The organism is Bradyrhizobium sp. KBS0727, assembly GCF_005937885.2.
Taxonomy (GTDB): Bacteria; Pseudomonadota; Alphaproteobacteria; order Rhizobiales; family Xanthobacteraceae; genus Bradyrhizobium.
On the sequence record NZ_CP042176.1, the window covers coordinates 6,344,121 to 7,261,379 of the forward strand.

Annotated in this window: 836 protein-coding genes, 4 tRNA genes, 2 other RNA genes and 11 pseudogenes (2 of these 853 running past the window's edge); 385 read left to right on the forward strand and 468 right to left on the reverse strand. The window is 63.1% G+C overall.

Annotated elements, in window-relative coordinates; all coding sequences use genetic code 11:
• From FFI89_RS29650 to FFI89_RS29700, 9 genes are all read right to left on the reverse strand, one after another.
• On the reverse strand, nt 1-895 hold the 5' portion of the coding sequence (locus FFI89_RS29650; RefSeq protein WP_138831041.1) for a bifunctional diguanylate cyclase/phosphodiesterase. 1,436 nt of this gene lie to the left of the window's left edge; 895 of the gene's 2,331 nt are visible here — the first part of the coding sequence; the start codon lies at nt 893-895; its stop codon lies beyond the left edge, outside the window.
• A 182-nt stretch (nt 896-1,077) separates the two neighbouring features.
• On the reverse strand, nt 1,078-2,409 hold the full coding sequence (tolB, locus tag FFI89_RS29655; RefSeq protein ID WP_138835829.1) for a Tol-Pal system beta propeller repeat protein TolB: 1,332 nt from the start codon (nt 2,407-2,409) through the stop codon (nt 1,078-1,080).
• A gap of 70 nt (nt 2,410-2,479) precedes the next feature.
• Nucleotides 2,480-3,412 carry a cell envelope integrity protein TolA gene (locus FFI89_RS29660; protein WP_138831042.1) on the reverse strand — a complete coding sequence of 311 codons (933 nt, stop codon included), beginning with the start codon at nt 3,410-3,412 and terminating at the stop codon, nt 2,480-2,482.
• A 70-nt stretch (nt 3,413-3,482) separates the two neighbouring features.
• Nucleotides 3,483-3,953, reverse strand: a complete 471-nt coding sequence (locus FFI89_RS29665; protein WP_138831043.1) for a biopolymer transporter ExbD — start codon at nt 3,951-3,953, stop codon at nt 3,483-3,485.
• A 37-nt stretch (nt 3,954-3,990) separates the two neighbouring features.
• Complete coding sequence (tolQ, locus tag FFI89_RS29670) at nt 3,991-4,704, reverse strand: protein TolQ (RefSeq protein ID WP_138831044.1); 714 nt, start codon at nt 4,702-4,704, stop codon at nt 3,991-3,993.
• A gap of 1,140 nt (nt 4,705-5,844) precedes the next feature.
• A complete protein-coding gene (locus tag FFI89_RS29680) occupies nt 5,845-6,327 on the reverse strand; it encodes a DUF2852 domain-containing protein (RefSeq protein WP_138835831.1) in 483 nt (160 codons plus the stop codon).
• 106 nt (nt 6,328-6,433) lie between these two features.
• Nucleotides 6,434-7,159, reverse strand: a complete 726-nt coding sequence (locus FFI89_RS29685; protein WP_138831045.1) for a TetR/AcrR family transcriptional regulator — start codon at nt 7,157-7,159, stop codon at nt 6,434-6,436.
• Nucleotides 7,160-7,327: 168 nt separating this feature from the next.
• Nucleotides 7,328-7,747, reverse strand: coding sequence for a YciI family protein (locus FFI89_RS29690; RefSeq protein WP_138831046.1), 420 nt, complete (start codon nt 7,745-7,747; stop codon nt 7,328-7,330).
• A gap of 161 nt (nt 7,748-7,908) precedes the next feature.
• Nucleotides 7,909-8,325: a YciI family protein gene (locus FFI89_RS29700; RefSeq protein ID WP_138831047.1), complete on the reverse strand. Its 417-nt coding sequence runs from the start codon at nt 8,323-8,325 to the stop codon at nt 7,909-7,911.
• A gap of 237 nt (nt 8,326-8,562) precedes the next feature.
• On the opposite strand from FFI89_RS29700, the gene FFI89_RS29705 reads away from it, so the two are divergent.
• The gene (locus tag FFI89_RS29705) at nt 8,563-8,820 is read left to right on the forward strand and encodes a hypothetical protein (protein ID WP_246669295.1); all 258 of its coding nucleotides are present in this window, start codon (nt 8,563-8,565) and stop codon (nt 8,818-8,820) included.
• Between the two features lie 153 nt (nt 8,821-8,973).
• Here FFI89_RS29705 and FFI89_RS29710 read toward each other — a convergent pair whose 3' ends face one another.
• From FFI89_RS29710 to FFI89_RS29725, 4 genes are all read right to left on the reverse strand, one after another.
• A complete protein-coding gene (locus FFI89_RS29710) occupies nt 8,974-9,183 on the reverse strand; it encodes a hypothetical protein (protein WP_138831048.1) in 210 nt (69 codons plus the stop codon).
• Complete coding sequence (locus FFI89_RS29715; protein ID WP_138846649.1) at nt 9,180-10,397, reverse strand: serine hydrolase; 1,218 nt, start codon at nt 10,395-10,397, stop codon at nt 9,180-9,182. The genes FFI89_RS29710 and FFI89_RS29715 overlap by 4 nt, the downstream gene beginning before the upstream one ends.
• Nucleotides 10,398-10,486: 89 nt before the next feature.
• On the reverse strand, nt 10,487-10,855 hold the full coding sequence (locus FFI89_RS29720; RefSeq protein WP_138831049.1) for a nuclear transport factor 2 family protein: 369 nt from the start codon (nt 10,853-10,855) through the stop codon (nt 10,487-10,489).
• On the reverse strand, nt 10,856-11,509 hold the full coding sequence (locus FFI89_RS29725; protein WP_138831050.1) for a glutathione S-transferase family protein: 654 nt from the start codon (nt 11,507-11,509) through the stop codon (nt 10,856-10,858).
• Between the two features lie 211 nt (nt 11,510-11,720).
• Between FFI89_RS29725 and FFI89_RS29730 the strand changes: the two genes are divergently transcribed.
• Nucleotides 11,721-12,215 carry a helix-turn-helix domain-containing protein gene (locus tag FFI89_RS29730; RefSeq protein WP_138831051.1) on the forward strand — a complete coding sequence of 165 codons (495 nt, stop codon included), beginning with the start codon at nt 11,721-11,723 and terminating at the stop codon, nt 12,213-12,215.
• Nucleotides 12,216-12,649: 434 nt separating this feature from the next.
• On the forward strand, nt 12,650-13,438 hold the full coding sequence (locus FFI89_RS29735; RefSeq protein WP_138831052.1) for an SDR family NAD(P)-dependent oxidoreductase: 789 nt from the start codon (nt 12,650-12,652) through the stop codon (nt 13,436-13,438).
• A gap of 17 nt (nt 13,439-13,455) precedes the next feature.
• Here FFI89_RS29735 and FFI89_RS29740 read toward each other — a convergent pair whose 3' ends face one another.
• From FFI89_RS29740 to cobS (FFI89_RS29750), 3 genes are all read right to left on the reverse strand, one after another.
• Nucleotides 13,456-14,811, reverse strand: coding sequence for an MFS transporter (locus FFI89_RS29740; RefSeq protein ID WP_138831053.1), 1,356 nt, complete (start codon nt 14,809-14,811; stop codon nt 13,456-13,458).
• A 176-nt stretch (nt 14,812-14,987) separates the two neighbouring features.
• Nucleotides 14,988-15,560 (reverse strand): histidine phosphatase family protein, encoded by a 573-nt coding sequence (locus tag FFI89_RS29745; protein ID WP_138831054.1) that lies wholly within the window; start codon nt 15,558-15,560, stop codon nt 14,988-14,990.
• Nucleotides 15,560-16,318: an adenosylcobinamide-GDP ribazoletransferase gene (gene cobS / locus FFI89_RS29750; protein ID WP_138831055.1), complete on the reverse strand. Its 759-nt coding sequence runs from the start codon at nt 16,316-16,318 to the stop codon at nt 15,560-15,562. Before cobS (FFI89_RS29750) ends, FFI89_RS29745 begins: the two co-directional genes overlap by 1 nt.
• 108 nt (nt 16,319-16,426) lie before the next feature.
• Between cobS (FFI89_RS29750) and cobT (FFI89_RS29755) the strand changes: the two genes are divergently transcribed.
• Together cobT (FFI89_RS29755) and FFI89_RS29760 are read left to right on the forward strand one after the other, a co-directional pair.
• Nucleotides 16,427-17,443: a nicotinate-nucleotide--dimethylbenzimidazole phosphoribosyltransferase gene (gene cobT, locus FFI89_RS29755; protein ID WP_138831056.1), complete on the forward strand. Its 1,017-nt coding sequence runs from the start codon at nt 16,427-16,429 to the stop codon at nt 17,441-17,443.
• A 72-nt stretch (nt 17,444-17,515) separates the two neighbouring features.
• On the forward strand, nt 17,516-17,947 hold the full coding sequence (locus FFI89_RS29760) for a hypothetical protein (protein ID WP_371722541.1): 432 nt from the start codon (nt 17,516-17,518) through the stop codon (nt 17,945-17,947).
• Between the two features lie 101 nt (nt 17,948-18,048).
• Here FFI89_RS29760 and FFI89_RS29765 read toward each other — a convergent pair whose 3' ends face one another.
• The 6 genes from FFI89_RS29765 to FFI89_RS29790 form a co-directional block, all read right to left on the reverse strand.
• Nucleotides 18,049-18,459 carry a VOC family protein gene (locus tag FFI89_RS29765; protein ID WP_138831058.1) on the reverse strand — a complete coding sequence of 137 codons (411 nt, stop codon included), beginning with the start codon at nt 18,457-18,459 and terminating at the stop codon, nt 18,049-18,051.
• A 28-nt stretch (nt 18,460-18,487) separates the two neighbouring features.
• Nucleotides 18,488-19,024: an SRPBCC family protein gene (locus FFI89_RS29770; protein WP_138831059.1), complete on the reverse strand. Its 537-nt coding sequence runs from the start codon at nt 19,022-19,024 to the stop codon at nt 18,488-18,490.
• Between the two features lie 204 nt (nt 19,025-19,228).
• Nucleotides 19,229-19,642 (reverse strand): DoxX family protein, encoded by a 414-nt coding sequence (locus FFI89_RS29775; protein ID WP_138831060.1) that lies wholly within the window; start codon nt 19,640-19,642, stop codon nt 19,229-19,231.
• A gap of 320 nt (nt 19,643-19,962) precedes the next feature.
• Entirely contained in the window at nt 19,963-21,234 is a 1,272-nt protein-coding gene (locus FFI89_RS29780) for an RNA polymerase sigma factor (protein WP_138831061.1), read from the reverse strand.
• The gene (locus FFI89_RS29785) at nt 21,231-21,599 is read right to left on the reverse strand and encodes a YciI family protein (protein WP_138831062.1); all 369 of its coding nucleotides are present in this window, start codon (nt 21,597-21,599) and stop codon (nt 21,231-21,233) included. Before FFI89_RS29785 ends, FFI89_RS29780 begins: the two co-directional genes overlap by 4 nt.
• 129 nt (nt 21,600-21,728) lie before the next feature.
• On the reverse strand, nt 21,729-22,022 hold the full coding sequence (locus FFI89_RS29790; protein ID WP_138831063.1) for a hypothetical protein: 294 nt from the start codon (nt 22,020-22,022) through the stop codon (nt 21,729-21,731).
• A gap of 114 nt (nt 22,023-22,136) precedes the next feature.
• Here FFI89_RS29790 and FFI89_RS29795 point away from each other — a divergent pair, with 114 nt between their 5' ends.
• Nucleotides 22,137-23,102 (forward strand): glyoxylate/hydroxypyruvate reductase A, encoded by a 966-nt coding sequence (locus FFI89_RS29795; RefSeq protein WP_138831064.1) that lies wholly within the window; start codon nt 22,137-22,139, stop codon nt 23,100-23,102.
• 456 nt (nt 23,103-23,558) lie between these two features.
• On the opposite strand, the gene FFI89_RS29800 is transcribed toward FFI89_RS29795, so the two are convergent.
• The 5 genes from FFI89_RS29800 to FFI89_RS29820 form a co-directional block, all read right to left on the reverse strand.
• On the reverse strand, nt 23,559-24,551 hold the full coding sequence (locus tag FFI89_RS29800; protein WP_168213097.1) for a tripartite tricarboxylate transporter substrate binding protein: 993 nt from the start codon (nt 24,549-24,551) through the stop codon (nt 23,559-23,561).
• A gap of 227 nt (nt 24,552-24,778) precedes the next feature.
• Entirely contained in the window at nt 24,779-25,117 is a 339-nt protein-coding gene (locus FFI89_RS29805) for a monooxygenase (protein ID WP_138831066.1), read from the reverse strand.
• A 77-nt stretch (nt 25,118-25,194) separates the two neighbouring features.
• Nucleotides 25,195-25,758, reverse strand: a complete 564-nt coding sequence (locus tag FFI89_RS29810) for a hypothetical protein (protein WP_246669296.1) — start codon at nt 25,756-25,758, stop codon at nt 25,195-25,197.
• A gap of 144 nt (nt 25,759-25,902) precedes the next feature.
• Nucleotides 25,903-26,547 (reverse strand): dihydrofolate reductase family protein, encoded by a 645-nt coding sequence (locus FFI89_RS29815; RefSeq protein WP_138831068.1) that lies wholly within the window; start codon nt 26,545-26,547, stop codon nt 25,903-25,905.
• 89 nt (nt 26,548-26,636) lie between these two features.
• Nucleotides 26,637-27,293, reverse strand: a complete 657-nt coding sequence (locus FFI89_RS29820; RefSeq protein ID WP_138831069.1) for a TetR/AcrR family transcriptional regulator — start codon at nt 27,291-27,293, stop codon at nt 26,637-26,639.
• 121 nt (nt 27,294-27,414) lie between these two features.
• Here FFI89_RS29820 and FFI89_RS29825 point away from each other — a divergent pair, with 121 nt between their 5' ends.
• Complete coding sequence (locus FFI89_RS29825) at nt 27,415-28,059, forward strand: glutathione binding-like protein (protein WP_138831070.1); 645 nt, start codon at nt 27,415-27,417, stop codon at nt 28,057-28,059.
• 56 nt (nt 28,060-28,115) lie between these two features.
• Here the strand turns inward: FFI89_RS29825 and FFI89_RS29830 are convergent, their stop codons facing one another.
• The 10 genes from FFI89_RS29830 to FFI89_RS29875 all read right to left on the reverse strand — a co-directional run bounded on the left by FFI89_RS29830 (nt 28,116) and on the right by FFI89_RS29875 (nt 35,035).
• Nucleotides 28,116-28,583 carry a nuclear transport factor 2 family protein gene (locus tag FFI89_RS29830; RefSeq protein WP_138831071.1) on the reverse strand — a complete coding sequence of 156 codons (468 nt, stop codon included), beginning with the start codon at nt 28,581-28,583 and terminating at the stop codon, nt 28,116-28,118.
• Nucleotides 28,584-28,662: 79 nt separating this feature from the next.
• Nucleotides 28,663-29,109: a tol-pal system-associated acyl-CoA thioesterase gene (gene ybgC, locus FFI89_RS29835; protein ID WP_138831072.1), complete on the reverse strand. Its 447-nt coding sequence runs from the start codon at nt 29,107-29,109 to the stop codon at nt 28,663-28,665.
• 5 nt (nt 29,110-29,114) lie between these two features.
• Nucleotides 29,115-29,489: a type II toxin-antitoxin system VapC family toxin gene (locus FFI89_RS29840; protein ID WP_246669297.1), complete on the reverse strand. Its 375-nt coding sequence runs from the start codon at nt 29,487-29,489 to the stop codon at nt 29,115-29,117.
• The gene (locus FFI89_RS29845) at nt 29,486-29,677 is read right to left on the reverse strand and encodes a type II toxin-antitoxin system VapB family antitoxin (RefSeq protein WP_138831073.1); all 192 of its coding nucleotides are present in this window, start codon (nt 29,675-29,677) and stop codon (nt 29,486-29,488) included. The genes FFI89_RS29840 and FFI89_RS29845 overlap by 4 nt, the downstream gene beginning before the upstream one ends.
• Nucleotides 29,678-29,741: 64 nt before the next feature.
• Nucleotides 29,742-30,656, reverse strand: a complete 915-nt coding sequence (locus FFI89_RS29850; protein WP_138831074.1) for a metallophosphoesterase — start codon at nt 30,654-30,656, stop codon at nt 29,742-29,744.
• A gap of 100 nt (nt 30,657-30,756) precedes the next feature.
• Nucleotides 30,757-31,626, reverse strand: coding sequence for a DUF6869 domain-containing protein (locus FFI89_RS29855; RefSeq protein ID WP_138831075.1), 870 nt, complete (start codon nt 31,624-31,626; stop codon nt 30,757-30,759).
• A 113-nt stretch (nt 31,627-31,739) separates the two neighbouring features.
• Complete coding sequence (gene ruvB, locus FFI89_RS29860) at nt 31,740-32,789, reverse strand: Holliday junction branch migration DNA helicase RuvB (protein WP_138831076.1); 1,050 nt, start codon at nt 32,787-32,789, stop codon at nt 31,740-31,742.
• Entirely contained in the window at nt 32,786-33,403 is a 618-nt protein-coding gene (gene ruvA / locus FFI89_RS29865; protein WP_138831077.1) for a Holliday junction branch migration protein RuvA, read from the reverse strand. Before ruvA ends, ruvB begins: the two co-directional genes overlap by 4 nt.
• A 160-nt stretch (nt 33,404-33,563) precedes the next feature.
• On the reverse strand, nt 33,564-34,091 hold the full coding sequence (ruvC, locus tag FFI89_RS29870; RefSeq protein WP_138831078.1) for a crossover junction endodeoxyribonuclease RuvC: 528 nt from the start codon (nt 34,089-34,091) through the stop codon (nt 33,564-33,566).
• A gap of 197 nt (nt 34,092-34,288) precedes the next feature.
• Nucleotides 34,289-35,035, reverse strand: a complete 747-nt coding sequence (locus tag FFI89_RS29875) for a YebC/PmpR family DNA-binding transcriptional regulator (RefSeq protein ID WP_138831079.1) — start codon at nt 35,033-35,035, stop codon at nt 34,289-34,291.
• Between the two features lie 201 nt (nt 35,036-35,236).
• Here FFI89_RS29875 and FFI89_RS29880 point away from each other — a divergent pair, with 201 nt between their 5' ends.
• Entirely contained in the window at nt 35,237-37,015 is a 1,779-nt protein-coding gene (locus FFI89_RS29880; protein WP_138831080.1) for a methyl-accepting chemotaxis protein, read from the forward strand.
• Nucleotides 37,016-37,123: 108 nt separating this feature from the next.
• On the opposite strand, the gene FFI89_RS29885 is transcribed toward FFI89_RS29880, so the two are convergent.
• The gene (locus FFI89_RS29885; RefSeq protein WP_138831081.1) at nt 37,124-38,668 is read right to left on the reverse strand and encodes a L,D-transpeptidase; all 1,545 of its coding nucleotides are present in this window, start codon (nt 38,666-38,668) and stop codon (nt 37,124-37,126) included.
• Between the two features lie 348 nt (nt 38,669-39,016).
• On the opposite strand from FFI89_RS29885, the gene FFI89_RS29890 reads away from it, so the two are divergent.
• Nucleotides 39,017-39,472 (forward strand): DUF3237 family protein, encoded by a 456-nt coding sequence (locus FFI89_RS29890; RefSeq protein WP_138831082.1) that lies wholly within the window; start codon nt 39,017-39,019, stop codon nt 39,470-39,472.
• Between the two features lie 6 nt (nt 39,473-39,478).
• Nucleotides 39,479-40,762: an NAD(P)/FAD-dependent oxidoreductase gene (locus tag FFI89_RS29895; RefSeq protein ID WP_138831083.1), complete on the forward strand. Its 1,284-nt coding sequence runs from the start codon at nt 39,479-39,481 to the stop codon at nt 40,760-40,762.
• A 92-nt stretch (nt 40,763-40,854) separates the two neighbouring features.
• Here FFI89_RS29895 and FFI89_RS29900 read toward each other — a convergent pair whose 3' ends face one another.
• Complete coding sequence (locus FFI89_RS29900) at nt 40,855-41,721, reverse strand: pirin family protein (RefSeq protein ID WP_138831084.1); 867 nt, start codon at nt 41,719-41,721, stop codon at nt 40,855-40,857.
• Nucleotides 41,722-41,846: 125 nt separating this feature from the next.
• Between FFI89_RS29900 and FFI89_RS29905 the strand changes: the two genes are divergently transcribed.
• The 4 genes from FFI89_RS29905 (at nt 41,847) to FFI89_RS29920 (ending at nt 47,113) form a co-directional block, all read left to right on the forward strand.
• Nucleotides 41,847-42,755, forward strand: a complete 909-nt coding sequence (locus FFI89_RS29905) for a LysR substrate-binding domain-containing protein (protein ID WP_168213196.1) — start codon at nt 41,847-41,849, stop codon at nt 42,753-42,755.
• Nucleotides 42,756-43,103: 348 nt separating this feature from the next.
• Nucleotides 43,104-43,568: a (2Fe-2S)-binding protein gene (locus tag FFI89_RS29910; protein WP_138831086.1), complete on the forward strand. Its 465-nt coding sequence runs from the start codon at nt 43,104-43,106 to the stop codon at nt 43,566-43,568.
• Between the two features lie 9 nt (nt 43,569-43,577).
• Entirely contained in the window at nt 43,578-45,773 is a 2,196-nt protein-coding gene (locus FFI89_RS29915) for a xanthine dehydrogenase family protein molybdopterin-binding subunit (RefSeq protein ID WP_138831087.1), read from the forward strand.
• Nucleotides 45,770-47,113 (forward strand): cytochrome c, encoded by a 1,344-nt coding sequence (locus tag FFI89_RS29920; RefSeq protein WP_138831088.1) that lies wholly within the window; start codon nt 45,770-45,772, stop codon nt 47,111-47,113. The genes FFI89_RS29915 and FFI89_RS29920 overlap by 4 nt, the downstream gene beginning before the upstream one ends.
• 12 nt (nt 47,114-47,125) lie before the next feature.
• On the opposite strand, the gene FFI89_RS29925 is transcribed toward FFI89_RS29920, so the two are convergent.
• The 6 genes from FFI89_RS29925 to FFI89_RS29950 form a co-directional block, all read right to left on the reverse strand.
• Nucleotides 47,126-48,913: an adenylate/guanylate cyclase domain-containing protein gene (locus tag FFI89_RS29925; protein WP_138831089.1), complete on the reverse strand. Its 1,788-nt coding sequence runs from the start codon at nt 48,911-48,913 to the stop codon at nt 47,126-47,128.
• Between the two features lie 75 nt (nt 48,914-48,988).
• Nucleotides 48,989-49,813 carry a TIGR00282 family metallophosphoesterase gene (locus FFI89_RS29930; RefSeq protein WP_138831090.1) on the reverse strand — a complete coding sequence of 275 codons (825 nt, stop codon included), beginning with the start codon at nt 49,811-49,813 and terminating at the stop codon, nt 48,989-48,991.
• 3 nt (nt 49,814-49,816) lie between these two features.
• Nucleotides 49,817-50,392 carry a 5-formyltetrahydrofolate cyclo-ligase gene (locus tag FFI89_RS29935; protein WP_138831091.1) on the reverse strand — a complete coding sequence of 192 codons (576 nt, stop codon included), beginning with the start codon at nt 50,390-50,392 and terminating at the stop codon, nt 49,817-49,819.
• Between the two features lie 171 nt (nt 50,393-50,563).
• A non-coding RNA gene (gene ssrS / locus FFI89_RS29940) (6S RNA) lies at nt 50,564-50,724 on the reverse strand.
• 112 nt (nt 50,725-50,836) lie between these two features.
• Nucleotides 50,837-51,220 carry a cell division protein ZapA gene (locus tag FFI89_RS29945; protein WP_138831092.1) on the reverse strand — a complete coding sequence of 128 codons (384 nt, stop codon included), beginning with the start codon at nt 51,218-51,220 and terminating at the stop codon, nt 50,837-50,839.
• Complete coding sequence (locus FFI89_RS29950; protein WP_138831093.1) at nt 51,217-51,537, reverse strand: DUF4164 domain-containing protein; 321 nt, start codon at nt 51,535-51,537, stop codon at nt 51,217-51,219. Before FFI89_RS29950 ends, FFI89_RS29945 begins: the two co-directional genes overlap by 4 nt.
• A 375-nt stretch (nt 51,538-51,912) precedes the next feature.
• On the opposite strand from FFI89_RS29950, the gene tkt reads away from it, so the two are divergent.
• From tkt to FFI89_RS29990, 8 genes are all read left to right on the forward strand, one after another.
• Nucleotides 51,913-53,898, forward strand: a complete 1,986-nt coding sequence (gene tkt, locus FFI89_RS29955; RefSeq protein ID WP_138831094.1) for a transketolase — start codon at nt 51,913-51,915, stop codon at nt 53,896-53,898.
• Between the two features lie 152 nt (nt 53,899-54,050).
• Entirely contained in the window at nt 54,051-55,058 is a 1,008-nt protein-coding gene (gap, locus tag FFI89_RS29960) for a type I glyceraldehyde-3-phosphate dehydrogenase (RefSeq protein ID WP_138831095.1), read from the forward strand.
• Between the two features lie 124 nt (nt 55,059-55,182).
• Nucleotides 55,183-56,379 carry a phosphoglycerate kinase gene (gene pgk, locus FFI89_RS29965; RefSeq protein ID WP_138831096.1) on the forward strand — a complete coding sequence of 399 codons (1,197 nt, stop codon included), beginning with the start codon at nt 55,183-55,185 and terminating at the stop codon, nt 56,377-56,379.
• Nucleotides 56,380-56,491: 112 nt separating this feature from the next.
• Nucleotides 56,492-57,559 carry a class II fructose-bisphosphate aldolase gene (gene fba / locus FFI89_RS29970; RefSeq protein ID WP_138831097.1) on the forward strand — a complete coding sequence of 356 codons (1,068 nt, stop codon included), beginning with the start codon at nt 56,492-56,494 and terminating at the stop codon, nt 57,557-57,559.
• 108 nt (nt 57,560-57,667) lie between these two features.
• A complete protein-coding gene (locus FFI89_RS29975; RefSeq protein WP_138831098.1) occupies nt 57,668-58,693 on the forward strand; it encodes a class I fructose-bisphosphate aldolase in 1,026 nt (341 codons plus the stop codon).
• A 2-nt stretch (nt 58,694-58,695) separates the two neighbouring features.
• Entirely contained in the window at nt 58,696-59,391 is a 696-nt protein-coding gene (locus tag FFI89_RS29980; protein WP_138831099.1) for a thiamine phosphate synthase, read from the forward strand.
• Nucleotides 59,392-59,399: 8 nt separating this feature from the next.
• Nucleotides 59,400-60,488 carry a tetratricopeptide repeat protein gene (locus FFI89_RS29985; RefSeq protein WP_138831100.1) on the forward strand — a complete coding sequence of 363 codons (1,089 nt, stop codon included), beginning with the start codon at nt 59,400-59,402 and terminating at the stop codon, nt 60,486-60,488.
• An 89-nt stretch (nt 60,489-60,577) separates the two neighbouring features.
• Nucleotides 60,578-61,372, forward strand: coding sequence for an inositol monophosphatase family protein (locus FFI89_RS29990; protein ID WP_138831101.1), 795 nt, complete (start codon nt 60,578-60,580; stop codon nt 61,370-61,372).
• Between the two features lie 172 nt (nt 61,373-61,544).
• Here the strand turns inward: FFI89_RS29990 and FFI89_RS35470 are convergent, their stop codons facing one another.
• Complete coding sequence (locus FFI89_RS35470) at nt 61,545-61,721, reverse strand: transposase (RefSeq protein ID WP_138831102.1); 177 nt, start codon at nt 61,719-61,721, stop codon at nt 61,545-61,547.
• A gap of 279 nt (nt 61,722-62,000) precedes the next feature.
• On the opposite strand from FFI89_RS35470, the gene FFI89_RS30000 reads away from it, so the two are divergent.
• Nucleotides 62,001-63,044: a substrate-binding domain-containing protein gene (locus tag FFI89_RS30000; protein ID WP_138831103.1), complete on the forward strand. Its 1,044-nt coding sequence runs from the start codon at nt 62,001-62,003 to the stop codon at nt 63,042-63,044.
• A 340-nt stretch (nt 63,045-63,384) separates the two neighbouring features.
• Here FFI89_RS30000 and FFI89_RS30005 read toward each other — a convergent pair whose 3' ends face one another.
• Nucleotides 63,385-63,678 (reverse strand): GYD domain-containing protein, encoded by a 294-nt coding sequence (locus FFI89_RS30005; RefSeq protein ID WP_168213098.1) that lies wholly within the window; start codon nt 63,676-63,678, stop codon nt 63,385-63,387.
• 664 nt (nt 63,679-64,342) lie between these two features.
• Here FFI89_RS30005 and FFI89_RS30010 point away from each other — a divergent pair.
• A complete protein-coding gene (locus FFI89_RS30010; RefSeq protein WP_138831105.1) occupies nt 64,343-64,576 on the forward strand; it encodes a hypothetical protein in 234 nt (77 codons plus the stop codon).
• A gap of 171 nt (nt 64,577-64,747) precedes the next feature.
• Here FFI89_RS30010 and FFI89_RS30015 read toward each other — a convergent pair whose 3' ends face one another.
• Both FFI89_RS30015 and rpoH (FFI89_RS30020) read right to left on the reverse strand, forming a co-directional pair.
• Nucleotides 64,748-64,984, reverse strand: a complete 237-nt coding sequence (locus FFI89_RS30015; RefSeq protein WP_138831106.1) for a zinc-finger domain-containing protein — start codon at nt 64,982-64,984, stop codon at nt 64,748-64,750.
• Between the two features lie 179 nt (nt 64,985-65,163).
• Nucleotides 65,164-66,063 (reverse strand): RNA polymerase sigma factor RpoH, encoded by a 900-nt coding sequence (rpoH, locus tag FFI89_RS30020; RefSeq protein ID WP_138831107.1) that lies wholly within the window; start codon nt 66,061-66,063, stop codon nt 65,164-65,166.
• Between the two features lie 101 nt (nt 66,064-66,164).
• Here rpoH (FFI89_RS30020) and FFI89_RS30025 point away from each other — a divergent pair, with 101 nt between their 5' ends.
• Nucleotides 66,165-66,767 (forward strand): MarR family winged helix-turn-helix transcriptional regulator, encoded by a 603-nt coding sequence (locus FFI89_RS30025; RefSeq protein WP_138831108.1) that lies wholly within the window; start codon nt 66,165-66,167, stop codon nt 66,765-66,767.
• Between the two features lie 235 nt (nt 66,768-67,002).
• Here the strand turns inward: FFI89_RS30025 and FFI89_RS30035 are convergent, their stop codons facing one another.
• Nucleotides 67,003-67,470, reverse strand: coding sequence for an aminoacyl-tRNA deacylase (locus FFI89_RS30035; RefSeq protein ID WP_138831109.1), 468 nt, complete (start codon nt 67,468-67,470; stop codon nt 67,003-67,005).
• A gap of 290 nt (nt 67,471-67,760) precedes the next feature.
• Between FFI89_RS30035 and FFI89_RS35105 the strand changes: the two genes are divergently transcribed.
• From FFI89_RS35105 to FFI89_RS30050, 3 genes and pseudogenes are all read left to right on the forward strand, one after another.
• The gene (locus FFI89_RS35105) at nt 67,761-68,006 is read left to right on the forward strand and encodes an aminotransferase class III-fold pyridoxal phosphate-dependent enzyme (protein ID WP_246669547.1); all 246 of its coding nucleotides are present in this window, start codon (nt 67,761-67,763) and stop codon (nt 68,004-68,006) included.
• A gap of 283 nt (nt 68,007-68,289) precedes the next feature.
• Nucleotides 68,290-68,524 (forward strand): annotated as a pseudogene (locus tag FFI89_RS30045) (GYD domain-containing protein).
• Between the two features lie 40 nt (nt 68,525-68,564).
• Entirely contained in the window at nt 68,565-68,756 is a 192-nt protein-coding gene (locus tag FFI89_RS30050) for a hypothetical protein (protein ID WP_138831110.1), read from the forward strand.
• 1,203 nt (nt 68,757-69,959) lie between these two features.
• On the opposite strand, the gene FFI89_RS30055 is transcribed toward FFI89_RS30050, so the two are convergent.
• Both FFI89_RS30055 and FFI89_RS30060 read right to left on the reverse strand, forming a co-directional pair.
• Entirely contained in the window at nt 69,960-73,115 is a 3,156-nt protein-coding gene (locus tag FFI89_RS30055; RefSeq protein WP_138831111.1) for a multidrug efflux RND transporter permease subunit, read from the reverse strand.
• A 6-nt stretch (nt 73,116-73,121) separates the two neighbouring features.
• Complete coding sequence (locus FFI89_RS30060; RefSeq protein WP_138831112.1) at nt 73,122-74,327, reverse strand: efflux RND transporter periplasmic adaptor subunit; 1,206 nt, start codon at nt 74,325-74,327, stop codon at nt 73,122-73,124.
• 221 nt (nt 74,328-74,548) lie between these two features.
• Here FFI89_RS30060 and FFI89_RS30065 point away from each other — a divergent pair, with 221 nt between their 5' ends.
• From FFI89_RS30065 to FFI89_RS30080, 4 genes are all read left to right on the forward strand, one after another.
• On the forward strand, nt 74,549-74,842 hold the full coding sequence (locus tag FFI89_RS30065) for a hypothetical protein (RefSeq protein WP_138831113.1): 294 nt from the start codon (nt 74,549-74,551) through the stop codon (nt 74,840-74,842).
• Nucleotides 74,843-74,938: 96 nt separating this feature from the next.
• Nucleotides 74,939-75,934 carry a flagellar motor protein MotA gene (locus tag FFI89_RS30070; RefSeq protein WP_168213099.1) on the forward strand — a complete coding sequence of 332 codons (996 nt, stop codon included), beginning with the start codon at nt 74,939-74,941 and terminating at the stop codon, nt 75,932-75,934.
• A gap of 27 nt (nt 75,935-75,961) precedes the next feature.
• Nucleotides 75,962-76,990 carry a peptidoglycan -binding protein gene (locus tag FFI89_RS30075; RefSeq protein WP_138831115.1) on the forward strand — a complete coding sequence of 343 codons (1,029 nt, stop codon included), beginning with the start codon at nt 75,962-75,964 and terminating at the stop codon, nt 76,988-76,990.
• The gene (locus FFI89_RS30080; protein WP_138831116.1) at nt 76,990-77,439 is read left to right on the forward strand and encodes a GNAT family N-acetyltransferase; all 450 of its coding nucleotides are present in this window, start codon (nt 76,990-76,992) and stop codon (nt 77,437-77,439) included. The genes FFI89_RS30075 and FFI89_RS30080 overlap by 1 nt, the downstream gene beginning before the upstream one ends.
• Nucleotides 77,440-77,484: 45 nt before the next feature.
• On the opposite strand, the gene FFI89_RS30085 is transcribed toward FFI89_RS30080, so the two are convergent.
• Nucleotides 77,485-79,344: an ABC transporter ATP-binding protein/permease gene (locus FFI89_RS30085; RefSeq protein ID WP_138831117.1), complete on the reverse strand. Its 1,860-nt coding sequence runs from the start codon at nt 79,342-79,344 to the stop codon at nt 77,485-77,487.
• Between the two features lie 179 nt (nt 79,345-79,523).
• Between FFI89_RS30085 and rpmE the strand changes: the two genes are divergently transcribed.
• Nucleotides 79,524-79,751, forward strand: coding sequence for a 50S ribosomal protein L31 (gene rpmE, locus FFI89_RS30090; protein WP_074819568.1), 228 nt, complete (start codon nt 79,524-79,526; stop codon nt 79,749-79,751).
• A gap of 130 nt (nt 79,752-79,881) precedes the next feature.
• Here the strand turns inward: rpmE and FFI89_RS30095 are convergent, their stop codons facing one another.
• A complete protein-coding gene (locus FFI89_RS30095; RefSeq protein ID WP_138831118.1) occupies nt 79,882-80,394 on the reverse strand; it encodes a DUF1465 family protein in 513 nt (170 codons plus the stop codon).
• Between the two features lie 407 nt (nt 80,395-80,801).
• Nucleotides 80,802-80,993: a DUF1192 domain-containing protein gene (locus FFI89_RS30100; protein WP_138831119.1), complete on the reverse strand. Its 192-nt coding sequence runs from the start codon at nt 80,991-80,993 to the stop codon at nt 80,802-80,804.
• Nucleotides 80,994-81,096: 103 nt separating this feature from the next.
• On the opposite strand from FFI89_RS30100, the gene FFI89_RS30105 reads away from it, so the two are divergent.
• On the forward strand, nt 81,097-82,095 hold the full coding sequence (locus tag FFI89_RS30105) for an NAD(P)H-quinone oxidoreductase (protein WP_138831120.1): 999 nt from the start codon (nt 81,097-81,099) through the stop codon (nt 82,093-82,095).
• A gap of 119 nt (nt 82,096-82,214) precedes the next feature.
• Entirely contained in the window at nt 82,215-85,091 is a 2,877-nt protein-coding gene (locus FFI89_RS30110; RefSeq protein ID WP_168213100.1) for an EAL domain-containing protein, read from the forward strand.
• 769 nt (nt 85,092-85,860) lie between these two features.
• On the opposite strand, the gene FFI89_RS30115 is transcribed toward FFI89_RS30110, so the two are convergent.
• Nucleotides 85,861-86,142 carry a hypothetical protein gene (locus tag FFI89_RS30115; protein WP_138831121.1) on the reverse strand — a complete coding sequence of 94 codons (282 nt, stop codon included), beginning with the start codon at nt 86,140-86,142 and terminating at the stop codon, nt 85,861-85,863.
• A 132-nt stretch (nt 86,143-86,274) separates the two neighbouring features.
• Here FFI89_RS30115 and FFI89_RS30120 point away from each other — a divergent pair, with 132 nt between their 5' ends.
• Nucleotides 86,275-87,801, forward strand: coding sequence for a diguanylate cyclase (locus FFI89_RS30120; RefSeq protein WP_138831122.1), 1,527 nt, complete (start codon nt 86,275-86,277; stop codon nt 87,799-87,801).
• Between the two features lie 125 nt (nt 87,802-87,926).
• Here the strand turns inward: FFI89_RS30120 and FFI89_RS30125 are convergent, their stop codons facing one another.
• Nucleotides 87,927-88,808, reverse strand: a complete 882-nt coding sequence (locus FFI89_RS30125; RefSeq protein ID WP_138831123.1) for a UTP--glucose-1-phosphate uridylyltransferase — start codon at nt 88,806-88,808, stop codon at nt 87,927-87,929.
• A 248-nt stretch (nt 88,809-89,056) separates the two neighbouring features.
• Here FFI89_RS30125 and FFI89_RS30130 point away from each other — a divergent pair, with 248 nt between their 5' ends.
• Complete coding sequence (locus FFI89_RS30130; RefSeq protein ID WP_246669298.1) at nt 89,057-90,439, forward strand: lytic murein transglycosylase; 1,383 nt, start codon at nt 89,057-89,059, stop codon at nt 90,437-90,439.
• Between the two features lie 270 nt (nt 90,440-90,709).
• Nucleotides 90,710-92,413 (forward strand): DUF459 domain-containing protein, encoded by a 1,704-nt coding sequence (locus FFI89_RS30135; RefSeq protein WP_138831125.1) that lies wholly within the window; start codon nt 90,710-90,712, stop codon nt 92,411-92,413.
• Nucleotides 92,414-92,566: 153 nt separating this feature from the next.
• On the opposite strand, the gene FFI89_RS30140 is transcribed toward FFI89_RS30135, so the two are convergent.
• Both FFI89_RS30140 and FFI89_RS30145 read right to left on the reverse strand, forming a co-directional pair.
• Nucleotides 92,567-92,941, reverse strand: a complete 375-nt coding sequence (locus FFI89_RS30140) for a CsbD family protein (protein WP_138831126.1) — start codon at nt 92,939-92,941, stop codon at nt 92,567-92,569.
• Between the two features lie 56 nt (nt 92,942-92,997).
• Entirely contained in the window at nt 92,998-93,732 is a 735-nt protein-coding gene (locus tag FFI89_RS30145; RefSeq protein WP_138831127.1) for an SDR family NAD(P)-dependent oxidoreductase, read from the reverse strand.
• Between the two features lie 136 nt (nt 93,733-93,868).
• Between FFI89_RS30145 and FFI89_RS30150 the strand changes: the two genes are divergently transcribed.
• Nucleotides 93,869-94,648 carry an SDR family NAD(P)-dependent oxidoreductase gene (locus FFI89_RS30150; RefSeq protein WP_138831128.1) on the forward strand — a complete coding sequence of 260 codons (780 nt, stop codon included), beginning with the start codon at nt 93,869-93,871 and terminating at the stop codon, nt 94,646-94,648.
• A gap of 154 nt (nt 94,649-94,802) precedes the next feature.
• A complete protein-coding gene (locus tag FFI89_RS30155; RefSeq protein WP_138831129.1) occupies nt 94,803-95,690 on the forward strand; it encodes a TauD/TfdA family dioxygenase in 888 nt (295 codons plus the stop codon).
• A gap of 62 nt (nt 95,691-95,752) precedes the next feature.
• Here the strand turns inward: FFI89_RS30155 and FFI89_RS30160 are convergent, their stop codons facing one another.
• Complete coding sequence (locus FFI89_RS30160; protein ID WP_138831130.1) at nt 95,753-96,403, reverse strand: YqgE/AlgH family protein; 651 nt, start codon at nt 96,401-96,403, stop codon at nt 95,753-95,755.
• A 135-nt stretch (nt 96,404-96,538) separates the two neighbouring features.
• Between FFI89_RS30160 and FFI89_RS30165 the strand changes: the two genes are divergently transcribed.
• The 3 genes from FFI89_RS30165 to FFI89_RS30175 all read left to right on the forward strand — a co-directional run bounded on the left by FFI89_RS30165 (nt 96,539) and on the right by FFI89_RS30175 (nt 100,091).
• Nucleotides 96,539-97,378, forward strand: a complete 840-nt coding sequence (locus tag FFI89_RS30165; protein WP_138831131.1) for a protein-disulfide reductase DsbD domain-containing protein — start codon at nt 96,539-96,541, stop codon at nt 97,376-97,378.
• Nucleotides 97,379-97,601: 223 nt separating this feature from the next.
• Nucleotides 97,602-98,981, forward strand: a complete 1,380-nt coding sequence (locus tag FFI89_RS30170) for a flippase (RefSeq protein WP_168213101.1) — start codon at nt 97,602-97,604, stop codon at nt 98,979-98,981.
• 279 nt (nt 98,982-99,260) lie between these two features.
• A complete protein-coding gene (locus FFI89_RS30175) occupies nt 99,261-100,091 on the forward strand; it encodes a sulfite exporter TauE/SafE family protein (RefSeq protein ID WP_138831133.1) in 831 nt (276 codons plus the stop codon).
• 190 nt (nt 100,092-100,281) lie between these two features.
• Here the strand turns inward: FFI89_RS30175 and FFI89_RS30180 are convergent, their stop codons facing one another.
• The 12 genes from FFI89_RS30180 to cysG all read right to left on the reverse strand — a co-directional run bounded on the left by FFI89_RS30180 (nt 100,282) and on the right by cysG (nt 111,804).
• Entirely contained in the window at nt 100,282-101,070 is a 789-nt protein-coding gene (locus FFI89_RS30180) for a 3-hydroxybutyrate dehydrogenase (protein ID WP_138831134.1), read from the reverse strand.
• 7 nt (nt 101,071-101,077) lie between these two features.
• Complete coding sequence (locus FFI89_RS30185) at nt 101,078-102,253, reverse strand: patatin-like phospholipase family protein (RefSeq protein ID WP_138831135.1); 1,176 nt, start codon at nt 102,251-102,253, stop codon at nt 101,078-101,080.
• A 148-nt stretch (nt 102,254-102,401) separates the two neighbouring features.
• Nucleotides 102,402-102,896, reverse strand: a complete 495-nt coding sequence (locus FFI89_RS30190; protein ID WP_210249041.1) for a CAP domain-containing protein — start codon at nt 102,894-102,896, stop codon at nt 102,402-102,404.
• A gap of 203 nt (nt 102,897-103,099) precedes the next feature.
• Nucleotides 103,100-104,149 carry a sulfate/molybdate ABC transporter ATP-binding protein gene (locus FFI89_RS30195; protein ID WP_138831136.1) on the reverse strand — a complete coding sequence of 350 codons (1,050 nt, stop codon included), beginning with the start codon at nt 104,147-104,149 and terminating at the stop codon, nt 103,100-103,102.
• 12 nt (nt 104,150-104,161) lie between these two features.
• Complete coding sequence (cysW, locus tag FFI89_RS30200; RefSeq protein ID WP_138831137.1) at nt 104,162-105,136, reverse strand: sulfate ABC transporter permease subunit CysW; 975 nt, start codon at nt 105,134-105,136, stop codon at nt 104,162-104,164.
• A gap of 10 nt (nt 105,137-105,146) precedes the next feature.
• The gene (gene cysT / locus FFI89_RS30205) at nt 105,147-105,932 is read right to left on the reverse strand and encodes a sulfate ABC transporter permease subunit CysT (protein ID WP_246669548.1); all 786 of its coding nucleotides are present in this window, start codon (nt 105,930-105,932) and stop codon (nt 105,147-105,149) included.
• A 78-nt stretch (nt 105,933-106,010) separates the two neighbouring features.
• Entirely contained in the window at nt 106,011-107,012 is a 1,002-nt protein-coding gene (locus FFI89_RS30210) for a sulfate ABC transporter substrate-binding protein (RefSeq protein WP_138835841.1), read from the reverse strand.
• 110 nt (nt 107,013-107,122) lie between these two features.
• Nucleotides 107,123-107,854, reverse strand: a complete 732-nt coding sequence (locus FFI89_RS30215; protein ID WP_138831139.1) for a phosphoadenylyl-sulfate reductase — start codon at nt 107,852-107,854, stop codon at nt 107,123-107,125.
• On the reverse strand, nt 107,851-108,366 hold the full coding sequence (locus tag FFI89_RS30220; RefSeq protein WP_138831140.1) for a DUF934 domain-containing protein: 516 nt from the start codon (nt 108,364-108,366) through the stop codon (nt 107,851-107,853). The genes FFI89_RS30215 and FFI89_RS30220 overlap by 4 nt, the downstream gene beginning before the upstream one ends.
• Complete coding sequence (locus FFI89_RS30225; protein ID WP_138831141.1) at nt 108,353-110,008, reverse strand: nitrite/sulfite reductase; 1,656 nt, start codon at nt 110,006-110,008, stop codon at nt 108,353-108,355. Before FFI89_RS30225 ends, FFI89_RS30220 begins: the two co-directional genes overlap by 14 nt.
• Before the next feature lie 21 nt (nt 110,009-110,029).
• Complete coding sequence (locus FFI89_RS30230; RefSeq protein ID WP_138831142.1) at nt 110,030-110,353, reverse strand: DUF2849 domain-containing protein; 324 nt, start codon at nt 110,351-110,353, stop codon at nt 110,030-110,032.
• Nucleotides 110,350-111,804, reverse strand: a complete 1,455-nt coding sequence (gene cysG / locus FFI89_RS30235) for a siroheme synthase CysG (RefSeq protein ID WP_138831143.1) — start codon at nt 111,802-111,804, stop codon at nt 110,350-110,352. Before cysG ends, FFI89_RS30230 begins: the two co-directional genes overlap by 4 nt.
• 254 nt (nt 111,805-112,058) lie before the next feature.
• Between cysG and cysD the strand changes: the two genes are divergently transcribed.
• The 3 genes from cysD to FFI89_RS30250 all read left to right on the forward strand — a co-directional run bounded on the left by cysD (nt 112,059) and on the right by FFI89_RS30250 (nt 117,102).
• Complete coding sequence (gene cysD / locus FFI89_RS30240) at nt 112,059-112,853, forward strand: sulfate adenylyltransferase subunit CysD (RefSeq protein WP_138835843.1); 795 nt, start codon at nt 112,059-112,061, stop codon at nt 112,851-112,853.
• Nucleotides 112,854-112,878: 25 nt separating this feature from the next.
• On the forward strand, nt 112,879-114,795 hold the full coding sequence (gene cysC / locus FFI89_RS30245; RefSeq protein ID WP_138831144.1) for an adenylyl-sulfate kinase: 1,917 nt from the start codon (nt 112,879-112,881) through the stop codon (nt 114,793-114,795).
• 144 nt (nt 114,796-114,939) lie between these two features.
• On the forward strand, nt 114,940-117,102 hold the full coding sequence (locus FFI89_RS30250; protein WP_138831145.1) for a malate synthase G: 2,163 nt from the start codon (nt 114,940-114,942) through the stop codon (nt 117,100-117,102).
• Between the two features lie 149 nt (nt 117,103-117,251).
• Here FFI89_RS30250 and FFI89_RS30255 read toward each other — a convergent pair whose 3' ends face one another.
• Nucleotides 117,252-117,407, reverse strand: coding sequence for a Thivi_2564 family membrane protein (locus FFI89_RS30255; protein ID WP_138831146.1), 156 nt, complete (start codon nt 117,405-117,407; stop codon nt 117,252-117,254).
• Nucleotides 117,408-117,610: 203 nt separating this feature from the next.
• On the opposite strand from FFI89_RS30255, the gene FFI89_RS30260 reads away from it, so the two are divergent.
• The gene (locus FFI89_RS30260; protein ID WP_138831147.1) at nt 117,611-119,704 is read left to right on the forward strand and encodes a methyl-accepting chemotaxis protein; all 2,094 of its coding nucleotides are present in this window, start codon (nt 117,611-117,613) and stop codon (nt 119,702-119,704) included.
• A gap of 226 nt (nt 119,705-119,930) precedes the next feature.
• Here FFI89_RS30260 and FFI89_RS30265 read toward each other — a convergent pair whose 3' ends face one another.
• Nucleotides 119,931-120,593 carry a DUF2865 domain-containing protein gene (locus FFI89_RS30265; protein WP_138831148.1) on the reverse strand — a complete coding sequence of 221 codons (663 nt, stop codon included), beginning with the start codon at nt 120,591-120,593 and terminating at the stop codon, nt 119,931-119,933.
• A 23-nt stretch (nt 120,594-120,616) separates the two neighbouring features.
• Nucleotides 120,617-121,413, reverse strand: a pseudogene (locus FFI89_RS30270) (L,D-transpeptidase).
• A gap of 351 nt (nt 121,414-121,764) precedes the next feature.
• On the opposite strand from FFI89_RS30270, the gene FFI89_RS30275 reads away from it, so the two are divergent.
• The 3 genes from FFI89_RS30275 to FFI89_RS30285 all read left to right on the forward strand — a co-directional run bounded on the left by FFI89_RS30275 (nt 121,765) and on the right by FFI89_RS30285 (nt 123,846).
• Nucleotides 121,765-122,823 (forward strand): AI-2E family transporter, encoded by a 1,059-nt coding sequence (locus FFI89_RS30275; RefSeq protein ID WP_371722542.1) that lies wholly within the window; start codon nt 121,765-121,767, stop codon nt 122,821-122,823.
• A gap of 66 nt (nt 122,824-122,889) precedes the next feature.
• Nucleotides 122,890-123,261, forward strand: coding sequence for a YqjD family protein (locus tag FFI89_RS30280; RefSeq protein WP_138831150.1), 372 nt, complete (start codon nt 122,890-122,892; stop codon nt 123,259-123,261).
• Between the two features lie 135 nt (nt 123,262-123,396).
• A complete protein-coding gene (locus FFI89_RS30285; protein ID WP_138831151.1) occupies nt 123,397-123,846 on the forward strand; it encodes a hypothetical protein in 450 nt (149 codons plus the stop codon).
• Between the two features lie 78 nt (nt 123,847-123,924).
• On the opposite strand, the gene FFI89_RS30290 is transcribed toward FFI89_RS30285, so the two are convergent.
• From FFI89_RS30290 to FFI89_RS30315, 6 genes are all read right to left on the reverse strand, one after another.
• A complete protein-coding gene (locus FFI89_RS30290) occupies nt 123,925-124,326 on the reverse strand; it encodes a hypothetical protein (protein WP_138831152.1) in 402 nt (133 codons plus the stop codon).
• Between the two features lie 229 nt (nt 124,327-124,555).
• Nucleotides 124,556-125,923 (reverse strand): MATE family efflux transporter, encoded by a 1,368-nt coding sequence (locus tag FFI89_RS30295; protein WP_138831153.1) that lies wholly within the window; start codon nt 125,921-125,923, stop codon nt 124,556-124,558.
• A 212-nt stretch (nt 125,924-126,135) separates the two neighbouring features.
• Nucleotides 126,136-128,151: a PAS domain S-box protein gene (locus tag FFI89_RS30300; protein WP_138831154.1), complete on the reverse strand. Its 2,016-nt coding sequence runs from the start codon at nt 128,149-128,151 to the stop codon at nt 126,136-126,138.
• A 368-nt stretch (nt 128,152-128,519) separates the two neighbouring features.
• The gene (locus tag FFI89_RS35110) at nt 128,520-128,996 is read right to left on the reverse strand and encodes a hypothetical protein (RefSeq protein WP_246669300.1); all 477 of its coding nucleotides are present in this window, start codon (nt 128,994-128,996) and stop codon (nt 128,520-128,522) included.
• 126 nt (nt 128,997-129,122) lie between these two features.
• Nucleotides 129,123-129,302 carry a hypothetical protein gene (locus FFI89_RS30310; protein ID WP_138831155.1) on the reverse strand — a complete coding sequence of 60 codons (180 nt, stop codon included), beginning with the start codon at nt 129,300-129,302 and terminating at the stop codon, nt 129,123-129,125.
• 201 nt (nt 129,303-129,503) lie between these two features.
• Nucleotides 129,504-130,304 carry a response regulator gene (locus FFI89_RS30315; RefSeq protein ID WP_138831156.1) on the reverse strand — a complete coding sequence of 267 codons (801 nt, stop codon included), beginning with the start codon at nt 130,302-130,304 and terminating at the stop codon, nt 129,504-129,506.
• A 285-nt stretch (nt 130,305-130,589) separates the two neighbouring features.
• Here FFI89_RS30315 and FFI89_RS30320 point away from each other — a divergent pair, with 285 nt between their 5' ends.
• The gene (locus FFI89_RS30320) at nt 130,590-130,775 is read left to right on the forward strand and encodes a NepR family anti-sigma factor (RefSeq protein ID WP_168213199.1); all 186 of its coding nucleotides are present in this window, start codon (nt 130,590-130,592) and stop codon (nt 130,773-130,775) included.
• Entirely contained in the window at nt 130,775-131,323 is a 549-nt protein-coding gene (locus FFI89_RS30325; protein ID WP_138831158.1) for a sigma-70 family RNA polymerase sigma factor, read from the forward strand. The genes FFI89_RS30320 and FFI89_RS30325 overlap by 1 nt, the downstream gene beginning before the upstream one ends.
• Before the next feature lie 191 nt (nt 131,324-131,514).
• Here FFI89_RS30325 and FFI89_RS30330 read toward each other — a convergent pair whose 3' ends face one another.
• From FFI89_RS30330 to urtA, 15 genes are all read right to left on the reverse strand, one after another.
• Nucleotides 131,515-133,170, reverse strand: a complete 1,656-nt coding sequence (locus FFI89_RS30330) for an HWE histidine kinase domain-containing protein (RefSeq protein WP_138831159.1) — start codon at nt 133,168-133,170, stop codon at nt 131,515-131,517.
• Between the two features lie 347 nt (nt 133,171-133,517).
• Nucleotides 133,518-134,156, reverse strand: a complete 639-nt coding sequence (ureG, locus tag FFI89_RS30335; protein WP_138831160.1) for an urease accessory protein UreG — start codon at nt 134,154-134,156, stop codon at nt 133,518-133,520.
• Nucleotides 134,157-134,355: 199 nt separating this feature from the next.
• Entirely contained in the window at nt 134,356-135,093 is a 738-nt protein-coding gene (locus FFI89_RS30340) for an urease accessory protein UreF (RefSeq protein ID WP_210249171.1), read from the reverse strand.
• Complete coding sequence (locus FFI89_RS30345) at nt 135,074-135,754, reverse strand: urease accessory protein UreE (RefSeq protein ID WP_138831161.1); 681 nt, start codon at nt 135,752-135,754, stop codon at nt 135,074-135,076. Before FFI89_RS30345 ends, FFI89_RS30340 begins: the two co-directional genes overlap by 20 nt.
• Before the next feature lie 154 nt (nt 135,755-135,908).
• Complete coding sequence (locus tag FFI89_RS30350; RefSeq protein WP_027538299.1) at nt 135,909-136,208, reverse strand: putative quinol monooxygenase; 300 nt, start codon at nt 136,206-136,208, stop codon at nt 135,909-135,911.
• A gap of 26 nt (nt 136,209-136,234) precedes the next feature.
• Nucleotides 136,235-136,534 (reverse strand): putative quinol monooxygenase, encoded by a 300-nt coding sequence (locus FFI89_RS30355; RefSeq protein ID WP_138831162.1) that lies wholly within the window; start codon nt 136,532-136,534, stop codon nt 136,235-136,237.
• Nucleotides 136,535-136,640: 106 nt separating this feature from the next.
• Nucleotides 136,641-138,356 carry an urease subunit alpha gene (gene ureC / locus FFI89_RS30360; protein ID WP_138831163.1) on the reverse strand — a complete coding sequence of 572 codons (1,716 nt, stop codon included), beginning with the start codon at nt 138,354-138,356 and terminating at the stop codon, nt 136,641-136,643.
• Between the two features lie 47 nt (nt 138,357-138,403).
• Entirely contained in the window at nt 138,404-138,709 is a 306-nt protein-coding gene (locus FFI89_RS30365; RefSeq protein ID WP_138831164.1) for an urease subunit beta, read from the reverse strand.
• A 111-nt stretch (nt 138,710-138,820) separates the two neighbouring features.
• The gene (locus FFI89_RS30370; RefSeq protein WP_138831165.1) at nt 138,821-139,123 is read right to left on the reverse strand and encodes an urease subunit gamma; all 303 of its coding nucleotides are present in this window, start codon (nt 139,121-139,123) and stop codon (nt 138,821-138,823) included.
• A 27-nt stretch (nt 139,124-139,150) separates the two neighbouring features.
• Complete coding sequence (locus FFI89_RS30375) at nt 139,151-139,987, reverse strand: urease accessory protein UreD (RefSeq protein ID WP_138831166.1); 837 nt, start codon at nt 139,985-139,987, stop codon at nt 139,151-139,153.
• A 96-nt stretch (nt 139,988-140,083) separates the two neighbouring features.
• Nucleotides 140,084-140,779 carry an urea ABC transporter ATP-binding subunit UrtE gene (gene urtE, locus FFI89_RS30380; protein WP_138831167.1) on the reverse strand — a complete coding sequence of 232 codons (696 nt, stop codon included), beginning with the start codon at nt 140,777-140,779 and terminating at the stop codon, nt 140,084-140,086.
• A 3-nt stretch (nt 140,780-140,782) separates the two neighbouring features.
• Nucleotides 140,783-141,547, reverse strand: a complete 765-nt coding sequence (gene urtD, locus FFI89_RS30385; RefSeq protein ID WP_138831168.1) for an urea ABC transporter ATP-binding protein UrtD — start codon at nt 141,545-141,547, stop codon at nt 140,783-140,785.
• Nucleotides 141,548-141,551: 4 nt separating this feature from the next.
• Complete coding sequence (urtC, locus tag FFI89_RS30390; RefSeq protein WP_138831169.1) at nt 141,552-142,721, reverse strand: urea ABC transporter permease subunit UrtC; 1,170 nt, start codon at nt 142,719-142,721, stop codon at nt 141,552-141,554.
• Entirely contained in the window at nt 142,718-144,346 is a 1,629-nt protein-coding gene (gene urtB, locus FFI89_RS30395; RefSeq protein WP_210249043.1) for an urea ABC transporter permease subunit UrtB, read from the reverse strand. The genes urtC and urtB overlap by 4 nt, the downstream gene beginning before the upstream one ends.
• A 123-nt stretch (nt 144,347-144,469) precedes the next feature.
• Complete coding sequence (gene urtA / locus FFI89_RS30400; protein ID WP_138846650.1) at nt 144,470-145,789, reverse strand: urea ABC transporter substrate-binding protein; 1,320 nt, start codon at nt 145,787-145,789, stop codon at nt 144,470-144,472.
• 573 nt (nt 145,790-146,362) lie between these two features.
• Between urtA and FFI89_RS30405 the strand changes: the two genes are divergently transcribed.
• The 3 genes from FFI89_RS30405 to FFI89_RS30415 all read left to right on the forward strand — a co-directional run bounded on the left by FFI89_RS30405 (nt 146,363) and on the right by FFI89_RS30415 (nt 148,673).
• Nucleotides 146,363-147,880: a DEAD/DEAH box helicase gene (locus tag FFI89_RS30405; RefSeq protein ID WP_138831171.1), complete on the forward strand. Its 1,518-nt coding sequence runs from the start codon at nt 146,363-146,365 to the stop codon at nt 147,878-147,880.
• A gap of 24 nt (nt 147,881-147,904) precedes the next feature.
• Nucleotides 147,905-148,189: a translation initiation factor IF-1 gene (infA, locus tag FFI89_RS30410; protein WP_074819689.1), complete on the forward strand. Its 285-nt coding sequence runs from the start codon at nt 147,905-147,907 to the stop codon at nt 148,187-148,189.
• Nucleotides 148,190-148,460: 271 nt separating this feature from the next.
• On the forward strand, nt 148,461-148,673 hold the full coding sequence (locus tag FFI89_RS30415) for a cold-shock protein (protein WP_002714433.1): 213 nt from the start codon (nt 148,461-148,463) through the stop codon (nt 148,671-148,673).
• A gap of 153 nt (nt 148,674-148,826) precedes the next feature.
• Here the strand turns inward: FFI89_RS30415 and FFI89_RS30420 are convergent, their stop codons facing one another.
• The 7 genes from FFI89_RS30420 to FFI89_RS30450 all read right to left on the reverse strand — a co-directional run bounded on the left by FFI89_RS30420 (nt 148,827) and on the right by FFI89_RS30450 (nt 155,223).
• Nucleotides 148,827-149,429, reverse strand: coding sequence for a TadE/TadG family type IV pilus assembly protein (locus FFI89_RS30420; protein WP_138831172.1), 603 nt, complete (start codon nt 149,427-149,429; stop codon nt 148,827-148,829).
• 20 nt (nt 149,430-149,449) lie between these two features.
• Nucleotides 149,450-150,010 (reverse strand): TadE/TadG family type IV pilus assembly protein, encoded by a 561-nt coding sequence (locus FFI89_RS30425; protein ID WP_138831173.1) that lies wholly within the window; start codon nt 150,008-150,010, stop codon nt 149,450-149,452.
• Between the two features lie 241 nt (nt 150,011-150,251).
• Nucleotides 150,252-150,761: a pilus assembly protein N-terminal domain-containing protein gene (locus FFI89_RS30430; RefSeq protein ID WP_138831174.1), complete on the reverse strand. Its 510-nt coding sequence runs from the start codon at nt 150,759-150,761 to the stop codon at nt 150,252-150,254.
• 207 nt (nt 150,762-150,968) lie between these two features.
• Nucleotides 150,969-151,799: a sterol desaturase family protein gene (locus FFI89_RS30435; RefSeq protein ID WP_138831175.1), complete on the reverse strand. Its 831-nt coding sequence runs from the start codon at nt 151,797-151,799 to the stop codon at nt 150,969-150,971.
• A 63-nt stretch (nt 151,800-151,862) separates the two neighbouring features.
• Complete coding sequence (locus FFI89_RS30440; RefSeq protein WP_138831176.1) at nt 151,863-152,915, reverse strand: acyltransferase; 1,053 nt, start codon at nt 152,913-152,915, stop codon at nt 151,863-151,865.
• Nucleotides 152,916-152,923: 8 nt separating this feature from the next.
• The gene (locus FFI89_RS30445; RefSeq protein WP_138831177.1) at nt 152,924-154,375 is read right to left on the reverse strand and encodes a hypothetical protein; all 1,452 of its coding nucleotides are present in this window, start codon (nt 154,373-154,375) and stop codon (nt 152,924-152,926) included.
• 17 nt (nt 154,376-154,392) lie between these two features.
• On the reverse strand, nt 154,393-155,223 hold the full coding sequence (locus FFI89_RS30450; RefSeq protein ID WP_138831178.1) for a sterol desaturase family protein: 831 nt from the start codon (nt 155,221-155,223) through the stop codon (nt 154,393-154,395).
• Between the two features lie 352 nt (nt 155,224-155,575).
• On the opposite strand from FFI89_RS30450, the gene FFI89_RS30455 reads away from it, so the two are divergent.
• From FFI89_RS30455 to FFI89_RS30495, 9 genes are all read left to right on the forward strand, one after another.
• The gene (locus FFI89_RS30455) at nt 155,576-155,740 is read left to right on the forward strand and encodes a Flp family type IVb pilin (RefSeq protein WP_138831179.1); all 165 of its coding nucleotides are present in this window, start codon (nt 155,576-155,578) and stop codon (nt 155,738-155,740) included.
• Nucleotides 155,741-155,977: 237 nt separating this feature from the next.
• Nucleotides 155,978-156,502 carry a prepilin peptidase gene (locus FFI89_RS30460; RefSeq protein ID WP_138831180.1) on the forward strand — a complete coding sequence of 175 codons (525 nt, stop codon included), beginning with the start codon at nt 155,978-155,980 and terminating at the stop codon, nt 156,500-156,502.
• Between the two features lie 121 nt (nt 156,503-156,623).
• Nucleotides 156,624-157,409 (forward strand): Flp pilus assembly protein CpaB, encoded by a 786-nt coding sequence (cpaB, locus tag FFI89_RS30465; protein ID WP_138831181.1) that lies wholly within the window; start codon nt 156,624-156,626, stop codon nt 157,407-157,409.
• Between the two features lie 17 nt (nt 157,410-157,426).
• Nucleotides 157,427-158,890 (forward strand): type II and III secretion system protein family protein, encoded by a 1,464-nt coding sequence (locus tag FFI89_RS30470; RefSeq protein WP_138831182.1) that lies wholly within the window; start codon nt 157,427-157,429, stop codon nt 158,888-158,890.
• A 21-nt stretch (nt 158,891-158,911) separates the two neighbouring features.
• On the forward strand, nt 158,912-159,652 hold the full coding sequence (locus tag FFI89_RS30475) for a CpaD family pilus assembly protein (protein WP_138831183.1): 741 nt from the start codon (nt 158,912-158,914) through the stop codon (nt 159,650-159,652).
• Nucleotides 159,649-160,914 carry an AAA family ATPase gene (locus FFI89_RS30480; RefSeq protein WP_138831184.1) on the forward strand — a complete coding sequence of 422 codons (1,266 nt, stop codon included), beginning with the start codon at nt 159,649-159,651 and terminating at the stop codon, nt 160,912-160,914. The genes FFI89_RS30475 and FFI89_RS30480 overlap by 4 nt, the downstream gene beginning before the upstream one ends.
• 18 nt (nt 160,915-160,932) lie before the next feature.
• Nucleotides 160,933-162,402, forward strand: a complete 1,470-nt coding sequence (locus FFI89_RS30485) for a CpaF family protein (protein ID WP_138831185.1) — start codon at nt 160,933-160,935, stop codon at nt 162,400-162,402.
• Nucleotides 162,403-162,413: 11 nt separating this feature from the next.
• Entirely contained in the window at nt 162,414-163,391 is a 978-nt protein-coding gene (locus tag FFI89_RS30490; protein ID WP_138831186.1) for a type II secretion system F family protein, read from the forward strand.
• A gap of 9 nt (nt 163,392-163,400) precedes the next feature.
• Nucleotides 163,401-164,375, forward strand: coding sequence for a type II secretion system F family protein (locus FFI89_RS30495; protein WP_138831187.1), 975 nt, complete (start codon nt 163,401-163,403; stop codon nt 164,373-164,375).
• A 143-nt stretch (nt 164,376-164,518) separates the two neighbouring features.
• Here FFI89_RS30495 and FFI89_RS30500 read toward each other — a convergent pair whose 3' ends face one another.
• Nucleotides 164,519-165,331, reverse strand: coding sequence for a tetratricopeptide repeat protein (locus FFI89_RS30500; RefSeq protein WP_138831188.1), 813 nt, complete (start codon nt 165,329-165,331; stop codon nt 164,519-164,521).
• Nucleotides 165,332-165,466: 135 nt separating this feature from the next.
• On the opposite strand from FFI89_RS30500, the gene FFI89_RS30505 reads away from it, so the two are divergent.
• Nucleotides 165,467-166,849, forward strand: coding sequence for a M17 family metallopeptidase (locus FFI89_RS30505; protein WP_138831189.1), 1,383 nt, complete (start codon nt 165,467-165,469; stop codon nt 166,847-166,849).
• A complete protein-coding gene (locus FFI89_RS30510) occupies nt 166,842-167,684 on the forward strand; it encodes an NlpC/P60 family protein (protein ID WP_138831190.1) in 843 nt (280 codons plus the stop codon). The genes FFI89_RS30505 and FFI89_RS30510 overlap by 8 nt, the downstream gene beginning before the upstream one ends.
• Here FFI89_RS30510 and FFI89_RS30515 read toward each other — a convergent pair.
• The 8 genes from FFI89_RS30515 to FFI89_RS30550 form a co-directional block, all read right to left on the reverse strand.
• On the reverse strand, nt 167,681-169,306 hold the full coding sequence (locus FFI89_RS30515) for an ABC transporter ATP-binding protein (protein ID WP_138831191.1): 1,626 nt from the start codon (nt 169,304-169,306) through the stop codon (nt 167,681-167,683). The genes FFI89_RS30510 and FFI89_RS30515 overlap by 4 nt on opposite strands.
• Entirely contained in the window at nt 169,307-169,786 is a 480-nt protein-coding gene (locus FFI89_RS30520; RefSeq protein ID WP_168213105.1) for a type II toxin-antitoxin system VapC family toxin, read from the reverse strand.
• The gene (locus FFI89_RS30525) at nt 169,779-170,009 is read right to left on the reverse strand and encodes a hypothetical protein (protein WP_138831193.1); all 231 of its coding nucleotides are present in this window, start codon (nt 170,007-170,009) and stop codon (nt 169,779-169,781) included. Before FFI89_RS30525 ends, FFI89_RS30520 begins: the two co-directional genes overlap by 8 nt.
• A 35-nt stretch (nt 170,010-170,044) precedes the next feature.
• Nucleotides 170,045-171,223: an ABC transporter permease gene (locus tag FFI89_RS30530; RefSeq protein ID WP_138831194.1), complete on the reverse strand. Its 1,179-nt coding sequence runs from the start codon at nt 171,221-171,223 to the stop codon at nt 170,045-170,047.
• Nucleotides 171,223-172,332 carry a microcin C ABC transporter permease YejB gene (locus tag FFI89_RS30535; RefSeq protein ID WP_138831195.1) on the reverse strand — a complete coding sequence of 370 codons (1,110 nt, stop codon included), beginning with the start codon at nt 172,330-172,332 and terminating at the stop codon, nt 171,223-171,225. Before FFI89_RS30535 ends, FFI89_RS30530 begins: the two co-directional genes overlap by 1 nt.
• Before the next feature lie 3 nt (nt 172,333-172,335).
• Nucleotides 172,336-174,204 (reverse strand): extracellular solute-binding protein, encoded by a 1,869-nt coding sequence (locus FFI89_RS30540; protein ID WP_138831196.1) that lies wholly within the window; start codon nt 174,202-174,204, stop codon nt 172,336-172,338.
• Nucleotides 174,205-174,215: 11 nt separating this feature from the next.
• Entirely contained in the window at nt 174,216-176,114 is a 1,899-nt protein-coding gene (locus FFI89_RS30545; RefSeq protein ID WP_138831197.1) for an extracellular solute-binding protein, read from the reverse strand.
• 217 nt (nt 176,115-176,331) lie between these two features.
• Entirely contained in the window at nt 176,332-176,883 is a 552-nt protein-coding gene (locus tag FFI89_RS30550; protein ID WP_138831198.1) for a cytochrome c family protein, read from the reverse strand.
• Nucleotides 176,884-177,091: 208 nt separating this feature from the next.
• Here FFI89_RS30550 and FFI89_RS30555 point away from each other — a divergent pair, with 208 nt between their 5' ends.
• Entirely contained in the window at nt 177,092-177,838 is a 747-nt protein-coding gene (locus FFI89_RS30555; protein WP_144642459.1) for a 3-deoxy-manno-octulosonate cytidylyltransferase, read from the forward strand.
• Between the two features lie 107 nt (nt 177,839-177,945).
• The gene (locus FFI89_RS30560; RefSeq protein ID WP_138831200.1) at nt 177,946-178,806 is read left to right on the forward strand and encodes a prephenate dehydratase; all 861 of its coding nucleotides are present in this window, start codon (nt 177,946-177,948) and stop codon (nt 178,804-178,806) included.
• A gap of 124 nt (nt 178,807-178,930) precedes the next feature.
• Here FFI89_RS30560 and FFI89_RS30565 read toward each other — a convergent pair whose 3' ends face one another.
• Nucleotides 178,931-179,953, reverse strand: coding sequence for an LLM class flavin-dependent oxidoreductase (locus tag FFI89_RS30565; RefSeq protein ID WP_138831201.1), 1,023 nt, complete (start codon nt 179,951-179,953; stop codon nt 178,931-178,933).
• A gap of 398 nt (nt 179,954-180,351) precedes the next feature.
• Between FFI89_RS30565 and metF the strand changes: the two genes are divergently transcribed.
• The 3 genes from metF to maiA (FFI89_RS30580) all read left to right on the forward strand — a co-directional run bounded on the left by metF (nt 180,352) and on the right by maiA (FFI89_RS30580) (nt 185,934).
• Entirely contained in the window at nt 180,352-181,266 is a 915-nt protein-coding gene (metF, locus tag FFI89_RS30570; protein WP_138831202.1) for a methylenetetrahydrofolate reductase [NAD(P)H], read from the forward strand.
• A 4-nt stretch (nt 181,267-181,270) separates the two neighbouring features.
• Complete coding sequence (metH, locus tag FFI89_RS30575) at nt 181,271-185,131, forward strand: methionine synthase (protein WP_138831203.1); 3,861 nt, start codon at nt 181,271-181,273, stop codon at nt 185,129-185,131.
• 137 nt (nt 185,132-185,268) lie between these two features.
• Nucleotides 185,269-185,934, forward strand: coding sequence for a maleylacetoacetate isomerase (maiA, locus tag FFI89_RS30580; protein WP_138831204.1), 666 nt, complete (start codon nt 185,269-185,271; stop codon nt 185,932-185,934).
• A gap of 868 nt (nt 185,935-186,802) precedes the next feature.
• Here maiA (FFI89_RS30580) and FFI89_RS30585 read toward each other — a convergent pair.
• The 7 genes from FFI89_RS30585 to FFI89_RS30615 form a co-directional block, all read right to left on the reverse strand.
• Complete coding sequence (locus FFI89_RS30585; protein ID WP_138831205.1) at nt 186,803-187,429, reverse strand: glutathione S-transferase family protein; 627 nt, start codon at nt 187,427-187,429, stop codon at nt 186,803-186,805.
• Between the two features lie 344 nt (nt 187,430-187,773).
• Nucleotides 187,774-189,279 carry a glycerol kinase GlpK gene (gene glpK / locus FFI89_RS30590; protein WP_138831206.1) on the reverse strand — a complete coding sequence of 502 codons (1,506 nt, stop codon included), beginning with the start codon at nt 189,277-189,279 and terminating at the stop codon, nt 187,774-187,776.
• A gap of 241 nt (nt 189,280-189,520) precedes the next feature.
• Nucleotides 189,521-190,294, reverse strand: a complete 774-nt coding sequence (locus FFI89_RS30595; protein WP_138831207.1) for an SDR family NAD(P)-dependent oxidoreductase — start codon at nt 190,292-190,294, stop codon at nt 189,521-189,523.
• Between the two features lie 147 nt (nt 190,295-190,441).
• Nucleotides 190,442-191,584, reverse strand: a complete 1,143-nt coding sequence (gene pimD, locus FFI89_RS30600; RefSeq protein ID WP_138831208.1) for a pimeloyl-CoA dehydrogenase small subunit — start codon at nt 191,582-191,584, stop codon at nt 190,442-190,444.
• A 176-nt stretch (nt 191,585-191,760) separates the two neighbouring features.
• Nucleotides 191,761-192,951: a pimeloyl-CoA dehydrogenase large subunit gene (pimC, locus tag FFI89_RS30605; RefSeq protein ID WP_138831209.1), complete on the reverse strand. Its 1,191-nt coding sequence runs from the start codon at nt 192,949-192,951 to the stop codon at nt 191,761-191,763.
• Nucleotides 192,952-192,983: 32 nt separating this feature from the next.
• The gene (gene pimA, locus FFI89_RS30610; protein ID WP_138831210.1) at nt 192,984-194,663 is read right to left on the reverse strand and encodes a dicarboxylate--CoA ligase PimA; all 1,680 of its coding nucleotides are present in this window, start codon (nt 194,661-194,663) and stop codon (nt 192,984-192,986) included.
• Between the two features lie 130 nt (nt 194,664-194,793).
• Nucleotides 194,794-196,890: a 3-hydroxyacyl-CoA dehydrogenase NAD-binding domain-containing protein gene (locus FFI89_RS30615; protein WP_138831211.1), complete on the reverse strand. Its 2,097-nt coding sequence runs from the start codon at nt 196,888-196,890 to the stop codon at nt 194,794-194,796.
• A 191-nt stretch (nt 196,891-197,081) separates the two neighbouring features.
• On the opposite strand from FFI89_RS30615, the gene FFI89_RS30620 reads away from it, so the two are divergent.
• From FFI89_RS30620 to FFI89_RS30670, 11 genes are all read left to right on the forward strand, one after another.
• Nucleotides 197,082-197,948: an IclR family transcriptional regulator gene (locus tag FFI89_RS30620; RefSeq protein WP_138831212.1), complete on the forward strand. Its 867-nt coding sequence runs from the start codon at nt 197,082-197,084 to the stop codon at nt 197,946-197,948.
• A gap of 69 nt (nt 197,949-198,017) precedes the next feature.
• Nucleotides 198,018-198,815, forward strand: a complete 798-nt coding sequence (locus FFI89_RS30625; protein ID WP_138831213.1) for an ABC transporter ATP-binding protein — start codon at nt 198,018-198,020, stop codon at nt 198,813-198,815.
• Nucleotides 198,812-199,525, forward strand: a complete 714-nt coding sequence (locus tag FFI89_RS30630; protein WP_138831214.1) for an ABC transporter ATP-binding protein — start codon at nt 198,812-198,814, stop codon at nt 199,523-199,525. The genes FFI89_RS30625 and FFI89_RS30630 overlap by 4 nt, the downstream gene beginning before the upstream one ends.
• 11 nt (nt 199,526-199,536) lie before the next feature.
• Nucleotides 199,537-200,415, forward strand: coding sequence for a branched-chain amino acid ABC transporter permease (locus FFI89_RS30635; protein ID WP_138831215.1), 879 nt, complete (start codon nt 199,537-199,539; stop codon nt 200,413-200,415).
• Nucleotides 200,416-200,417: 2 nt separating this feature from the next.
• A complete protein-coding gene (locus FFI89_RS30640) occupies nt 200,418-201,431 on the forward strand; it encodes a branched-chain amino acid ABC transporter permease (RefSeq protein WP_138831216.1) in 1,014 nt (337 codons plus the stop codon).
• A gap of 154 nt (nt 201,432-201,585) precedes the next feature.
• Nucleotides 201,586-202,821, forward strand: a complete 1,236-nt coding sequence (locus FFI89_RS30645; RefSeq protein WP_371722053.1) for an ABC transporter substrate-binding protein — start codon at nt 201,586-201,588, stop codon at nt 202,819-202,821.
• A gap of 189 nt (nt 202,822-203,010) precedes the next feature.
• The gene (locus FFI89_RS30650) at nt 203,011-204,237 is read left to right on the forward strand and encodes an ABC transporter substrate-binding protein (RefSeq protein ID WP_138831217.1); all 1,227 of its coding nucleotides are present in this window, start codon (nt 203,011-203,013) and stop codon (nt 204,235-204,237) included.
• Between the two features lie 227 nt (nt 204,238-204,464).
• Entirely contained in the window at nt 204,465-205,694 is a 1,230-nt protein-coding gene (locus tag FFI89_RS30655; RefSeq protein WP_138831218.1) for an ABC transporter substrate-binding protein, read from the forward strand.
• Nucleotides 205,695-205,864: 170 nt separating this feature from the next.
• Nucleotides 205,865-207,094 (forward strand): ABC transporter substrate-binding protein, encoded by a 1,230-nt coding sequence (locus FFI89_RS30660; RefSeq protein ID WP_138831219.1) that lies wholly within the window; start codon nt 205,865-205,867, stop codon nt 207,092-207,094.
• 156 nt (nt 207,095-207,250) lie between these two features.
• Nucleotides 207,251-208,492, forward strand: coding sequence for an ABC transporter substrate-binding protein (locus tag FFI89_RS30665; protein ID WP_138831220.1), 1,242 nt, complete (start codon nt 207,251-207,253; stop codon nt 208,490-208,492).
• A gap of 20 nt (nt 208,493-208,512) precedes the next feature.
• A complete protein-coding gene (locus FFI89_RS30670) occupies nt 208,513-209,796 on the forward strand; it encodes a glycerate kinase (RefSeq protein WP_138831221.1) in 1,284 nt (427 codons plus the stop codon).
• 86 nt (nt 209,797-209,882) lie between these two features.
• On the opposite strand, the gene FFI89_RS30675 is transcribed toward FFI89_RS30670, so the two are convergent.
• On the reverse strand, nt 209,883-210,401 hold the full coding sequence (locus tag FFI89_RS30675; protein WP_138831222.1) for a MarR family winged helix-turn-helix transcriptional regulator: 519 nt from the start codon (nt 210,399-210,401) through the stop codon (nt 209,883-209,885).
• 177 nt (nt 210,402-210,578) lie between these two features.
• On the opposite strand from FFI89_RS30675, the gene FFI89_RS30680 reads away from it, so the two are divergent.
• From FFI89_RS30680 to FFI89_RS30695, 4 genes are all read left to right on the forward strand, one after another.
• Complete coding sequence (locus FFI89_RS30680) at nt 210,579-211,619, forward strand: branched-chain amino acid ABC transporter permease (protein WP_168213106.1); 1,041 nt, start codon at nt 210,579-210,581, stop codon at nt 211,617-211,619.
• A gap of 5 nt (nt 211,620-211,624) precedes the next feature.
• Complete coding sequence (locus tag FFI89_RS30685; RefSeq protein ID WP_138831223.1) at nt 211,625-213,394, forward strand: ATP-binding cassette domain-containing protein; 1,770 nt, start codon at nt 211,625-211,627, stop codon at nt 213,392-213,394.
• Nucleotides 213,391-214,122: an ABC transporter ATP-binding protein gene (locus FFI89_RS30690; RefSeq protein WP_138831224.1), complete on the forward strand. Its 732-nt coding sequence runs from the start codon at nt 213,391-213,393 to the stop codon at nt 214,120-214,122. Before FFI89_RS30685 ends, FFI89_RS30690 begins: the two co-directional genes overlap by 4 nt.
• 235 nt (nt 214,123-214,357) lie before the next feature.
• Nucleotides 214,358-214,753: an endonuclease domain-containing protein gene (locus FFI89_RS30695; protein WP_138831225.1), complete on the forward strand. Its 396-nt coding sequence runs from the start codon at nt 214,358-214,360 to the stop codon at nt 214,751-214,753.
• A 118-nt stretch (nt 214,754-214,871) separates the two neighbouring features.
• Here FFI89_RS30695 and FFI89_RS30700 read toward each other — a convergent pair whose 3' ends face one another.
• The 9 genes from FFI89_RS30700 to FFI89_RS30740 form a co-directional block, all read right to left on the reverse strand.
• Nucleotides 214,872-216,023: an ABC transporter substrate-binding protein gene (locus tag FFI89_RS30700; protein WP_138831226.1), complete on the reverse strand. Its 1,152-nt coding sequence runs from the start codon at nt 216,021-216,023 to the stop codon at nt 214,872-214,874.
• Nucleotides 216,024-216,112: 89 nt separating this feature from the next.
• Nucleotides 216,113-216,532, reverse strand: coding sequence for a thioesterase family protein (locus FFI89_RS30705; protein ID WP_138831227.1), 420 nt, complete (start codon nt 216,530-216,532; stop codon nt 216,113-216,115).
• 6 nt (nt 216,533-216,538) lie between these two features.
• Nucleotides 216,539-217,300, reverse strand: coding sequence for an SDR family NAD(P)-dependent oxidoreductase (locus FFI89_RS30710; protein WP_138831228.1), 762 nt, complete (start codon nt 217,298-217,300; stop codon nt 216,539-216,541).
• 30 nt (nt 217,301-217,330) lie between these two features.
• Nucleotides 217,331-219,226, reverse strand: coding sequence for a feruloyl-CoA synthase (locus tag FFI89_RS30715; protein WP_138831229.1), 1,896 nt, complete (start codon nt 219,224-219,226; stop codon nt 217,331-217,333).
• Between the two features lie 18 nt (nt 219,227-219,244).
• Nucleotides 219,245-220,045, reverse strand: a complete 801-nt coding sequence (locus FFI89_RS30720; RefSeq protein ID WP_138831230.1) for a crotonase/enoyl-CoA hydratase family protein — start codon at nt 220,043-220,045, stop codon at nt 219,245-219,247.
• Between the two features lie 237 nt (nt 220,046-220,282).
• Complete coding sequence (locus FFI89_RS30725; protein ID WP_138831231.1) at nt 220,283-220,744, reverse strand: DUF3237 domain-containing protein; 462 nt, start codon at nt 220,742-220,744, stop codon at nt 220,283-220,285.
• A gap of 32 nt (nt 220,745-220,776) precedes the next feature.
• The gene (locus FFI89_RS30730; RefSeq protein ID WP_138831232.1) at nt 220,777-222,102 is read right to left on the reverse strand and encodes a TRAP transporter large permease; all 1,326 of its coding nucleotides are present in this window, start codon (nt 222,100-222,102) and stop codon (nt 220,777-220,779) included.
• Between the two features lie 5 nt (nt 222,103-222,107).
• Nucleotides 222,108-222,617 carry a TRAP transporter small permease gene (locus FFI89_RS30735; protein WP_138831233.1) on the reverse strand — a complete coding sequence of 170 codons (510 nt, stop codon included), beginning with the start codon at nt 222,615-222,617 and terminating at the stop codon, nt 222,108-222,110.
• 78 nt (nt 222,618-222,695) lie between these two features.
• Nucleotides 222,696-223,712, reverse strand: coding sequence for a TRAP transporter substrate-binding protein (locus tag FFI89_RS30740; protein WP_138831234.1), 1,017 nt, complete (start codon nt 223,710-223,712; stop codon nt 222,696-222,698).
• A 288-nt stretch (nt 223,713-224,000) separates the two neighbouring features.
• Between FFI89_RS30740 and pobA the strand changes: the two genes are divergently transcribed.
• Both pobA and FFI89_RS30750 read left to right on the forward strand, forming a co-directional pair.
• Nucleotides 224,001-225,170, forward strand: coding sequence for a 4-hydroxybenzoate 3-monooxygenase (pobA, locus tag FFI89_RS30745; protein WP_138831235.1), 1,170 nt, complete (start codon nt 224,001-224,003; stop codon nt 225,168-225,170).
• 222 nt (nt 225,171-225,392) lie between these two features.
• The gene (locus FFI89_RS30750; RefSeq protein WP_138831236.1) at nt 225,393-225,821 is read left to right on the forward strand and encodes a PaaI family thioesterase; all 429 of its coding nucleotides are present in this window, start codon (nt 225,393-225,395) and stop codon (nt 225,819-225,821) included.
• On the opposite strand, the gene FFI89_RS30755 is transcribed toward FFI89_RS30750, so the two are convergent.
• The gene (locus FFI89_RS30755) at nt 225,818-226,711 is read right to left on the reverse strand and encodes a LysR family transcriptional regulator (protein WP_138831237.1); all 894 of its coding nucleotides are present in this window, start codon (nt 226,709-226,711) and stop codon (nt 225,818-225,820) included. The genes FFI89_RS30750 and FFI89_RS30755 overlap by 4 nt on opposite strands.
• Before the next feature lie 125 nt (nt 226,712-226,836).
• Between FFI89_RS30755 and FFI89_RS30760 the strand changes: the two genes are divergently transcribed.
• Together FFI89_RS30760 and FFI89_RS30765 are read left to right on the forward strand one after the other, a co-directional pair.
• Nucleotides 226,837-227,385 carry a carboxymuconolactone decarboxylase family protein gene (locus tag FFI89_RS30760; RefSeq protein ID WP_138831238.1) on the forward strand — a complete coding sequence of 183 codons (549 nt, stop codon included), beginning with the start codon at nt 226,837-226,839 and terminating at the stop codon, nt 227,383-227,385.
• Between the two features lie 75 nt (nt 227,386-227,460).
• Entirely contained in the window at nt 227,461-228,120 is a 660-nt protein-coding gene (locus tag FFI89_RS30765; protein WP_138831239.1) for a pyridoxamine 5'-phosphate oxidase family protein, read from the forward strand.
• A 75-nt stretch (nt 228,121-228,195) separates the two neighbouring features.
• Here FFI89_RS30765 and FFI89_RS30770 read toward each other — a convergent pair whose 3' ends face one another.
• Nucleotides 228,196-228,852, reverse strand: a complete 657-nt coding sequence (locus FFI89_RS30770) for a glutathione S-transferase (protein WP_138831240.1) — start codon at nt 228,850-228,852, stop codon at nt 228,196-228,198.
• A 109-nt stretch (nt 228,853-228,961) separates the two neighbouring features.
• Between FFI89_RS30770 and FFI89_RS30775 the strand changes: the two genes are divergently transcribed.
• Nucleotides 228,962-229,525, forward strand: a complete 564-nt coding sequence (locus FFI89_RS30775) for a TetR/AcrR family transcriptional regulator (protein ID WP_138831241.1) — start codon at nt 228,962-228,964, stop codon at nt 229,523-229,525.
• A gap of 73 nt (nt 229,526-229,598) precedes the next feature.
• Here FFI89_RS30775 and FFI89_RS30780 read toward each other — a convergent pair whose 3' ends face one another.
• Both FFI89_RS30780 and FFI89_RS30785 read right to left on the reverse strand, forming a co-directional pair.
• Nucleotides 229,599-230,327, reverse strand: coding sequence for a glutathione S-transferase family protein (locus FFI89_RS30780; RefSeq protein WP_138831242.1), 729 nt, complete (start codon nt 230,325-230,327; stop codon nt 229,599-229,601).
• Nucleotides 230,328-230,386: 59 nt separating this feature from the next.
• The gene (locus FFI89_RS30785; protein ID WP_210249044.1) at nt 230,387-230,659 is read right to left on the reverse strand and encodes a hypothetical protein; all 273 of its coding nucleotides are present in this window, start codon (nt 230,657-230,659) and stop codon (nt 230,387-230,389) included.
• Nucleotides 230,660-230,778: 119 nt separating this feature from the next.
• Here FFI89_RS30785 and FFI89_RS30790 point away from each other — a divergent pair, with 119 nt between their 5' ends.
• Both FFI89_RS30790 and FFI89_RS30795 read left to right on the forward strand, forming a co-directional pair.
• Nucleotides 230,779-231,477, forward strand: coding sequence for a YafY family protein (locus FFI89_RS30790; RefSeq protein ID WP_138831243.1), 699 nt, complete (start codon nt 230,779-230,781; stop codon nt 231,475-231,477).
• A gap of 37 nt (nt 231,478-231,514) precedes the next feature.
• The gene (locus FFI89_RS30795; RefSeq protein WP_138831244.1) at nt 231,515-231,847 is read left to right on the forward strand and encodes a YkgJ family cysteine cluster protein; all 333 of its coding nucleotides are present in this window, start codon (nt 231,515-231,517) and stop codon (nt 231,845-231,847) included.
• A gap of 158 nt (nt 231,848-232,005) precedes the next feature.
• On the opposite strand, the gene FFI89_RS30800 is transcribed toward FFI89_RS30795, so the two are convergent.
• Entirely contained in the window at nt 232,006-232,404 is a 399-nt protein-coding gene (locus tag FFI89_RS30800) for a hypothetical protein (RefSeq protein ID WP_138831245.1), read from the reverse strand.
• Nucleotides 232,405-232,708: 304 nt separating this feature from the next.
• A complete protein-coding gene (locus FFI89_RS30805) occupies nt 232,709-233,062 on the reverse strand; it encodes a DUF3307 domain-containing protein (protein ID WP_210249045.1) in 354 nt (117 codons plus the stop codon).
• A 428-nt stretch (nt 233,063-233,490) separates the two neighbouring features.
• Here FFI89_RS30805 and FFI89_RS30810 point away from each other — a divergent pair, with 428 nt between their 5' ends.
• A complete protein-coding gene (locus FFI89_RS30810; RefSeq protein WP_138831246.1) occupies nt 233,491-234,933 on the forward strand; it encodes a TAXI family TRAP transporter solute-binding subunit in 1,443 nt (480 codons plus the stop codon).
• Between the two features lie 3 nt (nt 234,934-234,936).
• Here the strand turns inward: FFI89_RS30810 and FFI89_RS30815 are convergent, their stop codons facing one another.
• Nucleotides 234,937-235,812, reverse strand: coding sequence for a DUF6537 domain-containing protein (locus tag FFI89_RS30815; protein ID WP_138831247.1), 876 nt, complete (start codon nt 235,810-235,812; stop codon nt 234,937-234,939).
• 18 nt (nt 235,813-235,830) lie between these two features.
• On the reverse strand, nt 235,831-236,499 hold the full coding sequence (locus FFI89_RS30820; protein ID WP_138831248.1) for a Crp/Fnr family transcriptional regulator: 669 nt from the start codon (nt 236,497-236,499) through the stop codon (nt 235,831-235,833).
• Between the two features lie 318 nt (nt 236,500-236,817).
• Between FFI89_RS30820 and FFI89_RS30825 the strand changes: the two genes are divergently transcribed.
• The 3 genes from FFI89_RS30825 to FFI89_RS30835 all read left to right on the forward strand — a co-directional run bounded on the left by FFI89_RS30825 (nt 236,818) and on the right by FFI89_RS30835 (nt 239,115).
• Nucleotides 236,818-237,930 carry a cyclic nucleotide-gated ion channel gene (locus tag FFI89_RS30825; protein WP_138831249.1) on the forward strand — a complete coding sequence of 371 codons (1,113 nt, stop codon included), beginning with the start codon at nt 236,818-236,820 and terminating at the stop codon, nt 237,928-237,930.
• A 20-nt stretch (nt 237,931-237,950) separates the two neighbouring features.
• Nucleotides 237,951-238,736 (forward strand): enoyl-CoA hydratase/isomerase family protein, encoded by a 786-nt coding sequence (locus FFI89_RS30830; RefSeq protein ID WP_138831250.1) that lies wholly within the window; start codon nt 237,951-237,953, stop codon nt 238,734-238,736.
• Between the two features lie 127 nt (nt 238,737-238,863).
• Nucleotides 238,864-239,115, forward strand: coding sequence for a hypothetical protein (locus FFI89_RS30835; protein WP_138831251.1), 252 nt, complete (start codon nt 238,864-238,866; stop codon nt 239,113-239,115).
• Nucleotides 239,116-239,188: 73 nt separating this feature from the next.
• Here FFI89_RS30835 and FFI89_RS30840 read toward each other — a convergent pair whose 3' ends face one another.
• The 8 genes from FFI89_RS30840 to FFI89_RS30875 form a co-directional block, all read right to left on the reverse strand.
• Complete coding sequence (locus tag FFI89_RS30840; protein ID WP_138831252.1) at nt 239,189-239,899, reverse strand: nitroreductase; 711 nt, start codon at nt 239,897-239,899, stop codon at nt 239,189-239,191.
• A gap of 2 nt (nt 239,900-239,901) precedes the next feature.
• On the reverse strand, nt 239,902-241,146 hold the full coding sequence (locus FFI89_RS30845) for an acyl-CoA dehydrogenase (RefSeq protein WP_138831253.1): 1,245 nt from the start codon (nt 241,144-241,146) through the stop codon (nt 239,902-239,904).
• A 118-nt stretch (nt 241,147-241,264) separates the two neighbouring features.
• Entirely contained in the window at nt 241,265-242,512 is a 1,248-nt protein-coding gene (locus tag FFI89_RS30850; RefSeq protein WP_138831254.1) for an acyl-CoA dehydrogenase, read from the reverse strand.
• A 73-nt stretch (nt 242,513-242,585) separates the two neighbouring features.
• Nucleotides 242,586-243,713, reverse strand: a complete 1,128-nt coding sequence (locus tag FFI89_RS30855; RefSeq protein WP_138831255.1) for an acyl-CoA dehydrogenase family protein — start codon at nt 243,711-243,713, stop codon at nt 242,586-242,588.
• Between the two features lie 30 nt (nt 243,714-243,743).
• Complete coding sequence (locus tag FFI89_RS30860; RefSeq protein ID WP_138831256.1) at nt 243,744-245,615, reverse strand: AMP-binding protein; 1,872 nt, start codon at nt 245,613-245,615, stop codon at nt 243,744-243,746.
• Between the two features lie 51 nt (nt 245,616-245,666).
• Nucleotides 245,667-246,473, reverse strand: a complete 807-nt coding sequence (locus FFI89_RS30865) for an enoyl-CoA hydratase/isomerase family protein (RefSeq protein WP_138831257.1) — start codon at nt 246,471-246,473, stop codon at nt 245,667-245,669.
• A 191-nt stretch (nt 246,474-246,664) separates the two neighbouring features.
• The gene (locus FFI89_RS30870) at nt 246,665-247,423 is read right to left on the reverse strand and encodes an SDR family NAD(P)-dependent oxidoreductase (RefSeq protein WP_138831258.1); all 759 of its coding nucleotides are present in this window, start codon (nt 247,421-247,423) and stop codon (nt 246,665-246,667) included.
• 85 nt (nt 247,424-247,508) lie between these two features.
• A complete protein-coding gene (locus FFI89_RS30875; RefSeq protein WP_168213108.1) occupies nt 247,509-248,183 on the reverse strand; it encodes a TetR family transcriptional regulator in 675 nt (224 codons plus the stop codon).
• Nucleotides 248,184-248,324: 141 nt separating this feature from the next.
• Between FFI89_RS30875 and FFI89_RS30880 the strand changes: the two genes are divergently transcribed.
• The 4 genes from FFI89_RS30880 (at nt 248,325) to mbfA (ending at nt 253,551) form a co-directional block, all read left to right on the forward strand.
• Nucleotides 248,325-249,497 carry an acetyl-CoA C-acetyltransferase gene (locus FFI89_RS30880; RefSeq protein WP_138831260.1) on the forward strand — a complete coding sequence of 391 codons (1,173 nt, stop codon included), beginning with the start codon at nt 248,325-248,327 and terminating at the stop codon, nt 249,495-249,497.
• A 115-nt stretch (nt 249,498-249,612) separates the two neighbouring features.
• Entirely contained in the window at nt 249,613-251,154 is a 1,542-nt protein-coding gene (locus FFI89_RS30885; RefSeq protein WP_138831261.1) for an acyl-CoA synthetase, read from the forward strand.
• Nucleotides 251,155-251,343: 189 nt separating this feature from the next.
• Entirely contained in the window at nt 251,344-252,507 is a 1,164-nt protein-coding gene (locus tag FFI89_RS30890) for an alpha/beta fold hydrolase (RefSeq protein ID WP_138831262.1), read from the forward strand.
• 72 nt (nt 252,508-252,579) lie between these two features.
• On the forward strand, nt 252,580-253,551 hold the full coding sequence (gene mbfA / locus FFI89_RS30895) for an iron exporter MbfA (RefSeq protein ID WP_138831263.1): 972 nt from the start codon (nt 252,580-252,582) through the stop codon (nt 253,549-253,551).
• A 7-nt stretch (nt 253,552-253,558) separates the two neighbouring features.
• Here mbfA and FFI89_RS30900 read toward each other — a convergent pair whose 3' ends face one another.
• Nucleotides 253,559-254,557 carry an ABC transporter substrate-binding protein gene (locus FFI89_RS30900; RefSeq protein ID WP_168213109.1) on the reverse strand — a complete coding sequence of 333 codons (999 nt, stop codon included), beginning with the start codon at nt 254,555-254,557 and terminating at the stop codon, nt 253,559-253,561.
• A 189-nt stretch (nt 254,558-254,746) separates the two neighbouring features.
• Between FFI89_RS30900 and FFI89_RS30905 the strand changes: the two genes are divergently transcribed.
• Nucleotides 254,747-256,225: an amidase gene (locus FFI89_RS30905; RefSeq protein WP_138831265.1), complete on the forward strand. Its 1,479-nt coding sequence runs from the start codon at nt 254,747-254,749 to the stop codon at nt 256,223-256,225.
• A 114-nt stretch (nt 256,226-256,339) separates the two neighbouring features.
• Nucleotides 256,340-256,693 (forward strand): nuclear transport factor 2 family protein, encoded by a 354-nt coding sequence (locus tag FFI89_RS30910; protein ID WP_138831266.1) that lies wholly within the window; start codon nt 256,340-256,342, stop codon nt 256,691-256,693.
• 134 nt (nt 256,694-256,827) lie between these two features.
• Here the strand turns inward: FFI89_RS30910 and FFI89_RS30915 are convergent, their stop codons facing one another.
• Together FFI89_RS30915 and FFI89_RS30920 are read right to left on the reverse strand one after the other, a co-directional pair.
• Nucleotides 256,828-257,916 (reverse strand): Zn-dependent alcohol dehydrogenase, encoded by a 1,089-nt coding sequence (locus tag FFI89_RS30915; RefSeq protein WP_138831267.1) that lies wholly within the window; start codon nt 257,914-257,916, stop codon nt 256,828-256,830.
• 54 nt (nt 257,917-257,970) lie between these two features.
• Nucleotides 257,971-259,752, reverse strand: a complete 1,782-nt coding sequence (locus FFI89_RS30920) for an acyl-CoA dehydrogenase family protein (protein WP_138831268.1) — start codon at nt 259,750-259,752, stop codon at nt 257,971-257,973.
• Nucleotides 259,753-259,842: 90 nt separating this feature from the next.
• Between FFI89_RS30920 and FFI89_RS30925 the strand changes: the two genes are divergently transcribed.
• The 3 genes from FFI89_RS30925 to FFI89_RS30935 all read left to right on the forward strand — a co-directional run bounded on the left by FFI89_RS30925 (nt 259,843) and on the right by FFI89_RS30935 (nt 262,546).
• On the forward strand, nt 259,843-260,856 hold the full coding sequence (locus tag FFI89_RS30925) for a glutathione S-transferase family protein (protein WP_138831269.1): 1,014 nt from the start codon (nt 259,843-259,845) through the stop codon (nt 260,854-260,856).
• 34 nt (nt 260,857-260,890) lie between these two features.
• Entirely contained in the window at nt 260,891-261,592 is a 702-nt protein-coding gene (locus tag FFI89_RS30930; protein ID WP_138831270.1) for an SDR family NAD(P)-dependent oxidoreductase, read from the forward strand.
• A 123-nt stretch (nt 261,593-261,715) separates the two neighbouring features.
• On the forward strand, nt 261,716-262,546 hold the full coding sequence (locus FFI89_RS30935) for an enoyl-CoA hydratase (RefSeq protein ID WP_138831271.1): 831 nt from the start codon (nt 261,716-261,718) through the stop codon (nt 262,544-262,546).
• 91 nt (nt 262,547-262,637) lie between these two features.
• Here FFI89_RS30935 and FFI89_RS30940 read toward each other — a convergent pair whose 3' ends face one another.
• Together FFI89_RS30940 and FFI89_RS30945 are read right to left on the reverse strand one after the other, a co-directional pair.
• Nucleotides 262,638-263,261 carry a GNAT family N-acetyltransferase gene (locus tag FFI89_RS30940; RefSeq protein WP_138831272.1) on the reverse strand — a complete coding sequence of 208 codons (624 nt, stop codon included), beginning with the start codon at nt 263,259-263,261 and terminating at the stop codon, nt 262,638-262,640.
• Between the two features lie 86 nt (nt 263,262-263,347).
• Nucleotides 263,348-263,551: a DUF1127 domain-containing protein gene (locus tag FFI89_RS30945; protein ID WP_138831273.1), complete on the reverse strand. Its 204-nt coding sequence runs from the start codon at nt 263,549-263,551 to the stop codon at nt 263,348-263,350.
• Nucleotides 263,552-263,666: 115 nt separating this feature from the next.
• Between FFI89_RS30945 and FFI89_RS30950 the strand changes: the two genes are divergently transcribed.
• The 5 genes from FFI89_RS30950 to tcuB all read left to right on the forward strand — a co-directional run bounded on the left by FFI89_RS30950 (nt 263,667) and on the right by tcuB (nt 269,723).
• Nucleotides 263,667-264,566 carry a transcriptional regulator GcvA gene (locus FFI89_RS30950; protein ID WP_138831274.1) on the forward strand — a complete coding sequence of 300 codons (900 nt, stop codon included), beginning with the start codon at nt 263,667-263,669 and terminating at the stop codon, nt 264,564-264,566.
• Nucleotides 264,567-264,713: 147 nt separating this feature from the next.
• The gene (locus FFI89_RS30955) at nt 264,714-266,024 is read left to right on the forward strand and encodes an MFS transporter (RefSeq protein ID WP_138831275.1); all 1,311 of its coding nucleotides are present in this window, start codon (nt 264,714-264,716) and stop codon (nt 266,022-266,024) included.
• A gap of 84 nt (nt 266,025-266,108) precedes the next feature.
• On the forward strand, nt 266,109-267,509 hold the full coding sequence (gene tcuA, locus FFI89_RS30960) for an FAD-dependent tricarballylate dehydrogenase TcuA (protein ID WP_138831276.1): 1,401 nt from the start codon (nt 266,109-266,111) through the stop codon (nt 267,507-267,509).
• A gap of 33 nt (nt 267,510-267,542) precedes the next feature.
• Nucleotides 267,543-268,574 carry an esterase gene (locus tag FFI89_RS30965; protein ID WP_138831277.1) on the forward strand — a complete coding sequence of 344 codons (1,032 nt, stop codon included), beginning with the start codon at nt 267,543-267,545 and terminating at the stop codon, nt 268,572-268,574.
• Nucleotides 268,575-268,607: 33 nt separating this feature from the next.
• Entirely contained in the window at nt 268,608-269,723 is a 1,116-nt protein-coding gene (tcuB, locus tag FFI89_RS30970) for a tricarballylate utilization 4Fe-4S protein TcuB (protein WP_138831278.1), read from the forward strand.
• Nucleotides 269,724-269,828: 105 nt separating this feature from the next.
• Here the strand turns inward: tcuB and FFI89_RS30975 are convergent, their stop codons facing one another.
• Entirely contained in the window at nt 269,829-271,016 is a 1,188-nt protein-coding gene (locus tag FFI89_RS30975) for a DUF2125 domain-containing protein (protein WP_138831279.1), read from the reverse strand.
• A gap of 167 nt (nt 271,017-271,183) precedes the next feature.
• Here FFI89_RS30975 and FFI89_RS30980 point away from each other — a divergent pair, with 167 nt between their 5' ends.
• A complete protein-coding gene (locus FFI89_RS30980; RefSeq protein WP_138831280.1) occupies nt 271,184-271,777 on the forward strand; it encodes a gamma-glutamylcyclotransferase in 594 nt (197 codons plus the stop codon).
• Between the two features lie 153 nt (nt 271,778-271,930).
• Here FFI89_RS30980 and FFI89_RS30985 read toward each other — a convergent pair whose 3' ends face one another.
• The 3 genes from FFI89_RS30985 to ftsE all read right to left on the reverse strand — a co-directional run bounded on the left by FFI89_RS30985 (nt 271,931) and on the right by ftsE (nt 274,440).
• On the reverse strand, nt 271,931-272,647 hold the full coding sequence (locus FFI89_RS30985; RefSeq protein WP_138831281.1) for a YdcF family protein: 717 nt from the start codon (nt 272,645-272,647) through the stop codon (nt 271,931-271,933).
• Between the two features lie 137 nt (nt 272,648-272,784).
• Nucleotides 272,785-273,756 carry an ABC transporter permease gene (locus FFI89_RS30990; protein WP_138831282.1) on the reverse strand — a complete coding sequence of 324 codons (972 nt, stop codon included), beginning with the start codon at nt 273,754-273,756 and terminating at the stop codon, nt 272,785-272,787.
• Between the two features lie 24 nt (nt 273,757-273,780).
• The gene (ftsE, locus tag FFI89_RS30995; RefSeq protein WP_027539490.1) at nt 273,781-274,440 is read right to left on the reverse strand and encodes a cell division ATP-binding protein FtsE; all 660 of its coding nucleotides are present in this window, start codon (nt 274,438-274,440) and stop codon (nt 273,781-273,783) included.
• Nucleotides 274,441-274,620: 180 nt separating this feature from the next.
• Here ftsE and FFI89_RS31000 point away from each other — a divergent pair, with 180 nt between their 5' ends.
• Both FFI89_RS31000 and FFI89_RS31005 read left to right on the forward strand, forming a co-directional pair.
• Entirely contained in the window at nt 274,621-275,532 is a 912-nt protein-coding gene (locus FFI89_RS31000) for an MJ0042-type zinc finger domain-containing protein (protein WP_138831283.1), read from the forward strand.
• A gap of 39 nt (nt 275,533-275,571) precedes the next feature.
• A complete protein-coding gene (locus tag FFI89_RS31005) occupies nt 275,572-275,946 on the forward strand; it encodes a response regulator (protein WP_138831284.1) in 375 nt (124 codons plus the stop codon).
• Nucleotides 275,947-276,044: 98 nt separating this feature from the next.
• On the opposite strand, the gene FFI89_RS31010 is transcribed toward FFI89_RS31005, so the two are convergent.
• Nucleotides 276,045-278,642: a TIGR02302 family protein gene (locus FFI89_RS31010; protein WP_138831285.1), complete on the reverse strand. Its 2,598-nt coding sequence runs from the start codon at nt 278,640-278,642 to the stop codon at nt 276,045-276,047.
• A gap of 166 nt (nt 278,643-278,808) precedes the next feature.
• Here FFI89_RS31010 and FFI89_RS31015 point away from each other — a divergent pair, with 166 nt between their 5' ends.
• Both FFI89_RS31015 and FFI89_RS31020 read left to right on the forward strand, forming a co-directional pair.
• Complete coding sequence (locus FFI89_RS31015; protein WP_138831286.1) at nt 278,809-279,189, forward strand: carboxymuconolactone decarboxylase family protein; 381 nt, start codon at nt 278,809-278,811, stop codon at nt 279,187-279,189.
• Nucleotides 279,190-279,340: 151 nt separating this feature from the next.
• Nucleotides 279,341-280,249: an NAD(P)-dependent oxidoreductase gene (locus tag FFI89_RS31020; RefSeq protein WP_138831287.1), complete on the forward strand. Its 909-nt coding sequence runs from the start codon at nt 279,341-279,343 to the stop codon at nt 280,247-280,249.
• Between the two features lie 117 nt (nt 280,250-280,366).
• On the opposite strand, the gene FFI89_RS31025 is transcribed toward FFI89_RS31020, so the two are convergent.
• The 4 genes from FFI89_RS31025 to argH form a co-directional block, all read right to left on the reverse strand.
• Nucleotides 280,367-281,770: an amidase family protein gene (locus FFI89_RS31025; RefSeq protein ID WP_138831288.1), complete on the reverse strand. Its 1,404-nt coding sequence runs from the start codon at nt 281,768-281,770 to the stop codon at nt 280,367-280,369.
• A gap of 181 nt (nt 281,771-281,951) precedes the next feature.
• The gene (gene lysA, locus FFI89_RS31030; protein WP_138831289.1) at nt 281,952-283,217 is read right to left on the reverse strand and encodes a diaminopimelate decarboxylase; all 1,266 of its coding nucleotides are present in this window, start codon (nt 283,215-283,217) and stop codon (nt 281,952-281,954) included.
• Nucleotides 283,218-283,224: 7 nt separating this feature from the next.
• A complete protein-coding gene (locus tag FFI89_RS31035) occupies nt 283,225-283,497 on the reverse strand; it encodes a lipoprotein (protein ID WP_138831290.1) in 273 nt (90 codons plus the stop codon).
• 102 nt (nt 283,498-283,599) lie between these two features.
• Nucleotides 283,600-284,997, reverse strand: a complete 1,398-nt coding sequence (argH, locus tag FFI89_RS31040) for an argininosuccinate lyase (RefSeq protein ID WP_138831291.1) — start codon at nt 284,995-284,997, stop codon at nt 283,600-283,602.
• A gap of 147 nt (nt 284,998-285,144) precedes the next feature.
• Between argH and FFI89_RS31045 the strand changes: the two genes are divergently transcribed.
• Nucleotides 285,145-285,813, forward strand: a complete 669-nt coding sequence (locus FFI89_RS31045) for a redoxin family protein (protein WP_138831292.1) — start codon at nt 285,145-285,147, stop codon at nt 285,811-285,813.
• A 135-nt stretch (nt 285,814-285,948) separates the two neighbouring features.
• Here the strand turns inward: FFI89_RS31045 and FFI89_RS31050 are convergent, their stop codons facing one another.
• The 3 genes from FFI89_RS31050 to FFI89_RS31060 form a co-directional block, all read right to left on the reverse strand.
• Nucleotides 285,949-286,146 carry a hypothetical protein gene (locus FFI89_RS31050; RefSeq protein ID WP_138831293.1) on the reverse strand — a complete coding sequence of 66 codons (198 nt, stop codon included), beginning with the start codon at nt 286,144-286,146 and terminating at the stop codon, nt 285,949-285,951.
• A gap of 68 nt (nt 286,147-286,214) precedes the next feature.
• Nucleotides 286,215-286,430, reverse strand: coding sequence for a helix-turn-helix transcriptional regulator (locus FFI89_RS31055; RefSeq protein ID WP_138831294.1), 216 nt, complete (start codon nt 286,428-286,430; stop codon nt 286,215-286,217).
• An 8-nt stretch (nt 286,431-286,438) separates the two neighbouring features.
• Nucleotides 286,439-287,017 (reverse strand): DUF2975 domain-containing protein, encoded by a 579-nt coding sequence (locus tag FFI89_RS31060; RefSeq protein WP_138831295.1) that lies wholly within the window; start codon nt 287,015-287,017, stop codon nt 286,439-286,441.
• A gap of 89 nt (nt 287,018-287,106) precedes the next feature.
• Between FFI89_RS31060 and FFI89_RS31065 the strand changes: the two genes are divergently transcribed.
• Complete coding sequence (locus tag FFI89_RS31065) at nt 287,107-287,517, forward strand: chlorophyllide reductase (protein ID WP_138831296.1); 411 nt, start codon at nt 287,107-287,109, stop codon at nt 287,515-287,517.
• 24 nt (nt 287,518-287,541) lie between these two features.
• Here FFI89_RS31065 and FFI89_RS31070 read toward each other — a convergent pair whose 3' ends face one another.
• From FFI89_RS31070 to FFI89_RS31090, 5 genes are all read right to left on the reverse strand, one after another.
• Nucleotides 287,542-288,423 (reverse strand): 3-hydroxybutyryl-CoA dehydrogenase, encoded by an 882-nt coding sequence (locus FFI89_RS31070; RefSeq protein ID WP_138835858.1) that lies wholly within the window; start codon nt 288,421-288,423, stop codon nt 287,542-287,544.
• 190 nt (nt 288,424-288,613) lie between these two features.
• The gene (locus FFI89_RS31075; RefSeq protein ID WP_138831297.1) at nt 288,614-289,558 is read right to left on the reverse strand and encodes an electron transfer flavoprotein subunit alpha/FixB family protein; all 945 of its coding nucleotides are present in this window, start codon (nt 289,556-289,558) and stop codon (nt 288,614-288,616) included.
• On the reverse strand, nt 289,558-290,307 hold the full coding sequence (locus tag FFI89_RS31080; protein ID WP_138831298.1) for an electron transfer flavoprotein subunit beta/FixA family protein: 750 nt from the start codon (nt 290,305-290,307) through the stop codon (nt 289,558-289,560). The genes FFI89_RS31075 and FFI89_RS31080 overlap by 1 nt, the downstream gene beginning before the upstream one ends.
• A gap of 126 nt (nt 290,308-290,433) precedes the next feature.
• Nucleotides 290,434-291,006 carry a cob(I)yrinic acid a,c-diamide adenosyltransferase gene (locus tag FFI89_RS31085; RefSeq protein ID WP_138831299.1) on the reverse strand — a complete coding sequence of 191 codons (573 nt, stop codon included), beginning with the start codon at nt 291,004-291,006 and terminating at the stop codon, nt 290,434-290,436.
• A 23-nt stretch (nt 291,007-291,029) separates the two neighbouring features.
• The gene (locus FFI89_RS31090; RefSeq protein WP_138831300.1) at nt 291,030-291,224 is read right to left on the reverse strand and encodes a twin transmembrane helix small protein; all 195 of its coding nucleotides are present in this window, start codon (nt 291,222-291,224) and stop codon (nt 291,030-291,032) included.
• Nucleotides 291,225-291,393: 169 nt separating this feature from the next.
• On the opposite strand from FFI89_RS31090, the gene FFI89_RS31095 reads away from it, so the two are divergent.
• Nucleotides 291,394-292,254, forward strand: coding sequence for a YihY/virulence factor BrkB family protein (locus FFI89_RS31095; RefSeq protein WP_210249172.1), 861 nt, complete (start codon nt 291,394-291,396; stop codon nt 292,252-292,254).
• On the opposite strand, the gene FFI89_RS31100 is transcribed toward FFI89_RS31095, so the two are convergent.
• Nucleotides 292,181-293,449 carry an ATP-binding protein gene (locus FFI89_RS31100; RefSeq protein WP_138831302.1) on the reverse strand — a complete coding sequence of 423 codons (1,269 nt, stop codon included), beginning with the start codon at nt 293,447-293,449 and terminating at the stop codon, nt 292,181-292,183. The genes FFI89_RS31095 and FFI89_RS31100 overlap by 74 nt on opposite strands.
• An 83-nt stretch (nt 293,450-293,532) precedes the next feature.
• The gene (gene gluQRS, locus FFI89_RS31105) at nt 293,533-294,405 is read right to left on the reverse strand and encodes a tRNA glutamyl-Q(34) synthetase GluQRS (RefSeq protein WP_138831303.1); all 873 of its coding nucleotides are present in this window, start codon (nt 294,403-294,405) and stop codon (nt 293,533-293,535) included.
• 110 nt (nt 294,406-294,515) lie between these two features.
• Between gluQRS and FFI89_RS31110 the strand changes: the two genes are divergently transcribed.
• Entirely contained in the window at nt 294,516-295,238 is a 723-nt protein-coding gene (locus FFI89_RS31110; RefSeq protein WP_138831304.1) for a DNA-3-methyladenine glycosylase, read from the forward strand.
• Here the strand turns inward: FFI89_RS31110 and FFI89_RS31115 are convergent.
• On the reverse strand, nt 295,195-296,082 hold the full coding sequence (locus FFI89_RS31115; RefSeq protein ID WP_138831305.1) for a LysR family transcriptional regulator: 888 nt from the start codon (nt 296,080-296,082) through the stop codon (nt 295,195-295,197). The genes FFI89_RS31110 and FFI89_RS31115 overlap by 44 nt on opposite strands.
• 154 nt (nt 296,083-296,236) lie before the next feature.
• Between FFI89_RS31115 and FFI89_RS31120 the strand changes: the two genes are divergently transcribed.
• From FFI89_RS31120 to FFI89_RS31145, 6 genes are all read left to right on the forward strand, one after another.
• Nucleotides 296,237-297,211 (forward strand): nitronate monooxygenase family protein, encoded by a 975-nt coding sequence (locus tag FFI89_RS31120; protein ID WP_138831306.1) that lies wholly within the window; start codon nt 296,237-296,239, stop codon nt 297,209-297,211.
• A gap of 47 nt (nt 297,212-297,258) precedes the next feature.
• On the forward strand, nt 297,259-298,443 hold the full coding sequence (locus FFI89_RS31125; protein ID WP_138831307.1) for an ABC transporter substrate-binding protein: 1,185 nt from the start codon (nt 297,259-297,261) through the stop codon (nt 298,441-298,443).
• A 21-nt stretch (nt 298,444-298,464) separates the two neighbouring features.
• Entirely contained in the window at nt 298,465-299,997 is a 1,533-nt protein-coding gene (locus FFI89_RS31130; RefSeq protein WP_246669301.1) for an acyl-CoA synthetase, read from the forward strand.
• 224 nt (nt 299,998-300,221) lie between these two features.
• Nucleotides 300,222-301,301 carry a DUF2855 family protein gene (locus FFI89_RS31135; protein WP_138831308.1) on the forward strand — a complete coding sequence of 360 codons (1,080 nt, stop codon included), beginning with the start codon at nt 300,222-300,224 and terminating at the stop codon, nt 301,299-301,301.
• A gap of 127 nt (nt 301,302-301,428) precedes the next feature.
• On the forward strand, nt 301,429-303,213 hold the full coding sequence (locus FFI89_RS31140) for an NAD(P)/FAD-dependent oxidoreductase (RefSeq protein ID WP_138831309.1): 1,785 nt from the start codon (nt 301,429-301,431) through the stop codon (nt 303,211-303,213).
• Nucleotides 303,214-303,348: 135 nt separating this feature from the next.
• On the forward strand, nt 303,349-304,317 hold the full coding sequence (locus FFI89_RS31145; protein WP_138831310.1) for a peptidyl-alpha-hydroxyglycine alpha-amidating lyase family protein: 969 nt from the start codon (nt 303,349-303,351) through the stop codon (nt 304,315-304,317).
• A gap of 10 nt (nt 304,318-304,327) precedes the next feature.
• Here the strand turns inward: FFI89_RS31145 and FFI89_RS31150 are convergent, their stop codons facing one another.
• Nucleotides 304,328-306,085 carry a chloride channel protein gene (locus tag FFI89_RS31150; RefSeq protein WP_138831311.1) on the reverse strand — a complete coding sequence of 586 codons (1,758 nt, stop codon included), beginning with the start codon at nt 306,083-306,085 and terminating at the stop codon, nt 304,328-304,330.
• A 190-nt stretch (nt 306,086-306,275) separates the two neighbouring features.
• Between FFI89_RS31150 and FFI89_RS31155 the strand changes: the two genes are divergently transcribed.
• The 4 genes and pseudogenes from FFI89_RS31155 (at nt 306,276) to FFI89_RS31170 (ending at nt 310,765) form a co-directional block, all read left to right on the forward strand.
• Nucleotides 306,276-306,833 (forward strand): HNH endonuclease, encoded by a 558-nt coding sequence (locus FFI89_RS31155; protein WP_138831312.1) that lies wholly within the window; start codon nt 306,276-306,278, stop codon nt 306,831-306,833.
• A 117-nt stretch (nt 306,834-306,950) separates the two neighbouring features.
• Nucleotides 306,951-308,467: pseudogene (locus FFI89_RS31160) on the forward strand (AMP-binding protein).
• Between the two features lie 209 nt (nt 308,468-308,676).
• On the forward strand, nt 308,677-309,648 hold the full coding sequence (locus tag FFI89_RS31165) for a S1C family serine protease (RefSeq protein WP_138831313.1): 972 nt from the start codon (nt 308,677-308,679) through the stop codon (nt 309,646-309,648).
• Between the two features lie 31 nt (nt 309,649-309,679).
• Nucleotides 309,680-310,765, forward strand: a complete 1,086-nt coding sequence (locus FFI89_RS31170) for a phospholipase (protein ID WP_138831314.1) — start codon at nt 309,680-309,682, stop codon at nt 310,763-310,765.
• A gap of 51 nt (nt 310,766-310,816) precedes the next feature.
• Here FFI89_RS31170 and FFI89_RS31175 read toward each other — a convergent pair.
• Both FFI89_RS31175 and FFI89_RS31180 read right to left on the reverse strand, forming a co-directional pair.
• Nucleotides 310,817-311,714: pseudogene (locus FFI89_RS31175) on the reverse strand (SDR family oxidoreductase).
• A 52-nt stretch (nt 311,715-311,766) separates the two neighbouring features.
• Nucleotides 311,767-312,507: an SDR family oxidoreductase gene (locus tag FFI89_RS31180; RefSeq protein WP_138831315.1), complete on the reverse strand. Its 741-nt coding sequence runs from the start codon at nt 312,505-312,507 to the stop codon at nt 311,767-311,769.
• A gap of 119 nt (nt 312,508-312,626) precedes the next feature.
• Between FFI89_RS31180 and FFI89_RS31185 the strand changes: the two genes are divergently transcribed.
• Together FFI89_RS31185 and FFI89_RS31190 are read left to right on the forward strand one after the other, a co-directional pair.
• The gene (locus FFI89_RS31185; RefSeq protein ID WP_138831316.1) at nt 312,627-313,514 is read left to right on the forward strand and encodes a LysR family transcriptional regulator; all 888 of its coding nucleotides are present in this window, start codon (nt 312,627-312,629) and stop codon (nt 313,512-313,514) included.
• Between the two features lie 53 nt (nt 313,515-313,567).
• Nucleotides 313,568-313,774, forward strand: a complete 207-nt coding sequence (locus FFI89_RS31190; protein WP_138831317.1) for a hypothetical protein — start codon at nt 313,568-313,570, stop codon at nt 313,772-313,774.
• Nucleotides 313,775-313,912: 138 nt separating this feature from the next.
• On the opposite strand, the gene FFI89_RS31195 is transcribed toward FFI89_RS31190, so the two are convergent.
• From FFI89_RS31195 to FFI89_RS31215, 5 genes are all read right to left on the reverse strand, one after another.
• Nucleotides 313,913-314,593 carry a DsbA family protein gene (locus FFI89_RS31195; protein ID WP_138831318.1) on the reverse strand — a complete coding sequence of 227 codons (681 nt, stop codon included), beginning with the start codon at nt 314,591-314,593 and terminating at the stop codon, nt 313,913-313,915.
• A gap of 41 nt (nt 314,594-314,634) precedes the next feature.
• Nucleotides 314,635-315,414 (reverse strand): sulfite exporter TauE/SafE family protein, encoded by a 780-nt coding sequence (locus FFI89_RS31200; protein WP_138835862.1) that lies wholly within the window; start codon nt 315,412-315,414, stop codon nt 314,635-314,637.
• Nucleotides 315,415-315,505: 91 nt separating this feature from the next.
• Nucleotides 315,506-316,228: an LrgB family protein gene (locus tag FFI89_RS31205; RefSeq protein ID WP_138831319.1), complete on the reverse strand. Its 723-nt coding sequence runs from the start codon at nt 316,226-316,228 to the stop codon at nt 315,506-315,508.
• A complete protein-coding gene (locus FFI89_RS31210; protein WP_138831320.1) occupies nt 316,225-316,611 on the reverse strand; it encodes a CidA/LrgA family protein in 387 nt (128 codons plus the stop codon). The genes FFI89_RS31205 and FFI89_RS31210 overlap by 4 nt, the downstream gene beginning before the upstream one ends.
• A 60-nt stretch (nt 316,612-316,671) precedes the next feature.
• A complete protein-coding gene (locus FFI89_RS31215) occupies nt 316,672-317,151 on the reverse strand; it encodes a PaaI family thioesterase (protein WP_138831321.1) in 480 nt (159 codons plus the stop codon).
• Nucleotides 317,152-317,240: 89 nt separating this feature from the next.
• On the opposite strand from FFI89_RS31215, the gene FFI89_RS31220 reads away from it, so the two are divergent.
• Nucleotides 317,241-317,819, forward strand: a complete 579-nt coding sequence (locus FFI89_RS31220; RefSeq protein WP_138831322.1) for a TetR/AcrR family transcriptional regulator — start codon at nt 317,241-317,243, stop codon at nt 317,817-317,819.
• A gap of 53 nt (nt 317,820-317,872) precedes the next feature.
• Here the strand turns inward: FFI89_RS31220 and FFI89_RS31225 are convergent, their stop codons facing one another.
• Nucleotides 317,873-318,358, reverse strand: coding sequence for a hypothetical protein (locus tag FFI89_RS31225; protein WP_138831323.1), 486 nt, complete (start codon nt 318,356-318,358; stop codon nt 317,873-317,875).
• A gap of 188 nt (nt 318,359-318,546) precedes the next feature.
• Between FFI89_RS31225 and FFI89_RS31230 the strand changes: the two genes are divergently transcribed.
• Together FFI89_RS31230 and FFI89_RS31235 are read left to right on the forward strand one after the other, a co-directional pair.
• Nucleotides 318,547-318,816: a PsiF family protein gene (locus tag FFI89_RS31230; RefSeq protein WP_138831324.1), complete on the forward strand. Its 270-nt coding sequence runs from the start codon at nt 318,547-318,549 to the stop codon at nt 318,814-318,816.
• A 109-nt stretch (nt 318,817-318,925) separates the two neighbouring features.
• On the forward strand, nt 318,926-320,011 hold the full coding sequence (locus FFI89_RS31235; RefSeq protein WP_138831325.1) for an AbrB family transcriptional regulator: 1,086 nt from the start codon (nt 318,926-318,928) through the stop codon (nt 320,009-320,011).
• Nucleotides 320,012-320,668: 657 nt separating this feature from the next.
• Here FFI89_RS31235 and FFI89_RS31245 read toward each other — a convergent pair.
• Entirely contained in the window at nt 320,669-321,202 is a 534-nt protein-coding gene (locus tag FFI89_RS31245; protein ID WP_138831326.1) for a disulfide bond formation protein B, read from the reverse strand.
• Nucleotides 321,203-321,349: 147 nt separating this feature from the next.
• Between FFI89_RS31245 and FFI89_RS31250 the strand changes: the two genes are divergently transcribed.
• The 7 genes from FFI89_RS31250 (at nt 321,350) to FFI89_RS31280 (ending at nt 331,036) form a co-directional block, all read left to right on the forward strand.
• Nucleotides 321,350-321,434, forward strand: a tRNA-Leu gene (locus FFI89_RS31250).
• Nucleotides 321,435-321,628: 194 nt separating this feature from the next.
• Entirely contained in the window at nt 321,629-321,910 is a 282-nt protein-coding gene (locus tag FFI89_RS31255) for a hypothetical protein (RefSeq protein ID WP_246669303.1), read from the forward strand.
• 499 nt (nt 321,911-322,409) lie between these two features.
• The gene (locus FFI89_RS31260) at nt 322,410-323,705 is read left to right on the forward strand and encodes an ISNCY family transposase (RefSeq protein ID WP_138831327.1); all 1,296 of its coding nucleotides are present in this window, start codon (nt 322,410-322,412) and stop codon (nt 323,703-323,705) included.
• A 1,084-nt stretch (nt 323,706-324,789) separates the two neighbouring features.
• Complete coding sequence (locus FFI89_RS31265; RefSeq protein WP_246669304.1) at nt 324,790-326,058, forward strand: alkaline phosphatase family protein; 1,269 nt, start codon at nt 324,790-324,792, stop codon at nt 326,056-326,058.
• 318 nt (nt 326,059-326,376) lie between these two features.
• Nucleotides 326,377-328,491 carry a phosphocholine-specific phospholipase C gene (locus FFI89_RS31270; protein WP_138831328.1) on the forward strand — a complete coding sequence of 705 codons (2,115 nt, stop codon included), beginning with the start codon at nt 326,377-326,379 and terminating at the stop codon, nt 328,489-328,491.
• 349 nt (nt 328,492-328,840) lie between these two features.
• Complete coding sequence (locus FFI89_RS31275; protein WP_138831329.1) at nt 328,841-330,412, forward strand: alkaline phosphatase family protein; 1,572 nt, start codon at nt 328,841-328,843, stop codon at nt 330,410-330,412.
• A 162-nt stretch (nt 330,413-330,574) separates the two neighbouring features.
• Nucleotides 330,575-331,036: an A24 family peptidase gene (locus tag FFI89_RS31280; protein ID WP_138831330.1), complete on the forward strand. Its 462-nt coding sequence runs from the start codon at nt 330,575-330,577 to the stop codon at nt 331,034-331,036.
• Nucleotides 331,037-331,051: 15 nt separating this feature from the next.
• Here FFI89_RS31280 and FFI89_RS31285 read toward each other — a convergent pair whose 3' ends face one another.
• From FFI89_RS31285 to FFI89_RS31330, 10 genes are read right to left on the reverse strand one after another with little or no spacing between them, the layout of a single operon-like run.
• Complete coding sequence (locus tag FFI89_RS31285; protein ID WP_138831331.1) at nt 331,052-331,681, reverse strand: hypothetical protein; 630 nt, start codon at nt 331,679-331,681, stop codon at nt 331,052-331,054.
• Complete coding sequence (gene gspM / locus FFI89_RS31290; RefSeq protein ID WP_138831332.1) at nt 331,678-332,241, reverse strand: type II secretion system protein GspM; 564 nt, start codon at nt 332,239-332,241, stop codon at nt 331,678-331,680. The genes FFI89_RS31285 and gspM overlap by 4 nt, the downstream gene beginning before the upstream one ends.
• The gene (locus FFI89_RS31295; RefSeq protein ID WP_138831333.1) at nt 332,238-333,317 is read right to left on the reverse strand and encodes a PilN domain-containing protein; all 1,080 of its coding nucleotides are present in this window, start codon (nt 333,315-333,317) and stop codon (nt 332,238-332,240) included. The genes gspM and FFI89_RS31295 overlap by 4 nt, the downstream gene beginning before the upstream one ends.
• A complete protein-coding gene (locus FFI89_RS31300; RefSeq protein WP_246669305.1) occupies nt 333,307-334,242 on the reverse strand; it encodes a general secretion pathway protein GspK in 936 nt (311 codons plus the stop codon). The genes FFI89_RS31295 and FFI89_RS31300 overlap by 11 nt, the downstream gene beginning before the upstream one ends.
• A 35-nt stretch (nt 334,243-334,277) precedes the next feature.
• Nucleotides 334,278-335,048 (reverse strand): type II secretion system protein J, encoded by a 771-nt coding sequence (locus FFI89_RS31305; RefSeq protein WP_138831335.1) that lies wholly within the window; start codon nt 335,046-335,048, stop codon nt 334,278-334,280.
• Nucleotides 335,045-335,458 (reverse strand): type II secretion system protein J, encoded by a 414-nt coding sequence (locus FFI89_RS31310; protein WP_138831336.1) that lies wholly within the window; start codon nt 335,456-335,458, stop codon nt 335,045-335,047. The genes FFI89_RS31305 and FFI89_RS31310 overlap by 4 nt, the downstream gene beginning before the upstream one ends.
• Nucleotides 335,430-335,894 carry a prepilin-type N-terminal cleavage/methylation domain-containing protein gene (locus FFI89_RS31315; protein WP_138831337.1) on the reverse strand — a complete coding sequence of 155 codons (465 nt, stop codon included), beginning with the start codon at nt 335,892-335,894 and terminating at the stop codon, nt 335,430-335,432. Before FFI89_RS31315 ends, FFI89_RS31310 begins: the two co-directional genes overlap by 29 nt.
• A complete protein-coding gene (gene gspG / locus FFI89_RS31320) occupies nt 335,887-336,384 on the reverse strand; it encodes a type II secretion system major pseudopilin GspG (protein WP_138831338.1) in 498 nt (165 codons plus the stop codon). The genes FFI89_RS31315 and gspG overlap by 8 nt, the downstream gene beginning before the upstream one ends.
• A gap of 18 nt (nt 336,385-336,402) precedes the next feature.
• Nucleotides 336,403-337,617 (reverse strand): type II secretion system F family protein, encoded by a 1,215-nt coding sequence (locus FFI89_RS31325; protein ID WP_138831339.1) that lies wholly within the window; start codon nt 337,615-337,617, stop codon nt 336,403-336,405.
• A gap of 4 nt (nt 337,618-337,621) precedes the next feature.
• Nucleotides 337,622-339,310: a GspE/PulE family protein gene (locus FFI89_RS31330; protein WP_138831340.1), complete on the reverse strand. Its 1,689-nt coding sequence runs from the start codon at nt 339,308-339,310 to the stop codon at nt 337,622-337,624.
• 254 nt (nt 339,311-339,564) lie between these two features.
• Between FFI89_RS31330 and gspD the strand changes: the two genes are divergently transcribed.
• The 5 genes from gspD (at nt 339,565) to FFI89_RS31355 (ending at nt 348,997) form a co-directional block, all read left to right on the forward strand.
• Nucleotides 339,565-341,868 (forward strand): type II secretion system secretin GspD, encoded by a 2,304-nt coding sequence (gene gspD, locus FFI89_RS31335; RefSeq protein WP_138831341.1) that lies wholly within the window; start codon nt 339,565-339,567, stop codon nt 341,866-341,868.
• Nucleotides 341,869-342,010: 142 nt separating this feature from the next.
• The gene (locus FFI89_RS31340; RefSeq protein WP_138831342.1) at nt 342,011-342,454 is read left to right on the forward strand and encodes a tetratricopeptide repeat protein; all 444 of its coding nucleotides are present in this window, start codon (nt 342,011-342,013) and stop codon (nt 342,452-342,454) included.
• 287 nt (nt 342,455-342,741) lie between these two features.
• Nucleotides 342,742-344,874, forward strand: a complete 2,133-nt coding sequence (locus tag FFI89_RS31345; protein WP_138831343.1) for a hypothetical protein — start codon at nt 342,742-342,744, stop codon at nt 344,872-344,874.
• Between the two features lie 258 nt (nt 344,875-345,132).
• Nucleotides 345,133-346,986 (forward strand): alkaline phosphatase family protein, encoded by a 1,854-nt coding sequence (locus FFI89_RS31350; RefSeq protein WP_138831344.1) that lies wholly within the window; start codon nt 345,133-345,135, stop codon nt 346,984-346,986.
• 367 nt (nt 346,987-347,353) lie between these two features.
• Complete coding sequence (locus FFI89_RS31355) at nt 347,354-348,997, forward strand: hypothetical protein (protein ID WP_138831345.1); 1,644 nt, start codon at nt 347,354-347,356, stop codon at nt 348,995-348,997.
• 209 nt (nt 348,998-349,206) lie between these two features.
• Here the strand turns inward: FFI89_RS31355 and FFI89_RS31360 are convergent.
• From FFI89_RS31360 to FFI89_RS31375, 4 genes and pseudogenes are all read right to left on the reverse strand, one after another.
• Nucleotides 349,207-349,981 (reverse strand): annotated as a pseudogene (locus FFI89_RS31360) (efflux RND transporter permease subunit); the annotation flags it as partial.
• 400 nt (nt 349,982-350,381) lie between these two features.
• Nucleotides 350,382-351,898: pseudogene (locus FFI89_RS31365) on the reverse strand (IS66 family transposase).
• Between the two features lie 69 nt (nt 351,899-351,967).
• Nucleotides 351,968-352,321 (reverse strand): IS66 family insertion sequence element accessory protein TnpB, encoded by a 354-nt coding sequence (gene tnpB, locus FFI89_RS31370; protein WP_138831346.1) that lies wholly within the window; start codon nt 352,319-352,321, stop codon nt 351,968-351,970.
• Entirely contained in the window at nt 352,318-353,193 is an 876-nt protein-coding gene (locus tag FFI89_RS31375; protein ID WP_138831347.1) for a transposase, read from the reverse strand. Before FFI89_RS31375 ends, tnpB begins: the two co-directional genes overlap by 4 nt.
• A gap of 724 nt (nt 353,194-353,917) precedes the next feature.
• On the opposite strand from FFI89_RS31375, the gene FFI89_RS35115 reads away from it, so the two are divergent.
• From FFI89_RS35115 to FFI89_RS31390, 3 genes are all read left to right on the forward strand, one after another.
• Complete coding sequence (locus FFI89_RS35115; protein WP_246669306.1) at nt 353,918-354,148, forward strand: NAD(P)H-dependent oxidoreductase; 231 nt, start codon at nt 353,918-353,920, stop codon at nt 354,146-354,148.
• 338 nt (nt 354,149-354,486) lie between these two features.
• Nucleotides 354,487-355,056, forward strand: coding sequence for an NADPH-dependent FMN reductase (locus FFI89_RS31385; protein WP_138831349.1), 570 nt, complete (start codon nt 354,487-354,489; stop codon nt 355,054-355,056).
• 32 nt (nt 355,057-355,088) lie between these two features.
• Nucleotides 355,089-356,642 carry a cytochrome-c peroxidase gene (locus FFI89_RS31390; RefSeq protein ID WP_246669553.1) on the forward strand — a complete coding sequence of 518 codons (1,554 nt, stop codon included), beginning with the start codon at nt 355,089-355,091 and terminating at the stop codon, nt 356,640-356,642.
• A gap of 200 nt (nt 356,643-356,842) precedes the next feature.
• Here FFI89_RS31390 and FFI89_RS34630 read toward each other — a convergent pair whose 3' ends face one another.
• A complete protein-coding gene (locus FFI89_RS34630; RefSeq protein WP_168213110.1) occupies nt 356,843-357,013 on the reverse strand; it encodes a hypothetical protein in 171 nt (56 codons plus the stop codon).
• Between the two features lie 374 nt (nt 357,014-357,387).
• Here FFI89_RS34630 and FFI89_RS31395 point away from each other — a divergent pair, with 374 nt between their 5' ends.
• Nucleotides 357,388-357,618 carry a hypothetical protein gene (locus FFI89_RS31395; RefSeq protein ID WP_138831351.1) on the forward strand — a complete coding sequence of 77 codons (231 nt, stop codon included), beginning with the start codon at nt 357,388-357,390 and terminating at the stop codon, nt 357,616-357,618.
• Entirely contained in the window at nt 357,618-357,773 is a 156-nt protein-coding gene (locus tag FFI89_RS34745; protein WP_210249046.1) for a hypothetical protein, read from the forward strand. The genes FFI89_RS31395 and FFI89_RS34745 overlap by 1 nt, the downstream gene beginning before the upstream one ends.
• A 150-nt stretch (nt 357,774-357,923) precedes the next feature.
• Here the strand turns inward: FFI89_RS34745 and pqqA are convergent, their stop codons facing one another.
• The 4 genes from pqqA to FFI89_RS31415 form a co-directional block, all read right to left on the reverse strand.
• A complete protein-coding gene (pqqA, locus tag FFI89_RS35305) occupies nt 357,924-358,004 on the reverse strand; it encodes a pyrroloquinoline quinone precursor peptide PqqA (RefSeq protein ID WP_138835868.1) in 81 nt (26 codons plus the stop codon).
• Nucleotides 358,005-358,209: 205 nt separating this feature from the next.
• A complete protein-coding gene (locus FFI89_RS31405; RefSeq protein ID WP_371722106.1) occupies nt 358,210-358,767 on the reverse strand; it encodes a c-type cytochrome in 558 nt (185 codons plus the stop codon).
• Nucleotides 358,760-360,049 (reverse strand): sulfite dehydrogenase, encoded by a 1,290-nt coding sequence (gene soxC / locus FFI89_RS31410; RefSeq protein ID WP_210249173.1) that lies wholly within the window; start codon nt 360,047-360,049, stop codon nt 358,760-358,762. The genes FFI89_RS31405 and soxC overlap by 8 nt, the downstream gene beginning before the upstream one ends.
• A 347-nt stretch (nt 360,050-360,396) precedes the next feature.
• The gene (locus FFI89_RS31415) at nt 360,397-360,648 is read right to left on the reverse strand and encodes a hypothetical protein (protein WP_138831354.1); all 252 of its coding nucleotides are present in this window, start codon (nt 360,646-360,648) and stop codon (nt 360,397-360,399) included.
• A 317-nt stretch (nt 360,649-360,965) separates the two neighbouring features.
• Here FFI89_RS31415 and FFI89_RS31420 point away from each other — a divergent pair, with 317 nt between their 5' ends.
• Genes FFI89_RS31420 through FFI89_RS31430 form a run of 3 tightly spaced genes read left to right on the forward strand, consistent with a single transcriptional unit; the run spans nt 360,966 to nt 363,092 of the window.
• On the forward strand, nt 360,966-361,217 hold the full coding sequence (locus FFI89_RS31420; protein ID WP_138831355.1) for a hypothetical protein: 252 nt from the start codon (nt 360,966-360,968) through the stop codon (nt 361,215-361,217).
• Between the two features lie 43 nt (nt 361,218-361,260).
• Nucleotides 361,261-361,731, forward strand: a complete 471-nt coding sequence (locus FFI89_RS31425) for a DUF2231 domain-containing protein (RefSeq protein WP_138831356.1) — start codon at nt 361,261-361,263, stop codon at nt 361,729-361,731.
• 5 nt (nt 361,732-361,736) lie between these two features.
• Nucleotides 361,737-363,092: a sorbosone dehydrogenase family protein gene (locus FFI89_RS31430; RefSeq protein WP_246669555.1), complete on the forward strand. Its 1,356-nt coding sequence runs from the start codon at nt 361,737-361,739 to the stop codon at nt 363,090-363,092.
• An 87-nt stretch (nt 363,093-363,179) separates the two neighbouring features.
• Here the strand turns inward: FFI89_RS31430 and FFI89_RS31435 are convergent, their stop codons facing one another.
• Nucleotides 363,180-364,238, reverse strand: coding sequence for a GlxA family transcriptional regulator (locus FFI89_RS31435; protein ID WP_246669307.1), 1,059 nt, complete (start codon nt 364,236-364,238; stop codon nt 363,180-363,182).
• Nucleotides 364,239-364,246: 8 nt separating this feature from the next.
• Nucleotides 364,247-365,095 carry a formate dehydrogenase accessory sulfurtransferase FdhD gene (gene fdhD / locus FFI89_RS31440; RefSeq protein WP_138831358.1) on the reverse strand — a complete coding sequence of 283 codons (849 nt, stop codon included), beginning with the start codon at nt 365,093-365,095 and terminating at the stop codon, nt 364,247-364,249.
• A gap of 580 nt (nt 365,096-365,675) precedes the next feature.
• On the opposite strand from fdhD, the gene FFI89_RS34635 reads away from it, so the two are divergent.
• Nucleotides 365,676-366,089 (forward strand): hypothetical protein, encoded by a 414-nt coding sequence (locus FFI89_RS34635; protein ID WP_168212729.1) that lies wholly within the window; start codon nt 365,676-365,678, stop codon nt 366,087-366,089.
• 297 nt (nt 366,090-366,386) lie between these two features.
• Nucleotides 366,387-367,319 carry an RNA polymerase sigma factor RpoH gene (gene rpoH / locus FFI89_RS31455; RefSeq protein WP_138831360.1) on the forward strand — a complete coding sequence of 311 codons (933 nt, stop codon included), beginning with the start codon at nt 366,387-366,389 and terminating at the stop codon, nt 367,317-367,319.
• Nucleotides 367,320-367,506: 187 nt separating this feature from the next.
• Here rpoH (FFI89_RS31455) and FFI89_RS31460 read toward each other — a convergent pair whose 3' ends face one another.
• Nucleotides 367,507-369,843: an FdhF/YdeP family oxidoreductase gene (locus FFI89_RS31460; RefSeq protein ID WP_138831361.1), complete on the reverse strand. Its 2,337-nt coding sequence runs from the start codon at nt 369,841-369,843 to the stop codon at nt 367,507-367,509.
• 790 nt (nt 369,844-370,633) lie between these two features.
• Nucleotides 370,634-371,026 (reverse strand): hypothetical protein, encoded by a 393-nt coding sequence (locus FFI89_RS31465; RefSeq protein ID WP_138831362.1) that lies wholly within the window; start codon nt 371,024-371,026, stop codon nt 370,634-370,636.
• Between the two features lie 113 nt (nt 371,027-371,139).
• On the opposite strand from FFI89_RS31465, the gene FFI89_RS31470 reads away from it, so the two are divergent.
• The 6 genes and pseudogenes from FFI89_RS31470 to FFI89_RS31495 form a co-directional block, all read left to right on the forward strand.
• Entirely contained in the window at nt 371,140-372,327 is a 1,188-nt protein-coding gene (locus FFI89_RS31470) for an efflux RND transporter periplasmic adaptor subunit (protein ID WP_138831363.1), read from the forward strand.
• On the forward strand, nt 372,324-375,437 hold the full coding sequence (locus tag FFI89_RS31475; RefSeq protein ID WP_138831364.1) for an efflux RND transporter permease subunit: 3,114 nt from the start codon (nt 372,324-372,326) through the stop codon (nt 375,435-375,437). The genes FFI89_RS31470 and FFI89_RS31475 overlap by 4 nt, the downstream gene beginning before the upstream one ends.
• Nucleotides 375,438-375,646: 209 nt before the next feature.
• Nucleotides 375,647-376,051, forward strand: a complete 405-nt coding sequence (locus FFI89_RS31480) for a cupin domain-containing protein (protein WP_138831365.1) — start codon at nt 375,647-375,649, stop codon at nt 376,049-376,051.
• A 203-nt stretch (nt 376,052-376,254) separates the two neighbouring features.
• The gene (locus FFI89_RS31485) at nt 376,255-376,797 is read left to right on the forward strand and encodes a cytochrome family protein (RefSeq protein ID WP_246669309.1); all 543 of its coding nucleotides are present in this window, start codon (nt 376,255-376,257) and stop codon (nt 376,795-376,797) included.
• 128 nt (nt 376,798-376,925) lie between these two features.
• Nucleotides 376,926-378,173, forward strand: a complete 1,248-nt coding sequence (locus tag FFI89_RS31490; RefSeq protein WP_138831366.1) for an oxalate decarboxylase family bicupin — start codon at nt 376,926-376,928, stop codon at nt 378,171-378,173.
• 94 nt (nt 378,174-378,267) lie between these two features.
• Nucleotides 378,268-378,550: pseudogene (locus FFI89_RS31495) on the forward strand (thioesterase family protein); the annotation flags it as partial.
• A 79-nt stretch (nt 378,551-378,629) separates the two neighbouring features.
• Here the strand turns inward: FFI89_RS31495 and FFI89_RS31500 are convergent.
• From FFI89_RS31500 to FFI89_RS31520, 5 genes and pseudogenes are all read right to left on the reverse strand, one after another.
• Nucleotides 378,630-379,336: pseudogene (locus FFI89_RS31500) on the reverse strand (SLC13 family permease); the annotation flags it as partial.
• A 154-nt stretch (nt 379,337-379,490) separates the two neighbouring features.
• The gene (gene cydB / locus FFI89_RS31505; RefSeq protein WP_138831367.1) at nt 379,491-380,474 is read right to left on the reverse strand and encodes a cytochrome d ubiquinol oxidase subunit II; all 984 of its coding nucleotides are present in this window, start codon (nt 380,472-380,474) and stop codon (nt 379,491-379,493) included.
• A 70-nt stretch (nt 380,475-380,544) separates the two neighbouring features.
• On the reverse strand, nt 380,545-381,954 hold the full coding sequence (locus FFI89_RS31510; RefSeq protein ID WP_138831368.1) for a cytochrome ubiquinol oxidase subunit I: 1,410 nt from the start codon (nt 381,952-381,954) through the stop codon (nt 380,545-380,547).
• Nucleotides 381,955-382,067: 113 nt separating this feature from the next.
• Complete coding sequence (locus tag FFI89_RS31515; protein ID WP_305764652.1) at nt 382,068-383,093, reverse strand: aldo/keto reductase; 1,026 nt, start codon at nt 383,091-383,093, stop codon at nt 382,068-382,070.
• Nucleotides 383,094-383,154: 61 nt separating this feature from the next.
• Nucleotides 383,155-384,027: an NAD(P)-dependent oxidoreductase gene (locus tag FFI89_RS31520; RefSeq protein ID WP_168213111.1), complete on the reverse strand. Its 873-nt coding sequence runs from the start codon at nt 384,025-384,027 to the stop codon at nt 383,155-383,157.
• A gap of 441 nt (nt 384,028-384,468) precedes the next feature.
• On the opposite strand from FFI89_RS31520, the gene FFI89_RS31525 reads away from it, so the two are divergent.
• Nucleotides 384,469-385,404: an AraC family transcriptional regulator gene (locus tag FFI89_RS31525; RefSeq protein ID WP_138831370.1), complete on the forward strand. Its 936-nt coding sequence runs from the start codon at nt 384,469-384,471 to the stop codon at nt 385,402-385,404.
• 55 nt (nt 385,405-385,459) lie between these two features.
• On the opposite strand, the gene FFI89_RS31530 is transcribed toward FFI89_RS31525, so the two are convergent.
• Both FFI89_RS31530 and FFI89_RS31535 read right to left on the reverse strand, forming a co-directional pair.
• The gene (locus FFI89_RS31530) at nt 385,460-385,654 is read right to left on the reverse strand and encodes a heme-binding protein (protein WP_138831371.1); all 195 of its coding nucleotides are present in this window, start codon (nt 385,652-385,654) and stop codon (nt 385,460-385,462) included.
• A 141-nt stretch (nt 385,655-385,795) separates the two neighbouring features.
• Entirely contained in the window at nt 385,796-385,975 is a 180-nt protein-coding gene (locus tag FFI89_RS31535; protein ID WP_138831372.1) for a hypothetical protein, read from the reverse strand.
• Nucleotides 385,976-386,172: 197 nt separating this feature from the next.
• Between FFI89_RS31535 and FFI89_RS31540 the strand changes: the two genes are divergently transcribed.
• Entirely contained in the window at nt 386,173-386,970 is a 798-nt protein-coding gene (locus FFI89_RS31540) for a transcriptional initiation protein Tat (RefSeq protein ID WP_246669310.1), read from the forward strand.
• Nucleotides 386,971-387,073: 103 nt separating this feature from the next.
• On the opposite strand, the gene FFI89_RS31545 is transcribed toward FFI89_RS31540, so the two are convergent.
• The 5 genes from FFI89_RS31545 to FFI89_RS31565 all read right to left on the reverse strand — a co-directional run bounded on the left by FFI89_RS31545 (nt 387,074) and on the right by FFI89_RS31565 (nt 392,909).
• Nucleotides 387,074-387,463, reverse strand: a complete 390-nt coding sequence (locus tag FFI89_RS31545) for a response regulator transcription factor (RefSeq protein ID WP_168213112.1) — start codon at nt 387,461-387,463, stop codon at nt 387,074-387,076.
• Nucleotides 387,464-387,623: 160 nt separating this feature from the next.
• Nucleotides 387,624-387,956 carry a cytochrome c gene (locus FFI89_RS31550; protein ID WP_210249047.1) on the reverse strand — a complete coding sequence of 111 codons (333 nt, stop codon included), beginning with the start codon at nt 387,954-387,956 and terminating at the stop codon, nt 387,624-387,626.
• Between the two features lie 13 nt (nt 387,957-387,969).
• Nucleotides 387,970-389,205: a molybdopterin-dependent oxidoreductase gene (locus tag FFI89_RS31555; RefSeq protein ID WP_138831375.1), complete on the reverse strand. Its 1,236-nt coding sequence runs from the start codon at nt 389,203-389,205 to the stop codon at nt 387,970-387,972.
• A gap of 303 nt (nt 389,206-389,508) precedes the next feature.
• Nucleotides 389,509-390,168, reverse strand: coding sequence for a response regulator transcription factor (locus FFI89_RS31560; protein ID WP_138831376.1), 660 nt, complete (start codon nt 390,166-390,168; stop codon nt 389,509-389,511).
• A complete protein-coding gene (locus tag FFI89_RS31565; protein ID WP_246669311.1) occupies nt 390,165-392,909 on the reverse strand; it encodes a PAS domain-containing protein in 2,745 nt (914 codons plus the stop codon). The genes FFI89_RS31560 and FFI89_RS31565 overlap by 4 nt, the downstream gene beginning before the upstream one ends.
• Nucleotides 392,910-393,726: 817 nt before the next feature.
• Here FFI89_RS31565 and FFI89_RS31575 point away from each other — a divergent pair.
• The 5 genes from FFI89_RS31575 (at nt 393,727) to hemA (ending at nt 399,274) form a co-directional block, all read left to right on the forward strand.
• Nucleotides 393,727-394,458: a glutathione S-transferase family protein gene (locus tag FFI89_RS31575; protein WP_246669312.1), complete on the forward strand. Its 732-nt coding sequence runs from the start codon at nt 393,727-393,729 to the stop codon at nt 394,456-394,458.
• Nucleotides 394,459-394,667: 209 nt separating this feature from the next.
• Nucleotides 394,668-395,357: a winged helix-turn-helix domain-containing protein gene (locus FFI89_RS31580; protein WP_168213214.1), complete on the forward strand. Its 690-nt coding sequence runs from the start codon at nt 394,668-394,670 to the stop codon at nt 395,355-395,357.
• Nucleotides 395,354-396,391 (forward strand): agmatinase, encoded by a 1,038-nt coding sequence (locus tag FFI89_RS31585; RefSeq protein ID WP_138831379.1) that lies wholly within the window; start codon nt 395,354-395,356, stop codon nt 396,389-396,391. The genes FFI89_RS31580 and FFI89_RS31585 overlap by 4 nt, the downstream gene beginning before the upstream one ends.
• Nucleotides 396,392-396,402: 11 nt before the next feature.
• Nucleotides 396,403-397,905, forward strand: coding sequence for a catalase (locus FFI89_RS31590; protein ID WP_138831380.1), 1,503 nt, complete (start codon nt 396,403-396,405; stop codon nt 397,903-397,905).
• Nucleotides 397,906-398,011: 106 nt separating this feature from the next.
• Nucleotides 398,012-399,274, forward strand: coding sequence for a 5-aminolevulinate synthase (gene hemA / locus FFI89_RS31595; RefSeq protein WP_138831381.1), 1,263 nt, complete (start codon nt 398,012-398,014; stop codon nt 399,272-399,274).
• Nucleotides 399,275-399,492: 218 nt separating this feature from the next.
• Here the strand turns inward: hemA and FFI89_RS31600 are convergent, their stop codons facing one another.
• The 4 genes from FFI89_RS31600 to FFI89_RS31615 form a co-directional block, all read right to left on the reverse strand.
• Nucleotides 399,493-400,971, reverse strand: a complete 1,479-nt coding sequence (locus tag FFI89_RS31600) for a cytochrome-c peroxidase (protein ID WP_138831382.1) — start codon at nt 400,969-400,971, stop codon at nt 399,493-399,495.
• Between the two features lie 333 nt (nt 400,972-401,304).
• Nucleotides 401,305-401,541: a hypothetical protein gene (locus tag FFI89_RS31605; RefSeq protein ID WP_138831383.1), complete on the reverse strand. Its 237-nt coding sequence runs from the start codon at nt 401,539-401,541 to the stop codon at nt 401,305-401,307.
• Between the two features lie 561 nt (nt 401,542-402,102).
• Nucleotides 402,103-403,467, reverse strand: coding sequence for a HAMP domain-containing sensor histidine kinase (locus tag FFI89_RS31610; protein ID WP_138831384.1), 1,365 nt, complete (start codon nt 403,465-403,467; stop codon nt 402,103-402,105).
• 64 nt (nt 403,468-403,531) lie between these two features.
• Nucleotides 403,532-404,209 carry a response regulator transcription factor gene (locus tag FFI89_RS31615; RefSeq protein WP_138835880.1) on the reverse strand — a complete coding sequence of 226 codons (678 nt, stop codon included), beginning with the start codon at nt 404,207-404,209 and terminating at the stop codon, nt 403,532-403,534.
• A 594-nt stretch (nt 404,210-404,803) separates the two neighbouring features.
• Between FFI89_RS31615 and FFI89_RS34750 the strand changes: the two genes are divergently transcribed.
• On the forward strand, nt 404,804-405,604 hold the full coding sequence (locus FFI89_RS34750) for a hypothetical protein (protein WP_210249048.1): 801 nt from the start codon (nt 404,804-404,806) through the stop codon (nt 405,602-405,604).
• A 133-nt stretch (nt 405,605-405,737) separates the two neighbouring features.
• Here FFI89_RS34750 and FFI89_RS31625 read toward each other — a convergent pair whose 3' ends face one another.
• Genes FFI89_RS31625 through FFI89_RS31635 form a run of 3 tightly spaced genes read right to left on the reverse strand, consistent with a single transcriptional unit; the run spans nt 405,738 to nt 410,762 of the window.
• Complete coding sequence (locus FFI89_RS31625; RefSeq protein WP_371722543.1) at nt 405,738-407,024, reverse strand: efflux RND transporter periplasmic adaptor subunit; 1,287 nt, start codon at nt 407,022-407,024, stop codon at nt 405,738-405,740.
• 5 nt (nt 407,025-407,029) lie between these two features.
• Nucleotides 407,030-410,212, reverse strand: a complete 3,183-nt coding sequence (locus tag FFI89_RS31630) for an efflux RND transporter permease subunit (RefSeq protein ID WP_138831385.1) — start codon at nt 410,210-410,212, stop codon at nt 407,030-407,032.
• 49 nt (nt 410,213-410,261) lie between these two features.
• Nucleotides 410,262-410,762 carry a DUF305 domain-containing protein gene (locus tag FFI89_RS31635; protein ID WP_210249177.1) on the reverse strand — a complete coding sequence of 167 codons (501 nt, stop codon included), beginning with the start codon at nt 410,760-410,762 and terminating at the stop codon, nt 410,262-410,264.
• A gap of 363 nt (nt 410,763-411,125) precedes the next feature.
• Between FFI89_RS31635 and FFI89_RS31640 the strand changes: the two genes are divergently transcribed.
• Together FFI89_RS31640 and FFI89_RS31645 are read left to right on the forward strand one after the other, a co-directional pair.
• The gene (locus tag FFI89_RS31640) at nt 411,126-411,356 is read left to right on the forward strand and encodes a hypothetical protein (RefSeq protein WP_138831386.1); all 231 of its coding nucleotides are present in this window, start codon (nt 411,126-411,128) and stop codon (nt 411,354-411,356) included.
• A 320-nt stretch (nt 411,357-411,676) separates the two neighbouring features.
• Nucleotides 411,677-411,928 (forward strand): hypothetical protein, encoded by a 252-nt coding sequence (locus FFI89_RS31645; RefSeq protein ID WP_138831387.1) that lies wholly within the window; start codon nt 411,677-411,679, stop codon nt 411,926-411,928.
• A gap of 279 nt (nt 411,929-412,207) precedes the next feature.
• On the opposite strand, the gene fdhA is transcribed toward FFI89_RS31645, so the two are convergent.
• The 4 genes from fdhA to FFI89_RS31670 form a co-directional block, all read right to left on the reverse strand.
• The gene (gene fdhA, locus FFI89_RS31650; protein ID WP_138831388.1) at nt 412,208-413,416 is read right to left on the reverse strand and encodes a formaldehyde dehydrogenase, glutathione-independent; all 1,209 of its coding nucleotides are present in this window, start codon (nt 413,414-413,416) and stop codon (nt 412,208-412,210) included.
• Between the two features lie 326 nt (nt 413,417-413,742).
• Nucleotides 413,743-415,137 carry an MFS transporter gene (locus FFI89_RS31655; protein ID WP_138831389.1) on the reverse strand — a complete coding sequence of 465 codons (1,395 nt, stop codon included), beginning with the start codon at nt 415,135-415,137 and terminating at the stop codon, nt 413,743-413,745.
• 33 nt (nt 415,138-415,170) lie between these two features.
• Nucleotides 415,171-415,581 carry a hypothetical protein gene (locus FFI89_RS31660; protein ID WP_168213113.1) on the reverse strand — a complete coding sequence of 137 codons (411 nt, stop codon included), beginning with the start codon at nt 415,579-415,581 and terminating at the stop codon, nt 415,171-415,173.
• A 310-nt stretch (nt 415,582-415,891) separates the two neighbouring features.
• Complete coding sequence (locus tag FFI89_RS31670) at nt 415,892-416,386, reverse strand: Dps family protein (protein ID WP_138831392.1); 495 nt, start codon at nt 416,384-416,386, stop codon at nt 415,892-415,894.
• A gap of 820 nt (nt 416,387-417,206) precedes the next feature.
• On the opposite strand from FFI89_RS31670, the gene FFI89_RS31675 reads away from it, so the two are divergent.
• From FFI89_RS31675 to FFI89_RS31690, 3 genes are all read left to right on the forward strand, one after another.
• On the forward strand, nt 417,207-417,779 hold the full coding sequence (locus tag FFI89_RS31675) for a nuclear transport factor 2 family protein (RefSeq protein WP_168213114.1): 573 nt from the start codon (nt 417,207-417,209) through the stop codon (nt 417,777-417,779).
• A 789-nt stretch (nt 417,780-418,568) separates the two neighbouring features.
• On the forward strand, nt 418,569-418,856 hold the full coding sequence (locus FFI89_RS31685) for a hypothetical protein (protein ID WP_138831395.1): 288 nt from the start codon (nt 418,569-418,571) through the stop codon (nt 418,854-418,856).
• A 101-nt stretch (nt 418,857-418,957) separates the two neighbouring features.
• A complete protein-coding gene (locus tag FFI89_RS31690; RefSeq protein WP_138831396.1) occupies nt 418,958-419,674 on the forward strand; it encodes a DUF1614 domain-containing protein in 717 nt (238 codons plus the stop codon).
• Between the two features lie 751 nt (nt 419,675-420,425).
• On the opposite strand, the gene FFI89_RS31695 is transcribed toward FFI89_RS31690, so the two are convergent.
• Entirely contained in the window at nt 420,426-421,355 is a 930-nt protein-coding gene (locus tag FFI89_RS31695) for a LysR substrate-binding domain-containing protein (protein WP_138831397.1), read from the reverse strand.
• 143 nt (nt 421,356-421,498) lie between these two features.
• Between FFI89_RS31695 and FFI89_RS31700 the strand changes: the two genes are divergently transcribed.
• The 3 genes from FFI89_RS31700 to FFI89_RS31710 all read left to right on the forward strand — a co-directional run bounded on the left by FFI89_RS31700 (nt 421,499) and on the right by FFI89_RS31710 (nt 423,546).
• A complete protein-coding gene (locus FFI89_RS31700; protein WP_138831398.1) occupies nt 421,499-422,479 on the forward strand; it encodes a tripartite tricarboxylate transporter substrate binding protein in 981 nt (326 codons plus the stop codon).
• Between the two features lie 19 nt (nt 422,480-422,498).
• Nucleotides 422,499-422,816, forward strand: coding sequence for a hypothetical protein (locus tag FFI89_RS31705; RefSeq protein WP_138831399.1), 318 nt, complete (start codon nt 422,499-422,501; stop codon nt 422,814-422,816).
• A gap of 310 nt (nt 422,817-423,126) precedes the next feature.
• Entirely contained in the window at nt 423,127-423,546 is a 420-nt protein-coding gene (locus FFI89_RS31710) for a hypothetical protein (RefSeq protein ID WP_138831400.1), read from the forward strand.
• A gap of 95 nt (nt 423,547-423,641) precedes the next feature.
• Here FFI89_RS31710 and FFI89_RS31715 read toward each other — a convergent pair whose 3' ends face one another.
• Genes FFI89_RS31715 through FFI89_RS31730 form a run of 4 tightly spaced genes read right to left on the reverse strand, consistent with a single transcriptional unit; the run spans nt 423,642 to nt 427,152 of the window.
• Nucleotides 423,642-424,403 carry an ABC transporter permease gene (locus FFI89_RS31715; RefSeq protein ID WP_138831401.1) on the reverse strand — a complete coding sequence of 254 codons (762 nt, stop codon included), beginning with the start codon at nt 424,401-424,403 and terminating at the stop codon, nt 423,642-423,644.
• The gene (locus tag FFI89_RS31720) at nt 424,390-425,226 is read right to left on the reverse strand and encodes an ABC transporter ATP-binding protein (RefSeq protein ID WP_246669314.1); all 837 of its coding nucleotides are present in this window, start codon (nt 425,224-425,226) and stop codon (nt 424,390-424,392) included. The genes FFI89_RS31715 and FFI89_RS31720 overlap by 14 nt, the downstream gene beginning before the upstream one ends.
• 14 nt (nt 425,227-425,240) lie before the next feature.
• Nucleotides 425,241-426,251, reverse strand: a complete 1,011-nt coding sequence (locus FFI89_RS31725; protein ID WP_138831402.1) for an ABC transporter substrate-binding protein — start codon at nt 426,249-426,251, stop codon at nt 425,241-425,243.
• Nucleotides 426,252-426,309: 58 nt separating this feature from the next.
• Complete coding sequence (locus FFI89_RS31730) at nt 426,310-427,152, reverse strand: TauD/TfdA family dioxygenase (protein ID WP_138831403.1); 843 nt, start codon at nt 427,150-427,152, stop codon at nt 426,310-426,312.
• Nucleotides 427,153-427,239: 87 nt separating this feature from the next.
• Here FFI89_RS31730 and FFI89_RS31735 point away from each other — a divergent pair, with 87 nt between their 5' ends.
• Complete coding sequence (locus FFI89_RS31735; RefSeq protein WP_138831404.1) at nt 427,240-427,893, forward strand: TetR/AcrR family transcriptional regulator; 654 nt, start codon at nt 427,240-427,242, stop codon at nt 427,891-427,893.
• Nucleotides 427,894-428,249: 356 nt separating this feature from the next.
• Here the strand turns inward: FFI89_RS31735 and FFI89_RS31740 are convergent, their stop codons facing one another.
• Together FFI89_RS31740 and FFI89_RS31745 are read right to left on the reverse strand one after the other, a co-directional pair.
• Nucleotides 428,250-428,975, reverse strand: a complete 726-nt coding sequence (locus FFI89_RS31740; protein WP_138831405.1) for a hypothetical protein — start codon at nt 428,973-428,975, stop codon at nt 428,250-428,252.
• A 121-nt stretch (nt 428,976-429,096) separates the two neighbouring features.
• Nucleotides 429,097-429,342 (reverse strand): hypothetical protein, encoded by a 246-nt coding sequence (locus tag FFI89_RS31745; protein WP_138831406.1) that lies wholly within the window; start codon nt 429,340-429,342, stop codon nt 429,097-429,099.
• Nucleotides 429,343-429,472: 130 nt separating this feature from the next.
• On the opposite strand from FFI89_RS31745, the gene FFI89_RS31750 reads away from it, so the two are divergent.
• The 4 genes and pseudogenes from FFI89_RS31750 to FFI89_RS31765 all read left to right on the forward strand — a co-directional run.
• Nucleotides 429,473-430,126 (forward strand): hypothetical protein, encoded by a 654-nt coding sequence (locus tag FFI89_RS31750; protein WP_138831407.1) that lies wholly within the window; start codon nt 429,473-429,475, stop codon nt 430,124-430,126.
• A gap of 456 nt (nt 430,127-430,582) precedes the next feature.
• On the forward strand, nt 430,583-430,774 hold the full coding sequence (locus FFI89_RS31755) for a hypothetical protein (protein ID WP_138831408.1): 192 nt from the start codon (nt 430,583-430,585) through the stop codon (nt 430,772-430,774).
• A 286-nt stretch (nt 430,775-431,060) separates the two neighbouring features.
• Complete coding sequence (locus FFI89_RS31760; RefSeq protein WP_138831409.1) at nt 431,061-432,383, forward strand: epoxide hydrolase family protein; 1,323 nt, start codon at nt 431,061-431,063, stop codon at nt 432,381-432,383.
• A gap of 176 nt (nt 432,384-432,559) precedes the next feature.
• Nucleotides 432,560-432,652: pseudogene (locus FFI89_RS31765) on the forward strand (IS5/IS1182 family transposase); the annotation flags it as partial.
• Here the strand turns inward: FFI89_RS31765 and FFI89_RS31770 are convergent.
• Complete coding sequence (locus FFI89_RS31770) at nt 432,649-433,629, reverse strand: NAD(P)H-dependent flavin oxidoreductase (protein ID WP_371722127.1); 981 nt, start codon at nt 433,627-433,629, stop codon at nt 432,649-432,651. The pseudogene FFI89_RS31765 and the gene FFI89_RS31770 sit on opposite strands and share 4 nt — an antisense overlap.
• A 100-nt stretch (nt 433,630-433,729) precedes the next feature.
• Between FFI89_RS31770 and FFI89_RS31775 the strand changes: the two genes are divergently transcribed.
• On the forward strand, nt 433,730-435,292 hold the full coding sequence (locus tag FFI89_RS31775) for an AMP-binding protein (protein WP_138831411.1): 1,563 nt from the start codon (nt 433,730-433,732) through the stop codon (nt 435,290-435,292).
• A gap of 53 nt (nt 435,293-435,345) precedes the next feature.
• Here the strand turns inward: FFI89_RS31775 and minE are convergent, their stop codons facing one another.
• The 3 genes from minE to minC are packed head-to-tail and all read right to left on the reverse strand — an operon-like array spanning nt 435,346 to nt 437,183.
• Entirely contained in the window at nt 435,346-435,642 is a 297-nt protein-coding gene (minE, locus tag FFI89_RS31780; RefSeq protein WP_138831412.1) for a cell division topological specificity factor MinE, read from the reverse strand.
• Nucleotides 435,639-436,454: a septum site-determining protein MinD gene (gene minD, locus FFI89_RS31785; RefSeq protein WP_138831413.1), complete on the reverse strand. Its 816-nt coding sequence runs from the start codon at nt 436,452-436,454 to the stop codon at nt 435,639-435,641. Before minD ends, minE begins: the two co-directional genes overlap by 4 nt.
• Before the next feature lie 18 nt (nt 436,455-436,472).
• Nucleotides 436,473-437,183, reverse strand: a complete 711-nt coding sequence (minC, locus tag FFI89_RS31790; RefSeq protein ID WP_138831414.1) for a septum site-determining protein MinC — start codon at nt 437,181-437,183, stop codon at nt 436,473-436,475.
• A gap of 553 nt (nt 437,184-437,736) precedes the next feature.
• Between minC and FFI89_RS31795 the strand changes: the two genes are divergently transcribed.
• Together FFI89_RS31795 and FFI89_RS31800 are read left to right on the forward strand one after the other, a co-directional pair.
• On the forward strand, nt 437,737-438,294 hold the full coding sequence (locus tag FFI89_RS31795) for a hypothetical protein (protein WP_138831415.1): 558 nt from the start codon (nt 437,737-437,739) through the stop codon (nt 438,292-438,294).
• Between the two features lie 80 nt (nt 438,295-438,374).
• Nucleotides 438,375-439,922: an ABC transporter substrate-binding protein gene (locus FFI89_RS31800; protein WP_246669315.1), complete on the forward strand. Its 1,548-nt coding sequence runs from the start codon at nt 438,375-438,377 to the stop codon at nt 439,920-439,922.
• 98 nt (nt 439,923-440,020) lie between these two features.
• On the opposite strand, the gene FFI89_RS31805 is transcribed toward FFI89_RS31800, so the two are convergent.
• The 5 genes from FFI89_RS31805 to upp form a co-directional block, all read right to left on the reverse strand.
• Nucleotides 440,021-440,794 carry a thioesterase family protein gene (locus FFI89_RS31805; protein WP_138835890.1) on the reverse strand — a complete coding sequence of 258 codons (774 nt, stop codon included), beginning with the start codon at nt 440,792-440,794 and terminating at the stop codon, nt 440,021-440,023.
• A gap of 178 nt (nt 440,795-440,972) precedes the next feature.
• Nucleotides 440,973-441,533 (reverse strand): dihydrofolate reductase family protein, encoded by a 561-nt coding sequence (locus tag FFI89_RS31810; RefSeq protein ID WP_138831416.1) that lies wholly within the window; start codon nt 441,531-441,533, stop codon nt 440,973-440,975.
• 52 nt (nt 441,534-441,585) lie between these two features.
• Nucleotides 441,586-442,386: an ArsR/SmtB family transcription factor gene (locus FFI89_RS35475; RefSeq protein ID WP_371722132.1), complete on the reverse strand. Its 801-nt coding sequence runs from the start codon at nt 442,384-442,386 to the stop codon at nt 441,586-441,588.
• A gap of 91 nt (nt 442,387-442,477) precedes the next feature.
• On the reverse strand, nt 442,478-443,212 hold the full coding sequence (locus FFI89_RS31820) for an SDR family NAD(P)-dependent oxidoreductase (RefSeq protein ID WP_138831417.1): 735 nt from the start codon (nt 443,210-443,212) through the stop codon (nt 442,478-442,480).
• A 41-nt stretch (nt 443,213-443,253) separates the two neighbouring features.
• Nucleotides 443,254-443,889, reverse strand: a complete 636-nt coding sequence (upp, locus tag FFI89_RS31825) for a uracil phosphoribosyltransferase (RefSeq protein WP_138831418.1) — start codon at nt 443,887-443,889, stop codon at nt 443,254-443,256.
• Between the two features lie 176 nt (nt 443,890-444,065).
• On the opposite strand from upp, the gene FFI89_RS31830 reads away from it, so the two are divergent.
• Nucleotides 444,066-444,572 carry a DUF1543 domain-containing protein gene (locus tag FFI89_RS31830; RefSeq protein WP_138831419.1) on the forward strand — a complete coding sequence of 169 codons (507 nt, stop codon included), beginning with the start codon at nt 444,066-444,068 and terminating at the stop codon, nt 444,570-444,572.
• A gap of 49 nt (nt 444,573-444,621) precedes the next feature.
• Here FFI89_RS31830 and FFI89_RS31835 read toward each other — a convergent pair whose 3' ends face one another.
• From FFI89_RS31835 to FFI89_RS31855, 5 genes are all read right to left on the reverse strand, one after another.
• Nucleotides 444,622-445,590 carry a nitronate monooxygenase family protein gene (locus FFI89_RS31835; protein ID WP_138831420.1) on the reverse strand — a complete coding sequence of 323 codons (969 nt, stop codon included), beginning with the start codon at nt 445,588-445,590 and terminating at the stop codon, nt 444,622-444,624.
• A gap of 143 nt (nt 445,591-445,733) precedes the next feature.
• Nucleotides 445,734-446,321 (reverse strand): hypothetical protein, encoded by a 588-nt coding sequence (locus tag FFI89_RS31840; RefSeq protein ID WP_138831421.1) that lies wholly within the window; start codon nt 446,319-446,321, stop codon nt 445,734-445,736.
• Nucleotides 446,322-446,380: 59 nt separating this feature from the next.
• Nucleotides 446,381-446,980 (reverse strand): YqaA family protein, encoded by a 600-nt coding sequence (locus FFI89_RS31845; protein WP_168213115.1) that lies wholly within the window; start codon nt 446,978-446,980, stop codon nt 446,381-446,383.
• Nucleotides 446,981-447,026: 46 nt separating this feature from the next.
• Nucleotides 447,027-447,452 (reverse strand): phosphoribosyl-ATP diphosphatase, encoded by a 426-nt coding sequence (gene hisE, locus FFI89_RS31850; RefSeq protein WP_138831423.1) that lies wholly within the window; start codon nt 447,450-447,452, stop codon nt 447,027-447,029.
• Between the two features lie 113 nt (nt 447,453-447,565).
• Nucleotides 447,566-448,006 (reverse strand): hypothetical protein, encoded by a 441-nt coding sequence (locus FFI89_RS31855; protein WP_138831424.1) that lies wholly within the window; start codon nt 448,004-448,006, stop codon nt 447,566-447,568.
• A gap of 260 nt (nt 448,007-448,266) precedes the next feature.
• Between FFI89_RS31855 and FFI89_RS31860 the strand changes: the two genes are divergently transcribed.
• The 6 genes from FFI89_RS31860 to FFI89_RS31885 all read left to right on the forward strand — a co-directional run bounded on the left by FFI89_RS31860 (nt 448,267) and on the right by FFI89_RS31885 (nt 456,059).
• Nucleotides 448,267-449,331: an ABC transporter substrate-binding protein gene (locus tag FFI89_RS31860; RefSeq protein WP_138831425.1), complete on the forward strand. Its 1,065-nt coding sequence runs from the start codon at nt 448,267-448,269 to the stop codon at nt 449,329-449,331.
• A gap of 219 nt (nt 449,332-449,550) precedes the next feature.
• Nucleotides 449,551-451,329, forward strand: a complete 1,779-nt coding sequence (locus tag FFI89_RS31865; RefSeq protein ID WP_138831426.1) for a glucan ABC transporter ATP-binding protein/ permease — start codon at nt 449,551-449,553, stop codon at nt 451,327-451,329.
• Between the two features lie 223 nt (nt 451,330-451,552).
• Entirely contained in the window at nt 451,553-452,944 is a 1,392-nt protein-coding gene (locus FFI89_RS31870; protein ID WP_138831427.1) for a D-alanyl-D-alanine carboxypeptidase family protein, read from the forward strand.
• A 264-nt stretch (nt 452,945-453,208) separates the two neighbouring features.
• The gene (locus tag FFI89_RS31875; RefSeq protein ID WP_138831428.1) at nt 453,209-454,891 is read left to right on the forward strand and encodes a long-chain fatty acid--CoA ligase; all 1,683 of its coding nucleotides are present in this window, start codon (nt 453,209-453,211) and stop codon (nt 454,889-454,891) included.
• A gap of 22 nt (nt 454,892-454,913) precedes the next feature.
• Entirely contained in the window at nt 454,914-455,465 is a 552-nt protein-coding gene (locus tag FFI89_RS31880) for a DUF924 family protein (protein ID WP_138831429.1), read from the forward strand.
• A 108-nt stretch (nt 455,466-455,573) separates the two neighbouring features.
• On the forward strand, nt 455,574-456,059 hold the full coding sequence (locus tag FFI89_RS31885; RefSeq protein ID WP_138831430.1) for a peroxiredoxin: 486 nt from the start codon (nt 455,574-455,576) through the stop codon (nt 456,057-456,059).
• A gap of 181 nt (nt 456,060-456,240) precedes the next feature.
• Here the strand turns inward: FFI89_RS31885 and rnhA are convergent, their stop codons facing one another.
• From rnhA to ispH, 3 genes are read right to left on the reverse strand one after another with little or no spacing between them, the layout of a single operon-like run.
• Entirely contained in the window at nt 456,241-456,702 is a 462-nt protein-coding gene (gene rnhA, locus FFI89_RS31890; RefSeq protein ID WP_210249049.1) for a ribonuclease HI, read from the reverse strand.
• Nucleotides 456,690-457,670 (reverse strand): homoserine kinase, encoded by a 981-nt coding sequence (locus FFI89_RS31895; protein WP_138831432.1) that lies wholly within the window; start codon nt 457,668-457,670, stop codon nt 456,690-456,692. The genes rnhA and FFI89_RS31895 overlap by 13 nt, the downstream gene beginning before the upstream one ends.
• Nucleotides 457,671-457,679: 9 nt before the next feature.
• The gene (ispH, locus tag FFI89_RS31900; RefSeq protein ID WP_138831433.1) at nt 457,680-458,654 is read right to left on the reverse strand and encodes a 4-hydroxy-3-methylbut-2-enyl diphosphate reductase; all 975 of its coding nucleotides are present in this window, start codon (nt 458,652-458,654) and stop codon (nt 457,680-457,682) included.
• Between the two features lie 220 nt (nt 458,655-458,874).
• On the opposite strand from ispH, the gene FFI89_RS31905 reads away from it, so the two are divergent.
• On the forward strand, nt 458,875-459,570 hold the full coding sequence (locus FFI89_RS31905) for a DUF1013 domain-containing protein (protein ID WP_074822959.1): 696 nt from the start codon (nt 458,875-458,877) through the stop codon (nt 459,568-459,570).
• A gap of 216 nt (nt 459,571-459,786) precedes the next feature.
• Here FFI89_RS31905 and FFI89_RS31915 read toward each other — a convergent pair whose 3' ends face one another.
• The 6 genes from FFI89_RS31915 to FFI89_RS31945 all read right to left on the reverse strand — a co-directional run bounded on the left by FFI89_RS31915 (nt 459,787) and on the right by FFI89_RS31945 (nt 465,156).
• Nucleotides 459,787-460,005, reverse strand: a complete 219-nt coding sequence (locus tag FFI89_RS31915) for an alkylphosphonate utilization protein (protein ID WP_138831434.1) — start codon at nt 460,003-460,005, stop codon at nt 459,787-459,789.
• 51 nt (nt 460,006-460,056) lie between these two features.
• Nucleotides 460,057-460,263 (reverse strand): DUF6494 family protein, encoded by a 207-nt coding sequence (locus FFI89_RS31920; RefSeq protein WP_138831435.1) that lies wholly within the window; start codon nt 460,261-460,263, stop codon nt 460,057-460,059.
• A 15-nt stretch (nt 460,264-460,278) separates the two neighbouring features.
• Complete coding sequence (locus FFI89_RS31925; protein WP_168213117.1) at nt 460,279-460,548, reverse strand: hypothetical protein; 270 nt, start codon at nt 460,546-460,548, stop codon at nt 460,279-460,281.
• A 212-nt stretch (nt 460,549-460,760) separates the two neighbouring features.
• Nucleotides 460,761-462,671: a propionyl-CoA synthetase gene (locus FFI89_RS31930; RefSeq protein ID WP_138831436.1), complete on the reverse strand. Its 1,911-nt coding sequence runs from the start codon at nt 462,669-462,671 to the stop codon at nt 460,761-460,763.
• Nucleotides 462,672-462,882: 211 nt separating this feature from the next.
• A complete protein-coding gene (locus FFI89_RS31940) occupies nt 462,883-464,256 on the reverse strand; it encodes a tetratricopeptide repeat protein (protein WP_138831438.1) in 1,374 nt (457 codons plus the stop codon).
• 135 nt (nt 464,257-464,391) lie between these two features.
• Nucleotides 464,392-465,156 (reverse strand): tetratricopeptide repeat protein, encoded by a 765-nt coding sequence (locus tag FFI89_RS31945; protein ID WP_246669316.1) that lies wholly within the window; start codon nt 465,154-465,156, stop codon nt 464,392-464,394.
• 332 nt (nt 465,157-465,488) lie between these two features.
• Here FFI89_RS31945 and FFI89_RS31950 point away from each other — a divergent pair, with 332 nt between their 5' ends.
• On the forward strand, nt 465,489-466,259 hold the full coding sequence (locus tag FFI89_RS31950; protein WP_138831439.1) for a hypothetical protein: 771 nt from the start codon (nt 465,489-465,491) through the stop codon (nt 466,257-466,259).
• 30 nt (nt 466,260-466,289) lie between these two features.
• Here FFI89_RS31950 and FFI89_RS31955 read toward each other — a convergent pair whose 3' ends face one another.
• The 4 genes from FFI89_RS31955 to FFI89_RS31970 form a co-directional block, all read right to left on the reverse strand.
• The gene (locus FFI89_RS31955; RefSeq protein ID WP_138831440.1) at nt 466,290-467,096 is read right to left on the reverse strand and encodes an SDR family NAD(P)-dependent oxidoreductase; all 807 of its coding nucleotides are present in this window, start codon (nt 467,094-467,096) and stop codon (nt 466,290-466,292) included.
• Between the two features lie 113 nt (nt 467,097-467,209).
• Nucleotides 467,210-467,623, reverse strand: a complete 414-nt coding sequence (locus FFI89_RS31960) for a DUF1850 domain-containing protein (protein ID WP_138831441.1) — start codon at nt 467,621-467,623, stop codon at nt 467,210-467,212.
• Nucleotides 467,584-469,692 (reverse strand): TRAP transporter permease, encoded by a 2,109-nt coding sequence (locus FFI89_RS31965; RefSeq protein ID WP_138831442.1) that lies wholly within the window; start codon nt 469,690-469,692, stop codon nt 467,584-467,586. Before FFI89_RS31965 ends, FFI89_RS31960 begins: the two co-directional genes overlap by 40 nt.
• 164 nt (nt 469,693-469,856) lie before the next feature.
• Nucleotides 469,857-470,804: a TAXI family TRAP transporter solute-binding subunit gene (locus FFI89_RS31970; protein WP_138831443.1), complete on the reverse strand. Its 948-nt coding sequence runs from the start codon at nt 470,802-470,804 to the stop codon at nt 469,857-469,859.
• Between the two features lie 174 nt (nt 470,805-470,978).
• Here FFI89_RS31970 and FFI89_RS31975 point away from each other — a divergent pair, with 174 nt between their 5' ends.
• Nucleotides 470,979-471,980, forward strand: coding sequence for a tripartite tricarboxylate transporter substrate binding protein (locus tag FFI89_RS31975; protein WP_138831444.1), 1,002 nt, complete (start codon nt 470,979-470,981; stop codon nt 471,978-471,980).
• Nucleotide 471,981: 1 nt separating this feature from the next.
• On the opposite strand, the gene FFI89_RS31980 is transcribed toward FFI89_RS31975, so the two are convergent.
• Nucleotides 471,982-472,869 (reverse strand): CoA ester lyase, encoded by an 888-nt coding sequence (locus FFI89_RS31980; RefSeq protein ID WP_138831445.1) that lies wholly within the window; start codon nt 472,867-472,869, stop codon nt 471,982-471,984.
• Nucleotides 472,870-472,904: 35 nt separating this feature from the next.
• Nucleotides 472,905-473,393 (reverse strand): hypothetical protein, encoded by a 489-nt coding sequence (locus tag FFI89_RS31985; RefSeq protein WP_138831446.1) that lies wholly within the window; start codon nt 473,391-473,393, stop codon nt 472,905-472,907.
• 233 nt (nt 473,394-473,626) lie between these two features.
• Here FFI89_RS31985 and FFI89_RS31990 point away from each other — a divergent pair, with 233 nt between their 5' ends.
• Complete coding sequence (locus FFI89_RS31990) at nt 473,627-473,947, forward strand: hypothetical protein (RefSeq protein WP_246669317.1); 321 nt, start codon at nt 473,627-473,629, stop codon at nt 473,945-473,947.
• A 109-nt stretch (nt 473,948-474,056) separates the two neighbouring features.
• Here FFI89_RS31990 and FFI89_RS31995 read toward each other — a convergent pair whose 3' ends face one another.
• Both FFI89_RS31995 and FFI89_RS32000 read right to left on the reverse strand, forming a co-directional pair.
• Entirely contained in the window at nt 474,057-475,241 is a 1,185-nt protein-coding gene (locus tag FFI89_RS31995) for a hypothetical protein (protein ID WP_138831447.1), read from the reverse strand.
• Between the two features lie 53 nt (nt 475,242-475,294).
• Nucleotides 475,295-475,924: a CoA pyrophosphatase gene (locus FFI89_RS32000; protein ID WP_138831448.1), complete on the reverse strand. Its 630-nt coding sequence runs from the start codon at nt 475,922-475,924 to the stop codon at nt 475,295-475,297.
• An 81-nt stretch (nt 475,925-476,005) separates the two neighbouring features.
• Between FFI89_RS32000 and FFI89_RS32005 the strand changes: the two genes are divergently transcribed.
• From FFI89_RS32005 to FFI89_RS32050, 9 genes are all read left to right on the forward strand, one after another.
• Nucleotides 476,006-476,431 carry a PaaI family thioesterase gene (locus FFI89_RS32005; protein WP_138835900.1) on the forward strand — a complete coding sequence of 142 codons (426 nt, stop codon included), beginning with the start codon at nt 476,006-476,008 and terminating at the stop codon, nt 476,429-476,431.
• A 116-nt stretch (nt 476,432-476,547) separates the two neighbouring features.
• Nucleotides 476,548-477,558, forward strand: a complete 1,011-nt coding sequence (locus tag FFI89_RS32010) for an aldo/keto reductase (RefSeq protein ID WP_138831449.1) — start codon at nt 476,548-476,550, stop codon at nt 477,556-477,558.
• A 228-nt stretch (nt 477,559-477,786) separates the two neighbouring features.
• Nucleotides 477,787-478,053: a DUF1488 domain-containing protein gene (locus FFI89_RS32015; protein WP_168213118.1), complete on the forward strand. Its 267-nt coding sequence runs from the start codon at nt 477,787-477,789 to the stop codon at nt 478,051-478,053.
• 1,102 nt (nt 478,054-479,155) lie between these two features.
• A complete protein-coding gene (locus FFI89_RS32025) occupies nt 479,156-480,724 on the forward strand; it encodes a bifunctional diguanylate cyclase/phosphodiesterase (RefSeq protein ID WP_138831451.1) in 1,569 nt (522 codons plus the stop codon).
• Nucleotides 480,721-481,551, forward strand: a complete 831-nt coding sequence (locus FFI89_RS32030; RefSeq protein WP_138831452.1) for a hypothetical protein — start codon at nt 480,721-480,723, stop codon at nt 481,549-481,551. The genes FFI89_RS32025 and FFI89_RS32030 overlap by 4 nt, the downstream gene beginning before the upstream one ends.
• 108 nt (nt 481,552-481,659) lie before the next feature.
• Nucleotides 481,660-482,682, forward strand: coding sequence for an LLM class flavin-dependent oxidoreductase (locus FFI89_RS32035; RefSeq protein WP_138831453.1), 1,023 nt, complete (start codon nt 481,660-481,662; stop codon nt 482,680-482,682).
• 67 nt (nt 482,683-482,749) lie between these two features.
• Complete coding sequence (gene greA / locus FFI89_RS32040; RefSeq protein WP_138831454.1) at nt 482,750-483,232, forward strand: transcription elongation factor GreA; 483 nt, start codon at nt 482,750-482,752, stop codon at nt 483,230-483,232.
• Between the two features lie 395 nt (nt 483,233-483,627).
• Nucleotides 483,628-484,305, forward strand: a complete 678-nt coding sequence (locus FFI89_RS32045; protein WP_138831455.1) for a PilZ domain-containing protein — start codon at nt 483,628-483,630, stop codon at nt 484,303-484,305.
• A gap of 191 nt (nt 484,306-484,496) precedes the next feature.
• Nucleotides 484,497-485,168, forward strand: coding sequence for a protocatechuate 3,4-dioxygenase (locus FFI89_RS32050; protein ID WP_138835903.1), 672 nt, complete (start codon nt 484,497-484,499; stop codon nt 485,166-485,168).
• A 762-nt stretch (nt 485,169-485,930) separates the two neighbouring features.
• On the opposite strand, the gene FFI89_RS32060 is transcribed toward FFI89_RS32050, so the two are convergent.
• Genes FFI89_RS32060 through FFI89_RS32070 form a run of 3 tightly spaced genes read right to left on the reverse strand, consistent with a single transcriptional unit; the run spans nt 485,931 to nt 488,540 of the window.
• On the reverse strand, nt 485,931-486,344 hold the full coding sequence (locus tag FFI89_RS32060) for a Rieske (2Fe-2S) protein (protein WP_138831457.1): 414 nt from the start codon (nt 486,342-486,344) through the stop codon (nt 485,931-485,933).
• Nucleotides 486,345-487,448, reverse strand: coding sequence for an amidohydrolase family protein (locus tag FFI89_RS32065; protein ID WP_138831458.1), 1,104 nt, complete (start codon nt 487,446-487,448; stop codon nt 486,345-486,347).
• Nucleotides 487,449-487,460: 12 nt separating this feature from the next.
• Nucleotides 487,461-488,540, reverse strand: coding sequence for an amidohydrolase family protein (locus FFI89_RS32070; RefSeq protein WP_138831459.1), 1,080 nt, complete (start codon nt 488,538-488,540; stop codon nt 487,461-487,463).
• A gap of 209 nt (nt 488,541-488,749) precedes the next feature.
• On the opposite strand from FFI89_RS32070, the gene FFI89_RS32075 reads away from it, so the two are divergent.
• Together FFI89_RS32075 and FFI89_RS32080 are read left to right on the forward strand one after the other, a co-directional pair.
• Nucleotides 488,750-489,751 carry an MBL fold metallo-hydrolase gene (locus FFI89_RS32075; RefSeq protein ID WP_138831460.1) on the forward strand — a complete coding sequence of 334 codons (1,002 nt, stop codon included), beginning with the start codon at nt 488,750-488,752 and terminating at the stop codon, nt 489,749-489,751.
• A 6-nt stretch (nt 489,752-489,757) separates the two neighbouring features.
• Nucleotides 489,758-490,240, forward strand: coding sequence for a CinA family protein (locus FFI89_RS32080; protein ID WP_138831461.1), 483 nt, complete (start codon nt 489,758-489,760; stop codon nt 490,238-490,240).
• A 167-nt stretch (nt 490,241-490,407) separates the two neighbouring features.
• Here the strand turns inward: FFI89_RS32080 and FFI89_RS32085 are convergent, their stop codons facing one another.
• From FFI89_RS32085 to FFI89_RS32095, 3 genes are all read right to left on the reverse strand, one after another.
• Complete coding sequence (locus FFI89_RS32085) at nt 490,408-491,715, reverse strand: HlyD family type I secretion periplasmic adaptor subunit (RefSeq protein WP_138831462.1); 1,308 nt, start codon at nt 491,713-491,715, stop codon at nt 490,408-490,410.
• Nucleotides 491,712-493,454: a type I secretion system permease/ATPase gene (locus FFI89_RS32090; RefSeq protein WP_138831463.1), complete on the reverse strand. Its 1,743-nt coding sequence runs from the start codon at nt 493,452-493,454 to the stop codon at nt 491,712-491,714. Before FFI89_RS32090 ends, FFI89_RS32085 begins: the two co-directional genes overlap by 4 nt.
• 142 nt (nt 493,455-493,596) lie before the next feature.
• Nucleotides 493,597-494,421 (reverse strand): acyl-CoA thioesterase domain-containing protein, encoded by an 825-nt coding sequence (locus FFI89_RS32095; RefSeq protein WP_138831464.1) that lies wholly within the window; start codon nt 494,419-494,421, stop codon nt 493,597-493,599.
• Between the two features lie 252 nt (nt 494,422-494,673).
• Here FFI89_RS32095 and FFI89_RS32100 point away from each other — a divergent pair, with 252 nt between their 5' ends.
• Nucleotides 494,674-495,588, forward strand: coding sequence for a LysR substrate-binding domain-containing protein (locus FFI89_RS32100; protein ID WP_246669318.1), 915 nt, complete (start codon nt 494,674-494,676; stop codon nt 495,586-495,588).
• Nucleotides 495,589-495,604: 16 nt separating this feature from the next.
• Here FFI89_RS32100 and FFI89_RS32105 read toward each other — a convergent pair whose 3' ends face one another.
• Nucleotides 495,605-499,537 (reverse strand): BTAD domain-containing putative transcriptional regulator, encoded by a 3,933-nt coding sequence (locus FFI89_RS32105; protein ID WP_138831466.1) that lies wholly within the window; start codon nt 499,535-499,537, stop codon nt 495,605-495,607.
• 412 nt (nt 499,538-499,949) lie between these two features.
• Entirely contained in the window at nt 499,950-500,213 is a 264-nt protein-coding gene (locus tag FFI89_RS32110) for a GlsB/YeaQ/YmgE family stress response membrane protein (protein WP_138831467.1), read from the reverse strand.
• A 146-nt stretch (nt 500,214-500,359) separates the two neighbouring features.
• On the opposite strand from FFI89_RS32110, the gene FFI89_RS32115 reads away from it, so the two are divergent.
• Nucleotides 500,360-500,599, forward strand: a complete 240-nt coding sequence (locus tag FFI89_RS32115) for a hypothetical protein (protein ID WP_138831468.1) — start codon at nt 500,360-500,362, stop codon at nt 500,597-500,599.
• Between the two features lie 7 nt (nt 500,600-500,606).
• Here FFI89_RS32115 and FFI89_RS32120 read toward each other — a convergent pair whose 3' ends face one another.
• The 7 genes from FFI89_RS32120 to FFI89_RS32150 form a co-directional block, all read right to left on the reverse strand.
• Nucleotides 500,607-501,590, reverse strand: a complete 984-nt coding sequence (locus FFI89_RS32120; protein ID WP_138831469.1) for an ABC transporter ATP-binding protein — start codon at nt 501,588-501,590, stop codon at nt 500,607-500,609.
• Entirely contained in the window at nt 501,587-502,978 is a 1,392-nt protein-coding gene (locus FFI89_RS32125; protein ID WP_138835904.1) for an amidase, read from the reverse strand. The genes FFI89_RS32120 and FFI89_RS32125 overlap by 4 nt, the downstream gene beginning before the upstream one ends.
• A 26-nt stretch (nt 502,979-503,004) precedes the next feature.
• The gene (locus FFI89_RS32130; protein WP_138831470.1) at nt 503,005-503,202 is read right to left on the reverse strand and encodes a hypothetical protein; all 198 of its coding nucleotides are present in this window, start codon (nt 503,200-503,202) and stop codon (nt 503,005-503,007) included.
• Nucleotides 503,199-504,278, reverse strand: a complete 1,080-nt coding sequence (locus FFI89_RS32135; RefSeq protein WP_138831471.1) for an ABC transporter ATP-binding protein — start codon at nt 504,276-504,278, stop codon at nt 503,199-503,201. The genes FFI89_RS32130 and FFI89_RS32135 overlap by 4 nt, the downstream gene beginning before the upstream one ends.
• A 21-nt stretch (nt 504,279-504,299) precedes the next feature.
• A complete protein-coding gene (locus FFI89_RS32140) occupies nt 504,300-505,178 on the reverse strand; it encodes an ABC transporter permease (protein WP_168213202.1) in 879 nt (292 codons plus the stop codon).
• A gap of 27 nt (nt 505,179-505,205) precedes the next feature.
• The gene (locus FFI89_RS32145) at nt 505,206-506,159 is read right to left on the reverse strand and encodes an ABC transporter permease (RefSeq protein ID WP_138831473.1); all 954 of its coding nucleotides are present in this window, start codon (nt 506,157-506,159) and stop codon (nt 505,206-505,208) included.
• Nucleotides 506,160-506,332: 173 nt separating this feature from the next.
• Entirely contained in the window at nt 506,333-507,952 is a 1,620-nt protein-coding gene (locus tag FFI89_RS32150) for an ABC transporter substrate-binding protein (RefSeq protein WP_246669560.1), read from the reverse strand.
• Nucleotides 507,953-508,200: 248 nt separating this feature from the next.
• On the opposite strand from FFI89_RS32150, the gene FFI89_RS32155 reads away from it, so the two are divergent.
• Nucleotides 508,201-509,808, forward strand: coding sequence for an ABC transporter substrate-binding protein (locus tag FFI89_RS32155; RefSeq protein ID WP_138831475.1), 1,608 nt, complete (start codon nt 508,201-508,203; stop codon nt 509,806-509,808).
• 136 nt (nt 509,809-509,944) lie between these two features.
• On the opposite strand, the gene FFI89_RS32160 is transcribed toward FFI89_RS32155, so the two are convergent.
• The gene (locus tag FFI89_RS32160) at nt 509,945-512,173 is read right to left on the reverse strand and encodes a CHASE2 domain-containing protein (RefSeq protein WP_138831476.1); all 2,229 of its coding nucleotides are present in this window, start codon (nt 512,171-512,173) and stop codon (nt 509,945-509,947) included.
• A gap of 140 nt (nt 512,174-512,313) precedes the next feature.
• The gene (locus FFI89_RS32165; RefSeq protein WP_138831477.1) at nt 512,314-528,831 is read right to left on the reverse strand and encodes an Ig-like domain-containing protein; all 16,518 of its coding nucleotides are present in this window, start codon (nt 528,829-528,831) and stop codon (nt 512,314-512,316) included.
• Nucleotides 528,832-529,469: 638 nt separating this feature from the next.
• Between FFI89_RS32165 and FFI89_RS32170 the strand changes: the two genes are divergently transcribed.
• Nucleotides 529,470-530,288 carry a transglutaminase-like cysteine peptidase gene (locus FFI89_RS32170; RefSeq protein WP_138831478.1) on the forward strand — a complete coding sequence of 273 codons (819 nt, stop codon included), beginning with the start codon at nt 529,470-529,472 and terminating at the stop codon, nt 530,286-530,288.
• A gap of 123 nt (nt 530,289-530,411) precedes the next feature.
• The gene (locus FFI89_RS32175; RefSeq protein ID WP_138831479.1) at nt 530,412-531,527 is read left to right on the forward strand and encodes a lysozyme inhibitor LprI family protein; all 1,116 of its coding nucleotides are present in this window, start codon (nt 530,412-530,414) and stop codon (nt 531,525-531,527) included.
• Nucleotides 531,528-532,389: 862 nt separating this feature from the next.
• On the opposite strand, the gene FFI89_RS34640 is transcribed toward FFI89_RS32175, so the two are convergent.
• The 3 genes from FFI89_RS34640 to FFI89_RS32190 form a co-directional block, all read right to left on the reverse strand.
• On the reverse strand, nt 532,390-532,572 hold the full coding sequence (locus tag FFI89_RS34640; protein ID WP_168213119.1) for a hypothetical protein: 183 nt from the start codon (nt 532,570-532,572) through the stop codon (nt 532,390-532,392).
• Between the two features lie 1,158 nt (nt 532,573-533,730).
• Entirely contained in the window at nt 533,731-535,182 is a 1,452-nt protein-coding gene (locus tag FFI89_RS32185) for a DASS family sodium-coupled anion symporter (RefSeq protein ID WP_138831481.1), read from the reverse strand.
• Nucleotides 535,183-535,219: 37 nt separating this feature from the next.
• On the reverse strand, nt 535,220-536,176 hold the full coding sequence (locus tag FFI89_RS32190; protein ID WP_210249050.1) for an L-lactate dehydrogenase: 957 nt from the start codon (nt 536,174-536,176) through the stop codon (nt 535,220-535,222).
• A 120-nt stretch (nt 536,177-536,296) separates the two neighbouring features.
• On the opposite strand from FFI89_RS32190, the gene FFI89_RS32195 reads away from it, so the two are divergent.
• Both FFI89_RS32195 and FFI89_RS32200 read left to right on the forward strand, forming a co-directional pair.
• Nucleotides 536,297-536,593 (forward strand): HdeA/HdeB family chaperone, encoded by a 297-nt coding sequence (locus tag FFI89_RS32195; protein WP_138831482.1) that lies wholly within the window; start codon nt 536,297-536,299, stop codon nt 536,591-536,593.
• A 170-nt stretch (nt 536,594-536,763) separates the two neighbouring features.
• Nucleotides 536,764-538,935, forward strand: a complete 2,172-nt coding sequence (locus tag FFI89_RS32200) for a PQQ-dependent dehydrogenase, methanol/ethanol family (RefSeq protein WP_138831483.1) — start codon at nt 536,764-536,766, stop codon at nt 538,933-538,935.
• A 154-nt stretch (nt 538,936-539,089) separates the two neighbouring features.
• Here the strand turns inward: FFI89_RS32200 and FFI89_RS32205 are convergent, their stop codons facing one another.
• From FFI89_RS32205 to FFI89_RS32230, 6 genes are all read right to left on the reverse strand, one after another.
• A complete protein-coding gene (locus FFI89_RS32205) occupies nt 539,090-540,289 on the reverse strand; it encodes an ABC transporter substrate-binding protein (RefSeq protein ID WP_138831484.1) in 1,200 nt (399 codons plus the stop codon).
• 108 nt (nt 540,290-540,397) lie between these two features.
• A complete protein-coding gene (locus FFI89_RS32210; protein WP_138831485.1) occupies nt 540,398-542,236 on the reverse strand; it encodes a long-chain fatty acid--CoA ligase in 1,839 nt (612 codons plus the stop codon).
• Nucleotides 542,237-542,420: 184 nt separating this feature from the next.
• Nucleotides 542,421-543,200: an ABC transporter ATP-binding protein gene (locus FFI89_RS32215; protein ID WP_138831486.1), complete on the reverse strand. Its 780-nt coding sequence runs from the start codon at nt 543,198-543,200 to the stop codon at nt 542,421-542,423.
• A gap of 10 nt (nt 543,201-543,210) precedes the next feature.
• Nucleotides 543,211-543,969: an ABC transporter ATP-binding protein gene (locus FFI89_RS32220; RefSeq protein ID WP_138831487.1), complete on the reverse strand. Its 759-nt coding sequence runs from the start codon at nt 543,967-543,969 to the stop codon at nt 543,211-543,213.
• Nucleotides 543,966-545,117, reverse strand: a complete 1,152-nt coding sequence (locus tag FFI89_RS32225; RefSeq protein ID WP_138831488.1) for a branched-chain amino acid ABC transporter permease — start codon at nt 545,115-545,117, stop codon at nt 543,966-543,968. The genes FFI89_RS32220 and FFI89_RS32225 overlap by 4 nt, the downstream gene beginning before the upstream one ends.
• Entirely contained in the window at nt 545,117-545,992 is an 876-nt protein-coding gene (locus FFI89_RS32230) for a branched-chain amino acid ABC transporter permease (RefSeq protein ID WP_138831489.1), read from the reverse strand. The genes FFI89_RS32225 and FFI89_RS32230 overlap by 1 nt, the downstream gene beginning before the upstream one ends.
• Nucleotides 545,993-546,286: 294 nt before the next feature.
• Here FFI89_RS32230 and FFI89_RS32235 point away from each other — a divergent pair, with 294 nt between their 5' ends.
• Together FFI89_RS32235 and FFI89_RS32240 are read left to right on the forward strand one after the other, a co-directional pair.
• On the forward strand, nt 546,287-547,039 hold the full coding sequence (locus FFI89_RS32235) for an ABC transporter ATP-binding protein (protein ID WP_138831490.1): 753 nt from the start codon (nt 546,287-546,289) through the stop codon (nt 547,037-547,039).
• Nucleotides 547,036-548,559 (forward strand): permease, encoded by a 1,524-nt coding sequence (locus tag FFI89_RS32240; protein ID WP_138831491.1) that lies wholly within the window; start codon nt 547,036-547,038, stop codon nt 548,557-548,559. The genes FFI89_RS32235 and FFI89_RS32240 overlap by 4 nt, the downstream gene beginning before the upstream one ends.
• A gap of 7 nt (nt 548,560-548,566) precedes the next feature.
• Here FFI89_RS32240 and FFI89_RS32245 read toward each other — a convergent pair whose 3' ends face one another.
• Together FFI89_RS32245 and FFI89_RS32250 are read right to left on the reverse strand one after the other, a co-directional pair.
• A complete protein-coding gene (locus tag FFI89_RS32245; protein ID WP_138831492.1) occupies nt 548,567-549,586 on the reverse strand; it encodes an alpha/beta fold hydrolase in 1,020 nt (339 codons plus the stop codon).
• A gap of 3 nt (nt 549,587-549,589) precedes the next feature.
• Nucleotides 549,590-550,528: an alpha/beta fold hydrolase gene (locus tag FFI89_RS32250; RefSeq protein ID WP_246669319.1), complete on the reverse strand. Its 939-nt coding sequence runs from the start codon at nt 550,526-550,528 to the stop codon at nt 549,590-549,592.
• Nucleotides 550,529-550,703: 175 nt separating this feature from the next.
• Between FFI89_RS32250 and FFI89_RS32255 the strand changes: the two genes are divergently transcribed.
• Entirely contained in the window at nt 550,704-551,519 is an 816-nt protein-coding gene (locus tag FFI89_RS32255; RefSeq protein WP_138831493.1) for an MBL fold metallo-hydrolase, read from the forward strand.
• A 144-nt stretch (nt 551,520-551,663) separates the two neighbouring features.
• Nucleotides 551,664-552,713, forward strand: coding sequence for an amidohydrolase (locus FFI89_RS32260; RefSeq protein ID WP_138831494.1), 1,050 nt, complete (start codon nt 551,664-551,666; stop codon nt 552,711-552,713).
• Nucleotides 552,714-552,722: 9 nt separating this feature from the next.
• Here the strand turns inward: FFI89_RS32260 and FFI89_RS32265 are convergent, their stop codons facing one another.
• Both FFI89_RS32265 and FFI89_RS32270 read right to left on the reverse strand, forming a co-directional pair.
• Entirely contained in the window at nt 552,723-553,946 is a 1,224-nt protein-coding gene (locus FFI89_RS32265) for an ABC transporter substrate-binding protein (RefSeq protein ID WP_138831495.1), read from the reverse strand.
• A 62-nt stretch (nt 553,947-554,008) separates the two neighbouring features.
• Nucleotides 554,009-556,165: an alpha/beta hydrolase fold domain-containing protein gene (locus FFI89_RS32270; RefSeq protein WP_138831496.1), complete on the reverse strand. Its 2,157-nt coding sequence runs from the start codon at nt 556,163-556,165 to the stop codon at nt 554,009-554,011.
• Between the two features lie 61 nt (nt 556,166-556,226).
• Between FFI89_RS32270 and FFI89_RS32275 the strand changes: the two genes are divergently transcribed.
• Nucleotides 556,227-556,919 (forward strand): TetR/AcrR family transcriptional regulator, encoded by a 693-nt coding sequence (locus FFI89_RS32275; protein ID WP_138831497.1) that lies wholly within the window; start codon nt 556,227-556,229, stop codon nt 556,917-556,919.
• Nucleotides 556,920-556,953: 34 nt separating this feature from the next.
• On the opposite strand, the gene FFI89_RS32280 is transcribed toward FFI89_RS32275, so the two are convergent.
• The 4 genes from FFI89_RS32280 to FFI89_RS32295 all read right to left on the reverse strand — a co-directional run bounded on the left by FFI89_RS32280 (nt 556,954) and on the right by FFI89_RS32295 (nt 561,899).
• On the reverse strand, nt 556,954-558,210 hold the full coding sequence (locus tag FFI89_RS32280) for an aminopeptidase (protein WP_138831498.1): 1,257 nt from the start codon (nt 558,208-558,210) through the stop codon (nt 556,954-556,956).
• 329 nt (nt 558,211-558,539) lie between these two features.
• Nucleotides 558,540-559,145, reverse strand: coding sequence for a type VI secretion system-associated protein TagO (locus FFI89_RS32285; RefSeq protein WP_138831499.1), 606 nt, complete (start codon nt 559,143-559,145; stop codon nt 558,540-558,542).
• 5 nt (nt 559,146-559,150) lie between these two features.
• Nucleotides 559,151-560,188, reverse strand: a complete 1,038-nt coding sequence (locus FFI89_RS32290) for a TAXI family TRAP transporter solute-binding subunit (RefSeq protein ID WP_138831500.1) — start codon at nt 560,186-560,188, stop codon at nt 559,151-559,153.
• 58 nt (nt 560,189-560,246) lie between these two features.
• A complete protein-coding gene (locus FFI89_RS32295; RefSeq protein ID WP_138831501.1) occupies nt 560,247-561,899 on the reverse strand; it encodes a hypothetical protein in 1,653 nt (550 codons plus the stop codon).
• 575 nt (nt 561,900-562,474) lie between these two features.
• On the opposite strand from FFI89_RS32295, the gene FFI89_RS32300 reads away from it, so the two are divergent.
• Nucleotides 562,475-562,990 carry a hypothetical protein gene (locus FFI89_RS32300; RefSeq protein ID WP_138831502.1) on the forward strand — a complete coding sequence of 172 codons (516 nt, stop codon included), beginning with the start codon at nt 562,475-562,477 and terminating at the stop codon, nt 562,988-562,990.
• Nucleotides 562,991-563,139: 149 nt separating this feature from the next.
• Here FFI89_RS32300 and FFI89_RS32305 read toward each other — a convergent pair whose 3' ends face one another.
• The 3 genes from FFI89_RS32305 to FFI89_RS32315 all read right to left on the reverse strand — a co-directional run bounded on the left by FFI89_RS32305 (nt 563,140) and on the right by FFI89_RS32315 (nt 565,952).
• Nucleotides 563,140-563,874, reverse strand: a complete 735-nt coding sequence (locus FFI89_RS32305) for a sulfite exporter TauE/SafE family protein (protein ID WP_138835909.1) — start codon at nt 563,872-563,874, stop codon at nt 563,140-563,142.
• Nucleotides 563,875-563,897: 23 nt separating this feature from the next.
• On the reverse strand, nt 563,898-564,167 hold the full coding sequence (locus tag FFI89_RS32310; protein WP_138831503.1) for a hypothetical protein: 270 nt from the start codon (nt 564,165-564,167) through the stop codon (nt 563,898-563,900).
• Nucleotides 564,168-564,590: 423 nt separating this feature from the next.
• The gene (locus FFI89_RS32315; protein WP_138831504.1) at nt 564,591-565,952 is read right to left on the reverse strand and encodes an adenylosuccinate lyase family protein; all 1,362 of its coding nucleotides are present in this window, start codon (nt 565,950-565,952) and stop codon (nt 564,591-564,593) included.
• 219 nt (nt 565,953-566,171) lie between these two features.
• On the opposite strand from FFI89_RS32315, the gene FFI89_RS32320 reads away from it, so the two are divergent.
• Nucleotides 566,172-566,672 (forward strand): GNAT family N-acetyltransferase, encoded by a 501-nt coding sequence (locus tag FFI89_RS32320; protein ID WP_246669320.1) that lies wholly within the window; start codon nt 566,172-566,174, stop codon nt 566,670-566,672.
• A gap of 47 nt (nt 566,673-566,719) precedes the next feature.
• On the opposite strand, the gene FFI89_RS32325 is transcribed toward FFI89_RS32320, so the two are convergent.
• The 6 genes from FFI89_RS32325 to FFI89_RS32350 all read right to left on the reverse strand — a co-directional run bounded on the left by FFI89_RS32325 (nt 566,720) and on the right by FFI89_RS32350 (nt 572,093).
• Nucleotides 566,720-567,430, reverse strand: a complete 711-nt coding sequence (locus FFI89_RS32325; protein ID WP_138831505.1) for an SDR family NAD(P)-dependent oxidoreductase — start codon at nt 567,428-567,430, stop codon at nt 566,720-566,722.
• Between the two features lie 141 nt (nt 567,431-567,571).
• On the reverse strand, nt 567,572-567,862 hold the full coding sequence (locus tag FFI89_RS32330) for a DUF1330 domain-containing protein (RefSeq protein ID WP_138831506.1): 291 nt from the start codon (nt 567,860-567,862) through the stop codon (nt 567,572-567,574).
• Nucleotides 567,863-567,883: 21 nt separating this feature from the next.
• A complete protein-coding gene (locus FFI89_RS32335) occupies nt 567,884-568,855 on the reverse strand; it encodes a tripartite tricarboxylate transporter substrate binding protein (protein WP_168213120.1) in 972 nt (323 codons plus the stop codon).
• A 197-nt stretch (nt 568,856-569,052) separates the two neighbouring features.
• The gene (locus FFI89_RS32340; protein ID WP_138831508.1) at nt 569,053-569,235 is read right to left on the reverse strand and encodes a hypothetical protein; all 183 of its coding nucleotides are present in this window, start codon (nt 569,233-569,235) and stop codon (nt 569,053-569,055) included.
• Nucleotides 569,236-569,323: 88 nt separating this feature from the next.
• Nucleotides 569,324-569,959, reverse strand: coding sequence for an exopolysaccharide biosynthesis protein (locus tag FFI89_RS32345; protein WP_138831509.1), 636 nt, complete (start codon nt 569,957-569,959; stop codon nt 569,324-569,326).
• A 124-nt stretch (nt 569,960-570,083) separates the two neighbouring features.
• Entirely contained in the window at nt 570,084-572,093 is a 2,010-nt protein-coding gene (locus FFI89_RS32350) for a DEAD/DEAH box helicase (protein ID WP_138831510.1), read from the reverse strand.
• A 299-nt stretch (nt 572,094-572,392) separates the two neighbouring features.
• Here FFI89_RS32350 and FFI89_RS32355 point away from each other — a divergent pair, with 299 nt between their 5' ends.
• Nucleotides 572,393-573,112 (forward strand): DNA-3-methyladenine glycosylase I, encoded by a 720-nt coding sequence (locus tag FFI89_RS32355; protein ID WP_168213203.1) that lies wholly within the window; start codon nt 572,393-572,395, stop codon nt 573,110-573,112.
• A gap of 26 nt (nt 573,113-573,138) precedes the next feature.
• Here the strand turns inward: FFI89_RS32355 and FFI89_RS32360 are convergent, their stop codons facing one another.
• The 6 genes from FFI89_RS32360 to FFI89_RS32385 all read right to left on the reverse strand — a co-directional run bounded on the left by FFI89_RS32360 (nt 573,139) and on the right by FFI89_RS32385 (nt 579,292).
• Nucleotides 573,139-574,080, reverse strand: coding sequence for an ABC transporter substrate-binding protein (locus FFI89_RS32360; protein WP_138831512.1), 942 nt, complete (start codon nt 574,078-574,080; stop codon nt 573,139-573,141).
• On the reverse strand, nt 574,077-575,177 hold the full coding sequence (locus tag FFI89_RS32365) for an LLM class flavin-dependent oxidoreductase (RefSeq protein WP_138831513.1): 1,101 nt from the start codon (nt 575,175-575,177) through the stop codon (nt 574,077-574,079). The genes FFI89_RS32360 and FFI89_RS32365 overlap by 4 nt, the downstream gene beginning before the upstream one ends.
• Before the next feature lie 27 nt (nt 575,178-575,204).
• Complete coding sequence (locus tag FFI89_RS32370) at nt 575,205-576,311, reverse strand: acyl-CoA dehydrogenase family protein (RefSeq protein WP_246669321.1); 1,107 nt, start codon at nt 576,309-576,311, stop codon at nt 575,205-575,207.
• Between the two features lie 71 nt (nt 576,312-576,382).
• Entirely contained in the window at nt 576,383-577,180 is a 798-nt protein-coding gene (locus FFI89_RS32375; protein ID WP_138831515.1) for an ABC transporter ATP-binding protein, read from the reverse strand.
• Nucleotides 577,174-578,214, reverse strand: coding sequence for an ABC transporter permease (locus FFI89_RS32380; protein WP_138831516.1), 1,041 nt, complete (start codon nt 578,212-578,214; stop codon nt 577,174-577,176). The genes FFI89_RS32375 and FFI89_RS32380 overlap by 7 nt, the downstream gene beginning before the upstream one ends.
• Entirely contained in the window at nt 578,192-579,292 is a 1,101-nt protein-coding gene (locus tag FFI89_RS32385) for an ABC transporter substrate-binding protein (RefSeq protein WP_138831517.1), read from the reverse strand. Before FFI89_RS32385 ends, FFI89_RS32380 begins: the two co-directional genes overlap by 23 nt.
• A 131-nt stretch (nt 579,293-579,423) precedes the next feature.
• On the opposite strand from FFI89_RS32385, the gene FFI89_RS32390 reads away from it, so the two are divergent.
• Nucleotides 579,424-579,699 carry a hypothetical protein gene (locus FFI89_RS32390; protein ID WP_138831518.1) on the forward strand — a complete coding sequence of 92 codons (276 nt, stop codon included), beginning with the start codon at nt 579,424-579,426 and terminating at the stop codon, nt 579,697-579,699.
• Here the strand turns inward: FFI89_RS32390 and FFI89_RS32395 are convergent.
• Entirely contained in the window at nt 579,687-580,919 is a 1,233-nt protein-coding gene (locus tag FFI89_RS32395) for a rhodanese-like domain-containing protein (RefSeq protein ID WP_138831519.1), read from the reverse strand. The genes FFI89_RS32390 and FFI89_RS32395 overlap by 13 nt on opposite strands.
• 240 nt (nt 580,920-581,159) lie before the next feature.
• On the opposite strand from FFI89_RS32395, the gene FFI89_RS32400 reads away from it, so the two are divergent.
• Entirely contained in the window at nt 581,160-582,893 is a 1,734-nt protein-coding gene (locus tag FFI89_RS32400; protein ID WP_138831520.1) for an ATP-dependent Clp protease adaptor ClpS, read from the forward strand.
• A gap of 166 nt (nt 582,894-583,059) precedes the next feature.
• Complete coding sequence (locus FFI89_RS32405) at nt 583,060-583,986, forward strand: LysR substrate-binding domain-containing protein (RefSeq protein ID WP_138831521.1); 927 nt, start codon at nt 583,060-583,062, stop codon at nt 583,984-583,986.
• Between the two features lie 21 nt (nt 583,987-584,007).
• On the opposite strand, the gene FFI89_RS32410 is transcribed toward FFI89_RS32405, so the two are convergent.
• The 4 genes from FFI89_RS32410 to FFI89_RS32425 all read right to left on the reverse strand — a co-directional run bounded on the left by FFI89_RS32410 (nt 584,008) and on the right by FFI89_RS32425 (nt 587,223).
• Complete coding sequence (locus FFI89_RS32410) at nt 584,008-584,619, reverse strand: thiamine pyrophosphate-dependent enzyme (protein WP_138831522.1); 612 nt, start codon at nt 584,617-584,619, stop codon at nt 584,008-584,010.
• Nucleotides 584,616-585,188 carry a thiamine pyrophosphate-binding protein gene (locus tag FFI89_RS32415; protein WP_138831523.1) on the reverse strand — a complete coding sequence of 191 codons (573 nt, stop codon included), beginning with the start codon at nt 585,186-585,188 and terminating at the stop codon, nt 584,616-584,618. The genes FFI89_RS32410 and FFI89_RS32415 overlap by 4 nt, the downstream gene beginning before the upstream one ends.
• A gap of 677 nt (nt 585,189-585,865) precedes the next feature.
• Entirely contained in the window at nt 585,866-586,741 is an 876-nt protein-coding gene (locus FFI89_RS32420) for an SDR family oxidoreductase (protein WP_138831524.1), read from the reverse strand.
• Nucleotides 586,738-587,223 (reverse strand): YkgB family protein, encoded by a 486-nt coding sequence (locus FFI89_RS32425; protein ID WP_138835912.1) that lies wholly within the window; start codon nt 587,221-587,223, stop codon nt 586,738-586,740. Before FFI89_RS32425 ends, FFI89_RS32420 begins: the two co-directional genes overlap by 4 nt.
• Before the next feature lie 207 nt (nt 587,224-587,430).
• Here FFI89_RS32425 and FFI89_RS35285 point away from each other — a divergent pair, with 207 nt between their 5' ends.
• A complete protein-coding gene (locus FFI89_RS35285; protein WP_256379166.1) occupies nt 587,431-587,559 on the forward strand; it encodes a hypothetical protein in 129 nt (42 codons plus the stop codon).
• A 57-nt stretch (nt 587,560-587,616) separates the two neighbouring features.
• On the opposite strand, the gene FFI89_RS32430 is transcribed toward FFI89_RS35285, so the two are convergent.
• The gene (locus FFI89_RS32430) at nt 587,617-588,423 is read right to left on the reverse strand and encodes a transglutaminase family protein (RefSeq protein WP_138831525.1); all 807 of its coding nucleotides are present in this window, start codon (nt 588,421-588,423) and stop codon (nt 587,617-587,619) included.
• A 201-nt stretch (nt 588,424-588,624) separates the two neighbouring features.
• Between FFI89_RS32430 and FFI89_RS32435 the strand changes: the two genes are divergently transcribed.
• From FFI89_RS32435 to FFI89_RS32450, 4 genes are read left to right on the forward strand one after another with little or no spacing between them, the layout of a single operon-like run.
• On the forward strand, nt 588,625-588,894 hold the full coding sequence (locus FFI89_RS32435; RefSeq protein ID WP_138831526.1) for a hypothetical protein: 270 nt from the start codon (nt 588,625-588,627) through the stop codon (nt 588,892-588,894).
• Nucleotides 588,887-589,198, forward strand: coding sequence for a hypothetical protein (locus FFI89_RS32440; protein WP_138831527.1), 312 nt, complete (start codon nt 588,887-588,889; stop codon nt 589,196-589,198). Before FFI89_RS32435 ends, FFI89_RS32440 begins: the two co-directional genes overlap by 8 nt.
• A 57-nt stretch (nt 589,199-589,255) precedes the next feature.
• Nucleotides 589,256-589,447 (forward strand): hypothetical protein, encoded by a 192-nt coding sequence (locus FFI89_RS32445; RefSeq protein WP_138831528.1) that lies wholly within the window; start codon nt 589,256-589,258, stop codon nt 589,445-589,447.
• Nucleotides 589,444-589,722 (forward strand): DUF1488 family protein, encoded by a 279-nt coding sequence (locus tag FFI89_RS32450; RefSeq protein ID WP_138831529.1) that lies wholly within the window; start codon nt 589,444-589,446, stop codon nt 589,720-589,722. The genes FFI89_RS32445 and FFI89_RS32450 overlap by 4 nt, the downstream gene beginning before the upstream one ends.
• Before the next feature lie 154 nt (nt 589,723-589,876).
• Here FFI89_RS32450 and FFI89_RS32455 read toward each other — a convergent pair whose 3' ends face one another.
• From FFI89_RS32455 to FFI89_RS32465, 3 genes are all read right to left on the reverse strand, one after another.
• Entirely contained in the window at nt 589,877-590,734 is an 858-nt protein-coding gene (locus tag FFI89_RS32455) for a VOC family protein (protein ID WP_138831530.1), read from the reverse strand.
• A gap of 22 nt (nt 590,735-590,756) precedes the next feature.
• Complete coding sequence (locus FFI89_RS32460; protein WP_138831531.1) at nt 590,757-591,611, reverse strand: VOC family protein; 855 nt, start codon at nt 591,609-591,611, stop codon at nt 590,757-590,759.
• Between the two features lie 80 nt (nt 591,612-591,691).
• Complete coding sequence (locus tag FFI89_RS32465) at nt 591,692-592,879, reverse strand: ABC transporter substrate-binding protein (RefSeq protein ID WP_138831532.1); 1,188 nt, start codon at nt 592,877-592,879, stop codon at nt 591,692-591,694.
• Between the two features lie 143 nt (nt 592,880-593,022).
• Here FFI89_RS32465 and FFI89_RS32470 point away from each other — a divergent pair, with 143 nt between their 5' ends.
• A complete protein-coding gene (locus FFI89_RS32470; RefSeq protein WP_168213121.1) occupies nt 593,023-593,973 on the forward strand; it encodes a LysR family transcriptional regulator in 951 nt (316 codons plus the stop codon).
• Between the two features lie 80 nt (nt 593,974-594,053).
• On the opposite strand, the gene FFI89_RS32475 is transcribed toward FFI89_RS32470, so the two are convergent.
• Together FFI89_RS32475 and FFI89_RS32480 are read right to left on the reverse strand one after the other, a co-directional pair.
• Entirely contained in the window at nt 594,054-594,254 is a 201-nt protein-coding gene (locus FFI89_RS32475) for a hypothetical protein (RefSeq protein WP_138831534.1), read from the reverse strand.
• A 1,193-nt stretch (nt 594,255-595,447) separates the two neighbouring features.
• Complete coding sequence (locus FFI89_RS32480) at nt 595,448-595,705, reverse strand: hypothetical protein (protein WP_138831535.1); 258 nt, start codon at nt 595,703-595,705, stop codon at nt 595,448-595,450.
• A gap of 418 nt (nt 595,706-596,123) precedes the next feature.
• On the opposite strand from FFI89_RS32480, the gene FFI89_RS32485 reads away from it, so the two are divergent.
• Nucleotides 596,124-596,942 carry a pentapeptide repeat-containing protein gene (locus FFI89_RS32485; protein WP_138831536.1) on the forward strand — a complete coding sequence of 273 codons (819 nt, stop codon included), beginning with the start codon at nt 596,124-596,126 and terminating at the stop codon, nt 596,940-596,942.
• Between the two features lie 477 nt (nt 596,943-597,419).
• Here FFI89_RS32485 and FFI89_RS32490 read toward each other — a convergent pair whose 3' ends face one another.
• The 3 genes from FFI89_RS32490 to FFI89_RS32500 all read right to left on the reverse strand — a co-directional run bounded on the left by FFI89_RS32490 (nt 597,420) and on the right by FFI89_RS32500 (nt 601,213).
• The gene (locus tag FFI89_RS32490; RefSeq protein ID WP_138831537.1) at nt 597,420-598,382 is read right to left on the reverse strand and encodes an alpha/beta fold hydrolase; all 963 of its coding nucleotides are present in this window, start codon (nt 598,380-598,382) and stop codon (nt 597,420-597,422) included.
• A 1,020-nt stretch (nt 598,383-599,402) separates the two neighbouring features.
• Nucleotides 599,403-599,479 (reverse strand) — tRNA-Arg (locus FFI89_RS32495).
• Nucleotides 599,480-599,761: 282 nt separating this feature from the next.
• Nucleotides 599,762-601,213, reverse strand: a complete 1,452-nt coding sequence (locus tag FFI89_RS32500; protein ID WP_138835913.1) for a sensor histidine kinase — start codon at nt 601,211-601,213, stop codon at nt 599,762-599,764.
• A 456-nt stretch (nt 601,214-601,669) separates the two neighbouring features.
• Here FFI89_RS32500 and rpmH point away from each other — a divergent pair, with 456 nt between their 5' ends.
• The 10 genes from rpmH (at nt 601,670) to dapE (ending at nt 610,634) form a co-directional block, all read left to right on the forward strand.
• Complete coding sequence (rpmH, locus tag FFI89_RS32505) at nt 601,670-601,804, forward strand: 50S ribosomal protein L34 (protein WP_006609582.1); 135 nt, start codon at nt 601,670-601,672, stop codon at nt 601,802-601,804.
• A 24-nt stretch (nt 601,805-601,828) separates the two neighbouring features.
• Nucleotides 601,829-602,191, forward strand: a complete 363-nt coding sequence (rnpA, locus tag FFI89_RS32510; protein WP_138831538.1) for a ribonuclease P protein component — start codon at nt 601,829-601,831, stop codon at nt 602,189-602,191.
• Nucleotides 602,192-602,210: 19 nt separating this feature from the next.
• On the forward strand, nt 602,211-604,067 hold the full coding sequence (gene yidC, locus FFI89_RS32515; protein ID WP_138831539.1) for a membrane protein insertase YidC: 1,857 nt from the start codon (nt 602,211-602,213) through the stop codon (nt 604,065-604,067).
• Nucleotides 604,068-604,235: 168 nt separating this feature from the next.
• Nucleotides 604,236-604,886, forward strand: a complete 651-nt coding sequence (gene yihA / locus FFI89_RS32520) for a ribosome biogenesis GTP-binding protein YihA/YsxC (RefSeq protein ID WP_138831540.1) — start codon at nt 604,236-604,238, stop codon at nt 604,884-604,886.
• The gene (locus FFI89_RS32525) at nt 604,886-605,257 is read left to right on the forward strand and encodes a DUF423 domain-containing protein (RefSeq protein ID WP_138831541.1); all 372 of its coding nucleotides are present in this window, start codon (nt 604,886-604,888) and stop codon (nt 605,255-605,257) included. The genes yihA and FFI89_RS32525 overlap by 1 nt, the downstream gene beginning before the upstream one ends.
• A gap of 125 nt (nt 605,258-605,382) precedes the next feature.
• Nucleotides 605,383-606,279: an acetylglutamate kinase gene (argB, locus tag FFI89_RS32530; RefSeq protein WP_138831542.1), complete on the forward strand. Its 897-nt coding sequence runs from the start codon at nt 605,383-605,385 to the stop codon at nt 606,277-606,279.
• A gap of 203 nt (nt 606,280-606,482) precedes the next feature.
• Complete coding sequence (locus tag FFI89_RS32535; protein ID WP_168213205.1) at nt 606,483-607,469, forward strand: DUF1036 domain-containing protein; 987 nt, start codon at nt 606,483-606,485, stop codon at nt 607,467-607,469.
• A 136-nt stretch (nt 607,470-607,605) separates the two neighbouring features.
• On the forward strand, nt 607,606-608,301 hold the full coding sequence (locus FFI89_RS32540; RefSeq protein WP_138831544.1) for a pyrimidine 5'-nucleotidase: 696 nt from the start codon (nt 607,606-607,608) through the stop codon (nt 608,299-608,301).
• A 211-nt stretch (nt 608,302-608,512) separates the two neighbouring features.
• Nucleotides 608,513-609,358, forward strand: a complete 846-nt coding sequence (dapD, locus tag FFI89_RS32545) for a 2,3,4,5-tetrahydropyridine-2,6-dicarboxylate N-succinyltransferase (RefSeq protein WP_138831545.1) — start codon at nt 608,513-608,515, stop codon at nt 609,356-609,358.
• Nucleotides 609,359-609,467: 109 nt separating this feature from the next.
• Nucleotides 609,468-610,634: a succinyl-diaminopimelate desuccinylase gene (dapE, locus tag FFI89_RS32550; protein WP_138831546.1), complete on the forward strand. Its 1,167-nt coding sequence runs from the start codon at nt 609,468-609,470 to the stop codon at nt 610,632-610,634.
• Between the two features lie 108 nt (nt 610,635-610,742).
• Here the strand turns inward: dapE and truA are convergent, their stop codons facing one another.
• From truA to def, 3 genes are all read right to left on the reverse strand, one after another.
• Nucleotides 610,743-611,480 (reverse strand): tRNA pseudouridine(38-40) synthase TruA, encoded by a 738-nt coding sequence (gene truA / locus FFI89_RS32555; protein ID WP_138831547.1) that lies wholly within the window; start codon nt 611,478-611,480, stop codon nt 610,743-610,745.
• Entirely contained in the window at nt 611,480-612,412 is a 933-nt protein-coding gene (gene fmt / locus FFI89_RS32560; protein WP_138831548.1) for a methionyl-tRNA formyltransferase, read from the reverse strand. The genes truA and fmt overlap by 1 nt, the downstream gene beginning before the upstream one ends.
• Before the next feature lie 131 nt (nt 612,413-612,543).
• The gene (gene def / locus FFI89_RS32565) at nt 612,544-613,071 is read right to left on the reverse strand and encodes a peptide deformylase (protein WP_138831549.1); all 528 of its coding nucleotides are present in this window, start codon (nt 613,069-613,071) and stop codon (nt 612,544-612,546) included.
• Between the two features lie 170 nt (nt 613,072-613,241).
• Here def and FFI89_RS32570 point away from each other — a divergent pair, with 170 nt between their 5' ends.
• Both FFI89_RS32570 and FFI89_RS32575 read left to right on the forward strand, forming a co-directional pair.
• A complete protein-coding gene (locus FFI89_RS32570; RefSeq protein WP_138831550.1) occupies nt 613,242-614,450 on the forward strand; it encodes a DNA recombination protein RmuC in 1,209 nt (402 codons plus the stop codon).
• 168 nt (nt 614,451-614,618) lie between these two features.
• On the forward strand, nt 614,619-615,968 hold the full coding sequence (locus tag FFI89_RS32575) for an MFS transporter (RefSeq protein WP_138831551.1): 1,350 nt from the start codon (nt 614,619-614,621) through the stop codon (nt 615,966-615,968).
• Between the two features lie 183 nt (nt 615,969-616,151).
• Here FFI89_RS32575 and FFI89_RS32580 read toward each other — a convergent pair whose 3' ends face one another.
• The 5 genes from FFI89_RS32580 to ffs form a co-directional block, all read right to left on the reverse strand.
• Nucleotides 616,152-616,586: a hypothetical protein gene (locus tag FFI89_RS32580; RefSeq protein ID WP_138831552.1), complete on the reverse strand. Its 435-nt coding sequence runs from the start codon at nt 616,584-616,586 to the stop codon at nt 616,152-616,154.
• 24 nt (nt 616,587-616,610) lie between these two features.
• Nucleotides 616,611-617,216: a recombination mediator RecR gene (gene recR, locus FFI89_RS32585; protein ID WP_138831553.1), complete on the reverse strand. Its 606-nt coding sequence runs from the start codon at nt 617,214-617,216 to the stop codon at nt 616,611-616,613.
• 55 nt (nt 617,217-617,271) lie between these two features.
• Entirely contained in the window at nt 617,272-617,592 is a 321-nt protein-coding gene (locus tag FFI89_RS32590) for a YbaB/EbfC family nucleoid-associated protein (protein ID WP_138831554.1), read from the reverse strand.
• 35 nt (nt 617,593-617,627) lie between these two features.
• Nucleotides 617,628-619,493 (reverse strand): DNA polymerase III subunit gamma/tau, encoded by a 1,866-nt coding sequence (locus tag FFI89_RS32595; protein WP_138831555.1) that lies wholly within the window; start codon nt 619,491-619,493, stop codon nt 617,628-617,630.
• Between the two features lie 108 nt (nt 619,494-619,601).
• An RNA gene (gene ffs / locus FFI89_RS32600) (signal recognition particle sRNA small type) lies at nt 619,602-619,698 on the reverse strand.
• Between the two features lie 196 nt (nt 619,699-619,894).
• Here ffs and FFI89_RS32605 point away from each other — a divergent pair.
• The 4 genes from FFI89_RS32605 (at nt 619,895) to FFI89_RS32620 (ending at nt 622,888) form a co-directional block, all read left to right on the forward strand.
• Nucleotides 619,895-620,320, forward strand: a complete 426-nt coding sequence (locus FFI89_RS32605) for an HIT domain-containing protein (protein WP_138831556.1) — start codon at nt 619,895-619,897, stop codon at nt 620,318-620,320.
• A gap of 3 nt (nt 620,321-620,323) precedes the next feature.
• On the forward strand, nt 620,324-621,274 hold the full coding sequence (gene nudC, locus FFI89_RS32610; RefSeq protein WP_138831557.1) for an NAD(+) diphosphatase: 951 nt from the start codon (nt 620,324-620,326) through the stop codon (nt 621,272-621,274).
• 81 nt (nt 621,275-621,355) lie between these two features.
• Nucleotides 621,356-622,318 carry a sugar kinase gene (locus FFI89_RS32615; RefSeq protein ID WP_138835914.1) on the forward strand — a complete coding sequence of 321 codons (963 nt, stop codon included), beginning with the start codon at nt 621,356-621,358 and terminating at the stop codon, nt 622,316-622,318.
• 69 nt (nt 622,319-622,387) lie between these two features.
• Complete coding sequence (locus tag FFI89_RS32620) at nt 622,388-622,888, forward strand: Lrp/AsnC family transcriptional regulator (RefSeq protein ID WP_138831558.1); 501 nt, start codon at nt 622,388-622,390, stop codon at nt 622,886-622,888.
• Between the two features lie 23 nt (nt 622,889-622,911).
• Here the strand turns inward: FFI89_RS32620 and FFI89_RS32625 are convergent, their stop codons facing one another.
• The 4 genes from FFI89_RS32625 to FFI89_RS32640 all read right to left on the reverse strand — a co-directional run bounded on the left by FFI89_RS32625 (nt 622,912) and on the right by FFI89_RS32640 (nt 629,093).
• Nucleotides 622,912-624,411, reverse strand: a complete 1,500-nt coding sequence (locus FFI89_RS32625; protein WP_138831559.1) for a phosphomannomutase/phosphoglucomutase — start codon at nt 624,409-624,411, stop codon at nt 622,912-622,914.
• Nucleotides 624,412-624,532: 121 nt separating this feature from the next.
• The gene (locus tag FFI89_RS32630; RefSeq protein WP_138835915.1) at nt 624,533-625,036 is read right to left on the reverse strand and encodes a TIGR02281 family clan AA aspartic protease; all 504 of its coding nucleotides are present in this window, start codon (nt 625,034-625,036) and stop codon (nt 624,533-624,535) included.
• 139 nt (nt 625,037-625,175) lie between these two features.
• Nucleotides 625,176-627,653: an ATP-dependent helicase HrpB gene (gene hrpB / locus FFI89_RS32635; protein WP_168213122.1), complete on the reverse strand. Its 2,478-nt coding sequence runs from the start codon at nt 627,651-627,653 to the stop codon at nt 625,176-625,178.
• 120 nt (nt 627,654-627,773) lie between these two features.
• Nucleotides 627,774-629,093 carry a UDP-glucose/GDP-mannose dehydrogenase family protein gene (locus FFI89_RS32640; protein ID WP_138831560.1) on the reverse strand — a complete coding sequence of 440 codons (1,320 nt, stop codon included), beginning with the start codon at nt 629,091-629,093 and terminating at the stop codon, nt 627,774-627,776.
• Nucleotides 629,094-629,373: 280 nt separating this feature from the next.
• Between FFI89_RS32640 and FFI89_RS32645 the strand changes: the two genes are divergently transcribed.
• The 4 genes from FFI89_RS32645 to FFI89_RS32660 all read left to right on the forward strand — a co-directional run bounded on the left by FFI89_RS32645 (nt 629,374) and on the right by FFI89_RS32660 (nt 634,976).
• Nucleotides 629,374-630,453, forward strand: a complete 1,080-nt coding sequence (locus FFI89_RS32645) for an acyltransferase family protein (RefSeq protein ID WP_138831561.1) — start codon at nt 629,374-629,376, stop codon at nt 630,451-630,453.
• 103 nt (nt 630,454-630,556) lie between these two features.
• Nucleotides 630,557-633,565, forward strand: coding sequence for a DNA polymerase I (gene polA / locus FFI89_RS32650; protein WP_138831562.1), 3,009 nt, complete (start codon nt 630,557-630,559; stop codon nt 633,563-633,565).
• A 45-nt stretch (nt 633,566-633,610) separates the two neighbouring features.
• Entirely contained in the window at nt 633,611-634,243 is a 633-nt protein-coding gene (locus FFI89_RS32655) for a LysE family translocator (RefSeq protein WP_371722185.1), read from the forward strand.
• A gap of 97 nt (nt 634,244-634,340) precedes the next feature.
• The gene (locus FFI89_RS32660) at nt 634,341-634,976 is read left to right on the forward strand and encodes a LysE family translocator (RefSeq protein ID WP_138831563.1); all 636 of its coding nucleotides are present in this window, start codon (nt 634,341-634,343) and stop codon (nt 634,974-634,976) included.
• Between the two features lie 145 nt (nt 634,977-635,121).
• Here FFI89_RS32660 and FFI89_RS32665 read toward each other — a convergent pair whose 3' ends face one another.
• The gene (locus tag FFI89_RS32665) at nt 635,122-635,748 is read right to left on the reverse strand and encodes a glutathione S-transferase family protein (RefSeq protein WP_138831564.1); all 627 of its coding nucleotides are present in this window, start codon (nt 635,746-635,748) and stop codon (nt 635,122-635,124) included.
• A gap of 181 nt (nt 635,749-635,929) precedes the next feature.
• On the opposite strand from FFI89_RS32665, the gene pyrE reads away from it, so the two are divergent.
• Entirely contained in the window at nt 635,930-636,496 is a 567-nt protein-coding gene (pyrE, locus tag FFI89_RS32670) for an orotate phosphoribosyltransferase (RefSeq protein ID WP_138831565.1), read from the forward strand.
• Between the two features lie 259 nt (nt 636,497-636,755).
• The gene (locus FFI89_RS32675) at nt 636,756-637,562 is read left to right on the forward strand and encodes a DUF2865 domain-containing protein (RefSeq protein ID WP_246669322.1); all 807 of its coding nucleotides are present in this window, start codon (nt 636,756-636,758) and stop codon (nt 637,560-637,562) included.
• 109 nt (nt 637,563-637,671) lie between these two features.
• Here FFI89_RS32675 and FFI89_RS32680 read toward each other — a convergent pair whose 3' ends face one another.
• Nucleotides 637,672-638,103: a hypothetical protein gene (locus tag FFI89_RS32680; RefSeq protein ID WP_074820148.1), complete on the reverse strand. Its 432-nt coding sequence runs from the start codon at nt 638,101-638,103 to the stop codon at nt 637,672-637,674.
• Nucleotides 638,104-638,237: 134 nt separating this feature from the next.
• Here FFI89_RS32680 and FFI89_RS32685 point away from each other — a divergent pair, with 134 nt between their 5' ends.
• Nucleotides 638,238-638,744, forward strand: coding sequence for a DUF3658 domain-containing protein (locus tag FFI89_RS32685; protein WP_168213124.1), 507 nt, complete (start codon nt 638,238-638,240; stop codon nt 638,742-638,744).
• Between the two features lie 10 nt (nt 638,745-638,754).
• Here FFI89_RS32685 and FFI89_RS32690 read toward each other — a convergent pair whose 3' ends face one another.
• The gene (locus FFI89_RS32690; protein WP_138831567.1) at nt 638,755-638,976 is read right to left on the reverse strand and encodes a hypothetical protein; all 222 of its coding nucleotides are present in this window, start codon (nt 638,974-638,976) and stop codon (nt 638,755-638,757) included.
• Nucleotides 638,977-639,179: 203 nt separating this feature from the next.
• Between FFI89_RS32690 and FFI89_RS32695 the strand changes: the two genes are divergently transcribed.
• The 3 genes from FFI89_RS32695 (at nt 639,180) to rocF (ending at nt 643,798) form a co-directional block, all read left to right on the forward strand.
• Entirely contained in the window at nt 639,180-641,693 is a 2,514-nt protein-coding gene (locus tag FFI89_RS32695) for a glycogen/starch/alpha-glucan phosphorylase (RefSeq protein ID WP_138831568.1), read from the forward strand.
• A 263-nt stretch (nt 641,694-641,956) separates the two neighbouring features.
• Nucleotides 641,957-642,775: an acyl-CoA thioesterase II gene (locus FFI89_RS32700; RefSeq protein ID WP_138831569.1), complete on the forward strand. Its 819-nt coding sequence runs from the start codon at nt 641,957-641,959 to the stop codon at nt 642,773-642,775.
• 48 nt (nt 642,776-642,823) lie between these two features.
• On the forward strand, nt 642,824-643,798 hold the full coding sequence (rocF, locus tag FFI89_RS32705) for an arginase (protein ID WP_138831570.1): 975 nt from the start codon (nt 642,824-642,826) through the stop codon (nt 643,796-643,798).
• A gap of 129 nt (nt 643,799-643,927) precedes the next feature.
• On the opposite strand, the gene FFI89_RS32710 is transcribed toward rocF, so the two are convergent.
• The 3 genes from FFI89_RS32710 to FFI89_RS32720 all read right to left on the reverse strand — a co-directional run bounded on the left by FFI89_RS32710 (nt 643,928) and on the right by FFI89_RS32720 (nt 649,251).
• Nucleotides 643,928-645,541 carry a phosphoenolpyruvate carboxykinase gene (locus FFI89_RS32710; protein ID WP_138831571.1) on the reverse strand — a complete coding sequence of 538 codons (1,614 nt, stop codon included), beginning with the start codon at nt 645,539-645,541 and terminating at the stop codon, nt 643,928-643,930.
• A 276-nt stretch (nt 645,542-645,817) separates the two neighbouring features.
• Nucleotides 645,818-648,415 (reverse strand): tetratricopeptide repeat protein, encoded by a 2,598-nt coding sequence (locus FFI89_RS32715; RefSeq protein ID WP_138831572.1) that lies wholly within the window; start codon nt 648,413-648,415, stop codon nt 645,818-645,820.
• A gap of 101 nt (nt 648,416-648,516) precedes the next feature.
• Nucleotides 648,517-649,251 (reverse strand): HugZ family protein, encoded by a 735-nt coding sequence (locus FFI89_RS32720; protein WP_138831573.1) that lies wholly within the window; start codon nt 649,249-649,251, stop codon nt 648,517-648,519.
• Between the two features lie 217 nt (nt 649,252-649,468).
• Between FFI89_RS32720 and FFI89_RS32725 the strand changes: the two genes are divergently transcribed.
• The 5 genes from FFI89_RS32725 (at nt 649,469) to FFI89_RS32745 (ending at nt 653,487) form a co-directional block, all read left to right on the forward strand.
• The gene (locus FFI89_RS32725) at nt 649,469-650,170 is read left to right on the forward strand and encodes a response regulator transcription factor (protein ID WP_027541437.1); all 702 of its coding nucleotides are present in this window, start codon (nt 649,469-649,471) and stop codon (nt 650,168-650,170) included.
• 123 nt (nt 650,171-650,293) lie between these two features.
• Nucleotides 650,294-652,111, forward strand: coding sequence for a sensor histidine kinase (locus FFI89_RS32730; protein WP_138831574.1), 1,818 nt, complete (start codon nt 650,294-650,296; stop codon nt 652,109-652,111).
• On the forward strand, nt 652,108-652,629 hold the full coding sequence (locus tag FFI89_RS32735) for an HPr kinase/phosphorylase (RefSeq protein ID WP_138831575.1): 522 nt from the start codon (nt 652,108-652,110) through the stop codon (nt 652,627-652,629). The genes FFI89_RS32730 and FFI89_RS32735 overlap by 4 nt, the downstream gene beginning before the upstream one ends.
• A gap of 133 nt (nt 652,630-652,762) precedes the next feature.
• The gene (locus tag FFI89_RS32740) at nt 652,763-653,164 is read left to right on the forward strand and encodes a PTS sugar transporter subunit IIA (RefSeq protein ID WP_021076632.1); all 402 of its coding nucleotides are present in this window, start codon (nt 652,763-652,765) and stop codon (nt 653,162-653,164) included.
• Nucleotides 653,161-653,487 carry an HPr family phosphocarrier protein gene (locus FFI89_RS32745; RefSeq protein WP_138831576.1) on the forward strand — a complete coding sequence of 109 codons (327 nt, stop codon included), beginning with the start codon at nt 653,161-653,163 and terminating at the stop codon, nt 653,485-653,487. Before FFI89_RS32740 ends, FFI89_RS32745 begins: the two co-directional genes overlap by 4 nt.
• Nucleotides 653,488-653,622: 135 nt before the next feature.
• Here FFI89_RS32745 and FFI89_RS32750 read toward each other — a convergent pair whose 3' ends face one another.
• Nucleotides 653,623-655,221 carry a glycosyltransferase family 39 protein gene (locus FFI89_RS32750; protein WP_138831577.1) on the reverse strand — a complete coding sequence of 533 codons (1,599 nt, stop codon included), beginning with the start codon at nt 655,219-655,221 and terminating at the stop codon, nt 653,623-653,625.
• A gap of 115 nt (nt 655,222-655,336) precedes the next feature.
• On the opposite strand from FFI89_RS32750, the gene lepA reads away from it, so the two are divergent.
• The 4 genes from lepA to FFI89_RS32770 all read left to right on the forward strand — a co-directional run bounded on the left by lepA (nt 655,337) and on the right by FFI89_RS32770 (nt 662,149).
• Nucleotides 655,337-657,148, forward strand: a complete 1,812-nt coding sequence (lepA, locus tag FFI89_RS32755; RefSeq protein WP_138831578.1) for a translation elongation factor 4 — start codon at nt 655,337-655,339, stop codon at nt 657,146-657,148.
• Nucleotides 657,149-657,316: 168 nt separating this feature from the next.
• Complete coding sequence (locus tag FFI89_RS32760) at nt 657,317-658,576, forward strand: MFS transporter (protein WP_138831579.1); 1,260 nt, start codon at nt 657,317-657,319, stop codon at nt 658,574-658,576.
• A 245-nt stretch (nt 658,577-658,821) separates the two neighbouring features.
• Nucleotides 658,822-660,009: an acyl-CoA dehydrogenase family protein gene (locus FFI89_RS32765; RefSeq protein WP_138831580.1), complete on the forward strand. Its 1,188-nt coding sequence runs from the start codon at nt 658,822-658,824 to the stop codon at nt 660,007-660,009.
• Between the two features lie 172 nt (nt 660,010-660,181).
• The gene (locus FFI89_RS32770; protein WP_138831581.1) at nt 660,182-662,149 is read left to right on the forward strand and encodes a methyl-accepting chemotaxis protein; all 1,968 of its coding nucleotides are present in this window, start codon (nt 660,182-660,184) and stop codon (nt 662,147-662,149) included.
• A 161-nt stretch (nt 662,150-662,310) separates the two neighbouring features.
• Here the strand turns inward: FFI89_RS32770 and FFI89_RS32775 are convergent, their stop codons facing one another.
• The gene (locus tag FFI89_RS32775) at nt 662,311-664,527 is read right to left on the reverse strand and encodes a bifunctional diguanylate cyclase/phosphodiesterase (protein WP_138831582.1); all 2,217 of its coding nucleotides are present in this window, start codon (nt 664,525-664,527) and stop codon (nt 662,311-662,313) included.
• A gap of 412 nt (nt 664,528-664,939) precedes the next feature.
• Here FFI89_RS32775 and mepA point away from each other — a divergent pair, with 412 nt between their 5' ends.
• The 7 genes from mepA (at nt 664,940) to FFI89_RS32810 (ending at nt 670,681) form a co-directional block, all read left to right on the forward strand.
• The gene (gene mepA, locus FFI89_RS32780) at nt 664,940-665,890 is read left to right on the forward strand and encodes a penicillin-insensitive murein endopeptidase (RefSeq protein ID WP_138831583.1); all 951 of its coding nucleotides are present in this window, start codon (nt 664,940-664,942) and stop codon (nt 665,888-665,890) included.
• A 260-nt stretch (nt 665,891-666,150) separates the two neighbouring features.
• On the forward strand, nt 666,151-666,360 hold the full coding sequence (locus tag FFI89_RS32785) for a molybdopterin-binding protein (RefSeq protein ID WP_138831584.1): 210 nt from the start codon (nt 666,151-666,153) through the stop codon (nt 666,358-666,360).
• Between the two features lies 1 nt (nt 666,361).
• Nucleotides 666,362-666,868, forward strand: coding sequence for a hypothetical protein (locus tag FFI89_RS32790; RefSeq protein WP_138831585.1), 507 nt, complete (start codon nt 666,362-666,364; stop codon nt 666,866-666,868).
• Between the two features lie 196 nt (nt 666,869-667,064).
• Nucleotides 667,065-667,850 (forward strand): molybdate ABC transporter substrate-binding protein, encoded by a 786-nt coding sequence (modA, locus tag FFI89_RS32795; RefSeq protein ID WP_138831586.1) that lies wholly within the window; start codon nt 667,065-667,067, stop codon nt 667,848-667,850.
• Complete coding sequence (gene modB / locus FFI89_RS32800) at nt 667,850-668,545, forward strand: molybdate ABC transporter permease subunit (RefSeq protein WP_138831587.1); 696 nt, start codon at nt 667,850-667,852, stop codon at nt 668,543-668,545. The genes modA and modB overlap by 1 nt, the downstream gene beginning before the upstream one ends.
• Before the next feature lie 2 nt (nt 668,546-668,547).
• Nucleotides 668,548-669,207: a molybdenum ABC transporter ATP-binding protein gene (gene modC, locus FFI89_RS32805; RefSeq protein ID WP_138831588.1), complete on the forward strand. Its 660-nt coding sequence runs from the start codon at nt 668,548-668,550 to the stop codon at nt 669,205-669,207.
• A gap of 148 nt (nt 669,208-669,355) precedes the next feature.
• Nucleotides 669,356-670,681, forward strand: coding sequence for an MFS transporter (locus tag FFI89_RS32810; RefSeq protein WP_138831589.1), 1,326 nt, complete (start codon nt 669,356-669,358; stop codon nt 670,679-670,681).
• 29 nt (nt 670,682-670,710) lie between these two features.
• Here the strand turns inward: FFI89_RS32810 and ilvD are convergent, their stop codons facing one another.
• The 4 genes from ilvD to FFI89_RS32830 all read right to left on the reverse strand — a co-directional run bounded on the left by ilvD (nt 670,711) and on the right by FFI89_RS32830 (nt 676,499).
• A complete protein-coding gene (gene ilvD, locus FFI89_RS32815; protein WP_138831590.1) occupies nt 670,711-672,555 on the reverse strand; it encodes a dihydroxy-acid dehydratase in 1,845 nt (614 codons plus the stop codon).
• A gap of 220 nt (nt 672,556-672,775) precedes the next feature.
• Nucleotides 672,776-674,086: an MFS transporter gene (locus FFI89_RS32820; RefSeq protein ID WP_138831591.1), complete on the reverse strand. Its 1,311-nt coding sequence runs from the start codon at nt 674,084-674,086 to the stop codon at nt 672,776-672,778.
• 53 nt (nt 674,087-674,139) lie between these two features.
• Nucleotides 674,140-675,333 (reverse strand): CaiB/BaiF CoA-transferase family protein, encoded by a 1,194-nt coding sequence (locus FFI89_RS32825; RefSeq protein ID WP_138831592.1) that lies wholly within the window; start codon nt 675,331-675,333, stop codon nt 674,140-674,142.
• Between the two features lie 236 nt (nt 675,334-675,569).
• Nucleotides 675,570-676,499, reverse strand: coding sequence for a glycine reductase (locus FFI89_RS32830; protein ID WP_138831593.1), 930 nt, complete (start codon nt 676,497-676,499; stop codon nt 675,570-675,572).
• Between the two features lie 848 nt (nt 676,500-677,347).
• On the opposite strand from FFI89_RS32830, the gene FFI89_RS32835 reads away from it, so the two are divergent.
• Together FFI89_RS32835 and FFI89_RS32840 are read left to right on the forward strand one after the other, a co-directional pair.
• Nucleotides 677,348-678,307: an IS110 family transposase gene (locus tag FFI89_RS32835; protein WP_138831594.1), complete on the forward strand. Its 960-nt coding sequence runs from the start codon at nt 677,348-677,350 to the stop codon at nt 678,305-678,307.
• A 357-nt stretch (nt 678,308-678,664) separates the two neighbouring features.
• On the forward strand, nt 678,665-678,994 hold the full coding sequence (locus FFI89_RS32840) for a hypothetical protein (RefSeq protein WP_138831595.1): 330 nt from the start codon (nt 678,665-678,667) through the stop codon (nt 678,992-678,994).
• 148 nt (nt 678,995-679,142) lie between these two features.
• Here FFI89_RS32840 and FFI89_RS34645 read toward each other — a convergent pair whose 3' ends face one another.
• From FFI89_RS34645 to FFI89_RS32860, 4 genes are all read right to left on the reverse strand, one after another.
• Entirely contained in the window at nt 679,143-679,289 is a 147-nt protein-coding gene (locus tag FFI89_RS34645; protein ID WP_168213125.1) for a hypothetical protein, read from the reverse strand.
• Between the two features lie 133 nt (nt 679,290-679,422).
• A complete protein-coding gene (locus tag FFI89_RS32845) occupies nt 679,423-680,178 on the reverse strand; it encodes a transposase (protein WP_246669323.1) in 756 nt (251 codons plus the stop codon).
• A 1,228-nt stretch (nt 680,179-681,406) separates the two neighbouring features.
• Nucleotides 681,407-682,624, reverse strand: a complete 1,218-nt coding sequence (locus FFI89_RS32855; protein ID WP_138831597.1) for an MBL fold metallo-hydrolase — start codon at nt 682,622-682,624, stop codon at nt 681,407-681,409.
• Between the two features lie 333 nt (nt 682,625-682,957).
• Nucleotides 682,958-684,751 (reverse strand): potassium/proton antiporter, encoded by a 1,794-nt coding sequence (locus tag FFI89_RS32860; protein ID WP_138831598.1) that lies wholly within the window; start codon nt 684,749-684,751, stop codon nt 682,958-682,960.
• A gap of 236 nt (nt 684,752-684,987) precedes the next feature.
• Here FFI89_RS32860 and FFI89_RS32865 point away from each other — a divergent pair, with 236 nt between their 5' ends.
• The 3 genes from FFI89_RS32865 to radC all read left to right on the forward strand — a co-directional run bounded on the left by FFI89_RS32865 (nt 684,988) and on the right by radC (nt 688,038).
• Entirely contained in the window at nt 684,988-686,310 is a 1,323-nt protein-coding gene (locus tag FFI89_RS32865) for a mechanosensitive ion channel family protein (protein WP_138831599.1), read from the forward strand.
• A gap of 140 nt (nt 686,311-686,450) precedes the next feature.
• Entirely contained in the window at nt 686,451-687,272 is an 822-nt protein-coding gene (gene map, locus FFI89_RS32870; protein WP_138831600.1) for a type I methionyl aminopeptidase, read from the forward strand.
• Between the two features lie 52 nt (nt 687,273-687,324).
• Nucleotides 687,325-688,038: a DNA repair protein RadC gene (gene radC / locus FFI89_RS32875; protein WP_138831601.1), complete on the forward strand. Its 714-nt coding sequence runs from the start codon at nt 687,325-687,327 to the stop codon at nt 688,036-688,038.
• A gap of 154 nt (nt 688,039-688,192) precedes the next feature.
• On the opposite strand, the gene FFI89_RS32880 is transcribed toward radC, so the two are convergent.
• Nucleotides 688,193-690,208, reverse strand: a complete 2,016-nt coding sequence (locus FFI89_RS32880; protein WP_138831602.1) for a hypothetical protein — start codon at nt 690,206-690,208, stop codon at nt 688,193-688,195.
• 361 nt (nt 690,209-690,569) lie between these two features.
• Here FFI89_RS32880 and FFI89_RS32885 point away from each other — a divergent pair, with 361 nt between their 5' ends.
• The 8 genes and pseudogenes from FFI89_RS32885 (at nt 690,570) to FFI89_RS32920 (ending at nt 697,474) form a co-directional block, all read left to right on the forward strand.
• Nucleotides 690,570-691,580 carry a helix-turn-helix domain-containing protein gene (locus FFI89_RS32885; protein ID WP_138831603.1) on the forward strand — a complete coding sequence of 337 codons (1,011 nt, stop codon included), beginning with the start codon at nt 690,570-690,572 and terminating at the stop codon, nt 691,578-691,580.
• A gap of 286 nt (nt 691,581-691,866) precedes the next feature.
• Nucleotides 691,867-692,031: pseudogene (locus FFI89_RS32890) on the forward strand (JAB domain-containing protein); the annotation flags it as partial.
• 870 nt (nt 692,032-692,901) lie between these two features.
• The gene (locus tag FFI89_RS32895) at nt 692,902-694,254 is read left to right on the forward strand and encodes an efflux RND transporter periplasmic adaptor subunit (protein ID WP_138831604.1); all 1,353 of its coding nucleotides are present in this window, start codon (nt 692,902-692,904) and stop codon (nt 694,252-694,254) included.
• Nucleotides 694,255-694,281: 27 nt separating this feature from the next.
• Nucleotides 694,282-695,013 carry an ABC transporter ATP-binding protein gene (locus FFI89_RS32900; protein WP_138831605.1) on the forward strand — a complete coding sequence of 244 codons (732 nt, stop codon included), beginning with the start codon at nt 694,282-694,284 and terminating at the stop codon, nt 695,011-695,013.
• Between the two features lie 41 nt (nt 695,014-695,054).
• Nucleotides 695,055-696,245 carry an ABC transporter permease gene (locus tag FFI89_RS32905; protein ID WP_246669324.1) on the forward strand — a complete coding sequence of 397 codons (1,191 nt, stop codon included), beginning with the start codon at nt 695,055-695,057 and terminating at the stop codon, nt 696,243-696,245.
• 207 nt (nt 696,246-696,452) lie between these two features.
• The gene (locus FFI89_RS35480; protein WP_168213126.1) at nt 696,453-696,548 is read left to right on the forward strand and encodes a JAB domain-containing protein; all 96 of its coding nucleotides are present in this window, start codon (nt 696,453-696,455) and stop codon (nt 696,546-696,548) included.
• Nucleotides 696,549-696,590: 42 nt separating this feature from the next.
• Entirely contained in the window at nt 696,591-697,004 is a 414-nt protein-coding gene (locus tag FFI89_RS32915) for a nuclear transport factor 2 family protein (protein WP_138831608.1), read from the forward strand.
• 158 nt (nt 697,005-697,162) lie between these two features.
• On the forward strand, nt 697,163-697,474 hold the full coding sequence (locus tag FFI89_RS32920; RefSeq protein WP_138831609.1) for a putative quinol monooxygenase: 312 nt from the start codon (nt 697,163-697,165) through the stop codon (nt 697,472-697,474).
• A gap of 111 nt (nt 697,475-697,585) precedes the next feature.
• Here the strand turns inward: FFI89_RS32920 and FFI89_RS32925 are convergent, their stop codons facing one another.
• A complete protein-coding gene (locus FFI89_RS32925) occupies nt 697,586-698,878 on the reverse strand; it encodes an RNA polymerase sigma factor (RefSeq protein WP_138831610.1) in 1,293 nt (430 codons plus the stop codon).
• Nucleotides 698,879-698,906: 28 nt separating this feature from the next.
• Nucleotides 698,907-699,302 (reverse strand): YciI family protein, encoded by a 396-nt coding sequence (locus FFI89_RS32930; protein WP_138831611.1) that lies wholly within the window; start codon nt 699,300-699,302, stop codon nt 698,907-698,909.
• A 234-nt stretch (nt 699,303-699,536) separates the two neighbouring features.
• Between FFI89_RS32930 and FFI89_RS32935 the strand changes: the two genes are divergently transcribed.
• Nucleotides 699,537-700,004, forward strand: coding sequence for a GDSL-type esterase/lipase family protein (locus tag FFI89_RS32935; protein ID WP_246669325.1), 468 nt, complete (start codon nt 699,537-699,539; stop codon nt 700,002-700,004).
• A 19-nt stretch (nt 700,005-700,023) separates the two neighbouring features.
• On the opposite strand, the gene FFI89_RS32940 is transcribed toward FFI89_RS32935, so the two are convergent.
• The 5 genes from FFI89_RS32940 to FFI89_RS32960 are packed head-to-tail and all read right to left on the reverse strand — an operon-like array spanning nt 700,024 to nt 704,325.
• A complete protein-coding gene (locus FFI89_RS32940) occupies nt 700,024-700,719 on the reverse strand; it encodes an AprI/Inh family metalloprotease inhibitor (RefSeq protein WP_138831612.1) in 696 nt (231 codons plus the stop codon).
• Nucleotides 700,719-701,708 (reverse strand): 2-hydroxyacid dehydrogenase, encoded by a 990-nt coding sequence (locus tag FFI89_RS32945; protein ID WP_138831613.1) that lies wholly within the window; start codon nt 701,706-701,708, stop codon nt 700,719-700,721. Before FFI89_RS32945 ends, FFI89_RS32940 begins: the two co-directional genes overlap by 1 nt.
• Nucleotides 701,708-702,496 carry an ABC transporter permease gene (locus FFI89_RS32950; protein WP_138831614.1) on the reverse strand — a complete coding sequence of 263 codons (789 nt, stop codon included), beginning with the start codon at nt 702,494-702,496 and terminating at the stop codon, nt 701,708-701,710. Before FFI89_RS32950 ends, FFI89_RS32945 begins: the two co-directional genes overlap by 1 nt.
• On the reverse strand, nt 702,493-703,299 hold the full coding sequence (locus FFI89_RS32955) for an ABC transporter ATP-binding protein (protein ID WP_138831615.1): 807 nt from the start codon (nt 703,297-703,299) through the stop codon (nt 702,493-702,495). The genes FFI89_RS32950 and FFI89_RS32955 overlap by 4 nt, the downstream gene beginning before the upstream one ends.
• Before the next feature lie 6 nt (nt 703,300-703,305).
• Nucleotides 703,306-704,325 (reverse strand): ABC transporter substrate-binding protein, encoded by a 1,020-nt coding sequence (locus tag FFI89_RS32960; protein WP_138831616.1) that lies wholly within the window; start codon nt 704,323-704,325, stop codon nt 703,306-703,308.
• Between the two features lie 182 nt (nt 704,326-704,507).
• Here FFI89_RS32960 and FFI89_RS32965 point away from each other — a divergent pair, with 182 nt between their 5' ends.
• The 4 genes from FFI89_RS32965 (at nt 704,508) to FFI89_RS32980 (ending at nt 709,261) form a co-directional block, all read left to right on the forward strand.
• Nucleotides 704,508-705,332: a creatininase family protein gene (locus tag FFI89_RS32965; RefSeq protein ID WP_138831617.1), complete on the forward strand. Its 825-nt coding sequence runs from the start codon at nt 704,508-704,510 to the stop codon at nt 705,330-705,332.
• 125 nt (nt 705,333-705,457) lie between these two features.
• Entirely contained in the window at nt 705,458-705,724 is a 267-nt protein-coding gene (locus FFI89_RS32970) for a hypothetical protein (RefSeq protein ID WP_138831618.1), read from the forward strand.
• Between the two features lie 612 nt (nt 705,725-706,336).
• Nucleotides 706,337-708,328, forward strand: coding sequence for a carbohydrate porin (locus FFI89_RS32975; protein WP_138831619.1), 1,992 nt, complete (start codon nt 706,337-706,339; stop codon nt 708,326-708,328).
• 87 nt (nt 708,329-708,415) lie between these two features.
• Nucleotides 708,416-709,261, forward strand: coding sequence for a transporter (locus tag FFI89_RS32980; protein WP_246669327.1), 846 nt, complete (start codon nt 708,416-708,418; stop codon nt 709,259-709,261).
• Between the two features lie 133 nt (nt 709,262-709,394).
• Here FFI89_RS32980 and FFI89_RS32985 read toward each other — a convergent pair whose 3' ends face one another.
• The 3 genes from FFI89_RS32985 to FFI89_RS33000 form a co-directional block, all read right to left on the reverse strand.
• Nucleotides 709,395-711,026 (reverse strand): FMN-binding glutamate synthase family protein, encoded by a 1,632-nt coding sequence (locus FFI89_RS32985; RefSeq protein ID WP_138831620.1) that lies wholly within the window; start codon nt 711,024-711,026, stop codon nt 709,395-709,397.
• Between the two features lie 180 nt (nt 711,027-711,206).
• Complete coding sequence (locus tag FFI89_RS32990) at nt 711,207-712,079, reverse strand: patatin-like phospholipase family protein (RefSeq protein WP_246669328.1); 873 nt, start codon at nt 712,077-712,079, stop codon at nt 711,207-711,209.
• A 208-nt stretch (nt 712,080-712,287) separates the two neighbouring features.
• Complete coding sequence (locus FFI89_RS33000) at nt 712,288-713,061, reverse strand: ferredoxin--NADP reductase (RefSeq protein WP_138831621.1); 774 nt, start codon at nt 713,059-713,061, stop codon at nt 712,288-712,290.
• A 315-nt stretch (nt 713,062-713,376) separates the two neighbouring features.
• Between FFI89_RS33000 and FFI89_RS33005 the strand changes: the two genes are divergently transcribed.
• Nucleotides 713,377-714,339: a RimK family alpha-L-glutamate ligase gene (locus tag FFI89_RS33005; RefSeq protein ID WP_138831622.1), complete on the forward strand. Its 963-nt coding sequence runs from the start codon at nt 713,377-713,379 to the stop codon at nt 714,337-714,339.
• Nucleotides 714,340-714,396: 57 nt separating this feature from the next.
• Here FFI89_RS33005 and FFI89_RS33010 read toward each other — a convergent pair whose 3' ends face one another.
• Together FFI89_RS33010 and FFI89_RS33015 are read right to left on the reverse strand one after the other, a co-directional pair.
• The gene (locus FFI89_RS33010) at nt 714,397-715,350 is read right to left on the reverse strand and encodes an amino acid ABC transporter substrate-binding protein (RefSeq protein ID WP_138831623.1); all 954 of its coding nucleotides are present in this window, start codon (nt 715,348-715,350) and stop codon (nt 714,397-714,399) included.
• An 11-nt stretch (nt 715,351-715,361) separates the two neighbouring features.
• Entirely contained in the window at nt 715,362-716,651 is a 1,290-nt protein-coding gene (locus tag FFI89_RS33015; protein WP_138831624.1) for a dicarboxylate/amino acid:cation symporter, read from the reverse strand.
• A 222-nt stretch (nt 716,652-716,873) separates the two neighbouring features.
• Here FFI89_RS33015 and FFI89_RS33020 point away from each other — a divergent pair, with 222 nt between their 5' ends.
• The gene (locus FFI89_RS33020; RefSeq protein WP_138831625.1) at nt 716,874-717,875 is read left to right on the forward strand and encodes an NADP-dependent oxidoreductase; all 1,002 of its coding nucleotides are present in this window, start codon (nt 716,874-716,876) and stop codon (nt 717,873-717,875) included.
• Between the two features lie 114 nt (nt 717,876-717,989).
• On the opposite strand, the gene FFI89_RS33025 is transcribed toward FFI89_RS33020, so the two are convergent.
• Together FFI89_RS33025 and FFI89_RS33030 are read right to left on the reverse strand one after the other, a co-directional pair.
• Nucleotides 717,990-721,160 carry an efflux RND transporter permease subunit gene (locus tag FFI89_RS33025; protein ID WP_138831626.1) on the reverse strand — a complete coding sequence of 1,057 codons (3,171 nt, stop codon included), beginning with the start codon at nt 721,158-721,160 and terminating at the stop codon, nt 717,990-717,992.
• Between the two features lie 8 nt (nt 721,161-721,168).
• Nucleotides 721,169-722,296 (reverse strand): efflux RND transporter periplasmic adaptor subunit, encoded by a 1,128-nt coding sequence (locus tag FFI89_RS33030; RefSeq protein WP_246669562.1) that lies wholly within the window; start codon nt 722,294-722,296, stop codon nt 721,169-721,171.
• A 245-nt stretch (nt 722,297-722,541) separates the two neighbouring features.
• On the opposite strand from FFI89_RS33030, the gene FFI89_RS33035 reads away from it, so the two are divergent.
• The 5 genes from FFI89_RS33035 (at nt 722,542) to FFI89_RS33055 (ending at nt 726,981) form a co-directional block, all read left to right on the forward strand.
• Nucleotides 722,542-723,405: a cysteine rich repeat-containing protein gene (locus FFI89_RS33035; protein WP_138831628.1), complete on the forward strand. Its 864-nt coding sequence runs from the start codon at nt 722,542-722,544 to the stop codon at nt 723,403-723,405.
• A 52-nt stretch (nt 723,406-723,457) separates the two neighbouring features.
• Entirely contained in the window at nt 723,458-723,682 is a 225-nt protein-coding gene (locus FFI89_RS33040; RefSeq protein ID WP_138831629.1) for a cysteine rich repeat-containing protein, read from the forward strand.
• 132 nt (nt 723,683-723,814) lie between these two features.
• Complete coding sequence (locus FFI89_RS33045) at nt 723,815-724,024, forward strand: hypothetical protein (protein WP_138831630.1); 210 nt, start codon at nt 723,815-723,817, stop codon at nt 724,022-724,024.
• Between the two features lie 207 nt (nt 724,025-724,231).
• Entirely contained in the window at nt 724,232-725,371 is a 1,140-nt protein-coding gene (locus tag FFI89_RS33050; protein ID WP_138831631.1) for an FAD-dependent monooxygenase, read from the forward strand.
• Complete coding sequence (locus tag FFI89_RS33055) at nt 725,368-726,981, forward strand: benzoate-CoA ligase family protein (RefSeq protein WP_138831632.1); 1,614 nt, start codon at nt 725,368-725,370, stop codon at nt 726,979-726,981. The genes FFI89_RS33050 and FFI89_RS33055 overlap by 4 nt, the downstream gene beginning before the upstream one ends.
• 51 nt (nt 726,982-727,032) lie before the next feature.
• Here FFI89_RS33055 and FFI89_RS33060 read toward each other — a convergent pair whose 3' ends face one another.
• The 3 genes from FFI89_RS33060 to maiA (FFI89_RS33070) are packed head-to-tail and all read right to left on the reverse strand — an operon-like array spanning nt 727,033 to nt 729,363.
• Nucleotides 727,033-728,214, reverse strand: coding sequence for a 3-hydroxybenzoate 6-monooxygenase (locus FFI89_RS33060; protein ID WP_246669329.1), 1,182 nt, complete (start codon nt 728,212-728,214; stop codon nt 727,033-727,035).
• A complete protein-coding gene (locus FFI89_RS33065) occupies nt 728,214-728,741 on the reverse strand; it encodes a MarR family winged helix-turn-helix transcriptional regulator (RefSeq protein ID WP_138831633.1) in 528 nt (175 codons plus the stop codon). Before FFI89_RS33065 ends, FFI89_RS33060 begins: the two co-directional genes overlap by 1 nt.
• Nucleotides 728,731-729,363 (reverse strand): maleylacetoacetate isomerase, encoded by a 633-nt coding sequence (gene maiA / locus FFI89_RS33070; protein ID WP_138831634.1) that lies wholly within the window; start codon nt 729,361-729,363, stop codon nt 728,731-728,733. The genes FFI89_RS33065 and maiA (FFI89_RS33070) overlap by 11 nt, the downstream gene beginning before the upstream one ends.
• A 110-nt stretch (nt 729,364-729,473) precedes the next feature.
• On the opposite strand from maiA (FFI89_RS33070), the gene gtdA reads away from it, so the two are divergent.
• On the forward strand, nt 729,474-730,514 hold the full coding sequence (gene gtdA / locus FFI89_RS33075; RefSeq protein ID WP_092512349.1) for a gentisate 1,2-dioxygenase: 1,041 nt from the start codon (nt 729,474-729,476) through the stop codon (nt 730,512-730,514).
• 118 nt (nt 730,515-730,632) lie between these two features.
• On the opposite strand, the gene FFI89_RS33080 is transcribed toward gtdA, so the two are convergent.
• The 6 genes from FFI89_RS33080 to FFI89_RS33105 all read right to left on the reverse strand — a co-directional run bounded on the left by FFI89_RS33080 (nt 730,633) and on the right by FFI89_RS33105 (nt 736,523).
• Nucleotides 730,633-731,457 carry an ABC transporter permease gene (locus FFI89_RS33080; protein ID WP_138831635.1) on the reverse strand — a complete coding sequence of 275 codons (825 nt, stop codon included), beginning with the start codon at nt 731,455-731,457 and terminating at the stop codon, nt 730,633-730,635.
• Nucleotides 731,450-732,223 carry an ABC transporter ATP-binding protein gene (locus FFI89_RS33085; protein WP_138831636.1) on the reverse strand — a complete coding sequence of 258 codons (774 nt, stop codon included), beginning with the start codon at nt 732,221-732,223 and terminating at the stop codon, nt 731,450-731,452. The genes FFI89_RS33080 and FFI89_RS33085 overlap by 8 nt, the downstream gene beginning before the upstream one ends.
• 157 nt (nt 732,224-732,380) lie before the next feature.
• Entirely contained in the window at nt 732,381-733,385 is a 1,005-nt protein-coding gene (locus FFI89_RS33090) for an ABC transporter substrate-binding protein (RefSeq protein ID WP_138831637.1), read from the reverse strand.
• Between the two features lie 123 nt (nt 733,386-733,508).
• Nucleotides 733,509-734,873 (reverse strand): FAD-dependent oxidoreductase, encoded by a 1,365-nt coding sequence (locus FFI89_RS33095; RefSeq protein ID WP_138831638.1) that lies wholly within the window; start codon nt 734,871-734,873, stop codon nt 733,509-733,511.
• 19 nt (nt 734,874-734,892) lie between these two features.
• Nucleotides 734,893-735,699, reverse strand: a complete 807-nt coding sequence (locus FFI89_RS33100; RefSeq protein ID WP_138831639.1) for an aspartate dehydrogenase — start codon at nt 735,697-735,699, stop codon at nt 734,893-734,895.
• A gap of 32 nt (nt 735,700-735,731) precedes the next feature.
• Nucleotides 735,732-736,523 (reverse strand): enoyl-CoA hydratase-related protein, encoded by a 792-nt coding sequence (locus FFI89_RS33105; RefSeq protein WP_138831640.1) that lies wholly within the window; start codon nt 736,521-736,523, stop codon nt 735,732-735,734.
• A 181-nt stretch (nt 736,524-736,704) separates the two neighbouring features.
• Between FFI89_RS33105 and FFI89_RS33110 the strand changes: the two genes are divergently transcribed.
• Entirely contained in the window at nt 736,705-737,682 is a 978-nt protein-coding gene (locus tag FFI89_RS33110; RefSeq protein WP_138831641.1) for a ketopantoate reductase family protein, read from the forward strand.
• Nucleotides 737,683-737,797: 115 nt separating this feature from the next.
• Here the strand turns inward: FFI89_RS33110 and bioB are convergent, their stop codons facing one another.
• Nucleotides 737,798-738,772, reverse strand: a complete 975-nt coding sequence (bioB, locus tag FFI89_RS33115) for a biotin synthase BioB (protein ID WP_138831642.1) — start codon at nt 738,770-738,772, stop codon at nt 737,798-737,800.
• A 162-nt stretch (nt 738,773-738,934) separates the two neighbouring features.
• Between bioB and FFI89_RS33120 the strand changes: the two genes are divergently transcribed.
• A complete protein-coding gene (locus tag FFI89_RS33120) occupies nt 738,935-739,717 on the forward strand; it encodes an SDR family oxidoreductase (protein ID WP_138831643.1) in 783 nt (260 codons plus the stop codon).
• A gap of 9 nt (nt 739,718-739,726) precedes the next feature.
• On the opposite strand, the gene FFI89_RS33125 is transcribed toward FFI89_RS33120, so the two are convergent.
• Nucleotides 739,727-740,410 (reverse strand): alpha/beta family hydrolase, encoded by a 684-nt coding sequence (locus FFI89_RS33125; RefSeq protein ID WP_138831644.1) that lies wholly within the window; start codon nt 740,408-740,410, stop codon nt 739,727-739,729.
• 288 nt (nt 740,411-740,698) lie between these two features.
• On the opposite strand from FFI89_RS33125, the gene FFI89_RS33130 reads away from it, so the two are divergent.
• Nucleotides 740,699-742,561 carry a di-heme-cytochrome C peroxidase gene (locus tag FFI89_RS33130; protein WP_138831645.1) on the forward strand — a complete coding sequence of 621 codons (1,863 nt, stop codon included), beginning with the start codon at nt 740,699-740,701 and terminating at the stop codon, nt 742,559-742,561.
• 193 nt (nt 742,562-742,754) lie between these two features.
• Here FFI89_RS33130 and FFI89_RS33135 read toward each other — a convergent pair whose 3' ends face one another.
• Nucleotides 742,755-743,039 carry a hypothetical protein gene (locus tag FFI89_RS33135; protein WP_371722220.1) on the reverse strand — a complete coding sequence of 95 codons (285 nt, stop codon included), beginning with the start codon at nt 743,037-743,039 and terminating at the stop codon, nt 742,755-742,757.
• Nucleotides 743,040-743,287: 248 nt separating this feature from the next.
• On the opposite strand from FFI89_RS33135, the gene FFI89_RS33140 reads away from it, so the two are divergent.
• Nucleotides 743,288-744,250: an alpha/beta hydrolase gene (locus FFI89_RS33140; protein WP_138831646.1), complete on the forward strand. Its 963-nt coding sequence runs from the start codon at nt 743,288-743,290 to the stop codon at nt 744,248-744,250.
• 133 nt (nt 744,251-744,383) lie between these two features.
• Entirely contained in the window at nt 744,384-745,526 is a 1,143-nt protein-coding gene (locus FFI89_RS33145; RefSeq protein WP_246669330.1) for a CaiB/BaiF CoA-transferase family protein, read from the forward strand.
• A gap of 45 nt (nt 745,527-745,571) precedes the next feature.
• On the opposite strand, the gene FFI89_RS33150 is transcribed toward FFI89_RS33145, so the two are convergent.
• The 6 genes from FFI89_RS33150 to FFI89_RS33175 form a co-directional block, all read right to left on the reverse strand.
• The gene (locus FFI89_RS33150; protein ID WP_168213127.1) at nt 745,572-746,699 is read right to left on the reverse strand and encodes an amidohydrolase family protein; all 1,128 of its coding nucleotides are present in this window, start codon (nt 746,697-746,699) and stop codon (nt 745,572-745,574) included.
• Between the two features lie 29 nt (nt 746,700-746,728).
• On the reverse strand, nt 746,729-748,420 hold the full coding sequence (locus FFI89_RS33155; protein WP_138831648.1) for an FAD-dependent monooxygenase: 1,692 nt from the start codon (nt 748,418-748,420) through the stop codon (nt 746,729-746,731).
• A gap of 32 nt (nt 748,421-748,452) precedes the next feature.
• The gene (locus tag FFI89_RS33160) at nt 748,453-749,667 is read right to left on the reverse strand and encodes an ABC transporter substrate-binding protein (protein ID WP_138831649.1); all 1,215 of its coding nucleotides are present in this window, start codon (nt 749,665-749,667) and stop codon (nt 748,453-748,455) included.
• Nucleotides 749,668-749,711: 44 nt separating this feature from the next.
• Nucleotides 749,712-750,116, reverse strand: a complete 405-nt coding sequence (locus FFI89_RS33165; RefSeq protein WP_210249052.1) for a nuclear transport factor 2 family protein — start codon at nt 750,114-750,116, stop codon at nt 749,712-749,714.
• A gap of 53 nt (nt 750,117-750,169) precedes the next feature.
• Nucleotides 750,170-750,658, reverse strand: a complete 489-nt coding sequence (locus FFI89_RS33170) for a VOC family protein (protein WP_246669331.1) — start codon at nt 750,656-750,658, stop codon at nt 750,170-750,172.
• A 130-nt stretch (nt 750,659-750,788) separates the two neighbouring features.
• Nucleotides 750,789-751,673 (reverse strand): fumarylacetoacetate hydrolase family protein, encoded by an 885-nt coding sequence (locus tag FFI89_RS33175; RefSeq protein WP_138831651.1) that lies wholly within the window; start codon nt 751,671-751,673, stop codon nt 750,789-750,791.
• A gap of 271 nt (nt 751,674-751,944) precedes the next feature.
• Between FFI89_RS33175 and FFI89_RS33180 the strand changes: the two genes are divergently transcribed.
• Nucleotides 751,945-752,853, forward strand: coding sequence for a LysR family transcriptional regulator (locus FFI89_RS33180; RefSeq protein ID WP_138831652.1), 909 nt, complete (start codon nt 751,945-751,947; stop codon nt 752,851-752,853).
• Nucleotides 752,854-752,978: 125 nt separating this feature from the next.
• Here FFI89_RS33180 and FFI89_RS34655 read toward each other — a convergent pair.
• The 3 genes from FFI89_RS34655 to FFI89_RS33190 form a co-directional block, all read right to left on the reverse strand.
• A tRNA-OTHER gene (locus FFI89_RS34655) sits at nt 752,979-753,055 on the reverse strand.
• 103 nt (nt 753,056-753,158) lie between these two features.
• On the reverse strand, nt 753,159-754,538 hold the full coding sequence (locus tag FFI89_RS33185; protein ID WP_138831653.1) for a HAMP domain-containing sensor histidine kinase: 1,380 nt from the start codon (nt 754,536-754,538) through the stop codon (nt 753,159-753,161).
• On the reverse strand, nt 754,535-755,209 hold the full coding sequence (locus FFI89_RS33190) for a response regulator transcription factor (protein WP_138831654.1): 675 nt from the start codon (nt 755,207-755,209) through the stop codon (nt 754,535-754,537). The genes FFI89_RS33185 and FFI89_RS33190 overlap by 4 nt, the downstream gene beginning before the upstream one ends.
• A gap of 346 nt (nt 755,210-755,555) precedes the next feature.
• Here FFI89_RS33190 and FFI89_RS33195 point away from each other — a divergent pair, with 346 nt between their 5' ends.
• From FFI89_RS33195 to FFI89_RS33210, 4 genes are all read left to right on the forward strand, one after another.
• A complete protein-coding gene (locus tag FFI89_RS33195; protein WP_138831655.1) occupies nt 755,556-756,137 on the forward strand; it encodes a class I SAM-dependent methyltransferase in 582 nt (193 codons plus the stop codon).
• Nucleotides 756,138-756,143: 6 nt separating this feature from the next.
• On the forward strand, nt 756,144-756,785 hold the full coding sequence (locus FFI89_RS33200) for a DedA family protein (protein ID WP_138831656.1): 642 nt from the start codon (nt 756,144-756,146) through the stop codon (nt 756,783-756,785).
• Nucleotides 756,786-757,104: 319 nt separating this feature from the next.
• A complete protein-coding gene (locus FFI89_RS33205) occupies nt 757,105-758,016 on the forward strand; it encodes a UDP-2,3-diacylglucosamine diphosphatase (RefSeq protein ID WP_138835940.1) in 912 nt (303 codons plus the stop codon).
• Nucleotides 758,016-759,020, forward strand: a complete 1,005-nt coding sequence (locus tag FFI89_RS33210) for a glycosyltransferase family 1 protein (protein WP_138831657.1) — start codon at nt 758,016-758,018, stop codon at nt 759,018-759,020. The genes FFI89_RS33205 and FFI89_RS33210 overlap by 1 nt, the downstream gene beginning before the upstream one ends.
• A gap of 129 nt (nt 759,021-759,149) precedes the next feature.
• Here FFI89_RS33210 and FFI89_RS33215 read toward each other — a convergent pair.
• From FFI89_RS33215 to FFI89_RS33225, 3 genes are all read right to left on the reverse strand, one after another.
• Nucleotides 759,150-759,226: transfer RNA gene (locus tag FFI89_RS33215), tRNA-Arg, on the reverse strand.
• Nucleotides 759,227-759,343: 117 nt separating this feature from the next.
• Nucleotides 759,344-760,948, reverse strand: a complete 1,605-nt coding sequence (locus tag FFI89_RS33220) for a peroxidase family protein (RefSeq protein WP_138831658.1) — start codon at nt 760,946-760,948, stop codon at nt 759,344-759,346.
• Nucleotides 760,949-761,191: 243 nt separating this feature from the next.
• Complete coding sequence (locus FFI89_RS33225; RefSeq protein WP_138831659.1) at nt 761,192-761,704, reverse strand: hypothetical protein; 513 nt, start codon at nt 761,702-761,704, stop codon at nt 761,192-761,194.
• A 416-nt stretch (nt 761,705-762,120) separates the two neighbouring features.
• Between FFI89_RS33225 and FFI89_RS33230 the strand changes: the two genes are divergently transcribed.
• Both FFI89_RS33230 and FFI89_RS33240 read left to right on the forward strand, forming a co-directional pair.
• Nucleotides 762,121-762,732, forward strand: a complete 612-nt coding sequence (locus tag FFI89_RS33230) for a hypothetical protein (protein ID WP_138831660.1) — start codon at nt 762,121-762,123, stop codon at nt 762,730-762,732.
• Between the two features lie 574 nt (nt 762,733-763,306).
• Nucleotides 763,307-763,738 carry a cupin domain-containing protein gene (locus tag FFI89_RS33240; RefSeq protein WP_138831661.1) on the forward strand — a complete coding sequence of 144 codons (432 nt, stop codon included), beginning with the start codon at nt 763,307-763,309 and terminating at the stop codon, nt 763,736-763,738.
• 77 nt (nt 763,739-763,815) lie between these two features.
• Here FFI89_RS33240 and FFI89_RS35290 read toward each other — a convergent pair whose 3' ends face one another.
• A complete protein-coding gene (locus tag FFI89_RS35290) occupies nt 763,816-763,944 on the reverse strand; it encodes a hypothetical protein (protein ID WP_256379167.1) in 129 nt (42 codons plus the stop codon).
• A gap of 294 nt (nt 763,945-764,238) precedes the next feature.
• Nucleotides 764,239-765,239, reverse strand: a pseudogene (locus FFI89_RS33245) (2-dehydropantoate 2-reductase).
• 166 nt (nt 765,240-765,405) lie between these two features.
• Between FFI89_RS33245 and FFI89_RS33250 the strand changes: the two are divergent.
• Both FFI89_RS33250 and FFI89_RS33255 read left to right on the forward strand, forming a co-directional pair.
• Nucleotides 765,406-765,981: a YidB family protein gene (locus FFI89_RS33250; RefSeq protein WP_138831662.1), complete on the forward strand. Its 576-nt coding sequence runs from the start codon at nt 765,406-765,408 to the stop codon at nt 765,979-765,981.
• A gap of 70 nt (nt 765,982-766,051) precedes the next feature.
• On the forward strand, nt 766,052-766,327 hold the full coding sequence (locus tag FFI89_RS33255) for a GlsB/YeaQ/YmgE family stress response membrane protein (protein WP_138831663.1): 276 nt from the start codon (nt 766,052-766,054) through the stop codon (nt 766,325-766,327).
• A gap of 146 nt (nt 766,328-766,473) precedes the next feature.
• On the opposite strand, the gene FFI89_RS33260 is transcribed toward FFI89_RS33255, so the two are convergent.
• Complete coding sequence (locus FFI89_RS33260; protein ID WP_138831664.1) at nt 766,474-767,256, reverse strand: SDR family NAD(P)-dependent oxidoreductase; 783 nt, start codon at nt 767,254-767,256, stop codon at nt 766,474-766,476.
• A gap of 287 nt (nt 767,257-767,543) precedes the next feature.
• Here FFI89_RS33260 and FFI89_RS33265 point away from each other — a divergent pair, with 287 nt between their 5' ends.
• From FFI89_RS33265 to FFI89_RS33275, 3 genes are read left to right on the forward strand one after another with little or no spacing between them, the layout of a single operon-like run.
• A complete protein-coding gene (locus FFI89_RS33265) occupies nt 767,544-768,608 on the forward strand; it encodes an acyl-CoA dehydrogenase family protein (protein ID WP_138831665.1) in 1,065 nt (354 codons plus the stop codon).
• 39 nt (nt 768,609-768,647) lie between these two features.
• On the forward strand, nt 768,648-769,808 hold the full coding sequence (locus FFI89_RS33270) for an acyl-CoA dehydrogenase family protein (protein WP_138831666.1): 1,161 nt from the start codon (nt 768,648-768,650) through the stop codon (nt 769,806-769,808).
• Between the two features lie 43 nt (nt 769,809-769,851).
• A complete protein-coding gene (locus FFI89_RS33275; RefSeq protein WP_138831667.1) occupies nt 769,852-770,652 on the forward strand; it encodes an enoyl-CoA hydratase/isomerase family protein in 801 nt (266 codons plus the stop codon).
• Nucleotides 770,653-770,846: 194 nt separating this feature from the next.
• Here the strand turns inward: FFI89_RS33275 and FFI89_RS33280 are convergent, their stop codons facing one another.
• The 4 genes from FFI89_RS33280 to FFI89_RS33300 all read right to left on the reverse strand — a co-directional run bounded on the left by FFI89_RS33280 (nt 770,847) and on the right by FFI89_RS33300 (nt 774,316).
• Entirely contained in the window at nt 770,847-771,611 is a 765-nt protein-coding gene (locus FFI89_RS33280) for a hypothetical protein (RefSeq protein ID WP_138831668.1), read from the reverse strand.
• A gap of 1 nt (nt 771,612) precedes the next feature.
• On the reverse strand, nt 771,613-772,401 hold the full coding sequence (locus tag FFI89_RS33285) for an enoyl-CoA hydratase (RefSeq protein WP_138831669.1): 789 nt from the start codon (nt 772,399-772,401) through the stop codon (nt 771,613-771,615).
• Nucleotides 772,402-772,553: 152 nt separating this feature from the next.
• A complete protein-coding gene (locus FFI89_RS33295) occupies nt 772,554-773,759 on the reverse strand; it encodes an ABC transporter substrate-binding protein (RefSeq protein ID WP_138831671.1) in 1,206 nt (401 codons plus the stop codon).
• Between the two features lie 143 nt (nt 773,760-773,902).
• Nucleotides 773,903-774,316 (reverse strand): VOC family protein, encoded by a 414-nt coding sequence (locus tag FFI89_RS33300; protein WP_138831672.1) that lies wholly within the window; start codon nt 774,314-774,316, stop codon nt 773,903-773,905.
• Between the two features lie 80 nt (nt 774,317-774,396).
• On the opposite strand from FFI89_RS33300, the gene FFI89_RS33305 reads away from it, so the two are divergent.
• The 4 genes from FFI89_RS33305 to FFI89_RS33320 all read left to right on the forward strand — a co-directional run bounded on the left by FFI89_RS33305 (nt 774,397) and on the right by FFI89_RS33320 (nt 778,375).
• Complete coding sequence (locus FFI89_RS33305) at nt 774,397-775,167, forward strand: thermonuclease family protein (RefSeq protein WP_138831673.1); 771 nt, start codon at nt 774,397-774,399, stop codon at nt 775,165-775,167.
• 149 nt (nt 775,168-775,316) lie between these two features.
• The gene (locus tag FFI89_RS33310) at nt 775,317-776,780 is read left to right on the forward strand and encodes a M48 family metalloprotease (RefSeq protein ID WP_138831674.1); all 1,464 of its coding nucleotides are present in this window, start codon (nt 775,317-775,319) and stop codon (nt 776,778-776,780) included.
• 102 nt (nt 776,781-776,882) lie between these two features.
• On the forward strand, nt 776,883-777,548 hold the full coding sequence (locus tag FFI89_RS33315) for an AraC family transcriptional regulator (protein ID WP_168213128.1): 666 nt from the start codon (nt 776,883-776,885) through the stop codon (nt 777,546-777,548).
• A gap of 110 nt (nt 777,549-777,658) precedes the next feature.
• Nucleotides 777,659-778,375, forward strand: a complete 717-nt coding sequence (locus tag FFI89_RS33320) for a sulfite exporter TauE/SafE family protein (protein ID WP_246669332.1) — start codon at nt 777,659-777,661, stop codon at nt 778,373-778,375.
• A 104-nt stretch (nt 778,376-778,479) separates the two neighbouring features.
• On the opposite strand, the gene FFI89_RS33325 is transcribed toward FFI89_RS33320, so the two are convergent.
• The 5 genes from FFI89_RS33325 to FFI89_RS33345 all read right to left on the reverse strand — a co-directional run bounded on the left by FFI89_RS33325 (nt 778,480) and on the right by FFI89_RS33345 (nt 785,188).
• Nucleotides 778,480-779,286 (reverse strand): CarD family transcriptional regulator, encoded by an 807-nt coding sequence (locus FFI89_RS33325; protein ID WP_138831677.1) that lies wholly within the window; start codon nt 779,284-779,286, stop codon nt 778,480-778,482.
• 432 nt (nt 779,287-779,718) lie between these two features.
• A complete protein-coding gene (gene fdxA / locus FFI89_RS33330) occupies nt 779,719-780,057 on the reverse strand; it encodes a ferredoxin FdxA (protein WP_138831678.1) in 339 nt (112 codons plus the stop codon).
• Between the two features lie 132 nt (nt 780,058-780,189).
• A complete protein-coding gene (locus tag FFI89_RS33335) occupies nt 780,190-780,459 on the reverse strand; it encodes an RNA-binding S4 domain-containing protein (protein ID WP_138831679.1) in 270 nt (89 codons plus the stop codon).
• Nucleotides 780,460-780,483: 24 nt separating this feature from the next.
• A complete protein-coding gene (locus tag FFI89_RS33340) occupies nt 780,484-784,011 on the reverse strand; it encodes a helicase-related protein (protein WP_138831680.1) in 3,528 nt (1,175 codons plus the stop codon).
• A 409-nt stretch (nt 784,012-784,420) separates the two neighbouring features.
• On the reverse strand, nt 784,421-785,188 hold the full coding sequence (locus FFI89_RS33345) for a DUF3108 domain-containing protein (protein ID WP_138831681.1): 768 nt from the start codon (nt 785,186-785,188) through the stop codon (nt 784,421-784,423).
• Between the two features lie 473 nt (nt 785,189-785,661).
• Between FFI89_RS33345 and rpmB the strand changes: the two genes are divergently transcribed.
• From rpmB to FFI89_RS33360, 3 genes are all read left to right on the forward strand, one after another.
• Nucleotides 785,662-785,982, forward strand: coding sequence for a 50S ribosomal protein L28 (gene rpmB / locus FFI89_RS33350; protein WP_138831682.1), 321 nt, complete (start codon nt 785,662-785,664; stop codon nt 785,980-785,982).
• A gap of 552 nt (nt 785,983-786,534) precedes the next feature.
• On the forward strand, nt 786,535-787,818 hold the full coding sequence (locus FFI89_RS33355; RefSeq protein WP_138831683.1) for a DUF2235 domain-containing protein: 1,284 nt from the start codon (nt 786,535-786,537) through the stop codon (nt 787,816-787,818).
• Nucleotides 787,819-788,246: 428 nt separating this feature from the next.
• Nucleotides 788,247-790,475 (forward strand): outer membrane protein, encoded by a 2,229-nt coding sequence (locus FFI89_RS33360; RefSeq protein WP_168213129.1) that lies wholly within the window; start codon nt 788,247-788,249, stop codon nt 790,473-790,475.
• 765 nt (nt 790,476-791,240) lie between these two features.
• Here the strand turns inward: FFI89_RS33360 and FFI89_RS33365 are convergent.
• A complete protein-coding gene (locus FFI89_RS33365) occupies nt 791,241-793,013 on the reverse strand; it encodes an NAD(P)/FAD-dependent oxidoreductase (protein ID WP_138831685.1) in 1,773 nt (590 codons plus the stop codon).
• Nucleotides 793,014-793,208: 195 nt separating this feature from the next.
• Here FFI89_RS33365 and FFI89_RS33370 point away from each other — a divergent pair, with 195 nt between their 5' ends.
• Nucleotides 793,209-794,333 carry a DUF2336 domain-containing protein gene (locus FFI89_RS33370; protein ID WP_138831686.1) on the forward strand — a complete coding sequence of 375 codons (1,125 nt, stop codon included), beginning with the start codon at nt 793,209-793,211 and terminating at the stop codon, nt 794,331-794,333.
• A 13-nt stretch (nt 794,334-794,346) separates the two neighbouring features.
• Here FFI89_RS33370 and FFI89_RS33375 read toward each other — a convergent pair whose 3' ends face one another.
• The 5 genes from FFI89_RS33375 to cobS (FFI89_RS33390) all read right to left on the reverse strand — a co-directional run bounded on the left by FFI89_RS33375 (nt 794,347) and on the right by cobS (FFI89_RS33390) (nt 799,800).
• Nucleotides 794,347-795,459 (reverse strand): NADH:flavin oxidoreductase/NADH oxidase, encoded by a 1,113-nt coding sequence (locus FFI89_RS33375; RefSeq protein WP_138831687.1) that lies wholly within the window; start codon nt 795,457-795,459, stop codon nt 794,347-794,349.
• 62 nt (nt 795,460-795,521) lie between these two features.
• Nucleotides 795,522-795,626 carry a hypothetical protein gene (locus tag FFI89_RS35485; protein ID WP_371722238.1) on the reverse strand — a complete coding sequence of 35 codons (105 nt, stop codon included), beginning with the start codon at nt 795,624-795,626 and terminating at the stop codon, nt 795,522-795,524.
• A gap of 46 nt (nt 795,627-795,672) precedes the next feature.
• Nucleotides 795,673-796,743 (reverse strand): esterase-like activity of phytase family protein, encoded by a 1,071-nt coding sequence (locus FFI89_RS33380; protein ID WP_138831688.1) that lies wholly within the window; start codon nt 796,741-796,743, stop codon nt 795,673-795,675.
• 1 nt (nt 796,744) lies between these two features.
• A complete protein-coding gene (gene cobT, locus FFI89_RS33385) occupies nt 796,745-798,646 on the reverse strand; it encodes a cobaltochelatase subunit CobT (protein WP_138831689.1) in 1,902 nt (633 codons plus the stop codon).
• A 155-nt stretch (nt 798,647-798,801) separates the two neighbouring features.
• Nucleotides 798,802-799,800, reverse strand: a complete 999-nt coding sequence (gene cobS, locus FFI89_RS33390; RefSeq protein ID WP_138831690.1) for a cobaltochelatase subunit CobS — start codon at nt 799,798-799,800, stop codon at nt 798,802-798,804.
• Nucleotides 799,801-800,205: 405 nt separating this feature from the next.
• On the opposite strand from cobS (FFI89_RS33390), the gene FFI89_RS33395 reads away from it, so the two are divergent.
• The gene (locus FFI89_RS33395) at nt 800,206-800,862 is read left to right on the forward strand and encodes a DedA family protein (RefSeq protein ID WP_138831691.1); all 657 of its coding nucleotides are present in this window, start codon (nt 800,206-800,208) and stop codon (nt 800,860-800,862) included.
• A gap of 15 nt (nt 800,863-800,877) precedes the next feature.
• On the opposite strand, the gene FFI89_RS33400 is transcribed toward FFI89_RS33395, so the two are convergent.
• Complete coding sequence (locus FFI89_RS33400; protein WP_138831692.1) at nt 800,878-802,089, reverse strand: citrate synthase family protein; 1,212 nt, start codon at nt 802,087-802,089, stop codon at nt 800,878-800,880.
• A 73-nt stretch (nt 802,090-802,162) separates the two neighbouring features.
• On the opposite strand from FFI89_RS33400, the gene FFI89_RS33405 reads away from it, so the two are divergent.
• Entirely contained in the window at nt 802,163-803,254 is a 1,092-nt protein-coding gene (locus FFI89_RS33405; protein ID WP_138831693.1) for a citrate synthase/methylcitrate synthase, read from the forward strand.
• Between the two features lie 169 nt (nt 803,255-803,423).
• Here the strand turns inward: FFI89_RS33405 and FFI89_RS33410 are convergent, their stop codons facing one another.
• Nucleotides 803,424-804,071 (reverse strand): J domain-containing protein, encoded by a 648-nt coding sequence (locus tag FFI89_RS33410; protein ID WP_138831694.1) that lies wholly within the window; start codon nt 804,069-804,071, stop codon nt 803,424-803,426.
• A 110-nt stretch (nt 804,072-804,181) separates the two neighbouring features.
• Between FFI89_RS33410 and FFI89_RS33415 the strand changes: the two genes are divergently transcribed.
• A complete protein-coding gene (locus tag FFI89_RS33415; RefSeq protein WP_138831695.1) occupies nt 804,182-804,457 on the forward strand; it encodes a BolA family transcriptional regulator in 276 nt (91 codons plus the stop codon).
• A 52-nt stretch (nt 804,458-804,509) separates the two neighbouring features.
• On the opposite strand, the gene FFI89_RS33420 is transcribed toward FFI89_RS33415, so the two are convergent.
• Genes FFI89_RS33420 through FFI89_RS33430 form a run of 3 tightly spaced genes read right to left on the reverse strand, consistent with a single transcriptional unit; the run spans nt 804,510 to nt 807,642 of the window.
• On the reverse strand, nt 804,510-805,817 hold the full coding sequence (locus tag FFI89_RS33420; protein WP_138831696.1) for an HlyC/CorC family transporter: 1,308 nt from the start codon (nt 805,815-805,817) through the stop codon (nt 804,510-804,512).
• Nucleotides 805,818-805,851: 34 nt separating this feature from the next.
• Nucleotides 805,852-806,997, reverse strand: a complete 1,146-nt coding sequence (aroB, locus tag FFI89_RS33425) for a 3-dehydroquinate synthase (RefSeq protein WP_138831697.1) — start codon at nt 806,995-806,997, stop codon at nt 805,852-805,854.
• A gap of 27 nt (nt 806,998-807,024) precedes the next feature.
• Nucleotides 807,025-807,642 (reverse strand): shikimate kinase, encoded by a 618-nt coding sequence (locus FFI89_RS33430; RefSeq protein ID WP_138831698.1) that lies wholly within the window; start codon nt 807,640-807,642, stop codon nt 807,025-807,027.
• A 166-nt stretch (nt 807,643-807,808) separates the two neighbouring features.
• Here FFI89_RS33430 and FFI89_RS33435 point away from each other — a divergent pair, with 166 nt between their 5' ends.
• The 5 genes from FFI89_RS33435 to FFI89_RS33455 all read left to right on the forward strand — a co-directional run bounded on the left by FFI89_RS33435 (nt 807,809) and on the right by FFI89_RS33455 (nt 812,997).
• On the forward strand, nt 807,809-807,955 hold the full coding sequence (locus FFI89_RS33435; protein WP_138831699.1) for a histidine kinase: 147 nt from the start codon (nt 807,809-807,811) through the stop codon (nt 807,953-807,955).
• Between the two features lie 16 nt (nt 807,956-807,971).
• The gene (gene xerD, locus FFI89_RS33440) at nt 807,972-808,931 is read left to right on the forward strand and encodes a site-specific tyrosine recombinase XerD (protein WP_138831700.1); all 960 of its coding nucleotides are present in this window, start codon (nt 807,972-807,974) and stop codon (nt 808,929-808,931) included.
• A 255-nt stretch (nt 808,932-809,186) separates the two neighbouring features.
• Nucleotides 809,187-810,149 carry an acetyl-CoA carboxylase carboxyltransferase subunit alpha gene (locus FFI89_RS33445; protein ID WP_138831701.1) on the forward strand — a complete coding sequence of 321 codons (963 nt, stop codon included), beginning with the start codon at nt 809,187-809,189 and terminating at the stop codon, nt 810,147-810,149.
• A 330-nt stretch (nt 810,150-810,479) separates the two neighbouring features.
• A complete protein-coding gene (locus FFI89_RS33450; RefSeq protein ID WP_138831702.1) occupies nt 810,480-811,979 on the forward strand; it encodes a murein L,D-transpeptidase family protein in 1,500 nt (499 codons plus the stop codon).
• 520 nt (nt 811,980-812,499) lie between these two features.
• On the forward strand, nt 812,500-812,997 hold the full coding sequence (locus tag FFI89_RS33455; protein WP_138831703.1) for a hypothetical protein: 498 nt from the start codon (nt 812,500-812,502) through the stop codon (nt 812,995-812,997).
• 2 nt (nt 812,998-812,999) lie between these two features.
• Here the strand turns inward: FFI89_RS33455 and FFI89_RS33460 are convergent, their stop codons facing one another.
• Together FFI89_RS33460 and secA are read right to left on the reverse strand one after the other, a co-directional pair.
• On the reverse strand, nt 813,000-813,464 hold the full coding sequence (locus FFI89_RS33460) for a hypothetical protein (RefSeq protein WP_138831704.1): 465 nt from the start codon (nt 813,462-813,464) through the stop codon (nt 813,000-813,002).
• Between the two features lie 410 nt (nt 813,465-813,874).
• Complete coding sequence (gene secA / locus FFI89_RS33465; protein WP_138831705.1) at nt 813,875-816,712, reverse strand: preprotein translocase subunit SecA; 2,838 nt, start codon at nt 816,710-816,712, stop codon at nt 813,875-813,877.
• A 347-nt stretch (nt 816,713-817,059) separates the two neighbouring features.
• Here secA and FFI89_RS33470 point away from each other — a divergent pair, with 347 nt between their 5' ends.
• The 3 genes from FFI89_RS33470 (at nt 817,060) to FFI89_RS33485 (ending at nt 819,845) form a co-directional block, all read left to right on the forward strand.
• Nucleotides 817,060-818,013, forward strand: coding sequence for a peptidylprolyl isomerase (locus tag FFI89_RS33470; protein WP_168213130.1), 954 nt, complete (start codon nt 817,060-817,062; stop codon nt 818,011-818,013).
• Nucleotides 818,014-818,165: 152 nt separating this feature from the next.
• Nucleotides 818,166-819,407, forward strand: a complete 1,242-nt coding sequence (argJ, locus tag FFI89_RS33480; protein WP_138831708.1) for a bifunctional glutamate N-acetyltransferase/amino-acid acetyltransferase ArgJ — start codon at nt 818,166-818,168, stop codon at nt 819,405-819,407.
• A gap of 27 nt (nt 819,408-819,434) precedes the next feature.
• Nucleotides 819,435-819,845, forward strand: a complete 411-nt coding sequence (locus FFI89_RS33485) for a (deoxy)nucleoside triphosphate pyrophosphohydrolase (RefSeq protein WP_138831709.1) — start codon at nt 819,435-819,437, stop codon at nt 819,843-819,845.
• Nucleotides 819,846-819,965: 120 nt separating this feature from the next.
• Here the strand turns inward: FFI89_RS33485 and FFI89_RS33490 are convergent, their stop codons facing one another.
• Complete coding sequence (locus tag FFI89_RS33490) at nt 819,966-820,808, reverse strand: methyltransferase domain-containing protein (protein WP_138831710.1); 843 nt, start codon at nt 820,806-820,808, stop codon at nt 819,966-819,968.
• 170 nt (nt 820,809-820,978) lie between these two features.
• On the opposite strand from FFI89_RS33490, the gene FFI89_RS33495 reads away from it, so the two are divergent.
• The 6 genes from FFI89_RS33495 (at nt 820,979) to FFI89_RS33520 (ending at nt 824,365) form a co-directional block, all read left to right on the forward strand.
• On the forward strand, nt 820,979-821,308 hold the full coding sequence (locus FFI89_RS33495) for an NIPSNAP family protein (protein WP_138835942.1): 330 nt from the start codon (nt 820,979-820,981) through the stop codon (nt 821,306-821,308).
• A 31-nt stretch (nt 821,309-821,339) separates the two neighbouring features.
• Nucleotides 821,340-822,149, forward strand: a complete 810-nt coding sequence (locus tag FFI89_RS33500) for a ComF family protein (protein ID WP_138831711.1) — start codon at nt 821,340-821,342, stop codon at nt 822,147-822,149.
• A gap of 43 nt (nt 822,150-822,192) precedes the next feature.
• Entirely contained in the window at nt 822,193-822,468 is a 276-nt protein-coding gene (gene grxC, locus FFI89_RS33505; RefSeq protein WP_138831712.1) for a glutaredoxin 3, read from the forward strand.
• On the forward strand, nt 822,465-823,343 hold the full coding sequence (locus tag FFI89_RS33510; RefSeq protein WP_138831713.1) for a carbon-nitrogen hydrolase family protein: 879 nt from the start codon (nt 822,465-822,467) through the stop codon (nt 823,341-823,343). Before grxC ends, FFI89_RS33510 begins: the two co-directional genes overlap by 4 nt.
• Nucleotides 823,340-823,816, forward strand: coding sequence for a DUF1178 family protein (locus tag FFI89_RS33515; protein WP_138831714.1), 477 nt, complete (start codon nt 823,340-823,342; stop codon nt 823,814-823,816). The genes FFI89_RS33510 and FFI89_RS33515 overlap by 4 nt, the downstream gene beginning before the upstream one ends.
• A gap of 108 nt (nt 823,817-823,924) precedes the next feature.
• Nucleotides 823,925-824,365, forward strand: coding sequence for an EamA family transporter (locus FFI89_RS33520; protein WP_138831715.1), 441 nt, complete (start codon nt 823,925-823,927; stop codon nt 824,363-824,365).
• On the opposite strand, the gene FFI89_RS33525 is transcribed toward FFI89_RS33520, so the two are convergent.
• The 3 genes from FFI89_RS33525 to FFI89_RS33535 form a co-directional block, all read right to left on the reverse strand.
• Entirely contained in the window at nt 824,355-825,254 is a 900-nt protein-coding gene (locus FFI89_RS33525; RefSeq protein ID WP_138831716.1) for an EamA family transporter, read from the reverse strand. The genes FFI89_RS33520 and FFI89_RS33525 overlap by 11 nt on opposite strands.
• 133 nt (nt 825,255-825,387) lie before the next feature.
• A complete protein-coding gene (gene ubiG / locus FFI89_RS33530) occupies nt 825,388-826,158 on the reverse strand; it encodes a bifunctional 2-polyprenyl-6-hydroxyphenol methylase/3-demethylubiquinol 3-O-methyltransferase UbiG (protein ID WP_138831717.1) in 771 nt (256 codons plus the stop codon).
• A 2-nt stretch (nt 826,159-826,160) separates the two neighbouring features.
• Nucleotides 826,161-826,640, reverse strand: a complete 480-nt coding sequence (locus FFI89_RS33535; RefSeq protein ID WP_138831718.1) for a PH domain-containing protein — start codon at nt 826,638-826,640, stop codon at nt 826,161-826,163.
• Between the two features lie 175 nt (nt 826,641-826,815).
• On the opposite strand from FFI89_RS33535, the gene FFI89_RS33540 reads away from it, so the two are divergent.
• The 5 genes from FFI89_RS33540 to FFI89_RS33560 all read left to right on the forward strand — a co-directional run bounded on the left by FFI89_RS33540 (nt 826,816) and on the right by FFI89_RS33560 (nt 833,940).
• The gene (locus FFI89_RS33540; protein WP_138831719.1) at nt 826,816-828,069 is read left to right on the forward strand and encodes an aspartate kinase; all 1,254 of its coding nucleotides are present in this window, start codon (nt 826,816-826,818) and stop codon (nt 828,067-828,069) included.
• Between the two features lie 325 nt (nt 828,070-828,394).
• Entirely contained in the window at nt 828,395-830,662 is a 2,268-nt protein-coding gene (gene ptsP, locus FFI89_RS33545; RefSeq protein ID WP_138831720.1) for a phosphoenolpyruvate--protein phosphotransferase, read from the forward strand.
• A gap of 55 nt (nt 830,663-830,717) precedes the next feature.
• Complete coding sequence (gene prfA / locus FFI89_RS33550; protein ID WP_138831721.1) at nt 830,718-831,797, forward strand: peptide chain release factor 1; 1,080 nt, start codon at nt 830,718-830,720, stop codon at nt 831,795-831,797.
• On the forward strand, nt 831,794-832,684 hold the full coding sequence (gene prmC, locus FFI89_RS33555) for a peptide chain release factor N(5)-glutamine methyltransferase (protein WP_138831722.1): 891 nt from the start codon (nt 831,794-831,796) through the stop codon (nt 832,682-832,684). The genes prfA and prmC overlap by 4 nt, the downstream gene beginning before the upstream one ends.
• A gap of 479 nt (nt 832,685-833,163) precedes the next feature.
• The gene (locus tag FFI89_RS33560) at nt 833,164-833,940 is read left to right on the forward strand and encodes a DUF4167 domain-containing protein (RefSeq protein ID WP_138831723.1); all 777 of its coding nucleotides are present in this window, start codon (nt 833,164-833,166) and stop codon (nt 833,938-833,940) included.
• A gap of 76 nt (nt 833,941-834,016) precedes the next feature.
• Here FFI89_RS33560 and FFI89_RS33565 read toward each other — a convergent pair whose 3' ends face one another.
• A complete protein-coding gene (locus FFI89_RS33565) occupies nt 834,017-834,760 on the reverse strand; it encodes a methyltransferase domain-containing protein (RefSeq protein WP_138831724.1) in 744 nt (247 codons plus the stop codon).
• A 120-nt stretch (nt 834,761-834,880) separates the two neighbouring features.
• Between FFI89_RS33565 and gloB the strand changes: the two genes are divergently transcribed.
• The 3 genes from gloB to FFI89_RS33580 all read left to right on the forward strand — a co-directional run bounded on the left by gloB (nt 834,881) and on the right by FFI89_RS33580 (nt 836,840).
• Nucleotides 834,881-835,648 (forward strand): hydroxyacylglutathione hydrolase, encoded by a 768-nt coding sequence (gene gloB, locus FFI89_RS33570; RefSeq protein ID WP_138831725.1) that lies wholly within the window; start codon nt 834,881-834,883, stop codon nt 835,646-835,648.
• The gene (locus tag FFI89_RS33575; RefSeq protein WP_138831726.1) at nt 835,648-836,082 is read left to right on the forward strand and encodes a cupin domain-containing protein; all 435 of its coding nucleotides are present in this window, start codon (nt 835,648-835,650) and stop codon (nt 836,080-836,082) included. Before gloB ends, FFI89_RS33575 begins: the two co-directional genes overlap by 1 nt.
• A gap of 77 nt (nt 836,083-836,159) precedes the next feature.
• Nucleotides 836,160-836,840 (forward strand): flavin reductase family protein, encoded by a 681-nt coding sequence (locus FFI89_RS33580; protein ID WP_138831727.1) that lies wholly within the window; start codon nt 836,160-836,162, stop codon nt 836,838-836,840.
• Here the strand turns inward: FFI89_RS33580 and FFI89_RS33585 are convergent.
• The 3 genes from FFI89_RS33585 to FFI89_RS33595 form a co-directional block, all read right to left on the reverse strand.
• Entirely contained in the window at nt 836,837-837,709 is an 873-nt protein-coding gene (locus tag FFI89_RS33585) for a DMT family transporter (protein ID WP_138831728.1), read from the reverse strand. The two genes, FFI89_RS33580 and FFI89_RS33585, sit on opposite strands and share 4 nt — an antisense overlap.
• 200 nt (nt 837,710-837,909) lie before the next feature.
• Complete coding sequence (phbB, locus tag FFI89_RS33590) at nt 837,910-838,635, reverse strand: acetoacetyl-CoA reductase (protein WP_138831729.1); 726 nt, start codon at nt 838,633-838,635, stop codon at nt 837,910-837,912.
• Nucleotides 838,636-838,841: 206 nt separating this feature from the next.
• Nucleotides 838,842-840,020: an acetyl-CoA C-acetyltransferase gene (locus tag FFI89_RS33595; protein ID WP_138831730.1), complete on the reverse strand. Its 1,179-nt coding sequence runs from the start codon at nt 840,018-840,020 to the stop codon at nt 838,842-838,844.
• A gap of 315 nt (nt 840,021-840,335) precedes the next feature.
• Between FFI89_RS33595 and phaR the strand changes: the two genes are divergently transcribed.
• Complete coding sequence (gene phaR / locus FFI89_RS33600) at nt 840,336-840,935, forward strand: polyhydroxyalkanoate synthesis repressor PhaR (protein WP_138831731.1); 600 nt, start codon at nt 840,336-840,338, stop codon at nt 840,933-840,935.
• A gap of 196 nt (nt 840,936-841,131) precedes the next feature.
• Here phaR and FFI89_RS33605 read toward each other — a convergent pair whose 3' ends face one another.
• The gene (locus FFI89_RS33605) at nt 841,132-842,823 is read right to left on the reverse strand and encodes a bifunctional diguanylate cyclase/phosphodiesterase (protein WP_138831732.1); all 1,692 of its coding nucleotides are present in this window, start codon (nt 842,821-842,823) and stop codon (nt 841,132-841,134) included.
• Between the two features lie 229 nt (nt 842,824-843,052).
• Here FFI89_RS33605 and FFI89_RS33610 point away from each other — a divergent pair, with 229 nt between their 5' ends.
• Entirely contained in the window at nt 843,053-843,340 is a 288-nt protein-coding gene (locus tag FFI89_RS33610) for a hypothetical protein (RefSeq protein ID WP_138831733.1), read from the forward strand.
• 42 nt (nt 843,341-843,382) lie between these two features.
• Here the strand turns inward: FFI89_RS33610 and FFI89_RS33615 are convergent, their stop codons facing one another.
• From FFI89_RS33615 to FFI89_RS33625, 3 genes are all read right to left on the reverse strand, one after another.
• A complete protein-coding gene (locus FFI89_RS33615) occupies nt 843,383-844,018 on the reverse strand; it encodes a hypothetical protein (RefSeq protein ID WP_138831734.1) in 636 nt (211 codons plus the stop codon).
• A gap of 175 nt (nt 844,019-844,193) precedes the next feature.
• On the reverse strand, nt 844,194-844,379 hold the full coding sequence (gene rpmF, locus FFI89_RS33620) for a 50S ribosomal protein L32 (protein WP_027540899.1): 186 nt from the start codon (nt 844,377-844,379) through the stop codon (nt 844,194-844,196).
• 152 nt (nt 844,380-844,531) lie between these two features.
• Nucleotides 844,532-845,209, reverse strand: a complete 678-nt coding sequence (locus tag FFI89_RS33625) for a transglycosylase domain-containing protein (RefSeq protein ID WP_246669334.1) — start codon at nt 845,207-845,209, stop codon at nt 844,532-844,534.
• Between the two features lie 226 nt (nt 845,210-845,435).
• On the opposite strand from FFI89_RS33625, the gene FFI89_RS33630 reads away from it, so the two are divergent.
• Both FFI89_RS33630 and FFI89_RS33635 read left to right on the forward strand, forming a co-directional pair.
• Nucleotides 845,436-846,356, forward strand: coding sequence for a polyprenyl synthetase family protein (locus FFI89_RS33630; RefSeq protein WP_138831736.1), 921 nt, complete (start codon nt 845,436-845,438; stop codon nt 846,354-846,356).
• Nucleotide 846,357: 1 nt separating this feature from the next.
• Nucleotides 846,358-847,047 (forward strand): DUF1345 domain-containing protein, encoded by a 690-nt coding sequence (locus FFI89_RS33635; RefSeq protein WP_138831737.1) that lies wholly within the window; start codon nt 846,358-846,360, stop codon nt 847,045-847,047.
• A gap of 1 nt (nt 847,048) precedes the next feature.
• On the opposite strand, the gene FFI89_RS33640 is transcribed toward FFI89_RS33635, so the two are convergent.
• Both FFI89_RS33640 and FFI89_RS33645 read right to left on the reverse strand, forming a co-directional pair.
• A complete protein-coding gene (locus tag FFI89_RS33640) occupies nt 847,049-848,902 on the reverse strand; it encodes a caspase family protein (RefSeq protein WP_246669335.1) in 1,854 nt (617 codons plus the stop codon).
• Nucleotides 848,903-849,145: 243 nt separating this feature from the next.
• Nucleotides 849,146-849,574 (reverse strand): GFA family protein, encoded by a 429-nt coding sequence (locus tag FFI89_RS33645; RefSeq protein ID WP_138831738.1) that lies wholly within the window; start codon nt 849,572-849,574, stop codon nt 849,146-849,148.
• Nucleotides 849,575-849,674: 100 nt separating this feature from the next.
• On the opposite strand from FFI89_RS33645, the gene FFI89_RS33650 reads away from it, so the two are divergent.
• The 3 genes from FFI89_RS33650 to FFI89_RS33660 all read left to right on the forward strand — a co-directional run bounded on the left by FFI89_RS33650 (nt 849,675) and on the right by FFI89_RS33660 (nt 852,155).
• Nucleotides 849,675-850,049 (forward strand): nuclear transport factor 2 family protein, encoded by a 375-nt coding sequence (locus FFI89_RS33650; RefSeq protein ID WP_138831739.1) that lies wholly within the window; start codon nt 849,675-849,677, stop codon nt 850,047-850,049.
• Nucleotides 850,050-850,069: 20 nt separating this feature from the next.
• Entirely contained in the window at nt 850,070-850,438 is a 369-nt protein-coding gene (locus FFI89_RS33655; RefSeq protein ID WP_138831740.1) for a hypothetical protein, read from the forward strand.
• 109 nt (nt 850,439-850,547) lie between these two features.
• The gene (locus tag FFI89_RS33660; RefSeq protein ID WP_138831741.1) at nt 850,548-852,155 is read left to right on the forward strand and encodes a Na+/H+ antiporter; all 1,608 of its coding nucleotides are present in this window, start codon (nt 850,548-850,550) and stop codon (nt 852,153-852,155) included.
• A 120-nt stretch (nt 852,156-852,275) separates the two neighbouring features.
• On the opposite strand, the gene FFI89_RS33670 is transcribed toward FFI89_RS33660, so the two are convergent.
• The 3 genes from FFI89_RS33670 to ispG all read right to left on the reverse strand — a co-directional run bounded on the left by FFI89_RS33670 (nt 852,276) and on the right by ispG (nt 855,945).
• The gene (locus tag FFI89_RS33670; protein ID WP_138831743.1) at nt 852,276-853,616 is read right to left on the reverse strand and encodes a Rieske 2Fe-2S domain-containing protein; all 1,341 of its coding nucleotides are present in this window, start codon (nt 853,614-853,616) and stop codon (nt 852,276-852,278) included.
• 76 nt (nt 853,617-853,692) lie between these two features.
• On the reverse strand, nt 853,693-854,574 hold the full coding sequence (locus tag FFI89_RS33675; protein ID WP_138831744.1) for a TauD/TfdA family dioxygenase: 882 nt from the start codon (nt 854,572-854,574) through the stop codon (nt 853,693-853,695).
• A gap of 87 nt (nt 854,575-854,661) precedes the next feature.
• Nucleotides 854,662-855,945 carry a flavodoxin-dependent (E)-4-hydroxy-3-methylbut-2-enyl-diphosphate synthase gene (gene ispG / locus FFI89_RS33680; RefSeq protein ID WP_138831745.1) on the reverse strand — a complete coding sequence of 428 codons (1,284 nt, stop codon included), beginning with the start codon at nt 855,943-855,945 and terminating at the stop codon, nt 854,662-854,664.
• Nucleotides 855,946-856,232: 287 nt separating this feature from the next.
• Between ispG and FFI89_RS33685 the strand changes: the two genes are divergently transcribed.
• Complete coding sequence (locus FFI89_RS33685; RefSeq protein ID WP_138831746.1) at nt 856,233-857,108, forward strand: sulfurtransferase; 876 nt, start codon at nt 856,233-856,235, stop codon at nt 857,106-857,108.
• A 1,108-nt stretch (nt 857,109-858,216) separates the two neighbouring features.
• The gene (locus tag FFI89_RS33690) at nt 858,217-858,444 is read left to right on the forward strand and encodes a response regulator (RefSeq protein ID WP_138831747.1); all 228 of its coding nucleotides are present in this window, start codon (nt 858,217-858,219) and stop codon (nt 858,442-858,444) included.
• Nucleotides 858,445-858,454: 10 nt separating this feature from the next.
• On the opposite strand, the gene FFI89_RS33695 is transcribed toward FFI89_RS33690, so the two are convergent.
• Entirely contained in the window at nt 858,455-859,159 is a 705-nt protein-coding gene (locus tag FFI89_RS33695; protein WP_138831748.1) for a Crp/Fnr family transcriptional regulator, read from the reverse strand.
• Between the two features lie 471 nt (nt 859,160-859,630).
• Here FFI89_RS33695 and FFI89_RS33700 point away from each other — a divergent pair, with 471 nt between their 5' ends.
• From FFI89_RS33700 to FFI89_RS33710, 3 genes are all read left to right on the forward strand, one after another.
• Complete coding sequence (locus FFI89_RS33700) at nt 859,631-860,008, forward strand: response regulator (protein WP_138831749.1); 378 nt, start codon at nt 859,631-859,633, stop codon at nt 860,006-860,008.
• Between the two features lie 257 nt (nt 860,009-860,265).
• Entirely contained in the window at nt 860,266-861,237 is a 972-nt protein-coding gene (locus FFI89_RS33705) for an ABC transporter substrate-binding protein (protein WP_138831750.1), read from the forward strand.
• Nucleotides 861,238-861,387: 150 nt separating this feature from the next.
• Nucleotides 861,388-862,269: an NAD(P)-dependent oxidoreductase gene (locus FFI89_RS33710; RefSeq protein ID WP_138831751.1), complete on the forward strand. Its 882-nt coding sequence runs from the start codon at nt 861,388-861,390 to the stop codon at nt 862,267-862,269.
• A 27-nt stretch (nt 862,270-862,296) separates the two neighbouring features.
• Here the strand turns inward: FFI89_RS33710 and FFI89_RS33715 are convergent, their stop codons facing one another.
• The 4 genes from FFI89_RS33715 to FFI89_RS33730 form a co-directional block, all read right to left on the reverse strand.
• A complete protein-coding gene (locus FFI89_RS33715) occupies nt 862,297-863,109 on the reverse strand; it encodes a M15 family metallopeptidase (protein WP_246669336.1) in 813 nt (270 codons plus the stop codon).
• 18 nt (nt 863,110-863,127) lie between these two features.
• A complete protein-coding gene (locus tag FFI89_RS33720) occupies nt 863,128-864,141 on the reverse strand; it encodes an N-acetylmuramoyl-L-alanine amidase (RefSeq protein ID WP_246669337.1) in 1,014 nt (337 codons plus the stop codon).
• A 146-nt stretch (nt 864,142-864,287) separates the two neighbouring features.
• Nucleotides 864,288-865,400 carry a hypothetical protein gene (locus tag FFI89_RS33725; protein ID WP_138831752.1) on the reverse strand — a complete coding sequence of 371 codons (1,113 nt, stop codon included), beginning with the start codon at nt 865,398-865,400 and terminating at the stop codon, nt 864,288-864,290.
• Between the two features lie 193 nt (nt 865,401-865,593).
• Nucleotides 865,594-866,625 carry an alpha/beta hydrolase gene (locus FFI89_RS33730; RefSeq protein WP_246669338.1) on the reverse strand — a complete coding sequence of 344 codons (1,032 nt, stop codon included), beginning with the start codon at nt 866,623-866,625 and terminating at the stop codon, nt 865,594-865,596.
• A gap of 304 nt (nt 866,626-866,929) precedes the next feature.
• Between FFI89_RS33730 and FFI89_RS33735 the strand changes: the two genes are divergently transcribed.
• Nucleotides 866,930-867,880, forward strand: coding sequence for a helix-turn-helix domain-containing protein (locus FFI89_RS33735; protein ID WP_138831753.1), 951 nt, complete (start codon nt 866,930-866,932; stop codon nt 867,878-867,880).
• 14 nt (nt 867,881-867,894) lie between these two features.
• Here FFI89_RS33735 and FFI89_RS33740 read toward each other — a convergent pair whose 3' ends face one another.
• Together FFI89_RS33740 and FFI89_RS33745 are read right to left on the reverse strand one after the other, a co-directional pair.
• Entirely contained in the window at nt 867,895-868,836 is a 942-nt protein-coding gene (locus FFI89_RS33740) for a DMT family transporter (RefSeq protein WP_138831754.1), read from the reverse strand.
• A gap of 78 nt (nt 868,837-868,914) precedes the next feature.
• The gene (locus FFI89_RS33745; RefSeq protein WP_138835952.1) at nt 868,915-869,412 is read right to left on the reverse strand and encodes a Fur family transcriptional regulator; all 498 of its coding nucleotides are present in this window, start codon (nt 869,410-869,412) and stop codon (nt 868,915-868,917) included.
• A gap of 164 nt (nt 869,413-869,576) precedes the next feature.
• On the opposite strand from FFI89_RS33745, the gene FFI89_RS33750 reads away from it, so the two are divergent.
• The 3 genes from FFI89_RS33750 to FFI89_RS33760 are packed head-to-tail and all read left to right on the forward strand — an operon-like array spanning nt 869,577 to nt 872,790.
• Nucleotides 869,577-870,059 (forward strand): MarR family winged helix-turn-helix transcriptional regulator, encoded by a 483-nt coding sequence (locus tag FFI89_RS33750; protein WP_138831755.1) that lies wholly within the window; start codon nt 869,577-869,579, stop codon nt 870,057-870,059.
• Complete coding sequence (locus FFI89_RS33755; protein WP_138831756.1) at nt 870,052-871,221, forward strand: HlyD family secretion protein; 1,170 nt, start codon at nt 870,052-870,054, stop codon at nt 871,219-871,221. Before FFI89_RS33750 ends, FFI89_RS33755 begins: the two co-directional genes overlap by 8 nt.
• Nucleotides 871,222-871,230: 9 nt before the next feature.
• On the forward strand, nt 871,231-872,790 hold the full coding sequence (locus FFI89_RS33760; protein ID WP_138831757.1) for an MDR family MFS transporter: 1,560 nt from the start codon (nt 871,231-871,233) through the stop codon (nt 872,788-872,790).
• 26 nt (nt 872,791-872,816) lie between these two features.
• On the opposite strand, the gene FFI89_RS33765 is transcribed toward FFI89_RS33760, so the two are convergent.
• The 7 genes from FFI89_RS33765 to pcaF form a co-directional block, all read right to left on the reverse strand.
• On the reverse strand, nt 872,817-873,287 hold the full coding sequence (locus FFI89_RS33765) for a GyrI-like domain-containing protein (protein ID WP_138831758.1): 471 nt from the start codon (nt 873,285-873,287) through the stop codon (nt 872,817-872,819).
• Nucleotides 873,288-873,308: 21 nt separating this feature from the next.
• Nucleotides 873,309-873,782: an SRPBCC domain-containing protein gene (locus FFI89_RS33770; protein WP_246669565.1), complete on the reverse strand. Its 474-nt coding sequence runs from the start codon at nt 873,780-873,782 to the stop codon at nt 873,309-873,311.
• A gap of 20 nt (nt 873,783-873,802) precedes the next feature.
• The gene (locus tag FFI89_RS33775) at nt 873,803-874,126 is read right to left on the reverse strand and encodes a helix-turn-helix transcriptional regulator (RefSeq protein WP_138831760.1); all 324 of its coding nucleotides are present in this window, start codon (nt 874,124-874,126) and stop codon (nt 873,803-873,805) included.
• 101 nt (nt 874,127-874,227) lie between these two features.
• A complete protein-coding gene (locus FFI89_RS33780) occupies nt 874,228-875,103 on the reverse strand; it encodes a shikimate dehydrogenase (protein WP_138831761.1) in 876 nt (291 codons plus the stop codon).
• Nucleotides 875,104-875,187: 84 nt separating this feature from the next.
• Nucleotides 875,188-875,793 (reverse strand): protocatechuate 3,4-dioxygenase subunit alpha, encoded by a 606-nt coding sequence (pcaG, locus tag FFI89_RS33785; RefSeq protein WP_138831762.1) that lies wholly within the window; start codon nt 875,791-875,793, stop codon nt 875,188-875,190.
• Nucleotides 875,794-876,495, reverse strand: a complete 702-nt coding sequence (gene pcaH / locus FFI89_RS33790; RefSeq protein ID WP_138831763.1) for a protocatechuate 3,4-dioxygenase subunit beta — start codon at nt 876,493-876,495, stop codon at nt 875,794-875,796.
• Between the two features lie 80 nt (nt 876,496-876,575).
• On the reverse strand, nt 876,576-877,784 hold the full coding sequence (pcaF, locus tag FFI89_RS33795) for a 3-oxoadipyl-CoA thiolase (protein WP_138831764.1): 1,209 nt from the start codon (nt 877,782-877,784) through the stop codon (nt 876,576-876,578).
• Nucleotides 877,785-878,011: 227 nt separating this feature from the next.
• On the opposite strand from pcaF, the gene mutS reads away from it, so the two are divergent.
• Nucleotides 878,012-880,756, forward strand: a complete 2,745-nt coding sequence (mutS, locus tag FFI89_RS33800; protein ID WP_138831765.1) for a DNA mismatch repair protein MutS — start codon at nt 878,012-878,014, stop codon at nt 880,754-880,756.
• Between the two features lie 110 nt (nt 880,757-880,866).
• Here the strand turns inward: mutS and FFI89_RS33805 are convergent, their stop codons facing one another.
• The 5 genes from FFI89_RS33805 to FFI89_RS33825 all read right to left on the reverse strand — a co-directional run bounded on the left by FFI89_RS33805 (nt 880,867) and on the right by FFI89_RS33825 (nt 884,973).
• On the reverse strand, nt 880,867-881,664 hold the full coding sequence (locus tag FFI89_RS33805; protein WP_138831766.1) for a hypothetical protein: 798 nt from the start codon (nt 881,662-881,664) through the stop codon (nt 880,867-880,869).
• A gap of 53 nt (nt 881,665-881,717) precedes the next feature.
• Nucleotides 881,718-882,227, reverse strand: a complete 510-nt coding sequence (locus FFI89_RS33810; protein ID WP_138831767.1) for an OsmC family protein — start codon at nt 882,225-882,227, stop codon at nt 881,718-881,720.
• Between the two features lie 64 nt (nt 882,228-882,291).
• Complete coding sequence (locus FFI89_RS33815; RefSeq protein WP_138831768.1) at nt 882,292-883,077, reverse strand: ABC transporter ATP-binding protein; 786 nt, start codon at nt 883,075-883,077, stop codon at nt 882,292-882,294.
• The gene (locus FFI89_RS33820; RefSeq protein ID WP_371722271.1) at nt 883,077-883,940 is read right to left on the reverse strand and encodes an ABC transporter permease; all 864 of its coding nucleotides are present in this window, start codon (nt 883,938-883,940) and stop codon (nt 883,077-883,079) included. Before FFI89_RS33820 ends, FFI89_RS33815 begins: the two co-directional genes overlap by 1 nt.
• Nucleotides 883,941-883,998: 58 nt before the next feature.
• Entirely contained in the window at nt 883,999-884,973 is a 975-nt protein-coding gene (locus FFI89_RS33825; RefSeq protein ID WP_168213131.1) for an aliphatic sulfonate ABC transporter substrate-binding protein, read from the reverse strand.
• Nucleotides 884,974-885,170: 197 nt separating this feature from the next.
• On the opposite strand from FFI89_RS33825, the gene FFI89_RS33830 reads away from it, so the two are divergent.
• Both FFI89_RS33830 and FFI89_RS33835 read left to right on the forward strand, forming a co-directional pair.
• Nucleotides 885,171-887,963, forward strand: a complete 2,793-nt coding sequence (locus FFI89_RS33830; RefSeq protein WP_138831770.1) for a [protein-PII] uridylyltransferase — start codon at nt 885,171-885,173, stop codon at nt 887,961-887,963.
• 161 nt (nt 887,964-888,124) lie between these two features.
• The gene (locus tag FFI89_RS33835; protein ID WP_210249055.1) at nt 888,125-888,502 is read left to right on the forward strand and encodes a hypothetical protein; all 378 of its coding nucleotides are present in this window, start codon (nt 888,125-888,127) and stop codon (nt 888,500-888,502) included.
• A 112-nt stretch (nt 888,503-888,614) separates the two neighbouring features.
• On the opposite strand, the gene FFI89_RS33840 is transcribed toward FFI89_RS33835, so the two are convergent.
• Nucleotides 888,615-889,136 carry a methylated-DNA--[protein]-cysteine S-methyltransferase gene (locus FFI89_RS33840; protein WP_138831771.1) on the reverse strand — a complete coding sequence of 174 codons (522 nt, stop codon included), beginning with the start codon at nt 889,134-889,136 and terminating at the stop codon, nt 888,615-888,617.
• Nucleotides 889,137-889,284: 148 nt separating this feature from the next.
• Between FFI89_RS33840 and FFI89_RS33845 the strand changes: the two genes are divergently transcribed.
• The 3 genes from FFI89_RS33845 (at nt 889,285) to FFI89_RS33855 (ending at nt 892,491) form a co-directional block, all read left to right on the forward strand.
• On the forward strand, nt 889,285-889,647 hold the full coding sequence (locus FFI89_RS33845) for a DUF1304 domain-containing protein (RefSeq protein WP_138831772.1): 363 nt from the start codon (nt 889,285-889,287) through the stop codon (nt 889,645-889,647).
• 136 nt (nt 889,648-889,783) lie between these two features.
• Nucleotides 889,784-891,010, forward strand: a complete 1,227-nt coding sequence (locus tag FFI89_RS33850; RefSeq protein WP_138831773.1) for an ABC transporter substrate-binding protein — start codon at nt 889,784-889,786, stop codon at nt 891,008-891,010.
• 254 nt (nt 891,011-891,264) lie between these two features.
• Complete coding sequence (locus FFI89_RS33855) at nt 891,265-892,491, forward strand: ABC transporter substrate-binding protein (RefSeq protein WP_138831774.1); 1,227 nt, start codon at nt 891,265-891,267, stop codon at nt 892,489-892,491.
• Between the two features lie 190 nt (nt 892,492-892,681).
• Here FFI89_RS33855 and FFI89_RS33860 read toward each other — a convergent pair whose 3' ends face one another.
• A complete protein-coding gene (locus FFI89_RS33860; protein ID WP_138831775.1) occupies nt 892,682-893,107 on the reverse strand; it encodes a DUF1330 domain-containing protein in 426 nt (141 codons plus the stop codon).
• 215 nt (nt 893,108-893,322) lie between these two features.
• Between FFI89_RS33860 and FFI89_RS33865 the strand changes: the two genes are divergently transcribed.
• Together FFI89_RS33865 and FFI89_RS33870 are read left to right on the forward strand one after the other, a co-directional pair.
• Nucleotides 893,323-895,584 (forward strand): transglycosylase domain-containing protein, encoded by a 2,262-nt coding sequence (locus tag FFI89_RS33865; protein WP_138831776.1) that lies wholly within the window; start codon nt 893,323-893,325, stop codon nt 895,582-895,584.
• 229 nt (nt 895,585-895,813) lie between these two features.
• A complete protein-coding gene (locus FFI89_RS33870; protein WP_138831777.1) occupies nt 895,814-897,421 on the forward strand; it encodes an AMP-binding protein in 1,608 nt (535 codons plus the stop codon).
• Between the two features lie 14 nt (nt 897,422-897,435).
• On the opposite strand, the gene FFI89_RS33875 is transcribed toward FFI89_RS33870, so the two are convergent.
• The 4 genes from FFI89_RS33875 to FFI89_RS33890 form a co-directional block, all read right to left on the reverse strand.
• Nucleotides 897,436-898,275, reverse strand: a complete 840-nt coding sequence (locus tag FFI89_RS33875; RefSeq protein WP_138831778.1) for a M48 family metallopeptidase — start codon at nt 898,273-898,275, stop codon at nt 897,436-897,438.
• A 198-nt stretch (nt 898,276-898,473) separates the two neighbouring features.
• Complete coding sequence (locus FFI89_RS33880; protein ID WP_138831779.1) at nt 898,474-899,802, reverse strand: polyhydroxyalkanoate depolymerase; 1,329 nt, start codon at nt 899,800-899,802, stop codon at nt 898,474-898,476.
• 124 nt (nt 899,803-899,926) lie between these two features.
• Nucleotides 899,927-900,745: an ABC transporter permease gene (locus tag FFI89_RS33885; RefSeq protein WP_138831780.1), complete on the reverse strand. Its 819-nt coding sequence runs from the start codon at nt 900,743-900,745 to the stop codon at nt 899,927-899,929.
• Entirely contained in the window at nt 900,742-901,551 is an 810-nt protein-coding gene (locus FFI89_RS33890; RefSeq protein ID WP_138831781.1) for an ABC transporter ATP-binding protein, read from the reverse strand. The genes FFI89_RS33885 and FFI89_RS33890 overlap by 4 nt, the downstream gene beginning before the upstream one ends.
• A gap of 203 nt (nt 901,552-901,754) precedes the next feature.
• Here FFI89_RS33890 and FFI89_RS33895 point away from each other — a divergent pair, with 203 nt between their 5' ends.
• The 4 genes from FFI89_RS33895 to FFI89_RS33910 all read left to right on the forward strand — a co-directional run bounded on the left by FFI89_RS33895 (nt 901,755) and on the right by FFI89_RS33910 (nt 906,573).
• Nucleotides 901,755-903,080 carry an ActS/PrrB/RegB family redox-sensitive histidine kinase gene (locus tag FFI89_RS33895; RefSeq protein ID WP_138831782.1) on the forward strand — a complete coding sequence of 442 codons (1,326 nt, stop codon included), beginning with the start codon at nt 901,755-901,757 and terminating at the stop codon, nt 903,078-903,080.
• A gap of 121 nt (nt 903,081-903,201) precedes the next feature.
• Entirely contained in the window at nt 903,202-903,756 is a 555-nt protein-coding gene (locus FFI89_RS33900) for an ActR/PrrA/RegA family redox response regulator transcription factor (protein ID WP_138831783.1), read from the forward strand.
• 494 nt (nt 903,757-904,250) lie between these two features.
• A complete protein-coding gene (locus FFI89_RS33905; protein WP_138831784.1) occupies nt 904,251-905,441 on the forward strand; it encodes an acyl-CoA dehydrogenase family protein in 1,191 nt (396 codons plus the stop codon).
• 4 nt (nt 905,442-905,445) lie between these two features.
• Entirely contained in the window at nt 905,446-906,573 is a 1,128-nt protein-coding gene (locus FFI89_RS33910) for an acyl-CoA dehydrogenase family protein (RefSeq protein WP_138831785.1), read from the forward strand.
• A 147-nt stretch (nt 906,574-906,720) separates the two neighbouring features.
• Here the strand turns inward: FFI89_RS33910 and FFI89_RS33920 are convergent, their stop codons facing one another.
• Nucleotides 906,721-907,206, reverse strand: coding sequence for an MmcB family DNA repair protein (locus FFI89_RS33920; protein WP_138831786.1), 486 nt, complete (start codon nt 907,204-907,206; stop codon nt 906,721-906,723).
• Between the two features lie 197 nt (nt 907,207-907,403).
• Between FFI89_RS33920 and FFI89_RS33925 the strand changes: the two genes are divergently transcribed.
• The gene (locus FFI89_RS33925; RefSeq protein ID WP_138831787.1) at nt 907,404-908,525 is read left to right on the forward strand and encodes a VWA domain-containing protein; all 1,122 of its coding nucleotides are present in this window, start codon (nt 907,404-907,406) and stop codon (nt 908,523-908,525) included.
• A 144-nt stretch (nt 908,526-908,669) separates the two neighbouring features.
• Nucleotides 908,670-909,350, forward strand: coding sequence for an MBL fold metallo-hydrolase (locus FFI89_RS33930; protein ID WP_138831788.1), 681 nt, complete (start codon nt 908,670-908,672; stop codon nt 909,348-909,350).
• Nucleotides 909,351-909,378: 28 nt separating this feature from the next.
• Here FFI89_RS33930 and FFI89_RS33935 read toward each other — a convergent pair whose 3' ends face one another.
• Nucleotides 909,379-909,756, reverse strand: coding sequence for a helix-turn-helix domain-containing protein (locus FFI89_RS33935; RefSeq protein ID WP_138831789.1), 378 nt, complete (start codon nt 909,754-909,756; stop codon nt 909,379-909,381).
• A gap of 190 nt (nt 909,757-909,946) precedes the next feature.
• Here FFI89_RS33935 and FFI89_RS33940 point away from each other — a divergent pair, with 190 nt between their 5' ends.
• Nucleotides 909,947-910,258 carry a hypothetical protein gene (locus FFI89_RS33940; protein ID WP_138831790.1) on the forward strand — a complete coding sequence of 104 codons (312 nt, stop codon included), beginning with the start codon at nt 909,947-909,949 and terminating at the stop codon, nt 910,256-910,258.
• A 19-nt stretch (nt 910,259-910,277) separates the two neighbouring features.
• Here FFI89_RS33940 and FFI89_RS33945 read toward each other — a convergent pair whose 3' ends face one another.
• From FFI89_RS33945 to FFI89_RS33955, 3 genes are all read right to left on the reverse strand, one after another.
• The gene (locus FFI89_RS33945; RefSeq protein ID WP_168213132.1) at nt 910,278-911,516 is read right to left on the reverse strand and encodes a PHB depolymerase family esterase; all 1,239 of its coding nucleotides are present in this window, start codon (nt 911,514-911,516) and stop codon (nt 910,278-910,280) included.
• A gap of 118 nt (nt 911,517-911,634) precedes the next feature.
• Nucleotides 911,635-913,047 carry an MFS transporter gene (locus FFI89_RS33950; protein ID WP_138831792.1) on the reverse strand — a complete coding sequence of 471 codons (1,413 nt, stop codon included), beginning with the start codon at nt 913,045-913,047 and terminating at the stop codon, nt 911,635-911,637.
• 135 nt (nt 913,048-913,182) lie between these two features.
• On the reverse strand, nt 913,183-913,890 hold the full coding sequence (locus FFI89_RS33955; protein ID WP_138831793.1) for a VOC family protein: 708 nt from the start codon (nt 913,888-913,890) through the stop codon (nt 913,183-913,185).
• A 232-nt stretch (nt 913,891-914,122) separates the two neighbouring features.
• Here FFI89_RS33955 and FFI89_RS33960 point away from each other — a divergent pair, with 232 nt between their 5' ends.
• Nucleotides 914,123-915,364, forward strand: a complete 1,242-nt coding sequence (locus FFI89_RS33960) for an LLM class flavin-dependent oxidoreductase (protein ID WP_138831794.1) — start codon at nt 914,123-914,125, stop codon at nt 915,362-915,364.
• Nucleotides 915,365-915,643: 279 nt separating this feature from the next.
• A complete protein-coding gene (locus FFI89_RS33965; RefSeq protein ID WP_138831795.1) occupies nt 915,644-917,020 on the forward strand; it encodes a cytochrome P450 in 1,377 nt (458 codons plus the stop codon).
• A gap of 19 nt (nt 917,021-917,039) precedes the next feature.
• On the opposite strand, the gene FFI89_RS33970 is transcribed toward FFI89_RS33965, so the two are convergent.
• Nucleotides 917,040-917,259 carry the 3' portion of a cupin domain-containing protein gene (locus FFI89_RS33970; protein ID WP_138831796.1) on the reverse strand. 281 nt of this gene lie beyond the right edge of the window, so only the last 220 of its 501 coding nucleotides appear in the window; its start codon lies beyond the right edge, outside the window; its stop codon occupies nt 917,040-917,042.

Below are 917,259 nucleotides of genomic sequence, written 5' to 3' on the forward strand. Positions count from 1 at the left end.
CGACATCGGGATCCGTGGTGATCATGTCGCGCGCCTGCGTATCCTCGATTTCCGCCAGGATCATCCTGCTGCTGACGGCGGAGACCGAACCCGCGGCAACGCCGGCCGCCATGATGTCGGACGCGGTGACGCCTCGCTGCACAAGGTCGTCGGACAGATCCATCATTTCGCTGAAGCGATAGTTCATGACCGCAAGTCGGCCGTCGGCGCGGAACATGCACAGCCCGTGCGGCATGTTATTCAAGGCGGTATCGAACTGGTTCGCCAGCGCCGCCTCGCGCTCGCGCGCCACCAGAGCCCGGACGAAGATTTCCTGCAGGTTGGTCGTGATCTGCCGCAGTGCCAGGAAGAACACCCCGCTGACGCAGGCCATTCCGATGTAATAGGGCGTGCCGTGCATCGCCAGCGCAATCGAGGTCGGGCCGCAGGCGACGGCAATTTGCACCTGGAAGATCCGCGGCCTGCCAAACGTTCTCCCGGCACCGGCCGCGACGTAACCCGTGGTGACCGCGAGGCAGATCATGTGGGCGACGGCGTCATTGCTGCTCAGCAAGGCGACCGAACACCAGGCGCCGAGGGTTGCGGCATAGATGATCGCCCAGAATTGATACCGCCTTTCCCAGCGCGACGCCTCATCGGCGGTCAAGACTGACTTGCGCTTGCGGTACAGGTGCATGTCGAGCGCGCGAATGGCACCGATCAGCATGAGCAATGCGACACAGGGCCAGAGCAGCATGACATCGGTCTTGAGCGCCGTCATTGCCGCCGCGAACGCAACCATCACCGCGCCGGCGAACAATGGCGCCGCGTTCTGAAACAGCGAATCAATCAGCGCCGCGTAAGTCGACGGCGAGACATTTTGGTCCTGCTCTGCTGTTTGGCTTGCAAGCTGCATTGGGGGCGTACGCGATCCTGTCCGACGGGGTCGTTGTACCCTTCCGAGATGAAGCCTTTCTGAGGGAATATCGTTACCGATATCTTTTCATGGCGTTCCGATTGCGGAAATCTGCACGAAAAATCAGCATGATAGGCAATGTTTGCCGATCAGCGCAGATGCCCACTTTGGCGTGTGCACCGTCAGGACAGCAGCGGGGACCAGGCCGGATCGGAGGCGTAGCCCGGCGTCGGGACCCGCAATTCGTTGCGGCCCGAGATGTCGATGGTGAACAGCGACGGCCCGCCGCCGCCGCCAGCCTCGCGGAAAAACATCAAAACCCGGCCGTTCGGCGCGAATGTCGGCCCTTCATTGTGGAAACCCGAGGTCAGGATGCGTTCGCCCGAGCCGTCGGTCTTCATGATGCCGATCGCGAACTGCCCGCCGCCCTGCTTGGTGAAGGCGATATAGTCGCCACGCGGCGACCACACCGGCGTCGAATAGCTGCCCTCGCCGAACGAGATGCGCTGCGCGCCGCCGCCGCCTGCCGGCATCACATAGATCTGCGGCTTTCCGCCGCGGTCGGATTCGAAACAGATCTTGCTGCCGTCCGGCGCGTAGGACGGAGAGGTGTCGATCGCCGGCGTATCGGTCAGGCGCGTGGTGGTCTTCGACCGCAGGTCCATCACGAACAGGTTGGAGTTGCCGCCCTGCTGCAGGCTCATGATCACGCGCTGACCGTCCGGCGAGAACCGCGGCGAGAACGACATGCCGGGGAAGTTGCCGACGATCTCGCGCTGCCCGGTCTCGATGTTGAACAGGTAGACCCGCGGATCGCCCTGGCCGAACTCCATGTAGGTGATTTCCTGGGTCGACGGCGAGAACCGCGGCGTCAGCACCAGATCGGAGCCCTTGGTCAGGTAGCGGACATTGGCGCCGTCCTGGTCCATCAGCGCCAGCCGCTTGACCCGCCGCTCCTTGGGGCCGGTCTCGTCGACGAACACCACGCGGCTGTCGAAATAGCCCTTCTCGCCGGTCAGCCGTTCGTAGATCTGGTCGGAGATGATGTGCGCGATCCGCCGCCAGTATTCCGGCGAGGTGAAATATTGCTGGCCGGTAAGCTGCTGGCCGGTGTTGACGTCCCAGAGACGGAATTCCGCCTTGAGGCGGCCGTCGCCCTGCCGGGTCATGCGGCCGGTCACCAGCGCCTGCGCGTTGATGGTCTTCCAGCTCTGGAACTGCGGCGCGGAGTCGATATTGCTGATGCGCTCGATGAAGGCGGCCTGATCGATCGGCGCGAACAACCCACTGCGTTTGAGATTGTTGGTGATGACCTGCGACACGCCGACGCCGACCTCGGCGTCTCCCGGCGTGCCCGCCACGAAATTCGGGATCGCGATCGGCAACGGGGTGAATTCGCCCTCGGGAACGATGATGCGCTTTGGCCCCTGCGCGAAGGCGTTGCGACCACCGGCGACCGCGCCAAGCGCGGCCATTCCGGAAATGATCTGCCGGCGGCTGAGGCGGAACGGCATGTTGGGCAATCCAAATTTGTCGGTCATGGCTTCAAGCTTTGCTCATATTGGTGGTCGCCGGGGCCGCATGTCAGGTCTTCTGTTCGGTGAATACCGGCGCGAAATATTTCCATTCCTCGAAGAACGCCGCGGGCAGTCTGTACGGCTGGCATTCGATGATCGCGCGCAACGCGCTCTCCTGATAGACGCGAAGGTACGGCGTCGCCGGCGTGCCTTCGGGAACCGGCATGCCTTCCAGCGAACCGTCGCGCTTCAGCCGGATCGCGAACACGGCTTCGGACTTCTGCTGTTCGATGCCGCCATACGGCTTCTTCCAGCAGCGCTCGACCTGCTGCTTGAACATCGCGCCCCAGGTCGCGGAGTTGTCCGCGGCCGCGCCCTTCGACAGGCCAAGGGCGGCGTTGGAATTCAAAGTGTCACCGGTCGCGGCCGCGCGCGTCGGATCGCGCTTGTCGAGCAGGGCTGCGATCTTCGACTGATCGAACGCGCGCTCGGTCTTCGGCTTCGCCGGCTCCGGCGGCTTGGCGGCCTGCTGGACCGGTTTTGGCGGCGGCTTCTTCTCTTCCTTCTTGATCGCTTCGGCGATCGGATCGGGCTTGACCGGATCCGGCTTCTTCTCGATTGGCTTCGGCTCTTCCTTCGGCTTCTCGACCACCTTCGGCGGATCGGGTTTTTTCTCGACCGGCTTTTCCTCGACCTTCGGCTGCGGCGGCGGCGAGGTGTCGGTGACGACGGGCGGCTTCTCGCTCACCTTGCCGACGGCGTCGTCGACCGGCTTGGCTTCGGCGACCTTGTCGACCAGCGGCTTGGGGTTTTCCTTCTTGCCGGTCTTCATGCCGGCCATGATATGGGCAAGCTGATCGGGCGAGACGACATCCACCGGGACCGAGTCCTCCGGTGTCATTTCGAGCGCCCGGGTCGAGAACGACACCATCGTCCAGCCCAGCACGAGGACGTGCAGGACCACCGACGCAACCAGTGTCTTGTCGACCTTGACCTTCACTTGACCTTCACCCGGCCCTTCCCGCTCCGCCGTCAGCCATTGCTTGTCGTTTGGCCCGCCCGATCATGGCTCACGAGCCCTGCTCTGGCACGATGACGATGTTCGCCTTGAACCCCGCGGTCCGAATATACCCCAATAATTTCATCATATCCGTGTAGCAGACGTCTTTATCGCCGCGCAGAAAGACCACGCTTTCGGCATCCGACCGGGTCTCGCGGATCGCCTTGATCTTGGGCAGCAGGTCGGCGGACGAGATCAGCGTATCGCCCAGATAGAGTTCGACGTTCGAATTGCAGGCACCATTGGTGCGCTTGACCGACAGCGTCAGCGGCGGCGCATTCGAGGCCAGCGACTTGCCGCCGCTCGCGATCGGCAGATCGATGTCGATCGTCGAGGTCATCAGCGGCGCCGCCACCATGAAGATGATCAAGAGCACCAGCATGACGTCGACCATCGGCGTGACGTTGATCTCCGCCATGACAGCAGCACGACGCCGGCCGCGTCCACCGCCGCCGGACGAACCTGCCATGTTCATCGCCATGATCTGATGCTCACGTTGCGCCCGTCATGTGCCGCCCTCATGCCCGCTCGTCGATCTGGCGCGACAGGATGGCCGAAAACTCGTCGGCAAATCCTTCCAGGCGCTGGGCCTGCCGGTTCACCTCGGAAATGAACTTATTGTAGAAAATAGTCGCCGGAATGGCGGCGATAAGGCCGATCGCGGTGGCAAACAGCGCTTCCGCGATGCCGGGAGCCACCACCGCCAGCGAGGTGTTCTTCGAGGCTGCGATCGACTGGAAGCTCGACATGATGCCCCAGACGGTTCCAAACAGGCCGACGAACGGCCCGGCCGAGCCGACCGTTGCCAGCACCAGAAGCCGCCGTTCCAACCGCTCGACCTCGCGGGCGATGGAAACGTTCATCACCTTCTCGATCCGCATCTGCAGGCCGGCAAAGGACCGGGTCTGGCTTTCGAACGAGCGTTTCCATTCGCGCATGGCAGCGACGAAACACGCCGCCATCGACTGGGTCGGCTTGGCCGACAGCGCGCGATACAGTTCCTCGATCGATTGCCCGGACCAGAACGCCTGTTCGAAGCGGTCCATGGCGCGCTTGGTGCGGGAGTAGAGGATGATCTTGTCGATCGCGATCGCCCAGACCCAGACCGAGCAGGACAATAGCCCCAGCATGACCGTTTTCACGACCCAGTGGGCCTGCAGGAACAGCGCGATCAGCGATACGTCGCTGGACGCCATCGGCAGCGCTGCTTGGGCCACGTCGGCGGGATTCATAGGCGGTATCCTCTCAACGCTTTAGCTCCGGTTTGAGCATGATCTTTTCGGAAAACCGGCTCCCACTTTTCCGGATCATGCCTTGTCCCAATCTGCCGGGAGCCAGATCCCAATTTTCCGGGAACAAAGGCTGCCAGTTCCACAGCCGCGCGCCGGGCGCGGCGATATACGCCAGCGCAAGAGCCTCACTTTGCGTCACATGGAGGGCCCGCCGAAAGCCGGGTCCTGCATCCCCTGCCAACATGTCAAAACGAGGGCTATTCGCGCGTCATTACGCCTCCAACCAGACGCCACGCGTGGTTAACGCGAGGTTACCAAAGGGGAACTTGGCTGCGGGAAATGCAGCCGGAACGGCGGGTTACCGCGGGGGGGACAGAATGGGTTCCGCCGTCCGTCAATGTTGAACTGTCATTCCGGGGCGATGCGAAGCATCGAACCCGGAATCTCGAGATTCCCCGATGCGCAATTGCGCATCTGAGGTCTGGTGCTACGCACCATCCCGGAATGACGGCGGATAGATACGACTTCGCATTCTCGCGGCGCGATGCGCCCGAAGTTTTTCATTTCGTTTGCCCTCTGAAATCAGAGGGCGCAGGGAAGACCGGGTGCGCGCCGCACCCGCGGTCTCGCGCGCGATAGATGCAACAAGATTTGCGCACGAGCATACAGGTTTGGCGGAAGCATCCGGCCTTCCCTGCGCAATGGCTTTACGGCTTATACGATTTCGTCCTGGTGACCGGCTTTCTTGCCACCATCATCAGCTTCAGCTTTCGCTTCCGCCAACTTGACGCCAGCACCGGGGCGTCGGACCCAAACGACTTCGCCGTACGCTAGTGGCCGCGCTCGTCAGTCGCAGCCTTCGCGTCCACCGCTCCCTGCCCCTCGTTTGCGACGATGGCCGACGCCCCTTGGTGGGACAGGATGGCGGGAGTCCTACGGCTGATTTGCCCGACGGGTTAAGCGATATTTTGCCCGTCGCGTTAATTTGTCGCGGGCTGACGCGATCTGCCCGCTGCGTCGGGCAACTGGCTCCAAAAACAAACCGCCCACCTGCTTTCGCAGATGGGCGGCTGTATCCGCCGTCAGGCTTTATGGGGGCACATCGCCTGAGGGCTGAACTCTCGACCCCAGGTGAGACCCTTAGCTCTGCGGCTGGTCGTTCGGCGGGGTCGGACGCGTCTTGTGCTGCGCCATGAACTGGTCGAACTCTTCCTTGTCCTTGGCGTGGCGCAGGCGATCGAGGAAGTCGCGGAATTCGACCTGCTCCTCTTCAAGACGCCGCAGCGTCTCGGTGCGGTATTCGTCGAAGGCGCGGTTACCGCTGGACGGCGGGCCGAAGCCGCCGAAGCCGAACCCACGGCGCTCCATGCGGCCGCGCATCCGCTCCATCTTGTACTGCATCCGCTCCATCTTGTTCGCCCAGCGATCCTGGTGACTCCAGCAACCCATTTTTCTGCTCCCTAGTGTGAAAAAGAGAAGGGCAAGTCCGATCGGCCACCAAATGATGAAGCCGAGGATGGTCACGGCGATCCAGCCGGGATGCCAGGGGCTATCAAGCATATGCGGGCGGTAAGGCTCTTCAGTCGGGCCGCGCCATCGATTGACATCTGCGGTGTAGGCCATTTCCCTCTCCATGACGACGTTCACGCCGTTGTGAATGTAAATAACATTTACATACCTAAACCATCCCGCGGTTTTGTCAAGCCGGGCGCAAACCGGCCTCGCTAAATTATTTTGGGGTGCCCCATGGTCCCGCCGGCGGCACCGGCGGCGGACCTGACGGCTTCTGGTCCGCTTTTGCGGCCTCGGGCCGGCGCTCGGTCGGGAAACCGAGCCCGCGCAGATAGATCAGCACTTCCGCTTCCAGCAGGTCTTCCGGCGACATCGGCAATTTGCGCCGCGCCGCGTCGCCGCGGCCGAACAGCGACGCCACGCCGTGCGACATCGACCAGATGTGCAGCGCCATCATCATCGCCGGCGGCCGCGGTGTACCTGGCGGCGCCAGCGCGGCCAGCCGCTCGGCGGCGGCGCGGATGATGCCGAAAGCGCGCTCGCTGGCGGCCATCAAGGTTGGGTTTGCATCGACCGGAAGCCCGGATTCGAACATCGCCGAATAGAACGCCGGCTCGTTGCGGGCAAAGGCGAGATAGGCCTTGCCGACCCGCTCGAACGCGGTGACGGTGTCGGGGCGGCCGTCGTCCCAGGCCTGCGTCAGCAACGCCTCGAACTGCTCAAAGCCGCGCTGCGCGATCGAGGACAGCAGTTCCTCGCGATCACGGAAATGCCGGTAAGGCGCCGCAGGACTGACGCCTGCCATCCGCGCGGCGTCGGCGAAGGTGAAACCGGCAGCACCCTTTTCGGCGATCAGGCCGAGTGCCGCCTGCAGCAACGCCTCTTTCAGATTGCCGTGATGATAGCCGCGCTCGGCGCGGCGCGTTTCCTTGCGCCAGCTCATGTGAAAGGCTTTTACATGAGCGGGCCGAAAACGCTACGGTTTTTGAACCGCAGGTATCTTGTTTTGACGCGTTTTCTTCACGCGAACCGGAAGGCCACCCACGGATCAAGTTCGAGGGCATGCTTCGCTTGAAAACGCTTCGGCTGTTCATAAAGATTAACGGAGCCTTTAGCGGAGTCTTGCCCTGCCCGGCAGGTCGTCGAATCCAGCCGCGGTTTGCTGAAGCTCTTCGGAGTAATCTGTCATCTCGTGCACCTGCCGGATTTCGATGATCTCGTTCGCCGAAGCCGGACATTTGCTGGCCCAGGCGATCGCAGCCTCGCGGGAGGCGACGTCGATCATCCAGTAGCCGCCGAGCACTTCCTTGGACTCGGTGAAGGGGCCGTCGGTCACCACAGGTTTACCTGACGCAAAGGAGACCCGCGCGCCCATCGACGGCGGGTGCAGCCCGTCGAGCGTAATCAGCACGCCGGCGTCCTTCAGGGCCTCGTTGTATTTCATCATTGCCTTCATCCGCTCGGGATCGAGCTGCACGTCCGGCGGCGCGGTCTCGTAGCCGAGAGGGATCATCAGCATCATGAATCGCATGGTGGGGGTCCTTGCTTTTAATTCGCTGTCATTCCGGGGCTCGCGAAAGCGAGAACTACGATGCGCAATTGCGCATCTGAGAATCTCGAGATTCTCCGATGTGCAATTGCACATCGTAGTTCGACGCTTCGCATCGCCCCGGAATGACGACGGAGAAAGTTTTACTTCTTCCCGGCCTGCGCCCGCAGGCGCTCTTCCTGCTCGCGCAATTCGGGGGTGAGGGCTTCGCCAAAGTCTTCGGCGGAAAATACCTGGCGGATCTCGATCTCGTCGCCGCCGCCGAACGGCGCGCGCTTCATCCACGCGATCGCTTCATCCAGCGACTTGGTCTTCATCAGCCAGAAACCGGCGATGAGATCGCCGCTCAGCGCGAACGGACCGTTTGTCGCAGTGCCCTGCCCTCCCGAATATTTGATCCGCGCGCCCTTCGAGGTCGGATGCAGGCCCTCGCCGGCCTCCATGACGCCAGCCTTGACCATTTCCTCGTTGAACTTGCCCATCGCGGTCAGCAATTCCGTAGAGGGCATTACGCCGGCCTCGGTATCCTTGTTGGCTTTCACAATCACCATAAATCGCATCGTCACGCTCCGTTTGAGGTCACATCAAGCCGGAAATTGCCTGATCTCGTCAACTGGACGAATGGGCTTTTGCCTCACCGACATGTCCCGAGGAATTATTTTGAAGGTAATTGCCGGCGAATTGGCGGCCCGGAAATCCGGACACGCCCTCAGCTCAAGCGATGCCCGCCGCCTGCATTGGAATATCGCGGTCCCGGCGGCGATAGGGTTTGCATGGTCACAACGGAGACAGTTGTCATGCCTTTCTCATCACATCTGAAAGTCCTCGGCCTCGCCGCGACATTGCTCGCGGGTCCCATCGCCGCTGCACCAGCGGAAATCGCCACGTCACGGCCTGCGACAACCCTGCCGGTCGACACCAGCGTCAAACCATGGCCGGCGCCGACCGGTCACCGCCAGCCACATGCCGCCGACGTTTCTCCAGGTGCCAACCTCAGCGCTGACCTGCTGGAACTCGAAGTGGATCGCAAGCTGAGAATTTGCCGCGGCTGCTGACCACGGCATTCGATCAATCGTGCACGACCGCCGTCACTTCGATCTCTCTGAGAGCCGGTTGCCATGCCATTCCCATCATGCCTGAAAATTCTCGGCCTCGCCGCCGCACTATCAGCGGGTCCCATTGCCGCCGCGCAGGCGGAAAGCCTCGCATCAGAATTTGAGGCTAGTCCGCCCATCAACGCCGGCGTCAAATCGCGGCCGGTGCCGACGGGTCATCACCGGCCCCATGCCGGCAATGTTCCACGCGATGCCAGGCAGGATGCCGTTGTCAGGAACGAAGAAGAGTTCGATCGCACGTTCGGGATGTGCCGCCGCTGCTGACGTCGCTTCGCATTCGACGTGCGCCGCCGCGCCTGTCAATCGTCGATCGCCTGATAGGCCAGCGTCCAGAAATCGACCATCGCACGCGGCGGCTGCGGCGAATCCATCATCCGCTGCGTCAGCAGGATTCCGGTGAGACCCTCACCGGGATCGGAATACCAGGAGGTGCCGTAGCCGCCATCCCAGCCGTAACGGCCGGGCCGGCCGGGCCGGCCGGCAAGATCGTCGCGTTTGGTGAAGACCGAAAGCCCAAAACCCCAGCCTCTGACACCACCGAAGAACAACTCAGAGCCCTGCTTCTGCTCCGGCGCGATGTGATCGGTCGTCATCAACTCGACCGTTGGCCGCGACAGGATGCGTTCGCTGCCGAGCCGCCCGCCGTTCAGCATCATTTGCGCAAAGGCGTTGAAATCATCGGCGGTCGAAACCAGGCCGGCGCTGCCGTTTTCGAAAACGGGCGGCGCCGCGTATTTTCCGGCCGCGGGATCGTCGAACACTTTCAAATCGCCCGTCGTGTCATCGCGCTGATAGGCGGTCGCGAGCCTGCCGAGCTCTTCGCCGGGCACGAAAAACGCCGTGTCCCTCATGCCAAGCGGCGCGAAGATTCGCTCCGCCAGGAAGTCGGCGAATGACGTGCCGGCAACACGCGCGATCAGCACACCGAGAATTTCGGTCCCGCTGTTGTAGAGCCAACGTTCGCCCGGCTGGTAGAGCAGCGGCAGGCTGCCATAGCGCCGCATCAATTCGTCCGGCGCAAACGACGGAAATACCGGCCCCGGCGCGAAGCCCGCCTCGGCAACGGCCTTCTGGATCGGATAGCGATCCGGAAACACCGCCAGCATGCCGAGCCCAAGGCGGAAGGTCAGGAGGTCGCGCAGCGTGATCGCGCGCCGGGCCGGCACGGTATCGTCGAGCCGCGCGTCCACGGCGCGGAGCACCTTGCGGTCGGCCAGTTCCGGCAGCCAGGGATCGACGGGATCATCGAGCCGCAATTTGCATTCCTCGACCAGGATCATCGCGGCGGCAGCGGTCACCGGTTTGGTCATCGAGGAGATGCGGAAGATGGTGTCGCGCTGCATCGGCGCGCCGCCGATCGCCATGTTGCCGATGACATCGACATGGACTTCGCCGCCGCGGCTCACCAGCGTCACCAGGCCCGGCATGTCTCCACCAGCAACATGGCCGGCCATGACGTCATGCATGCGGCCAAGCCGCGGCTTCGAAAGTCCGCCGGCGCAGGTGGATGTCGGCATTTTCGTCTCCCCTGGAATCACGCGACGATGGAACGACGATTGCCACCGTCCGAAATCGACATCATCACCGGAAATTTATCGGGCGAAATTTAACGGGGTTGCGGGACAAAAACCCCGTCCTCAAAGCTGGCGCCGAAATAGACATCGATGCGCTTCACTTTGTCGCGATCGAAGACGAAGAACTCGGTGTTGCGAAAGCTCTTGCCACCTCTGGCGACGCAGCGATACGTCACGAAGGCCTCGTCGCCCTCCACGAAAATTCGCTCCAGTTCGTGCCGCTCGATCCAGTCGCTGTTCTTCCAGCAGCGCTCGAAATAGCCTGATTTGTCGATGTTGTCGTCATAGGGGCTGGTGAAGCGGAAATCGTCGCTGAGCGCGTCCTCGACCAGCTTGCGGTTGTTGGACAGATAGGCCGCAAAAATGGCGCGGATGATGGCCGCCCGGTTTGCTGTTGCCATCTAGCGCTCCTTCGGCACCATGTGGAAGTAGGGCCCGGCCTCCTTCAGCACGCGGGCGACCGAAGGGCGCGCCTTCAGGCGCTCCAGATACGCCGTCACGTTGCCGTGCGCCGAACCGAACGGCTCGACCATGTTGCCATAGAACAGCGGCGGCACCGCCGCGCAGTCGGCCAGGCTGAATGCGTCGCCCATCGCCCAGCCGCCATGCGCCATCTGCTGCTCGATCATCGCATACGACGTCCGCAACTGCGCCCGCGCTTCCGCGACGCCGTGGGGATCCTTGTCGCCGTCCGGCCGCAACCGGTCCCCCATGATCTTCTGCATCGGCAGATGGACATAGAGATCGTAGAAACGATCGCGCAGCCGCGTCTGCCATGCCTGATCGCCGTCATCGGGAATGAATTTCGTCGGGCCGCGATAGTGCCGGTCGAGATATTCGATGATGACGCTGGACTCCGGCACGGTCTGGCCGCGTGCGTCATCGCGCAGCACCGGGAACTTGCCGATAGGCCACAGCTTGAGCAGTGCCGCGCGCTCGGCCGGGTCACCGAGATTGACGGAATTCGGCGTGAACGGGACGCCGCTCTCATACAGCGCGATCAGCGCCTTCCAGCAGAACGACGACAGGGGATGAAAGTGCAGCGTCAGCGACATGGAAACTCCCGGTATTGATCATGGAGCAAGACGAACCGTAGTTTGGCCCGCCGACATTTGTCGCGAAATTGTTTTCGCAGCCGGCGCGTCGATCAACTTCACTATCCGTCTTAAACCGATTGCATTTTGCAACTGGTTGTACCCTGACTAAACCGGTGCAATATTGCAAGCGGTTTTTTGACGGCGCCGCCGCCTCCCGCGAGATCACGCCATGACCGACGCCCAGCGTTCCGGCTGCCCGATCAACCTCACGCTGGAAGTGGTCGGCGACAAATGGAGCCTGCTTGTCATCCGCGACATGATGTTCGGCAACCGGCGGCACTTTCGCGAGCTCCTGACCAAATCCGATGAGGGCATCTCATCCAACATCCTTGCCGACCGGCTGAAGACGCTGCTCGAGCAGGGCATCATTACCCGCGACGACGACCCCAGTCACAAGCAGAAGGGAATCTATTCGCTGACCGAACAGGGCATCGAACTGCTGCCCGTTCTCGCGCAGATGTCGGCCTGGGGTTACAAGTATCTGCCCGTCAGCGAGGAGCTCGGCATCCGCGCCCGGCTCTTGAGCGAGGGCGGACCGAAGATGTGGGCCGAGTTCATGGACGAATTGCGCGAGGTCCATCTCGGCGTGGCCAGGCGGAAACGAGGGCCGTCGGTGGGTGAGCGGCTGCAGGCGGCGTATGAGAGCGTCGTAAATCGAAAATAGTAGGACTGCGGGTCAGCCATGAGCGGCATTGTCGCGCGATCGCCAGCGTCAACGCGTACATCACGCCCACCGCCGCGGCGATCGAGAAACCGAGCATCGTGACGCAGTTCATGCTGTCTTCGGATGAAGCTTCGAAGATCAGTATCGCCGGCACCCTGCGCGCAGGATGCGCGCGGTGGTGCCGGATGTTTTTGCCCCCCGATCAACACATATTTCGTCTCACCTTCGCGCGCGTTCGAGCGCCTAAGCTCTACCTAGCGGCGATGGTCCGGCACCGCACACGCTGAAACTGCCTCCGGATCGGGGAGCATCGCGTCATGTCCGCGCACGGCGCGGTACCGGCCGGGGAGTCCTGCGCCACCGTGACCGGGACTCGGCGCGGGGCATGGGCTATAGGGTCGCGGAAACCTGACCTTTCGCAAACGGATCCCCCCATGGCCCCCTCCCCGCAAAAAGTCGCACTCGTCACCGGCGCCGCGCGCGGCATCGGACTGGCGACGGCGAAACGGTTTCTGGCTGACGGCTGGCGCGTCGCGCTACTGGATATCGAGGGCGAATTGCTGGATCGCGCGGTCGCCGGTCTGGCCAATCCGGAAAACACGCTGGCGCTGCATTGCGACGTCTCGAATAGCAAAGCGGTGGCGGGCGCGATCGCCGGGATCGAGCGGCGGTTCGGCCGGCTCGATGCCCTGGTCAACAATGCCGGCGTCGCGGTGTTCGCACCCCTGCTCGAGACCTCGGACGAGGACTGGAGCCGGGTGCTGGAAGTCAACCTCACCGGGCCGTTCCTGTGCACCAAGGCGGCCGCACCGCTGATGCGCGAGCACGGCGGCGGCGCGATCGTCAACATCACCTCGATCTCCGCCGTGCGCGCCTCGACGCTGCGCGCGGCCTACGGCACCAGCAAAGCGGGGCTGGCGCATCTGACCAAGCAGCTCGCGGTCGAGTTGGCCTCGCTCGGGATTCGCGTCAATGCCGTGGCGCCCGGCCCGGTCGAAACTGCGATGGCCAAGGCCGTGCACACGCCGGAAATCCGCGCCGACTATCACGACGCCATACCGCTCAATCGATACGGCCTCGAAGAGGAATTGGCGGAAGCGGTGTTCTTTCTGTGCAGCGACCGTTCGAGCTATATCACCGGGCAAATTCTCGCCGTCGACGGCGGCTTCGATGCGGCCGGCATCGGCCTGCCGACCCTGCGCGGCGAACGGCGGAACGGCTAGTTTTATTTTTACGCCTCTTACTGATTTGAGCGGGTGGAACCTGTCTGAAGTTCCCCGTCATACTCGCCGCTGATGTCTTTTCCGGTGTAGTCGGTCATCAACGCCGTCGCGACCAGGGTGATGATCGCACAGATGGCGATGTAGGCCGCAATCGCATACGGCGAATGATAGACGCCGAACAGCCAGGTCGCGATCAGCGGCGCCGGGCCGCCGGCGATGATGGAAGCGAGCTGATAGCCGAGCGACGAACCGCTGTAGCGCAGGCGTCCGGTAAAGCTTTCGGCGATCAGGGCCGCCTGCGGGCCGTACTGCATGTCGTGCGGAATCAGCGAAAGGATGATCGCGAGGAAGATGATCTTCTCCGATCCGGTGTTCAGCATGGCGAAATAGATGAACCCGAACACGCCGGTGGTGACGGCGCCGATCATGTACATGTACTTCCGCCCGATGCCGTCGGAGAGATGTCCGAAGAACGGAATCGAAAAGAACGACAGCACCGACGCCGCAAGCACGGCCGTCAGCAGGAAGTTACGGGAGATGTGCAGCGTGTCGATGCCGTATGAAAAGACGAACGCAGTGAAGATGTAGAAGGGCGCCTGCTCGGACATGCGTGCAAATGCCGAAAGCAGGATCTCCTTCGGATGCTGCCGGATCACGGTCAGCATCGGGGTGGGCTCGACCTTGCGCTCGGCAAGCAGTTTGGCGAATACCGGCGTCTCCAGAATGCCGAGCCGGATATAGAGGCCGACGCCGACCAGGATGAGGCTGAACGCGAACGGTATGCGCCAGCCCCAGACCAGGAACTGCTCACCCGACATTTGACTGAAAGCGAGCACGGCGAGGTTGGCGAGAAACAGTCCGCAGGGCACGCCGAATTGCGGCCACGATGCGATCAGCCCGCGCGACTGGTTGGTGCGCGCCCATTCCATCGACATCAGCACCGAGCCGCCCCATTCGCCGCCGACTCCGACGCCCTGGATAAATCGCAGGATGGTCAGGATCACCGCGCCCCAGATGCCGATGCTGTCATAGGTCGGGACCAGCGCAACCGCAAAAGTGGCCAGTCCCATCACCAACAGCGTGGCGATCAGGGTCGACTTGCGGCCGATACGGTCGCCGTAATGGCCGAAAATGGCGGCTCCGATCGGGCGCGCAACGAAGCCGACGGAATAGATGGCGAAGGCCTCCAGCGTTCCGACCCAGGGGTCGGAATGCGGGAAGAACAGTTTTGCGAAAACGAGGCCAGTGACCGTACTGTAGAGGAAAAAGTCGTACCATTCGATCGCGGTCCCGACCGTGGACGCGATCACGGCACGGCGAAGCTGAATCTGATGCTCGGCCGGGGTGAGCGTGGTGACGTCGAGTGTTGCCATGAGCCTTTCCTCCGCAACAACCCCCGCAAGCCGGAACAAGTCTTTCGCAGGAACGCGCCGGTGCGGCGACGGTTCCAACCTGTGCAGGGGGCTGCGGCTAGACTTTAGGGGGACTGGCCGGATCGAAACTGAGGATCGCCATCAGGCGCCGGCGTCATGACCCAGCGGCGAAAGCGCTATGCCGGTCGTTGATTGACCGCGACCACGCGCCAGCCGCTTGCGAGGCGGTCGATCCGGGTCAGCGACAGCGGATCGATTGCGAAGCGCAAGGCGCTATCGGGCGAGAGCTCAAGTGCGATGGCGAGCACGGCGCGGATGGTGCCGGAATGCACGACGAGAACGGTATCGCCGGCGGGCAGACGCGCCAGACCTGTTCTGGCGCGTTCGATCTGATCGACAAAACTTTCGCCACCGGGCGGCCGGTTGCCGGCGGGCGATTTCCAGAACTCCTGATAGGCGGCGCCAAGCTCTGTACTGAGATCGTCGTGACGCCGTCCGGTCCAGGCCCCGAAATCCTGCTCGGCGAAATCAACCTCGTCGACCGCATCGAGCCCGAGCCTGTCAGCGGTTTGCCGCGTACGGCGCATCGGACTGCACACCGCATGCGCCTGATCCGGCAATCGCGCCTTCAGCGCCGCGAAGGCGGTCGCATCGCTGAGATCGGCCGGCGCGTCGGCGGCATGAATGACGCCACGCGGGCCGTCGACCGGCGCATGCCGGATCAGCCACAGACATGTCGCGGCGTTCATCAGGCACTCGCCAGTTTTGCGGCAAGCAGAACCAAAATCGCGGTTTCGGCGACCTGCTCGGCCGCCCCAAGTATGTCACCGGTCTGGCCGCCGATCTGCCGCAGCGCCAGCCGCGCCATGACGAAGCCGCTGATGGCTGCCGCGACCGCGGCCCATAGCGCCTCGGTCCATGAAAGCGACAGCAGCGCGATCAGCAGCGCAAGCGCGCCCGCGATCGCGGTCGTCGTCGGATCAGGCTGGCCGGAGGTGCGGGCCAAGCCATCCTGGCGCGCATAGGGCAGGTTCAACGATAAAAACGGCAACACGCCGCGCGCCAGCGCATGCGCCGAGATCAGGCTCGGGACGACATAACCATCCGGGATCGCCGCCAGCGCGGAAAGTTTGGTTGCAAAACCCACCAGCAGCGCCATGGCGCCATAGGTGCCGATCCGGCTGTCGCGCATGATCGCGAGCTTGGCTTCGACGTCGCGGCCGCCGCCAAAACCGTCGGCGACATCGGCGAGGCCATCCTCGTGCAGCGCACCGGTCAGCAGCGCGCCGGTGCCGAGCACCAGCGCCGCTGCCGCCAGATCGGGCACGCCGACCTGCCGCAACGCCAGGCAGAGCAATCCCATCGCGAGGCCGACCAAGCCGCCGACCACCGGAAACAGCCGGTAGGCGCGGGCGAAATTTGCAGGCTTCGCGCCGTCCGGATGCGGCACCGGCAGCCGCGTCAGGAAGCCCATGGCCATTTTGAAATCGTCGAGCCATTCATTCATGGTGATACTCACGGAATCGTTTTAGCGTGCGATCGGCTCGACATGTCCGGGCATGGTCAGGCCCGGGAGACCGTTTTGCTTTTTCAGGGGACGTTGTAGGGAAATCGCATGCGGTTTAACAGTCTAGACGACATCCGCGCGTTCTGTCGCGACCTGCCCGCGGGCGATGCGCAAGCGGCCTCCGCCGCCGCGCTCCGGCAGCAAAACCTGACCAAGCCGCCGGGCAGCCTCGGCCGCCTCGAAGAGCTGGCGATCTGGCTGGCGCAATGGCAGGGAAATGCGATGCCGCGGCTCGATCGGATCACGATTGCGGTGTTCGCCGGCAACCACGGCATTGCCGGGCGCGGCGTCTCGGCCTATCCGCCTGAAGTCACCGCGCAGATGGTGGCGAATTTTGCCGCCGGAGGAGCCGCGATCAACCAGATCGCCACGCTGGCCGGCGCCGAACTGCGCGTGGTGCCGCTCGAACTCGAGCGGCCGACGCGCGATTTCACCGTGGCCGCGGCGATGGACACCGAAGAGTTCCTCGACGCGGTCGCTACCGGCTGCCACGCGGTGACTGACGATTGCGACCTCCTAGTCGTCGGCGAAATGGGAATTGCCAATACCACGGCGGCCGCGACGCTGTGCGCGGCGCTGCTCGGCGGCGGCGCCAAGCGCTGGGCCGGCCGCGGCACCGGCGTCGACGATGACGGGCTGTCGCGCAAGCGCGCCGCAATCGAGACGGCGCTGAAAGTTCATGCGCGCATTCTCGGCGATCCGCTTGCCGTGGCCGCAGCCCTCGGCGGCCGCGAACTTGCGGCGATATCCGGCGCCGTTCTGACCGCACGGCAACGCGGCGTTCCGGTGTTGCTCGACGGTTTCGTCGCAACAGCGGCGCTGCTGCCGCTGGCGCGTCTCGCCGGCGGCATGCTGGATCACTGCCGTGCCGGGCACGTCTCGGCCGAGTCGGGCCATCGCGATCTGCTGCGCGAACTCGCGCTCGACCCGCTGCTCGATCTGAACATGCGGCTCGGCGAAGCCTCGGGCGCGGCTGTTGCGGTCCTTTTGCTGCGCGCGGCGCTTGCCTGCCACAATGGCATGGCAACCTTTGCCGAAGCCGGGGTTTCCGGCGCAGGCGATTGACGAAACCTTGCTGCACGCTCCGGCGTCATTAGATCAGCAGGGGCATTCGATGCGAGGGAACCGCGCATGCGCATGGCGGTGATAAAGGCAGTTTTGGTCGCTTCGGCACTATTCGCCGCAATGGCACCCGCGCGGGCCGAGGTGCGTATCCTCGCCAGCCCCGGCGGACAGGTCGCCCCGTTCCTCGCATTGTTCGATCGGGTCCGCGAGTCCGGCGAGCGTGTCGTGATCGACGGTCCGTGTCTCTCGGCCTGCACGCTGGTGCTCAGCACGGTGCCGAGCAACCGCATCTGCGTGACGCGCCGCGCCGTGCTCGGATTTCACGCCGCGCGCTCGATCGACCGCCGCGGCCGGCTCTATGCGGAACCGGAAGCCTCGCAGGCAGTGCTGGAGGCCTATCCGGCCGCGGTACGGGGCTGGATCAGCCACCGCGGCGGCCTGACATCGCGGTTGTTGCTATTGCGCGGCCGGGAACTCGCCGCGATCTATCCGACGTGCAGATGAAATTTCGTGGGGTGGGCAAAGGCGCACTCGCGCCGTGCCCACCACCTTCACCGCGGTTGCAACGGTGGGCACGCTGACGCTTTGCCGACCCTACACACAGCTCACATTTCCAGCGGGCAGTTCACCATCCAGGGAATGCCGAACTGGTCGTTACACATGCCAAAGCCCTTCGAGAAGAAGGTCTTGCCGAACGGCATGTTGACGCTGCCGCCCTCGGACAGCGCCTTGAACTTGCGCTCGGCCTCGGCGGGATCGTTAATGGTGATCGACACCGCAAAGCCCTGCGGCTTGTTGAAGTGATCGGGCGGCGCGTCAGACGCCATGATGACCTCGCCATCGATCGACATCCGGGCGTGCATGATCTTCTGCATCCGATCCGGTGCCGTTCCCATCTCGGGCGGGCCTTCCGCGTTGCGCAGCATCAGTTCGATCTTGCCGCCCAGCACCTTCTCGTAGAACTTGAACGCCGCTTCGCAATTGCTGTCGTAGAACAGATAGGGATTGATTTGCATCGTTGCCTCCTTGGTGGCTGACGTTGATCTATTTCTCGGTAATGTTCTTCAGGTTGGCGAGACCGGCCTCGAAATCCTTGCCGATCATCCTGTCCAGGTTCATGAACACCTGCATCAGCTTGTTCATGAACGGCGCGGGTCCGTGCATCACCCAGCTCACATGGGTGCCATCGCCCTGCGGCAGCATTGTGAACTCGGCGGTGTTGTGGGCCTCGAACGGCTTGAAGAAATCGAGCTGGATGACGATCTTCGACGGCGCACCACTCTCCAGAATTTCCATGCGGCCGGAACCGACGTCGTTGTTGCCGTCCCACGCATAGACTGCGCCCTTGCCGCTCTCCAGGCCGCTATAGGTACGCTTCAACGCGGGATCCCGGTGTTCGTAGGGCGACCAGGCCACCCATCGATGAAAGTCGTTGATCAGCGGAAAGATTTTTTCCGCCGGCGCGTTCACCGTGATTTCGCGCCGGACGCTGAAACGGTCCGGCTTGGTCGCGGCTAGAATGAGCACCACGGCGATGGCAATCGTCAGTATGACCGCGACGACAGTAATGATTTTGAACATATCAGGCTCCGTGACGATGAATTTCGGGATACTCCAAAGCGCGATGATCATCGCGCCCTGGCTTTTTGTCCGAGCAAACTCTCCGCGCTTGCCGCGAGGGGAAAACCGGCCTCTACCTCCGGATCATGCTGTTACCGACTAGGCGTCGGCCTTTACAGACTGGTGGTCGGTATGTCAATTGGCTTGAGCGTGGACCTGCGCTGGCTAGCGGCGAAACGGAATCAGGCTGCGCAGGTTACGGTCGCGCAGCCACAGCCCACCCCATAACATGAGACCGAGATACAGTCCGAACAGCGTATGGGTGAACAGCGGGCTGCCGATCCTGACATGCGAGGCCATCGCACCGCCGAGATAGCCGGTCAGCAGGATCGCCCCGAGGATCGAGGTCGGCGGAATGGAATAGAGCACGGTGCAGACGATGGTGATGACCCCAAGGCTTCGCGCCAACGTTTCGCTGGAGCCATAGCCCATCTTGTCCATCGTATCCGTGACGACCGGCCACGGCACCAGCTTGATGGCACCGTCGAGCATCAGGAATACGATCACCAGACCGCTCAGGATGCGGCCGACCCAGCGCGCTGGTTTCGAGGCCGGCATGGCTGAAGTGATCGTCGTCATGGTTGTCTCCCGTCGTCCCGAGTGGCTGCTCGGCTACTAGACGAACGACGGTGGCGGATTCCGACAGGGGTGAACGAAAATTATTTCCGCCCTCTTTCCTTCTCCCCTTGTGGGAGAAGGTGGATCGCTGGCGCGGAGCGGCAGCGAGACGGATGAGGGGTCCGTTTCCACGGATAGAAACCCCTCATCCACCTTCGCTTCGCGAAGGTACCTTCTCCCACCTCAACTCGGTTATACCCGAGTTGAGCATTTAAATTGGTCGAAGTCGGATAAATCCGACTTCGGTGGGAGAACGGGAGAAGAGCTCCTCGCTGAAAGAATTACTTCCCCGCCTTCGCGCCGTGCTGGGCGCTGTCGCGCTGCAGGCGGTCGAGATGCATGCGGATATGGGCGGCTTCGGCCGAGGTATTGGCGAGCGCGATAGCGCGGTCGAAGGCGACGGCCGCCTCGTCGTTGCGGCCGAGCTGCATCAGGAAGGCGCCGCGCACGCCGAAAAAATGGAAATAGTTCGACAGCCGCGACGCCAGCGGCTCGATCATCTCGAGGGCTGCTTCAGCGCCCCGCACCTTGGAAACCGCGACCGCGCGGTTCAAGGTGACCACCGGCGACGGCTGCACGACTTCAAGCGCGCCGTACAGCAGGTCGATCTGGGTCCAGTCGGTCTCCTCAGGTTTGGCGGCGCGGGCATGCAGCGCCGATATCGCGGCCTGGATCTGGTAGGGCCCGCTGCGGCGATGGCGCATCGCCTTGTCGATCAGCGCCAATCCCTCGGCGATCATCTTCTGATTCCACAGTGTGCGGTCCTGATCGTCGAGCAGGATCACCGCGCCGTCACGGTCAAACCTTCCCTCGGCACGGGCGTGCTGCAGCAACAACAGCGCCGTCAGCCCCATGATCTCTGGCTCGCTCTGGAACAACCGCAGCAGCAGCCGCGCCAAACGTATCGCCTCCTCGCATAGCGGTTTACGGATTTCGGCGGTATCGCCGCTGGCCGAATAGCCCTCGTTGAAGATCAGATAGATCATCGCGGCGACCGCGGCGAGCCGTTCGCTGCGCGCCACCGCATCGGGCGTTTCGAACGGCACATCGGCGCCGGCGACGCGCGCTTTCGCCCGCGTGATACGCTGTTCCATGGCGGCTTCCGAAACCAGGAAGGCGCGCGCGATCTGCTTCACCGTCAGGCCGGAGACGATCCGCAGCGCCAGCGCGATCTGCTGCGTCGCCGGCAGTTCGGGATGGCAGCAGATGAACAACAGCCGCAGGATATCGTCGCGGTAGTGCGATCCGTCGAGCCGTTCGGCAAGCTCCTCCTCGGCGTCGTCGAGATCGGAGATCGCCTCGTCCTCGGGCAGCGGTGTTTGCTTTTTGCTTCGCCTGATGTCGTCGATCGCCACGTTGCGCCCGACCATGATCAGCCACGCCGCCGGATCGCGCGGCGGGCCGTTTTGCGGCCAGCTTTTCAGCGCGCGCAAGCAGGCGTTCTGGAACGCCTCCTCGGCGGTATCGAGATTGCGGAAATAGCGCAGCAGCGCGCCGACCGCCTGGGGACGCGCCGACGTCAGCGCGCCGTCGATCCAGGCGGCATCGGTCACGACTGGACACTCCCCGGCGTGAACATGCCGACCGGGCGGATCTCGTAGGCGCCGCCCGGATTGGCCTTGGCGAGATCGCGGGCGACGTCGAGTGCCTCGTCGAGGTTCTTGCAGTCGATGACGTAAAACCCGAGCAGTTGTTCCTTGGTTTCGGCAAACGGACCGTCGAGGACAACCGGCGGATCGTCCTTGCGCAGCGTGGTCGCCGCCGTGGTCGGCAACAGCCGCGCCACCGGGCCGAGCCGGCCCTGTTTGGTCAACTTGTCCTGCACGACGGTAAGCTTCTGCATGACCGCGGCGTCCTGTTCCTTGGTCCAGGATCCCACATGGTCTTCGTCGTGATAGCAAAGGATGGCGTACAGCATGACGGTCAGGCATCTCCGTTGTCTTGATGACGAACGAGTATGCCCGGAGCAGACAGGCCGGCGGAAGAAATTTCGGAGGGAAATTTCTTCCGCCGAACGGAACGATCGAAACGCGTGGATTGCAGCGAATTACCAGTAGACGCCATAGCGCGCGGCGATGCGGCGGGCCTTGGCCTCGTCGCCCTCATAGCTGTGGCGGGCGTGGGTCTGGCCACGGGATTTCGAGGCCTGCTTCCTGGTGGATTCCGGCCTGGCGGTGTCGGTGGTTGCCGCCTCCGGCTTGGTCTCCGCGGGGGCGGTGGTCGCGGCGGCGGCCGGCGTGTCGTTGGCCGCGAGAATCAGGCTGCGGTCGCCGGCCTGCGCCGAAACCGAGGCAGAAACCGAGGCAAGGGCGAAAGCCGAAATCAGGATCAGTTTGCGCATGTGAAATCTCCCGTTGTCTGATGAAATGAGGGTAAGGAACTGGTTCAATCCGTTATGTGATACAGGTCACGCTGACGACGGGACGAAGAAGAAGGCCAAGAAGAAGGAATGCCAATGAACAAGGGTGCGCTCGCTCTGCTGGTGCATGGCGGGACCGAGAACTGGTCGCCGCAGCGGTGGAAGAACCGGTTCGACGATGTCTGCGAGGGGCGACGCGTGCTGCAGTTGCCGGATGCGACTTTCGATCCGGCCGAGGTGCATTACGCCGCGGTCTGGAAGCCGCATCCGGGGGAACTCGCCGCGTTCCCCAATCTGCGTGTCATCTTCAATCTCGGCGCCGGTGTCGATGCCCTGATGGCGGACAGCTCGCTACCCGATGTGCCGCTGGTGCGCGTCGCGGTCACTGACCTGACCGAACGCATGACGGAATACGTCGTGCTGCATGTGCTGATGCATCACCGGCAGGAGCTGTACTTGCGGGAGTCGCAGCGCGCCAAGCGCTGGGCGCCGAAATCGCAATGGGCGGCCGGCGCGATCTCGGTCGGCGTCATGGGGCTCGGCACACTGGGCGCCGATGCCGCCGACGCGCTGCGCCGGATCGGCTTTCGAGTCGCAGGCTGGAGCCGGAGCCCGCGACAGATCGACGGCATCGATTGCTCTCACGGCGCGCAAGCGCTGGAGCCGTTCCTGCGGCGCACCGACATCCTGGTCTGCCTGCTGCCGCTGACCCCGGACACGCGGCACGTGCTCAACCGCGATCTCTTCACCCAGCTGAACCGCACCAGCCCGCTTGGCGCGCCGGTCCTGATCAATGCCGGCCGCGGCGGGCTGCAGAACGAGGCGGACATTTTGCAATGCCTCGACGACGGCACGCTCGGCGGGGCGTCGCTCGACGTCTACGCCACCGAACCGTTGCCATCAGACAGCCGGTTCTGGACCCACCCGAAGGTGGTGCTGACGCCGCACAACGCCGCCGACACCGATCCCGATGAAATCTCAAAATACGTCGCGCAGCAGATCGAACGCTTCGAGGCCGGCGGCGCGCTGGAGAATGTGGTGGATCGCAAGCGGGGGTATTAAGACGGGCGCTGTTACACCGAAATGAGACATAAACAAATTCGACCAGTCTATGAGCTGCGAAACCGCGCTAATGGCCCGGTCCCGGCAGACCACTTGGCCTGGGCCAATCTGATCGCAGGTTGTTCGGGTTATTTGGATCAACCAAGTCTTGTCTCAAAATGAAATCGCGTCTGGCGGAAACGATTGTCGGTGGAATTTTCCGAACATCGTTGATCGGCGTAACCTTCGGATCAGCGGTCTGCGCAAAAGCAATCGTCGGGCATACCAAAGCACAAGCGACGACTAATATCATTGATCTATTCATTGTCCCCATCCTCCTGCAAATCCAGATGGTTAGGCCTGCGTACTTTTGACGTGGACAGGGTACCATCAAAATAAGCGAACAGGCAACGCACCATCACGGCACCTTGTGCTCGCATGGGCCAGCACGAGGATCTGTGAATGGCGCGAGATGCCCTACTTCGCTTCGCTCGCCTTGATCCCCGAGCTTTCAACCAGCTTTGCCACCCGCGGCATGTCGGAGGCAAACAGACGCGCGTGGGCCTCGGGTGTCAGCTCGTTGTCGGGGAATGGCACGGTTCCGAGTTCCTTCAACTTCTCCCGCAAGCTCGGATCGGACAGAGCCGCGCGGAGCGCGGAATTCAGCGCGACGACGATCTCCCTCGGCGTGCCCTTCGCGACATAGAGCCCATGCCACATCGAATAGCTGACCTCGGGCATGCCGAGCTCGGCCGTGGTCGGCACATCCTTCAACTGTTCAAGCCGTTCCGGCGACGTAATGGCGATGCCGTGAAGCGTACCGGCCTGAATCTGCGGCAGCGCGTTGGTGACCTGATCCCATAGCAGATCGATCTGCCCCGCCAGGAGATCGCCGATCGCCGGACCTGATCCGCGATAGGCCACGATGGTCGGCGTGAAACCGAGAACATTGCCCATCATGACGGCGCACAGATGGCTGTTGGTTCCGATACCGCCGTGCGCAAAGTTGGCCTTGTCGCGCTGGGTCTTGATCCAGGCCACAAAATCCTGCGGTGTCGCGCCGGGTATCGACTTACGGCCGATCAGCACCATCGGCGCGTTGTTGACGAGGCCGACCGGCTCGAACGCCGTCATCGTATCGTAGCGCAGGTTGGTGAACAGGCTGGGCGCCGCGAGCAGCGCGACGTGATTGATCAGGACCGTGGTCCCGTCGGGCGCCGATCTTGCCACACGATCGTTGGCCAGCGTGCTGCCGCCACCGACCTGGTTCTCGATGATGACGGCCTGGCCGAGCGTGCGCGACATCCGCTCGCCGATCAGGCGGGCAACGGTATCGGTGCCGCCGCCGGCCGCATAGGGAACCACCAGCGTTATGGTTTTGGCGGGGGATTGCGCGTGGGCCTGCGTCAACGGCGCGACCAGCAATAGGCCCACACCTGTAAGCGCGCTGCTCAGAAGCCGATGGATCACGATAGTGCCCTCCCAACGTGTTTCTTTTGTTTTTGCGCGCACTGCAGCAATCGAACGGGATCGCCGACCGCAAGCATCCATAGCAGCAAAGCTGGCGGAACGGATTGCGTCAAATCGTTCTGCGAGCAGCCGATCGCGCTGGCGCCTGGTCATCCGGGCAAAAGAAAAGCCGCCCTACGGCGGCTTCTCAATTGAATTTCTTTTGCTGCGCTACAGACGGCAACACGTCACGTCGCCATCTCGATCGCCTTGCCGTCGACGCGCGTCTCGTCCTTCAGATTATCGACGGTCACATGCGTATCGTACCAGGTGAGATGCGGCCGGACGCCGAAGCGCTGGGTCAATTCCGCGATGCGCTCCTCGGTAAACCAGGCTTCCGCCGATTGGCGGCTATCCCAGAGGTAGACGCCGCCGGTGCCGCTTTCGCCATTCAGGTAGTCCTTCCGGATCAAGCCTTTGTTGGCGAGGCCGCGATAGATCGGCGCGGTCGACGTGCCGCCTTTAACGGCCTGTTCTTCGGTGCGCTTGGGCAAATCAAACTGAACGACGACGATGCAATTGGCCATCAGCGGTTCCTCCGGTCTGTTGTTGTTCGCCTGACGATAGCATGCCGGCATTCCGGACGCACCGGATTCCCGGACCGTCAGCGGCGCACGCCGAACGGCGAAGCGCCGGGCAAGATGACCGCACTGTTGTCGGTGCCAGCTTGGGTAAAACTCGCCCCGAGCGACAGGCTGAGATTCGACGTCGGCTTGAATTCGACGCCGGCGCGAGCGGTATAGCCCGGGGTCGAGTTCGCGGAGGTATCGAACGGCGAGAATGGATTGGCGCCGAGGCCGGGATTGTATTTTGCCGTGTCGAACCCGGCAAAGACCGAGACGGGTGAGTTCTTGAAGTTGTAGCCGACCTGCACGCCGTCATAGGTGAACGAGGAACCGAACGAAGCAGTCTGGTTCAGGCCGCTGAGGCCGGAACCACCGAAGCCCGGGCCGCCAAGGAAGGAGTTGCTGGAAAAGCTGTAGCGCTGCATGAAGGCGCCCACACCAGCGCTGTTGTTGGCGAAGCCCGCGGAATCGCCGGTCGTATTCACGTTCGCGCCCTGATCCGCGCTCATGTTGCCGCCGAAGCCCGAAGACCAGCCCGAGGCCCAGGAGTACGGCACGCCTTGGGCATGCGCGATTGGCCCGCCCAGGCCGAGCGCTGCCAATCCAACTGCAAGGGCCAATCTGCTTGAGAAAACCGACATCCGCGCACCCGCCAAGTGTTCGGAAATTATACCGCCTGGGGATCGGGAACGCCAGCGTGGCGCGTCCTGCCGACGAGGACAGGACGACGCATTGTTCCGCGTGATCTACTTTCGCATGACGCGAACGTGAGTGGCATTCTCGCCTGTGGCGCTCTCGACACAGGCATAGCCGAGGTCCGGCAGATTGAGCCCGGAAAACAGGTTCTCTCCCGCGCCGACAAACACCGGAGCGACGGCCAGGCGAACTTCATCGAGCAGGCGCGCCTGCAGATATTGCCGGATCACCGAAGCCCCGCCGCCGATACGGATGTCCCTTGCCCCCGCGACTTGCTTTGCCCGCGCCAGCGCTGACTCAATTCCATCGGTCACGAAATGGAACACCGTGCCGCCTTCCATCTCGATCGACGGCCGCGCATGGTGCGTCAGCACGAACACCGGAACGTGATACGGCGGATTGGGTCCCCACCAGCCTTTCCAGGAATCGTCGGGCCACGGGCCACGAATCGGGCCGAACATGTTTCGGCCCATGATCCAGGCACCGATATTCTCCATCGAGCTTTTGGCGACGTCATTGTCGACGCCGGTGGCGCCGCCCGGCTGGCCGATCATCTCGTGAAACATCTGCGTTTGCCGCAGCCAAGCGGGAATTTGATCGGCGCCGACACCAAACGGATGTTGCAAGTCCTGACCCGGACCCGCCGCAAAACCATCCAGCGATATCGAAAAGGCGGAAACCCTTACTTTTACCATTCTGTCTCTCTCTTTCCTCGTGAAGCACGTCCGGGGAACGAACGGGAAAGCCGCGCGCCGACAAATTGATCGGATTTATATTTTGCGGATTACTTCGTGCCCACCATCACATCGATCGCCCCCGTCACGATCGCTTCCAATTCCTTCCGCGGCACGCGCGCGCGGGCGCGGATGGCGATGGTGTGGATGGTGGCCGAGGCCAGTTGCGCCAGCACCGCGGGATCGGCACCCTCCGGCAACTCGCCCTTTTCCTTCGCAAGCCGGAAGCAAGCGGCAAACGCCTTGTCGAGTTCGGCAAAGCCTTCCAGCACCATGGCGCGGATATCGGGATCGGCCACCGCTTCGGATGCCGCCGTCATCACCGTGAAGCAGCCGCGCGGACCGGATTCACCGGACAGGTAAATATCGAGCGCCACCGCATAGATGCGCTCAAGCCGCCGGCGGATCGGCTGCTCCTCGCGAAAGATGTCCTGCATCGCCGCGCGGGCGTCCTCGCGATAGCGCCGGTAGCTCTTGATGTAGAGCTCGCGCTTGTCGCCAAAAGCACCATAGAGGCTCGGCCGGTTCATGCCGGTAGCAGCCGAGAGATCGTCGAGCGACGTGGCGGCAAAGCCGTCTTTGCGAAACAGATCGAGCGCCTTGGCGAGCGCGATTTCAGGTTGATAGGCGCGCGGACGGCCGCGGCGCTTGGGCGCTGCGGGATCGTCGATCCGCGTCACAGGTGGCTTTTTACTTTTTTGTACCATTTCGCAAAAAATTCCTTGACCTCATTTATATTATGCGGGACAGTATAAAAATCAATCCCCGCCCGCCATCGCGCCAGGAAGGTTGATCGATCGCCCCAAAGAACCTGCCAAGGAGACATTCATGGACCTGTATTTTTCGCCGCTCGCCTGCTCGCTGGCGACCCGGATTGCGCTGTACGAAGCCGGCGCTTCCGCCAACTATCTCGAGGTCGATCCCAAGACCAAGATCGTGCAGAACGACGGCTCGGATTTTCGGAAGGTGAACCCGCTCGGGCTGGTGCCGACGCTGCGCACCGACGACGGGTTGGTGCTGACCGAGAACGCGGCGATCCTGCAATATGTCGCCGACAGCTTCCCGCAGGCCGGCATCGCCACCGGCCCGGGCATGGAGCGCAGCAAGCTGCATCAATGGCTGTGCTTCATCGGCACCGAACTGCACAAGGGGCTGTTCGTTCCGATTCTCGACAAGACCGCGCCGCCGGAGATGAAGGCCCATGTGCTGGGCAAGGGACTTTCGCGGCTCGACTATCTCGAGAACTACCTGAAGGGCCGCGAATTCCTGCTCGACCATTTCAGCGTCGCCGATGCCTATCTCGTCACCGTCATCAACTGGACGATGGCGACGCCGCCGATCGAACTGGCGAAGTGGCCGACCGTGAAAGCCTATTACGAGCGGCTGCGCACCCGTCCCAGCATCGCCAAGGCGATCGCCGAGGAGTTCGAGCTCTACAAGGCCGAACTGGCGCGGCAGAAGACGGCGGCGTAAGGCTTTATCCGTCGTCCCGGCGAACGCCGGGACGACGCCGGGGTGATGCCCTCGAACTAAAACGGGCTCTCGCCCAGTCCTGGCACGTCGGCCGGCCGCGGCCCCGGTGCGGCCCAGTGAAAGCGCCGGTCTTTTTCCGCAATCACGATGTCGTTGATGCTCGCTTCGCGGCGGCGCATCAGGCCGTGCTCGTCGAACTCCCACTGCTCGTTGCCGTAGGAGCGATACCACTGGCCGGCGCCATCGTGCCATTCGTACTGGAACCGCACCGCGATGCGGTTGCCGTCGAAAGCCCAGAGATCCTTGATCAGGCGGTAGTCGTGCTCCCTCTCCCACTTGCGGGTGAGGAACGCGACAATGGCGGGGCGGCCCTGAAACACTTCCGAGCGGTTACGCCAGCGACTGTCCTCGGTATAGGCCAGCGACACCCGCACCGGGTCGCGTGAATTCCAGGCGTCTTCCGCCATGCGCGCCTTTTGCGCGGCGGTCTCTTTGGTAAAGGGCGGCAGCGGCGGACGCGACATGGTGACCTCGGATGTGAATTGAAGCCGCCAATCTATCGCCGCGCGTAGCGTTGTCGATGGCCGTTTGCCTATCACGCGATCACGAAATCAAATCGGCCTTCATCATCTGCCGCAGCGATTTCGGGATCGGCTTCGCGCGTCCCTCGCTAATGAAGGCGACGCGCACCTCGGCGGTGACCAGCACCTCGTCGCCGCGCCGCACTTCCTGCGCCAGCGTGATCGAGGCGCCCTTCACTGCGACCGGCCATGTCACCACGTCGAGCAGATCGTCCATCCGCGCCGGCCGCAGGAAATCGAGCTGCATCGAACGCACGACAAAGGCAAAGCCCGGCGTCTCCGTCTGCGCCTCGGCAAACAGCGCGTGCTGGTCAGCACCCATCAGCCGCAGGTGATTGGTGCGCCCGCGCTCCATGAAGCGCAGGTAATTGGCGTGATAGACGATGCCGGAAAAATCGGTGTCCTCGTAATAGACGCGGACCTGCATGTGATGGCGGCCGCCGCGGATCTCGCCGTCGAGGGAAGACATCGACGCTACTCCGGAATTTCAGCGGCGAGAGACAGCGACTGCGCCGCAGCCAGCAGACGCTTGTCACGAGTCCAGATCGCCGTTTCGGGCGTCAGCGCGACAGCGGCCAACAGGTGCGCATCGACATAGCCGATGCCCGATCCCGGCAATCCTCGCACAGCAATAAACTTGAGCACCTCGTCGGTACTCGCCATGGTCGCCTTCGGAAGTGTGTTGAGATCATCGATCATTTCGGCGATTTTGGGCACGCGGCCAAGTAGCAATTCGCCAATTACAAACGGGTGCATGGCGACATCGCCACGTTCGAGCAACTGAGCCAACCGCAAATCACTCCGGCGAAAATGGTCGATCCAGATCGATGTATCGGCCAGTACCATCATTTGAAGCGGCGGCGCGGTGGCGCCTTGGCGTTCGGCTGCTTCCCTCCCATGCGCGCGAGCCGGCGTGCGGCTTCGCGCTCAACGAAGGCCTTCAATGCTTCGCGGATGACGGCAGACTTCTCCGTCACGCCGGCAAATTCCTGCGCCTTGGCAAACAATTCGTCATCGATGGCAATGGTGGTTCTCATTGGCTTATCCTCCGCATCAAATGTAACATCATTTGATGCAGAGTTCCATGCCACATATCGAGGCTTACGACACCGCCACCCCGGCCCCGCCCAGCGTCACCAGCACGATCTCCGGAGGGACACCGAGGCGGAACGGCATGATGCTGCAGCCGAGGCCGCCGGAGACGATGACATCGCAGTTCACGCGGCTGTGGCCGTAGACCAGCTTGCGGTAGCGCGTCGGCGCGATCGGCGACCAGCCGAGCATCCGCACCTGGCCGCCATGGGTATGGCCGGAGAGTTGCAGTGCGACCCGCGCCGGCACCCGCGCGGCCACGTCCGGCTCGTGGGCCAGAAGAATCAGCGGCGCATCATCGGTGACCTTTGCCAGCGTCGCGCCGAGATCGTCGACGCCGATGCGGCGCACCGGCCTGAACCGGCGCGCCGGCACATAAGCAAGTTGATCGCCGAGGCCCGCCAGCCAGAACGGCTGGCCATCCTTGGCAAGACGCTTCGCGTCGTTTTCGTAAACCGGAATGCCGGCGGCTTCGAGGGCACGGCGGGCATGGGTCGGCCCCTGCCCCTGCTGCTGCACCGCATTGTCTTCCCACCAGTCGTGATTGCCGAGAATGGCATGCACGCCGAGCGGCGCCTTCAACCCGGCAAGCACCGGCGCCCATTCGCCGGCCGGAATCAGCCGCGTGACATGGCGGTGTCCGGCGACGTAGTCGCCAAGCAGGACGATGATGTCGGCGTTCAGCGCATTGGTGCGCTCGACAATGCTGTGGATGCGATCGATCGACATCCAGGGATCGCAGGCATGAAGGTCGGCGATGGCGGCGATCTTGAGCTGGAATCCCGCCGGCCATCGCGGCGGCGAAAGGTCGTATCGCGTCACGCCAAGCCGCACGACAGGTTCGGAGAACCCGTAAGCGGTGGTCGAGACGCCAAACGCGCCCAACCCAGCCATGAATTTCAGGAAATGACGGCGTGAGAACATGTGACCACTCGTGATGCGCGAGAAGGATCGCGGCGGATTGAGCCGGAATTACGGTGGGTCTGTGCAGATCGCCTGCAGGCACCATTAGGGTGACCGCCGATCACCATTTGTTGTTCCTGACCAGCGCATCGAGCCGCGCCTTCAATTCGTCGGAAGCGCGGTAGTACCAGACGCCGCCCAACAGATCGTGGAAGCGCTTGTTGGCGGAGGCCTCGCGCTCGATGCGATCGATGGTCTCCATGCTGATGACGTCCTCGAGCGCTCCGGCCGCGAGCTGCGACAGCAACGCCGGATTGGTCTCGATCGCGAGAATCTCGACGATCAGATCGATCGCCCGGCCGGGGTCCTCCTCGCGCAGGTCGCGCTCATATTCCATCATGGCGAAATAATTGTCGTCGCGGTCGCGATCCGATTTCGAATATTGCTCGACCCAGGCCCGCGCCAGTGCCTCGACCGACATGGCCCGGCCATCGAGCGGCTGCTTCGGCCTGCGGCGGGCGGCATCGTCGGCCTGCCAGCTTTCGGCGTCGGCGATCGCGCCGATGCGGTCCTGAAATGGCTCGCCAGGTCCGAAGTAAATTCCCCCGAGCAGCCATCGCAGCTTCTCATTGTCCGTCGCCTCGGCCTCGATGCGATCGATCACCTCGGCACCCTGCGCATAGAGCAGCGACAGCATGAACTTGTCGTTGAGCTGCATCACCGTCGGCTTGTCGGCTTCCGTGCGCAGCACTTCGAACGCGAGATCGAGCGCACGGTCCGGCTGCGCGTGCGGCAGATGATCGAAATAGAGCTTTGCCGCCCAGGCGCCGGCGGTCTGGTCGCGGCGACTCAACCGCTGCAGCACGCACCACATCGACGCCAGGCCGGCGATCGGCATGGCGTTGAGGAAAGCGTCGGTCGCGTCAGGCGTGGCGAGTTCGGGCGCCGCCGCGATTGTCGCGAGCACCTTGGCATCTTCGGCTTTCGCCATACTGTTGCACTCCACGGCAAGACGGCCGGAGCGCGTGGCAGCGCCGGCGAAGTTGGCATTTGCCGTTAGTGCGTGGTTGCGACGATCCGGTTCGAAGCAGTGAATATCGGCGGCTACTCGTCGCTTTCGCCGCTACCGAACAATCCGAACTGCGCCGGGTCGCGCGCGGGTTCGGCGAGGCCGAGATGCTTGAAGGCGTGCGAGGTCAACAGCCGTCCGCGCGGCGTGCGCTGCAGATAGCCGCACTGGATCAAAAACGGCTCGATGATGTCCTCGATGGCGTCGCGCGGCTCCGACAGCGCCGCCGCCATGGTTTCGACGCCGACCGGCCCGCCGCCATAGTTCATCGCAATCGTCGTGAGATAGCGGCGGTCCATCGCATCGAGGCCGGCGGAATCGACTTCCAACGCGCTCAGCGCGTGGTCGGCGATGGCGCGGTCGACCGAACTGGCATCCGCTGCCGAGGCAAAATCGCGCACCCGCCGCAACAGCCGTCCGGCGATGCGCGGCGTTCCGCGGGCGCGACGCGCGATCTCGTTGGCGCCGTCAGGCGTCATCCCGATATTGAGCACGCGGGCGCCGCGGGTGACGATTTTTTCCAGTTCTTCCTCAGTATAGAAATTCAGCCGCACCGGAATGCCGAAGCGGTCGCGCAGCGGATTGGTCAACAGGCCTGCGCGCGTGGTGGCGCCGACCAGCGTGAACTTGGCGAGGTCGATCTTGACCGAGCGCGCCGCCGGCCCTTCGCCGATGATGAGATCGAGCTGAAAATCCTCCATCGCAGGATACAGCACTTCCTCCACCGCCGGGCTGAGGCGGTGGATTTCGTCGATGAACAAAACATCACGCTCTTCGAGATTGGTCAGGAGGGCAGCGAGATCGCCGGCCTTGGCAATGACGGGACCGGAGGTGGCGCGAAAACCGACGCCGAGTTCGCGCGCCACGATCTGCGCCAGCGTGGTCTTGCCCAAGCCGGGAGGACCGACGAACAGCACATGGTCGAGCGCTTCGTTCCGCTTGCGGGCCGCCTCGATGAAGATCGAGAGATTTTTTCGCGCCTGGGCCTGGCCGACGAATTCAGACAGCAGTTGCGGGCGCAGCGCGGTGTCGCCGACATCGTCGGAACGGCGCTCGGGCGTGACGATGCGGGAGGGCGTGTTCACTTCGCCAGTTCCTTAAGCCCCAGCCGGATCAGTTGCGCGGTCTCGGCGTTTTCACCGGCGCTGCGCGAGGCCTGCGCGATGGCGGCGGCCGCCTGCGGCTGGCCGTAGCCGAGATTGACCAGCGCCGAGATCGCGTCCGTCACCGGGCGCGGCGCGCGGTCATTGTCGATGGCGCCCGAGAGATGCACCAGCGCCGGATCGACGCTGGCAAATTGAGGCGCCTTGTCCTTCAACTCGGTGACAATACGCTCGGCCACTTTCGGCCCGACGCCGGGCGTGCGCACCACCGCGGCCTTGTCGCGCAGCGCGATCGCGTTGGCGAGTTCGGACGGCGGCAATGTCGAGAGCACGGCCAGCGCCACCTTGGCGCCGACGCCCTGCACGGTCTGCAGCAGGCGAAACCATTCGCGTTCGACGTCGCTGCGAAAGCCGAACAGTTTTATCTGGTCCTCGCGCACATAGGTCTCGATCGCGAGCACGGCGGCTTCGCCCGGCGACGGCAGCGCCTGCAGCGTGCGTGACGAGCAGTGCACCTGGTAGCCGACGCCGCCGACGTCGAGGATCACGTAATCCTCGCCGTAGGAATCGATCAGGCCCTTGAGCTTTCCGATCATGCTGTTTCTCTTCCCCTCTCCCCTTGTGGGAGAGGGTGGCACGGATGAGCGAAGCGAATTCGTGACGGGTGAGGGGTAAGCCGCAAAGTGCGGAGCCCGTGGCTACCCCCCTCCCCAACCCTCCCCCACAAGGGGGGAGGGAGAAAACACAGCTTTCCGATCATAGGCTCGCCACCTTCAGCCGCAGCGCCGTGCTGGCGCGGTGATGGGCATGCGTGATCGCGATCGCCAGCGCGTCGGCGGCGTCGGCCGATTTCGGCTCGGCCTTCGGCAGCAGGATCTTCAGCATCACCGCGATCTGGCTCTTGTCGGCATGCCCGGCGCCGACCACGGTCTTCTTGACCTGGTTGGGCGCATATTCCGCGACCGCGATGCCGAACATCGCCGGCGCCAGCATCGCGACCCCGCGGGCCTGGCCGAGTTTCAGCGTCGCTACGCCGTCCTTGTTGACAAAGGTCTGTTCGACCGCGGCCTCCGCCGGCTTGAAATCGCCGAGCACCGCGGCCAACCCTTCATGGATCGCCAGCAGGCGGCTCGCCAGCGGCAGGTGGTCCGGCGGCTCCACCGAGCCGCAGCCGATGAAGACCAGCCGGTTGCCCTCGGTCTCGATCACGCCCCAGCCGGTACGGCGCAGGCCGGGGTCGATGCCGATGATCCGGACGGGTTGGCGAATCGGTGGGGTTGTCATGGCCTAGTGATAACGCCAGACCATCGTGAACGAAACATAAACAAACCGCCGTCCCCTACCGGAGTATCACACCGCACGTCATCCCCGCGGAAGCGGGGATCCAGTACGCCGCGGCCTGTCGGTTCAATGTCAGTCTCTGGAATACTGGATCGTCCGGTCGACGACGACCGCTGAATTTGGAGCCGGCATCGAGGTCTCTACCCGCCCATCTTGGCGACCAGCGCGTCCGAAATCTCGAAATTGGCGTAGACGTTCTGGACGTCGTCGTGCTCGTTCAACAGGTCCATCAGCTTCAACAGCTTCTCGCCGACTTCGTCCTCGACCGCGATGGTGTTTTGCGGCTTCCAGGTCAGCGCCGCCTTGCGGGCTTCGCCGAACTTCGCTTCCAGTGCTTTCGCGACTTCGCGGAAAGTTTCTTGCGAGGCGTAGATCTCGTGGCCGTTTTCGCTGGAGATCACGTCGTCGGCGCCGGCCTCGATCGCGGCGTCCAGCATCGCGTCGTCGGACGCGACCTTGGCGTCATATTCGATGATGCCGGTGCGATCGAACATGAAGGCGACCGAGCCGGTTTCGCCGAGATTGCCACCGGATTTGGTGAAGTAGGTGCGGATATCGGAGGCGGAGCGGTTGCGGTTGTCGGTCAGCGCCTCGACGATGATGGCGACGCCGCCGGGCCCGTAACCCTCGTAGCGGATTTCGTCGTAGTTCTCGCTGTCGCCGCCGGTCGCCTTCTTCACGGCGCGCTCGATATTGTCCTTCGGCATGTTTTCCTGGCGCGCCGCGATGATGGCCGCGCGCAGCCGCGGGTTCATCGCCGGGTCCGGGGTGCCCAGTTTCGCGGCTACGGTGATTTCCCGCGCCAGCTTGCCGAACACCTTCGACTTCTGGGCGTCCTGCTTGCCCTTGCGGTGCATGATGTTCTTGAATTGGGAATGGCCGGCCATGCGATGGTCTCTTGGATTCGTCCGGAGGGATTTCGGGTGAAAGCGCGGCCTTATAGGCCGGTGACCGGCCAAAATCAAAGATTTGCCCCGGGTTCCCTAGGGGAACCCGTGCGGCCTGCCGGAATATGAGGCAGTTGTTAACCATGACTTCATGCTCGGATGAGAGGATGTCCCACCCATTCTCAACTTTTGAGAGCCCCCATGGCGTTCGGTTTATTTGGAAAGCGCGAGCCGAAAGCGGCCGCGCCGGCCGTCGAACCCAAGGGGTCGACGACGGGTTCTGCAATGGTTGCAGCCATCGCACCAGCGGCCGAGGCCGTCAGCACCGAAAACGATTCGGCCAGGGAAATCCTTGAACTGCTGGAGCTCGAACTCGGCGGCATGATCCGCCAGCTCGAACGCGCGGCCCATTCGGTCGCCGGCGGGGCCGAGGCCACGGCCGCGACCCTTTCCACCATCCGTCAACGCACCGACGCGCTGACCGGCCACACCAGCGCCGCGCAAACCACGGCGACGACGTTTTCGCGGGTCGCCGACAAGTTCACCCAGTCGGCCCAGGGCATCGGTTCGCAGGTGCGCGACGCCGGCAAGCTCGCCGACCAGGCCAGCGCCGCCGCCCGCGAAGCCAGCGCCAATGTGGATCGCCTGCGGGAATCCTCGGCGGCGATCGGCAACGTCGTCAACCTGATCGCACAGATCGCACGGCAAACCACGCTGCTGGCGCTCAACTCCACCATCGAGGCCGCGCGCGCCGGCGAGGCCGGCCGCGGTTTCGCCGTCGTCGCCACCGAAGTGAAGGCGCTCGCGGTGCAGACCCAGAACGCCACCGAGGAAATCACCAAGAAGATCGAGGCGTTGCAGCGCGACGCCACCGGCTCGGCCGACGCCGTGCACCGCATCTCGCAGGCGATCGAGGCGATCCGCCCGGTGTTCGAAACCGTCAATGGCGCGGTGGCCGAGCAGAGCCAGACCACCGGCGAGATGTCCGACAACGCCGCCTCCACCTCGCGCTTCATCGTTTCGGTCGGCGACAGCGCGAGCGAGATCGACAGCGTCACCAAGGAAGCCGAGGCGCATGGCCAAAGCGTCGCCAAGGCAGGCCAGGCCGTCACGATGTTCGCGCAGAAGCTCAAATCGCGCTGCGCCGTGCTGTTGCGCCGGAACGAGAACACGGACCGCAAGCGCGAAAAGCTGCCCTGCAGCCTCCAGATCGAAATGACGACCTCGCGCGGCCTCGTCACCGCCCCGGTCTACGAAATCTCGCACGAAGGCATCCTGATCAGCGGACCGGATGCCGAACGGCTGGCGTCAAACGAAATCCTGGCCGTCACCCTGCAGAACGTCGGCGTCTGCAGAATCCGCATCGGCGAGCGCAGCAACGCCGGCGTGCTGGCGCAGTTCGAGCGGCCGGATGCCGCATTGAAGGAGGCGATCGAAGACGCCTTGTGGTCGATCCACGACGAGAACACCGAGTTCGTCACGCGCGCCATGGAGGCCGGCGTTGCGCTGACCAAAATATTCGAGAACGGCGTGGCCAGCGGCGCGATCTCGATCGAGGACATGTTCGATACCAACTATGTCGAAATCCCGGGCACCAATCCGGTTCAATACCGCACCAAGGTACTGGACTGGGCCGACCGTGTGCTGCCGGCGTTCCAGGAAGCCTTCCTGGCCAAGGATCCGCGCATGGCGTTCAGCGCGATGATCGATCGCAACGGCTATCTGCCGGTCCACAACAAGATCTATTCCCATCCGCAGCGGCCGGGCGATGTCACCTGGAACACCGCCAACAGCCGCAACCGGCGCATCTTCAACGATGCGGCGGGCCTGGCCGCAGGCCGCAACCAGCGCGCCTATCTGATTCAGAGCTATGCCCGCGACATGGGCAACGGCAAGACCGTCATGATGCGCGAGATCGACGTTCCGATCCGCGTCAAAGGCCGCCACTGGGGCGGTTTCCGCACCGCATACAGACTGTGACCCCGACTTCAACCGAGGCCATGCCGTGATGCCGACCAGCGATCGGTTGGTCGATCAACTCGCCAACCGCCGATCCACATCACGTGCGCGGCCGCGCGCCGCGTTTTACTACCAGCCCGGTTGCCACCGACGATAGTACGGTTGCGGTGGCATCTGACGATATTGGCCGCCGCGCGGGCGCGGATTTGCCATTTGGGGCTCCTGATTGAAGAAGCCAAAGCCGAAGCCGTCGTCGCTCTCAGCCAGGACATCGACCGTCGGCTGGCGCGTCACGAAGCCGCCCTGCGGCTGGTTGTTCAGCACCGCGACGAACTCGGTGCGATAGTTGGTCTCGCGGCTCAGCGGCTCGTCCGAGATGACGATCGAGGATCGCGGCAATGCGGTCGGCGCGATGCGATCGAGCACCTCCTGCGGGATCGTGACGCGGTCGAGCGCGTCCCTGGCGTTGTCCCCATTGTCGATCGTGACCACAGACCAGCGCAGACCCGTGTCGTTGCGCGCCATCGCCGTGAACACGTGGGTGCCGATCGGCCTTTCGGGATTACGGATGGTGACCGGAACCTCGATGGTCGCATCGAACACCTCGCCGCCGCCGTCCGGCGCCGGCTTATGTGTGTTGCGCCGTACGTAAAGCTTCTGCGTTGCGCGGCTGATGAAGATCGACGCCGGCTCAAGCGCGAGCTTGGCGTCGCTCGCCGCCTTGGCGGTATCGATCTTCTTCGCTTGGGCCGGCTTGACCGCTTCCTTTGCGGCGGCGGCGGCGTCGAGCTTCGATTTCGCGTCGGCCTTGGCGGTGTCGAGCTGGGTCGCAAGGTCCGTGGCCTTGGCGGCGGCCTTCTGCTTGAGAGTCTCGGCACGTGCCTTGGCCTCGTCCGTCCTGGCGGCGGCGAGCACTTTGTCGGCATAGGCGAGCTCGGCGTCGGCGCGCCTCTTGAGCCCCTCCAGCTTGCGCAGCGACGCCGTCAGCGTGGCTGTCTCACGCGTCGCGGTCGCGGCGGCTTTCTTCGCCTCGTCGGCCGCCTTGGCAGCCTCGGCCGCCTCGCGGGAGAGCACCTCGGCTTTGGCCGGCGCGGCCGCGATGGCCTCCCGATTCGGCACGAACAGCGAGGGATGCGAGAACTCGACCGGCTCGGCATTATCGGGCGAGATGATCACCCGCATCCCGATCCGCGTCTTGTCGAACAGTTTTTCGGCGAAGCCAAAGGGCATCCGCACGCAGCCGTGCGAGGCCGCATATCCGGGCAGCGGCCCGCCGTGCAGCGCGACGCCGTTCCAGGTGATGCGCTGCATGTTCGGCATCCAGGCATCGTCATAGAGGGTCGAATGGTGGTCCTTGTCCTTCTCGATGAGGGCGAACACGCCGGCCGGCGTCTCGCGTCCCGTAGTGCCGGTCGAGACCGGCGCGCGCAGGATCCAGCCGTCGGCGTCGTAGAAGGTCACCTGCTGGCTCTTGATCGACACGATCGCCATGATCGGCTCGCCGGCCTCGCGCGGCGCGGTCGCCTCGGTGGCGGCTGCGGGGCGCGGCTGTCTCGCCGCGGCGCCGGCGGTCAGCGCCGTCAGTGCGGCGATCACCGCGAGCGTCGCAATGGCGGGAGGACCCCAACGCCGCGCCGCCACGGTGGATCGCGCCGTCGTCAATCGATTTACCATGCCATGCCCCGGTTGAAGTGCCTGTCCGCGCGTGCGTCGACCATCGTGTCAGATCGCGATTTTTTGGATCACTAGCACCACCGTCCGCGCCGCCAGTTCGCTTCCGGGAACTATCGGCACGTCGCGGTGATAATTCTCTCATATAGGACAGCCCGCGCTGGAGGAAGGCGGCTCGCGGCTGAAATTGGCACGCTGCGTTCCGGATTTTTCCGAAAAGCCAAAGCAACGAAGGAGCATGCACTAAAAATGCAGTTCCCGCTTCGAGCGTATGGGCGTAGGCGAGTTAAACCGAAAGGCCTACAATCCGTTTCGCAGCACATGGCGGATACCAGTCAGCGGGAGGCTTCCATGCCGGAGATCGACACCAGGTTTCTGTTTACGCTCGTTCTCGAAATTCAAGTATCCAGTCTCGGCGATACTCCCTACGGCCGGCGGCGCATGTTTCATTTTGATGGCGGCAGCTTCGACGGGCCGAAGCTTAAGGGCAGGGTGTTGCCGGGCGGCGGGGGTTGGTCGCTGATCCGCCGCGACGACGTGATGGAGGTGGACGCGCGGTTGATCCTCGAGACCGACGACCACCATCAGATCTGCGCGACCTGGAAGGGACTTCGCCATGGTCCGAAAGAGGTTATGGATCGCCTATATCAAGGCAAGATGGTCGACCCGGGAGCCTACTATTTCCGCACCACGCCTTACTTCGAGACGAGTTCAGAAAAGTACAGTTGGATGAACGGCATCTGCTCGGTCGCCCGCGGCTCGCTTTCTGCGAATGCACGCACGCTGGATGTTTTTCAGGTGTTGTAGTCCCACATGCCGGGCGGCCATTGGAACGATGCTTATTCCTTTGTCCGGCTGCATCAGCCATCTGCGTTCTATGGCGTGGGATCACGTCAACTCGGCAGCAACCGCATCGACGTATCCAGTCTCAATCGGGGTTACTATGATCTGGCCTCCGGCCCGGAGATCGTCAGCTATTTCGACAGGCTGATGCAAGAACGTTTTCTGCCTTCGGGTCGTGTCCAGTATTTTCCGAAGTGTGACCATCTGGGAGACGGACGATTCGTTTCCCTTCTCTCGGGCGCAATCCAGCAGGTCGCGTTTAGCAAGAGACTCGTGCACGCTACGTTCCTGAACACCCAGGTGCCCTCGACGCACACCCCCTCCTTTGGAGTCGCCGAAGGCGTCAAACTCGTAACGCCGAACCTGCTGCCGGCTGCCGCGCCCGGACGCCAACGCTACGTTATCCTGGGCGGCGGCAAAACAGCGATGGATGTCGGCATCTGGCTGCTACAGATGGGCGCCCCGCCGGAAAATATCCGATGGGTCGTGCCACGAGATTCCTGGCTGATAAATCGCGACACGACACAACCCGGCGATGCTTTTTTCGCGCGCACCGTCGACGGTATGGCTCATCAGTTGGAGGGAGCGGCCGAAGCTACCTCGGTGGCGGATTTCTTCGAGCGTTTGGAACGGCGAGGCCAGATGTTGCGCGTCGATCGGACTGTGCTGCCGACGGTGTTTCGCGGCGCCACGCTCTCGATCCTCGAGGTGGAAGCGCTGCGCACTATCAAGGACATAGTGCGCAAAGGACGTGTCAGGCGGATCGAGCGCGATGCGATCGTCCTAGAGAAAGGCGCAGTCGATGCTGCGCCGGACGACCTCTATGTGGATTGTACCGCGAAGGCATTCAGCAGACGCCCTCCCGTTCCGGTCTTCGATGGGAATCAGATCACGCTTCAGATGTTGCGCACCGGGCGTCTCAGTTTCAGCGCGGCCTTCATCGCACATGTAGAAGCGGTCTATGACGATGACGCGATCAAGAACGACATATGTGCGCCGATTTCGACACCAGAGGTCGCTGCGGATCGGCTTAGGGATATGCTCTCGGATTTGCGAAATGGACAGCGATGGGAGGCCGAAAAAGCGCTGGCTCCGTGGATCGCCGAGCACAGGCTATCGGGCGCCGGATTCCCGGATACCGGCGCGGCGTCGGGTCCCGAAGGGATACGCATTCTTGAGCGTCTCCGCGAAGCCCGTCCGCGGGCAGCAGCAAACCTGGCCCAGCTTGTCGCCGAACTCGATCGACCCATTTAGGCCCGGGAGACGGACGTCGCCGGCATGAACGCGCCCTCACGTCGGGCGCGTTCGTTGCTGGCTTGATGATGCGGGAAATCAGCGGTGTCGGGTCAGGCGGGAATGTCTCCAAACTTTCCGCCCTGGAAGTCGACCATCGCCTGCCTGATCTGGTCGGTCGTGTTCATGACGAATGGGCCGTGCATGACAACCGGCTCGTCAATCGGATCGCCGCTGAGGATCAGAAGCGACGCATCGCTGCTGGCTTCCAGCTTGATCTCGCCACCCTTGCGATCGAGCAAGACGAATTGCGCTTCGCGGGCGCTGGTGTCGCCGTTGACCTGCACCGAGCCCTTCAGCACGACCACCGCGACGGTGCGGCCTTCCGGCAGGGTGAACGCGGCCGTGCTGTCCCGCTTGAGCCGCACATCCCAGACGTCCATTGGTGTGAACGTGTGGGCGGGGCCACGCTTGCCGTCATACGCACCGGCGATGACCCGCAACGTGCCGGCGCCGTTCGGCAGCGCGACCGACGGAATGTCACGGTTGAGCAGCGTCTGATAGCCCGGCTCGGCATTCTTGTCCTTTGCCGGCAGATTGACCCAGAGCTGAACCATCTCGAGCGGTCCGCCTTTGCGGGTGAACGCCTCGGAATGGAATTCCTTGTGCAGGATGCCGCCCGCGGCCGTCATCCACTGGACGTCGCCCGGACCGATCACGCCACCCTTGCCGGTGGAGTCCCGGTGCTCGACCTCGCCCTGGTAGACGATCGTCACGGTCTCGAAGCCGCGATGCGGATGTGTCCCCACGCCACGCGGCTTGTCTGTCGGCGTAAAATCCGCCGGGCCGGCATAGTCGAGCAGCAGGAAGGGACTGACATGCTCGCCGTGACTGGCATGCGAGAACAGCGAGCGGACGGGAAAGCCGTCGCCGACCCAATGGCCGCGCGGGGCGCTGTAGATACCAAGTATCTTTCTCATGATGTTTCTCCTTTTCGCCGCGCCTTGCGGCGTGCTTGCGCTGCGAAGAACATACGATCAGGACAAAGCTGGCAGTAGACGCCGATTTTGCGCTACAATGTCCTGAAAATAGGACAATGAGATCCATGCAAGACCTCAACGACCTGCGCCTGTTCGCCGAGGTGGTGGAGCAGAACGGCTTTGCCGCCGCCGCCCGCAAACTCGGCATGCCGCGATCCCGGCTAAGCCGGCGGATCGGCCTTCTGGAACAACGCCTAGGCGTGCGGCTGGTCCACCGTTCGACCCGACGCTTTGCCGTCACCGAGATCGGTCGCGCATATTACCAGCATTGCGTGGCGATGATGGTCGAGGCCGAGGCCGCCCAGGAGGTCATCGATCGGATGCGCGCCGAACCGCAGGGCGTGGTGCGTGTGAGTTGCCCGTCCTCGATGATCTATTTTCAGGTCGGCGAGATGATCGCCCGCTTCATGGAGCAGTGCCCGAAGGTCGAGGTCCTGCTGGAGAGCACCAACCGCCGGGTTGACGTGATCCGCGAGGGATTCGACCTCGCCATACGCGTCCGCTTTCCGCCGTTGGAGGACAGCGACCTCGTCATCCGCAAACTGGCCGACAGTCCGCAGCGCCTGGTCGCAAGTCCATCGCTGGTGCAGACATTCGCGCGGCCACTCGTCCCGACCGACCTTGCAACGCTGCCCAGTCTCGCATGGGATCCCGCCAAGCTGGAGCATGAATGGCGTCTCGACGGTCCCGGGGGCGCGGTGTCGACCATCCGCCACAAGCCACGTTTCGTCACCGAGGACATGGTGGCACTTCGGCTCGCCGCGTTGCGCGGCGTCGGTGTCTGCCAGTTTCCAAGCTTCGTCGTCGAGGAGGATTTCCGGAAAGGACGGTTGATCGATCTGCTGCCCGACTGGGCGCCGAAGCCCGGCATCATTCATGCAGCATTTCCATCCCGACGAGGCTTGCTGCCTTCGGTGCGGACGCTGCTGGATTTCCTGGCAAGGGAATATGCCGACGTCGAGCGACCGGATTGAGTCCGTTATGCGCAGGAAAGCCGGCGTCCGCCTCCGCCGCCGGTTTTACGGGTTCACGTCCTAATCCGGCAGACCCGATTTCCATCTGCCCGACAGGCGTGCAATTGCCGGGCAGGTGAGCATGAAAAGATGACATCCATCATCTCAATTCGCCCAAAACCGGCGCATTCGTACCAGACAACACGACGGCGTGATGACTCATGGTCTGCTTGGACTCATGCTCTGTTGGGCCGGCAGATCAGCATTGCGAAAATTTCTTTCGTTCATAATTCGTCTCAGGGCGATATAATCGATCAACGATTTCGCCAACGTGTCCGCTGCCCGCGGCCGTTTATTCTGGGGGTGCATATGGCAACGACGCTGACCATTAATGGCGAACCAAAATCTTTCGACGCGCCGCCTGATATGCCGTTGCTCTGGGTACTCCGTGACATTCTCGGTATGACCGGAACGAAATTCGGCTGCGGCATCGCGCAATGCGGCGCCTGCACGGTGCATATCGACGGCAAGGCGGTGCGTTCCTGCGTGCTGCCAGTCGGCGCGGTCCGCGACCGCAACGTGACCACCATCGAGGGCGTCGGCGCGTCGCCCGCGGGGGCCAAGGTGCAGAAAGCCTGGCTCGACCTCGAAGTGATCCAGTGCGGCTATTGCCAGCCCGGCCAGATCATGTCGGCGGCGGCGCTGCTCGCCTCGACGCCCAACCCTGACGATTCCGACATCGACGCCGCGATGGCCGGAAACATCTGCCGCTGTGGCACCTATGTGCGCATTCGCGAGGCCATCAAGCAGGCCGCGACCGGACGTCAGTCATAGGAGCGCGCCATGACATCGATCGAGAGGATTTCACCGCTGAAGATTTCGGACGGCGTGTCACGCCGTGCACTGCTGAGCGGCGGATTGGCCGGCGGCTTCCTGCTCGCCTTCCACCTGCCGCTGCGCGCCGCTGTCAACGAGCCGAACCAGCCGCCTGATGTAACCGACGGCAAATTCGCCCCCAACGCGTTCATCCGCATCGATGCGGAAGGCGTGACAACGCTGGTAATGCCGCAAGTCGAGATGGGACAGGGAATCTACACTGCCATTTCGATGATTCTGGCGGAAGAACTCGACGCCGAGTGGTCGAAAGTGACGCTGCAGCATGCACCGGCCAACGAGAAGCTTTACGGCAATCCGGTCTTCATCATTCAGGCAACTGGCGGCTCGACGTCTGTCCGGGCGTTCTGGAAACCGCTGCGCGAAGCCGGCGCCACCGCGCGCGCCATGCTGGTGCAGGCCGCGGCTGCGCAATGGCAGGTCGATCCGGCGAGTTGCACCGCATCGAAGGGGGAAGTGACACACAAGGAGAGCGGCCGGACGCTGTCCTATGGCGCGCTGGCGCAAGCCGCCAGCAGCCAGACCGCGCCCAAGGATATACAGCCCAAGGATCCGAAGAATTTTGTCTATATCGGCCAGTCGCTAAAGCGGCTCGACACGCCGGACAAGGTCAACGGCAAGGCCGTCTACGGCATCGACGCGATGCTGCCGGACATGAAGTTCGCAACGCTGGCGCAATGTCCGGTATTCGGCGGCAAGGTCGGCAAGGTCGACGACAGCGCGGCCAAAAAGATTCCGGGCGTGCAGAAGATCGTGGTGCTCGACGATCTCGTTGCCGTGGTCGGCGATCACATGTGGGCGGCCAAGAAGGGCCTCGAGGCATTGAAGATCGAGTGGAGCGAGGGGCCCAACGCCAGGCTCAATTCGAAGGCGGTCTGGGATGACCTGCGCGCCGCCAGCGAAAAGGACGGCGTGGTCGCAAAGTCCACCGGCGATATCGCCAAGGGCCTCGCGGCTGGCGAAAAATTCGAAGCGTCGTTCGAATTGCCGTTCCTTGCCCATGCGACGATGGAGCCGTTGAACGCCACGGTTCATTGCAAGCCCGATTCCTGCGAAGTCTGGACCGGGACGCAAATCATGGCGCGCGTGCAGTCGGAGGCCGCGAAGGCGGCCGGGCTGCCGGTCGAAAAAGTGACTGTCAACCAGCATCTGCTGGGCGGCGGCTTCGGCCGCAAACTCGAGCCCGACATGGTGGTCGCGGCCGTTCGCATCGCCAAGCAGGTCGACGGGCCGGTGAAGGTAGTGTGGACCCGCGAGGAAGACATCCAGCACGACATCTATCGCCCGGTCTATCGCGACACGATCTCGGCAAGCCTGTCCGGCGGCAAGATCGTCGGCTGGAAATACAAGATTGCGGGCGCCGCGATCATTGCGCGCTGGCTGCCGCCGGCGTTCCAGAAAGGCATCGACATCGACGCCATCGATAGCGCCGTCGACGTGCCCTACGACATTCCGAATTTCCACGTCGAATATGTGCGGGCCGAACCGCCGGGGGTGCCGACTGGCTTCTGGCGCGGGGTCGGCCCCAACAACAATGTGTTTGCCGCCGAATGCTTCATGGACGAACTGGCGCGCAAGGCGGGCAAAGACCCGGTTGAATTTCGTCGCGGGATGCTGGCCAACCAGCCGCGGTTCCTGTCGGTGCTCAACCTCGCCGCGGAAAAAGCCAATTGGGGCCAGCCGCTGCCGCCGCGCGTCGGGCGCGGTGTGTGTCTGCAACCATCGTTCGGAAGTTTCATTGCTACCGTGGTGGAAGCGGAGGTCGACGAACAGGGCGAGATCAAGCTGCGCCGCGTCACCTCGGTGGTGGATACCGGTATCGCCGTCAATCCGGACACCATCATGGCCCAGGTCGAGGGCGGACTGATCTTCGGCCTCACCGCCGCGCTCTATGGCGAGATCACCATCGACAAGGGACGGGTCCAGCAATCCAACTTCCACGACTACCGGATGCTGCGGATCGATCAGGCGCCCAAAATAGAGGTTCATGTCGTCAAGAGTGGCGAAATGCCCGGCGGGATCGGCGAAACCGGCACCACGGCGGGACCGCCCGCCTTGCGCAATGCGATCTATGCCGCGACCGGCGTCGCGCTTCGCAGGTTGCCGATCGATCGTTCCCTGATAGCTGCGGGGAAAAAAGCATGAGCCCGCACACGCGTCGTCTCCTGACCAGCATTGCCGGCATCGTGGTGGCGGTGGGCATCGTCGCCGTCTGGGTCATCCGCGGCCCCGATCCGATGGCGTTCGCCGGCGGCCCGCGGGTCGAACTGAAAGATTACAAGGACGCCAATCCGACCGGCGTTCCCAAAGCGCTCGCGCAGGCGAGCCTCGTGGAGCGCGGCGAATATCTGGCGAAAGCAGCCGACTGCATGGTCTGCCACACCACCCAGGGCGGCAAGGAATATTCCGGCGGCCTCGGCTTCAAGCTGCCGTTCGGCACGCTCTATTCGACCAACATCACGCCGGACAAGGAAACCGGGATCGGCAATTACAGCGACAAGGATTTCCTCAACGCGGTTCAGCGCGGCATCCGGCACGACGGCGCGCGGCTTTATCCGGCGATGCCGTATACGTCCTACACGTATATCAGCGATGCCGATGCACTGGCGATCAAGGCCTATCTGTTCAGCCTGGCACCAGTGCGCGCGATGCCGCCCGTCAACACGCTGGCGTTTCCGTTCAACCAGCGCTGGGCGATGATGTTCTGGTCCGCGGTGTTCAATCCAGACACGCGATATGAGCCGGATACCTCGAAGAGCCCGGAATGGAACAGGGGTGCCTATCTCGCCGAAGCACTTACCCACTGCGGCGAATGCCACACCCCGCGCAATCTTGCGTTCGCGCTCAACAACCGCAAGAAATTCGCCGGTGCAGTCACCGCGGGCTGGCGCGCCTTCAACATCTCCTCGGACAAGGCCACCGGCGTCGGCGGCTGGCGTGACGACGACCTGATTTCCTATCTCTCGGTCGGACATGCCGCAGGCCACGGCACCGCGTCGGGACCGATGGGCGAAGCGGTCGATCACAGTTTTAGCCAGATGGCGCCGGAAGACATCCGCGCCATCGTGGCCTATCTGCGCAGCGTGCCGGCGGTCGCTTCCAGCGATCTGCCCGCAACCCTGGCGCCGCCGGCATCGGCGTCGCACAAGGACGGCTCGCAGGAGGCCCGCGGCAAAATGGTATTCCAGGGCGCCTGCGTCAGTTGCCATAGCTGGACCGGCGAAAGCGTGCTCTCGCCGATGGCGACGCTGACCGGCGCGTGGGCGGTCAACGATCCCGGCGCCACCAACGTGGCGCAGATCGTGATCTCCGGGACCAGGCGCCACACGCCCGAAGGCGCGCTCTCGATGCCGGCGTTCGGCAACGCCTATTCCGACGACGAGATCGCCGCCGTTGCCAATTACGTCACCGCGCGTTTCGGCAGCAAGGGCTCGAAGCTGACGGCGCAGGATGTGGCTGAGTTAAGGAAGCAGACGGCGGAATAGTCGACGGGTGAGCTAATCCGGCAGACCCGCGTCGCGCAGCGCGGCGGCGATCTCTTCGCGCCGGTGGGCGCGGCGGACCGGATAGGCCTCGGTCACATGCGAGGTGCGGAAGCCCGGCTGAATCTTCAAGAGCCGGCCGACCGCCTTCTGCGTCTCGCCGGGACGTCCGGCGCGCACGGCATTGATGATGAAGGCCCCCAGCGAGTGCGCGTTGACATTGAACTGGATGGATTTCAGCGCCGCGGCGCAACCCTCTTCGTAGCGCCCCAGCGAGAAGAATGCGTGTGACGTTCCGTTCCAGGCGCTGATGCGCAAGGGATCCAGCGGGCTCAACCGGATCATGCGTTCGAAGCTCTCGATCGCGCGCTCGGTCTCATCGCACATCAGCGCGACCCAGCCGCGCGAAAACCAGACGATGGCCAGGTTTGGATTGAGACCGACCGCCTGTTCGATCATGGAAACGCCAAGGTCGTATTCGTGGGCGAGATAGGCCATGACGTGACCGGACGTCGCCAACACGAACGCGTCCTCGTCGGCGAGTCGGGCTGCCAGCCGCGCATGCCGGATGGCTTCGGTGCGCTGCGCGACATCGAGCGGCAGGCCGTTGATGGCCTGTCGCGCCATCCACATCCAGCCCACCATGGCATGGGCCGCCGCATGCGCCGGATCGTGCTCGATCGCCTTTTCGAAAAACGCCTGCGCATCCGTCAGCGACGACCACTGGTGCAGCAACGCCGCACCGCGCAGATAGAAATCGTAGCTGTCGAGCTTCTCCGTCGGCTTGCGCCGCGCCCGCTCGATCTCGGCCTGCTCCAGGCGGGGGGCAATCAATCCGACCACGCTGGTCGCGACCTGGTCCTGCAAGCCGAACACATCCGCGAGGTCGCCGTCGAACCGGTCGGCCCAGATATGATTGCCGGTCGCCGCCTCGATCAGCTGACCGCTGATGCGAACCTTCTGGCCGACCTTGCGAACGCTGCCCTCGAGAACATAGCGCACGCCGAGTTCACGCCCGACCTGCTTGATGTCGACGGCCCTGCCCTTGTAGGCAAAGCTCGAATTGCGCGCGATCACGAACAGCGACTTGAACCGCGACAGCGCGGTAATGATCTCCTCGACCATGCCGTCGGCGAAATATTCCTGCTCGCGATCGCCGCTCATGTTGTCGAACGGCAGCACCGCGATCGACGGCTTGTCGGGCAGCGGCGGAAGCTGGCAGGGCGGCGATTCCAGAATTCTGGCAACATCCGGAGCGGCGTTTCGCGACGGCGCCGACGCAGGCTCGCCGCCAACCCGCACCTGCCAGACGCGCATCGGCTCGGCGATGTTCTTCAGCGCTTGCGAACCGAGGTCGCCGAAGTCGATATCGACCTTGCCGCGGATCTGCCGGTGCGCGTCATCGGAAATGCAGATGCCGCCGGGTTCGGCCATCCCTTCGAGGCGCGCGGCGATGTTGACGCCGTCGCCGAAAATATCGTTGTCGTCGATGATGATGTCGCCGACGTGAATGCCGATGCGGAATTCGATTCTGAGGTCACGGGGCACGGTGGCATTCTGCGCCGCCATGCCGCGCTGGACCTCGACCGCGCAACGCGCCGCGTCGACGGCACTGGCGAACTCGACCAGCATCCCGTCGCCGGAGGTCTTGACGATGCGGCCGCGATGATCGGCGATGACCGGATCGACCAGTGTCGCCCGTGTGCTCTTCAGGGCCGCCAGCGTCCGCTCTTCGTCGTTGCCCATCAAACGGCTGTAGCCGGCGACATCCGCCGCCACCACCGCCGCCAACCGACGCTCCACGTGCTTGATCGCCAAAGGGTTCCCGGGGTCGAGCTGCACTCCCGGTCACATCAAAGCACGACAAACTGTCGCAGGCTAGCTCTGCCAAAATCCAGGTTGTGCCGGCTCCAGCCTGCCGCCGGCCCGCACCGGCGCGATCCGCAGCGCCAGCCCGGTCGCATCGTCGGTTTCGACCGCGACCCCGGAGAGGGTGGCGACACCGAAAGCCGGTTCGAACCGGCCCGAAGGGATGCCGGTCGTGAAACGATGCAGCGGCTCATCCTTCTGCATGCCGATGATCGAGTCATAGTCGCCGGTCATGCCGGCGTCGCTCATATAGGCGGTGCCGCCGGGCAGCACCTGGTGATCGGCGGTCGGGACATGGGTATGGGTTCCGACCACGAGACTGGCGCGGCCGTCGCAGAAGAAGCCCATGCCCTGTTTCTCGCTGGTCGCCTCGCCGTGGAAATCCACCACGATGGCGTCGGCGGCATCGCGCAGCGGACAGGCATCGAGCTCGCGCCCGACCGCGTTGAAAGGATCGTTCAGAGGCTCCATGAAAACGCGACCCATGGCGTTGATGACCAGCGCGCGCTTGCCGTTCTTGGTGTCGATCAAGGCGGAGCCGCGGCCGGGCGTGTGGCGCGGAAAATTCAACGGCCGGATCAGGCGCGGCGCACGCTCGATGAAGACCAGCGCTTCCTTCTGATTCCAGGCGTGGTTGCCGAGCGTGATCGCGTCGGCGCCGGCATCGATGAACTCCTGGTAGATCGACTCGGTGATCCCGAAGCCGCCGGCGGAATTCTCGCCATTGATGATCACGAGATCGAGCGACCAATCCTTGACCATGCCCGGGAGATGTTCGGATATTGCGGTGCGGCCGGTCTTGCCGACGACGTCACCGATAAAGAGAATTCGCAAAGTTCAGCTCCGGAAATCGAACACTTTCTTTTCCGTTAGCACATAATCCAGCGCTACGTCGTGCGGCTGGGCCGGAACCGCTTTTATTTCCTGCACCGAAAACGCAGTCCCGATGGCGATGATGGCCTTCGCTTTGCGCAGATGCTCCAGCGTAAAGTCGTAGTGCCCGGCGCCATAGCCGATGCGGTGACCCTGACGGTCGAACGCCGCGAGCGGCATCAGCATGATATCGGGGATAACCTCGGCCGCTGCCGGCGACGGCTCGGGAATGCCGAGCGGCCCGAGCATCAGCCGGTCGTCGGGCGACCACGCCCGAAACGCCAGCGACTTGCCGCGCGCCATCACCGCCGGCAGCGCCAGCCGCACGCCCTGCGCGGCCAGCTTTCGCATCAACGGCACCGGATCGATCTCGCTGCGGATCGGCGAATATCCGGAAACAATCATCCCCGGTGCGATCTCGAACGGCGGCTTGTGTTTGGCCATCGCCTCCGCCGCAGCGGCGCGCTGCTTGTCGCTCAACGCCTCGCGCTTGGCGAGCGCCGCGGCGCGGAGATCCGATTTCGAAAGGGTTGCCGTCATGCAGTATCCTTCCGGCTGTCATCCCCCGCTCTGTGCGCAACGGCGCACAGGAGTGCGCAACGGCGCACGGCAGCGGGTGACCCAGTATTCCAGAGACTTCAGTGATTCAACCGAGACGCCGCGGCGGAGATGCGCGGGGCAGAACAGAAATCGTACTCAACAAAATCAAAGTGCGAAGCCGCGATCGCCGTTGAAGCACTCGATCCCGGAGTTCCCTACGAAAGTAGGTGGGCACCATATGACCGGATCCACGGACCCGGCCAGGGACAGTTCCCTAAAGGATCGATAAGGCCCCGGGGATATATGGCTCCTGACGCACGACGCAGCTTCGCCTGACCAATGTAGGCATTATGGGCTGCCTCCGCCAGCGGTAACGGAAGCCTGTACACGAGCGCGCTTAACGAGCTTGCGATTCTTACCCTGCCCTGGAGGGTAAGAAAGACGTCACCCGATCGCGACACCGCCGCCGATGGTGCGGTTCAGCACCTGCGTGGTCTTTTCGATTCGGTCGGCCGCGGCATTGAGCGCGTTGGCGACGGCGATCTGCGTGGTCCGGGCACGGTCGGTGGCCGCGACGCGGACGCTGCGCAGGTTCTCGAGTTCTTCCTCCAGCGCCCGCATGCGCTGGTTGGCGTCGAGCAGTTCGTCGCACACCGTCAGCGCCGCCATCACCGTGAGGCGCGCATCGCCGATCTCGCCGAACTTGCCGCGCAGCTCTTCGACACGGGATTCCAGGCTTTCGGCGAGCTTGAGCAGCCGCACCTCCTGCCCTTCCTCGCAGGCCATGCGGTACTGTCGGCCGTTGATGGTGACGTTGATGTGACTCATGAACTCTCCTCGGCATCCAGCACCGCACGGATGGTGCCGATCGCGGCATCCAGCCGCTCGGCGATCTCGCGATTGGTGCGCTCCAGCCGCCGCGTCTTCACCAGCGAGCCGTCGAGTTCGTCGGCGAGCCGCGACCGGTCGGTGCCGAGCGCCTGAATCCGGCTCGCCAATTCGTTCTCGTCACGATCGGCATCGCGCCGCCGTTCGGCCGCGGCCTCCAGGGCGTCAAGCGCCACCATCAGCCGCCGCGTGGCGGCGTCGATGTCGGCAAAGACCGGCTCGGCATGGCCGGGCCCGTTGGCGGGACGATCGCTCATCAGAGACAGCACGCACCTTCGATCGGCCAGCCGCACAGCAAAATCGGCGGTGCGGCAAGCGGTTAGACGGTGAAATTTACGTGGCAAGCGAGGCCAGCGCAACGCCGGCGCGAAGCTATGCACCGCTAGATCGGGATGACTGGTCATCCCGATCTAGTCTTTTGTTGGGGCATGATCTTTTCGGAAAACCGGAATCCACTTTTCCGGATCATGCCTCGGGCAACTTTTCGCACCGGAAGCGCGTTTCCTTGCCTTGGACTCGGGGGATTGAGGTGCTATCCAGCCTGACGTTCTGTTGCCACAGTGCACAATATCGCTGCAATTCGCCGGCGGGCGAATCCCCACCAACCTCCTCATTTCAAGCGGATTTTCATCATGACGCAGGTCGATCATTCCCGTATGGCCAATGCGATCCGTGGCCTTGCCATGGATGCCGTCGAGAAGGCGAAATCGGGCCATCCGGGTCTGCCGATGGGCGCCGCTGACGTCGCCACCGTGCTGTTTACACAGTTCCTCAAATTCGACGCCGCCGAGCCGAACTGGCCGGACCGTGACCGATTCGTCTTGTCGGCCGGGCACGGCTCGATGCTGCTCTATGCCTTGCTCTACCTGACCGGCAACAAGGACATGACGCTCGACCAGATCAAGCATTTCCGCCAGCTCGGCTCGCTGACGCCGGGTCATCCCGAGAACTTCCACACCAAGGGCATCGAGACCACCACCGGCCCGCTCGGCCAGGGCATCGCGACCGCGGTCGGCATGGCGCTGGCGGAGAAGATGCTGGCCGCCGAGTTCGGCAAGAAGGTGGTCGGCCACCACACCTATGTGCTCGCCTCCGACGGCGACCTGATGGAAGGCGTGTCGCAGGAAGCGATCGCGATGGCCGGGCACTGGAAGCTCAACAAGATGATCGTGCTGTACGACGACAACGGCATTTCGATCGACGGCCCGACCTCGATTGCCGACTCGGTCGACCAGGTGAAGCGATTCAAGTCCGCCGGCTGGGCCGCCGAACTGATCGACGGGCATGATCAAAAGGCGATTGCGGCCGCGATCACCCGCGCGCAGAAATCCAGCAAGCCGTCGCTGATCGCCTGCAAGACCACGATCGGCTTCGGCGCGCCGACCCGGGCCGGCACCGCGAAAGCCCATGGCGAAGCGCTCGGCGCTGAGGAACTCAAGGGCGCCAAGGAAAAGCTCGGCATTTCGCTGGAGCCGTTCTCGGTGCCCGAGGATGTGTTGAAAGCCTGGCGTGAAGCCGGCTCGCGCGGCGCCGCCGAGCGCAAGGCCTGGGAAGGCCGCTTTGCTGAATTGGGCAACCGCAAGCGCGCCGAATTCGAGCGGCGGCTGCGCCATGAGCGGCCGGCTTCGCTGGCAAAGGCACTGAAGGCGCACAAGAAGGGGCTGCTCGAGACGCCCCAGAATGTCGCCACCCGCAAATCATCGGAATCCGCGATCGAGGTGATCGCCGGCACGATGCCGATGGAATTCCTCGCCGGCTCCGCCGACCTCACCGGCTCCAACAACAACAAGGCGAAGTCGGCGACGGCGTTTTCCGCCAAGACGCCGAAGGGCCGTTTCATCCATTACGGCATCCGCGAGCACGGCATGGCCGCGGCCATGAACGGCATCTTCCTGCACGGCGGCTTTGCGCCGAACGGCGCGACCTTCCTGGTGTTCACCGATTATGCGCGGCCGGCGATGCGGCTCGCGGCCCTGATGGGCACCGGCGTCGTCTATGTCATGACGCACGATTCGATCGGGCTCGGCGAAGACGGTCCGACGCATCAGCCGGTCGAACACCTGGCCGCGCTGCGCGCGATGCCCAACATGCGCGTGTTCCGGCCCTGCGACGCCGTCGAAGTCACGGAGTGCTGGGAGCTGGCGCTCAATCGTATCGACGGCCCGACCGTGCTGGCGCTGACCCGCCAGAACCTGCCGCAGCTGCGCACCTCCGCGCCCGCGGACAATCCCTGCAGCCACGGCGCCTACGAACTGGTCGCGGCGCAAGGCGAAGCCAAGGTCTCGCTGTTCGCTTCCGGCTCCGAGGTCGAGATCGCGGTGGCCGCCCAGAAGCAGTTGGCGGAACGCGGCATCGCGTCGCGGGTGGTATCGGTACCCTCGCTCGAGTTGCTGCTGGCACAGCCGGCGGACCGCCAGAAGGCCATCATCGGCAATGCGCCGGTGAAAATCGCCATCGAGGCCGCGGTGCGCTGGGGCTGGGATGCCGTGATCGGCCAGGATGGCGAGTTCATCGGCATGCACGGCTTCGGCGCCAGCGCGCCGGCCAAGGACCTTTACAAGCACTTCGGAATTACCGCTGAGGCTGCAGTTAACGCGGCCCTGAAACGCTTGGGTTGAGGTTGAGATTACAGGGAAAAAGGTCTACCAAAGTTCCCATCTTGACCGTTCTCGCCCGGCAGAACCGGGCGATCCGCCGTAAGCCCCTCGTGGAAAGTCTCCTTTTGGAAACTGTCTGCGGGGACGGCGCCAGCTATTAAGGGAGAAAAAGCATGGCAATTCGGGTCGCGATCAATGGATTTGGCCGCATCGGCCGCAACATCTTGCGAGCCATCGCGGAATCCGGCCGCAGGGATATCGAAGTGGTAGGGATCAACGATCTCGGCCCGGTCGAGACCAACGCCCATCTGTTGCGCTTCGACTCCGTGCATGGCCGTTTTCCCGGTACCGTGACCGTCGACGGCGACTCGATCAACGTCGGCAACGGCAAGATCAAGGTTTCCGCCGAGCGCGATCCGTCGAAGCTGCCGTGGAAGGAACTCGGCGTCGATATCGCGATGGAATGCACCGGCATCTTCAGCGCCAAGGCCAAGGCAACGGCCCATCTGACCGCCGGCGCCAAGCGCGTGCTGGTTTCGGCGCCCTCCGACGGAGCCGACGCGACCATCGTCTACGGCGTCAACCACGACAAGCTGACCAAGGAACACCTGGTCGTTTCCAACGGTTCCTGCACCACCAATTGCCTGGCCCCGATCGCCAAGGTGCTGAACGACACCGTCGGCATCGAGACCGGCTTCATGACCACGATCCACGCCTATACCGGCGACCAGCCGACGCTCGACACCCTGCATAGCGATCTCTATCGCGGCCGGGCTGCTGCGCTGTCGATGATCCCGACCTCCACCGGTGCGGCCAAGGCGATCGGCCTGGTGCTGCCGGAGCTTCTGGGCAAGCTCGACGGCGTCGCGATCCGGGTGCCGACGCCGAACGTCTCCGTGGTCGACCTCAAGATCGTCGCCAAGCGCGCGACCGATGTGAAGGAAATCAACGAGGCAATGAAGCGCGCCTCGGAGCAGGAACTCAAGGGCATCCTCGGCTACACCACCGCGCCGAACGTCTCGATCGACTTCAACCACGATCCCCACTCGTCCACGTTCCACGTGGACCAGACCAAGGTGCAGAACGGCACGCTGGTGCGGGTGATGTCCTGGTACGACAACGAATGGGGTTTCTCCAACCGCATGGGCGATACCGCCGTGGCGATGGGGAAGCTGCTGTAACTTCATCGCTCATGGTTCGAGACGCGCGCGAAGAGCGCGCTCCTCACCATGAGGGACAGACCTCATCCTGAGGAGCCGAGCGCAGCGAGGCGTCTCGAAGGATGGGCCACGTGCGAGACTCGCTATGACAAAATCATTCCGCACCCTCGATGACGTTGACGTAAAGGGCAAGCGCGTGCTGCTGCGCGTCGACCTCAACGTGCCCATGGAAAACGGCCGTGTCAGCGATGCGACGCGGCTCGAACGCGTCGCGCCGACCATCATCGAGATTTCCGGCAAGGGCGGCAAAGTCATCCTGCTCGCGCATTTCGGCCGGCCGAAGGGGCGCGACGCCAAGGATTCGCTGAAGCCCGTCGCCGCCGCGCTTTCCGAGGTGATCAAGAAGCCGGTCGCCTTTGCCGACGACTGCATCGGCGAGCCCGCGGCCAAGGCCGTGGCCGCGATGAAGGATGGCGACATCCTGTGCCTGGAAAACACCCGTTTCCATAAAGAGGAAGAAAAGAACGATCCGGCTTTCGTGACCGAGTTGGCAAAACTCGGTGACATCTGGGTCAACGATGCGTTCTCGGCGGCGCACCGCGCCCACGCCTCGACCGAAGGCCTCGGCCACAAGCTGCCGGCCTATGCCGGCCGCACCATGCAGGCCGAACTCGACGCGTTGGCTAAGGCGCTGGAAGCGCCGACCAAGCCGGTGATCGCAATCATCGGCGGCGCCAAGGTCTCGACCAAGATCGACCTTCTGGAAAACCTCGTCAGCAAGGTCGACGCGCTGGTGATCGGCGGCGGCATGGCCAATACCTTCCTGCACGCCCAGGGCGTCGGCGTCGGCAAGTCGCTGGCGGAAAAGGACCTCGCCGCGACCGCGCTGCGGATCATGGAAAAGGCGGAAGCCGCCAACTGCGCCATCATCCTGCCCGTCGACGCCGTGGTCGCCTATCATTTCGCAGCCAATTCACCGTCCCATGCCTATGGGCTGGACGCGATCCCCGCCGACGGCATGATCCTCGACGTCGGCCCGCAATCGATCGCGCGGATTCATGCCGCCATCGACGACGCCGCGACGCTGGTCTGGAACGGCCCGCTCGGGGCCTTCGAGATGACGCCGTTCGACCGCGGCACCATGGTGTCGGCCAGGCATGCGGCGGAGCGGACCAAAGCCAAGAAGCTGGTTTCGGTCGCCGGCGGCGGCGACACCGTCGCGGCTCTGAACCAGGCCGGCGTTGCCCATGATTTCAGCTATGTTTCGACCGCCGGCGGCGCGTTTCTTGAATGGATGGAGGGGAAACCTCTGCCCGGTGTCGAAGTTCTAAAACTGCGCTAAGACTTTTGTTTTGACGCGTTTTCTTCACGCGAACCGGTACCCACTTCGCTTGAAAACGCTATAAATATCAGACCCGGCGTCTGCGGCGCCGCAACGACAAGGGAGAATAAGGATGGCTCGGATTACGTTGCGTCAATTGCTCGACCACGCGGCGGAGCATGATTACGGCGTGCCGGCCTTCAACATCAACAATATGGAACAGGCGCTGGCCATCATGGAGGCCGCCTCCAGCCTCGATGCCCCCGTCATCATCCAGGCCTCGCGCGGCGCGCGCTCCTACGCCAACGACATCATGCTCAAGCACATGATGGATGCGGTCACCGAAATCTATCCGCAGATTCCGGTCTGCGTGCATCTCGATCACGGCAACGGCCCCGACACCTGCATGACCGCGATCCAGGCCGGCTTTACCTCGGTCATGATGGACGGCTCGCTGAAAGCCGACGGCAAGAGCCCGGCCGACTGGAGCTACAATGTCGGCGTCACCAAGACCGTCACCGACATGGCCCATCTCGGCGGCATTTCGGTGGAAGGCGAACTCGGCGTGCTCGGCTCGCTGGAAACCGGCATGGGCGACAAGGAAGACGGCCACGGCGCCGAGGGCAAATTGTCGCACGACCAGTTGCTGACCAACCCCGACGAAGCGGTGAAGTTCGTCCAGGAAACCAAGGTCGACGCGCTCGCGATCGCGATGGGCACCTCGCACGGCGCCTACAAGTTCACCCGCAAGCCCGACGGCGACATCCTTGCCATGAACGTGATCGAGGAAATCCATCGCAAGCTGCCGAACACGCATCTGGTGATGCATGGTTCGTCCTCGGTGCCGCAGGACCTGCAGGAGATCATCAACGCCAACGGCGGCAAGATGAAGCCGACCTGGGGTGTGCCGGTTTCCGAAATCCAGCGCGGCATCAAGCACGGCGTCCGCAAGATCAACATCGACACCGACAACCGCATGGCGATGACCGGCCAGATCCGCAAAGTACTGAAGGACAATCCGGAAGAGTTCGACCCGCGCAAATATCTCAAGCCGGCGATGGAAGCGATGACCAAGCTGTGCAGGCAGCGGCTGCAGGAATTCAACACCGCGGGCCAGGCCAGCAAGATCAAGAAGGTGCTGACGACGGCCGATATGGCCAAGCGTTATACCAAGGGCGAGCTCGATCCGAAGGTCGCGTGACATCCGGCTGATCTCCGCGAGCTGCCTGCCCTTAAGCGAAGCTTTTCTCGGCCGTTGCCCGAGAACCGCCCATTTTGGTTTGCAAGGCAAGCTCTGGAGAACGTTCCGATGAATCTCGCCGACCTCAACAAGGTCGCCCTCGCCATGGTAACGCCGGGCAAGGGCATACTCGCCGCCGACGAATCCTCGGGCACGATCAAGAAGCGTTTCGACGCCATCAAGGTCGAATCGACCGAGGAAACCCGCCGCGACTACCGCGAAATGCTGTTTCGCTCGCAGGAAGCGATGAGCCGGTACATCTCCGGCGTCATCCTCTACGACGAAACGATCTGGCAGAACGCCAAGGACGGCACGCCGCTGATCAAGCTGATCGAACAGGCCGGCGCCATCCCGGGCATCAAGGTCGACGAGGGAACCCAGGCGCTGCCGAATTGTCCAGGCGAACTGGTCACCGTAGGGCTCGACAAGCTCGCCGAGCGTTTGAAGAAATATTACGAACGCGGCGCGCGGTTTGCCAAATGGCGGGCCGTGATCGACATCGGCACGAATATTCCTTCGATGACGGCGATTTCCGTCAACGCGCACGCGCTCGCACGCTACGCGGCGTTGTGCCAGGCCGCCCAGATCGTGCCGATCGTCGAACCGGAAGTGCTGATGGACGGCGATCACGATATCGACCGCTGTTATGAGGTGAGCCAGCGCGTGCTCAACAAGACCTTTGAGGAATTGCGCGTCCAGCGCGTCGCGCTGGAAGGCATGATCCTGAAACCCAACATGGCCATTTCCGGCAAGAAGTGTTCTACGCAAGCCTCCGTCGAAGAGGTGGCCGAGAAAACCATCCGGCTGCTGAAGAGCTGCGTCCCGGCGGCCGTTCCCGGCATTGCGTTCCTTTCGGGCGGACAATCCGACCAGGAAGCCACCGCGCATCTCGACGCCATGAACCGGATCGGCGGCCTGCCGTGGCGGCTTACCTTCTCCTACGGCCGCGCGCTGCAGGCGGCGCCGCAGCACGCCTGGGCCGGCCAGGCCGCAAACGTCGCCGCAGGCCAGCAAGCCTTCATCCACCGCGCCCGGATGAATGCGCTTGCGAGCAAGGGCGAATGGCAGCCCGATCTCGAAAAGAAGGCGGCATAGACTTGGCTACCAAACCTCCCCCTCCGCGCCCGGCACCGCGGCTCTATCTCGCAACGCCCGAACTGGACGATCCGTCGCAACTGGCGGCAAGCCTGCCGGGCCTGCTCGCAGGCGCCGATGTCGCCGCGGTGCTGGTGCGGCTTCGCGAGACCGACCAGAAAACCATGATTTCGCGCATCAAGGCGCTGGCGCCTGCCGTGCAGGACAGCGGTGCTGCGCTGCTGCTGGACGGGCATGTCGAACTGGTGGCGCGGGCCGGCGCCGATGGCGCGCATCTGAACGGGATCGCGGCGATGGAAGACGCGATGCCGTCGCTGAAACCCGATCGCATCGCCGGCGTCGGCGGTCTCACGACACGGCACGATTCGATGGCCGCGGGCGAAGCCGGCGCGGATTACGTGCTGTTCGGCGAGCCCGACCGCAATGGACAGCGCCCCTCGATCGAGGCGATCGCCGAGCGCCTGCAATGGTGGGAAGAGCTGTTCGAACCGCCCTGTGTCGGCTTTGCCGTCTCGCGCGAAGAGGCCGCCGAATTCGCAGCCGCCGGCGCGGATTTTGTCCTGGTCGGCGATTTCATCTGGGCCGATCCGCGTGGCGCCGGGGCGGCACTGGCCGACGTCGATCAGGCGATCAAGCAGGCGCATGCCGCCGCACTTGGAAAGCAACAGTCTGGAAAAGAAATGACCGGTCAGGGATAACGCCGGACATGAACCTCCTGCGTCCCATATCGATTCTCGCGGGCCTTGCGATGGCGATGACGACGGCGTCCGCGCAGATCTCGCTGACGCCGCCCGCCGCCCAGCCGCCGGCGAGCACGCCCGCCGCGAAGAAGGAAAAGCCGAAACAAGCACCGATGCCGAAGGCGACTTCCGCCGCGAAGAAACCAGCCGCGACGGCCAAACCGGCAGCGACGCCGACACCCACGCCTTCGCCGACCGCGACATTCGACGATCCCAATGTCGACCTCGTCTACGGCGCCTATCAGCGCGGCCTCTACAAGACCGCATTCGATCTCGCCACCACGCGCGCTCAATTCAACAACGACCCGAAGGCGATGACGATGCTGGGCGAGCTCTACGCCAACGCCATGGGCGTCAAGCGCGACTATGCCAAGGCGGCCGAGTGGTATCAGCGCGCGGCCGATGCCGGCGACCGCGAGGGCATGTTCGCGCTCGCGATGATGAAACTCTCCGGTCGCGGCGGCAAGGTCGACCGCGAGCAGGCCGTCAGGCTGCTGGCTTCCTCGGCCAAGCTCGGCGAGCCCAAGGCCGCCTATAACCTGGCGCTGCTCTATCTCGACGGCCAGACGCTGCCGCAGGACCTCAGGCGCTCCGCCGAACTGCTGCGCCTTGCCGCCGATGCCGGCAATCCGGAAGCGCAATACGCGCTCGCGACTTTCTACAAGGAAGGCACCGGCGTCCCGAAGGACATCGACAAGGCGGTGCGCCTGCTGCAGGCCGCCTCGCTGGCCGACAATGTCGACGCCGAGGTCGAATACGCCATCGCGATGTTCAACGGCACCGGCACGCCGCAGAACCAGTCCGCCGCCGTGGCGCTGTTGCGCAAGGCCGCACGGCAGAACAGCCCGATCGCGCAGAACCGCCTCGCCCGCGTGCTGGTGAACGGCCAGGGCGCACCGATCGACAAGATCGAGGGCCTGAAATGGCACATTGTTGCCAAAACCGCCGGAAAAGGCGACCCGGAACTGGACGAGGCACTGGCGGGCCTCAGCCCCGAGGATCGCGCCAAGGCCCAGGAGGCCGCGCGCAAATGGATCGGCAACACCAATAAATGACGCCTTGACGGCGGCACATCAGCAGGGCACCCAGTCCCTGACTTCCCACGGCAACGGCCGGTTTCCTCTTACCCCACAAGCCTCGCATCATGCTGCATTCAGCCCTTATCAACGTCATGGTGAAAGCCGCGCGCACCGCCGGCCGTGGCCTGAAGCGCGACCTCGGCGAGATCGAGCATCTGCAGGTGTCGCTGAAGGGGCCGGCGAACTTCGTGTCGCTCGCCGACAAGCGCGCCGAGGAAGTGCTCTACAAGGAGTTGGCAAAGGCGCGGCCGGGCTACGGCTTCATCGGCGAGGAAGGCGGCAACCGCGAAGGCGCCGACAAGAGCCATACCTGGATCGTCGATCCCCTGGACGGCACCACCAATTTCCTGCACGGCATTCCGCAATTCGCGATCTCGATCGGCCTGCAGCGCGAAGGCGTCATCATCGCCGGGGTGATCTACAATCCCGCCAACGACGAGCTCTATATCGCCGAACGCGGCAAGGGCGCGTTCCTCAACGACCAGCGGCTGCGCGTCGCCGGACGCCGCCAGCTCAATGAATGCGTGGTCGCCTGCGGCCTGCCGCATATCGGCCGCGGCGACCATGAACTGGCACTCCGGGAGATGGCCTCGTTGCAGAGCAAGGTCGCGGGCTTCCGCCGCTTCGGCGCGGCCTCGCTCGACATGGCCTTCGTCGCCGCCGGCCGTCTCGACGGCTATTGGGAACGCAACCTGCAGCCCTGGGACATGGCAGCCGGCCAGATCATGGTCCGCGAAGCCGGCGGCACGGTGAGCTGCGTTGATGGCTCGAGCGACCCGCTGAAAACCGGCCACGTGATCTGCGGCAACGAGTTCGTCCACGGCGAGCTGGTGAAGATCATCAAGGGACTGGGGAAGTAGGGCGACGGTTCCAAGCGACGCCCGTCGCTTCATCGGCGATCGGGTGATTCAGCCTTCCGGAGGCGGCGGACCGGAGGAGCCCAGCGCTCCCAGCCAAAATATTGAAAACAACCCCATGCACAGTAGCCGGCACTCATCCAGTGTCGAAGTAAACATTGACACGTCGGGCAAATCAGCGGGATAACGCCATGATCCACCCGACGAACCGATTGTAACGAGTCGTGCGGAGACCATCAGTCGCCGGCAGGTTGCTCCATGGCGCTCCTGAACGCCGGACCCAGACGATGCCATCGGCACGCGACCGTCGTTCGTCTACTTGCCGAACGCCGCACCGCTTGTTCGGCAACATCCGTCTAGGGCGGTCCACTCATGTTCGCTGGATTCGGAGCGCATGATTCGGGGCTCCAGTCTCGAAGCTGAACGACATCGGCCGAGTGTCGTCAATCCGCACCGCCTCCAACGAAGCCGCCAAGCTCTGAATTTACTTCCGCTTTCGGGGCAGAGCCGACATGGCCGGACTTGCCGCAGTGTCGCCCCTGTAGCGATTGACCCAAACAGGACCTAATGCGGACTGGTGCCGGCATGTGCTAAATTCCCACAAACTTGGGGTTCGTGCGGAGGTACCGACATGATGAAACGCCGCGCCTTCCTGGGTAGCACGTTGAGCACGGTCACTTTAGGGACTTGCAAAGCGCAATCGGCAACAGCCACAGCACAAAATCCAGTCGCCAAGGCACTGCCTGAGCCGCTGGTCTGGCCAATTGTAACGAAGCTACCTGCGGGCGTTCGATCCTTCGTTGGCCATGCGGACACGGTGCTCGACGTCATTGGCCGGATCGGAGCGCCGCCGAGCTTGGTGATCTTTACCGAAGGCAATCACCTGATGGTGTTGTCGGGCGATGATATTGTCGGCGCATTTCCGTCATGGGCCAAATCCCAGCCGCAATACGCCAATCTCGATCTCACCAACATCATTTTGGTCACCTTGCCTCAGCCCATCCTTGTCCAGATGATCCGCGCTGGAGGAGTTGCGCTTGGCAACCTCTCGCTCGATGTCAGCCGTACCTCTGGCTTCTATCCTGATATCTTCATGGGCTACCCAGAGCCCTTGCGGCAGTTGCATCAGCTGGGTGTGGTCGAGCCTCAGGCGCGCTTCTTCTGTAAGAATCGCGGTGTCGCGCTACTTGTCCGAAAAGGCAATCCACTCGGCATTCGTGGCCTGGCTGATGTGATACGTACGGGTACGAGGGTCGCGCTGCCGGATACGGGCGATGTTCGTGCGAAATGTCTTGCTGCCACTGAGGCGCTGCTTGGAAAACCAGCCGCCGATGCTCTCGTCGCGGCTGAGTCGAGTTTCCCAGGTCGCCTTGGCATCATGCATCGCGATCTTCCTGAGATGATTGCCCGCGGTTACGCGGACGTGGCTTTCACATGGTATCACCTCGTTTCATACTGGGCGCGGATATTCCCAAATCACTTCGAGTTCGTTGCCGTTCCGGGCGCAGAGCCGTTCTTCACCCAGATCGCCTTAGCGCGCGTCAATAATCCACTGCGTCCCGATGCGGCGAAAGCGTTTGACGAATTCTTCTTCGGTCGGGCAAGGGACGTGTATCCGCTTTATGACTTTGCGCGAATGGATGACAAGATGACAATGAGTTTGGAGCGAACCTAGCGCTCGGTTAATTTTTCAAAGGTCGGGATGACCGCATTTGGCCCTCTTGCGAAGTGACGGCTGACACCAAAGACGTCGGATTATAGGGGCAGACCGAAAGTGATCACCCGACGCTCAAAACGGTGCTTTTGACCCATTTGAGACATCGCCTCGTGGCGGAATACATTTCGCTATTTCGCCCTTCGAACTACCGACAGAAGAAATTATACAGTGACAGTGCCTCTTGTTGCAGGCGCTCGGCGACAGTGCCTCATTGACGGCCGATCGCCGAGCGTCGAAATCCCAGGCGCCGCGAACCAGGTGGACCGCCCGCAGGCGGCGCGTCAGAAATCCGAAGCCGCTACGGAAGCTCGGACATCAGCTTGGTCCATTCGGGCTCGGTCCAAGCTCGGGAGGTGCGGGTGCGCACGTTTCCCAGCGAACCGGTTGCAAGCGCGAATTTGGTGACATGGTCGCCGAGAGGTGCTTCGGCGATGACAAGGAGATCATGCTCGCCAGAGGTGAGATAAATTTCCTTGATCTCGACCCCGACTTTCTTGGCGAGTTCTCTCGCCGCTTGACTGCGCTTGGGAGCGTCCCTGACCGCGCGAATTCCCTGGTCGGTCCAGTTGATCGTCAATATGAATGTCGGCATGTCTTCCTCCATAGGTTACACAAGCCCATTGCTTGCCGCTCGCGCGGTAGGCCAACCTGCTCTATGTTGAAGTTGCGAGAGCGCCACAAGGGTAGGCGCTGCGTTCAGATTGCGAGCCTGCCGACGGCCTGATCGCTGCCCATTCCAGCAAGCGGCGACGTCGGCTCGTCCCGTCTTAAAGGGCAGCTCATCACACATTACGCGATGTCACGCGCCTGAGAAAGGGGCTCCCACGTTCCTATCCCGATTGGACATCACGGAAAGCGGCGAGGTTTTAAATCTAAGTGAACTCGTGCGCGAGCCTTTGCCGCCGGCATAGGCTGGCTTGAGATCTGCACCGCGAACAGATGGCGGATGTTTCGTAAGAAGAAGGTCTCGTGACATGGCGCTCGCGCGAGCTACGACTATGACCGGATGGTGGTTCGGAAGTGGCATGCGCGATCAGCTCCCCTGCCATGGACGACCTGGATGGATCGACTGGAAGGCATCCATCACCACATTGCCGGTGCGTACTTTTTGCCGTATGCTCAAGAGAGATCTTGGAGAGGGGACAACCGCCGTCTGTCGAACAGTGAGCAAGTCAACCGCCTCTCAGCTTTGTCTTTGAAGCGTGGCAAGTCAGTTGATTTTGGTGGCTATTGGCAACGGCACTCGAAAGTTGTTCATGCCTAAGCAAAAGCTTCACACCCACGAAGAAGTCTTTAAAGATCATGTCTCCGGTCAGTATGACGAAACCATATTTCGTTTCAGAGTGCCGGGTGGCTGGATTTATACGCACACTATTATCCGGTTTGGTTCGGTCGATAAAAACTACGTAGCAGATACTTTCGTTCCTGACTCTGAAGTGGACAGGGATCTTCCATTTCATCCCACGGATGATCCGAGACGCGATCTATGACTTGGTCGCGCGCAACCGCCATCGCTGTTTGGCCGTCGTGACGCTTGCACCCTGCCGAATTGGGGTCGTTCGTGGCCATCGTGAACCGCCCCGAGACTGCGGGACGGTGGCGCCTGGCACTGGTTGGCTGCGGCCGGCATGACGAAGGAAGCAACGTTGCTGCTTTTCAACTCAGTCCCTGTCACCGTAAGCACAATCTGCCGGATCAGCTTCGTGTGCGCCCAAGCTGGGATCGAAGCGGAATAGCGTAGAGCAATAGGGGCAGACGATCTCACTGGCATCGCCCATCTTGAGGTAGATGTGTGGGTGATCTTGCGGCGGTTTATCCCCAATGCACTTGAACTCGCGGCAGCCAATGCGCACGATCCGCACCCCGACTTCATTATGAAACGTTGGATAGCCTTCCATCTGCAGCGCGCGGCTTGGGCGCCCGATCGATGATGCAAAGTGCCGTGCATGGATCGTCGAGCGAGGGCTCGTTCAGCACCCGGTGAGCGGCGCCCCTCTCGCGTCGTTCGGCTGCCGTAAAAACGTACGCATAGCGACGTCCACCGTCAGTTTCTCCCACCACGGGAGAGGGTTGGAAGCTAACGCACCTGCAGAGGCGCCGGGGTCGCCATCGACGCGACGCTCTGAATCATTGCGTTCTGCACCTTCGCGAAGGCGCTCACCTCGATCTGGCGCACGCGCTCCCGCGAGACGCCGTACTCCTCGGCCAGCTCCACGAGGGTGATCTGTTCCTCGGCGAGCCGGCGTGTCTCGAAGATGCGCCGCTCGCGCTTGTTGAGCACGGTGAGCGCATCGGACAGCGTCTTGTGGCGGTTATCGAACTCCTCGCTCGCGGCGAGTGTCGTCTCCTGGTCTGGGGATTCGTCCACCAGCCAGTCCTGCCACTCGCCGGAATCGCCGTCCCCGCGGATCGCGGCATTGAGCGAGGCGTCGCCGCCAAGCCGCCGGTTCATGTAAATCACGTCCGTTTCGGCGACGCCGATCCGCTGGGCGATGATCTTCACCTGGTCCAGCCGCATATCGCCATCGTCGAGGATGGAGATTTTGCTCTGGGCCTTGCGCAGGTTGAAGAACACCTTCTTCTGGTTGGCGGTGGTGCCCATCTTCACCAGCGACCACGACCGCAGGATGTATTCCTGGATCGCCGCTTTGATCCACCACACTGCGTAGGTAGCGAACCGGAAGCCCTTCTCCGGCTCGAAGCGCTCGACCGACTGCATCAAGCCGACATTGCCTTCGGAGATCGTCTCGGCGATCGGCAGGCCGTAGCCGCGATAGTCCCTGGCGATTTTTGCCACGAGCCGCAGATGGCTGGTGACCAGCTTGTGCGCCGCGTCGCGATCGCCGTGCTCGCGCCAGCGCTTGGCTAGCAGATATTCTTCCTGGCGCTCCAACATCGGGAACCGCTGAATTTCCTCAAGATAATGGGTGAGGCCGAGTTCGGCCGTGAGGATCGGCAGAGCCACATTGCGGGCCATGATCAAGCCGTCCCAATTAGTTTCGAAACAAAATTATCTGTATCCGATTATCGATTGTCAAGTTAATTTCGAAACACTATTATATTTCCGAAGAGGTAATCATGTCAGCGCGCGAAGCGGCAGAGCTCCTGCTGCAGGTGGGACGACTCGTACAAGCTGAGGGCTATGACGGCGAACTCAGTCCGGCCCAATGGATGGCGCTCCGCTTCTTCGCCCGTGCCAACCCGTTCTCGCGGACCCCGTCGGCATTCGCGGAATTTCAAGCGACAACCCGCGGCACTGCAACACAAGCCATTAAGGCGCTTGAAGCGGGTGGGTACTTGGTCCGACAGCCACTCAAGACGGACGGGCGAAGCGTAAGTCTGCGACTGACAAGCAAGGGCAAAAAAGCGCTTGCACGCGATCCGTTCGAAGTTCTGGTGCGCGCCGTGGATTCGCTCGACGCGACAGAGCGAACTGCGATACGTCGCGCCCTGCACCAAGTGCTGTCCACTCTAGCTGCGGGTGGTGCGCATCGGCGCTTCGGTGTTTGCCCGGACTGCACGCATTTCGGCAGAGAGATGTGCGGCAACCTGCCTAGCACGGGCTCCTCGGCCGCTGAATGCCTGCTCCTTGGTGTTCCGATTCAGCCAGAGGACGTAGGTCTTCTGTGCGTCCATTTTCAACCAATGAACGAGCACCGCGAGGACGGACAGACACCATGAATGAGTTCACCGCTGCGATCTGCTGAAAGGACGCTTAATTGACCTTCGTCGTCAACGAGAGCTGTATTCGCTGCAAAATCATGGACTGCGTCGACGTGTGCCCCGTAGACTGCTTAGTCGCCACAACGCCCGGCGGCGGTGCGCCGATAGGCGTAATGGTCAAAAATACCAAGTCCGTCTAGCGCTCCTTCAACTCGTTTTGAGATCCTTAGCTCGCCTTCGATCGGGCGTGATCTTAGCTATGCAGACTGAACCGATCATGCCGGGCGTCAGCCGTCAATTGCGCGAACTGCGATTGGCTCATATGGACCAGCGTCGTGTGATCGCCTGCTTCAAAGTAAATCTCGGGCTGGCGATCGATGCTCTCATCGACGAGCATCTCGAGCCCATAGCATTCGCCTACGGGTGGCACTGCCCCGTGGGCGCAATCCTCGAACAACCCGTCGATTTCGCCTTCACGGGCCATATCGACGTCTGCACCGAATTCTACTCTCAGTTCCGGCAGGTCGATGCGACGTGATGCTGGAAGTACCGCAAGCAGATATGAGCCGTTGTGCCGCAGCACTACACCCTTGGCCAGGCAATCCCCAGAGATGTGACTGGCCTGTGCTGTGCGCATCGAGGACATCGTTGGCTCGTGGAAGAGAGTGTCGTACGTGACGTTTTGATCAAGATATCTTGCGAGCGTCGGGGCCATTGACATGGTCAACCTCCATGGTTGACTTCAAGAGGGTCGAAGCAACAACCCTCACTTTCGCGCGAGTGCGCGGCCTGCTGCTCGTTGCGAAGCATCAGACAAATTGGGCTCATTATCCCGCTGTCGACCGATTTCTCCAACACGATTTCGATCATCCGATGGTTGCTGACGACGTCGGATAGGCAGTCGTACCGGTGCTTCGAAACGACAAGACAGCTTACGCAGGTCAGCATTTCTGACCCGCTTTGGAAGGCGGGCTTCTGCTGGTGTCATTGTTTCTGGCCCGCCGGGACGTCATGAATGTCTTTACGCCGGGCGATCACGGGAGCACATTTCAAGGAAATCCGATCGCTGCAGCAGTTGGCCTGGCGGTGCTCGACACGCTAATCGAAGAGCGGTTGGTGAACCATGCCGCGACCGTCGGTGCTCATCTGCTGCGCACGCTCGCTCGATCGACAATCCGGTCATTCGCGAGGTGCGCGGGCGGGGCCTGTTCGCCGGCGTCGAACTGCACCGGGATATGGTGGCTGCGGGTGTGGTAGCCAGACGCCAGACGCCAGCTTCAAGTTGGCACGCTGACCGAGGATACGCATCGCACCACGATACGTTTTGCGCCGCCATTGATCATTAGCGAGTCGCAAGTCGAGGGGGCCGTGGACAGGTTGACTGAAGTGCTGGAGGAAGTCGCTTCACCGCCTGTTCTGGCGGAGCACGAAAAGCCACCGGCTAGAGCTCAACGGCGTAGCCACAACTGCTTAGTACCAGAAGGAGGACAATTATGACCAATACGTCATACTTGCATGGACCGAGCAAGTCATCGTGAAGATGAAGGACTCGGCACGTCGTCTGGACGCCGCGAAGAAAGCTCTCAAAGATATGAGCGGTGAGTTCAAATCCTTCTACCTCACCATGAGTGACTATGACATCGTCGCAATCGACGAAGCTCATGACGACGCTGTGGCAGCACGTTTCAACCTACAGCTGGGCATGCTGGGAAACGTCCGGACGCAAAGCGTTTCTCGAAGCAGCTTATCGAGAAATCATCAACTCGCTGGGCTAGTCGGCTGCGGTGTAACGGTGCAAGGCGTGGAGGGTTGCAGATGCAATTTACCGTTGGGTTTAAGCTAAAAGGAAAGGCGGACCATGTCGTCGCAGACGCACAAGACGCGCTCGACGCCGCACTGAAGGTCAAGACAGAGCGTCCAGAAGCGGTCATTATGTACGTTCGCCCACAGAACCGGCGCGGCGATACACGTCACCCGTCACATGCGCTCGCCGAAGACACCCATTGATGAGAGAGTTCCGGTGGAAGGCCATCCGTTTCTCCGGACCGGCGCCGTGTCCAAGGGTCTTTGAAAGTAGGTGTATTCCCAAGGCGCCTCACTTGGGCACGTCGTCTTGTGCCGCGCTCCGCAAAGGAGTGATCTGAGCCCCCCGGACAGCATCGGTCGTGAAGCACCTTGTGTCAATCGGCGTTGGAATGGGACCCCTTATCGGCATCCAAAAGGGACCCCTTTGATCGGCGTGTTTTGCTGGTAGCGCGTGCACTGGGCTTGCATCGATGGCGAAATTATCGGGTGGCTGGAGCGTCAAGAGCGACGCAGGCGTGACACACGCAAAAGCCGCCAAGGTTTTCCTTGACGGCTCGTGCCGTTGCATTTGCGTAGAGGTACTGTGTCGAGCGGTGCTCGAACGCAGCCCGTGCTCGCTCTTATTTGGACGCACGCGACCTTCAATGAGGCGGTGGGTGCGTTGCCAGTGTGTCGGGCCAACGATCCCCGATCTTTATGACATGTGACTCGCGGCGATGCTCTTCAAGCCAGCACTGCTGTCCCATTCGATGAAATGGCAAAAGCGCGGTTTTTAATTGAGCGCCCCGCGATCATCATCGCCGACTAAGCTCAGCAACCGATCCGCCACGATGCCAAGCTCGCAGCCGCTTACCATCGTAATTCGCATACCAGACGTGGCTCTCTCGCGTTCCGATCTGAATGCCTCGTTGGGGCTACAAGTCGACCGGTATGAGGCGTCCTCTGGGCGGGCGTATGCTCAGATCGACATTGCAGATCACGGAGATAAATGGGCCGCTGCTCTCGATCTTATCCAATCAATTCGCGCCTTCATTCCGGGGCTGGTTTCCGCGGGTGCGATTGGAACGCCGAGCTTGGACGTAGCCATGGCCTTTCCCCATTCGTCGTTGTCCAAGTCTTTGACCATTCCGGCCCAATTAGCCGCGGCTGCGGGTGAGGCAGGGATGGAGGTTCAGTTGTCCGTGTATCAGACGGAGTAACGAGGTCGCCTATTGGCACATAGCGTCGGTTCGCTGCCATGCAGTAGCATGTCGGCGATCGGGGCATAGCGGACTTTCGTGCTTCAGCCCGGCAAATTCATGGTTCATGGACTGGCTGTAGCGGCCGCCTCTGCTCCAAGGCTTCTCGACGGCCGCAAGCACCGACGAAGCCGGGGCGTCGCGAGGTCGCGGAGCATGACAGCGTCTATCGCTTCACTGGCGCCGGCTGGCCGACTACCTCGGCTCCCGCGGTCGCCGCCACCTTCTCCCTGTCCCCCGCCAGCACGCGCTGCACGCTCACAAAGAACACCGGCACCATCAACAGCGCCAGGATCACCACCGCGATCATGCCGCCCATGACGCTGGTGCCGAGGGCCTGCTGGCTGGCGCCGCCGGCGCCTTGCGCGATCACCATCGGTAGCACGCCGCAGACAAAGGCGAGGCCTGTCATCAGGATCGGCCGAAAGCGTAACGTGCAGGCTTCCACCGTCGCCTCGATCAGGGGCTTGCCTTGCGCGCGCAGATCCTTGGCGAATTCGATGATCAGGATGGCGTCCTTGGCAGCGAGGCCGATGATGGTGATCAGGCCGACGGTGAAATAGACGTCGTTGGGCAGGCCGCGCAGCGACGCTGCCAGCACCGCGCCGCAGATGCCGAGCGGCACCGTCAGCAACACCGCCAGCGGAATGGTCCAGCTCTCATAGAGCGCGGCCAGGCACAGGAACACCACCAGCGCCGACAGCCCGAGCAGGAACGGCGCCTGCGAGCCCGACAGCTTTTCCTGCAGCGACTGCCCGGTCCATTCGAAGCCGAAGCCGCGCGGCAGTTTTCCCGCGAGCCTCTCCATCTCGGCGATGGCATCACCGGAGGTGAAGCCCAGTTTGGCCTCGCCGCTGATGCGCACCGCCGGATAGAAATTGAAGCCCGCAATTTGAGTGGGCCCCTTCTGCCACTCGACGGTGGCGAACGCGGAGAACGGTACCAGTTGGCCGCGGCTGTTCTTGACGTTGTAATTCAGAATGTCGTCGGCGTTCATGCGGCTGCCGCGGTCGGCCTGCACGATCACGCGCTGCATGCGGCCGCGGTTCGGAAAGTCGTTGATGTAGTTCGAGCCAAGATTGGTCGAGATGGTGCTGTTGATGTCCTCGAAGGTGACGCCGAACGCACCGGCCTTTTCGCGGTCGATGGTCAGGTTGACCTGCGGCGCCGGCGGCAGGCCTTCGACATAGACCTTCTGCAGCACGGGGCTCGCATTGGCCTCCGCAATCAGCCGGTCGGCCGCCGCCGTCAGGGCCGGATAGCCCTTCTGGCCGCGATCCTGCAGGCGGAACGAGAAGCCGGAGGAATTTCCGAGATTGTCGATCGGCGGCGGCTGCAGCGCCGTGATCTTGGCGTCGCGGATCGACGACAGGTCGCGGTTGATATCCGCCACGATGGCCGCGGCGGAATCGGCCGCAGGCCGGTCCGACCAGTCCTTCAGCGAGATGAAGGCCTGCGCGGTGTTGACGCCCTGGCCGAGGAAGCTGAATCCGGTCAGGAACGTCACGTTCTCGACGCCGGCGCGGCCTTTCAGATAATTTTCCACCTTCTCGACCGCGGCCTCGGTGCGGGCGTAGGAAGAGTCCGACGGCGTCTGCACGTCGGTGGTGATAAAGCCCTGGTCATCGACCGGCAGGAAGCCGCCGGGCAGGCGCACAAAGGCCCAGCTCAATCCGATCAGCAGCGCCGCATAGACCAGCATCAGCCGTCCGGTGCGCTTCAGCGACCCGTTCACGGTGCGAGCATAGCCGTCGCGGCTGGAATCGAGCATGCGGTTGAACCAGCCGAACACACCCTTCCTGGCATGGCCGTGCCCAGCCGTGACCGGCTTCAGCAAGGTCGCGCACAGCGCCGGGGTCAGCGACATCGCCAGCAGCGCGGAGAACGCGATCGCCGCCACCATCGTGACCGAGAACTGGCGGTAGATGATGCCGACCGAGCCCGGGAAGAACGCCATCGGCACGAACACCGCGACCAGCACCAGCGTGATGCCGATGATGGCGCCGGATATCTGCGACATCGCCTTGCGGGTGGCTTCCTTCGGCGGCAGGCCCTCCTCCGCCATGATGCGCTCGACGTTCTCGACCACGACGATGGCGTCGTCGACCAGAATACCCACCGCCAGCACCATGCCGAACATGGTCAGCATGTTGATGGAGTAGCCGGCCACCAGAAGCGTCGCGCAGGTGCCGAGCAGCGCCACGGGAACCACGATGGTCGGAATGATCGTGTAGCGGATGTTCTGCAGGAACAGGAACATCACGATGAATACCAGCACCACGGCTTCGACCAGCGTCGACAGCACCTTCTCGATCGAGGCCTTCACGACCGGCGTGATGTTGTAGGGAATTTCGTAGGCGATATTGGCCGGAAAGAAGCGCGACAGCTCCTTCATCTTGGCCTCTACCGCGCTCGCGGTCGCCAGCGCGTTGCCGGTCGGCGACAGCAGCACCGAAAGGCCCGCGGTCGGCTTGCCGTTGAGACGGGTGTTGAACTGATAGCTCAAGCCGCCGATCTCGATGCGGGCGACGTCGCGCAGCCGCACCGTCGAACCGTCGGCATTGGCGCGCAGGATGATGGCGCCGAATTCGTCCGGTGAAGCGAGTTGCCCCTTGACCAGCACCAGCGCGGAAACCTTCTGGTCCGCCGTGCTCGGCTCGGCACCGACGCTGCCCGAGGCAACCTGCGCGTTCTGCGCCGTGATCGCCTTGTTGACGTCGTCGGCGGTCAGCCCGTACCCGACCAGCTTGGCGGGATCGACCCAGATCCGTAATGAACGTTCGGTCGAATACAGCGTGGCGCGGCCGACGCCGGGAATGCGTCGGATTTCGCCGAGCACGTTGCGGATCATGAAATCGCCGAGGCCGATCTCGTCGAGGCTGCCGTCGGTCGAGCGCAGCGTGATGATCTGCAGCACGGCGCTGGAGGCTTCCTCGACCAGGATGCCCTGCTGGATCACCGCGCGCGGCAGCCGCGCCTCGACGCGCTTGAGGCGGTTCTGCACTTCCACCGACGCCGCGCCGGTCTCGGTGCCCGGCACGAAGTTGGCGATGATTTCAACCTGTCCCAGCGAGTCGCTGGTGGATTCGAAGTTGAGAATGCCGGAGGCGCCATTGAGCTCCTCCTCGATCAGGCGGGTGACACTGTTGTAGAGGTTTTCCGGCGACGCGCCGGGATAGCTGGTCGAGATCGAGATCGAGGGCGGCGCGATGATCGGATATTGCGCGATCGCCAGCAGCGGGATCGCGATCGCGCCGATCAGACAGATGAACAGCGCAACCACCCAGGCGAAGATCGGCCTGTCGATGAAGAAGCTCGGCATCGGAATTTACCGCTGCGCTTGCGCGGCAAGCCTGGCGGCCGCCGTCAGGTCGGACGCGTCCGCTGCGGCCCAGGCCTGCGGGCGGACCTTGTCGCCGGCGGCGAATTTCTGAAATCCCTCAACCACGACCTTATCGCCGGCCTTCAGGCCTTCGGTGACGAACCACTGGCCGTCCTGGATCGAACCGGTGCGCACCGGCTGCACCGCGACCATATTGTCGTCCTTGACCACGAACACTTCGCTGCCGCCGCCGACATTGCGCTGGATCGCCTGCTGCGGCACCGCGATGGCGTCGCTGTCGATGCCCTGCTCGATCTGCACGCGGACATACATGCCGGGCAGCAATTCGCGCTTCGGATTGGGAAACTCGCCGCGCAGCGTCACCTGCCCGGTATGGGCATCGACCTTGGCGTCCGAGAACAGCAGTTTACCGGCCTGCGGATAGAGCCCGCCGTCGTCGAGCACGAGGCGGACCTTCATGGCGTCCTGCGAGATGCGATCAAGTTCGCCGGACTCGAGCGCGCGCCGCAGGTGATTGAGTTCGGTTACTGACTGGGTGAAGTCGGCATAGATCGGATCGAGCTGTTGGATGGTCGCAAGGCTCGCGGTCTCGTTCTGCACCACCAGTGCGCCTTCGCTGACCAGGGCAGCACCCACGATACCGTCGATCGGCGCGCGAATGGTCGCATAATCGAGATTGAGTTTGGCGCGCGCGACGTCGGCCTTGCGGCCGGCCAGATCGGCCTCGGCCTGACGCAGGCTCGCAACCGCCTCCTCGTTTTTGGCTTCGGGTGCGGCGCGCTGGCTGGTCAGCGTTGCGATGCGGTTGGCATGCTGGGTGGCTTGCTCGAGCGTTGCTTTGGCGCGCGCCAATGCCGCCTCGCTCGACTGCACCTCGACCTCGAACGGACGCGGATCGATCTGGTAGAGCGTATCGCCGGCCTTGACCTCGCTGCCCTGGTGGAACAGCCGCTGCACGACAATGCCGGACACGCGCGGACGCACTTCCGACACCCGCGTCGGCGCGATGCGTCCCGGCAGTTCGCGCACCATGGCGCGGGCCTGCGGCTTGACGGTGACGATGCTGACATCCGGCTCGGTGGCCTGTGCGGCGGCGACGGCGACGTTCGGTTCGTCGCAACCGGCCAACAACGGCGCCATGGCAGCGAGCATCAAGGCAATGCCGGCCGATTGCGCGCGAAATCCAGACATAGACAAAGGTCACCCCAAAATTCGAGTTGAAACGCGAATGCAAATCCGCGCGCGACGTCGCGATGACGAAGCATTGTTTGATGGGATCAGGATAAGAGGCGCCTATTGCGATGCAACACGTTTCGTGGCGGCCCAATGTCACACAAGGCTATCACCTTGAACGAGCAGCATCTTTTGTCGACTCACTGGATTGTGAGCGGGTTCCATCGGAGCGGGTGCGAATGAAATTCAAAACCGCTGATGACGAACGCGCCACTTTCCTGCGCAGGACGGCAACACGCGGTGAGATTGCGAGGCGATCGCATGCGAAACGTTTTCAGATGGTGTCAACCCAGCCGCAATTGCCGGTTCGGCTGCTACACCACCGCCAGCCATCAGAATCGAGAGCAAAACGGCAATGCCGCCAGCGCTCCGAGATGCAGAACGGTCATGCAAAATCCCAAATATCGCGGTTGGAAGTTGACCCCTTCCAAAATACGCTGGAGACCCAGCCGGGTTCAGCGAAGTTCCGGTGATCCTCTCCTGAAATCAGGCCTTTCGATCTTTTTTCTCTCGCCCGCTGTGCCATATTGGCGTCCACGCGCGGCTTTTCGCAACGGATGACACCCGCAATGCCCTCAGGACCCTCCTCCCGCTCCGAAATGGAGATCGAACTGAGCAAATTGTCCTCGCCGCGGATTTTTCTGGTGCGGATGCTGGTGTTCCTGGTGCTGTGCGCGCTGGTCATGGTCGTACTCTACAAGCAGATCGTCACCGCGTTCTTTGCCAATCCCGGCCTCAACGCGCTGATCGGCGCGGTGCTGCTGATCGGCATCATCCTGTCGTTCCGGCAGGTGATCCGGCTCTATCCGGAAGTCGCCTGGGTCAATAATTTCCGCATTGCCGATCCCGGCCTCGCCGTCGAGCGGCGCCCGACGCTGCTGGCGCCGATGGCGGCGATTCTCGGCGGCGAGCGCATCGGGCGGATGACGATCTCGCAGCAGACCATGCGGCATTTGCTGGATTCGATCGCGACCCGGCTGGATGAAGCCCGCGATATCTCGCGCTACATGACGGGCCTCTTGGTGTTCCTCGGCCTGCTCGGCACCTTCTGGGGCCTGATCGAGACCGTCGGCTCCGTCGGCAAGGTGATCGACGGGCTGAAGGTCGGCGGCGATGCCGGCGCGCTGTTCGACACCCTGAAAGAGGGGCTGGCCGCGCCGCTCGGCGGCATGGGCATTTCGTTCTCGTCCTCGCTGTTCGGCCTCGCCGGCTCGCTGATCCTGGGCTTTCTCGACCTGCAGTCGAGCCAGGCGCAGAACCGCTTCTACACCGACCTCGAGGACTGGCTCGCCTCCACGGTGCGCGAATATTCCGGCGAAGGCGCCGGCATCAGCGGCGAATTGCAGCACGCGATGGAGCGCCTGCGCGCGGTGGTCGAGGAAGGCGGCGGCGGCCGCAGCACCACGGCGGCGATGGCCAACCTCGCCGAAGCGATCCAGGGCCTGGTCGCCCATATGCGCACCGAGCAGCAGATGATCCGCGAATGGGCCGACGGCCAGGGCGAACAGAACCGCGAGATCAAGAAACTGCTGGAGCGGATCGCAAGGCAGCCCGAGAAGAGCTAAGTCCCTTAATCAGCAAGAAAGAAGCCGATGGCCCTCGCCCGCAGTCGCCGCAACGAATCCGGATTCAACTACTGGCCGGGATTCGTCGACGCGTTGTCGACGCTGGTGCTGTCGATCGTGTTCCTGCTGTCGGTGTTCCTGGTGGTGCAGTTCTTCCTGTCGCAGGAAGTCACCGGCAAGGACAAGGCGCTGGAGCAGCTCAATGCCAAGATCGCGCAGTTGAACGACCTGCTGTCGCTGGAAAAACTTTCCGGGCTCAACCTCAATGACCAGCTCTCACAGGCGCGCGCCGGGCTGGCCTCGATGGAATCCGAGCGCGATCGCATCAAGGGACTCTATGACGGACTCGCCGGCGCCGGCAGCAACGCCGAAGGCCGTGCCACCGAACTCAACAAGGCGCTCGATTCCGAAAAGCAGGTTTCGTCGCGCGCGCTGGCGCAGATCGAGGTGCTGAACCAGCAGATCAGCGCGCTGCGCCGCCAGCTCGCCGCGCTTGAGGAAGCGCTCGACGCCTCGGAGAAGCGCGACAAGGAATCCCAGGGCCGCATTGCCGATCTGGGATCGCGGTTGAACGTGGCGCTGGCGCAGCGGGTGCAGGAATTGTCGCGCTACCGTTCAGAATTCTTCGGCCGCCTGCGCGCCATTCTGGGCAACCGGCCGGATATCCGCATTGTCGGCGACCGCTTCGTGTTCCAGTCGGAAGTGTTCTTCGATACCGGACAGGCGCTGCTGCTGCCCGAAGGCAAGGCCGAACTCGACAAGCTCGCCACCGCACTGATCGATCTGGACAAGCAGATCCCGAGCGAAATCGCCTGGGTGCTGCGGGTCGATGGCCACACCGACGTGCGGCCGATCAACAGCCCCTTGTTCAAGTCGAACTGGGAATTGTCGTCGGCGCGTGCCATTTCGGTGGTGCAATACCTGGTCTCGCTCGGCGTCCCCGCGCAGCGCCTGGTCGCGGCCGGTTTTGCCGAGTTCCAGCCGCTGGATACGGCGCCGACCGAAGAGGCCTACAAGCGCAACCGCCGCATCGAGCTGAAGCTAACGGAACGCTAGTGGCGCGCGGGTTTCACTTACGCCCCTATCGTCCTCAAGACGAAGACGCGGCCATCGCCCTGTGGCTGCGGACCTGGCAGTTGGCCTATCCCTCGATCGACTTCGCGGCCCGGGTGGCGTGGTGGCGCGAGCGTTGGCGCAACGAGTTGGTGCCGAACGCCGATATCATCGTCGCTGAAGAGAAAGAGACACAGATCGGCTTCGTCACCATCGACAGGCAAGGTTATCTCGACCAGCTCGTGGTCAGCCCCGATCACTGGGGCTCGCCACTCGCCACCGCGCTGGTCGACGAAGCCAAGCGGCTGTCGCCCGGCGGCGTCACGCTGAAGGTCAACGCCGACAATTACAGGGCCATCCGTTTCTACGAACGCAACGGATTTGCGCATGACGGCGAGGATGTGAACCCGACGTCAAAACGGCTGATCCTGAAGATGGCATGGAAGCCGTGATAACGCCGTCATTGCGACGACCCAACGGGCGCCCCGCGCCGATCTTCAAATCCCCTCGAACTGCAGCCGCGCCAGCCTTGCATAGAGGCCGTTGGCCGCGACCAGCTCGGCGTGGGTGCCCTGCTCGACGATGCGGCCCTGGTCCATCACCATGATGCGGTCGCAGGATAATACGGTGGCAAGCCGGTGCGCGATCACCAGCGTGGTGCGGTGACGCATCAATTCCTCCAGCGCGGTCTGCACCAGGGTTTCACTTTCCGCATCCAGCGCCGAGGTGGCTTCGTCGAGCAGCAACAGCGGCGCATCGCGCAGGATCGCGCGCGCAATCGCGATACGCTGGCGCTGGCCGCCGGAGAGCGTCACGCCGCGCTCGCCGAGCTGGGCCTCAAAGCCGCCGGGCAGCCGGCGCAGGAATTCGGTGGCATGGGCGAGGTCCGCGGCGCGCTCGACCTCGGCATCGCTGGCGTCGGGCCTGCCGAAGCGGATGTTTTCGCGCGCAGTCGCGGCGAACACCACCGAGTCCTGCGGCACCAGCGCCATGCGCGCGCGCAACTCGCTGGGATCAGTCGACCTGATCGCCACGCCGTCGAGTGAAATCGCGCCGCTTGCCGGATCGTAGAACCGCAGCAGCAGATGAAACAGCGTGCTCTTGCCGGCACCTGACGGCCCGACGATTGCGACCTTTTCGCCGGCGCGGACCGACAGCGTGACGCCGTCGACCGCCAGCACGTCGGGCCGGGTCGGATAGGCGAAGCTGACATTGTCAAAACCAACGTCGCCGCGCGCCGGCACCGGCAGTGCGAGCGGCCGCGGCGGCGCCGCGATCTGCGATTTGACGTGCAGGATCTCGAACAGCCGCTCGGCGGCGCCGGAGGCGGCCGAGACTTCACCCCAGACCTCGCTGAGCTGTCCGAGCGCGCTGGCGGCAAAGGCTGCGTACAACACGAACTGGCCGAGCCGGCCGGGCGTGATCGCGCCGGTCAGCACGTCATGCGAGCCGACCCACAGGATCGCGACGACGCTGGAGAACACGATGAAGATGATGATCAGCGTGAGGATCGAACGTGCCCGGGTCGATGTCCGCGCCGCCTCATAGGCCTGTTCGACATCGCCGCCGAACCGTGCATTGGCCAGCCGTTCGCCGGTAAAGGCCTGTACCGTCCGGATCGCCCCGAGCAGTTCGGAGGCGTACGACGTCGCATCCGCCAGCGTATCCTGGGCGTTGCGCGACAGCCGCCGCACCCAGCGCCCGAACGCCACCAGCGGGATCACGATGACCGGGATCGCCAGCAGCACGAAGCCGGACAGTTTCGGGCTGGTGATCACCATCATGGTGGCGGCGCCGATGAACAGCATCAGATTGCGCAGCGCGATCGATACCGAGGCGCCGACCGCGGATTTGATCTGGGTGGTATCGGCGGTCAGCCGCGACACCAGTTCGCCCGAGCGCGCGGAATCGAAGAACGCGGGCGACAGCGAGATCAGATGCGCGAACACATCGCGTCGGAGATCGGCGACGATGCGCTCGCCGATCGTCATCACCAGATAGAACCGCGACGCGCTGGCGCCGGCCAGCACCGCGACGACGGCGATCATGACGCTGAAATAGCTATTGATCAGGGCGATGCCTTCGGGGCTAAAGCCGAAGTCGATCATGCGCCTCGCCGCCACCGGCACCACCAGGGTGGTGATCGCCGCCACCGTCAGCGAGACGAAGGCGAGAAAAGCCCGCCCCCGGTAGCGCGCGACATAGGGCGCCAACGCCAATAGCGGGCGCAGCCTGGCGCCGGTCCGGGCCGGCGACTCGGTCAGCCGGGCTTCGATGAAGGCCTCTTCCTCGAGCAGCGCATCCCGCCGCGGCGGCTTAACTCCGCTGACGTCTTCAAGCTGTTCCGCTGCGCTCATGAAATCCGACCTGTTTTGTCGCCCCCAGATAGGCCCCGCGGCCCCCGCTGGCAAATCCGGGAGATTCCCAATCAGGGCATCTACGTAGCTTGTTTTGGCGGGCTTACTGCGTTATAGAACCGCCAAATCCCGTATCTCCTGACATTAGAGCTGGGCGCCGGCGCGCCAAAGGATATGCCATGAAAGCCGAAATTCACCCGAATTATCATACGATTACGGTCGTGATGACCGACGGGACCGAGTACCTGACCCGCTCCACCTGGGGCAAGGAAGGCGACAAACTCAACCTCGACATCGACTCCAAGTCGCATCCGGCCTGGACCGGCGGCTCGCAGCAGCTGCTCGACCGCGGCGGCCGCGTCTCGCGCTTCCAGAAGAAGTTTTCGGGCTTCCTCAAGAAGGACTGAGGGCTTCAGCCCCGCTCTTTCCGGCCCAGAAATGCAAAACGCCCCGGTTTTCCGGGGCGTTTTTTGTTGGCTTTCACTGCTGTCATTCCGGGATGGTGCGTTAGCACCAGACCCGGAATGACAATTCCGATTACTGCTCGAACGCGGCCTTGAGCCGGTTGAGCTGCGGCACCAGCGGATTGCCGATCGGGGCGCGCTCGGCGGGAGCTGCATGGATGCTGATATCGAGCCGGCGCACCCGCGACTGCAGGTTCACCGAGCGCGTGATCAAATCCTGCAATTGCTGCGGCAGTTTCCCGATCATGTCTTCTGGGCCGGGATCGGCCGCCGTGAGCTTGACCTTGGTCTTTTCGCGGTTGGCCTGGGACAGCGTCATCTCGCCCTCCTTGACCGCGCGATGCAGCAGCAGCCATGACGCCAGCTGCATCAGGCGGGTGGTGAGCCGCATGCTTTCGGTTGCGTAAGTAAGGCTGACGGAACGTTCGAGCGCCTTGGCCTCGGTGCGACCGTCACCGTCGAGATAGGCGGCGGTCTCCTCGACCAGGTCCATGCCTTCCCGGAACAAGGTGCCGAACGCCGCGGAATTGGTCAGTCGCTCGCTGAACTGAACGAGCGCGGATTCGCTATGCGAACGGTCCGCCATGGTTAACGCCCTCACGCCACTGATACGCTGCCGGCTTTAAAGGCGCCGGCTTATGATGAACAAATCATTGCGCTTGTGCGGTCGGGAGTCCAGCGGCAACCGGATTTATGGTTTCCAGCTCATGCGGCGGACAAAAAAGAGCCGCCGTTTCCGGCGGCTTTTGAAGTTGATAACAGGGAGGCGTCAAACAGAGTGGACAGGAGCCACTCGGTGTCCAAACGAGGACGCTCACAGTCATAAACGAGAAAGCTTAATTGATCGTAAATGATGGAATTTCTTCAGGCTTCGTTTGCCATGTCGGCCATTGGCCGAGTTTCGCGGTTGACTCGTCCGACCCCGTCGTCCCCGCCGAGCGCGCAATGGCGCACCAGGCGAGAACGACATGGCGGGACAGCGCGTTCTGAAAATTACGACTTGAAAAAACTGTTCGCGGCGTCCTTGGACGCGCGCTTCTTGGCGGAGGCCTGTTGCAGCCGCTCGATTTCCGCATTCATCAGCGCGATGCGCTCGGTCAACTCCTCGACCGACAGCAGCGACAGGTCCTGGCCGATCTCGTGGGTGATTTTCTTTCGCGGCTTGTCGTCATCCTCGCTCGCCATGCGTTTCCTCCGTTCGGCAACCGGGCGGTCGGCGGTTGCCAGCCAGAGCCTGGCTGGCTAATCAGGGGCCGCCTCTAATTCCCGCATTTCGCAAGGACAAATCATGGAAAAGCTGCCCGCGCAAATGACCGTTGTCGGCATCAGCAAGCCCGGCGGCCCGGAAGTGCTGCTACCGGAAACCCGCAGCGTTCCCGTGCCCGGTCCGGGCGAAATCCTGGTCAAGGTGATGTCCGCCGGCGTCAACCGCCCCGACGTCGCGCAGCGCTCCGGCGCCTACCCGCCGCCGCCCGGCGCCAGCGACCTGCCCGGCCTTGAAATCGCCGGCGAAGTGGTCGCGCTCGGCGCTGATACCAGCAAGCACAAGCTCGGCGACAAGGTGATGTCGCTGGTCGCCGGCGGCGGTTACGCCCAATATTGCATCGCGCAAGACGCGCAGGCCATGACGGTGCCACCACAGCTGTCGATCCAGGAAGCCGGCGCAATCCCGGAAACCCTGATGACGGTCTGGCACAATGTGTTCGAGCGCGGCGGGCTGAAGCCCGGCGAAACCCTGCTGATCCATGGCGGCTCTTCCGGCATTGGCACCATGGCGATCCAGCTGGCCAAGGCGTTCGGCTCGAAGGTGATCGTGACCGTCGGATCGCAGCAAAAGGCCGACGCCTGCCTGAAGCTCGGCGCCGACCGCGCCATCAACTACAAGACCGAAGACTTCGTCGCCGCGGTCAAGGCGGAAACCAACAATGCGGGCGCCAACCTCATTCTCGATATGGTCGCCGGCGACTATGTCGACCGCAACTATGATGCCGCCGCGGTCGACGGCCGCATCGTGCAGATCGCGACCCTCAACGGCCCCAAGGTCACGGTCAACATCGCCAAGGTGATGGTGAAACGGCTGACCCATACCGGTTCCACGCTGCGTCCCCGTACTAATGCGGATAAGGCGGCGATGGTCGCCGCGATCGAGGCCAAGGTGATGCCGCTGCTGCGCGAGGGCCGCGTAAAACCGCTGATCGACAGCACATTTCCGCTGGAAAAGGCCGCCGACGCGCACCGGCGGATGGAGACCTCCGAACATATTGGCAAAATTGTGTTGTCGGTTTAACGATGAGGCGCGAAGCCCGGGCGGAAACCCTTTGATTTGCTTCGCTTTCATGTCATTTATCGCGGCAACACGGGGCGATGCGCTGGCCCCGGAAATTCGTTGACCGCGGAGTACTGACATTGCGTCTGATCAGGCGCCTTGCGCTGGTTGCGCTGGGCTTCATGATTGTTGCGGCCGCGACCCCGGCGCGCGCCATCGACGCGGTCAGCGTCCGCAGTGACGCGCCTGCGATCGACCTCACCGCGGTGCTCGATCATCAGCGCAGCGACACCGACCGCATCCAGGTTTCCACCGCGCCCGGAACCGACGGCATCGTCCGCCGCATCGAGGTCCGCGCCCGCGAAGGCGGCCAGAACTGGGTGGTGTTCGCGCTGGCCAACAACACCGACGACCAGCTCGACCGCCTGATCGTCGCCCCCCATTATCGCATCGTGTCGTCGGGCCTGCTGTGGCCCGATCTCGGACTGTCGCGCATTGCAACGATCACGCCGTCGACCGGCGACCGGCCCGAGCGCCAGGAAAGTGCGACCGCCGACATCTTCCGCATCACGCTCGACCCCGGCGCCGTCGTCACCTACGTCGCGGAGCTGCGCACCGACAAGCTGCCGCAGCTCTATCTGTGGGAACCCGACGCCTACAAGGACAAGGTCAACTCGTTCACGCTCTACCAGGGCATCGTGATCGGCATTTCCGGACTCCTGGCGCTCGTGCTCACCATTCTGTTCGTGGTCAAGGGCAGCATCATGTTCCCGGCCGCCGCCGCGCTGGCATGGGCGGTGCTGGTCTATATCGGCGTCGATTTCGGCTTCTGGGGCAAGGTGCTCGACATGTCGAACAACGCCGAGCGCGTCTGGCGCGCGGCGGGCGAGGCGATCCTCGCCGCGACGCTGTTGGTGTTTCTGTTCGCCTATCTCAATCTCAGCCGCTGGCATGTGCGCTATTCCCACATCACGGTCGGCTGGCTGGCCTTCCTCGGCTCGCTGGTGGCATTGGCGCTGTTCGATCCGGCCGTGGCCTCCGGCATCGCGCGGATGTCGCTGGTCTTGATCGCCTTCGCCGGATTCGCGCTGATCGTCTATCTCTCGACCCATGGTTTCGACCGCGCCGTGCTGTTGATCCCGACTTGGTTCCTGCTGGTGATCTGGGTGGTTGCCGCCGGCATGACGGTGGCGGGCTCTGTCACCAACGACATCGTCGGCCCCGCATTGCTCGGCGGACTGGTGCTGATCGTGATGCTGATCGGGTTTACGGTGATGCAGCACGCGTTTGCCGGCGGCGGCGCCACCACCGGCGTCGTCTCCGACGTCGAGCGCCGCGCGCTGGCGCTGACCGGTTCGGGCGACCTGATCTGGGACTGGGACGTTTCCGCCGACAAGGTGTTCACCAGCCCCGAGACCGAGAGCCTGCTCGGCCTGAAACGCGGCACGCTGGAAGGCCCTGCCGCCAAGTGGCTCGAAGTGCTGCATCCGCTCGACCAGGATCGGTTCAGGGCCGCCCTCGACTCTGTGCTCGACCAGCGCCGCGGCCGGCTGGTGCAGGATTTCCGACTGCGCACGCCGGACGGTCACTTCATGTGGTTCGCGCTGAAGGCGCGCCCGGTGGTCGGCTCCGACGGCGAGGTCTCGCGCGTGGTCGGCACGCTGACCGACGTCACCGACGCCAAGAACGCCGAAGAGCGGATGTTGCACGACAGCGTGCATGACAATCTCACCGGCCTGCCGAACCGCAAGCTGTTCATGGACCGCTTGGGCGCCGTCGCCAATTTCGCCAAGTCGATGCCGAACCTGCGGCCGACGCTGATGGTGATCGACCTCGATCGCTTCAAACAGGTCAATGATTCCGTCGGCATCGCGGTCGGCGATTCGATCCTGCTGACGCTGGCGCGGCGGCTGACCCGGATTCTCAAGCCGCAGGACACGCTGGCTCGTCTCGCCGGCGACCAGTTCGGCCTGATCCTGATGTCGGAGCAGGACCCGGCGCGGATCACCGCCTTTGCCGAGACCATCCGCAAGACCATCCGCGCGCCGATCGCCTTCAACGACCGTGAGATATTCCTGACCGCTTCGATCGGCCTCGCGCTGAGCGATCCGCAGACGCAGTTGTCCGACGAGATCATCAAGGATGCCGAGTTGGCGATGTACCATTCCAAGCGCATCGGCGGCGACCGCATCGACGTCTACAAGCCAGCGATGCGCGCCCGCAAGACCGACCGGCTGACGCTGGAAAGCGAATTGCGCCGCGCCATCGAGCGGCAGGAAATCACCATTCTGTACCAGCCGATCGTGCGGCTGGAAGATCGCTCGATCGCCGGCTTCGAGGCGTTGGCGCGCTGGGATCATCCCAAGCTCGGCCGGATGTCGCCGTCGGAATTCATTTCGATTGCGGAGGAGATCGGCCTGATCGTCGACCTCGGCATGTTCGTGATGGACCAGACCGCGCGCCAGCTCGCGATCTGGCAGCGCGCGATGCGTTCGCGCGAGCCGATCTTTGCCTCCGTCAACGTCTCCTCGCGGCAGTTGCTGCGCCACGACCTGATCCACGACATCCGCACCGTGCTGTCGCGCTCCTCGGTGGCGCGCGGCACGCTGAAACTTGAACTGACGGAATCGCTGGTCATGGAGAACCCGGAGCACGCGGCGCAGATGCTGACGCGCATCCGCGAACTCGGCACCGGCCTGTCGCTGGATGATTTCGGCACCGGCCATTCCTCGCTGGCCTACCTGCAGCGCTTCCCGTTCGACACCATCAAGATCGACCAGTCGTTCGTGCGCACCACCAGCCGCGGCACCCGCCCGGTGATCCTCAAATCGATCATCGCGCTCGCTCATGACCTCGGCATGGACGTGGTGGCCGAGGGCGCCGAGACCGATTCGGACGCGGTCGAGCTCTATCAGCTCGGCTGCGAATACGCGCAAGGCTTTGCCTTCGGCGAGCCGATGGACGCCGACGCGGCGATGCGGCTGCTGACGGAAGAGCGGCTGGAAGCGGCGAGCTGAGTCGTTCCGAAGCGGGCGAGTGAAGCTCCACACTCCCGTCATCACCCGCGAAGGCGGGGGATCCAGTACGCCGCGGCCTGTCGGTTCAATCATCAGCTTCTCTGGGATACTGGATCGTCCGCCTTCGCGGACGATGACAGCAACAATTATTCTCGCGGCATGACCTGCCCGGAGTTTTGCTGGAAACCTTGCCCTCGAAATACAGAGGGCGCAGGGAAGACCGGGTGCGCGCTGCACCCGCGGTCTCATGTGCGATGTGCATAAAGATATGCTGCACATGAGCATACAGGTTCAGCGGAGAGCATCCGGCCTTCCCTGCGCAATGGCTTTACGGCTTATACGATTTCGTCCTGGTGACCGGCTTTCTTGCCACCATCATCGACGTCAGCTTTCGCTTCCGCCGACTTGACGCCAGCACCGGGGCGTCGGACCCAAACGATTTCGCCGTACGCTTTTGCCACGCTCGTCAGTCGCAGCCTTCGCGTCCATCGCATCCCACCGCACGGTCGTGACGATCGCGATCGCCCCTCTTGTCGCGGTAGACGGGCGGAGTTGAACTCCTGATTTGCCCGACGGGGCAACGGGAATATTTTTTCGCGAGGGACTGGACAGGTTTTTGCGTGACCGCCCTGATTTGCCCGTCGGGTTGATTTGTCGCAGGCATTTGTCGTTGCGGGCGCAGGCGAAACAGTGCATGGCGCGGCAGGCAAGAGGGCGGTACGACGCGTTTTCTCTACGCGAACCGACATCCGCTTCGCTCGAAAACGCTCTAAAACTCCCCGCCGTCGCGGGGACGGCGCGGCGGCGGTATCTTCCTGAACTTCACGCTCTTGCCATCCGACTGCCGGGTCGCGATGTAGCCGCCGTCGAGGCAGGCTTCGCGCTGTGGCATCTTCTCCTGCGGGCTGCGCTCGGTCTCCCACCACGAGGCGCGATGGGCCGCGCGCGGCAGCGCCGCATCGATGATCTCCTCGATCTGCTCGAAGGTCAGCACGAATTCGGGAAGCTTCTGCTTCTTCAGGTAGTCCCGCAGCAGGTCGTAATCGTTCACCAAAATCCCCGATGGTGGTTGGCGCAAAACGGCTCATTTCCTCAACCAAGCGTTAACTCATTATTCTATCGCTGTCGCCGCTTAAGGCAGCAACAACGTATCCGATGCATACAGACGGGCTGGGAGCGGACGATGCTATTCGGACGGCGAAAAGGCGTGGCCGGCAGAGGGCCGTTCAGGAAGGATCCGGCGAGGCGGCCCTGGCGGCTGTCGGCCAAGCTATTGATCGCGTCCTCGGTCCTGACCGTCATCGGCTTTTCCGCGATCTGCGCCAGTGTCATGCTCGACATGCGCCGCGGCGAGGAGCAGCTGGCACGCCAGACGCTCGAGAACCTCGCCTCGGGCATCGACGCCGACATCAACCGCAATATCGAGCTGTACGACCTGTCGCTGCGCGCCGTCGCCAGCAATATCGTGATGCCGGAGACCAAGAACGTCAGCAAGGAGATCCGGCATCTGATCCTGTTCGATCATGCCGCCACCGCCAAGCATTTCGGCGCCATCCAGGTGTTCGACGCACAGGGCAAGCTGGTCGTCGATGCGGCGAGCCTCGACCCGGTGCCCGAAAATCGCAGCGACGAGGAATATTTCAGGGCGCATCTCGACAGCCCGGACACCGGCCTGTTCGTCAGCCGCCCGATGCTGCATCGCGGCGCCTATTCCATCGTGCTGAGCCGGCGTATTACCGGCAATGACGGCAGCTTTCAGGGCGTGGTCGCGGGCTCGATCCGCTTCAGCTATTTCCACGATCTGTTCGGCCGATTGCAGCTCGGCTCGAACGACATCATTACTGTTTTTCGCCGCGATGGCACCGTCATCATGCGAACACCGTTCGATCTCGACGTCATCGGCCACAATATGAGCCAGGTACCCGGTATGCACCAGGTGCTGACCCAACCGAGCGGATCATATTCGAGGCCAAGCGTGGTCGATGGCCTGAGCCGCCTGTTCGTATGGCGCGACAGCGGCTTCTCTCTTATTGTTCAAGTCGGAAAGCCCTGGGAGAACATCCTTAACCTGTGGCGCACCGAAGCGACGCGGATCGGCGCGATCATGACGGCGCTGGTTCTGGTCGTGCTCGGCACCACGCTGTTCCTGGCCCGCGAGATCGGCCGCCGCGCCGAGGCCGAGGAAAGACTGGAAGAACTCGCAACCACCGACGCGCTCACCGGGTTACGGAATCGCCGCAAGTTCGATGCCGATATCGACCTCGAATGGCGGCGCGCAGCACGCAGCGGAACGCCGGTCGCCTTGCTGATGCTCGATGCCGATCATTTCAAATCCTACAACGACACCTGGGGCCATCAGGCCGGCGACCAGGTGCTGGTCGGCATTGCAATCTGTATTTCGGACGCGGTGCGGCGGGCCGGCGATTGCCCGGCGCGTTTCGGCGGCGAGGAATTCGCGGTGCTGTTGCCCGGCCTGTCGAGCATAGAGGCCTTCAAGGTGGCCGAAACCATCCGCCTGAAGGTCGAACACTGGTCGGAAGATCCCAGCGTCACCACCGTCAGCATCGGCGTCGCCAGCATGATTCCGGTCGCGTCGCTGGACTGGTCCGACCTGATCGAAGCCGCCGACAAGGCGCTCTACGCCGCCAAGGCCAACGGCCGCAACCAGTCCGTCCTCGCCAGCCTGCCGCAGTTGGCGCTGGTGGCGTGATGTCATGCCCGCGAAGGCGGGCATCCAGTACGCCGCGCTGTTTCGGGTTGAACACTACCGCCGCGGAGTACTGGATCATCCGCTTTCGCGGATGATGACAGCGGAGTGTGAGCGCTAGGTCTCATTCACTTCTCCAGATACTTCTTCATCTCCGCGCGCAGGCCGTCGCGCAGATCGGGGCGCGCCATGCCGTAGGCGATGTTGGCGCGCAGGAAGCCTGGCTTGGAGCCGCAATCGTGCCGCTCGCCCTCGAATTCGACACCGTAGAATTTCTGCGTTTTTGCGAGGCCGATCATCGCGTCGGTGAGCTGGATCTCACCGCCGGCACCGCGCTCCTGGGTTTCGAGAATCTTGAAGATCTCCGGCTGCAGGATATAGCGCCCGGTGATCGAAAGGTTCGATGGCGCGGTGCCCTTCGGCGGCTTCTCCACCATGCCGTCGACTTCGAACATGTTGGAGGCTGTGCGCTTGCCGACGCCGCAGATGCCGTATTGATGGGTGAGATGGTCGGGCACGCCCTCGACCGCGAGCAGGTTGGATTTCTCGCCGAGCTTGCTCGCGGCATCGATCATCTGCTTGAGACAGCCCGGCGTGTTGAGCACCAGTTCGTCCGGCAGCACGACGGCAAAGGGTTCATCGCCGATGATGTCGCGTGCGCACCACACCGCATGGCCGAGACCGAGCGGCGCCTGCTGGCGGGTGAAGCTGGTGGCGCCGGCCGCAGGCTGGTCGCGGGCCAGGATGTCCTGCTCGGCCTTCTTGTTGCCGCGCGCGGCCAGCGTGGTGTCGAGCTCGAACATGAAGTCGAAGTGATCCTCGATCACGCCCTTGTTGCGCCCGGTGACGAAGACGAAATGCTCGATGCCGGCTTCCCTGGCTTCGTCGTAGACATACTGGATCAGCGGCTTGTCGACGATGGTCAGCATTTCCTTCGGCATCGCCTTGGTGGCGGGCAGGACGCGGGTGCCGAGACCGGCAACCGGGAAAACGGCTTTTCGGATTTTCATGGGGATGGTCGGGCCTTGAAAACGAGGAGAAAGGAAATGCGTTGATCGCACGTTGGTAACCGGTTTGCAGCCGGGAACAAAGGCGGATGTGTGGAGGTGATCTGCCGTCTTCCGCTACACCTCCCCTTGCAGAAGCCTGCGGAAACAACAAAATCTGGCCTTTGTTAAGCTATTGGAAACCGTGACAAGGCCTTCTGAAACGGGTTCCTGCGGCTGATAGGCACGACATGCGTTGGACGGAATCGGCGATGAACAAACGAACCGGCGCGATCATGGTTGCGGCGGCGCTGCTGCTTTTCGACCCCGCGCTGATATCTGGCAAAGCCAATGCCCAAACCTCCGGCAATAACGGGGTTTCGAACTTTCTCGGCAATCTCTTCTCCGGGCCGAAATCGGCGCCCTCGCCACAGGCAACGCCGGGCCCCGACGGCGCGCCACCGCCCTGGAGCGGCGAGGACGGCGCCTCCGGGCACCCCTTGATGACGGCCTCGGCGATCCGCGAGGCGGCCGCGAATTTCCCAAACTGTGTCGCCGGGATGTGGCCCGATGCCGCACGCCGCGGCATCACGCAGCCGAACTTCGAGCGCTTCACGGCGGGGCTCGAGCCTGACCTGCGCATCATGGACCTGATGGATTCGCAGCCCGAATTCACCAAGGCGATCTGGGACTATCTCGATATCCTCGTGAACGACAACCGGCTCGCCAAGGGCCGCGAGATCCTCGCCAAGTACAAGCCGCAGTTCGACGCGGCGGAGAAAGCCTACGGCGTCGACCGCTACGCAGTCGCGGCGATCTGGGGCATCGAATCGAATTACTCGACCCAGATGGGCGATCGCAACGTGGTGCAGTCGACCGCGACGCTGGCCTGCATCGGCCGCCGCCAGGCCTATTTCAAGGACGAGTTCCTCACCGCATTGGAAATCCTCAACCGCGGCGATCTGCGGCCCGAGCAGATGCGCGGCTCCTGGGCCGGCGCGTTCGGGCCGACGCAATTCATGCCGACCGCCTTCAAGCGCTACGCCGTCGACGGCGACGGCGACGGCCGCCGCGACGTGGTCGACAACGCCGCCGACCTGATCGCTTCCACCGCCAACAACCTCAAGAAGGACGGCTGGCAGACCGGCCAGACCTGGGGCTACGAGGTGGTACTGCCGCAGGGTTTTGACTTCATGCTGGCCGACAAGGCCAAGGCGATGACAACAGCGCAATGGCAGGGCAAGGGCCTGAAGCGCGCCGATGGCAAGCCGTTCCCGAACTCGACCGACAAGGTCTACCTGCTGGCGCCGGCCGGCGCCGCGGGACCGGGCTTCCTGATGCTGCAGAATTTCCGGGTGATCATGAAATACAACCCGGCCGAGGCCTATGCGATGGCGATCGGGCACTTCGCCGACCGCCTGCGCGGCGGGCCGCCCTTCGTGCAGCCCTGGCCGCGGCAGGAACGGGTGCTGTCGAAGGCCGAGCGGCTGGAACTGCAGCAGCTGCTGGCCCAGCGCGGCTTCTACAAGGGCACTCCGGACGGCCAGTTCGGCGGCCAAACCCGGGAGGCGCTGCGCAGCTTCCAGGCCTCTATCGGGGCGCCGGCGGACGGATTCGCCTCCTCCGACGTGCTGGAGCGGCTGCGGGCGCGCTGAAGCGTCCTGCAGCTTCGGAACGGGGGCTCTACTCTCTTGTTTTGACGCGTTTTCTTTACGCGAACCGGCGTCCACCCCGGATCAAGTCCGAAGGCATGCTTCGCTCGAAAACGCTCCAGGTTTCCGGCCCGAAGTAACCCTGAAAACCACAATTTGGCCGGCGGCTTGACGGTTGTGCCCGAAGCCCGGTTTATGGGCGCGAAATCTGCCCGCTTGCGGCCCGATTCCGCTATTATGCTGATGCCTTCCATTTCATTGCGACCGAGCCGGATGCCGAAGCCAAAGTCCTTTTTTCGCGTATTCACCGAGACCGGTCCCCTGGTCGCGCTGGCGGTTGCGCTCGCGCTTCTGATCGGGATCGCAGGCCCCGCCTCGGCGCAGTTCTTCAATTTTGGTAATTTTGGTGGCCCGCCGCAGCGTCCGGCGCCGCGCAGCAATGGCGGCCCCGGCGGCTGGTTCGGCGGCGACTTCTTCGCACCGTTCCAGCAGCAGGCCCCGCAAGCGCCACGGCAGGATTTTTCCAGGGCGCCGGCGCCCGCCAAGCGCGACACCGTACCGGAACGCAACGTGCTGGTGCTCGGCGACGCCATGGCCGACTGGCTCGCCTATGGCCTGGAAGACCTTTACGCCGAACAGCCCGACATGGGCGTCATCCGCAAGCACAAGACCGTTTCCGGCCTGATCAAGTATCAGCCCAAAGGCGAGCCGGCGGACTGGGCCGCTGCCGCCAGGGGTATTCTCGCCACCGAGAAGCCGGATGCCATCGTCGTCATGCTCGGCCTCAACGACCGTGTCGCGATCCGCGAGCCGGTGGCGGAAAAAAAGTCCGACAAGAAAGACGACAAGGACAAGAAGGACGCGCGCGCCAAACCGGATGCCAAACCGGGCGACGCGAAGAAGCCGGAAGGCGACGCCGCGGCCAAGACCGACGACAAGCCGGTCGATACCGAATTGTCGCCCGACGATGCTGCCGACAATGACGTGCCACCGGTCATTGCGCCGGAAAAGAGCGCACGCTCGGCGAACGGCATCTACGCGTTTCGCGAGGAACGCTGGGTCGAACTCTACACCAAAAAGATCGAGGAGATGATCGGCATCCTGAAATCCAAGGGCGTGCCGGTGCTGTGGGTCGGCCTGCCTGCGATACGCGGGCAGCAGGGCACGGCCGACATGCTGTTTCTCGATGCGCTGTACCGTGACGTCGCCGGCAAGGCCGGCATTACCTATGTCGATGTCTGGGACGGGTTTGTCGACGAAGCCGGACGCTTCGTGCAGAAGGGCCCCGACTTCGAAGGCCAGATGCGCCAACTGCGCTCGGCCGACGGTGTGTATTTCACCAAGCCCGCCGGCGCACGCAAGCTCGCGCATTATGTCGAGCGCGAAATCACGCGCCTGTTGGCCTCGCGTTCCGGCCCGATCGCGCTGCCGACCGAACCCGCGACGCCCGACGCCAATGCCGAACCCGGCAAGCCGGCGCCGCGTCCGCTGGCCGGACCGATCCTGCCGCTGGTGGCGTCATCCGTCGGCACCGATCAGTTGCTCGGCGGACCCGGCACGCGCCCGGCCGCCGTCGACGCACTCGCCGCGCGCACGCTGGTGAAGGGCGAGGCGCTGGCGCCGCCGGCCGGCCGCGCCGACGATTTCGCCTGGCCACGCCGCGAAATCGGCCGCGAGCAGGCCAAGGGCGAGACGCCGGTCGCGACCACCGCGCCGGATGGAACGGTGCCAGTCGCGCCCGGGCAGAAGCAGCTCCTGCTGCCGCAGCAACCACCTCCGCCGCAGCAGAAGAAACAAATTCGACCGGCGCAGGCCGCACCGTCATTGCGCGATTTCTTCGGCGGTTTCGGTACGGCGCCGCGTCAGGCCCCGCCGCCACAGGCCGCGCCGCCTCGCGCTCCGGGACCGGCGATCCCACGCCCGCCGGGCAACGTCGGACGATCGGCGGCCGTACCTGACGGAAGCTTCACGCGATAGATGCTGTGTCGCGCGTTAAGACGAGTCATTCCGGGGCGATGCGAAAGCATCGAACTACGGCGCGCAATTGCGCACCTGAGAATCTCGAGATTCCCCGATGTGCAATTGCACATCTGAGGTTCGCGCTACGCGCCCCGGAATGACAGCCGAAGGCTAACCGTAATACCGCCAGCGCGGCGGCGGGCGGCGCGGCGGACGCGTCATCATCAACGCCAGCGCAAATCCGATACCGCCCGCGACCAAGAGCGCGCCGAGCGGATTTTCCTGCACGGTCCGCGCCACCGCCTTCCGGCCGCCGCGGATGGTGTCGCCGCTGTTATCAAGCGCGTCCTTGGCATAATTGACGGCAGCATCGCCGGCGTCGCGGGCGACGTCCTTGGCCTGGCCGTACAGATTCTGCACCGTGCCTGCCGCTTCGCGCACGCGTCCCTCGGCCTGCGTCTTCGCATCGCCGATCATGTCACCAACAACGCCTTCGGCCTTGCCGGCGAAATCCTTCGCCGCACCGGCGATCCGATCCTTGTCCATCTCGATCACTCCTGTTTCAGGGATGTAACCGACAAAGCCCGATCAGGTTCCGAGCCTCACAAAATCAGCCCGCCATCGACCACCAGCGTCTGGCCGATGATGTAGGACGACAGCGGCGAGGCCAGGAACAGCGCAGCGCCGGCCATGTCGGCGGGGGTGCCAAGCCGCTTCAGCGGGATCCGCTCGATCGCGCCTTCAAGGCGCTTCGGATTGGCCGTCGTCGCCTTGGTCATCTTGGTGTCGACCAGGCCCGGCGCGATGCCGTTGACGCGAATCCCGTTCTCGGCCCACGCCTCGCCGAGCGTGCGCGTCAACCCGACCGCGCCGGTCTTCGAGGCGTTGTAGGCCGGATTGCCCATGGTGGAATGATAGGCCGCGGTCGAACTGACGATGATCAGCGAGCCTTTGGCAACACTCAGCATCGCATGGAATTTGGTCGCGCAGGCCATCAGGCTGATCAGGTTGACTTCCAGAACTTTTCGAAAGCCGTCCATCTGGAATTCGCCGCGGCGGTAAATCACCGCGCCCTGCGCCAGCACCAGCACGTCGAGCTTCTCGAACGGCGGCTTGAAAGTATCGATCGCTTGCGGATTGCCGACGTCGAGCTGGAAATAGTCGAGGCCCGCGAGATCCGAGCCTTCGGCAGCGGAGTAGTCGGTCGCCGCCGCGCGGGTGCCGCACACGGCTGCTCGTGCGCCCTTGGCGCAGAACGCCTGCGCGATGCCGTTGCCGATGCCGCTGGAGCCGCCGACCACCAGCACCTGCTTGCCGCTGAAATCCAGTTCGTTCATCCCGCGATCCTTTTTCTTGTTTGCCCGCAGACCATGCGCGTTTGACCTGTCTGCGGATCGGTGCCAGCCTTGTCAATCCTGCAACGCACCGCAGCCTTGCTGCGAGCCTCAAGAGCCATAACCAAGGGCCAATACAATGTCGGAATTCAAGCAGCTCAGCCGTTCGGTCAAAGGCCTGACCGTTCTCGTCACCGGCGCCGCCAGCGGCATGGGCCGCGCCACCGCGCGCGTATTCGCGGCCGAAGGCGCCAACGTCGCCGTCACCGATATCAACCTCGAGCCCACGCAGGCCGTCGCCGACGCGATCACGGCAACGGGCGGCAAGGCCAAGGCGTGGAAGCTCGACGTCGCCGACCGCACCGACATCACCACGGTCGTGAATGACGTTGCCGAGCATTTCGGCGGGCTCGACATCATCGTCAACAATGCCGGCATCTCCGTGCGCGTCGCGATCGACGATGACGGCTATGAAGAAGCCTGGGCCAAGGGACTGGCGGTGATGCTGACCGCGCATCCGCGCATCATCCGCGCCGCGCTGCCCTATCTGCGCCAATCGAAATGCCCGCGGATCGTCAACATCGCCTCGACCGAGGCGCTCGGCGCCACCGCGCTGCACAGCCCCTATTCGGCGGCGAAGGCCGGCGTCACCGGGCTAACGCGTTCGCTCGCGGTCGAACTCGGCCGCGACGGCATCACCGTGAACTGCATCTGCCCGGGCCCGATCACGACCGCCATCACGTCCCGGATTTCGGACGAGCACAAGGCGATCTATGCCCGGCGTCGCACCGCGCTTAACCGTTACGGCGATCCCGAGGAGGTCGCCCATATGACGCTCAGCCTGTGCCTGCCGGCGGCGTCGTTTCTGACCGGCGCGGTAATTCCGGTGGACGGCGGGCTGATGGCGCGCAACGCGTGAGGCGTGCCGCAACGCACGCTTGCACCGATCTTGCACAGGTCATGACGCCTTGAACGCAGCGCATGCCCTGCTCCGTTGACACGGCGCAATCCCGGAGTAGCCTTTCCGGCAAATGGAGCGGAACAAGCCGCCCGCCGCGCTCAGGAGAAACGCCATGACGGTCACGATCCGGCAGCTTCACAAGCATTTCTTCGGCGAGGTTTCGGGCGTCGATTTGCGCAGAGCGCTGACACCGCAGGAGGCGGCCGACATCGAAGCCGGCATGGACAAATACGCCGTGCTGCTGTTTCGCAATCAGGACATCACCGACGAACAGCAAATGGCGTTCGCGCTGAATTTCGGCGAGCGGGAAAATCCGCGCGGCGGCAATGTCGTCAAGCCGCAGGATTCGCGGCTCTCGACCGGGCTCAACGACGTCTCCAACCTCGGCAAGGACGGCAAGCCGCTGCCGCGCGACAGCCGCGTGCACCTGTTCAACCTCGGCAACTGCCTGTGGCATTCCGACAGTTCGTTCCGCCCGATTCCGGCGAAATTCTCGCTGTTGTCGGCGCGGGTGGTAAACCCGAAGGGCGGCAACACCGAATTCGCCGACATGCGCGCGGCCTATGACGCGCTCGACGACGATACCAAAGCCGAGATCGAGGACATGATCTGCGAACATTCGCTGATGTATTCGCGCGGATCGCTCGGCTTCCTCGACTACACCGACGAGGAAAAGGAGCTATTCAAGCCGGTTCTGCAGCGGCTGGTGCGCACGCACCCGGTGCATGGCCGCAAGTCGCTGTATCTGTCATCCCATGCCGGCGCCATCAAGGGCATGACCGTGCCCGAGGCCCGGCTGTTGCTGCGCGATCTCACCGAGCATGCGACAAGTCCGGAATTCGTCTATGTCCACAAATGGACGGTGCACGACCTCATCATGTGGGACAACCGCCAGACCATGCACCGCGTCCGCCGCTACGACCAGTCGCAGCCCCGCGACATGCGCCGCGCCACGGTCGCCGGCACCGTGCCGACGGTGGCGCAGCAGGCGGCGGAGTAAGCGCGAGCATTGTGCTTGGACTGGCGATTACCGGATGCCCCGCCTTCGCCGGGCATGACGAGCTAGGCGTGCCCGGCTTCGTTCGACAGCATGCCGGGATCGATCCCGATCTTGCGCAGCGCGCGCTGGTATTTTTCGTCGACATCGGCGCCGAAGATCAGGTCCGGATCGGCGTCGCAATGCAGCCAGCCATTGTGCTGGATTTCGTCTTCGAGTTGCCCGGGTGCCCAGCCCGCATAGCCCAGCGCCAGGATCGCGTGTTTCGGTCCCGTTCCCTTGGCGATCGCCTTGAGGATATCGACGGTCGCCGTCAGGCAGATGTCGTCGTCGATATTCAGCGTCGCATCCTCGATGAAGAAATCGCTCGAATGCAGCACGAAGCCGCGGCCGGTATCGACCGGGCCACCCTTCAGCACCTTCATGGTCTCGGCGGTCTCCGGCAGCGCGATCTGGTCCCCGCGCTTGATGATGTCGAGCTGCACCAGCAATCCCGGGAAATCGATGCTGCCCGCCGGGCGGTTGACGATGATGCCCATCGCCCCCTCGGGCGAATGCGCGCACATATAGATGACGGAACGCTCGAACCGCGGATCGCCCATGACCGGCATGGCGATCAGCAACTGGCCGTCCAGATACCCGCCCTCGGGCGAATGATCGCCAACCCCGGCTGGCTTGCGGCGGACGCGTTTCGGTGTCTTGCCTTCAGGGCTCATCCGCAAAGGCCTCTCGTGCTGATTCACATCCTGATATCGGGTGTCGTTTCTGTCAATCAAGCATGCGGCGCCAATCGGTCGCGGATCACACGCAATTCAATGGTTTGCACCGAAACTTGCCTGTAAAGACGTCTCATGATCGTCACGGTTCCACTCCGCGCCGCGCTCGGCGCCGCCGCCATTTTGTCCGTCGCATGCGCCGCATTCGAGGTTCGCGCCGAGGATGCCTCGCCGTGGCAGCGCGACGCCCATTCCGCGGTCCGGCTGCTGGCGGGATCGCGCAGCGGCACGGTCCTGCTCGGCGGCGTGGCCATTCAGTTGCAGCCGGGCTGGCACACCTATTGGCGGACCCCCGGCGATTCCGGAGTTCCGCCGCGTTTCGACTTTTCCAAATCGGACAATGTCGAAGCCGTCACCGTGCTGTGGCCGGCACCGCACAAATTCGACGACGGCGCGGGCGGCACCTCGCTCGGCTACCTCAAGCAGATCGTATTGCCGCTGCGGATCGTGCCCAGGAACGCCGACAAGCCGGTGACGCTTCGCGCCAGCATCAACTATGCCGTGTGCGAAAAGCTCTGCATTCCCGTCGATGCCAGTGCCGAGCTCGCCTTTGCCAGCGTCGCCAGCACCGAGGACGGCACGCTGTCGGAAGCGCTCAACGCCGTGCCGAAACCCGCCAATGTCGGCGATCCCAATCCGCTCACCGTGCTCGACGTCAAGCGCGAGGGAAAGACCAGCGTGGTGGTGGACGTCACGGCGCCCGAGACCAACGACCTCAGCCTGTTCGTCGAAGGGCCGACGCCCGACTGGGCGCTGCCAGTTCCAAAGCTGGTCGAGCACGGCCCGCCCGGCGTCAAGCGATTTGCCTTTGAGCTCGACGGGCTGCCGCCCGGCGCCAGCGCCGACGGCGCGGCCCTCAAGCTGACGCTGGTCGGCGGCGACCGGGCGTACGAGTTCAATGTCAATTTGAACTGACCCGAAGGGTCATTCCGGGGCGACGCGTAGCGTCGAACCTCAGATGTGCAATTGCACATCGGGGAATCTCGAGATTCTCAGGTGCGCAATTGCGCACCGTAGTTCGCGCTTCGCGCGCCCCGGAATGACAGCTCCCACAACCCCCACCCAACCGAATCTTAACGAATCGTTGATAGATCAGGCACCACCGCCGCCTCGCGGCGCGTTCCGGGGATGTTTGGCTGTGGCCGTGACGGATACGCAATCTGCAGACGCTTCGCCGGCCGGTGCGGTCGCCCGGCTGCGATCGCTGCTTCGCAGCCTGCTTGGCGGCGCGGGCGAAGCCTCCGTCACCCGCCGGCTGGCCGGCACCATCTTCATCATCCGTGTCGTCAGCGCGGCACTGGCCTATTTCTCGCAGATCGTGCTGGCGCGCTGGATGGGCGGCTCGGACTACGGCGTCTATGTCTATGTCTGGACCTGGGTGCTGCTGCTCGGCAGCATGATGGATTTCGGCATCTCGGCGTCGGCGCAAAAGATCATTCCGGAATACCGCACCCGCGGCGAGCACGCGCTGCTGCGCGGCTTCCTGTCCGGCAGCCGCTGGATGACGTTGGCGGTGTCTTCCGTGGTCTCGCTGGGGCTCGCCGGCGTCGTCAAGGGACTGTCGCCGTGGATCGACGCCAACGCGATCGTTCCGCTCTATATCGGCTGCCTGACGCTGCCGGCCTTCGTCGTCGCCAACACCCAGGACGGCATTGCGCGTTCGCATGACTGGATGCGGCTCGGCCTGATGCCGCAATTCATCGTGCGCCAGTCGCTGATCATCGGCTTCACCGCCGGCGCCTTCGTGCTCGGCTTTCATCTCGGCGCCACCGCCGCGATGCTGGCCAGCGCCGCCGCGGTCTGGATCGCGATGATCGGGCAGATGATCGTGCTCAACCGCAGGCTCGGCAGCCATGTCGGGCCGGGTGCGAAAGCCTATGATTTCCGTGGCTGGCTCGCGGTCTCGTTGCCGATCCTGCTGGTGGAGAGCTTCTATTTGCTGCTGTCCTACACCGACGTGCTGGTGCTGCAGCAATTCCGCTCCTCGGAGGAAGTCGGCGTCTATTTCGCCGTCGTGAAGACGCTGGCGCTGGTGTCCTTCATTCACTACGCGATGTCGGCGACGACGGCGCATCGTTTTGCCGAATATCACGCGCTTGGCGACAAGGCGCGGCTGTCGGCCTATGTCGCGCACGCGATCCGGTGGACGTTCTGGCCGTCGCTCGCCGCGACCGTGGCGCTGCTGGCGTTGGGCAAACCGCTGCTGTGGCTGTTCGGACCGCAATTCGTGGTCGGCTACGACATCATGTTCATAGCCGCTATCGGCCTCGTGGTCCGCTCGGCGATCGGCCCGGTCGAGCGGCTGCTCAACATGCTCGGCCATCAGCATATCTGCGCCCTGGCCTATGCGCTCGCCTTCGTCATGAACGTCGTGCTCTGCCTCGTACTGGTGCCACGCTTCGGCGGCCACGGCGCCGCGGCAGCGACCTCGATCTCGCTGGCGTTCGAGACCGTGCTGTTGTTCTGGATCGTCCGGCAGCGGCTCGGGCTGCACGTGCTGGCGTTCGGGAAGCGCTGATCCCGCAAGCCCGTTCCAAGCGTGCCATATGGTATGCCAGCGCGCTGTAGCCTCAAACTAGCCACGTTTCGCGGTTCCGCCATGCACCCGATACCGGCATCGGATGCGCGAGCGCGAGCGCAGAATACGATTTCGCGGCACGCGGGCGGAGTGGGGGAAAAACCCATCGAATTCCGGTACGCGCATCAAACATTCTTATTTCGTATGGCCGGTCGCGAACGGAAGCATCCCGATCCCGGCACTGCTATATTGCGGGTCCACCGGAACTTGATCCTCGATATGATTGACCCACTCTATGTTGCATCGGGATTTGGCGTCGGCGTTCTGGTCGGGATGACCGGGGTCGGTGGCGGCTCGTTGATGACGCCGTTGTTGATCCTGCTGTTCGGCATCCATCCGACGACGGCGGTCGGCACCGATCTGCTATACGCCGCCGCGACCAAGACCGGCGGCAGCCTCGTGCATGGCTGGGCGCGCAGCATCCACTGGCCGGCGGTCATTCGCCTGGCCAGCGGCAGTATCCCGGCGAGCATCCTGACGCTCGTTGCGATGTCGAAACTTGATCTCAACGGGGCGTCCGAGCGCAGCCTGGTCAATCTGGTGCTGTGTTTTGCGCTTTTGCTCACGGCGATATCGCTGATCTTTCGCAAGGCGATCCTGGAGCGCTACCGCCGGCGCCTGGAGCAGCTCGATGACGTCACAACGGCCCGTGCGACCGTGATCGTGGGCGTGGCGCTGGGTGTGCTGGTCTCGATCTCGTCCGTAGGGGCCGGCGCGGTCGGCGTAACCGCGCTGCTGCTGCTCTACCCGCGGCTGCCGATGGCGAGCATCGTCGGCTCCGACATCGCGCATGCGGTGCCGCTGACGCTGGTCGCCGGAATCGGACACTGGGCATTGGGCGCGATCGACTGGTCGCTGATGGGCGTATTGCTGATCGGATCGTTGCCCGGCATCGTCATCGGCAGCTACTGTGCCGTGCGCGTGCCGGAGAAGGTGCTGCGCGTAGCGCTGGCGTCGGTTCTGATTTTGGTTGCCGGCAAGCTTGCGTCCGGCGAACTGCATTTGTCGCCGGAGAGCATGATGGCTTTTTCCCGGAGCGTCGCCCACTGAGTGAGGTGCGCCGCAGGGCCGGAAACCCGGCTTTGATCGGCATGAAGCAATCTTGCTGTCATCACCCGCCTTGTGCGCAATTGCGCACTGGAGCGGGTGATCCAGTATTCGCGGTTGCCGGTTAGGTCAACAATGCCAGACAGGCGTACTGGATGCCCCGCTTTCGCGGGCATGACAGACAGAGATGCCTTTACTCCGCGGTCCAGCCGCCGTCGATCGACAGGTTGGCGCCGGTGATCTGGGCGGCATCGTCGCCGCACAGGAACAGCGCAAGCGCGGCGACCTGTTCGGAGGTCACGAACTCCTTGGTCGGCTGCGCCGCCAGCAGCACGTCGTGAATGACCTGCTCCTTGGTAAGGTTGCGCGCCTTCATGGTCTCGGGGATCTGGTGCTCGACCAGCGGCGTCCAGACATAGCCGGGGCTGATGCAGTTGCAGGTGATCTTGAAGGTCGCAAGCTCCAACGCCACCGTCTTGGTGAGACCGGCGATGCCGTGCTTGGCCGAGACATAGGCCGACTTGAACGGCGAGGCGACCAGCGAATGCGCAGACGCGGTGTTGATGATGCGGCCCCAGCCGCGTTTCTTCATGCCGGGCACCGCGGCGCGGATGCCGTAGAACGCCGATGACAGGTTGATCGCGATGATCGCTTCCCACTTCTCGGGCGGAAACTCCTCGATCGGCGACACGAACTGGATGCCGGCATTGTTGACGAGGATGTCGACCGAGCCAAAGGTGGTTTCGCCGAGCGCGATCATTTCGGCGATCTCGGCGGGCTTGGTCATGTCGGCCGGCGAGTGCACGGCCCTGACCTTGAAGTCGGTCTCGATGCCGGAGCGTTCCTTCTCGATATCGGCCGGCGCGCCCATGCCGTTGAGCACGATATTGGCGCCGGCGCCCGCGAACGCGCGCGCATAGGCCAATCCGATGCCGCTGGTCGAGCCGGTCACCACCGCGGTCTTGCCTGTCAACGTACCCATTTTTCCTTCACTCCTTTTTGCCTGCGGGGGCATCGGAAATGTCCCCCGTGAGATCGTAAGTCACCATGGTTTCCCCGGTTTGCGGGCGTTCCAGCCAATCCTTGTGACGCATCGACAAATGAACGTCGCGGACGCCCGCATTCCAGTGCTCGACCACGCCGACATGCGAGAAGTCGTAATCCTTCGACGAGGATTCGTAGTTCTTGCTCTTGTAGATCAGGTGCACCACGGTGACAGTGTTTTCCCTGGAAGCCTTGCACAACAATTCGACCGACGGGTCCTTCTTGAGATAATCCGGCAATTTCCCGAGCAGGTCGCGCACCGCCATCCGCGCATTGTGAATCTGCTTGTTCTTGTCCGTGTTCATCCGGGTGCGGCTGGAGTAGCGAATGTCCTTTTCGCGCTCGGCGGCTTCGAGCAACGACATCGGCAACTCGCCGCGCGCGGAGAACAGGTCGACCTGGAAAATCAGCAGATCACGGGCGGTCACTTCGTCGAGGACGAAATCCAGCGGCGTGTTGGAAGCGATGCCGCCGTCCCAGTAATGCTCGCCTTCGATCTCGATCGAGGGGAAACCAGGCGGCAGCGCGCCTGAGGCCATGATGTGCTCAGGGCCGATTTTCTTGCCGAGCTTCTTGAATTCGTAGTTGTCGAAATACCTGAAATTGCCCGAGGTGACGCCGACCGCGCCGACGCTGAGCCGGGTCTTGAGGTCGTTGATGCGGTCGAAATCGACCAGCCGTTCCAGCGTCTTCTTCAGCGGTGCCGTATCGTAATAGCTCTGCGATTGCGGACTGCCGGGCGGCCACAGCGGCGCGGGCGGCACGCGCGGGGTAAAGAATCCGGGCACGCCGAAGGTAGCGATCAGGGCAGCACTGGTTTCGTTGAACAGCGTTCGCGCGCGATCGCCCGATCCGACCGGATTCCAGGACACTGGGGACGAGACCATGTCCCAGAATTCCTTCAGCCGATCGACGCGTTTGTCGGGACCATTACCGGCGATGATCGCGGAGTTGATCGCACCGATCGATATCCCGGCAACCCATTCCGGCTCAAACCCGGCGCGGCACAGCGCCTGAAAGGCGCCGGCCTGATAAGAGCCAAGCGCACCGCCCCCTTGCAGCACCAGCACCCGCTGCGCGTTGGCGGGCGTCGTGGCGGAGGCCGTCTCGGAACTATCCATTGTGACCGTCAGCTAGAGGGCAATGACGTCAGCACCGTGGCGGCAGTTCACGGCGGCGTCAATCCGCGAGATCGATGCAGCGATCACGCCGAGTTTATCGCTTTGTTTGGGCGCGGCTTTTTCGAAAGGCCCTGCCCCGACCGCGCGCTTAAGTTGATGCAAGAATGAGCGTCCAGAACACCTTGTACTTGGTGTTTGGAGCATAAGTCGCCGCTATGCCCAATTTTGTGACACCGTTCTTGAGCATGTTGGCCTTGTGCGGGGGCGAGTCGCGCCAGCCCGAAAACGCTTCCGCCAGCGTATGGTAGCCGGCCGATACGTTCTCCACCGCCAGCGTGGCGGGATAGCCGGATGCGCCCAGCCGCTTCTCCAGCGGGCCTTTGACATCGTGATCGAGCTTGTTGCGGCCGGCCATCGCCTGCGACTGCTGCTCGGCCAGCTTCATCAGATCGGGATCGACCACCACGGCGCCGAGCCCGTTGTTTTGCCGGTACAGCGAGATCATCGAGGCCGCCGCCTGCGGATCGAGCGTGGCGCCGCCGTTGGCCATGCTCAGATACATGGTCGGCTGTTCGGGCGGCGGATTGTCGGCCATGCAGCCGCCCAGCGCCAACAGCCCGATAACGGCAAAAATAGCCCGCATGATTCCCGATTTCCCCAGATGGTCTGCCGTTGTTGCATACCAACCGTGGCTGAATGGTGAACGATGGGGCCGACGGGAGTCATTCCGGGGCGCGAAGCGAACCTCAGATGCGCAAGGGCGCATCGGGGAATCTCGAGATTCCCCGGGGTGCAATTGCACCCCTGAGGCCTGGTCCTTCGGACCATCCCGGAATGACCCCTACCTTAATCCTGCGCAGCGAAGATGCGGTAGCGGCGGGGCTGCAGGCTGACGATTTCGCCGGCTTGAAGTTCCCGGTCCCGGGGCGCGTCGATCTCGATGACGGTGTCGCCCTCGCCGCCCGCCAGCGCCACCTCGGCCCGCTGGATCGGGCCGAACGAGCGGACATGGCGCACCGCGCCTTCCAGCGAACCGGACCCCGCCGGGCCGATCTGCATGTCGTGGCGGCGGATGAACAGCTTCGATGCGCCCGAAGCCGCGCCGTTGGCGGCGATGTTGAGCGGGCGGCCGCCGAGCCGCACTGAGCCGCCGCTGACATCCACCGGCAGCACGATGGACTCCCCGATGAAGCCGTGCACGAAGGCGGTCGCCGGATGGTCATAGACCTCGCCGGGCGTGCCGATCTGCTCGATGCGGCCCTTGTCCATCACGACCACGCGGTTGGCGACTTCGAGCGCCTCCTCCTGGTCGTGGGTGACGAAGATCGAGGTGACGTGGATTTCCGAATGCAGCGAGCGCAGCCATTGCCGCAACTCCTTGCGCACCTTGGCATCGAGCGCGCCGAACGGCTCGTCGAGCAGCAGGATGCGCGGCTCGATCGCCAGCGCCCGCGCCAGCGCGATGCGCTGCCGCTGGCCGCCGGACAGCTGGCTGGGATAGCGGTTCGCCAGCCAGTCGAGCTGCACCAGGTCGAGCAATTCCTTGACCCGGGCGCGGATCGTGGCCTCGTCCTTGCGAATGGCGCGCGGCTGCACCCGCAAGCCAAAGGCGACATTTTCGAATACCGTCATGTGGCGGAACAGCGCGTAATGCTGGAACACGAAGCCGACATGGCGCTCGCTCGCGCCCTGCGCCAGCGCGTCCTCGCCGTCGATCGACACCTCGCCGGCGTCAGGCCAGTCGAGGCCGGCGATGATCCGAAGCAGCGTGGTCTTGCCCGAACCGGACGGGCCGAGCAGCGCCAGCAATTCGCCATTGCCGACCTTGAGGTCGACATTGTCGAGCGCCGCGAAGGCGCCGAACTTCTTGACGATGTTTTTGACTTCAATGGTCACTTGGAAAATCCCTTAACAGTCCCTTGAACAGTCCCTTGGGGCTTGCCCTTCGTCCAGACGCCGTTCCAGAACGGTCTTCACGACCAGCGTTATCAACGCCAGCATCGCCAGCAGCGAGGCGATCGCGAACGACGAGACGAATTGATATTCGTTGTAGAGAATCTCGACCAGCAGCGGCATGGTGTTGGTCTCGCCGCGAATGTGGCCTGACACCACGGACACCGCGCCGAACTCGCCCATGGCGCGCGCGTTGCAGAGCAGCACGCCGTACAACAGGCCCCATTTGATATTGGGCAGGGTGACACGGAAAAAGGTCTGCAGGCCCGACGCGCCCAGCGAAATCGCAGCTTCCTCCTCCTGCGTGCCCTGCTCCTGCATCAGCGGGATCAGCGCGCGGGCGACGAACGGAAACGTCACGAAGATGGTCGCGAGCGCAATGCCCGGCACCGCGAACAGGATATGGATATCGTGCGCCTGCAGCCAGGGACCGAAATAGCCCTGCGCGCCGAACAGCAGCACGAAGACGAGACCCGAGATCACTGGACTGACCGAGAACGGCAGGTCGATCAGCGTGATCAGGAAGGTCTTGCCGCGAAAATCGAATTTGGCGATTGCCCAGGCCGCGAGTACGCCGAACACAAGGTTGAGCGTGACCGAAATCGCCGCCACCATCAGCGTCAGCCGGATCGCCGCCAGCGCCTCCGGTTCGGCGAGCGCGCTGAAGTAGGCGCCGACGCCTTTTGAAAATGCCTGCGCGAACACCACGACCAGCGGCAGTACCACGAAGACGGTGAGGAACGTGACCGCGAGCCCGATGATGACGAAACGTATCGGGCCGGGCTCAGTCCGCAGATTGCGCCGCGACCCCAGCGGCCGCGCGCGGGCATCCGCGGTGCGGGAAGCCGGCGAAGCAATGCTGAGGTCGGCTGCGGGCGCGTAGGCCCGCAGCTCGGTCGCAGCAGTGACAAGGCCCGATTGCGTCGACATCAATGGGTCCTCAATGTACCGGCGTGCGGTTTTGCGCCCAGCGCTGCAGGCGATTGACGACGAAGATGATCAGGAACGAGGCGAGCAGCATGACCACAGCGATGGCGGTGGCGTCGGCATAGCGAAATTCGGAAAGCCGGATCACGATCAAAAGCGGTGCGATTTCCGAGACGTTCGGCAAATTGCCGGCGATGAAGATGACGGAGCCGTATTCGCCGACCGCGCGCGCGAACGCCAGCGCAAATCCGGTCAGCAGCGCCGGGATCAAGCCCGGCAGGATCACCCGGAACACGGTGTGCCAGCGGTTGGCGCCGAGGCTTGCGGCGGCCTCCTCGATCTCGGGATCGAGGTCGATCAGCACCGGCTGCACGGTTCGCACCACGAACGGGATGCCGATGAAAATCATCGCGATGAAGATGCCAGTTGGCGTGAACGCGACCTTGATGCCGATTTCAGCCAGCGGCGCGCCGAGCCAGCCTTTTTGCGCGAACAACTGCGTCAATGCGACGCCGGCCACCGCGGTCGGCAACGCAAAGGGAATATCGACGATGGCGTCGAACAGCCGCCGGCCCGGAAAGCGATAGCGCACCAGCGCCCAGACGATGATGGTTCCCACCACCAGGTTGACGCAGGCAGCGGCAAAGGACAGGCCGAACGAAATCTTCAGCGCGTTCAGCGTGCGGCGGCTGGTGACAATTCCCCAGAACTGGTCGAACGACAGTTCGAAGGTCTTGAGAAACAACGCGGCGAGCGGGATCAGAATGATGACGGAGAGCCATGTCAGGGTCAGTCCCATGGTGAGACCGAACCCCGGCAGGCTAGAGCGTCGTGCGACCGCTGTGCTCACAAGTCCCCCTGCTCCGGCTTCGACCCATCAGTTCTTGTAGATCTGGTCGAAGATGCCGCCTTCGCCGAAATGATCCTTCTGCGCTTTGGTCCAACCGCCGAAAACGTCGTCGATGGTGAAAAGTTCAACCTTGGCGAAGGATTTTTCGTATTCCCTGGCAATTTCCGGATCGCGCGGACGATAGGAATTGCGCGCGGCAATTTCCTGACCCTCCTTGGTATACCAATATTTCAGATAGGCCTCGGCGGCGTCACGGGTGCCTTTTTTGTCGGCCACCTTGTCGACCACGGCCACAGGCGGTTCCGCGAGGATCGAGAGCGGCGGCGATACGATCTCGAACTTGTCCTTGCCGAACTCGCGCTGCGCCAGGAACGCCTCGTTCTCCCACGCCAGCAGCACGTCGCCGACGCCGCGCTCGACAAAGGTCACCGTCGAGCCGCGCGCACCGGTATCGAGCACCGGCACGTTCTTGTAGAGATCCCCGACGAACTGCTTCGCCTTGTCGGCGGAGCCGAACTTCTTCTGCGCGTAGCCCCACGCCGCAAGATAGTTCCAGCGTGCGCCGCCGGAGGTTTTCGGGTTCGGCGTGATGACGCTGACGCCAGGCTTGATCAAATCGTCCCAGTCCTTGATGCCCTTGGGATTGCCCTTGCGCACCAGGAACACGATCGTCGAGGTGTAGGGCGAGGCATTGAGCGCCAGCTTCTTCTGCCAGTCGGGCGCCAGCAGCCCCTTGGCGGCAATCGCGTCGATGTCATAGGCCAGCGCCAGCGTGACCACGTCGGCCTGCAGGCCATCGATCACCGCGCGCGCCTGCGAGCCGGAGCCGCCATGCGACTGCTTGATCTCGATGCTCTTGCCGGTGTCCTTCTGATAGGCCGCCGCAAACGCCTTGTTGAAATCGACATAGAGCTCGCGCGTCGGATCGTAGGACACATTGAGCAGGCTGATATCGGCAGCGAACGCCGAACTTGCCCAGAGCAGTGCCGCGACCAGCGGCAGCATACGGCGGACCATCGCAATCTCCATTCGGTTCGACAAAACTGTCATCGAAAACACGGAGAGCATAAGTCGCGGCGAAGGCGCTTTAAGTCAACGAAACCGCATTTCATACTTTGCGGTAGCGCGGCGTCATTGTCCTACGAAGTCTTCATCGTATGGATGCCGCATTCTGTCTTGGCTTTGCCGCGCCAGCGGCCGGCGCGCTCGTCCTCGCCGGGCGCGCTCCGGCTCGAGCAAGGCATACACCCGACCGACAGATAACCCGATGCGACCAATGGATGCGGCGGCAGCTTGGCGAGCTGGTAGATCGCCTCGATTTCCGCGCGCGACACATTGGCAAACGGGTTGAATTTCAGCTTTGCGCCGTCATCCTCGACGACAGGGATGTCCGCCCGCGTTCCGCCCTGGAACCGCTTGCGTCCGTTGATCCAGGCCGAAAACGGCTTCAGCGCCCGCGCCAGCGGTTCCACCTTGCGGATGCGGCAGCAGGCGTCGGGATCGGAGAACCACAATTCGCGGTCGGGATCCTTCGCCGACAGGGTTTCCTCTGATGGCTTGATCGAACGCACGTCGCGCAGGCCCAAGGTCGAAATCAGCGTGTCGCGATAGGCCAGCGTCTCCTCGAACAGCCAGCCGGTGTCGAGGAAGACCACGGGGATCGCCGGATCGACATCGGCCATCACCTTGAGCAGCGCCGCCGATTCCGTCCCGAACGACGACACCAGTGCGAGGTGTTCGCGGCCGGCAGTCTTTAGCGCGGTTTCAATGACCTTGGCCGGCGACGCGTCGCGCAGCGCACGATCGAGCGCTGCGGCCTGCGACGGCTCTGCGACCGCTCCGGTCAGGGTCTGTTGCGGGATCGCGTTCACTGGCCGGCACTCTCCGAATGACGCAGTTGCATCCGCCGATTGAGCGCGGTGACGCGGCCATCGCCGGTCGGCTGGTAGAACACCGAATAGCGCTTGGCGGTCGAGGCAAACGCCTCGGCGTCGCTTTCCTTCTTCACCTCGAAGGCGTCGAAGCCGGCCCGCAGCATGAATACGAACTGGTCGCGCAGCACCTGGCCGGTGGCGCGCAGCTCGCCCTCAAACCCGTGGCGCTCGCGCAGCAGGCGCGCCTGACTATAGGCGCGGCCGTCGCGGAACGACGGAAACACCAGTGCGACCGCCGCCAGCCGGTCGAGATACGGCACGAGGTCGTCGAGGTCCCGGTTGTTCGGCCAGATCACGCCGGTCTTGCCGGCCCGCCGCGACAGCGTTTCGGGGTCTTCGAGGAACCGCGCCGCCGAAATCAGGATCGCGCCGTCAACCGGCAGCTCGGCGCCGTCGGCGACGTGGACAAAGAGATCGCTGACGATCTTCGCGTTCTTAACGAGTGGCATAGACGCGCTCCTTGAATGGTTCGACACCGAGCCGCTTGACCGTATCCACGAACAGTTCTTCGGGACGGTCGCGCAGCGCGAGATAGGCTTCGACAATGTCTTCGATCACATCGGCGACCTCGGCGTAAGGCACCGACGGGCCGATCAGGGTGCCCATCTGGGCGTTCTCGTCGGCGCGGCCGCCGATCGTGATCTGGTAGAATTCCTCGCCGTTCTTTTCGACGCCGAGAATGCCGATGTGGCCGACATGGTGATGGCCGCAGGCATTGATGCAGCCGGAAATGTTGATGTGCAGCCGCCCGATCAGATTGGCGGTGTCATGGTTGGCAAAGCGCTTGGTCAATTCCTGCGCGATCGGGATCGAACGCGCATTGGCCAGCGAGCAGTAATCAAGCCCCGGACAGGCGATGATATCGGTCACCAGGTTGATATTCGGCGTGGCGACGCCGATTCGATCGAGCGCCTTCCACAACACCGGCAGGTCGCGCTTGGCGACATGCGGCAGCACCAGATTCTGCTCGTGACCGACACGGATTTCGCCGAAGGAATATTTCTGGGCGAGGTCGGCAATCGCGTCCATCTGATCGGCGGTAGCGTCGCCCGGCGGTCCGCCCACCGGCTTCAGCGACAGCGTCACGATCGAATAGCCCTGCACCTTGTGCGGGAACACGGAGTTCTTTCGCCACGCCTCGAACTTCGGATCGTGCGCCGCCTGCTTCAGCTCGTCCGGCATGTGCGGCAGCTTTTCGTAGGCCGGATAGGAGAAGCGCGAACGGATTTCCTCGACGACGGCATTGTCCAGCGTCAGCGCGCTGTCGTCCATCAGCTTCCATTCTTCCTCGACTTCTTTTGCGAACTTCTCGATGCCGAGTTCGTGCACGAGGATCTTGATCCGCGCCTTGTAGATGTTGTCGCGGCGACCGTACTGGTTGTAGACGCGCAGGATCGCCTCGACATAGCTCAGGAGATCGCGGCCGTGGACGAACGGCTTGATAGTCTTGCCGATGAACGGCGTGCGGCCGAGACCGCCGCCGACCAGCACCTCGAAGCCGGTTTCTCCGTCGGCGTTCTTGTGCAGCCGCAGGCCGATGTCGTGGATCTTGATCGCGGCACGGTCATGGTCCGAGGCGGTGATCGCGAATTTGAACTTGCGCGGCAGGAACGAGAATTCCGGATGCAGCGTGGTGTACTGCCGCAGGATTTCGGACCAGATGCGGGGATCTTCGACCTCGCCGGGTGCGACGCCGGCCCACTGGTCCGAGGTGACGTTGCGGGTGTTGTTGCCCGAGGTCTGCATGGCGTGGATGCCGACGCCGGCAAGGTATTCCAGCGCATCCGGCAGTTCGGCAAGCTTGATCCAGTTGTACTGGATGTTCTGCCGCGTGGTGAAGTGGCCGTAGCCGCGATCGTAGCGGCGCGCGACGTGCGCCAGCGCCCGCAACTGCTTCGACGACAGCGTGCCGTAGGGAATGGCGACGCGGAACATATAGGCGTGCAGTTGCAGATAGACGCCGTTTTGCAACCGCAGCATCTTGAATTCGTCCTCGGTGAGTTCGCCGGAAAGACGGCGCTTCACCTGGTCGCGAAATTCGGAGACACGCTCGTTGATCAGCGTGCGGTCGAGTTCGTCATATGCGTACATGATGGATCAACCCTTGATGGATCAGGCTTGCGCCGGAACCGGAATATCGATGGTCAGACCTGCCGACCGGATCTGTTCACGAAGATTGCCGGGCCCGATCTTGCCGGTGTCCCTGACCTCGACCGGCGCGATATAGGCACCGATCGCGCCGACGTCATCGGCGACGGATTCGGCCAGCAGCGCGCGGGCTTCATCGGAAGTCCGGACGATCGCGGCATCCGAGAGCTCCGTCGACCAGCCTTGCTGAGCGGTACGGTAGATCACGGCGCCATCCCAGGTTCGGTTGGCGGTCACCATCGACGGGCCCGATAATTTGATTTTCTTCTGTTCGAGCGGAGAGGTCATTCGGCAGCTTCCAGCAGGTTGGAGATCACTTCGTTGAGATGGAATTGTTCATCGAGGTTGGACTGGCGCCACGGCGCGGAATGCGCAACCACGTCGCCGATAATGAGGACGGCGGGCCCGCCGTCGATTTGTTCGACCAGGCCGGGAAGATTTTCGAGCCTGCCGACCGCGGCCTGCGCGTCCGGCCGCGTCACCCGCGCGAAAACGCCGACCGGCGTCTGCGGCGAGCGGCCGGCGGCCAGCAGGCCCTCGCGGACCGACGGCGCCGCGGTCATGCCCATGTAGACGACGATGGTCATCTTGTCGTCCGTGAGCACCGACCAGTCCACCTTCTCGGCGTCGCTGGCCTTGTGCGCGGTCAGGAAGGTGATGCGCGTCGCCTCGCGCCGATAGGTCAGCGGCACTTCGAATTGCGAGGCGGCCCCCAGTCCCGCGGTGATGCCCGGCACCACCGAACAGGCGACGCCGGCCTGACGCAGCGCGTCGATTTCCTCGCCACCGCGGCCAAAGATGAAGGAGTCACCGCCCTTCAGCCGCACCACGCGCTGGCCGCCCCTGGCCGCATCGATCAGCAACTGGTTGATGTTTTCCTGGCCGATACCGGGCTTGCCGACGCGGCGGCCAACCGGAATGCGCGACGCATCGCGACGAATGCGATCGAGAATCTCCGCCGACACCAGTTCGTCGTAGAACACGACATCGGCATCCTGCAGCGCGCGCAACGCCTTGACGGTGAGCAGATCCGGATCGCCCGGTCCGGCGCCGACCAGCGTCACCCAGCCCTCTGCCTTGCCCTGCGCGTTGGCGCCGGCGAAGCCGGAGGGATCGGCGATGTCCTCGAGTGCGGTTTCGGCTTCGGTCCTGCGCCCGGCCAGAATCAGCGCGCCGATCGGGCCATCGATCACGCGTTCCCAGAAGCGGCGGCGCAGTGCGAATTCGGGGATGCGCTCATGCATCGATTTGCGAAAGCCGCCGATGAAACTGGCGAGATCGCCGATCCGCGCCGGCAACACGGCTTCGATGCGCTCGCGCACGCGGCGCGCCACCACCGGCGAGGACCCGCCGGTCCCGACCGCGACGACGACGTCGCCGCGATCGACGATTGCCGGAAAGATGAAGGTCGAATGCGCGAGGTCGTCCATCACATTGACGGGCAGGCCAACCGCCTTTGCCCGCACCGACATCGCAACGCCGATGTCGCCGGCACCGGCGCAGAGCACCGCGATGACGTTTGAGAGATCAGCGGTCAGCGGATCGCCGGTCGCGGGTTCGATCCGCGCCGCGTCGGCGTCTTCGAGGCCGCCGAGATCGTAATTGCCGTCGGTCGAAAACCAGCGAACCCGTGCGCCCGCCGACGTCAGCAAACGCAATTTTGCGCGCACGAGATCGCCGGCTCCGACGAGCAGCACCACGCCGCTTTGCAAATCGAGGAACACGGGCAGAAATCGCATGCGATACTCGCTTCCCCCACTTCCGGGGTTGACTGGAATTATTTTCTATATATGTCTCGTTCAATGGCCGCAAAGAGAAAATTATTTCTTCTCTATTGCGGTGCAACTATAGAATTTTAGCCTCCTACCGCCAAGGCTCAGAGATGCATCTTCTCAACAACGAATCCGCTTCAGACCGATTGCGCGGCCCGGACCTCCAACAGGCATCTTCCGTGCCGCGAATTTTGGCGGCGGGACGGCTGCCGCCGCCGTCGATGGATCACCTCGACGAACTCGAGGCGCAGAGCATCTACATTCTGCGCGAAGCGTTCGCGCGGCTGAAGAAGCTGGCGCTGCTGTGGTCGCTGGGCAAGGATTCCAACGTGATGATCTGGCTGGCGCGCAAGGCCTTCTTCGGCCGCGTGCCGTTCCCGGCGCTGCACGTCGACACCGGCAAGAAATTTGCGGAGATGTATGCGTTCCGCGACCGCTTCGGAAAAGAGTGGGAGCTCGATCTCAAGATCGAGCCCTGCCCGTCGATCGATGCGGTCGATCCGACCTTGCCGCCGGCCGCACGCTCCGCGGCGCGCAAGACCGAAGGCCTGAAGTGGGCGCTGACCAAATACGGTTTCGACGGATTAATCGCCGGCATCCGCCGCGACGAGGAAGCAACCCGCGCCAAAGAGCGCGTGTTCTCACCGCGCGGCCTCGAAGGCGGCTGGGACGTCCGCGATCAGCCGCCGGAATTCTGGGACCAGTTCAACGCCTCGCCGCCGCCGGGCGCGCATTTGCGCATTCATCCGATCCTGCATTGGACCGAGGCCGACATCTGGGCCTACACCAAGCGCGAAAATATTCCGATCATCCCGCTTTATCTGGCGAAAGACGGCAAGCGTTATCGCTCGCTCGGCGACCAGGACATCACCAATCCGGTGGCGTCATCCGCGTCGAACATCGACGAGATCCTGACCGAGCTCGACGGCACCAAGGTGCCGGAGCGCGCCGGCCGTGCGCTCGACCACGAAACCGAAGATGCCTTCGAGCGGCTCCGCGTCGCCGGCTATCTCTGACCTGTTTTCAAGTTAGGCGGCTCCGATGAACATGATCCTTCCCGCAAGCGTCTCGGCGACACCGAACGGCACCACGCGGCCGCAAGTCCGCATCGTCATCGTCGGTCATGTCGATCACGGCAAATCGACCCTGGTCGGACGGCTGCTGCACGAGACCGGCAGCCTGCCCGAGGGCAAGCTCGAGATGCTGAAAGCCGTCAGCGCGCGGCGCGGCATGCCGTTCGAATGGTCGTTCCTGCTCGATGCGCTGCAGACCGAGCGTGACCAGGGCATCACCATCGACACCACGCAGATCCGTTTCCGCACCCGCTCGCGCGACGTGGTGCTGATCGATGCGCCCGGTCACGCCGAATTCCTGCGCAACATGATCACCGGCGCCTCGCAGGCCGATGGCGCGGTGCTGATCATCGACGCGCTGGAAGGCGTGCGCGACCAGACAAGGCGTCACGGCTATCTCCTGCATCTCTTGGGAATCAAGCAGGTCGCTATCGTCGTCAACAAGATGGACCGGGTCGACTTCAGCGCCAGCAGATTCAAGGAGATCAGCGACGAGATTTCCGCGCATCTTGTTGCCCTCGGCGTGACGCCGTCGGCGGTGATTCCGATTTCCGCGCGCGATGGCGACGGCGTCGCCGAACACACCGCCAGGATCGGCTGGTACCGGGGCCCGACCGTGGTCGAGGCGCTCGATGCGCTCGAGCCGGCCCGACCGCTGGAGCAACTGGCGCTGCGGCTGCCGGTGCAGGCGATCTACAAGTTCGACGACCGCCGCATCGTCGCGGGCCGCGTCGAATCCGGCCACCTCAGTGCCGGCGATGAAATCGTCATCATGCCCGCCGGCAAGATCGCCAGGATCAAGACCGTCGAGAGCTGGCCGGTGACGCCGCTTCCGGGCAGCCACGGCGCCGGCCGCTCGGTCGGCATCACGCTCGACCGCGAACTGTTCATCGAACGCGGCGACGTCATTGCGCACGCCGGAGCAACCCCGCGCGATACGCGGCGGATCCGCGCCCGGATTTTCTGGCTGCACGACAAGCCGCTGTCGAAGGGCGATCAGATCCTGATCCGCCTCGGCACAAGAGAGAGCCGCGCCAGCGTGGTCGCGATCGAGAAGGCGGTCGATCCCGGCGAACTTTCCAACGAGGAGACCAAGGCGATCGCACGCAATCACGTCGGCGAAATCGACATCTCGCTGGCGCAGCCGATCGCGGCCGATCCCTATTCCGACAATCCGCGCACCGGACGGCTGGTGATCGAGGTCAACGGCCGCATTGCCGGCGGCGGCCTGGTGCTGTCGGTCGACGCCGGACAACGCGCCATTCCCGTCGACATCGTGCCGGTGGAGAGTGCGTTGCGCCCCGAGGAGCGCTCGGCGCGTTACCGCCACAACGGCGCGGTGATCTGGCTGACCGGCTTGCCGGGCTCCGGCAAATCGACGCTGGCCCGCGCGCTGGAGCGCCGGCTGTTCGGCAACGGCGGCTCGCCCATTCTGCTTGACGGCGACACGCTGCGCGCCGGCCTCAACAGCGACCTTGGCTTTTCTCCGCAGGACCGCAGCGAAAACATCCGGCGCCTGGCCGAAGTCGCCACCCATCTGGCGCGCAACGGCCATATCGCGATCGTCGCCGCGGTTTCGCCGGCGCTGGCCGATCGCGCCGCGGCGCGGCGCATCGCCGACACCGCGTTCCGCGAGGTTCACGTCGCCGCACCCGCCGAGGTCTGCGAGAGCCGCGATCCCAAGGGCCACTATGCCAAGGCACGCGCCGGGACCCTGCCGTCGTTCACCGGAATCACCAACGACTACCAGCCGCCGACCGAATGCGAGTTGAAGATCGACACCTCGACCCGCTCGGTGACCGACGCCACCGACGAGATCGAGCGGATGCTGGGCGAGACCGGCATCTTGTTCAACGAACTGGTCGACCTGGCGGCCAATATCTAGGCCTGCATTCAGGCCTATTGGGGCCTTCTCATTGACCCGGCTTTAGCGCTAAAAGGGCTGCCAACGCGGCCCCTTTGGCGCGTTTTTTGCTGCTTTTCCTCTGAAAACAGCCCGTAAACGCCATTTCGATTGAGAAAGCCCATCATGAATCGTGTCGATGCCCACGGATTGAAGATCGCCCCTGTCCTGTTCGATTTCATCGCCAAGGAGGCGACCCCCAAAACCGGGATTTCGCCCGACGCGTTCTGGGCCGGTGTCGCCGCCATCATCAAGACATTGGGGCCGAAAAACCGCGAATTGCTCGCCGTCCGCGACGCGCTGCAGGCCAAGATCGACGGCTGGCACCGCGCCCACAAGGGCAAGGCGTTCGACATGAACGCCTATACGACCTTCCTCAAGGAGATCGGCTACCTGCTGCCAGAGCCGGCGACCCACAAGGTCGAGACGGCAAATGTCGATGAGGAAATCGGCAAGATCTGCGGGCCGCAGCTGGTCGTTCCCCTGACCAACGCCCGCTACGCGCTCAACGCCGCCAATGCGCGCTGGGGCAGCCTGTACGATGCGTTCTACGGCACCGACGCGATCCCGCACGATCCGAGCGAGGGCGGCAAGGGCTACAACAAGGCGCGCGGCGACAAGGTGATCGCCAAGGCCAAGGCCTTCCTCGACGCCGCCGTGCCGCTGGCGACCGGCAGCCACACCGACGTGACGTCGTACAGCGTCATCGCCGGCCAGCTTGCGGTCAAACTGAAGAGCGGCAATGCGACCGCGCTGAAAAATGCCGCGCAGTTCGCCGGCTATCTGGGTGACGACGCCGCACCGACCGCGATCCTGCTGGTCAACAACGGCATGCATATCGAGGTCAAGATCGACCGCAGCAACATCATCGGCAAGGACGATCCGGCCGGCGTTGCCGACATGATCCTGGAATCGGCGGTCTCGACCATTCTGGACATGGAAGACTCGGTTGCGGCCGTCGATGCCGAAGACAAGGTGCTGGTCTATCGCAACACGCTCGGCCTGATGGACGGCTCGCTGTCGGCCGACTTCGACAAGGGCGGCAAGACGCTGAAGCGCGCGCTCAACCCCGACCGCGTCTACAAGACGCCCGACGGCAAGCAGCTGACGCTGCACGGCCGCAGCCTGCTGCTGATGCGCAATGTCGGCCATCACATGTTCACCGACGCCGTGCTCGACGACAAGGGCGAGGAAATTCCGGAAGGCCTGCTCGATGCCGCGGTCGCCGGCCTGTTGGCGATCCACGATCTCAAGGGCTCGTCCAAGACCAGGAACAGCCGCACCGGCTCGGTCTACATCGTCAAGCCGAAGATGCACGGCCCCGACGAAGTAGCCCTGACCTGCGAACTGTTCGGCGCGGTCGAGAAGCTGCTGGGCCTGCCCGAGAACACCATGAAGGTCGGCATCATGGACGAGGAGCGCCGCACCACGGTCAACCTCAAAGCCTGCATCCAGAACGCCTCGAAGCGCATCTGCTTCATCAATACCGGCTTCCTCGATCGCACCGGCGACGAGATCCATACCTCGATGGAAGCGGGTCCGATGATCCGCAAGAACGACATGAAGGCGCAGCCCTGGATCAAGGCCTATGAAGACTGGAACGTCGACATGGGCCTGATCGACGGCCTGCCCGGCCATGCCCAGATCGGAAAGGGCATGTGGGCCGCGCCCGACAAGATGGCGGATATGCTCACCCAGAAGATCGGCCATCCGCAGGCCGGCGCCACCACGGCCTGGGTGCCGTCGCCGACAGCCGCCACGCTGCACGCGCTGCATTATCATCAGGTCAACGTGCAGGCCCGCCAGCAGGAGCTCGCCAAGGGTGGCCAGCGCGCAAAACTCTCCGACATCCTGACCATTCCGGTGTCGCAGTCGAACTGGGCGCCGGATGACGTCAAGCAGGAGATCGACAACAACTGCCAGGGCATCCTCGGCTATGTCGTGCGCTGGATCGACCAAGGCGTCGGCTGCTCCAAGGTGCCCGACATCCATGACGTCGGCCTGATGGAAGACCGCGCCACCTTGCGTATCTCGAGCCAGCATCTGGCGAACTGGCTGCACCAAGGCGTCATCACCGAGGCTCAGGTGATGGAATCGCTGAAGCGCATGGCGGTCGTCGTTGACGGCCAGAACAAGGGCGATGCGCTGTACAAGCCGATGGCGCCTTCGTTCGACGGCGTCGCCTTCAAGGCAGCCTGCGACCTCATCTTCAAGGGCCGCACGCAGCCGAACGGCTATACCGAATACATCCTCACCGCCCGCCGCCGCGAAGCCAAGGCGGCCGGCTGATCGGCGAGGACGCGTCTCAAGGAAAAGCCCCGGCGATTTGCCGGGGCTTTTTTCGTTTGTCTGTCATTCCGGGATGGTGCGCTAGCACCAGACCCGGAATCTCGAGATTCCGGGTTCGATGCTTCGCATCGCCCCGGAATGACGGCTCGCTAAAACACTGCGATGTATTTCAGCAGCGAGATCACGCCGAGCACGATCACGACGACGCGGCAAATCTGCTTGGCGCGGCCGTCGAGTGGTAGCAGGTTGATGAGATAGAGGATCAGGATAACGACGAGAAACGTGACGAGTGCGCTGACCAGCATGCGGGGGCCCCCTCGGCCATTCGTTGAAATGCGCTGTTAGGTTTTCGTTAACGTGCCGGATGGCTACGGGTTCCGCACGAGGAACTACAGATCCCATCCAAAATCCCAATCATTTCAATGATCCTCGTAGTAATACGGCATTAACACTGCCTAAGTATTTACCCTTTTCCCCCCAAATGGCCGGCAGCCTTGGGGGGAGCATCATGTTGAATCGTCTGACCGTATCGGCGCTGCTGAAGACCGTCATCCTCGCCACTTCCTTCTGCGTGGTGGTCGGATTTTCGCTCAACGCCTGGGATTCCTGGGGGCGCCTGCAGCAGACCGCACGCATCTCGGTCATCACCGACGCTTCCGCCAACATGTTCAAGGCGATGCACAATCTGCGCACCGACCGCTCGACGACCAACCGGCTGCTGAACGGCGGCGCGCCGATGGACGGCGACATCGAGAAATACCTGCGATCGCTGCGCGACGCCGAAATGCCGGGCATGAGCAACGCGCTCGCGCTGTTCGGCAAAATCGAATTCCCCCAGCAGCAGACCCTGGTCCCCGAATTCGACCGCCTGTTCAGGACGCTGACCGCCGCGCAGAAGGAATTCTGGGAGCTGATGGCGCAGCCGACATCTCCACGCCGTGCGGCGCTGGCCAAGGAATACATGGAGACGACGCAGGGGTTGCTGAACGTCCTCGATAAACTGTCGGGCGTGCTCGCCGGCAGCGTCAACCACCAGGACGCCGTGATCGACCAGTTGTTCGCCATCAAGCAGATCGCCTGGCTGCTGCGTAACACCGCCGGCGAGGCTTCGCTGCTGATTTCGAACGGACTGGCGATGGAGCGGATCCCGGCGGAAACCCGCCTGACCTTCACCAAATTCGTCGGTGGCACCGACGCCGCATGGAACGCGCTGCAACTGACCGCGTCCGGCATGCAATTGCCGCCGGCGTTGGCCAGCGCGATCGAGGCCAACAAGAAGGCGTATTTCGAACAGTCCTATCTCGACCTGCGCGAGCGCCTGCTGAAGGCGATGATCGCCGGCGAAAAACCCGAACTGACCGCGAACCAGTGGAGCCCGATCACGGTCGGACGTCTCAGCGCCGCCGTCGGTGTCGCCGAAGGCGCGCTCGACGCGGCCCGCGATCACTCAGCGATGCAGTATTCCAGCGCCATGCGCTCGCTGGTGCTACAACTGTCGCTGCTGGCCGCCGCCCTCGCCTTGACGTTCGGCGCGATGACGATGGTCACCCGTCGCGTCATCCGGCCGCTGCACAACATGCGCGACGCGATGCTCAAGGTCGCCGCCGGCGACCTCGCGGTCGACACCGGCTACACCACGCGCCAGGACGAAATCGGCGCGCTGGCCGGCGCACTGGAAACCTTCAAGCAGCAGGCGATGGACAAGGTCCGGATCGAGGCGCAGGAGCGCGAGCACAACGCCGCCGCCATGGGCCGGCAGAAGGCGATCGAAAACTATGTCGGCGAGTTCGAGAGCGTGGTGCGCCAGACGCTGAACCAGCTCGGCGACGCGTCGGGCCAGATGCGCACCACGTCGACCGGCCTGTCGACGGTTTCCCGCCAGACCAATGCCCGCGTCGAGGTCGCCGAGAAGGCGTCCGGCGAAGCTTCGAACAGTGTCGAGAGCGTCGCGGCCGCGGCCGAGGAACTCAGCGCCTCGATCAACGACATCTCGCAGCAGGCGGCGCATGCAGCCGGCATTGCCAGCCGCGCGGTCGGCCAGGCGCGCGAAACCGACAGCACCGTTCAGGGCCTCGCCAAATCCGCGGCGCGGATCGGCGAAGTCGTCGGCCTGATCAACACCATCGCAGCCCAGACCAACCTGCTGGCGCTGAACGCCACCATCGAAGCCGCCCGGGCCGGTGAAGCCGGCCGCGGCTTTGCGGTGGTCGCTTCCGAAGTCAAATCGCTGGCGAGCCAGACCGCGAAGGCGACCGAGGAGATTTCCGAGCAGATCTCCGACATCCAGAAGGTCGCCGGCGAAGCCATCGACGCCATCAAGCGCATCGGCGGCATCATCGGCGAGGTCAACGAGGTCGCGACCGCGATTGCCGCCGCGGTGCAGGAACAGGGCGCCGCGACCCAGGAGATCACGCGCAGCACGCAGTACGCGGCGCAAGGCACCAAGAACGTCTCCGAGAACATCGTCGGTGTGAAGGCCGACGCCGATGCGGCGGCGGTAGCGGCTGACGACGTCAAGAGCGCCTCCGAAACGCTGGAGACGCAGAGCCAGCAGCTCGGCCATCAGGTCACGGATTTCCTTGGGAAGATTCGGGCGGCGTAGGTTCGATTAACGCCGTCATGGCCGGGCTTGGCCCGGCCATCCACGACTTTCGCGCTACAGCCAAGCAAGTAAGACGTAGATACCCGGGACAAGCCCGGGCATGACGAACACTGAATTCGGCAACACCCCCACCCATAGCCGATGCAAAGCATCGGCGTCCTTATGTGAAGTACGGCGGCCGCTGGCCGCCTGCGCCTCCCCCGCGAGCGGGAGAGGGACAAGACCATCACTCCGCCGCCACCACCGGCGCACGTTGGTACTTCGCGCGCACGCGTTCCGACGCGGGTGAGAAGTTCAGCGCGGCGCCGCGTCTGTCGGCGCTGCGGCCGGCAACCACGAGGCCGTTTTCGCCGGCGACGATGTCGCCCTTGCGCAGCGTCGGATCGTTCTCGATCTTGACAGGCGCCAAGCCCATCTGGTCCTTGCCGTTACAGGTGCACCCCGCCACGATCTCGGTGCGATACCGAAAGGCATTTGGCAGTTCCGAATAGGGCTTTCCGTTGTCGGTCGCGGCACTGTCGATGTTGCTGCCATAGACCACCGTGGTCTCGCTGGCGGGACAAAAACTGTTGCACGACGCCGCCCGGCTTGCGTTGTCCGACGCCGTAATCGGGAAATAACGGCCGTCGCAGGTGCGCACGCAGAACGCCTGGCCGCCACCACCGGCATAGCGCGACCGCAGCTCGCTCCGCGGCGCCGGGATCGAACCATCCTCGTTGGCAAACGGCATCGAGATATAGGGATGCGGGGCCCGCGCCCGGCCACCGAAGCCGCCGAACAGCGCCGAGAAAAAATCCTGGGCCTGGGCTGCCGGCGCCAACGCGGCGGCGCACAGCAGCACCGCCGCTGTCCACGCTGCCGGTTTTCCATATTGCACGCGCATGTTCATCTCCCGTCGCTATTGCCGAGCGCTCAGTTGGCCGGCGACGCCGTCAAGTTCATCGCCTGCCGCCCCGAGGGCGGCGTGGTCACGACCGGACGAGAATGGGTTGCGGCCGGACGAACCGTGATCGTGGTCCTGGTATCCCCGCCGCGCGCTACGATCGGCGCGTTGGTCAAGGCATTCTTGGGCAGCACCACGACCCGGGTCCCGACATCGACACGGCTGAACAGGTCGCTGACATCCGCATTGGTCAGGCGGATGCAACCGCTCGAGACGAACTTGCCGATCGTCGAGGGATCGTTGGTGCCGTGAATGCGGTACTCGCTCGAGCCGAGATACATCGCCCGCGCGCCGAGCGGGTTGCCGGGGCCACCGGCCATGAAGCGCGGCAAATAGGGTTGGCGCGCAATCATCTCGGCCGGCGGATGCCAGTCCGGCCATTCCGCCTTGCGCGAGATGGTCTGCACGCCCGCCCACGTGAATCCCTCGCGGCCGACGCCGACGCCGTAACGGATAGCCTTGCCCTGGCCGAGCACGTAATAGAGTGCGGTGTTGCCGGTATCGATGATGACGGTGCCGGGCGCTTCCGCGGTATTGAAAGTGACCACCGCGCGGCGCAGCCGCTCCGGCACGGCACCCTCGTCGCGGGCGCCGTCATCACCTCGTCGGTCGGGAAGCCATTCCGCTGGGTCGAAGCGTAGCCGAAGGTTTGCGCGCCGGCCGCGCTCGGGAGCGCGAGTGGCGCCAGCACCAAGGCGCTGATGAAGGCGAGCGCGTTTGCGGCGCGCGAAGAGGATCGGCGGCTGACTGCGAAAGACTGTGTCATCGGACTGCCCCGTTAAGTGCGCATCGAGTGATGCTCTGATCAACCAACACCGTCAGGGCTCCACGGTTCCGTCCGACTCGCGCGCAAGAGCGTTCTGTCAAGCCGCGGCATGCTCACCCTTCCGCGATGGAACTTTGGTGATAGCCCGACGTTATGCGCCTTGAATTCAGATCGCGGGCGACGCCGTTTCTGCGGAGTTATTGCCGCCCCGCGCGGGGGAGAACCATTGTGCGCGTCACCCCCACCCAAGCCGTGCCCACCCAAGTCCTGCCCACCCAAGCCGTGCCGAGCGAACGCCAGAAATCCGACCCCAGCGATCGCCAGCCCCGCAGCGGGCCGGAAGGCACGCCTGTGCCCGACAGCAAGGCCGAAGCGCCACCGGTGATCCGCCGCGCGGAGATGGTCGCGTTCGCGCTCGTCGCGCTCCTGATCATCTGCGTCGTTGCGGTGCTCTATGTGGCGAAGGCGTTCTTCCTGCCGATCACGATGGCTTTCATCATCGGCACCATGCTGTCGCCGGCGGCGAACCTGCTGGAGCGCTACCGCGTCCCGCGCGCCGTCGCGGCAGTCCTGATCGTTATCGCGGTGGGCGCCGCCGTCACGTTCATGGTCGGGCTGATCGCCTCGCCGGTGATGGAATGGAGCAACAACCTTCCCGAGCTCGGCGCGCGACTGAAGGAAAAAGCGCACCTGTTCGACCGGCCGCTGGCGCTGTGGCAGGAGCTACAAAGCTTGCTGGGCGGATCCGATACACTGGCGACGTTCCAGTTGCCGAAGATCGAATGGGTTCAGCCGACGGTGGAATTTCTGTCGCCGACCTTTACCGAATTTCTGCTGTTCGTCCCGACCCTGATCCTGTTCATCGCAAGCTGGCGCGAGCTGCGCCGCGCGATGATCATGAATTTCGGCGACCGGCCGGTGCGATTGCGGACGATGCGGATCCTCAATGAGATCGAGGAGCAACTCGGCAACTACCTCCTGATGGTCACGATGATCAATGTCGGCGTCGGCATCATCACCGGCTTCATCTGCATGGTGTTGGGGATGCCCAATCCGGCTGGGTTGGGCGCGATGGCCGCGACCTTGAACTACATTCCGATCATCGGCCCGATCGCGACATTTGCGATTCTGGTCGTGGTCGGCCTCGTCACCTTCCCGACCCTCGGTGGCGGCCTGCTCGCGCCGGCGGCGTTTGCCGCGATGGCCTTTCTTGAAGGTCATTTCATCACGCCGACGATCGTCGGCCGCAGGCTGTCGCTGAATGCGCTCGCCGTCTTCATGGCGCTGGCGTTCTGGACCTGGCTGTGGGGTCCGATGGGCGCGTTCCTGTCGTCGCCGCTGCTGATCGTGGCGCTGATCGTCAGGGAGCATCTGATGCCGGTCGATTCGCCGCAGTTGCCGAGCGATTAAACCGGTTCCGATCGGGAACTTCCAAAGCAACGGGGCGTTTTTCTCCGAGCAAGCCGGGAGCTTTCGATGGCGAGTATCGATGGCGAGATTGGATTGAAGAACATGACTGACAAAGCGACCTATGAACGCCTGGAAAAGGATGTAATCGCCGTGAAAAACGATATCGCCGCCCTGACCGACCAGATCACCGACGCGCTCAACAGCTTCGCCGGCACGGCCACCAAGCAGGCGCAGCGCGGCTACAAGCAGGCCCGCGCCAATGCGGAAGCGGCGGTCGATGACATGTCGGAGCGCGGCAGCGCCATGATGGATGCGGCCCATGACGCAGCGACGTCGATCGAGGAGACGCTGGAAGACGTCATCACGCAGCGCCCGCTGGCAACCGTGGGGCTGGCGCTCGGCCTCGGCTTCCTGATCGGCGCGACGTGGCGGCGGTAAGACGTGGTGGCGGTAACATGGCTGCGACAGGCATTGCGATGAAGCGCGCCAGCAAACCAGGCTTGATCTCGCGATGGCGCCGCTGGCGCGCAGTCGTCGCTTTTGTTGACGCTCTTTTCAAATCGAGGCGGGTCGATGTTTCAGCGATGGATCGATGACTTCAAGGATTCGACCGGCACGGCGTTGCGGCTGACCTCGCTGGCGGCGGCCGCCGCGATGGCCCTGTTCGTCACCACCTCGTTTCTGTGCGCGGCGGCGTTCGTGTTCGTGCTGGAGAAATACGGCCCGGTGCAGGCCTGCCTGACCGGGGCTGTCATCTTCTTCGTGGTCACGATGATCGCGGCGATCTGCTACTTGGTGCGCAAGAACCAGATTAAGGCTCGCGCCGAACAGGCCGCCAAATCCACCGCACATACCTTGCTGGCCGACCCGATGCTGGTCGCCGCCGGCATCCAGGTGGTGCGCGCGATCGGCGTCAAGCGCCTGATCCCGATCCTCGCCGTCGGCGGGCTGGCGCTGGGATTGATGATGAGCCGCGGCGCGGCGGGCAGCAGCGATGCCCCGAGCGAAGCGCCGGCGGAGTAGGCGTGATCTATCTGCACGTCGCCCCGGTGACCGGCTTGTTGTCGGGCAAATCAGTCGTGTTGGCGTGTTATCGTCAGCTCACGTCACGCAACGCCCGGGCTCCAGCAGCTTGGCGACCTCGGTCAGGACGCTGACCACGGGCTCGCAGGCCACGGTCGTTTTCCGGTCGCCGGACTTCATCATCGAGGGCGCCGGACGGTTGCGCGCCTCGTCCTTGACGCTGTCCTTTGCGGCGGGCATGCGCACCAGCACCGAGGTGTCAGGCATGCCATTGAGCCGCAACGCAATGGTCTGGGTCTGCCCAGGCGCCAGCCTGACCGGAGCGCGGTCCGCCTTGGCGGCGCGGTTGATGCCGGTCTCGGGCGCCGCGGAAGCAACTCGCCCAATGCCGGTCAGGTCACGGCCGAACGCCAGTTGCACTGCACCGCACGCGACCGAAATCGCGAACGCGCCGAAAACTGCCTTGGATATCTGTGACATGGCGGTTTGTCCCTCGCCCCATTGGCGATCGGACCAACAACGCGGTTCGAAGCAACCCGGTTCGGGAACCGGCCATCACTTAACCGTGTACGAAAAGATTTGCGGCCGGCGGGAACGAATCCGGGGGCTGCGCGTAGTTACGGCAGCCGGTTATTCCCCCTGCCCCATTGACCGGCGACGTAGGGCGCGAGCGTGGTGATGCCGCTCGCGCCCTTCTTTTTTCGTTGTCTCACGCCCTCTGAAACAACCCCCATCCCGCTCTGCTCGATCGCGCCCGCAGCACCGCGAGCGTCACCGCCACCAGGGCGAAGTCGGCGAGCGGCAGCGCCAGCCAGATGCCCTGCTCGCCGATCGCGAGCGGCAAGAGGAAGATCAGCGGAATCGCGAACAGATAGGTGCGCGCCAGCGACAACAGCGCCGAGCGCCTGATGTCGCCGATGCTCTGGAAATAGTTTGCGATCATCATCATCGGGCCGGACGAGAAGTAGCCGGCGACGAATACCGGGAGGATGCGCGCAACCTCGGCGATCACGACCGCGTCGGTCACGAACAGTCCGCCGATGTCTTTTCGGAACAGGATCAGCAGGCCCTCGGCGAGGCCAGCATAGGCAAGGCTCCAGGCCAGCGCCAGCTTCAGGGTGGCGTTGGATCGCGGCCATAGCCCAGCGCCGGTATTGTTGCTGACCATCGCCTGCAGCGCGAGGCTCATGCCAAGCAGCGGGAAGTAGGCAAAGGTCATCATTCGGCTCAGCACGCCATAGGCCGCAATCGACGCGTCGGTGTGCGCGCCGCCGTTCAGTCGCAGCGACAGGATGGTCGCCGCAGCACCCGCCGCGATGCCAACAAAGGCAAGGCTGCGTGGCGCGCCGAGCGCCAGCATCTCGCGCCAGCCTGTCTTCGACGACGCCAGATCCATGGGTGCCAGCGTCAGCCGCGCCCTGCCGCTCTGGCGATAGAGCACGACCAGCGCCAACGCGATCGCCTGCGCCAGCGCGGTGCCGCAGGCCGAACCGGCGACGCCGAATTTGAGCGGCGCGATCAGGAGATAGTTGAAGCCGATATTGGCCAGCGTCACCATGAGGCCGGCGAGCGCCATGGCGCCGACCCGCCCCTCGATGCGCAGCGCGTCCGACTGCACAGACAGCAGGAACAGCAGCGGCGAGGTGAAAATCGTGATGCTGAGGAAGCTGTGCGCCATGGCAGCCAGTTCCGTCGAGCCCGTGGCGAGCGCCAGAGTCAGCGGCCAGCCGAATGCTGCGAACAGCGCCATCGCGATGGCGCCGACGCAGAACGACAGGCCATGCGCGCCGGCGAATATGCCGCGCGCCTCGTCGAGCCTGGCAGCGCCAAGCAGACGGCCGAGTATGCTCGCCATGCCGCTCGAGATCATCGTCGCCAGCGCCACCATCAGCATCGAGAGCGGAAATACCATGGTCACCGCAGTCAGCGCGTCCGGCCCGACAAAGGCACCGAGAAACATCGCATCGACCACGGTCAGCAGACCGTTGACGCTGGTCAGCAGGATGATCGGCAGCGCGGTCCGCGCGAAGGTCCGCGGGATGGAATCGCCGGTATAGGCGTTCGTTCGGTCGGTCATTCGGCTTTCTCGGCATGATGAGAGATCGACAGCCGCGGCGGCTTTGCGGGCCGGGCTCCCGTTCATGCCTAATTATATCCGGATAATACTTATGTCAATATTACCCGGATAATAAGTAGAAAGCCGACATCAAAAAAGGAGGCAAGGAAGGGCGCGAGCGTGGTGATGCCGCTCGCGCCCTTCTTTTTTGTGCAACGCGCCGCATTCGCGGATCAGGACGCCGGCGCCCCGGCCGCCAATGCTTCCCTGATCCGGCGGGCGAGTTCGACCTTGCGATAGGGCTTGGTCAGAATGATCGACCGCGCGGAGGCATGTCCCTTTTCGATCAATGTCTCCAACGCGTAGCCGGAGCTGAAAACGACCGGCAGGCCGCTGCGGACCTGGCGGGCCAGATCGGCCAGGTCCCAGCCGCTCATGCCGCCCGGCATGACGATATCGGTAAACAGCATATCGATCCCGGGGTTTGCCCGAAGCTTGCCCAGGGCATCGTCGCCGGTGACGGCAGCGATCACGGTGTAGCCGAGGCTTTCCAGCCTGCGCACGACCGACGCGCGGACGAAGGGATCGTCCTCGGCCACCAGGATCGTTTCATCGCCCCTGGGGGCGCCTTCTTCATTGGCGGTGTCTTGCTCGGGAACCCGCGGAACGGCGGTGCCGACGCGCGGCAAATAGAGGCGCACCGTCGTGCCCAGCCCCGGCTCGCTGTAAATCGAGACGTGACCGTTCGACTGCTTGGCAAATCCGTACACCATGCTCAGGCCGAGGCCTGAGCCCTTGCCGACCTCCTTGGTGGTGTAAAACGGCTCGAACACCCGGCCAATCACTTCGGGCGTCATACCCTCGCCGTTGTCGGTCACGGCGATCAGGGCGTATTCCCCGGTCGTGACTTCCGGATGCGAGCCCGGGGCGCGATCATCGAGCGAGACGACGTCGGTGCCCAGCGTCAGCTTGCCGCCCGAGGGCATGGCGTCCTGCGCGTTCAAGGCAAGGTTCAACACCGCCGATTCAAGCTGGGCGCGGTCGACAAAGGCGAAAATCCCGTCGGGATCGAAAGCGGTCACGATTTCGATATCCTCCCGCAGCGTCCGCCGCAGCAGCTTGTGCATGGAATCGAGCAGTTCGTGGCAATCGACGGCGAGCGGCTGTAGGAATTGCCGGCGGCTGAACGCCAGCAGCCGCTGCGTCAGCTCCGCGCCGCGTTCGCCCGACCGGCAGATATCGTCGGCGATCCGCCGCAGGTCCTCCCGAGACTTCAGTTGCTCGCCGAGGTGTTCGGCATTGCCGATCATGACCGTGAGCAGGTTGTTGAAATCGTGGGCGATGCCGCCGGAGAGTTGCCCGACGATCTCCATTTTCTGCGACTGGCGAAGTTGCTCCTCGGTCTGCTTGCGCGAGGTCAGGTCGTGAACGATTCCGACAAAGATCGATTCGCCATCCTGCTTCGCCTCGCCGACCGACAGCTCCATCGGAAAGGTGGAGCCGTCCTTGCGAAGGCCGATCACCTCGCGGCCGGTACCGATGATCTTGCGCTCGCCGGTGCGCAGGAAACTGCTGACATAGCGATCGTGGTGGTCGCTATACATCGGCGGCATCAGTATCTTGACGTTTTCGTGGAAGACTTCTTCTGCCCGATAGCCGAACAGCCGCTCGCAGGCCGGGTTGAACAACAGGATGCGGCCCCGGGCGTCGATCAGGATGAAGCCGTCGACCGCGGTTTCGACCACCGCCGTCAGCCGCGCCATGCTTTCGCGCTGGGCGCGCTGGGCCGCGCGGAATTGCGCCAGCAGATTTTCAGAATCGCGGGCCTTGATCTCTTCGTCCTTGAGCGCCTCCTGCACCTGACGGAATTCAAACGGCGACGGAATGGTCAGGAGTTTCGGCAGCAACGGCCACAGCATTCCGGCGGTGAATACCGAGGCGGCGGCTGTCGCGGCCTTCACCAGCCCCTCGATGCCGTACACCGGCACCCACAGCGTATAGATCGACAGCACATGCGTCAGGCCGCATGCCATGATGAAGATGCCGAACGACCAGTAGACCCATCCGAACCGGAGGTCGCGGCGCTTGAGGACAAAAATCGCCAGCGCAAACGGAATCGAGAAATAGGCCAGCGCGATCAGCGCGTCGGACACGACATGCAGCCAGATCAGCTCGGGCTCCCACAGCAGGCAAATGCCGTGGGGAGAGAACATCGACGAATCCAGAATACGCTCAAGGAATTTTGTCATAATCGGACCCCGGTCTGCGCAACCAGCAATATGGAACCCATGGTGCGCGATTCGGGTCGGTGAGTTAAGGCGTCGGCGGAAGCTGTTATTCCCCTTGGCGCGCAAACCGCCGCGCAGGTCCGGGAAGCCGCAAGCCGGCTGCCGGTATTTTCAGCGGCATCCGGCTTATCCGCCGGACGACGCCCCCATTGCCGCTATGACCTGAGGTATTTGTTGATCCGCCTGGGACCGGCCACTGGTGAACGCAAACGTTCGCTGTCCGCCCCAATCCGCAGCAGGCATCAAACCGGTTTGATTTGAAAGTGCGTTGTGGCCGGCACAGCGCCGGCGTTATGCCGGCTCAAGCGACGGCAGGCCGTGCGAGCCGCTCAGAGCAGTCGCGTGCGGATGGCTTGCTCGACCGCGGCGAGCTCGCGATTGGCCTTCAAGAGCTGGTTCTCGGCCGCTTGCGCGCGAAACTCCGCCGCGGTGGCATAGTCTTCGGCGGATTCGATGCGCTTCTCGGCATGGTTCAATGCCCGGGTCGCTTCCTGAAGCCTGCGATTGAGCTCGGTGATGGTTTCGAGCCGCGCGCGTTCCGCGGCCTGCTTCTGCCGTTCCGCCAGAAGCAGTTTTTCAGCCAGGCTCTTGCACAACGACTGAGCGTTGGCCTCTCGCTCGCGCGCGTGATGTTCCATGCTGTCGAACAGTTCGGCGGCCTGGTTGACCAGATCCAGCGCCGTCTCGCCGTAGTCTTCTTCGTCGGACCGGGGGAACCTGAGAACGTTCTCCCTTTCCCGGCTCGAAGATCGGTCCCGATAATCCCAGATGTCCTCGCGGAGCTGCTGATTGCTTCGGTACGCCATGTGCGTGCGGCCTTTTACTGAACACCAGAGCCGAAAACTATCGCAACATGGTAAAGGCGGCGTTAATCGGCGCACCGGCCCGGGCGGCGCGCCGCGGTACCCGAATCATCCGATGTGCCACTGGCATCAGCCGATGTGCCATTGGCCCTTGTGAATGTCGAACTTCACCGAGCCTTCGTCCCGCATTTTCAGCAAAATCGCCTGGCAAGCTTCCTGATTGGGCAGATTGGCGCGCTTCATGACTTCAAAGATCTTGAGCGGCTTCTCGCGTAGCGCACTCAGGATTTTCTCGCGATCGTTGAGCATGTGATTTTCCTCTGCTGATGGCGGCTGTGCAGTGCCGGTACCGATGTGCCGATACGCTGCGTGACGCGTCTGTGCAAGACAATCCCGACCCAAATTGTGGCAAGTTTATTGGCGATCGACCGCAAGATCAGCCTGCAGAAAACAAAAACGGCGCGCCACACCGCGCGCCGTTTTCAGTTCGCAAACGGGTTGACCGTCGCCTTACGCCACCTTCGGCGCGCGGTTCTTCGAGTTGCGCTGGAAGAACAGCGCCTGACTCGCCACCGCCGAGACCATCGCCGGCTGGAACGGTTTTGAAATCAGGAACGCGGGCTCCGGACGCTCGCCGGTGAGGAAGCGTTCGGGATAAGCGGTGATGAACACGACAGGCACTTCGAAGGTCTTGAGCAGTTCGTTGACCGCGTCAAGACCGGATGAGCCGTCGGCAAGCTGGATGTCGGCCAGGATCAAACCGGGCTTGCGGTTCTTGGCGAGTGCGACCGCATCGGTATGGGTGCGGGCGACGCCGATGACGTTGTGGCCGAGATTCTTCACGAGGCTTTCGAGATCCATCGCGATGAAGGTCTCGTCCTCGATGATCAGGACATCGGTGGCGATTTCGGCCGCCATCTCGCGGCCGGCGGTATCGGCGAGCCTGCGGGTCTCGGCGATCTCCTTGTCGAGGATGAACGCCACTTCCTCCTCCGAAAACCCTTCCAGCGACAGCAGCAGGAAGGCCTGTCGTGGCAATGGGGTGATATTCGAAAGCCGGCGCTCTGACGGCGACGACGTGGAAGAGGTCTCGGACCTTTCGTTGATCGAGACCGAATTCCAGATCTGCGTGAACAGCCGGAACAGGCCGGCGCGGGCGCCGTGGCGCTCGTCCAGCAGCGAGGGATCCTGCAGCAGGGCCTCCAGCATGGCCCCGACATAGGCGTCGCCGGACGCCTGGCTGCCGGTCAACGCACGGGCATAGCGCCGCAACAGCGGCAAATGTTCAGCAACGAGCTGTGATCGGGACATCCCCATTCCATCCTTGTCTAGTCGCACTTCGGGTCGACCATGCCTGAAACCGAGGTTCAGACCGGGCGCATCTGAACGGGGTGACCCGGTTCCCCTGTCATCTCAACTACGCTTGAACAGCGAGAAAGTTCCCGGAAAAAGTTCCCGCCATTCGGAACTTTCCTGGAACGATCGCATTACCTTTAACCAGCAACGCGGCGGCCAGTACCCAATCAATAAGGCCCGTTTCGAGGAAAAAATCTTGAAAAACAGGAACTTACCTCTCGGGGGAGCGTGGATCAGATCATGAAAGAAGTAAAGAAGCAGGGCGGGCTCAATGCCGAGATTCAGTCCAGGATCGGGCACCAGCTAAGGGCCATGTACGACGACGTGGTGCGGCAAGGCGTGCCAGACCGCTTTGCCGAACTCATCCGAAAGCTCGATGGGCCCGAAGCCGCCGCTGAAATCGCAAAAAAAGACGGAGGTGAATAATGCCTCTCACAGACTCACTTCGCGACGACATTTTGGCGTCGGTCCCCAGCCTGCGCGCGTTCGCGATCTCGCTCTCCGGTAATGGCGACCGCGCCGACGACCTGGTGCAGGAAACCTTGCTGCGCGCCATCGCCAATATCGACTCGTTTCAGCCCGGCTCCAACCTGCCAGCATGGCTGTTTACCATCCTGCGCAACCTGTTCCGCTCCGACTATCGCAAGCGGCGGCGCGAGGTGGAGGACGCCGAGGGCAATTACGCCAAAACCCTGAAGACCCAGCCGGCGCAAAACGCCCATCTGGAATTCGAGGAGTTTCGCGTCGCGCTCGAAAAGCTGCCACAAGACCAGCGCGAGGCGCTGATCCTAGTCGGCGCCTCCGGCTTCTCCTATGAAGACGCCGCGGCGATCTGCGGCTGCGCGGTCGGCACCATCAAGAGCCGCGTCAACCGCGCGCGCTCGAAGCTGTCCGCTTTGCTCTATGTCGACGGCGCCGAGGATTTCGGCCCAGACAACACCGTGCGCGCCGTGATCGGCGGCAACAGCAGCTGATGACAGCATCGAAGTGACACGAAAGGCGGCCCGGTCGGGCCGCCTTTTTTGTTTTGCGATTTTTGAACGTCATTGCGCTCAATCGTCCGGTCATAGCTGTTGTCGCGCATCGAATCCTCCTCCTCTCAGGGGGGTGATTCAATCAGCGAATTATTGAACATGCACCGCAATGACGACGGGGTGTGATTCCGCTACCTCACCGGCCTTACCGGCGCGGAGATCTGGTCGGTGCGGTCGCGTTCGCTCATATCGACGACGGTCACCATCGGCGCGGTGAGTTCGTAGACGTAGCTGACATCGGTGAAGTAGCGTTTGGCGGTGCCGCCGAGCGCTTCCGGCGCCACACGATCCAGCAGGATCAGGCCGAAATCGCTGTCTTCCCGCCGCGTCGCGGCGCTGGTGTTGAACTCTTCCCAGCGGAAATGAAAAATCGTATCCGGCTCCTCACCGGTGACTTCCCAGTTCACCACGATATGCGGGTGCTTGCCGACCAGCGACAGGCCCTCGTCGGAATGCGACGCCAGTTCGAAGAACAACAACGAGAGCGATTGCGCGGCGCGCGCGCTGACGGCGATGTCCGGGCCCGTCACCACGATGCGGTCGGCGTGCGGGATCGCGCGCGACTCGAACAGGCCTTTCAGCTTGACGCCCTGCCACTGGCTTTCGCTGAGCAGCGTAACGACATTGGACATCGCGTGAATGCGTCCGATCAGGAGCTCGCGCGCGACATCGATGTCGGCGCCGTGGCGCAGCGTGCGCGTCACGATCGACTGGATCACGGCCAGGATGTTCTTGACCCGGTGGTTGAGCTCGTCGATCACAGCCGTCAGCCGGCGTTCGAAGCCGATCCGTACCTGGATCTCGCGGCTGAGCCGCAGATTGTTGTAGGCGACGTATCCGAACAGGCCGCAGATGATGCCGGTCAGCGCCAGGCCGATGGCGGCCACGATGACCGCCGTTTGCTGCGCGCGCTGTACGAGGTTGGTCTTGGCGTAATAAGCGAGCGACCAGTCGCGGCCACCGAACGTCACGGTGCGCACCATCGACGGCGCCGGGCCCTCCTTAGCCAGCGCACGCAACGTGACGACGCCGGCATCGTTGGCGACGAACTCGTCGTTGGCGTCGCGCGGATCCTTCAGCACCACGGAAAACAGCGAACGGTCGTCGTTGGCCAGCATCAACGGCGCCAGCTCGTAGGAAAAGGTGACGAAGCCCGCGAGCTCGCTCGAGCCTTCCTGCGACACCGGCGCCGCCAGCACGAGGCCGACCGGCCCGTTCTGCCGCAACAGCGGGATCGGGTCCGACGCCACAGGCTTGCCGGCCGCCACCGCCTGCGCCAGCATCGGGCCTACGACCGAGTGCCGGTCCAGCGCGCGGCCGGGAAGGCCGATGGTGTCCGGGCTGCGCGGCTCCAGGTCCATCAGCACATTGATGGGCTTGTCGATCGCCTTGATATCGAGCGGCCGGTCATCGAAATCGCGAATGATGGGGTTGGAGAAGCCGGCGCTCTTGAGTTCCGATTCGGCCTGGCTCAGCTCGCTCGGCTTGAGCCGCGCGATCCACGACGCCACCACGAAGTCGGTCTTGAAGGCATAGATCGATGCCCGCAGCGGCTGGAGCATGTTGGCCTTCACCGACGAAGCGCGGAAAAGGCCGGACGCAACCCGCGCAAGCAACTCGCGCTCGGTCAGGCGGTCCTGCACCAGGCTGGCGTGGACGTCGATCGCCCGCGCCAGCGCGATCCCCTCGATCTGCAGCTCCTGATCGTGGACGCGATAGGCCGCGAGACCGGAGAGCAAAACCCCGATCAGCGCGATAAAGCCGATGATGAATCCCAGCCGGACCACTCGCTTACTCGGGAATGAAAAGTGGGCGAAAACGAAAAAGTGGGCGAAAACGAAAAAATAACTCTTCGGTCTGCCGTGGCAGCAACACGCGGCGGCACAAGCCGGCCGCGGCGGAATATGAAGGAGCGATCATCGGCACGCAACAAACAGAGGGTGGCAGCGGGTATCAACACCGGCCGCCGTTAACGCTGGTTTGGCGGGGCCAGAGGTTGCTAATCGCGACAGGCCGATTTGGTTCCTGCGAATTTGAGATATCTTTCAAAAAGGGCGGCGGCGCACGCGCAAATGGTTAACGCGCGTCGCTGGACCGTGAGTCCCGGCCCGGCCTCGGCCCGCCTTAACCCACATTAACCCACCTTGGCCTTCGTGGCCGGGCGGAGCCCGCCTTTGGTCTCGATGAAGCTGATGATGCGATCGAGCCCCTCGCTCTTCTTCAGATTGGTCATCACGAACGGCCGCTCGCCGCGCATCCGTTTCGCATCGGTGTCCATCTTCTCCAGCGACGCACCGACATGCGGCGCGAGATCGATCTTGTTGATCACCAAGAGGTCGGAACGGGTAATGCCGGGACCGCCCTTGGAGGGAATCTTGTCGCCGGCCGCGACGTCGATGACGTAGATCGTGAGGTCGGCAAGTTCGGGCGAAAAGGTCGCGGCCAGATTGTCGCCGCCGGACTCGATCAGCACCAGATCGAGGTTGGGGAATTTCGCGCGCATGTCGGCGACCGCCGCCAGATTCATCGAAGCGTCCTCGCGGATCGCGGTGTGCGGACAGCCGCCGGTCTCGACGCCGGCGATACGATCCGGCGTCAGCGAGCCCGATCGCACTAGAAACTCCGCATCCCATTTGGTGTAGATGTCGTTCGTGATCGCGGCGATGTCGTAGCGCTCGCGCATCGATTTGCAGAGCAGGTCCATCAGCGCGGTCTTGCCGGAGCCTACGGGACCGCCGATGCCGATCCGAAGCGGGCCATGAGAATTAGACATCTGGGGTGCTCTCCGAGTTATCGTCGTCCCTGCCTAGTGCGCAATTGCGCACGGGCGCAGGGACCCATACCGCGTGATCTATCTATGGGGCCACATGGCAGACGTCTTCCGTAGCGACTAGAGCCGGTGGTTACGGGTGCCCGCTCCGTGCGCAATTGCGCACCAGGCGGGGACGACGGGCTGAGAGTGCGTCGCCCCGTCATGACCGGAACAACCTCGTATACTGGGTCTCGTGGCGCAGGCTGGCGAGATCGGCGCGGAAGGTGGTGCTGGCGAGATCGTCGAGGCCGGATTCAAGCGCGCGCTTTGCGGTCGCCACCACCACCGGCTCAAGGGCGGCGAGTACGCGCTGGCTGTCGGTCTGGCCGAGCGGGATCAGCCGCGCACCGGCGGAAATCCAGTTCGACACCAGCGCATGCAGGAACGCGTGCATCGCCGGCGGCAACGGAATGGCATGCGCGGCACTGACCAGGCCGACCGCGACGGGATAGACGATCGGCCCGTCGCAAGCGGCAATCACGTCATCGAGCCCCTCGCAGCTCCAGGCCGACCGCGATATCTCGATGAAGGCGCGCCCCTGCGTCGTGGTCTCGAGTTGGCGCTCGCGCGAGGGGACGAAGGCGGCGGCGAGCTCAGCGGTCTCGCGCAACGCCGCGTCGTCGTGCAACGACACCGCCCGATGCGCCTGCGCCACGAACACGCCGTCGCAAAATCCGGAGCCTTCCGCCAGCATCGCCGCCAGCCAGTCGCGCAACGAGGCGGCATCGGTGATGTCGCCGGCCTCGACCGCCCATTCGATGCCGCTGGAATAGGAGAAGGCGCCGACCGGAAACGCCGGCGACAGCCAGGTCATCAGCCGGTACAGCGCCGCCGCTTCGCTTGCCGTCATCCCGCCGTGTTCGTCGGCGGGGGGCGGCTCACTTGTGGTCATGAGCATGGGAGTGATCGTGGTGGTGATGATCGTGGCCGCAATGCTCGTCATGATGATGGTCGTCACTGCTGTGACCGTGGTCACTGCTGTGACCGTGATCACTGTGGTGATCGTGGTCATCATGCTTGTGATGACCGTGATCGTGGTCATGACTGTGGTCATGCGAGGCATGATCGTGCGACGAATGGTCATGGCCGCCATGGCCGTGCGCGTGAGCGTCCTCGGCATGCGCATGGGCGGCGGCATAGGCGCCGCCTTCGGGATCGAATGGCGCCTCGATCTCGACGATGCGGGCGCCGAGCCTGGTCACCATCGCCTCGATGACGTGGTCGCGGCGGATGCGCAGGCCCTTCGGCATGATCTGGGTCGGCAGATGGCGGTTGCCGAGATGCCAGGCGACCCGCACCAGATGGAGCGGGTCGGCGCCACGGATTTCGACCAGCGGCTCGGGAGCGGCGACCACCTCGATCAGGCGGCCGTCCTCCAGCACCAGCGCGTCGCCGCCGCGCAGTGCGACGGCGTTTTCCAGGTCGAGCAGGAATTCCAGGCCGCGCGTACCTGTCATCGCCATTCGCCGGCGGTGCCGGTCGTCGAAATCGAGCACGACGGTATCGGCTGCGGCGTGTGTCCAGCGATGCTGGCCCATGACTTTGGTGGCGCGGATCATATAAGTCTACCTCGGCGACTTTCCGGTTCGGTGGCTTCATCCTTCGAGACGCGGCCAAGTGGCCGCTCCTCAGGATGAGGTTTGAGAACCTCATGGTGAGGAGCGCGGCAAAGCCGCGCGTCTCGAACCATGTGGCCACCTGACGGAGCGTGCATCAGAACTTCTCGACCTTGCCGTCGCTGATGATCTCGATCACCGTCGGCGCCGTCTTCATCTGCGACGAATACTCCCGCCACACTTTCATGTGGGGCGCCTTGCCATGCGCATTGAGGTCGTCGCGGCTCTCCCAGCGCTCCACCACCACATACAGATTGGGGTTGTTGACGCTGACATGGCCTTCATAGGAGATGCAGCCCTTCTCCTTGTGCGTCTCGGCGATACAGGCCTTGTGGCCCTTGATGAAGTCATCCTTGTTTTCCGGCTTCATCGGCGTGGTGGCGATGACGTAGATCATTGAAATTCTCCCTTATCGTTTCTTGATTAGCGGACGTCGACTTTTTCGGGCGTGATGACTTCGATCTTCGGCGGCGCGCTGAGACATTTCACGACGACGCGGCCGAAGGTCTTCATGTGCTCGGCCGCGCGGTGCGGCACCAGCGCTTCGGCATTTTCCCACTGCTCGACGAACACCATCTTGGAATGATCGGTGACGCTCTCATGCAGGTCGTAGGCGATATTGCCCGGCTCTTTGCGGGTTTCCTTGATGCAGGCGGTGGCCGCCGCGATGAATTCGGCGTGGGTTTCAGGTTTGATCATCAATGTGGCAACGACGTAAATCACGTAGGAATCCTCCCGGACTTTGTTCTGGCTTTGATCGCCCGGGCGGGACCTTAGCCCAGAAGCGCGATCGGACGCAAAACCGGGCTCCACTTTTGCTGATCGCGCTTTAATACATGAAATAGCGCTGCGCCATCGGCAGGACCTCGGCCGGCGCGCAGGTCAGGAGTTCGCCGTCGGCGCGCACCTCATAGGTCTCGGAATCGACCTCGATTTTGGGCGTGGCGCCGTTGTGGATCATGCTCTTTTTGGAGATGCCGCCGCGGGTATTTTTCACCGGATAGAGCTTCTTTTCGATGCCGAGTTTCCGCGCCAGCCCGCCGGTAATCGCCGCCTTCGAGGTGAACACCACCGAGGACGCCGTCAGCGCCTTGCCATAGGCGGCGAACATCGGCCGGTAATGCACCGGCTGCGGCGTCGGAATGGACGCGTTGGGATCGCCCATCGGCGCCGCCACGATCGAGCCACCCTTGATGATGCAGTCCGGCTTGACGCCGAAGAACGCCGGCGACCACAGCACGAGATCGGCGAGCTTGCCCTTCTCCACTGAGCCGATCAGTTTCGAAACGCCGTGCGCGATCGCCGGGTTGATGGTGTATTTCGCGATGTAGCGCTTGACGCGAAAATTGTCGTTGTCCTTGCCCTTGTCCTCGGGCAGCGAGCCGCGTTGTTTTTTCATCTTGTCGGCGGTCTGCCAAGTCCGGATGATGACCTCGCCGAGCCGGCCCATCGCCTGCGAATCCGACGACATCATCGAGAGCGCGCCGAGGTCGTGCAGGATGTCTTCCGCCGCGATGGTCTCCTTGCGGATGCGGCTTTCGGCGAACGCTAGATCTTCCGCAATCGAGGGATCGAGATGGTGGCAGACCATCAGCATGTCCAGATGCTCGTCGATGGTGTTGCGGGTGAACGGCCGGGTCGGGTTGGTCGAGGACGGCAGCACGTTCTTCAGCCCGGCGATCTTGATGATGTCAGGCGCATGGCCGCCGCCGGCGCCTTCGGTGTGGAAGGCATGGATGGTGCGGCCCTTGAACGCCTTCACCGTATCTTCGACAAATCCCGACTCGTTCAGCGTGTCGGAATGCAGCATCACCTGGACGTCGTAATCGTCGGCCACCGACAGGCAGTTGTCGATCGCGGCGGGCGTGGTGCCCCAATCCTCGTGCAGTTTCAGCGCGCAGGCGCCGGCCTTGATCATCTCGACCAGCGCCGCCGGCCGCGAGGCGTTGCCCTTGCCGGAGATACCGAGATTGACCGGGAAGGCGTCGAACGACTGGATCATCCGGCCCATGTGCCAGGGACCGGGCGTGCAGGTGGTGGCGAAGGTGCCGTGCGAGGGACCGGTGCCGCCGCCCAGCATCGAGGTGACGCCACTCATCAGCGAATGCTCGATCTGCTGCGGGCAAATGAAATGGATGTGGCTGTCGAAACCACCGGCAGTGAGGATCTTGCCTTCGCCCGCGATGACGTCGGTGCCGGGGCCGATCACGATGGTGACGCCGGGCTGGATATCGGGATTGCCGGCCTTGCCAATGGCCGAGATCATGCCTTCCTTGATCGCAACGTCGGCCTTGACGATGCCCCAGTGATCGACGATCAGCGCGTTGGTGATGACGGTGTCGGCCGCACCCTGCCGGTTGGTGACCTGCGACTGTCCCATGCCGTCGCGGATCACCTTGCCGCCGCCGAATTTCACCTCCTCGCCGTAGACGGTGAAATCCTTCTCGACCTCGATGATGAGATCGGTATCGGCCAGCCGCACCTTGTCGCCGGTGGTGGGCCCGAACATGTCGGCATAGACGGAACGTTTGATTTTCACGGACATATCAGGCTCCAGCCCTCATCATTGCCGAATGGTTCACAGCTTGTGGCTCAAAGCTTTCCCTGCACGTCGCCGCGGAAACCGTAGATCACGCGCTTGCCGGCGAGCGCGACCAGTTGCACGTCGCGGGTCTGGCCGGGCTCGAACCGCACGGCGGTGCCGGCGGCGATGTCGAGCCGCATGCCGCGGGCTTTCTTGCGGTCGAATTTCAGCGCCGGATTGGTTTCGAAGAAATGATAGTGCGAGCCGACCTGGATCGGGCGGTCGCCGGTGTTGGCCACCGTGAGCGTCACCGTCTTGCGGCCGGCATTGAGTTCGATCTCGCCGTCCTTGATGAAGAGTTCGCCGGGAACCATCTTTTTTCCTTCTCCGTCATTCCGGAGCACGCGAAGCGTGAATCCGAAAGTTCGAGATAATCACTTCTGGATTCCGGGTTCGGCCGTACCGGCCGCCCCGGAATGACCGCGTCACCTGATCGGCTCGTGCACGGTGACGAGCTTGGTACCGTCCGGGAACGTCGCTTCCACCTGGATGTCGTGGATCATTTCCGGAATGCCATCCATCACCTGCGCGCGGGTAATGACTTGCGCGCCGGCCTGCATCAGTTCGGCGACGGTGCGACCGTCGCGCGCGCCCTCGACGATGAAGTCGGAGATGATGGCGATCGCCTCGGGATGGTTGAGCTTGACGCCGCGCTCGAGCCTGCGGCGCGCCACCATGGCCGCCATCGAGATCAAGAGCTTGTCCTTTTCGCGGGGAGACAGGTTCATGCGAGCACTCTTAAGTGTTGCGAGAGTCTAACTGAGCCAAAGCCGGGGCAGCGGAACGCCGCTGGCGCGACCGAGCACGGCCATCATATCGGCGCGAAGCCGCGCCGCATCTTGGGCACAGAAACGCGCCATTGCAAATCCATTCCAGGCCGAGATTCCGACCTCGCCGCCGAACGGATCCGCGGCCTCGCGGATCCGCTCCACCACGGCCTCATCGCCCGGCACGATCAGCGCGGTACCGATGGCGACGCCGCCGTTGGCGACGGCCGGCCGCGCCAGCTTTTCGCCGATCTCGCCGTCGAGCCGGATGGTCTCGGCAAACACCAATTTGCCGCCACGGCGCAGGCGCCAGCGGTCGACGAATTCGCCATGCAGCACGCGCTCGCCCATCGCGGAGCGGCCGAACACCACGATTTCGCACAACAACAGCGAGGCGCTTTCCGCGAGATCAAGATCGATCCGCCGCGATATCCGCGCGCGGTCGAACAGAATGGTTTCCTGCGGCAGCCAGGCGAGATGCGCGCCGGCTTCGGCCTTCAGCGCGATGTTGAGCTCCGCGACAGGTCCGGACGCGCGGTAGACCTTCTCGGCCGCCGCCGTCGTCAGCGTCAGCCGCGCGCCCTCGCCCGCCGTGATCTCGATATCGAAGCGGTCGCCGCCGGCGATACCACCGGCCGTGTTGACGAACACGCCCGACAGCCCCTCCGCCTCGGGCGAGGGAAAGCGCACGCGCAACGAGCCCGATTCATGCAATATCCCGCGCCGGGTAACGCCGTCCTGCAGGTGCACGCCGAACTTCACCGCGCCCTGGGCCCGGTTGGCCGCGAATGTCGCCGCCGCCGCGTGCGTGGTCTCGGTCCGCATCCATCCCCCAAACAAACTAGAACCCGCTCCGGCGCTTTATATTTGACGCGTTTTCTTCACGCGAACCGGAAAACCACTTCGCTTGAAAACGCTATGTTACAGCGCCATCTGGCGGCTGATTTCGGCGGGATCGAGGTTCGAGCGATCGCAGGCATATTTCACCGCGCCCCGGTCCATGACCGCGAAATTGTCGCCGAGCTCGCAGGCAAAGTCGAGGTATTGTTCGACCAGCACGATCGCCATGTTGCCTAGGCTGCGCAGATAGGAGATGGCGCGGCCGATGTCCTTGATGATCGAGGGCTGGATGCCTTCGGTCGGCTCGTCGAGCAGCAGCAATTTCGGCCGCATCACCAGCGCGCGGCCGATCGCGAGCTGCTGTTGCTGGCCGCCGGACAGATCGCCGCCGCGCCGGCCCAACATCGAATCCAGCACCGGAAACAGCGAGAACACGTCGTCGGGAATATTGCGGTCCTCGCGCTTGAGCGGGCCGAAGCCGGTCTTGAGATTTTCCTCCACCGTCAGCAGCGGAAATATCTCGCGGCCCTGCGGCACGAAGCCGATGCCGGCCCGCGCGCGCTCGTAGGGCTTCATCGTCATGATGTCCTTGCCATCGAGCGTGATCGATCCACTGGCAACCGGATATTGGCCTACCATCGCGCGCAGCAGCGAGGTCTTGCCGACGCCGTTGCGACCGAGCACGCACACCACCTTGCCGGTCTCGGCCGCGATCGAGACCCCGCGCAACGCCTGCGCCGCGCCGTAATAGAGATTGATGTTGTCGACCTTCAGCATGGATCAGCGCCCCAAATACACTTCGACCACGCGTTCATTCGTGGAAACCTGGTCAATGGTTCCTTCGGCCAACACCGTGCCCTCATGCAGGCACGTCACCTTGACGCCGAGCTCGCGCACGAAGGTCATGTCGTGCTCGACCACCATGATGGTCTTTTCCTTGTTGATTTCCCTGAGCAGTTCGGCGGTCTGATGGGTCTCGACGTCGGTCATCCCGGCCACAGGTTCGTCGACCAGCAGGAGTTTTGGATCCTGCGCCAGCAGCATGCCAATCTCGAGCCACTGCTTCTGGCCGTGCGACAGGCTTCCGGCGAGGCGATCGCGCGAATCTTTCAGCCGAATGGTTTCCAGCACGCGCTCGATGCTCTCGGACTCAGGCTTGCTCTCGCGCCAGAACAGGGTGCCCTTGACGCTGTGGTTGACGTTGAGCGCGAGCAGCAGGTTGTCCTCGATGGTCTGGCTCTCGAACACCGTCGGCTTCTGGAACTTGCGGCCGATGCCGAGTTCGGCGATGCGGGTCTCGTCGAGCCGGGTCAGGTCGGTGATGCCGTCGAACAGCACCGTGCCCTCGTCCGGCTTGGTCTTGCCGGTGATGATGTCCATCATCGTGGTCTTGCCGGCGCCGTTCGGGCCGATGATGGCGCGCATCTCGCCGGGCTCGAGCGTCAGCGACAGGTTGTTGATGGCGTGAAAGCCGTCGAACGAGACATGTACGCCGTTGAGATAGAGCAGCGCGGAAGTCGTCCTTCCACCCTCCATGATACTCATTCGCTCACCCCACCGGTTTAGGTTCGCTGACGGCGTCTTCGCGCGCAGCACTCTCGGCATTCGCCGACATACGCTTGGCCTTGTACGGTTCCCACCAGGCGTTGAAGGTGCCGATGATCCCCTTCGGCAGCAGCAGCGTCACCAGGATGAACAGCGCGCCCAGCATGAACAGCCAGTACGGCGCCAGCGGGCCTGACGTGAAGACGGTTTTCGCATAGTTGACGACGACGGCGCCGAGTGCCGCCCCGATCAGCGTGCCGCGGCCGCCGACCGCGACCCAGATCACCGCCTCGATCGAATTGCCCGGCGCGAACTCGCCCGGATTGATGATGCCGACCTGCGGCACATAGAGCGCGCCGGCAACGCCGGCCATGCAGGCCGACAGCGTAAATACGAACAGCTTGTAGGATTCGACGCGATAGCCGAGAAACCGCGTGCGCGATTCGGCATCGCGGATCGCGATCAGCACCTTGCCGAGCTTCGAAGTCACCACCGCGCGGCAGATCAGGAAGCTGATGATCAGCGCCAGGCAGCTCAGCACGAACAACGCCGCGCGGGTGCCTTCGGCCTGCACGTTGAAGCCGAGAATGTCCTTGAAGTCGGTCAAGCCGTTGTTGCCGCCGAAGCCGAAATCGTTGCGGAAGAACGCCAGCAGCAGCGCGTAGGTCATCGCCTGGGTGATGATCGAGAGATAGACGCCGGTGACGCGGGAGCGGAACGCCAGCCAGCCGAAGCAGAACGCCAGCAGTCCCGGCACCACAAGGACCATCAGCGCCGCGAACCAGAACATGTCGAAGCCGTGCCAATACCAGGGCAGCTTCGGATAGTTCAGGAACACCATGAAGTCGGGCAGGATCGGGTTGCCGTAGACGCCGCGGCTACCGATCTGGCGCATCAGGTACATGCCCATCGCATAGCCGCCGAGTGCGAAGAAGGCGCCATGGCCGAGCGAGAGGATGCCGCAATAACCCCAGATCAGGTCGATCGAGAGCGCCAGGATGGCGTAGCAGACATACTTGCCGAACAGCGCGACCAGATAGGTCGGCACCTGGAAAAACGAGCCCGCTGGCAGCAGCAGGTTGGACAGCGGGATCAGCACGCCGAGGCCGGCGACCACCAGCAGGAAGACCGTGGCGCTGCGATCCAGCGAGCGCGTCAGGACATGCGGCATCATGCTTCCACCGCCCGGCCCTTGAGCGCGAACAGCCCGCGCGGTCGCTTCTGGATGAACAGGATGATCAGCACCAGGATCGCGATCTTGCCGAGCACGGCGCCCGCGACCGGCTCCAGGAACTTGTTGGCGATGCCGAGCGTGAAGGCGCCGACCAGCGTGCCCCAGAGATTACCGACGCCGCCAAACACCACCACCATGAAGCTGTCGATGATGTAGCTCTGACCGAGATTGGGACTGACATTGTCGATCTGCGATAGCGCCACGCCGGCGATCCCGGCAATGCCCGAGCCCAGGCCGAAGGTCAGCGCATCGACGCGCGAGGTGGCGATGCCCATCGACGCGGCCATGCGGCGGTTCTGGGTGACGGCGCGCATCTCGAGACCCAAGGCCGTGTAGCGCAGCATCGCCAGCAGGATGCCGAATACGGCCAGCGTAAAGCAGAGGATCCAGAGCCGGTTGTAGGTGATGGTGATCTGGCCGAGTTCGAATGCGCCGCTCATCCAGGAGGGGTTGCCGACTTCGCGGTTGGTCGGGCCGAACACGGTGCGCACCGCCTGCTGCAGCACCAGCGACAGGCCCCAGGTCGCCAGCAGCGTCTCCAGCGGCCGGCCGTAGAGGAAGCGGATGATGCTGCGTTCGATCACGACGCCGAGCGCGCCGGCGACGATGAAGGCCAGCGGCACCGCGATCAGCAGCGAATAGTCGAACAGGCCGGGATAGCGGGTGCGGATGACTTCCTGCACCACGAAGGTGGTGTAGGCGCCGATCATCACCATCTCGCCATGCGCCATGTTGATGACGCCCATCACGCCGAAAGTGATGGCGAGGCCGATCGCGGCGAGCAGCAGCACCGATCCCAGCGACAGGCCGTACCAGGCGTTCTGCACCATCGACCACATCGCAAGATTGCTCTGGATCGCGGAGATCGCATTGGCCGCCGCGCGCACGACATTGGGCGTCGCGTCGCTGCCCAATCCGGTCAACAGCGCCATCGCTTCCTGGTCGCCACGGGCCTTGATGGTGGCGACGGCCTCGAGCTTTTCGGTCTCGGTCGCATCCGGCTTGTAGAGCAGGATGGCGGCGCGGGCCTCGGTAAACGCCGCCTTCGCCGCCTTGTTGGTTTCCTTTGCCAGCGCGCCGTCGATCACCGGCAGCATGGCCTCGTCGTGGGTCTTGAACACCGACTGCGCGGCCGCGATCCGCTTGACGGGATCGGGTGACAGCAGGGTCAGGCCGCCAAGGGCGGCTTCCACGGTGCGGCGCAGGCGATTGTTGAGGCGAACGGCGGCCGCATTGTCCGGCAGCTGGTCGACGGCAGCTCCGGTAGCGGCATCGATGACCTTGCCGTCGGTCCCGGTCACGAAAACCTTTTTGGTATCGGGATCGGCCGCAAGCCGGCCGTCCTGCAATGCGCTGATGATGGTAAAGGCCAGCGGATTGCCCGAGGTGGCGACCACGCCGATGGCGTCGTCGGTATCGGAAAAATCGTCATTGGCGAATTTGGCGACCGCGTCCTCGAACGGGCCGGCCAAAGCCGGGACAACAAAGGCCGGCACGGCAAAAGCGGCGACCAGAACCAGCGACAGGCAAAGCGCGCGAAATCGATCGAGGAAATTGGCAAGCACTGTAACACCCCGGCGGGAGCAGTTTGGGGAGAAGGCGGCAGCATGCCGCCTTCTCCGGTCTTTTAGTCTCTTGAAGTTCTTCTTGCTCTTGGAAGTCTTCTTGCGTCAGCTCAGGGGATCAGATCAGGAACCCTGACCGCCGCACTTGTTGGTCTTGGTGTTGTAGTTGCCGCACTTCTTGCCAACCCAGTCGCCGATCAGGTCCTTGGAGCCGTCGAGCTCCTTCGACCATGCATCGCCGGCCACCAGGCCCGGGGTCTTCCACACCACGTCGAACTGGCCGTTGCCCTTGATCTCGCCAATGAACACCGGCTTGGTGATGTGATGGTTCGGCAGCATCTTCGAGGTGCCGCCGGTCAGGTTCTTGGCTTCGATGCCGGGCAGCGCGTCGATCACCTTGTCGGCGTCGGTCGACTTCACCTTCTCGACCGCCTTGACCCACATGTCGAAACCGATCACGTGCGCTTCCATCGGATCGTTGGTCACGCGCTTCGGGTTCTTGGTGTAGGTCTGCCACGCCTTGATGAACTTCTCGTTCTCGGGCGTCTTGATCGACTCGAAGTAGTTCCAGGCGGCGAGATGGCCGAGCAGCGGCTTGGTGTCGATGCCGGCGAGTTCTTCTTCGCCGACCGAGAACGCGACAACCGGAATGTCGGTCGCCTTGATGCCCTGGTTGCCGAGCTCCTTGTAGAAGGGAACGTTGGCGTCGCCGTTGATGGTGGAGACCACGGCGGTCTTCTTGCCGGCCGAGCCGAACTTCTTGATGTCGGCCACGATCGTCTGCCAGTCACTGTGGCCGAACGGCGTGTAGTTGATCATGATGTCTTCCTGCTTGACGCCCTTCGACTTCAAGTAGGCTTCGAGAATCTTGTTGGTGGTGCGCGGATAGACGTAGTCGGTGCCGGCCAGCACCCAGCGCTTCACCTTTTCGTCCTTCATCAGGTAGTCGACCGCGGGGATCGCCTGCTGGTTCGGCGCCGCACCGGTGTAGAACACGTTGCGCTCGCTCTCTTCACCCTCGTACTGCACGGGGTAGAACAGGATGCTGTTCAGCTCCTTGAACACCGGGAGCACGGACTTGCGCGACACCGAGGTCCAGCAGCCGAACACGACGGCGACCTTGTCCTTGGTAATCAGCTCGCGGGCCTTTTCGGCAAACAGCGGCCAGTTCGAAGCGGGATCGACCACGACAGCCTCGAGCTTTTTGCCGAGTACGCCGCCCTTTTTGTTCTGCTCGTCGATCAGGAAGAGGATGGTGTCCTTCAGCGTGGTTTCGCTGATGGCCATGGTGCCGGAGAGCGAGTGCAGGACGCCGACCTTGATGGTGTCGTCGGCGGCTTTCGCGTTGCTGAATGCGGCCAGACCCAAAACCAGGCCGGCGGTCGCCGCGAGCCAGCGGCGACGGCTCATGGTCGCTATATCGTGCGTAAGTTGTGTAAGCATGAAATGTCATCTCCCTGACGCAGGCGTGAAACGCTGCGAAACGGCCCCAACGGCCGCCTGCGTTAATGGAATCGCAAGAACCATGCCACGGAGGTAAAACCAGTTAAGCCAGTGATTTATCTTCAAAAATCGGCCTCGGACGCAAAATCGACGAAAACGCCTGCCTAATATTTGGTCCAAAAAAATGTATGCTTTGGCGGCAAACTATCTATTTTTTGTGCAGTAGATTCGATTTGATTAAAAATCCGGCACGGTATTTTCGCATCCGAAGCACGGCGACAACGGCCTCGGGGGAATGGAACCCGTGAATTTCCGGCCATTTCTTAACTGCGTCGGTCGATCTGGCAGGTTTTACCTTGAAAGCGCCGCGTTCGTGTTCCATATGAGGTACGTGACCTAGAGAATCATCAGGTCCTTGCGAGCCGCGTGTTCTGATCCCGTCCGACGGTTTCTGGCTTGCCCCTTCAGCGACCAAAACCGACGCCCCAAACACGCGGGTGTCTCAGACACCCCTCGCGCTCCTGGCCGAAAAACCGCCGGGCGCTGCTTTTTTAATGGAAAGAACCCCCGCTTTTGACCTCCTTTCAGGAATTCGGCCTCGCCGATCCCATTTCGCGTGCGCTCAAGGAAGAAAATTACGAGACGCCCACCCCCATCCAGGCCCAGACCATCCCGATCGCACTTACCGGCCGTGACGTCGTCGGCATCGCGCAGACCGGCACCGGCAAGACCGCAGCCTTCGCGCTGCCGATCCTGCACCGCCTCTTGGAAAACCGCATCAAGCCGCAGCCCAAGACCTGCCGCGTGCTGGTGCTGAGCCCGACCCGCGAATTGTCGAGCCAGATCCTCGACAGCTTCAACGCCTATGGCCGCCACATCCGCCTGACCTCGGCGCTGGCGATCGGCGGCGTGCCGATGGGCCGCCAGGTCCGCTCCCTGATGCAGGGCGTCGACGTCCTGGTCGCCACCCCCGGCCGCCTGCTCGACCTCGTGCAGAGCAACGGCCTGAAGCTCGGTTCTGTCGAGTTTCTGGTGCTCGACGAAGCCGACCGCATGCTCGACATGGGCTTCATCAACGACATCCGCAAAATCGTCGGCAAGCTGCCGATCAAGCGGCAGACGCTGTTCTTCTCGGCCACCATGCCCAAGGACATCGCCGAGCTCGCCGAGGCAATGCTGCGCGATCCCGCCCGCGTGGCGGTGACGCCGGTGGCCTCCACCGTCGAGCGCATCACCCAGCGCATCATCCAGGTGGATTTCGCCGCCAAGGCAGGCTTGCTGGCCCAGCTCCTGAAGCAGGAGCCGGTCGACCGCGCGCTGATCTTCACCCGCACCAAGCACGGCGCCGATAAGGTGGTGAAGGGCCTCGCCAAGGTCGGCATCCGGGCCGACGCCATCCACGGCAACAAGTCACAGAACAACCGCGAGCGGGCGCTGGCGGCGTTCCGTAGCGGCGAGATCCGCACCCTGGTCGCCACCGACATCGCCGCCCGCGGCATCGACGTCGACGGCATCAGCCATGTGGTGAATTTCGACCTGCCCAACGTGCCGGAAACCTACGTCCACCGCATCGGCCGCACCGCGCGCGCCGGCGCCGAGGGCGTGGCGATCTCGCTGATCGCCGGTGCCGAGGAAATGGGCTATCTGCGCGACATCGAGCGGCTGATCAAGATCACCCTGCCGCGGGAAGACCGCCGCACGCCGGGCACCCGCGATGCCGCACCGGCGCCCTCGCAACGTCCCGCTCAACACCGGGGCGGAGGACGGTCCGCACCGCGCGCCCACGGCGCCAGGACCCAGGACTCCCGGGGACACGACTCCCGAGGACACGAATCCCGGGGACATGAGTCGAGAGGCCATGAATCCAGGGGACATGACGCGGCGCCGGGCTCAAAAGGCGCTCGCCGTCCCCGCCGCGGCGGTGGTAGTAATGCCGCGCCGCAGCCGAACCGGCACGAGCAGCCGCGCCCGGCACAGCAGGGCGGCAAGAGCCAGGCCGGTCAAAGCGAAGGCATTCAAGGCGTCGCCTTCTTGCATCGCGAGAGCCGTCCGAATACCCAACCCAATCGTACCCACCGACCGCAGCGCTAAGCCTCGATCGATCTGGAGACAACCATGGCTAAAGAAGAGCTGATCCAGTTCGAAGGACTGGTCACCGAGATCCTTCCCGACGCGCGCTACCGCGTGCAGCTCGACGCCGGGCATGAGATCGTTGCCTACACCGCAGGCAAGATGAAGAAGAACCGGATCAAGACGCTGGCGGGCGATCGGGTCACGATCGAAATGTCGCCTTATGACCTGGAGAAGGGCCGCCTGATCTTCCGTCACAAGGACGAGCGTCCGAGCACCGGTGCCCCGCGCGGGGGACCGCCGCGCGGCGGCCAGTTCCGCCGCCGCTAAGCGCGCCTGCCACGGCCCTGTAAAATCGCGCCCGACACGCCCGTGTCGCGCGCGATCGCGGTCGGCTGCCGGCCGAATCAAAAAATCGTGCACGTCAGGATTGTTTTGGACCCTACTATCGAATAATATTGTCCATCGATTTTCGGCCGGACGACATTAGCTATCCACCGGTACAGCCGGTTTAGACGCTGACGACCCTTCCAAAAATTCGATCTCACCAGCCCATCGAGAGGTGGGCTACGACTTGTATATCTGAGAAGGGACTACCCCCGTGAGCATGGGAACCGTGAAGTGGTTTAACGCAACCAAGGGTTATGGCTTCATCCAGCCGGATGACGGCGGCAATGACGTGTTCGTGCACATCAGCGCTGTCGAGCGTGCCGGCCTTGGAACGCTGCGTGAAGGCCAGAAGATCTCCTACGAAATCGTGGCAGATCGTCGCTCTGGCAAATCTTCGGCCGACAATCTGCGCGCCGCCGGATAAGCGATCCGCCAGGGCGCGCTTTTCACGGTGGGCCCCAAGGATTGCCTCGAAACGATCAAAGGCCGCGCCCATGGCGCGGCCTTTCTTCGTTTCGCTTAAGATTGGAGGCCGCGCCCATGGCGCGGCCTTTCCATTTGACCGGCGCGGCGTCGGTTACGACGTCGGACAGGGGGGAAGCGGGGTACCTGTAGCGGGCGTCGGATAGATCACGCAGGTCGACTGACGCGGGCGGGTAAAGGTGAAGTCGCTCAGCGTAATCGAGTTCTTCAGGACATAGCCGACTGTCGGGACAAAAGCGTAGCTGACCTCGCTGTAGATCAGATAGGTGCCGCCGACCTGAAGCGCGGTCGGGATCACAACCGTGGTCCCCACTGTCCGCGGCACGCTGCCCTTGCTCCATTGCACCCGCGCCGCCAGCGTCGACGGATCGACATAGAGTTCGGTGATGGTGGATTTAACCGGCGTCGCCGAATAGGGCGTCATGATCGCCGCGCTGGCGTTGAAGAAGTTCGTCAACTGGGTATCGACGACCGAGATGTTTTGCGACGTCAGGTCGGACAGCGTCCGCGCCATCAGCGTCACCTTGCGGTTGACGGCGACGCCGGTGGCGAACTCGTCGGTGCCGAAGAACAGGACCAGCATCACCGGGACGACCATGGCGAATTCGGTCGCGGCGAGGCCGCGGCAATCCCTGCGCAGGGCGGCAACGGAGTTGCGCAGGCGCGACCACATCGACGAGAGCTGTTTGGTTTTCATTGATCCGCCCATGAGTCCGCTCATGAGCAGGTCGGTCCAAAGGAAGTAAAGGGCTCGTTCTGGAACGCGGCGGTCGCGGTCAACAACCGCTTGCTGCCGCTCAAATTCGCGATATTGAAGCCGAGCCCGGTAACGATCAGCGGCCACTGATAGAACAGCCGCACCACCACGATATCGCCGTCCTTGCCGGGGCACCATTTCATATCGTTGACGAAGTTCTTGCCGGCATCGATCGGGTCAGTGATGTTCACGGCGCTGAAAGTCGGATAGCTTCGCACATCGATGTAGATACCATTGGCGCAATCGAACAGCGTCGAGACCTTGCTACAAACCTGGGTCTTGAACTGGGCCTGGGTCAGCGCCGCGTCCTGCACCTGACCGGTCATGACCGTGCGCGCGTTGTCCCCGGTGATAGTTTCGAGCGTCTGGCTGGCAAAGAACACCAGCGCCAGTTCGACGATCGCGAACAGCAGTGCGATGAATATCGGCGCGACCAGCGCGAACTCGACCACGACCGAACCGCGGTGGTTGCGGCGAAACCGGCGCAGAATATTTCCGGCGGGAGCGGCGGGCGAGGACATCGAGGAAACCTCAAGACACGGGAGAAACTTCCGCAGAGGATTAACTGAAACTGATTGTTGAAGTGTATCGTTCCGTGCGGACGGAACGCTCTGCTTCGTCAGGAAAGTCTTAGCCATGCCGAACGATCGCCAGACGCCTGACGCGGATGGCTTCCGCACCGCGCCCGCCGTCTTTCGTTTTGACGCGTTTTCTTTACGCGAACCGGCGGCCACTTCGCTCGAGAGCGCTTTGGAAGCAAGGTCAGTTGGACGATTTGGCGCCGGCCGCCGCCGAACCGCTGGCCTGGCTGGAAAGCGAGCCGGCCTGGTCGATCGCCGTTTTGAAGTAGCCCTCGCCGTCGCCGAGCGTGATCCGCCGCTGGCAGATCGGCATGCAGCTATAGGATTCGCGTTCGACCCCGCGGTAGACGGTGACGAGCTGATCGCTCGGGCCCTCGACCTGGATCTGGCGGTCCACCAGCACGTCGCCGCTGCGGTCCATCGCGATGAAATTGGTTGCGCCGTAGCCCTTGCCGGTCACGACGACGATGCCGCCGCTCTGCAGGGTGACGTCGGCGATCAGCGGGTTTCCGACGATGATGGTCGCGACCTTGGCAGGAAGCTTGAGGAGCTTTGCCTGGTCGACAAAGACGGCAATTCTGTCGGGATCGGGCGCGCCGAGACACACCGCTGGCCACAGCAGTGTTGCAACCGCGACGGAACGCAATCCAAAACGCGCGCGCGCGCGAATACGCTGGAACCTGAAAGACATACTGTACCCCGGGGCGTTACAAGCCGGCAAAAGCGATACGCAGCGGAACCGGCGCCCGACGGGGTGAATCTGACGACAATTCATGAAAGAAGTGCAAAGGGGGGCTGACAAATCCGAAATGCCCTCGGTTTCCCGGACCAGCGTTTGTTTCGACGCGTTTTCTTTACGCGAACCGGTGTCCACTTCGCTCGAAAACGCTCTGACCCGCTATTTCCGGAACGGATAGGCCAGTTGCCCGGTAAACTCGCGCGGGAACGACGCCTGGTCCTCGATGCCGTAGTCGCCCGGCAACCGGTCCGCCGGCATCCGGAAGGTGCCGAACAGGATATCCCAGAGCGGAAAGGTGCCGGCAAAATTGGTATCGCCGCCCTCCCCGCGCGCGGTGTGATGCCAGCGATGAAACACCGGCGTCGCCAGCACATATCTGAACGGCCCGAGCGTCCAGTTCAGGTTGGCGTGGACGAAGGCCGAATGGAAAATATTGAACGGGCCGAGCCACACCATCGCGACGGGTGAAATGCCGGCCAGCAGCAAGACGACGTCGACGCCGATCGTGCCCAGCAGCAGGTTGACGGGGTGAAAGCGCGCCGCCGAAATCCAGTCCACGTCCTCGGACGAATGATGAACGGCGTGGTATTTCCAGAAGCCGCCGCCATGGAACATGCGGTGCAGCCAGTACATCATGAAATCGGCCGCTACCAGCGAAAGCACCGCCTGCAGCCAAAGCGGCAACGCCGCCAGCGGGCCATGGCCGTTGTCGTAGAACGCGATCAACGCATCGGCGTCATGGATCCGGAAAATCAGCGCGGCGCCGAGTACCGCGAGCCCGACCCGGAACACGCGCGCGCACAGCGGAACCAGGAACCAGTAGCTGAGATCGGTGACGAGTTCGCGTTTGCGCCACCACGGCCTGCCGGGGTTGCAGGCCCAGAAATGCGACAGCACCGAGAACAGAAGCGCGAGCGCGAGCGTGACCGGCAGCACCTTGGCCAGGGTCTGGCCGAGCATGTCGACAACTTCGATCGGCAGATTGGACATGTCCCGCGTCTTACCGGAATTGGCGCCAGCCTGCCAGCTTGCGCCCTATGACCTGCGCGGACTTCAGCTGGCCGTTGCAATGGCCTTCGGCGCGCGGACCGCCGCCGCAAGGGCATGACCGATCCGGTTGAAACGACGCTCGATCAGGGGCTCGATCACGAAATAGCTCAGCGCCAGCGAAGCGCCGGTGACCAGCACGAACAGCGGGACCAGCCCTATCGGCCACAGCGCCGCGATCGCCGACACCAGCGCGAAGTGCACGAGATAAATGGCATAGGAGTGACGTCCCAGCAGCCCGACAAGGGAGATCGTCGCATTCGACGACAGGACCGCCCAGGCCAGCGCAAACAGAATGGCGACTTCCGCTCCCCATGCCGAGGCGAACAGCGAAGCCCCGACCAACAGCAGCGCACCGAACAGCGGCTGGCTCTTCCGTTCGATGAAGTCGTACAGCAGAATGCCGAAGCCGAAGCAGATTGCCTGGCGCGGCAGCCAGCAATAGTAGAAGCCCTCGGCAAGATAGGCCTGGCCTTGCGGCAGCGACGCGGCGAGGCGCGGGACCAGATACCAATCCGCCGCAAAATGCCCGACGACGCTTACCAGCGCGATGACGGCGTAAATCATCATCGGGCCGTTCGGCCGCCGGAACAGATAGATCAGAAGCGGAAACAGCAGATAAAACTGCATTTCCACGGCAATGCTCCAGCCACCCGGGACCACCGAGTTGAACGCCGTGACGCTGCCCCAATGCAGAAAAAGCAACGTCAATATGGCGTCTCCGGCCGCTATGCCGTCAGGCGCCCAGGCCTTGAAACCCTGGCCCTTGGTGATCAGGAGATAGAAGACGATCGCGATCCAGAACAGCGGAACGATCCTGAACGCACGGCGGATGTAGAACGAGCGGACCGCCGCGGAATCGACCTTGCCGCCGAAGGTCAGCATCATCGTATAGCCGCTGACGATGAAGAAAAGCTGGACGCCGAGTTCGCCGTATTCACCGGCGAACCACGAAAGGCCGGGAACGGCGCCACTCGCCGCGGCCGAGCAGTGCGAGAGAACCACGAGCAGGATGGCCACGCCGCGCAACAAATCGAGGGATTGATTGCGGTGGGTCATGGCACCGCTCAGGGGGCGGTACGAACATGCAACACGGCGTTCCGGTCGGAATAGACGCGCTGCCAGCCGCCGATGTTATCGAGCAGACCCACTGCCGGCGTCGACGGCGTCAGCAGCACGGCATCGATATCCCAGGTCTTGAGGATTTCGAGAAACTGGTTGACGTCCTTGAGCTGCAGCGCGCGGAAATAGGCCATTTCGAATGCCTCGCCGTACAACTCGGCCCGCCCGTCGATGAACACCGGCATCTTGCGCCAGATCAGGTAGCCACCGAACGGAAGATCGTTGAGGACCCGCTTCGGATGGCGCGCCTGCAGCGCCTCCACGGCGGCCGCGGGCGACTGCACCTCGGGCGGTGAAAACGCCGATTTGGCTGCGAGCGCCCAGGTCGCAGCGCCGAGCATGACGGCCAGCGCCGTGGCGGATGCCAACGGTGCCGTGATCCTCGCAAACCTTGTCGGCTGCAGCGCGAACTGCGAGGCCACCGGCGCCAGCGCGACGAGCGGCAGCAGCAGCGCGAATATTTCGAGGTTCCTGACATGCGAGAGCGCCATGTGCAGCAGGCCCAGCACCAGCGCGATCCGCGGCGGCGAGAGCTTGACGCCGCAGTACAGCGCGGCGGCGATCAGCACCAGGATCGACGTCTCGAACGCGCCGAGGCTGCTGAAATCAGCCGGCATCCATTCGTAGATCAGATGCAGCAATTCGCCGAGATCGAGGATCTTGCGCGAGGCCAGTATCGATCCCCATCCATACGGCGTGGCGCAGCACGCCGCCAGCGCGCCGACGCCGAACACCGCCCAGCGCAGCAGCAAAGGCTTTTGCCGTGCGACGTCCGCATTCCACAATGCATCGATCGCAAAGGCGCCGACCAGCACCAGCCCGAAGATGAACCCGCCGTGCAGATTGGCCCACAGCGCGATCAGCGGCAGCAGCCACAATGACGGCGCTTCGCCGCGCTCGCTGGCCGACACCAGGCCATACGCCCAGGCCAGCATGACCGGCAGCACCAGCACATGCGGCCGTGCCAGGAAATGCTGCGTCGACAGCACGAGCGCCGCGAGCGTCACGACGATCGCATAGGTGGCGGGAATGCGGCGGCTGAGAATCCAGGCCAGGAACGCAAAGGCGACGGCAATGCTGGCCGCGGCAAGCGCCACCGGCCCGGTCCAGCCGGCCAGACCGTAGCTGCCCGCGAGCAGCACCTGCGCCAGCCAGGACGACGACGTCCACGGCTCACCCGCTTTGGTGAAGGAATAGATATCGGCACGCGGAAGCGCACCGTGATCGAGGATCGATTGCCCGACCAAGATCTGCCAGTAGGTATCGGAATCGTTCAGGAGCCGGTCGCCACAGACCAGCAGCACCGCATAGGCGCCGATCCCGAGCCAGAGCCAGGCCGGCACCTGAGCGAGGCTGAAGGTTTTCTCCTGACGGATCGCTCCGGCGTCGATACTCATGAAGGGGCTTCCCGGGATTACTGCCGAAACGGATAGACCAGCTGTCCGCCGATCTCGTGCGGCACCGCCTGATCGCCGTCGACACCGTAATTGTCAGGCAGCTTGCCTTCCGGCATCCGGAACGTACCGAACAGGATGTCCCATACCGGAAACGTCCCGGCGAAATTGGTATTACCGCCCTCTTCGAGCGAGGTGTGATGCCAGCGATGGAACACGGGCGTCGCCAGCACGTATTTGAACGGACCGAGCGTCCAGCTCAGGTTGGCGTGAACGAAGGCGGAGTGGAACGTCGTGAACGGTCCGACCCACAGCATGATATTGGGCGAAATGCCCGCCATCAGCAGGATGACGTCGACCATGATGGTTCCGATGAACAGGTTGACCGGATGAAAGCGCGCCGCGGAAATCCACTCGAGATCCTCGGAAGAATGATGGATCGCGTGATACTTCCAGAAGCCGCCGCCATGAAACATGCGATGCAGCCAGTACAGCATGAAGTCGGATGCGACCAGGAACAGCAGCGCCTGGACCCAGAGCGGAAGCTCCGACAGCGGACCGTGGCCGTTGTCGTAGAACGCGATCAGGCCGTCGGAATCATGAATGTTGAAGATCATGCCGGCGCCGAGCACCATTAGCCCGATGCGAAACACACGGCCAAACACCGGCACGAAGAACCAGTAGCAGAGGTCGGTGACGAGTTCGCGCTTGCGCCACCACGGCTGTCCGGGATTGCAGGCCCAGAAATGCGAGAGCAGCGTAAACACCACCGCCAGCCCTATCGTGACCGGCACGACCTTCGCCATCGTCTGGCCCATCATCTCAACAACTTCGAGGGGCAAATTGGACATGGCGGCCTCATGTGAACGGAGGCTACTGGAGTATCCGTTTGCGCTTAAGGAGCCGTGAATCCAGCAGGCAGGCGAGCGCGGCGTCACGCACGCGGCCGCATGATACCTCGCGCAATATCGCGCAATATAAGGTCACCATATAGGTCACCGGCCGCGTAATCGCATTTTACGAATCGCCTTAATGCGACATTTACTCTGCTTAGGAACTGCCGGTTCCCGGCGTTTTTGCACGATCGAATTAACTGCGTCGAAATTGTCGCACCCTAGGGTGACGCCATGGTCACGGTGCTGAGAACGCCGGCGAGACCAAATGTTAGTTCGACCAGCCACGTGTACACAGGAGTTATCTCTTATGAAGAATCTCGTTTCGCGTTTCGTGAAGGATGAGTCCGGCGCTACCGCCATCGAATACGGCCTGATTGCCGCCGGCATCGCGATCGCCATCATCACCGCCGTCAACGGCGTCGGCAGCAAGCTGTCGAGCAACTTCGTTACGATCTCGAACTCGCTGAAGTAAGCGACCGTCGAGCCAGCTTCAAAGGCCCCGGCAAGCCCGGGGCCTTTGTTATTTTCCGAAGGTGGTTTCCGAACGGTCACCGGTTTCCACACCGGTCTGCCGGATCTCACCTGGCCTGGCGATCCGACCTTGCGATATCTGGCCGTTTTCCGATTGTTCATGTCTGGCGGCTAGGCTCCGCCGATGCTTGAGACCAAAGCTTGGATTTGGCGCTGACAGTGCGGGCTGTGTGAAATCATGATCCTCGATATTGCCCGTCTTATGCTGTTTCCGGCCCTGATGGCGTTCGCGGCCGCAAGCGACCTCTTCACGATGACGATCTCGAACCGGGTATCGCTGGCGCTGGTCGCCGGCTTCCTGGTGCTTGCGGCGCTGGGCGGCATGGGCCTGCACGACATGCTGCTGCACATCGGCGCCGGCGCGACCGTGCTGGTCGTGGCCTTCGGCTGCTTCGCGATGGGCTGGGTCGGGGGCGGCGACGCCAAGGTGGCGGCCGGCGTGGCGCTCTGGCTCGGTTTCGACCATCTGCTCGACTATCTGGTCTACGCGTCGCTGTTCGGCGGGGCGCTGACGATCCTGCTGCTCCAGTTCCGGCAATGGCCGCTGCCCTACCCGCTCGCAGGCCAGGCCTGGCTGAGCCGGCTGCACGACAAGCAGAGCGGAATCCCCTACGGCATCGCGCTCGCGATCGGCGCGCTGATGGTCTATCCGGAGACCGAATGGATCAAAGCGGTGGACCTCGCCCACCTCGCCATGCGCTGACCGGGGTAACCCTCCGTTAAGGCAATTTACACACGCCTCATTAACCATGCTTTGACGAATAGCTGGTCAACTCCCATCACGGCGGCAGCAGCGTCGCGGCGTAATGTGGAAAGTGAAGCGTATGAATACCGCACGCATTGTCGTGTTGACCATCGCGATCGGCGCCGGCGGCATCGCCGCCTATCTCGCCAGCGGGTCCGACAAGGCTGACGCGCCGGTCCAGCCGGTCGCACAGCTCCCGACGGTGGATATTCTTGTCGCGAAATCCGATATCGGCCTCGGCCAGTCGGTCAAGGCCGCGGATCTGCAGTGGCAGACCTGGCCGACCGCGTCCGCCGGCAATTTCATCAGCCGGGTCAGCCGGGCCGACGCCGTCAAGGACATCACCGGTTCGATCGCGCGCTCGCCGTTCATCGCGGGTGAGCCGATCCGGGAGCAGAAACTGGTGAAGGCTGACGGATCAGGCTTCATGGCCGCGATCCTGCCCACCGGATTCCGGGCCGTTTCGACCGAAATTTCGCCGGAAACCGGCGCCGGCGGCTTCATTCTGCCGAACGACCATGTCGACGTGATGCTTACCAAGCGCGAGAAGAATCCCGACAGCAAGGCGCCGGACCTCGTCAGTGCGGAAATCATCCTGACCAACATCCGCGTTCTCGCGATCGACCAGGCGCCGAAGGAAAAAGACGGCACCAACACCCTCGTCGGCAAGACGGTCACCCTGGAGCTGAAGCCCGAACAGGCCGAGACGCTGGCCCGTGCACGCCAGAGCGGCACGCTGTCGCTGGCGCTGCGCAGCATCGTCGACGTCAAGACGGTCGAGATCAAGATTGACGAATCCAGGCGCGGCGAAGGCGTCAATGTCGTTCGTTACGGCATTGCCAGCCAGCAGTTGATGCAGAAGTGACCGAAAGGACCCACGATATGAAGTGCAGGGGAGATCAGCCGATGCGGACATTCGTCGTCCGCGCCCTGTCGTTTTCGGCCGTGGCCGCGCTCACGCTCAACCCGGCGCTGACGCCGGTGGTGGCCGCCGACTATCGCCCTGTCGCGCCTGTCGCCGTCGACGGGCAAATGAACGCACGCCCGCTTTCGCTCGGTATCGGCAAATCCATCGTCATCGACCTGCCGCGCGACATCAAGGACGTGCTGGTGGCCGATCCGAAGATCGCCAACGCCGTGGTCCGCTCCACCCAGCGCGCCTATATCATCGGCGCCGCGGTCGGCCAGACCAACATCGTGTTCTTCGATTCCGCCGGCCAGCAGATCGCGGCCTATGACATCGCGGTCACCCGCGACCTCAACGGCGTGCGTGCGGCCCTGAAGCAGGCGCTGCCGAACTCCGACATCCGGATCGAGGGCGTGGGCGACGGCGTCATGCTGTCAGGTACGGCAGCGAACCCGATCGACGCCCAGCAGGCCAACGATCTCGCCGCCCGCCTCGCCGGCGGCGTGGACAAGGTCGTGAATTCGATCGCGGTCCGCGGCCGCGACCAGGTGATGCTGAAGGTCACGGTTGCCGAGGTCCAGCGCTCGATCATCAAGCAGCTGGGCATCGACCTTTCCGCCAACCTCACCTACGGCACGGCGGTCGTCAAATTCAACAACGCCAACCCGTTCACGGCCAACAGCGGCCCGCTGGTGCCCACCAACGCCATCGCCACCTCGTTCGGGTCGACACCGTCGGTCACGGCGACGCTGCGCGCGATGGAAAGCGCAGGCGTCGTGCGGACGCTTGCGGAGCCGAACCTGACGGCGATCTCCGGCGAATCGGCGACCTTCATCTCGGGTGGTGAGTTTCCGATACCGACCGGCGTAACCTGCCAGACCACCACAGCCGGCGCGATCGGGCAGTGCGTCCAAACCGTCAGCTTCAAGAAATTCGGCATCTCGCTCAACTTCACGCCGGTCGTGCTGTCCGAGGGACGCATCAGCCTGCGGGTGATGACGGAAGTGTCGGAGGTCTCGACCGAGAACGCGCTGACCGGCGGCCAGGGCGGGACGACGATCCCCTCGATCAAGACCCGCCGCGCGGAAACGACCCTCGAAATTCCCTCCGGCGGCGCAATGGCGATGGCCGGCCTGATCCAGCAGCAGACCAAGCAGGCGATCAACGGCTTGCCCGGCCTGGCGCAAATCCCGGTGCTGGGTACGCTGTTCCGCAGCCGCGACTTCGTCAACAACCAGACCGAGCTGATGGTGCTGGTGACGCCCTATATCGTCCGCGCGGTCGCGCAGAAGGACCTGTCGCGCCCGGATGACGGCTTTGCGGCCGCGTCGGACCCGCAGGCCGATCTGCTCGGCAGCATCAATCGCATCTACGGCGTTCCGGGCCGCGTCGAGCCGGCACGGAATTATCGCGGCAGCTACGGCTTTATTACGGACTGAGGCGGGACGATGACACGACAGATGACATCCAGAACACTCGCCGATCGCAAGCGCGCGTTCCTTGTTGCGGGAGCGCTGATCGGCGTTTCCGTGGCACTCGGCGCCTGCCAGCACACCAATGAGGTGGTGACGACGGCGAGCGTGCCCGACGATTATCGCCTCCGCCATCCGATCGCGGTCCAGGAGGCCGATCGCTCGATCATCGTGTTCGTCGGCCGCGGCCGCGGCGGCATTTCCGCCGCCCAGCGCACCGACGTGATGGGCCTGGCCCAGCTCTGGCTTCAGGAAGGCACCGGCGCCATCAGCATCGACATGCCCGTCGATACCCCGAATGCCCGCGCCGCCCAAGATTCGCTGCGCGAGATCCAGGCGACCTTCGCCGCCGCCGGCATCCCGCCGCGGGCGATCAATGTCCGCCAGTACCATCCGGAAGATCCCCGACACATGGCGGCGATCCGACTGAATTATCCGAAGATCTCGGCGGTGGCCGGTCCCTGCGGCCTCTGGCCCGAGGACATCGGCCCCTCGATCAACAACAAGGGCTACTACGACAACAAGTCCTATTACAATTTCGGCTGCGCCAACCAGCGCAACCTGGCGTCGATGGTCGACAATCCATCCGACCTGGTCCAGCCGCGTCCCGAGACCCCCCCTTACTGGCCGCGGCGTAATGCTGCCTTCGAGAAGTACAAAAAAGGCACGTCCACCACGACCGCCTATCCCGAGGCCGACAGGGCCAAACTCAGCGATACCGGCAAATGATCAGCTACGCGCGCCAGAACCCAGAACAGCAGCCGGAGGCCTCGCCGTCGGCGGACGATCATATTGCGCCGGCGCCGCGGGTATCGGTGCAGGCCTTCTGCGAGACGGTTGAAACCGCGGCTGCCGTGCAGTCGGCGGGTGAAGACCGTCGTCTCGGCAAGGCGCATCTCAAGATCCAGATGGGCGGCATGGCCGCCGCCATCGAGGCGTATCGTTCGGCGCCGACCCCGAACGTGATCATCCTGGAGACCGAAGGCCGCCACGACATCCTCACCGGCCTCGACCAGCTCGCCACCGTGTGCGACGCCGGAACCCGCGTGATCGTGATCGGCAAGATCAACGACGTCACGCTCTATCGCGAACTGGTGCGCCGCGGCGTCAGCGACTACGTGATCGCCCCGGTCACCGCCATCGACGTCGTGCGGTCGGTCTGCAACCTGTTCTCGGCTCCGGAGGCCAAGGCGGTCGGACGTATCATCGCCGTGGTCGGAGCCAAGGGCGGCGTCGGCGCTTCCACCGTCGCCCACAACGTCGCCTGGGCGATCGCGCGCGATCTCGCGCTGGATTCGGTGGTCGCCGATCTCGACCTCGCCTTCGGCACCGCCGGCCTCGACTACAACCAGGATCCGCCGCAGGGCATCGCCGACGCGGTATTCTCGCCCGACCGGGTCGATACCGCCTTCATCGACCGCCTCCTGTCGAAGTGCACCGACCACCTCAGCCTGCTGGCGGCGCCGGCGACGCTCGACCGGGTCTACGATTTCGGGGCCGACGCCTTCGATTCCATCTTCGACACGCTGCGCACCACGATGCCCTGCATCGTGCTCGACGTTCCGCATCAATGGACGGGATGGGCCAAGCGCGCGCTGATCGCGGCCGACGACATCCTGATCGTCGCGGCGCCCGACCTCGCCAATCTGCGCAACACCAAGAACATCGTTGACCTGCTGAAGGCACAACGGCCGAACGACCGCGCGCCACTGTATTGCCTCAACCAGGTCGGTATCCCGAAGCGTCCGGAGATTCCGACCAGCGAGTTCGCCAAGGCGATCGAGAGCCAGCCGATCGCGACGATCCCGTTCGAGCCACAGATCTTCGGCTCGGCCGCCAATAACGGTCAGATGATCGCGGAAATCTCCGCCAATCATCGCACCACCGAGATGTTCCTGGAGATAGCGCAGCGGCTCACCGGCCGCGGCGAGACCAAGAAGCCCAAGGGGTCATTCCTTGCACCTTTGATCGAGAAGTTGCGGGCCAAGTAGCCCGCCTGGAGTACCATCGTGTTCGGTAAGCGTAGCGGAAATGATAGCGATACTCGGGCGCCGAAGCCCGCTTTTCAGGCGCCGGAACCGGTTTCCAGCGCCGCAGCCGTTTCGCGTGAAGTAGCAGCGCCAGCCGTTGCCTCACCGCCGATTGCGCCGATGAAACCGCCGCCGCCCGCCCCCACCATCGAGGCGCGGCGCTCCGACAATTACTACCAGGTCAAGGCGACGATTTTCGGCGCCCTGATCGAGGCGATCGACCTCGCCCAGCTCGCCAAGCTCGACGGTGAGTCCGCGCGCGAGGAAATCCGCGACATCGTCAACGAAATCATCGCGATCAAGAACATCGTGATGTCGATTGCCGAGCAGGAAGAACTGCTCGACGACATCTGCAACGACGTGCTCGGCTACGGTCCGCTGGAGCCGCTGCTGTCGCGCGACGACATCGCCGACATCATGGTCAACGGCGCCGGCACGGTGTTCATCGAAGTCGACGGCAAGATCCAGAAGACCGGCATCCGCTTCCGCGACAATCAGCAGCTTCTCAACATCTGCCAGCGCATCGTTAGCCAGGTCGGCCGGCGCGTCGACGAATCCTCGCCGATCTGCGACGCCCGCCTCGCCGACGGTTCCCGCGTCAACGCCATCGTGCCGCCGCTGGCGATCGACGGCCCTGCGCTCACCATTCGAAAATTCAAGAAGGACAAGCTGACCCTCGATCAGCTGGTCAAGTTCGGCGCGATCTCGCCGGAAGGCGCGGAGATCCTCCAGATCATCGGCCGCGTCCGCTGCAACGTGCTGATCTCAGGCGGTACCGGTTCCGGCAAAACCACGCTGCTGAACTGCCTGACCCAGTTCATCGAACACGACGAACGCGTGATCACCTGCGAAGACGCCGCCGAACTGCAGCTGCAGCAGCCCCATGTGGTGCGGCTGGAAACCCGGCCGCCCAACATCGAGGGCGAAGGCCAGGTCACGATGCGCGAACTGGTCCGCAACTGCTTGCGTATGCGCCCTGAACGCATCATCGTCGGCGAAGTCCGCGGACCCGAGGCATTCGATCTGCTGCAGGCCATGAACACCGGCCATGACGGCTCGATGGGCACGCTGCATGCCAACAATCCCCGCGAAGCGATGTCGCGCTGCGAATCGATGATCACGATGGGCGGCTTCTCGCTGCCCTCGCGCACCATTCGCGAGATGATCTGCGCCTCGATCGACGTCATCGTGCAGGCCGCGCGCCTGCGCGACGGCTCGCGCCGCATCACCCACATCACCGAGGTGATGGGCATGGAAGGCGACACCATCATCACCCAGGATCTGTTCGTGTACGAGCTGATCGGCGAAGACGCCAACGGCAAGATCATCGGACGGCACCGCTCGACCGGCATTGGCCGGCCGCGCTTCTGGGAACGCGCGCGATATTACGGCGAGGAGAAGCGGCTCGCGGCCGCACTCGACGCCGCCGAAGTCGCCGAGCACAAGTAACGGAGCGGGCAATGAACATTCAAACGCTCGCACTGGCCTTTCTCGCCTTCACCGCCATCGGCGGCCTGGCATGGGTCTTTATCTATCCGTCGCTGTCGGGAGAGAAGAAGGCCGAGTCCCGCCGCGCCTCGATCGCGCGGACCGAACCCGCGGCGCGTCAGGTCGACAAGAGCCAGCGCTCGCGCCGCGAGCAGGTCGAGGGGTCGCTGAAGGAACTCGAAGCGCGCCGCCAGAAGGAAAAATCCGTCCCGTTGACCATGCGGCTGGCGCAGGCCGGCCTCGGGACCTGGACGCCGCAGAAGTTCTGGATGGCGTCCGGCGTCTGCGCCGCGGTCTTCTTCGTCGTTGCGTTCGCAGCCGGCGGCGGACTGCTGGGCGGCCTCGGCATGGCGTTCGCCGCGGGCTTCGGCCTGCCGCGCTGGATGCTGGGCTACCTCAAGACCCGCCGCGAGAAGGCGTTCCTGAAGGCGCTGCCGGATGCCGTCGACGTCATCGTGCGCGGCATCAAGGCCGGTCTGCCGCTGTTCGACTCGATCAAGGTGGTCGCGGCCGACGCGCCGGAACCGCTGAAGAGCGAGTTCCTCGCCATCATCGAAACCCAGACCATCGGCATGCCATTGGGCGACGCCTGCGCGCGCCTGTTCGAGCGGATGCCGGTGCCGGAGGCGAACTTCTTCGGCATCGTGATCGCGATCCAGCAGAAGTCCGGCGGCAATCTGTCGGAAGCGCTCGGCAACCTCTCCAAGGTGCTGCGCGACCGCAAGAAGATGGCGGAAAAGATTCAGGCGATGTCGATGGAAGCCAAGGCCTCGGCGGGCATCATCGGCTCGTTGCCGCCGATCGTGATGCTGCTGGTCTGGATTTCGACGCCCGACTACATCTCGCTGCTTTGGACCACGCCAGTCGGCCAGTTCATGCTGGTGTGCTGCGTCGGCTGGATGACCTGCGGCGTGCTCGTAATGAAGAAAATGATCAACTTCGACTTCTGACGGTGCAGTATGATTCAGTTTATGATCGAAAAGCTTCATGACGCCCGGTTCATGACCATGCTGCTTGCAGCCATCGCCGCGAGCGCCACCGCCTACACCCTGATCATGCCGCTGTTTGCCGGCGAAGGCCTCGCCAAGCGGATGAAGGCGGTCGCCAGCGAGCGCGAGCGGCTCCGCCAGCGCGAGCGCGAGCGGCTCAACAAGTCGGAAAAGGTGTCGCTGCGGCAGACCCCGAAGCAGCTCGTTTCCAAGGTGGTGGAAGACTTCAACCTCGGCAAGTGGCTGGCGCAGGAAGCCGCCCGCGACAAGCTGATCATGGCCGGCTATCGCGGCCAGGCGCCCTACATCACCTTCCTGTTCGCCCGCGCGGTGACGCCGATCGCGCTGTTTCTCGGCGCCGTGCTCTACGTGTTCGTGATCACGCACATGGAAAAGGCGATGTCGGTCAAGCTCGGCATCTGCGTCGCCGCCGCCTATGCCGGATTGCAGGCGCCGATGCTGTTCCTGAAAAACGCGATCAGCAAGCGCCAGCTCTCGATCAAGCGTGCCTTTCCCGACGCGCTCGACCTGCTGCTGATCTGCATCGAGTCCGGCATGTCGGTCGAAGTCGCGTTCCGCAAGGTCGCCACCGAAATCGTCTCGCAATCGGTGGCGCTGTCGGAAGAGTTCGCGCTGACCACGGCCGAACTGTCCTATCTGCAGGACCGCAAGGTGGCGTATGAAAATCTCGCCAAGCGCACCGGTCTCGAAGGCGTGAAATCGGTCTGTCTGTCCCTGATGCAGTCGGAACGCTACGGTACGCCGCTCGGCCAGAGCCTGCGGGTGATGGCGCAGGAAAACCGCGACATGCGGATGAACGAGGCCGAGAAGAAGGCCGCGGCATTGCCGCCGAAACTCACGGTGCCGATGATCCTGTTCTTCCTGCCCTGCCTGTTCATCGTCATTCTCGGGCCGACCTACATCAAGATCTCGGCGATGCCGTAAGACGGCCGGCGCGGCAGAGGCCGCGCCAAGGCTTTGTCTGTTCCAAGGCGCTGTGCTTCCACGGCCTGTGTTTCCAAGGCGCTGTTTTTCAACGGCCTTGTCTTGCAACGGCCGTGTCTTGCAACGATCAGGGTTGAATTCTGTCAGTCGGGCCGGTTGAGGGCGGCAACCGGCACGGTCTTGCCGCCGCGCGGGTCCTTGCGGCTCAGCATCTCCCGCAGGTAAGTCACGTTCGCCGTCGCCTCGTCGGCCGGCAGATCGCCCTTGGCGATGGTCTCGGCTTCCGCGAAACGGCCCTGCAGGCCGACCACCAGAGCGAGGTTCTGGCGCACCCGGCCGTCGGCACGCGGATTGCCGTAGGCGCGCCGCAGCGTTTCCTCGGCTTGCGGCAATTCCCGCGTCAGCATGTAGGAGAGGCCGAGATTGGACAGCACCGACGGTTCGTCCGGCACGATCTTCAGCGCGGAGTCGTAATAGCGACGGGCTTCATCGTGCTTGCCCATCTTGTCGAGCGTCGTGCCCTGCACCGAGAGAATGCGCCAGTCGGGATTGGCGGGCGAATGGGCGCGGCTCAGCACATCGAAGGCGGCCTGCGAATTGCCGTTGTCGGCCAGCGCGCGGCCGTAGCCGGCGAGCAGCGCCTTGTTGCCGGGATTGGCGATGGTGGCCTGTTCGAGCACGGCGGCGGCCTGCGCGCGCTGCCCGGTGGCGCGAAGCGCCTGGCCGTAGGCCAGCGCCGCTTCGGCATCCTTGGGATTGGCACGATAGCGCTCGCCGTAGACGTCAACCGCTTGCCGCGGATCATCGGGGACGGCGGCTGTCTTCGGCGACGTAATCGCGCCCGTCACATCGGACATGGTCTGGCAGCCGCCAAGGCTTGCGGCCAGAGCCGCGCTCACGGCCGCGGATGCGAGAAGCCGGGCAAGATACCCGGCATGGCTGGACTGTCGACGCATGGTACTTCAACTCGCGGGGTATCGGGCGAACGGAGCCGAACGCGACAGCAATAGACTGTTAACCCTAACGGCTGGTTAATTGGCCGTGCTATGCAAACCGCGGCACGCCCGCCCGCCCCGCTTTACGAGACCAGCATGCATTCCCTGTTCGAGACCGCGCCGACCGCCCCCGCCATTCCGATTACGTTCGCCACCAAGACGACATGGCCCGCCATCGCCAAGGGCCTTCCCGAACCGTCCCGGCAATTTGCCGCAGCCAACGACTTCACCGCCAAACCCGGCAAGTGCCTGATCCTGCCCGCGCCCGACGGGCAGATCGCGCAGGTCGTCTTCGGCCTGGAGGACGAAGGCAGCAACTCCCGCGACCTGTTCCGGCCCGGCGCGCTGCCGGGCCTGCTGCCTTCAGGCGTCTATCGCTTTGCCAACGCGCCGCACGACGTGCGCCTTGCGACACTTGCGTTCGCGCTCGGCAGCTATCGCTTCGGTCGCTATCGCAAAGCCGAAAAGCCCGGTGTCCGGCTGGTCCCGCCCGACGGCGTCGACGTCGCCGATATCGTGCGGATGGCGGAAGCCGCATCGCTGGCGCGCGACCTCATCAACACGCCGTCGAACGACATGGGCCCGGAGCAACTGGCGCAGGCGGCCGAGGTACTGGCAAAGCGCTTCGGCGCCAGCTTCGCTTGCATCGTCGGCGACCAGCTGCTCGCACAGAACTTTCCGCTGATCCACGCCGTCGGCATGGCCTCGACCCGTGCGCCGCGGCTGATCGATATGCGTTGGGGCGATCCCGCCCACCCCAGGGTGACCCTGGTCGGCAAGGGCGTCTGCTTCGACACCGGCGGCCTCGACCTGAAACCGTCGAGCGGCATGCTGATTATGAAAAAGGACATGGGCGGCGCCGCCAATGTGCTGGCGCTGGCGCAGATGGTGATGGACGCCAAACTGAAAGTCCGGCTGCGGGTGCTGATCCCCGCGGTCGAGAACGCGGTCGCCGGCAACGCCTTCCGTCCGCTCGACATCTTCAGCTCGCGCAAGGGCCCGACGGTGGAGATCGGCAACACCGACGCCGAAGGACGGCTGGTATTGGCCGATGCGCTGGCGCTGGCGGACGAGGAGAAGCCGGACCTGCTGGTCGATCTGGGCACCCTGACCGGTGCGGCGCGGGTGGCGCTGGGGCCTGATTTACCGCCCTTTTACACCAATGATGAGACGCTGGCGGGCGACGTCGCGGTCCATGCGAAAAGGGAGAACGATCCGTTGTGGCGATTGCCGCTGTGGCCGGCCTACGATTCATGGCTGGATTCGAAGGTCGCCGACATCAACAACGCACCGTCGGGCGGATTTGCCGGCTCGATCACCTGCGCGCTGTTCCTGCAGCGCTTCGTGACCGACGCGAAAAGCTGGTTGCATGTCGATATTTACGGCTGGACGCCTTCCGCCAAACCCGCGCGCCCCGAGGGCGGCGAATGCCAGGCGGCGCGTGCAATCTACAAACTGTTGAGCCAACGCTATGGATGACCCGCGCCTGACGCCGGCGCGACCCGAGGTCGCCGCCAAATATCTCGAAGGCAAGGTCAAGGCCGCGCGCTTTGTCGAAGGTGAGGTGTTCGAAGTCGCCGAGGCGATTGCGCCGCTGCGCTCAGGCCCCTTCGCCGACGCCGAGCTGGCGACGCAGGCGCTGAAGGGCGAACGCGTCACGGTTTACGACCGCAACGGCGAAGGTTTTGCCTGGGGTCAACTCAACAGCGACGGTTATGTCGGCTGGATGGCCGATGCCGCGCTGGCAAAGATCGCCGCCTCGCCAACGCACAAGGTGACGGCGTTGCGCACCTTCGCGTTTCCGGGTCCCTCGATCAAATTGCCGCCGGTCGAGACGCTGTCGTTGGGCGCGAGAGTGACCGTGAGCCGCGACGACGGCGCCTTCGCCGTCACCCCCGACGGCTGGTATCTGCCGCGGCGGCATCTCGGTCCGCTCGACGCGCTCGAAGACGATTTCGTCGCGGTCGCCGAACGATTTGTCGGCACGCCCTATCTGTGGGGCGGCAAGACCAGCCTCGGCATCGATTGCTCCGGCCTGGTCCAGGTGTCACTCAACGCCGCCGGCACCGGCTGCCCGCGCGACAGCGACATGCAGCGGGACGGCCTCGGCCGGACGTTGAACGCGGCCGAAATGCACAAACTGCAACGCGGCGACCTGATCTTCTGGAAGGGACATGTCGCGATCGTCAGGGATAGCGAGACCATCGTGCACGCCAATGCGCATCACATGGCAACGGTGATCGAGAACACGCGCGAAGCCATCGCGCGCATCAAGGCCGCCGGCAGCGAGGTCACGGCGATCAAGCGGCTCTAGACCCCGGCCGCCCCACTCGGAACGGCTTCGATCCGGAACGCCGCGGCAAACAGCGCGCGGGTGTAGTCGCTCTTCGGATTCTTGAACAGTTCCGCCGCCCGGCCTTCCTCGACCACCTTGCCGAGGCGCATCACGATCAGATGGCTGGCCAGAGATGCCACCACGCGCAAATCGTGCGAGATGAACATGTAGGTCAGGTCGCGCTTGCGCTGCAGTTCGCGCAACAGATCGACCATCTGGGCCTGAAGCAGCATGTCGAGCGCGCTGGTCGGCTCGTCCAGCACGACGAAGTTCGGCTCCAGCACCACCGCACGCGCGATCGAAATGCGCTGGCGCTGGCCGCCGGAAAATTCATGCGGATAGCGGAAGCGCCATTCCGGGTTGAGCCCGACATCCTCCAGCGCCTTGATGACGCGCGTCTCGCGCTCCTCGTACGACAGCGAGGGCTGATGCACGCTCAAGCCCTCGGCGACGATATCGCCGACCGACATCCGCGGGCTCAACGCGCCGAACGGATCCTGAAACACGATCTGCATGTCGCGCCGATACGGCAGCATCGCCTTGAAGCGCAGCCCCTGAATGTTGTTGCCGAGAAACACGATCGGCCCGTCGGAGGAAATCAGGCGCAGCAACGCAAGTCCCAACGTGGTCTTGCCCGAACCGGATTCGCCGACGACGCCGAGCGTCTCGCCCTTGCGTACCGCGAGACTCACACCGTCGACCGCCTTGATGTGCCCGACGGTCGAGCGCAGCAGGCCCCGCTTGATCGGAAACCAGACCTTCAAATTTTCGGCCGACATCACGACCGGCGATTCCGGCCTCGGCGGCGCCGGATCGGGCTTTGGCTCGGCAGCCAGCAGCGCGCGGGTATAGGCATGTTTCGGCGCAGTAAAGACCTGCTCGACCGGCCCCTGCTCGACGATCTTGCCCGAATTCATGACGCAGACGACGTCGGCGATGCGGCGCACGATGCCGAGATCATGGGTGATAAACAGCAGACTCATGCCGAGCCGCGCGCGAATTTCGGCGAGCAGCGCCAGGATCTGCGCCTGCACGGTGACGTCGAGCGCGGTGGTCGGCTCGTCCGCAATCAGCAGGTCCGGTTCGTTGGCGAGCGCCATCGCGATCATCACGCGCTGGCGCTGACCGCCCGACAACTGATGCGGATAGCTCTTCAGCCGGGTCTCGGGATCGGGAATGCCGACCTGATTCAATAGTTCAAGCGTTCGCGCCCGCGCCATCGCGCCGCGGATACCGTTGTGAAGAAACAGGATCTCGCCGATCTGCGCCTCGATGGTGTGAAGCGGATTGAGCGAGGTCATCGGCTCCTGGAAAATGATCGAGATGTCGTTGCCGCGGATCTCGCGCATCTCGTTCTCGGACGCCGTCAAGAGATCGCGGCCCCGGAAACGGATGCTGCCCGAGGGGTGCGAGGCGCTCGGATAGGGCAGCAGTTTCAGGATCGACAGCGCGCTGACGGATTTTCCCGAGCCGGATTCGCCGACCAGCGCCACGCACTCGCCGCGCTTGATGGAAAACGAGACCTGGTCGACCGCAAGCGTATTGCCGAACGCCACCGAGAGGTCTCGAACGTCGAGCAAGGGCTGGTTGATGGCGTCCATTTACGAAAGATCCTGAACCAGCTTGAGCAGCGTACCGTCCTCGTGTCCGACGCGAACCATTCCGACAGGAAGTTTCAGATCCCGATCGGAAGACACGAATGTGTTGCACCCCGCCTGTATCGCGGTAACGACGTGAATCGCATCTGGCAGCTTTGGCATCGATCCCCGCGCTTCGAAAGACGGCCGCACGAGATTTCTTCTGTAGTCGGCTGTCTCAATCAATATGCCGCGCGTCACGGGAAGCAAATCGAAAAGGCCACTGTGCAAAATCAACGTCAGGTAGCTCCGACGCTGAATGACATTCGCCTTTGGTAGCACTTCTGCCAAAGTAAATTCACTGGTGTAGGCCGGCTCCGCCTGACGCCTCAGGGCCTCGAAAAGCGAATGGAGTTGGGAGGAACTCTCGCTGGCGCCCTCTATTGCGTAAATGAAAGCGTTCGAATCCAGATAGATTCTGCGACCGGGCAGCTGGTCAGTCATCCCATTCATCTCGATCGCGACGCAGATCGTCGTCGATCTCCCGGGCAGTCCGGAAAGGCGGCGCCCGTAACGCCCATATCTCTTCGGCGCTCATCACCTGTCTTGGCGGCTTCGCCTCTTCTTCGACGATCGTGACCGTAACGGTCGCCGTCGGATCCACGCCAGCCCGTAAATCTTCCGGTAGCTTCGATGCGGGATAATGTTCCCTGACGATCCTGTTCATACCTCACCTCTCGGCAACCAAGATATACCACGATTTTACCGGAACGTCTTGCGCGGATCGAAGGCGTCGCGCGCGGCTTCGCCGATGAAGATCAGCAGCGACAGCATGATCGCGACCGAGAAAAAGCCGGTGAAGCCGAGCCACGGCGCCTGCACGTTGGCTTTGGCCTGCGACAGCAATTCGCCCAGCGACGGCGAGCCGGGCGGCAGGCCGAAGCCGAGGAAATCCAGCGCCGTCAGCGTCATCACCGAGGACGACACGATAAACGGCAGAAACGTCATGGTCGCCACCATCGCATTCGGCAGCAGATGGCGGAACATGATGGTGGCATTGGAGACGCCGAGCGCGCGCGCCGCCTGGATATATTCGAAGTTTCTCCCGCGCAGGAATTCGGCGCGCACCAGCCCCACCAGCGATACCCAGGAGAACAGCAGGAGAATGCCGAGCAGGATGAAGAAGCCCGGCGGCAGCACCGCCGAGATGATCAACAGCAGATAGAGCGACGGAATCGCGTTCCAGATTTCGATGAAGCGCTGGAAGCCGAGATCGATCCAGCCGCCGAAATAACCCTGCACCCCGCCAGCGGCGATGCCGATGATCGAGGAGACGATGGTCAGCGTCAGGCCGAACAATACCGAGATACGGAAACCGTAGATTAGGCGTGCCACCACGTCGCGGCCCTGATCGTCAGTGCCGAGCCAGTTATATTCGAGATCGCGGCAGCCGCTGAGATGCTTCTTCTGCACCACTTCGCTGCACTGCTGTTCGGTCAGCATCCAGGTCGGCTTCGACGGCGCCGGCGTCGGCAGATCGAGGTTATGGGTGTCGTAGGAATAGCGGATCAGCGGCCAGAAGATGGTGCCGCCCTTGTCGGCGATCTGCTTCTGCAGATAGGGATCGCGATAATCCGCGGCGGTCTCGAAGTCGCCTCCAAACGTGGTCTCGGAATAGCTGACGAAGGCCGGCCAGTAGAGATGGCCGTCATACTTGATCAGGAACGGCCGGTCGTTGGCGATCAATTCGGCAAACAGCGAGACCACGAACAGGACCAGGAAGATCCAGAACGACCAGTAGCCGCGGCGGTTCGCCTTGAAGTTCTGCCAGCGACGGCGGTTGAGCGGCGACGGCGCGAACCGGCTGCGCGTGATCGGCACCGCCTCGCCGAGCGGCGCTTGCGTCGTGGTCTCAATCGGCTGGGGCGCAATGACCGTCATCAGACCTCGCGCGCCTCGAAATCGATCCGTGGATCGATCCACATATAAGCGAGATCGGAGACCAGATTGACCACGAGACCGACCAGCGAAAAGATGAACAGCGTGCCGAACACCACCGGGTAGTCGCGGTTCAGCACGCTCTCAAACCCGAGCAGGCCGAGGCCGTCGAGCGAGAAGATAGTTTCGATCAAAAGCGAGCCGGAGAAGAAGGCGTGAATGAACGCGCCGGGAAAACCCGCGATCACGATCAGCATCGCGTTTCGGAAGACGTGATTGTACAGCACCTGCCGCTCGCTGCAGCCCTTGGCCCGCGCCGTCATCACATACTGCTTGCGGATTTCGTCGAGGAACGAGTTCTTGGTCAGCAGCGTCATGGTGGCGAAAGCGCCCAGCGCCATCGAGATCAGCGGCAGCGTGATATGCCAGAAATAGTCGATGATCTTCCAGTACCACGGGAATTGCGCCCAGCCGTCCGAGGTCAGGCCGCGCAATGGGAAGATGTTGAAGAACGAGCCGCCGGCGAACAGAATGATCAGCAGGATCGCGAACAGGAAGCCCGGTATAGCAAAGCCGACGATGATGATGGCCGAGGTCCAGGTATCGAACCGCGAGCCGTCCTGCACCGCCTTGCGGATGCCGAGCGGAATCGAGATCAGATAGGTCAAGAGCGTCATCCAGATCCCGAGCGACATCGAAACCGGCAGCTTCTCCTTGATGAGCTGGAGCACGCTGACGTCGCGGAAATAGCTCTTGCCGAAATCGAAGCGGGCGAAGTTCCACAGCATCAGGGCGAAACGCTCCGGCGCCGGCTTGTCGAAGCCGAACTGCGTTTCCAGCTTCTTGATGAAGTCCGGATCGAGCCCCTGCGCGCCGCGATATTTCGAACTGACCGCGTCCGCGGCCGCGCCGACCTGGCCACGCGCGACGATGTCGCCGCCGGAAGATCCCGAAATCCGGGAGGTGCCGCCGGTGTCGGCGCCGGAAAGCTGCGCCAGCACGCGCTCCACCGGTCCGCCCGGTGCGAACTGCACGACGATGAACGAGACCAGAAGGATCCCCAACAGCGTCGGGACCATCAGCAGAATGCGGCGGGCGATATAGGAGGCCATGAATTACTTCGCCTGCTCTGACTTGCCGGCCTTGGCGGGATCGGCCCACCAGTTGTCGGGCGCGCCGGTGCCTTGCGCGTAGCGTGCCGGCTTCGGCGGATGCGCGAACAGGTCCCAATACGCCACCGGGTGCGTCGAGCGGTACCACTGCGGCACCCAGTAGCGGCCGGCGCGAAACACCCGGTCGAGCGCGCGGCAGGCGTTGGTCAGGTCGTTCCGCGTTTCGGCGCTGATGGCTTTGTCGACCAGAGCGTCGATCGCCGGATTGGCTACTCCGGCCAAATTGTACGATCCCTTGGTGGCAGCCGCCTGCGACGTAAAATACGGCCGTAGGCTGTCGCCCGGCGTCGCCGACATGCTCAGGCGCTGGGTCGTGATGTCGAAATCGAACGACTCGACGCGGGCGCGGTATTGAACGGCGTCGATCATCCGGATCGCGGCATCAATGCCGAGCTGGCCGAGATTTTTGATGAAAGTCGCGTGATGCGGCTGGAACGACACCTCATCGAGCAGGAATTCGATCGTGAAAACCTCGCCGTTCGGCAGCACCCGCTTGCCGTCCTTTACGGGAAGTCCGGCTTCGTGCAGCAATTGCTGCGCCTTGCGCAGCAGCGCGCGGTCCTGTCCGGAGCCGTCGGACACCGGCGGCACGAACGGCTGACCGAACACCTCGTCCGGCACCTTCCCGCGGAACGGCTCGAGCAGCTTCAACTCTTCCGGCGACGGCAGCCCGGTCGCCACCATGTCCGAATTCTGGAACGGCGAGCAGGTGCGCGCATAGGCGCCGTACATCACGGTCTTGTTGGTCCATTCGAAGTCGAACGCGTAGTTGACCGCCTCGCGCACCCTGGGGTCCTTGAGCTTGTCGCGACGGGTATTGAAGAACCAGCCCTGGCCGCCGGACGGCGTTTCGTCCGGCAACGTCTCGCGCTTGACGCGGCCGTCCTTGACTGCCGGAAAATCGTAACGCGTGGCCCAGATGCGCGCGGTGAACTCTTCGCGGTAAAGATAGCTCTTGCCGGAAAAGCCTTCGAACGCCACGTCGCGGTCGCGATAGAACTCGTAGCGCACGGTATCGAAATTGAAGTTGCCGCGGCAGACCGGAAGATCGGCCGCCCACCAGTCCTTGACCCGGTCGTATTCGACGTAGCGGTTGGCCTCGTATCGGCCGACCTTGTAGGGCCCGGAGCCGAGCGGCGCCTCGAGCGTCGATTCGTCGAACGGGCGCGTCGCGTAATAGGCTTTCGAGAAGATCGGCAGGCCCGCCACGTAGAGCGGCACGTCGCGCGCCCGGTTCGGCGCGAACATTACGGCCACCGTCGCATCGTCGAGCGCCTCGGCCTTCACCAGATCGCGCAACTGCACCAGAATCAGCGGGTGGCCTTTTTCCTTCAGCGTGTTGATCGAGAAGGCGACATCATGGGCGGTCAGCTTCGAGCCGTCGTGAAACCGGGCCTCGGGCCGCATCGAGAAGCGGTAGGTCAGCTTGTCAGGCGAGATCCGCACCGACTTCGCCGCCAGACCATACATCGCATCGGGCTCGTCGTTGGCCCGCACCATCAGCGACGCAAAGGTCATGTCCATGCCCTGGGCGCCCTCGCCCTTGAGGATGTAGGCGTTGAACGAATTGAAGGTCTGAAACGATTGATTGTAGGCGCGCACCGACGGGATCAGGGAGAACGCCCCGCCCTTCGGCGCCACCGGATTGACGTAGTCGAAATGGTGGAAGTCGGCCGGATATTTCAGATCGCCGAACACCGACAGCCCGTGCGTTTCGGCGCCGCCTTCGGCGTAAGCGAGCGGCCCGAGCTGCACAGCGCTCAGCGCGCCGACGCCGAGGCCGAGCACGTGCCGGCGATTGAACAGCGCCATGGACGATTCCTTCAACTGCGCCTTCCGATCCTGGCTGCTTTTTCGGCGTCGAACCACCACACCGTCGGGAATCCGGAAACGCCGTATTTCGGCAGGGGATCGGGGTGGCTGAAGCGGTCCCAGCGCGCATAACGCTGGAAGCCATAGAGGAATTGCGGAACGAGATAGAAGTTCCAGAGCAACACCCGGTCCATCGCCCTGGAGGCCGCGACCAGCTCGGCGCGGTTCTTGGCGAAGATGATCCGTTCGATCAACGCATCGACCGCCGGATTCTTGATCCCCGGCAGGTTGCGGCTTCCGGGACGGTCGGCTGCCTCCGAGCCGAAATATTCGCGCTGTTCGTTGCCCGGCGACAGCGACTGCGCCCACACCACCGTGGTGATATCGAAGTCGAAGCTGCGAATCCGGTTCTGATACTGGACATCGTCGACGGTGCGGACGTTGACGTTGATGCCGAGACGCTCCAGCGACGGCTTGTAGAACAGCGTCATCCGCTCCATGCCCGGATCGGGATTCAGAATCTCGACGCTGACCGGCTGCCCGGCCGGATCGACCAGCTTGCGGTCGCGGATTTCAAATCCGGCTTCCTTGAGCAGGCGCGTCGCCTCGCGCAGATTGGCGCGGACCGCTTCGGGATTGCCGTTCACCGGATTGGTGTAGGCCGTGGTGAATACTTCCGGCGGCACCTTGTCCCGCACGGTTTCGAGGATCTGCAATTCGAGGCCCTCGGGAACGCCGCGGGAGGCAAGCTCGGTGCCTTCGAAATAGCTGTTGTCACGGGTGTATTCCCCGGTCGAAAGCTGCCGGTTCATTTCCTCGAAATCGAACGCGTAATTGAAGGCGCGACGCAGCCGCGCATCCTTGAACAGCGGACGGCGAAGGTTGAACGCCCATCCCTGCATCCGCCCGGAGCTCAGGACCGGAAACTTCTCCTTGATCACGCGGCCCTCGCGCACGGCGGGGAAATCGTAGGCCACCGACCATTCCTTGGCGCTGAGCTCCGCGATCCAGTCGAGCTGATCGGCCTTGAAGGCTTCGCGCCCGACGGTGCTGTCGCGGAAGAATTCGTAGCGGATCTGATCGAAATTATGCTGGCCGACGCCTTGGGGAATGTCTTTGCCCCAATAGTCCGGAACACGCTCCAGCAGCACCGAGCGGCCGGCGACGAATTCCTTGATGCGATAGGGCCCCGATCCCAACGGGGGCTCCAGCGTGGTCGCGGCGATATCCCGCTTGCGGCCCTGCGAATCCGTTCCTTCCCACCAGTGCTTGGGAAACACCGTCACTTCGCCCGCGATCACCGGCAGTTCGCGGTTGCCGGGCCCGTCGAAGATGAATTTCACATCGCGCTCGCCGATCTGTTCGCAACCGGTGATGTGACGGTAGTAGGAGCTGTACATCGGGCTGTGGGTCTTCAGCGCGTTGAACGAGAAGATCACGTCGGCCGGCGTCACCGGCTTGCCGTCGTGCCAGCGCGCATTCGGGCGCAACCGGTAGATCACATAGGAGAAGTCGTCGGGATGGGCCGCCACTTCCGCCAGCACGCCATAGGCGGTCGACACCTCGTCGAGCGACTGGCTGGTCAGCGACTCGAACAGCAGCCCGACGCCGCTGGCGATCGATCCCTTAAGTCCGGCGATCACAATATTGAAATTGTCGAAGGTGCCGATTTCGAGCTGGCGGATGAGGCCGCCCTTCGGTGCGTCCGGGTTGACGTAGTCGAAGCGCTTGAAGCCGGCCGGGTATTTGATGTCGCCAAAGGTGGCGAGCGCGTGCCGCCATTTGAGCCCGTCCGGTGCGGCCTGCGCTTGCGCTGGCGTGATCCCGCCTAGATACGGGGTGAGTCCCAGGGCCGGGACCGTCGCGGCGACAGCGCCGCCCTGCAGAAGATGTCGTCGGGTAATCGCCAAATGAGGAGTTCCTGTTTACGGCCCCGACGCTAACCAGCGCTCAATATAAGGCAAGGGTTCGACAAATTACGTTGCTTTTTCCTCATGATAATAGCCCACAAGCCACAACGGTGCGGCGAAACGTCCCGATAACGACAATGCGATCCGTTTACGAAAAACGGCCAGGCAATGCCTGGCCGTGCTGTCGCCTGCAAGTCCATGCCGGACTGCCGAAATGTTATTTCGCCGCGGTCGGAAGCGGAACCGGCTTGTCGGCCAGGGTGGCCAGATAAGCGATCACGTCGGCACGCTCGCTGTCCTTCGGGATACCGGCAAAGCCCATGGCGGTACCGGGAACGAAGCCCTTCGGATTGGCGATGAACTTGTTGAGGTCTTCGAACGTCCACTCGCCGCCCTTGCCCTTCATGGCCGCTGAGAAGTTGAAGCCACCCTTGCCCTCGCCCTTCTTCTCGCCGACGGTGCCGAACAGGTTCGGACCGACGCGGTTCGGGCCACCCTTTTCGAAGGTGTGGCAGGCGGCGCACTTCTTGGCGGCGGCAGCACCCTTCTCGACGGAAGCGGTCTGCAGCAGCTTTTCGATCGGCTCCGACGGCGCAGCCGCTTCCTTGGCGCCACCTTCGTGGGCCTCTTCCTTCACGGCGATCTCGAAGCCCGGCTTTTCCGGCATCTTGGGCGAGAAAATCGCGCCGGCGCCAAAGCTCGTCACCAGAAGCAGGATGCAGGTACCAAGGAGGGCACCGATGATCTTATTGAGTTCGAAGGAGTCCATTGCGGATCAGGCTCCAGCCCTGAAGGTCGACGTAAGGCCGGCAGAACGGCCGCGGAATAGCATCAGGAATCAGGCTTTCGCGCTGCACCCTCAGCAGGGTTGAGATATCGGTTTGCCCGGGCTCTGGCAACCCGTATAAACGCCCCGACTTTCCGCCAATCCCCATTATTTCCGGCCTGTTTTCGAGGCCGCCTCTGACTGCGTACCGATGACCGACCCTCGCACTCTGGTGCTGATTCCCGCCCGCATGGCGGCGACCCGTCTGCCGGGCAAGCCGCTGCTGGATATCGGCGGCATGCCGATGATCGTCCACGTGTTGCGGCGGGCGGAAGAGGCAGAGATCGGCCGGGTCGCGGTCGCCACCGACACGCCCGAGATCGCGGCCGCGGTGAGAACCCATGGCGGCGAGGTGGTCATGACCCGCCCCGACCACCCCTCCGGCTCGGACCGGATCTTTGAGGCCCTGCAACAGCTCGATCCCGGCGGGAAGATCGAGATCGTGGTCAATCTGCAGGGCGATTTTCCGACCATTTCGCCCGGCAATATCCGAGACGTGCTGCCGCCGCTGGCCGACCCTGCGGTCGATATCGCGACGCTTGCGGCCCAGATCCACACCGACGAAGAGGCCACCAACCCGAACGTGGTGAAGGCGGTCGGCTCGCCGATTGGCCCGCGGCGGTTGCGTGCGCTTTATTTTACGCGGGCGACGGCGCCGACCGGCGACGGGCCGCGCTACCACCACATCGGCCTTTATGCCTATCGGCGGGCCGCGCTGGAGCGGTTCGTGACGCTGCCGCCCTCGCCGCTGGAGCGGCAGGAGAAGCTGGAGCAGCTTCGGGCGCTGGAGGCCGGCATGCGGATCGACGTCATGATCGTCGACACCGTCCCGCGCGGCGTCGACACCCCGGCCGATCTCGAAACCGCCCGTCGCATACTAAAGCCCCGTTCTGATTGAACGGCGCTTTATCCTTTTGTTTTGACGCGTTTTCTTAACGTGAACCGGCATCCACTTCGCTCGAAAACGCTCTAGCCAAAGCCTGAACCGCTGTTACAAGGCGCCCCATGACCAAGAAGCTGAAAATCGCATTCCAGGGCGAGCCTGGCGCGAACTCCCATATCGCCATCGTCGAGGCCTATCCCGACGCCGAGCCGTTGCCCTGCCCGACCTTCGAGGACGCGCTGGCCGCGATCGCCTCGGGCGAGGCCGATCTCGGCATGATCCCGATCGAAAATTCGGTCGCCGGCCGCGTCGCCGACATCCATCATCTGTTGCCGCAGTCCGGCCTGTTCATCGTCGGCGAATGGTTTTTGCCGATCCATCACCAGCTGATGGCGCCGCGCGGCACCAAACTGGCCGACATCAAGACCGTCGAGAGCCACGTCCACGCGCTCGGCCAGTGCCGCCGCATCATCCGCAAGCTCGGCATCAAGCCGATCGTGTCGGGCGATACCGCCGGAAGCGCGCGCATCGTCGCCGAACGCGGCGACAAATCCTGCGCGTCGATCGCCTCACGACTCGCATCCGAGATCTACGGCCTCGATATCCTGGCCGAGGACGTCGAGGACGAAACCCACAACACCACCCGCTTCGTGGTGCTGGCGCGCGACGAGAAGTGGGCCGCGCAGGGCTCGGGGCCGCTCGTTACCTCTTTTGTTTTCCGGGTCCGCAACCTGCCGGCTGCGCTCTACAAGGCGCTCGGTGGCTTCGCCACCAATGGCGTCAACATGACCAAGCTCGAGAGCTACATGGTCGACGGCGAATTTTTCGCGACGCAATTCTATGCCGATGTCGACGGACATCCCGACGACAAGGGTCTCGCTTTTGCGCTGGAGGAACTGAAGTTTTTCTCGCGCGAATTCCGCATCGTCGGCGTCTATCCCGCGCAGCCCTTCCGCCTGACCTTCAGCGGCAACGGGGATTGATTCAACGGCTGTCATTCCGGGGCATGCGTAGCGTGAACCCGGAATCTCGAGATTCCGGGTTCGATGCTTCGCATCGCCCCGGAATGACGGTGAGTCAGATGCGCTACTTCCGACGCCCGCAAACCTACGCCGCCGCCTGCTTGCCCAGCCCGAACGCGTCCGCCAGCAGGCTGTACGACTTCTTGCGCGCGTCGTGGTCGTAGACCGCGGTGATGATCATCAGCTCATCGGGCTTCGCGGCGTCCAGCGTCGGCTGCAGCTTCGACAGGATGGTGGCAGGACTGCCGACGAACAGCCGCGAGCGGTTGCGCGCGATCGAGGCGCGCTCGGCGTCCGTGTAGGGATAGGCCAGCGCCTCTTCGACGCTGGGCAGCGGCAGAAACTCTCCGCGGTCGCGGCGCAGGCGGTTGAGGTCCATCGAGGATGCCAGTTTTTCGGCTTCCGCGTCGGTCTCCGCAGCAACGGCGGCGACCGCCAGAATGCCGTGCGGCGTCGCGCGCCAGCCTCCGGCCGGCTTGAAATGCGCATGATAGTTGGTCATCGCCGCGACCGCGTCATAGGACGCGAAATGATGCGCAAAGGCGAAGCCCATGCCGACCTGCGCGGCAAGCTCCGAACTGTAGTCGGACGAGCCGAGCAGCCAGATCGGCGGCAGCGGCGAATCGTCCGGCATCGCCACCACATTGTTGTAGGGATGGCCGGGCGGGAATCCGCGGGTCTCCCACAGGATCAATTCCTGCAGCCGCTCGAGAAAATCGTCGCCCTCGCGGCGATCGAGCCGGCTGCGCAAAGCATGCGCGGTCGCGCCATCGGTGCCGGGCGCGCGGCCGAGGCCGAGATCGATGCGGCCGGGAAACAGCGCCTCCAGCATCTTGAAGCGTTCGGCCACCACCAGCGGCGCGTGGTTGGGCAGCATCACGCCGCCGGAGCCGACGCGGATGTTTTTCGTCACCGCCGCGATCTGCCCGATCATCAGGTCGGGCGCGGGGCTCGCCACCGAAGCCAGGTTATGATGCTCGGCGAGCCAGTAGCGGACATAGCCGAGAGCATCGACATGGCGCGCCAGGTCGATGCTGTTGCGCAGGGCCGCAGCAGGTCGGGTGCCGGTGGTGACGACGGAAAGGTCGAGAACGGAAAGCGGGATCATGGCGCTAAGCTAGTGCGGCAATGGCCGGCCACAAAGGGCTTGGCTGTGCAGATCAGGCCCGCGCACCCGGGCGCACGAAGCCTCTGGCGGCCACCGCAAGTGGGCTGCAATATAATAAGACCAACACAATCCGAAATTGCCCAACACCCGTTTGTACAGCAGAACCAAGCGTATAAATCGTATTAATACATTGAAATAGCTATATATTACACTAGATATCCATCTTGAATTACGCTTGCCCACTATGCGAATATATGAAGCATATTTAGCATATATTTCGTATCCATTGGGCAATTTCCCATGCCTGATGGGCTGTTTTGAGCGTCTCGTTTGGCTTATTTTAGCTGATAGCCGCTAGGCCAGATGGTGGCCCAATTCTGTGGAGCTCCGCGACTGCCATGACCGAGGTACCCTCTCCCGCATCGGACGGGCCGCGCGAACTCCATTCGCCCAAAATCTCCTTCGAGTTCTTCCCGCCGAAAACCGAGGAGATGGAGAAGAGCCTGTGGGAGACCGTCAACCGGCTGGCGCCGCTCGCCCCCAACTTCGTGTCGGTGACCTATGGCGCCGGCGGCTCGACGCGTGAGCGTACCCATTCGACCATTGCCCGCATCCTGAAAGAGACCCGCCTGACGCCGGCGGCGCACCTGACCTGCGTCGGCGCGCCCAAGAGCGAGATCGACGACGTGGTGGCGCGCTATCACGAGGTCGGCGTCCGCCACATCGTCGCGCTGCGCGGCGATCCCTCGACCGGCATCGGCACCGCCTATCACGCGCATCCCGACGGCTATCAGACCTCGCCCGAACTCATCGCCGGCATCAAGAAGCGTTATCCCGATATCGAAATCTCGGTGTCGGCCTATCCGGAGAAGCATCCGGAGAGCCCGACCTTCGACGCCGACATCGACACGCTCAAGGCCAAGGTCGAGGCCGGCGCCACCCGTGCCATCACCCAGGTGTTCTTCGACAACGACCTTTACTTCCGCTACCTCGACCGCGTCCGCGCCCGCGGCATCGATATTCCGGTCGTGCCGGGCATCATGCCGATGCACAATTTCAAGCAGGCGCGCGGCTTCGTGACCCGCGCCGGGACGACCGTGCCGGAGTGGCTCGCGGACAAGTTCGAGGGCCTCGACGACGACGCCGAAACCCGCAAGCTGGTCGCCGCCACCGTCGCGGCCGGGCAGGTGCAGAAGCTCGCCAAGCACGGCGTCGATACCTTTCATTTCTACACCATGAACCGCGCGGACCTCGTGTTTGCGATCAGCCATCTCCTGGGCATTCGCCCCCATGGCGCACAGAAGGCTGCCTGATCCGATGACCGCTCCGATTTCGCCCAAGCGAACCGCCCTGCTCGCCGCCGCCCGTGAACGTATTCTGGTGCTCGACGGCGCCATGGGCACGATGATCCAGGGCCTGCAATACGACGAGGCCGCGTTTCGCGGCGCGCGCTTCGCGGACTTCCACCGCGACGTGCGCGGCAACAACGATCTGCTGATCCTGACGCAGCCGAAGGCGATCGAGAACATCCACGCCGCATACCTGCGCGCCGGGGCCGACATCGTCGCCACCAACACCTTCTCCTCGACCTCGATCGCGCAGGCCGACTACGACATGTCGGACCTGGCCTACGAACTCAACCGTGACGGCGCCAGGCTCGCGCGCGCCGCGGCCGAGCGCGTCGCCGCCGAGGACGGCAAACAGCGCTTCGTCGCCGGCGCACTGGGCCCGACCAACCGCACCGCCTCGATCTCGCCCGACGTGTCCAACCCCGGCTATCGCGCCGTCACCTTCGACGACCTGCGCAAGGCCTATGGCGAGCAGATCAACGGCCTCCTCGACGGCGGCGCTGATTTGCTGCTGGTCGAAACCATCTTCGACACGCTGAACGCCAAGGCGGCGCTCTACGCCATCGCCGAGATCACCGAAGCGCGCGGCATCGACGTGCCCGTGATGATCTCCGGCACCATCACTGACAAATCCGGCCGCCTGCTGTCGGGGCAATTGCCGGAAGCGTTCTGGAACTCGGTGCGGCACGCCCGACCGGCCACCATCGGCTTCAACTGCGCACTCGGCGCCGAAGATCTGCGTGCTCACATCGCCGATATCGGCCGCGTCGCCGACACGCTGGTATGTGCCTATCCGAACGCCGGACTGCCCAATGAATTCGGTCAGTACGACGAAACCCCGGAATACATGGCGCGGCTGATCGGCGAGTTCGCCCGTGACGGCCTCGTCAACATCGTCGGCGGCTGCTGCGGCACCACGCCGGACCATATCGCGGCGATTGCCGCCGCCGTCGCCCCGCACAGACCGCGCGTTGTGCCTGCGATCGAGCCGCGGCTGCGGCTGTCGGGGCTGGAGCCGTTCGAACTGACGCCCGCGATCCCCTTCGTCAATATCGGCGAGCGCACCAACGTCACCGGATCGGCGAAATTCCGCAAGCTGATCACCGCCGGTGACTACACCGCCGCACTGGCGGTGGCGCGCGACCAGGTCGAGAACGGCGCGCAGATCATCGACGTCAACATGGACGAGGGCTTGCTGGATTCCGAAGCCGCGATGGTGACGTTCCTCAATCTCGTCGCCGCCGAGCCCGACATCGCCCGCGTCCCCGTGATGGTGGATTCCTCCAAATTCGCCGTGATCGAGGCCGGCCTGAAATGCGTGCAGGGCAAGCCGGTGGTGAACTCGATCTCGATGAAGGAGGGCGTGGAGAAATTCATCCACGAGGCCCGCATCGCGCGCCGCCATGGCGCCGCCGTGGTGGTGATGGCGTTCGACGAGGCCGGCCAGGCCGACACGTTCGCGCGCAAGACCGAAATCTGCAAGCGCGCCTACGACATCCTGGTCGGCGAGCTCGACTTTCCGCCCGAGGACATCATCTTCGATCCGAATATCTTTGCGATCGCGACCGGGCTCGAGGAACACAACAATTACGGCGTCGACTTCATCGAGGCGACGCGCTGGATCCGCCAGAATCTGCCGGGCGCGCATATTTCCGGCGGCGTCTCTAATCTTTCCTTCTCGTTCCGCGGCAACGAGCCGGTGCGCGAGGCCATGCATTCGGTGTTCCTGTATCACGCGATTCATGCCGGCATGGACATGGGCATCGTCAATGCCGGGCAGATGATCGTCTATGACGACATCGACCCCGAACTGCGCCAGACCTGCGAGGACGTCATCCTCAACCGCGACCCCGGCGCGTCCGAGCGGCTGCTGGCGCTGGCGGAGAAATTCCGCGGCAAGGAGAAGCAGACCAGGGAGCAGGACCTGGCCTGGCGCGAATGGCCGGTCGAGAAGCGATTGAGCCACGCGCTGGTGCACGGCATCACCGAATATATCGAGGCGGATACCGAAGCCGCGCGGCTGACGGTCGAGCGTCCGCTGAATGTGATCGAAGGCCCGCTGATGGCCGGCATGAACATCGTCGGCGACCTCTTTGGCGACGGCAAGATGTTCCTGCCGCAGGTGGTGAAGTCGGCCCGCGTGATGAAGCAGGCGGTGGCCTATCTGATGCCGTTCATGGAAGAGGAGAAGGCGCGCAACCTCGCCAACGGCATCACCGGCGACGGCCGCAGCACCGCCGGCAAGATCGTGCTCGCGACCGTCAAGGGCGACGTCCACGATATCGGTAAGAACATCGTCGGCATCGTGCTGCAATGTAACAATTTCGAGGTCATCGACCTCGGCGTCATGGTGCCTGCCGCGAAGATCATCGAGACCGCCAGGGCCGAGGGCGCCGACATCATCGGGCTGTCCGGCCTGATCACGCCCTCGCTCGACGAGATGAGTTTCCTCGCCGGCGAAATGCAACGGCAGGGCATGAAGATGCCGCTGTTGATCGGCGGCGCCACCACCAGCCGCGTCCACACCGCGGTGAAGATCGACCCGAACTACAAGGGCGGTCCGGTTGTGCATGTCAACGACGCCAGCCGCGCGGTCGGCGTCGCCTCGTCGCTGCTGTCGGCCGAGCGGAGCGACGCCTTTGCCGCCGATATCCGCGCCGAATACGCCAAGATTTCCGCGGCGCATTTCCGGGCGCAAGCCGACAAGAAGCGGCTCAAGCTTGGCACAGCGCGCGCCAACAAGGTCGCGATCGACTTCGCCAAGGCGCCGCCGACCAAGCCAAAATTTTTCGGCATCAAGGGTTTTGACGCCTACGACCTGGCTGAATTGGCCGAATACATCGACTGGACGCCGTTCTTCCAGACCTGGGAACTGACCGGGCGCTTCCCTGCCATTCTCGACGATCCCAAGATCGGCGAAGTCGCGCGCTCGCTCTACGACGATGCGCGCAAGATGCTCGACCTCATCGTCAAGGAGAAATGGTTCACCGCGCGCGCCACCATCGGCTTCTGGCCGGCCAATGCGGATGGCGACGACATCGCGGTCTATGCCGACGATAGCCGCAAGCAGCAGATCGCCACCTTCCATACGCTGCGCCAGCAACTCGAGAAGCGCGAAGGCCGTTTCAACGCCGCGCTGTCGGACTTCATCGCGCCGGCAACGTCCGGCGTGCCCGATTATATCGGCGCCTTCGTCGTCACCGCCGGGATCGGCGAGGACGTGGTCGCCGACCGCTTCAGGAACGCCAATGATGATTACTCCTCGATCCTGTGCAAGGCGCTGGCCGACCGCCTCGCCGAAGCCTTCGCCGAGCGGTTGCATGCGCGGGTGCGACGCGAGTTCTGGGGCTACGCACCGGACGAGACCGCGACGCCGGATCAACTGATCCTCGAACAATATGCCGGCATCCGGCCGGCGCCCGGCTATCCCGCCCAGCCCGATCACACCGAGAAGGCGACGCTGTTTCGTCTTCTCGACGCCGAGAACACCGCCGGCGTGAAGCTGACCGAGAGCTTTGCGATGTGGCCGGGCTCGTCGGTGTCGGGGCTGTACTTCTCGCATCCCGAGAGCTTCTATTTCGGCGTCGGCAAGATCGAGCGCGACCAGGTCGAAGACTACGCCGCCCGCAAGGGCATGAGCGTGACCGAGACCGAGCGCTGGCTGGCGCCGGTGCTGAACTATATTCCCTCGCAGGAACCGCATCGCGCGGAGAAGACCGCGCCGTTCGCCCCCGCCAACGACGTGAGCTCCAAGGATTTGGCCTCGCATCCGCCCGGCTGCAACTGCGCGGTGCATCTGGCCTGGCGCAAGAAGGCGGTCGGGGCCTGACTCGTCATCACCGGGCTTGACCCGGTGATCCATCTTCAAGAGACTCCTCACGAAGATGATGGATGCCCGGATCTCCAGCGCGAAGACGCGCTTCGCGCTTTTGTCCGGGCATGACGCTGTGTTTGAGGCCTCCCTCCATGAAATTCTTTTCGTTCTGGCGATCGCTGGCGAGTTTTCGCGTTCGCATCGCGCTCAACCTGAAGCAGGTTCCGGCCGAGGTCGTCTTCGTCGATCTCGACGCCAATGCGCATCGCGACGCGGCGTATCGCGAGGTCAATCCGCAGATGGCACTGCCCTCGCTGGTGCTGGACGACGGCACCGTGCTGTTCCAGTCGCTCGCGATCCTCGAATATCTCGAGGAGACGCATCCCGCCCCGCCGCTGCTGCCGGCCGACCGAAAAGGCCGCGCGCGCGTCCGCGGTCTGGCGCAGATCGTGGCCTGCGAGGGCCATCCGCTGCTGGTGCCGCGGGTACGGCGCTATCTCGACCACGAGCTGAACCTGCGCGACGCCCAGCAGGCGGCGTGGCGCCGGCACTGGACCGTGGAGACGCTGGCCGCGCTGGAAGGCCATCTCGCCGGCGACAAGGGCACGGGGCACTTCTGTCACGGTGATACGCCGACCTTCGCCGACATCTGCATGGTCGGCCATGTCACCGCGGCGGTGACGCAGCAGATCGATCTCGGCCCCTATCCCACCGTGAAGCGGATCTTCGAAACCGCGATGGCGTTGCCCGAATTCGCCAAGGCCCATCCCTCGATGCAGCCGGACACGCCGGAAGCGATGCGGCCGAAGGCGACGTAGTCGCCGGTCACGGATTCAATTGTCAAACAGCCCCCGGTTGTCGTCGCCCGGCTTGACCGGGCGATCCAGTACGCCCCGGCCTATCGGTTCGATCGTCAGCGTCTCTGGAATACTGGATCACCCGCTTTCGCGGGTGATGACGGCAAGAAGCATTCTCGCGGCGCCATGCGCCCGGAGTTTTGAAATAAAACCTTGCCCCATGAAAATCAGAGGGCGCAGGGAAGACCGGGTGCGCGCTGCACCCGCGGTCTCGCGTGCGATGCGTATTAAAAATGCTGCACACGAGCATACAGGTTCAGCGGAGAACACCCGGCCTTCCCTGCGCAATGGCTTTACGGCTTATACGAGTTCGTCCTGGTGACCGGCTTTCTTGCCACCATCGTCAGCTTCAGCTTTCGCCTCCGCCAACTTGACGCCAGCACCGGGGCGTCGGACCCAAACGATTTCACCGTACGCTGCAGCTCGTTCGTCTCGCGTGCTGCCGCGTCCACCGCTCCCTGCCCCTCGTTGCGACGATGGCCAACGCCCCTCTGGTGGGACAGGATGGCGGGAGTTAGACGTCTGATTTGCCCGACGCTGCAACGGAAATATTTTTGCGCGAAGGGCTGGACAGACTTTTGGTGATTTGCCCGTCGTGCCATTTTGTCGCAGTTTTTTCTTCCCCTCCCCTTGTGGGAGAGGGTGGATCGAATGAGCGAAGCTCATTCGAGACGGGTGAGGGGTTTTCTCCGCGGATAGAGACCCCTCATCCGCCCTCGCTCTCGCGAGGGCACCTTCTCCCATCGAAGTCGGATTAATCCGACTTCGACATATTAAGATTGCCCAACTCGGGTAAACCCGAGTTGGGTGGGAGAAGGAAGAAGCATTCTCACCCCTTCGGCGGCGCAAGCGGCTGCACGATTTCCCGAAACTCCGGCAGCGCTTCGCAACGCGCCGCGTGCGCCTGCAGCGCCGGATAGCGCGCGCCGAACAGCGCGGGATGCGCCTCGCCGGTAAAACGCAGCGCGCAGGCGACCGCGATGTCGGCGTGGCCGATGCGGTCGCCGAACCAGTACGGCGTCTTGACCGCCGCGCGTTCCTTTTCCAGTACCGCCAGCACGCCCCCGATCTGCGCCTCGCAGCGCTCGACCCAGAGCGCGAGCTTTTCCTGCCGCAGCACGCGCTCGTAGAGCAGACTGACACCCTTGTCGCCGAGCCCCATCGCCAGCGCCGCAACACGCTGTTGCCGCCAGCGCGCCTCGCCATGCGGCGGAAACATCGCCTTGTCGGGACCGACGCGATCGTCGAGATAATCCAGCATCATGGCGCTCTCGATCAGCGCCTCGCCGCCATCGAGCACCAGCGTCGGCACCCGCTTCAGCGGGTTATACGGCGCGATCTTGTCGGCATCGCCGAAGGTCGACCACGGCCGGTGCTCGAACGGCAGGCCATACAGCCGCAGCGCAATCGCGACGCGACGGACGAAGGGGGAGTCGTATTGGCCGATCAGGATCATGGGGGCGCTCGCTCGTCATGGCCGGGCTTGACCCGGCCATCCATCTAACTTGAAGTGCTATATTGAAGTGTGATGGATGCCCGGATCAAGTCCGGGCATGACGATCCCGAAAATCAATGAGCACCGCATACGAAAACGCCTTCAACAAGAACAAGGCGCGCCCGTGCAAATGCCAGAGGCGACATTTATGCGGACTTCCACTCATCCTTGAATGATTGAATCCGTCCCCGCTTACTCAGGAAATAACTTCAGGAGAGCTGGGTAATCGACATCAATCATCTGTGAGCCTCTAGACTGCGCGTTCTATAGCTCTATCTCCATAGCAAGCTTGGGACGTCTCGTCTCTACCCTTCCCCCTCATCACTCGCCAATACCCCCTTCACCGCGCGCCCCCAGCCCGCGAGCTTCCGCTCTCGCGTCGCCGCGCTCATCGCCGGCTTGAAGCGGTGTTCGAGCCGCCAGTTGTCGGCGAATTTCGCTGGCTCCGGATAGACGCCGGCCTGTAGCCCGGCGAGATAGGCGGCGCCGAGGGCGGTGGTTTCCTGGATCATCGGGCGATCGACCGGCGCGTCGAGGAGGTCGGCGAGGCGCTGCATGGTCCAGTCGGAGGCGGTCATGCCGCCGTCGACGCGGAGCACGATGTTGGCTCCCTTGGCGTCGGGCCAGTCGGCGCGCATCGCGGCCCAGAGGTCGAAGGTCTGGTAGCAGACGCTTTCCAGCGCGGCGTGCGCGAGTTCGGCCGGGCCGGTGTTGCGGGTGAGGCCGAACAGCGCGCCGCGGACGCGCGGATTCCAGTAGGGCGCGCCGAGGCCGACGAAGGCCGGCACCAGATAGACTGATTGCATCGAATCGGATTTGTCGGCTAGCGGGCCGGTCTCGCTGGCCTGCTTGATGATGCCGATCCCGTCGCGCAGCCACTGTACCGCGCTTCCGGCGACGAAGATCGAACCCTCGAGCGCGTAGGTACGCTTACCCTTGAGCTGATAGGCGATGGTCGTCAGCAGCTTGTTCTTCGACGCCACCGGCGTCGTGCCGGTGTTCAGCAGCGCGAAACAGCCGGTGCCGTAGGTCGACTTCATCATGCCGGGCGTGAAGCAGGCCTGGCCGATGGTCGCGGCTTGCTGGTCGCCGGCGATGCCGGAAATGGCGATCGGGCCGCCGAACAGGCTGGCATCGCTGTCGCCGAATTTCGCGGAGGAGTCCTTGACCTCCGGCAACATCGAGCGCGGCACACGCAAGAGCTTCAGCAGGTCATCATCCCATTCGCCGGTGTGGATGTTGAACAGCAGCGTGCGCGAGGCGTTGGTGGCGTCTGACGCGTGCACCTTGCCGCCAGTCAGCCGCCACAGCAGGTAGCAATCGACGGTGCCGAACATCAGCTCGCCGCGCTCCGCGCGCGCTCGCGCGCCCGGCACGTGATCGAGGATCCATGCCACCTTGGTGCCAGAGAAATAGGGATCGATGATCAGGCCGGTCTTGGCCGAAATCGCCGGCTCGTGGCCTTCGGCTTTCAGCCTGGCGCAGACATCCGCGGTGCGGCGATCCTGCCAGACGATGGCGCGGTGCACGGCCTGCCCGGTGGCGCGGTCCCACACCACGGTGGTCTCGCGCTGGTTGGTGATGCCGATCGCGGCGATGTCTTTCGCTTTGAGGCCGGCTTTTTCCAGCGCTTCGCGGCAGACCATGACGGTCGAGGTCCAGATGTCCTCCGGCTCGTGCTCGACCCAGCCGGAGGCCGGAAAATGCTGCGGGAATTCCTGCTGCGCTGTGGCGGCGACGGAAATATCCGAGCGAAACACGATGGCGCGCGAAGATGTGGTGCCCTGATCGATGGCCAGCACAAAGGACATGACGTTACTTCCCAGAACGATGGTTGGTTGCGGCAAGGTGATCGGATTGGGGGAAGAAGGTCAATATGGGGAAGGCGACGTCATTCTTAGCCTCGCCCCGCTTGCGGGGAGAGGTCGGAGACAGCGCGATAGCGATGGCTCCGGGTGAGGGGGTACCGGACTCACCACGTACCCAGTTCGCGGAGAGAGCCCCTCACCCCACCCCTCTCCCCGCAAGAGCGGGGCGAGGGAGCAGACTGCCTTACACCGACGCGGTCGTCACGCCGCCGTCGACCACGATGGTCTGGCCGGTCATGAAGGTCGAGGCATCGGAGGCGAGGTAGGCGACCGCGCCGGCGATTTCGTCGGGCTCCCCGATTCGGCGCAGCGGCGTGGTGGCGCAGCGGCGCTTCAGGCGTTCCTCGTCTTCCCACAGCGCTTTCGCGAAATCGGTCTTGACCAGGCCCGGTGCGACGCAGTTGATGCGGACGCCCTTCGGGCCCCATTCGCCGGCGAGGCTGCGGCAAAGCGAAAAATCCGCGGCCTTGGAAATGCCGTAGGCGCCGATCACCGGCGAGCCGCGCAATCCGCCGATCGAGGAGATGATGACGACCGAGCCGTTGCCGCGCTCGGCCATCGGCGGGATCGCCTGCGCGCAGAGCCAGATGTTGCTCTTGACGTTAGAACCCATGATCTTGTCGAAGGCCTCGTCCTTGATGTCGAGCAGCGGGCCGTAATAGGGATTCACCGCGGCATTGCAGACGAGGATGTCGACCTTGCCGTAATGCTTGATCGCGCCCGAGATCAGCCCGTCGACTTCCTCGCGGCGCGAGATGTTGCAGGGAATGACATGGGCGTCGCCGCCCGACTTGACGATGCCGTCGGCGACGACCTCGCAGGCATCGGCCTTGCGGCTGGAGATCACCACCTTGGCGCCGAGTTTGGCGAGCAGTTCGGCCGACGAGCGACCAATGCCGCGACTGGAGCCGGTGATGACGGCGACTTTTCCGGTGAGATCGAACGGGGTGTTTTTCATTGTTGGTTTCTCCCTGCTTCCATTCATTCAGTCGTCATCGCCCGGCTCGACCGGGCGATCCAGTATTCCAGAGACGGCTGCGCGAGAGTCGATAGGCCGCGGTGTACTGGATCCCCCGCTTTCGCGGGGGATGACAGTCAGCGGATATCACACCAGCCCACCCGCGTCGGTGACGCGGCGGAGGTGGTAGTCGGTGTCGCCAAAGGTGTTCTCGATCATGGTCAGCCGCTTGAAGTAGTGGCCGATCTTGGCTTCCTGGGTCATGCCGATGCCGCCGTGAAGCTGGATCGACTGCTGGCCGACGAACTTCAAGGACTTGCCGACCTGCACCTTGGCGGCCGCGACCGCGGTCGCGCGTTCCTTGGCGTTGTCGAAATCGGCCGCCATGGTCGCAAACATCGACATGCTGCGGGCCTGTTCGCAGGCGACGAACATGTCGGCGGCGCGGTGCTGCAGGGTCTGGAAGGTGCCGATCGCGACGCCGAACTGTTTTCGCGTCTTGAGGTACTCGACCGTGCTCTTCAGCGATTCGTCCATCGCGCCGACCGCTTCCGCGCACATCGCGGTGCGGGCTTCGTCGACCACGCGCTCGATCAGTTCGAGACCGTTGGCGGGATCGCCGATCGCGGCGTCGGCGCCGACCTCGACACCGGTGAAGGTGATGTCGGCGGCATGCAGGCCGTCCTGGGTCGGATAGCCCTTGCGGGTGACGCCCTTGGCGTTGGCCGGCACGATGAACACGCCGACGCCGGACTTGTCGCGCTTGGCGCCAGCGGTGCGCGCGGTCACGATCAAGGTGTCGGCGTTCTCGCCGTTGAGCACGACGAATTTCTCGCCGTCGATGACCCAGCCGGCGCCCTTCTTCTTGGCCGAGGTCGCGACGTCGAACAGGTCGTAGCGCGAGTTCTTCTCGAGCTGTGCAAAGGCAAAGGTCTTGCTGCCGTCGATGATCCCAGGGATATGCGCGGCCTTCTGCTCGGCCGAACCGCCGTGGCGCAGGAAGCCGCCGCCGATCACCACCGTCGCCAGATAAGGCTCCAGCACCAGCGCCTTGCCGAGCGCTTCCATCACGATCATGGTTTCGACCGCGCCGGCGCCGAAGCCGCCGTCGGCTTCCGCGAACGGAAGTCCGAGCAGGCCCTGCTCAGCGAGCTTGCCCCAGACGGCCTTGCTCCAGCCGCCCTTCTCCTTCTGGTACTTCTTGCGCGCATCGAAATCGTAGGAGTCGTTCAGAAGACCGTCGATGCTTTCCTTGAGAAGGCGCTGCTCCTCGGACAAATCAAAATCCATGTTCTTTACTTTCTCCAGAAACCAATGCGGGCACCCTGTTGCCCCACTTTACATCGTCATCCCCGCAAAAGCGGGGATCCAGTAATCACCGGCGCCTCGTAAGCCACGATCGCCGCAGCGTACTGGGTCCCCCGCCTTCGCGGGGGACGACACCAGTTGTTATTGCGCTCTACCGATCACAACCCCAGCACCGCCTTAGTGATGATGTTGCGCTGGATCTCGTTGGAGCCGCCGTAGATCGAAACCTTGCGGTTGTTGAAATAGCTCGGCGCGATCTGCGCGGTCCAGTCCATGGTCTCGTTGGAGCCGTCGTCGCCATGCTCGTCATAGGGCGCGGCGAACGGGCCGATCACTTCCATCAGAAGTTCGGTGGTGGTCTGCTGGATTTCCGAACCCTTGATCTTCAGCACCGAGGACGCCGGGTTGGGCTTGCCCTTGCCGTGCTTGCCTTCGTCGGCGACGACGCGGAGCTGGGTGAGTTCGAGCGCCTTCAGCTCGATCTCGCAGGCCGCGAGCTTTTCGCGGAAACCCTGGTCTTCCAGCACCGGCTTGCCGTTGGCCTCGACCTTGGAGGCGAGGTCCTTGATGCGGCGCAGTCGCTCCTTGGAAACGCCGACGCGGGCGATGCCGGTACGCTCGTTGCCGAGCAGGAATTTGGCGTAATCCCAGCCCTTGTTCTCCTCGCCGATCAGGTTCTCGACGGGCACCTCGACGTCGTCGAAGAACACTTCGTTGACCTCATGGCCGCCGTCGATGGTCTCGATCGGACGCACGGTGACGCCCTTCGACTTCATGTCGAACACGATGAAGGAGATGCCCATCTGCTTCTTGGCGTTGTTGTCGGTGCGGCACAGGCAGAAGATCATGTCGGCGTGCTGCGCCAGCGTGGTCCAGGTCTTCTGGCCGTTGATGATGTACTTGTCGCCCTTGCGCTCGGCCTTGGTCTTCAAGGACGCGAGGTCCGATCCCGCACCCGGCTCCGAGAAGCCCTGGCACCACCAGTCGTCGACATTGGCGATGCGCGGCAAATACTGCTTCTTCTGCGCGTCGTTGGCGAAGGTATAGATCACAGGGCCGACCATGCTGACGCCGAAGGCGAGCGGCGCCGGCGCCGGATGCATCTGCAGCTCTTCGTTGAAGATGTAGTGCTGCACCGAGGTCCAGCCGGTGCCGCCGTATTCCTTCGGCCAGTGCGAGACGCCCCAGCCCTTCTTGTTCAGGATGCGCCACCAGGCGACCATCTCGTCCTTGGAGAGGTGGCGGCCCTCTACCAGCTTCTGCCGCGTCGCCGGCGGCACGTTTTCCTTGAAGAAGGTGCGGACCTCCTCACGAAACGCCATTTCTTCCTTGCTGAAAGCGAGATCCATCGGACCCTCCTGTGAACGAATTTAAATCCTGATTACGCGACGTCTTTTTTACCTGTGGCGGCCTGCGGCGACGGTTGCTGCAGGCGAAGTTCGTGGCGCGACAATTTGCCGACCGGCGTACGCGGCAATTCCTCGACGAAATCGACCGCGACCGGCAACTCATGCTTGCCGATCTTGCCGGTGAGGAAGGCACGCAAGTCTTCCAGCGTGAACGGTTTGGCATCCGCGCGCAGCTTGATGAAGGCCTTTGCCGCCTCGCCGCGATAGTCATCGGGGATGCCGATCACGATCACTTCCTGCACGGCGGGATGGGTGTAGATCGCCTGCTCGATCATCTGCGGATAGACGTTGAAGCCGCCGGAGATGATCATGTCCTTCTTGCGGTCGACCAGATAGAAATAGCCGTCCGAGTCCATGTAGCCGATATCGCCGGTCAGGAAGCGGTCGCCGACAAAGGCCTCCGCGGTTTCCTTCGGCCGGTTCCAGTAGCCTTTTGTCACGTTCGGACCGCGGATACGTATCTCGCCGACCTCGCCTGTCGGCATCACCTGCCTGGGATCGTCGAGCGACACCACGTCCATCTCGATACCGGGCAGCATCAACCCGATCGAGCCCGGCTTGTCCGGACCTTCCTTGGGATGGGCGGTGCCGGGCGAGCAGGTTTCGGTCATGCCCCAGCCGCTCTTCAGCTTCATCCCGACGCGGCGCTCGAGAATTTTTGCCACTTCGACCGGCAGCGGGGCGCCGCCCGAGCCGAAACTGACCAGCGAGGACAGATCGCGCTTATCGAGATCGGGCAGTGCCGCGATCGCGATCCACATCGTCGGCACGCCCGGAAACGCCGTGGCGCGCTTGACCTCGATGTCGCGCATCACGGCTTCGACGTCGAAGCGCTGATGCAGCGAGATCAGATGGCCGCGCCGGATCGACGACAGCAGCACCACCGTCAGCGCATAGATGTGAAACAGCGGTAGCACGCAGATCACGCGCTCGATCGGGTTGTTGCGCTCGGCGCGCGCCGGCTTGCCCCAGACGTCATAGACCGAAACGGCTGAGGTCAGATTGCCGTGGCTCAGCATCGCGCCTTTTGGAAGGCCCGTGGTGCCGCCGGTATATTGCAGCAGCGCGACGTCATCGGCCGACATCGCCGGCCACGCGGCCGGCTTGGTCACGCCGTCGGTGAACTGACGGTAGGTGATGATGTCAGGATTATCCGGCAGCGCCGTCTGCGGTGTACCGACTTTGCCCCAATGATCGTCCTCGCAGACGATCAGGCGATCGAGCAAGCCCTTGTCGAGGAATTTCAGCGCGGTCGGCAGCAGCGCCGACAGGTTGCTGGTGACCAGCACGCGCGCGCCGGAGTCCGAGAGCTTGTGCGACAGTGCAATCTCGCCGTCGAGCGGACTGAGATGCACGATCCGTGCGCCGGCCTTGAGCGCGCCGAAGAAATTGACGGGATGATCGGGCGAGTTGCCGAGGAACAGCGCGACCGACGTGTTCTTGCCGTAGCCGGCGCGCAGGAAGGCGCTTGCTGCCGTCTCCACCAGCGCTTCCAGCTCGGTATAGCTGATCGGCCGGTCGCGAAATTCAAGCGCCGGCCGCGCGCCGAACTCGGCTGATGCCGTCGACAACAGGTCCGGCAGCGTGCCGCGCGCGATCGTATCGTCCCAGCGGACGCCTTGCGGATAAAACTGTTCGCCGGGATGGGTCATGCGGGCTTTCAGCGAGGCATCAAGAGGCCGTCATCCCGGGATGGCGCGTTAGCACCAGACCCGGAATCTCGAGATTCCGGGTTCGCGCTTTGCGCGCCCCGGAATGACTCGTGGTGGGAGCAGCGGCCCATCAAGCCGCTTTCGCCTTCTCGGCCAGCGACGCAAAGGTCTTGCCTTCGGCGGCGAGACGCTTGAGCAGCGGCGCCGGTTCGAGCGAGGGATCGTTGGTCTCCTTGGCGTAGTAGGACAGCCGGTCGGCGATGTGCTTCAGCCCGACCTGGTCGGCGTAGAACATCGGGCCGCCGCGATAGATCGGCCAGCCATAGCCATAGAGCCAGATCACGTCGATATCGCTCGGACGCGCCGCGATGTTCTCTTCGAGGATGCGCGCGCCCTCGTTGATCATCGGGTACATCATGCGTTCGAGGATCTCGTCGTCGCTGACGACGCGCTTCTTGCGGCCGAGGCGTTGCAGGGTTTCGTCGATCAGCTTCTCGACTTCCGGATCCGGCAGTGCGGCGCGGGAGCCGGCTTCATACTTGTAGTAGCCCTTGCCGGTCTTCTGGCCGAAGCGCCCGGCCTCACACAAAGCGTCGGCGATTTCCGACTTGATGCCGCGGTCCTTGCGCGAGCGCCAGCCGATATCGAGGCCGGCGAGATCGCCCATCGCGAACGGGCCCATCGGCATGCCGAACTTGGTCACGACCGCATCGACCTGCTGCGGCAGCGCGCCTTCGAACAACAGCTTTTCAGCCTGCTTGCCGCGCTGCGCCAGCATGCGGTTGCCGACAAAGCCGTCGCAGACGCCGACCACGGCCGGCACTTTTGCAATCTTGCGCGCGATCGACACCGCCGTGGTCAAAGCGTCCGGCGCGGTCTTGTCGGCGCGAACGATTTCGCACAGCTTCATGACGTTGGCGGGCGAGAAGAAGTGCATGCCGAGCACGTCCTGCGGACGGCTGGTCACCTTCGCAATCTCGTCGATGTTGAGGTAGGAGGTGTTGGAGGCCAGCACGGCGCCCTTCTTGGCGAACTTGTCCAGCGCGGTGAACACTTCCTTCTTGACCGCCATGGTTTCGAACACGGCTTCGATCACCAGGTCAGCGTCCTTGACGTTCTCGAGGCCGACCACGCCGGTGATCAGGCTCATGCGCTTGGCCGGGGCATCGGCGGGAATACCGCCGCGGGCGGCGGTCGCCTCGTAGTTCTTCTGCATCACGCCCATGCCGCGCTTGAGCTGCTCTTCGCCGGTTTCGATCAGCGTGACCGGGATACCGGCATTGGCGAACGACATCGCGATGCCGCCACCCATGGTGCCGGCGCCGATGATGGCGACGCGCTCGACCGGACGCGATTTTGTTCCCTCGGGAACGCCGGCGATCTTGGCGGCCTCACGCTCCGAGAAGAAGGCATAACGCTGCGCCTTGGACTGGTCGCTCGACACCAGCTTGAGAAAACCTTCGCGCTCCTTCTTCAAACCTTCGTCGAACGGCAGGTCGATCGCGGCGCCGACGGCGTCTGCCGCGGCAAACGGCGCTTCCAGCCCGCGCGCCTTCTTGGTCAGGGCGGCGACCGCATTGGTGAAGATCGAGCGATCGGCCCTGGCGGCCTTGAGCTTTGAATCGTCGTCGCGCAGCTTGCGCAGCGGGCGCTTCTCGGCGACCACCTTGCGGGCAAAGGCCTCGCCGCCGGCAGCCGGACCCTCGACGATCTCGTCGATCAGGCCGTGCTTGAGCGCTTCCGCCGCACTGATCGGGTCGCCGCCGACGATCATCTTGACCGCGAGTTCCGGACCGACCGCGCGCGGCAGGCGCTGGGTACCGCCGGCGCCCGGCAGCAGGCCGAGTTTCACTTCGGGCAGGCCGAGCCTGGCTTCCTTGGTGGCGACGCGATAGTGGCATGCCAGGGCGACTTCGAGGCCGCCGCCGAGCGCAGTGCCGTGGATCGCGGCGATGATCGGCTTCGGCGAGTTCTCCATCAGAACCAGCGCCTCCTGCAGGCCGGGGGGCTTCGGCGGCTTGCCGAACTCGGTGATGTCGGCGCCGGCGATGAAGGTGCGGCCGCCGCAGGTCAGCACGATCGCCTTGACTTCGGCGTCGGCGATCGCCGCCTTCATGCATTCGAAGATGCCGCCGCGCACCGCGGCGCTGAGCGCGTTTACCGGCGGCGAGTTAACCGTGACGATGGCGATGGCATCATGACGCTCGAGTTTTACGACTTCGTTCACGGGACTCTCCCTGGATACTTGTTCTTGAGTTTGGCTTTGAGTCTGGCCTGTGAGTTTCGCCGCCCGACTTGCGTTGAGTAGCTACGCTCTTTTGTTGATTTCGCACTGCGAAATTTAATTCCACATCTTGACACGGAGGGTTATTTTGAAGCACGTCCGTTGTCAACGAGCCTCCGCGCAGAAGCAGGTAAATGAAGCGTCCAGGGAAGAAAGTGGCGACAGATCGCAGCTTCGTCGTCGCGCTTTCCCGCGGACTTGATGTGTTGCGCGCATTCCATCCCAACGACGGGCTTCTTGGCAATCAGGAGATCGCCGCCCGTACTAAATTGCCGAAGCCAACCATTTCCCGGCTGACCTACACCTTGACCAAGCTGGGCTATCTTACACCCGTTCCGCGGTTCGAAAAGTATCAGCTCGCGCCATCAGCCATGGCGCTGGGGTATGCCGCGCTGGCCAATCTCGGCGTTCGGCATTTGTCCGAACCCTACCGGGAGGAAGTCATGCGCGCGACCGGCGGCGCGGTGGCGGTCGGCGGGCGCGACCGTCACAGCATGATCTATTTCGGGCAGAGCCGTAACGGCTTGTCGCTCGGCGTGCAGCTCGACGTCGGTTCGCGGGTACCGATCGCGACCACCGCGATGGGCCGGGCCTATATCTGGGCGCTGCCCCCGGACGAGCGGGCCTCTTTATTGCGCGAACTGCGCGACCATTACGGCAGCCGCTGGTCCCGGATGCGGGACGGCATCGAGCGCGCCGGGGAGTCGGTGACGCGTCGCGGGTTCACGATCTCCGCCGGCGAGTGGCAGAACGACGTCGCCGCAGTCGGCGTGGCGCTGAAGCTGAACGACGGAACCGGTCCCTATGCCTTCAATTGTGGCGCACCGGCATTCCGCTTTACGGAAGATAGACTGGTCAACGATATTGGACCTCGCCTTGTGGCGATGGTAAGGAACATCGAGGCGGCACTGGGCGGTGCAGCGCCGCAATCAAAAAAAGATGAAAGCAAAAAGCTTAAACCAGGAGGGAAAGTTGCACGTTTGGACGAGGGGATCAGATAGCCATCATCGCGATCCGCGCAAAAGTTCGCGCGGACATTCCCGCACCGTGTTCAGCATGGGCGAGACGAGATGACGCAGGCACAGCTCGCGCAGGGAAATGCTCCCCTGCTTGCGGTTCGCGACGTCAGCGTCGTGTTCGGCGGCATCATCGCGTTGAATGGCGTGTCGTTCGACATGCACAAGGGACAGATCCTTGGGCTGATCGGACCGAACGGCGCCGGCAAGACCACGCTGTTCAACTGCCTCTCCCGACTCTACCAGCCGTCCTCCGGCGACATCCTGATGGAAGGCGCCAGCATCCTGACGCGCCCGCCGCACCGGATCGCCGAGATCGGCATCGGCCGCACGTTCCAGAACGTCGCGCTGTTTCCCAACCTTTCGGTGCTCGACAACGTTCGCGTCGGCACCCATGCGCGCACCTCGAGCGACATCGTTTCGGACTCGCTCCGGCTCGCCTGGGTTCGCCGCGGCGAGGCCGACACCAACAAGAAGGTGCATGAGATCCTGGCCTATCTCGATCTCGAGAGCGTCGGCCACACCGTGGTTTCCGGCCTGCCCTTCGGCACCCAGAAGCGCGTCGAACTGGCGCGCGCGCTGGCGGCCGATCCCAAGATCCTGCTGCTCGACGAACCGGCCGGCGGCCTCAACCACGAGGAAGTCTACGTGCTGGGCGACCTGATCCGCCGGATCAGGGACGAGCGCCACATGACCGTGCTGCTGGTCGAGCATCACATGGGTCTGGTGATGTCGATCGCCGACCACGTCGTCGCACTTAACTTCGGCAAGAAGCTCGCCGAGGGAACACCGGCCCAGGTCCAGGCCGACCCGGATGTCATCAAAGCCTATCTGGGGAGCAAGGACCAATGACCGCGATGCTCAACGTCAAGGATCTCCGCGCCTATTACGGGCAGGTCCAGGCGCTTCACGGCCTCTCTTTCGCGCTCAACGAGGGCAGCCTGACCACCCTGCTCGGCGCCAACGGCGCCGGCAAGACCACCACCCTGCGGGCGATCTGCAACATGGTGCGTTCGACCGGCGCGATCGAGTTCGACGGCAAGCCGCTTACCGGCCGCTCGACCGAGAACGTCGTTCGTCTCGGCATCGCGCATGTGCCGCAGGGCCGCGGCACCTTCACCACCATGACGGTGGAGGAAAACCTGCAGCTCGGCGCCATCACCCGCACCGACAAGGCCAACATCGTTTCCGACATCGAGCGGATGTACGATCACTTTCCGGTGCTGAAGCAACGCTACACCCAGCAGGCCGGCACGCTTTCGGGTGGCGAACAGCAGATGCTCGCGGTCGCCCGTGCTTTGATGCTGCGCCCGCGGCTGATGCTGCTGGACGAGCCGTCGTTCGGCCTCGCCCCGCTGATCGTGCGCGACCTGTTCAGGATTCTCGGCAAGATCAATCGTGAGGACAAGGTCACCATCCTGGTGGTGGAGCAGAACGCGCAACTGGCGCTGGAGCTCGCCGACCAGGCTTACGTGATCGAAACCGGACGGATCGTGATGTCGGGCAATGCCAAGGACATCGCGAACAACGAAGACGTCCGTAAATCCTATCTCGGCTACTGAGGAACGCGGCCATGGAACTCTTTACCAACCAAGTCCTGGCCGGCATCGCCACAGGCGCGATCTACGCCTGCATGGCGCTCGCCGTCGTGATGATCTATCAGGCGATCGACCATCTGAATTTCGCCCAGGGCGAAATGGCGATGTTCTCCACCTTCATATCCTGGCAGTTGATGCAGTGGGGCGTGCCCTATTGGGGCGCCTTCGTGCTGACGCTGGCGCTGTCGTTCGCCGGCGGCATCCTGATCGAGCGGCTGCTGTTCAAGCCGCTCGCCAAGGCGCCGATCCTGACCAACGTCGCCGGCTTCATCGCGTTGTTCGCCATCATCAACAGCGTCGCCGGACTGATCTGGGACTTCACCATCAAGCAGTATCCGACGCCGTTCGGATCCTCACCCTTCCTCGGCAGCCAGCTGATCTCGACCCATCAGGCCGGCATGATCGGCGTCACGGTGCTGCTGCTGGTCCTGCTGTTCATCTTCTTCCAGTACACGCGGATCGGTCTTGCGATGCGGGCGGCGGCCTCGCTGCCTGAATCGGCGCGGCTGGTCGGCATCAACACCTCCTGGATGATCGCGCTCGGCTGGGGCATGGCGACCGCCATCGGTGCGATCGCCGGCATGCTGATCGCACCGGTGGTGTTCCTCGAGCCGAACATGATGGGCGGCGTGCTGATCTACGGGTTTGCCGCGGCCGTGCTCGGCGGCCTGACCTCGCCGCTCGGCGCCGTGATCGGCGGCTTCCTGGTCGGCATCTTCGAGAATCTCGCCGGCACCTACATCCCCGGCGTCGGTAACGAGTTGAAACTGCCGATCGCGCTTGCGCTGATCATCGTCGTATTGGTCGTCAAACCGGCTGGGCTGTTCGGCCGGCCCATCGTGAAACGAGTTTGATCATGAGCGCTGTTGAAGACGTCGTCACAGAAGCCCCGGCCGTCGAGGCCGTTCCGAAAAGAGCCATGACGCTCGGCCTCGGCACCTCGCTGGTGGTGCTGGCCGCATTGTGTCTCGCGCCGTTGTTCGTCAAGAACTTCATCATCTTCCAGATGACGATGCTGCTGATCTACGGGCTGGCGGTGCTGGCGCTGAACATCCTGACCGGCGGTTCCGGCCAGTTCTCGCTCGGCCAGAGCGCGTTCTACGCGGTCGGCGCCTATACGTCGGCGATCCTGATGGAACACGCCAACATGAACTACGCGCTGACGCTGCCGATCGCGGGGCTGGTCTGCTTTGCATTCGGCTTCCTGTTCGGCCAGCCGGCGCTGCGGCTTTCCGGCGTTTATCTCGCGCTGGCGACGTTCGCGCTCGCCACCGCGATGCCGCAACTGCTCAAGCTCGGCTTCTTCGAGCACTGGACCGGCGGCGTGCAGGGCCTCGTGGTCACCAAGCCGGACGCGCCGTTCGGCCTGCCGATGTCGCAGGACATGTGGCTCTATTACTTCACGCTGGCGATCACGGTCGGGATCTACATCGCCTCGGTGAACCTGCTGCGGTCGCGTTCGGGGCGGGCCTTCATGGCGATCCGCGACAACGAGATCGCGGCATCGGCCATGGGCGTCGACGTTGCGCTCTACAAGACGCTGGCGTTCGGCGTCTCGGCGGGCATCACCGGCGTTGCCGGCGGTCTCGGCGCCATCGCCGTGCAGTTCGTGGCGCCTGACGGCTACACCATCACGCTCGCGATCTCACTGTTTCTCGGCATGGTGGTCGGCGGCGTCGGCTGGCTGCCGGGCTCGATCGTCGGCTCCGCCTTCATCATCTTCGTTCCGAACATGGCCGAAGGCATTTCCAAGGGCCTTTCCGGCGCCGTGTTCGGTGTCCTGCTGTTCCTCGTCATCTTCCTGGTGCCGCACGGCGCCAGACAGGTTGCGATCGTAGCCCAGGGCCTGATCGCGAAGCTCAAGAGGTAAATGGAAACCTTACCGGCTCCGATTGAATCGGAACCGGCCCCGGTCTCTTGTCTTGATGCATTCCTCCGTGCCAACCAGTGCCTCCCGGCTCAAACCGGGAGGCATGTTTCGTTTCAAACACGACAAATCAGCAAACCCGAACCAAGGAGAAATGATGCTGTCCACGTCACCAACAAGAATCGCCGCGTTCACGACGGCGGTCATCGCTTTCGCTGCCATGAGCGGCAGCGCACTCGCCCAGAAGAAATACGACACCGGTGCGACCGATACCGAGATCAAGGTCGGCAACATCATGCCGTACAGCGGCCCTGCCTCCGCCTATGGCGTGATCGGCAAGACCGAAGAAGCGTATTTCAGGATGATCAACGACAAGGGCGGCATCAACGGCCGCAAGATCAATTTCGTCACCTACGACGACGGCTACAGCCCGCCGAAGGCGGTCGAGCAGGTTCGCAAGCTGGTCGAGAGCGACGAAGTGCTTGTTGTCTTCAATCCGCTCGGCACGCCGTCCAATACCGCGATCCAGAAATACCTGAACTCCAAGAAGGTGCCGCAGCTGTTCGTGGCGACCGGCGCCACCAAGTGGAACGATCCGAAGAACTTCCCCTGGACCATCGGCTGGCAGCCCTCCTACCAGAGCGAAGCGCAGATCTATGCGAAGTGGCTGATGAAAGAGAAGCCCGACGCCAAGATCGCGATCCTCTATCAGAACGACGATTTCGGCAAAGACTACCTCAAGGGCACCAAGGACGGTTTTGGCGCCAAGGCCTCCTCCGCCATCATCATGGAAGAGAGCTATGAAGTTTCCGAACCGACCATCGACTCGCACATCGTCAAGATCAAGGCCGCCAACCCGGACGTGCTGCTGATCTACACGACGCCGAAATTCGGCGCCCAGACCATCAAGAAGACGGCCGAACTCGGCTGGAAGCCGCTGCAGATCATCACCAACGTCTCGGCCTCGGTCGGCAGCGTGATGGCGCCGGCGGGCTTCGACAACGCCCAAGGCGTGCTGTCGGCGGCCTACGCCAAGGACGGCGCCGATGCGCAGTGGAACAGCGATCCCGGCATGAAGAAGTGGATCGAATTCCTCGACAAATACATGCCGGGCGCCGACAGGACCGATGGCAGCCTCGTCTATGGCTACGGCGCCGCCCAGACCCTGGCGAAGGTGCTGGAAATGTGCGGTGACGATCTCACCCGCGCCAACGTCATGAAACAGGCCGCAAGCCTGAAGGACTTTACCCCGGACACGTTGCTGCCCGGCGTGAAGATCAACACCTCGGCGACCGACTTCGCCCCGATCAGCCAGTTGCAGATGCAGCGGTTCAAGGGACAGAAGTGGGAGCTGTTCGGCGATACCATCAGCGGCGATGTCGCCTCCGAGTAATGCTGCATTGCCGTTCAGGGGCTCCCGGGGCAAATGCGAAGTGTTTGGCCGAATATCACGCCCAAGTGACCGGATAACATGAACGGACGGACGACCCGCCCTCTGCGACGCAAGCCGCAGAGGGCTTTTTATTGACCGGACGTCCGAAACGTATTCAATGCAGAAAACAAACCAAACGGGAACCTCGGAATGACTGCTAACCGATGGCGATTGGGAGCCGTTGCAGCCGCACTCGCCTTGTTCGCCGCAACCTGCGGCAGCGCCGTCGCCCAGAAGAAATATGACCCCGGCGCGTCAGACACCGAAATCAGGATCGGCAATATCATGCCCTACAGCGGACCAGCCTCCGCCTATGGCCCGATCGGCAAGACCGAAGAAGCCTATTTCAGGAAGATCAATGCCGAGGGCGGCATCAACGGTCGCAAGATCACCTTCATCAGCTATGATGACGGCTACTCACCGCCCAAGGCGGTCGAGCAGGCGCGCAAGCTGGTCGAGAGCGACGGGGTGCTGCTGATCTTCAACTCGCTCGGCACGCCATCCAACGTCGCGATCCAGAAATACATGAACGACAAACAGGTGCCGCAGTTGTTCGTCGCCAGCGGCGCCACCAAGTGGAACAATCCGAAGGATTTTCCGTGGACCATGGGCTGGCAGCCTTCCTACCAGAACGAAGCGCATATCTACGCGAAGTACCTGCTCAAGGAAAAACCCGAAGCCAAGATCGGCGTGCTCTACCAGAACGACGACTTCGGCAAGGATTACCTCAAGGGCCTCAAGGACGGCTTTGGCGCCAGGTCGTCGATGATCGTCGCCGAGCAGAGTTACGAGACCTCGGAGCCTGTGATCGACGGCCAGATCGTCAAGCTGAAGGCTTCCGGCGTCGACGTCTTCATCAGCATCACGACACCCAAATTCGCGGCGCAGGCAATCAAGCGGATTGCCGAATTCAACTGGAAGCCGCTGCAGATCGTCGCCAATGTCTCGTCCTCGGTCGGCGGCGTGATGAAGCCGGCGGGTTTCGAAAACGCGCAGGGAATCATTTCCGCGGCCTACGCCAAGGACGGCGCCGATCCGCAGTGGGACAACGATCCCGGCATGAGGAATTTTGCGGCCTTCCTCGCCAAATACTATCCCGAGGGCAACAAGAGCGACGGCGTGCTGATCTTTGGTTATGGGGCCGCGCAGACCATGGTGAAGGTGCTGCAGATGTGTGGCGACGATCTCACCCGCGCCAACATCATGAAGCAGGCCGCCAGCCTGAGGAATTTCGTGCCCGACACCCTGCTCTCCGGCATCACGATCAACACCTCCGCCACCGACTTCGCGCCGATCGTGCAACTTCAGTTGATGCGCTTTAAAGGCGAGCAATGGGAGCTGTTCGGCGACATCATCGGCGGCGAGCCGAACCACTAGAGCGTTTTCCAGCGAGGTGGAAACCGGTTCGCTGGAAAGCGCCATGAACCCAACTCCCGCAAGGCCCCTGCCCGGCCTGTGCGCATAAAGTAGGGCCCCCGCGACACCCGTGCGTGGGGCCTTTTCGTTGCTGGGAACGGCCGAAAGGTATTGAATGCCGGCAGGGGCCGCCAAGCGCTCCACACCAAAAACATCGACACATTCATCGTGATCCCAGGGAGGTCAACATGCCTGCTATCCATGTGCGATTGGGGGCCCTTTCGGCTGCCCTCATGATACTGGCCGCGACCAGCGGCAGCGCATCCGCGCAAAAGAAATACGACATCGGCGCATCAGACACCGAAATCAAGATCGGCAACATCATGCCCTACAGCGGACCCGCTTCCGCCTATGGCGTGATCGGCAAGACCGAGGAAGCCTACTTCCGCAAGATCAACGCCGAGGGCGGCATCAACGGCCGCAAGATCAACTTCATCAGTTATGACGACGCCTACTCACCGCCGAAGACGGTGGAGCAGGCGCGCAAGCTGGTCGAGAGCGACGAGGTGCTGATCGTCTTCAATCCGCTGGGTACGCCGCCGAATTCGGCGATCCAGAAATACTTGAACCAGAAAAAGGTGCCGCAACTATTCGTCGCCACCGGCGCCACCAAGTGGAACGACCCGAGGGAATTTCCCTGGACCATGGGCTGGCAGCCCAACTACCAGAGCGAATCCATCATCTACGCGAAATACATTCTGAAGAACAAACCGGACGCCAAGATCGCGGTGCTTTATCAGAACGACGACTATGGCAAGGACTACCTGAAGGGCTTCAAGGACGGCCTTGGCGCCAAGGCGGCTTCGATGATCGTGATGGAGGAAAGCTACGAAGTCTCCGAGCCGACGATCGATTCCCACATCGTCAAACTCAAATCGACCGGCGCGGACGTGTTCTTCAACATCACGACGCCGAAATTTGCGGCCCAGGCGATCAAGAAGAACATGGAAATCGGCTGGAAGCCGCTGCACTTCCTCAACAACGTTTCGTCTTCGATCGGCAGCGTCATCAAGCCGGCCGGCTTCGAGAACGCACAGGACATCATCTCCTCGAACTACCTCAAGGATCCAACCGACAAGCAGTGGAAGACCGATAAGGGGATGATCGCCTGGAACGAGTTCCTGGACAAATATTATCCGGAGGCTAACCGCGCCGACCTCTCCGTGATGTACGCCTACACCGTGGCGCAAGGCCTCGAGCAAGTGCTGAGGGCCTGCGGCGACGACCTGACCCGCGCCAACATCATGAAGCAGGCGGCCAGTATCAAGGATCTCGAACTCGGCGGCCTGTTGCCCGGCGTCAAGGTCAACACCTCGGCGTCCGACTTCGCCCCGATCTCGCAATTGCAATTGATGAAGTTCAAGGGCGAGGGGTGGGAACGCTTTGGTGAAATCCTGAGCGGCGACGTCGGCGGTTAAAGTATTAAGACTCTCGACTAAAGGAGCAGCCCCTGCGGCTTTGTCGCAGGGGCTTTTTGTTGTGAGCCCCGGGGCAAAATGGTAACCACGGCGCAAGTCACCAAGAGCTTTCGATCAAGAAAGCCATGACACATATCATTCCACATCGTGGAAATCGAGGGAGAGACGTCATGCCCGTTATCGCCAGACCATTGGCCATAGCTTCGACCGCGTTCGCCTTGTTTGCCGTATCCGCCAGCGGAGCGCTGGCGCAGAAAAAATACGACACGGGTGCTACCGATACCGAAATCAAGGTCGGCAACATCATGCCCTACAGCGGGCCGGCTTCCGCCTATGGCGTCATCGGCAAGACCGAGGCCGCCTATTTCAAGAAGATCAACGATGCCGGCGGCATCAACGGCCGCAAGATCAACTTCATCAGCTATGACGACGCCTACTCGCCGCCGAAGGCGGTCGAACAGGCGCGCAAGCTGGTCGAGAGCGACGAGGTGCTGCTGGTCTTCAACTCGCTCGGAACGCCGTCGAACTCGGCGATCCAGAAGTACATGAACTCCAAGAAGGTGCCGCAACTGTTCGTCGCCACCGGCGCCACCAAGTGGAACGATCCCAAGGATTTCCCGTGGACCATGGGTTGGCAGCCGAACTACCAGAGCGAAACCCAGATCTATGCGAAATATCTCCTGAAGAACAAGCCGGACGCCAAGATCGCGGTGCTCTACCAGAACGACGATTACGGCAAGGACTACCTGAAGGGCCTGAAGGACGGCCTCGGATCCAAGGCCGCCAGCATGATCGTCGCCGAGGAGAGTTTTGAGACCTCGGAGCCGACCATCGACAACCATATCGTCAAGCTGAAGTCCACCAATGCCGACGTGTTCATCGACATCGCCACGCCGAAATTCGCGGCGCAGGCGATCAAGAAGGTTGCGGAGGTCGGCTGGAAGCCGATGCATTTCCTCAACAACGTTTCGGCCTCGGTCGGCAGCGTGATCAAGCCGGCCGGTTTCGAGAACGCGCAGGACATCATCTCGGCCGCTTACCTCAAGGACGCTTCCGACAAGCAGTGGGACAACGATCCCGGCATGAAGGAATTCTACGCCTTCATGAGCAAGGACTTTCCGGAAGGCGATAAGCTCGACGGTGGAACCGTGGTCGGCTACGGCGTCGCCCAGACCCTGGTGCAGGTGTTGAAGCAGTGCGGCGACAACCTGACCCGCGAAAACGTGATGAAGCAGGCAGCCTCCCTGAAGGACTTCCGCACCGAAGTCCTGCTGCCCGGCATCAAGATCAACACCAGCCCGACCGATTTCGCGCCGATTTCCTCGCTTCAGCTCCAGAAGTTCAAGGGCGAGAAGTGGGAACTGTTCGGTGAGGTCATCAACGCCGACACCGGCGGCTAGCTGACCTGAACTGCGCGAGATCGAGCCCCCCTGCGACAGCCTCGCGGGGGGCTTTTTCTTGCTTACATTTTTTTCCCCTGTATCAATGGCCGGGAAGAAACGACAGGCCCGCTCGACCCGAACGGGCCGCCAAAAACGCTACAGGGAGTTCACTGGATGACCAGCCCGATCAGCCGCCGCTTCGCCACCATCCTTCTGGGCCTGTCGCTGGGTTTGACGCTTGCCTTGGCCTCCGGCCACGCCGCGTTCGCGCAGAAGAAATACGACACCGGCGCCAGCGACACCGAAATCAAGATCGGCAACATCGTCCCCTATAGCGGCCCGGCATCGGCCTACGGCGTGGTCGGCAAGGCGATGGGCGCGGTGTTCAAGAAGGTGAACGATGACGGCGGCATCAACGGCCGCAAGATCAACTTCATTTCCTACGACGACGCCTACTCGCCACCCAAAGCCGTGGAGCAGGCGCGCAAGCTGATCGAGAGCGACGAGGTGCTGCTGCTGTTCGGCACGCTCGGCACCGCCTCCAACACCGCGATCCAGAAATACGTCAATGGCAAGAAGGTGCCGCAACTGTTCGTCGCCACCGGCGCCACCAAGTGGAACGACCCGAAGAACTTCCCTTGGACCATGGGCTGGCTGCCCTCCTACCAGAGCGAGTCGCGCATCTATGCAAAGTATCTCGCCAAGGAGAAGCCGACGGCCAAGATCGCGGTGCTCTATCAGAACGACGACATGGGCAAGGACTACCTGAAAGGCCTGAAGGACGGTTTTGGCAGCGACGCGTCGCGCATCGTTGCGGAGGAGAGCTACGAGGTGGCGGAGCCGACGGTCGATAACCACGTGGTGCGGCTGAAGTCCTCCAATCCCGATGTCATCATCTTCTTCACGACGCCGAAATTCGGCGCGCAGGCGATCAAGAAGATCGGCGAGATGAACTGGAAGCCGGTCACGATCGTCTCCAATGTCAGCGCCTCGACCGCAACCGTGATGCGGCCCGCCGGGCTCGACAATTCGCAAGGGGTGATATCCGCAGCCTACGCCAAGGACGTCAGCGATCCGCAATGGACCGGCGACGCCGGCATCAAGGCGTTCGACGAACTGCTCGCGAAGTACCTGCCGGAGGTCAATCGCGTCGATGCCTCCGCGATGACCGGCTACAATATGGCGACCACCATGGTCGAGGTGCTCAAGCGCTGCGGCGACAACCTGACCCGGGAAAACGTCATGAAGCAGGCGGCGGGCCTCAAGCAACTGGCGCAAGGCGGCCTGCTGCCGGGCATCACGCTCACCACCGGCCCGGATGATTTCCAGCCGATCGAGCAGTTGCAGTTGATGCAGTTCAAGGGCGAGCGCTGGCAATTGTTCGGCGACGTCATCAGCGGCGAGCTCAGCAACTGACCTGATCGCGTGGAGATATCATGACCGACCGGCGTCCCCTCCTCCGCGCCATCTTTGACGCGGCGGTTGCTGCAGCCCATCCCGATATGGTGCTGTCGGCGCACCTGCGCCCCGTACCGAAGGGCCGGGTGATCTGCCTTGCCGCCGGCAAGGGCGCGGCCGCCATGGCTGCGGCGGCCGAGCGGCATTATCTCGATGCGCTCAAGCTCGATCCGGCGCGCCTGGTCGGCATCGCCACCACCCGTCACGGCCACGGCGTGCCGACGCGGCGAATACGCGTCGTCGAGGCCGGTCATCCCGTGCCCGATGAAGCCGGCCTCAAGGCCGCCGACGACACGCTGCGGCTGGCGGCAGAGGCGACCGCGGACGATCTGCTGCTGGTGCTGTTGTCCGGCGGCGGCTCCGCCAACTGGATCGCGCCGGTCGCGGGCGTGTCGTTCGCGCAGAAGCAGCAGGTCAACCGGGCGCTCTTACGCTCGGGCGCGCCGATCGGCGAGATGAACGTCGTCCGCAAGCACCTGTCGCGGATCAAGGGCGGACGGCTGGCACGCGCCGGCCAGCGCGCCGCCGAAATCGTGACGCTGGCGATCTCCGACGTGCCGCATGACGATCCCTCCGCCATCGCGTCGGGCCCGACGGTGCCGGATCCGACCACGCTGGCGAACGCCCGCGCGCTGGTCGCGAAATACAATCTCGCAATCGACGACGCGGTTCGACGCGCGCTGGACGATCCCGACAACGAGAGCTGCAAGCCCGGCGACGCAGCCTTCGACCGCGCGCAGTTCGAACTGATCGCGCGACCGAAGGCCTCGCTCGATGCCGCGGTCAGGATCGCCAGGGATGCGGGCTTTGACATCATCGAACTCGGCGCCGACCTCGAAGGCGAGGCCCGCGAGGTCGCCGCCGAGCACGCGCGGCTGGCGCTGAAAGCGCGCGGCGAAGGCCGGCGCATCGCGATCCTGTCCGGCGGCGAACTGACGGTGACCGTGCGCGGCAACGGCCGCGGCGGCCCCAACCAGGAGTATGCGCTGGCGCTGGCCGACCTCTTGAAGGATACGACCGACATTGCCGCGTTGGCGGCCGATACCGACGGCGCCGACGGCGGTGCCGGCAGCGCCAGCGATCCTGCGGGCGCCGTAATCGACCACAAGACATTCGCGAAGATGAAGTCGCTTGGGCTGGATCCCAAGGCCTATCTCGCCAACAACGACGCGTCGGCGTTTTTCGAGGCGACTGGCGATTTGCTGCTAACCGGCCCGACGCTGACCAATGTGAATGATGTCAGGGTGATTTTGGTGGAATGATTTGTTGGGTCGTCATTCCGGGGCGCGAAGCGAACCCGGAATCTCGAGATTCCGGGTTCGCTTCGCGCCCCGGAATGACAATCCCCTCAAAAATCTATCGCGATCTTCGACAGCATTTCGAGCAGCGCGACGCGGCCTTCCGGGCCGAGCAACTCGTTGAGCCGGGCCTCGTGCTTGCTGGCGACCAGCTTCTTGGCGCGCGACAGCACGGCGCGGCCCTTGTCGGTCAGCATCAGGATGTGGGAACGGCGGTCGTTGGCCGAACGCATCCGCGCGCAGAGGTCGCGGCTCTCGAGCCCGTCGAGCATCGCCACGAAATTCGGCCGCAGGATGCCGAGCGTGTTGGCGATCTCGGTCTGGTTGCGGCCGGGATTGCGGTCGAGCAGCAGCAGCACCGAGAATTGCGCCGGCGTCAGTTGCAGCGGCGCGACGCAGCGCAGGAAGTCCTCGAACACCTTGAGCTGGGCGCGCTTGAGCGAATAGCCGAGCAGTTCGGACAGTTCGCCCAACTGCAGCGCGGCATTCTCCGCGGCGCCCTCGACCGCATCCTTGCCGTTGGGACGGGAAGGCTTGACGGCGTCGGCGGTCACCTTGGAAACTGTCATCGCTCGCGGCTCGCAATCCCGATAAGAAGTCCCGTCGGCGGTCCGGGCCTTGATGTTATATTTGATAATTGTTATTCAATATATCAAATACCGGCGGCTTTCAACTGCCGATATCGGGGGACCGGCTGACCGCACAAGGTCGCGGCCGGCTCGACGCCTGAGGGGGAGCGCCAGGTCTTGAACACGACGATCATGCTGTTCCTGCTGCAGGACGGCATCACCAACGGTGCGATCTATGCGTTGCTCGGGCTGGCGCTGGTGCTGGTGTTTGCGGTCACCCGCGTCATCCTGATCCCGCAGGGCGAATTCGTCACCTATGGCGCGCTGAGCTACGCCATGCTGGCGACCGGCCAGGTGCCGGGCACGGCGCGGCTGGCGGTCGCGATGGGCGTGGTGGCGTTCGGGCTCGATCTGTTTGCCATCCGACGATCGCTCCGTCTCAAACCGGTGGCGCGGGCGTTTGCGGTCGATATCGTTTTTCCGGTGGCGATCCTTGCGCTGGCTTACGCCTTGGCCGGCCCCAAAGCTCCGATCGCGGTCAATATCGCGCTGGCGCTGTTGATCGTCGCGGCGATCGGACTGTTCCTGTATCGGATCGCGTTCCAGCCGCTGGCGCACACCTCGGTGCTGGTGCTGCTGATCGCCTCCGTTGGCTGCCACCTGGCGCTGCAGGGCCTGGGCCTGGTGTTCTTCGGCGCCGAAGGCCTGCGCGGGCCGGCGCTGTCGGACGCCGCGCTCACCATCGGGCCGTTGCGTTTCACCGGCCAGAGCATCGCGATCTATGGCCTCACCATCGCCTTCATCGTTGGCCTCTGGCTGTTCTTCGGCTTCACGCTGATGGGCAAGGCGCTGCGCGCCACTGCCGTCAACCGGCTCGGCGCGCGCCTCGTCGGCATCCGCACCACGCTGTCGGGCCAGATCGCCTTCCTGCTCGCTTCCGTGATCGGCGCCATCTCGGGCATCCTGATCGTACCGATCACGACACTCTATTACGACACTGGTTTTCTGATCGGGTTGAAAGGTTTTATTGCCGCGATCATCGGCGGGCTGGTGAGCTATCCGCTCACCGCGGTTGCGGCACTGATCGTCGGCTGCGTCGAGGCCTTCTCCTCGTTCTACGCCAGCAATTTCAAGGAGGTCATCGTCTTCACGCTGATCCTTCCCGTGCTGGTGCTGCGTTCGCTCGCAGCGCCCGCGGTCGAGGAAGAGAAGGATTGACTGATATGACGCAGCGGCTCCCTCTCATCATGTTCGCCCTCGTCATGGCGGCGATCCCGTTCATTCCCGGCGTACCGCCGTTCTGGATCGTGCTGTTGGACAATATCGGCCTCGCCGCGCTGGTCGCGATGGGCCTCGTTCTTCTGACCGGCGTCGGCGGCCTCACGTCGTTTGGCCAGGCCGCCTTCTGCGGCTTCGGCGCCTACACCACCGCCGTGCTGACCACGAGCTACGGCCTGTCGCCATGGCTGACGCTGCCGCTGTCGCTGCTGGTCAGCGGCATCGCCGCCGTGCTGCTCGGCATCGTCACGGTGCGGCTGTCCGGCCATTATCTGCCGCTCGGCACCATCGCTTGGGGTATCGGGCTATTCTACCTGTTCAGCAAACTGGAATTCCTCGGCCGCAATGACGGCATTCAGGGCATTCCGCCGCTCTCGATCGGCTCGCTCAGGATGATCGACCCGGGCACGATCTATTTCGCGATCTGGATCGCGGTGCTGGTCTCGGCACTGCTGACCATGAACCTGCTGGATTCGCGCACCGGCCGCGCCATCCGCGCACTGCGGCGCGGACATATCGCGGGCGAAGCCTTCGGCGTGCAGACGCCGCGCGCCAAGCTGCTGGTGTTCATCTATGCGGCGGTGCTGGCGGGCTTGTCCGGCTGGCTCTACGCGCATTTCCAGCGCTCCGCCAACCCGACGCCATTCGGCGCGCAGGCCGGCATCGAGTATCTGTTCATCGCGGTGGTCGGCGGCGCCGGCTATGTCTGGGGCGGCGTGCTCGGCGCCGGGATCGTCATAATCCTGAAAGAGGTTTTACAGAGCTACCTGCCGTATATCTTCGGCGGCCAGAGCCAGCTCGAGACCATCGTGTTCGGCATCCTCCTGGTCGGCCTGTTGCAACTGGCGCCGACCGGCGTCTGGCCCTGGTTGATGGCGCGGCTGCCGCTCAAGCCGGCCCGCAAGATCCCCGATACCTCGCTCAAGCTCCCCGCGCGCGTGCGCGCGCCGACAACGCCCTCGGTACTGCTGCACATCGAAAACGCGCGAAAACAATTCGGCGGCGTGATCGCCGTCAACGACGTTTCGTTCGACGTCCGGTCCCGCGAGATCGTCGCGCTGATCGGCCCCAACGGCGCCGGCAAGAGTACGACGTTCAACCTGATCACGGGCGTGCTGACCGCAACCGGTGGCGCGATTTCGGTGCTCGGCAACAAGGTCGACAACGCCCCGCCGCAGGAGATTGTAAAGCTCGGCGTCAGCCGAACGTTTCAGCACGTCAAGCTGGTGCCCGACATGACCGTGCTGGAGAACGTCGCGATCGGCGCGCATCTGCGCGGCAGCGCGGGCGCGATCTCCAGCATGTTCCGGCTCGACCGCGCCGACGAGGCGAGATTGCTGGCGGAAGCCGCGCGCCAGATCGAGCGCGTCGGCCTCGGTGACCAGATCGACCAGTTGGCGGGAAGCCTGTCGCTCGGCCAGCAGCGCATCGTCGAGATCGCGCGGGCGCTGTGCGTCGACCCGCTGCTGCTGCTGCTCGACGAGCCAGCCGCGGGCCTGCGCCACATGGAGAAGCAGCGGCTTGCCGCCCTGCTCCGTCAGTTGCGCGACGGCGGCATGTCGGTGCTTTTGGTCGAGCACGACATGGGCTTTGTGATGGATCTCGCCGACCGCATCGTGGTGCTCGATTTCGGTACCAAGATCGCCGAAGGCACGCCCGCCGCGATCAAGACCAATCCCGATGTGATCAAGGCCTATCTCGGAGTGACCGCGTGAGCGCGCTGCTGTCGGTCGCCGACGTCCACGTTTCCTACGGCAAGGTCGAGGCCGTGCGCTCGGTGTCGCTCGACGTCGCCGACAACGAGATCGTCACCATCATCGGCGCCAACGGCGCCGGCAAGACCACGCTGCTGAACGCCATCATGGGCATCCTGCCGCTGAAGGGCCGGGCAGCCTTTGCCGGCAACGACATGGCCGCGTTCGACATCGAAGACCGGGTCGCGGCGGGCCTTTGCCTGGTGCCCGAGCATCGCGAGCTGTTCGGTACCATGAATGTCGAGGACAACCTGCAGCTCGGCGCGTTCCGGATTCCGAAGGCTGTCGCGTTGAGATCGTTCGAGCGGGTCTACACGCTGTTTCCGCGGCTGAAGGAGCGGCGCAAGCAGCTTGCCGGCACGCTGTCCGGCGGCGAGCAGCAGATGCTGGCGATGGGCCGCGCGCTGATGGGCGCGCCAAAACTGTTGATGCTCGACGAACCCAGCCTTGGTCTGGCGCCGATCATCGTCGCCGACATCTTCCGCACCATCGGCGAACTCCGCGCCGCCGGCGTCTCGGTATTGCTGGTCGAGCAGAACGCGCAGGCCGCCCTTCAGATCGCCGACCGCGCCTATGTGATGGAGCTCGGCGAATTCATCCTGAGCGGATCGGCCAGCGATATTGCCGCCAACACGCGCGTCGCGGCGAGCTATCTCGGCTTTCAGCACGAAGGCGAGAGCGCGATCTAGATCGCGACACCACCAGCGACAATAGACCGTCACCCCACCCGCCTGCTACGCAGTCGACCCTCCCCCTCCAGGGGAGGGTAAGGAAGATACCAGCTTCTTTACCCCGACACGCGAGTGCAGTTCCTGACCACTTGCACTCGCGCAAAGATTGCGCTCCACTTCACCCTCCCCTGGAGGGGGAGGGTCGCTCGCGTAGCGAGCGGGGTGGGGTGATCTATCCGCGAGCAGGAAGGCCATGGTCTCCGCTGCGATACGCCGAGCAACTGCGAAGAAGCTGCGCGCCAACACGACGCCGCATGAGCGCATGCTATGGCGCGCACTGAAAGAGCTACCGGTCGACGGCACTCACTTCCGGCGGCAGGCGCCGATTGGTCCATACATCGTGGACTTCTTCTGTCCCGCCAAGCGCCTCATTATCGAACTCGACGGCGGCCATCATAATGACGACGAAACGGCCGCGCGCGATCGAGAACGGCAGGCTTGGCTGGAGCAGGAAGGATATCGTGTCGTTCGGTTCTGGAATTCCGAGGTTACCAGCGATCTGAATGCGGTGATGGAACGGATCTATGTGGAAGTGCACGGTTCGCGTGAGGCTGAACCCTTGCTGCTGAAACACCACCGACGACGATAGACTGTCACCCCACCCCGCCGCTGCGCGACGACCCTCCCCCTCCAGGGGAGGGTAAAAAAAAGGCCGGCCCTCTGATAGAGAGCCGGCTCTTATGTTTACCGAACCAAGTTGAATCAGCTCACATCGCCGGGACGTACTTGCCGTCCTTGACCGTCAGCAGGATGCGCGAGCGATCGTCGAGGCCGTAGCGGTCCTTTTCGGTCCAGTTGTAGACGCCCTGGGTCGCGACGATTTCCTTCTCCGAGATGAAGGCCTGACGGATTCCCTCGCGGAATTCCGGCGTGCCGGGCTTGCCGGCCTTCAGCGCTACCGGAATGATGCGCTTGAGCACTTCGAACGCATCATAGGAATGACCGGCAAACTGGCTGCGGCTGTTGGGACCGTATTTCGCTTCATACGCCTTGTTGAGCGCGAGGCCCGGCTTCTTGGTCAATGCGCTGTCGGCCTGCGTTTCCGGCGACATCACCGGACCCGCCGACATGATCACGCCTTCCGCGGCGGCACCCGCGATGCGGATGAAGTCCATGCTGGCGGCGCCGTGAGTCTGATAGATCAGGCCCTTGTAGCCGCGTTCGCGCAGCGCCGTCTGCGGCAATGCCGCGGCGGTGCCGGAGGCGCCGATCAGGATCGCGTCGGGGTTGGCGGCGACGAGCTTCAGCACCTGGCCGGCGACCGAGGTGTCCGGACGCGCGAAGCGTTCCTCGTCGATCATGGTCATGCCCAGCGGCACGCCCTGCGCCTTGAAGTCGTTGACCCAGAGATCACCGTAGGAATCGGAGTAGCCGATATAGCCGACGGTCTTGATGTTGTGCGCTCTCATGTGCTCGTACAACACCTTGCCCATGATCGGGATCGACTGCGGCAGATCGACCGACCACTTCATCCGTGCTTCGTTGATCGGGAACGGCGCCAGGCCGAAATGCGGAATGGCGGCTTCATTGGCGACCGTCGACACCGCGATCGTCGGCGGTGTGGTGCAGGAGCCCATGATGATATCGGCCTTGGATTCGGTGACGAAGCGACGCGCATTGGTGGTGGCCGCGGTCGGATCGCCGCCGTCATCCAGCACGATCAGCTTGAGCGGCACGCCGCCGATTTCCTTCGGCACGAAATCCAGCGCGTTGCGCTCGGGGATGCCGAGCGCCGCAGCCGGACCGGTGGTCGAAATCGAGATCCCGATGGTGATTTCATTGGTCTGCGCCAGCGCCGGCGAGCCAGGCAGCGCGAGTGCCGCCACGACGGCCGCGGCGGACAGAAGAGCCTTCTTCATTCATTCCTCCCTTTGAGTATCTTTTTATAGTGTAAAGCAAAGTCCGGCTGGCAATTCAGCCCCTTCTTTAGGTCATGCGGGGGCTCGAGTCAGCCCCGCATGAACCGCTCGATGATCTCCTGCGGCATTGGCGCCGATTTGAGCCGCGCCGGGTCGTCCGGATGACGGCCGACCAGCACGCGGGTCTCGAACGCCTCGATTGCCAGCGCCTCGCCCTTGAACACCTTGTGGGTCACTTCGAAGCTGGAGCGCTTGAAGCTCTCGATCCGGCTTTCGATCGTGATCCAGTCGCCGTGGGTCGACGGGATGTGGAATTTCGCCCGCGTATCCACCATGGGAATGCCGACCAGGCCGTATTTGTGCACGAGGTCCTGCTTCGAATAACCGGCGGCTTCGAACAGGATCGAGGTCGAGTCGTCGAACATTGCGAAGTAGCGCGGGTAATAGACGATGTTGGCGGGGTCGCAATCGCCCCATTGGATCTGTACGTCGCGGCGATGGGTGAACATGTTGCCTTACCTCGGCGCCATGCGGAGCGCGGCATCGAGCCGCACCACTTCGCCGTTGAGGTACGGGTTGTCGATCATGTGCAGCGCCAATGAGGCGAATTCGTCGGCCTGGCCGAGCCGGCGCGGGAACGGGATCGATGCAGCGAGCGAATCCTGCGCCTCCTGCGGCAGATTGGCCAGTAACGGCGTGAGAAACAGCCCCGGCGCGATCGTCAGCACGCGGATGCCGAACTGCGCCAGTTCGCGCGCGATCGGCAGCGTCATGGCGACGATGCCGCCCTTGGAGGCCGAATAGGCCGACTGGCCGATCTGGCCGTCATAGGCGGCGATCGAGGCAGTGGAAATCACCACGCCGCGCTCGCCGGTCGGAAGCGGCTCCAGCTTCGACATGTCAGCGGTCGCGAGCCGCAGCATGTTGAAGGAGCCGATCAAGTTGACCTTGATCACCCGGTCGAAGTCGGCGAGCGCCATCGGGCCCTCCTTGCCGATCACCCGCTTGGCGACGCCGATGCCGGCGCAGTTCACCAGCACGCGCGCCGGGCCATGGGCCGCGGCGGCCTTGGCGATGGCGGCTTCGGCGGACGCAGCATCGGACACGTCGCAGATCACGGCAACGCCGCCGATCTCGGCGGCGACGGTTTCGGCCAGCTTGGCGTTGAGATCGCAGACCGCGACCTTGGCGCCCTGCGCCGCCAACCGGCGCGCGGTGGCCGCGCCCAATCCCGATGCGCCGCCGGTGACGATGGCCGCCTGGTCCTTCAACTGCATGGCGTTCTCCTTGGGCGTATCCGTTCGAATTCAGTTCAGCGCGATCACCTGCGCCGGTGGCGCGGATGCATAAATCGTCTCAATCAATGTACCGCGATTTTCCAGCACGGCGCGCTGGTTGATGGAGCCCTTGTCGGTGACTTCGCCGCGGTCGATCGACAGCGGCGTATCGAGCAGCACCGCGCGCGTGATCCGCGTCGACGAGCCCGTGGCGCCTGCCAGTAATTTCTGGAACCGCTCGCGGAAGGCGGCGCGGATCAGCGGATCGGATGCGGCGGCGGCGAGATTGTCGGATGGCAGCGTCGGATTGATCAGGCGGCAGCCGTCGAGATCGAGCACGACCAGCGCCGAGATTTCGTCGTGGTTGATGCCGGCGATAACGACGTCGCGCACCAGCGGCGCACAGGCGGCGACAAAGCGCGCACGCAACGGGCCGACGCTGACCCAGGTGCCGGAGGCGAGCTTGAAATCCTCGGCAATGCGGCCGTCGAAATCGAAGCCGGCGTCGAAATCGTTGGGATCGGCCGGCTTCAGCGCATCGCCGAATTTGTAAAAGCCTTCCTCGTCGAATGCTTTCGCAGTGAGTTCGGGCTGGCGCCAGTAGCCCGGCGTAACATTCGGCCCCTTGGCGCGCACTTCGAGCTTGCCGTTGTTCGGCAGCAATTTTGCGTCGTTGCCGAGCACGGGAAGCCCGACATGGCCGGAGCGCGAGGTGTCGGGCCGGACCGACATGAAGAACGGCGAAGTTTCGGTGGCGCCGAGACCCGTCAGCATCGGCACCCGGAAACCCGTCTCGGCAACCGCAAGCTCGTCAAGGCTGTTCCAGACGAACGGCGACAGCGCAGCACCCGAGAAGAACATCGCATGCAGCCGGCCGAAGAATTTTGCGCGCAGCGCCTTGTCGTCGCGCAAATACGGCAGCAGCGATTCATAACCCTTGGGGACGTTGAAATAGACCGTCGGCGAAATCTCGCGCAGGTTACGGACGGTCTCCTCGATGCCGCCGGGCATCGGCTTGCCCTCGTCGAGATACATCGAACCGCCGTTATAGAGCGTCAACCCGATATTGTGGTTGCCGCCAAAGGTGTGATTCCACGGCAGCCAGTCGACGATGACAGGCGGCTCGTCCTTGAGGAACGCCAGCGTCTCGCGCAGCATCACCTGGTTGGCGCAGATCATGCGTTGGGTGTTGATGACGGCCTTGGGATTGCCGGTCGAGCCCGAGGTCAGCAGGAATTTAGCGATGGTGTCGGGACCGATCGCGTCGTGCACCGCGTCGAGGCTGGCATGAACCGGCGTCGCCAGCAGATCGGCAAGCAGCGTCACGTCGCGGCCCGCGACGGCGCCAAAGGATGCCGCGATCTCGGTTCCGGCGGAGACGTTGACCGCCAGCGCATCGGCGAATTTCGCGGCATCGTCGGCGAACACGAGGCCGGGCGTCAGCAGCTTCATGAGATAACCGAGCTTGCCGTAGTCCTTCGACACCAGCGAATAGGCCGGCGATACCGGGCAGAAGGGAATGCCGGCATAGAGCGCGCCAAAGGCGATCAGCGCATGATCGATCGAATTGCCCGACAGGATCACGATCGGCCTTTCGGCCGAGAGCCCGCGCGCCAGCAATGCCGAGGCGATATGCCGCGATGACGTCAGCAGTTCGGCGTAGGTGACCTGCCGCCAGCCACGCGCCGCGTTGCGCTCCGCCATGAAGACGCGGTTCGGTTCGGCGTTGGCCCAATGATGCAGCCGATCGGTGATGCGGACCGGGTAGTCGCTGAGCCGGGCCTTCGGGCGCAGATAGATCGTGCCGTCGTCGCGGCGCTCGACCGTGACGTCGGGATTGCCGAACGAGATCGCGCGCAATGGATGGGCGCTGCCGGCCCGCGCGGCGCTGTCGGTCGAGGCTGATGGGCTGGGCTTTACACTCATGTCAGCTTGGCGCTCATGTCAGGTCGGCTTCACCTTGGCGGTCTTGCGGTCGAGAAACGCACGAATGCGCTGTTTTGCCTCTTTGTCGCTTTGGGCGACGGTCGCCATCAGCGATTCCATCAGCAGGCCCGTCTGCGGATTGGCCTCCGCGATCATCGGCAGCGCCTGCAGCACGGCGAAATTGGTCAGCGGCGCATTGGCTGCGACCCGCTCGGCCAATTCCATCGCCTTCGGCAGCGCGCCGCCCGTTTCCGTGAGGTATTGCGAGAAACCATAGGCCGCACCTTCGGTTGCCGAATAGACCCGCCCGGTCAGCATCATATCGGTCATCCGCGCCACACCGATCAGCCGCGGCAACCGCACCGATCCGCCACCGCCGACGAAAATGCCGCGCTGGCCTTCTGGCAGCGCGAAATAGGCGGAGGGTTCGGCGACGCGGATATGCGCGGCGCAGGCCAGTTCCAGCCCGCCGCCGATCACCGCGCCCTTCAGCGCGGCAATGACCGGCACGCGGCTATACTGGATGCGATCGAACACCCGGTGCCACATCTGCGAGTGCCGCAGCCCCTCGGTGGCGTCCTGCTCGGTCAGTTCGGACAGATCGAGGCCGGAGGAGAAATGGTCGCCGATGCCGTGGATCACCACCGCGCCGATGCCGTCAGGCAGATTCGCAAAGCAATCCTGGATCGCGAGGATGATGCCGTCGTTGAGCGCGTTACGCTTGGCCGGACGGTTCAGCCCCACGGACAGTACCGTGCCCGACTGCTCGATCGTGAGCAGGTCGGATTGACCCGCGGCGGCGGAGACGGCGTTTCCCATGGGCTTATTGCTTCCTGTCGAGAATAGTTATGTTTTATAACTATTCTCGCGGGAGTCAATATGGCCAGCTGCTGCCAATCCCGTCATTGCGAGCCAACGGGTCGCGCGCATGCGCGCCCGATGACAGGCTCCGCGAAGCAATCCATCTTGCCGCACAAAGAAGGAATGGATTGCTTCCGCCTTCGCTCGTTGAGCTACGGCGGACAAGTCGTCGCGTCGCTTGTTGCCAGAGTTCGCCTACAGCACCTGATGCACGTCGATCACGACGCGGTCGGCGTGGCGGGCGGCGGAGCCGACGAAGATGTTCTCCATCAGCCAGCGGTACTTTGGAGCGCCGGTCTCGAATCGCGGCATGGTGCGGAAATAGATCAGTTTCGGATCGACCGGCTCGCCGCGCTTCAGCTTCTGCAGCAGCTCCACCGGGCCGAAGCGCATGCCTTTGTTCTCGACATAGACCACCGCACCGTCGTCGGTCTCGAAGGCGTATTTGGCCTCCAGCTCGATCAGCTCGTTGGGCCGGATAATCTGGAAGTCGGCGCCAAAGGACAAAACCTTGCCGTTGATCCCCTCGCCTTTCACCTCGCCGCCGATGATCGGAATGATCCGGCGTTCGCCGGTGCCGATGTCGCCGGCCGAGGTGACGTCGCCGATCCGGGCCGTGATGGTGAAGACGTATCTGGTCTCGAGAACCGGCGTCATGCAATCCGTCTCTTCTGTACGCTTACGCGCGTCTAGTGAACGCCGGCCATCATGCGTTGCGGCAACCAGGTCGCCAGCAGCGGAAACGCAATCAGGATGACCAGCCGGACCAGATCGGTCGCCACGAATGGGAGCACGCCGCGGAAGATCGTGGAGAACGACACGTCCTTGACCACGCTCTTGATGACAAAGACATTCATGCCGACCGGCGGATGAATGAGGCCCAGTTCGACCGTCATCACAATGATGACGCCGAACCAGATCGGATCGAAACCAAGATGGCTGATCACCGGAAAAATGATCGGCACGGTGAGGATGATCATGGCCATGGCATCCATCAGGCAGCCCAGCACCAGATACATCACCATGATCAAGGCGAGCACGCCATAGGCGCCGAGCCCGAGGCCGGTGAGAAATTCGGTGACCTTTTGCGGGGTCTGCGTCACCGTGAGGAAATATCCGAAGATCAAGGCGCCGATCAGCACCGTAAAGACCGCGGCCGCGGTTCGCGTCGCCTGTAGCAGCGAGGCCAGGATCTTTTCCCGGTCGAGTCGCCCGGTAACAATACCGATCAGGAACGCTCCGGTGGCGCCGACGCCGCCGGCTTCGGTCGGCGTGAAGCGCGGCAGGAACGGCAGGCCATACAACCCGCCGATCACGAAGACGAACAGCAGCACCGGCGCCCAGATGTTCTTCAGGCCCGCAAAGCGTTCGCGCCAGCTGGTTTGCGGACCGGTCGGCAGGAAGCCCGGCCGGAAATAGCCGATCAGCGAGATCGTGATCATGTACATCATCATCGCAAGCAGGCCGGGGATGATGCCGGCGATGAACAGCTTGCCGATATCCTGCTCGGTGATGATGCCGTAGACGGCCAGCACCGTCGATGGCGGCAGCATCGCGCCCAGCGTACCGCCAGCCGCGATCACGCCGGTGGCAAAGGATTGCGGATAGCCGAAACGGCGCATCTCCGGATAGGCGACGGCCGAAAACGTCGCTGCCGTTGCGACCGAGGAGCCGCAGATCGCGGCAAAGCCGGCGCAGGCCGCGACCGTGGCGATGCCGAGCCCGCCGCGCAAATGGCCGACGAAACCGTTGGCAGCCCGGAACAGCTCACGGCTCATGCCGGAATTGCTGACCAGCGTGCCCATCAGCAGGAACATCGGAATCACGCCGAAAGTGTAGTCGGTCACGGTCCGCATCGAGGTCTGGCCGACCAGCTTCAGCGCCGGCGAGAAACCGACCAGATAGCCAAAGCCGGTGACACCGACGAGGCCCATCGCCATGCCGACCGGCACGCGCAGCAACATCAGCACGAACAGCGCGACGAATCCCAGGACAGCGACAGCGTCGGTGCTCATGCCGTCTACTCCACGGGCTTGATCTTGGGATCGTGCATCTGATCCGGATGAAAAATCAGGCGGTAGGTGCGGATCGCAATCAGCAACACCGCGGAGACGTCGCCAGCCCAGGCGATCGCGAAGAACGGCCAGGTCGGCATGTGCATTTCGAAGGTGAGCACGTTGTCGTTATAGGTACCGCGCACCTTGTCGAACAAGGTCCAGGTCTGCACCGTGACGACGAACAGCAGCACCAGTGTCGCAAACACGTCGATCCAGCGCTGGTATTTCGGGCCGACATTGGCCCAGATCAGGTCCACCGTGATGTGGCCGCCGCGATAGCTGGTGGCGGCGATGCCCCAGAAGATCAGGATGCCGAGCAGCATGCGCCCGATATCGAAGGAGTCGGGAATCGCATAATTGAGCGTATTGCGCAGGATGACGGCGATAAAAATGTTCAGGGCAACAATGCCGACGAATCCGGCCGCGATCCATTCGATCGTATCGATAAAGCGATCCATCGAGGCGCGATTCATGTCCGCTCCAAACGGCTGGCAATGATTGGCAAACCGCGACGGCGGCAGACCCCGCCGTCGCTCGGACGAGTTACGGCGTTACTGCGCCAGCGCGTTGTATTTGGTCAGCGCGGCGCGAAGTTCTGTCATCGCCACGTCCGGATCGACACCGGTCTTCTTGACGCCCTCGCCCCAACTCTTGACCAGCGGTTCGGAAGCCTTCTTCCATAACGCGGTCTGCTCCGGCGTCAGCTTGTAGACCTCGTGGCCTTGCTCGGCCTTGACCTTGTCGAGGCCAGCGTCCTCGAACTTGCCCCAGGGTTCGCCGACCCGGCCGGCGGCCTCGGTGTTGCAATTGTCGTCGATCGCCTTTTTCTGGCGGTCGGACATCTGGTTGTACTTGTCCTTGTTCATCACGAAGGCGAACGTCGTGACATAGAGCGGCGCGTCCATGTGATACTTCGTCACCTTGTCGATGCCGAACAGCACTAGCGATCCCCACGGGAAGGTGACGGCGTCGGCGACGCCGCGCTCGATGATGTCGCGGACCTCCGGCGCCGAGGACTGCACGTTGGTGCCGCCGAGCTGGGTGATGAAGGTTGCCATGGTGGCGTGTGCGGGGCGCACCTTCATGCCCTTGACGTCATCGGGCACCACGACCTTCTTCAGGCGCGAGTGAAACGAGGAGGGCGAGTGGATGAAGGCGAGGCAGAACTTGACGTCCTTCATCTCCTTCTCGGCGTATTTGCGGTACCAGGCGTCGAGCGCCATCGAGCCGCCCTTGGCGTCCGACATCAGGAACGGCAGTTCGCCGGCGCCGATGATCGGGAAACGACCTGGCTGATAGCCCGGGTTGATGTAGGTGACGTCGGCGATGCCGTCGCGCGCCATGTCGTAATGGTCGAACGCCTTGCCGAGCTGCTGCGCCGGGAACACCTTCGACTTGATCGTGCCGCCGGATTCCTTTTCGACCGCCGCGCCCCAATCTTCCAGGGCCTTTTGCAGCGGGTGCGACGCCGGCACCCAGTGCGAAAGCTTAAGCTCGAAGGTTTTTTCCTGCGCCAACGCAGGCGTCACACTGGCGGCGAGCAGCAACGCCAAAAACGCTTTTCTCATCGACATTCTCTCCCTTGGTGCATGAAGGCGGGCTTCGAGGTCCCGCTCTCGTTAGTTAACATGTTATATAGATCGCGCGATTTTTCAAGCCGGAGCTCGGCGCGGCGACAGCCTCGACAAAATTCGCACTCCGGGCGTCATGCCGGAATCTTCTTGCAGTGCGGTGCAGCGAAACCAATTGTTTCGCTCCGGCGCTCTTTTCGAAAATTGTTATATGATATAATTATCATTGCAAGACTTGCCGGGAATGCGGCGGGCTCAACTGCATTAGACCATGGGAGCACACCGGTGCGCACGAAGGTAGCAATCATAGGGGCAGGTCCGGCTGGATTGTTGCTTGGGCAACTTCTTCATCTTTACGGCATCGACAACGTCATTGTCGAGCGCCAGACTCCGGATTACGTGCTCGGCCGCATCCGCGCCGGCCTGCTGGAGGAAGGCACCGTGGCGCTGCTCGACGAGGTCGGCGCCGGCGCCCGCGCCCACGGCGAGGGGCTGGTCCACCACGGCGTGGAGCTCGCCTTCGGCGGCGCGCGGCACCGCATCGACATGTATGCCGCGACCGGCAAGACCGTCATGATCTACGGCCAGACTGAAGTGACGCTTGACCTGATGAACGCCCGCAAGGCGGCCGGCCTCGCCACGGTCTACCAGGCCGCCGACGTCAAACCGCATGATTTCGATACCGACCGTCCGCGCGTCAGCTACGTCAAGGACGGCGTTGCCCACGACATCGAATGCGACTTCATCGCCGGCTGCGACGGCTTCCACGGCGTCAGCCGCGCCAGCGTCAAGCCGTCGGCAATCCAGACCTTTGAGCGGATCTATCCGTTCGGCTGGCTCGGCATCCTCTCCGAGACGCCTCCGGTCAGCCCCGAACTGATCTACAACAACCACGCGCGGGGATTTGCGCTATGCACGATGCGCTCGTCCCACCGCAGCCGCTACTACGTGCAGTGCCCGCTCGACGATCATATCGACCAATGGCCGGACGACCGGTTCTGGGACGAACTGAAGCGGCGGCTGGACCAGAAGGCGGTCGACGAGCTCGTCACCGGTCCCTCGATCGAAAAGAGCATCGCGCCGCTGCGCAGCTTCGTCGCCGAGCCGATGCGGTTCGGCCGGATGTTTCTGGCCGGCGACGCCTCCCACATCGTGCCGCCGACGGGGGCCAAGGGATTGAACCTGGCTGCCAGCGACGTGCATTACCTCTCGCAGGCGTTCCGGGAGTTTTATGACGAGAAATCCTCCGCCGGCATCGACGGCTACTCAGCCAAGGCGTTGGCGCGGGTCTGGAAAGCGGTGCGGTTTTCGTGGTGGATGACCTCGATGCTGCACAGATTCCCCGACGAGGGCGAATTCGGCGCGCGCATCCAGCTCGCCGAGCTGGATTATCTCGTCAGCTCGAAAGCCGCGTCGGCGTCGCTGTCGGAGAACTATGTCGGGCTGCCGTTCTAGCGTTGGCGCGTTCAAGCACCGTCATTCCGGGGCGATGCGTAGCATCGAACCCGGAATCTCGAGATTCCGGATATGGTCCTTCGGACCATTCCGGAATGACGTGCAATACAATCAAGCGCGTTTCAAACACCCGCCGAAATCCCGTTTAAAACTTTGTAGGCGGTGCGGTTCGCGCGCGAATGGCGTTTAGTGGCGACAGATATCGTCAACACGCGAGTTTGCATGACCACATCAGATATCCCCGAAGGTTTTGAGCGCCATTTCAGGCAGAGCCCGCTGACCGATCCCTGGGAGCCGCTCTATTCGAAGCGGACCGACAAGGCCGTCATTATTGGATTGCGGCTCGCCAGGCCGCACACCAACGGCCGCGGCCTGATTCATGGCGGGCTGATTGCAGCACTTTCCGACAACGCCATGGGCTATAGCTGCTCCCATAAAATGGGCGGGGTATCGTCGCTGGTGACGATCGGACTTGCGGTCGATTTCATCGGCACCGCCGAGGTCGGGCAATGGCTTGCGGTCGAGAGCGACGTCATCAAGACCGGCAGCACGATCTGCTTTGCCCAAAGCCTGATCAAGGCCGACGACGTCATCATTGCGCGCGCCAACGGAACGTTTCGCGTGGTGCCGAAGAAAGCGCCCGTGCCCTAACCGAAGTGCCAGTCGGCAGTCTCAGTCACGAGATCGATGAAGGTGCGGACCTTGGCCGACAGCAGCCGCGAGGTCGGGTAGACGATCTGGACCGGCATGGCGGGCAGTTCGAATTTGGCCAATACGATTCTGACGTGGCCGCGCTTGAGTGAACCCGCTGCCTGGTAGGCCAGCACGCGCGTCAGACCGCCGCCCTGCTCGGCATGCTGGATCGCGGCATCGGCGCTGTTGGTGGAGAAACGCGGCGCAATGGCGACGCGGACCTCATTGCCGTCCTCGACAAAGCGCCAGTCCGCCATCCCGGCAGTAGCGCCGAACTGGATGGTGTCGTGCGCGGCGATGGCGCCGGGCGTCTTTGGTTCGCCGCGCGCCTTGAGATAGCCGGACGACGCCACCACGATCCGCCGCATCTCGCCGACGTGACGCGCCACCAGGCTGGAATCTGCGAGCTGGCCGATCCGCACCGCGAGGTCGACACCGTCTTCCACCAGACTGACCATGCGATCCTCGAGCCGCAACTCGCCGGAGACTTCCGGATAGCGCGTCAGATAGGCCGACATCAGGGGACTGACATGAAGGCGGCCGAAGCCGACCGGCGCCGAGACCACCAACCTGCCGCTCGGCCGCGTCCGTTCGCCCTCGGCCGCGCTTTCGGCCTCCTCGACATCGGCCAAAATCCGGCGCACCCGTTCCAGGTAGCGGCTACCTGCGTCGGTCAACGCCACCGAGCGCGTGGTCCGTTGCAATAGCCGCGCGCCGAGCCGGTCTTCCAGCGCTGCAATCAACCGCGTCACGCCTGACGGCGACAAGCGGAGCTTGCGGGCTGCCGGCGCAAACCCCTGCAGGTCGGCGACAGCGACAAAGGCCTGCATGGCATCGATACGGTCCATCGCATTATTTCATATCCGGCAATAGTGTAGTGTCAATTCATATAATTGTCCCAGAAATGGATGGAACGCATATTCGGGCCATGGCGAGCAGGTGCTCGTCGCCAAACACCTAAAGGACCGCCGCCATGACCCGCCTCCCCACTCCCGCCTCGATCGAAGCCTCCCCCGCCGCCGCCCAGCCGCTGCTGGAGGCGGTCAAGAAGCAACTCGGCGTGGTGCCGAACCTGTTCCGGCTGGTCGGCACCAGCCCGGCCGCGCTGGAGGGTTATCTCGGCCTCAACGGTGCACTGGCCAAGGGCGCGCTCGAGGCCCCGACCCGCGAGCGAATCGCGCTGGCCGTCGCCGAGGTCAACGGCTGCGACTACTGCCTGTCCGCGCATTCCTATCTCGCCAAGAACCTCGCCAAGCTGTCTGACGTCGAAATCGCGGCCAACCGCAACGGCGGCTCCGGCGATCCAAAGGCCGACGCGGCGGTTGGTTTCGCCGTCAAGCTGGTGAAGGCCCGCGGCCATGTCACCGATGCCGATATCAAGGCGGTCAAGGACGCCGGCTACAACGACGCGCAACTGATCGAGATCGTGCTGCACGTCGCGCTCAACACGCTGACCAATTACGTCAATGAAGTCGCGAAGACCGAAATCGATTTCCCGGTGGTTACGGTCAAGGCCGCATAGTGTAGTGCCCGCGGCGCGTCGATCTCACCGGCGCGCCGGCTGCCTTGCTGGGAACCAGGTTCATAGGAGGCCCAGATGCCCGACGTTCACACTTCTTCCGGCGAGAGTTTTTCCAGCGATGTCGCCTTCACCCCGGCGGTGAAAGCGATACAGGCCCGCAAGGGGTCGCGCGACGCCTACGCCCATGTCGAACAGAGCGGCGGGTGGCGCACGGAGATCGACGAAAATCTCGCCGGGTTCCTGGCCGAGACCAACAGTTTCTATTTCGCCACCGCCAGCGCGGACGGCCAGCCTTATATGCAGCATCGCGGCGGCCCGAAAGGCTTCATCAGGGTCCTGGACAAGAACACCATCGCCTTTGCCGACTACAGCGGCAACCGGCAGTACATCACGCAGGGCAATCTCTCGGAGAATCCGAAGGCGCATATCTTCGTGATGGACTATGCACATCGCCGGCGCGTCAAGATATGGGGTGAGGCCCGCGTCGTCGACGACGATCCGGCACTGACGAAATCGCTGATGCCGCAAGGCTACCGGGCGCGGCCCGAGCAAGTCATCCTGTTTCGGATTTCGGCCTGGGACACCAACTGCGCGCAGCACATCCCGCAAAAGTTCGACGCCGCCGACGTGGCACAAGCACTCGCCATGCGCGATGGCCGGATTGCCGAGCTGGAGGCAGAACTGGCTGCATTGAAGGGCCAGTCGGCGCCAACGAGCCAGAGCGTGGACTCATGACGCCGACATATCTCCATCAAGCCGTTCGATTGATTGCTCAGAAATCATCAGAGCAGTCGTTCACATACGGCAATTTCAAACGGCCGCCTCAGCCGGTTCTGACATCGTCACCCGGTTCTTTACGCTGGGACGCTCCTGCATGGTCGCGTACCAGGCCTGAAGTGCCTCGCACTCCGCTGGCACCGGCAGCTCCACGAGCCCCGCAAAAATCAAACCGCCTATGACCGTGATGTCGGCCATCGAGAACACCTCACCGGTGACGAACGGTTGTCTTTTCAAAATGCCATCGAAGTAGTGCATCCCCCTTAGGGCTTTGTCGCGCTGACGGAACCCCCACTCGGCGTTCTGATAAATCTCGACGTCGGGCCCAAGCCCCGGCGTGGCGTGGTGGAAGTAAACACTGACAGCGTCGAGCAGCTCCAACTCGGCGCGCTTACTCATCATGTGGATCAGGCCCTTCTCGCGCGGTGACCTGCCGGTGAGTGCGGGAGCGCCATCAAGCGCATCAAGGTATTCGGTAATGGCCGTGCACTCGGCAATGAGGGTCCCGTCGTCGAGTTCGAGTACCGGCAGCGTGCCTGAGTAATTCTTGGCGAGGAACGCGGGCTTCTTGTGCTCGCCTTTCCAGAGATCGACCGACACGAACTGGACACGCGATTGCAGGCTCTTCTCGGCCAGAGCGATACGGACGCGGGCCGGGTATGGACCGGTGGGCCAATCGTAAATCTTCATCGTCTTCCCTCGCTGCTACCTACCTAACAGTTGGTAGGGGTTACGGGTTGCGCTGTCAATGCCTATCTGTCACTTGGTAGGTAGTGACGGCGAAGCGGGAGGCAGGAAAATGGGTGCAAGCTCCAAGGAAGCCATCCTGGCGGCCGCCAAACGGATCGCGCAGGCGCATGGCTACAGCGGCTTGAATTTCCGCTATCTCGCGGACGACGTGGGCATCAAGGCCGCGAGCATCTACCACCATTTCCCGAGCAAGGCCGATCTCGGCGCAGCGGTAGCGAGGCGCTATTGGGAGGATACCGCGGCCGATCTCGAGTCGATGTTGGCCGAAACCTCGGATCCGGTCCGCTGCCTGCGCCGATATCCCGATGTGTTTCGCAAATCGCTCGAGAGTGACAATCGCATGTGCCTCTGCAGCTTCATGTCTGCCGAATATGATGATCTGCCGGAAGCGGTGAAGAAGGAGGTCCAAACCTTCGCCGATGTCAACGTGGCGTGGCTCAGCAAGGTGCTGTCCGCTGCGGCCGTGGTCAATTCCGGGGAGAGCGAACAGCGGGCTCGCGCAATCTTCGCCGCTGTCGCCGGCGCCCAGCTCATGGCGAGGAGTCGCTCGGATATCTCGCTCTACGACGCGTTGATCGATAGCTATCGCGTGGCGGGCCTCCTGCCGGCGTAGACGGTGCAATATTCCATAGCCGACGCGCGGCACAGCAAGCCCGGTTCTGATTACCAGACCGTGCTCGCACTCGTCAGGCGGCTTCCTGCAGCGGCGCCCAGGCGAATTCCGGGTAGTATTGCAGCATCATCCGGTCGACATAGGCGGTGAGGTTTGCGAACCGCTCGGTCCGCTGCCGCAACGGCGACTCGAAGAACGGCGTCAGGATTCCGGACAGCGCGCCGAACGCGGTAGCGTCGGTGCCACAGGGCGTATCGCCCATCAGGTACGGCTTGTCGCCAAGCTGCACCGACAGTGCAAACAGCGAGCGGACCGCGAGATCGACGTCTTCTTCCGGCGCGTGGCGGCCGAGGCCGCTGAGCAGATAGTTCTCGGCGACACGAAACTGCGCATCCTCGCGCAGTTTTTCGCGCTGATGCGCCGGCACTGCATCGAAGAAATGCGCCGGCCCCTTGGCGAAGTTGTCGGCATCGACCCAGCGCGCGCCGACCAGCGCCCAGTAGATGTGGTGTTCGATCATCCGCTCGAACGCCCAGGCTTGGGCGCGCGCCTGCAACGACAGCGGCGCATCGAAATCGAAGCCGTATTTGCCCTCGAGATGGGCGCGGATGAAGGTGGAATCGGCAATACTCTCGGCGTCGTCGACGATGTAGGGCAGTTGCCCCTTGGGAGAGGTCGGCGGCCTCGCCTTCTCCTTGCGATAGGCAAGACCGGCCATTTTCAACTGGACTTCGGTCTTGGTCACAAAGGGGCTGATTTCCGGCAGGCCGAACCCGGCGCCGAAGCCATAAAGGGTAATCATGTTGGTCTCCCGATCTTTCAAAACGTCCTCGCAAAACGTGCCTGAAAACGTGCCCGACCCTAGCGACCCCCTGCTGCCACCATGGTGTCAGCAGCCTTGAGTTCCCGCGCGAGGCACCGCTTCCCATGGCGGATTCTGCAAGCCAACAAGGCCAACTGCCCTTGCGCGAGGACGCACATTGCTGTGAATGAGCGCAGCACCAGTTCCACCATCGCCCAGCGCAGGTCTGATGTCGTGGAGTGGATGGAAACCAGCTGCTCCAGTGCGAAAAACTGGGCGTTCAAGAGGGGGTGGCTCCTTCCCGGAAAGCCGAATTCGCTGAAAAACGTCATGGACAAATTCCCTTCAATTGAGGTGTTGTCCTTATCTACGCGATCCCTGCTGCCAGCATGCTGTCAGCATCGGCGAGGCGCCCCCAAAGAAAAGAGACTTCTAGGAAAAGAGATTTGCCATGAGACGTGCCGACCGGCTGTTTCAGATCATTCAGGTGCTCCGGCGCACCCGGAAGCCGCTGACGGCGGATGCGATCGCGGCCGAGCTGGAAACCTCGAAGCGGACGATTTACCGCGACATCGCCACCCTGATCGAACAACGCGTGCCGATCCGCGGCGAAGCCGGCATGGGCTACATCCTGGAAAAGGGATTCGACCTGCCGCCGCTGATGCTGACCCCCGACGAAATCGAGGCGGCCGTGCTCGGTGCGCAGTGGGTGGCAGGACACGCCGATCCCGTGCTCGCCCGCGCAGCCCAGGACCTGATGGCGAAGATCGCCGACACCGTCCCCGAACGCTTAAGGCCGTTCGTGCTCGAACCCGCCAGTCGCGCCCGCCCGGTCTGGAACAGGGAACCCGACCGTATCGACATGGTGCGGACGCGGTCGAATATCCACGAAGGCAAGAAGATCACCCTGAATTATCGCGACGAGCACGGCCGCGACAGCCAGCGCACCATCTGGCCGATCGCGATCGGCTATCACGAGGCCGTGCGGATTCTGGCGGCGTGGTGCGAACTGCGCAAGGATTTCCGCAGTTTCCGCACCGACCGCGTCATCGACGCGGTGTACCACGACGAAAAATATCCGGAACGGCGCGACCTGCTGCGGGCGAAATGGCGCAGAAGCCTGGTCTGGGAGGCGCCCAAGGATACCTGACTGTCGCCGCACGGCCTGCGTTCGGCTATACAGAGCCATGGATCACATCGGCAATTACATCGACCCCGCCAACGACAACGCGAGTCCCTGCCAGAGCTGCGGCGCCTGCTGCAGCTATTCGGAAAACTGGCCGCGCTTCACCACCGAGGATGAGGCGGAGCTGGACCTGATCCCCCAGAAATTCGTCAACGACAAGCTCTCGGGGATGCGCTGCGACGGCAACCGCTGCTCGGCACTGTCAGGCAAGGTCGGCGAAGCGACATCGTGCACGATCTATGCGGTGCGGCCCGAGGTCTGCCGGACCTGCATGCCCGGCGATCCCGAATGCGCGATGGCGCGGAAGCGGCACGGCCTGCCCGTGCTGGCGTGAATCAAAGCTGTCGTCCCGGCCTGGTGCGCAATTGCGCACGGGGCGCCGGGACCCGTACCGCGTGATTTATCGATAAGGCAGAATGGCTGACGCCTTCCGTAACCACCAAAGCCGATGGCTATGGGTCCCCGCGTTCGCGGGAACGACGGAACGACGTTTTACGCCGTCACCGCCTCGACTTCGTCGTCGATCTCATCCTCGATCGGGGCAAAGGTCGAGAGTGGCTTGGTCGACAGCGTGATCGGCTTGCGGTGGCCGTAGGACGACGAGGGCGTGGAGCGCGCGGCCGGTTCGCGCGACAGCGCATAAAGCGTGGAACCGACACGGCCACCCAACTGGATCAGGTCGCGCTCGGTGCAGCTTGCCGCGATGGCCACAGCCAGGGCGTGCAGATGGCTGCGACGGTAGCAGAACAGCGCCAGCATGGCGCGGACATCGGAACTCACGCTTGCGACCAGCAGCGGCAGGCCGTTTGCATTGGCGCGGTACATCTCACCGAGCAGTTCATCCCGGACCGGGCAGAAATCGTTCTCGAATGCGTCACGGCTTGAAAACATGAGGGTTCTCCCTCTGCGGAAGATGCATTGCAATTCTCTAACGAAAGGTTAACCAACGGAAGCAGTAGTGTTCCGGGGCACTTGCCAGTTGCAGCCGAATCGGAACCGGCCGTGGCAGCGATTCGCTTGGAGCGTTTTCGAGCGAAGTGGAAACCGGTTCGCGTAAAGAAAACGCGTCAAAGCAGAGGACCAGAGCCCGGTTCTGGTTCAATCAGAACCGGGGTCCAGGAGCGCGCGGGACCCGAATCCATGCCCGCGCTTGCCGGGCAAGCCGGCTACGGTCGGATCGACGCCATGAAGGCGATCAGTTCGACGCCATGAAAATCGACAGGAAAAAACCGGTGAGATGGTGCAGCGCCTGATCGACGCCGATCAGAGTCCAGAACCACGGGTGTTCCTGCTCCAGCGTCACGCCGTATGACGAGGCGATAATTCCCTTGGCGCGGTCGACCGTAATGTGAATGGCAAAGTCGATCAGGGCGACGAACCAGAACCGCGGCGCGACAACCAGAATCAGCGTCATCGACACCGCCAGATGCACGAGACAATGCGCCAGCAGCGGCAGCGCCCAGCCGGTCTTTTGATCCTTGCCGATCGCCATCCAGGAATTTTGCAGAACAAAATCGGCGATGATGTGCTTCACCGTAAGAAGCAACATCCATCCCACCAGCGCACCGACCGGGACCGACGACGACATCGAGGGAAACAACAAAGCTGACGCCCTTTGCTGGGGACTGACGAGGTGGCGAAAAACCGGGATCTAGGCAGTCAGCGCAATTGTCTTCTCAAACCCGGACTGTCCGAAACATTACCGGTATTTATGACACCTCCCGGACCGGAATGCACCTGTGGGCTGTCCGAAAATCACATGGTGTGGCGAAACTGCGATACTGCAGGGAGCACTGTCCTCGCGGTAAGGTTACCGGTCGGGGCGGTTTGCATTCCGTCCCAAGCGCGATATCATCGGCGGACGGGCAAAATTGTTGTTCTTTTCTAGGCATTTACGAAAACATTAGGACGGCCTCATCATTAGGACGGCCTCCGACGCCGGCTTGACGGCGAGACGTCCCCGACCGGGTATGAGCCATGAGCGCTGAAGCCCCCACGCCGCAACCGGAAATGCCACGCCAACGTTCGCGGGTGGTGAAAAGCAATCGCTCGCAGATCGTGCTGTTTTCGATCCTGACCTTGATTCTCAGCGCCGTCACGGTTTGGGGAGGCCGAACCTGGGTGCGAAATTCCGAGACGCTGGTATTCGCCGTCGGTGAGGCCAACGGCCCTGAAGCACGCTTCGCGGCCAAACTGGCGGCGCTGCTGAAGAGCAATGCGTCGCGGCTGCGTCTCAAGATCGTGCCCAGCGGCGACAACGCCAAGGCGCTGGCGTCGTTCGACCGCAAGGAAGCCAACCTTGCGATCCTGCGCACCGACGCCAAAGTCCCGTCGCGCGCCCGCGCGGTCGCCATCCTCGAACACGACGTGCTGCTGCTGCTCAGTCCCGGCAACAAGAAGATCAAGACCGTGGCCGACCTGAAGAAGAAGAAGATCGCGGTCATGGCCGACAGCGAGAGCAGCGTGGCCCTCGTCCGCAACATCCTCGAACTTTCCGACAGCCCCGACGCAGCGGCGCGGGTCCAGATGGCGCCGCCGGGCGCGACCCTGGAGAAGCTGTTCGCGTCGGGCACCGGCGCGGTGGTCGTGGTCGCGCACGCCTCGCAGGTCATGAAGGACAGAAGCTACGAGCAACTTGCCAAGCACGGCGGCTTTACCCTGAACGCGATCGACGCCGCGAAAGCGCTCGCCAGGAAATACCCGGCGCTTTCCGAGGAGACGCTGACGACCGGCATGCTGTCCGGCGCACCCGCGATCCCCGACGACGACCTTACCACCATCGGGCTGGAGTGGCTGCTGGTGGCACAGTCCGGATTGTCGACCACGACCATGAGCGACCTCGCCCGCCTGATCTACGAAAACAAGGCCGATCTGGCGCTGAGCGACGGCTTCGCCAGCAAGATCGAACCGGCGGTGACCGACAAGGATGCCTTCATCGCCGCGCATGCGGGGGCCGCCGAATATATCAACGACGATACCAAGTCGTTCATGGATCGCTACAGCGACATGATGTATCTGGGCGCGGCCGCGCTCAGCGTCATCGGCTCGATCTTTGCCGGCATCTACACCAAGATCACGCGGATTGCACCGGAGAAGGCCGGCGAACTCGCAACTGCCATTCTCGATATCGGCGAGCGGATGGAATACGCCAAAACTCTCGACGCCCTCGACGAGCTGCAGGACGAACTCGAGGCGATCCTGCGCGGCGCGGTGATAGGGTTGCGCGACGGCACCATTTCCAGCGACGGACTGGAGACCTTCAAGCTGGGCTACGAGTTCGTCCGCGACGACATCGGCATGCGCCGCGAGCATCTCAAGCGGCACACCCCGCAGAACCCCGGCGCGCAAAACCCGGGGACCCAAACCCCTGTCGCGCACGACGACAATGTCGTGGTCGTGAAGACCGCACAGAGCGCGTAAGGTTCAGGCCGCGTTCGGCGCGGCCGGCACCCGCGCCCTGATCTCGGCGATCTTGCGCTTGAGCGCGACCTGGCGCGGATCGGTCAGCACCGCGGCGCGCGCTTCCGCCACCGCACCGCCGAGATCGGCCAGATCAAGCACACCGTCGAAGGTCGGCTTCGCGAGCCCGTCGATGATGGCGTTCCAGTCCGCCACGCCTTGACGATAGGGATCGCCATATCCCTTGATCATATCAGCGGTTTGCACGATGGCAGGCGCGGCCGCGGGTTGCTTGGTCAGGCTGCGGTCGATCATGTGAAGCCAGCGTTCGACCCAGGCCCGCTCCTTGGTGTAACGCACCGAAAACTGCCGCCACCGCCGCAGCCCCGCCTCCATCTTCAAGCGGCGAATACCCCATCGGCTCGCCGTGCTGAAGCGGATCGACACCGGCAGGCGCAGCCAGCCGAGCCATTCGAGCACATCGAGCACCGGTTCGGCGACAATGGCGGGGAGCGCACCGATCAATTCGTCGATGCGGAATCTCCTGACCTCGTTGATCGGCGCGGCCGGCACACCCGGCCGCCCCTCAAGAGTCGCGAGCGTGAGCTGCGCGATCCGGATCGGGTCTTCGTAGCTCATGCGCGCCGCCATCAACCGCGCGATCTCGGCGAACACGGCATCATCGAAACCGCGCCGGCCGACGAACCGCCGCAGCCGGTCGACATAGAGCTGGGCGTAGCTCGTCCCCTGATAGACGATCAGCATGTGAATGGCGTCGCTGGCGACGGGCACGACGGCTTCCGGCAACCCCTCCGGCAGCAATGGCGGCGTGTCGTCGACCTCGCCGATGACATCGGCGAACAGGTAACGCAACGAGGACAGGATACCGCGGTCCGACACGCTCCTCGCTCCCGGCCTCTAGGCGGGCTTCGGCGCGACCGCAGGCGCGGCCGTCTGCTGGCTCAGTTGCTTCTGCAGCGTCTCGAGATTCTGAAACAGCCGGGCGCTGGAGAGGCGGAGAAAATAGAAACCGAACGCCGGGTTTTGCACGTAAAGCTCCTCGACCTTGCTGTAGCTGACGCTCAGCACGCGCCCGGCTTCGATGCATTCCAGCGACTGGGTGCGCACGTTCGACGGCGAGAGCATGCCGAGTTCGCCGACGATGGCGCCGACCGGCAATACGATGCCGGACTCGACCAGCTTGAACCGGCCGCTGACGATATAGAGCATGTCCTCGGCCTTCTCGTCTTTGTAGAACAGCATTTCGCCGGCGCTACAGTTGCGCTCGATCATGAACGGTTTCAGCCAGTCCATCGACAGGTCGCTGTTGACGGATTTCCTCACGTCGCGCACCAGCTGCAGCATCTGGTGCAGGCGATACGAGTTGACCAGGCACATCACCGACTGCACCAGCATGACCAGGTAATTATGCGCTGGAATGGCAGTCAGGAAGAGAACGACGTTGGCGAGAATGCCGAAGATCCGCAACGGGATCATGGTCCGCATCGTGGTGGTGGCGACCACGAAGATCGACGCGAACAGCGCGCCGGCGGTTCCCGCATGTTCTGCCAGATGAGACGTGTCCATTGGAGGCCAGCCAATTCTTTGCGAAGTGAATGGTTTCGCAATTCTGTTGCGGTGCCCGCTATCGTAATGTCCGCTGGGCATTTTTGATATACGAGGAAAAACGACGTTTTTTCGGGATTCTCGCCCAGCCCGGGCAAAATTCGGCCCCCAGGAGATACCAAGGCGTGACCGGGGCGCCCCTGCGGCCAGCGGCGATAAACGCTGATTGCCTGATGTCGTTGACGGCCTCCCCGGAGGGGGGCACGTTGCGCGAACCGGTCCTGCCGTGGCATGACCGCTATCACGCTTTTTCAGCACCGATCAGGCGCCCTCTTTCCAATGCCCAAACGGCTCGTTCTTTCGGCTCTGACGATTTTCGCCGCCCAGACGGCCGGCCGCAACATGACCAAAGCGGCCTATGTCGCGGTGACGGTCGGCGTCAGCGTCATGGTGCTGCTCACGGTCGCGCCCGCCTATGAGGCGGCGCATCGCTGGGTCGACGCCGTGCTGTGGGCGTGCTGGGCCTACTTCGTGTTCGAATGGGTGGTGCGGCTGCGCCTCGCGCGGGCGTCGCAGCGCGGCTGGGGCTATACGCGGTCGGTCCGCGGGCTGGTGGACGCCGCCGCCGTTATCGCGGTGCCGCTGGCGCTGGTCTGCGGCACCGATCCGCGGACGGCATGGCTGCTCGCGATCCTGTGGGTGCTCAAGGTGGTCCCCGGCGTTCCGGGCTTGCGGCAATTGCGCCGGGTGCTGGTGATCGAGTCCGGCTCGCTGTTGAGCGTGCTGGTGATTTTCCTGATGGTGCTGTTTCTGGCATCGGTCGCGGTCTATTTCTTCGAACGCGACGTTCAGCCTGCCACCTTCGGCAGCGTGCCCGCCGCGCTCTGGTGGGCGGTCGCGACGCTGACCACCACCGGTTATGGCGACGTGGTGCCGATCACGCTGCCCGGCCGCATCGTCGCCGCGCTGGTGATGATCTGCGGCCTCGGCGTGTTCGGGCTGTGGACCGGTATTCTCGCCACCGGTTTTGCCGCCGAGACCCGCCGCGACAACTTCCTGAAGACCTGGGAGTCCGTCAGCAAGGTGCCGTTCTTCGCAGCGCTTGGCCCGGCCGCGATCGCCGACGTCACCCACATGCTACGCACCATGGACCTGCCGCCGCGCACCATGATCATCCGCAAGGGCCAGCAGGGCGACTGCATGTATTTCATCGCCGCCGGCGAGGTCGAGGTCGACCTGCCCGGCAAAAAGGTCAGGCTGAGCGAGGGCGCGTTCTTCGGCGAGATGGCGCTGCTCGGCAACAATCTGCGCTCGGCCAACATCACCACTACGCGGCTGTCGAAATTGCTGGTGCTCGACCTCGTCGATTTCCGCCTGCTGATGGCGCGGCACCCCGATCTGGCCCAGACCATCGACGCCGAGGCCAACCGGCGCGCACTGGAAAACAAGTAACAAGAAAAACGGAGAACGAGATGTCCGAACCAGCCGAGGCGGCCAGTGCGCCGGTCCTCGAAATCAGCGGCGCACGCGCCACCATCCGCCTCAACCGGCCGAAACACCTGAACCGGCTGCAGAGTGAGGATCTCGGCGACCTGCTGAAACTGTTCGACCGGATCGAGGCCGATCCCGCTATCCGCGTGCTGGTGCTGACCGGCACCGGCCGCGCCTTCAGTGCCGGCTATGACCTCAACTCGGTCGCCGACCGCGCGACCAGCGCCAAGGAAGAACAGAGCGCGGGCTCCGCGTTTGAAGTCGTGGTCAACCGGCTGGAGGATCTCGGCGTACCGACCATCTGCCGGCTCAATGGCGGCGTCTATGGCGGCTCGACCGATCTGGCGCTGGCCTGCGACTTCCGCATCGGCGTCGACACCGCCGAAATGTTCATGCCGGCGGCGCGGCTGGGCTTGCATTACTACAAGAGCGGCATCGCGCGCTATGTGGCGCGGCTCGGCGTCGACAACGCCAAGAAGCTGTTCTTGACCGCGCAGAAGATCACCGCACCCGAGATGCTGCGGATCGGCTATCTCACCGCCATGGTGCCGCTGGAATCGCTCGACGAGGAAGTCGACCGCCTCGCCACCATTCTCGGCGGCAACGCGCCGCAGGCGATGCGCGGCATGAAACGCGCCATCAACGAGTTTTCGCGCGGCCAGCTCGACGAGGAAGCCTGCGACCGCCGCCACCGCGAAAGCATGCGCAGCGCCGAGATCAAGGAAGGCATCAAGGCGTTCGCGGAAAAGCGCCCGCCGCGGTTTTAGATTAGTAGCCCACGAAACAGTCCTGAAACACGATTCTCCAGATCGCGCATGAACGCGAGGCGCGTCCGCTCCGACTGATGGGCAGGGACGAAACAACGGCCTCGTGCCACCCAACTGGAGAATCAAGATGCTTCGCAAGGTTCCCCTCGGACTGATCGCTGCCGCTTCCCTCGGCGTCGCTGCACTGGCTCCCGGCGCCGCTTCGGCGCACGGCTTTCATGGCGGCTGGGGACATCATGGCTGGGGCCATGGCGGCTTCGGCTTCGGCGGCATTTACGTCAACACCGGCGTCAGCGACTGCTATCAGCAGCAGTACATTCAGACCCGCCACGGCGTGCGCCTGCGCACGGTCAATGTCTGCGCTTACAACGCCTACTGATTGCGCCTGAACGACACGCAAAACCCCGATCGCGGCCCGCGATCGGGGTTTTCGTTGTGTTTTTTGGCGTGTTTTATTTATCGACGAAGGTCACGGTATCGGCCACGCTCGCCCGCGAGGTGCGGTAGCTGTTGACCTTGTGCGCGTTGTCGGCAAAGCCGAACGAGATGCCGCAGACCACCTTGCGGTCGTCAGCGAGTTTGAAGTGACGGCGGATCAGCCCGGAATGACGCGCCAGCGCCGCCTGCGGAATGGTGCCGAGGCCGAGCGCCTGCGCCGCCAGCATGAAATTGCCGACATAGGCGCCGCAATCGATCGCGCCGTAGATGCCGAGCGGCTCGTCGGTATGGATGATCGCGACATGCGGCGCGCCGAAGAAATTGTAGTTCTCCAGCGCCTGCTTGGCGTAGGCCATCTTGTCGCCACGGGCGATGCCGAGCGTGTTGTAGAGCTGAAAGCCGCTCTCGCGGCGGCGTTCGAGATAGGCCCCGAGATATTCGCGCGGCGGCGTGAAATCGTGATCGTCGCCGGCGCCGGACGCGGCCTCGGCATAGATTGCCTTGCGAAACCGCTCCTTGGCTTCGCCGCTGGCGATCAACACCTGCCAGGGCTGGCTGTTGCACCATGACGCCGTGCGCTGCGCCGCGACGAGAACGCGCTCGATGGTCTCGTGCGGCACCGGCTGCGGCAGAAACGCGCGAACCGAATAGCGTTCGCCCAACAGCTCTTCGAGCACGCCGATGCGATCTTCGGTCGCGTATTTGGTCTTTGCCGCAGCGTCCATTTTCATCGCCCCTTGGTCGGGATCTTGTTGAACGGCACATCCTTGTCGACGCGGATGTCGCCGGGCAGACCCAGCACGCGTTCGGCGATAATGTTACGCAGGATTTCGTCGGTACCGCCGGCGATACGCATCGACGGCGAACTGAGCAACATTTGTTGAAACTGGCCGTGCGCTACTTCCTCGTCCGCGCCGGTCAGCGCGCCGGCAGCGCCCTCCAGGTCCATCGCATAGCTTGCGATGTCCTGCAGCATCGAGCCCGAGACCAGCTTGCCGATGGAGTTTTCCGGACCCGGCCGCTCGCCCTTGGACAGCGAAGAGATCGCGCGATAGCTGGTGTATTTCAACCCGCTCGCCTTTACCGCCCAGTTCGCAAGCTTGGCGCGGGTGGCGCGATCGTCGATGGCGGGGCCGTCTTCCGTCATCAGGCTGGAGCAGAACTCGAAAATTTCGGGGAAACCGGTCGCCAGCCGCGAGCCGATCGACATGCGCTCGTTCATCAGCGTCGTCAGCGACACGTTCCAGCCGTCGCCGACCGCGCCGAGGCGCTGGTGATCGGGAATCACGACGTCGGTGAAGTAGACCTCGTTGAATTCCTGCATGCCGTTGGCCTGCTTGATCGGCCGTACCTCGACGCCCGGGCTCTTCATGTCGAGGAAGAACATCGTCAGGCCCTTGTGCTTGGGCACATTGGGATCGGTGCGCGTGATCAGAAGACCGTAATCCGAGTAGTGCGCACCGGAGGTCCAGATCTTCTGGCCGTTGACGATCCAGTTGTCGCCCTTCTTCTCGGCGCGCGTGCGAAGCCCGGCGACGTCGGAGCCGCCGGCCGGCTCTGAGAACAGCTGGCACCAGATATGTTCGCCGGAGGCGAGCTTCGGAAGATAGTGACGCTTGTGCTCCTCGCTGCCGAACGCCATCACGGTCGGCCCGCACATGCCCTCGCCGATCTGGAACGGCTGCGTCAGCTTGCCGTAGACGCCCTCTTCCTGCTGCCAGATCACCTTCTCGATCGGGGTCGCGCCGCGGCCGCCATATTCCTTCGGCCAATGCAGGCAGGCCCAGCCGCCTTCGGCCTTCTTCTTCTGCCAGGCCTTGCCGACGTCGACGATCTCTTCCTTCTCGAGCCGGATGCGGCCGAGCGAGGATTTCGATAGCTCCGCCTCGTATTTTTTCGGAGCATTGGCCTCGACCCATTTGCGGGCGGTGGCGCGGAATTCGGCTTCCTGCGGGGTGTCGTCGAAGTTCATGGCGGCTTCCTCTTTTTTCGTAGGGTGGGTTAGCCGAAGGCGTAACCCACCAGTTATATCGAGCCTTGTTGCAATGGTGGGTTACGCTTCGCTAACCCACCCTACGATTCTAAAATTCTTACGCGCGTCCCTTGGTCGGAATCTTGTTGAACGGCACGTCCTTGTCGACCCTGATATCGCCGGGCAGGCCAAGCACGCGTTCGGCAATGATGTTACGCATGATTTCGTCGGTACCGCCCTCGACGCGGGTACCGGGCGCACGCAGCAGCATCGCCTGGAATTTTCCGGCGACTTCGGCGTCTTCCGGTCCGCTCAGCACGCCGGCGGCGCCCTGCAGGTCGAGCGCGTACATCGCGACGTCCTGGATCATCGAACCCGCCACCAGCTTGCCGATGGAATTTTCCGGACCCGGACGATCGCCCTTCGACAGCGCCGAGATCGCGCGCATCGAGGTATATTTCAGCCCGCTCGCCTTTACCGCCCAGTTGGCCAGCTTGGAGCGGACGCCACGGTCGTCGATCGCCGGACCATCCTCCAGCATCAGGCTGCTGCAGAACTCGAACAATTCAGGGAAACCGGTCGAAACGCCGGCGCCGATCGACATGCGTTCGTTCATCAGCGTGGTCAGCGAGACGTTCCAGCCGTCATTGACGGCACCGAGCCGCTGCGAGTCCGGGATCACCACGTCGGTGAAATAGACTTCGTTGAAGTCGGACTGCCCGCTGGCCTGCTTGATCGGCCGCACCTCGACGCCCGGGCTCTTCATGTCCAGGAAGAACATGGTGAGACCCTTGTGCTTGGCGACGGTCGGATCGGTTCGCGTCAGCAGGATGCCGTAATCGGAATAGTGCGCGCCTGAGGTCCAGATCTTCTGGCCGTTGATGATCCAGTCGTCGCCCTTCTTCTCGGCGCGGGTGCGCAGGCCAGCGACGTCGGAACCGCCGGCCGGCTCGGAGAACAACTGGCACCAGACATTTTCGCCGGCCGCCAGCGGCGGCAGATATTTGCGCTTCTGCTCCTCGCCGGCGAACGCCATCATGGTCGGCCCGCACATGCCGTGGCCGATGATGAACATGCCACTGAGTTTTCCGAACGGGCCCTCTTCCTGCTGCCAGATCACGCGCTCGATCGGCGACGAACCGCGACCGCCATATTCCTTCGGCCAGTGCAGGCAGGCCCAGCCGGCGTCGGCCTTCTTCTTCTGCCAGGCCTTGGCGACCTCCAGCATGTTGACATTTTTGAGCGCGGTTCGGCCGAGCGAGGACTTGCGCAACTCCTCCTCATACTGCTTCGGCGCGTTGGCGCCGATCCACGCCTTGGCTTCGGCGCGGAACGCGGCTTCCTGCGGGGTGTCATCGAAGTTCATGACGTCTGTCCTTGTTGGTCATTCCGGACGATCCGCGGCGCGGATCGATCCGGAATCCAGAAGTTGTTTGCAATCAGGCCGCATTCCGCTTGCGCATGTGGTCGATCAGCGCGTCTTCCCAGTACGACAGACTGCCGAGCGTCAGCGCGGTGGCGTTGGCGCGGCGGTAGTACATGTGGCAATCGAACTCCCAGGTGAAGCCCATGCCGCCATGGACCTGAATGTTGTTCTTGGAACAGTGCTGGAACGCCTGCGTTGCGCTGATGCGCGCAGCCGCGGCCGCTTCCGGCAGTTCCGACGCGTTGGTCGAGAGCGCCCAGGCGCCGTAATAACAATTGGAACGCGCCAGCGTCGCCGAGACATACATGTCGGCGAGGAGGTGCTTCACCGCCTGGAACGAACCGATCGGACGGCCGAAGGCAATACGGTCGAGCGCGTAGTCGCGGCCCATTTCCAGCGCACGGTCGGAACCGCCGACCTGCTCGAACGCCAGCAGGACAGCGGCGCGGTCGAGCACCTGGGTCAGGATGCCCCAGCCTTCGCCGGCGGCACCCAGCGGCTCGGCCTTGCAGTTCTTGAAGATCAGTTCGGCCTGGCCGCGGCTCGGATCGATATTGGTCAGCGACTTCACCTCGACGCCGCCGGCCTTGAGGTCGACCAGGAACAGCGAAATGTCGGAATCGCGGCCAGACGATCCCGTCCGCGCGGCAACGATGGCGAAATCGGCAATCGCACCATCCGGCACCGGCTTCTTGACACCGTTCAGCGTGCCGGCGACGGCCGAAAGCTTGATCGCCGATGGCGACGGATTGCCCTTGCCTTCGAACAGCGCCAGCGTGCCGATCGCGTCGCCGGAGGCAATCACCGGCAGCCACTTCTGCTTCTGCGCATCGGATCCTGCGATCATCAGCGCTTCAGCCGCCAGATAGACCGTCGAAGAGAACGGCACCGGCGCCAGCGCGCGGCCCATTTCCTCGGCGATCACGCAGAGTTCGAGATGGCCGGCGCCCGCGCCGCCGAACGCTTCGGGGATCGCAATGCCGAGGAAACCCATCTCGGCGAGGCCCTTCCACAATTCCTTGTCGTACGGCGCGTTGCCGTCCAGCACCGCGCGCACAGCCTTGGGCGGGCACTTTTCAGCGAGGAACTTCCTCGCTTCGTCACGCATCTGCTTTTGTTCGTCGGAGAAATCGAAATTCATGGCGCTTTACTCGCGTTGGTGCTGCGTTGGTCAGTTCAGGGTGATGACGTCTTCGCCGGGATGTTCGGCGTAAAGCTTCTCCACCAGCACGGCGCGGCGTTCGAGCCCGGCGCGCTGGTTGATGTAGCCCTTGTCGGTGAGTTCGTTGCCGTCGATCGAGGCCGGTTCGGCCATCAGCATGGCCCGTGCAATCCGCATGCTGCTGCCGGTGGTGGAGGCGTTGTGCGCTTCCAGTCCGCGCTTCACGCAGGCGATCACCTCGGGATGCCGGATCACGTCTTCGAACGTCGCATCGGCATTGCCGACCATCTGTCGGCAGGCGTGCAGATTAGGCCAGGCCAGCAGGCCGATGAAGGCACGGTCCTGACCGGCGACCAGCGCGTCGTGCACCGCGGGCGTAGCCGCGGCGATCGCATCGGTGCGGAGCGAGCCGACGTGCACGAACGTGCCCGTCGTCAGCTTGAAATCCTCGACGACGCGGCCGGCGAAGATAATGCCTTGCACCGGATCGTTCTCGTCGACGAATACACCGGCATCGCCGATGCAGTAAAAACCTTCCTCGTCGAAGGCCGCCTTGGTGAGATCGTCCCGGCCGAAATAGCCGGGCGTGACGTTGACGCCGCGCAGGCGCAGTTCGTATTTCGACCCACACGGCACCAGCTTCAGCTCGACGCCGGGGAACGGCAAGCCGATCAGGCCGACGCGCTCGGTGTCCCAATAGGTGCCGGTCGCGGTCGGCGCGGTCTCGGTGGAGCCCCAGCCGGTATAGAACACGATGCGTTCGCCGGTGGTCTTCACCGCCAGCGCCTGCATCCGGTCATAGAGATCGTCGGGCAGCCGAGCCCCGCCATAGGCCATGATCGAGAGATTCTTGAAGAAGCTGCGGCAGAGTGCGTCGTCTTTCTCCATCGCCGCGGCGAGTGCGGCGTAGCCGGCCGGCACGTTGGCGTAATAGGTCGGCGATATCTCGCGCAGGTTTCGCAGGGTCTCTTCGATCTGGCCCGGCATCGGACGGCCGTCATCGATATAGAGCGTACCGCCATCGACCAGCACCGGATGGAACGCGGCATTGCCGCCCATGGTGTGGTTCCACGGCATCCAGTCGAGAACGTTCGGCAGCGGACTGCCGGCATCGCGCGGCCGCACCTGCATCATCATCGCCGCATTGGCGCACATCATCTCTTGCGTGTTGATGACGGCCTTGGGCATGCCGGTCGAGCCCGAGGTGAACAGCAGCTTGCCGACGGTGTCGGGCGTGATCTTCGCAATCGACCGCTCGACCGCTGTTGTCATCGGCGTGGCCGCGAGTTCGGCAAAGGACACGCTCTTGATGCCGTCGCAGGGCCGCGCGACATGGACGACCGTGACGCCAGTGAGATCGAGCGCCTTCAGCGCCTTTTCGAAGGTCGGGCCGTCCTGCACCATCACGACCGCAGGCTTGATCAGGTCGAAGAGGTATTTGAGCTTCATATGATCCTGGCTCATCAGCGAATAGGCCGGCGATACCGGCGCCGCCGGCAGGCGCGCCTGCATCGCGGCCTGCGTCATCAGCGCATGCTCGATCGAATTGCCCGAGAGGATCGCAACCGGCCGGCCGTCCGCGACGCCGAGATTGAGCAGGCCTTGCGTCAGCCCGTCGACGGTGCGCTTGGCTTCGCCGTAGGAAACTTTGCGCCATTTCCGGTCAGCGCCGGCGCGCTGCGCCAGCCAAGTGCGCTCGGGCGCTTCCCTGGCCCACTTCGCCAAATATGCCGGGATATGCTTCTCGTAAGCCTGCAGCGGAATCCGTGACTTCAGAACGATCGCGCCGTCGGGTCGCCGGTCGACCGCGATGTCGCGCTTCAGCCACTCGATCTTGCGAAAGCCGGGCTTGGTCAGCACCTCGGCTGCATTCCCACTCATATTGCGTCTCCCGGAATTCGATCCTTTGCGGATCGTTTTGTCTTATCGGTGCTACCGCCTGATATAGACAGGCTTTCGTTTTTCAAGAAAGGCCCTGATGCCTTCGTTGAAATCTTCCGAGCGGCTGCACAGCACCTGATTGCGGTCTTCCATCGCGATCACGGCCTCGATCGATCCGGCATCGACGCTCATATTAAGGCATTCCTTGGACAGCCTTAGGCCCACCGGCGAGGCCGTCATCATCGCATCGACATAGGGTTCGGCGGCGGCATCAAGCCCGCCTTCCTCAACCACTTCGGAGACGAGCCCGACGGCCAAGGCACGCTCGGCGCCGATGAAGCGCCCGGTCAGGATCAATTCGGAGGCAACCGACACGCCGACCAGGCGCGGCAGGAAATAGCTGGTGCCAATATCGCAGCCGCCGAGGCCGAGCTTGATAAAGGCGCAGTTCATCCGCGCGGATTTCGTGGCGATCCGGATATCGGCCGCCAGCGCCAGCGCAAAACCACCACCGGCCGCGGCACCCTGGATCAGTGCGATGATCGGCTGCGGACAGCGCCGCATCAGCATCACGATGTCGGCGATCCGGCGCTGCGAGTCCAAAGATTCGGTCACGCCGGGCGGCTCCTGCTGCCCGGCACGCCGCGCCATCGCATGCTTGAGGTCGAGGCCGGCGCAGAACGCGTTGCCTGCGCCCTTCAGCACCACCACGCGGGTCGAACGGTTGCGCTGCAGGCCCTCGAAATACGTGTTCAACGCATCGATCATATCTGGGTTGAGCGCGTTGAGGCTGTCCGGGCGATTGAGCGTCACCCGGTCGACCCCGTCATCGTGTTCGATCAGCAGCGGTTGAGTCACGAAGCGCTCCTGCATTCGCCAACTGCGATGCCAATTGATGTGCCCTCTCCCCTTGTGGGAGAGGGCATCGCCGACGCTAACCTTGCATTCGATTGGGTGAGGGGTTGCCAACCGGATAGAACCCCTCATCCGTCTTCGCTTCGCGAAGCCACCTTCTCCCACAAGGGGAGAAGGGAAGAGACGACCGAGAACTACCGCGGCGCCATGCGGATGGCGCCGTCGAGGCGGATGGTCTCGCCGTTCAGCATCGGGTTCTCGACGATGTGAACCGCGAGGTTGCCGTATTCGGAGGCATCGCCGAGGCGGGCGGGATGCGGCACCTGGGCGCCGAGGCTCTTGCGGGCCTCTTCGTTCAGGCCCATCAGCAGCGGCGTCAGGAACAGGCCGGGCGCAATGGTGTTGACGCGGATCTTGAGGCTGGCGAGGTCGCGCGCGGCCGGCAGCGTGAGGCCGACGACGCCGCCCTTCGAGGCGGAGTAGGCGATCTGGCCGATCTGGCCTTCATAGGCCGCGACGCTCGCGGTGTTGATGGCGACGCCGCGCTCTTCACCGATCGGCGGAGCCGTCGCCAGACGTTCGGCGAACAGGCGCAGCACGTTGAAGGTACCGATCAGGTTGACGTTGATGATGCGGACGAACTTCGCCAGCGGATAGACGCCGTCCTTGCCGACGGTGCGCTGCGATCCGCCGATGCCGGCGCAGTTCATCAGCACGCGGGCGATGCCGTGGGCGGCTTCCGCCTTGGCAATCGCGGCCTTGATGGCTTCCTCGTCGGTGACGTCGGCGTGCAGGGCGACTCCCTTCACTTCGGCCGCGACCTTTTCGGCATTTTCCTTGTTCTGGTCGATGACGCCGATTTTCGCGCCCTTGGCAGCCATGGCGCGGGCGGTGGCGGCGCCGAGGCCGGAGCCACCGCCGGTGATGAGAACGGCAACGTCTTTCAACTGCATTTTAACAACCTTTCCTTGGGCGTTTTTTCTCTAGACTGGACGAGTAGCGAACAGGGAGTAGCGAATGGGGTTACGAAACCATTCGCTATTCGCCATTCACCCTTCGCCCCTTCTTCTCTTCCAACATGCCGCTGCAGATCAGCGCTTCCATGTGCTTGATATACTGGCGGCAGACTTCGTCGGTAACCGGACCGACACCGGTCGCCCGCGACATCGCGTGGCGGCCGAAGAACAGGTGATCGCAGGCGCCGATCAGGCTGGTGTAGAACAGCACCGGATCAATGTCGCGGAACTCGCCGGCCTTGACGCCTTCGGCGAGCAGCCGGCGATGAAATTCCAAGAGCGGCGCCACGAAGAACTTCGACACTTCGTCGGCGGCGTCCGGGGTGCTCTCATGCAGCAGATAATGGATCAGCCGGTTCATATAGGGGAACTGGTGATAGGCGCGAATGATGCCGCCGATATGCAGGCGCAGTTTCGCGGTAGGCTGAACCGGCTGGCTGATCAGGTATTCGAGCTGCGACATTTCGGTCGCGGCGTCGCGTGCCAGCAGCGCCAGCAACAGCCCGTCTTTGTTGCCGAAATGGTATTTCACCAGTGCGGCGTTGACGCCGGATTTCTGCGCGATGTCGGACAGCGACACATCGATCGAGGCGCGCTCGATCATGAGCTCGCTGGCCGCTACCAGCAGCTTCTCCGCGGTGGAGTTCCTGCCGCCCGGAAGCCTCGTCGGTACGCTGGTATTCAACTGTGATCCCATCACTGCCTGGTCCGAAATCCGGCCGCACATAAGCGCATGCCGCGGCTGCACTCAAGAGTTAATTGATTGATTGACTAAATCCCGGACCGTCCTTAAATCCGGCCCAACTTTTCCATCCACAACAATCCAGGGAGAACAGACATGGCCGAGGCCTATATCGTCGCCACCGCACGCACCGCAGGTGGCCGCAAGGGGGGACGTCTCGCCGGCTGGCATCCGGCCGACCTCGCCGCTTCCGTGCTGGATTCGCTGGTCGAACGATCAGGGGCCGACCCCGCCCAGATCGAAGACGTCATCATGGGCTGCGTGATGCAGACCGGCGAACAGTCGAGCAACGTCGCCCGCAACGCCGTGCTGGCCTCGAAGCTTCCCGAGAGCGTGCCCGCCACCTCGATCGACCGTCAGTGCGGCTCTTCGCAGCAGGCGCTGCATTTTGCGGCCCAGGCCGTGATGAGCGGCACTATGGACATCGTGATCGCGGCCGGCGTGGAATCGATGACCCGCGTGCCAATGGGCCTTGCCTCCTCGCTGCCCGCCAAGAACGGCTTCGGCGTCTCGAAGAGCCCGAACATGGAGAAGCGTTATCCGAACATCATGTTCAGCCAGTTCACCGGTGCGGAAATGATGGCGGAGAAGTACGGCCTCTCCAAGGACGATCTCGACGAGTACGCCTACAACAGCCACCAGCGCGCGATTGCGGCGACGCAAGCCGGCCGCTTCAAGGACGAGATCGTTCCGCTGCAGATCACCCGCGCCGACGGCTCGACCGACACCCATCACATCGATGAAGGCATCCGCTTCGATGCCACGCTCGCGGGCATCAAGGGCGTCAAGCTGATCGTGGAGAATGGCAAGCTCACCGCCGCCAGCGCCAGCCAGATCTGCGACGGCGCCTCGGGCGTGATGATCGTCAACGAGCGCGGCCTGAAGTCGCTCGGCGTCAAGCCGATGGCGCGCATCCATCACATGACCATGATGGGCGGCGATCCCGTGATCATGCTGGAAGCGCCGCTTCCGGCGACCCAGCGCGCGCTGCAGAAGGCCGGCATGTCGGTCGACGACATCGACCTGTTCGAAGTCAACGAGGCCTTTGCCTCGGTGCCGACCGCCTGGCTGAAGACCACCGGCGCCGATCCGGCACGACTCAACGTCAACGGCGGCGCCATCGCGCTCGGCCATCCGCTCGGCGGCTCCGGCACCAAGCTGATGACCACGCTGGTCAATGCGCTGAAGCAGCGGGGCAAGCGCTACGGCCTGCAGACCATGTGCGAAGGCGGCGGCATGGCGAATGTGACCATCGTCGAGCGGCTGTAAGAAAGAGGCGAATAGCGAGTGGCGAGTAGCGAATGGTGAAGAGGTGAAGGGCGACGACTGTCCTCCTTCCTATTCGCCATTCGCTACTCGCCATTCGCATGCTTGAGGAAACCCCATGACCCATCCGTCCATCTACGCCCGCACCCAGCCGAACAAGATCGCCTACCAGATGGCGGGCACCGGCAAGGCGATCACCTATCGCGAGCTCGACGAGCTTTCGAACCAGGGCGCGCAACTGTTTCGTTCGCTCGGCCTCAAGGCCGGCGATCACATCGCCTTCCTGATGGAAAACCGGCTGGCGTTCATGGAGATCTGCTGGGCGGCGCAGCGCGCAGGCCTGTATTACACCGCGATCAGCCGTTACCTGACCCGGGACGAGATCGCCTATATCGTCAAGGATTGCGGCGCCAAGGTCTTCATCACCTCGCCGAAATGCGCCGAGCAGGTCAGGAGCCTGGTCAAGGGCGAAGCCGGCGAGCCGCTGTTCTTCATGGTCGACGAGCCCGAACCGGGCTTTCGCTCCTGGGATAATGAAGCGATCGCGATGCCGACGGCGCCGATTGCCGACGAGGTCGCCGGCTACGACATGTTGTATTCGTCGGGCACCACCGGGAGGCCCAAGGGCATCAAGCGGGAGTCCGAAAAAAATCCGATCGATCTGCCGAATCCGTTCCTCAAGGTCCTCTGTGGCACCATGTGCGGAATGAACGCCGACAGCATCTATCTTTCGCCGGCGCCGCTCTATCACGCCGCTCCCCTGCGCTTCAACATGATGGCGATCACGCTCGGCGGCACCTCCATCATCATGGAGCATTTCGACGCCGAGGAATTTTTGAAGCTGGTCGAGAAGCACAAGATCACCCAGTCGCAGCTGGTGCCGACCATGTTCGTGCGCATGCTGAAGCTGCCGGAAGACGTCCGCACCCGCTACAACGTCTCCTCGCTGAAGGGCGCGATCCATGCCGCCGCGCCCTGCCCGATCGACGTCAAGGCAAAGATGATCGAATGGTGGGGGCCGATCCTGATCGAATATTACGCCGGCTCCGAAGGCAACGGCGTCACGGTCTCAACCTCGCAGCAATGGCTCGATCATCGCGGCACCGTCGGCCGCGCCGTGGTCGGCAAGATCAAGATTCTCGACGAGAACGATGCCGAAGCGCCGGTGGGCCAGATCGGCACGGTGTATTTCGCCGACGCGCCGGTGTTCGCCTATCACAACGATCCCGAGAAGACCAAGCGCGCCTACAACGCCAAGGGCTGGTCGACGCTCGGCGACGTCGGCTATCTCGACGACGAAGGCTTCCTCTACCTCACCGACCGCAAGTCCTACATGATCATCTCCGGCGGCGTGAACATCTACCCGCAGGAGACCGAGGACGTGCTGATCACCCATCCCGGTGTGGCCGACGTCGCGGTGTTCGGCGTGCCGAACGAGGAGATGGGCGAAGAGGTCAAGGCCGTGGTGCAGCCGCACGACATGACCAAGGCCGGCAAGGAGCTGGAAGCCGAACTGATCGCATTCTGCCGCAAGCACCTGTCGCCGATCAAATGCCCGAAGAGCATCGACTTCGAAGCCGAACTGCCGCGGACGCCGACCGGCAAGCTGGTGAAGCGCCATCTCCGCGACAAGTATTGGCCGAAGGCGGCGAAGGCGTAGGCTTTCTTCCCCTTCTCCCACAAGGGGAGAGGGAAGAAATGCACGCCTCACGCGATATCCTCCGTCATGCCCGGGCTTGTCCCGGGCATCCACGTCTTTACAGTCTCGCAGGCAAGAAGACGCGGATGGCCGGGAGTCCTGGTGAAAGGCGCGCTTCGCGCTTTCGCCCGGCCATGACGAGGAAAGTTCATGAACAACGCCACCGCCCTCCCCGACATCCCGCTGCCATCAGGCATCCGCTCCCGCTACGTCGAGGGTATCAACGGCCTGCGCATGCATGTGCTCGAAGCCGGCTTCGAGACGCCCGGGCGGCCCTGCGTGCTGCTGCTGCACGGCTTTCCCGAACTCGCTTTTTCCTGGCGCAAGGTGATGCCTCAGCTTGCCGCCGCCGGTTATCACGTGATCGCGCCGGACCAGCGCGGCTATGGCCGCACCACCGGTTGGGACGCAAATTACGACGGCGACCTCACCTCGTTCCGGCTCACCAACCTGGTGCGCGACGCGCTCGGACTGGTGTCGGCGTTCGGCTACACCCACGTCGATGCCGTGTTCGGTCATGATTTCGGCTCGTCGGTCGCGGCCTGGTGCGCGCTGATCCGGCCCGACGTGTTTCGATCGGTCGCGTTAATGAGCGCGCCGTTCGGGGGAACGCCGCCGCTGCCGTTCAACACCGCTGATGGCCCAGCCAAGCCCGCGGTGGAAGATCCCGTGCATCGCGACCTCGCGGCGCTGCCGCGACCGCGCAAGCACTACCAATGGTATTACTCGACGCGCGCGGCCAATGCCGACATGCACCACGCGCCGCAGGGCGTGCATGATTTCCTGCGCGGCTATTATCACCACAAGAGCGCCGACTGGAAAGCCAACACGCCCTACCCGCTGCGATCATGGTCCGCGGGCGAACTCGCAAAACTGCCGACCTATTATGTGATGGATCTCGCCAAGGACATGGCCGCGACGGTTGCCGAGGAAATGCCCTCGGCCGCCGAAATCGCCGCCAACCAATGGCTGCCTGAGCGCGAGCTTTCCTTCTACAGCGCCGAATATGCCCGCACCGGATTCCAGGGCGGCCTGCAGTGGTATCGCTGCGGTACGTCAGGCGCGTTCGTGGCCGAGTTGCAGACCTGGTCGGGGCGGACCATCGACGTGCCCTCCGCCTTCATCTCCGGTAAGCAGGACTGGGGCACCTATCAGCGCCCCGGCGTCTACGAAGCGATGCAATCGAAGGCCTGCACCAACATGATCGGCTGCCACCTGGTCGACGGCGCCGGCCACTGGGTGCAGCAGGAGCAGCCCGCCGAAGTGAGCCGGCTGCTGCTGCAGTTCCTGCAGCGGACCAAATCGGCCGGCTAAACAATTTGACCGGAGAAACGCCCGCCTCTATAACAGTTTAGAACCATTCTAAATTGACGCAGAGGCGCCGCCGTGAAGAATTTCGCCGACCTGACCGAGCGCGAGGTGCTGGCCGTAGCGATCTCCTCCGAGGAAGAGGACAGCCGCATCTATATGAGTTTCGCGGAGGACCTGGCCGAGCGTTATCCGGATTCGGCTAAGGTGTTCGAGGAAATGGCCGAGGAAGAACGCGGCCATCGCCACCGGCTGCTCGAAATGTACGAGCAGCGCTTCGGCCCGCATCTGCCGCCGATCCGCCGCGAGGACGTGCGCGGATTCCTCCGCCGCCGCCCGATCTGGCTGACCAAGAACCTGTCGCTCGACACCATCCGCAAGGAGGTCGAGACGATGGAACTGCAGGCCGAGCAATTCTACATCAAGGCTGCCGAGCAGGCCGAGGATGTCGGCGTGCGCCGGCTGCTCGGCGACCTCGCCGAAGAGGAAAAGGGCCACGAGAAGCTCGCCGTGAAGCTGACCGGCGAGATCCTCAGCCCCGACGTGCGCGCCGAGGAAGACAAGACGCGCCGGCGCATGTTCGTGCTACAATACGTCCAGCCCGGTCTTGCCGGCTTGATGGACGGCTCGGTCTCGACGCTGGCGCCGTTGTTCGCGGCGGCCTTTGCGACGCATCAGAACTGGCAGACGTTTCTGGTCGGCCTTGCCGCCTCGATCGGCGCCGGCATCAGCATGGGGTTTGCCGAAGCACTGTCCGACGACGGCTCGCTGACCGGGCGCGGCTCGCCCTGGCTGCGCGGAATGACCTGCGGCCTGATGACGACGCTCGGCGGCCTCGGCCACACCATGCCCTATCTGGTCCCGGACTCCTGGGCCAACGCCTTCTGGATCGCGACGGCCATTGCCGGCATCGTGGTGTTCTTCGAATTGTGGGCGATTGCCTATATTCGTGCGCGATACATGGACACGCCGTTCCTTCAGGCGGTGTTCCAGATCGTGCTCGGCGGCGCCATCGTGCTGGCGGTCGGCATTCTGATCGGCGCAGCCTAGAGAAGCTTCAGCTCCCGTTGAGCCCGCCGATCTCCGGGAAGAACATCTCCTTCCACGATGCCGGCTCGTGCTTGGTGGTGCCGACCTTGCGCATGAATTTGGCGAACTTCATCGTAGCCGCCGGCGTCATCGTCCATTCGACATTCGCGCCGGTCACGACCCTGGTCACCATCTCCAGCGGCAGCCTGGAGCCGCTGTCGTCGATCCAGCTTTGCGCGGTGCCTTTCGGATCGGCGGCGATGGTGGCGGTCGCCTCCTTCACGGCGTCGAGAAACGCCGCGTAGAGTTCGGGATTATCCTTGCGAAAGCGCGCCGAGGTCCACGCCACCGTGAACGTGTGCGGCCCCAGCACGTCGAACGACGACAACACCGTGTGGATGTTCTTCTGCTCCAGTTGCTGGAACTGGAACGGCGGCACGCTGAAGGCCGAGGAGACGCCGCCGGCGCCGCTCAGCATCGCAATGGTCGCATCCGGCGGCGACATCGACACGGTCAGCGGATCGAGCCTGGCATAGTTCTCATCGCCGAAGGCGGCCGCCGCCGCCATTTGCAGCAGCACCGCCTGCACCGACACCTTGATCGAGGGCACCGCGATGCGATCGCGTTCGCCGAAATCCTTGATCGACTTGATATCCGGATTGGCGGTGTTGAGCAGGAACGGCTGCGAACTCAGCGCGCAGATTCCCTTGACCTCGAACGAGGTCCCTTGGGTCTTGTCCCACAGCGTGATCAGGCCCGGCACCCCGCCGCTGACGATGTCGGTCGAATTCGACAGCAGCGCCTCGTTCATCGCCGCCGGACCGTTGAAGCGCTGCCAGGACACCTTGAAATCCTTCAGGCCGCGCTGTGTGGCGTATTTCTCGATCAGCCTGTCGCGCTTCATGACGTTGAATTGCAGGTAGCCCATCGAGAATTGCTCGGCAAGCCTGATCTCCGCCGCGTCAGTGATTGTTGCTCCGCCGACGGCGATCGCGAATACAAAACCCGCCACATGAGTCAGCCTCATGACACCTCCCGCCATTTTCATTTTTTGTTGACCGGAAGACTAGCGTGTGAATGGCACGTTCGCCAAGCGTGTAACAAGATGCTGGTCCGGCCACTGTACAGCCATTGCTCTTGCAGCAATGACGCAAACTGAGCATCATCCGCGCCGCATTCGAAGACAGAGCATTCAAAGACAGACCGGGAGCACGCCTTGGCCAAATCGCAATGGAGCTTCAAGACCGCCGTTGAAACATCGGCGGCCCTCGCTGCCAAAAAAGTCAGCGCGGTCGAACTGGCGCAGGATGCGATCGACCGCATCGAGCGGCATGACGCCAAGATCAATGCGATCTGCGTGCGCGATTTCGAGCGCGGCCTCGCCGCGGCGCGGGCCGCCGACGCCGAATTGGCGCGCGGAGTAAGGAAGCCGCTGCTCGGCATCCCCGTGACGGTCAAGGAATCCTACAACATCGCGGGCCTGCCCACGACCTGGGGCAATCCGGCGCAAAAGGATTTCATCGCAAAAGACGACGCGCTGCCAATCACGCGCGTCAAGGAAGCGGGCTGCGTCATCCTCGGCAAGACCAATGTGCCGATCGCTCTCGCCGACTGGCAGAGCTATAACGAGATCTACGGCACCACCAACAACCCGTTCGATCTCGGCCGCACGCCGGGCGGCTCGTCCGGCGGTTGCTCGGCAGCGCTCGCTGCCGGCTATGGCCCGCTCTCGATCGGCTCCGATATTGGCGGCTCGCTGCGCGTGCCCGCGTTCCACTGCGGCGTCTACGCCCACAAGCCGACTTACGACCTGGTTGGGATGCGCGGTCATGTGGCGCCGCCGGCGCCGCCGCTGCCGTCGAACCGCGACCTCAGCGTCATCGGGCCGATGGCGCGCGGCGCGGCCGACCTCGCGCTGCTGCTGGACGCGATGGCGGGGCCTGACCCGCTCGACGCCGGTATCGGCTACAGGCTGGAACTGCCGGCCGCACGCCACACCGAACTGAAGAATTTCCGCATACTGCTGATCGATACCGACCCGGTCATGCCGCCCAATACGGTGGTGCGCGGCAGCCTCGAGAAACTGGCGGCCGGGCTCGCCAAGGCCGGCGTCAAGATCGACCGCAGCAGCCCGCTGTTGCCCGACTTTGCCGCCTCGACGCGGCTCTATATGCGAAGGTTGATGTCGTTCCTTGGGGCTTCCTTCCCGCCGGAAATCTATGCCGGGGCGAAAGCCGCCGCAGCGGCGTTGCCCGCCAGCGAGACCAGTCTCGGCGCCGAGCGTCTGCGCGGCATCGCGCAAAGCCATCGCGATTGGCTGATGGACGACGGCGCCCGCTCGCGCCTGCGGGCACAATGGCGCGAGCTGTTCAAGACTTATGACGCGGTGATCTGCCCGATCATGCCGACACCGGCCTATCCGCACGATCACACCCATAACGACAACCAGGAAGCACGCCGCATCAAGATCGACGGCAAGGATTACGTCTATCCCGACCAGCTTGCCTGGCCCGGCATCGCCACGCTGCCCGGCCTGCCGTCAACTGCGATCCCGACCGGCTTCGCCCCGGACGGCTTGCCGGTCGGCGTGCAGATCGTCGGCCCCTGGCTGGAAGACCGCACGCCGCTGAAACTGGCCGAACTGATCGAGCGCGAGTTCGGCGGGTTCGTGCCACCGAAAATGTTTGATGATTAGCTCTTCGTCATTGCGAGCGAAGCGAAGCAATCCACTGCCAAGGTGAAGGAAGAATGGATTGCTTCGTCGCTTCGCTCCTCGCAATGACGGAGAGAGCGCACCACGGAGTAGAAAATGACCAGCGACCTCGACCAACTCACCGCACTCAACCGCGACTACGTCGCCTCGGTGCAGAATTGCGACGTCAAGCGTTTTGACGAAATCCTGGCGGCGGATTTTTATTGCTCCAATCCCGACAAGTCACTGGTCGACCGCGCCGGTTTTCTCAGGCAGACGGCAGTGCCGGTGACGATCAGGAATCTGAAAGAGCACGACGTGAAGATCCGCATCCTCGGCGATTTCGCCATCATCCATGCCGCGACCAGCTACACGACGGCCGATGGCGCGCAGGCGTCGGGGCGATATACCGATTGCTGGGCAAAGCAGAACGGCAAGTGGCTTGCGGTGTCGGCGCATGTGTCGCGGTAGGGCTTGGTAAGTAGCAACGTCATGGCCGGGCTTGTCCCGGCCATCCACGTCTTACTTGCTGAGCTTTAAGAACGTGGATGCCCGGGACAAGCCCCGGGCATGACGGAATTTGGTAGCAACACCAGTAGGTTCAATCACGCATCAAACATGATCACACTGCGCAGCGTCTTGCCGGCCTTCATGTTGGCAAAGCCCTCGTTGATCTCGGAAAGCTTCAGCTTGGCCGAAATCCAGTCTTCCAGATGCAGCTTGCCGCGCATGTAGAATTCGATGAGCCGGGGCATGTCGACGCGGAAATGGTTGGAACCCATCGACGAACCCTGGATCCGGCGCTCGCGCAGGAAATCGAAGCCGTGCAACTCGATCTTCTGGCCGAACGGGATCATGCCGACAATGGTCGCGGTGCCGCCGGCCGCCAGCATGGCGAACGACTGTTCCGCGGTATCTTTCCGTCCCAGCACTTCAAAGGAGTGCTGCACGCCGCCATTGGTGAGGTCGCGGACCTGCTGCACGACGTCGCCGTTGCGGGGATCGACGATGTCGGTAGCACCGAGCTTGGTGGCAAGCTGCAGCTTGGCCGGGTTGGTATCGATCGCGATGATGCGGCCGGCACCGGCAATCGCCGCACCGTTGATCGCGGCCATGCCGACGCCGCCGCAGCCGATCACCGCCACAGTCTCACCCGCCGTGACCTTGGCCGTGTTGACCACCGCGCCATAGCCGGTGATGACGCCGCAGCCGATCAGCGCCGCCAACTCCAGCGGCATGTCTTTCCGGATTTTGACGATGGCGTTTTCGTGCACCAGCATCTGCTCGGCGAACGACGACAGGTTGAGGAACTGGTTGAGTTTCTCCGAGCGCGCCCAGGACAGCCGGTTGGAAGCGCCCGGCAGCATTTTTACGGTGGTGTCGGTGCACAGCACGGTGCGGCCGGTGGTGCAGTTGTCGCAGGTGCCGCAGAACACCGACAGGCATGTCACGACGTGATCGCCGGGCTTCACATAGGTGACATCGGAGCCGACCTTCTCGACGACTCCGGCGGATTCGTGACCGAGCACCGCGGGCAGCGGGTGCGGATACAGCCCTTCCATGAAGTGCAGGTCGGAGTGACAGAGGCCGGCGACGCGGGTGCGGATCAGGACTTCGCGCGGACCGGGATTCGGCACGCTGACATCCTCGATCTGCAGCGGCTTGTTGACTTCAAACAGTACGGCGGCCTTCATGGGTACTCCCTTTATTTTATGTTTCTTGAACCGGAACGGGTGTCGGCAAGCAGCCTACGCTGCCGTAAGCAATTCGCCAACCTCGGCCATGCCGATGGCGCGCTCGCCGAGCAGGTGGCCGGTGATCGCACGTTGCGCGGCACTTTCCGTCAGCTGGAATGGATCGCCCGGGGACACGCGATGGTCGATCACCATGCGCGACAGCAACAGGCGCCGCGCGTCGCCGCGCATCTCGTGGATGCGGCCGCCTTCCCAGGCCAGCGCGACCGCGCTGGCGACATGATACAGAAGACTGGTCGCGCGCCGGGCGTCGCCCTCATTGTCGGAACGGGCGGCGACTTCGCGGGCAAAGCCGATGGCGCGGTCGGCAAGGTCGCCGAGCCGCTTGCGCCAGGCCTGCGGCACATTGGCGCTGTCGTCGAGCCGGGCGTGCAGGTCGGCGGCGAGCGCGCTATCCGCGCCGTGGCGGCCGACCGCGCGTTTCAGCGCATCGATCGCGACGATGTTACCGGTGCCTTCCCAGATCGAACCGAGATGGGCGTCGCGCAGCAACCGCGCAGTGGCGAACTCCTCGATATAACCGATGCCGCCGCGCATCTCCAAGGCATCGCCGCAGACCTTGCGGGCGTCGCGGGTGGCGCGGAATTTCAGGGTCGGGGTCAGGATGCGCAATAGCGCCGCCGCATCCTGGCTGCCGGCCTCGGCACGATCCAGCGCATCGGAGGTAAGGAAGCTCATCGACAGCGCCTGCTCGGTCGGCAGCATGATCTTCATCAACTGGCGCCGCGCCAGCGGCAGGTCGATGATGCGCTGGCCGAACACGACGCGGTTTCTCGCCACCGTCATCGCGTCATGATGTGCGCGTCGCATCAGCGCGGTGGATTTGACGCCGTTGGAGAGCCTGGACGAATTGACCATCTCGGCCATCTGCACGAAGCCGCGATCGAGCTTGCCGACCGCGTACGCAATCGCGCCTTCCAGCTTGATCTCGCCGGAGGCCATCGAGCGGGTGCCGAGCTTGTCCTTCAGGCGAACGATCCTGTAGTGATTTTGCGAACCGTCCTCCAGCCGCCGCGGCATCAGGAACAGGCCGACGCCGCGCGTGCCGGGGCCGGCACCTTCCGGCCGCGCCAGCAGCATCACCACTTCGGCGTCTGCATTGGAGCAGAACCATTTCTCGCCGGTGAGTCGCCAGTGATCGCCTTCCTGCACGGCTGTCGTGGTCAGCGTGCCGACATCGGAGCCGCCTTCCTTCTCGGTCATGAACTGACCGCCCTGGGTCAGCTTGCTCATGTCGGTCTGGGTCAGGCCGTCGAGATAGCGCGCCTTCAGGGCGTCGCTGCCGAAATTATTCAAGAGCTTTGCGCAACCGTCGGTGACGTTGATCGGGCAGCCCATGCCGAATTCCGTCTGGTTGAACAGGAACGTAAAGGCGTGCTTGGCGACGACGGGATACTTGTCCGGCCAGCCCATGATGCCCTTGCGGATCGACATCGCGTGAATGCCGAACTCACCGAAGGCGGCCTTCTCCAGTTCGCGATAGGCCGGATGATATTCGATGTACTGGGAATCGCGTCCGAACCGGTCGCGCTGATGCAGCACCGGCGTGTGCCGGTCGGCCAGCCGCGCGCATTCGTCGAGGTAGCCGCCGGCCAGTCCGCCGAGGCGATCGAGATGCGGCTCGATATGGCGAAACAGCGCATCGGGAAGATGCAGCTTGAGCAGATCCGTCAGCGCCGGATCGGCTCGGTAGAAATTCATCCCCGTCGTGTCCGGTGCGAGCAAGCCCGGTTGGTTGGCCGAGGCTGCCGCGCGTTCCTGCTTGAGTGGCTGCATTTTTAGCCCTTGTTCGTTCCGCCCGAAATTGATCATCTACCGATAACGCAGGCGATCACGCCGTCAACAACCATAATTGGAGGACCACCCATGGTGGATAAGGATCTGGCGGACGGATATCGCGTCATCGGCGCCGAAATGTCGCCCTACTCCGTCAAGGTCCGCTCCTATTTCCGCTACAAGGGAATTCCGCATCAATGGGTCTTGCGCAATGCGGCAAGCCAGCCGGAATTCGAGAAATTCGCCAAGATGCCGATCATCCCGCTGGTGGTGACGCCTGACGGTACTGGCATCCAGGATTCCACGCCGATCATCGACCGGATCGAAAAGCTTCACCCCGATCCGTCGGTCCATCCCAGCGAGCCCGTCACGCAGTTCATCTCCGCGCTGATCGAGGAGTTCGGCGATGAGTGGGGCAACAAATGGATGTTCCACTACCGTTGGGCCCGTGACGTCGATCAGATCTCCTCGGCCGGACGCATTGCGCGGATGCGCGCGCCTGGGGCCAGCGAGCAGGAGCATGACGCGTTTACAGCGCAGGTGCGGGCACGCATGGTCGACCGGGTCTGGTTCGTCGGCTCGAATGCCACGACCGCGCCGCAGATCGAGGCCGGCTTCCGGGAAATGCTCGGGTTGCTCGACGCGCATCTGGCAACGCGTCGCTACTTGTTCGGCGGACGGCCGGCCTACGGCGATTTCGGTCTCTGGGGGCAGTTCTATGAGATGTGGACCGATCCGACCGTGGGCGCCTTGATCGGCGGCAACGCGCCGCATGTGCTCGACTGGGTGCACCGCATGCTGTGGCCACGCAACGAAGGCGCGTTCGAAACATGGACCGCGCTGGCGCCGACCCTGATGCCGATCCTGACTAAACAGGTCGGGCGGCAATTCTGGACCTGGACGCTGGCCAACGAGAAGGCGCTGGCGGAAGGCAAGGACGAATTCAGCGTCCCGCTCGGCGACAAGGTCTGGATCCAGAAGCCGCAAAAATATCACGCCCGCTCGCTCGGCATGCTGCGCGCGAAATACGCCGAGATAGCCGACAAGCGGGATCTCGACCTGATCCTCGCCGCGGCAGGTTGCCTCGCTGGATTGCGCGCCTAGATACCGAGTCCCTGACCACCCGAGGAACGCTCCCATGGAAATGCCGAAGTACAAGAACGCGCTGATCGTTGGCGCCGGAGAAGGCCTGAGTGCATCGCTGGCGCGTCTGTTCGCGCGCGAAGGCATCAAGGTCGCGCTCGCCGCCCGAAAGATCGAAAAGCTCGGCGCGCTCTGCACCGAGACCGGCGCCCGCGCCTTTGCCTGCGACGCCACCAGCGCTGAGGATGTCGAGCGGCTGTTCGGCCTGGTCGAACGCGAAATCGGCGTACCTGACCTCGTCGTCTACAACGCCAGCGGGCGGGCCCGCGGCGCCTTCGTCGATCTGGTGCCATCAGACGTCGCGCAGGCGATCGCGGTTTCGGCGTTCGGTGGCTTTCTGGTGGCGCAGCAGGCGGTGCAGCGCATGCTGCCCAACAAGCACGGCGCCATCCTGTTCACCGGCGCGTCCGCCAGCGTCAAGGGCTATGCGCAATCGGCGCCGTTCGCGATGGGCAAGTTCGCGCTGCGGGGGCTCGCCCAGAGCATGGCGCGCGAACTGTCGCCGCTGGGCATCCACATCGCGCACTTCGTCATCGACGGCGGTATCCGCAGCGCAGCCCGAACCGAGTCCGCCGACCGTCCGGACTCGATGCTCGATCCCGATGCCATTGCATTGAGCTACTGGAATGTGCTGCAACAGCCACGCAGCGCCTGGAGCTGGGAGCTGGAGCTGCGGCCGTGGGTCGAGAAGTTTTAGAGCGAATAACCATCACCGTCATTCCGGGGCGCATCGAAGATGCGAACCCGGAATCTCGAGATTCCGGGTCTGGTCCTTCGGACCATCCCGGAATGACGGGCCAAATAAGAAACTGGGGGAATCATGACCATCGAGACCAAGATCGACACCGGCACCGACGAACTGCTGTGCGTGATCCGCGACCGCGTCGCCATCATCACGCTGAACCGGCCCGAGGCGCGCAACGCGATGTCGGATAATCTGACGCCGGCCTTGCGCAACATGATCAAGTCGTGCGGCGAGAATCCCGATGTCGGCGTGCTGCTGCTGACCGGCGCCGGCACGGCGTTCTGCGCTGGCGGCAACGTCAAGGGCATGGGCGCGAACCGCGACAAGAAGAAGCTGGAAATGTCCGCTGACGAGAGAGTCGCCGACCTGCAGGAGCGGCAACGTCTGCTGACCGGTGCGTTGGTCTCGGTGCGCAAGCCGACCATTGCCGCCCTGCCCGGCCCCGCGGTCGGCGCAGGATTGGCGCTGGCGATGGCCTGCGACATGCGGATCGCCGCGCAATCGGCCTTCCTTTCCACCGGCTATCTCAAGGTGGGCCTGAGCGGCGATTACGGTATCGCCTGGCTGCTGACGCGGCTGGTCGGCACCTCGCGCGCGCGGGAACTGATGTTCACCTGCGAACGGGTCGACGCTTCGAGGTGCGAAGCCATCGGCCTTGTCAATCGCGTGGTGCCGGACGACAGGCTACAGGCGGAGGCTTTCGCGCTCGCCAAATCGATCGCCGACGGACCGACGATCGCGATCCGCTACATGAAGGACAATCTCGACGAAGCCTTGATGTTCGACTTCGCCACCGCGCGCGACCACGAGGCCGAACGCATGATCCGCTGCCAGGTGACCGCGGATCACAAGGAGGCCGTGCAGGCGTTTGTGGAGAAGCGCAAGGCGGTGTTCAAGGGCGCTTGAGGCATCGATCGCGCCAGTCCGCGACCCGGCCGATCGGATACGGAGAAAATAGCCCGGTTCCGGTTACCGCCAGAACCGGGCTTAGTTCCTGTCAGCTCGCAAGAGGAGGGATTGCGAGCTGGCGGGAGGCGGCGGCGAGTTTCCAGCTTGCGCAGGGAATTTCGCGCGGCTGGATATCGATCTGTTTTTCGAAGCGCACCAGCTTCCAGTCGCCGGGGCTGGGCATGAAGGCGTAGCCGGCCTTGCGGGCAAGGCCGATCATCTGTTCGTTGGAGCGCAGGGTGTCGCCAAAAATCCGTTCCGCGCCGAACGACGCCGCGCGGCATTCGAGATTTTTCAACAGCGCCTTGCCGATGCCGTGACCCTGCCAGCGGTCGTCGATCGACAGGCCGAATTCGATGCTGGAAGTCTCGGCATGGAAGGCGTAGCGAACTTCGCCGACGATGGTCTCGTATCCGTCGAACATCATGGTCGCGACCGCACTGAACTGCTCGGCCTCGCCGACATGGATAAAGTGTTCGAGCAGGGTCGGCGGCAACTCGCCCATCGCGCCGAGGAAGCGGTTGTAACGGGAGCGGGTCGTCAGCGAACGGAAATAGGCCTGTAGCGGCCCGGCGTCGCGCGGCTCGACGAAGCGCACGGTGACCGCATCGCCGCTACGCGCACGCAGCGTGTCGGAATATTGCCTGAGATCGTCGAAACGCAGGGTGGTCATGGCACGCTCTCTCGATCTTCAAAAATTCCGGATCGTCAAGAAAATCGCCGGCGTCCCTCTGATGAGGCGACGCCGGCTTGGCTGCCCTAGGCCTGCCAGAACGGTTTTGAGGTCTCGTAGATCGCGTCGCCCGTGGACAGGCCGATGTCGTGGAGATCCCGGTCGGACCACTGCGCCAGTTCGCGGCGCGCCTCGTAGCGCTGCCGCCAGACATGGAGGGTGTCGGCCAACTGGGCCAATACGCCCTGTCTATGATGATTTATCATCGAGTCATGTGTGAAAGTGGACATTTGAAACTCCATTAGCTAATCTATTGCGGCCAATATCTGCCCCATCCGGCCCGTTCACAAACGACACTTTGTACCGATTCGCATGATATAAACTCATGCATTTGGGAATGCGGAAATGACTGCCAGGCTGCCCTCGCTGAATGGATTGCGCGCCTTCGAGGCCGCGGCCCGGCATTTGAGCTTCACCCAGGCGGCGTCCGAGCTGAACGTGACGCAGACCGCGATCAGCCACCAGATCAAGCGGCTGGAAGAGGAACTCGGAATTCCCTTGTTCATCCGCCAGAACCGCGCGCTGGCCCTGACGCCACAGGCCACCGATTATCTCCCCGGCATCCGCGCCGCGTTCAACGATTTGCGGCTCGCCACCGACCGGCTGTTGCGCAAGGACGACGACCGCGTGCTGACGGTCTCGACCTTGGCCTCGCTCGCCGCCAAATGGCTTTTGCCGCGGCTGACCGCGTTCCAGGACGAACATCACGGCATCGACGTGCGCATCACCACCTCGACCAGCCTGGTCGATTTCCGGCGCGACAATGTCGACGCAGCGATCCGCTACGGCCGCGGCCAGTGGCCGGGGCTGCGCGCCGACTGGCTGATGGCGGACGAACTGTTCCCGGTGTGCAGCCCGAGCCTGCTGAAGGGCAACAAGCCGCTGAAATGCCCCGAGGACCTCCGGGACCATGTGCTGCTGCACACCTCTAACGCCAACAGCGACGACTGGCGGCTGTGGCTGTGGGCGGCGGGTCTGCCGGCCGACTTTTCCAAACAGCCGGGTGTCACCTTCGACATGATCTTCATGACCGTGCAGGCCGCGATCGACGGCCTCGGCGTCGCGATGGGCCGCACCGCCTATGTGCAGGAAGACATCGCCAGGGGCCGGCTCGTGGTTCCCTTCAAGATCACGCTGCCGATCGATGCCGGCTTCTACCTGGTCTCGCCTGCGGGCCGAACGGATCCGCCGAAACTATCGGCGTTCCGGCAATGGCTGGTGGCCTCGGCCCAAGCGAAACCCTGAAAATCCGGTATCCCCCGTTGCCGTGGCCGCGCTTGCGATTTGCGGTTGGTCAGGCCGCGCAGGCGTGGCAGATTGCCACACCAAGACAGGATAACTGTCTCGGCTGGCGGAATTTTCGCCGGAGTCCAAACGGGGGAAACAGCGAACATGTCGCATACGGGTAATTCGGAAACACCGCAGATCAAATCGCGTATCGGCGCCATCCTGCGCGCCACCAGCGGCAATTTCCTCGAGCAGTTCGACTTCTTCCTGTTCGGCTTTTACGCGTCCTACATCGCCAAGGCGTTCTTCCCGTCAGAGAACGAGACCGCCGCTCTGCTCAACACCTTCGGCGTATTCTGGCTGGGCGCCCTGATGCGTCCAGTCGGCGCAATCGTGCTCGGCGCCTATATCGACCGGATCGGCCGCCGCAAGGGGCTCATTGTCACGCTGGCGATCATGGCACTCGGCACGGTAACGATCGCCTTCTGTCCGACCTATGCTACCATCGGCGTGGCCGCTCCGGCCATCGTGCTGATCGGCCGCCTGCTGCAGGGCTTCTCTGCCGGTGTCGAACTTGGCGGCGTGTCGGTCTACCTCGCGGAGATTTCCACCCCCGGAAACCGCGGCTTCTACACCTCGTTCCAGTCCGCCAGCCAGCAGGTCGCGATCTTCGTCGCCGCGATCATCGGCTTCGCGTTGAGCGAGGCCATGCCGGCGGCAACCGTGGCGGCATGGGGATGGCGAATTCCGTTCTTCATCGGCTGCCTGATCATTCCCTTCATTTTCTTCCTGCGGCGGACGCTGGAGGAAACGCCGGCGTTCCTGGCGATGAAGAAGCACCCGAGCACGTCGGAAGTCTTCAGCTCGGCGGCGGTCAACTGGAAGATCATCGTGCTCGGCATGATGATGGCCGTCCTGACCACCACGACCTTCTACTTCGTCACCGTCTACACGCCGACCTTTGGCAAGACGGTGCTGAAGCTCTCGACGCAGGAGGCCCTGATCGTCACCCTTCTGGTGGCGGTCATGAATTTCATCTGGAATCCGGTCGGCGGCGCGGTATCCGACCGTATCGGCCGCAAGCCGGTGCTGCTGACGATTGCCTGCCTATCGTTGGTGACAGCCTACCCCGCGCTGCACTGGCTTGTCGCCGCGCCGACCTTCGGCAAGATGCTGGCGGTCGAAATGATGTTCTCGTTCTATTTCGGCGTCTACAGCGGCACCATGCTCGGCGCGCTGGTCGAGGTGGTGCCGGCGCATGTCCGCACCACCTGTTTCTCGCTGGCCTTTGCGCTTGCCGCCGGCCTGTTCGGCACCTTCACGCCGTTTGCCTCGACCTGGCTGATCGACCATACCGGCGACAAGGCCGCTCCCGGCTACTGGCTGATGTGTGCGGCCACGCTCGGCATCGTCGCGGCCCTCATCATCTATCGCGGCGGCAAGACCATCGCGACCCGAGACGTCGTTCCCGCATAAGCCTCGCGCGAAATCGCCGGGCAAGCCGACGCGCTTGCCCGGCGGCACGTTTGATTTCCATGCAAATGACGATAACAAGAGCGCATGGTGGATTTTAATCGCAAGTTCGATGTGCTGGTGATCGGCGGCGGCAACGCCGCGCTGTGCGCCGCGATCAGCGCCCGGCGTTCGGGCGCTTCCGTGCTGGTGCTGGAAGGCGCGCCGAAATTCTATCGCGGCGGCAATACCCGGCACACCCGCAACATGCGCTGCGCCCATGACGCGGCGACCGAAATCCTCACCGGCCCCTACACCGAAGAAGAGTTCTGGAAGGATTTGCTGCTGGTGACCGGCGGGCAGACCGACGAAGATCTCGCCAAATTCATGATTGGGGAGTCCAAGGACATCCTGAACTGGATCGTCGAACAGGGCGTGCGCTGGCAACCCTCGCTCGGCGGCACGCTGAGTCTTGGCCGCACCAATTCGTTTTTCCTCGGTGGCGGCCGGGCGATGCTGAACGCGCTGTATCTCACCGCCGAAAAACTCGGCGTCGAGATCGCCTACGACGCCGAGGTCACCGGCCTGCAGATCGAGGACGGCATGTTTCTCGGCGCGACGCTGAATCAGCCGGTCGACGGCGTCACCGAAATCCGCGCGTCGGCGCTGGTCGCGGCCGCCGGCGGGTTTGAAGCCAACATCGAGTGGCTGAAGGAATACTGGGGTGATGCCGCCGACAACTTCCTGATCCGCGGCACGCCGTATAACCGCGGTTCGATCCTGAAAATGCTGCTCGACAACGGCGTGCAGGACATCGGCGATCCCACCCAGTGCCACGCGGTCGCCATCGACGCCCGGGCGCCGAAATTCGACGGCGGCATCATCACGCGCCACGACTCGGTGGTGTTCGGCATCGTCGTCAACAAGCTCGCGCAGCGCTTCTACGACGAAGGCGAGGACATCTGGCCGAAGCGCTATGCGATCTGGGGCCGGCTGGTCGCAGCGCAGCCCGACCAGATCGCCTACATCATTTTTGACTCCAGCGTCGTCACAAGTTTCATGCCGACGCTGTTCCCGCCGATCGGAGCCCCGACGGTCGCCGAACTCGCCGGCAAGCTCGAACTCGATCCGGCGGCACTTGAGAGGACCGTCGCCGATTTCAACGCCGCAGTGCAGCCCGGCACCTTCGACCACACCATTCTCGACGATTGCCGTACCGAAGGCATCACACCTGCGAAGACGCATTGGGCGCGCAAAATCGATGCGCCGCCTTATCTGGCTTATCCGGTGCGGCCCGGCATCACCTTCACCTATCTCGGCACCCGCGTGAACAAGCAGTCGCGCATGGTGATGAAGGACGGCAAGCCCGCCGCCAACATGTTCGCCGCCGGCGAGATCATGGCCGGCAACGTGCTCGGCAAGGGCTACGCCGCCGGCATCGGCATGACCATCGGCAGCGTGTTCGGACGGGTGGCGGGACGAGAAGCGGCCAAGAATGCCAAGAATTAGAACAAGAACGAGATGCCGCCCATGGGAGGGTTCATGCCACGCTTCGCGATCGTTTCCACTGCGGCCCTGCTGATGGCGTCGACGCTGGCCAACGCCGCCGAGCCGATCGCGCTGCGCGACATGGGCTCGTTCCATGTCGGCGGCCGCTTGGTCGAAATCAGCGGCAAGCCGGTCAAGGAAGTCACCTTCACGCCGGGCGGCGTGCCGGCCAAGGTCGATCCCAACGGCACCTACCAGGTCGAGCAGATGTACGTGCAGTACTTTCTGCCCGCCAACGAGAAGGGCGCCTATCCGCTGTTGATGTGGCATGGCGGCGGGCTGACCGGCGTCACCTGGGAAACCACGCCCGACGGCCGCGAAGGTTTTCTGAACTATTTCCTGCGCAAGGGCTGGAGCGTCTACAATTCCGACGCCGTCGAGCGCGGCCGCGCCGGCTGGGCGCAATATCCTGATATCTTCAAGGGCGAGCCGGTGTTTCTCACCACCGCCAACCCGTTCGAGCGCTTTCGCATCGGCGACGGGGCGAACTCCTACGATCCGGATCCGGCGAAACGGAAGCTGATGCCGGGCAGCCAGTTCCCGAACGAGGGCTACGAGAATTTCGTCAAGCAGAACGTGCCGCGCTGGACCACCACCGACGACGCGATCGTCGCCGCCTATATCGCCGAGATCGATCGCGTCGGCCCATCGATCATCATGTTCCACAGCCAGGCCGGCAGCTTCGGCTTCAAGGTGGCGCAGGCGCGGCCCGACAAGGTCAAGGCGCTGATCGCAATCGAGCCGGCCGGCGTCGGCGATCCCGCCAAGGCTGATCTGCTGAAGAATATTCCGACCCTGATCGTCTATGGCGATTACATCGAGAAGGATTCGCGCTGGCCGAAGATCCGCGCCACCGGCATCGCGTTCGGCGACAAGATCAAGGCCGCCGGCGGCAGCGTCGATATCGTCGACCTGCCGCAGGTCGGCATCACCGGCAATTCGCACATGCTGATGATGGACAAGAACAACGCCGAGGTCGCCGCCCTGATCCAGAAATGGCTCGAAGGCAAGGGACTCGTGAAGTAACAGGGCCCGGTATCGGGCAGGAAGCAACGCAAGATGCACGGAACGCGAATTCTCGAAGAGGCCGACCGCCTGATGACGGTCTGCAATTCCTGCCGCTATTGCGAGGGCCTCTGCGCGGTATTTCCGGCGATGGAAATGCGCCGCGCGTTTTCCGACGGCGACCTCAATTACCTCGCCAACCTCTGCCATGCCTGCGGCGCCTGCTACACCGACTGCCAGTTCGCGCCGCCGCATCAATTCGACGTCAATGTGCCGAAGACGCTCGCGGTGGCGCGCAATGAATCCTATGCCGCCTATGTCTGGCCGCGCGCCTTTGCCGGCGCGTTCGCGCGCAACGGGCTCGTCATCAGCCTCGTTGCCGCGCTTAGCGTCGCCGCCTTCATCTTCGGCTTTGCCGCGTTCACCGACCGGCAGGTGCTGTTCGGCGTCCACACCGGTGCGGGCGCGTTCTACAAATTGATGCCGCACAATGCGATGGCCGCCTTGTTCGGCGCCGCCTTTCTCTATGCGATCGCAGCACTGCTGATGGGCGTCCGCGCGTTCTGGCATGACATCGGCGAACCCATCGGCATGAAGACCGACGCCCGCGCGCTGTTGCAGGCGATGCGGGATGCCGGCGAACTGCGCTATCTCGACGGCGGCGGGGTCGGCTGCTTCAACGACGACGACAAACCGACAGACCGCCGCAAGATATTTCACCACCTGACCTTCTACGGCTTTGGCCTGTGCTTCGCCGCCACCTGCGTCGCCACGCTCTATCATTACCTGTTCGCCCGCGAGGCGCCCTATGCGTGGTGGGACCTGCCGGTGGTGCTGGGCACGCTCGGCGGCATCGGCCTCCTGATCGGGCCGATCGGCCTGCTGATCGAGAAGCGGAAGCGCGATCCGGTACTGGTCGACGCGACGCAGATGGGCATGGACACAGCCTTCATCGCGATGCTGTTCCTGACCAGCCTGACCGGGATCGCGTTATTGCTGTTGCGCGATACATCAGCGATGGGGCCGCTGCTGGCGCTGCATCTCGGCGTGGTGTTCTCGCTGTTCGTCACCATGCCCTACGGCAAATTTGTCCACGGCATCTATCGATACGTTGCCCTGGTGCGGTATGCACGGGAGCGGCAGATGATGACGCATGGGACGGGGGAGTAAGGGCAATCGCCCCCCCGATCGGTTGAGCCTGGCGAAACCCCTCGATGGCGGGGCACCAAGGTGATGGGTTTCGCGGTGCTTAACCGATCCTACGATTTCGCAAAATCAAAACAGCGGCGGAACCTGCGCCACCCTGATCGGGCCGAAAAACACCACGCCGTCGACGAAGCGCAGCGGGAAGGCGCGGGCCTTCTTGCCTTCGAGTTCAGCCGCGGTGCCGAGCGAATTGATGCCGGCGGCGACGCCGACATTGGCGTTCTGCTTGACGACCTTGCCGAGACCCGGGATCGCCTTGTCGAGCGCGCCAAAAAGATTGTTGAGGTCCTGGCTCTTCACGCCCGGCGCCACGCGATCGAGGGTTGCCTGCGGCACGCCCTCCTCCAGCATTTTTTCGATACCCAGCGCCGGAATCACCTTCTCGATACCAGCGACCGTCATCTGCAATTCGCCGTCGATCCGGCCGTTAGTGTTGAGGCTCAGCGTTCCCGCGGCAATTGCGACCAAGTCGCCCTGCTGGATCCGCGACCGCACGATCTCGACATGGCCGCCGGCGGCCTGGATCTCGCGAAACCGCTCCGGCCATGGTTTTGGCGAAAAATCCTTCAGCCCGGTCAGCTTGGTCTGGATGTCGGCGTCGAAGGGGGCTGCCAATAACGGATGCACTTCCTGGATGGTGCCGCCGGCGATCTGCAGCACGGTTTCGATCACCGGATGGTCCTGCGACGAGCCCTCGGCGATGCGGCCGTGCAACTCGACATGACCGGCCTTCGCCAGCGGCGTCTGCACCGGGCCGTTGACGCGGTCGATCGCGGGATTGTCGAACACGATGGAAGCGCGTTGCGGATTGTTCGGCAGTCCGGTGATGCTGCTGCGGCCGGTGGTCCAGTTCACCGTCATCGACGGCGGCTGGCCGCGATCGGCGATCGTCGCCGGCGCCTTGAAGTCAGCGATCAGCAGGTTCGGCTGGTAGATCTGCGCGATCACCATGATTTCGCTTAAGCGCGCGGTGAAGGCCGACGGCGCGCCCGCCGTCTGCGACACCAGCGACACGCTGGCATCGTCACAACTCACTTCGAGCCGGAACGGGTAGCCGGCGACCGAGCGCTTGCCGCAATCATAGACCCGGCCGGATTTGGCTTCCCGTGCCCGCCAGGCGTCGGCGCGGACGCCGACCTCGGAAGCCGCATAGAACCAGAACGCGCTCCAGGCGATGGCGGCGACCACGAGCAAAGCGGGCATGATGAAGAGGCGCCAAAGCGGGCGACGGCGCGGTGCGGGGGTCATATCGGGCATGCGGCGTCCTTTGGCCGTTGATTTTGTCAAATGTAAGCGCTTGGACATCACAACAAAAGGCGTTGAATCCGCTTCGCATTGTCGCCTTGTTCTGGTAGAGCCCTTCTTGTTTGACGCGTTTTCTTTACGCGAACCGGCGTCCACTTCGCTCGAAAACGCTTTGCCCGATGTCCTCGACGACCTTGCAAGAATCGGAATTCCCGACAGGCGACCTCTGGGTGTTCGGCTATGGCTCGCTGATATGGCGGCCGGGCTTCGAATTCCTCGAACGGGTTCCGGCGCGGCTGATCGGCGAGCACCGTGCGCTCTGCGTCTACTCCTTTGTCCACCGCGGCACGCCGGAAAAGCCCGGCCTGGTGCTCGGGCTGGATCGCGGCGGCGCCTGTCGCGGCATCGCATTCCGGGTCGCCGAAAAGAACCGCACCGCCACCATCGCCTATTTGCGCGAGCGCGAGCAGGTGACCTCGGTCTATCGCGAGGTGCAACGTTCGGTGTGGCTGGAGAACGAGGCGCGGCTGCGCGTCAGCGCGCTGGCCTATGTGGTCGATCGCGGTCATGTGCAGTATGCCGGGCGGCTGACGCTGGCCGATCAGTTGCGTCACGTGCTGCAGGGCCACGGCCAATCCGGCATCAACCGCGACTACGTTCTCGCCACCGTGAAGGCGATCGAGGCCGAAGGCTTCCGCGATCCGCAACTGCATCAGCTCGCCATGATGCTGCACGACCAGCATGTGCTGCGGGATGGGGACAGAGGCCGCTGAACTTCTCCCTCGCCCCGCTCTTCGCGGGGAGAGGGTTGGGGTGAGGGGCTCTCTCCGCGAGTCTGGTGTAATTGATAGACCTGTACCCCCTCACCCGGATTGCACTTCGTGCAATCCGACCTCTCCCCGCTTGCGGGGCGAGGTGATCAAGAATCAATTCGCCTGCGCCGTCGCCGGCCGCTGCGGCAGCGAGCCGGTCGGCGGATCCGACCATTCCGGCACCAGGTCGATGCCGAGATCGGCCAGCCGCACACGCAATTCCACGGCGACGTATTTCGCGTATTCCGACAGCAGCAGGCGGAACGTCGCACCACTGGTCCACCACGGTTCGTCGCGCCATTTGTCGCCGACCACCGCGAACGGGATCAGCGTGACATCAGGCATCGCATGCGACATTTCGACGATGGCGCGCGGCATGTGGTAGTTCGACGTCACAACGATCAGCGACTTGAAGCCGCGCTCGCGGGCCCAGCGCCGGGTCTCGGCGGCGTTGCTGCGCGTATTGATGGCGGAGCGGTCGAGGTCGACGCAGCAGCCGAGCAGCGACTGGTTGTCGGGCAGCGAGCGGGAAATGTCGCTGGCGGCGTTGGTCGGGTGCACGCCCGAGATCAGCAGGCGCTTGCCGTAGCCGCCGGCCAGCAGTTCCATCGCATCCGACACCCGCGACGAGCCGCCGGTCAGAACCACGATACCGTCGGCGTTGCGGGCCGGCTGGGTCTCGACGCCGCGCAATTGAGCGAGAAAGGCGACGAAACCCACGACCGAGCCGACGAAGACGATGGCGAGCGTGGCCACGACAGCCGCGCGCAGCCGGCCTCGCGGCGGCGCGGCCGGCGGTTCAGGCGACCTATCGTCGGGCTGCACACTCATGTGGTTCTGCTGGTCCTCTCCCTCGCTCAATTCTATCGCGTTTTCGGGCGAAGTGGAGTCTGCCCCGGCGCCTTCCCAAGAGCATGCTTCAACCGGGTTGAATTCATGCCGCCTGTCCACTTCTTTCGGATCATGCGCTAGTCGATATCGTCCAGCGTTGCGAACAGCGTGCGCCGCGAGGCCCAGGCGGTGATCGCGGCAATCAGCACGGCCTGCACCGCCAGCGCCAGATAACCGGACGGGCGCAGCGAAAACGTCCCCAATAATGCCGCGAACTGGTCGCCGACCGGGGTGCCGGAAAACCAACCGGCGATCGATTCGGAGAACCCGAAACCCAGCATCGCAGCACCCCCGCCGATCAGGCCGCCCTCAAGGCCGAGCCTGAGAAAGTGCCGCAGGAAGCGGTTGGCGATGTAGGTGTCGCCGGCGCCGACAAAATGCAGCACCTCGACGATCGGTCGGTTCGCCGCCATGGCGCCGCGGGTGGCAAACGAAACCGAAATGATGGTCGCAACGATCACCAGTGCGAGAATGCCGATGCCGGCAAACACGGTGGCGCCGGTCATCGAGCGCATGCGCTCGATCCAGGCGCGGTGATCGTCGACGCTGGCCGATGGCGCCACCTGCGTCACCCGGCTGCGCAGCGCGGCAAGGTCGAGTGTGGCGCCGGGCTGCACGCGCGCAACGATGACGCGCGGCACCGGCAACTGGTCGATCGACAGTCCGCTGCCGAGCCACGGCTCCAGCAGTTTCGCCGACTCCTCCTTGCTGAACGGCTTGACCTCGACGACGGTGGCTTGCGTGCGCATCGCCTCGGCCGCTGCCGCCGCATCGCGGTCGAGATCGCGGCCGGCAACGGGGCGTACCTGCACGGTGATTTCGCTGGCGACTTCCGACTGCCACTCGGCGGCCGAGGCGCTCACCAGCAAGACCGTGCCTGTGGTGATGGAGGCGAGGAACGTCATGATCGCGACGACCGCGACCAGCGCACGGCCGGAGATCGAGGCGCGCGGCACGATCGGCGACATGTTGCGCGCCTGCGCCGCGACCCGCGGGCGTTCCTGCCCGAGATCCACCAGCGGGACATGCTCTTCGCCGGGCCTAGTCATGAATACGCCTGGTCATTGACGCGCCTACTCATAGATATGCAGTCGTCCCTGATGCAGCACCAGCCGCCGCGCCTCATACTGGTCCATCAGCGTGATGTCGTGGGTCGCGATGATGACGGCGGTGCCCGACTTGTTCAGTTCGATGAACAGCCGCAGCAGGCGCCGGCCGAGCGTCGGATCGACACTGCCGGTCGGCTCATCGGCCAGCAACAGTTGCGGCCGCGAGATCACGGCGCGCGCGATCGCCGCACGCTGCTTCTCGCCGCCCGACAGGATCGGCGGTAGCGCATCCATGCGCTCGCCGAGGCCGACCCATTTCAACAGGTCGATCACCTCGCGGCGGTAACTCGATTCCTCGCGGCCCATGACCCGGAACGGCAGCGCCACGTTCTCGTAGGTCGTCATGTGGTCGAGCAAGCGAAAGTCCTGCAGCACGATGCCGATGCGCTTGCGCAAATCGGCGATCTGCTCCTTGCCCAACAGCGAGACGTCGTGGCCGAACAGGTTGACCAGGCCCCGGGTCGGCCGCATCGACAGAAACAGCAGCCGCAGCAGCGAGGTCTTGCCGGCGCCCGAGGGCCCGGTGAGGAACTGGAAGGAATGAGCGGGAATCAGGAACGACAGGTCGCGCAAAATCTCCGGGCCGAGCCCGTACCGCAAACCGACATTTTCGAACCGAACCAAGCTCAGCTCCGCTCGATGTGAACCGTGGCCGGAAACCCCGGATTTGAACCTGAACTTCGGGCCCGCCGCCCACCGATTGCAGCCCCGTCCGGACAAAACGGTTTTGCGGCCGTTATGGTTTCCGGTTCGTTAACGGTCGCTATGTAGCATCCGGGCAAAGACACTGTGGAAACGGGCTCCATGCACATCGTTTGCCCCCATTGTACAACATCCTACGCCATCAATCCGAGCACCCTGGGGGCTTCCGGACGTACGGTGCGCTGTTCCCGTTGCAAGGAGACCTGGCTGGCCCGGCCCGAGGACGCGATCGAGATAGCCGCCGCGGCACCCGCCATGGCGGCCTCGCGCCAGACCGCCGAAAACGATGCCGCCGCCGAGTGGGACGCGATGGCGCGCGAGGAAAGCGGCCAAGAAACAGGCCAAGAGACCGGCCAGGACACCGATCAGGACACGCCTGTGGTCGACAGCCCGTCGATTTCGGCCGACTGGCCGGCCGAGGGTGAAGGTGCGTCCGAGAGCGGCGATTCCGACTGGCCGTCGGTCGCCCGGCGGGATGCCGAAGGGCATGAGGAAATCGCCATCACCAGCCATCGCGAGCGGCTGGCCAGGCTGTTTCGGCTGCCCGCTCTGCCGCGTATTCCGTTCATGCCCGCTGTCGGCCTGCCGACTGCCTGCGCGGCGATGGGCGCGCTGCTGCTGGCGCTGGTGATCTGGCGCGCCGAGGTCGTCCGCCTGCTGCCGCAGACCGCGACCTTCTACCGGATGGTGGGGCTTGAGGTGAACCTGCGCGGACTGGTGTTCAAGGACATCAAGATCAGCAACGAGACCGTGGAAGGCAAACCGGTGCTGGTCATCGAGGGCATGATCGAAGGCTCGACCAGGAAGCCGGTCGAACTGCCGCGGCTGCGCTTTTCCGTCCGCGACGAGCAGGGTGCCGAGATCTACGCCTGGAACGCGGTGCTCGAACAGCCGGTGCTGAAGCCGGGCGAGCGGGCCTATTTCAAGTCGCGGCTGGCCTCGCCGCCGCCTGAAGGCCGCAATATCGATGTACGTTTCTTCAACAAGCGGGATCTCGCCGGCGGCCACGCCTGACCCTGATCCAGCGCCCCGCTCGCGAATGAGCCCAAAGCAATGCCGCGGATATTGATCGCCGACGACGAGGATTCGATGCGCACGCTGGTGGCGCGCGCGATCGCCATGGATGGCCATGAGACCATCACCGCCGAGGACGGCGCCGAAGCGCTCGAACTCCTGACCCGCGAGAGCGGCGCGTTCGACCTGCTGCTGACCGACATCCAGATGCCGGTCATGGACGGCATCGCGCTGGCGCTGGCGGCGGCACGCGATTTCCCCGACCTGAAGATTCTCTTGATGACAGGGTTTGCCGATCAGCGCGAACGCGCCTCCGGCCTCAATGCGATCGTGCACGACGTGGTGACGAAGCCGTTCTCGGTGGCGGATATCCGCACCGCCGTGGCGGACGCACTGGCGGCGCGGAAGGTGTAGCTTCCCGTCATTGCGAGCGTCGCGAAGCAATCCATAGCGCCGCGTCGGGAAAGAATGGATTGCTTCGTCCTCGCAATGACGGCGAGGGACGGCGATCCTCAATAATCCTTCAGCAGCCGCTCGATGTACTCGAGCTCGATCTGCGGACGGGACGGATCGGCGAGACGACGGCGCAGTTCTTCCAGGATCCGGCGCACCCGCTGCACGTCGATTTCACCGGGAATCTTCACCGAGAAATCATCCGAAAATTCGTTGTGGCGCATCGGGCGGCCGAGCGGGTCGGTGCCGTTCTGCGCGCCCTGCTGCCGGCCCTTGGCATTGCCCTGGCCGTCACCGGGCTGGTCGCCGTCGCCCTGCTGCATGGCTTCGGCAAGGCTCTGCGCGCCCTTGCGCAGCGCTTCCAGCGCCCTGCCTTGCGAATCCACCGCGCCGTCGGCATTGCCCTCGCCGAGCCGGCCGCTGGCATCGCCCATCGCGGAATCGGCCTGGTCGAGACCATCCTCGCCGTCGCCGGGCTCGCCGCCTTGCTGACCCTCTTGGCCCTGTTGACCCCGCTCGCCGCGCTGGCCCGGGCTCATGCCGCGCTTGGCCAGTTCTTCCTGCAGCTTCTTGAGCCGGTCGCGCAGGCCCTGCTGGTCCTGCTGCAGGTCGCTCATGCTCTGGTCGCCCTGCTTGCCGCGCATGCGATCGCGCCGGGAATCCTGGCCCTGCTTGAAGGTCTTGTCGCGCAACTGCTGCTGCTTGCGGATCATGTCGCCGAGTTCGTTCAGCGCCTGCTCCATGTCGCCGTCGCCGGACTGGCCGGGCTGCGCCATCTGCAGGTTTTCCAGCATCTGCTGCAGTTGTTCGAGTAGTTGCTTGGCCGCATCCTTGTCGCCGGAGCGCGACATCCGCTCCAGCCGGTCGAGCATGCTCTTGAGATCCTGCTGGCTCAGCATTTTGGTATTCGGATCGAGCGGTCGGGCCAGTTGCTGCGGATTGTTGCGCATCTGTTCGGCGAGCTGGCGCAAGAAATTATCCAGTGCGGCGCGCAGATTATCCGTGAGCTTCTTGATTTCCTCGTCGCTGGCGCCGCGCTCCAGCGCCTGCTTGAGCGCCTCCTGCGCCGCGCGCAGCGCCTTGTCTACGTCAGAGATATTGCCGTCCTCGATGATGACGGCGAGCGCCCAGATGCCGGCGACGACCTCGCGCAAGGCGGCGTCGGTGCGCGCGGCTTCCAGTTGCCGCGCGACGCTGTAGAGACCGAGGTAATGGCCGGTTTCCGGCGTGAACAGTTCCGGCGCGATCATCAGCGCATCGAGCGCCGCATAGACTTGCGAATTCTGGTTGGCGTCGAGCGCCAGGATGCGGCGCTGCTCGATCAGTGCGCGCGCCAACGGCTTGGTGAACAGCCGCTCCGGCAGCCGCATGTTGAACGGTTCGCTCCTGCCTTCGTTGCCGGCCTCGTCTTTCGCGGTCAAGGTCAGCGTCACGTCGGCGCCGGCATAGGGATCTTCGCTGAGATCCTTGACGGTCTGGCCGACGCCGTTGCGGGTGCGCGCGTTCGGCAGCACCAGCGGAAACTGTGGCGCATCGAACAGCGGCCTCGGCTCGGCCGCCGTGGCATCGGTAGCCTTGGCATCCTTAGCCACCGGCCTTCCGGATTCGGTTGCCTCGGTGCGGCGAGCGGCGAACAGGGCGCGGGCTTCGGTGACGCCGTAGTCGTCCTCGAGCTTGTAGGACATCTGCAGCGAACCGCGGGCCTGACGCTCCGGATCCTTGGCGAGCGAAATCGTCGGCGCGCGGTCGGGCGTCGCGGTGAATTTCCACTGCGGCTGGCCGGCCGGCGCGCGGACATGCGCGGTGCCGTCGCCGGCAATCTTGAAATGCCGCTCGTTGGTGCCCTGCGGCGCTGCTTCGCTTGGCGCGATCTCGGTGACGCCGCCGCCGACCATGACGTCGATGGTGCCGCCGCTGGAGCGCACCAACAGCGTGCTGCCGGCCGGAACCGACAACGGTCCGCCGTCCGGGGCGCCGGCGTCGCGGTTGGCGGCGGAAAGAATGATCGGCGGCTTGCCGGTATAGGCCGGCGGCGTCACCCAGGCGTCGACCCGGATATTGGCCGGCGCCAGCACGCCGTTCCAGTCAAACGCCGCGGCCACCCGCATCCTGCGCTCGTCGCCGGCGGCGACATAGGAGGCGACCAGCATCACCATGACCAGCGCGCGGAGCGCCCAGGGATCGTGGATCGCCAGCCGCGGCGAAGGCAGGCCGGCGCGGATGCGCTTCAGCGAGGCCAGCGTGCGCTCGCGCTGCGCCTGCCACAGCGCCTGCGCGATCGGATCCTTGGTCGCCAGCGTATCGGTCAGCGCGGTCGCCGGACGGTGCCGGATCCCGGTGCCACGGTCGAGCCGGGCCAATGCGGCCTCGCGGGTCGGCCAGCGGAAACGAATGAGCGGCAACAGCGCGCCGAGCGCCAGCAGGACGAACAGGGCAATGCCGATGGCGCGCGCCACGAACGGCAGCGCCAGCCACAGTCCCACCCAGGACACCACCAGGAACAGGCCGGCCACGCTCAACAGCCGGGCGAGACCCGGCCAGGCACGCTCCCACGCGATCGCGTATTTGGCCCGTTGCAGGGCCTGCGTCAGCTGAAGCCGCGCGCCAGCATCCGGCTCGCGCGCGGGCTGTGAGGGATCGGGTATGGCACCGTTCAAAAAACTCTCCGGGTTGCCGGCAAATCAGCCTAGCACGGCGGCGGCAATGAGGCACCCTGCTTCGAGGGGTTCCCCCACCCGGAAATACGCATAACACGAAGGCGTGACTGTGCCGCTCCGAGCCCGTAACGTCCGCCGCGAACCGTAAAATACCTGAGGAAACGTCATGGACAAGAAGACCTATGAAAAGGGCCTGGAAGTGCGCAAGGCCGTGCTGGGCGAGGCCTATGTCAACAACGCCCTGAAGAACGTCGACGACTTCAACCGGCCGTTTCAGGAAATGCTCACCGAATATTGCTGGGGCGCGGTGTGGGGCCGCGACGAGTTGCCGCGCAAGACCCGCAGCATGCTCAACCTCGCCATGATTTCGATTCTCAACCGGCCGCATGAATTGCGGACGCATCTCAAGGGCGCACTGACCAACGGCGTCACCCGCGACGAGATCCGCGAGATCTTCATGCAGGTCGCGATCTATGCCGGCGCGCCCGCCGGCGTCGACAGTTTTCGTATCGCGCGCGAAGTCTTCGCCGAACTCGACAAGGCCTGAGCCCGCTCCAAACAACCACTGTCATTTTTAGCCGTCATTGCAGGCGAAGCGAAGCAATCCATCTCGCCGCACAGAGGCCGCACAGAGAAAGAATGGATTGCTTCGTCGCTTCGCTCCTCGCAATGACGAAAGAAAAAAAGGAAAAAACATCATGGAAATCGGATTTATCGGCCTCGGCAAAATGGGTTTTCCGATGGCGCGCCGCCTGATCGAGGCGAAGCATCAGCTCACCGTGAGCGACACCCGCAAGGAAGCCGTCGACAAGCTGGTCGTGCTCGGCGCGCAGGCCGCCACCTCGCCCAAGGACATCGCCGACCGCTGCGAGACCGTCCTCGCCAGCCTGCCGTCGCTGCAGGCCTCGCTTGAAGTTGCGACCGGCGCCGGCGGCGTGATCGAAGGCAAGCGCGTCAAGCGCTTCATCGACCTCTCCACCGTCGGTTCGCACATGGCTACGAAGATTCACGGCCTGCTGGCGAAGAAAAACATCGTCCAGCTCGACAGCCCCGTCAGCGGTGGTGTCGGCGGCGCCGAGAAGGGAACCCTGGCGGTGATGGTCTCCGGCCCGCGCGCCGATTTCGAAATTGCAAAACCCGCGCTCGATGTCATCGGCAAGGTGTTCTTCATCGGCGAAAAGCCCGGGTCGGCGCAGACCATGAAGCTCGCCAACAATTTCCTGTCGGCGACCGCGATCGTGGCGACGTCGGAAGCGGTGGTGATGGGCGTCAAATCCGGGCTCGATCCGGCCGTCATGATCGACGTCATCAATTCCGGATCCGGGCTCAATACCGCCAGCCGCGACAAGTTTCCGCGCTCGGTGCTGCCGCGCACGTTCGATTTCGGCTTCGCCACCGGCTTGATGGTGAAGGACGTCCGGCTCGCGCTGGAAGAGATGAAATCGCTGGGCCTGTCGATGGAGGTCGCCGAAGCGGTGGGCCGGCTATGGGAAGTCGTGATTCGTGACCAGGGGGCGGACAGCGATTTCACCGAAGCGATCAAGCCGATCGAGAAAGCGGCGGGCGTCGTGGTCGGTGGAACGAAAAGCCCTCACGCCGCGAAGTAGATTCGTCGTCCCGGCCTTGAGCCGGGACCCATACTCCGCGGGCCAATGTTGCCGGAAAAAAGAATAACCAGCAGCGAGCAAAGCAAGGACCGCCTGTGGTTATTCCCCGCGCCCGTGTCAGCCCTTGATCACGGGCCGCGGCATCGCGGCGCGGGCCTCGATCGCGTTGGCCGCGTCGAGGCAGATGTCCTCGCGAAACTTTCCGCTCACAATTTGCACGCCGACGGGGATTCCGCCGATCACGCCGGTCGGGACTGACACCGCGGGAAAGCCCAGAACGGCAATCGCGAGCAGCGGCCGCTGGGCGTCGATCAGCCTTCGCACGACGTCGGCGTCTTCCTGATCCTGGCCCTTGCGGAACGGCAACTGGTCCGACACCGGCATCACGATCACGGGATGGCGCGCCATGAACAACTGCCACTCCCGCATCAACGCCAGACGCTTCTCGAACAAAGCGAGCACCTCATCACCATCGTAATGCGGTGCATAGGCGAGATGCGCATCGATATTGTAGCGGCTCCTGTGGTCGCCGAACTTGTGGACCGCCGGCGCAAGCCCGCGACGCTCCTCGTTGATCACGATGCCGTGCCAGAGATCGTTCGCATCCATCAGCCGCGGCGGCGCAATTTCCTCGATGGCATAGCCGGCATCGGCGAGCCAGCGGCCGGCGTTGCGGATGGCATTCTGCACTTCCGGCGCAGTCTCGCCAAACGGGTTTGGAACGATGGCGGCGCGGATCGGCTGCGCCGGTGACGGTCCCTGCAACGGCGCCGGAATCCAGTTGGGGTCCCTGACATCGCCAACGGCCATCGCCGCCAGCCCCAGGCGCACATCGGCGATGGTGTGAGCCAGCGGGCCCTGCACCGATATCAGCTGCGCCGAGATCGGACGCTCCGACGTCGCGGATGAATTGAAAGCGGGAACCCGGCCCGGCGTCGGCCGCAGGCCGGCAACCCCGCAGGCATAGGCCGGATAGCGCACCGAGCCACCGAAATCATTGCCGTGCGCGATCGCGCCCATGCCGGCAGCCACCGCGGCCGCGGCGCCGCCGCTCGACCCGCCGGGCGTCAGGCTGTCGCTCCAGGGATTGCGCGTGGTGCCGTGCAGGTCATTGTCGCTGAACCAGCGGTGCGAAAACGCCGGCGTATTGGTACGACCGATGATGACGGCGCCGGCCTTGCGCAGGTTGGCGACCGGCGGACTGTCCTCGGTGGCGATGACGTCGCAAAACGCGACGACGCCGTTGGTGGTGGCGCAGCCGCGCTGATCGACATTGACCTTGATCGTCACCGGCACACCATGGAGCAGCCCGAGCGGCGCGCCGGACTTCACCGCGGCATCGGCCGCATCGGCCGCAGCCAGGGCTTCCTGCTCCAGCACCTGCACGATCGCATTGATCGCCGGATTGACCGCGGCAACGCGCGCCAGACTGGACTGCACCGCCTCGCGGCTCGATAGTTTGCGCTCGCTAATCGCCTTTGCGAGATCGGTGGCCGACCACTGCCATAGTTCTTGCTGCATGTTTGCTCCCTGACGTCTCAACCCAGCATTTCGTCGTCCCGGCCTTGAGCCGGGATCTACTCCGCGGTCGATATTGCTGGAAAAGAAGGAATATCCAACACCATCCACGACCGAGAGGCCGCGGCGTATGGGTCCCCGCCCCCGTGCGCAGTTGCGCACCAGGCGGGGACGGCAGGCTAATTCACAGCCAGGGCGCCGGTCTGTCCATCGCGATCAGCTCTTCGACCTCGACGCGCGGACGCACCACGGCGTATTGGTCGTCCTTGACCAGCACTTCCGGCACCAGCGCGCGGGTGTTGTAGAAACCGGACTGCACCGCGCCGTAGGCGCCGGCGGTCATGATCGCCAGCAGATCGCCGGCCTTGGGCTCGGGCAGCTTGCGGTCGAGCGCGAGATAGTCACCGGTTTCGCACACCGGGCCGACCACATCGGCCGTGATCATGCGCGCACCTGGGGCGGCCTCGCGAACCGGGAGGATGTCGTGATGCGCTTCGTACAGCGTGGGGCGGATCAGGTCGTTCATCGCGGCATCGATGATGACGAAGTTCTTGGCCTCGCCCGGCTTCACGTAGATGACGCGTGCGATCAGGATGCCGGCATTGCCGACGATCATCCGGCCCGGCTCGAACATCAGCGTGCAGCCGAGATTGTGCGTCACCCGCTTGACCATCGCCGCATAGGCCGACGGCAGCGGCGGCGCCTCGCGGTCCATGTGATAGGGAATGCCGAGCCCGCCGCCGAAATCGATATGCGAAATGTTGTGGCCGTCGGCGCGCAGCGTCACGACGAATTCGGAAAGAATCCGGAACGCGGTTTCCATCTTGGAGAGATCAGTGATCTGGCTACCGATATGCATGTCGGTGCCGGTCACCTCGATTCCCGGCAGCTTGGCCGCGCGGGCATAGACCTCGCGGGCGCGCGCGATCGGAACGCCGAACTTGTTCTCGGACTTGCCGGTGGCGATCTTGGCGTGGGTGCCGGCGTCGACGTCGGGATTGACGCGCACCGAAATCCGCGCGGTCTTGCCGGTCTCGACCGCGAGCTTCGACAGCAGTTCGAGCTCGGGCTCGGACTCGACGTTGATGCAGAGAATGTCCGATGCCAGCGCCGCGCGCAGCTCGGCTTCGGTCTTGCCGACGCCGGAGAACAGGATCTTGTTCGGCGGAATTCCCGCCGCCAACGCCCGCTTCAGCTCGCCGCCGGACACCACGTCGGCGCCGGCGCCGAGTTTCGCCAGCGTGCGTAGCACCGACTGGTTGGAATTGGCCTTCATGGCGTAGCAGACCAGCGTCTTCTCGCCGGCAAAGGCCTCGGTGAAGACCCGGTAGTGGCGCTCCAGCGTCGCCGTCGAATAGCAATAGAACGGCGTGCCCACGGCCTCCGCGAGCTCGATGAGATTGACCGCCTCGGCGTGCAGCACGCCGTTGCGATAGTCGAAATGATTCATGATGAGCTCAGTTGCCCAGCAGCGGATCGAGAACGAACGGTTTCTTGCGGCCCTTGGACGCCGCGGGCGCCGCCTCGGACCCATAGGTCGAGTTGAAGACGCCGGGCTGTGCGGCGCGCTCGGTCTCGCTGTCTGCCGTCGCGGGCGCGGCCGACAGCTGCGGCGCGTTCGGCGGCAAATCGAGGCCGGCCTTGCGGCCGCAGCCGCCCAGCGCGAGCGCGGTCACGCTCAGCAGGATGATGGCCCACCCCGAAGATGTCGGCCGGTAGTTACTGATCACGACAATATCCCCAATACGCGCCGCACCATACAAAGATTGCCCCAGTCTGGCGAGTGCTGATGGCCGCTGGATAACCATGAAATTGCAGCGAAATTTTTTCCCTCAGCCCAATTTTCGCTCTTTTTCCAGCCGCCTCAGCCAGGCTTTCGCCTGCGCCGTCACGTTCTTCGGCGCAGTGCCGCCATAGCTGGTGCGGCTTTTGACCGAAGCTTCCACCGACAGCACGCGCAGGGCTTCCGCGGTAATCTTGGGCTCGACCTCCTGCATCGCCTTCAGCGGCAGCTCGTGCAGGGCCACGCCCTGCTTTGACGCCAGGCCGACGATACGCCCGGTGACGTGGTGGGCGTCGCGGAACGGCATCTTCAGCGTCCGCACCAGCCAGTCGGCCAGGTCGGTGGCGGTGGCATAGCCCTCGCCGGCGGCCGCCTTCATCCGCGCCTCGTCGGGCACGAGATCGATCACCATGCCGGTCATCGCCCGGATCGCCAGCGACAGCGCGGAAAACGCTTCCATCGCGCCCTGCTTGTCCTCCTGCATGTCCTTTTGATAGGCGAGCGGCAGCCCCTTCATCACGATCAGGAGCCCGGTCAGCGCGCCGATCACCCGGCCGGTCTTGGCGCGCACCAGTTCGGCGGCGTCGGGGTTGCGCTTTTGCGGCATGATCGAGGAGCCGGTGGTGAACTTGTCGGAGAGCCGCACCAATCCGACCAGCGGCGAGGTCCAGATCACGATCTCCTCGGCGAAGCGCGACATGTGCACGGCCGCGATCGACGCCGCCGACAGCGTTTCGAGCACGAAGTCGCGGTCCGACACCGCATCCAGCGAATTGGCCATCGGCCGGTCGAAGCCGAGTGCTTTCGCCGTCGCGGCGCGGTCGATCGGAAACGAGGTTCCGGCCAGCGCCGCAGCCCCGAGCGGCGATTCGTTCAGGCGCTTGCGCGCGTCGGCAAAACGGCCGCGGTCGCGCGCGGCCATCTCGACATAGGCCAAGAGATGATGGCCGAAGGTGACGGGTTGCGCGGTCTGCAGATGGGTGAAGCCCGGCATGACAGTGCCGGCATGTTCCAGCGCCTTCTCAACCAGCGCATGCTGGAACGCCGCCAGTGCCGCGTCTGTTACGTCGATCGTGTCGCGCACGAACAGTCGGAAATCGGTCGCCACCTGATCGTTGCGCGACCGCGCGGTGTGCAGCCGCCCGGCGGCGGGACCGATCAGGTCGGTCAGCCGGCTCTCGACATTCATGTGAATGTCCTCGAGCGCGCGCTTGAACTCGAACGATCCGTTGCCGATTTCTGACAAAATCGTGTCTAGACCCTTGCCGATATTTTTCGCATCACTCGCGGTGATAATGCCTTGCGCCGACAGCATCGCGGCATGGGCCTTGGACGCGGCGATGTCCTGGGCATAGAGGTGTCGATCAACGTCGATCGAGACGTTGATTTCCTCCATGATCGCATCGGGACGCTCGGTGAACCGGCCGCCCCACATCTTGTTGCTCATGACTTCCCGTGCCCTGTCGTCTAAAGCCCTGTTAATCGAAGGCGCGCCATTTATCGTCGAAACCCGCGAAACGCCGTGCCGGTCTGCTTCGTAATATGGGCACTGCATAGCCATATCTGACACAGGATGACAAACGATATGCCCGATATGCCCACCCCCCGCCCGGCCGTCACGCGCCGGATCCCGCTCGCCATTGGCGCGGTCGCGGTCGGCGCGCTGATCGGTTTTGCCGCGGTCTACGGCCTCGGTGCCTTCAAACGCGGTCCAGCCGGCGATACCGCCTGCAACGGGGCGGTCGCGCTGGCCAAGAAGATCGCGCCGTTGGCACAGGGCGAAGTGGCCGCGCTGACCATGGCGACGACCCCGCTGCGGCTCCCCGACCTCGCCTTCGAGGATGCCGACGGCAAACCCAAAAAGCTCTCCGACTGGCGCGGCAAGACCGTGCTGGTGAACCTGTGGGCGACCTGGTGCGTGCCCTGTCGCAAGGAAATGCCTGCGCTGGACAGCCTGCAGACCAAGCTGGGGGGCAAGGATTTCGAGGTGGTCGCCATCAACATCGACACCCGCGACGCCGAAAAGCCGAAAAACTTCCTGAAAGACGGCAATTTGACCCGGCTCGCCTATTTCAGTGACCAGAAAGCCAAGGTTTTTCAGGATCTTAAGAACATAGGCAAGGCGCTGGGGATGCCGACCTCGGTGCTGGTCGACGGCCAGGGCTGCGAGATCGCCAATATTGCCGGACCGGCCGAATGGGCCAGCGACGACGCCATCAAGCTGATCAAGGCCGCGGTGCAGCCGGTGGCCGCGGGATTTTAGGTCATTTTCCGGGCTTCATCCTTCGAGACGGCTGCTTCGCAGCCTCCTCAGGATGAGTCCTAAACCCTCATGGTGTGGAGCGCGTCTTCGCGCGTTTCCGAACCACAAGGACGCTGCGTGGGCAGCTACCGGATTTCAAGCCGTAATATTGAGGTTGCCGCCGATTCCGGCGCCGAGATTGGCGGTGGAAGGCGAGGCCTGCCCGCCCAACAGGGTCAGGACCGCGGACTTTTCAGCATCGGAATTCGATTTCATGATCGTGGCCGCGACCTGCATCTGGGTATTCCCCGCCTGAGCAGAAAGAAGACCCGAAACCATGCTCATCATGTCCATACGCGGTGCCCCCAAACGCGGGCGAGGCTAGCGGGCGAAGGTTAACGCTTGGTGGCCGGAGGATTCCCTCAACCGGCTTCATTGCTCTCGTAACGGAGCAAATCGGCCGGCTGACATTTCAGATATTCACATATCTTCTCCAGCGTATCGAACCGGACGCCCTTCACTTTTCCCTGCTTGAGCAGCGAGAGATTGGCCTCGGTGATCCCAATATGCTCCGCGAGATCCTTGGATTTCACGTTGCGCTCGGCCAGCATCACGTTCAGCCGGACCCGGATCGGCATGTGGCACCTCAGACGAACTGGGCATTTTCGGCGGCGATGGCATGCGCCTCCGCCATGACCCACGCGATCACCGCGACCAGGCCCGCGAACAGCAACGCCAGCAGCGAGTCGGACCCGAGATTGATCACGAGGGCCTTTCCGGTCGCGTAGGTCTGCCAGCTCAGCAGGATCGACAACGCGGCGCCGGCAAAGGGCTTCAGCAAGGTCGAAGCAAACACCGCGATCGCAAGGTCGCGCAGCCGATCGACGTTTTCAGCGGTAAAGAAGCGGCTGTTGGCGAACTCTTCAAAACACCGGCGTGCCCGCAGCAGACCCCAGATCAGGCAAGCGAGCGACAACGCCGATATCGCCATGCTCGCCAACCGCACGGGCCAGCCGATCGGACGGATCGCGATGCCGGGCAACCGCGCGTCGAGCAGGATGGTTTCATCGACGCTGACGATCCAATAGGCGGCCAGTCCGGCCGTCAGAACAATCGAAAGCCCCACACATGCGTATGCGAGCACGCGGCTAACGCTCCGAATCCGCCTGACGCGATCGAGCCGCGACACCGGATGGGAAAGATCGGACGAGCTGGATGAGATCATCGAGTCAGACTCCGCAAAGCGATTGACGTATTATCGTTTTACGATAATAAATATCTGTATATCAACATTCTCCCAAACGGAGCCGTCCAATGCCGCATCGTCGTTTACAACGCCCCGGCTCGGTCTTCGCGGGCATCCTCGTTGTGCCGATGATCGGAACAACGATGGTTGGCGCCGAACCCTCTACGTCCCGCGGGCAAATCTCGGTCGCGCAGGTTAGGGCAATGCTGGATCAGGCCGCGACCAACCCGACGGCACGCCAAACCTTGACCGCCTATCTCGCGGGGGCCGGAGAGACCGCGGGATGGCTACTCGATGTCGCCGCCGACCAGGGTTTTTCGCAGCACGGCTGCGCGCGTCGCCTCAGCCTCGATGACAAGGCGGCCCGTCAGGCGCTCGAAGCGAACCCGCCAAAGGCCAGCCCGGCCGAAACCGCCGCCACGCCGCTGATCGTTCGCGACATGTTGAAGCGCGCCGGATGCCGCCTCAGCGAAAAATGAGGGACGGCACGAGCGCGCGCGGGATCACCGCGTCGGGACCGGCTTGTCGCCGCGGTAGTCGTAGAAACCGCGCTGGGTCTTGCGACCGAGCCAGCCGGCCTCGACATATTTCACCAGCAGCGGGCACGGCCGGTATTTGGAATCCGCCAGCCCTTCGTGCAGCACCTGCATGATCGACAGACAGGTATCGAGCCCAATGAAATCGGCCAGCTCCAGCGGCCCCATCGGATGGTGGGCGCCGAGCTTCATCGCCGCGTCGATCGCCTCGACGTTGCCGACGCCCTCGTAGAGCGTGTAGATCGCCTCGTTGATCATCGGCAGCAAAATGCGGTTGACGATGAAGGCCGGGAAATCCTCCGATACCGCGACCTGCTTTCCGAGCCGGGTGACGAATTCCTTCGCCGTATCGAACGTCGCATCATCGGTGGCGATGCCGCGGATCAGTTCGACCAGCTCCATCAGCGGCACCGGATTCATGAAGTGAATGCCGATGAAGCGCTCGGGACGGTCGGTCGAGGCCGCAAGCCGCGTGATCGAGATCGACGAGGTGTTGGAGGCGACGATCGCTTCCGGCTTCAGCACCGCGCAGAGTTCGTGGAAGATCTTGCGCTTGACCTCTTCCTTTTCGACCGCGGTCTCGATCACGAGGTCGCAGTCCGATAAGCCGTCGAGCGTCTCGGCGGATGCGATACGGTCGAGCGCTTTCTTGCGCGCATCCTCGGTAATGATGCCCTTGGCAACCTGACGCGACAGGTTGCCGTTGATGGTCGCCATCGCCGATTTCAGCCGGTCGGCCGAGACGTCGTTCAGCACCACGTCGAGCCCGGCGAGCGCCGCCACATGCGCAATGCCGTTGCCCATCTGGCCCGAGCCGATCACGCCGACCTTCTTGATTGTCACCGCCATCTTGCCATCCACCGGAACGGCGCGCACATCGCGCCTGTTCATCTCTGAATCCCTATTCTGATAATATCAGAACCGGAATTTCAGTCCCACCTTTGGCGCGTTTTCTTCACGCAAAGTCGGTATCCGCTTCGCTTGAAAACGCCCTGAAACATACCGGCCGGACGTTTTCACATCCGGCCGGTCCCGTCAGTTACTTGCCGAGCTTGCCGAGTTCTTCGGTCAGTTCGGGAACCGCCTGATAGAGGTCCGCGACCAGGCCGTAATCGGCAACCTGGAAGATCGGCGCGTCCTCGTCCTTGTTGATCGCGACGATCACCTTGGAGTCCTTCATGCCGGCGAGATGCTGGATCGCGCCGGAGATACCGATCGCGATATACAGTTCCGGCGCCACCACCTTGCCGGTCTGGCCGACCTGCCAGTCGTTCGGCGCGTAGCCGGCATCGACCGCGGCGCGCGAGGCGCCGACACCGGCGCCGAGCTTGTCGGCGAGCGGCTCGATATATTTGGCGAAGTTCTCGCGGCTCTGCATGGCGCGTCCGCCGGAAACGATGATCTTCGCCGAGGTCAGTTCGGGACGGTCGCTCTTGGCGACTTCCTCGCCGACAAAGCTGGAGAGGCCGGGATCGGCCGCAGATGCGGCGTTCTCGACCGTTGCGCTGCCGCCGTCACCTGCCGCGGCAAAGGTCGAGGTCCGCACCGTGATAACCTTCTTGGCGTCCTTTGACTTGACGGTCTGGATCGCGTTGCCGGCATAGATCGGACGCTCGAAGGTATCGGGCGCAATCACCTTGATGATTTCCGAGACCTGCATAACGTCGAGCAGGGCCGCGACGCGCGGCATCACGTTCTTGAAGCGCGAGGTCGCGGGCGCGACGAAGGCGTCGTAGCCGGGGGCGAGCGCCACGATCAGCGCGGCCAACGGCTCGGCGAGGTCGTGGGCATAGAGCAGGCCGTCGGCCAGCAGCACCTTCTTCACGCCGGCCAGCTTGGCCGCCGCATCCGCGGCCGCCTTGGCATTTTCACCGGCCACCAGCACGTGAACGTCGCCGCCGAGGGCGGTCGCTGCGGTCAGCGCCTTGTTGGTGGAGTCCTTGATCGACGCATTGTCGTGTTCGGCAATCAACAGCGTAGTCATCAGAGAACCCCGGCTTCGGTCTTGAGCTTCGAAATCAGTTCGGCGACGTCCTTGACCTTGACGCCTCCCTTGCGGCCGGGCGGTTCCGAGGTCTTGAGCACTTCGAGACGCGGCGTGAGATCGACGCCGTAGTCGGACGCGCTCTTGTCGTCGATCGGCTTCTTCTTCGCCTTCATGATGTTGGGCAGCGAGGCGTAGCGCGGCTCGTTCAATCGCAAGTCCGTCGTTACGATCGAGGGTCCCTTCAGTTTCACGGTCTGCAGGCCGCCGTCGACTTCGCGCGTCACCTTGAAATCTGCACCGTCGACTTCGAGCTTGGAGGCAAAGGTCGCCTGCGACCAGCCCAGCAGGGCAGCCAGCATCTGGCCGGTCTGGTTGGAATCGTCGTCGATCGCCTGCTTGCCGAGAATGATCAGGCCGGGCTTTTCAGCGTCGGCGACGGCTTTCAAAATCTTCGCGACCGCCAGCGGTTCGACGTTGCCTTCGGCCTTGACCAGAATGCCGCGGTCGGCGCCCATGGCAAGACCGGTCCGGATGGTTTCCGAGGCTTGCGCCGGGCCGATCGACACCACGACCACCTCGGTCGCCTTGCCGGCTTCCTTCAGCCGCAGGGCTTCCTCGACGGCGATTTCGTCGAACGGATTCATCGACATCTTCACGTTGGCGAGTTCCACGCCCGTTCCGTCGCTCTTGACGCGGACCTTGACGTTGTAATCGACCACCCGCTTTACCGGCACAAGAACCTTCATCGATCCTCTTTCGCTTGAATTCTGGGGTTTGATGGCTTGGGCGCGGAACCTAAAGGTCCCGCTACCGGTGGTCAACGCGCGAAAGCCAAAAATCGGCCCCGCACGGCCGGGAAGACGATAGGTATTTTAACGGTTCTGACCCGGCACCCAGAGCACGTCTCCGGCCCCATTGTCGTTCACGGCGCGACTGGCCACAAACAGGAAATCCGACAGCCGGTTGATATATTGTATGGCAGCGTCGCTGACCGGCTCGGCCGGATTGGCGGCGAGTTCCACCATGATCCGTTCCGCCCGGCGACATATGGTGCGGGCGAGATGGAGGTATGCCGCGGCGGGGGTGCCGCCCGGCAAAATAAAGGACGTCAGCGGCGCCAGCTTCGCGTTCAGGCTATCGATATCGCGCTCGAGCCGCTCGACTTGGCTCGCCAGCATCCGCAGCCGTTCGGCCTTGCCGTCGCGCTGGGGCACCGCGAGGTCGGCGCCGAGATCGAACAGATCGTTCTGGATCAGGCCCAGCATTTGATCGAGTTCGGGCGCGTCGGCCAGATGCAGCCGCACCACGCCGATGGCGGCATTGGTCTCGTCCACGGTGCCGTAGGCTGCGATCCGCAGATCGAACTTCGGGCGGCGCTCGCCGCTGCCGAGCGCCGTGGTGCCGTCGTCGCCGGTTTTCGTATAGATGCGGTTCAGCACGACCATTTTAGACTCCTGCGTCCGGTACGCTATTTGCCCATCGCCCAGACGGCGACCATGGTGATGACGATGGCGACGAACTGCAGCAACACCCGCAGGCGCATCAGTTGCTGCGACCGGTTCGGCGAGCCGCCCCGCATCATGTTGATGAGGCCGAGCAGCAGCACGATTGCGACGGCCGCAACGGCGATGGGAAGGACAATCGAACTCAGAAAGGATGCCATTGGCGCTACATAACACCGCGCAGGGTCAACATCTACACGTTCACAAGCGGTTCAACGATCTGGCTTTTAACCCAATAATATCAGAAGCTAGCCGGATTCCCGGGTGAAACCGTCATTCGCAAGCACAAGGTGGGCTGTGAGGCAAATACGCTACGTCTACCACGTCGTGATGGATGCGTTTTACACGTTTCTCGCCGACGACGGCTGGGCGATCGCGAGCCATATTGCGCTGTCGACGCTGATGGCGCTGTTTCCCTTCCTGATCGTGCTGACCTCGCTGGCCGGCTTTTTCGGCTCCAAGGAACTCGCCGACCAGGCCGTCAGCCTGTTGCTGGAGGTGTGGCCCAAGCAGGTCGCCGATTCGCTGTCGGGCGAAATCCACGACGTCCTGACCACCACGCGCGGCGATATCCTGACCATCGGCGCCGTGCTCGCGGTCTACTTTGCCTCCAACGGCGTCGAAGCGCTGCGGGTGGCGCTGAACCGCGCCTATTCCGTGGTCGAGCCGCGGCGCTGGTACTGGCTGCGGCTGGAATCGATCGGCTACACGCTGGTGGCGGCCTTCACATCGCTGGCGATGGCGTTCCTGATCGTGCTCGGGCCGCTGATGCTGGAAGCGGCGCGGCGCCACATTCCGTTTTTCGTCGAGACCAACGAGCACTTCCTCAACGTCACCCGCTACGGCATCACGATCTCGGCGCTGATCGTGGCGCTCATTATCCTGCACGCCTGGCTGCCGGCGGGACGAAGAGGTTTCCTGCAGATCCTGCCCGGCATCATCTTCACCATGGTGGCGTCGCTGGTGTCGGGCATCGTGTTCGGCCAGTACCTGGCGCGCTTCGCCAACAATTACGTGACGATGTATGCCGGCCTCGCGTCGGTCATCATCGCGCTGGTGTTTCTGTATTTCATCGCCGCGATCTTCGTCTATGGCGGCGAGTTGAATGCGGCGATCATCAAGTCGCGGCTGCCGCACGGCGTGTCGCTTCAAGCAGCGCAGTCGCTAGCGCACGGGGAGACACGGGCTTGACCAGAAAGGCGTCGGCGCCGGCGGCGCGCGACGCCATCTCGTCGTCGCCGCGGCCCGACACGCCGATGATTGCGATGCGGCCGTAAGGCGGCGCCAGCGCGCGAATCCGCCGGATCGCCTCGATGCCGTCGATGCCGGGCAGCACCATGTCCATCAGGACGGCGTCGAATGCGCCCTGCGCGATCCGCTCCGGTGCGGCCTCGCCCCGGCCGATGAATTCGGTCTGGTGACCGAGTTCGGTCAGGATGGCGTTGAGCACGACGCGGCCGAACGGATTGTCCTCGACGCTGAGCAGTTTGAGCGGCCGCTGGCCGGGCATCGATCTTCCGCCGTCGGCAACGCCGCCGCCGCCGGCCCTGGAAGCGCGGGCGCGGGTCAGCGTCACCGCCAGCGTGAAGACGGTTCCGCCGCCGCGCCGCGCCGCCACCATGATGTCCCCGCCCATCGCGCGCGCGATCTGCTTGACCGACGCCAGCCCGAGCCCGGCGCCGCCGAAGCGCGCCGCGATCGAGACGTTGGCCTGCGAGAACGGCCGGAACAGCCGCTTGACCTCGTTGAGCGTGAGACCGATGCCGCTGTCCGATATCGCGAAGGCAACGCCGACCTTGCCCGCGGCGCCGCGCAGCGGCGTCACGGTCAGCGCAATCGCGCCCTGCTCGGTGAACTTCGCCGCATTGTCGATCAGGTTTTCCAGCGCCGCGCGCAGCCGGACCGGATCGCCGACCACGAACGCCGGCAGTTTTTCCGAAATGTCGACGGACCATTGCAACCCCTTGGCCGCTGCCCGTCCCGCCAGCGAGTCGCCGACGCTGCGCGCCAGCGCCGGCAGATCGAACAGGTCCTGCCGCACACTGGCGTGGGTGCCCCGGCTTCGTGCCGCATCGACGAACAGGGTCGCGAGACTCGACAGATGTTCGGCGCCGGCCTTGATGGTATCGGCCCAGCGCCGCTCGCGTTCGTCGAGGTCGGACGTGGCCAGCAGATTGCTGATGGCGAGAATGCCGGTCAGCGGCGTGCGGACCTCATGGGCGAATGCCGCGAGTGCCGCCTCGACCATGCCCGGTCCCGACGCGGCTGGGCGCTTGCGACGCGGCTTGGCCGGTAGTTTCTTGGCCGGCAACTTTTTGGCACGCTTCTTCGCCGGCCGCTTTTTGGGCAGCGCTTTCGAACGCCGTACGCGTGGTTTTGCCGCCATGGTCCCCTGTCTCGCCGTGCCAGCATGCCATGTCACGGCGGCGCGAGTCACGGGCCGGTTTGTGGTTGCCACAGTAAGTAAAACTACGGCAGTTGTACCCGTTGCCGGATGTCCGCCGGGGTTGCCCCGGCCGCGCGCAATTCGCGCAAGCCCGTGGACCCGGTCGATTTCGAGAGCTTTTGCCCCGATGCATCGGTCATCAGCGGGTGATGACGGTAGATCGGTTGCGGCAGCCCGAGCAGCGATTGCAGCAGCCGGTGCACGCTGGTCGACCAGAACAGGTCCCTGCCCCGCACCACATCGGTGACGCCCTGCAGCGCATCGTCGATCACGACCGACAAATGATAGCTGGTCGGCGCCTCCTTGCGCGCCAGGATGACGTCGCCCCAAGCTTCCGGGTGGGCGGTGACGGCACCGCGCTCGCCATCAGGGCCTTCGCCATGCTCGGTCCAGCCGAGATCGCCGGCCTGTGCGCAGGCCGCAGCCATGTCGAGGCGAAGCGCATAGGGCGCGCCGGATGCGATCAACCGCTCGCGCTCTGCCGATGACAGCGACTTTGCATCCCCTGGATAAAGCAGAGCGCCGTCTGGATCGCGCGGCCACGGCGCGTTGAATTCCCTCTCGGCGGCCAGCCGGGCGATCTCGGTGCGGCTCTCGAAGCTCGGATAGATCAGGCCACGCGCACTCAGCTTTTCGATCGCCTCGCGATAGGCGTCAAAATGCTCCGACTGCCGCCGCACCGGCGTTTCCCAGGCGAGGCCAAGCCAGGCAAGGTCCTCGTAGATCGCAGCCTCGAATTCCGGCCGGCAGCGCGTGGCGTCGATATCCTCGATGCGCAGCAGGAATTTTCCGCCGGACGCGCGCGCCATCTCGAAATTCAGCATCGCCGAACAGGCGTGGCCGAGATGGAGATAGCCGTTCGGACTCGGCGCAAATCGGAAAACGGGTGGCGGCATGTATCAGCATTCGCATGAGGCGGGACTCTGTTACGCTATTATATGGATGGCCTGGTGATCCAGCGAAGACGCGCTTCGCGCTTTTGCCCGGCCATGACGAAGAGAGAGAAATGACCATCCATCTCAACACCCAGGCCGATCTCGAAGACGCCATCGTTGCGCTGGTCGCGCAGGACAAGCGGCTGAAGCCGATCCTCGACCTCACGGGCATGCCGGCGCTGCGGCAGCGCGAGCCGGGATTTGCGGGTTTGGCGCACATCGTCTGCGGCCAGCAGGTCTCGACCGCCAGCGCCGCGGCGATCTGGGGCCGGCTCTCGGCGGCGTTCGACCCGTTCGATCATGCCGCTATCCGCAAGGCCCGCACCGACCGCCTCGGCCGGCTCGGCCTGTCGGGGGCCAAGATCAGGACGCTGAAGAACATCGCGCGCGAACTCGATGCCGAGCGGCTGAACCTCGACGTGCTGGCGGAAGAGGACGCCGACGCCGCGCACAACACGCTGACGGCGCTGCACGGCATCGGCCCGTGGACCGCCGACGTCTATCTGCTGTTTTGCCTGCGCCACGCCGACGCCTGGCCCGCCGGCGATATCGCCGTGCAGGAGGCCGTCAAGGTCGGACTCGGTCTCACGACGCGCCCGACGGCAAAACAGATGGCGCCGCTGGCCGAGCCGTGGCGTCCGCTGCGCGGGGCGGCGGCGCATCTGTGGTGGAGCTACTATCGCGTGTTGAAGAAGCGCGAGGGCGTGCTGGCGGAAAAGGTCAGCCCCGCCAAGGTTAGCCTCGCCAAGATCAGCCTCGCAAAGTCACCCGGTCCTCGCGCGCGCAAGCGGTGACGAAATCGATCACCGCGCGCATCGCCGGGAGGTCGACGAGGTCCGGATGCGCCAGCAGCCAGAGATCCGCCACATTGACTAATTTTTGTGGGGCGACCCGGACCAGATCGGGATCGCCGGCGGCGGCGAAACACGACAGTGCCGCGATGCCGAGGCCGGTCTTTGCGGCGGCCAGCATTGCTTCCCGCGACGTGCAGCGCAGCACGACGGTCCCTTGCCGGGTGATGCCTTCGCTCCAGCGCGCGAGTCCCACGTACGATGTGGGATCGGCGAAGCCGATAACGCTGTGCCCCTTCCATTCATCACGCCGCTCCGGGAGCCTGCGCCGCGCGGCGTAGTCGCGCGAAGCATAGAAGCCGGTACCAAGCCGGCCGATCCGCCGGCCAATCAAGTTCTCTTCACCACTGTCGAACGGCCGTAGCACGACATCGGCCTCCCGACGGCGGACGCTGGCCGGATACGGGTGGGTAATGATCTCAAGCTGAATATGGTCGTGCGCGCGCAGGAACGGCTCCAGCCGCGGCACTAGCCAATGCGAGGCCAGCGTTGACCCGATCGATAGCTTGACCACGCCGCGGGCCTGCGCACCGGTCGCCGACACCGCGGCCTCGGCGCGCAACGCCGCCGCCGCCATCACCTCGACATGCTCGCGAAACTTGCGCCCCTGCGAGGTCAGCGACAGCCCGTCATTGGAGCGCGCGAACAGGGGGATTCCGAGCTGGTTTTCCAGTTCGGCGACCTTGCGGCCGACCGTCGGATGGCTTGAACGGAGCTGGCGCGCCGCAGCCGCGAAGCTGCGGGTTTCCGCCACCGCGACGAAGGTCTTGCAGAGGTCCCAATCCATCGCGCCCTCCCGCCGGGTATGTTCATAGCTGGATAGTCATCTGTTCAATATTGAACAGGCCGGCGCTGCCGTCCAGCGCTATAATGCACCGCATCAATCAACATGACAGGCGCGTTCCGGATCCTCGCGGGCCGCGTTCCCAGGGAGAGACCGCATGCCGTTACCCGCTTCGCTTGTGAATACGCTCGAACTGCCGGTGGTCGGATCGCCGTTGTTCATCGTCTCCGGGCCCGAACTCGTGATCGCCCAGTGCAAGGCCGGCATCGTCGGCTCGTTCCCGGCGCTGAACGCGCGCCCGGTCGAGAAGCTTGGCGAATGGCTGAGCCGGATCGAGAACGAACTCGGCGAGTACAAGGCGCTGCATCCGGAGAAGAAGGTCGCGCCCTACGCCGTCAACCAGATCTGCCACGCCTCCAACGACCGGCTGATGAAGGACATGGAGACCTGCGTGAAGCACCAGGTTCCGATCATCATCACCTCACTGCGCCCACCGCAGGAGATCGTCGAGGCCGCGCATTTCTATGGCGGCGTCGTGTTCCACGACGTCATCAACGTCAAGCACGCGCGCAAGGCCGCCGAACAGGGCGTCGACGGCCTGATTCTGGTCTGCGCCGGCGCCGGCGGGCATGCCGGCACGCTGTCGCCGTTCGCGCTGGTGCGCGAGGTCAAGCAGTGGTTCAAGGGCACCATCCTGCTGTCGGGCGCAATCTCCGACGGCTGGAGCATTGCCTCCGCGCTCGCGCTCGGCGCCGACCTCGCCTATATCGGCACCCGCTTTATCGCCACCGCGGAAGCCAACGCCGATCAGGCCTATAAGGCCGCGCTGGTCGAACACGCCGCGCACGACATCGTCTATTCCAACCTGTTTACCGGCGTGCACGGCAATTATCTGGGACCGTCGATCGTGGCCGCGGGCCTCGATCCCGACAACCTGCCGGTCGCCGACAAGTCGAAGATGAACTTCGGCTCCGGCGGCAACACCAAGTCGAAGGCGTGGCGCGACATCTGGGGCTCGGGCCAGGGCATCGGCCAGATCGCGGACGCACCGCCGGTTTCCGAACTGGTCGAACGCATGAAGGCGGAGTTTACCGACGCCAGCGGCGATTTTCTGAAGCGGTCGCGCGCGTAAAGCGCGCGCGACCCGGCTTCAACAAGACAGATACAGGGATGGTAACAATGAGACTCTCGCGGCATTTAATGACGCTCGCATTCGCCTTGACGGCGGGTGCTGCGGCCGGCGCCGAGGACAAGGGCGACATCCGTATCGGCCAGACGCTTCCCTATAGCGGGCCGCTATCGAGTTTCGGCATCATCGGGCGGGCGCAGCAGGCCTATTTCGAGAAGGTCAACGCCGAAGGCGGCATCAACGGCCGCAAGATCAGGTTCATCAGCCTCGATGACGCCTATTCGCCGCCCAAGACGGTGGAGCAGACCCGCAAACTGGTCGAGCAGGACGAAGTACTTGTCATGTTCGGCTCATTGGGAACCGCGACCAACAGCGCCGTGCATCGCTATCTCAACGGCAAGAAGGTGCCACAACTGTTCGTGCTGAGCGGCGCTACCAAATGGGCCGACCCGAAGAACTTTCCGTGGACGATGCCGGGGATGCCGGCCTACCAGTCCGAAGGCGTGATCTATGCCAAGCATATCCTGCAGACCAAGCCCGACGCCAAGATCGCCATTCTCTCGCAGAACGACGATTTCGGCCGCGACTATGTCGCCGGCTTCAAGCGTGCGCTCGGCGACAAGGCCGCGACCATGATCGTGGCGGAAGCCAGCTACGAGACCAGCGCACCGACCATCAATTCGCAGCTCGCCACGCTGAAGGCCTCCGGCGCCAACGTGATGTTCGGCGTCGTGCTCGGCAAATTCACCTCGCAGATGATCAAGGGCGCCGCCGAGATCAACTGGAAGCCCGACCTGTTCTTTGTCCCGACCTCGGCGTCGTCGATCTCGTTCCTGGAACCCGCCGGCCTCGAAAACGCCGTCGGCCTGATCTCATCCAGCAACCAGAAGGATGCGATGGACGTGCAATGGGCCGACGATGCCGGCGTGAAAGCGTATTTCGCCTTCATGAAACAGTATCTGCCGAACGCCGACCTCAACAATTCGAACTATGCAGCGGGCTATCATTTTGCCAGCCTGCTGATGAAGGTGCTGGCGGCGTGCAAGGACGATTTTGGCCGCGACAACATCATGAAGCAGGCGGCGTCGCTGCGCGAGGTTGAGCTGCCGATGCTATTGCCGGGCATGACGGTATCGACCGATGCCGACGACTATCTGCCGTTCCAGCAACTGAGACTCCGCCGCTTCGACGGCAAGAGCTGGGTCGGTTTTGGCGAAATTCTGGACGACCGCTGAGCAGTGGCCGGGGAGAACAACGTGACATCGATCATCAGCGGCGACCGCGCGATCAGTTATCCCGAGATTCACGCCCGCATCGCGCGGACGGCGGCAGGATTTATGACGCTCGGCCTTGGCGCCGGCACGCCGGTCGCCATGATGCTGCGCAACGATTTTGCGTTGTTCGAGGTTTCCGGCGCTGCCGCAGCCCTCGGCAGCCCCGTGGTGCCGATCAACTGGCATCTGAAGGCGGAAGAAGTCGCCTACATCCTGGCCGACAGCGGCGCCGAAATCCTGGTCTGCCACGCTGATTTATTGCCGCAGATCCGCGACGGCCTGCCGCCTCATTTGAAGCTGTTCGTGGTGACGACGCCGCCGGAAATCGCGGCGGCGTTTAACGTCACAACGCCGCTGACGCGCGTCCCCGATGGGATGACCGACTGGGATGACTGGCGCGACACTCACGCCCCGTCGCAGGCGCCCGCGATCGGCAGCGCGCCGATGTTCTATACTTCCGGCACGACCGGCCTGCCCAAGGGCGTCCGCCGCAAGCCGATGCAGCCCGAACAGCAGGCGGCATCGGCGCGCGTCGGCACCATCGCCTACGGCATCAAGGCAGGCGACGACCAGGTCATCCTGATGAACGGCCCGATGTACCATTCGGCGCCGAATTCCTATGGCATGCTGGCGTTCCGCAACGGCTGCACCATCGTTCTGGAGCCGCGCTTCGACCCCGAGGACATGTTGCAACTGATCGCGCGCCATCACGTCACCCACATGCACATGGTGCCGACGATGTTCGTCCGCCTGCTACGGTTGCCGGATGAGGTGAAGCGCCGTTACGACCTGTCGTCGCTGCGCTTTATTGTGCACGGGGCGGCGCCCTGCCCGCCGCAGGTCAAGCGCGCCATGATCGATTGGTGGGGCACTGTCGTTCACGAATATTTCGGCTCGACCGAAACCGGCATTCCGGTGTGGCATTCGGCCGAGGAGGCATTGGCAAAACCCGGCACCGTCGGCCGCGCCATCGAAGGCGGCATCGTCAGGATTTTCCGCCCCAACGGCGAACTGTGCGAGGTCAACGAGCCCGGCGAGATCTTCATGCGCCAGGTCGCGACCTCGGATTTCGATTATCACGGCAAGGCCGAGGCGCGCGCCGAGGCCGGGCGTGATGGATTGGTCAGCGTCGGCGACGTCGGCTATCTCGACCCGGACGGCTATCTGTTCCTATGCGACCGCAAGCGCGACATGGTGATCTCGGGCGGCGTCAACATCTATCCGGCGGAAATCGAGAACGCGCTGATCGGCATGGACGGCGTGCGTGACTGCGCGGTGTTCGGCGTCCCCGACGACGAGTTCGGCGAGCGGCTGTTCGCCTGCATCGAGCCGGAACCGAATGCTTTGCTATCGCCCCGCGCGGTGCAGGAATTTCTGCGCGGACGGCTCGCCAATTTCAAGGTGCCGAAGGACATCCAGTTTCTCGACGCCCTGCCGCGCGAGGCCAGCGGCAAGATCTTCAAGCGCAAGCTGCGCGATCTCCATGCCGAGGGCGGCCTGCGCGCGGCGACGTAAGAAACCGTTCTGCTCGTCATTGCGAGCGAAGCGACGCAATCCATCTCTCCGCGCCACTGGACAGATGGATTGCTTAGTCGCTGCACTCCTCGCAATGACGGGGTGAGCATTCCAAACCGAACAGTGTTTGAAGCGAACAACGTTTTAAACGCTATCTGCTGTTGCAAAGCGGTCATCGAACCGGGCAATGATCGCGGGCCACATGATGAGCAGGGATCAAGCCAATGCAGTCCACCGACTTCGTCGTCGCCCGCAACGATCTGCAGCAATGCAAACTGATCGAGACGCAACTGCCCGACGCCGCAACGCTTCCCGATGAAGCGCTGCTGGTTAAGGTCACGCGGTTCGCGCTGACCGCCAACAACATCACCTACGCCGTGCTCGGCGATCAGCTCAAATACTGGCAGCTGTTTCCGGCGCCAAAGGATTTCGGCAACATTCCGGTATGGGGATTTGGCGAGGTGATCGCCTCGAAACATCCTGGCATCGCCGCCGGCGAAACCCTGTTCGGCTATTTCCCGATGGCCACCTATCTGGTCATCGAGGCCGCCGACGTCAGCAAGCGCGGCTTGCGCGATGCCGCCGCGCACCGGCAGGGGGTGGCGCCGGTCTACAACGCCTATGCGCGCGTCAGCGGCGACCCGGCGTTCGCGGGCAGGCAGGGCGATTATCAGGCGCTGCTGCGGCCGCTGTTCATGCTGTCGTTCCTGGTCGACGACTTCCTTGCCGAGAATGAAGATTATGGCGCGAAGCGCGTGATGCTGTCGTCCGCCTCCAGCAAGACCGCGTTCGGCCTCGCCCATCTCCTGCACGCGCGGGGCGTCAAGGTGATCGGGCTGACCTCGGCCGGCAACACCGCCTTCGTCACATCGCTCGGCTGCTACGACGAGGTCGTAACCTATGATGGCGTGACGGCGCTGCCGGCGGATTCGGCGGTCGCCTATGTCGACATGGCCGGCAACAGCGACCTGCGCGAACGTTTGCACCGGCACTTCGGCGACCAGATGAGATATTCCGGACAGGTCGGCCTCACCCACCGCGGCATTTCGCCTGACGAACCCCAATTGCCCGGCGCCAAGCCGACATGGTTCTTCGCGCCGGACCAGATCCGCAAGCGGGCGAGGGAATGGGGACCGGGTGGCGTCGACAAGCGGTTCGGCGCCGCATGGAGCGGCTTCGCGCCGAAGCTCGACCAGTGGCTCGATGTGACCGAGGGGCGCGGGCCGGCCGCGGTGCAGGCGACCTATCTCGATACCCTCAACGGCCGCGTGCCGCCGAACCTGGGGCATATTCTGTCGTTGTGATAGCGTTTTCGATCACCCGCCAGCGTATGACCGATATCTCCTCACGCCCTTTCTGCGCCGTCCCGAATGGGTATAGGCTCAGTGACAGGGAAAACGCCGCACAGACGGCCAGTGACGAGAAACGCTCATGCTCGACAAGACCGAGGATATTTCGGTTGCGACCGACAACTGGCTCGCGCAATTCGAAGAGGCGTTGACCAGGCCCGACGACGGCTTGCTGAAAACCCTGTTTTGCCAGGACAGCCATTGGCGCGACGTGCTGGCGCTGAGCTGGAACATCCAGACCATCAACGGCGCCGACGGCATCTTGAGCGAACTCAAGACGCTTGCGGGCAACACAACGCCACGCGGCTTTGCGATCGATCCCGGCCGCCGCGCGCCGCGCCAGGTGATGCGCGCGGGCACAAATAGCATCGAGGCGATTTTCAAATTCGAGACCAAAATTGGCCGCGGCAACGGCATCGTCCGGCTGGTCCCGGATGCGGCCGACGGCAAACTGAAGGCCTGGACGCTGCTCACCGAGCTCGGCGAGTTGAAAGGTTTTGAGGAACAGCTCGGCGCCCAGCGTCCGCGCGGCAGCGCCTATTCGCGCGATTTCCGCGGCCCCAACTGGCTCGACCTGCGCAACGCCTCGAGCGCCTATGCCGACCACGACCCGACCGTGCTCGTCATCGGCGGCGGCCAATCCGGCCTGAGCATCGCCGCCCGGCTGAAGCAATTGAATGTCGATACGCTGATCGTCGATCGCGAGAAGCGCATCGGCGACAACTGGCGCAAGCGCTACCATGCGCTGACGCTGCATAACCAGGTCCAGGTCAACCACCTGCCCTATATGCACTTCCCGCCGAACTGGCCGACCTATATCCCGAAGGACAAGCTCGCCAACTGGTTCGAGTCCTATGTCGAAAGCATGGAACTGAACTTCTGGACCGAGACCGAGTTCGAGGGCGGCAGCTACGACGAGAGCGAAGGCCGCTGGACGGTGACGCTGCGCCGCGCCGACGGCAGCAGGCGCACCATGCATCCGCGCCATGTCGTGCTGGCGACCGGCGTCAGCGGCATTCCGAGCATGCCGGAGATTCCCGGTCTCAAGGACTTTGCCGGCAAGGTGATGCATTCCAGCCAGTATGACGACGGCGAGAACTGGAAGGGCAAGCGCGCCATCGTGGTCGGCACCGGCAACAGCGGTCACGACATCGCGCAGGACCTGCATTCGAGCGGCGCCGACGTCACCATGGTTCAGCGCTCGTCGACCCTGGTGGTCAGCATCGAACCCTCGGCGCAACTGGTCTACACGCCCTACAACGACGGCACGCTGGAAGACAACGACCTGATCGCAACCTCGATGCCGCTGCCGGTGGCGCGCAAGAGCCATGCGATGACGACCTATAAATCGAAGGAGCTCGACAAGGACCTGCTCGACGGCCTGGCGCGCGCCGGCTTCAAGCTAGATTTCGGCGAGGACAATACCGGCTGGCAGTTCAAATATCTCACCCGCGGCGGCGGCTATTATTTCAACGTCGGCTGCTCCGACCTGATCGTGAAGGGCGATATCGCGCTGAAGCAATTCGCCGACATCGACAAGTTCGTCGCCGGCGGCGCGCGGATGAAGGACGGCAAGACCGTCGCCGCCGACCTGGTGGTGCTGGCAACCGGCTACAAGCGCCAGGAAGAGCTGGTGCGCAAACTGTTCGGCGAGGGCGTGGAGAAGCGCGTCGGCACAATCTGGGGATTCGGCGACGGCCAGGAGCTGCGCAACATGTATACGCGCACCGGCCAGCCCGGCCTGTGGCTGATCGCCGGCGGCCTCGCTCAATGCCGCATCGGCTCCAAGCACCTGGCGCTGCAGATCAAGGCGATCGAGGAAGGGCTTCTGCCACGGGGCGTGGGGCCGCGGGCGGTGACGGCATAAATCCATCAACGTCATTCCGGAGCGATGCGCAGCATCGAACTGTGATGCGCAATTGCGCATCTGAGAATCTCGAGATTCCGGGTCTGGTCCTTCGGACCATCCCGGAATGACGGCAGCACTCAGGGGGGCACACACATGCCGACCATTCTCGGCTCAGGCGACCATCGCTACCGCGTCGTCGAGAATTTCGCGAAACTCCCCGACGGGTGGCGCTTCACCGATGTCGCGTCGGTCGCGGTCGACAGCAAGGATCGTCTCTATGTGTTCAATCGCGGCGCCCATCCGATGGTGGTGCTGGATCGCGCAGGCAATTTCATCACCAGCTGGGGCGAAGGGCTGTTCAATCGCGCCCATGGCCTGCACATCGATGCCGACGACAATCTCTATTGCACCGATGACGGCGACCACACCGTGCGCAAATGCTCGGTCGACGGCAAGGTACTGCTGACGATCGGCATCCCGAACAAGCCGGCGCCGTTCATGAGCGGCGAGCCGTTTCATCGCTGCACCCATACCGCGCTGTCACCGAAGGGAGAGATTTACGTCTCGGACGGCTACGGCAATGCCTGCGTCCACAAATATTCGCCCGACGGCAAGCTGTTGAAGACCTGGGGCGAACCCGGCACCGATCCCGGCCAGTTCAACATCGTCCACAATATTGCAACCGACGCCGACGGCTTCGTCTATGTTGCCGACCGCGAGAACCACCGCGTCCAGGTATTCGACGGCAACGGCAAATACGAGACGCAGTGGAACAACCTGCATCGCCCCTGCGCGCTGTGCCGCTGCGGCGGCAAGCAGCCGACCTTCATCATCGGCGAGTTGGGTCCGGGCATGAACGTGAATCGCAAATCGCCCAATCTCGGCCCGCGGCTTTCCATCGTCGACGCCAAGGGCAACCGCGTCGCGCGGCTTGGCGGCGAAAACGGGCCGGGCATCGAGGCCGGCAAATTCCTCGCGCCGCACGGCATCGCGATCGATTCCAGAGGCGACATCTATCTCGGCGAAGTCGGCGTCACCGACTGGAAGACCAGCTTTCCGGACACCCCGATGCCGCCGGAAGTCGGCGTCACCCGCTGCCTGCAGAAACTGGAGAAGATTTAGGGGCTTACGGTCAAGCCCCCACCGCCTCGCGCCGGCGCTGTTCGGATTCTTCCGCATAGCGCTTCATGGCGTGGGCCTCCGTCAGGGTCCCGATCGGACGGCGCTCGCCGCCGGCCTCCACCACCGCCAACGATTCGGCTTCGGCGGCGTCGAATACGGCAATGGCTTCCTGGATGTTCATGACGGGGTGCAGCACCACCTCGCGGTGATGCAGGAAATCGATCAGGCTCTTGTCTTCATCGACATCGGCCGCGTGCGCTTCGGCAACCAGCGCCAGCCCGACGTAATGGCCCTCACCGTCGATCGCGACCACTTGCGTCTTGGAGCCGAGCGGAAACTTCGCCCGGAATTCAGCGATTCGAATATTGGCATTCACCGTGGTCAGGTCGGGCCGCATCAGCCGTCCGACCGTGAGGTCCCGAATCCAGCCGACATCGGCGGCGCTGCGAATGGTCTCGCCGCGCAGATGCAACCGCCAGGTCGCAAAGGAGTAGCCGAACAATTCGCGGGTGATCAGCGTCGAGATGATGACCGCGACCAGCACCGCGGTGGTGAGCCAGAGATTGCCGGTCGATTCCAGCGCGATGAACGACATCGTCAGCGGACCGCCGACCACCGAGGCCGACAGCGCGCTCATCCCGATCACGGCATAGACGCCAGGTTCGAGATGGAAGCCCGGCACGATCGCGTCGACACCGGCGGCGAACAGCCGCCCACCCAGCGCGCCCATCAAGAGCGTGGCGAAAAACAGCCCGCCGCGGAAGCCGCTGCCGAGCGAGACGATCGAGGCCAGGGCCTTGAGCAGGAACACCCCGGCAATGACCGCCAGCGGCAACGAGACGATCCCGGTGAAATGCAGCGCGCCATGTCCCGACGACATCACCAGCGGCGTCCATAGCGCCATGGCGCCGACGACGAGACCGCCCAGCGCCGGGCGGAGCGGCGGCCATAGCCGGATCTTTGCCAGCAACGTCTCGCACAACGCCACGCCGCGCATGATCGCGATCCCGAACAGCCCCGCCAACAGCCCGAACAGGGCGGCAATCGCCAGATCGCGCCCGCGCACATCGCCGAACGATTCGATGCCGATGCCGAGCGACAGCGCCGAGAAGCCGTGGGTAACGAAATAGCCGGCGACGGCGGCGACGCCGACCGGGGTCAGACTGGCCGGCGTATAGCCGCCGATCACCAGTTCGAACGCATAGAAGGCGCCGGCCAGCGGCGCCCCGAATGCACCGGCGATCGCGGCCGCAGCACCACAGCCGACCATGACGCGCTGGTCGGCCCGGCGCAGGTGAAATCCGCGCCCCAGCGAGGCGGCGAGCCCGCTGGCGAGCTGGGTATAGCCGGCCTCGAGGCCGACCGAGGCGCCGACGCCTGAGGACCAGATCGTCTGCAGCGCCACGATCACACTGCCGCGAAACGACATCCGCCCGCCATGCAGGGCATTGGCCTCGATCGGGTCGATCTCGCGCGCCGGCCGCCAGCGCGCGATCAGCAGGAAGGCGATGCCGAGCACGAGCCCGCCCAGGCTCGGCACCAGCAGGGCCCGCAGCGGCTCGATCGAGAGCTGGCTCGAAAGCCGCTCCCGGATCGAAATATTGAACAGGAGGGCGTGCAGGCCCGCGACCGCCACGCTCATGGCGACCACCACCGCCCCGCTGACGGTTCCAACCAGCGCCGCGAGGATCACCAGGCTGATTTCATGCGCGCGGACGAAGGCCCGCAGCCGGCGTGGCGCCTCCAGATAGCGGCTCTTGGTCGTCATAAGGCGGGTCCGTCTGCGGCGGGGGCGGTGTTACCGCCCCGTTTAGCGGTGTTTGCGCCAAGGATGCAATTGGGCAGGATCGTGGCGGCCGCGGATAAGGCCCGGAACGCTCTTCACAATCCCGTCACGCTGATTGTAGTATGCAGACGCAATGCTGCTTCGCAGCTAACATGGGAGTCAGGAGCGTTACTTGAACGCACATGTCTCGCAAGGCGGTTGGCCGGTACTGGTGCTCAACGCGGATTTCCGGCCGCTGAGTTACTACCCGCTGTCTCTCTGGTCGTGGCAGGACGCGATCAAGGCGGTGTTTCTCGATCGCGTCAATATCGTCGAGCACTACGACCGCGCGGTGCACAGCCCGACCTTCGAGATCCAGCTTCCGAGCGTGGTGTCGCTCAAGTCCTTCGTCAAGCCGACCACCCACCCCGCCTTCACCCGGTTCAACGTGTTCCTGCGCGATCGCTTCTCGTGCCAGTACTGCCACGCGCATGACGACCTCACCTTCGATCACATCATCCCGCGCAGCAAGGGCGGCCAGACCACCTGGGAGAACGTGGTCGCGGCCTGTTCGCCGTGCAATCTGCGCAAGGGCAACCTGACGCCGCAGCAGGCGCGGATGTTTCCAAGGCAAACCCCGTTCGCGCCGACCGTGCACCAACTGCACCGCAACGGACGTCTGTTCCCGCCGAACTATCTGCACGATAGCTGGCTGGATTATTTATACTGGGATACCGAGCTGGATCCGTAAGGGGTTCCGCGTCTTGACTCACCGCAGCTTCCGTTGGTGAAGTGTGATGTGGCGGCGAACCGCCGCACTCGAATCACAAGAGCGGCATCAAGACGCCCGATAACGGAAACGCCCCCAATGCTGATCCCCATCGCCGACGTGCCGCGGTGGTATGCCGACCGCAAACCGAAGGATGCCGTCGCGGTCAGCCATGGCGCCGATGAACTGACTTGGGAACAACTCGAGCGCAACGCGAATGCCCGCGCCCGCGCCTTTGCCGCCAAGGGTGTCAACCAGGCGATTTCGTCGCCATCGGTCTGCCCAACAGCAACGCGTTTTTCGAGACCACCTTTGCGGTGTGGAAATGCGGCGCGACGCCGACGTCGCTGACCTGGCGGCTGCCGCGCGGCGAAGCCGCAGCCGTGCTCGACATCCTCAAGCCGTCGCTGGTGGTCGGTGGCCAGCCGGACTGGAACGCGCCGAATTCGCTGCCGGCCGATTTCGTACCCGAAGGTTTTTCGGACGAGCCGCTGACCAACCCGGTGGCGCGGTACTGGAAGGCGATGACCAGCGGCGGCTCGACCGGACGGCCGAAGGTGATCCTCGATCATATGCCTGCAGTGCACGACACGGCGGTCGCCTCGGGGCTCGGCATTCCACAGAACGGCTCGCTGCTCAATCCCGGCCCGCTCTATCACAACGCCCCGTTTATCGCGACGCACGTGGCGTTGTTCTCCGGCAGCCGCGTCACCGGCCTGGTCAAATTCGACGCCGAGGAAACGCTGCGCCTGATCGAAGCCAACCGGGCGCAATGGGTCAATTTCGTGCCGACCATGATGCACCGGATCTGGGCGCTGCCGGATCAAGTGCGCAACGGCTACGATCTTTCCAGTCTACAGATCGTGTTTCATATGGCCGCGCCGATGCCGCCCTGGCTGAAGGAAAAATGGATCGAGTGGCTGGGGCCGGAGCGGATCTACGAACTCTATGGCGGCACCGAACGGCAGGGCGCCACGATCATTACCGGCGTCGAATGGCTGGCGCACAAGGGCTCGGTCGGCAAGATCGGCGATACCAGCCGCCTGAAGATCGTCGGCGACGACGGCAATGAGGTCGCCACCGGTGAAACCGGCGAGATCTATTTCCTGCCCAATGACGGCGCCGGCAGCACCTATCACTATCTCGGCGCCGAAGCGAAGCGCCGGTCCGACGGCTGGGAATCGCTCGGCGACATCGGCAGGCTCGACGCCGACGGCTACCTCTATCTCGGCGACCGGCTCGCCGATATGATCCTGCGCGGCGGCGCCAATATCTATCCGGCCGAAGTCGAGGCCGCAGTCACGGCGTATCCGCAAGTCCGCTCCTGCGTCGTGGTCGGCCTGCCCGATCCGGAATTCGGACAGCGCGTGCACGCGATCCTCGAGCTCGACCCCGCTACCGATGCGCAAGCGGTCGCCGACGGCATGGGCGCGTTCCTCGCCGATCAACTCAGCCGCTACAAGCATCCGGAGAGTTTCGAGATCGTCTGCGTCGGCCTGCGCGACGATTCCGGCAAGGTTCGCCGCACCCTGCTGCGCGACGAGCGCGCCGGTTGGATGAAGGAAAATCGTGCCTTTCGGATCACGCCGCACCGCGCGCAGGCGAAGGCCGAGTAAAGGCGGCGCGTCGATTGGCCGGCGCGGACCGGCCCCGCCGGTCGGCACCGCCACCGGCAATGGAACATTTGTGAACATGCCTGTCTTATCAGTCGCGCCGTGACTCATTTTGCGAGACACTTTAAAGGCGGCCGTTTGCAGCATAGATTGTCATCAGTTTCACGCGCTTTCGTTCCGTGGATGCGCACCGGTTGGCCAGGAGACCGTCGATGCCCTCTTTGACCGAATGGAAAGTGCCGCCGGCCAACCAGCCGCGCCCGGGCGATTACAGTTTCGACCTGGACCATGCGCTGTCGTCGGTCGTCGGACTGCATTCGATCATCCCGCCCGACGCGTTCAGCGCGGAAACACTCGGCACCGAGCGCGCCGGCAATGGCGTGCTGATCGATGACGGATTGGTGCTGACCATCGGCTATCTCATCACCGAGGCCGAAGCCGTCTGGCTGCATCGCGGCGACGGCCGCGTGGTCGAGGGACACGCGCTCGGCTTCGATTTCGAATCCGGCTTCGGGCTGGTGCAGGCGCTCGGCAGCCTCGACCTCGATCCGCTGCCGCTGGGTTCCTCCGCCGCGGCCCAGATCGGAGACCGCGTGGTGGTCGGCGGCGCCGGCGGACGCACGCGATCGGTCGCCAGCCAGATCGCGGCCAAGCAGGAATTCGCCGGCTATTGGGAGTATCTGCTGGATGAAGCGATCTTCACCCATCCCGCGCATCCGAACTGGGGCGGCACCGGACTGATCTCGAGCCGCGGCGAACTGCTCGGCATCGGCTCGCTGCAGCTCGAACGCGAGCGCGAGGGCAAGGCCGAGCATGTCAACATGATGGTGCCGATCGACCTTTTGAAACCGGTGCTCGACGACTTGCGCAAGTTCGGCCGCGTCAACAAGCCGTCACGGCCCTGGCTCGGGATGTTCTCGACCGAGATCGACAATCGCGTCGTGGTGGTCGGGATCGCCAGCAAGGGTCCGGCGGCGCGCGCCGAGCTCAAGACCGGCGACGTCATCCTCGCCGTGAACGGCGACAAGATCACCAGCCAGATCGGCTTCTACCGCAAGCTATGGGCGCTCGGACCTGCCGGCGTCGATGTGCCGCTCACGGTCTATCATGAGGGCGTTACCTTTGATGTCACGCTGACCTCGACCGATCGCGCCAGGCTCTTGAAGGCGCCAAGGTTGCACTGAATACGCCTGCATTGAAGCGAGAGAGTTGCACATGAGCGAGGCCGTGGTGGACGACATCGTGGCCGTGCTGCCGCCACTGCTGCAATCGCTGGAATCGCTCGGCTTCGTCGCCCGCCATCTGAACCCGCCGGATTTCGGCCGCGTCATGCAAGCCGCAGGCTCGCCCGACGCGGCGTTACGCGCGGCCCGTCCGCGGCTGGCGCACTGGCCCGAGGAATTCGCCGGCATCGGAGCCGCGCTCGCATCGGCCAGCGATGCGGCGCTGGCCGCATTCGATGGCCTGCGCACCGTGCAGAACGGCCATGGCGATCTCGTCAGCGTGTTCAAGGCATTGCGTTACGCACCGCGCGCGCAGGAGGCGCTGTATGCGCTGTCGGCAAAGCTGCCGCCGGTCAGCGAATTCTTCGTCGACCCGCATTTGCGCGATGACGCCGATCTCGCGGCCCGGCTCGCCGCGCCCGCCAACGACAACACCGGAATTTTTCACGACGCCAATGAGCCGGGCAGCCGCGGCGGCTTCTCGGTCTACGTTCCCGAATATTATACGCCCGATCGGGCATGGCCGCTGGTGATGGCGCTGCACGGCGGCAGTGGCAACGGCCGCGGCTTCCTCTGGAGCTGGCTGCTCGATGCCCGCAGCCGTGGCGCCATCCTGATCGCACCGACCGCGACCGGCGATTCTGCCAACAAAAGCACCTGGGCACTGATGGGCGACGACACCGATACGCCGAACCTGATGCGCATCCTCGAACAGGTACGGTCGCGCTGGAATGTCGATGCAACGAGAATGCTGCTGACCGGCATGAGCGACGGCGGCACCTTCTGCTATGTGACGGGGTTCGAGAGCGCCTCGCCGTTCACCCATCTGGCGCCGGTGTCGGCGACTTTTCACCCGCTGATGGCCGAAATCGCCGATGCCGAACGGCTGCGCGGTCTGCCGGTCCATATCGTGCACGGCAAACTCGACTGGATGTTTCCGGTGCAGGTGGCGCGGCAGACCAGCCAGGTGCTGTCCGCGGCCGGCGCCGACGTCACCTATCGCGAACTCGACGACCTCAGCCATTGCTACCCACGCGAGATGAACGCGGAGATACTGGCCTGGCTCAACCGCGCATGACGGAGCCGGCGGCGCTTCGCACGCCGCCGGCCTTGTCATGTCTGGAAGGCTTCAGCCGTTGACCCTCGGACGCAGCAGGTCGGAAAGTCCGACCCGGTTCAGCATTTCGTCGCGGACGCGGTCGATCACGCCGAAAGCAACCTCGGCGCCATCACGGGTCGGATCGACATGAACGCGGAACGGACGCTTGCCGAATGGCATGTCGATAACCTCCACGATGGCATCGGCCACCGACGAAGCATCCGCATCCGCGGGCACAATCGCGGCGAACGCCTTCTGCAGTTGCTCGCCGAAGCCGGCATAGGGACCGGCTTCATATTCCGCGACCCGCCTGATCGGCCGGTGCGCCCGCATGGGCGAAATGATTGGTGCCGCCGGTGAACGCTCCCGGCACAATGATCGTGGTTTCGATGCCCCAACGCGTCAGCTCGCGGGCATAGACCGCCGCCATCGCATCCATGCCGGCCTTGGCGGCAAAATACGGCGACAGATACGGCGGTGTGCCGCCGGCCACGCTGCTGGAGGACACCCAGACCAGCAATCCGCGGCCCTGCTTGCGCAGCTGCGGCAGCGCCGCGCGGTTGACGCGCTGGGTCGAGAGCACGTTGACGTCGTAGAGTTCGGCGAGTTGCTCGGGCGTGAACGCTTCGGCCGGACCGAACGACATGTGACCGGCATTGTGCATAACGACGTCGAGGCGCCCCTGCTCGGCAACGATTTGCGCAATCGCCGCATCGGCCGAGGCCTGCGAGCCGACATCGAGTTCGATCGCATGCAGATCGACGTTGTTATCCCGGGCATGCTTCTCGACATCGGCAACCTGGGGCGCGTTGCGGCCCCTGGTGTCGCGCATCGAGGCGTAGACCGTGTGGCCCGCTTTGGCGAGCGCATTGGCGGAGAGCCGGCCGAAGCCGCTGGAAGCGCCGGTGATGACGATAACCTGTTTCATGACACGTATCCTTTTCAAGGACGAGATGTTGATCGATGATGGAAAGGTTGGTTCAGACCATGCCGCCATTGGCGCGCAGGGTCTGGCCGTTGATCCAGCCGCCGTCGGGACCGGCGAGGAAGGAAACACTGGCGGCGATGTCTTCCGGCGTGCCGAGCCGCTCCAGCGGATTCATCCTGGACATGCGGTCGATCAGCTCGGGCGATTTGCCGTTGAGAAACAGGTCGGTCGCGACCGGGCCCGGCGCGATGGCGTTGACGGTAATCGAACGGCCGCGCATCTCCTTCGACAGGATCGCGCTCATGGATTCGATCGCGGCCTTGGTGGCCGCATAGACGCCATAGGTCTCGAGCTTGACCCCAACGACGCTGGTCGAGAAGTTGATGATCCGGCCGCCGTCGCGCAACCGCTTGGCGGCCTCGCGCATCGCGTTGAAACTGCCCTTGAGGTTGATCGCAATCTGCTGGTCGAACAGCGCGTCGTCGCTGTCGGCGATCTTGGCAAGCTTCATGATGCCGGCATTGTTGACCAGCACATCGACGCCGCCGAAGGCCGCCTCCGCCGCATCGAACATGCCGCGCACGGCGGCGGGATCGCTGACATCGGCCCTGGCGGTCAGTGCCCGGCCGCCCTTGGCTTCGATCCGGCGGGCCACCGACTCGGCCGACTTGACGTCGCCGGAGTAGTTGATGACGGCGGTGAAGCCGTCGGCCGCCAGCCGCTCGGCCACCGCGGCGCCGATGCCCCGCGAGGCACCCGTTACGATTGCTATCTTGTTGGATTGGTTCGACATTTTTGTTCTCCTCATGTTTGGCGGCTTGGCCGCATCTGATGGGAGAAATCTAGGTACTTTCAGTTTCCGGATAATCAGGCATTATCTGACATCATAATCCGGACAAAACAAACAATCCGATGGACCGATTCGACGCGATGCGGGTGTTCACGCGGGTGGTGGAGCGGCGCAGTTTTTCCGCTGCCGCCGACGATCTCGGCCTGCCGCGCTCTACGGTCACCGACGCCGTGAAGACGCTGGAAGCCCGCCTCGGCGTGCGGCTGTTGGAGCGGACCACGCGACAGGTCAGTCCTACACTGGACGGCGAGGCTCATTACCAACGGTGTCTTTCGCTGATCGCCGATCTCGAAGATGCCGAGGGCGCGTTCGGCGGCGCCCGGCCGAAGGGGCTGTTGCGGCTGGAGGTGCAGGGCACGCTGGCGCGTCACTTCCTGCTGCCGAACCTGCCGGGCTTCTTCGCGCAATATCCCGACATCGAAGTCAACATGAGCGAGAGCGACCGCTGGGTCGATCTGATCCGCGAAGGCGTCGACTGCGTACTGCGCTTCGGCCAGTTGCCTGACAGCGACATGATCGCGCGGCAGGTGGTGGTGCTGGAGCGGTTGACCTGCGCCACGCCCGACTATTTCGCTCGCTACGGCACGCCGACCAATTGGGACGCGCTCGACGGCCACCGCATGATCGGAATCCGCTCGCTGACGACCGGGCGGGTGCGGCCGATGGAATTCATGGTGGAAGGCACAAGGCGCGAGGTTCCGTTACCAACGATCATGTCGGTCACGGGGCCGGAGAGCTACCTAGCCACCGCGCGGCTCGGTCTCGGCCTGGTCCAGGTGCCGCACTTTCACGCCGAAGCGGATCTCGCCGACGGCACGCTGGTTCAGGTGCTGGCGGACTGGCCGCCGCCGACCGTGCCGGTTTCGCTGCTCTATCCCCGCAACCGCCAGCTCTCGCCGCGCGTCCGCGTCTTCATCGACTATGTGATGCGCGCGTTCGGGCGGCTGTGACCGCGGAACCAAGCTCCCCTCCCGGCGTTGTCTGCGTAACGGAGGGATTACCGATGCAGACGTTTTTCGGAATGATTCTGGGCGCCCTGCTGCTGGTCTGCGGCGTCTATGTCTATGATTCCATGCAGACGTCGAGCGTGGCGAATGGCCAGGTCGCGCAGACCAACCGCACCATCGTCAACTGGGACGTGGCCGCCAACGACTGGGCGGCGCTGAAGACGCGCGCGCATAACGACTGGATCAAGATTTCGTCGAAGTAATCGCGGCACGATTTGCCGCAAGCATAAGGGCGCCCCTGTCGCAGACGGGAGCGCCCTTTTCGTTTGAGGAGTGATTCTTTTTTGACGCGTTTTCTTCACGCGAACCGGCGTCCACTTCGCTTGAAAACGCTATGACCGCTAGCCCTTGCCCGCCTTGGCCTTGCGGGCGTCGGCGATGACCATCTCGAATTCCGCCATGGTCAGCACGCCGGGCACGCGGAATTTTCCGACGATGAAGGACGGCGTGCCCTTGAACCCGAACGCCAGCGCCTGATCGTTGTTGCGGGCGAGGATGGCGTCGATCGCCTTCGCATTGGTCGCAAGGTCGCGCTTGAGGCGATCGATGTCGATGCCGGCGCCGGACAACAGTTCGCCGATCCGCGGTTCGGTCAGTTTCGAACTGACGCCGATCATGGCCTCATGCGCCGCCATGAACTTGTCCTGGTATTTTGCGGCCAGCGCCATCCGCGAAGCGACCTTGGAGACCGGTCCCAGGATCGGCCAGTCCTTCAGCACCAGACGGACCTTGCCGTCGTCCTGGATCACCTGCCGGAGCTCCGGATCAATCTTGCGGCAGTACGGGCAATTATAGTCGAACCATTCGACGATCGTAACGTCGCCGTCGACGTTGCCCGCCGCCGGAATTTCCGGGTCGCGCAGCACTAGCGCTTCCGTCAGGACCGTCTCGTCACCTTGGGCGAACGCCGGACGGGACAGCGCGGCCGCACCCAGCAGCGCCGCACTCACGCCAAGCAGACCGAGCGCTTCGCGGCGGCTGCGTTCCGGATGGTTCCGGGCTGGATTATTGGTTCGGTTCATTTTTCGGGGTCTCGCGAGGGCTGTTCTGCCCCTTTATACGGTCACAACGCGGTTATGTTACGCACCAGCATATAGAGCGCCACCGCAATAATGACCACCGCGAACACAATGTTGAGCGCCCCGCGCTTTTCCGCGAGGTGCCGCGCCGAGCGCGTACCGGCCAGGCCGCCCAGGATGCCGCCCGCCACGAACAATCCCGCCAGCATCCATGACACCAGCCCGGACCAGGCATAGCTCGCGGCCGTGGTCAGGCCGAACGCGGTGACGGCGACCAGCGAGGAACTGACCGCATTCATGATCGGCATGCCGGTCGCCAGCATCAAAGCCGGCACGATCAGGAAGCCGCCGCCGATGCCGAAGAATCCGGACAGCGTACCGGTCGCAAGGCCAAGGCCGACGATGGCCGGCATGTTGGACATCGAGATCTTGACGTCGGGCAGCCCGATCCGCGAACGCGTCTTCAGCATCAGCATGGCGATCACCAGCATGATCAGCGCGAACAGCGCCAGCAGCTTCTGGCCCTCGACCATCTTGCCGAGGATCGAACCGCCGAAGGCGCCGACGATGCCGGCCGCGGCGAATACCAGCGCGCAGGACCAGATCACAGTGCCGCCGCGCGCATGGTTGGAGAGGTTGATCGCGGCGTTGGCGGCAACCGCGATCGCGCTGGTGCCGATCGCGACATGGGGTTCGGGCACGCCGACCACATAGACCATCAGCGGCACGGCCAGAATCGAGCCGCCGCCGCCGACCAGGCCGAGCGAGAACCCGACCAGCATGCCCGATGCCAGTCCCAGCAGGCTTTGCGTTGTGGAGATTATCAAGACGAGAGACTCACGTTTGGGGCGCGACCATAGAAGGATTTTCTGCCTGTCGCCATGGCCGCAGCACAAAGCTGCACTGCAACAGCGCTCAGCGCATCAGCAGCGTCACCGCCAGCGGCACCAGCAGTGACGTCACCAGTGCATTCAGGCTCATGGCGATGCCGGCGAACACGCCGGCCACCGCATCGACCTGGAACGCCCGCGCGGTGCCGATGCCATGGGCGGCGAGGCCGACGGCGAAGCCGCGGGCCCGGAAATCGGTGATGCCGGTCCGGTTCATCAGCGGCGTCACGATGATCGCGCCCATGATGCCGGTCAGCACCACCGAGACCGCGGTCAGCGACGGATCCGCATGCAGGGATTCGCTGATGCCCATCGCGACTCCCGCGGTGACGGATTTGGGCGCCAGCGACAGGATGATGCCGCGCGGCAGGCCGGCGGCTTTCGCCAACACCACCACCGAGACGATCGCGGTGACCGAGCCGATCAGTAGCGCCACCAGCATCGGCAGGATCGCTGCTGCTACGACTTTACGATTTTCATAGAGCGGCACCGCCAGCGCCACGGTGGCCGGCCCGAGCAGGAAGTGCACGAACTGCGCACCGCCGAAATACGTCGTGTAGGAGGTGCCGGTGACGAGCAGGAAGGCGCCGATGATCCACATCGAATGCAGCACCGGATTGGCGAGCGGATGGCGGTGGGTTTTCAGCGAGACCGCATCGGCCACCGCATAGGTCAGCAGCGTCACCGTCAGCCAGAGCAGCGGCGACTGCGACAGGTAGACCCACAGCGAGAACGGATTTTCGCTCATGGTGTTTCCTCTCCGCGCGTCATCAGGCGGCTGGCGACCAGGAAGGTTGCGACCGTCACCAGCAAGGTCACCACGACCGAGACCGCCAGGATGGCGAGGATCGCAATGCCGTGTTCGGCGAGCAGATCGAGCTTCTGCACCACGCCGACGCCGGCCGGGATGAACAGCAGCGACAGATGCGCCAGCAGCCCGCGGCTGGCACCCTCGACGCCGTCGCCCTGCAGCGGTCCGCGCGCGAGCATTGCGAAGCGATCCCGCGCCAGCAACAACAGCAGCAGGATGATCAGCCCGACCACCGGGCCCGGCATCGGCAGGCCGAGCCCGCGGACGATGACCTCACCGGTCAATTGACAGAGCAGGATCAGGCTGAGGCTGGCAATCATGCGACCGTCCGCGTTGGGGCAACAGCCGCATCAGGTCGCCACAGCGGACGCTTGTCAACGTCAGGCTGGTACGTGCGCCCTCTCCGCCACCGGCGCCGCCTCGCGGCGCGGCAGCGCCATCATCGTGGCGGTCATGGTCGCGATCAGGGTTTCGACGCCGTCCTGCTCGGCGTAGGCGCGGCCTTCGCATACGGTCAGCGTGCGGCCGGGCTTGACGACGGTGGCACGGAAGGCGAAGCGCTCGCCTCGCGCCGGTGCCAGCAGGTTGGTCTTGAACTCCACGGTCAGGATGTCGGAGCCATCGGGCATCAGCGTGAAGGCGGCGATGCCGCAGGCGCCGTCGAGCCCCGCGGTGATGATTCCGCCATGCACGAAGCCGTTCTGCTGGGTGAAATCGACCGAGTATTCCATCGCCAGATCAATCTCGCCCGGCTCCAGTCGCGCGATCGAGATGCCGAGCGTGCGCATCGCGCGCTGCCGCGCGAACGTATCGGTCGCGACGGCGCGGAAGTCCGGATTTTTCGGCTGGAATTGCGGCATCTCACGCCATCGATTGTGATACGGTAGCGTATCAAGGCCGTTGCGGGTTAGCAATACGGTACCGTATCAAGAATCGGTGAGGGCGAACCATGACCGGCAGCAGGGCCGATACGCGGACGGAGACGCGGACAGTGACTTGGATCGAGGCCGGTTTTGCGGAAATTGCCCGCTCCGGCGTCGAGGGCGTGCGGGTCGAGGTGCTGGCGAAAAACCTCGGCGTCACCAAAGGCGGCTTCTATCGCCGCTTCCGCGACCGCGCGGCGCTGCTCGAGGCCATGCTGCAGAACTGGCGCGAGGGGCGCATTGCCGCGATCGAAAAGCAGACCAGCCTCGACGGCACAAACGCGCGCGAACGGCTGAAGGCGCTGATCGCGCTCTATTCGGAGCGCATGAATACCGAAGGCATGGGAATCGAGCTGGCGATCCGGCAATGGGCGCGGTCCGATGAGTTGGCGGCCGCAGCGGTCGCCGGCGTCGACGCCGCGCGCCTGAAGAATGTCGGGCAGCTCTATCGCGCCACCGGGCTGCCCGGCGAAGAGGCCGACGCGCAGGCGTTCCTGTTCTACTGCTTCATCTTCGGCCAGAGCCTGCTGTTTCTCGAGCGGGGCCCGCGCAAGCGCGCGCAGCTGGTGGCGAAGTCCGCCGAGAAGCTGATCGAAGACGACTAGCAGGCGCGGCCGAAAGCTCGATCCGGCCGCGCCTGAATGGGTTAGCGTGCGGCTTAGCCGGCGCCCTTCAGCTTCTTGTTGCACTCGCTGTAATAGCCGCCGCCCTTCTCGATCCACTTCATGCCGCCATTGCCGCCGGTGGTCTTGTTGGCGTTGTACTGGTCGACGCAGGTGTGCATGCGGCCCTTGCCGGCGGTTTCCTTGGCGTATTTCGGATCCACTGCATTCGGAAACACCGCGGGTCCGGACGGCGCAGCCGGTGCCGCCGCAGGTGCGGCTTCCTTCTTGGCTTCCTTCGGCGCGGGGGCAGGCGCCGGAGCGGCGGCGGGCGCAGCCGCCGGGGTCGCGGTGGCATCCGCACCGCAATTGGCTTTGCGGAAGTCGTTCCACTTCTGGCCGGCGAGGGTGCCGGCGGATTTGGCCGCCTGGTATTTCGCGCTGCATTCCTGCGTGGTCAGGGCTTGCACCGGTGATGTCGCCGCAAATGCAACAAAACCCGACACCGCAATCGCACACAATATCTTGGCTTGAATGGTCATCCTTGGTCTCCTTGGGACAGTCATCTGCAGCTCCCATCCTAGCGCACCCGGAACTTGCGACAACGCGCGGGACGATCCCGCGCTCAAAATATTGTGGCGACGAAAACCCCGAATGACCCGATCCATTCATTTGCGGTTCAGCATTGCGGCGCGACGGTTGCGCCCTCCTTTCCAACCGAGGTACCTCCATGACCAAGATTTCTGCTTTTGCCACCGCAACCGCCGTCGCTTCGTTGCTGCTGATGGGCGCCGCCTCGGCGCAGACCGCCGCCCCCGCCAAGACCGAGGCGCCCAAGGCCGCGCCGGCGGAAAAGAAGGCGGAGAAGCCCCGCACCGCGGCCTCCCTCGAATGCTCGAAGGAAGCCGACGCCAAGGGCTTGCACGGCAAGGAACGCAAGAAATTCCGTTCCGAATGCAAGGCCGGCGCCGACAAGGGTGACAAGCCTGCTGCGAAGTAACTGAGCTCACCCTCCCCTCCAGGGAAGGGTGAATCATCGGGACGCGGTGCGCATTGCTGCACCGCGTTCGCGCATTTGTCCCGCCACGGCGGATTTGCCATAAGGTGGCGTGAACCTGATCCCCGCATTGAAGGCAGTCGCCCTTCCCGACCGCGCCAAATTCTTGTCGACCCTCGAGACGCTTTCGATCGGCGCCGCGGGCGGTCTGCTGTTTTTGTGGGCAGGCCTGCCGGGCGGGCTGATTTCCGGCGCGATGACCGCGGTCGGCATCGCCGCACTTGCCGGACGGCCGCTCGCCGTGCCGCCGCTCCTGACCCAGACCGTACTGGTGCTGCTCGGAATATCGCTGGGCTCGCTGGTGTCGCGGCAGCTGATCCAGCATGTCGGCTCCTATCCGCTGACCATTGGCCTCTTGGCGCTCGCGACCTTCTGCTCGACCTTCGGCTCCAGCCTTTACCTGCAGCGCGTCCATGGCTGGGATTCGACCTCGGCCTTGCTGGCCGGCAGCCCGGGTGCGCTGTCGCAAATCACCATCCTCGCCGTCGAGAAGGGCGCGGACGTCGCCGGAATAGCCGTGGTGCAGACCATGCGCGTGATCATCCTCACGGCGGCGCTGCCGATGCTGGTGGCGCTGAGCGGGATTTCGCCGCAGGCCTCGCCGAGCTTCGGCACGGCCGTCGCCTCGCCGCTCGAACTCGCCGCCCTGATCGCGGCTTCGGTCGCGGTCGCGCTGCTGCTGCGGCTGGCGAAATTTCCGGCGAGCTGGATGTTCGGTGCGATGATCGCCTCCAGCGTGCTGCACGGCACCGGCATGATCGAAGGCGGCCTGCCGAACTGGATCCGCGGCGTGGCGCTGGTCGGCATCGGCGCCCTGATCGGCTCGCGCTTCGCACGGATGCGAACCGCGACCCTGCTCAAGCATATCAACGCGGGGCTGGGCTCGTTTGCGGTAGCGATCGTGATCTCGGCGATCTTCGTCGCCGTCATCGTGCTGACCACGCATGTCCGTTTCGCCGACGTCGTGGTGGCGTTCGCGCCGGGCGCGATGGACGCCATGCTGGCGCTGGCGCTAACCCTGCACATCGATCCGATCTTCGTCGGCGCCCATCACCTCTCCCGCTTCGTGTTCGTCTCAATCACCACCCCCGGCATCGTCCATCTGTTCGGACGGCCGCAGGAAGATGTCGACGATTAGGGGGCTCTCGCCAGAGCACTTGTAGCCCGGATGAGCAAAGCGATATCCGGGGCGGTGTGAGAGTGATCCCGGATGTCGCTGCGCTCATCCGGGCTACCAGGCTCATTACGCATACAGTTTCGCGATCTCGCGGCGCGATGCGCCCGGAGTTTTGCAAGAAAACCTTGGCCCTCGAAACAGAGGGCGCAGGGAAGACCGGGTGCGCGCCGCACCCGCGGTCTCGCGTGCAATAGATGCAACAAGATACGCACACGAGCATACAGGTTTGGCGGAAACACACCGGCCTTCCCTGCGCAATGGCTTTACGGCTTATACGAGTACGCCCTGGTGACCGGCTTTCTTGCCACCATCATCATTGGAAGCTTTCGCCTCCGCCAACTTGACGCCAGCACCGGGGCGTCGGACCCACACGACTTCGCCGTACGCTAGTGGCCGCGCTCGTCAGTCGCAGCCTTCGCGTCCATCGCATCCCACCGCACGGTCGTGACGATCGCGATCGCCCCTCTTGTCGCGGTAGACGGGCGAAGTTGAACGCCTGATTTGCCCGACGGCGCCAGCGGAATATTTTTGTGCGAAGGGCTGGACCAACATCTGGGGGTGATTTGCCCGTCGGGTAGTCTGCAGGATGGGTTGAGCTCTTGCGAAACCATCAGGCGTCTAGCGTCGCCGGGTCGAAACCAAACCCCAGGCCGCGATCGCGGCCATCGCCAGCGAGATCAGCACGTTGTAGCCGGCGAGCGAGAGGCCGAGAAAGCGCCACTGCACCTCGTCGCAACGGATCACCTTCACGGTGTCGAGACGATCGAGCAGACTGCCGGCGCTGCCGAAATTGCCGACCGGGCCAGTGCAATCGGTCGGGCCCTGCCAGAATTTCCATTCGACGCCGGCGTGGTAGGTGCCGAGCCAGGCATTGGCGAGGGCTGCGAGCAGCAGGATCGCAAGTCCCGCCAGCAGTACCGGGCGCGGCGCATCTCGGACCGCTGCGAGGGCAACCAGGAATCCGACCGGGAATGCCAGGTAATAGGCGTAGCGCTGTTCGAGGCAGAGCGGACAGGGCCGGATATCCAGCACCAGCTGGAAGAACCAGGCGCCGGCGAGCGTCGCGGCCGCAATGACCGCGATCGCCAGCGCTGCCCTCAGCGCGGGGCTAGCGGGCGCATGCGTCGGATTGGCGGCGGCATCTGATGTCAAGGGCAATCTCCTGCATGACGGTCCTATCGCGCGAGGCCGGCACTGTCGAGGCAAGCAACAATCACATCCGCGCGGGTTGACCGGCGGGAGCGGCCCGCTATATTCCGCCCGCTTCGCGACACCGGCCCCTAAGGCTTGTGCCCGGAGGCCCCTGTGGCGGAACTGGTAGACGCGCTCGACTCAAAATCGAGTTCCGCAAGGAGTGCTGGTTCGATTCCGGCCAGGGGCACCAGACTGAAAACACCAATAAAAACAACAGCTTAAGCCATTGGCTCGATTCCATTTTTTTGGGAAAATTTTCGAGCCTCGTTGAAAATACTGATAAAAAATTAGCTCCAGCTGTTCAATTTGTTGGTATTTTTATTGGCATCGGGAAATTAAACGATCGCGGCGAATTTCGCTATTCCGAACGACGCAATCGAGCAGATGGCCCGCAAGAACGATGGCGCGGGCGCCGACCCCAAGCTGATCAGGACCGACGTCGACTGCCGCGCCGCGCGTCCGAAATTCAACGAGGGCGCGTGGAGCTCCGCCAAGATTTCCGACGTGACCGGCGGCGGTCTCTATCTCTTCGCCACGCCGGACGAGGGCAGGCCCGGCGACGCTGCCTCCAAGGCTCTGGCGGATGCCGCACTGTCGAGCAACACGCTCGACAATCGCTTGCGGCTGCTTGGCATTGATACCAAGACTGATCATTGCGCCCACTGATTCCGGACCACCTTCTCGACCCTGTCTCGCCACGAAGAGATCAAGGACGCTAAGGCAAGGGATGGCGATGTCGTCGAGCTCCAGCTAGCGCATCTCGATAATTCGACTGTAGAAGGGCCCTTATGCGCGCCTTGACCGAAACTGTAGCTCTGTTTCATTCGAGCGAGTAAGCAGCCTGGAGAAAATCGTGGCCGATTGTTTGGCAACTGATGTCGGTCAGAAGCTCCCTATTCTGAGAACGGCTATCGTTTCCCCAAGCGGTTGGATTGGTGCCTGCAGTGCAGGTCGGTCTAGTCCAGGCGGAAGTTCGGACTAGGTCCAGTGCGCGGGAGCTAGCGAGATCTGACATCCACACCTCAATGACCGCTTCGCGCCAAAAGCGGCCGTTCCATAACCGCTCATTACGCGAATTCCAGATGTAGACGCCGGATAGAGAAGTCACCATTGGCCCAGATTGAGATGTCACTCTCCACGGTTTCCGTTGGGGAGTATTTGGCCGATGACGGTGATTGCGATGAGCCGGACGGAGATCGACCGGATGAGCGTGTTGCAGGATCTGGCTGCAAGCAGGATCAAGGTTGCGGACGCCGCGACGCTGATGGGTGTTGGCCGGCGTCAGGTGTTCCGGCTTGGCAAGGCCTTTGCGCGGCACGGTCCGGAGGCCCTGGTGTCGCGCCGGCGAGGCCGGCCGAGCAACCGCAGCTATCCGAGCGGCTGGCGCGCCAAAGTGCTTGGCATCATCCGGGAGCGTTACCCGGACTTCGGTCCGACGCTGGCGGCCGAGAAGCTGGCGGAGCTGCACGGCATTCACCTTGGGCGCGAGACGCTGCGGCAATGGATGATCGCGGCGGGCCTGTGGAAGGACCGCCGAGCGCGATTGAAGGCTGTTCACCAGCCGCGGTACCGGCGGGATTGTTGTGGCGAGCTGATCCAGATTGACGGGTCGGAGCACTGGTGGTTCGAGGGCCGCGGACCGCAATGCACCCTGCTCGTCTACATTGACGACGCCACCAGCCGACTGATGCATCTGCAGTTTGTCGAGAGCGAGAACACCTTCGACTATTTTGCGGCGACCCGAGCCTATCTAGAACGTTACGGCAAGCCGGTGGCGTTCTATTCGGACAAGCACGGCGTGTTCCGGGTCAACAAGAAGGATGCGGTCCGCGGCGATGGCATGACCCAGTTCGGACGGGCTTTGCATGCGCTCAATATCGACATCATCTGCGCCAACTCCTCGCAGGCCAAGGGCCGTGTCGAACGGGCCAATGGCACGCTGCAGGACCGGTTGGTCAAGGAGATGCGATTAAGCGGCATCGATACGATTGAGGCCGGCAACGCATTCCTGCCGGCGTTCATGGAGAAGTACAATGCGCGCTTTGGCAAAGCGCCGTTAGAGGATCGCGACCTGCATCGGCCGCTCGCCAGTCATGAAGATATCGATGATGCTTTCGCCTGGAAGGAAGAGCGCTCGGTCTCGGTGAACCTGACGCTGCAGTATGACCAGGTGCTCTTCATTCTCGAGCCAACCAAGATCGCACGGTCGCTGGCGCGCAAGCGGGTCACCGTGATTGACTACCCTGATGGGCGGCTGGCGATCCGCTACAACGGCGTCGATCTACCCTACCGCACTTTCGACAAGCGCCCGCAGGTCAACCAGGCCGCCCTCGTCGAGAACAAACGACTAGGGCCGATCCTGGCCTATATCGCCGAGCAGCAGAAGGAACTCGACATGTCCCGTTCCGCCAAGGCGCCGCGGCGACGAGGTCAAAAGAACCACATGTTCAAGGTCGGATAGATAGCGCCCGGGCGGCGCGCTACGCTATCTGAAGGCTTCACGCGCGCCCTCTCGAGCCAACAAAACTCAACCCCAACCAAAGGAAAGGCGGCTAACCTACCCCCACCCGAGTGACATTTCTAACTGGCTCAAATCGTGACTTCCCTAATTGGCGGCGACAGATGGCCGGCCGTAGTTCGCAGACTGACTTGCTTTGAATTTTCAATGGATTGCGCGAATTGGTAGCTGTCCTAGTTCTTTGCAAACCGGCTTAGGGTAAGCACGGGTCGAACCCATGGAATTCCCGCTGAGCCGGGCTTCGGAGATGCTCTTTGACGAGCAGCTCTGGGAAATTTTCGTCTCCTACTTTGAAACGCCGGAAATTGCCTTGGAGCGCATCGGCTAGACTGGCTATTTGGTGGCGATCGGCCCCATTAGACTAGGCAGCGGCGCTTGCTCGCGGTCTTTTCCGAGATCGTTTTGGCGGAGGGAGAGGAACTGGGTTCGAACCTTCTCCGCGTAGACCAAATGCGGGCGAAAGAAGCGCAGCGTAGCGCGGGTAAGCGCCCGGCCAAGGTCTAGCTAATCGCGATCGAGGCCCTCTCAACTCCCCGCCAACATCCTATTCCGCCTCGACCCTAACATTCGCCAACGGGTTCGCGGTGGCGACTACTACGGCCCAGACTGCCCTGTCTGCCTTCCACCGGCTTTGCGGTCGAGGGCGCCATTGCGCTGAGCGTGAACGTGACCCTGGCACAGTGCACCTCGGGCGGCACCTTGCGGCCGTGGGCTTGGTTCTGCCTGGCCCCCCATTCATTGCCGATCTCGGGATTTTCTCGTCTCCCATTCGACGGCAAGGGCAAAAGCGCCGCGGCGAAGGCCACATCGATCGACGCCTTCTATTACCAAACAGGTTTCGCGTCGTCACAAACGCATCATCTTCCGTATTCAATTTTGTCTTATTTCATTTTCGTTCATTCAACATCCGGCCGACACAAGCGCGTCATCCGCATCGTGGTAGCCAATTCGTCGCGGCGCTCCAGCTCCGTCAGAACTCCCGCCCAATGCGACAATACAAATATAAACAGATGATAAGGAGATTTTCGTGGCTTTCAAAACACTGAATTTTGCCGCCGGCCTGTTGGCGACGGCACTTGCAGGCAGCGCGATGGCGGCCGAAGGACCCGTTCCGAACGGCGTGCCCCATCTCGATCATGTGTTTCTGATCATGATGGAAAATCATGGCTACAGCCAGATCCTGAATAACCCGAACGCGCCCTTCATCAATGAACTCTCACGCAAGGCCCGTTTGGCCACCAATTTTTTTGCAGTCGGGCATCCGAGCCTGACCAACTACCTCGAAGTCGTCGGCGGCTCCAACTTCGGCGTGCTCAGCGACAACAACCCGAACTGGCACAGCACGTCCTGCACCCCGAATCTGGCGTCAGGCACCGCGGCAACCGATACGCCGGCAACCGCGGCGGTCTGCCCGATCGCAGGCGTCGGAACCGACGCCCCGACGGTGGCTGTCGATACCACGAACGAAACCGCGGGCCCGCCCGGCGAAAACAACATCGACGGAATCCGCTCGTTCCCGGCAGCGCCCGGCACGGTCGGAAAGACGATCGGCGACCAACTCGTTGCGAAGGGCAAGAGCTGGAAGACCTATCAGGAAAGCCTGCCGCTCGGCGGCGCGGACCAGGTCAATTACAGCGACGGGGTCTTCACCGACAGCACCGATTTCAGCAAGATTCTTCCGGCTCTCACCCCGCCGCTGACCCAGGGCGGCGTCGTGAAGCTTTACGCGGCGAAGCACAATCCGTTCGTCTATTTCAAAAGCGTTCAGGACGGCACCGATCCGCGCAACAGCCTCAAGAATACCGTTGGATTCGACGGTCCGCGCGGACTTTACGCCGATCTCGCGACCGGCAAGGTTCCGTCTTTTTCGCTGATCGCGCCGAACCAATGCAACGACATGCACGGCCGGGGCAATGCGGGCCCGTTCTGCAATTATGACCCGACCAGCGACGGCACCCAGGCCGGACTCAACCCCGCTCTGATCTATCTGGGCGACGACGCGGTGAAGCGGATCGTTCAGTCGATCAAGGCGTCGCCGGCGTGGCACGATGGCGAGAATGCCATTGTCGTCATGTGGGACGAGAACGACTACAGCATCGCGCCGAATATCAACAAGGTAATGGTCATCGTCGACACCAACGGTGACGGCGATCACGACGACCGTCACATCCAGAGCCCGACCTTTTACACGCACTTCTCGATGCTGAAGTCGCTGGAGGCGAGCTTCGGTCTTCCTTGCCTCAACCACGCTTGCGACGACACCACCGCCATCATGGCAGACATGTTCCGTCGCTGATCACCCGCTGACGGCAATCGTAAGAACGGCTCGCCTCACTTTCGTGCGGCGAGCCGTTTTTTGTGCCCGGGCCACAAAGCAAATGCGGACAGGCCGCGATTGCCTCGCTTGAGCCGCGCGAGCTTTCATCGACGCAGACGCCGCGCGATACGAATTTGATGTGATGTTCTGCGCGAACGACCCGTGTGGCTGGGTTCGTCGATTGCTCGATCTGAATAATAATTTCTTCTTCGATCCATAACGATTCCGTCGCGCGACCGTAATGCTGCCGACCTAGCCTCGCCGCCGTCCCCAAACAACGGCGAGGCTAAGATCACAATGACCACAACTGATCGTCGCGATTTTCTTCGCGTCTTGAGTGGCGCAACAATTGCTGCCGCTACACTACCGCAAAGCATCGGTCGCGCACTGGCGCTTCCCGCGAACCATCGCACCGGCACGATCCGGGACATCGATCACATCGTCATCCTCACGCAGGAGAATCGCGGGTTCGATCATTATTTCGGCAGTCTGCGCGGGGTGCGGGGATTTGGCGATCCGCGTCCGGCATTTCTGCCCTCCGGCAAGTCCGTGTGGCATCAGCCGAACGGCAATTCAGAAGTGCTGCCGTTCCATCCCACGGCGCCCAACCTCGGAGCGCAATTCATGGTTGGTACCGAGCACGGCTGGACGAAGGGCCATGCGGCATGGAATGGCGGAAAATACGATCAGTGGATCCCGAACAAGGGCAGCCAGACGATGGCGTATCTGACCCGCGCCGATATCCCGTTCCACTATGCCCTGGCCGACGCCTTCACCATCTGCGACGCCTACCATTGTTCGGTGATGGGTCCGACCGATCCGAACCGATATTATATGTGGACGGGCTGGGTCGGCAACGACGGTCAAGGCGGCGGACCGGTGATCAGCAACGCCGAGGTCGGGTATGACTGGCCGACCTTTCCGGAGCGCCTGGAAAAGGCTGGCGTGTCCTGGAAGATTTATCAGGATGTCGGAAACGGGTTGGATGCCAACGGGTATTGGGGCTGGACGAATAATCCCTACATCGGCAACTATGGCGATAATTCGTTGCTCTATTTCCATCAATATCAAAATGCCGCGCCAGGCACTCCGCTTTACGACAAGGCGAGGACAGGAACAAACGTCCTGCAGGGCGGAACTCTGTTCGACCGGCTCCGTGCGGATGTCGCCAGCAACTCCTTGCCGCAGGTTTCGTGGATCGCGGCTCCCGAGGCCTATTCGGAGCATGCGAATTGGCCAACCAATTACGGCGCCTGGTACATCAGCCAAGTGCTCGATGCGCTAACCTCCAATCCGGAGGTCTGGGGCAGGACCGCACTGTTCATCAATTACGACGAAAACGACGGCCTATTTGATCACATCATTCCGCCCTACCCGCCGCAATCCGCCGCGCAAGGCCAGTCCACGGTCGACGCGAGCAACGAGATATTTCAGGGCAGCGCGTCCTATCCCACCGCGAACTATCCCGTCGGTCCCTACGGCCTGGGCACCCGCGTGCCGATGCTCGTGGTGTCGCCCTGGAGCAAGGGCGGCTACGTCTGTTCGCAGGTGTTCGACCATACCTCGCTGATCCAGTTCATCGAGAGGCGCTTTGGTCCGCATCACCCCGGACTGATCGAGACTCAAATCTCCGCGTGGCGCCGTGCCATCTGCGGAGATCTGACATCCGCCTTCAATTTCGCCAGACCTGATGCCACGGTTGTGGCAATGCCGAGTACCTCCGGCGACGCGCCGCCGGCCGCCGACATCGCGTCGGGAAAAACCTACCCGAGCTACGTGCCGGCCATTCCGGTCAATCAAACGATGCCGACCCAAGAGGGTGGACTGCGCCCCGCGCGCCCGTTGCCGTATGAATTGCATGTGGATGGCGACGCCGATTTCCCGAAACGTTCGTTCAATATCGGCTTTCGCAATACCGGCGATGCCGGCGCGTGCTTCCACGTACGCTCCGGCAATACTTCCGCCGGACCATGGACCTATACGGTGGAGGCCGGCAAGTCGTTGTCCGATACCTGGAACGTCGCGGCGAACCCCAATGGCGAGTATGATCTTTCCGTTTACGGGCCGAACGGCTTTTTACGTGCGTTCAAGGGCGGCATCGGGATCGCCCGGGCCAATCTCGATGTTGACGGCCGCTACGGCGACGACGATTCCGAATTCGAACTGGCCGTCACCAATCGCGGGGCAGCGGCCTGCACGGTAAGCATCGTGAACTCCTACACCAATGAAACGATGAGCCATTGGCTGGATCGTGGTCAGTCGGTCAGGAAGAATTGGCCGCTGAAGGAGAGTCACGGCTGGTACGATCTGGTGATCCACGTCAACACCGACCAAGGCTTCGAGCAGCGTCTGGCCGGTCACATCGAGACCGGAAGAGACAGTGCCAGCGATCCGGGCATCGGAATCGTCTGAAGCGTTCCGGTTAACCGATCAAGCTGAGACTTCCCAGGCGGGACGGGTAAATGTCGCTGACCCCGGCGTTCGCACGTCCCGCCGCAATTCTATTGCGGTCGCTGCAGCTGGCTTGGCTGGCTTGAGGCTTCATGATTTACGGCACTTGCATAGACGTGGGTGCCGGTTCTGGCAGCGCGCGCCCGGTTATTGGAAAGCTGCTGGGGACAACCGGATTTCCTTCATCAGGTATCGCGGTTCACCAGCGAATATTCTTATCAAAATCGGCGCTCCCATCACCCGGTCATCGACGTGAAATATTCGACTGCCACAGTCCCGGCTGTAACAACAAATTGCGGAGAATATTGTCATGGCACTGAAGACGATTGCCCTCAGTCTGCTGGCCGGGGTCGCCTGTGGCGCGACCGCGCAGGCGGCCGATATCGATCACGTCCTGCTGATCAGCGTGGACGGCCTGCACGCGCTCGACGTGGCGCGCTACGTTGAAGGCCATCCGAATTCGGCTTTTGCCGAATTGTCCAGCCATGGCATCACTTACAGCAATGCCCGCACGCCCTCGCTCTCGGATTCGTTCCCGGGCCTGCTGGCCTTGGTCACCGGCGGCTCGCCGATTTCCCACGGTCTGTTCTACGATGTGAGCTATGACCGCAAACTCTTTGATCCGAGCAACGTTTCCTGCACGGGCGCGGCCGGCAACACCGTCGTATTCGATGAGAGCATTGATCATTACAACGGCAACATCTCCCAGAACACCATCGACCCGACCAAACTGCCGCGCGGGCGCAACGAGTTCGGCCACTGCGTTCCGGTGTATCCGCACAATGCGATCAGGACCAATACGATCTTCGAAGTGGTCAAGAGCAAGGGTGGCCGCACCGCCTGGGCGGACAAGCACCCGGCCTATGATCTGGTCAATGGCCCCTCGGGCAAGGGCGTGGACGATCTCTACACGCCGGAAATCACCAACGTGAACGGCTTCGATGCCACTGTCAGCGTCGACTGCACGGTTGCGAACGATCAACTGAAGGTGACGGCGATCATTAATGAAATCAACGGCCTCAAGCATGACGGCTCGCCGAACGGCGGCGCCCCCGCGGTGTTCGGCATGAACTTCCAGGCGGTGAGCGTCGGGCAGAAACTGGCCAAGGACAACAAAGACGGCAGTTGCGCGCAGAGCACCCACACCGGCCAGCCCGGCGGCTACGCCGACGGCGCCGGAACGCCAACCGCGGTGCTGGCCTATGGCCTGCAGAAGACCGACGAAGCCCTGGGCAGCATGATCCGGGCGCTCAAGCAGCGCGGCCTCTATAACTCCACGCTGGTCATCGTCAGCGCCAAGCACGGCCAGTCGCCGATCAACCCGGCCAAAGTCAACAAGCCGGGCCATTTCGCCGACCTCGTTGCGGCGCTGCCGGACGCCGGAACCAATCCGGGAGCACTGGCCATCGCCAGCGCCAACGCCTGCCCCACCGGTCCATGCGGTTTCGTCCAGGACGACGACGTCGCGCTTATCTGGCTGCAGGATCAAAGCAAAACCCAGGCAACGGTCGATTACCTGAACGCCAACGCCAAGGCACTGTTCATTGACGAGGTCCTGGGCAGCGACGAGCTGAAACTCAAGTTCAACGATCCGACGCTTGACAGCCGCACGCCCGATATCATCGTTCAGCCTGTCTACGGCACCGTCTACACCGGATCGAGCAAGAAGAACGCCGAGCACGGCGGAATGAGCTTCGGCGACACCAGTGTCGGGCTGATCGTTTCCAATCCGCGCTTCCCCGGCGTCGTATTGAAAACACCAGTGCTCACCTCGCAGGTCGCGCCGACGATCCTGCAGGCGCTCGACATCGAACCTGAGGCGTTGAAGTCGGTGCGCGTCGAACGCACCGCGGTGTTGCCCGGCCTGTGGGACAATCGCTGAACGACGGCAACGATACCAGCGACTGAATTGCGGAAGGGCCCTGCATTCGTGGGGCCCTTTTCGCTTTGCATGAGATGACGTCTTCGCGAATGATTTTGCAAAATCTTTTAGCGGTCTGCTAAAGCGGTCGGATCGTTTTGCTGTCGCAACAGGCCCCCCGGCATGGTCGCCGTCATCGTATTCTTTGGAATGCTCTGCGTGCTGAGCGCCGTGCTGGCGTGGATAGACATCCGTCACGGCATTATTCCGGACTGGCTCAATCTGACGATCGCCGCATTGGGATTGTCCAGGGCCGTGTTTGCCGGCGGCCCGCTGGCTGGTCTGGAGGCAGCCTTCCAGGGCGCGACGATCGGCGTCATCTTCTGGCTGCTGCGACGGCTTTATTTTCAGGTCCGGAAAATCCAGGGTCTTGGGCTGGGAGACGTCAAATTCCTTGCGGCGGCTGGAATCTGGGTTGGCGTCACCGGCCTGCCGCTACTGCTACTGGTTGCGGCGTCGAGCGCGCTGGCTTGCGCAGGCCTGCTGCAACTGGCCGGGCGGCAATTGACTCATCGGACCGCGCTTTCGTTCGGACCGTTCCTTGCCATCGGCCTACTGGTCGCGCTCGGTTTGCAATGGCCGTGAGATCCATTGGAAGCACTAGCGACCGGGTCTCTCGGGCCGCGGCGCCGGCGGCCTGGCGCCGCGAGACTCTCCCGCCGGCTGTCCGCTGCCAGGCTGCGGCAAGGCGAGAATGACAACCTCCTGATCCTTCGCCAGGGTCGCTTCACGGCCCTGAACCGATCTCAACTTCCAGCCCTGATAATCCTCGCCGACTTTCAGCCGCAATGCCACCTTGGTCGATTGATCGAGGAAGATCCCGAACCCCTCATCGTCGCCTGATACGGTTCCGACCAAAGCGAGTTGCGGACGCTCAGGCTCGCGCGGTTTCGGCGCGACCAGCAGTTTCGGCGGTGCGGAGGGTGCAACCGCAGGCACCGGCGGCCGCCGCGATGGTGAAAAGATCGGCCGGTCCCGCGTGCCCGACAGTACGCTGAGCGGAATCGCCCATAATGGATTTGCACTGAGCGTCCGTTCCAGCGCCGGCGCTAGCGCAGCCGGGGCAACGACGACCTGCGCCGCCGGCTTTTCCCAGATCGAGGGCGCCGCCGACGCAGGGGCGCGCGCATCCCCGGCCTCGAGTATATCCGCACCTGCGGAGGTCGTGGCGGCGGTAGCCGGCGCCGCGGCCATCAGCAGCGCAACGACGATTACAGATCTCAGGATCATTTCGCGCCCTGCCATTGTCCTGAAACCGCCAGCAGAACTCGCAGTTTTCCACTCCCGGAACCGGACCCATTGGCCGGGGCTTGCACCACGAGCTGATCGATGAACAGAAAGGGCATGCCGGCCTCGATATCGTAGAGCAGTTGCTGCAGTCCGGCCTGTTCGATTTCGCAGCTCGCCAGGATGCTGAGAAATCCCGCCTTCGACTGCGTGCCTTTCAGTTCGACCTGGGTCGACAGCACGTTGCCGCCGAATTTTGTCACCGCGCCCGCGACGCGCTGGATCAATGCTGCACCGGCGACGGTGACCGTCGCACCTTCCAGATTCGGCGAGCCCGCAGGTGCCGCGGCGTCGGCGGCCTGCCCCGGGGTGGCTGCAGACCTGCGGCCTTCGAGTTGCTCCAGCATCGACGCCGACGAAGCCAGCTCGGCCCGCTGGCCGAGCAGATCCGCAATAGAGAAGATCGCCGACAACAGCAGCGCCAGCACCACGGCGGCGTAGGCCGCCGCCGCTAGCGCCGGCGAACCCGAAAGGGCTTTCGTCAAGATGGCGATAGCCTTCATGTGCCCGATCCGAAATAGGGCGTCACATGCACCTCGATGTGGAAACGCTCGCCAGGATCACCTTGCGCACGCGTGGTCGGCGCAAAAAATGTCGCGCGGGAGAACTGCGGCGACTGTTCCATCAGCCGGATCAGGGACGGCGCATCCTGCGAAAGGCCAACCACCTGAACCTTGTCGCCCTCGATCCGCAATTCAGTGACATAGGTGCTGTCAGGAAGCACCCGCGAGATCGCTTCCAGTACCATCACGCTCGATGGCGTCGTCTGCTTTCGTTTCGCGAGCAGCCCCTGGGCCGATCCGGCCCCGGCATTTTGATTGAGCCGTAGCGCCGCACGGCGCTGGACGATCCGCTGCTGCAATTGCCGTTGCTCGGCATCGAGCGCGCCTCCCACATAGGTCGCCGCCGCGAGCGACGCCGCCGCGGCCAGACCGGCGCACAGTAATATAGCGCGCAAGATCTTCGGTACGTCGCGCCTTCGTCCGACCGGGCCCTGCAGACTGGTTTCATAGACCGCGAACTTGCCGGACGCGCCCCCACCGGACGGAGGCACGACCGATGCCGTCACGGATGCTGCGCCGAAGTCGCCCATCAGTCCGACCAGCGGCTGGATCCTGTTCCTGGACGTCGCCGCCAGCATCAGCTCGATGCGCTCGTTTGCGGTAACCGTTGGCGGACTCCAGCCGAACACGGCGTCGTTCGCGGCCCATGGCGTCAGGCGATCAATCTGCGCGCGGATCATGCCGTCAAGAAAGTCCAACGCCCGCTTTGGAAAATCCAGCGTCCGAAACAGGATATGGTCGGGCTTGAGAAGGATTTCGACGCGGCTGCCGCGAAGTGCCGCCTCCCAATCCGCCCCAAGCGGAGGACTGGGCAGCCGGCCATCTGACAGCTTGAAGGATGCGTCCGGCAAGGCCGGTCCCCTGGTCGGGGAGACCATCGTCGCCGTGAAGACATTCTCATCGCCCTCGATCAGCGAAACCAGCCGTCGCCGCACGAACCGGTCGACCAGCGCGTCGACCGCAGCGGCGACCGCTGCAATCCAGCCGGAAAAAAGCTCTCCGATCTCAGCGAGCATCGCCACCTCCCGCCAGCTCTCGGGGCGAGCTAGCCGCAACCGTCACATTGTCCTGCCACGACAACACGCGGTAGGGGTCCTCTTCGCCCCCAAGCGCAATGGTGACCTCCGACGCGGTCTGGCGGCCATTGCCAAACCTGACGACCGTCAGGACCCGAAAGGCCCCGCTTCTTTCGATCGTCGCGTGGGCCTGCGCCGGACCGAGCGCGGTCGCGACCACCGCCGCCTCTCTCGGCAGAGTCGACCGCTCCCGAACGAACTGCTTCAAACCGGCCGGCGTCATGCCGGGCAATGCGGCGAGCACCTCGGGCGGCGCGATCAGGGCATCGATCTTCTGCAGCCCGCTGAACACCGTCACCAACGGCAACGCACGATCGACCAGCGCAGGCGGCAACCCGACGACGAGAGCGAGTTCGTTGACATGTGCAAAGGGTGCCTGCCGGGGCGGGTAAGTAAGGCCCGCGGCGCGATAGAGCGACGATTCATCTTCGGCGGATTCCGGTTTCGGTGGCGTTCGCCAGCCGACAATGCGATCGGCATATTGCGCCGCCGCCTCCGGATCTGCGCCGAGATCGGACAAAAGGCCGGCCAACAGCTCCCTCGGCGCAAGATTGAGATCGATCCGGGCTGCCTCCGACAAAAAGGAAACGTCGATGGCCGCGTCGCCCAACCGAAATTGAAACGATCCCTGCGCGGGGCGGGCTTTCTCCTCCGCCAACAACAGCTGGTAGGCGGTCAGTTCGAGGCTCGCCGATACCAACGCTTCCGCCTGCAGGGCGGTATCGTCGACAGCCAGAGCTTGCGCGGAGTTGGAAACATAGATCGAAAAGATGGTCGCCAGCGCTGCGAGCGCTGCGAGGATCCAGAGCACGGCCACGATAATGAAGCCCTGTTCTGCGGTCTCGGCCACTGCGGTTTCAGCCACTATGGTTTCAGCCTTGGGCGATTGCTGTATCATGGTCAGCCGCCCTGCCCGGCTGTGGCCTTGGCGGCAGTTGAATTGTCCTTTGATACCCCGCCGGAACTTTCCCTGGAATTGCGCGCTGCGCCGTCGGAATTCCCGGGGCATGTCTTTCCCGGCTGCGCGCATTGTCCCACCACCTGCGCATCGACGTGAATTGAGGCCACCGTCGACACCGAGAGAACCTGTTCGGTCGCCGCATCGCGAACCGTCAACTGGATTGCAGCCGGCAGACGGTCGGCATCATGCCAGTTGCTTTTCCATATCCGGTCCCGGCCCGCATAGGCAAACGACAGTCGGTACGGCGCACGCAGCAGCACAACCGGATCCCCGGTCTGAATTTGTTCGGACAGCGACGCCCCCGGCGCCAGCGGCCCGAACGGCGCACGGGTGCGCACGGTCACCAGTTCCTGGCGCTCGGTGGTCTCGCCGATCCGCACGACATCGAGGCCGGTCCTCGCATTCGGGCCGAAAGCCGTTCGCACGAAGGTCACCGACAGCTCCGAACCATCGAACAGCGGCTGGCGCTGCTCGCGATTGGCCGGAATGCTCTCTGCCGCGGCGATGTCGGCGCTGAGCCGCTGCAAGGCAAGACTGACCGACTCGTTGCGCTGGATGCGCTCGACGCCCCGATTCCAGTTCGGCAGCCATTGCGAAGTGATGTTGGCAAGCGTCGACAACACCAGACCTGTCAACGCCAGTGCCACCAGCGTCTCGATCAGCGTAAAGCCGGCCTGGTCCGCCCGCGTTGTTGGATGCTCGATTGTCATTGGCGGGGTCTGCGCATCAGGCGGACGGTTTGCAGGTCGAACGCGGCGCCCGAGGGCGATTGCACATGAATTTTGACGAGCTGCGGGGTCCAGGCAATGTTAGCGTCCTGAACCACCCAGTCTTTCCCCAACGGCGCGATGTCGAGGTGCCACCGATAGCCGTTGAGATCGCCCGACGAGGCGCCGGGGGCAAGTTCGGCACGCGGCGGAATAGCTGTCGTCATCGCACTGCGGGTGACCTGGATCAGCGCGACATGCTGCTCCAGCGACTTCACGCCGCGCACGTTCGTCGCCATCACGGATCCGATCGCAACGATCGAGACGGCAACAATCGCAAGCGCGATCAATACCTCGATGATCGTGAAGCCGGCGTCGGGGCCGTCAATTCGTGGCGGTGTCGCGCGAGACAATTTCGATCCTTCCGGTCAGCCAGTTGGCGCGAATTTCGTAGCCGGCATCGAGCCTCGTCAACGCGATCGTCCCGCCGCACGACATGCCATCCGCAAAAAAGCTGATGGTCGACAGCGCCGCATGCCGGCGACAGGTTTGCGGCAATAGCGCATCAAAGCCAACGTCGTCGGGAATGCTGACCGTCTCCGACGTCGCCCCCGAGCGGATCGAGCGGGTCGCGGCGTCGACGAGCGTGGCAACTTCCGACCCTCGCCGGATCGCCGCGTTGCGGTCCGCCTTCAGCAGCGTCGCCGTCTGAAGGGCATAGGCCTGCAGCCGCGAGCGGGAAGTCTGGCGGGGAATCAGCGGCAACAGCACGGACGCGAGCATGGCGATGATCCCGAGGACACACACCATCTCGAGCAGAGTGAAGCCGCGTTCCGCCCCGTCACTCATTCTTTGCACTTGCGATGTTTTCGGTCGAAATATCGGCCGCCGCACCGCTGCCACCCTCCTGACCATCGGCACCGTAGGACATGATGTCGTAAGGCCCGCGTTCCCCCGGCGAGCGATACAAATAGGGATTGCTCCAGGGATCGTTGGGGACGTTGCCGCCCTTGAGATACGGTCCGTTCCAGCCGGCAACACCCGGTGTCCGCTGCACCAGGGCCGTCAGGCCTTCCGCCGTCGACGGAAAGCGGCCGGCATCGAGATAGAACAGATCGAGCGCGCTGCCGAAGCTCTGCAGCTGGATCTTCGCTGCCTTGACCTTCGATTCGCTGAGATAATTGAGAACGCGCGGACCGATCAGACCCATGATCAGGCCGATGATGGCGATCACCACCAGCATCTCGACCAGGGTGAAGCCCTGCTGGCCGCAATCCTGCCGATCGCGGCCATGCGCGCCTCGGGCAGAGAACCAGCCCGGCTTTGTTTCCGACGTCATAATAAACCTACCCTCGATCTAGCCGACAAGTTGAGTGACCGATAACAGCGCGGTCATGACCGATACGATCAGCCCTCCCACGACCGCACTGATAGTGATGATGGCCAGCGGCCCGATGATGCCGACGATACGGTCCAGGCTGCGCTGCAATTTCGCTTCGTAGAATTCGGCGACACGGCCGGCGAGCGCCGGCAGCTGCCCGGTTTCCTCGCCGAGCCGCAGCATGCGAACCGCCATCGGCGGAAGGCTATTGGACGCGGACAGGGCGTCCGACAGCTTGCCGCCGTGGCGCACGCGATCCGCGGCCGCCGTCCAGGTCGCCACGCTTCCGGTGACCGCCATGATGTCGACCAGAATGCGCAGCGTGGCCGTGAGGTTGACACCGCTGCCGAGCAGGACCCCGAGATTGCGGCAAAACAGCGTGGTCCGGTAGAATTGAAAGATGCCGGCGATCCCCGGGACTTGAGAGATTGCGGTCACGACTGCCGCGCCGGCGCCGGGCCGCCGCAACAGCCACCAGATGCCGGCGATCGACAAGGCGGAACCCAGCGCAACGGCGGTCCCGTTCGCCCGAAGAAAGTCGGACAGCTTGATGAACATGCTCAGCGCGGAGTCGGACTTGGCACCGAAGTCCTGAAGCACCGAGGAAAATTGCGGCAGCACGAACAGAATGAAGAAAAGCATGACGCAGGCCGCAGCGATCAGAACGAAGGCCGGGTACTGCATCGCATCGGTGAGCTTGCGGCGCATCAGTTCGGCTCTCGCTCGCTCCGCTCCCAACATTTCCAGCACCTGGTCGAGCGTTCCCGACACTTCGCCGACCCGGACCAGCGCGACATACATCGCGGGAAACAGGGCCGGATGGTCGGCGATCGCTCCGGCCAGACTTTCTCCGCTCAGCAGAGCGGCCCGCAGCTTGCCAACCACCGGACGAAGCCTTCCAACATCGGTATCCCCCGCGAGCAATTCGAGGGCGTCGTCCAGACGGGCGCCCGCCTTCAGGAGCAAAGCAAGGTCCCTGGTGAAAGTCGTCACCTCCGCCGGGCTTGGCCGGTTGAACAAGCCGAAATCACCGCGCGAGGCGACGACCTTTCGCGTCTCCTCGATGGTTTCAATCGGCAGCAACTGAAGGTATTCAATACGGTGCGCAACCTCCGCCGCGGTCGGAGCCGAGAGCGTGCCGTGCACGATCTCTCCATTCTGCGTCAGCGCCCGATATCGGAAATTGGCCACGCTCTCACCGTATCGTTGTGACGCGGAGGATCTCCGCTGGCGAGGTCAGGCCGGCGCGGCACTTGGCGAGACCGTCGTCCAGCATAGTCGTCATGCCGCCGCGGATTGCGGTCTCGTCGATTTTCAGCCCGTCGGTCTTCTCCCCGATGAGTTCGCGGAGCTCGCTCGTCAGCTCCAGAATTTCAAAGACGCCAAGCCGGCCACGATAGCCTGTACCGCCGCAACGTTCGCACCCGCACGGCACTCGCAACGTTTCATCAGCCCGGAAGCCGAGCGCACCAAGCCGGGGGTCTTCGGCTAGGTCGGCTTCGGTCAGCGTCTTTGGCGATTTGCAGCGGTCGCACAGCTGGCGGACAAGCCGTTGCGCCACCACCGCACGCAAGGTCGACCGCAGCAGATAGCCTTCGATGCCGAGATCGAGCAGACGCGGCACCGCGGCTGCCGCCGTTTCGGTGTGCAGCGTCGTCAGCACGAGGTGTCCGGTGAGGGCCGCGTGAACGGCGACATGCGCGGTTTCGGAGTCGCGCACCTCGCCTACCATGATGACGTCGGGGTCCTGACGAACGAACGAGCGCAGAGCCGCGGCAAAGGTCAGCCCGATCGCGGGCTTGATCTGCGACTGGTTGACGCCGGGTATTTCATACTCGACTGGATCCTCGATCGTCAGGATCTTGCGGGACGGCTCGTTCAGGATCGACAACACTGTCGCCAGCGTCGTGGTCTTGCCGCTTCCGGTCGGTCCGGTAATGACGATCATGCCATGGGGCAGCCGAAGCAACCGCCTGAGCTTGGTATCGTCGGCCGAGGAAAATCCCAGCTTCTCGACAACGAGCAGCCCGCGATCCTTCGGCAGGATGCGTATGACCGCGGATTCACCGTGCTGCGTCGGCATGATCGCGACACGAATGTCGATATCCGAGCGCCCCGCCCGCAACCGCGCAGAGCCATCCTGCGGCAGGCGACGCTCGGCGATGTTGAGGCTGGCGACAATCTTGATGCGCGAGATGACGGCCTGCGGCAACACGCCGGCCGGCGCCGCGACCGGCCGCAGCAGGCCGTCGATGCGCATACGGACCACAAGCCCGGTGTGCAAGGGCTCGATATGAATGTCGCTGGCGCGCAGTTCGACCGCCTTTTCGAGAAGATCATTGACGGCGCGAACCACGGGTGCGCCGCTGGCGAGGTCGCGCAGACTCTCGATATCGTCTTCGCGCGGCTGAAACATCTCGCCGCCATCCTGAACCTCGATGTCCTCGCCCAGACGCTGATTGAGTGCTACGGTGATATCTTCGAACGACGCTACCTTGATCGCGACGTCCGCCCCGAGCACGATTTCCGCGGCCCGCCGCGCCGCAATATCGGCCGGATCTGCCACCGCCAGCACGGCGCCGGCGTCGGCCGATCGATGGGGAAATACCGTCGTCTCGCGCAGGAAGCGCTGCGAGAAGCGTTCGACCTCGGGGGTAGCCGACAGCATGTCCTGGAGCGTCACCCGCTCGAGATCGTAAAACCCGGCCGCTTCCTCCGCGAACTCGCTGGCCGACAGGCTGGTGTGCTCCCAAAGCTTGCCGCGAACCTGACCTTGCGAGCGGTCGCCGCCCTGCTCGGCGAGTTCGCCGTTACCGGTCGTCTTCGTCAAATGATTGTTCTGACGAAGATGCTCCACAAACCGCCAGGACTCGTCGCCGGTCATCTGTCTTCCCGTCTCGCCGCTTCAGGATAAGCGGATCGCGCGGCTTCAGCGCGATGTCGACCGCCAGCGGTTGGTTATTGATCCGAAATATGACACCTGTACGAAACTGCTGCTTCAGAGCGGTCGTCCGACGGCGCTCTCGGCGAACAGCTCGCGGCTAATTATTCCTGTCATATTTCCCCGATAGTCATGCCGTCACGGTGGGATCGACTATCCGATCCACAGCGGGAACGCAGAGCTAGAACGGCGGAAACATGGTGAGCGTCGGCAACCCAAGCCGGCACCCGGCGCTCGGTCGCGGCGTATGGGCTGTCATCGCGATATTATCCGCTGGCCTGCTCGTATCCTGCAACTCCGCGACGGTCGGAACCAGTGAAAGCAACGATATCGATGTGCTCGACAAGGTACGTTCGCTCGATATCCTTCCTCGCACCCCCCAGCAAGTGAGTACCACCCAACCGAACGGCAGTCAGCGAAACCGGCCGGCGGTCTACGACGGCACCGAGGTAACTGAGATTGCGGAGGCCCGCCCGCAATCGACCACATCAGGAAGTGGCTTCGACCTCAATTTCGAGACCACGCCGGTCGCGACGGTGGCCAAGGTCGTGCTCGGTGACATCCTGGGCACCGGCTACACCATCGATCCGCGCGTGCAAGGCACGGTTAGCCTGGTCTCTGTGAGGCCGGTTCCAAAATCGGATATCGTGTTCGTCCTTGAAAACGCCCTGCGGCTGAGCGGCGTGGTGTTGCTGCGCGACACCGCCGGCTATCGGCTCACCCCCATCGGAGATGCAGTCGGCGCCGGCCGCGTCGATGCAGCCGCCGCGAGCCCCGAGCCCGGTTACGGCGTTTCCGTGGTACCCCTGCAATATGTTTCAGCACAAACGGTGTTGAAGCTGATGGACAGCTTCGCGACGAAGCCTGGCATGGTTCGCGCCGATTCGACGCGAAATATCCTGCTGATTCAGGGCAGCGGCGCCGAACGCCGCACCGCTGTCGACACCGCACTCAGCTTCGACGTTGACTGGATGCGCGGTCAATCCGTCGGGATCTATCCGATTGCCAACAGCGGTCCTGAACCGATCATTGCCGAACTCGAAAAGATCATGGATACCGGCGATAGCGGTCTCAGCCAGAATGTCATCAAGCTTCAACCGGTCAGCCGCCTCAATGCCATTTTGGTCGTCAGCAGAAAGCCGGCGTTGCTGCGCACCGCTGCAACCTGGATCAAGCGCCTCGACAATGCCGATACCGGCAGAAACAGCGTACACGTCTACCGCGTGAAATACGGCGAAGCCCGGCAGATTGCGCGGGTGTTGACCGAAATGTTCATCGGCGGATCGTCGTCGGCTTCGGTGGACACAGCGAGCAACCAGATCGCGCCAGGATCCGGCCTTTCGTCGACATCCAACGCCGCCGATCGCTTGTCCCTGAATAGCAACAGCGGCTCGTCGTCACCAGGTACGTTTGGCTCCCGCACGCAGCCCGGAACCAATTCGAGCAGCACATCGGGCTTCGGCACGGCGCCGGCGACACCTGCGACCGCGTCAGGCAGCGGTCTGTCCGACCCCACCAGCGCCGGCGGTGGCAAGCCGGTCCTGCAAGGCGTGAGGATCACGGCCGATACTGTCAACAACACCCTGCTCATCTATGCCGATCAGGAAAATTACCGGATTATCACGTCGACGTTGCAGCAGGTCGACCAACCGCAGCTGCAGGTCGCGATTGATGCGACGATCGCAGAGGTCACCCTCAACGACGACCTGAGCTATGGCGTTCAGTTCTACCTGACGAGCCACAATCTCGGCCTGAGGCCGGACCAGGGCTCGGCCCTCAACACTCAGTCGACGGCTGCGCCCGCAGCAGCCGCTGCCGGAACGATCGCCAACGCCTTCATCAATCGTGCCTTTCCCGGGTTCAATTTCCTGATCGGATCGGAGGCCCAGCCGAGCGCAATTCTGGACGCTCTGCATACCGTCACCGGTGTTAAGGTCTTGTCCAACCCGTCCCTCGTTGTGGTCAACAATCAGGTAGCCACCCTTCAGGTCGGCGACGTCGTGCCGGTTTCCACCGGCAGCGCCACCGTGCTGACGACGAACAACACGGTGGTCAATACCATCGACTATCGTAACACAGGCATCATCCTTCGGGTTTCTCCGCGCATCAATGTCAATGGCAACGTCAGGCTCGATGTCGAACAGGAAATCAGCAACGTTTCGACGGCAACCGCGACGAGTTTGACGCCGACAGTCTCCGAACGAAAGGTCAAGAGTTCGATTTCCGTGGCGACCGGCCAGACCGTCCTGTTGGCCGGATTGATCAGTGAACAACAAGACAGCGACCGAAACGGAATTCCCCTGCTCGATCAAATTCCAGGCCTGGGCGACGCCTTTTCCCATCAGGACAAAAAGAAAAAACGGACCGAATTGATCATCTTTATCCGGCCCCAGATCATCCGCGACAGCGCCGATGCTCATTTCGTAGCCGAAGAACTCCGGTCGAAACTACGCGGCAATATCGGGGTTGCCGATGGGGTGCGAGCCCCGGTTTTGCATTGATCCGGGGCAACGCATGCGGGGCAGTCGATGCACAACTCGTCCGGCGCGACCGCGATGGCCGCGAGACGAGCGATGGAGTTTGAGTCTGGTGAGGCGGCTCCGACCGACAATTCTCCTTTTCATCTGCCTGCTTGCAGCGGGCATGCTGCGACCTGCTCACGCCGACGCCCTGGGCCGCGCCACAGCAGCATTTTCCAGAGGCGATTACATCAATTCGGCCAATGCACTGGCGCCCCTGGCGCTGCGCGGCAACGCGCGGGCACAGGCGCGGCTCGGATTCTTGTATGAAAATGGCTTCGGAGTGCCGCAATCCTACGATGCCGCAGCCGATCTTTACCTGCGGGCGGCCGCGCAAGGCGATGCATTCGGCCAAAGCAGACTTGGTCTGATTTACGACAAGGGCCACGGCGTGCCTCAAGACTTCGTGCTTTCCTACAAATGGCTCGATCTCGCAGCGGCCCGCGCGACCAGGCGTGAACGCGACTACTACATCAGGCTTCGCAACGCCGTGGCCTCGAAAATGTCGCCCGGCCAGATCGCTGACGGCCAGCGGCTTGCCTTGATCTGGGCACCGGGGCGCTGGTAACGGCGGCGCGCTACCACCCGCGCACAAGATCACCTCGAAAGGCCGCTGAAGAATTTGCGTCGCCTGGCATCCACACCCGGCTCAACCCTGAGGCAGGCTTCTTCGCTTGAAAACACAACACAAATTCTCTGCATCGCGATTCTTCTTTTTTTGAAGCCTCGGAACCGTCACGTCGATGTCAATCAGCCGCAATATCCGACGATGTACTCTCCCGGCGTCGGCACACTGCTGCGCGATTCTTCAACAATCTCCATGCGATCAAACTTGGCCTACATCAGGAGAGAGCGATGAAACGACTGAAAGCTGTTCTTGGCGCGTCGATTCCATTAGCGCTTGGCGTCGCGTTCCTCGGCGCCGCTTCGCAGTCCGCCTCGGCGGGTTGTCAATTGAATTCCCCGGGCGGTCAAATCAAACACGTCGTCCACATTGTTTTCGACAATGTGCATCTGCGGCGCGACAATCCCGACGTTCCGTCCGATCTCGAACTGATGCCGAACCTGCTGAATTTCATCCAGAACAACGGCACCATCAGCGGCAATCATCACACGCCGCTGATTTCGCACACCGCGACCGATATCCTCACGGCCCAGACCGGCGTATATGGCGACCGCATGGGAATTCCCGTCTCCAACAGCTACGGCTACTTCAAGCCGGACGGCAGCGTCGGCTTCACCAGTTCCTTCCTGTACTGGACGGCGTTGAGCGGCGACGGCAAGCCGCAGATGGTCAATGAACTCGGCAAGACCGCGCCGGCTCCCTGGGTGCCGTTCACCCGCGCCGGCTGCGATGTCGGAGGATTCTCCGTTGCCAATATCGAGTTCGAAAGGGTTCCCGACGACGTCACCACTTTTTTTGGCGCCGGCAGCGCTATCGACCTGGCCGTCAAGGCCCAACTTGCTTCGCCGAATGCCGCCACGCGTGCACAGCCAACATCCGATTATCTCGGCATCGCGATCCACTGCGCGATCGGCAGCCCGCTTTGCAGCAACGGCTATGCGGCCAATGATCCCCTGCCGGATGAGCCCAATGGGTATAACGGCTTCAAAGGACTGTTCGGCAGCGTGAATGTGCAGCCCGTGATCTCCCCGAGCGGGCCGGTCAAAGACCTCGACGGCAATATCATCGCCAACTCCTTTGGACGTCCTGGATTTCCCAACACCTTCAGCCCGCTGGCAACGCAGTCGCTCGGCTATGCCGCTGCGATGCTCGAAGCCGGCGTCCAGGTGGTCTATCTCTATATTGCCGACGCGCATGACAACCGATTCGGTTCGGGGACCTTCGGACCTGGCGAGGCCGGCTACGTCGCCCAGCTCAAGCAGTACGACACCGCGTTCGGCAAATTCTTTGCCCGGCTGACGGCGGACGGCATCACCAAGGACAACACGCTGTTCGTGATCGTGCCGGACGAAAACGATCATTTCGCCGGCGCCACCCCGAGCCCGGCGCATTGCGACGGCGTCAACGTCCCCTGCACTTACGCGCCGGGCCAGAAGGGCGAAATCAATGCGTCGCTCAACCGCCTGCTGATCACGCAGCGCGCCAACAGCACCGTATTCTCGGCGCACAGCGACGATGCGCCCACGATCTACATCAACGGAAACCCTGCTCCGACCGACGCCGCCACCCGTACCATGGAGCATGATCTCGACGCGCTGGTGGCCACCAATCCGATCACTGGCAAGACCGACAAGCTGTCCCGGCTACTTGCGGATCAGGCGGAAATGAAGCTGTTGCACATGGTGACTTCAAGCCCGGTGCGCACCCCGACGCTGACCATGTTCGGCGACGACAACTACTTCTTCGCGAACGCAAATGGCGGCGCCTGCGCGAACCAGTCGGACTGCGTCTTCGTCGGCCCGAACTTCGCCTGGAACCACGGCGATTACCAGCAGGATATCACCCGAACCTGGCTCGCCATGGTCGGTCCCGGCGTGCAACCGCTTGGCCGCCATGACGCGGTATTCTCGGACCACACCGACGTGCGTCCGACGCTGCTGGCGCTGCTCGGGCTGAAGGACAGCTACGTACATGACGGCCGGGTGCTGTCCGAATGGCTGGAGCACCGGGCGCTGCCATCCGGCATTCGTCAGCACCGCGAAAACTTCGTCGAGCTGGCCGCAATCTACAAGCAGCTCGATGCGCCTCTCGGCGAACTCGGCCGGGCGAGCATGCGGTATGCCAATCGCTCCATCACCAGCGGCGACAATGTCTACGCCCGCTACCTCAGCAAGATCAGCGACATCACCAGCCGGCGCAACAGCCTGGCCGGCGATATCAAGGCGGTGCTGGATGCCGCGGCGTTCGGCAACCAGCCGGTCGACGAAGGTTCGGAAGACGGCCTCGGCCACCGCGCCCGGACGCTGATCGATCGCGTCAAGGATCTGGCCGAGCGCGAGCGCGAGGATCACGACGAGCGGTAAGCTTCAACGTCTGCTCAACGCCAAAACCCGCCGGTGCCGCCGGCGGGTTTTTCGTATCGGTGGATTGATCTCGCTCGAGGTCGCAAAACTTCATATCCATCTGCGTCGCGAAGGCGTTTTCACAAATCTGAATTCGTCGCGACATCATCGTGCAATTGCGTCTGCCAATAGTGGTTCGAGACGGAGTGGATCCTTCTTTGTAACAGGACTGCCGCACCGTCGCCACGCGCAACGACTTCCCATTCTTGGAGACTATTCATGAGATCGATACGGCTATTCAAATCGCTGTGCCTTGCGACGAGCGCGGTCTGCACGTTAACCAGCGTGGCGCCGGCATTCGCCAGGACGCCGACGACACCGATCCAGCATGTGATCATCATCGTCGGCGAGAATCACACCTTCGACAACCTGTTCGGCACCTACCGGCCGAAAGCCGGTCAGGCCATCGACAATCTCCTGAGCAAGGGCATCGTCAACGCGGACGGCACTCCGGGTCCGCATTTCGACAAGGCCAAGCAGCGGATCGGCAGCGACCTGAACCGATACAATGCGGAAACGGCGTCGACCGGCGCCTATGCAACGTTGCCGCAACCCTACACGACCTGGGGTCTCGGCCTGCCGCAGGGCGTTCCCGACACCCGCTTCCCGGCAAACCTGCCGAACGGCCCGTTCCAGATCAGCAAATATGTGCCTTACGCCGCCTATACCGGCGATCCCGTGCATCGCTTCTTCCAGATGTGGCAGGATTTCGACGGCGGCAAGCTCGACAAGTTCGTCTGGGTCGAAGAAACCATCGGCACCGGATCGAACGGCGCGCCCGTTCCTGCCGGCGGGTTCAATCCCAAGGAAGGCGCCGTCTCGATGGGGTTCTACAACATGAACCCGTTCACCGATTCCTATGGCAACGCACAGCCCGGCGACGCACTGTTCTTCAAAGCTCTCGCCGATCAATACGCCATCAGCGACAATTATCATCAGGCGATCATGGGCGGCACCGGCGCCAATTTCCAGGCGCTGGTTTCAGGGCATGCGGCTTTCTTCACCAATCCGGCGACTCTCGACGGCTCGGCCGCCGTTCCATTCAGCAACCAGATCGAAAATCCAGATCCCGTCGCCGGGACCAACAACTATTACACCCAGGACGGCTACGGCGGCGGCTCTTACGTCAATTGTTCGGATCCGAGTGCGCCCGGCGTAGCATCAGTAAACGAACAGCTCTACCGCCACGGCGTGTCGAACGGCAACTGCGCGCCGGGCCATTATTATCTGGTCAACAACTACAATATGTACTGGAACCAGAGCAGCAGCCATCCGGGGGCACTCGGCTCCAACTCGTTTATCCTGCCGCCGCAAAGCCTGCCGACCATCGCGGACGTGATGACCGCCAAAGGCGTGTCGTGGAAATACTACAACAGCGATCGCGGCGACGATGCGACTGCCTTCGCCCACGCCGTGGACGGCGTGCCGCTGCTGTTCCACTACTACTGCGGAATTTGCGATCCGCTCACGGGCTATCTGAACATCATGAAGAAGCCCGCGGAGGAAGCGAAGCTGCAGAATTACGGCGCGTTCCTGAATGACGTTCAACACGGCACGCTGCCAGCGGTGTCGTTTGTCCGCCCGTTCGAGGCGCTGGCCGGACACCCTGCGGACTCGACAACCGATCTCTACGAAAAATTCTTGCAAGCCCTAATCAACCGGGTCCAGAGCAATCCAGAGCTCTGGGCATCGACGGCGATCTTCATCACCACCGACGAGGGCGGCGGCTACTACGATTCCGGCTATATCCAGCCGGTCGACTTCCTCGGCGACGGCACCCGGATTCCGTTCATTGCGGTTTCCCCCTACGCCAAGAAGGGTCATGTCGACCACACCTACTATGACCATGTCTCGCTGTTGAAATTCATCGAAAAGAACTGGGATCTTCCAAAAATATCGGATCGCAGCCGCGACAATCTCCCGAACCCGATCCATGACGGCGACGACAACCGGTACAAGCCCGAAAATCGCCCGGCCATCGGCGATCTCATGAACCTGTTCGCCTTCGACCATGACGGCGATCATGACGGCGATCACCACGATCAGGACAACGACGGCCGCGATCGCCGCTAGGTTTCCGTAGTGAAATCGGCCGGCCGATTGCTTCATGCAATTAACGGCAACGGTTAAGGGGCTGCGTTCAACCGGACGCAGCCCCGTGCTCACCGGCCCTCCCGCGCCGGGCGAAGCTGCTCAGGGCCGTCGGCGGCCGCCATCAAATTGGCGATGCTGAAGGAAAGCCGCGGATCGTCTGCCGCGGGCAGGCAACCAACGTTTCGCATAACTTCATTCAAGCCACCGTCAAATTCGCTGGCTCGCCACGCGAATGTGCAACCCGCGACGCCTTCACTGTCCTGTCTCAATGCCGTCAGGAAGCCAGTGATATGCGTTCTCTCGTTGTTTTATTGGCCTGAGCCACTTCACAGAGGATATCCCCGATATGAATCGTTCGCTGCTTGGCGCTTCCGGCGCCATCGCCGTGCTTGCTGCCATACCCACATCGGCAAGCGCCGCCGGCCCTCAGATCAGCTATGTTCCGAGAAGCCTCGCGCAGTCCGTGATCAATCAAGGACCATGGACCTTGCATGAGTCAGCCGACCGCTTTGAGCGCGATGAGTCGGGCGACCACTTCAGGCATGGCGACTCGGACGAAGGCCGCGATCACGACAAGTCGAACGACTTTTTCAAGCATGATGCTTCCGGCATCGTTCCGCCGAGCAATCTAAGTCCGCCCTATTCGGGTTACGGCTCGCCCTATGCGGGCTTTTGCAGCCCGACCGGCACTCCCGCGATCAATCACGGCCTCAGCGTGATGCAGCCCTATTACTTCCCGTTTGTGCGCCGGGTTGGCCATGTCCTCGAAGGTTTCTTCGACTACCGCCCGCGCAACCAGCAGGAAGCCACGGTGGCGGCGATCTCGACCGACTGGGGCGCTTCCTGGCGCTTCACCGGCATGGCCCTCGCGCTCAACCCCTATTGCCCGTGGGATGCGACCGACCCGGACAACCAAAATCTGAACGTCAACGGAGTGCAGACGGCGTACGGCTCATCGAGCGCCAACGCCGGGGATAACGGTCTCGGCCATCCGGTGGTCCTGAATGTGAGCGGCGTGCAGCGCGTCTACAGCCTGAACCGTGCCAACGGCCACATCGATTCCGACCAGTTGGTGGTGCACACGCTACCTTATTCGCACACGGGCTCGCTGTCCTCGCTTCCGGAATTCGGCTATGTCAGCCCGCTCGCCTCTGGCGGCTATCCGGCTCTCGACGCCAAGGCGCTATCAACGACCGGCCTGAAAAATCCCGATGCGATCATGGGCGCGGTGACCAATGGCGCTACGACCACGGTCGTCTATGTGGAAAAGACCCTGAATGCCGACACCAGTTTCCCGTCCGCCCAGCAATGCCCGAAAACGCCCGCCTTCGCGCTGACCAACCTGGTCAACGGCAAACCGCGCAAGGCGAACCACGATGTGACCGCGGTTCGCGTGGCCACCACAACGGACGGCATCAACTTCACCGATGTCGGCGCCGCCAGCGGCCTCAACGATCCGACCACCGTTGCCTTGAACGGCATCCGCTATCTCGGCAGCGGCAGCCTTCTCCGGCTCTCGGACGGACGCTATGGCATGTTCTTCGGCGCCGGCAATTGCCTCGACAACGACTCCGACGGGTTCCACTTCATCGGCTATGCCGAGACCGACAGGCCGGTCAACCAGCCCAGCGACCTCTTGAGTTGGCACGTGGTCAACGGGTTCGACAATCCGATCCTGTCTACCGACACCGTCACCGATCCCGCAGGGCCGCGGCCATATCCGGTGAACCCGCCGGTTGTGAACGTCAGCGGCGCCGACGCGTTGACCGGCGCGCAGGTTGCGCCGTTTGTGCCGGTGGCAGGCGGCTACAACTCGAACTTCTTCAGCGGCCGCGTCTATGATCCGCAAGCGCTGTACACCGACGAACGCACGGTGACGATCGTATTCGCCGGCTACAACACCCCGCAGCCTAGCAACAATCTGGGCGACTATCGCTCGATCGGCCGCTTCCAGCTGCGGTTCCCGGAAGGTTACGTTTCGCCGTTCTAAAGCCAAACAAACGGGGGACGGCACCAGCCGTCCCCCGTTACGTTCGTTGTGCCAACTTGAATTGGAGCAGTGGCCGGCTTCGAAATCAGGCCACGGTTGAAGGGGTTGGAACTGGTTTCACCAGAGAGCCATTGGCTCGAACCGTGTTCCGAAAGTATCCGGCCGATCCCGGTTCAGCGCGCCTAAGCGCGTCAATTGGCAAAACATTTTCATTCAGCCGCGATCGCCGCTTCGACCGGGCGCGGAACAACCTTGCGGGCTTGGTTGCGGCTGAAGCGATGCAGCGCGAGGTAGACCACCGGCGGCGTGTAGAGCGTGAGGAATTGCGACACGAGCAGGCCGCCGACGATCGCGCATCCGAGTGGCTGGCGGATCTCCGCGCCGGTCCCGTGCTCGAGTGCAAGCGGCAGGGCGCCGAACAAGGCCGCGAACGTCGTCATCATGATCGGGCGGAAGCGTTTCAGCGCCGCCTGGAAAATCGCATCCTCCGGGTCCATGGCCTCCGTCTGCTCGGCATGAATCGCAAAATCGATCATCATGATGGCGTTCTTCTTGACGAAGCCGATCAGCAGGATGATGCCGATAAGCGCGATGACGCTGAGCTCGAGGTTGAATGCCATCAGGATCAGAAGCGCGCCAACGCCAGCCGAAGGGATGGTCGAAAGGATCGTGGTTGGATGGATCAGGCTCTCATAGAGCGCTCCCAGGATGATATAAACCGCAATCAGCGCTGCAAGAATCAGGAGAGGCTGGGTCTTGAGCGAATCCTGAAATGCCTGGGCGTTCCCCTCGAACGTGGTGATCAGGGTGGCCGGGACGTTCAGGTCCCGCTTTGCCTTCTCAATCGCTTCAACGGCCTGGCCGAGCGCGGCACCTGCTGTCTGGTTGAACGATAGTGTGATCGCGGGGGAACTGGCCCTGATGGCTGACCGATAGCGACCGCACGGTTCGCTTTTGTTCAACCAATGCGCTCAGCGGCACCTGCCGTAGATCAGATCGAGCGCGTTTGGTCGGGACCTGATCCGCGGAGGGCATCAAGGCCAGCGGTCATGTGAACCGCACCTAAAAGCCGAACACATGGCTGCACCGACCAATGCTGCGAAACGTGAAGAAAGCGCTTGCCAACCCGGAGCGTCCACATATGGCACTTGGCGAATGTCGCTCATTCCGCGAATGGCCGCTTCGCGCCAACAGCCGCCGTTCGATAAGCGCTAACTCCGCGATTATGACTTGGCATAGATTGATCTCGTCAACGTTCGCCTTGCGAACTTGCGAACAAGATCAAAGCCTCGCGGAGACACCCACAGCCCCGCAGACACCAATGGGCGTTTAGAACGCCCGCTCTCGTTGGTTGTCTCGTATGCGTCCGGTTCTTGCACGTCAGTCAGGTCTTGACATGAATCTCTGGTTTCCAAAGCCACGGCAGCAGTTCGTCGAGACGGTTGATCGGATGTCCGTCGACCATGCGCGTGAGCACGTCGGTGAGATAAGCGTAGGGTTCGACGCCGTTGAGTTTGCAGGTTTCGATCAGCGAGCAGACGACTGCCCAACGGTTCCCTCCGGCGTCGCTGCCGGCGAAGAGGTGGTTCTTCCGGCCGAGTGCCACCGGGCGGATTGCACGCTCGACCGGATTGGTGTCCAGTTCAACGCGGCCATCGTGCAGGAAGCGCGTCAGACCTTCCCAACGGGAGAGCGCGTACCGGATCGCTTCCGCAAGCGTGCTGCTGCCGGGCACGCGTGCGAGCTGCGCCTCAAACCAGGTTTGCAGGGCCTGCACAGCCGGCTTCGAGAAGGAGCGCCGCTCAGCGAGCCGATGGGCAGACGACTGTCCACGGACGCGGGCTTCAATGGCATAGAGCTCACCGATCCGGCGCAAGGCTTCCGTCGCAATGGGCGAACCGGTGGCCTCGGCAACTTCGTAGAACTTGCGTCTTGTATGGGCCCAACATGCCGCGAGCATGACGTCGCCGTTGACGGTCAGGTGCTCGAAGCCCGCATAGCCATCGACATGCAGGACACCTTTGAAGCCCGCCAGGTGCAATACCGGACGTTCGGCCTTTCGGTCGGGTGCGAACAAATAAACCGCTGCCGGCGGTTCAGGTCCGCTCCAGGGCCGCTGCTCGCGGACGTAGACCCACAGGCGTCCGGTCTTGGTGCGTCCTCTTCCGGGATCGGCGTGTCGTCGGCAAACAGATGGTCGGAGGCAAACACGTTCTTGCACAATCGCTCGTGCAGCGCCTCGAGCCACCAGCATGCGCCGCCAACCCATCCGGCCAGCGTCGAACGGCCGAGGTCGACGCCGTGCCGGGCGAAGATTTGCGACTGCCGATAAAGCGGCGTGTGATCGCAATACTTGCTGACCAGCACGTGGGCGAGCAGGGTTGGAGTCGCCAATCCGCCGGCGATCGGCCGCTCCGGCGCAGGCGCCTGGGCAACCTTACCGCAGGCTCGGCAGGCGTACTTGGGGCGCGTGATGCGCACCACGCGAAGCTGCGCCGGACCCCAGTCCAGCATCTCGCTGACGCTCTCGCCGATCGAATGCAGCACGCCACCGCAACAGCTGCAGGCCTCACCATCGACGTCAAGCAGAACGTCCTCGCGCGGCAGGTGATCGGGCAGCGGTGCGCGCCGAGACGGTGCCTCTGGCTGCTCCGATACAATAACCGGCCGGCTTTCCTCAATGCGGCCGATATCGCTGTCGATATCTTCCAGCGTGAGCGCCAGTTGCTCGGGATCAAGGCGCTCGGAGCGACGCCCGAACTGCGCGCGTTGAAGCTGTTTGATGATTGCCTGAAGTCGCTCGATCTCGCTGTCTCGATGCTCAATTGTCGCGGCGATGTCGCGCACCAAGCGATGCAGAAGTGTCGTATCCGACGGCAGATTGTTGAGATCGAGCTGCATGTCCGATTCTACTCGAACATGCTGATTCGAAGAAGCAACGTCGCTATATTCTATGCGGGTTTCTGCGATTCAGCCCGCGATGGCGGGGCGCCATCGACGCTCGGGTGTGCGCCAATCGATGCCTTCGATCAGCATCGCAAGTTGCGCTGGAGACAGCGTCACGGTGTCGCCTGGATCGCTCATTCTGGGCCAGATGAAGCCACCTTGATCGATGCGCTTGGTAAACAGGCAGAGTCCGTTGCCGTCCCAGAACAGGATTTTCAGTCTGCTCGCATTCCTGCCGCGGAAGGCAAATAGATGGCCGGAGAACGGATCCTTCTTGAGGTGTTCCTGAACGAGCGTAGCGAGCCCATCCAGGCCCTTGCGCATGTCAGTATATCCCAAGGCCAGATGCACCTTCACCCCCGCTGGCACGATCATCATCGCGCCGTCTCCTGCTCGATCACATGTCGACGGACTGCATCCGGATCGCTGCCCATCGGTGCGAAGACACGTCGCCCATCGTCCAATTCGACGATCGTCGTGCCGTCGGGCGGCTGCAACAGATCGTTCAGAACGAGCGTTCCCGATTGCGCTCCGGCAACTTTCACAGCCACCAACTTCGCCCGTGCTCGTTTGCCGAACCCAAACTGTATCCGCCACCGGAACAGCATGCTGCTGACGATGCCATGGCGCCGGCAAACCTCGGCGGCGGTGACGCCGGGTTGTTCGGATTCGCCCACGATCGCCAGCTTTTCCTCGTCACTGAAGCGGCGTCGGTTGGCACGTCCATCGTTCGGCGGATCAGCTGTCGGCGTGTCTGTCAAGCGCGTTCCGGCGACGGACTCATTAGCAGCGCTGCTAGCACTAGTGCTTACCAGGGGGCGGGCACTCGGATGAAGATGGGTCCGCCAGTCGATTTCCACTTCATTGGTGTCGATCAGATCACGCCACCGCCTCAAGCTGTGCTGCGATATGCCATGTGCCCGGGAATATGCTTGCATGTTCATTCCGCACCATCTCATCGCTTCGACGTGCATCGCCCAGAACGCTTGCACGGCTCTGCAGCGCTGGTCCTTCGATACCGGACTCCGCTTCTTGCGGAGCCGCTCCCGGTGTTCCTCTCGACGCAATTCCGCACGAACTTTCAGGGTTTCGACGTCAATCAGATGCCGCAGCCAGCGATCGAATGTGCTGCCGCTGAGACGATGCTGACGACAATATTTGCGCTTGCTCAGACCGCTTCGTCGCCACGCTTCAACGTGTACCGACCAAAAAGAACGGAGCGCCTCGTTCTTGAAATATCCCGTACCCACCGGAGATCCTCCAATGCAGCAAGGAACCCGATATGGAACGACAACGCACTCTCGGAAAGTCGTGCAGGACTCGGACGCTTACGTTGTCTCTAGATTTTCTTTGATCTCCCGGTGCACACATCGTGCACACGCCGCCTTCTAACTCATTGAAAAAACTAAACTCTCGTTCCAGTCCATCAAGGGGGCCACAGAAAAGCGCCTGTCTAACATCTTGTTTTCAATCAGTTTTGTAGTTCCAATCGGCCCAATCGATTTTTGGGCCGACAAACGATCCGAGCGATAGAACTAGCGCATTTTCGTTTCTTTTCAACTGGTTGAAATAATTCCGGCAGTTTCTTGTAATTCGTCTTCGTCAATTCCAGTACTGCATTGCTGTACTGGCAGAGCGCGTGCAGTACCACGGTACTAGACGCCACCTACTCACCGCAGCGCCCCCCGTTAGCATCGAACAAGCAACTGGAAAGCCGATCAAAGTCAGAAGCAAAGTAACGCTGCACTTTGCCGGTGCCTAGGCCCGCAATACTGCGATCGTAGTTTCGGTCGCCATATCGTATGGAAAGTAGCGCGCGGAGGGACTTGCGATCGTACCGACCAAAACGTCGTAGGTTCAAATCCCGGAGACGCAACCACCGATACCATTCACTTGTGTTGGCAGGGGCACCGCGAACCACGCGATGGCCGCCGACGCGCTGCGCGCAAGCCGTTCAAATACACCGCGACCGGCGTGGCAGGTCTCGCGGGCGGCAAGAAGCTGATCATCGCCCCTTCCCGCGGTGGATTGTACACCGCCTCGTCTCCGATGGCCTTTATGGATCATCAGGAAACATTCCTGACGAGTTTCTTCGGGTTCATCGGCATGAGCGACGCCGCGTTCGTTCGTGCCGAAGGCGTCGGCCTCGGCCCCGAACAGCGCAAGCTCGCACTCGAAACCGCTTTGCCGACGTCTCGGCCCTGACGACTGCCTAAAAACGAGGGGTGGCCTGATCGGCCGAGAGTCTTCAATGCAGCGAATTCAGTATCACCGCTACGGCGGACCCGAAGAAATGCGTTTGGAGACATATGAACTGCCCGCCCTCGGCGAATATGTTCATGATCCGCGCGCCGGCACCGGAAGGCCGGAAGTCTGCGGGGGGCGCTAAGAACGACGCGATTGACCCAAAGGCAAGATCGCTTCAGGAACCGGTGAGCATTCGAAAGTCGAATATTAAAATCGAATTTACTTGAGCTGACCTGCGCTGTCGTGATGTTCGTCGGGTCGCGAACTGAAATCCAAGCCGTCTGGAACTGCGCCCGATGACCCAACTCCGCCTTCTCGGCCTCTCCGGCAGCCTGCGCCGGGCCTCCAACGGCACCGCGGTGCTGCGCGGTCTTCAGGACGCACTTGCGCCCATGGCTGTGCTCGACATTTTCTCCCTGCATGGGTTGCCGCTCTACAACGAGGATGACGATGGTGAGCATGCGCCGGAATCGGTGCGCGCCCTGCGTTCGGCCGTCGAGACAACGGATGGTGTGATCATGGTATCGCCCGAGTACAATCACGGCATGTCCGGCGTCCTGAAGAACGCGCTCGACTGGGCCTCCCGGCCTTATGGATGTTCGGTGCTGAGGAGCAAGCCGGTACTGACGATGACGACCTCGCCCGCCTTCACTGGCGGCGTGCGCGCGCAGCAGCAAATGAACGAGACGCTCGCATCGATCCCGGCGCGTCCTGTGCTTCGGCCCCAGATCGTGATCGGGAGCGTGCATGAGAAGGTCAGCGACGGGCGCATCGTCGACGAGGCCACGCTGCGCTTTGCGCTGGCAGGCGTGGATGATCTCCTCGACGAGATCAGGGCCGCGCGCATTGTTCGAACGGCGGCATGAGCTGACAACCGCGATGCCGATGCCCGGTGGCGATGTGCGTATCGGCTATTGGCACGAAGTGTTGCAAACTCCTACAATGTCGGCGCAGGCTATTCAGGGTCGGCTTGAGGGGATCCGATATGAAAATACAGAGCGCAATTTTGTCGATCGCGGCGGCCGCACTCGCAGTCACTATGGGCGCGGACGCGCCCGGCGCGGAGGAGAGAAGCTCAAATCTCTCGCCTGAGGTGTTGCAGGAAATTGCAAAGGTCGAGGCCGAGATTGACCTTACCGAGGCGCAAGCGATCGAACGGCTTGCGGCGCCGCCGGACAATCAGATTCAGCAGGTGGAATTGCTCGGCAAGCTGATGCTGTATGACAAGGATTTGTCGGTAAACCGCAACGAGGCTTGCGCCTTTTGCCACATGCCAGAGACCGGCTTTACAGGTCCGGTGTCGGAGTTGAACCGAACCACGGGCGCTTACCCGGGTTCGGTGCGCACGCGTTTCAGCGACCGCAAACCACAATCGCACGCCTACGCGCCGCTGTCGCCGGTGCTGCACTACAATCCCGGGCAGGGCGACCTCGTCGGCGGCAATTTCTGGGACATGCGCGCGACGGGACGCCGGCTCGGCAATCCGGCCGCCGAGCAGGCGCAAGGTCCGCCTACCAATCCCGTGGAGATGGGGCTGCCGGATATCGCATGCGCGGTCTATCGCGTCTCGCAGCGGCCCTATCGCCCCCTGTTCGAGGGCGTATGGGGTCCGCAGAGTTTCGCGATTGCGTGGCCGGGCGACATCGAGCTGATCTGCAACAAGCCTGGGCCGGCGGCCGCGGCCGATCCGTTGCCGGTCCATTTGAGCTCGATCGATCGCGGCCGCGCCGGCGCGACCTTCGATCAGATGGCGCAGTCGATCGCCGGCTATGAAGCCTCGGCCGAGGTGACGTCGTTCACTTCGAAATTCGACGCGGTGCTCGCCAAGCAAGCGCAGTTTACGCCGCAGGAGCAGCAGGGCTACGATCTGTTCCGAGGCAAGGCGCGATGCAATGAATGTCACCGCGACGGTGGGCCAGGTGAGGACCCGCTATTCACAGACTTCACCGCCAGCAATATCGGCACTCCCGCCAACCCGAGGCTTCCCTACTATAGCGAAGACCGGCCCGACGCGTTGGGCTACGTCGCCAATCCAATGGGATCGTCCTTCGTCGATGGGGGTGTCGGTACTTTTCTCAGCAGCGGACATCTGCTCAGCCAGCCCTCGGCGGTCGACGCGCGATGGCTCAAGCTGGCACCGGACAACCAGGCGCGAATACAGGTGCCCACACTGCGCAACGTGGACAAGCGGCCTGATCCGGCCTTCGTGAAGGCCTACGGGCATAATGGATATTTTACCAGCCTGAAGCAGATAGTGCATTTCTACAACACGCGCGATGTGCTGCCGCGCTGCCAGCCCCACGATCCGGGCGAAGGCACGATCTGCTGGCCAGCACCGGAGTCGACCGCCAACATGAACACGAGCAAAGTTGGTCGTTTGGGTTTGTCGGATGCAGAGGAGGACGCGCTCGTTCTCTTCATGCAAACACTGACGGATGGGTTTATGCACTAATCGCGTCTGCTGGGTCGGCCGACTCAAAGAAATTGACAACTCAAGGAAAGTGAAATCACCTTCTGCATGCGCAGCATCGGAATGCGCCATGCCGCGTTCGCACGCATCTCCACGATCACGGGCGTGAACCCGGACACGGAGGCGGTCGACGCAATACTAGCCCAACTGACCGCCCCGTCTAAGCACCCTTTCGATGCGGTTCATTGCAGTGGCCCCGTCACGTTATCATGGATGGGGTATTCCCAAGCGACGCCTTCCGGATCGTTTTGTTCCAGCCACTCGTCGGCCGCATCGCTGGAGGAAAACACCTTAACCCAATCTTCATCGCCGATGCGCCCATAGTCGGTGACGTAGATCCAGACCGTTTTCATTGGATGACTCTAAACTTGCAGGTTGCGAGCGGAGCCGTTTGCGCCGGGCGCAGCGGATCGAGGCACGATCAAGGCCACGGCTGATCGCCTATGCGCCCCAAGTTCATGTAGGTTCGCGTTCCTCCGAGACCATTAAATTGAATTTTACGAGGGCGCGAAGCGCCCGCGCGATGGTTGGCGAGCGATTTCCTGCAAACCGGCTCCAGTGGCTGGCGATGAGTTGGCTAACGCGTGCGACAATCTCGGTAGCGTCTAACCCGATGACGGATCTTCACGTTCTAAGGAGCTTGCCAAACGGTAACTGGCGAAACGCCGGAGGCCGGCCCATCTTCCGGTTACACGAACTACTTAGTTACACTAACCAGGAAACCAAGATGAAACTCGCACTGATTGGCGTCGCTGCTGTCGCTACGGCAGCTTTCGCAACGCCCGTGCTGGCGCAACAGGTCATCGAAGACCCCGGCTATTGCGCGCAGTTCTACCCGAACGCCAATTGTCAAAACCTGGGTCCCCGCAATCCCTACACCGACGGTAACTGGCGGAACGGAAACGCTTCCATGGAGCAGCCCCGCGCGCGTCTTCGCCATCCGACCCACCGCGGATAATGAAAAAGAGCGGCCGGGGGTCGCATCTTTTTCTCAACAATCGTCAGCACACCCTCGGTGCGCTGCTTGGTGTCACCGGCAATGGCGTGGACTCGGAGTCCATCCCAATCCGGCACTTTAAGGTCGCCGGGTTTGATGAGGATGTGTTCGGCTGACGAGCCTCAACGAGTTGCTCGGCGAGGCAGTCCCTCCCAGAATTGATGCCGATGCCTGGTGCACATCTCTCCAGCAACTCGACCCGCGAGGGCGCAAACTCGCTGGTTCGCCGAACATGGCGAACCAGCCGCGTGACGGCGTACGCGAAACTATTTGCGGGCTGCGCAGACGTACATGTTGATTTCCATACCAACCTGCACTTCAACGATCTTCGGTGTCTTCCAGGTCACTGGAGTACTCCATAACAGGAGGAAGGTAACCAAAGCTCCGGTAATTTTCCAGAGCCTCGGTCCAGCTTGCGATACGCGCGCCTCAGCGCGCCTTCATCACTGTCTTCCCTATGTAGCGATGCGATGCCCGCTCCCAACTAAATTGGCGTTTAGCGTCGTAAGGCGGGATTGCTAACAGACCCGGCGGGTCCCTTTTGCTTTCTTCTCAGCAGTTCGTCATGCATGCCGGATTTTTGACGTCGGGCCGGGAATCACCGGAGAACATATTTCGGTTCGGCATCTTGATCGCGGTTAGCGACTTGGCGTCGAGGGTCGCCTCAGCAGGCAGCAGGCCGTTCAGGTGCAGGATGTAGGCCGAGACCGCATAGACCTCTTCGTTACTGAGCGATTGCGGCGCGTTCTGCGGCATGGCGCGGCGGATATAATCGAACAATGTCGGCGCGTAGGGCCAGTAGCTGCCGACGGTCTTCACCGGCTTTGGCGTAGCCAGTGTGCCCTGCCCGCCGACAAGCCGATCACCAACGCCACCCTCGCCGTTTGCACCGTGACAAGCCGCACATTGCTGGTCAAAGACCTCGCGGCCATGATTGACGCTGCCGCTTCCTGGCGGAAGGTTGTTGCCGTCGCGATCGACATCGATATTCCAGCCCGCGATCTCCGCCGGCGTCGCAGCGCGCCCGATGCCGTAAGGGCTTTGCGCCTGCGCGGGTGTTGCGCATGCCAGCACAAACACGGCGAACGCCACGACGTGAAACTCACGCATTGGCATTGGTCACCTCGCCGCCAGCCGCGATGCGCCAGGGCCAGATCGCGTTGTTGTGGTAAAAATAATTCTCGCCGCGAACCGCGAGAAGCTCGGCCAGCGTTGGCTGGACGTAACCGGTCTCATCGATTGCACGGCTTTGAATGACGGCAGGCTGGCCGTTCCAATGCCACGGCAGCCGGAAGCGGGTCAGCGCCCGGGTCAGCACCGGTTCCTGCAGCTGCGCCTCCTGCCAGCTCTTGCCATCATCGACCGAGACGTCGACACGCCCGATCTTGCCGTGGCCGCTCCACGCGATGCCGCTGATTTCATGGAATCCGGGTGCGCTCAGCCGCTGTCCGCCCGAGGGTCGCGTGATTATGGATTTCGCTTCCATGAAAAAGCTGAACTCACGCGCCGTGCCGTCCGGCATCAGGTCCGAATATTTCGAGGTTTCCTCGCGCGAATAGGCGGGCTCGGCGGCAACGCGCAGACGCCGCAACCATTTGATACTCATGTTGCCCTCGAATCCGGGCAACAACAGCCGCAGCGGATACCCTTGCTGCGGGCGCAGCCGCTCACCGTTCTGGCTGTACACCAGCATCGCGTCTTCGAGACATTTTTCGATCGGAATGCTGCGCGTCATCGCGGCGGCATCGGCGCCCTCGGCGATCACCCATTTTGCTCCGGCCTGCAATCCTGCTTCCTGCAAAACCAGTTTGAGGCTCACGCCGGTCCATTCCGCACAGCTGAGGAGACCAACAAGGTCGGACGCCGTCTTGCCGTAGGGTTTCTTGTAGCCAGGGTTGCCTGAGCACTCGAGAAAATAGATGTGCGACTCGGAAGGAAAGCGCCGGATGTCATCCATGGTAAAGATCAGCGGCCTGTCGACGAGGCCATGGAGCATGAGCCGATGCTGTGCCGGATCGATGGTGGGGACTCCGCCGTGATGGCGCTCATAAAACAGCCCGTTGGGCGTGATGATACCGTCGAGATCTTGCAGTGGCGTCCGCCCGGATGCCGACAAATATTGCGGCAGGTTCTTCGGGATGTTCTTGACGACATTCTTTTCGAAGGGCGAAGGCATTCCGTAAAGCTGGCTTCCCATGGGATCGCCAGGTGTCTTCATCCATTCCGGGACATTGGGCGGCAAGTTGTCGGCTTTTTCCGTCGCCGCCGATACTTCGCCGCCAGCGAGACCGCCCGCAACGACGACCCCACCTACCAGCGCACCACCTTTACGCAGAAACCGCCGTCGCGATGTCACGGCGAGACCCTCGCCCATGTCGGTTGGCTCGCTCATCGTAGGTCCCTCCGCTCGAGATCGGTAGGCCTGGAATAATACAATGAGGCTCAGCCCTGTTCCAGTACGAAGGGCTTTATTGTAATTCATCGAGCCAGGCACCGCTTGTCGAGGCTTGCTACGCCTGTCTCAATCTTGCCAATTCGGCACCGTTGATGGGGCGCCGCCCGCCCTGGCCCTCACCTGGACATAGCGTATGGAAAAGGCCGCATCGTTACCGATCCGGCCTTCTCCATCGGCTGCGCTCAGTTTTGGCCGCCTGTATCGAAGCTTTAAGCGGTTTACCGGCCGGCGTTCCGGCGTCCATCATATCCAAGGAACGTCCGTGGGGACGGATCGCAGGAATGTTACCGCCGGGCGTGCGACGCACCATTCGCACCGCTGCCCATGCCGCCATATGCGTCTCTGCTGTTGAATTGCATCAGCGTCCTGGCGTCCATGCCCGCCGCCGGTGTGGGCCGGCCGCCGTTCAGGACGTCATTGTTCGGGTAGTAAAACGCGAACATACCCGGCTCCTGAATAGCGGCCTGCGCGAATACCGGCGTTGCGGACATCAGCGACAGAATGGCTGCCGCACCAAGAAGCTTGAATCTGGTCATAGCTGTTCTCCGTAGATCGATTGGCAGCGAGATTTTTGGATTCTCGCTTTCGCCCTGAACCCTCAGGAACGTCACCACGGAGCTAAGCCGAAATTCTGCGCGTCCCATTAAATTGGACTTCAAGAAGCTAAATTGAAATTCAGTCGATGGCGTGCATTGCGTTCGAGGCGCGTCGACGAAGCTCGGAGCGTGCACAGCTCTGCCAACCCGCATTTGGGTCCGAATTCTAAACTCCAATTTAATGGCACGGCGGATCGACGGACCTAGATAACTTCTCGTATCCAAAGGTCCCGTCAAATCAAACAATGAAGCCTCTCATGTCCAACACCTCGGCAAAAATTGCTCTCGCAATCTTCGTGTCCTTTGCGGCGCCTACCGCTTCATTTGCAATGATGGCCGGTGAAGCGGGGGCGGGAAATTCGCCAATCAGTGGAATTCCGTCGGGCCCCGCTACCCCCGGCGGAATCAACAATGTGGTCGCCGACCCGAGCGGCATCGGCAACGCTTCCAGGATGGCTCCGCTGCCGTCGCCGCACATAACCGTCCCGACAATTCCGCAGTTCAAGTAAGGCGAAGAAAACTCGCGGTTTCGCGCAGCAGGAGTACTGACGCATGAAGCATGCTACGATTACGGAAGCGACATCCATACGCGATGCCAATTTGAAGCTGACACAGAAGCGTCGCAGACGACCAATGCATAAAGTGCTGGTGTCGTTTTCGGCCGCCTACTTCGCGGGCGCTCTCGCCACCGACATTGTCTACTGGCAGATGCCTGACGTGATGTGGGAGAGGTTCTCCATCTGGCTGATTGTCGCCGGCCTGATCATGGCGGGCCTTGCCACCATCGCCTTCGTAATCGACCTGGCGGGCCGCAGACGAATGGACAGGCCAGCGTGGCCCCGCGCGGTTGGCTACGCACTCGCGGTTTTGCTCGCGCTGATCAACGCCTTCGTTCACAGCCGCGACGGTTACACTGCAGTGGTACCGACCGGCCTGATGCTTTCGGGGCTCGTCGTCGCCGTTCTCTTGGTAACGGCATTGGTCGGCATGGCCTTTGCGAAGCGCCGCCGTATTGGAGGATAATTATGATGCAGACCCTCAAGAATGTCCGTACGGCGTCGCGTCTCGCGCTTCTCCTCGTCGGTGTCGCCGGCCTGGGACTCGCCGGTTGCGACGATCATGCCGGCGATCCAAAACTGCAGATCGGTGCCAATCCCGTACTGCCTGCGGTACAGCAGTATCTGATGCCACCGATGCGGGTCGCAAAAGTGGTCGGATGGGGAAAGGAAACTCCCACGGTTCCCGCGGGATTGCAGGTCCATGCTTTGGCGACCGGCTTTGTGCATCCGCGGTCCCTCTACGTCCTTCCCAATGGCGACGTGCTGGTGGTTGAGAGCAATGGCCCGAAAGCACCGATCTTCCGCCCCAAGGACATCATCACCGGCTGGGTTCAGTCGTTCGCCGGCGCCAAGGCAAAGGATGCGAACCGCATCACGCTGCTGCGGGGTACCAAAGCTGACGGCACTCCCGAGCTGCGAACCGTGTTTCTGGACCACCTCAACTCGCCGTTTGGCGTCGCCCTGGTTGGTCATGATCTCTACGTCGCGAATACCGACGCAATCATGCGCTTTCCGTATCAGGATGGGCAAACCAGTATCACCGCTCAAGGCACAAAGGTTACCGATCTCCCCGGCGGCCCTATTGATCATCACTGGACCAAGGCTTTGCTGGCCAGTCCGGACGGCTCCAAGCTCTATGTCGGGGTCGGTTCAAACAGCAACATCGGCGAGAACGGAATCGGAGCCGAATATGAACGAGCCGCGATATGGGAGGTCGACGTTGCGTCAGGCGCGCATCGTATCTTCGCCAGCGGCGTTCGCAATCCCACCGGGCTGCAGTGGGAGCCTGAGACCGGCAAACTCTGGGCAATCGCCAACGAACGCGACGAGATCGGGCCCGACCTCGTACCGGATTATCTGACCTCGGTGCAGGACGGAGGCTTCTATGGCTGGCCCTACAGCTATTACGGCCAGCACCTGGACCCGCGTATCGTACCGCAGCGGCCCGATCTGGTGGCCACAGCGATCAAGCCGGACTACGCGCTAAGCTCACACGTGGCGCCATTGGGCGTAGCCATGTACACAGGCACCGATCTTCCGGCGAACTACCGCGGCGGAGCGTTCGTCGGTGAACATGGAAGCTGGAATCGAACGCCTCTTAACGGCTACAAAGTGGTCTTCGTGCCCTTCAGCGGTGGACGACCCAGCGGCCCGCCACAGGATGTCGTCACGGGCTTTCTCGATGCGAACAATCACGCACATGGTCGGCCAGTCGGCTTGGCAGTCGACCGCCGTGGCGGGCTGTTGATCGCCGACGATGTTGGCAACACCGTATGGCGGGTGTCATCACTCAAGCCGGGTTCTTCCCCAAAGCCAGCCAGTTAGCAGGCCAAGGAAACCTCAGAGAATTCCGCCGGCGCTCGCCTGCGCACCAAATAGGAATGCTTATCGACGTTGACGGCCTCAAGGCCGTCAACGCCGAAATCGTTCCCGGTAGTCGCTGGGCCCGGTGCCAATTCTTCGGAGGAAGGCGCGGCGCATCGTATCCAGGCTGCCAAAGCCGCAACGCGACGCCACCCGCTGCAATGGCGTTTCGCTCTCCTCGAGCAGTCGCCTTGCCGCATCTACACGCGCCATTTCGACAAAGTCCGCGGGCGTGGAACCGGTTTCGTCCTGAAACACACGCGTAAGATTGCGTACACTCATCGCGACCCGGCTTGCCAGCGAAACCAGGCTGAGATCGAGCGAGAGGTGATCGAGGATCCAATGCTGCAGGGATCGAATCTTCCCCTCGTCGGCCATCTGCGCCGCCAGATGCGCGCTGAACTGCGATTGGCCGCCGGGACGCTTCAAAAACACCACCAGCCGGCGCGCGACCGTCAATGCAAGATCGCGCCCGTGATCGTCCTCGATCAGCTTCAATGCGAGATCGATGCCGGCGGTTACTCCAGCCGACGTGTAAAGCGCGCCATCCTGAACATAGATCTGGTCAGGCACGACCTTGGCGGCCGGAAAACGTTCGGCAAGTTCGGCGGCATGCTGCCAATGCGTCGTCGCACTCATGCCGTCGAGGAGGCCTGACGCACCGAGAAAGAATGCACCTGTGCATACCGAGCCATATCTTCGCGTCTTCGGAGCGCGGCGGCGCAGCCAGGCGTGGAAATCCGTGCTGTCATGGGCGATGGCGTAGTCGGGCGTTCCGGCCACGAGCATCGTGTCGATCGACCTGACGTCATCGAAAATCGAGCTATCCGCGACCAGCGACATCCCTCCCAGCTTGATCGTTCGCCCGGCGCCGATCGCCAACAATCGAACCTCGTAGAGAGGCCCGCCGGACGCGTGACGATTGGCTTCCAGAAAGGCATCCAACGGCCCCGACACATCGAGAGATTGCGCCTTCGGCGGCACGATGATGGCAACGGATTTCCGCGCGGTCTTCGCAACCATTTTTCTGCTTTCCTCCCCTGCCCTGAGAACGAAGCCAGACCGAGTGCACGAGCTTCCATCTGAAAGCGCGCCTGGCAACTCCAATTCTGCACCTACGAGCTGCCGCGGGCAATGCTCTTGCAAGCTGCGACATTGGCAGCAGCCTCAAGTGAAATCCGGCGCGGATGCGTGAACACTTCGAATCCGTCTGCGCGCGCGATGGCGGCAAGTGTGACACCCGCCGCATCCGCCATGCGAACGGCCAGCGCAGTTGGAGCCGAAACCGACACCATCACGGGCGCTCCGATCGCGGCGCTCTTCTGCACCATCTCAACTGATATCCGGCTGGTGAGAAGAATGATCCCCTCGCCCGCCACAATGGACGCACGAGCCAGCGCACCCGACAACTTGTCGAGCGCGTTATGGCGGCCGACGTCCTCGCGCAAGGCAACGATGCCGGCCGCGGCATTCCAGAGGGCCGCGGCATGTACCGCGCGCGTCGCGATGTTGAGCTTTTGGCGCGATGGCAGGCTCTGCATGGCCACCGTAATCTGTTCGGGCGAGAATTGCGGGCCGGGCCCGATGGCGGTCGCCGGGCGTAGCGCTTCCGCGATTGATTCGATGCCGCACAATCCGCAGCCGGTCGGTCCGGCGATGTGCCGCCGTCGTTCTCGCAGCCGATCGGCTTTTGGCTTGCTGAGCCACATCCGCAGTTCGACACCATCATCGAGTGGCACGACGTCAAGCGAATCGATATCGGCAGAAGAGCTGATAACGCCTTCGTTCAGGCTGAAGCCAACCGCAAAATCCTCCAAATCCCGCGGTGTCGTCATCATTACCGCATAAGTCCCGCCGTTATATGTGAGCGCTACCGCCGTCTCTTCCGGAATCGAACGACTACCGACGCTCAGACTGCCTTCTCGCCAAATCCGTCGCGAAACGACTCGGGCCGGCTCCATCATGTGTTGCTCCATTCAGGGGACGCCACGCCGGAAACAAGAGCCCGCCGGTGGTACCGTCGCTGCTTGACATGGCCTTCTCAACTAAAAACGAATTTAGCTTTCCGGGGTTCGACAGCGAGAGGGAGAGAGTCGGTCAATTCCTGGTCCTACCACCAGGAACAACGTGGACGATTTCTGAAACATTGTTTAATGGCGCTATTGACGTTGCGAGCGTAGATCACGTTCAGAACAGCCACGCCTGTCCCCCGAGGCGATATCATGCGGCTGTCGAGTGGACGGCGCGCGCCGCGCTTCATGCCCCCTCAAGGCGGGTGTGCGCCGTCCAATTTTTTGCGAGGGATGAAATCCCGGCCTACTTTCAGCACCCCTCGACCAATTGCGAGCGCGCCTGTTCGCTTTGGCGAGGTGGGCATTCAACGGTTGATTGAAAGAGAATTTAGTAGAGACGAAGAACAGCCATTCCCATCTCCAGTCCATCGCGACGTTGGCGTTTACCTTGCTGAGACCCGCCAACGTCTGACAAGGCCCTGTGGCGGGAAGTCCGCCCATCCAAATGGAGAATGTTATGCGAGGACGAGCGATGATGATTTTGGCAAGTGCACTGCTTGCCGGCAGCCTTATTGCCACGGGTGCACAAGCCCGCGGTGGCGGCGGTGGCGGCGGCGGCGGTGGTGGCGGTGGTGGCCATATGGGTGGCGGTGGCGGTGGCGGTGGCCACATGGGCGGCGGTGGCGGTGGCCACATGGGCGGATTTGGCGGCGCCCACATGGGCGGATTTGGCGGTGATCACATCGGATCTATGGGCGGTGATCACATCGGAGGCCTCGGCGGAGGCCACGTCGGCGGCCTTGGTGCCGGCCACATGGCCCGCATGGAGCACGATCACTTTGGCGCTGGGCGGCGTCATTTCGGCGGCTACTACGACTACGGCCTCGATTGCCCCTATAACCCGAATTACACGTCAAGCACCTGGCCGTATACCTGCACCTACTGAATGCAAGCTGATCCGGAAGCCGCCGACAGGCGGCTTCCGCCGTCTTATGGGTTCGCCTAGAGAAAATGGCGACGGCAGAACGCCAGCTCTACCGGGCGAGCCAACTTACGAGAGGTGGGTTCGAGGCGTTATCGTTGATGTCGTGACTGTCGCTATTCACTAACGAGCCCGCGCTTGAATTCGAATTTAATGTCCTAAACCTCATTTTAATGGCTCCCCCGCGCGCTGCGCCTATCCTTCAGTAATCCGCTCGAGTTTCGAACGGCGGACGCCAACTTTCACAGCGGAGCGACTGAAATGGGCATTGAAGGACAATTCGCGGGCCTCGCAGCTCGAACACGGTACGCACCAGCGTTTGTCGGAAACGGACCCGGCAAGGGTTATCTCTGCGATATCCGGCGCTTCAAGATGCTCGAAAGAGACCAGGAGTACAACCTCGCCAAACGTTGGCGCGAGCACAACGACCGCGATGCCGCCGATCAGCTCGTTACGAGCCATCTGCGTCTCGCTGCCAAAGTCGCCATGGCCTACCGCGGTTACGGTCTTCCCGTTTCGGAAATCATCTCCGAAGGCAACGTCGGCCTGATGCAGGCCGTCAATCGCTTTGAACCGGAAATGGGCTTTCGCTTTTCTACCTACGCGATCTGGTGGATCAGGGCGTCCATCCAGGATTACATCCTGCGTTCGTGGTCACTGGTGAAGATCGGTACGACTGCGAACCAGAAGAAGCTCTTCTTCAAATTGCGTTCAGCAAAAAGCAAGATTGCCGCATTCGAAGGCGGCGACCTGCATCCCGATCATGTCGCCTCGATCGCAAAGAACCTCGATGTCTCGAGCCAGGATGTCGTCGATATGAATCGACGCCTTGGCGGCGACAAATCGATCAATGTGCCGCTTCACGAGGACGGCGAGACCGGCGAATGGCAGGACCATCTCGTCGACCAGTCCCCGTCGCCGGAAGCCATCGTCGTCGAGCAGGACGAGAAGGACCATCAGCACAGGGCACTGACCGCCGCGATCGATGTCCTGGACCATCGCGAACGTCGGATCTTCGAGGCCCGCCATCTGGTCGACGAGCCACTGACCCTCGAGGACCTCGCCGCACAATTCAACGTATCGCGTGAGCGGATCCGGCAGATCGAGGCGCGCGCGTTCGAAAAAGTACGAAAAGCAGCCAGGAACCTCGCCGCAAGCGCGTCGGTGATGATGCAGCAGGCCTGGCGTGCCTGAACGGAGAGCCGATCAGCAGATCGCATTCAAAACGATTTAGGTTGTTGAGCCCTGGTTTGGCCCGCATAAACCGAACGCATGGTGCGTCATGCGACGTGGGCCTCTTCCACCAATCTGAATTCATGCGCTCCGCCGGCGCTTTCCCGGCGACCGGCCTGTTTGTGGTATTCGCCATCGAGTTTCGGCTCTATTCATTGGCGGCCTGAACCAATCGGCGGAGCACCTCATGGCTTGGCGAAGCGCGAAGCAGAACCGGTGTCGACTTGTAGGAAGGGGTTCCGGATTCGGCGTCGTAATGATCGAGCGCAACCAGGACATTCGCTTCCGGATAGTACGCCGCGATCGAGCCCTGCGCGATATTGTAGGCGACCGCCGTCAGGTTGCGCATAACGCGCTCGCCTGGTGACGATCCCACATCGGACACGACGCTAACATCGACCAGGTCTCCGTGCTTCAACCCGCGGCTGGCGAGATCCCGCTCATTGACGAACACGACGTCACGGCGCCCGGTAATGCCTCGGTAGCGGTCATTCAGGCCATAGATCGTCGTGTTATATTGATCATGACTCCTGATCGTCGTGAGCGTCAGGGCTGCTGGATTCGCCACACGCGGATCCTCATCGAGCCCGGGGTAAACGAAGAAATTTGCCTTCCTGGTCGGTGTCAGCCACTCTCGTTCTGATGCAGCAACATACAGCCGAAATCCACCTGGCTGTTTGATGCGAGCATTGAAGTCGGCGAACTCCGGGAAGACCGCTTCAATGCAATCACGAATCTTTCCGTAATCGGAAACCAGGTTCGCCCATCCGACCCGGGTTTCCGGTAACGTGGCCACCGCCACCCCGGCGATGATTGCTGGTTCCGACCTGAGATGCTCGGACGCGGGCTTGAGTCCGCCACGAGAGGCGTGGACCATCGACATTGAATCTTCCACCGTGACCGACTGGGGACCCGTCGCCTGAACATCAAGCTCGGTGCGTCCCAGGCAGGGAAGGATGAAGGACTGCTTCGCGAGCAGCAAATGGGAGCGATTGAGCTTGGTGGCGATATGCACCGCGAGATCGAGGTTCCTCATCGCCTTGAACGTGACTTCCGAATCGGACATTGCAACTGCAAGATTGCCGCCAAGACAGACCAACGCCTTCGAACGTCCGTCCCGGATCGCTTCGACAGCCTTGATCGCGTTGTGGCCCCTGTTGCGGGGCGGGTCGAATCCGAACACGCGGGCTATTCCGTCCAGCAGTTCGTCACTCGGAACCTCCGTAATGCCGACCGTGCGGTCTCCCTGCACATTCGAGTGACCGCGCAACGGAGAAATGCCGGCGCCCTTTCGTCCGATATTGCCGCGAAGCATCAGCAGGTTGGCGATCTGCTGAACATTGCCTGTACCGTGGCGATGCTGGGTGATGCCCATACCGTAATTGATAATGACCCGCTCCGCCTTGGCGTAAATATTGCCGACGAACTCGATATCCAAACGCGACAAACCCGAAGCCGCTTCGATCGCGTCCCACGAGGTCGCATCCAGATCGGCCAGCAGTTCGTCAATTCCGGCAGTATGATTCTCGATGAAGCCACGATCGAGAACACCTCGACCGCCATCGGCAACGCTTTTCGCATCGAGCGCCAACAGGGTCTTCATGATTCCCTTCAGCAAAGCGATATCGCCACCCACTTTCACCTGATAGTAGGTCGAGGCAATTGGCGTCGAGCCAAGCGTCAGCATCTCGGCGGGGTGCTGCGGTGATGTGAACCGCTCCAGGCCACGCTCGCGCAGCGGGTTGAAGACGATAATCGGCACTCCCCGCTTTGCGACTTCACGCAGGGTCGTCAGCATACGAGGGTGATTGGTCCCTGGATTATGGCCGATGCAAAAGAGCGCGTCGCAGTGATCGAAATCCTCCAGGGTCACGGTTCCTTTGCCGACACCGATCGACTCGGGCAGGCCGACGCTCGTCGCCTCGTGACACATGTTCGAGCAATCGGGAAAGTTGTTGGTTCCGTATTCCCGCACAAACAGCTGATAGAGAAAAGCCGCCTCATTGGACGCCCTGCCGGACGTGTAGAACTCCGCCATATCGGGGTGCGGTAACGCTCGGAGCGTGGCGCCAATCCTGGCGAGCGCCTCGTCCCACGAGATTGGGAGGTATCGATCGGTGGCTCGGTCGTAGGCCATCGGATGGGTCAGACGACCCTCATTCTCCAGGTCGAAGTCCGACCATTTCCAGAGTTCGCTGACTGTGTGCGCGGCAAAGAATTCCGGCGTCGTCCGTTTGGCCGTCGCTTCCCATGAGACGGCCTTGGCGCCGTTCTCACAGAACTCGAACGACGACGTATGTTTCGGATCGGGCCAGGCGCAACCCGGGCAATCGAACCCGTGTGGCTGGTTCATGCTGAGGAGACCGCGCGTCTCCTTTACGATATCCATCTGACCACGAACGGCATCTGCGACCGCTTTCAGAGCGCCCCATCCCGCTGCGGCGCCCTCGTAATCGCCGACGCCGACGACATCGTCTTTGCTCATGGTGATCTCCGTAGTCGCTAACGCCCAGCCGAAAGGTATTTCTCGTTTCGATGAATGTTTTCCGTCAGAGATAGTCCAATGACGTCGGGCGCGAACGAGCTCCGCTCAACTAAAATCGAATTTAGACTTCTGAAACCGCAATTGGCTCGGCATCCCTTCATCCGTTGCGGCTAGCTGCGATTGAATCGGTGCCAAGACCATAAACGCGTATTTAATTGAACAGCCCGCGCGGACCAATCACCTTCCGGATCAGATCAGACCTGAGACCCGTTCTCAGCCAATCAGCCTTGTGATGTACGACCCGCGACAACCCAAATCGGACGTGGCGCTGGACAAGAAGCTTATCATCCGCCGCCGCAGACTATTCAGAAGCCTTTATTGAGCTCCTACTGAGGGATTGACCGATGTCCGATAGCCTCGCACCAAGCGGGATCGCCGCAAAGCCGATCGACACAGGCGCTCGCCGCAGTCATGCGGTCGGCAAACGAAGAACGCTCATGCAATTCGCGCTGGTTGCCGCAGTCATTCCAGCGCTCTTCATCGGCAACGGCGCCATCGCGCAAGTCAGTGGAATGGCCAGCCCTACCCCTACCATCGGTGCGACCTCGCCGCTTGGCTTGGGGACGGTTTCGCCAACCGGCATCCCCCTTGGCTCTACCGAGCTCGCATCACCTGGAATTAGTCCAGCGCCCACCACCTATTCGACGGGCGCAACTGCAATGCCGGGCAGCAGCACGACATGCACGACCGTTGGGACTGCGCCATCCGGAATGTACGGATCGACCTCGACCTATGACGGCGGTGGAATGGCAATGGGAACTGCGACGCCGGCGACCGCGGCAACGTCGGGAATGTCAACATCGTCAGCAATGTCGACGTCGTCGGGAATATCGGCGACATCGGGAATGTCGACGACCTCGGGGACGCTCGAAACGTCGGGATTGTCGGGAATGTGCGGCTCCGGCTCGAGCAGCATTGCTTCATCGTCGACCCCAACGTCCACGTCGCCCACAACTCCGGGCGGCGGTGCCCGAACGGGAATTCCGTTGGGATCCATCGAGATCGGGAATCTTGGAGTCAGCTCCGCAGCGGCAGTACCAACGATGACGGTATCGCCGACTGTGGCTACCGTCGGACTGACCACGTTGGTGCCAACCATGCCGACGATCACAACTCCGTCCACTGTTTCATCCCCCTCGACAAGTCTGTTCCCGTGCCTGACGGGCGGCACCGGCGGAGCGTCGAGCAATACGGGCGGCTGCTGAAATAACCATTCATCCGTGAGTTGGACCGACCATGAAAACGAAAGCCACCATCTCCGCTGCCGTACTGACCGCCGCCATCGCGGCCGGCGGTCTTCTGTACTTCACGCATGCTCACCCACTGGAGCCGGCCGCGGCCGCGCCCGCTCCACCTCCCGCAGTCTCGATCGTCGCCGGCGTGGTCACCCAGCATGACGTGCCGATCTATCTCAGCGGTGTCGGCACGGTGATTGCCTACAATACCGACGTCGTGCGCGCTCAGATCCAGGGGCAAATCATCAGCATCAACTTCACCGAAGGCCAGACCGTGCATGCCGGCGACCTGCTCGCGCAGATCGATCCGCGGCCCTATCAGGCCTTGATCGATCAGTACACCGGAAACCTCGAACGCGACCAGGCCCAACTCATCAACGCCCAGGCCAATCTCGCTCGCTACACCACATTGGGTGAGAAGGGTTGGGCCACTCCGCAATTGCTCGAGACCCAGAAGGCGCAAGTGGGACAGCTCGAGGCGGCAATCAAGGCCGATCAGGCGCTGATCGACGCCGCCAAAGTGCAGCTCAGCTTTACGCGCCTGACGTCGCCGATCGATGGCGTGGCCGGCATTCGTCAGATCGACGTCGGCAATATCATCAGTCCATCAAGCACGAACGGCCTCGTCGTCGTTACGCAGATCGATCCGATTTCGCTGATCTTCACTCTCCCCGAGACCGTTCTGCCGCAAATTCAGCAGCAACAGCAGAATACCAAAGCTCCGCTTGCGGTTCTCGCCTACAGCCAGGACGATACGACCCTGCTGGAGCAAGGCGCGCTCGGCCTTGTCAACAACGAGATCCTGCAGACCACGGGCTCAATCCAGCTCAAGGCGAATTTTGCCAACAAAACGCACCGGCTCTGGCCTGGCCAGCTCGTCAACGCGCGGCTGCTCGTGGATACAAGGCGCAATGGCCTGACCGTCGCTGCATCGGCTGTGCAGCAGGGTCCGAGCGGCGCCTACGTCTACGTTATCGATCCCAACAACAACACGGTCCAAAGCCAGCCTGTCAAGGTCGCGCAGATCAGCAGCGGCCAGGCCCTGATTGATTCCGGGCTCAAGGCCAATGGGCAGGTCGTGGTCGACGGACAGTACAAGCTGCAACCGGGCACGCGCGTCACGATGCTGCACGGCCAGGCAGCGCAGGAAGCGATTGCACAAAGCGCTCAGCAGGCACCCATCCCATGAACATATCCGCACCGTTCATCCATCGGCCGATCGCTACCGCCCTGCTGATGGTCGGGCTGTTGGTCGGCGGCCTGGTCAGCTATCCGCTATTGCCGGTGGCGGCTCTGCCGAACGTCAATTACCCGACGCTTCAGATCACGGCCCAGTTGCCGGGCGCCGATCCGCAGACCATGGCGTCTTCGGTGGCGACGCCACTCGAATTGCAGTTCGGCGAAATCCCGGGTCTCGCCCAGATGACATCGGCGAGCGCGCTCGGCTATACCCAGATTACCCTGCAGTTCGATTTGAACCGTCAGATCGATGGGACCGTCAGCGACGCGCTGTCGGCGATCAATGCTGCGACCCCGTATTTGCCGGTGGGCATGCCGTACCCACCAACGATCCGGAAAGTCAATCCAGCCGACACGCCGATTCTGGTGCTCGGCCTGACCTCGGACACCCTGCCGCTGACCACCGTCGACGCCTATGCAGAAAATATCCTGCTGCAAAAGATATCGCAGATATCCGGCGTCGGTCTTGTGGGTATCGGCGGTCAGCAGAAGCCCGCCGTTCGCGTGCAGCTCGACCCGCAGGCTCTGGCGGCCCGCGGCATCAACCTCGAGGATGTTCGGACGGCGCTCGGCCAAGCGAATGTCGATCTGGCGAAAGGTACACTCAACAGCCCGCGCCAGACCTACACCCTCAACACCAACGATCAGTTGCTGAAGGCCGATGACTACGCCAATCTGGTGATCGCCTATCGCAATGGGGCGCCGGTCCGCATACGCGACGTTGGCCGCGCCGTCAGTGCGCCGGAGAATGACCTGATCGCCGGCTGGTTCAACCAGAAGCGCTCGGTCATCCTGGCGATCCAGCGTCAGCCCGGCGCCAACGTGGTCGACACGGTGAACCGCATCAAGGCAGCGATGCCGGTGCTTCAGGCCTCGATTCCGCCCGCGGTCAAGGTCAATATCATCTCCGACCGCACCGAGACCATCCGCGCTTCGGTCAGCGACGTGCAGTTCACGTTAATGCTCACGGTCGCGCTGGTCGTGATGGTAATCTTCCTATTCCTCCGCAATTTCTGGGCCACCGTTATTCCGGCCGTCACCGTGCCGCTGTCGCTGGTCGGCACTTTCGCCGTACTCTACGAGCTCGGCTACAGTCTCGACAATCTCTCCTTGATGGCGTTGTCGATCGCTGTCGGCTTCGTGGTCGACGACGCCGTCGTCGTGATCGAGAACATCGTGCGGCACATGGAGGAAGGCGCCTCGCCGTTCGAAGCGTCGCTGAAAGGCGCCGGCGAGATCGGTTTTACCATCGTGTCGATCACGCTATCGCTGATCGCCGTGTTCATTCCGCTGTTCCTGATGGGGGGATATGTCGGCCTCCTGTTCCGCGAGTTTGCCATTACCGTCAGTGTTGCGCTGGTGCTGTCGCTGTTGATCTCGCTGACGCTCACGCCGATGATGTGCGCCTACCTGCTCAAGCCGGAGAGCAAGGAGCACGGATGGCTCTACCGGCTTTCCGAGCGCGGCTTCGATGGCCTGCTCCACCTCTATGAGGCCGGCCTCAAGATCGTACTGCGGCACCGCTTCATCACCCTGATGACAATGCTCGGCACCATTGCGTTGACCGGATATCTGTTCGTGCTGATCCCCAAGGGTTTCTTCCCCGAACAGGATACCGGATTGATCATCGGCCTGTCCGAGGCCGCGCAGGATATCTCCTTCCAGGCGATGGCCGAGCGCCAGCAAGCCTTGCTCGACGCGGTGATGCGAGACCCCGCGGTTGCCACAGTCGGCGCGGCGGTCGGTGCGGGCGGCGGCAACACCACGGTCAATAACGGCCGCGTGTATATCGCGCTGAAGCCCCAGAGTCAGCGCGGCAGCATGGACCAGGTGCTCGCGCGGCTGCGGACCAACCTCGCCAAGATTCAGGGGATCACGCTCTATATGCAGGCCGCGCAGGACATCACGATCGGCGGCCGCGTGTCCAAGACGATGTATCAGTACACACTGAACGACGCCGATCCCGGCGAGCTAAACCATTGGGCAGGGCTGTTCCTCGACAGGATCAAGGCCATCCCTGGCATCGCCGACGTCGCTACTGACCAGCTCAATGCCGGGCCGATGCTCGACATTACCATCAAGCGCGAAGTCGCCTCGAGCTATGGCATCCTGCCCTATACTATCGACAACACGCTCGATGACGCTTTCGGCCAGCGCATCGTCTCGACCATGTACACGACCCTGAATCAGTATCATGTCGTCCTGGAGGTCGATCCTAAATTCCAGTATGGGCCCGAAGCGCTCAACGGCATTTACGTCAAATCATCGAGCGGTCAGCAGGTGCCGTTATCAACGCTTGTCGACTCGGTGGTGAAGGTGGCGCCGCTCGTGGTAAATCATCAGGGCCAGTTCCCGTCGGTGACGATCTCTTTCAACCTCCTGCCAGGCACCGCGATCGGCCAGGCGGTGAGTTCCATCCAGAAGATCGAGAAAGACCTCGGCAAGCCACTCTCGCTTCAGACCAGCTTTCAGGGCAACGCCCAGGCATTCGGCGACTCGTTGTCGAGCACGCCGATCCTCATCGCCGCAGCGCTGTTCGTCATCTACATCATTCTCGGTGTGCTGTACGAGAGCCTGATTCATCCGATCACGATCATCTCGACCTTGCCATCGGCCGGTCTCGGCGCGCTGCTGCTGCTGATGGCGGTTCACTACGATCTCAGCGTGATCGCGATCGTCGGCATCATCCTGCTCATCGGCATCGTCAAGAAGAACGGAATCATGCTGGTCGATTTTGCCCAGCACGTCGAGCATGAGCAGGGGTTGACGGCGGAAGAATCGATTTATCAGGCCTGCATCATGCGTTTCAGGCCGATCCTGATGACCACGATGGCGGCGCTGCTTGGCGGCGTTCCGATGATGCTCGGAAGCGGAGTCGGATCGGAGCTTCGCCAGCCGCTCGGCTACGCCATCGTCGGCGGCCTCGCTCTGTCGCAGGTGCTCACGCTCTATACGACGCCGGTCGTCTATATCTACCTCGACCGCTTGCAGACCTGGCTGTTCGGGGAAAAGAAGCAAGCCGCCCCGGGCCACGCTGAGGCGGCGGCGCCTGCCGAATGAACGTTGTTTGGCAGGCCCTGCGGTCCTCGACGGTCGCGCGATCTGCACCGACCTGGGGGACCATCATCATTGGATATGGAAGGCTGCCGCGCTCCTCCTCGAAGGACCCCGCCTCAATTCGGCGCGTATTGCTAAACTCCAATTTAGTGGCTCTCCCATCAGCTGCTGCTTAATTTAGCAGGTAGGAATTCAAACTGATCCGGGACGCCATGAGTTCATCTGCTGCAATCCACATCGTCAGCCCAGCCGAATTCGATCGGGGTACGGCGCAGACGTCAGGCTCCGAACGTTGCGCCGCCATCGCGCCGGCGCTCGGCATTGCATCGGCCATCTGGGGCGGACTGTTCGAGGTGGAGCCGGGATCGCGGACGGGAATCCATCATCATGGAGAGCAGGAGACGATCGCTTACGTCCTCTCCGGCATCTGCGAAATCCGCTGGGGCGAAAGAGGCGAATCGGTCGCGCGTGCACGCGCCGGCGATTTCATTCATGTCCCTGCTTTCCTGCCGCACATGGAAATCAATCCTTCGAAACAGGAGCCGTTTCGATGGGTGGTCGTGCGCAGCACCGCAACACCAATTGTTGTCAACCTTCCGGACGATACCTGGCCGTAAGCCGGGTGCTTCCTGGGGGGCAGGACGATACCGGCCGTAAGCCTAGTGCCTTCCTGCAAGCAGCTTTAACGACTCGTCGAACATGGAGCCATCATGGACGAGCGCGAATTCAATACCGGGCTAAACGCAGTTGAGGTTGCCCGCCGCACGGTCATCGAAACCGGAACCTCCACGCCTCTCTTGACCAGGCTCCCGGTACGCGCATGAGCGGCCCAAACGCAGCTAGGATTCGACGCCATCAGATCGCAGTTGGCGGGATCACTATTGCCGCGGCGGCGATCCTGGCGGTCGGTTTTGCGACGACGCGGAGCGTGGCCGCAGGGCCAGACGCAGCGCCCTCACCTCAAGCCACCGGATATCTGCCAAGTATTAGCGACCTGATGATCGCGACAATTCAACCGCGGCACGAGCGGCTCTGGCGGGCCGAACAGGATGGCAACTGGGAATTTGCGACCTACGAGCTTGGAAATCTCCACGGGGCGTTCAATCGGCTCGGGCAAGCCCGTTCAACGGAACACGACATCTCTTTTCCGGACATGATCGCTTCGGTTACGGAGCAGTCGTTCAAGGAGCTCAACAGCGCGATCCAATCGAGAGACACCACAGCCTTTGCCAGGGCCTACACCGACCTGACTGACGCATGCAACTCATGCCATCAAGCTCTCAACCACGGCGTGGTCGAAGTCCGCGTACCAAACGGGGCGTCCGCGTCGGACTTGAACACCAACAACACCCCTCGAAATTGAAGCTTGCCATGCAGGCGATTCAAATCGGCCCGATCCGCAAAGCATTCTGAATGTTAATTTAATGGCTCGCGATAATCGTGAACCTATCTCTCACCTACACCCAGTCAATTTTGGATAGGAGACGTAACATGTTTTCGAGACGGGATATGCTGGCAGTGTCCGCTGCTGGCGCTGTGATGACCGCCAGCGCCGCACATGCCGCCTCCTTCGGCAATCCGGACCTGCCGCCGCAAGGCGCAGTCAACGCCAGGGCTCCGGGAAATCTCAGGGATCCCGGCCCGCAAAGCGAGGCCATCGGCAAGCAGTTTCCTTCGGCGCAATTTCCGCCGGCGACCGACGTCGGCGGCATGCCGATGGACTGGGCCTCCTTCAACAACGCGCCAAAGCGCGTCCAGAACGGCGGCTGGGCGCGCGAGGTGACCCAGAAAGATTTTGCGATTTCCGACACGATCACCGGCGTCAACATGCGGTTGACGGCCGGGGGCATTCGGGAATTGCACTGGCACCAGGCCGCGGAGTGGGCGATTATGACATACGGCAGTTGCCGCGTGACGGTTCTCGACGCTGTCGGCCGGCCCTACGTTGCCGACGTCAATGAGGGCGATCTCTGGTATTTCCCGGCAGGCCAGCCACATTCGCTGCAGGGTCTCGGCCCGGACGGTTGCGAATTTGTGATCTGCTTTGACGACGGCGACGCCAGCGAGTTCAATACGCTCTTGGTGACGGACTGGTTCGCCCATACGCCTCCCGAGGTGCTGGCCAAGAATTTTGGCGTTCCGGCCCAGACGTTCGCCAGGATTCCGCTGCAAAATCTCTGGATCTTCCAGGGAACGCTGCCCGGCGATTTGGCATCGGAACGCGCTGCAGTCAGCAAAACCGGGGGCGTTCCACCCCATCCCTTCATCTTCAGGCTTGGATCGTCAACTCCAACGAAGCAATCCGAAGGCGGCGACGTGCGGATTGCCGACAGCAGCAACTTCATGGTCTCGACGAGGATTGCCGCCGCGCTGGTGACGGTTCGTCCTGGTGGCGTCCGCGAAATGCACTGGCATCCGAACGCCGACGAATGGCAGTATTATATCAAGGGCAAAGCACGCATGACGGTTTTCAATACCGGACCGAACGCGATGACGATGGATTTCAATCCTGGAGACATCGGCTACGTCAAGCGCAATCTGGGACATTACGTCGAGAATGTCGGCGACACGGACATGCAGTTTGTCGCGGTCTTCAGGGCTTCCCGCTATGAGGAGATTTCTCTCTCCAACTGGCTCACGCACACGCCGCGGGCGCTGGTTGCCCAGCATCTGAACATAGACGAGGCGACAATCGACAAATGGCCGGAGAACGCCCCCGGCGTAATGCCCGGATCGTAAATCGCGGAGTCAAGGCTGGCCTTTGACACAGACAGCATTGCTCGCGGTGTCACAAATAGCCGCCTGCAATAGCAGGATCTCGAACGAGGCGGATATGGAAATGGCGTCCGGCTCCGCGACCGCTTCGTATCTCCCGGAAGGCTTCGTCAGCGTCGGCATGGACGTGAACATCCGCCACCTCGCCGCAACTCCGGTCGGCCGCACGGTCCGCGCCATTTCTCGCGTCATTAGGATCGACCCCAAGAGCGTTGTTCGAGGTCGAGGCCTGGGACGGCGACCGCAAGATCGGCGATGGTACCCATCGCCGCGGCATCGTCGAGGCGCTGGCGTTCGAGAAGCGGTTCGGAGTAAAGCCGCTCACCATGAGTCTGGATTGACTCCATCCGAAGACCAACTTTTTCTCGGCCAGGAATGATTGTCTGTTTCAGGGGGATATCGCGAGCAAGGCAAGCAGCACAGTAGCAGCGCGGGCGGCATGACGATGAGGCCGAGTCTGAGAAACCGAAGCAACGCGACGTTCTCGCTCTCTCGGCGCAATACGATCAGCCACAGGATGGTGGCGAGCGAGCCTGTTGCGGAAAGATTGGGCCCGAGATCGACCCCGATCAGGATCGCGCCGGCTACCTGGGCGGGCACGCGCGCGGCATGATTTGTGGCCGCCGCGATCAGACCCATCGGCAAATTGTTGACGAGGTTGGAGCTGACAGCGAACTCGCGGCGTTGGCGATGAAAGCGCAGATGAAGAGATACGGCAGCGGCTCGACCTGCGCGGCCCTGGTCGTTGCATAGACCGCCGGTATCATAACCACAGCAGTGGCGTCGTTCGACAGGAACGCCGTCACCAGGATGCCGACGACATAAATGATCAGGAATAGTCGTTTGGCCGAGCCGCGCGCATGCCTGACCGCCTGGGTCGCGAGCCAGTCAAACAGACCCTCCTTCCTGGCGACCTCAGATAACAGCATCATGCCGATCAGAAAGAGGTAGGCGTCAGTGCCCCCAACGACGGCCGCGACCGCCGCCTGCCACGACAGCAAATTGAACAGCACCAGGATCGCGGCGCCTGCCACCGCCCAGACGAACTCCGGCGAATTCCATGGCCGGGCGATCACGCCCAACGTCGCAGCAGCTGCAATAACCCAGATGACTGAATTGAAAAGCATCCGCTTGCACTTATGGCCACTGCCGCAGCGACTGTTGGTCGCTCCAGAAGCGAGGCATCGTGTTGGTTCTTCGGATTTGCTCACCGATCGTTTGCCTGGCGCGATTCCCTGGCGTCTCCGGGGGCATGAGTCACGCATCGGTTTCGCATGACATCTAATGGTGTCCGGCTGTTGGTACGACTTTGCCCCTGAAAACGCTGTAGCTGATGACTGTGTAGAGCAGCATCAGCGGGAAGACCACGGCGCCGCCCCAGAACATGAACATGAGGCTGGACCGCGGCGCGGCGGCTTGATCAACGGTGATAACGAAGGGGATCATGTATGGCCAGAACGACAGCGCCAAGGTGCCAAATGCCGATACAAAGATCAACGTGACCATATGGAACGGCAGGTAGTCGTCATGGCTCCGGATGCTGAGCGCGAGCACGACTGCCGCAAGCGCTCCTGTCACCGGGAATACGAACAAATAGGGACGATCGATCCAGCGATGGAGGATCGGAAGATGCTCTGCCAGCGCATAGGCGAAGACAAGCGCGAGGAAGGCCAGTACGCCGATCGCAAGCACGCGGATCTGGCGGCGAGCGATGTCGCGAACCTCGCCCTCGCACTTCCTGAGTAGCCAGCAGGCGCCGAGAAGCGCGTAACCAAGGCACAGCCCGATGCCGCAAAGGACAGCAAACGGCGTCAGCCAACCGACCTCCCCTCCGGAATATTCGCCGTTCGTGAATGGTAGCCCCTCTACCAGGGCGCCGACGGTCAAGCCCTGAATGAAGGTTGCGATCAATGACCCGCCGGCGAAACTCAAATCCCAGACCCACCGCATCCGACGCGTCTTGTAGCGAAACTCGAACGCCACACCGCGCAGGATCAGGCCCAACAACATGACGATGAGAGGCAGATAGAAGGCCGACAGCAACGATGCATAAATGACAGGGAAAGCACCCCACAAGATCACCGCGGTGACCACCAGCCAGGTCTCGTTGCCATCCCAGATCGGCGCCACCGCGCTCAGCATCGCGCCACGCCTGGCTTCGCCTCTCGCCAGCCCGAACAGCAGGCCGACGCCGAGATCGACTCCGTCGAGCACCACGTAGAGCAGAATGCTGATGGCCAAAAGCGAGACCCAGAACATGATCATGACTATGCTCCTGCGAGGACGTAAAGCACAATGCTGGCGGCAAAAAGCGATAACCAGAGCATGAACATGGTTATTCTCCAGCGACGACGTAGCTTGGTTCCTGTTCGTCGTCGGCCAGCGATATCGGCCGGTTCGGAACTGCGAGATGTGGAGTCTCGAACAGGTTGCTGCGGGGACCCGTGCGGATAAGCCGATAGATGTAGAACGTACCGAACAGGAAGATGAAGGCGTAGACCGCACAGAAGATCACGAGCGAGATCGTCGCCGCACGCGTCGTCAAGAATGGCGTCATGGCGTCAGCGGTTCGCAACACGCCAAAGACCACCCAGGGCTGGCGGCCGACTTCGGCGGTGAACCAGCCGGTAATGATCGCGATGAAGGGCAGCGGAAAGCTCAGGAACGTCAGCCAGAGCATGGGACGAATGTAGGCCAGACGATGCCTGAAACTCAGATAGGTGCCGAGCCAGGCGAGCCCCAGCATCACCAGACCACATCCCACCATGATGCGAAAGCTAAAGAACGGAACCACCACCGGCGGCCAATTCTGCGGTGGGATGCTGTTGAGTCCGGTTTCCCCCGCGGTGAGGCTGTCGGAGTCGATCAGGCTGCCGAAAGGCGGTGGTAGCGTGATCGCATAGAGGTTGCGCCGATTCTCCACATCCGGCCATGCGAACAGGACTTCGGAGCCTGGTTTCTCATCGTTCCAGCGTCCCTCGATCGCAGCCATTTTGGACGGCTGATACGTATTGACGTACCCACCGACGAGGTGTCCGAACAGGAGCTGGACCGGCATCAGCACGGCTGCGAGACCAAGGCCCATGCGCAGCATGATGCGGGATTCGGCGTGATATACCTTCCGCAGCAGATACCAGGCGCCCGTCGCGGCAACGCAGAAGGCACCGGTCAGGTAAGAAGCCAGCAACATGTGCGGAAATCGCGACCAGACCACCGAGTTGAAGATGATTTTGGTCCAGTCGTCTGGAACGAACATCCCATTTTCCATGACGTAACCGGTAGGCACCTGCATCCAGCTATTATTGACCATGATCCAGAACGCCGAGAGCGTGGTCCCGAGCGCGACCATCGCGGTAGAAAACAGGTAGAACCACGGAGGCACGCGGGTGCGTCCAAAGATGAGGACGCCGAAAAAACTGGCCTCGAGCATGAAGGCGGTGAAGGTCTCGTACATCAGAAGCGGGCCCTGGATCGGCCCCGACATTTTCGACAGTTCGCTCCAGTTCGTACCGAACTGGAATGCCATCACAATTCCCGACACGACCCCCAATCCGAATGCCACGCCGAATATCTTCAGCCAGAATTCAAAAAGCATCTGATAGACCGGGCGACCGGTTCTAAGATGCAGTGCTTCGAGGATGGTCAGCCAGGCTGCCAGGCCGATTGTGAAAGATGGAAAGATGATATGGAACGTGATGGTGAAGGCGAATTGAATTCGCGAAAGGAGAAGCGCCGTCATATCCATTTGCAGTTCTCTCGGCTGACGAGGGCAACTCCCAGAAGTTAGGGACGGGACAACGGAGGGATATTAAATTCGCCGTTAGTTTCCTAACTTCGCGATCGGCAATCCGTGTCGCGTCACGCTGCGACACTCCTTGCCGGCGGAGCCATGAATTCAGGGCCGACCGGATCGCTGATGGTCTCGCGCAGGATCCGATCGATCTCGGCTTTGGCAGAGGCATCGAGCGACCAGCCAATCACTTCGTCGACGGGCTGCAGCTGATCGGGATGACGCGCACCCCACAATGCCGTCGTGACGCCCTGGTCAAGCATCCAACGGATCGCGAGATGGATAACGCGTTTGCCGAAGCGTTGCGCGAGGCGGTCGAGCTTGTACACGGCGGTCAGATATTGTTCGAACCGTGGCGGGAGAAACTTCGGGTCGGAACGCCTCAGATCGTCGCCATCGAAAACTGTATCCGCTTTCATTCGTCCGGACAGCAGGCCCCGGCACAGCGCCCCATATCCCAGCATCGCAATTCCATTTTTCTGGCAATAGGGCAGAAGGTCGACCTCGATTCCGCGTTCGAACAAATTGTACGGTGGCTGCAGCACATGCAACGGCGCAATTCGGCGAAACCGCTCCATCTGTCCGACCGAAAAGTTGCTCACGCCGATGGCGCGGATTTTCCCTTGCGCGAAAAGCATGTTCATCGCGTCTGCGGTTTCTTCGATCGGAATCAACGGGTCGGGCCAATGAACCTGATAGACGTCAATGTAATCGGTTCGAAGCCGGCGCAAGGAATCTTCGACCTCCCGCAGGATGCGGGCGCGACTGGCGTTGCGAGATACCCTCCCACCCGCCCATTGAAGTCCGACCTTGGTGGCGATCACCACTTGCGAGCGTAGCCCGCTTTCGGCGATAGCCCTGCCAACGATCTCTTCGGAGCGGCCGAATCCATAAACCGGGGCCGTGTCGACAAGGTTGATGCCATGCTCGAAAGCGGCCTGGATGGTGGCGATAGATTCAGCTTCGTCGGTTCCACCCCACATCCACCCGCCGATGGCCCAGGTCCCAATAGCGACCGGCGACACCCTAAGCGACGTGCCCTGAATCGCGGTACGTTCCATGTTCATTTTGAGCGCTTCTGCTTGACGAGCCATGATCCTGTTCTTTCCTTGAGTGGGTGCGCCCTGGGGCTGTAGGTAGCGGACAAGTCCAGCCTCAATCGGCAGTGACCGAGGGCATCGCGTAGAGCCCCGCCTCCTCCGCGGCGATAAGCCCGAGGACGGTCCAGTCAAGGTCGCCGTAACCACGCGCGATACCCGAGATCAGCCGGTCCCGGACGACTCCCACCGATGGCATCGGAGCGCCGGCGTTCTCAGCTTCCGCGAGCGCCAGGCGCACATCCTTCAGCACGAGGGGCAAGACGAAACCGGGTGCGTAGACCTGCTTGGCAATCTTGTCGCCATAGATCCTGTGCGCGCGTCCACCGAACATCGCGCTGGTCATAATGTCGATGAACGGCTGCGGATCCAGCCCGCGCTTGCGAACGACGGCAACGACCTCTCCGAGCACCTCCAGCGCCGTTGCGCTCATCATATTGCCGAGCAGCTTGAAGAGGTTTGCATCTCCCGGGTCGGAACCGACGGTAAAAGTTCTTTGTCCGAGGCTGTCGAGGACCGGCCGGCAACGCTCGATATGGGCCGGGGCGCCAGCGGCAACGATGAACAACTGGCGCGCCTTGGCGGCATCCGGGTTCCCGAACACCGGCGCAGCTACGTAACCCTGCCCGTGCCGCGCATGCTCGCTCGCCAGGACCGACGCGGCCGCCGTGCTAATTGTGCTCATCGATAGGTGGATCGCGCCGGGCATCAAACCTGCGGCCAGTCCGTCCAGATCGTCGTCGCTGCTACCGAACACCACTTCCCGTACCGCATCGTCGTCCGGCAGCATGCTGACAACGACATCACAGTCGAGCAGGTCGCCGATATCCGTCGTGGGGCTGAGACCGAGCGCCTCGAGCTCACCGAGCTGATCCGAGCGGCGGACATATGCGATCACCCGTCGTCCGGCGGCCGCGAGGTTGGCGGCCATCGGCCTTCCCATGTGACCAAGGCCGACAAAGCCGATTTCTCCCAACGCTGACCGGCAGGTGGCGGCCGATCTCGAAACGACAGAGTGCTCGCGGGATGGACTTTCAGATGCCCCCCCTAGAGCGACGGGAGATGGTTCAAGCTTGGACATAGAGGTTCCTGACGGGCCTGGCCGCGTCGTCCGTTCCGCGGCTTGCGACGGACACTGCCCACTAACTGGTGACGGACGGAGCTGGCGCTTGTCTCAGCTTGCCGCGCCTTACGTCTTCTTGCTTGGATTTGATATGGCACAGCTAGACACTCGCCATGCATGTTCCATCCGGGGGCTCGCGCCGCTCGCCGTGAATAAAATCGAATTTAGCTATCTGAACCGGAATTTAATGGCCGCAACAATCCATCCGAATAGTCTCGGTGCGACTACAATTCTGATGAAAGCGCAGGGATGCGAGTGTCGCGAGAACGAACGAGTGATGTCGGCGATGGCCGTTCCGATTTTCGCTCCTCATCTCCATCGATCGTCGACATTTCTCCGCCTGATATCGCCCGCCGCCGACAGGCGACTTGGGGCGCAATACAGGCGGACAATGTGAGAATTACCCGGCGCGAGACTTTCGAATACGGCTTTCAGGCGCGAAGACACCTGCTGATCGCTTACGAGCGGGCAGAACGAGATGATGGCGAGACGCTCATCGAGGGCTTGCCAAAATCGACCCTGCGCGAGTTCAATTGCAAGCTCAGCCTGGTGCCGGCCGGGCATCGGTTCTACGGGTGGCAGACGCCGCGCGTGCTGACCCGCGTCACCTATTTCTATATCGATCTGCAGGATCGGTTGTTTGATCCAGGATCCGGCATCGCCTGCCCTACGATCAGCCCACGCTTGTTTTTCTTCGATCATGCGGTCTGGGACACGGCGCTTAAACTCAAGGCCGAGGTCGGGAAGTCCGACCCAGGTAGCCGCGAGTATGCGGAGGCCTTGAGCCTCGTATTGATGCACGAAATCATGCGACTGGAAGGAGCGACGTCCGCTGCGGCCAAACCACTACGTGGCGGCTTGCCGGTGTGGCGGCAGAAGCATGTGACGGAATTCATCGAGGAGCATCTTGCGGAGGAGATTTCGCTGGCCGCTCTGGCAGAACTCGCCGATCTGAGCCTCTATCATTTTGCTCGCGCTTTCACACAATCCTTCGGCGTGCCGCCGCACCGTTACCATATGGCCCGGCGGATGGATCGCGCGAGGAGCCTGTTGCAGAGGCCGGCGCTCTCGGTGACGCAGATCGGCATTCGGATCGGCTTTCGCGAGACCAGTTCGTTCACCAGGGCATTTCGCAGGTTCACCGGACTTACGCCGACCGAGTATCGGCGCCACCGAGAGGACTAACTTCGGAAGCTGAAATCAGGATCACTTGCGGCAGAACCCCTTGGCGGGGTTCAATTCAACGGGGGTCCGCTGCCAACCTGGCTTGCGCGATTTGCACGTCGTGCTCCGGCGTGTCGAAGCTTGCCCCGATGGCGCCGATCACCTCGCCATCGACAGCGATGGGAAGCCCGCCCTGCATCTCTGCAAGCCCTATAACCGTAACGGCTGCAACGCGACCGTGGTTGACGGCATCCTTCAGTGCCTCACTCATGGGTTTGTCGAAATCAAGCAAGATCGGCAAATGTCGGCAGGACGGACGGATTCTGTGTCTCGCGATCGACGAACTCGCCGGCGGCCTGACGCCCAGGCCCGAGAGGCCGGGGCGTCAAGGCCTGAGCCGAACCGCTTTTGGTCAGTCGTTTTCCTTCGGTCCGCCGTGATAGCGGTACGCGTCGGACTCGGCCGCATGATTCGCGACCACGGCGTTTCCGTTCTGCGAGTAGCTATAGTCGCCGGCATCGGCCCGTGCCAAAGCGGGAGTTGCGAAAGCTGCCGCGGCGATCGCGGCTGCACCAATCAATGCTAATTTCATCATGGCCTCCTGGTTGGATGTTCGGGTAGGCGATGCGAGTTACATCGGAACGCAATTGCCCCCTCCGCCAGTCAATTCCGCGTTAGAAACTCCCCGGATGCCGGGGGCTGGCGCGTTCATCTCATTCAAATGATTTAATGGCCAAGGACAACACCCGCGCCTATTTGCCCGAGAGGTGCAGGCAGGAGATAGCGACCGTGAACGTCATCGCAGGACGAAGGGGCGTGTTGAAGACATTGGCTTTGACCGCAGCCACAAGTGCGATCGGCCTTGCGTCGGCACGGGCCAAGCCCGCGCCGGCTGCCGTCGAATCCGCGTTGATGCCTGCCGGCGCCACCCATCTTGACGCATTGAAGAAGCGCCTGGCCCAGGCGCCGCGCCGTCGCGATTTCAAGACCGTGCCGATGATCCTGAACGACCAGGAGCAATGGGATCACGAAGCGTTGACAGAGGTGCTCTCCTATCGGCCCGTGCCAAGGCAGGCCTGGGACAACACCGACATCGGGGGCCCCTGGCTGAACCTGATGCGCAACGCGCTCAATTCGCAGATCTGGTCATTCAACCATCCGGATTTTCTCGTCGTGTCGGTGACCCACGGTACAGCCCAGCTCGCGCTCTACGATCAAGCGATTTGGGACAAGTACCGGCTCACGAGCCTGGCTGGCGACGAGTTCAAGGCCAATACGCCGATCATCGAGCGGAAGTCAGCTGCAGCCGATCCCGCCAACTATGAGGACCCGGCAGGACCCTTCTCCGGTGAAGACAATTCGATACCTGCACTGATGCGGCGCGGCGTTGTTTTCATGTCTTGCCACAACGCGATTTGGGAACATGCCGGGGCCCTCATCAAATTCGGCATCAACCCTGACAGGCTCCCTCATGCCGCGCTTGCCGCGGAACTGACCAGCCATCTGGTGGACGGCGCTGTTCTAATTCCTGGCGCCGCTGGCACGCTGCCCGAGCTGCAACAGGCCGGCTTTCATTACGCAAAGTAGCACGGGCTGCCTATTGTGCATGGAAGCCGGATGTTGGCCGTCGAGCCCAACTATGTCAGCGACGTCTAAGGACGGCTTCACGCTCGTAGTCGTCTGGATCGACTTACTTGCCGGTTCCGCCGTGATGTCGATTCACGGCAGTCTCAACGCAGCTAACCAGTGCGGGTCCAGCGAACGGCTTGCCTAGGAAGCAAATGGCTCCGGCCTTCAAAGCGCGGGCGCGGACGCTTTCTTCGGGGAAAGCCGTAATGAAGATAACCGGCGCGGTGTAACCTTGGGCACGCATATGGGTCAGAAGGTCCAGGCCGCTCATGGCGGGCATCTGCACATCCGCAATGATACACGACGAGTCGTTCAGACGGCCCGACTGCAAGAATTCCTCAGCCGACGCAAATGTATGGATGAGGTATCCATGCGAGCTGAGAAGATTGTTGGTCGCGGCGCGGACGGATGCATCGTCGTCAATGACTGAAATGACCGAAAGCGTTGACAAGACGGGCCTTCCTAAAGCGAGAGCGAGGCGCTTGCCTTGGCACCGCCTCAACCCAAAAGTGAGCTGCCGATCAGATTGTGAAATCATACTTAGGTTTGTGATCACAAATTCGTGGAGCGCATCGCGAGCGTTTCGACCTCAACGAACCACAGACCGACGTCTATTTCGCACCCTTGAGGGCGGTCAAATACTCAACGATCGCTCCGACATCTTCCGCGGCTATCGGAGCCTTGTAGTTGTTGATCATCTTGTTGACTTCCGCCGCCCACGCCTGTTTCGGCAACGCAGGCTGGTTCAACACCATGCCGGCGGAGTGACAGGCAAGGCAATTGTTGTTGATCGCGTCGGAACCTGGGCCGGCGGGGAACATTGTATCACTGTCCGGCAAGTCGATCTTCACCGACTTCAGTTCGAATGGTGTAGCGGCGCGTACGAGAAGAGGCGTTGACGCCACGCTCAAGAGAGCGATGACCGGAACCAAGTTGCGCATCATCCTGAATACTCCCTCAAACCGCCATGATATCTATCGATTCCGTGACGTTGCGCATGAAGCCGGCCGGATTCCAATTCGGTGTGTCGGGTTGCGCCACACCGTTGCTATTGGTGCAGCGGATCAACAGGCTGTACGTACCGGCGGCGGGCAATGTCAATTGCGTCTGCCATTGCCGAAATCCGTATTTTCCCTCGTCCTTCCCAAGTTGCGCCTGATGCCAGCTTTGGCCGCGGTCGATGGAGAAGTCGACACTCGCCACGCCGCAATCGCCACCGAATGCAATGCCGCGCAGCGCCGTTGGTGCGGCGGCGTTCACCTTGCTGCCTGACGCAATGTTCGTGACGAACGATCTGGGGACCATCCGGTTAATCGGAATCATCTTCACATCTGCTTCGCCCGGCTTGATGCTGGCGTGTGGTGCGTCCGGAATGGTATAGGCAACCTTCGTCCAGTAGTTGGTATCCGGTTGGTCCATGACCTCGATGTCATTCAGCATCTTGACCCAGTAGGTCGCATACCAGCCAGGCACCACCAACCGCAGGGGAAATCCGTTCACCAGGGGTAGTTGCTCGCCATTCATGGCATAGGCGATCATCACCTCGGCGTCGCGGGCGTGCTCGATGTCCAGCGACTTCATGAAATGCGGCGCACCGTCCACAACGGGCTCTTCCAGACCTTTAAATCGCACCGTCAAGGCGCCGGGCTTCACGCCGGCCTTATCCAGCACATCCTTGAGGCGGACACCGGTCCAGAGCGCATTGCCCATGGCGCCGTTCGCCCATTGGCCGCCGGTCACGCGAGGCTGGAAAAAGCCTCTCGAGTTGCCGGAGCATTGGTTCACGGCGGACAATTGAACACTCGGCAATCCCTTAACGATATCATTCAGCGACAGTGACAATGCCTGGTTCACATGGCCACGCACGGTGAGGCTGAACTTGGCGACGTCAATATCGGTCGGGATGAGCGCCCAGTGCCAGCGCACATAGAACTGGTCGTTCGGGGTGAATACACCCTTGTCGAAAACCTCGAACGGGGTTTCCAGAAGCGGTGGACGGGTCCGCTGCAGGATCATCGGGCCCTTCTGCGGAAAGGCGGTTGTGATCTGCCGCGCTTCGGGACCACCGGGCAGCGGAAGATCAACCATCTTTTGCGCCCAGGCTGGCCGTGAAAATGCCACGCCCGCCGCGCTTGCCGTGGCGAGCAGCCGCCGCCGCGTGATCATGCCGCGAGGAGTGCCGTTCTCTGTCATACAAACCTCCGGGTCATTCGTCACCAACCAGCGCCCGATCGTCGGCCCAATGCGCCGCGGACCAGCTCGTTCATCATGCGCCCGTGAGTACGCCCATTCGGTGATCGCGATGTGGTGGCCTTGGCTTTCGGCCCGCTTAGTCGCACTTGCACGTTCAGCGCCTATGCGAGACTAGTCCGATCAGGAGCAAACCGCTCCATCCTATTGGTTTAAGCTGAACATACTTTGGTGTACTGCGGCAGGCCTCGCTGCAGACATCCCGCTTCCGGAGCCAGCCTTCGCCTGAAGGTCCCTGAATATTCGCTAGGGCCTGGCGCGGCGAATTCCGAGCGCTTCAGCCATTCTCACCAGATCGGCCAGCGACTTCGCACCCATCTTCTTCATGATGTGCCCGCGATGGATCTTCACGGTAATCTCGGCAAGTTCAAGTTCAGCTGCTATCTGCTTGTTCATGAGGCCAGACGAGACCAAAGCCAGGATCTCCCGCTCGCGGGGAGTCAGGGCGTCGAGAAGCGCCTGCAAATTCGCGACGACCTTGCTGGCCTCGCGCCGCTTTCGATCCCGTTCAATCGCCGTCCCCACCGCGTCCAGCATTTCCTGATCGCGAAACGGCTTGGTCAGAAAGTCAACCGCTCCGCTCTTCATGGCCCTGACGGTCATTGGGATGTCGCCATGACCGGTCATGAAGATAACCGGAATATGGATGTTAGACTTGGCCAGTTCGGCTTGAAGGTCCAGTCCACTCAATCCGGGCAACCTGACGTCGAGGACCAGGCAACTGGCAACATCCGGAAGCTTGCCTTGCAGCATCTCGGATGCCGAACCGAACACCTCGACCTCCAATCCAACGGACTGAAAAAGGTTGGTGAGCGCTCTGCGCATCGATACGTCGTCCTCGACAATGAAGACGATCGGCTCCTTGGCGCTGGCGGGCTCACGCGATGATTTATGATGCTCGGTCACGACGCATCCTCCCGATGCGAGGGCAGGACGAATTGAAACGTCGCACCGGGCCCCTCATTGCCGGAGGCTGACAGACGCCCCCCGTGAGCTTCCACGATCGAACGACAGATCGAGAGCCCCATACCCAAGCCGCCGGACTTGGTGGTGAAGAAGGCACTGAACAGCCGGCTTGCATTCTCGGCGGAGATCCCGGCGCCGCGATCCGTCACACTCAGGAGCACTCGGCTTGTCTCGTCCTGGCGTGATCGGATCACCAGTTCACGCGGCCGGCCCGTGACCTGCTGCATTGCTTCAATACCGTTCATCACCAGGTTGATCAATACCTGCTGCAATTGGACGCGATCACCAAGGATTTTCGGTAGAGCCGGCTCCAACTCCGTGCGCACGGATACCCTGTGGCTACTTAGCTCGCGCTGCACCAGCGCGATGACCTCCCTGACGACGTTGTTGACGTCGATCGGCTCCTTCTCAATATCGGTCTTTTTCGCGAGCGCCCGGGCCCGCCGGATCACCTCGCTCGCCCGGATGCCGTCGTTTATGACCCATTCTGCCGAGCGGCGCGCGGCGGCCAAATCGGGGGTTTCGCGATCGAGCCAGCGCAGACATGCCTCGGCGTTGGCGATGACAGCGGCAAGCGGCTGATTCACTTCATGCGCAATGGAGGCCGTCAGTTCGCCCAACATGGTCACGCGCGTAACGTGGGCGAGCTCTGCCTGCGCGTTTTGCAACTTTTCCTCGGCCTGTTTTGTCGCGGTGACATCCGTCACGGCCCCGACAAACTCGATGCCACCTGATGCATCTCGCGTGGCACGGGCCACCGCGCGGACATGTTTCACCGAGCCATCCGGCATCATCAACCGATACGCATCATCGTAATCATTTTGATCGATAGAGGCACGGTCAATGGCCTTTCGGACGGCGGCGCGATCCTCCGGATGCGTGCGCGCAAGAACCATATCGACGGTCGCGGATGGCGCCTCGTCGTATCCAAAAATCCTAAAGGTTTCCGTTGACCAGGTATTCTCGCCGGTGGCGACGCGCCAGCCGAAGGTACCGGTAAGGCTCAATCGCTGTGCCTGGGCCAGATAGGCCTCGCTTTGGCGCAGAGCATTTTCCGTCCGCTTGCGGTCCTCGATGTCGGTCGACGACCCGTACCATTTGACGATGTTGCCTGACTCATCCCGCAGCGGCACGCCTCGAAATAGAAACCAGCGATATTCACCGTCGAAGCGCCGCAGCCGAGCTTCAAGCTCTCCGGGCATACCGGACGCCCTTATGGCACTCCACTTCACTAACATGCCCTTCTTGTCGTCAGGATGAAAGGCGCGAGGCCAGCCGGTTTCGGCTTGATCCGGTGTGAGGCCGGTGTAATCGAGCGCGGGCTGATTGAGGAAATCGGGAACCCCGTCTACGCCGGCGCGCCAGACCAGCGTCGGGATTGTGTCGATCACCAGTCGAAGCCGGTCTTCGGATTTCTTGATCTCGTCAAAGGCTTTTCCCAGCGCTTCCCTTGCGAGGTGCTGCTCGGTGACATCGATATGCGTTCCAACCAGTTCGACCACTTCACCGTCGTCACCGACAACCGCATGTCCCACGGAATGCACGTATCTTGTCGAACCGTCCGGAAGAACGACGCGATAGTCGCCTTCGAAGTCCGTCTTCTCTCGAAGAGCCCGCCCCACCATTTCGATAACCCGGTCCCTGTCTTCGCCGTGAACACGATCCCAAAGGGGTTGCTCTGGTACAGCGTCCTTTTCCGGATCGAATCCCAACAAGCGGTGCGCTTCCGGGGACCGAAACGCGAACTCTCGCCGCCGCGCATCCCAGGCCCAACTTCCCGTGTGACTCAAACGCTGGGCTTCGGCCAAATAGGCCTCGCTGCGTCGTAGCTTCCGTTCGGTCTCCTTCGCAACCGTAACATCCGTCACCGCTCCGACAAACTCGATGCCGCCGGATACATTCTTCACAGCATGAGCCACGGCATGGACATATTTCACAGAGCCATCCGGCATCAGCAACCGATACTCATGGTCGAAGTCATTTCCGTCGACGGAAGCGCGGTCAATTGTTTGTTGTACGGCAGCACGATCGTCCGGATGGGTGCGTCGGACAACCAACTCCAGGCTCGGTTCCGTCGTTCGGTCAAATTGAAAGATTCTGAACACTTCATCTGACCAGAAGATGTCCCCGCTGGAGACAGTCCATCCGAAGCTCCCGGTGCGACTCAGCCTCTGCGCCTCGGTCAAATACGTTTCGCTATGCAGCAGCGCGGCTTCAGTCCGCCGCTGTTCCTCCATCGCCACTTGCAGGTCAGCGCTGGAACGCCGGAGAGCTGATGTTGCCGCTCTCTGCCCCGAAACCATGAATGCAACGAAGAGAGATGTAATGGAAAACAAAATCAGACGCGGGACTTCCGATATGCCCACCGCGAGTAAATTGTGCTTCCAGGCAAACGAATTGATTGGAGGCAACAGGTAATAATGGATAGCAGAAAGGGCGAGTGCGATCGCCAACAGCGCCGGGCGGAACCCGCCAAACCATGCAGCGACAATGACGGCGCAAAGCATCAACAGTGCGATGGCCTCAGCCTGCAGTAAGCGAGTTACCAGTTCCGCCGCAACTATCGCAACAGCGACCGACAACGCCGCCATGGCGTAGTAAGCCCCCCTGCAAGCAGCGCTGCCGATGAACAACCGCGCGGCTGAATTCCGCAAATTGCTGGTCTGGTCAGGCATCATCATCGCAGAGCGTCCCGGGTCTCCGGCCAGCGCGATTAGAGCACTTTGGGGGAAACCCGGCAATTCGTTATAGCCTGGACGGCCCGCCGTTGCGGTTGCATCGCCCGGCCTCGCACCCGGCATGGATCAGGCGGCATCGCTCGCAGCGGATCCGGGACATGAAAGAAGCACCCTAAACATACGTATAGTTTCTGTGAACCCTTTCCATATCCGACGCTTACCTACGTAGGATTGAGCCAACAATCCTAATCCTCCTAGTCTCGCTGCCATCCGAATAGCCGATCGCGGGTAACAACCGATACCCGCGCCGAGCCCGCAGGAGGCAAACATGCGCAACGATTCTCAATTTCGTTGGAACGCTCCAGCCACGCGCTGTGCCGTGTGTGAAGGAAGGTTTGGTCTTGTTCGACACTATTCCTGGCGAACTGCTCTCTGTTCAAGGAAGTGCGCCGATCGCTTCAGGACCCGCCGAGAGGGTGACTGCACATGGTTACGAGCATCGCATGGCAATTTCCCGATGTTCGGGACTCCGGAGCCAAGAGATCGCAAAGTGAACCGCCCATCCTGGTCCCTGCTGTCGAATTTTTTCTGGGAGAGCGCCACATGAGATTCGTGTTGGTGAACGAGAGATCGCCGCGCCCGCGATCCTGCTGCGTGATGTGCAACCAGCAGATTGAAGCAGGATACCTGCGAGAGATCGGGACGCACCTCATCTACTGCGATCACGATTGCTACGCTGATCACTGCAAAAGCGCCGTCCTGCTTCTCGAAAATCAGGTGCGAGCATCATGATTGCTTTTCGGCCAAATAAGCCGGGCCTTTGGCCGAAATCGTCGGATGTCCGCCGTTGTGGCCAGCCAGACATCGATTTATCTGCTGGTGCAGTGAAACAACAGCCAGGAGTGTTTCGATGTATCAGCTGCACTATTTCCCAGCGAACGCCAACGCCGCGCCGCACATGCTGCTCGAAGAGATCGGAGTTCAATATGACCTCGTTCTCGTTGATCGAGCCAAGAACGCCCAGAAGTCCAGGGAATATCTCAAGATCAATCCGAACGGACGTATCCCCACTCTGGTTGACGGCGATCTGATCATGTCCGAGGCCGCAGCTATCGTGCTCCATCTCGTCGATCGGCATGCCGACGCAGGATTAGCCCCTCAGGTCGGAACGCCTGAGCGCGCAAAGTTCTACCAGTGGCTGACCTTCCTGACGAACTCGCTGCAGGAGGAGTTGATGATCTGGCAGTATCCGGACCGCCTGGCCGGCAGGGATGCTTCCGCGACCGACGTCGTCAAGCACGCCGCCGAGGTGCGCGCCAGCCGGTTTCTCGACATTATCGAAGATCATCTCAAGGCCAACGGCCCGTTTTTTCTCGGCAAAAGGCTCAGCGCCGTCGATTTCTACCTGGTCATGCTCTCGCGCTGGGCGCGCCCAATGGCTCGGCCGCCACGTTCGCGTCCCAACATCTCAGAGCTGCTCGACAGGATGACAGGCCTCCACTCGGTCCGCCGCGCCTACGAGCAGGAAGGAATCGCCGACGATATCTGCTGAACACCAACCAATCCGGCCGTCGGAGATGAATCCGCACGGTCGGTGAAAGGGACACTGCAATGAGAGCCCAAAGCGTCAGCCGCAACAAGCCCGATCGGATGAATTCGACATTCATCAAGGCCGATTCGAGGACTGCGGAGCCGAGATCAGCCTCAATACATTTGCTGACACCAGCCAGACCTGGGCAGCACCGAGGCTCTGTTCGGGGCGTGCAGACGCCGCCGACGTTGCAGGATGAAGCGACGGAGCTTCTGGCAGATATCGATGGCTTGCCCATTCTGGTTCGTTTCCGCCTCAACGATGTCCCCGCTGAAGTGCGATCCGACCTTGTCTCCAATGGAGCCGACATTCATTCGCTGCTGTCGAGCACGCTTGAGAAGATGGTTGACCGGATGCGTGGAACGTCTCCCCGAGGGCAGGTCGCCTGCAAGCAGCCGCTCGCAACAGTTGAATTGATATCGAGCGGAGAACCTTTGGTCCGGCTGCAAGCGCTGTTGAACGAGACAGTGCTACGCGTGGGACCGCTGGAGCTCGACCTCATGGATCGGACTGCGAAGCGAGGCGACCGCAAGATTGATCTGCGACCGCGTGAATTTCTGTTGCTCAAGTACATGATGCAACGGAGCGACAGGTTGCTGACGCGAGAGAGCCTCCTGAAGGAGGTGTGGAACTACAAATTCGTCCCCGAAACGAATCTTGTCGATGTTCACATGGGCCGACTGCGTCGCAAGGTCGACGGCTCGAATGAAGCCCCCATGATCCGCAACGTGCGCGGCGTCGGCTTCGCTCTAAGTTCGACTCCTCTGTCGGGCGGCTCTCCGTCAAACCCTGCCGACCGAACAGCCAATCCGGCCGTCGAAGATAGGTCACCGAAGCTATTGGAAGGAATGTCGCAATGAACACCGATAACACCAGCCGCAACACACCCGACCGGATGGATTTGCCCTTCGTCGGCCTGGCGACCTTCGCTCGCCAGCCGGCATGCCCCGATTGGGACAAGCTCGACGGAGCCGACGTCGCCGTCCTCGGAATCCCGATCGACACCGCGTCGAGCTATCGCGTCGGCACGCGATTCGGGCCGCGCGCGATCCGCGAGGTCTCGATGTTTCACGGCTTCGGACCGGAGGGCGTGTTCGATTTCGAGGACGAAGTCACCTATCTGACCCCTGCTGAAGTGAAGATCGTCGATGCCGGCGACAGCGACGTGATCTACGCCGACACAAAGCGCAGCCTTGCCAACGCCGAGCAGGCCGTGCGCGCCCTGCTCGATGCCAAGACCATGCCTTATATCCTGGGCGGTGACCACGCGATCACGATGGCGACTGTCGCTGCCTTCTCGAACGAGAAGCCGATCCACATTGTCCATCTGGATGCGCATTTCGATTTCATCGACGAGCGCAACGGCATCACCTGGGGCCACGGTAGCCCGATGCGACGGGCATCCGAGATGCGGCATGTGAAGGGCATCACCACGCTCGGACCGCACAACATGGCGGCCGTGAGCCGGAAGGATTGGGAAGCCGCAAAGGCTTATGGCACGCACGTCGTGCCCTTGCGCAAGCTCCGGGCCCAGGGCGTCGCCGCGTCTCTTGCGCACATTCCCGACGGCGAGCGCGTCTATGTCTCGATCGACATCGACAGCTTCGATCCGTCGATCGCACCGGGAACGGCCACGATCAGCCATGGCGGCTTCAGCTACTACGAGGGCAAGGACATTCTCCGCGAGGTCGCCAGACGGTTCGAGGTCGTCGGCGCCGATTTTGTCGAGGTTTCGCCGCCCTATGATCCCTCCGGGATCACCTCGCTGCTGGCCGCACGAACCAGCCTCGACTTCATCGGGTCCATTTTTCACGAACGCGCCAAGCGACGCATCAGGCAGGCGCCGCGGGCCGCCGCGCAATCATTCCTCCAACCCGTTCAACACGCAACCTAAGGAACAACTCAATGAGCAATGAGACCAAACGCCCGCCGCTTTCCCATGCATCCGGTACCCCGGTCACGGACAATCTCAACATTCAGACCGCCGGGCCGCGAGGGCCGGCGCTGTTGCAGGACGTCTGGCTGATCGAAAAGCTGGCCCATTTCCACCGCGAGGTGATTCCGGAACGGCGGATGCACGCCAAGGGCTCCGGTGCTCACGGCACCTTTACCGTCACGCACGATATCACCCGCTACACCAAGGCGAAGATCTTCTCAAAGATCGGAAAGCAGACGCCGATGTTCGCCCGCTTTTCTACCGTCGCAGGCGAGCGCGGCGCCGCGGACGCCGAGCGCGACATCCGCGGCTTCGCGCTGAAGTTCTATACCGAAGAGGGCAACTGGGACGTCGTAGGAAACAACACCCCGGTGTTCTTCTTCCGCGATCCGCTGCGCTTTCCCGATCTCAATCACGCCATCAAGCGTGATCCGCGAACCGGCATGCGCAGTGCCGACAACAACTGGGACTTCTGGACGCTGCTGCCGGAAGCTCTGCACCAGGTCACGATCGTCATGAGCGAGCGCGGCATCCCGAAGAGCTTCCGCCACATGCACGGCTTCGGCAGCCACACCTACAGTTTCCTCAACGCCGCAAACGAGCGCATCTGGGTCAAGTTCCACTTCCGCAGCCAGCAGGGCATCCAGAACCTGACGGACGCGGAAGCCGAGGCGCTCGTGGGCAAGGATCGCGAGAGCCATCAGCGGGATCTCTTCGGAAGCATCGAGGCCGGAGATTTCCCACGCTGGACGCTCTTCATCCAGGTGATGACGGACGCCCAGGCGAAGGCTTTCCCATTCAACCCCTTCGACCTGACGAAGGTCTGGCCAAAGGGCGATTTCCCGCTGATCGAGGTCGGATTTTTCGAGCTCCACCGAAATCCCGAAAACGTCTTCGCCGAGGTCGAACAGGCGGCGTTTTCACCTGCCAACATCGTGCCGGGCATCAGCTATTCGCCCGACAAGATGCTGCAGGCGCGTCTGTTCTCCTATGGAGATGCGCAGCGGTATCGCCTCGGGGTCAATCACCACCACATCCCGGTCAACGCGCCGAAATGTCCGTTCCACAGCTATCATCGTGATGGCGCGATGCGCACCGACGGCAATCTCGGCGGAACGCCGACCTACTTCCCCAACAGCCGCGGCGAGTGGACTGATCAGCCGCAGCTCAACGAGCCGCCGCTCGAGATTACGGGCGCTGCCGCCCACTGGGATCACCGGGTCGACGACGATCACTGGCAGCAGCCGGGCGATCTGTTCCGGAAAATGAGTCCGCAACAGAAGCAGACACTGTTCGACAACACCGCTCGCCAGGTCGGCGGCGCCGCGAAGCACATTCAGGACCGACATGTGGCCAACTGCATGAAGGCCGACCCGGCTTACGGCAAGGGCGTCGCTGACGCCCTCGTCAAGTTCGCGGCCAATAACTCCGACGCGTCCAGCGGCAAGCCCGCGCTGGCCGACGCCCACTAAGATTATGGCCTCGCGCCGTTCAGGCGCGAGGCCATAACATCAGATCTGAGCAGCGCCGGGCCTCCTGGTCAGCGCTGCCAACCAAACCAGCAAGGGATCGCCAGGGATGTTCGACTATGTCGGAAGTTTTCAATCTGCCATTGCTGCCCTGAAACGTGAGCGCCGCTATCGCATCTTCGCCGATCTGGAGCGCAAAGCGGGAGAGTTCCCGCATGCGCTCTGGAACAGCCCGAGCGGAACACGGAATGTCGTTGTCTGGTGCTCGAACGACTATCTCGGCATGGGTCAGCATCCGAAAGTAATTGAAGCGATGTGCGCTGCCGCGCGCACGATGGGCGCGGGCGCGGGCGGCACGCGCAACATCTCGGGCACAAATCGGGCGCTGGTACAGCTGGAGGCCGAGCTTGCCGACCTGCATGGCAAGGAAGCGGCACTCGTTTTCACATCAGGCTACGTTTCCAACCATACGGGCATCGCGACGATCGCGAGGCTCCTTCCCGATTGCCTGATCTTGTCCGATGCACTCAACCATAATTCGATGATCGAAGGCGTGCGTGCTGCCGGCTGTGCCCGGCAGATCTGGCGCCACAACGATCTTGAGCACCTCGAGGAACTGCTCTCGCGCGCGGCGCCCGGCCGCCCGAAGCTGATCGTGTTCGAGAGCGTCTATTCGATGGACGGCGACGTCGCTCCACTCGAGGCAATCTGCGATCTCGCAGAGCGCTATAATGCGATGACCTATCTGGACGAGGTCCATGCCGTTGGCATGTACGGGCCACGCGGCGGCGGCATCGCCGAGCGTGACGGCGTGATGGCGCGCATCGACGTGATCGAGGGAACGCTTGCAAAAGCCTTCGGTACGCTCGGCGGTTACATAGCCGGCAGCAGTGCCGTCGTGGACGCCGTCCGATCCCATGCTCCCGGATTTATTTTTACCACGGCCTTGCCTCCTGCGGTAGCTGCGGCTGCGACAGCCTCGATCGCCCATCTCAAGACATCGGGTGCAGAGCGCGCTGGCCAGCGCGCCGCCGTAGCCGCGACCAAGGCGGCGCTGCAAAAGGCCGGCCTGCCCGTACTGGCGACGGAGACGCATATCGTGCCGGTCATGGTCGGCGATCCCGACCTGTGCAAGCAGGCGAGCGATCTTCTGCTTGAGCGGCACGGGATCTACATCCAGCCGATCAATTATCCGACCGTTCCCCGCGGCACCGAGCGACTGCGAATTACCCCCACCCCCGCGCATGACATTCGGCTGATCGGACAGTTGGCTGACGCGCTGGTTGCGGTATGGCAGGAGCTCGATCTCCCGCTCGGGAGGGACTTTCGACCCGGCGAGCAACTTGCGCAGACAATCGCGGCCGGCGGCTAGGCCTGACCGCGCCATCGCAATTTCAATTTTGGGCTCGACCGCGAAATCGAGCGCTTTGCTGCTCTCAAGACGGTTAGGGGCGCCCACGTCAGTCACCATACGCAGCAGCGAGACGCGGAGCGTCGTGCGTTGGCCGAGACTAGCGGTTCCACTTTCAGAGCATTTTGCGGGTTTGCCTGCGATCTTTTGGCCGACAACGGCCCCCCATCACCAGTGGCTTAGCGCCGATCGACAGGCATAACCCCGTCCGTGAGCGTTTGCATGAAGGCAACAAGCGCGTCCACTTCTGCGTCAGACAGCCCGAGATTCCCGACCTTGCTCGTGTTCATGTTGTCGGTCGACTCCGGCGCAGGCCAGCATGTCGTGCCTTCACCGGCGTCGCCGGGCTTGCATCGGGGCAGGACGTCACGCGTGTTGTAGAAATGCACGATCTCTTTCAAGCTGGTGAAGTATCCATTATGCCCGTACGCCTTGACGAAGGCTGGATACGGTCGCTTGTCGACATTGCGCAGTGTCGGCACCTGTATTCGCGCCTGGTTGTCGGGCGCGAGCTTCAGCCATCGTTGGTCCACCGCGGAGGGTTGGCTCAGCAGATGCCCTTGCTTGAGAAAGGTGCCGACGCCGCCATCGACAAATGACGCCCCTTGCGGGTTGGCGGCATAACCCAAAGCGTCGGGCCGATCTTCCTTGTAGTAAGGAAGCCTCGGGTTGGCCGGAGTACCGATGTTGCTGGCGGTGAAGTCGGTGAACAACGGGTCTTCGCCGGGTCCGCCGTCACGATGACACTCGTTGCAGCGCCCCTTGCCGCGAAACAGATCGTATCCCGCCTTCTCCTGCGCCGTGAACTGCGCTTTTTTTGCGAGCACCGCGTCGAACTTGGAGGTGAACGACGTCACCTCGGCCGACGCCTCATAGCCGGCGATGGATTGCGCCATCTGATCGAAGGTGGTGCCGACCCGGCCGCGATCAACCGGGCTCAGATGAACCGGCAATGCCTCGCGGGAGGTCGGCGGCCCGGGCCGGTCGCAGACCTGCTCCACATCGGTCGGCCATGCAATCGCAAAGGCCTGCGGCCCCCACATGCTCTCAAACAAGGCGCGATAGGGTCGCTGCGAGGCGCGATAAACCGCGCAGGCGATATCAGGCAGACCCATCTCCACGGGATTGGTCGGCGGACCCTGCGCCTGTTCGGCGGCCGGGTTGCCCAATCGGCGTCCTGTCGCGCGCATGTCCCAGAAATTGCCGCCGACGAGGTCGCCTTGTCCGGGATTGTAATGCAACACGGGCGAGAGCGGCGCATAGGCGTGCGATTGCGGCTTGCGATCGCTGAATCGCGTGCGCACCGACCCCGGATAAGAGCCGGTCGTGCGGTTCAGCTCCGACACGGGGCCGGTAAAGCCCGTTTCGGGCATGTGACAGAAAGCGCAAGCCTCGTTGCGGTATACTGACAAATTCTTGTCATACAGCATCAACTTGCCGAGCAACTCGGTTTGCTGGATCTGATTATCCGGCGGCGCTGCGAGCCGCTCGACCGCCTGCGCTTCGATGCGGTCAATCTCGGCCTCGACCTGCGCAATTTCCTGCAGCACCTGAGGCGAGAGCTGTGAGCTGGTCTCCTCCGCGTTCGTCGCCACCACACCCAGCATAGAGACGAATATGGCCGCGGCGATCGGCAAAAGCGTATGCTGTGTCTTCACTCCGGATCCTCCGCGAGCCAGCGCCAAGCGGCGGTGCGCAACATAGCACCGTGGCCCCACTGCTTGAAGACGGTGCGCCCCTGAGCAACACTAAATTCGGTTTTAGGATTTCCTCAAATTGGCAATACGGTTTCCAGCACTTGCCGCTGCTGGGATGGCCAATCCCTCGCGAGCGATAAGGAACGTGACGCAAGTCAGGCAGAACAAGCCCTGTTTTCCTCCCTTAGGTTGCAAAGGTGAAGCAGCCGACGCAGCTTCACCTTCACAAGGCGGTCACCGTTCCCGGCAACAGTGCGTGGGCAACTCGGCTCCGCGCAAGTATGGTGGGCTTTCTCAGTTGTAGCCGCTGGTACCGGCCGACGAGCCCCCGAACGAAGAGTCTCCGGTGCCGCTCAGCGTGGTCGGACCGTCTGGATTGCCGTTCGGGTTGCCGTAGTTCGGATGCAGCTGGACCATGCCGACGGCACCGCGATCGGCTCTCACGGCCGCTTTATGATGAACTGTGTTTGCAAAGGCGGCCGTCCCTGAGAGGGCGAACGCCGTGGCTAATGCGATTGCCGTGAGTTTCATAGTTGTGTCCTTCGTGAAGATCGTTAAGTCGCCTTGACGTGTTAGATAAGAGGCCCACCTCGATCATCCCATTAAATTCGTCTTTAATCCGGCCTTCAACCGGCATTAGCACCGGCAGATGTTCAAGCGTTTGTCGAGTTCCTCATCCAGCTTCTGCTGCTCGGCATCGAAAATCGACATCTGCTCTTGCTCGGCTTGTTCCGCTGCGGAGTGGGAAGAAAACTGCTGTGCTCGCGGCTGCAAATGGCCGATCGGCGCGCTGGGTACTCCGGTCGACGTGACAGCGATTGACTGAGCGAAGACAGCGGCACTGCCCGAAACCGTGAGCGTGGTCCCGAGAGCCAGTGCGAAGAGAAGAGTTGGCGCATGGATTACTCCATCGAACTTGAACGCAATTACAAGTGTGATTCAACCACGCACGTGCCGGTGACCACCGTGCAAGCTGATCATTCTCATATGGACGAACCGATGGCGGCTTCCATTAAATACGGTTTCATCCTTTCGGGTTGCAAGAAGGCGACCGCAGTTCGTCCGCCGCTCGGCGGGCCGAGGCCGCGCTTTTCACTCTTGCACGTCGGGACAAATAATCTCCAAGCGGCCGCCCTGGCCGGAGTGGATCGCGAGACGAAAGCCGTGCAGCTTTACGATCGCGGCCACCAGATTCAGGCCAAGGCCGACGCCCGGCGTACTCCGGATCTTGTCGGAGCGGTAGAAGCGCCGCAGTACGGCCTCGCGCTCCTGCTCACTGATGCCGGGGCCGGTATCGGTCACGCGTACGATGGTTTCGTGATCGCCACGCAATAGCTGGATGTCCACCTTGCCGCCTTCGGGCGTAAACTTGATGGCATTGTCGACGAGATTGGCGACCGCCTCGAGCAAGAGATCGCGGTCGCCGCGCACGTTAAGCCGGCGTCCCACCTCGACTCGCAAGTTGATGTTTTTGTTTTCGGCAATCGGTTCGTAGATATCGCAAACCTCGCGCAGCATTTCGTGCAGCGGGACATCACCAAAGGCCGCCGACCTCCGGCTGTTTTCGATTGCGGCGAGGCGCAACAGCGCCGTGATGATGGTCAGCGACTGATCGATGTTTGCGACCGCCTTGTCCGCGACCGCCTGGAGCTGTTCCAGCGTCGTTGCGTTAGTGCGGCCGCGTTCGAGAGCGAGCCGCGCCCGCGTCAGCGGCGTTCGCAAATCGTGGGCGATGTCGTTGCCGACGCCGGCGAGCGCGTGGATCATCGTTTCCATTTCATCAAGCATGCCATTCACGATGACGGCGAGCTTCGAAAACGGGTCGTCGAGGTCACGATGCGGAAGCCGCTCGCGCAGATCACCCGCGATGATGCGCTGTACCCGCTGGTTTACATCTTCGACGCGCTCCTGGGCCCGCATGCTCAACCACGCACCAGCCAGCAGGCACAGGCAAAACGCCGGCAACAGACCCAGCGCAAGCGCCTGACCGACGACGTGGGAAATCTCCCTGGTTTCGTCGACCTCTCGTCCGATCGCCAGAACATCGCCATTCGGCATTCGCCGGGCGATCGCACGGATCACGTGGGTCTCTCGACCGGCAGGCAGCATCCGGACAACCGAGAGGCCCTGGACGGCATCATCCAGCTTGAGCTCTGGTGGGAACAGCTCCAGATTGCCCGCTATCCTGCGGCCATCGGCCCCAAACAGTCCAGCATACTGAACGCCGCGGGAATCCTGCCTGAGATGCTCTTCGATCGCATCCAGCCGCCGTTCGCCGGGCAAAGCAGCGATAACGTCGAGTTGCCTGGCAATCATTCTGTCAGATCGCGCGATGAGATATTGATCAGTCTGCCAGTAAATGAAGCCAAAGAGCACGATGACGAAAACCGCGAATACGCCGGTCACCGCCAGCGCCCGGTGAAAGGTGTTCGAACGTATGATTTGCGCCTGACGCATCGGATATCGCCGCCTGGATCTTCTGTTTGATGCCCGTGGCAGCGCGACGCCCCGGCGAATGACTCTAGGGTCCGGTGCGAAGGATGAAGCCGGCGCCGCGAACGTTGTGGATCATGGGAACTTCGCCCGGTCCATCCACCTTGTGACGCAGCCGCCCCATATGCACGTCCACCAGGTTCGTCGCCGGAACGAATTTATAGTTCCAGACCTCCTCCAGAAGCATGGCCCGCGTCAGCAACTGGTCGCTACGTTGCATCATATATTCGAGCAGGCGAAACTCGCGCGGCAAAAGATCAATCACGCGATCGCCGCGTTTGGCCGTGCGCTCGATCAGGTCCAGTTCCAGCGGCCCTGCCCGCAACGTCGTCTCGCGCGATTCCGCCGGCCGGCGCAGCAACGCCTCCACCCTGGCAATAAGCTCCACCAGCGCAAACGGTTTGGTGAGATAGTCATCGCCACCCATGCGTAATCCGCGCACACGATCATCCACTGCGCCGAGTGCACTGAGCACCAGCACCGGGGTGCGCACCTGGTCCTTCCGGAGTGTCTCGACGACCGTAAGGCCATCCATTCCGGGCAACAGCCGATCGACGATCATGGCGTCGGGCCGCGATGACCGTGCCTTGTCAAGACCATCTATGCCATTGGCCGACCACTCGACTTCAAAACCGCGATCGGCCAGCTCAGCGGTAATTTCCTCAGCCGTTTCGTTGTCATCTTCGATCAGCAGCACTTTTGTCATCAATCGATTCCCGGCTTCGGCGAAGACATCCGCAGGGCTTGAGGTTCCTGCTCCCACGACTGCACGCTTGCCCGAGACCATTGTCATGTCAACGACCTGAACTGCCATGGGTTTTTCCTGTGAGAGCCGGACAGCGCCGCCCGCCTTTCGGGGCAAAGGTGGTCTCACCGTCCGCTCAGTCGCCATCTGCCGCCGCCTGAGGGGGCAAGCGCGGTGGGACCGCTCAACAACAAACTAGGTCGGATCACTGAGCTGCACCATTAAATAGCATTTTATAAATTCCATTTTAGAATTGCCGTAACTCGAGGCGCTGCTTGCGACATCCCGCACGGTACCGATTTGCATGCAGCTAACCAACAGCCGGAACTGTGTTCCGCGATGACTGGCGTGCGAAGACGCACTTCTGATGCACCGCCGGTGCTCGGACGAAAATCGTGAAAACAACCCCATGCAAAGTAGACTGAGCCCCCGTGCTGCGTTGCGTCCGGGCGCACGAGAACAAAATAGCCGTCGTCACGGCCCAACCTGGTCTCATCCAGCTCTAGTCAGCAGCCCGGCGGCATTACACCCGGCGTCGCCGTGGCGCCTGTTGCGTTGGCCGGCGTCATCGTACCGGGCGTCGCAAAATTCATTGTCATGCTCTCGGCGCATGCGGACGTGTTCGGGGTCGGCATCACGGTCGTCGTCGGATCGAGACTGGTGACGACAAGCTGCGGTATGTCCGGCTGGATCGTGCCGGGGGACGGGCTCATCGGAATTTGTTGCGTCGAGAGCGGCAACGCCGCGCCATTCGTCGGTGGGCCTCCCGGCGTGGAGCTGCATACGGTGGTTGATGAGCTGCCAAGCGGGGTAATTGGCGAAATAGTTCCGGTCGTGCTGCCGACGACTGACGTGGGAATGGTCCCCAGCGGGGTCGACGGCATCATCATGGTCGATGACGTCATCGTGGCTGCGATGCCCGCCATCGACGTGGAGACCGTGCCCGGTACCGCGGATAGGACCGGTACGGGCACTGGCGCAATCGAAGGCGACGGCAGAGGTGGCAATGCAGGAGGGGGCGGCGCCGGGATGGTCGAGCCGGCAATGACACTCAGGGCGGAGGTTACCGGCTGTTGGGAGAATATAAACGGTGCAACCGCAATTGGCGGCAGTGCTGTTGTTGTCGGTGTCGTGAAGATCGATGGCGTCGTTCCCATGGTGGTGCCCGCTGCTGACGTGAAAGGAGTCGTGGAAACAGCGGTCACTGTCGGAGTTCCCGGCGTGATTTGCCCTGTCGGTGTGGAACAGCTTACGACCGTCCCCGGCGTTGTGGGGTCGGAAGCCAGCGGCACCGGAGCTAGCGTCGTGTCGGGAGCGCCCGACTGGGTTGTCGCCGAGAATGGACTGGGACCGTAGAGGGGCGAGGTCACAATCGTTGCCGGCGTTGACGGAAGGCCCATGGCGGTAGTCCCCATGGTGGAGACTTGTGCCAGGCAGGCATGAGCGCCCAACAGCAGCATCGCGGTTGCCAACAGCAAGCGCTGCATCGTCATTCCTCCGCCGAACTGATCTGACTTGTCGTCTGCGATTTGTGAACCGCGACCCTGCTGCCGTCAGCCAGGCCGATCATGGGATTGAGAATAACCTGATCGCCCGGCCTGACTCCGTCATGCACTTCGACTTCCTGACCGAAGTCACGCGCGATCGTGATCTTCTGCAGACGGGCGATGCCGTTTTCGACGACCGCGACGTGCAGCCCGTTCTGATCGAATACAACCGCGTCAGCCGGGATGATCATCGATGGCGTTTTACGCGGGATGAACAACTCGACCGTACAATAGATTCCCGGACTTAGCGCACCGTCCGGATTGGGGACGTCGATCTCGGTCAACAACGTTCGGCTCCCGGGCTGCAACGCGGTCGCTATTCGCGTGACCTTGCCGGGAAAGGTACGATCCGGAATCTCCGGGACGCGGATTGCCGCCTCGACGCCGGGCCCCACCCCAAAGGCCTCATCCTGGGGAACGAACACCTGGGTGCGGATCACGTCAGCGTGCATCAGCGTGAACATGAAGGTCGATCCGGACGTCACCAGACTGCCGTTGTCGATGTTGCGCTGGGTGATTACGCCATCGAACGGCGCTACGACGCGCTGGTACGCCTTCTCCTGCTCAAGGATTCGAATCTGGGCTTCCTGAGCGGCGATATTGGACTGAGCCACTCCAACCGCTGCTTGCTGCGCCTGCAAAGTCAGGCGATCATTGTCGCCCTGCTGAAGCGTAAGCCAACCCTGTTTGACCAGCTTACTGTCACGCCCATTGGTGACCTCCGCGAGCTCACGGCTTGCCTGCGTTTGCTGCAGTGTCGCCTGATTCTGGGTGAGCGTCGCCTTGGCCTGTGTGATCTGATGGTCGAGTTCAGGCGCAGTGATATTCACCAGCAGGGTCCCCGCCTTGACCCGATCACCAATGTCGACGTAGCGCTTTTCGATGTAGCCGTTGGTGCGCGCAAAGATATTCGCCGCCTCAAAGGCCGTCGTGGTCGCTGGCAAGCTGACGGTAATTTTTCTGTCGCTCGCGCGGACCGCAGCGACGCGAACCTCAGGGACCAATTTCCTGTTCTGTTGCGCGATGGTCGCGACCTCGAGGTTAGCCTGGTGGTGGCGCCAGCCTCCCACTCCAAGCCCGCCGACCAGCAGTAGCAGCGCGCTCATGCCGAACAGTGTTGTTCCATTACGACGTCGCCGCTTGTGACCTGGATTGGGGAGCGCAACGTCGCGATCGGGCTCCAGATCCGGCTGGACTTCGACACTTTCGCCTTTCGGGGTTGCATGGATCTCGGTCACTGCTGAACCTCCTCGAATACGCCATGGTGAGGCTTTCCGTCGTTGCCCTTGCGCAGCATGGCGAACAGGTAAGGCACGATCAGTAGCGTCGTCGGCGTCGCGAACAGGAGGCCGCCGATGACGGCGCGCGCCAGCGCGGCATTCTGTTCCTCGCCAGCGCCGCCGATCGCCATCGGGACCATACCGACGATCATCGCGGCCGCCGTCATCAGCACCGGACGAATCCGGGTGCGGCCAGCGCTCAGCGCCGCCTCAAGAGCAGAGTGCCCCTTCAACTGCTGTTCGCGCGCGAAGGTCACGAGCAGAATCGAGTTCGCCGAAGCGACGCCGACCGCCATGATCGCCCCCATCAGCGACGGCACGTTCAGCGTAGTGCCGGTGATGAACAGCATCGTGACAATACCGCAGAGCGTCACTGGCAGAGCCAGGATCACAACAAACGGGTCGCCAAAGGTCTGGTAGTTCACCACCATCAGCAAATAGACGAAGACCGCCGCAAACAGCAGCCCGATTCCCAGATCCCGGAACGCGCCGTTCATGCTCTCGATCTGTCCGACCACCTGAATTGAATTGCCAGCTTTCAGCTTTTGCTGCAGTTCCGTCGTGACCTTGTTGATCTCGGCCGCGACACTGCCGAGATCTCGGCCCTGCACGCTGGCATAAACGTCAAACACCGGCTGGACATTGGTCTGGTTCGAGTTGGTGGCGACCTTGTCGCGTTTGAACGTCGCGACATTGCTGAGCATTCCCTGGACGATTTGTCCGCTGACCGCGAGCGAAGTGGAGACCGGTGTGTTTCCGAGCGCATTCAGCGAGTTGACCAGGCGTTCCGGCGTCTGCACAGCCAGGTAATACGGAATTCCCGACGTCGGATCGGTCCAGAAATTGGGTGACACCTGTACCGACGAACTCAGGCTGACATTGATGTTGGTAGCTATCGTGCTGGCATTGAGGCCAAGCTGAGCGGCCCGGGTCCGATCGATCTGGGCGTAGAACGCCGGACCGTCGACTTCCTGCTGTAGATGCGCGTCGACGATACCGGGGATCGCTGCGAGGCGCTGCCGAAGCTCCTTTGCAACCGAAAGGTTGTTCGGTCCCGTGCCCACCGTCCGGACGTCGATCTGCGCGGGCAACCCGAAGTTCAGAATCTGCGTCACGATGTCGGCCGCCTGGAAATAGAACGTGCTCTCGGGAAACGCGGCGGGCAGTAACTGACGCAATTTCTTGACATATTCGGCGGTCGGCTTGTGGCCGTCCTTGAGCTGGACCTGGATGACGCCGTCATTGATTCCGATCGTGGAACCGTCCGCGAATGCCAGATTGTAGGCCCGCGCCGGCAATCCGATATTGTCGATAATGAGTTCGCGGTCCTTTTCTGGAATGACTTCGCGGATCTTGTCCTCGACCTGCTGGAATATCGCTTCGGTGCTTTCGATGCGGGTCCCGGCGGGCGCACGAACGTGAAGCTGGATCTGGCCGCCGTCGATCAGCGGGAAGAAATCCCGCCCGACGAAAACGAGCATCGTGGCGCCGAGGCCGAGTATTACAACGGCGACAACAGGTACGATGACCCGCCGGCGAAGCAAGAGGGCAAGCAGGTCCATATAACCACCGCGCAGCCGCTCGAAGCCGCGCTCGAATGCGACGGACATGCGGGAGAACAAACCTGCCGGCGCGCCGCCGCCTCCGTGACGACGCTCGCCCTTGAGCAGCAAGCCGATCGTAATCGGCGTCAGGGTCCGCGACAAACCGTATGAAGCAAGCATCGCAAACACGACAGCGAGGCCAAGCGGAGTGAACAGGTATTTCGCCGGTCCGTCGAGAAATATCACCGACGTAAACACGCAGCTGATGGCTAGCGTCGAAACCAGCGTCGGCACCGCGATCTCGGCAGCGCCGTGCAGGGTCGCCTCGGAAAGCGGCATGCCTTCTTCGGTCCACAGACGGTGGGTGTTCTCGATGGTCACGGTCGAATCGTCAACCAGGATGCCGACCGCCAGCGCAAGACCGCCCAAGGTCATGGTATTCAAGGTCTCGCCGAGAAAATACAGCACCACGAGCGACGACAGAATCGCCAGCGGAATTGAAATCATTACCACCAGGGTCGATCGCCAGGAGCCGAGGAATACGAGGATCATCAACGCGGTAAGGCCCGCCGCGATGGCGCCTTCCCGCAGCACGCCGGTCACCGAGTTCGTCACGAATACCGACTGATCGAACAACTGGGTGATCTTGAGTCCGGCAGGCAAGGCGGCGCGGGTCGCGTCCAGCACTCTCTTGACGCCGCCGACGACCGCCAGAGTGGATGCGTTGCCGTTCTTGATGACGCTGAGCAAAACCGAACGGTGGCCGTCCTCGCGCACGATGTTCTGCTGCACCAGCGATCCGTCGCGTACTTGTGCCACGTCCTTCAACAAGATGGTGGCGCCGTTGACGAACTTAACCGGCATTTGGTTGAGATCGTCGATCGATGCCGGTGTCGCGTTGGTTCGCACCGTGTATTGGGTTTCTCCGATCTTCGCGGTTCCCGACGGCAGCGTCAGGTTCTGGGTATTGACCGCATTCACGATGTCGAGCGGCGTTAGCCCCCGGGACAGCAGCTTGTCCGGGTCGATATCGACCATGATCTGCCGATACTTTCCACCTGCCGGCGTCGGCAGCGTGACGCCGGGAACCGGTGCCAGTTCCTGGCGAACGCGGTAGATGCCGAAGTCGTAGAGCTGCTGCTCGCTCAGGCTGTCAGAATTGAGGCTGAGCTGCAACACGGGAACGCTCGACGCATTGAACTGCACCACGATCGGCGGCTCGATCCCGGGCGGCATCAGCGCGCGAATCGAATTCGTCGCAGACACGATTTGCGCGATAGCGAGGTCGAGATTGACGTCGGGCTGGAAGTAGAGCTTCTGGATCGACAGACCATTGAGGGTCTGCACTTCCATGTTCTTGATGCCGTTGACGTTCGCGCTGATGGAATACTGGCTGTAGGTGCTGACGCGCTGCTCCATTTCCGGCGTGGTGAGGCCGGTGTATTGCCATATGACAGTCACCACCGGGATGCGAATTTCCGGAAAGATATCCGTCGGCATCGATCGGATCGCGGCCACGCCGAGAAACAGGATCAGCACTGCGACCACGTAGAACGTGTGCGGAAACCTCAGCGCAAAACGAACAATGCCCATGATTTATCCTTGCAATAAAGTCCGGGCAAACGGCCCGCTGCCCACGCCGCTATTGCGACATCTTCATCCCGCCAGGAACGGCCGAGCCACCCATCGGAGACGGTTGCGGTGACAGCTGCACGCCGGGCTGCTCCGTCGATTGCCTCCCGGACGACAGCCGTTCACCCACGGCGTTCCGCATTGCCTTGATCTCCTTCTGCTGTGCCGCAACGATCTCCTGCGCCAGCTGACGAAGCTGCGCGTTATGTCCGTATTTCAATTCTGCCTTCGCCATGTCGACGGCGCCTTGATGGTGCGGCACCATCATTGCGACGAAATCCCTATCGACGTCGCCAGTCGGCTTGACCGTCATGTCCGCCATCATCCTGTTCATGGCGGCGACGTTCTCCGAAAGGAACGGCTGCTCCTCTGAATGATTGGCCCAGTCCGCCACATACTGGATGGGCATGGGCCTACCGAGGTGATCCCTCTTCGCCGGATCGTCCGCAAGGGCGAACGATGTCGCTGCGACCGACGCCGTGGTTGCCAGCGAGATGATGCGCTTGCGCATAAAGGATCGCGAGAACAGAACCATCTTTACCTCCGGACACAGCCAAGTGTTGCGTGCGTCGACTTTTTCCACGGCCACGCTTTTGAGTTTCCCAGGCATCGTCTTTGGAGGGGCGCCCCCAACGAGACTTCCGGCAACGCAACACGGCCGGACGCCAGTTTGAACAATGGTCTCGGATCAACACGTTCTCAATTAAAAACCGATTTAGAATTCCAAGCTGGTCTCTTGCCGTCACACAACGCACCTATCTCACGCCACGTTGAAACGAGGTGAGTTATTGTTACTTTGATCGGTCGACCGCGGCTCCATCTCCTATAGCGAAGCCAAACGTTATTGGCTTTTCATATCCAACGGAGAAATCGAATGACCAAGCTGAAACTTCTGTCGGCCGCGCTGATGACCGCAGCCACGCTCGCAGCTCCTGCCATGGCTCGCGAGAGCAGCGCCGCTTCGCGGCACCAGGCTAATGCGACCACCACGTCCGGCGCGACCTATGTTGACGGTCGTGCCTGCATCCCGGCTCCGGCCGTCGGCGCATTTGCCACGCAGCCCTGGGATAACGGTGCCCCCTGCGAACCGACGTCGGTTAACTGATCCGTCCGGATCAACGACCGGCCTGGCAATTTCGCTGGTGCCAAGTAACAGATCCGGATCGATAGCGGTCCGGACTGGGCGCTTACGTTACCGCACTCGAAGAGGTCGGACTGGCATTGAAGTTCTGTCAGCCCTGCTTTCTTTCTCGTGTCCAATCATGCCTTTCGAGAACCGAACACGTCGGAGCGCTTGAGCTTTACGCGCAATCAACGCATCACGGCTGCGCAAGACTTTCGACGCTGGTCTCGACGCAGGTCATTGCTGCTCGCCAGCTGGCGCGGCAGACCGAACGACATCCTGTAGCCCCCTGGAGAACAACCATGCTGATCCACCTGCCGATCGTTATCCTGGCTTCCCTGCACCCCATCGCTGGCGCCAACGCCGTTCCGCAATTCGATATCGCGCGGGAGTGCCGGGACGAAGGCGACACAAAGGAAATGCAACAGCGATGCACGGACGATGAGGCACAAGCGCGCAAACAACTTCAGGCGGAATGGATGCAATTCAGTCCCCGGCGCCATAATCCAGTGCAACGGGGAAACCAACATCGACAGTACCCCCAGTTATGTTGAACTGCAGACGTGCCTCGAAATGGAGAGAGACGTGAGGGTTGAAAGAGAGGCTGAGACGCCGAAGTAACGTTGACCGCGTCCATCGCGGATCGCTTAGCTCAATTGTCGTAGCAATGAAAAATGGCCAGGTGGGAAAGAGCCTCCGGGACGCTTGCCGAATAGGTCCTATTTCGGCGCTCTCATCTCAATTTCTGAGGAAAGTCGTTCCGTAGAGTCGGCGCCGTGGACGCTTCCGGCGTCCACGGTGCCGTTTGCTGCGGGGGAGTATCGGCGACACGATCAGGCCGCTTTGGCGAGTTGTCCATGCGGATCGATGACGAATTTGCTTGCGATGCCGGCGTCGAATGATTTGTAACCTTCCGGCGCCTGCTCGAGATCGATCACCTTAACATTGACGATCTTGGCGATGGGCAGTCTGTCCCAAAGTATCGCCTGCATGAGCTGGCGATTGTATTTCAGCACCGGCGTCTGGCCGGTGTGCAGAGAATGGGACTTTGCCCAGCCGAGACCGAAGCGCAGGCTGAGGTTACCCTGTTTGGCCGCCTGATCCTTTGCGCCCGGATCGTCGGTGACATACAAGCCGGGAATACCGATCGCGCCGGCTGCGCGGGTGATCTCCATCAGGCTGTTCAGCACGACCGCAGGCGCTTCAATTAACTGTCCGGTTGCTCCTTGCGCCTTTGCTTCGAAGCCGACGCAGTCGATCGCGCAGTCGACTTCGGGAACGCCGAGGACATCTGCAACCAGTTCGCCCAGGCGATCGTGCCTGGTGAGGTCGACCGGCTCGAAGCCAACGCTCCTGGCATGGGCAAGTCGCTCCTGGTTCATGTCGCCGATCAGCACCGCTGCTGCGCCAAGGATGCGCGCAGACGCCGCGGCCGCGAGGCCGACCGGCCCCGCACCGGCGACATACACCGTCGACCCGACGCCGACCTTGGCCGTCACGGCCCCGTGAAATCCCGTCGGCAGAATATCGGAAAGGCAGGTCAGATCACGGATCTTTTCCATCGCGTGCGCCTTGTCCGGAAACTTCAGCAGGTTGAAATCTGCGTAAGGCACCATCACGTATTCGGCCTGCCCGCCGATCCATCCACCCATGTCGACATATCCGAATGCGCCCCCGGCGCGGTCGGAGTTGACGTGAAGGCAGACGCCGGTGTCGCCCTCTCGACAGGTCCGGCAGCGACCGCACGCCACGTTGAAAGGCACCGATACGAGGTCGCCGACCTTGAGATACTCGACGTCTCGGCCTTTCTCGATCACCTCGCCGGTGATCTCGTGTCCGAGGACCATCCCGGCCGGCGCCGTCGTGCGGCCCCGGACCATGTGCTGGTCGGAACCGCAGATATTCGTCGTTACGACCCTGAGGATGACACCGTGGTCAATCGCCTTCCCCGCCGGATTGCGGAAAGACGGAAAGTCGATGTTCTGAACCTCGACGCTGCCGGGCTTGATGTAGACAACGCCACGATTGGAATTGGAAGCCATCTGCAATCTCCTCTGGGTCTCACTGCCAGACTTGCCGAACGCGGATTTGCGGACGGATCCAGGGATGTCATCCCGTGCCGGCAGCAACCGGTTGAAAGGAATTGGCGATGCGCCGCCGAACGACTTTCCCCGTCTTGCTGCGACCCGCCCGAGATTGCGCCAATTCTCGTCGGCATTCCCGCCTGGTCGGATGCGTCGCACCTCGTTAGCAACCACTAACGTCCTGGACTTCGATTCGCAGAATTTGTGTGTCCGAAGTCGATATGGCCAATAAGCCAAGTTCGGAGAGAAGCCTCATTCACTTGCTCGGTGAGCCGAGTAGAAGCCTACCCGCCACTTTGTGGCTTGGCGGCCAGACGCAGGACGCTCATTCCGCATCCAACCACGGCGAACACCGCACCAAGCGCCAGCGCAAACGTGGCGCCCTCGCGACCGACGAGACCAAAACACAGCGCCGCAAGCGCGGCTCCGATCGTCTGTCCCATCAGGCGCGCCGTCGCCACCGTGCCGCTCGCGCTTCCAGCACGATCGGCCGGCGCGCTGGACATCAAGGCCTTCATATTCGGCGCCTGAAAAAAGCCAAATCCGCATCCACAGATGGCCATGCGCCAGGCGATATCCATGACATGCGGGTTCTGCGGAAGCATCGCCAGCAGAACCATCCCCAGGCTGAGCAACGCAAGCCCGAGGCCGCCGAGAATTCCGGCGGGATGGCGGTCGGATAAACGTCCGGCGATCGGCGCCATGATGGCCACCACAAGGGGCCAGGGGGTCATGAAAAATCCGGTTTCGACCTGCGAACGGCCAAGAATGTCCTCGAAGTAAAATGGCAGGGAGACAAAAGCCAGGCCCTGGACTGCAAAGGAGCAGATCGCGGTGGCCGTGGACAGAGCGAAGATCGGCCTGCGAAACAGGTCGATCGGCAGTACCGGCGCGGGAGACTCCGCCTGCCTGCTGATCAGAGCCCAACCAAGCAGTACGGCGGAGGCAAGCTCGATCGATATGAGCCCAGCCCGCTCGTGATGGGCAGCGCTTCCGATACCGAGAATGAAAAGGCCGAGACAGCCCGCAGCCATCAGCGCGCCGGCAAAATCGAAGGCGTACGCCGCTCTTGGGGTGCGCGGCAATGTCTTCAAACCGACCAGAATCGCGACGACGCCAAAGGGAATGTTGACGGCAAACAGCCAGGTCCACGGCCCAATCGCGAGAATGCCCGACGCAATCGTCGGGCCGATCGTGAAAGCAGTCGCGACGACTAATGCATTGTATCCGAAACCCCGACCCTGCAAGCGGCCCGGATAAACGAAGCGGACCAATGCCGTATTCACACTCATGATACCACCAGCGCCGAGACCCTGAAGCGTGCGCGCCGTCAGCAGGCTGGGCAACGACCATGCACATGCACAGAGAACCGACGCCAGCGTGAACAGCAGAAGACCCCCGAGATAGATTCGGTGGTGACCGATGACCTCGCCAAACGCGGCGAGCGGCAACAGCGTTGCGACCATGGCGATCTGATAGACGTTCACCACCCAGATGACATCGGCGGGGCCGGCATGAAGATCGGCAGCGACAGCGGGGAGAGCGATGTTCGCGATCGCCGTGTCCAAAGACGCCATTGCCAGGGCCGTGAAGATGGCAGCGGCGGCCCATCTCCGGCGGTCCACAGCCAGACCATCGAGTGCAACCGGCTCATTCGCCGAAATTGTTTCCGCCGACATGCGAGTTCTCCCATATGCAGCATGCGCGAGCCATCAATCGTCGTCCGGACCGTAATAGCTGTTCAGCAGATGGTACTGACCACCTTTTCTTCCGTAAACCTGATGCAGGCATCTGCCTTGGGTACAGATGCCGGCCTGGGTACCGCAGCGAAGGCGCCCGAAATGCAAAACGAGAATTTTCGAGTTCGCGAAATAGCCGGCGAAATACGGCTGAGCCACCAGGTCGGGTCCACACATTCGCGATAGCGTCTTATGGACTTCCGGCGGCAATACGCTGACATTTCCGGCATCCCATGTCTTGTCCTCGAAGGAACTCGCGCGGGCAAACGTCGGCGTTGACTGGCCGAGAAAGCCGAGCAGAATCGTCCATGTGACGAGACGAGCAACCACAATCATCCTCTCACGTTTCGGGTTCAGCGAATTCGCTCTAGCCGCCGCGGACATTTTGAATGATCGATATCGCGTCGCTGGCCGGGAAGGTATGTCTAAGGGCTTCGTCAAGTCGTTGATCTGCAAGTTCCCGATCCGTATTTCGCGCTCTCCGCTTCGCGGAACGTGATTTTCCCTGATCCCTGATCGGACGCTTACTCGACGACCGGTCGCTCCTGACACTCATTGGCGCTCCTTATTCGGACTCGAGTTCGGACGAACGGGTCGCATTTGACGTTGAGCCGACCCCTTGCATCCATCAATAGGTCGGAACCGAGAGGTACCCACAAGAACAAGCTTCTGCAGCTCGTCTCGCGACTTGGCCTCAAGCATGCCGGCCGCATTCAAAGAGGAACCAGGCTCGCCCCTCTGCTTCATCAATCCAGTTCTCCAGCAGGCTCGCCGTGGCCACATCCCCTGCCTCGTCACAGAGCGAATGCACCTCGCGCATGTTCCGCGTCAGTGTTTTGTTGTCTTCCCGGAGTTCAACGATCATGTCGAACGGCTTAACGTATTCAGCATCGTTGTCCACGATGCGCTGAAAACGCGAAATCTGCCCGATGGAACGAAGGGTCCCTCCTCCCAGCTTTCGTGCCCGCTCGGCAATGGCGTCCGTCATCGACAAAATCTGTTGGCCTTGATCGTCGAGCATCAAATGATAATCGCGGAAGTGCGGACCAGACATATGCCAATGAAAGTTTTTTGTTTTTAGATACAGCACAAACACGTCTGCGAGCAGTGGAAGCAACGCTTGCGAAACGTCATGAGCGGCTTTTTCAGAAAGAGTCTCAGGAGTCTTGAGTGACGCTCTGTCCAACATAACCGTGACCTCGTCGATGATTGGCTTGACCGGAAGCAGACAGCGCGGATGTCTGAATTGCCGCGCCCACCGCACCACCTACAAATCCATCCTGGCCTCGAGCTTTTCAATTAAATAGAAATTTAGCCCTGCGCGGATCAACGGATGAAGTGTGCCAGCGGGTCGCGGCTTCCGCAGGCCCGGGGACCGTCAGCGCATGCAGCGAGAAGGCAGATATCGCGGCAGCTGATCCAGAATGAATTCGTATTTAGTCGACAAGCGCGCCCGACGCCCTATCTCCGCCTGATCTCCAAGGTGTTGCACGTTACGTCGGCCGAGCGTTTGTCAATGACGAGAGCGGTATGGGATTTCCGGCAATGACCTCTTTCTACCAATTGGGCATTCTCGCAGCATCGCGTGGCGAGGGCCTGCATCCAAAGCTCCAGGCCTTGCTTGAGCGTACGGCCGCCTCTCCGTTTTCGGAGGTCTCGTTGCGCCGTGATGGGATGATCCAGGCGGGACCGAGTCCAAATTCGGAAGGCGCCCCGTCAGGGATCAACGTGACGCCGTTCGCGCGAGAATTGACCCGCCCGGTTGTCGCTGCTGCGCCGGAACCGCAAATGCAAAAGGGCCGCTTGAATTGCACGGTTCGAGAGTAGTAGGCGCGTAGGCATACCCCAACCAAAAGCGAATTCATGCTACGCACGCATCGGCGATTGGCAAAGCAATTGGAAGACCATAGCTCGAATACTAAAATCGAATTTACTTGAGCTGAACGGCGTTGTCGCGATGTTGATCTCGTCGCTGGATGTATCCGCGAAAGCTGCCGTGGATTGCCGCTATGAATCGAAAGGCCCGTTGGATGACAGACAGCGAAATTGCAACCAATCTTCAGAGGTTGCCGGAAGCGCCAATCAATTCTCACGACGAACTCCTCCTCTGGCACGTTCTTCATCGTCTTGAGGTGACATATTGGTACGACGTTGACGTCAACGAAGGGCGCACTGCCCATGAATTCTTCACTCCGGACGCCGTGAAGATAGTGGGTCACAACCGGTTTGAAGGGCGTGAACAAATCCGGGCATTTTATGAATGGCGTGCTCGCCAAAGCGGCCCGGAGGCGGTGCGTCAACTGGGAATTAGCGGCCTGAGAGCCGTGCGTCACCTGGTCTCCAATCTATATGTCGCGTCGAGCAGCGAACGTTGCGCGACTGTGCGGGGCATCGTAACTTTCTATGGTGGTGCGTCGAAGCATCAATCAAATCCCCCTATGGTGGCAGATTTCATCAATGAGTGTGTATTGAACAACGACGACGTGTGGCAATTCAAATCACACACACTCCGGCCGGTATTCATGAGTAAAGTGACGCCTCAGGAAATGCTGATCGACCCCAATTTCCTAAAGCACACGTAAGCGACCAGATGGATCATCGCGGCGACCGATCCAAAACCGGGCCGATATTATTCGTCTGGGCCAGGGCGAAATGCGACTGACACTAATTTTTTTGCGGAACGTTCGCTTCAGCACCGCACGCCGTCGGGATTGGCGACCATCAACCTAAGAGAGAGGCGGCGCTGCCGTTGTACAGCCACTGCCGGGTCTCTTCGTCGGTCCATCCGGGAACCGCGAATCGCGACGTGGGACCGGTAACACGCTGGACCGGGCGTGAGTGACCCTCGCGCGGTTGGAAGCGATGCAGCGGCGCGGCGTTGACGGAAGCACCCAAAGTGATCAAAAGGCCTATGGCCAGAGCCGCTCGCATCGCATTTGCCCAGGTATCATCGATATGACGATATGTGCGAACGTGCGACCACCTTCCCAAGCTGAAACGACTTCACGATTGGTAAAATTCCTTTGATGCCTGGCTGTCCGCCCTTCAAACGCACGGATTAAAATTCAATTTAGTGGTGCCGGCGGATTGCCAACCTACATCAGCTCCGCGTGCATCGAGTAACGAACTGCGCAAAACATGAACGTTCACGCTCGAACAACAAACGGACGCCGTGACTTGATACCCGTGATTATAGCTGTGATCGTCGCAATCGTGGGTACGGCCGGTATCCTCAACGACTTGCGCCCAGGCAACGATCCGCACGATAGCGGCAAAGCGAGGATGATCACGTCCGCGGCAGTGTCGAGGATCGGCCCAATCGAAATCCCTTCAGATCCGCCTGCCGGCCGGCGCCAACCAGGGGTCCCGACATGAAAAAGCTTTTCGTTCTTTGCGTCGCCCTTTGCATTGGCCTTTCAACCGCTGCGGCGTTTGCCCGCGGCGGCGGCATGGGAGGAGCGCATGGCATGGGATCGTCTATGTCCATGATGGGCGGAGGGGCCTTCGGCACCACCGCTGCCGCGCCCGGCACCAACTCGGCGGGCACAGCGCTTGCCTCGGATGGCGTGGGCAGCCCCATGCTTGACATCAAGCCCGCTGTCGACCCTGAAGACAAGAAGATCGACAAAATGATAGATTCGATCTGTCGCGGATGTTGATGCTTCTGCGCTGGGGCGTTGCCCACTCACCTTGAGGGACGTCGAGTTGAGTGAAGCAGACCTAGCGCCGTCCCCCCGAGCCAAACCGAGCCGTCGATCTCATGGATGGTCCCCAGGTTCACTACTTGCCGCTGACTCCGGGATTTTTTTCGATCCTGGTCGTTCTGGCGTTGATGCTGGTCATCCTGATCCAACTCCGTATCCTCAGATATGCCTATATGCGGCTCGGGATAGGTCCGGGGGTTACCCTCATTCTCCTGTTCGGTTCATTGATCGGAAGCTACTTCAATCTTCCGATCACCGTGCTACCCGGTCCGCCGGTTAGGTCGGGGCAAATCGTCAACTTCTTCGGCATGCGCTATGTGGTGCCATTCGTGGTTTCGCCCAGCACTATTTTGGCGGTGAATGTCGGCGGCGCGGTGATTCCGACATTGATGTCCGCCTATCTTGTGCTCCGCTATCGGCTCTGGCCCAGGGCAGCGATCGCCGTCGCCGCAATCGCCTTCATAGTTCATTCCATGGCGACGCCAGTGGCTGGTATCGGCATTGCCGTGCCGGTCTTTGTACCGGTCGTTGCCACGGCGATCCTTGCCCTCGTCCTCTCCCGCGAATATGCAGCGCCGTTGGCTTATATCGGCGGGTCCATGGGAACGCTGATCGGCGCCGATATTCTCAATCTGGACAAGATCGGCAGCCTTGGCGCGCCGATCGCTTCCATCGGTGGCGCGGGGACATTTGACGGCATATTCCTGACCGGCATTTTGGCGGTGTTGCTCGCAGGGCTTGCCTCGCCATCGCGGCTATGGCCGGCGTCGTAGACGACCGGTCGTAAAAATAGCAGCTCAACGCATACATAGGCGCGCTGCTCGATGCGCGCTGTATTGGCGAGCCTTGGCCGTGCCGTTCGCACTGGAGACGGCCGCCGCTCCAACGGTTACGAACTTTGACGACTCAAGAACGGCCACTTTGCGCGGCGGGTTCAATTGCTGAACGAGATCATTCCGCTGCCAAAACATCGGCCGCTGACACCGCAGCGCGTTCAAGCTCCACCAATGCAGCGCGCGACGCTCAATCAGTTGTCGAGCGAAACTGCGCTCCCGAACCGGAGCCGCATCGCGGAATGTCGTAGAGAAAATCGCAAAATATCGTAGCTTTGGCTGGGTTCGCTTCCGGTCGCGCGCCTGCTGTCCGGGAGCCTGCTGCTTTTATTTTTTGCCTGCCAATACCGCCCGTCTGCTTGTTGGTATTTCTGTTGGTATCGGCAGCAATCGGCGACGAAAATTATTTCAAATTCAATTAGTTAGGGTATTAGGCGATTGTCGGCCAGGGGCACCAGTCTACGCTGCTTTGCAGCTTCGCCTTGGCACAGCCAGTCTTCGCCGCTACGCGGCTTCGCCTGGAGGCCAATTCAACTTTATGGTGCGTAGAGGCGAAGACTGCCCGGCGTAGCCGCGTCGGCCGTAGCAGGATTGTGCCGTCAGGTCGCGAGTTTGCCCTCGTCAAATTGATCGGCGACGTCTGGAGCTTCGTCACCCTTCGTACGCCCAAATCAGAGCGCAGCCGTTCGAGTTATGCCGCTTTTTCCGTAGCGCGAAAGTTTTTCGCAGTTCGCCTAACCAGGCTTAGGAAGTTACGAACCACTGCTGAAGGGTCGCCGCGGCGCGATGCGAGAGTCAAAACGGCCTTCGGTTGCGCGGCGCCCTTGAGCCGACGGTAAGCTACACCGTCCATCGCCATTCGCTGCATCGAAGCCGGCACGACAGAAATGCCAAGTCCGGCAGCGACGAGACTCAGCGCCGATGTGATGCGGGGCGCTTCCTGGCCAAGGCGTGGGCGGAAGCCTGCCTTGAGGCATGCCGCGGTCGTCTCGTCATACAGTCCCGGCCCATGTTGGCGCGCGTAGACGATGAAGGTTTCGCCGGCGAGGTCTTTCAATGACAATAGAGCGTCGCCGCCGTCGTTCTGAGCCAGCGCATGAGCGTTGGGCAACGCCACCACCATCGGTTCCTCGATCAAGGAGTCGATGACAAGGTGCTCCGGCTCGGCCATAGGCGTTCGTAGAAAAGCTGCGTCCATCTGCTCGTCTCGGAGCCGTTTGAGGAGCTCCGGGCTGAGGCACTCCTCCAATGTCAGGCTCACCAGCGGGAAGGCCTCCCGGAACGCGCGGATGACACGCGGCACGAATGGATGAAATGGACCGGTGGGCGTAACGCCCACGCAAAGCCGGCCCTGCTCGCCTCGCGCCGTGCGCCGCGTTGATTCGATTGCTCGCTCGTTTTGCGCGAGCATCGCGCGCGCATTGTCGAGGAAGACGCGGCCGGCTTCGGTCAACTCGACACCGCGCGCCTTGCGGCGAAAGAGCTGAACGTCAAGTTCGCGCTCGATCGCCTTGATCCGTTGGCTGAGCGGCGGCTGCTGGATCCCGAGGCGTTCGGCGGCGCGCGTGATATGTCCTTCTTCAGCGACGGCGATGAAATACCGGAGATGTCTGAGCTCCATTGTCATATCCAATTCAATATGAATTTCGCTATTTCCATATTATAGCTCGTCTTTCTTGAAAATGGTAATCTGGCCTCTGTTTGGGGAACATTGACGCCAAGGCCGTCCTGCAACGGTGTCCCCTAAAGGCCGGGAGATCCGCCATGAAGCTTTTGCGCCGGCAATTCCTACAGCTCACAGCGGGTGCGGCCTTCGCGCCAATTCTATCGACGGCTGCGTCGGCGCAAACCTATCCGACGCGGCCGGTGCGCGTGATCGTTCCCTACGCAGCCGCCGGTCCGACCGACATCCTGGCGCGCCTCACCGCGCAAAAATTGTCCGAACATCTCGGAAAGCAGTTCTACGTCGAGAACGTCGGTGGAGCCGGTGGCAATATCGGCATGGGTCAGGGCGCGAGAGCGGCACCCGATGGTTATACCGTCCTTGTGGTTCCGCCAAATATCGTCGTCAACCCGGCCATGTACGACACGGTACCCTACGATCCCTATAAGGACTTCGACCCGGTAACGATTGCCGTTACCTCGCCCACGGTGCTCACGGTCCATCCGTCACTGGCAGTCCGGACCGTCAAGGATCTCGTTGCATTGATCAAATCCAGTCCCGCCAAATACAGCTTCGCTTCTCCGGGGACCGGGACACCTCCACATCTTGTCGGCGAGCACTTCCGTCTGTTGCTCGGCCTCGACCTCGTGCACGTGCCCTTCAACAGCGCTGGCCTGGCGGTCGGCTCGACGCTCGCCGGGCATACGCCGATTGCCTTCACCTCGTTGCCTCCGGCCGTGTCGCAGATCAATGAAGGCAAGCTGCGCGCGCTGGCTGTTACCAGCAAGATGCGGTCGCAGGCACTGCCGGAGGTGCCCAGCATGGTGGAAGCCGGCTATCCTGAAGTAGAGGGCGAGGGATGGTTCGCGTTCATCGTTCCGGCCGGAACGCCGAAGGAGATTACCTCGCTGCTCCATCGCGAGATCGTCAAGATCATCGCGCTGCCGGACATCATGGAGAAAATGACGGCGCTTGGCTTCGTGGCGGTCGGCAATACACCTGACGAGGCTGCTGCCCTGTTCAGGACCGAAGGCGCCAAATGGGCAAAGGTGATTCGAGAGGCAGGGATCAAGACTCAGTGATGCCGCGTCACTGCGAATAGTGTCGGCACTTGTAGATTTGAAAGGGTTTTCGCATGCAGAATTTCGGTCATTTCGTCAGCGATTTCGTCCGATCCAAATCCCCGGTGAACCGATTACTCCCCAGGGCCAACTAGTCAGCAGCTTCGTCCATGAAAACCATATCCCCGGCAACCCAGTGTCGCCCGGTGACCTCGTCAGCGATTTCGTCCATACGCTGGAGCAAGTCGGACCACCCATCACCCCGCAAGGCCAGATCGTCAGCGACTTCGTCCACGAGCTGCACAACCCGACCACGACGTCGATTGGACTTGGCGCAGACGGCTTTTTGATTACCTGAAGGCACACCAAAGCGACAGGCAAGGGCACGACGAGTTGGTTCTGATCCTTTGGATCGGTCACCGGAACGCCGGCGGGAATTGTCTTCCCATCTCCATTTTTGATTTCCGCGCCCGAAAATTTGGCGATCGATGCGGATCAAGATGATTGAGTGACTTTGGCTCTTGCACTCACTGGAAGCTTTTGGACTTTACTGTGGTCGGCCCGTTCATCACGGGTTCAGTCCAAATGACCAAGCTGGCTTGGTCGCAACGCCAGCAGGAACCCTCATGACGTTGTGGACGAAGAGTCACCTCCAAGGGAGCAAGTTCATGATTAATCGGCGTCTCGCACTCGGAATGATCGCGGCAATCACGACGATCGACGCGTCTCGCGTCGCCTTCGCGAAGGAGAAGCACCATCTTAATGGGAAAGACCTGCTTGGCGACAGAATCAAAAAGAATGGCAAGCACAAGATCCATACGACCGGGAAGAACGTCGATGTCTTTGCCGAAGTGAACAACGGCAAGGTTACCGCCGTTACCGCCGCTGGAATGCAGGTGAAGAAAGTCAAATCTCGTCAGAAGCTGGCTGAGACGACCCCTGGCATAACGCTTGCGAGCATGCGAATCGCACAAGCCGACGTCTACTACTACGGCTATTGGGTGTATGACGATCTCACTGATACCTACATTTGGTTTCCGGTGGACTACGTGATCGTCGATTCATCCTGGATCGAGTACACGGCTTAGGCAGCAGTGCGCGGGTCAGGCGGGCGATCAGCGCCCACCTGACCGGCGTCGTGCGCCGTTGCGAATTGTAGCGTCCGGGAAATAGCCCCCGCGCGCTATTGCCACGCCAGCAACGAACGCTCGAGGCGGTTCATCAGGGTCGTTACCCCGAGGCCCAGGAATGCGAGCAGAAACAGAATGCCCATGACGCCGTCCATGTGGAACGTCGACTGCAGATAGGCCAGCGTTTGGCCTAGCCCGTGCTCGGCCGCGATCAGCTCGGCGCCGACGACCCCGAGCAGCGCGAAGATGAGACCAAGGCGCAATCCCGAAAAGATCACCGGAACAGCGGAGGGCAACGTCACCTTGAAAAAGACCTGCCGCTGGGTTGCGCCGAGCGCTTTCGACAGCACCAGGTGATCGCTGTTGACCCCGCGGATGCCGGCGAGGGTCGCAGACAGCACGATGAAGAAGGTGAGGCTGACGCCGACGGCGACCTTCGAACCGATGCCCAGTCCGAACCAGAGCAGAAAGAGCGGCGCCAGCGCGATGCGCGGCATCGCGTTGAGCAGGGTCAGATACGGTTCCGCGGCGCGATGGAACGGCGGCAGCATCGCGAACACCAGACCGAGCGCGATCGCACAGACGCTGCCGGCGACAAAGGATATCGCTGCCGCCAGCAGGGTGTAGCCGAGTTCGAGCCAGAGCTTTCCGCCAACGGTAAATCCCTTCCAGAGGAAGCCGGCGATTCCGGAGGGGCGGCCGAAGAAGGTCGGATCGAGCAGCCCTCGCGAAGAGGCCAGTTCCCAGACACCGATCAGCACCACGATGAAGGCGGCGTGAGCGGCCAGGGTCAGAAGGCGGCTAGTGGTCTGCATGGCCCATGCCTTGTTCGAGCAGACTCCAGAGCTGGGCGTACAGCGCATGAAATCGCGGATCCTTCTGAAGCGCCCGGACATGCCGCGGCCGCGGCAAGTCGATCGGCACGTCGGCAATAATTCGTCCGGGACGCGCGCCCATCACGATGACGCGGTCGGACAGCGCGACGGCCTCGGCGAGATCGTGGGTGACAAAGACGACCGTCCTCTGATTGGCCGACCACAGGTCCATCAGCACGTCTTCGAGCTGCAACTTGGTCTGTGCGTCGAGCGCGCCGAACGGCTCATCCATCAGAAACACCGGACTGTCGAGCGCGAACGTACGCGCCAGCGCGCAACGCTGGCGCATGCCATGCGACAGCGCTTTCGGGTAGCGGTCGGCGAAATCGGCGAGGCCGACGCGACTGAGCAGATCGCGCGCCCGCTCCTGGCGCGCTGCCTTGGGGACGTCACGGATCTCCATGCCGTAGGCGGCGTTGCCGAGCGCCGTCCGCCACGGCAGCAGGCTGTCGCGCGCCAGCATGTAGGCAATGTCCGGATTTCCGGGACGCGGCGGCCTGTCAAGGACGCGGACGTCGCCTTCGGGCTGCTCGTGCAGCAGGCCTGTCAGCAGGTTGAGAATCGTGGTCTTGCCGCAGCCGCTGGGGCCGACAAGCGAGACGAACTCGCCAACGTCGAGCGAGAAGGATACGCGATCGACAGCCAGCACCGGCGATTCCGTCCGGGCGCCGAAGCGAACGGACAGATCGCGGACCTCGATGGCCTTTGTCGATTTCGCAACGACAAGCCGTGGCTTGGCGGGGGCAGCGGATGGCCGGGTCACGGCGTCTTCCTCCGTCAGGGCGCGTTGCCGTAGAGCAATTTTCCGGTGTCGAACTTGGCCTCGATCTGCCTGGTCGCCAGCATGTTATCGGCGATCTGCTGCAAGGCAAGTCGGCTTACACCGGCCTTGTAGGCGGGAATCGCATTCTTGAGCGAATACGCCATGACTTCGTCGCCTTTCGGCATATTGAACTTGAAATAGCTTTGCGCAATCTTCAGCGCCTCGTCGAAATTCCCGGGGTCCTGCAGAAAGGCCTCGGCGTCCTTTGCCGCGGCGATCAGCGCGTCCTGAACGTGAGGTGTCTTGTCGATCGCCTCCTGGCTGACCACCATGTTCGAAGACGCACCGTTGGTTCGTGCGATCGCGGCCGGCTCCTTGGTCTCGAATGCGCGGAAGATCGTCTTGCAGGTCTTGAGCACATCGCACATCGAGCCCGATGGCTCGAACGTCATGCTGGCATCGATCTGCCTGGAAGTGAGGGCGCCGTACGAGGTATCGGGCGCGCCGACCGCGACAAAGGTGAAATCCTCCGCTTTCAGTCCGGCGCCCTCGGCGAGCAGGCCGAACTGCAGCTCGCCGCCCGATCCGCGCGCGGGCACGCCGATCTTCTTGCCCTTGAGATCCGCCATCAGCGCCGGATAGCCTTTTGCCGCATTAGGGGCATCGAGATCGTTTCGGATGACGATGTGGAACACGTTGAGGGTCGCCCCGCTCAGGATGATCTTCAGCGCAGCACCCTTGATCGATGCGTTGATCAGGACCTCCGGCGGAAAGAAGCCGACATCGATGCTCTTGGCCAGCAGCGCCTGGGCGCCCAGCGGACCGGAGGGGATCATCTGCAACTGGCATTTGATGCCGTGCGCTTCGCAGTAGCCCTTCGACACCGCAATGCGAAAAAGCATGTTGCCGATACCGGGATAGTCCTGAATCTTGACGATCTCGCCCTTGCCTTGCGCGCTGGCGGCCGTCGCGGACGCGCACAAAACCGTCAGCGCCAGCGCGCCGATCCATCTTCCCGACTTCATCCGAATTTCTCCCTGCGCCAATCCAACCTGGCGACACGTTGCATCGCGCTGCGCTAGTCTATTCGAGCGGCACGCCCTCGAGCGTGATCCGGTGCATCAACCGCCGCTCGCCGTGATAATCGTTGATGGCGAAGTGCCAGGTGGCCCGATTGTCCCAGAACGCGATCGAGCCTTCGCGCCAGCGGAAGCGGGTCTGAAATTCCGGCCGTGCCGCGTGCGCGTACAGGAAATCGAGCAGCGGCTTGCTCTCTGCCGCGGTCCAGCCTTCGAAGTGGAGGGTAAATCCCGGGTTGACATAGAGCGTCTTGCGGCCGGTTTCCGGATGGCGCATCACCACCGGATGGCTTGCGTCCTGCGCCGCAGCGGCGGTGTTGCCGAGCCGATCGCCCGCGTTCTTGACGTATTCCGATGCCGCGCCGAAGACATGACGGCTCGAATGCACCGCGCGCAGCTGTTCAAGCGTCCGCTTCAATCCGTCGGACAAGGCGTCATAGGCGTGGCTCATGCTGGCGAACAGCGTATCGCCGCCGAACGGCGGCACTTCGCGCGCAAGCAGGATCGAGCCGAGTGCCGGGACCTGGTCGTAGCTGTGGTCGGTGTGCCAGCCGCCGCCGATATTGGACTTCTGTTCCGGCTCCTTGCGCACTTCGGCGATCTGGGGATAGCCCGGCGCGGCCTTGAAAAACCGGTTGATGTTGATCTGCCCGAAACGCTCCGCGAACGCGATATGCTGCTCGGGAGACAGATTCTGCTCGCGGAAGAAAATGACGCCATACTCGTTGAAGGCCGCGCGCAATTCCTCGACGTCGGAATCCTCGAGATCGCGGGACAAGTCGATCCCGAGAATTTCGGCTCCTACAGCGCCAGACGTTGGGCGCGCCTCAATACGGCTATTGCGCATGACTTCCCTCCCGTTTATGTTGCTATCTAGAACTGTAATTCTATTTTTAGTCTAGGCGCAAGCCTTTTCCTGCACCGGGGAGCTGACGTGAACGAGCAGATCATCATCGACTGCAATATTCCCGGGGTGAAACCGGCGCAGCAGCAGCGTAGCCGCGAGTTGATGGTCAGCCTCGTCAACGAGGGGCTGGCGCTTTTGAACGACCACGATTTCGACACGCTGTCGATCGAAACGATCTGCGAGCGGTGCAATACCACCACCGGCTCGTTTTATGCCCGGTTCGAAAGCAAGGAAGTCTTCGTCACGGCGCTGCAGCGCCTGGTCGTCGAGGATACACGCATCAACATGGTCGCAAATTTTCAATCCAATCGCGCCCCCCGCGACTCCCTTCCCTATCTGCTGGCATGGATCGTTAAAGGCGCCGTGACGTGGCATCGGCGCAACGAGGGGCTCGTGCGCGCCTGTCTGCGTCGTGCCGGAAGCGATCCGGGTATCTGGACCCCGATGCGCGAACTCGGGGAGTTGCAGGTCGATCTCGCGCTACCCCAGATTCTCAACCTGCTGCCCGGGCGAACCAGCCATGCCGAGAAACAATACGTACTGTTCGCCTTTCAGATCCTGCACGGAACGCTGAACAACATGGTCCTGATCAATCCAGGACCGTTTACGATTCACCACCCGAATACGGCACGAATGCTGGCGACGGCGATGCGCAACCTGATTGAGGGGCGTGATCGTTAGCGTAATGCAGTTGTCGTGAGCGGCTTTCCGAGCTCCCGCTCGCGATCTTGGCTATCGCAATCCCGTCTATCGACCGGACCGCCATCCGCTGATCGAGCTTGGTCGGCTCAGCCGCATATTTGGGTTCATGTGGGGCGACGATGTTGGCGAACAGCAACCCGCCGCCAAGACCGGCCGCGATCGCCACCGCCACGGTTCCCACGCCTGCGAAATAGGCCGTCGATGTGCGCATGGTATCGGCTCCCTGATTCACGCGGGCAACGCGCTGGATGGCGCCGATGTTCCGGGAAAATGGAGCGGAGCCGGTTGGAACCGGCGACGCCTGCGACCGTCGCAGCGCCTCAGATCATAGCGCCTCAGATCATGGAGGCGACTTTTTCCAGCCCGATGATGCGGGCGAGCGAGCGCACTTCGCTCTTCTGGTCTTCACGCAACTGGAACAGCAACGGCATCGCCGCCGATTTCAACTGCTGGACTTCCGCGGCGTCGGGATCGATCGGCACGCCGCCGGCGTTCGGATTGGCCTGGCGGCCGGAGTGGATCTTGCGCGCGACGGCGCGCAGCGCGCTCTCCACCGGCGGCCAGTAGGATTCCTGCGCGGCCGACAATTTCAGCCGTTCCTTGATGCCGGCGATCTGGATGTCGCTCAGCAGCGCGTAGTTTTTCTGCGGCTGCGGCTTGGCGGCGGCCTTCGGCTTCGGCGGCAAGGCGGCGGCGGGCGCCGCGGCAGATGAAGTGGCAAGCGCACCGGAAGGCGCAATCTCCTGCGGCACTACGAGCGCCTGCGGCACGCCAAGGTCGGCGGGTGACGTCGATGCGTAGGCCCGGCGCAGCGACTCGCTGAGCGCGGGGTCGGTCTGCACCCGTTCGGACGCTCTCGGATCGAACGCGGCCAGCGCCTGGCTGACGACGGCGAGCTTGTCTTTCTTGCTTTCCCGGTTCGCAACCGGAGGCTGATCGGGGGAGACGGAAGCCAGTTCGAAGCGCGCCAGGGGCACACTGTCGCGACCGAGAATGCTGGTGGCGGCGGCGCCGACCACGAGAAAACAGGTCAGCGCGACGATGGTCATGGCTCTGGTCAAAAAAGTCTCCATCCGCCCTTGCCGGTGTTCGATAACTGAAGGGTAATTAAGGCTTTACCATGCCGGCCGGCCGGCCAGTCCCGCTGTGAATTATCGGGAATCGCACCAAAATGATACGGAATCAGGCGGCGATGGCGAGCTCATAGGCCTCCTGGATATCGGCAACGATATCGGAGGCCTCCCAGAGCGCGTCGGGTGCGACCGAGCGCAAGCTGATGGTCCAGTTGCTTTTTCCGGTGCGGGGCATGCTGACGATGTCGAATTCGACGTTGCGGCAGAGCGGATGACGGTCGAGCGCGCGCATCACCCGCCACCTGATCTCGTCGAGGGTTGCCGGCGTCTTGGCCAAAAACTGATCGAGGTCCATATCGCGCCCTCATCCATTGCGGTCAGCCCGGCCGTGGCGGCGGGCCATCCTGTGGGGCTATTGTTGGGACGGATTTGGTTAACGGCCGGTTAAACCCGGACGCAGGCTGAGGGCGCCGCGACACACCCCAATGGCGGACACGACATCAGCAACGGCAACGGCCGCGACCGAACCTTCGGTCCGCGCCGCGCTGATCGCGGCGATCGCGGTCTCGGCCGTCACGCTGGGCATTGCCACCTTCGAATTATCGATGTCCGACTGGCCGTCGGGCTTCGTACTGCTGGTGCTGTTTCCCTCGACGGCGCTGACGTTCATCGGCTGCGGCCTGTGGTCGATGACACTGCTGCTGCGTATCCGGCGGCACGGTGCGAAGTTCGCAGGCCCGTTCCTGGTCTACGCGCTGACGCTCGCCGCCCTGGTCTACGCGCCGCTGCAGGAGATCGCCTTGCAGCGGAATTTCGACTGGCACCGGACCAGCCGCGAACGCATCGTGGCCCGCGTCGAGGCCGGCGAACTCAAGCCCAATGTCACTTATAATGAAAACCTGATCGCGCTCGGCGCGCGCGAGGCCAACGTTTCCGCCGGCGGCAACGACATCGTCGTCGACCAGACCAACGAAGGCACCTATGTGCTGTTCCTGACCTCGCGCGGCCTGAAGCATTATTTCACCGGCTTCCTGCACGTGCCCGCGGGCGCCGACCCCAAAGACTTCTTCGAATTCGACGACAAGCCGCCAAGCCGGCTCGTGCGCTACGACAAGGACTGGTATTTTGTCGCGAACTAGGCGTGTACTCATTAAGCGGCCGGCCGCCTCATGTCCGGTCAACCCCCAACAGCGGCCCAATTGCGGACATTCTCTGGAGTCGCAGATGGGCCAATACCGACCGTGAGTTCACTTTTGCCGGCTACCATCCCGATGCCGACTACCATCCCGACGCACCTGGGGCATCACAGGGAGGTCGCGCCCTATTCGCGGCTAACTTCGATGGCCGAGCGCTGGGGCCCCTGGTTCGACAAGCTGCGCCGAGCACGGATCGCAGAATTCGGCGGCGTGCCGTTCGCGTTGTCGCCAGGAGAGTTTCGCGATTCGCGGCTTCACCGCCAAGTAGAGTAAAATCGTCAAGGCGAGCGGCAAACATCAGGGCTAGAGCCCAGTGCGTGAGTGGGTTCGAGAGTTCCGCGAGTATTTGCGAGCCTACCGGGCCTATGTCTCGGCCAACCTTGGTGGGGCAGAGCGGTGATGGCTGCATTTCTGTGGCTTGCGGCGATGTTTGCTCCGCTCGGATTAAGGGCGATCGTGGAGTTGCCGACTTGGATCGCGATCGCCTGGACGGTCGGCTGTGCGCTGCTCAGCTATGTCGTTGCGCCGTTTGGCATATGGAGACATCAGCGCGCTCAGATCGAGAGCTCGAGCCGGCCTGACGAGAAGTAGTCGCTGCGCGTCTTGCGAGGGAAGCTCACGGGTGGCCCAGCGCAGCCGAAGGCGGCAATCTCTTCGAAAGATATTGCCCCCAACATCTTGTCATCAGACGGTGGGTGGATTCTATTATATACTGTTTGTAGCAGGGTCCCTGGGCAGTTCATACCAAAGGTATCATCCGAACAATTGCTCATGCGCTTGGCCCAGGCACAGCTGCAATCATTTTTGCAGTTCGAAGCTGGCCGACGCATCGCAGTTCACTAGTCTAGGAGCGGGCTTGTAAACAAGGAGGCCGACCATGACCGCAATCTCCTCTTCACCCACCCGGCGCAGCCTTCTCGCAGGGTCAGCCGCAACTGGTGCCGTCAGCTTGCTTCCAATACATTTCGTCGCCGCACGCGCGCAATCGAAGCAAGGAGGGTCCCCGCTTGGTACGACCAAAGCCGACGCAATTCTTCCCTTCCGCGTCAATGTCCAGGGTGAAGACCTCGCTAATCTCCGCCGGAGCCTCGCGGCCACGCGCTGGCCCACCAAAGAGCTCGTTGAGGATCGGTCGCAGGGTGTGCAGCTGGCGACGCTGCGGGCGCTCGCCCGCTACTGGTCGACTGAGTACGACTGGCGCAAGTGCGAGGCACGGCTGAACGCGCTGCCACAGTTCACGACCGTGATCGACGGGGTGAAGATCCATTTCATCCACGTCAAGTCCCGGCATGAGAACGCGCTGCCGCTGATCATGACGCACGGCTGGCCTGGCTCGGTCATCGAGCTCCTCGATACCGTCGGTCCCCTGACTGACCCGACCAAGTATGGTGGCACTCCCGACGATGCATTCCACCTGGTGCTGCCGTCCTTGCCTGGCTACGGCTTCTCGGGTGAGCCGACCGAACTCGGCTGGGACACCGCGCGCATCGCGCGTGCGTGGGCGGTGCTGATGGATCGCCTCGGCTACACGCGCTACGTCGCCCAGGGTGGCGACGTAGGAGCGGCAGTAACGGATGCGATGGGGCGCCAGGCACCCAAGGGACTTCTCGGCATCCACGTCAACTTGCTCGCGGGTGTGGCGGCAATGTCCGACAAGCTGCCCGCAGAATCCGAGAAAGAACGCGCGGCGCAGAAGGCGGCCGCGACGTTTAGGGCGAGTGGCTTTGGCTACTTCCTGGAGCAGTCGACGCGGCCACAGACGATCGGCTACTCCCTGCTGAATTCACCCCTCGGGCTCGCGAGCTGGATGCTCGACCATGACACGGACAGCTACTACAAGATTTCCCGAGCGTTCCTGGAGGGTAAGCCCGCGGGCAATCTCACCCGCGACAGCATCCTCGACAACATCACGCTGTACTGGCTGACGGGCACTGGGGCCTCGGCCGCACGGTGGTACTGGGAGGCCGGACAGGCCGCAGCCCGTGCGGCCGGCAAGTCTCCTCCTGCGGTCGCGGTTCCCGTGGGATTTACGACGTTCCCCGGCGAAATCTTTGCTGCGCCCCGAAGTTGGGTCGAGATTATGTACCCCGGCCTCGCCTACTTCAGCGAGGTCGAACGTGGCGGACATTTCGCCGCCTGGGAGGAGCCGAAGCTGTTTTCAGATGAGGTACGCGCAGCCTTCAGATCATTGCGCAAATAACGGACCAGAGGCTCGACGCCGACGATGTCGAGCACGCGCGTCAGATTGTAGGTCAGCGCACACCGCGCCATCTCCGTGGCGACCTTCGGCAGCGTCTTGCACAGGAAGTTCGCCCGGCTGGGCGGCAGGAATGCATGTCTGTAAATTCTAACAGCGGACATCGATGGCGACTAGGTCAGCTTTACGACAAACTTGCCGCCAACTACCTCGCCTTCGTGCAGCTCGCTTCGATCAGGATATGGCTCGGCGCTAATGAGTCCACGTCCTAGCCGATCCGAACGCGTGCGCTCGCCGCCCGGTACTCCGCCAGGGTGCGCGCGATCATCTCGTCGACGGGCAGCACCTCCGTAACGCCTGACGTCGCGTGCCCGCCGCTCCAGATATCCTTCCAGCGTTTTGGGCGGTTTTCGCGGGCGCCGATGTCGATGTCCTTGCCGATGTCGATCGCACCGCGCGCCGGCAGGTCGTCGGGGTCGAGGCCGGCGGCTTCGATCGAGGGCCGCAGCATGTTGGTCTGCAATCCCGTAAACGCCGTGGTCAGCAGGATATCGTCGGCGCTGCTGGCGACCAGCATCTCCTTGTATCTGATATCCGCCATGCTCTCGCGGGTGGCGATGAACTTGGTGCCCATGTAAGCGAGGTCGCAGCCGAGCGCCTGGGCTGCGCGCAGCGCGTGGCCGTCGCTGATGCCGCCGGCAAGCACCAGCGGGCCGTCGAAGAACGCCCGCACCGCGCGCACGAACACGAACGGATTGAGCCAGCCGGTCTGGCCGCCCGCGCCCGCCGTCAGCAGCACCAGCCCGTCGGCGCCATCAGCCACCGCGCGTTCGGCGTGGCGGATACTGGCGACGTCGGCGAACACGATTGCGCCGGCATCGTGCAACGGCTTCAGCACCGGCGCCGGCGATCCGACCGACGTAATCACCATCTCAGGCTTGTGACGCAACAACACTTGCAGATCCTGCTCCAGCCGCGCGTTGGAGCGGTGCACGATCAAGTTCGCGCAAATCGGCGCCGCGGGCTTGCCGGTCTCGTCGGAATGCCGGCGCAACCGGCTTTCGATCTCGCTCAACCATTCGTCGAGCTGCTCGGGGCTGCGGCAGTTCACCGTCGGGAATGAGCCGATCACGCCGTTGCGGCATGCGGCTACCACGAGCTCGACGCCGGAGACGAGAAACATCGGGGCTGCGATCAGCGGCAGGCTGAGACGGTCGCGAAATCGCGCAAGCGGATCGATTGTTGGCAAAGTGGTTCTTCCCGGCTTGAGCAGCGTTCTTGTTGTGCTAGCGTTGCCGCTAACTCTGGCACGACAGAAGCAAAAGAAAAAGCATAAGGGAGTCATTCGAATGAGCAATCCGCTCTACGCGTTTCCGACGACATGCGAACAGACGCTGCGGGCGCTGGCGCGCTACCCGTCGCGCACGGCGTTCCGTTGGCCGGGCGGATCGATCACCTATCAGGGCGCGACCGACATGATCGGCCGCATGCAGGGCATCTTCATGAAATTCGGGTTTGCGCCCGGCACCCGCGTCGCCTTTCTCACCGCCAACCGCGCCGACACCTGGTGCGCTGGCGTCGCCGCGCAATTGTCGCGGCTGTCGATCACCTGGTTGCATCCGATGGGTTCGCTGGACGACCAACTGTTCCAGCTCGAGGATTCCGAAGCGCAGATGCTAATCGTCGACGGCGTCACCTTTCGCGACCGCGGCGGCGAGCTCGCCGCCAAAGCTACCCGCCTGACGACCGTGTTCACGCTCGGCCCGGCCTCTTACGGCGCCGATCTTCTCGCGGCGATCGAAGCCGCCGGCAGCGCCGCCGCGCGCTCGTTCGCCGGGCCTGACGATATCGCCACGCTGAACTACACCGGCGGCACGACCGGCAAATCCAAGGGCACAGTGCGCACCCACCGCGAATTGGGCGGCTTCGCCAACGCGATTCTGGCCGATTTCGAAATTCCGCAAACGCCGAGCTATCTCGCGGTGGCGCCGATCAGCCATGTCGCGGGCACCAAGGTGCTGCCGACCCTGATGCGCGGCGGCACCGTGCACATGCTGAAAGGGTTCGATCCCGAGGCGGTGTTCAGGACCATCGAACGCGAAAAGATCAATTTCACTTTGTTCGTGCCGACCATGATCTACGTCATGCTCGACCATCCATCGCTGCCCAAGACCGATCTCTCCTCGCTCGAACTGCTGCTGTATGGCGCTTCCGCGATGTCGCCGAGCCGGCTGGTCGAGGGAATCGAGCGGATCGGGCCGGTATTCTCGCAGCTCTACGGCCAGACCGAATGCTATCCGGTGTCGGTGCTGCGCAAGGCCGATCACGATCCCAAAACGCCGGAACTGTTTCTGTCCTGCGGCTTCCCCATCGCGGCCTGCGAGGTCAGGATTCTGGACGACAACGACCAGGAAGTCGCGATGGGAGAAGCCGGCGAGATCTGCGTGCGCGCCACGCATGTGATGGCCGAATACTGGAAGCGGCCGGAGCAGACCGCCGAAACCCTAAGGAGCGGCTGGCTGCACACCGGCGACATCGCGCGCAAGGACGAGCGCGGCTACATGTTCATCCTCGACCGCAAGAAGGACATGATCGTCTCCGGCGGCTTCAACATCTTTCCGCGCGAGGTCGAGGATGTGCTGTCGCGGCATGCCGATGTCGCGATGGTCGCCGTGGTCGGCGTGCCCGACGACAAATGGGGCGAGGCCGTCACCGCGGTGGTGGTGCCGCGCGACGGCGCCCGGCCGAACGCGGACGAGCTGATTGCGCTGGTCAAGGCGCGCAAGGGTTCGACCCACGCGCCCAAGCACATCAAGTTCGTCACCGAACTGCCGATGACCGGCGTCGGCAAGGTCGACAAGAAGGTGCTGAAGGCCGGCTTTTGGACCGGCCGCGACCGGATGGTGGGGTAATGTCTTCTCCCTTGCCCAGCGCTTGCGGGGCGAGGGAGAAGTGATGCCAAGCCTCAGCCGGCCAGACGACGTTGGGAGCCCGCCTTCGACTTCTCGAAGTCGTTGGGAACCTCGATATCGACTTCCAGCGTCGAGACGGTCTTGCCGCGCTCCAGCCGGACGATCACCTTTTCCGGATCGAGCTTGACGTGCCTCGACACGACCGCGAGGATTTCCTCGCGCAGCGTAGCCAAGAGATCGGGCTGGCCGAGCAGCCCGCGTTCATGTGCCAGCAGGATCTGCAGCCGCTCCCGGGCGACGGGGGCGGAAGCAGCGCGGCCACCGAAGAAGCGCAGCAACTTCATGTTCATGCAGCCCTCCGTCCCAGCAAGCGGTCCATGAAGCCCTTGCGCTCGACCGGCACCACCATGGCGATTTCCTCGCCCATCAGGCGGCGCGCGGCATCGACATAGGCGCGGGCCGGCGCGCTGTCGGCATTGTTCAGCGTCACCGGCGAGCCGACATTGGACGCCTTGAGCACGTCCTGGCTCTCGGGAATGATGCCGAGCAGCGGGGTGGCCAGAATTTCGAGGATGTCGTCGATGGTCAGCATCTCGCCGCGCGCGGCGCGCGCCGGATCGTAGCGGGTGATCAGGATGTGCTTCTTGACCCGCTCGCCCTTCTCCGCCTTCACGGTCTTGGAGTCGAGCATGCCGATGATGCGGTCGGAGTCGCGCACCGAGGAGACCTCGGGATTGGTGACGATGACGGCCTCATCGGCGTAACGCATCGCCAGCGTGGCGCCGCGCTCGATGCCGGCCGGGCTGTCGCACAGGATCCAGTCGAACCGGGACGAGAGCTCGGCGATGATGCGGCCGACGCCCTCTTCGGTCAGCGCGTCCTTGTCGCGGGTCTGCGACGCCGGCAGCAGCCACAAATTTTCCAGCCGCTTGTCGCGGATCAGCGCCTGCGAAAGCTTGGCGACGCCCTGCACGACATTGATGAGGTCGAACACCACGCGGCGCTCCGCCCCCATCACCAGGTCGAGGTTGCGCAGGCCGACGTCGAAGTCGACCACGACGACGCTTTGACCGCCTTGCGCCAGCGCCGCACCGAGCGCGGCCGTGGAGGTGGTTTTTCCGACACCACCCTTGCCGGATGTAACGACCAGGACTTTGGCCATACGTAATCTCCTTGAGCGTTAATTCAGCGGGGTAATTTTCATGGTGTCGCCTTGCAGCCAGGCCTGTGCCGGGCGGTTGCGCAACGACGCGTCGATTTCTTCCGCGGTCTGGTAGTAGCCGTCGATGGCGAGCAGCTCCGCCTCGATCTTCTGGCAATAGATTCGTGCGGCCGAGTTGCCGTTGACACCCGCCATCGCGCGGCCGCGCAGCGTGCCGTAGATGTGGATCGATCCGCCGGCGACGATCTCGGCACCCGAGCCGACCGACCCCAGCACCGTGACGTCGCCGTCGATGAAGACGATCGACTGGCCGGAGCGCACAGGGCTTTCGAGCAGCAGCGAGGTCGGCTTCGGCTTGGGTTCTTCCCTGGGTTCCTCGACCTTTGGCGCCGGTTCGTTTCGCGTGATGACGCAGGCCCGTCCACCGGTCAGCAACGGCGGCATGCTGGCCGAAAGCCGGCTTTCGTCCACGCCCTCGATGCCGAGGACGCGAATGCCGCGCTCATCGAGGCTGCCGACGAGATGGCTGATCGCCGCCGCGCTGAGATCGACGGAAGCGAGATCGAGCACGATCGGCTTGCCGACGAAATAACCCGGCGAGCGCGCCAGCGTGGCGTCGATTTCCGAAAGCCATTCGACGATCGGCACGACGGGGCTGAATACGAACGCGACATAGGAACGGCCGCGAAGCCGTACCAGTTGACGCGTGGGATCCGCTCGGACGTCCATGTGTTCGACTCGCCTTTCTTATTGAATGGTTAAGAATCAACGAAGTTGGTTAACGAGTGATTAATGCGCGGTGAGTTATTGACCGAGCGCCAGGCGGCGCGCGGCACCAGCGAATGCGGCGGAGGTGCGGCAGCCTTTTGGTTCGCTCCGACCAAACATCAGGCCGCATACTAATATCAGCCGGCCCGCACCGGACGCGGCCAGGCTATCGACTGACAAAATCACTCACTTTGGTCACGTTTCGAACCTAAATTCGTCCTCGCGCAGTTCCATCAAAAACAGGTGATCTGTCGGAAATATTCCCGACAACTCATTCCGTTATGTCAGCGGACATTTGCCGGGGGACGGGCAATGGAAGCGATGGGAAGCGTATGGCCGCGAGACCTGATTTCGCAGACTGGCGTCGTCCGCAGTGGAAGCGACGCCCGGGCCCCTGACTCGAATCTTGCCGCGAGACGTCGCGCCAGCGGCGGGACGGCGATCGATTCAGTGCGCCGCTGCTCGCAGCTTCCGGTCGTCGCGTAACCTGTCCCGTATCATGAGGAGTAAGCGTATGAGTACCTTGAGTGAGCAAGACCACCTCAATCCCCGCGACCCCCGCTATTACGCGCCGCGATGGTTGCGTGAAAGATCAGGCTCCCGCTCGCTGCAGGAAGCCGGCGCGGACACGCCGTTCTCGCCAGCGTCCTTCGATTCGGAACTCGAGAGCGCCGTATCCGATGCGCTGCGCCATCCGCTCGATCCCGAGGTCATGCACGAACCCGGCTATTCCAACGAGCTGGAGCCGCGCACAGCCCTGCGGACCATCACCGTGCGCTTCGCCGCCGCAGTCGGCGTCTCGGCCCTCGTGGCGCTGTTCTTCGTCGTCATCGTGCCGGCGTCGCGACAGGCCGATGGCGAAACATCCGGCGCTTCCGGGATCGTGCAGTCGATAAAGACCGCCTTGTTCCAGCCCGGCGCAACCGACAACGCGCCGCCAGCTGCGACCGACGAGTTCCAGGCCCTGCTGGCCTCGGCGCAAGCCAGCAAGCCCGCGCCACAAGGCCAGTCGGGACAGTTGCTCAAGCAATTCATGCAATGGCGCCAGAAGCCGAATTCAGCCGCGCCATAGCGCCGATAGACCATCCAGACGGAGGAAGCTAAAATGCCTGGGAACCAGTACTCGCCGATCCAGTTCTCACGGAGTTTGCCATGATCTCGCGCAGGATATGGCTGCTGCTGCTGGGCGCCGTGCTCGCCGGCACGGCCAGCGCCGGCGCCGGCGACAACACCGATATCGTGCGCGATCTCGCGGTTCGCGTCGGACCGGTGATCGGTTCGGCACTGGCCTGCCGCGACATCGCACGCCCCCGGATTCAGGCCGTCGTCGAGAAGTTCGCGGTCGTGATCCGCGACGCCTCTTCGAACGAAGCCGAACGTTCCGACCTCAGCCAAGTGCTCGACCGCAGCGTCAATGACGGCCGCACCGCGGTGACGGCAGGAAGGATCGATTGCAAGGTCGCCGACCGCCAGCTCGCCGATCTCGAACGGTCGGTCGCTGGTCCCAGCCTGTCCAGCGTCATCGGACCGTCCAGCGCTGCCGCCGCCACCTCGATTGCGCCGGTGGCCGCCGGTCCGGCCCCGCGCGGAATCAGCGAGCGGGAAATCCGTTTCGGGATCGCCGCCCCGTTCTCCGGCTCCGCCCGTGAACTCGGACGCCAGATGAAGCTCGGCATCGATACCGCCTTCAACCGGGTCAACGATGCCGGCGGCGTCGACGGCCGGATGCTCAAGTTGTTCGCCGCCGACGACGGCTACGAACCCTCGCGCACCGGCGAAGCCATGAAGCAGCTCTACGAAAAGGACCAGGTGTTCGGCATCATCGGCAATGTCGGCACGCCGACCGCGGCGGTGGCGGTGCCCTACGCGCTGGAACGCCGGATGCTGTTCTTCGGCGCCTTCACCGGCGCCAACGTGCTGCGCAACGATCCACCGGATCGCTACGTATTCAACTATCGCGCCAGCTATGCCGAGGAAACCGACGCCGCCGTCCGCTACCTGGTCAAGCTGCGCAAGCTGCAACCGCGCCAGATCGCGGTTTTCGCGCAGCAGGATTCATACGGCGACGCAGGCTTTGCCGGCGTCGCCAAGGCGTTTCGTGCGCTCGGCGTCAGCGATACCGCGATCGTGCGGCTCAACTACGCCCGCAACACCGTCGACGTGGACGAGGCCGTCAACCAGTTGAAGACCCAGAAACCGGCGATCCGGGCGGTGGTGATGGTCGCCACCTACCGGGCCGCGGCGCGATTCATCGAGAAGACCCGCGATCTCTATCCGGCGATGATCTATTCCAACGTGTCGTTCGTCGGCAGCACGGCGCTGGCCGACGAATTGAAGCTGTTGGGGCCACGCTACGCCAACGGCGTCATCGTTACGCAGGTAGTGCCGGCGGTGTCGGGCTATTCGTCGGCGGTGCTCGAATACAAGAACGCGCTCGCCAAGTATTTTCCGGGCGAGGCGCCTGACTATGTCTCGCTCGAGGGCTATATCGCCGCCAATGTGCTGATCCAGGCGATCAAGCGCACCGGGCCGCAGCTCGATACGGAAAAGCTGATCGACACGCTGGAGGCGACGCGCAATCTCGACCTCGGTCTCGGAACCGCGCTCGGCTTCGGCCGCTCCGAACACCAGGCGTCGCACAAGATCTGGGGCACCGCGCTTGACGAAAGCGCCCGCTACCAGCCGATCGAGCTCGAATAGAATAGCGTTTTCAAGCGAAGTGGCCGCCGGTTCGCGTCAAGAAAACGCGTCAGAACAAAAGAGCAGAGCCCGGTTCTGATTCAATCAGAACCGAGGCTCTAGCGCTTTTCGATCACCAGGCTCTGGACGGCGCGGCCGAAATAGCCGCGCGCGTCGGCCAGCCGCGCCATCGCAAGGCCGGCACCGTCCGGACCGATCCAGGATTCCGCGTCGAGCAGGATCCAGTCGCCGACCGGCTGGCGCGCGAAATTCACGGTGAGATCGGCGTTGAGAAACGTCCATTGCCGGAAATCCAGCACCGACGAGGTGCCGTTGCAGAAATCCGCGGCGATCATCGCCCGCATCGCCTGCGAAATCGGCGCGCCCTGCACGATCGGCCGGTCGGCGCGATACCAGATCGCGCCGGGCCCCGGCACGCCGAACTTTCCGCGCGCGGCGCGTAGCGACATCCCGGTCACGAACGGGCTGGAGGAGAAATCGACATCCTCGACGGGTAACTGATCCGGCCCCGGCAATTCGACCGGAACGATCGCGGCCTCGGGCGGCAATTCATTCGCCTGCACCTTGATCTTCAGCACGGTCGCCGCGACCACGACGACGCCGTTCGCCGATAGCCTGACCGCACAGAGCTGGATCTTGCGTCCCTCGCGCAAGACCTCGCTCTCGATCGTCAGCGGCGCCACCGGCACCGGCCGCATCAAATCGACGGTGACGCGCGCGATGCGCATCTCGGTCTGTGTCGGGATTTTCTCCGCCGCCCAGACCGCCAGCGCCGCCGGCGGTGAGCCGTGCTGCATGCTCGGGTCCCACGGCCCCGCGGCATTGGGGCTGGTGACGACGCTGTTGCCGTCCACGCGAAAGATGGCGTTCATCAATGAGAGGTCCTGCTGGCTGTCCATGTCAGCTTCTTGCCTGCTCGACCCGCGGGAGTCGAGGGCGCGGCGGTGCCGATCGTTTGCAGGATACGGCCAAGTATTCCGCGCAACGGAAACGCGCGCGGCCTGCATCAGATGAACGTCATGCCGCCGTTGAGGACGATGGCCTGACCGGTCAGGCGGCGGGCTCGTAGAACAGCACGACATTGCCATTGGCGAAGGGGCGCGACTTGGCGAGCTTCATCGGCAGCTTGCGCTGGACGCCTTCGAACAACGTCCGGCCTCGGCCTACGACGAGCGGATTGAGCACGATCTGGTATTCGTCGATCAATCCGGCTTCAGCCAATTGGGCGACGACGCTGCCGCTTCCCATCACGACGATATCAGCACCCGCCTGCTGCTTCAGCTTGCGGACCTCCGCGGTCAGGTCGCCCTTCAACAGCGTGGTGTTATTCCAGGTCGCCTGCTCCAGCGTCGTGGAGCATACGAATTTGGGTAAGGCATTGAGCCGCTCGGCGACAACCGGATTGCTTTGCAACGCTGTAGGTGTCGACCAGAAGCTCGCCATCAATTGGTAGGTTTTCCGTCCGAACAGCAGCTGGCCGCCGCCGCTGGCGTTCTCCTTCACGAAGGCCTGCCATTCCGGATCCTGCTTGTGGGCCCAGCTCATGTCGCCGTTGGCGTCGGTGAAGTATCCATCAAGCGACATCGCATTGTAGACAACCAGTTTTGGCATGTTCAGCTTTCCTTAGTTGAATTTGCGGTGGATCATTCGCGCGCGTTACCGATCACTTCACTTCGGACAGGTGCTCTGTGGCACCCTCCAGCCAGCGCAGCGATCCCGGTGTCGTCAGCATCTCGCCGGATTCGAGCAGCGTCTTCAGTCCGGAGAGGATCATCGGCCAGCCGCCGTAGAGCTGATCGTTGGCGCCCTCGCGCAGTTGATCGTGGGTGACGGTGAGCCGGCAGGAATCGCCGACCGGTACAATCTCCCAGGTGATCCGCGACGTGCCCTCGGCCTTGACGTCGTCGCCCCAGACCGCGCGAAAGTTCTGCACCAGCCGGCGCGGCGGATCGACTTCCAGATTCTCACCCTCGAAAATCAGGTTGCCATGGCCGCGGCCCTCGTAGCGCGACCCCCGGGCCCAGTCGGATGTGACGACGGCGCCGAAAGTATATTTGCTGCGCATCTCGGTATCGGTGATGGCGTGCCAGAGACGCTCGGGTGTCGTCTTGATGTAGATCTCGAAAACCTTCTCCATCGTCTTCTCCAGTTCGCGCTTGAGGTCGCTCAGTCCGGCGGCCCAAGGCTCGGCGTATTTGCTCACCCAGCGATCGTGGACGAGGCGGATCGGAACCGGGTTCAGAAAGTGCAGCTTCTCGCGGCCGCGCCGTTTGCTGACGACGAGGCCGGCCTCCTCCAGCACCTTGAGGTGTTTCATCACCCCAAAGCGTGTCATCGGCAGCCGCTCCTGCAGCGCGCTTAGCGTCTGTCCGTCTTCCCGGAACAGTTCGTCGAGCAGGTTTCGGCGGGTCGAGTCCGCGAGGGCCCTGAACACAGCATCCATGCGCCAATAATAGGTGACCATTTAGTCACCTGTCAAGCGAAACTGAACCCTTTCGGCTGGAGCCGCAGGTCAGCGCTTCTCCGTCACCAAGGGATTCACAGGAGTGAAGCTCTCAAATGAACGCCATGCCGCCATTGAGGACGATGGTCTGCCCGGTCATGTAGTCGTTGCCCAGCACCATCGTGACGGCATGCGCCACCTCAGTGGCCCGCCCCATGCGGCCGAGCGGGATGTTGCGCGCGAGATCAGTCCGGCCGCGCATCATGTCGGTTTCGATCAGCGACGGCGCCACCGCGTTGACGGTGATGCCCTCTTTCACCAGCCGCGCCGCGTAGCCGCGCGTCAGCCCCTCCATGCCGGCCTTGGAGGCGTTGTAGTGCGGGCCGATGGCACCGGCGCCGCGCGCCGCGCCTGAGGTGATGTTGACGATGCGGCCCCATTTGCGCGCCCGCATCGCCGGCAACACCGCCTGCGTGCACAGAAACGCCGATTTCAGGTTGACCAGGATAGTTCGATCGAAGTCGTCCTCGGTCAGTTCGTCGACGCCGCGCACGATGGCGATGCCGGCATTGTTGACGAGAATGTCGACCGGACCGAGCGCGGCTGCGACCTGTTCGACCATCGCCGTCACGGCCGCGGCCTGCGACACATCGGCCGCCACCGGCATCGCGCGGCCGCCTTTCGCCGTGATGGCGGCGACGATGGCATCGGCGTCTTCCGCCCGTTGGCGATAGTTGACCGCGACCGCGGCGCCGGCGTCCGCCAGCGCCACCGCGACCGCCGCCCCGATGCCGCGGGAAGCGCCCGTCACCAGCGCGACATGCCCGCGAAGATCCTGTCCAGCCATCGATCCAACCTCACCCGCCATGAACGACGCGTACGACTATATCATTTGGTGCCGAACATGCGGTCGCCGGCGTCGCCAAGACCCGGCACGATGTAGCCGTGGTCGTTGAGCTTCTCGTCGATGGCGGCGGTCCAGATCGGGAGGTCGGGGTTCTCGCGCTGGAATTGCGCAATCCCTTCAGGTGCGGCGAGCAAACAGACAAAGCGGATGTCGCGGGCGCCACGGGTCTTGAGCAGGGTGGCGGCCGCACAGGCCGAATTGCCGGTCGCAAGCATCGGATCCATCAGGATCACCGTGCGATCCGACAGGTCCTGCGGCGCCTTGAAGAAGTATTGGACGGCCTGCAAGGTCTCGGGGTCGCGGTAAAGCCCGATATGCGCAACGCGCGCCGAAGGCACCAAAGCCAGCATTCCGTCCAGAAATCCGACGCCTGCACGCAGGATCGGCGCGAACGTCAATTTCTTGCCGGCAATCGCAGGCGCCTTCATGGGCAAAATCGGCGTCTCGATATCCACCAACTCGAGCGGGAGATCGCGAGTGACCTCGTAGCACAACAGCGTCCCGATCTCGTTGAGCAGTTCCCGAAAGCCCTTGGTCGAACGGTCGCCTTCGCGCATCAACGTGAGCTTGTGCTGGACCAGAGGATGAGCGACGAGATGGACGTTGCTGGCCGTCATGAAATTCCTTCCGGCGTTGGGTCCGCCCGGTTATCAAGCGTTGCCTGTGGGCCAAAACGCCTTATAGCGTTTTCGCGGGCCGTCGTTTCGGCTAAAGAAAGAGCATCAAATCCGATCAGAACCGAAACATTCTCGGGCTGGCGTTAGCCCGGGAAAGCAACGAACAAGCCGTCGCGATGAAGCTTTACATGTTCTACGTCGGCGGCAATTGCGGCAACTCGAATGTCGAGTTGCACGACGTGCGTTTTTCGATCGGGGAGACGCCGGAGGATTGCCACGATGATTTGCGCAAGCAGTGGTGGGGCGATCCCGGAAGCCTGCATCTGGACTGCTGGGGAGCGGTCGAACAGGCCGACGGGTTCGATATCGTGTTGACAAAAGACGCCCGGCAGCAAGGAGCCGACAGATTATTCTTCGTCAATCTCGGCGGCTACGATCCCGCCGAGTTCAACGAGTTGCACCGCAACGTCCTGCTGGTGGCATCGGATGCGAAGGCAGCAAAGGCAAAGGCGCTAACACAGATCGCTGGCTGGTCGCTGCCGCACAAGGATCGTCTGTTCGAGGTCGAGAAGGCGATCGACGTCACCGCACAACTGCAGGCGTACGGATATTCCCTGAGCCTGAAGCCGGCGACCCAGCAAAAGCGCTTCAGCTTCGTCTGCGATTATCTGCCGATCGCGTGACGCATCTCCCCGGATCGGGCATTGCAGATCCGGGGTCCATTGCAGAGCCTCACAGCGGCGGGTCGACCGCCTCGTCGTACTCTTTCTTGAACCGCGCGATCAATTCGGCCGCGGGCAATATCTTGGCGACGCTGCCGACGCCCTGGCCAGAGCCCCAGATTTCCTTCCAGGCCTTCGGCTTCGCCCGCTCGCCTGATGCGTCGGTGCCAAAACTCATTTTCGACGGATCGGAGGTCGGCAGATTGTCGGGATCCATGCCGGCCGCGACGATCGACGGTTTCAGGTAATTGCCGTGCACGCCGGTGAACAGGTTCGAATAGACGATGTCCTCAGCGCTCGAGGCCGTGATCATCTGCTTGTAGCCCTCGACCGCGTTCGCCTCCTTGGTGGCGATGAAGGCGGAGCCGATATAGGCGAAGTCGGCGCCCAATATCCGCGCCGCGCGGATCGCCCGGCCGTTCGCGATCGCGCCCGACAAAGCGATCGGACCGTCGAACCAGGCCCGCGTCTCCGCCACGAAGGCGAGCGGCGAAATCTCACCGGCATGGCCGCCGGCACCGGCCGAGACCAGCACCAGGCCATCGGCGCCCTTCTCGACCGCCTTGTGCGCAAATTTCTGGTTGATCACGTCGTGGAATACGACGCAGCCCCAGCCATGCGCCATTTGGTTGAGTTCTTCGCGCGCGCCGAGCGAAGTGATCATCATCGGCACCTTGTGCTTCTCGCAGAGCGCCAGATCCTGATCGAGGCGATTGTTGGATTTGTGCACGATCTGGTTGACCGCGAACGGCGCCGACGGCCGCTCGGGATGCGCCTTGTCGTAGGCGGCGAGTTCTTCCTTGATCCGCGCCAGCCATTCGTCGAGCAGCGCCGGCGGCCGCGCGTTCAGCGCCGGAAACGACCCGACCACCCCGGCCTTGCATTGCGCGATCACGAGATCGGGCACCGAAATGATGAACAGGGGTGCTGCGATCACGGGTAACGACAGGCGACCCTTGAACAAGGCAGGCATGGACATTCGAAGCGATCCTTATGGGTTTTCGAAAAGCATCAGGCACCATTCGTGCGATGGATGCCGGGCGTCATACCAACAAGGCTGTCTTTCCAGTGTCAAGTATTGCGTCTTGGCGCTGGCGCGGGTTCCCGCCGCTCCGGATCATGCTACTGGCACAGCGCCCGGGTCACGGAATTTTCGGTCTTGCAGTCGCCCGGCTCGCGCTGGCGGCCGGGGATGAACACTTTCGGCGAGCATTTTTCGGCGGCGTCGGTGTCGAGGCTCTTGCCTTCCTTGTAGCCCTTGCTCTGGCAGAGCTTGTCGGCGCCCGCCTTGCAGTCCGGCGCGCCGTTGGCGGCCACCACGCAGGCCGCCCGTCCCTTCACCATGAGCGACGGCTTCGCCATATTGGTCAGGCTCTCGCCGGCATCCTTGGCGCGCGCGTTGAGATCGTCGATGGTCTCGCCTGGGCTCTTGATCGTCGGCAGCAACGATTTGGATTTCTCGAACAGCTTTCCGATCTCGTTGATCAGGCCCGGATTTTCCGCAGGCGGCGGTGGCGGTGGCGCGATCTGCTGCGGCTCGGGTTGGGCGGGCACCGACTGCTGCGCCGGCGACTGCAGGCCGAGCGAGGAAGGCGGTGCCGCTTGCGGCCAGGCGGCGCCAGGGGCGACCACAAGCCACGCCAGCGCAAGGCCGGACGCAGTGACCCGGGTCACGCGCAATTGACGGAGATGGCCGATTCGGTCGGGCATGCCGGGAAGCCTAGCCTGAAGGCCACGTAACTTGAAGTCTTGCCGGGCAAAGCCGTCCGTTAGATGAGCCGGAATGCAATGTAGAAGCCGAGCACCAGCACCGCGGCGCCGAGCCCGACCCACAGGCCGAGCCGCTTTTCCAGTTCCGCCCGGATCACGTCGCCGTACCGGTTGAGCAGGACGGCGACCACGAAGAAGCGGCCGCCGCGCGCGACGATCGAGCACAGGACGAACAGCCAGATATTGTAGCCGGCAAAGCCCGAGGTGATGGTCACGAGCTTGTAGGGGATCGGCGTCAGGCCCTTGACGAGAATGATCACCGCGCCCCATTCGGCATAGGACGCGCGAAAGGCTTCGACCTTGCCGCCGAGGCCATAGAGTTCGATCAGCCAGTACCCGATCGAGTCGTAGAGCAGCGCGCCGATCGCATAGCCGAGCAGGCCGCCGGCGACGGAAGCGACCGTGCACACCGCGGCGAACCACCACGCGCGCTTCGGCCGGGCCAGCGACATCGGCAGCAGCATGATATCGGGCGGCACCGGGAAGAAGGAGCTCTCGGCAAACGCCACGGCTGCCAGAATCCACAGCGCATAGGGCTTGTCGGCGGCGGCGATGCACCAGTCGTATATTCGTCTCAGCATGGCCGCATGAACCACCATGGCGCGGATTTGTCCATGCCGGGAAGGCAGGGTCTTTTGGGGGACTTTAGTGCCGCTTGCGGAGCGCGCGAGGCTCCAGCGCGACAATTCGCCGCCGGGCCGCGGGCGGGGCCGCCGCCTTGTGCAGTTCCTTGTGCAGTTCCTTGGGCAATTTGGCCGCCGACTTCGGCAGCTTCTCGGCGATCCCAAGCATGTCCTCGCGCCGTTCCATTTCGCGCCAGACGTCGTTGGGCTTGACGCCGGCAGCGGCCCACAGAACGGTCAGGTTGTAGAGCAGGTCGGCGCTCTCGCGGACCACGGCGGGTGCGTTGCCGTTGACGGCATCGATCACGACTTCGATGGCTTCCTCGGCGAGCTTCTTGGCCATCTTGGACGGGCCGCGCTGAAACAGCCGGGCCGTGCGCGACGTCGCCGGGTCGAGATCCCGGGCCGCGAGGACAGCCAGATAAAGCCGTTCGAGCGAATCACTCATGCTTTCCAATCTAATCGAAAGCCGTGGCCAGCGTGTTAACGGCCGGCTGGACAACCAAAAAAAGGCCACCGGCTGGTTAAGCCGGTGGCTTCCATTTTCATGAAACGCCGCGACTACCAGCTGGCGAGCGGATGGCCGCGATAGTGCGGCACGCTCGATCGGTAGTAACCGCCACCATAGTAACCGCCACCGTAATACGGGCCGCCACCGTAGTAGACCGGTCCGCCGCCGTAATAGGCCGGCGGGGCGTCGTAGTAACCGTAGCTGTCATAATAGCCGCCGCGGTTCTGGCTGGCCGCAATCGCGATACCGGTGCCGACGATGCCGGCAAAGACCGCGGCTGCCGCGGCACCGCCGCCACCGCGATAATAGCGGCGACGGGCGCTGATATCGGTCGCGCCGCTGGTCCCGCTCGTTGCCGTTATGCCGCTGCCTTTCGGCGCCGAGCCGGCGAACGCCATCGACGGCTCGACCGCCGTCAGCGCCACCGCCATCACCGTCGCCACTGCGCCGGCGCGGCCCATCAATGAAAACACACCTTTTCGCGCAAACATCTCAATACCCTCCGTGGTCACCTGGCCTGACAGGCCTTGGATGGCTAACCACCGGGCAGATGTTAGGTTCCCCAATCCGAATGCAGGCTGAACGATCTCTGGCTAAATCGTGGCAGTCATCGACCGTTCAGAATGGATGCGGCACAATGTCAGCGTTTTCGGCTTGTTATTGCCGTGCGCAGTGTCATGAAGCAGATGTCATGAAACGGACATCGCCGGCGCGGCAACTTGTCCCACCTCCTCCTGCTGACGTAAGCCCCATGCGTGCCATTCGCTGCAACACCCTCCGCTCCGTTCTGGCCTCGCTGCTCGGCCTGTGCGGAATCGCGGACGCAGGTCTGAGCCCGGTGCGCGCCGCCGATGAAGCGCGGCCACCGCTCGCCATCCAGTTCTCGCTCGACCGGCCGATCGATGCGTCAGCAGCCCCGTTCGTGATGGCCGCGACCGGCGGCCTGTTTACCGCGGAGGGCCTTGCCGTCACGACCCACATCGCCGCCGGATCGCCGGACGCCATCGCGCGCGTCGCCGCCGGCAGCAGCGATTTCGCCCTCGTCGACATCAACGCGCTGATCCGGTTTCGCGATCGGGACAAGCAGGGCGTGCCTCCGGTCAAGGCGGTGTTCGTGCTGTTCAACAAGGCGCCCTACGCCATCATCGCCCGCAAGAGTCGCGGCGTAACCGCGCTGTCCGATATCGAAGGCAAGAACCTCGGCGTCGCCGAAGGCGACCTGTCGATCCGGCTATGGCCTGCGGTGGCCAAACTGAACGGCATCAAGATCGCAAGCATCAAGCAGAGCAGCATCAGCGCCGCGGTCCGCGAACCGATGCTGTCGGCCGGCCAGATCGACGCCGTCACCGGATTTTCCTATCTGTCGGCGATCAATCTGAGGGACCGCGGCATCCCGGCCGACGATCTCGAGGTGCTGAAATTCGCCGACTACGGCTGCGAGGCCTATGGCTTTGCTGTCATCGTCAACCCGACGCTGGCGCTAGCCAAGCCGGATGCCGTGAGGGGATTTGTGCGCGCGGTGATCGGCGGCGTAAATCTCGTGATCAAGGATCCCGTCACCGCGACCACCGAAGTCGCAAGCCGCATGGACGGCGGCTCGCGCGAACAGGAGCTCGAACGTCTGCGCATCATCCTGCGCGACAACATCCTGACCGGCGACGTCAAGCGCAACGGCATCGGCGGCATCGACCCGGCGCGCTTCGAGCGCTCGATCGAGCAGGTCGCGGAAGACTTCAAGTTCCAGAAGCTGCCGCAGGCGTCCGATATCTTCGACGACCAGTTCCTGCCTCCACTCAATGGCCGTTTGATCAATTGAGTGAAATCCGATCCCCTCATGGTGAGGAGCGACTTCGCGCGTCTCGAACCATGAGGCCCGTGGCCCATCCTTCGAGACGCGCTACGCGCTCCTCAGGATGAGGTCGGTGGGTGTGGTCAAAAGCGATCAAGATAAAGCCCTCGCACTCTGGTTCTCAACCGCGATCCCTGATTAGATTGCGATCGCGTCCCGCCATCCGGCCTCCGAGTCCGCTCCCTGATGTCCCTGCTCCGCCTTTACACCCGCGTCCTCGAGTTGCTCGGCAAGGAAGCGCGGCTGGGCTGGATTCTCGCCGGCGCCAACCTGCTGCTGGCGGGTACGCAATTCGCCGAGCCGGTGCTGTTCGGCCGCATCGTCGACGTGCTGTCCGGCAAGCCGCAGACCGGCCCGCTGGCGGCCAACTCGGCCTGGCCCCTGCTCGGCGCCTGGGTGGCGTTCGGCCTGTTCACGATTCTCTGCAGCGCCGCGGTCGCCCTCCAGGCCGACCGGCTGGCGCACCGCCAGCGCCAAGCGGTGCTGACCAGCTATTTCGAGCACATCATGCAGTTGCCGCTGACCTTCCACTCCGGCACCCATTCCGGCCGGCTGATGAAGGTGATGCTGAACGGCACCGACGCGCTGTGGCGGCTCTGGCTCGGATTTTTCCGCGAGCATTTCGCGGCGATCATGTCGCTGGTGGTGCTGCTGCCGCTCTCGCTCTACCTCAACTGGCGGCTTGCGATCCTGCTGTTCGCGCTGTGCGTGGTGTTCACCGTGCTGACGACGCTGGTGGTGCGCAAGACCTACGGCATGCAGAGCGAGGTCGAGGCCCATTACAGCGACCTCTCGGCGCGCGCTTCCGACGCGCTCGGCAATGTCGCGCTGGTGCAGAGCTTCGTGCGCATCGACGCCGAGGTCCAGGGGCTGCGCTTCGTCGCCGACAAGCTGCTCGCGGTGCAGATGCCGGTGCTGTCCTGGTGGGCGCTGGTCACCGTCATCACCCGCGCCTCGACCACCATCACGGTGCTCGCGATCTTCACCGTCGGCATCTTCCTGCACGAACAGGGACTGACGACGGTCGGCGAAATCGTGATGTTCGTGAGCTTCGCGACCATGCTGATCCAGAAGCTCGAACAGGTCGTGAGCTTCATCAACAACGTGTTCATGGAGGCGCCGCGGCTGCAGGAATTCTTCGACGTGCTGGACGCGGTGCCCGCGGTGCGCGACCGGCCCGGCGCGATGGATACCGGACGGCTGTCGGGGCTGGTCGAATTCAACGACGTCTCGTTTTCCTATGACGGCAAGCGGCCGGCGATCGAGGACCTGTCGTTCACCGCTTTGCCCGGCCAGACCATCGCGCTGGTGGGTCCGACCGGCGCCGGCAAGTCGACCGCGATCGCGCTTTTGCACCGCGCGTTCGATCCGCAGTCCGGCATCATCAAGATCGACGGCATGGATATCCGCGGCCTCAAGCTGACGGCGCTGCGGCGGAACATCGGCGTGGTGTTCCAGGAGGCGCTGCTGTTCAACCGCTCGATCGCCGACAATCTGCGCGTCGGCAAGCCGGACGCGACCGAGGAAGAGATGCGCACCGCGGCGTCACGCGCCCAGGCGCTCGAATTCATCGAACGCAGCGAGAAGAAATTCGAAACCCATGCCGGCGAACGCGGCCGCATGCTGTCCGGCGGCGAACGGCAGCGGCTGTCGATCGCGCGCGCCTTGCTGAAGGATCCGCCGATCCTGATCCTCGACGAGGCCACCAGCGCGCTCGACGCCGTCACCGAGGCCAGGGTCAACGCCGCTCTCGATGAAGTGATGCGGGGCCGTACCACGTTCGTGATCGCGCACCGGCTTTCGACCATTCGCAACGCCACGCGCATCCTGGTTTTCGACAGTGGCCGCGTGATCGAAAGCGGAACTTTCGATGAACTGGTGGCAAAAGGCGGCCGTTTTGCCGAACTCGCCAAGGCCCAGTTCATGGTGCAGGAAAATACACGCGCCAGCATCGAGGCCAAATAGGTCGGCGCAACGCTGTGTAATTGAAATATCTGCCGAATTTCAGCCCATTTCGTCCACCATTTAATCGCCCGGCCTCTATTCTGGATCGGCAAGCCGGTATAGGTTTGCGGCCTGCCGTAACGCGACGGCGCAAGTTACGTTTCAAGATCGCACGCTTGAGACCCGAACGTTGAATGCAAGACCTCCTTTTCGAAGGCGGGTCTCAAAGGACCGGAACGGAAAAGTGCATTTTCTTCGCCCGCTGCTTCGCAACCCGTCATTGAAATGGATTTTCATCGCCGCCGCACTTGCCGCGGCGACGTCGCGCTCCGCTTCCGCCGAGGCGCTGCTGGTCGTCGAAGCCGATACCGGCAAGGTGCTGCAGGCCGACAACGCGACGATGCCGTGGTATCCGGCATCCGTCACCAAGATGATGACCGCTTATGTGACGCTGAAAGCGGTCAAGGAAGGACGCCTGACGCTCGAACAGCTCGTGACGGTGTCGCCGGTCGCCGCATCGCAGTCGCCGTCGAAGATGGGATTTCGTCCGGGCACGCAGCTCACCGTCGAAAACGCGCTGGCGATGATGATGGTGAAGTCCGCCAACGACATGGCCGTGGTGCTTGCCGAAGGCGTCGGCGGTTCGATCGACGGCTTCTCGGCGCTGATGAACCAGAACGCACAACGGCTGGGCATGACGCAGACGAGCTACGTCAATCCGAACGGGCTGCCCGCAGATGGCCAGATCACGTCGGCGCGCGACCTTGCGATCCTCGCCCGCGCCATCATTCGCGACCTGCCGGAATACGAATATTTCTATCACATCCCCTCGATCCGTTTCGGGCGCAGGGTCACCAACAATTTCAACCATCTGATCGGGCGCTATCCGGGCGCCGACGGCTTCAAGACCGGCTTCATCTGCGCGTCCGGCTATAATCTGGTCGGCTCGGCGACGCGCAACGGCAAGCGGCTGATCGCGGTCGTGCTCGGCTCAACATCCGGTCACCAGCGCGCGGTGCGCGCCGCCCAGTTGCTCGAGCGCGGCTTTGCCTCAAACGGGCTCAGTTGGCTGCGCCCCTCGCTCGGCACCGTCGACAATCTGGTTCCGATCGACGCCTCGCCGCCGAATTTGCGCGACGAGATGTGCGGCGGAAAGCGCAAGCGTCCCGCCAGCGACGAGGATGAGGACACGACCATCGCCTCCGCAGGCGGTGCCGCCAGCGGCGAAAGCCCGGCGATGTTCTTCACCGCTGGACTGCAGCCGCCGATGCCGAAAGCTTCGGAATTGCTGGCGACGGGGCCCGTAGCTTCGGAACCCATGGTCGTCTATACCGGCCCCAAGAAGACCGGCCCGGCGCTGATCGCGGCCGTGGCGGTCGATGCCGAAAAGCAGACGCCGGCCAAGCGCGGCAAGAAATCGCGCGTCGCGGCGCACAAACCGGACGCCGCGGCGACGCCCAAGGCTGATGCCAAGCCCGAAGCCAAACCGGCCGCGGTCCGCCATGCCAGCGCCAGGCCGGATGCCGCGGCCAAGCCCGCCGAAAAGCCGGCCGCATCCGCCGAAAAGCCCGCGTCGAAGCCCGCCAAGCCCAAGGCCGCCGCGAAGCCCAAGAGCGACGCCAAGCCGGCCAGTTAACGGCCGCATAAGTAGGCGGATTTTGCGCGTTCCGGACGGCTGCGGCCGATCCGCCGATGCGTCCTGAGCGCGCAGCCGCTTGCCATCGGCGGCGGCATTCACAATACTGCCAAAAACAAGGCGTCCGGCCAGAGAAGCCGGGAAAATTCAGTGCGTTTTCGCGTGCGGAAGACACTTCAAACGAAGACGCTTCAAACAAAGAGTGCGGGCCCTGGTTCTGATCCGGTCAGAACCAAAAGGGCTCTAAACCAGAGGGGAAATACCATGGAGCGGATCTGGCTCAAGCAATATCCGGCCGGCGTGCCCGCCGATATCGACGTCACCCAGTACTCGTCGCTCGTTGAACTGCTGGAAGAAAGCTTTGCGAAGTTCCGTGATCGCAAGGCGTTCATCTGCATGGACAAGTCGATCAGCTACCGCGATCTCGACGAGATGTCAGCGGCGCTCGGCGCCTATCTGCAGAGCAAGGGCCTGCAAAAGGGCGCCCGCGTCGCGCTGATGATGCCGAACGTGCTGCAGTATCCGGTCTCGACCGCAGCCGTCTTGCGCGCCGGCTACGCCGTGGTGAACGTCAATCCGCTCTACACCCCGCGTGAGCTCGAACATCAGCTCAAGGATTCCGGCGCCGAGGCGATCGTGGTGCTGGAGAATTTCGCCACCACGGTGCAGCAGGTGATCGCCAGGACCGCGGTCAAGCACGTCATCGTCGGCAGCATGGGCGACCTGCTCGGCCTCAAGGGCGTGATCGTCAACCTGGTGATCCGCAAGGTGAAGAAGATGGTGCCGGCCTACAATATTCCGGGCGCCGTCAGCTTCAATGACGCGCTCGCGGCCGGCCGCGGCATGAAACTCAACAAGCCGCAGCTCACCCGCCAGGACGTCGCCTTCCTGCAATATACCGGCGGCACGACCGGCGTTTCGAAGGGCGCCACGCTGCTGCACCAGAACATCCTCGCCAACGTGCTGCAGAACGACGCCTGGCTTCAGCCGGCGCTCAAGAAGCCGCCGATTGTCGACCAGATGGTCGTCGTCTGCGCGCTGCCGCTCTATCACATCTTCGCGCTGACTGCGTGCTACCTGCTGGGAGTCCGCACCGGCGGTACCAATCTGTTGATCCCCAACCCGCGCGACATGGCCGGCTTCGTCAAGGAGCTGACGAAGTACCAGGTCAGCTTTTTCCCGGCCGTCAACACGCTCTACAACGGTCTGTTGAACACGCCAGGGTTCGACAAGCTCGATTTCTCCAAGCTGAAAATATCCAACGGCGGCGGCATGGCGACGCAAAAACCGGTTGCCGAGAAATGGCTGAAAACCACCGGCTGCGCGCTGTCGGAAGGCTATGGGCTGTCCGAGACCTCGCCGACGCTGACCTGCAACCGCGCCGACATCGAGCAGTTCTCGGGGACGATCGGTCTCCCGGTGCCGTCGACCTATCTCTCGATCCGCGACGACGACGGCAAGGAATTGCCGCTCGGCGAGGCCGGCGAGATCTGCGCCAAGGGTCCGCAGATCATGGCCGGATACTGGAACCGGCCGGAGGAGACCGCGAACGTGATGACGGCGGACGGCTATTTCCGCACCGGCGACATCGGCGTCATGGATGCCGACGGCTATACCAAGATCGTCGACCGCAAGAAGGACATGATCCTGGTCTCCGGCTTCAACGTCTATCCCAACGAGATCGAGGAAGTGATCGCAAGCCATCCCGGCGTGCTGGAATGCGCCGTGATCGGTGTCCAGGACGCCAGATCGGGCGAGGCGGTCAAGGCCTTCATCGTCAAGAAGGACCCGAACCTGACGCCGGAGGAAATCATCAAGTTCTGCGCGACGCAGCTCACCGCCTACAAGGTCCCCAAGCAGATCGAGTTCAGGACGGATCTACCCAAGACCAATGTCGGCAAGATCCTGCGCCGCGAACTGCGCGACGAGAAGAAGGCCGCGGCCTGAGCAGGCATGCGGATCTCTCGGCATGACCAAGACTGACGTCGCGCCAGCCGGCATTCTGGCGTTCTGGCGCGACGCCGGCCCTGACCGCTGGTACACGCGCGACGACGATTTCGATGCCGGTCTGCGCGGGCGGTATCTCGGCCTGTGGCAGCGAGCCGCCGCTGGTGAGTTGGCGTCCTGGGAAACGACCGATGACGGCGCGCTGGCGCTCGTCATCGTGCTCGACCAGTTTCCCCGCAACATGTTCCGCGGCAGCGCCAAGACCTATGCCAGCGATGCGCTGGCGCGCGATGTGGCACGGCGCGCCATCGACCGCGGCGTCGACACGCGGATCGATCCGGGCTTGCGTGAATTTCTCTATCTGCCCTTCATGCATTCGGAGGAGCTGGCCGACCAGATGCGCTGCATCGAGCTGTTGCGGCAAGCGGGCCTGGCCGATAGCGCGAAGTGGGCAGAGCAACATGCCGATATCATTCGCCGCTTCGGGCGTTTCCCGCACCGCAACGGCGTCCTCGGCCGCGCGACCACCCCCGACGAGCAAGCCTTCCTGGACGACGGCGGCTTTTCGCCATGATGACGGAAGCGTGAACAGGCGCGGCCGTTGCCGTTTCCCTTGCCCTGAATATTGTGCCCGCCGTCTGCCCGGTCTAAGACACATCCGCTCATTGAGGGAGAATTGACGATGACGATCCAAGTTGGCGACAAGCTGCCGGAAGCCAAGTTTCGCGTGATGACGGCGGAAGGTCCGCAGGTCAAAACCACCGACGATATTTTCAAGGGCAAGAAGGTCGCGCTGTTCGCCGTGCCCGGTGCCTATACCGGCACCTGCCACAAGATGCACCTGCCCAGCATTTTCCTGAACGCCTACGCCATCAAGGACAAGGGCGTGAGCACGATCGCGATCGTCTCCGTCAACGACGCCTTCGTCATGAACGCGTGGAAGCGCGACACCGACCAGCGCGACGAAGCGGTGTTCCTGGCCGACGGCAATGCCGACTTCACCAAGGCAATCGGCATGGAGCTCGACGCCTCCGGCAACGGCCTCGGCATCCGCTCCCACCGCTACTCGATGCTGGTGGAAGACGGCGTGGTCAAGAAGCTCAACAAGGAGCCGGCCCCCGGCAAGGTCGAAGTTTCCGGCGGCGATACGCTGCTCGGGCAGCTTTGATCGCCGATTAGAAACGATATCCAGGAATGACGTCATGCCCGGGCAGAAGCGCGAAGCGCGTCTTCGCGCTAGATGTCCCGGGCATCCACGTTTTTGGCCCCAAAGAAGGAAGTCGTGGATGGCCGGGTCATGGATCACCCGCTTTCGCGGGTGCTGACAGCTTCGGTCGCGGACAGCAGCGCTAATTCTTCAACCGCGCCATCGCGACGCCCTCGCGGGCCAACTGGTCGGCGCGCTCGTTTTCGTCGTGACCGGCATGGCCCTTGATCCAGTGCCAACGCACGTCGTGCGGCTTCAGCGCGGCGTCGAGGCGCTGCCAGAGGTCGACGTTCTTGACCGGCTTCTTGTCCGCCGTGCGCCAGCCGTTTCGCTTCCAGCCGTGGATCCAGCCGGTGATGCCCTGGCGGACATACTGGCTGTCGGTGGTGAGGTCGACGACGCAGGGCTTCTTCAGCGCCTCCAGCGCCGAGATCGCGGCCATCAGCTCCATGCGGTTGTTGGTGGTATGCGCCTCGCCGCCCTTCAATTCCTTTTCGGTGTCGCCGAATTTCAGGATCGCGCCCCAGCCGCCCGGCCCGGGATTGCCCGAGCAGGCGCCATCGGTGAACACCGTGACATGAGGCAATTCGCTCAAGCGGCGCATCCCGGCTGCGTCACGCCGTAATCGCGCACCGTCTCGACGCCCTGGTGGAAGCGCAGCTTGCGGACATATTCCAGCGGGTCCTTCGGCTTCACCAGCGCGCCCGGCGGCACGTTGAGGAAGTCGACCAGCCGCGTCAGCAGGAAGCGCAGCGCAGCGCCGCGCGCCAGCAGCGGCAATGCCTCCTGCTCGGCCTCGGACAGTTTACGCTCGCGGCCATAAGCGTTGAGCAGCGCGCGCGCCTTGGTGACGTTGAAGGAATGATCCGGCTCGAAACACCAGGCATTGAGGCAGATCGCCACATCGTAGGCCAGGATGTCGTTGCAGGAGAACGGAAAGTCGATCAGCCCCGACAACTTGTCGCCGAGGAAGAACACGTTGTCGGGAAACAGGTCGGCGTGGATGACCCCGACCGGCAGACCCAAAGGCCAGCGCGTCTCGAGATGCTCGAGTTCGCGCGCGATGAAGTCGCGCAAACCCGGCTGGACGCTGTCGGCGCGCGGCGCGGCGAGATCGAACAGCGGCCGCCAGCCCTCGACCGACAGCGTGTTCTTGCGAAACAGCGGGAAGTCGCGCCCCGCCAGATGCATCCTGGCGATCGCCTCGCCGACCCCGGCGCAATGGGCGGCGTTCGGCCGCCGCGGCCACACGCCTTCGAGGAAATTGATGATCGCCGCGGGCCGGTCGGCGAGCCAGCTATAGACCTCGCCTTTGCGGTTTTTCGCCGGCTGCGGACAACGCACGCCGCGCTCGGCCAGATGCGCCATCAGCGACAGGAAATACGGCAGGTCGTCCAGCGCCACGCGCTTTTCATAGAGCGTCAGGATGTAGGCGCCCTTGGTCGTGTGCAGCAGGAAGTTGGAATTCTCGACGCCTTCGGCGATGCCCTTGTAGGAGAGCAACTCGCCGATGTCGTAGCCTTTAAGAAACTCCGCGAGGTCTTCGGCGGCAACGTCGGTGTAAACCGCCATGGCAGCGCCTTAGGCGGCGTCGGGTCGCAGCGAACGCGGCAGCGGGAAGAATTCGTTCTCTTCCGCAGCCGAGACCGTCTCCACATGCAGTTCGTAACGCTCGGCGAAGGCGCCCATGATTTCCTCGACGATCACTTCCGGCGCCGAAGCGCCCGCGGTGATACCGAGGCTCTTGATGCCCTCGAAACGCGACCAGTCGAGATCGCTGGCGCGCTGCGCCAGTACCGAGACCGGGCAGCCCTCGCGCTCGGCGACTTCACGCAGCCGCTGCGAGTTCGACGAGTTCGGCGCGCCGACCACGATCAGGGCATCGACCACCGGCGCCACCTTCTTCACCGCGAGCTGGCGGTTGGTGGTGGCGTAGCAGATGTCTTCCTTGTGCGGGCCGGAGATGTTCGGGAAGCGCTCCTTCAGCATCGCGACGATTTCGGCGGTGTCGTCGATCGACAGCGTCGTCTGGGTCACGAAAGCGAGGTTGTCCGGATCCTTCGGCGTGAAGGTCTTGGCGTCCTCAGCGGTCTCGATCAGCGTCACCGCGCCCTGCGGCAACTGGCCGAGCGTGCCGACCACTTCCGGATGGTGCGAATGCCCGATCAGCAGGATTTCGCGGCCGCGTTTGAAATGGATCGCGGCCTCGCGGTGCACCTTGGTCACCAGCGGGCAGGTGGCGTCCAGCGAGAAGAAATTGCGGGCGCGGGCATCCGCTGGGACCGACTTGGGAACCCCGTGGGCCGAAAACACCACCGGTGCGTTGGTATTGTCGGGGATTTCGGCGAGTTCCTCGACGAAAATCGCGCCCTTGGTCTTCAGGCTGTCGACCACATAGCGGTTGTGCACGATTTCGTGACGGACATAGACCGGGGCGCCGTAGATCGCGAGCGCGCGTTCCACGGTGTCAATGGCCCGAACCACCCCGGCACAGAAGCCGCGGGGGGAACAAAGCACGATTCGAAGGTCTGGTTTGGCTGACGCTGATAAAGACATCGGGGTTATCCGGGACCGAATCACCCCTCGCCGCCGGGCAGGGAACGGTCAATTCGTATAAGGACTTGGGACTGCTTTTGGGCTCTGTCAAGGCACTTTAGCAGACCATTGCGCCAATACCCCGGGAAGGCGTATATAGACCCTGAATTCCCGTCATCACCGATGACCGCAGACTTCGCCTCCCCAAAAAGAGGTGGGCGAGGCACAAAGGAGATTTGCCATGAGCAATGCACCGCTGATGCCAAAGGCGACGGCCGTGTGGCTGGTAGATAATACCGCCCTGACCTTCGACCAGGTGGCCGATTTCACCAAAATGCACCCCTTGGAGGTCCGCGCCATCGCCGACGGCGACGCCGCCCAGGGCATCAAGGGGATGGACCCGATTTCAACGGGTCAATTGACCCGGGACGAGATCGAAAGGGGCGAAAAGGACCCGGACTACCGCCTCAAGCTCGGCGAGAGCAAGGTCACCTTGCCGCCGGCGGCCAAGAAGAAGGGCCCGCGCTATACCCCGGTGTCGCGCCGCCACGAGCGGCCGAGCGCGATCCTGTGGCTGGTCCGCAGCCATCCCGAGCTGAAGGACGCGCAGATCATGCGCCTGGTCGGCACCACCAAGACCACGATCGCCTCGGTCCGAGACCGCACCCACTGGAATGCCTCGACCCTGACCCCGATGGACCCGGTGACCCTGGGCCTGTGCTCGCAGATCGAGCTCGATTTCGAGGTGCAGCGCGCCGCCAAGGAAAAGCCGGTCCCGGCCGCCTATGGTGGCGCCACCCTGCTGCCGGCGTCGGAGACCACCCGCAAGGAGCCGGAATTCGAGCCGACCGAAAAACAGCGCGACGACCTCAACGTCGACGCCGTGTTCGCCAAGCTGAAGACCATCGGCGGCAAGAAGCAGGACGACGAGGAGTAGGTTTTTCCGGCTTCGCGCCGAAGAGATGTCGAACGCGGCGGGGTAACCCGTCGCGTTTTTTTGGGGGGAAGCGCTCTCTCCCCCGTCATGCCCCGCGAAGGCGGGGCATCCAGTACGCCGCGGCTTGTCGGTTCAACAATTGATTTCGCTGGAATACTGGATCACCCGCATTCGCGGGTGATGACGGGTATTGCGTGCAATAAATTGCGCTCGTCCTCACGCCTTCTTCAAAAACTCCGTGCGCAGCACCAGGCCCTTGACCTTGTCGGTACGGCCTTCGATCTCGTCCTCATTGTCGGTGAGGCGGATATTCTTGATCACGGTGCCGCGCTTCAGCACGGTGGAAGAGCCTTTCAGCTTCAGGTCCTTGATCAGCGTGACGGTGTCGCCCTCGGCGAGCTGCGCGCCGTTGGAATCCCTGACCTTGATGTCCATATCGTGCTTTCCGCGCTGATGCGCATTGACTGATGAGAAAGGCGTCGAGGCCTAACCCAGTTCGATCTCGCCCGTGATCTCGTGGCTGAGGCTGACGCCGCCGATCGTGAGCACGACCTTGGCCGGCAGCCTCTCGCTACCCTTGACGCGGCCGCTGGCGACGGCGTCGCGGACGGCCTTCTCGATCTCGCGCTGCGAGGTGATGCCGACCTTCTTGAGAAATCCGCGCAGGCTGGTGTTGAAAACATCCTCGTTCATGGCGCTCTCCTCGGCTCAGGGCCGTGTCGGATTGTTCAGCATGTATTCGCCGAGATTGCGTTGGCGGCGGTCGGTGCGCGCGTCGGCGTTGGCGCGCTGGACGTCGCGGTCCTTGCGGCAGGCGATATATTCGGACGAGCCGACCTTGACGTTGTTGGCCTGGCAGAATGCGTCGTCATCGCCGGTCCTGTCGACCATGGTCGGCTGACCGCGCTCCAGGCAGCCCGCCAGCAGCGGCGCTGCGAACAACAGGGCGATGAGGTGCTTTGCGATTCCTGACTGCATCAAGGTTTCCGTTGTGTCCATCTCGTCATTGCCGGGGCAAAAGCGCGAAGCGCGTCTTCGCGCTAGATGACCCGGCAATCCATCAAAAACAAGGCAATTTCGGCTAGATCGTCATTCCGGGGCGCGCAGCGAACCTCCGGGGTGCAATTGCACCCCGGGGAATCTCGAGATTCCGGGTCTGCGCTTCGCGCATCCCGGAATGACAGCCAACCCTACACCCTGCCCTTCAGCGCGTCGCCGATTTCGTCGAGCACCTTGGGATCCTCGATCGTCGCCGGCATTGACCAGGTCTCGCCGTCGGCGATCTTCTTGATGGTTCCGCGCAGGATTTTTCCCGAGCGGGTTTTCGGCAGGCGAGCGACCGTGATCGCGAGCTTGAAGGCCGCGACCGGCCCGAGCTTTTCGCGCACCAGCGCCACGATTTCCTTTTCGATCAGGTCCGGGCTGCGGCTCACGCCGGCCTTCAGCACCAGGAAGCCACAGGGCACCTCGCCCTTGATGGTGTCCTTGATGCCGAGCACCGCGCATTCGGCGACATCGGGATGCGAGGCCAGAATTTCCTCCATGCCGCCGGTGGAGAGCCGGTGGCCGGCGACGTTGATGATGTCGTCGGTGCGGCCCATCACGAAGACATAGCCGTCCTCGTCCTTGTAGCCGGCGTCGGAGGTTTTGTAATAGCCGGGGAATTCCGAGAGATAGGCTTCCTTGAAGCGCGCATCCTGCTCCCACAGCGTCGGCAGGCAGGCCGGCGGCATAGGCAGCTTGATCACGATCGAGCCCATGGTGCCCGCCGGCACGGGTCTGGCGGCCTCGTCGACCACATCGACCTGATAGCCCGGCATCGGCACCGTCGGCGAGCCGTGCTTGACCGGCAGCATGCCGAGTCCGACCGGATTGCCGGCGATGCACCAGCCGGTTTCGGTCTGCCACCAGTGATCGATGACCGGCACCTTCAACTGCTGTTCCGCCCATTCCACCGTCGGCGGATCGGCGCGCTCGCCGGCGAGGAACAGCGTGCGGAAGTTCGACAGGTCGTATTTGCGGATGAAGGTGCCTTCCGGGTCTTCCTTGCGAATGGCGCGGAACGCGGTCGGCGCGGTGAAGAACGCCACCGCTTTGTGTTCGGAGATCACGCGCCAGAATGCGCCGGCGTCCGGCGTGCCGATCGGCTTGCCCTCATACATGATCGAGGTCGCGCCATGCAGCAGCGGGCCATAGACGATGTAGCTGTGGCCGACCACCCAGCCGATGTCGGAGCCGCACCACCAGACCTCGCCGGGCTTGACGCCGTAGAGATTGAACATCGACCATTTCAGCGCGACCAGATGGCCGCCATTGTCGCGCACCACGCCCTTCGGGATTCCCGTGGTGCCCGACGTATAGAGAATATAGAGCGGATCGGTCGCGAGCACGGGCACGCAGGGTGCCGCCTTGCCGGCCTCGAGTGCCGCGCGGCGCAACGACGCCCAGTCGTGATCGCGGCCGGCCACGAGATCGCAGCCATGTTGTGGGCGCTGCAGGATGATGCAGGTCTCAGGCTTGACGCTGGAAAGCCGGATCGCCTCGTCGAGCAGCGGCTTGTACTGCACGATGCGGCCGGGCTCGAGCCCGCAACTGGCCGAGAAGATCAGTTTCGGCTTGGCATCCTCGATCCGGCTCGCCAGTTCCTTGGCCGCGAAGCCGCCGAATACCACCGAGTGCACGGCGCCGATCCGCGCGCATGCCAGCATCGCGACCACAGCCTCCGCCACCATCGGCATATAGAGGATGACGCGATCACCCTTGGCGACGCCGAAATCCTGCATCACGGCGGCGAGCGCCTGCACTTCGCGCAGCATCTCGGCATAGGTGAATTTCGAGATCGTGTTGGCGAGCGGCGAATCGTGGATCAGCGCGACCTGATCGCCGCGGCCATCCGCGACATGGCGATCGAGCGCGTTATAGCAGGTATTGACCACGCCGCCGGCGAACCAGCGGCCATAGGTGCCCATCGAGGCATCGAAGATCTTTGGGGGCGGTTCGATCCAGTCGATCTCGCGCGCCGCCTCGGCCCAAAACCCCTCGGGGTCACTGAGCGAGCGGGCATGCACCTCATGATACCGGCTCTTGTCGTGGATGTTCATGGCGCACTCCCCGCTCGTTCACCCATCCTCGTCATGCCCGAGCTTGTCCCGGGCATCCACGTCTGCTCTTCCGTTCAGAAAAGGCAAGACGTGGATGGCCGGGACAAGCCCGGCCATGACGGCTGGGCGGCAGTCTCTTCGCTTTCCGAACGCATTGTCACGGGAAGCGGCGGGAGATCAAGCCGGAACAGTTGCGACGTTCGGCCAAGCCTTATTGCCGGGCGATCGAATTGAGCTTGTCCAGCCGCTCTTCCATTGCCTGGCGCAGGTCGTAGCCGCGGCGGCCGAACGACGCGTTGCGCTGGTCGATGAAGTCGCGCTGCTGCCGGGTCAGCGCCAGGGCGGCGCGATGGCTGTCGGATTCCGCGTCGGCGATCACCCGCAGGAACACGTCGTTGATATTGCGATCGAGCTGGGCGAGGCCGGGATCGGCGCAGATCGCCTTTTCGACCTGGCGCCTTGCGGTGGCGCAATTGAAGCTCGGCAGATTCTTCTGGTACGCCAGCGCGCCCAGCCGCTCGATTTCCCTGGTAACGATCTCGTAGTTTTCGGCGGCGTTCTTGTCGGAAGGATTGAGGCGGACCGCCTCGGCATAATCCGCTTTCGCGCGCGCACGGTCGCCCCTGTGCTGCCATGCCGCGCCGCGGTTGTTGTAGACGCGCTGGAATGTCGGATCCAGTTTCTGCGCCGCATCGTAATCGGCAATGGCGCGGTCGTAATCCTTCCTGGCCTGATAGGCGTCGCCGCGATTGGTCAGGAATTTCGCCTCGGGACGGAGCTTGATCGCCTCGTCGTAATCGGCGATCGCGCCGACATAGTCGCCGTTGCCGGCGAGGCTCAGCCCGCGATTGTCGAAATATTCCGGCCGGGTCGGGTCGATCCGGATCGCCGAGGTTTCGTCCTTCAGCGCCAGTTCGCTGCGGCCGAGCTTGCGAAGGGCCGCGCCACGGTTGGTATAGGTCTGCGCGCGATCGGGGTCGAGACGGATCGCCGCGTCGTAGTCGGCGACCGCCTTCTGGTATTCGCCCTTGAAGTACCAGGCGGCGCCACGGTCGGAAAACGCCTGCGCGAAATCAGGCTTGAGCCGCAGCGCCTCGTTGTAGTCCTCGATGGCGCGGTCGTACTTCCTGACGTTGTTGAAAACATTGCCGCGGCTTTCATAGCCATTGGCATTGTCGGGTTCGAGCCGGATCGCTTCGTTCAAGGCCGCAAACGACGCCTCGGCCTTGCCGGTCTGGCGGAAGATTTCGCCGCGGGCGCGGAAGGCGCGCGCTCGTTGCGGATCCCTGGCGATGACGGCATCGATTTCCGCCAGCGCCTTGTCGGTCTGGCCGCTGTTATGCAGCGCGACGGCCCGCGTAATCGTGGCATCGAGACGGTCGGCATCCGCCGTCGAGGGATTATCGATGTCAGCGGTGCAGCTTGCGATCAGCCTGGCGGGAGCCGCACCGCCGAACGCGGTGCAGGCGACCGGCGGTTCGGCGGCGGTTTCGGCGCGCGCCGCGATGGGGGCCAGAGCGGTGAGTGCCAGCAATGCGCTGGCGGCAACTGACAAGGTCAGGGGTCGCAGGGTAAAGCGTCGCATCACAAATCTCGATAATGCGGCAAGGAACGGTGCAGCCGCGCTTCGGACATTCTGTCGCGGCAGCGCGCCGGAAGGTTCGAAGGCCGGCGGCCGGCCGCCTGCGGATTTCAACCCAATCCACGCGGCTGGCGGCCGTTAATACCCGTCGACCCCGTTCAGCTCCTGCAGCCGCTTTTTCATCTCCTGTTGCAGGTTGTAGCCCGGTCGGCCGAATTCGGTATTGCGGCGGGCGATGAAGTCCTCCTGCTCGCGCTGCAGCGCGCGCTTCTCGCGCGGGTTCTGGATTTCGCCAAGCGACCTGATATTGGCCGCGTTGATCTCGCGATCGAGATCGGCGAGTTCGGGATTGGCGCAGATCGCCTTTTCCACCGCGCGCCGCGCGGTGGCGCAATTGAAGCTCGGCTTGCCGGCCACCGCTTTCAGCGCGCCCAGCCGCTCCAGCTCCAGCGCCAGCGATTTGTAGTTGGCCCTGGCGACGAAGTGGTCGGGGTTCAGCTTGAGTGCGGCGCCGAAATCGGCGAGCGCCTTGGGCCGGTCACCCTTCTTGCGCCAAAGTTCGCCGCGCGCGTTGAAGGTGCCGGCCAGCGACGGATCGAGCTGCAGCGCCACGCTGTAGTCGCCGATGGCACGGTCGGTCATGTCCTTGCGGCCATAGGCGGTGGCGCGCGCAATCAGCGCCTTGATGCGGTCGGTCTTGTCGGTCTTGTCGTTGTCGACCAGCGCGCCGCAGAGGCCGATCGTCCGGTCATCGTCATTCGCCGCCGCCGCTGCCACGCAAGGTGCGGGGTCGATCCGCAAGTCCTTGGCCGGCTCGACGCCGGTCGCCGATGCCCCATGTGCGAACGCGATCCACAGCAGGGACGCGGCGACGACGGTGCGGATGTCAGGACAGCCTCGCATCAATGGATCCGGAAAGACACCTTCAGGGGGACGGTCGATCCTAGAGCCTTTTCCGTTTCGATGGAATCGGAACGGAAAAGGTTCTAGATTTTGATTTGACGCGTTTTCTTGACGCGAACCGGTATCCACCCACGGATCAAGTCCGAGGGCATGCTTCGCTGGAAAACGCTCTAGCAAGCCAGGCGCTGTTGCGACAACGGCCGTTCATAATTTCCTTTTCGGGTGAGAATCAGATTTTGTCGGAAACGTGACGCTTGGCAGCGGCATTTTCCGCGCCGCGGTGGGCGAGAATTTTGCTTGAACCTTTTTCGGGTTTTCAGGACTCAACAACCATGACCACATTGGCCGACTTCCATTCGCCGCGCGCCATCGCGCAATCCCCGACGGGCTACTTTTACTTCTACATGGCGCTGGCCTGCATGGCCGTCGCCTTTTTCGGCTTTGCCCCAACCTACTGGCTGCCGATGGCATCCAGATCGTTCTCCGCCTCGCCCGTCGTCCATTTTCACGGGCTGCTGTTCTTTACCTGGACGCTCTATTTCGCATTCCAGAGCTGGCTTGCCGCCTCCGGCAAGATAGCCCGGCACCGAGCCATCGGAATGGCCGGCATCTCGCTGGCGACCGCGATGACGATCTTCGGCTTCCTGGTGGCAGTCGAGGCGATGAAGCGCTCCGCAGCATTGGGACAAAGCGACGCAGGCATTGCCTTTGCGATCGTGCCGCTGAGCGGCATCCTTTTCTTCGCGGTGGTGTTTGCGCTCGCGATCGCCGCGATCCGCCGGCCGGAGACCCACAAACGGCTGATGCTGCTGGCCTGCATTTCCCTGCTGGACGCCGCCGTGGCGCGCTGGTTTCTGACCTTTCTCGCGCCCCCCGGACCTGCCGGCCCGCCGCCGGTCCCGGTGACCGTCCCGCCGGCCTTCGTCGCCTATCTCCTGCTCGTGGTCGCCATGGTGTTCGACTGGCGCACCCGCGGCCGCCCGCACCCGGTCTATGTCTATGGTGGCGCCGCGCTGATCGTCGTGAAGCTGTTGAACTGGCCGATCAGCGTCACCCCGCTCTGGCATTCCCTCGCCGGCGGCATATTGGCGCTGGCGCAGTAGCTCGCGCCAGGCCGGGCCCGCCCGTCTCACTCACGCCCCGGACTTCACGGTGATCCCGCCATCGACCACCAGTTCGATGCCGGTCACGTAGCGGGATTCATCGGACGCCAAGAACAACGCCGCGTTGGCGACGTCCCAGGCGTCACCCATGTGCCCCATCGGCACCTGCGCGTCGCGCGCGCGCCACATCGCCTCGACATCCCCCGCCGAATAGCTGGCCGCCAGGCCGGCGGAATGCGCGACCATCGGCGTCTTCATCAGGCCGGGCAGGATGCAGTTCACCCGAACATGATCCGGGGCGAATTGCACCGCCGTGGTCTTCGTCATCTGGTTCATCGCTGCCTTCGAGGCGCCATAGGTAACGTAGGAAATGCCGAGATGCCGGATCGAGGCGATCGACGAGATGTTGATGATCGAGCCGCCGCCCTGCTTTTTCATCACCGGAATGACGTGCTTCATCGCAAAATAGGCGCTCTTCAAATTGACCGCGAAGACGTGGTCCCAGCTCGCCTCGTTGACCTCGACCACGCTGCCCATCTCGGCAATGCCGACATTGTTGTCGAGCACGTCGATGCGGCCGTAGGCCTTCAGGCACGCCGCCACCATCGCCTCGACCTCGGTCTCGCGGGAGACGTCGGCCGTGAAGGCTACAGCCTTGCCGCCCTCGCCCGTGATGATGTCGACGGTTTCTTTGGCCGCAGCGCCATTGCGGTCGACGCAGAACACCTGCGCGCCCTCGCGCGCAAAGATCGCCGCGGTCGCCTTGCCGTTGCCCCAGCCGGGACCGATCGAGCCTGCGCCCACCACCATCGCCGTCTTGCCCTTGAGCCGTTCCATCGACTTCTCTCCCTTACAAATTCTCGTTTTCTCGTAGCCCGGATGAGCGCAGCGATATCCGGGGCGGTGTTGGAGCGGTCCCGGATGTCGCTGCGCTCATCCGGGCTACGAAGCTACGGATCGTTGCATGCTTTCATCGTGGTGACATTGACACCGACCGAGTGCCCCAAAATCTCCGACAACGTTTGGCAATTGCCATCATGGCACAGCCGCCATTCGCCGGCAGCCCCGGAATTTCCGAGCACCACTTCCGGCATCGGCGCGCGCGTTGGCTGCCATTGAAACCAGCCGTCGACCAGTCGCGCCTCGGGCGGCGGCTCCATGCCGGCGCCCGAGCCTTTGACGCGCGCCTGCTCCAGTTGCAGTCCCTGCGGAGTGATGCGCCAGTCTTCCTGCCAGTCGACCTTTTCGATCGAATGGGTCCACACCAGCGTGAAGGCCGCGACCGACAGCGTCTTCACGACGCCGGCTGAAGCGAGGCAGAGGCTCAAGCCGCGGCCACCGCGCTGCGCGGACGCTGCCGCCATTGCCAGATCACGACGGCCGCCGCCAGCGTGAAGCCGACGGTGTCGCTGAAGGCGAAATCGCCGAGCAGGCACAGCGCCGCGACCGACGCCACCGCGAGTTCGATCAGCGTCAGCCGCGTGAACAGGAAGCCGATCGCGACAATGCCGAACAGGCCGATCGCGACCAGCGCCTTGAAGGTCGCCAGCGCCACCGCGCCGTAGAAGCCGAGCCTGGCCGCCATCGGATCGCCGGCCTGCAGCATCAGCGCCGGTGAGTAGACGAAGATGAACGGAATGACGTAGCCCGCCAGCGCGATCCGCATCGCTTCCCAGCCGATCTTGTCCGGGTTCTCTTTCGCGATCGGCGCCGCCGCCAAGGCCGCCAGCGCCACCGGCGGCGAGAGGTCGGCCATGATGCCGTAGTAGAACGCGAACATGTGGCTCGCGATCAGGGGCACGCCGAGCTTGGCGAGCGCGGGCGCGGCCAAAGCGGCGGTGATGATGTAGGTCGGAATCGTCGGAATGCCGGTGCCGAGCAGGATCGACAGCAGCATGGTCATGATCAACGCCAGGAACAGGCTCTTGGCGCCAAGTCCGATGATCCAGCTTCCGAAGATGGTGCCGACGCCGGTCTGCGTCATCATGCCGATGATGGTGCCGACGATGGCGCAGGCCATGCCGACGGTCAGCGCCGACTTGGCGCTGTCGGCGAGCGAATCGCGGCAGGCGGCCAGCGTGGCGCGGCCGCCGCGGGTGATGCCGGCAATCAGGATCAGGCCGACCACGACGCTGGCGACCGGAATGATCTCGAGCCCGTTGCGCGAGACCGCGGCGACGACCAGTGCCAGCCCGATCCAGAAAATATACCGCAGCACCAGGTTGGAAAAGCCGAGCACGATGCTGGCGCCCAGGATCAATGCTACCGTCAGCGCCAGCCCCATGCTGCCGGCGTAGAGCGGCGTAAAGCCTTCGAACAGCATGTAGACCAATGCTGCCAGCGGCAACACCAGGTACCAGCGGTTCACCAGCGCCTTCCACGCGCTCGGGATTTCCGACCGCTTCATGCCGACGAGGCCGTGCTTGCCGGCTTCCAGATGCACCATCCAGAACGCGGAGGCGAAATACAGACAGGCCGGGATCACCGCCGCCTTGACGATCTCGGAATATTGCACGCCGAGCGTTTCGGCCATGATGAAGGCGACCGCGCCCATCACCGGCGGCATGATCTGTCCGCCCATCGAGGCGGTCGCCTCGACGCCGGCGGCAAACGCGCGGCGATAGCCGAACTTGATCATCAGCGGAATCGTGAACTGGCCGACGGTAACGACGTTGGCGACGCCGGAGCCGGAAATCGTTCCCATCATGCCCGAGGCGAACACCGCGACCTTGGCGGGGCCGCCGCGGGTGCGGCCGAACAGGCCGAGCGAGACGTCGGTGAAAAGCTGGATCATGCCGGCGCGCTCGAGGAACGCGCCGAACAGGATGAAGAGGAAGATGTAAGTCGCCGACACGTAGATCGGCACGCCGTAGAACCCTTCGGTGCCGAACGAAAGATGCGTGATGACCTGGTCGAAATCATAACCGCGATGATTGAACGGGGCCGGCAGATACTGCCCGAAGAACCAGTACAGCAGGCAGGCGCCGCACATCAGCGGCAGCGCCGCCCCCATCAGCCTGCGCGTGCCTTCGAACACCAGGACCGCCAGCAGGGTTCCGACCGCGAGATCGATGCGCGTCGGATCGCCGTCGCGGGCAATCAGGTCGGCATAGAAGATCCACTGATACAGCCCGCACAAGAATCCGGCGGCGCCGATCAGCCAGCCGAGCGCCCGGCCGAAATCGTTCTTGGCGGTAAAGTTGCCGATCAGGCCGAAGCTCAACAGCAGCAGGAAGCCGACGTGAACGCCGCGCACCACCTGGCTCGGCAGATAGTTGAAGGCTGCGACATAGAGTTGGAACACCGCAAAGGCGATGCCGATCGCATAGGCCAGATAGCCCCAGCCGCCCGGGCCGAAACCCGGCGGAAACCCGTGCTCGAAATTGTCGAATTCGACCTTGATCGGCTCTTGCGCGCCCTCGGCCTGCAGCATGTCCGTCGTCCCCCCATCCTGTGCCCGCGACGCTTATATCACCTGTGAAAACGCAGGCTACGTCATGGCCGGGCTTGTCCCGGCCATCCACGTCTTAATACGCAGGCTGAAGACGTGGATGCCCGGCACGAGGCCGGGCATGACGGCAGATGTGGAAGCTGGCCCTACTTGATCAGCCCTTTTTCCTTGTAATAGCGGATCGCGCCGGGGTGCAGCGGAACCGGGCTGCCGGTCGCCGCGGTCTCCAGCTTGATCTCCTTGCCGGCCGCATGCGAATTCGCCAACTCAGGAAGCGATTCGTAGACCAGCTTGGTCATCTGATAGGCCAGATCGTCGGAGACCGCCGAACTCGTCACGAGATAATTGACGACCGCGGCGGTCGGGACGTCCTTGTCCTGGCCGGTATAGGTATTGGCGGGGATCGTCACCGAGACGAAGGGCGGCCCGATCTTGTCAACGGTCGCCTTGGGAACCGACACCACGGTGATTTCGCTCGAGGTGGAGAGATCCTTCAGCGACGCCACGCCGAGGCCGGCCGACTGCAGCGTCGCATTGAGCTGGCGGTTCTTCATCAGGTCGACGGATTCGGCGAACGGCAGGTATTCGACCTTGCCCATGTCCTTGTAGGTCATCCCGGCGGCGGCCAGGATCGCGCGGGAGTTGAGTTCGGTGCCGGACTTCGGCGCGCCGACCGAGAGGCTCTTGCCCTTCAGGTCCGCCAGCGTCTTGATGCCGCTCTCGGCGGTCGCGACGATCTGGATGTAGTTCGGATAGATCGCGCCGATGGTGCGCAGCTTGTCGAGCTTGGACTTGAAGCCGGCCTCCTCGTCGCCGTCCCATGCCGCCTTGAGCGAGTCGCCGAGCGTGAACGCGATCTCGCCGCGGCCCTGCTGCAGCAGGATCAGGTTCTCGACCGACGCCTTGGTGGCCTGCACCTGCGTCTTCACGTTCGGAATCTTGTCGCTGTAGATCTTTCCGATGGCGACGCCGAGCGGGTAATACACGCCGGATGTGCCGCCGGTCAGTACGTTGATGAATTGTTGGGCCTGCGCGCCGGGCGCAGAAAATACCGTCGCCACCGCAACGGCAGCTGCAATCAACTTCGAATTCATGAGTAGCGTTCTCCCCTAAATTTCGCCGGGAAATTGGACGGACGGGAGACCCCGGTCAACCCGTCCAAAGGACGCACGCGACGACCAAATACGCAGGGCTCGGCTGCCTTCGATAAGGGTGGCAGCCGCGCCGAATAATGAATACGGTCCGCCGAATTTTCAGGGGAACGATCTATGGATTCGAACAACCTACGCCTCAACCGCCGCGCCGTGCTGACCGGCGCCGCAGCTCTCGGCGGTATGTCGCTGCTGCCGCACGGGGCGCGTGCTGCCGACCAATGGCCGACGCGGCCGGTCAAGCTCGTCGTTCCCTTCGCGGCCGGCGGCACCACGGACATTCTGGCGCGGGTCGTCGCCGCCAAGGTGTCCGAGGAGTATGGCCAGCAATTCATCGTCGAGAACAAGACCGGCGCCGGCGGCAATATCGCCGCCGATTACGTCGCCAAGGCCGAACCCGACGGCTACACCTTCGTAGTCGGCACGCCGGGCACGCACGCCATCAACCAGTTCGTGTTCAAGAACATGACCTACGACCAGGCCAGGGATATCGCGCCGGTCATCATCATCGCGCGGGTGCCCAACCTGTTTTCGGTGACGAACGCGCTGCCGGTGAAATCGGTCACCGAGTTCATCGCCTATGCCAAATCGAAGCCGGGCGAGTTGTTCTACGGCACGCCCGGGCTCGGCAGCACCGCGCATGTCTCGACCGAATTGTTCAAGTCGATGACCGGCGTCGAGATGACCCATGTGCCCTACAAGGGCTCGGCTCCGGCGCTGACCGACCTGATCGCCGGCCGCGTTCAACTGATGATCGACAATCTGCCGGCGGCGCAGCCGTTCGCGGAATCCAATTCGATCCGTCCGATCGCGGTCTCGTCCGCGAAGCGCTGGTCGGGCTTCCCCGACCTGCCGACCATCGCCGAAGCCGGCGTACCCGGCTACGAGGCATCGTCATGGTTCACGATCGGCGCGCCGGCGAAGACGTCGAAGGAAATCATCGGCAAGCTCAACGCCAGCGTCGACAAGTTCCTCAAGACCGAGGACGGCATCGCGCGCCTGCGCAAGCTCGGCGCCGAGCCGGCGGGCGGATCGCCGGAGGACATGCAGGCCTATGTGCTCTCGGAAACCGAGAAGTGGGGCAAGGTCGCCAAATTCGCCGGCATTAAGCCGGAGTGACCTAATCGAATTGCCGTAACGCCTCGCCGCGGGCAATCAACCGCTTCGCATTGGAATAGGTCGGCACCTCGATCAGCGATCCCTCGTGTTCGGCGCGGGCATCGCCTTGCGCCCGCGCCGCCTCGAACGCGGTCACGATGTCGCGGGCGCGGCGCATCTCGTTGTCGTCGGGCGTCAGCACGCCGTTGACGATGGCGGCATGCGAGGGATCGACCAGGCTTTTGGCGGTGTATCCCAACCGGCGGGCCCAGCGCGCGTCGCGCTCGACGCCCGGCGCGTCGCTCCAGGTGTAGGGGCAATCGACCGCCACGACATTGGCGGCGCGGCATTCGACGATGAAGCGCTGCCGGCAATAGGCGAGCTCGACGCCATCGGTATCGCGTTCGGCGCCGAGATCGGCCGCGAGGTCTTCCGCGGCGAGCAGACAGGCGGTGACGCGCTTGCTGACGGCCGCGATCGCGCCCGTCTGCACCAGTCCGCGCGCGAATTCGATATTGGGCAGCAGCGCGGTCGAACCCTCCGCGATGCCATAGTCGCGCTCGAAGCGGGATACCGCGGCGTCGAGTTGCGATACGTGATGGGGCTCGGCGACTTTCGGCAGGCCCACGATATCGGGACGGCCGCGCATGACCGCGGCGAGATCATCCATGCCGTCCTGATCGAGCGGATTGACGCGCACTGCGACCACCGCACCGGCCTCGCGCCACGACGCGTAGAGATCCGGCGCCAGCATCCGCGCCTTCGGACGCAAGGCCGGCGGCGTGAAGTCCTCGAGTTCGTGGATCAGGACGTCGGCACCGGAAGACGCCGCCCGCTGCAGCACGGCCTCGTTGGCACCTTCCAGGAACAGCCAGGAACGACAGAGTGGTACCGGCCTGATCCTGCGCATGGCGCCATTCCGGCTTCAGTTCACGGCGAAGCCGCTCACTCGAATTTCATGTCGACGCATTTCGAGATATCGGAGCCGAGGCCGGACGAGATGGTGATGCAGCCGCGCACCTTCAGTGCCGTCTTGTCGCTGGCCCACATCGCATAGCCGCCCGGTCCGAAGAACGAATTGGTGTTCGGCGCTTCGGTCTCGGTCGCGTCGAACGAATAGTTGCCGTCGCCTTCGAAGATGCGGGGCTTCTTGGTGCAGCCGCCGTCGGTCTGCACGTTGATGACTTCCTTGTTGTCCCGCGTCAGCGCCAGTGAGACCTGGCAGCGGAAATATTCGGAGGTCTTGGCGTTGAAGACATACGCATAGGACTTGCAGGTCGCGGTATTGAGCTTGCCCGCGCTCAATCCGCGGCTGCATGAAATCCGCTGGTTGTTGGAGAGCTTGAAGTCATCGGCCTGCGCGGCAGAGGTCAGAGGAGCCAGCGTCATGAACGACAGCGCAACACCAAACCCGATTTTCACGACGTGGTTCATTCGAATCATCCCCATGACATCCCCTGCAATGGATAGCTTGTAGCCGGAAACGGGAACATAGTCGCGAAGTCGAAAGCGGGAAATCACAAAGTCCAGAAAGAAAGATAGAGTGATGGAGCCACGCGATGCGGCAAAGGCGCCATTGACGAAATAATGACGTTCGTGATTTGTTCAAGGCGTTGGGACGCCAAGGAATTGGGACATAGGCCGTTTCGGCCGTCGGGAGGATGACGATGACGCGATTTTCAACAACGACCTTTTTGTTTGCAGCCGCCCTGACCGGGCTGGCGACATCCACACTGGCGACATCCGCTTTGGCGCAGGCCGCGGCACCGACGCCCTGGGAGCTGAAGGCGGACATGGGCTACGGCTACGACAAGGAAGGCAAGACGTTCTCCTACAAGATGGGCACCAACAATGCCGGCCTGCTGTTGAAGGGCGCCAAGAAGGTGCCGAAGGGCACGCTGTTCTTCATCGGCCAGAACGGTCAGCTCTACATGCGCACCGGCCCCTATCTCGAGGGCGACGGCAAGTTCATGTTCGGAACGAATTGATCCTATCTACTCGACGAGCCCCGTAGGGTGCAATTGCGCCGTGCCCACCTTCTATCACTCGCGGCTTCTGAATGGTGGGCACGCTTCGCTTGCCTACCCTACAATCGGTTCAAAACGCCGCGGCCAATTCCCTGGCGCCGGGCTTGTTGCTGTTGAAATCCATGCGCTCGTCGGTCACTGCGAGCAGTTTCGCCACCGTGTTGTGGCGGATCGCGACCGGGTTGCGCTCGTAGCCGCCGCGCTGGAAGAAATTCGAGGTCGGCACCTGTTCGCGCATCGCCTGCGGCATGGTCACCATGTCGAGCCCGGTGCCGTCGCCGGTCAGGTTCATCATTTCGAGTTCGGCGGCGGTCAGCGGGCGATTGTAGCCCTTGGCGCGGGCGAAGATCACCGAGGTCAGCAGCTTGTGGGTCTGCAGCATCGGGCCGACGTCGATATCCAGCACCATGGCGTGCACCGCCCAGCCCTGCGCGGTATTGGCGAGCTTTTCATGCGCCGACCAGTCGTCCGGCACGGTGCGCGTGAACGCCACCATTTTCTTCAGCACCGCGAGCTTGTGGTCCATCGCCTTGCGCGCCGGGCCCGACAATGCGGTCGCCTTCGCCGCCAATTCCTTGACGAACTCATGGCCCTGCTCGGCCAGCAGCTCGACGCTGTTGGTGGTGAGGAGCTGGTTGTAGCCGATCGCGGTGGAGATGGCGCGCTTGCCGCCATGCTCGATGCCCGACTGCACGTCGTAATTGCCGGTGCCGCCGGTCTCGAACGAATAGACCCGCACCGCCTGCTCGCGCGTCAGGCCGGAGGCCAGCGCGTAGCGGGCATAGGCGCGCTTGAACTCGACTTCGCTTGCGGGGCGTTGCGGCGTGAACTGGAACTCTTCGGCGGCGGCCTGCAAGAGATCGGCGACGACCGGGATCGCCTTGCGCTCGCGCGGCTTGCCCTCCTCCTGCGGTTCCGGATCGACCGGCCGCTTCGGCCCGGTATAGAGCGGTGGGTGGGTCAGCACATAATCGTCGAGCGTGATCGGCTGGCGATCGCGCCGCTTGGCGTTGCGGCCGCGTCGTTTCTCGGTGACCGAGGCCCAATAGGGACCGGCCACCTCTTCGAACGCGGCGCGCGCGGCCTGATATTCCCCAAGCTTGCGGCGATAGTCGGCGATGGCCTGCGGCGAGGCCGCCTGCGCCATCGCATCGGCGGCCGAAGCCGGCAGCGGCTCGGTCGCCACGGCGCGCGGCGCGCCCGATAGCGCAAGCGCGACAATTCCAAAGCCTAAGCGAATCAATGGCCGATACATCGTCCCGTTGTAGCAAGCGCGCACGTGATGTCAGCCCCGAAAGAGGTCGTTCGCTATTTCCACGCGAACACCGGCTGTTCCAGTTCGGCGACGCGGGTGTCGCGGCCAGCCAGCACTTCGCGGAATTGATAGATCAGCGCCGCGGTCGGCGCGTGGATCTGTTGACCGTCGAGGCGGAAGCGGATCACGCGCCGCGTGCTTTCGGGGATCGTGGTGAAGGAGAACGCGTCCTGCCGTTCGATGTCCTTGAGCGCAATGCGGTGCACGGACTCGACTTCATCATGGTTCGGCGAGATCGCCGCATCCGTGCTCACCCACACCACGACCGGCGTGATGAGATAGCCGGAGCGGGTCGGATAGTCGTCGAGCAGGCCCAGCACGTCGCCCTCGCTGAGTTCAACGCCGAGCTCTTCGTGCAGCTCGCGCAATGCGGCCTGCGCCTGCGTTTCGCCCTGGTCGCAGCGTCCGCCCGGCAGCGCCCATTGGGCGGCATGAGCGCGCAGGCCGGCGGCGCGGCGGGTCAGCAGGAACGCGGTCCCCGCGCCCATCTCGGCCCGGGTGAGCGCGATCGCCACCGCGGCCCGCTTCAGCGACGGCGCAGCACCGTCAGGCTGCACACGCCTGAAGCTGGCGCAGAGCTCTGCGATATTCCGCCGGGTGGTATCGTCAAATGACCTGACCATCCCGCTTGACTACAACACACCCGCGACCGATGAAATGACCCCAATCGCATGACAGCCCGCCAGACCAACGGAAAGCACGACATGACCAGCAAGGCCGCGGACAAGCTCAAATCCGACGGCTGGAAGATCGTCGAAACTAGCGGATTCCTGCATCTGATCGGCCCGCTGTGGCAACGCGTGGTCGACGGCGAGCACGAATACGCGCTGCAGACCGAGGACAAGCACCACAACCGCCGCGGCCTGGTGCAGGGCGGCGTGCTGATGACCTTCGCCGACCGCACCTGCGGCATGACCGCCCGCTACGTCTCCGGCAAGCCAATGCTGGCGACCGTGCAGCTCGATACTCATTTTGTCGAGGCCGGCAAGATCGGCGAACTGCTGGTGTCGCGGCCGCACGTGGTGCGCTCCACCCGCAGTCTCATATTCATCACCACCGAAGTGACGGTCGACAAACGCTGTATCGCGATGGCGAGCGGCGTGTTCAAGATATTGAAGAGCGGGACGTAGAGAGAGCCCACCCCCGTCATTCCGGGGCGATGCGAAGCATCGAACCCGGAATCTCGAGATTCCGGGTTCGCGCTGCGCGCGCCCCGGAATGACGGATCAACTTGAGGACCCAACTGATGCAATATCGCAACCTCGGCCGCAGCGGCTTGAAGATTTCGCCGATTTGCCTGGGCACCATGATGTTCGGCGGGCCCACCGACGAGGCGACGTCGTCGCGGATCGTGGCAAGCGCGCGCGAGGCCGGCGTCAACTTCATCGACAGCGCCGACGCTTATAACGGCGGCAACTCCGAGAAGGTGGTCGGCCGCGCGATTTCGAACAACAGGCAGAACTGGATTCTCGCGACCAAGCTCGCCAACCAGATCGGCAGCGATCCCAACCATGGCGGACTGTCGCGGCGCTGGGTGCTGCAGGCGGCGGAAGACAGCCTGAAGCGGCTCGGCACCGATTTCATCGACATCTATTACCTGCACAAGGAAGACCACGCGACGCCGCTGGAAGAGACGGTGCGCGCGATCGGCGACCTGATACGGCAGGGCAAGATCCGTTACTTCGGCGTCTCGAACTACCGCGCCTGGCGCGTCGCCGAGATCTGCAACCTCTGTGACAACAACGGCATCGATCGCCCGATCGTCAGCCAGCCCTACTACAACGCGATGAACCGCATGCCCGAGGTCGAGCACTTTCCGGCCTGCGGCTATTACGGCCTCGGCATCGTGCCCTATAGCCCGCTGGCGCGCGGCGTGCTGACCGGCAAATACGCGCCCGATGCGCCGCCCGACAAGGACAGCCGCGCAGGGCGTGCCGACAAGCGCATGATGCAGACCGAGTGGCGCCCGGAATCGCTGCAACTGGCGCAGACCATCAAGCAACACGCCGAAGCCCGCGGCATCACCGCAGGCCAGTTCGCGGTGTCGTGGGTGCTGAACTCGTCGTTCGTCTCGGGTGTGATCGCGGGTCCCCGCACCGAGGCGCAATGGGACGATTATCTGAAGGCGCTCGACTATCGCTTCACGGCGGAAGACGAGGCGCTGATCGACACGCTGGTCGTGAGTGGCCATCCCTCGACGCCGGGGTTCAATGACCCGGGGTACCCGATCGAGGGGCGTCGGGCGCGGACGGGGTGAGGTTGCGAGGCGCGAGCAAAATTGCTCACCTCGCGGCAACAGTTTTCGTTCTGGATCAGGTCAGCCGGGAACAATGACCCGAATGGGCCGTTGGATTCTTGGCGCGCGGCGAACACAGCCGTTGGCGCCGTGGAGAATTCCCATGGAAATGATCCTGCTTATTGTCGTCGTGGTGCTCTTGTTCGGTGGCGGTGGATATTGGGGTCGCCGTCGCGGTCATTGGTGAGAATGACCGTGATCGATTTTCCGAACCACAGCCGCTCGTATGACGCCACCCGCCGCGCCGTGCGGTTCTGGGGGCATGACAGCGCGATCGAGGCGTCGTTCTATGTCGATGAGGCGGCGCTGGCGCAAATCCAGCCGGGCGCCCAGCTTGATGAATCAGGCTGCCTCCGCGCCTTCGACGCCAACCGCGACAGGATATGCGCCGCAGCCGCGAGAGTTTACGTGCGCGGCAGCCGGGGATCCTACGATCTGGGCGCCGCCAACTTCTGAAGCGGGTGCGGCCGCTATCGGCCAGCTTCACCGCGGAAGACGAAGCGCTGATCGACCGCTCCGTCACCGGCCATCCCTCGACGCCAGGCTTCCACGATCCGGGGTACCCGATCGAGGAACAACGGGCGCGGACGGGATAGTGGCACAGATTCCCCCTCGCGATGACGGCGTCGTAGGATGGGTGGAGCGAAGCGATACCCATCAATGCCGCCGGTGAGGTGATGGGTATCGCTTCGCTCCACCCATCCTACAAATTTCGAATACGCCTTCGCATTCTCGCGGCGCGATGCGCCCGGAGTTTTGCTGGAAACCTTGCCCTCGATAACAGAGGGCGCGGGGAAGACCGGGTGCGCGCTGCACCCGCGGTCTCGCGTGCGATTGTGCAAACAAAACTGCACACGAGCATACAGGTTCAGCGGTGAACACACCGGCCTCCCCCACGCAACGGCTTTACGGCTTACTTCGAGCTCGCCCTGGTGACCGGCTTTTTGCCACCATCATCGGCAGAGGCTTTCGCTTCCACACGACTTGACGCCAGCACCGGGGCGTCAGGCCCACACGACTTCACCGTACGCTAGTGGCCACGCTCGTCAGTCGCAACCTTCGCGTCCATCGCATCCCACCGCACGGTCGTGACGATCGCGATCGCCCCTCTTGTCGCGGTAGACGGGCGAAGTTGAACGCCTGATTTGCCCGACGACGCAACCGGAATATTTTTGCGCGAAGGGCTGGACAGTTTTTTGCGTGACCGCACTGATTTGCCCGTCGGGTTGATTTGTCGCAGGGCGACGGATGAATTCGTCATTGCGCGCGGGCGACTCGTCGGCGGCAGCTCCGGGCGCGAAGGCCGAAGCCGTCGATGAATCACAGGCGTCCGGCCAAACACGATGCTCCCGGTCCGCGCCCCGGTTGATTTGGGGTAAACTTGGCGCCCCAAATTCAGCTCTTAACTCTGGGTTGCAGCCGGCGGCGGCATGTAGCAAATGGCTAACCATCTTGTTGGATAGGCACCTCGCGCGGGCCACGAATCATTTTCAGCAACCTCTCGCAAACCTCGCGACACCTACCGTTGCCACGGTGCCAGTTGGGAGGGGGGCGGCAGATGCTTGGATTGCAGCGAAATATGCCGACGCCCCTCGGGGCGTCAGCCAAAGAATCTCATCCCCGCGCCAAAGGCGACGCCCCGTCCACCGGGACGGGTTCGGAGATCGAGCGCCTGCGTGCCGCGATTGCGCAGTTGATGCATACGGCGGCCCACGACCCGCTGACCGGGCTTCCCACGCGCAGCGTGCTGCTCGAACGGCTCGAACACGAACTCGCGCGCGACGCCACTGACGGCGCGCAGATCGCGGTTCTGTTCGTCGACCTCGACAATTTCAAGCTTGTGAACGACTCCCTCGGCCATGGCAGTGGCGATGAGGTGCTGTCGGAGATGGCCAGGCGCATCACTGGCTGTATCCGCCTGGAAGACACCGCGAGCCGCTTCGGCGGCGACGAGATGGTTATCCTGCATCCGCGCGCCACCGACGATTCTGGAATGGCTCTTGGCAGGCGGATACTGGCTGCATTGGCCGAGCCGATCCTTCTATCCGGCAAGGAGGTCGTGGTGTCGGCGAGCGTCGGGGTCGCGCTGTGCAAGCCCGGCATGAAATCCGCTGAGCAATTGCTGCGCGAAGCGGACACCGCACTCTACGCGGCGAAGGACCGTGGCCGCGCACGGTTGGAGCAGTTCAACGACGCACTGTACGCACGCGCCGAGAAGCGTGTGCAAATCGAGTCGGATTTGCGGGCGGCGCTGCGGGAATCGCAGCTCTTTGTGGAGTATCAGCCACAGGTCTGCCTGAAAGACGGGCACATGGTCGGGCTGGAGGCGCTGGTCCGCTGGCGGCATCCCGAGCAAGGCATCATCCCGCCCGGTGACTTCATTCCTGTCGCCGAGGACTGCGGACTCATCGTCAAGATCGGACGGCAGGTACTGCAGGAGTCTTGCCGCCAGCTTGCCGAGTGGACCAAGCTGTCGCCAGGCCGGCAGCTGGCCATGACCGTGAACGTCTCGCCCCGCCAGCTCGCGGAGCCGGCCTTTATCGCGGAGCTCCGCCAGGTTCTCGCAGACACCGGGATCGATCCGACGGCATTGTGCCTGGAGATCACCGAAAGCGTGATGATGGGCGCCACGGAGGAGGTCGTAGGGGTACTCGAGCAAGTCAAGCAGCTGGGGGTCTTCATAGCAATCGACGATTTCGGCACCGAACACTCGTCGCTGTCTCGCCTGCGCGACATGCCGGTCGAAGTGCTGAAGATCGACCGCAGCTTCATCGATGGCCTCAGCAGCGAACCAGGCGATACAGCGATCGTTTCCTCGATCCTGAGTCTGGCCTCCGCCATGGGCAAGCACACGATCGCCGAGGGGGTGGAAAAGCGCGAACAGGCGGCGATGCTGCTGCGCATGGGTTGCGAGGTCGCTCAAGGCTATTTCTTTTCGCGGCCTGTTGCCGCCGAGAAGATCGTGCCGATGCTGACCAGGCCGCTCTGGCACCCCCGTTCGGAACGGGCGCTGCATACCGCACATTCCACCGAGGGGCCGGTACGACGAGGCCAGCATTACTTCATCGACGAATTCCTCGACCACATCGGCGCCCCCATGGGGACCAAGGCGGCAGGCTCACCATGATGTCTCTCGTCATTGGCCTCGGCAATCTGGCGATCGGGCTGGCCTATGCGGGCCTTGGATTGCTGTCGGCCTGGGAAGCGATCAGCCTGCACAGTTACCGGGGCTGGTCCCGCTTTGGTATCGGCTTCTCGCTGATGGCTGCAAGCTGCGGTCCGCATCATCTGGTGCACGGCTGGTGCGTGCTACAGGGCGAGAGCGTTTCCTGGCCGATGTTCGCGGCCACCCTGATCGGACTGCCAGCCGGACTCACATTTGTCCTGCTGCGCTTCGAGACGATGTGCGGCGGCCAGGGCGAGCGTTTACTCGCAGCCCCGCCGCACCGGGTGGCGTTGCTGGTCGGGACCCTCACCGTCGTGGCCGGCTGGTTGGCGGCTTGGGCCTTTGTCCGGCCCGGAGCAGACGTCGCGTTCCAGGTGGTGTGCACGTCGGCCGGCCTTGTGGTGCGCGAGGGTGGAATCGACTTCGCCTCGGTCGCGTTCCTCGCCAATGTGTTCGTTACCGTCACCTACGGCATGGTTGGCTGGTATCTGGCTGACCACCAGGTGCGCCGCTATCTCACCAGCGGCACATGGTCGCTGTCGGGTGTAGCGCTGACAGGCGTGTTCTTCACCTGCGCCCAGATGCACCTCATCGACGCCACAACCGGCGGCAACAATTTGATGCTTGTCTTCGACCTGATCGGCATTCCCGCCTCGATCTATTTTTTGCGGGTTGTCAAACAGGTGCACAGCGACTCCGTGCTGGACTGGAACCGTCGTCCGCTGGTCGGCGCCGCGGCCGCGCCGGAGCGCCCGTCACCATGGAGCGGGGGAAGCTCGCCGCGTTGACCGGCGGAATCGTGCCGGGATGCGTTACGCCAGTCCGCGCTCCGTGCGAAGGGCAGCCCCGCTCGCGGTGAATGTGGCAAATCGACAGGGAATGCATAGATAGCCGCCATGAAAAACATCGGATTCCTGTCGTTCGGGCACTGGACGCCCTCCTCGCAGTCGCAGACCCGCTCGGCGGCCGACGCGCTGCTGCAATCCATCGACCTCGCGGTCGCGGCTGAGGCATTGGGCGCCGACGGCGCCTATTTTCGCGTCCATCATTTCGCCCGCCAACTCGCCTCGCCGTTCCCGCTGCTGGCGGCCGTCGGCGCCAAAACCAGCCGTATCGAGATCGGCACGGCGGTCATCGACATGCGCTATGAGAACCCGCTCTACATGGCCGAAGACGCCGGCGCGGCCGATCTCATCTCGCAAAGACGCCTGCAACTTGGCCTCAGCCGAGGATCGCCCGAACAGGTCATCGATGGATGGCGGCATCTCGGCTATCAACCGGCCGAGGGCGAGAGCGATGCCGATATGGGCCGGCGCCATACCGAGGTATTCCTCGACGTGCTGGGCGGCCAAGGTTTTGCGCAGCCCAATCCGCGCCCGATGTTTCCAAACCCGCCGGGATTGCTGCGCCTTGAGCCGCATTCGGAAGGGTTGCGCGATCGCATCTGGTGGGGCGCCGGCTCGAACGCCACGGCGATATGGGCCGCCAAGCTGGGTATGAACCTGCAGAGTTCGACGCTGAAGAACAACGAAACAAACGAGCCGTTCCACATCCAGCAGGCGGGCCAGATCAGGGCCTATCGCGCGGCCTGGAAAGAGGCCGGCCACACCCGCGAACCCCGGGTGTCCGTCAGCCGCAGCATTATCGCCATCACCGACGATCGCGACCGGGCATACTTCGGCAGCGGCGGCGAAGAGGATGACCAGATCGGCTTTATTTCTCCGGAGACCCAGGCGATCTTCGGGCGCAGCTATGCCGCCGAGCCGGAGGTTCTGATCGAGCAACTCAGGAATGACGAGGCCATCACTGAGGCCGATACGCTGCTGTTGACCGTCCCCAACCAGCTCGGCGTCGACTATAATGGCCATGTCATTGAGTCGATCCTGAAACACGTCGCGCCGGCGCTCGGCTGGCGCTAGGGCCTTTTGGAACCTTTTCGACAACGATACATTTTTCTTGCATATCTGAGCTGAAGGGAGTCCGGGCGTGAGCGTTGCCTTCACCAAGGAAGACAGTGCCGAAACGGCGTCGGAGACGCTGCTGCCCGATCGCCCTATTTCAGCGCATCCGAACCTCGTTACGGAAGCTGGACTAAAGGCCCTGGAATTCCAGCTCGACCAAGCGCGTCAGGCCTACGAGACTGCGCAGAAGATCGACGATGTCAACGAACGGCGGCGGCAGGCCGCGGCCCCCTTGCGCGATGCGCGCTACTTTGCGGCGCGGGTTCGGACGGCCCAGGTCATGGCCAATCCTGCATCAACCGACACGGTAGCCTTTGGCAGCACGGTGACCTTCAGGCGCGACGACGGGCGCGTGCAGAAATATCATATCGTCGGAGAGGACGAAGCCGACCCCAAGGCCGGTTCGATTTCCTTCGTATCCCCGGTGGCAAGGTCGCTGATGGGCAAAGCCGTTGGCGATGTCGTTGGTGCTTCCGGTCAGGAGCTCGAGATCATCGCGATCTCGTAGCACGGCGCCGCTCTCGATCGACAGAGAGACCGACGCCAGCCCTCACCGCACCCGTTCTCCGTCGACCCACCATGTCTTGCCGCGATGCGTCACCACGGCTAGCCGTCGTCGTCCTCGTTGGTGACATCGACCGGCTGTCCTTGCAGCCGGCATGGCACGATCGATCGAGCCGCCCGTCGATGCGACCGACGCGACCAAAGTCAGCGTACCCATTTACCTCCTTTTCAGAAATCTCCCGTATAACCCCGGTACCGAGGCCGGTTCATCCCCCGAGCAAGGGATGTGTTGCGTCTCTCCAGTCCATGCATCCGAGGTCGCGAATGGCCGAGGGGCTGCCCCAAAAGCTGACGTTGATCAGCGGCCGCTCAAACCGTCTCCCCGCTCCAGGATCACCCGTGCCCGTTCAGGATTTTCTCAACCAGCGCGCGGTCAACGTCACCGTTGACGGAAGCTATACGCTGCCAAACTGGTATGACCCGCAGGGAAAGCTTCGCACCTTTGCCTGCCGCACCACGCGCGTGTCGCCGTTCCGGATGATCGTCGAGGTCCCGGTCGTCGGCAAGGTCGGCGACCGCCTCACTTCCTATTTTCGCGACTTCGGGAAATTCGAGGGCCGCATCAGCGACACGATGCAACGTAGTTTCCTGCTCGAGCTGGAGATGACCCGCGCCAGGCGCGAAAAACTCTCGGACATGCTGACCTGGCTGGAGAAGAAGCAGAAGAATCCAGCCATCAAGTGCATCAGGAAGGACGCGCGGTTCGTGCCGTCGAACCCGCATTCGACGCTGACCCTGGCGGACGGGTCGGTTCATCCCTGCTTTATCATCGATGTTTCGGCCACGGGTGTCGCGGTTTCGACACCGGTGCAGCCGCGGATCGGCATGCCGCTTGCGGTCGGCGCGTGCATCGGCCGCGTCGTCCGGCTGCTGCCCAACGGGATAGCCATCCGGTTTATCGAGCGGCAGAATTCCAGGGCTCTGGAGCGCCTGAGCGTGAGAGCAGGTCATACGGAGCCGGCGGCCGATTTCGATCTGTCCGAGCCGGCCAGTTCCGGTGACTTTGTCGCGGTGTGATTTCCGGCAGGGAATGCATATCCATCAGCGGTCTCGGGTTGTTTCGCCAAACTCGTTACCCGGCAATTATTCCGCCGGTGGTGGTCGGCCAACTCCCAGGATATTCTTTTGACGTTTGACCCAGCCTGGATTCAAATCCAGATACGGCACGACCATAGCGTGAATCTATCGCATGTTGAGGAGTGGCAGCGATGGCGACTTATTCGATAGACGACCTCAGCCGCCGCGAAATCCTGAGGATGTCCGCGGTGCTCGGCATCGCGAGCGCCGCCTCAACCAGGTTTGCGATCGCGCAAACCGCCGGACAGCGCACGCCAGAGCAAATACTGGGTCCGTTCTATCCGCTGAAAGCGCTCGGTCGAAATGCCGATCTGACAAAGGTGCCCGGCCGGCCGGGGCGCGCGGCGGGCCTTGTCCTCAATGTTGCGGGGCGCGTGCTCAATCTGAAGGGAGAGCCGGTTCGCAACGCGAAAGTTGAAATATGGCAGGCCAACTCGCATGGACGCTATACGCATCCAGGCGATCACAATCCGGCGCCGCTCGATCCGAACTTCGAAGGATCGGCCCTTCTGACGACCGACAACGATGGCCGGTATCGCTTCAAGACGATCAAGCCCGCCGCATATCCTGCGGGGCCCAACCGAATGCGACCGGCACACATTCACTTCCAGGTTTCGGGCCGGCAGGACAGGCTCGTGACCCAGATGTATTTTGAAGGTGACCCTTACCTCGAACCGGACCGCTTCTTTCAAACGGCATTGGAGCAAAAGGATTTGCTTGTCGCCAAGCTCTTGCAGCCAACCCCGGAGATGGAGCCGGAGTCGAAACTGGTGATGTTCAACATCGTGCTGAACGCGGGCTAGCCGACCGGCATGCCGCTTGCGGTCGGCGCGTGCATCGGCCGCGTCGTCTGGCTGCTGCCCAGGCCGCGTGTTCAGCGTTCGGTCAATCGATTTTCGCGCGGCTTGCGTTTACCGGGCAAACCAGCGAGCCGCCTGCGCGGTCCGCTCCGGTGTACCTTTCAAACATTCGCGCGCAGCCTCGATCTGCGCATCGGTTGCACCGTGACTTCGCGCCCACATTTCTGCTGCCGAAGCCGAATACCTCGCCACGTAAACCCGAACCATCGCGCAAGATACCCGCTGCATGACGCTTCTCTCTGCAAGCGCCTCGGATGAAAGAGATAAGATCAGCGCAACAGCGCCAATTCCACGCATCAGCATGGTGCCCCCGTCAGTGTCGATGTGAATACCCCAGGGGGCAGAGGACCAGACTCGTTTCCGATGCGCAAATTAAACCGAAGCGCAGAATGAGCTGTCACCAGAAATTGGTGTAACTGCGCGCCGATCGAAGCCGCGCTCAAAAAGTTCCGGCACGGAAATCATCAGCTCTCATGTCGACAGCCAATCAAAGCAAAAGGCCGCAGGCATTCACGCGTTGCGGCCCACCGGGTTCGAAAATTGAATGTTTATGAACTCACCCCGCCCCGGTGAGGAAATCTAACGCCAAGTCTTCGCGGACGTAAATTGAAATACGCGGTTCCGAATGGGGAACAAAATCTTTGTTGCCAAGCGGCCACAGAAAAACGGCTGCGGTGTTCTTCGCGCCGGAGAACGACAGTCGGCTTACAGATCCACCACCACGTAATCGCTCTCGACCGACACCGCGAGCGTCTCGGCGATGTAGGGCCCCTTCACCACGCTCGATCCCGGTTCGACATTGACCGAATAGGCGCGGGCGCGAAAACGCTTGGGGTCGCAGTAGGACTGGCCGGTGCGGATATCGAATTCCCAGCCGTGCCAGGGGCAACGGATGATCTCGCCGAGCCTGGTGTATTCGATCTCGCCGGGATCGGAGGATTGCGCCAGCCCGATCAGCGGGCCCTCGCACAGCGAGGCGCCCTGATGCGGGCAGCGGTTCAACAGGCCGAAGAACTCGCCCTTGATGTTGAAGATCGCGATCGGCCGCTCGTCGATGGTGAGGAATTTTCGCGTCCCCGGCGGCAACTCGTCCACCGGGGCGATCACATGACGCGTCATTTAGGAGATTCCGTACAGCTTCTTGGCATTGTCGAGATAGAACGCCTGCTTGTTGGCGTCGCTGACGCCGGCCGGCAGCACGCGCGACGGCTCGTCGAAATCCCAGTGCGGGTAATCGGTCGCGAACAAGAGCTTGTCCCAGCCGATCCACTCGATCATCTCAAACAGGTGCTCGCGCCGTTCCGGGTCTTCCATCGGCTGCGTGGTCCACCAGATGTGGTCGCGGATATATTCCGACGGCTTGCGCTTGAGGTGCGGCACCTCGGAGTGCAGCCGCTCGAAATTCTTGTCGAGCCGCCACACCAGCGACGGCGCCCAGCCGAAGCCGGCCTCGATCATCACCATCTTCAGGTCAGGGTAACGTTCGAACACGCCTTCAAGCACCAGACTGGACAATGCGGTCTGCTGGCACTGCGAATGGCCGACCATTTCCTCGATGTAGTAGCTCGGCCAGCCGGACGCCGTGATCGGATTGCCGCCGAAGCCGAAGGCGTGGACGCCGACGGGAAGGCCTATCTCCTGCGCCGCCTCGTAGATCGGCCAGTAGCGGCGCTGGCCGAGCGGCTCGACGTTGCGGCTGAGCAGCAGCACCTGGACAAAATTCTTGTCGCCGGCGCGCTTGCGGATTTCGGCGGCGGCGGTCGGGCCGTCCTCATTGGCGACGACGATCGAACCCTTGAGGCGGGAATCCTTCGAGGTCCATTTCTCGATCTGCCAGTCGTTGATCGCGGTCGCCAACGCCGCGCTCAGGTCGTGGTTGCGTAGCCCCTGCCCGGTGGCGAGCGGATTGAGCACGCCGAGGGCGACGTTGTGCGGATCGAGCAACTGCTGCTGCATGAACGACAGCGACGAGCCCTGCGGCCCGCCTTCCGGCGGCCAGGCGTCGCGGCGCGAGGCATTGGGCTGCGCCTTCGGATAGGGCGGGCCTTCCATCATGCCTTGATAGGCGTGCTTGCCGTAGGTTTCGAGATGCGCGTGCCAGCGCTTGGCGAGGAACGGATACAGCTCGGTCGCGGTCGCGCGCGCCGGATGGATGTCGCAATCGGCGATCGCGGTCTTGACGCTAACGGAGGCTGATGGCTCGGGACGGAACTGCACATTCATGGCGTCGTCTCCTTATGTCCCTGCCGGTGCCGGCTGCTTCAGGCGGCTGTAGGTTGCATGCGGATTGTCGATCATGATCTTACGAACAAGATCTTGCGAAATCCCCGCCGGCAGCACCTCATCGCCGTCGAACTGCCAGTGCGGATAGTCGGTCGAGAATAAGAGCAATTCGTCCGACTGCATATGGTCAAACAAGCGGTTCAGGGTCGCGGGATCCGGCGGCGCGTCGACCGGCTGCAGCGAGAAGCGGATGTTGCTGCGCACAATTTCGGCCGGCGCGCGGTCGACCCAGGGCGTTTCCATCCGCACCCCGCGCCAGAACTTGTGCAGCCGCCAGAGAAAGGCCGGCAGCCAGGTAAAACCCGATTCCAGCATCACCATTTTCAGGTTCGGATGCTTTGCGAATACGCCCTCGACGATCAGGCTGGTGAGCTGGGTCTGGAACGCCTGCGCCTGGGCGACATAATCCTCGATGTGATAGGAGCCCCAGCCGACGGAACTCGGCGGGTTGTGGTAGGCGCTGCCGGCATGGACGCCGATGGCGAGGCCCAGCCGCTCGGCGGCGGCATAGATCGGCCACAGCGCGCGCTTGCCCAAGGGCACGTCGCCCATCACCAGCATCAGCACCTGGACGAAGCGCTTGTCCTGCGCGCACCGCTCGATCTCGGCGACCGACTTCTCGATGCTTTGCATCGGGATCACGATCGAGCCGCGCAGGCGCGCGTCCTTGTCGAGCCACTCCTTCACCAGCCAGTCGTTCAGCGCGCGGCAGAACGCATCCTGCATGTCCTCGGAAAACACCATCTGCACGCCGTACAGGGGGTTGCAGATGCCAAAGGCGGTCTGAAACGGATCCAGCGCCTGTTTCTGCATGTCGGCGAGGCTGGAGCCCGGCTTGCCCTGCGCCGGCCGCCAGTCCGGACGCGCCGAGATCGGCGAATTAACCGGGTAGGATTGCGAGACCAGATCGGTCATGCCGCGCGTCGTCACCTGGTCGCGCCAGTAGTCGTTCAGATAGGGCAGCAGGCTGGTGAGATGGGGAACGGCGGGATGCAGATCGCAATCCACGCCGCCCGAAATCGGCGACGTCATGATGTTTCCTGAGCTTCCTCGTGTGCCGGCCGCGTCTACTCGCCTGATTCTGCAAGTCACGCCGCCCGGTCATTTCAGGCATTCAAGCAGTCCGGCCTCGGTACCGCAACTCGGCAAACGTGGGCCTCCTGTGCTAGGAGCACATAGGTCCAAGGTTTTGGGTGCCGAATTTGGGCGCCCCGAAAAGATTCGGCAGCTGGGAGAATTTCATGATTCGGACTCTACGCGCGGCGATGGCGGTCACTGTTCTATGGGCCGGCAGCGCGCTCGCCCAGCAAACGCCACCGGCAACACCGCCCGCCGCGCCGCCGCCGGTCGATTTCTCCAAGGTCGAGATCAAGACCACCGACCTCGGCGACAATGTCTACATGCTCGAGGGCCAAAATCCTGGAAGCATTGGCGGAAACATCACCGTCGCGGTGGCAAAGACCGGCATCATCATGGTCGACGGCCAGTTCGCGCCGCTGCACGACAAGATCAAGGCCGCGATCGCCGCGATCTCGAACCTGCCGGTCAAGTATCTCATCAACACGCACTATCACGGCGACCACACCGGCGGGAACGAAGCCTTCGCCAAGGACGGCGCCACCATCGTTGCCCACATCCACGTCAAGAGCAGGCTCGCGGCCGGCACCACCAATGGCCTGACCGGCGCCAAGACGCCGCCGGCGGCCCCCGGCGCGCTGCCGACCGACACCTATGAGGTGTTTTCGAAGATCCGGCTTCCCGGCCGCGTCGCCGACCTCAAGCACATCCGCCAGGCCCATACCGACGGCGACACCTATGTCTGGTTCAAGACCGCGAACGTTCTGGCGACCGGGGACACCTTCACCAACGGCCGCTATCCCAATATCGACTTCGCCAACGGCGGCAACATCAGCGGCATGATCGCGGCGACCGACATCTATCTCAAGCTCACCAACGCCAAGAGCCGCATCGTGCCGGGCCACGGCCCGATCGCCGACAAGGCGGCGCTCGCCGAATACCGTACCATGCTGGTCACCGCGCGCGACCGGATGGCGGCGCTGGTCAAGGACGGCAAGAGCGAGGCCGACGTGCTGGCCGCGAAGCCGTTCGCCGATCTCGACAAGAAGTGGGCGCCGACCGAGCTTGCCAGCACCAATTTCATTCGCGTGGTCTATCACTCGCTTGCCGACAAGCCCGCTGAAGAGAAAAAGCCATTGCTGAAACGCCTGCTGAAGCGGAGCTGAACTTTCATGAAAGAACTCGTTGGAATCGCCGAGCAGATCGCGGCCAAATTGATCGCGCGCAAGCAGACCATCGCGATTGCGGAATCCTCGACCGGCGGGCTGATCTCGGCGGCGCTGCTGTCGGTGCCCGGCGCGTCGGCGTATTTCCTCGGCGGCGCCGTGGTCTATACCCGCGACGCGCGGCGGCTGTTGATGGATATCCCGGATGACGCGATGAAGGGTATCCGCTCGGCGTCCGAGCCTTACGCGAAATTGCTGGCGAGCCAGGTCCGTCAGCGTTTCGCGACCGACTGGGGCCTGTCGGAGACCGGCGCCACCGGGCCGACCGGCAACCGCTACGGCGACGCCGCCGGCCATAGCTGCATGGCAGTCGCAGGCCCCACTTCAGCGGTGTTCACGCTGGAAACGGCAAGCTCGGATCGTCAGGCCAACATGCAGGCGTTCGCCTCGACGGCGCTGAAGTTGCTGCTGCAGAATTTGACGGGGTAGGACTGCTCACCACTAACGCCGTCATTCCGGGGCGATGCAAAGCATCGAACCTCAGGGGTGCAATTGCACCCCGGGGAATCTCGAGATTCCGGGTCTGGTCCTTCGGACCATCCCGGAATGACGGCCTGCGATAGATTTGGTTTTGGTCGAGCAGCGGCGATTGGCCGTCACTTCTCCCGGAACGAGCGCATCAACTGGTCGCTCAGCGGCTTCATCAGATAGGAGAACATGGTGCGGTCGCCGGTCTGGACAAAGGCTTCCACCGGCATGCCGGGGATGATCTTGTTGTCGCCGAGGCGCGCGACTTCTTCCGGCGGCATCGAGACGCGGATGGTGTAGTAGGCCTGCCCGGTGCGCTGGTCGGTGGTGACGTCGGCCGAGACGCGGGTGACGGCGCCGTTCAGCTCCGGCGTGGTACGCTGGTTGAAGGCCGACAGCCGCAGCAGCGTCTTCTGGCCGATCTGCAGCTTGTCGATGTCCTGAGGATTGACCTTGGCCTCGACCGAAAGCGCGTCGGCCTGCGGCACGATCATCATGATGGCGTCGCCGGCGGTGATGACGCCGCCGACGGTGTGGACCGTCGACTGCAGCACCATACCGTCCTGCGGCGCGCGGATGTCGATGCGGCGCAGCTGATCCTCGGCGGTGACCTTGCGCTCGACGAACTCGCCGATCTTGTCGTTGGTCTCGCGCAGGTCCTTGGAGACCTCGCTGACCATGTCCTTGTCGACCTGGATGATCTGCAGCTCGGTTTCGGTGATCTTGCCCTTGGCCTGCGCGCGTGACGCGATGTACTGCGCCCGCTCGCCCGACAGGCGGGCCTGATCGCGCTCCAGCGTCGTCAGGCGCGATATCTGCACCAGATGCTGGTCGTAGAGCTGGCGTACGCCGATCAGTTCCTTCTCGACCAGCGCGATTTCCTTGTCCTTGGCGGCTTCCTGTGCCGTCAGGCCGGCGATTTCCTCGTTGAGCTGCGTGACGCGCTCGCGCAACTGCGCCTTCTGCCCGGTGCGGCCGTTGACGCGAACCTCGAACAGTTTGGTTTCACTGGCGATGAGGTCCCGGACATCGGGATCGTTGGCCTGTTCGAGCAACTGCTGCGGAAACTTGATCTTGTCGAGACCGCGCTGCTCGGCTTCGAGCCGCGCGGCGCGCGCCCACAGGCCGTTCAGGGTCTTGACCACGATCGCGAGGCTGGCCTTCACCACGGTTTCGTCGAGACGTACGACGATGTCACCGGCCTTGACGGTGTCGCCGTCGCGCACGCGGACCTCGCCGACCACGCCGCCGGTCGGATGCTGAACTTTCTTGACGTTGGAATCGACCACCACCGAACCCGGCGCGATCAGCGCGCCTGAGATCGGCACCGTCGAGGCCCAAGTGCCGAATCCGCCCGCGAGCATCAGCATCACCGCGAGGCCGACGATCATATGCGCCCGGATCGAGCGCCGCGCGCCCTTCAGTTCCTCGCTCATGATTTCGCTCCCGCGTCGGAAACGATCTTGATCGGCGGCGGCGGCGCCACGCGCTGCAGCACCTGGCCGAGCACGGTTTCCTTCGGACCGAAGGCCTGCATGCGGCCGTCCTTCAGCACCAGCAGTTGATCGACCGCCTCGATTCCGATCGGCCGGTGCGCCACCACGATCACGATGGCGCCGCGCTCGCGTGCGCCGCGGACCGCCCGGGTCAGCGCCTCGTCACCCTCGGTATCGAGGTTGGAGTTCGGCTCGTCGAGCACGATCAGGAACGGATTGCCGTACAGCGCCCGCGCCAGCGCCACGCGCTGCGCCTGCCCTGCCGAAAGCGCGGTGCCCTGCTCGCCGATCTGGCTGTCATAGCCTTCGCGCATCTTGATGATCATGTCGTGCACGCCGGCTTCCTTGGCCGCGGCGATGATCGCTTCCGAACTGGCGTCGGGATCGAAACGGCAGATGTTCTGCGCCACCGAGCCCGCGAACAGTTCGACGTCCTGCGGCAGATAGCCGACGTGGGCGCCGAGCACGTCCGATGACCACTGGTCGAGCGCAGCACCATCGAGCCGCACCTTGCCGCGGAACGGCGTCCAGACGCCGACCAGCGCGCGCACCAGCGACGACTTGCCCGATCCGCTCGGCCCGATGACGCCGACGCCGCTACCGGCCTCGACGGCAAATGTAACGTCCTGCACGATGATGCGCTGGTCGCCGGGCGGCACGATGGTGACGGCCTCGACCGACAGCCGCTTCGACGGGTTCTGCAGCAGGGTTTGCGCGCTCGACGCCGGCATCTGCAGCAGAAGCTTGTTGAGGCGATGCCAGCTCTGACGGGCGGCTACAAAACCTTTCCAGTGGGCGATCGCGAGATCAACCGGCGCCAGCGCCCGCGCGCTCAGGATCGAGCCCGCGATGATAATGCCGGCGGTCGCTTCCTGGTGAATCACCAGATAGGCGCCGACGCCGAGCACGGCCGACTGCAGCATCATGCGCAAGACCTTGGCGACCGCGCCGAGACCGCCGGCGACGTCGCTAGCGCGTTGATTGCCGGCCAGATAGTTTTCGTTGGCCTCGCTCCAGCGCTTGGTCAGCCGGCCGGACATGCCCATCGCGACCAGCACTTCGGCGTTGCGCCGGCTGGTGGCGGCCAGATCGTTGCGTCGTGCTGCCAGCGTCATCGCATCGCGGGCGGGCTGGCGCGACATGAATTCGGTGATCAGGGTCAGCGTCACCAGAATGATGGCGCCGATCAGAGCGGTGAGGCCGAGCAGCCAGTGAAACGCGAAGCAGATCGCCAGATAGAATGGCAGCCAGGGCAGATCGAAGAACGCGCCCGGGCCCATGCTGCCGAGGAACGACCGGACATTGTCGAGATCGCGCAACGGCTGCAGGCCCTCATTGCGACTGCCGACCATCAGCGGCAGGCGAACGACGGTATCGAACACGCGGGCGTTGATGGCCTCGTCCAGCGAGGTGCCGACACGTCCGAGAATGCGGCCGCGGAGCAGGTCGAGGAAGCCCTGGGCGATGTAGAGGCCGGCGGCGAGAATGACCAGGCCGACCAGGGTCGGCACGCTGCGGCTCGGCAGCACGCGGTCGTAGACTTCCAGCATGAAAATCGAGCCGGTCAGATACAACAGATTGATCATGCAACTCATGACGCCGACGCCGATAAACGCGTCGCGACAGGCGCGCAACGCTTCACCGAGTTCGGAACGCCGGACGCCGGGAGCGGCTGCCATTAATGCGTGTCTCTTCAAATGAATCGGGGAACGTGGAACGTACTGGTTTTACCGATGTTTTCGGCCAGCGTCCATTTAAGTCACGTTAACCTGAATCCATGTGATCTGCGTAACAGGGGCGGAGAAGTGACGCTTTCCCCGGTCAGCCGGCCGCCGGCACCGGCCTTGAGGCCGGTTTGGGCTTGGGATCCCCCTTGGGATTCCCGGTGGGAAACGGCAGCAGGATCACGGACATCGAGACCCGGCCGATCTCGCCGACAACGTCGAGCAGCACGCCGCTTCCGGCCCCGAGGCCGGCCGCCGGACGCCACCTTGTTTCGGCGCGGACGCCGACCCACGGACCGGACGGTGGCCTGAAGAGCTGCACGGTCAGGTTCGGGTTCGGATCGGCCACCACGTTCTGGATCGGCCTGGCGATGCCGTGGGTCCAGTCCGCCGGACCCAGCACCGATGACAGCGGCAAGGTTCCCGCGCCGTCGATGATGGCATGGTCGAGACGAAACCAGGCGATACCGTCGCCCTCGCGCGCCTCCATGGCCTCCATAAACCATGGCTTTCCGTGCGCCGCGCCCCGGGTGCGGACCGGAAACCGCAACGGATTGGCGGCAGCACCCACCGGGCCGGCAAAACCGGGGACTTCGACCGCGCGTTCGCGCGACAGCGTCACCCGAACGGTGGCGCAGGGCTGATCTTCATGGTCGGGCCACAGGGTGTTGTCGATCACGCTGACCCGGCCGCCTTCGCTGACGACCGAAAGTTCGGTTCGCAGATCCGTCATCGGCGTCGGCCGCAGGAACCAGGCCGAGGCCGAGATCGCCGTGCCCCAATTCCTCAAAGCTGCCTGCGCCTCGATTTCCGCCGTCAGAAGGCTGGCGACCGCCCCGCCCTGCAGCCCCGCGAACGGCCCCGCTGCCAGCGCGGAGGGTTTCCACCGATGAAGATGACTGGAGCGCTCGAAGATCGCCATGGATGAAACCCTGTGAGTCTTGGGGGGAATGCGTCGGCAAGGGATCGTCATTGCGAGCGCAGCGAAGCAATCCATTGCGCCACGCAAAGGAAGAATGGATTGCTTCGTCCGCTTTGCTCCTCGCAATGACGAAAAGGCCTCGTTCTTAGGTGAGAAATATTGAGTCTTCGACGATTTTGGACGAAGCTAACGCTGTAAACAAAAGGGATTTTGTCACGTCAGATGAATATCATTCATCCCTTGAACGTTTCCTTGGACGTCCCCGGATCCGCGCTGCGCGCGATCCCGCCTTTGACTGCGCTGCTGGCGTTCGAGCGCGCCGCCACGCAGCTGAGCTTTCGCCGCGCCGCGCGCGACCTGTCGCTCAGCCCCTCGGCGATCAGCCACCAGATCCGCGGACTGGAAGCGCAGTTCGGCGTCAAACTGTTCGTGCGCGGCGCGCGCTCGGTACGGCTGACCGCCGACGGCGAGCGCTATCTGGCGAAAGTCGCGGTGGCGCTGGCGACGCTGCAGGACGCCGGCCGCGACATGCTGCAGCATCGCCGCGGCGCGACAAGCGAACTCTGGATCAGTTCGCTGCCGTTTTTCACCTCCGCGGTGCTGTTGCCGGCGTTGCCGGATTTCAAGCGGCGCCACCCCGATCTAACGCTGCGCATCGAAGCCACGCATCAATATGCCGACTTCAATTCGTCACGCGTCGACGTCGCCATCCGCTATGGCCGCGAACATTCGACCGGGCTGAAATTCGAACCGCTGGTCACGGTGAAGGGATTGCCGGTCTGCGCGCCAGCGCTGGTCAAGCAAGGCCTGCGAACGCCGGAAGACCTGTCGCGCGAGGTGCTGATTCACCTGACGACGCAACCGCGCTCCTGGCCGGCCTGGCTCAAGGAGGCCGGCCTGTCGCACCTCGTCCCGCGCGGCCATCTCTGGCTCGACAGCGTGCCGGCGATGCTGGAAGCCGCCGAACACGGGCTCGGCGTCACGCTGGCGATGGCGCCGCTGATCAAGACGCGCCCCGGCTACGGCAAGCGACTGGTGGCGCCGTTCGCATTTGAAGGCGCCTATCACGAGACGATCTATCTCGTCTCCCGCATCGAACAGGCGCGCGACCGCCGCATCGGCGCGGTGCGAAAATGGATCGGGGAAGCGGTCGCGCGCGCGAAATAGCTGAAGTCCGCGGCGGCTACTGCGGCCGCGAGGTCTCCGCCTCGACCTGCGCAAGCCAGTACCGCATTTCCATGTCGCGATACATCGTCGTCGCGACGGCGAGGTGATCGCGGGCCTGATCCGGTTTTCCCGTTCGCAGGTACACCTTGCCGAGACCGAAGTGGCAGTGGGCCATGATGGGACGCATCCCCAGCCCCTCGGCGATGGCCAGGGCCTCGCGATAATGCGTCTCGCTGAGCGCGGCGTCGAACTGATCGGGACGGGCTGCGACATCGCCGAGCAGGAGCAACGCGTGGGCTGCAAACCCGGGCTGGGAGGGACAAAGTTCGAGTGCACGGTTGCCGAGACGCCTTGCCTCATCGCAACGGCCGAGCAACAGGCAGGCGCGCGCCAGCGAACAATAGAACGAGGCGATGTTTGCCAGGATCCGACCCGCCGCCAACCGTTCGAGCATCGGCTCGCTTTCCGTCAGCCGGTTCAGCACCTCGCTCGCCTCGCCGAGCTGCGCCAGCGGCCAGGCGGAGGACGCTATCCCCCAGGGAAGATGAAACAGGAAGGTCCCGGTCCGGGCTAACGCGATCCAACGCTCCATCCGCGAGAGCGCCTCGGCCCAGTCGCCGCGAAGGAGGTGCAGCGTGCTGGCGGCGAACAGGGCCATGCTGATGGTAAAGGCGTGCTCGGTCGGTTCGGCGATGCTCATCGCCTCGGCTTCATACCTGGCCGCTTCGGTGAACCGGCCGAGCTCGGCAAGACTCATGATCAGGCAACCCCGATCCCAGACCGATGGCGGTCCACCAAGTCCGAAGGTCTCATGTACCCAATCGGCGGGCAATGCGGCGAGGTTGCCGGTTGCCAGTTCGATCACCCGATCATACTCACCCCGGGCCTGATGGACCTGTATCAGAAGACTCGTGGTGACGATGCGAAGTCTGAGGTCTTGCAGGCGCTCGGCCGCCTCCAGCGCGTGGGTGCCAGCTGCGAGAGCCTCGCTCAGCTCGCCGCGCAACGAGTGTGCGACCGTCATAAACCCGTAAACCCGGGCGCGCCGGCGATCGTCATTGAGCCGCTCGGCGAGCGCCTCGGCCTCACCAAGGCATTCCAGAATCCGCGGGCCTCTGCCGAGTTCGAGCAGCACCGGACGTAACTCGAGTCGGATATCGAAGCCCTGCTCCAGCGCGGATTGGCTCTCGGGCAGTGTCCTGAGCAGATGCAGCGCCTGCTCGAAGAAGGTGACGGCCTCGCGGCCGGCCGACCGCGCGGTTGCAAGCTGACCCGCCTTGCGCCAGTAGCCGACCGCCTCGCTCGCAAGCCCGGCCTCGGTGAAATGGTGGGCGACCACCTCAGGCAGACGTTCGACCGTCGCCGAAAACCTTCCGACCAGCGCTTCGGCGATGCTCGCATGCAACTCCCGCCGGCGGCTCTTGAGCATCGTGACGTAGGCTGCGTCCTGTACCAGCGCGTGCTTGAATGCGTAGATCGCGTCCGGCGGCGTTCCGCGCCGGGCGACGAGGCCGGAGGCCATCAACCGCTCGAGCGCCGCGTTGAGGTCCGTGGCACGCAGGGTTGACACCGCGCCGATCAACTCGTGGGAGAACTCCCGTCCGATCGCGGCGCCGATCTGCGCCGTATCCCTGGCCGAGACAACCCGGTCGAGACGCGCCACCAGCGAGGCTTGCAGCGTCAACGGCATCGCCAGCGTCGGCAGCGTTCCGTCGAGCACGTAGCAGTCCGTTGTCTCACGCAACACCCCGCTCTCAAGCAGCGCGCTGGTCAGCTCCTCGATGAAAAGCGGTACGCCATCCGCGCGGGCGAGGACTTGTTCGACGACCTCATCCGGCAGCGATCTGCCCTCGGCTACGCCGCCCATGATGCCGGCGCTGTCGAGACGACCGAGGCGGCTCAGCGGCAGCATCGTCACATGCGGCTGGCCAATCCAGCCTGGCTGGAACTCCGGCCTGGCCGTAACGACCAGAAGCACCGGCAGCCTGGCGGCGCGTTCTATCATTCGATCGAGCAAATCCTGCGATGTCGGATCGATCCAGTGGGCGTCCTCGACGACGATCAGGACCGGGCCCTGCGCCGCGGCGCTGTCGAGTTGCTCGAAAAGGGCGGTAAGAATCATTTCCCGCTTCTGCTGCGGGCTGACCGCCACTGCCGGAAAGCGCTCGTCCGGCGGCACGCCCAACAGCTCGGCGATCAGCGCAACGTCGCGCGGCAGATTTTTCGCCACCGGCTTGAGCAGCGCCTGCAGCCTGTCGAGCCTGGCGCCAACGTCGCTGCCGGGCTCGAAGCTTGCGGCCCGTTCCAGCCGGGCAATGAACGGGTAAAGCGCGCTGTGGGTATGGTGGGGTGAGCAGAAATAGCGAAGACGGGCATGAGGCTCGCTCTCGAGCCTGACCAGCAGGGTTTCGGCGACGCGCGACTTGCCGATGCCGGGCTCGCCCGAGAGCAGCACGACCCGGCCCTCGCCGTCTCTGGCCTGATGCCAGCGGCGCAGCAACAGATCGATCTCTTCTTGCCGGCCGACGAGCGGTGCCAGCACGCCCGAGCGCCGCGCCTCGAACCGGCTGACGCCGGCCGTCTCGCCGTGCACCTGCCACACCTCGACCGGCTGCGGCAGCCCGTTGACCTCGATCGCGGCAAGCGCGCGGCAGTCGAACATCCGCCCGAGCAACCGCCGCGTGGCGGCCGAAATAACCAGCTCGCCCGGCGGTGCGACGGCCTGCAGCCGCGCCGCCAGGTCCGGTGTCTCGCCGATCGCGACACGCCTGCCACGCCGCGGCATGTCGTCGGTTTCCAGTTGCTCCCCGACGACAACGACCCCGGTGGCGACGCCGGCACGCGCCTGAAGGGTCACGCCGGAAGCGGCCTTCAGCCTGCCGACCGCATCGAGGATGGCGACACCGGCGCGGACGGCCTGCTCGGCGTCATGCTCATGAGCGACAGGGTAGCCAAAATAGACGAGCGCGCCATCGCTCAGGTACTGGGCGACAAATCCGTCGAATCGCGGCACGACATCGTCGATCACCCAGTGGAAGGTGGTGAGCAGATCACGCAGGTCCTCGGGGTCAAGATGTACCGATAGAGCCATCGAGTCGACGATGTTGCACGCCATGATCGTGAGCTGCCGTCGCTCGGAGCCGGCGGAACGGACAGCCGGCGCAGGCTGCTCCGGCGTGGGTTTGGCGATCTCCACAGCGGGCGATCTGCTCGGCGGCGGCTTGCTGCGAAGCTCGGCGACGAGCGACGTGGTTGCTGCGTCAGGCTCAGTATTCAATTCGAGTTTGAGCCGCGCAACGACATCCTGGTAGTGCTTGAGCGCTTCGGCCTTGCGTCCCGCGTCGGCCAGCGCCTGCACGATCAATCGATGCGCGTCCTCACGCATGTTGTTGAGCGCGATCGCGCGCTGACCGGCCTTCAGGGCGTGTTCGGCGCGGCCGGCGGCCAGTTCGTATTCACCGAGCCGCACCATGGCGCCAAGCGCCAGTTCCTGTAACCTCTCGCGCTCACCCGAGAGCCATTCGGTCCAGCCCTCTTCGCCGACGCTGACGTCGTCGATGAACCGGCCGCGGTAGAGATCGGCCGCCGCACTCAACGCATCGCGGCTGCCCTCGCGGACCAGGGCCTCGAACCGGCCGACATCGCACAGGATGGCCGCCTCATTGAGCGATACGAACTCGCCGTCACCGTGCAGCGCGTCCTGGCCGAGCACCCTGCGCAGCCGGAACAGGGCCTGGCGCAGGTTCTGTCTGGCTTGAGCGTCGAAATGGGAGCCCCACAACAGGGCCGACAACTTCTCGCGCGACTGTGGTTGGGGCGCCGTACAGGCCAGATAGGCCAACAAGGCTGCAAGCTTCTTGCCCGGCAGATCGACAACCCCGTCCGGCCCGGTCAGCTCAAATCGTCCCAGCAGCGAGAGACCAAACCTTAAGAAAGGCCCACCATCCATCATTACGAACCAAGCTATTTCACATATTCATGCCGTTTGGCGAAAAAGTAACGGCGTTGTACGCCAAACCAACGCCAGCAACGACGGCGGCAGGATTTAAGCAATGTAGCGTCGGGACATCCCGGTCATCAAAATCGGACGAACACCATGCGAGCCTGGGATTGATCTGTCGAGCTTTCACCGCGCCAAAGATCCTGGATCTCTGGCGCGAGGACGTCGACCGCGGCAGCTGGACTATTCGGGTCACATCGCCAAGGGAACCGCGCCCGGGCTACGGACGACAGCCTAGCACATCCAATTTCGAGAAGCTTGGGAAAGCAAGGGGCCGCGCACCGCCGATGCTGGCCAAGGCCGTCCGCAAAGACGGCCCCCGATTTCGTAGTCAGACAGAAACGCCGGCGTTTAGCCGCCGCTACATCCGGCCGCGAAGCAGCCGCACGATCAGCAGGAGTACGATGGCGCCGATCGCGGAATAGATGATCTCCGACACCAGACCGCTGCCAATATGAATGCCGAGCTTGGGAAACAGGAAACTGGCGACCAGCGCGCCGGCGATGCCCACGAGGATGTCGCCGATGATGCCGAAGCCGGTGCCGCGCACGATCTTGCCGGCCACCCAGCCCGCCACCAGGCCGACAAACAGAATAACGAGAAGGCTTTCATTGGATATATGCATTGAAATCCCCCCGGATTGCACGGCGCCATCCCGGCACCATATGATACCTTATCCACAATCGATCGATGTGACGACCCATAATCTTTTCGCAACGTGTCCGTTCCGGACGACGTGAAACTTTTTCCTCCGACCGGCGTTACTTCGACATGGCGCATGGCGATATTTGGTATGTCACTTTTGGTCCGGACAAAACGGACGAAGACGCGACCAGCTTGGTTCGCACCACCCGCACTTTCAAATCGGAAATCGATGCCAAGCTGTTTGCGATGCAGATCCTGGCCAAGGGCTGGATCGCGAACGCAGGCACGCTCAATCCCCATCAACCCAAGCAGGTGATCGGGCCTTCCCAGATCGAACGCTGGGCCGATCCGGGGCTCGGGGGCTAAACCCTATCTACGTCGCAGCAACGGCAGCCGCCGGCTCCGCCAGCACGCAGCGCGCGGTGTGGCCCGAGGATATCGCTACATTGGGCGGCAACCGCTCGGTGCAGCGCGGCTGCGCCAGGCTGCAACGCGGCGCGAACGAGCAACTCGACGGTGCACGATCGAGCGAGGGCGGCGTCCCCGGGATGGTCCCCAGCCGTTGCCCCCGTTTGGCGCCGTGGACGGTCGAAGCCAGCAATCCCCTCGGATAGGGATGAACCGGCGAGCGCACGATCTGGCTGAGCGTGCCCTGCTCCACGATCTGGCCGGCATACATGACCGCGACACGATCGCAGATTTCGATCGCCACACCAATGTCATGTGTCACGAAGATGACGGACATGCCGAATTCGCGCTGCAGTTCGCGCAATAGCAGCAGGATCTGGATCTGCACGGTCGCATCCAGCGCCGTGGTCGGCTCGTCGGCGAGAAGGATTTTTGGCTTGCACGCCAGCGCCAGCGCGATCATGGCACGCTGCCGCATGCCGCCGGACATTTCGTGCGGATAGGCATCGAGCCGGCGTTTGGCGGAGGGAATCCGCACCACTTCGAGCATTTCCAGCGCCCGCGCCATCGCGTCGCGCTCGCTCTTGCCTTCGTGGCGGATCACGCTTTCCGCGATCTGCCTGCCGATAGTGTAGACCGGATCGAGCGCCAGCGCGGGCTCCTGAAAGATCATCGAGACGGTCTGGCCGCGGAAATCAGACAATTCCTCATCGTTAAGCGCCAGCACGTCGCGGCCGAGCACGTTCACGCGTCCCGAGATCTGCGTGCGTTTCCGCGGCAACAGCCGCATCAACGCGCGCAGCGTCACGCTCTTGCCGGAGCCGGATTCGCCGAGCAGGCCGAGCACCTCGCCCTCGCCGAGCGTCAACGAGAGATCGTTGACGGCATGCACCGTGCGCTCGCCGGTGAAGCGAATGTTGAGGTGATCGATCTCGACGAGATGGGTCATGACAGCTTTGGCACCCGTGCGTGGAAATCGGTCGCGCGCTGGAACGCAGCACCAATGCGGACCAGCATCGCCTCATCGAACGCGCGGCCGACCAGCTGCATACCGACCGGCAGACCGGCCTTGGTGAAGCCGGTGGGGATCGAAAGCGACGGCAGGCCGAGATAATTGATCGGGCGGGTGAACTTGGTGATGCGCTGGATCACGGCTTCCGCATCGATGCTGTTGCCGACATCGCTTTCGGCAATGGTCGGCGCCGGCATCGGCGCCACCGGCGCCAGTACCGCGTCGGTGCCGGCAACGGCGGCGAGGTACGCCGCGAGCGCCGGGCCGCGCCAGCGCATCGCCTCGAGATAGGAAACGGCCGGGATCGCGAGCCCGTTCTGCAGCCGCATCAGGACCTGCGCGCCGTAATCCTGCGGCCGTTCGATCAGCCATCTTTTGTGGAACGCGGCGGCTTCGGTCGCGAGCACGAGCTGGCAAGCGGCGGTGAGCTGGCGCTGGTCCGGTAATTCGACCTTGACGATCTCGGCGCCCTCTTTCTTGAGGGTGGCGATGGTGTCGTCGAGCACCCGCGCCACTTCCGCATCGAGATCATCGACATAGAACGCGGTAGGCACGCCGATCCGGAGGCCCTTGATCGAGCCCTTGGTGGACGCCATGTAGTCCGGCACCGGCCGCGTCGATGCCGTGAGATCCTCTGGGTCCGCCCCCGCCATCAGTCCGGTCAGCAGCGCGCAGTCTTCCACACTCTGTGCCAGCGGGCCGACGGTATCGAGCGATTGCGACAGCGGCATCGCGCCGGCGCGGCTGACGCGGCCGACCGTGGTCTTCAGGCCGGTGACGCCGCAGAAATGCGCGGGCATCCGGATCGAGCCGCCGGTATCCGATCCCAGCGCCGCAAAGGTCAGCCGGGCCGCCACCGCCGAGCCCGAGCCGGACGATGAGCCGCCGGTGATGTGGTCGACATTCCAGGGATTATGCACCGCGCCGTAATGCACATTATGGCCGGTCGGGCCGTAGGCGAATTCGACCATCTGCAATGAGCCGAGGCGGATCGTGCCGACGTCCTTGAGCCGCTGCAACACGGTCGAGGTCGTCGTCGCGACAAAGTCTCGACGGATTTTTGAACCGCAGGTCACGACCTTGCCGGCGTCGTAATACATGTCCTTGTGCGCCAGCGGAACACCATGCAGCACGCCGTGGCTGTTGCCCTTGGCAAGCGCGGCATCGGCGGTATCGGCAGCGGCGAGCGCGGTATCCGCCTCGATTGCCATGAAGGCGTTGAGACGCGGTTGCCACTCCGCGATCCGGTTCAGGCAGGACTGCGTCACCTCGCGCGAGGAAAACTTCTTGTCGGCAATCGCCCTGGCGACCGCGACGAGCGACATCAAGGCCGGTTCGGTGCTGTGCTTGTTCACTTCGACACCTCGGCATTCCTTACCAGCAGGTAGCTCGCGGGTTCGAGATCGAACGGCAGCGTGCCGGCCACGGCCGCAAAGCCGTCGAAAGCAGGACCAATGGAATTGGCGATGCGCGCGGCGGCTTCGTTGTCCACGGGCACGCCCGCGGTCGTGGTGATCGCCATCACTTCTCTAGGACCGGGTTTCGTCATGCGGCGTTGGCTCCCCTATTGTTTTCTTTGGCCGGTGCGCGGCTGTGCCCCGAGCCTGGAATGGCCATATAGCACGCCGCTTGGTGACCCATTGTATCGAGGTCTGAGAGTTTTGGTGTCGCATTTGCGCAGAGCGGCTCCGCAAACGGACAGCGGGTGTGAAACCGGCAGCCGGACGGCGGGTCGATCGGATTGGGCGGATCGCCCGAAATCGGCGGCGTCTCCGTGCGCTTGTCCGGATCGGACGACGGCATCGCCGCCAGCAGCGCCCGCGTATAAGGATGCGCAGGCGTATCCCAGACCTTGTCGACCGGGCCGAGCTCGACGACTTCGCCGAGATACATCACCAGCACCCGGTCCGAGATGTAGCGCACCACGTTGAGGTCGTGACTGATGAACAGGTAAGTCAGGCCGAATTCGCGCTTGAGATCGGCGAGCAGGTTGAGCACCTGGGCCTCGACCGACTTGTCGAGCGCCGAGACCGCCTCGTCGAGGATCACGAGCCGCGGCGATAGCGCCAGCGCACGCGCGATATTGACGCGCTGGCGCTGGCCGCCGGAAATCTCGTGCGGATAGCGGTTGGCGAAATTTTCCGGCCGCAAGCCGACCTTGCCCAGCAGCTCGCGGGCCAGCACGCGCGCGGCATGATCCGCCATGCCGTGAACCTTGGGGCCGAACGCGATCGATTCCTCGACGGTGAGGCGCGGATTGAGCGAGGCATAGCTGTCCTGAAACACCATCTGCATGCCGCGGCGCAACTCGCGAAGTGACAGCGCACGGCCGACCTGCATGCCGTCATAGACGATATCGCCGGCATCGCGCTTCATCAGGTGCATCAAAAGCCGCGCCGTGGTCGACTTGCCGCAGCCGGATTCGCCGACAATGCCTACGGTTTCGCCCTTGGCGATGGCAAACGACACATTATCCACCGCGCGCACGGTCTTACGCGCGGTGAACAGGTCGCCGCGCACCGGGAAATGTTTTGTCAAACCGCGGACCTGCAACAGCGGCTGCGCGGCGCCGCCGATATCCTCGATCGGCTGCAGCGGTTCGACCGATGGGGTGGTATCGTTCATCAAATAAGTTCCTGCATCGGTTCAGTTCCTGATGTCCATGGCACTCCGCATGCCGTCGCTGAGCAGATTGAAGCAGATCGACACCGCGAAGATCATGACGCCGGGCAGCGCCGCCACCCACGGATTGACATAGATCGCGGTGCGCAGCGTGTTGAGCATCAACCCCCATTCCGGCTCCGGCGGTTTTGTTCCCAAGCCGAGGAACGACAGGCCGGCGGCGAGGATCATCGACACCGAAATCAGCCCGGTGGCATAGACGAAGATCGGGCCGAGCACATTGCCAAGCATGTGCACGCGCATGATGGTGAAGGCGCCGGCGCCCGAGGCGCGCGCGGCCTCGACGAAATCCATGTTGCGCACGCCTGTCGTGACGCTTTCGGCAACCCGGGTGATCTGCGGCACGAACACGATGGTCAGCGACACGATGGAGTTGACGATGCCGGCGCCGAGCGCGCCTGATATCGCGATCGCCAGCAGCACCGATGGGAACGCGTAGAACACGTCCACCGTGCGCATGATCGCGGTGTTGAGCTTGCCGCCGACATAGCCGGCGACGAGCCCCAAGGACGTCCCGATCATGAAAGCGAGGATCACGGGCAGGATGCCGATGACCAGCGACAGCCGCCCGCCATAGATCAGCCGCGCCAGCATGTCGCGGCCGAGTTCGTCGGTGCCGAGCGGATAATTCGGCGTGCCGATATGGCGAAGCCTGCGGATCATTGAACCGGCATAGGGATCGGCGAGACCAAGCCACGGCGCGCACAGCGCGGAGAGGAAGATCAGCGCCAGAATCAGGGCGCAGGCCATGCTGACCTTGTCCCTGGCGATACGGCGGCCGACGGTGGCCCAATAGCCGCGCGCCTTGGTGGCGGGCGCGGCCTGCAGGGCGGTATCTGACATCACGCTCATGGGCAGAACTTCATTGTTTTAACTTCGCTTGATACGCGGATCGATCGAGGCTTGCGCGATATCGACCAGCAGATTGAGAGCGACGAAGAACAGTGCCAGCACCAGGATCGTGCCCTGCAGCAGCGGCAGGTCACGCTGGAAGATCGCCGAATTGAGCAGCAGGCCCGAGCCCGGCCACGAAAACACCGTCTCGATCAGGATCGAGCCGCCGAGCATGTAACCGAGTTGCAGCCCCATCACCGCCAGCGCCGTCGGCGCCGCGTTCTTGATGACGTGACGGAACACATCGGTCTCGCGCAGGCCCTTGGCGCGCAACGCCTCGACGAAATCCTGGCTGAGGATATCGCCGGTCAGCGCCCGCACGGTGCGGGTGACGATCCCCATCGGGATCACCGAGGTCGTGATCGCGGGCAGTACCAGATAGCGCAGGTGTTCCCAGTCCCAGGCCCACGAACCGGAGCCGCCGGGACCGGCGCCGACCGCGGGCAACCAGTTGAGCTGCACCGAGAAGATGATGACCAGCACCATGCCGAGCCAGTAATGCGGCACCGAGACGCCGGCGATCGCAATTGAAGTGGCGACCTTGTCGATCCAGGTGTCGCGGAAGTAGCCGGCGATCAGCCCGAAGAACAGGCCGAGCGTGAAGCCGATCAAGGCGGCGGCAATCGCCAAGGTCACGGTATTACCGACCGCGCGCAGCACTTCCGTCAGCACCGCGCGGCCGGTGGCGATGGAGTTGCCGAGATCGCCATGCACCGCGCGCCACAGCCAGAGCCCGAACTGCACCGGCAGCGGACGGTCGAAACCGTAGGCCGTGCGCAGTTGCGCCGCCAGTTCCTGCGACGCATCCGCCGGCAGCACCGCGACCAGCGGATCGCCGGGCGTGATGTGCACCAGCAGGAAGCACACCAGCGCCACGCTGATCACGATCGGGATAACGTAGACGATACGCCGGACGATATAGACGAGCACGGATCACCTTCTTCTTCCCTTCTCCCCTTGTGGGAGAAGGTGCCTTCTCGACATGACTTTTGCGTCGTCATGGCCGGGCTTATCCCGGCCATCCACGTCTTGGCCACAAGCAAGAAAGGCGTGGATGCCCGGGTCAAGCCCGGGCATGACGGAGAAAGAACTAGACGCCAGCGTTACGGTGCGATCGACACCGGCGAGAAGTCGACGAACCAGCTCTTCGGCTGCACGAAGCCCTTGATCTTCGGGCTCATCGCGCGTGGCGCGACGTCATGGGCGACATAGAGGAATGCTGCATCGTCCACCGAGGCCGCATGCAGTTCGGCGAGCGCCGCGTCACGCGCCGCAGGGTCGAAGGTCTGGCGCGCTTTGGTCACCAGTTCGTCGAACTTGGGATTGTTGATGAAACCCCAATTGTTCGAGACCGGTGGCGCCATCGACGACTGCAGGAAGCGCACCATGGCGAAGAACGGATCCATCGCCGCATAGGTGACGTTGGTGGCGTTGGCGCCGTTGGCGCTGGGATCCTTGACGCCGCGTCGCCAGTTGGTGAACAGCGTGTTCCATTCGATGACGTCGAGCTGGACGTCGAAGTAACATTCCGCCAGCGCCTGCTGCAAATATTCGTTCATCGGCAGCGGCAGCATCTGGCCGGAGCCGGACGCCGAGGTCTGGATCTTGACCGTGAGCTTCTTGGTCGGGCCGAAGCCGGCTTCCTGCATCAGCTTCTGTGCGGCCGGCTTGTCGTACTTGATCTGGAACGTCGGATTGCCGCGCCAGGGATGGCCGGGCTCGAACGTGCCGGTCGCGGGCACCATCAGGCCGGCGAGCAACCCATCTTTGAGCCCTTCGCGATCGACACAGAGATTGGCGGCCTTGCGAACCCGGATGTCGTTCCAGGGCGAGCCCTCGACGCGGGAGAACTGCCACGGCCAGACATGCGGCTCCTCGTTGGACTGGATCACGAAGCCGCGCTGCTTGATTTCGGCAACCGCGTCGGGTGCCGGCGCCTCGACCCAGTCGACCTGGCCGGACAACAGCGCCGCGGTACGGGCGTTGGCCTCCGGCATCGGCAGTAGCACCATCTTGTCGACCTTGGGGACGCGCGCCTTGTCCCAGTAGTTGGCGTTCTTGACCAGTTCGAGCCGCTCACGCGGCGTGAAGGCGGACATCTTCCAGGGGCCGGTGCCCGAAGCATCCTTGGCAAACGCGGCCCAGGCGGCCTGCGATTTTGCCTTGGCATCGGCGCCTTCGGCGGCGTCGAACAGCTTCTGCCATTTCGCCGGAGACGCCATGAACAGGTTGGTGAGGTTGATCGGCAGGAAGCTATCCGGCTCCTTGGTGATCAACTCCACCGTCATGTCGTCGATCTTGCGCGCGGAGGCCAGGGTGGGCATGCGCGAGGCGGTGACGCCGACCTGGCTGGCGTCGAATTGCGGCGCATCCTGCTTCAGCACCTTGTCGACATTCCAGACCACGGCGTCGGCGTTGAACGGCGAACCGTCGTGGAAGGTGACGCCGGGACGAAGCTTGAAGGTCCACTTCTTCTTGTCGGCGTCGTCCACCTTCCATTCGGTGGCGAGGCCGGGAATCATGACGCTCGCCTTGTCGGCCGAGGACAGGTCCCACATCGTCAGCGCGTCATACATCGTGAGGCCGGTGAAGCGGTTGCCCTCAAATCCCTGGTCGGGCTGGCCGAGTGTGCGCGGAATATCGGCGGCCGTCATGCCGATCCGCAACACGGATTCGGCCGAGGCCAGTTGCGGCAATCCCACCACCAGGGCGGTCGCCAGCATCCACGCCGACACGGCCTTTTTCGAACTTACGATACGCATTTCAGCAATCCCTTCTCGACTTCGATGATTAATTCTTATGCAAAACTATGCAACGCCTGTGCCAAGGGAGGAGATTTTGCTCCGATTGGCCATTTGGTCGCACAACCCTATGTGACCCCGCTTGCAGAACGGGACGAGGTGCCTATTCTGGCATCAACCTTGCTTCGTTGGCATTAGGTATTTCGAATACTTTCAACGGAGTTTGATCCATGCGCACCCCAAAAACGATGCTTTTCGCTGCCGTGGCGCTGGCCGTCGGCATCGGCCTGCCGGCCAAGGCCGCGCACGCCGAATCCGTGGTGCGCTACGGCATCTCGATGGCCGACATCCCGCTGACCACGGGACAGCCCGACCGCGGCGCCGGCGCCTATCAGTTCACCGCCTACACGATCTACGACCCGCTGGTGGCCTGGGAAATGGACGTCGCCGATCGGCCCGGCAAACTGGTGCCGGGCTTAGCGACCGAATGGAAGGTCGACGACAAGGACAAGACCAAATGGCGCTTTACGTTGCGCAAGGGAGTCAAGTTTCATGACGGCAGCGAGTTCAACGCCGATGCAGTGATCTGGAATCTGGACAAGGTGCTGAACGACAAGGCACCGCAATTCGACAAGCGCCAGAGCGCGCAGGTGAAGACCCGCCTGCCCTCGGTCGCCAGCTACGCCAAGATCGACGACGACACCGTCGAGATCACGACCAAGACCGTCGACTCGTTCTTCCCCTACCAGATGCTCTGGTTCCTGGTCTCCAGCCCCGCGCAATATGAAAAGCTCGGCAAGGACTGGGACAAGTTCGCCAGCCAGCCCTCCGGCACCGGCCCGTTCAAACTGACCAAGCTGGTGCCGCGCGAACTCGCCGAGCTCACCAAGAACGAGGACTACTGGAACAAGAAGCGGATTCCGAAGACCGATAGACTGATCCTGATTCCGATGCCGGAAGCACTGACCCGCACCAACGCACTCTTGGCGGGCCAGGTCGACTTGATCGAAACGCCGGCGCCGGACGCGGTGCCGCAGCTCAAATCGGCCGGGATGAAGATCGTCGACAACATCACCCCGCATGTCTGGAACTATCACCTCAGCGTGCTGCCCGGCTCGCCCTGGACCGACGTGCGCCTGCGCAAGGCGCTCAACCTCGCGATCGATCGCGATGCGGTGGTCGGCCTGATGAACGGTCTGGCCAAGCCCGCCAAGGGCCAGGTCGATCCGTCGAGCCCGTGGTTCGGCAAGCCCAGCTTCGACATCAAGTACGATCTCGCCGAGGCCAAAAAGCTGGTGCAGGAAGCCGGCTATTCGAAGGAGAAGCCGCTGAAGACCACCTTCATCATCGCGCAAGGTGGCACCGGACAGATGCTGTCGCTGCCGATGAACGAATTCCTGCAGCAGAGTTTCAAGGAAATCGGCATCGAGATCGACTTCAAGGTGGTCGAGCTTGAGACACTCTATACGCACTGGCGCAAGGGCGCGGCCGACGAGATGAATGCCGGCATCACCGCCAACAACGTCGCCTACGTCACCTCCGATCCGCTCTACGCCATCGTGCGCTTCTTCCATTCCGGCCAGATCGCGCCGGTCGGCGTCAACTGGGGCGGCTACAAGAACCCGAAGGTCGACGCGCTGATCGACGAGGCCAAGCAGACGTTCGACACCGCCAAACAGGACGAACTGCTGGCGCAGGCGCATGCGCTGATCGTTGATGATGCGGTGCTGGTGTGGGTCGTGCACGATACCAATCCGCATGCGCTGTCGCCGAAAGTGAAAAAGTTCGTGCAGGCGCAGCACTGGTTCCAGGACCTGACGCAGATCGGGCTGGAGTGAGGCGTCGGGCCGCCCAACAACGTCATTCCGGGACGGCGTGCCAGCGCCGGACCTCAGATGCGCAATTGCGCATCGGGGAATCTCGAGATTCCGGATTCGATGCTGCGCATCGCTCCGGAATGACGCACGAGACGCGTCACTTCGTCAGCAGCGCGAAGGCGCCGCTCCAGTCTTCCGGCGGCGGGTTTTCGATGTAGCCGCGGATCCGCGCTTCGTAGAGATTATAGAGCCGCTCCAGCGAATTCGCCTCGTCGGTGCGGCGGCCGCGTTCGATCGCGGCGAGCGCGCCTTCCCAGTCGCGTGCGCGGTAGCAAGCCAGCATCTCGATGGTCAGATTGCGCAGCCGCTGAAAACGGCCGGATTGCGCGGTGTCCTCGCGGCCGGCGATGGCATAGATCACCTCCGGCTCCTTCTTGCCCTTCACCATGATGAAGTCGAGTTCGAGGATGGCGAATTTGTTCTTCGCCGCCATCGCAGTCTTGGAGCCGACGATGATCGGGAATCCGTATTCCTTGGATTGCCCTTCCAGCCGCGAGGCCAGGTTGACGCTGTCGCCGAGCACGGAATAATTGAACTTGAGGTCGGAGCCCATATTCCCGACAACGCCGATGCCGGTGTTCAGACCGATACCGACATTGATCGGAATGTAGGCGTGACCACCATGTTCCGCTTCCTGTTCGCGAATCTTGTTGAGCTCGTCGATCCGCTCCAGCATGTCGATCGCGGCCTCGCAAGCATTGATCTCATGTTGAGGATCGTCGAGCGGCGCATTCCAGAACGCCATGATGGCGTCGCCCATGTATTTGTCGATGTACCCCTTGCGCGCCAGGATCGCGTTGGTCAGCGGCGTCAGGAAGCGGTTCATCAGGGCCGTCAGTCCCTGCGGATCGCGCTTGTAGGATTCCGAGATCGTGGTGAAACCGCGGACGTCGGAGAACATGATCGTCATCTCGCGCTCCTCGCCGCCGAGCACGAGCTTCTCCGGCGACTGCGCCAGCTGTTCGACCAGCACCGGCGACATATACTGCGCAAACGCGCCGCGAATCTGCTTCCGCTGCGCCTGTTCGCGCACGAAGCTGGAGAAGATCAACGTCAGATAGATCGCCGTGGTCGACATCAGGGGATAGGTGAAGTCGATCAGCAGACGGTGCTGGGTGTAGAAGTACCAGGACGTACCGACCAGGGCGGTCGCGAACACCGCGCCCAGCCCAACCAGCGTGACCGGCCCGAACGCGGGCGCAAACGCGATCACCAGAAGCCCGAACAGCAGCGCGGCGGTGAACTCGATGGCGATGCCATAGATCGGTTGCGTGATCACCGCGCCCGTCAATGCGCTCTCCAGCACCTGGGCATGGATCTCGACGCCGGGCATGGCGCCCGAAACCGGCGTGGTCTTGATGTCGTTGAGGCCGACCGCCGAGGTGCCGATCAACACCAGCTTGCCGGCGATCATGTCCGGCGCGACATTCTTCTCCAGCACGTTGATCGCCGGAACATAGATCGAGGCATCGTTGCGGGCATAGTGAACCCAGAACTGGCCGTTGTTGTCGGTCGGAATCTGCAGACCTCTTATGCCGACGCTCTTGATGCCGGCCTTCTCGGCCTTGATCAGGATCGTGCCCGAGCCGGTCGCGACCCGCAGCATTTCGAAGCTCAGCGACGGCATCGTCTGGCCCTGCGCCTGCATGATCATCGGTACCCGCCGCACGATGCCGTCGCGTTCGGGCCGGATCGTGAACAGCCCGCGTCCGGCGGCGGCATGTTCCAGCTCCGGCACATTGCGCAGCAGGCCCGGAAAATCCAACATGAAGGGCTGCGGCTCCTCGCCCATCATCGCGAGCCCGGTTACCGGCAGCGTCTTGTCGAGGGCTGCGATTTCCTCCGGCAGCCCGGATTCACCGAGCACCACGCGCGAGGCCCTGATGGCATCGGCGAAAATCCGGTCGTTGCTCGGCAGCGCGCGCAGTCTCTCGCGGGTTACCTCGTCGAGATTGCGGAACGTGTCGGCCGCAATATTTGGGTTGAGGCGATCCGGCTCCGAGAACACCGCGTCGAACGCGATCACGACGGCGCCGAGCCGCGTCAGTTCGGTGACGAGATCGGCGATCCGGGTGCGCGGCCACGGCCACTGCCCGAGCTTTTCCATGCTCTTGTCGTCGATATCGACGATGGTGACCGGCCTGGCGGCTTTCGTGCGGGGATCGAAGCGCTGGAAGGTGTCGAAGGTCCGGACCCTGAGCTCCTCGACGGGGGCCGGATCAAGAACCCGCAACGCGGCGAAAGCGACCAGCAGCGCAAGACACGCCAGCCGGGCGTAGCCAAACCGCCGCTTGAACCACCTTCGCCATACCTTCAGCCACTTCATATTGCTTGGGTATCATGTCGAAGCGGATTATTCCAACTAGTTGGGTCGTCAGGCGGCAGCGGTATCGCATGATACCCGCACATTCGTACGCTTGCTGCCGGACTACCAGCTATCACCTTCCGGATTTCCTAATCGAAACATCAGGCATGAACGATGTAATCGCTAGTGTGCACGCTAGAAGCGAGCACATTTTTCAGCAGCAACGTGTCGTGAGCGTCGAGGGTGATCAGCGTATCGTTACCCTGCTGAACGGCGGACGGAATCGACGCCCCAGTAATGTTGCTGAATTGACGAACATCGAGCGTGTCAATCCCAGCTTCAAAATCGGTTATCGTGTGCTGCACGGTACCCGATAATACCGGCTTGAACACGAACTGATCTTGCCCAGCGCCGCCGGAAAGTACGTCCTGGCCTTGGGTCGCGAAAATCACGTCCTTGCCGGAAGTGCCCTGCAGCGTGACGTTCGAGCCGGAGCCGCCCTGGTTGAAGACAAAGTTTACGGTGTCGGTGGCCCCGAAGCCGTCGGTAACGGTAAGCGTCACACTGTCGATCGCAGGCGCAGAGCCGCCAGGATTATACGTCACGCCGGTCGTAAACGTGCTGTTGATGTGCGTCAACGAGCCCGAGTCCGACGACGGCGTTATAGTTGTTCCTGATGCCGCAGCGCCGGTTGTCGCGGTAAGGTTGAAGGTCTCCGATGAGGCGGCCGGATCGGCATCGGTAACTTGCACGCCCAGTACCGTTGTTGAGCCGTCGCCATTTTGGACAGTGGTCAAATTGTTGGTCAAGATGACCGGCGCCTGGTGATTCCAAGTGATGTTCGTACCGGTACTGCCGTCAGAAGTGATCGTGAAGCCCGTCGGGTCATAATTGCCGACCAGTTCGAAAGAGCCGGTCCCGTAGCTGACCTGGAGGTGGCCGGAATTGATGACGCTGACATTGGCTGGTGCGATTCCGGCGAGGTCGATCGTATCGCCGAAGGCAAATCCGGTGACCGTGCCGGTGAAATGCGAAGCGTCGTCGAGCTTAAGCGTTCCGGTCGCCGTAGAGGTGAACTGAACATTCGCATCGGACGCGCCACCAAACTCCATCGTCGCGGCGTAGACCACGATCGTACCGGCACCTGTCACCGGCCCACCGAGCGTGAGTGTGCCCGACTGTACCTCGATGGTACCCGTATTCGTGAGGTTCGAGAGCCCGGAAATCGCGGATACACCGTTGCTGTCGATCAGGCCGGCATTCGCCAGGGTGCTGACCCCGGTAAACACGCTCGCGCCTCCGTTCAGCGACCAGTCGCTGCCGATCTCGTTGGTGAAGGTGGCATTGTAACCGGCCGCGTTGCCGACCAGATGCCCGAAATTGTCGATGACGGCCGTTCCGGTCGACGTCGTCATCGCAATGACGGCGTCGGTGGTGGCCGTGATCGTGCCGCTATTGGTTATGCTGACGTCGCCACCGTCGTAACCGAGCGCGGCGACGCCGTAGCGCCCGCCGGTCACGCCGGCGCCGGCCTCAACGACGATCGTGATATCGCCGGTGCCGTAATTGACGCCTCGAATGCCGTCCGTACCGGCTGGCGCCAGGATCGTCGCATAGTCGTCGATCGAAACATTGCCGTGAACGTCATTGTTCGGCGTGTTCGTATTGTTGGGGTTGTACCCGGCCAGAATACCGGCCGCTGGATCGCTAGCTACCGTCGCGGTCGGTATCGTGCCGGAATGAATTGTGCCCAAGGCCAGCACCGAAACTTCGCTCATCGACGGCACAACCACTGGAGAATTGGCGGGATCGACCGATGTTGCCTTGTTCACCGCAGCGATGCCTGAACCACCGGACGTGATAATAGTTCCGGCCGAGGTCGTCACCCGCACGTTGCCGGGTCCATAGTTCTGCGCGAGAATACCGATACCCGAGCCGTTCGGCGGACTGGCGCCGCCGAGTGCCGTGATGTGTCCTCCGAAATCATTCGCAGTGACGTTGCCGACGCCGTAGCTGTAAGCGCTAATGCCATAGCCTGCGTCGGCGGTAATGTTGCCGAAGTTGTTGACGACGACCTCGCCGATAACGTTGTAGTTAGCGAGATTGCCAGGCGCGGGATTCGTGGCTGCGCCGACGTAACCTGCGAGGATACCGGCCGGCTGGTTGCCAAATCCGGTCAGCCCGGCGCCGGAATGAATGGTGGCAGCATTGGTCACAACGACGGAACTGTTGAACGACGCGTCGATGCTGGCGGCCTCGTTGGCCGCGTTGATGCCCGAGCCCCCCAGATGCGAATCGATCGTAGCTCCCGCCGCGGTAATGACCGATATGCTGCCCGCATTGGTGCTGAGGGCCAGGATGCCGTAAGCGGTGCTGGAGGCTGTGCCTGCAACGATCGTCGCATTCTGGTAGACGTTGACGGCGATGTCCCGTGCCAGCGCGCTACCCGTTATCGGATCGGTGAACCCGCCATCAGCGTGGGCGTAGATGCCGTTTAAGCCCGCCGTGATATTGGCGCCGGCGGCATCGTTGACGGTGATACTGCCGTAGCCGAAATTGTACCCTTGCAGTCCGTAGCCGGCCGCCGTGATAACCGCCGCATTGTTGATGTAGACGTTGCCGCTGACATACTGGTTCGCGTGCCCGCTCGAGCCAAAGAAGCCGGCGGCGATTCCAGACGACGGGTTGCTGCTATTGGTCAACTGGCCGCCGGAATTGATCGTGCCGGCCGTCGTCACCGCGATCACGGCAGGTTTGCCAGCGATGACATTCGCAGCGAAGAGATTGGCAAGGTCCGAGCCCGCTGTCGGATTAGCGTCGTTGACTGCGTTAATCCCGCTGCTGCCGGAATTGATGGACGATCCGCCCGACGTGGTGACAACGATGTTACCCGGACCGCGATTGGTCGCCGAGATGCCGTAGGGAGCATTGCCGCCCCCGGACGCCGTCGCGGCCGTCAGTGCCTGAATCGATACCCCAAAGCCGACGCTAACCGCGATGTTACCGACGCCATAATCGTACGCAAGGATGCCAGGGCCCGCCGCAGCGAGGAGAGTCGGATTGGGGTTACCGAAGGGATTGCCGTCGCTCGCTACGTTGACGATCACGTCGCCGTAGACAGCGGAACTGAACTGGCCGTTACCGCCAGGATTGTAGCCAGCCTGGATCGCAGACTGTGCGCTACCGCTGTTGTTGACATTGGTGCCGGACGAAATGAACCCCTGGCTGTAGATCGAGACGGTGCTGCCGCTGCCGGAAGCAATCGCAGTGGCCTGGTTGCCGGCATTGATGCCCGTGCCGCCCGAGGTAATGGTGGTGCCCCAGCCGGCATTCACCAGCGAACTTCCCGTGCCGTAGTTGAAGGCAAAGATGCCGTACTGGGTGAGGCCGGTACCGGTGCCGGTCGCTCCCCCATTGATCGCCGTGATCGAATACTGGCCTGGCGCAAACGTGACCGAGGTATTGCCAGAACCGTAGTTGAAGGCGAAAAGGCCTGCTCCGGCCTGCGCAGTGATGTTCGCGCGATTCTCGATCGTGACGTCGCCGGTGATCGCGGCGTTTGGCACCGACGTGTTGTTGTTGAGAATGCCCGCGCGAATGCCGGCCGCGCCGCTATTGGCAAGATTTGCTGTGTTCGTGCCACTCGTAATGTTGGCCGAGTTATGGACAGTGACGTTGCCGCCCGCGCTGGCGGTCGGCATCTGCAACTCGAAAGCAACAATTCCGATGAGGCCGGCATTGATCGTGCCGCCCGACGTCATGATGTTGACGCCGCCATTGCCATTGGATCTACCAGAAATTCCGTACGAGTTCGTTCCGGTCAGCGTGACAAACCCGCTGACAATATTGGCATTGCCGTTGACCGTATTGGCGACAATTGCGTTCGTGACACCGCTGACATTACCGTAGTTGACGATATCGGCGGAACCGTTGAAGCTGTTTCCGCTGAGGGTGGTATCGATGACAATACCACTGGTGGGGCCGGCACCGGTGGTCGTGACATTCGCGGCGTTTATAATCGTGCCGCTGGCGCCCGGTGTCGCAACACGCAGACCGGAAATGTTCGATCCGTTCACCGAAATGTCCGAATTCCCGTTGACGACAATCGCATACAGGTTTGTGGCAACAGGGTCATTCGTTTGCAGGTTAAACCCCGGGCCGCTGCCGCCGATGTGGTCGTTGTCGAGGATGTAGAAGTTTACCGGTGTAACCGGCGACTGGGACGTGGTGACGTTCGAGATGACCGTCGCCGTTGTCGGCACCAGAACGATCTGGTTCGGTGTTAGAACATCGAAGTAGTTGCCGGACACCCCGCTTCCGGACAATTGGAACGAGTAGCTCTGGAACGCGCCGGTCACCGTCAACGTTGAGCCGGCGATATTGGCGGCTGAAATGCCGCCGCCGATCAGCGAGATGATCGAGCCGAGATTGCCGATGCCACTGGACGAGAAGTTGAGCGGTAGATTCGACCCGACCGACGCCGGGTTGTCGAACGTCAGAAGCCCCCTGCCAAGGATATTGAATCCCTGCGAAGCGGCGACCGAGCCACTGATCTCGAGCGCCGAGCGATCGCCAAGCGAGATCGTGCCAACCCCGCTCACATTGGCAAAGATCTGAGCAACACTGTTTGGCGCGACAGTGATAGCGTTCGTATTCGACAAGGCGATCGGGCCGCCATTGGCCGACAGGAAGGTCCAGCCTGAAACGTTCATCATGCCGGCATTGCTGATCGCAGTCGCACCGGTGCCAAAGCTGTTGTTGCCGTTGAGGTTCCAGACGCCTCCGATCGCGTTGGTAAAGTTGCCATTCGCGAAGAGCGCGACGTTGCCGGTGATCGTGCCGCTATTGGTGATCGCGCCGTTACCGGAAAAGACCGAGACCGCAACGTTGTTGGTGGTCCGCCCAAACAAGCTGGCCGCGATATTTCCACCAGGACTGTTGCTGAGAGTTGCGGTCTGACTGCTGTTCGAGTTGTTGACGTTCACAACCGGCATATATGGCGCGCCGGGCGCATTGACGGTGCCAGAATTGAGGATAGAGATCAGACCGTTGACACTCGAAGGATTGCTGGTTCCGTTGCCGGCATTGATGCCGATGGTTCCCGCGTTGATCGTACCGCGAGTATCGATCGTGATGTTGCCGCCACCTGAGGAGAACGCATTTACGCCGCCCTGCGCGGCGTTTATCGATCCGGCTCGCAGCGTAGCGCTGATGCTGCCCACGCCGTTGTTGTAAAGATTGATCCCGGCCCCGGAAACCGCATTGATGGTCGCCGAATTGTCGAGAATTACGTTGCCGTGGAGAGTCGTACTGAGCGCACCATTGGTGCCGTAGCCGGCAGAAATGCCGGACGGTGTGCCACCTCCCTGGAAGAAATTATAGCCCGACTTGATAGTGCCCCCGAGCGTCGTGACAGAGATCTGGCTCGAGGCCGCGCTGGTGGCCGTACTGTTGGACTGAATTCCCGTGCCGCCGGAGGTGATGATGTCGCCGGCCGATGTCGTGATCGACACGTTTCCGGAATTATTGATGTTGCCCGTGATGCCGGCCAGGCCGTAGAGCGCGCCGGCGGTTATCGTCGCGTTGGTACCGACATTGATGGTCACGCTGCCGGAGCTTAGGGCACCCGAGCTGTTCGAGTACGCCGCGATCCCGAATTGCGCGCCGGATACGACCGTGTTCGCTTCGTCGGTCAGCGTGACGCTGCCGTTGCCATAATTGTAGGCGTCGAGGCCCCAGCCGGCATATGCGGTGACATTGGCAAAGTTGTCGAGAAGGACCGTGCCGTTGACATTGGTGTTCGAGGCACCGGCATTGCCCGGGAAGTAACCGGCAGAAACGCCCTGGGGTTGAGAGCCGCTTGGCGTGAGATGGGTTCCGGAATGGATGGTGCCATTGGCGGTTACGCTCACGGTTGTCGCCGTGGAAATCGCCGTTGCCAGATTGACCGCCTGGACACCGGAAGAACCGGAGGTGACATTATCTCCCGCAGCCATGGTGATCGATAGTTTGCCGGTGCTGTTGGTCGATGCGGTAATACCGAACATGTCCTTGGCAACGATCGTACCGGCATGATCGTTGACCGTGACGTCGCCGGGGCCGAAATTGTACGCCCGGATACCGTCGCCGCCCGCGGCGTTGATGTTCGCAAAATTGTCGACAGTCACGGTGCCGAACGCCGTGGCGTTCGTCGTGTTGGTGGTGCCTCCCTTGTATCCCGCCAGGATTCCGGCCGGGCGGCCGCCGCCGCCGGTGTATGTCATGCCGGAGTTGATGGTGCCATTGGCCGTGACCGCAATCGAGCTGACCGTCACTCCACCCACTTGCGGAATCGACGTCGCCTGGTTGTAGACGTTGATGCCGGCGCTGCCGGAGTTGACCGTTCCGCCGGCCGCAGTCGTGACGCTGATGCTTCCCTGGCCATTCGAAGCCGCCTCGATACCGTAAAGCGAGGTCCCCGTGATGGTCGCGCCCGCCCCGGTGGTGACGGTGACGTTTCCATTGCCATTGGTCTGCGCTCGGATGCCATCGCGGCCGCCGATGACGTTTCCGGATTGAGTGACAGTGACGCCGCTACTGTCCGCTGCATTCAAACTTTGGGCAACGATGCCGCTGAAACCGGTGCCGGTGCCGGTGACATTTCCCGATCCGTTGACCAGGATGCTGCCGACGCCGGTTGCACTTTGCAGGGCGAGGATGCCACGACCGGCCTGACCGATGACGGGTCCGGATGTGGTGACCGTGATCGAACCGTAAGCGTTTTGGGTTACCGCGATGCCGCTCGCCGCGCCGGTAATCGGGCCGGTCAGGTTCACGTTCAGATTTGCGGGATTGGCCAGTGGCGCCCCGGTAGCGGTCAGATCAATGGCATCGCCCGCTGTCGTCGTTACGCTGTCGCTGCCCGTGATGGCGACCGGTCCGCTTGCAACGGATATCGCATTGACTGTGCCGGTAATCGCCGCAGACGGCGTCAACTGGAGGTTACCGCCGGTTCCCGTAAACTCGGCGACGAGCGCCGATGAAGCCCCGACCGTAACCGTCCCGCCATTATAGGCGACAAGGATAGCCTGGATGGCGGTGGCGCCAACGTTGGCGGCGGTGTCGACGACCCGCGTCCGATAGGTGAAGGTTCCGGTGTGCGTGACGCTATCGGCGAAACTCCAGCTCCTTAAGGTGTTCTGAACCACATCGGTCCAGGTCGAGCCGTCGGTGCTGATCTGGATCTTGTCACCGGCGGCGAGCGGACTGTTCGAGCCTGAGACGGTAATGGTTTTGTCGGTCGGGGACGAACTGCCAGAAACGGATGTGATCGCCAATGACTCCGTGGGAGCGGAGGTGTCGATTGTCACGGTAAGGCCGGCCGAGGCCACGCTGGTATTGCCGGCGATGTCGGTCTGCTTGGCGGTCAGCGTGTGGTTGCCGCTGGTCAGTGCCGAACTGGTGATCGACCAGTTGCCCGAAGCATCCGCAATCGCCGTGCCCAGCACCGTCGTGCCGTTGGTGTCGAACAGCGTCACCGTGGCACCGACCTCGGCGCCGCTACCGGTGAACACCGGCGTGGTGTTGCTGGTGATGTTGTCGGTGTTCGACGTGCCGGTATCGGTCGCCGCCGTCAGGTCCGGCGCCGACGGCGCTGCCGCCGTGGTGTCGATTGTCACGCCGAGGCCGGCGGAGGCCACGCTGGGGTTGCCGGCGATGTCGGTCTGCTTGGCGGTCAGCGTATGATTGCCGCTGGTCAGTGCCGAGCTGGTAATCGACCAGTTGCCCGAGGCATCCGCAATCGCGCTGCCAAGCACCGTCGTGCCGTTGGTGTCGAACAGCGTCACCGTAGCACCGACTTCGGCGCCGCTGCCGGTGAACACCGGCGTGGTCACGTTGGTGATGTTGTCGGTGCTCGACGTGCCGGTATCGGTCGCCGCCGTCATGTCCGGTGCCGACGGCGCTGCCGCCGTCGTGTCGATTGTCACGCCGAGGCCGGCCGAGGCCGCGCTGGTATTGCCGGCGATATCGGTCTGCTTGGCGGTCAGCGTATGATTGCCGCTGGTCAGTGCCGAGCTGGTGATCGACCAGTTGCCCGATGCATCCGCAATCGCGGTGCCCAGTACCGTCGTGCCGTTGGTGTCGAACAGCGTCACCGTGGCGCCGACTTCGGCGCCGCTGCCGGTGAACACCGGCGTGGTGTTGCTGGTGATGTTGTCGGTGCTCGACGAGCCGGTATCGGTCGCCGCCGTCATGTCCGGTGCCGACGGCGCTGCCGCCGTGGTGTCGATTGTCACGCCGAGGCCGGCGGAGGCCACGCTGGGGTTGCCGGCGATGTCGGTCTGCTTGGCGGTCAGCGTGTGGCTGCCGCTGGTCAGTGCCGAACTGGTGATCGACCAGTTGCCCGAGGCATCCGCAATCGCCGTGCCCAGCACCGTCGTGCCGTTGCTGTCGAACAGCGTCACCGTGGCGCCGACCTCGGCGCCGCTGCCGGTGAACACCGGCGTGGTGTTGCTGGTGATGTTGTCGGTATTCGATGTGCCGGTATCGGTCGCCGCCGTCATGTCCGGCGCCGACGGCGCCACCGCCGTCGTGTCGATCGTCACGGCGAGGCCGGCCGAGGCCACGCTGGCGTTGCCGGCGATGTCGGTCTGCTTGGCGGTCAGCGTGTGGTTGCCGCTGGTCAGCGCTGAACTGGTGATCGACCAGTTGCCCGAGGCATCCGCAATCGCCGTGCCCAGCACCGTCGTGCCGTTGGTGTCGAACAACGTCACCGTGGCACCGACCTCGGCGCCGCTGCCGGTGAACACCGGCGTGGTGTTGCTGGTGATGTTGTCGGTGCTCGACGTGCCGGAGTCCGAAGCCGTTGCCAGGTCCGGCGCCGACGGCGCTGCCGCCGTCGTGTCGATCGTCACGGCGAGGCCGGCCGAGGCCACACTGGTGTTGCCGGCGATATCGGTCTGCTTGGCAGTCAGCGTGTGGCTGCCGCTGGTCAGTGCCGAACTGGTGATCGACCAGTTGCCCGAGGCATCCGCAATCGCGCTGCCAAGCACCGTCGTGCCGTTGCTGTCGAACAGCGTCACCGTGGCACCGACCTCGGCGCCGCTACCGGTGAACACTGGCGTGGTGTTGCTGGTGATGTTGTCGGTGCTCGACGTGCCGGAGTCCGAAGCCGTTGCCAGGTCCGGCGCCGACGGCGCTGCCGCCGTGGTGTCAATCGTCACGGCGAGGCCGGCCGAGGCCGCGCTGGTGTTGCCGGCGATATCGGTCTGCTTGGCGGTCAGCGTGTGGCTGCCGCTGGTCAGTGCCGAACTGGTGATCGACCAGTTGCCCGAGGCATCCGCAATCGCGCTGCCCAGCACCGTCGTGCCGTTGCTGTCGAACAGCGTCACCGTGGCGCCGACCTCGGCGCCGCTGCCGGTGAACACCGGCGTGGTCACGTTGGTGATGTTGTCGGTGCTCGACGTGCCGGAGTCCGAAGCCGTTGCCAGGTCCGGTGCCGACGGCGCCGCCGCCGTGGTGTCGATCGTCACCGCCAGGCCGGCCGAGGCCACGCTGGTGTTGCCGGCGATGTCGGTCTGCTTGGCGGTCAGCGTATGATTGCCACTCGCCAGCGTCGAACTGGTGATCGACCAGTTGCCCGAAGCATCCGCAATCGCGGTACCCAGCACCGTCGTGCCGTTGGTGTCGAACAACGTCACCGTGGCGCCGACTTCGGCGCCGCTGCCGGTGAATACCGGCGTGGTGTTCTTGGTGATGTTGTCGGTGCTCGACGTGCCGGAGTCCGAAGCCGTTGCCAGGTCCGGCGCCGACGGCGCCGTCGTCGTGGTGTCGATCGTGAAGGTCAGCGACGCCGCGCCGGTGTTCCCAAATCCGTCGGTCTGGCTCGCGACGATAGTGTGTAGTCCGTCCGATAGACCGGCGGGCGTGAACGACCAAACTCCGGCGCCATTCGAAGTCGTCGTGCCGAGAACAGTGGCGCCCTCCGTCAGTGTAACCAGCGTGTTGGCGTCGCCAGTCCCGGTCAGTGCATCATTGGAGGTGATCTTGTCGCTCGCCGACGACCCGGTATCGATCGCCAGGCCTTCGGTCACGGTCGGGCCGACGGTGCTCAACGTATAGATCACCGCGCTGCTGGTACCGGTATTTCCGGCGGCATCGGTGTCCTTGGCCACGATGCTGTGGGTGCCATTGCCCAACAGCGTAACGCTGGCGCTCCAGCTGCCGTTGTTTTGGACGACCGCGGTGCCGAGCGGCGTCGCGCCGCCATTGTCGAACAGCGTCACCGTGCTGCCAATATCCGCGGCACCGACCGTTCCGGTGATGATCTGGACCGCCTGATTGATCGAACCGCCTGCCGCCGTGATGGTCACCGCCGGCGCGGTGGTGTCGACGGTGGCCGCCACCGCCGAGGTGGTCGTGACGTTGCCGGCATTATCCGTCGCCTTGGCGGTGAAGCTGTGGCTGCCCTCGGACAGCGCCGCCGTGGTGAAGCTCCAGGTGCCGCTGCTCACCGTCGCGGTGCCCAGCAGGTTCATCCCGTCATAGACCTGGACCGACGATACGCCATTGGCGTCGCTCACTGTCCCGGACAGCGCCAGCGTGTTGTCCCTGGTCAACCCGCCGCTCGTGATCGTCGTGGTCGCGCCGGTGTCCGTGCCGATCGTGCCACTGATCGTCTCCGCAGGCGCGGTGGTATCAACGGTCGCGGTTATCACCCCAACCGTGCTGCTGTTACCGGCCGTATCGGTCGCCTTGGCGGTGAAGATGTGGTTGCCGTCGGCCAGCGGACCGGTGGTTAAACTCCAATTGCCGCCGCTGATCGTCGCCGCCCCCAGGTCCGTCGCGCCATCGAACACATGCACGGACGACAGGTTTGCGTCGCTGACCGTCCCCGACAGCGCCAACGTATTATCCCTGGTCACCCCGCCGCTCGCAATCGTCGCGGTCGCACCGGTGTCCGTGCCGATCGTGCTGCTCAGCGATTCGCTCGGCGGCGTGGTGTCGACCGTCGCGGTGACTGCCGATGTAGTGGTGACGTTGCCGGCCGTGTCGGTCGCCCTGGCGGTGAAGCTATAGCTGCCGTCGGTCAGCGCCGCCGTGGTAAAGCTCCAGGTGCCGTTGCTCACCGTCGCGGTGCCCAACAGGTTCACCCCGTCATAGACATGGACCGACGATACGCCGTTGGCGTCGCTCACCGTCCCGGACAGCGCCAGCGTGGCGTCCCTGGTCAGCCCGCCGCTCGCAATCGTCGTGGTCGCGCCGGTATTCGTGCCGATCGTGCTGCTGATCGTCTCGGCAGGCGCGGTGGTATCAACGGTGGCCGTCACCGCCGAGGTGGTCGTGACGTTGCCGGCAACGTCCGTTGCCGTAGCGGTGAAGCTGTGGCTGCCATCAGACAGTGCCGCCGTGGTAAAGCTCCAGGTGCCGCTGCTCACCGTCGCGGTGCCCAGCAGGCTCACCCCGTCATAGACCTGTACCGATGACACCCCGTTGGCGTCGCTCACCGTCCCGGACAGCGCCAGCGTGTTGTCCCTGGTCAGCCCGCCGCTCGTGATCGTCGTGGTCGCGCCGGTATCCGTGCCGATCGTGCTGCTGATGGTCTCGGCAGGCGCGGTGGTATCAACGGTCGCCGTTACCGCCGAGGTGGTCGTGACGTTGCCGGCAACGTCCGTCGCCGTGGCGGTGAAGCTGTGGCTGCCCTCAGACAGCGCCGCCGTAGTGAAGCTCCAGGTGCCGCTGCTCACCGTCGCGGTGCCCAACAGGTTCACCCCGTCATAGACCTGCACCGACGACACCCCATCGGCGTCGCTCACCGTGCCGGACAGCGCCAGCGTGTTGTCCCTGGTCAGCCCTCCGCTCGCAATCGTCGCGGTCGCGCCGGTGTCCGTGCCGATCGTGCCGCTGATCGTCGCCGCCGGCGCCGTGGTGTCTTCCGTCACGGTGAAGGTGTTGGTCGAGACCGCACTCTGGTTGCCCAGTGTATCCGTGAATCGCGCCGTGATGGCGTAGGTCGTACCGTCGCTCAGCGTCCCGGTCTGCAAATTGGCAAAGCCGTTGCTGATGTCGACTGCCAGCAGCGTGTACGAGATGCCGAGCTGGCTGCCCGTCCCGCTGCCGTCGTACAGCTGCACTGTATCACCGGCCGCTGCGCCGGTCCCGGTCAGGCTCACCTGCACCGTCAGGTCGGTGTCGTTGGTGCTGCCGCCGCTGGTCAGCGTTCCCGTCGCCGGCGACACGTCATCCGTCACCGACGTGATCGTCGGCGCCAATGCAAACTGGAAATCGCCGGCGGTGAGGCTGGAAAGGCTTACGCCCGTCAGCAGCAGCGTATCGCCTTTGCCGAAATCGATGAACGTATCAGTGTTGCCGTTCAACGGCTGAGCCGCCGCCAGTACGTCGGCCAATGAGTAGACGCCAGCAACGCCAATCAGATTGATTTTGTCGCCATCGCCATGGCTGAAGTCGCCAATGGTGGTGGCGCCATAACCGGTGGCGTAGACGAACGTATCTGCTCCACTGCCGCCGTAGAGAAAATCGCCGTTACCGCCGCGGCCGTCGAGCAGATCGTCACCGTTCATGCCGTTGAGAAAATTGGCACCAGCGTCGCCGTAGAGAAAATCGCCGAAATTCGAACCCAAAACGCCATTCACGCCACCGGTAATGGTGTCGTGGCCGACCGAAGCGTTACCGTCCGCAGTCCCTGCCTGCAAATTGACCGTCACACCGGCTGTCGCGGTGAAATAGGTTACCTGCGTATTCCCGTTGCCGGTGATCGTGTCGTTACCGCCAGCCCCCTCAAACGAGTTGGAGGGACCATACGCGCCGCCCGTGAAATTCGTAGCGTCATAGACGTCGGCGAGATTACTGCCGATTACACTGTTTACGCCGCTGAATGTATCGTGACCGACCGAAGCATTGCCGTCGGCGGTACCCGCCGTCATATTGATGGTTACGGTTCCGGTCGAGTTGAAGTAAATAAGGCGCGTGTTACCGTTGCCGATGGTGGTATCGTCGCCGCCCAATCCTTCGAACTGATTGAAAGTGCCGAAGTTGCCGACATTGTAGACTGCCGTATTTAGATAGCCAGCAGTGCCGAAGTTCGTCGCATCGAAAGTATCGGCAAAATTCGTGCCCTGAATCCCCTCGATTGACCGCAACGTGTCGACGCCGTTCGAGGCATCGCCAGTCACTATGCCGTCGACCAGATCGACGCTGATCGGGCCCGTCGTATAGGTCATGTTGTTATATTGGGCGATATCGAAGCCGCCGCGGCCGTCGATGAAGTCGTTGCCGGCGAGACCCATGAAAGTCTCGTTGTTGCCGCTTCCTTTCAGGGTATCGTCGAACATCGAGCCCATCACGGCGTTGACGCCGGTGAAATGGTCGGTGCCGACCGACGCGTCGCCGGTCGCGGTGCCGAGGACGAAATCGACATTCACGGCCGCGGTCGAATTCGAATACTGAATCCGGGTGTTGCCGTTGCCGATGATGGTGTCGTCGCCGCCCTGACCGTCGAAACTATTGAAGGTGCCGAGCGAACCCGCATTGGTGCTGCTGCCGCTGAATCCTGTGGCGTCGTAGGTGTCGGCGAAATTGGTGCCGCGAACGCCCTCGACATGGCGCAGCGTATCGGTGCCGATGCTCGCGTCGCCGGTCACGATGCCCGCGGCCATATTGACCACAATGCCCGATGTAGTAGCGGGATCGTTGTTGTAGGTGACAAAATCATAGCCACCGCGGCCGTCGATGAAGTCATTACCAGCGCGGCCGTCAAACTGCTCATAGGTTCCGGCCGGATTGTCGCTGCCGAGCAGCGTGTCGCCGAAGCTGGATCCGATCACCGCGTTGACATTGGTGAAGTGGTCGGTACCGACCGAGGCATTGCCGATCCCGGTCCCGGCGGCAAAATCCACCGTCACCGCGGCCGTCGCGCTGAGATAGGAAACCCGCGTCAGCGCCTGGCCCTGTACGTTGACGTTGCCGATAATGACGTCGTCGCCGCCCATGCCCTCGAAGCTGTTGAAGCCCGCGGGCACGCCCGGCACGCCGGCATTGCCGGTGAAGCCCGCCGCCGAATAATGGTCGGCGAAATTGCTGCCCTGGATCGCCTCGATCCCGATCAGGGTGTCGATGCCCACGCCCGGGCCTGACACGGTGCCGGCGGCAAGATCGACGGCAATACCGCCGGTCGCATCCGCATAGACCGCCCGGTCGACGCCGGTCAGACCGATGATCGTGTCATTGCCACCAAAACCCTGGAAGATGTCGTTGCCGGCGGTGCCCGTCAGCGTATTGTCCAGGTTGTCGCCAACAATCGAGCCGGGAACGGCCACGACCGGGACCGCCGGCTGAACCGCATCATGGACCGTGACCGTGATCGGGATGTTGGTCGTGGTGGTGCCGGAGGTGAGCGTGATCACGAACTGCTGGCTGGCATCCTGTCCGTATGCTAGCGCGACGAAGTCGGACTTCGCCTCACTGAAAGTCCATACAATGTTGCCATTGGCATCGAACAGAGCCGAGAATCTGGCAGGATCTCCCGAAGAACTGATCGTTGTTCCCGTGTGATCGCCAGTCAGCAGGATCGTTCCACTCGCAGTGAGGGTGGACGGCGAGCCCGCAGTTTCCTGGATGATCGCACTGCGGCCCGAACTGGGATCTACGATGAAAATATTGCCGCCGGGGCCGTCGGTGCTGGAAAAGTTCGAGGCGTTGCTGCCGAACGCGACGAACAATCCGCCGGCACTGATAGATGCACCGAGGTTGGAAGCCGCATTGCCCTGCGTCCCGTCGGCAAGCGCCGATACGAGTTTGAAGACGGGCGCGGAAGGATTGCTGACATCGACGACATATGTGTCCGCTACAGAGTTGGTGTCGTCCGCCGTCAGCCGCGCGTCGCTGGCGAAAATAATGAAGTGGCCGTCCGGGCTGATGGCGGGGTTGTAGCTGCCACCCGCAGCATTCGACGTCGCGAATACGACCTTTCCGGCGTTCAGATCGTAGAGATAGATCTCCGAGTGTCCGCCGGAAATGATGCTTTGATAAACGACATAATGGCCGTCGGCACTGATCGAAGCCGCGCTAATCCCTGCATTCGCAGCCGTGTCAGCAATCGCGGCGAGGATCCCGGTCGACAAATCGTAGCTGTAGAGATGACCAGCGCCTCCGGCGCCGACCGAGTCGGAGCTCCAGAATGTGATGACATGGCCATCCGCACTGACCGCCGGTTTCCACAGCGCGCCTGCGCCGGCGACTTCAGCAGGCGTAATCGTCGTCAGGACGCGTCCCTGCTGATCGTAGACAATAATATTGCCGCCGTTCTCGAGCAATATCCTGCTGCCATCACCGCTGATGGCAGGCGAGGTCCCGGAAGCGATTTGCGTTTTTTGCTGATAGTTGGCCGGATCGGACGAGTCGTTGTTGTAGACAACAACGAGGCCATCCGATCGCTGATACACGATGAATCGGCCATCGGAGCTGATCGTCGGCGAGCTGAACGTGAAGCCGCCTGCCGGCGCCTCTATTGTGCTCGTGACACCTGAACTCCGGTCGAAAAGGTAGATTGCCCCGTCGGGATCATAGGTTACGAATTGTCCGTCGGCGCTCATAACCGGCCCAAAGTGATCGCCGGAGCCAGACGAAACCTTGGTAACCGACGACGGCGTGACAACAAAGGGCACTGACGCGGCCGCAAGTACGATGACCGGGTCCGCGGGCGTTTGACTTGAAACCGTTCCAGTCGCACCTGACGACTGGACCGTTATGACAACCGGCGTTGCAGTTACGAGTACGGGATCAGTCCCAACGGCGCTCGTGCCCGTCAGCGGCCGTGAGTCGGTGACAACCGGATTCGCCGGAGTGCTACCTAGATTGGCATATTTGGTCTGCTGCGGATTTGAATTCTTGTCGCCACTTCCACTGTTGTCCGTGTGCTGCGGAAGGTTTGGATCGATCGCCTTCTGAATGTCGTAAGTATTCAGGACCGCCTGGAACGTCCTGAACTCCTGCGCGACCTGGGCGGGCGACTTGTCGCTTTGTTGTGCAATCACGTCGAAGGTGGCGGTCGGCGTCAATGTCAGTGTCGAACCGTTGCTCGTCACTGTTCCGATCAGGTCGCCCCTCGTGTTGAATACCTGAACCGCATGAACGGCACCGTCCTGCTGATCGACAACGGAGATCGATACTTTTCCGTCCGTCGTCGAAATGTCGAGGATGACCGCTGTCCCACGAATGCCGATCGCCGCAACTGGCGTCGCAACCTTCATATCGCCCGTCTTGGCGACCTGGCCCGCGACGAAACTGGCGGCGCCCTGCACCAGCGTAAACAAGGACGTGTTCGAGGTTGAGGTTGCATCGTAGGTCAGGTCGTTCAGCATTAACCGCGCGTTTGCGGTCAGGTTGAACGTCGTTCCGTCGCTCAGCACGAGACCAAGCGCGGAGCCGCTACCGGTCTGGACCACGTCATTTTGGTAAACCGCATCGCCGTTGTTGAGAACGACCGTGACGCCGTTGCGAACGAGACTGGCGCTGCCCGTCAGCTTGGCGACGTGACCGACCACCTTGGCGGCGGGGTCGTTGCCCGCTTGCGCGTAAGTGGTGTGACCGGTGAGCGCTTCGATCACCTTGGGATCGAGTGGCGCCCCCTCGGGTGAGACCAGTGTTGGACGTTTCTCGCCATGAAAATAGTTCGGGACCAAGACGCGGTGGAGCGCGTCCGCGATAATCAGGTCGTTACCGGACTTCTGAAAGTTGCCAGAAAACAGGAGATGGGCGTCGGGAACGGTGACCGCATCGGCGGGCCCGTGGTGCGCAAGTTGATCGATGTCTACTCGGGCACCAGAAAATAAGTCCAGCCCACCCGATGCAACTTTGCCGGCGTAATTCAATGCGCCACCATAAATTGTTAATTATTCATAAAAAATATCTGCACCATCTCGATATCATCAGGTTTTGTGGCGCGGAAGGGGCCCTTTGGTGGACATGCGTCGTGAAGGGGAGCGTTAAAACCCCCTCGCATCAACATTTTCTTAAATGAAAACAACAGCCTAGCCCACAGATCGGACCGCCGAGCAAATTAGCCATACTAACCGGAAATCCACGAGTCCGGCCTGGTTAAGCCAAATTTCCGCCATCCATCGGCCAAACAGCCGTCTGGACGATCGATAAAATTCTCCACAATCCAGCAGGACGAACTTTAAGCTGTTTTGCGCTTTCCTGCCGCATGCCACCGGTTTTAAGCAGACTAAAACCTCCCCCGCCCATCCTGACGCGAGCGAAATGATCCGGTCACGAGCGGGCAGCACAAGCCCGTCGATGCCCGGACAAGGGGCGTCAGATGGGAATATCGGTTCAATTGCGCACATGGCGCGCGCTCATGCTTGCCTGCGGCCTGCTCTGGTTCGGAGCGGGAGCCCCGGTGAGCGCCGCAACGCTGCTCTCGCCTGGGCCTGCGACCCTGATCCGGAAGTCGGCTGAGCCGTTCGGGCTCTCGGCATCTTCCCTCACCGGCGGTGGGCTCTACGACAAATGGCAGGGCGTGCAGCGCCGTCTCGAGGATGAACTGGTGCAGCTCGCGCTGTGCGAGGGCGATCCCGACCGCTGTGCGTCGTCGGCCGCGCTGCAATTCCTGGCCATTGTCGATGCCGGCAGGCTTCGCGAAGGCCGCGCCCGGCTCGGCGAGGTCAACCGCGCGCTCAACCTCGCGATCCGCCCGGTGAGCGATCTTGCCCAGTATGGCCAGATCGACGTCTGGAGTTCTCCGCTGGCGACCCTCGCAAGGGGCGGCGGCGATTGCGAGGACTACGCGATTGCGAAATTCGTGGCCTTGCGCCTCGCCGGGGTCGCGCCCGAGGACCTGCGAATCGTGGTCATGCACGACACCCTTCGTGGCGACGATCACGCGGTGGCCGCAGCCAGGCTCGACGGCCGCTGGCTGACGCTGGATAACCAGCGCATGGCGATGGTCGAGGATGCCAACGTCAGGAATTACCGGCCGACATTCGTGATCGACCAGCGTCAGGTGATGCGATATGCCGACGCGCCCCTGCTCGCCAACGCAACCGGACCAATCCCCGCAGCGCCGCTCGCCGTGAGTTCGCTGGCCCGGCCCGACCAGGTCGCGCCCGCCCAAGAGGCCCCGGCGCAAGCCGATTGACAAACATCCACCCAGCAATTTCATTGCGCGGTGAAGGCTGAGAGGCGGCGGCCATAACGACTCGAGCTTGCTTTCTGCAGCCTTTGCGTTTCTTCTCCTTGTCCTCGCTGGGCGGAGCTTCGAATGCGCATCATCATACTGGCTGTCGCGGCAGCCCTGATCGGGACGGCATTTTCCGTCCGCGCCGAAGACACGCCCGAATCCGACCGTTCACTGCGTGACGTTCTGCCGCTGTTCGAGACCAATCGCTGCGCCGGGGTCAAGGACACCGCGGGGCAGTTGTTCTGCGGCGATCCCGACCTGCTCAGCACCGGTGCGCGGCTGAACGTCGCGGTACAGGAGCGGCTGGACCGAATCGCCGACCGCCGGATGGCGATCGAAGAGAACGTCGAATGGATCCAGAACCGCGATCTGAGTTGCGGAATCTTCGACCGGCAAAGCACCGCAAGCCTGCAAGTTGCCCCGGTCAAGGCCTGCCTGCTGAAGCAGACCGAAGAGCGGATCGCCATCCTGAACGATCCGAATTTCGATTGCCTCGCCATCAATACCACCGCCGGCGTGCTGATCTGCGGCGATCCCGGATTGGCGATCGCCGACAAGGAACTCAACGGCCAGGTTCTCGCGCTGATCGGCAAGATGAAAGAGGACGAGGCCAAGGCAGCCTTCAGCGAATATGCCAGATGGACCCGCTCGCGCGATCGCAAATGCGATCTGGACGACAAGGACAACGTGCCCGTGGCTGAATTGTCGGCGCCGGAAAAATGCCTGGCAGCCCAGATCGATCGCAAGACCGCCGAGGTGATCGCGGCCAAGGGCGATCCGAAACGGGTGTTCGGTCGGTTGACGGTCGCGGCTTCGCCCGACGAAGACGCCGTCGACCTCTGCGTCGCGCAGATTCATTCAGCCAATACCTGCGGCGACTTCCTGCGGGTCAGCCGCATCATCCAGATCGATACCGAGGTGTCGGCGGAGCAGGCGCTCGTCACCGCCGAAGTCGAAATGAAGGTTCTGTCGCCCTTTGCCGTTTGCAGCCCGGTCGCCTCGAATTGCACCGGGACCTGCTGGGACCTGCGATCGGGGCAGCCGAAGTCTGCGCCGGGAAGCCGTGACAGCCTGCCGATCGCGCACCGGCTCCGAATCGAGAAATCGTTCGCGTTTCAAAAGACCGACAGCGGCTGGCGCTGCAATACGCCGGCGCTGCAGCCGATCGAACTCGGCGTCGCGCTGCGCGGCCCTTAAGCGGTTTCGAGCGAAGCATGTACCGGTTCGCGTAAAGAAAACGCGTCAAAACAATTAGCAAAGCCTGGTTCTGATTCAATCAGAACCGATAAGGCTTTAGCGAATAGGTCCGCCGTTGCAGCGCGCATTCCTGCAGCCCGATCGTTCAATTTAGGCGTCAAGCCATGACGCGCTGCATCCCGGATTTCCGCGGTCGTCCCCGCCAACAATGACAACAAGCATGATTCAGGCTCCGTTTTAAGGAGCTTGAATCACGCCTCAGGTGACACCATCAACAACGAACCCGGCATTTCTAAGTCTCTCGGCGTAAAGGTTCCGTCGGCACTGATCGCCACTGCCGATGAGGTGATCGAATAAAGAACCTTCGGTTACAGGGCATGAGTCCGTTTCTGTGAAGGTTTGCGGATGCCGGCCCCTTGACGGTGGTGCGGCGCACACTTGGGCCGGCGTACAGGTATCAAGGAAAGCGTGATCACTGAACAACGCAGCAACATTATGCGAAGCCTTCAAATTACTTCGCAAGCTAAACTCGTGGTCATGACCGACCAGCTGGCCTTTTGGCCAATCAAGAATAAGGGGGCAGCTGCGCCTCTTTCGGGTTCGCCGCCCCAACACGCCGCTCAATACTGATATTGATATTGGTTCGGGCATACATACTGCCCGTACGTATCGTAATAGCAGCCGTTATTGTAGTTGTTGTTGTAGTAGCCGTAGGCTCCTGCCGCAGCGGCGGCTCCCACAGCGGCAGCACCATAACCCGGGCGATAGTAGCCGCCACCATAACCCGGGTATCCCGCGATTGGACGGCCCGGACGACCTGGCCGACCTGCAATTGGGTAGCCCGGACGTCCCGGACGGCCCGCTATTGGATGACCGGGGTGTGGACGACCAGCGACGCGATAGCCGCGACCGCCATGGATGCGTCCGGCATGAACAGCGCCGCCCCGAACGTGGGCTGCACGCATGCCACCTCCGTGGAAACCGCCAGCGCGCATGCCGCCACCATGAAATCCGCCGCCACCACGGAACCCGCCACCACCGCCACGGCGGGCGAGCGCGTCCTCTGGAATGAGGCTCACGGTAATGAGAACTAGCACTGCCACAACAGCAAGAATGTATCGAAGCATGGTTCCCTCCGTTACTTGGGGTGCCATGCAGACAGATTGGCACCCGACAATAGCCTCCGTTTCTCATCAAGTTCGGACTTTGACCTAGATCAACCTCCTCGATCACGACCCAACGACTACTGCACCATTCGCCTGTCCTCGCGGGCCACGCCCGGACTTACCGCTGGAGCAGACGTTCAGCGGCGCTTTCCGAGCGCAAGGTTCTTGCCGCTCGGCTCGCTCGTTGACCTAAATCAAGTGGTCGACAAACCGGCGAGTGATAGCCTGCGCCTTTCTGTGACAACTGGAGAGGAAGCAATGATCAGACCCGCCGTCGTTGCGCTCGCACTGTGCGTTATGTCCTCAGCACAGAGTATGCCGTTCGTCCCACTTCAGCAGCCGAACAATTCGGTCATTCCAGTTCGCCAAGGATGTGGTCTGGGACGTCAACTGGTCGATGGCATCTGCGTATCTAACACCAAGGTGCGTGCCGCGGTCCGCAAGTGCAGCGCTCGAGGAATGCGCATGGTGAACGGTCGCTGTGAACCACGCGCGCGACCTGCTGCCACCCCTGCCGCGGCGCGACCTGCTGCGGCGCCACCTACGACCCAGCAACCTGCGGCCACTCCCGCCACGCCGCGTTGATTGGCGCGCGCAAGCGTTGACGCGCCTCTGACCTCAGTGGCCGATTAGTGCTGGCGCAAAGTTCGCGACGGCGGTGCTCGCAGCAAATTGGGGCTTGCGCCTATGTGATCCCGTCAGGAAGGTACATTGACGCGTGGCTGCGGCGCCGCTGAGCCCTGAGGAGTGCCGCGCGACCTGCATGACCGTATGTCTCCTTTGAGACACGCAGGCTGATGGTGATGATGCCTGTTGATAGGGGTAGATCGGAAGTCATCGGCGGACGGTCAAAACGGCGCGATTGACCCGGAGCGATCAATGACCCGGTCTGCCGCTTGCTAACGCGGTCCCAGTCAATGCCGCACGGTCTGGAGTTGGATGACCACAGCGGTTGGGTCGGATGTCACGGTCTATGGCCATAGCGCCCGGCGCGTCACGCGCCCGTCTAGACCGCTCTCCCGCGCGAGCTTAGCAAGCTAAATGTGCCCAAGCAGCATCCACCACAGGGGGCCGATGAAAAGCCAGATCGCCAAATAAATGACGCTCATGATGAAACCGATCTTCCACCACTCGGCCTGCGTGACATATCCGGCTCCGAACATGACTGGTCCGGAACCAATCGCATATTGTGTCAAGCAGCCGTAGATGTTGCTCAGACTCCCGAGCGCGATCGCTCCGGCGAACGGAGGTATTCCTGCCGCAATCATCAGAGCGAGCGAGAGCGGGAATAAGGCGCTGATATGAGCGGTTGCACTTGCAAAGAAGTAGTGGGAATAGAAATATATGGTTGCAACGAGCACGTAAACAACGATGAGGCGATATCCCTGAAGGTACACGCCCAGCTCTCCTCCGAACCATGAGACCATGCCGTATTCGTTCAACTTGGCCGCGAACATGATCAGTAGCCCGATCCAGATCATGGTGTCCCAGGCCGATTTCTCATTGAGAGCATCATCCCAGGTCAGGACACGGGTGATGAACATTAAGCAAACGCCGATGGCTGCTGCGAGGGTGGCGCTGATCTTCAATTGCTCGCCAAAAACCCACAACACCAAAAGGCCTAAGAAGATCGCGGCCGTGATGATCTCATTCGAAGACATCGGGCCCATCGTCGCGAGCTCCCGCTTGGCTAGCGCAGGCGCATCGGGCGTCTGCACGATGTCTGGCGGAACAAGCCACAAAAGTGTCACCGGAATTACCAGCAGACAAAGGAATCCAGGAACGAAAGCGGCCGCTGCCCAACCAATCCAGGTTATCGTCGCTCCTTGATCTGCTGCCAGCTTGACCGAAAGCGGATTGCCCGCCATGGCCGTGATAAACATACCGGCGGTAATGATGTTGGCATGGAACGCGCAAAGGATCAGATACCGACCAACCCTCGTCCGCGATTCAGTATTAGGCTCGCTGCCGAGCACTTCAGAAATCGCGCGAGTGATGGGCAGCATGACGCCACCCGCCCTGGCCGTGATGCTCGGCATTGCCGGAGCGATAATTAATTCTGTTAAGGCAAGACCGTAACCGAGGCCGATTGTGCGTTTCCCGAGCAAACGCATAAACAGCAACGCAATGCGGCGGCCCAGTCCGCTTTTGATCACGCCCCGTGAAATAAAGAAGGCAAGCATGACGAGCCAGACCAAATCGGTCCCAGTTGCGTCCACAACCGCGCTAAAGGGAATAACCCCGAGAAGGGTTGCTATCGTCGCACCAATCAGTGCTACAGCCGACATCGGTAGCGGCGCGAGGATAATCCCGGTTATTGTTGCCACGAAGATTGCGAACATTTGCCAGGCTTTGACGTTCAATCCATCTGGTGCGGGGATGAACCAGAGAATGAAGCCGATGGCCAAAGGTACGATGAAGTTGCCCGCTTTGGCCAGATTGGCGAAGGCTGCTGCCTGTCTTGTCGCTTCCGCTTGCGTCGAACTCATCGCGTCCTCCACTCAAGCCATCTCTATGTCTTCGGCGCTATTGCTTCAACTTCGCAAGGGCACTCTCTGACGCGGCCTTGACGATTTCGGCACTCTGTCGCAGTCCATCCTTCTCGTGATCGTTCAGTACCGGATAAGCCATCAGCCTTGCGCCTTGTCCATTGACCAGCATTGGCAGAGACAAGCACACATCGGCTACACCCTCGACTTCTGGATGCACCACGGCCACGGAAAGAATCAAATCGCTGTTGTGGAAAATTGCTTGGCAAATCCGAGCAATCGCACTCGCGATGCCGTAATGAGTGGCCCCCTTACCCTCCTTGATTGCCTTCGCCGCTTCGTGAACAGATCGAAGGACAAGATCTCGGCTCGCTCCGCTCAATTCCTTCCCCGTCCGTGACAAGAAGGTTTCAAGCGGCATGCCGGAGACCGTCGCTCCCGACCAATGGATGATGGCTGACTCGCCGTGCTCTCCGAGCATGTAGGCATAAACCGAAGGGGCCACTACACCCAATCTCTCGGAAAGCAGAGTTCTGAGCCGCGCCGTGTCGAGCTCAGTGCCGGTGCTGATCGCCCGTTCACGCGGCAATCCCAGATGCTGCTGAACCACGCAAGCAAGAACGTCGCAAGGGTTGGTCGCGACGAGATAGATGGCATCCGGTGCATATCGCGAGATTTGGTCTACGATGTCTCGGATAAGCCGGGCGTTGGTTTGCACAAGGTCGAGGCGGGTCTGTCCCGGCTTGACCCCGGCACCCGCCGTGATCACGACAATGTCCGCATTCTTCGCGTCAGAGTAGTCACCCGCGCGGAAATCAGCCGACCGCCAGATGGCCGCCGCATGGGCCAAATCGAGTACCTGCCCCTCGGCTCGAACGGGATCGACGTCGATCAAAACAATCTCAACGCCGGGGATGCTGTAACAAGCGAAGAGTGCAGCGGAGCCTCCCACGAGACCTGCACCCACGATAGCAATTTTATGCTGTGTGATCATCGGAATCTCCTATTGAGATTCCAGCCAGGTCCTTCAACCAAGCATTGATCTAGATCAAAGCTGTCAGACGTAGTTGGATTGTTGTCCGCACTACCTGGTAGAATAGAGAGGAGAAGACGAATGCAGTGCTCTTTCCTGGCTGGCTTTTTGCTTATCGCGCTCCTGATCTCCCCCGCACATGCACAGGTCCGTATCGATGTCTCGAAAATCACCTGCGATCAGATGCGAAGCAAAATGGCGAACCCGGTTGCGGTTGCGCTCTGGCTGAACGGTTACTATGCCGGCAAACGCAACGATCCCACCATTGATGTGATCTCATTAGACCGCAATGCCGAGAAGGTCTCAGAATATTGCGCATCTAACCCTGAGGTGACCTTGATGAAGGCAATCGAGACCACGGTCGGAGCGGAAAAATAGTCGAAGCGCATTTCGCCGAAAACACCACCCTGGCAGCCGAACCCGTTTGGCGAAAACATGACGACACAAAATTTCTCTTTTTCTTTTCGCTGCCACCTGTGATTGACGCCATCCTTCGCACCGGCATACCATGCCCGCCGATCCGCTAGAGATCGTTGGGAGGAATGAGAATGACACGTTCGCCGCGCGTTGATTCCGCTTGCCGTTTCCCTGAAACCTCAGCCTGTCTGCATCGACCCGCACGCGTTGCGCAGGCGGCGATTGCGATCGCGCTGGGCCTTGCGCTATCCGCCGGCGCCGCGTTAGCGCAAACCAAGGGATCCGCCGATCATATCAAGGCCGTTACCTCGGCGGTCGACAGCGCGTCCATCAAGGCCAACGCGGCGACATCGAACGACTGGCCGACCATCGGCCTCGACTACGCCGAGACTCGGTTTTCGAAGCTCAACCAGATCAACACTGAAAACGTCAAGAAACTGGGGCTGGTGTGGAGCTACAGCCTCGATTCATCGCGCGGCGTCGAGGCGACACCGGTCGTGGTCGACGGCATCATGTATCAGACCGCGTCGTGGAGCGTGGTGCACGCCATCGACGCGCGCACTGGCAAGAAGATCTGGAGCTTCGACCCCGGCGTCGATCGCGAGAAGGGCTACAAGGGCTGCTGCGACGTCGTCAACCGCGGCGTCGCCGTCTACAAGGGCAAGGTGTTCGTCGCCGCCTATGACGGCAGGCTGATCGCGCTTGATGCCGCCACCGGCGCCAAGGTGTGGGAGAAGGACACGCTGATCGATCACGATCATTCCTACACCATCACCGGCGCGCCCCGCGCCTTCAACGGCAAGGTCGTAATCGGCCAGGGCGGCGCGGAATATGGCGCGCGCGGCTATGTCACCGCCTACGATACCGAGACCGGCAACCAGGCCTGGCGCTGGTTCACGGTGCCCGGCGATCCGTCAAAGCCGTTCGAAGACGCTTCGATGGAAGCGGCCGCCAAGACCTGGGATCCGGCCGGCAAATACTGGCTCAACGGTGGCGGCGGCACGCCGTGGGACAGCATGACCTACGATCCCGATCTCAATCTCGTCTTTATCGGCACCGGCAACGGCTCACCGTGGAACCGCAAGGTGCGCAGCCCGTCCGGCGGCGACAATCTCTATCTGGCGTCGCTGGTGGCGCTGAATGCCGACACCGGAAAATACGTCTGGCACTATCAGGAAACGCCCGGCGATCACTGGGACTATACGTCGACCCAGCCGATGATCCTGGCCGACATCAACATCGACGGCGCGCCGCGCAAAGTGATCCTGCATGCGCCGAAGAACGGTTTCTTCTTCGTCATCGACCGCACCAACGGCAAGTTCATTTCGGCGAAGAACTTCGTCGACGTGAACTGGGCCACCGGTTACGACGCCAACGGACGGCCGATCGAAGTGCCGGCGGCGCGCGGCGATGCGCCGTACGACAGCATTCCCGGCCCGTACGGTGCCCACAACTGGCACCCGATGTCGTACAATCCGCAGACCGGCCTGGTCTATCTGCCGGCGCAAGGCGTGCCGCTCAATCTCACCCCGGAAAAATCAGTCGTTCAGAACGCGCCGACGCCCGGAAAATTCGGTGGCACCACCGGCTGGAATGTCGGCATGATACTGAACGCCGAGCCGCCCAAGGCCCCGGCGTTCGGCCGGTTGATCGCCTGGGATCCGGTCAAGCAGAAGGAAGCCTGGCGCGCCGAATATGTGGCGCCTTGGAACGGCGGCACGCTGACCACCGCGGGCAATCTGGTGTTCCAGGGCACCGCCGACGGACGCTTCATCGCCTACAACGCGACGTCAGGCGAAAAGCTGTGGGAGACGCCGACCGGAACCGGCGTGGTCGCGGCGGCCTCGACCTACCTGATCGACGGCAAACAGTATGTCTCGATCGCGGTCGGCTGGGGCGGCGTGTTCGGGATCGCGGTACGCGCAACCGAGCTGCAGAGCCCGGGCACGGTCTATACCTTCGCGGTCGACGGCAAGGCGCCGCTGCCGGCTTTCGTGAAGTACCAGACCGAAGGGCTGCTCGCGGGCGTCAAGTATGACCCGCAGGACGTGCCCGACGGCACCGCGATCTATGTCGCCGCCTGCGTCACCTGTCATGGCGTGCCGGGCGTCGACAAGGGCGGCAATGTCAGGAACCTCGGCTACGTCTCGCCGGAGACCATCACCAACCTGAAGGACTTCGTGTTCAAGGGCCCGTTCCGCGACCAGGGCATGCCCGATTTCAGCGGCAAGCTGACGGAAGCGGATGTGGTGAAGATCCAGGCCTTCATCCAGGGCACCGCCGACGCGATCCGGCCGAAGTGACGAAGTCATTCCGGGGCGATGCGCAGCATCGAACCCGGAATCTCGAGATTCCGGGTTCGCGCTAACGCGCGCCCCGGAATGACGGCACTCTCCAAACAAAAAGGGCTGCGCGAGACGATCGCGCAGCCCTTTGTCGTTGAAGGCGAGACCAACCTCAGAACATCAGATTGTCCTTCACCAATACCCAGCGGCCCTTCTGGATCTGCTGCACCTGGGTGATGGTGGTGGCGAGGTGGTCAGTCTTGGAGAACTTGGTCGGCGGCGAGTTGAAGATGTCGAGGAACTTGTCGCCGGACTCCAGCGCATCGAGCATCTTCTGGCCGGTCAGATCCTTGCCGGCCTTGTTGGCGTAGAAGGCAAACGTCTCTACCGCGTTGTAGCCGATGATGGCCTGGGTATTGGCGTCGGTGCCGAACATCTTCTTGTAGTTGGCGAGCCACTCCTTCACCTTGCCCTTGGCCGTATCCTCGTAGGGAATCTCGAATCCCGACGCGGCGTACAGCCCTTCCACGGCTTCCTTGCCGAGCGCCGGCACTTCAAGCACGTTAACGGGCGTGGCGCCGAGGAAGGTCACGTCCCATCCGAGCTTCTTGGCTTCGCCCATCGCCCCGATCGGTTCGCGGATCACCGCGCCGAGCACGACCAGGTCGCAGCCGTCGGATTTCATCTTGGCGATCTGGGCGCTGAAGTCGGAGGCGCCGCGCTTGTAGCTGGTCACCGAAGCCGCCGGCACCTTCATCGCCGCGAGCTGCTGGTTGAAGCCGTCGAGCACGTTTTTGCCGTACTCGTCGTCCTGATGCATGATGCAGGGCTTCTTGAAATTCTTCAGCTCCATCATGTATTTGAGCGCGGCGCGGGTGCTCTCGACATAGGGCAGCAGGTTATTGAACTTCAGCCTTTCCTGCGGCTTGGCCGGATCGAACTTGAAGGTGAATTCGGCCGCCGTCAGCGGAAACAATTGCAGCACGCCGGCATCGAACAGGATGTCCTGCGCGGCCAACACGGTCGGCGAACCCATCGGGCCGACCATGGCGAAGATCTTGTCGCGCTCGACCATCTTCTGCGACGCCAGCACCGCCTTTTTCGGATCGTAGCCGCTGTCCTCGAGAATCAGCTTGATCTTGCGGCCGTTGATGCCGCCCGCCGCATTGATCTCCTCCACCGCCATCTTCATGCCGTTGGAAACCGGAACGCCCCAGAACTTGATCGGGCCGGACAGATCCTGATGGGTGCCGATCACGATCTCGTTGGCCGAGATGCCTTCATTGGTAACCTTGGTCTGGGCTGCGGCCGGCAGATGGGTCAGCGCAAGGGCGCTCACCGCAAGGCCCAACGCAACAAGCGATTTCGACATTGCAAACTCCTCCTGTTTGGCCCGTGTTGAGCGAAGGCTGGGGCCTTGTGATCCTTCGCCGTTTTCAAAAACAGCTCCGATGCAAGATTCGAAGCAAGGTGCGATGGCTCACGCCACCGCCCGTTCGCGATACATGGCGTCGATCTCCGCGGCGTAGCGCTTGTTCACGAAGCTGCGCTTCAGCTTCATGGTCGGCGTCAATTCCTCGTCCTCCGGCGTCAACTGGCGCTCGATCAGGAAGAAGCGCTTGATGGTCTCGACCCGGGCAAAATTGACGTTGACCGCCTCGATCTCACGCTGGATCAGGTCCTGGATCTCGGCCGCACGGCACAGGCTGGCATAGTTGGTAAAGGGAATGTCGTGGTCCTGCGCGAACTTCTCGACATTCTCCTGATCGATCATGACCAGACAGGTCAGATACGGCCGCTTGTCGCCGATCACCACGGCGTCGGAAACGTAAGGCGAGAACTTCAACTGGTTCTCGATCTCCGACGGCGTGATGTTCTTGCCGCCCGAGGTGATGATGATGTCCTTCATCCGGTCGGTGATCTTGACGAAGCCTTCATTGTCGATCGAGCCGACGTCGCCGGTATGCAGCCAGCCCCGCGCGTCGATGGTCTCGGCGGTCTTTTCCGGCTGGTTCAGGTAACCCATGAACAGGAAATCGCCCTTGATCAGGATTTCGCCCTGCGGGGAGATCGCCACCTCGCCCCAGGGCGCGGCCTTGCCGACCGAACCGAGCTTGATGCGATCGTACGGCATCACGGTGGCAACGCCGCAATTTTCGGTCTGGCCATAGACCTCACGCATGTCGAGGCCGAGCGCGAGATACCAGCGGATCAGCTCCGGCGCGATCGGCGCAGCACCGGTAAAGGCCAGCCGGCAACGATCGAGGCCGAGCATGCGGCGGATATTGCGGAACACCAGCCAATAGGCGGCGCGATTGGCCAGTTGCAGCGACAGCGGCGGCGTGTCGCCCGCCAGCCGGTAGTCGGCCATGCGGTTGCCGATGGCGAGCGCGCGGCGGTACATCCAGTTCTGGAGCGACGTCGCATCCTTCAGCGCGATCGTGATGCCGGAATAGAATTTCTCCCAGATCCGGGGCACGGCGAGGAAGGCGGTCGGCTGCACCTCGCGCAGATTGTCCGGCACGGTTTCCGGGCTTTCGGCAAAGTTCATCACCGATCCCAGCGCCAGCGAGATGTAGTAGCCGCCGACCCGCTCGGCGACATGGCAGAGCGGCAGGAACACCAGCCGCTCTTCGGCATCGGTCGACGGGAACAGGTCGTTGGCGTGGCGCATCTGATGGGTGACGCTGCGGTTGGAATGCATCGCGCCCTTCGGCGGGCCCGTGGTCCCCGACGTGTAGACCAGGATGGCGAGATCGCTGGCACCACGGCTGCCGACCATCGCATCCCACAGCGCTTCGTTACCTACCGCATGGTTACGCCCGAGCGCCATGAATTCGGCCAGCGACATCACCATGGGGTCGTTGAAGCCGGAGAGGCCTTCCATGTCGAAGACGATGACCTTCTGGAGCGTCGGGCAACGCGACCGGCAGCTCAGGATCTTGTCGAGTTGCTCCTCGTCCTCGGCGAAGATCACCCTGGTCGAGGAATCGTTGACGAGATATTCGACCTGCGCCGAGGAGTCGGTCGGATAGATCCCGGACGAAACGCCGCCGGCACAGAGGATGCCCATGTCGGCATACACCCATTCCGGCACCGCGTTGGAAATGATCGAGGCGACGTCGCCGGGCTTGAAGCCCGTGGCATGCAGGGCGTAGGCGATGTCCTTGGAGATCTGCAGCCATTGCCGCCAGCTCGTCGGCTGCCAGATCCCGAACTTCTTTTCGCGGATCGCCGGCCGGTCGCCGCGCGTCTCCACGCCGAGCAGAAAACTCTTCGCGATCGTGTCGGCGACCGTCAGCACTGCCGGTCTGGCCATGCTCGCTTCCTCCCTCTCTCGCCTGCCCCGAACGCCGTTTACCGGTCTTTTCGAAGCAGGCCCCCAATTTAGCCCCAACCCACCGGGAACGCCATGCGCTTAACTGTCATCCTTACGGCCAATGCCTTCGACGCCAGTATCGCTACCGCCGGATCTCTGCCGCCAGGTCTCTATCGCCAGGTCTCTAGCGCCACGTCTTTTTCTTCTTCCAGCGCCGCTCGCCGCGGGCGCCCTCTTCCTTGGCGCCGAGGTAGAACTCCTGGATGTCCTTTGAATTCATCAGCCGTTCGCAGGTGTCGTTCATGACGACCCGGCCGATTTCCAGCACATAGCCGTAATGCGCCGTCTCCAACGCGATCTTGGCGTTCTGCTCGACTAGTAGGATCGACATGCCCTGCTCCTCGTTGACGCGCTTGATGATGGTGAAAATCTCCTTCACCAGGATCGGCGACAGTCCGAGTGACGGCTCGTCCAGCAGCAGCAGTGTCGGGCGGTTCATCAGCGCCCGCCCGATCGCCAGCATCTGCTGTTCGCCGCCGGAGAGCTGTCCGGCCGGCTGGTTGATCCGTTCCCGCAACCGCGGGAAGTATTCGAAGACGCGTTCGAGATCCTCGGCGACGCCGTCGCGGTCTCGGCGCGGATAGGCGCCCATCATCAGGTTCTCGCGCACCGAAAGGAACGGAAACACTTCGCGTCCTTCCGGCACATGGCTGAGGCCAAGCCGCACGATCTTGTCGGCTTCCATGCGCTGGATCGGCTTGCCGAGAAATTCGATCGAGCCTTTTTGCGGATCGAGAATGCCGGAAATGGTTTTCAGCACCGTGGTCTTGCCGGCCCCGTTGGCGCCGAGCAGGGTGACGATCTGCCCGCGCGGCACTTCGAGGCTGATGCCCCGGATGGCCATGATCGGCCCGTAATAGCTCTCGATGTTGCTGAGCTTCAGGATGATGTCGGGTGCGCTCATGGCCTCATCCTCATGCGCCGAGATAGGCGGCGACGACGTCGGGATGGCGCTGCACCTCGGCCGGCGATCCCATCGCCAGCACGCGGCCGTAATTGAGCGCAATCACCCGGTCGGAGACCCGGTTCACCAGCGTCATGTCGTGCTCGACCATCAAGACGGTGATGCCGAGTTCGGTTTTCATGTCGCGGATCCAGAACGACATGTCACTGGTCTCTTCGACGTTCAGACCGGAGGACGGCTCATCCAGCAGGATCAGTTTCGGCTCGGAGCACAGCGCACGCGCCAGCTCGATCACCTTGCGGACGCCGTAGGGCAGCCCCGAGATCAGCTTGTCGCGATAGGCCTCGAGATCGAGAAACTCGATGACCTGCTCGACCCGGCGGCGATGCGCCTTTTCGTTGGCGCGCACACTCGGCAGGAACAGCAATTCCTGCCAGAGCTGCGTGGTGGAGTGGCGGTGGCGGCCGACCAGCAGATTGCTCAGCATGGTCGCATTCTCGAACAGTTCGATGTTCTGGAAGGTGCGGGCAATGCCGAGGCCGGCGATCTCGTAGGCCGGCTTTTGCGTGATGTCCTGGTCCTCGAAATAGATATTGCCCGACGTGGGCGGGTAGATCCGCGAGATCAGGTTGAAGATCGAGCTTTTGCCGGCGCCGTTGGGGCCGATGATCGAGAGAATCTCGCCCTTCTCGACCGCGAAGCTGACGGAATCGACCGCCTTGAGGCCGCCAAAATGCAAGGAGAGGTTTTCCGCGCGGAAATAGCTCACCGGTTCCGCTCCGATTTCACGTAGATCTTCTGCCGCTTGAAGGTAGCGCGCTTGTAGAGCGGGAACAGCTGGAAGAAGAGCTTGATCTTCAGCCAGCGTCCGTAAAGGCCGAGCGGTTCGAACAGCACGAACAGCACGATGATGATCCCGTAGATCGCGCCCTTCAGGCCGTTGGCCGAGGCGATGGCGGCGACGTTGCTCTGGATGTTGGCAACCGCGGCCTTGCCGGCGCCGAAGGTGGCGGCGACGCCGGCAATGATGCCGGGCAGATCGTCCTTCAAATAGGTCAGGAACGGATCGATCATGACCAGGAAGATCGCGCCCAGCACCGCGCCGTGCAGGCTGAAGGTGCCGCCGATCAGGATCACGATGATGAACTCGATCGAGAGCTGCAGCGTGAACATTTCCGGGCTGATAAAGGACAGCTTGTGGGCGAACAGGACGCCGGCGAATCCGGTGATCGCGGCGCTGATCGCAAACGACTTCACCTTGTAGAGCGAGACGTTGATGCCCATGCTGCGTGCCGCGGTCTCGCTGTCGCGGATCGCGACGAAGGCGCGCCCCGTCGGCGAGCGCAGCAGATTGAGCGTGCCGACGATGGTCAGGATCAGCACGCCCACGCACAGGAAATAGAACGCCGGCCCGTCGCGCGGCACCGCGGTGCCGAACAAGGTCATGGTCTTGACGCGCATGCCCTCGTTACCGTTGGTCACGCTTTCCCAGCGCGCCAGGATTTCCTCGACGATGAAGGCAAAGGAAATCGTCGCAATCACCAGATAGATGCCCTGCAGCCGCAGCGCCGGAAATCCGACCAGCGCCCCGACCACGCCGGTCAGCAACCCCGCGGCCAGGAAATACACCGGAAAAGGAACGTTGAACTGCTGCAGATAGGCCGCCGTATAGGCGCCGATGGCGAGAAAGGCGGCATGGCCGAGCGACGCCTGCCCGGTGAAGCCGGTCAGGATCATCAGCCCGACGCCGACGGTGGCGTAGATGCAGACGAACACCAACTGGCTGACGATGTAGCTCGACAGCACGAACGGGGCGATCGCCAGCAGCGCCAGCAGCACACCGTAGGAAACGACGTAGCCGCTGTGCGGAAACAGCCTGATGTCGTCCTCGTAGTCGGTCTTGAACAGGAACCGCATCAGACCTTCTTCCGCGTATGAACCCCGAACAGGCCTTCGGGCTTGAGCAGCAGCACCACGAGCAGGACGATGTAGGGCGCGACGTCCTTCCAGCCCTGCGGCAGGTAGAAGCCGGCCATGCTCTCGATCACGCCGATCATCACACCGCCGACCACGGCGCCGGGGATCGAACCGAAGCCGCCGAGGACGGCGGCCGGAAATGCCTTCAGTCCCAGCACCAGTCCGACATTGGAATGGATGAAGGTGATCGGCGCCAGCAGCACGCCGGCGCAGGTTGCGACCGCCGCCGAGATCGCCCAGACGATCGAAACCACCCGCTTGACCGGAATGCCCATGTAATAGGCGGCCAGCATGTTCTCCGAACTGGCGCGCATCGCGGTGCCGAGCGTGGTTCGGTTGAAGAACAGATAGAGCAGCGCGCACAGGATGACGGTCGCCGCGATCACCGAGAGCTTGTCATAGGCCAGCACGAGGCTGCCGATCCGCAGCACGCCCTGGCTGAACGGCGTCTCGATCTTGAAATCGTCGGTTCCCCAGATCATGCCGACGACGGAGCGCAGGAAATAACCGAGCCCGATGGTGGCCATGATGATGGAAAACTGCGGATAGCCGAGGATCGGGCGCACCACCACGCGCTCGGCCAGCATGCCGAACAGCGCCATCGCGATGACGGCGCCGGCGAATCCGATCCAGTAATTGAGGCCGAGCATGCCGATGAAGGTGAAGGCGAAGAACCCGCCCAGCATCATCAAATCGCCCTGGGCGAAATTGACGACCTCGGTGGCCTTGTAGACCAGCACGAAGCCGAGCGCGATCAGGCCGTATACGCAGCCAAGCGCGATGCCGCTTACCAGCTGCTGAACGAAGTCCAGCATGATTTCCCCTCCCCCGGATGCACTGCAATTCTGTCGATTGCCTGTCGCATCCTGCCTTCGCGCCCTCGTGTCGGAAGCGCTGAAAGCTGCATATGTCCGGACGCAGTTGAGCCTAAAGCCCCGAGCCCTGTCAACAAACCGCTGGTGGCGCTCTGGGGCGGAAATTGCGGAGAAATGCCGCAGCCCCTCGAAGTTGGCAGTTCGGCGCGATTTGGGGCGTTCGATTCACCGTGCCGAAAGTTCTTGGGTCCATGGTGCGCAACGAAAAGCGAAACCCTGGATCGCCCTGAAATCATGAAATCAGATGTATCCGCGCTTGAGGTGCGAGGGTTAACGAAGCGTTTTGACCGCCCCGCGGTCGATGCGCTCGACCTGACCGTTCGCACCGGCGAGTTTTACGCCCTGCTCGGCCCCAATGGCGCCGGCAAAACCACGACCCTGCGCATGGTGGCAGGCCTGCTGCGGCCCGACGCCGGCTCTGTCTATATATCGGGCATTGACGCGCTCGCCGATCCCGTTGCCGCCAAGCAGGTGATGGCCTGGGTGTCGGACGAGCCGATGATTTATGACAAGCTGACGCCGCTGGAATATCTCGAATTCGTCGCCGGCCTGTGGGGTATCGATCCCGCGGTCTCGGAACCTGCAGCGCATCAGCTTCTGGCGTCGCTCGGCCTCGAGCCGCACCTGCACGAGCGCTGCGAGGGCTTTTCCAAGGGCATGCGCCAGAAGGTCGCGCTGGCAGGCGCGCTGGTCCACGACCCCAGGTTGATTATTCTCGACGAACCGCTGACCGGCCTCGACGCGCTGTCGGCCCGCCACGTCAAGGGACTGCTCGGAGATCGCGTCCGCGCCGGCTCCACCGTGATCATGACGACGCATATTCTGGAGGTCGCCGAGCGGATGGCCGACCGGATCGGCGTCATCGCGGCCGGCCGGCTGGTCGCCGAGGGCACATTGACCGAACTGCGCCAGCAGAACGGCCGCACCGACACCAGCCTCGAAGACATGTTCATCGCACTGGTCGACACCGAGGCTGCGGCCGCATGAACGCGACGGCGGCGCTGAGCTGGTTTGCCCGGCACGAAATCCGGCTGGCATGGCGCGAATGGCTCGCCATGATGACCGGCGGCCGGGGCAAGCGTAAGCGTGCCATCATTGGCCTCATCGTCTTTGCCGCGATCATGCACCTGCCCGCCTGGGCCGTGATCGGCCGCTTCGCCGATCTGCAGCCGCCGCTCGACAAGCCCACCCTGATCGTCATCACGGCGACCATCTTCCTGGCCTGGGCGTTGATGCTGTCGCAGGCGATCGAGTCGGTGACACGGGTATTTTATGCCCGCGCCGACCTCGACCTGATCATGTCGTCGCCGGCGCGGCTCACCAACGTGTTCTCGGTCCGGATCGCGGCGATCGCGCTGTCGGTCACCGGAATGGCGCTGTTGTTGTCGACCCCCTTCGTCGATGTGCTGGTGATCGGCGGCGGCGCGAGATGGCTTTCCGCATTTGGCGTCGTTGTCGCCATTGGATTGTCGGCCGCCGCCGTTGCGATCGCGATCACGGTGATGCTGTTCCGGCTGATCGGGCCGAGCCGCACGCGGCTGGTGGCGCAGATCCTGGCCGCCATCATCGGCGCCGGCTTTGTGATCACGCTCCAGGTTGCCGCGATCCTCTCTTACGGCACGTTGTCGCGCTTTACGGTGCTGACGTCAGACGCCGCCGCGGCCTATGCGCCCGGCCCCGACAGTCCGCTGTGGTGGCCGGCGCACGCCGCGATCGGCGACGGCGAGGTATTGGCGCTGCTGGTTGCCTTCAGCCTCGTGCTGCTCGGCGGCGTGATGGCGATCTTCTCGCCGAGATTTGCCGACACCGTCGCGCACGTTTCGGCAACGGCCATGACCACCCGCCGGGCACCGGGCGGGCGCGCGTTCCGCGCCGGTTCGCGCCAGCAGGCGTTGCGCGCCAAGGAATTTTTGCTGCTGCGCCGCGACCCCTGGCTGGTGTCGCAGAGCCTGATGCAATTGCTTTATCTGGTGCCGCCCGCGCTGATGCTGTGGCGCAGTTTTTCGGACAGTTCGGCCGCGATCGTGCTGATCACGCCGGTGATCGTGATGGCGGCGGGCCAACTCGCCGGCGGTCTTGCCTGGCTGACGATCTCGGGCGAAGACGCCGCCGACCTGGTCACGACCGCGCCGCTGCCGCCGCAGCGCGTGACCCGCGCCAAGATCGAGGTGGTGTTGATGGCGATCGGCGTCATCTTTGCGCCGCTGATCGCAGCCCTCGCCTTTGCCTCCATCACGCAGGCGGCGATCACCGCGCTCGGCATCATCATCGCCACCACGTCGGCCGCCGCGATCCAGCTCTGGTTCCGCGTGCAGGCCAAACGCAGCCAGTTCCGTCGCCGCCAGACCTCGTCGCGGCTGGCGACGTTCGCCGAAGCCTTCTGCTCGATCGGCTGGGCCGCCACCGCGGCGCTGGCGGTGTCGATCCCGATTGCCGCGGTTGTCAGCGGCGTGATCACCGCATGCATCCTTGCCGCAACCTGGAAGATCAGCCCGCGGCGGAGTTAAGTACTCCCTAAGCCTTCACCAGCTCCGTCACGGCCGCCGCAAACGCTTCCGGCGCTTCCTGTGGCACATTGTGGCCCGCGCCATGCACCACGCGATGGACGCGGCGGCCGGTGAATTTGGCGGCGCTGGCGTGGCCGTCGCCGGCCGGGAGCACGCCGTCGGCGTCGCCGTCCAGCGTGATGGAGGGTACCGTGATTGGCGGCAGCGCTGCGAGCCGAAGCTGCAACTCCGCATATCGTGGATCGCCCGCTGCAAGGCCGAAGCGATGGCGGTAGCTGTGGATCACGACATCGACAAAATCAGGATTGTCGAAAGCCGCGGCGGTGCGATCAAACGTGGCGTCGTCGAAATCCCAGTCCGGCGACCAGTCTTCCCATAGCATCTGCGCGAACTCGCGCCGGTTGGCGGCGAGCCCGGCCCGGCCGCGCTCGATCTGGAAATAATATTCGTACCAGAGTGCCACTTCGTATTGCGGGGCGATCGGCACCATGGCGCGCGCGAGATCCTGGATCAGGTAGCTGTTGACCGTCACCATGCCGTTGCAGCGCGCCGGCCACAATGCGGCGGCGACGCAGGCCGCGCGCCCGCCCCAATTGTGGCCGCCGATGACCGCGCGCCCGATGCCAAGCGCATCCATCAGCGCGATCACGTCCGCGCCGAGCGCCGCCTGCTCGCCGGAGCGCAAGGTGACGGAATCGCGAAAGCGCGTCGCGCCGAAACCGCGCAAGTAAGGCACGATGACGCGGCAGCCTCGCGCGGCGAGCAGCATCGCGACGTCGACGTAAGAGTGAATGTCGTAGGGAAAGCCGTGCAGCAGGATCGCGGCCGGTCCGTCCGCGGGACCGGTTTCGTAGTAGCCGATGTTGAGTGGACCTGCATCCACATGATGCAGCGGCTCCATCCGCTGCGACGACGGCGCGCGCGCCGGGTGTGCCGGTGCATCGGCCTGCGCAAACGCCCGGCTTGCCACTCCCGACAGGGCCGCGCCGATCAGGAGACGGCGCCGGCGATCGATGGAATCGGACATCGCTCAGGCCTTGATCAGCTCCATGACCGCCGCGGCAAACGCTTCGGGCTCTTCCTGCGGCAGGTTATGCCCGGCGCGCGGCACCACGCGATGGACGCGGCGGCCGGTGAATTTCGGCGCGCTGGAACGGCCGTCGGTGGCCGGGCTCACGCCATCGCCGTCGCCGTCCAGCGTGATCGCCGGCACCGTGATCGGCGGCAACGCGGCCAGTCGCCGTTGAATATCGGCATAGCGCGGGTCGCCGTCGGCGAGGCCGAAGCGGTGGCGGTAACTGTGGATCACTACATCGACATAATCGGGATTATCGTGCGCGGTCGCGGTCCGCTCCAGGCAGGCCTCGTCGAACGGCCAGTTCGGCGACCACTGCTCCCACAGTATCTTGGTGATGCCGCGCCGGTTGGCCGCAAGCCCGGCGCGGCCGCGTTCGAGCTGAAAGTAATACTGGTACCACAGCGGCACCTCACGCTCCGGCCGCGCCGGCACCATGGCGCGCGCAATATCCTGGATCAGGTAGCTGTTGACGCAGACAAGCCCGATGCAGCGCTCCGGCCACAACGCCGCGCCGATGCAGGCCGCGCGGCCGCCCCAATCGTAACCGGCGAACACCGCGCGCTGGATGTGAAGCGCATCCATCAGCGCCATCAGGTCCGCCCCCATGGCCGCCTGCTCGCCGGAGCGCGGCGTCGCCGGGTCGCGAAATTTTGTCGGACCGTAGCCGCGCAAATAGGGAACGATGACGCGGCACCCCTGGGCCGCCAGTTGCGGCGCGACGTCGACATAGCTGTGAATGTCGTAGGGAAAGCCGTGCATCAGCATCACGGCCGGGCCGTCCGCGGGCCCCGCCTCGTAATAGGCAATGTTGAGCACGCCGGCGTCGATGGTGTGCAGCGGTTCCAGCCGTTTCGAGGAAGGGGCGCGCGGTGCGGAGGCATTTTCAGTCACGGCGAACTCCCAAGCAAACTTCTAGATGAATTCCAGTGCGGATTTCCACACTACGGCATTGCGCCCCTTTGATGAAGCAAATCCGGCTTACAGCCGTGCGTGTTTGTCATCATGACGCATGCCGGATTCGGCGATAGAGTAGCCACAGCGGCTGTTGCCGCCGACAGGTCTTGCCATGCTGCGGTCCCTTGTTGCCGCCACCGCCTTTCTGGGTTTGCTGATCGCGCCGGCTGCCGCCGCGGAGCCGCTGCGCAGCGAGTGCCTGGCAATGGCGAACGCGCCGCCCCGCGCGGTGCCAGTCAGCCTTCGCCGTGTCGCCGCCAAACCGGAAGAGGTCGCGATCACCTATGTGGGCCATTCCACTTATTACATCGACACGCCCGGCGGTGTTCGGATTGCGACCGATTTCAGCGGCGCCTACCGGACCGGCCGGCTACCCGACGTTGTCACCATGAACCGGGCGCACTCGACCCATTACTCGTTATTCCCGGATCCGAAGATCGCACATGTGCTGCATGGCTGGGGCGACGACGGCCAGCCGGCGCATATCGGCTTGCGCGTCGGCGACGTCTATATCCGCAACGTGACCACAGATATTCGCCGTTACTGGGGCGAAGACGCCGGCGGCGAGATGATCAAGGACGGCAACTCGATTTTCATCTTCGAGGTCGAGGGCCTCTGCATCGGCCATCTCGGGCACCTGCACCACAAGCTCGACGAGACCCATTTCGCCGCGATCGGCCGACTCGATATCGTGATGGTGCCGATCGACGGCACCTACACGATGTCGCTCGACGGCGTCTCCGAGATCACAAAACGCCTGCGCGCGTCCGTGGTGCTGCCAATGCACCGCTTCGCCACTCCGCTCGACGAATTCATGCGCCTGATCGGCCAGCAGTTCCAGATCGACCAACGCAGCGAGCGGACGCTGAGGATTTCAAAGGAAACGCTGCCGGCCACGCCGACGGTGATCATTCTGGACGGGGTTTGAGATAAAACATACAGGAAACTAACATCGTCATTGCGAGGAGCGAAGCGACGAAGCAATCCATTCTTGCTTTGCTGCTCCATGGATTGCTTCGCTTGCGCTCGCAATGACGAAAACAACAAAACCGAAAACTCAGGGAGTGAAACGATGACCACCACTGCACCCGCCGCCAAGAGCGGGCTCTATGCCGATCCGCGCGAAGACTGGCTGGCGCTGCACACCGAGGAAATCATCGACCCGGCGCGCCCGATCGTCGATCCGCATCACCATCTCTGGCACCGCGGCGGACTGCATTACATGATCGAGGAGATGGCGGCCGACGCCGCCTCCGGCCATAACGTCGTCGCGACAGTCTATGTCGATTGCCGCTCGATGTACCGCGCCAACGGGCCCGAAGCATTTCGTCCGGTGGGCGAGGTCGAGTTCGCCAACGGCGTTGCGGCGATGGCCGCCAGCGGCGGTTACGGCAAGGCCGCGCTCTGCGCCGGCATCGTCAGCCACGTCAATCTCTTGCTCGGCGAAGCTGCCCGACCGGTGCTGGAAGCGGAAATCGCCGCCGGCAACGGCCGCTTTCGCGGCATCCGGCACTCCTCGGCCTGGGACGCCGACCCCGATGTCGCCGGCATGTACGCGACGCGGCCGCGGGGCCTGCTGCTCGACCCGACCTTCCGCAAGGGCTTTGCCTGCCTCGCGCCGCTGGGCCTGAGCTTCGACGCCTGGCTGTTTCATCCGCAGATCGGCGAACTCACTGATCTCGCCCGCGCCTTCCCCGAAACGAAAATCGTGCTCGATCATTGCGGCGGCCCGGTTGGCCTCGGCCGTTTCGCCGGCAAGCGCGAGGAGACGTTCCCGGTCTGGAAGGCCTCGATCCAGGAAATCGCCAAATGCAAAAATGTCGTCGTCAAGCTCGGCGGGCTCGCGATGTGCCTGCTCGGCTACGACTTTCACCTGCGGTCGAAGCCGCCGTCTTCGGAAGAAGCCGCCGCGGGGTGGCGTCCCTATATCGAAACCTGTATCGAGGCCTTCGGCCCCGACCGCTGCATGTTCGAGAGCAACTTTCCGCCGGACAAAGGCCAGTGCAGCTATCCGGTGATCTTCAACGCCTTCAAGCGGCTCAGCGCGCAATACAGCGAGGCCGAGAAGACCGCGCTGTTTTCGAAGACAGCGACGGATTTCTACAGGCTAAAGCTCGACTGACGATTGATCCTACTGCGTGACCAGGCGGCATTTCGAGGTGGCGAGCGGCTGAAACGCCTCGTCACCCGGAATGGTTTCCTTGACGGTGTAATAGTCCCACTTGTCCTTGACGTCGGCCGGTGCCTTGACCTGGACCAAGTACATGTCGTGGACCATGCGTCCGTCGGCGCGGATATGGCCGTTGCGCGCGAACATGTCGTTGATCGGCGTCGACTTGAGCTGCTTCATGACGGCGTCGGCTTGGTCGGTCTTGGCCGCCCGCACCGCCTTCAGATAGTTCATCACGGCGGAATAGGCCCCGGCCTGCACCAAGTTCGGCATCTTGCCGAATTTGGCGAAGAAGCGCCGGCTCCATTGCCGTGAGAGATCGTCGAGGTCCCAATAGAACGGCTCGACCAGAATCATGCCCTGCGTCGCCGTGGCGCCGAGTGCGTTCACCTCGGTGATCGTGCCCACCAGCGGCACGATGGTCTGGCCCGGCGTGATGTTGAAATCCTTCGCCGCCTTGATCGAGTTGAGCAGGTCCGCGCCGGCGTTGGCGAAGCCGATGACCTTGGCTTTTGAGGCCTGCGCCTGCAGCAGGAAGGACGACAGGTCCGTGGTCGAGATCGGATGATAGACCGTGCCGGCGACAGTTCCGCCGGAGCGCGCGATCGCCGCCGAGGCCTCCGCCACCAGCGACTTGCCCAGTGCATAATCGACGGCGACGAAATACCAGGTGTCGAGGCCGAGCGATTTGACGATCCGCGACTGCCCGTTGGCGTAGGAATAGGTATCCCAAGTGTAGCTGATCGTATTGGGCGAGCATTGCTCGTTAGTCAGCCGCGTCGAACCTGATCCGGTGACGATCAACATCTTGTTCTTCGATTCGGCAACGCCGGAAACCGCGAGCGCAACGCCCGAATTGATGACATCGGTGATGAGGTCGACGCCGCCGGTATCGTACCACTGGCGTGCGATTCCGGAAGCGATGTCAGGCTTGTTCTGGTGGTCGGCCGATACCAGTTCGACTTTGAACGGCGGCTTGGCCTGCGCGACGAAATCGTCGACCGCCATTTGCGCCGCCGTGACGGCGCCCGCGCCGGCCAGGTCGGAAAACACCCCGGCCATATCGGTCAGCACGCCGATCTTGACCGCGCCGTCGGAAATCGCCGGCGTTTGCGCGGCCGCGCCAGCGCATGCCCCGGCGAGCGTCGCGGCCACCAGGGCCGCACGCGAAATGGCTGTTCTCATCGTTTTCTCCCTTGTCCGCGCGGCTGTTCAACGCGGTTCTTGTTCTTGTTCGTCGTTGACTCTTATTCCGCGGCTTGCGGCTGGGTGTCGTTGCGGCGCAGCTTGCGTTGCGCCCAATGGGCCACTTCCGCCATCGTGCTCTGCGTCTCCGGCAGGAACGGAAAGATGGTGTAGACGTGGACGGAATCCTCGACCAGCCGCAGCGTCACGTCGACGCCAGCCTTCTCGGCCCGCTCCGCCAGACGCGTCGTGTCGCTCAGCAGCACTTCGCCTTGCGACGCCGTAACGAACAGCGGCGGCAGGCCGGCCAAGTCGCCATAAAGCGGCGACACCAGCGGGTCGGTCGGTTCATGGCCCTGGAAGTAGGACGCGCCCATGAACTTCAGCAAGTCGCGGTTCGCGGCCGGATCATCGCCGTTGAAGGCGCGCACGCTGGGTCCCGACACCGTCAGGTCCGTGAACGGCGCCACCGCGAGGATCGCGGCGGGTAGCGGATCGCCTGCCGTGCGCAGCGCGAGCACCAGCGCAACCGCCAAACCGCCGCCGGCCGATTCGCCGGAAACCAGGATCGAGCTTGCGGGAATGCCACGCGCCAGCAGCGCGCGATAGGCAGAGATGGCATCGTCGATCGCCGCCGGATAGGGATGTTCCGGCGCGAGGCGATACTCGGCGGTGTAGCAGACGCCGTTGACGGCGGCGGCCAACCGGCCGGCATATTCCAGCGATGCCTTCGCCGAGCCGATCAGATATCCGCCGCCGTGGAAATGCAGCACGACGTTGCCGCGCGGCGCGTCCTTGGCGGCAACGCGCCAAGCCTTGACGTCGCCCAGTTCGTCCTCGACGGCCTCGACGTCTTCAGGCAGCGGAAAGTTCGTGGTCAGGAAGCGGTCGTAGGCCTCACGCAGCCCGTCATGGCCGCGCGCGACGTCTTCAGGCTGAAATGCGTGTTTCCAGAGATCGAAGGCGCGCTGGCCTTCGGGACGTTGCAACCGCTTGCCTTCGCGCAGGCCGGTGACGTTGCGCACCTCCCCGGGCGGCCCATCGACCGCTTTGACGACGTCATAATCCCAGGCCAGCCCCCAGCTGGATTCCGCCATCGGATCGATGCGCGCCAGGCCCTTCCAGCGGCCGTTGCGGTCGCGAACGCGGCCGCCATCCGTCTCATGCATCAGCTTGACCACGGCGCGCGCGCCGGCCTGGATCCGAGTCGTGCGCGGCAGCCGCCGCTGCTCATATTCGAGCAGCGCGCCCGGTACGTCGTCCTGACGGCGCGCCAGCACGCGCGCGAACGTCCAGGCGTCCTCGATGCTCTGGCCGGCACCGGCAGCCAGGAACGGCACCATCGGGTGCGCGGCGTCGCCGAGCAGCGCGATGCGGCCGGAGGTCCAGCTGTCGATCGGGTCGCGATAATACATGCCAGTGATGAACGTGCTCCTGCACTGCTCCAGCATGGCGCGGGCGCGCGGCTCGGCATCGTCGAAGGAGCGCAACATCTCCGAGATGTCGCCGCTCTCGGTCCAGGATTCGCGCTGCACCTCATGCGCCGGCACCGACGCCAGGATGCTGTAGAGATTCTTCGGCCGCACCCAGTAGGTGATCAGGGTCCGGCCGGGGCCAAACCAGTAATTGCCGCGCTCTTCCAGCCCGAGGCCTTCGAGACGTTCGGCCGGGATCAGCGACCGCCACATCAGGATATTGGCGAAATGCTTTTCCTCGTTGCCGCGCAGATGCGCACGCACGGCCGAATGGATGCCGTCGCACCCCACCAGCGCGTCCGCACGCAGGACTTCGCCGGTCTGCAGCCGAACCTCGACGCCGTCCTTGTCCTGGGAGACCCCGACGCAGCGGGCGCCGAGGCGTTTCGCCTCGGCCGGAACCGCATCGAACAGAATCTGGATCAGGTCGGCGCGGTGGATATTGTACATCGGCGCGCCGTAACGCTCCGCAGCCTCGTCGCCGAGCGGCGCCTGGTACAGCATACGGCCGGTGCGCAGGTCGCGATAATCGTAAGACTGAGGCTTGACGCCGACGGCGCGCATCGCCTGCTCGAGGCCGAGTTCGCGCAGCACGATGGCCGCATTGCTGGCGAGCTGGATGCCGGCGCCGATCTCGGCCATCACCTCGGCCTGCTCCAGCACCAGCACGTCGATGCCTTGATGACGCAGCGCAATCGCAGTAGTTAGACCACCAATACCGCCGCCAGCGACGAGAACGCGCATGGTTTTCTCCTGGGATTTTTTATTAAGCGATTTCGCTTAATTTAGGATAAGGTCGTCAGCCATGTCAACCAAAATGCGTGCCGCGCCCCGCGCCGCATCGGAAGAGACCAGGAACCAGATCAAGGCGGCGGCGCAATTGCTGTTCGCCCGCCATGGCGCCGACGCGGTGACCGTGCAGCAGATCGTTGCCGCGGCCGGGCAGCGCAACAACGCCGCGCTGCACTATCACTTCGGCTCGAAGGAAGAACTGATCCGCCAGATGGTCGTCGATGGCGCAGCGGTGCTCGACGAACGGCGACAAGGCATGCTGCGCGACATGGAAGCGCGCGGCGGACCGGCGACGATCCGCGAGGTTCTGCTGATCCTGGTGATGCCGGTGATCGAGCTCGGCGACGACGAGCGCTGGCGCGGCTACATCCGTTTCACCTCGAACCTGCAGGCGTCCGATCCCAAGACGTTCCGGGAAGCACTCAACAATCGATGGAATGCCGGCTATGTCGCCTGCTTTACGCATTTGAAGCGGATGCTGCCGCTGCCGGCGGCGCTGGTCGATCAGCGCCTCTCGCTGCTGTCGATCTACTCCAACGCTATCCTGTCGGCGCGCGAGGCGGCGCAGGAAGCCCGCAAAGGCAGCAAGAGCCGCCTCTGGGATCAGCGTTTCACGATCGAAAACATTCTCGATACGCTGGAAGCAACGATCAGTTGCCCACCCTCTGCGCAGACGCTTGCCATTCTGGCATCTGACGTGCCTTGAGCGACGTCAGTCCTGCCAACAGCAGGCTGTCACGTTACGCCCACTCGCCCTTGCGGAACACCGGCACGCTGCGGCCATCGGCGTGGATGCCGTCGATGTCGGTCTCGGCCGAACCGATCATCCAGTCGATGTGAATGAGGCTCTTGTTGCCGCCCTGCGCCGCGATCTGCTCGGGCGTCAGGTTGCCGCCGTCAATGAAGCATTTCGAGTAGCACTGGCCGAGCGCGATATGCGAGGCCGCATTCTCGTCGAACAGCGTGTTGAAGAACAACAGTCCGCTTTTCGAGATCGGCGAGGAATGCGGCACCAGCGCCACTTCGCCGAGGCGCGCGGCGCCCTCATCGGTTTCCAGGACCTTCTTCAGGACTTCCTCGCCGCGCGAGGCTTTGGCCTCGACGATGCGGCCTTCCTCGAACCGCACCGCGATGTTGTCGATCAGGGTGCCCTGATAGGACAGCGGCTTGGACGAGACGACATGCCCGCTGACCCGCCGGCAATGCGGCGTGGTAAAGACTTCCTCGGTCGGAATATTGGCGTTGCAGGTGATGCCGTTCTTGGCGGTCGACGCGCCGCCTTCCCATTCATGGCCGTCGGCCAGTCCAATGGTGAGATCGGTGCCGGGACCGGAATATTTCAGCGCGTGGAAGCGTTGCCCGTTCAGCCAGTTGGTGCGCTCGCGCAGCACCGCATTGTGCTTCTCCCAGTTCGCCACCGCGCCATCCTGGTCGACGCGCGAGGCCGCGAAGATCGCATCGGCCAGCTTCGCCACCGCGACATCTTCCGAAACGTCCGGAAATACCTGCTTGGCCCAGGCCGGGCTCGGATAGGCGATGATGTTCCAGTTGGTTTCGAAATTGACGATTTTTTCCAGCGCCGGCTGATAGGCCATCGAATTGGCCTTGGAGGCGCGCGCGACCTTCGCGGGATCCTCGCCCGACAGCAGCATCGGATTGTCGCCGACGATGGCGAGCCGCGCGGTGTTGGCGCCGAACGCCTTCGCCATGCCCTCATAGAGCCAGCCGGCGGCGCGGTCGAAGCTATCGTCACGGGCGTAGCGATAGCGCGACAGCGTGATCTCCTCATCGGAAAGGAATGGCGTCACGATGCCGGCACCGGCCTTGTAGGCATGCTCGGCGATCCGGCGCACCAGCGGCAGCGCGACCGAAGGCGCGGTCAACAACAGGTCCTGGCCCGGCTGCAGCTGCAGGCCGACCTTGACGGCGACTTCGGCGAGGCGGTCGAGTTTGACCGGATCGATCGCGGCGGAAAGATTGCGTTGGTGTGCGGTCATGGTTTACCGGCGATATTGTTTGAGAGGATGGCGGATTCGCGCTGCAGGACGAAACCGACTCGTAGTCCGAATCGATCCGCGTCCGCAAGGTTCCTGATCAAGTTAACCGATCACGCAAAGGCGAGCGAAACGCCGGACAAGCGTGCCGAGATAGGTGAAGCGCAGGCCCTTCAACGACTCTTTCCGACTGGTAGTCGGCCGGCCATGTCCGGCGCATGCTTGGTAGTCTCCTGGCGAGCCGCGACTTGGACGCCCAGGCGGTGGCGCGATCGGGCGGAAGTGAACGCTGGCGTCGGATTTCCAGCGCGCTGCAGATCGCGACGCATCGATCAGGGCTGAGGCCAATTGCACGCCGTCGCGATCTTGCGCCGGACGGCATCCAGGCCAGCCAATTTGAACGTGCTCTCGTGTGGCGGAGATTTTCCAGCGAACACTCTAACGAGAATCCGGCCGCCATCCGGCATCAAGCGGAGGAAGCGAACGACGTCGCCCTGAAAGACGAGACTTCTCCCCGTCTCCGTGAGTCTCCAGCGCTGCTCGACAGGCGGCTCTTCGTTGATCAAGTAAACGACCCTCATTTCCGCATCCGTGGCCTGTTTCCAGGAACCTGTCGTAGAGATGATCAACTCCGTGCGACCGGCGCGACAGTGAATGCCGAGCGAGGACGGAGCGTCTTGCGATGGTGCGTCCGTCGTCGTCAGCGCTGTGATCTGCGGCCTGTAGTCCACCGGAGAGGTCGTCTCGCTGATGATCCAGTTCGGCCCTTGAGCCGGGCCGGATTCAGGTGCCATCTCCTGCAAGAGCTCGTCGACGCACTTCAACCGCTCCATACCCTCAAACTGTGAGCACGCCTTCAGGCGATCGACGGCATCACCGGCTTGAATGCACACGACCTGGGTCAGGCTTGAGAGCACCGTCACCGCGAGGGCACCCACGCCCTTCACTGCGACGGCCCCGCGGTTACGGATTGCGGACGATCAAGCCATTCCTGCGCCGGCCGGAACCGCTCGAGACTCGGCACGTTGGCGCGCAGGTTGACTTCCTTCCACTTCGGATCGAAGCCGGGGGACTGCAATCTGTTGAGGCGACCGAACAGGTGATCTACGAAGCGCGCCACGCGCTGGTATCGGTCGGACTGTTGAGGCCAGTTATAGGCCGCAAGGATGGTGGGGACGGCAAGCGTTGCGATCCGCTCACCTTTCGGTACCAGACTCGGATAATCCGTCGCCTCGATCGATGACGGAAGATAGTAGTCCTCGAATTTGGCGTCGTATTCGACGGCGAGAAACTTGAAACCCGGCTCCCAGCGCCCCTTCAGAAAGGCGTCAACGGGCTTGGACGTCACAAATACGACGGCCGAGACCTCTCCACGCCTCATTTGCTCCAATGCCACCTGGTGCGGAATGAACATCTTGTCCACATTTAGCCCCAAACGGCTGAAGATCAGTGGACCGGAATAGGCGGCTGCCGTGCCTTGCGTGTTGAAGTTGACCTTTTTGCCCCTGAGGTCCTCGAGCGACCGGACCTCAGGGCGGACGAAGATGTGCAATTCGGACGGAAAGAGGTTCAGAATGTAGACAAGGCGTCGTTCGATGAACGGCACCTGAGCCTTGTACTCGTCAAGAGCATCGGTGTTGATGATGGCCGCATCAACCCCCTTGAGATATAGCAGCGAGTTGACATTTTCGGTTGCGCCTTGCGTCACGATCGGGATGACGTGAAGCTTGTCCTGCTCATTCACGACACGAGCAATCTCTGCCGCGAGACGAAGCGGAGCGCCTTCGATGAACCCACCGGCGAGACCGACGGTCCATGCATTGATGCGTTCTTTCGCCGTTATGTCGGCCGTTCTCGCCGCTGCCGCCGCCGGCGTCTCACGAGGGGCCGGGCGGGATCGAGCATTGGCGGACAACTGCAGGCCGAGTACGGCCAAGGTCATCGTGGCAATTGCCACCGCAGAAGGGTTCCTGAGCGACATGGATATATCTCCATCTTTCCGCCGACTGGCATGCGGTCGCCGGGCCACGATCCGATCGCTACTTCAAAGCTTCGATCCGCCCCTTCGCATCCTCGATGCCGCCTGCCTGCGCCCGTGCATATAGCTCGCGCGCCTTCGGCAGATCACCGGAGATTCCACGCGCGCCCCACGATTTCAGCACACGCGCGTCGTAAGTCTCGGCCAACATAAAAGCAGCACGCACGCTGCCACGCTCAACCGCGCGCTCCAGTAACGGGCGGGCGCCGCTGATATCAGCTTGCCGAAGCAATGCGTTTGCTCGAACGAGCAGTCTTTGCTCGTCCGGGAGGAAGTGGGGTGCGGCACTCGCCGACGTAGCGTGCTCTGTCCCGGCGGCGACTTTCGGATCCAAACCCGGCGCACCTTCGCGAGCAGTCGTCAGCGCCTGCGGACGCGGCAATTCCGGAGCGGGCGACCGTTCAGAACTCGAAGCGACGGCTTCGCCGGAAATCCGTTCCGGTGAGCGCCCACTTCCCACTGTCGTCCTCGGAGCGGACTCGGGCATCGGCGCCTGCGAGCCATTTGCGGCCAGGTCGCGTGACTGCGGAGCACGAGGAGCATTGAAGGCGGCGATCTGTCGGTTGCCGGCTTCGAGTTCGTTCCTGACAGAAGCAAGTTCGCGCGCAAGGGCGTCGGCACGACCGCGCTCACTGGCCAGAGCCAGTTCCTGTTGCCCCGCGATGGAGCTGTTTGTCTCTGTCACCCGCAAGACCTCAGCGTACGCGGCAGCGAGAAGTGCGGAACGCTCCTCGACCCCTTTCCGCGCTGAGGCAAGTTCGCGGGCGAGCGTCTCGGCCTTGTCGTGCTCCTTATCAAGGGCCAGCTTTTGTTCGACCTTCGCCGCCTCAGCGGCTTGCGCGGCATCGCTGCTCGCGGCACGCGCTTTATCGAATTCCGCCCGCAGCGAGGTCATTTCGCGCGCAAGGGTGTCTGCCCTGTCGCGCTCCTGTTTGAGCGTCTGTTCGAGCGCCTGCCTTTGCTTGATCTTCGCGTCAGCGGCTTGCGCGGCATCGACGCTCGCGGCACGCGCAGTATCGAGTTCCGCCCGTAGCGAGGTTAATTCGCGCGCAAAGGTGCCTGCCCTGTCGCGCTCCTCTTTAAGCGTCTGTTCGAGCGCCTGCCTTTGCTTGATCTTCGCGTCGGTGGCTTGCGCGGCATCGACGCCCGCGGTCCGCGCCGCATCGAACTCCGCCCGCAGCGAGGTTAATTCACGCGCAAGGGTGTCTGCCCTGTCGCGCTCCTGTTTAAGCGTCTGTTCGAGCGCCTGGCTTTGCTTCATCTTCGCGTCGGTGGCGTGCGCCGCTTCCGGAGGCGCGATTCGCGCCGCATCGAGTTCGGCCCGGAGAGAAACAAGCTCCCGCTCGAGGCTGTCCGCCCTGTCTCGCTCCTGTTCGAGCGCCTGCCTTTGCTTGATCTCCGCCTCGATGGCCTGCACGGCTTCCACGCCTACGATCCGCATCTTGTCGAGCTCGCGCGCGAGGGTGTCCGCCCGATCTCGCTCTCGGTCGAGCGCCTGTGTTTGTTTGATCCTCGCCATTTCAGCCGCTGACCGCACCACATCGAGTTCCTCGCGGAGCGTCGAGGCAAGTGCACGTGCACGGGCTTCGCCTCTGTCCCACTGCTGTTCCTGTTCAACGGCCGGCTTTCGCTCTGCCCTCGTCTCGGCAACCAAGGACATGTCCTGCAGGGGGGCCGGCTCGGCCGCCTCGCGTCCCTTTCCGGTTGGTGCACCGAAAGACCCGGCGCGGGTATTGCTTTCACCACATAATCCTTGGTCTCCCACAGCTCCGATGAGGAGCCACAGAACACATGCTCCCGCAGCCATGCACCCGCGCACAACGCTTCTGCGTGTTTCGCCTAAGCTCTCCACCGTTTTGGAACCCCCTCGCCAGTCGATTGGGCAATAAGCAACCGAAGCGCCCGGGTGCACTGCCCGACGCGCAGTGGTTATGTCACCGGCATCTTGACCCGCCGGGAGGACCAGGTTTCCGTCCCTGGATGCTGCCTCAATAACCTGCAAGGCCATCGTGATAACTCATGGCTCTCAGAGCATGGTCTTTGTCATGACAGAGCTTTCACAGGTCGCTTGTCGATATCTCAATAGAGGTAGTCAACACGGGGTAGCCGCGCCCATTGCTGCTATTAAGTAGATCGCCCGTTCTTGAGGTGGAACGTTCTTGACCCGCTTATTCGCGCCTGACTACGCTGCGGCGTGAACTTGGGCCTGCTCACTCAAGGGAAACTGCCATGAACAGATCATTCATCGTCTTCACCGGGGCGGCCTTCTTTGCGCTGGCATTAGTGGTGAGCACACAGGGCGGCAGTTCCGCGCAAATGGGCGCTTCAGCCAAAGTCGGCGCTCCCGCCAAAATCACCACCGCCCCGAGCCGAACGGGATCACATCGGCTGGCTGTACAGGTCGACGTCAATGACCCCGTTGTCATGAACCTCGCTCTCAATAACATGAGCAATGTCGCTCAATATTACAGCGCGGCCGGCCAAAAGGTCGAGATCGAACTGGTCGCCTTTGGACCAGGACTTCACATGCTGCGAGATGACACCTCTCCGGTGAAAGCACGCATCAAGTCCATGAGCGAAAGCATGCCGGAACTCGTGTTTTCTGCATGCGGGAATACTCAAGAGAATATGACAAGAGCTGAGGGGAAAGAAGTTCCCCTGATCTCGCAGGCGAAGGCCGTCAAATCCGGCGTCGTCCGGCTCATGGAACTGCAAGAGCGAGGCTGGAGTTACCTGCGACCCTGATGGCTTCAACAGCAGCCTTATCCCCTGTTCCCGATCGACTCAGGTCCGGCAGGTACGGTCGGCGAGATTGCGCCGATGTGCGGTCATCTTGTTCCGGCCAAATGCAGTTGGATATGGTGGCTCGGTAGCCTCCGGCCCAAATCACGACATCAGGCCAAAGCGAGCGAAGCGCCTGACACCAGCAATAGTACAAGAATGGTCCGGCGAAAGCCGACCTCGTTGATGTTCCGGAATGCCAGAATGCCGAGCGCGGAACCGGCAAACAGCGCCGGCAGGCTGATCGCAAGGTCGATCACCACCTTGGAAGACAGGCCGTGGCGTTCGAGCAGCAGCACCAGCGCGAATATCTGCATGATGGCGATGAAAGGCTGCACCAGTCCGCGCTGGTCACCTTTCGGCATGCCGCGCAGGTCGCACCAGATCGTGGGAATGGCGCCCGGCATCGCCGTCAATCCGCCGATCAACCCGCCGCCGAATCCGACCAGCGCGGTAAGGTGCCGGCTGGCGGTACCGTCGAAGCGCGTCATTGCCGGGCGGAACAGCATGTAACCGGCATAAAGAGCGACAACGACGCCGAAACTCGTCCGGAGAATGGTGGTGTCGGCACTCTGCAGCAGGTGGACGGCAATCGGAATCCCGAGCGCGCCGCCGACGATCAGGAGCAGACTGCCCTCCCACTGAATATTCCGGCGCAGCGCCCACAGATTGGCGGCCTGCACGCCGATGCTGCAGGCCATCATCAGGGGCACGGCCTCCAGCGGCTGGAAAATGCGAAGCAGGATGGCACCCGCGACCGCGGAAAAGGCGAAACCGGCCAGACCCGAGACGAAGGCTCCGGCGAAGACGGCAACGCTCAGCAGAACATTTGTCGCCAGATCCGACATCACTTTCGTTCTCTCTGTAGAGACTAGTCGTACGGCAGGGACGGCTGCGGCGGACTCGCCTCCGCCGGGCATGTCACGCCGTCGTCAAGCGCCGCACCATTCGGGCTTGCATGCGAACGGTCGAGCATGACGCCGCTGGCGACGTGGAGCACCAGGGCAAGAATGGCTGCGATGGCAAGCGGCCGGAGGCCGAGCGAGACTACGTCAGGCGACTTGATTCCGGGCAGAATGGCCGACGGCGTTGCGGCGGGCCCGATCGTCGGCGCGGATGGGCGATTCATCTCCGTGGGCATTTCGACAGCTCTCTTCTGTGTGTCGGGGGTCGGGCACGATGCTGGGCGTCGCAATCGGGGAATGACGTTCGATCAAATGGTCGTAGCGGCGAAGCACCCGGCGGGTTTCACGGCGTCGCGAAGCGTGAAACGCTTCGAGGATACGGACGAGAATGTTCTTGCGCTTCACGCGCTGACGAGATGCAGCTCCTATATCGCGCATCGCTGATGCCCCCTCATGTGGATGGATTCGAGCTTCGCGAGGGCAACATGTCAGCGATCGCGCATGAGGCCTGTGATATCTTTCACAGACTTCGCGCGTCGCTCGCACAAATGGATGTGAGGGACCTTGAGGGACGCTTGATAAATTCTTGAGATGCATCGAAACGCATCACGGCGCCCGTTCAGAAGGCGCCACTTCGCTGCAATTCAATGCAGGTGGACTCAGCGCTTCGATGCGGCGAGAACCCGGTCGACCATCTGGGGCGCGAGACCGAGATAATTCTTCGGCGAGGTCAGGCGATCGATCGTCGCGCGATCGATGCGTTTGGAAACCCTTGGGTCCGCCGACAGCGCGTCCGCCAGCGTCATGCCCTTTTCATTGGCGACCTGGCACGCGTCATAGACGACGTCATGCGCTTCCTGCCGGCCGATAGCGGGCGCCAGCCCCATCATCACGGCTTCGGCGACGATCAGCCCGCGGCTGATGTCGAGATTGTCGGCCATCTTGTTCTCGTCGACGATCAGGCCACCGAGCGCAAACTTCGCCTGATGCAGGCTGCCGGCGGTCAGCACGAAACTTTCCGGGATCGCCATCCATTCGGCATGCCACGGCCCCGTGGCGCGCTCGAAGTCCTGCACCGTGGCGTCCAGCATCAGACCGGCGTGCTGGCGCACGCCCTTCGCGGCCGCCAGCATCAGCTCCGAGGAGATCGGATTGCGTTTCTGCGGCATGGTTGAGGACGCGCCGCGGCCCTTGACGAACGGTTCGTAGACTTCGCCGAACTCGGTCGAGGCCATCATCATGATGTCGAGCGCGATCTTGCCGAGCGAACCGGTGACGAGGCCGAAGAAATTCATCACTTCCGCCAGCCCGTCGCGCGCGACGTGCCAGGTGGAGACGGGCACACCGAGGCCGAGCTCCTCGCACAGCGCCTGCTGCACCTCAAAACCCTTGGTCCCGAGCGACGCCAGCGTGCCGGCGGCACCGGCGAACTGGCCGACCAGCACGCGCGGCTTCAGTTGGGCCAGACGTTCGGCGTGGCGGTCGAACATCGCGAGATAGATCGCGGTCTTGTAGCCGAACGTCACCGGCAGCGCCTGCTGCAGATGGGTACGGCCCGCCATCGGCGTATCGCGATAGCGCTTCGAAAGCCCGGCGAGGATGCCGCGCAGTTCGGCAATATCGGCCTCGATGATTTTCAGCCCGGCGCGCACCTGCAGGATCACGGCGGTATCCATGATGTCCTGCGTGGTCGCACCCCAATGCACGTAGCGCCCGGCGTCGCCGCATTGCTTCACCATCTGGTGCACCAGCGGCAGGATCGGGTAGCCGACGATATCGGTCTCGCGGCGCAGCAGCTCGAAATCGAGCGCCGAGACATCGGTCCGCTTTGCGATCTCCTCGGCCGCCTCCGCCGGGATCACCCCGCAGCGCGCCTCGGCCTTTGCCAATGCTACTTCGACCTCGGCATAGCGCGAGATCAGGCTGAAGTCGGAAAACACCTCGCGCATCGCTGGCGTCCCGAAGGCATCGCGGAACAGGATAGAGTCGAGAACGGTGGTCGAGGTCGGAAAGGCGGGCATGGTCGTTTCCTGACGGCAAATTCCGGCGAGCGCCGGAATAATGTCATGCCACAACCGGTCTTGGTTGGGAAAGCCGCACAGATGCCTTTCGCGAACGTGACTGGAAACGGCGGCATCAGTACACGACAAGGTAGCCATGCACGCATTTCCCACCAGCAATCCGGCCGCTGCGCCGGTCTTCATCCGCACCTCCCGACCGGAGGATGGCAGGGGCAAGCCTTGTCGGCTCATTCACCTCCGGCCGGATCCGAAGCGCTGATGCACATCGAGACCTACCGTGGCGACCGTACCTCCTTGAGGCACCTGTTCGCGCTGGCGGACGATTCGGAAACCCAGATCGCAAGCTACATCGGGCTCGGCGACGTCCTGATTGCGCGCGATGGCGATACGATCCTCGGCCACCTCCAATTTCTCGAAACCGGCGAAGCCGGCGTATTCGAGCTCAAGAGCATGGCGATCGATATCACGCGTCAGCGCAACGGTATCGGCGGTCGCCTGGTTGCGGCAGCCGTCGCGCGTTGTCGGTCCCGCGACGGCCGTCGTTTGATCGTATCGACCGCCACCGCCGACGTCGGCAACTTGCGCTTCTACCAACGGCAGGGCTTCCGGATGTATCGCGTCGTGCAGGACGCATTCCGGCCGGAAACCGGCTATCCCGAGGAAATCTGGATCGACGGCGTTCCACTGCGCGATCAGGTGTTTCTCGAGCGTTTTCTTTGAAGACGAAGGGCGGAGGCCGGCGCGAGCCGTTAGATCACCAGTTCAGATCACCAGTTCTCTTGCGACGTGCGCACGTCGAGTTCGAACGACCAGGCCCGGCGCGGCTGTTTGTGCAGGAAGACGAAGCCATCGACAATGCCGGCGATGCTGATCAGACGCTCCTCGCGGCTCGCCGCGTCGGGAAAGCGTTTCATGATCTTCTCGCCGCCGATCGGGCCATCCACCACCACATGGCCGACGTGAATGCCGTCGGCGGCATATTCCTTCGCCATCGCTTGCGCCAGGGTGCGCAGCCCTGCCTTCGACGAATTGAACGCGCCGTAGCCGGAACGTCCGCGCAGCGACGCGCTCGCCCCGGTGAACAGCAGCGAGCCGGAACCTTTCGGCACCATGCGGCGAACGGCCTCGCGTCCGAACAGGAAGCCGCCGAAGCAGACCACGCGCCAGCTCTGTTCGAAATAGCCGGCTTCCATGTCGATGATCTTGCCCGGGGTGTTGTTGCCGGCATTGTAAATGGCAAGCTCGAGGTCGGCGCCGGCCTTGTCGAACAGCGCGATGATGTCAGCCTCAACGGTCGCGTCCGCCACGACGGCGGTGGCGCGCCCGCCGGCCGCAACAATGTCAGCCACGACCGCATCCAGCGCCGGTCTGGTGCGGCCGGCCACCAGAACACTGAGGCCTTCGGCCGCAAACCGTTTGCAGAGTTGCGCGCCCAGGCCCTGGTCGGGACCGACGCCGATGATGATTGCCGTTCCCATGGCTGCCGCTCCTGCCTTGCATCGAAGGGTACGCCACGAGATTTATATGACGACCATCATGATTACAATCGCGTGGACGGCCGTGGCCGTCGACTCATTGCGCCGTTCACGAGGAAATGAGCAGCGGTCGGGCCGCCTCGCTCAGGACAGACCCCGCACCGTCAGCACGATGGCCTCTGCCCCCGCCTTGCGATCGACCGAGATCTCCTGGTACTCCGGCGATGCCTGAAATTCCTGCGCCGCCGCGGCGTCGGGAAATTCCATGATCACGACCTTGTCGCGCGGCCACTCGCCTTCAAGCACGACCGGGTGCTCGTCAGCGACCAGCAGCTTGCCCCTGAATTTTCGGAACACGCCCATGAAGCGCGATTGGTAGCGATCATAGAGTTCGCGACGGGTGAACTTCAGTTGCGCGACGATGTAAACGGCCATGACTATCCTGTATTGAATACGTCACTCCGGCTGGATGCCGGCTACCCTTGTATATTCGGTCCAGCGCTCGCGTTCGGCACGCACCTCGGCTTCGCAGGCGGCAAGGTCGGTAATGTCATAGGACAGCCCGAACTCGTCCATCCGTCGCCGCACTTCCGGCACGGTCAGGGCCTCGTTGATCAGTCCGTTCAATTGCACCACGATGTCCCGCGGCGTCGCCGAAGGCACCGCCATGCCGAGAAAACCGGTGAGCTGGAATCCGGGAAAGGTTTCGGCCACTGCGGGCACGTCAGGGGTGGCTCGCGCGCGGGTCAGGCTCGTGATCGCCAGCGGACGCAGCTGGTGGCTTTGCAGATACTGGTTCGACGCCGTCGTATCCATGAACAGGCAATGGATTTCGCCACTGATCAGGTCCGCGATCGCGTTGGCGATGGCGCGATACGGCACGCCCTGCAGTTCGATTCCGGCGAGACGGCCGAGATATTCCGGCGGGGTCCGCGACGAGGCGTTGAAATAACCGAACACCAGTTTGCCCGGTGCGGCCTTGGCCGCCGCAACGAAGCCGGGGAGATCGCGCCATGGCGCTTCCGGCCGCACCATCAGGTAGCTGCCGCTGGAGCGGAACACGCCGACTACGGTAAAATCCCTGGCCGGATCATAGGCGAGGTTGCGAACAAGGCTGACATTCGCCGCATGCGTAGAGGTGGTGATCAGCAGCACCGTGTAGCCGTCGGGCTCGGCGGTCCTCACCGCCATGGTGCCGATGATGCCGTTGGCGCCCGGGCGGTTGTCGACGACGACAGCCTGCTTGGTCCTGTCCTCGATCTGCTTGCCGATCAGGCGCGCGGAGATGTCACCCGAGCCGCCCGGCCCGAACGGCACGATGATCTTGATCGGCCGCGACGGATATTGTGCGGCCCGCGCCGGAACGGGCACCAACGCCGCGCCGATCAGCGCGAGGATCGAACGACGATCGATGATTGTATTTCGCACAAAGCCCGCCACGGATTTCCTTGTTGTTCTTGGTTCGCCGGGGAGGTTTATCCTTAAATCGCGGCACGCAAAAAAGCGAGCCGGTTGCTACCGGCCCGCTTCCGTCAGATGGAATGTCGGGTTGAAATGGCGGCGTCGCGGACCGCATCGTGCGACTGACGACGTTGCGAGCGGTCGAAGCCGGGTTTGCTGCGGTGTTACTGGGGAACGACGGTGATCAACCATCGTACCGGCGTGGAGGAACTATCCTCACGTACCGACCGGACCACACCCTTCACGGTGGACAGACCGAATGTCAGTTTCGCGACCTGGCCCCTGTATTGGGCGTAGCGGCTGCGGCGCGCCTCGACCGGGTCATAGGTTTCAATCTGCTGCATCATGTCCGGCCAATCAGGTTCGCGTCGCGCAAATTGCGGCCGCGTCCGTGACTCTAGTGACAATCCGTTAACGAAAGCCCGCGAAAGCGCGTCATCCGCCGATATGCATTGCACCGAGGATGGCTCCCCAGATCGCCGCGGTGGTCACGAGCAGCAGGATAACCGAACCCAGCAGCGAGACGCAGAGCAGCAATCCATCCTGTTCGAGATAGGCCAGCGCGATCAGTGCGACCAACAGCGCCGGCACGATCTGGATCAGCGGCAACGGCGCGAGAAACAATCCGCTCAGCGCGAGGATGGCAATGCCCGCGGCACGCCTGGATATTCCCGGCGAAATCGGCCAGCGCGGATGGACGATCTTTTCCAGCATCGCAAGCAGCGGCAGCGCCCGCCTGACGATACCGGTGAGAGCAGAGGAGCGGAGCGGATAAACGGCGATACGCCGCGGGAAGCTCGGCCCGCTTCGCCCCAGGATCATCTCGAATGCCGGGATCGCCAGCAGCGGACCGATCAGAAGCGAAATGCCGGGCACCATCGCCACCAGCGACATGACCAGCAGAACGATTCCGAAGGAGCGCCGGTCGAGCCGGCCCAACAGCCATTCAATGGTAAAATGCTCGCCCGGAAGGTTGTTCACCAGATCCGATAGCGTCGCGGTGACGGGTATGGGCAGGGATTCGGCGTCAACCGGCTTGAAAGTTTTATGGTCCTGCAACATCGACGCCATTTAGCAGACTACCGCTCAATAATCACCACTGCGGCAATCGGCAGCACCGGAGGATCGGCATCAATACGACAAGACTCATATTCCGCACGATCAAATGGCCGTGCGTCAGATCAAGTTCAAGATATCAGCCACGAAATTTCTTCTTTGGCTTCTTTGCGAACGCAGGTTTCGCGTCAGCGCCGCGGTCACGCCTTGAATTCCCGGCAAAGGCGGGCTTGTCCTGATGCCGTTTCTTGGACTTGAAGTCCGGCTTCCTGTCGAATGCAGGTGCACTCTCGCTGCGCGGCTTGCCATAGGGTTTGCCGTGTGGTTTGGACGGCCGCTCGTCGCGCGCGAAATCGTTCGCAGCCGGGTTGCGTTCGGGCGCTCTCGCCTCGTGCCGTGACGCTTCATGTCTTGGCGCTTCATGACGGGGTGCTTCCCGACGCGGCGCAAACGACCGCTTTTCCGGAGCGGCTTCTGCCTTCGGCGCATCCGCCATCGCCTCGATCCGGATCGTGTCTTCCTTGTCGGGGCGCTTGATCATGGTGGCGAAGGATTCCGCGGCCGCTCGCGAAATTTCGAACTCGGTCGTGGTGTCCAGGATCCGGATCGCGCCGATATCGCCCTTCGTGATGCCGCCGCGACGGCAGATCATCGGCAGCAGCCAGCGCGCTTCCGCGTTCTTGCGGCGGCCGATGGCGGCGCGGAACCAGACGCTGCCCTCGGGCATGCCCTCGCGCAGCGATTTCTTTGGCTTGCGCGGTCCGTCGTCGCGATCGAAACTGCGCGGCCCAGACTCGCGGCCGACCCGCTCCTGCGCGCGCTCGGCGCGCGACCGGACGCGCCCCTCGCCGGGATCGCCGATATCCTCGGGCGACGGCAGCCGCGCGCGGTAGAGCCGGGCCAGCGCGGCGGCGATATCTTCGGCCGATCGCTCGGCGAGCAGCGCCTGCGCGATGGCCAGATCTTCAGCCGTCGTCTCCGCCGCGAACAGATCGTCTTTCAGCATGCGCTCCTGGTCGAGCTTGCGGATTTCGTCCGGCTGCGGCGCGATACCCCAGACCGCATCGATGCCGGCCAGATTGAGCAGCGTCTCCGCGCGCCGCTTCCGTGCCGGCGGCACCAGAAGAATGCTGACGCCCTTGCGGCCGGCACGCCCGGTGCGGCCGGAGCGATGCTGCAGCACTTCCGGATCGTTCGGCAGATCGGCGTGAATGACGAGATCAAGACTCGGCAGATCGATGCCGCGCGCGGCGACATCGGTCGCGACGCAGACGCGGGCGCGGCCGTCGCGCAGCGCCTGCAATGCCATGGTCCGCTCGTTCTGGGTCAATTCACCCGACAGCGCGACCACGGAAAACCCGCGCTCCAGCAGCACCGCCTGCAGATGCCGGACGGCGTCGCGGGTGTTGCAGAACACCAGCGCGCTCGGCGATTCGTAGAAGCGCAGCAGGTTGACGACGGCGTGCTCGACATCGCCGGCCGCGATCCGAATCGCGCGGTATTCGATATCGGCGTGACCGCCCTCATCGCCCTCGACTTCGACGCGGAACGCCTGTTGCTGATATTCCTTCGCCAGCGCGACGATGCCGCGCGGCAAGGTCGCCGAGAACAACAGCGTGCGGCGGGTTTCCGGCGTGGTTTTGAGGATGAATTCCATGTCCTCGCGAAAGCCGAGATCGAGCATCTCGTCGGCTTCGTCGAGCACGATCGCCTTCAACTCCGAAACATCGAGGCGGCCGCGCCGCAGATGATCGCAGAGACGGCCGGGCGTGCCGACCACGATATGCGCGCCCGCGGCGAGTTCGCGCTGCTCGCGGCGCGGATCCATGCCGCCGACGCAGGAGACGACGCGTGCATTGGCATGGCCGTAGAGCCAGGCGAGTTCGCGGTGGACCTGAAGCGCAAGCTCGCGGGTCGGCGCGACGATCAAGGCAAGCGGCGCCCCCGCCTGTTCGAACCGCTCGGCATCGCCGAGCAGATTTTTCGCGATCGCCAGGCCATAGGCGACGGTCTTGCCGGAGCCGGTTTGCGCGGAAACCAAGAGATCGCGGCCATCGGCGGCGTCGGCCAGAACGGCGGTCTGGACCTGCGTCAGCCGGTCGAAGTTCCGCTCCGCCAAAGCTCGGGCGAGCGGCGGATGTGTGGGCATTAATGTCACGAGATCTAAAACCTTGGTTGGCGTTTGCCGCCGAAACGGGAAACAGGGCTTTGAGCCCGATGGCTCAAAAGCTGCCGCCTGGAACACGCGCAGGCGCACGGCGCGATGAATTGGATGAGATGGGGAGCCTTTAGGCCAAATCAAACCGAAACACCATCCATTCTTTGCAGAGCAGCCCACCGTGGAAGCCGGCACACGGCTGGGAATCCCCGAATGATCCGCTAAACTGCAATTTCCTGGCATTTCGGCCATTATCTGCCCTAACCATGCCAACAAGGGTCCGCACCCCCGTGACGCCGTTCAAGACCATTCGCGCCCGCGCCGAGAAGCGCAAAGGCGGCCCCAAGGCGCTGGCCCGGCTGCTGCCGCCGAAGCCGGACCCGAAGACGCTCGCGAAACTCGGCGACGATCGCGTTCTGGCTGAAATGACCCGGCGGGTGTTTTCGGCGGGTTTTGCCTGGAGCGTGATCGAGACCAAATGGCCCGGCTTCGAGACGGCGTTTCTTGGCTTCAAGCCCGGCCCGCTGACGCTGCAGCCGGACGATTTCTGGGATGCCCTGATGAAGGACACAAGCATCGTGCGCAACGGCGCCAAGATCATGTCGGTGCGCGCCAATGCCGGCTTCGTCAGGGATATCGCCAGGGAACACGGCAGCTTCGGCAAGTTCCTCGCTAAATGGCCGTCCTCCGACGAGGCCGGCCTGCTCGAACTGCTGGCCAAGCGCGGCAGCCGGCTCGGCGGCAATACCGGGCAGATGATGCTGCGCTTCCTCGGCTGGGACGGCTTCGTCACATCCAGAGATGTCGTGCTGTGTCTGCGCGATGCCGGCCTCGATATCGCCGAGACCGTCACCTCGAAGCGCGATCTCGCCAAGGTGCAGGCGCAGTTCAACGCCTGGGCCGACGAGACCGGACTTCCCTTCGTGCAGATCTCGCGGATTTGCGCGATGTCGATCGGCGAGAATTATGCGGCAGAGAAGCTTGCCGCCATGATCGGCGCAGACGACTAACGCATGATCCTAACGGCCCCGTCCTTTCAGAGACCCGCGCCCTTGCCGATCGCGCCGGAAAACGAGCTATCCAGGATATCGGCGGCATTGAGCTTCTGCTTGATCAGACCGTTCCTGAAATACAGGTCGATGGTCTGCTGCTCGTCCGCAACAGCGCTGTCGTCGATCGGCGCGATCCGGATTTTTGCGCGGGCGAGCCAGTTGAGCGGCACCGCCGTCGGAATGCCCACGAGCTTGCCCCAGGTCTCCGCGTAGCTGCCGACATTGGTCAGCGACCACGCCCGCGCCGCGGTCAGTCGGCGCAGGAAGTCTTCGAGCTCCGGCCGCTTGTCGCGGATCGCATTTGATGTCGCGACCTGAAAGCCGATGCCCGGCGTAATCCCGTCCGCCGTGATGACACGCCGCGACTGGAACAGCACCTCTTCCTGGCTGACATAGGGCTCCCATGTCGACCACGCATCGACCGAGCCTTGCGTGTAGGCGACCTTGGCATCCGACGGCGCGAGAAACACGATCTGCACGTCGGCCGTGGACCAGCCTTTCGATTCGAGCGCCGCCAGAATGAGCTGATGCCCGATCGAACCGCGGCCGGTCGCGATCTTCTTTCCCTTCAAATCCTCGAAGCCGCGTATTCCAGATTCCTTCGGCACCAGGATCGCGAGGCCTTCCCGGGTCTGCCTGACCGCGCCGATGGCTTTCACCGGCACGTTGGCAGCCGCGGCGAAGGTAAAGGGAGCATCGCCGACCAGGCCGGTGTCGATCGCACCCGCACCGAGCGCCTCGAGTAACGGCGCCGCGGCCGGAAACTCCTTCCATTCGATCTTGTAGGGCACGTCCTTGAGCACGCCCGCCGCTTCCATCACAGCCTGCGAATTGCCCTTTTGATCGCCGACACGAAGTGAGCCCTGCGCATCGGCCGAAACGATCGCACCTAGCAGGAGACCTGCCGCCAAGGTAAAGCGTATCATTCCGCAGCGACTCCCCTCGCCGCACCGCGCGCCGCAATCAGTTTACGCGTCAGCGGAATCAGCTCCCGGCCATACTCAATGGCGTCGATCAGCGGGTCGAAGCCGCGGATCAGGAAATGGCTGATACCGAGATCGTAGTAATCGCCGAACACCTCGGCGACCTGCTCGGGCGTGCCGACAAGGGCCGTGGTGTTGCTGTTGGCACCGGTGAGCTTGGCGATTTCGGTCCACAGCCGCTTGTCGATCCGCGTGCCCTGATCGGCCAGCGCCAGCAGTCGACGGGCGCCCGCGGTCGCGTGCCCGTCCGCCGGTTTGCGATAGCCGGTCTTGTCCTGCAGCGCGGTGGCGCGCTCGAGAATGGCTTCCGCCTTGGCCCAGGCTTTCTCCTCGGTGTCGGCAAGGATCGGCCGCACCGAAAGGCTGAACCGCGGCGTCGGACGCCCGTGCCTGGCGGCGACGTTTCGCACCCGTGAGGTCACATCGCGCACCTGCGCATAGGATTCGCCCCATAGCGCGAAGGTATCGGCGTGCTTGCCGGCAACCTCGATCGCCGCATCGGATCCGCCGCCGACGAAGATTGGAATGCCGGCGCTGTGGAACGGCTTCAACTGCGAGAAGCCGTTCTCGACCTGATAGTACTTGCCGCGATAGCTGAACGGCTTGTCCGAGGTCCACTCGGCCCTGATAACATCGAGGAACTCGGAGGTGCGGGCATAGCGCTCGTCCTTGTCGTCAAGGATATTGCCGTCCTGTTTGAGTTCGGTGGCGTTGCCGCCGGTGATGACATGCAACGCAACCCGTCCGCCCGAGAACTGGTCGATGGTAGCCAACTGCCGCGCCAGCAGCGTCGGCGCGGTGAAGCCGGGCCGCTGCGCAATAAGGACATTGAGCCGGTCGGTGACACCAAGCACGTGCTGCCCGACCTGCAGGCCGTCGGGCGTGGTGGAGTGAAACGCCAGCAGCACCCGATCGAAGCCGGCGTTCTCATGGGCCTTGGCGACGGTCTCGATATGGTGGCGATCCAGCACCGGGCCGGAACGCACGATGGTTTCCGACGAATTGTTGTTGCTGATGTATCCGATGAATTCCACTGACACGATATGGGCTCCAGTTTCGATTGAAGGTCAGATGCCGAGCGCGAGGCGGCCGGCGTTAAGGCGCGTGGCGTCGTCCTGCGGGGTGTGAACACGCCCGCACAACACGTCGCGATAATGCCGCTCGAGCGGATTGGCGCGGGTCAGGCCGTGATTGCTGGTCAGCGACAGCGCGTCCTCGACCACCGCGACCGCGTTGTTGGTGACGGTGAGCTTGATGATGTTGGATTCCGATGCGCTCAACTCGACGCCATCGTCGAAATCGCCGGCAAAGCTCTCGATCAGGCGCGCGTTGACCGCAAGCCGCGCCTCAATGCCGCCGACGATTTCCTGCGCGCGTGGCAGTGTCGCCAGCGACGCGCCGAGATTGGACGGCACGCGGCTTTTCAGGAACTCGACCAGCCAGTCCCGCGCCGCGCGCGCGATGCCGTCGTAGATCGCCGCTACGAAGATCGCGTGGATAGTCGCCTGGGTAAAATCCGGAATCCTCCATTCGTCCGGCTTGCGAACGTCGATCTCGTGATCGAGTGGAAACACGACGTCATCGAAGACGACGTCATGGCTGCCGCTGGCGCGCAGGCCGAGATGATCCCAGGTCTCGACGATCCTCGTTCCGGGCAGGCCTGCAGGCACCAAAAACAGGCCGACCCGCACCTCCGGCTCGTCGGTTTTCGCCCAGACCGCATACCATTTCAGGATCGGCGCGCCGGTCGAATAGATCTTTCGGCCGCTCAGCCGCCAGCCGGTCTCGGTCTTCCGCGCGATCGTGGCCGGCAAGCCGCCGCGCGACGGCGAGCCCAGATCCGGCTCGACCCGCAGCGCGTTGATCAACGATACGCCTTCGACGCTCTCGCGCGCCAGTTTTCGGGACAGACGGCCCGGCCAGCGCGTGCTTCGCGCCATCACCAGGTGCTGGATGTAATGCATCGACAAGACCAACGCCGTCGACGGATCGGCCTTTCCGATGATGTTGATGACGCGCGCGGCCTCGCTGGCGTTCGCGCCACCGCCGCCGAGCGCGGCGGGGACCGTCAGGGCGAGCAGTCCTGCGTCGGCCAGTTGCGTGAAATTCTCGAACGGAAAACTCGCGTCGCGGTCGTGCTGGGCGGCCCGCGCCGCGAATTCGGACGCGAGCAACCTTGCGCACGGGATAACCGACGGCGCCGCATCGGCTGCCGGTGGCTCTCGCAGTGAACGACCTTGAACGTTCACCATGTCGCATCCAATCCGAGCAATCCCAAAATGTTGCGGCGGAGGTCGGCGAGATAGGGATCGCCGCGGTGTCGCGGATAAGGACGATCAACCGCAATGTCGGCCTTGATGCGCGCCGGCCGGTCGCTGAAGACGATGACGCGGTTGGCGAGGAACACCGCTTCCTCGACATCATGCGTCACCAGCAGCGCGGTGAAGCCGGTTCGCTGCCACAGCGACAGGATCTCGGTCTGCATCGTGATGCGCGTCAGCGAGTCGAGCTTGCCGAGCGGCTCGTCGAGCACAAGGATCCTAGGGTCGTTGACCAGCGCCCGCGCCAGCGAGACGCGCTGTGCCATGCCGCCGGAAAGCTGGTGCGGATAGGCGTTCCGGAACCCTGACAGCCCGACCAGATCGATCGCCGCATCGACGCGATGGCGCTGCGATTTGAGAATGCCCTGCGCTTCAAGCCCGAGCGCGACATTGTGCCAGACCGTGCGCCACGGGAACAACGTCGGATCCTGGAACACCACCACTCTTGAAGGAAATGGCCCCGTGATCGCGTCGCCGTCTTCCCGCAGCGTGCCGGCCCGCGGCGGTTCCAAACCCGCCACCAGCCGCAGTAAGGTCGACTTGCCGCAGCCGGACGGACCGAGCAATGCGACAAATTCGCCGGGCTTGACGCTGAAGCTGACATCGTCGAGCACCGGAAGGACGGCGCCGTCGATATCGAAGGCGTGGCTGACATGGTCGACGTCAAGCGAAGCGCCGGCCGTACCCGGCGCGGCCTGTTCGGCCCGCGCGAGCGCTACCATTTGACGACTCCCTTCTGCCAGACCAGCAGGTGATCGCGCGCCCGGAACAGCAGGGTGATGGCGCCGGAGCACAACAGCGACATCACGATCAGCGCGGCATACATGTTGGCGTAAGCCGCCCAACCCTGCGCCCATTGCAGATACCAGCCGAGGCCGGCCTTCACGCCGATCATTTCGGCCACGACGAGCACCGCAAAGGAGGAACCGAGCCCCATGAACAGGCCGACGAAGACATGCGGCAGCGCCGCGGGGATTGCGACCTTCAGCACCAGGAAGGACGGCTTCGCCCCCAACGTCCGCGCGACATCGTAATAGGCGCTACTGACGCTTGCGACGCCGGACCAGGTCAGCACCGTCACCGGAAAGCCGGTCGCGAGCGCAATCAGGAACGTGCTGGCGCTCCAACTCGACGGGAAGGTGAAGAAGGCGATCGGAAGCCACGCCGTCGCCGGCAGCGGCCCGATGAACCGCAACACCGGATGCACCCAGTAGCCGACACCGCGCGACCAGCCGATCGAGACGCCGGTCAGGAAGCCGACGGCCGCGCCGATGGCGTAACCGCCGAGCTGCAGTTTGACCGAGGCGAAGATGCTGTCGAGCAGTTTGGGCAGATCGTCGGTATAGACTTCGATGATGGACTGCGGTGGCGGGAAAAACGGCAGCGGCAGCCACGCCAGCTTCGCGGTCGCGATTTCCCAGAGCGTCAGGAACAACGCCAGTGCCAGCAGCCACGGCGCGCGGCGCTGCAGGCCCGAGTCAAGACGACCGAGCCGGCTGCCGGCCACGGTGATCACGAAAATCACGCCCGACAGGATGAAGGCGGCAATCGCTAGTTCGCGGGTGCGCGACCAGTCACCGATGTCGGGCCACCACAGGCACGCTACCCCGAAGCCAACCCATGCCAGGCTGGCGAACACGCCGATCCCGCCTGACGGGAATGAAACCGACAGCGAGAGCGGCCGCCCCGAAAGTGCTGCGCCTTCCTCCGCCGATTGCGCGATCGCGACAGCCTTAGACACCGAATACGTCGACATAGATTCGCTCCGCAAATTTCGCCGTGTCGGTGCCGGGCTTGAATACCGCGACCTTCTTCAGGTCCTCGGCATAGCCCTGCAGCTCGCGCTTGAGGACTTCACCGACCGGATGATGGTGATGGGTGTGGTAGCGCACCATGCCTTCGAGATCGGCGAGCGAAGCTGCTTTCGGCGCATAGGGCTGGAACGACTTTGCCGCCTTCTCCGGATTTTGCGACACAAACATCGCCGCATCCAGCAGCGCCTGGGTGATCGCGCGCGCCACCAGAGGTTCCTCGCGCACCAAACTGCCGCGAAGGCCGACAATGCAGCAGCTCTTGTCCTTGTATTCGCCGTCGAGATTGGAGGCGACTTCCTTGTAGGCGCTGTCCTTGAGCCAGAGATAGGCGAGCGGATCGGAGGACAGGAACGCCTGCACTTCGCCCTTCTCGACCGCGAGGTTCAGCAGGTTGCCCGGATAGGGACGCCAGTCGACGTCCTTGTTGGGATCGATGCCAAGCTTGGCGAGCTGGATCGAGAAAAAGTTCTTGTCGGGACCTGCGAGGTCGCCGACCGCGACGATCTTGCCCTTGAGATCGGCGAGCTTGTCGACGCCGGAATTGGCGCGCGTCAACACCCGCATGCAGCCGCCATGCGTGCCGGCGGCGATCTTGACGTCGAACCCCTGCTCCAGCGGCTTGAGCCAGCGCAGCGCCATGCCGAGACCCGCATCCGACTTGCCGGTCGCGATCGCTTCCAGCAACTGATCGGTCGAGCCGCTGTAATTGACGAGTTCGACGTCGAGGTTGTGTTTCTGGAAAAATCCCTGATCGATCGCCACCGGAAGCGGGGCGAGGCAGACCGCGCCGGCGTTCCACGACAGCTTCAATTTGCGCGGCGCACCCGTCAGCGCCGGCGCGTCGGATGCCGTCTTGCAGATCGGGAATTGCGAGAAATCGATATCGGGCGTTACCGCGCGGAACGGAAAGGCCTGCGCACCGATCACGCCGGCAGGCAACGCCAATGCCGCGGCCGCGCCAGCGCGCAGCAGACTGCGGCGGTCCAGCAACGATGGTTCCGGTCTGTCTCGTCTCGACATTTTTTTATACCTCTATTGGACAAGGCTCCCCGTTGACGCAGAGCACGCGGCTCTGCGTCCCGAAAAGCGGGATCGCGATGATGGGCTAGACTTCGGTTCGGCGAACTCGCGCCGTCGAATTGGATGTGCAAATGATGCGGCGCGATGCAGCAATCGTCAATGAAATGGAATTTCGAATGTCGTCTGCATCGAAGGGATTATCTCCACGTTCGCACAGCGCGATGGTGAAACGGTTTTTGCTTCAATCAAGCGCCTCGGCCGATCATTGCATTTTAGATGAGCATCTGGCGACCCAACGACCAATGTCTGCCATGCAGCTCGATGCGACAGTAAATTCCTTGCTCGCGCGCGCTTTGATTCAGTCAACTATCCCGTGCGGGCCGCCGATCCGGAATCAGATGACATAGAATCCGTGGCTTCCGTCGCGGCGGAGCTGGTCGACGAGGCCGTATTCCCAATCGAGATAGGCCTGCATTGCCGACGTGTTGACGTCGGTGCCCTCATAGGGACGGCGATATCGGCGCGACGGATCCGGCTTCGGCAGCACGAGCGGCGGCCCGACTTCCAGCGCGCCGTCATAGCCGCCGTCGAGCACGAACACCTCCCAGCCCATTTGCGCGAGCCACGATGCGGTCATGTCGGCGCGAACGCTTTTGTCATCGGTCAGCACGATGCGCGCGCCGCGCACAGGTGCTGCCATGTCGATTTCCTGGACCAGTTGGCCGCCGGGGTAATGGCGAAAGCCTGTGAGGTGGCCGGCGGTGTATTCCGCTTCGTCGCGCACGTCGAAGCGATAGAGCATGCGGCTGGTCTGCGCCTGCAGCGCAGCCAGCTCCTCCTTGCCGATATGCCGAACGCCCGCGCGGTAGGCGACGTCGCGCGCATTGGCTTCGGCGCCCTTGAAGGCGCCGATCTCGCCGCGCCTGATGGAACCATGTTCGAGCGTCTGGCTCGCCAGCGTCCAGCCGATGGTGCCGTTGCGCAGCGCTACCACTTTGTTGGCGACGCCGGCATTGATCAGCGACTGGGTGCCGATGATCGAGCGGGTGCGGCCGGCGCAATTGACTACGATGGTGGTCTCGGGATCCGGCGCGGCGCGGCCGGCGCGCAGTACGAGCTCGGCGCCGGGCACGCTGATCGAGCCCGGAATGTTCATCGTCGTATATTCGTCGAAGCGGCGGACATCGAGAATTTGAATGTTCGCTTTCGACTCGATCAGCGCCGCGACTTCGTCCGCGGCCAGCGACGGCGTGTGGCGGCGATGCTCGACCAGTTCGCCGAACGCCTTGGCGTAGGAGTTGACGTCCTCGAAAATCTCATAGCCGGCCTGTCGCCAGCCTTCGAGCCCGCCGTCGAGCTGACGAATATTCGTGTAGCCCAACGCCTTGAACCGGTCCACCGCCTGCGCAACCAGGCCCTCGCCGGCATCGTACAGCACGATCGCCACATCCTTGCGCGGCAACCTGATCGCGGCCTCCAGTTCGATCCGGTCGGCGGCCATGTTGGCAGCGAACAGCGGATGGCCGGTTGCGAAGGCGGCCTCGTGCCTGAGATCGAGCAGCGCGATTTCATCGCGCAGCAACAGCGCGCTGCGGATTTGTGAGGGTGTCACGGATGGAATGGTCATGACGGTGTCGCCATTGGCTGAGTGATGAATCTGCTTGCCGAAACACATCGCCCGAGCGCGTGTTCGGCGCGTTGTTCACTCAATCGCTTCACAAGCGCAACCGGAATCCGGTGACGCCAAATGCGGATGGCACCCGCCGACACGGCGACGACAACTACTGCGGGAAAGGACGTGACATTGTTCATGTTTTGTTCTAGCCTGTCAACCTCGATTATCAGTTCGTTTCAGAGGGTCATTTCGATGCATGATGTTCACGCCGAAGCCGATTACCTTCAGCTCGTCCTTCACCGCGACGACCTCACTCCAGTGGGTTTCGTAGTTGAGCTTGTCCGCTCGGTTTTCAGCAAGACCTCGGCGGATGCCGTCGAGATCGTCGCAGTCGCCGAAAATCAGGGCAAGGCCGTGTGCGGCACCTATCCGAGGGACGTCGCTGAAGCCCTGCTTCGGGACGCCAGGCAGCGAATCCTCGCATCCGGACATCCACTGTCGATGACGAGTGAAATCGGCGAGGACAGCGGAATTCGGACCTGCAGAATGTGCAGAGACTTCGCCGGCGACAACGAATTCCGCGTCGGCGGCAAGACCATCGTGATTTGCGACAAATGCGCGTTGGGCGTCGCCAAAAACTTCGGTAAAATCACCCGTGAAAAGCAGTTCGAATATGCCAACGAAACGCTGGAGTGGCATTTCGCCGGCGTTCCGCGGGATCAGTTGGTCGCAACCTCGCGGGAGTTTCCCGGGCATATGCGGGCCGACGTGCAGGCTGCCGTCGACAATCTGTTTGCAGCAACCGCGATTCGATTCTTCGGCATTCACGAACGTCATCGCTACGAAACCTTGACGATCGCCGCTCTGACCGAATTCAGGGACGGCGCCGATACCATTGCGCCCGCGCAATATCAGGAGATCGACATCGGTGAAGTCGAACCGGTGAAATGTCTCGATAACGGACTGTGGCTCTGTCTCGCCGGTGACCTGCACTACGCGGTATTGCTCTCCGCCTATCGTGACCCCCGTCGCGAGACGGGTATTCGTGTCGAGATCGCGGTTCCCGCCGGAGCGGCCGGCGCCGAGTTCGTCAGGCAGCGTTTTTCCGAGATCGAAAACGTCGTCAATACCGCCCACGCCTATCGTGGCAAGGTATTGTCTTTCGATGCCGATACGGAGTACCGCGGCAGTGGCAGGGGCCTGACGGTTCACAAGCTGGCCCCGGTCAAACCGGAGGACGTGATCCTGCCCGACGAAACACTGAGGCTGCTCGATCGAAACGTGCTGAGTTTTGTGGGACACCGCGCCGGGCTGCGCAGCCTCGGTCAATCGACCCGCAAGGGTATCCTGCTTTATGGTCCGCCCGGAACCGGCAAGACGCATACGATCCGCTATCTCGCCAGCAATCTGCCCGACCATACCACGCTGATCATCACCGCCGAACAGATCGGGTGGCTCAGCCGCTACATGAGCCTTGCCCGTCTTTTGCAGCCGACCATGGTCGTGATCGAGGATGTCGATCTCGTCGGGCGCAGACGCGAGATGATCGGATCTTGCGAAGAGCCTTTGCTCAACAGGCTGCTCAACGAAATGGACGGGTTGAAGGAGGATGCCGATATCCTGTTCGTCCTCACGACCAACCGACCCGAACAACTCGAAGCAGCGCTGGCGGGCCGGCCGGGCCGGATCGACCAGGCGATCGAGGTGCCACTGCCTGACGACGTCGGCCGCGACAAGCTGGTCCGGCTCTATGGCAAGGGACTTCCGCTCAGCGATGCGATCGTCGGCGAAGCCGCGCGGCGAACGCAGGGCGTCAGCGCAGCCTTCATCAAGGAGCTGATGCGCCGCGTGGCACAAGCCAGCATCGTCCGGGATGGCGGCGCCACGGTTCAGTCTGCAGATCTCGGCGACGCACTGAATGAGATGTTGTTCGCTAGCGGCAAGCTCAATATCAGACTGCTGGGTGGCGCTCCGCAAATGACCTAGGCAATGGTCGATGGCTGACCTGCATTCGGCGGATATGGGATCGCTATTCATGGCAGCAAAACGGCCTATGGTGGAGCGGAATGAGCGTTCGAGGTGGCCTGTTTCTTTGGGGTAGCTTCGGCGATCGAGGTAACCCCGTCCAACCAGTCATCCACCCAAGGGAGTCATGGACCTCAAACAATTGCGCACCTTCCGGGCGGTGGCCGAGCTCGGGAGCCTCAGCAAGGCGGCGGACCGGCTTCGCTCGGCGCAGCCTGCGCTGAGCCGGCATATCAAGCTGCTCGAACACGAGCTGCGCGTCGAGCTGTTCGTGCGCAACGGCCGCGGCATGCTGCTGACCAGCGCGGGCCGGATGCTGCTCGACCGCACCACTGGCCTCATTCGCCAGATCGAGCAGGTTCGCGACGACCTGCAGTCGGCAAAGGGCAGTCCGTCGGGCCGCGTCATCCTCGGCCTGGTTCCGACCGTGAGCGCGGTGTTCTCCGGGCGGTTTGCCCGCCGCGTCATCTCCGAATTTCCCGATATCTCGCTGCGCATCGTCGAGAGCTATGGCGGACATCTGGTCGAATGGCTGCACCGCGGCGAGATGGACCTTGCCATTACGTACGGCCCCGCCGTCGATCTGCATCTCCAGGTGCGGTCGATCGGCCGCGAGGCCATCGCCGTGGTGGGGCCGCCGGGATCGGGGCTGAACCGGAAGAAGCAGGTCGATCTGAAGTGGCTGGTGAAGCAGAAGCTGATCCTGCCCAGTATTTCGCACGGCCTGCGGGCGTTGCTGGAGAAGGCCGTCGCCCGCGAACGGCTGACGCTCAACGCCATGATCGAGGCCGATTCCTATCGCGCCCAGATCAGCCTGATGGAAGAAGGCCTCGGCTACACGCTGCTGCCGCCGTCGGCGATCCATGCCGAACTGGCGGCGAAGCGGCTCGAGATGGCTGCCCTCGTCAATCCGCCGGTATCGCGCGAACTGATCCTGGCGTCGCCGATCGCCGACCAGCCGTCGATTGCGACCACCACCATCGCGACCCTCATCATGTCCGAGATCGAGCAGCTCGCCAAGGAAGGGCTCTGGAAGATCGACATGACGGCGTGAGCGGTGGCTCAACGACGCGCCTCAGTTATAGAGCGCTTCGTCGCCCAGCACCGATTGCCGGAAGCGCGTCGTCAGGATGACGCCATCGGCCGGCGGCATCACGAACACCAGAGCTTCCGGTGCGATCTTGATCTGCGCGAAGGCCGTGCCGCGCCCTTCATGAGCGAGGTCGCGCAGTTCGGTGACCTCCGCCATCGTCCGGACAATTCGCGAAGTGCGAATGCCGACTGCGGACGCGACGGCCGCGAGGTCGACGCCGGCGGCGGTATGGGTCTTCTGCATGCCGGTCTCGCCGAAACGTTCGTTGTCGAGCACCGCGACCGTGAGATTCGTCGGCGCTTCGACGCCGATGGTGGCGAGCGAGCCGAGGTTCATCAGCATTTCGCCGTCGCCGGTAATGACGAGCACTTTTCGCTTCGGCTGCGCCAGCGCCAGCCCGAGCCCGATCATGGAAGCCGCACCCATGGCGCCCCAGAGCGGGAAATTGTTGGCATGGTCGCCGGCGGCCGAGACGTCCCAGTTCGGCGCGCCGAGGCCGGCGATGACAAGCAGCTCGCCGCGCGCCCGGACCAGTTCGTTGACGACGTCGCGGCGGTGAAGCAGCGCGTTTGGATTGGTTTGCGGACTATTCATTTGCGGGCCAGCTCCTTGAAGTTCTTGGCGCCGAGCACGCGCTGTCCGATCAGAAGCGCCACCGGCTTCCAGGAATTGAAGGCGAGGTGGGCCGCGCCCTGCACCGCGGAGGCGACCAGATCCGGTTCATCGACCTTGTTGACGATCACACCCACGGATTCCAGCGCCGCACGCGTGCCCTGCCCCATCGGGATCTGCCACGGGTTGAACTCGCCCCAGTCGCCGCGCATCGTCACGATCATCAGCAGCGGCATGTGGCAGATCGTCGGCAGCGACAGCATGTTGATGCAGTTGCCGACGCCGCTCGACTGCAGCAGCAGCACGCCGCGCTGGCCGCCGAGCCACGCGCCGGCCAGCATCGCCACGCCCTCTTCTTCGGTCGTCAGCGTCACGACGCGGGTTTCCGGATCGGCCTCGAACGAACGAATCAGCCGGCTATGGCCGGCGTCCGGCACCATCGCCACCTGCTTGACGCCCACGTCCTTGAGGACGCGGTAGACCTCGTCAGGCCATGTCGGCAGCGCCGGCGATGCCGCCGCGCCTGCCGATTTTGCTGCAACTTCCGTCATCGGGTCAGATTTCCTTCGCGATTCCCAAGGGGGTGATTTGCGCTGACATTAGATGGCGGAAGCAAGGTCAGGAATATCAATGTCGACATGGCTTCTATTGCAAAATTGAAAGGCCGGGGGTGGGGGACTGTAGGATGGGTGGAGCGCAGCGATACCCATCAATTCGGTCGATGAGGCGATGGGTATCGCTTCGCTCCACCCATCCTACGAAACTGAATATGTGTCCGCGTTCTCGCGACATGTTTTGCCCGAGGTTTGCATTTCGTTTGCCCTCCAAACAGAGGGCGCAGGGAAGACCGGGTGCGCGCTGCACCCGCGGTCTCGCGTGCATGATGCACAAAGAAATGCGCACACGAGCATACAGGTTCAGCGGAGAACACCCGGCCTTCCCTGCGCAGTGGTTTTACGGCTTACTTCGAGTTCGCCCTGGTGACCGGCTTTCTTGCCACCATCATCGGCGGAGGCTTTCGCTCCCACACGACTTGACGCCAGCACCGGGGCGTCAGGCCCACACGACTTCGCCGTACGCTGAAGCCGCGCTCGTCAGTCGCAGCATCAGCGTCCACCGCTCCCTGCCCCTCGTTTGCGACGATGGCCTACGCCCCTTGGTGGGACAGGATGGCGGCAGTTGAACCACTGATTTGCCCGACGGCGACAGCGGAAATTTGCCCGTCGGGTTAATTTGTCGCAGCCACGACCACAGGCCCGTCCCCGAGTGCCCGCAAAGCAGTGAGCCCTTCGCGGTAGGTCGGATATTTCAGCGTGACGCCCAGCTCTTCGCGAATGAGTGCGTTCCGAACCCGCCGGTTCTCGCTGTAGAAGCTTCGCGCCATCGGCGAGAGCTCCGCGCGTTCGAAAGGAATTTCAGCCGGAGGCTCCAGCCCGCAAAGCCTCGCCGCGAAGGCGACGACGTCCTGCGGCGGAGCCGGCTCGTTGTCGGTGACATTGTAGATGCCGCCCGGCCGCGGCCGGGCCAACGACGCCTCGACCACGGCAGCGATATCCGCCACATGAATGCGGTTGAAGATCTGGCCGGGCTTGACGATGCGGCGCGCCGTTCCCGATGCCAGTTGCACGAGCTGGTTTCGGCCCGGGCCGTAGATTCCGGACAGCCGGAAAACATGCGCGCCCAGAGCAAGCCACGCCTGCTCCGCCGTCGTCCTGAGCCGCGTGCGTCCTGCTCCGGGCGTGGTCGGCGTCGTCTCATCGACCCAGTTGCCGGCATGGTCGCCATAGACGCCGACCGTGGAGAGATAACCCACCCAGCGCAGGTTCGGCGCGGCGGCGATCGGAGCGGCAAAGGACGCGAGCACCGGATCGCCGGATTCACCCGGCGGGATCGAGACCAGGATGGCGTCGCTGGTCGCGATATCGTCCGCGATCTGCGCATCGACATGGTCTGGCGAAAACACCCGTGCCGTGATCCCCGCTTGCGCCAGGCCGTCGGCTTTCGCGCGGTCGCGGACGGTCGCCGTCACCTGCGCCCCCGAAACCTGCAAACGCTGCGCGATATGCCGCGCGGAAAAGCCAAGGCCGAACACCAGAAGTTTCATGAACGCTCAATGGTTGGCGACGATCGCGGCAGCGACGCCAGGAACAGCACGACACAGACGCAAAGTAGCACGATATCCTTGAAGATGAATTCGCCGGTCAGGTTCCAGGCCATCGGATCGGCCGACAGGCTCCATTTCACCACGCCCGGTGTCGTGAAGAAGAACGACCATGTGATGGCAAAGGTGACGATCCCCATCAGCGAACCGATCGCCGACAGGACAGGACTGAATGCGCCGGCCGCGAGAAGCCCCGCAATGACAAACTCGGCAACACCCAGGAAATAGGCCTCTCCCCTGAGGCCGAACACCGACAGCCACGAGATGAACGGGCTGTTGCTGATGAACTGGACGATTCCCTGCGCCGACTGCGGCGTGAATTTCTGCATGCCGAACGACACGAAGATCACCACCATGACCCAGCGTAGGATGGCGAGCGGACGATAGGAGCCGGTTCCGTCTTCGGCGATGTTGAAAGATGTCATGCGGTTCATGTGGTCCCTCGATCGGCGCCGGTACAATTGCCCCGTTTGAAACGCCCGTGACAGCCAATACGCACGCGCAGCTCGCCTGTTACGGGCACCCGTCGCCGGCCGATTCACAATGATGTGGTCGTAAGGCGGGAATATTTCTGCGTAACAACAATACGAGAGCGCCACCCGGCGCCCGACGAAGCGGGGGATTCACGCGGCTTGCCCGTGCCCTTTGCGGCCGGTGGACCGGCGGATATCACCGGCCGGATCGTCGCCGGCGGCACCACTGGCGCGCTGCGGGCTGCGACGGCCCGGCGGGTCGCGAAGGGCACTCAGCAGGAAAAATGACCGCCGGCCGGAGAGGCCGCGACGTCGTCCGGAGTTAGCGCCGGGGACGATCCTTCATCACGCAGCCTCGTCGGTCCATACCTTGAAGCTGACCAGCGTATTCGGCCCGAACGTCTGGGTGATCGGAACATCTGAGGCGTCGCGCCCCTGCGCGATCAGCACGCGACCGATCCGCGGCACGTTGTTGCGCGGATCGAACATCTGCCAGCGGCCGCCGATATAGGCCTCGAACCAGCCGGCGAAGTCGCCGACCGCCCAGGGTTTTGGCGTACCGATGTCGCTGAGATAGCCGGTGCAATAGCGCGCCGGGATGTTCATGCAGCGGCAGAAGGTGATGGCCAGATGCGCGTAGTCGCGGCAGACGCCCTTGCCTTCGTTGTAGACTTCCCACGCCGTCTTGGTGGCGCGCGCGTGTTCGTAGCCGAACGCGATGTGGCGGTGAACGAAATCGCAGATCGCCTGCACCCGCGCCCAGCCGGGCGGCGTGTTCTGGAACAATTGCCAGGCGGTTTCCGACAGCCGGTCGGTTTCGCAGTAACGGCTGCCCAAAAGATAGACCAGCGTGTCCGGCGGCAGGTCTTCGATCGTATGCTGAATGGCCGAGGTCACCACCGTATCGGGCTGTCCGCTGTCATGGATGACGCCGTCGGCGGCCAGACGCATCGGCCCGGCCGGCGCCACGATACGGCTGCACCAGTTGCCGAACATGTCGCGGTACGGCGTAATCGGCACCGAAGGCATAGTGGTGAGATGATCGGGCACGATGATATCGGACGCGCGCGTGAAATGCGTCCCCAACACCATGATCATCGGCGTCGGTTGCGGGAAGTCATAGTTCATTTCGAATCCGACACGGAGCTTCATTCGAAATACCTTCCCGGCTAAACATTCGAGATGGCTACGAAACCGCCGAATACAAGCCGCGGCTGCGGATAGGGGCTGCCTTATTTGGCAAAATACGCGCTTGGCCGAGAAAGCAATAGCTAATTGCCATGAAAGCGCGCACAGTGAATTTATGTCCAAATATGTTGGCGTCGCCGCGCGCAAGAACGCTGGTCAGTCGAAATGACCACGCGCTCGCGCCGCGAGACCGTTCATTTCAAGCATCCGTTCCGGATCAAGGGCATCGATCGCTTGCTGGCGCCGGGCGCCTATGAAGTCATCACCGACGATGAGATGATCGAGGGCCTGTCATTCGCGAGCTTCCGGCGCGTCGCTACCATGATCATGGTCCCCGGCGCGGCACCGCGGACATCCTCGATGGAAATGATCTCGATCGGTTCGGTCGAACTGTCGGACGCGCAACGCAAAGATGCGAATGCCCAGCATGAATGAAACCCCGATCGAACTCGACAAGCATCGCGGCATGGCCGCGCAAAAGGCGACCGATATCCGCCGCATCCTCGCCGACGTCGAGACCAAGGCGAAGCTGCTGCGCGACCATCAAGGCGTCGTCGAAATCCAGTTGCTGGCGGTGCCGGCCACGTCATGGATCGAGGCCGCGGCCAAGGCGCGCTACGTGCTGAATCTGTACGCCGCCCAGCTTCCGCCCACCGATGCCCATCACCGCGACCTGGTCGCGGCGGTACTGGCGGATTTCGTCCGGCTCTCCGGTGAGAGCAGCGACGCAAGTATCTAAGACGAAAACATCACCCCTGCGTTCGACAAGGTTTCGAACGCGCAATGAAAGCATCCCATGAAAAATCTCTCGCCGCGTCACGTCAAGACCGAAGAATCGCTTCGCCTCGGAGTGGTATCGGGCTGGTACTCGACCAAGGTCAGCGGAACCTTCGTCTCGGGCCCGCACGATTCCGAAGCCGACTGCCTGCGCAAGATCGCCGAAATCAATCCGCCGGTGGTCAAAGCCAGAGCCGGAGTTGCCCGATGACACTGGAGCGCGGCAGCGTCAAAGGCTTCGAGCATGACCGGATGGTGATGCTGTTTTCCATGATGAATGGCGGCACCGAAGTATCCTGCGCCATCAGCAGTTCGGCTATGGACGACCTGGAGCGCGGCGTGAAGGCAAAGCCGGATCAGCGCGACGCGCAATTCCTGCGGTTGCGCGACCGGATCGAACAATGCGCGGCGCGCAAATTCGAGGCGCAGGAGTTCGAGGGCGCGCCGCCCGGCATCATTCTGCGCAGCCTCGATTTTCGCAATTAGAGTCTTACCGGTTCTGATTGCATCAGAACCGGGCTCTAGTCTCTTGTTTGACGCGTTTTCTTCACGCGAACCGGCTTCCACTTCGCTCGAAAACGCTTTAGCCGGGACCGGACCGGACGCGAAAGATGCCCGACGATGTCGCGGGCGGCGGCTTCTATTCCCCGAATTGCCGGACCCGCGGATTGGCGCCCCAGCAACAAAAGCCCTTGGGCTCGAAGGGAAATTGACGCTCGCGATACAGCAGTTCGTCGGCGATCGATTTTACCCCCGAGGAATATTCGAACACCATGCCGTCCGGTCCCTCGAAATAGAGAAAGCGGGCCGATGAAGACGGATGCCGTCCCGGGCCGAACACCATCGGGACGCCCCTCTCCTTCAGGAAATGATGGGAGCGCATCACGTCGTCGCCGGTCTCGACTTGATGGTTGATATGCTGGATTCCGGTTCGGTCGGACGGAAAAAGCGCGATCGAATGATGCACCTCGTCGATGCGCAGCAGCGGGGCATCGCCGATACGGTCGGAAACGCGGGCGTTGCAGACGGTGGTCCAGAACTGCTCGTCGCGGGTCACATCGGATGAGCAAAGGCCGACGTGACTGAATCCCGTGACGCCGGCGTCGCGGCTGCCATGGTAGCGCCTGCCGGATCGCGCGGGCCGGTAGACCAGCTCAATGCCGTTACCGCTCGGGTCCTTGAAAGCAATAAAGCCGCGGACGTGCCGGGCCGCGGCCTCGCTCGCGGTGCCGCTCCGGACAGCGTGCCCAAGCCGCTCCAATTCGGATGCCGCCGCGTCGAGGTCGTCCTTGTCGCGGACCTCGAAGGCGACCGCCTGATCGGCGGGATCACCTTCGAAGTAGCAGAGCGTATGCTCGCGGACGTCGGACTTGAAGCAAACCGACCCTTTGCCATGCCGGGAGACTTCCAGGCCAAGGTAATCGACGGCAAACCGCGTCGCGCCTTCCAGATCACGCGTTCCGAGCCTGACATAGCTCACGTCCAGCAGGCTGATCATGCGTTGCTCCTCTCCCGGCCAGTCAGCAAAATTCGGCGACGTCGCTCGCGCTACCCCAGGCGCAGAATGACGAGGGGCTACGTGGAAACTGACGCGGCCGATGGGCAGCCTCCTCCACGATGTCGTCGCCCTCCGTGACAAAGGAGAACAACGTCTCGTCGGGACCGGCAAAGGTCAGGAACATCTGGTTCGAAGTCGGACGCCGCCCGGGGCCGTGGACGATCTTCACCTGCGCCGATTGTAGAAAGTAGTTGTTCTGCATCAGGAGATCGACGTTCTCGACGCCGAATTCGATCGCCAGGATCCCGCTGCCGGCCGCAGGGTAATAGGCCAACCGGTGGTGGGCCTGGTCGAACCGGAGAAATGCCGCCTCGCCGACCCAGTCGCTGACGCGGCCATTGAACAGGGTCGTCCACAGCGCCTCGCACGCCGGGACGTCCCGGCTGCGAAGGGCGACAGCGTTCAATCCAACGACGCCGGCATCGCGGGCGGGAAAATAGCGCCAGCCGGAATGCAGCGGCCTCAGGACGAGCTCGATCGTATTGCCGGCGGGATCGCGAAAACTCGCCAGCGCGCGCACCTTCCGCGCCGCGCATTGCTGCGGCGTGCCGATTGCGGCGTCGATGCCGTGCCGCGACAACGCCGTGATCGCATCGTCGAATTGCGCCCGGCCATGCAGCTCGAAGCCGACGGCGCGTTGCGTGGGATCACCCGAAACGAACACCAGCGTGTGATCGCGCGTGTCGGAGCGAAAATAGGCGGCATCGTCGCTGCGGTCGACCAGTTGCAGGCCAAGCATGCGCTCGGCGAAAACGACGGCGGCCGCAAGGTCGCGGGTCCCGAGACGAACGTATCGAAGCTGGTCGATCGCGATCATGCGCTGCGTGCTCCTCAGGTCCGGGGTTCGTTCGCGGGGAAGCCCCGCAGCGCGGGGCTCCCTTTTGCGGAAGGTCCGGATTATTTGTTCGCAACCTTGGTCGGGTCGTTGACCGTCTTGAAGGTCTCGAATTCGACGCTGTACAGCGCGCCATCCACCTTCTCGACCCGGCGAATGTAGATGTCCTGAACGACATCGCGCGTCTTTGCGTCGATCGACATCGGACCACGCGGACTTTCCCAAGCCATTCCCTTCATTGCCTCCACCAGCGCCGGACCGTCGGTCTTGCCCGCGGTCTTTTTCAGCGCCTCGTAGATCAGGTGCATGCCGTCATAGGCGCTGACGCTGATGAAGTTCGGCCGCACATTGCCGTTGGCCTTCTGGAACGCCGCCACATAGGCCTTGTTCATCGCCGAGGGGTGATAGGCCGAATAGAAGCCGGCCGTCACGGTACCGATCATGGCGTCGCTCATACCGGGCAGGTCTTCGTCGTCGGCGATATCGCCGGGACCGATCAGCTTGATGCCGGATTTGTCCAGCCCGCGCTCGACGAATTGCTTCGCCAGGATCGCGGCCTGGCTGGCGGGGACGAAGATGAAGAGCGTGTCGGGGTTGCCGTCGCGCGCGCGTTGCAGGAACGGAGCGAAGTCGGGGTTCGCCAGCGGCACCTTGAGCGCTTCCACGATGGCGCCGCCGGCCTGGGTGAAGGTGGCGGAAAATACCCCGGACGCCTCGTGCCCGGGCGCCCAGTCCGATGCGATGATGGTGGCGCGCTTCGATCCGTTCTTCGCCGCCCAGTTGGCAAGCACGCTCGCCTGCTGGGCGTGGGTCCAGCTGGTGCGCACGAAATAGGGCGATCGCTCTGTCACGATCGACGTCCCCGACACCATCACCACCGTCGCCGTCTTGCTCTCGTTGACCAATGGCGCAATCGCCAGCACATTTGGCGTCAGGCCGCCGCCGAGAATGGCGACCTTGTCGGAGACGATCAGTTCCTGGGTGATCCGCTTCGAATTGTCGGGAATGCTGGCATCGTCCCTGACGACCAGTTCGATCTTGCGGCCGGCGACCGTGTCGCCATGCTGCGCCACGTAGAGCCGGGCGCCCGCCACGGCCTGTTTTCCGACCGGGCCCAGGACCCCGGTGAGCGGCATGACAAGCCCGACCTTGATGGTCTCTTGGATTGTCTCTTGCGCTGCAACGTCGCCGGCGAACAGGGCGCCCGCCAGGGCCGACGCCGCGAACAAATGGAAAGATTTCCTGAGCATAGCGCCTGCCTCCTCAGTATCGATTGTTAATAGGGCCGGCTTAGGCGTATTTTCTCATCTGCGGCAGCCGCAAGATTGCGTCGCGCAAAGTCAAGAGTGAATAACTCATGTTTGACTGGAACGATCTTCGGCACTTTCTGGCGGTGGCGCGGCATGGCAGCACGATCGCCGCCGCGAAGGCGCTCAACCTCAGCCAGTCGACCGTTCACCGGCGGCTGGCCGAACTGGAAAAACGTATCGGCCGCAGTGTCGTTATCCGGCATCCGACGGGTTATCGCCTCACCGAGTTCGGCGCGGCGCTGCGGCCCTGGGCCGAACAGGTCGAAAAGGCGGTGGTTTCGCTCGAGCGTTATCTGGTTGCCGCCGACGAAACGCCGACCGGATCGGTTCGGGTGACCTGTTCGGAGTCGATCGGCTCCCGATTGATGCAGTCGGCGCTGTTCGAGAACTTTCACAGCCGTCATCCGGGCCTGCAGGTCGAGCTCATCATGAGCGACCACTTCCTCGATATCGCCAAGGGCGAGGCCGATGTTGCGATACGCGCCGGCATCCCGAACGAGGAAACGCTGGTGGGACGCAAGATCGCCGATGTGCCCTGGGCGCTCTATTGCAGCCGCGCCTACCTCGCGCGTCACGGCCGGGTAGAACGGGCCGAAGACATCGCGGAGCATTCGGTGATCGAGTTCGATGGCGACATCCGGGATCACCACGCCGCGAAATGGCTTCGGTCGGTCGCCCCCACCGCCAGGGTGGTTGCCCGCAGCGATACCGTGTCGGGACTGCTGATGACCGTGAAGTCGGGCGCCGGTCTCGCGCCGCTACCCGTGCCGCTGGCGATGCGCGAGACCGATCTGGTGTCCGTACTGGGTCCCGTACCCGGACTCTATTCGCCCATCTACCTGCTGACCCACCCCGACCTCCGGCATATGCCGCGCGTCCGCGCATTCTTTGATTTCATCATTGCCGAGATCGACAACGTTCGCCCGATACTGACGGCCAGCACAGAACGCACCGAGCCACCGAGGCCCGGTCATCAGGATCCAAAAATCGAACCCGGCAAAAATCAAACGCAGCAAAAATCCAGCTCAGATTGAACACGGCAATCTGGGCCGCGACAACAATGTGCGGCCTGGTGTTGGCGGTTTTGTTCTGAATGGCGTGCCGGTCAGCGCGCCTAGCCAAGGTTATCGGTTATAACCTTGTCGATTAAGTCTTCATTGTGCCGGATAAAATCATCTCGCGTCATGCTGGAGGCACGCCACGCGGCCTGAAGGCCAGCGTCCTTATCAAGCCATTGGTTTCGCGTTTGATGGTCAAGCTTATGGCGCCGCGCGTCCTGCGATCCGTGCGAGGCTTCGTCATGATCCTTGGACATGGTGTATCCTCGTATGTGCGTATCCTAGTATGTGCGTATCCTCGACTATCCGATCGACGTTGATACTCTCGGATACTCTCGTCGGCTGGGGCGCAAAGTCTGTGCCCCGTCGGCAGTCAACGCGCGGTCGTGCTGCGCATATTCGAACGGTGGACTCGCCGGCATCGTCTTCTTGTCGAGCAGCTTCGATTTGGACCGGCAACATCGCGTCGATCCAACCCGAAAAACCGTCGCACCGACGCTAGCATGCGAGACCGGCTCAATCTGCCCGATCTCATGCATATCGAAGCGGAGGTCGTTGCGGCATACCCGGATCGAGAAGTGCTTTGGTTTGAGGCGTGAAGCTGAAATCGATGAGTATAAATATCGGATCGAGCGTCCGCAGCAGCGATATACCCACGATGCAGATTTCCTTTCCGAAACTGCACTCGCCACGCTGCGTCAAATCGCTCTGCCGGGCCTTAATCGGATGACGAGCACTTTGGTGCCCACTAACCTTGAGTAGGCGTGAGCGTCGAACGAGGCAGATCAACAAGAGGTCTTGAGGCCGGGCGGCGGGGTCCCAGCCGTCGGGGCTCCAGGCGGCTAGGGACGGTCCGCCCGCTGTTTTTGAAAGCGCGCCGAGGCGCGTTTTGTTGCATCACAAGCCGAGTGCCCGCCCGTCACTGCGCGGATCGTGCGCTCCCGTGATACTTCCGTCGGCGTACGGATTCAAACCCGACAGCGAGCCAGAGATCGGCCTGATGATTCGCAAGATCGCCTCCCAGAGGCGTACGCGAGTTCGTCGCTTCCGCACGTCCAGGCGCGCTAGGGTTCGACTACCGCGAAAGTAAACCTTCGGCGCGCGGGTCCATCGCGCATCAATCATCCAGCCATCAGGAATGCAGGGGAAGCACTCGAAAACGCTTTAGGCCGGCTGGCGCGAATTGCACTGGCACCGACGCGCGGTTCGCTGTTTATCCTGAATGGTGGCAAAATGGAGCGCCGCGGCCGATGAAGCGCGGCCGATGAAGATGGGCACTATTCCTTCGCCATTCCTTGGCCGTGGCGCGTGAATTTTCTCACGCGCCGTTAGCCGCGGTGGTGCGCAACGCAGAGATGGAACCTCGGCTCGTCACACGACCGCCTTATCCGAGCCGGTTTGCTGTACCGCAAGGGCGTGGCCGCCGCAGTTGACCTGGACACGCAAGAGCTTAGTAGCGCGCGCTGGGCTGCTTGGCCTTCGAGGGCGCCATGCCGGTGGTTTGCCCGGTCGTTTCCTTCGAGCGAGCCATGCCGGTGGTTTGCCCAGTCGTCTCCTTCATGTGCTTCGCATGCTTCATGTGCGTCGTGTGCTTGGACGCGTGCTTGGCGACGCCGGGCGAGGCCTCGGGCGTGGGCTGCGTCTGGGCCATTGCGCCGCCAACCCCAAGCGCGAGAGCGCATGCTGATGCGAGAATGAGCTTCTTCATGCTTATCTCCATGGGATGAGAAACAATCGCATTAACTGGCGGACCGCCAAACAGTTCCATCCGCGAGCAACCCGACCGCAGACTTGGCGAGCGGCGGCACAAATCTGGATACGCCAGCGTAGAACTATAAATGGCGCGCCGCGGCCGATGAAGCACTACGCGTTCACCGTAGCCCTATGATGCAGCGTCCTGGTTGCGCGCTCCAAATCGCCAGGACTGCGATAGACTGCGATCTGGCACTTCGCCCTCGCGGGCAGCTTTGCCTCGGACGGGGCGGTCACGGGCATTGCCAGGATCATGATCCGGTTACATACTCTGGCATAAGCCGGAGGCGCACCTCGACCAGCTAACCTGACGGTGCGACCACCCGAAGAATGCGTCAGGCAATACCGGGTTACCGGAGAGCGGAGAGACAGCGATGCTGTTTCGTCTCGCATTTGCTCTTGTGTCGGTGATGGCGCTGCTAGTTGATCCGATTGACGCCGTGTCGCAGGACATGCTGCGCAGCGTCGACCTCAACAGTCCCGAAATGACGGCGTCGGAGATGACGCGCGCCGAGGTCGAGGCGCTTCTCAAGGCGGCGCGTCAAGATCCCTCGGACCGACACACCGCAGATTTGGAGGGAAAGCGACTGTCCCACCTCGATCTCTCGGGCCTCGACTTCTCCGGCGGCAATCTTCATCTCATAAAGCTCAACCTGACCAGCCTGAAAGGCGCGCGCTTCGATCGGGCCATCCTGAACCAGGCCTGGCTAATCGACGCAGATTTGACGGAGGCATCCCTCGTAAAGGCGTCGCTGCTCGGCACGCAGATGCAACGCGCCAGGCTTGGCGGCGCCGATTTGAGCGGCGCTCGCATAACCGCCGATCTTTCCGGTGCCAGCCTGATCGGGGCCAAGCTTGCGGGCGCCGATTTGAGCGCTGATATGCGCAACCAATCGATGGGCCTGATGCGTGGCGTGCTCAAATCCGCCGATCTCCGGAATGCTGATCTAAGCGGCGCCAATCTCTCGCACGCCGATCTCGAATTTGCGCAGCTGCAGAACGCCAATTTGACGAATTGCAACCTCAGCAAAGCCGACCTTGCGGGAGCCGACTTATCCGACGCCAATGTCGCCGGCGCCGATTTCACCGAGACCGACCTTGCATCGGCCCTCTTGCCGAGCGCGGCCGCGCTGGCCGAGGCCCGCAATCTGGACAAGGCCCGGAACTTGAACCTGGCGCGGCGCCCAGATTAGGGATCGCTTGGTGCCGGAAGCCAAGCGGAGATGGTTGTCCGGATGGACACGACCAGCCCGCCGTCTCCCGATTGCAGTGTGGCAAACCCGACCGATCACAAACACTTTTGCGATGGGCCCAAGCAACAGGCGATCAGTTCGGACGCGGAGCTTTCGGCGGCATAATGTGCAATTTGCAAGCAGCCGGCCACGATATCGTACAAAATCGCAAACTGGCGCACCACGGCCGATGACGATGGGCACTACTCCCTCGCGATTCCCCTATGATGCCGAAGCCCGCGATACGCTACAATCGGCAAGTCTACGATGCTCTGCCACCTAGCACTACGCATCGTGGATCCCCCGATGTTGCGGGGTGCTCCGCTTACCCCTCAATAGCGGTAATCTCGATCAGCCTCCCAGATAGACGCGAAGGGCCAATGCACAAAACGCGACGTTGCGTTGCTTTCCGCGTCTACGCAAGTCCCCGTTCGCGATCTATAACTGTTTCAGGAATTCCAAGAGCGCATTGCTTACGTCTTTGGCGCGCTCTTGCTGAGTCCAATGACCGCAACCTTTCAAGACTATTGTCTCGCGAAGCAAGGGCACGAACTGTTTCAGGCTAGGGACGAGATGGCTCCAACTCGGCGATCTGTAAACCCCGTCTCGATCGCCAACGACATAGAGTGCCGGGACCTGAACCTTTGCGCCGGACCATGGTGCGAGCAACTCCCAATTGCGATCAATGTTGCGATACCAATTCAAACCTCCTCCAAAGCCGGTGCGCTTGAACTCTTCAACGTAAAATTCGATGTCACTGTCCGTGAGCCACGTTGGCAATGATTGGGTTGTAGGCTTCCCATCAAGCCAACCCCCCTCACTAGGAAGCATCGTGAGCGACGCAGGATCTTCAACCGGCGCATCGCCAGATAGGGCGAACAATGTCGTCTTGATTGCGTTGTGGACGTCTTTTTCGAGTTCTGCCTCGGCAACGCCCGGCGTCTGGAAATACAGTTGATAGAAGCGCTGCTTTTCGGTCCTCGGCATGACGGTGCTTGGTCGGTTGGGACCACGCACCTGAAACGGCACGCTCAAGCCAACGACGGCCCTAAATCGATCCGGTCTGAACAGAGCGCAGCGCCAAGCGACCGGCGCTCCCCAATCATGTCCGACAACGACTGCTTGATCCGTGCCGATCGCGTCGAGCAATCCGACCATGTCTCCGGTCAAATGCAATAGAGTGTATTGATCGATCGCATCAGGTTTGTCCGTCTGCCCGTAACCACGCATGTCGGGCGCGATGGCGCGATATCCGGCGGCGGCGAGCGCTTCCAATTGGTGCCGCCACGAATACCAGCACTCCGGAAAGCCATGGCAGAGAAGCACGGTGGGGCCGCTCCCTGCTTCGGCCAGGTGCATTCGAATGCCATTTGTCTCGATAAATCGATGCGAGATCGTCATTGCCAACCTCCGTAAGATCCAGTCACATTGTGAGCTCCAGCCACAACCGAAGTGGCTCCGCCGACACCCAGTCGAACGGCGGACCGCCAAAACGACATGCTCTACGAATCTATTTTCGAGCCCCGCACCGCGCCTCCGGCAGCATCGGCGCAAGGTCGGCTTCGGGTCAATCGCGTCGATTTTGCGACGTCTGCTTTAGCGTCCGCTATCCACAATACCGGACATTTACGTCCGATTGGGACTGGCCTGCCTGTCGCCTTGCCGCGCCCGAATTGCAAACGACCGGCGCAGCCGCGGCAGCTCCGGCGTTCTGCCCTCGACCGGCTAAGAGACATGAGCTGCACCTGCGGTCGACAAAGACCCGGCATATCAACTGCGCCAAATCCACGCGGAGGCTGCTCGCGTCATGCTTGTCCTGGTTTTTGTCCGATGGCGGTTTGGCGAACGATAGCGCAGGACCGGCGACGCGCGAAACATCGACCGCTTGATAGCAGGATAAAGCACCCAAGGTGCGCCGCGGCCGGTCGTGTGACAGCGCAGAGACTTATCGCAATTTTCCTGGCATCGCCGCACATTGCAAGAATCCGGCTTCTGCTGTGCGCTCAAGAGGTCAGTGCAATGTGTGGCCGAGGCCGATCTAACTTGGCGCTGCTAAGCGCGCTGCTGGACCAGCCGACGCCCGTCAAGGCTCGCGCCTTCCGCGCGCCCGGCTCCGCCGGCTGACGGCCTTGACGGGCCACGCCTGCCCGGGCCTTTGACCGCCACGCGAAACCTATTGATTCGCCCGGCGTTTCAAGCGGCGGTCCAAACCGTCAATTCCGACGGCCACGGGTACTTTGCATGGGGTTGTTTTCGATATTTTGGTCGGAGCCGCGGTGATCCCGCGTGGGACCCGGCCTTGGGGCGCTATTTCGCCAAACGCTTCGTGATGCAGGCGCGCTCACCCGGGATACGACATCTCGACTGCAACAAACTTGCGAAGGATCTGCCTCTTGGAGTGGTCAGTGCTGAACGGAAAACTGGCGCGCCCGAAGAGATTCGAACTCCTGACCCCCAGATTCGTAGTCTGGTGCTCTATCCAGCTGAGCTACGGGCGCGTTTTTCGCCAGGCATTTGGGCCCAAGGCATTTAAACCTGAGGCCCGGATGCATCCGATACAAAGCCCGGAAACCTCGCGAAGAGGGCTCTAGCTACCCGCTCCGGCCTCAATTGGCAAGCGGGGGAAACGCCGTTCGTGGGTCGATAATTGAGGGTCATTCCGGGGCATCGCGAAGCGATGAACCTCAGATGTGCGCGGCACATCGGGGAATCTCGGGCTAATTACCTCTGGATTCCGGGTTCGATGCTGCGCATCGCCACGGAATGACGGGTGCCGCGGCTTACGCCCGCGCCCGCTCGTTGCGGATGCTTTGCAGTTCCACCGGGCGGTCCGGGATCGAAATCCGGAAGGTGGCGCCGATGGTACCCTCGACCAGGTGGATGTCGCCGCCGTGGGCGCGGACCAGTTCGGCGGCGATGGCCAGCCCAAGCCCGCTGCCGCCGGGGCGGCCGGAGGTCTGGAACGCCTCGAACAGATGCTCGCGGGCGCGCGCCGGCACGCCGGGGCCGGTGTCGGAAACCTCGATGATCGCGACCGAGCCTTCGCGGCGGCCGGTGATGCGGATCTGCATCGTCGCCGCATCGCCCTTGGGGCGGTTTTCCAGCGCCTGGGCCGCATTGCGCACCAGGTTGAGCAGCACGCGAAACAACTGGTCCGGATCGGCGTCGATGGCGAGCCCGCGCTCGATCGCGTTGATCCAGCCGATCGACGCGTCGGCGGCAAGGCCGGCGGAATCGCGCACCTCGGCCACGACAGGCTCGACCAGAATCATGCGGCGATCGGGGGCGGCTTCCTGCGCGCGGCCATACGACAGCGTCGACTGGCAAAAATCGATGGCGCGTTCCAGCGAGCGCATCAGTTTCGGCGCGAAGCGTTGCACCCGCGGATCCGGCACGCTGGACAGTTGATCCGACAATAGTTGCGACGACGCCAAAAGGTTGCGCAGATCATGGTTGATCTTGGAGACCGCCAGCCCGAGCGCGGCAAGCCGGCTCTTCTGATGCAGCATCGAGACCAGGTCGCGCTGCATGTCCGACAATTCGCGCTCGGCAACGCCGATTTCGTCGCCGCGCTGGCTGGGCACGATAATTCGCGCCGAGCTCTCCGGGTTTTCGTGGAAACCGACGAGGCTTGCCGTCAGCCGCCGCATCGGCCGCACGAACAGATAATGCAGAGCAAGATATACTAGGCCGGCGGTCAGCATCGCGATCCCGAGCGACACCACCAGCAGGTTGCGCGAAAACCGGTACATCGCCTGCCGCAGCGGCAGCTCGTCGATCACGACCTCGATGAATTGCGCGCCGCCGGGCGCCGGTCCGACCACGCGGATGGTCTGGTTGCCGCGCTCCAGCATGGTCTCGAAGGAATCGACGATCGCCGACCACGCGGTCATGGTCCGCATGTCGATGTCATGGTCGATCGCATCCGGCAGGTCGGCGCTGGCGAGCAGGCGCCGCTGCTGGCCCATCTTGATGGCGACCGCGCGCGCGCCGACGCTGGTCAGGATCTGCCGCGCCAGCGAGTCCGGAACCATGCCCGACGGGGCGGCATCCAGCACCAGCGCTGCGGTATTGGCCGCCGCCAGCCGGTCGTTCAGCCGGTTCATCCGGAAATTCGCGATCGCGGGCACGTAGATCATCAGGCCGGCGATCATGACGAGGGGAATGGTAAGCAGCAGCAGCTTGCCGGACAGGCCAAGGCGCCGCCGCGGCGCGGGCCGTGGTGCTTCCATGGTCGGCTGGTCGTCGATCCCTGACACCTGATATTCGCCCTTGATAACCCTGTTTTTGGGGCCGGACGGCCCCCAAAACCAGGCCCCAAACCGTTCCTGACCCCAAACTAGCTGATTCCGAGGATGCGTTTCGCAACCCCAACCGGTCAAATTACCGATCGCTCATGTTGGCGGGTTCCGAAAGCCCGGTGCGCGCCGCCGTATCACCGTTAAAAACCCCGCGAAAACAGATATATTCGACCTAATTGCGCCATTTCAAAGAACCGCTTTTGCGGCACTGCGTGACATTGACGAAAACGGGACGCTCCCGTATAAGCCGCGCCAACTGTCCGTGATGGCCCGGTTCTCCGGGGGCGGCTCATTTGGGGCCGTAAATGGCCTCGTTTCGGGCCGGCCAGCATCATCGGACTTATCTCAATTCAACAGGCAAATTGCCCGGTCAGCGGAGAACTACCCGTGAAGCGGACTTATCAACCAAGCAAACTGGTGCGCAAGCGCCGTCACGGCTTCCGCGCCCGTCTCGCCACGACCGGCGGCCGCAAGGTTCTCGCCGCGCGCCGTGCACGTGGCCGCAAGCGCCTGAGCGCCTGAGCCGGATCTTCCGGAGATTACAATATGGATCGGCTAAGGCAGCGGGCGGACTTCCTCGCCGTTGCCAATGGCGCGCGGGCGAACGGCGCTGCCTTCGTGCTGCAGGGCCGCGCGCGCGACGATGACGGCCCGGTCCGGATCGGTTTCACCGTTACCAAAAAGAACGGCAACGCGCCCGAGCGCAATCGCATCCGACGCAGGCTTCGCGAACTGGTGAAGCGGCTGGACGTCATATCGATGCGACCGCACCATGATTATGTGCTAGTCGGCCGGCGGGCCGCACTCAGCCGCGATTTCGCTACCATGCTCGACGACCTGCGCTCGGCGCTGCACCGGCTCGACCGGCAACCATCGCGAACCGGCGATGGCAGCCGTAAACCGACTTGAATGACGAGACCTTGAAACGATGACCGACAATCGCAACACCATCCTGGCCGTCATTTTGTCCGGCATCGTGCTGATCGCCTGGCAGTATTTCTACAACGTGCCGCAGATGGAAAAGCAGCGGGCGCAAACCCAGACGCAGGCCGAACTGGCCAAGCCGACGGCACAGACCACGCCCGGCTCGACCACCCCGGGTGTGACACCCTCCGCCAACGCGCCCGCCAATGTCCCGGCGGCAGCAGCCGCCGCCGTCGTCAGCCGCGATACCGCGATTGCCGCCACCCCGCGCGTCAAGATCGAGACCCCGAGCGTGATCGGCAGCATCTCGCTGAAGGGCGCGCGCATCGATGATCTGTCGCTGGTGAAGTTCCGTGAAACCGTCGATCCGGCATCGCCCCCGATCGTGCTGTATTCGCCTTCGAACACCGCAAGCCCCTATTACGCCGAGTTCGGCTGGGTCCCGGCGTCCGGCTCGACCGCGCGGATTCCCGACCAGAACACGGTCTGGCAGCAGGAAGGCACAGGCAGCCTGTCGCCGAGCAATCCGGTGACCCTGAAATATGACAATGGCGACGGCCTCACCTTCCGCCGCACCATTGCGATCGACGACCGCTATCTCTTCACCATCCGCGACGACGTCACCAACGTCGGCACCGCGCCGGTGACGCTGTATCCGTTCGCGCTGATCTCGCGCCACGGCACCCCGCAGGTCTCGGGCTATTACATCCTGCACGAAGGCCTGATCGGCTATCTCGGCGCCGACGGCCTGCAGGAATATGGCTACAAGAAAATCGACGACGCCAAGTCGGTCGCCTTCAACGTCACCGATGCCTGGCTCGGCATGACCGACAAATACTGGGCGTCGGCGCTGTTGCCCGACGCTACCGCCAAGCTGCAGGCGCGCTACTCTTCCAACCTCGTCGGCACCGTCAGGACCTACCAGACCGACTATCTGCAGGAACCGCAGACGGTCGCGATCGGCGGCACCGCCAGCGCCAATGCGCGGCTGTTCGCCGGCGCCAAGGAAGCCAGCGTGGTCGGCATCAACTTCCCGTTCGCCGGCCTCGGCGGCTACAACAAGCAGCTCGGGCTCAACCACTTCGATCTCCTGATCGACTGGGGCTGGTTCTACTTCATCACCAAGCCGATGTTCCTGGCGCTCGACTGGTTCTATCACCTGGTCGGTAACTTCGGCATCGCCATCCTGCTGGTGACCGTGCTGGTGAAGTTGTTGTTCTTCCCGCTCGCCAACAAGTCCTACGCCTCGATGGCGAAGATGAAGTCGGTGCAGCCGCAGCTCGCCGCGCTGAAGGAGCGCTATCCGGACGACCGGCAGAAGCAGCAGCAGGAGATGATGGAGATCTACAAGAAGGAGAAGATCAACCCGATCGCCGGTTGTCTTCCCGTCGCGTTGCAGATCCCGGTGTTCTTCTCGCTCTACAAGGTGCTGTTCGTCACCATCGAAATGCGCCACGCGCCGTTCTACGGCTGGATCAAGGATCTCTCGGCGCCCGATCCGACCAACCTGTTCACGCTGTTCGGCCTGCTCCATTACGATCCGACGCAACTGCCGCTGTTCGGCCATTACCTCGCGCTCGGCATCTGGCCGATCATCATGGGCATCACGATGTGGTTCCAGATGAAGCTGAACCCGACGCCGCCGGATCCGACCCAGCAGATGATCTTCGCCTGGATGCCGCTGATCTTCACCTTCATGCTGGCGGGCTTCCCGGCGGGTCTGGTGATCTACTGGGCCTGGAACAACACGCTGTCGGTGCTGCAGCAGAGCTTCATCATGCGCAAGAACGGCGTGAAGGTGGAGTTGTTCGACAATATCAAGGCGACGTTCGCCTCCAAGAAGGTCGCCGAGAAGACGTGATTCTACCCTCCTCGTCGTTGCGAGGAGCGAAGCGACGAAGCAGTCCATACTGCCGCCGCGGATAGGTGGATTGCTTCGCGGAGCCTGTCAGCGGGCGGGCATTCGCCCTACCCGTTGGCTCGCAATGACGGCTGGGCCGCCTTCGCGCCCCTGATGGAACCCCTTCGCATGAACGCTGAAACTGATGCGAAGCTGATCGAGCAGGGGCGAAAGCTGTTCGCCGGCGAATGGCAGTTCGTCTGGGCCTCGCCCTCGATCGAAACGCTGCCGCCGATGGCCAGCATGGAAGTGGCGTTTGCCGGTCGCTCCAATGTCGGAAAATCCAGCCTCATCAATGCGCTGACCGGCCGCAGCGCGCTGGCGCGTACCTCGCATACGCCGGGCCGCACCCAGGAACTGATCTTCTTCGAAGGCCCCGACAACGCCGGGCTTCGATTGGTCGACATGCCCGGCTATGGCTACGCCTCGGCGCCGAAGACCAAGGTCGCCTCCTGGACCAAGCTGATCCATCAGTTTTTGCTCGGACGCGCCACGCTGGCGCGGGTCTATGTGCTGATCGACGCCCGCCACGGCATCAAGGACGTCGACCAGGACGTGCTGAAGACGCTGGATAAGTCGGCGGTGAGCTATCAGGTGGTGATGACCAAGGCCGACCAGGTCAAGCCGGCCGAGCTGCAGAAGCATATCGAGGAAACCACGGCCGCCCTTGCCAAGCATCCCGCGGCATTTCCCGAAGTACTGGTGACGTCGTCGAAGAACGGTACCGGCATGCCCGAACTGCGCGCCGCGATGGTGCGCCTCCTAGGTGAGCGAAGCTGATGTCCCGCACCTCGCGTATCCTGATCGTTCTCGCCGCCGTCATGGGCACCGATGGTGTCGTGCTGGCGGCCGCGGCCGCGCATGGCACCGAGGCATCGCGGCTGGCATCGGCGTCATCGATGCTGCTGTTTCACGCCACGGCCGTGCTCGGCGCCGTTGCGCTGGCCGACCGCGGCCTGCTTCATGCGCGGCTCGGCATGCTGTCGGCCTTCGGCTTCGTCATTGCGGCCAGCCTGTTCGCCGGCGACCTGACCTTGCGCCAATATGCCGGCCACAGCCTGTTTCCGATGGCAGCCCCGACCGGCGGCACGCTGCTGATCGCAAGCTGGCTCGCGCTGGGCATCGCTGCCGCCTGGCCGCGGCGGGGTTGAGAATTCCGTAGCCCGGATGGAGCGAAGCTCAATCCGGGCTACGAATCCGATGATCCCCCACTTTGCGCCCTGCCCGCCAATCAGATAGAACCCCGCCCGACATCTGGAATGGCGAGACCCGCTTCATGACCGACGTGCCGAATATCAGCCCCCTCGACCAGGCCCGCATCCTGTCGGAAGCGCTGCCGCACATGCAGGAATATGACGAGGAAACCATCGTCATTAAATACGGCGGCCACGCCATGGGTGCGGAAGAAACCGCCAAGGCATTCGCCCGCGACATCGTGCTCTTGGAGCAGACCGCGATCAATCCGGTGGTCGTGCATGGCGGCGGTCCGCAGATCGCGACTATGCTGAAACGGCTCGGGATCACGTCGGAATTCGCAGCTGGCTTGCGTATCACCGATGCCGCCACCATCGAGATCGTCGAGATGGTGCTGGCCGGCTCCGTCAACAAGCAACTGGTCGGCTACATCAACGAAGCCGGCGGCAAGGCGGTCGGCCTCTCGGGCAAGGACGGCAACATGGTGAAGGCGTCGAAGACGACGCGCACCATGGTCGACCCGGATTCCAATATCGAAAAGGCGATCGATCTCGGCTTCGTCGGCGATCCCGACAAGGTCGACCTGACGCTGCTCAACCAGTTGATCGGCTATGAGCTGATTCCGGTGCTGGCGCCGCTGGCGACCTCGCATGACGGCCAGACGCTGAACGTCAACGCCGACACTTTTGCCGGTGCCGTCGCCGGCGCGCTCAAGGCCAAGCGGCTGTTGCTGCTGACCGACGTTCCCGGCGTGCTCGACAAATCCAAGAAGCTGATTCCGGAGATGTCGATCAAGGACGCGCGCAAATTGATCGCCGACGGCACCATTTCCGGCGGCATGATCCCGAAGGTCGAAACTTGCATCTACGCGCTGGAACAGGGCGTGCAGGGCGTCGTCATTATCGACGGCAAGATGCAGCATGCGGTCTTGCTCGAATTGTTCACCAATCAAGGCACCGGCACGCTGATCCACAAGTGATGTCTACAGCGGCAACGCGCATACAGGCCGTCATGGCCGGGCGTAGCCGTCTGAAGGACGGCGTCGCTTCCGCTCGCCTATCCCCGGCCATCCACGTCTTGTTTGCTCGTCACGGGAAGAAAGACGTGGATGCCCGGGTCAAGCCCGGGCATGACGAACGGGGAACGCAGCGACGGCCACGCTCCACGCTAACTCGCATCATCATGGCGCTGCCAGCGGCGGCCATCTCGCTGTTCGTCTCGGCGGCACCTGCCTTTGCCGATCTCAAACTCTGCAACCGCATGAGCTATGTGGTCGAGGCCGCGATCGGCATCGACGACAAATCCGCCACCGCGACGCGCGGCTGGTTTCGTATCGACCCGGCGGCTTGCCGCGTGGTGCTGCAGGGACCGCTGACCGCCGACCGGATCCTGCTGAACGCCCGCGCGCTCGGCGTCTACGGCGCCTCGCCGATCCCGCAGAACGGCGGCGACACGCTGTGCATCGCGCCGGAGAATTTCGTCATCGCCGCGGCCCGCCAGTGCCGCGCCGGGCAGACGCCGGCGCCGTTCACCCAGATCACGCCGACCCCGACCGACGACGGCCATCTGGTCGCCTACCTCGCCGAGGACTCCGAATATGACGACGAGCAGGCGCGGCTGGCCGGCATCCAGCGGCTTCTGGTGATCGCGGGCTACGACGCCGCCCCGATCGACGGCGTCGACGGGCCGAAGACGCAGGCAGCGCTGAGCGCGTTCCTGAAGAGCCGCGGGCTCGCCGCCGACATCGTGCAGTCGCCGAATTTCTTCACCGCCATGATCGACGCGGTGCAGACGCCGTCTTCCACCGGATTGACCTGGTGCAACGACACGCCGCACAAGATCATGGCCGCGGTCGCCACCGACGACGGCAAGGCCATCACCAGCCGTGGCTGGTATCGCATCGATCCCGGCAAGTGCCTGCACCCCGACGTTACCGGCCAGCCCAGGCAGGTATTCAGCTTTGCCGAAGCGGTCGATAGCGAGAACCGCACCATCAGGATCAAGGACCGGCCGCTGAACTGGGGCGGCGGAAAAGAACTCTGCACCCGCGAGAGCAAGTTCGAATTCTCCGAGCAGAGCGACTGCGGCAGCCGCGGCCTCGCCCCGATCGGCTTTGCCCCCGTCGACATGTCAGGCGGCGGCAAGACGCTGCGGTTTGCGCTGCCGTGATGGGCCAACCCGTCACGCACTCTTGTTGTCATCACCCGCGAAAGCGGGTGATCCAGTATTCACTGACGTCAATAATTCACTCGAAGGCCGCGGCGTACTGGATGCCCGCCTTCGCGGGCATGACCGTGAGTGGAATATGATAAAGACCGCCTCGCCCCGCAGCTTCGGCCATGTCGACACCTGGGTGTTCGACCTCGACAACACGCTGTATCCGCACCACGTCAATCTCTGGCAGCAGGTCGATGCCCGGATCGGCGAGTTCATCGGCGCGTATTTGAAAATACCCGCGGACGAAGCCCGCGTGATCCAGAAGGATTATTACAAGCGCTACGGCACCAGCATGCGCGGCATGATGACCGAACACGGCGTGCACGCCGACGACTACCTCGCTTATGTGCACAAGATCGACCACTCGCCGCTGGAGCCGAACCCGGCGATGGGGGCTGCGATCGCAAAACTTCCCGGACGCAAGCTGATCCTGACCAACGGCTCGACCGATCATGCCGGCGCCGTTCTCGACCGGCTCGGCATCGGCCAACATTTCGAGGCGGTGTTCGACATCATCGCCGCCGAACTGGAGCCGAAGCCGGCGCCGCAGACCTACCAGAAGTTTCTGCGCGTCCACGGCGTCAACCCTGCACGATCGGCGATGTTCGAAGACCTCGCCCGCAACCTCGTGGTGCCGCACGAGCTCGGCATGACCACGGTGCTGGTGGTGCCCGACGGCGCCAAGGAAGTGGTGCGCGAGGACTGGGAACTGGAAGGCCGGGATGCGGCCTATGTCGATTACGTCACGGATGACCTGACCGGGTTTTTGGAGAAGCTGGCGTAAGCCTCTCCTCGTTGTCCCTGCCGATTGCGCACGGGGGGCGGGGACCCAGCAATCGCAACTATATCGGTTCAACGGCTGGCGCCGCGGCGTACTGGGTCACCCGCCTTCGCGGGTGACGACAGGAGAGTGAGCCTTGACTCTCCCCCGCCAAATCCCGAAAAAGCCTCCCGGCTTCGCCCAAATACCCCACTATCCCCTCGAGGAAATCCCGATGTCCCTGTCCGCGCTTGAATCCACCGTCAACACCGCGTTCGATGCCCGCGACGGCATTTCGACCGCGACCAAGGGTGAAGTTCGCGACGCCGTGGATCATTCGCTTGAGCTGCTCGACAAGGGCGAGGTCCGCGTCGCCGAGCGCGAGGCCAGCGGCAAGTGGAAGGTCAATCAGTGGCTGAAGAAGGCGGTGCTGCTGTCGTTCCGCCTCAACGACATGAGCCCGATTCCCGGCGGCCCCGGCAAGGCGTCGTGGTGGGACAAGGTGCCCTCGAAGTTCGAGGGCTGGGGCGAGAACCGTTTTCGCGATGCCGGCTTTCGTGCCGTGCCCGGCGCGATCGTGCGCCGCTCGGCCTTCATTGCCAAGAACGTCGTCCTGATGCCGTCGTTCGTCAACCTCGGCGCCTATGTCGATGAGAGCACCATGATCGACACCTGGTCGACGGTCGGCTCCTGCGCGCAGATCGGCAAGCGCGTGCACATTTCCGGCGGCGTCGGCATCGGCGGCGTGCTGGAGCCGCTGCAGGCCGAACCCGTGATCGTCGAGGACGACTGCTTCATCGGCGCGCGCAGCGAAGTTGCCGAAGGCGTGATCGTGCGCAAGGGCGCGGTGCTGGCGATGGGCGTGTTCCTCGGCGCCTCCACCAAGATCGTGGACCGCGACACCGGCGAAACCTTCATCGGCGAAGTGCCGGAATATGCCGTGGTGGTACCCGGCGTGCTGCCGGCCCGTCCACTGAAGAACGGCCAGCCCGGCCCCGCCACCGCCTGCGCCGTCATCGTCAAGCGCGTCGACGAGCGGACCCGCGCCAAGACCAGCATTAACGAGCTGCTGCGGGACTAGAATTGAGGCTTTTTAGGCTACCGAAAACCGGTTCGGGACCAGCAGAGCGAGATCGAAATGGTCCCGCGCAAGGCTGGCCCGCCGCCAGTTTGGCATGTTAAGCCGGGCTATGAATGATGCTGTTTCCATTACGCGCGACCTCGTCCGCTGCCCGTCCGTCACCCCCGCCGATGCCGGCGCGCTGGGTGTCCTTGAAAACCTGCTGAAGGCCGCCGGCTTCGAGCTGCACCGCGTCACCTTCAGCGAGCCCGGCACCGAGGATGTCGACAACCTCTATGCCCGCCTCGGCAACTCGGCGCCGCACATCACCTTTGCCGGGCATACCGACGTGGTACCGGTCGGCGACGAGGCGGCGTGGAGCCAAGGCGCGTTCTCCGGCGAGGTCATGGACGGCTTCCTCTACGGCCGCGGCGCCGTGGACATGAAGGGCGGCATCGCCTGTAGCGTCGCCGCGGTGCTGCAATATCTCGCCGACAACGGCGGCAAGCCACGAAAAGACGGTCGAGGCTCGATCTCGTTCCTGATCACCGGCGATGAGGAAGCCATCTCGGTCAACGGCACCGTCAAGCTGTTGAAGTGGGTGGCCGAGCGCGGCGAGACATTCGATCATTGCGTACTCGGCGAACCCTCTAACGTGGAAGTGCTCGGCGACTGCATCAAGATCGGCCGCCGCGGCTCGCTGTCCGGCACGCTCTATGTCGATGGCGTACAGGGCCACGTCGCCTATCCGCATCGCGCCGCCAACCCGGTGCCGGATATTTCGCGGCTGATCGTGGCGATCTCCGACGAGCCGCTCGATCACGGCAGCGCCCAGTTCCAGGCCTCGAACCTCGAATTCACCTCGGTCGACGTCGGCAACACCGCTGGCAATGTGATCCCGGCGCAGGCGCGCGCGAAGTTCAACATCCGCTTCAACGACAACCACACCCAGGACAGCTTGCGCGCCCTGGTCGAGGAGCGGCTGGCGAAAGCCTGCGGCAACCGCATCCGCGCCCACATCAAGTGGGAGTATTCCAACTCCAACGTGTTCGTGACCAAGCCCGGCGCCTTCACCGACCTCGCGGTCAGTGCGATCGAAGAGGTCACCGGCCGCAAGCCGGAACTGAGCACCAGCGGCGGCACCTCGGATGCGCGCTTCATTGCGAGCTATTGCCCGGTGATCGAATTCGGCCTGGTCGGCCAGACCATGCACCAGGTCGACGAGCGCACCCCGGTGTCCGACCTGGAAAAACTGACGCGGATTTATCGCGGCGTACTGGACCGGTATTTCGGTTGATCTGTCATCGTCCGCGAAGGCGGACGATCCAGTACACCGTGATGTCTCGGTCGGTCACTGAAGCCGCTGCGTACTGGATACCTCGCCTTCGCGGGGTATGACGGCCGCTCAATAATCCACTTTCACCAGATACAGCCCCTCCGGCGGAGCGACGATGCCGCAGGCGGCGCGGTTGCGGGCGGCCAGTGCGGCGGTGAGATCATCCGCGCTCCAGCGGCCTTCGCCGACCCAGACCAGCGAGCCCACCATCGAGCGCACCTGGCTATGCAGGTACGAGCGCGCCGAGGTGACGATGCTTACCGCGTTGCCGTCCCTGATGACGTCGAGCTGGTCGAGCGTCTTGTCCGGCGACTTCGCCTGGCATTCGGTGTCGCGAAACGTCGTGAAATCGTGTTTGCCCACCAGCCGCTGCGCGGCGACATGCATCGCGTCCGTATCAAGGTGACGCGGCACCCGCCAGCTGCGCCCGATATCAACAGCAAGATTGGCGCGGTGATTGGTGATGCGATAGCGGTAGTGCCGCTTGATGGCGGAGAAACGCGCTTCGAAATCATCGGGCACGATATCGGCTGCGAGCACGCCGATCGGATGCGGACGCAGATGCGCGTTCAGCCCGTCGCGCAGCCGGCCTGGTGGAAACGGTTTCTGGATATCGCAATGCGCGACCTGCCCCAGTGCATGGACGCCGGCATCGGTGCGGCCGGCGCCATGGACGCGAACCTGCTCGCCGCAGATGGCTTTCACCGCAGTCTCCAGCGCGCCCTGCACCGTCGGTGCGTTGTCCTGAATCTGCCAGCCGGAAAACGGCGTGCCGTCATATTCGATGGTGAGTTTGTAGCGGGGCATCAGGAAAGCCGCGCCGGCGGCATCAGCGGGGTGCCACGCAGGAAATCCGCTGACTTCATCGGCGCCTTGCCGGCCCGCTGCAGTTCCAGAATCCGGATCGCGCCATCCGCGCAGGCAATCGTCAGGCGATCGTCGAGCACATCGCCCGGCGCCCCGGCGCCCTTGGCCGGTTCGCAACGCAGGATTTTCAGGCGGGCCGGCTCACTATCCGTTGCGAGTTCACACCATGCACCCGGAAACGGCGACAGCCCGTGAATATGCCGCAGCACCTGATGCGCGGGCCGGTTCCAGTCGATGCGCGCCTCGGCCTTGTCGATCTTGGCGGCGTAGGTCACGCCCTGCTCACTCTGCTTGGCTAGCTGCAATCCGCCGCGCGCCAGCCCGCCCATCGCGCGCACCATCAGGTCGGCGCCGAGCGGCGCCAGCGCGTCGTGCAGGTCGGACGCCGTCATCGTGTCGGTAATCCTGAGCCGCTCCGCCATCGCGACGTCGCCGGTGTCGAGGCCGGCATCCATCTTCATCACCATCACGCCAGACTCGACATCGCCGGCCATGATGGCGCGGTTGATCGGGGCTGCCCCCCGCCAGCGCGGCAGCAGCGAGCCGTGCAGGTTGAAGCAGCCGAGCGGCGGAGCGTCCAGAATGGCCTGCGGCAGGATCATGCCATAGGCGACGACGACGGCAGCATCGGCATCGTGGCTGCGGAATTCGTCGAGCGCTTCCGCTGTCTTCAACGTCTTCGGCGTCAGCACGGGAATGTTGAGCCGCCGCGCCTCCTGCTCGACCGGGGTCGGCTGCAGCTTCATGCCGCGTCCCGCCGGCTTCGGCGCGCGGGTGTAGACCGCCACGACCTCATGGCCATGGGCCACCAGCTCCAGCAACGTCGGCACCGCGAAATCGGGCGTGCCCATGAAGATCAGGCGGAGTGGCATGACGTCGACATATCCCGGAGAGGATTCAGTTTAATCGTGATGGCCGGGCTTGTCCCGGCCATCCACGTCTTTGACACGGCAAGAAAGGAAGGCGTGGATGCCCGGGACGTGCCCGGGCATGACAGCGAGGCCTACTCCACCGCGCGCTTCGCGGCCTTGGTGAACTTCTTCAGCACGCGGTCGCGTTTCAGCTTCGACAGATAATCCACGAACAGCACGCCGTTGAGATGGTCGATCTCGTGCTGGATGCAGGTGGCAAACAGGCCGTCGGCGTCTTCCTCGTGCACCTTGCCGTCGAGGTCGGTGAAGCGAACGCGCACCTGCGCCGGGCGCTCGACTTCCTCGTAATATTCGGGGATCGAGAGGCAGCCTTCCTCGTAAACCGACAGCTCTTCCGAGGACGAGATGATTTCCGGATTGACGAAAACCCGCGGACGCGGCGTGGTCTCGCCGTCCTCGTCGCGCTTGGCGAGGTCCATGGTGATCAACCGCAGCGGTTGCGCGACCTGGATCGCGGCTAACCCGATGCCGGGCGCGTCGTACATGGTCTCCAACATGTCGTCGGCAAGCTTGCGGATCTCCGTCGTCACCTTCTCGACGGGTCTGGAGACGAGCCGCAACTGCTTGTCGGGCAGGATGATGATTTCTCTGAGTGCCATGTCGCGCGATTTAAGCCGCCGGTTTGCCGGGGTCAATGCGGCGAGGAAGCCATTAACCCGGCCTTAACCATGATTTTTGAGATTTTGTTAACCACGAAAATCAACCGGCTATTAACCATAAATGTTCCCTCTTCGTTCGCTCCGGCGCCCGAATCGGCTACAAGGCGTGCATGAACGAGATCCTTTTTACGGTCGGCGACCTGCCGATTCGCCCTGGCGAAGCCCTGATCGGCTTCGGCGCGCTGGCGCTGGTGCTGCTGCTGGTGATCGCCATCGTCATTGCCCGCTCGGGCCGCCGCGGCGCGGAACTGGCGATGGCGCAGGCGATCCGTGCCGACGAACTGGAAGAGCGCCTCAGCGAGATGTTGCAGGCGCAGAACCAGTCCACCGGCCGCGTCGATGCCATGGCGCAGGCGCTGGCCGGCCGCCAGGCCGAAATGGCGCGGGCGGTCAACGAGCGGCTGGATTCGGTGACCCACCGCGTCGGCCAGTCGATGGAGCAGACCACCCGCAACACGATGGATAGCCTCCGCGTGCTGCACGAGCGGCTCGGCATCATCGACAACGCGCACAAAAATCTCACCGACCTGACCTCGCAGGTGACGACGCTACGCGACGTGCTCGCCAACAAGCAGTCGCGCGGCGCCTTCGGCCAGGCGCGGATGGAGGCGATCGTCCAGGACGGCATGCCGATGGGCTCCTACGAGTTCCAGCACACGCTCTCGTCCGGCAAGCGGCCGGATTGCGTGGTGTTCCTGCCCGACCAGCGGCCGCTGTGCATCGACGCCAAGTTTCCGCTGGAGGCCGTTACCGCGCTGCATGACGCCCGCACCGACGACGAGAAGAAATTCGCAAGCCAGCGGCTGCGCAACGACGTCATGAAGCATGTCAGCGACATCGCCGAAAAATACCTGATCACCGGCGAGACCCAGGATACCGCGCTGATGTTCGTGCCGTCGGAATCGGTCTATGCCGAAATTCATGACGGTTTCGACGACGTGATCCAGAAGGCCTACCGCGCCCGCGTCGTGCTGGTGTCGCCTTCGCTTCTGATGCTGGCGATCCAGGTGATGCAGCAGATCCTCAAAGACGCGCGGATGCGCGACGCCGCCGACCAGATCCGTACCGAAGTGCTCAACCTCGGCGACGACCTCGGCCGCCTGCGGGATCGCGTGCTGAAGCTGCAGAAGCATTTCGGCGACGTCAACGAGGACGTCCGGCAAATCCTGATCTCCGCCGACAAGATCGAAAAGCGCGCCGGCCGGATCGAGGAACTCGATTTCAGCAAGCCCGACGTCCCGGCCGAACTGCCGCGCGCGGTCAAGCCGGCCGCACCGGAACTGTTCCCGCTGCCGCGCAAGCTGCAGGCGGGGGAGTAGAGCGTAGGGTATATTTGAGTTTTGCTAACGCATATTAGACTGTCATCGCCGGCTTGCCGCCTCCGCTAAAGCTGCGGCGAGCCAGCATAGGGAAGCCCCGGCGAAGCCTTGGCGTAGTCGGGACCGGGCGATGACAGTTTTCTTCGCCGAATCTGCTAACACCCTTCCATGAGCACACCTGAAACCACACCTCAGCCCGCCACCTCCTGGCGCGACGGCCTTGCGGTCTATCTGCAGCCTCGCGTCCTGATCGTGCTGCTGCTCGGCTTTTCCTCCGGGCTACCGCTGGCCCTTTCGGGGTCGACGCTTCTGGTGTGGATGCGCGAGTCCGGCGTCGATCTCGGCACCATCGGGCTGTTTGCGCTGGTGGGAACACCCTACACGCTGAAATTCCTGTGGGCGCCGCTGGTCGATGCGCTGCATGTGCCGTTGTTCACGCGCGCCTTTGGCCGCCGGCGCGGCTGGCTGCTGTTTTCGCAACTGCTGCTGATCGTCGCAATCCTGCTGCTGGCGCTGACGGACCCTGCGCGCTCGCCGCTGTTCGTCGCGCTCGGTGCATTTTTGGTCGCGACTATGTCCTCGACGCAGGACATCGTGGTCGATGCGTTTCGCGTCGAGAGCCTGCCGGAGAGCGAGCAAGCCGCCGGCATGGCGTCCTATGTCGCGGCCTATCGCATTGGCATGCTGGTCTCGACCGCGGGCGCGCTGTTCATCGTGTCCGGGTTTGAAAGCACGGGGATCGCGCGCAGCAATGCCTGGATGTGGGGCTATGTGGTGATGGCGGCGCTGGTGCTGATCGGCACCGTCACCGCGCTGGCCGCGACCGAGCCGGAACAATCCGCACGCGCGGAAGCCGCCACCCGCACCGAGACCGCGTTGGCGCGCGTATTGAAGGCCGCGGTCGGCGCCTTCTCCGAATTCCTGACCCGGCGCGACGCGCTGGCAGCACTTGCTTTCGTGGTGCTGTTCAAATTCACCGACGCGTTTTCCGGCTCCATGACCGCGCCGTTCGTGATCGATCTCGGTTTTACCCGCAACGACTACGCTGCCATCGTCAAGGGCGTCGGGCTGGCCGCGACCCTGATCGGCGGCTTTGCCGGCGGCTTCGTGGCGCGGCGCTATTCGCTGGCGGCCAGTCTGTGGATCGGCGGCGTGCTGCAGGCCGTCGCCAACCTGTCGTTCTCGTGGCTGGCGCTGGCAGGCGTCAATCAATGGGCGCTGGCGTTCGCGATCACGGCGGAGAATTTCACCAGCGCCATCGGCACCGTGATCTTCGTCGCCTACCTGTCGGCGCTGTGCCGCAATCCCCTGCACACCGCGACCCAGTATGCGCTGTTGACCGCGCTGGCCGCCGTGGGACGAACCTATCTGTCGTCGGGCGCCGGCTATGTGGCGAAGGCTGTGGGGTGGCCGCTGTTCTTTGCGATCTGCGTCGTGGTCGCAGTCCCCAGCCTGATCCTGCTGGCCTGGCTGCAGCGGCGCGGCCATTTTGCGTCGCTGGGACCGGTGAAGGTTTAGCGCCTCACTTGTCGTCACCCACGAAAGCGGGTGACCCAGTATCCCACCGCTGTTGGGATCAAGCCGCGATGCCGCGGCGTACTGGATCGCCCAGTCCCGGCTACGCCAAGGCTTCGCCAGGGCTTCCCTATGCTGGCTCGCCGAAGCTTTGGCGGAGGCGGCAAGCCGGGCGACGACAGCTGTCTAGTGCCTGGTCACCACGCTCCATTTGGTAATGACGGCTTCGCTCATCTGCCCGGCGTCCTGCGCGCAGGCGACTTCATCGACCTTCACCGAGATTTCCTTGCCGATGAAATTCTTCAGTTGCGCCGCCTGCGCGTCGCTGTTGGTGATGAGCTGGAACGTCTCGGGGCCGGTCTCGAGATTGCAGAGCCCATTCGGCGGCGGCAGCCGGCGCGGCTCGCTGGTGACCTGATAGGTACTGACCTTGGTACCCCGTTTGCCGCCACGGACTTTCATGGCGCTGAGTTCACCCGACAGCACGTCACCGGAATTGATCGGCTTGCCGGCCTTCGCCGGCGCGGGCTCGGCCTGCTGCGCGTGTGCGGCAGGCGCAGCCAGAGCCACGGCCACCATCGCCGCAAAGCAGGAGCGCTTGCCGAATCGTCGTTTCGTCATGTCGATCAGTTCCGTCTGTGATGGTTAGAACAGCGTTCGCTGCCGCATGGCAGCCGATAGCGTACCTTCGTCGAGATAATCAAGCTCGCCGCCGACGGGAACACCGTGAGCGAGCCGCGTTACCCTGACATTGGCTTCCTGCAGGAGGTCGGTGATGTAGTGCGCGGTGGTCTGGCCGTCCACCGTGGCATTCAGCGCGAGGATGACTTCGCTGACCTGCGAATCGTGCGCGCGCGCCACCAGCGCGTCGATGGTGAGATCCTGCGGACCGACGCCGTCGAGCGGCGACAGCGTGGCGCCGAGCACGTGATAGCGGCCATTGGTCGCATTGGCCCGTTCCAGCGCCCAGAGGTCGGCGACGTCAGCGACCACGACGATGATCGCGCCGTCGCGCCGCGGATCGGTGCACACCGTGCAGGGGTTTTGGGTGTCGATATTGCCGCAGGTCTTGCAGACCTGAATCTTGTCGATCGCCACCTGCAATGCGCCGGCCAGCGGCGTCATCAGCGCCTCGCGCTTCTTGATCAGATGCAGCGCCGCGCGCCGTGCCGAGCGCGGGCCAAGGCCGGGCAGCCGCGCCAGGAGCTGGATCAGGCGTTCGATTTCGGGGCCGGCAACCGCAGAAGCCATTTCAGATCAGACCAAGCATTCAGGTAGGGCCAAGCGTTCAGGTAAGACCAAGCGTTCAGGTAAGACCAAGACCTGGCGGCAGGCCGAGCCCGCCGGTCAGCGCCTGCATCTTTTCCTGCATCGCCGTCTCCGCCTTGCGGCGGGCGTCATTATGCGCCGTCACCAGCAGGTCTTCGAGCACTTCGCGCTCCTCGGCCTTCATCAGTGACGGGTCGATTTTGACGCCTTTCACTTCCATCTTCGCGGTCATGCGCACGGCGACCAGGCCGCCGCCGGAAATGCCCTCGACCTCGACATTGCCGAGCTCTTCCTGCATCGCCTGCATCTTGGATTGCAGTTGCGCCGCCTGCTTCATCATACCGAGAAAATCAGCCATCGTGTTTCCTTGGGTGCGTCGTCTCGAGATCTCGATCAATCGTCGTCGCTGTCGGAACTCTCAGCGGGGTCTTCCCCGGTAGCATCGGATTCCGGCGGCTCGGCGGCAAGCTTGCGCACTTCGACGACCTTGGCGCCGGGAAACCGCGCCAGCACCTCCTGGACGCGCGGATCGGCCTCCGCGGCGCGGGCGTGCTCGTTCTTCCTGACCTCGTTCTGTGAACGCAGCGTCGGTTCGCCGGCTTCGTTGGACACGATCACGGTCCAGCGCCGCCCGGTCCACTGTTCCAGCTTGCGGGAGAGATCGTTGACCATCCCCCGCGCCGCGTTGCGCTCCAGTGCCACTTCCAGCCGCCCATCCTCGATGCGAACCAGCCGCATGTCGGACTCCAGCGCCATCTTGGCCATGATGTCGCGCTTCTCGCCGGCCAGCGCGACGAGTTGCGGGAAGCTCGTGATCCGCAACGCCGGCGTCGCGTTCGCCGCGGGCTGCGGCGCCGTCATTTGCGGTCGCGCGGACGCTTCGGCGCCGCTTCGCGGCGACGTCGACATACGCATCGGCGAGGAAGACATGGACGACGAAGCTGCGGACGATGAAGACGATACCGTCGAGGCTGGCGCCACGCGCGACGACGCCGCGGAACTCGCGGCAGCCTGTGCGCCACCACCGTTCTGCTCGATCATTCGGATCGCTTCGTCCGGCGTCGGCAGGTCGGCGACATAGGCGATGCGCACCAGCACCATTTCGGCCGCGGCCGCCGGCCGCGTCGCGGTCTGCACCTCGGTGATGCCCTTGAGCAGCATCTGCCACATCCGCGACAGCACCCGCATCGACAGCTTGGAGGCGAACTCGCGGGCGCGGACGCGCTCGGTCTCGCCGAACGCGACGTTGTCGGCGGTGGCCGGGACGATCTTCACGCGAGTGACGAAATTGACGAATTCGGCGAGATCGGACAGCACCACCACCGGATCGGCGCCGACGTCGTATTGGGCACGGAATTCGTTGAAGGCGCCGGCGAGATCGCCGCGCGCCAGGGAATCGAACAGGTCGATCACGCGGGTGCGATCGGCCAGCCCCAGCATCTGCCGCACCGCGTCGGCGCGCACCGTGCCCGCCGCATGCGCAATCGCCTGATCGAACAGCGACAGCGAATCGCGAACCGAGCCTTCCGCGGCGCGGGCGATGACGCCGAGCGCCTCGGGTTCGACCTCGACGCCTTCCTTGGTCGCGATGTTGGAGAGATGCCCCATCAGCACGTCGGCCTCGACCCGGCGCAGATCGAAACGCTGGCAGCGCGACAGCACCGTGACCGGAACCTTTCGGATTTCGGTGGTGGCGAAGACGAATTTGGCGTGTTCCGGCGGCTCCTCCAGCGTCTTCAGGAAGGCGTTGAAGGCCGCGGTCGACAGCATGTGGACTTCGTCGATGATGTAAACCTTGTAGCGGGCGCTGGCCGGCGCATAGCGCACGCTGTCGTTGATCTGGCGCACGTCGTCGACGCCGGTATGGGAGGCGGCGTCCATTTCCAGCACGTCCATGTGCCGGCTTTCCATGATCGCCTTACAATGCACGCCGAGATCCGGCATGTGGATGGTCGGCCCCTTCACCGAACCATCGGGCTTTTCGTAGTTCAGCGCACGGGCGAGAATCCGCGCCGTGGTGGTTTTGCCGACCCCGCGGACGCCGGTCAGAATCCAGGCCTGCGGAATTCGCCCGGTTTCGAACGCATTCGAGACCGTGCGGACCATGGCCTCCTGGCCGATCAGGTCTTCGAAACTGGAGGGGCGGTATTTGCGCGCCAGCACCCGGTAGGGCTTGGCCGCATCCGGCGCGCCGCCGAGCGCGAAACCGCCCTGGTTGGCGCTTTCGGGATGATCGGGGGGAGCGCCAGCATCACTCATCGGTCGATCCGCAATTGATTGTCTCTCAAGGCCGGCTTGCGGAAAGGAACGAAATCAAGCGCACGGCAGGGACTGGCCGCTTCCATGCGCTTTTCGCTCGAAAAACAGGTAGGAGACTGACGAGCGACCCGATCCGGACCTCGTTAGGGCTGCTTCCTTCCGGACCTGACCCGGTTGGCGAGAGGCTCGTCCACCGCCAATCTCCCGGTCCTTATTTGGGGCCAAAAGGGCCGGAAAGCAAGCGGGGTGGCATGGGTTTGCGGGGCTTGTGCAGAAACCGGGAAAGGCATTAGTTGCCGTCATGCCCGGGCCTGTCCCGGGCATCCACGCCTTCCTTTCGTTCCCCGGCAGAGAGAGACGTGGATGGCCGGGACAAGCCCGGCCATGACGAGGAAATATGCATGCCCTCTGACGTCTCCGACTGGTCGCTGCACTCCCAGCTCAAGAAAGACACCATCGACATCGGCGACCTGCCGCTGTGCCGGGTGCTGGTCATCAAGGACGCGCATTATCCGTGGCTGTTGCTGGTGCCGCGCCGGAACAATGCGGTGGAAATCATCGATCTCGACGAGGTCGGCCAGGCGCAGTTGATGACCGAAATCTCCCGGGTCGCCAAAGCGCTCAAGGAGGTCACCCAATGCGACAAGCTGAATATCGCGGCATTGGGCAATCTGGTGCCGCAGCTCCATGTCCACGTCATCGCACGGCGGTCGAATGATGCCGCCTGGCCGCGTCCGGTCTGGGGCGTGATGCCGCCGCTGGCGCATGACGCCGAGGAAGTACAGAATTTCATCAGCGCACTTCGCCGCAAGATCTGGTTGGGTTGAATTATGTCTGCATTCGATAAGTATCCGCTCGGAAAGCCCGCTTTCGTCACCAACGTTCTCGACCGCGCCGCGCATCTGCGTTCTGACGACGAAAAGCTGTTCGCGCTGGAAAGCCGTCGCGACGCCCGCGCGTATGTGATCTACCGCGACTCGCTGGTGGTAAAGCAGGAGGCCGACGGCCCGCGCATGCTGCTTGGTGTCGACGAGGCGGTAAAGCTCGGCGCCAATCCCGGCACGATCTTCTTAGGGTTGCGCGATGGCGCGCCGCTGTTCGGCATGGGCATCGCCGCAACGGCCGTGGAAAAGCTGATGGGGCGCGATGATGTCGCCGTCACCGAACTGCGCGGCATGGCGATGCAGGGTCTCGCTCCGGTAGAACAACTCTCTGCGATCGCGATGGCCAAATCGATGGTGACCTGGCATCAGCGTCACGGCTTCTGCGCCAATTGCGGCACTCGCACCGCGATGAAGGAAGGCGGCTGGAAGCGCGAGTGCCCGAGCTGCAAGGCCGAACATTTTCCGCGCACCGATCCCGTCGTGATCATGCTGGTCACGCATGGCGATCGAATCCTGCTGGGCCGGCAGAAGCAGTTCATGCCCGGGATGTATTCGTGCCTGGCCGGATTCGTCGAGGCGGCCGAGACGATCGAGGACGCGGTCCGCCGCGAGATTTTCGAGGAAAGCGGAATCCGCTGCACCGACGTCAACTATTACATGACGCAGCCCTGGCCCTACCCGTCTTCGCTGATGATCGGCTGCACCGCGCGCGCCACCACCGAGGAAATCGTCGTCGACCGTGTGGAACTCGAGGACGCACGCTGGTTCACCCGCGCCGAGGCGACCCTGATGCACAAGCGCGAGCATCCCGACGGCCTTTTTGCCGCCCATCCGTTCGCGATTGCGCATCATTTGATCGGCCGCTGGGTGCATGGGAGCGGCAATAACGGCGCATAGCGGGAACCGTCCGATGGACCAGTCGATTAACTCCGGACCAAGGTTCCGGCACAGTACGGAGCCGGCATGACGGATCCCCGGATGAATTTTCAAGGCAAAGCGCCCAAAATCCCGCCACGTATTCTGTGCATCGGAATGCCGGTGCGCGACCTGACCTTCCGGGTCAGCGGCGTTCCCGCCCGTGGTTCCAAGGAAAACGCGACCCACTTCGAGGAAATCTGCGGCGGCAATGCACTCAATGCCGCCATCGGCATCGTGCGCCTCGGCGGCCGCGCCTCGGTCTGCGGGCCGATGGGCGATGCCCGTGACACTTCGGACCGGTACATCTTCGACAAGCTCGCGCATGAAGGCATCGAAACCAAGCACGTGGTCCACATGCCGGGCCTGGTGACCCCGATTTCGGCCATCATGATCGATCCAAGCGGCGAACGTACCATTGTTACCTTCCGCGATCCCGAGCTCTGGAAAGTCCACCTGCCGCCCACCGAAACGCTGCTGGACGACTGCGCCGCCATTCTCACCGAAAGCCGCTGCGCGGAGTTCTGCACCGACCTCTGCGCCGAGGCGGTCCGGCGCGGCATCCCCGTCATCGTCGACGTCGACCGCGCGATGTCGCTGCGCGAGGGGCTGCTGAACGCGTCCTCGCATCTGGTGTTCTCGAGCGAACCGCTGCAGGAGACCGCCGCTATCGCCGACGATGCCAAGGCGCTGCACAAGATCGCCAAGCTGACCAAGTCGTTTCTGGCGGGCACGCGGGGGCCCCGGGGCACCATCTGGCTCGACGAGAACGGGGCGATCCAGGAGACGCCGGCGTTCCCGGTCCACACCGTGGATACGCTGGGCGCCGGCGACGTGTTCCACGGCGCCTTCGCGCTCGCCATCACCGAGAAGCAGGAACTGCGGCAGGCGCTCCGATTCGCCTCGGCCGCCGCAGCGCTGAAATGCACTCGGTTCGGGGGCGCCTTCGCAGCCCCGCAACGTGCTGAAGTTGAAGCACTTTTGAATCAGAACCAGGGGGCCGACCCGGCCCGGACCACCCCGTAGTGAGGGCTTGCCTGAGAAGAATTTTCTATATATGAGGTAGATAAACCTCGCCTATGGAACATTTTTCTCATGACCGACCTAGCCGTTCATATCCCTGAAGCCAATCGGCGCCTCGACGCCATCGACCGCAAAATCCTGACCGTATTGCAGGAGGACGCCTCCCTGTCGGTGGCCGAGATCGGCGACCGGGTCGGGCTGTCATCGACGCCGTGCTGGAAGCGCATCCAGCGGCTGGAGGCCGACGGCGTGATCCTGCGCCGGGTCGCCCTGGTCGATCAGAACAAGATCGGGCTCGGCATTTCGGTGTTCGTCTCGGTCGAGAGCTCCGATCATTCCGAAGCCTGGCTGAAGACCTTCGCCGGCGCCGTCAGCGCCATGCCTGAGGTGATGGAATTCTACCGGATGGCCGGCGACGTCGATTACATGCTGCGCGTCGTGGTCGCGGACATGGCAAGCTATGACGTGTTCTACAAAAAGCTGATCAGCGCCGTACCGCTGAAGAACGTCACGTCGCGCTTTGCGATGGAGAAGATCAAGTCGGTCACCGCGTTGCCGGTGCCGGCGGCGTAACGGGACGAGGCGAAGAACGCCCCTTAGATCTTCTGATTGTACTCGCCGACCTCGGGATGCGTGCGCAGCACTGAATCCATCGCCTCGAACAAATCCCGCATCCGCTGCTCGCTGACGGGGCTCTCGACCACGACGACCAGTTCCGGCTTGTTGGATGAAGCCCGCACCAGGCCCCAGCTACCGTCCTCGACGGTGACGCGCACGCCGTTGACGGTGACGAGATCGCGGATCTTCTGCCCCGCGACCTTCTCGCCGTTTTTCTGCAGCGCCTCGAAATGCCTCACCACGGCATCGACGACGCCGTATTTGGTTTCGTCGGCGCAGTGCGGCGACATGGTCGGCGACGACCAGGTCTTCGGCAGCGCGTCTTTCAGGTCCGCCATCGACTTGCCGGGCGCGCGATCCAGCATCTCGCAGACCGCGATCGCCGACACCAGACCGTCGTCATAGCCGCGGCCGTACGGCTTGTTGAAGAAGAAGTGGCCGGATTTCTCGAAGCCGGCCAGCGCACCGAGCTCGTTGGTGCGGCGCTTCATGTGGGAATGGCCGGTCTTCCAATAGGTCGTGTGGGCGCCCTGCTTCTGCAGCACCGGATCGGTCACGAACAATCCGGTCGACTTCACGTCGACCACGAATTGCGCATTTTTGTGGATCGCCGACATGTCGCGCGCCAGCATGACGCCGACCTTGTCGGCGAAGATTTCCTCGCCGGTATTGTCGACCACGCCGCAGCGGTCGCCGTCGCCGTCGAAGCCGAGGCCGACATCGGCCTTGTGCGCGAGCACCGCATCGCGGATCGCGTGCAGCATCTCCATATCTTCGGGGTTCGGATTGTATTTCGGGAAAGTGTAGTCGAGTTCGGTGTCGAGCGGGATCACCTCGCAACCGATCGCTTCCATCACCTGCGGCGCAAATGCGCCGGCGGTGCCGTTGCCGCAGGCGACCACGACCTTCAGCTTGCGCTTGAGCTTCGTGCGTTTGGTGAGATCGGCGATGTAGCGCGCCGGAAAATTTTCGTGAAACTGATAGGCGCCGCCGGCCTTGTTGTTGAATTCGGCGTTGAGCACGATCTGCTTCAGCCGCGTCATCTCGTCGGGGCCGAAGGTCAGCGGACGGTTGGCGCCCATCTTGACGCCGGTCCAGCCGTTGTCGTTGTGCGAGGCGGTGACCATCGCGACGCAGGGCACGTCGAGATCGAACTGCGCGAAATAGGCCATCGGCGTCACTGCGAGCCCGATGTCGTGCACCTTGCAGCCTGCCGCCATCAGGCCCGACATCAGCGCGTATTTGATCGAAGCCGAATAGCTGCGGAAGTCGTGGCCGACGACGATTTCCTGCTTGACGCCAAGTTCCGCAATCAGCGCGCCGAGCCCCATGCCCAGCGCCTGAATGCCCATCAGGTTGATTTCCTTTTCGAACAGCCAGCGCGCGTCGTATTCGCGGAAGCCGGTCGCCTTCACCATCGGGGCGGATTCGAAAGCATAGGTATTCGGAACCAGCACGGGTTTCGGCTTAGGAAACATCAGACAGCCTTGTCGTCAAAAAGGAAAAGGAACACCGCAGCCTTAGCGGATGCATCGGCGCGGCGATAGGCGGGATCGGCGTTGTGACGGCTAATTGCGGCGGTTTGGTAACCGGGAAACCTTACTGCTCCAGCACCATCTTGCCGTTGGCGTATTCGAAGCGCTTCAGCTTCGAAAGGAACGACAGGCCGAGCAGGTTTTCCGACAGCGCTGCGTCCGGCAGCACCATGGCATCGACGTCACGCACCACGAGGCCACCGATTTCGACCATGGCGAGCCGCGTGCGGGCCGCCTTGATGGTGCCGTTGGCGGTGCTGACGGTCGCATTGTAGTCGCCGCGGGCCGGGCGCAGGCCGAACCGCGCCGCGGACTTCTCGTTGAGCGCAACCACCGAGGCGCCGGTGTCGACCATGAAGTCGATACGCTGACCGTCAATCCTGCCGTCGGTCTGGAAATGGCCGCGGGCGTCGCGCGCAATGCTCAAGCTGCGGCCGGAGGCCGGCGCTTCCGTCTCGACGGAAGCCTTTCGCGGAGCTGTGGTAGCGGAAGCCGCCGCCGGCGACAGCTTGTCCGCCATCTGCGCCATGAAGGTGCCGAGGCCGACCAGGACGGCGGCAAAGATCATCAGGTTACGCATGACGCCACACACTCGTTTCCGGGGCGGCCGATATCACCACGGCAGCCGCCAAACCGCGACTAACAAGGGCGGCCAGGACCGTCATTTTGGCGAAAAGGATGAGTGAAGTGTTAACGGCGAGCGCGGATTACGTCCCCCGCGGCTTGACCCGCCGCGTCGGCAGCGCGCTGGCGGGGTCTTCCGGCCAGGGATGCCGGGGATAGCGGCCGCGCAAATCGGAGCGAACCGCGGCGTAGCTGCCGCGCCAGAAGCCCGGCAGATCGCGCGTCACCTGCACCGGCCGCTGCGCCGGCGACAACAGTTCCAGCACCAGCGGCACCGCGCCCTTGGCGATCGAGGGATGGGTGTTGAGCCCGAACAATTCCTGCAGCCGGACCGCAATGGTCGGGCCCTGCTCGGCCTCATAGTCGATAGCCAGCATGGTGCCGGTCGGCGCTTCGAAATGCGTCGGCGCTTCGCGCTCCAGCCGCGCGCGCAATTCCCACGGCAACAGCCCCATCAGCGCGTCCGCGAGATCGCCGGCCGAAACCTCCTTCAGCGAAATCTTGTCGTAGAGCGCGGGCACCAGCCAGTTCTCGGCCTCAGTCGCGAGCGCTGCATCCGACAGATCGGGCCAGCTATCGCCTTCGGCCTTGCGTAAGAACATGACGCGGTCGCGCCATTGTTGCAGCGATTTCGACCATGGCAATTTGTCGAATCCTGCGGCGATCAGTCCCGCGGCGAAAATGCGCGCCGTTTCCGCCGAAGGCAACAGCGCCATCGGTGCTTCCGACAGCGTGATCGCGTGCAGCGTCTTTTTGCGGCGCGCGCGCAGCGCCATAGCCGCGCGATCGAACGAAATCTCCTCGGTGTTTTCGATCTGGCCGGCAAAGCGCAGTTCGATATCGGCCTGGGTGATCGACGCCGCCAGCAGGATACGCCCCTGCGCCGCCGTGCCGGTCAATTCGCCGACCGCGATATAGGGCGCCCGCGCCAGCGACGAGGTTTGTTCGACCGCGGCGCCGCGGCCGTTGGCGAGCACGAAGCTGCCATTGCCGCGGTTGCGCGCCACCCTGTCGGGAAAGGCAAACGCCAGCATGATGCCGGAGGATGGTGCGGTGTCCTCGGCGGGCGCCCCCTCGGTCGACGCCACCTGCGAGGCCCAACGCTGCGCGAGACTCCGCGCGCTCGAAGCGCGCTGCGAGCGGTCGCGGCGGAACTGATCGAGCCGCACGTCGAGATCGACACTGTCGCCGCCGAGGCCGCGTTCGGTCAGGATGGCCGCGATTTCGGCGGCCTCCTCGCCGGCGCCGAGCCGGTGCGAATCCACGATCATGCGCGCCAGCCGCGGCGGCAACGCCAGCGCGCGGAGACTCTGGCCTTCAGCAGTGATCCGGCCATCGCCGTCGAGCGCGCCGAGTTCGCTGAGCAGGCTGTTCGCTTCCTTCAGTGCCGGCGCGGGCGGCGAATCGAGAAAGGCCAGCGTCGTGGGGTCGCTGACGCCCCATTGCGCGAGATCGAGCACCATCGAGGACAGGTCGGCGCTTAGGATTTCGGGTTGGGTGTAGGCCGCCAGCGAGGCGGTCTGCGGCTCGTCCCACAGCCGGTAACACACGCCGGGCTCGGTGCGGCCGGCGCGGCCACGGCGCTGATCGACCGCGGCGCGCGAGGCGCGCACGGTCTCCAGCCGTGTCAGGCCGATATCCGGCTCGTAGCGCGGCACCCGCGCCATGCCGGAATCGACGACGATGCGGACGCCTTCGATGGTCAGCGAGGTCTCGGCAATGGACGTTGCCAGCACCACCTTGCGGCACCCCTTCGGCGCCGGCGCGATGGCACGGTCCTGCACGGTGGCATCGAGCGCGCCGAACAGCGGCACGATCTCGATGCCGGCGTCGTGGACGCGTTCGCCGAGGAAATTCTGGGTGCGGCGGATTTCGGCGGCGCCCGGCAGGAAAGCCAGCACCGAGCCGGGATCGGCGCGTAGCGCCGTTGCGATGGCATCCGCCATCTGCCGTTCCAGCGGCGCATCGGGCTTGCGGCCGAGATAACGGGTCTCGACCGGAAAGGCGCGGCCCTCGCTGGCGATGACGGGGGCGTCACCGAGCAGTTTGGCGACCCGCGCGCCATCGAGCGTCGCCGACATCACCAGAATGCGCAAATCCTCGCGCAAGCCGGTCTGGGCGTCCCGCGCTAGCGCCAGGCCCAAATCGGCATCGAGCGAGCGCTCGTGAAATTCGTCGAACAGCACGGCGGCGACGCCGTTGAGTTCGGGGTCGTCGAGAATCTGCCGCGCGAAAATTCCCTCGGTCACGACCTCGATCCGGGTCGCGCGCGAAACCTTCGAGCCGAAGCGAACGCGGTAGCCGACCGTCTCGCCGGCGCGTTCGCCGAGCGTCTTCGCCATGCGTTCGGCACTGGCCCGCGCCGCGATCCGGCGCGGCTCCAGCATGATGATCTTTCTGCCCTTCAGCCAGGGCGCGTCGAGTAGCGCCAGCGGCACCCGCGTGGTCTTGCCGGCGCCCGGCGGCGCCACCAGCACCGCGGCGTTGTGGCCGGCCAGCGTGCGCGCGAGTTCATCGAGCACGACGTCGATCGGAAGCGGCGTATCAAAAGTGCGAGGCAACTTATCTGACCCGTCATCACCCGCGAATGCGGGTGATCCAGTAAACGCAGGTGTCACCGGTTACGAACACCGGGCGTACTGGATACCCCGCATGCGCGGGGTATGACAACTGTGGTTGGGCTACAGTCCCGGCTCGACGCCCCGCCCGACGCTCTCGTAGACGAAGCCGTGGGCTACCATGTCGTCGGCGCGATAGATGTTGCGCAGGTCGACCACGACGGGGTGCGCCATCGCGCTCTTGATGCGGTCGAGGTCGAGCGCGCGAAACTGCACCCACTCGGTGACGATCACCAGCGCATCGGCGCCGCGCACGCACTCATAGGGGTCCTCGCAATATTCGATATCGGGCAGTTCCTTGCGCGCCTGTTCCATGCCGACCGGATCGTGGGCGCGCACCTTGGCCCCCATGTCGAGCAGCCCGGTGACCAGCGGAATCGACGGCGCCTCGCGCATGTCGTCGGTATCCGGCTTAAAGGTCAAACCGAGCACCGCGACGGTCTTGCCGCGCAGATTGCCGCCTACCGCGTTGGCGACCTTGCGTGCCATCGCGCGCTTGCGGTTGTCATTGACGCCCAGCACGGCCTCGACGATGCGCAACTGCACATCGTGGTCGAGCGCGATCTTCACCAGCGCCCGGGTATCCTTCGGAAAGCAGGAACCACCGAAGCCCGGTCCGGCGTGCAGGAATTTCGAGCCGATGCGGTTGTCGAGCCCGATGCCGCGCGCGACTTCCTGTACATTGGCGCCGACCTTTTCGGAGAGATCGGCGATCTCGTTGATGAAGGTGATCTTGGTGGCGAGAAATGCGTTGGCCGCGTATTTGATCAGTTCCGCGGTCCGCCGCGCCGTGAACATCAGCGGCGCCTGGTTCAGCGACAGCGGGCGATAAAGGTCTCCCATCACCTTGCGGGCGCGTTCGTCCGAGGTGCCGACCACGATGCGATCCGGAAACTTGAAATCGCGGATCGCCGCACCCTCGCGCAGGAATTCCGGATTGGAGGCAACCGCAACGTCAGCCGAAGGATTGGTTTCGCGGATCAGCCGCTCGACTTCGTCGCCGGTCCCGACCGGCACGGTCGATTTGGTGACGACCACGGTGAAGCCGGACAATGCGGCGGCGATCTCCCGCGCGGCGCTGTGCACGTAAGTGAGGTCGGCGTGGCCGTCGCCACGCCGCGACGGCGTGCCGACCGCGATGAACACCGCGTCGGCTTCCGCGACCGGCGTGGTCAGGTCGGTGGTGAAGTCGAGCCGCTTGGCCTTGACGTTCGACGCCACCAGCGCATCGAGGCCGGGTTCGAAAATCGGGATCTTGCCTCGCAGCAATGCAGCGATCTTGCCGGCATCCTTGTCCACGCAGGTGACCTGGTGGCCGAAATCGGCAAAGCAGGCGCCGGACACCAGCCCGACATAGCCCGTTCCAATCATGGCAATGCGCATCGATCAACCCGTTTCCAGGGCCGAACCGTTCTGGCCAAATCAGAACCTGGTCTTCAGCCCTTGTTTTGAAGCGCTTTCTTTACCCGAGCCGGCTTCGATTTCGCTCGAAACGCAATGTGGTGGTTAACGCCCGTTCAGCTTTGCATCGCCTCTTAAAACATTTGGCGGCAAAGAGGAAACCCGAAAAAAGCGGGAATCCGGCATGTCATTTGTATGAATAAAGGAGAAAGAAACCGATCAGGCAGATGATGGCACTTTACCGAGCCGAAAAGAGACATTGATGACCGTAAACGGCACATCCGCCATGTCAAAGCGACCCGCTTTTGCGGGGGCCCCGGCGCGGCCTGACCGTGTCGACTGGGTGGACTATGCCAAGGGCATCTGCATCGTCATGGTGGTGATGATGCATTCGGTGCTGGGCGTGGAGGCCGCGGCCGGCCAGACCGGCTTCATGCACCTTGTCGTGATGTTCGCCAAACCGTTCCGGATGCCGGATTTCTTCCTGATTTCAGGGCTTTTCCTCTCTGTCGTGATCGACCGCGAATGGCGCACCTATCTCGACCGCAAGGTGGTCCACTTCGCCTATTTCTATGTGCTGTGGGTGACGATCCAGTTCGGCTTCAAGGCGCCTTCATTCGCCGCCGAGAGCAGCTGGCATCATGTCGGTTACCTGTATCTGGAATCCTTCATCGAGCCGTTCGGCACATTGTGGTTCATCTATCTGCTGCCGATCTTCTTCGTCGTCACAAAACTGTCACGCCGAATCCCGCCGCTGGCAATCTGGCTCGTGGCAGCGGCACTCGAGATGACGCATGTCGCCACCGGCTGGACCGTGATCGACGAATTCTGCGCGCGCTTCGTGTATTTCTATTCCGGCTACTGGGCTGCCGCTTACGTGTTCGCGCTGTCGGACCGCGCGCGGGCGCGGCCTGCGCTCGCGCTTGGAGGACTTGCGCTGTGGGCGCTCGTCAATGGCTGCCTGGTGGCATCGGGCTTCAGCGAATGGCCCTTCGTTTCGCTGGCGCTCGGGTTTGCGGGTGCCTGCGCCATCATCGTGATGGGCACGCTGCTGGCACAGCGGCATTGGCTCAACTTCCTGCGCTATTGCGGCGAGCATTCCATCGTCATCTACCTCGCCTTCTTCCTGCCGATGGCGGCAACCCGGACGCTGCTGCTGCGCAGCGGGCTGATCGCCGACATCGGCACGGTCTCGCTGATCGTGACCCTCGCGGGAGTGGCAGGTGCTGTGGCGATCTGGCGGCTGGCGCTGGCGCTGCATGCCAACTTCCTGTTCGAGCGCCCCGATGCGTTCTGGATCGCGCCGAAAAAGACGAAACCGGTGCTGCAGGCGGCGGAGTAGGGTTTTTCACATCCGCTTTTTGCTGTCGATGACGGTGTGTATTGGGGTCAAAATCCGCCGCCCGAGGCTGTCAATCCCGCGCAAAAATCCCTAAATTTCGGCCATGCCGAAAACAGCCCCCAAAGCCGCCGCAAAGCCCGATGCCGTCAAAGCCCTCAAGAAGGGCGACCATGTCTTTCTGGTCGACGGTTCCTCCTACATTTTCCGCGCCTATCACGCGCTGCCGCCGCTCAACCGCAAATCCGACGGGCTGCAGGTCAATGCCGTGCTCGGTTTCTGCAACATGCTGTGGAAGCTGTTGCGCGACATGCCGCCGGACAACCGGCCGACGCATCTGGCGATCATTTTCGACAAGTCGGAGGTCACCTTCCGCAACAAGCTTTACCCGGATTACAAGGCGCACCGGCCGCCGGCGCCGGATGACCTGATTCCGCAATTTTCGTTGATCCGCGACGCCGTGCGCGCCTTCGACCTGCCCTGCCTGGAACAAGGCGGCTTCGAGGCCGACGACCTGATCGCGACCTACGCCCGCGAGGCCGGCGAACGCGGCGCCACGGCCACCATCGTGTCCTCCGACAAGGATCTGATGCAACTCGTCACCGACAAGGTCACGATGTTCGACACCATGAAGGACCGCCGCATCGGCATCGCCGAAGTGATCGAGAAGTTCGGCGTGCCGCCCGAGAAGGTGGTCGAGGTGCAGGCGCTGGCCGGCGATTCCACCGACAACGTGCCGGGCGTGCCCGGCATCGGCATCAAGACCGCGGCACAACTGATCGTCGAATATGGCGACCTCGAAACGCTGCTGAAGCGCGCCGGCGAGATCAAGCAGCCGAAGCGGCGCGAGGCCCTGATCGAGAACGCCGAGAAGGCGCGGATTTCGCGCCGGCTGGTGCTGCTCGACGACAAGGTCGCGCTCGACGTGCCGCTCGACGAACTCGCCGTGCACGAGCCTGATGCCCGCAAGCTGATCGCCTTCCTCAAGGCGATGGAATTCTCCACCCTGACCCGACGCGTCGCCGACTATTCGCAGATCGACCCCGCCGACGTGGAAGCGGACGCGGCCAGCAAGAGCGGCGCCAATGCCACCTCGGCCTCGCCTGCTCAGGCCAAATCAGCTGGCGACACCGGCGATCTGTTTGCGAGCCCGCCCGCCACCGTCAAGCCCGGCGCCGACAAGCAGGACAAGGCCGCCAGCGTCAAGGGAACCCCGATCTCGCTCGCGGCTGCCCGCGCCGAGGCCGCGCGAAAACTGCCGGTCGATCGAACGAGGTACAAGACCATCCGCAGCCTCGACGAACTCAAGGCCTGGATCATCCGCGCCTGGGACGCCGGAACGTTCGCGATCGATACCCAGGCCAATACCGACGATCCGATGCAGGCCGAAATCATCGGCATCGCACTGGCGCTGGCGCCGAACGATGCCTGCTACGTGCCGCTGGCCCACAAGCAGTCCGGCGGCGGCGACGGCCTGTTCGACGCCGGTCTCGCGCCGGACCAGATCACGGCCGGCGATGCGCTGGCGGCGTTGAAGCCGCTGCTGGAGTCGGCCGGGATTTTGAAGATCGGCTTCAACATCAAGTTCAACGCCGTGATGCTGGCGCAGCACGGCATCACCGTGCGCAACCTCGACGACGCGCAGCTGATGTCCTACGCGCTCGATGCCGGACGCAATGCTCATGGGCTCGACGCGTTGGCCGAACGCTGGCTCGGCCACGCCATGATCGGTTACGGCAACCTCACCGGCAGCGGCAAGAACAAGCTCGGCTTCGATCAGGTCGCGATCGACAAGGCAACGGAATACTCCGCCGAGATCGCCGACGTGACCCTGCGGTTATCGCGCCTGCTGAAGCCGCGCCTCATCGCCGAGCACATGAATGTGGTCTACGAGACGCTGGAGCGGCCCCTGGTCAGCGTGCTGGCGCGGATGGAGCGGCGCGGCATCTCGATCGACCGGCAGGTACTGTCGCGGCTGTCGGGCGAATTCGCGCAGACCGCGGCACGGGTCGAGGCCGAGCTTCAGGAAATCGCGGGCGAGCCGATCAATGTCGGCAGCCCGAAGCAAATCGGCGACATCATCTTCGGCAAGATGGGGATCACCGGCGGCAGCAAGACCAAGACCGGGGCGTGGTCGACCTCGGCGCAGGTGCTCGACGAACTCGCCGAACAGGGTCACGAATTCCCGAAGAAGATTCTGGAGTGGCGGCAGGTATCGAAACTGAAATCGACCTATACCGACGCGCTGCCGGAATATGTTCATCCGCAGACCCATCGCGTACACACCACCTACGCGCTGGCGGCGACCACCACCGGTCGCCTTTCGTCCAACGAGCCGAACCTGCAGAACATCCCTGTTCGTACCGAGGACGGCCGCAAGATCCGCCGCGCCTTTGTCGCCACCCCCGGCCACAAGCTGGTGTCGGCCGATTATTCGCAGATCGAATTGCGGCTGCTGGCCGAGATCGCCGATATCCCGGTGCTGAAGCAGGCCTTCCGCGACGGGCTCGACATTCACGCCATGACGGCGTCCGAAATGTTCGGCGTGCCGATCAAGGACATGCCGAGCGAAGTGCGGCGCCGCGCCAAGGCGATCAACTTCGGCATCATCTACGGCATCTCGGCGTTCGGTCTCGCCAACCAGCTCGGCATCGCCCGCGAGGAAGCCTCCGCCTACATCAAGAAGTATTTCGAGCGCTTTCCGGGCATCCGCGCCTACATGGATGCGACGCGCGATTTCTGCCGCGCCAACGGCTATGTCGAGACGCTGTTCGGACGGAAATGTCATTACCCTGATATCAAGGCCTCCAACGCCTCAGTCCGTTCCTTCAACGAGCGTGCCGCGATCAACGCACGATTGCAGGGGTCCGCGGCCGACATCATCCGCCGCGCCATGACGCGGATGGAAGATGCGCTGGCGGAGAAGAAGCTTTCGGCGCAGATGCTGCTGCAGGTGCATGACGAACTGATTTTTGAGGTCCCCGACAAGGAAGTGGCGGCGACGCTGCCGGTGGTGCAGCACGTGATGCAGGACGCGCCGTTCCCGGCGGTGCTGCTCTCGGTCCCACTGCAGGTCGACGCCCGCGCGGCCAACAACTGGGACGAAGCGCATTGATGCACGGCGCGCGTTTCGTTCGGTTGTCCTGTCGGAGTGGGGCCCTTGGCTGACATCCATCCGTTGCTTGCCTTCGCGTTGACGGCGCTCGTTATCGAGATCACGCCCGGCCCCAATATGACCTACCTCGCGGCGCTGTCGCTCTCGAGCGGCATACGCACCGGGTTCGCTGCGGTCTGCGGCATCGCGCTGGGCCTGATGACCTATGGTGTCGTCGCGGCGTTCGGGCTTGCCGCGGTCATCGACAACTCGCCGCTGCTCTACGGTCTGCTGCGATGGGGCGGCGTGCTCTTCCTGCTGTGGCTCGCCTGGGACGCATGGTCGGGTCAGTCCGATGGCTCATCCGAAGCGTGCAGCGGGAACGAGCGGCCATGGCCGGCATTCCGGCGCGGCCTGATCACCAACCTGCTCAATCCCAAGGCTGCGGTGTTCTATGTCGCCGTGCTGCCCGAGTTCGTTCGGCCCGATGGCGGATCTGTCGCCTCGCAGACACTGCTGCTCAGCCTCATTTATGTCGCGATCGCGACGCTGATCCATTCGGTGATCGTCGCGCTGGCCGGCGCGATGCAGTCGACCATCAACGTCGCCAACAACCGCCGGGCCATCCGCGGGGCGTTTGCGCTGGCGCTGGTCGGCATCGCGGTCTGGTTTGCGGTCGCGACCGGCTATTCGCGATAATTGATCCGAGAACCGCCGCTCAACTCGGAACAATTCCGACATGGCCCCGCGCCGGATGACGCGCTAAATGGGGGGCATCCCCTCGCGCGAGTCTGCCATGCCTCACATTGCCACGCTGCTCGGTTTCGCCCTGGTCTCGCTCGGCATGGTACTGACGCCGGGGCCGAACATGATCTACCTGATCTCGCGCTCGATCACGCAAGGCCCCGCGGCGGGCATCGTGTCGCTCGGCGGCGTCGCGCTCGGTTTCGTGTTCTACATGCTGTGCGCGGCGTTCGGCATCACCGCGCTGTTGTTCGCGGTGCCCTACGCCTATGACGCGCTGCGGTTCGCCGGCGCCGCCTACCTGCTGTGGATGGCATGGCAGGCGTTGAGGCCGGGCGGCCGTTCGCCGTTTCAGGTCAAGAAATTGCAGGTCGACGGCCCGCGCAAATTGTTCGCGATGGGGTTCGTCACCAACCTGCTGAACCCCAAGATCGCGATGCTGTATCTGGCGCTGCTGCCGCAGTTCATCGATCCCGCGGTGGGCAGCGTGCTGACGCAGTCGCTGGCGCTCGGCGCGATCCAGATCGTCATCAGCGTCAGCGTCAACGCGATGATCGCGCTCGCGGCCGGATCGATCGCGGTGTTTCTCGGCACGCGGCCGACCTGGCTGTTGGTGCAGCGCTGGCTGATGGGAACGGTGCTGGCGGGACTTGCGGTGCGGATGGCGCTGGAGACACGGAAGGCGTGAGCTCTTCCCCTCTCCCCTTGTGGGAGAGGGTGGATGCGATGCGCAGCATCGCAGACGGGTGAGGGGTTGCCTCCACGGATAAAGACCCCTCATCCGGCGCTTCGCGCCACCTTCTCCCACAAGGGGAGAAGGGAAGATCGTCACCTCAATCCAGCTTCGCTTCCATGCCGCGCTTGGTGGCGGGGCGCGCCATCAGCGCGTTGTACCAGCGCTCGACATTGGGAAAATCCTTCAGCTCGACCTTGTGGCGCGGGTGGCGCCAGGCCCAGCCGAGGATCGCGAAATCCGCGACCGACAGCGCGTCGGCGACGAACTCGCGGCCCGCCAGCCGCCGGTCGAGTACGCCATAGAGGCGACGGGTCTCGGCCATGTAGCGCTTCAGGCCATAGGCGCGGTCGGTTTCGCTCTCCAGCGCGATGAAATGGTGCACCTGGCCCGGCATCGGCCCGAACCCGCCCATCTGCCACATCAGCCATTCATAGACCGGGATGCGACCGGTCAGCGGTTGCGGCAGGAACTTGCCGGTCTTCTCGCCGAGATAAAGCAAAATCGCCCCGGATTCGAACACGCTGACCGGCTTGCCGTCGGGGCCATCAGGATCGACGATCGCGGGGATCCGGTTGTTCGGGCTGATCTTGAGGAAGGCGGGCGCCATCTGCTCGCCCTTGCTGATATTCACCGGAAACACCTTGTAGGGCAGCCCCATCTCCTCCAGCGCGACCGAGATCTTGCGGCCGTTCGGCGTGTTCCAGGTGTGCAGTTCGATGGTCATTTCCGGCTTCCCCACAAAGACTTTGACCTCCCGTAGCGCGGAACCTCGCCGGTCTACAACTGCGCTTTGCGCGGGCCGCGCCTGCGTCTCGTGGTACCCTGTTGACGGCGCCAGATCGGCTCTGGAATGTCCCTGCCAGCATCGATAGATTGCGCGCCACCTCAAAACGCCGAGCAAAACCTTGTCCAAATCAGCCTCCCGCGCCCGCCTCGCCGAAATCATCCGCAAGCGTTCGTTCGGCCGCGGCGAGATCACGCTGGCCTCGGGCCGCAAGAGCGACTTCTACTTCAATCTCAAGCCGACCATGCTCGATCCCGAAGGCGCGGCGCTGCTGGCGGAACTGACCTATGAAGCGCTGAAGGACGACAACCTCGATTTCGTCGGCGGGCTCGAGATGGGCGCGGTGCCGCTGGCCGGCGCGATCGCGCAACTGTCGTGGCTCAAGGGCCATCCGATCGCCGCGTTCTTCGTGCGCAAGAAGCCGAAGGAGCATGGCGCCCGCCTCGCCGTCGAAGGCCTCGCCAAGGGCGAGAGCCTGCAGGGCAAGCGCATCGTGATCGTCGAGGACGTCACCACGACCGGCGGCTCGGCCCTGAAGGCGGCCGAGGCCGTGCGCGAGGCCGGCGGCGAGATCGTGCTGGTCTTCACCATGGTGGACCGCGACGAAGGCGCGACCGAAGCGTTTGCCGAAGCCGGCATTCCGTTTCGCTCGCTCTACAAGGCCGGCGAGTTTTTGAAGGACTCGTGATCTGGATCCAGCCTATCCTTCGTCATGCCCGGGCTTGACCCGGGCATCCACGACTTGACGGTGTCGACGCGAGAAAGACGTGGATGGCCGGGTCAAGCCCGGCCATGACGGGAGCGGAGCATTCGCCCTCTCTCTGCCATCCATTTCTTTCCCCTTTCCCGCGCCCTGTGCACCGCTCGTTTACCATCGCGATTTATCGTGAATCGTACTGAAGCCCGTTGTGCTTCGGCGCGTAGTGTTGCGTTGGGTGGAGTTGGCGTTGCGTACAGAGTTGGCTTTTTTGCGCGTGCGGCGCCGCGCGACGCTTGTTGCCGCCATCATCGCGGGATCGCTCACGCTGGCCCCCGGCAGTGTTTCTGCCGAAGGCCTGTTCGACATGTTTTTCGGCGGCGCCCAGAAACAGCAGGCGCGGTCGGCCACGCCGCAGGCGAGCTTCTTCGCCGATCCGTTTGCCAATAACCAGCCGGCACCGCAGCCCGCGCCTACGCAGCGCGTGGCCGGCTCCGGACCCGCCTTCTGTGTCCGAAGCTGTGACGGCAAGTACTTTCCGCTGACCATGCGCGGCAACGCCTCGGCGGCCCAGACCTGCCAGGCCTTCTGTCCCGCCAGCGCCACCAAGGTGTTCTACGGCAGCCATATCGACGGCGCGGCATCCAGCACCGGCGAGCGCTACGCCGACAGTGAAAACGCCTTCGCCTACCGCAAGGCGCTGCGCGCCGATTGCACCTGCAACGGGCGAAGTCCCTCCGGCCTGGCGCCGGTCGACCTGACGCTCGACACCTCGCTCCGCTCCGGCGACGTGATCGCCACGACCGACGGCCTGGTCGCCTATACCGGCGTCCGCCTCGGCGCCGAGCAGACCGCGGAATTCACGCCGGTCGCGAGCTATCCTGGTCTTACCGCCGACGTTCGCGCGCGGCTCGGCGAAATGAAGGTCGCCCCCGTCAGCGCCGAAATGGTCCGCGAGACCGTGATGCCCGAAGCCAGCCGCGAAGTCGCGCTGCCGGCGTCGGTGGTGCCGAAGACGGTTGCGCCCAAGGCGGCGAAGCGGGCGGAAGTAAATTAACCTGGACCTCATGGTGAGGAGCACGCGAAGCGTGCGTCTCGAACCATGAAGCCCCCATGCAGCCATCCTTCGAGACGGCGCTGACGCGCCTCCTCAGGATGAGGACCAATCACCGCCCGACGATGACGCCGATCACGTTCGGCGCCGACAGATACTTCTCCTCGATCGCCGCCCGCGACGCCGCGCGGTTTTCCGGCGTCAGCAATCCGCGCTTTTCGGCGAGGATCATCCAGCAATAGCCCCACCAGTCCGTCAGCATGCCCTGATCGTCGACGAGGTCGTAGCCCTGCTCGGCGGCGAAGATCCGCGCATGCGCCTCATCGAGCGTGTCGAGCCAGGCATGGTCCGCGACCGAGAACAGATCGTCGCTGAAATCGTCGGTGGTGTAGCCCCACACCGACATGCAGACGGCGTTGAACTCGCGGTCGATGGCGTCGTCATCGACGGCCTGCCGTCGCGAGGTCTGATGCAGCCGCGACAGCGAGCGCGCGAAGTCGGCGATGCGGGTAAGGGCGAACTGATCGAAGGCGATGGTGGACATGTAGTCCTCACAAACTCGGATAGACCATAGATATTGTGTCGGCACGACACCGAATCACAATGATATATCAAGTACTTGCTAAAATGTTCTTAATTTGTTCCAATTGGCTTCGAAGATTTCAACGGGGCGGGATAATGGACCGGGAACAAGCGACCGAGATTCACAAGCACCTCCGGGATGCCAACGATGCCGTCGACCGCGCGACTGGTGTGGCGCTCAATCTCGGGATGGAAGACCGCAAAATCTTCGCCGCCCTCCTCCGTGGGTTCTATCGGGACTGCGACGGAATACTCGAGCGAATTTACGCCAGCTATCCCGACTTGCGGCCACGGCCCCCACCGCAAGAAGAACCTGAAATCAGCAGTCCACTTCGATGGGCCGATGTCATTCTTCCGGCGTCCGTGACCGCAGCCGACCTCGACCGGATCATCTTTTCAAAGCTGGGCGCGCGACCGATGAAGACCGCTCGGATCGTGGGCGACGTCGCGGTAGAATGCGAAAGACTAGCTTGGCCGATTACGTCGGAAATCATCGGCGCTCGCATTGAGGAGATGGCTGAGCAAGATCGCATCGACAGTGAGGGCGACCTTCGCTACTGGCGCCACAGCGAAATCCGGCTGAAGCCGGAAGATCCGGACTAGATCAGCGACCTCACATCGCCGACAGCAGCTTGTCGCCGCAATAGTTGGCGTAGAATTTTCCGCCGCATTGCCGCTTGATCGCAGCGCAGCGGGCGGCGGGCGAGGCATTGGCCGGAACGCTGAAGGAGCAGCTCAGTCCGTCGGCACTCTTGCCAGCGGCAAAGGCGGCGCTGGTGGCGCTGATGCAGAATACCAGCAGTGCGGCGGCGGCGATCTCGATCATCAATCTCATGGCCGATCCCTCCCAAACTGTCGCGATCTCCCAGCTTTCCCGCTCGATCCTATCATCAAACCGATCACGCGGAGGCCACGAAATCGGCCCGGTCCTTGCATAAAAACATACCAGCGCAGTGCACAACAATACCCCCCGGCGGTTTCGGTTGTCGTGCAAGGCGCGTATCGTTTGTGTGAGTCTCAACCGCAGGATTTGAAGCGTTGCAAGAACAGTTCCCAGGGAACCACCCGCTGCCCGGTCAGCCGATCGACGAGCTGGCGCTGGCCGAGATCAAGGGCGCGATCCTCGCCAAGCTCAGGCTGGCGATCGGCAAGGATGCGGGTGCCGCGACCAAGCGCGACTGGTACAAGGCCGCCGCGCTGGCGTTGCGCGACCGCATCGTGCACCGCTGGCTGATGGCCGAAAAGGCGAGCTACGATGCCGGCCGCAAGCGCGTCTATTATCTCTCGCTCGAATTCCTGATCGGCCGCCTGTTCACCGACGCGCTTAACAATATGGGCCTGCTACCGGTGTTCGAGGCCGCGCTCGGCGATCTCGGCGTCGGGCTTGACGACTTGCGCAAATGTGAACCGGACGCGGCGCTCGGCAACGGCGGCCTTGGGCGGCTCGCGGCGTGCTTCATGGAGAGCATGGCGACGCTCGCCATCCCCGCCATCGGCTACGGTATCCGGTACGATTTCGGCCTGTTCCGTCAGATCATTTCGCAGGGCGTGCAGCACGAATATCCGGACGAATGGCTCAGCTTCGGCAACCCCTGGGAATTCCAGCGGGCGGAGGTGGTCTATCACATTCATTTCGGCGGCCATGTCGATCACGTCGACGACCGCGGACGCGACCGCGCCACCTGGCGTCCGACCGAAACCGTGCAGGCCGTCGCCTACGATACCCCGATCGTGGGCTGGCGCGGCCAGCACGTCAACGCGCTGCGGCTATGGTCGGCGCGCGCGCCCGACCCGCTGCGGCTCGATGTCTTCAACAGCGGCGACTATCTCGGCGCCGTCGCCGAGGAAGCGCGCGCGGAATCGATCTGCAAATTCCTGTATCCGAATGACGAAAGCTCGGCCGGCCGCGAGCTGCGGCTGCGGCAGGAATATTTCTTTGTCTCGGCCTCGCTGCAGGACCTGATCAAGCGGCACCTTTCCTCCGACGGCCAATTGCGCAGCCTCGCCTCGAAAGTCGCGGTGCAGCTCAACGATACCCATCCGAGCCTCGCCGTCACCGAACTGATGCGGATCCTGGTCGACCTGCACAACTTCCGCTGGGACGAGGCGTGGAAGATCACGGTCGATACGCTATCCTACACCAATCACACGCTGCTGCCGGAAGCGCTGGAAACCTGGCCGGTCGAATTGTTCGAACGGCTGCTGCCGCGGCATCTCGAAATCATCTACCGCATCAACGCCCAGCACCTGGCGCTGGCCGACCAGCGCTGCCCCGGCGACATCGATTTCCGCGCCTCGGTGTCGCTGATCGACGAGAAGTCCGGCCGCAGGGTGCGGATGGGACAGCTCGCCTTCGTCGGCTCCCACCGCATCAACGGCGTCTCGGCGATGCATTCCGACCTGATGAAGGAGACCGTGTTTCACGATCTCAACCATCTCTATCCCGGCCGCATCACCAACAAGACCAACGGCATCACCTTCCGCCGCTGGCTGATGCTGGCCAACCCGCGCCTGACCGGCCTGTTGCGCGAGGTCTGCGGCGAGGCCGTGCTCGACGATTTCTCGCTGTTCGAACGGCTCGAAGCCCGTGCCAGCGACAACGCGTTCCAGCAGCGGTTTCGCGATGTCAAGCACCAGAACAAACTGGCGCTAGCGCGGCTGATCGGCGAGCGGCTCAGCATCAACGTCGATCCGTCGGCGCTATTCGACGTCCAGATCAAGCGCATCCACGAATACAAGCGGCAACTGCTCAACATCGTCGAGACCATCGCGCTGTACCAGGCGATCAAGGACGAGCCGCAGCGCGACTGGGTGCCGCGCATCAAGATATTCGCCGGCAAGGCCGCGGCGAGCTATCGCACCGCCAAACTGATCATCAAGCTGATCAACGACGTCGCCGAGGTCGTCAACAACGACCCCGTGATCGCCGGGCGGCTGAAGGTCGTGTTCCTCGCCAACTACAATGTCAGCCTCGCCGAAGTGATCATCCCCGCCGCCGACCTGTCCGAGCAGATTTCGACCGCGGGCATGGAGGCGTCCGGCACCGGCAACATGAAATTGTCGCTCAACGGTGCGCTGACGATTGGGACGCTTGACGGCGCCAACATCGAAATCCGCGACCATGTCGGGCCAGAGAACATCACGATCTTCGGCATGGAGGCCGGCGACGTCATGGTCCGGCGCAAACAGGGCCTCGACGCTACCGACGTGATCAGCCGCTCGCCGCGGCTGGAACGCGCGATCCGCGCCATCGAGAGCGGTGTGTTCGCACCCGACGATCCCTCCCGGTTCGCCTCGATCGGCCACATGCTGCGCTACCTCGACCACTACATGGTCTGCGCCGATTTCGATTCCTACTACGAGGCCCAGCGCGGCATCGACACGCGCTGGCGGGTGGCGCCGGCGTGGACCCGCGCCTCGATCCTCAACGTGGCGCGGATGCCCTGGTTTTCCTCCGATCGTACCATCCGCGAATATGCCAAGGATATCTGGAACGTCCCGGTGCGCGCGGCAGCGTCAGGTCTGCTGGAGGCGCGCGAAGCGACGCGCTGAGGACGTCGAAAACCATTACCTCCAGCGTCATTGAATTCCGCAAAGGGGGCGTGATACTGCGCATGGGACAAGGATCGTCATTGCGAGGAGCCAACGGGTCGCGCGAAGGCGCGCCCGATGACAGGCTCCGCGACGACCTGTCCGCCGTAGCTCAACGAGCGAAGGCGGAAGCAATCCACACTTGCTTCGTTAGCTATGGATTGCTTCGCTTCGCTCGCAATGACGAGAAATTTACAATTCCGTTTCGCGAGCCGAAAGAACCCATGCTGACCAAAACCCCTCACCTCTTCGACGACGCCACGCAGGTCAACGCCGGCGACAGTTGCTGGCAGGGCAAGACCAGCCCGGATTACTGGGCGTTTGTCGGGCCGTTCGGCGGCTGCACGGCCGCAACCATCCTGCGCGCGCTGATCGACCATCCGCAGCGCGCCGGCGATCCGTTGTCGTTTACCGTCAATTTCTGTGCGCCAATCGCGGAAGGCGGCTTCGATCTCGACGTTCGCCTGGTCAAGGCCAACCGCTCGTCGCAGCACTGGAGCGTCGAGATGACGCAGGCCGGCGGTGAGGTCGCGACGCTGGCGACCGCTGTGTTCGCCGAGCGCCGGCCGTCCTGGTCACACCAGCAGGAGATATTTCCGGGTGCCGCGCCGTTCGAGCAGGCCCGCACCTATCCGCGCACCAAGATGACCTGGACCCATCAATACGATTTCCGCTTCGTCGAGGGCGAGCCGGATTTCTACGGATCGGCTGCGACCACGCCGCTGAAGGCATTCTCGAAGCAGTGGATCGGCGACCATGTGCCGCGAAAGATCGACATGCTGTCGCTGATGTCGATGTCGGATGCGTTCTTCGGCCGGGTATTTCTCGCCCGCCGGGAATTGATCCCGTTCGGCACGGTCTCGATCACGACCTACTTCCATACCTCGTCGGATGAACTCGCCGCCGAGGACATCCGCCATGTTCTCGCCGTCGCCGACGCCAAGATCTTCCACAGGAGCTATGGCGACCAGAATGGTGAATTGTGGTCGCCGTCGGGGCGCCTGCTCGCCACCACGACCCAGATCGCCTATTTCAAGGCGTAGTGGAATTGTCGAGCGGCGCTTTCGCTCGCACCTTGAAAGTCAGGCCTGATGTCCGAATCCGACGTAGGTAAACCGCGGATCGCCCTGCTCGGCATCCCGATCGAGATCGGCGCCTCGCAGGCCGGCACGCTGATGGGGCCGGCGGCGCTGCGGACCGCGGGCATCGGCCGCATCCTCGACCAGCTCGGATTTCGCGTCGAAGACCATGGCGACATGACAGCACCGGGCATCGCGCCCGCCGAAGCACCGGCGCCGGCCAACGCCAGATATTACGATGAGATCAAGGCCTGGGTCCGCGCGCTCAGTGAGCGCAGCTTTGATCTGGCGCGCTCCGGCGCGGTCCCGATCTTTTTGGGCGGCGATCACTCGCTCTCGATGGGATCGGTGAACGGTGTCGCGCGCCACTGGCAGCAACAGGGCCGGCCGCTGTTCGTGCTGTGGCTCGATGCCCACGCCGATTACAACACGCCGGGAACGACGATCACCGGCAACATGCACGGGATGTCGGCGGCCTTCCTCGCCGGCGAACCCGGCCTCGACAGATTGCTCGGCGGTGGGCCGCGCACTTCGGTCGGCGCCGACCGGATCGAACTGTTCGGCGTCCGCTCGATCGACCCCTTGGAAAAGAAGCTGGTATCTGAGCGCCGCGTCGCCATCGCCGACATGCGCGCGATCGACGAGTTCGGGGTCGGCGTCCTGATCCGCAAGGTGATCGAACGGGTGCGGGCGCAGAACGGCGTGCTGCATGTCAGCTTCGACGTCGACTTTCTCGACCCCGCCATAGCTCCCGGTGTCGGCACCACGGTGCCGGGCGGCGCCACCTACCGCGAGGCGCATCTCATCATGGAACTGCTGCATGATTCCGGACTGGTGCGATCGGTCGATATCGTCGAGCTCAATCCGTTTCTCGACGAACGCGGCCGCACCGCGCGCGTTGCGGTCGAGCTGATCGGCAGCCTGTTCGGATTGCAGATCACCGACCGTCCGACGCCGAGCAACGCCGTTTTTCCGGACAACACCTGACGGCTCAACTGGCCTGCGTCGCACTGCCTGCGAGAAGGCTGGTATTGCCGGGGCGGCGCCGGAACGTTCTGAAACAAAAAAGGGCGGCTCACCGAGCCGCCCTTTTCTCAAATGATGGACGATTGAGCCTTACTCGGCCGCCAGCTTCAGATCCGGCGCGGCGGCGCGGACTTCGGCGTCGACCTGGGCTTCGAACTTGGTAAAGTTCTTCTGGAACATGCCGACCAGCGCACGCGCGGTCTTGTCGAACTCGGCCTTGTCCTTCCAGGTGTTGACCGGATCCAGTATCTCGCTCGGCACGCCCGGCAGCGCGGTCGGCACCTCGAAACCGAAATACTTGTCGGTGCGGAATTCGACATTGCGCAGCGAACCGTCGAGCGCCGCGGTCAGAAGCGCGCGGGTCACCTTGATCGGCATCCGGCTTCCGGTGCCGTATTTGCCGCCGGTCCAGCCGGTGTTGACCAGCCAGCAGTCGACGTTGTGCTTGGCAATCAGCTCACGCAGCATGTTGCCGTAGACCGAGGGGTCGAGCGGCAGGAACGGCGAGCCGAAGCAGGTGGAGAATTCCGGCTGCGGCTCGTTGCCGAGGCCACGCTCGGTGCCCGCGACCTTCGCGGTGTAACCGGACAGGAAGTGATACATCGCCTGCGCCGGCGAAAGCTTGGCGATCGGCGGCAGCACGCCGAAGGCGTCGGCCGCCAGCATCACCACGTTCTTCGGCTGGCCGGCGCGGCCGGTGCGCGAAGCGTTCGGGATGAATTCGAGCGGATAGGCCGAGCGGGTGTTTTCGGTCTTCGAGCCGTCGTCGAAATCCGGCACCCGCGTGTTCTCGTCGAGCACCACGTTCTCGAGCACGGCGCCGAAGCGCTTGCTCGCCGCGAAAATCTCGGGCTCGGCTTCCTGCGACAGCTTGATGCACTTGGCATAGCAGCCGCCTTCGAAGTTGAAGATGCCGTCCGAACCCCAGCCATGTTCGTCGTCGCCGATCAGCGTGCGCTTCGGATCGGCCGAGAGCGTGGTCTTGCCGGTTCCGGAGAGACCGAAGAAGATCGCGCTGTCGCCGTTCGGGCCGACATTGGCCGAGCAATGCATCGGCATCACGCCCTTGGCAGGCAGATAGTAGTTCAGCGTAGTGAACACCGACTTCTTCATCTCGCCGGCATAATAAGACCCGCCGATCAGGACGATCTTGCGGGCGAAATCGATCGCGACAACGTTCTCCGAACGCACGCCGTGGCGTTTGGGATCGGCGCGGAAGCTCGGCAGAGAGATGATCGTCAATTCGGGCACGAAATCCTTCAGCACTGAGGCTTCGGGCCGGATCAACAGCGTGCGGATGAACAGCGAGTGCCAGGCGAGTTCGGTAAAGACCCGCGTCTTGATCTGGAAGGTCGGATCGGCGCCGCCGTAGAGGTCTTGGGCGAACAGCGTCATGCCTTCGGCATGCTTGAGGAAGTCGGCATGGAGCGCGGAGAACTGATCCGGCGTGATCGACTGGTTGCCGGCCCACCACATCTTTTCGGTGGTCGCGTCGCGAACCGTGAACTTGTCCTTCGGGCTGCGGCCCGTGAACTCACCGGTATCGGCACAAAGCGCGCCATCCGCGGAAAGAACCGCCTCGCCCGCCGACAGCGAGAATTGATAGAGCTGCGGCGCACCGAGATTCCAATGCACCGTCTTGAGATTTTTTAAGCCGAATTTGTCGGCACCAAAGGCGCCGTTGCGTAGACCCGTCTCTTGCACGAAGAACCTCCTCGAACCCGCGTATCTCGATCGCGCGAATGCCGCTAAACGCGCTCTGTCGCGGTGACCCCTGAATATAGCCTTCCGGCCTTGGTCCGGCGATCTAATACTTGGCAACGCCGTCGTTGCCAAGCCGATCCAGCAGGATTTGGTTTATTCCAGCCATGGTGTTGATCCGGATCAACTTGGTGCAGCGCATTTCTTTCGTTTGCTTTCGTGGTTGCGCGACCATCCGACGCAATCGGGGTTTTACAGACGATTTGCTGCAACGCACAACTAACGTGCCGCCCCTTCACCGATCAGGGCGAAGGGCGCCCAAAACGCCGGATAGGCGTTACGCGGTACGGAAGTATCGTTGAGATAGGCCAACATCGCCTGGCGCAGGGCCTCGGCGCGGCCGAGTTTCGGATCGGCCTTGAGGCGATCGAAGGTCGATATCGAAAGCCGGGTCGCTGCTTCCGAATTGACCGCCCAATGCGAAACCAACAGCGCCCGCGCGCCGGCATAGAAGAACGCGCGCGCCAGTCCCGACAGCGCCTCGGCACCCGGTCTGTCGCCCGCGATCGTGTTGCAGGCAGACAGCACCACCCAGTCGGCATTGAGTTTCAATTGCGCGACTTCGCTTGCGGTGAGCAGACCATCGTCGAATTCCGACGGCACTTTGGGAATGCTGAGCACCAGCGACGGTTCGGCGACGCCATTCACGTCACCCGCAACCAGGCCGTGGGTTGCGAAATAGACGATGCCATAGTCGGCCAAGGCCGCGCGCTTGACCGTGGTTTCGCTGGCGTCTTCGCCGAGATGAATATCGGATGCGGCGACGCCGAGGTCTTTGGCGACGGCGTTGAGTTCGTCGGCCGTATCCGGCAGTTGCGGCAGCGCGGCGGCGAGCCGCGCGCGATCGACGCCGGCGCCCTGCCAGAAATCAGTATAGGCGCCGGTCGCCAAATTCCGGGCCGCTGACTTGGTGGAGCGCTGGCCGTCGGAAGGCTTCAAGCCGGGATTGAACAGCGGATCGCCAAAGCCCGTCATCGGCTTGGTGCTCTCCTGCTTGCGCGCAAACACGCGTAGCGTTTTCAGGCTTGCGGCCGATGGCAGCACCGACACGACCTGGCGTTTCAGGAGCCAGGCCGCCTGCCGATAGCCATCGAACGTGTCGGGGATCGCGGCCGCCGGCGTCTCGGTCACCAGCAGATGGAACGGCAGCGCCGTCAACGCACCTGACGGCACGACCAGAAGCGACGTCTTGTCCTTCACCAGCGTTTCGACCGGCGCCAGCAGCGTTCCGTATAATTCATGGGCAAGCGCCAGATCGAACAGCCCCGACTTGCCGGACGCATCGCTCGCCTTGCCGACGTCCAGGCCGCGGCGGAACGCCGCAATCTTCTGCGACAGGGCTTCGGCGCCTGATGGAATCGACCGCCAGTCGACCCGATCGCGCGTGATCGCGAACACATAGCTTTCCTTGTCCGCGACGGCGAACAGCACCAGCGCTTCATTGTCGGACAACAGCGCCTGCATCTCCCTCGCCTTCAGCGGCAGCGGATTCGACAGCGCGGCGTAATCGGGAAATTCGACGGCAAAGGTTTTTTGCAGGCTCGCGCGCTCGGCGGTAATGGCCGCGAGCCGGTCGCGGCTTTTCTGTTCCAAAGCGGCGTCGCGTTTGGCGCGCTCCTTGGAGACGGCCGCGACGATCGCCTTGTCCAGCGTCTCGGCCTCATTGGCGAGATCCTGATCGCGGCGTACCAGTTGCGCGAGCCGGTCGGTCCCGGCGGCCAGTCGCACCGCAAGCTTGTTGACGGCCGACGCGGCGGAGGACTGGGTGCCGGCCTGAACCGCGTTGAGGGCATCGTCGAGCGCCTGTTCGGCCGGCATGATCTGCTGCCGTTGCGCGGCAAGCAGCACCGGAAGCGCGACGCGCAACTGCGCGCGGCCACTGGCGAGCGTCTTCTCGGTCAGCGGCAAGGCGTCCGCGGTGCGCGCCAGCGTCTGATACAGCGAGGCCAGATTGTTCAGCGATAGCGCGGCATCGGGATGGTTGGCGCCGAGCGCCGCTTCGCGGATGGCAGCCGCCCGCTGGTAGAGCGGCAAGGCGTCGGTATAACGGCCCTGCCGTTCGTAGAGATCCGCCATGTTGTTCAGCGAGCGCGCGACATCGGGATGATCGCGGCCGAGCACTTTCTCGCGGATCGCCAGCGACCGCCGGATCAGCGGTTCGGCCTCGGCATAGCGGCCCTGGACCTTGTCGACCTGGCCCAGATTGTTCAGCAGCGTCGCGACCGCTGGATGTTCCGGACCCGCCGCCTTTTCGTAGATCGCCAGTGCGCGCTTGAATAACGGTTCGGAGTCGCCGTGACGGCCCAGCTTTTCGTACAGCGTCGCCAGATTGTTGAGGGACTGCCCCAGATCAGGATGACCGTTGCCGAGCGACTTCTCTCGGATCGCCAGCGCACGTTTGAACAGCGGCTCGGCATCGGCATAGCGTTCCTGCCGCTGATACAGCGCCGCCAGATTGTTCAATGCGGATGCGATCTCGGGCGAATCTAACCCCGCCGTCTTCTCGAGGATCGCGATCGATCGCCTGAACAGCGGCTCCGCCTCGCCATCCCTGCCCTGACTGCCGTAGACCTGCGCCAGGTTGTTCAGCGCCGCCCCGACGTCGCGGTGGGCGGGGCCGTATTTCTTCTCGAGGCTTTCCACCTGTCCCTGCGCCAGCGCCACGGCTTCGGCAAATTTTCCGGCGCGGCTGAACTCGTTGATCCTGGCGCTGAGTGCTGCGGTATCGCCCTTCTGCGCCGACGACGGCGCGTTGAGCCAGGTGCTCGCCAACAGCGCGAGACACGACGAAAATACCCATCGGTTGCGAGACTTCATGATCCGGACTTGGCTGGGCCAAACTGACGCGGGCTTGGATTAAGTCGCGCAAATGGCCGCGCCCGTTCAATTCCGGTCCGGCGAACCGCGAAGTTCTCGCATCAGCCCTTTGCCCGCGCCTCTCCGGCGAGCCGCACCAGCATCTTGCGCAAGGCTGTGCCGCTGGTGACCCGCTCCGGGAAATCCAGCCGCAGCGTCGTCGTGCCGGCCTGCATGTCCATGCCGTCAGGGTCGCAGCCGGTGCAGGTCCAGTCGGCACTCTCGGCGCCGAGCAGCCTGGTGGCATAGAGGTTCATCGCCTCGCGGTGATCCTCGTTCATATGTTCGACGGCGCCCTGCTCGGCCTCCAGCAACTCGCCGGCATCGCCGATATCGGTGAGGAACTGCGCCGGCGTGAGGTCGATAATGCGGCCGAAGCCGGCGACCAGATGGGCGGCGGACGGCACGATCCGGAAGAATGAGAAATCCTTGAAATCGACAAAGGCTTCCGCGGACGGATGGGCGTTGAGGTAGCGCCGGCGCAGAGTTCCGGCCGCTTCGCCCACAGTCTCCTCGGCCCGGCCCGCCAGCATGATCCGCGCGCCCTCCAGCGGATCGCCCGCGGCGCGCTCATCCAGCATCAGCGACACCCTGTTGTCGGCGAGGATGTTCTTCGTATGCAGCGCCAGCCGTGAGATTAGCAGGATCGGCGAGGCGTCGGCATCGCTCGCAATATTGACCAGTGAGCAATAGGGATCGCCGCTCCCGGCCATCAAAGTTGCGAGCGCGCCCTGCCGACTTCGCCGCAGCAACGAGCGGGCCAGGCTGGAGGCATTGAAATCGGGGGTCGGTTGCATGGTTCCATCCAGCCATCTTATTGCAAAAAGGGCCTTTTCCCGGCCAGTGAGGGTGCTATATGGGGGGCTACGTATCGTCCGTGGAAGCGTTTTTGCGGAACTCGGTCACACTTCAGCCCAGCTTGCATTGCTCGTTGACCGTATACGAAGCCCATTTATGCGGCGCATGGCTGGATTGCCCGCCGTTTAAGCCACTGTCTCTTTCGAAAGCAGGCTCATGCCCACAATCGCCCTGGTCGATGACGACCGCAACATTCTGACTTCCGTCTCGATCGCGCTCGAAGCCGAAGGCTATCGCATCATGACCTACACGGATGGTGCATCGGCGCTCGACGGCTTCCGCACCTCGCCGCCGGATCTGGCGATCCTGGATATCAAGATGCCCCGCATGGACGGTATGGAAACGCTGCGGCGGCTGCGGCAGAAATCCGATCTGCCGGTAATCTTCCTGACCTCCAAGGATGAAGAGATCGACGAATTGTTCGGCCTCAAGATGGGCGCCGACGATTTCATCCGCAAGCCGTTCTCGCAGCGCCTGCTGGTCGAACGCGTCAAGGCCGTGCTGCGCCGCGGCCAGCCAAAGGATCCGACCGCCGTGCCGAAGGAGCCGGATGCACGCGCCCTGGACCGCGGCCTGCTGCGGATGGATCCGGAGCGTCACACCTGCACCTGGAAGAACGAGCCGGTGACGCTGACGGTGACGGAATTTTTGATCCTGCAGGCGCTGGCGACGCGCCCCGGTGTGGTGAAAAGCCGCAACGCGCTGATGGACGCGGCCTATGACGATCAGGTCTATGTCGACGACCGCACCATCGACAGCCACATCAAGCGGCTGCGCAAGAAGTTCAAGGTGGTCGACGACGATTTCGAGATGATCGAGACGCTGTACGGTGTCGGCTATCGCTTCAAGGAAGCCTGATCCGCATTTTTTGGCGAGGTTTGTTGACTGACGCCGCCGCAGCGCTCGGATAGGATGCCCGGGCAGGATACGCGAGCGGCGCGCATCGCGGACGTAAGTCGAGACAACGGGCAGTTTTGGCCATTGCTAGATCGAACGCAGCCTGATCAAGGCCTGAACGACGAGGACGCTTCGGAGCGCCTCGATCAGGATCTTGTTGCCGACCACACCTCGGCCGACAAGGGCTGGCGGCGGCCGCTGGGCTGGCTGCGGCGCGCCGGGCAGTTCTTCTTCGCGCTGTCGTTCTCGAGCCTCACCCGGCGCATCGTCTCGCTGAATCTCGCTGGCCTCGTCGCGCTGGTCGCCAGCATTCTCTATCTGTCGCAATTCCGCGCTGGCCTGATCGACGCGCGCGCGCAGAGCCTGTTGGTGCAGGCCGAGATCATTGCCGGCGCCATCGCGGCGTCCGCCACCGTCGAAACCAATACCATCACCATCGACCCCGACCGGTTGCTCGACCTCAAGCCCGGCGAAAGCTACGGCGTGCCGGACGAGTATTCCGGGCTCGATTTCCCGATCAATCCGGAGCGGGTCGCTCCGGTGCTGCGGCGGCTGATTTCGCCGACCAAGACCCGCGCCCGCATCTATGGCGGCGACGGCGGCATGATTCTCGACAGCCGTAATCTCTACGGCCGCGGCGACGTGCTGCGTTTCGAATTGCCGCCGCCGACGCTGGAGAAGCCGGGCATCGTCGAACGCGCCATGATCGCGATCCGCACCTGGCTCAATCGCGGCGACCTGCCGCTGTACCGCGAACTCGGACCCGAGAACGGCAAGGGTTACCACGAAGTCGTGCAGGCGCTCGACGGCATCAAGACCAGCATGGTGCGCGTCAACGACCGCGGTGAGGTGATCGTCTCGGTCGCGGTGCCGGTGCAGCGGTTCCGCGCCGTCCATGGCGCGCTGATGCTGTCGACGCAGGGTGACGACATCGACCAGATGGTGACCGCCGAGCGGCTCGCGATCCTGAAAGTCGGCGGCGTCGCTTCCGCCGTCATGATCGTGCTGTCGTTGCTGCTCGCAAGCACGATCGCAGGCCCGGTGCGGCGGCTGGCCGACGGCGCCGAGCGCGTCCGCCGCCGCATCCAGACCCGCGTCGAGATTCCCGATTTCACGCGCCGCCGCGACGAGATCGGCCATCTCTCCGGCGCGCTGCGCGACATGACCAACGCGCTCTATAGCCGGATCGAGGCGATCGAGATGTTCGCCGCCGACGTCGCCCACGAACTGAAGAACCCGCTGACCTCACTGCGGTCGGCGGTCGAGACGCTGCCTTTGGCGCGCAACGAAACCAGCCGCGCGCGGCTGCTCGAGGTGATCGAGCATGACGTCAAACGGCTCGACCGCCTGATCTCGGATATTTCCGACGCCAGCCGCCTCGATGCCGAACTGCAGCGGCAGGACATGGCGCCGGTCGATCTGCGCCGCCTGCTGACGACGCTGACCACGGTCGCCAACGAAACCCGGCTCGGACACGACGTCGGCGTCGAGGTTCGCTTCGAAGGCCGCGGCCCGACCGACAAGTTCTCGGTGCCCGGCCACGATTCGCGGCTCGGACAGGTGATTTCCAACCTGCTGTCCAACGCGCAATCCTTCTCCATCCCCGGCGGCAAGGTGCGCATCGTTTGCCGCCGCGTGCGGTCGGAAATCGAAATCACGATCGACGACGACGGGCCGGGCATCGGCGAGGATGCGCTGGAGCGCATCTTCGAGCGCTTCTACACCGACCGGCCGCATCAGGGCTTTGGCCAGAACTCCGGCCTGGGGCTGTCGATTTCCAAGCAGATCATCGAAGCGCATGGCGGGCGGATCTGGGCCGAGAACCGCTCTGGCCCGGCCGATGCCGACGGCCAGCCGACGGTCGCGGGCGCGCACTTCGTGGTCCGGCTGCCGGCGCCATGACGGCGAGCCCCAGCATCCACGCCTCCGCTGTGCTGGTCGGCCAGCATGCCGTGCTGATCCGCGGGCCCTCGGGCGCCGGCAAGTCGCGGCTGGCGTTCGACCTGATCCTGGCCGGGCGCGCGGGACAGCTCCCGGCGGCCGTTTTGGTCGGCGACGACCGTGTCCATCTAGACACAGTGGCGGGACAATTGTGGGTTCGCCCGGCCCCGGAACTGGCCGGCCTGATCGAGGTCAGGGGGCTCGGAATCCGGCGTTGCGAGTTCGCCGGCGAGGCTGTCGTCGGCCTTGTGGTGGATCTGGCGGCCGAGGACGCCGAGCGGCTGCCACCGCCCGAAACGCTCTGTACGCGCCTTAATGGTGTTTTGATACCGCGAATCCCCGTCCCGACGGGCTATCTACCCCTCCCGCTGGTTGTCGCCGCGCTGACGACAACTGAGAGTTCATCTTCTGGTAACCATTCGGCCGATTGCTTGAAGGGGTTTGGTAACCATATAAGTCCCACTATCGCGACCGAATAAGACCGGCGCAGGCTCCCATCACTACCACCAAAATCCGGGAGAATAGCCAAGATGCCCTCTTGCGCGGGGCCTCTGGATGGTCAAAGTGGCGCGTTCGTGCGGTGCACCAAAAAGCGCCCACGAGGAGTTTCCGATGATTGGTCTAGTGCTTGTGACCCATGGGCGCCTTGCCGACGAGTTCAGGGCGGCGCTCGAACATGTCATGGGTCCGCAAAAGCAAATTGAAGCCATCACGATTGGAGCCGAGGACGACTCCGATTTGTGTCGAAGCGACATCATCGAAGCGGTGAACCGCGTCGACAGTGGTGACGGCGTAGCTATCCTTACCGACATGTTCGGCGGCACGCCCTCCAACCTTGCAATCTCCTGCATGAGCCGCCCGAAGGTGGAAGTGCTCGCAGGCATCAATCTTCCCATGCTGGTCAAGCTCGCCAAGGTGCGCGAGGAGCGTTCGCTTCCCGACGCCATCGCCATGGCCCAGGAAGCCGGCCGCAAATACGTCACCATCGCCAGCCGCGTGCTCGCCGGAAAATGAGCGACCAGGCCGAGCCCGAAAAGGAAATCGGGCCGAGCGTGCCGGCCGGCGCGATCTCGCGCGAACTTCTCATCATCAACAAACGCGGCCTGCACGCCCGGGCTTCGGCAAAATTCGTCCAGATGGTCGAACGCTTCAATGCCGAGGTGTTTGTGACGCGCGGCAACGAGACCGTCGGCGGCACCTCGATCATGGGGTTGATGATGCTGGCGGCGGGACCCGGCACCACCGTGACGGTCGCCGCGGTCGGCCCCGAGGCCGAGCCCGCGGTCGATGCGCTCGCCGCGCTGATCGCCGACAAGTTCAACGAAGAAGGCACGTGAGGCGCGCGTAGCGATTAAACCCTCATGGTGAGGAGGCGCTCCGCGCCGTCTCGAACCACGAGGCCCCGCTGGTGCCATTGATCCTTCGAGACGCCGCTAGGCGGCTCTCAGGATGAGGTCTGACACCCAACGACGCTATTTGGCCGGCGGCATCACGACGACGTTCCACACCGTCGCCGCACCGGGGATACCGAGCGTAAACCGGCGGGTGGTGATCACCATGCGCTCGCCATTGGCGGCATGGAGCTTCATCCAGGCCTCGCACTTTTCCAGCTTCCAGTCGCCGGTTTCGCAGACACCGATGAAGCCGGAACGCTTGGCTTCCTCGAGCGAGGTCAGGCCGGATGACCACGGCTCGTCCGGCGTCAGCGGCGCCGGATGATCGGGGCTGTAGAAGGTGATGGGCTCGCCGGTATCAGTATAGGCCGCGACCACCGGCCAGCGCGAATGGAACCGGGTTTGCCACACGTCGGTCAATTCGCGCGCCAGTTCGGAACGCGCGCGATACGTGGCACCTTCATTGCGCTTCTGATCCAGCTCATAGGCGACGATCTTCGGCGAAGCCACCAGCACACCGAGCGAAATGATCAGCCAGGTCGCCAGAAGGTTCGACAGCGCGATCTGCCGCACCCGCACCCAGGGTATCGCGACCAGCGCCAGCGGCACCAGGAAGAACAGCGGGATGCCCCAGTCGGTTTTGATGTAGGTTTCGAAGATCACCGCGCCGATCGGCGGCCCGAACGCAACGATTGCCTGCACGATCCACACGTTGAGGGCCTGCGGCATATTCACGCCCGGGTTCGGACCACGCGACCAGAAAGAAAACAGCCTCCAGCGTCTCGGCGGCCACGCCAGCGCGATCGCCGCCAGAAGCGCCGGTACCGCCGCCAGCCCGAAATTATGACCGAGGTATCCGATCGCGAGATCGATCAACTGCGCACGATCGGACTGATGATAGCTGTCACCGGCATAGGTGAGCGCGATGAAATTCACCTGCTTCAGCCACAGGAAGTGCGGGAACATCGCCACCGCAAGCGTGGCGATCGCGACCCACGGTGCCGGCGAGCGCAGGAACTGCAGACGTGCAGGATGAATCAGCGCGGCAAGACCGATGGCGCCGATCATGGTCAGCACCCAGTATTTGGTCATCAGCGCCAGTGCGCCGGCCAGCCCAAGCCAGACGCCGGATTTCACGCTGCGTTTTTCAAACGCGTCCAGATAGGCCAGCATCAACAGCGGCAGCGTCACGAGCTGCAGGATATCCGGATTGTATTTGAAGCCCTTGAAATTGAAGATCGGATAAAGCGCGAGCATCACCACGACCAGGAAGGCGCGGCGGCGATCGACCACGCGCAGCGCCAGCAGCCAGCAGATCACGAGCCCGCAACCCAGCGTCGCCATCGCCAGCGCATAGGTCGCCCAGTCCTTGACCGGAAAGATCATGAACCAGACGCCGGCGACCCAGCCCGACAGCGGTGGATGCTTGCCATAGCCGAGCAGGAACTTCTGGCCCCAGGCATAGGCTTCCGCGACGTCCATATGGACGTCCTGGCCGGTCTTCAGGTTGACCAGAATCAGGGTCCACAGCACCGCGTGGACCGTGGCAAAGCCGATCACCAGCCACAGGCCGGCCTTGGGGTCGCTGGCGCGCGAGGCCAGCCATGCCCCAAGCCGCCGAAGGGCGGGAACGCGCTTGCCGCTGGAGGTCGCGGGCAAAATGGATGATGTCGACATACTTCCGTGCGTAGCGCGTTTTTCGTTGCTATGGAATCAACCAGGCGTGAAGAAAGCCCCTTAAAATACAGCAATATGGTTGCCGCACGGGGATGTGAATGCTATCCCGCGCCCCATGACAGCCGTCCCCATTTCCAACATCCGCAACTTCTCCATCGTCGCCCATATCGACCATGGCAAGTCGACGCTGGCCGACCGCCTGATCCAGATGACGGGCGGGCTGACCGATCGCGAAATGGCGGGCAAGGAACAAGTGCTCGATTCCATGGATATCGAGCGCGAGCGCGGCATCACCATCAAGGCGCAGACCGTCCGGCTGAGCTATCACGCCAAGGACGGCAAGGATTACATCTTCAACCTGATGGACACGCCGGGCCATGTCGACTTCGCTTACGAAGTCTCGCGCTCGCTGGCGGCCTGCGAGGGATCGCTGCTGGTGGTCGACGCCAGCCAGGGCGTCGAAGCGCAGACGCTCGCCAATGTCTATCACGCGCTCGACGCCGGTCACGAGATCGTGCCGATCCTCAACAAGGTCGATCTCCCGGCAGCCGAGCCCGAACAGGTCAGGAAGCAGATCGAGGACGTGATCGGCATCGACGCCTCCGACGCCGTGATGATCTCGGCCAAAACCGGCCTCGGCGTTCCCGACGTGCTGGAAGCCATCGTCACCCGCCTGCCGCCGCCGAAGGGCGACCGCGAAGCGACCTTGAAGGCGCTGCTGGTGGATAGCTGGTACGACGTCTATCTCGGCGTCGTCGTGCTCGTTCGTGTGGTCGACGGCGTGATGAAGAAGAATAGCCGCATCCGCATGATGGGCACCAACGCCGCCTATGACGTCGAGCGCGTCGGCTTCTTCACGCCGAAGATGACGCAGGTCGACGAACTCGGCCCCGGTGAAATCGGCTTCATCACCGCAGCGATCAAGGAAGTCGCCGACACCCGCGTCGGCGACACCATCACCGACGACCGCAAACCGATCACCGAGATGCTGCCGGGCTTCAAACCGGCCATTCCTGTCGTGTTCTGCGGCCTGTTTCCGGTCGACGCCGACGACTTCGAGACGCTGCGCGCGGCGATGGGCAAGTTGCGGCTCAACGACGCCAGCTTCTCGTTCGAAATGGAAACCTCGGCAGCGCTGGGCTTCGGCTTCCGCTGCGGCTTCCTCGGCCTATTGCATCTGGAAATCATCCAGGAGCGGCTGAGCCGCGAATTCGACCTCAACCTGATCGCGACCGCGCCGAGCGTGATCTACAAGATGCATCTGACCGACGGGCAGGAGATCGAGATCCACAATCCCGTCGACATGCCCGACGTGGTCAAGATCGCCGAGATCCAGGAGCCGTGGATCGAAGCCACGATCCTCACCCCCGACGAATATCTCGGCAGCGTGCTGAAGCTGTGCCAGGACCGCCGCGGCTCGCAGAAGGAGCTGACCTATGTCGGCTCCCGCGCGATGGTGAAATACGACCTGCCGCTCAACGAAGTGGTGTTCGATTTCTACGATCGGCTGAAGTCGGTCTCGAAGGGCTACGCCTCGTTCGACTATCACCTGACCGACTACAAGGCAGCGGACCTTGTGAAGATGCAGATCCTCGTCAACAACGAGCCGGTCGATGCGCTGTCGATGCTGGTGCACCGGACCCGCGCCGAAGGCCGCGGCCGCGCCATGGTCGAGCGGATGAAGGAACTGATCCCGCCGCACATGTTCCAGATCCCGATCCAGGCCGCGATCGGCGGCAAGGTGATTGCGCGCGAAACCGTCCGCGCGCTGCGCAAGGACGTCACCGCGAAATGCTATGGCGGCGACATCACCCGCAAGCGCAAACTTCTGGAGAAGCAGAAGGAAGGCAAGAAGAAGATGCGGCAGTTCGGCAAGGTCGACATCCCGCAGGAAGCGTTCATTGCCGCGCTGAAGGTGGATAGCTGAGGTATCGCGTCATTCCGGGGACGTCCGAAGGACGAACCCGGAATCTCGAGTTTCCGGGTTCGCGCTTTGCGCGCCCCGTAATGACAGCCATCACTCGTCTTGCTCGACGGCCGCAGATAGGCCACCATCTACCCCGCTCAGATAATTAAAAAACAGCGGGGGAAGCGCATGAGCAAATCCCAGGGGCTCAATCAGGGATTCAAGCGGGAATTCAACTACGGCTGGGTCGTGGTCGGCGCGGGCGCCATGATGACCTGCGTCGGCTTTGGCGCGATGCTGTCGCTGGCGGTATTCCTGCAGCCGATTTCGACCGCGATGGGCTGGTCGCGCAGCGGCGTCTCCGCGGCGGCGACGATCGACTTCCTCTGCATGGGGCTCGCTGCGTTTTTCTGGGGCGCGCTGTCCGACCGGTTCGGCACCCGCATCGTCGTGCTCGCCGGCAGCCTGCTGCTCGGGACCGGCCTGGTCGCGGCGAGCCAGGCCAATACACTTTGGCAATTCCAGCTTGCGTTCGGCGTCCTGATCGGGATCGCGGCCGGCAGCTTCTATGCGCCGATGGTCGCGGTGGCGAGCGCCTGGATCGAGCAGCACCGCAGCCTCGCGGTCGCACTGGTATCCGCCGGCATGGGGGTGGCGCCGCTGACGATCGCGCCTTCCGCAAGCTACCTGATCACCGCCTATGACTGGCGCACGGCGATGCTGGTGATCGGCATCGCGGCGTGGGCGCTGTTGATTCCGGCCGCCCTACTGGTGCGGCCGGCGCCGCCGGCCGCATCGTCCGCCACCGCAGGCGGGGCCAGTATGCCGGAGACTCAATGGACGGTGGCGCAGGCGTTGCGGACTCCGCAATTCATCACGCTGGCGCTGGCCCATTTCGCCTGCTGCGCGGCGCATTCCGGGCCGATCTTCCATATGGTGAGTTACGCCATGATCTGCGGCATCGCGCCGTTGACCGCGGTCACGGTCTACAGCCTGGCCGGGTTCTCCGGCCTTGGCGGCCGCCTGCTGCTCGGCGCGATGGCCGATCGCCTCGGCGCCAAGCCGGTGCTGGTCGGCGGCCTGTTCGTGCAGGCGCTTTCGGTCGCGACCTATCTCGCGGTCGGCCAGCTCGGCGAGTTCTATGCGCTGTCGGTAGTGTTCGGCATCGCCTATGGCGGCGTGATGCCGCTCTATGCGGTACTGGTGCGCGAATATTTCGGCGCCCGCATCATGGGGTCCGTATTCGGCGCCGTGTCGGCGTTCGCCAGCCTCGGCATGGCACTGGGACCGCTGGCCGGCGGATGGGTGTTCGACACCTTCCAGAGCTATGGCTGGCTCTATGTCGGCTCGTTCGGCATCGGCATGGCCGCGGTCGCGGTGGCGCTGAGCTTTCCGTCGGCGAAGCGGCCAACGCAACCTGCGCTCGATCTCGGGTCCGCAACGGCATGATGCGAATGCAGCAGACGCCCTCCCCGGCTTGATCGCGCGCGGCGGTTGGGTCACCATCACATCAGCGCCAAGAATAAAAGACTGCGAGGAAGCGCATGAACAGACATACCAGTGCCGCCGATTTGAAGTTCCTGCAGCGGCTGCCGCGAGTTCATCTCAGGAACTTCAAATCGATTAGCGGCACTAGAAAGATCAAATTTCTAGTGCCCTTATTATTTCCGAAGTTCGTATAAGAGGTCGCCGCAATGAATTACGAACTTCGGAAACAGGGCACTTGCATCGATCTGGTCGAACGCGCACGAGCGCTGCAGCCCTTGATCGCAGGCGACGCCGACGAGATCGAGCGAACGCGGCGGCTGACACCGGCTGTAACCTCGGCCCTGATCGAGAACGGACTTTATCGCTCGCTGCTGCCGCAAAGCCTCGGCGGCAGTGAGGCGCCGCTCGAAACCTTCATGCAGATGGAGGAAGAAATCGCCAAGGCCGATGCCTCGACCGCGTGGTGCCTCGGCCAATGCAGCGTCTGCGCCATGACCGCGGCCTATCTCGATCCCGATGCCGCCAACGAGGTTTTCAACACCGCGCCCGGCATCCTCGCCTGGGGCGCGATCGCGCATGAAGTGCAGGCGGTTCCGGGCGGCTACAAGGCCAGCGCGCGCTGGGACTTTGCCTCCGGCTCGCGGCAGGCGAGCTGGTTGGGCGCCCATGTCCGGGTCGTCGAGGCCGACGGCACTCAGCGGCGCAAGAAAGACGGCTCGCCGGAGATCCGCACCATCCTGTTTCCGATGGCGAGTGCCACGATGTACGACGTCTGGGACGTCATCGGCCTCAAGGGAACCGGCACCGATTCCTATTCGGTCGACAATCTCTTCATCCCGGAAAAATTCGCGGCGCTGCGCGACGACCCTACAGCGCTGCGGGAAAACGGCCCGCTGTACAAACTCACCACCAACATGGTGTTCAGCATGGGGTTCGGCGCGACCTCGCTCGGCGTCGCCCGCGCCACGCTGGACGCCGCCACGGATCTGGCCCGCGGCAAGACGCCGCAAGGCCTCAAGGCGATGCGCGACAACAACGCCGTGCAGGGCCTGATCGGCCGCACCGAGGCGACGTTGCGCGCCGCGCGCGCCTATCTCTACAGCACCGCGGGCGAAGTCTGGCGCGATCTGTCGCGTGGCGACCCGCTCAGCGAACAGCATCGGATCGCGCTTCGCATCGCCGCGACCTGGACCATTCATCAGTCGGCCGCCGTGGTCGACACCGCCTATCATATGGCCGGCGCCACCGCCGTATTCGCCGCCAACAGGTTCGAGCGGCGCTTTCGCGACATGCACGCCATCGCCCAGCAGATCCAGGCGCGCGACACCCATTACGAGGATGCCGGCAAGGCGATCCTTTCCGCCAGCCTCGGCACCCCGCCAACGGCGCGCTAGAGCTCTTTTGTTTGACGCGTTTTCTTTACGCGAACCGGTGTCCACTTCGCTCGAAAACGCTATGCTCCAACATGACACACCGTACTTTTACGTACCGGCGATCTACCCCTGTTGTTAAACAGTTTATGAAATCTCTGGACGGAATCCTGCCTCGCGGAGCTTCCGTCTCTTCATGTTCAAAATTCGATCGATCGCCGCCCGCCTGATCCTCGCCATCTCGCTGACGGTCGCCCTCGCCTGCGCCATTCTCGGAACCTTCTCGATCATGCAGCAGCGCGCGTTGACGCGGCTGGCGCTCGATCAGCAGCTCAAGCTGCAATATGACAGCGTCATTGCGGCCGTCGACTACGAAGGCCGCGCCGCGCTCGCGGTAAGTGCGGTGGTCGCCGCGCTGCCTCCGGTCAGCGAGGCCATCACCAGGGGTAGTCGCGATGAGCTGGCGGCCCTGCTCGGCGACGCCAACAAGGCATTGAAGGCGCAAGGTATCCCGCTGATTACCTTCCAGGTGCCTCCGGCGACTTCGTTTTACCGTGTTCACGAACCCAAGATTTTCGGTGACGATGTATCCGGCCGCCGGAGCACGGTTGTCGAAGCTATCAAGACTGGCAAGCCGATCGTCGGCGTCGAGCCCGGGCGAGAGGCGCTCGGCATTTTCGGCATGACTCCGATCATTCGCGACGGCAAAAGCCTGGCGAACGTCGACGTCGGCGCAGCCTTCGGCAAGGAATTCGTGGATCGTGCCAAAAAGCGCTTCGGCATCGACCTTGCGGTGCATTCGTTCGACGGCACCGCGTTCAAGAAGTTGTCCTCGACCTTTGGCGAGACCGTGATTGCCACCCAGGACGAACTCAAGGGTGTGATGGATGGCGGGGCATTGCGCCGCGAAGCGACGCTCGACGGTCATCCGGCCGCCCTCTTTCTCGGGCAGATCAGGAACTATGCCGGCCAGCCGGTCGCGGTCATCGAGATCATCAAGGATACGACCGAGTACGACGCCGCGGCCGCGACCTCACAACGCAACCTGGTTCTCGGCACCGTTGCGATCCTGGCGGTGGCCATCGTGCTGGCGTTCCTGCTCGGCCGCGGGCTGTCACGGCCGCTCGCCGCCATCACCGCCGTCATGAACCGGCTTTCGAGCGGCGAAATCGACGTCACGATCCCCGGCAGCGAACGCCGCGACGAACTCGGCACCATGGCGGCGGCGGTCGACGTGTTCCGCCGCAGCATGATCGAGGCGCGTGGCATGCGCGACGCGCAGGAAGCCTCCAAGCAGCAGAGCGAACTCGAGAAGAAGGCCCTGCAGCGCCAGATGGCCGATCGCTTCGAGGCCGACGTCAAGAGCGTCGTCGCCACCGTCGCCAAGGCGACGTCGGACATGCAGCGCGTGGCCGGCGAAATCACCGCCAGCGTGAACGGCACCTCGGAACAGGCCGCCGCCGCGGCTGCGGCCTCTGAGGAGGCCTCCGCCAGCGTCAGCACGGTGGCTGCCGCCACCGAGGAACTGGCCTCCTCCGTCGCCGAGATCGGCCGCCAGGTCACCCATTCAAGCCAGGTCGCCGATAACGCCGTGGTCAAGGCCGGGCAAACCACCGAAATGGTCGGCAGCCTCGCCTCCGCGGCCGAAAAAATCGGCGACGTGCTACGGCTGATCGGCGCGATCGCAAGCCAGACCAACCTGCTGGCGCTCAACGCGACCATCGAGGCCGCACGCGCCGGCGAGGCCGGCAGAGGCTTTGCCGTCGTCGCCTCCGAGGTCAAGGAACTCGCCAGCCAGACCGCGAAGGCGACCGACGAGATCGCCGGACAGGTCGCCGCCATCCAGTCCGCGACCGGCGAATGCGTGACCGCGATCGGCGGCATCAGCGACACCATTCGCGAGATCAACGGCATCGCCACCACGATCGCCGCCGCTGTCGAACAGCAGGAATCAGCGACGCGGGAGATTGCCCGCAGCGTGCAACAGGCGGCCACCGGCACCAGCGAAGTCTCGGTCAACGTGACCGGCGCCAGCCAGTCCGCCGACCGCTCGCGCGCGCTCGCCGACAACGTGCTGGCCGCCACCGGCCAACTCGGCCGTCAGGCCGACGCGCTGCACGAAAGCGTCGATACCTTCCTGGCCGGCCTACGCGACGCCGCATAGGCTCCGGTCGCGGCGCGCTTCCGGTTGTGCCGCGAAACGCCGGAGACAGATTTCGCGAGATCGAATTGCGCACTGTCATTCCGGGGCGATGCGAAGCATCGAGCCCGGAATCTCGAGATTCCGGGTCTGCGCTTCGCGCATCCCGGAATGACAGTCTGGCCTCACGCCACCAGCGCGTTCCCCGCCGTCGGCCTCTCGCCGCGCTGCGCCTTCAACAGGCTGACGATCTCGACATTGGGCCGTGCGCGGCTGAACAGAAAGCCCTGCCCTTCGTGGCAGCCTTCGTTGCGCAGGCAGCTTAGTTCGGCTTCGGTTTCGACGCCTTCGGCCGTGATCGTGACCCCGAGGCCCTTGCCGAGGCTGATGATCGAGCGAACGATCGCCTGGGCATCGGGATTGGCGGCGAGATCGCGGACGAACGACTGGTCGATCTTGATCTTGTCGAACGGAAAGCTGCGCAGATAGCTCAGGCTGGAATAGCCGGTGCCGAAATCGTCCATCGAAATGCGCACCCCGAGCGACCGCAACGCATGCAGTGTCGCCAGCACCTGGTCGCTCTTCTCGAGCAGCAGCGTTTCGGTGATCTCGAGTTCCAGCCGCGTCGGCGGCAGGCCGGATTGCTTCAGCGTATCCATCACCACCGACAACAGATTGCCGATGCGGAACTGCAGCGGCGACAGATTGACCGCGACGCGTACGTCGTCAGGCCATTGTGCGGCATCCATGCAGGCGCGGCGCAGCATCAGCCCGCCGACCGCGTTGATCAGGCCGGTCTCTTCGGCCACCGGGATGAACTCGGCGGGTGAAATCATGCCGCGCTCGGAATGCGGCCAGCGCACCAGCGCCTCGAAGCCGGTGATACGTCCGGTCGAAAGGTCGACCAGCGGTTGGTAGTACGGCCGCAGCACATCGTTGTGGATCGCTTCGCGCAGGTCGATCTCGATCTTGCGCCGGGTCTGGGCCCGGGCATCCATCTCGGCTTCGAAGAAGCTGAACGTGCCGCGCGAGTCGTTCTTGGCGCGTGACAAGGCCATGTCGGCGTTCTTCAGGAGTTTGTCGGACTCGTCACCGTCGCCGGGCGACACCGCAATGCCGATGCTGGCGCCGATCACGACGGAATGACCGTCCAGCAGATAGGGGTCACCGATCGCCTCCAGCAGCCGCTTCGCGAGCAGCACCGCGTCCTCGGGACGTGCCACGCCACTCTGGACGATCGCGAATTCGTCGGAGTTGAGCCGGGCCACCGTGTCTTCCTCGCGCAGCGTCGACTTCAATCGTTTGGCGACGCCGCGCAGGAGCTTGTCGCCGACACCGTGGCCGAGCGTATCGTTGACCGCCTTGAAATTGTCGAGGCCGAGCACCAGCACCGCGACTTTCTCGGCGCTGCGTCGCGTGTGCAGCAGGATATCGTCCATCTGCTGCCGCAGCAGGGAGCGGTTCGGCAGCCCGGTCAATCCGTCATGCTGGGCCATGAAGGCCAGCCGCGCCTCGGCACGCTTGCGCTCGGTGATGTCCATCAACGCCAGCAGGATGGCAGGCTTGTCGCCGTAAACGAGTTGGCGCGAATAGATCGCAAGGTCGATCAGGGTGCCGTCAGCCCTGACATGTTTCCAGGTTCGCGCGTTCTGCTCGTCGCTGGAGCGTTCGCCGCTCCACGGCAGTTCGGGATCGAACGCCTGCAGATTGCGAATCGTCAGCCTTTCGAACTCTTGACGGCTATAGCCATAGTGCTCGATCGCGGCGTCGTTGATGCCGAGAATCCGCTCGCCGTCGAGCGCGCAGACGATCATCGGAACCGGGTTGCTGTCGAACAGCAGCCGGAATGAAGCCTCGCGCTGCTTCAGTTCGGTGATATCGACGCGCAGGCCGATCACACCACCGCCCTCGGTCAGCCGCTCGTCGATCAGGATGACGCGGCCGTCGGCCAGCGTCTGCTCGTGCCGCTCGCCGGGCTGGTATAGCTTCCTGAGCCGGTCGGCGATCCACGCCTCCTCGCGGCCAATCGCTTCGGGATAATCGCCCCGCTTGACGCCGATGCGGATGGTGTCTTCCAGCCGCGCGCCGCGCTCGAACAGGTCCGAACTGCGGCTGTAGATCTCCGCATATTTCTTGTTCCAGAGAATGTAACGGCCTTCGGCGTCGAGAAACACGACGCCCTGCGGCAGGATGTCGATCGCCTCGCGCAACATCTCATCGGATTTGCGCGCATCCGCAATCGCGGCCTCGACCTCGACGCGCTTGCGCGCGATCTCGCCGATCTCGGCACGAACGCGGCGGCTGCCGACGCGTTGCGGGCCGGGTTTTGCCGGCCGGCCGAACAAGCGGGCGCGCGCCGGCCGTTTCGGCTTGCTCGCTGTTCTTGGCTTCTTGTTCGGCATTGCTGCGCCCCACCGCGTTCTTGCGTGCCATGTTCTCCGATAAGTATCTGAAAAATTGGTATCTCTTGCCGATCCGCCAATTCGGCGCCCGGGTTCCGCATGCCTGTTAAAAGGGCTTGTTCGCGCGGGGCGTGTGTCATTGCACGGAACAAGTGAAAATAAACATGGCAAAACTGCGAGCCACGCATGATGGGAATGCAATGCTTGCCGGATTGCACAACGAATGCGCGAAACGGCGCGCGTACGCATGAATATTTGCCAATGATCGACAGGGTTATCGGACGGTTAAGACGGCGGCCGCCGACACCCAGCTTTGATTGACGTCGAACCCAAGAGCCTCAAGCGATTGCGATTGGCGCGCTTGTCCCGTCTCGCTTGTTTCATGTTACGTTCGGGCAGATAGAGTGATCCGATGACCCGCCGCCTGATTCTGATCCCGCTCCTGATCGCGATCGCCGTCGTCAATGCCGCTGCCGCGCGGGCGCAGGACAAGGGCACGCTCGACGCCAAACCGCTGCCGCCGCTCGCCAACCCCAACGATCCCAAGATCGGCGCCAAGGAACTGTTCGGCCGCAAGGTGCTGCCGGCGGCGATGCCGACGCGCGTGCTCGGATTTTACGCGCATGGCTGCATCGCGGGCGCGGAAGCGCTGCCCATCAACGGCAAAACCTGGCAGGTGATGCGGTTGTCGCGCAATCGCTATTACGCGCATCCCGACATGGTCGAACTGCTGAAGCGGCTTTCCGAAAAGGCGCACAAGGATGCCGGCTGGCCCGGGATCCTGGTCGGCGACATGTCGCAGCCGCGCGGCGGCCCGATGTTCACCGGCCACGCCAGCCACCAGGTCGGGCTGGATGCCGACATTTGGCTGACGCCGATGCCGAACCGGACATTGTCGCGCAACGAGCGCGAGGAAATGTCGGCGGTGATGATGGTGCGCAACGACCGGCTCGACGTCGATACCAGGGTGTTTACGCCGGGCCATCTCGCCGTGATCCGCGCCGCCGCGCTGGAGCCGACCGTGCAGCGGATCTTCGTCAATGCCGCGATCAAGAAGGCGCTGTGCCGCGAGGCCAAGGGCGACCGGCACTGGCTCTCCAAGGTACGGCCGATGTACGGCCACGACTATCATTTCCATATCCGCATCAAATGCCCGCCCGGCAGCGGCGCCGAATGCGAGAGCCAACCCGATCCGTCGGAAAGCGAGGGCTGCAGCACCGGCGATCTGGCCTACTGGTTCAAGGATTCGGTGCTCCATCCCAAACCGCCGCCGAAGCCGCCCAAGCCCAAGCCGCCGATGACGATGGCGGCGCTGCCGGCCGCCTGCAAGGCGGTGCTGGCCGCGCCCGACGCCAAGCAATAGCCGCTCCGGCAGGCTATTCTCGCCGCCGCGAAATGCGCTAGAGCCCGGTTCTGATTGAATCAGAACGGGGCTCTGCTCTTTTGTTTTGACGCGTTTTCTTCACGCGAACCGGTTTCCACTTCGCTCGAAAACGCTATAGTATCCGATATCGCGGCGCCGTAAGCGCGCGTCACACCGGGGACGACGGTCCCGAAATCTCATCGAACCAATCAGGCAGCAACGTGCGGCATGCCCGCGCGTCTGGCCTCGTGAGGACCGTCATGCGCATCAGTGCACGCAATCAGATCAAGGGCGCCGTTATCGAAGTCAAGAAGGGCGCCACCACCTCGCATGTCCGCGTCGATATCGGCAACGGCCAGATCATCACCTCTTCGATCACCAACGAGGCGGTCGACGAGCTCGGCATCAAGACCGGCGGCAAGGCCACTGTCGTGATCAAAGCCTCCGACGTCATGATCGCGGTGGACTGACATGCGTACGGCCCTCCTCCTCTCGCTGGCACTGTTCGGCGCCGCCCCCGCGTGGGCGGCGGAGGAACCGAGCGGCTGCGACAAGTTCAAATGGCCGATCGAGCGCGCGCGGGCGGCGCTGACGGCGCCGGATCGCGCCAGGCTCGCGTCGGGCGGCGAACTTGCGGCCTTGCCCGCCACCGGCCTGACGCTGGCGCTGGTCGCGTCCGCCGACGCCAGGCTGCCGACGCCGCCCGAGCGGGCGCCCAAGGAAGGCACCTTTGCCGGCTTCGCCAGCATCAAGACGGCGCCCAAGGCGGGCCTCTACACGGTCAGCCTGTCCTCGGGCGGTTGGGTCGACGTGGTGCAGGACGGCCACTCCCTGAAGCCCAGGGCGTTCAGCGGCGTCACCGACTGCGACGGCATCCGCAAGACCATGAAATACGAGCTTTCGGCGAGCCCGTTCGTGCTGCAGGTCAGCGGCAGCAAGGACAATTCGATCTCGATCGCGGTCCTGCCGACCGAATAGTGACCGCCGGATAGACCAACGGTCACCTTTACCCGGTCCGTCAGCCTGCTATTGTCGGCCCTTGACGATAATCCGATCGGCCGTAAGCCGTCGGATCGGCTGGAACGGCGCTTCCGCCTGTCGCATCCCTGACCGACCAACGCCTGATTTGCGGCGCGCCAACGGCGCGGCTCGCGATCTCGCACGGAGCGCCCTCATGTCTCGTCTCGCCGGAATTGCGACCGCCTTTGTCATCCTGCTCGGGGCAGCGTATTCGCCCGCCTCCGCCCAGGACAAAACCCTGACGGTCTTCGCCGCAGCCTCGATGAAGAACGCGCTCGACGACATCGACGCGGCCTATACCGCGAAGACCGGCGTCAAGGTCACCGTGAGCTATGCCGCCAGTTCCGCGCTCGCCAAGCAGATCGAGCAGGGTGCGCCGGCCGACGTCTTCATTTCCGCCGATACCGACTGGATGGACTACGCGATCGGAAAGAAGAACATCAACGAGCCGACCCGCGTCAACCTGCTCGGCAACAGCATCGTGCTGATCGCGCCGAAGGATTCCAGGATCGACCATGTGAACATCGGAGCCGGCTTCGATCTCGCCAAACTTGCCGGTGACGGCAGGATCGCCACCGGCGACGTCAAGGCCGTGCCGGTCGGCAAATACGCCAAGGCGGCGCTGGAGAGACTGGGCGCGTGGCAGGCGGCCGAATCCAAATTCGCGATGGCCGACAGCGTGCGCGCCGCACTGACGCTGGTGGCGCGCGGCGAAGCCGGTCTCGGCATCGTCTATTCCACCGATGCCAAGGTCGAACCCGGCGTCAAGATCGTCGGCACCTTTCCGGCCGATTCCCATCCGGCGATCATCTATCCGGTGGCGGCGACGACCACCGCGAAGCCGGAGACCTCGGATTATCTCGCTTTCCTGCGCTCGACCGCGGCAAAGACCGTCCTCGAGAAATATGGCTTCAAGTTCCTGGTCAGCCCCTCAACCTGATGTCCGAGATCTCGCCGGCCGAATGGACGGCCATCCTGCTGTCATTGCGGGTCGCCGTGATTGCGACCTTGGTAGCGACGCCGTTCGGCATTGCGCTGGCGTGGCTGCTGGCGCGGCGGGATTTTTGGGGCAAGTCGGTCGTCGACGCTGCGATCCATCTGCCGCTGGTGCTGCCACCGGTTGTCACGGGTTACCTGCTGCTGCTGACGTTCGGCCGCCGCGGCCTCGTCGGTGCATGGCTGGCCGATCATCTCGGCATCGTGTTCGCGTTCCGCTGGACCGGAGCCGCGCTCGCCTGCGGCGTGATGTCGTTCCCGCTTTTGGTGCGGCCGATCCGGCTCTCGATCGAGGCGATCGATCGCCGGCTGGAACAGGCCGCCGGCACGCTCGGCGCGGCGCCCTGGCAGGTGTTTGCGACCGTGACCTTGCCACTGGCGTTGCCCGGCGTGCTGGCCGGCATGGTGCTCGGCTTTGCCAAGGCGATCGGCGAGTTCGGCGCCACCATCACCTTCGTCTCCAATATCCCGGGCGAAACCCAGACCATCTCATCGGCCATCTATTCGCTGATCCAGACCCCCGACGGCGACAGCGCCGCGGCCCGGCTGGTGATCATCTCCATCGTGATCGCGATGGGCGCCTTGATCGCATCCGAATGGTTTGCGCGGCGCGCCCTGCGGCGCCTGCACGGGAACTGACCATGCTGCGCGTCGACATCACCAAGCAACTCGGCGAATTCTCGCTTCAGGCTTCGTTCGAAAGCCAGGGCCGCGTCACCGGCCTGTTCGGCGCCTCCGGCGCCGGCAAGACCTCGCTGATCAACATCATCGCAGGGCTGCTGCGACCCGACCGCGGCACGATCGCGCTCGACGGCGATGTGCTCGACGACACCGCCACGCGCGTGCACGTGCCGCCGCACCGGCGCCGGATCGGTTATGTATTCCAGGATGCACGGTTGTTTCCGCATCTCGATGTCCGGCAAAATCTCGACTACGGCCGGCGCATGAACCGCCTCACCGCGGATCCGGCGCAGCACAGGCGCGTCACCGAGCTGCTCGATATCGGACATCTGCTGGACCGCCGCCCCGGCCGGCTCTCCGGCGGCGAACGCCAGCGCGTGGCGCTCGGTCGCGCGCTGTTGTCGAAGCCGCGGCTGCTGCTGCTGGACGAGCCGCTGGGCTCGCTCGACGAGGGCCGCAAGGTCGAGATCCTGCCCTATCTGGTGCGTCTGCGCGACGAAGGCATACCGATGGTCTATGTCAGCCACGACGCGGCGGAGCTGCGCCAGCTCGCCACGCAAATCGTGATGCTACAGCGCGGACGGGTGACAGCGCTCGGCGGGGTCAAGGTATTGGCGTAACGGCCACCTTCAGCCGCAGTGCATGCTATGGCCTTCGGTAGAGGCATCCGGGAGAGCCCGCAGGCTGTCGGGCCGCGCCATAGTTGCGCTGTAAACCCGTGGAAGCCTTCTCGAAAATACCGAACGGTACAAACGGGAGAGCAATGCCATGGAAGACGTCGAACGGCGCGTAATCGGCAAGGTGATGCGGCGGCTGATACCGTTTCTGATCCTGTGCTATTTCGTTGCCTATCTCGATCGCGTCAATGTCAGTTTCGCCAAGCTGCACATGAACCAGGCGCTTGGCTTCAGCGAGGCGGCCTTCGGACTGGGCGCCGGACTTTTCTTCATTGCCTATTTTCTGTTTGAGGTGCCTTCGAACATTTTTCTGGAGCGGGTCGGCGCGCGGGTCTGGATCGCACGCATCATGATCTCCTGGGGGATCGTCTCGGCCGCGTTCGCCTTCATCCCGTCGATATCAGGCGTCACCGGAACGTCGAACGAAACGGTTTTCTATACGCTTCGCTTGTTGCTTGGTGCATGCGAGGCCGGTTTCTTTCCCGGCATCATCTTCTATCTGACCCTGTGGTTCCCGGCAGTCTATCGCGCGCGCGTCATCAGCTTCTTCATGCTGGCGATCCCGATTTCATCCATCGTCGGCGCGCCGATCTCCGGAATGCTGCTGAACCTGAGCGGCTGGGGACTGGAAGGCTGGCAGTGGCTGTTCGTTCTGGAAGCGTTGCCATCGGTCCTGGTGGGGCTCGGCGTGTTGTTCTATCTCACCGATTTTCCGCGTCAGGCGAGCTGGCTGCAAAAGGACGAGATTGCGTGGCTGGAGAACGTGCAGGCAACCGAGAAACAGAACAAGGAGAGAATCGAACATCTTTCACTATTTCAGGCACTCACCGATGTCCGCATCCTGCTCTGCGCCCTGGTGTATTTCTGCCTCAATGCGGCGAGCTACGGCGTCGCGTTCTTTCTGCCGACCATCATCAAGAACTTTGGCGTGAGCGATACCCAGACCGGACTGCTGGCTGCGTTGCCCTTTATCTTCGGCGGCGTCGGCATGGTGCTGCTCGGTCGGCATTCGGACCGCACGATGGAACGGAAAGGCCACGTCGCGGCGGCGCTGCTGATGGCGGCGATCGGAATCGGATTGTCAGGGCTGGTATCGAATCCCGTCGTCGTCATGGCGTTGCTTTGCTTTGCGCAGATCGGCGTCTCCGCGGTGCCGGCGATGTTCTGGCCGCTACCGGCAAGCTTCCTGACCGGAGCGTCGGCCGCTGCCGGGATCGCGGCGATCAACTCGCTCGGCAACCTCTCGGGCTTCGCCGGTCCGTTTGCGATGGGCTACCTGAAGGATCTGACCGGCAACTTCACGGTCGGCCTGCTCCTGCTCGCCGGATGCGCGGTCGTTGGCGCAGCCGTGGTCATGAGCCTGCGCATCGACGTGCGGCGCGAGCAGGCATCGGGTGAGGTCGCGCTGGCGCACTAGGCCTTGAAAGGCCCAGCCGTCGCCGCCGCCTATTCCGGGACGACCCGCACTGCGCCGCGGGCGGCGCTCGTGGTCAGCGCTGCGTAGGCCTTCAGCGCCATCGTGATCTTGCGGCTGCGCTTCTTGGCGGGCTTCCAGGCATCCGCGCCGCGGGCCAGCATGGCTTCGCGCCGCTTCGCCAAGGTGGCGTCGTCGACCATGAGGCTGATCGAACGCGCGGGGATATCGATCTTGATGAGATCGCCGTCCTCGACGAGGCCGATCAAGCCGCCTTCGGCGGCTTCCGGCGAGAGATGCCCGATCGACAGTCCCGATGAGCCGCCGGAGAAGCGGCCGTCGGTGACGAGCGCGCAGACTTTGCCGAGGCCCTTCGATTTGAGATAGCTGGTCGGATACAGCATCTCCTGCATGCCGGGACCGCCGCGCGGGCCTTCATAGCGGACCACGACGACGTCGCCCGGCTTGATCTTGTTGCCCAGGATGGCTTCGACCGCGGCGTCCTGGCTTTCGAAGATCCGCGCCGGGCCCTCGAACTTCAAGATGCTCTCGTCGACGCCGGCGGTCTTCACGATGCAGCCGTCGAGGGCGATATTGCCCGACAGCACCGCGAGGCCGCCATCCTTGGAATAGGCATGTGCGAGGTCGCGGATGCAGCCGGTCTCGCGGTCGGTGTCGAGTTCCTCGAACCGGCGCTCCTGGCTGAAGGCCACCTGCGTCGGCACGTTGCCGGGTGCGGCCATGAAGAATTTGCGGACGCTTTCGCTCTTGGTCTGCTTGACGTCCCAGCGGGCCAGCGCGTCTTCCAGCGACTTGGCGTGAACCATCGGCAGACCGCGATTGAGCAGACCTGCGCGATCGAGTTCGCCGAGGATCGCCATCACGCCGCCGGCGCGATGCACGTCTTCCAGATGCACGTCGGCCACCGACGGCGCCACCTTGCACAGCACCGGCACCCGGCGCGACAGCCGGTCGATATCCTGCATCGTGAACGGCACCTCGCCTTCGTAGGCCGCCGCCAGCAGATGCAGCACCGTGTTGGTCGATCCGCCCATGGCGATATCGAGCGTCATGGCGTTCTCGAACGCCTTGAAGCTGGCGATGGCCCGCGGCAGCGCGGTTTCATCGTTCTGCTCGTAATAGCGGCGCGCCAGATCGACGATCAGGTGACCGGCCTCGACGAACAGACCCCTGCGGTCGGCATGCGTCGCCAGCACCGAGCCGTTGCCGGGCAAAGCAAGCCCCAGCGCCTCGGTGAGGCAGTTCATGGAATTGGCCGTGAACATGCCGGAGCACGAGCCGCAGGTCGGACAGGCCGAGCGCTCGATGGTCTCGACGTCGGCGTCACTGACGTTGGGGTCGGCCGCCGCAACCATGGCGTCGATCAGATCGACTGCCCGGATCTTGCCCTTGAGGTTGACCTTGCCGGATTCCATCGGCCCGCCCGAGACGAACACGGTCGGGATGTTGAGCCGCAGCGCCGCCATCAGCATGCCGGGGGTGATCTTGTCGCAGTTGGAGATGCACACCATCGCATCCGCGCAATGCGCGTTGACCATGTACTCGACGCTGTCGGCGATGATCTCGCGCGACGGCAGGCTGTAGAGCATGCCGTCATGGCCCATGGCGATGCCGTCATCCACCGCGATGGTGTTGAATTCCTTGGCGACGCCGCCGGCGGTCTCGATCTCGCGCGCGACGAGCTGGCCGAGGTCCTTGAGATGGACGTGGCCGGGCACGAACTGGGTGAACGAATTGACCACGGCAATGATCGGCTTGCCGAAATCCTCGTTCTTCATGCCGGTGGCACGCCAGAGGCCGCGGGCGCCCGCCATGTTGCGGCCGTGGGTCGTGGTTCGGGAGCGGTAGGCGGGCATGGCGTGTCCTCTTGGAAGCGGTAAATTCGCGGGCGCGAACGTCTTTTAGACGGTGAATTCGATCGGTTAAACGCGCCCCGGCGCAGGGGCGCTATGCGCGCACCCCGGCGGGACAAGGCCCTGAAAAGGCGGGCCCATTGAGGGGTGATACAGGTCGGGAGTTGCGGGTTCAAGCCGGGGCTCCGGCGTCCAATGGTCACCTTAGGGGTAAGCGGGAAGTTCAGGCAATTTGCGCATCGGCGGTCGCGATCAGGCCCTTGGGAACCAGCAGGATGGCCGGAAGCATCAGCGCATAGACGACGGTGATGGCGATGACGCAGACGTCGAAGCTGCCGAAATGATCATAGAGGTGGGTGCCGAGCAGATCGCCAAACCGCGAGACCACGAAATAGAGGCTGCTGGCCAGCATCAGCGTCGTGCCCTGCAACCCCCTGGGGCATGAGCGCATGATCAGATCCAGGTAGGCGCCGGTGGCAATGCCGCCCATCAGCCCGATCGGCACCGCAGCGATCAAGGCACCCGTCACCGAGTGAATCAACAGCAATGGCACCATCTGCGGGACGGCGATCACGGTTCCCCACACCAGCAGCGTCTTCAGCGCAAACTTCCGGCACAGAATTCCGTAGATGATGAAGGTCGGAATGAAGGAGGCAGCGAAGATCGCATTCCATTGGCCCCATTGCGCGTCCGAAGCGTGCAGGGCGTTCTGCAGGTGATACTGCAGCGGCGTCACCGAGCCCGGCGCAAAATTCCACAACAGCCAGATCAGCATCGCCGGATAGATCGGCCAGTGCCGCACCAGCCTCTTGAGATCAGCGATCGGATGCCGCTCGTCGCCGTGTTCGATGCGGACATTGTCGAACACGTCGCCCGGCCGCCACAGCGCATAAGCGGCGACGGTGAACATGATCGCAGCGCCCACCAGAAACAGGATACGGACGGCCTGATCGGAGCCTATCTCTTCGAGCAGCCCGCTCAGCGCGCCGCCGGCAAGCAAGGCCGCGAAGGTCGGGATCGACAGGAACACGTTCCACGCCGCGCTGATCTGCCCGGTCATCGCATGCTGCTGGCCGATCACGGCCGTCAATCCGTTCTGGGCGCTGGAGACGAACAGGAACGAGACGGTGAGAACGATCACCGCGACCAGCAGCGTCAGGTAGCTGATCGGGCTGAAGGCGAAAAACACATAGAGCAGCGCGCTGATGCCGCCGAACAGCAGCATGAATCCGCGGTCCCGCATCCCGAACGGATTCCAGATGTCGCGGAGGAAGCCGAAGGCGAAAGCGAGGTAGAGCGGGATCGCTGACATCAGCCGGAAGCCGGCGACCTCATGGGCCTGCAGATGCAGCTTGTTCTTCAACAGGAAGCTGATGGGAATATCGATCAGACCTCCGGCGGGACTGCCGAAGGCCAGCAGGACGATCAGGATGCCGAGGTAGAGAATGATTTTCCGCCGGGCCTGGCGCGACAGGGCCGTGGGCACGACGGCGACGTCCGCCGATATCGTTTCGACACGGTCGATCGCCGTCATGGCGCGTGTCTCCGCAGCAAGCGGCGACCCGTAGCGTGATTTTTGCCTGCCATCTAGACAATTTCACGCGCGCGCAGGTCCGCGATCGCGCTCTTGTCATAGCCGAGCGAGGCCAGCACCTCCTCGGTGTGGGCGCTGAGCGCGGGCGCCATGCGCTCGAGCCGGCCGCCGCCATGGGCAAGCTGAAAACCGCTGCCGGCGAACCGCAACCGGCCGTAGGGTGTATCGATCTCCTGGATGGCGCCGCGCGCGGCGATTTGCGGGTGATCGATCACTTCCTCGACCTTCCAGATGCTGGCGCAGGGAGCGCCCGCGGCATCCAGGATCTTCTCCCACTCGCGCGGGTCTTTCTTCGCAAGCGCTTCCTCGATGATGGCCCGCAGCGCCGGCTCGTTTTCCTGGCGGGCGAACCAGTCGACAAAGCGCGGGTCTTCCAGCGCATCGGCACGGCCGAGCGCGGTCATCAAGCCGCGATACTGCTTCTCGCTGTTGACCGCGAGCAGCAGATAGCCGTCACCCGCCTTGAACAGGTTGGCGGTCGGCCGGCGGCTCACGGCCTGGTTGCCGGAGAGTTGCTGGCGATGGCCGGCGACCGAGTAGTCCGCGACCTGCCCGGAGAGAAACGCCAGCGTCGCCTCCAGCATGGAGACATCGACCAACTGCCCCTTGCCGGTATGGGTGCGCTGGAACAGCGCGCTCGATACGCCGAACGCAGCCGTCGCGCCCGACAGCACGTCGCAGACCGCAAAGCCGGCGCGGGTCGGCCCGGTCGCCTCGTGGCCGGTGATCGACATGATCCCCGACAAGGCCTGGATCTTGCCGTCATAGCCGGCGCCCAATCGTTCCGGGCCGGTCTGGCCGAAGCCCGAGATCGCGCAATAGATCAGCCGCGGATTGATCGCCGAAAGGTCTTTGTAGCCGATGCCGAGCTTGTCCATCACGCCGGGGCGGAAATTCTCCATCACCACGTCGGCCTGCGCGGCGAGCTGCTTGACGATGGTGATCGCCTCTTCCTTCTGCAGGTCGAGCGTCAGGCTGCGCTTGTTGCCGTTGATCGCCTGCCACCCCGGCGCGAGGCCACGCTCGGCCCATTCGCGGCTCAAGGGCGTGCGGCGCATGTCCTCGCCCTCGCGCCGCTCCACCTTGATGACGTCGGCCCCGAGCAGCGCAAGCTGGTAGCTCGCATAGGGGCCGGCCAGCACCTGCGTGAAGTCGAGAATCTTCACGCCTTCGAACGGTCGGGTCACGCTGTCCTCCTGATTTTCTTCTTCCCCTCTCCCCTTGTGGGAGAGGGTGGCTTCGCGAAGCGAAGACGGGTGAGGGGTATTTCTCCGCGAACACCGAGTGCGCGGTGAGATACCCCTTATCCGGCGCTTCGCGCCACCTTCTCCCGTCCCAACTCGGGTATACCCGAGTTGGGCATACGAATATGTCGAAGTCGGATAAATCCGACTTCGATGGGAGAAGGCAGAGAGCCGCCGCCTCACGCCGCCCGGTTGCCGCGCGCAATCTCTTTCTGCTTGTCGAACTCGGCCCGGCGCCGCGCCAGTTCTTCCGGACTCATCTGCGCGACGTTGTTGTAGTCGAGCTTCCACGAGGCATCCTCGCTCCAGCGCAGCGGCGACTGCATCGTAGTGCGCGCGCCGGACGCGGACTCCAGCAGGCCCAGCGCCAGCTCGAGCGTCAGCGCCTGCGACTCGACGTCATCAGGCTTGCCGGCGGAGTTGCCGAGCGGGAAATCGTTGAACAGGAAGCGCGGCACCGCGGCGTGCTCGATGATATCCTTGGCGCAGCCCATCACCACCGTGGCAATGCCGTTGGCTTCGAGATGACGCGCCACCAGCGCAGAAGTCTGGTGACAGACCGGGCAGTTCGGCACGATCACGGCGACGTCGACGTTGTCGGCGAGGCAGCGCGCGAGGATTTCCGGCGCGTCGACATCGATGGTGACGCGATGGCTGCGGTTGGTCGGCGCGCCGAAAAAGCGCGGCGCCACCTCGCCGATCCGCCCCGCTTCTTTCGCCTTCAGAAGCTGCGGCAGCGGAAACCAGGTGCCGCTGTCGGTCGCTGACGTGTGCTTGCGGTCGTAACCGATATGCGAGATGCGCAGATCGTGCGGCTTCGACGTATCGCCGTCATAGACCTGGTAGAATTTGGCGCCGCCGTTATAGGCAGCACCCGGGCCCTGATCGCCCTTGGTGGGATCATATTGCGCCGCCGTGGTGATGATGGTGACGCGCGACTGCGCCAGCGGCTTCCTCAGCGGCTGGAACGGCGCATCGATATAGTGCGCCCAGCGATAGGGCGTGGTGTAGCCGATCGCGGTGTAATAGTCGCGGGTCCGCTGCATATAGGGAACCGGAGCATCGTAATCGGGCGCGAAGCCGAGCTGGTCGTCGAGGGGGCCGGACATTTGCTGTCTCTCCTGCGTTTCCACCGTGGGGCCGCCGGGCGGCCTCTTGGCTAAGCTAGTGATAGTCCGCGGTTTGCTCAACAGCGGAAATAGCAACCCGGCCCTCCGCAGCGTCATTCCGGGGCTGTGCGCAGCATCGAACCGGAATCCCGTCATTGCTTGTAGCCCGGATGAGCGCAGCGATATCCGGGGCGGTGTCAGAGTGGTCCCGGATGTCGCTACGCTCATCCGGGCTACGAAGCTCGTTACAAATACGACTTCACAAATACGACTTCGCGGTCTCGCGGCGAGATGCGCCCGGAGTTTTGCTGGAAATCCTTGCCCTCCCCAAAATCAGAGGGCGCAGGGAAAGCCGGGTACACGCTGTACCCGCGGTCTCGCGTGCAATAGATGCATAAGAACGCGCACACGAGCATACAGGTTCAGCGGAGGCACTCCGACTTTCCCTGCGCAATGGCTTTACGGCTTACTTCGTGCTCACCCCGGCGAACGGGCTTTGTTGTCACCGTCGCTTTCGGATGGTTTCGAAAGCTTGATGCCAGCGTCGCGGCATCAGGTCCACACGACTTCACCGTACGCAATTGCCACGCTCGTCAGTCGCAGCCTTCGCGTCCACCGCTCCCTGCCCCTCGTTTGCGACGATGGCCGACGCCCCTTGTGTCCGCGAAATCTGCCAGAATGTGCGAACGGGCGGTTCTCGCAAAACCGCCCGTCGCTGGAACTGAGCCCGTGACGCCCCAAAGGCGGCAGAGCCTGAGATCAGAGCAAGGGACAGCTCCGGTGGTCTTCCTCAACCCGAATAGTTGCAAGGGCTTCGAGCCCGAACCGAGCAAGGAAGGGAGTAGAAGATGGCACAAAACGACCTCGTTGTCGTCGGTATTGACGTGGCCAAAGACAAGGTGGATGCCTGCATTCGCAGATTCACGTTGCGGCAAACGTTCCCGAACACCGCACAAGGTCATCGCAAGCTGGTTGCCTGGCTGAGAAGATACCAAGTGGGCAAGGCGGTGATGGAGGCAAGCGGCGGCTACGAGCTGGAATGGCGCAACGTGCTGCACAAAGCCGGCATCGAGGTGCGGATCGTCGATCCCAGGCGGGTCCGCAGCTTTGCGCAGTCGGCCGGACGCTTGGCGAAGAACGATCCGATCGACGCGGAGATGATCGCCTGGTTTGCCGAGACGTTCAGCCAGGCGCCGGGCCAGACCCCTGATGCCGCGCGTGAGGAACTCGCGGCGCTGGCGAAAGCGCGCACGGCCCTGGTCGACGTCAAGATCCGCCTGCAGGCTCAGGACGAGCATGCGGCCCCAGAACCGGCCCGGAAGGCTTATGCGCGTGTCTTGAAGAACCTCGCCGCCGAAATGGACAAGCTCGAGGCCGCAATCTCTGCCAAGGTCAAGGCCACACCGGAGTTTGCCGAGCGTGCCGAGATCATCGAGAGTGTTCCGGGCCTCGCGCACGTGACGTCCGCGATCCTCATTGCAGGAATGCCCGAGCTCGGACAGGTCAGCGACGAGGTCGCCGCCGCCCTGATCGGCGTTGCCCCTTACGACGATGATAGCGGCAAGCGGCGCGGCGAGCGCTACATCAAGGGCGGGCGCCGCTGGGTGCGAAACGCATTCTACATGCCCTGTCTCGGCGCAGCTACGCAGTGTAATCCGGTGCTCAAGGCCTTCTATCAGCGTCTGCTTGCCAAGGGAAAGGAGCCCAAGGTTGCGCTCGTCGCCTGCATGCGCAAGCTGATCATCATTCTCAACACGATGCTCGCACGCCGCCAGAAATGGAATCCCGGCCGTCACGCCACGGGTTGACTGCGCGAGCGCACTTACTGCGCTCGGTCTCCGACCGTGCGCATGGAAAGCCAACAGACCGACGAGCGGGCGGGGTCAAGGCCGTAGCCGCCGAAGGCGGGGGCGCGTCAGCGCCAGCCTTGAGGCCGCCCGATCGCCGGGCTACTTCTCAGCATGGTTGCTCGGGTGGGACAGGATGGCGGGAGTTGAACACCTGATTTGCCCGACGACGCAAATGGAATATTTTTGCGCGGAGGGCTGGACAGACTTTTAGGTGATTTGCCCGACGGGTTATTTTGTCGCATCCTTGCAGGAAATTTGCGCTTGCGCGGGACGCGAAACAGTCCCCGACGAAGACCGGAATCGGGAGGCCAACCAATGGTCCGCATCGCAGTGATTGTATTGGGAGTGCTTCTGTCTTTTGGGGCAAATGCGCAGAGCCTGAGACTGAAAAATTATCTACAACCGGAAAACGACAGGATCCGCATCCTCAATGAAGTCTATCTGGCGGGCGCGATCGACGCACTAACGGCCTACAACATGGCAGCCCCCACCAAACTGTTCTGCAAAGAGGGCGGACTTGTCAGCCACGAGGAGGCGGCTCATTTGATGACGGACTGGGCCGAGAAGCAGACGAAGATGCCAGACGACACGCTCATCGTCATTCCGCTGCTTCTTCTTCTGAAAAAGACCTATCCTTGTCCCTAGCCACCATCCGTTGCACCGCTTTGCGTCCCCTGATCCCGGCGGCAGATTGCCGGAATTACGTTGACAGCGATGGGTTGAGCCCTCGAAACCCATCGCTTCGATAAGAGCACAACGCGCAGATTGCGGAGTTGATGGAGCTCAGCCCAGCCTACGAGCTAGCGCTGACTGAGCCGCAGGGCTTATGGGTATTGAGCGAGTGCCCGTGCAAGCACCCTTCATGTTTCTGGGCGAAGGCAAGCAAGCCCATGATCATCAAAGCAACCACGACAAGTCCGGCGACGAGGTTCTCTGTCATGACTACCACTCCCGGGTTAGCTCACTACGTAGTGGGCGGCCGCGCATCCAAGGATGATGAACATAGTGGGCGCAGCCGTCAACGTGCTGCAAGACCGATCGAGCCCGGTCGACCGGAACTAGGGTGACTGCACTTAACCCCCCTCGTCAAAATGGTCGCCCGAAGATGCGGAATTTGGTCCGCTATCGGCGCATGCCGGAATTACGGCGACACAGCGCGCATAGGACGCAAAGTTGCTGACGTCGGCAAACCGATCGATCGGACCGGTTTCCAGAAGAATGACGGTGGCGAGCGTCTGGCCGATGCCCGGCACGCTAGTTAACAAGCCGTATTGCGGTCGGGGCTTGACGCGTTCTTGTAGGCGCTTCTCCAGAACCTCGACCTGTGACTGCAGTGTCGCGATGACGGCAACGTTGGCCTTGATTGCCAAGCCTACATCCGCCGCCAGTGGCAGGCTGTCGATCGTATCGTCGGTCAGCCGCTTGATCTGATTGCTGGTCATCCGCCCACCGAGCTGCCTGGCCATGATGTTTTCCACCGCCAGGACATGTGCCGTGCATGACTGCACCAGCTGCATGCGCTTGCGCGCCAGATCGCGCACGACGCGATGCTCCCTCGGCAGGATCGTACCCGTCGGCAGGATTCCCAATCGCAGCAGGTGCGCAAGGTGCTGCGCATCGGTCTCATCGCCGCTGTGCTTCAGTCCTTCGTACTGCTTGATCGCCGCCGTGTTGGCGAGATGCACGTGGAAGTCCGCATCCCGCAAACCGTCGACCAGCCAATACCAGTTGTAGGTCGACTCGACCACCACGCCGGCCAATTCGTCTTGCCATCGAGCCAGAAAGCCTACGATCTTCGCGATGTCGTTGGGCAGGCGCTTCTGCGCCACAACCCGATCAGCATCGTCGATAATCGCGACGACGCTGTTGTTCGAATGCAGATCAATTCCGCTATACATCATCTTCGCCTCCTCGTCGCCAAAAGTGATTCGTTGATTGCGAATTCACCTTAGCTCCACCGCCTTCTTGGTCGCGAAGGCCGGCTAGATGATCTTCAGTGCACTTAGTTTATTGATCCTGCCTGTGCGCGCCTTATCGCGCAGAGCGAACTTATAGAAGGGAGCGGGCGAGGACATTTAGTGCGCGGTCACCGTAATCCCTGTTACCGCCGTCCTGGTCGCTTGAGTTCGGCGACCTCATATTTTTGGCCGGCAGCCAGGCTGCTACAATACCACCAGATTTCATTGTTTCTCCAGCCCACAAAAAGTCCGTGGTCCCTGCACTCATAGTAGGTTTTGAAGTTGCGCACGTTTCTGCACGTGGGCGAGAAAATGTCGGCAGACCCGGAGCATCCATTCCAGGGGGCGTTGCCGTACTTGAAGCTTGTTTGGCAACCATCGGTGCAATTACTGGTGGTTCTCTCAAGCTCGGCAAGCTTCGCCATTGTTGAATTTGGCGCAGGCGGTGGTGTTTGCGTGAGTGGTTGAACGGGCTTTTGAGGGGCTGGCTGAGTAGCTGGCAGAGTTTGGCGAGACGCACCTGTGTTTGCCGCCTGCCTATGTGGCCTCGCCGATTGCTTCGGCGCGACGACCGTGATGCTGGGAAGCGTTGCGACAGAGCCTGTTGCGGTTTGCGACACGGCCGTGTCGCTCAGGCCGCCCAGCAACGCAGTTGACAAGATAGCGACGGCTAAGGGCGCAACAAAGGTTGACGACAATCTCATGACGACGTCCTCCCGGATCCGGGACAGACATGCCATCCCAACGAATGCACGGCACAACCTAGCCGGGATTTCCAAATTAGGCCACTGAGGATCGCAAAGATATCTGCCGACGACGCGCCGTCGACAAGAAGACATTGACCGCCAACCTGAGGCCGTTGCGATGTCAGCTACAGGACACCGCGTCGTTTCGCTGCGAGGCTCGCGCCTTAAACCCCAGCGACCGAAGACCAAATCTCCGCCAGCTTGCGCCTGAACTTTTTGATTACGGTGACAGCACTTAATTGATTGGTCGTGCCTGTGCGCGCCTTATCGCAGACCGAACTTATAGAAGGGACCGGGCGAGGATATTTATCGAGGATATTTATAGAGTGCACAGTAATCTCTTAATCTCGATTTCAACCCTTGCGGGGTGACGCCGCCGCCTGGCCGACACCGATCTGCATCAGGTCTCGGCCAATCACGAGTTCGCCAGAGAAGCCTTTGCCTGCAGGTAGCAATTGTTCGCGTGTAGCGTTGCCGGGCACTATGTGGCTGAGGACAAGTTTTTTGACGCCTGCCGCTTCAGCTATTGCTCCAACCTCTTCGACCGGCGTATGGGCGCTTAGCAGATGTGCTAACAGGCCCTCATCGGCGGCCGAACGCGGCTTCGGGAAACGACGGAGGATCTCACTCGTCACAATGACCTCGTGAACGAGAACGTCTGCGCCTTTTGCGAGCTTGATCAAATTCTCACTCCGCGCCGTATCGCCGGAGAATACGATTGACCCATCATCAGTGTCGAAGCGATAGGCGAATGCAGGCCAGACCGGGGCGTGTTCCACCAGGGTTGCGGAAACGCGAACGCGATCGTCTTCGAAGAATTTGAACGGCTCCATCGGGGGAGAAGGAGTTTCATTGGGCGATTTGAAACCGGCAATTGGCGGAATATCGATGTCGTGCACATCGACTACCGCTTCGAGATTCGGTTTCCCGTTGTCGCGCATTCGGTCATTCAAATCCGTCGCGAAAGCCTGATAGAGATAGCCCGTCATATCCTTGGTGCCGGGCGTCGGGTTTTCGGGATTGATGATTGGCACAGTCGGAATCGGAGCGCCGGGCGGTGAAAAAACAGGCGCCATCTGGCCTCGCCGCCCCGGGCCAAAGACCTTAAAGGGGGAGGATCGGCGGTCGAGTCCCTGGAACAATCCGAACAACAACAGATTCGCATAGTCGACTGTATGATCGGAATGGAGGTGGGTCAGGAAGAGCGCTCTCACGTCGTCGTTCATAACACGGATGCTCGCTGGCGATATCGCTTGTCGAAGGCGTTTCCCGACGCCCTCGCCGCAGTCCACGAGATAGTAAGCGTCACCAACTGCCACGAGCGACGAAATTCCGCATTGGTCCGAATTCAGCCACCAGGAAGGACCGCCTGAAGTGCCCAGCAGGATGAGCTTGGTCCACGAATTGCCGGCATCTCCCGATAATTGTGCAACCTGAATTCGTGTATCGATGCTGCGGTCGCCCGCGACGGCGGAGTTCATCATGGGCGCAATTAGGCTCACGGCGCTTCCCGCGATGAAGCCACGACGCGTAAGCGCTTGTCGAGCGGCGTTTCCGATCAGGTTGCTCATTTGCCCCCCTAGGCAGCTTCACAAGAAGTGGCTCTCGCGAATTCAGTGGATCAGAGAGCCGGTCAGGTGGCAATGGCCGGCGAGGCCGATCTCAACCCATTTGGTTTGAACGGAGAGGTGAGCCAGCCGACGGTCAAATCGGCGTTTCTGTACCAAAGAGACCCGCCGCCGCTGTGCCCACATGTCCGCTAGCAACTGCCGGACCTGACAGGCCGTCCGCCGGGGAGATTTATGGGGGCACGGCCTAATTGGGTGCACTGACTGCCCGCTTTAATGAGACACGCTGATCGCTGTGACGGCGCAGTTGCGCAGCCTCCTCCATGAGGTCACGCCCTAAACCCCCGCCACCGACGACCATATCTCCGCCAGCTTGCGCCTGAAGGCCTGCGCACGCGTCAGGGGCACGGTCTCTTCCTCATCCTCGGGCAGGCGGAGGCCGACGACGTTGACGCGGCCGCCGCCGATGCTGCGCGCCACCAGCACGATGGGATCAAGCACGAGCTCGGCGCCTTCCTTCGGTGCATAATCGAGATGAATGTCGAAATAGTCCGCCAGCGTCAGCTTCGCCTGGTCATCGGGGACAGCGACACCGTAGATCTCGGCCAGTTCGCCGAGCGTGTGATCGCCCAGGACCACGAAATCGCCGAGCAGATGCGGATCGGGCGCCGCGCTCGGGGCCATGTCGACAAAGAAGCGATCCAGCGCCCCGGCCTTTTCCGGCGGCGCCAGCAGGTAAAGGTAGTCGCCGGCCGCGACCGGATCAGCCTCGGTCGGCGTCAGAATCCGCTGGTCACGGATCACCAGCGTCGGCTTCGACCAGGACGGAATCAGACCGCGCCGGAAATACAGGCTTTTTGCCCGCACCGGATAGCCGACCAGTTGCTGCTCGAGCTGGCCCGGCAGATCCAGTTCGACACGCCGCGGCCCGCGCTCGGCGCGCGGCAGCGCCACGTGCAGGCGCCGCGCCGCCGGCGCCAGCGTCCAGCCCTGCAGCAACAGCGAGATGATGACGACGACAAAGGCGACGTCGAAATAGAGATAGGCTTTCGACAACCCCACCAGCATCGGGATCGAGGCCAGGAAGATCGCGACCGCCCCGCGCAGGCCGGTCCAGGCGATGAAGACTTTCTCCCGCCAGTTGAACTTGAACGGCGCGAGGCACAGGAAAACCGCGACCGGACGGGCAACCAGCATCAGCGCGAACGCGACGATGACCGCGGCGCCGGCGCTGCTCAGCAGGCGATGCGGCGACACCAGCAGCCCGAGCAGAACGAACATCACGATCTGCGCCAGCCAGGTCGCGGCATCGAGGAACGTCACCACCGAATTATGCGCCCGCGTCGGCCGGTTGCCGATGATGATCCCGGCGAGATAGACCGCGAGAAAGCCCGACGCATGCCCGATCTGCGCCGCGCCGAAAATCACCAGCGCCGCCGTCGTGACAAAGGGCGCATGCAATCCCTGCGGCAGCGCCACCCGATTGAGCGCCAGCACGACCAGCCGTCCGCCGATCACCCCCATGACCGCGCCCAGCAAGGCTTCGCGGGCAAATTCCAGCGCAATATGCGCGAGCGAGCTTTCGCCGCTCGAAATGTATTCGACCAGCATCAGGGTCAGGAAGATGGCGAACGGATCGTTGGTGCCGGATTCGGCCTCCAGCGTCGCGCCGACGCGGGGACGCAGCCGCAAGCCCTGGGTATGCACCAGCAGGAACACCGCCGCGGCATCGGTGGAAGCGACCACCGCGCCGACCAGCGAGGCTTCGGTCCAGTTGAGATCGAGCACATATTTGGCGACCGGCGCCGTGATCAGCGCGGTCAGGAGCACGCCGATCGTCGCCAGCACCACCGAGGGCGCCAGCACGGTGCGGATGCTCTGAAACCGGGTTTTCAGGCCGCCATCGAACAGGATCAACGCCAGCGCCACCGATCCCACCAGATAGGTGGTGCGGACGTCGTCGAACTGCAGGTGGCCGGGGCCGGAATCGCCCGCCAGCATGCCGATCAGCAGAAATACCAGCAGCAGCGGCGCGCCGAACCGCAGCGCGAGCAGGCTCGACAGGATTCCGGCCATCACCAGAATCGCGCCGAGAAAGACCGCTATGCTGACCGAGTCCAGCGACGCCATGAATTCTTACAGCCCTTCGGGTCTCACAAATCATTGCAAATACTTGCACTTGCATCCTTATCGTTGCCACACTTCGACGCCAACCCATTTCTCGCGGGAGCGGCAAAGTGCCCGATTTTAATGGCCTAACTCACATTGCCGGCATGTCGTATCGATGGCGCCGGCGCCATGCTTATGGGATTCTCGCCGAACTTCGAATCACGTTCGCCCGCTGAGGCCGAAAAGAGATTTTGCGAATGGATATGGACCTCAAGGACGTCATCGAGTTTCTGCACGCGACCGCGCGATCGCTGGGCGCGGAGGTTACCTCGCCCTGGTTCTATCTGCAGTTCGGCCTGATCCTGGCCGCCTTCGGCATTGCCTACGCGGCGGATGCCGCGATACGCGCGCGTGTCGACATGTCTTCGGTGGCCATGAGCTGGCCGCTGCCATTGCGGCGGTTCGCCCGCGTGCTGGTCGGCAGCGCGTCCACCGTCATCTTCGCGATCCTGGTGATCGCGGCGCGCATCACGATGTATCATTCGACCTGGCCGAGCCGCAGTTACCTGCTCGCCATCGCCGCCAAGCTGGCGCTGGCCTGGCTGGCGATCCGACTCATTACCTCCGTCATCCGCAACGCCTTCATCGTCCGTGTGGTGTCGATTTCAGCCTGGCTGATCGCGGCCTTGAGCATCCTCGGCCAGCTCGGGCCGACCATCGAGTTGCTGGACGCGGACCAGGTGTCGATCGTGCTCGGCGGGCTGCGGCTGACGCCGCTGGTGCTGATCAAGCTCGGCGCCCTCCTGATCGTGGCGCTGTGGCTGACCAACATTGCCAGCAACTTTGCCGAGAGCCGGATCAACCGCTCGACCGACCTGACGCCGTCGATCCAGGTGCTGCTGATCAAGATGATCCGGATGGGGCTGATGGTCTTCGCGGTGGCGGTCGCGGTCAGCGCGGTCGGCATCAACCTGTCGGCGCTGGCGGTCTTCACCGGCGCGGCCGGCGTCGGCATCGGCTTCGGCCTGCAGAAGATCGTCGCCAATTTCATCTCGGGCCTGATCCTGCTGGTCGACAAATCGGTGAAGCCCGGCGACCTCGTCACCATCGGCGACAGCCAGGGCCGCATCAGCGCGATGAAGACGCGCTATATCTCGGTCGCCGCCGGCGACGGTCGCGAGTTCCTGATCCCGAACGAGGATCTGGTGACGCAAAAGGTGGTCAACTGGACCTATACCGACAAGAACACGCTGGTGAAGGTGCTGTTCAGCGCCAATTACGACGCCGACCCGCGGCTGGTCTGCAAGCTGGCGATCGACATCGCCGCAGCCGCCCCACGCGCCATCAAGAACAAGCCGCCGAACTGCATCCTGACCGAGTTCGCCGAGGCCGGGATGAAGTTTTCCCTGACCTTCTGGATCGCCGACCCCGACGGCATGGACCATGTGAAGAGCGACGTGATGCTGGCACTGTGGGACGCGTTCAAGCGCGAGGGCATCCGGGTGCCCTACCCGGTGCGGGAAATCCGGGTCCGCGGCGGCGCCTTGCCGGTCGAGACCGTGGTTGAAGCTTCCGGCTAGATGCAAGGCCCTTTTGATGCAAGTCGTTTTGTAGGCTTCAAAAGCCCCAACCTTGGCTTGCGCTGACCGTTCCGATCATTAAATTAGGCAGCAAATCAGCCCATTACGCTGCCCTTGACCCTCCGAAGCATGACCCGCCCATGAGCTACATCGAAGCGACTGACACCTCCTTGCGAAAGACCGGCCAGATCAAGCTGCATGGACCGGGCGCCTTTGCCGGCATGCGCAAGGCCGGCGCGCTGGTCGCCAAATGCCTCGACGAACTCACCGACCTCGTCAAGGCCGGCGTCCCGACCTCGGAGATCGACGAGTTCGTCCGCAATTTCGCCTTCAGCCACGGCGCCTATCCGGCGACGCTGATGTATCGCGGCTATCGCTATTCGACCTGCACCTCGATCAATCACGTGGTCTGCCACGGCATGCCGGGCGACCGCGCGCTGAAAGAGGGCGACGTCGTCAATGTCGACGTCACCTTCATCGTCGACGGCTGGTACGGCGATTCCAGCCGCATGTACGTGATCGGGCCGATCGCCCGCAAGGCGGAACGGCTGATCGAAGTCACCTATGAGGCGATGATGCGCGGCATCGCCGCCGTAAAGCCCGGCGCCACCACCGGCGACATCGGCCACGCCATCCAGAGTTTTGTCGAACCGCAGGGCATGAGCGTGGTGCGCGATTTCTGCGGCCATGGCCTCGGGCGCATGTTCCACGACGAGCCGAACATCATCCATATCGGCCGCCCCGGCGAGGGCGTCGCACTGAAGCCCGGCATGTTCTTCACCATCGAGCCGATGATCAATCTCGGCAAGCCGCATGTGAAGATCCTGTCCGACGGCTGGACCGCCGTCACCCGCGACCGCTCGCTGTCGGCGCAGTTCGAACATTCGGTCGGCGTGACCGCCACCGGCGTCGAGATCTTTACGCTGTCGCAACGCCACAGCGAGAAGCCGCTGGCGGCCTAGAGCCCGCAATTCGTGATTGCAAAAGCTGGCCGGCACGGCATGCTCCCTGCCGATGCCCGCGAAGTCCGATGACAAGCCCGATCAACCGACCGAGACGCCGCATTATCACGGCCATCGGGAACGGCTACGCGAGCGCTTCTACGGCGCCGGGCCGGAGGCGCTCAGCGATTACGAATTGCTGGAAATGGCGCTGTTTCCGGCCCTGCCCCGGCGCGATACCAAGCCGCTGGCAAAGGCGCTGCTGAAGCGGTTCGGCTCGTTCGCCGAAGTCATTCATGCGCCGGTGGCGCGACTGCGCGAAGTCGAAGGAATCGGCGAGGCCTCGATCAACCAGATCAAGTTGCTTGCCGCGGCTGCGGTGCGGGTCGCGAAAGGCGAGGTCAAGCGCAGCATCGCGCTGTCCTCCTGGAACGACGTGATCGACTATATCAGAACCGGCATGGCGTTCGCCGACAGGGAGCAGTTTCGCCTGCTGTTCCTCGACAAGCGCAATCAACTGATAGCGGACGAGGTGCAGCAGACCGGTACCGTCGACCACACGCCGGTCTATCCGCGCGAGGTGATCAAGCGCGCGCTGGAATTATCCGCGACCGCGCTGATCCTGGTGCACAACCATCCTAGCGGCGATCCGACGCCGTCGCAGGCCGACATCCAGATGACCAGGGCGATCATCGATATCGCCTCCCCGCTCGGCATTTCCGTGCACGATCACATCATCGTCGGTAAAAACGGGCATGCGAGTTTGAAGGGGATGAAACTGATATGACGCTCTGGGGAAGCTGCTCCCTGTTACAGACCCCACCCAATGGCCGAGTTTGACCCCGAAGCGGACATCGCCCAACGTCGCAATCTACTGGTGCGCAAAGCCCCGGACGATGCCGGGGCTTCGAATTCTGTCAGAGGTGTTCAACTCAACTCGTTCAATACCTTTGGACCATTCCCATGCGCGGCGGCTTCACCGGCGCCGCCACTCCGTAGATGACGGTGATGCCCGAGCCTCCACCCCATGTCGAAGTGGGGCGAAGAGGGTCGGGCGCGGCGGCACCGTTGAGGTCGTTCCAGTTGTTCGCCGCCCAAACGTTGCCCGCCGGGTCGATCGATACGTCAGTCAGCATCTGGATGCTGCCGCCTTTGAAAACGTGGATGGCATCGCCAGTCTTCGTGCCTGCGGGATGACCCTTGGTATTGTCTCCGGCCATCAGCACCACCCCACGGCCCCAGAAATTGCCAATCCAGACGTCGTCGTTGCCGTCGATATTCAAGCCCCACGGCACGCTGACCGCCTTGTTACCGGTGAAGCCGGTCGGAGCAGGTTGGGACCCATCGGGGCGGATCATATTGACCACGCCAGTGACCATATTGGGGTTGGTCTCAAGGACCTTGAGCATGTGCCCCGCGGCGATTTTGAACTGCTCCATGATCGACGCGCCGTCGGGAATGACGGGCGGGGGAAAGTCGAGCGACATGTTACTCGCAACCCATGCGTTCCCCTTCGAGTCGAGCGCAAGGGCACGAACACCGATCCCGGCGCGGAATGACTCCGCCTTCGACGGATCATCGGCAGGAAACCGCACGACAGTGTCCGACTGGGAGTTGCTGACCCAAACCCGGTTTTGGGCATCGACGATGATGTCGAAGGGAGACTTCAGACCGGCGACTTTTACAATCCTGCCGTCCTTCACCCGTCCGCCGGGAAAGTGCAGCAACTGATTGTCAGATCCGTCGGCAATCCAGACATCGCCGTTCGCGGCGACACCGATGCCCATCAAGCCAAGGAATTTCTCTTTGAAAGGAAAGTCGCTCTCTTTGCCAACGGGACGACCATTGAAATCCATCACGAGAATCTTCCCGTTGAAACTCGTGGTCCAGACCTTGTCCCGCGTTACCGCCGTGCCCCAACCGACTCCATCAATGCCCATCCCGGTGAAGCCCGTGATCGGCGGCGAGAGCGCGGTTCCGTTAGGCGAGAGTTTGACGACGCCGCCACCGATGCTTTGATTGACGCCGGACTGCGAACCGGCCATCCAGTTTTGTCCGCTCCAAAGATTGCCCTCGGCATCGAACATGAGGCGACCGGCCGAGTAAACGCCGCCGCCGGCGAAGCAAAGCGAGAGGGCGAAGTCATCGGGGACGTAGGCCAGGTACGGCACGAACGGTGCCTTACGCCGGGAGCCGTCCTTCGGCTGCGGGTAGGCTTCATCGAACAACGCGTAGAGTTCCTTTGGCTGCGCCCAAGGCTCGCGGGCGATGCTTACCATCGCTTCGAGCGTAGTCTTCGGCGTCGCGCCGCTGCTGGTAGTGGCGGCCTTGAGGAAGCGGGCTCGCCAATCATCATTGCTCGCGGACGCAAACGCCGTAATCAGCGAGCCTAGAGTGTTCAGGCTTGCAAGTGTCGTGGTTTGCGTACTGTTGAGCGGATCAAGGAGCACCTTGCCCCATCCGCCGGTCGTCGGATCAACCAGGTTTGGAGCGTTTCCAGCGGCGATCCGCAGACCGAGCGGATTTCCAGAGATCGAATCTCCCTTGATAAATTGGGCGACAGTGAATGCCGACGCGACGGTGGTCATCTCGTTGATGACGACCTCGGCGGGAGGTTTGTTGCCCAGCACTGTCAGTAATGTGGTCGCCGGACTGTCGCTACCGCCAGTTTTAATAGCCGCGCCACCCTTTGCAACCACGTACAGGACTACATCCTTGCCGGGCGTCTCGCCGGTTCGAAGCTCAAATCGGCCGTCACGGCCCGATTTTGTCTGAGCCAACTGCTTGGGTTCGCCTGCACTGGCAGCCCACAGGGTGACGGTGGAACTTGCGAACGGTCCACCGCCGGCCTGGACCCGGCCCGCGACGCGCACCGCAGCCGCAGCCGTGCCGCAGGCATATGCGAGTGCGACCGTCAGGATCGTCATAACCAATGGTGCTTTGGCAAACTTGATCACCGGAGACTCTCCTTTTCAAAGTTGCTCAATACGGTCACCGGCGCTGAGCGAAGCTAATGAACCGAGCCATGTACGTCTGTTCATGCGCATATTCCAACTCGTTGTTGGTGTTTGCCGGTGTCGTGCTCAATAATGCTTCTCGGCAACCTCCGACTATGCGAAAACGGCCTGGAACGTCGCCTCAGGTGTCAAACTCCGGACCTTTAAGGTCACCCCCGGCGAGTCCAGCTGATGCCGGGTCAGGAGGACTTTTAGATTGCTGCCGAATTTGCATAGTCTTTGTCGATGTTGTTCACGAGGATAGGGCGTATGTTCGCACACGCGGAGCGTGTACCCGGCAACGTCTCGCGGAGATTGGAACGTGGCTTGGAGTAGATTCATCGCCTTCGACGATCCGTTCCACTATCAGTCCGCGATCCGGGCTGGAGACTGGGAGATTTTTCCCACGGTGAAGGGACAGTTCCGCGCCGAATTGACTCAAGTGGTCATGAACGAATTGTGGATGCAGCGCTTTAGCGAAGAGTTGCCACGCGTCCACAAAGGAGCAATCAACTCCGGCCGCAAGGTAATCACCTTTCCTACGGAACGTCAGCCAGAGATCTACAACCGCGGCAGGCTTTTATCGTTTGGTGAAATGTGCGCCGACGACTACGAAGTTCAACACTCAAGAACGACAGGGCACTTCCGCTTCGGAGCAGTCTCTCTTCGACCAGAGGAGCTTGTTGCGGCGTGTAAAGCGATAGCCGGTTGTGAGTTCGATGCCGAGAGTGGCAAAAGGTATGTCAGACCCAATCCTACCCTCATGGAGCAATTCCTGAATCTGCATAAGATGGTCGCGGACCTTGCCAGGACCAAGCCCGAGCGTTTCGAGATTCGAGAAGTTGTTCGGGCACTTGAGCAGCAATTGACCCACCAGTTGGTCCGATGTTTGACTGACGGCATCATCTCGACAAGGAACAGGCGTATACTTCGTCACGAGGTGATAATCGCTCGCTTCGAGGAGTTCTTGGAAGCGAACCCAAATACGCCCCTGTATCTGACTGAAGTTTGCGCAGCCATTGGCACGGCGGAGCGAACCCTTAGAAACGCCTGCGAAGGCCATGTCGGAATGGGACCCATCCGTTACCTGACCTTGCGGAGAATGCACCTTGTCCGTCGCGCGCTCACGCGAGCGGCTCCTTCGACGACGACGGTAACGCGAATTGCCACCGACCACGGTTTCTGGGAGTTGGGCCGTTTCGCGGTCGCCTATAGAACTTTGTTTGGCGAGACGCCGTCAGCGACGTTGAGCAGACCGCCAGATGAGTACCCCGACTTTCCCAGTCACCCATCCCCACTCCATTCTTATTTGGTGGGTCACTGCTCAAGTTAAGTTCACCTTTTGAACGTAAAGACCGTGATGAATCACCCCTGCCATGCGACGTCGCCTATTGGCAGGCACATCTGTGACATCATACGGGGGTTCGTCGATGTCCGTTATGCTCGCCCAAGCAGACCCGGAAATGCGAGTGGGCCGGTGTGCTCCAAAATGATCGACCGTGACGTTGGCGCGATGATCACAAGCAGCCACCAATTACAGTTCCCCATTGCCGCCCCTGGTCACTGTTCGCAGGCGAAGTTCGTATAAGTTTCTCAATACCATAGATGGCTTCCAGCGCGTCCTGCACAACCATCCTAGCGGCGATCCGACGCCGTCGCAGGCCGACATCCAGATGACCAAGGCGATCGTCGACATCGCCGCCCCGCTCGGCATCTCCGTGGACGACCACATCATCGTCGGCAGACGCGGGCATGCGAGCTTGAAGGGGATGAAGTTGATCTAAGATGAGCCGCCAGATCAGAAGCGATCACCATCGCACCGGATCATGATACGTCGCGTGTCGGCGCCTCGGCGGCAGTTCTTGTTCGCGCCCGTGGCCTTGCCCCGCAGCGGATTTACGACGAGCGCACATCCTTACCCTGATACCTCCAGCAAAATTTGCATTCCGCAACTTGAAAAACTGTTCGGGCACGGCGGAAGGTCGCAAAAAAAATCGGCTAGCTCGGGATATTTTGCACCGTTGCGGTGTTCTGTTGGCAGCGATCAAGCCCCATCGCTTGGACGGCGATGGCTGATGCGCACGTTAGAGCGTCAGGCAATACGCTCTATCTAATGTCTCCGAAATCTAATGTCTCCGAACAACCCATCTTCAATGCTTCAACATAGTCTTGAAAGGGAGTGCAGAGATGAAACACGTGTTAGCTTCTCTCACTGTCGGCGCTTGCCTGCTGCTTCCGTCAGCCGGGGTAGTGCTGGCCGCGAATCCCCATACGGTTACAGGGACCACGGGGCAGCCCGGTACAAATAACGGCATAACATGTAACAGTACGACTACCGGCGGCGTTGTTATCGGCGGCGGGCCGGGCGGCTCCACCAGCGGGAACGGCTCCGCGTTCAATACGGGAACCTCGACCACCCCGCCCTTCCTGCCGACCCCCTATGCTGGGAACCCAGGCAACCCGACGGCGCCAGGTGGCGTCGGTAATCCTGCCCACGCCGTCGCCCAGTACGACGTCGCTTGCTTCCAGGCGCCGTAGGGCTGGGGTGTCCGCCATCAGGCGACGCGCCCTCGTTCGACCCATTCACTTGGCGTCAAGGCGTGCGTTGACGCCTCGAGGAGAACCGCAAACGGTTGAGACAGGATGATAGCCACATGCGTTTCGTAGTTGTGGCGGGTCTACTTTGCACGCTCATAGTCGGGCTGGGCTACACCTATGGCCAGGAAAGCCCGGCCCCTACCTTCCTCACCGCACCGGTCGAACGCGGCAGCATCTCTACTTTGGTGAAGGCCAGCGGCACGATCGAGGCAGTTGTCAGCGTCGATGTCAGTTCGCAGCTGTCGGGACGAATTGCGCAAGTGTTCGTCAATTTCAACGATACCGTAAAGGCCGGGCAACCGATCGCGCAGATCGACCCGGAGATCTTCGCTGCCCGCGTCAATGAAGCGAAAGCCGCACTGAGGGTAGCGAGGGCGACTGCCGAAGTCGAAAAGGCGGCGCTGGAACGAGCGACGGTCGCGGTGACGAATGCGCAGACCGCCAAGAAACTGGCGGAGGCTCAGTCGGCGGCAAACAAGGCCAGGCAAGATGAAGCGGAGAGAGATCTCCTGCGAAAGCGCGAGCTGGCGCGCACCGGAAGCGGAACGGAGCGAGACTCGAGTCAGGCGCAAGCTCTGCGCGACGCCGGGGCTGCCGACCTGCGCGCTTCCCTCGAGCAGATTCATATGAAAGAGGAGGCCATCGCGATTGCGGAAGCGGAAAAGTACATGGCCGACGCCAATCTCGAGAATGCCGTGGCTGTAGTCGAGCAGAGGCAGGCCGCGCTGGATCAGACGCGACTTGATCTCGATCGTACCGTGCTTCGCGCGCCGATCGATGGGATCATCATCAAGCGGGATGTCAATCCGGGACAAACCGTCGCCGTCAGCCTCGAAGCCAAAACATTATTCAAGATCGCGAACGATCTCCGCGAGATGGAGGTCCATGGCAAGATCGACGAAGCCGATGTCGGGCAGTTGAAGCCGGGCCAGGCGACCCAGTTCACAGTGGACGCTTATCCGGATCGAACCTTCAGCGGACTTGTTCTACAGATCCGCAAGGCTCCCGAGGTCGTGCAAAACGTCGTCACCTATACGACAATTGTGTCCGCACCAAATCCGGACCTTTTGCTGTTGCCGGGAATGACTGCGCAGCTTCGCATCGTGGTGAGTGATACCGGCGAGATCCTCAAAATTCCGAGCCAGGCACTGCGCTTCCGGCCAAACGGCGCCGGTCCTGCGTCACGTCACCCGAGTGCGAACGAAGCCGCCTCCTCCAGGGGATCCGCTACCGTCTGGCTAGTCGGCAACGACGGGCGACCGAACCCGGTTGCCGTGAGGCTCGGCGCAAGCGACGACAACAGCGCAGCACTGCTGGAGGGTACGCTTGACGAGGGCCAGCAGGTCATCATCGGGGTTGCCAACTCGCAGAAGCAAAGGGGCTACTTCGGCGTTCGCCTTGGATTCTAAGGTTGGATCTTGAAACTGGATTTTTGCATGCCGCCACTGGTCCGGACCGTCGGAATTTCAAAACACTATCCCTCGGGGGGAACGACCATCCGTGCGGTATCAAACGTGTCGCTCTCGATCGAGCCCGGCGAGTTTGTTGCAATCCGCGGCCGCTCGGGTTCGGGGAAGTCGACCCTGATGAACCTTTTGGGTCTTTTGGAGCGGCCGGATTCCGGCGAATATGCGCTCAAGGGCCGAGAAGCTGCAAAGCTGGGCACGGACACGCGCGCGACCATCAGAAACCAAGAGATTGGCTTCATATTCCAACTGCCAGCCCTGCTGCCGCGGGCAACCGCGCTGGAAAATGTCGAACTTCCTCTTGTCTACGCCGGCGTTGCCGGCTCCGAACGGCGTCACAGAGCCCAAGATGCGCTTGACCGCGTAGGTTTGGCCGACCGCGGTCATCATTGGCCGAATCAACTCTCGGGCGGAGAGCAGCAGCGGGTCGTCATTGCCCGTGCGATCGTGAACGAGCCTGCTCTCATCCTGGCCGACGAACCGACCGGCTCACTCGATAGCGGCACCAGCGACGAGATTCTATCGCTGTTTGAGCGCCTTCATCGCGATGGTCACACGATCATCATGGTCACGCATGCCACCGACGTCGCCGACCATGCGCAGCGACAAATCACCCTGCACGATGGGCGAGTCATCGAGGATGCCGCGGCATCAGACAAGCGTTCGCTGCTGAACGCCACCACCCTGGATTCTCCCCAATGAGCCCCCTGGAGAGCTTGCGTATAGCCACGCGAGCACTTCGCGTGAACAAACTGCGGAGCGCCCTGACCGTGCTTGGGGTCATCGTTGGCGTCGCAGCTGTCGTCTGCATGGTATCGGTGGGAGCGGGCGCACAGGCGGAAGTTTCGGAGAAGATCCGCACGCTAGGAGCCAACCTCCTGCTTGTGATGCCCGGAGCCCGAAATTCCGGCGGAGCGAGGCTGGAATCCGGAACACAGCCCACGCTGACCGAAGAGGACGCCGCTTCTATCCGCCGCGAACTGGTGGATGCTCAGGTCGCGGCCCCGCTGCTGTCGCGCTCCATGCCCCTCGTGGCCGCAAACAAGAACTGGGTGACACTGGTGGCTGGAATTAACGCCGACTATCTAGTGGCACGCGAATGGCAAATTGCCGACGGCCGATCCTTTACGGGCGACGAGATCGTATCTGGAGCCAAAGTTGCCATCGTAGGGTCGGTTGTCGTCGAGGAGCTCTTCGATAGGCGTGCCGGAGTCGGAGAGACGTTCCGGATTGGCAACGTCCCTTTCACCGTGATTGGTGTGCTGGACAAAAAGGGGTTGGGCGCGGCCGGCCGCAGCCAGGACGATGTCGTGTTCATCCCGCTGTCGACTGCAAAGAGCCGCGTGCTCGGCGCCGTGCGCGGCACGACCCGAGAAGCATTGGATTTCATCTCGATCAAGGTGTCGGATGCGGCCGCGATGTCAGAGATGGAACGCGAGATCGAGGCGTTGCTTCGGCAGCGGCACCGCATTCGCGGGGATGCCCCCAGCGATTTCAGGATCGAGAATCCGGCGGATGTCCTGATTGCACGTGGGGCCGCCGTGCGGATTCTCGGCATTCTGTTAATCGCGGTGGCAGCGGTTTCGCTGATCGTTGGCGGCATCAGCATCATGAACATCATGCTGGTTTCGGTGACCGAGCGCACCCGCGAAATCGGCTTGCGCATGGCCGTTGGGGCCAGCCGCAGCGATATCCGATGGCAATTCCTGATCGAAGCCTTGATCCTGGCGTTGCTGGGAGGCCTTGTGGGTGCGGCGCTGGGAGCCGCCGCGGCAGTCGCAATCGCTTGGAAAGCCAGCTGGCCCATCCTGATCAGCCCATGGGCGATCATCCTGGCTTGCGGATTTGCAGGGCTTATCGGGATTTCGTTTGGCCTCTATCCGGCCCATCGCGCCGCGCGGCTTGATCCTATCGTGGCATTACGCTTCGAATAGGCGAGAGAGCTGAACTCTCATTTCCATCCTCTCTGTTAAGATGATTTGGTGACCTGCCGTGCCGTAAAGGTACCTGGCGTGATCGAATTCGCGGCAGCGGGATCGTCACGAACAAGCACCTCTTGCCGCCCCCAATCGCCGTCCCCTCGCGCACGATCCAGGACGACAATCAAAACACATCGATCTGTTAGCTCGCGTACTTATCTGGTGCACAACCATCCCTCCGGCGATCCGACGCCGTCGCAGGCCCCATGCACCAAAACTGAAACGATGACTTTCAATTATTTCTGTTTCGCTGATTGAGACCGCAACCATATCATCGCCGCACCAACAAGGAGTGCTCCGATGAACCAGCATGCCAGCAAGAACAGTGCCCCGCCATCGGTGGGCGTAGATGTGAGTGGCATCGAAACGCTGCTCAACCGCAACCTTCCGGAAGTATTCGGTGAAGGTGATCCGGCTCGCCGAAGGAACGCCATCCAGGAACTTTATGCCGAGGACTGCGTGCTGTACGTGCCGCCCGGGACTTTCGTCGGTCACGACGCACTGGACAAATTCGCCGGCGATCTCCGAGCGACGCATCCACATTTTGTTTATACACCGCTTGGCTCGCCGCAGGTTCTGCACAATTCGGGACGCCTGGCGTGGGGCTCTGGGCCGAAAGGCGAAACGCCCGTGTACACCGGTGTGGATTTCATCATCGCACGGGACGGCAAGATCGCGGCTCTTTATGTTTACCTCGACTCGCCGCCCACATAATGCGCGACCGTTGACGAAACGCGCCAACGGCAAAGCCGGTCCATCCGGCGCCGACATTGACAATTCGACCGTAGCCGAAGCATTCATGTCAGGAAATGGGCATACTCTCCCTCAGCCGCCGATCGCAATCGACCGGCGCCGTTTGACGGGAGAACATCATGACAGCCACCAACACCACGAACCAGAACCTGGTCGTCACCGCCTTCTGGGAAGTCAATTCGGGCCAGGAAGGCGCGGTCGCTGCACTTCTGCAGGATTTCCTGCCGCAGGCGCAGCGCGAACCCGGCGTCAAGGAATTCCAGATCCACCAAAACATCGCAAAGCCGAGGGAATTCTTTTTCTACGAGGTATTCGCCGGCGAAGCGGCATTCGCCGACCATCAGCAGACCGAGCACTTCAAGAACATCATCGTCGGCCAGGCGATCGCCAAACTCGCCAAACGCGAGCGGTCGCAGTTCCGGTTCATCTGAATTCAGACCGGCTTTTGCGCGCTAGAGTCCGGGTTCTGATTGAAACAGAACCCGGACTCTACTCTTTATTTTGACGCGTTTTCTTTACGCGAACCGGTGTCCACCCACGGATCAAGTCCGAGGGCATGCTTCGCTCGAAAACGTTATAGCGGCAGCTTCAGCAGCGCGCCGAAGCATCAGGTCGCGTTCGCGGCGGTTGCCTGCGAGTTCTGCGGCGGCCGCGAACGCCGCACGCGCGTCTTCGAAGCGGCCGAGCTTTTGGAGCAGATCGCCACGGACGCTTGGCAGCAGATGATAGGCTTTCAGCGCCGGCTCGTGCGCCAGCGCCTCCACCACCGCCAGCGCCACAGCCGGGCCTTCGGCCATGCCGACCGCCACTGCGCGGTTGAGTTCGACGATCGGCGAGCGCACCAGATCAGCCAGTTCGGTATAGAGCCGGACGATGCGCGGCCAGTCGGTTTCATCCGATGTGCTCGCTGTGGCGTGGCAGGCGACGATCGCCGCCTGCAGCGTATAGAAACCGCCGCTACCGCGGAGCTGGTGCGCCCGCGCCAGCGCCAGCAATCCGCGCCGGATCTGGAGCTGATCCCATAGCGCGCGGTTCTGCTCCATCAGCAGGATGGGATCTCCGGCGGCGTCGGTACGTGCCGACGTGCGCGAGGCATTCAGTTCCATCAGCGCCAGCAGGCCGTGCGCCTCCGCCTCCTGCGGCGCGATCGAGGTGAGCACGCGGCCCATGCGCAGCGCGTCGTTGCAGAGCTGCGGCCGCAGCCATTCGTCGCCGCGGGCCGCCGCATACCCTTCGTTGAAGATGAGGTAGACGACCTCCAGCACCGAAGCGAGGCGTTCGGAAAGTTCCTCGCCGCGCGGGGTCTCATAGGCAAGGCCCGATTCCGAGAGCGTCCGCTTCGCCCGCACGATCCGCTGGGCGATCGTGGCTTCCGGCAGCAGGAAGGCGCGCGCGATCTCTTCCGTCGTCAGGCCGCAGATCATCTTGAGCGCCAGCGCCGCCCGGGCCTCGCGCGACAGCTTTGGATGGCAGGCCGTGAAGATCAGCCGAAGCAGCTCGTCACCGATATCGTCGTCCAGCGCCGCGTCCGGATCGGGCATCGTCTGCTGCTCCTGCTCCAGGTCGCGCACCAGCATCTCGTGCTTGCGCGCGAGCATGTGACGGCGGCGCAGATGATCCAGCGCCCGGCGTTTGGCGGAGGCCATCAGCCACGCGCCGGGCTTGTCCGGCACGCCGGTCCTGGGCCAATGTTCGAGCGCCGCCAGCAGCGCTTCCTGGGTGAGGTCCTCGGCCAACGGCACGTCGCGCAGCATCCGGGACAGGCCCGTGATCAGCCGCGGCTGTTCGATCCGCCAGACCGCGAGGATGGTGCTGTTGACGTCGGCGGCCGTCATCGCCGCCGACGTTGCCGGGACCGCTTGCTCAAGAGGCGAGCTTGGCATCTGCCTGGCAGGCTATTTCCGCCTCCGGCGAAGCCATCATGCGGACTTCGCAGGTGCCTTCCCAGCCCGGCATGTGGTCGAGATGAAGCTGCATGAACTCCCTTGCCGCAGCCAGCGCCTCTTCCTTGTTGCGCAGTTCGAAGATCGCGTAGCCGCCGATCATCTCCTTGGTCTCGACGAACGGGCCGTCGACGACGCTGAGCTTGCCGTCTGATATCTTGACCTGGGCACCCATCGAGACCGGCATCAGCCCGCCGCTGTCCAGCATGCGGCCGGCCTTGATCTCCCGCTCGGCCAGCTTGTGCATGGCTTCCATCAGGGCCGGCGTCGGGCCCCGGTTGGGCTGGGGCGAGGTAACGACATACATGAAGCGCATCGGAAAACTCCCGTTTGAGGCGAGCCGCGGCGACGATCGCCGCAAAACTGTCTCGCTATTGAGGTCGACGAACGGAACCGCTGAGAATCGACAGGCAACCTGAAAATCTTTCAAACGGCCCCGTGAAGCTGATTGCAACCCAGGATGCCGGCCCGATAGGATATCCGGATCAATACTTGGGAGGAAGCTGTGAGATCGCGCACCCTTCGGTCTGGTATTTTGGGGGTGCTTGCAGTGCTGGCAGCCCTGTCGAATTTCGTGCCTGCGTCGGCTGATGCCGCGACGATCGTGGCGCTGGGAGCGAGCAACACCTATGGCAAGGGGGTCGCGCGCAATCAGGCCTATCCCGCGCAACTCGAAGCGATTTTGCGAGCCAAGGGGGCCGGCATTCATGTCGTAAATGCCGGCATCAATGGCGATACGACCGAGGGCATGTTGCGGCGGCTCGATCACGCCGTGCCGAACGGGACCAGCGCCGTCATCCTGCAGCCCGGCGGCAACGACCGGCGCAAGGGCTCGCCCGATCGGACATCCGAGATCCAGAGCCGGCTGAGCGCCCGTGGTATCCCGGTTATCATGATCGCAAACGGCACGTTCAGGGGATTGCCGCATCAGCCCGACGGCCAACACCTGACCCCGGAAGGCTACCGCATGCTCGCCGAGCAGATCGCGTCTCAGGTCGCGGGGGCGATCGGCCGCTAGAGGCGATCGGCGGGCGCCGCTACTGCCCGCGGATCATGATCAGCGGATCGGCGCTGTCGGGCACCCGCCGCCATTGCGCGTTGTCGTCGGCCTCGAATTGCCAGGTCTCGCCCTTGGACGACATCAGCTGCATCTGGCCGTGATCGAGCCGCCACTGCGTCGGCGCGAAGGCGGCGACGGCGGGATCGCATTTCGGCTTCAGGAACACCTGGAAATTGTCCTGCCCGGCCTCGGTGTTGGTCAGCGTCAGGCCGCACACCGCCTGGCCGTTACCGCGCACCATCGACCAGTCGCCGATCATCTGGTCCATCGATTTGGCAAGCGAGCGGGCGGCCGCGAGGTTCTGCAGGATGTAGACGCCCTCATTGGTGCGCAGCCCTTCGAAGATGCCGCTCTCGACTTCGGTAAAATCGATCACCGGCTGGCCTGCGGCGTCCTGCAGCCGCACGATGTCGCCGAGCCCCTTGATGTTCCAGGAGGCGATATCCTTGGTGAACGGCAGCGCCGCCGCGCAGCCGGGCTCTAGTTCCAGCTTAAGTCCCTGCGGCGTCGCATCGCCCTTCAGCGTGACGACGCAGGTCTTGCTGCGCTCGGTGGTCGCCAGCTCCCACTGGCCGACCATGTCTTTCTTCAGGTTCGGGGCATCCTGCGCCGCGACCGGCGACGCAAGCACTGGCAGTGCCGACAACGCGATGACCCAGCGGCAGGAAAACATCAGCGCCCCTTCACCGGGGTTTCCGGAACGGGCGTCAGCGGCGCCTTGCCGGCAAACCAGTTTTTCAGATTGTCCACCACGAGCTGATCCATGGCATTGCGCGTTACCACCGAAGCCGAGCCGATATGTGGCAACAGCACGACATTTTGCATCGACTTCAGGTCGTCGGGCACGCTCGGCTCGTTGGCGAATACGTCGAGCCCCGCCGCCAGAATGGTGCCGGATTTCAGCGCCGCGACCAGCGCCTCCTCGTCGACCACCGAACCGCGCGCGACGTTGATCAGCACACCGCGCGGTCCGAGCGCCTTCAGCACGTCGGCGTTGATCATTTTCGCGGTAGCGGCGCCGCCGGGCACGATCACGATCAGCGTATCGACCGCCTTCGCCATCTCCATCAGGTCGCCATAGTGCTGGTACGACACCGCCGAGGACGGATTGCGCGAGTGATAGGAAACCGGGACGCGCGAGGCCTCCAGCCGGCGTCCGATCGCCTGTCCGATCCGGCCCATGCCGACGATCCCGACCTTGCGGTCGCGCAGCGAGCCGACGCTCAAGGGATAGTTCTGGGTCTGCCACAGGCCGGAGCGCAAATAGCGGTCGGCCTTGACGAATTCACGCACGGTCGCGATCAAGAGCCCCATCGCAACGTCGGCGACCTCCTCGGTCAGCACGTCGGGCGTGTTGGTGACGACGATATCGTGCTCGCGCGAGTAACCGCAATCGACGTGGTCGTAGCCGACGCCGAAGCTTGCAATCATTTCGAGCTTCGGAAAATGCGACAGCGCCTTCCTGTCGGCCGGCACGGAGTGATAGGTGACCGCCATGCCGCGGACCTTCGCCAGCGTGTCCGGCGTCAGCCGTTCGAGATCGGCGCGCGTTTCCGCGGTATGCAGGATAAACTGGTCCGAAAAGCCGTTCTCGAGGATCGGCCTGATCGGTCCGTAGATCAGAAGATCGATCTTCTCGGATGAAATATTCGCGGCAGCCATCAGTTTTCCTTTCCGAGCGCGCTTTCATGCCAGCGCCGTAGTACCAGATGTGAAATTAGCGCCAGCAGCCCATAGATGACAATCCCGGCGACGGACAGTAGCAGCAACGCCGCGAACATTCGGGGAATGTTGAGGCGGTAGCCGGATTCGGCAATCCGGAACGCGAGACCGGAGCCGGCGCCCGCGGTGCCCGCCGCGATCTCGGCGACGACGGCGCCGATCAGCGACAGTCCGCCCGCGATCCGCAGGCCGCCCAGGATGTAGGGCAGCGCCGCCGGCAGTTTCAGGTATCGCAGCGTCTGCAGCCGCGACGCTCCATAGAGCTGGAACAGGCCGGCGAGATTGCGATCGACCGAATTCAGCCCGAGCGTGGTGTTCGACAGTACCGGAAAGAAACCGACGATCCAGGCGCAGACGATGACCGCGGTCTGCTGCGGCAGATAGATCAACAGCAACGGCGCGATCGCGATCACGGGCGTGACCTGCAGGATGACCGCATAGGGAAACAGCGAATATTCCAACACTTTTGATTGATTGAACAACAGCGCCAGCGCGACGCCGCCGACGGCTGCGGCGACGAACCCTTCCAGCGTCGTCAGCAGCGTGACGCCGAGCGATTCCGACAGCACCGGCCAGTCGCTGACCAGCGTCTCGAACACGGCAAGCGGCCCCGGCAACACATAAGGCTGGATGTCGTTGACATCAACCACGACTTCCCATGCGACGAGGCCCGCCGCCAGCACGATGACGGGAAGCAGGATGCGACCGAGGCTTGGGAGCGAGCTCATGCGCCCGACACCCCCGAATAGGAGGGCGACAGGGCGCTGGAGACCTCGCGGCAATAACCGGCATAGCCGGCCGACATCCGAAAATCCTCGACGCGAGGCTCCGGTGTATCGATGCGAAATTCGGTTGCGATGCGTCCGGGCCGCGATGTCATCACAATCACGCGCTGCGAAAGATAGACCGACTCGAACACGGAATGGGTGACGAAGACGACGGTCTTCTTCAGGTTGCGCCACAGCTCGAGCAGGTCGTTGTTGAGCCGAAAGCGCGTGATCTCGTCGAGCGCAGCAAACGGTTCGTCCATCAGGAGAATGTCCGGATCGGTGACCAGCGCCCGCGCCAGCGAGGCCCGCATCTTCATCCCGCCGGATAATTCGCGCGGAAATGCATCGGCAAATTCGGCGAGGCCGACCTGCGCCAGCGCCTCGCGGACGCGCGCATCCGCTTCCCTTCCTGGGGCATGCGACAATTTCAGCGGCAGGCGAACATTCTCCTGTACGCTCGCCCAAGGCATCAGGGTCGGCTCCTGGAACACGAAGCCGATGGAATGGCGCCGATCGGCCACACCGGCTTGATGCGAAACACTCACCGTGCCCGAACTCGGTGTCGCCAGTCCGGCGATCAGGCGCAGCGCGGTCGACTTTCCGCAACCGGAAGGCCCGAGCAGCGAAACGAATTCGCCGCGCGCCACGTCGAGATCGAGCGGCCCCAACGCGGTGACGCCGTTGTCATAGACCTTGGTGACACCGCGAAGCCGCACGGCGACGCTGCCAGTATCTGTCTCGGACAATGCGATATCCGCCATCTGGCGTCAGTTCTTCGGCCGCAGGTTGAGACCGACGGCCTTGTTGGTAAAGCGCAGCGTGTAGGCCTGGCGGTAGTCGATATCGCGGCTTACCACGCCGGCCCGCACCATCTTGTCGAAGAAGCTCGCGACCCGCGCGTCGCTCATGGCGCCGATGCCGTCCTTCATGCTGTCGCCGGAATCGACGATGCCGTATTCCTTCATCTTGCCCAGCGAATAGGCGAGCAGTTCGTCGGTCATTTCCGGGTTGAGCTTCTTGATCATCGCGTTCGCCGGCTTGTTGTCGCCGTAGAGATAATTGTACCAGCCGATGATCGAGGCATCGACGAAGCGCTGCACCAGGTCCGGCTTCTTGTCGACGATCTCGGTGCGGGTCTCGATCAGGGTCGAATAGGCACTCCAGCCGTAATCGGCCATCAGCACCACGTTGGGCGTGAAGCCTGCGGCCTTCTGCACGGCATAGGGCTCGGAGGTGACATAGCCCTGCATCGCGCTCTGCTTGTTCACGATGAAGGGCTGCGGGTTGAAGGTGTAGGGCTTGACTTTGCTCTCGTTAAAACCGTATTCGGACTTCAACCACTGGAAGTAGCTCGCGAGCCCCTCCTTCGACACCAGAAGGGTCAGCGGTTTGAGATCCTCGAGCTTGCTGATCTTGATTTCAGGATGGGTCAGGAGGACCAGCGGATCCTTCTGGAACATAGCGGCCACCGTCACCAGCGGCACCTTGTTGGCGACCGCGTCGAAGGATTGCAGCGTGTTGGCGGTCATGAAGAAGTCGAGCTTGCCGGCGGTCAGCAGCATGCGGTTGTTGGTGTTGGGTCCGCCCGGCACGATGGTGACGTCGAGGCCGTATTTCTGGTAGGTGCCGTCGGCGACCGCCTGGAAGAAACCGCCATGTTCGGCCTCCGCCACCCAATTGGTTCCGAACGAAACCTTGTCGAGGGTTTCGGCGCGCGCCGGCATCAGCGCCGCGGCCAACGCCACAAGGCCCGCGGTTAACGCTCGCGGCAAAAAGGCCGGGTTCATGGTTGGACTCCGTCGATCATTCTGGCCCAAGATTAGGAAGATGATGGGAACATGATAGGAAGGCATTGGACGTGGATCACGTCCCCAGGGTCTTCGATGCGTGTTATCCAAGGCCTGCGGATCAATCCCCGGAATAACTAACAAACTATCCTGCAAATTCATCCAAAGAAACGCTTCGCTCGATGACTTCGCCTGTTCCACCCCGTGACTGGACCGACATCCAGTGGCCCGATGTCACCGCGACCGAGGCGGCGCGCTGGATCGCGGTGCTGCCGCTGGCGGCGACCGAGCAGCACGGCCCGCATTTGCCGCTGGAAACCGATGTCATGATCGGCGAGGCCTATCTGGCGCGGGTGCGCGAGCTGCTGCCCCCGACGATCCCCGTCACCTTCCTCCCGATGCAGCCGGTCGGCATTTCCACCGAGCATACCGATTTTCCGGGCACGCTGACGCTGCCGACCGACGTCGCGCTGAAGAACTGGATGGCGCTCGGCGAAGACGTTGCGCGCGCAGGCATCCGCAAGCTCGTGATGGTGACGAGCCATGGCGGCAATAGTGCTGCGATGATGCTGGTTGCGCAGGATTTGCGCGCCAAACACCGGCTGCTCGCGGTGACCACGAGTTGGTCGCGGTTCGGCGTACCGGATGGACTGTTCTCGGCGCAAGAGCTGCGCCACGGCATTCACGGCGGCGCGGTCGAAACCTCGATCATGCTGGCGCGCTATCCGCACGCCGTGCGCCAGGAAGCGATCGCGGATTTTCGTCCCACCAGCATTGCGATGGAAAAGGAATTTCGCTGGCTCTCGACACAACGGCCCGCCGCGTTCGCCTGGCAGGTGCAGGATCTGCACCCAAGCGGCGCGGTCGGCGACGCCACCAACGGCTCCGCGGCGAAGGGCGAGAAGCTGCTCGATCATGGTGCGCGCGCGTTCTGCGAATTGCTCGCCGACGTCGATAACTTCGACGTGAACCGGCTGGCCTCCGGCCCGAATAAGCCCTCTAAATAATTGTAATAACTACGCAATAATTGATCTTCCCAATTCCCATCGAGGAATTCGAACCAGATTCGGCAAGCCTCCGTCCAACTGGCATGCGGACCACAATGGCCGCTTGTAGACGGATGGAGTTTCCAATGTCGATCAAGACCAGGATTGCCGCTCTCGCTCTCGCCGCGCTTGCCGTTACCGGCACGGTCGCATCCACCAGCCAGGCACAAGCCAAGCCGCTCGGCTGGGGCTGGGGCGTTGGAGCCGGTCTCGTCGGCGCTGCCATCGTCGGCACCGCGATCGCCGCCAGCAACGACGGTTACTACTACGACGGCTATCGCCGCTGCGGCTGGGTTCGCCAGTACGACGCTTACGGCAACTACATGGGCCGCGTTCGTAACTGCGGCTACTGACTGATCGACTGAACTGATTTCTGTTTGAGAAGCGTTTTCTTCAAGCCAATCGATCTCGAACGACCGGACAGCACTTCGCTCGAAAACGCTTCGCTTCTTGTTTGACGCGTTTTCTTTACGCGAACCGGGCACCACTTCGCTTGAAAACGCTTCGCTTCTTGTTTGACGCGTTTTCTTCACGCGAACCGGTTCGCCACCCCCGGATCAAGTCCGAGGGCATGCTTCGCTTGAAAACGCTTCGCTGATGGATCCTGCGTTCGGCACGGGCGCCTTATCCACCCCGTGCCGCACCCGACCCGCCCGGTTGTCCCCCCGGGCGGGTCAACCTTTTTGGCGCTCACCGCTCGGCCCCGGGGGCCCCGTTGCAAAACTGTCATCGCAGAATGCCATCCAACGGGTGCGCTGTTTAGTCTTGTTGCTATTGCGAATTACTTGCAATAAGTCATGGAAATGAATGGGTGTGTTCCCCCGGGTCTGGCCTGGACCGGGAGAATCATGAAAATCCGACCGGGGGCGGCGGGGTTGATGACTTTTATTTCTTGGGTGGCGGCAGGCCTTCAAATCTGCAGTGATGGTGCGAGACCACCGCAGCCTTTGCGAAATGTCCGCACGATGAACCGCGACCGCCGATACCTGAATCATGTCCTGGCTGGCGTGGCGTTCGGCACGCTCGTGCTGGGCGGGGCTGCTCGGGCAGCCGACATGACGCTCAAGGCGCCCGTCTACAAAGCCGTCTACGACTGGACCGGGTTCTATATCGGCGGCCACTTCGGCTATGGCGGCGGAAGTCTTGGACCGGGAACTAACCCGCTTCCCGAGCAGGGCGTATTCCTGCCGCACAGCACGACCGGACTGATCGGCGGCTACCAAGCTGGCTATAGCAGGCAGTTCTCGAACCAAGTCGTGCTTGGCATCGAAGTGGACGCGTCGTTTCCAAGCCCGATGGACGGAGCGGCGCTGACGCCCGCCCCGTTCAACAGCACCATCGACTATACCGGCACCCTGCGCGGCCGCATTGGTTACGCATTCGGGCGCTGGATGCCCTATCTGACCGGCGGATTTGCCTGGGGACACACCCACGTCAATATCCACGACGCAGCCGGAGACCTCATCTCATCGCCGGGGCAATACCACACCGGCTGGACCGCGGGTGCCGGCGCCGAGTTCGCGGTGAGCGGTAACTGGAGCGCAAAGGCCGAATACAGCTACATCGATCTGTCGCGGCGCATGTACGACCTCAGCGGCTTCGCCCTGCCGGGAATTAACGTCGACCCCCGCATCCATCTCGTCAAACTCGGCCTCAATTACCGGTTCGGTGACACCCCGTGGATTGCGCCGGCCGATGGAAAACCGCTGCTTCCGGAATCGAACGACTGGAATGTGCACGCGCAAACCACCTTTTTGCCGCAGGCCTATCCCAGCTTTCGTTCGCCCTATGCCGGCGCCAACAGTCTTCCCGGCGCCGGACAACTGCAGGCGACCTGGACCACGACCGCGTTTGTCGGCGCGCGGCTGTGGCAAGGCGGTGAGTTCTATTTCAATCCGGAACTTGCGCAGGGTTTTGGCCTGAACGGCACGCTCGGATTGGCAGGATTCCCGAACGGCGAAGCGCAAAAGGCCGGTGCCGCCTTCCCGAAAATTCGCGCGCAGCGCTACTACATCAAACAGACCTTCGGCCTCGGCGGCGAGCAGGAAGAGGTCCCGGACGCGGCCAACCAATTGGCGGGGAAACGCGACATCGACCGCATCACGCTGGTCGTCGGGCGCTTTGCGATCGGCGATTTCTTCGACGGTAATTCCTATGCCAAGGATCCGCGCGCGGACTTCATGAACTGGGCGATGTGGTCGTCGGCGGCTTACGATTTTCCGGCCGACCTGCCCGGTTACACACGCGGCGCCGTGGCCGAACTCAATCGCAAGGATTGGGCGGTACGCGCCGGGCTGTTCCAGGTGCCCTCTGCGCCCAACAGCGACATCCTTACCTTCAAGACCGGTGGCGCCGTGGTCGAATTCGAGGGCCGCTACGCGATCTTCGATCAGCCGGGCAAATTGCGGCTCGGGGTATTCGGTACGCGCGGCAACACCGGCAATTATCGCGACGCGCTGGCGATCGAAGCCACGAACCCGGCGCTGGATATCAACACGGTCATGGCGGGCATTCGCCGCGACAATCCGAAATACGGCTTCTATGCCAATGCCGAGCAGCAGATCGCACGGGATGTCGGCCTGTTTGGTCGCGCAAGCTGGAACGACGGGCAGAACGAGATTCTGTCGTTCACCGACATCGACCGCAGCATTTCGGGCGGCCTGTCGGTGAAAGGCAGCTATTGGGGACGCGCAAGCGACACCATCGGCATCGGTGGCGCGGTCAACGGGTTGTCCAGCGCGCACCGTGATTTCCTAGCCGCCGGCGGCCTCGGCCTGCTGATCGGCGACGGCCGGCTCAACTACCGCCACGAGCGCATCTTGGAGACATACTACGCTTATGCCATCGACAAGCACTTCACCTTCACGGCGGACTACCAGTTGATCACCAATCCCGCCTACAACGCCGACCGCGGCCCGGTTCATATCTTCTCCGGCCGTCTCCACGGCGAGTTCTAGGACTCACGCGGGCATTCCCAGGAACAGCAAAATCACGCGCCGAAGCCGCACCGGGAATAAAGGCCCGCAAACGGGGATATAGTCCCCGTGGATATCCGTAAGCGGAGGATGACGCGCGTGCCGTTCCGGCTGATCCTGGCCGAGATTTGCCTTGGGATGACGTTGGCGCTTGTTTTTGCCGCCGGTGTACCGGCGCTCGCGCAGGCCGGAGAATGTCCGACCTCGGCGTCGGAGATCGCCACCGACCGGCCGGATGTCACGAACTCGAGCCTCGTCGTTCCCGTCGGCAGCCTGCAGGGCGAAAACGGCATCAACACAACGCGGCGCGGCATGGACAAGACGTTCGACGGCACCAACAGCCGGCTCAGGCTCGGCATCGCGCCCTGCCTCGAGATTCTGGTCGACGTGCCTGACTATGTCGGCCGCCTGAAGGGTAATGCCGACTCTGGCTTCGGCAATGTGGCGCCGGCCATCAAATGGCAGTTCGGCTCGCTTCCGGAACCCTGGAATCTATCGGTGACGGCGGGAGCCGGATTGCCGACCGGCTCGCCGAAAATCGCCGGCCCCGGTCTGCAGCCTTACCTGCAATTTCCGTGGTCGTATGAGATCGGCGGCGGCTGGGGGACCAGCGGCATGGTGACGACGTTGTTCTTCCCGTCCGGTCTTGCCAACAGGCAGACCACAGAGGCGACATTCGTCCTCGAAAAGAAGGTCACCGAGCGTGCGTCGCTGTTCGTCGAATATGTCGGCGATTATCCCTCGCGCGGAAGCAGCGCGCAGCTGTTCAATACCGGCGGCGGATATCTCCTGACCAAGACCCAGCAGATCGACTTCCACCTCGCATTCGGCCTCAACCGGAATTCGCCGAACTACATCATCGGCCTCGGCTATTCATTCCGGTTCGACGATCTGTTTCGCACGTCGGTGCGGTAATCCCTCGATAAGTTCAACCGACCGCAGCGAGCCTCGTAGCCCGGATGAGCGCAGCGACATCCGGGAACACGCTCACGTCGCCCCCGGATATCGCTGCGCTCATCCGGGTTACATAGATCATCGACGAATGATTTCATCCCACCGGCTGGAACGACTCCGCTTGCGCCATCGCCCAGGCATCGCGGAAGCGCGGATCCTCGGTGCCTTCGAGCAATTCGCCGGGCCGCAGCGACGGGTAGAGCTGCGCGAAAGAGTGGACGTCCGTGGTCGAACTCCGCTGCGAAAAATGAATCGGCCGGATATCCCGGGGATGATCGAGGCCCGCGGCGGCGAGCAGTTCGGTCAGCGCATGCAGCGTCGCGTGGTGATAGTTATAGACCCGCTCGACCTTGTGCGGCACCACCAGCGCGCGATTGCGCGAGGGGTCCTGGGTCGTAACACCGGTCGGGCAACGATCGGTATGGCAACTCAGCGACTGGATACAGCCCAGCGCGAACATGAACCCGCGCGCCGAATTGCACCAGTCGGCGCCGATCGCCATCGCCCGCGCAATATCGAAGGCGGTCGCGATCTTGCCGGCGGCGCCGATCTTGATGCGGTCCCGCGCATTGATGCCGATAAGCGCATTGTGAACGAAATTGACACCCTCACGCATCGGCATGCCCAGATGGTCCATGAACTCCAGCGGCGCAGCACCGGTGCCGCCTTCATTGCCGTCGATGACGATGAAGTCGGGGTAGATCCCGGTTTGCAGCATCGCCTTGCAGATCGCCAGGAATTCCCAGGGATGACCGATACACATCTTGAAGCCGGCAGGCTTGCCGCCGGACAACCTTCGCATCTCGCCGATAAAGGCCATCATCTGCAACGGTGTCGAGAACGCCCGGTGATAGGCCGGAGAGATGCAATCCTCGCCCATGGCAACGCCCCGGATTTTGGAAATCTCCTCCGAGACCTTGGCCGCCGGCAGCACGCCGCCATGACCGGGCTTGGCGCCCTGGCTGATCTTGAGCTCGACCATCTTGATCTGATCGTCGGTCGCGACCCGCGCGAACTCATCCGGATTGAACGTTCCGTCGCGGTTGCGGCAACCGAAATAGCCGGAGCCAATCTCCCAAATGATGTCACCGCCATTCTCGCGATGATAGGGGCTGACGCCGCCCTCACCGGTGTCGTGCGCGAAGCCGCCCTTCTTGGCGCCTGCATTCAGCGCGCGCACCGCATTGGGGCTGAGCGCACCGAAGCTCATCGCCGAGATATTGAACACCGACGCCGAGTATGGCCTGGTGCAATCGGGGCCGCCGATGGTGATGCGGAATTGCTCCTCGGCACGCGGCTTCGGCGCCACCGAATGGTGCATCCACTCATAGCCCTCGCGGTAGACATCCTCCTGGGTGCCGAATGGCCGCTTGTCGAGCACCATCTTGGCGCGCTGATAGACGAGCGCGCGGGTGTCGCGGCTGAACGGCATGCCGTCCTTTTCGCTCTCGAAGAAATACTGCCGCATCTCGGGCCGGATTTCTTCGAGCAAAAAACGGATATGCGCCGAGATCGGATAGTTGCGCAGAACGGCGTGGCCCTTCTGCGTCAGGTCGCGAAGGCCGAGAAGCGTCAGCGCGGCGAAGATGATCACCGGGATCAGCACGACTTCCCATATCTTCGGGTTATGGTCGAAAATCCCGATCCCGAGCAGCAATGCCGTGACGACGGCGCAGATCGTCAGCACGATGAAGCGTGGCGAGAACGGAAGCAGCAGCGTTTCCATAAAATCCCTCAGCCGGATTATTGTTTGTCGATCGGTAGCTTAGTCCAATCAATCGAATAAGCACCATACGATACGCACCGGCAATCGCGGATGTGACAGCGATCGGTAAAATTTTGGAGGCCCGACTCGCCGGGAGTGCGTCGATAGGAAAGCTATTGCAGTGCAGCGTAACGGCGCCGCTCAGTGACCATGCGGCCGCATCTCGTCGGGAATTCTGCCTTCCTGGAGGGCGTGCTGGGCTAGCCAGGCGTCGGTGGTCTGGATGGCGCGCTCGATATGATCTGATGTGCGCGAGAAATCGTACGGCGATCCAACCAGCGGGCACAAAGGCGGCACCACGAAATATTCGATCTCGGGTCCGAGGCTTTCCAGCTCGCTGACCAGCTGGCGCGCGATCAGCAGCGTCAACGCATGCAGTGCATTCGCAACCGCGCCGACCGGCGGCGTCTGCGTCGCACAGGCGTGCCCGGTCGGCAGGATGATCAGGCGCCTGGCACCCTTCTTCACGGCAACCTGGATCGGCGTGTTGCTGGAGATGGCGCCATCGGCGAGGTAGTGATCCCGGTAATGGACCGGCGCGAACGCGCCGGGGATCGCAGTGGAGGCGACGATCGCCTCCGCGATCGGCCCTTCCGACAACACCACGCTGTCGCCGGAGACGATATCGGTCGTGACGATATGCAGCGGCAGTTTGGCATCCTGCAGATTGCGATAGGGGATATGATCCTCGATCAGCTTGCGGATGCCGTCATGGGGAATGAGGAAATCGCGGCGCCACAGAAAACTCAGCACCGTGCGCCAGCTCATTGGAAAGACATCCTGCCGCGTCAGTCCGCGCCAGATGGTCTGCAGTCTCTCCACCCCTTTGAGGGTCGGGTCGCCGGCGTAGAACGCGCCGTTCAAGGCTCCGACACTGGAGCCGACCACCATGTCCGCGCTAATGCCGTGGGCTGCGAGAGAATGCAGCATCCCGACCTGAATGGCGCCGAAGCTGCCGCCGCCGGCGAACACAAAGGCGGTCTTCGCTCGCCCGATCTCATCGCGTACCGCCACAGCGCACTCGCTCCCCGATGTCGCCGCGTCGGCAAGGTGCCGCACGGCGTTCGGAAAGTCTATAACAGCGCGTGAGCGGAGAAAGCTACTAACCGCGACGTCATTCCGGGATGGTCCGTAGGACCAGACCTCAGGGGTGCAATTGCACCCCGGGGAATCTCGAGATTCCGGGTTCGATGCTCCGCATCGCCCCGGAATGACTGGAATCTCAGCGCTCGACGAACGCCTTCTCGATCACGAAATGGCCGGGCTGGCTGTGGCTGCCTTCGAGGAAGCCGCGGCTTTCGAACATCTGGCGCAGCTCTTCCAGCATGCCCGGGCTGCCGCACATCATGATGCGGTCGGTCGCGATATCGAGCGGTGGCTGGTGGATATCGTTGAACAACTGGTCCGACGTGATCAGGTCGGTGATGCGGCCACGGTTGCGGAACGGCTCGCGGGTGACCGTCGGATAATACAACAACTTCTCCGACAGCAGCGGTCCGAACAGTTCATCGTCGCGGAGCTTTGCGACCAGTTCTTCGCCATAGGCGAGTTCGGATACCTGCCGGCAGCCATGAACCAGCACGATGCTCTCGTACCGCTCGTAGACGTCGGGGTCCTTGATCAGGCTCGCGAACGGCGCAAGGCCGGTGCCGGTCGACAGCAGCAGCAGCCGCTGGCCCGCAATCAGGTTGTCGGTGATCAGCGTACCGGTGGCCTTGCGGCCGACCAGGATCTCGTCGCCTTCCCTGATCTTCTGCAGCTTCGAGGTCAGCGGCCCGTCCGCGACCTTGATCGAGAAGAATTCGAGTTCCTCCTCGTGATTGGCGCTCGCCATGCTGTAGGCGCGCAGCAGCGGACGTCCCTCGACCTCGAGGCCGATCATCGCAAACTGGCCGTTCTGGAAGCGGAAGCCGGAATCGCGGGTGGCGGTGAAGCTGAAAAGCGTATCGGTCCAATGCCGGACAGAAAGAACTTTCTCTCTATAGAACGCGCTCATGTGTTTTCGTTTTTCCTGACGTCTTGGAGTAGAACGTTTCGGTTTTTCGGGTCACAAAATGCGAAAAACCCCCGAAATCATTGGCGATTTGACGTGTGCATTGCGCCAATCATGCAGATAGTCAAGATGCATTGACGCGCAATTGAGAACTCCGCATGGCAGTCGGTTTATTTTTAGAAAGGTTCAATCGGGGTCTGTTAACGCTACCGGCGCACACGCAATTAACTTGCTGAAATCGTCGGCGATCTGGCAATAAATTACCTCCAAAAAGCACTTGGAAAATAGCACTTGGATGGCAGAGCGGGAAAATCAGGCATGATCAACGGCGAACGCGCTTTCGTAGGCGCCGTCAGAAAATACTGCGCCAGCCACGGCATCGAAGTCGAACTGAGAGCTCAGGGCTGGCTCATTGTCATGACGCGCGGGTCAAAGCGGCGCTTCGCCTTTGGATATGACCTTGGACTCAACAGCGCGGTCGCCCATCGCATCGCGAACGATAAGGCCGCGACCGCGGACGTTCTGGAAATCTGCGGCATCCCGTGCGTGCCGCACACCGCGTTCCTGAGCCCGAGGATGTACAAGTACATAACGCCGGCCGGAGCGTGGACGGCGATGCTCGATCTGCTGCAGCAGAATCCGGAAGGCATTGTCGTCAAGCCCAACGAAGGCACCGGCGGAATTTCCGTCTTCAAGGTCCGGACCGAACCGGAACTTGAAGTCGCGGCGAACGAGATTTTCTCCTCCGAAAGAAGTCTCGCCATTTCGCCTTACGTGGATATCGAGGATGAAGTCCGGGTCATCCTGATCGACTATCGGCCGATCGTCGTTTTCAGCAAGAACCGGCTGTCGGTCATTGGCGACGGCACGCGCTCCGTTCTGGAATTGGCGATCGCAACGATCCCCGCCGAACGACTATCGAAGGTCTTGTCGGGGCTATCAGGCGAAATCAGCAAGGCCTCGCTCGATGAAGTCCCGCCCGCGGGCCGGCGCCACGCGCTGAACTGGCGTCACAATCTCGGCGCGGGAGCGCAAGCCGTCGTTCTCGCGCACGATGAAGCGCGGGCCGCCGCCTGCATTGCGATTGCCGTGGCGGCGGCGCGATCGATCGAAATGCGGTTCGGCTCGATCGATGTGGTCCGCGTCAACGGTCGCTGGAAAGTCCTGGAAATCAATTCGGGCGTGATGATGGAAGCGCTGAACCAGTCCCATCCGGAACTGGTCGACGCAGCCTACGCTGCGGCGCTGGACACGATCTTCGGCTCGAACGCCGGGCAATAAAACGGCGGGCCTGGGTCGCGCCCAAGCCCGCCTTTGCACCTTCACCACGTTGTTCGGCTAGTTACTCGTCCCTTGCGTGTCGTCGAGCACCTTGAAGGCCTCCTCGAGCTGCGGCGAGATCGCGACGTTGAGCTTCTCGCCGGTCGGCAGCCGCGCGACGAACCACTTGTTGTAGAGCGGAATCAGGTCGCGGTTCGAACCGAGCTTGCGGAAGGTGCGCTCGACCACCGCCGCCAGTTGCGGCTCGCCCTTGCGAAACATGATGCCGTAGGGATCGTAGGACAGATATTCGCCCGTTACCTTGAACTTATCCTGGGACTTGTGCCGCGCGATCAGGCCGTAGAGCAGGATGTCGTCGGTCGCGAACGCGTCGGCCTTGCCGTCCACCAGCATCTGATAGGATTGCTCATGGTCGGGCGCCGCCACGATATTGAGGCCGAGCGCGAACTTCTTGTCGACATTATGCATCGCCTGCTCGTTGGTGGTGCCTTTCGTCACCACCACGGTCTTGCCCTTCAGGTCCGCCGGCGCCGAGATCGTCGAGGCCTTTGGCACCATCAACTTGGTGCCGGCCACGAACATCAAGGGCGAGAACGCCACTAGCTTGGCGCGTTCGGCATTGGCGGTGGTTGAGCCGCATTCGAGATCGATCTTGTTCTGCGTCACCGCCGGAATGCGATCGTCCGAGGTGACCTTGACGTATTCGATCTTGAGGTTGGGGTCATCGACCTCGATCCCGATCTCCTCGACCACCGCCTCGCAGAGTTCGAGGCTGTAGCCGATCGGCCGGTTCGACTGATCGAGGAACGAGAACGGCGGCGAACTCTCGCGAAAGCCGAGCCGCACGACATGGGTCTTCTTGATGTTGGCGAGCGTGGGGCTAAGCCCCTCGTTGCCATCGGTCTGGGCTGACGCTCCCGTTGCCAGCAGACAGGCTGCCAGCAGCAGGCCGCTTACCCCTATCGGCCTGCCAAGTGTTCTGCTTATCGGTTTCCTTGGGGACTGATGCATGCATCTCTCCCTCAATGCGCCGGCACGGCGTCACCGGCGATGGCATCGGACGGCACGGCTTCATCGGGCCCAAGCTCGTGCTCGGCCTTCAGTTCGCCCTCCCACTTCGCGACCACCGAGGTCGCCAGCGAGTTGCCGATCACGTTGGTGGCGCTGCGTCCCATGTCGAGGAACGTATCGATACCCATGATCATCAGCAGGCCGGCCTCGGGAATCCCGAACTGGCTGAGCGTCGAGGCGATCACGACGAGGGAGGCGCGCGGCACGCCGGCGACGCCCTTCGAGGTGATCATCAGCGTCGCCAGCATCGCGAGCTGGGTGCCGAGCGGCATGTCGATATGGTAGGTCTGCGCGATGAAGATACTCGCGAAGGTGCAGTACATCATCGTGCCGTCGAGATTGAACGAGTAGCCGAGCGGCAGCACGAAGGCGGAAATCCGCGACGAGGCGCCGAACTTGTTGAGGCCTTCCAGCGTCTTCGGATAGGCGGCTTCGGACGAGGCCGTCGAGAACGCGATCATCAACGGCTCGCGGATCAGCCGCAGCAGGTGGCTGTATCTCGGCCCGATCACGACGAAGCCGACCACGACCAGGATGGCCCACAGGATCATCAGCGAGAGATAGAAGCCGCCCATGAACACGATCAGCTTCCACAACACGCCGAGGCCGTTCTTCGACACCGTCGCCATAATCGCAGCCCACACCGCCACCGGCGCGAACAGCATCACATAGCCGGTCACTTTCAGCATGATATGGGCGAGATCGTCGATCAGCGACATGATCGGCTTCGACCGCTCCGGCATGGCGCCGAGCGCGACGGCGAAGAACACCGCGAATACCACGATCTGCAGGATTTCGTTCTGCGCCATCGCGTCCGCGATCGAGGTCGGGATCAGATGGGTCAGGAACTTCTCGATCGAGAAGGCCGATACCGGCAGGCCGGTCGACTGCGCCTTGTCGGGCAGCGTACCGGGGAAGTTGGCGCCCGGCTGCAGCAGGTTGACCATCACGAGGCCGAGCAGCAGCGAAACAAAGGAGGCGCTGACGAACCAGCCCATGGTCTTGGCGAAGATACGGCCCAGCTTGGCACCGGAGCCCATGTGCGCGATACCGCCGACCAGGGTGGCGAACACCAGCGGCGCGATGATCATCTTGATCAGGCGCAGGAACAGCATGGCGATCAGGTTTACGTCGGCCGCGATTTCGACCCGGCTGTCGGGCAGATAGTTGAAAACCAATGTTCCCATCACGATGCCGAGCGCCATCGCGATCAGAATGAACTGCGTAAACCTGCTGGACATTTTCTCACCCCCGTAAGTTCCGGCGGGCGGGAGTTTGGCAGATTCCGCAACCGACGCAACACCGTCGCGACGATCGGCGCACTTGCCACAATGTTCCCGTTGTGAAATGCGCGCGCCCCGACTAGCGTTCAATGCAGCGCACAATCTGTGCAATGGCCGCCTCGGGCGCAGTCAATTGCAGCCGGAAACGCCAGAACAACAATCACTCGAGGGGAGAACACCATGAACGACACCGTCAATCGTCAGATCCTGCTGGTCGAAAAGCCGACCGGCAAGCTTGGCCCCGAGCATTTCAAACTGGCCAAGGCCGCCGTTCCCGAGCCGAAGGACGGCGAGGTGCTGGTGCGGACGCGCTACATTTCGCTCGATGCCGCCAACCGGGCCTGGATGCATGGCGCCACCTACCGCGCCGCGGTGGAGGCCAATACGGTGATGGCCGGCGGCGGCATCGCTGAGGTCGTGTCCTCGAAAGCACCGGGGCTTGCACCGGGCGATATCGTGTTCGGCGATACCGGCTGGCAGGATTATGCCGCCGTTCCCGCCAAGCACTTGACCAAGATGCCCAGGATAGAGCCGATGACGCATCTGCTCAGCGTCTACGGCATCGCCGGCCTGACCGCCTATTTCGGGCTGCTCCATGTCGGCAAGCCGAAAGCCGGCGAAACCGTCGTGGTCTCGGCCGCGGCCGGCTCGGTCGGATCGATCGTCGGGCAAATTGCAAAGATCAAGGGCTGTCATGTCGTCGGCATCGCCGGCGGCAAGGACAAATGCCACTGGCTGACGTCCGAACTCGGTTTTGACGCCGCCGTCGATTACAAGGACGGTGCGACCTTCAAGGCGCTGCGGGCTGCGGCGCCCAAGGGCATCGACGTCTATTTCGACAATGTCGGCGGCGACATCCTCGAGGCCTGCCTTTCGCTGATGAACAACCGCGGCCGCATCGCCTGCTGCGGCGCGATCTCGCAATATGACGGCGTGCCGTCGGCCACCGGCCCGCGCGGCGTGCCCGGCCTGATCGTGGTGAAGCGCCTGATCATGCAGGGCTTCATCGTGATGGACTACATGGACCAGCGCGACGAAGCCCTGAAAGACCTGCAGTCCTGGGTCGCATCAGGCAAATTGAAGGTGCAGGAAGACGTGATCGACGGGCTCGAGAACACACCGAAAGCGCTGATCGGTCTGCTGGCCGGCGAGAACCGCGGCAAGCGGATGGTGAAGGTGTAGCTCTCGTATCCGTAGGGTGGGCAAAGGCGCACTTGGCGCCGTGCCCACCATATATCCTCTTGTCGTCACCTGACGGTGGGCACGCTACGCTTTGCCCACCCTACGAAGTGGCCGCTAATGCACCGTGCCCGGCGCTTGCGGCGCGGTCTGCGGACCCGCCTTCCTCGCCTTGCGCTCGGCGAGCCAGTTTTCGAAACGCTGGATCACGACGAAGAAGGTCGGCACAAACAGCACCGCCAGGCAGGTCGACGCCAGCATGCCTGAGAACACCGTGATGCCGATCGACTTGCGGGCGTTGGCGCCGGCGCCGGTCGCGAGCACCAGCGGCACCACGCCGAGAATGAAGGCAAAGGACGTCATCAGGATCGGCCGGAACCGCGCCCGCGCCGCCTCGATGGCGGATTCAAGCAGCGGCTTGCGATCGCGCACATGAAGCTCGAGCGCCACCTCGACGATCAGGATGGCGTTCTTGGCCGATAGCGCAATCAGCAGGATGATGCCGATCTGGGTGTAGAGATTGTTCTCGATACGCAGTCCCGTCAGCACGATCATCGGGCCCAGCAACGACAGCGGCACCGCAAGAATGACGGAGATCGGCGCGTACCAGCTCTCATATTGTCCAGCCAGCACGAGATAGACCAACAGCAGGGCCAGGCCGAACGCCCAGTAGATCTGGCCGCCGACAACCTTCTCCTGGTACGACATCGCGGTCCACTCGAAGCCGGTACCCGGCGGCAAGGTCTTGCCGGCGATCTCTTCCATCAGCTTCATCGACTGGCCGGAGCTGAAGCCGGTGGCCGGCAGGCCGATGACGGTTGCGGATGGATAAAGGTTGTACAGGCTGATCAGCGAGGGGCCGACGGCCGGCGTGATCTTCGCGACGGTTCCGAGCGGCACCATGTCGCCCTGGCTGTTGCGCACCATCAGGTTTTCGATGTCGCGCGGCGTCAGGCGAAATTGCGAATCCGCCTGCGCATAGACCTGGAAGGTACGACCGAACTTGTTGAACTGGTTGACATAGGTCGATCCCAGGTAGGACGACAAGGTCGAGAAGATCTGGTCGGTCGTGACATGCAGCGTCTGGGTCTTGATGCGATCGACGTCGACGTCGAGTTGCGGCACCATCGAACGGAACGACGAACTGACGCGCTGCAGCGCGCTTTGGGTCTGGGCATTGGAAACGATGGCGCCGGCGATGGCCTGCAGCTTGCCGTAGTCGGCGTTGCCGTCACGGAGTTGCACCTGCATCGCAAAGCCGGCGGCATTGCCGATGCCCTGAATCGGCGGCGGTGGAATCACCAGGACCCGCGCGTCCAATATCACCGACATCTTCTCGTTCAATCCCACGAACAGCGAACGGAGATCCTGGCCCGGGCCGCGCGCGCTCCACTCCTTCAGGATCAGATAGGCGACGCCCGCATTGGCGAGGCTTGAAGAACTGTCCAGCGCCGATATGCCCGCGATGCTGATGACCTGGTCGACGCCCGGCGTCTTGCCGGCGATCTCGCTGACCTGATTGAGCACCTGCTCGGTACGGTCGAGCGCCGCACCATCGGGAAGCTGCACCGCGACCAGGAGGTAGCCCTGGTCCTCGATCGGAATGAAACCGGTCGGAACCCGCGACAGGCCGTAGCCCGCGATGCCGATCAGGATAAGGGCCGAGATCACCGACAGGTTGCTGTGGGCAACCAGGCGGCCCATCAGCCGGCCATAGGCCACCTCAACGCGATCATAGACCGCGTTGAAGCCGCGATAGAAGAAGTTGCGCTGCTCGGGCGGCACCGGCCGGCGCAGCCACAGGGCGCACTGCGTCGGCTTCAGCGTCGCGGCATTGACGGCGCTGAGCAGCGCGGTCGCCGCGATCACCAGCGCGAATTGCGAGTACATCTTTCCGGTCAATCCCGGCAGGAAAGCCGACGGCAGGAACACCGAGATCAGCACCAGCGTGATGCCGACGATCGGCGCGAACAGCGCATCCATCGCCGCGATCGCGGCATCATGGCCGGACATGCCCTTTTCGATATTATGCGCCGCGCCCTCGACCACGACGATGGCGTCGTCGACCACGATGCCGATGGCCAGCACGATCGCAAACAGGGTCGAGATGTTGACGGTGAAACCGAGCGCTGCCATCGCCGCGAAAGCGCCGATGATCGTCACCGGCACCGTGGTTGCCGGCACCAGCATCGCGCGCCAGTCCTGCAGGAAGATCAGGATCACGACCAGGACGAGCAAGCCGGCCTCGACCAGCGTCTTGTAGACCTCGTTGATCGATTCCGAGACGAATTTGGTGGTGTCGAACGGCGTGGCGTAGGTAATGTCCTGCGGAAACGCCTTGGCCAGATCAGCCATCTTTTTCTGAACCGCGGCCTCGACCTCCAGCGCGTTGGCGCCCGGCGACTGGAACACGCCAATGCCGGTGGACGCCTTGTTGTTGAGCGAAAACACCTGGCTGTAGGTCTGGGCGCCGAGCTCGACCCAGCCGACGTCGCGCACGCGCGTGACGTCGCCATTGTTGCCGGTCTTGACGATGACATCCTCGAACTGGCTCTTGTCGTCGAGCCGCCCGTTGACGTTCAGCGTGTACTGGAACGCCTGGCCCGCGGGTGTCGGCGGTGCGCCGATCTGGCCGGCCGTGACCTGCTGGCTCTGCTGCTGGATCGACTGGATGACGTCCTGTGGCATCAGTCCGCGCACTTGCAGCTTGTTCGGGTCGAGCCAGACCCGCATCGAGTATTGGCCGGCGCCGAACACGGTGACGTTGCCGACACCGGGCAGCCGCGCCAGCTCGTCCTTGATGTTGATGGTGGCGTAATTGCTCAGGAACAGGCTGTCATAGGTCGAATTCGGCGAACTCAGCGTCACGAACAAAAGGATCGCGGTCGACCGCTTCTGCACCGTGACGCCCTGATTCTGCACCGATTGCGGCAACTGCGACAGCGCGCTCGACACCCGGTTCTGCACCAGCACCTGCGCGAAGTTGAGGTCGGTGCCGATCTTGAACGTGACCGTCAGCGAATAGGTGCCGTCGGCGCCGCTGTAGGACTGCATGTAGAGCATGTCCTCGACACCATTGACCTGCTGCTCGATCGGCAGCGCCACGGTATCGATCACGGTCTTGGCGCTGGCGCCGGGATAGCGGGTCGTGACCTGGACGGTCGGCGGCACGATATCCGGATATTGCGCGACGGCCAGGCGGAACAGGCATACGCCGCCGATCAGGACCATCAGGATCGCGATGACGTTGGAAAGGACGGGCCGCTCGATGAAGAATTTCGAAATCATGGCCGGACCTACTTTTTCGATGCCGGCTGCGCTTCGATCTTCTGCAGTTGCGGATCGACCTTCTGGCCTGGGATCGCGCGCAGCAGTCCCGCAGTGACGATGCGGTCATCGGGCTTCAACCCGGTTTCGATGACGCGCAACTCCCCCTCCAGCGGTCCGGTCCGGACCTTGCGCGGTTCGACGATGTTTTCGCCGTTCACGACCAGCACGTAGCGGCCGGCCTGATCGCTGCCCAATGCAACGTCGGGCACCAGCAGCGCATTCTGTTGCTGCTCGAAGGGGACGCGGACGCGAACGTAGTATCCCGGCAGCAAGACGCGGTCGGGATTGGGCAGCACACCGCGCACCGCCAGCGTGCCGGTCGACTGGTTGATGGTCGGCGCCGCATAGTCGAGCTTGCCCTTGTGCGGGTAGCCGGTGTCGGTCTGCAGGCCGACCTCGATCGGCAGCGATTTGAGATCGTCCGACGTCATGCCGCGCCGCCGAGCCTCTTCGCGAACCCGCAGCACGTCCTGCTCGTTGACATTGAAGTTCACGTAGATCGGATCGAGCGCCACGATGGTGGCAAGCTGCGTCGGCGACGCCGCGCCGACGAGTTCGCCGATGGAGACGAGATGGGCGCTGACGATGCCGTCGAACGGTGCGACGACGTTGGTATAACCGTAATTGACCGCCGCGATCCTCGTATTGACCTCGGCCTGCTGCAGATTCGCCTGCGCGTTGTCGCGCGCCGATGTCGAGGTATCCAGCGTCGCCTGCGAGACCGCCTGCCGCTGCACCAGGTCCGACTGGCGCTTGAAGTCGGCTTCGGCCTGCCTCAGCGACGCCTGCGCGCCGGCTTCGGCCGCCTGCGCCTGCTCGAGTTTCAGCTTGTAGGTATCGGGCTCGATCGTAAACAGCGTGGTGCCTTCCTTGACGAAGGTGCCGTCCTGATAATTGATCGTTTGCAAGAATCCCTGCACGCGCGCGACGAGATCGACATTCTTGATCGGCGCGGTATTGCCGGTCGCTTCCAGATAGCGCGTGATGGACCGTTGCACTGGAACGGCGACTTCAACTTTCGGCGGTGGAGGTGAAACAAAACTATTTTGTTCGCAGGCACTTAAGGCCACGGACGCGAATATGACGAAAGCCATTCGCGGCGCGGTGAAGACATGTTGCGAACGCGTTGGCTTCATTTTGCATGTCCCGATACGTTTGTTTTGCAACAGGCTTTCTATTCAGAACCCGTCGTCCGCCAATCCCGCGAAAGTAGCAACAATCTGCTTGCAGTGGAACCCGAAACCGAAAATGATATCGCGCAGAAGTTATTTCCCCGGCTCATTATGATTTTCTTCGTCTGAAGCGGCGATGTTCGCAACAACGCCAAGGATGTATTCAAATGACCAACACGTTGACACGTGCAGCGACGCTTGGTGCCGTGATCACGGCCGCAATTTTCGCGAGTGCCGCACCTGCGTTCCCGCAAGTCCCGACCCAGGCACAGCGTGACGCCATCAAGTCAGAATGCAGATCCGATTACATGGCGCATTGCTCCAGCATTCCGCCGGGTGGCGAGGCCTCGCTGCAATGCCTGCAGAAGAACATGTCGAGCCTTGCCCCGGGTTGTCAGAGCGCCGTGAAAGCCGTCGAAGCGCCGGCCGCACCGAAGGCTGAATCTGCACCTGCGGCGCCGAAGGTCGAGTCCGCGCCATCGGGCGAGACCGCCAAGCCGGCCGCCGAGACCGCGCCGCCCAAGACTTCGACACCCCAGACTTCAACTCCCAAGACACCGCCACCGCCGAAGGCCGCGGCAGCGAAGCAGCCGACCGGCGCGCAGATTTCCGCGATACGCAGCGCCTGCCGCTCCGACTATCCAAAGGTCTGCGCGGGCGTCCCGACCGGCGGCGCCCCGGCACTGCAATGCCTGGAAACGAACAAGGCAAAGCTCTCGGCCGGTTGCGAGAAGGCCGTCGCCGCGGCGACCGGCGGCGTAGCGGCGCCCGCGGCTGGAACGGCTCCGGCTGCCGCGGGAGCGGCCCCCGCCGCTGCGGCAGCACCCGCTGCCCCCGTCGTGATCGTGCTGCGCCCGATGCGGCCGCGCGAAGAACTGTTCGTGCTGCGTTCGGCCTGCGGCGGCGATGTCCGCACCATCTGCGGCGGCGTGGCCCCCGGCGGCGGCCGGATCGTGCAGTGTCTGGCGACCAACGCCGCGCGGCTTTCGCCGCCATGTCAGGATGTGCTGTCGCAGTTCAGGGCACAGTAGCGCCCGCACCGCCGACGATCCCGACATGATCGAAACGACGAAAGGAAAATCGATGTACCGCGCCCTCCTTACCGCAGCCACCCTGCTTTGCGTTTCGCAGACCGCATTCGCGCAGGAATTGACCGCCGCGCAGCGCGACGCCTGCAAGGGCGACTACGTGAAATACTGCAAGAGCGTGGTCCCCGGCGGCGGGCGGATCATCGCCTGCCTCGCCAAGGAGAGCGACAAGCTGACCCCCGCCTGCAAGATGGTGCTGGAGGCGGCAGAGAAGAAATAGAACAGCCATGAACCGTGCCGGCAAGTTGCGCCCGCCGGACCGGCGAGATCGGCGTGCGAACGCCCGACATCCATCCGCAGAACATTGCACCACCTGAATGCACATCAACCAAAACAATTCCGGGAGAACACCATGCGTTCCATGCTGATCATTGCCTCCGCCCTCTTCGCCTTTGGCGCAGCCATGACGTTCGAGGCGAGCGATGCCAAAGCGGTCGTCTGCGCCAACGGTGTGGTACGCGCCGGTTGCGCCGGACCGCGCGGCGCCGTCGTCGTGCGCAAGCCCGTCGCGGTCTGCCGCTGGGTCTGGGTCGGCGGCGTGAAGGTGCGCCGCTGCGCCTAAATCGCTGTTGCATCCGGGTCGGGGCCAACACTGCACCGGCGGTTCACCCGGATAGGCCAGTCCAACCGAAAGACCTAAGCCCGGTTCTGATATTTTCAGGACCGGGCTTTCGACCGGACACGCGATCATTTTTCCCCTAGCGGAATTTTCCGGCGCGGATTAGTGTGACCGCAATTAGTCAGTATACTGTCGATTGGGAGGAAGGACGTGCGTATCGCCGTGATCGGCGGAGGCCCTGGCGGTCTCTACTTCGCCTATCTCTGGAAGCGGCGTCATCCGGACGCCGAGATCGACCTGTTCGAACAGAACCCCGAAGGCGCGACCTGGGGTTTTGGCGTGGTGTTCTCCGAACAGGCGCTGGAATTCCTGCGCGCCGACGACCCCGAGACGGTCGACGCGATTACGCCACGGATGGAGAGCTGGAAGAACATCACGCTCAACCTGCGCGGTGAAAGCGTCGAAATCGACGGCGTCGGCTTCTCCTCGATCGGCCGGCTCGAATTGCTGACCATCCTGCAGCAGCGGGTCCGCACCGCCGGCGTTACGCCGCGATACGACACGACGATTCAATCGGTCGACGAACTCAGGAGATACGACCTGATCGTTGCCGCCGACGGGTTGAACTCGCTGGTGCGCCGCGGCTTCGAGCAGGCGTTCGGCGCCTCGGTCTCGCATTCGACCAACAAATTCGCCTGGTACGGCACCAGCAAACGCTTTGCCACGCTGTCGCAGACCTTCGTGAAGACCGATCTCGGATCGTTCAACGCCCATCACTACCGCTATGCGCCCGCCATGAGCACCTTCCTGGTCGAATGCGACGCGGCGACGTGGCAGGCCTATGGTTTCGAACACAAGACGATCGAGCAGTCGCAGGCGATCTGCGAGGCAGTCTTCGCCGACACCCTCGACGGCCATGCGCTGGTGTCGAACAAATCGGTGTGGCGCAATTTTCCCTGGATCTGGAACGAGAACTGGTCGTCGCGGAATATGGTGCTGATCGGCGATGCCCTGCACTCGGCGCACTTCTCGATCGGCTCGGGAACGCGGCTCGCGATCGAGGACGCGATCGCGCTCACCAAGGCGCTGGAGGCGGAGACGGAGATTTCCGCGGCGCTTGCCCGCTATCAGGCCGAGCGCAAGCCGATCGTGAAGAAACTGGTGACGGCCGCGCGCACCAGCGCCGGCTGGTACGAGCATTTCCCCGAACACATGAAGCTCGATCTGATGGATTTCGCCCATAGCTACATCACCCGTTCGGGGCGGATCGACGATATCAGGTTGCGCGCGATGTCGCCGAAATTCATGGCGCGCTACGAAGCCGCGAAGCAAAGCGGGAGCCGGTCATGACGCACGAGATCACCGACGCTGTCCCGCGGGATAACCCCGGCGCGCGCGAGATCGGCTTTACGATTCCCGAGCGTTACAATGCCAGCCGCATCCTGTTCGATAATCTGGCCGAAGGCCACGGCGACCGACTGGCGCTCACCGGCCCCGGCGGCAACACCACTTATGCCGAACTCTGCGCCGACGCCTCGCGATGGGGTCACGGCTTTCAGTCGCTGGGCCTGAAACGCGGCGACCGCATCCTGATGTTCCTCGACGATACGCCGGCCTATCCGGCGGCATTTTTCGGCGCGGTGCTGGCGGGCTTCGTGCCGCTGTTGATCAACACGCTGACGCCGCCGGACCTGCTGCAGTTCTACCTCTCGGACGCCAGTGCCACGGTCGCGGTCGCCGATGCCGAATTCACGCCCCGATTCAACACCGAGGCCTGCAAGGACACGCAGCTGCAAACGCTGATCGTCGTCAATGGCGCCGCCGGCGAGCACGCCGTGCCCACCGCGCTGGTCGCCGAACCATGGCTGCAAGGTTTTGCCACCGAACTGGCGGAAGCCGACACCGGCCGGGACGAGATGGCGTTCTGGATGTACTCCTCGGGCTCGACCGGCCGCCCAAAGGGCATCGTGCATCTGCAGCACGACATGGCCTATAGCGAGCGGGCGTTCGCGCGCAACGTGCTCAAGCTGACGGCCAACGACATCTGCTTCTCGGTGCCAAAAATCTTTTTCGCCTATGGTTTTGGTAATGCCATCACCTTCCCGTTCTCGGTCGGTGCCGCGACGTTGCTGCTGCCGGGTCAGCCGAAACCGGCCGCGATTTTCGAGGCGATCGGAAAATATCGTCCGTCGCACTTCTTCGGATTGCCGACACTCTACACCTCGCTGACCAAAGCCGACGGCGCATCGACCGCCGATTTCTCGTCCCTGCGCATGGCGCTGTCGGCGGCCGAAGTGCTGTCGGCTGATGTCTTCAACGGCTGGAAGACGCTGACCGGCCTCGAAATTGTCGAAGGTCTCGGCTCTACCGAAGTGCTGCACATCTACCTTTCCAACCGGCCCGAACAGAAAAAGCTCGGTGCCGCCGGTCTGCGCGTGCCCGGCTACGAAATCGCGCTACGTAACAAGGACGGCCGCGACGTTGCCGACAACGAGGAAGGCATCTTGTGGGTGCGCGGCGACTCCAACACGCCGCTGTACTGGAACCGGCCCGACAAATCCGCCGAGACGATCCGCGACGGCGGCTGGATCTACACCGGCGACCGCTTCGTGCGTGATTCCGACGGCTTTCACTTCTTCCGCGGCCGCGCCGACGACCTGATCAAGATCTCCGGCCAATGGGTCTACCCGCTCGAAGTCGAGCTCTGCCTCGCCGAACATCCCGACATCAGGGAATGCGCGGTCTACGCCGCCGAGCTGCCGGATCGCCGCATGACGCTGAAGGCGGTGGTGGTGATGAACAGGAGCGGCTTCGACGCTAACGATGCGACGAAGCGGCTGCAGGAGTACGTCAAGGCAAAGCTGCTTCCTTACAAATATCCGCGCGAGATCACGTTTGCCGAGGAGCTGCCGAAGACCGGCACGGGGAAGATCGACCGCCAGGCCGTGATGAAGATGTAGGAGATCTTCGTAGCAACAAACACGGTGTCGTCCCGGCCTTGAGCGACGACACTAACTCCCCAGCCCGGTCCCGCCATAGAGCCAGGTCAGATCGCCAAGATAATCTTCCTGCGATTTCGCACGCATGATCGCGTTGCGGATGCGGGCGTGTTCGCCGGATGGGTGATAGATGTGCTCGCCGATCGCGCGCGACAGCATCTGCACCTTCGCGGTGCGCGGAAAGCGCTGCGCGCGATAGGCTTCAAGCGCGTCGGCCTGTTCATCAAAATGCGACAGCATATGCGACAGGCACACCGCGTCTTCCATCGCCTGGCAGGCGCCTTGTGCGAAATATTGCAGCATCGGATGCGCGGCGTCGCCGAGCAGCGCGACGCGGCCGTCGACCCAGCGCTCGACGGGATCGCGGTCGCATAGCACCCATAGCCGCCAGTTCTTGCCGTGCCGGATGATTTCCCGCGCACGCTCATGCACGTGGCCGAAGCCCTGCATGACTTCCTGGTCGGAAACCGGCTTCCCCGCCACCGGCTCCGGCGCGTCGTTGTGATAGGTGACGACGAGGTTGAACACCTTCCAGCCCGACAGCGGATAATGCACGATGTGGCATTTCGGTCCGGCCCACAGCGTCGCCGCGTTCCAGCGCAAATCTTCCGGCATCTGTTCGGTCGGAATCACCGAGCGGTAGGTCGTGTGACCGGACACCCGCGGCGGTCCGTCGGAGATGACCTGTTTGCGAACGTTGGACCACAGCCCGTCGGCGCCGATCAGAAGCCGGCCCGTGACGCGTTCGCCGTTCGCCAGCCGCGCCGTCACCGACGAGCCATCCTGGTCGTAGCCGGTGACCTCGCTGCTCACGCGCAATTCGATCAGGTCGTGGCTCTCGCAGGCGCGCAGGAAGACGCCATGCAGGTCGCCGCGATGCACCACCGCATAGGGATTGCCGAAGCGCGCGCGAAACGCCTCGCGCAGGTCGACATGGGTGATCTCCTCGGCAGTCATCGCATCCATCAGCCGGAGCTGATCGATATAGACGGCCATGCTTCGCGCCGCCTCGCCGACGCCGAGATAGTCGAAGGCGTGAAATGCATTGGGCCCGAGCTGGATACCGGCGCCGATTTCGCCGAGGCTGGAAGCCTTCTCGAGCAGGATCGAGCGGATGCCCTTCTGTGCCAGGCCAAGCGCCGTGGCCAGTCCGCCGATGCCGCCGCCCGCGATCAGGACCGGTCGCACGTCCATCAGCCCGACTTTCCCAGATGTTCGAGCGCGTCTTCGGCACGCAGCGGCACCCGTGATGCTTCGTTGTTGAGATCGACCAGTTGCGTCAGCAGTGTCAGCAGCGTCTTGCGGTCGGCCGGCTTCAGCGGCTGCAGCATCCGCGCCTGCGCCCGATCGACCACCGGCATGATTTCGCGCAGCAAGGCGCTGCCCGCCTTGGTGAGATAGAGCAGTTTGACGCGCTTGTCCTCGCGCGCCGGTTTGCGCTCGATCAGGGTTTTGGTCTCCAGCCGTTCGATCACATTGCCGAGCGTGGAGCGGTCGAATGCGATCACCGCGGACAGCCGCGTCGCGTCGATACCGGGATGGGTGTGGATCGCCACCAGGGCGGCGTATTGCACCGGCGTCAGGTCGAACGCCCGGCATTCCTCGACAAAGATCGCGACCGCGATCTGCTGCATCCGCCGGAACAGATAGCCCGGTGCGGCGTAGACCGCATCCATCGTGATGGGCGCAGATGGGGTAACGGGCGCGGGCTTACTCGGCATCGGGCTGCCTATCCGGTGCAGCGTCCGCGAACGCCTTCATTTCCCTCGCCGCGGCCTCGGCCTTGAGCAGGCGCGGATAGACCGAGACGTCGACACCGAAGCGGCGCGCATTGCCAAGCTGCGGCACCAGCGACAGGTCGGCCATGGTCGGCACCGGCCCGAAACAGAACGGCCCCTGCTCATCCGCGATCAGCGCTTCGCAGGCGCCGAGCCCCTCGCGGTTGGCCCAGGCCGCCCACTCCGTGACCTTGTCCTCCGATATTCCGAGCTGGCGCAGCCGGTTCAGCACTTTCAGATTTTGCACCGGGTGGGTGTCGCAGGCGAGCGCCATGGAAAACGCGCGGACTTTGGCGCGGCGCAGCGGGTCTTTCGGCAACAAGGGCGGTTCGGGATAGATCTCATCCAGCCATTCGACGATGGCAAGCGACTGGGTGAGAACCGCGCCGGCATCGTTCTCCAGCGCCGGCACCAGACCCTGCGGGTTGATGGCGAGATAGGCCGGCGCGCATTGCTCACCCTTGCGAAGGTGATGCGCGAGGTGCTCGGGCCGCATCCCCTTCAGATTAAGCGCGATCCTGACCCGGTATGCCGCGGCACTGCGGAAATAGCCGTGCAGCTTCATCGGAACCTCCCGGTAAATTTGTCGTTTGCCGCTGATGGGCGCGATTGACGCTATCCATATTGTCAGTATGCTGTCAATAAATCGACCCACAAGAATAGCGGGAGGCTGACATGGAAGCCGTGCAGAAGACCCCGGAACGCGAGGCGTTCTACAAGAAGATCGACGGCGAAAATCTCTCCGCGCTGTGGAACGTGATGGGCGACCTGATCACGCCGGAGCCGCGCTCGGCCTGCCGGCCGCATTTGTGGAAGTTCGATGCGATCCGCGACTACATGACCGAGGCCGGCAAGCTGATCACCGCCAAGGAAGCCGAGCGGCGGGTGCTGGTGCTGGAAAACCCCGGTTTGCGCGGGCAATCGAAAATCACCACGTCACTGTTTGCCGGTGTGCAGATGGTGGTCCCGGGCGACGTCGCGCCGGCGCACCGGCATAGCCAGTCGGCCTTGCGTTTCGTGCTCGAAGGCAAGGGTGCCGCGACCGCGGTCGACGGCGAACGCACCCTGATGGAGCCCGGCGATTTCGTGATCACGCCGTCGATGACCTGGCACGACCATTCCAACGAAACCTCCGAGCCGATGTTCTGGCTCGACGGCCTCGATATCCCGATGGTGCAATTTTTCGATGCGTCGTTTGCCGAAGGATCCAACGAGGACCAGCAGAAGATCACCCGTCCCGCCGGCGATAGCTTTGCCCGCTACGGTCACAATTTGCTGCCGGTCGACGAGAAGCGCAAATCGAAGACCTCGCCGATCTTCAACTATCCCTACAGCTACACCCGCGAGGCGCTGGAGCAGGCCAAGACCCGCAACGAATGGGATGCCTGCCACGGGCTGAAGCTGAAATTCTCGAACCCGGAAACCGGCGATTTCGCGATGCCGACCATCGGCACCTTCATCCAGATGCTGCCGAAGGGTTTTAAAACTGCGCGCTATCGCTCCACCGATGCGACCGTGTTCGCGGCGATCGAGGGCAAGGGCCGAAGCCGGATCGGCGACCAGACGTTCGAGTGGGGCGCGCGCGACCTGTTCGTGGTGCCGAGCTGGCAATGGGTCACCCACGAGGCAGATACGGATTCTGTGCTGTTCAGTTTCTCGGACCGCCCGGTGCAGCAGAAGCTCGATCTGTTCCGTGAGGATCGCGGCAACGCGTGAGGTTCGTCGTCATTCCGGGATGGTGCGCAGCACCAGACCTCAGATGCGCAATCGCGCATCGGGGAATCTCGAGATTCCGGGTTCGATGCTTCGCATCGCCCCGGAATGACAGCCAGCTCTACCGCCAGTGCAGCAACCGCGCTTCCAGCCAGTTGATCAACCTTCCCACCGCCAGCCCGAACAGCGACAGGATCACGACGCCGGCGAGGAGCTGATCGGTCTGCATCAGGTTGCCTGCCTGCAGCACGAAGGCGCCGATACCGTACTGGGCGCCGATCATCTCGGCGCTGACCACCAAGAGCAGCGCGACGGAAGCCGTAATGCGGAATCCGGCCAAGATCGAGGGCATCGCGCCGGGCCAGATCACCCGGGTCACGATGGCGTGGAACGGCACATTAAAGCTCTGCGCCATCCGGATCAGGTTGCGCGGCACCGCGTCGACGCCGCTATAGACGGAAATCGCGGTAGAGAAGAACACGCCGAGCGCAATGGTCGCGATCTTCGGCTCCTCGCCGATCCCGAGCCAGAGAATCAACAGCGGCAGCAGCGCGATCTTCGGAATCGGAAACAGCGCCGAGATGAAGGTGATGCCGACGCCGCGCGCCAGGGTCGAGAGTCCGATCGCGAAGCCGACGATGATCCCGGCTGTGGTGCCAAGTACCCACCCGGATCCGATCCGCATGATCGACCACGACAGATGCTGCCAGAGCGCACCTGACAGCGCGAGCTTGTAGATGGCGACCACAATCGCCGACGGTGCCGGCAGGAACAGCGAATTGACCCAGCCGGCGCTGCCGGCCAACTGCCAGAACGCGATCACCAGCGCCAGCGCGATCCAGCCGGAGGCACGGCCTGCGCGCGGCGTAAAACCGGCGCCGCGGAACGCAACCGGGCGCGTCTCGCCTTCCGGCCTCGTAGCCTGCGATGTCGCGCGGTCAAGCATGCTGGACCTCGCGCTCGGCGTCGATTGCCTCTTCGCGGATCAGGGACCACAGATCGTTCTGCAAACCGATCAGTTTGCCGCGCGCCTCGATACCGCCGCGCTCGTCGCGCGTCATCGGGATGGTCACGATCTCGCGGACGCGGCCGGGACGGCGCGACAACACCACGATGCGATCGGCGAGCCGCACGGCTTCTTCCAGATTGTGCGTGACATAGACCGCGGCCATCCCGCCGTCGGCAAGCAGGCGGATGAAATCCTCCATCAGCAATTCGCGGGTCTGCGAATCCAGTGCCGACAGCGGCTCATCCATCAACAGGATCGCGGGCTTGACCGCGAGCGCCCGCGCGATGCCGACACGCTGGCGCATGCCGCCCGACAATTGCTTGGGGTAGGTGTCGCGAAAATCGGACAGCCCGGTCCGGCGCAGCGCGTCGTCGACGACGGCGCGGCGCGCGGCGGCGTCCAGCGCCGTATGCACCAGCGGAAACTCGACGTTCTCCGCTACCGTGCACCAGGGCAGCAGTGCAAAGTCTTGGAACACGAAGGTCAGCGGGTTGAGGCTGTCGGCGGGCGGCGCGCCGCGCAGTTCGGCCTGCCCTCCGCTCGGCCGCAGCAGGCCGCCAAGGATCGATAGCAGCGTGCTCTTGCCGCAGCCGGAAGGACCGACGATCGCGACCACCTCGCCGGAAGCGACCTGGAACGACACCTTGTCGAGCACGTCGAGCGTGCCGAAACGGTGACTGATATGGTCGGCGATCAGGTCCATTAATACGAATTCCCGCTTGCTCGAAACTGGCAGTGTACCGGGCCTCATGGTTCGAGACGCGCTACGCGCTCCTCACCATGAGGAATCTCAGACCTCATCCTGAGGAGCACGCGCTAGCGTGCGTCTCGAAGGATGACGCCCAGGGTCCGCTTGCCGATCAATCCGCCTTCACATATTCCTTGGCGATGATCGCGTCCGCCGAAAATCCCTTATCGACAAAGCCTTGCTCCTGCAGCCACGCGATCTGGTTGCCGACGTTCTTGACGTCGAGCTTGCCGTCGGGATCGATATAGGCGCAATTGCCGACCACCTGCTCGACCGGGAGGTTGGTGTATTTCGCGATAATCTCGAGCAACGGCCTGGTCTTGTCGTTGATGTCGGCCTTGCCGTCCTTGACGGAGGCCAGCACCACGTCGTGGTATTCGCGATCGGCGCGCACCAGCGCGGCCAAAAGCTTGGTCACCAGCGCACTGTTGGTCAGCGTCTTCGGCGAGGCGAACACCGCACCCAATTGCCACGGCGTCTCGTCGCCGACCCAGCCCAAAAATTTGGCGCCGCCGGTATCGATCAGCGTGCGCGCGGTCGAGACCGGCAGCAGCGCCGCATCGACGGTCTCGCCCTTCAAGGCCGCGGCCGCATTGGACAGCGACTGCAGCGGCAGCACCTTTACGTCCGCGAGCTTGAAACCGTATTTGTCGGCGAGCAGACCGAGCGAATAATGGAAGCTGGAGCCGACCTGCGTCACCGCGATCCGTTTTCCCGCGAGATCCTTTGGCGTCTTCAGGCCGGCCGCATAGGCGTTGTTGCTGGCGAAATAGCCGATCAGGGGATAGCCGGCCTTCTCGCGGCTCATGCCGCCGATCACCTTCAGCGTGCCCTTGCCCGCGAGGTTATAGAGTCCGGCCGTGAACGCCGTGATGCCGAAATCGATGTCGCCTGACGTCGTCGCCACCGCGATCGGCTGCGCCGCGTCGAAGAATTTCAGTTCGATATCGAGCCCGGCCTCGCGGAAATAGCCCTTGTCCTGCGCGATGAACACCGGCGCCGACGACGACAGCCTGAGCACGCCGACCTTGGCCTTCAGCGCGTCATCGGCCCGCGCGATCCCGCCAACGACAATCGCCAACAAACCCGCCACCGCGAGCCGTGCAAACCGTCTCATTCCGTTCCCTCCGTAACGACCCTGGAGCCTCTTCCGTTCCAATGGAATCGGAACGGAGCTCCAGGCTTTTAATTTGACGCGTTTTCTTGACGCGAACCGGCTTCCACTTCGCTGGAAAACGCTCTATAGCCCATCGGGCACGCGCTGGTCCCGCCCGATGAAGGCGCCCTGTTGTTTCAACGTTTGTTGCAACTTTTCAACCGCAATGTCGCGCGGAATCGTATTGCCTGACAGCGCCAGATCGGCCGCGGCGCCCACCGCCTCCCCCATCGCGAAACATGCCCCGGAAACCCGCGCCGCCGACTGGCCTTCATGGGTCATCGAGGCGCAGCGGCCGGCAATCAGGAGGTTGTCGACGCCTTGGGGGACCAGCATGCGATAGGGCAATTCGTTGAACCCGCGCGACTCCGGGATCGGCGGGAACTTGAAGATGACATCGCCGGCGACATGCTGCTCCATCGGCCAGCCATTGACGCCGATGGAATCCTCGAACGAGGCGCAGCCCAGCACGTCCTCGCCCGACAGCCTATAGCCGCCGACCACGCGGCGGGTTTCGCGGATCCCGAGCTGCGGCGGCAGGTCGACGATGTAGGATTTTTCGAAACCAGGAACGGTGCGCAGAAACTCGAACGCCTGCACCGCCTGGCGGCGGCCCTCGATTTCGCCGCGGGTCATCTGGTCCGGCTCAAGGCCGTTGACCGCGCTGCCGTCCTCGCGCGCCAACTGGGTAAAGTTCACCCGCCATTCGATCCCTGATTTTTGCGGCCGCACGATCGCGCCTTTGCGGGGAAACCGATGCGTGCCCGATGCTTGCGCCTTTTCCATCAGCGCCGGGATCGTCCGCCAGGCGTCGCCGGCCTTCTCGGGATCGATGCCGTTGAGGCGGAACATCATCGAGGGAAACAGCATGCTGCCGGCATTGTCGCCGACCTCAAACGGCGCCCCGGCCCAGGCCGCGAGATCGCCGTCGCCGGAGCAGTCGATGAAGATGTCCGCGCGCACCGCCTGCCGGCCTGCCTTGGTCTCGATCATCAACACGTCGATGTGCCTGTCGCCCTGCATCACCACGCCGGCGCCGAGCGCATGAAACAGAATGTCGACCTTGTGCGCGGCCAAGAGATCGTCAGCCGCGATCTTGTAGGCGGCGGTGTCATAGGCCTGCGCGAAGATCTTGCCGAGGATCAGATGCGGCGCATTGAGGCCGCCAAGCCGGTCGATCCGCGCAAGCAGATCGGACGCCACGCCCTGCACCACGCGGTGCGCCTCGCCATAGACATTGGCATGTAGACCACAAAAGTTCGTGACGCCTGCCGCCGTGCCCATGCCGCCGAGGAAACCATAACGCTCGATCAGCAGCGTGCGGCGGCCGGCGCGGGCCGCGGCGACGGCAGCAGCGATGCCCGCGGGCCCGCCGCCGAGCACGACGACTTCATATTCGCCGTAGAGCGGAATCTGGCGGGCGGGTTCGGTGATGGTTTTCAGAGACAAATTGCGATTTCCTTCAGGCTTACGTCCCGACCTGCAACGGCGAGCCGAGCTTGCGCAGCGCGGCGATCGCCGAGAGCGCGGTGATGCGGCCGGTTTTTGGATTCTCCGAGGGGATGTTCTCGATCGACATCGTAAAGCTCGCCGAGTCGGATTCGACCTTGATCTGATGACAGTTGCGCGTCACCGCCGGATCAGCCCAGATTTCGATCGTGGTGCGATCGGGACCGATGCCGGCCAGCGACAGCGCCGCGACGACGTTGACGTTGGCCGGGAACGCGGCGGCGGCATCGCGAGCGGAGCCTTTGAAAACGCGCAACGCGGACGTCAATCCGTCGACTGAAATCTTGTTCTCGACCAGATAGGGCGCGCCGGCAAGGCCGTTGGGCGGCTTGCGCGTGACCATCTGCACGGAATGGATCGCGCCTTCGGCCGCGGCGGAAACCGCGTCGAAGCCGATCAGGGCGCCGGTCGGCACGATGATCCGGCCACCTTGGGCTCGCGCCAGTTCGATGAGATCGTGGCGCGGCAGCAAAGCGCTGGCGCTCAGCACCATCACCTGCTTGCCGGCATTCAGCATCGGCCGGCAGATCTGGTCGAGTATCGCCGCCGGCGCGCATTCGACCACGAGGTCGGTATGTTCAGGCAGCTCATCGAGCGCGATCAGCGAACAGGAGATGCCTTCGCGATCGAGCCAAGCCTGCGCCTTGGCGCGGTCCCGGGTCGCGATAGCAGACAGGACAAGACCCGGCAACCCCTGCGCCAGCTTGCGCGCCACGGTTTTGCCGATCTCGCCCAGCCCGGCAATGGCAATGCGCTTGGAAGACAAATTGCAGCTCCTGTCATCGTGGTCGCGAAAACCTACTTCCAATTTGCCGCGCGTTTCTCCGCAAACGACGCCAGCCCCTCCGACGCCTCCTGCGTCTGCCGGCGCGCCGAATGCATCCTGACCAGCCGCGCATAGGCGTCGTCGTCGACGCTCATGCCGCCGAACGAACTCTCCAGCGCGAGCGCCTTGGTCTCGGCCATGGCCGCGGGACCGTTGGCGAGCAACTGCTCGACGATTTTGGCGCCCGCGGTTTCGAGATCGGCCAGCGGCACCACCTCATGCACCAGGCCGATACGGCGTGCATCTTCCGCGCCAAAGCGTTCGCCGGTCAGCGCGTAGCGGCGGACCTGGCGCACGCCAATGGCGTCGCAGAGCTGCGGGATGATGATCGCAGCCGTCAGCCCCCAGCGCACTTCGGTGATCGAGAACAGTGCGTTGTCGGCCGCGACCACGACGTCGCAGGCCGAAATCACGCCGGTGCCGCCGCCGAAGCAGCCGCCCTGCACCAGCGCCACCGTCGGGATCGGCAAGGTATTGAGCCGCTGTACCGCCTCGAACGTCGCCCGCGACACCGCCTCGTTCTCTTCGACCGATTTCGGCCGCACGCCGTTGATCCATTTCAGGTCGGCGCCCGCCTGAAAATGCTTGCCGCTGCCCTTCAGCACGACAACGCGAAGATTTGGCTTGCTGCCCAGATCGTCCATCGCCGCGAGCACGCCGTTGATCAGGCCCGCATCGTAGGCATTGTTCACCTCGGGGCGATTGAGCGTGACCGTGCCGACGCCGTTTTCGCTGAGGTTCCACAGGACCGGAGTGGCGCTCATTGGCGATTTCCCTTCGTTTTCTTGCGTTTGTTATTTCAGGCAATATGCCTGATATCATCAACCTTGATCCATCACTTTCCGCCTTGCGGCAAGCTCGAACCGCATCAGTGGTTGCGCTGCGGCGCAGGCTTGTGGAGAGTGGCGCCTCACACGTCGATCCCTTCAGCAGGACCTCAACTCCATGCGTATCTGCGTTTTCGGTGCGGGCGCCGTCGGCAGCCACATAGCGGTGCGGCTGGCGCTGGCGGGACACGATGTCGCCTGCGTGATGCGAGGGCCGCATCTCGACGCGGTCAAGGCCAACGGCCTGACGCTGCAGGTAGGCGACGCCGAGTTCAAAGCCAAGGTGAAAGCATCCGATGATCCGGCAGCGCTCGGCGCGCAGGACGTCGTCATCAGCACGCTGAAGGCGACCGGCGTGGCGAGCCTCGCGACCGGACTGTCACCGTTGCTGCGCGACGACACGTCGGTCCTGTTCGCGCAGAACGGCATTCCCTGGTGGTACGATATCGGGCTTTCGCCAAAGCACCCGCCGGTGCCGGATCTCGGCTTTCTCGATCCCGGCGGGCGGCTGCGCGCCGCGGTCCCCAGGGAACGCATCATCGGCGGCGTGATCTTTTCGTCGAATGAAATCGTTGCGCCGGGCGTCGCCGCCAACCTCTCGCCCGAGCGCAACAGGCTCCTGATCGGCGAATGCGACGACCGCGCCAGCGAGCGGATTGCAAGGCTGCGCACAGCCCTGAACGAGGCCAGAATCGAATCACCGGAGGTGCCGCAAATCCGCGAGACCATCTGGTCGAAACTCCTGACCAATATGTCGATGTCGGTGCTGTGTTCGCTGACCGGGCAAACCGCGCGCGGCGTCAGGGACGACCCTTCGCTGGCCGAGGTGATTCCGCGCCTGCTCGACGAGGCCAACAGCATCGCGCAGACCTGCTTTCCCGAGGTCAAGCGCGTCACCCGCACCGGCCCGGCGCCGGACCACAAGCCGTCGATTCTGCAGGATTACGAACTCGGCCGCGCCATGGAGATCGACGCGCTGGTCCGCGCACCCGCCGCGTTCGCGCGCGCCGCCGGACTTTCGACACCGATGCTCGATCTGATGGCTGCGCTGGCGATCCGCCAGGCGCGGGAGAAGGGGCTGTATCGGGCTGGATAGAGCGTTTTCCAGCGAAGTGGAAACCGGTTCGCGTCAAGAAAACGCGTCAAATCAAAAATCTAAAGCCCCGTTCCGATTACATCGGAACGGGGCTTTAGCCCGGACGACCAGACCCTCAGGCCGGCTGCAATCCCAGCCGGTCGAACAGCCGCGTGTCGGCCGCGTTTCCCGGATTGCCAGCGGTCAGCAAGGTCTCGCCGACAAAGATCGAATTCGCCCCCGCGAAAAAGCAGAGCGCCTGCATCTCGTCCGTCATGGCCGAGCGACCTGCCGACAGGCGAACATATGATTTCGGCATCATGACGCGCGCCAGCGCAACGATCCTGACGAACTCGATCGGCCCGATCGGAGCGGCATTGGCCAACGGCGTGCCGGCAATCGGAATCAGCATGTTGATCGGAACGCTTTCGGGCGGCTCAGCCAGGTTGGCAAGCGTAACCAGCATATCGACGCGGTCGGCTTCTTCCTCACCCATTCCCAGGATGCCGCCGCAACAGACTTTCATGCCGGACTGACGGACGTTTTCCAGTGTGTCGAGCCGATCGGAAAATGTGCGCGTCGAGGTGACCTGCGGATAATAGCGCTCCGATGTATCGATATTGTGGTTGTAATAGTCGAGACCGGCCGCGCTGAGCCGCTCCGACTGGTCGCGGTCCAGCATACCCAACGTCATGCAGGTCTCCAGCCCGAGTGCCTTCACCGCGCCGACGACTTCGACGATGGCGTCCATGTCCCTCGGCTTCGGATTGCGCCAGGCAGCGCCCATGCAGTAACGGGTCGCGCCCGCCTCTTTGGCCTTGCGCGCCTCGGCGACGATCTTTTCGACATCCATCAGCTTGGAGGCCGCCAAACCCGTCGCGTTATGCACGGACTGGCTGCAATAGCCGCAATCCTCCGGGCAGCCCCCGGTCTTGATATTGAGGAGCTTGCTCAACTGCACGCGGTTGGGGTCGAAATGCTGCCGATGAATCGACTGCGCCTTGAACAGCAGGTCATTGAACGGGAGCCGGTAGACCGACCATGCAGCCTCCGCTGTCCATGCCGGCGCGACCGCGGTCGCTACGATCGTTTCGTTGCTCAGTTCAAGCATTCGTATTCTCCGGGATTTCGAATTCGGCGAGCTTATGGCACGGCGGTACGGACGAAACCAGCGCGCGTCGATTATCCGCGCAACGGACATTGACCATGCGACGCGCGCTGGTATCAATCTTGCGTTATGAGGCCACCGGATGCCGGTTCGCGAGGACGGAACATGCACATCAGAGACAAGGTTTGTGTCGTAACCGGGGCCGCGAGCGGCATCGGCGCAGCGGTGGCGCGCGCCTATGCCGAAGCCGGCGCGCGCGGCGTCGTGGTCGCCGACCTCAAGACCTCGCGCGACAAGCTCGCGAAAGTCGCCGGCGATATCGATGGGCTGGCCGTAACCGCCGATGTCGGCCTCGAAGACGACATCAAGGCGCTGGTGGCGGCGGCCGAGGACAAATATGGCCGGGTTGACGTGTTCTTTTCCAACGCGGGCCTGTCACGCAAGGGACAGGAAAGCGCCTCCGACGCCGACTGGGACGTGAGCTGGCGGGTCCATGTCATGAGCCATGTGTTCGCGGCACGCGCGCTGGTCCCGGGTATGCTGGCGCGCGGCTCCGGTTATCTGCTCAACACCGCTTCCGCGGCCGGCCTGCTGGCTTCGCTGAACTCGATGCCTTACGGGGTCACCAAGAACGCCGCGGTGGCGCTGGCCGAGCATCTCGCCATTCAATATGGCGACCGCGGCATCCGCGTTTCCGTGCTGTGCCCGCAATCGGTGCAGACCGGCATGACCACCCCCGGCCCCAGCGCCGCGCGGGTCGACGGTGTCCTGCAGCCGCCGGAGGTAGCCCGCATGGTGCTTCAGGCGATGGAAGCCGAACAGTTTCTCATCCTGACGCACCCGCAAGTCGGAGAATACATGCAGCGCAAGGCATCGAGCCGCGATCGCTGGATCACCGGCATGCGGCGGCTGCGCGACAAGATCTATGGCGACCAGCGCGCGGGCTGAAATCGCGCGTCAGTCCACAATCCCGTCAACCCATGCCGCGAAAGCGTCCAGCACCTCGTCCAGCACTTCGCGGTCATTCCGCCCCGAACGCTTCAGCACATGGAAGGAATGATCGGCCTCCTTCACCAGATGCAAGGATGCCGCGCCCCCCAACCCTTTGACGACCGGTTCGAGCAGGCTCAATTCCGCGAGCGCGTCGCGCGTCCCCTGCAGGAACAGCATGGGGATACGGATATCGGCGAGATGCCTTGCCCGGTCATTGGAAGGCTTTCCGGCAGGATGCAGGGGAAAGCCCAGAAAGGCCAGGCCGCGAACGCCGGGCAACGGAGAAAGCGCCTGCGCTTGCGACGTCATGCGGCCGCCGAACGATTTGCCGCCGGCCATCAGCGGCAACCCGTCACAACATCGTCCCGCCTCCGTCACCGCGGCACGTACCGCGCGGTGCGCGACCGCGGGCGAATCCGGCCGCTTGCTGCCGCTCTCCATATAGGGAAACTGGTAGCGCAGCGTCGCAATACCGCGATCGCCGAGGCCGGCCGCAATCGCCTGCATCGACGCATGCGTCATGCCGGCGCCGGCCCCGTGCGCGAACACGTAAGCTGCGCGCGCATCAGGCGGCAGGATCAGCAACGCGGAGACCGGCGCAGCATCCGGGATCACGATCTCGAGCTTTTGCGCGTCAGCGGCTTTCAAAGCGGCAATCCCCGGAATCCGACTTCAAGGATGTGATCTCAAATGTGAGATTTCAGCTATGTTATTCAACGCCCCTGATTCTACATTTCGGGCGTGCCGCACGCAAACCTGTCGCGCAGGGCCCACACGGCCGGTTTCAAAGCCGCGAACCGGCTTCATGGACAGAAACACGATGCTCTTGTAAAGAGAGTATATTCACCGAATACACGCCAGAGGAGAAACACTCTCTGATGGCTTTTGATAACGGATGATTTTTGCGCCTCGGGCGCAGTGGGACAGGGGCCGGCCATGCGTCGCAGGACAAAGATTGTTATCGCAATATTGGTCGCCGTCGGCGCTTACGCCTTTTTCAAGGACGACATCGCGCAGCTCCGGGAAGGCTTCAACGTGAAGCTCGCGGAGTATCCGGCGCCGAAGAATACCAGGTTGCTCAACCAGAATGTCAGCGACAAGGACATCGGCTGGTTCTACCACGCCGACCAAGGGACGCGTACCTTCGGTATCCCCTATGAGTGGTTCATGGCGCTGGAGCAACCCGGTCTGTTGTCGATGTTCTGGTCGGCCGGCCCGTTCAGCGATCCGGCCTACCTCGATCGTTACGGTTTCATTCCCGATCCGATCGACAAGACGGCGCTGCCGATCGGCTTCGCGCATGGCGACGCGATGCTGGATCCGACGGGTGAGCCCTGGCGCAACCCGAGCAACAAGCAGGATATGATCGGCATCGGCCTGACCTGCGCGGCCTGCCACACCGGCCGCTTCACCTACAAGGAAACCGCCGTGATCATCAACGGCGGACCGGCACTGACCGATCTCCTCAAGTTGAAACAGGGTATCGGCGTCGCGCTGTTCGAGACGCGGTATCTGCCCGGTCGTTTCGGCCGCTTCGCCGAGCGCATTCTGGGAGCGGATTCGACGGTCGACGAACGCGCGGCGCTGAAATTCCAGATCGACCAGGTCCTGAAGCAATACAGTGACACGCTGGCCCTCGAGAAGCGCGTCGCTTCCCGCAGCATCGAGGAAGGCTATGGGCGGCTCGACGCCCTGAACCGGATCGGCAATCAGGTGTTTTCCATCGACCTGAAGAATCCGGACAACTATGCCGGCTCCTCGGCGCCGGTGCATTACCCGCGGATCTGGAACACGCCGTGGTTCGATTGGGTGCAGTATAACGGCTCGATCATGCAGCCGATGGTGCGTAATGCCGGCGAGTCACTCGGCGTGTCATCCGAACTCAATCTGACCGACCCGTCGAAAGGCCTGTTCAAGTCGAGCGTCAACGTTGAATCGCTCTATGCGATGGAGGAAATGATCAAGGGCAAGAACCCGCCGAACGCGAAGGACGGGTTCTCGGGTCTGCAATCTCCGAAGTGGCCAAGCGATATCCTGCCGCCGATCGACCAGAAGCTGGCCGCGCAGGGCGCCAAACTTTACGAGTCGCATTGTCAGGGATGTCATCGGCCGCCGGTGACGAGCGAGGCTTTCTACGATTTCAACAACAAGAGTTGGTGGCGGACGAACCAGAACGGCGAGCACGTCATGGTTCTCGAAAATATCCCGATCGAGCATATCGGCACCGATCCCGCGCAGGCCGCGGACATGGCAGCGAGGACGGTTGCGGTTCCCCCCAATCTCGGAATCGACAAGACCGGATTCGCATTTGCGCTCGGCGAAGTGGTCGTGAAGACCGTCAACTACATCTACGACCGGCCGCAGCCACCGCTGGACAAGAACGGAAAGCCGAAGCCGCCGTTGAGTGAGGCGGAGCGGCAGCGCATCAACGGATATATGCCGAACGAGCTCCGCGGCGAGCTGGCCTACAAGGTGCGTCCGCTCAACGGCGTATGGGCGACACCACCCTATCTCCACAACGCTTCGGTGCCGAGCGTCTACGCGCTGCTGTCCCCGATCGAAGAGCGGCCAACGAAATTCTATCTCGGCAACCGCGAATACGATCCCGTCAATCTCGGTTACAAGACCGATTACCTCGCCAACGGTTTTGAATTCGACACCTCGATCCGCGGCAATTCGAACAGCGGCCACCAGTTCCGGAAAGAGTACGACGAGAACAAGCCCGTCAAAGGCATCATCGGACCGGCGCTATCGCCCGACGATCGCAAGGCGCTGATCGAGTACCTCAAGACGCTGTGAGACGCCTGACCCGTTCCTTGTCGTCATGCCCGGCCTTGTGCCGGGCATCCACGTCTTGCTTGAGCCGAAGCAACAAAGCCGTGGATGGTCGGGTCCCGGCTACGCCAAGGCTTCGCCGAGGCTTCGTGTGCCTTGGTTCGCCGGAGCTTTGGCGAAGGCGGCAAGCCCGGCCGACTGTCCGCGGGCGCGTTGGCTATCGGCTGACAACCAATCGCAGGCGTGGCTTGAGCGTCCCTTCGAGCTCGGTCTTGAGCTCAAGCACCCGCGGATCTTGCGAACGCGCCGCACACTGCGAGTATTGAATGACCGAGCGTGCCAGCGCGCGCCGTTCTTCCGCGGTTCGCGTCACTTGCGGACTGGACAACCGCAGAACCATCCCGCCGAGCTGCACCAGCAGGTCATCGAGCGCCCGGTCGATCTTGACAAGATCATTCATCGCACCACTCCCGGCAAGGAGTAAGGAATAATGAACGGCCATGCCGGCCGTTCCCTGCACGCGCTCCGCAGGGATAACAGCGCGTAAACCGGAAACCAGTCTATCGGCGGGCGCCGAGCACCTGCTTGCGGGAGATACTATCAATTAAGTGAAATGATCGATGTGGCCTTGTTTTCCGTGCTGCACAAAGCGCAGCTCGGCATCGGCGCACTCAGGGGCATGCAGCAAACAGAATTGCGAGGGCTGCAGGCGCGACCTATGGTGCGGCCCTGTCCAACGCGAGGCCCCGCATGATTACGCCGCTCGATCCCGTCATCGCCCAGATCATTCCGCTGTTGCCGCTGCGCGATCCCGATAACATGACGCCGCAGAGCGCGCGCGACGCGCTGAGCGCGCTGGCAGCTGCACGCGCGGCAGTGCCGCCGCCACCGGTCATGAGCGCGGAAGACATCGAGGTAAAGGGCGCGGCCGGCCAGCTTGCGGCGCGTCTCTATCGCAATTCGACCGGCAAATCGCCGACGGTGGTGTTCTTTCATGGTGGCGGCTGGGTCGCCGGCGATCTCGCAACCCATGACCGGCAGGCGCGGCTGCTTGCAATCGAGACCGGCGCGGTCGTGATATCCGTCGATTATCGACGCCCGCCCGAAGTGCGCTTTCCCGGCGCATTCGAGGACGCGTTCGCGGCCACCAAGGACGTGATCGCACGCATCGCCGAGTTCGGCGGGGATGCTACGCGCGTCGGCGTCTCCGGCGACAGCGCCGGCGGCAACCTGGCGGCGGCCACTGCGATCGCCTGTCGCGACGCCGGGATCAAGCTTGCCGCGCAATTGCTGGTCTATCCCGTCACCGACGTCGTCGGAAATTTCGCCGATGCCAAAGAAAACGCCCGGTTTCCCTCGCGCGCGGAAAACGCCGAAGGCTACTTCCTGTCACGCGCGGTGATGGAATGGTTTTGCGGCCATTACCTCGCCAATCCCTCGCACGGCACCGACTGGCGCGCCTCGCCGCTGCGCGCGAAAAACCTCGCAGGCCTCGCGCCCGCGGTCGTCACCACGGCGTGGTTCGATCCGCTGCGCGACGAGGGCAAGGCCTACGCGGACGCGTTGCAAGCTGCCGGCGTCCCGACCCAATATCACCATGGCGCTGGACTCATTCACGGCTATTTCGGCCTCGGCGAAGCTTCCGAGACCGCGAGACGCGAGGCGCAAGCCGCACGCGCGGATTTCAAGGTATTGCTGGACAAGGGCGCTTGAGAGGCCGAACAAAAATAGCGATGCCGCGTTGCGAGCGTATCCAGAGGTCGCACGATACTCACCTGAGGTTCTAATTCCGATGAATCAATCCACTGGTCCACTCGCTGGCGTCCAGGTCCTCGATCTTACCAGCGTGCTGTTTGGTCCGTATGCGGCGCAAACGCTTGGCGATTGGGGCGCCGAAGTCATCAAGGTCGAGCCCCTGACGGGCGACACGTGGCGATATTCCGGCCAGTTTCGCACCCGCGGCATGAGTGGCCAGTTCATGGCGACCAACAGAAACAAGCGCAGCCTGGCATTGGATCTGAAGCATCCTGACGGCAAGGCTGTGTTGCAGCGCTTGATCGCGAAGGCCGATGTGCTGGTGACCAATATCCGCCCGGCGGCGTTGGCGCGACTGGGCTTTGGCTACGAGGATTGCCAGCAACTCAATCCGCGGCTGGTTTACGCGGCCGCGACCGGCTTCGGGCAGGATGGTCCGTGGGCTGCCCGTCCGGCGTTTGACGAGATCATACAGGCCAGCTCCGGCTTTGCTTCCTCGATGGGCACCGACGAGGAGCCCGCTTTCGTTCCAAGCCTGGTCGGCGACAAGATCTGCGGATTGGTGCTGACAGCGGCGATCTCCGCAGCGCTAGTGCACCGCGAGCGGACCGGCAAAGGACAGATGGTCGAGATACCCATGCTCGAGACCATTGCCGCGTTCAACAGCATTGAAATGCTGGGTGGTCACGCCTTTGTTCCGCCGATCGGTCCTGCCGGCTACAAGCGCATGAAGGAACGGCGCCCCGTACGCACCAAAGACGGCTGGCTTACGATGCTGCCCTACTCCGGCGATAACTGGTGCTCGTTCTTCGAAGCTGTTGGGCATCCCGAGTGTATCGAAGACTTTGCGGTGCGGGATCCGGTAGCACGCGCACACAATATCGACCGCATCTACAAGAGAATGGCCGAGATAGCGCTGACTCGCACAACGGCCGAATGGGAAGAACTGTTGCTGCGGATCGATGTTCCTCACGCCGCATTTGCAAAGGTTACCGAGATCGCGGAGCAACCGCACCTCAAGGCTGTCGACATGTTCGTGACGCTCGACCATCCGACCGAGGGGGAGATACGACAGGCTCGTCCCTCGGCCCGGTTTTCGGAGAGTCCCGCTGCCATCCGGCGCCTGCCTCCCCGGCTCGGCGAACATTCGCGAACAGTCTTGCAGGAGGCTGGCCTGAGCGACGAAGACATCGCTTCGCTGGTCGAAAGGAAGGTAGTGGGAATTCCAACCTAGCTTTTGTCTTGACGCGTCTTCTTTACGCGAACCGGCATCCGGGTCCTATCCGATGCGGCCGGCCAGCCCGGGCAGAAGGGCCAGGGCATTGCCCTGAATGATCTTGTCGCGGTCCGGCGTCGTCAGTTGCGGATAGTCCTCGAACCGGCCTAGGCTCGGCACGATGGTGCTCGCAGGCATCATCGGAAAATCGAAGCCCAGCATCAACTGGGACGCAGGCACCAAATGCCGGATGGCATCGAGCGAGGCCGCTGCGGTCGAAGCCGTCAGGTCGAAATAGAAAGTCGATAGCCCGCTCAATACTTCTTCACCGCTGAGCACGGCGCGATTTGGGCCGGCGCCGAACACCGGTTCCAGAATGCTGATTCGCGAAGCCAGATAGGGCACGGTGCCGCCGCCGTGCGTACAAATCATGCGGATGTCGCCGAAGCGCTTCTTGGCACCGGACAAGATCATGTTGGTGGCCATGCGGGTCGAGTCGAACATGAACTCCAGGATGGCAACGTTGATGCCCATGCTGACCTGTTCGCTGCCGACCGGGGTGGTCGGATGCACGAACAACGTGGTGGCCCGTCGGTTCATTTCGGAAAACCAGCTATCGAAGCGGCCGTCGCCGAGATACACGCCGCCGATATGCGTGCTGCTGGACACGCCGTCCAGTTTCAGGACATCGAGCGCGTAGGCCATTTCCTCGACCGCGGCGTCCATGTCGTCCAGCGGAAGCACCGCGAAAGCGCCAAATCGCTTCGGATGCCGCGCGATGATCGAGGCAAACTCCTCGTTCATGGCGCGGGCGAGTTCGCGCGCCGGCCGGCCCTTCAGAAACGAAGTCGCGCTCGGCCACGACAGAACGCAGGCGACGATGCCGTGGGCGTCCATCATCGCGAGATGGTGTTCGACCGACCATTGCGGAACCGGCGTGCCGGCAATTTGAAGCCGATCGCGCGGAAGGCGCGTGGCCGCGCTGACCGCGTCCAGCCAACGCGGCAACAGCGCGTGCGAGTGGACGTCGACGATGCGTCCGTATCCGGAGACCCGGGCTGCAGATGTATCCGAGCCGGCAGTGGCGGCCAGCGTCGCGCCCGCTACCGAGGTTGATGCCGCCGCCAGAACGGCGCCGAACGCCGCTGTGTGCAACATGTTGCGCCGTGTCTGTCCGTCCGCGCTCCGCATCGCCATCTCGCTTTGCTGCCGTGTTGTCGCTATTGCATTCCGGTCAAGGCGTCGGCCTTCGCAGAACGCGCGTCATCGCCGGCGCCAATGCCCCACGTTCCCAGCGTCTCGACGATTGCCGCTCTGGAGGCCGGCGAGTGGTCGGCCACGGTCCTGGCAAGGTGGCCATCGGGTCTGACCAGCATCGCCGACGTACCTTTAAGTCCGCACAGGGTCAGCCAGTCGGACTCGAACACGAAGCTGTCGTCCAGGATGACCGTCTTTATCGAATCGAGGCCGGAAACTACCGATCGCCAGGCTGCACCGTCCCGACCGGCAAGAAGCGTGAATGAGGTCGGTTCGAGCAGGTCGAGCGTCGACAACCGCTGCTCGCCCCGCGCGAGCCACGCATGCGGCATGCGATCTCCCTCCCGTGCGGAGGGGTCGTATCGTGTCGGCTCGGCCGGTCCACGAACCGGCGGTCCATAGCCATAGCCCAATTGCAAGCCGGGGCTTAGAAAGTGTTCGCGGTGGGTCGCGATCTCCGCGGCAAGTCGGCGTGCATCTGCTGCGCTCACCTGGCCGTCAACGATCGTTTCTTGCGCCAGCCGGAAAAGGTCCGGCAGCCGGTTTGAATTGTGCAGGCTCTGCCGGGTGTTGATCTCCGCGATCGGCCGGCGTTCCCGGTCGTAGCTGTCCAGCAGGGCGCTGTGGCCGGGACTGCGGAGCACGGACGCGATTTTCCAGGCCAGATTATGCGCATCCTGAATGCCGGTGTTGAGCCCGAAGCCGCCGGTGGGCGGAAAGCGATGCGCGGCATCGCCGACCAGCAGAACGGATCCCTGCCGATACGTCGTCGCGACCTGCGCAGCCATCATCCACGGTACAACATGACGAATCCGCAGAACGACATCGTCGCGGCCGATCGCCTTCCTGATCAAGTCGATACAGTGGGCGTCGGAATATTGCTCCCGATCGAATTGCTCCGGCGTGACCCGCGGTGTGTAGACCCAGGTCTGATCGATATCGTAGGCGATGAAGGTCCCCGCCGCCGAGGGATCGAGTATCCAGTAGAGAATTGCGGGCCGATCGCCGACGATGTGACGCAGATTTGCCTCGAAATGAATCGTGACGCGCGGGCGCACCGCAGGAATCCCGTCCATCGGAATGTCGAGAAATTCACGCACGCTGCTGTTGGCTCCGTCAGCGGCGACGAGGTACGCGCTCGAAATCTCGTAGGCTTGACCTCCGTTTTCTATGGTCGAGACCACGCGGCCGTTCTCCGTCCGGCAGCCCGCCCAGGCATGACCCAGGCGATAATCCACATGGTGATTTTCGCTGACCAGGACAGCAAGGGTAGCTTCGAGCTTGGGTTGGGCGATGTTGAGAAGCGGGGTCGGCGTAACCGCGATCGCATCGCATTCGGACACATCAAGTGGAATCTGTCCGAACTCGGTTCCGGCCAACTTGGTCATGAAACGGGAGACTTCCGCGTCACGACGACTTGCGCCACTCCGCCTCAATGCCTCGAGGTCTATCCCGAGCGACCGGAAGATTTCCAGTGAACGAGGATTGACCACGTGCGCCTTGGGCGCGCTGGAGGCGCGTGGCGGCCGGCGTTCAACAACGGTAGACGCTATCCCCTGCTTCGCCAGCAGCAGCGCCATCGTGAGGCCAACGGGCCCTCCGCCCGCGATCAGGACGGGCGCGTCGTGGCCGGGATTGCGATTTGACGGCGCCATCGCCAACTCTCCTGCGACTGTCGCGGCTTCGGTCAATTGGTGCCCGTCACAAAACCGAAATAGGTCCAGCGTGTGCCGTCGAATCGCATCATCTTCATTTGCTTGATCGGGCTGTAGTCGGTCGGGCCGGTGGTGACGGCGATGCCGGGCAGCAGCAGGTCGTAATCGGCATTTTTCAGGTTGCGGGCCTGCTCCATGATGTTCTCGCGCGTGAGATTGTCGCCGCACTGTTTGAGGACCTGGACAAGGCTCTGCGCCACGCTGTAGGCATAGCTGGTGAAGAAGGCATTGTTCATGTCGGCTTCCGGATAGTAGTCCGCCATGAATTTCTTCCATTTCCGCACACCCGGGTCGTCGTCCCAGGCCGGATCGGTCGGATCCTTCATGAAGTTCGAGGAGACGACGCCGATCGAATTTTCCAGGCCCGCGGGCTTGAGCACGCCGCCGACGGAAATCGACGCGAAGGCCAGCACGTTGATCGAGGGTTTCCAGCCCATTTCGACGATACGGCGGATCGCCTGCGCCGCCGTTCGCGGGGTCGCGAAATTCATGAAGGCGTCGGCACCCGACAATTTCAGCGTCGCGATCTGCGAGTCCACCGTCGGGTCTGTCGGATCGTAACCCGCTTCTGCAACGATCATGTCGGCTCGCGGTCCAAGGCCTTCCTTCAGGCCCTTGAGCATGTCCTTGCCGAAATCGTCCTTCTGATAGAGCACGGCGATCCGCGCCGCGGGATTGGTCTCGAGGATGTATTTGGCGTAGAGGCGTCCCTCCATTTCGCTTTGGGGAAACCACGCCATCGTCCATGGGAACCGCTGCGGATCGTTGAACTTCGAGTTTCCCGACGACAGGAATAACTGCGGGACGCGCTTGCTGTTGAGGTAGGTCATGATCGCGGCGTTGGTGGCGGTACCCGCCGACGCGAAGATCATCGAGACCTCGTCGCCTTCGACAAGGCGGCGCGCCTGCTCCACCGTCTTCTGAGGCGAATAAGCGTCGTCATAGGAGACGAACTTGATCTTGCGTCCGTTCACGCCGCCCTGCTCATTGAGCATCCTGAAAAAAGCGGACTGAGTCTTGCCTATCGTGGAGATGATCGCGAGCGGCCCACTGTAAGGCACGATGTTTCCAATCGCGACCTCCGTTGCGCTGGTGCCCGGTCCATACTGAGCTTCGGCGACAGCGGCCGACGCCATCGAGACAATCGCGCAGACAAGTGACGACGCGATAAGCCAACCGTTCCTCATGATATCTCCTCAAATTTTCGTCCCGTTACGCCTGCACGCATGGATCAGTCGGAGAATACGGGTATGACCTTTCGCGACCTGATCTTCCAACCGCTTGCTTCCTTGCGAAAACTGTCTTGGACATCGCAGACCAAAATCGGTCTTGCCGGCTTGCCGGCATCGTCCGATCGATACAGCGTCAAAATCCAGGTCACATCGACGGTCGCATCCGACGACATGGATAACCTCAAATTGGAGATCACATGTCGCGACGTCCGGCCGGTCATGTCGGCGCGCCGCTTGAGGCCCTGCGCGATGGCTTCGATGCCGCTCGCGGTAACGCCTGCAATGGATTGCTCCGCGTCTTGCGTGAAGAGAACGGCAGCATCCTGGGCTCGGCCGTGATCGATAAGCCAGGACCACTCCACAAGGACGGATTCAATCTCGCGCCGGGTCTGGATGTCATGCATGTCGATCACTGCTATCTCTCTGGCGCGAGGCCGAAGCCGAGGCGAACCGGCGGCTAGTTGCGGTTCGGAAGGCCGCGCGGCCCGATGTTGGGGCGCTTCTTCAATTCCGTCTCTGGGACGCCGTTGCGGAATTTCGCGGCCAGATCGTCGGGCTCGAAATCCACCCCGATCGGGTTCTCGGCGAACTCGCCGGATCTGAACCAGGTATCGACCTCGTCATTGCTGTCGAAATTGTCGATCTGCAGCTCAACGGAGTTGCCGTCCGGATCGCGGTAATACATCGATGTCGTCGGCCCGTGGTTGACGCAGTGCGACGGTCGCACGCCGGAGTCGCGAAGCCGCTCATAGTTGGCGATCAGATCGTCCAGGGTCGCGTAGGTGAAGGCGACGTGATGCAGGCCCGAGGACTTTCCGCTGTTCGGTTCGAGGCCCGGAATCTGGATGAAGGCGATCCGGTGATGTTCATCGTCATAGGTCAGGAACCCGATGAAGTCATTTTGGAAGACAACGCGAGCATCGAGCAGCTGACCGTACCAAGCCATCAGCCTGCTCTTGTCGGCCGTTTTAAACACAATATGCGCCAATCGATCCGGGGTCATTTTTCGCCCGCCCGTGTCCGGCATCCCTTGCTGGATGGATTGTCCGCCCATGATGGCCTCCTTTGCTGATGGATCAACGAATGAAAGATCCGATTGAATCGGCTTCAACGTGTGCTTCGATATGTCCGATGCGATCAATCTCGACACGCACGACATCGCCGATTTTGAGCCACGGCTTTCCCGGACGAAATGCCGCCACCCCGCCGGGCGTGCCGGTCGCGATCACATCGCCCGGCTCCAGCGTGAATGCCGTCGAAAGCTGTTCGATCAGGGCGGCGCTGTCGAAGATCAGGTTTTTCGTATTGGAGGATTGCCGAACTTCGCCGTTTACAAACGTCTTGATGTCGAGGGCAACCGGATCCGGCAGCTCGTCGGGCGTGGCGATCACGGGCCCGATCGGGCAATGCGTATCCCACGATTTTCCCATCATCGCGGTGGGCGCCCGAAACTGCCAGTCCCGCAACGACAGATCGTTCAGGATCGTGTAGCCGGCAATCACCTGGGACGCCTGCGCCGCGCTGACGCGGCGACACCTGCGTCCAATCACCACGGCAAGCTCGGCCTCGTAGTCAAGCTGGTCCGATTCGGGCGGCAGGAAAACCGGGGCATAGGGCGCGTGGGCCGAGGTCGATTGCTTGTTGAAGAAGACCGGGCGCTCCGGAAGCTTGGCGTTCTCGCCGCCAACTTCGATGGCGTGGTCACGGTAGTTCAGGCCGGTGGCGAGAATCTTCGGCGGACGCAGAATCGGGCTTTCGATCGTCACGCTCGACCAGGCGATCGTCGCGGGCGACTGCGCCAGTACCTCGCGCGCGCGCGCCAGCGCCGCCTCACCGCATTCGAGAAACGCCACCATTTCACGCGGCAAATCGGGAGCGGCAACGTTGAGGTCGATGATCGCCTCGCCTTTCAGCACGCCGATCCGCGTTCCGGCGCCATCCGTGAAAGTGAGAAGCCTCATGTGTCTCCACCCATTGGCCGGACGATCGACGATGGCCTGCAAATTTTGCGGTGCGACATTCGATCGATTGAATTGGCCGCTTGGGGAAGGTCGGTAACACCTGCTTGTCGGCTGTGGTAATACAAAGAGCTGATAGGGTTATGCGGATTTCGTTCACCTGAAGCGCCGTGGCGCGCGCAAATCTGGATGTCATGAAGACCAGCGCTGGGCGGACTGATGCTGTCGTCGCTCGGACGGTCCGCATGTTGTCTACAATTGGGATACGGACTCGATGCCGAGATTACTGAACACTCACGGGCTTGTGGCGTTTCTCACCGTCGCCGAGCAGGGCAGCATCAACGCCGCGGCGGAATTCCTTCACGTCTCGCAACCGGCATTGACGCGAACGATCCGGGAACTGGAGGAGCAGCTCGGAGCCCGGCTGTTCGACCGCAATGCGAAAGGCGTGACCCTGACCGACTTCGGACACGGCATCGTCGGGCATGCGCGCAGGCTTCGCGCGGAACTGGAATTGATCGAGCGCAACGCGCAATCGCACCGGGCCGGGAAGCGGCGCCATATGTCGATCGGAGCCGTCCCCATTCATCCGATCGCGCTGGTCGCCAAGGCCCTGGCCGACCTGCATGAGAACGAGAACGTCGCGATCAACATCGTGATCGGATCGCAGGCCGAAATGATCGATCTGCTGAAGGCCGCCAAGATCGAGATGGTGCTGGGACCGCTGGTCACGCACAAGGACAGTACCGGGCTGATCCAGGAAACCATCAATCACGAAGAGACCGAATTCTACTGCCGGCCGGACCATCCGCTTGCCCAAAAGGCGAATCCCGGCCCGCAGGACCTTGGCGCCGCCAAGTGGATCCTGGGAGGGCGCGACACCACGCTCCGCGCGCGAATCGATGAACACTTCGCAAGATTTGACGTCATCCTGGACGTCCCGCTGGAAATCGAAGACGTGGCGCTCCGGCGCTCGATCGTCGCGCAATCCGACCTGGTCTCGGCGTTTCAAACCCACCATGTGTTCAACGAGGTGAGGTCCGGCACGCTTGCAAGGATTTGCTATGCCCGAACCCACGAAGGGCAGCCGGTCGGCTGCATCCGAATTTCCGACCACACCGACCTTTCACGCAGACTGATCGATCTGTTGCGGCACAATTATGAGTTGGCCGCAGCAGAATAGCGGATAGCTTCGCGTCCGGCCCGACGCCGGCCCAGGCGCGTCAGCGCACCGGCGAGATTCCGGTCATGGTCAGAAATCAGAACGGAGAGAGCTGCATGCCCGCTCAGGCTGGACACATTTTTGGTTGGCGATCCCGGCATGACTCGAACATGCGACCTACGGTTTAGGAAACCGTTTTATGCTTGTTTGTTCAGGCACTTACATGCCGCGTGCAATGGTGCTGCGCGCGTGGCGCGACGTTTGAGGCACGGCCCCCCGGTCACTCCACACGGAATCATGACGATCATTGTTTCGCTCGTTAGAAACTACGAAACGGCGCGCTGAACATTTGGGAATGTCATTCTCAAGCACGCCCCTCCGGATGGCCCATCGACAACTTCAGCGCTGCCACCGTGCAGATACATTATCTTCTGCACGAGATCGAGACCCAGGCCCGCGCCTCGCCCGCCCTGTTGCAGGCGGTAGAACGGCTCAAATATCTGCTCACGCTCCGCGACCGGAATGCCGCCTCCGTCATCGCAGACCTCGATCCATCCGGCACGCGCCACGCGAACCATGATTGTGCCACGACGGCCGCCGTGGTCGATGGCGTTTTGCACAAGGTTGGTCAATGCCCGCTCGAGAGAGGTCTGATCGCCTTTTACCACGATGTCTTCATCTTCTGGTTCGAAGGACATTTCGTAGCCTGCAGCGAACGCGAGCGGCGCCAGATCAAGGACAACACGCCGGGCGATGCCGACCAGATCGACCGGGACAAACCGGTCGCATTGTTGATCGAGCCGTTGAAGATCAAGAAGCTGCCCGGTCAGCACTGTCAGGCGGGTGGCGTCTTCAAGCAGCCGCGTTTTCTCCGGCCCCGTCGGAAGCGAAGAGACCCGCGTCGTCAGAATGGCGATCGGGGTTCGAAGCTCATGCGCCGCATCGGCCAGAAAGCGCTTGTGACGCTCGTAGCCCTTGTCGAGGCGGCCGAGGGCGTCGTTGACCGCCTTGACTAGCGGAATGATCTCGGTTGGGACTTCTTCCACAGACAATTGTACGCCGCGGCGGTCGATGTCGATCCGTTCAGCTTGCGCGGCCGCTTGCCCCAGTCCCACCATGGCTCGGCGAACCACGAACGGCGTCGCGACGAGTGTCGCAAACGCCATCAGCCCGATAATCGGCAGCATGAAGTTCAGGAACACAGGCGGCGCGACCGCGATGACCCTGCCAACCGAGATACGCCCCTGCGTTCCCGTCAGGATTTGAACGCTCCCGGCCCGGGTATCAACCCATTTGACGAGCCCCGCCAGCGGCGACGTTTGTCCCGCCGTCCATGAGAGCCGCGCCTCCCTGACCTGGTCAAGCGCACCGGCGATCGACACAAAGTCCGGCGGCACGGTGCCCTCCGAGAGGCGATGCCCCTGCGCGTCCCGGACGACGAACCACAGGTCGGAAATTTCCGATCGCAGATTTGCGAGTTCCGGCGTCGGGCGCAGCGTCAATCCGCCGTCAGCATCGCGTTCCACCGCCTCCTTGAGCACATCGAGGGTGCTGCCCTCATAGTCTTCGCCCAGAACGCCGCTCCACCACAATGCCGCGACGACCAGCAGGACGAGCACGATCAACGCGCTCAGCACGGTCGCCTGCAACAGCACCAGGCGCCCGACAAGGCGCCATCTGAGGGATCGCGGCCGCAGCAAGGTCATGGCGTATCACGCAGAAGGTATCCGACGCCACGGATGCCGTTGATCGTTACCCCGGCGTCTGCATCTGCGAGCTTGCGGCGCAGTCGCGAGATGTGGGAGTCGAGCGCATTGGGCTGAACCTCGTCGTCAAGGCCAAAGACCGCTTCCATCAGGGAAGCCCGCTGCACCATTCGTCCCATGCGACGCATCAGGGCTTCCAGCACCAGCAACTCGCGACGCGGCATTTCCAGCGCCTTTCCCTCGATACTCGCCTCGCGATGCGTAAAGTCGAACGAGATGCGCCCGACCCGCACAATATCGGATTGCATACCAGCCGGCCGACGCAAGAGAGCCCGCAACCGGGCCAGCAGTTCCTCGAAGGCAAACGGCTTGGCGAGATAATCGTCCGCACCGTTGTCGAGGCCGGCAACCCGGTCGGCGAGATCACCGCGGGCGGTCAGCACGAGCACCGGCACGACGTTGCCGCTGGCGCGCAGTTTCGGAATAAGAGACAGACCATCGCCGTCCGACAACTGACGATCCAGCACCACGACATCGTAGTTGCCATCCGCGGCGATTACTTCAGCCTCGGACAGGTTGAGTGCGTGATCGACGATCATATCATGCCGCGTCAGGGCGGCACGCAGGGCAGCGACCATTTCCAGGTGGTCTTCCACCAACAATACGCGCATCAGCTAGATCCCCCGCCTCGCCACACCCGGCTCTTCCGTCTTACGCAATCCATTCTATCGACCTTCCATTGCGGCAACCTTGCACCGGAACTCCGCGGACGCCGTGCCAATTATTTTCTTCAGAGCGCATGCGCGACAGGTTCCCGCAATCTAGCCATGAGACACAGCGCCCCGTCGGCCGGACCGGGCGATTTCCACCCTGTCACCGATCGGTATCGCTCTACGGCTCGGCCGTATGCCCTCTTCCACAGCAAATGCGAATGCGCCACCTGAAAGAGACAAATGATTTTGAGATCGAACGACGACCCTGAACCCGGCCGCGCCCTCATCGCGATGGATAACCGATATGCCGGCCGCTGACATTCTGCCGTTCCTGCTTTCCTGGATTCGCAATCCACTGCGGGTCGCCGCGGTGGCGCCATCGGGCACCGCCGTTGCAACACTCATGACGCAGGAGATCACGGCGAAAACGGGGCCCGTCATCGAACTTGGCCCAGGCACCGGTCCCTTCACATATGCGCTGCTGGAGCGCGGTGTGCGGGAGCAGGATTTGACGTTGGTTGAATTTGCCTCCGATTTCGTTCGGTTGTTGCACGCACGCTTCCCGCACGCCCGCGTGTTCTGGATGGACGCTACCTGGCTGGAGAAGTACCGGCTGTTCGAGAACGCACCGGCCGGCGCTGTGGTCAGCGGCCTCGGGCTGCTCACGATGCCGCCCCACAAGGTTGTCGCCATCCTGAGCGGCGCGTTCAGCTACCTGCGTCCGGAAGGCGCCTTCTATCAGATCACCTACGGTCCGCGCTGCCCGATCGCAGACAGCATTCTCGATGACCTCGATCTCCAGGCAACCTGCATCGGCCACACATTGCTCAATGTGCCTCCGGCCTCCGTGTACCGCATCACCAGGCGCAAGCCGACCACAACCTGAGGCATTATGGAAAATTCGAGCACCATCGCAACACTGCTGAGCTTCGGCCTCGCGGGAATCGGCTGCCTGGCCATCGTCGAGAAATTCGTTCCGCTGTTTCCGTCCTACGTCCTGCTGATGTTTCTCGGAATGACCGTCTCCGATAGCACAACTCTCACCATGACGATCATGGTGACCACAGTCGGATCAGTCATCGGAGCCGTCGGCTGGTACGGACTTGGCAGGGCTCTGGGATCACAGCGAATCGAGAATTTGGTCGCTCGCTACGGGAAATTTATTTTCCTCCGACCCTCGCTCTATGGACAACTAACGAGCGCCTACCGCAGCAATCACTTTTGGGTAACGCTGATCGGCCAGACCCTTCCGACCGTGCGGATCTATTTGGCTTTGCCGGCTGGCGTGCTCAAGCTCGAGCCCCGGGCATTTCTCGCCGCCACGTCGCTCGGCACGCTGACCTGGAACACGCCATTCCTGAGCCTCGGATACGCATTGCGCGGCAGCAGTCACGATCCGGTCAGCATCGGCTTTTGGGTGGCGGTAACCCTCATTGCGGCAGAATTCGCCATCCTCCTGGGATTTCGCTTTTGCAAAAGGCCCGTCGCGGTTTCTTCCGGGATAGCTGCGGGCGAACGCAAGAGCAGCATCTGAACGTCACTGAAATTGATCGGGCCCGACATCGCATGCTCGATCGCACTGATCCCATCCCTGCGGAGTAGTTTGCATGAGAGCTTCCTTATCCCGCTTGAGGCCCAGCGCTGACGCTCTTGAGCGCACAGCGGCCACAGCCATGGTTCTTTTTTCGAGCTACAAGCTTGCGCCCTTTCTCGCTGATGGCCAGCGCCGGGGGGCCGGTTTCACATTCGTCCTCTTGATCGCGAGTATTTGCTGGCTGCGCTCGGCTCTCAAGAGGCAAGCCAGCCGCGACGCAACCAAGGCCATTATCAGCTTCGCAGCATTGACCGCGACGATGGTCCGGCGCGACAAGGTTGGTGAATACCCCGGCAATGGCTGCAATGAGTTCGCGAGCAGGAATGCCGCCGTCGATACAGGCAAGGCGCCGCCATCAAAGGAAGCCCAATCCCAGGCCGTCACCAAAATCAGAACTCTTTTTATCTCCGACGTACATCTCGGCACCAAGGGATGCCAGGCCGACCTGCTGATCGAATTTCTTGGCAGCTACGATGCCGCCACCGTATTTCTCGTCGGTGACATCGTCGATGGCTGGTACCTGAAGTCGAACTGGTACTGGCCGGAGATGCACAATGATGTCCTGCAAAAGCTGTTACGCATGGCGAATGAAGGAACGCGCCTCGTCTACGTTCCCGGCAACCACGATGAATTCCTGCGCGATCATGTCGGTTCAACGTTCGGCGGCATCGAAATAGTCGCGCACGCGATCCACAAGGGCGCTGACGGCCGGGACTATCTGGTCATCCATGGCGATCAGTTTGATCTCGTCGTCAACCACGCGCGCTGGCTCGCCGTTCTCGGGGATTGGGCTTATCGGGCCGCGCTGACTTGCAACAGGCATCTCAATTTCGTGCGCCGCCACCTGGGCTTCACCTATTGGTCGCTGTCTGCCTGGGCGAAACTGAACGTCAAGAACGCCGTCAACTATATCGGCCGCTTCGAGGAGATGCTGTCAGCCGAGGCGCATCGGCAGGATGCCCAGGGGGTGATCTGCGGTCATATCCACCATGCCGTCATGCACGACGACTTCGGCGTGCGCTATATCAACGCGGGGGACTGGGTGGAATCCTGCTCGGCCGTGGTCGAGCATGACGATGGCCGCTTCGAGATCCTGCGATGGGTCGGGCCGCGGTTGCATCCCCTGACAATCGAGACGCCGTCGAGCCCTCCGGCAAAGGTCGCGGCATAATGCGCGTGCTGGTCGCGACCGATGCTTGGCGTCCTCAGGTAAACGGGGTCGTTCGCTCGCTGGAAAATCTGGCGACTGAGGCGCCTTCATTCGGCGCCGATATCACCCTCCTGACACCCCAGGATTTTCCAACGGTGCCGTTGCCCGGCTATCGCGAAATACAGCTTGCCTTGCCGTCGCCCGGCACCGTCAAACGCGCCATCGCCGCGGCGCGACCCGATTCGGTGCACATCGCAACCGAAGGTCCCATTGGTTGGGTCACCCGGTCTGTGTGCCGGAGAGAAGGCTATCCCTTTACGACGAGCTACCACACCCGCTTTCCAGAATATCTTGCAGCTCGGCTGCCCGTGCCGCTGGCGTGGAGCTACTCTGCATTGCGACGCTTTCACAACAGCGGCGCCGGCATCATGGTCGGCACGCCGACGCTTGAGCGCGACCTAAGGGCTCGGGGATTTTGCAAGCTCATGCGGTGGTCGCCGGGCGTCGACGCCGACGTTTTCCGCCCGCGCCCTGATCGTCCGCTCGCATTCCCCAAGCCGGTTTTTTTGTTTGTCGGCCGCGTTTCCATTGAGAAAAATATCGCGGCCTTTCTGGCGCTGGATCTGCCCGGCTCGATGGTCGTTGTTGGCGACGGGCCGTTACGCGCGAAGCTGGAAACAGAGTTTCCGAACGCCCATTTTCTCGGCGTCCGGAGTGGGGAAGCGCTTGCCGAAGTCTATGCATCAGCTGATGTCTTCGTCTTTCCAAGCCTTACCGATACTTTCGGTATTGTTCTGCTCGAAGCTTTGGCCTGCGGCCTGCCGGTTGCAGCATTTCCGGTCATGGGGCCGCTCGACGTGATCGACCGGTCAGGATGCGGCCGCCTCGACATGAATCTGCAACGCGCCGCTATCGGCGCATTGGATATCTCGCGCCAACAATGCCGCGCCTATGCGCTGAATTTTACGTGGCGGGAAAGCGCCCGCCAGTTTCTCGATAACATCCGACACGCGCATGGCATGTGATCGCTCGCCTCCGTACGTGCCCGTTTTTGGAGTTTCCTTAAACTGCGGCGCGCGCAGTTAGATCATCCCGTTGCTCTTGAAACGTGGCTGGCAAAGGCCCCATTTATGGAGCGTTTCGAGGTAGGACGTTGGCGATCCCGGGATGACTCGAACATCCGACCTACGGTTTAGGAAACCGTCGCTCTATCCGGCTGAGCTACGGGACCGCGAACCCGGCCAAAGCACGGGTATCGCGAATTCCATACCAGAGCGGCGGCCTGATCGCCAGCCTCTGACGTCAGGTCCGCCTCCCCGGTATTTGCCCGCATTATCTGGCCGTATCGTCAGACCAGCCCGACGAACCGCAGCATATCCCATAGGGTAATGGTATCGGCACCGGGTTTGACAACGGACGTCCACGTCCCCGGGGCGACGTTGAAACCGGATTCGGGATCATCATCGAGAATCGCAAACAGCACCTCGAGCACGATCCGTCCTCCAACCGGCCCCAACTGGGTTCCTGCATCCGAATCCTTGTCGATCACCGTCTTGCCGTCTTTCACCTTGGTCGCGTAACTGCCGTCCGCCTTGGCGAGGTTGGCCTGCCCTTCAGCCAGCAAATACAGCCACAGCGGCGTGTGGGCTTCGAGGGCCTTCGCATCGGCAGCCGGCATCCCCGGCATGTCCTTGAACGCGAGCAGCCCCTCGCCGAACTTCAGCGGCGGATGCTTGGCGACGCCGAGCACCCCGGCGATGTCCTGTCCGGACGGCAGGTTGAAATTATAGCCGCGCTTGAGGTTGCGGGCGGCCAGCGAGCGGAACGGGGCCGGCGCCGATCCAGCGATACGCGGCGGCAGCATCGCCAGCGGATCCACCAGGCTAGTGTCGATCTTGTAGGCATATTGCAGGCGGTGCTTGTCCGCCGGAACGTCCTGCCCGCCGACCTGCGACGGATTGCTGCCCTTGGTCCCAGGCGCCAGCTGATCGGTAACGAATAGCGACCAGTCGATCCTGTGGTCTTCCGGCAAGTCGCCGAAGCCGACGAGACTTTCGGCGGAATCGTCCGAACCGTTGAATATCTTTTGTTGAAAACCCTGGTTCAGCCGATAGGCATTGCGGATTCCCGAATGTCCGAAGCGGTAGGCCGCGCCGGTAAATTCCATTGGCAGGGCGTTGCGCATGACGCCCTTCTTGTAGAGCTTGTATGCGGTGTCGCGGTTCGTCTTATGGGCCTGCACAAACGGATCGTAAACCGACTTGTGGACCACCCGTTTGAGGAAATCCGTGACGACGATCTTCTGGTAGGTGAAGCGCACCTCGCGCTGCGCGGCGCGGAACAGCGCATTTCCCGACAAGCCCTGCTGTTTGAAATGCGCGATCATCGCGTTGTGAAATTGAAGAAACGCCAGTTGAAGCTGGCAGACGATGGAATTCTCATCGTTGCGCGGGTCGCCGATGATGGCCCTGTGGCTTAGCGGATCATCGGGCTTGAAGCGCATGGCCGAGCGAGGCAAATCGAACGGCTTGTCCTGATTGGTGGCAAGACGCCCGTCCTCGTCGTACATGTAAGGCGCCGAGGTGGGACTGAGGCCATAGAGGCAGTCCATGTCGAGGCGCGGCGTGCGCTCGTCGTCAGGGAAACTCGAAAGTCCGGGCGTTATCGTTTCGAGCGTGGACCGGGTATCGAAGGTCAGGTCGTGGTCGACGAATTGACCGAAGTAAGTATAGCCGGCTGGGACATAGGGGTTTTCCTCATCGTCCGGGGTATCGCTGGCATCATCGAGCCCCTGATCGATCGCGTCGGCAATAATGCCGATCACCGTATCGGGGTCGGATAGCTTGAGCGGCTTGTAGTCCGTGTCTTTCTTCAGCAACCTGGAAAAGTTACTCTCTTGAGAGCCTTGGCCGCCGTGGCCGCCTTGCAACTGAACATCGATCATGGCCGACATGTCCGCTACCTCTCACTTGATATCCTGTTTCACCAAAAGACAAGAAAGCGATCCGCCGACACTTGAGTGTTGCACCAACTCCTGTGGTTGAAGGTGATTTATTTCACAATCTGGGAGGGATTTTCGCATCCGGACAGCCGTCGTTGCGGCACCGTCCCGCAAATGGCGCGCGGCTGCACAGCATCCGCTATGCGCCAACCATCTCGACGGCCTTGATCAATCGACGCGCATCGTGCCCGCGCGCTATTTCCCCGCCAGCTTCACCGAGGCAAAAATCCTGGTCAGCGCGGCGGCGTGCTTGTCGAAGGCGGCCGGCGGGCCCCATTGCGCAAGCTGGATGAAGCGGTTGTTGCCGATGGCGACGGCCCTGATCTTGACGGTTCTGGGCTCGCCGTTATCGGCGATCGCCGAATATACCGATTCCGTCGAGTCGATGCCTGCAAAGGTGTTGGTGCTTTCCCTGACGCCGGCCTGATCGATCTTCAACCCGTTGCGGGTGAGCGCCTTCAGCGCCTCGGCCTTGACCGCGGCGACGTCGGCCTCCTTTTCGACGGTGAGCCAGAAGAAGATCGCGCGATCGGGCGACGCCGTGTCGATGGTGTCATCGGACAGGTTGGGATTCCAGGAATCCGGCACCTCGATCGAGATCGCGGTTGCACCTTCTTCGGGAATTTTGAAGACGCCGGCCTGCGCCAGGCCCGCCAGAAAAACGGTCAGGAATCCCGCCAAGCCGATCGCAAACAGAAGCCGCCGCATCGAACCATTCCCACTGAAACTGCCATCGAAATCAGATGCCGCCGACCTGCTGGCGAACGGTGGCGCTTTAGCAGGACTGGCGGGCCGTCGCCAAGCGCGCGTCGGTGCGAACCGGATTGACTGATTGTTGCCACAATGTGGCTGCGCTGCTTTCGTCCGCCCAGATCGGCACCATCGGGCGTCTGCCGCGACAACGTACGTAAGCCGCATCTTTCATCGTTGAATTTACTCAGCAATTTTTGACGTGGCCACATTGTTGTTCCGGCGGTCATATCCGCGAAACATCCCTGCGGGAAAACAAAATGGTTTCGGGGTGACAAGCCCTGTCAAAATGATGACAATCGACTCACTCAAGTTCCTCTGCAAGTTCCCGCGAAAACTCGACTTGATTCGACTTACTTAATTCGACTTGGAGAATATCGTCCGTGATCGCCTCACGACCATCGGCGCTGTTTGTTGCCGCCATTGGAACCTTTGTCGTGCTGACTCCGGTGCGCGCCCACGCGCAGTGGTGGCGAAGCGCGCCGGCCGATTTCGAGGCCTGCGCCGACGTGGCCGAGAAAGCCAAGACCAAGGAAGACAGGACGGCGGCGCTCGCCGAGTGCAACGCCAAATTCGCCGGCCGCCGCAAGCCGGGTGGCGGCTACACCTATTACGATTTCATGCAGGACCGGACCTTCGATATCGCCGGTCCCAATCCGACGCCGGAAGAGCAGAAGAAGATCGACGAGCAGTATACCATCTATCTCGAGCGGGAGCGGCGCAACAGCATCGCCGCGGCGCTGATGGCCAAGCAGCAACAGCAGCAAGTGCAGCAGGTCTCGCTGCGGACCGAACAGGAACCCTCGCGCACGGAATCCACAAAGGTACCGGTGCCAGTGGCGAGCCCGGTCAAACAAGCTGCGCGCATCAAGGCGGCCAACTGCGCCAGGAGTTCGTTCTCCTGCGATTGGCCGCGGCTTTCGGAGAGCATCAACGACCTGAAGAAGCTGTTCAGCTCGACGCCGAACAAGCAGAAGAAGTCCTGACACGCTTTGTCATTCCGGGGCGATGCGCAGCATCGAACTACGATGTGCAATTGCACATCTGAGAATCTCGAGATTCCGGATTCGCTTCGCGCCCCGGAACGACGCCGACAACTTCTGGATTCCGGGTCTGCGCTGCGCGCATCCCGGAATGACAGCAGAGAACAACGACGCCAATCCGTCAGCCCCATCGCCCAGAATTTCCGGTACGACGATTTCGGATCGCAGACAAAGGCGACGCCGATGCCTTCAACCGGCAAAATCCGGACAACCGGCATTTCGCAATTGATTGCGCGCGCCGATGAGGTGATCGAATGAAGCGGCGACATCAGCTTTTGGTCACGAATAGGACCTGGGGCAGTCGTCGCCGTATGTCCGTTATTGGGGTATGGCAGACGTCCTATTTCGGGGTCGTGAGGACGCCTTTGACCCACACCGGATGCTGGGGCCGATCAATCTATTCGAACTTGTCCATCCGATGGCCGCGCGATTCCGGTTAGCCTCCGAGGCTGGAAGTGGTAGATTTCGAGCTACAGAATTGCCGACCAGATCATTGTGAAACCACTGGGAGCATCCAATGGAGTCATATGTCAGACTGGGAATCGCAATATTGCTGGTTGCTACAAGTCCCGCCAATGCCCAGCAAAAGGTGGAGATCAGCGGCCAGAGCGCAAAGATCAAGCTTTCTCAAGTCATCACTGGTCACCTTGACGAACTGAATGGAAAATTCCAGTTGCGAGTCAGTGAGGCGACCTTCGAACCAGGCGGATTTGTCGGTGCGCATCATCATGCAGGGCCGGGAATTCGCTGCATCACGGTCGGCGAACTCAATTACGTGGGTTCTGAAGGAACTAAAATCTACAAAACCGGCGATTGCTTTTTTGAGTCAGGTGATATGAGCCATACCGCCAACAATAGCACCAACGGACAAGTCAAGTTCCTGAGTTTTGAAATCTTGCCGGCATCGTTGCAGGGCGGATCGACCATACCGGTGCCGGCGACAAAGTAGCAAATCGAATTGCGAAGGCACGAAAGTGGCACTTGACCGCGTGATCGAATGACGCGTGTCACTTCCGGGTCTGGCACTTACAGCCCATGCGCCTTGCGATAGGCGCTGACCGCGCCGGCATAGTCGGCGGCGTTCGCCGCAGCCGGCAAGGCAAGGTTGAGGCAGAGCGCGAGAAAAAACGGCCCCACCGCGGATCGCGCCGGCATTGAAATCATCAATGCGCAGGCGTTTTCTTGCCGCGATGCGGCTTAGCCGGTGTGACGCCCGGCGCGACCGGCGGCTGGACCGTTGATGTCGCCGCCCGTTGTTCTTGTAAACGCGCGTCATAGCCCGGCGACGGCGTTACCGTCGGCGGCGCGGCATGGGCCGGGACCAGAGAGACCCACCCGGCAAGGGCAACAGCCGCCAGAGGCACAAGGCTCGTCCGTGTCATACCACTTCTCCCATCGAACGTTGGTGACCTTCGCGCCTGATCGGCGCCATTTCAAGGCGTGCTTGTATCAATCCGTCGCCCGTATCTGCTCGGGCGTCAAACCGGGTGACCCCTTGGCCGCAAGCTCCGCGCGCCGGATCAGTTCCACGACCCGGCGCGAGACCGGCACGTCGAGACCGCGCCGATCGGCAATTTCGGTGATGACGCCCTGCAGATAATCGATCTCGGTGCGGCGGCCGCGCTGCAGATCTTCCCACATCGACGAGCGCGCCTCGGGATCGATCTTCATCGTTCGCCCCAGCAAGGCTTCGAAGATCGCATCCGGCAGACGCAGCAGTGGCGGCATCCAGGGCGCCGGGATCGGCGTCGGCGATACCGGGTGGATACCCTCGGCGCGGATCGCCATCAGGCCTTCCGCCATCTGATCGGCAAACAGCCGGCGCCAGGGCCGCTGCGCGAGCTGCCGGCGCAGCGGCAGGTCAGCCAGCGCGTTGAGCGCGTTGTTGAGATTGACCAGCAGCTTGCCCCATTGCACGCCGTCGATGTTGTCGGTCGGACGCATTTTCAGGCCGGGCACCGACAGTTTGTCCGCGGTGCGCGCGTCATCCTGCTCGACGACGATATCGCCCGACGTGGCGCGATGAAACCGCCCCTCGCCGGCCGCAACCACGTTGAACGGCACCATGCCGCGGAGCACGCGCCGGCCCGGCAAGCGGTTGCGCAACACGGCGGCATTACCGATGCCGTTCTGCAGGCTGACAATGACGACGTCGGGTGGCGCGTTTCGCGCGATGACATCGGCCATCTCGGCGGTATCGGCGCTCTTGACCGTGACCAGCACCACGCCGCAGTCGTTAAAAATGGAAGGATTTTCCGATAGCGCGAACCGGCTGGCGGCGATGGTCTGATCGGAGCCTTCAAAGCTCGTCAGCCGTTGGCCTCGATCTCTCCGATTACGCGCGGTCGCGCCAGCAGCGCGACACGGCGGTTAGCGGCCGCCAGCATGCCACCGACGAAGCAGCCGATGCTGCCGGCCCCTGCGACACCGATGGTACGGCCCGAATTCATTCGCCATTCATCCCCGTTGCGCCAGGTTCTAAATTGGAGCTTCGATAGCAGAACGGCCGGCCGGTGCCTATTGAACGGGCCGGGTGCTTTCCAGCCGCGCCTTGTAACCGTCATGGGCCACCGTTATGTTTCGCATGCGGGGGCTGTAAGGCTTGAGGAGACGACTATGGGTTTACTCGACGTACTGAACGGCATGCAGAACGGCCCGCGTGGGCCCAGCGCTCCAAGCGACCCATCCGACAAAAGCGGTATGTCGCCGATGACGATGGCTATCCTGGCGCTGCTGGCCTGGAAAGCCGTCAAACATTTCGGCGGCAGCCAGCCTGGTGCGGCGCCGACGCAGGCTCCTCCGGCCAAATTGCCGGGCAACGTGACCGCCAGCCTGCCCGGCGGCGGCGGCCTCAGCGATGTCCTCAAGGGCGGACTGGGCGGCCTGCTCGCGGGTGGCGCAGCCGGCAGCGTGATCAGCGGCGGCCTCGGCGACCTCCTGAACCAGTTTCAGCAGAAGGGCCATGGCGACACCGCGAGCTCCTGGGTGAGCAACGGCCCCAACAAGCAGATCTCGCCCGGCGATCTCGCCAACGCGCTCGGCGCCGACCAGATCGACTCGCTTTCCGCGCAGAGCGGCATGTCGCGCGACGAACTGCTCAAGGGTCTCAGCCAGTATCTGCCCGATGCGATCAACCACCTGACACCGGACGGACGGCTGCCGAACGACAGCGAAGTATCAGGCCGGATTTGACGCTGCGAGTGCGCGGCGCTGACCACGCCGCGCCGCATCACCCTTCAGCACCTTACAAAGGACGACAGACATGAGCGGCATTCTCTGGATCATCATCGTCGGCTTCATCGCAGGGATCATTGCCCGGTTGCTTTCACCGGGTCCGAACAATCCGAGCGGGTTCATCCTGACCACCGTGCTCGGCATCGCCGGCGCGTTCCTCGCGACCTTCATCGGCCAGGCGATCGGCCATTACGGCCCCGACCAGGGCGCCGGCTTCATCACCGCCACCATCGGCGCGCTGCTGGTGCTCTTCATCTGGAACCGGCTGGTGGCCCGCGGCGTGATTCCCGATATGAACAGGTGACGGCGATTAGAGTTCGTCATTCCGGGATGGTGCGTTAGCACCAGACCTCAGGGGTGCAATTGCACCCTGGGGAATCTCGAGCTTCTCAGATGTGCAATTGCACATCGTAGTTCGATGCTACGCATCGCCCCGGAATGACGGAGTGTCTACAGCACCAGATGCATTCCCGCATCCATGCGCACGAATTCACCGGTCATGTTGCTCGACGCCGGCGACGCGAGGAAGCACACCAGTTGCGCGATGTCTTCTGCCGTTGACGCCACCTTCAGCGGCACCTTCGCCACCACGGCGTCGCGCACTGCCTTGGCACCGGCCTCGCCGCGGCCCTTGGTGAACCAGGGCGTATCGATATAGCCGGGGCACACCGTGTTGACGCGGATCAAGGGCGCCAGCGCGCGCGCCAGCGACTGGGTGATGGTGTTGAGCGCGCCCTTGCTGGCGGCATAGGCAACCGACGAACCACCGCCCGAGATGCCGGCGACCGACGACACGTTGACCACCGCGGACGGTCGCCCGGATGCTTTCGCACCGGCCTCGAGCTGGGCACGCGCGGCGCGGATCATCTGGAACGGGCCGATGGTGTTGACGGCATAGATGCGCTGGAAATCTTCTGCCGTCAGGCCGTCCATGTTGTCATGCGGCACATGCTTGGTGGTGCCGGCATTGTTGATCAGCACGTCGAGACGGCCCCACCCCGCCGCGGCCGCCGCGATCTTCTTGCAATCTTCATCGCGCGAGACGTCGCCCTGCACCACGATGACTTCGGCACCGGCCTTGCGGCAGAGATCGGCGGTCGCTTCGGCCTCGGTCTTGCTGTTGGAATAATTGACGACGATGCGCGCGCCGCCCTTTGCCAGAATGGCCGCGGTCGCTGCCCCGAGGCCAGAAGCAGAACCCGTTACGATCGCGTACAAACCATCCTTCGACATCCGCATTTCCTCTTGTTGTTTTGAGCTGCTTTGAACGGCCCGTTGGTGGGGTCTGGACCTACCATATCGCGCGGCAAAGCACCTGCAAATCCAAGAAGTTCCGCTCAGCGGAATTTATTCTTTGCCTGATAAACTGCATGCCGCCCCCGCAGGTGGCTCTGCGGAGAGCGCTTGTCAGGGCTATGGCTTTTGCCCATCAAAAAGCGCAAGAAAAGACCGCACCGAGACATCGACCGGGACCCGGCGAAAAGCCGGCCCGAACTGTGCCAATCAAAATGAGGAACGCTGTGGCGGAGAGTGAGAACATTGTTGCCGAGACCGCGGAAAAGATTTTCGCCGATCTGGCCGATGCCCAAACCATCAATCGCGACAAGAAAGGCGACTGGAAAGCCCCGCTCTGGAAGGCCCTGACTGAAGCCGGTCTGCCGCTGGCCTGGGTGCCGGAAGATTGCGGCGGCTCGGGCGCGAGCCTCGCCGAAGGTTTTGGCGTCTTGAGCGCTGCCGGACGTTTCGCGGTCGCCGTGCCGCTCGCCGAAACCATGCTGGCGGGCTGGCTGCTGGCGCAGGCCAAGATCTCCTCGCCCGACGGCGAAATGACGGTCGTGCCCGCAAGTCCGAAGGACCGCATCACCATCAACAGCGATGGCACCCTGTCGGGCAGAGCCCGCGGCGTGCCGTTCGCGAAAGCCGCAAAGCACATCGCGGTGCTGGCCAGCGGTAACGGGGGCCTTCAGATCGCGCTGGTCGATGCCGGCAAGTGCCGGATCGAGGCCGGCATCGGTCTCGGCGGCGACAACTCCGATACCGTGACGCTCGACAAGGTCCAGCCGGTCGCGATCAAGCCCGCACCGAAGGGATTTGACCAGACCCAGTTGATGCTGATGGGCGGCGTCGCGCGGTCCCTGCAGATCGCGGGCGCGCTGGAATCGATGCTGGAAATTTCGGTGCGCTATTCCAACGAGCGCGTCGCCTTCGAGAAGAAGATCTCGAAATTCCAGGCGGTGCAGCACAACCTGGCCCGGCTGGCCGGCGAGTCGGCGGCGGCATTGGCGGCGGCGACGTCGGCCGCGGACGCCATCGCCAACGCGACCGCTTTCAACGACGAGGTGTTCCTCGAAGCGGCGGCGGCAAAAATCCGCTGTTCGGAAGCGGCCGAAAAGGGCGGCGGCATCGCCCATCAGGTGCATGGCGCGATCGGTTTCACCAACGAGCACATCCTGCATCGTTATTCGCTGCGCGCGCTGGCGTGGCGCGACGATTTCGGCTCCGAGAGCTACTGGGCGGTCGAGCTCGGCAAGCTTGTGGCCAACCGCGGCGCCGACGAATTGTGGCCGCTGGTCGCCTCACGCTGATTCACAACCGTTTGCCTGCCTAGAAGTCGAGATCATTCAATGACCGCAGCCCTCCGTTTCGATCCGATCCGCTTGCCGCCCGAATGCGAACAGTTGCGCAAGGAAGTGCGCGCGTTCCTCGCCGAGGAAATCGCCGCCGGCACCTTCGATCCGCACAAGCCGAACCGCGAAGACACCGACGTGCCGGAGTTCTCGCGCAAGGTCGGCGCCAAGGGCTGGCTCGGCATGACCTGGCCGAAGAAATATGGCGGCCATGAACGTTCGTTCCTCGAGCGTTACGTCGTCACCGAGGAAATGCGCGTCGCCAACGCGCCGACGCGGCGCTTCTTCGTCGCCGACCGCCAGAGCGGTCCGGTGCTTTTGAAATACGCGCCCGAGAGCATCAAGATGGACATCCTGCCGCGCATCTGCCGCGGCGAAGTCTGCTTTGCGATCGGCATGAGCGAGCCGAATTCCGGCTCGGACCTGTTCGCGGCAAAAACCCGTGCCACCAAGACCGATGGCGGCTACCTGATCAACGGCACCAAGATCTGGACCTCCTCGGCTCATATCGCCGACTACATGATCGCGATCTTCCGCACCTCGCCGCCGACCAAGGAAAACCGCCGCCACGGCCTGACCCAGTTTTTGGTCAAGATGAAGCAGCCGGGCATCCAGGTGAACCCGATCGGCCAGATCACCGGGCAGTACGAATTCAACGAAGTCGTCTTCACCGACCATTTCGTGCCCGACGATCACGTCCTCGGTGAAGTCGACGGCGCCTGGAAGCAGGCGACCAGCGAACTCGCCTATGAGCGTTCGGGACCGGAGCGTTTTCTGGAAACCTACTACGTGCTGACCGAACTGGTTCGCGCGGTCGGCAAGAATCCGGATACCCGCAGCGCCGAAGGCATCGGCCGCCTGGTCGCGCAGTTGCACACCATGCGCCGGATGTCGGTGTCGGTGGCGGGCATGCTGCAGGCCGGCAAGGAGCCGGTGGTCGAGGCCTCGATCGTCAAGGACATCGGCACGGTGTGGGAGCAGGCGCTGCCGCATCGCGTGCGTGATCTGGCGGCGTTCGTCGAGGAAACCGCCACCAACCGCGAGACGCTGGAAGATCAATTGTCGTTCGCGATCAAGACCGCGCCGAAGCTGACGATCCAGGGCGGCACCACCGAAGTATTGCGCGGCATCATCGCCCGCGGGCTTGGCCTGCGCTGACATCGCAAGCTTCGCCTTCAATCAATTCAAACGAGGAAACCTCATGAGCAAGTACACTGATATCGGCGTCGAGAAGCACGGTCATGTCGGCCTGATCGAAATCCGCAAGCCGCCGCTGAACTTCTTCGACGTCGCGCTGATCAACCAGATCGCCGACGCGCTGGAAGAATTCGACAAGGACGTCGAAATCCGCGCCACGGTGCTGGCCGCGCAGGGCAAGGCGTTCTGCGCCGGCGCCGACTTCTCCGACCCGAAGCGTCAGGAGCAGGAGCAGGAATCGAAAAAGGATCCGGCCGCCAACCTGCCGATCAACCATCTCTACGTCCAGGCCGTGCGCATCTTCCGCAACAAGAAGCCGGTCGTCGCGGCCGTGCATGGCGCCGCCATCGGCGGCGGTCTCGGCCTCGCGGTGTCGGCAGATTTCCGCGTCACCTGCCCCGAAGCGCGCTTTGCCGCCAACTTCACCAAGCTCGGCTTCCATCCAGGCTTCGGTCTCACCGCGACGCTTCCCGAACTGGTCGGCAAGAACAATGCGGAACTGATTTTCTACACCTCCCGCCGCGTCACCGGCGAGGAAGCCACCCGCATGGGCCTCGCCAATCTCTGCGTGCCGCAGGACCAGGTGCGCGCCGAGGCGATGAAGCTCGCCGCTGAAATCGCCGAATGTTCGCCACTCGGCCTGATCTCGACCCGCGCCACCATGCGCGCCGGCCTCGCCGACCGCGTGCTCGCCGCGACCAACCATGAACTGGTCGAGCAGAACAAGCTGCGCTCCACCGAAGACTTCAAGGAAGGCGTCAAAGCCACCGCCGAACGCCGCGTCGCGAATTTCAAGGGGCGGTGAGTTTACTTACCTCTCCCGCTTGCGGGGTCGAGACGAGCGAAGCTCGCTCTTAGGTCGACGCGCTCGCAAGAGCGCGGCGGGTGGGGGAATTCTCTCCACTCGGCATTCTCTTCGTGGCTGGCACCCCCACCCCAACCCTCCCCCGCAAGCGGGAGAGGGAGCGCAGCGGTGCTAGACGATGGAAACGTAAGCGATCACGCCACCAGGCCAAACCTTACGCCACACAAATCAAAACCGTCGCCCGATACCTTGCAACCCTTCGCCTTGGCGGCATCGCGCACCTTTGCAATATCGCCGACCTTGAATGTCAGCCCGCTCATCAAATCGCTGGCGCCCTTGACGAAGCGGAAGCTGGCATTGGGCAGTTTCAGCTCGGGTTCGCCGCCGGCGCCTTTGCTGACAGCAACGCCGGTGATCTTGCCCCAGTGCTCGGCGAGCCCCAGCGGGTCCGGGCTCTGCATCTCGACGCCAGTCAGCGCCTGCGTGACGTCCTTCGTGATCGACTTCTGCCAGTCCGGACCCGCCGGCGGATAGACGCCGAGAATATCGTCGCTGCCATCGGTGTGGTTGAACTCGATGAAGGCGGCGCGGCAGTCACGCGGGTGCAGCTGCACGCCGTGGTAGGGCGCATGCGTGATCACGTTCGCGGTGCGCACGCCGATGCCGTTGGCGTGCTTGCCGCGCGCATCGGGATCGTCGCAGCAGAAAATCGCCATATAGCCGCCGCGGCCGCCGGTCTTGTCGAGGAAACGCCCCGCCGCGGTGCCTCCTTGCGTCGGCGCCACCACTTCCAGCAAAATGGTGTCGACCGGGAGAAGAGCGTTCTCCAGACCGTATTTGGCGACGTTGCCGTCGCGGTAGCAGACCTTGAGCCCCATGATCCCGACGATATCCGAGACCACGGGCTCCAGATGCGGCGCCACCAGGCAGATCTGACGTAGCCTCAAATAGGAAGCCATGTCAGTGACCCTGGAAGGCGGGCTTGCGCTTCTCGACGAACGCCTTGGCCGCTTCCTTGTGGTCGGCGGTCTCGCCGGAGCGCGAATGATGGATCGCCTCGCCGTCGAAGCATTCTTCCAGCGACATGGTCTCGGCATTGTTGATGTTGCGCTTGATGTAGCCGAGCGTCACCGACGGCCCCTGCGCCAGCGACATTGCCAGCTCATGTGCTGCCGCTTCCACTTCGGCATCCGGCACGACCTTGGTCACCAGGCCGAGCGCGAGCGCCTCCTGCGCCGTCAGCACCGGCGACAACAGATAGAGCTCGCGTGCCTTCGCGCTGCCGAGCAGATGGGTGAGAAAATACGTTCCGCCGTAGTCGCCGGAGAGACCGACCTTGGCAAACGCCGTGGTGATCTTGCAGGAGGCGCTGGCGATGCGCAGGTCGCAGGACAGCGCGATCGAGAGACCGGCGCCGGCGGCGGCGCCGTCGACCTGCGCCACCACAGGTTTCGCCATCTGGTGCAGGATGCGCGACACTTCCATGCCGCGGCGCAAGTTCACCATCTTGGCTTCGAACGGCAACGGCGCCCGGCCCTCCGCCATCGACTTGACGTCGCCGCCGACGCAGAAGGTGCCGCCGGCGCCCTTCAGCAGCACCGCGCGCACCTCATGATCCTCCGCCGCCCGCCGCGCCGCCGCCACCAGCCCGATCGTCATGTCGGGATTGAGCGCATTGCGCCGGTCGGGACGATTCATGGTGATGGTGAGCAGGCCGTTGTCGAGGTTTTGCAGAACGATTTCGCTCATGTGTTGTTCTTTCTTGGTTGTTGTTAGCTATCTCTCCGTCATTCCGGGGCGGTGCGCAGCACCGAACCCGGAATCTCGAGATTCCGGGTCTGGTCCTTCGGACCATCCCGGAATGACGGATCGCTATGTTTCGCGCCTTCGCGCCATCTCCGTCACTTCTTCACCAGCGGGCAACGCGACAGTTCCAGCGACTGGAACGCCTCGTTGCCGGGAATGGTCGCGAGCAGCTTGTAGTCGTCCCAGCGCGCCTTGGACTCCGAGGGCTTCTTGACCTCGAACAGGTACATGTCGTGCACCATGCGGCCGTCCTCGCGAATCCGGCCGTTCTTGGCGAACATGTCGTTGACCGGGGTGTCCTTCATGATCTTCATGACCGCCGCCGCGTCGGTGGTCCCTGCCGCCTTCACTGCCTTCAGGTAGTGCGTCACCGACGAATACACGCCGGCCTGCGCCGAGGTCGGCACGCGCTTGATTCGCTCCATGAAGCGTTTTGAAAACGCGCGGGTGTCGTCGTTGAGATCCCAGTAAAAGGCTTCCGAGAGCAGCAGCCCCTGCGCGGTTTCGAGACCGATGCTGTCGATATCGGTGACGAACACGAGCAAGGGAGCGACTTTCTGGCCGCCCTTCATCAGTCCGAACTCGGCCGCCTGCTTGATGGCATTGACGGTATCGCCGCCGGCATTGGCAAGCCCGATCACCTTGGCCTTGGAAGCCTGTGCCTGCAGCAGGAAGGAGGAGAAGTCGGACGTATTGAGCGGATGCCGCACGCTGCCCAGCACCTTGCCGCCGGATTTGGTCACCACATTGGCGGTGTCCTTTTCGAGATCCTGACCGAAGGCATAGTCGGCGGTCAGGAAGAACCAGCTATCCAGGCCCTGCTTGACCGCGGCAAGCCCGGTCACATTGGCCTGCCCGAACGTATCGAACACGTAGTGCACGGTGTAGGGACCGCAGGCTTCATTGGAGAGCCGGATCGAGCCGGGCCCGTTGAAGATCACGATCTTGTTGCGGGCTTTCGCGATCTCGCCGGCCGCAAGCGCCGTCGCGGACGCCGCGACGTCGAACAGCATCTCGACGCCCTGGTTGTCGAGCATATCGCGGGCGATGTTGGCTGAAAGGTCCGCCTTGTTTTGGTGATCGGCCGCGATGATCTCGATCTTGCGGCCGAGCACCTCGCCGCCGAAATCCTCGACCGCCATTTTCGCGGCCGTCTCGGAACCCGGCCCGGTAATATCGGCATAGAGGCTCGACATATCCAGAATGCCGCCAAGCTTGAGCGGCGGCTTGGCTTGCGCCAGTGCCGAGGTTGCCGACATCGCCAAAGCGGCGGCGAAAATACCTGTGACAACCCGTTTCATCGAGGCCTCCCTGTATGACTTGCTGCATTGCTTGCAGCTTTGAATTTCGGCGCGATCATGCCGCATGGCACCCACAGCGGCAAGGCGCGAGGGCGATGCACGCGAAGTGTGTTTTTCCGCTAAGCGGAATGAGTGCGATCACCTCACGTCAACAATCCCTTCCCCGGCACATGATTGAGCTCGAGCCGGATGCCATCGGGATCCTCGAACAGGATCGAATAATAACCCGGCGCCCATTGATCCTCGCGCGGCGCGCGAATGATGGTGGTGCCGAGCGTATTCAGGAAGGAATGCAGCTCGTCGATGTCGGCGCGTTCGCGGGCGCGAAAACACAGGTGATGCAGGCCGACGCGCTTCTGCTCGAAGGCAGCGCCCGCGTGCTCGGGCGACGGCGCGCTGATGCCGACCGCGGTGCGGCCGCCGACGCAGTAATATGTCGTTTCGGTATCGGTGACGGGTTTCAGACCGAGAAACGGCAGCAGCTTGCGATAGAATTCCCGCGAACGTTCGAAATTCGAGGCGGTCAGGAAAATATGCGCGACACCGTTGATCTCCATCGTCTCCCCCTCCGTGGCTTTTTCGGATAGCAGTAACGTTGACCGCAACCATACAGGAACAGACGGGATTGCGAGTACCCATGACCGGGTTGGCGTTGCTGGGCCGAGCGTCTGTCGCGGCGTGTCTGGCGCTGTTCGCTCTCGGAGAGGCGCACGCCGCCGGATGCCTGTTCACCGCGCAGGGCGAAGGCCGGGTCGCCGCCGTGATCGATGCGCGCAGCTTTCGCCTCGACGACGGCCGCGAGATACGCCTTGCCGGAATTGAACTGGCCAACACGGACAAGGCAAAGGGCCCGGCCGCGCTTGCGGCTGTGATCGGCGGACACGACGTAACGCTGCACGGCGCGGACGACACGCCGGATCGCTACGGCCGCCAGACCGCCTTTGTGTTTGTGGCGGAGACGCCGGTGCAGAGCGAGTTGCTGGGCCGCGGGGAAGCCATGTTTGCCGCCGATGTGGCCGACAAGGATTGCGCCGGAACCCTCGCCGCTGCCGAGGCCTCGGCCATCAAGGCCAAAATAGGAATCTGGTCCGCCCCCACGGCCATAAAAAACGCGGAAAGTCCCGGCGATATTTTGGCTGGGGTTGGGCGCTTTACGGTGGTCGAGGGCAAAGTTTTGTCCGTAAGGCAGGCAGGGGCGACGACCTACCTGAATTTCGGACGGAACTGGACACAAGACTTTGCTGCGACTATTTCAAGGCGCATGATACCGGCGTTCGAGGCGGCCGGGCTTTCGCCTAAGTCCCTCGAAAATCAAAGGATTCGGGTCCGCGGCTTTGTCTCGTCGCGGGGAGGACCACGGATCGAGGTGCTCCGGGTGGGGCAGATCGAAGTGCTGGGCGGGAAGTAGCGCGTGATCCGAACGAGCGGATACCGGTTTTTCGCGAAAGATCGTGTGCAAACAATGGGATGAGATCGTGGCTCGATCGCGTCGAGCCGTGATCTTCTCGACAATCCGAGTAGGCTGACGTGACTGAGCGTGCAGGACAGCGCGGGGGAATGGTGAGGCGCCGCCTTTTGGCTGCGTCAGCCCTGTTGTGCGCCGGTTTCACGCTTTCGGCTTGCGGCAATATCGGCCGGTTCGAGACCGCGGCGCCCTCGCCGGCCATCTCGCCAGTTAAGCCAAACCGCACCGTGGCGCAGACGCCCGCCAGCGAGCGCGAGCATGAGCGCATCCTGTCTTCTTATGGCGGCGCCTATGACGATCCGAAGCTGGAAGCATTGATCGGCAAGACCGTCGACCGGCTGGTCGCGGCGTCCGATCGCCCGGACCAGGCCTACAAGGTGACGATCCTCAATTCCGGCGCGGTGAACGCGTTCGCGCTGCCGACCGGCCAGCTCTATGTAACGCGCGGCCTGATCGCGCTCGCCAGCGACACCTCGGAATTGTCCTCGGTGCTGTCGCACGAGATGGCGCATGTACTCGCAAAACACGCCTCGATCCGCGAGGACCAGGCGCGGCAGGCGGCGGTGGTGACGCGCGTCGTCACCGACATGAGCAACGATCCCGATCTGACCGCGCTGGCGCTGGCGAAAACAAAACTGACGATGGCGAGCTTCTCGCGCGCGCAGGAATTCGAGGCCGACGGCATCGGCGTTGGCATCGCGGCAAAGGCGCATTTCGATCCCTACGGCGCGTCGCGCTTCCTGACCTCGATGGAACGCAATGCCGCGCTGAAGGCCGGCAAGACCTCGCTCGATCCGCGCGCCCAGGACTTCCTGTCCTCGCATCCGGCGACGCCCGAGCGCGTGCAGAACGCGCAGGCCAGCGCCCGGCAATACACCTCGCCCGAAGGCGGCGAGCGCGACCGCGAGACCTACCTCGCCGCGATCGACAACATCGTCTATGGCGAGGACCCCAGCGAAGGTTTCGTGCGCGGCCGTCGTTTCCTGCATCCGAAACTCGGCTTTACCTTCCAGGCTCCCGACACCTTTACGCTCGACAACACCGCGCAGGCGGTGATCGGCGTGCGCGAGGGCGGCACGCAAGCGATGCGCTTCGACGTGGTGCGGGTGCCGGCGGAACAGTCGCTCGGCGAGTATCTCAATTCCGGCTGGATGGAAGGCGTCGAGAAGGCGTCGACCGAGGACCTCACCATCAACGGCTTCCCGGCGGCGGCGGCGACCGCCCACGGCGATAGCTGGCAGTTCAAGGTCTACGCGCTGCGCTTCGGCAGCGACGTCTACCGCTTCATCTTCGCCGCCAAGCAGAAGAGCACCGAGAGCGAGCGCAACGCGCGCGAAACCGTCAACTCGTTCCGCCGCCTGACGCTGGAAGAGATTCAAGCAGCTCGACCGTTGCGCATAAAAGTCATCACCGTGCAGCCCGGCGACACCGTGGAGTCCCTCGCCCACCGCATGTCCGGCGTCGACCGCCCCGCCGAGCGGTTTCGCATTCTCAACGGGCTGGACCAGCATGCCCAGGTGAAGACGCGCGACCGCGTCAAGATCGTGGTGGATTGACGCGGTCTTTACTCTTCGACGCCGAGCAAGATGATTTACTCGCAGCACAGAATCCGCCCATCAAACCTCTGGCAATATGGTCGCATTGGCGACGGCACCGAATTGGCCATCTGGTACGGGAATTCCAGCCTGCCGCTGTCGTGTCACTTCCATCGAGAATTCCAGATCACCGCAGTGCTGAAGGGATGCCGCCGCTTTCTAACGGCGACCGGCGTCGTGACTGTCGGTGCAGGCGAGGCTCTCGTCATTCCGCCTGGGCTGCCGCACCAGGCCATCGGCCTCGAAGCGGAGCGTACCTTGAACCTCAATTTCTATCTCACGCCCGAAGGCTTGCCCCTGCGACGGAACACGATCATCGTTCGAACGCCGTGCTGGCTTCAGACCGGGCTGTCAGTCGATAGTCCGACGCTGATCGACTGGATCCATGACGCGCTGGAGCGCTCCGGCGAAGACTCATTCGATGCCGCTTCCGTGTCGGTCGCCAACGCGCTCCCCAGCAACGAACCGCGTATCGCCGATATCGCATCGACACGGGGAATGAGCCGGGAAGGCTTCATCCGCAGCTTTCGCCGCAGCGTCGGAATGACGCCTCATGCCTACCGGCTTGCATTTCGGCTGAACCGCGCGCGTGAGCTGCTGGCTGCCAATGTTACTCCCGCGCAAGCGGCAGCGGATGCCGGGTTTGCCGACCAAAGTCACATGGGGCGGCATTTCAGGCGCTCCTTTGGCGTGACTCCCGGCATCTACCGTTGCGCCGTTCGCACTTGATCTTGGATCGTCCAAGTCACTTTCGTTCCAGACAGGGCCTCCCGTCCGTTCCAGATTGATTCTCGACCAAGGGAATCGTCATGGATATTGATACAGCAGCGTTCTTGTCGGTGGCAGGGATCATCGGCGGTATTGTGAATGCCATCGCTGGCGGGGCGACGTTGATTACCTTCCCGGCGATGCTTGCGGCCGGGCTGCCGGCGCTCGCCGCCAATGCATCGAACGCGGTGGCGGTGACGCCAGGACATCTGATGGCGGCGCTGGCCGATCATCGGCGATTGCCCGCCCTGGATCGGCGGCTCGCCGCGAGCGCGGTCGTCACGATTGCCGGCGGTGCCATGGGTGCCGGACTTCTGCTGGTAACGCCGGAGCGCTTTTTCACGGCGCTGGTGCCGGCACTGATTGGAATTGCGACTCTCATTTTTGCGTTCGGCCCTCGTATCCAGGCCACGCTGCCGCAACACGGCGGCGACGCCGTTAGAGACATGCTGTTGCTGCCGACCGCAATGTATGGCGGCTATTTCGGCGCGGGGCTCGGCGTGATGCTGCTTGCCGTTTTGACGGTCGCAGGCCGGGAAGAGTTTCGCGCCATCAACGCGCTCAAGAACCTGCTTGCAACCGCCGTCAGCCTCACCACCTTGACGATCTTCGCAATAGAGGGACTCGTGCACTGGCCTGAAACGTTCGCGATGCTGACTGGCGCACTGGCCGGCGGCGTTTGCGGCGGCCGGTTGATTGCAGTTTTACCACCGTCCGTCGTGCGCCTGGTGGTCATCGTTACCGGTTTGTCGATGACGGTGATCTACGCCTTCCGCTATTGGTTTTGAATCCGTCAGAGGCGCCCCACGACGACTCGGTCGCTAGCCAGGCGAGCCCAAACAAAAAGCCCGGTCTTTCGACCGGGCTTTTTCATTCAATCCTTGGGATTCTTTCAGGCGGCTTCGTCCGCCACCGCAGCGTCGTCGCCGTCGGCTTCGACATCGGCCTCGTCGGCTTCACCGGTCGCATCCGCCGCATCGGTCTTGGCGCCGCGGCGCGGGCTCTTGGCGAGCTGGCTTTCGATTTCCTTGACCGCTTCGGTCTCGGTCGAATGCTGGACCACGGCGATTTCGCGCGACAGCCGATCGAGCGCTGCTTCATAGAGCTGGCGTTCGCTGTAGGACTGCTCGGGCTGCGATTCCGAACGGTAGAGATCGCGGACCACTTCGGCGATCGCAACGATGTCGCCCGAATTGATCTTGGCTTCGTATTCCTGCGCGCGGCGCGACCACATCGTGCGCTTGACGCGGGCGCGGCCCTTGAGGGTTTCGAGCGCCTTCTTGACCAGCGCCGGCTCGGACAGCTTGCGCATGCCGACATTGGCGACCTTGGCGGTCGGCACGCGGAGCGTCATCTTGTCCTTCATGAAATTGATCACGAACAGCTCAAGGCGGGCGCCTGCGATTTCCTGCTCTTCGATCGCCAGGATTTGGCCGACGCCGTGAGCGGGATAGACCACGAATTCATTGGCCTTGAAGCCCTGACGCTGGGTCACGACCTTCTTCGGCTCTTCGATCTTGGGGGCGGCAGCTACCGGCTTCACAGCAGCCTTCGGCGCGACCACGGGCTTATGGGCCGCAGCCTTGGGAGCGTGGGAAGGCGCAGCAGTCTTGGAAGAGATAGGCTTGGGAGCGACCTTCGAAGCAGTGGCCTTCGAACCCGTCGCTTTCGCGGCAGTTTTTGCAGTCTTATCTGGCATTGCGCTTCTTTTGTTTTTCGAGGACTTTGTGGCCGCAACTTTCTTGGCTTCCTTTACAGGCGCCTTGGCACGGCCTTTCGGTGCGCTGCGGCTGGCCGCTGCGGCTTTTTTGATGGTCTTTGAAGCACTCTTTTTACGCGTTTTCTGTGACACAGCCTGCGCGCGGAACTGCCACGCCCCTGTTCGATGTTTTACGGGAACCCCACCGGGGCCACAGGTACGCATGGCCAGGTTCGGCTTGTAATGTGCCCAATATAGCACATTTTCCGCAAAAATCAATGATTTACGCCCATTCCGGACCTTTACGGAGACCTTTCCGTCAGAAGTCCGTCAACAGGGTTAAATCAGCAGGCTCTATTTGGCCCAGACCGGGTCCAAATTAGGTCCGAATCGATTCTAATCGGTCTTTTGGTTCGCCACGGGACCTGCGAATCAGTCGCCGGTGCCGGGTTCCTTGGAAAAATATTTCTCGAACTTGCCTTCCACGCCGTCGAATTCCTTCGCGTCCGGCGGCTGGTCCTTCTTCTGGGTGATGTTGGGCCAGCTCTTGGCGTATTCGGTGTTGACCTCGAGCCACTTCTCCAGCCCCGGCTCGGTGTCCGGCTTGATGGCGTCGGCGGGACATTCGGGTTCACAGACGCCGCAGTCGATGCATTCGTCGGGATGGATGACCAGCATGTTCTCGCCCTCGTAGAAGCAGTCGACGGGGCAGACTTCAACGCAGTCGGTATATTTGCATTTGATGCAGGCTTCAGTGACGACGTAAGTCATCCAGGACTCCGAACAGGCTCCGAAGGGGATCAGTTTTCCGGGGTTTGCGTAGCGCATGAAGTGCGCTGCCGCAAGGGAAGCAACGTGCTCAAACCGGGCGTTTTCGGCGTCCCTCCAGTCCCTTGCAGATAGTTACGGCTTGGCGTTCTGCAAATCCTCGTAGAGCACGCGCGCGGCTGCGGCGTCGCCACGCCGTTCGCTGAAGCCAGTCACTTTGAGGATGCGCACGCTATTGTCGAGCGCGATGGTGAGGACGTCGCCTTGCTTCACGCCATGTCCCGGGGCTTTCTCGCGCACGCCGTTGATGCGGACGTGACCGGCTTCGACCAGCGCAGCAGCCGAGGTGCGCGCCTTCACCACCCGCGCGTGCCACAACCATTTATCGAGACGCTGGCGCTCCAAATAAGCTCGCCCTCAGATCGATCGCTATTCCTTGCGGCCGGCGAGCTGTTCCTTCAGCGCTGCCAGTTTGGCGAACGGCGAATTCGGATCGGCCGGACGGTCGCGCTCGCGCGGCGCGGCCGTGGTAGCCCACTGACGGTGCGACGGGCCGCTGTCGCGCTTGTCGCGGCCGCTCTTGTCACGTCCACCGAAGTCGCGGCCCTTGTCGCGCGCGCCACGGTCGCCGCCGCTCTTGTTGCGGTCGCCACCCTTGTTGCGATCGCCACCGCCGAACTTCCTGTCGGGACGGTCACCACCGCCCTTGTCGCGGTCGCGCCCCTTGCCTTCGAAGCGCGGACGCTCGTGACGGGTCTCGGTGCGCGCCTCGGTCGCCGCCGGCGCGCCTTCGGTAGGTGTGCCTTGGGCCGGTGCGGCGGCCACGGCGCCGTCGGCCGGTGCGCCCTCGCGGGGTTTTCGGAACTCGTTATGGCGACGGCCGCGCCGGTGACGCTGCTCGCCGCGTGGTGCGCCCTCCGCCCCTTCGCCGGCAGCAGCGGGCTGCGCGCCCTCCTGCGGACGGCCGTGATGGCGCTGGCGGTTGCGGTCGTGATGCGGACGGCGTTCGTCCGAACGGCCACCGGGCCGCCAGACGTCGATCAGTACCGGCTCGGCCGGTGCATCGGGCTTTGCCTCGGCGCCGACAGCTACTTCGGCCGGCGCAGCTTCGCTGGCGGCGGATTCGGTTGCGACCTCAGAAGCAGCCTCTGCGGGCGCTTCGCCGACAGGGGTTTCAACCGGCGCGGTCTCGACAGGCGCGGTCTCGACAGGCGCGAGTTCCGGCTCCACTTCAACAACCGGCTCCGGCGCCGCTTCGGCGACAGGCTCAGGCGCGGCTTCCACTGCGGCCGGGGCTTGCTCGCTCGCGACCGGCAAAGGCGTCACCTCAGGCAGCAGGGCTGCCGACGGCGCGGGATCGCCGGAGACCGGCATGTCCGTGACATCGGCGGTCACGGTTTCCGGCACGATCGCATCAGACGGCGTCTCGGCAACGGCCTCGGTTGGTGCGGCTTCGGTCGCGGAGACAACAACGGGCACCGGCTTCGGCGGCAGCGGCGCGCGGCGGTCCATGCGGTAGCCGAGCGCGCGCAGGATCGAGGCAAAATCTTCGCCGGCCGATCCGGTCAGCGAGGTCATCGCCTGCGTCACCACAAAGCCGCGGCCGTCGAACGCACCGGCCGGCTTTTCGCCGGGCGAACTCTCGCGCCAGGCCAAAGCGGGACGAATGAGATCGGCGAGACGTTCCAGAATATCGACACGCACCGCACGCTCGCCGCACTGGCGATAGCCGAGCAGCCGATAGGCATCGCGCGGCAGCGCCTTGTCGACCGGGAACGAGGTGCGGCCCGAACTCGCCAGATGCTGCGCGCCCGACAAAGCCGACATATCGACATTGTCCTGCTTCTCGGCCCACAAAAGCGAGGCCAGCGCGCGCGCGGCGGGCTTCAAGAGCGCCGGGAAATAGATGTGATAGGCGCCGAAGCGGACGCCATACTTGCGCAACGTGGCGCGCGACGCCTGATCGAGATCCTTCATCTCCGCGGAGATTTTCGCGCGCTCGAGCACGCCGAGCGCTTCGACCAGCTGGAACGCGATGCCGCGGCCGATGCCGGTGATGTCCTCGGCCTTGGAAAGTCCGAACAGCGGGCCCAGCAGCTTTTCGATATGCGTCTTCAGCCACAGATCGAGCCGGGTCTGCACGGCCTCGCGCGGCGCGCCGTTCAAGCGATCGTCGGCAATGATGCGAATGCGCGGATGCAGCGCATCGTCAGCGGCGACGAGTTTGGCCACGGCGTCGCCAGTCCAGCGGATGGTGCCGTCGGAGGCCAGCACGATCTGATCGTCGGGGGCTGCAGCGAGCTTTTCGGCACGCGTGTCGATCTCGCCGGCGAGCACCTGTTGCGCCGCCGCCTGCAGCGCCTTGGCATCCGAGCCGGCTTCTGCTGCATCCGGCGCAAAGGTGAATCCGTCGAGGCGGCCGATCGCATGGCCTTCAACAATCACTTCGCCGGTCTTGCCAATTTCCGTATTCAAAACACTGTTCTCCCGCAGGCGGCGCATCAATACACTGGTACGGCGGTCAACGAAACGCTCCGTAAGCCGTTCATGCAGCGCATCGGACAATTTATTTTCGACTTCGCGCGTGATTCCCTGCCAGTGATCGGGGTCGGAAAGCCAGTCCGGCCGGTTGGCGACGAAGGTCCAGGTGCGGATTTGCGCGATTCGGCCCGACAGCGTGTCGATATCGCCGTTGGCGTTATCGGCCTGGTCGACCTGGGCGGCGAACCATGCATCGGGAATCCGGCCGTTTTTCATCAGAAAACTGTAGAGCGTGGTCACGAGTTCGGCATGGGCGGCCGGCGCCAGCCGGCGGTAATCCGGGATCTGGCAGGCGTCCCACAGCCGTTCCACGGCCGCCTTCCCATGGGCCATGTCCCGCACATCGCCGTCGCGGGCGGCGTGATCGAGCACGCGCAAATCCTCGGCAATCGGCGCCCGGGTCAGAGCCTCATGCGTGGGCGACACCGCCAGAGAGACCTGCAACGAGCCCAGCGAGGCGAAATCCAGCTTCGAATTGCGCCACTGCAGCATTTTGACGCTGTCGAAGGTGTGGTTCTGCAGCGCGTTCACCAGCTCCGGCTCGAACGGCGCGCAGCGGCCGGTGGTGCCGAAGGTGCCGTTACGGGTGGCGCGCCCGGCGCGGCCGGCGATCTGCGCGAATTCGGACGGGTTGAGGCGGCGGAACTGGTAGCCGTCATATTTGCGGTCACTGGCAAAGGCGACGTGATCGACGTCGAGGTTGAGCCCCATGCCGACGGCGTCGGTGGCAACGAGATAATCGACGTCGCCGTTCTGGAACATCGCGACCTGCGCATTCCTTGTGCGGGGCGAGAGCGAGCCCAGCACCACGGCTGCACCGCCATGCTGGCGGCGGATCAGTTCCGCGATCGCATAGACCTCGTCGGCCGAGAACGCGACAATCGCGGTTCGGCGCGGCTGCCGCGTGATCTTGCGGTCGCCGGCGAATTCAAGCTGCGACAATCGCGGCCGGGTGACGATCGAGGCGCCCGGCAGCAGCCGCTCGATGATGGGACGCATGGTCGCAGCCCCCAGCAGCAGCGTCTCGTCGCGACCGCGCCGGTGCAGGATGCGATCGGTGAAGACATGCCCGCGTTCGAGATCGGCTGCGATCTGGATTTCGTCGACGGCGAGAAAACTGACGTCGATATCGCGCGGCATCGCCTCGACGGTGGAGACCCAGTAGCGCGGATTTTTCGGCTTGATCTTCTCTTCGCCGGTGATCAGCGCGACCGCTTCAACGCCGGCGCGATCCGCGACCTTGTTGTAGACCTCGCGCGCCAAGAGCCGCAGCGGCAGGCCGATGACCCCGGACGAATGCGCCAGCATCCGCTCGATCGCCAGATGCGTCTTGCCGGTGTTGGTCGGCCCGAGGACTGCGGTGACGCCGGAGCCGGGAGCGCGTTCGTGGGCGAACGGGGAATGAGAGAAAGCCATATTTTACGGGTGTTTCTTGCGTCGCGTCTTTTTCAGGGTGTGTCATTATGCGACGGTGATGCGGTCGCGCTTAAGCTCTGGAACGAGTCTGGAACGAATCGCGTCCGAATCGCAGACTCCACCCTAGACCGGCTTCGTTCTCCGCAACATCTCGCGTGGGTGCGATCGAGACGGCACTAGATCAAGTTTGAGAGGCCTCCACAAGATCAGGTTTTTCGGCGGAAACGTTAAGAACAAAGCGGCGGCGGAGTCGAATCAGAAGCGGTGAAGAGTCAACGGGATTCTCGCCGGGTTCGTCATTCCGGGGCGATGCGAAGCATCGAACCCGGAATCTCGAGATTCCCCGGGGTGCAATTGCACCCCTGAGGTCTGGTGCTAACGCACCATCCCGGAATGACGGCCAAAAAAATCACTGCGTCTTCGCGACCCGTGGCGGCGCGGCCGACGTCACGAACGACGTCGCTTCCAGCATCGCAGGGCCCAGCGGCGTCGGGATGGTCATGCGGAACGGCACCAGGATGCGGGTGCCGGCGACGGGAACGAAGGCGACCTCCATGTTGCGCTGGTTGGCGAGCCATTTGATCACCGGGCGATCGGGGATGTAGCCCGCGACCGGCGTGAAATAGATCGCGCATACCACCGCGGGGCCGTGATAGCCGTGCTCGGCCTTCACGGTTTCCATCCGCTTGAAATCGAGCTTGAGGTCGTAGCGCAGGCGGCCGTCGAACACGCCGGTGCCGGTGCGGCAGGCATCGGGCGACAGCACCTCGCCGGTGCCGGGCACGCGGATCATCGAGCCGGTCATGGGATCGAGCACGTTCTTGCGCTGCGCGTCGGTGACAACGATGCGGTCGGCATCGACCGGCGGCACTGGATCGATCGAAAACTCCTTCACCCCGCCATTGGCCAGGATCAGGCGGATGGTTTCGGATTTCTTTTGGGTCGTGGTGGTCGCCACATAGGACGCGGCGACCAGCGCGCCGTTGACGACCCGGCCCTGGCTGGCGCCGGAACCTGAGCCGCCGGAAAACGCCTTCAACAGCCCGGCGCTGCCGCCTTGTGCGGAGGCCGAATACACGTCGTCGCCGATTTCGATGGTCCAGGCCCCCTTGCCGACCGGAATGCCGGATAGCGAGGCCTCATAATGGGCATCCACCCGCCCCTGTGCTGCGGCCATCTGCGGCGCAGCCAGGAGCCAAACCCCGGCGCAAAGGCTGAAAAACAGCCCCAAACGGGACGCCAAAAGGGAGGCCAAAAGGGCGGCAATGGCACGGGATCGGATCACGAACGGCGGGTTCCAGGGTTGGCTGTGCGGCAAGGTTATCTAAGCAGAAATATCCGGCAAACAACGCGAATTTCGCGAAAAGCTGGCCTCATCAAGCCCCCGGCGGGACATAAAACTCCCGGCCGGACCATCGGGGGATACGGTCTTTATGATGCGGCGGGGAATGCGCCGTTTATATGGTAGATTACGCCGCTGGAACCGCCGATAAACCGGTCTGCTCCGCGCATTTCCCGGCCGTTAAAACCTTGACGGTTCGGACCATCAGCCCTATAGGTCCGCGGTTCCTGGAAATGGACGCGATTTTGGACCCCCGCGCGGCGCTTAGGGTGCGCTGCCCGATGGCGGGGATGGAAGAGGATTTTGCGATGTCCCGTAAGTGCGAATTGACCGCCAAGGGCCCCCAGGTGGGCCACAAGGTGAGCCACTCGAACATCAAGACCAAGCGCCGGTTCCTGCCGAACCTGGTCAACGTCACCTTCATCTCGGACGCGCTCGGCCGCAACGTGCGCCTGCGGGTGTCGACCAACGCGCTGAAGAGCGTCGACCACAATGGCGGCCTCGATGCCTTCCTGCAGAAGGCCCGCGCCACCAACCTCTCGCCCCGTGCGCTCGACCTGAAGCGCGCGATCGAGAAGAAGGTCGGCAAGCCGGTGTTCGTGAAGAAGGAAGTGAAGAAGGCGAGCTAAGGCGTAGCTGCACTTCACTGGCGGATTAGAGTTTTGAAGCGGCCGGGTCGAAAGACCCGGCCGTTTTTGTTTTGGGCCATACGACTTAAGGCTCGTGCATCCATCCTTGCTCACGTCCTGCGGTTGCGCTTGTATGCCCGTGGGTCTGGGGAGGCTCCTAACATGCGTAATCTTGGAATCGTGGTGCTTTGCGCCGCGTTGGGCGGCTGCGTCTCGACCAACGAAACCATTTCATTTCGAACGACTAATCCACAGCAAAGCCTGACGTCGCACTTCCGAAATCGAGTCAGGATCGATTTGAAGCTCTCTTCAAGATCATCAACGAGAAGTTTCGAAAGGCAAAGCCGAAGCATTAGTTTCCATCGCCAGTAGCGCCGCCTATTCTCCCTGTCTCTGAGAGGAGAGCATGCCGTAGATGCTTGGCAGGTAGCGGCGGTACTGGTCGACCAGCCATCCGTCACGCGCACGGATTAGGGGCGCTGCTTCCAAGTTGAACTCAACAAATCCCCCAAACTGCAATATGCTCGCGGAGGTAGCATCGAGGTCGCCCCCATGAAAAACATCATCATCCTCTGCGACGGCACCGGCAACGAGATCTCCGAGAACATTTCCAATGTCCTCAAGTTCTATCGCTGCCTGCGCAAGACAGACAAAACCAGTCCGCGGCAGATGGTGTTTTACGATCCCGGCGTCGGCACGCTGGCGCGGCCGAACCCGTGGCGCAAGCTGGCGCAGGATTTCACCGCCATCCTCGGGCTCGCCACCGGCTATGGCCTCGATGACAAGGTGCTGCAGTCCTACCTGTTCCTGGTCCGGCATTACGAGCCCGGCGACCAGATCTATTTGTTCGGCTTTTCGCGCGGCGCCTACACCGTGCGGGTGCTGGCGGGGCTGATCCACAAGGTCGGTCTGATCTCGCCGGAGCAGTCCAATCTCGCCGGCAGCGGCCTCACCGCCTACAAGCAGCTTTCCAGCGGCGGCCAAAATGAGCTGGCGCAGCTCACCGATGCCGGCGATGCCGATGGACCGCTGGCGGCCTCGAAGGACGACCAGGCCGCGCAGTTCGCGCGCATCACCTCGGCGACGTGGCCGCTGATCCGTTTCGTCGGCGTCTGGGATACGGTCGCGAGCGTGATCGTGCCGCGGCCCGACCGGCTGTACTGGCCGAGCCTGGAAGAACTCGCCTACACGCTGCACAATCCGAGCGTACAGACGTTCCGGCAGGCGATCTCGATCGACGAGCGGCGCTGCATGTTCCGCCTGAAGAAATGGGACGACCCGCAAATCTTCAAGCACAACCGCTTCAACGACGCGCATGCCGAGCCGCAGGATATCCGGCAGGTCTGGTTCGCCGGCGTGCATTCGGATATCGGCGGCGGCTATCCTGAAGTCGAATCGGGGCTATCGAAATATCCGCTGCTCTGGATGATCGCAGAAGCCGAGAAATGCGGGCTCACGGTCAACCCGCGTACCGTCAACCAGCTCGCCTGGGGCATTCAGCGCAAGAGCAGCCCGTTCTCCTACGTCGCGCCTGATACCAACGCCACGCTGCATCAGTCGCTACACGGCGCGTGGTGGCTGCTGGAATTTTTGCCGAAGCGCGCGAGCTACCAGGAATGGCCGGACCGCCAAACGCATTTCGGCTTCTACATCCCCGACGGCGAGCCGCGCCCGATTCCGGAAGGCGCGCTGGTCCATGAGTCGGTGACCAAGCGGATGGACGCGATCAGGGCGTATCGTCCGGTCAACCTGCCGACGCGGTTCGAGACCGTGCCGATGCCGGTGCCGCCGGTGCATGCCAGCGCCGACGATGGGGCGGAGGCGGAAGAGGCGTGATCTTCGTTCCCTCCCCCCTTGTGGGGGAGGGTTAGGGAGGGGGTGGCGGCAACGGTGGTGCGCGTGGCTTACCCCTCTCCCCAGCCCTCCCCCACAAGGGGGGAGGGAGCCGACCTTTCGAATCGAGAGAGTTCGGACTTCACCTCGCCTGCATGCGGAGGAGACTTCGCGCCATCTCACAAGGGGGACCCCACGGAAGCGCTGTGCCGCACAGTCCCACTGAACGTGATGCCACCTCACACAAAAGCGCCATTTCTGTTGCTCTGCGGGCACGATGGCCGGGAATAGCGCCGCCGCGATGGAACCCGACATGGCTTGCAACGACAACCTGTGGTTCCCTTGCGGTATTGTTTCCAAATATTGCCAGCCAAAGAATTGGAATGCCGATGAGAATGCAAAGCGCGCCGCACCAACACGGCGCATCGCCGATGACCCGCCACCCAGGCTGGCGCCGGCTGTTTCTCACCGGCGCTTCACTCATGGTGTTGAGCGACGCCGCCATGGCCGCGGATCTTCCGATCGCGAAAGCGCCACCGCCGGCGATCGCCGCTTCATGGGCCGGATTCTATCTCGGCGTGCATGGCGGCTATGGCTGGAAGCAGGACGACTTCTCGCAGTCCGAGGCGTTCCGGTTGCAAAGAGCGCAGTCCATCAACGGCGTCCGGTCGCAGGGCGCGGTCTATGGCGGCCAGGCCGGCTACAACTGGCAATTCGGCCGCGCTGTCACCGGCCTCGAGATCGATTTCAGCGCCACCGGCATCAAGGGCAGCAACGGCGTCACCGAGACCAACCCGTTCGGCAATGGAACGTTCACCACCAGCCTCTCGCTAGGCGAACGCGTCCAATATCTCGGCACGACGCGCGCACGGCTCGGTTGGTTGCCGACCGACAATGTTCTGCTCTACGGCACCGCCGGCCTCGCCTGGGAGCGGCTCGACGTCACATCGACCGCATCGCAGATCGCGACGCCGGGACCGACTACGCAAACCATCAACCAGCGCGCGCCCACCGACAAGTTCGGCTGGGTCGCGGGCGTCGGCGCCGAAGTGATGCTCGGCAGCCCGAACTGGATCGGCCGCCTCGAATATCTGCATTACGATCTCGGCCAGGTGGCGACGGCATCCCTGAATATCCAGGCCGGCGGCTTCCGCGATGTCTCCACCGCCGGCTCGCAGCATATCGATGTCGTTCGCGCCGGCATTTCCTACAAGTTCGGCGAGACCGCGAAATTTGCCAGCGTACCCTATGCCAAGGCGCCCGCGATGGCCGCGCCGCTTGCCACCTGGGCCGGCTTCTATGCCGGCGCGCATGGCGGCTATGGCTGGGGCGAGAATCCCTATTCGTTGCCGGGCGCGCTCACGATGATCAGCCCCACCGGCGCGATCGGCGGGACCAGGCCGACGGGCTGGGTGGCCGGCGGGCAGTTCGGTCACAACTGGCAGTATGATCGTGTCGTTGCCGGCCTCGAAGCCGATCTCAGCGCCGCCGATCTCAAGGGCGCGTCGAACACCCTCACCAGCACCGGGGGTGGCGGCAGCATCAGTCTCGGTTTCGATGACAAAGTGAAATATCTCGGCACCGCGCGCGGCCGCCTCGGCTACACGGTCACGCCGAACTGGCTGCTCTATGGCACCGCCGGCCTTGCATGGGAGCGTTTCGAGCGCACCGCGACCTTCGCGCAGACCGCGCCGGCCGGCTCCACCATCACGCGAAGCCTGTCGCCGAGCGACCGGTTCGGCTGGGTCGCCGGCGTCGGCGGCGAAGTCATGCTCGGCAGCCCGAACTGGATCGCGCGCCTCGAATATCTGCATTACGACTTCGGGCGCATCAACGGCGACGGCAGCTTCTTCTCCGATCAGCCGGGAAACACCGTCAGCGCCGGCATCACGGCGGGACACCAGACCATCGACCTCGTGCGCGCCGGCGTCTCCTACAAGTTCGGTCCGGACGCAGCCCCGCTCGCGGCGGCTTCCCCGGCCTACGCCAAGGCGCCGCGCATGCCGGCGCCGCTGCAAAGCTGGGCCGGCTTCTACATCGGCGCCCATGCCGGCTATGGCTGGAAGCAGAACGATTTCTCGACCGTCTTCTTCCTCAACACGTCCGACGGCGGCATCCATTCCCAGGGCTGGCTCGCCGGCGGCCAGGCCGGTTACAACTGGCAATACGGCAATGTCGTTGCCGGCCTCGAACTCGACGGCACGGCAACCGGCATCAGGGGCAGTTCAATTCCGGTGACGGCCTCAACCGAAACCGAAACGCTGTCCGACAACGTGAAGTATCTCGGCACCGCGCGCGGCCGCCTCGGCTACACGGTCACGCCGAACTGGCTGCTCTACGGCACCGGCGGTCTGGCCTGGGAGCACGGCTTGCGGAAGATCACCGACATATCGGTGTTCCCGGGCGTCGGCGTCCAGACCGGCATCGGCGAATCGCCGCGCGATCTGTTCGGCTGGGTCGCCGGCGTCGGTGTCGAAACCTTCCTCGGAAGTTCGAACTGGATCGCGCGGCTCGAATATCTGCACTACGATTTCGGCGGCGTCGAAGCCACCAACACCACGGTATCGACAGTCGCGGGCGTGGCCTCCAGCGCCGACAAGTCCGGCCGCCAGACCATCGACACCGTCCGCGCCGGCGTCTCCTACAAGTTCACGCCGTAGCGCCAGTCTGTCTCTCTGCGCTGAAATGGCCGGGTCGAAAGATCCGGCCATTTCTTCTTCTCCCTCCTCCGCTCGTTGAGCTACGGCGCACGAGTCGCTTGCGTCCGCAACAACAAGATTCATTCGACGCCCTGCGACAAATCAACCCGACGGGCAAATCAGTCCGGCACGCAAAAAACTGTCCAGCCCTTCGCGCAAAAATATTTCGCTAGGGCCGTCGGGCAAATCAGGTGTTCAACTCCCGCCATCCTGTCCCACTGGAGGGGCGTAAGCCATCGTCGCAGACGTTGGGGCGGGGAGCGGTGGACGCGAAGGCTGCGACTGACGAGCGCAGCAGATGCGTACGGCGAAATCGTTTGGGTCCGACGCCCCGGTGCTGGCGTCAAGTTGGCGGAGGCGAAAGCTGAAGCTGATGATGGTGGCAAGAAAGCCGGTCACCAGGACGAAATCGTATAAGCCGTAAAGCCATTGCGCAGGGAAGGCCGGAGGCTCTCCGCTGAACCTGTATGCTCGTGTGCAGTATTTTTCGCACAATCGCACGCGAGACCGCGGGTGCAGCGCGCATCCGGTCTTCCCTGCGCCCTCTGATTTCCGGGGGCAAGGTTTCCAGCAAAACTCCGGGCGCATCGCGCCGCGAGAAGGCGAAGTCGTATTCGAGATTCGTAGGATGGGTGGAGCGAAGCGATACCCATCGCCTCACAGGCAGTGTTGATGGGTATCGCTTCGCTCCACCCATCCTACAGCATCGGGCCACAGGATCGCGTACTACCCCACGTGCTTCGCCAACCGCCCCGCCTCGATCGCATCGATCTGCGCCGCGATATAGCGGCTATAGATGCGGGCCTGCGAGTACGCGCCGCCGACGAACCACAGCCCCGGCTGTGGCGTGCGGGTCCACATGTTGCGCAATTCCGAGCTCACTTCGTCAAAGCCCCAGACTCGGCCGACACGTTTCGCGATACTCTCGCCGAACAACTGTTGCAGCAGGTGATCGGGGCCCTTGTAGCCGGTGGCGAGCACGAACAATTCGCACGTGAGGCGCGTGCCGTCCCTGAAGGCGATGGCATCGCGCTCATAGCCGGCGATGTCGGCGGCCTGGACCAGCCTGATCCTGCCGTCGGCGATCAGTTCGGAGGCGCCAACGTTGAAATAATAGCCGCCGCCACGGGTGCGGAATTTCAGCGGCCAGCCGGTGCCGTCCTCGCCGAATTCGAGGCGGAAGCCGGCGCGCTCCAGCCGCGACAGCAGCGGCGCGTCGATCTTCTTCACTTCATCCGTGATCAGTCTGTGCGCGAGCTTCATGACCGGCAGCGGCACGCCGGAATTCAGGATGTCACGGACCGCGATCGGCGGGCCGTCGCCGAGATAGGTCTTGTCGTAAAGCTGCGCCGGCTCGACATTGACCACCATGGTCGGGCTTCGCTGCACCATGGTCACACGAGCGCCCGCGGCCTGCAGTTCCTGGCAGATGTCATGCGCGCTGGTGCCGGTGCCGAACACGGCAACCGAGCGGCCGGACCACTGCTTGCCGGCGGCGAAACGGCTGGAATGCAGCACGGGGCCCTTGAAATTCTCGATGCCTTCGATCTCAGGGATATTCGGCGTGCCGCTGACGCTGGTCGCGAGCACGATATGTTTGGGACGAAGCGTGCGCGCTGCGCCGTCGCGGATCAGCCGCGCGGTCCAGCGCTGCGATGCTTCGTCATAGTCGGCGCCGTCGAAGTTGGTGCGGGTCCAGAAGTCGACCTCCAGGATGTCGACATAGCTTTCCAGCCAGTTCGCGATCTTGTCCTTCGGGATGTAGTCCGGAAAGGTCGACGGGAACGGCAAATAGCGCAGGTGATTGACCGGCGTCTTGTTGTGCAGCTTCAGCCCGCGATAGCGCAGGCGCCAGTTGTCGCCGATGCGTTGCTCGCGGTCGATCACCAGCGCGGAGAGGCCGATGCGATTCAGCTCGACGGCGACCGAAATGCCGGCATGGCCGCCGCCGACGATCAATACGTCGGGATCGGAAGTCTCGTAAGCCGCGGAGGCCTGCCGCTGCTCGAGCCAGTCGGGCGCGGCGAAATCGCGGGTATGGGACCCGGCGGACGCGCGGGCCCGGTCGGCGCAGATGGCGTCGAAATCGAGCGAGGTGGAAAAGGTCCAAGCCTTGGCGCTGCCGTCCGGTTGCCGCACGAGCCGGACCGCGCCATAGCCCGGCCCGTTGGCCGTCTCGAAGGCGAACACGGCCTCGATCACGTCGCGGCCGGCGACCACGGCGTGGCGCGGCGCCAGGGCTGCCGTATCGACCCGGAAGCCGCCGGCGCGAACCTCGGCCGCCCGCGCCAGCAATTGCTCGACTACCACAGCGTTGCCGCTGAAGGTCGCAAAGTACCAGGAGATGCCGAACAGATTGCGCCAATGGCTGTCGCTCTCGAAAAGTTCCGACAGCGCGGCCGCCTGCCCGCCCGCAAGCGCTGCGTTCAGCGCTTCGACCCAGCGCTCCGTCGTTTCGCAGGCGGCTTGCTCGGCGGACGGGCCCGGTCTGTCCAGCATGGCGGTATCTCGCTGATTTCTCGTTGTTATCGCCCATCTGACCGCAGGATCCCCCGCGGCACAACTGCTGTTATGCCGCTGCAAGGCGGCATGCGCCGGGCGCGGGGACGGCCGCAAATTTTACCGAACATTCAGCCTTTCCCCATACCGTTGACCGTCAGCCAGAATTGGCTCCCGAAACGCTCAGGACGAGCGATGTTAGAACAATCCATCGCCGACGAAGTCGAGGCCGCAATCGCGGCCGGTTCGGCGGAGAGGCATCTCGAAACCCTCAGGCGTGTAACGGACCTGTTTCTGTTGTCCGCCGACGGCTATAGCGGCGAACAGATCGAACTGTTCGGCGACGTGCTCGAACGCCTGATCAAGACCATCGAGATCCGGGCGCTTGCCGACGTCAGCGCCCGCATTGCGCTGGCCGAAACCAGCACGCAGCTCGCTTCCGTCAAGCAGGCGCCGCCCGCGGTCGTTCGCCGGCTGGCGCGGCACGACGAGATTTCGGTGGCGGGGCCGGTGCTGACCGAATCGGCGCGGCTGACGCCGGAGGACCTGGTCGAGCTGGCGCAAACCAAGGGCGAGCAGCATCTGCTTGCGATCTCCGGCCGCTGGTGGCTGACCGAAGTCGTCACCGACGCATTGCTGGCCCGCCATTATCCCTCCGTCAGCCGGCGTGTCGTCAACAATCCCGGCGCGCGGGTCTCGGCGGAAGGATTTGCCATCGTCTTGCGGCAGGCCGAATCCGATCCCGAGCTCGCGGTCCAGACCGGCATCCGGATCGACCTGCCTTCCGACCTGCGGCAGAAATTATTGCACAATGCCACCGAAGCCGTGCGGTCGCGGCTATTGTCGCGCGCGCCGCCGCATCTGTTCGAGGAAATCCGCAGCGCCATCACGGCGGCCTCCGAAGGCGCCGGTCGCGAAATGGCCAAGGCGCGCGATTTCGCCGCCGCGCGGCGCTATGTGGCTTCGCTCGGCAAGAGCGGCCATCTCAACGAGGCGGCGTTGTTGAGTTTTGCCAGGCAGCGAAAATACGAGGAAACCGTCGCAGCGATCGCGCTGATGTCGCGGTCGGACCTCGAGGTTATCAGGCCGCTGATGCAGAGCCTACGCGACGACGGCGTGCTGATTCCGTGCCGGGTCGCCGGGCTTACCTGGGACACCGTCGCGGCCGTGCTCAACAGCCGCTTTACGTCCGGCTCGATGGGCCCGCACGAACTCGCCAAGGCCAGGGACGCGTATGTCAAACTGACGCTGGAGAACGCACAGCGTATGCTGAGATTCTGGCAGGTGCGCGCGATCGACGCGCCGCTGAAGGTGAGTTGAGGGGAAAAAGACGCTACCTCGTCCCGAACGTCGTCGGGCCGAACAGCGCCTTCTGCGTCGAGGGTTGCGAGCGCCAGTATTGCGGCGGCGCATCGACCTGGCCGCCGAGTTCGGCGGCGGCGTGCCAGCCCCAGCGCGGATCGTAGAGCATGGCCCGCGCCAGCGCGACCATGTCGGCCTTGCCCGACGCCACGATCTCTTCGGCGTGTCTGGCATCCGAGATCAACCCGACCGCCATGGTGGTGAGGCCGGTGGCTTCCTTGATCGCCTGCGCGAACGGGACCTGATAGCCGGGGCCGAGCGGAATCTTCTGCAATGGCGAGACGCCACCCGACGACGCATCGATCCAGTCGACGCCGCGCTTCTTCAGCTCATTCGCAAACGCGATGGTCTGCCTCAGGTCCCAACCGCCGTCGACCCAGTCGGTCGAGGAGACCCGCATTCCCACTGGCTTGTCGGCGGGGAACGCCGCACGCACTGCATCGAATACCTCCAGCGGATAGCGCATGCGGTTTTCGAGCGATTCGCCGTATTGATCCGTTCGCTGGTTTGCGATCGGCGACAGGAATTGATGCAGCAGGTAACCGTGTGCGCCGTGGAGTTCGATGGCATCGATCCCGAGCCGCTCGGCGCGTTTCGTTGCCGACACGAACGCATCCCGGATACGCGCGAGCCCTGCCGTATCGAGCGCCAGGGGTGCTGCCTCCCCCTGCTTGTGCGGAATGGCGGAGGGGCCGACCGGCTGCCAGCCGCCTTCGGCGAGCGGAATCAATTGGCCGCCATCCCAGGGGGTGTGGCTTGAACCCTTGCGGCCGGCATGGGCGAGTTGCATCGCGACCGCTGCCTTGGACCGTTTGCGCACGGAGGCCAGGATCGGCTTCAGCGCGGCTTCGGTGGCATCGTTCCAAAGCCCAAGACAGCCGGGCGTGATCCGCCCGATCGCTTCCACGTGAGTGGCCTCGATGCAGAACATCGCGGCGCCCGAGAGCGCCAGCGAATTGATATGCGTGAAGTGCCAGTCATTGGCTTCGCCGTCGACGGCTGAATACTGGCACATCGGCGATACCACGATGCGGTTGGGAAGCGTCAGGCCGCGCAGCTTGATCGGGGAAAACAGGGCGCTCATGTCGGGATATCCGGACGGGAGGAAAACGGTCGCCTCCTGTGTAGCGAGACGCTCCGCCCGCCTCAACCGCCAGCCCTGCAACCCTCCTCCGTCTGAAACACCCCGAACCAGATCGTGCTGTCAGCGTCCTTCAACCTGATCCTCCCATAAAGTTCGAGCTCCACCACATGCCGTTCGCTGCGGTAGAGAGCGCGAGCATGGCTGGGAGGCGCTCTACTCCACCAACGTGAACTGGAGCAGTAAATTGCGCTGGATCATCGAAAAGTTGTCGTCGGAGACCAGGGTCAGGACCGTTTCGCCGTCCGGCGTGACGTGGGCGTCGATGCCTTCCATGTTGTCGATTTCGTTGCCGAGGTCGGCATTGAAGATCGCGGGCCCATCGATGACCGCGCCGGGGGCGACGGACGCAAGCACGATGCGCCGGATCCGGATGCCGATGCCGCCCAGCAGCGAGAATTTGCGTTCCAGCAGCAGCAGATCGCCTGACGGCAGCAGCACCGCGTCGCTGATGTCGAAATTGTCGGTGCGGCGGACAGTGAACTGGCCTGGTGTCTTGCCGCCGATCAGGAAGGCGAGGATGTTGCCCTGCGCATCCAGGCCGCGTTCGGAGATCGCGAGCAACGTTCCCGCCAGCGCAAATCCCTTCGGCACCATCACCAGCGCCTCAAGTCCCCTGTTGAAAGGCAGCTTGCGCGCGGCCGGCGGCAACGGCACCACCTCGCCCAGCGCGCGGGTAAAGCCCTTGGCAAAATCGAACCGGAGCAGCTGATTGACGCGCTCCAGCCCGACATAGACGATCGATCCGTCGAGCGCGATCGACTCGCTGTCGAACCAGCCGCGCGAGGTAATCGGCTTGCCGTCGGGGCCGAGCATCGGCGACGCCTCGACATCGTCGAGCCCGGTCATCTCGCGGCCCTTGTAGACGATCCGGCCGGTAAACCAGCTTCCCTTGTCGCTGATGGCGATGAAGCGTTCACCCTTGGCATCCAGCCGCAGACCGGACAATCCGCCGAAGCCGCGAAATCTTGAAGTGAGGATCAACCCGCTGCGATATTCCAGCGAACCGAACCGCATATGCGAGCGGTCGCGGGTGTCGAACCACGGCAGCGGCCGCGCATTGACCTCGATCGAGACCGGCGCCGTGAGCGAGAATTCGTCCGGGGTTGCCGGCTTCGGCGGCGGCTGAACGGCGGTCTGCGCCCGTGCGAGGCCGGGCACAGCGCTCACCGAAAGCCCCGCCGCTGAGTATTTCAGGAAGCGGCGGCGACTGACGAGGTCGTGCATCTCACGAGTGCAGTCTGCGCGGCCGGCGGCTCGTGGTGGGCGCGGCGCCTGAGGTCTCGCTGAACAATTCGGCGAGCTTTTCGGTGATCGCGCCGCCGAGTTCCTCGGCATCGACGATGGTGACGGCGCGGCGATAATAGCGCGTGACGTCGTGACCGATGCCGATCGCGATCAATTCGACCGGCGAACGGGTCTCGATTTCCTCGATGATGTGGCGCAGATGGCGCTCGAGATAATTGCCGGGATTGACCGACAGCGTGGAATCGTCGACCGGCGCGCCGTCCGAAATCATCATCAGGATCTTGCGCTGCTCGGCGCGGCCGAGCAGGCGCTTGTGCGCCCAGTCCAGCGCCTCGCCGTCGATGTTTTCCTTCAACAGCCCCTCGCGCATCATCAAGCCCAAATTCTTGCGCGCACGACGCCACGGTGCATCCGCCGACTTGTAGATGATGTGCCTGAGATCGTTGAGCCGGCCGGGGTTGGCCGGCTTGCCGGCGGCCAGCCACGCCTCGCGCGACTGCCCGCCCTTCCAGGCGCGGGTGGTGAAGCCGAGAATCTCGACCTTGACGCCGCAACGCTCCAGCGTGCGCGCCAGGATGTCGGCACAGGTCGCCGCCACCGTAATCGGGCGGCCGCGCATCGAACCGGAATTATCCAAGAGCAGCGTCACCACGGTGTCGCGGAAGGTCGCTTCCTTCTCGTGCATGAAGGACAGCGGGTGATAGGGATCGGTGACCACGCGCGACAGCCGCGCCGGATCGAGGATGCCTTCCTCGAGATCGAACTCCCAGGCGCGATTCTGCTGCGCCATCAGGCGGCGCTGCAGCCGGTTGGCCAGGCGCGCCACGATCCCCTGTAGGTGCGCAAGCTGTTTATCGAGGTAAGAGCGCAGCCGTTCCAGTTCGTCATGGTCGCAGAGATCTTCGGCGGCGATCACCTCGTCGAACTTCGGCGCGAAGGCGTGATATTCCGGCCCGCGCGGTTCGTTGGCGCCGCGCGTATTCGGCCGCGTCGCCTCGCCCGGCGTCTCGTCGTCGCCGAGTTCGCCGTCGTCGAAGGTGTCGCTGGTGGAGGCCTGCGCGCTCTCCATTGCGCTCTCCGACATTTCGTCGGTCGAGGCCTGGGCCTGGTCGGCGCTCATTTCCTGCGCGGCGTCAGAGTCGGGCGAACCTTCGGCGCCGGACTGATCGTTCTCGCCATCCTGATTCTCGTCCTGGTTCTCGTCGTCATCGGCGTCGGCATTGCGGTCGTCGCCGAGATCCAGCGCTGACAACAGATCGTGCACGAGATCGCCGAATTTGGCCTGGTCCTCGGTGACGCGGCTCAACCGGTCGAGCCGCGTGCCGATCTTGTCTTCCAGCGCCGGCCGCCAGAGATCGACCATCTTCTTGGCAGCCGCGGGCGGCGCCAGTCCGGTCAGACGCTCGCGCACCAGCATCGCCAGCGCATCCGACAGCGGCGCGTCGGCGCGGTCGGTGATCTCGTCATACTTGCCGCGATGGAAATGATCGTCGAGCATCGCGGTGAGATTCTTCGCAACCCCCGCCATCCGCCGCGAGCCGATGGCCTCGACACGGGCCTGTTCGACCGCCTCGAACACGCCGCGCGCCTGCGGGTTACCCGGCATCAGCTTGCGATGCACCTTGGGATCGTGACAGGCGAGTTTCAGCGCGATCGAATCGGCATGGCCGCGAACGATCGCCGCGTCCCGCCTGGTCATCTTGCGGGCCGGCTCCGGCAGCCGCGCCTTACCCGGCGCGAGGCCCGGGCGTTCGGCCGCGAATGTCACTTCCAGTTCCGGCGCTTTCGCAATCGCGCGCAGGCACGACGTCACCGCGCGCTTGAACGGCTCGGTCGGCGCTTCCTTCGGCCCAGTGCGGAATTTGGAATTCGACGTCGTCATCCTGGCCCTATTTCCGTCGTCCCCGCCTGATGCGCGATTGCGCATCTTGGGGCGGGGACCCATAACCACCGGCAGTCATCGTCTCCAGAACCCTCGCTCCGTCACCTAACTGAGGCGTCACGGAGTATGGGTCCCCGCGTTCGCGGGGACGACAATTACGAGAGTGCGACGTTGACGGAGGACTCCGCCAGTTCCTGGTTGAAGCAGCGCTGATAGAATTCAGCCACCAGCGGCCGTTCCAGTTCGTCGCATTTGTTGAGGAAGGTAACGCGGAACGCGAAGCCGATGTCGGAGAAGATGTCGGCGTTTTCCGCCCAGGTGATCACGGTACGCGGGCTCATCACCGTCGACAGGTCGCCATTGGCGAACGCGTTGCGGGTCAGATCGGCGAGCCGCACCATCTTGTTGACGATGTCACGGCCTTCCTGCGTGCGGTAGTGCTTTGCTTTCGCCAGCACGATCTCGACTTCCTCGTCATGCGCCAGGTAGTTCAGCGTGGTGACGATCGACCAGCGGTCCATCTGGCCCTGGTTGATCTGCTGGGTGCCGTGATAGAGGCCCGAGGTGTCGCCGAGGCCGACCGTGTTGGCGGTCGAGAACAGGCGGAACGCCGGGTGCGGCTTGATCACCTTGTTCTGATCGAGCAGCGTCAGGCGGCCGGAGACTTCCAGCACGCGCTGGATCACGAACATCACGTCGGGGCGGCCGGCATCATACTCGTCGAACACCAGCGCGATGTTGTGCTGCAGCGCCCAAGGCAGAATGCCGTCACGGAATTCCGTGACCTGCTTGCCGTCGCGCACCACGATCGAGTCCTTGCCGACCAGATCGATACGGCTGATGTGGCTGTCGAGATTGACGCGCACGCACGGCCAGTTCAGCCTCGCTGCGACCTGTTCGATATGGGTCGACTTGCCGGTGCCGTGATAGCCGGTCACCATGACGCGGCGGTTGTGGGCGAAGCCGGCGAGGACCGCGAGCGTGGTGGCACGGTCGAATCGGTAATCCGAATCGACTTCCGGCACGTGCGGGTCGACTTCGGCATAGGCCGGCACTTCGAGATCGCTATCGATTCCGAACACCTGCCGGACCGACACCTTCATATCGGGCAATCCGATGGGCTCCGTAACTTTGGTCATGGCGGCGGTCGTCATCAATCCTCCGAGGTCCCGGGTTTTTCCCGAAACCAGATTTGCTGAATGGCTGCGGATGGGGTCTGCCACAAACCTAGCAGAGAGCAAGGGCCGGCAGAAGCCCGCGGCGCAATCAAAGTTCCGTTGCTTTATCATTGAGATAGGTGATGTGTCAGGTTTTTGGAGGGCTGCCCTGCGAATCACGCCGCACTTTCGTCATCCGGACCGCCGGCCACCCCGATCTCGAGCGCCGCGGGCACTTTCAACCCCAGTCCGGAGTTGTTAGCTCTGGATTCCGGTTAGAGCGTTTTCCAGCGAAGTGGAAACCGGTTCGCGTCAAGAAAACGCGTCAAATCAAGAATCTAGAGCCCCGTTCCGATTTCATCGGAACGGAAACGGCTCTAGCCCCACCGAAACAGGAACTTTGTGACCTCATTCCTTGATCCCCTGATCGCGTTCGTTTCGGCGCATGCCTGGCTGGCCTATCTGACGCTATTTCTGGCTGCCCTGCTGGAAGCGGTGCCGGTGGTCGGCGCGCTGGTGCCGGGTTCGACCATCATTCTGGCCCTGAGCGCGCTGGTGCCGGGCGGGGAACTGAACCTTTGGGGCGTGCTGGCGTCGGCAATTGCCGGCGCCGTACTCGGCGACGGCACGGCCTACATGGCCGGCCATCGCTCGCAACGCGAAATCCTCAACGTCTGGCCGCTGACGAATTATCCGGGCGTGGTGGCGCAGAGCGAGGCCTTTTTCCATCGCTGGGGGCCGCTGGCGGTGTTCTTTGCCCGCTTCGTGCCGCCGATCCGCGCCTTCGTGCCGATCACCGCGGGCGCGCTCGGGATGCCGCCGATGAAATTCTATAGCGTTAACATTCCCGCGATCCTGGTCTGGTCACTGGTCCATGTCCTGCCAGGCGTGCTGGCGATCACCGCGCTGCACGAATACGCCGGCCTGCCGCACCATCAGGGCGTCGGCAAGCACCTGTGGATGCTGGCCGTCCTCGGCGGCGCGCTGGTCGTTGCCCTTGGCGTCTGGACCATCCGGCGCCGCCACGGCGGCGGCATCATCGAGCCGGCGAAAAAGTAATCAGAGAAAAAATAGTCAGGCCGCACCTCGTCCCGGCGCCGGACCGATATAGCGGGCGCGCGGCCGGATCAGCCTTCCGTGCTGCAATTGCTCGGAGGCATGCGCGATCCAGCCGACCGTGCGGGCCATCGAAAACAGCACCAGTTCATGGCCGGGCGGCAGGCCGAGCGTGTGGATCAGCACCGCGAGCGCATAGTCGATATTGACGAACTCGCCGGTGGCCTCCGCGATCCGTTCCGGAATTTCATGGGTGAATTTGCGATCCGCACCCGCGCGCGCCAACGCCTCCAGCAAGGCCTTCGCACGCGGATCGCCGTGCTTGTAGACGCCATGGCCGAAGCCCGCGAAACGCTCGCCGAGCGCGACGCGCTCGCGGATCACGGGCGCAACCTCGCCAGCCGCCAGCGTCTTCAGGAGCTGCGCCGCCAATACGCCGGCGCCGCCATGTTTCGGGCCCTTCAGCGCGACGAGGCCGGCAATGATCGCATCATAAAGGTTCAATCCGGTCGATGCCGCGCAGCGCACCGTGAAGGTCGAGGCATTGAGTTCGTGATCGGCCAGCAGCACCAAAGCGCGGCGGATCAGATCGGCGGCGTGCTTATGGTCCGGCGCCCAGACCTGCGCGATCTGCAGATGCAGCGGTTTCGGCGATGATTTCGCGTTCAGCATGGTGGCGACCACGAGCCGCATGATGCGGCCACCGACCATCGCGCGGCCCTCGGGCGCGCGGGTAAAGGCGCGCGGATCGGCAGCGGCCGCCAGCGCCAGTACCGCGATGGCCCGATCGATCGCATTGGCGCCGCGCGCGGCTTCAGCCACCGCGCGCATCGCGTCCGACACGACCGGGCAATTGTCCTGCTCGAACGGATCGGCGCCGGTGACATCCCACAACAGCGTCGCGGCATGCTCCAGCGTGTCGCGCTCGGCGAGATCGACGCAATTGACGCCGCGATAGATCGGGCCGTCCTCGGTGATGGTCGCCACCGCCGAATCCAGCACCGGCAGATCAGCGTCGAAACTTCTTAAACCGCGCGGCTCCGGCGACGGCGTGCGCCGCTCCTTCAAGCTGCGGACATCCTCGGCGCGGTAGCGGTGGCTGCGCGAGTCCTGCGACGGCTCCGAGCGGATCAGCCCGCGGCTGACATAGGCGTAGAGCGTCGCCTGCGAGATCGCGAGCTCGGCGGAGGCCTCACGGGCCGAAAGGTAGAGGCCGGCGGATTTTTTCATATTGATTTACATAATCAAGATTGATCAATCTGTCGAGCAGGTCGACCTTTGGAACAGCAAAAGGAGACCTGCGATGAACATCCAACTGTCCAAGACCCCGATCGGACTCGACGGCATCGCCGCCGCCGAAACCGTGCTCAGCCATGTCGATGGCGAACGCGGCGAACTGATCATTGCCGGCGAGCGCATCGGCGACCTCGCCCGCAAGACCGGTTTCGAGGGCGTCACCGCGCGGCTATGGAGCGGCGGAACCGGCCAGCCGATCGGCGAGGCCGCGGTGCGCGCGGCCTTGGGCGCGGGGCGGGAGCGCGCCTTCGCGCGGCTGCCGGATCTGCTCGGCATTGCCCGCGGGCTGTCGGTTGTCGACGGATTCCGGGCGGCGATCGCCGGCCTGCGCGCGGAGGCGGGGCTGGCGCATGAGGCCACCATCGTCGGCGCGTTTCCGGTGATCGCGGGCGCGCTGGTGCAGCGCTCAAAAGGCAACGATCCCGTTGCGCCCGATCCCAATGCCAGCCATGCCGCCGACACGCTGTCGATGATGCTGGGCCGCAAGCCCGACGCACGTGAGGTGGCGGCGCTCGACGCCTACCTCGTCACGGTGTGCGATCACGGCATGAACGCGTCGACGTTTACGACCCGCGTCGTGGCCTCGACGCAGGCCGACCTGTTCGCCGCCGTCACCGCCGGTTATTGCGCGCTGACCGGGCCGCTGCATGGCGGCGCGCCGGAACCGGTGCTGGAGATGCTGGATGCGATCGGATCGGCTGAGCGGATCCAGCCCTGGGTCGACAGTGCGCTCGCGCGCGGCGAACGGCTGATGGGATTTGGCCACCGCGTCTATCGCGTCCGCGATCCGCGCGCCGACGTGCTGAAAGGTGCGATCGAACGGCTCGCCGGCGGCGGCACCGATTTGCCGTTCGCGGGCGAGGTCGAGGCCTATATCCGCGGCGCGCTGCGGCGGAAAAATCCGGAACGTCCGCTCGACACCAATGTGGAGTTCTTCACCGCGATCCTGCTCGACGCGCTGAAAATCCCGCGGCAGGCGTTTACGCCGATCTTTGCGGTGGCGCGCGCCGCCGGCTGGACCGCGCATGCCCGCGAACAGCAGCGCGGCGGCCGGCTGATCCGGCCGAGCTCGGCCTATATCGGGCCGATGCCGGAGTGAGGCGAGGACGCAATGAGATTGGGGTCTTGCGGATTCGACCCTCATGGTGAGGAGCGCGTCTTCGCGCATCTCCGGACGATGCTTCGCTTCGCCGGGCGAACCATGAGGCCCCAATGCTCGGCCATCCTTCGAGACGCGGCCTAACGGCCGCTCCTCAGGATGAGGAGCGCTACGCGCCGCGTACCACGGTCTTCAGGTAATTATACGCCTTGATGATCTCGATCAGGCGATCCTCGGTGGAGCGGTCGCCGCCATTGGCGTCGGGATGGTGCTGCTTCACCAGCGCCTTGTACTTCGCCTTGACGTCTTCCAGCGTCGCTTCCGCTGACAGACCCATCACCTGCAGCGCCTTGCGCTCGGCGTTCATGATCTTGCGAGTCTCGGCCTTGGCCTCGCCGCCCGGACCCGGCCGCCAGCGGCCGCGACCGTTGAGCTCGGAGAACATGCTGAACGGATCGGACGCGCCGTCGATTTCCTCGGCGGCAAGCTTGCCCTTCTTGCCGGCGGTGTTGGCGCCCATTTTCCAGGTCGGGCGATGGCCGGTCAGCGCATCCTTCTGGTAGCGCGCGACGGCGTCGGCATTCATGCCCTGGAAGAAATTGTAGTTCTGATTGTATTCGCGGACGTGATTGAGACAGAAGTGGAAGTACTCGCGCGAGTTCTCGCGGCCCTTCGGCGCGCGGTGCGGGCCCTTGTTCGGGCAGCCCGCCCACTCGCACATGGCGGCTTCCTCGCGCGCCTGCGCCTGCTGCTTCGCACTTACCTTGTTGGGCTTGATGCGAATGGAATCGAAGAATTTGGATGAATCAATCGGCATGGCTGACTTTGACTACGCAATGCCCGTGGCTTCAAGTCTTGACATTGCGAATACCTCTCTCTCGATACGCCCATTGACGGAAGACGGCCGCAGACGTATCTGCCGCAATCATGAGCACCAGGGACACTATCATAAACAAGTTGCGTGAAGCTTTCGTGCCGGAAAGCCTCGACGTTGCGGATGAATCACATCTGCATGAGGGCCACGCCGGGCACAGGCCGGGCGGCGAGACGCATTTCAGGGTTTATATCGTGTCTCCGGCCTTCGAAGGGAAGAGCCGGGTCGAACGTCACCGCATGGTGAATACGACGCTGGAGACGGAACTCAAAGGCTCCGTCCACGCGCTGGCGATCAAAGCGCAGGCGCCAGGCGAAAAACAGGGCTAAAAGCCGCAGCACCGACGCGCCGGGCGCTGCGGCAGCACCACCCGCGGGCCGGCTAAAACGCCGTCCCCGCCCGTTTCGGCTTCTTCTCCTCGGGCCCGGCCTCGCGTGGCACCTGGACGATGCGCAGTGCGGTGATGCGGTTGCGCTCGCGGCGCAGCACGCGGAAGCGGAACCCGTGGAAGGTAAAACTCTGGCCGCGGTCGGGGATCGAACGCGCCTCGTGGATCACGAGGCCTGCGACCGTCGTCGCCTCTTCGTCGGGCAGATGCCAGTCCATCGCGCGGTTGAGATCGCGGATCGGCACCGAGCCGTCGACCACCACGGAACCGTCGGGCTGGGCGCGGACGCCGGCCACCACCACGTCGTGCTCGTCGGAGATGTCGCCGACGATCTCTTCCAGAATGTCTTCCAGCGTCACCATGCCTTCGACTTCGCCATACTCGTCGACGACGAGCGCGAAGTGGGTCTTGCGGCGGCGGAACGCCTTGAGCTGCTCCGAGAGCGGCCGCATCTCCGGCACGAACCACGGCGGCAGCGCGATCGACGCGACGTCGATGCGGGCGGTGTCGCCGTCGGAAGCGCGGATCGCGCGCAGCAGATCCTTGGCATGCAGCACGCCGACGATGTTCTCCGGCTTGTCACGCCACAGCGGAATGCGGGTGTATTCGGTCGCCAGCACCTCGCGCACCAGATCTTCCGGCGGCAGGTCGGCGTTGATCATCACCATTTCGGTGCGATGAACCATGACGTCGGAGACCTGCAGCTCGCGCAGATCCAGCAGGCCGCCGAACATGTCGCGGTCCTGCTTTTCGACCTTGCCCTCATGGTGCAGCAGGTCGACCGCGCCGCGCAGACGCTCGGTCGGTGACAGGATCGGCTGGTTGGCGCCGATCTTGATGCCCAGCATTTTCATCAGCACGACGACGATCGCCTCGATCACCGTGAGCAGCGGACCGAGCACATAGACCACCAGCTTCATCGGACGGGCAACCAGCAGCGACACCCGGTCCGGCGCGTTGATCGCAATGGTCTTCGGCAATACCTCCGCGAAAATCACGACCAACACCGTCATGACGCCGGTCGCATAGAGCACGCCGACCTCACCGAACCACGCGGTGAAGATACCGGTCGCCAGCGCGGAAGCGCCGATATTGGCGATGTTGTTGCCGAGCAGCAGCGCGCCGATCATGCGCTCGCGCATCGCAAACAGGCTGGACACCACGCCGGCTTCGCGGCTGCCCTGCTTGGAAAGCCGCAACATGCTGGCGCGCGAGGCGCCGGTCAGCGCGGTCTCGCTCGCCGAGAAAAAGGCGGAGACCAGAAGACAGCCAATGACGATCGAGAAGGTAAACCAGTCCAATTTATTTCATCCGGACGGAGTTAAGCGACAGCGCTCACGCTTTGGCCAGTTTGGCCTGCAAAAAATCACGCACCAGGGACGGCTCGACGTCGTTGGCGATCACGGCGCGGCCGACCGCCTCGAGCAGGATGAAGGTCAGCTTGCCGCGCTTGACCTTCTTGTCCTGCGCCATCAGCGCCATCAGCGCATCGGCATCGGCCAGCCCCTCCTGGGCGAAGCCTGCGATATCCTGCAGATGGGTCGGCAGACCGACCGAAGCAAGGTGGCGCTCGACGCGGGCCGCATCCTGTTCGGAGATCATGCCGAGCTTTGCGGAAAACTCCGCTGCCAGCACCATGCCGACGGAAACGCCTTCGCCGTGGAACAGGCGATCGGAGAAACCGGTCGCCGCTTCCAGCGCATGGCCGAAGGTGTGGCCGAGGTTGAGCAGCGCGCGCTCGCCGGTCTCACGCTCGTCGCGCGACACGATCGCCGCCTTGGCCCGGCACGACGTCGCGATCGCGTGTTCGCGCGCCGCGCCGCCGGAAAAGATATCGGCATGGTTGGCCTCGAGCCAGGCGAAGAACGCCTCGTCGCCGAGCGCGCCGTATTTGGCGACTTCGGCATAGCCGGCGCGGAACTGGCGCGGCGACAGCGTGTCGAGCACCGACGTGTCGGCGATGACCAGTACCGGCTGGTGAAACGCGCCGAGCAGGTTCTTGCCCTGCGGCGAATTGATGCCGGTCTTGCCGCCGACGGAGGAATCCACCTGCGCCAGCAGCGAGGTCGGTACCTGCACGAAATCGACGCCGCGGCGCAGGATCGCTGCCGCGAAGCCGGCGAGATCGCCGACGACGCCGCCGCCGAGCGCAATGACCAGATCGTTGCGCTCGATCTTGGCCGCGATCAGCGCCTCGCTGACCTTTTCCAGACCCGAATAGGTTTTCGACCCCTCACCTTCCGCGACGACGATGCGCGAGGTCGGGATGCCGGCAGCGGCGAGCGAACTTTCGGTTGGCTCCAGCCAGTGTTTGGCGACGGTACGATCGGTGACGATGGCGGTCCGCACGCCCGGCCGCAGCGCGGCGACGCGCGCGCCCAGCGACGGCAGCACGTCCCGGCCGATGACGATGTCATAGGCGCGGTCGCCGAGGGCGACGTCGACCGTGATATCGGCGGAATGTTTCAGTGGCGCGGTCATTTTGGTATCAGGGTCATGGCGTAACGTTCATCCCGTCGTTGCTTGCTGAACTGCCGCAGCGCCGCCACCCAGCCGGGCGCGCAAGGCATCGATACACTCGTCGACGATCCGGTCGTGCGGCACGTCGCGCGACCAGATCGTCAGATCCGCGGTCTGATAGACCGGCTCGCGCGCTTCAAGCAGACGGCTAACGGTCGCAGCCGGATCCTCGGTCTGCAGCAGCGGCCGGTCGGCGCGGCGCTTGACGCGCTTCATGATGACGTCGGCATCCGCCTTGAGCCAGATCGAGACCGCCTTGGCGCGAACGAGGTTGCGGGTTTCCTCCCGCATGAAGGCGCCGCCGCCGGTCGCAATCACCGCCGGTCCGTTGTCGAGCAACCGCGCGATCACCCGCGCCTCGCCGTCACGGAAATACGGCTCGCCATGGGCCGCGAAGATTTCCGGGATCGTCATGCTCGCCGCCGCCTCGATCTCGATATCGGCGTCGAGAAACGGCAACCGCAGCCGCGCCGCCAGCCGGCGGCCGATGGTGGATTTGCCGGCCCCCATCATGCCGACCAGCACGATCGAGCGCATTCCCAGCGCCGAAGTGATTTCGGCCTCCTGGGGGGTGCTCGCGGGTACCGGTACGGCCGTCTCGGACATCAAAAAACTCGGTTGTCGGCGGATTTTGTCCGCTCCGGGGCAACCTATACTACCCCCGCCGATCCCGTTGCCAGAGACTCTTGCAACCAAGCGGGGAACATGTAGGTACTCCGGTTCGGCCACCCCCGATGATTTCAATGGTTAATTCGCTGCCTGAGGCGCCCTGATGCCCAGTCTGTTCCGCTTTCTGATGGTCGTCGGCGTCATCGCCGGGGTGATCTATGGCGCTATTTTCGCGCTGGCGAATTTCGTCAACCCGAAGCCGCGGGAAATGACCGTGACCATCCAGGCAGACAAGTTCCTCAAGAAATAGGCGCTACGGTTTGAGGATGCGGAACCCGTCCAAGACCTCCGATGCCAAACTCATCAACCTGTTCCTCGACATGCTCGCGGCGGAACAGGGGGCGGGCGACAACACGCTCGATGCCTACCGCCGCGACCTCACCGATTTCTCCGAATTCCTCGGCCGCAGCAGCCAGAGCTTTGCCGGCGCGGAAACCGAGGCCTTGCGGAACTACCTCGCCGATCTTGATGTCAGAGGCTTCAAGTCATCCAGCGTGGCGCGGCGGCTGTCGGCGATGCGGCATCTGTTCCGGTTCCTGCTGAACGAGCGGATCCGAAGCGACGATCCCGCGGCGATCCTGTCGGGCCCGAAGCGCGGCCGCGGCCTGCCCAAGGTGCTGTCGATATCGGACGTCGACCGCATGTTGACGCGGGCCAAGGAACTGGCGGAGCAGGACGCCTCGCCGCAGCAGCGGCTGCGCGCGCTGCGGCTGCATTGCCTGCTGGAGGTGCTCTACGCCACCGGCCTGCGTGTCTCCGAACTGGTGGCGCTGCCGCTCTCGGCCTCGCGCCGCGATGCCCGCATGATCGTGGTGCGCGGCAAGGGCAACAAGGAACGGCTGGTGCCGCTGAACGACGCCTCGCGGCAGGCGATGGCCGATTATCTCGCCGCCATGGAGGTGCTGAAGGGCGAGAAGAAGAAAAACACCGCCGCCTCGAAATGGCTGTTTCCCTCCTTCGGCGAGAGCGGACATCTGACGCGGCAGCATTTCGCGCGCGACCTGAAAGAACTGGCGGCGGTCTCTGGCCTCGCGCCGCGGCTGGTGTCGCCGCACGTGCTGCGCCACGCCTTTGCCAGCCACCTGCTGCACAACGGCGCCGACCTGCGCATCGTGCAGACGCTGCTCGGCCACACCGATATCTCGACGACACAGATCTACACCCATGTGGTCGAGGAGCGGCTGAAAAGCCTGGTCCGCGACCTGCATCCGCTGGCGGAGAAGTAGACTTCGCCATGTTGTTTTTTGACGCGTTTTCTTCACGCGAACCGGGGCCACTTCGCTTGAAAACGCTACGGTACCTTGACTTCCGCGCCATCTCCCCCGAAAGAGCCGTCTCCCGCCCGCGGCCGTGCTCGGCGTGCGTTTCGCAATCAGGCTCCCCGCAATCGAAATTCACGCTAAATCATTGAAGACGCGTGATTTCTGGGGACTGTCCGAAACCGCTTCGCGTCCTGTCGCGTTGTTCCCTATATTGATTTGATGCCGGATCAGATGCGCAGCTACCTCGACTTCGAAAAACCCGTCGCCGAACTCGAGGCCAAGGTCGACGAGTTGCGCGCGCTCGCCGCAACCGGCAGCGACATCGGCGACGAGATTTCGCGGATCGAGGACAAGGCGTCGCAGGCGCTGACGGACCTCTACGGCAACCTGACGCCGTGGCAGAAGACGCTGGTGGCGCGGCATCCGCAGCGGCCGCACTTCACCGATTTCGTCAATGCGCTGATATCCGAATTCACGCCGATGGCGGGCGACCGCAAGTTCGGCGAGGACGAGGCGCTGATAGGCGGCTTCGGCCGCTTCCGCGGCGAAAGCATCTGCGTCATCGGCCAGGAAAAGGGCGCCACCACCGAGAGCCGTATCAAGCATAATTTCGGCATGGCGCGTCCCGAAGGCTACCGCAAGGCGGTCCGCCTGATGGAGATGGCCGACCGGTTCGGTATCCCGGTGCTGTCGATCGTCGATTCGGCCGGCGCCTATCCCGGCATCGGCGCCGAAGAACGCGGACAGGCGGAAGCGATCGCGCGCTCCACCGACGCCTGCCTGTCGCTCGGCGTACCCAATGTCGCGATCGTCACCGGCGAAGGCATGTCCGGCGGCGCCATCGCCATTACCACCGCCAACAAGGTGCTGATGTTCGAACACGCAATCTATAGCGTGATCTCGCCGGAGGCGGCATCCTCGATCCTGTGGCGCGACGGCACCAAGGCCCAGGAAGCCGCGACCAGCATGAAGATCACGGCGCAGGACATGCTGCGATTCGGCGTCATCGACCGGATCCTGAAGGAGCCCGCGGGCGGCGCCCACCGCGATTCGGCCGCCATGATCGCGGCCACCGGCGATGCCATCGCGCAGGCCTTGGACGACCTCCGCAACCTCGATCCGGACGGCGTCCGGCGGCAGCGGCGGCAGAAATTCCTCGATATCGGCCGGAAGCTTGGCTAGGGGCCACGGGTGCCGATCGAGCCATGAACATGGCCATAACACTTTGTTTTAACACCATTTTTTAAGCAAGCCGGGTTCCGATTCGCCCGGAAACGCTCTGGTGCCGCCCGCAAAACCGCCCATTTTTTGTCAAATCATTGATCTCGGCCGCAATTAGGCCCCGAGCCCGTTCTTTAACTCCTGTTGACCATGCCCACCGTGGAACCGGCCGGCATGGCGGGTACGGGTTGCGACCAAATGGGCCAAAGGGTAAGATTTTATACATTGGCTTCAGGGCATGACGCTGTGGTTGGGGTGCGAAAATTGCCCGATGGGTGTGGAGCTTAGCCTTTGAAATACCGCTCGCTGGTTCGCGCGCTCGTCACGTCGGTTGCCCTTGCGGGTGCCGGTGTGCTGATGGCCGGCTGCAACAGCGACGAAATCTCCCTCGCCACCAACGCCAAGGCCAACCAGCCGGTGCCGCCGAAGCTGATCCAGGCGATGGTCGAAAAGGACATGGACCTGAATTCGCCGGTGCTGGTCCGGCTGTTCAAGCAGGAAGCCGAGCTTGAGGTCTGGAAGCAGGATCGCTCTGGACGCTTTGCGCTGTTGAAGACCTATCCGATCTGCCGCTGGTCGGGCGACCTCGGACCCAAGGTCCGCGAAGGCGACCGTCAGGCGCCGGAAGGCTTCTACAATATTTCGCCGGCGCAGATGAATCCGCAGTCGGCCTACTACCTCTCCTTCAACACCGGCTATCCCAACGCGTTCGACCGCGCGCTCGGCCGCACCGGTTCGCAGTTGATGGTGCACGGCGATTGCTCCTCGCGCGGTTGCTACGCGATGACCGACGAGCAGATCGCGGAAATCTATTCGCTCGGCCGCGAATCGTTTTTTGGCGGCCAGAAATCGTTCCAGCTGCAGGCCTATCCGTTCCGGATGACGCCGATCAACATGGCGAAGCATCGCAACAACCCGAACATGCCGTTCTGGAAAATGATCAAGGAAGGCTACGATCATTTCGAGGTGACAAAGCAGGAGCCGAAGGTCGATTTCTGCGAAAAGAAATACGTGTTCGATGCCACCCGGGCGCCGAATGCCACGCGTGACCCGGTATTCGACGCCGCCGCCAAATGCCCGGCCTACGCCATCCCGGAAGAAGTCGCCAACGCCGTGCGCGAGAAGCAGACCACCGATCTCGCCGAGACCACCAAGCTGATTGCCAAGGGAACGCCGGTTGCGCGGATCAATACCGGCATCGACGGCGGCATGAACAAGATATTCGCCGCCCGCGTGCCTGACGGCAACACCGGCCTGTCCGAAGGCGGCGACAGCCAGGGCCTGTCGGTGCTGGCGATGTCGCGCGCACCAGGCACCATTCCTTCGACGGTCAATCCGCCCCGCGCACCGGCTTCGCCGTCCGACAACCTGCTGCAGGGCGCGCCCGAAGAGCCGAAATTGGCGGCAGCACCGGCGCCGACGGCCGGCCCGACGCGGGTCGCGAACGCCGCTCCGTCTGGGCAATCCGACGGCTTCTTCTCCAGCCTCGCCCGCAAGGTCGGCATCGGCGGCAGCGCGGATGCGACCGCCACCACCGCAAGCGCACCGCCGCCCGCGAAGCCGAAGGTGATCGAGGCCAAGCGGACTGAACCGTCGCCGCGCCCGGAAGCGTCAGTACCGAAGACCGCAGCGCCGAAGGTTGCCGCCGTCAAGCCGGCGTTGAAGCCGTCCGTCTCCGATGCGCCGGCGCAAGCCGCCGCACCTGCACCCTCAGCACCCAGTCAGGTTGCGGGATCAGCGCCGATCATGTCGTCGAACTCGTTCGACAGCCGCTTCGGGGCGATGAAGTAAGCGCGAAGCGCTTCCGACAACTGCCACACAAAACTCTCCCGTCATGCCCCGCGAAAGCGGGGCATCCAGTAGTCCGTGAATTTGTGGTTATCGCGCCAACGCGGCGTACTGGATCATCCGCTTTCGCGGATGATGACATCGGTGCGAGATCAAGTCCCGCTCAGGCGTAGCGTTATCAGCAACTTTGCAGCCGTGGATTGCCCCTGTCAACTTCTTGTCTAGCTGACTTTGAATTGTACTTCCGAATTTCGACCAAGGTAGAGCTGCAAATTCCGCCCCGTGCCTGATCCTAAGAAGTATTTACCAAGGTTCTGAACGGACAAAAAACCACCCTTACTAAGCCGAGCGAAAGAAATCCCTGCCAATCTGCCTCCAATACAACAAGAGGCAGACAATGTCCCTGATCATTCGACTCTTCTTCGTCGTGCTGTGTGCTTGTGCTGGCTCCGCTGTCGGCGGCGCACAATTTGTAGACCCGGCGGACTCTTACCAATCAGCGTCTGAGTAGGGGCGATACGATATGCCCTTGTTGCGCTTCCTTGGCGTTGTCGGCCCAGCACTTCTGATGTTGCTGTTGGCAGTGAATTGGCTCATGCCCGAGGCCATTGCCGAACGAACTCACAAAGAAATCCAGAGGCCCGCTATCAGGATTAGTTCAATCGAAAAACTGCCCGAACGGGTAGTTTTCGATACCAGCCTTCCGCAAAGTGCAATTCCGCCTACGGCAATCCCAACTGCGATAGAGCTTCCTCAATCGGCATTTGCATTCGTGCAGATAACACCAGGCCCATTGCCAGCGTTCTCAACCTTGGCTGAGACGGTTCCGAAGAAGCCCATTCCTGTAAAACGTGACCCGGCAAGAAAGGTGGCCATCCATCGTGCGCCGCTTCAGGCGCTTACTGCGGCTATGAAGAATTACAACGCACGTGAAGCGCAACCTAATACGAGACCACCCATCAGGACGACGCTTCTGGACGATATTGCTGGGCGCTTTGGGCAAATGTTCAAGGTGAATTGAGGTCAGCCGCCATCCGAAAGAGCGGCCTCGTGTTTCCTGACGATCTCTGTCAGCAGATAAAATCGATAGATCAGGTGAAATCCAACAAAAAGCCAAAAGACCCCGCCGAGCATTGCCCAGATTGAGAATACTCCGACGACGCCCTCGTAGATCATGTACAGGCCGAGAATTCCCATGATGTATAGCCCATAAAAGTATGGGAGGAGCCCGAGCAAAGCTAAGAGGAATTTCCGGCTCCGTCGACGCTCAACGGATACAAGAAAATAATAAGTGAAAAGACCTACTGAGGCAGCGACGCCACCCAGAACCGGTGCGTATGTGTACAAGTAGTGATCTTGGGGTCTCCCCAATCGGATGAATTCAACGATTCCATAAATCATTGCGAAAAGAATTGGCACTTCAATTCTGGCTGCGACGACATCTCCCTTCGCACCTTTCAACTCTGGAGCTACCGTGATTTTGTTCATTCGATAAATTCCCGCATCACCTTGTCGTCGATTGTCTCAGCAGCCAGATGACAGCGGACTCTCGCCAGAATTTCGAAACACGGATTATCTGCCGCAGCATGCCCGCTGAAGTCTTGCCGTGGCAATGATCCCGCTCACGGTAAGCGATGTAATCATCGATAACGGCTGCGAATAGTTTGGATTCTAGCGGAAGGCCCTGCTCGGCCCTCAGATGTACCTGGCCGAAGCCAAAAGCCGAATGCGGGCATCGAAAATGCCCTCTCGCTTGAAAAGCGTGAGCCTGCCATCTTCAAGATAGCGAGCGCCTTCTATCCGTGATGCCCCTGAAGAACAGCAAGCACCACCAGGATCGAAAGCATTCCAATTATTGTGGGGCGTTAGTCGCCCCACTAAGTTATTGAAATGGCTAGCTAAGCGTACCGGCCGTGGCAGTGCTTATACTTCTTGCCGGAGTTGCACGGACAATCCTCGTTGCGGCCGACCTTGCCCCAGCTTGCGGGGTTGTTCGGATCACGGTCGGCGGCAGCCGCCTGAGGCACCAGCGAGGCGCTGGCGAACGCCATCTCGTCTTCGCCGGTATTGGGATCGAGCTTGTGCGCTTCCATCAGCGGCAAGGGCGGCTGCTGCTCTTCCGGCGGCACGATTTCGACCCGCATCAACTGCGCCGTCACTGCCTCGCGCAAATGCGCGATCATCGCCTCGAACAGGCTGAACGCCTCCGACTTGTATTCCTGCAACGGATCGCGCTGGCCGTAGCCGCGCAGGCCGATCACCTGGCGCAGGTGGTCGAGCATGATCAGATGCTCGCGCCAGAGGTGATCGAGCGTCTGCAGCAAAATGGTCTTCTCGACGTAGCGCATCACGTCGGGGCCCCATTGCGCGACCTTCGCCGCCATGTGCTCGTCGACGTGCTTCTCGATACGCGACAGCAATTCCTCGTCGGCGATGCCTTCTTCCTTGGCCCAGGCGTCGACCGGCAGGTCGATGTCGAGCACGCGCTTCAATTCGTCCTTCAGTCCGGCGACGTCCCACTGCTCGGCATAGGCATGCTCGGGCACGTGCTTGGCGACGACGTCCTCGACGAAAGCGTGGCGCATGTCGGCGACGGTCTCGGCGACGCTGTCGTCCTTCATCAGGTCGATGCGCTGGTCGAAGATCACCTTGCGCTGGTCGTTCTGGACGTTGTCGAACTTGAGCAGGTTCTTGCGGATGTCGAAGTTGCGGGCCTCGACCTTCTGCTGCGCCTTCTCCAGCGCCTTGTTGATCCAGGGATGGATGATCGCCTCACCCTCTTTCAGGCCGAGCCGCGTCAGCATGGAGTCGAGCCGGTCGGATCCGAAGATCCGCATCAGGTCGTCTTCCAGCGACAGGAAGAACTTGGAGCGGCCGGGATCGCCCTGGCGGCCGGAGCGGCCGCGGAGCTGGTTGTCGATGCGGCGGGATTCATGCCGTTCCGAGCCGATGATATAGAGGCCGCCCGGCTTCCTGATGGTCTTCGCGGGCTTGCCGCCCTTGGCGGGTTCGATCTCGACCTGGTCCTCGGCCTTCAGCACGATCTCGCGGAAACGCTCGACGTCGGCCTTGATGAGCTCGATCTTGGCGGCCTTCTCGACCTCGTCGGTAATCCCGGCGGTCTCGTGCAGGATCCGCATATCGAGCGAACCGCCGAGCTTGATGTCGGTACCGCGGCCGGCCATGTTGGTCGCGATCGTGATCGCGCCGGGGACGCCGGCTTCGGCGACGATATAGGCTTCCTGTTCGTGGAAGCGCGCGTTCAGCACCGCAAACAGCTTGGCCGGCTTGCCGGCCCGGGCCGCGGCATAGAGCTTGTCCATGCCGGATTCCGCGCCGAAATCGATCTGCTTGTAGCCGTGCTTCTTGAGGTATTCGGCGATCACTTCCGACTTCTCGATCGAAGCGGTGCCGACCAGCACCGGCTGCAGCCGCGCATTGGCGCGTTCGATCTCCGCCAGAATCGCGGCGTATTTCTCGTTCTGGGTCCGGTAGACCTCGTCGTCCTCATCCAGACGCGCGATGTTCACATTGGTCGGGATCTCCACGACCTCGAGCTTGTAGATGTCGAACAATTCGTCGGCTTCGGTCAGCGCCGTACCGGTCATGCCGGCGAGCTTTTCGTACATCCGGAAATAATTCTGGAAGGTGATCGAGGCCAGCGTCTGGTTTTCCGGCTGGACCTGGACGTGCTCCTTGGCTTCCAGCGCCTGGTGCAGGCCCTCGGAATAACGGCGGCCCTGCATCATGCGGCCGGTGAACTCGTCGATGATGACAACTTCGCCGTCGCGGACGATGTAGTCCTTGTCGCGATTGAACAGCGAGTGGGCGCGCAGCGCCTGGTTGATGTGATGCACGACGGAGACGTTCTCGACGTCGTAGAGCGTTTCACCCTTGAGCTGGCCGGCGTCGCGCAGCAGCGTCTCGATCTTCTCCATGCCGGCTTCGGTCAGCGTCACAGTGCGCTGCTTCTCGTCGACGTCGTAATCGGTCTTGTCGAGCTTGGGCAGGAAGGTGTCGATGGTGTTGTAGAATTCCGAGCGGTCGTCGAGCGGGCCGGAAATGATCAGCGGCGTGCGCGCCTCGTCGATCAGGATCGAGTCGACTTCGTCGACGATGGCGTAGAAGTGGCTGCGCTGGACCATGTCCTCGAGCCGGTACTTCATGTTGTCGCGCAGATAGTCGAAACCGTATTCGTTGTTGGTGCCGTAGGTGATGTCGCAGGCGTAGGAGTTCTTGCGCTCGGCATCGTCGAGGCCGTGGACGATCACGCCGGTGGTCATGCCGAGGAAGCTGTAGATCTGGCCCATCCATTCGGAGTCGCGCTTGGCGAGGTAGTCGTTGACGGTGACGACGTGGACGCCCTTGCCGGCGAGCGCGTTGAGGTACACCGCGAGCGTCGCGACCAGCGTCTTGCCTTCACCGGTCTTCATCTCGGCGATGTCGCCCTCGTGCAGCACCATGCCGCCGATCAGCTGGACGTCGAAATGGCGCTGGCCGAGGGTGCGCTTGGCGGCCTCGCGCACGGTGGCGAAGGCCGGGACCAGGATGTCGTCGAGCGTCTTGCCGTCGGCGAGTTGCTGGCGGAATTCGGCGGTTCGGGCCTTCAGCGCCTCGTCCGACAACGCGGCGAGCTCGGGCTCAAGCGCGTTGATGGCGTTGACGCGGGACTGATATCCCTTCACCCGCCGGTCGTTGGCGGAGCCGAAAAACTTGCGGGCGAGCGCGCCGATCATGCCAATTCCTGCCTTTGCCGTGCTTGCGTTTGAGCCGTGACGTGGTCCACCAGGTTGCCTATCAACTCACCGTGACGCGCCGCGGCTAACTCCCCTGTCGAGGGGGTCATCCGCCTAGTGAGTGGGAATTAAGCAATCCAAGGTTCAACGGCAAAAACCGCAGCAAAATAAGCTTAATACCGTTGATAGGTTCCGGCAGAGATATGGCTGGGCCGGAGGGTTGTCAACGCTAGCCGTATGTCAAGGAATTCATCATTTTGACAGACTTTTCGCGTTGCCAAGCCCTCACGATTGGGCGAGTGTCCCGGCGCCTTTGGCGTTCCCCTTCTTCAAGACAAGGATTTTGCATGACCTCCTCGTTCCCGGAAACGAAAACCGGCCTGCGCTTCGGCTTGGCCGCCCTGGCCGTGACCGGCTGCCTGGCCGCGCTTTTGGCCGCCGGCCCGGTCCGCGCCGAGGACAATCCCGTTCTCGCCAAGGTCAACGGCGTGGAGATCCGCCAGAGCGACGTCGCGCTTGCCGAAGAGGAACTCGGCCCCAGCCTCGCGCAGATGGACCCGGCCACCAAGAAGGACAACGTGCTGTCCTTCTTGATCGACCTGAGGATCGTCGCCAAGGCCGCCGAGGACAAGAAGGTCGAGAATTCCGAGGACTTCAAGCGGCGGATGTCGTTCACGCGCAGCCGTCTCCTGATGGACAGCCTGCTGGCCACCGAAGGCAAGGCCGCGACCACCGATGAGGCCATGAAGAAGGTCTATGAGGAGGCCTCCAAGCAGATCACCGGCGAACTGGAAGTTCATGCCCGCCACATCCTGGTCGAGACCGAGGACGAGGCCAAGGCGATCAAGGCCGAGCTGGACAAGGGCGCGGATTTCGCCGAGCTGGCCAAGAAGAAGTCCAAGGATCCCGGCGCGTCCGACGGCGGCGACCTCGGCTTCTTCACCAAGGAGCAGATGGTGCCGGAATTCTCCGCCGTCGCCTTCACGCTCGATCCCGGCAAGATCTCCGATCCCGTCAAGTCCCAGTTCGGCTGGCATATCATCAAGGTCGAGGAAAAGCGCAGCCGCAAGGCGCCCGATTTCGAGCAGGTCAAGGCGCAGATCGAGACCTATGTGACGCGCAAGGCGCAGGCCGAATACGTCGGAAAGCTGCGGGAAGCGGCCAAGATCGAGCGCATGGACAAGCCGGCCGAGACCGCCGCGAAGCCGGATGCGCCCAAGCCTGAAACCGTCAAGCCTGAAACGGCCCCGGCGAAGCCCGACGCGGCGAAGGATTCCAAGATGGCGCCGGCGAAGAAGTAAATCGACTTCGCGATCGGTTTTCAGTATTGAGACGTCATGCCCGGCCTTGTGCCGGGCATCCACGTCTTAAGACCTTCACTGATGGGTGCTGAAGACGTGGATGGCCGGGTCAAGCCCGGCCATGACGATCCCCACGTTTTTGGATTTTGCCCATGTCCACAGCTGTTTCTCCTCTCGCCCCGACCGATGTCCCCGCAATGCCCGCGATTGCGGGCGTGAAGCTTGCCACCGCGGCGGCCGGCATCCGCTACAAGGGGCGCACCGACGTGCTGCTGGCCGTCATGGACAAGGGCACGGCCGTCGCCGGTGTCTTCACCAAGTCGAAATGCCCGTCCGCGCCGGTCGAATGGTGCCGCGCCAAGCTCGGTCCCGGCAAAGCGCGTGCGCTGGTGGTGAATTCCGGCAATGCCAACGCCTTCACCGGCAAGAGCGGCCGGCAATCGACGGCGCTGACGGCCTCGATCGCCTCGAAAGCGGTCGGCTGCAGCGCCAATGAGGTGTTCCTCGCTTCCACCGGCGTGATCGGCGAACCGCTCGACGCCACCAAGTTCGACGGCGTGCTGGCGACTTTGGCGACAAACGCCGCGCCTGACGACTGGATGGGTGCCGCGAAGGCGATCATGACCACCGACACCTTCCCGAAGGTCGCAACCGCGACGGTGAAGCTCGGCAAGGCCAAGGTCACCATCAACGGCATGGCCAAGGGCGCCGGCATGATCGCGCCGGATATGGCGACGATGCTTTCATTCGTGTTCACCGATGCACCGCTGTCATCCGCCGTGCTGCAGGCGCTGCTCAAGAGCGGCGTCGAGGACACCTTCAATGCCCTCACCATCGACAGCGACACTTCGACCTCGGACACCCTGCTCGCCTTCGCCACCGGTGCTGCCGCCGCAAATGGCGCACCAAAGATTACCCGCGCCAGCGACCCCCGGCTGAAGGCATTTGCAAAAGCGTTCCGCGAAGTGCTGGCCGATCTCGCCGAGCAGGTGGCGCGCGACGGCGAAGGCGCCCGCAAGCTGGTCGAAATCATCGTCGACGGCGCCACCACCAAGACGTCCGCGCGCAAGATCGCGATGTCGATCGCGAACTCGCCGCTGGTGAAGACCGCGATCGCCGGCGAGGACGCCAATTGGGGCCGCGTGGTGATGGCCGTCGGCAAGGCCGGCGAGCCCGCCAATCGCGACAAGCTGTCGATCTCGTTCAACGGCATCCGCGTCGCCAAGAGCGGCGCGCGCGATCCGTCCTACAACGAGGCTGAGGTCTCCGAGGTGATGAAGAACCCGAAGATCCAGATCAAGGTTTCGCTTGGGCTCGGCAAGGCCCGCGACCGCGTGCTGACCTGCGACCTCACCAAGGAATACGTCGCGATCAACGGCGATTACCGGTCGTGAATTTCACACCGTCCAGAGCGACCGCGCATGGCTGAGATCAAACTTGCCCTCGTGGTCGCCTGTGCCCTGGTCGACGCCGACAAGCGCGTGCTGATCGCGCAACGCCCGCAAGGCAAGGCGCTGGCCGGCCTGTGGGAATTCCCCGGCGGCAAGCTCGATCCCGGCGAGCGGCCGGAGCAGGCCCTGATCCGCGAATTGCGCGAAGAGATTGGCATCGACGTCGCCGAGCCCTGTCTGGCGCCGCTGACCTTCGCCAGCCACGCCTATGAGAGCTTCCATTTGTTGATGCCGCTCTACATCTGCCGGCGCTGGGAAGGCATGGTGACGGCGCGCGAAGGCCAGCAACTGGCGTGGGTCCGCGCCAACAAACTGCGCGATTACCCGATGCCGCCGGCGGACATTCCGCTAATCCCGCATCTGATCGATTTGTTGATGTAGGTGTTTCCGGCCTCATCCTGAAGAGCGGCGTCTTCGCCGCGTCTCGAAGGATGGCCGCAGACGGGCTGTTCATGGTTCGAGACGCGCGCAAGGGCGCGCTCCTCACCATGAGGACGAATACTAGGGCTTCACCCGCTTCACCGCCGCTTCCAGACTCGCTTTCGCCGATCCAGGCCGCAGCGGTTTAGGCTGGCTGTCATGCGGCGCCCAGCCGGATACCCAGATGATGTCGAAGGTGGCGCGGATGCGCCCGTCGGGATCGGCGAAGCGCTCGGCGTAAATCTGCGCCATCCGCAGCATCGTGGCGCGGCGGGTCGGTGTCCGCCGCCGCTCGATCAGAATGTTGGTCGCGCCCATTCGCCTGAGATCGGCCATCAATGCGAACGCGCTGTCGTAGCGCACCACGACGCGGTCGACGTCAGTGACCGGCAGCGCCAGCCCCGCGCGCTGCAGCAGCGCACCGATGTCGCGCAGATCGGCAAAGGGTGCGACGCGCGGCGACACGCCGCCTTCGCACTCGGCTTCCGCCGCGGCAAAGGATTGTCGCAACTCCGTCAGCGTGTCGCCGCCAATCATCGCCGCCAGCAATAGCCCGTCCGGCTTCAGCGCGCGGCGGATCTGCGCCAGCACGCCGGGCAGATCGTTGACGAACTGAAGCGCGAGCGCGGAGAGTGCGAGATCGAGCGATTCCGGCTCGAGCGGCAGGGTTTCCGATTCGTCGGGCGCGATGCGGACGATCGATTGGAATCGATCGGCGAGCGGCTTTCGCAGCAACTCACCGGGCGACCAGATTTCCGCGGCGTCGGTAAACCCGCGCGTCACCGCCTGCAGCCGGTCCGCCATATCCTCCGCGACACGATCGAGCAGGAATGTTACCGGCCCAGCCCGCCGTGCGCGATCCATCCGCGCCCGTAGCAAGGCGCGGTCGAACAAATGAGGCGCGACGTTCGGATTCGAAGCCATCCCGGTTGGTACGACGGTCGGCGGTCCATCTCAATCCCTCAAGATGGTGAGCGCGGCTTCGGCGGACCCGGACCGCAAAGAGGATATATTCCGCGAAATTCGACATGACCGCCCCTCCCGGCCAAGCTATCAATGCGCGCGCAGTTCGCGACCCAAGGGAGCACTGGACGATGATCACTTGCTACCTGCGATACGAAGTCCCTCTGGGTAAACTCGCCGAATTCGAGGCCTATGGCAGGATGTGGATTGAACTGGTGCCGAGATTCGGCGGCATCCATCACGGCTACTTCCTGCCTTCCGAAGGGGCGAGCGACATTGCCCTCGCGATGTTCAGCTTCCCGAGCCTTGCAGCCTACGAACAATACCGGAAAGACAGCGCCGGAGATCCGGACGTTCAGAAAGCGATCGACTTTGCGAAGCAAACCCGCTGCTTCATCCGGTATGAACGATCATTCTTCCGGCCAGTGTTTCCCGGAGAGGCGGCCGTGGGATCGGCTTGAGCCTGACGCCGGACGGCGCTAGCCTCTCCTGATGGACGCCGAGGCATCACCACCACGCTCCATCGCCAGTCATCTGCGCGGCGCGCTGCGAGCGTGCCGCGGCGCGTTCGCGCATATCCCACGCCTCGCACTCGACATTGCGCTGCCGACCCTGTGCGTCTCCTGCCGCGAGCCGGTCGATGGCGAGGGCGTCTGTGCGGACTGCTGGGCCAAACTGTCGTTCATCGCGCCGCCCTTCTGCCCGCGGCTCGGCATTCCCTTTATCTACGATCCCGGGCCGGAATTGCTGTCGATGGAGGCGATCGCCAATCCGCCGGCCTATCAACGCGCCCGCGCCGCGGTGCGCTATGACGATGTCGCGCGCACGCTGGTCCATGCCCTGAAATACCAGGACCGCACCGATCTCGCGCCGGCCATGGGCCGCTGGATGGCCCGCGCCGGCCAGGAACTGCTCGACGCGGCCGACGTGCTGGTGCCGGTTCCGCTGCATTGGCGGCGCGGCTGGAGCCGGCGTTACAACCAGTCCGGTGCGCTGGCACGGGTGATTTCGCGCCAAAGCGGCGTGAAACTGGCCACCGAGGCGCTGCGGCGGGTGCGCGCGACCGAGCAGCAGATCGGCCTGTCGCGGCCGCAGCGCGCCAGCAACGTGCAGGGCGCCTTCAAGGTCGCCACCGAGCGTAGCGCCGATATTGCCGGACGCCGCGTCATCCTGGTCGACGACGTCCTGACCTCGGGCGCCACGGCGGATGCCTGCGCCCGTGCCCTGCTGCGCGCCAAGGCTGCGCAGGTCGACGTGCTGGTATTCGCGCGGGTTGTGGACACTCACCGGGCTCCCATATAATTCAAAGCCTTATAGTTCAGAATCTTGCGAGCCAGAGCGCCCCATGACCGCTGCCGTTGAAATCTACACCCGTCCGGGCTGCGGCTATTGCACCGCCGCCAAATCGCTGCTGACGCGCAAGAATGCCGCGTTCACCGAATTGAGCGTCGCCAGCGACCCCGCTTTTCGCGATCAGATGTATAATCGTGCCGGCGACGGCACGACCTTTCCGCAGATCTTCATCGGTGCAACCCATGTCGGCGGTTGCGACGAGCTTTACGCGCTGGACCGCGCGGGCAGGCTCGACGCCATGCTGGCGGGAGAAAAGGCCTCATCATGAGCGCTGACCAGAGCTTTACCGCCGCCATGGTGCAGATGCGCACGGGGCTGTTGCCCGAGCCGAGCCTCGAGCAAGGCACCCGACTGATCCGCGAGGCGGCCGCGCAGGGCGCCGATTATGTGCTCACCCCCGAGGTGAGCAACATGATGCAATTGAACCGCAAGGCGCTGTTCGAGCATCTCGCGTCAGAGGAAGACGACCTGTCGCTGAAGGCCTATCGCGAACTGGCGAAGGAATTGAATATCCATCTCCATATCGGCTCGCTGGCGCTGCGCTTTTCGCCCGAGAAGGCGGTCAACCGCTCGTTCCTGATCGGGCCCGACGGCAACGTGCTCGCCTGCTACGACAAGATCCACATGTTCGACATCGATCTGCCCAGCGGCGAGAGCTATCGCGAATCCGCCAACTACCAGCCGGGCGAGACCGCCGTAATCTCGGACCTGCCATGGGGCCGCATCGGTCTGACGATCTGCTACGACGTCCGCTTTCCGGCGCTGTATCGCGCGCTGGCCGAATCCGGCGCCTCGTTCCTCACCGTGCCCTCGGCCTTCACCAAAAAGACCGGCGAAGCGCATTGGCACACGCTGCTGCGCGCCCGCGCCATCGAGAACGGCTGCTTCGTGTTCGCTGCGGCGCAGGCCGGCATGCACGAGAACAAGCGCGAGACATTCGGACATTCGCTGATCATCGCCCCCTGGGGCGAGATTTTGGCCGAAGGCGGCGTCGAGCCCGGCGTATTCCTCGCCAAGATCGATCCCTCTAAAGTTGAGACCGCGCGGAAAACCGTGCCGTCGCTGCAACATGGAAGGCGCTTCGGCATTGCCGACCCCAAGGCCGGCCCGGAGCACCTGCACCTGGTCCGGGGCTCGGCATGATCAGGTACAACTTACGCTGCGCGAAGGGCCACAGCTTCGAAAGCTGGTTCCAGAGCTCGGCGGCGTATGAAAGCCAGGAGAAGCGCAGACTGGTGAGCTGCCCCGCCTGCGGCTCGGTCAAGGTCGAACGCGCCATCATGGCCCCGCAGATCATCAGCAAGAAGGGCCGCGAGGCCGCCGTACCCACGCCGGCCGACGCGCCGACGACAGACGCAACGGCACAGGGATCGACACCGTTGCTGATGGCGCAGGAGCTCGAGCTGCGCGCCAAGATCAAGGAATTGCGCGACCATATCGTCAAGAACGCCGACAATGTCGGCGAGCGTTTCCCCAACGAAGCGCGCAAGATGCATTACGGCGATATCGAACATCGCCCGATCTATGGCGAGGCCTCGCCCGAGGAAGCGCGTTCCCTGATCGACGAAGGCGTCGAAGTCTCGCCGCTGCCGGTGCTGCCGGACGACCGGAATTGACGCGTGGCGTCATCCGGGATGCGCGCAGCGCAGCCCCGGAATCTCGAGATTCCGGGTTCGATGCTTCGCATCGCCCCGGAATGACTCCCTTACTCCGAGGACCCCAACATGAGCCCGGACACCTTTCCTTCCTGGCTGCCCTGGGCGGTGCTCTCGGCCGTCTTCGCGGCCCTCACCGCGATCTTCGCCAAGGTCGGCATCGAGGACATCAATTCCGATCTGGCGACCCTGATCCGCACGGTCGTCGTGCTGATCAGCCTGGCTTTGATCCTGTTTGCCACAGGCAAGCTCGGCCAGACCGGTTCGATCTCGACCAAGACCTGGATTTTCCTGGTGCTGTCCGGTCTCGGCACCGGCGCGTCGTGGCTCTGCTATTTTCGCGCGCTGAAACTCGGTCCGGCGACGCTGGTGGCGCCGATCGACAAACTCAGCGTCGTGCTGGTGGCGCTATTCGGCGTGGTGTTTCTCGGCGAGCGGCCGTCGATGAACGGCTGGCTCGGGATCGCGCTGATAGCCGCCGGCGCGGTGATCATTGTCATTAAACGCTAACCAGCAGCGCCACCCCGACCACGATCAGCACGATGCCGGACAATTCACGCGCGGACAGCGGCTGCTTGAACGAATAATACGCCACCGCCTGCGCGAACAACACCTCGACCAGCGCCAGCGTGCGCACATTGGCCGCCGCCGTCAGCGCAAACGCAAGGAACCAGAATTGCGAGGCGAACGCGCCCATGAAGCCCGCGAACATCGAGGGCCGCCACAGCCCGAAAATCTTCCTCAGCACGTCGGGCGCGCGCGCCAGCAGATAGATCGTCAGCACCAGCGTCTGCACGAACAGGCCGAACACCAGCGTGTAGGAGGCCGCCGTCACGAAGGAGACGCCGGGTACGACGATCACGGCGCCGCGAAAGCCGACCGCCGACAGCGCGAACGCCGCAGCGGCCGCAAGACCCAGCAGCGTCGGCTTGAGATCCGCAAAACCCTTTTCGGCGCCCGGGCGCAGTGCTGCAATGACCACGCCCGCCGTCGCGATCAGGATCGCGATCACCTTCAGCACGGTCAAATGATCGCCGAGAAACACGAATCCGAAGATCGCGGTCTGGATCGCCTCGGTCTTGAGGTAGGCCGTCGTCACCACGAAGGAGCGGTCGTTCATCGCCAGCAGCATCATGCCGGTGCCGACGATCTGGCAGAGCGCGCCGAGCAGCAGCCACGGCCAGAACACCGCGGTCGGCCACGGAATCGGGTCGCCGGTCACGGCTACCACGACCGCGAAGAACACAATCGAGAACGGAAAGCCGAACAGGAAGCGGATATTGGTCGCGCCCCAGGTCCCGAGCGGCACCGTCAGCGATCGCTGCATCGCATTGCGGGCGACCTGCCCGAGTGCGGCGATGAAGGTGAAGGGAATCCAGAGCGTGGCGATGGAGAACATGGGATTTCCGGCCGGAAGGGGCCGCACCGTGCCGGGCACGGCGGGTCCGGTCAACCGTCAGAATTGCATGCGGCACCAACCACAACGTCGTCCCTGCGAGTGCAGGGGGGGGCGACGTTAATTCTGAGCCGGACTAAATCCCCTCGGCCACCACCATGTAGTTCACGTCCATGTCGGACGAGACGCTCCATTTGTCGGCGAGCGGGTTGTAGACCACGCCGGCCTGATCGGTGATGGTGAGCTTGTTGTTGGCGAGGTGCTGCGCCAGTTCGTCGGGGGTGACGAACTTGTCCCATTGATGGGTGCCGCGCGGCAGCCAGCGCAGCACATATTCCGCGCCGACGATCGCCAGCGCAAAGCTCTTCCAGTTGCGGTTCAGGGTCGAGACCACCATCAACCCGCCCGGCTTGAGCATCGCCGTGCAGCGGGCGAGGAACGCGCCGACATCGATGACATGCTCGATCACTTCCATCGCCAGCACGATGTCGAAGCGTTCGCGCACGTCCATCTCCTCGGCCGTGGTGCAGCGGTAATCGATCGACAGATGCCCCTTGTCGGCATGCAGCTTGGCGGCGGCGATATTGGTCGCCGACGGATCGATGCCGATCACCTGCGCGCCAAGCCGCGTGAACGGCTCGCACAACAGGCCGGCGCCGCAGCCGATATCGAGGATGCGCAGGCCAGCCAGGCAATTCAGGCTTTTGACGTTGCGCTCGAACTTGCGGCAGGCGGCGTCGCGGATATAGGTCAGCCGCAGCGGGTTGATCTTGTGCAGCGGGGCCATCTTGCCCTTGGGGTCCCACCACTCGTCCGACAGTTTTGAGAATTTCGCGACTTCGGCCGGATCAACCGTGCTGCCCGATACGCCCGAGAGATTTGCAGAAGAATTATGCTGGATGGCCATGTTTATGCGCCGACCGGTCGTGCGGTGATGGCATTGCGGAACGCCAGCGGCGACGCAATGGTGGAAATGGTTTCCTTGCCCTCGCCGACGCCGAGGATGGTCACGTCGCCGTAGTTCATGATGCGGCCGAGGATGCTCTGGTTGACGTCGACGCTCTCGACCTTGTCGAGGCTCATCTCGAAGGTGCGGCGCTTGATGAAGCCGGTCTTGTGGACGATCCGGAAATTTGTGACGTCGGTCTCGGTGGTCCAGCGATGGAACCAGGCGGTTGCCGTCCAGTACAACGCCGCAAGCCCGGCGATCGCCGCCAGCGAGAGGCAAACCAGCGTCAGCATGTCGGCGGTTACCATTCGGGAGAGAATCAGCAGGACCAGGGCCACGGCCCACGCCGCGAGCGCCGGCAGGTAAAACATCCAGTGAGCATTGGTGGAATACAGCACCTTCTCGCCGGGTTGCAGGATTTCGTCGATATAACGCCCCATACGCCCGTCCTGAATTAACCCGCCACTACAGTAATTTACGCCAAATCCGGGGTGAAAACCTGCCCCGGTTGCTTGCCCCGGGCCGCGCCGCTATGTATACGCCGCTTTCGGCCCGGGCGCTCCAATTTCCGTGCGGGTCACCTTACTTATCCTCACAGGGAATGCACGCGTCGTCATGGGCCGCCTCGTGATGAAATTCGGCGGTACGTCCGTCGCCAATATCGACCGAATCCGCAACGTCGCGCGGCATGTCAAACGCGAAGTCGACGCGGGGCATGACGTCGCCGTGGTGGTGTCGGCCATGTCCGGCAAGACCAACGAACTGGTGGAATGGTGCCGCGACGCCTCGCCGATGCATGATGCACGCGAATATGACGCCGTGGTCGCGTCCGGCGAGCAGGTCACCTCCGGACTGCTGGCCATCGCGCTGCAGGCGATCGGCATTCAGGCCCGTTCCTGGCAAGGCTGGCAGATCCCGATCCGGACCTCGGACGCCCACGCGTCGGCGCGGATCCTCGAGATCGACGGCGCCGAGATCGTCCACCGCTTCAAGGATCGCAGGGAAGTCGCCGTCATCGCCGGCTTCCAGGGCATCAATCCGCAGTCCAACCGAATCACCACGCTCGGGCGCGGCGGTTCGGACACGTCGGCGGTAGCGATCGCAGCCGCGCTCCACGCTGACCGCTGCGATATCTACACCGACGTCGATGGCGTCTATACGACAGACCCGCGCGTGGTTCCCAAGGCGCGGCGACTCGACAAGATCGCGTTCGAGGACATGCTGGAACTGGCCTCGCAGGGCGCCAAGGTGCTGCAGGTTCGTTCGGTGGAACTCGGCATGGTGCACAACATGCCGATATTCGTCCGTTCCAGCTTCGACAAGCCCGAAGACATCGACCCGCACGGCACGCCGCCGGGCACGCTGATCTGCAGCGAGGAGGAAATCATGGAAAGCCACGTCGTCACCGGCATCGCCTTCTCCAAGGACGAAGCCCAGATTTCCGTGCGCCAGATCGAGGACAAGCCGGGGGTGGCCGCCTCGATCTTCGGGCCGCTCGCGGATGCCAACATCAACGTCGACATGATCGTCCAGAACGTCTCCGAGGACGGCAAGACCACCGATCTCACCTTCACCGTTCCGGCCTCCGACTATAACCGTGCCCGCGACACCATTACCTCGTCGAAAGCCAAGATCGGCTATGCGCGGCTCGACAGCGCCACCGACGTCGCCAAGGTTTCCGTGATCGGCAGCGGGATGCGCAGCCATGCCGGCGTCGCAGCCCAGGCCTTCAAGGCGTTGTCCGAGCGCAATATCAACATCCGCGCCATCACCACCTCCGAGATCAAGTTCTCGGTACTGATCGACGCCGCCTATACCGAGCTCGCGGTGCGCACGCTGCATACGCTCTACGGGCTCGACAAAACCTAGAACGATTTTCTCTGCCTTTTCGCGCATCGGTTGATCGCCAAACCGCCCGTATTTTGACGGGTTATGCACTTCGCTACCGCAGCATGGTGCTGACACAGACGTTATTGGTTCTGGCAGGCGTTTTGCTTGGCAAAGCGAGCCTTGATTGGCTATACGGCCTGATAGGTGGGCTGCCGCAAACTGTGCCACAGTTTTGGCGATCCCGATTCGGCCGGGATCAGGGGCCTGCGGCGGCGCCGAATGACTAAAATTGTTGTTTTTTGTGCGTTTCACGCCAGCGGCCGGCGACCCGGCGGGCTGGCTCTGCGGGGGAGGATATCGGCACATGCGGAGCGCGTCGGGAGGCCCCCGCGTCTTGTTGAGACGGCTCCGCGAAACCATGGCGGAGCAGGTCTCCGCACAGGAGCGCCTGGACAAGATCGTGGTGCTGATCGCGGCCAACATGGTGGCCGAGGTCTGCTCGACCTATGTGCTGCGCGTCGATAACACGCTCGAACTCTACGCCACCGAAGGTCTGAACCGCGACGCCGTGCACAGAACGGTCATGAGTGCGCATGAAGGCCTCGTCGGCCTCGTCGCCAGCGAAGCGACGCCGCTCAATCTCTCCGACGCGCAAAGCCATCCGGCGTTCTCGTTCCGCCCGGAAACCGGCGAAGAAATCTATCACTCGTTCCTCGGCGTGCCGATCCTGCGCGCCGGCAACACGCTCGGCGTGCTGGTGGTGCAGAACCGCGCCAAGCGCACCTATGTCGAGGAAGAGGTCGAGGCGCTGCAGACCACCGCCATGGTGCTGGCGGAAATGATCGCCTCCGGCGAACTGGCGGCGCTGGCGCAACCAGGTGCCGAGCCGGCGGCGCGGCACTCCCTGCACAAGACCGGCGCGATCCTCTCGGACGGCATCGCGCTCGGCCATGTCGTGCTGCACGAGCCGCGCGTCGTTATCACCAATTACATCGCCGAAGACCTGCCGAAGGAAATCAAGCGGCTCGACGCGGCGCTGGCCAAGCTGCGCGCCGACCTCGACCGCATGCTGGAGCGCGGCGACGTCGCCGAGGGCGGCGAGCACCGCGACGTGCTGGAAGCCTACCGCATGTTCGCCAACGACCACGGCTGGTCGCACAAGCTGCATGAAGCGGTTGCCACCGGCCTCACCGCCGAAGCCGCCGTCGAACGCGTGCAATCCGACACCCGCGCCCGCATGCTGCGCTCGACCGATCCTTATTTGCGCGACCGCCTGCACGACCTCGAGGATCTCGGCCACCGCCTGATGCGGCAACTGGTCGGCCAGGACCATGCGCCGTCGCGCGAGCAACTGCCCGAAAACGCCATCCTGATCGCGCGCGCGATGGGCCCGGCGGCGCTGCTCGACTATGACCGCAAGCGGCTGCGCGGCCTGGTGCTGGAGGAAGGCACCGCCAACTCCCACGTCTCGATCGTGGCGCGCGCGCTCGGCATTCCCGCCGTCGGCGAGATCGCCAATGCGCCTGGAATCGCCGATCCCGGCGACGCCATCATCGTCGACGGCACCTCGGGATCGATCTACGTGCGCCCCTCGGCCGAAATCGAATCGGCCTATGCCGAACGGGTACGGTTCAGGGCGCGGCGTCAGGCGCAATATGCGGCGCTGCGCGACAAGCCCTGCATCACCAAGGACGGCCAGCCGGTCGAACTGATGATCAACGCCGGCCTCGTGATCGACCTGCCGCATATCGACGACACCGGCAGCGCCGGCATCGGGCTGTTCCGCACCGAACTGCAGTTCATGGTCGGCCAGAGCCTGCCGCGCACCTCGGACCAGCTCGCGCTGTACCGCACCGTGCTCGATGCCGCCGGCACCAAGCCCGTCACCTTCCGCACGCTCGACATCGGCGGCGACAAGGCGCTGCCCTATATGGAAACCGTGATCGAGGAAAATCCCGCGCTCGGCTGGCGCGCGATCCGGCTCGGACTGGACCGGCCGGGCCTGTTGCGCGGCCAAATTCGCGCGCTGCTGCGGGCCGGCGGCGGTCGTGCGCTGAAGATCATGTTTCCGATGATTTCCGAAGTCGCCGAGTTCGACCAGGCCAAAGCCATCGTCGAGCGCGAGCTGACATATCTGCGCCAGCACGGCCATGCCCTGCCGGAGCGCATCGACGTCGGCACCATGATCGAAGTCCCGGCGCTGCTCTATCAGCTCGACGAAATCTTGAAGAAGGTCGATTTCGTCTCGGTCGGCTCCAACGATCTGTTCCAGTTCATGTTCGCGGTCGACCGCGGCAACGCCAAGGTTTCCGAGCGGTTCGACACCATGTCGGCGCCGATCCTGCGGGCGCTGCGCGATATTGTGCGCAAGGCCAATGCCGCCAAGAAGTCCGCCTCGCTGTGCGGCGAGATGGCCTCCAAGCCGCTTGGCGCGCTGGCGCTGATCGCGCTCGGCTACCGCTCGCTGTCGCTGTCCGCGACCGGCCACGGGCCGGTCAAGGCGCTGATCCTCGACCTCGATGCCAAGAAGGCCGAGGCGATGATCATGCCTCTGCTCGATGCGCCGTCGGGCAGCGTCTCGATCCGCGAGAGGCTGACTGCATTCGCGGAAGCCGAGGGGCTGTCGTTGTAGCGAGGCTCTCGCCCGATGACGCCACCCTCCTTATCCGCCGCTTGAGACCACCGCCATGTTACCCGAAGCCAAACTCGATATCCTGCTCGCCCACCACGCCTCGCTCGAGGCCGAGCTGCTGGGCCAATTGAGTTCCGAAAAGTACGTCCAGATCACGCGCGAGCTCGCCGAGCTCAATCCGCTGATCGAGGCGGTGAAAGCCTATCGCGCCGCTTTGGCCGAGATCGCGGACACCAAAACCCTGCTGGCGGATTCCGCCACCGATCCCGATATGCGCGGCATGGCGGAGGCCGAGCTCGAAACCTTGCAGGCGCAAGTCGACGACCTCGCGCAGAAGATCCGGGTGGCGCTGTTGCCCAAGGACGCCATGGACGACCGCAACGTGGTGCTGGAAATCCGCGCCGGCACCGGCGGCGACGAGGCCTCGCTGTTCGCCGGTGACCTGTTCCGGATGTACGAGCGGTTCGCGGCCTTGCAGGGCTGGAAGGTCGAGGTGATCTCGGCGTCGGAAGGCACCATGGGCGGCTACAAGGAAATCGTCGCCGAAGTGCAGGGCCGCGGCGCATTTGCAAAACTGAAATTCGAATCCGGCGTGCACCGAGTGCAGCGCGTGCCCGACACCGAAACCCAGGGACGCATTCACACCTCGGCGGCGACGGTCGCGGTATTGCCCGAGGTCGAGGACGTCGACGTCGACATCAAGAGCGATGATTTACGGATCGAGACCATGCGCGCGCAAGGCGCCGGCGGTCAGCACGTCAACAAGACGGAATCGGCGATCCGCATTACGCACATCCCGACCGGCATCGTCGTCATGATGCAGGACAGCCGCTCGCAGCACAAAAACCGCGCCTCCGCGATGAACATCCTGCGTTCGCGGATCTACGACGCCGAACAACAGCGAATCAACGCGGCGCGCTCCGCCGAACGCAAGGAGAAGGTCGGCTCCGGCGACCGCTCCGAGCGCATCCGCACCTACAATTTCCCGCAAGGCCGCGTCACCGACCACCGCATCAATCTGACGCTCTACAAACTGCCGCAGGTGATCGCGGGCGAAGCCCTGGGCGAATTGACCGACGCGCTGACGACCGAGCATCAGGCGGCCCAGCTCGCCGCCCAGGGCGCGGCGGCGTGAGCGCCAGCAAATCCTTCGCCGGTCAAACCATCGAGGCCGCGCGGCGCGCGCTCACGGCGCGATTCAAATCAGCCGCGCTCGACTCTGCCGGGCTCGATGCGCGGACGCTGGCCGGTCATGCGCTCGGCCTCGACCTCACCGGCCTGATCACATCGGCGCCGCGGCAACTCACGGACGATGAATCGGCGCGGCTCGAGGACTTCGCGCGCCGTCGTCTTGCGGGCGAGCCGGTCGCGCGCATTGTCGGCGAGAAGGAATTCTGGGGACTGCCGCTCAAGCTTTCGGCGGCAACGCTGGTGCCGCGGCCGGATACCGAGACCGTGGTCGAACTGGCGCTGGAATTGCTGCGTGCCGACGGCGCCACTGGTCATCCGCTGCGCATCGCCGATCTCGGCACCGGCTCGGGCGCGATCCTGCTGGCGTTGTTGTCGGAACTGCCAACGGCACAAGGATTCGGCACCGATATCTCGGAGCAGGCGCTGCAAACCGCCGCCGCCAATGCTGTCAGCGCCGGGCTCGCATCGCGCGCGACGTTCATCGCCTGCGATTACGCGACCGGACTGTCCGGCCCATTCGACCTGATCGTGTCGAACCCACCCTATATTCGCGCGACCGACATCGCCGGTCTGGCGGTGGAAGTCAGGAAATATGACCCGCGCACCGCCCTCGATGGCGGCGCCGACGGGCTGGATGCCTATCGTGCGCTGATTCCCCAAGCCGCCGGTCTTCTGGCACCGGGCGCAGCCCTGGTTGTGGAGGCCGGTGAGGGCCAAAGCGGCCCCATTAACGGTTTGATGACGCTGGCCGGACTGGCGCCCACAGGCGCCCCAAAAGCCGATCTGGCGGGCATTCCGAGGGCGGTCGCGGGCCGCAAAATGCCTCGATAAAGTCCCAAAAAACCACTTGGAATATTGCCCGGGAGCGACTACGTTCCGGCTACAACATCGGTCCAGGGTTGCTGGCCCCGTAGGATGTTACGGGTGGAGGCAGAGTTCTCGAAACGAGAGCCCACCGAGTGAAAGGTTCCAAAACGCAGGTCCAATTGAGCGCAATGGCTGAAGCTGTGCTGCTCTCGACCGCAAAGCGAACGAAAGCCTGATATTGCGCTTTAAGACTTACGCAACAACCCGTCACGCGAAGCGGTCATGCTCAATGATCCGGCTGGTTTTGGCAGGCTGAATGATTTGGTCCGGCTGGCTGACGATGCCGGCGGTTGGGGAACGCGTCTTTGTTGAACGCGATGGTTGGCGAAACCGACGACATGAAATTGAACGGCATCGCGATTCGGTGCGCCTCGGCGCGCGCGACATCGGATGAGGCTACGATGGCAACTGCATAACCTTCAGGGCTGGAATAAAGGCGAGACATGAGAAACGGTCAAAATAACAAGCGGATGCGTAACCGGAATAACAACAACAATAATAACAACAATAATAACCGGCGCGGACAAAACCCGATGACCCGGGTGTTCGAATCGAACGGGCCCGACATCAAGATCCGTGGTACCGCCTCCCACGTTGCGGAAAAATACGTCCAGCTCGCGCGCGATGCGCGCTCCTCTGGCGACCCGGTCGCAGCAGAGAACTACTACCAGCATGCCGAGCATTATTTCCGGCTGATCGCAGCCGCCCAGGAGCAGTTCCGGCAGAACCAGCCGCAGCCGCGCACCGAGAACGAAATGCCTTCGACGGACGAAGGCGAGGATGAGGGCGAGAGCTTCTCCAATTTCGGCCAGGAACCCGGCTTCGTTCCCCAGCAACCGCAGCCGTTCGTGCCGCGCGAAAACACTCAGCGCGATCACACTCAACGCGACTTTCAGCCGCGCGAGGGCCAGCCCTATCGCGACCAGCAGCCGCGCGAGCATCAGCCCCGCGAACATCGCGAGCGCGAACATCGTCCGCAGCCGCAATATCAGCCGCAACCCCAGCCGCAGCCCGTCATCGCCGACACCGGCGGCGTCGATCGCCTGCCGTCCTTCATCACCGGCCCGCAGCCGCAGGTGAACGGCACTCCCGGCGGTTTTGAAGGCAGTGGCGGCGGCGAACGTTTCCCGCGCCGTCGTCGCCGGCCGCACGGCCCGCGTCCCGAAGGCGCGGCCGCGCCTGCCGCTCCCAGCGAAGATTTCAATTCGGGAAATGAGTAAATAGCGCGATCGCCGACAGGCGTTCAGCAATCCAAGGGCGGGCACAGCGTGCCTGCCCTTTTTCTTATCCTGTTGCTTATCCCCTGGCCGTCGTCGACGACGATGGCACCAGCACCGGCGGCAGCGATGGGATCAGCCGCGTGCGTTCGCGGTGCGCGGGGATCGCGCGATAGACCTGCTTGGTCGCTTCCACGATATGCACGCCGGCGAACGGCAGCGACAGCGCGGCGCCGACGCGCTCCCACGCCATCGCCGAGCGCAGGAACCAGCCTTTTCCGACCGGCGGCAAAAACAGCGCCTCGCCCCACGCCGTCGGCGTAAACCAGGTCTGCCGCAGCAATTGCGTGATCTGCGCGCGCGAATAGGGCCGGCCGTGACCGAACGGCGTATTGTCGGTGCGCGTCCACACGCCGCGGCGATTAGGGATCACCGCGATCAGGCGGCCGGACGGCGCCAGCACGCGCCACACCTCGCGCAGCAATCGCTCCGGATCGTCGGACATTTCCAGCGAGTGGACCAGCAGGATGCGGTCTACCGCGGCATCCGGCAGCGGCATCGAAAATTCGTCGATCAGGGTCGCGAGCGCCGGCCGCGCGGTCGGCCATTTCAGCACGCCCTGCGCCGCCGGCATGAAGGCGATGCAACGCTCGGAGTCCTCGCGAAACAGCCCGAGATAGGGCGTCGGATAACCGAGCCCGAGCACGCGCAGGCCCTCCGCATCGGGCCAGCGCGCCCGGATGCCGCGGTTGATCAACTGCCGCGCCACAATGCCGAGGCGTCGCGAGTAGAAGTCCCGGAGATCGATGACGTCGATGGTCATGGGCGCAATCTAACACGACCGGTTTCGTTACGGCGCGCCGAAATTGGCATTGCCGTATGAGCGTTAACGCCATATTTCTGAAGAATAAAGCGGGCTGACCGCCTTACTTATGGAGTGATCATGGCCGCGGAAATTCGTACCTTTACCTGCCTCAACGACAATTTCGGCTATCTGATCCACGACCCCGCGACCAAGGCCACCGCGTCGATCGACGCGCCGGAAGCCGCCCCCATCATCCAGGCGCTGGAGCGCGAAGGCTGGACGCTGACGGACATCCTCATCACCCATCACCATCATGACCATGTCGGCGGCGTCGCCGAACTGAAGAAGAAGTACAATTGCCGCGTCGTGGCGCCGCACGACAAGGCGGCCTCGATCGCCGATGTCGATCTGCGCGTCGCCCACGGCGACGTCGTCAAGGTCGGCGGCCTGCTGGCGCGGGTGCTGGAGACGCCGGGCCATACGCTCGACCACATCTCCTATGTGTTCGACAGCGAGAAGGCGCTGTTTGCCGCCGACACGCTGTTCTCGATCGGTTGCGGCCGGGTGTTCGAGGGAACCTATCCGATGATGTGGGATTCGCTGCTGAAGCTGCGCGCGCTGCCGGACGATTTCAAACTCTATTGCGGCCACGAATATACCGCCTCCAACGTCAAGTTCGCGCTAACGGTCGAGTCCGACAATCCGGCGCTGCAGGCCCGCGCCGCGGAGGTGACGCGGCTGCGGGCGGACAACAAGCCGACGATCCCGGTGCTGCTCGGCGAGGAGAAGAAAGCCAACGTGTTCCTGCGCGCCGACGACCCTGCCGTGGCCGTGAAACTGCACATGAAGGGCGCTGCTGCGGCCGATGTGTTCGGCGAACTCCGCGAACGCAAGAACAAGTCCTGATGGCGCTTGCGATAACGGCCGCCGCGATTATCGCGCGGCTCGAACTGAAGCCGCATCCGGAAGGCGGGCACTATCGCGAGACGTTTCGCGACGCCAGCGTCGACACCAGCGGGCGTTCGCGCTCCACCGCGATCTATTTCCTGCTGGCCCGCGGCGAACGCTCGCACTGGCATCGCGTCGATGCGGTGGAAGTCTGGCACTATTACGCCGGCGACGCGCTGACCCTGCAGATCGCAGACGATCATGGACAACGCAGCGTGAAGCTCGGCGCCGATCTCGCGGCCGGCGAAGTGCCGCAGGCGATCGTGCCCGCGCACGCCTGGCAGGCCGCGGAGACCACCGGCGACTGGACCCTGGTCGGCTGCACCGTGGCACCGGGATTCGAATTTGCAAGATTCGAACTCGCCAAACCTGACTGGTTCCCGCCTCGCTAAAAATTGCGGTCGGGAATCGGGTGGGTTTCTCGCTCTCGCGTGTGCAATTTCCGTCCTCACAGGATGAGGAGCGGACGATGCACGGGACATTCAGCGTTTCACACCAGATCGAGCCGGCGATTCTCTATTTCGGCACGCCTGTCGTTCTGATCGGCTCGAGCAATGAGGACGGCTCGTTCAACCTCGCGCCGATGTCGTCGGCATGGTGGGTCGGCTGGCGCTGCATGCTGGGGCTCGCGCGCAATTCCAAGACCACCGAGAACATGATTCGCACAGGCGAATGCGTCCTCAATTTGCCATCGGCCGCCCTGGTCGGCGCGGTTAATCGGCTGGCGCGCACCACCGGTTCGGATCCGGTGCCGCCAGGCAAGACGATGCGCGGTTATCGGTATGAACGCCACAAGTTCGGCCTTTGCGGCCTGACGCCGGTGCCTGGCGACACGGTTGCCGCGCCGCGCGCGCTGGAATGCCCGGTGCAGATCGAGGCCAGGATCGCCCAGGTCCACGAGATGGCGCAGGAGGATGCCGTCTGGCGTGGAAATCTCACCGCGATCGAGGTGCGCGTGACCCGCGTGCATGCGCATGCGGGCCTGATGATGGCGGGCGAGCCCAACCGGATCGACCCCGACAAATGGCGCCCGCTGATCATGAGCTTTCAGCAATTCTACGGGCTGACGCCGGACAAACTGCAACGTTCCGAACTCGGACAGATTCCGGAAGCGATGTACAAGCCGCCGGGCTGGAAGCCGGCCGCCTAAGGCATCCTCCAGACCATATCCCTGGCTGCGATCAGGCCGCCGCCGGCAATCAGCACCGCGGCGATGGCGAGTGTGGCGCTCGGCTTGGCATAGCCCGCCAGAATCAGGAACGTCGTCGAGAGCAGCGGTGTTGCGTAGGAGGCGGCGCCCAGCACACGGATATCGCCGCGTTTCATGCCGATATCCCAGACAAAGAAGGCGGCGCCCACCGGGCCGACGCCGAGTGCGATAATCGCCAGCCACTGCCCGACCGTATCCGGCCAGACGGTGGTCTCGACCGCGCCATGGACGAGGGCCGCGAGCAGCGCGGTCACCAGACAGAAGCCGGCAACCGCATCGGTCGGCACGGCCTTGAGTTTGCGCGACATCACCGAATAGGCCGCCCACACGAAGGCGGCGACGAAGGCCGCGGCAAGGCCCGGGATCTGGCCCGGCGCGAAGCCGCGGCCGCCGTTACCCGCGAACAGCAAAACCGTGCCGGCCAACCCGAGCAACGCGCCGATGACGTGATGCGGCGCCAGTCGCTCGCCCGGCAACAGTGCCGAGAACAGCACGATCAATAGCGGCCACAGGTAATTCAAAAGACCGGCCTCGGCCGGCGGCGCGAAGCGCAGCGCGAGAAAATACAGCGCGTGATAGCCGAACAGTCCGCCGACGCCGACAACCCAGGCCGTCAACGGCTGTCGCAAACTTGCCAAGGCCGATGGCCGCCAGATCCAGCTTGAGAAAGCGACCGCGGCGCCGATCGCAAACGTCATGGCGGCCAACTGGAACGCTGGAATCTTCCCGGTCGCAACCGTCAGAACCGACAGCAGCGACCACATCAGGATCGCGGTCAGTCCGATCAGCGTGGCGGTGCGGGAGGTCATGGCTTCAGGCAATGGTCGAGTTTCTCTTGCGTCATGGCCGGGCATAACCATCTGCTTTGCGCAGATGCGTACACTTGTCTGCAGTCGCGGCCATCCACGGATTTCCTGCCGATGGTTCTAAAGACGTGGATGCCCGGCACAAGGCCGGGCATGACGACTTTCTAACATCGCTCGCGAGCCTGATCGGCGACTAACGCCGATCACACCATGTACTGGCCGCCATTGATCGTCATGGTCGAGCCGGTAATGCCGCCGGCTTCGTCGGCGGCGAGGAACACCACCGCGCGGGCGATTTCCTCGGGCTCGCCGAGGCGATTGACCGGGATCAGCGGCAGGATGCTCTTTTCCAGCACTTCCTTCGGCACCGCCTGCACCATTTCGGTGTTGATGTAGCCGGGGCAGATCGCATTCACCGTGATGCCGCCCTTGGCATTCTCCAGCGCCAACGCCTTGGTGAAGCCGATATCGCCGGCCTTGGCGGCCGAATAATTCACCTGACCGAACTGGCCCTTCTGGCCGTTGATCGAGGAGATGTTGATGACACGGCCGAATTTGCGGGCCCGCATGCCTTCGATCACCTGACGCGTCATATTGAACAGCGAGCCGAGATTGGTGTTGATGACCGCGTTCCACTGATCGAGCGTCATCTTGTGGAAAGCGCCGTCCTTGGTGATGCCGGCATTGTTGATAAGCACATCGACCGGACCGATGTCCGCCTCGACCTTCTTGACGCCCGCGGCACAGGCGTCGAACGAGCTGACGTCCCATTTGTAGACGGGGATGCCGGTATCGGCCTTGAACTTCTCGGCCGCAGCGTCGTTGCCGGCGTAACTTGCCGCAACCTTGTAGCCCGACACCTTCAGCGCCTTGCTGATCGCCGCACCGATGCCTCGCGTACCCCCCGTAACCAATGCAACACGTGCCATGTCGTAATCCTCCTTGGTGGCCTCTTCTTAAACGCCGGAATTATCCCGGTCTTCTCACGAAGTTCAATTCTGGGATTTGAAGCGTTCTCGCGAACACTCCAGAGATGAAAATGCCCGGCGCGAGACCGGGCATTTCAACGTTATCGATTCGAGCCGAAGTTGACAGATGATCTTTTCATCATTCAACCAGTCAACCTGCCTTCAGTTCAGTCGCGTGCGATGCACATCGCGATGCCCATGCCGCCGCCAATGCACAGCGTGGCGAGGCCCTTCTTGGCGTCGCGCTTCTGCATCTCGTGCAGCAGCGTCACCAGCACGCGCGCGCCGGAAGCGCCGACCGGATGACCGATCGCGATCGCGCCGCCGTTGACGTTGACCTTGGACGTATCCCAGCCGAGGTCCTTGTTGACCGCGCAGGCCTGCGCGGCGAAGGCCTCGTTGGCCTCGATCAGATCGAGGTCGCCGATGTTCCAGCCGGCCTTCTTCAGCGCGGCGCGCGAAGCCGGGATCGGGCCGGTGCCCATGATCTTGGGATCGACGCCGGCTTGGCCCCACGAGACGATGCGGCCGAGCACCTTCTTGCCTTCCTTGGCGGCCTGCTTGGCGGTCATCAGCACCACGGCGGCGGCGCCGTCATTGATGCCCGACGCGCTGCCGGCGGTGACGGTACCGTCCTTCTCGAAGGCCGGCTTCAGCTTGGCCATCGCGTCGACGGTCGCACCATGGCGCGGATATTCGTCGTCGCTGACGATGATGTCGCCCTTGCGGCTCTTGATGGTGACGGGGACGATCTCGTCCTTGAACTTGCCGGCCTTCTGCGCCGCCTCGGCCTTGTTCTGCGAGTGGACCGCGAATTCGTCCTGCTGCGCCCGGGTGATCTGGTACTGGCGGGCGACGTTCTCGGCGGTGTTGCCCATGTGGTAGCCGTTGAAGGCATCCCAGAGGCCGTCCTTGATCATGGTGTCGACCATTTCGAAGGCGCCCATCTTGACGCCGCCGCGCAGATACTGGGCGTGCGGGGCCATGCTCATGGATTCCTGGCCGCCGGCCACGACGATTTCGGAATCGCCGTTGAGCAGCGCCTGATAGCCCAGCGCGACGGTGCGCAGGCCGCTTCCGCAGAGCTGGTTGACGCCCCAGGCCGGGCTCTCGACCGGGATGCCGGCCGCGATCGAGGCCTGGCGGGCCGGGTTCTGGCCCTGCGCCGCGGTCAGGATCTGGCCCATGATGACTTCGGAGACCCGACCCGGCTCGATGCCGGCCCGCTCCAGCGCCGCCTTGATGGCGATCGCGCCGAGGTCGTGCGCCGGGGTGGTGGCGAACGCGCCGTTGAAACTGCCGACCGGGGTGCGGGCGGCGCTGACGATGACGACATCGTCTGACATGGACATCTCCTTTGACGTTTTGGGGCTTGAGGTTTCTCGACGGCGGGCGGCCGGATGGCGGGCCTGTCTCTTGGGCCCATCCTGTTAACCTCGGCATGATGTGTCAATCGGCCTGAGAGCAAAATCCCGCCGCGGCGCATTCAAAATAGCGCGCTTGGCGGTTTCCCGAGCAGCCTCCATGCCTTGGAATTAACCGTGCCGCACAAAACGGTAGCCGAACCCCGTTGAAAATGCTTACTTTGCTGCGTTGCGCTGCTCGTCTGCCCGTCGGCGAAGCCGTCGGGTTCCCCGCTCTCGGTGTTGATGTGTGAGCCCATGGCAAAGTCAGACCAACCTACAACGATCAAAAAATACGCCAACCGGCGGCTCTATAATACCGGCACCAGCACCTATGTGACGCTCGAGGATCTCGCAGCGATGGTGAAGGATGGCGAGGACTTTCTCGTCTATGACGCCAAGACCGGTGACGACATCACGCGCTCGGTGCTGGCGCAGATCATCTTCGAACAGGAAAACAAGGCCGGCCAGAATCTGCTGCCGACCACTTTCCTGCGCCAATTGATCCGCTTCTACGGCGACAGCATGCAGATGGTGGTGCCGAAATATCTCGAACAGTCGATCGACACGCTGACGCGCGAGCAGGAAAAATTCCGCAAGCAGCTCACCAACACCTTCAGCGGAACGCCGTTCGCACCGCTTGAAGAGCACGTGCGCCGCAATATGGAATTGTTCCAGCAGACGTTCGCGATGTTCAAGCCGTTCGTGCCGCCGCGCGCCGGATCGGCCGCGCCCGAACCGGAGAAGGCGCCGGAGCCCGCGGCCAACGAAGACAACATCGACGACCTTCGTCGCCAGATGAAGGACATGCAGGACCGTCTCGAGCGCATGTCGAAAGAGCCGAAGAAGGAAGAGTAGGACTCTTTCTCGCCCGCTGCTTTCATTTTATTTGCGTCATGGCCGGGTGTAGTAGTCTGCTTTACGCAGACTACGTAAACTTGTCTGCGCTCCCGGCCATCCACGTTTTTGGAGCTGTGAGTTCGAAGGGATGCCGGGCACATCCAGCGCGAAGACGCGCCCGGGCACGACAATCACTACTGCTTTTCGATTTAGTCTAACTCACCGCCGGCAACGCCGTATCGGCTGCCACGCTCCAGGGCCGCTGCGGCGACGCAAGGCCGATCAGACGGCCCTGGATGTAGTCGCAGCCCCATTCGCGCAGCATGACCGCGGCTTCCTCGTCCTGCACCCATTCCGCCACCGTCTTGATCTGCAGCCGGCGGGCAAGGTCGATCAGCGTCTGCACGAAGGCGCGATCGTCGGCCGAGCGCGCGATGTTCTGCACGAAGGCGCCATCGATCTTGACGATGTCGACGCCGAGCTTGCGCAGATTGCGGAACGAGGTGTAGCCGGCGCCGAAATCGTCGATCGCGATCCGGCTGCCGAATCGCTTGAGGCGGGTGATGAAGCCCCTGATCTCGTCGATATCCTGGATCGCGACGGTTTCGGTGATCTCGACGATCAGCCGCTCGCCGACGCCGGGATGCGCCTGCATCAGCGATTCGATTCCGGTCCACCAGTCTGGATCCATCGTGGTGTCGGGCGAGATGTTGAGGCTGAGCTGAACGTTCGGTGCGGCCGCGAGTTCGGCAACCGCGAGTTCGAGCACGCGATGATCGACCAGACGAATGAGACCCAGCCGCTCCGCGACCGGAACGATATCGGGGGCCAGCAGCGCCCGGCCGTCGTCCTGCTCCATCCGCACCAGGCATTCATAGAACGCCGGCTGCCGCGAGCGCGCTTCCACCACCGGTTCGAACGCGGTGACGATCCGGCGCTCGTTCAGCGCGGTCACGATCTCGTCGGTGACGCGAATGTTGACGCGGCGCTGGGCGTCACGCTCGACATTCGGACGCCACAGCGAGAACGATCCGGCGCGCCGGCGCTTGGCGGCATCGAGCGTTTCCTGGGCGCGGTTGACGGCCTCGTCGGCATTGCGCGCATAACGCGGCACGCTGATCGCGCCGATCGATGCCGTCACCGACACCGGCCCGGACACGGTCGGCACCACCTCGTCGCGGATGCCGGCGAGAAAGCGCTCGGCCGCGACATTGGTGTCGTCGACGGTGCAGTTGCGCAGGATCAGCCCGAATTTGTTGCCGGAGAATCGTCCGAGCACGTCGCCGCCGCGCAGCCGCGCCCGAATCCGTTTGCCCACTTCGGCGATCACGGCGTCCGCCACGTCGAAGCCGAAGGCATCATTGACGCGCGCCAGATGATCGATCCCGATCAGCATGAAAGCGCAGGACGCACGCGAGCGTGTGACTTCCTCGATCGCTTCGGCCAGCGAGGCGATCAGGTGGGTGCGATTGAGTTCGCCGGTGAGCGGATCGTTCCGCGACAGCCTCATGAGCTGCTCGTCGCGGGCGTGGCGCTCGTTGTCGACGCGGACGACGCCTTGCGCGCGCGCCGGCCTGCCGTCGGGCCCTGCGAACCAGCAGCCGGTTTCCTCGATCCAGATCACGGGCGCCGACATCGAGGTCCGCACGCCATATTCGATCCGGTAGGCGACCGCTTCCCCGCTCCGCGGCGGCGCCGACTGGCCGAGCGCGTCCGACCGGATCGAGCGCACAGGCTCGATCAGCCTGGCGAACTCGGTGGCGCTGGTAAGCGCCTGCAGCGGAACATCGGTGAATACGGCGACGGCGTTGTCGCTCCAGGCGATGGTGTCGGCCGCGATATCCCAGACGAACGCCGCCTGTCCAAGCGAGGCAAGGATGCTGGCAGCTTGCGGCACAGGGGGCATCAGATCGCCTCGATTCGGGACATCGCCGGATGATTCCCGCACAAGAGGATAGAGGTTGTTTCGAATCAGAGGCTAGGCAAAGTTCATAAACAATCCGGAAACCACGTTTCACGGCAGTCCCGGACCTTCCGGGAACCAGCAACCACCGACCGGCATAGGCCTTGCGAGGCAAGGATCGCAGCGGGGCGTAACGTCCCAAAACGTGACAGTTAACCGGTTACGGTGTGCGATGCTGGATGTCGATCGATCAGAACAGACGCTGGACGGCGAGGTATTGAGCCCCGACGAACCCGGCTGCGTCGAGCTGGTGCCGGTGACCCCATCCGTGCACTGGATGCCGAAACGCCCCATCAGCCGGCCTGACTCGGGCTTTGTTACCCATTTGATCGCGACCGCGGCGCAGGCGCCGCAGACCCGCACCCTGCGGCGAGGCTCGCTGGCCGAAGCACAGACGGCCTACGGCGCCCGTCAGGTCCCGCGCCATGGCATAGGCTTCCGGACGCGGCAGGTCGTGTAGATCAAGCCGGCCAAGTCTTTTGCCAAGTCTTTTCGAGAGCGCTCAGCGCTGCGGAGTGTCCGGCGACGGATGCGAACCGCTGCCCGGCTGCAGTCCCGGTGACGGGATTTCCGGCGATGCCACATGCGGCGCGGCGGCCGGTTGCGCCGATGTCGGCTCGGGATGATCGACCAGCACGGCTTCGGCGACCGAGGCCGCCGCGGGCGACGACGGCGCAGGCGCGGGCGCGGGATCGAATTGGGGTTCGGCTGCCGGCGCCGCGGCCTTTCCGGCGTTCTTCCTTGAGACCGCGGGCGCAGCCGCTACAACGACTCTGCGCCGCGTGCGCAGCGCGAGGCCGGAGAGGAAATCCACCATCGACAGCGCGACCAGCAGGAAATAGGTCGAGGTGCCGAATTTAGGCCACAGCACGAATTCGGCCGCGGCCGCGCCGAATACGATCAGCGACAACAAATGGTCGGTCAGATATTTCGCACCGGGGCGGGCGCCTTTGATGACTTCGCACATCAAGAGCAGGATGCCGAGCGCGAGCAGCACGTCGCTCAGCGTCAGCGGCCATTCGGTGCCCGACATCAACGCCAGCTTCACCAGCGGATCCGTGAAGGACACGCCGGGCATCAGGAAGACGATGATGTTGTAGATCGCGAGCGGAATCAGAAGTAGCGGAAAACCGACCATGGCGAGGCCTTGCTAGGAAAACCGGACCCGTCCCCGGGCGAAGCATCGCGCTTCGCCATCGGGAACCGTTACCCCACTCGTTGGCCGAATTCAGGCAGACGCCGCCATCGGCGGCGACTTATCCAATGCCCGATCAGGATTCCTCAGGCCGGAGCCCTGCTGGCTCGGTGCCCGCTCAGGATTCTTTCTTGGCCTTCAGAACCTGCCGGCCCTTGTACATGCCGGTCTTCAGGTCGAGGTGGTGCGGACGGCGCAGTTCGCCCGAATCCTTGTCCTCAGCATAGGTCGGCTTCTTCAGGGCGTCCGCCGAGCGGCGCATGCCACGCCGCGAGGGCGATGTTTTTCTTCTGGGAACGGCCATAACGGTCCTCTAGGGGTGTTGTCGGAGGGCATCGTCCAGAGCCGGACCGCCCAGCGCGTGGCGCGGGCTGTGATGCCGATAAGGCCGCGCTTATAGAGGATGGGCTGGCGTAAAGCTAGGCCAGGTTGCAGTTAAAACGGCCGAATATTGCCTCAAAATGCACGATTTTCGCTCCAGCAGCGCTGTAGCGCCGCCGCATTGGCCCGCGCCATATAGGTCCCGGCCAGACGGCGCACCCCCGGACCCGGATTGCGGGCGCTGCGCCGGATCGGGTTGGGCAGGATTGCCGCCAGCAAGGCCGCCTCCCGGGCCGACAGGGTCGCGGCCGAACGGCCGAACGCGTAAGCCGAGCCTGCTTCGGCCCCGAACTGCCCGGAGGGTCCGAGTTCGGCGATGTTGAGGTAGATCTCCAAAATCCTCGGCTTGGGCAGCACCAGGTCGATCCACAGCGCCAGCGGCAGCTCCAGCGCCTTGCGGACCATGCTGCGGCCCGGCCACAGGAACAGGTTCTTGGCAACCTGCTGGGTGATGGTCGAGCCGCCGCGCGTGACCTCGCCGTCCTCCGCGTCGTCCATGACGTCGCGCAGCGCGTCCCAGTCGACCCCGTGATGACTGCAGAACTTGGCGTCCTCGGAGCCCACCACCGAACGCGGCAGGTAGGGTGAGATCGCGCCGAGACCGATCCATGGCCGCGACACCGGCGCGCCCTTGAGCCAGCGCCAGGCCATCAGCGTCGAGATCGGATGCCCGGTCCGATAGAACGGCGTCACCAGATACGGCAGCAACAGCGCCGCCAGCAGGATCAGCCCCAGAATTCGGAAAATGCGCAAATTGGATATTTCCGGTTCAGCCCCGCCGGCGGGGCCGATCAACATGGCCCGCCGATCAATAGACCGCCACGCAAATGACATCTCCATGATAATTCGAGCGTTTTCCAGCACTTTTAAGGCGTTCCCGTCGCCTCCCCGGAATTGACGTAGGGCGTGCCATCAACGATTGTCCGGCCAAATCGAGCTAGAGCTATTCTTGCCAGAGCCATTGTTGGAGCCATCCTAGATGACGACCGTGACTTTCGACTTTGCCAAACAACTGGACCAGACCGCGGAGGATACCGAAACCCTGCTGGCGAAGCTGCTGTCCGACACGCTGTTGCCGGACGAGATCGCGCGGCCGAAGCGGCTGATGGACGCGATGCGCTATTCCAGCCTCGGCGGCGGCAAGCGGCTGCGCCCGTTCCTGGTGGTCGAAAGCTCGGCCGTGTTCGGCGTGCCGCGCGAGGCCGCCTTGCTGGCCGGCGCCGCGCTCGAATGCATCCACTGCTATTCGCTGATCCATGACGATCTGCCGGCGATGGACAACAGCGATTTGCGCCGCGGCCGTCCGACCCTGCACAAGAAGACCGACGACGCAACCGCGATCCTCGCCGGCGACGGGCTGTTGACGCTGGCGTTCGACATCATCACCCGCGACGAACTCCATAAGGAGCCGACCGTGCGGCTGCTGCTGACCCGCGCGCTGGCCCGCGCCTCCGGCATCGGCGGCATGGTCGGCGGCCAGATGCTCGATCTCGCCGGTGAAGGCCGCTTCGGCGACCGCGAGCCGGTCGACGTGGCGCGGCTGCAGCAGATGAAGACCGGCGCGTTGTTGCGCTATGGCTGTATCGCGGGCGCGATCCTCGGCCAGTCCACGCCGAAGGAATATCAGGCGCTCGACGACTACGGCCGCGCGCTCGGCGAAGCCTTTCAGATCGCCGACGACCTGCTCGACGTCGAAGGCGATGCCGCAGCCCTCGGCAAACAGACCGGCCAGGACGCCGCACTCGGCAAGACCACCTTCGTCACCCAGCTCGGGATCGACGGCGCCAAGCAGCGCGTCCGCGACCTGTTGGCGCGCGCCGATTCGGCGCTTTCGATTTTCGGCGCCAAGGGCGACGTGCTGCGAGCCGCGGCGCGCTTCGTCGCCGAACGCAAGACCTGACATGCCCGCGCGGAAGCAGGAATTCGACGATTTCGTCGACCGGTTCAGGAAAATGCCGGCCCCGCTCCGCGTGATCTATGCGCGACCGCGCATCTTTATTTCGATCGCGGTCGGAATCGTCGCGTTCTTCCTGCTGCCGGGCTCATTGCGGCAGGTGACGCGGCTGTTGGTCGGTTGGGACGTCTTCGCCGGTTTTTATCTGGCGCTCGTCTTCACTATGGTCTGGCGCAGCGGCATCACCCATATTCGCCGCAACGCGGTGCTACAGGACGATGGCCGCTTCCTGATCCTGCTGGTGACCGCGCTCGGCGCCTTTGCCAGCATTGCCGCCATCGTGTTCGAGCTCGGCGCCTCGAATCGCAGCGTACCCGGACTGGTTCTGGCGACGATCACGATCACGCTGTCATGGACGACGGTGCATACCGCCTTCTCGCTGCACTACGCCTACGAATATTATCGCGGCAAGACGCCCGGAGGGCTGCAGTTTCCCCGCGGCGACGAGCATGAGGAGGCCGATTATTGGGACTTCGTCTATTTCTCGTTCGTGATCGGTATGACCGCGCAGGTATCCGACGTCGGCATCACCGACCGGATCATCCGCCGCACCGCGACCGTGCACGGCATCATCTCGTTCGTATTCAACACCGCGCTGGTCGCCTTGATGGTCAATATCGCCGCCAGCGCGATCTAGGTTACGGGCACCGTCCGGACATGATGGCTCCGTATCCGTTGCAACCCTGCTGACGTTCCAGGCCGGTGAGCGGCTGGCCTGAAGCTCCGATCCCTGGAGTAGATGACGAACCGCGCGGGGAAGCGGGCTCTGAAGAACGCCTGACAATAACTCGCCTTGGTTCCGGTGCGTCGCGGCTGATCTCGGGCCTGTCGCGCCTGGCGACAGGCTTCTTCTCCCGGCGCTTCTCGCATTCATTGTCGTCGTTGAGGAACGAACCTTCGGCGCAGCTGATCTTGCTGCAGCGGTCGCCATCGGCCTTGAAGCCGTGCTCGCAGACCAGCGGGCAGACCCGTGACGTCTTCAGCTTGACCGCGTCGAGCGTATCGACGCTCGCGACTTTGACGTCGAGCTTGGTCCCGGCGTAGCGGTTGAACTGACTCAGCGAACGCTGCGAAGCCGAATTCCAGTCGCCGTCGGCGGCACCCGTCAGGCAGCCGACGCGGCGCAGCTCGGTCTGCACCGATTTGGTGACGTCGGTCTGCGGCGTTCCGACGCTGAGAGCAGCGAGGTTCACGCCTTTATCCTTGTCGGCGGGCGCAGCGGCGGATGCGGTGTCCACGGCGGCCTTGTCTGCGACGACCTTATCCGCAACGGCTTTATCTGCAGCGACCTTGTCGGCAGCGGCCTTTTCAGCCGTCGCGCGCTTCTGCTCGGCGGCGGCGGCCTGATCCTGCGCCACCTGCTTGGCTTTTTCAGCCGCAATGCGCGCCTGCTCGGCGGCCTTGGCGTCAGCCTCGGCTTTCGCCTGCTGCGCCTTCTGGGCGCCTTCGGCGGCGAGCCGCGCCCGCTCCTGTTCGGTCAGTCGCGCCTTCTCGGTCGCGGCGACCCGGGCCTCTTCGGCCGCGATCTTCTCGAGCTGAAGCTTGGCGAGACTGGCGTAGAAGCCGTCGGGATATTGCGCCAGGAACGCGTTGAGCGCGCTCTTGTTGCCGATCTGCAGCGCCAGTTCGTAGTCGCGGCGGGCCTCGGCCTGCGCACTGAGGGCGGGTGTCGCGGACGCAGCCGCCGCGGCGGGAGCCGCACGGGCGGGCGCCGGAACCAGCGGCACGTCCTCACCGCCGAGCGAACCATAGACGAACGGCTCCTGCCGGTTGCCGGTGGTCTTGAGCACCTCGTCGCGGACAAAGCCGAAAGCCCGGCGCACGTCGAGGCCGGGCGTCGTCAGGTGATGGGCCAGCGCTATCGTAAACGGGCTGTTGGTACCGTCGCCGTCCGCAGCGGTAGAGCCGGCCTTGGCCGAATAGGCGATCAGCACATTCGGACTGGTCGGCTCGACCTTGGCGAGGCCCTGTCCGACCGCGCGGGTGGCGACGGTGCGCTTCATCTTCTTGGAAAACGGATTGTCGCGGCAGGCGTCGAGTATGACGAGCCGCAACTTCTTCGCCGGCTCGATCGCGATCAGGATGCGGTCGAGCGAAAATGCCTCGTCATAGATATCGGTATCGCGCTCCAGCTTGGCATCCACCGGAATGAGATAATTGGAGCCGTCCACCTCGATGCCGTGACCCGCGTAATAGACCACCGCGATATCCGCATCCCGCGCGCGGTCGGCAAAATCGCGCAGCGCGCGCCGGGTCTCGGCCGCCGGAAGGTCGCGGCGAGAGTCGACAACATCGAAGCCGGCATCCTTCAAGGTGGCGGCCATTTTGGCGCCGTCGTTCGCCGGATTGGGCAGCGGGGCGACGTTCTGGTAGGCGGAATTGCCAATCACCAGCGCCACCCGCTTCTCGGCAAGGGCCGGTTGGCTTGCCAGCAGGAGTGCTGCGGCCGTCAGAATCCATCGATACAGTTTTGGAGATCCGGATTCCATCATGACGCGTCCTGAACCTGGTACTTTCTAACACAGCGGCCTGCCTACCAGAAGCCAAAGCCGGCTTTTGTGAGTTAGGTCACGATCCGCTTCGGTAGCGGTCTTTGAAGCGAACTGGTCGTGCGACTGCTCTGTTATTAGTCCGGCAAAGCTGCCGACGGTTCGCCCGCCATCGCTTTTTCGTCGGGTTCCCCGACCCGCTATAGACCCTCATGGCAACCGAGTATTCCCAAAACGGGTGGCCGCTCAGCGCGGCACGACGTGTCCCTCATACTGCGGCAAATCATCGCTGATCGAAAACCAGGGCGCCTTGGAACCCACGAAGATGTGGGCCGTCGGGCGGATCGAGGGATCGTCGACCAGCGTGCCCATCGCAACGTGGACGTAGGCGCCGTCGCGGACCAGCGAATAGAGCAGCGAGCCGCATCGACGGCAGTGCGCGTCGTGGCCGGCCTCATCGCCATAGATCATGAGCGTGTCATCGCCCCTGGTGATGCGAAGCTTGTCGCGCGCGATGCCCGCGAACGGCTTGAACGCCGAACCGGTGGTTCGCCGGCAATTCGAACAGTGGCAGTTGACGGCATATTCGAATGCGTCGACGACGGCATAGCCCACCGTGCGGCAGAAGCATTCTCCAACGAGGATGCGAGCATTTTGATTTGCTGAACCCGTCACGAATTATTCCTCACGGCGATGATGAACTCACCATAGCGCATTGGTCCGGTTCGTGGCTTAATTCAGTCCGAACGAGCCTTAAATCCCGGGAGGATACGCCGTGAGCCATGACCGATCGACCGTCGAAGCCGTGGTCAAGAATTACTTCGATGGCCTCTATGAGGGCGATGCCGACAAGCTCGGCGCGATTTTCGACCCCACTGCCGATTTGCGCTGGGTTGAAAAGGGCGCGTTGCAGGTCCTGACCGTGCCGGACTGGCTCGATCGCGTGCGCAAGCGGCCGTCGGCGAAGGCGGAAGGCAAGCCGCGCGAGGATTTTATCGTCACGATCGACCGCTCGGACGACCAGACCGCCTTCGTCAAGGTGCGTTGCCAGCTGCCGCCGCGCTATTTCACCGACTATCTGGTGGCGATGAAACTGACCGACGGCTGGAAGATCGTCTCGAAATCCTATCGCTACGATTTGAAGGAATGACGGCCGCACGGAGCGTAACCATGCGCAAGATCATCGCCATCCTTGTTCTCGCATCCGGTCTCGCCGCCTGCGGTATGATCAGCACGCTGGTGGACGGCTTCAAGTTCGCCAAGGCCGTCGCGAACGACCTTGAGCAGACGACCGGCCTGAAGCCGGGCGTAGGCTTCAACTGGCACAATGGCCGGCTCGTTTCCGTGACCGTCACCTTCCCGAAACTTTACGACGCCAAGCCTCTCCGCGAACTCGCCGACGTGGTGCGCGCCGCCGTCAGGAAGGAATTCAAGCAGACGCCCGAGGATATTGTGCTCGGGTTTTCCCTAGGCGCGCAGCCGCCGGGCACCACGGCGCAAGCCGAGCAACCGCGTCAACAGGCGAGCCTCGCACGGTGACGCACGATTCTCCGCGCCGACATCCGCGGGGGTTCCCGCCGATGCGGGGCGGTAACCGCACCCCGGGGGCATTGACCTTGCAGGTGTTTCCCTGCGATTGGGGACCGCCATGGAAGCCAAGTTTCAGATCTTCTTGATCCTGCTCGCCGTGCTGGCAGGCACCGCGTTGCTGGCCCGACGTTTCAACGCGGCGCCGGCCATCCTGCTGCTGCTGGTCGGCATCGTGCTCGCCTTCGTGCCGGGAATGCCGTCGCTGGAATTGCCGCCCGAACTGGTGCTGCTGGTGGTGCTGCCGCCGCTGATCTATTCGGCCAGCGTCGCCATGAGCTGGCGCGAATTCAGGTTCAACCTGCGTGTCATCATCCTGCTGTCGGTCGGCTGCGTGATCTTCACCGCCTTCGCGGTCGCCGCCGCGACGCACTACCTGATCGGGCTACCCTGGGGAGTCGGCTTCCTTCTGGGCGCCATCGTCGCCCCGCCCGACGTGGTGGCGCCGCTCGCGATCGCCCGCAAGCTCGGGCTGCCGCGACGGATCCTCACCGTGCTCGAGGGCGAAGGGCTCGCCAACGACGCTACTGCGCTGATCCTCTATCGCTTCGCGGTAGTGGCGATTTCGACCGGGCTGTTCTCGCTGCCGCAGGCGACCGGCACGTTTGCGGCGATCGTGGTCGGCGAAATCCTGTTCGGCGCGGCGGTGGGCTGGCTCTCGCTGCGCGCCCGGCAGCGCGCGCGCGACCCTCAGGTCGAGATCACGCTGTCGCTGATCACGCCCTATGTCGCCTACTGGATCCCCGAACATTTCGGCGGCTCCGGCGTGATCGCAACCGTCGCCTGCGGCCTCTACATCAGTTGGAACGGACCGCTATTGATTTCGGCCGCGACGCGGTTGCAGGGCATCTTCTTCTGGGACCTGATGATCTACATGATCGAGGGCCTGCTGTTCCTGCTGACGGGCTTTCAGATGCGCTCGTTGCTGGAGAAGTCGAAGGCGTTTCCGCTCCACGACATCCTGTCTGCGATCGGGCTGGTCGTGGTCATCGTCGTGATCGCGCGCTTTGCCTGGGTGTATCCCGCGACCTATTTGCCGCGCGTGTTGAGCAAGCGGCTGCGTGAGCGCGATCCCTACCCATCCTGGCGTACGGTGTTCGTGATCGCGTTCACCGGCGTGCGGGGCGCGGTGTCGCTGGCGGCCGCGCTGGCGCTGCCCTATACGCTGTCGAACGGCGATGCCTTCCCCTATCGCGACCTGATCCTGTTCGTCACATTCGGCGTCATCCTGATCACGCTGGTCGGAACCGGGATCGGCCTGCCGCCGCTGGTGCGATGGCTCGGCGTGGCGGATGCCGGCCGCAACGAACACGTCGCCGAACATGAATCCGAGATCGCGGCGCGGCGCGAGGCGCTCGATGCGGCGCTCAAATCGCTAGATGCCATCACCGACGACCGCGAATTGTCGGACGAAGTCGTCAAGTTGTTGCGCGCGCGGCACGAGATCCGCGCCAACCAATTGCCGGATACGCTCGATCCCGACAAACACGACGTCTCGGCGGCCGGCACCGCGCTGACACGGGAGCTGATCGCGTCGGAGCGAAAATTCATCCACACTTTGCTGCGCGACGGCAAGATCACCGACGAAACCCGGCGCCGGATCGAGCGCGACCTCGATCTGGAGGAAGCGAGTTTGGCGAACCGGGAGTATCGAAGGATTCCGTTGTGACCCACTCGACGTCATTCCGGGGCGCGCGAAGCGCGAACCCGGAATCTCGAGATTCCCCGATGCGCAATTGCGCATCTGAGGTCTGGTCCTTCGGACCATCCCGGAATGACAGCGGCGCCCCTACTCCGCCGCCGCATTCCTCCCTGGCGCGCCGACATAGCCGGCGGGATCACCGAAGCGTTCGACCATGACCGCGGCCAGGTCCTTGGCCTTGCTGGTAACGCAGGCGCCGGAGCGTACCGTGTAGCGGTCCTGATGCGCGAGATGTGACGGCGCTTCGCCCTTCTGCAGCGCGCGGGCGGCCTCCATCACCAGTTTGCGGAAGTGCAAGATCCCCAGATCGGTCGGCCCGAGATGCTCGCGGGTGCGGTCGGCGATCGGGCCCTGGCTGTCCTGCACGGCGGCGTCCTGTTCGGACACGCCCTTGATGCCGGTGTAGCTGCTGGTCTTCTGCAGTTTGCGGTCGATCAGGTAATCGTTCGCCCTGTTGCGCAGCGGAACGTAGTTCTCGTCGACCACCGACATCACGCCGTTGCCGCCGGCGTAACCGTCGCGCTCGGCTTGCGTCAGCGGGCGCTCGGGATTCCAGGCATAGGTGTAGATCCAGCAACTGGTGTCGGTGACCGGCACGAAGCTCTGGCCGAAAATATTCTCGCCGGGCATCGAGCTCGGCGCATAAGCATGCACCGGCATCAGGAACTGGGCGATGCGCCAGTAGATGTTGTCGGTGCCGGTCAGCCGGCCGCCGGCGACCGTCAGGCCGGCCTCGTGCGGATGGATCTTGATCACCGGGCGCGGGTCTTCCGCGATCCAGCGCATGTGGTCGGTGGCGACCCGCGTCAGCGGATTGACGAAATGCTTCTTGATGTCGAGGATTTCGTTCTCTTCCTTTTCGAAGGAGAGATGCGCGAAGGTGAAATGCGCGGTGTCGATCGCGCCTTCCAGTGCCTGCACCCAGTTGCAGTCCTGCCATTTCTTGGTGACGTAGCGGTGCGAGGCCGGCACCAGCGCCATCTCCAGCGCGGGCAATTCCGGGACCTGCTCGGCCGGACCCATATAGGCCCAGATCATTTCGCCCCATTCCCGCACCGGATAGGACTTGATGCGGATCAGGTCCTTGGCGTTGAGATCGGGATACGAGGTCGGCATATCGACGCAGCGGCCGTCGGTATCGAATTTCCAGCCGTGATAGACGCAGCGGATGCCGCATTCCTCGTTGCGGCCGAGCCAGAGATTGGCGCCGCGGTGCGGGCAATACTGGTCGATGACGCCGACGACGCCCCTGGTGTCGCGGAAGGCGAGCAGTTCCTCGCCCATGACCACGATCTTCTTGGGCGTCCCGTCGGCCTCCGGCAATTCCGCCGACAGCAGCACCGGCAGCCAGAAGCGCCGTAGCAATTCGCCCATTCCGGTCCCGGCGCCGCTCTCGGTCAGGAATTTGTTGTCTTCTGCGCGGAGCATGGGGCTTCCTCCGATGTTTTGTTTTGGTTTTGGCCAAGCTTGGCGCCGGCGTGGCGCAGCGTCAACGCATCAAGGCTTACACCGGCCGCTCGCCCTTCACCGTCACCCGCGTGCCTGATCGGGTGTGCGGCCAGTAGTCCCACATCGCGCGGTGCTGGGCGCAGCGGTTGTCCCAGAACGCGATCGCGTTCTCGGTCCAGCGGAAGCGGCACTGGAACAGCGGGTTCTCGGCGTGCTGGTAGAGATAGGCCAGCATGGCGTCGCTCTCGTCGCGGGGGACGCCAATCAGGAAGCGGGTGAAGCCGCGGTTGACATAGAGCGCCTTCTTGCCGGTCACCGGATGGGTGCGCACGACAGGATGTTCAGCGCGCGGATATTGCGGCCGGTCGGCGACACCGTAGTTGGCGTACAGCCCACGATAGGTCTGCTCGCCGTCATGCAGCGCGGTGAGCCCGTCGAGATAGGCCTTCATCCGGTCCGACAGTGATTCATAGGCCGCGTACATGTTGGCGAACAGCGTGTCGCCGCCGCGCGGCGGGCACTGCTTGATATAGAGGATCGAGCCCATCGGCGGCTCCTCGTCACAGGACACGTCGGTGTGCCAGCCCTCGCCATTGGCGCGCGGGGAATCCTTGTCGGCATAGATCTTCATCAAGGCCGGATCGTCGCCTTCATGGGGTGCTGCCGGGTGAATATGCAGGTCGCCGAACTGGCGGCCGAAGGCGAGGTGCTGTTGCGGAGTGATGTGCTGGTCGCGGAAAAATATCACGAGGTTTTCGGCGAGCGCGCGATGGATCTCGTCCATGGTGCGGTTCGACAGCGTGCCGGCGAGATCGACGCCGGAGATTTCCGCGCCGATGATCGGCGTCAGCTTCTCGACGCCGATGGTCTCATAGGGTTCGCTCTCGCCGGCAACGTGCCGATAGCGGGGTCCCTGCTTGCTGGACAGCGAACTCATGGCGCGGCCTCCGATGGCTGTTATTTTCAGCCATCGTAACCCGGATGGAGCCAAGCGCAATCCATCCGCGGGGCCGACGGAGAGAGTTTACTCCGCCGCCGTGGTCTCGGGGGTCTTGCTGCCGGCGCCGTAGCGCTGGTCGATATAGTCGATCACCAGCGCCTTGAAATCGGTGGCGATCGAGGGGCCGCGCAGGGTGCGGAACTTCTTGCCGTCGACGAACACCGGCGCTGCCGGCGCTTCGCCGGTGCCGGGCAGGGAGATGCCGATATTGGCGTGCTTGGACTCGCCCGGGCCGTTGACGATGCAGCCCATGACCGCGACGTTGAGTGCCTCGACGCCGGGATATTGCGTCTTCCAGCCCGGCATCTCTTCCCGGATGAAATCCTGGATCGAGCGCGCCAGTTCCTGGAACGTGGTCGAGGTGGTGCGGCCGCAGCCGGGGCATGCCGCGACCAGCGGCACGAAGGTGCGGAAGCCCATGGTCTGCAGCAATTCCTGCGCTACCTGAACTTCCAGCGTGCGATCGCCGCCGGGCTCCGGCGTCAGCGAAATGCGGACGGTATCGCCGATGCCGTCCTGCAAGAGGATGCCGAGCGCCGCCGACGAAGCGACGATGCCCTTCGATCCCATGCCGGCCTCGGTGAGGCCGAGATGGATGGCGTAGTCCGACCGCGACGCCAGCGTCTGGTAGACCGCGATCAGGTCCTGCACGGCGGAGACCTTCGCCGACAGGATCATCCTGTTCTTGGGCATGCCGAGCTCTTGCGCGCGGGCGGCCGACAGCAGCGCCGACTGCACCATCGCTTCACGCGTCACTGCGCGGACATCCTTCGGCTGCGGCAGCAGCGCGTTTTCGTCCATCAGCTTGGTCAGCAATTCCTGATCGAGCGAGCCCCAGTTGGCGCCGATGCGGACCGGTTTGTCGTTCTTGTTGGCGATCTCGATGATGTCGGCGAACTGGGTGTCGCGCTTGTTCTTGAAACCGACATTGCCGGGATTGATGCGGTATTTGTCGAGCGCCTCGGCGCAGGCCGGATAGTCGGCGAGCAGCTTGTGGCCGATGTAATGGAAGTCGCCGATCAAGGGCGTGGTGATGCCGCGCTTGCGCAGGCCGTCGCGGATGTGCGGAACGGCGGCCGCCGCCTCCTCGCGGTCGACCGTGATGCGGACCATTTCCGAGCCGGCGCGCGACAACGCTGCGACCTGCGCGATGGTGCCGTCGATATCGGCGGTGTCGGTGTTGGTCATCGACTGCACGACGATCGGCGCGCCGCCGCCGACGGCGACATTGCCGACCATGACCTGGGTGGTTTGATGCCGGGCGCGCGGGCCGGCGACGTCGTCTTGCGGGAGTTCGGGCTTGTTCATGGGGCCTCGAATATCAGGTTTTGGTGACATTCACCAAGGGAACGGGCAAGGGAACAGGAACGACACCGCCCACCTTCGCCCGGATTGAAATTTTACTCTGTTTATTCAATGACTTAACCCGGCCATTACGGTCGAAGGCGCCACCACCGGCGGCGCCCTCCCTTGAGAACTATATTGGACAGGAATCGCCGGATTGGAAGGGCGGCTTGCAACCGGCGGCCGCCTTTTCAGCATGGGCGCCACGCCGTAGCATCGGTCAAAATGTCAAAATGTAATGGGAGGCAGCTATGTCGGGGCGTAACGGGCTGATCAGCACGGCGGAACTCGCTGAAATTCTCGACCGGCCGAACCTGCGGCTGTTCGACTGCACGACCTATCTGGAACCAGCGCCTGAAGGCAGCAGCCTGCCATATCTGGCCGTGCCCGGGCAGCACACCTTCGAGGCCGGGCATATTCCGGGCGCGGATTTCCTCGACCTGCAAGGCGAGTTCTCCGACCAAAACACCGAGCTTCGCTTCATGATGCCCGGCGTGGCGCAGCTCGGCGCGGCGTTCGGCCGTCACGGCATTTCCGCCGACAGCGAGGTGGTGCTGTACAGCATCGGCACCCCGATGTGGGCGACGCGGTTCTGGTGGATGCTGACGTCGCTCGGATTTGAAAACCTCGCGGTGCTCGACGGCGGCCTCGACAAGTGGAAGCTCGAGGGCCGCGCGCTCGAGGCCGGTCCTGCGAAGGGCTACCCGCCCGCGACGTTTGCGGCGAAACCGAAACCGGGATTTTTCGTCGACAAGCAGCAGACGTTGGCGGCCACCACCGCGCGCAACACCGTCGTCGTCAACGCGCTGGGCCCGCAATTCCACAAGGGGCTGGAGCCGAGCCGCTATGGCCGCCCCGGCCGCGTGCCCGGCAGTTGCAACGTCTCGGCTGCGACGCTGCTCGATCCGCAGACCAAGACGTTCGTGCCGCTGGCTGACGCGGAAGCGAAATTCGCCGCGCAAGGCATCACCAAGGACAAGCGCGTGGTCGCCTATTGCGGCGGCGGCATCTCGGCGACGATCGATCTGTTCCTGCTGCATCGGCTCGGTTACCAAAATCTCACGCTCTATGACGGCTCGATGGGCGAATGGGCAAAGGACGCGTCGCTGCCGATCGAGACGGGTTAGTATTCCTGTAGCCCGGATGAGCGTAGCGATATCCGGGGAGGTGTCAGAGTGGTCCCGGATGTCGCTGCGCTCATCCGGGCTACGAAGCTCGTTACAAATACGACTTCACATTCTCGCGGCGCGATGCGCCCGGAGTTTTGCGTTTCGTTTGCCCTCGGAAATCAGAGGGCGCAGGGAAGACCGGGTGCGCGCTGCACCCGCGGTCTCGCGTGCGATTTGCATCAAAAGATATGCACACGAGCATACAGGTTCAGCGGAGAACACCCGGCCTTCCCTGCGCAATGGCTTTACGGCTTATACGATTTCGTCCTGGTGACCGGCTTTCTTGCCACCATCATCGACGTCGGCTTTCGCTTCCGCCAACTTGACGCCAGCACCGGGGCGTCGGACCCAAACGATTTCACCGTACGCAAGTGCCGCGCTCGTCAGTCGCAGCATCAGCGTCCACCGCTCCCTGCCCCTCGTTCGCGACGATGGCCAACGCCCCTTTGGTGGGACAGGATGGCGGGAGTTGAACCACTGATTTGCCCGACGGGTTAAGCGATATTTTGCCCGTCGGGTTAATTTGTCGCAGGCGCGCGGTGCTGGCATCCCAGACTCACATACAGGGCCCACGTAATTGCTTTCGAAAGTCGGTTACCGGACAGACGTTGAAGTGCCGGAGTCCTAGAATTGATCCCCCACGATCCACGGCTGTTCACCGTGAGTTACTGTGATGAAGCGACAGCGATCCGCACCGCATACCCTTGAAGACCAGATTTCGGCCTACGCAGCCCGTTTGAAAGCAGAGGCTGCTGATCTTCCAGATGGCCCCCAGAAAAATCATCTATTTGAAAAAATCAGGCAGCTTGAAGCTGCATCTTCCATGAACGCATGGTTAGCCCCGTCCGAGTAGACGCCATGTCGACCAGGAAACCGGAAGTAATCGCACCTTCGCCTCTCAGGAGGCATGCCGCAGATGCGCTAAGGAGAGCACGGAGGCTGCCGGTTGGCCACGCCAGAAACGACCTAAGGCAACTGGCCATGGGTCTTCTCTGGCTCGAGAGACGGGGACTGTCCGAGACGGAGCCGCAGGCCGCGGCTGCAGCCCCTGAAATGGGGAGCGACCATGTCTAGATTGTATCCCGAGCTGTTGCCGACCCAGCGCCCCCGCTGTCCCAGGTGCCAGATGCGGATGATCAGCGCCGCAGTCACGGCCGCGGCCAAGGGATTTGAGGATCGAACGTTCGAGTGCACGAGGTGTGGGTATGTCGAGACCAAGCTGCTGATCGCCGATCCCCTGGTCTCACCGACCGCGATAGCCTGGACCAACGCCGGCCTGAAGCGGCCAGACTAAATTTTGCGCTCTAGATCAGTGTCGCTTCCTGCTCGACAAGGCTTTCGTAGCACTCGCAGGAAAGGCGCTCGAGGGCTTCACGATCCAAAATCCGGATGACGCCACGGGCGTAGGTGATGATACCCTTGTCCTGCATCCTGCCCGCAACGTCGGTGACGGAGGTCCTGCGGACGCCGAGCATCTCGGCCAGCAGTTCCTGGGTCAATGCGACCGTGTCGCTTTCGGCGCGGTCGGCCGATTGCAGCAACCAGCGGCAGAAACGTTCTTCAATCTGATGCAGCGCATTGCAGGCGGCCGTGATGCGGGCTTGCGTCAGCATGACCTCGTTGTAGCGCACACAGACGTTGCGAATCGCATCGCTGGTCGCAACAGCTTTCCTGAACGGTGCCGAGGCTATCTTACTGCCGTGAAGCGGCAGCTGAACCATCACGCGAACCAGGGATTTGTATAAGCCCAGTCCGGCCATGGCACCGATCACCCCTTCACGCCCGACCGTTGCTGTTTCGATGGCCTTGCCGTCCCGCATCACCCAAAGCAGCGAAAACATGCCGCTATGGGGGAAGTAAACGAAATCGACTTCGGCGCCGGTTTCAAAAGCAACATCCCCCTGCGCCAACGAAATCGCTGTCAGATGCGGCCTCAGCGCGTCGAAATCCTTGCGCGGTAACGAGGCAAGCAGCTTGTTGTCCAGCGGATTGGTTGAAGGTGCGTGCAATGGCGCGGCGGCTTTCCCGCCCGATCGGAACGAGCGTCATAACCGCAGCTGGATGGATGTGCGCTCCGAGCGCGCTCCGCGGGAATGCCTGATACTAGGATCGGCACAAACCCTTGTCGGTCCGGTATCCGTCTTTAGGCCAACGTTCGGCCAACCTGATCGGATACAGAAAGTGTAGGCCTTTTCGACGGCGCTGTCTGTTTTATTGGGCCCAACCGTTCGATATGTACGATTTACGACATATCGTCAGATTCCTTGGCCTGTCTTGGCGTGTAACACACCCTCTCCGCACGAATTGTTCGGGAAACTGACGGGTTTTTTGTCGATCTACGGAACAAAGCGCCGGATCGCATATTTGGAGATAAGCACCGCCTTTGTTCGTTATCCGACATAGGAATTGGGTGAGGCGCACCTGTGCGATGACGCAGGTCTTTAAGCGCAACTTTTGGCATCTCAGCGAGATCGGGAACAATGCGGCATCCCGCATGCAGCCGACCTGTCGTGCTTATCGTCGAGGACGACGTTTTACTCCGATGGACCGCGATCGCGATCATCGAGGAGGCCGGCTTTGACGTCGTCGAAGCCGGAGCCGGAATCGAGGCCATTTCGGTGCTCGAAAAGCGGAGCGATATCCAGACGGTTTTCACCGATGTTGAACTGCCTGGTTCAATCAACGGAATTCAGCTCGCCCACCTGATCCGCACCCGTTGGCCGTCCATCAGGCTCATCGCCACGTCCGGTCAGCTCAGACTGCGGGAAGATGATCTTCCGGCGGGTGCGCGTTTCCTGCACAAGCCATACGCCGTTGCCAACCTGACCGGCGCGCTAAAGGAACTGATGGAGCCATAGCCGCGGGCGGCGGCCTTGCTAATCGAAGGCTTCGTTACCTCCATGACTGCTCCGATTGCTTCCGGCTGGAGCGGTTGCCGGGTGGGACTTGCACCCACTGGAACGCGCCGCCTTGCACGGCGCACACCCGAAACAGACATTCGACCGCTTGGTCCCGCGTCGAAAACTGCCTACGTTCGGGTCGGGTGCAAACAGACGGGATTGGCAATGAGACGACGCGATTTCACCCCGCTTCTCGGCGCCCCGGAGGGGATCGAATGATCGACCGCAGGGTCTTTGTCGCGACAATCGGTGCGGCGCTAACCGTTTGGCCCGAGCAGCTTCTAGCGCAGGCCACGACCGGCAAAATCGGATACCTGCACCCGATTACGATAAGTCCGAGCCATATCACCTTCTCCATCTTGAGCAAGGAATGGCAGCGTCTGGGCTACGTGGAGGGCGAAACCTTACTCGCCCGCTCCGGCGAGCAGGACCTGGAACGTCTCCCGGCGTTGCTCCGCGATCTGATCGGCAAGGGCGTCGGCGTCCTGGTAGTGGTCGGGGCGGACGCCGTGCGAGTGGCGGCAGAAACCACCAAGACCACGCCGATCGTCGCCATCGATATGGAGACCGACCCGGTTCAGACGGGCCTCGTTACCAGCTATGCCCAGCCTGGCGGCGACGTGACCGGTCTTTTCTTGGACCTCCCCTCTTTAGCCACCAAATGGATTGAGTTGATGCGGGAGGTTGTACCGGGGCTCGAGCGCATTGCATTTGCATGGCAGCCCAGAACCGGCCGCAGTCAGCTCGACATTGCTCTTGGCGCTGCTCGAGCGTTGGGCATCGAAGCCGTTGTCTTGGAAACCGAAGTTTCAGATGACTTCGGAGCGAAGTTTTCACATCTTGCCGGACCTAAGCGGACCGGCATTATCCAACTCACATTTCCGGGCGTGACTACCGTGTCGGCCAGATACGCTGCGGCGGCCCAATCGCACGGTATTCCAACCATGACATTCCTTCGTACCGCGGTGAAGGATGGGCTCTTGATGAGCTACGGACCGAATCAGGAAGATTATTTCCCACGCGCCATTCAGATCGCGGACCGGATATTGCGGGGCAGCAAAGTCGGCGACATCCCAATCGAACGGCCTACAAAATTCGAATTCGTTCTGAACCTCAAAACCGCAAACGCACTCGGCCTCACCTTGTCCCCAATGCTGCTTGCGCGCGCCGACCAGGTGTTCGAATAGCAGGCCCATGTCTGCTCATTGGCACCTTTGAGACATGCCAACGCGCCCTGAGGCGGTTGCGCAGGAACACTGGACCAGCGCGTCACCCGTCAAACAGGCACAATTTACTCCGACGCTTCCAGCGCGGAGCAGCAGGCCGGGAGGTATAACGTGGCAGATCGGAAGGCAGGCATCATTGGACTGGGCATCATGGGCGGCGCGATCGCCCGCAACCTGGTCGAACGCGGCTGGGGAGTTATTGGATTCGACACCGACCCGTCGCGCCGGAACGGGCTTGCGCTTGCCGGCGTGACCATCGTCGACGGCGCGCGCGCCGTCGCGTCCCACGCCTCGACGATCCTGACCAGCCTGCCCAACGCCGATGCCGCCAATGCCGTCGCGACCGAGATTGCCGCGTCTGGCCTGCCCGCGCGTATCGTCGTCGAGACCAGCACGCTCACCATCGCCGACAAGCTGCGCTTCAAGGCCATTCTCGAGCCCGCCGGTCATATTGCGCTCGACTGTCCGCTCAGCGGAACCGGCGCGCAGGCCGCGGTCCGCGACCTCGTCGTCTATGCAAGCGGCGACAAGGCCGCGATCGCGCAATATGCCGGCCTGTTTGCCGACTTTGCCAAGCAGAGCGCCGATCTCGGCGACTACGGCAACGGCAGCCGGATGAAATTCGTCGCCAACCATCTGGTCGCGATCCACAACGTGGCCTCGGCCGAAGCGATGCTGCTGGCCGAGCGGGCCGGGCTCGATCTGAACCAGGTGATCGAGATGGTCGCGCCGGGCGCCGGCGGGTCGCGGATGTTCCAGATGCGGGCGCCGATGATGGCCAGCCGCAGCTATGAACCGGCCACGATGCGGATCTCGACCTGGAAAAAGGACATGGCCATCATCGCCGAATTCGCCGGCGAGCTCGGCTGCGAAACGCCGCTGTTTACGTTGACGCAGCCGGTTTACACAAAGGCGATGGCGATGGGATTGGGCCATCAGGACACCGCCGCCGTGTTCGAGGTGTTGAAGGCGAACGACGAAGCGGGCGACTGAAGCGGTGACGTCTCTGCAGAGATCGAACTATTGTTCGGTCCGGCGTGCCGGCTTTTCGCCCGACGGCGAAGCCGAGATATCGAAGTCGAACCCGTGATTGAACGGCTCGTTCGCAAGTTCGAAGTGCCACCATTCCCTGAAATAGGGGCGGAAGCCGGCTTCCCTCATAAAGGCTTTCAGCATCTGGCGGTTGCCTGACGCCACCGCGCCGACGCGCGCGTTTGAGGTATTGCCGAGCACGTCGAGGCAATCGTAGCCGGTGCCGAAATCGATCGTGCCATCCTCAAATCGTTCGCCCCTGGGCGCGGTACATGCCCTGAGCGGCGGCAGCGGGCCTGGCTGCGCCGGCGTGGCAAACGCAGACGGCACGATGCCGAGGTCTACCGTGCTGCCGCGCGAATGCGCCGAACGAACGGCGAGATAGCCAAGCGCAAACAGGCTTTGCTTGTCGGTGCGTGGATAGAACGCGGCCTTCATCTCGGTGCGGGCCGGATCCCGGCTCCACCGCCAGAAATCATCGACGGCGCGCTTCGGCCGATAGCAATCCCAGACGATGAGCGAGAGATTTTTCCCGGCCAGTTTGCTTTGCACCGCCTTGAGCGCCGCGGCGGCAGGCCCGCTCAGGATGCACTCGGCGGCGAGGTAGCCCTTGATCGGCCGGCCCACGAAGTTGTGCGATCCGGCATAGCGAATGTCCTGAACGATGGTGGGATCGACTTCACGCAGATAGACGAAACCCCTGGGCAAAGCGGAACCAGCCAGCGCCGCAACCGGCAGCAGCAACGATATCAGGGCAAGGCCCATCCGGATCAGCATCTTACGGCGCTCGTGGCGTGGCATCGGGTTCGCGTCACGCCGTCAGAGCGGACCGAGGATGGCCCAGCGGGAATCGCAGAATTCCCTCACCGCCGTAGCGACACCGCTGCTGATGATGTTGCGGTGCTCGGCGGAGTCCATCTTGAGTTCTTCATCCCGGTTGATGATCGAGCCGGCCTCCAGCAGGACGGCGGGCATCCGGGTCGATTTCAGCACGATCAGCTTGTCGTAGCTGTAGACACCGGTTTCCTTGTTCAGGAGCGGATGCTGGTTCTTGCCCATGATCGGCAGGGTAAATTGCCGGGCATATTCCAGGCCCTGGGCCTTCATTTCCCTGGCCAGCAGTTCGGCGAAGGCGAGGCTGGTGCCAAAGTCCGGATTGTTGCGGGAGACGAAGACGGAATAGCCGCTGAAGCGGTCGCTGAAATGGCTTTTCTTGCCCTCGAACTCCCAGTCCTCGAGCAGCTTGTCGGGCACGGAGTCATGATGGATCGACAGCAGGAGATTGGCGGGCAGATTGTTGGCGGTGGCGACACGCTTGACGAGACTACGTCTGGCCTTGCCCTCGGTGACGAGCAATCGGGTCGCGGCAAAGCCATCGGCCCTCAATTTCTCCTCGATCACCCGCGCCAGGCGCAGGTTGAAGATGAATTCGGCCTTGTTGCGGGCGCTGATCGCGCCCTCCGATTCGGCGGTGTGTCCGACATCCACGACGATGCGGAACTTTTGCGGTTCGCATCTGGTAGTGACCAGTTTCGAGGCAGCCGGATTCGGCGCCGCCGGTGCCGACGTGACAAGCTTTGCCGTGCGGAACTTTGGCGGGGCCGCAGGTTTCGCCGACTTAGCCTGCTTTTGCACGGTGGCATGCTTTGGCGCCGTGGCATGCTTTGGCGATTTGCCGGGCTTCGACGACCCCTTGAAGACATCCGAAAGCCAGCCGGCGTCGCTCGCCTCGATCGGCAGCAGCAGCAACGCAACTGTCGCGGCGGCGATGGTGCGACGGCAGAACCAGCCGCTCGAGCCCGCCTTGGCTGATTTTCGCGCGACCGACGGCAATTGCTGCTTTCCCCGGAATGATTCCTGTCCGCGCGCTCAGCATGACGGCAGCCGGCGCTTTTTAACAGCGATTATCGGCCGCGGAACCACGGAAATTGGCGGCGCGCCGGCCGGCGCGGGCCGACGTCAACCCGTATCAACCCTTATCAACCCTTGGGCCGCGCCTTGATCTCCTCGAAGGTGGCAAGCGCCCGTTCGAATTTTTCATTGAAGAGAAACATCGCATCCATGACTTCGCGGAAGGTTGCGGATGTCCTCGCCCTGTCGGCCTGCCCGAAGGCGAAGACGCTGTTGTTGCGCAGATATTTCATGATGGTCGGGTCGGAGATCCGATAGCCGAGCAGGTTGCCCGACTTGAGCGCGGACCGGGTCGGGCTGGGTATGATCTGGATCAGTTCAAACAGCTTCATCTGGTCGACCGGATTGGGCAACGTTTTCACGATCGCCGGTATCTGCGCAAACAGTTCCGCATGCGCGTTCATCAGCCCGTCGCGTACCGCGGTCCAGTGATTGTAACGGTGGTCGAGACTACCAGCCCGCGCCTCTTCCTTGTCGTCGCGGGCGACCAGCGCGGGATCGAAGGCTGCGACCTGTGGCTTGATCGCGGCCCATTTCTTCCGGCCGTTCTGATCCTCGGACGGGCCGGTCTGAAAACTTCCCTTGTAGGTATTCGAGCGCGCATTGCCGATGTTCTGGTTGCCGTTGGTTTCGGCAAAGAACAGCCCGAGGCTGATGCGGCCTGCGGCTTCGGCCGTCGCCGCATCGAGCCCCTTGGCGCGCGCGATCGCGGTGCCGAGGTCAGCCACGTCCTTGAAGGGAGTTGCCGAGTCTTGCGCATTCGGCGGCGGGGCCTGCATGATCTCGAACAGCTTCTTGTAGTCGTCGATCAGCGGTTCGCTGTCGGCGTCGAAATAGGCCGGCGGAATTTTGAACTTGTTGGGCCGGCCGATTTTCGACGGCAGCACGTCGGTGAGGTCCTTGCGCGCGCCCATCATGACGTTGCGTGCGAGGTAAAGCGCCTGCCCCGGCAGGTTCGGCAGTTGGTTCGAGGCGATCTGCGCGCGCCGCTGGGCGAGGATCTCCCGAAAATTCCGGACCGCATCGTCGTAGGTGTTGAGCGCATCCGACTGCTGCTTGGTCAGCGCGCCCACTTGCGCCATCGCGGGAGACACCGGGCCGAACTGGCCGATGGCGGCCGAAATCAAGGAGAGCCCGAGAACGAGAACCGCAGGCGCGGCGCGATAGATTTTGGTTCTCATGGCAATCCCCAGCGCTCAAGCTTCAGCCTGATACCATGCCACGCGATGGTAAGCGACGTACGCCTTGCAAGACGATTACGTTAGCCCAAGCGGGTTCGGGAATCCCCCGCCGGGGAAACGCAGGTCGCTCGTTCGTCCGAGTGACCTGCGTTCGTTGACCCGATCCGGCTTTTAACAAGCCTGTCATCGTTGATCAGGGTACCAGATGCTCCCGGATCCCCGCCGTCGCTTGCGCGATGGCGGCCTGCGTCGAGGGAACGTTGCGCAGCGCGTTGAGCAGCACGAAGTCATGGATCGTGCCGTTGTACCGGACCGCATCGACCTGCACGCCGGCGTCCTTCAGCTTGCGGGCATAGGCCTCGCCCTCATCGCGCAAAGGACAATTCTCCGCGGTGATGACCAGAGCCGGCGGCAGTCCCTTCAGCTGTTCCGTGCTGGCGCGCAGCGGAGAGACATAGGGGTTGTTGCGGGTGGCCTCGTCCGGCGCGTACAGATCCCACCCGTACTTCATGAACGAGCGAGAGAGAAAGCGACCGGTGCCATATTCGTGATAGGACTTGGTATCGACGCTGGCGTCGGTCGCCGGGATCATGAGAATCTGGTAACCGATCTTCGGACCGTTACGATCCTTGGCCATCAGGCTGAGCGCGGCCGTCATGTTGCCGCCGACGGAGTTGCCCGCAACTGCGATGCGTCCACCATCGGCGCCGATCTCTTCGGCGTGTTCGGATACCCATTTGAGCACAGCGTAGCTCTCCTCGAGCTGGGTCGGGAATTTCGCTGCCGGCAACGGGGTGTATTCGACGAACACGCCGATTTGGCCGGAGCCGACAACGAGGTCTCGCAGCAGGCGCTGATGGTTCTGGAAATTCCCGACGAGCCAGACGCCGCCGTGAATGAAGAGGAGGACGCCAGGCTTTCCGCTGACCTTCTCTGGCTTCATGATGTAGGTCTTCACGGTCCGGCCATTCTCGGTGATTGTCTTCTCCGTCGTCGTGACACCGGACATGTCGACGGGCGTCTTCGATTGCAGCGCTGTCAGGATGTCCTGAGGCTTGGGCTGCGGCAGCTCCCAGAAGGGAGAGCTGTCCTTGTTGATCTCGGCCAGGAATGCGCGGACGTGGGGGTCGATCCGTGCGTCCGTGGCGGGGTTCGGAGCGGCTGCGGCAAAGCTGGTCATCAGGCTTGCTCCAGCCAGAGCGACGAATTTGAGAGTCTTGTTCACGATGCTGTTCCTTCTTGTGGGTTGGGTGGATGTTTTGACCTCGTCGGTGCGCCGGCGAGGGTGGGCTCGAAGTGGCTGCACACTAGGGTTTGACCGCGAGGACGGTCTTTGCCCGGCCTGCTGTTCCTTTGATCCGGCTTGCTGCGTTTGGTCCGAGGAAGGCAACGGCCCTGCCCAAGGCGTTGGCAAACCATGATTGCCGCCTGCACGGCAGAGCTCAAAAATCCAGCATTTGAAAGGGGTTGCGCGCGCTTGACGCCCGCCTTGACCGGGAGGTACGCTTTGAGTGGTCGGGGAGCCGCCTGTGTCTGCCAAGCCCCTTAAGGACGCCAAAACACCCGATGATGCCGGCCCACTTTCCAAGGACTGGCAAGTCGATGGTCTGAGAAAATATCCGCGCTCAAGACTTCTGTTGTCATCGGCCGATCGAGGCTGGACGACGATGTCGGCCGAGTTGCGGTCTCATTCAGCCGGCAGGATCGTCTCGATCGAGCAACAGAGCGTCGAGGTCGTCATCGCCCTGGCCGGGGCAGACGGTCCGGTCAGGCGGACTGGTGCAGGACGGCAGGAGCAAACGCGACCGGACGCCGGGACGATCTGGCTGGTTCCGACAGGGGTCGGGCCCGAGGAAATCGTGATCGCGGCGCCGATGCCGCAAACGCTTCATCTGTTTCTGCCGATCCAGCAGTTCGACTCCCTAGCCGACCAATACAATCTCGGCAAATCCCTGGTCCGCTCCGTGCAGTATGTCGGCGGCTTGAACGACGAACTGATCAGGCAGGTGGCGGATTCAGTTCTCAATGAGCTGTCGGAGCAGACCGCAACAAGCCGCATGGTCGCCGAGATGTCCTCACTGATGCTCGCGACACGCTTAATCCAGAATTACGTCGATCGAAACCTGATCGATCGCATCACGGGTTCGGCTCGTTCGCTCGATCATGCGAGGATGCGACGTGTCCTGGACTACATCGACCAAAATCTCGAGGAAGAATTCACCATCAACGACCTCGCGGGGGTGGCCCATCTCAGCCTATTCCATTTCGCGCGGATGTTCGCCAACGCGATGGGTATGCCGCCACAACGCTATGTCAGCACGCGGCGTCTCGAGGCCGCAAAGAAGATGATCGGCGCCGGCCGATTTCCCTTAAGCGAAATCGCATTTCGCTCAGGCTTCTCCTCACAGGCCAGCTTCACGCGCGCGTTCCGACGCGCCACCAATATGACGCCAGGAGAATTCAGGCAGCACGGCCGATAACGGCATTCAGCCGATCACAGATTCGGATCCGGCGCGATTTCCGCCCGCGCCGCCTCCGGCTTGTTGACGAGATAGAGCCCGGCGACAACCAGCAGCGCCGCGGCGCCGAAGGCAAGCGTCAGCTGGTCCTTCATGATGAAGTAGGCAGCAACCACGCCGAACAACGGCGTGATGAAAGTGAAGGCAGACAATTTGCTGGCCGAATAGGTTTTTACCAGCGCGAACCACAGCACGAAGGTGCAGCCGACCACCCAGATCGCCTGATAGGCCAAGAGCGAGATCGACAGCAGGCTCGGCATATGGCTGATGGTCTCGCCCGACAGCCACGACGCCCCGCCCAAAATCGGTATCGACACCGCGACCTGGTAGCCGAGCGCCTTTTCCGGCGCCGCGTTGCGCAGGCCCGTTCCCTTGGCGATCAGCGTGGTCGCCGCCCACAGCGCGCCACCGGCGACCACCAGGAGATCGCCGAGCAACACCTTGGCATCGACGTTCGGTTGCGGCACGCCGATCGCGAGCGCCACGCCGGCGAAACTCAAAGCGAGTCCGCCCCATTGCATGGCCGACAGCCGCTCGCCGAGAAACTGATAGGAGCCCAGCGCGACGAAAAACGGCGCGGTGTAGAGAAACACCGCCGCGCGCGACGCCGACGTGAACACCAGTCCGGTAAAGATCAGCACGAATTCAATTCCGAACAGCACGCCCGCCAGCAGACCGGGACCAAGCGTACCGTCGCGCTCAAAGAATTTGACGCCGCGGAACCAGCCGACCGCCAGCATCACCGGCAACGCGCCGGCGGAGCGGATCAGCGCCTGCATCATTGGCGGCACGTCGGGCAGCGCCAGCTTGACGGCGATCTGGTTGAAACCCCAGCTGAGGCACAGCATCAGCATCAAGGCGATGGCGCCCGGCGTGAGCGCACGCGCGGCGGACGGCTTCAGTTGAGTGGACGACATTGATCCTCGTGGCCGGCTTGACGCCGTGTTCTTACAGACATGATCCCGAAAAGTGGACTTCCGGTTTTCGGATAAAGATCATGCCCCTAAATTCTTCTGACAATGGGCGCAGGTGCCGGCGATTTCGACGACCGAGAGTTTTGGCGCGAATCCAGTCGCGCGCGCCGCGGCATTGAGACTTTGCGCGACGGGAGCGGCCGGAATTTCGCCGACCGAGCCGCAATGGTCGCAGATCAGGAACGCCACCATCGAGGTTTCGTCATGGTCATGCGCGCAGGCGAGGAAGGCGTTGCGACTCTCGATGCGATGGACGAGGCCGTTCTCCATCAGAAAATCGAGCGCGCGGTAGACCGTGATCGGCGCCGGCCGCGGCATCGACTTGGCGAGTTCGTCGATCACCTCATAGGCCCCGAGCGGACGGTGGCTGGACAACAGCGCCTGCAGCACCTGGCGCCGGATCGGGGTGAATTTCTGCGCCCGCCGCGCGCAAACCTGCTCGGCATGCGTCATCGCGTCCGCGGTGCAGCGGCCGTGATCGTGGTCGGGCGCGGGGAAAGTCGGCTTTGCCAGGGTCATCTCGTTCATTTTGTAGCATTTTCGCGGCCGATCCCAAAGCCCGCCGCTTTGCCTTCCCTTGCCGGTTACGAGCCATGTTCCAGGCGCGGGTCACGTCCTTGTTAACTTACAGTGCAGAATTAATAAGCTAGCTTATTATAGCTAAAGCTTATGGAGGGCTGGGGTTGATGCGCGGTTCCGTGGATATGAACTTCCTGTTTACGCTCGGCGAGTTGCAGCGCCTGGTGCGCGCCTATGCCGACAAGCAGGCCGCGCGCCACGGCATTACCCGCGCCCAATGGGCGGTTCTGGCCAAGGTGGAGCGCACCGAGGGCCTGAAACAGACCGAACTGGCCGAGCAGATGGAGATGCAGCCGATCACGCTGACCCGGCTGGTCGACAAGCTCTGCAACAACGGCTGGATCGAGCGCCGCGGCGACGAGACCGACCGCCGCGTCAACCGCCTCTATCTCCGTAAGGCGGCACGGCCGCTGTTGGGAAAACTCTCCGGGCTGCGCTCCGAAATCACCACCACGGCGCTGGAAGGCATCAGCCCCGCCGACGCCCACCGCATGCTCGACCAACTCGACCTGATCAAAGAGAACGTTCGCAATGCTATCCAGAATCCAGCCGGTGAACCTCCCCGAAAGGAGCAGCGCTATGGCTGATCCCGTCCTCAAATTCCCGCCCGAGCAAAAGGGCAGCCCGGCTTCGCCATCGCGGCCGAAAATCGCCGCTGAACCGCGCCGCCGATTGATGGCGGGTATGCGCCGCTATCGCCGCTTTTTGCTGCTGGTGGTGCTGCCGCTGGTCGCCGCGATCGCCGGCATCACCTTCTATCTCAATGGCGGCCGCTACGTGACCACCGACGACGCCTATGTCGGCGCGCAGAAGGTGCTGATCACGCCCGACATCTCCGGCAAGATCGAGAAGGTCGTCGTCAGGGAAGGCCAGCAGGTCAATCAGGGCGACGTGCTGTTCGAGATCGATCCGGTACCGTTCCGGCTGGCGGTCGCGCAGGCCAAGGCGACGCTCGCGCAGGCCAGGGTCACCTATGACAACCTGGTCGCCAACATCAAGATCTACGGCCAGATGGCGGACCTCAGCCAACAGGGCGTCGACCTGAAGCAGCGCGACGTCGATCGCAAATCCGCTTTGGTCAAGAACAATGTCGGCTCGCAGCTCGATCTCGATAATTCGGGAACGGCGCTGGTGACGGCTGCCGCGCAGGCGCAGTTCGTCAAGCAACAGCTCTCCAACGCCCAAACCCAGCTGCTCGGCAATCCCGAGCTGCCGATCGAGGAGTTTCCGCCCTACGCCCAGGCCAAGGCGGCGCTCGACCAGGCCGAGCGCAATCTCGATCACACCGTGATGCGCGCGCCGATGGCCGGGATCGCGACGCAAGTCGACCAGATCCAGCTCGGCCGCTTCGTGACCGCGGGCGCGCCGGTGTTCAGCGTCATCGACGTGGCGAACCCGTGGGTCGATGCCAACCCGAAGGAATCCGATTTCACTTATGTGGCAGTCGGACAGACCGTCGAACTCGATGTCGATGCGTTCCCCAACCACGTGTTCAAGGGCACGGTCGGCTCGCTGTCGCCGGGCACCGGCGCGCAGTTCGCGATCCTGCCGCCGCAAAATGCCTCCGGCAATTTCGTCAAGGTGGTGCAGCGCGTGCCGGTCCGGATCTATTTCGACAAGAATGACAAGTTCGTGCGCAAGCTGAAGGCCGGCATGAGCGTCTACGCCACCATCGACACCAAACACTCCCGTTCGCTGGCGACGCTGTTTGGCTTCTCGCCGGCGGCGGCGAACAACGAACACGAATAGGCCGCTCCTATGCCGACGCCGGGCCCGTCACCATCTGCCGTTCCCGGCCTGCGCCGGAACATGGTGACGATCTGCGCCATGACGGCGACCATCATGCAGGCGCTGGACACCACCATCGCCAACGTTGCGCTGCCCTACATGCAGGGCACGCTTGGGGCATCGCAGGACCAGATCAACTGGGTGCTGACCTCCTACATCGTCGCCGCCGCGATCATGACGGCGCCGGTGGGCTGGATCGCCAACCGCTTCGGCCGCAAGAACATCTTCATCGTCTGCTCCGGCGGCTTCACCATCGCCTCGGTGCTGTGTGGCCTCGCGCAGGACATCAACCAGATGGTGCTGTTTCGTTTGCTGCAGGGCGTGTTCGGCGCGGCATTGGTGCCGCTGTCGCAGGCAGTGATGCTCGACTCCTACGCGCTGCATGAGCGGGCGAAAGCGATGTCGATCTGGGGCATGGGCGTGATGATGGGGCCGATCATGGGCCCCTCGCTCGGCGCCTGGCTGACCGAAACCTATTCCTGGCACTGGGTGTTCTTCGTCAACCTGCCGTTCGGCATCTTCACCGTGCTCGGGCTCGTGATCTTCATGGACGAGACCAGGAAGGACTTGAGCCTGCGCTTCGACTGGTTCGGCTTCACGGCGCTGGCGATCGCGATCGGCTCGCTGCAGCTCGCGCTCGACCGCGGCGAGCAGCTCGGCTGGCTGGAATCCAACGAGATCATCGCCGAATTCATCGTCGCCGCGATCGGGTTCTACTATTTCCTGGCGCATTCGTTCACGACCTCGAAGCCGTTCATCCAGTTCGCGCTGTTCCGTGACAAGAACTTCGTCGGCGGCTGCGTGTTCATGGCTGTCATGGGGCTGGTGCTGTATTCGACCATGGCGCTGTCGTCGCCGTTCCTGCAGAACGTGATCGGCTACCCCATCATGACGGCGGGCCTGTTGCTGGCGAGCCGCGGTTCCGGCACGTTCGTGGCCATGATGCTGGTCGGGCGAGTGATGCGCCACGTCGAGGCGCGCACGCTGATCATCGCCGGCCTCAGCCTGACCGCGGCTTCCTTGTTTCAGATGACCGGTTGGACCGATCAGACCGGCGTTACCGAAATTGTCGTGGTCAGCATCGTCCAGGGTTTCGGCTTCGGACTGGTGTTCGTGCCGCTCTCCACGGTGGCGTTCCTGACGCTGCCCGGGCATCTGCGCACCGACGGCACCTCGATGCTGACCTTGATGCGCAACGTCGCCAGCTCGATCGGTATCTCCATCGTGATTTCGCAACTGACGCAGGGATCGCGCCGTGTCTACGCGGTGCTGTCGGAGCACGTCACCCCGTTCAACCACGCCATGCAGATGCCCGACGTGCGCGGCATGATCGACATGTCGACAGATGCCGGCCGCGCCATGGCGGATGCCATGGTCAAAATTCAGGCGCAGATCATCGCCTTCTCGCAGGACTACCAGCTGGTGATGATCTTCATCCTGGTCTCGATCCCGCTGACGATCATGATCGGCTCGACCAAGGCCACGCTGCGCGAGCAATCGGCCGCGCCGGAACATGCTGTCATCGAGTAGCGTTTCCGCGCCGATTCAAATCGAAGTCATCCTGCGCTAACCAACGCCTTGCTCAGCACCGTCCGCCACGCGCCCGGATCCATGCTGGTCTCCGGGCCGACCGCGTAGGTCTCGTAGAGACCGTCAGCGGTTTTGTGCCCCGCGGCCTTGATCATCGCGATGAATTCGCCCCACGCGCCGCCGAGGCCTTCATAGCCACCATGATAAGTGGTCTGCGCGATCGTCATCGCCGGCCACTGTCCGGGCCGCACGCGACCTACAGGGGCGACGGCTGCGGCGACCGGCAGGCAGATCTCGAAATCGAAGACGGCGCCGGGATCGCGCACATGGTGGGTGAACCATGGGCCGACGACCGCAATGTTCTGCGCGGCGACGGCGGCCTTCAATTCCATCAGGCCCGGGCCCATGACCTTCTGAATTTCCGCGCGCGGTACCTGGATCGGAATCAGGGCGATAGGCTGTGGCGCGGTTTTGACGGTGCGAAGTGGTTCGATCATGGCGATGCTCCCGATATCGACTCAAGCGAGCCCGGACGAATTGATGAAGCTCTCGAGCCGGACGTAACTCGCTTCCATGCCATGCTCCATGCCGCTCGACAGCATCATGGTTCGCGTGGTGGCATCCGGCAGCGTCATTCGCATCGTCATCAAGGTGCCGGGGCCGTCGGGCGCGAACGTCGTTTCGATATGGTTGTCCGGTGTCGGATCCGGCATGTGCATCCGCTCGACGTGAACGAGCCGGCTGAATGGCACCAGTTCGACAAACTCGCCGGTGACATAGAACCCGCCGCCTTGGCCGTTCGACCACTCGTATCTGATCTTGCCACCGGGACGCGCCTCGTTGATGCAGACTGGCATGGTCCAGCCCTCCGGGCCGAGCAGCCATTTCTGGATCAGCGCCGGCTCGGTGTGCGCGCGGTACACGGCCTCAGCCGGCGCCGCGAAACGTCTCGTCACGACGACATGGGTATCGCCCTCGGTCTTCAGCGTCATCTTGCTCACGGGATTGCCTTTCACGTTTCGGTTTTCATCGCGGCGAGGACATCGTCCAGCCGGTTGTAATTCGCGGCTAGCGCTTGCCGCAGCATCCCGAGCCATTGATCGATCTCGGTCATGGCTGTCGGCGCCAACCGGCACGGCCGCTTGGTGCCTTCAGCGCGGCGGATGATCAGGCCGGCACCTTCGAGCACCTTGAGGTGACGCGATATCGCCGGCTGCGTCATTTCGAACGGCTCGACCAGCTCATTGACCGTCGCCTCGCCGAGCGCGAGGCGGGCCAGAATCGCCCGGCGGGTCGGGTCCGCCAGTGCCGCAAAGGAAGCATCGAGGTTAGACATATCAGCTCCGTTATATAACTATCTTATTATATAACTTATCGGTGATCGTCAATGCCCTTTTTGGGCATTTTGTCAGGCGTTCGCGGCGGAGATCGCCGGTATCAGGCCCTGCGATCGGCCCGGGACGCGAGGACGGCATCGAAAGCACGGCCCATCTCGGCGGTCGACGGCTTCAGCCCGGTAAACAGTTCGAAGGCATCCGCGGCCTGATAGACCGCGAGGTCGCGCCCGGTCATGACCACGGCGCCTTTGGCCCTGGCGGCATTCAATAGCGGCGTCCACAGCGGCGAATAAACCGCATCGGCCACCCACAAATCCCGATGCAGCAACGCATCCGGAATCGGCGTGCCGCGATCCGGCAGCATGCCGACCGGTGTTGCATTGATGACGCCGACGGCGCGCAGCAACGCATCCTCGACTGTTTCCGCGATCCGCGCCGGCAGGCGGCCGCACAATTGCGCTGACAGTTGCGCCGCCTTGGCCCGGTCAGCGTCGAAGATCGCGAGTTCGGCGACACCGAGATTGGCCAGCGCAAACGCAATCGCCTTGCCGACGCCGCCCGCGCCGATCAACGCGACAGCTCCGCGACGCGAGGCGGTCACGAGATTTTCGACAGCACGCTCGAAGCCGGTGGCATCGGTGTTGTATCCAACCAGCCTTCCCTCGCGCACGACGACGGTGTTGACCGCGCCGATCGCGCGCGCGCCATCGGACAACTCGTCGAGCAACGGGACCACGGCTTCCTTGTAGGGAAAGGTGACGTTGACGCCGGCGAAGCCGAAGTTTCTCACGCCCTCAAGCAACGCCCGCAAACGCACCTGATCGGCGCCCGCGACCTCGATCAGTTGATAGTGGCAGCGGACGCCAAGCGCATCGGCCGCCAGTTCGTGCATCGCAGGCGACGCCGACTGCGCGATCGGCGCGCCGATCAGCCCGGTCAGGAATCGCTGGCGCCCTTGCGATGGACCCTCAGCCATGGATGCTCCCACCGACGCCGATGACAACGACATCATCGCGCGCTGCTGCGTCGGCAAGTCCGGAATGGAACAACGGCGTCTCCTTCAGACGTCGAAGAACACCGTCTCGTTGTCGCCCTGCATGTGGATGTCGAGGCAATAGACCGCGTTGCCGCCGCCGGGCTGGCGCGTCGCGATCAGGGTGTGACGGCGGTCGGCCGGCACCAGCGCCAGCACCGGATCGGCGGCATTAGACGCCTCGCCGTCGAAATAAATCCGCGAATACAGATGCAGCAGCATGCCGCGCGCGAATACCGCAAGCACGAGATGCGGTGCCTGCGGCTTGCCGTCGGGATCGGCGACCTGCCCCGGCTTGATGGTGTCGAAGGCGTAGCCGCCATTGGCGTCGGTGCCGATGCGGCCAAATCCCCTGAACGACGAATTCGGCAGCGCGCGCTTGTCCTGCGGATCGCTGAAGCGGCCTTGCGCATCGGCCTGCCAGATCTCGAGCATGCAGTCCGGCATCGGCTGGCCGTCGCCGTCGAATACCCGGCCCTCGACGCGAATGCGTTCGCCCGACGTATCTGCGGTGACGAGGTTGTTGCTGAACGCGTCGTTCCAGTCGTATTGGCTGTTCGGGGTCAGTCCGTAAGCGAAATACGGACCGACGGTCTGCGACGGGGTGACTCCCTCGGGCTTGGTTGACGGCACTTACCTGGTCTCCATCGGCGTGGCGTTGCGCCCACGCAGCACAATGTTGAAGCGGTAGCACAGCGCCCAATCCGGCTTGGTGTTGTCCAGATCGAACGACGAGACCATCCGGTCGCGCGCTTTCGCGTCGGTCACCGAATTGAAGATCGGATCGAAAGGAAACAGGGGATCGCCGGGGAAATACATCTGCGTCACCAGCCGCGATACGAACGAATGGCCGAACACCGAGAAATGGATGTGGGCCGGACGCCAAGCGTTGTGGTGATTGCCCCAGGGATAGGCGCCGGGCTTGATGGTGACGAAGCGGTAATAGCCCTGCGCATCGGACTGCGCGCGGCCGGCGCCGGTGAAATTCGGATCGAGCGGCGCCGGATGCTGGTCGACGACATGGACATAGCGGCCGCAGGCATTGGCCTGCCACAGCTCGACCAGCGTGTTCGCCACGCCGCGGCCGTCTTCGTCGAGCACATGGCCGTGCACGATGATGCGCTCGCCGAGCGGCTCGCCCTTGCCCTGCACCGTGAGGTCGTGATCGTTCTCGCGCACCGTCTCGTGGCCGTAGACCGGCCCGGTCAGTTCCGACAGCGTATGCCGCATCGGGATCAGCGGCTTGGTCGGCGAACGCTTGACGGTGCTCTTGTAGGCGGGAGACAGCCGCGGCGGATGCGCGGTAAGACTGCTGACGGGGTAAATAAGGGTCATGGACGTATCCTCATCCGGAACCTCGAGATTCCGGGTTGGATGCTTCGCATCGCCCCGGAATGACGGACTAGCGTCAGATCTCAATTCAGCTTCTCGATCGCGATCGCGACGCCCTGGCCGACGCCGACGCACATGGTGGCAAGGGCGAGCTTGCCGCCGCGCTTCTCCATGCCGTGCACCGCCGTCATCGCCAGCCGCGCGCCGCTCATGCCCAAGGGATGGCCGAGCGCGATCGCGCCGCCATGCGGATTGACGAAGTCGGCATCGTCCTTGACGCCGAGTTGCCTGAGGCAGGCGATGCCCTGCGAGGCGAAGGCTTCATTGAGCTCGATCAAATCGAAGTCCGAGATTTTCAGGCCCAGACGCTCCATCAGCTTCCTCGTCGCCGGCACCGGACCGATGCCCATGATGCGCGGCGGCACCGCGGCCGAAGCGAGGCCGAGGATGCGCGCCCGCGGCGTCAGCCCGTGCTTCTTCACGGCGGCTTCGGAAGCCAGGATCATCGCGGCCGCGCCGTCATTGACGCCGGAGGCGTTACCCGCCGTCACGGTGCCGGGATTGCGCACGATCGGCTTCAATTTCGACAGGCCTTCCAGCGTGGTCTCGGGACGCGGATGCTCGTCCTTGTCGACCGTGATCGGGCCGGCCTTGCCGCCGGGCACCGACACCGCGGTGATTTCCTCGGCGAAGTAGCCCGACGCGATCGCCGCGCCCGCGCGCTGCTGCGAGCGGATCGCGAACGCGTCCTGGTCGGCGCGCGACACCTGGAATTCCTCGGCAACGTTCTCGCCGGTTTCCGGCATCGCGTCGACGCCGTATTGCGCCTTCATCAGCGGGTTGATGAAGCGCCAGCCGATCGTGGTGTCGTAGATCTCGGCCGAACGCGCGAACGCTTCCGGCGCCTTGCCCATCACGAACGGCGCCCGCGTCATCGATTCGACGCCGCCGGCAATCGCGAAGTCGATCTCGCCGGCGCGGATGGCGCGGCCGGCGGCACCGACCGCATCGAGGCCCGACGCACAGAGACGATTCAGGGTCTGGCCGGGAACCGATTCGGGCATGCCCGCCAGCAACAGCGCCATGCGCGCGACGTTGCGGTTGTCTTCGCCGGCCTGGTTGGCGCAGCCGAAAAACACCTCATCGACCTGGGACCAATCAAGGCCCGGATGCTTCGCCATCAATGCCTTGATCGGCGTCGCGCCCAGATCGTCGGCGCGCACCTTGGCGAGCGAGCCGCCGAAACGGCCGATCGGGGTCCGGACGGCATCGCAAATAAATACATCACCCATTGAATCTCTCCCTGAATGCCGCGTTTCGGGCATTGACCCGCTCGAATTGATGGCGAGTTTTAGGAGCGCGCCCGCGGCAGGTCAATTGAGGCACGGTGCTTTCGCGCCAGGGCCGTCATGCTCTCACAGCGGGCATGATGAAATTGCAGCCTACTGGGCGTGGAAAACCCGGACAAAACGGCCAAAGCAATAGGACCGGGCGACGAAATTTTGTAGTTTGCGCCGCAATGACCCTGCAGCAATCCATCCCCCTGCCCCCCGAGGCCACGCCAACCACGGAAGCCATACCGGCGGCCGACGCGAATTCGCGCGTCACGCCGATGATGGAACAGTACCTCGAGATCAAGGCCGGCCATCCCGGGCTACTGCTGTTCTACCGGATGGGCGATTTCTACGAGCTGTTCTTCGAGGACGCCGAGATCGCCTCCAAAACGCTCGGCATCGTGCTCACCAAGCGCGGCAAGCATCAAGGCATGGACATCCCGATGTGCGGCGTGCCGGTCGAGCGCTCCGAGGACTACCTGCATCGGCTGATCAACGCCGGGCATCGGGTTGCGGTGTGCGAGCAGACCGAGAACCCGGCCGAAGCGCGCGCCCGCGGCAACAAGAGCGTGGTCCGCCGCGGCGTGGTGCGGCTGGTGACGCCGGGCACGCTGACCGAAGACACGCTGCTGGATGCCCGCACCAACAATTACCTGCTGGCGATCGCGCGCGCCCGGGCTTCAAGCGGCGGCGACCGCATCGGGCTTGCCTGGATCGATATTTCGACCTCCGAATTCATGGTCACCGAATGTTCGACCGCGGAACTCGCGGCCACATTGGCGCGCATCAATCCGAATGAAGTGATCGTCACCGACGCGCTCTATGGCGATCCTGATTTGGGGCCACTGCTGCGCGAACTGCAAGCCGTAACGCCGCTGACCCGCGACGTGTTCGATGGCGCCACCGCCGAACGTCGGCTGTGCAATTATTTCGCGGTCGCGACCATGGACGGCCTTTCCGCGATGTCGCGGCTGGAAGCAACCGCGGCAGCAGCCGCCGTCACCTATATCGACCGTACCCAGGTCGGAAAACGTCCGCCGCTGGCGCCGCCCTCGCGCGAGGCTGCCGGCACCACCATGGCAATCGATCCGGCGACGCGCGCCAATCTCGAATTGACACGGACGCTGGCCGGCGAACGCCGCGGGTCGCTGCTCGACGCGATCGACTGCACCGTGACCTCGGCCGGATCGCGGCTGCTGGCCCAACGGCTGGCGGCGCCGCTCACCGACAGTGCTGCGATTGCGCGGCGGCTGGATGCGATCGCGGCTTTTGTCGCAGATAGCGCGGCGCGCGATGATATCCGCACCACGCTGAAAGCAGCCCCCGACATGTCGCGCGCGCTGGCGCGGCTGTCGGTCGGACGCGGCGGCCCGCGCGACCTTGCGGGTCTCCGCGACGGCATCCTTGCGGCCGACCAGGCGCTGGCGCGGCTGGGGCAACTGGAAGCACCACCGGCAGAAATATCAGCCGTGATGGAAGCGCTGCGCCGCCCGTCGCGCGATCTGGCGGGCGAATTCGAACGCGCATTGGCCGAGCAGTTGCCGCTGATCAAGCGCGACGGCGGTTTTGTCCGCGAGGGCTATGAGCCCGCGCTGGACGAGACCCGCAGCCTGCGCGACGCCTCGCGTCTCGTGGTCGCCGCGATGCAGGCGCGTTACGCCGACGATACCGGCATCAAGGCACTTAAGATCCGCCACAACAATGTGCTCGGTTACTTCGTCGAGGTCACCGCCCAGCACGGCGACCGGCTGATGGCGCCGCCGCTGAACGCGACCTTCATCCATCGCCAGACTCTGGCCGGCCAGGTGCGTTTCACCACGTCCGAACTCGGCGGGATCGAAGCCAAGATCGCCAATGCCGGTGACCGCGCGCTCGGGCTGGAGCTCGAAATCTTCGAGCGGCTGTGCGCCATGGCGCTGGCGGCCAGCGACGACCTGCGCGCCGCCGCGCACGCGTTCGCACTGCTCGACGTCGCAACCGCGCTGGCGAAGCTTGCGGTCGACGATAACTATGTGCGGCCCGACGTCGACGGCTCGCTCGGCTTCGCGGTCGAAGGCGGCCGGCATCCGGTGGTCGAACAGGCGCTGAAGCGCGACGGCCAGCCGTTCATCGCCAATGCCTGCGATCTGTCCCCCGGGCCGGGACAAAGATCCGGCCAGATCTGGCTGATCACCGGTCCCAACATGGCCGGTAAATCGACCTTCCTGCGCCAGAACGCGCTGATCGCGCTGATGGCGCAGATCGGCTCCTATGTGCCGGCGTCACGCGCGCGGATCGGCGTCATCGACCGGCTGTTCTCACGCGTCGGTGCGGCCGACGATCTGGCGCGCGGCCGCTCCACCTTCATGGTGGAAATGGTCGAGACCGCTGTCATCCTCAACCAGGCCAGCGAGCGCTCGCTGGTGATCCTGGATGAGATCGGCCGCGGCACCGCGACCTTCGATGGCCTCTCGATCGCCTGGGCCGCGATCGAGCATCTGCACGAAGCCAACCGCTGCCGCTCGCTGTTCGCGACGCATTATCACGAGCTGACCGCACTGTCGGCAAAACTGCCGCGGATGTTCAACGCCACCGTCCGCGTCAAGGAATGGCAAGGCGACGTCGTGTTCCTGCACGAGGTGCTGCCGGGCTCCGCCGATCGGTCCTACGGCATCCAGGTCGCCAAGCTCGCGGGCCTGCCGCCGGCCGTGATCGCGCGCGCCAAATCGGTGCTGGCGAAACTCGAAGCGCAGGACCGCGGCCAGACCGCGCGCGCACTCGCGGATGATTTGCCGCTGTTCGCGGTTCCCTCCCGCGCCGCCGCCGAACCGGCGCCGCCGACCGAGGCGGAGTTGTTGCTGGAGGCGGTAAAGGCGCTTCATCCCGACGAAATGTCGCCGCGCGAGGCGCTGGAGGCGCTGTATGCGCTGAGGGCGAACCTGCCGAAGTGATAAGACTCCTCATCCTGAGGAGCCGCGAAGCGGCGTCTCGAAGGATGGCCACAGCCGGGCTCTCATGGTTCGAGACGCGCGAAGACGCGCTCCTCACCATGAGGGTTTGGCTAAGCCGCCGTCGCCTTGCGTCGCCCGTTCCACCACAGCGTCAGGTTCCAGCAGATGCAGGTGGCGAGCCCAAGGCTCAATCCGACCACCGAACCGAACTGCAACGCTCCGACATGCAGCACGGCGATCGCGAGGCCGAACCCCATCAGGCCCCAGGCGCTGTTGGCGATCACGGCCGCGGTGGCCGGGCCGCCGATGCGCGGGTGCAGGATCAGCATCATCGACGTGAACACGATCGGAAACAGCGCCAGCATGCCGCTGATACTGGGGCCGACCCAGCCCGACAGCGTGACGACGGTGGCGACCAGCGTCGCCACCAGCGACGCCCGCAGCGGAATGTCGAACCAGCGGCGCGTGACCGGCGGCATCCGGACGTGGCGATAGCGCGCCAACAGCGGAATGCAGATCGCGAACGTTATCGCGTTCACAATGAGTCCCGATATCAGCGGCCAGTGAAACTGACGGATGATCGCCGCCAGCCCGATCCAGACCGCGATCGCGGCGCCGGCACTCAGCGCAACGCCATGTCGCTGCGCCAGCACGACGTAAGTGAGCCCGAGCAGGATCGTTGCGGCATTGATCGGCAGGCTCGCCAGCGCGCCCTCGGCGATGAACGCCGCGTCGTGGTCGAGCGCGAGGAACACATAGGACGGCCCCGCCGAAATCGGCAGCGTCGCCACCAGCGCGCCGATCACCGGGCCGGATTTTTCTGTGATGATGGACGCCGTCACCACGAACGCCGCCGTGATCGCCATGCGGAGTGCGAGCGTGAGCAGGAAGGTGAGTTCGGGGGACATTATTTGTCGTCCCGGCGAACGCCGGGACCCATACGCCGCAGCGACGACAGCGACTAAATCCGCTGCATCGACACCGAAACCTTCGGGCCGTTCTTGATGGTCTGGTAGACCACGCAGTAGCGCTCGGTGAGTTTCAGGAGCAGATCGAGCTTGTCCTGCGGTGCGTCGGTCTCGACGTCGAAGCGCAAGCGTATCTCGGCGAATCCAACCGGCGCTTCCTTGTCGACGCCGAGCGTGCCGCGAAAATCGAGATCGCCTTCGGCGGTGACATTGCCGGACTTCAGCGGAATCTCGACCGCAGTCGCGACCGACTTCAGCGTCACGCCGGCGCAGGCGACCAGCGCTTCCAGCAGCATGTCGCCGGAGCACAATTCGAGCCCGGAGCCGCCGGTCGCCGGATGCAGCCCGGCGACCGCCAGCGCGCGGCCGGTCTCGACCTTGCAGGCGATGCCTTCATTGTCGATCGAGCCCTTGGCCTTCAGGGTAATCATCGCCGTCTTCGGATCGGTCTTGTAGCGATCCTTGATCGGGGCCTGGGTGGCGCGGAGTTGAGCGGCGTCCATTTTTCTTCTCTCCGGATTTTCCAACTAAAAAGCCGGTCGGGTGTAATCGGTTACCTTACCGATGTCACCACCACATTGCTTCACCAGTAGTTGATTTTACGTCAGCGTCGGGCACGCTGCGGTCGAGCGAGCGATCCAGCGCCGTCAGCACGCGGCGCTTGAAATTGTCGAAGTGCGGCGAGCTGCGGTCGCGCGGCCGCGCCAGATTGATCCTGATCTCCTCGAACAGCCGGCCAGGTCGTGGTCGCATTACCAGCACGCGGTCGGCGAGCACGACGGCCTCGTCGACGTCGTGGGTGACCAGGACCAGTGTCGGCCGGGTGTCGGCCCAGAGGTCGAGCAGATGGTCCTGCAGGTCGCGCCGCGTGAAGGCATCGAGCGCGGAAAACGGCTCGTCCAGCAACAGCACTTCCGGCTGCGGCACCAGCGCGCGGGCAATCGCGACCCGCTGCGCCTGACCGCCGGAGAGTTCGCGCGGCCAGGCATTGGCCTTGTCCGCAAGACCAACCCGCGCCAGTGCGGCGGCGACCTTCTCGCGCCGCGCCGTTGCCGGCAATTCCGACAGGCCGAAGCCGATATTGTCGGCGACGCTGAGCCATGGCAGCAGCCGCGGCTCCTGAAAGATGATTCCGATTTTGGCATGCGGCGAGGTGATCGCTTCCTCGTCGAGCCTCACCGTGCCGGTAGAGGCGCGGTCGAGGCCGGCGATGGCGCGCAACAGCGTCGACTTGCCGCAGCCGGAGCCGCCGATGATGGCGATGATTTCGCCAAGCCTGATATCGGCGGAAAAACGCTCCAGCGCATGAACGCCATTGGGATAGGTCTTGCCGACGCGGTCGAGCGCGAGCATCACTGGCCTCCGCCCTGACGGCCGAACGCATCCTGCCAGCGTAACAGCGGCGCAGTGGCGACCTCGATCAGCCAGTCGGTGGCCTTGCCGAGGATCGCGAAGATCACGATGGCGGCGAGAATTTGCGCGGGCTTGCCGAGTTGCTGGCCGTCGAGCAGGAGATAGCCTAGCCCCTCGGACGCGCCCATCAGTTCGGCGGCGACCACAAACATCCAGCCCAGCCCAAGGCCGACGCGGAGTGCGACCACATAGGCCGGCAACACCGCGGGCAGCAGGATGCGACGGATCATCGCCGGTCCCGACAGACGAAAGGTGCGGCCGACCTCGACGATCTTGCGGTCGACCGAGAGGATCGCACCCATCACGCCGAGATAGACCGGGAAGAACACGCCGGCCGCGATCAGCGCCACCTTCGAGGTTTCGAAAATGCCGAGCCAGAGAATGAACAGCGGCACCCAGGCCAGCGACGGGATCGCGCGCAACGCCTGCACAGTCGGATCGAGCAGCCGCCGCGCCAGATCCCAATAGCCGGAGATGGCGCCAAGCAGCGTGCCGGCAACCACGCCGAGGCCGAAGCCCGCGCCCACCCGGCTCAGCGTCGCCACGATATGACGCGACAGTTCGCCACTTCGCGCCAGTTCCATGATGGTGGCGAAGATTTTCGTCGGCGGCGGCACCAGCCGGCCGCTGGAGAGGCCGAGCCAGACCACGATCTCCCAGCCTATCGCCACGCCCACCGGCAGCAATAGCCCGAGCGCCGGCCGCGCATAGCGCGCAAGCCGCGGCGACGGCGCGGGCTGCGTCATCGCATCGTTCCGTGCGTCGGTCTGTTCGAGCGCTGGCAGTTCAACCGTCATGGCCATAGCAAGAACGCTTCTCGAAGGGGATTGCAAGGCGGGGACGACACCGGTGTTTTGGCCTCTAATTCGTCGGCAGCGGGACCTGGTCGTCGATCAACGCATCGAGCGTCGCCTTGACGTCGACCTTGGGGTCGATGACGCCGGCCTGCTGCAGGGCGACGCCGGCGGCGAGGATCGACTCGCGCTGGGAGCTGCCGATGCGACTATGGGTCAGCTCGGTGCGCTCCTTGAGCTGCTTGTCGACCACGCTGTCCGGCAGCCTGGTGACGCCGATGAAGGTCTTCTTCAGGTCGTCGTAATTGGCCAGCGAGTATTTGCGGGCTTCCTCATACACCGCGAGCACGCGGCGGACCACGTCCGGATAGTCCTTCAGGAACTGCTCGCGCACATTGAGGATGCCCCAGGTGTTGGCATCGGCCTTGCGGTAAAACAGCTTGGCGCCGTCCTCGACCTCGGCCTGCGCCATCATCGGATCGAGACCAGCCCAGGCATCGACGTCGCCGCGCATCAGCGCGGTCTTGCCGTCGGCGTGCTGCAGCAACACCGGCGTAATGTCCTTCTCGGTCAGCCCGGCGCCGAGCAGCGCGCGCACAAGGAAGATGTGCGGATCGGTGCCACGCGTCACCGCGACGCGCTTGCCCTTGAGATCCGCGACCGAGGCGATCTTCGAATCCTTCGATGTCACGAGCGCGGTCCATTCGGGACGCGAATAGACATAGATCGACTTGACCGGGTTGCCGTTGATCCTTGCGACCAGCGCCGCCGAGCCCGCGGTGGACCCGAAATCGATCGAGCCGGCGTTGAGGAATTCGAGCGCCTTGTTGGAACCGGCCGACTGCACCCAGACGATGCTGATGCCGTCTTTGGCGAATTCCTTCTCCAGCAATCCCTTTTGCTTAAGGATCAGCGACACCGGGTTGTAGGTCGCCCAGTCGATGTGAATTTCCTTGAGTGCGTCGGCCGCAAACGCCGTTCCCGGCAGCAAGGCCGAAGCCGCGATCGCCGCAGCGATCGCGCGCCGTGTAATTCCTGACATGGTCCAGCCTCCCCTCAGCTTAAAAAACATCTTGTTATTTCAATGAGTTAAGCCATGAGGTCAACGAGAAAATACATGCCGGCAATGCACCTGCGCGAGAACAACTTAGTCGAAGGCAAGCGGAATCCAGCATAGAATTGCTGCGGCTTTACAATCCTCCGTGACAGCGTCGGCGCCGTCCGATATCGGGTTAGACCATGGACAGCGTCGTGACAGAGGCCCGCCCTGCGGCGGATGAACGTTTCGATACCGTGCGGATCACCGCCGCGGTCGATGCCCTCGCCGAAAAGCATGCCGGCCGCGAGGACGTGTTTCGCTCGGCGCTGGCGCAATTGCTGAAAGCCGAGATGATGGCCGCACGGGCCACCGCGCAGGCCGTGCTGCTGAAGGATCGCCACGGCCGCCGTTGCGCCGAGCGGCTCTGCTTCATGCAGGATGAAATCATCCGCATCCTCTATTCCGCGGCGACGCGGCATCTCTATCGCTCGCATATCCCGTCCGGCGCCGAACGCATGGCGGTGGTCGCGACCGGCGGTTACGGCCGCGGCCTGATGGCGCCGGAGTCCGACATCGATCTGTTGTTCATCCTGCCCTACAAGCAGACCGCCTGGGGCGAACAGGTCGCGGAAGCCATTCTCTATTGCCTGTGGGACATGGGATTAAAGGTCGGCCACGCCACGCGCTCGGTCGACGAATCGATCCGGCAGGCGCGCGGCGACATGACCATCCGCACCGCGATCCTCGAAACCCGGTTCCTGACCGGCGACCAGCCGTTGTATGACGAGCTGGTCGCACGCTTCGACAAGGAAGTGGTGCAGGGCACGGCGGCCGAATTCGTCACCGCCAAGCTCGCCGAGCGCGAGGAGCGCCATCGCCGCGGCGGCCAGTCGCGCTACCTGGTCGAGCCCAACGTCAAGGACGGCAAGGGCGGATTGCGCGACCTGCACACGCTGTTCTGGATCGCGAAATATGTCTACCGCGTGCGCGAGACCGACGAACTGGTCGAACGCGGCGTGTTCGACGCGCAGGAATACCGCACATTCCGGCGCTGCGCCGATTTCCTCTGGTCGGTGCGCTGCAACCTGCATTTCGTGTCCGGCCGCGCCGAGGAACGGCTGTCGTTCGACATGCAGCGCGAGATCGCGGTCCGGCTCGGCTATACCTCGCATCCCGGCATGCAGGATGTCGAACGCTTCATGAAGCACTACTTCCTGATCGCCAAGGATGTCGGCGACCTGACCGCGATCCTGTGCGCCAAGCTCGAAGACGAACAGGCCAAGCCGGCGCCGGTGCTGAGCCGGGTGGTGGCGCGGCTGCGGCCGGGCGGCGCGACACGGCGGCGGGTGCCCGACAGCGACGACTTCATCATCGACAACAACCGCATCAATCTGGCGACGCCGGACGTCTTCAAGCATGATCCGGTCAACCTGATCCGGATCTTCCGGCTGGCGCAGAAGAACAACCTCGCCTTCCATCCCGACGCGATGCGCACGGTGACGCGCTCGCTGAAGCTGATCAACACGCAGCTTCGGGAAAGTCCGGAAGCCAACCGGCTGTTCATGGAGATCCTGACCTCCGACAACGCCGAAACGGTGCTGCGGCGGATGAACGAGACCGGCGTGCTCGGTCATTTCATCCGCGCCTTCGGCAAGATCGTGTCGATGATGCAGTTCAACATGTATCATCATTATACGGTGGACGAGCATCTGCTGCGCTGCGTCGGCTTCCTGCAGGAGATCGAGCGCGGCGGCAACGACGAGTTCACCGTCGCCAGCGACCTGTTCCGGAAAATCCGCCCCGAGCATCGCGCGGTGATCTACATCACCACGCTGCTGCACGACATCGCCAAGGGGCGGCCCGAGGATCACTCGATCGCCGGCGCCAAGGTGGCACGGCGGCTGTGCCCGCGGCTCGGCTTCAACGCCGCCGATACCGAACTGGTCGCGTGGCTGATCGAGCAGCATCTGACGATGTCCACTGTGGCGCAGTCGCGCGACCTGTCCGACCGCAAGACGATCGAGAATTTCGCCGCCGTGGTGCAGTCGGTCGAGCAGATGAAGCTCCTGACCATTCTCACCACCGCCGATATCCGCGGCGTCGGCCCCGGCGTCTGGAACGGCTGGAAGGCGCAACTGCTGCGCACGCTGTATTACGAAACCGAGCCGGTGCTCACCGGCGGCTTCTCGGAAGTGAACCGCGCCCAGCGCATTGCGGTGGCACAATCCGAATTCCGCGCCGCCTTCACCGAATGGCCGGAGGCGGAACTCAACGCCTATATCGCCCGGCAATATCCGGCCTACTGGCTCAAGGTCGAACTGCCGCGCAAGATCCGCCATGCGCGTTTCCTACGGGCCAGCGAACAGGCCGGCCACAAACTCGCGATCAATGTCGGCTTCGACGAGGCGCGCGGCGTCACTGAACTGACGATCCTGGCGACCGACCATCCGTGGCTGCTGTCGATCATCGCGGGCGCCTGTGCGTCCGCCGGCGCCAACATCGTCGACGCCCAGATCTACACCACTACCGACGGCCGCGCGCTCGACACCATCGCGATATCCAGGGAATACGACCGCGACGAGGACGAAGGCCGGCGCGCCACGCGGATCGGCGAGATGATCGAACAGGTGCTCGAAGGCAGGTTGCGGCTACCGGAAGTGGTGGCGCGCAAGGCCGCCGGCCGCGGCAAGGTCCGCCCCTTCGTCGTGGAGCCGGAAGTCACGATCAACAACCAGTGGTCGGACCGTTACACCGTGATCGAGGTCTCCGGCCTCGACCGCCCCGGCCTGCTGTATCAGCTCACGACGGCGATCTCGAAGCTCAACCTCAACATCGCTTCCGCCCATGTCGCGACCTTCGGCGAACGCGCCCGCGACGTGTTCTATGTCACCGACCTGCTCGGCGCCCAGATCACCGCGCCGACCCGGCAGGCTGCGATCAAGAGCGCGCTGATCCACCTGCTGGCCAGCGAAGACAACGTCGCCGCGGCATGATCGCCGCGACCCGGTCTATGCACGGCCGGGCGCTTCGTGATCCCCATCACGGAAGAGGCGTCTGAACCTTCGTAGGTGTCGGTCTCTTGAACCGGGGACGTGGGCGGAACGACCAACGGGTGTTCGCAGAGCCGACGATCCCCGTCGCAATGGAGGCGGGCATGGCACTTGTTTCCCAGACACAGCTTTCCCAGACACAGCGACCCATCGTCTCGGACGATAGCCTCGCGCTCATTGTCTATCTGCTTTACGGCGCGGGATATTTTTTCCTGATCCCGGCGATCGCAGGCGTCATCATCGCGCACATCAAGGCCGATGATGCTGACCCGGTGCTGCGGTCGCACTACCAGTTCCAGATCAGGACTTTCTGGATCGGGTTTCTGTACATCACGATCGGCTTTGTTCTCAGCGTCGTCCTTATCGGCATCCCCATTCTTGCCTGGTGGTTCCTGTGGTCGCTGATCCGCATCATCAAGGGCATCACATCGGTGAACGAGCACAAGCCGATCGCCAATCCCAGGTCCTGGCTGTTCGGGTAATTAACAACTCTCGTCCGCCTCTCTCTCTCTCTCTCTCTCTCTCTCTCTCTCTCTCTCTCTCTCTCAACTCGTCATTCCGGGGCGCGCGCAGCGCGAGCCCGGAATGACGAGATCAAACCTCCACACCCTCGTGCTGCAGCAGCCAGCGCTTCCGCTCCAGCCCGCCGCCATATTTGACCAGCGAACCGTTGGCGCCGATCAGGCGGTGACAGGGCACGACCACGCTGATCGGATTGGAGCCGTTGGCGTGGCCGACGGCGCGGATGGCCTTGGGCAGGCCGATCTTCGCGGCCAGTGCGCCGTAGCTCATCGTCGTGCCCGGTCGAATCTTCGGCAGCGCCTTCCAGACTTTCTGCTGGAACGCCGTACCCGCGACGCGCCATTCGATCTGTCGCAGGCGATCGATGTCCCCTTTGAAGTACCCCGCCAGCGCGGCCCTGAGATCGCGCGGCGCCCTTGCCTCCTTCAGGATGACGGCGCCATATTGCAGGCGCAGCAGCTCCTTCATGCGCGGTTCGTAATCCTCCCAGTCCAGCGCGCGCAACACGCCGTCGTCGTCGCTGACCAGCAGCGCCACGCCGATCGGCGTGTCCAACCGATCGAGGCCAAATGTTTCCGGCAGCTTCGCGCTCATCGTCGTTTCCAAAATTTCCAGCAAGCCGGCCGCATTTTTCACCGGCGCCGTGCTAGCGTCCACCCGAATTCCGTTTTGTTTGCGCATGATCTTTCGAAAAACCGGCACCCACTTTTCCGGATCATGCTTGAAATGGTTGGGGGACCACATGATTTTTATCGCAAGCGGCCTGGTCGCGGTCGTCGCGGCGCTGCATGCCTATTTTCTGGTTCTGGAGATGTTTCTCTGGACCAAGCCGCTGGGCCTGAAGACGTTTCGTAATTCAATCGAGAAGGCAACGGAATCGGCGGTGCTGGCCGCCAATCAGGGGCTCTATAATGGCTTCCTCGCCGCAGGCCTGGTCTGGGGCTTGTTCCATTCCAATCCGGGCTTCGCATTCCAGATCAAGACCTTCTTTCTGCTGTGCGTGATCGTCGCCGGAGTTTATGGCGCTGCAACCGTGAGCCGCCGGATTCTCTATGTGCAGGCCGCGCCTGCGGCGCTCGCCTTGATCCTGCTCTGGCTGGCTTGAGGCCGACCGCCGCACGTCAGCGGCATTATCTTGCCTTGCCACAACCGTTCCTCCACACTTCCGGCAACGATGACGTCCGGCCATCCAACGAGATGGCCGGGCCAGATCATCGGCCAACAGCATGGGAGGCAACGAAATGAGAAGCGGAATTTTTGGTCTGGTCGCCGGCGCCGCGGTTGCGGTCGCATTGTCGGCATCATCAGCCCAGGCGCAAAAGAAATACGACAGCGGCGCGACCGATACCGAGATCAAGATCGGCCAGACCGTTCCGTTCTCGGGCCCGGCGTCCGCCTATGCCGGCATCGGCAAGACCCAGGCCGCTTACCTGAAGATGATCAACGATCAGGGCGGCATCAACGGCCGCAAGCTCAACCTGATCCAGTATGACGACGCCTATTCGCCGCCCAAGGCCGTCGAGCAGGTCCGCAAGCTGGTCGAAGGCGACGAGGTTCTGTTCACCTTCCAGATCATCGGCACGCCGTCGAACGCCGCCGTGCAGAAATATCTCAACAGCAGGAAAGTACCGCAACTGCTCGCCTCGACCGGCGCATCGCGCTTCTCGGATCCGCAAAACGCGCCGTGGACGATCGCGTACAATCCGAACTACCAGTCGGAAGGGCGCATCTACGCCAAATACATTCTGAAGAATCATCCCAATGCCAAGATCGGCATCCTGTTTCAGAATGACGATCTCGGCCGCGACTATATCACCGGCCTCAAGGCCGGGCTGGGCGACAAGGCCGCCAGCATGATCGTCGCCGAGGTGTCCTACGAGCTGACCGATCCGACCATCGACTCGCAGATCGTCAAACTGAAATCGATGGGCGTCGACCTGCTCTACGACGCCTCGACGCCGAAATTCGCGGCGCAGGCGATCAAGAAGGTCGCCGACCTCGGCTGGAAGCCGGTCCACATCCTCGACATCAATGCCAGTCCGGTGTCGGCGACGCTGAAGCCCGCGGGGCTCGATATCTCCAAGGACATCATCTCTACCAATTACGGCAAGGATCCCGGCGATCCGCAGTGGAAGGACGACGCCGGGCTGAAGGCCTATTACGCCTTCATGGACAAGTATTATCCGGAAGGCGACAAGCTCAACACCGTCAACACCTACGGCTATTCGACGGCGGAACTGCTGGTGCAGGTGCTGCGCCAGTGCGGCGACGACCTGACCCGCGAAAACCTGATGCGGCAGGTGACCAGCCTCAAGGGCTTCGTTCCCAGCCTGGCCTTGCCGGGCATGTCGATCACGACGGGGCCGAACGATTATCGCATCAACAAGCAGATGCAGATGATGAAGTTCAACGGCGAGCGCTGGGAGCTGTTCGGCCCGATCATCGAGGACTCGGGCCCGGCCGGCTAGAGAGCCTTTCCGACCCGATCAACGAAATGAAGGCCGGGCGCAGGGTTGCCACCTTGCGCCGGCCAATTCGTTTTGGCCGGCGAGGGTCGGTCAGACTTTAGTCTGGCCCTGACGCCCTGAAATCGTTCAACTTTTCAGCACACCGCCACCTTGCATTGCAGCATCCGTTCCGCCAGTATCCGCGCCAGCGATGGCACCCGGCCACAACCGGACGAGATCATCGGCACAATCATAACCATGAGGAAATAATCGATATGAGGAAGGGTATTCTCCATCTGATCACCGGCACCGCGCTTGCGATGGCGCTGTCGGTTTCAGCGGCCTCCGCGCAGAAGAAATACGATACCGGCGCGACCGACACCGAGATCAAGATCGGTCAGACCAATCCGTTCTCGGGACCTGCCTCGTCCTATGCCACCATCGGCAAGACCCAGGCCGCCTACATGAAGATGATCAACGATCAGGGCGGCGTGAACGGCCGCAAGATCAATTTGATCCAGTATGACGACGCCTACTCGCCGCCGAAAGCGGTCGAGCAGGTGCGCAAGCTGGTCGAGAGCGACGAAGTGCTGCTCACCTTCCAGCTACTCGGCACGCCCTCGAACGCCGCGGTCCAGAAGTACCTCAATTCGAAGAAGGTGCCGCAGCTGTTCGCCGCCACCGGCGCGTCGAAGTTCACCGACCCGAAGAATTTCCCGTGGACGATGGGCTTCAACCCGAACTACTTCGTCGAAGGGCGCATCTACGGCCAGTACATCATCAAGACCTATCCGAATGCCAAGGTCGGCATCCTCTATCAGAACGACGACCTCGGTAAGGATTACCTGAACGGCATCAAGGCCGGTCTCGGCGACAAGGCGGCCAGCATGATCGTGGCCGAGGCTTCCTACGAAGTCTCCGACCCGACCATCGATTCGCAGATCCTCAAGATCAAGGACAGCGGCGCGGACCTGTTCTTCTCGGCCACCACGCCGAAGCAGGCGGCGCAGGCGATCAAGAAGATCGCCGAACTGGCCTGGCATCCGGTGCAGATCCTCGACATCAACGCGACCTCGGTCGGCGCGGTGATGAAGCCGGCGGGGCTTGAAGCCTCCAAGGGCGTCATCAGCGTCAACTACGGCAAGGATCCGCTCGATCCGACCTGGAAGGATGACGCCGGCATGAAGAAGTATTTCGAATTCATGGCGAAGTACTATCCGGACGGCGACAAGGATTCGAGCTTCAACTCCTACGGCTACTCGACCTCGCAGTTGATGGTCCATGTCCTCAAGATGTGCGGCGACGACCTGACCCGCGAGAACGTCATGAAGCAGGCCACCAGCCTGAAGAACGTCGTGCTCGATCTGGCGCTGCCGGGCATTCTCGCCAACACTTCGCCGACCGACTATCGCGTCAACAAGCAGTTGCAGATGATGAAGTTCAACGGCGAACGCTGGGAACTGTTCGGCCCTATCCTCGAGGACGCAGGCCCGGCGGGCTAGTGGCTTCGAGTTTCTGACATGCGATCGGCGGCCTCAGGGCCGCCGATTTGTTTTTGGGGGCATTCGTCGTCGTGCCCGGGCCTAGCCGTCCAAAGGACGGCGTCGCTTCCGCTCGCCTATGCCCGGGCATCCACGTCTTTGGCTGTGCAAGAGGGAAGACGTGGATGGCCGGGACAAGCCCGGCCATGACCTAAGTGGGTATCTCCCCAAACGTCTTCCCGACCGGCAGCACCGCGTGCCGGATCAGGCGGGAATCTTCGACGCCGGCCTGGCGATGCTTGACGGCTTCGCGGTAGACGGGATCGCGGATCATTTCGGCGAATGCCGCCACGCTCGGATATTCGGCGATGAAACAATGATCCCAGCGCTCCTCCGTGGGCCCGATCAACATCAGTTCAAACCGTCCCTGCCAGACGATCTTGCCGCCGAGCCGCTCGAACACCGGCCCGCTTTCGCGGCCATAGGCGGCATAGGCTTCCGCCCCGGTCGCCTTGCGGCCATCGGGATAGGCGGCCTGTTCCCGCAACCGGACCAGGTTGAGCATGTGGATCGGTCCCGGCCGATCATTGGCCTTGAATTGCGCGAACACTTCCTTGGTCGGATCGATATGGCCCATTCGGCTCTCCTTGTTCGGGTCTGTTGTTTGACGCGTTTTCTTAACGCGAACCGGGATCCCACCCCCGGATCAAGTCCGGGGGCATGCTTCGCTTGAAAACGCTATGTTATTAGCACGCGCCGCCGCACCTCCTAATCCCGCGTTAACCTTTCCGTAACCGACCTTTAAACTGCGGACGCTAGCTTGCGGCGGGACCGGTGTGAGCGGCGTTGCGTATGGCGTGGGGACGAAAAAAGAGCGGCGGACGCAAGGAGCCGCTATTCGGGCTTCCGGCCGCGCTCGCCGATCTGCGCCTCTCGCCGGAAGATCGCGTCCCTGACGCCGAAGACCGGCCAAAGAAATCATCCGCCAAACGCAGGACCGACGATAGCGACGATGAGGGCCCGCGCGAGCGCAAGCCGCGTCCGGCACGGAGCGGCGCCAAGCGCCGGTCGAAATCGCGCGGCCGCCTCTCGATCGGCCGGCTGTTCTACTGGACCGCGGTGCTCGGCCTGTGGGCCGCGATCGCGGTGGTCGGCGTCGTGGTCTATGTCGGCGCTCATCTGCCGCCGATCCAGTCGCTGGAGATTCCAAAGCGGCCGCCGACCATCCAGATCACAGGCCTCGACGGCAGCGTGCTGGCCTCGCGCGGCGAAATGCCGGGCGCCAATATCGCGCTGAAGGATCTGCCGCCCTATTTGCCAAAGGCGTTCATCGCCATCGAGGATCGCCGCTTCTATTCGCATTACGGCGTCGATCCGATCGGCATCCTGCGTGCGGCGGTGACCAACCTGCTGCATCGCGGCGTTTCGCAAGGCGGCTCGACGCTGACGCAGCAGCTCGCGAAGAACCTGTTCCTGACCCAGGAACGCACCATGGCGCGCAAGCTGCAGGAGGTGGAGCTCGCGCTGTGGCTGGAGCGCAAGCATTCCAAGTCGGAGATTCTCGAACTCTATCTCAACCGCGTCTATTTCGGCTCCGGCGCCTATGGGGTCGAGGCCGCGGCCCAGCGCTACTTCGGCAAGTCCGCCAGGAACGTGACCATCGCGGAGGCCGCGATGCTGGCAGGCCTGGTCAAGTCGCCGTCGCGGCTGGCACCGAACCGCAACCCCGAAGGCGCCGAGCAGCGCGCGCAGATCGTGCTGTCGGCGATGGCGGATGCCAAATTCATCACCAATGCGCAGGCGCAGGCCTCGATCGGACATCCCTCCTACAATGTGAAGCCGGTCGGCGCCGGCACCGTCAACTACGTCGCCGACTGGATCGGCGAAGTGCTCGACGACCTCGTCGGCCAGATCGATCAGAGCATCGTGGTCGAAACCACCATCGATCCGAAACTGCAGAGCGTGGCGGAAGCCGCCATCATCGACGAACTGGCGGCAAAGAGCGTGAAGTTCAATGTCAGCCAGGGTGCGCTGGTGGCGATGACGCCCGACGGCGCGGTGCGCGCCATGGTCGGCGGCCGCAACTATGCCGAGAGCCAGTACAACCGCGCCGTCACCGCCAAGCGTCAGCCCGGTTCGGCGTTCAAGCCGTTCGTCTACCTCACCGCGATCGAGGCCGGCCTGACACCCGAAACGATCCGGCAGGACGCTCCGATCGACGTCAAGGGCTGGAAGCCGGAGAACTACACCCACGAATATTTCGGTTCGGTGACCCTGACGCAGGCGCTGGCGATGTCGCTCAACACGGTTGCGATCCGTCTCGGCCTCGAAGTCGGGCCTAAGAACGTCGTGCGAACCGCGCACCGGCTCGGCATCTCATCCAAGCTCGATGCCAACGCCTCGATCGCGCTCGGCACGTCCGAGGTCTCGGTGATCGAACTGGTCGGCGCCTATGCACCCTTCGCCAATGGCGGGCTCGGCGTCTCGCCGCATGTCGTGACCAGGATCCGCACCAACGAAGGCAAGGTGCTGTACCAGCGCCAGGCCGATCAGCTCGGTCAGGTGATCGAACCGCGCAACGTCGCTGCCATGAACACCATGATGCAGGAGACGCTGATCTCCGGCACCGCGCGCAAGGCCGAAATTCCGGGCTGGACCGCCGCCGGCAAGACCGGCACCAGCCAGGATTATCGTGACGCCTGGTTCATCGGCTACACGGCGAACCTCGTCACCGGCGTCTGGCTCGGCAATGACGACAACTCGCCGACCAAGAAGGCCACCGGCGGCGGCTTGCCAGTGGAAGTCTGGACCCGTTTCATGCGAACGGCCCATCAGGGCGTGCCGGTCGCGAGCCTGCCGAATTCGCAAAGCGGCCTGTTCTCGAACCTGATTCAGGCCGCCTCGCAGGTCAACGCGCCCTCGCCGCCATCCCTGCCCCCGATGCAATCGCCCTCGCAGGTTCAGTCGCAAGCGCCGACGCCGCTGCCAACAAGCGGGGCCTATCGTCCGCCGCCGACGCGGACCTCGGCGCCACCCAATCCATCGGCGCGGCCGGAAGCGGCAGCGGGACTGGATGGCTGGCTGATGGAGCGGGTGTTCGGCGGCAACCGCTAGCCGGATTTCCAGGTCGGGGCGTTCGGACGGTGGGTTCGTCCGCGCCGCTCCCGCATTTGCCCGCGATCCGCCCACGCGACAGGTAACCGCACGCAACCGGCTATCGTTGCCGCGGGGCCGCAAAATCCTTTGCACGACCGGCTGCAATGACAGCTGCGGAATGTCATAGTTGAACCAATCGCCGGCAGCGGCATGGCACGCCGGCTCGACCCGGCGAGTGGGAGGGACGATGACTTTGACGGAATCCTACGTCGCGGGGCCGGCGGCCCCGGCTGTGCGCGATATCACGCTCGGCCAGTTGCTCGAACAGGCCGCAACGTCGGCGCCGGACCGGATTGCGTTGATCGCCGGGCTCCCCGATCCGAGCCTGCGCCGCCAATGGACCTATGCCGAACTCTACGCCGAAGCGCAGCGTATGGCGCGCGCGCTGCTTTGCCGCTTCAAGCCGGGCGAGCGGATCGCGGTATGGGCGCAGAACCTGCCCGAATGGATCATGCTCGAGTTCGGCGCGGGACTGGCCGGAGTGGTGCTGGTCACCGTCAATCCCGGTTTCAGGGCCAACGAAGTCGAATACGTGCTGAAGCAATCCCGCGCGGCCGGCGTGTTCGTGGTCAATTCGTTCCGCGGCAATCCGATGCTGGAAACGGTGCGCGAGGTTGCGCCGCGCTGTCCCGAACTGCGGGAGATCATTTGCTTCGACGACTGGCCGGCCTTCATCGCCGCCGGCGACGACAAGCGCATCGCGCTTCCCGTCGTCAAGCCGACCGATCCCGTGATGATCCAGTATACCTCGGGCACCACCGGCTTTCCGAAGGGTGCGCTGCTGCACCATCGCGGCCTTGCCAACAACGGTGCCGACACGGCCGAGCGAATGGGAATCGATCCCGGTGACGTCTTCGTCACGACCATGCCGCTGTTCCACACCGGCGGCTGCGTCTGCTGCGTCCTCGGGGCGGTGTCCAAAGCCGCGACGCAGGTACTGGTGGAGGCGTTCGAACCGGGGCTCGTACTCGAACTTCTTGCGGCCTATCGCGGCAATGCGATGCTCGGGGTGCCGACCATGCTGGTGGCGATGCTGGAGCATCCCGCCTTCGCATCCACCGACCTTTCGTCGGTCAAGGCGATCTGTTCGGGCGGCTCCACCGTGCCGGCGGCGCTGGTCGCGTTGCTCGAACAAAAATTGGGCGCGCCCTTCACCATCGTGTTCGGGCAGACCGAATGCTCGCCGGTCGCGGCCCAGACCAGGACGACCGACACCATCGAGGACAAGGCCGGCACCATCGGCCTGCCGCTGCCGAACATGGAGACCAAGATCGTCAGTCCCGACACCGGCAAGACGGTCGCGATCGGCGAAATCGGCGAATTCTGCACGCGCGGCTATCACATCATGCTCGGCTATTTCGAGATGCCGGAAGCAACCGCTGCCGCGATCGATTCCGACGGCTGGCTGCATACCGGCGATCTCTGCGCGATGGATGCACGCGGCTATTGCACGGTCGAGGGCCGCCTCAAGGACATGATCATCCGCGGCGGCGAAAACATCTATCCGCGCGAACTCGAGGAACTGCTGTTTCGCCATCCCAAGGTCGGCGAGGTCGCGGTGATCGGACTGCCGCACGAAAAGTGGGGCGAAGAGGTCGCCGCTTTCGTTCGTCCGGCGCCCGGCGCGGTGATCGACCGGGAGGAGCTGTCGGCCTACATGCGCGCCTCGCTCGCCCATCACAAGACGCCGAGGCACTGGTTCCAGGTCGAGGCTTTTCCGCTGACGGGATCCGGCAAGATTCAGAAGTTCAAGCTGCGCGAACTCTGGGCCAAAGGCGAGTTACAGGCCTTGTGAGCATCGCCTGACGTTTAATCCTGGATGCCGTAGCGGTGCAGGTCGTTGCCGTGGGTGTCGAGCCAGCTCTTGGCGCGCTCGACATGAGGGCAAATTCTGGCAACGACTCTCCAGAACCGCGCCGAGTGGTTCATCTCGACGAGATGCGCGACTTCATGGGCCGCGAGATAGTCCAGCACATAGGGCGGCGCGAGGATCAGCCGCCAGGAAAACGACAGCGAGCCCGCCGAGGTGCACGAACCCCAGCGGCTGGATTGATCGCGCAGCGACACCCGCTTGACCCTGACGCCGAGATCTTCGGCATAAGCCAGCGATGCCTTGTGCAGGTCCTTGCGCGCTTCGCGCTTGAGAAAATCGTGCACCCGCCGGTCCATGTGCTCGGCGCCGCCGGCCACACAGAGGATCCTCTCGCCGGAGTCGCGGGTTTCGGTCCACACCGTGCCGCGCTCGCCGGCGCGATGCGCCAGGCGGTGCGGCACGCCGCGCAACGGCACCACCGTGCCGATCTGAAAGGGGGCGGCCTTCGGCAAACGGCCGAGACGGGCGGCGATCCAGCCGCCGTGAAGCTGCGCAAACTCCCTGGCTTCGCCGAGATTGCCGCGCGGCGGCATGGTCAGGATGGCTTCGCGATCGGTCGGATGAATTCGCAAGGTGTAGCGCCGCGCACGGCGGTGCCGGCGCAGCCGGATCGCAAAGAATTGCGAGCCGTGCTTGACCATAAGAGTCGCGGGTTCGGCGGGCCGCCGATAGAGGAGCGCACGAGTAGCCATGTCTGACAGTCCGGGGGGCAGGAGATCGCCCGGATTCTGCCATATCCGCCGCCATTGAAATCGCTCGGCGCAAAAACAAATCATTTGCCCAATATACAGGGGCTGGCGGCAAAACCCCCTCTACCGGCAGGGGTTGGAACCAAAAATTTTGGGTGGAACCGGCAGCCCCGGATACCCTCAAGGACTGAGGTCATACTCATTCCTTGAGAGGGTCGCGAATCCAGATTCTTTTAATCAATTCAGGCGCTTACCGACGCGCCCGAATCGGCGAGCCGACTGCCGTTATTCGGCGGCAGCGACCAGTTTCGGCTTGGTGTCGGCCGCCGACAGCATGAAATCGGAAATGCGCGGCACGATTTCCGAACGGAACCGCGAACCGTTGAACACACCGTAATGCCCGACGCCCTTTTGCACGTAATGCACGCGACGATGAGCGGGAATCGCGGTGCACAGCGCGTGCGTGGCTTCGGTCTGGCCGAGACCCGAGATGTCGTCGTTCTCGCCTTCGACCGTCATCAGCGCCACGCGGCGGATTTTCGACGGATCGACCGGCTTGCCACGATGCATCATCTCGCCTTTCGGCAACGCATGCTTGACGAACACGACATCGACGGTCTGCAGGTAATATTCGGCGGTCAGATCCATCACGGCGAGATATTCGTCATAGAATTCGCGGTGCTTGTCGACCAGGTCGCCGTCGCCCTTGACCAGATTGCTGAACAACGCCTTGTGGGCGTCGGTATGGCGATCGAGGTTCATGGTGATGAAGCCGGAAAGCTGCAGGAAGCCCGGATAGACGTCGCGCATCACGCCGGGATGCGGGAACGGCACCTTGGTGATGACATTGTTGCGGAACCATTCGATGCCGCGCTCGGCCGCCAGATTGTTGACCGAGGTCGGATTGCGGCGGGTATCGATCGGGCCGCCCATCAGCGTCATCGACAGCGGCACAAAGGGGTCGTTGGCGGCTTCCATGACGGAAACCGCTGCCACCACAGGCACCGAAGGCTGGCATACGGCGATGACATGCATGTTGCCGCCGAGCACGTGCAGCATCTCGATGACGTAGTCGACGTAATCGTCGAGGTCGAAACGACCCTCCGTCAGCGGCACCATCCGCGCGTCGGACCAGTCGGTGATGTAGACCTCGTGCGTCGGCAGGAAGGCCTCGACCGTGCCGCGCAGCAGCGTCGCGTAATGGCCCGACATCGGCGCCACGATCAGCACGCGCGGCTGCGGCGAGCGCAGCGGGCGGGTCAGCTTGCGATCGAAGTGCAGCAGACGGCAGAACGGCTTTTCCCAGATCGAACGGACTTCGACCGGGGTGCGGACGCCGTTGACTTCGGTGAAGTCGAGACCCCATTCCGGCTTGCCGTAGCGGCGTGTGGCGCGCTCGAACAGCTCACAGGCCGCGGCGATCGATTTGCCGAATTCGGTGTGCGACCACGGATTGAGCGGGTTCTGAAACAGGATCTTCGTGGCATCAGTCACGGCGCGTGCCGGATTGAGCGACGCGTGGCCCATTTCGTACATCCAGTACATCGGCGTCGTAAGCGCCGGACTGCCTTCGGCCACCAGTGGCGGTGCTCCGCCAAACTCACCAATCGGCATTGATTTCTGACCCCTGTTTTGCGCCGCAGCATACTGCCGAATGCGTAATTAAGCGTCAATGCGCAGATCGGTGTTCTACGCGGCCAAAGTGCGGAAAGCCCCTCATTTGCACGGGGAACGTGACTTATTCGCCACCCCCGAGCAGCGATCCATGGCGTTTGGCGCTGCGTAAAAGGGCAAGAAAGATCGCAAATGAGGCAGCGAACAACGCGGCGTTGATGGCCAGCGAAGTGATCATCAGATCGGCCCGAAACACGTGGTCGATCAGCAACGCCCGCATGCCCTCGAACACGTAGGTCGGCGGCAGCGCCCAGGCGATATGTTGCAGCCAGGCCGGCAATACCGCGACGGGATAATAGATGCAGGCCAGCGGCATGATCCCGAACATCAGCGTCCAGACGATGCTCTCGGCACCGAGGCCGTTGCGCAGGACCAGGCCCGAAACGAAGATCCCGACCGACCAACTGGTGAAGATCAGATTGCAGAAGAAGGCTATCAGCGGCAGCCCGATTGCGAAGAAGTTGAAATCGAAGAAGAACAGCGCCAGCAGTGTCATCGGGATCACGCCGATCGCGAGCCGGATCAGGCTCATGATCATCAGCGAGATCAGGAACTCGATCGGCTTCAGCGGGCTCATCATCAGGTTGCCGAGATTGCGCGCCCACATTTCCTCGAGAAACGAGATCGAGAAGCCGAGCTGGCCGCGGAACAGGATGTCCCACAGGATCACCGCGCCGATCAGCGAACCGCCGGCGCGCGCGAAAAACCCCGACGTCTGCGAGATATAGCTCTGCAGAAAGCCCCAGGTGATGATCTGCAGCGCCGGCCAGTAGACCAGTTCCAGCAGCCGCGGCCAGGACGACATCAGCAGATACCAATAGCGCAGCACCATCGCATGGATGCGGTGCGGCGAAATGCCGTGATGCGTGACCGCTTCGCTCATCGCGTGCCCTCCGCCATCCCCCGCCCGCGCGCGACGTCGAGAAACACTTCCTCCAGCGTGGAGCGGTTGTAGCGCGCCATGATCTGGTCGGGGCTGTCGTCGTCCTCGATGCGGCCGCGCTTCATGATGATGACGCGGTCGCACAGCCGCTCCACCTCCAGCATGTTGTGCGACGCCAGAAGAATGGTGGCGTCATGGGTCTTGCGATAGTTGGCGAGATGCTGACGCACCCAGTCGGCGGTATCGGGGTCGAGGGACGCCGTCGGCTCGTCGAGCAGCAGCAGCTCCGGCTGGTTGATCAGCGCCTTCGCCAGCGCGACGCGGGTCTTCTGCCCGGCCGAGAGCTTGCCGTTGGCACGGTCGAGGAAGTCGTTGAGATCGAGGTCGGCGGCGAGCTGTTCGATCCGCTCGCGCAGGTTCTCGACCGCATAGAGCCGACCGAAAATGGTGAGGTTCTGCCGGACCGTCAGCCGCATCGGCATGTCGACATAGGGGCTTTCGAAATTCATCCGGCCGAGCACCTCGGCGCTCGCTTCCGGCATCGGATGGCCGAGCACCTGGATGCGGCCCGAGGTCGGCAGCACCAGCCCCATGATCATGGCGATCGTCGTGGTCTTGCCGGCGCCGTTGCCGCCGAGCAGGCCGGTGATGCTGCCACGTCCGATCCGGAACGTGACATCGTCCACCGCCCTGGTGGTCTTGTAGAGCTTGACCAGATGCGCAACGTCGATCGCGGCCGTCTCCGTCGGAGCGGCCTTGGACGATCCCTCAGGCGATGATGCCGTGACTGCGTCGCTATTGACCATTTCGGCCCGTTCATTGCGGCATCGCCGCGGCGAGCGCAAGGCTTTGCGGCAGTTCCCCGGGGCTTCATGGTTCGAGCCGCGCGCCGCACCATGAAGATCGGCAATCCATCGCCTCGTCCTCGAGCAGCGGCCTCTTGCCGCGTCTCGCAGGTTGGGGCCATCGCCGGTTTGTGATCGCGTCCCCGCGCGGCTAAACTATGGGAATGACCGACGTTGCCGCCTCCGACTTCCGAAATCCGCACCGTTATGTCCGCCTGGATACGATATTGCGGCTGCGCTGGCTCGCGGTGCTCGGCCAACTCGCCGCCATTTTCATCGTCGCCCAGGGGCTGGAATTCGACGTCGCGGTTATTCCCTGTGTCACCATTATCGGCCTCTCGGCGTTGCTCAATCTGGCGCTGCAGATCGCCTTCAACCCGATGCAGCGGCTGGAGCCGGTCTACGCGGCAAGTCTGCTCGCGCTCAACATCGTTGAACTTGCCGGATTGCTGTTCTTCACCGGCGGACTGCAGAACCCGTTTTCATTCCTGTTCCTGGCGCCTGTTCTGATCTCGGCGACGGCGTTGCCGATCCGGCTGACGATCGCGATCGGCGTCCTCGCGGTCGCCTGCGCCTCGGCGCTGGTGTTCTTCCATTTGCCCTTGCCGTGGGACAGCGACGACCCGCTGGTGCTGCCGCCGATCTATCTGCTTGGGGTCTGGCTTTCGATCCTGCTCGCCATCGGCGTCACCAGCCTCTATGCGTTCCAGGTCACCGAGGAAGCACGCAAGCTTTCCAATGCGCTGGCCGCAACCGAACTGGTCCTCACGCGTGAGCAGCATTTGACCCAGATCGACGGCCTGGCCGCCGCCGCCGCGCATGAACTCGGCACGCCGCTCTCGACGATCTTTCTGATTTCGCGCGAGCTGGAGAAGACGGTTCATGACAACGACCATCTCGCCGCCGATCTGAAAACCCTGCGCGAACAGGCGCAGCGCTGCCGCGACATTCTGGCCAAGATCACCCAGCTTTCCTCCTCCGGCGCGCCGTTCGACCGCATGCCGCTGTCGACGCTGATCGAAGAAACGGTGGCGCCGCATCGCGATTTCGGCGTTGCTATCAAGGTGCGGCTTGCTGTCGCAGCCACGCGCGAGCCGGTCGGCGCACGAAACCCCGCGATCCTCTACGGCGTCGGCAACATCCTGGAGAATGCCGTCGATTTTGCACGGAACACCGTAGAGGTGAACGCGTGGTGGAACGCCGATAGCGTCGAGATCGTGATCTCCGACGACGGGCCCGGTATCGCGCCCGACATGCTGAAACGGATCGGCGAGCCCTATTTATCGCGACGCCCCAGCGCAGAAGAGGCCCAAAATGAGCATTCCGGGCTCGGGCTTGGCGTATTCATCGCCCGCACGCTGCTTGAGCGAACCGGCGCCAAGGTGTCCTTCTCCAACCGGATCTTTCCCGATCACGGCGCCGTGGTGCAGATCGCCTGGCCGCGCGACCGCTTCGAGGCGGATGAGCCAGCAGGCGGAACCGAGGCTTAGAACTGTTCTTGAAGCCATTCTTGGCATTATGAATGGCACCCCAGTCCGACTATAGGCGGCCTTGGCAGCGCCACCTTGCCACGCCATATCTTAGGCGTCCGCAACACGGGGATACCTGACCTTGAACGCCATCGCCGAACTGAACGATCACACCGACCGCTCACTCCTGATCGTCGAGGATGACAAGCCGTTTCTGGAGCGTCTGTCGCGTGCGATGGAGACCCGCGGCTTCGCGGTGACCTCCTGCGACAGCGTATCCGACGGTCTCGCCGAGATCGGCCGCGCGGCACCCGCCTTTGCCGTGGTGGATCTGCGGCTCGGCGACGGCAACGGCCTCGACGTGGTGTCGGCGTTGAAGCGCAAGCGCCCCGAGGCCCGTGCGATCGTGCTGACCGGTTACGGCAACATCGCAACCGCAGTCACGGCGGTGAAGATGGGCGCGGTGGATTATCTCTCGAAGCCCGCCGATGCCGACGACGTCGTCGCGGCCTTGCTCGCCAGCGGCACCGAAAAATCCGAACTGCCGTCGAATCCGATGTCGGCGGACCGCGTGCGCTGGGAACACATCCAGCGCATCTACGAAATGTGCAACCGTAACGTCTCCGAAACCGCGCGGCGGCTCAACATGCACCGCCGCACCCTGCAGCGCATCCTGGCGAAGCGCGCGCCGCGGTAAGTCTTGTCCCTCATGGTGAGGAGGCGCGAAGCGCCGTCTCGAACCATGAGGCCCGAAACAGTTCGGCCACATCCTTCGAGACGCAGGCTTCGCCTGCTCCTCAGGATGAGGGTCGTCTACGGAACCCCCTAAAACTCCCCATGCCTCGGCCGATCGACCAGCCGGTTGATCCGTTGCGCCGCCGCCATCGCAAAGCGCGCCGTCATCAACAGGGGTCGACGCGTGCCGGCGGAATGCTGCGCGCTGTGGCAAGCCCGTCTCCCGTCATGCGGGATATTCCTCGACGGTTACGGCAATATTCCGCGCCGCCGCGACGGCGATTGCGATCGGCGTCGCCCGCGAGGCCGCCGAGCAGCGCTTTTATACGTGCATCCTCCTGCATAGTCCGCTAGATGCGGATTAAGGTCACCGCGTTGCGCGACCTCTCGTCCTGACCGCGCAATGAATAAAATAATGGTGACCTGAAATAATAGCGACCCGGAGGCGACGACCCGATGAGTGAGCTTGACGAATTCCGGCGCGAGGTCGAGGCATGGTTTCGCGAGAACCGGCCGGCGAATCCGGGTTTTCTGTTGCCCGAATCCTTCATGGAAGTCGGGTCGGACGCGCAGTTCGAATTTTTGCGTAACTGGCAGCGCAAGATCTATGACGCCGGATATCTCGGCATGGCCTGGCCGAAGGAATATGGCGGCCACGGAAAGCCGCAAGCCTATCAGGACATCGTCAACGCCGAGATGGCGAAGCAGAAGGTGCCGTTCGTCCCCAACACCATCGGCCTCAATTGGGCCGGCCCGCTGATTCTGGCGCGGGGCACTGAAGAAGCGAAGAAGCGCTACATCAAGGGCATCCTGAACGCCGACGACATCTGGTGCCAGGGATTTTCCGAACCGGACCAGGGTTCGGACCTCGCCAACAGCCAACTCGCAGCAAAGCGCGACGGCAACGACTATGTCCTGAACGGCTCGAAGATCTGGACCAGCCTCGGCAGCTACGCCAAATACATGATCCTGCTGGCGCGAACCAATCCGCAGAAGCCGCGCTACGATGGCCTCTCGTTCTTCCTCGTGCCGATGAAGACGCCGGGCATCGAGCCGCAGCCGATCAAGAAGCTGACCGGCGAATACGGTTTCAACCAGACCTTCTTTACCGACGCGCGCATCCCTGCCGAGTGCATGATGGGCAATGAAGGCGAGGGCTGGAAGATGGCCATGCTGACCCTGACCTTCGAACGGGGCGTGACCGGCGGACAGGGCGGCGGTGTCAGCCGCGTCGCGCTCAGCCTCGGTGACGTGGTCGAGCTCGCGCGCCGCTCCCGGCGCGACGGCCGACCGGCGTTGGAGGACCCCGCGATCCGCGACCAGATCGTCCGCTTCATGGTGGAAGATCAGGGCGACCGGCTGTGCGCCAAGCGCGGCGAGATCGCCGCGTTGTGCAGCGAGCGGCCGACCGCGCTCGGGCTGTCGCAGAAATTGCGCGTGAGCGAGCATCGGCGACGAATGTTGCAGTTTGCCCTGTCACTACAGGGCGCGAATGCCGTGCGCTTCGTCGGCGACAGCCAGGCAATCGACGGTGGCCTGTGGCAGCGCTCCTATTTCAATTCGTTCTCTTCGACGATCGGCGGCGGCACCAGCCAGATCCAGGCCAATATCGTCGGTGAGCGCGTGCTCGGACTCCCGAAGGACTGATGTGATGTCGCAACTCAGCACCAAGATCACCTTCACCGAAGAGCAGACCATGCTGCTTGACACCGCGACTGCTTTCTTCCGCGAGAAAAGTCCGACGGCGACCGTTCGCAGACAGATCGCGTCGGAGTCCGGCGTCGATCGGGAGCTTTGGAGCGAGATTGCCGAGCTTGGCTGGCTCGGCATCGCGGTGCCGGAACGTTTCGGCGGCAGCGGGCTCTCGCTCGCGGACGTTACCGTCATCGTCGAGCCGATGGGCCGTCACCTCGCCGGCACCCCGTTCGTCTCCACCCAGCTGTTCACGCAGGCCTTGCTGGCGGGGGGCTCCGATCAGCAGCAGCGCGACATCCTGCCGAAGATCTGCGGCGGATCGATCGGCTCGGTGGCGCTGTTCGAAAGCGACGGTGACTGGAACCTCGATCATCTCGAATGCGCGGCGGTGATCGCGGGCGATGCGGCGCGATTGAGCGGAACCAAGACGCTGGTCTGCGACGCCGCGGTCGCGGACTTTGTTCTGGCGTCGGTTTCGCTCGATGGCGCGCCGGCGCTCGCGATCGTCAAGGCCGCGGATCTCCCGCGCAAGACGCGGGAGACGGTGATCGATGAAACCCGCCGCGCCTTCAGCCTGGACCTGAACGGAGTCAATGTTCCGGTTTCGTCGCTCATCACGGGCGAAAAGGCCCGCGCCGCGCTCAAGGCCATCCGCGACTGTGCACTCCTGCTGGCGTCGGCCGAGGCGGCCGGCGGCATTGCCGGCGCGCTGGACGTCATCGTCGAATACCTCAATACGCGAACGGCCTTTGGACGGAAGATCGGCAGCTATCAGTCGCTCAAGCACACTTGTTCCGAGATTCTCGTCGGACTGGAGCGCGCGCGTTCGCATGTTTACCACGCCGCGTCCCTGGTCGCGGCCGGCGAGGATGCCGAAGTCGCGCTCCGGATGGCAAAGGTGGAGGCGGGAGACACCTTTGTTTTCGCAGGCGACCGGGCCATCCAGTTTCATGGCGGCTTTGGCTTCACCTACGACTGCGACGCACAGCTGTATTTGCGCCGCGCGCTCTGGCTGCAATATGCTTTTGGCGATGCGGCCCATCATCGGCGACGGCTTGCCGATCTGTTGCTGCCGCCTGGTTAGAGCCTTTTCCGTTCCGATTGAATCGGAACGGGGCTCTAGATTCTTGTTTTGACGCGTTTTCTTGACGCGAACCGGTGCCCACTTCGCTGGAAAACGCTCTAGCCAAAGGCCATCGAGTCGATGCACGGCCTCGACTCGACGCCTCCTTTAAAACTCTCCATGTCCCTGCGGATCGACCAGCCGGTTGATCCGTTGCGCCGCGGCCATCGCGAACCGCACCGTCATCAGCTTGCGGGTCGGCGCGGGCAGGCGGTGCTCGGGCGCCTCGCAATGCAGATGCGCGCCATAGGCGTCGGCGATGATCAGGCCGGTGTCTGCCGGAAAGATCTCGCACGGCAGGTCCTGCGTGAAGGCAAAGAACAGCCGGTCGCAATGCATCCGATAGTCCTGCCATTTCTGATCGGCGCGCAGGTCTTCCAGCGATGACTTGATCTCGACGATCCAGATCTCGCCGCGCTCGTTCAGCGCCACCAGGTCGGCGCGCCGGCCGGACGGCAGCGGCAATTCGCTGATGCAGGAAAAGCCCAGCGATCGTAACAGCCGCGCGGTGCCGCGCGCGACCGCCAGCGCCGTTTCCGACTGGCGGCCATCCGGCGGGGGTACGAGGCTGATCTGGCGGGCGGGCGATTCCATACGCTCGAACCTTACCCGATTCCGGACCGTCCAACAGCTGTCCGCCCGCTCTGTCCGAGCGAAAACCGGCTCCCACTTTTCCGGATCACGCTTGAGCCAGCCACAAATCCGACCCCGGCCCGCCTTGTTTTGGACCACACGCCACCGTGAAGCCGGGGGAACTTGGGTTCCAGGGGACGAAACACTGGAGGAGAACCATGCAGTCATCCACCGCGCTTCGCTCTCTCGCATTCGCGCTCGCAGCCCTTCCACTGTCCGCCGGCCTGTCGGCGGCATCTGCCAAACCCACGGTCGAAGTCGCGTTCGTGCTCGACACGACCGGTTCAATGGGCGGGTTGATTGAAGGCGCCAAGCGCAAGATCTGGTCGATAGCGACCGCGATCGTCGACTCTAATCCTGACGCCGATATCCGGATGGGCCTCGTCGCCTACCGCGACATCGGCGATGACTACGTTACCAGGAAGGTCGAGCTCACCAACGACATCCAGGATCTCTACGCCAATCTGCTGGAACTCAAGGCGCGCGGCGGCGGCGACTGGCCGGAGAGCGTCAACGAGGCGCTCGATGTCGCCGTCAACAAGCTGCAATGGACCCAGGGCGGCGACACCAGGCGGATCGTGTTCCTGGTCGGCGACGCGCCGCCGCACATGGACTATGCGCAGGACACCAAATATCCGGTGACGCTGTCGGTGGCGAAGCAGAAGGACATCATCGTCAACGCGGTGCTCGCCGGCAACGCCGCCGATACCGAGCGGGTCTGGCGCGACATCGCCCAGAACGGCAACGGCCGCTTCATTCCGATCCCGCAGGACGGCGGGCAGATCGTCGTGATCGAAACACCCTATGACCAGGACATCATTATCCTGCAGCGGGAGATCAACGGCACCGTGATCCCCTACGGCCCGCGCGCCCTGCAGAAGCGCACCGAGGACCAGACGCAGCAGTTGTCGCGGCTGGCGGCCGCAGCCCCGTCACAGGCGTCGGAGATGGCGAGCTATATCAACAAGCGCGCACGATCGACCTCGGAAGCCGTCACCGGCGGCGGCGACCTCGTCGCCGACATCGACGCCGGCCGCAACAGCTTTTCCGCGATCAAGGACGAAGACCTTCCCGACAATCTGCGGGCGATGAAGCCGGAAGCGCGCCTCGATGAGGTCAACAGGCAGATGAGCCAGCGCAAGGAGCTCAACGAGAAGCTCGGCGCGTTGGTGGCCCAGCGCGACAAATACGTTGCCGAACAGCGCGCCAAGGCCTCTCCCAAGGCGTCATCATTCGACCGCGTGGTCGAGGATACGCTGAAAGCGCAGATCAAGCGGTAGATTTCAGTGTCATTCCGGGGCGATGCGTAGCATCGAACCCGGAATCTCGAACTTCCGGGTCTGGTGCTAACGCACCATCCCGGAATGACACAGCCTCCCGAATCTTCCCCTTGGCGAAAGGCCAAAAATCGGCAATCTGCCGCCATGAACCAGCAAACCGAGACCCCCACCGGGACCCAGCCGAAGGCCGGCGCGATCATCGTGCCGGTGACGCTGTTCGAGCAGAACTGCACCATCATCTGGCACGAGCCTTCCAAGAAGGCCGTGGTGATCGACCCCGGCGGGGACGTTCCCAAGATTCTGGAAGCGATCAAGCAGACCGGCGTCACCGTCGAAAAGATCTGGCTGACCCACGGCCATATCGACCATGTCGGCGGCGCCGCCGAGCTGCGCGACGCGCTGCAGGTGAAAATCGAAGGCCCGCACATTGCCGACAAATACCTGCTCGACAATGTCGTCTCGAGCGGCGAGCGTTTTGGTATGACCGGCGTGCGCAATTTCGGACCCGACCGTTGGCTCGACGAGGGCGAGCAGGTCTCGATCGGGGACCTGACCTTCGACATCCTACATTGCCCCGGCCATTCGCCGGGCAGCGTGGTGTTCTTCAACAAGGAATTGCGTTTCGCCCATGTCGGCGACGTCCTGTTCAACGGCTCGGTCGGGCGCACCGACCTGCCCGGCGGCAGCCACGCTACGCTGATCAACTCGATCAAGGAAAAGCTGCTGCCGCTCGGCGACGATGTCGGCTTCATCTGCGGTCATGGCGCCGGCTCCAGCATCGGCCAGGAGCGGATGACCAACCCGTTCATCACCGGCGAGATGTGATAGGCAGCGAGCGTCGTAACGGTGCTGGCTACTCCGCCGCGATCATCTCGGACGCGTTCGCCTCTGCGAGGTGGCGCGTTCCCCAGTCCTTGATGGCGGCAACCACCGGCACGAAGGTCCGGCCCTTGCGGGTCAGGCGGTATTCGACCTTCGGCGGCACCACGCCAAAATCCTTACGATCGATCAGTCCGCTCTCGGTGAGCGCCTTCAATTCGCGGCTCAGCACGCGCGGCGCGATCTCAGCGCTGCCTATCATGCCGCGCAGCAGGCCGGCGCGGATTTCGCCATAGCGCCGCGGACCATCCTTGAGGTCCCAGACGATGCGCAGCTTGTATTTGCCGCTGATCATTTTCTGAAATGCCGCGACCGGGCAGCCGCAGGCCGGCGCCGTCCTTGGCTTCGCCATCGCAGACCTCCACTAAGCATTCGCTTGTCTTGACGCGAACCGGCGTCCACTTCGCTTGAAAACGCTTTCGTCGCGCAGGATAGGAGCCGTGGAAAGAATGTCCATATGGACATTTTTGTCCGTACTTGCGCCGATGCGCACAAGCGCGCCAGATGTCCGGTGCAGCCCGACAGAACCAGAGGAGGCATCGGTGAAGCATTTCATGATCAGATACCGGTTCGCCAACGGCACCACCGAGGACTGGCACCGTGAAATTGCCCGCTTCATTTCCGCACTCGACAACGATCCGGAACTGAAGGGGCGGATCGTCTACCGCTGTCTGAAACAGCGCGACGATGCCGGCTATTTCCACCTCGCTTCGGCCGTCGACGACGAGGCGGTCAAGACGCTGCAGCAGCGCGACTTCTTCAAGCACTATACGGAAAAGACCCGGCAGGTCGCCGATGGCGGCGACGTCACGGTAACGCCGATCGAATGGATCGCCGAAACCAGCGCGGCCTGAACGCCGCGGCCGCGCGTGGCTATTTCATCAGTCCCGCGGCCGTCAGCGCCCGCGTGATGACGCTGCTGACGTCGATACTGTTGCGCTTCGATGCGCGCCGCGGCTTGACCGGGCGAATTAACGTTGTCCGCGGCCACAGCGTGGCGGCAAGATCCGGTGACTGCAGGGATGCCGTGGCGGCCGACGGAATGACCGGTGCCGCAGGCTTTGGCGCCGGCTTCGCGTCGTCCGCCGGGGATAGCTTGCCAGCTTCGTTGGGCTGGCTGACGCGTTCGGTCAGGCCGAAAAAATTCGCGATGTGATAGGACGACGAAATGCCGGCCTCGATCATGAACGCGCCCGCGGTGCCATAGTTTTCGTCACTGCCGTCGGCGAGCCCCAGCGGGGTGCCGTGGGCCATGTCGGTGATGGTGTAGGATTCGACCAGGGTCTCGCCCTCTTCATTCCACCAGACATCGCGCGGATAGCCGTCGACGTTGGCTGTCGACATCGGCGCCGATGGCAGCCCGTGCACGTCGAGCCATTGCTTGACGATCTCGTTGGCATTGGCCGGATTGACCGTTCGGTCGGCGCTGCCGTGCCACACTGACAATTTCGGCCACGGGCCCTTGTGCTTCGAGGCCTTGCGCACGAGGTCGCCGAGTTCACGCGCGGGGCGCGGCGACGACTGCATCATGCCGCTGAGCGCTTCCCGCACATTGCTGGCGATGCCGAACGGCAGGCCGGCGATCACGGCGCCGCCCGCGAACACTTCCGGATAGGTCGCGAGCATCACCGACGCCATGGCGCCGCCGGCGGAGAGTCCGGTCACGTAGATGCGACGCGAATCGATTTTGTGCTCGGCGACCATCCGCGCGATCATCTGCCGGATCGAAGCCGCCTCGCCGCGCCCGCGCGCGATGTCACCCGGATTGAACCAGTTGAAACAGGTGTTGGCGTTATTCGCTGCCTGCTGTTCCGGCATCAGCAACGCAAAGCCATAGCGCTTCGCAAGCGTCGACCATCCGGTTCCGACATCGTAACCGGCGGCCGTCTGGCCGCAGCCATGCAGCACGACGACGAGGGCAGGCGTCCGCGGAAGGTGCTCCGGTACGAACGCGAGCATCTTCAGCGCGCCCGGATTGGTGCCGAATCCGGTCATTTCGACGAGCGGGCTGCGGACAGCCGACGATGCGCTCAGTCCATAGGCTCCCAAGCCATTGAACCCGCTTAGCTTCGAAAAATGTCGCATCAATTCGACGTTCTGGGCGAGGGACAAATTGCAGCTCCTGGGGGCGATCGTTCTAGTAACGTCACTCAGAACAGATAGTTGCTGCACTGCAAAATGAAAAGGCCGTGTGCTGTCGTTCCCCTGAATCATATTTTCGTTGTTGACGTCAATTTGTCACGGTCGCGCGCCGCATCCATGTCAGAAATGCGGCACATGTGATGATCGACAGCCCAAACAACGCGCATGCGGCCAACAATGCCAGCCGTGCCGACTGACTGACTTCAACCGCAAAGTATACCGCTCCGATCGCCGCAACGCCCGCGGCGTTGGCGATCTGCGCGGTCGTGCCGTACATGCCGGAGCCTGCGCCTGCGCTCACCGGTTTCACCGACGAGAGCACGGCGCTCGACAACGGCGCCATCACCAGCCCCTGGCCGTAACCGAAGATCGTCAGCACCAGTGCAAGCGACATCGCCGACGGCGCACCGGCCGATTCGACCAAAGCCACCAGCGCCGCAAGGCCGGCGATCTGCACACAGCAGCCCTCGATCAGCACCAGCGTGCCGCGATGACGGGCGCGCGCGCCGCCATGACGCGACGCGATCACGAAGGTCAGCGCCAGCGGCACGAAGACGAGACCTGCCTGCAGCGGCGGAATATGCAGCGCCCGCTGCATGAAGACAGTCATGACGAGATAGAACGACAGGTTGGCAAAGAAGAAAAAGAATACGGCGGCGAGACCGCGCATGAAGGCGGCGTCCGACAGCAGCGACAGATCGATCAACGGCATGCCGCCACGGCCGGCCACCGCGCGTTCGAGCTTCACGAAGGCACATATGATCGCGGCGCCCGCCGCCATCACCAGCCAGACCCAGGCTGACCAGTGCACGTCATGACCGAACAGCAGCGGGCCGATCAGGCACAACAGTCCGAGAAACAGCACGATCGAGCCTGGAATATCCAGCCGCGTGCCGGCACGGCGCGGCGCCATCGGCATGATCCGCAGGGCTGCTGCGATGATAACAGCGCCGAACGGCACGTTGACGAAAAACACTGCGCGCCAGCCGAGCCCGGCAAGATCCAGCGTCACCAGAATGCCGCCGAGCAGGAAGCCTGCGGCGCCGGCCAGTCCCAGCACGATGCCGTAGATGCCGAAGGCGCGGGCGCGCGAGGCGTCCGCGAACAACAGATGAATGGTGGCCAGCACCTGCGGCACCATCAACGCCGCGGTAGCACCTTGCGCCAGCCGCGCGACGATCAATTCCGGACCCGACTGCACCAGGCCGCACCACAGCGAGGTGACGGTAAAGCCGGCGACACCCGCGACGAATACGTTGCGGGTGCCGTAGATGTCGCCGAGCCGGCCGCCGGTGACCACCAGCGTCGCGTAGGCGATCAGGTAGATGGCGATGACCGCCTCGATCTGCGCCGCGCCGGCGTGCAGCTCGGCCGCAATCGTCGGGATCGCCACGTTGACGATGAAGGCATCGACCCCGAACATGAATTGCGCCGCGACAACAGTCGCAAGCACCCGCCAGCGGCGCGAGGAATCGACCGGAGCTGAAACAATCTGATGCATGGCGAAGAGCCTTGTCCGAAATCTGTTGCATCAACGGTTACAGATTCCGGTCATCCCGGCGATTACCCCGGAGGTAAGAGAAGCCTGCCCGATTGCTGCATCTGAATCGGGGATTCCTGCAACCCATTCGGCGGTCTAGGACGCGACCGGCTCCAGCGATCCGGTGAGCGAGGCGCGTTGCGACAGCTCGATCCAGTTGCCGTCGGGATCGCGCACCATCGAAATTCGCGCGGTGGTGCCGAGCGTCACCGGCGCCCGCGCTTCGCGGCCGCCATGGGCCAGCACATGGGCGTGCTCGCGATCGACCTCGAACACCTGAAAGGTGATGTAGCGCCAGCCTTTGCCCTCGAAGGCGGCATCATCTGGCGCATCGGCTGCGGGTTCTACGATCAGCACCGTGTCGCCTGCCAGGAAGGTCATCACACCATCAACGCCGGCAGGCGCGCCCTCCTTCAGTCCGAGCGCCTGCGTGTAGAAGCGACGATGCGCATCGACGTCGCGAACGCCGAGACGTATCCCGATGCGCTCGATCCCGAACATGCCTTTTGGCACCAGCGCAACACGATTGCCTTCCGGATCCGTCATCGGCGCCGGCGCGGCGATGCCGTCGCGCGCAATCAGCAGTTCGAGGTAGCCCGATGGCGGGTTGTCGGGCAGCGTCTCATAGACCTGATTGATTTTCAGGATCGAGCCGCAGAGGTCGTGGCGATGCTGCTTGTAGCCGCGGCGGATCGGCTGGGTGTGGTCGAACGGCAGGCCGATCTCGTTCTGCCAGAACGCCAACGCCGCCGGCGCGTTGTTGGTGGCAAAGCCGATATCGATGCGGGGTTTCGCCAGTCTCATGATGCCTTTTCCTTACCCGGCGCTGCGAGCCAATTCCGGGCGACGGTATGTCACATCCATAGCGTTTTCCAGCGAAGTGGCGGCCGGCTCGCGCCACGAAAACGCGTCAAATATAGAGTTCGCGCGACAACCATGCGCGGGCCGCGGGCTTCGAGGATTGCCTTGCCCCGCCCCACCCCGTAGTTTGGTCCCGAGCAATTCCAAAGAACAATAAATCCGGAGAGAAATCCCCATGGCGCGCCTCAAATTCGGAGCCTTCCTCGCCCCGCATCATCCGATCGGCGAGCATCCGATGCTGCAATTCCGCCGCGACCTCGATTTCGTCGAGCAGATCGACGCGCTCGGCTTCGACGAATTCTGGTGCGGCGAGCACCATTCCTCGGGCTGGGAAATGATCGCCTCGCCGGAAATGTTCCTCGCCGCCGCCGGCGAACGCACCAAGCGCATCAAGCTCGGTACCGGCGTGATCTCGCTGCCCTATCACCATCCCTTCAACGTCGCCCAGCGCATGGTGCAGCTCGACCACATGACCGGCGGCCGGGCGCTGTTCGGTTCCGGTCCGGGCGCACTGGCGTCGGATGCGCACACGCTCGGCATCGATCCGATGACGCAGCGCGATCGCCAGGACGAAGCGCTCGGCATCATCCGCCGGCTGTTCAGGGGCGAGCGGGTCACCGCCAAGAGCGACTGGTTCACCATGAACGACGCAGCGCTGCAGCTTCTGCCGCTGCAGGAAGACATGCCCTGCGTAGTGGCGTCGCAGATCTCGCCGTCGGGCATGACGCTGGCGGGCAAATACGGCATCGGCATCATCTCGCTCGGCTCGATGTCGACGCAGGGCCTGATGGCGCTGCCGACACAATGGGGCTTTGCCGAGGACGCGGCGAAGAAGGCCGGCACCACCGTGAGCCGCGCCGACTGGCGCGTGCTGCTCTCCTGGCACATTGCCGAAACCCGCGAACAGGCGGAGCGCGAGGCCGGCCCCGGGCTGATGCGCTGGCACAACGAATATACGGTCCGCACACTGCAGCGGCCGGGCGTCGAACCGTTCTCCTCGCCGGAAGACGCCGTCGAGAAGACCGCCGGCGGCCCTAACGCCGCCTCCACCATCGGCACGCCGGACGACCTGGTCAAAACCATCAAGAACCTGATCGACGTGTCCGGCGGCGTCGGCACCATCATCGGCTTCGTGCACGACTGGGCCAATCCGGAAAACACCCGCCGTAGCTGGGACATGGTCGCGCGCTACGTGGTCCCGGAGATCAACGGCTATGTCAGGAAATTGCGGGAGTCGCAGACATTCCTGATCGAGAACCGCGCCGTGTTCGAGCGCGCGGGCCAAGCTGTGATGGCCAAGATCATGGAAAACGAAAAGGCCGCCGCGGCCCTGCCGCTCACCGGCCCCGGTCGGCTGGCGATCCCCTCTGTCAACGCGCCGGACCTGCAGAAGGCAGCGGCGAAGCAGAAGGCATAACTGCCGCGGCGTTCAGGCAAACGGGGACGGCGCGGATATCCTCCGCGCCGTTTTCATGTGGTCCGGCTATTTCTCGCAATGATCCTAGCACGGCTCGCGACTTTGTGACGCGATTGGGCTGGCCGGTGCCGCCCTTACACCCGCGCTTTGCGGCAGAGAAACAAAGAGTTATTTACCCGGCCGGGTTATCACGCGCCGGCGCGGCAATATTCAGCCGCGACAAAGCCGCCGTCCCGGTGGATACTATTCGCGGCCCGAGGGTCAACCGGAGCAATTGCCATGTCGATGCAGTCTGTGGCTTCCCCCGTCTATACGTTCACCCCGCCGCGGCGCAATTCACTGACGCATATTCCGGGTGACGAGGGCTGGCCGCTGATCGGCAAGACGCTGGATGTGCTCGCCGACCCCAAGGGGCAGGTCGAGCGGTCTTCAGCCAAATATGGCCTGGTCTATCGCAGCCATCTGTTCGGCGAGACCAGCCTGGTCCTGCTCGGCCCCGACGCCAACGAGCTGGTGATGTTCGACCAGGCCAAGCAATTCTCCTCGACGCTCGGCTGGGGCCGCATCCTCGGGCTGCTGTTTCCGCGCGGATTGATGCTGCTCGATTTCGAGGAGCATCGTTTGCACCGGCGCGCACTGTCGGTGGCGTTCAAGTCCGGCCCGATGAAATCCTATCTGGCGGAGCTCGACACCGGCATCGCTGCGCGCGTTGCGCAGTGGAAGGCGAAGCCGGGACCGATGCTGTTCTATCCCGCGATGAAGCAGCTCACGCTCGATCTCGCGGCAACGTCCTTTCTCGGCGCCGGCATCGGTCCCGAGGTGGACGAAATCACCAACGCCTTTGTCGACATGGTGGCCGCCTCGGTCGCGGTGATCCGGAAACCGCTGCCCGGCACGCCGATGGCGCGCGGCGTCCGGGGCCGCAAGCGCATCGTCGCCTATTTCTCCGAACAGATCCCGATCCGCCGCGCCAAGGGCGGCGGCGACGATCTGTTCTCGCAGCTTTGCCATGCCACCCACGAAGACGGCGCCCTGCTCACGACGCAGGACATCGTCGATCACATGAGTTTCCTGATGATGGCGGCGCACGACACGCTGACCTCGTCGCTGACGTCGTTTGTCGGTGAACTGGCCGCTCATCCGGAATGGCAGCAAAAGCTGCGCGACGAGGTCTCTAGCCTCGGCATCGCCGCAAGCGCGCCGACGAGCTTCGACAATCTCGAAGCCATGCCGCTCGCCGAGATGGCGTTCAAGGAAGCGCTGCGGCTGAAACCGCCGGTACCTTCGATGCCGCGCCGCGCGATTCGCGATTTCACCTTCAAGGGCTACGCGATCCCCGCCGGCACGATGGTCGGCGTCAACCCGCTGTTCACCCACCACATGCCTGAGTTCTGGCCTGAGCCCGAAAAATTCGATCCGCTTCGCTTCACCGAGGAGGCGCAACGCAACCGCCATCGCTTTGCCTGGGTGCCGTATGGCGGCGGCGCGCATATGTGCCTCGGCCTGCACTTCGCCTATATGCAGGCCAAATGCTTCGCACGGCATTTCCTGCAAAATCTCAGCGTCTCGCTGGAGCCCGGCTACAAACCGGACTGGCAGATGTGGCCAATCCCGAAGCCGCGCGACGGACTGCGGGTGGTGATCAGGCCGGTGTGACGCTGCGCGTAAAGCGCTTTCACTCCACGAACGTCGTGAGTTGCGCACCCTCATCCGCGACGAACACGGCGATCAGCTCCGCCGGCTCGGTGTTGCTGGCATTGGCCGAGACCAGGTGCGTGGCGCCGGGCGGCTCGAAGAACGACTGGCCGACCTTGAACGTTTCGACCGGGCCGCCGGCGAGCTGCGAGCGGATTTCCCCCTTGGTGATGTAGGCGGTGACAGAACCGGCATGCCGG

Excerpts from the sequence above, each read along its gene's own strand:
- FFI89_RS33360 (WP_168213129.1), top strand. The coding sequence starts at position 788,247 with ATGACCCGCCACCCAGGCTGGCGCCGGCTGTTTCTCACCGGCGCTTCA.
- FFI89_RS30015 (WP_138831106.1), bottom strand. The coding sequence starts at position 64,984 with ATGGAAGGCTATCCAACGTTTCATAATGAAGTCGGGGTGCGGATCGTG.
- FFI89_RS32745 (WP_138831576.1), top strand. The coding sequence starts at position 653,161 with ATGAGCGACCAGGCCGAGCCCGAAAAGGAAATCGGGCCGAGCGTGCCG.
- FFI89_RS29680 (WP_138835831.1), bottom strand. The coding sequence starts at position 6,327 with ATGGCCTACACCGCAGATGTCAATCGATGGCGCGGCCCGACTGAAGAG.
- FFI89_RS35470 (WP_138831102.1), bottom strand. The coding sequence starts at position 61,721 with ATGTTGCCGAACAAGCGGTGCGGCGTTCGGCAAGTAGACGAACGACGG.
- FFI89_RS32125 (WP_138835904.1), bottom strand. The coding sequence starts at position 502,978 with ATGTCGCTCGTCGCGGTCGCCAGGGCGATTGCCGACAAGAAGTTTTCC.
- FFI89_RS32685 (WP_168213124.1), top strand. The coding sequence starts at position 638,238 with ATGGACCGGGAACAAGCGACCGAGATTCACAAGCACCTCCGGGATGCC.
- FFI89_RS31605 (WP_138831383.1), bottom strand. The coding sequence starts at position 401,541 with ATGAAACTCACGGCAATCGCATTAGCCACGGCGTTCGCCCTCTCAGGG.
- FFI89_RS32750 (WP_138831577.1), bottom strand. The coding sequence starts at position 655,221 with ATGTCGACATCATCCATTTTGCCCGCGACCTCCAGCGGCAAGCGCGTT.
- FFI89_RS30740 (WP_138831234.1), bottom strand. The coding sequence starts at position 223,712 with ATGAGAAAAGCGTTTTTGGCGTTGCTGCTCGCCGCCAGTGTGACGCCT.
- FFI89_RS33775 (WP_138831760.1), bottom strand. The coding sequence starts at position 874,126 with ATGTCTAACCTCGATGCTTCCTTTGCGGCACTGGCGGACCCGACCCGC.
- FFI89_RS32255 (WP_138831493.1), top strand. The coding sequence starts at position 550,704 with ATGCTGCGGTCCCTTGTTGCCGCCACCGCCTTTCTGGGTTTGCTGATC.
- FFI89_RS32200 (WP_138831483.1), top strand. The coding sequence starts at position 536,764 with ATGACACGTTCGCCGCGCGTTGATTCCGCTTGCCGTTTCCCTGAAACC.
- FFI89_RS32950 (WP_138831614.1), bottom strand. The coding sequence starts at position 702,496 with ATGAGCTCGCTCCCAAGCCTCGGTCGCATCCTGCTTCCCGTCATCGTG.
- FFI89_RS32230 (WP_138831489.1), bottom strand. The coding sequence starts at position 545,992 with ATGCTGGACTTCGTTCAGCAGCTGGTAAGCGGCATCGCGCTTGGCTGC.
- FFI89_RS32580 (WP_138831552.1), bottom strand. The coding sequence starts at position 616,586 with ATGACGAAACGACGATTCGGCAAGCGCTCCTGCTTTGCGGCGATGGTG.
- FFI89_RS33845 (WP_138831772.1), top strand. The coding sequence starts at position 889,285 with ATGATTTTTATCGCAAGCGGCCTGGTCGCGGTCGTCGCGGCGCTGCAT.
- FFI89_RS33895 (WP_138831782.1), top strand. The coding sequence starts at position 901,755 with ATGACCGACGTTGCCGCCTCCGACTTCCGAAATCCGCACCGTTATGTC.
- FFI89_RS32625 (WP_138831559.1), bottom strand. The coding sequence starts at position 624,411 with ATGTTTCCTAAGCCGAAACCCGTGCTGGTTCCGAATACCTATGCTTTC.
- FFI89_RS31315 (WP_138831337.1), bottom strand. The coding sequence starts at position 335,894 with ATGAGTGACGGGGCGGAACGCGGCTTCACTCTGCTCGAGATGGTGTGT.
- FFI89_RS30345 (WP_138831161.1), bottom strand. The coding sequence starts at position 135,754 with ATGATCCGCGCCACCAAAGTCATGGGCCAGCATCGCTGGACACACGCC.
- FFI89_RS29775 (WP_138831060.1), bottom strand. The coding sequence starts at position 19,642 with ATGACGACGATCACTTCAGCCATGCCGGCCTCGAAACCAGCGCGCTGG.
- FFI89_RS30660 (WP_138831219.1), top strand. The coding sequence starts at position 205,865 with ATGCCCGTTATCGCCAGACCATTGGCCATAGCTTCGACCGCGTTCGCC.
- FFI89_RS31905 (WP_074822959.1), top strand. The coding sequence starts at position 458,875 with ATGAGCAATGCACCGCTGATGCCAAAGGCGACGGCCGTGTGGCTGGTA.
- FFI89_RS33000 (WP_138831621.1), bottom strand. The coding sequence starts at position 713,061 with ATGAGCGCGTTCTATAGAGAGAAAGTTCTTTCTGTCCGGCATTGGACC.
- FFI89_RS32660 (WP_138831563.1), top strand. The coding sequence starts at position 634,341 with ATGCCTCACATTGCCACGCTGCTCGGTTTCGCCCTGGTCTCGCTCGGC.
- FFI89_RS33700 (WP_138831749.1), top strand. The coding sequence starts at position 859,631 with ATGCGGCATCCCGCATGCAGCCGACCTGTCGTGCTTATCGTCGAGGAC.
- FFI89_RS31280 (WP_138831330.1), top strand. The coding sequence starts at position 330,575 with ATGGTCGCCGTCATCGTATTCTTTGGAATGCTCTGCGTGCTGAGCGCC.
- FFI89_RS33035 (WP_138831628.1), top strand. The coding sequence starts at position 722,542 with ATGACCAACACGTTGACACGTGCAGCGACGCTTGGTGCCGTGATCACG.
- FFI89_RS31840 (WP_138831421.1), bottom strand. The coding sequence starts at position 446,321 with ATGCCCGACCGAATCGGCCATCTCCGTCAATTGCGCGTGACCCGGGTC.
- FFI89_RS31760 (WP_138831409.1), top strand. The coding sequence starts at position 431,061 with ATGACCGCAATCTCCTCTTCACCCACCCGGCGCAGCCTTCTCGCAGGG.
- FFI89_RS33130 (WP_138831645.1), top strand. The coding sequence starts at position 740,699 with ATGCGTCGCAGGACAAAGATTGTTATCGCAATATTGGTCGCCGTCGGC.
- FFI89_RS31385 (WP_138831349.1), top strand. The coding sequence starts at position 354,487 with ATGACCCAACTCCGCCTTCTCGGCCTCTCCGGCAGCCTGCGCCGGGCC.
- rnpA (WP_138831538.1), top strand. The coding sequence starts at position 601,829 with ATGGATCGGCTAAGGCAGCGGGCGGACTTCCTCGCCGTTGCCAATGGC.
- FFI89_RS31470 (WP_138831363.1), top strand. The coding sequence starts at position 371,140 with ATGAAAACGAAAGCCACCATCTCCGCTGCCGTACTGACCGCCGCCATC.
- FFI89_RS32860 (WP_138831598.1), bottom strand. The coding sequence starts at position 684,751 with ATGGCGTCGCTGGACTCGGTCAGCATAGCGGTCTTTCTCGGCGCGATT.
- FFI89_RS31025 (WP_138831288.1), bottom strand. The coding sequence starts at position 281,770 with ATGCAGCAAGAACTATGGCAGTGGTCGGCCACCGATCTCGCAAAGGCG.
- FFI89_RS33310 (WP_138831674.1), top strand. The coding sequence starts at position 775,317 with ATGGTGAGGCGCCGCCTTTTGGCTGCGTCAGCCCTGTTGTGCGCCGGT.
- tolB (WP_138835829.1), bottom strand. The coding sequence starts at position 2,409 with ATGCCGTTCCGCCTCAGCCGCCGGCAGATCATTTCCGGAATGGCCGCG.
- rnhA (WP_210249049.1), bottom strand. The coding sequence starts at position 456,702 with ATGCGCCGCTTGAGCGAATTGCCTCATGTCACGGTGTTCACCGATGGC.
- FFI89_RS32450 (WP_138831529.1), top strand. The coding sequence starts at position 589,444 with ATGACACTGGAGCGCGGCAGCGTCAAAGGCTTCGAGCATGACCGGATG.
- FFI89_RS33085 (WP_138831636.1), bottom strand. The coding sequence starts at position 732,223 with ATGGACCTGATCGCCGACCATATCAGTCACCGTTTCGGCACGCTCGAC.
- FFI89_RS30435 (WP_138831175.1), bottom strand. The coding sequence starts at position 151,799 with ATGTCCAATCTGCCGATCGAAGTTGTCGACATGCTCGGCCAGACCCTG.
- FFI89_RS31425 (WP_138831356.1), top strand. The coding sequence starts at position 361,261 with ATGAAGCATGCTACGATTACGGAAGCGACATCCATACGCGATGCCAAT.
- FFI89_RS33715 (WP_246669336.1), bottom strand. The coding sequence starts at position 863,109 with ATGCCACGCCACGAGCGCCGTAAGATGCTGATCCGGATGGGCCTTGCC.
- tcuB (WP_138831278.1), top strand. The coding sequence starts at position 268,608 with ATGCACGGAACGCGAATTCTCGAAGAGGCCGACCGCCTGATGACGGTC.
- FFI89_RS30710 (WP_138831228.1), bottom strand. The coding sequence starts at position 217,300 with ATGCAGTTGAAGGACCAGGCGGCCATCGTCACCGGCGGCGCATCGGGA.
- FFI89_RS32925 (WP_138831610.1), bottom strand. The coding sequence starts at position 698,878 with ATGACGGCCGCCGACGTCAACAGCACCATCCTCGCGGTCTGGCGGATC.
- FFI89_RS30505 (WP_138831189.1), top strand. The coding sequence starts at position 165,467 with ATGCATTCCCTGTTCGAGACCGCGCCGACCGCCCCCGCCATTCCGATT.
- pcaF (WP_138831764.1), bottom strand. The coding sequence starts at position 877,784 with ATGGGTGATGTATTTATTTGCGATGCCGTCCGGACCCCGATCGGCCGT.
- FFI89_RS30620 (WP_138831212.1), top strand. The coding sequence starts at position 197,082 with ATGAAGCGTCCAGGGAAGAAAGTGGCGACAGATCGCAGCTTCGTCGTC.
- FFI89_RS32630 (WP_138835915.1), bottom strand. The coding sequence starts at position 625,036 with ATGATCTTTGCCGCCGTCCTGGTCGGCCTCGGCACCTTCATGGCGCAG.
- FFI89_RS32775 (WP_138831582.1), bottom strand. The coding sequence starts at position 664,527 with ATGCCGAACAAGAAGCCAAGAACAGCGAGCAAGCCGAAACGGCCGGCG.
- FFI89_RS30140 (WP_138831126.1), bottom strand. The coding sequence starts at position 92,941 with ATGGACAAGGATCGGATCGCCGGTGCGGCGAAGGATTTCGCCGGCAAG.
- FFI89_RS29690 (WP_138831046.1), bottom strand. The coding sequence starts at position 7,747 with ATGCGATTCATGATGCTGATGATCCCTCTCGGCTACGAGACCGCGCCG.
- FFI89_RS32225 (WP_138831488.1), bottom strand. The coding sequence starts at position 545,117 with ATGCGGTTCCTGTTCAAGACCGACTACGAGGACGACATCAGGCTGTTT.
- FFI89_RS31170 (WP_138831314.1), top strand. The coding sequence starts at position 309,680 with ATGAGCGAGGCCGTGGTGGACGACATCGTGGCCGTGCTGCCGCCACTG.
- FFI89_RS30965 (WP_138831277.1), top strand. The coding sequence starts at position 267,543 with ATGCCACGCTTCGCGATCGTTTCCACTGCGGCCCTGCTGATGGCGTCG.
- FFI89_RS33025 (WP_138831626.1), bottom strand. The coding sequence starts at position 721,160 with ATGATTTCGAAATTCTTCATCGAGCGGCCCGTCCTTTCCAACGTCATC.
- FFI89_RS32260 (WP_138831494.1), top strand. The coding sequence starts at position 551,664 with ATGACCACCACTGCACCCGCCGCCAAGAGCGGGCTCTATGCCGATCCG.
- FFI89_RS33675 (WP_138831744.1), bottom strand. The coding sequence starts at position 854,574 with ATGAGTTCGCTGTCCAGCAAGCAGGGACCCCGCTATCGGCACGTTGCC.
- FFI89_RS30560 (WP_138831200.1), top strand. The coding sequence starts at position 177,946 with ATGACCAAGAAGCTGAAAATCGCATTCCAGGGCGAGCCTGGCGCGAAC.
- FFI89_RS30365 (WP_138831164.1), bottom strand. The coding sequence starts at position 138,709 with ATGGTTCCCGGCGAACTCTTCATCAAGGACGGCGAGATCGAACTCAAT.
- FFI89_RS31000 (WP_138831283.1), top strand. The coding sequence starts at position 274,621 with ATGCACATCGTTTGCCCCCATTGTACAACATCCTACGCCATCAATCCG.
- FFI89_RS30490 (WP_138831186.1), top strand. The coding sequence starts at position 162,414 with ATGAACATTCAAACGCTCGCACTGGCCTTTCTCGCCTTCACCGCCATC.
- FFI89_RS30150 (WP_138831128.1), top strand. The coding sequence starts at position 93,869 with ATGTCGGAATTCAAGCAGCTCAGCCGTTCGGTCAAAGGCCTGACCGTT.
- FFI89_RS30935 (WP_138831271.1), top strand. The coding sequence starts at position 261,716 with ATGACCATCGAGACCAAGATCGACACCGGCACCGACGAACTGCTGTGC.
- FFI89_RS33690 (WP_138831747.1), top strand. The coding sequence starts at position 858,217 with ATGTCTAGATTGTATCCCGAGCTGTTGCCGACCCAGCGCCCCCGCTGT.
- FFI89_RS32680 (WP_074820148.1), bottom strand. The coding sequence starts at position 638,103 with ATGTCCACCATCGCCTTCGATCAGTTCGCCCTTACCCGCATCGCCGAC.
- FFI89_RS33820 (WP_371722271.1), bottom strand. The coding sequence starts at position 883,940 with ATGGCCATGACGGTTGAACTGCCAGCGCTCGAACAGACCGACGCACGG.
- FFI89_RS33810 (WP_138831767.1), bottom strand. The coding sequence starts at position 882,227 with ATGGACGCCGCTCAACTCCGCGCCACCCAGGCCCCGATCAAGGATCGC.
- FFI89_RS32140 (WP_168213202.1), bottom strand. The coding sequence starts at position 505,178 with ATGTCAGATACCGCCCTGCAGGCCGCGCCCGCCACCAAGGCGCGCGGC.
- FFI89_RS32930 (WP_138831611.1), bottom strand. The coding sequence starts at position 699,302 with ATGCGCTTCATGTATGTCGTTACCTCGCCCCAGCCCAACCGGGGCCCG.
- def (WP_138831549.1), bottom strand. The coding sequence starts at position 613,071 with ATGGCACTCAGAGAAATCATCATCCTGCCCGACAAGCAGTTGCGGCTC.
- FFI89_RS30925 (WP_138831269.1), top strand. The coding sequence starts at position 259,843 with ATGGTGGATAAGGATCTGGCGGACGGATATCGCGTCATCGGCGCCGAA.
- FFI89_RS32385 (WP_138831517.1), bottom strand. The coding sequence starts at position 579,292 with ATGTCGAGACGAGACAGACCGGAACCATCGTTGCTGGACCGCCGCAGT.
- rpmF (WP_027540899.1), bottom strand. The coding sequence starts at position 844,379 with ATGGCCGTTCCCAGAAGAAAAACATCGCCCTCGCGGCGTGGCATGCGC.
- FFI89_RS33755 (WP_138831756.1), top strand. The coding sequence starts at position 870,052 with ATGGCTGATCCCGTCCTCAAATTCCCGCCCGAGCAAAAGGGCAGCCCG.
- FFI89_RS30175 (WP_138831133.1), top strand. The coding sequence starts at position 99,261 with ATGATTGACCCACTCTATGTTGCATCGGGATTTGGCGTCGGCGTTCTG.
- FFI89_RS33615 (WP_138831734.1), bottom strand. The coding sequence starts at position 844,018 with ATGGTCGGTTTTCCGCTACTTCTGATTCCGCTCGCGATCTACAACATC.
- FFI89_RS33760 (WP_138831757.1), top strand. The coding sequence starts at position 871,231 with ATGCCGACGCCGGGCCCGTCACCATCTGCCGTTCCCGGCCTGCGCCGG.
- FFI89_RS33525 (WP_138831716.1), bottom strand. The coding sequence starts at position 825,254 with ATGTTCTCCATCGCCACGCTCTGGATTCCCTTCACCTTCATCGCCGCA.
- FFI89_RS30125 (WP_138831123.1), bottom strand. The coding sequence starts at position 88,808 with ATGAAAATCCGAAAAGCCGTTTTCCCGGTTGCCGGTCTCGGCACCCGC.
- FFI89_RS30860 (WP_138831256.1), bottom strand. The coding sequence starts at position 245,615 with ATGAGTGGGAATGCAGCCGAGGTGCTGACCAAGCCCGGCTTTCGCAAG.
- FFI89_RS32920 (WP_138831609.1), top strand. The coding sequence starts at position 697,163 with ATGACAGCCACCAACACCACGAACCAGAACCTGGTCGTCACCGCCTTC.
- FFI89_RS32315 (WP_138831504.1), bottom strand. The coding sequence starts at position 565,952 with ATGCCCGCCTTTCCGACCTCGACCACCGTTCTCGACTCTATCCTGTTC.
- FFI89_RS30720 (WP_138831230.1), bottom strand. The coding sequence starts at position 220,045 with ATGGGAAACGCCGTCTCCGCCGCCGCGGGTCAATCCGACCTGCTCACG.
- FFI89_RS29715 (WP_138846649.1), bottom strand. The coding sequence starts at position 10,397 with ATGCCGACATCCACCTGCGCCGGCGGACTTTCGAAGCCGCGGCTTGGC.
- FFI89_RS32345 (WP_138831509.1), bottom strand. The coding sequence starts at position 569,959 with ATGGCGTCGATGTTGCAGGACCATAAAACTTTCAAGCCGGTTGACGCC.
- glpK (WP_138831206.1), bottom strand. The coding sequence starts at position 189,279 with ATGTCCTTTGTGCTGGCCATCGATCAGGGCACCACATCTTCGCGCGCC.
- FFI89_RS31660 (WP_168213113.1), bottom strand. The coding sequence starts at position 415,581 with ATGTCCGCGGCGGCTAGAGCGAATTCGCTGAACCCGAAACGTGAGAGG.
- FFI89_RS32455 (WP_138831530.1), bottom strand. The coding sequence starts at position 590,734 with ATGATCAGCCTGCTGGACGTGAGCTATGTCAGGCTCGGAACGCGTGAT.
- FFI89_RS33065 (WP_138831633.1), bottom strand. The coding sequence starts at position 728,741 with ATGCCGAGTAAGCCCGCGCCCGTTACCCCATCTGCGCCCATCACGATG.
- cobS (WP_138831055.1), bottom strand. The coding sequence starts at position 16,318 with ATGAATGAATGGCTCGACGATTTCAAAATGGCCATGGGCTTCCTGACG.
- FFI89_RS33280 (WP_138831668.1), bottom strand. The coding sequence starts at position 771,611 with ATGGCTTCCTATTTGAGGCTACGTCAGATCTGCCTGGTGGCGCCGCAT.
- FFI89_RS33805 (WP_138831766.1), bottom strand. The coding sequence starts at position 881,664 with ATGTCCCCCGAACTCACCTTCCTGCTCACGCTCGCACTCCGCATGGCG.
- FFI89_RS30800 (WP_138831245.1), bottom strand. The coding sequence starts at position 232,404 with ATGTTTTCAAGCCGTGACGCATTCGAGAACGATTTCTGCCCGGTCCGG.
- FFI89_RS30675 (WP_138831222.1), bottom strand. The coding sequence starts at position 210,401 with ATGACAGTTTCCAAGGTGACCGCCGACGCCGTCAAGCCTTCCCGTCCC.
- dapE (WP_138831546.1), top strand. The coding sequence starts at position 609,468 with ATGAATGATGCTGTTTCCATTACGCGCGACCTCGTCCGCTGCCCGTCC.
- FFI89_RS30750 (WP_138831236.1), top strand. The coding sequence starts at position 225,393 with ATGACCACATCAGATATCCCCGAAGGTTTTGAGCGCCATTTCAGGCAG.
- FFI89_RS32835 (WP_138831594.1), top strand. The coding sequence starts at position 677,348 with ATGGCACAAAACGACCTCGTTGTCGTCGGTATTGACGTGGCCAAAGAC.
- FFI89_RS31080 (WP_138831298.1), bottom strand. The coding sequence starts at position 290,307 with ATGAAGGTTCTTGTGCCGGTAAAGCGGGTGGTCGATTACAACGTCAAG.
- FFI89_RS33080 (WP_138831635.1), bottom strand. The coding sequence starts at position 731,457 with ATGCTTGACCGCGCGACATCGCAGGCTACGAGGCCGGAAGGCGAGACG.
- rpmE (WP_074819568.1), top strand. The coding sequence starts at position 79,524 with ATGAAAGCCGAAATTCACCCGAATTATCATACGATTACGGTCGTGATG.
- FFI89_RS33500 (WP_138831711.1), top strand. The coding sequence starts at position 821,340 with ATGGACGCCGAGGCATCACCACCACGCTCCATCGCCAGTCATCTGCGC.
- FFI89_RS29920 (WP_138831088.1), top strand. The coding sequence starts at position 45,770 with ATGAGCCCGCACACGCGTCGTCTCCTGACCAGCATTGCCGGCATCGTG.
- gluQRS (WP_138831303.1), bottom strand. The coding sequence starts at position 294,405 with ATGCCGCCACCCGTTTTCCGATTTGCGCCGAGTCCGAACGGCTATCTC.
- FFI89_RS31855 (WP_138831424.1), bottom strand. The coding sequence starts at position 448,006 with ATGTTTGCGCGAAAAGGTGTGTTTTCATTGATGGGCCGCGCCGGCGCA.
- FFI89_RS30180 (WP_138831134.1), bottom strand. The coding sequence starts at position 101,070 with ATGGGTACGTTGACAGGCAAGACCGCGGTGGTGACCGGCTCGACCAGC.
- FFI89_RS33635 (WP_138831737.1), top strand. The coding sequence starts at position 846,358 with ATGCCCGCGCGGAAGCAGGAATTCGACGATTTCGTCGACCGGTTCAGG.
- FFI89_RS30290 (WP_138831152.1), bottom strand. The coding sequence starts at position 124,326 with ATGTCACAGATATCCAAGGCAGTTTTCGGCGCGTTCGCGATTTCGGTC.
- xerD (WP_138831700.1), top strand. The coding sequence starts at position 807,972 with ATGCGGAACCCGTCCAAGACCTCCGATGCCAAACTCATCAACCTGTTC.
- FFI89_RS29725 (WP_138831050.1), bottom strand. The coding sequence starts at position 11,509 with ATGTCGCTGACGCTGCACTTTCATCCCCTGTCGTCGTTCTGCTGGAAG.
- FFI89_RS33540 (WP_138831719.1), top strand. The coding sequence starts at position 826,816 with ATGGGCCGCCTCGTGATGAAATTCGGCGGTACGTCCGTCGCCAATATC.
- FFI89_RS29840 (WP_246669297.1), bottom strand. The coding sequence starts at position 29,489 with ATGATGGTACTGGCCGATACATCGATCTGGATCGACCATTTTCGCCGG.
- FFI89_RS33255 (WP_138831663.1), top strand. The coding sequence starts at position 766,052 with ATGAGCGGCATTCTCTGGATCATCATCGTCGGCTTCATCGCAGGGATC.
- FFI89_RS31635 (WP_210249177.1), bottom strand. The coding sequence starts at position 410,762 with ATGCGCAAGCGCATCATCTCGCTGGCAACCACGGCGTCGGTCGCAGCG.
- FFI89_RS33170 (WP_246669331.1), bottom strand. The coding sequence starts at position 750,658 with ATGGCTTGGTACGGTCAGCTGCTCGATGCTCGCGTTGTCTTCCAAAAT.
- FFI89_RS33485 (WP_138831709.1), top strand. The coding sequence starts at position 819,435 with ATGGCTGAGATCAAACTTGCCCTCGTGGTCGCCTGTGCCCTGGTCGAC.
- FFI89_RS30640 (WP_138831216.1), top strand. The coding sequence starts at position 200,418 with ATGAGCGCTGTTGAAGACGTCGTCACAGAAGCCCCGGCCGTCGAGGCC.
- FFI89_RS31205 (WP_138831319.1), bottom strand. The coding sequence starts at position 316,228 with ATGAGCGAAAATCCGTTCTCGCTGTGGGTCTACCTGTCGCAGTCGCCG.
- FFI89_RS32790 (WP_138831585.1), top strand. The coding sequence starts at position 666,362 with ATGCGTACGGCCCTCCTCCTCTCGCTGGCACTGTTCGGCGCCGCCCCC.
- rocF (WP_138831570.1), top strand. The coding sequence starts at position 642,824 with ATGTCCGAATCCGACGTAGGTAAACCGCGGATCGCCCTGCTCGGCATC.
- FFI89_RS31475 (WP_138831364.1), top strand. The coding sequence starts at position 372,324 with ATGAACATATCCGCACCGTTCATCCATCGGCCGATCGCTACCGCCCTG.
- FFI89_RS32275 (WP_138831497.1), top strand. The coding sequence starts at position 556,227 with ATGTCAACCAAAATGCGTGCCGCGCCCCGCGCCGCATCGGAAGAGACC.
- FFI89_RS30760 (WP_138831238.1), top strand. The coding sequence starts at position 226,837 with ATGACCCGCCTCCCCACTCCCGCCTCGATCGAAGCCTCCCCCGCCGCC.
- pcaH (WP_138831763.1), bottom strand. The coding sequence starts at position 876,495 with ATGACCCTTATTTACCCCGTCAGCAGTCTTACCGCGCATCCGCCGCGG.
- FFI89_RS33010 (WP_138831623.1), bottom strand. The coding sequence starts at position 715,350 with ATGCATCAGTCCCCAAGGAAACCGATAAGCAGAACACTTGGCAGGCCG.
- FFI89_RS32190 (WP_210249050.1), bottom strand. The coding sequence starts at position 536,176 with ATGATCACACAGCATAAAATTGCTATCGTGGGTGCAGGTCTCGTGGGA.
- FFI89_RS30665 (WP_138831220.1), top strand. The coding sequence starts at position 207,251 with ATGACCAGCCCGATCAGCCGCCGCTTCGCCACCATCCTTCTGGGCCTG.
- FFI89_RS31420 (WP_138831355.1), top strand. The coding sequence starts at position 360,966 with ATGTCCAACACCTCGGCAAAAATTGCTCTCGCAATCTTCGTGTCCTTT.
- FFI89_RS32375 (WP_138831515.1), bottom strand. The coding sequence starts at position 577,180 with ATGGTAGCGCTCGCGCGGGCCGAACAGGCCGCGCCGGGTACGGCCGGC.
- FFI89_RS33520 (WP_138831715.1), top strand. The coding sequence starts at position 823,925 with ATGAGCCCGGACACCTTTCCTTCCTGGCTGCCCTGGGCGGTGCTCTCG.
- FFI89_RS30185 (WP_138831135.1), bottom strand. The coding sequence starts at position 102,253 with ATGGATAGTTCCGAGACGGCCTCCGCCACGACGCCCGCCAACGCGCAG.
- FFI89_RS31355 (WP_138831345.1), top strand. The coding sequence starts at position 347,354 with ATGAATCGTTCGCTGCTTGGCGCTTCCGGCGCCATCGCCGTGCTTGCT.
- FFI89_RS32400 (WP_138831520.1), top strand. The coding sequence starts at position 581,160 with ATGCATGATGTTCACGCCGAAGCCGATTACCTTCAGCTCGTCCTTCAC.
- FFI89_RS30515 (WP_138831191.1), bottom strand. The coding sequence starts at position 169,306 with ATGGACGCCATCAACCAGCCCTTGCTCGACGTTCGAGACCTCTCGGTG.
- FFI89_RS30165 (WP_138831131.1), top strand. The coding sequence starts at position 96,539 with ATGATCGTCACGGTTCCACTCCGCGCCGCGCTCGGCGCCGCCGCCATT.
- FFI89_RS30075 (WP_138831115.1), top strand. The coding sequence starts at position 75,962 with ATGGCCCTCGCCCGCAGTCGCCGCAACGAATCCGGATTCAACTACTGG.
- FFI89_RS33840 (WP_138831771.1), bottom strand. The coding sequence starts at position 889,136 with ATGAGCGCGAAGCTGCCGGAAACATTTGGCCTCGATCGGTTGGACACG.
- FFI89_RS30700 (WP_138831226.1), bottom strand. The coding sequence starts at position 216,023 with ATGAAGAAGGCTCTTCTGTCCGCCGCGGCCGTCGTGGCGGCACTCGCG.
- FFI89_RS30005 (WP_168213098.1), bottom strand. The coding sequence starts at position 63,678 with ATGCCGACATTCATATTGACGATCAACTGGACCGACCAGGGAATTCGC.
- cysD (WP_138835843.1), top strand. The coding sequence starts at position 112,059 with ATGGATCACCTCGACGAACTCGAGGCGCAGAGCATCTACATTCTGCGC.
- FFI89_RS29825 (WP_138831070.1), top strand. The coding sequence starts at position 27,415 with ATGGACCTGTATTTTTCGCCGCTCGCCTGCTCGCTGGCGACCCGGATT.
- FFI89_RS33880 (WP_138831779.1), bottom strand. The coding sequence starts at position 899,802 with ATGCCGATTGGTGAGTTTGGCGGAGCACCGCCACTGGTGGCCGAAGGC.
- cobT (WP_138831689.1), bottom strand. The coding sequence starts at position 798,646 with ATGACGACGTCGAATTCCAAATTCCGCACTGGGCCGAAGGAAGCGCCG.
- FFI89_RS30635 (WP_138831215.1), top strand. The coding sequence starts at position 199,537 with ATGGAACTCTTTACCAACCAAGTCCTGGCCGGCATCGCCACAGGCGCG.
- FFI89_RS31750 (WP_138831407.1), top strand. The coding sequence starts at position 429,473 with ATGGCGGACACGACATCAGCAACGGCAACGGCCGCGACCGAACCTTCG.
- yidC (WP_138831539.1), top strand. The coding sequence starts at position 602,211 with ATGACCGACAATCGCAACACCATCCTGGCCGTCATTTTGTCCGGCATC.
- cysW (WP_138831137.1), bottom strand. The coding sequence starts at position 105,136 with ATGTCGACGCAATCGGGCCTTGTCACTGCTGCGACCGAGCTGCGGGCC.
- FFI89_RS30735 (WP_138831233.1), bottom strand. The coding sequence starts at position 222,617 with ATGAATCGCGCCTCGATGGATCGCTTTATCGATACGATCGAATGGATC.
- FFI89_RS30525 (WP_138831193.1), bottom strand. The coding sequence starts at position 170,009 with ATGAACAGGATCGTCAGGGAACATTATCCCGCATCGAAGCTACCGGAA.
- FFI89_RS29900 (WP_138831084.1), bottom strand. The coding sequence starts at position 41,721 with ATGAGAAAGATACTTGGTATCTACAGCGCCCCGCGCGGCCATTGGGTC.
- FFI89_RS31490 (WP_138831366.1), top strand. The coding sequence starts at position 376,926 with ATGTTTTCGAGACGGGATATGCTGGCAGTGTCCGCTGCTGGCGCTGTG.
- FFI89_RS32120 (WP_138831469.1), bottom strand. The coding sequence starts at position 501,590 with ATGACCCATCTCGTCGAGATCGATCACCTCAACATTCGCTTCACCGGC.
- FFI89_RS33270 (WP_138831666.1), top strand. The coding sequence starts at position 768,648 with ATGACCGCAGCCCTCCGTTTCGATCCGATCCGCTTGCCGCCCGAATGC.
- FFI89_RS32485 (WP_138831536.1), top strand. The coding sequence starts at position 596,124 with ATGCTGTTTCGTCTCGCATTTGCTCTTGTGTCGGTGATGGCGCTGCTA.
- FFI89_RS30430 (WP_138831174.1), bottom strand. The coding sequence starts at position 150,761 with ATGTCTTTCAGGTTCCAGCGTATTCGCGCGCGCGCGCGTTTTGGATTG.
- FFI89_RS31925 (WP_168213117.1), bottom strand. The coding sequence starts at position 460,548 with ATGCAGTCAGGAATCGCAAAGCACCTCATCGCCCTGTTGTTCGCAGCG.
- ruvA (WP_138831077.1), bottom strand. The coding sequence starts at position 33,403 with ATGATCGGAAAGCTCAAGGGCCTGATCGATTCCTACGGCGAGGATTAC.
- FFI89_RS30535 (WP_138831195.1), bottom strand. The coding sequence starts at position 172,332 with ATGGCCTCCTATATCGCCCGCCGCATTCTGCTGATGGTCCCGACGCTG.
- FFI89_RS31020 (WP_138831287.1), top strand. The coding sequence starts at position 279,341 with ATGGAAATCGGATTTATCGGCCTCGGCAAAATGGGTTTTCCGATGGCG.
- rpoH (WP_138831107.1), bottom strand. The coding sequence starts at position 66,063 with ATGGCCCGCAATGTGGCTCTGCCGATCCTCACGGCCGAACTCGGCCTC.
- FFI89_RS30480 (WP_138831184.1), top strand. The coding sequence starts at position 159,649 with ATGATCAGCTACGCGCGCCAGAACCCAGAACAGCAGCCGGAGGCCTCG.
- FFI89_RS31110 (WP_138831304.1), top strand. The coding sequence starts at position 294,516 with ATGACCATCCATCTCAACACCCAGGCCGATCTCGAAGACGCCATCGTT.
- FFI89_RS33965 (WP_138831795.1), top strand. The coding sequence starts at position 915,644 with ATGTCGATGCAGTCTGTGGCTTCCCCCGTCTATACGTTCACCCCGCCG.
- ruvC (WP_138831078.1), bottom strand. The coding sequence starts at position 34,091 with ATGACAACCCCACCGATTCGCCAACCCGTCCGGATCATCGGCATCGAC.
- ubiG (WP_138831717.1), bottom strand. The coding sequence starts at position 826,158 with ATGGCCATCCAGCATAATTCTTCTGCAAATCTCTCGGGCGTATCGGGC.
- FFI89_RS31945 (WP_246669316.1), bottom strand. The coding sequence starts at position 465,156 with ATGCGAGGCTGTCCTGACATCCGCACCGTCGTCGCCGCGTCCCTGCTG.
- FFI89_RS33955 (WP_138831793.1), bottom strand. The coding sequence starts at position 913,890 with ATGAGACTGGCGAAACCCCGCATCGATATCGGCTTTGCCACCAACAAC.
- FFI89_RS30255 (WP_138831146.1), bottom strand. The coding sequence starts at position 117,407 with ATGCTGGTCAGCGCACTCGTCACGTTTCTCGTCGTTATCCTGATCCTC.
- FFI89_RS31270 (WP_138831328.1), top strand. The coding sequence starts at position 326,377 with ATGACCACAACTGATCGTCGCGATTTTCTTCGCGTCTTGAGTGGCGCA.
- FFI89_RS32175 (WP_138831479.1), top strand. The coding sequence starts at position 530,412 with ATGCGCATCATCATACTGGCTGTCGCGGCAGCCCTGATCGGGACGGCA.
- FFI89_RS31215 (WP_138831321.1), bottom strand. The coding sequence starts at position 317,151 with ATGCCGCAATTCCAGCCGAAAAATCCGGACTTCCGCGCCGTCGCGACC.
- FFI89_RS29880 (WP_138831080.1), top strand. The coding sequence starts at position 35,237 with ATGGCGTTCGGTTTATTTGGAAAGCGCGAGCCGAAAGCGGCCGCGCCG.
- fdxA (WP_138831678.1), bottom strand. The coding sequence starts at position 780,057 with ATGACTTACGTCGTCACTGAAGCCTGCATCAAATGCAAATATACCGAC.
- FFI89_RS30225 (WP_138831141.1), bottom strand. The coding sequence starts at position 110,008 with ATGTACGCATATGACGAACTCGACCGCACGCTGATCAACGAGCGTGTC.
- FFI89_RS31985 (WP_138831446.1), bottom strand. The coding sequence starts at position 473,393 with ATGAACCACGTCGTGAAAATCGGGTTTGGTGTTGCGCTGTCGTTCATG.
- FFI89_RS33355 (WP_138831683.1), top strand. The coding sequence starts at position 786,535 with ATGAAAAACATCATCATCCTCTGCGACGGCACCGGCAACGAGATCTCC.
- FFI89_RS32300 (WP_138831502.1), top strand. The coding sequence starts at position 562,475 with ATGAACAGATCATTCATCGTCTTCACCGGGGCGGCCTTCTTTGCGCTG.
- FFI89_RS33180 (WP_138831652.1), top strand. The coding sequence starts at position 751,945 with ATGCCGAGATTACTGAACACTCACGGGCTTGTGGCGTTTCTCACCGTC.
- FFI89_RS33495 (WP_138835942.1), top strand. The coding sequence starts at position 820,979 with ATGATCACTTGCTACCTGCGATACGAAGTCCCTCTGGGTAAACTCGCC.
- FFI89_RS30695 (WP_138831225.1), top strand. The coding sequence starts at position 214,358 with ATGGTCTCCGCTGCGATACGCCGAGCAACTGCGAAGAAGCTGCGCGCC.
- FFI89_RS31930 (WP_138831436.1), bottom strand. The coding sequence starts at position 462,671 with ATGAACATCCACGACAAGAGCCGGTATCATGAGGTGCATGCCCGCTCG.
- FFI89_RS30850 (WP_138831254.1), bottom strand. The coding sequence starts at position 242,512 with ATGAACTTCGATGACACCCCGCAGGAAGCCGCGTTCCGCGCCGAAGCC.
- FFI89_RS32035 (WP_138831453.1), top strand. The coding sequence starts at position 481,660 with ATGAAAAACATCGGATTCCTGTCGTTCGGGCACTGGACGCCCTCCTCG.
- FFI89_RS31670 (WP_138831392.1), bottom strand. The coding sequence starts at position 416,386 with ATGTTGGACAGAGCGTCACTCAAGACTCCTGAGACTCTTTCTGAAAAA.
- FFI89_RS31955 (WP_138831440.1), bottom strand. The coding sequence starts at position 467,096 with ATGGAACGGCTCAAGGGCAAGACGGCGATGGTGGTGGGCGCAGGCTCG.
- FFI89_RS33415 (WP_138831695.1), top strand. The coding sequence starts at position 804,182 with ATGAGCACCAGGGACACTATCATAAACAAGTTGCGTGAAGCTTTCGTG.
- FFI89_RS33295 (WP_138831671.1), bottom strand. The coding sequence starts at position 773,759 with ATGAAACGGGTTGTCACAGGTATTTTCGCCGCCGCTTTGGCGATGTCG.
- FFI89_RS29850 (WP_138831074.1), bottom strand. The coding sequence starts at position 30,656 with ATGTTCTCACGCCGTCATTTCCTGAAATTCATGGCTGGGTTGGGCGCG.
- FFI89_RS30160 (WP_138831130.1), bottom strand. The coding sequence starts at position 96,403 with ATGAGCCCTGAAGGCAAGACACCGAAACGCGTCCGCCGCAAGCCAGCC.
- recR (WP_138831553.1), bottom strand. The coding sequence starts at position 617,216 with ATGGCTTCTGCGGTTGCCGGCCCCGAAATCGAACGCCTGATCCAGCTC.
- FFI89_RS32410 (WP_138831522.1), bottom strand. The coding sequence starts at position 584,619 with ATGAATAGTCCGCAAACCAATCCAAACGCGCTGCTTCACCGCCGCGAC.
- FFI89_RS31100 (WP_138831302.1), bottom strand. The coding sequence starts at position 293,449 with ATGGCGGCAAAACCACGCGTACGGCGTTCGAAAGCGCTGCCCAAAAAG.
- FFI89_RS30135 (WP_138831125.1), top strand. The coding sequence starts at position 90,710 with ATGCCGAAGCCAAAGTCCTTTTTTCGCGTATTCACCGAGACCGGTCCC.
- FFI89_RS30550 (WP_138831198.1), bottom strand. The coding sequence starts at position 176,883 with ATGGACTCCTTCGAACTCAATAAGATCATCGGTGCCCTCCTTGGTACC.
- FFI89_RS33015 (WP_138831624.1), bottom strand. The coding sequence starts at position 716,651 with ATGTCCAGCAGGTTTACGCAGTTCATTCTGATCGCGATGGCGCTCGGC.
- gspM (WP_138831332.1), bottom strand. The coding sequence starts at position 332,241 with ATGAAGGCTATCGCCATCTTGACGAAAGCCCTTTCGGGTTCGCCGGCG.
- FFI89_RS30625 (WP_138831213.1), top strand. The coding sequence starts at position 198,018 with ATGACGCAGGCACAGCTCGCGCAGGGAAATGCTCCCCTGCTTGCGGTT.
- FFI89_RS32305 (WP_138835909.1), bottom strand. The coding sequence starts at position 563,874 with ATGTCGGATCTGGCGACAAATGTTCTGCTGAGCGTTGCCGTCTTCGCC.
- FFI89_RS31050 (WP_138831293.1), bottom strand. The coding sequence starts at position 286,146 with ATGGACATGATGAGCATGGTTTCGGGTCTTCTTTCTGCTCAGGCGGGG.
- FFI89_RS33225 (WP_138831659.1), bottom strand. The coding sequence starts at position 761,704 with ATGCGGCGGCTTCTGTTTGCGATCGGCTTGGCGGGATTCCTGACCGTT.
- FFI89_RS33185 (WP_138831653.1), bottom strand. The coding sequence starts at position 754,538 with ATGACCTTGCTGCGGCCGCGATCCCTCAGATGGCGCCTTGTCGGGCGC.
- FFI89_RS31190 (WP_138831317.1), top strand. The coding sequence starts at position 313,568 with ATGCAGACGTTTTTCGGAATGATTCTGGGCGCCCTGCTGCTGGTCTGC.
- FFI89_RS33430 (WP_138831698.1), bottom strand. The coding sequence starts at position 807,642 with ATGTCCGAGACGGCCGTACCGGTACCCGCGAGCACCCCCCAGGAGGCC.
- FFI89_RS30780 (WP_138831242.1), bottom strand. The coding sequence starts at position 230,327 with ATGATTACCCTTTATGGCTTCGGCGCCGGGTTCGGCCTGCCGGAAATC.
- minD (WP_138831413.1), bottom strand. The coding sequence starts at position 436,454 with ATGGCCAAAGTCCTGGTCGTTACATCCGGCAAGGGTGGTGTCGGAAAA.
- FFI89_RS32535 (WP_168213205.1), top strand. The coding sequence starts at position 606,483 with ATGGCGCTGCCAGCGGCGGCCATCTCGCTGTTCGTCTCGGCGGCACCT.
- FFI89_RS32235 (WP_138831490.1), top strand. The coding sequence starts at position 546,287 with ATGAAATCAGATGTATCCGCGCTTGAGGTGCGAGGGTTAACGAAGCGT.
- FFI89_RS31685 (WP_138831395.1), top strand. The coding sequence starts at position 418,569 with ATGAAAAAGCTTTTCGTTCTTTGCGTCGCCCTTTGCATTGGCCTTTCA.
- FFI89_RS32420 (WP_138831524.1), bottom strand. The coding sequence starts at position 586,741 with ATGAAACTTCTGGTGTTCGGCCTTGGCTTTTCCGCGCGGCATATCGCG.
- FFI89_RS30825 (WP_138831249.1), top strand. The coding sequence starts at position 236,818 with ATGCCCAAACGGCTCGTTCTTTCGGCTCTGACGATTTTCGCCGCCCAG.
- cobT (WP_138831056.1), top strand. The coding sequence starts at position 16,427 with ATGCGGTTTAACAGTCTAGACGACATCCGCGCGTTCTGTCGCGACCTG.
- FFI89_RS31510 (WP_138831368.1), bottom strand. The coding sequence starts at position 381,954 with ATGGATATGACGGCGCTTCTCCTTTCGCGAATTCAATTCGCCTTCACC.
- FFI89_RS29730 (WP_138831051.1), top strand. The coding sequence starts at position 11,721 with ATGACCGACGCCCAGCGTTCCGGCTGCCCGATCAACCTCACGCTGGAA.
- aroB (WP_138831697.1), bottom strand. The coding sequence starts at position 806,997 with ATGACCGCGCCACTGAAACATTCCGCCGATATCACGGTCGACGTCGCC.
- FFI89_RS30300 (WP_138831154.1), bottom strand. The coding sequence starts at position 128,151 with ATGACAAAATTCCTTGAGCGTATTCTGGATTCGTCGATGTTCTCTCCC.
- FFI89_RS32435 (WP_138831526.1), top strand. The coding sequence starts at position 588,625 with ATGACCACGCGCTCGCGCCGCGAGACCGTTCATTTCAAGCATCCGTTC.
- FFI89_RS32050 (WP_138835903.1), top strand. The coding sequence starts at position 484,497 with ATGGCGACTTATTCGATAGACGACCTCAGCCGCCGCGAAATCCTGAGG.
- FFI89_RS33920 (WP_138831786.1), bottom strand. The coding sequence starts at position 907,206 with ATGGAATCGCCCGCCCGCCAGATCAGCCTCGTACCCCCGCCGGATGGC.
- FFI89_RS29745 (WP_138831054.1), bottom strand. The coding sequence starts at position 15,560 with ATGAACGCCGCGACATGTCTGTGGCTGATCCGGCATGCGCCGGTCGAC.
- FFI89_RS32460 (WP_138831531.1), bottom strand. The coding sequence starts at position 591,611 with ATGATCGCGATCGACCAGCTTCGATACGTTCGTCTCGGGACCCGCGAC.
- FFI89_RS33325 (WP_138831677.1), bottom strand. The coding sequence starts at position 779,286 with ATGCCAGATAAGACTGCAAAAACTGCCGCGAAAGCGACGGGTTCGAAG.
- urtA (WP_138846650.1), bottom strand. The coding sequence starts at position 145,789 with ATGCTTACACAACTTACGCACGATATAGCGACCATGAGCCGTCGCCGC.
- FFI89_RS30980 (WP_138831280.1), top strand. The coding sequence starts at position 271,184 with ATGTCCTCGACGACCTTGCAAGAATCGGAATTCCCGACAGGCGACCTC.
- FFI89_RS30930 (WP_138831270.1), top strand. The coding sequence starts at position 260,891 with ATGGAAATGCCGAAGTACAAGAACGCGCTGATCGTTGGCGCCGGAGAA.
- FFI89_RS31960 (WP_138831441.1), bottom strand. The coding sequence starts at position 467,623 with ATGGCGGCAGCGTCCGCGCAGCGCGGTGGCCGCGGCTTGAGCCTCTGC.
- FFI89_RS31990 (WP_246669317.1), top strand. The coding sequence starts at position 473,627 with ATGACGCGATTTTCAACAACGACCTTTTTGTTTGCAGCCGCCCTGACC.
- FFI89_RS33780 (WP_138831761.1), bottom strand. The coding sequence starts at position 875,103 with ATGGCTGAGGGTCCATCGCAAGGGCGCCAGCGATTCCTGACCGGGCTG.
- FFI89_RS33445 (WP_138831701.1), top strand. The coding sequence starts at position 809,187 with ATGCCGGATCAGATGCGCAGCTACCTCGACTTCGAAAAACCCGTCGCC.
- FFI89_RS30510 (WP_138831190.1), top strand. The coding sequence starts at position 166,842 with ATGGATGACCCGCGCCTGACGCCGGCGCGACCCGAGGTCGCCGCCAAA.
- FFI89_RS34645 (WP_168213125.1), bottom strand. The coding sequence starts at position 679,289 with ATGACAGAGAACCTCGTCGCCGGACTTGTCGTGGTTGCTTTGATGATC.
- FFI89_RS33055 (WP_138831632.1), top strand. The coding sequence starts at position 725,368 with ATGACGCACGAGATCACCGACGCTGTCCCGCGGGATAACCCCGGCGCG.
- FFI89_RS30315 (WP_138831156.1), bottom strand. The coding sequence starts at position 130,304 with ATGTCCCGATCACAGCTCGTTGCTGAACATTTGCCGCTGTTGCGGCGC.
- FFI89_RS33370 (WP_138831686.1), top strand. The coding sequence starts at position 793,209 with ATGTTAGAACAATCCATCGCCGACGAAGTCGAGGCCGCAATCGCGGCC.
- FFI89_RS32215 (WP_138831486.1), bottom strand. The coding sequence starts at position 543,200 with ATGAGCGCACCCGACATCATCCTGAAGCTCAGCAACATCGAGAGCTAT.
- FFI89_RS30715 (WP_138831229.1), bottom strand. The coding sequence starts at position 219,226 with ATGAGTGTAAAGCCCAGCCCATCAGCCTCGACCGACAGCGCCGCGCGG.
- ybgC (WP_138831072.1), bottom strand. The coding sequence starts at position 29,109 with ATGTCTTCCCTCGACGGCGAGATCCGCGGCGGCCGCCATCACATGCAG.
- FFI89_RS31055 (WP_138831294.1), bottom strand. The coding sequence starts at position 286,430 with ATGCCGATCCGGGTCCGGCTGAACGTGATGCTGGCCGAGCGCAACGTG.
- FFI89_RS31995 (WP_138831447.1), bottom strand. The coding sequence starts at position 475,241 with ATGTATCGGCCATTGATTCGCTTAGGCTTTGGAATTGTCGCGCTTGCG.
- urtC (WP_138831169.1), bottom strand. The coding sequence starts at position 142,721 with ATGATGCCGCATGTCCTGACGCGCTCGCTGGATCGCAGCGCCACGGTC.
- lysA (WP_138831289.1), bottom strand. The coding sequence starts at position 283,217 with ATGAATCATTTCGACTATCGCAACGGCGTGCTGCACGCCGAGGCGGTC.
- ureC (WP_138831163.1), bottom strand. The coding sequence starts at position 138,356 with ATGTCCGTGAAAATCAAACGTTCCGTCTATGCCGACATGTTCGGGCCC.
- FFI89_RS32170 (WP_138831478.1), top strand. The coding sequence starts at position 529,470 with ATGGGAATATCGGTTCAATTGCGCACATGGCGCGCGCTCATGCTTGCC.
- tolQ (WP_138831044.1), bottom strand. The coding sequence starts at position 4,704 with ATGAATCCCGCCGACGTGGCCCAAGCAGCGCTGCCGATGGCGTCCAGC.
- FFI89_RS33195 (WP_138831655.1), top strand. The coding sequence starts at position 755,556 with ATGCCGGCCGCTGACATTCTGCCGTTCCTGCTTTCCTGGATTCGCAAT.
- FFI89_RS30495 (WP_138831187.1), top strand. The coding sequence starts at position 163,401 with ATGATTCAGTTTATGATCGAAAAGCTTCATGACGCCCGGTTCATGACC.
- FFI89_RS29945 (WP_138831092.1), bottom strand. The coding sequence starts at position 51,220 with ATGAGTCACATCAACGTCACCATCAACGGCCGACAGTACCGCATGGCC.
- FFI89_RS31090 (WP_138831300.1), bottom strand. The coding sequence starts at position 291,224 with ATGGCATCCTTTCTGAGTTCGATTGTCCTTCCCATCGCCGTTGCGGCC.
- FFI89_RS30070 (WP_168213099.1), top strand. The coding sequence starts at position 74,939 with ATGCCCTCAGGACCCTCCTCCCGCTCCGAAATGGAGATCGAACTGAGC.
- FFI89_RS32415 (WP_138831523.1), bottom strand. The coding sequence starts at position 585,188 with ATGACGGAAGTTGCAGCAAAATCGGCAGGCGCGGCGGCATCGCCGGCG.
- FFI89_RS33140 (WP_138831646.1), top strand. The coding sequence starts at position 743,288 with ATGATTACGCCGCTCGATCCCGTCATCGCCCAGATCATTCCGCTGTTG.
- FFI89_RS31800 (WP_246669315.1), top strand. The coding sequence starts at position 438,375 with ATGATCTCGCGCAGGATATGGCTGCTGCTGCTGGGCGCCGTGCTCGCC.
- FFI89_RS32575 (WP_138831551.1), top strand. The coding sequence starts at position 614,619 with ATGAGCACACCTGAAACCACACCTCAGCCCGCCACCTCCTGGCGCGAC.
- FFI89_RS29760 (WP_371722541.1), top strand. The coding sequence starts at position 17,516 with ATGGCGGTGATAAAGGCAGTTTTGGTCGCTTCGGCACTATTCGCCGCA.
- secA (WP_138831705.1), bottom strand. The coding sequence starts at position 816,712 with ATGATCGGCGCGCTCGCCCGCAAGTTTTTCGGCTCCGCCAACGACCGG.
- FFI89_RS32615 (WP_138835914.1), top strand. The coding sequence starts at position 621,356 with ATGAATTTTCAAGGCAAAGCGCCCAAAATCCCGCCACGTATTCTGTGC.
- FFI89_RS33260 (WP_138831664.1), bottom strand. The coding sequence starts at position 767,256 with ATGTCGAAGGATGGTTTGTACGCGATCGTAACGGGTTCTGCTTCTGGC.
- FFI89_RS31345 (WP_138831343.1), top strand. The coding sequence starts at position 342,742 with ATGAAACGACTGAAAGCTGTTCTTGGCGCGTCGATTCCATTAGCGCTT.
- FFI89_RS32430 (WP_138831525.1), bottom strand. The coding sequence starts at position 588,423 with ATGAAGCTCCGTGTCGGATTCGAAATGAACTATGACTTCCCGCAACCG.
- FFI89_RS32855 (WP_138831597.1), bottom strand. The coding sequence starts at position 682,624 with ATGAGCAACCTGATCGGAAACGCCGCTCGACAAGCGCTTACGCGTCGT.
- FFI89_RS30670 (WP_138831221.1), top strand. The coding sequence starts at position 208,513 with ATGACCGACCGGCGTCCCCTCCTCCGCGCCATCTTTGACGCGGCGGTT.
- FFI89_RS31045 (WP_138831292.1), top strand. The coding sequence starts at position 285,145 with ATGCCCACCCCCCGCCCGGCCGTCACGCGCCGGATCCCGCTCGCCATT.
- FFI89_RS34635 (WP_168212729.1), top strand. The coding sequence starts at position 365,676 with ATGATGATTTTGGCAAGTGCACTGCTTGCCGGCAGCCTTATTGCCACG.
- FFI89_RS32395 (WP_138831519.1), bottom strand. The coding sequence starts at position 580,919 with ATGACCATTCCATCCGTGACACCCTCACAAATCCGCAGCGCGCTGTTG.
- FFI89_RS31920 (WP_138831435.1), bottom strand. The coding sequence starts at position 460,263 with ATGAACGAGGATGTTTTCAACACCAGCCTGCGCGGATTTCTCAAGAAG.
- FFI89_RS31525 (WP_138831370.1), top strand. The coding sequence starts at position 384,469 with ATGCGAGTGTCGCGAGAACGAACGAGTGATGTCGGCGATGGCCGTTCC.
- grxC (WP_138831712.1), top strand. The coding sequence starts at position 822,193 with ATGACCGCTGCCGTTGAAATCTACACCCGTCCGGGCTGCGGCTATTGC.
- FFI89_RS33190 (WP_138831654.1), bottom strand. The coding sequence starts at position 755,209 with ATGCGCGTATTGTTGGTGGAAGACCACCTGGAAATGGTCGCTGCCCTG.
- minC (WP_138831414.1), bottom strand. The coding sequence starts at position 437,183 with ATGGACGTCCGAGCGGATCCCACGCGTCAACTGGTACGGCTTCGCGGC.
- FFI89_RS30820 (WP_138831248.1), bottom strand. The coding sequence starts at position 236,499 with ATGGACACGTCTCATCTGGCAGAACATGCGGGAACCGCCGGCGCGCTG.
- fmt (WP_138831548.1), bottom strand. The coding sequence starts at position 612,412 with ATGCCACTCCGCCTGATCTTCATGGGCACGCCCGATTTCGCGGTGCCG.
- FFI89_RS33725 (WP_138831752.1), bottom strand. The coding sequence starts at position 865,400 with ATGAGAACCAAAATCTATCGCGCCGCGCCTGCGGTTCTCGTTCTCGGG.
- FFI89_RS33020 (WP_138831625.1), top strand. The coding sequence starts at position 716,874 with ATGAACGACACCGTCAATCGTCAGATCCTGCTGGTCGAAAAGCCGACC.
- FFI89_RS33535 (WP_138831718.1), bottom strand. The coding sequence starts at position 826,640 with ATGGGGCGTTATATCGACGAAATCCTGCAACCCGGCGAGAAGGTGCTG.
- FFI89_RS30420 (WP_138831172.1), bottom strand. The coding sequence starts at position 149,429 with ATGAAAACCAAACAGCTCTCGTCGATGTGGTCGCGCCTGCGCAACTCC.
- FFI89_RS31115 (WP_138831305.1), bottom strand. The coding sequence starts at position 296,082 with ATGGATTGGGACCTCTGCAAGACCTTCGTCGCGGTGGCGGAAACCCGC.
- FFI89_RS32760 (WP_138831579.1), top strand. The coding sequence starts at position 657,317 with ATGAGCAAATCCCAGGGGCTCAATCAGGGATTCAAGCGGGAATTCAAC.
- FFI89_RS33595 (WP_138831730.1), bottom strand. The coding sequence starts at position 840,020 with ATGTCAGACGATGTCGTCATCGTCAGCGCCGCCCGCACCCCGGTCGGC.
- FFI89_RS33705 (WP_138831750.1), top strand. The coding sequence starts at position 860,266 with ATGATCGACCGCAGGGTCTTTGTCGCGACAATCGGTGCGGCGCTAACC.
- FFI89_RS30900 (WP_168213109.1), bottom strand. The coding sequence starts at position 254,557 with ATGAGGCTGACTCATGTGGCGGGTTTTGTATTCGCGATCGCCGTCGGC.
- FFI89_RS32075 (WP_138831460.1), top strand. The coding sequence starts at position 488,750 with ATGATTCGGACTCTACGCGCGGCGATGGCGGTCACTGTTCTATGGGCC.
- FFI89_RS29790 (WP_138831063.1), bottom strand. The coding sequence starts at position 22,022 with ATGCGCAAACTGATCCTGATTTCGGCTTTCGCCCTTGCCTCGGTTTCT.
- FFI89_RS31915 (WP_138831434.1), bottom strand. The coding sequence starts at position 460,005 with ATGGACATCAAGGTCAGGGATTCCAACGGCGCGCAGCTCGCCGAGGGC.
- FFI89_RS30910 (WP_138831266.1), top strand. The coding sequence starts at position 256,340 with ATGACCAGCGACCTCGACCAACTCACCGCACTCAACCGCGACTACGTC.
- FFI89_RS29795 (WP_138831064.1), top strand. The coding sequence starts at position 22,137 with ATGAACAAGGGTGCGCTCGCTCTGCTGGTGCATGGCGGGACCGAGAAC.
- pimA (WP_138831210.1), bottom strand. The coding sequence starts at position 194,663 with ATGACCCATCCCGGCGAACAGTTTTATCCGCAAGGCGTCCGCTGGGAC.
- cysC (WP_138831144.1), top strand. The coding sequence starts at position 112,879 with ATGAACATGATCCTTCCCGCAAGCGTCTCGGCGACACCGAACGGCACC.
- FFI89_RS30035 (WP_138831109.1), bottom strand. The coding sequence starts at position 67,470 with ATGTCAATGGCCCCGACGCTCGCAAGATATCTTGATCAAAACGTCACG.
- FFI89_RS33150 (WP_168213127.1), bottom strand. The coding sequence starts at position 746,699 with ATGCGGAGCGCGGACGGACAGACACGGCGCAACATGTTGCACACAGCG.
- FFI89_RS32620 (WP_138831558.1), top strand. The coding sequence starts at position 622,388 with ATGACCGACCTAGCCGTTCATATCCCTGAAGCCAATCGGCGCCTCGAC.
- cydB (WP_138831367.1), bottom strand. The coding sequence starts at position 380,474 with ATGATCATGTTCTGGGTCTCGCTTTTGGCCATCAGCATTCTGCTCTAC.
- FFI89_RS30940 (WP_138831272.1), bottom strand. The coding sequence starts at position 263,261 with ATGACCACCCTGCGTTTCGACGATCTCAGGCAATATTCCGACACGCTG.
- rpoH (WP_138831360.1), top strand. The coding sequence starts at position 366,387 with ATGGGCATTGAAGGACAATTCGCGGGCCTCGCAGCTCGAACACGGTAC.
- FFI89_RS32735 (WP_138831575.1), top strand. The coding sequence starts at position 652,108 with ATGACGGCGAGCCCCAGCATCCACGCCTCCGCTGTGCTGGTCGGCCAG.
- FFI89_RS32310 (WP_138831503.1), bottom strand. The coding sequence starts at position 564,167 with ATGCCCACGGAGATGAATCGCCCATCCGCGCCGACGATCGGGCCCGCC.
- FFI89_RS31695 (WP_138831397.1), bottom strand. The coding sequence starts at position 421,355 with ATGGAGCTCAGACATCTCCGGTATTTCATCGCCGTCGCTGAAGAAGGA.
- FFI89_RS31555 (WP_138831375.1), bottom strand. The coding sequence starts at position 389,205 with ATGACAGAGAACGGCACTCCTCGCGGCATGATCACGCGGCGGCGGCTG.
- hemA (WP_138831381.1), top strand. The coding sequence starts at position 398,012 with ATGTTCGACTATGTCGGAAGTTTTCAATCTGCCATTGCTGCCCTGAAA.
- FFI89_RS33935 (WP_138831789.1), bottom strand. The coding sequence starts at position 909,756 with ATGGCGAAGCCAAGGACGGCGCCGGCCTGCGGCTGCCCGGTCGCGGCA.
- FFI89_RS30595 (WP_138831207.1), bottom strand. The coding sequence starts at position 190,294 with ATGAAAAACACCCCGTTCGATCTCACCGGAAAAGTCGCCGTCATCACC.
- FFI89_RS31255 (WP_246669303.1), top strand. The coding sequence starts at position 321,629 with ATGGCCCGCAAGAACGATGGCGCGGGCGCCGACCCCAAGCTGATCAGG.
- modA (WP_138831586.1), top strand. The coding sequence starts at position 667,065 with ATGTCTCGTCTCGCCGGAATTGCGACCGCCTTTGTCATCCTGCTCGGG.
- FFI89_RS31775 (WP_138831411.1), top strand. The coding sequence starts at position 433,730 with ATGAGCAATCCGCTCTACGCGTTTCCGACGACATGCGAACAGACGCTG.
- FFI89_RS31565 (WP_246669311.1), bottom strand. The coding sequence starts at position 392,909 with ATGATGATGCCTGACCAGACCAGCAATTTGCGGAATTCAGCCGCGCGG.
- FFI89_RS30685 (WP_138831223.1), top strand. The coding sequence starts at position 211,625 with ATGACGCAGCGGCTCCCTCTCATCATGTTCGCCCTCGTCATGGCGGCG.
- FFI89_RS29665 (WP_138831043.1), bottom strand. The coding sequence starts at position 3,953 with ATGGCGATGAACATGGCAGGTTCGTCCGGCGGCGGTGGACGCGGCCGG.
- metH (WP_138831203.1), top strand. The coding sequence starts at position 181,271 with ATGACCGCTCCGATTTCGCCCAAGCGAACCGCCCTGCTCGCCGCCGCC.
- FFI89_RS30775 (WP_138831241.1), top strand. The coding sequence starts at position 228,962 with ATGGGTGCAAGCTCCAAGGAAGCCATCCTGGCGGCCGCCAAACGGATC.
- FFI89_RS32155 (WP_138831475.1), top strand. The coding sequence starts at position 508,201 with ATGCGCACCCCAAAAACGATGCTTTTCGCTGCCGTGGCGCTGGCCGTC.
- FFI89_RS32065 (WP_138831458.1), bottom strand. The coding sequence starts at position 487,448 with ATGAATGTGCAGTTCCGTCCCGAGCCATCAGCCTCCGTTAGCGTCAAG.
- FFI89_RS32135 (WP_138831471.1), bottom strand. The coding sequence starts at position 504,278 with ATGAACGATACCACCCCATCGGTCGAACCGCTGCAGCCGATCGAGGAT.
- FFI89_RS30855 (WP_138831255.1), bottom strand. The coding sequence starts at position 243,713 with ATGAATTTCGATTTCTCCGACGAACAAAAGCAGATGCGTGACGAAGCG.
- FFI89_RS31975 (WP_138831444.1), top strand. The coding sequence starts at position 470,979 with ATGGATTCGAACAACCTACGCCTCAACCGCCGCGCCGTGCTGACCGGC.
- FFI89_RS32965 (WP_138831617.1), top strand. The coding sequence starts at position 704,508 with ATGACTTCGCCTGTTCCACCCCGTGACTGGACCGACATCCAGTGGCCC.
- prfA (WP_138831721.1), top strand. The coding sequence starts at position 830,718 with ATGTTACCCGAAGCCAAACTCGATATCCTGCTCGCCCACCACGCCTCG.
- FFI89_RS32425 (WP_138835912.1), bottom strand. The coding sequence starts at position 587,223 with ATGACATCTTTCAACATCGCCGAAGACGGAACCGGCTCCTATCGTCCG.
- FFI89_RS30220 (WP_138831140.1), bottom strand. The coding sequence starts at position 108,366 with ATGCCACTCGTTAAGAACGCGAAGATCGTCAGCGATCTCTTTGTCCAC.
- FFI89_RS30265 (WP_138831148.1), bottom strand. The coding sequence starts at position 120,593 with ATGAACATGCGCGTGCAATATGGAAAACCGGCAGCGTGGACAGCGGCG.
- FFI89_RS33405 (WP_138831693.1), top strand. The coding sequence starts at position 802,163 with ATGAACATCCAACTGTCCAAGACCCCGATCGGACTCGACGGCATCGCC.
- FFI89_RS30950 (WP_138831274.1), top strand. The coding sequence starts at position 263,667 with ATGACTGCCAGGCTGCCCTCGCTGAATGGATTGCGCGCCTTCGAGGCC.
- upp (WP_138831418.1), bottom strand. The coding sequence starts at position 443,889 with ATGACGGCCAGCAACGTCCATCTCGTCGCTCATCCTCTGGTCCAGCAC.
- FFI89_RS32240 (WP_138831491.1), top strand. The coding sequence starts at position 547,036 with ATGAACGCGACGGCGGCGCTGAGCTGGTTTGCCCGGCACGAAATCCGG.
- gtdA (WP_092512349.1), top strand. The coding sequence starts at position 729,474 with ATGGAAGCCGTGCAGAAGACCCCGGAACGCGAGGCGTTCTACAAGAAG.
- FFI89_RS31220 (WP_138831322.1), top strand. The coding sequence starts at position 317,241 with ATGACCGGCAGCAGGGCCGATACGCGGACGGAGACGCGGACAGTGACT.
- FFI89_RS33740 (WP_138831754.1), bottom strand. The coding sequence starts at position 868,836 with ATGTCGTCCACTCAACTGAAGCCGTCCGCCGCGCGTGCGCTCACGCCG.
- FFI89_RS31165 (WP_138831313.1), top strand. The coding sequence starts at position 308,677 with ATGCCCTCTTTGACCGAATGGAAAGTGCCGCCGGCCAACCAGCCGCGC.
- FFI89_RS32110 (WP_138831467.1), bottom strand. The coding sequence starts at position 500,213 with ATGCATATATCCAATGAAAGCCTTCTCGTTATTCTGTTTGTCGGCCTG.
- gap (WP_138831095.1), top strand. The coding sequence starts at position 54,051 with ATGGCAATTCGGGTCGCGATCAATGGATTTGGCCGCATCGGCCGCAAC.
- FFI89_RS33300 (WP_138831672.1), bottom strand. The coding sequence starts at position 774,316 with ATGGAGATCAACGGTGTCGCGCATATTTTCCTGACCGCCTCGAATTTC.
- FFI89_RS32865 (WP_138831599.1), top strand. The coding sequence starts at position 684,988 with ATGGATATGGACCTCAAGGACGTCATCGAGTTTCTGCACGCGACCGCG.
- FFI89_RS32595 (WP_138831555.1), bottom strand. The coding sequence starts at position 619,493 with ATGAGTGATGCTGGCGCTCCCCCCGATCATCCCGAAAGCGCCAACCAG.
- FFI89_RS31805 (WP_138835890.1), bottom strand. The coding sequence starts at position 440,794 with ATGAACGCCATCTTTCGCGTGGACGGCAACAGCGTCGTCACCAGCCCC.
- FFI89_RS29910 (WP_138831086.1), top strand. The coding sequence starts at position 43,104 with ATGGCAACGACGCTGACCATTAATGGCGAACCAAAATCTTTCGACGCG.
- FFI89_RS32915 (WP_138831608.1), top strand. The coding sequence starts at position 696,591 with ATGAACCAGCATGCCAGCAAGAACAGTGCCCCGCCATCGGTGGGCGTA.
- maiA (WP_138831634.1), bottom strand. The coding sequence starts at position 729,363 with ATGAAGCTGCACGGCTATTTCCGCAGTGCCGCGGCATACCGGGTCAGG.
- FFI89_RS30340 (WP_210249171.1), bottom strand. The coding sequence starts at position 135,093 with ATGCTCATGACCACAAGTGAGCCGCCCCCCGCCGACGAACACGGCGGG.
- FFI89_RS30985 (WP_138831281.1), bottom strand. The coding sequence starts at position 272,647 with ATGAGTGTGCAGCCCGACGATAGGTCGCCTGAACCGCCGGCCGCGCCG.
- FFI89_RS30025 (WP_138831108.1), top strand. The coding sequence starts at position 66,165 with ATGTCAGCGCGCGAAGCGGCAGAGCTCCTGCTGCAGGTGGGACGACTC.
- FFI89_RS30655 (WP_138831218.1), top strand. The coding sequence starts at position 204,465 with ATGCCTGCTATCCATGTGCGATTGGGGGCCCTTTCGGCTGCCCTCATG.
- FFI89_RS30915 (WP_138831267.1), bottom strand. The coding sequence starts at position 257,916 with ATGAAGGCCGCCGTACTGTTTGAAGTCAACAAGCCGCTGCAGATCGAG.
- FFI89_RS31430 (WP_246669555.1), top strand. The coding sequence starts at position 361,737 with ATGCAGACCCTCAAGAATGTCCGTACGGCGTCGCGTCTCGCGCTTCTC.
- FFI89_RS31645 (WP_138831387.1), top strand. The coding sequence starts at position 411,677 with ATGCTGATCCACCTGCCGATCGTTATCCTGGCTTCCCTGCACCCCATC.
- cysT (WP_246669548.1), bottom strand. The coding sequence starts at position 105,932 with ATGGGACTGACCCTGACATGGCTCTCCGTCATCATTCTGATCCCGCTC.
- FFI89_RS31610 (WP_138831384.1), bottom strand. The coding sequence starts at position 403,467 with ATGCGTCAGGCGCAAATCATACGTTCGAACACCTTTCACCGGGCGCTG.
- FFI89_RS29830 (WP_138831071.1), bottom strand. The coding sequence starts at position 28,583 with ATGTCGCGTCCGCCGCTGCCGCCCTTTACCAAAGAGACCGCCGCGCAA.
- FFI89_RS31725 (WP_138831402.1), bottom strand. The coding sequence starts at position 426,251 with ATGAAGTCGGGAAGATGGATCGGCGCGCTGGCGCTGACGGTTTTGTGC.
- FFI89_RS33410 (WP_138831694.1), bottom strand. The coding sequence starts at position 804,071 with ATGCCGATTGATTCATCCAAATTCTTCGATTCCATTCGCATCAAGCCC.
- FFI89_RS32640 (WP_138831560.1), bottom strand. The coding sequence starts at position 629,093 with ATGCGCATTGCCATGATTGGAACGGGCTATGTCGGGCTGGTGTCCGGC.
- FFI89_RS33850 (WP_138831773.1), top strand. The coding sequence starts at position 889,784 with ATGAGAAGCGGAATTTTTGGTCTGGTCGCCGGCGCCGCGGTTGCGGTC.
- FFI89_RS32900 (WP_138831605.1), top strand. The coding sequence starts at position 694,282 with ATGCCGCCACTGGTCCGGACCGTCGGAATTTCAAAACACTATCCCTCG.
- FFI89_RS31590 (WP_138831380.1), top strand. The coding sequence starts at position 396,403 with ATGAGCAATGAGACCAAACGCCCGCCGCTTTCCCATGCATCCGGTACC.
- FFI89_RS31810 (WP_138831416.1), bottom strand. The coding sequence starts at position 441,533 with ATGCCAAAACTGGTTGTCTACAATGCGATGTCGCTTGATGGATACTTC.
- FFI89_RS32895 (WP_138831604.1), top strand. The coding sequence starts at position 692,902 with ATGCGTTTCGTAGTTGTGGCGGGTCTACTTTGCACGCTCATAGTCGGG.
- hisE (WP_138831423.1), bottom strand. The coding sequence starts at position 447,452 with ATGAGTGATTCGCTCGAACGGCTTTATCTGGCTGTCCTCGCGGCCCGG.
- FFI89_RS30530 (WP_138831194.1), bottom strand. The coding sequence starts at position 171,223 with ATGACGGTCATTGCGCCCCAGCCGATTGAGACCACGACGCAAGCGCCG.
- FFI89_RS32690 (WP_138831567.1), bottom strand. The coding sequence starts at position 638,976 with ATGAGATTGATGATCGAGATCGCCGCCGCCGCACTGCTGGTATTCTGC.
- FFI89_RS31480 (WP_138831365.1), top strand. The coding sequence starts at position 375,647 with ATGAGTTCATCTGCTGCAATCCACATCGTCAGCCCAGCCGAATTCGAT.
- FFI89_RS34745 (WP_210249046.1), top strand. The coding sequence starts at position 357,618 with ATGAAAAAGAGCGGCCGGGGGTCGCATCTTTTTCTCAACAATCGTCAG.
- FFI89_RS33435 (WP_138831699.1), top strand. The coding sequence starts at position 807,809 with ATGCCCAGTCTGTTCCGCTTTCTGATGGTCGTCGGCGTCATCGCCGGG.
- FFI89_RS33490 (WP_138831710.1), bottom strand. The coding sequence starts at position 820,808 with ATGGCTTCGAATCCGAACGTCGCGCCTCATTTGTTCGACCGCGCCTTG.
- phaR (WP_138831731.1), top strand. The coding sequence starts at position 840,336 with ATGGCAAAGTCAGACCAACCTACAACGATCAAAAAATACGCCAACCGG.
- FFI89_RS31485 (WP_246669309.1), top strand. The coding sequence starts at position 376,255 with ATGAGCGGCCCAAACGCAGCTAGGATTCGACGCCATCAGATCGCAGTT.
- FFI89_RS29805 (WP_138831066.1), bottom strand. The coding sequence starts at position 25,117 with ATGGCCAATTGCATCGTCGTCGTTCAGTTTGATTTGCCCAAGCGCACC.
- FFI89_RS32940 (WP_138831612.1), bottom strand. The coding sequence starts at position 700,719 with ATGTTTTCCTGCCGCTGGGTCATCGCGTTGTCGGCACTGCCAGTGCTT.
- FFI89_RS32975 (WP_138831619.1), top strand. The coding sequence starts at position 706,337 with ATGAACCGCGACCGCCGATACCTGAATCATGTCCTGGCTGGCGTGGCG.
- FFI89_RS31350 (WP_138831344.1), top strand. The coding sequence starts at position 345,133 with ATGAGATCGATACGGCTATTCAAATCGCTGTGCCTTGCGACGAGCGCG.
- FFI89_RS30785 (WP_210249044.1), bottom strand. The coding sequence starts at position 230,659 with ATGACGTTTTTCAGCGAATTCGGCTTTCCGGGAAGGAGCCACCCCCTC.
- FFI89_RS32380 (WP_138831516.1), bottom strand. The coding sequence starts at position 578,214 with ATGTCGACGTATTCGGTGTCTAAGGCTGTCGCGATCGCGCAATCGGCG.
- FFI89_RS30880 (WP_138831260.1), top strand. The coding sequence starts at position 248,325 with ATGGCCGAGGCCTATATCGTCGCCACCGCACGCACCGCAGGTGGCCGC.
- FFI89_RS33605 (WP_138831732.1), bottom strand. The coding sequence starts at position 842,823 with ATGCCCCCTGTGCCGCAAGCTGCCAGCATCCTTGCCTCGCTTGGACAG.
- FFI89_RS31330 (WP_138831340.1), bottom strand. The coding sequence starts at position 339,310 with ATGACCGGCGACGAGTCCTGGCGGTTTGTGGAGCATCTTCGTCAGAAC.
- FFI89_RS30890 (WP_138831262.1), top strand. The coding sequence starts at position 251,344 with ATGAACAACGCCACCGCCCTCCCCGACATCCCGCTGCCATCAGGCATC.
- FFI89_RS31940 (WP_138831438.1), bottom strand. The coding sequence starts at position 464,256 with ATGCGACGCTTTACCCTGCGACCCCTGACCTTGTCAGTTGCCGCCAGC.
- FFI89_RS31305 (WP_138831335.1), bottom strand. The coding sequence starts at position 335,048 with ATGACAATCGAGCATCCAACAACGCGGGCGGACCAGGCCGGCTTTACG.
- FFI89_RS30755 (WP_138831237.1), bottom strand. The coding sequence starts at position 226,711 with ATGGACCGTATCGATGCCATGCAGGCCTTTGTCGCTGTCGCCGACCTG.
- ilvD (WP_138831590.1), bottom strand. The coding sequence starts at position 672,555 with ATGCCCGCCTACCGCTCCCGAACCACGACCCACGGCCGCAACATGGCG.
- FFI89_RS31615 (WP_138835880.1), bottom strand. The coding sequence starts at position 404,209 with ATGACAAAAGTGCTGCTGATCGAAGATGACAACGAAACGGCTGAGGAA.
- modC (WP_138831588.1), top strand. The coding sequence starts at position 668,548 with ATGCTGCGCGTCGACATCACCAAGCAACTCGGCGAATTCTCGCTTCAG.
- FFI89_RS31125 (WP_138831307.1), top strand. The coding sequence starts at position 297,259 with ATGAGACTCTCGCGGCATTTAATGACGCTCGCATTCGCCTTGACGGCG.
- nudC (WP_138831557.1), top strand. The coding sequence starts at position 620,324 with ATGTCTGCATTCGATAAGTATCCGCTCGGAAAGCCCGCTTTCGTCACC.
- FFI89_RS32645 (WP_138831561.1), top strand. The coding sequence starts at position 629,374 with ATGACCGTAAACGGCACATCCGCCATGTCAAAGCGACCCGCTTTTGCG.
- FFI89_RS29735 (WP_138831052.1), top strand. The coding sequence starts at position 12,650 with ATGGCCCCCTCCCCGCAAAAAGTCGCACTCGTCACCGGCGCCGCGCGC.
- FFI89_RS32405 (WP_138831521.1), top strand. The coding sequence starts at position 583,060 with ATGGACCTCAAACAATTGCGCACCTTCCGGGCGGTGGCCGAGCTCGGG.
- FFI89_RS32840 (WP_138831595.1), top strand. The coding sequence starts at position 678,665 with ATGGTCCGCATCGCAGTGATTGTATTGGGAGTGCTTCTGTCTTTTGGG.
- FFI89_RS33365 (WP_138831685.1), bottom strand. The coding sequence starts at position 793,013 with ATGCTGGACAGACCGGGCCCGTCCGCCGAGCAAGCCGCCTGCGAAACG.
- FFI89_RS32465 (WP_138831532.1), bottom strand. The coding sequence starts at position 592,879 with ATGCTCAGGAAATCTTTCCATTTGTTCGCGGCGTCGGCCCTGGCGGGC.
- FFI89_RS31875 (WP_138831428.1), top strand. The coding sequence starts at position 453,209 with ATGGAGCGGATCTGGCTCAAGCAATATCCGGCCGGCGTGCCCGCCGAT.
- gspD (WP_138831341.1), top strand. The coding sequence starts at position 339,565 with ATGGTGAGCGTCGGCAACCCAAGCCGGCACCCGGCGCTCGGTCGCGGC.
- FFI89_RS32785 (WP_138831584.1), top strand. The coding sequence starts at position 666,151 with ATGCGCATCAGTGCACGCAATCAGATCAAGGGCGCCGTTATCGAAGTC.
- FFI89_RS31835 (WP_138831420.1), bottom strand. The coding sequence starts at position 445,590 with ATGTCCATGCCTGCCTTGTTCAAGGGTCGCCTGTCGTTACCCGTGATC.
- FFI89_RS33655 (WP_138831740.1), top strand. The coding sequence starts at position 850,070 with ATGCGCAAGATCATCGCCATCCTTGTTCTCGCATCCGGTCTCGCCGCC.
- FFI89_RS32280 (WP_138831498.1), bottom strand. The coding sequence starts at position 558,210 with ATGACCGCACACCAACGCAATCTTTCCGCCGCGATCGATCCGGTCAAA.
- FFI89_RS31180 (WP_138831315.1), bottom strand. The coding sequence starts at position 312,507 with ATGTCGAACCAATCCAACAAGATAGCAATCGTAACGGGTGCCTCGCGG.
- FFI89_RS31860 (WP_138831425.1), top strand. The coding sequence starts at position 448,267 with ATGCGTGCCATTCGCTGCAACACCCTCCGCTCCGTTCTGGCCTCGCTG.
- FFI89_RS33860 (WP_138831775.1), bottom strand. The coding sequence starts at position 893,107 with ATGGGCCATATCGATCCGACCAAGGAAGTGTTCGCGCAATTCAAGGCC.
- FFI89_RS30100 (WP_138831119.1), bottom strand. The coding sequence starts at position 80,993 with ATGGCGAGCGAGGATGACGACAAGCCGCGAAAGAAAATCACCCACGAG.
- cobS (WP_138831690.1), bottom strand. The coding sequence starts at position 799,800 with ATGACGACCGCCGCCATGACCAAAGTTACGGAGCCCATCGGATTGCCC.
- ptsP (WP_138831720.1), top strand. The coding sequence starts at position 828,395 with ATGCGGAGCGCGTCGGGAGGCCCCCGCGTCTTGTTGAGACGGCTCCGC.
- FFI89_RS32740 (WP_021076632.1), top strand. The coding sequence starts at position 652,763 with ATGATTGGTCTAGTGCTTGTGACCCATGGGCGCCTTGCCGACGAGTTC.
- FFI89_RS32440 (WP_138831527.1), top strand. The coding sequence starts at position 588,887 with ATGAATGAAACCCCGATCGAACTCGACAAGCATCGCGGCATGGCCGCG.
- FFI89_RS33910 (WP_138831785.1), top strand. The coding sequence starts at position 905,446 with ATGTCGCAACTCAGCACCAAGATCACCTTCACCGAAGAGCAGACCATG.
- FFI89_RS30325 (WP_138831158.1), top strand. The coding sequence starts at position 130,775 with ATGCCTCTCACAGACTCACTTCGCGACGACATTTTGGCGTCGGTCCCC.
- dapD (WP_138831545.1), top strand. The coding sequence starts at position 608,513 with ATGTCCCTGTCCGCGCTTGAATCCACCGTCAACACCGCGTTCGATGCC.
- FFI89_RS31980 (WP_138831445.1), bottom strand. The coding sequence starts at position 472,869 with ATGCGCAGGATCAGGCCGGTACCACTCTGTCGTTCCTGGCTGTTCCTG.
- FFI89_RS32340 (WP_138831508.1), bottom strand. The coding sequence starts at position 569,235 with ATGATGCAGCAGATTGAAACCTATGACCCGGTCGAGGCGCGCCGCAGC.
- FFI89_RS31395 (WP_138831351.1), top strand. The coding sequence starts at position 357,388 with ATGAAACTCGCACTGATTGGCGTCGCTGCTGTCGCTACGGCAGCTTTC.
- FFI89_RS31530 (WP_138831371.1), bottom strand. The coding sequence starts at position 385,654 with ATGAGTGAGGCACTGAAGGATGCCGTCAACCACGGTCGCGTTGCAGCC.
- FFI89_RS30835 (WP_138831251.1), top strand. The coding sequence starts at position 238,864 with ATGCTTCGCAAGGTTCCCCTCGGACTGATCGCTGCCGCTTCCCTCGGC.
- FFI89_RS32490 (WP_138831537.1), bottom strand. The coding sequence starts at position 598,382 with ATGACGATCTCGCATCGATTTATCGAGACAAATGGCATTCGAATGCAC.
- pimC (WP_138831209.1), bottom strand. The coding sequence starts at position 192,951 with ATGGATCTCGCTTTCAGCAAGGAAGAAATGGCGTTTCGTGAGGAGGTC.
- FFI89_RS33240 (WP_138831661.1), top strand. The coding sequence starts at position 763,307 with ATGGAGTCATATGTCAGACTGGGAATCGCAATATTGCTGGTTGCTACA.
- FFI89_RS30120 (WP_138831122.1), top strand. The coding sequence starts at position 86,275 with ATGCTATTCGGACGGCGAAAAGGCGTGGCCGGCAGAGGGCCGTTCAGG.
- FFI89_RS31700 (WP_138831398.1), top strand. The coding sequence starts at position 421,499 with ATGAAGCTTTTGCGCCGGCAATTCCTACAGCTCACAGCGGGTGCGGCC.
- FFI89_RS31970 (WP_138831443.1), bottom strand. The coding sequence starts at position 470,804 with ATGAATTCGAAGTTGATTGCAGCTGCCGTTGCGGTGGCGACGGTATTT.
- FFI89_RS33890 (WP_138831781.1), bottom strand. The coding sequence starts at position 901,551 with ATGGTCAATAGCGACGCAGTCACGGCATCATCGCCTGAGGGATCGTCC.
- FFI89_RS34630 (WP_168213110.1), bottom strand. The coding sequence starts at position 357,013 with ATGAAAACGGTCTGGATCTACGTCACCGACTATGGGCGCATCGGCGAT.
- mepA (WP_138831583.1), top strand. The coding sequence starts at position 664,940 with ATGACCCGCCGCCTGATTCTGATCCCGCTCCTGATCGCGATCGCCGTC.
- FFI89_RS32330 (WP_138831506.1), bottom strand. The coding sequence starts at position 567,862 with ATGGCCGTTTACATCGTCGCGCAACTGAAGTTCACCCGTCGCGAACTC.
- radC (WP_138831601.1), top strand. The coding sequence starts at position 687,325 with ATGCCCGCGAAGTCCGATGACAAGCCCGATCAACCGACCGAGACGCCG.
- FFI89_RS30730 (WP_138831232.1), bottom strand. The coding sequence starts at position 222,102 with ATGAGCACCGACGCTGTCGCTGTCCTGGGATTCGTCGCGCTGTTCGTG.
- FFI89_RS33630 (WP_138831736.1), top strand. The coding sequence starts at position 845,436 with ATGACGACCGTGACTTTCGACTTTGCCAAACAACTGGACCAGACCGCG.
- FFI89_RS32820 (WP_138831591.1), bottom strand. The coding sequence starts at position 674,086 with ATGACGGCGATCGACCGTGTCGAAACGATATCGGCGGACGTCGCCGTC.
- FFI89_RS32665 (WP_138831564.1), bottom strand. The coding sequence starts at position 635,748 with ATGACCATCGAACTGCACACCTGGAACACGCCGAACGGCCGCAAGATC.
- fba (WP_138831097.1), top strand. The coding sequence starts at position 56,492 with ATGGCTCGGATTACGTTGCGTCAATTGCTCGACCACGCGGCGGAGCAT.
- FFI89_RS31865 (WP_138831426.1), top strand. The coding sequence starts at position 449,551 with ATGTCCCTGCTCCGCCTTTACACCCGCGTCCTCGAGTTGCTCGGCAAG.
- FFI89_RS32525 (WP_138831541.1), top strand. The coding sequence starts at position 604,886 with ATGTCCCGCACCTCGCGTATCCTGATCGTTCTCGCCGCCGTCATGGGC.
- FFI89_RS31210 (WP_138831320.1), bottom strand. The coding sequence starts at position 316,611 with ATGATTGCCAGCCTCAGCCTGATCCTGCTCTGTCAATTGACCGGTGAG.
- FFI89_RS29905 (WP_168213196.1), top strand. The coding sequence starts at position 41,847 with ATGCAAGACCTCAACGACCTGCGCCTGTTCGCCGAGGTGGTGGAGCAG.
- FFI89_RS32115 (WP_138831468.1), top strand. The coding sequence starts at position 500,360 with ATGGCGCATGGCGATATTTGGTATGTCACTTTTGGTCCGGACAAAACG.
- FFI89_RS30840 (WP_138831252.1), bottom strand. The coding sequence starts at position 239,899 with ATGGACGCTGCGGCAAAGACCAAATACGCGACCGAAGATCGCATCGGC.
- FFI89_RS31585 (WP_138831379.1), top strand. The coding sequence starts at position 395,354 with ATGAACACCGATAACACCAGCCGCAACACACCCGACCGGATGGATTTG.
- FFI89_RS30260 (WP_138831147.1), top strand. The coding sequence starts at position 117,611 with ATGTTGAATCGTCTGACCGTATCGGCGCTGCTGAAGACCGTCATCCTC.
- FFI89_RS35110 (WP_246669300.1), bottom strand. The coding sequence starts at position 128,996 with ATGGCGTACCGAAGCAATCAGCAGCTCCGCGAGGACATCTGGGATTAT.
- FFI89_RS33205 (WP_138835940.1), top strand. The coding sequence starts at position 757,105 with ATGGTCCGGCGCGACAAGGTTGGTGAATACCCCGGCAATGGCTGCAAT.
- FFI89_RS32270 (WP_138831496.1), bottom strand. The coding sequence starts at position 556,165 with ATGCGCGTTCTCGTCGCTGGCGGCGGTATTGGTGGTCTAACTACTGCG.
- FFI89_RS31715 (WP_138831401.1), bottom strand. The coding sequence starts at position 424,403 with ATGCAGACCACTAGCCGCCTTCTGACCCTGGCCGCTCACGCCGCCTTC.
- FFI89_RS32500 (WP_138835913.1), bottom strand. The coding sequence starts at position 601,213 with ATGGAAGCACCACGGCCCGCGCCGCGGCGGCGCCTTGGCCTGTCCGGC.
- FFI89_RS29705 (WP_246669295.1), top strand. The coding sequence starts at position 8,563 with ATGCCTTTCTCATCACATCTGAAAGTCCTCGGCCTCGCCGCGACATTG.
- FFI89_RS30060 (WP_138831112.1), bottom strand. The coding sequence starts at position 74,327 with ATGTCTGGATTTCGCGCGCAATCGGCCGGCATTGCCTTGATGCTCGCT.
- FFI89_RS31640 (WP_138831386.1), top strand. The coding sequence starts at position 411,126 with ATGACCAAGCTGAAACTTCTGTCGGCCGCGCTGATGACCGCAGCCACG.
- FFI89_RS33455 (WP_138831703.1), top strand. The coding sequence starts at position 812,500 with ATGCCCTTGTTGCGCTTCCTTGGCGTTGTCGGCCCAGCACTTCTGATG.
- FFI89_RS32025 (WP_138831451.1), top strand. The coding sequence starts at position 479,156 with ATGCTTGGATTGCAGCGAAATATGCCGACGCCCCTCGGGGCGTCAGCC.
- FFI89_RS32955 (WP_138831615.1), bottom strand. The coding sequence starts at position 703,299 with ATGGCGGATATCGCATTGTCCGAGACAGATACTGGCAGCGTCGCCGTG.
- FFI89_RS32725 (WP_027541437.1), top strand. The coding sequence starts at position 649,469 with ATGCCCACAATCGCCCTGGTCGATGACGACCGCAACATTCTGACTTCC.
- FFI89_RS29700 (WP_138831047.1), bottom strand. The coding sequence starts at position 8,325 with ATGCGATTTATGGTGATTGTGAAAGCCAACAAGGATACCGAGGCCGGC.
- FFI89_RS32480 (WP_138831535.1), bottom strand. The coding sequence starts at position 595,705 with ATGAAGAAGCTCATTCTCGCATCAGCATGCGCTCTCGCGCTTGGGGTT.
- FFI89_RS30370 (WP_138831165.1), bottom strand. The coding sequence starts at position 139,123 with ATGAACCTGTCTCCCCGCGAAAAGGACAAGCTCTTGATCTCGATGGCG.
- FFI89_RS30450 (WP_138831178.1), bottom strand. The coding sequence starts at position 155,223 with ATGTCCAATTTGCCCCTCGAAGTTGTTGAGATGATGGGCCAGACGATG.
- FFI89_RS31415 (WP_138831354.1), bottom strand. The coding sequence starts at position 360,648 with ATGACCAGATTCAAGCTTCTTGGTGCGGCAGCCATTCTGTCGCTGATG.
- FFI89_RS33925 (WP_138831787.1), top strand. The coding sequence starts at position 907,404 with ATGCAGTCATCCACCGCGCTTCGCTCTCTCGCATTCGCGCTCGCAGCC.
- FFI89_RS30310 (WP_138831155.1), bottom strand. The coding sequence starts at position 129,302 with ATGCTCAACGATCGCGAGAAAATCCTGAGTGCGCTACGCGAGAAGCCG.
- FFI89_RS30295 (WP_138831153.1), bottom strand. The coding sequence starts at position 125,923 with ATGACCGACCGAACGAACGCCTATACCGGCGATTCCATCCCGCGGACC.
- infA (WP_074819689.1), top strand. The coding sequence starts at position 147,905 with ATGGCTAAAGAAGAGCTGATCCAGTTCGAAGGACTGGTCACCGAGATC.
- FFI89_RS33685 (WP_138831746.1), top strand. The coding sequence starts at position 856,233 with ATGTCGGGGCGTAACGGGCTGATCAGCACGGCGGAACTCGCTGAAATT.
- FFI89_RS30050 (WP_138831110.1), top strand. The coding sequence starts at position 68,565 with ATGCAATTTACCGTTGGGTTTAAGCTAAAAGGAAAGGCGGACCATGTC.
- FFI89_RS32290 (WP_138831500.1), bottom strand. The coding sequence starts at position 560,188 with ATGTCGCTCAGGAACCCTTCTGCGGTGGCAATTGCCACGATGACCTTG.
- FFI89_RS33765 (WP_138831758.1), bottom strand. The coding sequence starts at position 873,287 with ATGATCGAACCACTTCGCACCGTCAAAACCGCGCCACAGCCTATCGCC.
- FFI89_RS33745 (WP_138835952.1), bottom strand. The coding sequence starts at position 869,412 with ATGACCCTGGCAAAGCCGACTTTCCCCGCGCCCGACCACGATCACGGC.
- FFI89_RS33830 (WP_138831770.1), top strand. The coding sequence starts at position 885,171 with ATGGACAGCGTCGTGACAGAGGCCCGCCCTGCGGCGGATGAACGTTTC.
- FFI89_RS33250 (WP_138831662.1), top strand. The coding sequence starts at position 765,406 with ATGGGTTTACTCGACGTACTGAACGGCATGCAGAACGGCCCGCGTGGG.
- FFI89_RS32960 (WP_138831616.1), bottom strand. The coding sequence starts at position 704,325 with ATGAACCCGGCCTTTTTGCCGCGAGCGTTAACCGCGGGCCTTGTGGCG.
- FFI89_RS33045 (WP_138831630.1), top strand. The coding sequence starts at position 723,815 with ATGCGTTCCATGCTGATCATTGCCTCCGCCCTCTTCGCCTTTGGCGCA.
- fdhA (WP_138831388.1), bottom strand. The coding sequence starts at position 413,416 with ATGGCTTCCAATTCCAATCGTGGCGTTGTCTACATCAAGCCCGGCAGC.
- FFI89_RS30795 (WP_138831244.1), top strand. The coding sequence starts at position 231,515 with ATGGATCACATCGGCAATTACATCGACCCCGCCAACGACAACGCGAGT.
- minE (WP_138831412.1), bottom strand. The coding sequence starts at position 435,642 with ATGAACATGAAGTTGCTGCGCTTCTTCGGTGGCCGCGCTGCTTCCGCC.
- FFI89_RS33610 (WP_138831733.1), top strand. The coding sequence starts at position 843,053 with ATGCTGGATGTCGATCGATCAGAACAGACGCTGGACGGCGAGGTATTG.
- FFI89_RS32000 (WP_138831448.1), bottom strand. The coding sequence starts at position 475,924 with ATGGTCAGGTCATTTGACGATACCACCCGGCGGAATATCGCAGAGCTC.
- FFI89_RS32360 (WP_138831512.1), bottom strand. The coding sequence starts at position 574,080 with ATGATACGCTTTACCTTGGCGGCAGGTCTCCTGCTAGGTGCGATCGTT.
- FFI89_RS31070 (WP_138835858.1), bottom strand. The coding sequence starts at position 288,423 with ATGGCGGTGACAATCAAGAAGGTCGGCGTGATCGGCTCGGGCCAGATG.
- FFI89_RS29765 (WP_138831058.1), bottom strand. The coding sequence starts at position 18,459 with ATGCAAATCAATCCCTATCTGTTCTACGACAGCAATTGCGAAGCGGCG.
- polA (WP_138831562.1), top strand. The coding sequence starts at position 630,557 with ATGCCGAAAACAGCCCCCAAAGCCGCCGCAAAGCCCGATGCCGTCAAA.
- FFI89_RS32700 (WP_138831569.1), top strand. The coding sequence starts at position 641,957 with ATGCTGACCAAAACCCCTCACCTCTTCGACGACGCCACGCAGGTCAAC.
- FFI89_RS32090 (WP_138831463.1), bottom strand. The coding sequence starts at position 493,454 with ATGGCAGCCGCTCCCGGCGTCCGGCGTTCCGAACTCGGTGAAGCGTTG.
- pimD (WP_138831208.1), bottom strand. The coding sequence starts at position 191,584 with ATGGATTTTGATTTGTCCGAGGAGCAGCGCCTTCTCAAGGAAAGCATC.
- FFI89_RS32985 (WP_138831620.1), bottom strand. The coding sequence starts at position 711,026 with ATGGAAACGCTGCTGCTTCCGTTCTCGCCACGCTTCATCGTGCTGACG.
- FFI89_RS31965 (WP_138831442.1), bottom strand. The coding sequence starts at position 469,692 with ATGCTGCAGGCCGAGGGCGCGCAAGAGCCGATCAAGGTCGAATTCGAC.
- FFI89_RS31950 (WP_138831439.1), top strand. The coding sequence starts at position 465,489 with ATGACCACATTGGCCGACTTCCATTCGCCGCGCGCCATCGCGCAATCC.
- FFI89_RS31065 (WP_138831296.1), top strand. The coding sequence starts at position 287,107 with ATGCCGCATCGTCGTTTACAACGCCCCGGCTCGGTCTTCGCGGGCATC.
- FFI89_RS32265 (WP_138831495.1), bottom strand. The coding sequence starts at position 553,946 with ATGAGAACAGCCATTTCGCGTGCGGCCCTGGTGGCCGCGACGCTCGCC.
- FFI89_RS32080 (WP_138831461.1), top strand. The coding sequence starts at position 489,758 with ATGAAAGAACTCGTTGGAATCGCCGAGCAGATCGCGGCCAAATTGATC.
- FFI89_RS31755 (WP_138831408.1), top strand. The coding sequence starts at position 430,583 with ATGGCTGCATTTCTGTGGCTTGCGGCGATGTTTGCTCCGCTCGGATTA.
- FFI89_RS31005 (WP_138831284.1), top strand. The coding sequence starts at position 275,572 with ATGCCGCGGATATTGATCGCCGACGACGAGGATTCGATGCGCACGCTG.
- FFI89_RS30065 (WP_138831113.1), top strand. The coding sequence starts at position 74,549 with ATGAAATTCAAAACCGCTGATGACGAACGCGCCACTTTCCTGCGCAGG.
- FFI89_RS33885 (WP_138831780.1), bottom strand. The coding sequence starts at position 900,745 with ATGAGCGAAGCGGTCACGCATCACGGCATTTCGCCGCACCGCATCCAT.
- gspG (WP_138831338.1), bottom strand. The coding sequence starts at position 336,384 with ATGACGTCGGAAACAAAGCCGGGCTGGTTCTCTGCCCGAGGCGCGCAT.
- FFI89_RS30555 (WP_144642459.1), top strand. The coding sequence starts at position 177,092 with ATGACCGACCCTCGCACTCTGGTGCTGATTCCCGCCCGCATGGCGGCG.
- FFI89_RS30585 (WP_138831205.1), bottom strand. The coding sequence starts at position 187,429 with ATGATCCTGATCGGCCAATACGACTCCCCCTTCGTCCGTCGCGTCGCG.
- FFI89_RS31405 (WP_371722106.1), bottom strand. The coding sequence starts at position 358,767 with ATGCGTGAGTTTCACGTCGTGGCGTTCGCCGTGTTTGTGCTGGCATGC.
- FFI89_RS30990 (WP_138831282.1), bottom strand. The coding sequence starts at position 273,756 with ATGACTAGGCCCGGCGAAGAGCATGTCCCGCTGGTGGATCTCGGGCAG.
- FFI89_RS32205 (WP_138831484.1), bottom strand. The coding sequence starts at position 540,289 with ATGTCGAAATCGCTTGTTGCGTTGGGCCTTGCGGTGAGCGCCCTTGCG.
- pgk (WP_138831096.1), top strand. The coding sequence starts at position 55,183 with ATGACAAAATCATTCCGCACCCTCGATGACGTTGACGTAAAGGGCAAG.
- FFI89_RS33865 (WP_138831776.1), top strand. The coding sequence starts at position 893,323 with ATGGCGTGGGGACGAAAAAAGAGCGGCGGACGCAAGGAGCCGCTATTC.
- FFI89_RS31675 (WP_168213114.1), top strand. The coding sequence starts at position 417,207 with ATGAATCGAAAGGCCCGTTGGATGACAGACAGCGAAATTGCAACCAAT.
- FFI89_RS33580 (WP_138831727.1), top strand. The coding sequence starts at position 836,160 with ATGCACGGGACATTCAGCGTTTCACACCAGATCGAGCCGGCGATTCTC.
- FFI89_RS32105 (WP_138831466.1), bottom strand. The coding sequence starts at position 499,537 with ATGGATGGTGGGCCTTTCTTAAGGTTTGGTCTCTCGCTGCTGGGACGA.
- FFI89_RS31535 (WP_138831372.1), bottom strand. The coding sequence starts at position 385,975 with ATGAAATTAGCATTGATTGGTGCAGCCGCGATCGCCGCGGCAGCTTTC.
- FFI89_RS30130 (WP_246669298.1), top strand. The coding sequence starts at position 89,057 with ATGAACAAACGAACCGGCGCGATCATGGTTGCGGCGGCGCTGCTGCTT.
- soxC (WP_210249173.1), bottom strand. The coding sequence starts at position 360,049 with ATGAGCGAGCCAACCGACATGGGCGAGGGTCTCGCCGTGACATCGCGA.
- FFI89_RS31690 (WP_138831396.1), top strand. The coding sequence starts at position 418,958 with ATGGATGGTCCCCAGGTTCACTACTTGCCGCTGACTCCGGGATTTTTT.
- FFI89_RS30845 (WP_138831253.1), bottom strand. The coding sequence starts at position 241,146 with ATGAACTTCGACGACACCCCGCAGGAAGCCGAATTCCGCGCCACCGCC.
- FFI89_RS33200 (WP_138831656.1), top strand. The coding sequence starts at position 756,144 with ATGGAAAATTCGAGCACCATCGCAACACTGCTGAGCTTCGGCCTCGCG.
- argJ (WP_138831708.1), top strand. The coding sequence starts at position 818,166 with ATGTCCACAGCTGTTTCTCCTCTCGCCCCGACCGATGTCCCCGCAATG.
- FFI89_RS29885 (WP_138831081.1), bottom strand. The coding sequence starts at position 38,668 with ATGGTAAATCGATTGACGACGGCGCGATCCACCGTGGCGGCGCGGCGT.
- FFI89_RS33030 (WP_246669562.1), bottom strand. The coding sequence starts at position 722,296 with ATGGCTTTCGTCATATTCGCGTCCGTGGCCTTAAGTGCCTGCGAACAA.
- FFI89_RS31015 (WP_138831286.1), top strand. The coding sequence starts at position 278,809 with ATGGACAAGAAGACCTATGAAAAGGGCCTGGAAGTGCGCAAGGCCGTG.
- phbB (WP_138831729.1), bottom strand. The coding sequence starts at position 838,635 with ATGGCACGTGTTGCATTGGTTACGGGGGGTACGCGAGGCATCGGTGCG.
- FFI89_RS30870 (WP_138831258.1), bottom strand. The coding sequence starts at position 247,423 with ATGCAGTTGAAAGACGTTGCCGTTCTCATCACCGGCGGTGGCTCCGGC.
- maiA (WP_138831204.1), top strand. The coding sequence starts at position 185,269 with ATGAAATTCTTTTCGTTCTGGCGATCGCTGGCGAGTTTTCGCGTTCGC.
- FFI89_RS30055 (WP_138831111.1), bottom strand. The coding sequence starts at position 73,115 with ATGCCGAGCTTCTTCATCGACAGGCCGATCTTCGCCTGGGTGGTTGCG.
- FFI89_RS30285 (WP_138831151.1), top strand. The coding sequence starts at position 123,397 with ATGTTTCAGCGATGGATCGATGACTTCAAGGATTCGACCGGCACGGCG.
- FFI89_RS29990 (WP_138831101.1), top strand. The coding sequence starts at position 60,578 with ATGCTGCATTCAGCCCTTATCAACGTCATGGTGAAAGCCGCGCGCACC.
- FFI89_RS29855 (WP_138831075.1), bottom strand. The coding sequence starts at position 31,626 with ATGGCGAAAGCCGAAGATGCCAAGGTGCTCGCGACAATCGCGGCGGCG.
- FFI89_RS29740 (WP_138831053.1), bottom strand. The coding sequence starts at position 14,811 with ATGGCAACACTCGACGTCACCACGCTCACCCCGGCCGAGCATCAGATT.
- FFI89_RS33875 (WP_138831778.1), bottom strand. The coding sequence starts at position 898,275 with ATGATTTGTTTTTGCGCCGAGCGATTTCAATGGCGGCGGATATGGCAG.
- FFI89_RS32945 (WP_138831613.1), bottom strand. The coding sequence starts at position 701,708 with ATGGCTGCCGCGAATATTTCATCCGAGAAGATCGATCTTCTGATCTAC.
- FFI89_RS33560 (WP_138831723.1), top strand. The coding sequence starts at position 833,164 with ATGAGAAACGGTCAAAATAACAAGCGGATGCGTAACCGGAATAACAAC.
- FFI89_RS31060 (WP_138831295.1), bottom strand. The coding sequence starts at position 287,017 with ATGATCTCATCCAGCTCGTCCGATCTTTCCCATCCGGTGTCGCGGCTC.
- FFI89_RS33950 (WP_138831792.1), bottom strand. The coding sequence starts at position 913,047 with ATGCATCAGATTGTTTCAGCTCCGGTCGATTCCTCGCGCCGCTGGCGG.
- FFI89_RS29950 (WP_138831093.1), bottom strand. The coding sequence starts at position 51,537 with ATGAGCGATCGTCCCGCCAACGGGCCCGGCCATGCCGAGCCGGTCTTT.
- FFI89_RS31710 (WP_138831400.1), top strand. The coding sequence starts at position 423,127 with ATGATTAATCGGCGTCTCGCACTCGGAATGATCGCGGCAATCACGACG.
- FFI89_RS29815 (WP_138831068.1), bottom strand. The coding sequence starts at position 26,547 with ATGGTAAAAGTAAGGGTTTCCGCCTTTTCGATATCGCTGGATGGTTTT.
- FFI89_RS31120 (WP_138831306.1), top strand. The coding sequence starts at position 296,237 with ATGCCGTTACCCGCTTCGCTTGTGAATACGCTCGAACTGCCGGTGGTC.
- FFI89_RS30830 (WP_138831250.1), top strand. The coding sequence starts at position 237,951 with ATGTCCGAACCAGCCGAGGCGGCCAGTGCGCCGGTCCTCGAAATCAGC.
- fdhD (WP_138831358.1), bottom strand. The coding sequence starts at position 365,095 with ATGATGGAGCCGGCCCGAGTCGTTTCGCGACGGATTTGGCGAGAAGGC.
- argB (WP_138831542.1), top strand. The coding sequence starts at position 605,383 with ATGACCGACGTGCCGAATATCAGCCCCCTCGACCAGGCCCGCATCCTG.
- FFI89_RS30810 (WP_138831246.1), top strand. The coding sequence starts at position 233,491 with ATGAGCGCTGAAGCCCCCACGCCGCAACCGGAAATGCCACGCCAACGT.
- FFI89_RS31340 (WP_138831342.1), top strand. The coding sequence starts at position 342,011 with ATGCTGCGACCTGCTCACGCCGACGCCCTGGGCCGCGCCACAGCAGCA.
- FFI89_RS30500 (WP_138831188.1), bottom strand. The coding sequence starts at position 165,331 with ATGCGTCGACAGTCCAGCCATGCCGGGTATCTTGCCCGGCTTCTCGCA.
- FFI89_RS30630 (WP_138831214.1), top strand. The coding sequence starts at position 198,812 with ATGACCGCGATGCTCAACGTCAAGGATCTCCGCGCCTATTACGGGCAG.
- FFI89_RS30425 (WP_138831173.1), bottom strand. The coding sequence starts at position 150,010 with ATGTCCTCGCCCGCCGCTCCCGCCGGAAATATTCTGCGCCGGTTTCGC.
- FFI89_RS33110 (WP_138831641.1), top strand. The coding sequence starts at position 736,705 with ATGCGTATCTGCGTTTTCGGTGCGGGCGCCGTCGGCAGCCACATAGCG.
- FFI89_RS30920 (WP_138831268.1), bottom strand. The coding sequence starts at position 259,752 with ATGCAGCCACTCAAGCAGGAACGCGCGGCAGCCTCGGCCAACCAACCG.
- ispH (WP_138831433.1), bottom strand. The coding sequence starts at position 458,654 with ATGTCTTTATCAGCGTCAGCCAAACCAGACCTTCGAATCGTGCTTTGT.
- cysG (WP_138831143.1), bottom strand. The coding sequence starts at position 111,804 with ATGCGATTTCTGCCCGTGTTCCTCGATTTGCAAAGCGGCGTGGTGCTG.
- FFI89_RS32810 (WP_138831589.1), top strand. The coding sequence starts at position 669,356 with ATGGAAGACGTCGAACGGCGCGTAATCGGCAAGGTGATGCGGCGGCTG.
- FFI89_RS33870 (WP_138831777.1), top strand. The coding sequence starts at position 895,814 with ATGACTTTGACGGAATCCTACGTCGCGGGGCCGGCGGCCCCGGCTGTG.
- FFI89_RS31185 (WP_138831316.1), top strand. The coding sequence starts at position 312,627 with ATGGACCGATTCGACGCGATGCGGGTGTTCACGCGGGTGGTGGAGCGG.
- FFI89_RS33090 (WP_138831637.1), bottom strand. The coding sequence starts at position 733,385 with ATGAGACGGTTTGCACGGCTCGCGGTGGCGGGTTTGTTGGCGATTGTC.
- FFI89_RS33660 (WP_138831741.1), top strand. The coding sequence starts at position 850,548 with ATGGAAGCCAAGTTTCAGATCTTCTTGATCCTGCTCGCCGTGCTGGCA.
- urtD (WP_138831168.1), bottom strand. The coding sequence starts at position 141,547 with ATGAGTATCATGGAGGGTGGAAGGACGACTTCCGCGCTGCTCTATCTC.
- ispG (WP_138831745.1), bottom strand. The coding sequence starts at position 855,945 with ATGAACAAGCCCGAACTCCCGCAAGACGACGTCGCCGGCCCGCGCGCC.
- FFI89_RS33005 (WP_138831622.1), top strand. The coding sequence starts at position 713,377 with ATGATCAACGGCGAACGCGCTTTCGTAGGCGCCGTCAGAAAATACTGC.
- FFI89_RS29975 (WP_138831098.1), top strand. The coding sequence starts at position 57,668 with ATGAATCTCGCCGACCTCAACAAGGTCGCCCTCGCCATGGTAACGCCG.
- FFI89_RS30145 (WP_138831127.1), bottom strand. The coding sequence starts at position 93,732 with ATGAACGAACTGGATTTCAGCGGCAAGCAGGTGCTGGTGGTCGGCGGC.
- FFI89_RS32475 (WP_138831534.1), bottom strand. The coding sequence starts at position 594,254 with ATGTCCAAGGATCATGACGAAGCCTCGCACGGATCGCAGGACGCGCGG.
- FFI89_RS30375 (WP_138831166.1), bottom strand. The coding sequence starts at position 139,987 with ATGCGGACCGAGACCACGCACGCGGCGGCGGCGACATTCGCGGCCAAC.
- FFI89_RS33460 (WP_138831704.1), bottom strand. The coding sequence starts at position 813,464 with ATGAACAAAATCACGGTAGCTCCAGAGTTGAAAGGTGCGAAGGGAGAT.
- tkt (WP_138831094.1), top strand. The coding sequence starts at position 51,913 with ATGACGCAGGTCGATCATTCCCGTATGGCCAATGCGATCCGTGGCCTT.
- FFI89_RS31225 (WP_138831323.1), bottom strand. The coding sequence starts at position 318,358 with ATGACCATTCAAGCCAAGATATTGTGTGCGATTGCGGTGTCGGGTTTT.
- FFI89_RS30945 (WP_138831273.1), bottom strand. The coding sequence starts at position 263,551 with ATGTCCACTTTCACACATGACTCGATGATAAATCATCATAGACAGGGC.
- FFI89_RS31630 (WP_138831385.1), bottom strand. The coding sequence starts at position 410,212 with ATGGGCATTGTTCGTTTTGCGCTGAGGTTTCCGCACACGTTCTACGTG.
- FFI89_RS30520 (WP_168213105.1), bottom strand. The coding sequence starts at position 169,786 with ATGACTGACCAGCTGCCCGGTCGCAGAATCTATCTGGATTCGAACGCT.
- FFI89_RS31845 (WP_168213115.1), bottom strand. The coding sequence starts at position 446,980 with ATGGTGGTTCATGCGGCCATGCTGAGACGAATATACGACTGGTGCATC.
- FFI89_RS30440 (WP_138831176.1), bottom strand. The coding sequence starts at position 152,915 with ATGACCCACCGCAATCAATCCCTCGATTTGTTGCGCGGCGTGGCCATC.
- FFI89_RS29890 (WP_138831082.1), top strand. The coding sequence starts at position 39,017 with ATGCCGGAGATCGACACCAGGTTTCTGTTTACGCTCGTTCTCGAAATT.
- FFI89_RS30565 (WP_138831201.1), bottom strand. The coding sequence starts at position 179,953 with ATGATCCCGCTTTCCGTTCTCGACCTTTCCGTCGTCACCACCGGCACC.
- FFI89_RS31820 (WP_138831417.1), bottom strand. The coding sequence starts at position 443,212 with ATGGCTGGACAGGATCTTCGCGGGCATGTCGCGCTGGTGACGGGCGCT.
- FFI89_RS33160 (WP_138831649.1), bottom strand. The coding sequence starts at position 749,667 with ATGAGGAACGGTTGGCTTATCGCGTCGTCACTTGTCTGCGCGATTGTC.
- FFI89_RS33275 (WP_138831667.1), top strand. The coding sequence starts at position 769,852 with ATGAGCAAGTACACTGATATCGGCGTCGAGAAGCACGGTCATGTCGGC.
- FFI89_RS33165 (WP_210249052.1), bottom strand. The coding sequence starts at position 750,116 with ATGCATGACATCCAGACCCGGCGCGAGATTGAATCCGTCCTTGTGGAG.
- FFI89_RS32765 (WP_138831580.1), top strand. The coding sequence starts at position 658,822 with ATGAATTACGAACTTCGGAAACAGGGCACTTGCATCGATCTGGTCGAA.
- FFI89_RS32720 (WP_138831573.1), bottom strand. The coding sequence starts at position 649,251 with ATGCAACCGACCCCCGATTTCAATGCCTCCAGCCTGGCCCGCTCGTTG.
- FFI89_RS32150 (WP_246669560.1), bottom strand. The coding sequence starts at position 507,952 with ATGCTGGCGACCGCCCTGGTGGTGGGATTGCCGCAACTGGCCTCGGCC.
- FFI89_RS31085 (WP_138831299.1), bottom strand. The coding sequence starts at position 291,006 with ATGGTCGTGCTGAACCGCATCTATACGAAAACCGGCGACGACGGCACC.
- FFI89_RS33930 (WP_138831788.1), top strand. The coding sequence starts at position 908,670 with ATGAACCAGCAAACCGAGACCCCCACCGGGACCCAGCCGAAGGCCGGC.
- FFI89_RS30350 (WP_027538299.1), bottom strand. The coding sequence starts at position 136,208 with ATGATCTACGTCATCGCCACCACGCCGATGAAGCCGGAAAACAAGGAT.
- FFI89_RS30955 (WP_138831275.1), top strand. The coding sequence starts at position 264,714 with ATGTCGCATACGGGTAATTCGGAAACACCGCAGATCAAATCGCGTATC.
- FFI89_RS33470 (WP_168213130.1), top strand. The coding sequence starts at position 817,060 with ATGACCTCCTCGTTCCCGGAAACGAAAACCGGCCTGCGCTTCGGCTTG.
- FFI89_RS33575 (WP_138831726.1), top strand. The coding sequence starts at position 835,648 with ATGGCGCTTGCGATAACGGCCGCCGCGATTATCGCGCGGCTCGAACTG.
- FFI89_RS32130 (WP_138831470.1), bottom strand. The coding sequence starts at position 503,202 with ATGACGAAACCCGGTCCTAGAGAAGTGATGGCGATCACCACGACCGCG.
- FFI89_RS32590 (WP_138831554.1), bottom strand. The coding sequence starts at position 617,592 with ATGGCTGATTTTCTCGGTATGATGAAGCAGGCGGCGCAACTGCAATCC.
- FFI89_RS32010 (WP_138831449.1), top strand. The coding sequence starts at position 476,548 with ATGCAATATCGCAACCTCGGCCGCAGCGGCTTGAAGATTTCGCCGATT.
- FFI89_RS30000 (WP_138831103.1), top strand. The coding sequence starts at position 62,001 with ATGATGAAACGCCGCGCCTTCCTGGGTAGCACGTTGAGCACGGTCACT.
- FFI89_RS30085 (WP_138831117.1), bottom strand. The coding sequence starts at position 79,344 with ATGAGCGCAGCGGAACAGCTTGAAGACGTCAGCGGAGTTAAGCCGCCG.
- FFI89_RS33960 (WP_138831794.1), top strand. The coding sequence starts at position 914,123 with ATGGCGCGCCTCAAATTCGGAGCCTTCCTCGCCCCGCATCATCCGATC.
- FFI89_RS29685 (WP_138831045.1), bottom strand. The coding sequence starts at position 7,159 with ATGAGCTGGCGCAAGGAAACGCGCCGCGCCGAGCGCGGCTATCATCAC.
- FFI89_RS33835 (WP_210249055.1), top strand. The coding sequence starts at position 888,125 with ATGGCACTTGTTTCCCAGACACAGCTTTCCCAGACACAGCGACCCATC.
- FFI89_RS30790 (WP_138831243.1), top strand. The coding sequence starts at position 230,779 with ATGAGACGTGCCGACCGGCTGTTTCAGATCATTCAGGTGCTCCGGCGC.
- FFI89_RS30010 (WP_138831105.1), top strand. The coding sequence starts at position 64,343 with ATGCCTAAGCAAAAGCTTCACACCCACGAAGAAGTCTTTAAAGATCAT.
- cpaB (WP_138831181.1), top strand. The coding sequence starts at position 156,624 with ATGAATACCGCACGCATTGTCGTGTTGACCATCGCGATCGGCGCCGGC.
- FFI89_RS33640 (WP_246669335.1), bottom strand. The coding sequence starts at position 848,902 with ATGATGGAATCCGGATCTCCAAAACTGTATCGATGGATTCTGACGGCC.
- FFI89_RS33515 (WP_138831714.1), top strand. The coding sequence starts at position 823,340 with ATGATCAGGTACAACTTACGCTGCGCGAAGGGCCACAGCTTCGAAAGC.
- FFI89_RS32095 (WP_138831464.1), bottom strand. The coding sequence starts at position 494,421 with ATGGCGATCTTCGAGCGCTCCAGTCATCTTCATCGGTGGAAACCCTCC.
- FFI89_RS31515 (WP_305764652.1), bottom strand. The coding sequence starts at position 383,093 with ATGGCTCGTCAAGCAGAAGCGCTCAAAATGAACATGGAACGTACCGCG.
- metF (WP_138831202.1), top strand. The coding sequence starts at position 180,352 with ATGACCGAGGTACCCTCTCCCGCATCGGACGGGCCGCGCGAACTCCAT.
- FFI89_RS31895 (WP_138831432.1), bottom strand. The coding sequence starts at position 457,670 with ATGGCGGTTTACACCGACGTTGCCGCCGAAGACCTCGCGGAGTTTCTT.
- FFI89_RS33340 (WP_138831680.1), bottom strand. The coding sequence starts at position 784,011 with ATGGCTTTCTCTCATTCCCCGTTCGCCCACGAACGCGCTCCCGGCTCC.
- FFI89_RS30095 (WP_138831118.1), bottom strand. The coding sequence starts at position 80,394 with ATGGCGGACCGTTCGCATAGCGAATCCGCGCTCGTTCAGTTCAGCGAG.
- FFI89_RS31195 (WP_138831318.1), bottom strand. The coding sequence starts at position 314,593 with ATGAACCGAACCAATAATCCAGCCCGGAACCATCCGGAACGCAGCCGC.
- FFI89_RS29770 (WP_138831059.1), bottom strand. The coding sequence starts at position 19,024 with ATGTTCAAAATCATTACTGTCGTCGCGGTCATACTGACGATTGCCATC.
- FFI89_RS33380 (WP_138831688.1), bottom strand. The coding sequence starts at position 796,743 with ATGCACGACCTCGTCAGTCGCCGCCGCTTCCTGAAATACTCAGCGGCG.
- FFI89_RS31830 (WP_138831419.1), top strand. The coding sequence starts at position 444,066 with ATGAAGCTTTACATGTTCTACGTCGGCGGCAATTGCGGCAACTCGAAT.
- FFI89_RS29935 (WP_138831091.1), bottom strand. The coding sequence starts at position 50,392 with ATGACGGCAACCCTTTCGAAATCGGATCTCCGCGCCGCGGCGCTCGCC.
- tcuA (WP_138831276.1), top strand. The coding sequence starts at position 266,109 with ATGGTGGATTTTAATCGCAAGTTCGATGTGCTGGTGATCGGCGGCGGC.
- FFI89_RS33155 (WP_138831648.1), bottom strand. The coding sequence starts at position 748,420 with ATGGCGCCGTCAAATCGCAATCCCGGCCACGACGCGCCCGTCCTGATC.
- FFI89_RS30975 (WP_138831279.1), bottom strand. The coding sequence starts at position 271,016 with ATGCCCGATATGACCCCCGCACCGCGCCGTCGCCCGCTTTGGCGCCTC.
- FFI89_RS33285 (WP_138831669.1), bottom strand. The coding sequence starts at position 772,401 with ATGAGCGAAATCGTTCTGCAAAACCTCGACAACGGCCTGCTCACCATC.
- FFI89_RS32325 (WP_138831505.1), bottom strand. The coding sequence starts at position 567,430 with ATGGGAACGGCAATCATCATCGGCGTCGGTCCCGACCAGGGCCTGGGC.
- FFI89_RS29895 (WP_138831083.1), top strand. The coding sequence starts at position 39,479 with ATGCCGGGCGGCCATTGGAACGATGCTTATTCCTTTGTCCGGCTGCAT.
- FFI89_RS30460 (WP_138831180.1), top strand. The coding sequence starts at position 155,978 with ATGATCCTCGATATTGCCCGTCTTATGCTGTTTCCGGCCCTGATGGCG.
- FFI89_RS33815 (WP_138831768.1), bottom strand. The coding sequence starts at position 883,077 with ATGCTCGCGCTCGACCGCGTCGGCAAGACCTATCCCAATGGCGTTCAT.
- FFI89_RS32160 (WP_138831476.1), bottom strand. The coding sequence starts at position 512,173 with ATGAAGTGGCTGAAGGTATGGCGAAGGTGGTTCAAGCGGCGGTTTGGC.
- FFI89_RS32015 (WP_168213118.1), top strand. The coding sequence starts at position 477,787 with ATGACCGTGATCGATTTTCCGAACCACAGCCGCTCGTATGACGCCACC.
- FFI89_RS30155 (WP_138831129.1), top strand. The coding sequence starts at position 94,803 with ATGACGGTCACGATCCGGCAGCTTCACAAGCATTTCTTCGGCGAGGTT.
- FFI89_RS30470 (WP_138831182.1), top strand. The coding sequence starts at position 157,427 with ATGAAGTGCAGGGGAGATCAGCCGATGCGGACATTCGTCGTCCGCGCC.
- FFI89_RS33345 (WP_138831681.1), bottom strand. The coding sequence starts at position 785,188 with ATGGCCGCAGCACAGGGGCGGGTGGATGCCCATTATGAGGCCTCGCTA.
- FFI89_RS31230 (WP_138831324.1), top strand. The coding sequence starts at position 318,547 with ATGACCAAGATTTCTGCTTTTGCCACCGCAACCGCCGTCGCTTCGTTG.
- FFI89_RS30705 (WP_138831227.1), bottom strand. The coding sequence starts at position 216,532 with ATGTTCACCCATCGCCGCGACGTACAGATCCAATGGGGCGATTGCGAC.
- FFI89_RS33905 (WP_138831784.1), top strand. The coding sequence starts at position 904,251 with ATGAGTGAGCTTGACGAATTCCGGCGCGAGGTCGAGGCATGGTTTCGC.
- FFI89_RS30455 (WP_138831179.1), top strand. The coding sequence starts at position 155,576 with ATGAAGAATCTCGTTTCGCGTTTCGTGAAGGATGAGTCCGGCGCTACC.
- FFI89_RS30475 (WP_138831183.1), top strand. The coding sequence starts at position 158,912 with ATGACATCCAGAACACTCGCCGATCGCAAGCGCGCGTTCCTTGTTGCG.
- argH (WP_138831291.1), bottom strand. The coding sequence starts at position 284,997 with ATGAGCAACAAGATGTGGGGCGGCCGGTTCACCGAGCGTCCCGATGCG.
- FFI89_RS30645 (WP_371722053.1), top strand. The coding sequence starts at position 201,586 with ATGCTGTCCACGTCACCAACAAGAATCGCCGCGTTCACGACGGCGGTC.
- FFI89_RS29845 (WP_138831073.1), bottom strand. The coding sequence starts at position 29,677 with ATGAGAACCACCATTGCCATCGATGACGAATTGTTTGCCAAGGCGCAG.
- FFI89_RS33825 (WP_168213131.1), bottom strand. The coding sequence starts at position 884,973 with ATGTCAGGAATTACACGGCGCGCGATCGCTGCGGCGATCGCGGCTTCG.
- FFI89_RS31460 (WP_138831361.1), bottom strand. The coding sequence starts at position 369,843 with ATGAGCAAAGACGATGTCGTCGGCGTCGGCGATTACGAGGGCGCCGCA.
- FFI89_RS30210 (WP_138835841.1), bottom strand. The coding sequence starts at position 107,012 with ATGGAGATTGCGATGGTCCGCCGTATGCTGCCGCTGGTCGCGGCACTG.
- FFI89_RS32715 (WP_138831572.1), bottom strand. The coding sequence starts at position 648,415 with ATGAAGTCTCGCAACCGATGGGTATTTTCGTCGTGTCTCGCGCTGTTG.
- FFI89_RS33040 (WP_138831629.1), top strand. The coding sequence starts at position 723,458 with ATGTACCGCGCCCTCCTTACCGCAGCCACCCTGCTTTGCGTTTCGCAG.
- FFI89_RS30805 (WP_210249045.1), bottom strand. The coding sequence starts at position 233,062 with ATGTTGCTTCTTACGGTGAAGCACATCATCGCCGATTTTGTTCTGCAA.
- FFI89_RS33120 (WP_138831643.1), top strand. The coding sequence starts at position 738,935 with ATGCACATCAGAGACAAGGTTTGTGTCGTAACCGGGGCCGCGAGCGGC.
- FFI89_RS32830 (WP_138831593.1), bottom strand. The coding sequence starts at position 676,499 with ATGTCCGGCCCCCTCGACGACCAGCTCGGCTTCGCGCCCGATTACGAT.
- FFI89_RS32605 (WP_138831556.1), top strand. The coding sequence starts at position 619,895 with ATGCCCTCTGACGTCTCCGACTGGTCGCTGCACTCCCAGCTCAAGAAA.
- FFI89_RS32245 (WP_138831492.1), bottom strand. The coding sequence starts at position 549,586 with ATGTCCGATTCCATCGATCGCCGGCGCCGTCTCCTGATCGGCGCGGCC.
- FFI89_RS33670 (WP_138831743.1), bottom strand. The coding sequence starts at position 853,616 with ATGCTCCGCGCAGAAGACAACAAATTCCTGACCGAGAGCGGCGCCGGG.
- FFI89_RS31550 (WP_210249047.1), bottom strand. The coding sequence starts at position 387,956 with ATGATGCGCAACTTGGTTCCGGTCATCGCTCTCTTGAGCGTGGCGTCA.
- FFI89_RS33585 (WP_138831728.1), bottom strand. The coding sequence starts at position 837,709 with ATGACCTCCCGCACCGCCACGCTGATCGGACTGACCGCGATCCTGATG.
- map (WP_138831600.1), top strand. The coding sequence starts at position 686,451 with ATGAGCTACATCGAAGCGACTGACACCTCCTTGCGAAAGACCGGCCAG.
- FFI89_RS33305 (WP_138831673.1), top strand. The coding sequence starts at position 774,397 with ATGACCGGGTTGGCGTTGCTGGGCCGAGCGTCTGTCGCGGCGTGTCTG.
- FFI89_RS30190 (WP_210249041.1), bottom strand. The coding sequence starts at position 102,896 with ATGCGGGCTATTTTTGCCGTTATCGGGCTGTTGGCGCTGGGCGGCTGC.
- FFI89_RS35290 (WP_256379167.1), bottom strand. The coding sequence starts at position 763,944 with ATGCCGGCGCGATCCGCGGTGGGGCCGTTTTTTCTCGCGCTCTGCCTC.
- FFI89_RS31145 (WP_138831310.1), top strand. The coding sequence starts at position 303,349 with ATGCCGACCATTCTCGGCTCAGGCGACCATCGCTACCGCGTCGTCGAG.
- FFI89_RS31275 (WP_138831329.1), top strand. The coding sequence starts at position 328,841 with ATGGCACTGAAGACGATTGCCCTCAGTCTGCTGGCCGGGGTCGCCTGT.
- FFI89_RS31260 (WP_138831327.1), top strand. The coding sequence starts at position 322,410 with ATGACGGTGATTGCGATGAGCCGGACGGAGATCGACCGGATGAGCGTG.
- gloB (WP_138831725.1), top strand. The coding sequence starts at position 834,881 with ATGGCCGCGGAAATTCGTACCTTTACCTGCCTCAACGACAATTTCGGC.
- FFI89_RS32970 (WP_138831618.1), top strand. The coding sequence starts at position 705,458 with ATGTCGATCAAGACCAGGATTGCCGCTCTCGCTCTCGCCGCGCTTGCC.
- FFI89_RS31730 (WP_138831403.1), bottom strand. The coding sequence starts at position 427,152 with ATGCGCAATAGCCGTATTGAGGCGCGCCCAACGTCTGGCGCTGTAGGA.
- FFI89_RS30885 (WP_138831261.1), top strand. The coding sequence starts at position 249,613 with ATGACCCATCCGTCCATCTACGCCCGCACCCAGCCGAACAAGATCGCC.
- FFI89_RS31795 (WP_138831415.1), top strand. The coding sequence starts at position 437,737 with ATGAGTACCTTGAGTGAGCAAGACCACCTCAATCCCCGCGACCCCCGC.
- rpmB (WP_138831682.1), top strand. The coding sequence starts at position 785,662 with ATGTCCCGTAAGTGCGAATTGACCGCCAAGGGCCCCCAGGTGGGCCAC.
- mutS (WP_138831765.1), top strand. The coding sequence starts at position 878,012 with ATGACCCTGCAGCAATCCATCCCCCTGCCCCCCGAGGCCACGCCAACC.
- FFI89_RS30725 (WP_138831231.1), bottom strand. The coding sequence starts at position 220,744 with ATGACGCCGGTTCTCGAGACCAGATACGTCTTCACCATCACGGCCCGG.
- FFI89_RS35475 (WP_371722132.1), bottom strand. The coding sequence starts at position 442,386 with ATGGTCACCTATTATTGGCGCATGGATGCTGTGTTCAGGGCCCTCGCG.
- FFI89_RS33105 (WP_138831640.1), bottom strand. The coding sequence starts at position 736,523 with ATGAGCGCCACTCCGGTCCTGTGGAACCTCAGCGAAAACGGCGTCGGC.
- FFI89_RS33375 (WP_138831687.1), bottom strand. The coding sequence starts at position 795,459 with ATGAGCGCCCTGTTTTCCCCGATCAAGCTGCGCGGCCTGACGCTTCCC.
- FFI89_RS32030 (WP_138831452.1), top strand. The coding sequence starts at position 480,721 with ATGATGTCTCTCGTCATTGGCCTCGGCAATCTGGCGATCGGGCTGGCC.
- FFI89_RS30320 (WP_168213199.1), top strand. The coding sequence starts at position 130,590 with ATGAAAGAAGTAAAGAAGCAGGGCGGGCTCAATGCCGAGATTCAGTCC.
- FFI89_RS29985 (WP_138831100.1), top strand. The coding sequence starts at position 59,400 with ATGAACCTCCTGCGTCCCATATCGATTCTCGCGGGCCTTGCGATGGCG.
- FFI89_RS32195 (WP_138831482.1), top strand. The coding sequence starts at position 536,297 with ATGCAGTGCTCTTTCCTGGCTGGCTTTTTGCTTATCGCGCTCCTGATC.
- FFI89_RS32390 (WP_138831518.1), top strand. The coding sequence starts at position 579,424 with ATGATGCGGCGCGATGCAGCAATCGTCAATGAAATGGAATTTCGAATG.
- FFI89_RS32540 (WP_138831544.1), top strand. The coding sequence starts at position 607,606 with ATGATAAAGACCGCCTCGCCCCGCAGCTTCGGCCATGTCGACACCTGG.
- FFI89_RS31095 (WP_210249172.1), top strand. The coding sequence starts at position 291,394 with ATGGATGCGTTTTACACGTTTCTCGCCGACGACGGCTGGGCGATCGCG.
- FFI89_RS30250 (WP_138831145.1), top strand. The coding sequence starts at position 114,940 with ATGAATCGTGTCGATGCCCACGGATTGAAGATCGCCCCTGTCCTGTTC.
- FFI89_RS35105 (WP_246669547.1), top strand. The coding sequence starts at position 67,761 with ATGAATGTCTTTACGCCGGGCGATCACGGGAGCACATTTCAAGGAAAT.
- FFI89_RS31390 (WP_246669553.1), top strand. The coding sequence starts at position 355,089 with ATGTGCGTATCGGCTATTGGCACGAAGTGTTGCAAACTCCTACAATGT.
- FFI89_RS31285 (WP_138831331.1), bottom strand. The coding sequence starts at position 331,681 with ATGATCCTGAGATCTGTAATCGTCGTTGCGCTGCTGATGGCCGCGGCG.
- FFI89_RS31150 (WP_138831311.1), bottom strand. The coding sequence starts at position 306,085 with ATGACGACCAAGAGCCGCTATCTGGAGGCGCCACGCCGGCTGCGGGCC.
- bioB (WP_138831642.1), bottom strand. The coding sequence starts at position 738,772 with ATGCTTGAACTGAGCAACGAAACGATCGTAGCGACCGCGGTCGCGCCG.
- FFI89_RS29820 (WP_138831069.1), bottom strand. The coding sequence starts at position 27,293 with ATGGTACAAAAAAGTAAAAAGCCACCTGTGACGCGGATCGACGATCCC.
- FFI89_RS33510 (WP_138831713.1), top strand. The coding sequence starts at position 822,465 with ATGAGCGCTGACCAGAGCTTTACCGCCGCCATGGTGCAGATGCGCACG.
- yihA (WP_138831540.1), top strand. The coding sequence starts at position 604,236 with ATGAACGCTGAAACTGATGCGAAGCTGATCGAGCAGGGGCGAAAGCTG.
- FFI89_RS33060 (WP_246669329.1), bottom strand. The coding sequence starts at position 728,214 with ATGGACGTGCGACCGGTCCTGATCGCGGGCGGCGGCATCGGCGGACTG.
- FFI89_RS31135 (WP_138831308.1), top strand. The coding sequence starts at position 300,222 with ATGCAGTCCACCGACTTCGTCGTCGCCCGCAACGATCTGCAGCAATGC.
- FFI89_RS31885 (WP_138831430.1), top strand. The coding sequence starts at position 455,574 with ATGACGATCCAAGTTGGCGACAAGCTGCCGGAAGCCAAGTTTCGCGTG.
- FFI89_RS31075 (WP_138831297.1), bottom strand. The coding sequence starts at position 289,558 with ATGACTACGCTGTTGATTGCCGAACACGACAATGCGTCGATCAAGGAC.
- FFI89_RS32445 (WP_138831528.1), top strand. The coding sequence starts at position 589,256 with ATGAAAAATCTCTCGCCGCGTCACGTCAAGACCGAAGAATCGCTTCGC.
- FFI89_RS29915 (WP_138831087.1), top strand. The coding sequence starts at position 43,578 with ATGACATCGATCGAGAGGATTTCACCGCTGAAGATTTCGGACGGCGTG.
- FFI89_RS29875 (WP_138831079.1), bottom strand. The coding sequence starts at position 35,035 with ATGGCCGGCCATTCCCAATTCAAGAACATCATGCACCGCAAGGGCAAG.
- FFI89_RS30875 (WP_168213108.1), bottom strand. The coding sequence starts at position 248,183 with ATGGGATCACAGTTGAATACCAGCGTACCGACGAGGCTTCCGGGCGGC.
- FFI89_RS30445 (WP_138831177.1), bottom strand. The coding sequence starts at position 154,375 with ATGAGTATCGACGCCGGAGCGATCCGTCAGGAGAAAACCTTCAGCCTC.
- FFI89_RS33210 (WP_138831657.1), top strand. The coding sequence starts at position 758,016 with ATGCGCGTGCTGGTCGCGACCGATGCTTGGCGTCCTCAGGTAAACGGG.
- ureG (WP_138831160.1), bottom strand. The coding sequence starts at position 134,156 with ATGTCTAATTCTCATGGCCCGCTTCGGATCGGCATCGGCGGTCCCGTA.
- FFI89_RS32060 (WP_138831457.1), bottom strand. The coding sequence starts at position 486,344 with ATGACGCGTCATGTGATCGCCCCGGTGGACGAGTTGCCGCCGGGGACG.
- FFI89_RS33175 (WP_138831651.1), bottom strand. The coding sequence starts at position 751,673 with ATGAGGCTTCTCACTTTCACGGATGGCGCCGGAACGCGGATCGGCGTG.
- FFI89_RS30770 (WP_138831240.1), bottom strand. The coding sequence starts at position 228,852 with ATGAAGATTTACGATTGGCCCACCGGTCCATACCCGGCCCGCGTCCGT.
- FFI89_RS33400 (WP_138831692.1), bottom strand. The coding sequence starts at position 802,089 with ATGAAAAAATCCGCCGGCCTCTACCTTTCGGCCCGTGAGGCCTCCGCC.
- lepA (WP_138831578.1), top strand. The coding sequence starts at position 655,337 with ATGACAGCCGTCCCCATTTCCAACATCCGCAACTTCTCCATCGTCGCC.
- FFI89_RS32210 (WP_138831485.1), bottom strand. The coding sequence starts at position 542,236 with ATGGCCAGACCGGCAGTGCTGACGGTCGCCGACACGATCGCGAAGAGT.
- modB (WP_138831587.1), top strand. The coding sequence starts at position 667,850 with ATGTCCGAGATCTCGCCGGCCGAATGGACGGCCATCCTGCTGTCATTG.
- FFI89_RS31745 (WP_138831406.1), bottom strand. The coding sequence starts at position 429,342 with ATGGACCTCGATCAGTTTTTGGCCAAGACGCCGGCAACCCTCGACGAG.
- FFI89_RS31520 (WP_168213111.1), bottom strand. The coding sequence starts at position 384,027 with ATGGCCGCCAACCTCGCGGCCGCCGGACGACGGGTGATCGCATATGTC.
- FFI89_RS30280 (WP_138831150.1), top strand. The coding sequence starts at position 122,890 with ATGGCGAGTATCGATGGCGAGATTGGATTGAAGAACATGACTGACAAA.
- FFI89_RS30105 (WP_138831120.1), top strand. The coding sequence starts at position 81,097 with ATGGAAAAGCTGCCCGCGCAAATGACCGTTGTCGGCATCAGCAAGCCC.
- urtE (WP_138831167.1), bottom strand. The coding sequence starts at position 140,779 with ATGCTGAAGGTCGACAACATCAATCTCTATTACGGCGCGGCGCAGGCG.
- tnpB (WP_138831346.1), bottom strand. The coding sequence starts at position 352,321 with ATGATGATCGTGCCAGCGGGGGTGAAGGTGCATCTGGCCTTGGGATAT.
- FFI89_RS31880 (WP_138831429.1), top strand. The coding sequence starts at position 454,914 with ATGACCAAGACTGACGTCGCGCCAGCCGGCATTCTGGCGTTCTGGCGC.
- FFI89_RS32005 (WP_138835900.1), top strand. The coding sequence starts at position 476,006 with ATGACCAGCAAGGCCGCGGACAAGCTCAAATCCGACGGCTGGAAGATC.
- FFI89_RS33220 (WP_138831658.1), bottom strand. The coding sequence starts at position 760,948 with ATGTCGGCCATGATCGATGTTCAGTTGCAAGGCGGCCACGGCGGCCAA.
- FFI89_RS32185 (WP_138831481.1), bottom strand. The coding sequence starts at position 535,182 with ATGAGTTCGACGCAAGCGGAAGCGACAAGACAGGCAGCAGCCTTCGCC.
- FFI89_RS33135 (WP_371722220.1), bottom strand. The coding sequence starts at position 743,039 with ATGGCCGTTCATTATTCCTTACTCCTTGCCGGGAGTGGTGCGATGAAT.
- FFI89_RS33770 (WP_246669565.1), bottom strand. The coding sequence starts at position 873,782 with ATGACGCTGAAGACCGAGGGCGATACCCATGTCGTCGTGACGAGACGT.
- FFI89_RS29785 (WP_138831062.1), bottom strand. The coding sequence starts at position 21,599 with ATGCTGTACGCCATCCTTTGCTATCACGACGAAGACCATGTGGGATCC.
- FFI89_RS30650 (WP_138831217.1), top strand. The coding sequence starts at position 203,011 with ATGACTGCTAACCGATGGCGATTGGGAGCCGTTGCAGCCGCACTCGCC.
- FFI89_RS31140 (WP_138831309.1), top strand. The coding sequence starts at position 301,429 with ATGCTCGACAAGACCGAGGATATTTCGGTTGCGACCGACAACTGGCTC.
- FFI89_RS30230 (WP_138831142.1), bottom strand. The coding sequence starts at position 110,353 with ATGACCTCTCCGCTCGAACAGAAGAAAATCAAATTATCGGGCCCGTCG.
- FFI89_RS32770 (WP_138831581.1), top strand. The coding sequence starts at position 660,182 with ATGTTCAAAATTCGATCGATCGCCGCCCGCCTGATCCTCGCCATCTCG.
- FFI89_RS31655 (WP_138831389.1), bottom strand. The coding sequence starts at position 415,137 with ATGTCGGCGGAAACAATTTCGGCGAATGAGCCGGTTGCACTCGATGGT.
- truA (WP_138831547.1), bottom strand. The coding sequence starts at position 611,480 with ATGCCCCGCTACAAACTCACCATCGAATATGACGGCACGCCGTTTTCC.
- FFI89_RS32085 (WP_138831462.1), bottom strand. The coding sequence starts at position 491,715 with ATGAGCGAGGAACTGAAGGGCGCGCGGCGCTCGATCCGGGCGCATATG.
- FFI89_RS33565 (WP_138831724.1), bottom strand. The coding sequence starts at position 834,760 with ATGACCATCGACGTCATCGATCTCCGGGACTTCTACTCGCGACGCCTC.
- FFI89_RS31295 (WP_138831333.1), bottom strand. The coding sequence starts at position 333,317 with ATGCTCGCTGAGATCGGAGAGCTTTTTTCCGGCTGGATTGCAGCGGTC.
- FFI89_RS30765 (WP_138831239.1), top strand. The coding sequence starts at position 227,461 with ATGCCCGACGTTCACACTTCTTCCGGCGAGAGTTTTTCCAGCGATGTC.
- FFI89_RS32070 (WP_138831459.1), bottom strand. The coding sequence starts at position 488,540 with ATGACGTCGCCGATTTCGGGCGGCGTGGATTGCGATCTGCATCCCGCC.
- FFI89_RS30540 (WP_138831196.1), bottom strand. The coding sequence starts at position 174,204 with ATGGCGCTGTTCAATCGCCGGCACGTGCTCGGCCTCGGCGTCGGCGCG.
- FFI89_RS32350 (WP_138831510.1), bottom strand. The coding sequence starts at position 572,093 with ATGCCCACACATCCGCCGCTCGCCCGAGCTTTGGCGGAGCGGAACTTC.
- FFI89_RS29720 (WP_138831049.1), bottom strand. The coding sequence starts at position 10,855 with ATGGCAACAGCAAACCGGGCGGCCATCATCCGCGCCATTTTTGCGGCC.
- FFI89_RS33855 (WP_138831774.1), top strand. The coding sequence starts at position 891,265 with ATGAGGAAGGGTATTCTCCATCTGATCACCGGCACCGCGCTTGCGATG.
- FFI89_RS32570 (WP_138831550.1), top strand. The coding sequence starts at position 613,242 with ATGAACGAGATCCTTTTTACGGTCGGCGACCTGCCGATTCGCCCTGGC.